809 protein-coding genes, 11 tRNA genes, 1 other RNA gene, 5 pseudogenes and 4 riboswitches (1 of these 830 only partly in view) are annotated in these 889,085 nt (G+C 70.6%); of the genes and pseudogenes, 504 read left to right on the forward strand and 322 right to left on the reverse strand.

All coding sequences use genetic code 11. The annotated features are described in order from the left end of the window. From AB1046_RS19615 to AB1046_RS19645, 7 genes are all read left to right on the forward strand, one after another. A tRNA-Tyr gene (locus tag AB1046_RS19615) sits at positions 1–36 on the forward strand; it begins 46 nt to the left of the window's first position. A gap of 169 nt (positions 37–205) precedes the next feature. Further along, a tRNA-Thr gene (locus tag AB1046_RS19620) sits at positions 206–278 on the forward strand. Between the two features lie 52 nt (positions 279–330). Next, positions 331–407: transfer RNA gene (locus tag AB1046_RS19625), tRNA-Met, on the forward strand. Between the two features lie 85 nt (positions 408–492). Then, the gene (gene rpmG, locus AB1046_RS19630; protein WP_013837798.1) at positions 493–663 is read left to right on the forward strand and encodes a 50S ribosomal protein L33; all 171 of its coding nucleotides are present in this window, start codon (positions 493–495) and stop codon (positions 661–663) included. Between the two features lie 24 nt (positions 664–687). After that, positions 688–1,173: a MaoC family dehydratase N-terminal domain-containing protein gene (locus AB1046_RS19635; RefSeq protein WP_369370970.1), complete on the forward strand. Its 486-nt coding sequence runs from the start codon at positions 688–690 to the stop codon at positions 1,171–1,173. Next, on the forward strand, positions 1,170–1,592 hold the full coding sequence (locus tag AB1046_RS19640; RefSeq protein WP_369370971.1) for a MaoC family dehydratase: 423 nt from the start codon (positions 1,170–1,172) through the stop codon (positions 1,590–1,592). The genes AB1046_RS19635 and AB1046_RS19640 overlap by 4 nt, the downstream gene beginning before the upstream one ends. Before the next feature lie 98 nt (positions 1,593–1,690). Further along, entirely contained in the window at positions 1,691–3,943 is a 2,253-nt protein-coding gene (locus tag AB1046_RS19645; protein ID WP_369370972.1) for an N-acetylmuramoyl-L-alanine amidase, read from the forward strand. An 82-nt stretch (positions 3,944–4,025) separates the two neighbouring features. Here AB1046_RS19645 and AB1046_RS19650 read toward each other — a convergent pair whose 3' ends face one another. After that, entirely contained in the window at positions 4,026–5,312 is a 1,287-nt protein-coding gene (locus tag AB1046_RS19650; protein WP_369370973.1) for a C39 family peptidase, read from the reverse strand. A gap of 172 nt (positions 5,313–5,484) precedes the next feature. Further along, a riboswitch (TPP riboswitch) is annotated at positions 5,485–5,589 on the forward strand. Here AB1046_RS19650 and thiC point away from each other — a divergent pair. Next, a complete protein-coding gene (gene thiC, locus AB1046_RS19655; RefSeq protein WP_369370974.1) occupies positions 5,584–7,350 on the forward strand; it encodes a phosphomethylpyrimidine synthase ThiC in 1,767 nt (588 codons plus the stop codon). (Overlaps the previous riboswitch by 6 nt.) 80 nt (positions 7,351–7,430) lie before the next feature. Here the strand turns inward: thiC and AB1046_RS19660 are convergent, their stop codons facing one another. Beyond that, the gene (locus AB1046_RS19660) at positions 7,431–8,552 is read right to left on the reverse strand and encodes a LacI family DNA-binding transcriptional regulator (RefSeq protein ID WP_369370975.1); all 1,122 of its coding nucleotides are present in this window, start codon (positions 8,550–8,552) and stop codon (positions 7,431–7,433) included. 105 nt (positions 8,553–8,657) lie between these two features. On the opposite strand from AB1046_RS19660, the gene AB1046_RS19665 reads away from it, so the two are divergent. Next, complete coding sequence (locus AB1046_RS19665) at positions 8,658–9,890, forward strand: MFS transporter (protein WP_369370976.1); 1,233 nt, start codon at positions 8,658–8,660, stop codon at positions 9,888–9,890. Between the two features lie 157 nt (positions 9,891–10,047). Beyond that, positions 10,048–11,241: a UDP-N-acetylmuramate dehydrogenase gene (locus AB1046_RS19670; protein WP_369370977.1), complete on the forward strand. Its 1,194-nt coding sequence runs from the start codon at positions 10,048–10,050 to the stop codon at positions 11,239–11,241. A 3-nt stretch (positions 11,242–11,244) separates the two neighbouring features. On the opposite strand, the gene AB1046_RS19675 is transcribed toward AB1046_RS19670, so the two are convergent. Continuing rightward, positions 11,245–12,192: a L,D-transpeptidase family protein gene (locus AB1046_RS19675; protein ID WP_369370978.1), complete on the reverse strand. Its 948-nt coding sequence runs from the start codon at positions 12,190–12,192 to the stop codon at positions 11,245–11,247. Positions 12,193–12,322: 130 nt separating this feature from the next. Continuing rightward, positions 12,323–13,396, reverse strand: a complete 1,074-nt coding sequence (locus AB1046_RS19680) for an adenosine deaminase (RefSeq protein ID WP_369370979.1) — start codon at positions 13,394–13,396, stop codon at positions 12,323–12,325. A 182-nt stretch (positions 13,397–13,578) separates the two neighbouring features. Between AB1046_RS19680 and AB1046_RS19685 the strand changes: the two genes are divergently transcribed. Beyond that, positions 13,579–15,456, forward strand: a complete 1,878-nt coding sequence (locus AB1046_RS19685) for a protein kinase (RefSeq protein WP_369370980.1) — start codon at positions 13,579–13,581, stop codon at positions 15,454–15,456. A 100-nt stretch (positions 15,457–15,556) separates the two neighbouring features. Here the strand turns inward: AB1046_RS19685 and AB1046_RS19690 are convergent, their stop codons facing one another. From AB1046_RS19690 to AB1046_RS19710, 5 genes are all read right to left on the reverse strand, one after another. Further along, positions 15,557–15,853, reverse strand: coding sequence for a hypothetical protein (locus AB1046_RS19690; RefSeq protein WP_369370982.1), 297 nt, complete (start codon positions 15,851–15,853; stop codon positions 15,557–15,559). Between the two features lie 43 nt (positions 15,854–15,896). Continuing rightward, positions 15,897–16,523, reverse strand: a complete 627-nt coding sequence (locus AB1046_RS19695) for a response regulator (protein WP_369370983.1) — start codon at positions 16,521–16,523, stop codon at positions 15,897–15,899. Next, positions 16,520–17,746 carry a sensor histidine kinase gene (locus AB1046_RS19700; protein WP_369370984.1) on the reverse strand — a complete coding sequence of 409 codons (1,227 nt, stop codon included), beginning with the start codon at positions 17,744–17,746 and terminating at the stop codon, positions 16,520–16,522. Before AB1046_RS19700 ends, AB1046_RS19695 begins: the two co-directional genes overlap by 4 nt. Before the next feature lie 118 nt (positions 17,747–17,864). Beyond that, positions 17,865–18,707: an ABC transporter permease gene (locus tag AB1046_RS19705; RefSeq protein WP_369370985.1), complete on the reverse strand. Its 843-nt coding sequence runs from the start codon at positions 18,705–18,707 to the stop codon at positions 17,865–17,867. Positions 18,708–18,715: 8 nt separating this feature from the next. Beyond that, positions 18,716–19,621 (reverse strand): ABC transporter ATP-binding protein, encoded by a 906-nt coding sequence (locus AB1046_RS19710; RefSeq protein WP_369370986.1) that lies wholly within the window; start codon positions 19,619–19,621, stop codon positions 18,716–18,718. A gap of 253 nt (positions 19,622–19,874) precedes the next feature. On the opposite strand from AB1046_RS19710, the gene AB1046_RS19715 reads away from it, so the two are divergent. The 50 genes and pseudogenes from AB1046_RS19715 (at position 19,875) to rplQ (ending at position 63,993) form a co-directional block, all read left to right on the forward strand. Further along, positions 19,875–19,950: transfer RNA gene (locus AB1046_RS19715), tRNA-Trp, on the forward strand. A 101-nt stretch (positions 19,951–20,051) separates the two neighbouring features. Continuing rightward, a complete protein-coding gene (gene secE, locus AB1046_RS19720; protein ID WP_369370987.1) occupies positions 20,052–20,297 on the forward strand; it encodes a preprotein translocase subunit SecE in 246 nt (81 codons plus the stop codon). Between the two features lie 224 nt (positions 20,298–20,521). After that, entirely contained in the window at positions 20,522–21,352 is an 831-nt protein-coding gene (gene nusG, locus AB1046_RS19725) for a transcription termination/antitermination protein NusG (protein ID WP_369370988.1), read from the forward strand. A 74-nt stretch (positions 21,353–21,426) separates the two neighbouring features. Next, positions 21,427–21,858: a 50S ribosomal protein L11 gene (gene rplK, locus AB1046_RS19730; protein WP_369370989.1), complete on the forward strand. Its 432-nt coding sequence runs from the start codon at positions 21,427–21,429 to the stop codon at positions 21,856–21,858. A 122-nt stretch (positions 21,859–21,980) separates the two neighbouring features. Continuing rightward, positions 21,981–22,697, forward strand: coding sequence for a 50S ribosomal protein L1 (gene rplA / locus AB1046_RS19735; RefSeq protein WP_369370990.1), 717 nt, complete (start codon positions 21,981–21,983; stop codon positions 22,695–22,697). Positions 22,698–23,136: 439 nt separating this feature from the next. Further along, the gene (locus AB1046_RS19740) at positions 23,137–24,174 is read left to right on the forward strand and encodes an IS30 family transposase (RefSeq protein WP_369375639.1); all 1,038 of its coding nucleotides are present in this window, start codon (positions 23,137–23,139) and stop codon (positions 24,172–24,174) included. A gap of 278 nt (positions 24,175–24,452) precedes the next feature. Then, complete coding sequence (locus AB1046_RS19745; RefSeq protein ID WP_369370991.1) at positions 24,453–25,091, forward strand: RNA polymerase sigma factor; 639 nt, start codon at positions 24,453–24,455, stop codon at positions 25,089–25,091. Further along, complete coding sequence (locus AB1046_RS19750) at positions 25,082–25,642, forward strand: hypothetical protein (protein WP_369370992.1); 561 nt, start codon at positions 25,082–25,084, stop codon at positions 25,640–25,642. Before AB1046_RS19745 ends, AB1046_RS19750 begins: the two co-directional genes overlap by 10 nt. Positions 25,643–25,767: 125 nt before the next feature. Continuing rightward, positions 25,768–27,276: a S8 family serine peptidase gene (locus tag AB1046_RS19755; protein ID WP_369370993.1), complete on the forward strand. Its 1,509-nt coding sequence runs from the start codon at positions 25,768–25,770 to the stop codon at positions 27,274–27,276. A gap of 21 nt (positions 27,277–27,297) precedes the next feature. Continuing rightward, positions 27,298–29,910, forward strand: a complete 2,613-nt coding sequence (locus AB1046_RS19760) for a CHAT domain-containing protein (protein WP_369370994.1) — start codon at positions 27,298–27,300, stop codon at positions 29,908–29,910. Between the two features lie 163 nt (positions 29,911–30,073). After that, a complete protein-coding gene (locus AB1046_RS19765) occupies positions 30,074–32,668 on the forward strand; it encodes a CHAT domain-containing protein (RefSeq protein WP_369370995.1) in 2,595 nt (864 codons plus the stop codon). 348 nt (positions 32,669–33,016) lie between these two features. Further along, entirely contained in the window at positions 33,017–33,547 is a 531-nt protein-coding gene (rplJ, locus tag AB1046_RS19770; protein WP_369370996.1) for a 50S ribosomal protein L10, read from the forward strand. 84 nt (positions 33,548–33,631) lie between these two features. After that, positions 33,632–34,012 (forward strand): 50S ribosomal protein L7/L12, encoded by a 381-nt coding sequence (rplL, locus tag AB1046_RS19775; RefSeq protein ID WP_369370997.1) that lies wholly within the window; start codon positions 33,632–33,634, stop codon positions 34,010–34,012. A 395-nt stretch (positions 34,013–34,407) separates the two neighbouring features. Further along, positions 34,408–37,920 carry a DNA-directed RNA polymerase subunit beta gene (rpoB, locus tag AB1046_RS19780; RefSeq protein WP_369370998.1) on the forward strand — a complete coding sequence of 1,171 codons (3,513 nt, stop codon included), beginning with the start codon at positions 34,408–34,410 and terminating at the stop codon, positions 37,918–37,920. A 98-nt stretch (positions 37,921–38,018) separates the two neighbouring features. Beyond that, positions 38,019–41,904: pseudogene (locus AB1046_RS19785) on the forward strand (DNA-directed RNA polymerase subunit beta'). Positions 41,905–42,336: 432 nt separating this feature from the next. Then, positions 42,337–42,711 carry a 30S ribosomal protein S12 gene (rpsL, locus tag AB1046_RS19790; RefSeq protein ID WP_369370999.1) on the forward strand — a complete coding sequence of 125 codons (375 nt, stop codon included), beginning with the start codon at positions 42,337–42,339 and terminating at the stop codon, positions 42,709–42,711. After that, positions 42,711–43,181, forward strand: a complete 471-nt coding sequence (gene rpsG, locus AB1046_RS19795) for a 30S ribosomal protein S7 (RefSeq protein ID WP_182620558.1) — start codon at positions 42,711–42,713, stop codon at positions 43,179–43,181. Before rpsL ends, rpsG begins: the two co-directional genes overlap by 1 nt. A 94-nt stretch (positions 43,182–43,275) precedes the next feature. Continuing rightward, positions 43,276–45,378 (forward strand): elongation factor G, encoded by a 2,103-nt coding sequence (fusA, locus tag AB1046_RS19800; protein WP_369371000.1) that lies wholly within the window; start codon positions 43,276–43,278, stop codon positions 45,376–45,378. A 123-nt stretch (positions 45,379–45,501) separates the two neighbouring features. After that, positions 45,502–46,698 (forward strand): elongation factor Tu, encoded by a 1,197-nt coding sequence (tuf, locus tag AB1046_RS19805; RefSeq protein WP_369371001.1) that lies wholly within the window; start codon positions 45,502–45,504, stop codon positions 46,696–46,698. 527 nt (positions 46,699–47,225) lie between these two features. Beyond that, a complete protein-coding gene (rpsJ, locus tag AB1046_RS19810) occupies positions 47,226–47,534 on the forward strand; it encodes a 30S ribosomal protein S10 (protein WP_019146773.1) in 309 nt (102 codons plus the stop codon). Positions 47,535–47,548: 14 nt separating this feature from the next. Next, a complete protein-coding gene (gene rplC, locus AB1046_RS19815) occupies positions 47,549–48,202 on the forward strand; it encodes a 50S ribosomal protein L3 (RefSeq protein WP_369371002.1) in 654 nt (217 codons plus the stop codon). A 5-nt stretch (positions 48,203–48,207) separates the two neighbouring features. Beyond that, entirely contained in the window at positions 48,208–48,900 is a 693-nt protein-coding gene (rplD, locus tag AB1046_RS19820; protein WP_369371003.1) for a 50S ribosomal protein L4, read from the forward strand. Continuing rightward, on the forward strand, positions 48,897–49,199 hold the full coding sequence (rplW, locus tag AB1046_RS19825) for a 50S ribosomal protein L23 (RefSeq protein WP_369371004.1): 303 nt from the start codon (positions 48,897–48,899) through the stop codon (positions 49,197–49,199). The genes rplD and rplW overlap by 4 nt, the downstream gene beginning before the upstream one ends. Positions 49,200–49,230: 31 nt before the next feature. Beyond that, positions 49,231–50,067, forward strand: a complete 837-nt coding sequence (gene rplB, locus AB1046_RS19830; protein ID WP_369371005.1) for a 50S ribosomal protein L2 — start codon at positions 49,231–49,233, stop codon at positions 50,065–50,067. A 14-nt stretch (positions 50,068–50,081) separates the two neighbouring features. Continuing rightward, positions 50,082–50,363: a 30S ribosomal protein S19 gene (rpsS, locus tag AB1046_RS19835; RefSeq protein ID WP_116673590.1), complete on the forward strand. Its 282-nt coding sequence runs from the start codon at positions 50,082–50,084 to the stop codon at positions 50,361–50,363. A 68-nt stretch (positions 50,364–50,431) separates the two neighbouring features. Beyond that, the gene (gene rplV / locus AB1046_RS19840; RefSeq protein ID WP_369371006.1) at positions 50,432–50,791 is read left to right on the forward strand and encodes a 50S ribosomal protein L22; all 360 of its coding nucleotides are present in this window, start codon (positions 50,432–50,434) and stop codon (positions 50,789–50,791) included. Next, entirely contained in the window at positions 50,791–51,645 is an 855-nt protein-coding gene (gene rpsC / locus AB1046_RS19845; RefSeq protein WP_369371007.1) for a 30S ribosomal protein S3, read from the forward strand. The genes rplV and rpsC overlap by 1 nt, the downstream gene beginning before the upstream one ends. 2 nt (positions 51,646–51,647) lie before the next feature. Next, complete coding sequence (gene rplP / locus AB1046_RS19850) at positions 51,648–52,064, forward strand: 50S ribosomal protein L16 (RefSeq protein WP_189669273.1); 417 nt, start codon at positions 51,648–51,650, stop codon at positions 52,062–52,064. After that, the gene (rpmC, locus tag AB1046_RS19855) at positions 52,064–52,303 is read left to right on the forward strand and encodes a 50S ribosomal protein L29 (RefSeq protein WP_108492296.1); all 240 of its coding nucleotides are present in this window, start codon (positions 52,064–52,066) and stop codon (positions 52,301–52,303) included. Before rplP ends, rpmC begins: the two co-directional genes overlap by 1 nt. A 4-nt stretch (positions 52,304–52,307) precedes the next feature. Then, positions 52,308–52,598 (forward strand): 30S ribosomal protein S17, encoded by a 291-nt coding sequence (gene rpsQ / locus AB1046_RS19860; RefSeq protein ID WP_369371008.1) that lies wholly within the window; start codon positions 52,308–52,310, stop codon positions 52,596–52,598. 134 nt (positions 52,599–52,732) lie between these two features. Further along, complete coding sequence (rplN, locus tag AB1046_RS19865; protein WP_108492294.1) at positions 52,733–53,101, forward strand: 50S ribosomal protein L14; 369 nt, start codon at positions 52,733–52,735, stop codon at positions 53,099–53,101. Between the two features lie 2 nt (positions 53,102–53,103). Then, positions 53,104–53,445, forward strand: a complete 342-nt coding sequence (rplX, locus tag AB1046_RS19870) for a 50S ribosomal protein L24 (RefSeq protein WP_369371009.1) — start codon at positions 53,104–53,106, stop codon at positions 53,443–53,445. Continuing rightward, positions 53,445–54,017, forward strand: coding sequence for a 50S ribosomal protein L5 (rplE, locus tag AB1046_RS19875; protein ID WP_369371010.1), 573 nt, complete (start codon positions 53,445–53,447; stop codon positions 54,015–54,017). The genes rplX and rplE overlap by 1 nt, the downstream gene beginning before the upstream one ends. A gap of 1 nt (position 54,018) precedes the next feature. After that, entirely contained in the window at positions 54,019–54,204 is a 186-nt protein-coding gene (locus AB1046_RS19880; protein ID WP_021480434.1) for a type Z 30S ribosomal protein S14, read from the forward strand. A 73-nt stretch (positions 54,205–54,277) separates the two neighbouring features. Next, positions 54,278–54,676 (forward strand): 30S ribosomal protein S8, encoded by a 399-nt coding sequence (rpsH, locus tag AB1046_RS19885; RefSeq protein WP_369371011.1) that lies wholly within the window; start codon positions 54,278–54,280, stop codon positions 54,674–54,676. 21 nt (positions 54,677–54,697) lie between these two features. Continuing rightward, positions 54,698–55,234 carry a 50S ribosomal protein L6 gene (gene rplF, locus AB1046_RS19890; RefSeq protein ID WP_369371012.1) on the forward strand — a complete coding sequence of 179 codons (537 nt, stop codon included), beginning with the start codon at positions 54,698–54,700 and terminating at the stop codon, positions 55,232–55,234. Positions 55,235–55,236: 2 nt separating this feature from the next. Then, a complete protein-coding gene (gene rplR / locus AB1046_RS19895; RefSeq protein WP_369371013.1) occupies positions 55,237–55,608 on the forward strand; it encodes a 50S ribosomal protein L18 in 372 nt (123 codons plus the stop codon). Between the two features lie 31 nt (positions 55,609–55,639). Beyond that, complete coding sequence (gene rpsE, locus AB1046_RS19900) at positions 55,640–56,293, forward strand: 30S ribosomal protein S5 (RefSeq protein ID WP_369371014.1); 654 nt, start codon at positions 55,640–55,642, stop codon at positions 56,291–56,293. After that, a complete protein-coding gene (gene rpmD / locus AB1046_RS19905; RefSeq protein WP_020016131.1) occupies positions 56,293–56,475 on the forward strand; it encodes a 50S ribosomal protein L30 in 183 nt (60 codons plus the stop codon). The genes rpsE and rpmD overlap by 1 nt, the downstream gene beginning before the upstream one ends. Before the next feature lie 2 nt (positions 56,476–56,477). Beyond that, positions 56,478–56,930: a 50S ribosomal protein L15 gene (gene rplO, locus AB1046_RS19910; protein WP_369371015.1), complete on the forward strand. Its 453-nt coding sequence runs from the start codon at positions 56,478–56,480 to the stop codon at positions 56,928–56,930. Positions 56,931–57,155: 225 nt separating this feature from the next. Beyond that, the gene (gene secY, locus AB1046_RS19915; protein ID WP_369371016.1) at positions 57,156–58,451 is read left to right on the forward strand and encodes a preprotein translocase subunit SecY; all 1,296 of its coding nucleotides are present in this window, start codon (positions 57,156–57,158) and stop codon (positions 58,449–58,451) included. Between the two features lie 80 nt (positions 58,452–58,531). Continuing rightward, positions 58,532–59,089 carry an adenylate kinase gene (locus tag AB1046_RS19920; protein ID WP_369375783.1) on the forward strand — a complete coding sequence of 186 codons (558 nt, stop codon included), beginning with the start codon at positions 58,532–58,534 and terminating at the stop codon, positions 59,087–59,089. Between the two features lie 2 nt (positions 59,090–59,091). Next, positions 59,092–59,976, forward strand: coding sequence for a type I methionyl aminopeptidase (gene map, locus AB1046_RS19925; RefSeq protein ID WP_369371017.1), 885 nt, complete (start codon positions 59,092–59,094; stop codon positions 59,974–59,976). Further along, positions 59,973–60,335 carry a hypothetical protein gene (locus AB1046_RS19930; RefSeq protein WP_369371018.1) on the forward strand — a complete coding sequence of 121 codons (363 nt, stop codon included), beginning with the start codon at positions 59,973–59,975 and terminating at the stop codon, positions 60,333–60,335. Before map ends, AB1046_RS19930 begins: the two co-directional genes overlap by 4 nt. A 294-nt stretch (positions 60,336–60,629) precedes the next feature. Continuing rightward, a complete protein-coding gene (gene infA / locus AB1046_RS19935) occupies positions 60,630–60,851 on the forward strand; it encodes a translation initiation factor IF-1 (protein WP_116673604.1) in 222 nt (73 codons plus the stop codon). A gap of 128 nt (positions 60,852–60,979) precedes the next feature. After that, entirely contained in the window at positions 60,980–61,093 is a 114-nt protein-coding gene (gene rpmJ, locus AB1046_RS19940; RefSeq protein WP_003956441.1) for a 50S ribosomal protein L36, read from the forward strand. 184 nt (positions 61,094–61,277) lie between these two features. Beyond that, positions 61,278–61,652, forward strand: coding sequence for a 30S ribosomal protein S13 (rpsM, locus tag AB1046_RS19945; protein WP_253869160.1), 375 nt, complete (start codon positions 61,278–61,280; stop codon positions 61,650–61,652). Between the two features lie 75 nt (positions 61,653–61,727). Beyond that, the gene (rpsK, locus tag AB1046_RS19950) at positions 61,728–62,132 is read left to right on the forward strand and encodes a 30S ribosomal protein S11 (protein WP_020016139.1); all 405 of its coding nucleotides are present in this window, start codon (positions 61,728–61,730) and stop codon (positions 62,130–62,132) included. Between the two features lie 182 nt (positions 62,133–62,314). Continuing rightward, complete coding sequence (locus AB1046_RS19955) at positions 62,315–63,331, forward strand: DNA-directed RNA polymerase subunit alpha (RefSeq protein ID WP_369371019.1); 1,017 nt, start codon at positions 62,315–62,317, stop codon at positions 63,329–63,331. A gap of 56 nt (positions 63,332–63,387) precedes the next feature. Next, entirely contained in the window at positions 63,388–63,993 is a 606-nt protein-coding gene (rplQ, locus tag AB1046_RS19960) for a 50S ribosomal protein L17 (protein ID WP_369371020.1), read from the forward strand. Positions 63,994–64,071: 78 nt separating this feature from the next. On the opposite strand, the gene AB1046_RS19965 is transcribed toward rplQ, so the two are convergent. Beyond that, on the reverse strand, positions 64,072–64,833 hold the full coding sequence (locus AB1046_RS19965) for an ROK family protein (protein WP_369371021.1): 762 nt from the start codon (positions 64,831–64,833) through the stop codon (positions 64,072–64,074). 39 nt (positions 64,834–64,872) lie between these two features. On the opposite strand from AB1046_RS19965, the gene AB1046_RS19970 reads away from it, so the two are divergent. Continuing rightward, on the forward strand, positions 64,873–65,781 hold the full coding sequence (locus AB1046_RS19970; protein WP_369371022.1) for a tRNA pseudouridine(38-40) synthase TruA: 909 nt from the start codon (positions 64,873–64,875) through the stop codon (positions 65,779–65,781). A 10-nt stretch (positions 65,782–65,791) separates the two neighbouring features. On the opposite strand, the gene AB1046_RS19975 is transcribed toward AB1046_RS19970, so the two are convergent. After that, on the reverse strand, positions 65,792–66,217 hold the full coding sequence (locus tag AB1046_RS19975) for a DUF5709 domain-containing protein (protein ID WP_369371023.1): 426 nt from the start codon (positions 66,215–66,217) through the stop codon (positions 65,792–65,794). A 284-nt stretch (positions 66,218–66,501) separates the two neighbouring features. On the opposite strand from AB1046_RS19975, the gene rplM reads away from it, so the two are divergent. The 4 genes from rplM (at position 66,502) to AB1046_RS19995 (ending at position 69,859) form a co-directional block, all read left to right on the forward strand. Then, positions 66,502–66,951, forward strand: a complete 450-nt coding sequence (gene rplM / locus AB1046_RS19980) for a 50S ribosomal protein L13 (protein ID WP_369371024.1) — start codon at positions 66,502–66,504, stop codon at positions 66,949–66,951. A gap of 44 nt (positions 66,952–66,995) precedes the next feature. Next, positions 66,996–67,481: a 30S ribosomal protein S9 gene (rpsI, locus tag AB1046_RS19985; RefSeq protein ID WP_369371025.1), complete on the forward strand. Its 486-nt coding sequence runs from the start codon at positions 66,996–66,998 to the stop codon at positions 67,479–67,481. A gap of 121 nt (positions 67,482–67,602) precedes the next feature. Beyond that, on the forward strand, positions 67,603–68,967 hold the full coding sequence (gene glmM, locus AB1046_RS19990; protein ID WP_369371026.1) for a phosphoglucosamine mutase: 1,365 nt from the start codon (positions 67,603–67,605) through the stop codon (positions 68,965–68,967). Positions 68,968–69,169: 202 nt separating this feature from the next. Then, entirely contained in the window at positions 69,170–69,859 is a 690-nt protein-coding gene (locus AB1046_RS19995; RefSeq protein ID WP_369371027.1) for a DedA family protein, read from the forward strand. Positions 69,860–69,889: 30 nt separating this feature from the next. Here AB1046_RS19995 and coaA read toward each other — a convergent pair whose 3' ends face one another. Next, positions 69,890–70,885 carry a type I pantothenate kinase gene (gene coaA / locus AB1046_RS20000; RefSeq protein ID WP_369371028.1) on the reverse strand — a complete coding sequence of 332 codons (996 nt, stop codon included), beginning with the start codon at positions 70,883–70,885 and terminating at the stop codon, positions 69,890–69,892. 144 nt (positions 70,886–71,029) lie between these two features. Here coaA and glmS point away from each other — a divergent pair, with 144 nt between their 5' ends. Together glmS and AB1046_RS20010 are read left to right on the forward strand one after the other, a co-directional pair. Continuing rightward, positions 71,030–72,931, forward strand: coding sequence for a glutamine--fructose-6-phosphate transaminase (isomerizing) (glmS, locus tag AB1046_RS20005; protein WP_369371029.1), 1,902 nt, complete (start codon positions 71,030–71,032; stop codon positions 72,929–72,931). A 269-nt stretch (positions 72,932–73,200) separates the two neighbouring features. Continuing rightward, on the forward strand, positions 73,201–73,551 hold the full coding sequence (locus AB1046_RS20010) for a holo-ACP synthase (RefSeq protein WP_369371030.1): 351 nt from the start codon (positions 73,201–73,203) through the stop codon (positions 73,549–73,551). 27 nt (positions 73,552–73,578) lie between these two features. On the opposite strand, the gene AB1046_RS20015 is transcribed toward AB1046_RS20010, so the two are convergent. Further along, complete coding sequence (locus AB1046_RS20015) at positions 73,579–74,628, reverse strand: LLM class F420-dependent oxidoreductase (RefSeq protein WP_369371031.1); 1,050 nt, start codon at positions 74,626–74,628, stop codon at positions 73,579–73,581. 97 nt (positions 74,629–74,725) lie between these two features. Between AB1046_RS20015 and AB1046_RS20020 the strand changes: the two genes are divergently transcribed. The 5 genes from AB1046_RS20020 to AB1046_RS20040 all read left to right on the forward strand — a co-directional run bounded on the left by AB1046_RS20020 (position 74,726) and on the right by AB1046_RS20040 (position 83,848). Beyond that, positions 74,726–76,492: a bifunctional ADP-dependent NAD(P)H-hydrate dehydratase/NAD(P)H-hydrate epimerase gene (locus tag AB1046_RS20020; protein WP_369371032.1), complete on the forward strand. Its 1,767-nt coding sequence runs from the start codon at positions 74,726–74,728 to the stop codon at positions 76,490–76,492. 9 nt (positions 76,493–76,501) lie between these two features. After that, a complete protein-coding gene (locus tag AB1046_RS20025; protein ID WP_369371033.1) occupies positions 76,502–76,702 on the forward strand; it encodes a hypothetical protein in 201 nt (66 codons plus the stop codon). Positions 76,703–76,957: 255 nt separating this feature from the next. After that, the gene (locus AB1046_RS20030) at positions 76,958–79,360 is read left to right on the forward strand and encodes a LuxR C-terminal-related transcriptional regulator (RefSeq protein ID WP_369371034.1); all 2,403 of its coding nucleotides are present in this window, start codon (positions 76,958–76,960) and stop codon (positions 79,358–79,360) included. Between the two features lie 384 nt (positions 79,361–79,744). Beyond that, positions 79,745–82,351: a choice-of-anchor G family protein gene (locus AB1046_RS20035; RefSeq protein ID WP_369371035.1), complete on the forward strand. Its 2,607-nt coding sequence runs from the start codon at positions 79,745–79,747 to the stop codon at positions 82,349–82,351. A 144-nt stretch (positions 82,352–82,495) separates the two neighbouring features. After that, a complete protein-coding gene (locus tag AB1046_RS20040) occupies positions 82,496–83,848 on the forward strand; it encodes a copper amine oxidase (protein WP_369371036.1) in 1,353 nt (450 codons plus the stop codon). A 15-nt stretch (positions 83,849–83,863) separates the two neighbouring features. Here the strand turns inward: AB1046_RS20040 and AB1046_RS20045 are convergent, their stop codons facing one another. Further along, complete coding sequence (locus AB1046_RS20045) at positions 83,864–84,625, reverse strand: class I SAM-dependent methyltransferase (RefSeq protein WP_369371037.1); 762 nt, start codon at positions 84,623–84,625, stop codon at positions 83,864–83,866. Between the two features lie 127 nt (positions 84,626–84,752). On the opposite strand from AB1046_RS20045, the gene AB1046_RS20050 reads away from it, so the two are divergent. From AB1046_RS20050 to AB1046_RS20060, 3 genes are read left to right on the forward strand one after another with little or no spacing between them, the layout of a single operon-like run. Beyond that, on the forward strand, positions 84,753–85,865 hold the full coding sequence (locus AB1046_RS20050) for a hypothetical protein (RefSeq protein WP_369371038.1): 1,113 nt from the start codon (positions 84,753–84,755) through the stop codon (positions 85,863–85,865). A gap of 51 nt (positions 85,866–85,916) precedes the next feature. Further along, positions 85,917–87,149, forward strand: a complete 1,233-nt coding sequence (locus AB1046_RS20055; RefSeq protein WP_369371039.1) for a sensor histidine kinase — start codon at positions 85,917–85,919, stop codon at positions 87,147–87,149. Beyond that, positions 87,142–87,783, forward strand: a complete 642-nt coding sequence (locus tag AB1046_RS20060; RefSeq protein ID WP_369371040.1) for a response regulator — start codon at positions 87,142–87,144, stop codon at positions 87,781–87,783. The genes AB1046_RS20055 and AB1046_RS20060 overlap by 8 nt, the downstream gene beginning before the upstream one ends. Before the next feature lie 5 nt (positions 87,784–87,788). Here the strand turns inward: AB1046_RS20060 and AB1046_RS20065 are convergent, their stop codons facing one another. Further along, on the reverse strand, positions 87,789–88,262 hold the full coding sequence (locus AB1046_RS20065; RefSeq protein WP_369371041.1) for an N-acetyltransferase family protein: 474 nt from the start codon (positions 88,260–88,262) through the stop codon (positions 87,789–87,791). 165 nt (positions 88,263–88,427) lie between these two features. Here AB1046_RS20065 and AB1046_RS20070 point away from each other — a divergent pair, with 165 nt between their 5' ends. After that, on the forward strand, positions 88,428–88,733 hold the full coding sequence (locus tag AB1046_RS20070; protein ID WP_369371042.1) for a hypothetical protein: 306 nt from the start codon (positions 88,428–88,430) through the stop codon (positions 88,731–88,733). Positions 88,734–88,771: 38 nt separating this feature from the next. Here AB1046_RS20070 and AB1046_RS20075 read toward each other — a convergent pair whose 3' ends face one another. Then, a complete protein-coding gene (locus AB1046_RS20075; RefSeq protein WP_369371043.1) occupies positions 88,772–89,254 on the reverse strand; it encodes a glutathione peroxidase in 483 nt (160 codons plus the stop codon). 48 nt (positions 89,255–89,302) lie between these two features. Then, positions 89,303–90,607 (reverse strand): dicarboxylate/amino acid:cation symporter, encoded by a 1,305-nt coding sequence (locus AB1046_RS20080; protein WP_369371044.1) that lies wholly within the window; start codon positions 90,605–90,607, stop codon positions 89,303–89,305. Positions 90,608–90,774: 167 nt separating this feature from the next. Here AB1046_RS20080 and AB1046_RS20085 point away from each other — a divergent pair, with 167 nt between their 5' ends. The 9 genes from AB1046_RS20085 (at position 90,775) to AB1046_RS20125 (ending at position 108,414) form a co-directional block, all read left to right on the forward strand. After that, complete coding sequence (locus AB1046_RS20085; protein ID WP_369371045.1) at positions 90,775–91,872, forward strand: pseudouridine synthase; 1,098 nt, start codon at positions 90,775–90,777, stop codon at positions 91,870–91,872. Between the two features lie 39 nt (positions 91,873–91,911). Beyond that, complete coding sequence (gene alr / locus AB1046_RS20090) at positions 91,912–93,147, forward strand: alanine racemase (protein ID WP_369371046.1); 1,236 nt, start codon at positions 91,912–91,914, stop codon at positions 93,145–93,147. A gap of 47 nt (positions 93,148–93,194) precedes the next feature. Continuing rightward, on the forward strand, positions 93,195–93,764 hold the full coding sequence (gene tsaE, locus AB1046_RS20095) for a tRNA (adenosine(37)-N6)-threonylcarbamoyltransferase complex ATPase subunit type 1 TsaE (protein ID WP_369375785.1): 570 nt from the start codon (positions 93,195–93,197) through the stop codon (positions 93,762–93,764). A 146-nt stretch (positions 93,765–93,910) separates the two neighbouring features. Further along, positions 93,911–97,534 (forward strand): LamG domain-containing protein, encoded by a 3,624-nt coding sequence (locus tag AB1046_RS20100; protein WP_369375787.1) that lies wholly within the window; start codon positions 93,911–93,913, stop codon positions 97,532–97,534. 65 nt (positions 97,535–97,599) lie between these two features. Further along, on the forward strand, positions 97,600–104,517 hold the full coding sequence (locus AB1046_RS20105; protein WP_369371047.1) for a toxin C-terminal domain-containing protein: 6,918 nt from the start codon (positions 97,600–97,602) through the stop codon (positions 104,515–104,517). Further along, positions 104,514–105,362: a hypothetical protein gene (locus tag AB1046_RS20110; protein WP_369371048.1), complete on the forward strand. Its 849-nt coding sequence runs from the start codon at positions 104,514–104,516 to the stop codon at positions 105,360–105,362. Before AB1046_RS20105 ends, AB1046_RS20110 begins: the two co-directional genes overlap by 4 nt. A gap of 742 nt (positions 105,363–106,104) precedes the next feature. Beyond that, the gene (tsaB, locus tag AB1046_RS20115; protein WP_369371049.1) at positions 106,105–106,869 is read left to right on the forward strand and encodes a tRNA (adenosine(37)-N6)-threonylcarbamoyltransferase complex dimerization subunit type 1 TsaB; all 765 of its coding nucleotides are present in this window, start codon (positions 106,105–106,107) and stop codon (positions 106,867–106,869) included. Beyond that, positions 106,866–107,405 carry a ribosomal protein S18-alanine N-acetyltransferase gene (rimI, locus tag AB1046_RS20120; RefSeq protein WP_369371050.1) on the forward strand — a complete coding sequence of 180 codons (540 nt, stop codon included), beginning with the start codon at positions 106,866–106,868 and terminating at the stop codon, positions 107,403–107,405. The genes tsaB and rimI overlap by 4 nt, the downstream gene beginning before the upstream one ends. 118 nt (positions 107,406–107,523) lie before the next feature. Next, positions 107,524–108,414, forward strand: coding sequence for a sulfurtransferase (locus tag AB1046_RS20125; protein WP_369371051.1), 891 nt, complete (start codon positions 107,524–107,526; stop codon positions 108,412–108,414). Between the two features lie 37 nt (positions 108,415–108,451). Here the strand turns inward: AB1046_RS20125 and tsaD are convergent, their stop codons facing one another. Beyond that, entirely contained in the window at positions 108,452–109,495 is a 1,044-nt protein-coding gene (gene tsaD / locus AB1046_RS20130) for a tRNA (adenosine(37)-N6)-threonylcarbamoyltransferase complex transferase subunit TsaD (RefSeq protein WP_369371052.1), read from the reverse strand. 112 nt (positions 109,496–109,607) lie between these two features. Here tsaD and AB1046_RS20135 point away from each other — a divergent pair, with 112 nt between their 5' ends. After that, positions 109,608–110,222, forward strand: a complete 615-nt coding sequence (locus AB1046_RS20135; RefSeq protein ID WP_369371053.1) for a malonic semialdehyde reductase — start codon at positions 109,608–109,610, stop codon at positions 110,220–110,222. A gap of 77 nt (positions 110,223–110,299) precedes the next feature. Here the strand turns inward: AB1046_RS20135 and AB1046_RS20140 are convergent, their stop codons facing one another. Together AB1046_RS20140 and AB1046_RS20145 are read right to left on the reverse strand one after the other, a co-directional pair. Next, positions 110,300–111,460, reverse strand: coding sequence for a glutamate--cysteine ligase (locus AB1046_RS20140; RefSeq protein ID WP_369371054.1), 1,161 nt, complete (start codon positions 111,458–111,460; stop codon positions 110,300–110,302). Further along, complete coding sequence (locus tag AB1046_RS20145) at positions 111,457–112,725, reverse strand: SAM-dependent methyltransferase (RefSeq protein WP_369371055.1); 1,269 nt, start codon at positions 112,723–112,725, stop codon at positions 111,457–111,459. The genes AB1046_RS20140 and AB1046_RS20145 overlap by 4 nt, the downstream gene beginning before the upstream one ends. A 335-nt stretch (positions 112,726–113,060) precedes the next feature. Between AB1046_RS20145 and groES the strand changes: the two genes are divergently transcribed. Continuing rightward, entirely contained in the window at positions 113,061–113,357 is a 297-nt protein-coding gene (gene groES / locus AB1046_RS20150; protein ID WP_369371056.1) for a co-chaperone GroES, read from the forward strand. Between the two features lie 124 nt (positions 113,358–113,481). Here the strand turns inward: groES and AB1046_RS20155 are convergent, their stop codons facing one another. Next, positions 113,482–113,769 (reverse strand): WhiB family transcriptional regulator, encoded by a 288-nt coding sequence (locus AB1046_RS20155; RefSeq protein ID WP_369371057.1) that lies wholly within the window; start codon positions 113,767–113,769, stop codon positions 113,482–113,484. A 191-nt stretch (positions 113,770–113,960) separates the two neighbouring features. On the opposite strand from AB1046_RS20155, the gene AB1046_RS20160 reads away from it, so the two are divergent. Then, the gene (locus AB1046_RS20160) at positions 113,961–115,187 is read left to right on the forward strand and encodes a MerR family transcriptional regulator (RefSeq protein WP_369371058.1); all 1,227 of its coding nucleotides are present in this window, start codon (positions 113,961–113,963) and stop codon (positions 115,185–115,187) included. Between the two features lie 67 nt (positions 115,188–115,254). Continuing rightward, complete coding sequence (guaB, locus tag AB1046_RS20165; protein WP_369371059.1) at positions 115,255–116,769, forward strand: IMP dehydrogenase; 1,515 nt, start codon at positions 115,255–115,257, stop codon at positions 116,767–116,769. A 3-nt stretch (positions 116,770–116,772) separates the two neighbouring features. On the opposite strand, the gene AB1046_RS20170 is transcribed toward guaB, so the two are convergent. Further along, positions 116,773–118,386: an FAD-dependent oxidoreductase gene (locus tag AB1046_RS20170; RefSeq protein ID WP_369371060.1), complete on the reverse strand. Its 1,614-nt coding sequence runs from the start codon at positions 118,384–118,386 to the stop codon at positions 116,773–116,775. 308 nt (positions 118,387–118,694) lie between these two features. Here AB1046_RS20170 and AB1046_RS20175 point away from each other — a divergent pair, with 308 nt between their 5' ends. Next, entirely contained in the window at positions 118,695–119,333 is a 639-nt protein-coding gene (locus AB1046_RS20175; protein WP_369371061.1) for a Rid family hydrolase, read from the forward strand. Positions 119,334–119,346: 13 nt separating this feature from the next. On the opposite strand, the gene AB1046_RS20180 is transcribed toward AB1046_RS20175, so the two are convergent. Then, positions 119,347–120,069 (reverse strand): exonuclease domain-containing protein, encoded by a 723-nt coding sequence (locus AB1046_RS20180; protein WP_369371062.1) that lies wholly within the window; start codon positions 120,067–120,069, stop codon positions 119,347–119,349. Between the two features lie 183 nt (positions 120,070–120,252). Between AB1046_RS20180 and AB1046_RS20185 the strand changes: the two genes are divergently transcribed. The 4 genes from AB1046_RS20185 (at position 120,253) to AB1046_RS20200 (ending at position 124,183) form a co-directional block, all read left to right on the forward strand. Continuing rightward, positions 120,253–121,377: a GuaB3 family IMP dehydrogenase-related protein gene (locus AB1046_RS20185; RefSeq protein ID WP_369371063.1), complete on the forward strand. Its 1,125-nt coding sequence runs from the start codon at positions 120,253–120,255 to the stop codon at positions 121,375–121,377. Next, positions 121,374–121,853: a GNAT family acetyltransferase gene (locus AB1046_RS20190; RefSeq protein ID WP_369371064.1), complete on the forward strand. Its 480-nt coding sequence runs from the start codon at positions 121,374–121,376 to the stop codon at positions 121,851–121,853. Before AB1046_RS20185 ends, AB1046_RS20190 begins: the two co-directional genes overlap by 4 nt. Positions 121,854–121,983: 130 nt before the next feature. Beyond that, a complete protein-coding gene (locus AB1046_RS20195; RefSeq protein ID WP_369371065.1) occupies positions 121,984–123,618 on the forward strand; it encodes a succinic semialdehyde dehydrogenase in 1,635 nt (544 codons plus the stop codon). 85 nt (positions 123,619–123,703) lie between these two features. Further along, on the forward strand, positions 123,704–124,183 hold the full coding sequence (locus AB1046_RS20200; protein WP_369371066.1) for a hotdog fold domain-containing protein: 480 nt from the start codon (positions 123,704–123,706) through the stop codon (positions 124,181–124,183). A gap of 7 nt (positions 124,184–124,190) precedes the next feature. On the opposite strand, the gene AB1046_RS20205 is transcribed toward AB1046_RS20200, so the two are convergent. The 5 genes from AB1046_RS20205 to AB1046_RS20225 all read right to left on the reverse strand — a co-directional run bounded on the left by AB1046_RS20205 (position 124,191) and on the right by AB1046_RS20225 (position 131,807). Continuing rightward, complete coding sequence (locus tag AB1046_RS20205) at positions 124,191–124,808, reverse strand: vancomycin high temperature exclusion protein (RefSeq protein ID WP_369371067.1); 618 nt, start codon at positions 124,806–124,808, stop codon at positions 124,191–124,193. 79 nt (positions 124,809–124,887) lie between these two features. Then, on the reverse strand, positions 124,888–125,799 hold the full coding sequence (locus tag AB1046_RS20210) for a DUF4031 domain-containing protein (RefSeq protein ID WP_369371068.1): 912 nt from the start codon (positions 125,797–125,799) through the stop codon (positions 124,888–124,890). Positions 125,800–125,870: 71 nt separating this feature from the next. Continuing rightward, positions 125,871–127,130 (reverse strand): acetate/propionate family kinase, encoded by a 1,260-nt coding sequence (locus AB1046_RS20215; protein ID WP_369371069.1) that lies wholly within the window; start codon positions 127,128–127,130, stop codon positions 125,871–125,873. Next, on the reverse strand, positions 127,127–129,298 hold the full coding sequence (gene pta / locus AB1046_RS20220; RefSeq protein ID WP_369371070.1) for a phosphate acetyltransferase: 2,172 nt from the start codon (positions 129,296–129,298) through the stop codon (positions 127,127–127,129). The genes AB1046_RS20215 and pta overlap by 4 nt, the downstream gene beginning before the upstream one ends. A 16-nt stretch (positions 129,299–129,314) precedes the next feature. Then, on the reverse strand, positions 129,315–131,807 hold the full coding sequence (locus AB1046_RS20225) for a phosphoketolase (RefSeq protein WP_369371071.1): 2,493 nt from the start codon (positions 131,805–131,807) through the stop codon (positions 129,315–129,317). A gap of 135 nt (positions 131,808–131,942) precedes the next feature. On the opposite strand from AB1046_RS20225, the gene AB1046_RS20230 reads away from it, so the two are divergent. Further along, positions 131,943–132,845 carry an SURF1 family protein gene (locus AB1046_RS20230; protein ID WP_369371072.1) on the forward strand — a complete coding sequence of 301 codons (903 nt, stop codon included), beginning with the start codon at positions 131,943–131,945 and terminating at the stop codon, positions 132,843–132,845. A gap of 75 nt (positions 132,846–132,920) precedes the next feature. Here the strand turns inward: AB1046_RS20230 and AB1046_RS20235 are convergent, their stop codons facing one another. Next, the gene (locus AB1046_RS20235) at positions 132,921–134,102 is read right to left on the reverse strand and encodes a MalY/PatB family protein (RefSeq protein ID WP_369371073.1); all 1,182 of its coding nucleotides are present in this window, start codon (positions 134,100–134,102) and stop codon (positions 132,921–132,923) included. A 56-nt stretch (positions 134,103–134,158) separates the two neighbouring features. Further along, the gene (locus AB1046_RS20240) at positions 134,159–134,566 is read right to left on the reverse strand and encodes a DUF3817 domain-containing protein (RefSeq protein WP_369371074.1); all 408 of its coding nucleotides are present in this window, start codon (positions 134,564–134,566) and stop codon (positions 134,159–134,161) included. Between the two features lie 104 nt (positions 134,567–134,670). Between AB1046_RS20240 and AB1046_RS20245 the strand changes: the two genes are divergently transcribed. Further along, entirely contained in the window at positions 134,671–136,524 is a 1,854-nt protein-coding gene (locus AB1046_RS20245) for an ABC transporter ATP-binding protein (RefSeq protein ID WP_369371075.1), read from the forward strand. Beyond that, the gene (locus AB1046_RS20250; protein WP_369371076.1) at positions 136,521–138,266 is read left to right on the forward strand and encodes an ABC transporter ATP-binding protein; all 1,746 of its coding nucleotides are present in this window, start codon (positions 136,521–136,523) and stop codon (positions 138,264–138,266) included. Before AB1046_RS20245 ends, AB1046_RS20250 begins: the two co-directional genes overlap by 4 nt. A 122-nt stretch (positions 138,267–138,388) precedes the next feature. Here the strand turns inward: AB1046_RS20250 and AB1046_RS20255 are convergent, their stop codons facing one another. Further along, entirely contained in the window at positions 138,389–139,183 is a 795-nt protein-coding gene (locus AB1046_RS20255) for an IclR family transcriptional regulator (protein ID WP_369371077.1), read from the reverse strand. Between the two features lie 69 nt (positions 139,184–139,252). Here AB1046_RS20255 and AB1046_RS20260 point away from each other — a divergent pair, with 69 nt between their 5' ends. The 4 genes from AB1046_RS20260 (at position 139,253) to guaA (ending at position 143,752) form a co-directional block, all read left to right on the forward strand. Continuing rightward, positions 139,253–140,281 carry a 2-dehydro-3-deoxygalactonokinase gene (locus tag AB1046_RS20260; protein ID WP_369371078.1) on the forward strand — a complete coding sequence of 343 codons (1,029 nt, stop codon included), beginning with the start codon at positions 139,253–139,255 and terminating at the stop codon, positions 140,279–140,281. After that, complete coding sequence (locus AB1046_RS20265; protein ID WP_369371079.1) at positions 140,278–140,880, forward strand: 2-dehydro-3-deoxy-6-phosphogalactonate aldolase; 603 nt, start codon at positions 140,278–140,280, stop codon at positions 140,878–140,880. The genes AB1046_RS20260 and AB1046_RS20265 overlap by 4 nt, the downstream gene beginning before the upstream one ends. A 38-nt stretch (positions 140,881–140,918) precedes the next feature. Beyond that, positions 140,919–142,067 carry a galactonate dehydratase gene (dgoD, locus tag AB1046_RS20270; RefSeq protein ID WP_369371080.1) on the forward strand — a complete coding sequence of 383 codons (1,149 nt, stop codon included), beginning with the start codon at positions 140,919–140,921 and terminating at the stop codon, positions 142,065–142,067. Positions 142,068–142,159: 92 nt separating this feature from the next. Continuing rightward, a complete protein-coding gene (gene guaA, locus AB1046_RS20275) occupies positions 142,160–143,752 on the forward strand; it encodes a glutamine-hydrolyzing GMP synthase (protein ID WP_369371081.1) in 1,593 nt (530 codons plus the stop codon). 71 nt (positions 143,753–143,823) lie between these two features. Here guaA and AB1046_RS20280 read toward each other — a convergent pair whose 3' ends face one another. Beyond that, positions 143,824–144,387, reverse strand: coding sequence for a hypothetical protein (locus AB1046_RS20280; protein ID WP_369371082.1), 564 nt, complete (start codon positions 144,385–144,387; stop codon positions 143,824–143,826). A 130-nt stretch (positions 144,388–144,517) separates the two neighbouring features. Next, positions 144,518–145,141, reverse strand: a complete 624-nt coding sequence (locus AB1046_RS20285) for an A24 family peptidase (RefSeq protein ID WP_369371083.1) — start codon at positions 145,139–145,141, stop codon at positions 144,518–144,520. A gap of 121 nt (positions 145,142–145,262) precedes the next feature. On the opposite strand from AB1046_RS20285, the gene AB1046_RS20290 reads away from it, so the two are divergent. Further along, positions 145,263–145,973 carry a DUF3800 domain-containing protein gene (locus AB1046_RS20290; RefSeq protein WP_369371084.1) on the forward strand — a complete coding sequence of 237 codons (711 nt, stop codon included), beginning with the start codon at positions 145,263–145,265 and terminating at the stop codon, positions 145,971–145,973. Positions 145,974–146,204: 231 nt separating this feature from the next. Here AB1046_RS20290 and AB1046_RS20295 read toward each other — a convergent pair whose 3' ends face one another. The 3 genes from AB1046_RS20295 to AB1046_RS20305 form a co-directional block, all read right to left on the reverse strand. Beyond that, on the reverse strand, positions 146,205–147,368 hold the full coding sequence (locus AB1046_RS20295) for a glycosyltransferase family 4 protein (RefSeq protein WP_369371085.1): 1,164 nt from the start codon (positions 147,366–147,368) through the stop codon (positions 146,205–146,207). 153 nt (positions 147,369–147,521) lie between these two features. Next, complete coding sequence (locus AB1046_RS20300) at positions 147,522–148,193, reverse strand: hypothetical protein (RefSeq protein ID WP_369371086.1); 672 nt, start codon at positions 148,191–148,193, stop codon at positions 147,522–147,524. 11 nt (positions 148,194–148,204) lie between these two features. Next, on the reverse strand, positions 148,205–149,791 hold the full coding sequence (locus AB1046_RS20305; RefSeq protein ID WP_369371087.1) for a PspC domain-containing protein: 1,587 nt from the start codon (positions 149,789–149,791) through the stop codon (positions 148,205–148,207). Positions 149,792–149,927: 136 nt separating this feature from the next. Between AB1046_RS20305 and AB1046_RS20310 the strand changes: the two genes are divergently transcribed. The 3 genes from AB1046_RS20310 (at position 149,928) to AB1046_RS20320 (ending at position 153,019) form a co-directional block, all read left to right on the forward strand. Continuing rightward, a complete protein-coding gene (locus tag AB1046_RS20310; RefSeq protein WP_369371088.1) occupies positions 149,928–151,367 on the forward strand; it encodes a PspC domain-containing protein in 1,440 nt (479 codons plus the stop codon). Further along, entirely contained in the window at positions 151,364–152,059 is a 696-nt protein-coding gene (locus AB1046_RS20315) for a response regulator (RefSeq protein ID WP_369371089.1), read from the forward strand. Before AB1046_RS20310 ends, AB1046_RS20315 begins: the two co-directional genes overlap by 4 nt. A gap of 126 nt (positions 152,060–152,185) precedes the next feature. Further along, positions 152,186–153,019: a hypothetical protein gene (locus AB1046_RS20320; RefSeq protein ID WP_369371090.1), complete on the forward strand. Its 834-nt coding sequence runs from the start codon at positions 152,186–152,188 to the stop codon at positions 153,017–153,019. 52 nt (positions 153,020–153,071) lie between these two features. On the opposite strand, the gene cobA is transcribed toward AB1046_RS20320, so the two are convergent. From cobA to AB1046_RS20335, 3 genes are read right to left on the reverse strand one after another with little or no spacing between them, the layout of a single operon-like run. Beyond that, entirely contained in the window at positions 153,072–154,382 is a 1,311-nt protein-coding gene (gene cobA / locus AB1046_RS20325) for a uroporphyrinogen-III C-methyltransferase (protein ID WP_369371091.1), read from the reverse strand. Next, positions 154,375–155,247, reverse strand: a complete 873-nt coding sequence (locus tag AB1046_RS20330) for a phosphoadenylyl-sulfate reductase (RefSeq protein WP_369371092.1) — start codon at positions 155,245–155,247, stop codon at positions 154,375–154,377. The genes cobA and AB1046_RS20330 overlap by 8 nt, the downstream gene beginning before the upstream one ends. Continuing rightward, positions 155,244–156,986: a nitrite/sulfite reductase gene (locus AB1046_RS20335; RefSeq protein ID WP_369371093.1), complete on the reverse strand. Its 1,743-nt coding sequence runs from the start codon at positions 156,984–156,986 to the stop codon at positions 155,244–155,246. Before AB1046_RS20335 ends, AB1046_RS20330 begins: the two co-directional genes overlap by 4 nt. A gap of 413 nt (positions 156,987–157,399) precedes the next feature. Here AB1046_RS20335 and AB1046_RS20340 point away from each other — a divergent pair, with 413 nt between their 5' ends. Further along, positions 157,400–157,753: a hypothetical protein gene (locus tag AB1046_RS20340; RefSeq protein ID WP_369371094.1), complete on the forward strand. Its 354-nt coding sequence runs from the start codon at positions 157,400–157,402 to the stop codon at positions 157,751–157,753. Positions 157,754–157,790: 37 nt separating this feature from the next. On the opposite strand, the gene AB1046_RS20345 is transcribed toward AB1046_RS20340, so the two are convergent. After that, a complete protein-coding gene (locus AB1046_RS20345; RefSeq protein ID WP_369371095.1) occupies positions 157,791–158,633 on the reverse strand; it encodes an arylamine N-acetyltransferase in 843 nt (280 codons plus the stop codon). Between the two features lie 93 nt (positions 158,634–158,726). Between AB1046_RS20345 and AB1046_RS20350 the strand changes: the two genes are divergently transcribed. Then, positions 158,727–159,209: a DUF456 domain-containing protein gene (locus AB1046_RS20350; RefSeq protein WP_369371096.1), complete on the forward strand. Its 483-nt coding sequence runs from the start codon at positions 158,727–158,729 to the stop codon at positions 159,207–159,209. An 11-nt stretch (positions 159,210–159,220) separates the two neighbouring features. Here the strand turns inward: AB1046_RS20350 and AB1046_RS20355 are convergent, their stop codons facing one another. After that, positions 159,221–159,775: a PaaI family thioesterase gene (locus AB1046_RS20355; RefSeq protein ID WP_369371097.1), complete on the reverse strand. Its 555-nt coding sequence runs from the start codon at positions 159,773–159,775 to the stop codon at positions 159,221–159,223. A gap of 24 nt (positions 159,776–159,799) precedes the next feature. Between AB1046_RS20355 and AB1046_RS20360 the strand changes: the two genes are divergently transcribed. Further along, the gene (locus tag AB1046_RS20360; RefSeq protein ID WP_369371098.1) at positions 159,800–161,848 is read left to right on the forward strand and encodes a prolyl oligopeptidase family serine peptidase; all 2,049 of its coding nucleotides are present in this window, start codon (positions 159,800–159,802) and stop codon (positions 161,846–161,848) included. Between the two features lie 13 nt (positions 161,849–161,861). Further along, positions 161,862–162,335, forward strand: coding sequence for a GNAT family N-acetyltransferase (locus tag AB1046_RS20365; RefSeq protein WP_369371099.1), 474 nt, complete (start codon positions 161,862–161,864; stop codon positions 162,333–162,335). A gap of 18 nt (positions 162,336–162,353) precedes the next feature. Here the strand turns inward: AB1046_RS20365 and AB1046_RS20370 are convergent, their stop codons facing one another. Further along, entirely contained in the window at positions 162,354–163,913 is a 1,560-nt protein-coding gene (locus AB1046_RS20370) for a sugar transferase (protein WP_369371100.1), read from the reverse strand. Positions 163,914–164,205: 292 nt separating this feature from the next. Here AB1046_RS20370 and AB1046_RS20375 point away from each other — a divergent pair, with 292 nt between their 5' ends. From AB1046_RS20375 to AB1046_RS20390, 4 genes are all read left to right on the forward strand, one after another. Beyond that, positions 164,206–165,384, forward strand: coding sequence for a glycosyltransferase family 4 protein (locus tag AB1046_RS20375; protein ID WP_369371101.1), 1,179 nt, complete (start codon positions 164,206–164,208; stop codon positions 165,382–165,384). A 128-nt stretch (positions 165,385–165,512) separates the two neighbouring features. Further along, complete coding sequence (locus AB1046_RS20380; RefSeq protein ID WP_369371102.1) at positions 165,513–166,718, forward strand: DUF1972 domain-containing protein; 1,206 nt, start codon at positions 165,513–165,515, stop codon at positions 166,716–166,718. After that, positions 166,715–167,446 carry a CDP-alcohol phosphatidyltransferase family protein gene (locus AB1046_RS20385; protein WP_369371103.1) on the forward strand — a complete coding sequence of 244 codons (732 nt, stop codon included), beginning with the start codon at positions 166,715–166,717 and terminating at the stop codon, positions 167,444–167,446. The genes AB1046_RS20380 and AB1046_RS20385 overlap by 4 nt, the downstream gene beginning before the upstream one ends. Beyond that, positions 167,443–168,336 (forward strand): glycosyltransferase, encoded by an 894-nt coding sequence (locus AB1046_RS20390; protein WP_369371104.1) that lies wholly within the window; start codon positions 167,443–167,445, stop codon positions 168,334–168,336. The genes AB1046_RS20385 and AB1046_RS20390 overlap by 4 nt, the downstream gene beginning before the upstream one ends. Here AB1046_RS20390 and AB1046_RS20395 read toward each other — a convergent pair whose 3' ends face one another. The 4 genes from AB1046_RS20395 to AB1046_RS20410 are packed head-to-tail and all read right to left on the reverse strand — an operon-like array spanning position 168,337 to position 172,959. Continuing rightward, positions 168,337–169,356: a glycosyltransferase family 4 protein gene (locus tag AB1046_RS20395; protein WP_369371105.1), complete on the reverse strand. Its 1,020-nt coding sequence runs from the start codon at positions 169,354–169,356 to the stop codon at positions 168,337–168,339. It abuts the gene before it with no gap. 26 nt (positions 169,357–169,382) lie between these two features. Beyond that, on the reverse strand, positions 169,383–170,693 hold the full coding sequence (locus tag AB1046_RS20400; protein WP_369371106.1) for a lipopolysaccharide biosynthesis protein: 1,311 nt from the start codon (positions 170,691–170,693) through the stop codon (positions 169,383–169,385). Further along, positions 170,690–171,730: a glycosyltransferase gene (locus AB1046_RS20405; protein ID WP_369371107.1), complete on the reverse strand. Its 1,041-nt coding sequence runs from the start codon at positions 171,728–171,730 to the stop codon at positions 170,690–170,692. The genes AB1046_RS20400 and AB1046_RS20405 overlap by 4 nt, the downstream gene beginning before the upstream one ends. Further along, entirely contained in the window at positions 171,727–172,959 is a 1,233-nt protein-coding gene (locus tag AB1046_RS20410) for a glycosyltransferase family 4 protein (protein ID WP_369371108.1), read from the reverse strand. The genes AB1046_RS20405 and AB1046_RS20410 overlap by 4 nt, the downstream gene beginning before the upstream one ends. Before the next feature lie 107 nt (positions 172,960–173,066). Here AB1046_RS20410 and AB1046_RS20415 point away from each other — a divergent pair, with 107 nt between their 5' ends. From AB1046_RS20415 to AB1046_RS20435, 5 genes are all read left to right on the forward strand, one after another. Beyond that, positions 173,067–173,996: a glycosyltransferase family 2 protein gene (locus tag AB1046_RS20415; RefSeq protein ID WP_369371109.1), complete on the forward strand. Its 930-nt coding sequence runs from the start codon at positions 173,067–173,069 to the stop codon at positions 173,994–173,996. A gap of 60 nt (positions 173,997–174,056) precedes the next feature. Next, positions 174,057–174,743 carry a hypothetical protein gene (locus tag AB1046_RS20420; RefSeq protein ID WP_369371110.1) on the forward strand — a complete coding sequence of 229 codons (687 nt, stop codon included), beginning with the start codon at positions 174,057–174,059 and terminating at the stop codon, positions 174,741–174,743. Positions 174,744–174,890: 147 nt separating this feature from the next. Continuing rightward, positions 174,891–178,190 (forward strand): LamG-like jellyroll fold domain-containing protein, encoded by a 3,300-nt coding sequence (locus AB1046_RS20425; protein WP_369371111.1) that lies wholly within the window; start codon positions 174,891–174,893, stop codon positions 178,188–178,190. Then, positions 178,187–179,443 carry a hypothetical protein gene (locus tag AB1046_RS20430; protein ID WP_369371112.1) on the forward strand — a complete coding sequence of 419 codons (1,257 nt, stop codon included), beginning with the start codon at positions 178,187–178,189 and terminating at the stop codon, positions 179,441–179,443. Before AB1046_RS20425 ends, AB1046_RS20430 begins: the two co-directional genes overlap by 4 nt. Then, the gene (locus tag AB1046_RS20435; protein WP_369371113.1) at positions 179,440–180,468 is read left to right on the forward strand and encodes an acyltransferase family protein; all 1,029 of its coding nucleotides are present in this window, start codon (positions 179,440–179,442) and stop codon (positions 180,466–180,468) included. The genes AB1046_RS20430 and AB1046_RS20435 overlap by 4 nt, the downstream gene beginning before the upstream one ends. A gap of 28 nt (positions 180,469–180,496) precedes the next feature. Here AB1046_RS20435 and AB1046_RS20440 read toward each other — a convergent pair whose 3' ends face one another. The 4 genes from AB1046_RS20440 to AB1046_RS20455 form a co-directional block, all read right to left on the reverse strand. Continuing rightward, the gene (locus AB1046_RS20440; RefSeq protein WP_369371114.1) at positions 180,497–180,919 is read right to left on the reverse strand and encodes a LysE family translocator; all 423 of its coding nucleotides are present in this window, start codon (positions 180,917–180,919) and stop codon (positions 180,497–180,499) included. A 104-nt stretch (positions 180,920–181,023) separates the two neighbouring features. Continuing rightward, a complete protein-coding gene (locus tag AB1046_RS20445) occupies positions 181,024–182,193 on the reverse strand; it encodes a glycosyltransferase family 4 protein (protein ID WP_369371115.1) in 1,170 nt (389 codons plus the stop codon). Then, positions 182,177–183,811 (reverse strand): polysaccharide biosynthesis tyrosine autokinase, encoded by a 1,635-nt coding sequence (locus AB1046_RS20450; protein ID WP_369371116.1) that lies wholly within the window; start codon positions 183,809–183,811, stop codon positions 182,177–182,179. The genes AB1046_RS20445 and AB1046_RS20450 overlap by 17 nt, the downstream gene beginning before the upstream one ends. A gap of 55 nt (positions 183,812–183,866) precedes the next feature. Further along, positions 183,867–184,523, reverse strand: coding sequence for a low molecular weight phosphatase family protein (locus AB1046_RS20455; RefSeq protein ID WP_369371117.1), 657 nt, complete (start codon positions 184,521–184,523; stop codon positions 183,867–183,869). Between the two features lie 165 nt (positions 184,524–184,688). On the opposite strand from AB1046_RS20455, the gene AB1046_RS20460 reads away from it, so the two are divergent. Beyond that, positions 184,689–185,156: an adenylyltransferase/cytidyltransferase family protein gene (locus AB1046_RS20460; protein ID WP_369371118.1), complete on the forward strand. Its 468-nt coding sequence runs from the start codon at positions 184,689–184,691 to the stop codon at positions 185,154–185,156. Positions 185,157–185,284: 128 nt separating this feature from the next. Then, positions 185,285–188,017, forward strand: coding sequence for a UvrD-helicase domain-containing protein (locus AB1046_RS20465; protein WP_369371119.1), 2,733 nt, complete (start codon positions 185,285–185,287; stop codon positions 188,015–188,017). A 166-nt stretch (positions 188,018–188,183) separates the two neighbouring features. On the opposite strand, the gene AB1046_RS20470 is transcribed toward AB1046_RS20465, so the two are convergent. Then, positions 188,184–188,609, reverse strand: coding sequence for a pyrophosphatase (locus AB1046_RS20470; protein WP_369371120.1), 426 nt, complete (start codon positions 188,607–188,609; stop codon positions 188,184–188,186). 185 nt (positions 188,610–188,794) lie between these two features. On the opposite strand from AB1046_RS20470, the gene AB1046_RS20475 reads away from it, so the two are divergent. Both AB1046_RS20475 and AB1046_RS20480 read left to right on the forward strand, forming a co-directional pair. After that, positions 188,795–190,921, forward strand: a complete 2,127-nt coding sequence (locus AB1046_RS20475) for an acyltransferase family protein (protein WP_369371121.1) — start codon at positions 188,795–188,797, stop codon at positions 190,919–190,921. A 45-nt stretch (positions 190,922–190,966) separates the two neighbouring features. Next, positions 190,967–192,343: a hypothetical protein gene (locus AB1046_RS20480; RefSeq protein WP_369371122.1), complete on the forward strand. Its 1,377-nt coding sequence runs from the start codon at positions 190,967–190,969 to the stop codon at positions 192,341–192,343. On the opposite strand, the gene AB1046_RS20485 is transcribed toward AB1046_RS20480, so the two are convergent. From AB1046_RS20485 to AB1046_RS20505, 5 genes are all read right to left on the reverse strand, one after another. Beyond that, a complete protein-coding gene (locus tag AB1046_RS20485) occupies positions 192,288–193,031 on the reverse strand; it encodes a hypothetical protein (RefSeq protein WP_369371123.1) in 744 nt (247 codons plus the stop codon). The genes AB1046_RS20480 and AB1046_RS20485 overlap by 56 nt on opposite strands. Further along, positions 193,028–193,648, reverse strand: a complete 621-nt coding sequence (locus tag AB1046_RS20490; RefSeq protein ID WP_369371124.1) for a hypothetical protein — start codon at positions 193,646–193,648, stop codon at positions 193,028–193,030. Before AB1046_RS20490 ends, AB1046_RS20485 begins: the two co-directional genes overlap by 4 nt. Next, positions 193,645–194,430, reverse strand: a complete 786-nt coding sequence (locus AB1046_RS20495) for a hypothetical protein (protein ID WP_369371125.1) — start codon at positions 194,428–194,430, stop codon at positions 193,645–193,647. The genes AB1046_RS20490 and AB1046_RS20495 overlap by 4 nt, the downstream gene beginning before the upstream one ends. Before the next feature lie 79 nt (positions 194,431–194,509). Next, on the reverse strand, positions 194,510–195,052 hold the full coding sequence (locus AB1046_RS20500) for a Clp protease N-terminal domain-containing protein (protein ID WP_369371126.1): 543 nt from the start codon (positions 195,050–195,052) through the stop codon (positions 194,510–194,512). Then, entirely contained in the window at positions 195,052–195,261 is a 210-nt protein-coding gene (locus AB1046_RS20505; RefSeq protein WP_369371127.1) for a helix-turn-helix domain-containing protein, read from the reverse strand. Before AB1046_RS20505 ends, AB1046_RS20500 begins: the two co-directional genes overlap by 1 nt. 75 nt (positions 195,262–195,336) lie before the next feature. On the opposite strand from AB1046_RS20505, the gene AB1046_RS20510 reads away from it, so the two are divergent. From AB1046_RS20510 to purH, 7 genes are all read left to right on the forward strand, one after another. After that, positions 195,337–195,573, forward strand: coding sequence for a hypothetical protein (locus AB1046_RS20510; RefSeq protein WP_369371128.1), 237 nt, complete (start codon positions 195,337–195,339; stop codon positions 195,571–195,573). 192 nt (positions 195,574–195,765) lie between these two features. Continuing rightward, a complete protein-coding gene (sucC, locus tag AB1046_RS20515) occupies positions 195,766–196,932 on the forward strand; it encodes an ADP-forming succinate--CoA ligase subunit beta (RefSeq protein WP_369371129.1) in 1,167 nt (388 codons plus the stop codon). Positions 196,933–196,969: 37 nt separating this feature from the next. Continuing rightward, the gene (sucD, locus tag AB1046_RS20520; RefSeq protein WP_108492177.1) at positions 196,970–197,866 is read left to right on the forward strand and encodes a succinate--CoA ligase subunit alpha; all 897 of its coding nucleotides are present in this window, start codon (positions 196,970–196,972) and stop codon (positions 197,864–197,866) included. A gap of 217 nt (positions 197,867–198,083) precedes the next feature. Then, complete coding sequence (locus AB1046_RS20525; RefSeq protein WP_369371130.1) at positions 198,084–199,817, forward strand: DUF6350 family protein; 1,734 nt, start codon at positions 198,084–198,086, stop codon at positions 199,815–199,817. A 10-nt stretch (positions 199,818–199,827) separates the two neighbouring features. Further along, on the forward strand, positions 199,828–200,472 hold the full coding sequence (purN, locus tag AB1046_RS20530; protein ID WP_369371131.1) for a phosphoribosylglycinamide formyltransferase: 645 nt from the start codon (positions 199,828–199,830) through the stop codon (positions 200,470–200,472). Between the two features lie 72 nt (positions 200,473–200,544). Further along, the gene (locus AB1046_RS20535; RefSeq protein ID WP_369371132.1) at positions 200,545–201,876 is read left to right on the forward strand and encodes an MFS transporter; all 1,332 of its coding nucleotides are present in this window, start codon (positions 200,545–200,547) and stop codon (positions 201,874–201,876) included. Between the two features lie 32 nt (positions 201,877–201,908). After that, positions 201,909–201,995: riboswitch (ZMP/ZTP riboswitch) on the forward strand. A gap of 32 nt (positions 201,996–202,027) precedes the next feature. Next, on the forward strand, positions 202,028–203,680 hold the full coding sequence (gene purH / locus AB1046_RS20540) for a bifunctional phosphoribosylaminoimidazolecarboxamide formyltransferase/IMP cyclohydrolase (protein WP_369371133.1): 1,653 nt from the start codon (positions 202,028–202,030) through the stop codon (positions 203,678–203,680). A 48-nt stretch (positions 203,681–203,728) separates the two neighbouring features. Here purH and AB1046_RS20545 read toward each other — a convergent pair whose 3' ends face one another. Next, positions 203,729–205,123, reverse strand: coding sequence for an NAD(P)/FAD-dependent oxidoreductase (locus tag AB1046_RS20545; RefSeq protein ID WP_369371134.1), 1,395 nt, complete (start codon positions 205,121–205,123; stop codon positions 203,729–203,731). A gap of 107 nt (positions 205,124–205,230) precedes the next feature. Here AB1046_RS20545 and AB1046_RS20550 point away from each other — a divergent pair, with 107 nt between their 5' ends. Further along, positions 205,231–205,677, forward strand: coding sequence for a DUF3017 domain-containing protein (locus tag AB1046_RS20550; protein ID WP_369371135.1), 447 nt, complete (start codon positions 205,231–205,233; stop codon positions 205,675–205,677). A 26-nt stretch (positions 205,678–205,703) separates the two neighbouring features. Here the strand turns inward: AB1046_RS20550 and AB1046_RS20555 are convergent, their stop codons facing one another. Together AB1046_RS20555 and AB1046_RS20560 are read right to left on the reverse strand one after the other, a co-directional pair. Further along, entirely contained in the window at positions 205,704–206,879 is a 1,176-nt protein-coding gene (locus tag AB1046_RS20555) for a septum formation family protein (RefSeq protein WP_369371136.1), read from the reverse strand. A gap of 178 nt (positions 206,880–207,057) precedes the next feature. Further along, the gene (locus AB1046_RS20560; protein ID WP_369371137.1) at positions 207,058–208,032 is read right to left on the reverse strand and encodes an MIP/aquaporin family protein; all 975 of its coding nucleotides are present in this window, start codon (positions 208,030–208,032) and stop codon (positions 207,058–207,060) included. Between the two features lie 286 nt (positions 208,033–208,318). Here AB1046_RS20560 and AB1046_RS20565 point away from each other — a divergent pair, with 286 nt between their 5' ends. The 5 genes from AB1046_RS20565 (at position 208,319) to AB1046_RS20585 (ending at position 216,351) form a co-directional block, all read left to right on the forward strand. Further along, the gene (locus AB1046_RS20565) at positions 208,319–209,308 is read left to right on the forward strand and encodes a malate dehydrogenase (RefSeq protein ID WP_369371138.1); all 990 of its coding nucleotides are present in this window, start codon (positions 208,319–208,321) and stop codon (positions 209,306–209,308) included. A 129-nt stretch (positions 209,309–209,437) separates the two neighbouring features. Next, positions 209,438–211,648 carry an NADP-dependent isocitrate dehydrogenase gene (locus AB1046_RS20570; protein ID WP_369371139.1) on the forward strand — a complete coding sequence of 737 codons (2,211 nt, stop codon included), beginning with the start codon at positions 209,438–209,440 and terminating at the stop codon, positions 211,646–211,648. A 142-nt stretch (positions 211,649–211,790) separates the two neighbouring features. Further along, entirely contained in the window at positions 211,791–214,721 is a 2,931-nt protein-coding gene (locus tag AB1046_RS20575) for an ATP-binding cassette domain-containing protein (RefSeq protein ID WP_369371140.1), read from the forward strand. A 5-nt stretch (positions 214,722–214,726) separates the two neighbouring features. Then, positions 214,727–215,374: an ATP-binding cassette domain-containing protein gene (locus AB1046_RS20580; protein WP_369371141.1), complete on the forward strand. Its 648-nt coding sequence runs from the start codon at positions 214,727–214,729 to the stop codon at positions 215,372–215,374. Positions 215,375–215,442: 68 nt separating this feature from the next. Further along, positions 215,443–216,351 (forward strand): aminoglycoside phosphotransferase family protein, encoded by a 909-nt coding sequence (locus AB1046_RS20585; RefSeq protein WP_369371142.1) that lies wholly within the window; start codon positions 215,443–215,445, stop codon positions 216,349–216,351. Between the two features lie 59 nt (positions 216,352–216,410). Here the strand turns inward: AB1046_RS20585 and AB1046_RS20590 are convergent, their stop codons facing one another. Beyond that, on the reverse strand, positions 216,411–217,889 hold the full coding sequence (locus AB1046_RS20590) for an MFS transporter (RefSeq protein ID WP_369371143.1): 1,479 nt from the start codon (positions 217,887–217,889) through the stop codon (positions 216,411–216,413). Between the two features lie 71 nt (positions 217,890–217,960). On the opposite strand from AB1046_RS20590, the gene AB1046_RS20595 reads away from it, so the two are divergent. The 5 genes from AB1046_RS20595 (at position 217,961) to AB1046_RS20615 (ending at position 227,338) form a co-directional block, all read left to right on the forward strand. Further along, positions 217,961–218,407, forward strand: a complete 447-nt coding sequence (locus AB1046_RS20595; RefSeq protein ID WP_369371144.1) for an N-acetyltransferase family protein — start codon at positions 217,961–217,963, stop codon at positions 218,405–218,407. Positions 218,408–218,508: 101 nt separating this feature from the next. Next, the gene (gene pulA, locus AB1046_RS20600; RefSeq protein WP_369371145.1) at positions 218,509–224,034 is read left to right on the forward strand and encodes a pullulanase-type alpha-1,6-glucosidase; all 5,526 of its coding nucleotides are present in this window, start codon (positions 218,509–218,511) and stop codon (positions 224,032–224,034) included. A gap of 184 nt (positions 224,035–224,218) precedes the next feature. Beyond that, positions 224,219–225,568 carry an extracellular solute-binding protein gene (locus AB1046_RS20605; protein ID WP_369371146.1) on the forward strand — a complete coding sequence of 450 codons (1,350 nt, stop codon included), beginning with the start codon at positions 224,219–224,221 and terminating at the stop codon, positions 225,566–225,568. A 4-nt stretch (positions 225,569–225,572) separates the two neighbouring features. Then, positions 225,573–226,448 (forward strand): carbohydrate ABC transporter permease, encoded by an 876-nt coding sequence (locus AB1046_RS20610; RefSeq protein ID WP_369371147.1) that lies wholly within the window; start codon positions 225,573–225,575, stop codon positions 226,446–226,448. Further along, a complete protein-coding gene (locus AB1046_RS20615) occupies positions 226,448–227,338 on the forward strand; it encodes a carbohydrate ABC transporter permease (protein ID WP_369371148.1) in 891 nt (296 codons plus the stop codon). Before AB1046_RS20610 ends, AB1046_RS20615 begins: the two co-directional genes overlap by 1 nt. 5 nt (positions 227,339–227,343) lie before the next feature. On the opposite strand, the gene AB1046_RS20620 is transcribed toward AB1046_RS20615, so the two are convergent. The 4 genes from AB1046_RS20620 to purU all read right to left on the reverse strand — a co-directional run bounded on the left by AB1046_RS20620 (position 227,344) and on the right by purU (position 230,439). Beyond that, a complete protein-coding gene (locus tag AB1046_RS20620) occupies positions 227,344–228,333 on the reverse strand; it encodes a zinc-binding dehydrogenase (RefSeq protein ID WP_369371149.1) in 990 nt (329 codons plus the stop codon). A 64-nt stretch (positions 228,334–228,397) separates the two neighbouring features. Next, a complete protein-coding gene (locus tag AB1046_RS20625; protein WP_369371150.1) occupies positions 228,398–228,958 on the reverse strand; it encodes a MerR family transcriptional regulator in 561 nt (186 codons plus the stop codon). A gap of 2 nt (positions 228,959–228,960) precedes the next feature. Then, positions 228,961–229,425, reverse strand: coding sequence for a hypothetical protein (locus tag AB1046_RS20630; RefSeq protein ID WP_369371151.1), 465 nt, complete (start codon positions 229,423–229,425; stop codon positions 228,961–228,963). Between the two features lie 153 nt (positions 229,426–229,578). Next, complete coding sequence (gene purU / locus AB1046_RS20635; RefSeq protein ID WP_369371152.1) at positions 229,579–230,439, reverse strand: formyltetrahydrofolate deformylase; 861 nt, start codon at positions 230,437–230,439, stop codon at positions 229,579–229,581. 163 nt (positions 230,440–230,602) lie between these two features. Here purU and AB1046_RS20640 point away from each other — a divergent pair, with 163 nt between their 5' ends. Beyond that, positions 230,603–231,112, forward strand: coding sequence for a GNAT family N-acetyltransferase (locus AB1046_RS20640; RefSeq protein WP_369371153.1), 510 nt, complete (start codon positions 230,603–230,605; stop codon positions 231,110–231,112). Between the two features lie 7 nt (positions 231,113–231,119). Here AB1046_RS20640 and AB1046_RS20645 read toward each other — a convergent pair whose 3' ends face one another. The 3 genes from AB1046_RS20645 to AB1046_RS20655 form a co-directional block, all read right to left on the reverse strand. Beyond that, complete coding sequence (locus AB1046_RS20645) at positions 231,120–231,512, reverse strand: PPOX class F420-dependent oxidoreductase (RefSeq protein ID WP_369371154.1); 393 nt, start codon at positions 231,510–231,512, stop codon at positions 231,120–231,122. An 89-nt stretch (positions 231,513–231,601) separates the two neighbouring features. Beyond that, complete coding sequence (locus AB1046_RS20650) at positions 231,602–233,110, reverse strand: NAD(P)/FAD-dependent oxidoreductase (RefSeq protein WP_369371155.1); 1,509 nt, start codon at positions 233,108–233,110, stop codon at positions 231,602–231,604. A gap of 165 nt (positions 233,111–233,275) precedes the next feature. Then, the gene (locus AB1046_RS20655) at positions 233,276–234,046 is read right to left on the reverse strand and encodes a hypothetical protein (protein WP_369371156.1); all 771 of its coding nucleotides are present in this window, start codon (positions 234,044–234,046) and stop codon (positions 233,276–233,278) included. A gap of 356 nt (positions 234,047–234,402) precedes the next feature. Further along, positions 234,403–234,489: riboswitch (ZMP/ZTP riboswitch) on the forward strand. A 97-nt stretch (positions 234,490–234,586) separates the two neighbouring features. On the opposite strand from AB1046_RS20655, the gene glyA reads away from it, so the two are divergent. From glyA to AB1046_RS20670, 3 genes are all read left to right on the forward strand, one after another. Continuing rightward, positions 234,587–235,867, forward strand: a complete 1,281-nt coding sequence (gene glyA / locus AB1046_RS20660; protein ID WP_369371157.1) for a serine hydroxymethyltransferase — start codon at positions 234,587–234,589, stop codon at positions 235,865–235,867. A gap of 3 nt (positions 235,868–235,870) precedes the next feature. Continuing rightward, positions 235,871–236,755: a bifunctional methylenetetrahydrofolate dehydrogenase/methenyltetrahydrofolate cyclohydrolase gene (locus tag AB1046_RS20665; RefSeq protein WP_369371158.1), complete on the forward strand. Its 885-nt coding sequence runs from the start codon at positions 235,871–235,873 to the stop codon at positions 236,753–236,755. A gap of 173 nt (positions 236,756–236,928) precedes the next feature. Beyond that, on the forward strand, positions 236,929–237,516 hold the full coding sequence (locus AB1046_RS20670) for a GNAT family N-acetyltransferase (protein WP_369371159.1): 588 nt from the start codon (positions 236,929–236,931) through the stop codon (positions 237,514–237,516). Here the strand turns inward: AB1046_RS20670 and AB1046_RS20675 are convergent. After that, positions 237,452–238,057 (reverse strand): hypothetical protein, encoded by a 606-nt coding sequence (locus AB1046_RS20675; protein ID WP_369371160.1) that lies wholly within the window; start codon positions 238,055–238,057, stop codon positions 237,452–237,454. The two genes, AB1046_RS20670 and AB1046_RS20675, sit on opposite strands and share 65 nt — an antisense overlap. Before the next feature lie 23 nt (positions 238,058–238,080). Between AB1046_RS20675 and AB1046_RS20680 the strand changes: the two genes are divergently transcribed. The 3 genes from AB1046_RS20680 (at position 238,081) to AB1046_RS20690 (ending at position 240,049) form a co-directional block, all read left to right on the forward strand. Next, a complete protein-coding gene (locus AB1046_RS20680; RefSeq protein WP_369371161.1) occupies positions 238,081–238,563 on the forward strand; it encodes a TetR family transcriptional regulator in 483 nt (160 codons plus the stop codon). A 69-nt stretch (positions 238,564–238,632) separates the two neighbouring features. Beyond that, entirely contained in the window at positions 238,633–239,115 is a 483-nt protein-coding gene (locus AB1046_RS20685; protein ID WP_369371162.1) for a VOC family protein, read from the forward strand. 109 nt (positions 239,116–239,224) lie between these two features. Next, positions 239,225–240,049 (forward strand): exodeoxyribonuclease III, encoded by an 825-nt coding sequence (locus tag AB1046_RS20690; RefSeq protein WP_369371163.1) that lies wholly within the window; start codon positions 239,225–239,227, stop codon positions 240,047–240,049. A 78-nt stretch (positions 240,050–240,127) separates the two neighbouring features. On the opposite strand, the gene AB1046_RS20695 is transcribed toward AB1046_RS20690, so the two are convergent. From AB1046_RS20695 to AB1046_RS20715, 5 genes are all read right to left on the reverse strand, one after another. Next, the gene (locus AB1046_RS20695; protein ID WP_369371164.1) at positions 240,128–241,309 is read right to left on the reverse strand and encodes an ABC transporter permease; all 1,182 of its coding nucleotides are present in this window, start codon (positions 241,307–241,309) and stop codon (positions 240,128–240,130) included. Then, positions 241,306–242,091, reverse strand: coding sequence for an ABC transporter ATP-binding protein (locus AB1046_RS20700; RefSeq protein ID WP_369371165.1), 786 nt, complete (start codon positions 242,089–242,091; stop codon positions 241,306–241,308). The genes AB1046_RS20695 and AB1046_RS20700 overlap by 4 nt, the downstream gene beginning before the upstream one ends. After that, complete coding sequence (locus AB1046_RS20705; protein ID WP_369371166.1) at positions 242,088–243,155, reverse strand: secretion protein HlyD; 1,068 nt, start codon at positions 243,153–243,155, stop codon at positions 242,088–242,090. The genes AB1046_RS20700 and AB1046_RS20705 overlap by 4 nt, the downstream gene beginning before the upstream one ends. A 153-nt stretch (positions 243,156–243,308) precedes the next feature. After that, positions 243,309–244,541, reverse strand: a complete 1,233-nt coding sequence (gene galK / locus AB1046_RS20710) for a galactokinase (protein ID WP_369371167.1) — start codon at positions 244,539–244,541, stop codon at positions 243,309–243,311. 98 nt (positions 244,542–244,639) lie between these two features. Then, positions 244,640–245,629: an NAD-dependent epimerase/dehydratase family protein gene (locus AB1046_RS20715; RefSeq protein WP_369371168.1), complete on the reverse strand. Its 990-nt coding sequence runs from the start codon at positions 245,627–245,629 to the stop codon at positions 244,640–244,642. 536 nt (positions 245,630–246,165) lie between these two features. On the opposite strand from AB1046_RS20715, the gene AB1046_RS20720 reads away from it, so the two are divergent. Beyond that, positions 246,166–247,761: a TROVE domain-containing protein gene (locus AB1046_RS20720; RefSeq protein ID WP_369371169.1), complete on the forward strand. Its 1,596-nt coding sequence runs from the start codon at positions 246,166–246,168 to the stop codon at positions 247,759–247,761. Between the two features lie 99 nt (positions 247,762–247,860). Here the strand turns inward: AB1046_RS20720 and AB1046_RS20725 are convergent, their stop codons facing one another. Continuing rightward, the gene (locus tag AB1046_RS20725; RefSeq protein WP_369371170.1) at positions 247,861–249,000 is read right to left on the reverse strand and encodes an Mrp/NBP35 family ATP-binding protein; all 1,140 of its coding nucleotides are present in this window, start codon (positions 248,998–249,000) and stop codon (positions 247,861–247,863) included. Positions 249,001–249,130: 130 nt separating this feature from the next. Here AB1046_RS20725 and AB1046_RS20730 point away from each other — a divergent pair, with 130 nt between their 5' ends. Then, the gene (locus AB1046_RS20730) at positions 249,131–251,170 is read left to right on the forward strand and encodes a hypothetical protein (RefSeq protein WP_369371171.1); all 2,040 of its coding nucleotides are present in this window, start codon (positions 249,131–249,133) and stop codon (positions 251,168–251,170) included. Here the strand turns inward: AB1046_RS20730 and AB1046_RS20735 are convergent. After that, positions 251,125–251,667 (reverse strand): DUF1003 domain-containing protein, encoded by a 543-nt coding sequence (locus AB1046_RS20735; RefSeq protein ID WP_369371172.1) that lies wholly within the window; start codon positions 251,665–251,667, stop codon positions 251,125–251,127. The genes AB1046_RS20730 and AB1046_RS20735 overlap by 46 nt on opposite strands. Next, positions 251,660–252,970 carry a CBS domain-containing protein gene (locus tag AB1046_RS20740; protein ID WP_369371173.1) on the reverse strand — a complete coding sequence of 437 codons (1,311 nt, stop codon included), beginning with the start codon at positions 252,968–252,970 and terminating at the stop codon, positions 251,660–251,662. The genes AB1046_RS20735 and AB1046_RS20740 overlap by 8 nt, the downstream gene beginning before the upstream one ends. A 95-nt stretch (positions 252,971–253,065) precedes the next feature. On the opposite strand from AB1046_RS20740, the gene AB1046_RS20745 reads away from it, so the two are divergent. Then, positions 253,066–253,968 (forward strand): general stress protein, encoded by a 903-nt coding sequence (locus AB1046_RS20745; RefSeq protein WP_369371174.1) that lies wholly within the window; start codon positions 253,066–253,068, stop codon positions 253,966–253,968. 295 nt (positions 253,969–254,263) lie between these two features. Here AB1046_RS20745 and AB1046_RS20750 read toward each other — a convergent pair whose 3' ends face one another. The 3 genes from AB1046_RS20750 to AB1046_RS20760 form a co-directional block, all read right to left on the reverse strand. Next, positions 254,264–255,226 carry a hypothetical protein gene (locus AB1046_RS20750; protein ID WP_369371175.1) on the reverse strand — a complete coding sequence of 321 codons (963 nt, stop codon included), beginning with the start codon at positions 255,224–255,226 and terminating at the stop codon, positions 254,264–254,266. 335 nt (positions 255,227–255,561) lie between these two features. After that, complete coding sequence (locus tag AB1046_RS20755; protein ID WP_369371176.1) at positions 255,562–257,097, reverse strand: aminopeptidase P family protein; 1,536 nt, start codon at positions 257,095–257,097, stop codon at positions 255,562–255,564. A 12-nt stretch (positions 257,098–257,109) separates the two neighbouring features. Then, positions 257,110–257,967 (reverse strand): alpha/beta fold hydrolase, encoded by an 858-nt coding sequence (locus AB1046_RS20760; protein ID WP_369371177.1) that lies wholly within the window; start codon positions 257,965–257,967, stop codon positions 257,110–257,112. Positions 257,968–258,141: 174 nt separating this feature from the next. Between AB1046_RS20760 and AB1046_RS20765 the strand changes: the two genes are divergently transcribed. Together AB1046_RS20765 and AB1046_RS20770 are read left to right on the forward strand one after the other, a co-directional pair. After that, positions 258,142–258,990, forward strand: a complete 849-nt coding sequence (locus AB1046_RS20765; protein ID WP_369371178.1) for a PHP domain-containing protein — start codon at positions 258,142–258,144, stop codon at positions 258,988–258,990. Further along, complete coding sequence (locus AB1046_RS20770) at positions 258,987–259,622, forward strand: MarC family protein (protein WP_369371179.1); 636 nt, start codon at positions 258,987–258,989, stop codon at positions 259,620–259,622. Before AB1046_RS20765 ends, AB1046_RS20770 begins: the two co-directional genes overlap by 4 nt. Before the next feature lie 4 nt (positions 259,623–259,626). Here the strand turns inward: AB1046_RS20770 and AB1046_RS20775 are convergent, their stop codons facing one another. The 3 genes from AB1046_RS20775 to AB1046_RS20785 form a co-directional block, all read right to left on the reverse strand. Continuing rightward, positions 259,627–259,923 carry a DUF1905 domain-containing protein gene (locus AB1046_RS20775; protein ID WP_369371180.1) on the reverse strand — a complete coding sequence of 99 codons (297 nt, stop codon included), beginning with the start codon at positions 259,921–259,923 and terminating at the stop codon, positions 259,627–259,629. Between the two features lie 120 nt (positions 259,924–260,043). Next, positions 260,044–261,708 (reverse strand): DEAD/DEAH box helicase, encoded by a 1,665-nt coding sequence (locus tag AB1046_RS20780; protein WP_369371181.1) that lies wholly within the window; start codon positions 261,706–261,708, stop codon positions 260,044–260,046. Positions 261,709–262,066: 358 nt separating this feature from the next. Beyond that, positions 262,067–262,288, reverse strand: a complete 222-nt coding sequence (locus AB1046_RS20785; protein ID WP_369371182.1) for a DUF3107 domain-containing protein — start codon at positions 262,286–262,288, stop codon at positions 262,067–262,069. A 198-nt stretch (positions 262,289–262,486) separates the two neighbouring features. Between AB1046_RS20785 and AB1046_RS20790 the strand changes: the two genes are divergently transcribed. From AB1046_RS20790 to AB1046_RS20800, 3 genes are all read left to right on the forward strand, one after another. Beyond that, the gene (locus AB1046_RS20790) at positions 262,487–263,614 is read left to right on the forward strand and encodes a DUF3152 domain-containing protein (protein ID WP_369371183.1); all 1,128 of its coding nucleotides are present in this window, start codon (positions 262,487–262,489) and stop codon (positions 263,612–263,614) included. 90 nt (positions 263,615–263,704) lie between these two features. Next, positions 263,705–267,109 (forward strand): ATP-dependent helicase, encoded by a 3,405-nt coding sequence (locus AB1046_RS20795; protein ID WP_369371184.1) that lies wholly within the window; start codon positions 263,705–263,707, stop codon positions 267,107–267,109. Continuing rightward, a complete protein-coding gene (locus tag AB1046_RS20800) occupies positions 267,106–270,600 on the forward strand; it encodes a UvrD-helicase domain-containing protein (RefSeq protein WP_369371185.1) in 3,495 nt (1,164 codons plus the stop codon). The genes AB1046_RS20795 and AB1046_RS20800 overlap by 4 nt, the downstream gene beginning before the upstream one ends. 25 nt (positions 270,601–270,625) lie before the next feature. Here the strand turns inward: AB1046_RS20800 and AB1046_RS20805 are convergent, their stop codons facing one another. The 3 genes from AB1046_RS20805 to AB1046_RS20815 all read right to left on the reverse strand — a co-directional run bounded on the left by AB1046_RS20805 (position 270,626) and on the right by AB1046_RS20815 (position 272,986). After that, positions 270,626–271,546 (reverse strand): phosphotransferase, encoded by a 921-nt coding sequence (locus tag AB1046_RS20805; RefSeq protein WP_369371186.1) that lies wholly within the window; start codon positions 271,544–271,546, stop codon positions 270,626–270,628. 157 nt (positions 271,547–271,703) lie between these two features. Next, a complete protein-coding gene (locus tag AB1046_RS20810) occupies positions 271,704–272,657 on the reverse strand; it encodes a DUF1700 domain-containing protein (RefSeq protein ID WP_369371187.1) in 954 nt (317 codons plus the stop codon). Continuing rightward, complete coding sequence (locus AB1046_RS20815; RefSeq protein ID WP_369371188.1) at positions 272,654–272,986, reverse strand: PadR family transcriptional regulator; 333 nt, start codon at positions 272,984–272,986, stop codon at positions 272,654–272,656. Before AB1046_RS20815 ends, AB1046_RS20810 begins: the two co-directional genes overlap by 4 nt. A gap of 144 nt (positions 272,987–273,130) precedes the next feature. Here AB1046_RS20815 and nudC point away from each other — a divergent pair, with 144 nt between their 5' ends. Continuing rightward, positions 273,131–274,045, forward strand: coding sequence for an NAD(+) diphosphatase (nudC, locus tag AB1046_RS20820; protein ID WP_369371189.1), 915 nt, complete (start codon positions 273,131–273,133; stop codon positions 274,043–274,045). Positions 274,046–274,055: 10 nt separating this feature from the next. Here the strand turns inward: nudC and AB1046_RS20825 are convergent, their stop codons facing one another. After that, positions 274,056–274,913: an HAD family hydrolase gene (locus AB1046_RS20825; RefSeq protein WP_369371190.1), complete on the reverse strand. Its 858-nt coding sequence runs from the start codon at positions 274,911–274,913 to the stop codon at positions 274,056–274,058. Between the two features lie 204 nt (positions 274,914–275,117). Here AB1046_RS20825 and AB1046_RS20830 point away from each other — a divergent pair, with 204 nt between their 5' ends. Continuing rightward, a complete protein-coding gene (locus AB1046_RS20830) occupies positions 275,118–276,338 on the forward strand; it encodes a helix-turn-helix domain-containing protein (RefSeq protein WP_369371191.1) in 1,221 nt (406 codons plus the stop codon). A gap of 36 nt (positions 276,339–276,374) precedes the next feature. On the opposite strand, the gene AB1046_RS20835 is transcribed toward AB1046_RS20830, so the two are convergent. Continuing rightward, positions 276,375–276,656, reverse strand: coding sequence for a mycoredoxin (locus AB1046_RS20835; RefSeq protein WP_369371192.1), 282 nt, complete (start codon positions 276,654–276,656; stop codon positions 276,375–276,377). A 40-nt stretch (positions 276,657–276,696) separates the two neighbouring features. On the opposite strand from AB1046_RS20835, the gene AB1046_RS20840 reads away from it, so the two are divergent. Further along, the gene (locus tag AB1046_RS20840) at positions 276,697–278,760 is read left to right on the forward strand and encodes an ATP-dependent helicase (protein ID WP_369371193.1); all 2,064 of its coding nucleotides are present in this window, start codon (positions 276,697–276,699) and stop codon (positions 278,758–278,760) included. A 575-nt stretch (positions 278,761–279,335) separates the two neighbouring features. Continuing rightward, positions 279,336–279,698 (forward strand): WhiB family transcriptional regulator, encoded by a 363-nt coding sequence (locus tag AB1046_RS20845; protein WP_369371194.1) that lies wholly within the window; start codon positions 279,336–279,338, stop codon positions 279,696–279,698. A gap of 9 nt (positions 279,699–279,707) precedes the next feature. On the opposite strand, the gene AB1046_RS20850 is transcribed toward AB1046_RS20845, so the two are convergent. Then, positions 279,708–280,763 (reverse strand): ThiF family adenylyltransferase, encoded by a 1,056-nt coding sequence (locus AB1046_RS20850; RefSeq protein ID WP_369371195.1) that lies wholly within the window; start codon positions 280,761–280,763, stop codon positions 279,708–279,710. Between the two features lie 152 nt (positions 280,764–280,915). Here AB1046_RS20850 and AB1046_RS20855 point away from each other — a divergent pair, with 152 nt between their 5' ends. After that, positions 280,916–282,322, forward strand: a complete 1,407-nt coding sequence (locus AB1046_RS20855; protein WP_369371196.1) for a zinc-dependent metalloprotease — start codon at positions 280,916–280,918, stop codon at positions 282,320–282,322. Between the two features lie 97 nt (positions 282,323–282,419). Here AB1046_RS20855 and AB1046_RS20860 read toward each other — a convergent pair whose 3' ends face one another. After that, positions 282,420–282,962 (reverse strand): SprT-like domain-containing protein, encoded by a 543-nt coding sequence (locus AB1046_RS20860; protein WP_369371197.1) that lies wholly within the window; start codon positions 282,960–282,962, stop codon positions 282,420–282,422. A gap of 164 nt (positions 282,963–283,126) precedes the next feature. On the opposite strand from AB1046_RS20860, the gene AB1046_RS20865 reads away from it, so the two are divergent. Together AB1046_RS20865 and AB1046_RS20870 are read left to right on the forward strand one after the other, a co-directional pair. Next, positions 283,127–284,236 (forward strand): PDZ domain-containing protein, encoded by a 1,110-nt coding sequence (locus AB1046_RS20865; RefSeq protein WP_369371198.1) that lies wholly within the window; start codon positions 283,127–283,129, stop codon positions 284,234–284,236. A 162-nt stretch (positions 284,237–284,398) separates the two neighbouring features. Next, positions 284,399–287,401, forward strand: a complete 3,003-nt coding sequence (locus tag AB1046_RS20870; RefSeq protein WP_369371199.1) for a UPF0182 family protein — start codon at positions 284,399–284,401, stop codon at positions 287,399–287,401. Between the two features lie 97 nt (positions 287,402–287,498). Here the strand turns inward: AB1046_RS20870 and AB1046_RS20875 are convergent, their stop codons facing one another. Next, on the reverse strand, positions 287,499–288,314 hold the full coding sequence (locus AB1046_RS20875) for a nicotianamine synthase family protein (protein ID WP_369371200.1): 816 nt from the start codon (positions 288,312–288,314) through the stop codon (positions 287,499–287,501). A gap of 111 nt (positions 288,315–288,425) precedes the next feature. On the opposite strand from AB1046_RS20875, the gene AB1046_RS20880 reads away from it, so the two are divergent. The 3 genes from AB1046_RS20880 (at position 288,426) to AB1046_RS20890 (ending at position 289,327) form a co-directional block, all read left to right on the forward strand. Further along, a tRNA-Met gene (locus tag AB1046_RS20880) sits at positions 288,426–288,499 on the forward strand. 7 nt (positions 288,500–288,506) lie between these two features. Beyond that, positions 288,507–288,731 (forward strand): hypothetical protein, encoded by a 225-nt coding sequence (locus tag AB1046_RS20885; RefSeq protein WP_369371201.1) that lies wholly within the window; start codon positions 288,507–288,509, stop codon positions 288,729–288,731. A 62-nt stretch (positions 288,732–288,793) separates the two neighbouring features. Continuing rightward, positions 288,794–289,327 (forward strand): MarR family winged helix-turn-helix transcriptional regulator, encoded by a 534-nt coding sequence (locus tag AB1046_RS20890; protein WP_369371202.1) that lies wholly within the window; start codon positions 288,794–288,796, stop codon positions 289,325–289,327. Between the two features lie 56 nt (positions 289,328–289,383). Here AB1046_RS20890 and AB1046_RS20895 read toward each other — a convergent pair whose 3' ends face one another. From AB1046_RS20895 to AB1046_RS20915, 5 genes are all read right to left on the reverse strand, one after another. Continuing rightward, positions 289,384–290,268 carry an SDR family NAD(P)-dependent oxidoreductase gene (locus AB1046_RS20895; protein ID WP_369371203.1) on the reverse strand — a complete coding sequence of 295 codons (885 nt, stop codon included), beginning with the start codon at positions 290,266–290,268 and terminating at the stop codon, positions 289,384–289,386. Positions 290,269–290,309: 41 nt separating this feature from the next. Next, the gene (locus tag AB1046_RS20900; protein WP_369371204.1) at positions 290,310–291,053 is read right to left on the reverse strand and encodes an SDR family NAD(P)-dependent oxidoreductase; all 744 of its coding nucleotides are present in this window, start codon (positions 291,051–291,053) and stop codon (positions 290,310–290,312) included. Positions 291,054–291,077: 24 nt separating this feature from the next. Next, complete coding sequence (locus AB1046_RS20905) at positions 291,078–291,452, reverse strand: hypothetical protein (protein ID WP_369371205.1); 375 nt, start codon at positions 291,450–291,452, stop codon at positions 291,078–291,080. A gap of 191 nt (positions 291,453–291,643) precedes the next feature. Next, positions 291,644–292,492, reverse strand: coding sequence for a helix-turn-helix transcriptional regulator (locus AB1046_RS20910; protein ID WP_369371206.1), 849 nt, complete (start codon positions 292,490–292,492; stop codon positions 291,644–291,646). A 95-nt stretch (positions 292,493–292,587) separates the two neighbouring features. Continuing rightward, the gene (locus AB1046_RS20915) at positions 292,588–293,532 is read right to left on the reverse strand and encodes a LysR family transcriptional regulator (protein ID WP_369371207.1); all 945 of its coding nucleotides are present in this window, start codon (positions 293,530–293,532) and stop codon (positions 292,588–292,590) included. Positions 293,533–293,667: 135 nt separating this feature from the next. On the opposite strand from AB1046_RS20915, the gene AB1046_RS20920 reads away from it, so the two are divergent. The 3 genes from AB1046_RS20920 to AB1046_RS20930 are packed head-to-tail and all read left to right on the forward strand — an operon-like array spanning position 293,668 to position 296,817. Next, a complete protein-coding gene (locus AB1046_RS20920) occupies positions 293,668–294,900 on the forward strand; it encodes an MFS transporter (RefSeq protein ID WP_369371208.1) in 1,233 nt (410 codons plus the stop codon). Further along, on the forward strand, positions 294,897–295,790 hold the full coding sequence (locus AB1046_RS20925) for an MBL fold metallo-hydrolase (protein WP_369371209.1): 894 nt from the start codon (positions 294,897–294,899) through the stop codon (positions 295,788–295,790). Before AB1046_RS20920 ends, AB1046_RS20925 begins: the two co-directional genes overlap by 4 nt. 46 nt (positions 295,791–295,836) lie before the next feature. After that, entirely contained in the window at positions 295,837–296,817 is a 981-nt protein-coding gene (locus tag AB1046_RS20930) for a fumarylacetoacetate hydrolase family protein (protein ID WP_369371210.1), read from the forward strand. Between the two features lie 57 nt (positions 296,818–296,874). Here the strand turns inward: AB1046_RS20930 and AB1046_RS20935 are convergent, their stop codons facing one another. The 6 genes from AB1046_RS20935 to AB1046_RS20960 are packed head-to-tail and all read right to left on the reverse strand — an operon-like array spanning position 296,875 to position 301,987. Further along, positions 296,875–297,744 (reverse strand): sugar phosphate isomerase/epimerase family protein, encoded by an 870-nt coding sequence (locus AB1046_RS20935; RefSeq protein WP_369371211.1) that lies wholly within the window; start codon positions 297,742–297,744, stop codon positions 296,875–296,877. Beyond that, positions 297,741–298,547, reverse strand: a complete 807-nt coding sequence (locus AB1046_RS20940; RefSeq protein ID WP_369371212.1) for a sugar phosphate isomerase/epimerase family protein — start codon at positions 298,545–298,547, stop codon at positions 297,741–297,743. The genes AB1046_RS20935 and AB1046_RS20940 overlap by 4 nt, the downstream gene beginning before the upstream one ends. Then, on the reverse strand, positions 298,544–299,296 hold the full coding sequence (locus AB1046_RS20945; RefSeq protein WP_369371213.1) for an alpha/beta fold hydrolase: 753 nt from the start codon (positions 299,294–299,296) through the stop codon (positions 298,544–298,546). Before AB1046_RS20945 ends, AB1046_RS20940 begins: the two co-directional genes overlap by 4 nt. Next, positions 299,293–300,033, reverse strand: coding sequence for a ThuA domain-containing protein (locus AB1046_RS20950; protein WP_369371214.1), 741 nt, complete (start codon positions 300,031–300,033; stop codon positions 299,293–299,295). Before AB1046_RS20950 ends, AB1046_RS20945 begins: the two co-directional genes overlap by 4 nt. Next, positions 300,030–301,046, reverse strand: coding sequence for a zinc-binding dehydrogenase (locus AB1046_RS20955; RefSeq protein WP_369371215.1), 1,017 nt, complete (start codon positions 301,044–301,046; stop codon positions 300,030–300,032). The genes AB1046_RS20950 and AB1046_RS20955 overlap by 4 nt, the downstream gene beginning before the upstream one ends. Next, positions 301,043–301,987 carry a sugar phosphate isomerase/epimerase family protein gene (locus AB1046_RS20960; protein ID WP_369371216.1) on the reverse strand — a complete coding sequence of 315 codons (945 nt, stop codon included), beginning with the start codon at positions 301,985–301,987 and terminating at the stop codon, positions 301,043–301,045. Before AB1046_RS20960 ends, AB1046_RS20955 begins: the two co-directional genes overlap by 4 nt. A gap of 98 nt (positions 301,988–302,085) precedes the next feature. Here AB1046_RS20960 and AB1046_RS20965 point away from each other — a divergent pair, with 98 nt between their 5' ends. The 4 genes from AB1046_RS20965 to AB1046_RS20980 all read left to right on the forward strand — a co-directional run bounded on the left by AB1046_RS20965 (position 302,086) and on the right by AB1046_RS20980 (position 306,319). Then, positions 302,086–302,901 (forward strand): helix-turn-helix domain-containing protein, encoded by an 816-nt coding sequence (locus tag AB1046_RS20965; protein ID WP_369371217.1) that lies wholly within the window; start codon positions 302,086–302,088, stop codon positions 302,899–302,901. A gap of 201 nt (positions 302,902–303,102) precedes the next feature. After that, positions 303,103–304,284: a Gfo/Idh/MocA family protein gene (locus AB1046_RS20970; protein WP_369371218.1), complete on the forward strand. Its 1,182-nt coding sequence runs from the start codon at positions 303,103–303,105 to the stop codon at positions 304,282–304,284. Continuing rightward, positions 304,281–305,294: a Gfo/Idh/MocA family protein gene (locus tag AB1046_RS20975; RefSeq protein WP_369371219.1), complete on the forward strand. Its 1,014-nt coding sequence runs from the start codon at positions 304,281–304,283 to the stop codon at positions 305,292–305,294. The genes AB1046_RS20970 and AB1046_RS20975 overlap by 4 nt, the downstream gene beginning before the upstream one ends. Next, positions 305,291–306,319: a Gfo/Idh/MocA family protein gene (locus AB1046_RS20980; protein WP_369371220.1), complete on the forward strand. Its 1,029-nt coding sequence runs from the start codon at positions 305,291–305,293 to the stop codon at positions 306,317–306,319. Before AB1046_RS20975 ends, AB1046_RS20980 begins: the two co-directional genes overlap by 4 nt. 19 nt (positions 306,320–306,338) lie before the next feature. Here AB1046_RS20980 and AB1046_RS20985 read toward each other — a convergent pair whose 3' ends face one another. The 3 genes and pseudogenes from AB1046_RS20985 to AB1046_RS20995 all read right to left on the reverse strand — a co-directional run. Further along, positions 306,339–307,187: a sugar phosphate isomerase/epimerase family protein gene (locus AB1046_RS20985; protein WP_369371221.1), complete on the reverse strand. Its 849-nt coding sequence runs from the start codon at positions 307,185–307,187 to the stop codon at positions 306,339–306,341. Then, on the reverse strand, positions 307,184–307,906 hold the full coding sequence (locus tag AB1046_RS20990) for a Gfo/Idh/MocA family oxidoreductase (protein WP_369371222.1): 723 nt from the start codon (positions 307,904–307,906) through the stop codon (positions 307,184–307,186). The genes AB1046_RS20985 and AB1046_RS20990 overlap by 4 nt, the downstream gene beginning before the upstream one ends. A gap of 34 nt (positions 307,907–307,940) precedes the next feature. Further along, a pseudogene (locus tag AB1046_RS20995) lies at positions 307,941–308,294 on the reverse strand (Gfo/Idh/MocA family protein); the annotation flags it as partial. Between the two features lie 100 nt (positions 308,295–308,394). Here AB1046_RS20995 and AB1046_RS21000 point away from each other — a divergent pair. The 16 genes from AB1046_RS21000 (at position 308,395) to AB1046_RS21075 (ending at position 326,573) form a co-directional block, all read left to right on the forward strand. Beyond that, positions 308,395–309,393, forward strand: coding sequence for a LacI family DNA-binding transcriptional regulator (locus AB1046_RS21000; protein WP_369371223.1), 999 nt, complete (start codon positions 308,395–308,397; stop codon positions 309,391–309,393). Positions 309,394–309,626: 233 nt separating this feature from the next. After that, positions 309,627–310,778, forward strand: coding sequence for an ABC transporter substrate-binding protein (locus AB1046_RS21005; protein ID WP_369371224.1), 1,152 nt, complete (start codon positions 309,627–309,629; stop codon positions 310,776–310,778). 72 nt (positions 310,779–310,850) lie between these two features. Further along, entirely contained in the window at positions 310,851–311,798 is a 948-nt protein-coding gene (locus AB1046_RS21010; protein WP_369371225.1) for a carbohydrate ABC transporter permease, read from the forward strand. Further along, positions 311,798–312,733, forward strand: coding sequence for a carbohydrate ABC transporter permease (locus tag AB1046_RS21015; RefSeq protein ID WP_369371226.1), 936 nt, complete (start codon positions 311,798–311,800; stop codon positions 312,731–312,733). The genes AB1046_RS21010 and AB1046_RS21015 overlap by 1 nt, the downstream gene beginning before the upstream one ends. 49 nt (positions 312,734–312,782) lie before the next feature. Next, positions 312,783–315,017: a beta-glucosidase gene (locus AB1046_RS21020; protein WP_369371227.1), complete on the forward strand. Its 2,235-nt coding sequence runs from the start codon at positions 312,783–312,785 to the stop codon at positions 315,015–315,017. An 87-nt stretch (positions 315,018–315,104) separates the two neighbouring features. Continuing rightward, positions 315,105–316,154, forward strand: a complete 1,050-nt coding sequence (locus AB1046_RS21025) for an alcohol dehydrogenase catalytic domain-containing protein (RefSeq protein WP_369371228.1) — start codon at positions 315,105–315,107, stop codon at positions 316,152–316,154. Then, positions 316,138–317,295: a galactonate dehydratase gene (dgoD, locus tag AB1046_RS21030; protein WP_369371229.1), complete on the forward strand. Its 1,158-nt coding sequence runs from the start codon at positions 316,138–316,140 to the stop codon at positions 317,293–317,295. Before AB1046_RS21025 ends, dgoD (AB1046_RS21030) begins: the two co-directional genes overlap by 17 nt. Before the next feature lie 41 nt (positions 317,296–317,336). Further along, complete coding sequence (locus tag AB1046_RS21035; protein WP_369371230.1) at positions 317,337–318,521, forward strand: cellulase-like family protein; 1,185 nt, start codon at positions 317,337–317,339, stop codon at positions 318,519–318,521. Further along, positions 318,514–319,380 carry an SMP-30/gluconolactonase/LRE family protein gene (locus tag AB1046_RS21040; protein WP_369371231.1) on the forward strand — a complete coding sequence of 289 codons (867 nt, stop codon included), beginning with the start codon at positions 318,514–318,516 and terminating at the stop codon, positions 319,378–319,380. Before AB1046_RS21035 ends, AB1046_RS21040 begins: the two co-directional genes overlap by 8 nt. A 43-nt stretch (positions 319,381–319,423) precedes the next feature. Beyond that, a complete protein-coding gene (locus AB1046_RS21045; protein ID WP_369371232.1) occupies positions 319,424–320,608 on the forward strand; it encodes a fumarylacetoacetate hydrolase family protein in 1,185 nt (394 codons plus the stop codon). Between the two features lie 244 nt (positions 320,609–320,852). Further along, positions 320,853–321,632 carry an ABC transporter ATP-binding protein gene (locus AB1046_RS21050; RefSeq protein WP_369371233.1) on the forward strand — a complete coding sequence of 260 codons (780 nt, stop codon included), beginning with the start codon at positions 320,853–320,855 and terminating at the stop codon, positions 321,630–321,632. A 23-nt stretch (positions 321,633–321,655) separates the two neighbouring features. After that, the gene (locus tag AB1046_RS21055; RefSeq protein WP_369371234.1) at positions 321,656–322,504 is read left to right on the forward strand and encodes an ABC transporter permease; all 849 of its coding nucleotides are present in this window, start codon (positions 321,656–321,658) and stop codon (positions 322,502–322,504) included. A gap of 5 nt (positions 322,505–322,509) precedes the next feature. Continuing rightward, complete coding sequence (locus AB1046_RS21060; RefSeq protein WP_369371235.1) at positions 322,510–323,547, forward strand: ABC transporter substrate-binding protein; 1,038 nt, start codon at positions 322,510–322,512, stop codon at positions 323,545–323,547. Then, positions 323,544–323,777 carry a hypothetical protein gene (locus tag AB1046_RS21065; RefSeq protein ID WP_369371236.1) on the forward strand — a complete coding sequence of 78 codons (234 nt, stop codon included), beginning with the start codon at positions 323,544–323,546 and terminating at the stop codon, positions 323,775–323,777. Before AB1046_RS21060 ends, AB1046_RS21065 begins: the two co-directional genes overlap by 4 nt. A 106-nt stretch (positions 323,778–323,883) precedes the next feature. Then, on the forward strand, positions 323,884–325,254 hold the full coding sequence (locus tag AB1046_RS21070; RefSeq protein WP_369375789.1) for an amidase: 1,371 nt from the start codon (positions 323,884–323,886) through the stop codon (positions 325,252–325,254). 11 nt (positions 325,255–325,265) lie between these two features. Continuing rightward, positions 325,266–326,573 (forward strand): CynX/NimT family MFS transporter, encoded by a 1,308-nt coding sequence (locus tag AB1046_RS21075; protein WP_369371237.1) that lies wholly within the window; start codon positions 325,266–325,268, stop codon positions 326,571–326,573. 4 nt (positions 326,574–326,577) lie between these two features. Here AB1046_RS21075 and AB1046_RS21080 read toward each other — a convergent pair whose 3' ends face one another. Beyond that, on the reverse strand, positions 326,578–327,327 hold the full coding sequence (locus AB1046_RS21080) for a GntR family transcriptional regulator (RefSeq protein WP_369371238.1): 750 nt from the start codon (positions 327,325–327,327) through the stop codon (positions 326,578–326,580). A 253-nt stretch (positions 327,328–327,580) separates the two neighbouring features. Between AB1046_RS21080 and AB1046_RS21085 the strand changes: the two genes are divergently transcribed. Both AB1046_RS21085 and AB1046_RS21090 read left to right on the forward strand, forming a co-directional pair. Then, the gene (locus tag AB1046_RS21085; RefSeq protein WP_369371239.1) at positions 327,581–328,516 is read left to right on the forward strand and encodes a glycosyltransferase; all 936 of its coding nucleotides are present in this window, start codon (positions 327,581–327,583) and stop codon (positions 328,514–328,516) included. A gap of 13 nt (positions 328,517–328,529) precedes the next feature. Next, entirely contained in the window at positions 328,530–329,348 is an 819-nt protein-coding gene (locus AB1046_RS21090; RefSeq protein ID WP_369371240.1) for a hypothetical protein, read from the forward strand. A 10-nt stretch (positions 329,349–329,358) separates the two neighbouring features. Here AB1046_RS21090 and AB1046_RS21095 read toward each other — a convergent pair whose 3' ends face one another. The 3 genes from AB1046_RS21095 to AB1046_RS21105 all read right to left on the reverse strand — a co-directional run bounded on the left by AB1046_RS21095 (position 329,359) and on the right by AB1046_RS21105 (position 332,580). Then, the gene (locus tag AB1046_RS21095) at positions 329,359–330,447 is read right to left on the reverse strand and encodes a Gfo/Idh/MocA family protein (RefSeq protein WP_369371241.1); all 1,089 of its coding nucleotides are present in this window, start codon (positions 330,445–330,447) and stop codon (positions 329,359–329,361) included. Then, entirely contained in the window at positions 330,444–331,631 is a 1,188-nt protein-coding gene (locus tag AB1046_RS21100) for a Gfo/Idh/MocA family protein (RefSeq protein ID WP_369371242.1), read from the reverse strand. The genes AB1046_RS21095 and AB1046_RS21100 overlap by 4 nt, the downstream gene beginning before the upstream one ends. A gap of 91 nt (positions 331,632–331,722) precedes the next feature. Then, positions 331,723–332,580, reverse strand: a complete 858-nt coding sequence (locus AB1046_RS21105; RefSeq protein ID WP_369371243.1) for an alpha/beta hydrolase — start codon at positions 332,578–332,580, stop codon at positions 331,723–331,725. A 142-nt stretch (positions 332,581–332,722) separates the two neighbouring features. Here AB1046_RS21105 and AB1046_RS21110 point away from each other — a divergent pair, with 142 nt between their 5' ends. Beyond that, positions 332,723–333,343 (forward strand): TetR/AcrR family transcriptional regulator, encoded by a 621-nt coding sequence (locus tag AB1046_RS21110; protein ID WP_369371244.1) that lies wholly within the window; start codon positions 332,723–332,725, stop codon positions 333,341–333,343. Here the strand turns inward: AB1046_RS21110 and AB1046_RS21115 are convergent. Continuing rightward, a complete protein-coding gene (locus tag AB1046_RS21115; protein WP_369371245.1) occupies positions 333,333–333,989 on the reverse strand; it encodes a response regulator in 657 nt (218 codons plus the stop codon). The genes AB1046_RS21110 and AB1046_RS21115 overlap by 11 nt on opposite strands. 23 nt (positions 333,990–334,012) lie before the next feature. Continuing rightward, a complete protein-coding gene (locus tag AB1046_RS21120) occupies positions 334,013–335,500 on the reverse strand; it encodes a sensor histidine kinase (protein WP_369371246.1) in 1,488 nt (495 codons plus the stop codon). A gap of 196 nt (positions 335,501–335,696) precedes the next feature. On the opposite strand from AB1046_RS21120, the gene pstC reads away from it, so the two are divergent. The 14 genes from pstC to AB1046_RS21190 all read left to right on the forward strand — a co-directional run bounded on the left by pstC (position 335,697) and on the right by AB1046_RS21190 (position 354,757). Beyond that, entirely contained in the window at positions 335,697–336,818 is a 1,122-nt protein-coding gene (gene pstC / locus AB1046_RS21125) for a phosphate ABC transporter permease subunit PstC (protein ID WP_369371247.1), read from the forward strand. An 8-nt stretch (positions 336,819–336,826) separates the two neighbouring features. Then, positions 336,827–338,197 carry a phosphate ABC transporter permease PstA gene (gene pstA / locus AB1046_RS21130; RefSeq protein ID WP_369371248.1) on the forward strand — a complete coding sequence of 457 codons (1,371 nt, stop codon included), beginning with the start codon at positions 336,827–336,829 and terminating at the stop codon, positions 338,195–338,197. Further along, complete coding sequence (locus tag AB1046_RS21135; RefSeq protein WP_369371249.1) at positions 338,194–340,023, forward strand: phosphate ABC transporter substrate-binding protein PstS; 1,830 nt, start codon at positions 338,194–338,196, stop codon at positions 340,021–340,023. The genes pstA and AB1046_RS21135 overlap by 4 nt, the downstream gene beginning before the upstream one ends. Positions 340,024–340,459: 436 nt before the next feature. Then, the gene (locus tag AB1046_RS21140) at positions 340,460–343,045 is read left to right on the forward strand and encodes a hypothetical protein (RefSeq protein WP_369371250.1); all 2,586 of its coding nucleotides are present in this window, start codon (positions 340,460–340,462) and stop codon (positions 343,043–343,045) included. After that, positions 342,981–344,141: a hypothetical protein gene (locus AB1046_RS21145; RefSeq protein ID WP_369371251.1), complete on the forward strand. Its 1,161-nt coding sequence runs from the start codon at positions 342,981–342,983 to the stop codon at positions 344,139–344,141. The genes AB1046_RS21140 and AB1046_RS21145 overlap by 65 nt, the downstream gene beginning before the upstream one ends. Positions 344,142–344,298: 157 nt before the next feature. After that, positions 344,299–345,675 (forward strand): Ig-like domain-containing protein, encoded by a 1,377-nt coding sequence (locus AB1046_RS21150; RefSeq protein ID WP_369371252.1) that lies wholly within the window; start codon positions 344,299–344,301, stop codon positions 345,673–345,675. Between the two features lie 11 nt (positions 345,676–345,686). Then, a complete protein-coding gene (locus tag AB1046_RS21155) occupies positions 345,687–346,550 on the forward strand; it encodes an Ig-like domain-containing protein (RefSeq protein ID WP_369371253.1) in 864 nt (287 codons plus the stop codon). A 166-nt stretch (positions 346,551–346,716) separates the two neighbouring features. Then, positions 346,717–347,847, forward strand: a complete 1,131-nt coding sequence (locus AB1046_RS21160) for a helix-turn-helix domain-containing protein (protein WP_369371254.1) — start codon at positions 346,717–346,719, stop codon at positions 347,845–347,847. After that, positions 347,844–348,395, forward strand: coding sequence for a nucleotide-binding protein (locus AB1046_RS21165; RefSeq protein ID WP_369371255.1), 552 nt, complete (start codon positions 347,844–347,846; stop codon positions 348,393–348,395). Before AB1046_RS21160 ends, AB1046_RS21165 begins: the two co-directional genes overlap by 4 nt. A 343-nt stretch (positions 348,396–348,738) precedes the next feature. Continuing rightward, positions 348,739–349,950, forward strand: coding sequence for a hypothetical protein (locus AB1046_RS21170; protein WP_369371256.1), 1,212 nt, complete (start codon positions 348,739–348,741; stop codon positions 349,948–349,950). Continuing rightward, entirely contained in the window at positions 349,947–350,807 is an 861-nt protein-coding gene (locus AB1046_RS21175) for a PT domain-containing protein (RefSeq protein WP_369371258.1), read from the forward strand. Before AB1046_RS21170 ends, AB1046_RS21175 begins: the two co-directional genes overlap by 4 nt. Next, positions 350,807–351,832, forward strand: coding sequence for a sortase (locus AB1046_RS21180; RefSeq protein WP_369371259.1), 1,026 nt, complete (start codon positions 350,807–350,809; stop codon positions 351,830–351,832). Before AB1046_RS21175 ends, AB1046_RS21180 begins: the two co-directional genes overlap by 1 nt. Before the next feature lie 11 nt (positions 351,833–351,843). Beyond that, entirely contained in the window at positions 351,844–352,674 is an 831-nt protein-coding gene (gene pstB, locus AB1046_RS21185; protein WP_369371260.1) for a phosphate ABC transporter ATP-binding protein PstB, read from the forward strand. A 16-nt stretch (positions 352,675–352,690) separates the two neighbouring features. Beyond that, positions 352,691–354,757: a PASTA domain-containing protein gene (locus AB1046_RS21190; RefSeq protein ID WP_369371261.1), complete on the forward strand. Its 2,067-nt coding sequence runs from the start codon at positions 352,691–352,693 to the stop codon at positions 354,755–354,757. A gap of 38 nt (positions 354,758–354,795) precedes the next feature. On the opposite strand, the gene AB1046_RS21195 is transcribed toward AB1046_RS21190, so the two are convergent. Genes AB1046_RS21195 through AB1046_RS21205 form a run of 3 tightly spaced genes read right to left on the reverse strand, consistent with a single transcriptional unit; the run spans position 354,796 to position 356,405 of the window. Then, complete coding sequence (locus tag AB1046_RS21195) at positions 354,796–355,053, reverse strand: DUF6510 family protein (protein WP_369371262.1); 258 nt, start codon at positions 355,051–355,053, stop codon at positions 354,796–354,798. After that, positions 355,054–355,815, reverse strand: a complete 762-nt coding sequence (locus tag AB1046_RS21200) for a ferredoxin reductase (RefSeq protein ID WP_369371263.1) — start codon at positions 355,813–355,815, stop codon at positions 355,054–355,056. Continuing rightward, the gene (locus AB1046_RS21205; protein WP_369371264.1) at positions 355,812–356,405 is read right to left on the reverse strand and encodes a molybdopterin-dependent oxidoreductase; all 594 of its coding nucleotides are present in this window, start codon (positions 356,403–356,405) and stop codon (positions 355,812–355,814) included. Before AB1046_RS21205 ends, AB1046_RS21200 begins: the two co-directional genes overlap by 4 nt. 167 nt (positions 356,406–356,572) lie before the next feature. Here AB1046_RS21205 and sigJ point away from each other — a divergent pair, with 167 nt between their 5' ends. The 3 genes from sigJ to AB1046_RS21220 all read left to right on the forward strand — a co-directional run bounded on the left by sigJ (position 356,573) and on the right by AB1046_RS21220 (position 360,574). Then, positions 356,573–357,526 (forward strand): RNA polymerase sigma factor SigJ, encoded by a 954-nt coding sequence (gene sigJ / locus AB1046_RS21210; RefSeq protein WP_369371265.1) that lies wholly within the window; start codon positions 356,573–356,575, stop codon positions 357,524–357,526. Between the two features lie 129 nt (positions 357,527–357,655). Continuing rightward, on the forward strand, positions 357,656–358,837 hold the full coding sequence (locus AB1046_RS21215; RefSeq protein ID WP_369371266.1) for an NAD(P)/FAD-dependent oxidoreductase: 1,182 nt from the start codon (positions 357,656–357,658) through the stop codon (positions 358,835–358,837). Positions 358,838–358,885: 48 nt separating this feature from the next. Continuing rightward, a complete protein-coding gene (locus AB1046_RS21220; RefSeq protein ID WP_369371267.1) occupies positions 358,886–360,574 on the forward strand; it encodes an FAD-dependent oxidoreductase in 1,689 nt (562 codons plus the stop codon). Positions 360,575–360,592: 18 nt separating this feature from the next. Here the strand turns inward: AB1046_RS21220 and AB1046_RS21225 are convergent, their stop codons facing one another. Further along, positions 360,593–361,369, reverse strand: coding sequence for a tyrosine-protein phosphatase (locus AB1046_RS21225; protein ID WP_369371268.1), 777 nt, complete (start codon positions 361,367–361,369; stop codon positions 360,593–360,595). A gap of 115 nt (positions 361,370–361,484) precedes the next feature. Between AB1046_RS21225 and AB1046_RS21230 the strand changes: the two genes are divergently transcribed. The 9 genes from AB1046_RS21230 (at position 361,485) to nhaA (AB1046_RS21270) (ending at position 372,163) form a co-directional block, all read left to right on the forward strand. Next, positions 361,485–363,557: a collagen binding domain-containing protein gene (locus AB1046_RS21230; protein WP_369371269.1), complete on the forward strand. Its 2,073-nt coding sequence runs from the start codon at positions 361,485–361,487 to the stop codon at positions 363,555–363,557. A 63-nt stretch (positions 363,558–363,620) separates the two neighbouring features. Then, on the forward strand, positions 363,621–364,532 hold the full coding sequence (locus AB1046_RS21235) for an amidohydrolase (protein ID WP_369371270.1): 912 nt from the start codon (positions 363,621–363,623) through the stop codon (positions 364,530–364,532). Beyond that, entirely contained in the window at positions 364,529–365,434 is a 906-nt protein-coding gene (locus tag AB1046_RS21240; RefSeq protein ID WP_369371271.1) for a fumarylacetoacetate hydrolase family protein, read from the forward strand. Before AB1046_RS21235 ends, AB1046_RS21240 begins: the two co-directional genes overlap by 4 nt. Then, positions 365,431–366,177: an SDR family NAD(P)-dependent oxidoreductase gene (locus AB1046_RS21245; protein WP_369371272.1), complete on the forward strand. Its 747-nt coding sequence runs from the start codon at positions 365,431–365,433 to the stop codon at positions 366,175–366,177. Before AB1046_RS21240 ends, AB1046_RS21245 begins: the two co-directional genes overlap by 4 nt. A 112-nt stretch (positions 366,178–366,289) precedes the next feature. Further along, entirely contained in the window at positions 366,290–366,787 is a 498-nt protein-coding gene (locus AB1046_RS21250) for a hypothetical protein (RefSeq protein WP_369371273.1), read from the forward strand. 57 nt (positions 366,788–366,844) lie between these two features. Next, the gene (locus AB1046_RS21255) at positions 366,845–367,513 is read left to right on the forward strand and encodes a hypothetical protein (RefSeq protein ID WP_369371274.1); all 669 of its coding nucleotides are present in this window, start codon (positions 366,845–366,847) and stop codon (positions 367,511–367,513) included. After that, on the forward strand, positions 367,510–368,262 hold the full coding sequence (locus tag AB1046_RS21260) for a hypothetical protein (RefSeq protein ID WP_369371276.1): 753 nt from the start codon (positions 367,510–367,512) through the stop codon (positions 368,260–368,262). The genes AB1046_RS21255 and AB1046_RS21260 overlap by 4 nt, the downstream gene beginning before the upstream one ends. Positions 368,263–368,407: 145 nt before the next feature. Then, on the forward strand, positions 368,408–370,585 hold the full coding sequence (locus AB1046_RS21265) for a ricin-type beta-trefoil lectin domain protein (protein ID WP_369371277.1): 2,178 nt from the start codon (positions 368,408–368,410) through the stop codon (positions 370,583–370,585). 177 nt (positions 370,586–370,762) lie between these two features. Further along, positions 370,763–372,163 carry a Na+/H+ antiporter NhaA gene (gene nhaA / locus AB1046_RS21270; RefSeq protein WP_369371278.1) on the forward strand — a complete coding sequence of 467 codons (1,401 nt, stop codon included), beginning with the start codon at positions 370,763–370,765 and terminating at the stop codon, positions 372,161–372,163. 15 nt (positions 372,164–372,178) lie between these two features. On the opposite strand, the gene AB1046_RS21275 is transcribed toward nhaA (AB1046_RS21270), so the two are convergent. Further along, positions 372,179–372,805, reverse strand: coding sequence for a DsbA family protein (locus AB1046_RS21275; RefSeq protein ID WP_369371279.1), 627 nt, complete (start codon positions 372,803–372,805; stop codon positions 372,179–372,181). Positions 372,806–372,833: 28 nt separating this feature from the next. After that, positions 372,834–373,172, reverse strand: a complete 339-nt coding sequence (locus AB1046_RS21280; protein ID WP_369371280.1) for a MerR family transcriptional regulator — start codon at positions 373,170–373,172, stop codon at positions 372,834–372,836. A 125-nt stretch (positions 373,173–373,297) separates the two neighbouring features. Between AB1046_RS21280 and AB1046_RS21285 the strand changes: the two genes are divergently transcribed. Continuing rightward, complete coding sequence (locus AB1046_RS21285; protein WP_369371281.1) at positions 373,298–373,846, forward strand: RBBP9/YdeN family alpha/beta hydrolase; 549 nt, start codon at positions 373,298–373,300, stop codon at positions 373,844–373,846. On the opposite strand, the gene AB1046_RS21290 is transcribed toward AB1046_RS21285, so the two are convergent. After that, the gene (locus tag AB1046_RS21290) at positions 373,843–374,415 is read right to left on the reverse strand and encodes a TetR/AcrR family transcriptional regulator (RefSeq protein WP_369371282.1); all 573 of its coding nucleotides are present in this window, start codon (positions 374,413–374,415) and stop codon (positions 373,843–373,845) included. The two genes, AB1046_RS21285 and AB1046_RS21290, sit on opposite strands and share 4 nt — an antisense overlap. 126 nt (positions 374,416–374,541) lie before the next feature. Between AB1046_RS21290 and AB1046_RS21295 the strand changes: the two genes are divergently transcribed. After that, a complete protein-coding gene (locus AB1046_RS21295) occupies positions 374,542–375,384 on the forward strand; it encodes an alpha/beta fold hydrolase (protein ID WP_369371283.1) in 843 nt (280 codons plus the stop codon). A gap of 146 nt (positions 375,385–375,530) precedes the next feature. On the opposite strand, the gene AB1046_RS21300 is transcribed toward AB1046_RS21295, so the two are convergent. Next, a complete protein-coding gene (locus AB1046_RS21300) occupies positions 375,531–375,920 on the reverse strand; it encodes a winged helix-turn-helix transcriptional regulator (RefSeq protein WP_369371284.1) in 390 nt (129 codons plus the stop codon). A 122-nt stretch (positions 375,921–376,042) separates the two neighbouring features. On the opposite strand from AB1046_RS21300, the gene AB1046_RS21305 reads away from it, so the two are divergent. The 3 genes from AB1046_RS21305 to AB1046_RS21315 all read left to right on the forward strand — a co-directional run bounded on the left by AB1046_RS21305 (position 376,043) and on the right by AB1046_RS21315 (position 378,500). Beyond that, entirely contained in the window at positions 376,043–376,885 is an 843-nt protein-coding gene (locus AB1046_RS21305) for an SDR family oxidoreductase (protein WP_369371285.1), read from the forward strand. Between the two features lie 98 nt (positions 376,886–376,983). Continuing rightward, positions 376,984–377,571 carry a cysteine hydrolase family protein gene (locus tag AB1046_RS21310; protein ID WP_369371286.1) on the forward strand — a complete coding sequence of 196 codons (588 nt, stop codon included), beginning with the start codon at positions 376,984–376,986 and terminating at the stop codon, positions 377,569–377,571. After that, positions 377,568–378,500 carry a GlxA family transcriptional regulator gene (locus AB1046_RS21315; RefSeq protein WP_369371287.1) on the forward strand — a complete coding sequence of 311 codons (933 nt, stop codon included), beginning with the start codon at positions 377,568–377,570 and terminating at the stop codon, positions 378,498–378,500. Before AB1046_RS21310 ends, AB1046_RS21315 begins: the two co-directional genes overlap by 4 nt. 9 nt (positions 378,501–378,509) lie before the next feature. On the opposite strand, the gene AB1046_RS21320 is transcribed toward AB1046_RS21315, so the two are convergent. Beyond that, entirely contained in the window at positions 378,510–378,896 is a 387-nt protein-coding gene (locus AB1046_RS21320; RefSeq protein ID WP_369371288.1) for a DUF1304 domain-containing protein, read from the reverse strand. A 153-nt stretch (positions 378,897–379,049) separates the two neighbouring features. On the opposite strand from AB1046_RS21320, the gene AB1046_RS21325 reads away from it, so the two are divergent. Continuing rightward, positions 379,050–379,961 (forward strand): helix-turn-helix domain-containing protein, encoded by a 912-nt coding sequence (locus tag AB1046_RS21325; protein WP_369371289.1) that lies wholly within the window; start codon positions 379,050–379,052, stop codon positions 379,959–379,961. On the opposite strand, the gene AB1046_RS21330 is transcribed toward AB1046_RS21325, so the two are convergent. The 3 genes from AB1046_RS21330 to AB1046_RS21340 all read right to left on the reverse strand — a co-directional run bounded on the left by AB1046_RS21330 (position 379,860) and on the right by AB1046_RS21340 (position 382,320). Further along, complete coding sequence (locus AB1046_RS21330; protein WP_369371290.1) at positions 379,860–381,077, reverse strand: MFS transporter; 1,218 nt, start codon at positions 381,075–381,077, stop codon at positions 379,860–379,862. The two genes, AB1046_RS21325 and AB1046_RS21330, sit on opposite strands and share 102 nt — an antisense overlap. 84 nt (positions 381,078–381,161) lie before the next feature. Further along, complete coding sequence (locus AB1046_RS21335; protein ID WP_369371291.1) at positions 381,162–381,797, reverse strand: DedA family protein; 636 nt, start codon at positions 381,795–381,797, stop codon at positions 381,162–381,164. 85 nt (positions 381,798–381,882) lie between these two features. After that, positions 381,883–382,320: an Lrp/AsnC family transcriptional regulator gene (locus tag AB1046_RS21340; RefSeq protein ID WP_129785810.1), complete on the reverse strand. Its 438-nt coding sequence runs from the start codon at positions 382,318–382,320 to the stop codon at positions 381,883–381,885. 102 nt (positions 382,321–382,422) lie between these two features. Between AB1046_RS21340 and ddaH the strand changes: the two genes are divergently transcribed. Both ddaH and AB1046_RS21350 read left to right on the forward strand, forming a co-directional pair. Next, positions 382,423–383,358, forward strand: coding sequence for a dimethylargininase (gene ddaH, locus AB1046_RS21345; RefSeq protein ID WP_369371292.1), 936 nt, complete (start codon positions 382,423–382,425; stop codon positions 383,356–383,358). Then, complete coding sequence (locus AB1046_RS21350; RefSeq protein ID WP_369371293.1) at positions 383,355–384,383, forward strand: ornithine cyclodeaminase; 1,029 nt, start codon at positions 383,355–383,357, stop codon at positions 384,381–384,383. The genes ddaH and AB1046_RS21350 overlap by 4 nt, the downstream gene beginning before the upstream one ends. 175 nt (positions 384,384–384,558) lie before the next feature. Here AB1046_RS21350 and AB1046_RS21355 read toward each other — a convergent pair whose 3' ends face one another. Genes AB1046_RS21355 through AB1046_RS21365 form a run of 3 tightly spaced genes read right to left on the reverse strand, consistent with a single transcriptional unit; the run spans position 384,559 to position 387,319 of the window. Further along, complete coding sequence (locus AB1046_RS21355) at positions 384,559–386,136, reverse strand: M81 family metallopeptidase (protein ID WP_369371294.1); 1,578 nt, start codon at positions 386,134–386,136, stop codon at positions 384,559–384,561. Then, the gene (locus tag AB1046_RS21360) at positions 386,133–387,068 is read right to left on the reverse strand and encodes an ROK family protein (RefSeq protein WP_369371295.1); all 936 of its coding nucleotides are present in this window, start codon (positions 387,066–387,068) and stop codon (positions 386,133–386,135) included. Before AB1046_RS21360 ends, AB1046_RS21355 begins: the two co-directional genes overlap by 4 nt. Beyond that, positions 386,954–387,319, reverse strand: coding sequence for a winged helix-turn-helix transcriptional regulator (locus tag AB1046_RS21365; protein WP_369371296.1), 366 nt, complete (start codon positions 387,317–387,319; stop codon positions 386,954–386,956). The genes AB1046_RS21360 and AB1046_RS21365 overlap by 115 nt, the downstream gene beginning before the upstream one ends. 242 nt (positions 387,320–387,561) lie before the next feature. On the opposite strand from AB1046_RS21365, the gene AB1046_RS21370 reads away from it, so the two are divergent. Genes AB1046_RS21370 through AB1046_RS21390 form a run of 5 tightly spaced genes read left to right on the forward strand, consistent with a single transcriptional unit; the run spans position 387,562 to position 393,928 of the window. After that, entirely contained in the window at positions 387,562–389,376 is a 1,815-nt protein-coding gene (locus AB1046_RS21370) for a peptide ABC transporter substrate-binding protein (protein ID WP_369371297.1), read from the forward strand. A 1-nt stretch (position 389,377) separates the two neighbouring features. Next, a complete protein-coding gene (locus AB1046_RS21375; protein WP_369371298.1) occupies positions 389,378–390,415 on the forward strand; it encodes an ABC transporter permease in 1,038 nt (345 codons plus the stop codon). Beyond that, positions 390,412–391,248: an ABC transporter permease gene (locus AB1046_RS21380; protein WP_369371299.1), complete on the forward strand. Its 837-nt coding sequence runs from the start codon at positions 390,412–390,414 to the stop codon at positions 391,246–391,248. Before AB1046_RS21375 ends, AB1046_RS21380 begins: the two co-directional genes overlap by 4 nt. Beyond that, complete coding sequence (locus AB1046_RS21385) at positions 391,245–393,005, forward strand: dipeptide ABC transporter ATP-binding protein (protein ID WP_369371300.1); 1,761 nt, start codon at positions 391,245–391,247, stop codon at positions 393,003–393,005. The genes AB1046_RS21380 and AB1046_RS21385 overlap by 4 nt, the downstream gene beginning before the upstream one ends. Next, positions 393,002–393,928, forward strand: a complete 927-nt coding sequence (locus AB1046_RS21390; RefSeq protein WP_369371301.1) for an ROK family protein — start codon at positions 393,002–393,004, stop codon at positions 393,926–393,928. The genes AB1046_RS21385 and AB1046_RS21390 overlap by 4 nt, the downstream gene beginning before the upstream one ends. A gap of 88 nt (positions 393,929–394,016) precedes the next feature. Here AB1046_RS21390 and AB1046_RS21395 read toward each other — a convergent pair whose 3' ends face one another. The 3 genes from AB1046_RS21395 to AB1046_RS21405 form a co-directional block, all read right to left on the reverse strand. Further along, complete coding sequence (locus AB1046_RS21395; RefSeq protein ID WP_369371302.1) at positions 394,017–395,288, reverse strand: family 16 glycosylhydrolase; 1,272 nt, start codon at positions 395,286–395,288, stop codon at positions 394,017–394,019. Between the two features lie 314 nt (positions 395,289–395,602). Then, the gene (locus AB1046_RS21400; protein ID WP_369371303.1) at positions 395,603–396,022 is read right to left on the reverse strand and encodes an Hsp20/alpha crystallin family protein; all 420 of its coding nucleotides are present in this window, start codon (positions 396,020–396,022) and stop codon (positions 395,603–395,605) included. A 103-nt stretch (positions 396,023–396,125) separates the two neighbouring features. After that, complete coding sequence (locus tag AB1046_RS21405) at positions 396,126–397,130, reverse strand: S66 peptidase family protein (RefSeq protein WP_369371304.1); 1,005 nt, start codon at positions 397,128–397,130, stop codon at positions 396,126–396,128. A gap of 62 nt (positions 397,131–397,192) precedes the next feature. Between AB1046_RS21405 and AB1046_RS21410 the strand changes: the two genes are divergently transcribed. Together AB1046_RS21410 and AB1046_RS21415 are read left to right on the forward strand one after the other, a co-directional pair. Further along, on the forward strand, positions 397,193–397,546 hold the full coding sequence (locus tag AB1046_RS21410) for a VOC family protein (protein WP_369371305.1): 354 nt from the start codon (positions 397,193–397,195) through the stop codon (positions 397,544–397,546). A gap of 42 nt (positions 397,547–397,588) precedes the next feature. Beyond that, positions 397,589–398,122 (forward strand): nucleotidyltransferase domain-containing protein, encoded by a 534-nt coding sequence (locus AB1046_RS21415; protein ID WP_369371306.1) that lies wholly within the window; start codon positions 397,589–397,591, stop codon positions 398,120–398,122. Positions 398,123–398,353: 231 nt separating this feature from the next. Here AB1046_RS21415 and AB1046_RS21420 read toward each other — a convergent pair whose 3' ends face one another. Beyond that, on the reverse strand, positions 398,354–399,496 hold the full coding sequence (locus AB1046_RS21420; protein ID WP_369371307.1) for an XdhC family protein: 1,143 nt from the start codon (positions 399,494–399,496) through the stop codon (positions 398,354–398,356). 150 nt (positions 399,497–399,646) lie between these two features. Between AB1046_RS21420 and AB1046_RS21425 the strand changes: the two genes are divergently transcribed. Next, positions 399,647–400,135 (forward strand): dsRBD fold-containing protein, encoded by a 489-nt coding sequence (locus tag AB1046_RS21425; protein WP_369371308.1) that lies wholly within the window; start codon positions 399,647–399,649, stop codon positions 400,133–400,135. Between the two features lie 5 nt (positions 400,136–400,140). Here the strand turns inward: AB1046_RS21425 and AB1046_RS21430 are convergent, their stop codons facing one another. Further along, positions 400,141–400,779, reverse strand: coding sequence for a hypothetical protein (locus tag AB1046_RS21430; RefSeq protein ID WP_369371309.1), 639 nt, complete (start codon positions 400,777–400,779; stop codon positions 400,141–400,143). A gap of 73 nt (positions 400,780–400,852) precedes the next feature. Between AB1046_RS21430 and glp the strand changes: the two genes are divergently transcribed. Together glp and AB1046_RS21440 are read left to right on the forward strand one after the other, a co-directional pair. Next, on the forward strand, positions 400,853–402,139 hold the full coding sequence (gene glp, locus AB1046_RS21435; RefSeq protein ID WP_369371310.1) for a gephyrin-like molybdotransferase Glp: 1,287 nt from the start codon (positions 400,853–400,855) through the stop codon (positions 402,137–402,139). Between the two features lie 62 nt (positions 402,140–402,201). Next, complete coding sequence (locus tag AB1046_RS21440; protein ID WP_369371311.1) at positions 402,202–402,621, forward strand: molybdenum cofactor biosynthesis protein MoaE; 420 nt, start codon at positions 402,202–402,204, stop codon at positions 402,619–402,621. Here AB1046_RS21440 and AB1046_RS21445 read toward each other — a convergent pair. The 3 genes from AB1046_RS21445 to AB1046_RS21455 form a co-directional block, all read right to left on the reverse strand. Continuing rightward, positions 402,587–403,903, reverse strand: a complete 1,317-nt coding sequence (locus AB1046_RS21445; RefSeq protein ID WP_369371312.1) for a glycosyltransferase family 4 protein — start codon at positions 403,901–403,903, stop codon at positions 402,587–402,589. The genes AB1046_RS21440 and AB1046_RS21445 overlap by 35 nt on opposite strands. Before the next feature lie 78 nt (positions 403,904–403,981). Next, positions 403,982–405,202: a GTP 3',8-cyclase MoaA gene (locus AB1046_RS21450; RefSeq protein ID WP_369371313.1), complete on the reverse strand. Its 1,221-nt coding sequence runs from the start codon at positions 405,200–405,202 to the stop codon at positions 403,982–403,984. 302 nt (positions 405,203–405,504) lie between these two features. Next, positions 405,505–407,715: an HNH endonuclease gene (locus AB1046_RS21455; protein ID WP_369371314.1), complete on the reverse strand. Its 2,211-nt coding sequence runs from the start codon at positions 407,713–407,715 to the stop codon at positions 405,505–405,507. Between the two features lie 296 nt (positions 407,716–408,011). Between AB1046_RS21455 and AB1046_RS21460 the strand changes: the two genes are divergently transcribed. Next, positions 408,012–409,466, forward strand: coding sequence for a ferric reductase-like transmembrane domain-containing protein (locus AB1046_RS21460; RefSeq protein WP_369371315.1), 1,455 nt, complete (start codon positions 408,012–408,014; stop codon positions 409,464–409,466). Between the two features lie 14 nt (positions 409,467–409,480). Continuing rightward, the gene (locus tag AB1046_RS21465) at positions 409,481–409,624 is read left to right on the forward strand and encodes a hypothetical protein (RefSeq protein WP_369371316.1); all 144 of its coding nucleotides are present in this window, start codon (positions 409,481–409,483) and stop codon (positions 409,622–409,624) included. A 32-nt stretch (positions 409,625–409,656) separates the two neighbouring features. Here the strand turns inward: AB1046_RS21465 and AB1046_RS21470 are convergent, their stop codons facing one another. Further along, entirely contained in the window at positions 409,657–410,325 is a 669-nt protein-coding gene (locus AB1046_RS21470) for an aromatic amino acid lyase (protein ID WP_369375791.1), read from the reverse strand. A 131-nt stretch (positions 410,326–410,456) separates the two neighbouring features. Continuing rightward, positions 410,457–411,212 (reverse strand): annotated as a pseudogene (locus AB1046_RS21475) (aromatic amino acid lyase); the annotation flags it as partial. A gap of 162 nt (positions 411,213–411,374) precedes the next feature. On the opposite strand from AB1046_RS21475, the gene AB1046_RS21480 reads away from it, so the two are divergent. Genes AB1046_RS21480 through AB1046_RS21500 form a run of 5 tightly spaced genes read left to right on the forward strand, consistent with a single transcriptional unit; the run spans position 411,375 to position 415,534 of the window. Next, on the forward strand, positions 411,375–412,055 hold the full coding sequence (locus AB1046_RS21480) for an IclR family transcriptional regulator (protein WP_369371317.1): 681 nt from the start codon (positions 411,375–411,377) through the stop codon (positions 412,053–412,055). Further along, positions 412,052–413,176, forward strand: coding sequence for an ABC transporter ATP-binding protein (locus AB1046_RS21485; protein ID WP_369371318.1), 1,125 nt, complete (start codon positions 412,052–412,054; stop codon positions 413,174–413,176). Before AB1046_RS21480 ends, AB1046_RS21485 begins: the two co-directional genes overlap by 4 nt. Beyond that, positions 413,173–413,823: an ABC transporter permease gene (locus AB1046_RS21490; protein ID WP_369371319.1), complete on the forward strand. Its 651-nt coding sequence runs from the start codon at positions 413,173–413,175 to the stop codon at positions 413,821–413,823. Before AB1046_RS21485 ends, AB1046_RS21490 begins: the two co-directional genes overlap by 4 nt. Further along, positions 413,820–414,608 carry an ABC transporter permease gene (locus tag AB1046_RS21495; protein ID WP_369371320.1) on the forward strand — a complete coding sequence of 263 codons (789 nt, stop codon included), beginning with the start codon at positions 413,820–413,822 and terminating at the stop codon, positions 414,606–414,608. Before AB1046_RS21490 ends, AB1046_RS21495 begins: the two co-directional genes overlap by 4 nt. Continuing rightward, positions 414,605–415,534 (forward strand): ABC transporter substrate-binding protein, encoded by a 930-nt coding sequence (locus tag AB1046_RS21500; protein ID WP_369371321.1) that lies wholly within the window; start codon positions 414,605–414,607, stop codon positions 415,532–415,534. The genes AB1046_RS21495 and AB1046_RS21500 overlap by 4 nt, the downstream gene beginning before the upstream one ends. Positions 415,535–415,562: 28 nt before the next feature. On the opposite strand, the gene AB1046_RS21505 is transcribed toward AB1046_RS21500, so the two are convergent. Then, complete coding sequence (locus AB1046_RS21505) at positions 415,563–415,946, reverse strand: universal stress protein (protein ID WP_369371322.1); 384 nt, start codon at positions 415,944–415,946, stop codon at positions 415,563–415,565. 214 nt (positions 415,947–416,160) lie between these two features. Here AB1046_RS21505 and AB1046_RS21510 point away from each other — a divergent pair, with 214 nt between their 5' ends. The 11 genes from AB1046_RS21510 to AB1046_RS21560 all read left to right on the forward strand — a co-directional run bounded on the left by AB1046_RS21510 (position 416,161) and on the right by AB1046_RS21560 (position 428,142). Further along, positions 416,161–417,279 (forward strand): SPFH domain-containing protein, encoded by a 1,119-nt coding sequence (locus AB1046_RS21510; RefSeq protein WP_369371323.1) that lies wholly within the window; start codon positions 416,161–416,163, stop codon positions 417,277–417,279. Positions 417,280–417,281: 2 nt separating this feature from the next. After that, the gene (locus AB1046_RS21515) at positions 417,282–418,478 is read left to right on the forward strand and encodes a hypothetical protein (RefSeq protein WP_369371324.1); all 1,197 of its coding nucleotides are present in this window, start codon (positions 417,282–417,284) and stop codon (positions 418,476–418,478) included. A gap of 64 nt (positions 418,479–418,542) precedes the next feature. After that, positions 418,543–418,971: a zf-TFIIB domain-containing protein gene (locus AB1046_RS21520; protein WP_369371325.1), complete on the forward strand. Its 429-nt coding sequence runs from the start codon at positions 418,543–418,545 to the stop codon at positions 418,969–418,971. A gap of 170 nt (positions 418,972–419,141) precedes the next feature. Beyond that, positions 419,142–419,984 (forward strand): TIGR03620 family F420-dependent LLM class oxidoreductase, encoded by an 843-nt coding sequence (locus AB1046_RS21525; protein WP_369371326.1) that lies wholly within the window; start codon positions 419,142–419,144, stop codon positions 419,982–419,984. 211 nt (positions 419,985–420,195) lie between these two features. Next, positions 420,196–420,288 (forward strand): K(+)-transporting ATPase subunit F, encoded by a 93-nt coding sequence (kdpF, locus tag AB1046_RS21530; protein WP_020016455.1) that lies wholly within the window; start codon positions 420,196–420,198, stop codon positions 420,286–420,288. A gap of 7 nt (positions 420,289–420,295) precedes the next feature. Beyond that, complete coding sequence (gene kdpA, locus AB1046_RS21535; RefSeq protein WP_369371327.1) at positions 420,296–421,975, forward strand: potassium-transporting ATPase subunit KdpA; 1,680 nt, start codon at positions 420,296–420,298, stop codon at positions 421,973–421,975. Then, on the forward strand, positions 421,972–424,146 hold the full coding sequence (gene kdpB, locus AB1046_RS21540) for a potassium-transporting ATPase subunit KdpB (RefSeq protein ID WP_369371328.1): 2,175 nt from the start codon (positions 421,972–421,974) through the stop codon (positions 424,144–424,146). The genes kdpA and kdpB overlap by 4 nt, the downstream gene beginning before the upstream one ends. Before the next feature lie 33 nt (positions 424,147–424,179). After that, complete coding sequence (kdpC, locus tag AB1046_RS21545; RefSeq protein ID WP_369371329.1) at positions 424,180–424,824, forward strand: potassium-transporting ATPase subunit KdpC; 645 nt, start codon at positions 424,180–424,182, stop codon at positions 424,822–424,824. Between the two features lie 25 nt (positions 424,825–424,849). Continuing rightward, complete coding sequence (locus AB1046_RS21550) at positions 424,850–426,568, forward strand: DUF4118 domain-containing protein (RefSeq protein WP_369371330.1); 1,719 nt, start codon at positions 424,850–424,852, stop codon at positions 426,566–426,568. Next, positions 426,490–427,410, forward strand: a complete 921-nt coding sequence (locus AB1046_RS21555) for a sensor histidine kinase (RefSeq protein ID WP_369371331.1) — start codon at positions 426,490–426,492, stop codon at positions 427,408–427,410. Before AB1046_RS21550 ends, AB1046_RS21555 begins: the two co-directional genes overlap by 79 nt. Before the next feature lie 39 nt (positions 427,411–427,449). After that, complete coding sequence (locus AB1046_RS21560; RefSeq protein WP_369371332.1) at positions 427,450–428,142, forward strand: response regulator; 693 nt, start codon at positions 427,450–427,452, stop codon at positions 428,140–428,142. Positions 428,143–428,203: 61 nt separating this feature from the next. Here AB1046_RS21560 and AB1046_RS21565 read toward each other — a convergent pair whose 3' ends face one another. Next, on the reverse strand, positions 428,204–428,977 hold the full coding sequence (locus AB1046_RS21565; protein ID WP_369371333.1) for a DUF4118 domain-containing protein: 774 nt from the start codon (positions 428,975–428,977) through the stop codon (positions 428,204–428,206). A gap of 242 nt (positions 428,978–429,219) precedes the next feature. After that, on the reverse strand, positions 429,220–429,651 hold the full coding sequence (locus AB1046_RS21570; RefSeq protein ID WP_369371334.1) for a MarR family winged helix-turn-helix transcriptional regulator: 432 nt from the start codon (positions 429,649–429,651) through the stop codon (positions 429,220–429,222). Positions 429,652–429,702: 51 nt separating this feature from the next. Between AB1046_RS21570 and AB1046_RS21575 the strand changes: the two genes are divergently transcribed. From AB1046_RS21575 to AB1046_RS21590, 4 genes are all read left to right on the forward strand, one after another. Continuing rightward, positions 429,703–430,311: a TIGR03086 family metal-binding protein gene (locus AB1046_RS21575; protein ID WP_369371335.1), complete on the forward strand. Its 609-nt coding sequence runs from the start codon at positions 429,703–429,705 to the stop codon at positions 430,309–430,311. Positions 430,312–430,358: 47 nt separating this feature from the next. After that, positions 430,359–431,048 carry a hypothetical protein gene (locus AB1046_RS21580; protein WP_369371336.1) on the forward strand — a complete coding sequence of 230 codons (690 nt, stop codon included), beginning with the start codon at positions 430,359–430,361 and terminating at the stop codon, positions 431,046–431,048. 112 nt (positions 431,049–431,160) lie between these two features. Then, positions 431,161–432,621, forward strand: a complete 1,461-nt coding sequence (locus AB1046_RS21585; protein WP_369371337.1) for a PepSY-associated TM helix domain-containing protein — start codon at positions 431,161–431,163, stop codon at positions 432,619–432,621. Positions 432,622–432,704: 83 nt separating this feature from the next. Next, entirely contained in the window at positions 432,705–433,319 is a 615-nt protein-coding gene (locus AB1046_RS21590) for a DUF5134 domain-containing protein (protein ID WP_369371338.1), read from the forward strand. An 18-nt stretch (positions 433,320–433,337) separates the two neighbouring features. Here the strand turns inward: AB1046_RS21590 and AB1046_RS21595 are convergent, their stop codons facing one another. From AB1046_RS21595 to AB1046_RS21605, 3 genes are all read right to left on the reverse strand, one after another. Beyond that, positions 433,338–433,730: a BlaI/MecI/CopY family transcriptional regulator gene (locus tag AB1046_RS21595; RefSeq protein ID WP_369371339.1), complete on the reverse strand. Its 393-nt coding sequence runs from the start codon at positions 433,728–433,730 to the stop codon at positions 433,338–433,340. A 146-nt stretch (positions 433,731–433,876) separates the two neighbouring features. Next, positions 433,877–434,098 (reverse strand): hypothetical protein, encoded by a 222-nt coding sequence (locus AB1046_RS21600; protein ID WP_369371340.1) that lies wholly within the window; start codon positions 434,096–434,098, stop codon positions 433,877–433,879. Positions 434,099–434,413: 315 nt separating this feature from the next. Further along, on the reverse strand, positions 434,414–435,577 hold the full coding sequence (locus AB1046_RS21605) for a methyltransferase (protein WP_369371341.1): 1,164 nt from the start codon (positions 435,575–435,577) through the stop codon (positions 434,414–434,416). 176 nt (positions 435,578–435,753) lie between these two features. On the opposite strand from AB1046_RS21605, the gene AB1046_RS21610 reads away from it, so the two are divergent. After that, entirely contained in the window at positions 435,754–436,719 is a 966-nt protein-coding gene (locus AB1046_RS21610; RefSeq protein WP_369371342.1) for a hypothetical protein, read from the forward strand. Between the two features lie 75 nt (positions 436,720–436,794). Further along, the gene (metG, locus tag AB1046_RS21615; protein ID WP_369371343.1) at positions 436,795–438,516 is read left to right on the forward strand and encodes a methionine--tRNA ligase; all 1,722 of its coding nucleotides are present in this window, start codon (positions 436,795–436,797) and stop codon (positions 438,514–438,516) included. Here metG and AB1046_RS21620 read toward each other — a convergent pair. Further along, entirely contained in the window at positions 438,513–438,968 is a 456-nt protein-coding gene (locus tag AB1046_RS21620; RefSeq protein ID WP_369371344.1) for a SufE family protein, read from the reverse strand. The two genes, metG and AB1046_RS21620, sit on opposite strands and share 4 nt — an antisense overlap. A gap of 81 nt (positions 438,969–439,049) precedes the next feature. Beyond that, complete coding sequence (locus AB1046_RS21625) at positions 439,050–440,351, reverse strand: transcriptional regulator (protein ID WP_369371345.1); 1,302 nt, start codon at positions 440,349–440,351, stop codon at positions 439,050–439,052. Between the two features lie 370 nt (positions 440,352–440,721). Between AB1046_RS21625 and AB1046_RS21630 the strand changes: the two genes are divergently transcribed. Then, the gene (locus tag AB1046_RS21630; RefSeq protein WP_369371346.1) at positions 440,722–441,267 is read left to right on the forward strand and encodes a hypothetical protein; all 546 of its coding nucleotides are present in this window, start codon (positions 440,722–440,724) and stop codon (positions 441,265–441,267) included. 168 nt (positions 441,268–441,435) lie between these two features. Here AB1046_RS21630 and AB1046_RS21635 read toward each other — a convergent pair whose 3' ends face one another. Beyond that, positions 441,436–443,076 (reverse strand): von Willebrand factor type A domain-containing protein, encoded by a 1,641-nt coding sequence (locus tag AB1046_RS21635; RefSeq protein ID WP_369371347.1) that lies wholly within the window; start codon positions 443,074–443,076, stop codon positions 441,436–441,438. A gap of 300 nt (positions 443,077–443,376) precedes the next feature. Here AB1046_RS21635 and AB1046_RS21640 point away from each other — a divergent pair, with 300 nt between their 5' ends. The 5 genes from AB1046_RS21640 (at position 443,377) to AB1046_RS21660 (ending at position 447,917) form a co-directional block, all read left to right on the forward strand. Continuing rightward, positions 443,377–444,900, forward strand: coding sequence for an aldehyde dehydrogenase family protein (locus AB1046_RS21640; protein WP_369371348.1), 1,524 nt, complete (start codon positions 443,377–443,379; stop codon positions 444,898–444,900). 73 nt (positions 444,901–444,973) lie between these two features. Next, on the forward strand, positions 444,974–445,420 hold the full coding sequence (locus AB1046_RS21645) for a DUF779 domain-containing protein (protein ID WP_369371349.1): 447 nt from the start codon (positions 444,974–444,976) through the stop codon (positions 445,418–445,420). A 51-nt stretch (positions 445,421–445,471) separates the two neighbouring features. After that, a complete protein-coding gene (locus tag AB1046_RS21650) occupies positions 445,472–446,257 on the forward strand; it encodes a MerR family transcriptional regulator (RefSeq protein WP_369371350.1) in 786 nt (261 codons plus the stop codon). Between the two features lie 146 nt (positions 446,258–446,403). Continuing rightward, positions 446,404–447,279, forward strand: coding sequence for a PfkB family carbohydrate kinase (locus AB1046_RS21655; protein ID WP_369371351.1), 876 nt, complete (start codon positions 446,404–446,406; stop codon positions 447,277–447,279). Then, positions 447,279–447,917: a nucleoside/nucleotide kinase family protein gene (locus tag AB1046_RS21660; RefSeq protein ID WP_369371352.1), complete on the forward strand. Its 639-nt coding sequence runs from the start codon at positions 447,279–447,281 to the stop codon at positions 447,915–447,917. Before AB1046_RS21655 ends, AB1046_RS21660 begins: the two co-directional genes overlap by 1 nt. A gap of 1 nt (position 447,918) precedes the next feature. Here the strand turns inward: AB1046_RS21660 and AB1046_RS21665 are convergent, their stop codons facing one another. Both AB1046_RS21665 and AB1046_RS21670 read right to left on the reverse strand, forming a co-directional pair. Beyond that, positions 447,919–448,620 (reverse strand): Rv3235 family protein, encoded by a 702-nt coding sequence (locus AB1046_RS21665; protein WP_369371353.1) that lies wholly within the window; start codon positions 448,618–448,620, stop codon positions 447,919–447,921. A gap of 98 nt (positions 448,621–448,718) precedes the next feature. Continuing rightward, positions 448,719–449,603, reverse strand: coding sequence for a LysM peptidoglycan-binding domain-containing protein (locus AB1046_RS21670; RefSeq protein WP_369371354.1), 885 nt, complete (start codon positions 449,601–449,603; stop codon positions 448,719–448,721). 153 nt (positions 449,604–449,756) lie between these two features. Here AB1046_RS21670 and AB1046_RS21675 point away from each other — a divergent pair, with 153 nt between their 5' ends. Continuing rightward, a complete protein-coding gene (locus tag AB1046_RS21675) occupies positions 449,757–450,311 on the forward strand; it encodes a hypothetical protein (protein WP_369371355.1) in 555 nt (184 codons plus the stop codon). A gap of 81 nt (positions 450,312–450,392) precedes the next feature. Here AB1046_RS21675 and AB1046_RS21680 read toward each other — a convergent pair whose 3' ends face one another. Beyond that, on the reverse strand, positions 450,393–450,611 hold the full coding sequence (locus AB1046_RS21680) for an AlpA family transcriptional regulator (RefSeq protein WP_116673897.1): 219 nt from the start codon (positions 450,609–450,611) through the stop codon (positions 450,393–450,395). Between the two features lie 195 nt (positions 450,612–450,806). On the opposite strand from AB1046_RS21680, the gene AB1046_RS21685 reads away from it, so the two are divergent. The 3 genes from AB1046_RS21685 to hisN all read left to right on the forward strand — a co-directional run bounded on the left by AB1046_RS21685 (position 450,807) and on the right by hisN (position 453,666). Continuing rightward, positions 450,807–451,487, forward strand: coding sequence for a hypothetical protein (locus AB1046_RS21685; protein ID WP_369371356.1), 681 nt, complete (start codon positions 450,807–450,809; stop codon positions 451,485–451,487). Next, positions 451,484–452,767: a CpaE family protein gene (locus AB1046_RS21690; RefSeq protein WP_369371357.1), complete on the forward strand. Its 1,284-nt coding sequence runs from the start codon at positions 451,484–451,486 to the stop codon at positions 452,765–452,767. The genes AB1046_RS21685 and AB1046_RS21690 overlap by 4 nt, the downstream gene beginning before the upstream one ends. Positions 452,768–452,865: 98 nt before the next feature. Beyond that, positions 452,866–453,666 carry a histidinol-phosphatase gene (hisN, locus tag AB1046_RS21695; protein WP_369371358.1) on the forward strand — a complete coding sequence of 267 codons (801 nt, stop codon included), beginning with the start codon at positions 452,866–452,868 and terminating at the stop codon, positions 453,664–453,666. A gap of 9 nt (positions 453,667–453,675) precedes the next feature. Here the strand turns inward: hisN and AB1046_RS21700 are convergent, their stop codons facing one another. From AB1046_RS21700 to AB1046_RS21710, 3 genes are read right to left on the reverse strand one after another with little or no spacing between them, the layout of a single operon-like run. Continuing rightward, the gene (locus tag AB1046_RS21700) at positions 453,676–454,248 is read right to left on the reverse strand and encodes a hypothetical protein (protein ID WP_369371359.1); all 573 of its coding nucleotides are present in this window, start codon (positions 454,246–454,248) and stop codon (positions 453,676–453,678) included. A 3-nt stretch (positions 454,249–454,251) separates the two neighbouring features. Next, complete coding sequence (locus AB1046_RS21705; RefSeq protein WP_369371360.1) at positions 454,252–455,265, reverse strand: Gfo/Idh/MocA family protein; 1,014 nt, start codon at positions 455,263–455,265, stop codon at positions 454,252–454,254. Continuing rightward, positions 455,262–456,230, reverse strand: coding sequence for a Gfo/Idh/MocA family protein (locus AB1046_RS21710; protein WP_369371361.1), 969 nt, complete (start codon positions 456,228–456,230; stop codon positions 455,262–455,264). Before AB1046_RS21710 ends, AB1046_RS21705 begins: the two co-directional genes overlap by 4 nt. A gap of 101 nt (positions 456,231–456,331) precedes the next feature. Between AB1046_RS21710 and AB1046_RS21715 the strand changes: the two genes are divergently transcribed. Then, positions 456,332–456,967 (forward strand): hypothetical protein, encoded by a 636-nt coding sequence (locus AB1046_RS21715; RefSeq protein ID WP_369371362.1) that lies wholly within the window; start codon positions 456,332–456,334, stop codon positions 456,965–456,967. Between the two features lie 62 nt (positions 456,968–457,029). Beyond that, entirely contained in the window at positions 457,030–457,476 is a 447-nt protein-coding gene (locus AB1046_RS21720; protein ID WP_369371363.1) for a VOC family protein, read from the forward strand. Positions 457,477–457,495: 19 nt separating this feature from the next. On the opposite strand, the gene AB1046_RS21725 is transcribed toward AB1046_RS21720, so the two are convergent. From AB1046_RS21725 to AB1046_RS21735, 3 genes are read right to left on the reverse strand one after another with little or no spacing between them, the layout of a single operon-like run. Beyond that, positions 457,496–458,623: a ribosome small subunit-dependent GTPase A gene (locus AB1046_RS21725; RefSeq protein ID WP_369371364.1), complete on the reverse strand. Its 1,128-nt coding sequence runs from the start codon at positions 458,621–458,623 to the stop codon at positions 457,496–457,498. Positions 458,624–458,650: 27 nt separating this feature from the next. Beyond that, positions 458,651–459,964 carry a 3-phosphoshikimate 1-carboxyvinyltransferase gene (gene aroA / locus AB1046_RS21730; protein WP_369371365.1) on the reverse strand — a complete coding sequence of 438 codons (1,314 nt, stop codon included), beginning with the start codon at positions 459,962–459,964 and terminating at the stop codon, positions 458,651–458,653. 40 nt (positions 459,965–460,004) lie between these two features. Beyond that, positions 460,005–460,475: a DoxX family membrane protein gene (locus AB1046_RS21735; RefSeq protein WP_369371366.1), complete on the reverse strand. Its 471-nt coding sequence runs from the start codon at positions 460,473–460,475 to the stop codon at positions 460,005–460,007. Positions 460,476–460,913: 438 nt separating this feature from the next. On the opposite strand from AB1046_RS21735, the gene AB1046_RS21740 reads away from it, so the two are divergent. The 5 genes from AB1046_RS21740 to AB1046_RS21760 all read left to right on the forward strand — a co-directional run bounded on the left by AB1046_RS21740 (position 460,914) and on the right by AB1046_RS21760 (position 464,735). Continuing rightward, a complete protein-coding gene (locus AB1046_RS21740) occupies positions 460,914–461,639 on the forward strand; it encodes a sigma-70 family RNA polymerase sigma factor (RefSeq protein ID WP_369375793.1) in 726 nt (241 codons plus the stop codon). Further along, the gene (rsrA, locus tag AB1046_RS21745; protein ID WP_369371367.1) at positions 461,636–461,911 is read left to right on the forward strand and encodes a mycothiol system anti-sigma-R factor; all 276 of its coding nucleotides are present in this window, start codon (positions 461,636–461,638) and stop codon (positions 461,909–461,911) included. Before AB1046_RS21740 ends, rsrA begins: the two co-directional genes overlap by 4 nt. Positions 461,912–462,295: 384 nt before the next feature. After that, positions 462,296–463,162, forward strand: coding sequence for a DUF4097 family beta strand repeat-containing protein (locus AB1046_RS21750; RefSeq protein WP_369371368.1), 867 nt, complete (start codon positions 462,296–462,298; stop codon positions 463,160–463,162). After that, positions 463,162–463,851 carry a PadR family transcriptional regulator gene (locus tag AB1046_RS21755; protein WP_369371369.1) on the forward strand — a complete coding sequence of 230 codons (690 nt, stop codon included), beginning with the start codon at positions 463,162–463,164 and terminating at the stop codon, positions 463,849–463,851. The genes AB1046_RS21750 and AB1046_RS21755 overlap by 1 nt, the downstream gene beginning before the upstream one ends. Further along, a complete protein-coding gene (locus tag AB1046_RS21760) occupies positions 463,851–464,735 on the forward strand; it encodes a hypothetical protein (protein ID WP_369371370.1) in 885 nt (294 codons plus the stop codon). The genes AB1046_RS21755 and AB1046_RS21760 overlap by 1 nt, the downstream gene beginning before the upstream one ends. Before the next feature lie 90 nt (positions 464,736–464,825). On the opposite strand, the gene AB1046_RS21765 is transcribed toward AB1046_RS21760, so the two are convergent. Both AB1046_RS21765 and AB1046_RS21770 read right to left on the reverse strand, forming a co-directional pair. Continuing rightward, positions 464,826–465,434, reverse strand: coding sequence for a GDSL-type esterase/lipase family protein (locus tag AB1046_RS21765; RefSeq protein WP_369371371.1), 609 nt, complete (start codon positions 465,432–465,434; stop codon positions 464,826–464,828). Positions 465,435–465,590: 156 nt separating this feature from the next. Then, positions 465,591–466,535 (reverse strand): aldose 1-epimerase family protein, encoded by a 945-nt coding sequence (locus tag AB1046_RS21770; RefSeq protein ID WP_369371372.1) that lies wholly within the window; start codon positions 466,533–466,535, stop codon positions 465,591–465,593. Positions 466,536–466,690: 155 nt separating this feature from the next. Between AB1046_RS21770 and AB1046_RS21775 the strand changes: the two genes are divergently transcribed. Next, positions 466,691–467,686: an aldo/keto reductase gene (locus AB1046_RS21775; protein WP_369371373.1), complete on the forward strand. Its 996-nt coding sequence runs from the start codon at positions 466,691–466,693 to the stop codon at positions 467,684–467,686. 73 nt (positions 467,687–467,759) lie between these two features. Here the strand turns inward: AB1046_RS21775 and AB1046_RS21780 are convergent, their stop codons facing one another. The 3 genes from AB1046_RS21780 to AB1046_RS21790 form a co-directional block, all read right to left on the reverse strand. Further along, entirely contained in the window at positions 467,760–471,581 is a 3,822-nt protein-coding gene (locus tag AB1046_RS21780; protein WP_369371374.1) for a multifunctional oxoglutarate decarboxylase/oxoglutarate dehydrogenase thiamine pyrophosphate-binding subunit/dihydrolipoyllysine-residue succinyltransferase subunit, read from the reverse strand. A gap of 403 nt (positions 471,582–471,984) precedes the next feature. After that, positions 471,985–473,151: a sensor histidine kinase gene (locus AB1046_RS21785; RefSeq protein WP_369371375.1), complete on the reverse strand. Its 1,167-nt coding sequence runs from the start codon at positions 473,149–473,151 to the stop codon at positions 471,985–471,987. 14 nt (positions 473,152–473,165) lie between these two features. Continuing rightward, a complete protein-coding gene (locus AB1046_RS21790; RefSeq protein ID WP_369375795.1) occupies positions 473,166–473,849 on the reverse strand; it encodes a response regulator transcription factor in 684 nt (227 codons plus the stop codon). Between the two features lie 311 nt (positions 473,850–474,160). Between AB1046_RS21790 and AB1046_RS21795 the strand changes: the two genes are divergently transcribed. The 3 genes from AB1046_RS21795 to AB1046_RS21805 all read left to right on the forward strand — a co-directional run bounded on the left by AB1046_RS21795 (position 474,161) and on the right by AB1046_RS21805 (position 477,649). After that, on the forward strand, positions 474,161–475,555 hold the full coding sequence (locus tag AB1046_RS21795; protein WP_369371376.1) for a hemolysin family protein: 1,395 nt from the start codon (positions 474,161–474,163) through the stop codon (positions 475,553–475,555). Continuing rightward, entirely contained in the window at positions 475,552–476,598 is a 1,047-nt protein-coding gene (locus AB1046_RS21800; RefSeq protein ID WP_369371377.1) for a hemolysin family protein, read from the forward strand. The genes AB1046_RS21795 and AB1046_RS21800 overlap by 4 nt, the downstream gene beginning before the upstream one ends. Positions 476,599–476,722: 124 nt before the next feature. After that, a complete protein-coding gene (locus AB1046_RS21805; protein ID WP_369371378.1) occupies positions 476,723–477,649 on the forward strand; it encodes a M15 family metallopeptidase in 927 nt (308 codons plus the stop codon). A gap of 12 nt (positions 477,650–477,661) precedes the next feature. Here the strand turns inward: AB1046_RS21805 and AB1046_RS21810 are convergent, their stop codons facing one another. From AB1046_RS21810 to AB1046_RS21825, 4 genes are all read right to left on the reverse strand, one after another. Further along, on the reverse strand, positions 477,662–478,327 hold the full coding sequence (locus tag AB1046_RS21810; protein WP_369371379.1) for a CYTH domain-containing protein: 666 nt from the start codon (positions 478,325–478,327) through the stop codon (positions 477,662–477,664). A gap of 53 nt (positions 478,328–478,380) precedes the next feature. Continuing rightward, a complete protein-coding gene (locus AB1046_RS21815) occupies positions 478,381–478,941 on the reverse strand; it encodes an STM3941 family protein (protein WP_369371380.1) in 561 nt (186 codons plus the stop codon). 43 nt (positions 478,942–478,984) lie between these two features. Continuing rightward, positions 478,985–479,767 carry a sulfite exporter TauE/SafE family protein gene (locus AB1046_RS21820; protein ID WP_369371381.1) on the reverse strand — a complete coding sequence of 261 codons (783 nt, stop codon included), beginning with the start codon at positions 479,765–479,767 and terminating at the stop codon, positions 478,985–478,987. A gap of 112 nt (positions 479,768–479,879) precedes the next feature. Next, positions 479,880–479,955: transfer RNA gene (locus AB1046_RS21825), tRNA-Arg, on the reverse strand. Between the two features lie 269 nt (positions 479,956–480,224). On the opposite strand from AB1046_RS21825, the gene AB1046_RS21830 reads away from it, so the two are divergent. From AB1046_RS21830 to lysA, 4 genes are all read left to right on the forward strand, one after another. Continuing rightward, positions 480,225–480,821, forward strand: a complete 597-nt coding sequence (locus AB1046_RS21830; protein WP_369371382.1) for a SigE family RNA polymerase sigma factor — start codon at positions 480,225–480,227, stop codon at positions 480,819–480,821. Beyond that, positions 480,818–482,422, forward strand: a complete 1,605-nt coding sequence (locus AB1046_RS21835) for a hypothetical protein (protein ID WP_369371383.1) — start codon at positions 480,818–480,820, stop codon at positions 482,420–482,422. The genes AB1046_RS21830 and AB1046_RS21835 overlap by 4 nt, the downstream gene beginning before the upstream one ends. Positions 482,423–482,547: 125 nt before the next feature. Then, a complete protein-coding gene (gene argS, locus AB1046_RS21840) occupies positions 482,548–484,209 on the forward strand; it encodes an arginine--tRNA ligase (RefSeq protein ID WP_369371384.1) in 1,662 nt (553 codons plus the stop codon). Then, a complete protein-coding gene (lysA, locus tag AB1046_RS21845; RefSeq protein WP_369371385.1) occupies positions 484,206–485,606 on the forward strand; it encodes a diaminopimelate decarboxylase in 1,401 nt (466 codons plus the stop codon). The genes argS and lysA overlap by 4 nt, the downstream gene beginning before the upstream one ends. 75 nt (positions 485,607–485,681) lie before the next feature. Here lysA and AB1046_RS21850 read toward each other — a convergent pair whose 3' ends face one another. The 3 genes from AB1046_RS21850 to aceA all read right to left on the reverse strand — a co-directional run bounded on the left by AB1046_RS21850 (position 485,682) and on the right by aceA (position 489,947). Next, on the reverse strand, positions 485,682–486,464 hold the full coding sequence (locus tag AB1046_RS21850) for a hypothetical protein (RefSeq protein WP_369371386.1): 783 nt from the start codon (positions 486,462–486,464) through the stop codon (positions 485,682–485,684). 205 nt (positions 486,465–486,669) lie between these two features. Beyond that, a complete protein-coding gene (gene aceB, locus AB1046_RS21855; RefSeq protein ID WP_369371387.1) occupies positions 486,670–488,586 on the reverse strand; it encodes a malate synthase A in 1,917 nt (638 codons plus the stop codon). After that, positions 488,586–489,947 (reverse strand): isocitrate lyase, encoded by a 1,362-nt coding sequence (aceA, locus tag AB1046_RS21860; protein WP_369371388.1) that lies wholly within the window; start codon positions 489,945–489,947, stop codon positions 488,586–488,588. Before aceA ends, aceB begins: the two co-directional genes overlap by 1 nt. 269 nt (positions 489,948–490,216) lie before the next feature. Here aceA and AB1046_RS21865 point away from each other — a divergent pair, with 269 nt between their 5' ends. After that, a complete protein-coding gene (locus AB1046_RS21865; RefSeq protein ID WP_369371389.1) occupies positions 490,217–491,671 on the forward strand; it encodes a helix-turn-helix domain-containing protein in 1,455 nt (484 codons plus the stop codon). Between the two features lie 3 nt (positions 491,672–491,674). Here the strand turns inward: AB1046_RS21865 and AB1046_RS21870 are convergent, their stop codons facing one another. Then, complete coding sequence (locus AB1046_RS21870) at positions 491,675–492,907, reverse strand: hypothetical protein (RefSeq protein ID WP_369371390.1); 1,233 nt, start codon at positions 492,905–492,907, stop codon at positions 491,675–491,677. 216 nt (positions 492,908–493,123) lie between these two features. Further along, positions 493,124–494,108, reverse strand: a pseudogene (locus AB1046_RS21875) (LysR family transcriptional regulator). Positions 494,109–494,145: 37 nt separating this feature from the next. On the opposite strand from AB1046_RS21875, the gene AB1046_RS21880 reads away from it, so the two are divergent. The 5 genes from AB1046_RS21880 to AB1046_RS21900 all read left to right on the forward strand — a co-directional run bounded on the left by AB1046_RS21880 (position 494,146) and on the right by AB1046_RS21900 (position 499,097). Next, positions 494,146–494,895: a 3-hydroxybutyrate dehydrogenase gene (locus AB1046_RS21880; RefSeq protein ID WP_369371391.1), complete on the forward strand. Its 750-nt coding sequence runs from the start codon at positions 494,146–494,148 to the stop codon at positions 494,893–494,895. A 68-nt stretch (positions 494,896–494,963) separates the two neighbouring features. After that, positions 494,964–496,286 (forward strand): short-chain fatty acid transporter, encoded by a 1,323-nt coding sequence (locus AB1046_RS21885; protein WP_369375797.1) that lies wholly within the window; start codon positions 494,964–494,966, stop codon positions 496,284–496,286. 31 nt (positions 496,287–496,317) lie between these two features. Then, positions 496,318–497,151, forward strand: coding sequence for a CoA transferase subunit A (locus AB1046_RS21890; protein WP_369371392.1), 834 nt, complete (start codon positions 496,318–496,320; stop codon positions 497,149–497,151). Positions 497,152–497,154: 3 nt separating this feature from the next. After that, the gene (locus AB1046_RS21895) at positions 497,155–497,808 is read left to right on the forward strand and encodes a CoA transferase subunit B (protein WP_369371393.1); all 654 of its coding nucleotides are present in this window, start codon (positions 497,155–497,157) and stop codon (positions 497,806–497,808) included. A gap of 23 nt (positions 497,809–497,831) precedes the next feature. Beyond that, on the forward strand, positions 497,832–499,097 hold the full coding sequence (locus AB1046_RS21900) for an acetyl-CoA C-acyltransferase (protein WP_369371394.1): 1,266 nt from the start codon (positions 497,832–497,834) through the stop codon (positions 499,095–499,097). Between the two features lies 1 nt (position 499,098). Here the strand turns inward: AB1046_RS21900 and AB1046_RS21905 are convergent, their stop codons facing one another. After that, positions 499,099–499,719, reverse strand: coding sequence for a DUF1697 domain-containing protein (locus AB1046_RS21905; protein WP_369371395.1), 621 nt, complete (start codon positions 499,717–499,719; stop codon positions 499,099–499,101). Positions 499,720–500,136: 417 nt separating this feature from the next. Here AB1046_RS21905 and AB1046_RS21910 point away from each other — a divergent pair, with 417 nt between their 5' ends. Both AB1046_RS21910 and AB1046_RS21915 read left to right on the forward strand, forming a co-directional pair. Continuing rightward, entirely contained in the window at positions 500,137–501,432 is a 1,296-nt protein-coding gene (locus AB1046_RS21910; protein ID WP_369375799.1) for a PhoH family protein, read from the forward strand. Positions 501,433–501,741: 309 nt separating this feature from the next. Further along, on the forward strand, positions 501,742–502,518 hold the full coding sequence (locus AB1046_RS21915; RefSeq protein ID WP_369371396.1) for a GPP34 family phosphoprotein: 777 nt from the start codon (positions 501,742–501,744) through the stop codon (positions 502,516–502,518). A 125-nt stretch (positions 502,519–502,643) separates the two neighbouring features. Here AB1046_RS21915 and AB1046_RS21920 read toward each other — a convergent pair whose 3' ends face one another. From AB1046_RS21920 to AB1046_RS21935, 4 genes are all read right to left on the reverse strand, one after another. Beyond that, positions 502,644–504,086, reverse strand: a complete 1,443-nt coding sequence (locus tag AB1046_RS21920) for a class II fumarate hydratase (protein WP_369371397.1) — start codon at positions 504,084–504,086, stop codon at positions 502,644–502,646. 70 nt (positions 504,087–504,156) lie between these two features. After that, positions 504,157–504,831, reverse strand: a complete 675-nt coding sequence (locus AB1046_RS21925) for a carbonic anhydrase (RefSeq protein ID WP_369371398.1) — start codon at positions 504,829–504,831, stop codon at positions 504,157–504,159. 112 nt (positions 504,832–504,943) lie between these two features. Next, entirely contained in the window at positions 504,944–505,744 is an 801-nt protein-coding gene (locus tag AB1046_RS21930) for a carbohydrate kinase (RefSeq protein ID WP_369371399.1), read from the reverse strand. Then, positions 505,741–505,980, reverse strand: a complete 240-nt coding sequence (locus AB1046_RS21935; RefSeq protein WP_369371400.1) for an exodeoxyribonuclease VII small subunit — start codon at positions 505,978–505,980, stop codon at positions 505,741–505,743. The genes AB1046_RS21930 and AB1046_RS21935 overlap by 4 nt, the downstream gene beginning before the upstream one ends. A 140-nt stretch (positions 505,981–506,120) precedes the next feature. On the opposite strand from AB1046_RS21935, the gene AB1046_RS21940 reads away from it, so the two are divergent. Together AB1046_RS21940 and AB1046_RS21945 are read left to right on the forward strand one after the other, a co-directional pair. Further along, entirely contained in the window at positions 506,121–507,740 is a 1,620-nt protein-coding gene (locus AB1046_RS21940; RefSeq protein WP_369371401.1) for an ATP-binding cassette domain-containing protein, read from the forward strand. Between the two features lie 85 nt (positions 507,741–507,825). Further along, positions 507,826–508,569, forward strand: a complete 744-nt coding sequence (locus AB1046_RS21945; protein WP_369371402.1) for an SDR family oxidoreductase — start codon at positions 507,826–507,828, stop codon at positions 508,567–508,569. A 1-nt stretch (position 508,570) separates the two neighbouring features. On the opposite strand, the gene AB1046_RS21950 is transcribed toward AB1046_RS21945, so the two are convergent. Then, positions 508,571–509,503, reverse strand: a complete 933-nt coding sequence (locus AB1046_RS21950; RefSeq protein ID WP_369371403.1) for an RNA polymerase sigma-70 factor — start codon at positions 509,501–509,503, stop codon at positions 508,571–508,573. A gap of 84 nt (positions 509,504–509,587) precedes the next feature. Here AB1046_RS21950 and AB1046_RS21955 point away from each other — a divergent pair, with 84 nt between their 5' ends. Beyond that, positions 509,588–510,337 carry a class I SAM-dependent methyltransferase gene (locus AB1046_RS21955; RefSeq protein WP_369371404.1) on the forward strand — a complete coding sequence of 250 codons (750 nt, stop codon included), beginning with the start codon at positions 509,588–509,590 and terminating at the stop codon, positions 510,335–510,337. A 12-nt stretch (positions 510,338–510,349) separates the two neighbouring features. Here AB1046_RS21955 and AB1046_RS21960 read toward each other — a convergent pair whose 3' ends face one another. The 3 genes from AB1046_RS21960 to xseA form a co-directional block, all read right to left on the reverse strand. Further along, the gene (locus AB1046_RS21960) at positions 510,350–511,504 is read right to left on the reverse strand and encodes an epoxide hydrolase family protein (RefSeq protein ID WP_369371405.1); all 1,155 of its coding nucleotides are present in this window, start codon (positions 511,502–511,504) and stop codon (positions 510,350–510,352) included. Positions 511,505–511,571: 67 nt separating this feature from the next. Continuing rightward, the gene (locus AB1046_RS21965) at positions 511,572–512,453 is read right to left on the reverse strand and encodes a phosphotransferase enzyme family protein (protein WP_369371406.1); all 882 of its coding nucleotides are present in this window, start codon (positions 512,451–512,453) and stop codon (positions 511,572–511,574) included. 91 nt (positions 512,454–512,544) lie between these two features. After that, on the reverse strand, positions 512,545–513,807 hold the full coding sequence (gene xseA, locus AB1046_RS21970) for an exodeoxyribonuclease VII large subunit (RefSeq protein ID WP_369371407.1): 1,263 nt from the start codon (positions 513,805–513,807) through the stop codon (positions 512,545–512,547). Between the two features lie 63 nt (positions 513,808–513,870). Here xseA and AB1046_RS21975 point away from each other — a divergent pair, with 63 nt between their 5' ends. Continuing rightward, entirely contained in the window at positions 513,871–514,908 is a 1,038-nt protein-coding gene (locus AB1046_RS21975) for a 4-hydroxy-3-methylbut-2-enyl diphosphate reductase (protein ID WP_369371408.1), read from the forward strand. 121 nt (positions 514,909–515,029) lie between these two features. On the opposite strand, the gene AB1046_RS21980 is transcribed toward AB1046_RS21975, so the two are convergent. Continuing rightward, positions 515,030–516,526, reverse strand: a complete 1,497-nt coding sequence (locus AB1046_RS21980; RefSeq protein ID WP_369371409.1) for a DNA recombination protein RmuC — start codon at positions 516,524–516,526, stop codon at positions 515,030–515,032. 187 nt (positions 516,527–516,713) lie between these two features. Between AB1046_RS21980 and AB1046_RS21985 the strand changes: the two genes are divergently transcribed. The 5 genes from AB1046_RS21985 (at position 516,714) to AB1046_RS22005 (ending at position 523,102) form a co-directional block, all read left to right on the forward strand. After that, a complete protein-coding gene (locus tag AB1046_RS21985; protein WP_369371410.1) occupies positions 516,714–517,544 on the forward strand; it encodes an ABC transporter ATP-binding protein in 831 nt (276 codons plus the stop codon). Next, on the forward strand, positions 517,526–519,136 hold the full coding sequence (locus tag AB1046_RS21990) for a hypothetical protein (RefSeq protein ID WP_369371411.1): 1,611 nt from the start codon (positions 517,526–517,528) through the stop codon (positions 519,134–519,136). The genes AB1046_RS21985 and AB1046_RS21990 overlap by 19 nt, the downstream gene beginning before the upstream one ends. Before the next feature lie 35 nt (positions 519,137–519,171). After that, the gene (locus AB1046_RS21995; RefSeq protein WP_369371412.1) at positions 519,172–519,963 is read left to right on the forward strand and encodes a DinB family protein; all 792 of its coding nucleotides are present in this window, start codon (positions 519,172–519,174) and stop codon (positions 519,961–519,963) included. An 11-nt stretch (positions 519,964–519,974) separates the two neighbouring features. Beyond that, on the forward strand, positions 519,975–521,060 hold the full coding sequence (gene ychF / locus AB1046_RS22000; RefSeq protein WP_369371413.1) for a redox-regulated ATPase YchF: 1,086 nt from the start codon (positions 519,975–519,977) through the stop codon (positions 521,058–521,060). A gap of 449 nt (positions 521,061–521,509) precedes the next feature. Continuing rightward, positions 521,510–523,102, forward strand: a complete 1,593-nt coding sequence (locus AB1046_RS22005; protein WP_369371414.1) for a molybdopterin-dependent oxidoreductase — start codon at positions 521,510–521,512, stop codon at positions 523,100–523,102. Positions 523,103–523,248: 146 nt separating this feature from the next. On the opposite strand, the gene AB1046_RS22010 is transcribed toward AB1046_RS22005, so the two are convergent. Beyond that, positions 523,249–523,620 carry a VOC family protein gene (locus AB1046_RS22010; RefSeq protein WP_369371415.1) on the reverse strand — a complete coding sequence of 124 codons (372 nt, stop codon included), beginning with the start codon at positions 523,618–523,620 and terminating at the stop codon, positions 523,249–523,251. A 330-nt stretch (positions 523,621–523,950) separates the two neighbouring features. On the opposite strand from AB1046_RS22010, the gene AB1046_RS22015 reads away from it, so the two are divergent. After that, entirely contained in the window at positions 523,951–524,583 is a 633-nt protein-coding gene (locus AB1046_RS22015) for a LysE family translocator (protein ID WP_369371416.1), read from the forward strand. A 130-nt stretch (positions 524,584–524,713) separates the two neighbouring features. Continuing rightward, entirely contained in the window at positions 524,714–525,196 is a 483-nt protein-coding gene (locus AB1046_RS22020) for a YfbM family protein (protein WP_369375801.1), read from the forward strand. 44 nt (positions 525,197–525,240) lie between these two features. Here the strand turns inward: AB1046_RS22020 and AB1046_RS22025 are convergent, their stop codons facing one another. Continuing rightward, the gene (locus AB1046_RS22025) at positions 525,241–526,347 is read right to left on the reverse strand and encodes a N(5)-(carboxyethyl)ornithine synthase (RefSeq protein ID WP_369375803.1); all 1,107 of its coding nucleotides are present in this window, start codon (positions 526,345–526,347) and stop codon (positions 525,241–525,243) included. A gap of 201 nt (positions 526,348–526,548) precedes the next feature. Between AB1046_RS22025 and AB1046_RS22030 the strand changes: the two genes are divergently transcribed. Next, entirely contained in the window at positions 526,549–527,118 is a 570-nt protein-coding gene (locus AB1046_RS22030; RefSeq protein ID WP_369371417.1) for a 3'-5' exonuclease, read from the forward strand. 25 nt (positions 527,119–527,143) lie between these two features. On the opposite strand, the gene AB1046_RS22035 is transcribed toward AB1046_RS22030, so the two are convergent. Both AB1046_RS22035 and AB1046_RS22040 read right to left on the reverse strand, forming a co-directional pair. Then, entirely contained in the window at positions 527,144–527,839 is a 696-nt protein-coding gene (locus AB1046_RS22035) for an alpha/beta hydrolase (RefSeq protein ID WP_369371418.1), read from the reverse strand. Beyond that, positions 527,821–529,074: a prolyl oligopeptidase family serine peptidase gene (locus tag AB1046_RS22040; RefSeq protein ID WP_369371419.1), complete on the reverse strand. Its 1,254-nt coding sequence runs from the start codon at positions 529,072–529,074 to the stop codon at positions 527,821–527,823. The genes AB1046_RS22035 and AB1046_RS22040 overlap by 19 nt, the downstream gene beginning before the upstream one ends. A gap of 173 nt (positions 529,075–529,247) precedes the next feature. On the opposite strand from AB1046_RS22040, the gene AB1046_RS22045 reads away from it, so the two are divergent. Next, entirely contained in the window at positions 529,248–529,982 is a 735-nt protein-coding gene (locus AB1046_RS22045) for an alpha/beta hydrolase (RefSeq protein WP_369371420.1), read from the forward strand. Between the two features lie 44 nt (positions 529,983–530,026). Here AB1046_RS22045 and AB1046_RS22050 read toward each other — a convergent pair whose 3' ends face one another. Genes AB1046_RS22050 through AB1046_RS22060 form a run of 3 tightly spaced genes read right to left on the reverse strand, consistent with a single transcriptional unit; the run spans position 530,027 to position 533,762 of the window. Continuing rightward, complete coding sequence (locus tag AB1046_RS22050) at positions 530,027–531,259, reverse strand: MFS transporter (RefSeq protein ID WP_369371421.1); 1,233 nt, start codon at positions 531,257–531,259, stop codon at positions 530,027–530,029. Continuing rightward, on the reverse strand, positions 531,256–532,620 hold the full coding sequence (locus tag AB1046_RS22055) for a hypothetical protein (RefSeq protein ID WP_369371422.1): 1,365 nt from the start codon (positions 532,618–532,620) through the stop codon (positions 531,256–531,258). Before AB1046_RS22055 ends, AB1046_RS22050 begins: the two co-directional genes overlap by 4 nt. A gap of 59 nt (positions 532,621–532,679) precedes the next feature. Beyond that, entirely contained in the window at positions 532,680–533,762 is a 1,083-nt protein-coding gene (locus tag AB1046_RS22060; protein WP_369371423.1) for a substrate-binding periplasmic protein, read from the reverse strand. 168 nt (positions 533,763–533,930) lie between these two features. Here AB1046_RS22060 and AB1046_RS22065 point away from each other — a divergent pair, with 168 nt between their 5' ends. Continuing rightward, the gene (locus AB1046_RS22065; RefSeq protein WP_369371424.1) at positions 533,931–534,719 is read left to right on the forward strand and encodes a GNAT family N-acetyltransferase; all 789 of its coding nucleotides are present in this window, start codon (positions 533,931–533,933) and stop codon (positions 534,717–534,719) included. On the opposite strand, the gene AB1046_RS22070 is transcribed toward AB1046_RS22065, so the two are convergent. Continuing rightward, positions 534,701–535,240: a GNAT family N-acetyltransferase gene (locus tag AB1046_RS22070; protein ID WP_369371425.1), complete on the reverse strand. Its 540-nt coding sequence runs from the start codon at positions 535,238–535,240 to the stop codon at positions 534,701–534,703. The two genes, AB1046_RS22065 and AB1046_RS22070, sit on opposite strands and share 19 nt — an antisense overlap. Positions 535,241–535,373: 133 nt before the next feature. Between AB1046_RS22070 and AB1046_RS22075 the strand changes: the two genes are divergently transcribed. The 5 genes from AB1046_RS22075 to AB1046_RS22095 all read left to right on the forward strand — a co-directional run bounded on the left by AB1046_RS22075 (position 535,374) and on the right by AB1046_RS22095 (position 542,472). Then, positions 535,374–535,814 carry a cold-shock protein gene (locus AB1046_RS22075; protein ID WP_369371426.1) on the forward strand — a complete coding sequence of 147 codons (441 nt, stop codon included), beginning with the start codon at positions 535,374–535,376 and terminating at the stop codon, positions 535,812–535,814. Positions 535,815–536,053: 239 nt separating this feature from the next. Then, positions 536,054–537,868, forward strand: a complete 1,815-nt coding sequence (locus AB1046_RS22080; RefSeq protein ID WP_369371427.1) for an ABC transporter substrate-binding protein — start codon at positions 536,054–536,056, stop codon at positions 537,866–537,868. 210 nt (positions 537,869–538,078) lie between these two features. Then, positions 538,079–539,599: an ABC transporter permease gene (locus AB1046_RS22085; RefSeq protein ID WP_369371428.1), complete on the forward strand. Its 1,521-nt coding sequence runs from the start codon at positions 538,079–538,081 to the stop codon at positions 539,597–539,599. Between the two features lie 27 nt (positions 539,600–539,626). Further along, the gene (locus AB1046_RS22090; protein ID WP_369371429.1) at positions 539,627–540,625 is read left to right on the forward strand and encodes an ABC transporter permease; all 999 of its coding nucleotides are present in this window, start codon (positions 539,627–539,629) and stop codon (positions 540,623–540,625) included. Between the two features lie 2 nt (positions 540,626–540,627). Then, a complete protein-coding gene (locus tag AB1046_RS22095) occupies positions 540,628–542,472 on the forward strand; it encodes an ABC transporter ATP-binding protein (RefSeq protein WP_369371430.1) in 1,845 nt (614 codons plus the stop codon). A 75-nt stretch (positions 542,473–542,547) separates the two neighbouring features. Here the strand turns inward: AB1046_RS22095 and AB1046_RS22100 are convergent, their stop codons facing one another. Further along, a complete protein-coding gene (locus tag AB1046_RS22100; protein WP_369371431.1) occupies positions 542,548–543,501 on the reverse strand; it encodes a hypothetical protein in 954 nt (317 codons plus the stop codon). 99 nt (positions 543,502–543,600) lie between these two features. Then, complete coding sequence (dapD, locus tag AB1046_RS22105) at positions 543,601–544,548, reverse strand: 2,3,4,5-tetrahydropyridine-2,6-dicarboxylate N-succinyltransferase (RefSeq protein ID WP_369371432.1); 948 nt, start codon at positions 544,546–544,548, stop codon at positions 543,601–543,603. A 44-nt stretch (positions 544,549–544,592) separates the two neighbouring features. On the opposite strand from dapD, the gene dapE reads away from it, so the two are divergent. From dapE to AB1046_RS22125, 4 genes are all read left to right on the forward strand, one after another. Continuing rightward, positions 544,593–545,720 carry a succinyl-diaminopimelate desuccinylase gene (gene dapE, locus AB1046_RS22110; protein WP_369371433.1) on the forward strand — a complete coding sequence of 376 codons (1,128 nt, stop codon included), beginning with the start codon at positions 544,593–544,595 and terminating at the stop codon, positions 545,718–545,720. A gap of 9 nt (positions 545,721–545,729) precedes the next feature. Continuing rightward, positions 545,730–546,584 carry a TIGR00730 family Rossman fold protein gene (locus AB1046_RS22115; protein ID WP_369371434.1) on the forward strand — a complete coding sequence of 285 codons (855 nt, stop codon included), beginning with the start codon at positions 545,730–545,732 and terminating at the stop codon, positions 546,582–546,584. Beyond that, the gene (folP, locus tag AB1046_RS22120; protein WP_369371435.1) at positions 546,585–547,508 is read left to right on the forward strand and encodes a dihydropteroate synthase; all 924 of its coding nucleotides are present in this window, start codon (positions 546,585–546,587) and stop codon (positions 547,506–547,508) included. Positions 547,509–547,651: 143 nt separating this feature from the next. Beyond that, positions 547,652–547,828 (forward strand): DUF3117 domain-containing protein, encoded by a 177-nt coding sequence (locus tag AB1046_RS22125; RefSeq protein ID WP_369371436.1) that lies wholly within the window; start codon positions 547,652–547,654, stop codon positions 547,826–547,828. Positions 547,829–547,891: 63 nt separating this feature from the next. Here AB1046_RS22125 and AB1046_RS22130 read toward each other — a convergent pair whose 3' ends face one another. Beyond that, positions 547,892–548,623 carry an O-methyltransferase gene (locus tag AB1046_RS22130; protein ID WP_369371437.1) on the reverse strand — a complete coding sequence of 244 codons (732 nt, stop codon included), beginning with the start codon at positions 548,621–548,623 and terminating at the stop codon, positions 547,892–547,894. Positions 548,624–548,639: 16 nt separating this feature from the next. Here AB1046_RS22130 and sigE point away from each other — a divergent pair, with 16 nt between their 5' ends. Genes sigE through AB1046_RS22165 form a run of 7 tightly spaced genes read left to right on the forward strand, consistent with a single transcriptional unit; the run spans position 548,640 to position 554,601 of the window. Next, positions 548,640–549,248 (forward strand): RNA polymerase sigma factor SigE, encoded by a 609-nt coding sequence (sigE, locus tag AB1046_RS22135; RefSeq protein WP_369371438.1) that lies wholly within the window; start codon positions 548,640–548,642, stop codon positions 549,246–549,248. Then, the gene (locus tag AB1046_RS22140; protein WP_369371439.1) at positions 549,245–550,198 is read left to right on the forward strand and encodes a zf-HC2 domain-containing protein; all 954 of its coding nucleotides are present in this window, start codon (positions 549,245–549,247) and stop codon (positions 550,196–550,198) included. The genes sigE and AB1046_RS22140 overlap by 4 nt, the downstream gene beginning before the upstream one ends. Further along, the gene (locus AB1046_RS22145) at positions 550,195–551,559 is read left to right on the forward strand and encodes a S1C family serine protease (protein ID WP_369371440.1); all 1,365 of its coding nucleotides are present in this window, start codon (positions 550,195–550,197) and stop codon (positions 551,557–551,559) included. The genes AB1046_RS22140 and AB1046_RS22145 overlap by 4 nt, the downstream gene beginning before the upstream one ends. A 55-nt stretch (positions 551,560–551,614) precedes the next feature. Next, positions 551,615–551,992 (forward strand): twin-arginine translocase TatA/TatE family subunit, encoded by a 378-nt coding sequence (locus AB1046_RS22150; RefSeq protein ID WP_369371441.1) that lies wholly within the window; start codon positions 551,615–551,617, stop codon positions 551,990–551,992. Positions 551,993–552,032: 40 nt separating this feature from the next. Next, a complete protein-coding gene (gene trpS, locus AB1046_RS22155) occupies positions 552,033–553,106 on the forward strand; it encodes a tryptophan--tRNA ligase (protein WP_369371442.1) in 1,074 nt (357 codons plus the stop codon). After that, positions 553,103–553,660: a 2'-5' RNA ligase family protein gene (locus tag AB1046_RS22160; protein ID WP_369371443.1), complete on the forward strand. Its 558-nt coding sequence runs from the start codon at positions 553,103–553,105 to the stop codon at positions 553,658–553,660. The genes trpS and AB1046_RS22160 overlap by 4 nt, the downstream gene beginning before the upstream one ends. A 17-nt stretch (positions 553,661–553,677) precedes the next feature. Further along, positions 553,678–554,601, forward strand: a complete 924-nt coding sequence (locus AB1046_RS22165) for a YihY/virulence factor BrkB family protein (protein ID WP_369371444.1) — start codon at positions 553,678–553,680, stop codon at positions 554,599–554,601. Here the strand turns inward: AB1046_RS22165 and AB1046_RS22170 are convergent. The 4 genes from AB1046_RS22170 to sdhC form a co-directional block, all read right to left on the reverse strand. Next, positions 554,585–555,343, reverse strand: coding sequence for a succinate dehydrogenase iron-sulfur subunit (locus tag AB1046_RS22170; RefSeq protein WP_369371445.1), 759 nt, complete (start codon positions 555,341–555,343; stop codon positions 554,585–554,587). The two genes, AB1046_RS22165 and AB1046_RS22170, sit on opposite strands and share 17 nt — an antisense overlap. Further along, entirely contained in the window at positions 555,343–557,175 is a 1,833-nt protein-coding gene (gene sdhA, locus AB1046_RS22175) for a succinate dehydrogenase flavoprotein subunit (protein ID WP_369371446.1), read from the reverse strand. The genes AB1046_RS22170 and sdhA overlap by 1 nt, the downstream gene beginning before the upstream one ends. Before the next feature lie 67 nt (positions 557,176–557,242). Beyond that, on the reverse strand, positions 557,243–557,707 hold the full coding sequence (locus AB1046_RS22180; protein ID WP_369371447.1) for a succinate dehydrogenase hydrophobic membrane anchor subunit: 465 nt from the start codon (positions 557,705–557,707) through the stop codon (positions 557,243–557,245). After that, the gene (sdhC, locus tag AB1046_RS22185) at positions 557,707–558,090 is read right to left on the reverse strand and encodes a succinate dehydrogenase, cytochrome b556 subunit (protein ID WP_369371448.1); all 384 of its coding nucleotides are present in this window, start codon (positions 558,088–558,090) and stop codon (positions 557,707–557,709) included. The genes AB1046_RS22180 and sdhC overlap by 1 nt, the downstream gene beginning before the upstream one ends. Before the next feature lie 209 nt (positions 558,091–558,299). Between sdhC and AB1046_RS22190 the strand changes: the two genes are divergently transcribed. The 11 genes from AB1046_RS22190 to deoC all read left to right on the forward strand — a co-directional run bounded on the left by AB1046_RS22190 (position 558,300) and on the right by deoC (position 570,901). After that, the gene (locus AB1046_RS22190) at positions 558,300–559,433 is read left to right on the forward strand and encodes a mannose-1-phosphate guanylyltransferase (protein ID WP_369371449.1); all 1,134 of its coding nucleotides are present in this window, start codon (positions 558,300–558,302) and stop codon (positions 559,431–559,433) included. A 147-nt stretch (positions 559,434–559,580) separates the two neighbouring features. Beyond that, positions 559,581–560,810, forward strand: coding sequence for an amidohydrolase (locus tag AB1046_RS22195; protein ID WP_369375805.1), 1,230 nt, complete (start codon positions 559,581–559,583; stop codon positions 560,808–560,810). 154 nt (positions 560,811–560,964) lie between these two features. Then, complete coding sequence (locus AB1046_RS22200; protein ID WP_369371450.1) at positions 560,965–562,044, forward strand: BMP family protein; 1,080 nt, start codon at positions 560,965–560,967, stop codon at positions 562,042–562,044. A gap of 136 nt (positions 562,045–562,180) precedes the next feature. After that, on the forward strand, positions 562,181–563,704 hold the full coding sequence (locus tag AB1046_RS22205) for an ABC transporter ATP-binding protein (protein ID WP_369371451.1): 1,524 nt from the start codon (positions 562,181–562,183) through the stop codon (positions 563,702–563,704). A gap of 47 nt (positions 563,705–563,751) precedes the next feature. Then, entirely contained in the window at positions 563,752–564,930 is a 1,179-nt protein-coding gene (locus AB1046_RS22210; protein WP_369375807.1) for an ABC transporter permease, read from the forward strand. Continuing rightward, a complete protein-coding gene (locus AB1046_RS22215; RefSeq protein WP_369371452.1) occupies positions 564,927–566,225 on the forward strand; it encodes an ABC transporter permease in 1,299 nt (432 codons plus the stop codon). Before AB1046_RS22210 ends, AB1046_RS22215 begins: the two co-directional genes overlap by 4 nt. A gap of 2 nt (positions 566,226–566,227) precedes the next feature. Beyond that, positions 566,228–566,674 carry a cytidine deaminase gene (locus AB1046_RS22220; RefSeq protein WP_369371453.1) on the forward strand — a complete coding sequence of 149 codons (447 nt, stop codon included), beginning with the start codon at positions 566,228–566,230 and terminating at the stop codon, positions 566,672–566,674. Continuing rightward, positions 566,671–568,053 (forward strand): thymidine phosphorylase, encoded by a 1,383-nt coding sequence (locus AB1046_RS22225; protein WP_369371454.1) that lies wholly within the window; start codon positions 566,671–566,673, stop codon positions 568,051–568,053. Before AB1046_RS22220 ends, AB1046_RS22225 begins: the two co-directional genes overlap by 4 nt. A gap of 78 nt (positions 568,054–568,131) precedes the next feature. Beyond that, positions 568,132–569,034, forward strand: a complete 903-nt coding sequence (locus tag AB1046_RS22230) for a hypothetical protein (protein WP_369371455.1) — start codon at positions 568,132–568,134, stop codon at positions 569,032–569,034. Beyond that, positions 569,031–570,182, forward strand: coding sequence for an adenosine deaminase (locus AB1046_RS22235; protein ID WP_369371456.1), 1,152 nt, complete (start codon positions 569,031–569,033; stop codon positions 570,180–570,182). Before AB1046_RS22230 ends, AB1046_RS22235 begins: the two co-directional genes overlap by 4 nt. After that, on the forward strand, positions 570,179–570,901 hold the full coding sequence (deoC, locus tag AB1046_RS22240; RefSeq protein WP_369371457.1) for a deoxyribose-phosphate aldolase: 723 nt from the start codon (positions 570,179–570,181) through the stop codon (positions 570,899–570,901). The genes AB1046_RS22235 and deoC overlap by 4 nt, the downstream gene beginning before the upstream one ends. Before the next feature lie 73 nt (positions 570,902–570,974). Here the strand turns inward: deoC and AB1046_RS22245 are convergent, their stop codons facing one another. Beyond that, entirely contained in the window at positions 570,975–573,710 is a 2,736-nt protein-coding gene (locus AB1046_RS22245) for a glycosyltransferase (protein WP_369371458.1), read from the reverse strand. Between the two features lie 83 nt (positions 573,711–573,793). On the opposite strand from AB1046_RS22245, the gene AB1046_RS22250 reads away from it, so the two are divergent. Next, positions 573,794–574,423: a hypothetical protein gene (locus AB1046_RS22250; protein ID WP_369371459.1), complete on the forward strand. Its 630-nt coding sequence runs from the start codon at positions 573,794–573,796 to the stop codon at positions 574,421–574,423. A gap of 34 nt (positions 574,424–574,457) precedes the next feature. Here AB1046_RS22250 and AB1046_RS22255 read toward each other — a convergent pair whose 3' ends face one another. The 3 genes from AB1046_RS22255 to AB1046_RS22265 all read right to left on the reverse strand — a co-directional run bounded on the left by AB1046_RS22255 (position 574,458) and on the right by AB1046_RS22265 (position 576,901). After that, positions 574,458–575,510 (reverse strand): ImmA/IrrE family metallo-endopeptidase, encoded by a 1,053-nt coding sequence (locus AB1046_RS22255; RefSeq protein WP_369371460.1) that lies wholly within the window; start codon positions 575,508–575,510, stop codon positions 574,458–574,460. A 12-nt stretch (positions 575,511–575,522) separates the two neighbouring features. After that, entirely contained in the window at positions 575,523–575,816 is a 294-nt protein-coding gene (locus AB1046_RS22260) for a type II toxin-antitoxin system RelE/ParE family toxin (RefSeq protein ID WP_369371461.1), read from the reverse strand. A gap of 284 nt (positions 575,817–576,100) precedes the next feature. Continuing rightward, a complete protein-coding gene (locus AB1046_RS22265) occupies positions 576,101–576,901 on the reverse strand; it encodes a siderophore-interacting protein (RefSeq protein WP_369371462.1) in 801 nt (266 codons plus the stop codon). Between the two features lie 154 nt (positions 576,902–577,055). On the opposite strand from AB1046_RS22265, the gene AB1046_RS22270 reads away from it, so the two are divergent. Then, a complete protein-coding gene (locus AB1046_RS22270) occupies positions 577,056–578,222 on the forward strand; it encodes a nucleotide sugar dehydrogenase (RefSeq protein WP_369371463.1) in 1,167 nt (388 codons plus the stop codon). Positions 578,223–578,266: 44 nt separating this feature from the next. Next, on the forward strand, positions 578,267–579,262 hold the full coding sequence (gene rfbB / locus AB1046_RS22275) for a dTDP-glucose 4,6-dehydratase (protein ID WP_369371464.1): 996 nt from the start codon (positions 578,267–578,269) through the stop codon (positions 579,260–579,262). A 1-nt stretch (position 579,263) separates the two neighbouring features. On the opposite strand, the gene rfbC is transcribed toward rfbB, so the two are convergent. Further along, positions 579,264–579,878, reverse strand: a complete 615-nt coding sequence (rfbC, locus tag AB1046_RS22280) for a dTDP-4-dehydrorhamnose 3,5-epimerase (protein ID WP_369371465.1) — start codon at positions 579,876–579,878, stop codon at positions 579,264–579,266. A 54-nt stretch (positions 579,879–579,932) separates the two neighbouring features. Here rfbC and rfbD point away from each other — a divergent pair, with 54 nt between their 5' ends. Continuing rightward, positions 579,933–580,805: a dTDP-4-dehydrorhamnose reductase gene (gene rfbD / locus AB1046_RS22285; protein ID WP_369371466.1), complete on the forward strand. Its 873-nt coding sequence runs from the start codon at positions 579,933–579,935 to the stop codon at positions 580,803–580,805. A gap of 11 nt (positions 580,806–580,816) precedes the next feature. Here the strand turns inward: rfbD and rfbA are convergent, their stop codons facing one another. Continuing rightward, positions 580,817–581,680 carry a glucose-1-phosphate thymidylyltransferase RfbA gene (gene rfbA / locus AB1046_RS22290; RefSeq protein ID WP_369371467.1) on the reverse strand — a complete coding sequence of 288 codons (864 nt, stop codon included), beginning with the start codon at positions 581,678–581,680 and terminating at the stop codon, positions 580,817–580,819. 126 nt (positions 581,681–581,806) lie between these two features. On the opposite strand from rfbA, the gene AB1046_RS22295 reads away from it, so the two are divergent. Then, positions 581,807–582,889, forward strand: coding sequence for an LCP family protein (locus tag AB1046_RS22295; protein WP_369371468.1), 1,083 nt, complete (start codon positions 581,807–581,809; stop codon positions 582,887–582,889). A gap of 36 nt (positions 582,890–582,925) precedes the next feature. Here the strand turns inward: AB1046_RS22295 and AB1046_RS22300 are convergent, their stop codons facing one another. After that, positions 582,926–585,349: a polysaccharide lyase 8 family protein gene (locus AB1046_RS22300; RefSeq protein ID WP_369371469.1), complete on the reverse strand. Its 2,424-nt coding sequence runs from the start codon at positions 585,347–585,349 to the stop codon at positions 582,926–582,928. A gap of 226 nt (positions 585,350–585,575) precedes the next feature. On the opposite strand from AB1046_RS22300, the gene AB1046_RS22305 reads away from it, so the two are divergent. From AB1046_RS22305 to AB1046_RS22330, 6 genes are all read left to right on the forward strand, one after another. Next, positions 585,576–587,489: a glycosyltransferase gene (locus AB1046_RS22305; RefSeq protein ID WP_369371470.1), complete on the forward strand. Its 1,914-nt coding sequence runs from the start codon at positions 585,576–585,578 to the stop codon at positions 587,487–587,489. Between the two features lie 7 nt (positions 587,490–587,496). Continuing rightward, a complete protein-coding gene (wecC, locus tag AB1046_RS22310; protein ID WP_369371471.1) occupies positions 587,497–588,750 on the forward strand; it encodes a UDP-N-acetyl-D-mannosamine dehydrogenase in 1,254 nt (417 codons plus the stop codon). A 64-nt stretch (positions 588,751–588,814) separates the two neighbouring features. Then, on the forward strand, positions 588,815–591,682 hold the full coding sequence (locus AB1046_RS22315) for a glycosyltransferase family 2 protein (RefSeq protein WP_369371472.1): 2,868 nt from the start codon (positions 588,815–588,817) through the stop codon (positions 591,680–591,682). A 479-nt stretch (positions 591,683–592,161) separates the two neighbouring features. Further along, positions 592,162–593,208 (forward strand): polysaccharide pyruvyl transferase family protein, encoded by a 1,047-nt coding sequence (locus AB1046_RS22320; protein ID WP_369371473.1) that lies wholly within the window; start codon positions 592,162–592,164, stop codon positions 593,206–593,208. Between the two features lies 1 nt (position 593,209). Beyond that, positions 593,210–594,271, forward strand: coding sequence for a glycosyltransferase (locus AB1046_RS22325; protein ID WP_369371474.1), 1,062 nt, complete (start codon positions 593,210–593,212; stop codon positions 594,269–594,271). Next, positions 594,268–595,635, forward strand: a complete 1,368-nt coding sequence (locus tag AB1046_RS22330) for a hypothetical protein (protein WP_369371475.1) — start codon at positions 594,268–594,270, stop codon at positions 595,633–595,635. Before AB1046_RS22325 ends, AB1046_RS22330 begins: the two co-directional genes overlap by 4 nt. Here AB1046_RS22330 and AB1046_RS22335 read toward each other — a convergent pair whose 3' ends face one another. Genes AB1046_RS22335 through AB1046_RS22380 form a run of 10 tightly spaced genes read right to left on the reverse strand, consistent with a single transcriptional unit; the run spans position 595,636 to position 607,335 of the window. Continuing rightward, complete coding sequence (locus AB1046_RS22335) at positions 595,636–596,760, reverse strand: hypothetical protein (protein ID WP_369371476.1); 1,125 nt, start codon at positions 596,758–596,760, stop codon at positions 595,636–595,638. Beyond that, positions 596,757–597,776, reverse strand: coding sequence for a GSCFA domain-containing protein (locus AB1046_RS22340; RefSeq protein WP_369371477.1), 1,020 nt, complete (start codon positions 597,774–597,776; stop codon positions 596,757–596,759). Before AB1046_RS22340 ends, AB1046_RS22335 begins: the two co-directional genes overlap by 4 nt. A 51-nt stretch (positions 597,777–597,827) precedes the next feature. Further along, on the reverse strand, positions 597,828–598,649 hold the full coding sequence (locus tag AB1046_RS22345; RefSeq protein WP_369371478.1) for a hypothetical protein: 822 nt from the start codon (positions 598,647–598,649) through the stop codon (positions 597,828–597,830). Next, positions 598,621–599,298 (reverse strand): sulfotransferase, encoded by a 678-nt coding sequence (locus tag AB1046_RS22350; protein WP_369371479.1) that lies wholly within the window; start codon positions 599,296–599,298, stop codon positions 598,621–598,623. The genes AB1046_RS22345 and AB1046_RS22350 overlap by 29 nt, the downstream gene beginning before the upstream one ends. Positions 599,299–599,302: 4 nt before the next feature. Continuing rightward, entirely contained in the window at positions 599,303–601,036 is a 1,734-nt protein-coding gene (locus AB1046_RS22355; protein WP_369371480.1) for a DUF6270 domain-containing protein, read from the reverse strand. Next, the gene (wecB, locus tag AB1046_RS22360; RefSeq protein ID WP_369375809.1) at positions 601,033–602,220 is read right to left on the reverse strand and encodes a non-hydrolyzing UDP-N-acetylglucosamine 2-epimerase; all 1,188 of its coding nucleotides are present in this window, start codon (positions 602,218–602,220) and stop codon (positions 601,033–601,035) included. The genes AB1046_RS22355 and wecB overlap by 4 nt, the downstream gene beginning before the upstream one ends. 20 nt (positions 602,221–602,240) lie before the next feature. After that, positions 602,241–603,389 (reverse strand): ABC transporter ATP-binding protein, encoded by a 1,149-nt coding sequence (locus tag AB1046_RS22365; protein WP_369371481.1) that lies wholly within the window; start codon positions 603,387–603,389, stop codon positions 602,241–602,243. Then, positions 603,379–604,281, reverse strand: a complete 903-nt coding sequence (locus tag AB1046_RS22370) for an ABC transporter permease (RefSeq protein ID WP_369371482.1) — start codon at positions 604,279–604,281, stop codon at positions 603,379–603,381. Before AB1046_RS22370 ends, AB1046_RS22365 begins: the two co-directional genes overlap by 11 nt. Beyond that, positions 604,265–606,028, reverse strand: a complete 1,764-nt coding sequence (locus AB1046_RS22375; RefSeq protein WP_369371483.1) for a glycosyltransferase — start codon at positions 606,026–606,028, stop codon at positions 604,265–604,267. The genes AB1046_RS22370 and AB1046_RS22375 overlap by 17 nt, the downstream gene beginning before the upstream one ends. Continuing rightward, positions 606,028–607,335 (reverse strand): glycosyltransferase family 4 protein, encoded by a 1,308-nt coding sequence (locus tag AB1046_RS22380; protein WP_369371484.1) that lies wholly within the window; start codon positions 607,333–607,335, stop codon positions 606,028–606,030. Before AB1046_RS22380 ends, AB1046_RS22375 begins: the two co-directional genes overlap by 1 nt. A 121-nt stretch (positions 607,336–607,456) precedes the next feature. On the opposite strand from AB1046_RS22380, the gene AB1046_RS22385 reads away from it, so the two are divergent. Continuing rightward, positions 607,457–608,527 carry an LCP family protein gene (locus tag AB1046_RS22385; protein WP_369371485.1) on the forward strand — a complete coding sequence of 357 codons (1,071 nt, stop codon included), beginning with the start codon at positions 607,457–607,459 and terminating at the stop codon, positions 608,525–608,527. 3 nt (positions 608,528–608,530) lie between these two features. Here AB1046_RS22385 and AB1046_RS22390 read toward each other — a convergent pair whose 3' ends face one another. Further along, positions 608,531–610,330 carry a phospho-sugar mutase gene (locus AB1046_RS22390; RefSeq protein WP_369371486.1) on the reverse strand — a complete coding sequence of 600 codons (1,800 nt, stop codon included), beginning with the start codon at positions 610,328–610,330 and terminating at the stop codon, positions 608,531–608,533. Beyond that, complete coding sequence (locus AB1046_RS22395; protein ID WP_369371487.1) at positions 610,330–611,169, reverse strand: purine-nucleoside phosphorylase; 840 nt, start codon at positions 611,167–611,169, stop codon at positions 610,330–610,332. Before AB1046_RS22395 ends, AB1046_RS22390 begins: the two co-directional genes overlap by 1 nt. Positions 611,170–611,257: 88 nt before the next feature. On the opposite strand from AB1046_RS22395, the gene AB1046_RS22400 reads away from it, so the two are divergent. Then, positions 611,258–612,805, forward strand: a complete 1,548-nt coding sequence (locus AB1046_RS22400; protein WP_369371488.1) for an NAD(P)H-quinone dehydrogenase — start codon at positions 611,258–611,260, stop codon at positions 612,803–612,805. Here AB1046_RS22400 and AB1046_RS22405 read toward each other — a convergent pair whose 3' ends face one another. The 9 genes from AB1046_RS22405 to AB1046_RS22445 form a co-directional block, all read right to left on the reverse strand. Continuing rightward, positions 612,806–613,270, reverse strand: a complete 465-nt coding sequence (locus AB1046_RS22405; RefSeq protein WP_369371489.1) for a hypothetical protein — start codon at positions 613,268–613,270, stop codon at positions 612,806–612,808. Positions 613,271–613,279: 9 nt separating this feature from the next. Next, positions 613,280–613,780, reverse strand: coding sequence for an NUDIX domain-containing protein (locus AB1046_RS22410; RefSeq protein WP_369371490.1), 501 nt, complete (start codon positions 613,778–613,780; stop codon positions 613,280–613,282). Between the two features lie 58 nt (positions 613,781–613,838). Next, complete coding sequence (locus AB1046_RS22415; RefSeq protein ID WP_369371491.1) at positions 613,839–614,303, reverse strand: hypothetical protein; 465 nt, start codon at positions 614,301–614,303, stop codon at positions 613,839–613,841. A 29-nt stretch (positions 614,304–614,332) separates the two neighbouring features. After that, the gene (locus tag AB1046_RS22420) at positions 614,333–616,114 is read right to left on the reverse strand and encodes a biotin carboxylase N-terminal domain-containing protein (RefSeq protein WP_369371492.1); all 1,782 of its coding nucleotides are present in this window, start codon (positions 616,112–616,114) and stop codon (positions 614,333–614,335) included. A 212-nt stretch (positions 616,115–616,326) separates the two neighbouring features. Beyond that, positions 616,327–617,022 (reverse strand): nucleoside triphosphate pyrophosphatase, encoded by a 696-nt coding sequence (locus AB1046_RS22425; RefSeq protein ID WP_369371493.1) that lies wholly within the window; start codon positions 617,020–617,022, stop codon positions 616,327–616,329. A gap of 17 nt (positions 617,023–617,039) precedes the next feature. Beyond that, on the reverse strand, positions 617,040–618,737 hold the full coding sequence (locus AB1046_RS22430; protein ID WP_369371494.1) for a DUF885 domain-containing protein: 1,698 nt from the start codon (positions 618,735–618,737) through the stop codon (positions 617,040–617,042). Between the two features lie 95 nt (positions 618,738–618,832). Then, the gene (locus AB1046_RS22435; protein ID WP_369371495.1) at positions 618,833–619,072 is read right to left on the reverse strand and encodes an acyl-CoA carboxylase epsilon subunit; all 240 of its coding nucleotides are present in this window, start codon (positions 619,070–619,072) and stop codon (positions 618,833–618,835) included. Further along, positions 619,069–619,593, reverse strand: coding sequence for a hypothetical protein (locus AB1046_RS22440; protein ID WP_369371496.1), 525 nt, complete (start codon positions 619,591–619,593; stop codon positions 619,069–619,071). Before AB1046_RS22440 ends, AB1046_RS22435 begins: the two co-directional genes overlap by 4 nt. A gap of 38 nt (positions 619,594–619,631) precedes the next feature. Then, positions 619,632–621,230, reverse strand: coding sequence for an acyl-CoA carboxylase subunit beta (locus tag AB1046_RS22445; RefSeq protein ID WP_369371497.1), 1,599 nt, complete (start codon positions 621,228–621,230; stop codon positions 619,632–619,634). 119 nt (positions 621,231–621,349) lie between these two features. On the opposite strand from AB1046_RS22445, the gene AB1046_RS22450 reads away from it, so the two are divergent. The 3 genes from AB1046_RS22450 (at position 621,350) to AB1046_RS22460 (ending at position 623,734) form a co-directional block, all read left to right on the forward strand. Continuing rightward, positions 621,350–622,177, forward strand: a complete 828-nt coding sequence (locus AB1046_RS22450; protein ID WP_369371498.1) for a biotin--[acetyl-CoA-carboxylase] ligase — start codon at positions 621,350–621,352, stop codon at positions 622,175–622,177. Between the two features lie 128 nt (positions 622,178–622,305). Continuing rightward, the gene (locus AB1046_RS22455; RefSeq protein ID WP_369371499.1) at positions 622,306–622,602 is read left to right on the forward strand and encodes a hypothetical protein; all 297 of its coding nucleotides are present in this window, start codon (positions 622,306–622,308) and stop codon (positions 622,600–622,602) included. Between the two features lie 64 nt (positions 622,603–622,666). Continuing rightward, a complete protein-coding gene (locus AB1046_RS22460) occupies positions 622,667–623,734 on the forward strand; it encodes an adenylate/guanylate cyclase domain-containing protein (RefSeq protein WP_369371500.1) in 1,068 nt (355 codons plus the stop codon). Here the strand turns inward: AB1046_RS22460 and AB1046_RS22465 are convergent. The 3 genes from AB1046_RS22465 to AB1046_RS22475 all read right to left on the reverse strand — a co-directional run bounded on the left by AB1046_RS22465 (position 623,722) and on the right by AB1046_RS22475 (position 627,234). Continuing rightward, entirely contained in the window at positions 623,722–624,507 is a 786-nt protein-coding gene (locus AB1046_RS22465) for a crotonase/enoyl-CoA hydratase family protein (protein ID WP_369371501.1), read from the reverse strand. The genes AB1046_RS22460 and AB1046_RS22465 overlap by 13 nt on opposite strands. 59 nt (positions 624,508–624,566) lie before the next feature. After that, the gene (locus AB1046_RS22470; protein WP_369371502.1) at positions 624,567–626,288 is read right to left on the reverse strand and encodes a lysyl oxidase family protein; all 1,722 of its coding nucleotides are present in this window, start codon (positions 626,286–626,288) and stop codon (positions 624,567–624,569) included. A 109-nt stretch (positions 626,289–626,397) separates the two neighbouring features. Next, positions 626,398–627,234 carry a helix-turn-helix domain-containing protein gene (locus AB1046_RS22475; protein ID WP_369371503.1) on the reverse strand — a complete coding sequence of 279 codons (837 nt, stop codon included), beginning with the start codon at positions 627,232–627,234 and terminating at the stop codon, positions 626,398–626,400. A gap of 100 nt (positions 627,235–627,334) precedes the next feature. Here AB1046_RS22475 and AB1046_RS22480 point away from each other — a divergent pair, with 100 nt between their 5' ends. From AB1046_RS22480 to AB1046_RS22495, 4 genes are all read left to right on the forward strand, one after another. Further along, complete coding sequence (locus AB1046_RS22480) at positions 627,335–628,075, forward strand: SDR family NAD(P)-dependent oxidoreductase (protein ID WP_369371504.1); 741 nt, start codon at positions 627,335–627,337, stop codon at positions 628,073–628,075. Between the two features lie 24 nt (positions 628,076–628,099). After that, the gene (locus AB1046_RS22485) at positions 628,100–628,771 is read left to right on the forward strand and encodes an HAD family hydrolase (RefSeq protein ID WP_369371505.1); all 672 of its coding nucleotides are present in this window, start codon (positions 628,100–628,102) and stop codon (positions 628,769–628,771) included. 78 nt (positions 628,772–628,849) lie between these two features. Continuing rightward, positions 628,850–629,452, forward strand: coding sequence for an RNA polymerase sigma factor (locus tag AB1046_RS22490; protein ID WP_369371506.1), 603 nt, complete (start codon positions 628,850–628,852; stop codon positions 629,450–629,452). Beyond that, positions 629,452–630,450, forward strand: coding sequence for a hypothetical protein (locus tag AB1046_RS22495; protein ID WP_369371507.1), 999 nt, complete (start codon positions 629,452–629,454; stop codon positions 630,448–630,450). The genes AB1046_RS22490 and AB1046_RS22495 overlap by 1 nt, the downstream gene beginning before the upstream one ends. A 382-nt stretch (positions 630,451–630,832) precedes the next feature. Here the strand turns inward: AB1046_RS22495 and AB1046_RS22500 are convergent, their stop codons facing one another. The 4 genes from AB1046_RS22500 to AB1046_RS22515 all read right to left on the reverse strand — a co-directional run bounded on the left by AB1046_RS22500 (position 630,833) and on the right by AB1046_RS22515 (position 633,073). Then, positions 630,833–631,483 (reverse strand): nucleotidyltransferase domain-containing protein, encoded by a 651-nt coding sequence (locus tag AB1046_RS22500; RefSeq protein ID WP_369371508.1) that lies wholly within the window; start codon positions 631,481–631,483, stop codon positions 630,833–630,835. A 104-nt stretch (positions 631,484–631,587) separates the two neighbouring features. Then, complete coding sequence (locus AB1046_RS22505) at positions 631,588–631,896, reverse strand: hypothetical protein (protein WP_369371509.1); 309 nt, start codon at positions 631,894–631,896, stop codon at positions 631,588–631,590. A 165-nt stretch (positions 631,897–632,061) separates the two neighbouring features. Further along, complete coding sequence (locus tag AB1046_RS22510) at positions 632,062–632,226, reverse strand: hypothetical protein (protein WP_369371510.1); 165 nt, start codon at positions 632,224–632,226, stop codon at positions 632,062–632,064. 91 nt (positions 632,227–632,317) lie between these two features. Beyond that, a complete protein-coding gene (locus AB1046_RS22515) occupies positions 632,318–633,073 on the reverse strand; it encodes an SOS response-associated peptidase (protein WP_369371511.1) in 756 nt (251 codons plus the stop codon). An 83-nt stretch (positions 633,074–633,156) separates the two neighbouring features. Here AB1046_RS22515 and AB1046_RS22520 point away from each other — a divergent pair, with 83 nt between their 5' ends. The 4 genes from AB1046_RS22520 to AB1046_RS22535 all read left to right on the forward strand — a co-directional run bounded on the left by AB1046_RS22520 (position 633,157) and on the right by AB1046_RS22535 (position 639,424). Continuing rightward, positions 633,157–634,410: a multidrug effflux MFS transporter gene (locus tag AB1046_RS22520; RefSeq protein ID WP_369371512.1), complete on the forward strand. Its 1,254-nt coding sequence runs from the start codon at positions 633,157–633,159 to the stop codon at positions 634,408–634,410. A gap of 64 nt (positions 634,411–634,474) precedes the next feature. Beyond that, positions 634,475–636,703: an esterase-like activity of phytase family protein gene (locus tag AB1046_RS22525; RefSeq protein WP_369371513.1), complete on the forward strand. Its 2,229-nt coding sequence runs from the start codon at positions 634,475–634,477 to the stop codon at positions 636,701–636,703. A 59-nt stretch (positions 636,704–636,762) separates the two neighbouring features. Next, positions 636,763–637,956, forward strand: coding sequence for an LCP family protein (locus AB1046_RS22530; RefSeq protein ID WP_369371514.1), 1,194 nt, complete (start codon positions 636,763–636,765; stop codon positions 637,954–637,956). 208 nt (positions 637,957–638,164) lie between these two features. Continuing rightward, positions 638,165–639,424 carry an LCP family protein gene (locus AB1046_RS22535; RefSeq protein ID WP_369371515.1) on the forward strand — a complete coding sequence of 420 codons (1,260 nt, stop codon included), beginning with the start codon at positions 638,165–638,167 and terminating at the stop codon, positions 639,422–639,424. 3 nt (positions 639,425–639,427) lie between these two features. Here the strand turns inward: AB1046_RS22535 and AB1046_RS22540 are convergent, their stop codons facing one another. Both AB1046_RS22540 and AB1046_RS22545 read right to left on the reverse strand, forming a co-directional pair. Continuing rightward, on the reverse strand, positions 639,428–640,033 hold the full coding sequence (locus AB1046_RS22540) for a LysE/ArgO family amino acid transporter (RefSeq protein ID WP_369371516.1): 606 nt from the start codon (positions 640,031–640,033) through the stop codon (positions 639,428–639,430). A 97-nt stretch (positions 640,034–640,130) separates the two neighbouring features. Then, positions 640,131–641,024 carry a LysR family transcriptional regulator ArgP gene (locus AB1046_RS22545; protein ID WP_369371517.1) on the reverse strand — a complete coding sequence of 298 codons (894 nt, stop codon included), beginning with the start codon at positions 641,022–641,024 and terminating at the stop codon, positions 640,131–640,133. 90 nt (positions 641,025–641,114) lie between these two features. Between AB1046_RS22545 and AB1046_RS22550 the strand changes: the two genes are divergently transcribed. Further along, positions 641,115–641,732 (forward strand): LysE/ArgO family amino acid transporter, encoded by a 618-nt coding sequence (locus AB1046_RS22550; RefSeq protein WP_369375811.1) that lies wholly within the window; start codon positions 641,115–641,117, stop codon positions 641,730–641,732. Between the two features lie 21 nt (positions 641,733–641,753). On the opposite strand, the gene AB1046_RS22555 is transcribed toward AB1046_RS22550, so the two are convergent. Further along, a complete protein-coding gene (locus AB1046_RS22555) occupies positions 641,754–643,001 on the reverse strand; it encodes a pyridoxal phosphate-dependent aminotransferase (protein WP_369371518.1) in 1,248 nt (415 codons plus the stop codon). Between the two features lie 132 nt (positions 643,002–643,133). Here AB1046_RS22555 and AB1046_RS22560 point away from each other — a divergent pair, with 132 nt between their 5' ends. The 18 genes from AB1046_RS22560 to AB1046_RS22645 all read left to right on the forward strand — a co-directional run bounded on the left by AB1046_RS22560 (position 643,134) and on the right by AB1046_RS22645 (position 659,422). Next, positions 643,134–644,516: a CpaF family protein gene (locus AB1046_RS22560; RefSeq protein WP_369371519.1), complete on the forward strand. Its 1,383-nt coding sequence runs from the start codon at positions 643,134–643,136 to the stop codon at positions 644,514–644,516. Further along, on the forward strand, positions 644,516–645,373 hold the full coding sequence (locus AB1046_RS22565; RefSeq protein ID WP_369371520.1) for a type II secretion system F family protein: 858 nt from the start codon (positions 644,516–644,518) through the stop codon (positions 645,371–645,373). The genes AB1046_RS22560 and AB1046_RS22565 overlap by 1 nt, the downstream gene beginning before the upstream one ends. Next, on the forward strand, positions 645,370–646,287 hold the full coding sequence (locus AB1046_RS22570) for a type II secretion system F family protein (RefSeq protein ID WP_369371521.1): 918 nt from the start codon (positions 645,370–645,372) through the stop codon (positions 646,285–646,287). Before AB1046_RS22565 ends, AB1046_RS22570 begins: the two co-directional genes overlap by 4 nt. A gap of 34 nt (positions 646,288–646,321) precedes the next feature. Further along, on the forward strand, positions 646,322–646,471 hold the full coding sequence (locus AB1046_RS22575; protein ID WP_369371522.1) for a hypothetical protein: 150 nt from the start codon (positions 646,322–646,324) through the stop codon (positions 646,469–646,471). After that, positions 646,468–646,851 carry a TadE/TadG family type IV pilus assembly protein gene (locus AB1046_RS22580; protein WP_369371523.1) on the forward strand — a complete coding sequence of 128 codons (384 nt, stop codon included), beginning with the start codon at positions 646,468–646,470 and terminating at the stop codon, positions 646,849–646,851. The genes AB1046_RS22575 and AB1046_RS22580 overlap by 4 nt, the downstream gene beginning before the upstream one ends. Before the next feature lie 37 nt (positions 646,852–646,888). Then, a complete protein-coding gene (locus AB1046_RS22585) occupies positions 646,889–647,296 on the forward strand; it encodes a pilus assembly protein (RefSeq protein WP_369371524.1) in 408 nt (135 codons plus the stop codon). After that, the gene (locus AB1046_RS22590; RefSeq protein ID WP_369371525.1) at positions 647,293–647,736 is read left to right on the forward strand and encodes a hypothetical protein; all 444 of its coding nucleotides are present in this window, start codon (positions 647,293–647,295) and stop codon (positions 647,734–647,736) included. Before AB1046_RS22585 ends, AB1046_RS22590 begins: the two co-directional genes overlap by 4 nt. Positions 647,737–647,753: 17 nt before the next feature. After that, on the forward strand, positions 647,754–648,161 hold the full coding sequence (locus AB1046_RS22595) for an ankyrin repeat domain-containing protein (RefSeq protein ID WP_369371526.1): 408 nt from the start codon (positions 647,754–647,756) through the stop codon (positions 648,159–648,161). A gap of 56 nt (positions 648,162–648,217) precedes the next feature. Further along, positions 648,218–649,327 carry a peptide chain release factor 2 gene (gene prfB / locus AB1046_RS22600; RefSeq protein WP_369371527.1) on the forward strand — a complete coding sequence of 370 codons (1,110 nt, stop codon included), beginning with the start codon at positions 648,218–648,220 and terminating at the stop codon, positions 649,325–649,327. Positions 649,328–649,476: 149 nt separating this feature from the next. Beyond that, on the forward strand, positions 649,477–650,253 hold the full coding sequence (ftsE, locus tag AB1046_RS22605) for a cell division ATP-binding protein FtsE (protein ID WP_369371528.1): 777 nt from the start codon (positions 649,477–649,479) through the stop codon (positions 650,251–650,253). Between the two features lie 2 nt (positions 650,254–650,255). Further along, a complete protein-coding gene (ftsX, locus tag AB1046_RS22610) occupies positions 650,256–651,167 on the forward strand; it encodes a permease-like cell division protein FtsX (protein WP_369371529.1) in 912 nt (303 codons plus the stop codon). After that, positions 651,167–652,564, forward strand: coding sequence for a peptidoglycan DD-metalloendopeptidase family protein (locus AB1046_RS22615; RefSeq protein WP_369371530.1), 1,398 nt, complete (start codon positions 651,167–651,169; stop codon positions 652,562–652,564). The genes ftsX and AB1046_RS22615 overlap by 1 nt, the downstream gene beginning before the upstream one ends. Positions 652,565–652,666: 102 nt before the next feature. Then, positions 652,667–653,146, forward strand: coding sequence for an SsrA-binding protein SmpB (smpB, locus tag AB1046_RS22620; RefSeq protein ID WP_369371531.1), 480 nt, complete (start codon positions 652,667–652,669; stop codon positions 653,144–653,146). A gap of 128 nt (positions 653,147–653,274) precedes the next feature. Beyond that, positions 653,275–653,643, forward strand: a transfer-messenger RNA (tmRNA) gene (gene ssrA, locus AB1046_RS22625). A gap of 286 nt (positions 653,644–653,929) precedes the next feature. Further along, positions 653,930–655,471 (forward strand): DUF222 domain-containing protein, encoded by a 1,542-nt coding sequence (locus AB1046_RS22630; RefSeq protein ID WP_369375813.1) that lies wholly within the window; start codon positions 653,930–653,932, stop codon positions 655,469–655,471. Between the two features lie 111 nt (positions 655,472–655,582). Beyond that, entirely contained in the window at positions 655,583–657,577 is a 1,995-nt protein-coding gene (locus AB1046_RS22635) for a beta-N-acetylhexosaminidase (protein ID WP_369371532.1), read from the forward strand. A 120-nt stretch (positions 657,578–657,697) separates the two neighbouring features. After that, complete coding sequence (locus AB1046_RS22640) at positions 657,698–658,948, forward strand: alanine racemase (protein WP_369375815.1); 1,251 nt, start codon at positions 657,698–657,700, stop codon at positions 658,946–658,948. 69 nt (positions 658,949–659,017) lie between these two features. After that, on the forward strand, positions 659,018–659,422 hold the full coding sequence (locus AB1046_RS22645) for a RidA family protein (protein ID WP_369371533.1): 405 nt from the start codon (positions 659,018–659,020) through the stop codon (positions 659,420–659,422). 9 nt (positions 659,423–659,431) lie between these two features. Here AB1046_RS22645 and AB1046_RS22650 read toward each other — a convergent pair whose 3' ends face one another. Beyond that, positions 659,432–660,262 carry a DUF4349 domain-containing protein gene (locus tag AB1046_RS22650; RefSeq protein ID WP_369371534.1) on the reverse strand — a complete coding sequence of 277 codons (831 nt, stop codon included), beginning with the start codon at positions 660,260–660,262 and terminating at the stop codon, positions 659,432–659,434. Between the two features lie 448 nt (positions 660,263–660,710). Here AB1046_RS22650 and AB1046_RS22655 point away from each other — a divergent pair, with 448 nt between their 5' ends. The 6 genes from AB1046_RS22655 (at position 660,711) to nagB (ending at position 666,959) form a co-directional block, all read left to right on the forward strand. After that, entirely contained in the window at positions 660,711–661,889 is a 1,179-nt protein-coding gene (locus AB1046_RS22655; RefSeq protein ID WP_369371535.1) for an ROK family protein, read from the forward strand. Positions 661,890–661,992: 103 nt separating this feature from the next. Continuing rightward, the gene (locus AB1046_RS22660; protein WP_369371536.1) at positions 661,993–663,285 is read left to right on the forward strand and encodes an extracellular solute-binding protein; all 1,293 of its coding nucleotides are present in this window, start codon (positions 661,993–661,995) and stop codon (positions 663,283–663,285) included. A 137-nt stretch (positions 663,286–663,422) separates the two neighbouring features. Continuing rightward, positions 663,423–664,370 carry a carbohydrate ABC transporter permease gene (locus AB1046_RS22665; protein WP_369371537.1) on the forward strand — a complete coding sequence of 316 codons (948 nt, stop codon included), beginning with the start codon at positions 663,423–663,425 and terminating at the stop codon, positions 664,368–664,370. After that, positions 664,367–665,221, forward strand: a complete 855-nt coding sequence (locus tag AB1046_RS22670; protein ID WP_369371538.1) for a carbohydrate ABC transporter permease — start codon at positions 664,367–664,369, stop codon at positions 665,219–665,221. Before AB1046_RS22665 ends, AB1046_RS22670 begins: the two co-directional genes overlap by 4 nt. Further along, positions 665,221–666,180, forward strand: coding sequence for an ROK family protein (locus AB1046_RS22675; RefSeq protein ID WP_369371539.1), 960 nt, complete (start codon positions 665,221–665,223; stop codon positions 666,178–666,180). Before AB1046_RS22670 ends, AB1046_RS22675 begins: the two co-directional genes overlap by 1 nt. Then, entirely contained in the window at positions 666,180–666,959 is a 780-nt protein-coding gene (gene nagB / locus AB1046_RS22680) for a glucosamine-6-phosphate deaminase (protein ID WP_369371540.1), read from the forward strand. Before AB1046_RS22675 ends, nagB begins: the two co-directional genes overlap by 1 nt. Positions 666,960–666,988: 29 nt before the next feature. Here nagB and AB1046_RS22685 read toward each other — a convergent pair whose 3' ends face one another. Then, positions 666,989–668,251, reverse strand: a complete 1,263-nt coding sequence (locus AB1046_RS22685; protein ID WP_369371541.1) for a hypothetical protein — start codon at positions 668,249–668,251, stop codon at positions 666,989–666,991. Beyond that, a complete protein-coding gene (locus AB1046_RS22690; RefSeq protein ID WP_369371542.1) occupies positions 668,248–669,006 on the reverse strand; it encodes a C39 family peptidase in 759 nt (252 codons plus the stop codon). Before AB1046_RS22690 ends, AB1046_RS22685 begins: the two co-directional genes overlap by 4 nt. A gap of 290 nt (positions 669,007–669,296) precedes the next feature. Here AB1046_RS22690 and AB1046_RS22695 point away from each other — a divergent pair, with 290 nt between their 5' ends. The 5 genes from AB1046_RS22695 (at position 669,297) to AB1046_RS22715 (ending at position 674,122) form a co-directional block, all read left to right on the forward strand. Next, on the forward strand, positions 669,297–669,599 hold the full coding sequence (locus tag AB1046_RS22695) for a DUF3039 domain-containing protein (protein WP_369371543.1): 303 nt from the start codon (positions 669,297–669,299) through the stop codon (positions 669,597–669,599). Further along, positions 669,596–671,401, forward strand: a complete 1,806-nt coding sequence (locus AB1046_RS22700) for a DEAD/DEAH box helicase (protein WP_369371544.1) — start codon at positions 669,596–669,598, stop codon at positions 671,399–671,401. Before AB1046_RS22695 ends, AB1046_RS22700 begins: the two co-directional genes overlap by 4 nt. A gap of 91 nt (positions 671,402–671,492) precedes the next feature. Continuing rightward, positions 671,493–672,941 (forward strand): nicotinate phosphoribosyltransferase, encoded by a 1,449-nt coding sequence (locus AB1046_RS22705; RefSeq protein ID WP_369371545.1) that lies wholly within the window; start codon positions 671,493–671,495, stop codon positions 672,939–672,941. A gap of 117 nt (positions 672,942–673,058) precedes the next feature. After that, a complete protein-coding gene (clpS, locus tag AB1046_RS22710; RefSeq protein ID WP_369375817.1) occupies positions 673,059–673,367 on the forward strand; it encodes an ATP-dependent Clp protease adapter ClpS in 309 nt (102 codons plus the stop codon). Then, positions 673,364–674,122 (forward strand): DUF2017 family protein, encoded by a 759-nt coding sequence (locus tag AB1046_RS22715; RefSeq protein WP_369371546.1) that lies wholly within the window; start codon positions 673,364–673,366, stop codon positions 674,120–674,122. The genes clpS and AB1046_RS22715 overlap by 4 nt, the downstream gene beginning before the upstream one ends. Before the next feature lie 3 nt (positions 674,123–674,125). On the opposite strand, the gene AB1046_RS22720 is transcribed toward AB1046_RS22715, so the two are convergent. Together AB1046_RS22720 and murI are read right to left on the reverse strand one after the other, a co-directional pair. Next, positions 674,126–674,953 (reverse strand): MBL fold metallo-hydrolase, encoded by an 828-nt coding sequence (locus AB1046_RS22720; protein ID WP_369371547.1) that lies wholly within the window; start codon positions 674,951–674,953, stop codon positions 674,126–674,128. Beyond that, positions 674,953–675,756 carry a glutamate racemase gene (murI, locus tag AB1046_RS22725; RefSeq protein WP_369371548.1) on the reverse strand — a complete coding sequence of 268 codons (804 nt, stop codon included), beginning with the start codon at positions 675,754–675,756 and terminating at the stop codon, positions 674,953–674,955. Before murI ends, AB1046_RS22720 begins: the two co-directional genes overlap by 1 nt. 145 nt (positions 675,757–675,901) lie before the next feature. On the opposite strand from murI, the gene rph reads away from it, so the two are divergent. After that, the gene (gene rph / locus AB1046_RS22730; protein ID WP_369371549.1) at positions 675,902–676,657 is read left to right on the forward strand and encodes a ribonuclease PH; all 756 of its coding nucleotides are present in this window, start codon (positions 675,902–675,904) and stop codon (positions 676,655–676,657) included. Beyond that, entirely contained in the window at positions 676,654–677,292 is a 639-nt protein-coding gene (gene rdgB / locus AB1046_RS22735) for an RdgB/HAM1 family non-canonical purine NTP pyrophosphatase (protein WP_369371550.1), read from the forward strand. Before rph ends, rdgB begins: the two co-directional genes overlap by 4 nt. Here rdgB and AB1046_RS22740 read toward each other — a convergent pair. Further along, entirely contained in the window at positions 677,289–677,672 is a 384-nt protein-coding gene (locus AB1046_RS22740) for a DUF3054 domain-containing protein (protein ID WP_369371551.1), read from the reverse strand. The genes rdgB and AB1046_RS22740 overlap by 4 nt on opposite strands. A 29-nt stretch (positions 677,673–677,701) precedes the next feature. Further along, entirely contained in the window at positions 677,702–678,958 is a 1,257-nt protein-coding gene (locus AB1046_RS22745; protein ID WP_369371552.1) for a sulfotransferase, read from the reverse strand. A gap of 140 nt (positions 678,959–679,098) precedes the next feature. Between AB1046_RS22745 and AB1046_RS22750 the strand changes: the two genes are divergently transcribed. After that, positions 679,099–680,748, forward strand: coding sequence for an ATP-binding cassette domain-containing protein (locus tag AB1046_RS22750; protein ID WP_369371553.1), 1,650 nt, complete (start codon positions 679,099–679,101; stop codon positions 680,746–680,748). A 130-nt stretch (positions 680,749–680,878) separates the two neighbouring features. Here AB1046_RS22750 and AB1046_RS22755 read toward each other — a convergent pair whose 3' ends face one another. Together AB1046_RS22755 and AB1046_RS22760 are read right to left on the reverse strand one after the other, a co-directional pair. After that, positions 680,879–681,418, reverse strand: coding sequence for a hypothetical protein (locus AB1046_RS22755; RefSeq protein WP_369371554.1), 540 nt, complete (start codon positions 681,416–681,418; stop codon positions 680,879–680,881). Positions 681,419–681,546: 128 nt separating this feature from the next. Continuing rightward, a complete protein-coding gene (locus AB1046_RS22760) occupies positions 681,547–682,119 on the reverse strand; it encodes an NUDIX hydrolase family protein (protein WP_369371555.1) in 573 nt (190 codons plus the stop codon). A 157-nt stretch (positions 682,120–682,276) separates the two neighbouring features. Between AB1046_RS22760 and trxA the strand changes: the two genes are divergently transcribed. Continuing rightward, positions 682,277–682,639 (forward strand): thioredoxin, encoded by a 363-nt coding sequence (gene trxA, locus AB1046_RS22765; protein ID WP_369371556.1) that lies wholly within the window; start codon positions 682,277–682,279, stop codon positions 682,637–682,639. Between the two features lie 28 nt (positions 682,640–682,667). Here the strand turns inward: trxA and AB1046_RS22770 are convergent. The 3 genes from AB1046_RS22770 to bcp all read right to left on the reverse strand — a co-directional run bounded on the left by AB1046_RS22770 (position 682,668) and on the right by bcp (position 684,480). Beyond that, positions 682,668–682,749 (reverse strand) — tRNA-Leu (locus AB1046_RS22770). 35 nt (positions 682,750–682,784) lie between these two features. Then, positions 682,785–683,996 (reverse strand): acyl-CoA dehydrogenase family protein, encoded by a 1,212-nt coding sequence (locus AB1046_RS22775; protein ID WP_369371557.1) that lies wholly within the window; start codon positions 683,994–683,996, stop codon positions 682,785–682,787. A 4-nt stretch (positions 683,997–684,000) separates the two neighbouring features. After that, positions 684,001–684,480 (reverse strand): thioredoxin-dependent thiol peroxidase, encoded by a 480-nt coding sequence (bcp, locus tag AB1046_RS22780; RefSeq protein WP_369371558.1) that lies wholly within the window; start codon positions 684,478–684,480, stop codon positions 684,001–684,003. Between the two features lie 113 nt (positions 684,481–684,593). Here bcp and AB1046_RS22785 point away from each other — a divergent pair, with 113 nt between their 5' ends. Continuing rightward, a complete protein-coding gene (locus AB1046_RS22785) occupies positions 684,594–684,890 on the forward strand; it encodes a co-chaperone GroES (RefSeq protein WP_369375819.1) in 297 nt (98 codons plus the stop codon). A 5-nt stretch (positions 684,891–684,895) separates the two neighbouring features. Here the strand turns inward: AB1046_RS22785 and AB1046_RS22790 are convergent, their stop codons facing one another. Then, positions 684,896–685,456, reverse strand: coding sequence for a hypothetical protein (locus AB1046_RS22790; RefSeq protein ID WP_369371559.1), 561 nt, complete (start codon positions 685,454–685,456; stop codon positions 684,896–684,898). A gap of 116 nt (positions 685,457–685,572) precedes the next feature. Between AB1046_RS22790 and AB1046_RS22795 the strand changes: the two genes are divergently transcribed. The 4 genes from AB1046_RS22795 to AB1046_RS22810 all read left to right on the forward strand — a co-directional run bounded on the left by AB1046_RS22795 (position 685,573) and on the right by AB1046_RS22810 (position 690,769). Next, positions 685,573–685,648 (forward strand) — tRNA-Lys (locus AB1046_RS22795). Between the two features lie 107 nt (positions 685,649–685,755). Next, positions 685,756–685,828 (forward strand) — tRNA-Lys (locus AB1046_RS22800). A 196-nt stretch (positions 685,829–686,024) separates the two neighbouring features. Continuing rightward, entirely contained in the window at positions 686,025–689,570 is a 3,546-nt protein-coding gene (locus AB1046_RS22805; RefSeq protein WP_369371560.1) for a metallophosphoesterase, read from the forward strand. Continuing rightward, entirely contained in the window at positions 689,567–690,769 is a 1,203-nt protein-coding gene (locus tag AB1046_RS22810) for a HupE/UreJ family protein (protein ID WP_369371561.1), read from the forward strand. Before AB1046_RS22805 ends, AB1046_RS22810 begins: the two co-directional genes overlap by 4 nt. Before the next feature lie 22 nt (positions 690,770–690,791). Here AB1046_RS22810 and AB1046_RS22815 read toward each other — a convergent pair whose 3' ends face one another. From AB1046_RS22815 to AB1046_RS22825, 3 genes are all read right to left on the reverse strand, one after another. Continuing rightward, positions 690,792–691,730 carry a nucleotidyl transferase AbiEii/AbiGii toxin family protein gene (locus AB1046_RS22815; RefSeq protein ID WP_369371562.1) on the reverse strand — a complete coding sequence of 313 codons (939 nt, stop codon included), beginning with the start codon at positions 691,728–691,730 and terminating at the stop codon, positions 690,792–690,794. After that, on the reverse strand, positions 691,727–692,284 hold the full coding sequence (locus tag AB1046_RS22820) for a type IV toxin-antitoxin system AbiEi family antitoxin domain-containing protein (RefSeq protein ID WP_369371563.1): 558 nt from the start codon (positions 692,282–692,284) through the stop codon (positions 691,727–691,729). Before AB1046_RS22820 ends, AB1046_RS22815 begins: the two co-directional genes overlap by 4 nt. A 188-nt stretch (positions 692,285–692,472) precedes the next feature. Further along, positions 692,473–693,471, reverse strand: a complete 999-nt coding sequence (locus AB1046_RS22825; protein WP_369371564.1) for an alpha/beta fold hydrolase — start codon at positions 693,469–693,471, stop codon at positions 692,473–692,475. 107 nt (positions 693,472–693,578) lie between these two features. Between AB1046_RS22825 and AB1046_RS22830 the strand changes: the two genes are divergently transcribed. Then, on the forward strand, positions 693,579–694,196 hold the full coding sequence (locus tag AB1046_RS22830; protein WP_369371565.1) for a TetR family transcriptional regulator C-terminal domain-containing protein: 618 nt from the start codon (positions 693,579–693,581) through the stop codon (positions 694,194–694,196). Between the two features lie 10 nt (positions 694,197–694,206). On the opposite strand, the gene AB1046_RS22835 is transcribed toward AB1046_RS22830, so the two are convergent. Genes AB1046_RS22835 through AB1046_RS22845 form a run of 3 tightly spaced genes read right to left on the reverse strand, consistent with a single transcriptional unit; the run spans position 694,207 to position 695,239 of the window. Further along, on the reverse strand, positions 694,207–694,488 hold the full coding sequence (locus AB1046_RS22835; protein ID WP_369371566.1) for a hypothetical protein: 282 nt from the start codon (positions 694,486–694,488) through the stop codon (positions 694,207–694,209). A gap of 11 nt (positions 694,489–694,499) precedes the next feature. Continuing rightward, positions 694,500–694,934, reverse strand: coding sequence for a type II toxin-antitoxin system VapC family toxin (locus AB1046_RS22840; RefSeq protein ID WP_369371567.1), 435 nt, complete (start codon positions 694,932–694,934; stop codon positions 694,500–694,502). Continuing rightward, positions 694,931–695,239, reverse strand: a complete 309-nt coding sequence (locus AB1046_RS22845) for a CopG family transcriptional regulator (protein WP_369371568.1) — start codon at positions 695,237–695,239, stop codon at positions 694,931–694,933. The genes AB1046_RS22840 and AB1046_RS22845 overlap by 4 nt, the downstream gene beginning before the upstream one ends. A gap of 134 nt (positions 695,240–695,373) precedes the next feature. Here AB1046_RS22845 and trmB point away from each other — a divergent pair, with 134 nt between their 5' ends. The 4 genes from trmB to AB1046_RS22865 all read left to right on the forward strand — a co-directional run bounded on the left by trmB (position 695,374) and on the right by AB1046_RS22865 (position 700,744). After that, a complete protein-coding gene (gene trmB, locus AB1046_RS22850) occupies positions 695,374–696,183 on the forward strand; it encodes a tRNA (guanosine(46)-N7)-methyltransferase TrmB (protein ID WP_369371569.1) in 810 nt (269 codons plus the stop codon). Positions 696,184–696,361: 178 nt separating this feature from the next. Continuing rightward, positions 696,362–696,700, forward strand: coding sequence for a DUF485 domain-containing protein (locus tag AB1046_RS22855; protein ID WP_369371570.1), 339 nt, complete (start codon positions 696,362–696,364; stop codon positions 696,698–696,700). A gap of 11 nt (positions 696,701–696,711) precedes the next feature. Beyond that, positions 696,712–698,346, forward strand: a complete 1,635-nt coding sequence (locus AB1046_RS22860; RefSeq protein WP_369375821.1) for a cation acetate symporter — start codon at positions 696,712–696,714, stop codon at positions 698,344–698,346. Between the two features lie 97 nt (positions 698,347–698,443). After that, a complete protein-coding gene (locus AB1046_RS22865; RefSeq protein WP_369371571.1) occupies positions 698,444–700,744 on the forward strand; it encodes an acyltransferase family protein in 2,301 nt (766 codons plus the stop codon). Here AB1046_RS22865 and AB1046_RS22870 read toward each other — a convergent pair. Beyond that, positions 700,700–703,012: an FdhF/YdeP family oxidoreductase gene (locus tag AB1046_RS22870; protein WP_369375823.1), complete on the reverse strand. Its 2,313-nt coding sequence runs from the start codon at positions 703,010–703,012 to the stop codon at positions 700,700–700,702. The two genes, AB1046_RS22865 and AB1046_RS22870, sit on opposite strands and share 45 nt — an antisense overlap. A 103-nt stretch (positions 703,013–703,115) precedes the next feature. On the opposite strand from AB1046_RS22870, the gene fdhD reads away from it, so the two are divergent. Beyond that, positions 703,116–704,033 (forward strand): formate dehydrogenase accessory sulfurtransferase FdhD, encoded by a 918-nt coding sequence (fdhD, locus tag AB1046_RS22875; RefSeq protein WP_369371572.1) that lies wholly within the window; start codon positions 703,116–703,118, stop codon positions 704,031–704,033. 17 nt (positions 704,034–704,050) lie between these two features. On the opposite strand, the gene AB1046_RS22880 is transcribed toward fdhD, so the two are convergent. Together AB1046_RS22880 and AB1046_RS22885 are read right to left on the reverse strand one after the other, a co-directional pair. After that, positions 704,051–704,185: a hypothetical protein gene (locus tag AB1046_RS22880; protein ID WP_369371573.1), complete on the reverse strand. Its 135-nt coding sequence runs from the start codon at positions 704,183–704,185 to the stop codon at positions 704,051–704,053. A gap of 2 nt (positions 704,186–704,187) precedes the next feature. Then, the gene (locus tag AB1046_RS22885) at positions 704,188–705,579 is read right to left on the reverse strand and encodes an OFA family MFS transporter (RefSeq protein WP_369375825.1); all 1,392 of its coding nucleotides are present in this window, start codon (positions 705,577–705,579) and stop codon (positions 704,188–704,190) included. A 294-nt stretch (positions 705,580–705,873) separates the two neighbouring features. On the opposite strand from AB1046_RS22885, the gene AB1046_RS22890 reads away from it, so the two are divergent. After that, on the forward strand, positions 705,874–708,255 hold the full coding sequence (locus AB1046_RS22890) for a Tex family protein (protein ID WP_369371574.1): 2,382 nt from the start codon (positions 705,874–705,876) through the stop codon (positions 708,253–708,255). Between the two features lie 79 nt (positions 708,256–708,334). On the opposite strand, the gene AB1046_RS22895 is transcribed toward AB1046_RS22890, so the two are convergent. Together AB1046_RS22895 and AB1046_RS22900 are read right to left on the reverse strand one after the other, a co-directional pair. Then, a complete protein-coding gene (locus AB1046_RS22895) occupies positions 708,335–708,652 on the reverse strand; it encodes a helix-turn-helix domain-containing protein (protein WP_369371575.1) in 318 nt (105 codons plus the stop codon). Continuing rightward, complete coding sequence (locus tag AB1046_RS22900) at positions 708,649–708,993, reverse strand: type II toxin-antitoxin system RelE/ParE family toxin (RefSeq protein WP_369371576.1); 345 nt, start codon at positions 708,991–708,993, stop codon at positions 708,649–708,651. Before AB1046_RS22900 ends, AB1046_RS22895 begins: the two co-directional genes overlap by 4 nt. A 93-nt stretch (positions 708,994–709,086) precedes the next feature. Between AB1046_RS22900 and AB1046_RS22905 the strand changes: the two genes are divergently transcribed. Further along, positions 709,087–710,646, forward strand: coding sequence for an NAD(P)/FAD-dependent oxidoreductase (locus AB1046_RS22905; RefSeq protein WP_369371577.1), 1,560 nt, complete (start codon positions 709,087–709,089; stop codon positions 710,644–710,646). A gap of 122 nt (positions 710,647–710,768) precedes the next feature. Here AB1046_RS22905 and AB1046_RS22910 read toward each other — a convergent pair whose 3' ends face one another. The 3 genes from AB1046_RS22910 to AB1046_RS22920 all read right to left on the reverse strand — a co-directional run bounded on the left by AB1046_RS22910 (position 710,769) and on the right by AB1046_RS22920 (position 713,301). Further along, on the reverse strand, positions 710,769–711,803 hold the full coding sequence (locus AB1046_RS22910; RefSeq protein WP_369371578.1) for a glycine betaine ABC transporter substrate-binding protein: 1,035 nt from the start codon (positions 711,801–711,803) through the stop codon (positions 710,769–710,771). 158 nt (positions 711,804–711,961) lie between these two features. Then, positions 711,962–712,645 (reverse strand): ABC transporter permease, encoded by a 684-nt coding sequence (locus AB1046_RS22915; RefSeq protein ID WP_369371579.1) that lies wholly within the window; start codon positions 712,643–712,645, stop codon positions 711,962–711,964. Continuing rightward, the gene (locus tag AB1046_RS22920; protein WP_369371580.1) at positions 712,642–713,301 is read right to left on the reverse strand and encodes an ABC transporter permease; all 660 of its coding nucleotides are present in this window, start codon (positions 713,299–713,301) and stop codon (positions 712,642–712,644) included. Before AB1046_RS22920 ends, AB1046_RS22915 begins: the two co-directional genes overlap by 4 nt. A 42-nt stretch (positions 713,302–713,343) precedes the next feature. Here AB1046_RS22920 and AB1046_RS22925 point away from each other — a divergent pair, with 42 nt between their 5' ends. Together AB1046_RS22925 and AB1046_RS22930 are read left to right on the forward strand one after the other, a co-directional pair. Further along, positions 713,344–714,384, forward strand: coding sequence for an ABC transporter ATP-binding protein (locus AB1046_RS22925; protein ID WP_369371581.1), 1,041 nt, complete (start codon positions 713,344–713,346; stop codon positions 714,382–714,384). 67 nt (positions 714,385–714,451) lie between these two features. After that, the gene (locus AB1046_RS22930; protein ID WP_369371582.1) at positions 714,452–715,348 is read left to right on the forward strand and encodes a RimK family alpha-L-glutamate ligase; all 897 of its coding nucleotides are present in this window, start codon (positions 714,452–714,454) and stop codon (positions 715,346–715,348) included. 56 nt (positions 715,349–715,404) lie between these two features. Here the strand turns inward: AB1046_RS22930 and AB1046_RS22935 are convergent. The 3 genes from AB1046_RS22935 to AB1046_RS22945 form a co-directional block, all read right to left on the reverse strand. After that, positions 715,405–715,480: transfer RNA gene (locus tag AB1046_RS22935), tRNA-His, on the reverse strand. A gap of 72 nt (positions 715,481–715,552) precedes the next feature. Further along, complete coding sequence (gene orn, locus AB1046_RS22940; RefSeq protein WP_369371583.1) at positions 715,553–716,188, reverse strand: oligoribonuclease; 636 nt, start codon at positions 716,186–716,188, stop codon at positions 715,553–715,555. A gap of 131 nt (positions 716,189–716,319) precedes the next feature. Beyond that, entirely contained in the window at positions 716,320–716,469 is a 150-nt protein-coding gene (locus AB1046_RS22945) for a hypothetical protein (RefSeq protein WP_369371584.1), read from the reverse strand. 254 nt (positions 716,470–716,723) lie between these two features. On the opposite strand from AB1046_RS22945, the gene AB1046_RS22950 reads away from it, so the two are divergent. The 4 genes from AB1046_RS22950 to AB1046_RS22965 all read left to right on the forward strand — a co-directional run bounded on the left by AB1046_RS22950 (position 716,724) and on the right by AB1046_RS22965 (position 721,012). Continuing rightward, positions 716,724–717,644 (forward strand): RNA polymerase sigma factor, encoded by a 921-nt coding sequence (locus tag AB1046_RS22950; protein WP_369371585.1) that lies wholly within the window; start codon positions 716,724–716,726, stop codon positions 717,642–717,644. Positions 717,645–717,681: 37 nt separating this feature from the next. Next, positions 717,682–718,536 carry an alpha/beta fold hydrolase gene (locus AB1046_RS22955; protein WP_369371586.1) on the forward strand — a complete coding sequence of 285 codons (855 nt, stop codon included), beginning with the start codon at positions 717,682–717,684 and terminating at the stop codon, positions 718,534–718,536. A 536-nt stretch (positions 718,537–719,072) separates the two neighbouring features. Further along, complete coding sequence (locus AB1046_RS22960; RefSeq protein WP_369371587.1) at positions 719,073–719,702, forward strand: ArsR/SmtB family transcription factor; 630 nt, start codon at positions 719,073–719,075, stop codon at positions 719,700–719,702. Then, positions 719,699–721,012, forward strand: a complete 1,314-nt coding sequence (locus AB1046_RS22965) for an MFS transporter (RefSeq protein WP_369371588.1) — start codon at positions 719,699–719,701, stop codon at positions 721,010–721,012. Before AB1046_RS22960 ends, AB1046_RS22965 begins: the two co-directional genes overlap by 4 nt. Here AB1046_RS22965 and AB1046_RS22970 read toward each other — a convergent pair. Genes AB1046_RS22970 through AB1046_RS23015 form a run of 10 tightly spaced genes read right to left on the reverse strand, consistent with a single transcriptional unit; the run spans position 720,957 to position 733,173 of the window. Further along, on the reverse strand, positions 720,957–721,862 hold the full coding sequence (locus AB1046_RS22970; RefSeq protein WP_369371589.1) for an FHA domain-containing protein: 906 nt from the start codon (positions 721,860–721,862) through the stop codon (positions 720,957–720,959). The two genes, AB1046_RS22965 and AB1046_RS22970, sit on opposite strands and share 56 nt — an antisense overlap. Continuing rightward, positions 721,859–723,157, reverse strand: a complete 1,299-nt coding sequence (locus AB1046_RS22975; RefSeq protein WP_369371590.1) for a VWA domain-containing protein — start codon at positions 723,155–723,157, stop codon at positions 721,859–721,861. The genes AB1046_RS22970 and AB1046_RS22975 overlap by 4 nt, the downstream gene beginning before the upstream one ends. Before the next feature lie 25 nt (positions 723,158–723,182). Beyond that, on the reverse strand, positions 723,183–724,292 hold the full coding sequence (locus tag AB1046_RS22980; RefSeq protein ID WP_369371591.1) for a PP2C family serine/threonine-protein phosphatase: 1,110 nt from the start codon (positions 724,290–724,292) through the stop codon (positions 723,183–723,185). Between the two features lie 37 nt (positions 724,293–724,329). Further along, positions 724,330–726,615 (reverse strand): tetratricopeptide repeat protein, encoded by a 2,286-nt coding sequence (locus AB1046_RS22985; RefSeq protein ID WP_369371592.1) that lies wholly within the window; start codon positions 726,613–726,615, stop codon positions 724,330–724,332. Further along, complete coding sequence (locus tag AB1046_RS22990) at positions 726,612–727,715, reverse strand: hypothetical protein (protein ID WP_369371593.1); 1,104 nt, start codon at positions 727,713–727,715, stop codon at positions 726,612–726,614. Before AB1046_RS22990 ends, AB1046_RS22985 begins: the two co-directional genes overlap by 4 nt. Further along, a complete protein-coding gene (locus tag AB1046_RS22995) occupies positions 727,712–728,713 on the reverse strand; it encodes a glutamate ABC transporter substrate-binding protein (RefSeq protein WP_369371594.1) in 1,002 nt (333 codons plus the stop codon). Before AB1046_RS22995 ends, AB1046_RS22990 begins: the two co-directional genes overlap by 4 nt. Continuing rightward, the gene (locus AB1046_RS23000) at positions 728,710–730,044 is read right to left on the reverse strand and encodes a hypothetical protein (protein ID WP_369371595.1); all 1,335 of its coding nucleotides are present in this window, start codon (positions 730,042–730,044) and stop codon (positions 728,710–728,712) included. Before AB1046_RS23000 ends, AB1046_RS22995 begins: the two co-directional genes overlap by 4 nt. Then, complete coding sequence (locus AB1046_RS23005) at positions 730,041–731,372, reverse strand: AAA family ATPase (RefSeq protein WP_369371596.1); 1,332 nt, start codon at positions 731,370–731,372, stop codon at positions 730,041–730,043. Before AB1046_RS23005 ends, AB1046_RS23000 begins: the two co-directional genes overlap by 4 nt. Continuing rightward, positions 731,369–731,935, reverse strand: coding sequence for a hypothetical protein (locus tag AB1046_RS23010; protein ID WP_369371597.1), 567 nt, complete (start codon positions 731,933–731,935; stop codon positions 731,369–731,371). The genes AB1046_RS23005 and AB1046_RS23010 overlap by 4 nt, the downstream gene beginning before the upstream one ends. A 20-nt stretch (positions 731,936–731,955) precedes the next feature. Next, a complete protein-coding gene (locus AB1046_RS23015) occupies positions 731,956–733,173 on the reverse strand; it encodes a toxic anion resistance protein (RefSeq protein WP_369371598.1) in 1,218 nt (405 codons plus the stop codon). 251 nt (positions 733,174–733,424) lie between these two features. On the opposite strand from AB1046_RS23015, the gene AB1046_RS23020 reads away from it, so the two are divergent. From AB1046_RS23020 to AB1046_RS23035, 4 genes are read left to right on the forward strand one after another with little or no spacing between them, the layout of a single operon-like run. Next, entirely contained in the window at positions 733,425–735,095 is a 1,671-nt protein-coding gene (locus tag AB1046_RS23020) for an ABC transporter substrate-binding protein (protein ID WP_369371599.1), read from the forward strand. Positions 735,096–735,133: 38 nt separating this feature from the next. After that, positions 735,134–736,075 carry an ABC transporter permease gene (locus AB1046_RS23025; protein WP_369375827.1) on the forward strand — a complete coding sequence of 314 codons (942 nt, stop codon included), beginning with the start codon at positions 735,134–735,136 and terminating at the stop codon, positions 736,073–736,075. Beyond that, the gene (locus tag AB1046_RS23030) at positions 736,072–736,884 is read left to right on the forward strand and encodes an ABC transporter permease (protein ID WP_369371600.1); all 813 of its coding nucleotides are present in this window, start codon (positions 736,072–736,074) and stop codon (positions 736,882–736,884) included. The genes AB1046_RS23025 and AB1046_RS23030 overlap by 4 nt, the downstream gene beginning before the upstream one ends. Beyond that, on the forward strand, positions 736,881–738,557 hold the full coding sequence (locus AB1046_RS23035) for a dipeptide ABC transporter ATP-binding protein (RefSeq protein ID WP_369371601.1): 1,677 nt from the start codon (positions 736,881–736,883) through the stop codon (positions 738,555–738,557). Before AB1046_RS23030 ends, AB1046_RS23035 begins: the two co-directional genes overlap by 4 nt. Positions 738,558–738,991: 434 nt before the next feature. Here AB1046_RS23035 and AB1046_RS23040 read toward each other — a convergent pair whose 3' ends face one another. The 5 genes from AB1046_RS23040 to AB1046_RS23060 form a co-directional block, all read right to left on the reverse strand. Further along, positions 738,992–739,327 (reverse strand): hypothetical protein, encoded by a 336-nt coding sequence (locus tag AB1046_RS23040; RefSeq protein WP_369371602.1) that lies wholly within the window; start codon positions 739,325–739,327, stop codon positions 738,992–738,994. A 341-nt stretch (positions 739,328–739,668) separates the two neighbouring features. Then, positions 739,669–740,490, reverse strand: coding sequence for an HAD family hydrolase (locus AB1046_RS23045; protein ID WP_369371603.1), 822 nt, complete (start codon positions 740,488–740,490; stop codon positions 739,669–739,671). 45 nt (positions 740,491–740,535) lie between these two features. Further along, positions 740,536–741,420, reverse strand: coding sequence for a helix-turn-helix domain-containing protein (locus AB1046_RS23050; RefSeq protein ID WP_369371604.1), 885 nt, complete (start codon positions 741,418–741,420; stop codon positions 740,536–740,538). After that, positions 741,392–741,844, reverse strand: a complete 453-nt coding sequence (locus AB1046_RS23055) for a DUF6879 family protein (protein ID WP_369371605.1) — start codon at positions 741,842–741,844, stop codon at positions 741,392–741,394. Before AB1046_RS23055 ends, AB1046_RS23050 begins: the two co-directional genes overlap by 29 nt. Positions 741,845–741,918: 74 nt before the next feature. Continuing rightward, the gene (locus tag AB1046_RS23060) at positions 741,919–742,155 is read right to left on the reverse strand and encodes a hypothetical protein (protein ID WP_369371606.1); all 237 of its coding nucleotides are present in this window, start codon (positions 742,153–742,155) and stop codon (positions 741,919–741,921) included. A 156-nt stretch (positions 742,156–742,311) separates the two neighbouring features. Between AB1046_RS23060 and AB1046_RS23065 the strand changes: the two genes are divergently transcribed. Continuing rightward, positions 742,312–742,821, forward strand: a complete 510-nt coding sequence (locus tag AB1046_RS23065) for a DUF6228 family protein (protein WP_369371607.1) — start codon at positions 742,312–742,314, stop codon at positions 742,819–742,821. Here the strand turns inward: AB1046_RS23065 and AB1046_RS23070 are convergent. Next, entirely contained in the window at positions 742,801–744,459 is a 1,659-nt protein-coding gene (locus tag AB1046_RS23070) for an ATP-dependent DNA ligase (RefSeq protein ID WP_369371608.1), read from the reverse strand. The genes AB1046_RS23065 and AB1046_RS23070 overlap by 21 nt on opposite strands. Before the next feature lie 47 nt (positions 744,460–744,506). Beyond that, complete coding sequence (locus AB1046_RS23075) at positions 744,507–745,616, reverse strand: winged helix DNA-binding domain-containing protein (protein ID WP_369371609.1); 1,110 nt, start codon at positions 745,614–745,616, stop codon at positions 744,507–744,509. A gap of 87 nt (positions 745,617–745,703) precedes the next feature. Here AB1046_RS23075 and AB1046_RS23080 point away from each other — a divergent pair, with 87 nt between their 5' ends. The 10 genes from AB1046_RS23080 (at position 745,704) to AB1046_RS23125 (ending at position 759,387) form a co-directional block, all read left to right on the forward strand. Further along, the gene (locus tag AB1046_RS23080; protein WP_369371610.1) at positions 745,704–746,453 is read left to right on the forward strand and encodes a tetratricopeptide repeat protein; all 750 of its coding nucleotides are present in this window, start codon (positions 745,704–745,706) and stop codon (positions 746,451–746,453) included. 114 nt (positions 746,454–746,567) lie between these two features. After that, entirely contained in the window at positions 746,568–748,163 is a 1,596-nt protein-coding gene (locus AB1046_RS23085; protein WP_369371611.1) for an alpha/beta hydrolase, read from the forward strand. A gap of 49 nt (positions 748,164–748,212) precedes the next feature. Then, a complete protein-coding gene (locus AB1046_RS23090) occupies positions 748,213–749,949 on the forward strand; it encodes an FAD-dependent monooxygenase (RefSeq protein WP_369371612.1) in 1,737 nt (578 codons plus the stop codon). 80 nt (positions 749,950–750,029) lie between these two features. Then, positions 750,030–750,106, forward strand: a tRNA-Arg gene (locus AB1046_RS23095). Between the two features lie 247 nt (positions 750,107–750,353). Beyond that, entirely contained in the window at positions 750,354–751,667 is a 1,314-nt protein-coding gene (locus tag AB1046_RS23100; protein WP_369371613.1) for a polysaccharide pyruvyl transferase family protein, read from the forward strand. Then, positions 751,664–753,001, forward strand: coding sequence for an ABC transporter substrate-binding protein (locus AB1046_RS23105; protein WP_369371614.1), 1,338 nt, complete (start codon positions 751,664–751,666; stop codon positions 752,999–753,001). The genes AB1046_RS23100 and AB1046_RS23105 overlap by 4 nt, the downstream gene beginning before the upstream one ends. A gap of 45 nt (positions 753,002–753,046) precedes the next feature. After that, entirely contained in the window at positions 753,047–754,006 is a 960-nt protein-coding gene (locus tag AB1046_RS23110; RefSeq protein WP_369371615.1) for a carbohydrate ABC transporter permease, read from the forward strand. Further along, positions 753,999–754,856 carry a carbohydrate ABC transporter permease gene (locus AB1046_RS23115; protein WP_369371616.1) on the forward strand — a complete coding sequence of 286 codons (858 nt, stop codon included), beginning with the start codon at positions 753,999–754,001 and terminating at the stop codon, positions 754,854–754,856. The genes AB1046_RS23110 and AB1046_RS23115 overlap by 8 nt, the downstream gene beginning before the upstream one ends. A gap of 27 nt (positions 754,857–754,883) precedes the next feature. Further along, positions 754,884–755,888 carry a LacI family DNA-binding transcriptional regulator gene (locus AB1046_RS23120; protein ID WP_369371617.1) on the forward strand — a complete coding sequence of 335 codons (1,005 nt, stop codon included), beginning with the start codon at positions 754,884–754,886 and terminating at the stop codon, positions 755,886–755,888. Between the two features lie 70 nt (positions 755,889–755,958). Further along, positions 755,959–759,387 carry an alginate lyase family protein gene (locus tag AB1046_RS23125; RefSeq protein ID WP_369371618.1) on the forward strand — a complete coding sequence of 1,143 codons (3,429 nt, stop codon included), beginning with the start codon at positions 755,959–755,961 and terminating at the stop codon, positions 759,385–759,387. Between the two features lie 43 nt (positions 759,388–759,430). Here AB1046_RS23125 and AB1046_RS23130 read toward each other — a convergent pair whose 3' ends face one another. Beyond that, positions 759,431–760,915, reverse strand: a complete 1,485-nt coding sequence (locus AB1046_RS23130; RefSeq protein ID WP_369371619.1) for a helix-turn-helix domain-containing protein — start codon at positions 760,913–760,915, stop codon at positions 759,431–759,433. Between the two features lie 195 nt (positions 760,916–761,110). Between AB1046_RS23130 and AB1046_RS23135 the strand changes: the two genes are divergently transcribed. The 13 genes from AB1046_RS23135 (at position 761,111) to AB1046_RS23195 (ending at position 778,716) form a co-directional block, all read left to right on the forward strand. Beyond that, positions 761,111–762,925, forward strand: a complete 1,815-nt coding sequence (locus AB1046_RS23135; RefSeq protein ID WP_369371620.1) for an SIP domain-containing protein — start codon at positions 761,111–761,113, stop codon at positions 762,923–762,925. Then, on the forward strand, positions 762,922–763,920 hold the full coding sequence (locus AB1046_RS23140) for an ABC transporter substrate-binding protein (RefSeq protein ID WP_369371621.1): 999 nt from the start codon (positions 762,922–762,924) through the stop codon (positions 763,918–763,920). Before AB1046_RS23135 ends, AB1046_RS23140 begins: the two co-directional genes overlap by 4 nt. Then, positions 763,917–764,960 (forward strand): FecCD family ABC transporter permease, encoded by a 1,044-nt coding sequence (locus tag AB1046_RS23145; protein ID WP_369371622.1) that lies wholly within the window; start codon positions 763,917–763,919, stop codon positions 764,958–764,960. The genes AB1046_RS23140 and AB1046_RS23145 overlap by 4 nt, the downstream gene beginning before the upstream one ends. 264 nt (positions 764,961–765,224) lie before the next feature. Next, the gene (locus AB1046_RS23150) at positions 765,225–766,067 is read left to right on the forward strand and encodes a FecCD family ABC transporter permease (protein ID WP_369371623.1); all 843 of its coding nucleotides are present in this window, start codon (positions 765,225–765,227) and stop codon (positions 766,065–766,067) included. Next, the gene (locus tag AB1046_RS23155) at positions 766,064–766,876 is read left to right on the forward strand and encodes an ABC transporter ATP-binding protein (RefSeq protein WP_369371624.1); all 813 of its coding nucleotides are present in this window, start codon (positions 766,064–766,066) and stop codon (positions 766,874–766,876) included. Before AB1046_RS23150 ends, AB1046_RS23155 begins: the two co-directional genes overlap by 4 nt. 74 nt (positions 766,877–766,950) lie before the next feature. After that, positions 766,951–768,630: a GTPase gene (locus AB1046_RS23160; protein WP_369371625.1), complete on the forward strand. Its 1,680-nt coding sequence runs from the start codon at positions 766,951–766,953 to the stop codon at positions 768,628–768,630. Further along, the gene (locus AB1046_RS23165) at positions 768,627–770,207 is read left to right on the forward strand and encodes a GTP-binding protein (RefSeq protein WP_369371626.1); all 1,581 of its coding nucleotides are present in this window, start codon (positions 768,627–768,629) and stop codon (positions 770,205–770,207) included. The genes AB1046_RS23160 and AB1046_RS23165 overlap by 4 nt, the downstream gene beginning before the upstream one ends. A gap of 84 nt (positions 770,208–770,291) precedes the next feature. Next, positions 770,292–770,843: a single-stranded DNA-binding protein gene (locus tag AB1046_RS23170; protein ID WP_369371627.1), complete on the forward strand. Its 552-nt coding sequence runs from the start codon at positions 770,292–770,294 to the stop codon at positions 770,841–770,843. A 136-nt stretch (positions 770,844–770,979) separates the two neighbouring features. Then, positions 770,980–772,662: an energy-dependent translational throttle protein EttA gene (gene ettA / locus AB1046_RS23175; RefSeq protein ID WP_369371628.1), complete on the forward strand. Its 1,683-nt coding sequence runs from the start codon at positions 770,980–770,982 to the stop codon at positions 772,660–772,662. Positions 772,663–772,792: 130 nt separating this feature from the next. After that, complete coding sequence (locus AB1046_RS23180) at positions 772,793–773,746, forward strand: hypothetical protein (RefSeq protein ID WP_369371629.1); 954 nt, start codon at positions 772,793–772,795, stop codon at positions 773,744–773,746. A gap of 121 nt (positions 773,747–773,867) precedes the next feature. After that, positions 773,868–774,755 (forward strand): hypothetical protein, encoded by an 888-nt coding sequence (locus AB1046_RS23185; RefSeq protein ID WP_369371630.1) that lies wholly within the window; start codon positions 773,868–773,870, stop codon positions 774,753–774,755. Positions 774,756–774,835: 80 nt separating this feature from the next. Then, complete coding sequence (locus AB1046_RS23190; RefSeq protein ID WP_369371631.1) at positions 774,836–776,857, forward strand: dynamin family protein; 2,022 nt, start codon at positions 774,836–774,838, stop codon at positions 776,855–776,857. Beyond that, complete coding sequence (locus AB1046_RS23195) at positions 776,854–778,716, forward strand: GTP-binding protein HSR1 (protein WP_369371632.1); 1,863 nt, start codon at positions 776,854–776,856, stop codon at positions 778,714–778,716. Before AB1046_RS23190 ends, AB1046_RS23195 begins: the two co-directional genes overlap by 4 nt. Positions 778,717–778,727: 11 nt before the next feature. Here the strand turns inward: AB1046_RS23195 and AB1046_RS23200 are convergent, their stop codons facing one another. Beyond that, positions 778,728–779,228, reverse strand: a complete 501-nt coding sequence (locus AB1046_RS23200) for an acyl-CoA thioesterase (RefSeq protein WP_369371633.1) — start codon at positions 779,226–779,228, stop codon at positions 778,728–778,730. A gap of 104 nt (positions 779,229–779,332) precedes the next feature. Here AB1046_RS23200 and AB1046_RS23205 point away from each other — a divergent pair, with 104 nt between their 5' ends. Next, a complete protein-coding gene (locus AB1046_RS23205; protein WP_369371634.1) occupies positions 779,333–779,983 on the forward strand; it encodes a hypothetical protein in 651 nt (216 codons plus the stop codon). Between the two features lie 26 nt (positions 779,984–780,009). On the opposite strand, the gene AB1046_RS23210 is transcribed toward AB1046_RS23205, so the two are convergent. Both AB1046_RS23210 and AB1046_RS23215 read right to left on the reverse strand, forming a co-directional pair. Continuing rightward, complete coding sequence (locus AB1046_RS23210; protein WP_369371635.1) at positions 780,010–780,969, reverse strand: acyl-CoA thioesterase; 960 nt, start codon at positions 780,967–780,969, stop codon at positions 780,010–780,012. A gap of 66 nt (positions 780,970–781,035) precedes the next feature. Further along, positions 781,036–781,419, reverse strand: a complete 384-nt coding sequence (locus tag AB1046_RS23215; RefSeq protein WP_369371636.1) for a globin — start codon at positions 781,417–781,419, stop codon at positions 781,036–781,038. Between the two features lie 155 nt (positions 781,420–781,574). On the opposite strand from AB1046_RS23215, the gene AB1046_RS23220 reads away from it, so the two are divergent. The 3 genes from AB1046_RS23220 to malQ all read left to right on the forward strand — a co-directional run bounded on the left by AB1046_RS23220 (position 781,575) and on the right by malQ (position 785,375). After that, the gene (locus AB1046_RS23220; RefSeq protein WP_369371637.1) at positions 781,575–781,808 is read left to right on the forward strand and encodes a glucose PTS transporter subunit EIIB; all 234 of its coding nucleotides are present in this window, start codon (positions 781,575–781,577) and stop codon (positions 781,806–781,808) included. Positions 781,809–781,914: 106 nt separating this feature from the next. Continuing rightward, positions 781,915–783,012: a mechanosensitive ion channel family protein gene (locus AB1046_RS23225; RefSeq protein WP_369371638.1), complete on the forward strand. Its 1,098-nt coding sequence runs from the start codon at positions 781,915–781,917 to the stop codon at positions 783,010–783,012. Between the two features lie 116 nt (positions 783,013–783,128). After that, positions 783,129–785,375, forward strand: a complete 2,247-nt coding sequence (gene malQ / locus AB1046_RS23230; protein ID WP_369375829.1) for a 4-alpha-glucanotransferase — start codon at positions 783,129–783,131, stop codon at positions 785,373–785,375. A 31-nt stretch (positions 785,376–785,406) separates the two neighbouring features. Here the strand turns inward: malQ and AB1046_RS23235 are convergent, their stop codons facing one another. After that, complete coding sequence (locus AB1046_RS23235) at positions 785,407–785,616, reverse strand: hypothetical protein (RefSeq protein WP_369371639.1); 210 nt, start codon at positions 785,614–785,616, stop codon at positions 785,407–785,409. Further along, positions 785,595–786,443 carry a hypothetical protein gene (locus tag AB1046_RS23240; RefSeq protein ID WP_369371640.1) on the reverse strand — a complete coding sequence of 283 codons (849 nt, stop codon included), beginning with the start codon at positions 786,441–786,443 and terminating at the stop codon, positions 785,595–785,597. The genes AB1046_RS23235 and AB1046_RS23240 overlap by 22 nt, the downstream gene beginning before the upstream one ends. A 209-nt stretch (positions 786,444–786,652) precedes the next feature. On the opposite strand from AB1046_RS23240, the gene pepN reads away from it, so the two are divergent. Next, complete coding sequence (pepN, locus tag AB1046_RS23245; protein WP_369371641.1) at positions 786,653–789,193, forward strand: aminopeptidase N; 2,541 nt, start codon at positions 786,653–786,655, stop codon at positions 789,191–789,193. 97 nt (positions 789,194–789,290) lie between these two features. Here the strand turns inward: pepN and AB1046_RS23250 are convergent, their stop codons facing one another. After that, positions 789,291–791,318 carry a M13 family metallopeptidase gene (locus AB1046_RS23250; RefSeq protein WP_369371642.1) on the reverse strand — a complete coding sequence of 676 codons (2,028 nt, stop codon included), beginning with the start codon at positions 791,316–791,318 and terminating at the stop codon, positions 789,291–789,293. A gap of 65 nt (positions 791,319–791,383) precedes the next feature. On the opposite strand from AB1046_RS23250, the gene AB1046_RS23255 reads away from it, so the two are divergent. Together AB1046_RS23255 and AB1046_RS23260 are read left to right on the forward strand one after the other, a co-directional pair. Beyond that, entirely contained in the window at positions 791,384–791,836 is a 453-nt protein-coding gene (locus tag AB1046_RS23255) for a ribose-5-phosphate isomerase (RefSeq protein WP_369371643.1), read from the forward strand. A gap of 5 nt (positions 791,837–791,841) precedes the next feature. Next, complete coding sequence (locus AB1046_RS23260) at positions 791,842–792,951, forward strand: Fpg/Nei family DNA glycosylase (protein ID WP_369371644.1); 1,110 nt, start codon at positions 791,842–791,844, stop codon at positions 792,949–792,951. Here AB1046_RS23260 and AB1046_RS23265 read toward each other — a convergent pair. Next, a complete protein-coding gene (locus AB1046_RS23265) occupies positions 792,942–793,919 on the reverse strand; it encodes a phosphotransferase (RefSeq protein ID WP_369371645.1) in 978 nt (325 codons plus the stop codon). The genes AB1046_RS23260 and AB1046_RS23265 overlap by 10 nt on opposite strands. 146 nt (positions 793,920–794,065) lie before the next feature. Here AB1046_RS23265 and AB1046_RS23270 point away from each other — a divergent pair, with 146 nt between their 5' ends. Beyond that, positions 794,066–794,551 carry an MGMT family protein gene (locus AB1046_RS23270; protein WP_369371646.1) on the forward strand — a complete coding sequence of 162 codons (486 nt, stop codon included), beginning with the start codon at positions 794,066–794,068 and terminating at the stop codon, positions 794,549–794,551. 39 nt (positions 794,552–794,590) lie between these two features. On the opposite strand, the gene AB1046_RS23275 is transcribed toward AB1046_RS23270, so the two are convergent. The 3 genes from AB1046_RS23275 to AB1046_RS23285 form a co-directional block, all read right to left on the reverse strand. Next, positions 794,591–795,703, reverse strand: coding sequence for an LLM class F420-dependent oxidoreductase (locus AB1046_RS23275; RefSeq protein WP_369371647.1), 1,113 nt, complete (start codon positions 795,701–795,703; stop codon positions 794,591–794,593). Between the two features lie 113 nt (positions 795,704–795,816). Next, entirely contained in the window at positions 795,817–796,239 is a 423-nt protein-coding gene (locus AB1046_RS23280; protein WP_369371648.1) for a type II toxin-antitoxin system VapC family toxin, read from the reverse strand. Beyond that, a complete protein-coding gene (locus AB1046_RS23285) occupies positions 796,236–796,523 on the reverse strand; it encodes a CopG family transcriptional regulator (RefSeq protein WP_369371649.1) in 288 nt (95 codons plus the stop codon). Before AB1046_RS23285 ends, AB1046_RS23280 begins: the two co-directional genes overlap by 4 nt. Positions 796,524–796,718: 195 nt before the next feature. On the opposite strand from AB1046_RS23285, the gene AB1046_RS23290 reads away from it, so the two are divergent. Continuing rightward, positions 796,719–797,117 (forward strand): MmcQ/YjbR family DNA-binding protein, encoded by a 399-nt coding sequence (locus AB1046_RS23290; protein ID WP_369371650.1) that lies wholly within the window; start codon positions 796,719–796,721, stop codon positions 797,115–797,117. A 21-nt stretch (positions 797,118–797,138) separates the two neighbouring features. Here AB1046_RS23290 and epsC read toward each other — a convergent pair whose 3' ends face one another. Continuing rightward, positions 797,139–797,735, reverse strand: coding sequence for a serine O-acetyltransferase EpsC (epsC, locus tag AB1046_RS23295; protein WP_369371651.1), 597 nt, complete (start codon positions 797,733–797,735; stop codon positions 797,139–797,141). Continuing rightward, positions 797,735–798,670: a cysteine synthase A gene (cysK, locus tag AB1046_RS23300; RefSeq protein WP_369371652.1), complete on the reverse strand. Its 936-nt coding sequence runs from the start codon at positions 798,668–798,670 to the stop codon at positions 797,735–797,737. The genes epsC and cysK overlap by 1 nt, the downstream gene beginning before the upstream one ends. A 499-nt stretch (positions 798,671–799,169) precedes the next feature. On the opposite strand from cysK, the gene AB1046_RS23305 reads away from it, so the two are divergent. The 4 genes from AB1046_RS23305 (at position 799,170) to AB1046_RS23320 (ending at position 803,372) form a co-directional block, all read left to right on the forward strand. Beyond that, on the forward strand, positions 799,170–799,526 hold the full coding sequence (locus tag AB1046_RS23305; protein ID WP_369371653.1) for an ArsR/SmtB family transcription factor: 357 nt from the start codon (positions 799,170–799,172) through the stop codon (positions 799,524–799,526). A gap of 119 nt (positions 799,527–799,645) precedes the next feature. Further along, on the forward strand, positions 799,646–800,356 hold the full coding sequence (locus AB1046_RS23310; RefSeq protein ID WP_369371654.1) for an NAD(P)H-dependent oxidoreductase: 711 nt from the start codon (positions 799,646–799,648) through the stop codon (positions 800,354–800,356). Positions 800,357–800,448: 92 nt separating this feature from the next. Next, positions 800,449–801,867 (forward strand): MFS transporter, encoded by a 1,419-nt coding sequence (locus AB1046_RS23315; RefSeq protein WP_369371655.1) that lies wholly within the window; start codon positions 800,449–800,451, stop codon positions 801,865–801,867. A 17-nt stretch (positions 801,868–801,884) separates the two neighbouring features. Beyond that, positions 801,885–803,372: a hypothetical protein gene (locus AB1046_RS23320; protein WP_369371656.1), complete on the forward strand. Its 1,488-nt coding sequence runs from the start codon at positions 801,885–801,887 to the stop codon at positions 803,370–803,372. Here the strand turns inward: AB1046_RS23320 and AB1046_RS23325 are convergent. The 3 genes from AB1046_RS23325 to AB1046_RS23335 all read right to left on the reverse strand — a co-directional run bounded on the left by AB1046_RS23325 (position 803,270) and on the right by AB1046_RS23335 (position 808,353). Further along, entirely contained in the window at positions 803,270–803,737 is a 468-nt protein-coding gene (locus tag AB1046_RS23325; RefSeq protein WP_369371657.1) for an acyl carrier protein, read from the reverse strand. The two genes, AB1046_RS23320 and AB1046_RS23325, sit on opposite strands and share 103 nt — an antisense overlap. 271 nt (positions 803,738–804,008) lie before the next feature. Further along, complete coding sequence (locus AB1046_RS23330; RefSeq protein WP_369371658.1) at positions 804,009–807,830, reverse strand: hypothetical protein; 3,822 nt, start codon at positions 807,828–807,830, stop codon at positions 804,009–804,011. Positions 807,831–808,203: 373 nt separating this feature from the next. Continuing rightward, the gene (locus tag AB1046_RS23335; protein WP_369371659.1) at positions 808,204–808,353 is read right to left on the reverse strand and encodes a hypothetical protein; all 150 of its coding nucleotides are present in this window, start codon (positions 808,351–808,353) and stop codon (positions 808,204–808,206) included. Positions 808,354–808,374: 21 nt separating this feature from the next. Here AB1046_RS23335 and AB1046_RS23340 point away from each other — a divergent pair, with 21 nt between their 5' ends. Beyond that, the gene (locus AB1046_RS23340; RefSeq protein ID WP_369371660.1) at positions 808,375–808,716 is read left to right on the forward strand and encodes a nuclear transport factor 2 family protein; all 342 of its coding nucleotides are present in this window, start codon (positions 808,375–808,377) and stop codon (positions 808,714–808,716) included. 21 nt (positions 808,717–808,737) lie between these two features. Here AB1046_RS23340 and AB1046_RS23345 read toward each other — a convergent pair whose 3' ends face one another. From AB1046_RS23345 to erm, 4 genes are all read right to left on the reverse strand, one after another. Next, positions 808,738–809,166 carry an N-acetyltransferase family protein gene (locus tag AB1046_RS23345; protein ID WP_369371661.1) on the reverse strand — a complete coding sequence of 143 codons (429 nt, stop codon included), beginning with the start codon at positions 809,164–809,166 and terminating at the stop codon, positions 808,738–808,740. A gap of 8 nt (positions 809,167–809,174) precedes the next feature. Then, on the reverse strand, positions 809,175–809,573 hold the full coding sequence (locus tag AB1046_RS23350) for a DUF4345 domain-containing protein (protein WP_369371662.1): 399 nt from the start codon (positions 809,571–809,573) through the stop codon (positions 809,175–809,177). 31 nt (positions 809,574–809,604) lie between these two features. Then, positions 809,605–810,204 carry a hypothetical protein gene (locus AB1046_RS23355; protein ID WP_369371663.1) on the reverse strand — a complete coding sequence of 200 codons (600 nt, stop codon included), beginning with the start codon at positions 810,202–810,204 and terminating at the stop codon, positions 809,605–809,607. Positions 810,205–810,307: 103 nt separating this feature from the next. After that, a complete protein-coding gene (gene erm, locus AB1046_RS23360; RefSeq protein WP_369375831.1) occupies positions 810,308–811,057 on the reverse strand; it encodes a 23S ribosomal RNA methyltransferase Erm in 750 nt (249 codons plus the stop codon). Positions 811,058–811,103: 46 nt separating this feature from the next. On the opposite strand from erm, the gene AB1046_RS23365 reads away from it, so the two are divergent. From AB1046_RS23365 to AB1046_RS23375, 3 genes are all read left to right on the forward strand, one after another. After that, positions 811,104–811,361, forward strand: a complete 258-nt coding sequence (locus tag AB1046_RS23365; RefSeq protein WP_369371664.1) for a pentapeptide repeat-containing protein — start codon at positions 811,104–811,106, stop codon at positions 811,359–811,361. Positions 811,362–811,564: 203 nt separating this feature from the next. After that, positions 811,565–813,157 carry a peptide chain release factor 3 gene (locus tag AB1046_RS23370; RefSeq protein ID WP_369371665.1) on the forward strand — a complete coding sequence of 531 codons (1,593 nt, stop codon included), beginning with the start codon at positions 811,565–811,567 and terminating at the stop codon, positions 813,155–813,157. Between the two features lie 113 nt (positions 813,158–813,270). Then, positions 813,271–814,473, forward strand: a complete 1,203-nt coding sequence (locus tag AB1046_RS23375; protein ID WP_369371666.1) for an AI-2E family transporter — start codon at positions 813,271–813,273, stop codon at positions 814,471–814,473. A 22-nt stretch (positions 814,474–814,495) separates the two neighbouring features. On the opposite strand, the gene AB1046_RS23380 is transcribed toward AB1046_RS23375, so the two are convergent. After that, positions 814,496–814,867 carry a MerR family transcriptional regulator gene (locus AB1046_RS23380; RefSeq protein ID WP_369371667.1) on the reverse strand — a complete coding sequence of 124 codons (372 nt, stop codon included), beginning with the start codon at positions 814,865–814,867 and terminating at the stop codon, positions 814,496–814,498. Between the two features lie 74 nt (positions 814,868–814,941). Here AB1046_RS23380 and AB1046_RS23385 point away from each other — a divergent pair, with 74 nt between their 5' ends. Next, positions 814,942–815,664, forward strand: a complete 723-nt coding sequence (locus tag AB1046_RS23385) for an SDR family oxidoreductase (protein WP_369371668.1) — start codon at positions 814,942–814,944, stop codon at positions 815,662–815,664. 200 nt (positions 815,665–815,864) lie between these two features. Here AB1046_RS23385 and AB1046_RS23390 read toward each other — a convergent pair whose 3' ends face one another. From AB1046_RS23390 to AB1046_RS23400, 3 genes are all read right to left on the reverse strand, one after another. Continuing rightward, positions 815,865–816,626 (reverse strand): C40 family peptidase, encoded by a 762-nt coding sequence (locus AB1046_RS23390; protein ID WP_369371669.1) that lies wholly within the window; start codon positions 816,624–816,626, stop codon positions 815,865–815,867. 132 nt (positions 816,627–816,758) lie between these two features. After that, positions 816,759–817,430, reverse strand: coding sequence for a cation transporter (locus tag AB1046_RS23395; RefSeq protein WP_369371670.1), 672 nt, complete (start codon positions 817,428–817,430; stop codon positions 816,759–816,761). Next, on the reverse strand, positions 817,427–817,831 hold the full coding sequence (locus AB1046_RS23400; RefSeq protein ID WP_369371671.1) for an ArsR/SmtB family transcription factor: 405 nt from the start codon (positions 817,829–817,831) through the stop codon (positions 817,427–817,429). Before AB1046_RS23400 ends, AB1046_RS23395 begins: the two co-directional genes overlap by 4 nt. Before the next feature lie 155 nt (positions 817,832–817,986). Between AB1046_RS23400 and nhaA (AB1046_RS23405) the strand changes: the two genes are divergently transcribed. Continuing rightward, entirely contained in the window at positions 817,987–819,279 is a 1,293-nt protein-coding gene (gene nhaA, locus AB1046_RS23405; RefSeq protein ID WP_369371672.1) for a Na+/H+ antiporter NhaA, read from the forward strand. A 156-nt stretch (positions 819,280–819,435) separates the two neighbouring features. Then, positions 819,436–820,293, forward strand: coding sequence for a hypothetical protein (locus AB1046_RS23410; protein WP_369371673.1), 858 nt, complete (start codon positions 819,436–819,438; stop codon positions 820,291–820,293). A 137-nt stretch (positions 820,294–820,430) separates the two neighbouring features. On the opposite strand, the gene AB1046_RS23415 is transcribed toward AB1046_RS23410, so the two are convergent. Both AB1046_RS23415 and AB1046_RS23420 read right to left on the reverse strand, forming a co-directional pair. Beyond that, complete coding sequence (locus tag AB1046_RS23415; RefSeq protein WP_369371674.1) at positions 820,431–820,916, reverse strand: hypothetical protein; 486 nt, start codon at positions 820,914–820,916, stop codon at positions 820,431–820,433. Between the two features lie 45 nt (positions 820,917–820,961). Continuing rightward, on the reverse strand, positions 820,962–822,395 hold the full coding sequence (locus AB1046_RS23420) for a ferric reductase-like transmembrane domain-containing protein (RefSeq protein ID WP_369371675.1): 1,434 nt from the start codon (positions 822,393–822,395) through the stop codon (positions 820,962–820,964). Positions 822,396–822,526: 131 nt separating this feature from the next. On the opposite strand from AB1046_RS23420, the gene AB1046_RS23425 reads away from it, so the two are divergent. The 3 genes from AB1046_RS23425 to AB1046_RS23435 all read left to right on the forward strand — a co-directional run bounded on the left by AB1046_RS23425 (position 822,527) and on the right by AB1046_RS23435 (position 825,301). After that, a complete protein-coding gene (locus AB1046_RS23425; RefSeq protein WP_369371676.1) occupies positions 822,527–823,213 on the forward strand; it encodes a response regulator transcription factor in 687 nt (228 codons plus the stop codon). Further along, the gene (locus tag AB1046_RS23430) at positions 823,210–824,664 is read left to right on the forward strand and encodes an ATP-binding protein (RefSeq protein ID WP_369371677.1); all 1,455 of its coding nucleotides are present in this window, start codon (positions 823,210–823,212) and stop codon (positions 824,662–824,664) included. The genes AB1046_RS23425 and AB1046_RS23430 overlap by 4 nt, the downstream gene beginning before the upstream one ends. Positions 824,665–824,737: 73 nt before the next feature. Beyond that, positions 824,738–825,301 (forward strand): hypothetical protein, encoded by a 564-nt coding sequence (locus AB1046_RS23435; RefSeq protein WP_369371678.1) that lies wholly within the window; start codon positions 824,738–824,740, stop codon positions 825,299–825,301. A 59-nt stretch (positions 825,302–825,360) separates the two neighbouring features. On the opposite strand, the gene AB1046_RS23440 is transcribed toward AB1046_RS23435, so the two are convergent. Next, positions 825,361–826,437, reverse strand: a complete 1,077-nt coding sequence (locus AB1046_RS23440) for an NAD(P)/FAD-dependent oxidoreductase (RefSeq protein WP_369371679.1) — start codon at positions 826,435–826,437, stop codon at positions 825,361–825,363. An 86-nt stretch (positions 826,438–826,523) separates the two neighbouring features. On the opposite strand from AB1046_RS23440, the gene AB1046_RS23445 reads away from it, so the two are divergent. The 7 genes from AB1046_RS23445 (at position 826,524) to AB1046_RS23475 (ending at position 834,379) form a co-directional block, all read left to right on the forward strand. After that, on the forward strand, positions 826,524–827,114 hold the full coding sequence (locus AB1046_RS23445) for a helix-turn-helix domain-containing protein (RefSeq protein WP_369371680.1): 591 nt from the start codon (positions 826,524–826,526) through the stop codon (positions 827,112–827,114). Positions 827,115–827,482: 368 nt separating this feature from the next. Continuing rightward, entirely contained in the window at positions 827,483–828,022 is a 540-nt protein-coding gene (locus AB1046_RS23450) for a hypothetical protein (RefSeq protein ID WP_369371681.1), read from the forward strand. Positions 828,023–828,133: 111 nt separating this feature from the next. Then, entirely contained in the window at positions 828,134–829,420 is a 1,287-nt protein-coding gene (locus AB1046_RS23455) for an MFS transporter (RefSeq protein WP_369371682.1), read from the forward strand. 57 nt (positions 829,421–829,477) lie between these two features. Continuing rightward, entirely contained in the window at positions 829,478–830,692 is a 1,215-nt protein-coding gene (locus tag AB1046_RS23460) for an MFS transporter (RefSeq protein ID WP_369371683.1), read from the forward strand. Between the two features lie 48 nt (positions 830,693–830,740). Next, the gene (locus AB1046_RS23465) at positions 830,741–831,925 is read left to right on the forward strand and encodes a histidine kinase (protein WP_369371684.1); all 1,185 of its coding nucleotides are present in this window, start codon (positions 830,741–830,743) and stop codon (positions 831,923–831,925) included. 35 nt (positions 831,926–831,960) lie between these two features. Next, a complete protein-coding gene (locus AB1046_RS23470) occupies positions 831,961–832,650 on the forward strand; it encodes a response regulator (protein WP_369375833.1) in 690 nt (229 codons plus the stop codon). 91 nt (positions 832,651–832,741) lie between these two features. After that, entirely contained in the window at positions 832,742–834,379 is a 1,638-nt protein-coding gene (locus AB1046_RS23475) for an alpha/beta hydrolase (RefSeq protein ID WP_369371685.1), read from the forward strand. A gap of 18 nt (positions 834,380–834,397) precedes the next feature. Here the strand turns inward: AB1046_RS23475 and AB1046_RS23480 are convergent, their stop codons facing one another. Then, the gene (locus AB1046_RS23480; RefSeq protein WP_369371686.1) at positions 834,398–834,808 is read right to left on the reverse strand and encodes a nitroreductase/quinone reductase family protein; all 411 of its coding nucleotides are present in this window, start codon (positions 834,806–834,808) and stop codon (positions 834,398–834,400) included. A gap of 164 nt (positions 834,809–834,972) precedes the next feature. On the opposite strand from AB1046_RS23480, the gene AB1046_RS23485 reads away from it, so the two are divergent. Further along, on the forward strand, positions 834,973–839,025 hold the full coding sequence (locus tag AB1046_RS23485) for a S8 family serine peptidase (protein WP_369371687.1): 4,053 nt from the start codon (positions 834,973–834,975) through the stop codon (positions 839,023–839,025). A 24-nt stretch (positions 839,026–839,049) separates the two neighbouring features. On the opposite strand, the gene thiE is transcribed toward AB1046_RS23485, so the two are convergent. Next, a complete protein-coding gene (gene thiE / locus AB1046_RS23490; protein WP_369371688.1) occupies positions 839,050–839,700 on the reverse strand; it encodes a thiamine phosphate synthase in 651 nt (216 codons plus the stop codon). A gap of 48 nt (positions 839,701–839,748) precedes the next feature. Beyond that, positions 839,749–839,852, forward strand: a riboswitch (TPP riboswitch). Here thiE and thiO point away from each other — a divergent pair. The 4 genes from thiO to AB1046_RS23510 all read left to right on the forward strand — a co-directional run bounded on the left by thiO (position 839,845) and on the right by AB1046_RS23510 (position 843,459). After that, the gene (gene thiO, locus AB1046_RS23495) at positions 839,845–841,032 is read left to right on the forward strand and encodes a glycine oxidase ThiO (RefSeq protein ID WP_369371689.1); all 1,188 of its coding nucleotides are present in this window, start codon (positions 839,845–839,847) and stop codon (positions 841,030–841,032) included. (Overlaps the previous riboswitch by 8 nt.) Beyond that, positions 841,029–841,259 carry a sulfur carrier protein ThiS gene (thiS, locus tag AB1046_RS23500; protein ID WP_369371690.1) on the forward strand — a complete coding sequence of 77 codons (231 nt, stop codon included), beginning with the start codon at positions 841,029–841,031 and terminating at the stop codon, positions 841,257–841,259. The genes thiO and thiS overlap by 4 nt, the downstream gene beginning before the upstream one ends. Before the next feature lie 2 nt (positions 841,260–841,261). Then, entirely contained in the window at positions 841,262–842,110 is an 849-nt protein-coding gene (locus AB1046_RS23505) for a thiazole synthase (protein WP_369371691.1), read from the forward strand. 56 nt (positions 842,111–842,166) lie between these two features. Then, positions 842,167–843,459 (forward strand): ThiF family adenylyltransferase, encoded by a 1,293-nt coding sequence (locus tag AB1046_RS23510; RefSeq protein WP_369375835.1) that lies wholly within the window; start codon positions 842,167–842,169, stop codon positions 843,457–843,459. A gap of 3 nt (positions 843,460–843,462) precedes the next feature. On the opposite strand, the gene AB1046_RS23515 is transcribed toward AB1046_RS23510, so the two are convergent. Further along, the gene (locus tag AB1046_RS23515; RefSeq protein WP_369371692.1) at positions 843,463–844,899 is read right to left on the reverse strand and encodes an MFS transporter; all 1,437 of its coding nucleotides are present in this window, start codon (positions 844,897–844,899) and stop codon (positions 843,463–843,465) included. Between the two features lie 123 nt (positions 844,900–845,022). Here AB1046_RS23515 and AB1046_RS23520 point away from each other — a divergent pair, with 123 nt between their 5' ends. Beyond that, the gene (locus tag AB1046_RS23520; protein ID WP_369371693.1) at positions 845,023–845,436 is read left to right on the forward strand and encodes a winged helix-turn-helix transcriptional regulator; all 414 of its coding nucleotides are present in this window, start codon (positions 845,023–845,025) and stop codon (positions 845,434–845,436) included. Between the two features lie 28 nt (positions 845,437–845,464). Here AB1046_RS23520 and AB1046_RS23525 read toward each other — a convergent pair whose 3' ends face one another. Further along, positions 845,465–846,193 (reverse strand): aminotransferase class IV, encoded by a 729-nt coding sequence (locus AB1046_RS23525; protein ID WP_369371694.1) that lies wholly within the window; start codon positions 846,191–846,193, stop codon positions 845,465–845,467. A gap of 133 nt (positions 846,194–846,326) precedes the next feature. On the opposite strand from AB1046_RS23525, the gene AB1046_RS23530 reads away from it, so the two are divergent. The 3 genes from AB1046_RS23530 (at position 846,327) to AB1046_RS23540 (ending at position 849,108) form a co-directional block, all read left to right on the forward strand. Further along, positions 846,327–847,352 carry a zinc-dependent alcohol dehydrogenase family protein gene (locus AB1046_RS23530; protein ID WP_369371695.1) on the forward strand — a complete coding sequence of 342 codons (1,026 nt, stop codon included), beginning with the start codon at positions 846,327–846,329 and terminating at the stop codon, positions 847,350–847,352. Positions 847,353–847,552: 200 nt separating this feature from the next. After that, positions 847,553–848,653, forward strand: coding sequence for an AI-2E family transporter (locus AB1046_RS23535; RefSeq protein WP_369371696.1), 1,101 nt, complete (start codon positions 847,553–847,555; stop codon positions 848,651–848,653). A 20-nt stretch (positions 848,654–848,673) separates the two neighbouring features. Further along, the gene (locus AB1046_RS23540; protein WP_369371697.1) at positions 848,674–849,108 is read left to right on the forward strand and encodes a VOC family protein; all 435 of its coding nucleotides are present in this window, start codon (positions 848,674–848,676) and stop codon (positions 849,106–849,108) included. 11 nt (positions 849,109–849,119) lie between these two features. Here AB1046_RS23540 and AB1046_RS23545 read toward each other — a convergent pair whose 3' ends face one another. Next, positions 849,120–849,809, reverse strand: a complete 690-nt coding sequence (locus AB1046_RS23545) for a DNA alkylation repair protein (protein ID WP_369371698.1) — start codon at positions 849,807–849,809, stop codon at positions 849,120–849,122. A gap of 166 nt (positions 849,810–849,975) precedes the next feature. On the opposite strand from AB1046_RS23545, the gene AB1046_RS23550 reads away from it, so the two are divergent. The 5 genes from AB1046_RS23550 to AB1046_RS23570 all read left to right on the forward strand — a co-directional run bounded on the left by AB1046_RS23550 (position 849,976) and on the right by AB1046_RS23570 (position 855,431). Next, positions 849,976–850,911 carry a carbohydrate ABC transporter permease gene (locus tag AB1046_RS23550; protein WP_369371699.1) on the forward strand — a complete coding sequence of 312 codons (936 nt, stop codon included), beginning with the start codon at positions 849,976–849,978 and terminating at the stop codon, positions 850,909–850,911. A gap of 24 nt (positions 850,912–850,935) precedes the next feature. Beyond that, the gene (locus AB1046_RS23555) at positions 850,936–851,904 is read left to right on the forward strand and encodes a carbohydrate ABC transporter permease (RefSeq protein WP_369371700.1); all 969 of its coding nucleotides are present in this window, start codon (positions 850,936–850,938) and stop codon (positions 851,902–851,904) included. An 11-nt stretch (positions 851,905–851,915) separates the two neighbouring features. After that, on the forward strand, positions 851,916–853,289 hold the full coding sequence (locus AB1046_RS23560; protein WP_369371701.1) for a sugar ABC transporter substrate-binding protein: 1,374 nt from the start codon (positions 851,916–851,918) through the stop codon (positions 853,287–853,289). Between the two features lie 122 nt (positions 853,290–853,411). Further along, entirely contained in the window at positions 853,412–854,455 is a 1,044-nt protein-coding gene (locus AB1046_RS23565; RefSeq protein WP_369371702.1) for an NAD(P)-dependent alcohol dehydrogenase, read from the forward strand. 94 nt (positions 854,456–854,549) lie between these two features. After that, on the forward strand, positions 854,550–855,431 hold the full coding sequence (locus tag AB1046_RS23570) for an LLM class F420-dependent oxidoreductase (RefSeq protein ID WP_369371703.1): 882 nt from the start codon (positions 854,550–854,552) through the stop codon (positions 855,429–855,431). Positions 855,432–855,452: 21 nt separating this feature from the next. Here the strand turns inward: AB1046_RS23570 and AB1046_RS23575 are convergent, their stop codons facing one another. Continuing rightward, positions 855,453–856,754: a glycoside hydrolase family 125 protein gene (locus tag AB1046_RS23575; protein ID WP_369371704.1), complete on the reverse strand. Its 1,302-nt coding sequence runs from the start codon at positions 856,752–856,754 to the stop codon at positions 855,453–855,455. 36 nt (positions 856,755–856,790) lie between these two features. Here AB1046_RS23575 and AB1046_RS23580 point away from each other — a divergent pair, with 36 nt between their 5' ends. Next, entirely contained in the window at positions 856,791–858,431 is a 1,641-nt protein-coding gene (locus AB1046_RS23580) for an amidohydrolase family protein (RefSeq protein WP_369371705.1), read from the forward strand. A gap of 95 nt (positions 858,432–858,526) precedes the next feature. After that, on the forward strand, positions 858,527–858,850 hold the full coding sequence (locus tag AB1046_RS23585; protein ID WP_369371706.1) for a DUF5808 domain-containing protein: 324 nt from the start codon (positions 858,527–858,529) through the stop codon (positions 858,848–858,850). Positions 858,851–858,933: 83 nt separating this feature from the next. Here the strand turns inward: AB1046_RS23585 and AB1046_RS23590 are convergent, their stop codons facing one another. From AB1046_RS23590 to AB1046_RS23600, 3 genes are all read right to left on the reverse strand, one after another. Beyond that, the gene (locus AB1046_RS23590) at positions 858,934–860,526 is read right to left on the reverse strand and encodes a PH domain-containing protein (RefSeq protein WP_369371707.1); all 1,593 of its coding nucleotides are present in this window, start codon (positions 860,524–860,526) and stop codon (positions 858,934–858,936) included. Beyond that, positions 860,523–861,044: a PH domain-containing protein gene (locus tag AB1046_RS23595; RefSeq protein WP_369371708.1), complete on the reverse strand. Its 522-nt coding sequence runs from the start codon at positions 861,042–861,044 to the stop codon at positions 860,523–860,525. Before AB1046_RS23595 ends, AB1046_RS23590 begins: the two co-directional genes overlap by 4 nt. A 75-nt stretch (positions 861,045–861,119) precedes the next feature. Further along, positions 861,120–861,836, reverse strand: a complete 717-nt coding sequence (locus tag AB1046_RS23600; protein ID WP_369371709.1) for a lysostaphin resistance A-like protein — start codon at positions 861,834–861,836, stop codon at positions 861,120–861,122. A gap of 159 nt (positions 861,837–861,995) precedes the next feature. Here AB1046_RS23600 and AB1046_RS23605 point away from each other — a divergent pair, with 159 nt between their 5' ends. Further along, positions 861,996–862,196, forward strand: coding sequence for a hypothetical protein (locus tag AB1046_RS23605; RefSeq protein WP_369371710.1), 201 nt, complete (start codon positions 861,996–861,998; stop codon positions 862,194–862,196). A gap of 204 nt (positions 862,197–862,400) precedes the next feature. Continuing rightward, the gene (locus tag AB1046_RS23610; protein ID WP_369371711.1) at positions 862,401–863,384 is read left to right on the forward strand and encodes an ABC transporter substrate-binding protein; all 984 of its coding nucleotides are present in this window, start codon (positions 862,401–862,403) and stop codon (positions 863,382–863,384) included. A gap of 34 nt (positions 863,385–863,418) precedes the next feature. On the opposite strand, the gene AB1046_RS23615 is transcribed toward AB1046_RS23610, so the two are convergent. From AB1046_RS23615 to AB1046_RS23630, 4 genes and pseudogenes are all read right to left on the reverse strand, one after another. Then, complete coding sequence (locus tag AB1046_RS23615; RefSeq protein WP_369371712.1) at positions 863,419–863,868, reverse strand: hypothetical protein; 450 nt, start codon at positions 863,866–863,868, stop codon at positions 863,419–863,421. 75 nt (positions 863,869–863,943) lie between these two features. After that, a pseudogene (locus AB1046_RS23620) lies at positions 863,944–864,599 on the reverse strand (response regulator). Further along, on the reverse strand, positions 864,596–865,735 hold the full coding sequence (locus AB1046_RS23625; RefSeq protein ID WP_369371713.1) for a sensor histidine kinase: 1,140 nt from the start codon (positions 865,733–865,735) through the stop codon (positions 864,596–864,598). The pseudogene AB1046_RS23620 and the gene AB1046_RS23625 overlap by 4 nt, the downstream one beginning before the upstream one ends. Positions 865,736–865,793: 58 nt before the next feature. Beyond that, entirely contained in the window at positions 865,794–865,982 is a 189-nt protein-coding gene (locus AB1046_RS23630) for a hypothetical protein (RefSeq protein WP_369371714.1), read from the reverse strand. Here AB1046_RS23630 and AB1046_RS23635 point away from each other — a divergent pair. Then, positions 865,981–866,385 carry a DUF6326 family protein gene (locus AB1046_RS23635; protein ID WP_369371715.1) on the forward strand — a complete coding sequence of 135 codons (405 nt, stop codon included), beginning with the start codon at positions 865,981–865,983 and terminating at the stop codon, positions 866,383–866,385. The two genes, AB1046_RS23630 and AB1046_RS23635, sit on opposite strands and share 2 nt — an antisense overlap. A 3-nt stretch (positions 866,386–866,388) precedes the next feature. Here AB1046_RS23635 and AB1046_RS23640 read toward each other — a convergent pair whose 3' ends face one another. Next, a complete protein-coding gene (locus AB1046_RS23640) occupies positions 866,389–867,594 on the reverse strand; it encodes a helix-turn-helix domain-containing protein (protein ID WP_369371716.1) in 1,206 nt (401 codons plus the stop codon). 387 nt (positions 867,595–867,981) lie between these two features. On the opposite strand from AB1046_RS23640, the gene AB1046_RS23645 reads away from it, so the two are divergent. The 9 genes from AB1046_RS23645 to AB1046_RS23685 all read left to right on the forward strand — a co-directional run bounded on the left by AB1046_RS23645 (position 867,982) and on the right by AB1046_RS23685 (position 873,768). Further along, positions 867,982–868,806, forward strand: a complete 825-nt coding sequence (locus AB1046_RS23645) for an HAD family hydrolase (protein ID WP_369371717.1) — start codon at positions 867,982–867,984, stop codon at positions 868,804–868,806. 46 nt (positions 868,807–868,852) lie between these two features. Continuing rightward, a complete protein-coding gene (locus tag AB1046_RS23650) occupies positions 868,853–869,383 on the forward strand; it encodes a class IV adenylate cyclase (RefSeq protein WP_369371718.1) in 531 nt (176 codons plus the stop codon). A gap of 55 nt (positions 869,384–869,438) precedes the next feature. Continuing rightward, positions 869,439–869,807 (forward strand): HIT domain-containing protein, encoded by a 369-nt coding sequence (locus AB1046_RS23655; RefSeq protein WP_369371719.1) that lies wholly within the window; start codon positions 869,439–869,441, stop codon positions 869,805–869,807. A gap of 1 nt (position 869,808) precedes the next feature. Next, positions 869,809–870,918, forward strand: a complete 1,110-nt coding sequence (locus AB1046_RS23660) for a protein kinase family protein (protein ID WP_369371720.1) — start codon at positions 869,809–869,811, stop codon at positions 870,916–870,918. A 9-nt stretch (positions 870,919–870,927) separates the two neighbouring features. Beyond that, positions 870,928–871,332: a GNAT family N-acetyltransferase gene (locus tag AB1046_RS23665; protein ID WP_369371721.1), complete on the forward strand. Its 405-nt coding sequence runs from the start codon at positions 870,928–870,930 to the stop codon at positions 871,330–871,332. A 216-nt stretch (positions 871,333–871,548) separates the two neighbouring features. Then, positions 871,549–872,175 (forward strand): carbon-nitrogen hydrolase family protein, encoded by a 627-nt coding sequence (locus AB1046_RS23670; protein ID WP_369375837.1) that lies wholly within the window; start codon positions 871,549–871,551, stop codon positions 872,173–872,175. Positions 872,176–872,199: 24 nt separating this feature from the next. After that, the gene (locus AB1046_RS23675) at positions 872,200–872,598 is read left to right on the forward strand and encodes a DUF6331 family protein (protein ID WP_369371722.1); all 399 of its coding nucleotides are present in this window, start codon (positions 872,200–872,202) and stop codon (positions 872,596–872,598) included. Further along, complete coding sequence (locus tag AB1046_RS23680; RefSeq protein WP_369371723.1) at positions 872,588–872,989, forward strand: hypothetical protein; 402 nt, start codon at positions 872,588–872,590, stop codon at positions 872,987–872,989. The genes AB1046_RS23675 and AB1046_RS23680 overlap by 11 nt, the downstream gene beginning before the upstream one ends. Then, positions 872,986–873,768, forward strand: coding sequence for a hypothetical protein (locus AB1046_RS23685; protein ID WP_369371724.1), 783 nt, complete (start codon positions 872,986–872,988; stop codon positions 873,766–873,768). Before AB1046_RS23680 ends, AB1046_RS23685 begins: the two co-directional genes overlap by 4 nt. A gap of 10 nt (positions 873,769–873,778) precedes the next feature. Here AB1046_RS23685 and AB1046_RS23690 read toward each other — a convergent pair whose 3' ends face one another. Further along, complete coding sequence (locus AB1046_RS23690) at positions 873,779–874,114, reverse strand: hypothetical protein (protein ID WP_369371725.1); 336 nt, start codon at positions 874,112–874,114, stop codon at positions 873,779–873,781. A gap of 217 nt (positions 874,115–874,331) precedes the next feature. Here AB1046_RS23690 and AB1046_RS23695 point away from each other — a divergent pair, with 217 nt between their 5' ends. Then, on the forward strand, positions 874,332–874,835 hold the full coding sequence (locus AB1046_RS23695) for a hypothetical protein (RefSeq protein ID WP_369371726.1): 504 nt from the start codon (positions 874,332–874,334) through the stop codon (positions 874,833–874,835). Here AB1046_RS23695 and AB1046_RS23700 read toward each other — a convergent pair. Further along, positions 874,832–876,052, reverse strand: coding sequence for an MFS transporter (locus AB1046_RS23700; RefSeq protein ID WP_369371727.1), 1,221 nt, complete (start codon positions 876,050–876,052; stop codon positions 874,832–874,834). The two genes, AB1046_RS23695 and AB1046_RS23700, sit on opposite strands and share 4 nt — an antisense overlap. A 65-nt stretch (positions 876,053–876,117) precedes the next feature. Between AB1046_RS23700 and AB1046_RS23705 the strand changes: the two genes are divergently transcribed. Next, positions 876,118–877,149: an ArsR family transcriptional regulator gene (locus AB1046_RS23705; protein ID WP_369371728.1), complete on the forward strand. Its 1,032-nt coding sequence runs from the start codon at positions 876,118–876,120 to the stop codon at positions 877,147–877,149. Positions 877,150–877,194: 45 nt separating this feature from the next. Next, entirely contained in the window at positions 877,195–878,130 is a 936-nt protein-coding gene (locus tag AB1046_RS23710; protein WP_369371729.1) for a phosphotransferase, read from the forward strand. A gap of 11 nt (positions 878,131–878,141) precedes the next feature. Here the strand turns inward: AB1046_RS23710 and AB1046_RS23715 are convergent, their stop codons facing one another. Beyond that, positions 878,142–879,203: an erythromycin esterase family protein gene (locus AB1046_RS23715; protein ID WP_369375839.1), complete on the reverse strand. Its 1,062-nt coding sequence runs from the start codon at positions 879,201–879,203 to the stop codon at positions 878,142–878,144. 462 nt (positions 879,204–879,665) lie between these two features. Between AB1046_RS23715 and AB1046_RS23720 the strand changes: the two genes are divergently transcribed. The 4 genes from AB1046_RS23720 (at position 879,666) to AB1046_RS23735 (ending at position 887,476) form a co-directional block, all read left to right on the forward strand. Beyond that, positions 879,666–880,238: a hypothetical protein gene (locus tag AB1046_RS23720; RefSeq protein WP_369371730.1), complete on the forward strand. Its 573-nt coding sequence runs from the start codon at positions 879,666–879,668 to the stop codon at positions 880,236–880,238. Positions 880,239–880,662: 424 nt separating this feature from the next. Next, on the forward strand, positions 880,663–881,106 hold the full coding sequence (locus AB1046_RS23725) for a hypothetical protein (protein WP_369371731.1): 444 nt from the start codon (positions 880,663–880,665) through the stop codon (positions 881,104–881,106). A gap of 1,625 nt (positions 881,107–882,731) precedes the next feature. Continuing rightward, positions 882,732–886,343, forward strand: a complete 3,612-nt coding sequence (locus AB1046_RS23730; RefSeq protein WP_369371732.1) for a hypothetical protein — start codon at positions 882,732–882,734, stop codon at positions 886,341–886,343. 545 nt (positions 886,344–886,888) lie between these two features. Beyond that, positions 886,889–887,476 carry a hypothetical protein gene (locus AB1046_RS23735; protein ID WP_369371733.1) on the forward strand — a complete coding sequence of 196 codons (588 nt, stop codon included), beginning with the start codon at positions 886,889–886,891 and terminating at the stop codon, positions 887,474–887,476. Between the two features lie 791 nt (positions 887,477–888,267). On the opposite strand, the gene AB1046_RS23740 is transcribed toward AB1046_RS23735, so the two are convergent. Next, positions 888,268–888,981: a hypothetical protein gene (locus tag AB1046_RS23740; RefSeq protein ID WP_369375847.1), complete on the reverse strand. Its 714-nt coding sequence runs from the start codon at positions 888,979–888,981 to the stop codon at positions 888,268–888,270. Positions 888,982–889,085 lie beyond the last annotated feature (104 nt).

Raw genomic sequence — 889,085 nt, forward strand, 5'->3', positions numbered from 1 at the left:
GCTCAGCCTTCGGGGGTTCGAATCCCTCACCAGCCACGTGAGTAAAACAGGGCGTGACCAGCGAAAACGCTGGTCACGCCCTACTTCTTTGCTGGCTGGACGGCCCGGATCGCCGAGGACTGGCCCGGCGCACGCCCGAGGCGGCGCAACTCACACCAGATTCGATTTCACGCCAGGCCGGAGGCCATGTAGAGTCTTCCTCGCTGCCCCGATAGCTCAGTCGGTAGAGCGTCTCCATGGTAAGGAGAAGGTCAAGGGTTCGATTCCCTTTCGGGGCTCTGTGATCGACGCGAGGTCGTCCGTTGGACGGCCTCGCGTTCAGTCACGCGCGGCGGGGTAGCTCAGCTGGTCAGAGCGCACGACTCATAATCGTGAGGTCGCGGGTTCGAGCCCCGCCCTCGCTACCAAGCAAGTAAATCCGTTCGGCGTCGCTATGCCGGACGACGAGAAGACACATGGCGCCTCTCCCTCTGAGGCGCGGAGGTGAGAGCCATGGCAAGCAAGAGTGCGGATGTCCGCCCGAAGATCACGCTCGCATGCGTGGACTGCAAGGAGCGGAACTACATCACGAAGAAGAACCGTCGTAACGACCCTGACCGCCTGGAGCTGGCGAAGTTCTGCCCGCGCTGCGGCAAGCACACGTCGCACCGCGAGACTCGCTGAGTCTCGTAGTTAGCTCACGCAGACGTGGCGAACGCTGACTTCGAGGGCCGGGTCTACCCGGCCAACGCCCCCTACTCGGTAGGTCGCGAGAAGATCCGCGAGTTCGCCGCTGCTGTCGGTGCTACCCACCCCGCGCACCACGATCTCGTGGCGGCGCGGGGTGTCGGCTATTCCGACCTGGTCGCCCCGCCCACGTTCGCCGTGGTCGTGGCGCAGCGCGCCGAGTCGCAGTACATCAGCGACCCCGAGGCCCAGATCGACTTCTCGCGCGTGGTGCACGCCGACGAGCGCTTCACGCACCACCGCCCGATCGTCGCCGGCGACGAGCTCACGACGGTGCTGCACGTGGACCGGGTCGTCACGCGCGGCCCCATCAGCATGGTGACTACCCGCTGCGAGATCTACGCGGTGCCCGAGAGCGTCGAGGTGCCGTCCCCGGAGGCCGACGGCCCCGGCGAGCCGATAGCCACCGTCACCTCCACGCTCGCGATAAGAGGCGAGGAAGCATGAGCCGCCCCGACATCGCGGCCCTCGCGGTCGGCGACGTGATCGGCACGCGCACGGTCACCTTCGACCGCGCGGCCCTCGTCCGGTACGCGGGCGCCAGCGGCGACTTCAACCCGATCCACTGGAACGACAAGTTCGCCCAGGGTGCGGGTCTGCCCGGCGTCATCGCGCACGGCATGCTCAGCATGGGCACCGTCGTCGGACTGGTCACGGACTGGGCGGGTGACCCGGGCGCCGTCGTCGACTACCAGACGCGGTTTACCAAGCCCGTCGAGGTACCCAATCCCGGTGCCGCGTCGATCGAGGTCACGGGCAAGGTCGGGGTGATCGACGCCGACGCCGGCACGGTCCGCGTCGACCTCACCGTCACGGTCGACGGAGCCAAGGTCCTGGGCCGCACCCAGGCGCTCGTCCGCCTCTGACCACGACTGCTATTCACCTTAGTTTGCTTCTCAAGCGGGCTCGGATCGGGTGTGATGCTCTCGTCCAGGTTTTTCGGAGTCAACGAGAGGATCTCTGCGTGACGTCCCGACGACGCATCACAGCCCTGGCCATGGCGGCCGGAGTGTTCTTTCCACTCATCCCCCTCTCGGCGGCCGCTGCGGCTCCCACGGAGATCGCGCTCGACGACGCTGTTGTCGCGTGCGCACCCGTCGCCGCCGCCGGCTCGCTCGACGAGGCGTTCACCGCGGCGGCCCAGGTCACCGGGGTGCCGGAGGACCTGCTCAAGGCCGTCTCCTACCTGGAGTCCCGCTGGGACCAGCACGCCGGCCAGGCCAGCGCCGACGGCGGCTACGGCGTGTTCAACCTCGCGGGTGGTCACGGGCTCGGTCACGCGCACGGTGGCGGCCTGCCGCTGTCCGCCGTCAACGACAAGGAGGGGCCGGCCCGCGAAGGCACCCCCGAGCTCACCCGGGCGGCGGCACTCACCGGCCTCGACGAGGCCACCCTCAAGTCCGACGCCCAGGCCAACGTGTGTGGTGGCGCGGCCCTGCTCGCGTCCTACCAGGAGCAGGCAGTGCGCGACGGCGCGACGGACGCCGCCGCTGCCGCGACGACGTCGGACAGCCTGGCGAACTGGGAGAACGCAGTGTCCCGTATGAGCGACATCGAGGGCTTCGCGACGAGCGTCTACCGGACCCTGCGCGAAGGCGCCGGGAACACGACCCCCGAGGACGGCGCGGTCATCCTCACGGGCAACCAGGACGTCGTCGTGCCCGAGGCCGCGACCACCAGTGACCCGGCCGCCGACTGCCCCGACGACCTCGGCTGCGAGTGGCTCCCCGCCCCGTACGAGAAGGACTCGCCGGACCTCCCGGACAACACGGGGAGCTACGGCAACCACGACCAGGCCGACCGCACCGGCCCGGGCGGTCCGTCGCTCGACTACATCCTGATCCACGACACCGAGACCGCCTACCAGCCCTCGGTCAACCTGGTGCTGGACCAGTCCTACCTGGCGTGGAACTACACGCTGCGGTCCTCGGACGGGCACGTCGCGAACCACCTCGACCCGGCCGACATGGGTTGGCACGCAGGCAACTGGTTCCTGAACATGCACTCCATCGGCCTGGAGCACGAGGGCTGGGCGGGCTCGGGTGCCTGGTACACGGAGGCGATGTACCAGTCGTCGGCCAAGCTGGTGCGGTACCTCGCGGCGGAGCACGGCATCCCGCTCGACCGGGCGCACATCATCGGCCACGACCAGGTGCCGGGCATCCTGCCCGGATTCACCAAGAACGTGCACTGGGACCCGGGCCCCTACTGGGACTGGGACCACTACTTCGAGCTGCTCGGCGCGCCCATCGGCGGCGACCTGGAGACGACGACGAACGTCCAGCCGGGCGACGTCGTAGAGGTACGCACCGGGTATGCCGACAACCCGAACACGGTGACGGGCTGCCAGCAGGCGTCGCCTGGCTCCGGCGAGTGCGTGGTGGGCGCGGGCACGAACTTCCGCTACCTGTACCAGTCGCCGTCGACCGACGCGCCGCTGGCGAAGGACCCGGGCTGGAAGCCGGACGGTTCGGCCGGCACCACCTACGCGAGCGACATCAGCGCACGCGTGCAGTCCGGGCACAAGCTCGTCGTGGACCAGGTCGAGGGCGACTGGCTGGGTGTGTGGTGGGCCGGGTCCCTGGCCTGGCTGCACAACCCGGCCGACCGGCCGGTGGTGGTGCCCGCGACGGCGAAGACCGTCACCGTCGCGGGTGACGCCCCGGCGCCGGTCTACGGCCGGGCCTACCCGGAGGTAGCGGCGTACGAGGCGTACCCGGGTGTGCCGGTCCAGCCGGTCACGCCCATCGAGTACCAGGTCGGCGTAGGCCAGACGTACGCCGTGGCGGACGACGCCGTGGCCGCCGACTACTACCGGGCCGCCTCGTTCGACGGCTCCGGACCGAACCGCAAGTTGGTGCGCGGCGAGGACCTCTACTACCAGCTGTGGCTGGCGCACCGGTACGTGTTCGTCAAGGCGGCCGACGTCGAGCTCAGCGACCCGGTGGTGGCGGACGTGACGGGGCCGTCGATCAAGGGCAGTGCCAGGCCGGGGCAGGTCCTGACGGCGAAGCCCGGGACCTACCTCCCGGACGACGTCGACGTGGCCTACCGGTGGCTGCGCGACGGCGAGCTGGTGCCCTACGCGACCGGCTCCCGGTACCTGGTGACCGGCCGCGACCGCGGCACGGAGCTCGCGGTCCAGGTGACGGTCTCGGCCGATGGCTACACGTCGGCGTCGTACACGTCGGAACCAAAGCAGGTCTCCCGCCGCTAATCCTCGTAACCGAGTGCGGGCTTCTTGTTGGGTCAGCCGCAGCCGACCCAACAAGAAGCCCGCACTCAGTTACTGCTGGGGGTCACCAGTTCTTGGTGACTCCCGGGACGTTGGCCGGCAGCTTCACGTTCTTCGGGTGGAAGACGTACGCGATGCCGTCCGTCGACGTCTGCCAGACGCGCTCGAAGTTCTCCCGCGTGTAGACCTGGCGCACGGCCTCGTTGCTGGCCTTGTTCGGGTCGTTGATGATCGGGTCACCGTCCGCGGTGAACCCGACCAGCACGAGGAGGTGCCCCGGGGTGCTGTAACCGGCCTCGGGCATCTCCTCCTCGTCGAAGTTGAGGGAGAAGGTCAGCGGGATACCGGCAGCGATGAACCGCTCCGCCTCCGCGAGGGAGCGCAGGCGGGTCACGAAGCTGTCCAGCCCGAACGTGCTCGCGTACGCGGTGTTGAACGGCCAGTTGCCAGCGCCCTCGTACGTGTAGTCCCACGTCTTTATCGCGGCGTAGTCGACCTGCGGGTCGCCGTTCGGCGCCTCGATGTCCTCCAGCTCCTCGGCCGGCACCTCGCGCCCGTACGAGTAGATGACCATCGAGGACGACGTCGGCGAGCACCACACCTGGCCGCCGCCCCCGAACTCGGGGTACTCGCCGATGTGGATGAGCTGGCTGAACCGCGGCACGTCGAGCTCGACCTCTCGCCCGAGCGTGAAGTCGCTGGTGCCCGTGTAGTGCTCGTCGGGCAGGATCTCGCTGATCATGGTGCTCACCGAGGACAGGCGCGGCGAGGTCCGGGCGCCCTCGGGCCGGTACAGCCTGGCCCGGGTCTGGTACGCGTCCGGCTCGAAGCCGGCCCTCGAGACGAACGTGTCGGTGAACAGGGCAGCGTCGGTGTCGCCCTGGCCGTTCAAGGAGGTGCGGTGGATGTCGCCGACGCTGCCGTCGGCGGGCGCGAACTCGTCGCCCGACGCCCAGCGGCCCATCACGAACCACTTGGTCCAGGTCCCGTCAGCCTTGCGGCCGCGGAACTCCACCTCGACCCAGGTGCCAGTGGGGGTATCAACGTTCCAGGAGGGAACGGCCTGCTTGATCGGGTACCCGGCCTCGACGACGGGTGAGGTCCAAGTCCCGGTCTCGTAGGTGACGGGCGTGCCGTCGCCGAACGGGTCGGTGTAGTCAACGAGGTCGCCGCCGCGGGCCAGGAAGAGCCCGCCGTAGACGTCGAACCGGAGCTCGTCGCGTTCGCCCTTGAGCAGGTCCCGGCGCCCTTCCCAGGTGGTCAGAGTGATCTGGTTGTCCGACGCCGCAGGGGTCACCTCAGGCGCCCCCGCCGCCGACACCGCACCCGCAACAATCCCTGCTTGGACCACGAGCGCTCCCGTCGCAGCCAATGCGAACGCCCTAGTTCGCAGCTTGTTCCGTACCGGCATTCCAGCCTCCATGTCCCGGGCTCCCTGCTGGGGTGAGCGAGCCGTCGGGGTCTGCCTATCACGGTGAGGGGACAGCGCAGAAGGAAAGTCGTATGTGGTGCTAACGTCGGCGGCGATCCCACGGGTGCCCCACGCAGGGGCTGAGATCGGGCTGACGGCCCGGGACCGTTGAACCTGTCCGGTTAACACCGGCGTAGGAAGCAGGAGTCTCATGATGGAGAACACCCAGTCCCGCACGCTCGCCTTCGAGCACGAGAACAAGCACGACGATGTCGCCCTGCGGGTGCCGGTCACCGAGATCACGTTGGCGTCGTCGCCCGACGGCACCCCGAACGAGCCGGTTCGGGTCTACCGCACACAAGGCCCCGGGTCCGACCCGGTCCGCGGCCTCCCGCCGGCCCGCGAACCCTGGGTCGTGGCACGGGGAGATACCGAGGAGTACGACGGCCGCCGTCGAGCCCTGGCCGACGACGGGCGCAGCGCCCTGCGCCGGGGCGCGGCGACCCAGGAGTGGCGGGGAGAACGACGTCGACCCCGCCGGGCCGTCCCCGGCCGGACCGTCACCCAGATGCACTACGCGCGCCAGGGCGTCATCACGCCGGAGATGCGGTTCGTCGCGCTGCGCGAGGACTGCGACGTCGAGCTGGTGCGCAGCGAGGTCGCGGCAGGCCGGGCGATCATCCCGAACAACGTGAACCACCCGGAGTCGGAACCGATGATCATCGGCAAGGCGTTCCTGGTGAAGATCAACGCGAACATCGGGAACTCGGCCGTCCACAGCTCGATCGCGGAGGAGGTGGAAAAGCTCGAGTGGGCCACGAAGTGGGGCGCCGACACGGTCATGGACCTCTCCACCGGGGACGACATCCACACCACCCGCGAGTGGCTGCTGCGCAACTCGCCGGTACCCATCGGCACCGTGCCGATCTACCAGGCCCTCGAGAAGGTGAACGGCGACGCGAGCGCGCTGACCTGGGAGGTCTACCGGGACACCGTGATCGAGCAGTGCGAGCAGGGCGTCGACTACATGACCGTGCACGCGGGCGTGCTGCTGCGGTACGTGCCGCTCACCGCCGACCGCGTGACGGGGATCGTGAGCCGCGGCGGGTCGATCCTCGCGGGCTGGTGCCTGGCGCACCACCAGGAGAACTTCCTGTACACGCACTTCGACGAGCTCTGCGAGATCTTCGCCGCGTACGACGTCGCGTTCTCCCTGGGTGACGGCCTGCGGCCGGGTTCGCTCGCGGACGCGAACGATGCCGCCCAGTTCGCCGAGCTCGACACGCTCGCCGAGCTGACCAAGCGGGCGTGGGAGTACGACGTCCAGGTGATGGTCGAGGGGCCGGGCCACATCCCGTTCCACCTGGTGCGCGAGAACGTGGAGCGGCAGCAGGAGCTCTGCGACGGCGCCCCGTTCTACACGCTCGGCCCGCTGGTGACCGACATCGCGCCCGGGTACGACCACATCACCTCCGCCATCGGCGCCACCGAGATCGCCCGGTACGGCACCGCGATGCTCTGCTACGTCACGCCCAAGGAGCACCTCGGCCTGCCTGACCGGGACGACGTGCGTACCGGCGTCGTCACCTACAAGATCGCCGCGCACGCGGCCGACGTCGCCAAGGGCCACCCAGGCGCCCGGACAAGGGACGACGCCCTGTCCAAGGCCCGCTTCGAGTTCCGCTGGCGGGACCAGTTCAACCTGTCGCTCGACCCGGAGCTCGCCGAGCAGTACCACGACGAGACCCTCCCGGCCGAGGCCGCCAAGACCGCGCACTTCTGCTCGATGTGCGGCCCCAAGTTCTGCTCGATGCGCATCTCGCAGGACATCCGCGACGAGTTCGGCGGCGCCAAGGCCCAACAGGCGCTCGCGGGCGACGTAGCCGAGGCGGCCGCGGCAGGCATGGCCGAAAAGTCGGCCGAGTTCCGCGCGTCAGGCGGCGAGGTCTACCTCCCGCAACCCACCCTCCGCCCGTAACCCACCGACTTGGTTGTGGGCGTGATCGTTGCGCCTAAAACGGGCAATCGGCAGCAACGATCGCGCCCACAACCAATCGGTCAGTCCAGGTCCGGGACCGGGCCTGTTGTTGTGCCCTCTACCAGGGTTACCGGGAGGAGGACTGATTCCGGCTCCTCGCCGGCCAGGAGCGCGACGACGGCCAGGCCGAGCGCCCGGCCCTTCTCGACGAGCGGCTGGTGCACGCTGGTGAGCACGTCGGGGGAGAGCCACGGCAGGTCGAGGCCGTCGAACCCGGCCACTGAGACGTCCTCCGGCACGCGCAGGCCGAGCTCGCGCGCGGCGATCACGGCGCCCGCCGCGAGCAGGTCGGAGTGGGCGACGATCGCCGTCGGACGGTCGCGGGCCGGTGCCCACTCGGACAGGATCTCGGTGGCCGCGTCCCGCCCGTGCTCCACGAGCGAGGCCGGCGTCTCCCAGGAGATGACCGGCTCGACGACGTCCCGCACCCCGGCCAGGCGGTTGCGGGTGGGGGTGCGCTCGGCGGCGGCGAGCCGGGCGGCGTCGACCGGCCCCGACCGCTCGTCCCGCCCGAAGGGCAGCGTGATCTCCGCGATCCGCGTGTGTCCTAGCTCGACGAGGAGGCGTACCGCCTCGGCGGCGCCGTGCCGGTCGTCGACGCCGACCACGGGCACGCCGGGCACGTTCTGCCCCTCGCCGATCACGACGGGTACCCCCCGGCGCTGCAGCGCGGCGAGGTTCGGGTCGTCCTTCAGGGTGCCCCACACCAGCACCGCGACGTCCATCGCGGCGGCCTCGACCAGCGGGTCGACGGCGGCCGGCAGCCCCGCCTCGGCAGCGAGCCCGACGGACTGCGCAGTGGCACCCTGCCGCGTCCCCGGGACGAGCAGCACGCCCAGACCCTGCTCACCGATCGCGGAGACCAGGCCGTGCAGCACCTGCGTGGACACCGGGTCCCGGAACGACCGGCCCAGCTGGTCGCCGATCACGACGCCCACGATCCCGGAGCGGCCGGACCTCAGCTGCCGCCCGAGCGGGTTGGGCCCGGAGTACTCGAGCTCGCGGGCGGCCGCGAGGACCTTCTCCCGGGTCTCGGGGGTGATGGGCCCCGCGCCGGAGAAGGCGAGCGACGCGGTGGAGACGGAGACACCTGCCAGCTCGGCGACCTTCGCGAGGGTCGGACGTACGGTCTGGCGGGTCATCGCGGTTCCTTCTCTCGCATCGGGGTGTGCATCGGGGCGGAATCTGCTGGGCCGATCCCAGGTTGTGGCCTACGGTCGGGAGATTCAATCGCAACAAGGAGTTTTGTGCCTACTGCACACGCCGCCGCTCGTGCGGTCTTCGTAGTCTTCGCCGCCAGCGGGTTCGGCTTCGCGAGCTGGGCCTCGCGTCTCCCGGCCGTCCGGGACGGCCTCTCGTTCTCCGAGCAGGAGATGGGCCTGCTGCTGCTCACCGGGTCCATCGGCTCGGTCGCGGCGATCCCGCTCTCGGGGCTGGTCGCGGAGCGGTTCGGCACCGCGCGGACCGTCGTCACGTTCGCCGGCATCCTCGTGGCGGGGCTCACCGTGGCCGGGTTCGGTGTCGCGGCGGGCGAGCACCTCGCGGTCCGGCTCGGTCTGATCCTCTTCGGCGTGGGTGCCGGGGTCTGGGACGCCGCGATGAACCTCGAGGGCGCCGCCGTGGAGCAGCGCCTCGGCCGGGCGGTCATGCCGATCTTCCACGCCGGGTTCTCCTTCGGCACCGTGCTGGGCGCGGGCATCGGCGCCCTGGTGGCCACCGCGGGCGTCCCCGTGGTCTGGCACATCGTGGGGGCGGGTGTGATCGCCCTCCTGTCGGTCCTGGTGGCGGTCCGCTATTTCTCCCCGCGCGCGGTGACGGCGACACTGCCCGACGCCGGCGCGGGCAACGCTGACGGCGCCGATCCGGGCGAGTTGACCCCACCGCCGTCGGGCATCGGGGGGCTGTTTGCTGCCTGGCGGGAGCCGCGGACCCTGGCGATCGGGCTGGTGGTGCTCAGCGCGGCCCTCACCGAGGGTGTCGCGAACGACTGGGTGGGCCTCGCGGTGGTGGACGGCTTCGGCACGTCCGACGGGATGGGGGCCGTGGGCCTCGCCGTCTTCCTCACCGCCATGACAACCGCTCGGCTCGCCGGGACGCGGGCGATCGACCGGTTCGGCCGGGTCCCGGTGCTCGTTCTCTCGGCGGCGCTGGCGTTCGCGGGTGTGCTCACGTTCTCGCTGGTCCCGGTCCTGTGGCTGGCCCTGGTCGGCGTCGGACTGTGGGGGCTCGGCGCGGCGATGGGCTTCCCGATGGGCATGAGCGCGGCGTCCGACGAGCCGCGGCGGGCAGCGATGCGGGTGGCCGCGGTCTCGACCATCGCCTACACCGCGTTCTTCGTGGGGCCGCCGCTGATCGGATTCGTGGCGCACGCGACGGGCTACCGCCTGGCGGTGCTCGTGCTGCTCGTCCCGATGGTGCTGGGTCTCCTCGTGGCGCGCTCGGTCCGGCCTCTGCCGACGGCGGCCGGTGTGAAGAGGTAGTGCAGGCAGCGGACCGGCATATGCCCAGGACAGGGCCGCAAGTTCGCGGCGTAGAACACGTCTGCGGACACTAAAAGGTTCCAGAACTAGCAGACATCACCCACGCCATGTCGAAGATGTGCACAAAACCAACGCGACAGGTAGATAGGCTTGCACGGTGAGCCCATACCCGGCAGACACCGCCCAGGCGCAAGCGGTGGCCCCCAGCCTCGCTGACCTCACCACGCTCAGAGTGGGTGGCCCGGCAGCCTCGTTCGTCGAGGCGGAGGAAGAGGCCGCACTGATCGACGCGGTAAGCACCGCCGACGACGACGGTGTGCCGCTGCTCGTGGTGGGTGGCGGCTCGAACCTGCTGGTGGCTGACGAGGGTTTTGACGGCGTCGTCGTGCGCGACAACCGGAGCGGGATCGTCGTCGAGTCGAGCGACACCTGCGGTGGTGCAGTGGTGAGCGCGCCCGCCGGCCAGAACTGGGACGAGCTCGTGGAGCGCGCCGTCGACGAGGGCTGGGTCGGGGTCGAGTCGCTGTCCGGCATCCCCGGGACCGTCGGCGCCGCGCCTGTGCAGAACATCGGCGCCTACGGGCAGGAGCTCTCCGGGGTGGTCTCGCTGGTCCGCACCTGGGACCGGGCGGAGCGCCGGGTGCGCACCTTCCCCGTCGGAGAGCTGGCCTTCGGGTACCGCACGTCGCTGCTCAAGCGGTCCATGCACACCGAGGGCCGCGACGAGGACCCGCGCGCCCCCTGGTACCCGTCGCCGCGCTACGTGGTGCTGAGCGTCCAGTTCCAGTTCCGGCTCGGCACGCTGTCTGCGCCCGTGGGCTACGGCGAGCTGGCGCGCCGGCTGGGCGTCGAGGTGGGGCAGCGTGCGCCGATGAAGGATGTCCGCGAGACCGTGCTGGGGCTGCGCGGCGGCAAGGGGATGCTGCTCGACCGGCCGCCCTTCGGTGCGGCGCCGGACCACGACCGCTGGAACTCTGGGTCGTTCTTCACCAACCCCGTGATCCCCGTGGAGCAGCTGCGGCACCTGCCCGAGGACGCCCCCCGCTACCCGGTGCGCTCCGCCGCGCCGGAGACGACCACCGGCCCGAGCCTCGGCGCCATCGACCCGACGCTCGTGAAGACCAGCGCCGCCTGGCTCATCGAGCGGGCGGGCTTCGGCAAGGGCTTCGGCCTGGCGGGGGAGCACAGCCCGGCGCGGCTGTCGACCAAGCACACGCTCGCGATGACCAACCGCGGCGGCGCCCGGGCCGAGGACGTCGTTGCCCTGGCCCGGGCGGTGCGCGACGGGGTCCGGGACCGCTTCGGCGTCACCCTGGTCCCGGAGACCGTCCTGGTGGGCGTCTCCCTCTAAGGGTCAGTACACGACGACCGGAGTGCCCGCCGGTGCGCCCCAGGTGTCCCAGATCCAGTCCATCGCACCGTTCGAAACGCGCACGCAGCCGTGCGACGCCGGGAACGCGGGCACCGACGCCGAGCCGTGCACCGCGATGCCGCCCGTGAAGAACTTGGGCCGCCACATCTCGCCGAGCTCCAGGCCGGACTCGTACATCCGGTCCTCCGAGCGGTAAACCGCGAACGACCCGCGGGGCGTGTTCGCCCGGTAGGTGTTGCCCAGCGCCTCGTACGTCTCCCCGTTGCCGGACGACGCGTTGATGACCCGCACGACCCGGCCGTTCTCCACGGCGAGCACAAGCTGCCGGTCGATGTCGATCTCGAGCACCTTGCCCGACGACGTCTCCGCCTGCGGCACCACCCCGTCGTCCGCCGCGGCCTGCGTCTGGTCGCCGACCACACCGTCCCGGTAGAGGCCGCCGGCCTTCTGCAGCGCGAACACGGCCTGCTGCGTCTCGCCGCCGTACGTGTTGTCGACGGAGGTGATGAAGTAGCCGAGGTCCTGCAGGCGCTGCTGCAGTGCGCCCACGCGATCGCTGACCTCGCCGTACTGGATGTAGTCAGGAACTTCCGGCTCTTCCGGCTCCTCGGCGCCCTCGTCGTCTCCGGAGCCCTCCTCGGAACCCTCGTCAGTGCCGTCGGACGGCGACGGGCTCGCCTCCGGCTCCTCTGGCTGCGACTCGCTCGCGCTGGGTTCCGGGCTCGCCTCCGGCTCCTCGGGCGTGGGTGTAGGTGTGGGTGTCGCCGTGGGAGAGGTGGTCGTCGTGTCCGCCTCCGCCGGGGGCTCCTGATCACCACCACACGCGGACAGGAGGCTCGCGGTCAGCGCCAACGCGCCGAGCGTCCCCATCACCCTCTTGCCGACGACCCCGTTTGCGCCCTGGATCGACCTACCCTGTACTACCCGCATCGTGACTCCTCCTCGGCCGCGCCATCTGGGCTGACGCGGCGCCGCGCACGCGAGGATACGTCTTCCCCTTGTGTGTGCCCTGTATCTCTAGCTGACGCGCGGGAACCCACGAAGGTTGGTCGGTCGATCTTCACCCAATCGTGACAGTACCGCCTGCTGGGAGGGTTTCCAGGGCCTCGGTGAGGTCCGGGGTGAGCAGCCATTGGTCGACGCCGGCCAGCAGCCGCGCCTTGGTGGTCGACGACGCGCGGCTGGCCCGGATCGACGACGACGCCAGCGCCGCGAGCTCGGCGTCGGAGAACCCGTGCGCGCTCCGCGCGATCTGATACTGGTCGACGAGCCGCGACCCGAACAGGAGGGGGTCGTCGGCGCCGAGCGCCACGAGGGCGCCCGCGTTCACCAGGGTGCGCAGCGGCACCTCGCCCGCCTCGCTGTAGACGCCGAGGCCGATGTTCGAGCCGGGGTTCACCTCGAGGGCGACCCCGCGGTCCACGATGTCCGCGAGGACCCGCTCGTCCTCGGCCGCGCGCACGCCGTGCCCGATCCGGTCGGGCACCAGCTCACGCATGACCTCGCTGATGTGGTCGGGCCCCAGCAGCTCGCCGCCGTGCGGCACGGCGGCGAGGCCCGCCCGCCGCGCGATGTCGAACGCGGGCCCGAACTGGGACGTGTCCCCGCGGCGTTCGTCGTTGGAGAGCCCGAAGCCCACCACGTCGCCGACGCCGTCACCCGCGTACCGGGCGGCCAGCCGCGCGAGCGTGCGCGCGTCGAGCGGATGCTTCATGCGCGACGCCGCGATGACAACGGCCACCTCGATCCCGTGCGCGGCGCTCGCCACCCGGGCGGCGTCGAGGACTATCTCGACGGCGGGCGTGATGCCGCCGACGAACGGGGCGTAGGACGTCGGGTCCACCTGGATCTCGAGCCGGCCGGAGCCCTCGGCGGCGTCGTCGGCCGCTGCCTCGTCGACCAGCCGGCGCATGTCGGCCTCGGAGCGGACGCACGCGCGGGCGGCGTCGTACAGGCGCTGGAAGCGGAACCAGCCGCGTTCCGTGGCGGGCAGGCGCAGGGGGTCGTTGTCGATCAGCGCCTCGGGCAGCCGTACGCCGTATGCAGTTGCCATGTCGACGAGGGTCGGCACCCGCATGGATCCGGTGAAGTGCAGGTGGAGGTGCGCCTTTGGAAGGAGTGCGAGGTCGCGCATCTGCGTAGTCTGGCAAAGCGAGGGTCCTGCGGCAGCCGCTGTCGTGATACTCCGCACTACTCACACAACCCGGCGTCCATCTTTGGTGTGCGTGCGATCCGCTACGTATCCTGAGAAGAACATGCCCCAGATAGCCGAAATGACTGATTTACACGATGCGCAACCCGGACACCGGTGAACCAGTGAACGACGAGACCACGGGCAACGAGAACGCAGACAACACTGCGGAGCTCCCGGTCCACGCAGTCCTGGGCGGAAAGTACGAGCTGGTCGACGTCCTCGGCACCGGCGCGACGTTCACCGTCTACGAGGCACAGCGCGTAGCGGTCCCCGAGCCGGCTCCGTCCGACAACGACGAGACCGCAGACGACGACGAGACGGCAGACGACGAGACGGCCGCTGCCGCCGACGGCGAGCCGACGGACGACGCGACCGCCGACGGGGCGAGCGCCGACAAGGCTGACGCGGGCACGAGCGAGGCCGAGCCGGGCGAGGCGTCCGGCGACGACGAGCCGAAGTCGGACGCAACTGACGCTGACGCCGGCGAGCCCGGATCTGACGCTGACGCCGACGCGACCGCGGAGCTCCCCGAGCCTGCGGAGCCCGAGGTCGACCTCGACCAGCCGCTCGTCGTCAAGGTGCTGCACCCGCACCTGGTCGACGACCAGAACGCGCGCGACTCCTTGCGCCGCGAGGTCGAGGCCGCCGCGCTGGTGAACCACCCCGGCGTCGTAAAGGTGCTGGACTCCGGCGAGGAGGACGTCGCCGGCGCGAACGTGCCCTGGACCGTCATGAACCGGATGCCGGGCGTGTCCCTGTCCGACCTCGCCGGGGACACCGGCGTGCCCTGGCGCGACGCGCTGGCGATCATCGACGGCCTGCTGAAGGCGCTCGCCGCGGTGCACGCGGCGGGCCTGGTGCACCGCGACGTGGCGCCGCGCAACGTGATGGTCGACAAGCGGCCGGACGGCACTTTCGTCGTCGGGCTGATCGACCTCGGTCTCACGCGCCCCGCGGACGGCGAGGGCGACGGCGCCACCGTGTCCGGGTCGGTCATCGGCATGTCGCCGGAGCAGGCCCGCGGCAAGCCGCTGGACGCGCGCAGCGACATCTACGCCGTCGGCGCGCTCGCGTACTACGCGCTGACCGGGCACGCGCCGTACGAGCGCGCGCAGGCGGAGGACGTCCTGCGGGCGCACGTGAACGCGCCCGTGCCTGCGGCGTCGGCCCGTCGGGCGGCGGTCCCGGCGTCGGTGGACCGCCTGGTGTCCCGGGCGATGGCCAAGGACCCGAACCGCAGGTTCCCCACGGCCGCGGCGATGAGCGGGACCGTGACGATCCTGCTCGGCGGCCCCGCAGGCCGCATGGGCACCAGCGACGAGACCATGCAGCTGGGCGTCGGCGCCGGCGGCACCGAGGTGATCGACCCCGTCGCCGGGTCGGGCACGATGAAGCTGGGTCAGATCGACGGGGGCGACCGCACCACGACTATTGGCGCGATCGGCGCTGCGGGTGCCGTCGGAGCCGGGGCCGTCGAGCCCGCGCCGGCCTTTGTGCCGCCCTCGGCGGAGCTGCCCGAGGAGAAGCGGTCGTTCTGGCAGAAGATGACGACCGGCCGCGGCAGGGTGTGGACGATCGTGATCTTCGCGCTGCTCGTGTTCAGCGGCGCAGGCCTGGTGATCGCGAACATCCTGGGCGACAACGGGACGCCGGAGGTCACGCCGAGCCCGAGCCAGTCGTCGCAGCAGCCGTCGACGGACCCGACCCCGTCGTCCACCCCGTCCGAGACCGAGGAGGAGGTGGAGCCGACGCCGACGCCGACGCCGACTCCGACGCCCACTCCGACGCCGACCCCAACCCCGACGCCTACTCCCACACCCACGCCGACCCCGACTCCGACGCCGACTCCCACTCCGACCGAGGAGCCCACTCCGACCGAGGAGCCGACGCCGACCGAGGAGCCGACGCCGACCGGTGAGCCGACGCCAACCGGCGAGCCCACCGGCGACGGTGAGGCGGCCGACCCGGGCGCGGCTCTTGCCGGCACCGAGTCCCGGTAATTGGCAAGCAAACACTGCGCCCCTGACTCGGCGCACTCGGGACGCCGAGTCAGGGCCGCAGTCCGACCAGCAAGCTGACTCGCGGTACCAGGTCCGGAGCTCACACCTCCTGGAGGCGTTCCTTCAGGGCCATGGCGGCCCGCGCCCGAAGCATCGGCCCTTCGGCCTCCTCGTCGGACGCCGCGGCCGCGACGGTCGCCATGTGTGCCGCGAACCGGGCCTCGGCCGCCGCGATGGTGGCGTCCGGCTCGGCGCGGTACGCCTCGGCGACGTCGTTCAGTGCGTCGTCATGGAAGGTCACGCCCATGGTGTCGATCGGCACCGCGACGTCGTAGATCGCTGAAACGACCGCCGCCTCGACGCGTGCCGTGATGTCCGTCTCGTCCAAGTTGTTCATGCGCGCAACCTATCGGGACCGGCACCGCCGCGTCCCGGAAAGTTCAGGCGATCCAGCCGCGCTCCCGGGCCACCGTCACGGCCGCCGTCCGGTCGGCGACGCCGAGCTTGGCGAACGCCCGCAGCAGGTGCGTCTTGACCGTCGCCTCGCTGATGAACAGCTCGCGTCCGACCTCCGCGTTCGACCGGCCCAGCGCCACGAGCGTGAGCACCTCCGCCTCCCGGGTGGAGGGCCGCTCGGCGATCGTGCGGACCGAGCTGACCAGGCGCGTCGCCACGCTCGGCGCCAGCACCGTCTCACCCCGCGCCGCCGCCCGCACACCCGCGACGAGCACGGCGCGGGGTGTGTCCTTGAGCAGGTACCCGGTCGCCCCGGCCTCGACGGCGCGCAGGATGTCGGCGTCGGTGTCGTAGGTGGTCAGCACCACAACACGCGGCCCTCTGCCCGCACCTCCCGCGGCGACGATCCCGGCGGTCGCCGCGACGCCGTCCAGCACCGGCATCCGCAGGTCCATCAGCACGACGTCGGGCCGCAGCGTGGCCGCCAGGTCCACAGCTTCCTGGCCGTCGGCGGCCTCGCCCACCACCTCGAGGTCGTCCTCGACCGCGAGCATGCCCGCCAGCCCCGACCGCACCACCGGATGGTCGTCCACCACCAGCACCCGGATCATCGCGCCACCCCCTGTGTTCCTGTTGTCGTGTCGACCGATCCGTTGGCCGGCCCGTCCACCGGGACCCGGGCGCGCAGCGTCGTGCCGCCGCCGTCCCCCGGGCCGACCGCGAGCGTGCCGCCCGCCGACCGCACACGCTCCCGCATGCCGGCCAGCCCGAACCCGTCGGCGACATCCGCGCCGAGGCCCCGGCCGTCGTCCGACACCGTGAGCGTCACCTCTCCCTCGGCACGCCCCAGCCGCACGACGACGGAGCGTGCCTGCGCGTGCCGACGCACGTTCGCGAACGCCTCCTGCGCCGCCCGCAGCAGCACCACCTCGACCGCCGGCGTGAGCGCCCCGACCCGATCGGTCTCGACGGTCACGGCCAGGCCGGTCTCCTCCGCGAACCGGCTCCCGAGGCGGCCCAGCGCCTGCGGGAGCGACGCGTCCTGCAGCGCTACGGGGGCAAACGCGGCCACCAGGGCGCGGGCCTCGGCCAGGTTTTCGCGGGCCGTGTCCTCGACGACGTGCAGGCGCTCACGCACCGCGCCGTCGTCCCCGAGATCAAGGGCGGCCGTCGCGGCCTGGGCCTGCATGACCACGCTCGTGAACCCCTGGGCGAGGGTGTCGTGGATCTCCCGGGCGAGCCGCTCCCGCTCGGCGGTCACCCCGGCCTCGTGGTTCGAGCGCGCCAGCTCAGCCTGCGCCGCCTGCAGCTGGTCGAGAAGCCGCGCGTGCTCCTCGGCACGCTGCATCGCCACGTGGAACCAGAGCCCCAGCCCGATCGCGAACACGAGCGTCACCGCCATCTGCGGCGCCACCTGGCCCAGGACAGCGGGGTCGAAGCCGTACCCCGCCGAGACGCCGATCGTCACCGCCACCCCGAGCACCACGCAGCCGACCACACCCCGCCGGATCGACGTCAGCAGCATCCACACCTGCGCGAACGCGATGAACATCAAGAACTGGGCCACGCCGCCCTGCGACACCGCCACTCCCGTGCCCAGGACCAGCACCACCAGGTACGCGACGGCGGGCCGCTGGTCCCGCGAACGGGCTGCCCGGGCGCCCCATACCGCGTAGGCCACGACGATCGCCGCCAGCGCCGCGTACGCGACGGCGAGCCGCGAGCCCCGCGTCCCCTCCAGCACGAGGGCGACGGCGGTCAGCGCCACGATCACGCCGAACGCCGCATCCCACCACCGCACCTGCTGCCCCCACCCGGCGTACAGGCGCTCCATGGCGCGGTCTGCGCTGCGCCCTTCGTCAGCCGTGACGGTGTCTTCTCGACGTCTTCCTCGTGCTCCGCTTCGGGCGGGTGCCTCGTTCTTCGGCTCCCACCCTGCGCTGCGCCCTTCGTCAGCCGTCATCGTGCCGTCGCCACCGGAACGTCCGCGTACCTACCACGAGCCCCACGACCAGCCATGCCGCCAGTACAGCAGCCGTCGCCCCGGGCTGCCAGGCCCCGACCGGTTCGGCCGCGGCGAAGGCGTCCGGCAGGAACACGGACCGCATCCCCTGCGCTATCCACTTGAGCGGGAACAGCGCCGACAGGTCCAGCATCCAGCCCGGGATCTGGCTCACCGAGAAGAACACCCCCGACGTGAACTGCAGCACCAGCAGCGGCGCCACCACCACGGCGCTCGCGGACCGGCCGGAGCGGGGCACCGACGAGTAGGCGACGCCGCACACCGCCCCGGCCGCCGTGCCGAGCACGAACACCCAGGCGAACGTGGCCCAGCGGCCGGCGTCGTCGGGCAGGGGGACGTCGAAGACGAGGGCGGCGACCGCGAGCAGCAGGGCGGTCTGCACCAGCACGGTGACCAGCGACAGGAAGATCTTGCCCAGGAAGTACGACGTGGCGGGCAGCGGCGTCGCACGCAGGCGCTTGAGCGAACCGTCGTCGCGCTCGACCGCGATCGAGATCGCGAGCGTCTGGTAGGTGGAGAGCATGACGCCGGTCGCGACCATGCCGGGCAGGAAGTACTGCGCGAAGCTCACGGTGACGCCGTTCGCGACGATCGGGTCGTCGTCGCCGAACACCGTCGCGAAGATCGCGAGCATGACTATGGGATAGGCGAAGCCGAAGATCATCGAGTCGCGCTCGCGCACGAACTGCAGCAGCTCCACGCCGGCGCGCACCAGCCCGAGGCGGAGCGTGCCGGGCAGCTTCCGGGGTGTGGTCGAGGTTGTGCCGGTCATCGTCGGGCTCATCGCGCCGCCTCAACTTTCACGTCGTCGGTCAGGGTCTCGCCGATCAGGGACAGGTACACGTCTTCGAGCGTCGGGCGGGTCACGGACAGGCCGGGTACCTCGCCGTCGGGCCCTGCCTGCGCCATCAGCCGGCCGACGACGGCGGTGGGCCGCTCGGTCCGCTCGGTGCGCCGCACGCCGCCGTCGTCCCACGCGACCACCGGGGTGCGGGCCTCGGGCCCGCCCAAGCTGTCGGGTGTGCCCTGAGCCACCACCACTCCGTCGCGCACGACGATCACCCGGTCGGCGAGCTGGGCGGCCTCGTCCAGGTAGTGCGTGGTGAGCAGGATCGTGGTGCCGCCCTCCCGCAGCCCGGTCACGAGGTCCCAGAAGGAGTGCCGGGCCTGCGGGTCGAACCCGGTGGTGGGCTCGTCCAGGAACAGCAGCTCGGGCCGCCCGACGATCCCGAGCGCCACGTCGAGCCTGCGCCGCTGCCCGCCCGACAGCCCGCGGGTCCGCGTTCGGGCCTTCTCCGTGAGCCCGACGGCGGCGATCACCTCGGCCGGGTCCCGCGGGTCGGGGTAGTACGCGGCCGCCGCGCGCACGATCTCCGTGACGGTGAGCTCGTACAGGTCCCGGGATTCCTGCCCGACGACGCCGATCCGCGCCCGCCACGCCCGCCCGCCGTCGCGCGGGTCCTCGCCGAGCACGGAGACGGAGCCGTCGTCCCGGTCGCGGAAACCCTCAAGGATCTCCACCGTGGTGGTCTTGCCCGCGCCGTTGGGGCCGAGGACCGCCACTATCTCGCCGGGGGCGACGTCGAGGTCCAGGCCGTCGACGGCGTCCTTGTATCCGGTGCGAGGGGTGCCGTACCGCTTGCGGAGGCCGCGTACTCGCACGGCCAGGGGGTCGGAGGTCTGCATGCCTCGAGTTTGCTCCGGCCGGGGTCTGCCCAGGGACGCCCGTTCGGCTGCCATCGCTGTCCACCGTTCGACGGACAGCGGCAGGCCGCGGGGCTTGTGGGGGACCCGTGCGAGGGTGCTCGGGGACCGCCCGGAACGGGTTCGACCTACGGCCGTGGGTGCCGTACAGTTGTGCCTCGGTGATCGATGCTCACCTGATATGGCGCGCCTCTCCTGAGGGTTTGGCGGTCCATGACAACGGCATCGAACACAAAGGGTAGTGGCGCAATTGGTAGCGCAGCGGTCTCCAAAACCGCAGGTTGCAGGTTCGAGCCCTGTCTACCCTGCCAGCGTGAACCCCAGCGGGGCCGCGCGCAGCGGGCCCACGTGAGTGGACCTGGAACGCCAGTCCGCGCCGCCCGGCGCGCCGGGCCACAGGAGTGGGGTAGCAGTGAGCGACACCGAGGTCATCCAGAGCGCCGCGGAGCGTCCGAGCAAGGGCGGCGGCAACATCTTCGCCCGAATCGCGCTCTTCGTGCGCCAGGTGGTGGCCGAGCTCAAGAAGGTCGTCTCACCGACGCGTTCCGAGCTCGTGACGTACACCACCGTTGTGCTCGTCTTCCTGATCGTGGTCATGATCTTCGTGGTCGCGCTGGACTACGCGTTCGGCATGCTCGCCGGCTGGGTCTTCGCCTGATCGAGGCCTTCGCCGACGGGAGTTGACGCCGCCGCAGGCGGTCCGGGTGCGCCGGCCAAGCACATGGGGCACGCTGCGCAGTACTTCGCTGTGATCGTTCTCGCCTGTCGCTGATTGTCGCTTCGCGGCAGTTTCGCGCGACAATGGACGGACACAGCTCGTAGAGGTACGCACACCCGTGCCGGGCGTAGCCCCGGCGCACGAAGAGAAAGCAGGTTCGTTTCGTGTCTCAGGACTCTCTGGACCAGACGGAGAACGTCTCGCCTCCCGCCGGCGACGAGGCGACCGTCGACGCGCCCTTGGACGCCGAGAACACGGACGTGCTTGCGGACGCCGAGACCGACGTCGAGACCACGGACGACGAGACCACGGACGACGGTGAGGTCGAGGGCGACGCCACCGACGAGCGCCCCGTTGACGCCGACGGCGACGTCATCGTGGACGAGGTCGAGGAGTTCAAGCGAACCCTCCGCTCCCAGTTCGGCGACTGGTACGTCATCCACTCGTACGCCGGCTACGAGAAGCGTGTGAAGACCAACCTCGAGAACCGGATCCAGAGCCTGAACATGGAAGATTTCATCTTCCAGGTCGAGGTTCCGATGGAAGAGGTCGCCGAGATCAAGAACGCGCAGAAGAAGATCGTGAGCCGGGTTCGCATCCCGGGCTACGTCCTCGTGCGCATGGACCTGACCGACGAGTCGTGGGGCGCCGTGCGGCACACGCCGGGTGTCACGGGCTTCGTCGGGCACACGCACCAGCCGGTGCCGCTGAGCTTCGACGAGATCTACTCGATGCTCGCGCCGTCGATGCTGCCGAAGCAGACCGAGGCCGGCCAGTCGGCCGCCGGTGGCGGCGGGGCGACCGGTGGCAAGGCCCCGGTCCACGTCGACTTCGAGGTCGGCGAGTCGGTGACCGTGACCGACGGTCCGTTCGACACGCTGCCCGCCTCGATCTCCGAGATCAACGTCGAGGCCCAGAAGCTCAAGGTCCTCGTCTCAATCTTCGGCCGGGAGACCCCGGTCGAGCTGGGGTTCAACCAGGTCGCCAAGATCTGACCGTTCGTTCCTCAGCATTTGCAACCGGGTCATCGCCCACGGCGTCGGCCTAATCGAACAGAAGGTAGAAAAGCATGCCCCCGAAGAAGAAGGTCTCCGGCCTCATCAAGCTGCAGATCAACGCTGGCGCAGCGACGCCGGCTCCGCCGATCGGCCCCGCACTGGGTCAGCACGGCGTGAACATCATGGAGTTCTGCAAGGCGTACAACGCCGCGACCGAGTCGCAGCGCGGCAACGTCGTCCCGGTCGAGATCACGGTGTACGAGGACCGCTCGTTCACGTTCATCACCAAGACCCCGCCGGCCGCCGAGCTGATCAAGAAGGCCGCTGGTGTGCCCAAGGGCTCGCCGACGCCGCACACGGTCAAGGTCGCCTCGATCACGAAGGCCCAGGTCCGTGAGATCGCCACGACCAAGCTGCCGGACCTGAACGCGAACGACCTCGACGCCGCTTCGCTGATCATCGCGGGCACGGCCCGCTCCATGGGCATCACCGTTTCCGAGTGATCCCATCGTTGTGGGCGCGATCTTTGCGCCCATGACGGGCGCGTAGTAGCAACTATCGCGCCCACAACGAACCAACACAGTGGCAGGGCCATCGGGCCCGCTACGACCACAAGGAGAGAAACATGGCTAAGCGCAGCAAGGCGTACCTCGCCGCCGCAGAGAAGATCGACAGCGACGCGCTGTACGCGCCGCTCGACGCGATCAAGCTCGCCAAGGAGACCGCCACCGTCAAGTACGACGCGACCGTCGAGGTTGCGTTCCGGCTGAGCGTCGACCCGCGCAAGGCGGACCAGATGGTCCGTGGCACGGTCAACCTGCCGAACGGCACGGGCAAGACCGCCAAGGTCATCGTGTTCGCCAACGCCGCCAAGGCGGAGGAGGCCCGCGCGGCCGGTGCCGACGAGGTCGGCGGCGACGACCTGATCGAGAAGGTGGCCGCCGGCTACACGGACTTCGACGCGGCAGTTGCCACGCCGGACCTCATGGGCAAGGTCGGTCGCCTCGGTAAGGTGCTGGGCCCCCGCGGCCTCATGCCGAACCCGAAGACCGGCACCGTGACGATGGACGTGACCAAGGCTGTCACCGACATCAAGGGCGGCAAGATCGAGTTCCGCGTCGACAAGCACGCGAACCTGCACTTCATCATCGGCAAGGCCTCCTTCACGGAGACCCAGCTGCTGGAGAACTACGCGGCAGCGCTCGACGAGGTCCTGCGCCTCAAGCCGTCGTCCGCGAAGGGTCGCTACATCAGCAAGGCGACCATGACCACGACGATGGGCCCCGGCATCCCGCTGGACCAGAGCAAGACCACCAAGCTGCTGGAAGACGCCTCGGCCTGAGCCGAGCGCTCCTGAGCGCGAGAAGGCCCGCATCCCTCAAGGCGGGTTCTACCGATCCCCGCAACACCCTGGATTTCAGGGAGTTGCGGGGATCGTGGTTTCTGAGGAGTTGAGAGCGAGGTTCTTCGAGGCCTTGGACCGGGAGAATGGCAGCATCTCGGGTGCTGCTCGGGTTGTCGGTGTGAACCGCGCGACGGCGGGCGGGTGGGCGCGCAGGGCTGGTGTTCGCGGGCGTGGCAAGCCCGGCAGGGCCGGGCATCCGCGGCGGGCGGAGTACGACCGGCTTCGCGCGGCCGGTGTTCGACGACGTGATGCTGCAGCGCAGGTCGGGGTCCATGAGCGCACGGCCGAGGACTGGGACCACGGGATCCGCAAGGGTAAACACACGCGCCTGCGCCCCGACGGTCGTCTGATCGACTACAAGACCGGTGTGACCACCATCGTCCCCACGTCCTTGGCGCCGTCTCTCGCGGCCCTCGAGGCGCAGCTGCATCCCCGGTTCCTGACGGTGGCGGAACGGGAACAGATCGCGGATCTGCGTCGACGAGGTCAGTCGCTGCGGGCGATCGGGCGGGCGCTGGGCCGGCCGGCGTCCACGATCAAGCGCGAGCTCGACGCCCGCTCGACCCAGGGTGACTACCGGCCGCACCGGGCGCAGCGGGCGTGGGCGACCAGCCGCGCACGGTCCAGGACGTCCAAGCTCGCCCAGGACGGTCCGCTGCGCGACTATGTCGCGGCCCGGCTGGCCGAGCAGTGGTCGCCCGAGCAGATCTGCCACGCTCTGGTGCAGGAGTTTCCCCACGACGAGAGCATGCGGGTGAGCACGGAGACGATCTACCAGGCGATCTACGTCCAGGCCCGTGGCGGGCTACGACGTGAGGTCACCGATGCGCTGCGCACCGGACGCACTCGCCGCAAACCGCACAGGAGCCCAGAGCAGCGCGCGCCCCGGTTCGTCGACGAGATGGTCATGATCTCCGAGCGCCCTGCCGAGGTCGCCGACCGGGCCGTGCCCGGCCACTGGGAAGGCGACCTGATCGTCGGCACCGGCTCCCAGTCCGCGATCGTGACTCTCGTTGAACGCTCGACGCGCTACGTGATGCTCGGGCACCTACCCGGCGGGCACACCGCCGAGGAAGTCCGCGACGTGCTCGTGCCGCTGATCAAGACGTTGCCCGAGCACCTGCGCGGGTCGCTGACCTGGGACCAGGGCTGCGAGATGGCTGCGCACAAGCAGTTCACCGTGGCGACCGGCGTGCCGGTCTACTTCTGCGACCCGCACTCTCCATGGCAGCGCGGCAGCAACGAGAACACCAACGGGCTCCTGCGCCAGTACTTCCCCAAGGGCACCGACCTGTCAGTCCACACAGCCACAGACCTCGAGCGTGTCGCCCAGCGACTCAACGGCCGACCACGCAAGACGCTCGACTGGAGAACTCCAGCCGAGCGTCTGCGTGATCTACTGACAGCCGTCTAGGACCATCAGGTGTTGCGAAGACCGCTAGAAACCGCCCAAAGGGATGCGGGCCTTTTTGAATTTCCATCAGCAACTATGTATCGAACCGGGCGCTCGCCCCTCTTGTCAGGTGAACGGCATCGAGCCGACGTGCGCCGAGGAGAGAGGGGGAGTGCCTGATGGGCACTGCTTTTAACCTCCCCGGATCCGCGAGCTCGGCCGTAGACTCGGCTGGTCCAAGTGCTCCACGTCCCCTACCGGACGCGGAAACAACTGCCAGCAGAGAATCCCGTGGTGCAATGACAGGATCAAGGGAGGCCCTGCCCGACGTCGACGGGCACGGCCCCGGACCAACGCTCGGCGATCGCGCCGCGATCGCCTTGACCGAGTACCGCGAAGGTAACCACCAAGCGCTCGGCGAGCTGGTCCGCGAGGCGACCCCGTTGCTGTGGCACACGGTCCGCGCACAGGGAGTCGATCCGGACGCCGCGGAGGACGTGGTGCAGAGCACCTGGGTGGCCCTCGTCCGGCACGCCGACTCGATCGCGGAGCCCAAGGCAGTCCTGAAGTGGCTCCTGGTGACTGCGAAGCGCGCCGCCTGGGAGTCCGTGCGCAAGCACCGTGACGACGAGAAGCGCCGCACCGAGCTCCCGGACGACAGCCCGGAGCACCCGATGGCGCTGCCCGCGAAGGACCCGCTGCCGGACGCCGAGGTGCTGCGCGAAGAACGCGATCGCATCCTGTGGACGTCACTCCAGAAACTTCCCGGACGCTGCCAAGAGCTGCTGCGTCTGGTCTCGCTCGCCGATCGGCCGGACTACCGGCACATCTCGGCGGCGATCGGAATGCCGATGGGTTCCATCGGCTCGACTCGTGGGCGCTGCTTGGCAAAGCTGCGCACCATCCTCGACGAGCAGGGGGACTTCTCGTGGACCTGACGCCGGAACCGAACAAGGACGACGAGGCCATGGGGCACCTCACGTTCGACCCGAAGGGCGAGCTGGACGCCGGAGACGGGGTAGTGCTGACCCGTCTCGCCCAGCTGGTCGAGGCCGTCGACCCGGTACCGAGCGACCTCGTCGAGCGCTCGCTGTTCGCGATCACGCTGGCCGGCCTCGAGGCCGACCTGATGGAGGCCGTCTACCTCGACGCGCCGCTCGCAGGCGTCCGGGGGGCCGCCGCAGCAGCACGCGCAGACGACACGGCACCCGCCGAGGCGAAGACGATCACCTTCACGCACGACTCGCTGACCGTCATGATCAGCCTCTCCCCGTCCGCGGGGGGCAAGGTCCGCATAGACGGCTGGGCCGCCCCGGCGGCCGGCCTGGACGTGGAACTGCACCGACCGGGGGTCGACGTCGTCACTGTCGCCTCCGACGAGGACGGCCGGTTCGCCTTCGACTCCGTCGAGCGTGGTCGCGCGAGCCTGGTGGTTCGCCGGACCGACGGCGGCGGCGGGGCTGTGAGCACACCCGTTATCGAGCTTTGAACTCCTGAGTTCTGAACTGCTTGCTCTGTCTGACTTACTGAATCTGACCATCTGACCCGGCCGAGGGGCGCGGCGGGGCTATTGAGTGCGCCTATCGATGGAGAGGTACCGCTGTGAGTGAGTCCATGCCTGAAGGAATGCACGTCAGGGACCACGCCGGAGGTTGGCGGCCGGTCCGCGAGCTGGACCCTGCATCGGACCAGCTGCCGGGTGGCCGTCTCGCGCCGACCCGCTACGTTCGCGACCGAGTGATCGTCCGCGGCGACGCCGAGGGTGGCCACAACGCACTCCTGGACCTGATCACTGCTCGGGCCCGCGAGAACGGCGTGACCGTGACGACCGGCGACTTCGACCAGGCGCCGTCGCGTGAAGGTGCCGATGGCCTGGGCGGCCGGCCCGATGTCGAGGTACGCCTCGACGACGTACGGGACGACTGGGACGCGCTCGGCCTGATGGCGGCGGTCGCGGAGGAAGCGGGGGACGACCGCGTGCGGGTGTCGCTGGACCACGTGGTGACCGGCCACCGGAACAACGGTGGCTTCGGCAACCCGGACGAGCGGGTGCCCGCCACGTATCCCGGTGCGCCTCCGGTCCGCCGCGCGGACGGCCCGTCGCCTCTGGTGACCCGCGCAGGCGTCGACCGGCCGGTGGTCGCGATCCTGGACACGGGAATTGGACGGCACCCGTGGTTCGACGCGCCGGGAACCGTGGTGCTTCGCGACGCGACCCTCGACGGTCGGCCCATCGGGACCTATCCCGAGGAAGACGTCGATGCAGAGCGTGAGGGGCGTCGGGACGGCCATGCCTCACCGCTGGACCCGTATGCGGGCCACGGCACCTTCATCGCCGGCGTGGTTCACCAGATCTGCCCCGACGCGGCGCTGCTGCCGGTGCGGGTGTACGGCGGGGACGGGATGGCCTCTGAGTGGGACTTCGCGCGTTCCGTGGAGCGGCTGCTGGAGTTCCACCTCCGTGGGCTGGCGGGAGTGCCGGGGTACTTCCCCGTCGACGTCGTGGTGATCGCGAGCGGCTACTACCTGGAGCACCCCGAAGACGACGACGACTACGAGGGCATCTATCGTGGTCGGCTCCGCGACCTGCGCCGGGCTGGTGTGCTCGTCGCGGTGTCCGCCGGCAACGACGGATCCATGCGTAAGGCGTTCCCGGCGGGGTGGGCGCCGCCGGTCCGACGGACACGTGACGGGGTGGTGCCGGGAGACCTGCACGATCTCAGCCCCGACTACACGCCGCTCCTCGGGGTCGCGGCGTCCAACCCGGACGGCACCCTGGCCATCTTCAGCAACGATGGGCCATGGATCGCAGCTGTTCGCCCGGGCGTGCAGGTTCTGAGCACCATGCCCACCACGTTCGATGGGGCTGGCAAGGGTGAGCGGACCGCGGACGGGCTGCGATATGCAGTCGATCCGGACGACTTCACCGGCGGTTTCGGGACCTGGAGCGGAACCTCGTTCTCGGCGCCCTTCCTCGCGGGACAGCTGGCGAGTGCGACCTACGCGCGCCGGGTGGCCGGCGAACTGCCGGCGTCAGATGTGACAGGGCGTGTCCGTGACGCCTGGCATGCTGTGCTTCAGGTCGGGGACCTCTACTCGGAGGTGCCTGGAGTAACGGTGTGATGAGCTGACTCGGGGGGCGCGGTGAGCGGTACGGGCTTCGAGGCGCTCGCGGAGCGGTTTGAGCGCGCTCGAGACTGGAATACCCGGGCCCGCCCGAGTCGCGCTCGCCGCGAGTTCAAGGCGCTGCTCCGCGATCTTGGTCGGTACAGCGAAACGGACGTGGTTGATGCGGACCGGGTGAAGTGGGCATGGCTCATCGCGCGATCCTGGATGGGCCTTGCGCAGGCGGACCTCGCCATTTCGGGAGATCTCTCGGCAGCGTTTGAGGCGCTTGACCAGGCGCTCGGCGCTGCACAATTGCTCGACGGAGCAGAGCGCCGCCGCATCGAGGCGGTGACGGCTGGCCAGCGGGGGTTGTTCCTGCTCCGGGTCGCGGGGGAGCCTGCGGAAGCGTTGCGGCTTTTCGACCAGGTATTGGCGGTCAGCGATGCTGGGGCACCGCGGGACCTGGCGATGGCCTACCTCAACCGGGCCGTCGCTCTGTCCGACCTGGGGGACGTTGAGGGCGCCCTGGCGGACGATCTGGCGGCCGTGCGCCATGCGGAAGCGGCGGGCGCTCCAGTGCTCGTGGCGTTCGCGCGACACAACGCTGGCTACTACCTGAGCATGCTTGGTGACGCGCCAGCGGGTCTTGCCGAGATGGCGGCCGCGCGCAGGTTGGCTCCGGAACAGGACGATGGCATTCCACTTCTCGGGCGTGCAGAGGTTCTGTATGGCGTCGGCTTGGTGGACGAGGCGGAAGCGTTGCTAGACGAGGCGATCCCGCAGCTACTGAAGGCGGGACGGCGTATCGATCGGGCAATCGCGGAGTATGTCCGGGCTCGATGTCTTCTCGCGCTCCTCCGTTTCGAGGAGGCGGCGGGTTTCGCGGCTCGGGCGCGTACCCACTTCATAGCCGTGGGCTACGAACAATGGGCTGTGCTTGCACGCGTGCTTGAGTTAGAGGCTGCCTTGGCCCCGGCCCGACGTAGTGCAAGGGCGCTGTCGAGCAGTGCTATCCGTCGCCGTGCCTCGCAGGCGCTTGCTGCTGCCAAAGAAGGCGATGCTGCCGGACCGGTCCTGGGGCAGCACCCCGGCCACGCCGCACGGTTGGTCGCGGCACAGTGGCTCATGCTCCAGGGCGACCTCGGTGCGGCTCGCAATGCGCTGGCTGAACTTCCCCGTGGCCTTACCAGCGCTCCGTTGACCATGCGGATCCAGCACTACACGGCTCGGGCCGAGCTTGCGTTTGCGGCGGGCGATCGCGACAAAGGGCTCCGAGCGGTCCGTTCGGGCCTGGGCCTGCTTGCCGACCATCGCAGCAGGTTCGGCTCCGTCGAGTCGGTCACCGCCGCTGCCACGCACGGCGTCGACCTAACCCGCATCGATGTCGAGGCTGCTGCCCGCACGGGTAGGTCGGCTGCCCTATTCGACGCGTTGGAGCGCGGCCGTGCCACGTTCGCGGGCACGGGCCGAGTCACGCCGCCAAACGACCCGGAGGCGGCAGCGCTCCTCACAGAGGCGCGTGGGTTGCTGGCAAAGGCCCGCGAACTGGGAGCTGCCGAAGCCAAGGAGCGTGAGCGGCTCACTCGCCGCGCTCATCGGATCCAGAATGAGGTCCGGGAGCGCTCATGGCAGCACGCGGGCAACGCGGGCGCTGTCCAGCGCTCGGTGACGGCTCGCGAGCTCCGGCGTGTCCTCGCCGAGCGGCACGACGACACCAACGTGGTTGCGAACTTCTCAGTCATCGACGGCGCACTGCGCTGCGTCCGCATTGACGCTCACGGCGTGACCACCATCGACTTCGGCCCCGCCGAAGAGGTGACCGAGCGCGTCCGCCGCCTCAGCGCCGACTTCGCCATGGCCGCCAACGACCTCATCCCGGTACCCCTGCGTGCCGCAGCCAACACGTCGCTGGAACGCAACCTCAAGGTTCTCGACGGCATCCTGCTCGCCCCGCTCCGCGCCCACGGCGACCTGTACGTCGTCGCCCGCGAGCCCCTGCTCAGCGTCCCCTGGAGCGCCCTCCCGTCCCGCAGCGGTCTGCGCACAGCGGTCAACTCGTACGTCGCCCGCGGCCGTACCCACGCGCGGCCGAGCGGCAAGCGCCGCCTCCTCGCGGCCGCGGGCCCCGGGGTGGACCACGGCACTGACGAGGCGCACGCCGTCGGCCGGCAGTGGGCTGGCGCCACCGTGCTGACCGGGGACCACGCCGTCACCGAGCACGTCCGCAAGGCCCTCGCCACGCATGACGTCGTGCACCTCGCCACCCACGGCCAGCACGACGCCGACAACCCGCTGTTCGCGAGCATCGACCTCGCGGACGGCCCGCTGTTCGCCCACGAGCTCGACGGCACACCCTTGCCGGGCTCGGTGGTGATCCTGTCGTCGTGCGAGGTGGGCGGTTCCACTCAGGTGCTCGGCGGTGAGGTGCTCGGCCTGACGTCGGTGCTCCTGCGCCTGGGCGCCCGCGCGGTCATCGCGTCCGTCGCCAAGCTCTCTGACGAGCTCGCCGCCCGCGTCATGCCCCGCCTGCACGCCCACCTGCGTGACACCGACGACCCGGAGGCGGCGCTCGCGGCCGCCCTCAAGGATGTGGCCGTGCCGGTGCCGCTGGTCTGCTTCAGCTCGGTCGAGGGCCTCACCCCCGGGTGATTCGCCGTCGAGCCTGCGGCCTGTTGCTCGGTTCGAGGCTCCGACCTGCAACGTTGCGTCACGAGTGACATGAGGTTGCGTCACCCAGTGACATAAGGCACTTCACCCCGCTATCGTGGCCCGCCCGATGCCCACCAGGTCACCGGGGAACCAAGGGGGCAGCATGTGGCCGGAACTCGAGGCGGAGCTGCTTGCCGCCCGGGATCTGAGCTCGCGGTCCCGGCCCGGCGACGCCCTGCCCCGGTTCCGGGAGGTCTTCGACCGGCTCAGTGGCGTGGACCCCGATGGCCTCGGGCCCGCGGACCACGAGCGCTGGGTCGAGGGTCTGGTGCGCTCCCTGGCGGGGGAGGCGGTCGCCGCCCAGGCGGTGGGGGACGCGCCGGACAAGCCGCTCGCCCTGCTCGACGACGCCGCCAGACGCGCCGGCGCGGCGCCGCCGTCGGCCCGCGCGCGCCTGGCCGCCGTCGTCGAGGGGACGCGCGGGCTGCTCCTGCAGCGCGCCGGCCGGCTGGCCGAAGCCCTGGCCACCCTCGACCGCGCGCTCTCCGATCCCGCGATCCTTCCCGCGCGCGACCTGGCGACGGCCCTGCTCAACCGAGGCGCCACCGCCATCGAGCTCGGCCGGCTGGACGCTGCGCTGCGCGACTTCGACGCCTGCCACGAGCAGGCGATGCGCGCCGGACTGTCCACCATCGCGTCCCTGGCGCTGCACAACACGGGGTTCGTGCGGTACGCGCTCGGCGACCTGCCGGGCGCGTTGCAGGCGATGGCCGCGGCCCGCGCCGTCGACCCGGAGCGTGCCGACGGCCTGCTCGACATCGGCCGCGGCGCCGTCCTCTACGAGGCGGGCCTCGTCGAGGACGCCGAGCAGGTCCTCACCCAGGCGATCTCCCGCATGGTGGTCCCGGGCCGCGCGCAGCACCGGGCGGAGGCCGAGTACTTCCGTGCCCGCTGCCTGATGGCACTCCACCGGTGGGACGAGGCCCGCCTGAGCGCGGCCTTCGCGCGGCGGTACTACGCCGGCGTCGGCCATCCGCAGCGGGCAGCGGTAGCCCGGGTCGCGGAGCTGGAGGCCATCCTGCTGCCGATCCGGCGCGGCGAGGTACCCGTGCCCGACGACGCGCGCCGCCGCGCCGAGCAGGCCCTCGAAGCGGCCGAGGCGGGCGACGAGGTGGACCCGCTGCTCGGGCAGTACCCGGGCCTGTCCGCGCGATTCGTCGCCGCCCACTGGTACCTCCTGGTCGACGACGTCGCTGCCGCCCGCGCCGTGCTCGACAGCATCCCGGACGGTTTGGCCGACGCCCCGCTGACCACCCGGATCCAGCAACAGACCGTCCTCGCGCAGATCGGGTTCGCGTCGGGAGACCGGGACGCCGGCGTAGCGGCCGTGCGCACCGGCCTCGGGCTGCTGGCCGACCGCAGGATGGGCCTCGGCTCGGTCGAGTCCGTCACCGCCGCCGCGGCCCACGGCGTCGACCTGCAACGGGCCGACGTCGAGGCCGCCCTCCGGATCGACAACCCCGGTGCACTGTTCGAGGCGCTCGAACGGGGCCGCGCCACGTTCGCCGGCGGAGGATGGGCCGCCACACCCGACGACCCGGCCGTGGGAGCGCTCCTCACGGAGGCCCGCGGCCTCGTCGTGCGAGCGCGCGCCCTCACCGACCAGGAGAGCACGGAAGAACGTGAGCACCTGTTCGGCCGTTCCCGCAGGCTCCTGGCGACGGCCCGCGAACGAGCCTGGCACCGCGCGGGCGACGCGGCGGCAACCGAGGAACGCGCCGCCACCGCCGGTGAGGTCCGCGGCCTGCTCACCGCCCGCGACGACGGCGCGGTGGTCGCCAACTTCCTGGTGGTCGACGGCGTCCTGCGGTGCGTCCGGCTGGACGCGCACGGCGCGCGCACCCTGGAGCTCGGGCCTGCGGCCGAGGTCGCCGAGCTCGTGCTGCGCGCCCGCGCCGACTTCGGGGTGTGCGCCAACGACCTCGTGCCCGCCCCGCTGCGCGACGTCGCCCGGCGCTCCCTGAACCGCAACCTCGTCGCACTCGACCGGATCCTCGTCGTCCCGCTCGCGGCCGACGGCCCGGTCTATGTAGTGGGCCGGGACCCGCTGGTCGGCGTCCCGTGGACCGCGCTCCCGTCCCGACGCGGCCGCCGCACGACCATGCGTGCCTACGTGGCGCGCGGGCGGGCGCACCCCAGGCCCGGGAAGAAGCACCGGCTGCTGGCCGCGCACGGGCCCGGCGTGACGCTCGGCGCGAACGAGGTCCAGGCAGTGGGGGAGAAGTGGCCCGGTGCCACGGTCCTCACGGGTCTGGGCGCGACCACGGCGGCCGTGCGCGCGACGCTCGCGACCCACGACGTCGTGCACCTGGCCACCCACGGCCGGCACGACGCCGACAACCCGCTCTTCGCCTTCGTCGACCTGGCCGACGGCCCGCTGTACGCCCACGAGCTCGACGGCATCCGACTGCCGGGATCCGTCATCATCCTGTCGGCGTGCGAGGTGGGCGGCTCCTCCCAGGTGGTCGGCGGCGAGGTGCTCGGCCTGTCGTCGGTCCTCCTGCGGCTTGGCGCCCGCGCCGTCGTCGCGGCCGTCGCCCCGCTGTCCGACGCCGTCGCCGCCCGCGTGATGCCAGGGTTCCACGCCCACCTGCGCGCCTGGGACGACCCCGAGGCCGCCCTCGCGGCGGCGCTCGCGGACGAGCCGGAGCCGGTGCCGCTGGTCTGCTTCGGTTCCCTGGAGGGCCTGCCGCTCTGACACGGACAGGGACCCGTGCGCCGCGTGCGCCGTCGGGCAGCCTGTGGCGCGTGCCACCACCCGCTGGTTCGGCGCCACCCCGGGGATCGTGTAACCTACTCAGGTAACCCAAGACCGCCGGTTGTCCGACGCTGCCCGCTCGCAAGAGCATTGCTTGTAAAGAGCACAGGGTGGAAGAGGACCGAAGTCCCGCTGAGAGCGGGGGCCTGCGCAGGTGACGAACTCGAGTGCGGTCCTGCCGCGCGAACCGAGCCCCGTGCACCTGCGCCGGGGCTCTTTTTCTCGTTCCGGGACCTGCCCGGGGCTCACGCCCCAGGGGACGGTGGTACCACCACCGGAAGGATTGCCATGGCGAGGCCGGAGAAGGCAGCCGCTGTAGCGGAGATCGCGGACAAGTTCCGTGACTCCAGCGCAGCCGTGCTGACCGAGTACCGCGGGCTCACCGTCGCGCAGCTCAAGGAGCTGCGTCGGTCGCTCAGCGGCAACGCAACCTACGCCGTGGTGAAGAACACGCTGACGGGGATCGCGGCCAAGGAGGCCGGTGTCGAGGGTCTCGACGCCGACCTGAAGGGCCCGTCCGCCATCGCATTCGTGACCGGGGACCCGGTCGAGGCTGCGAAGGGTCTGCGTGACTTTGCCAAGGCGAACCCTGCTCTGGTCATCAAGGGTGGCGTGCTCGACGGCCGCCCGATGTCCGTCGCAGAGATCACGAAGCTCGCGGACCTCGAGTCCCGCGAGGTTCTGCTGGCCAAGGTGGCCGGCGGTCTGAAGGCCACGCTGACGCGTGCCGCATACGCCTTCAGCGCCAAGCCTGCCCAGGTCGCCCGCGTTATCGATGCCCTGCGTCAGAAGCAGGAATCGGAGGGCGCGGCCGCCTGATTGGCGGCTCGCGCTAGAACAACACCCCCTGCTTCTCGCGGGCCGGCATCGGCCTGCGAAGCGCCTACTGAAAGGAACGCCATCATGGCGAAGCTCAGCACCGACGAGCTCCTGTCCGCCTTCGAGGAGCTCACCCTTCTCGAGCTTTCCGACTTCGTGAAGGCCTTCGAGGACAAGTTCGACGTCACCGCCGCCGCCCCGGCCGCCGTTGCCGTTGCCGGCCCGGCCGCCGCCGCCGAGGTCGTCGAGGAGAAGACGGAGTTCGACGTCATCCTCGAGGCCGCTGGTGACAAGAAGATCCAGGTCATCAAGGAGGTGCGCGCGCTCACGTCCCTCGGTCTCAAGGAGGCCAAGGACCTGGTCGACGGCGCACCCAAGCCGGTTCTGGAGGCCGCCGACAAGGAGGCCGCCGAGAAGGCCAAGGCTGCCCTCGAGGCCGCCGGCGCCACCGTCACCCTCAAGTGACTCTTGGTCTGACCGCCTTCGGGCTGGCGTGACGGCGGCCCGGGTTCGTCCCGGGCGCCGTCCGCCGACCACAGAGGCCCGCACCCTTGAAGGGTGCGGGCCTCTCGTGTCTCTCCAGCTCAGTCGTTGCGCCGCGACGGTGCGGATACGCAACGATTCGAGGAGTATTGCAGTCTCGACGTGCAAGGACTAGGGCGACTGGACATACTAGAACCAGATAGGTATGCTAGCGCTTTGCGCCCGCGTGTGCCCTCGTCGCCTCCCCCTGCTTCCCGTAAGTCCTGGTTGCATCCCTGCTTGTGGGATGCCCTCCGGAGACCGGTGAAGTCCGGCAGAGCTTCCTGCAGCACCGCAGAGCGTACAGCGTTCACCCGAACTGCAGGGAAGGACCCCTCTTGGCTGCCTCGCGCACCCCTTCAGCTCCGTCCGCCGAAGCCATTGCGAACCGTACCGCTTCCCGTCGCGTTTCCTTCGCAAAGATCTATGAGCCACTCGAGGTCCCTGACCTGCTTGGCCTGCAGACCGAAAGCTTCGACTGGCTCCTTGGTAACCCAGCCTGGCAGGCCAGGGTAGAAATTGCCAAGACGGCTGGCCGTAATGATGTCCCGGAAACTTCCGGCCTGGAGGAGATCTTCGAGGAGATCTCCCCGATCGAGGACTTCGGGTCCTCGATGTCTCTCTCCTTCTCGAACCACCGCTTCGAGCCGCCGAAGTACACGGCGGACGAGTGCAAGGAGAAGGACTTCACCTACGCGGCTCCGCTGTTCGTCACCGCGGAGTTCGTCAACTACACCACCGGTGAGATCAAGAGCCAGACGGTCTTCATGGGCGACTTCCCGCTCATGACTGCACGCGGCACCTTCATCATCAACGGCACCGAGCGTGTCGTCGTCTCCCAGCTGGTGCGTTCGCCGGGCGTCTACTTCGAGCGCACGCCGGACAAGACCAGCGACAAGGACGTCTTCTCCGCGAAGATCATCCCGTCGCGTGGCGCCTGGCTGGAGTTCGAGATCGACAAGCGCGACGCCGTCGGCGTCCGCGTCGACCGCAAGCGCAAGCAGTCCGTCACCGTGCTGCTCAAGGCGCTCGGCATGAGCGAGGCGGAGATCCGCGAGGAGTTCGCCGAGTTCCCGTCGGTGCTCGACACGCTGGAGAAGGACCACGTCCACACCGAGGACGAGGCCCTCGTGGACCTGTACCGCAAGATCCGCCCGGGTGAGCCGCCCACGGTCGAGGCCGGTCGCGCGCTGCTCGAGAACTTCTACTTCAACCCGAAGCGCTACGACCTCGCGAAGGTCGGCCGCTACAAGGCGAACAAGAAGCTCGGTGTCGACGCGGAGCTCGCGGAGTCCACGCTGTCGCTGACCGACGTGGTCGCCACGATCAAGTACCTCGCCGCGCTGCACGCGGACAAGCAGGTCCTGTCCGGCATGCGCAACGGCAAGCCCGTCGAGGTGCGTGTCGAGGTCGACGACATCGACCACTTCGGCAACCGCCGCATCCGCGCCGTGGGTGAGCTCATCCAGAACCAGGTGCGCACGGGCCTGTCCCGCATGGAGCGCGTGGTTCGTGAGCGCATGACCACCCAGGACGTCGAGGCCATCACGCCGCAGACGCTGATCAACATCCGTCCGGTCGTCGCCTCGATCCGTGAGTTCTTCGGTACCTCGCAGCTCTCGCAGTTCATGGACCAGAACAACCCGCTGGCCGGTCTGACGCACAAGCGTCGTCTGAACGCGCTGGGCCCGGGTGGTCTGTCCCGCGACCGCGCCGGCATGGAGGTCCGTGACGTCCACCCGTCGCACTACGGCCGCATGTGCCCGATCGAGACCCCTGAGGGTCCGAACATCGGTCTGATCGGTTCGCTCGCGTCGTTCGGTCGCATCAACCCGTTCGGCTTCATCGAGACGCCGTACCGCAAGGTCGAAGACGGCAAGGTCACCGACAACATCGAGTACCTGACGGCCGATGACGAGGACCGTTACATCATCGCGCAGGCGAACACGCCGCTGCTCGAGGACGGCACCTTCGTCCTCGACCGCGTGCTGGTGCGCACCAAGGGTGGCGAGACCAACGACATCCCGGGTGCCGAGGTCGACTTCATGGACATCTCGCCGCGCCAGATGGTGTCGGTCGCGACTGCCCTGATCCCGTTCCTCGAGCACGACGACGCCAACCGCGCCCTCATGGGTGCCAACATGCAGCGCCAGGCCGTGCCGCTGGTCCGGTCCGAGGCGCCTGTGGTCGGTACCGGCATGGAGCGCCGTGCGGCGGTCGACGCCGGCGACGTCATCGTGGCTACCAAGCCCGGTGTGGTCACCGAGGTCTCGGCCGACCTGGTGCTCGTGGCGAACGACGACGGCACGACGGGCTCGTACCGCGTGCACAAGTTCGTGCGCTCGAACCAGGGCACCAGCTACAACCAGCGTGTGCTGGTCGACGAGGGCGCGCGGGTCGAGATCGGCTCCGTGCTCGCTGACGGCCCGGCCACGGACGAGGGCGAGCTTGCGCTCGGCCGCAACCTGCTGGTCGCGTTCATGTCGTGGGAGGGCCACAACTACGAGGACGCGATCATCCTGTCGCAGCGCCTCGTGGAGGACGACGTCCTCTCCTCGATCCACATCGAGGAGCACGAGGTCGACGCGCGCGACACCAAGCTCGGCCCGGAGGAGATCACGCGGGACATCCCGAACGTCTCCGAGGAGGTCCTCGCGGACCTCGACGAGCGCGGCGTGATCCGCATCGGTGCCGAGGTCGGCGCGGGCGACATCCTGGTCGGCAAGGTCACCCCCAAGGGTGAGACCGAGCTGACCCCGGAGGAGCGCCTGCTGCGGGCCATCTTCGGCGAGAAGGCGCGCGAGGTGCGCGACACCTCGCTCAAGGTGCCCCACGGCGAGTCCGGCACGGTCATCGCGGTGCGCGAGTTCAACCGGGAGGACGGCGACGAGCTGCCCGCCGGCGTGAACCAGCTGGTGCGCGTCTACATCGCGCAGCGCCGCAAGATCACCGTCGGTGACAAGCTGGCCGGCCGCCACGGCAACAAGGGCGTCATCTCGAAGATCCTCCCGCAGGAGGACATGCCGTTCCTCGAGGACGGCACGCCGGTCGACGTCATCCTGAACCCGCTGGGTGTGCCGGGCCGCATGAACGTGGGCCAGGTGCTGGAGACCCACCTCGGGTGGATCGCCAAGCAGGGCTGGGACGTCTCGCTGGCGGACGACAAGGGCGGGGACTGGCTGGAGAGCCTTCCCGCGGTCGCTCACCAGAGCGAGCCGGGCCGCCCGGTCGCCACCCCGGTGTTCGACGGTCTGGAGGAGGTCGCGCTGCGCGGTCTCTTCGGGGCCACCCTGCCGAACCGGGACGGCCAGCGCATGGTCGACCACGACGGCAAGGCGCACCTGTTCGACGGCCGCTCCGGCGAGCCGTTCCCCGAGCCCGTCTCCACCGGCTACATGTACATCCTGAAGCTGCACCACCTGGTCGACGACAAGATCCACGCGCGCTCGACCGGCCCGTACTCGATGATCACGCAGCAGCCGCTGGGTGGTAAGGCGCAGTTCGGTGGTCAGCGTTTCGGTGAGATGGAGGTCTGGGCACTCGAGGCGTATGGCGCCGCGTACACGCTCCAGGAGCTGCTCACCATCAAGTCCGACGACGTCCCGGGCCGAGTCAAGGTCTACGAGGCGATCGTCAAGGGCGAGAACATCCCCGACTCGGGTATCCCGGAGTCCTTCAAGGTGCTTCTCAAGGAGATGCAGTCGCTGTGCCTGAACGTCGAGGTGCTTTCGAGCGACGGTGTCTCCATCGAGATGAAGGAGTCCGACGACGAGGTGTACCGCGCCGCTGAGGAGCTCGGGATCGACCTCTCGAGGCGGCCGAACGCCGCCTCCAGCGTCGACGAGATCTGATAACCGGTCCGCGCCCGTTGCACCGGGCGCGGACCTGGACACCGGGCGCGCGCCTGGACACCAAGAGGATTTTCGAGAACTTCAGGAAGTAGGACATCTTGCTCGACGTCAACGTCTTCGACGAGCTGCGTATCGGCCTCGCCACGGCCGAGGACATCCGTGCCTGGTCGCACGGTGAGGTCAAGAAGCCAGAGACCATCAACTACCGCACCCTCAAGCCGGAGAAGGACGGGCTCTTCTGCGAGAAGATCTTCGGTCCGACCCGCGACTGGGAGTGCTACTGCGGTAAGTACAAGCGGGTGCGCTTCAAGGGCATCATCTGCGAGCGCTGCGGTGTGGAGGTCACGCGCTCCAAGGTGCGTCGTGAGCGCATGGGCCACATCGAGCTCGCCGCGCCCGTCACGCACATCTGGTTCTTCAAGGGTGTGCCGTCCCGCCTGGGCTACCTGCTGGACCTGGCCCCGAAGGACCTGGAGAAGGTCATCTACTTCGCGGCCTACATGATCACGTCGGTCGACGACGAGGCCCGCCAGGAAGACCTGCCCAACCTGCAGAACGAGATCGATCTCGAGAAGAAGGAGATCTCCGACCGCCGGGACAACGACATCAACACCCGCGCCCAGAAGCTCGAGGCCGACCTGGCCGAGCTCGAGGCCGAGGGTGCCAAGGCTGACGCGCGCCGCAAGGTGCGCGACTCCGCCGAGCGCGAGATGGCTCAGCTCCGCAAGCGTGCGGACGCCGAGCTGGACCGCCTCGAGCAGGTCTGGGACCGGTTCAAGAACCTCAAGGTCGCTGACCTCGAGGGCGACGAGATGCTCTACCGGCAGCTCCAGGACCGCTACGGCACCTACTTCGAGGGTGCGATGGGCGCGAACGCGATCCAGCAGCGCCTGCAGAACTTCGACCTGGACGCCGAGGCCGAGTCGCTGCGCGAGACCATCCGTTCGGGCAAGGGCCAGCGCAAGACCCGTGCGCTGAAGCGCCTCAAGGTCGTCAACGCGTTCCTCACGACCACCAACTCGCCCACGGCGATGGTGCTCGACGCCGTCCCGGTCATCCCGCCGGACCTGCGCCCGATGGTGCAGCTCGACGGTGGCCGTTTTGCGACGTCGGACCTGAACGACCTGTACCGCCGCGTCATCAACCGGAACAACCGCCTCAAGCGGCTGCTGGACCTGGGCGCGCCGGAGATCATCGTCAACAACGAGAAGCGGATGCTCCAGGAGGCCGTGGACTCGCTGTTCGACAACGGCCGCCGTGGTCGTCCGGTCACCGGCCCGGGCAACCGGCCGCTGAAGTCGATCTCCGACATGCTCAAGGGCAAGCAGGGTCGGTTCCGCCAGAACCTGCTCGGCAAGCGCGTCGACTACTCGGGCCGTTCGGTCATCGTGGTCGGCCCGCAGCTCAAGCTGCACCAGTGTGGTCTGCCCAAGCAGATGGCGCTCGAGCTGTTCAAGCCGTTCGTCATGAAGCGGCTCGTGGAGCTCAACCACGCGCAGAACATCAAGAGCGCCAAGCGCATGGTCGAGCGCACGCGTCCCGTCGTCTGGGACGTGCTCGAAGAGGTCATCACGGAGCACCCGGTGCTCCTGAACCGTGCGCCGACGCTGCACCGCCTGGGTATCCAGGCGTTCGAGCCGCAGCTCGTCGAGGGCAAGGCCATCCACCTGCACCCGCTCGTCTGCGGCGCGTTCAACGCCGACTTCGACGGTGACCAGATGGCAGTGCACCTGCCGCTGAGCGCCGAGGCGCAGGCCGAGGCCCGCATCCTCATGCTCTCGAGCAACAACATCCTCAAGCCGTCTGACGGCCGTCCGGTGACCATGCCTTCGCAGGACATGATCATCGGTCTGCACCACCTCACGAGCGACCGTCCGGGCGCCATCGGTGAGGGGCGCGCGTTCGGCTCCGTGGCCGAGGCCATCATGGCCTTCGACCGCAACGAGCTGGACATCAACGCCAAGATCAAGCTGCGGATGTCCGACCTGGTGCCGCCGCTGAAGGACTTCGTGGCGCCCGAGGGCTGGGAGCAGGGGCAGCAGCTCCTGTTCGACACCACCCTCGGCCGGTACCTGTTCAACGAGACGCTGCCCGTCGACTACCCGTACGAGAACGGGATCGCCGACAAGAAGCGCCTCTCCACGATCGTCAACGACCTCGCGGAGCGTTACCCGAAGGTGGAGGTGGCCGCGGCGCTGGACGCGCTGAAGGACGCCGGCTGACCGGTGGGCCACGCGTTCCGGTGTCACGATCGCCATCTCCGACGTCGCTGCGCCGACCGCCAAGGCCGAGATCCTCGACGAGCACGAGGCGCGGGCCCTCAAGGTCCAGCAGCAGTTCGAGAAGGGTCTGATCACCGACGACGAGCGCCGTCAGGAGCTCATCGAGATCTGGACGCAGGCCACCGACAAGGTCGCATCGGTCATGCGGACGAACCTCGAGAAGGACGCCCGCAACACCGTGATGCGCATGGTGGGCTCGGGTGCCCGTGGTAACTGGATGCAGGTCCGTCAGATCGCCGGTATGCGCGGCCTTGTGGCGAACCCGAAGGGCGAGATCATCCCTCGTCCGATCAAGTCCAACTACCGTGAGGGCCTGTCCGTCCTCGAGTACTTCATCGCGACGCACGGTGCCCGTAAGGGTCTGGCCGACACGGCCCTCCGTACGGCGGACTCGGGTTACCTGACCCGTCGTCTGGTGGACGTGTCGCAGGACGTCATCATCCGTGAGGACGACTGCGGTACCGAGCGTGGACTCACGCTGCCGGTTGCGGAGAAGCTCGCGGACGGCTCGCTCGTCCCGGACGACCGCGTCGAGACCAGCATCTACTCGCGTACCTTCGCGACCGACGTGGTGGACGCCGACGGAAACGTCATCGCGACCGCCGGGTCGGACGCCGGCGACGTCATCATCGACCAGGTCATCGCCGCGGGTATCTCCAGCGTCAAGGTCCGTTCGGTCCTGACCTGCGAGTCCCGCGTCGGCACCTGCGCCAAGTGCTACGGCCGCTCCCTGGCCACGGGCCTGCTCGTGGACATCGGCGAGGCCGTCGGCATCATCGCGGCGCAGTCGATCGGTGAGCCGGGCACGCAGCTGACGATGCGTACCTTCCACACCGGTGGTGTGGCTGCCGCTGAGGACATCACGCAGGGTCTGCCGCGTGTCACCGAGCTCTTCGAGGCCCGCACCCCCAAGGGTGAGGCGCCGATCGCGGAGTACACGGGTCGCGTGACGATCGAGGACACCGAGCGGACGCGTCACCTCGTGCTGACGCCGGACGACGGTGGCGAGGAGATCAAGTACCCGGTCACGAAGCGTGCGCGCCTGAAGATCGCGGACGGCGACCACGTCACCGTGGGCACGCAGCTCGTGCAGGGTGCTGTCGACCCGAAGAAGGTGCTGCGGATCCTCGGCCCGCGTGCCACGCAGACCCACCTTGTGGACCAGGTCCAGGAGACCTACCGCAGCCAGGGTGTGGACATCCACGACAAGCACATCGAGGTCATCGTGCGGCAGATGCTGCGTCGCGTGACCGTGCTCGACTCGGGTGACTCGCACCTGCTGCCTGGCGAGCTCGCGGAGCGCATGCGCTTCGAGGACGCCAACCGCAAGGCCGTCTCCGAGGGTGGCCAGCCGGCCGCTGGCCGTCCGGAGCTGATGGGTATCACGAAGGCCTCGCTCGCCACCGACTCGTGGCTCTCGGCGGCCTCCTTCCAGGAGACCACCCGAGTGCTCACCGAGGCGTCGATGAGCGGTCGTCGTGACCCGCTGCTGGGCCTCAAGGAGAACGTCATCATCGGTAAGCTCATCCCGGCCGGTACGGGTCTTCCCCGCTACCGCAACGTCGAGGTCGAGCCCACCGAGCAGGCCAAGGCCGAGCTCTACCCGAGCTTCGGCTACGACGAGATCGACTTCCCGACGCTCGGTATGGGCTCGGGCGAGGCGATCCCGCTGGAGGACCTGGACCTCGGCGACTTCCGCTGACCGGTCGGGCCGCCGAGTCAGAGCGTCGGTCCGACTTCCGCACTGGGTGACCCGTGCGGAAGTCGGACCGACGCTCTGACTCGGCGGCCTTCGCGGGTTTCGGGCGAACCTCACACCCGATTCGTTTTGACCGCCCGTAGACACGCGGGTATTCTTAGAATTCGTGCCCGCGCCGTCGGGCCGCACCTCTTGAAGGCCGCCGCGAGGCAGCTTCGGAAGCGGCCGATGTGAGTGCGTGGGCATCCCGGTGATTTCCTCCCGCGGCACCTCGTGCCTCGATTGGCGGAGCCGGGCCATCGAGCCGGTGGTACGTGGCGTAACGGTCCCCGTGGGGGCTGTGGGTGCCGCATGCGATCGGCACGCACAAGCCAGAACCATCGACGGGGACGCCGGCAGGGCGTCGCCGAAGCTCATTAAGACGACGGAGACGTAGTGCCTACGATCAACCAGCTCGTCCGCAAGGGGCGGACCTCGAAGGCCGTGAAGTCGAAGACTCCGGCCCTCAAGGGTTCCCCCCAGCGGCGCGGTGTGTGCACCCGCGTGTACACCACCACCCCCAAGAAGCCGAACTCCGCGCTCCGCAAGGTCGCTCGCGTGAAGCTCTCGTCCCAGGTCGAGGTCACCGCGTACATCCCCGGTGTCGGCCACAACCTGCAGGAGCACTCGATCGTGCTCGTGCGCGGTGGCCGAGTGAAGGACCTCCCCGGTGTTCGCTACAAGATCGTCCGTGGCGCACTCGACACGCAGGGCGTGAAGGGCCGCAAGCAGGCTCGGTCCCGTTACGGCGCCAAGAAGGAGAAGAGCTAATGCCCCGTAAGGGTCCGGCCCCGAAGCGGCCGCTCATCGTCGACCCGGTCTACGGGTCCCCGGTTGTCACGCAGCTGATCAACAAGGTCCTGCTCGACGGCAAGAAGTCGACCGCCGAGGCGATCGTCTATGGCGCCCTCGAGGGCGTTCGGTCCAAGACCGACGGCGACCCCGTAGTGGTGCTCAAGCGCGCGCTGGACAACGTCCGCCCGGCGCTCGAGGTGCGTTCCCGCCGTGTCGGTGGCGCCACCTACCAGGTGCCGGTCGACGTGCGCCCCACGCGTGCCACCACGCTCGCGCTGCGCTGGCTCACCGACTTCTCCCGCGCTCGTCGCGAGAAGACGATGACGGAGCGCCTGATGAACGAGATCCTCGACGCGTCGAACGGTCTCGGTGCCGCGGTCAAGCGCCGCGAGGACATGCACAAGATGGCCGACTCCAACAAGGCCTTCGCGCACTACCGCTGGTAGTAGCTTCCGGACGGCCCCGGGTAACCCCCGGGGCCGTCGGTAGATGCCTCACCGCCGGCGCCCAGCCCACCTTTAGACCAAGGGGTAAGACACCGTGGCACTCGACGTGCTGACCGACCTGAACAAGGTCCGCAACATCGGCATCATGGCCCACATCGATGCCGGAAAGACCACGACGACCGAGCGCATCCTGTTCTACACGGGTGTGAACTACAAGATCGGTGAGACGCACGACGGTGCGTCGACGATGGACTGGATGGAGCAGGAGCAGGAGCGCGGCATCACGATCACGTCCGCCGCGACGACCTGCTACTGGAAGAACAACCAGATCAACATCATCGATACGCCGGGTCACGTCGACTTCACGGTCGAGGTGGAGCGGTCGCTCCGCGTGCTCGACGGTGCCGTTGCCGTGTTCGACGGCAAGGAGGGCGTCGAGCCCCAGTCGGAGACGGTCTGGCGCCAGGCGGACAAGTACGACGTCCCGCGCATCTGCTTCGTCAACAAGATGGACAAGCTCGGTGCGGACTTCTACTTCACCGTCGACACCATCATCAACCGCCTCAAGGCGAAGCCGCTCGTCATCCAGCTCCCGATCGGTGCTGAGAACGACTTCGAGGGTGTTGTCGACCTCGTCGAGATGAAGGCGCTCACCTGGCGCGGCGACACCAAGATGGGCGAGGAGTACGAGGTCGAGGACATCCCGGCCGACCTGCTCGAGAAGGCGCAGCAGTACCGCGCCCAGCTCGTCGAGGCCGTCGCCGAGGCGGACGACGACCTGCTCGAGAAGTTCCTCGGCGGTGAGGAGCTCACGGTTGCCGAGATCAAGAGCGGCATCCGCAAGCTCGTGGTCACCTCCGCGGCCTTCCCGGTCCTGTGTGGTTCGGCGTTCAAGAACAAGGGCGTCCAGCCCATGCTCGACGCCGTCATCGACTACCTCCCCTCGCCGCTCGACGTGCCTGCAGTCCAGGGCCACGACGTCAAGGACGCCGAGAAGATCGTCGAGCGTCGCCCGGACGAGTCGGAGCCGTTCTCGGCCCTCGCCTTCAAGGTCGCCACGCACCCGTTCTTCGGCAAGCTGACCTACGTCCGCGTCTACTCGGGCAAGGTCGCGCAGGGCGCGGCCGTGCAGAACTCGACCAAGGGCAAGAAGGAGCGCATCGGGAAGCTCTTCCAGATGCACTCCAACAAGGAGAACCCGGTCGAAGAGGCGCACGCCGGCCACATCTACGCGTTCATCGGGCTCAAGGACGTCACCACCGGTGACACCCTGTCGGACCCGGCGAACCAGGTCATCCTGGAGTCGATGAGCTTCCCGGAGCCCGTCATCGACGTTGCGATCGAGCCGAAGACGAAGGCCGACCAGGAGAAGCTGTCGACCGCTATCCAGAAGCTCGCGCAGGAGGACCCGACCTTCCGCGTGCGGCTGGACGACGAGACCGGCCAGACCGTCATCGGCGGTATGGGCGAGCTCCACCTCGACATCCTCGTCGACCGTATGCGTCGCGAGTTCAAGGTCGAGGCGAACGTCGGCAAGCCGCAGGTCGCGTACCGCGAGACCATTCGCCGCGTTGCGGAGAAGGTCGACTACACGCACAAGAAGCAGACCGGTGGTTCCGGCCAGTTCGCCAAGGTCCAGGTGACCTTCGCGCCGCTGGAGACCTCGGACGGCGAGCTCTACGAGTTCGAGAACGCCGTCACCGGTGGCCGCATCCCGCGTGAGTACATCCCGTCCGTGGACGCTGGTATCCAGTCGGCCATGCAGCAGGGTGTGCTGGCGGGCTTCCCGGTCGTCGGCGTCAAGGCGTCGCTGATCGACGGTGCGTACCACGACGTCGACTCCTCGGAGATGGCGTTCAAGATTGCCGGTTCGATGGTCTTCAAGGAAGGCGTCAAGCGCGCCGACCCTGTTCTGCTCGAGCCGGTCATGGCCGTCGAGGTGCGTACGCCCGAGGAGTACATGGGCGACGTGATCGGCGACATCAACTCCCGACGTGGCATGATCCAGTCCATGGAGGACGCGACCGGTGTCAAGGTCGTTCGCGCCCAGGTGCCGCTGAGCGAGATGTTCGGTTACATCGGCGACCTCCGGTCGAAGACCCAGGGTCGCGCGGTGTACTCGATGCAGTTCGACAGCTACGCCGAGGTTCCCAAGGCAGTTGCCGAAGAGATCATCAAGAAGACCCGGGGCGAGTGAGTCCCCACAGGTCGACCCGCACAACCAACCTGTAGGAAAAACCGCACGCCCCGCAGTTGTAGGCTTCTTGGCCGAGCATCTGCAACGTTCGGAACATCTACCCAAGTCCCAGGAGGACCCCAAGTGGCTAAGGCCAAGTTCGAGCGGACCAAGCCGCACGTCAACATCGGCACGATCGGTCACGTCGACCACGGTAAGACGACGCTGACCGCCGCGATCTCGAAGACGCTTGCGGACAAGTACCCGGAGCTCCCGGCGAACACGCAGCGCAACTTCGACGAGATCGACGCCGCGCCGGAGGAGAAGCAGCGCGGTATCACGATCAACATCGCGCACATCGAGTACGAGACGCCGAAGCGCCACTACGCGCACGTCGACGCCCCGGGTCACGCCGACTACATCAAGAACATGATCACCGGTGCCGCGCAGATGGACGGCGCGATCCTGGTGGTTGCCGCGACGGACGGCCCGATGGCCCAGACGCGTGAGCACGTGCTGCTCGCCCGTCAGGTCGGCGTGCCCTACCTGATGGTGGCGCTCAACAAGTCCGACATGGTCGACGACGAGGAGATCCTCGAGCTCGTCGAGATGGAGGTCCGTGAGCTGCTCTCCGCGCAGGAGTTCGACGGCGACAACGCCCCGGTCATCCGCGTCTCGGGCCTCAAGGCGCTCGAGGGCGACCCGGAGTGGGTCGAGAAGATCATCGAGCTGATGGACGCTGTCGACGAGAACGTGCCCCAGCCGGTGCGCGACCTCGACAAGCCCTTCCTCATGCCGATCGAGGACGTCTTCACGATCACCGGTCGTGGCACCGTCGTCACCGGCAAGGTCGAGCGTGGCACCCTGGACGTCAACTCCGACGTCGAGATCGTGGGCATCCGCGAGCCGCAGAAGACCACGGTCACCGGCATCGAGACGTTCCACAAGCAGATGGACCAGGCACAGGCCGGCGACAACACCGGTCTGCTCCTGCGTGGCATCAAGCGCGAGGACGTCGAGCGTGGCCAGGTCGTCGTGAAGCCGGGTTCGATCACCCCGCACACGAACTTCGAGGCACAGGTCTACATCCTGGGCAAGGACGAGGGTGGCCGTCACAACCCGTTCTACTCGAACTACCGCCCGCAGTTCTACTTCCGCACCACGGACGTCACCGGCGTCATCACGCTGCCTGAGGGCACCGAGATGGTCATGCCCGGCGACAACACCGAGATGACGGTCGAGCTCATCCAGCCGATCGCCATGGAGGAGGGTCTGGGCTTCGCCATCCGCGAGGGTGGCCGCACGGTCGGTTCAGGCCGTGTGACCAAGATCCTCAAGTGATCTTGGTGCACAGACTCATCTGACGGAAGTCAGCTGAAACGATGGGGCCCGGGTGCTTCGGCGCCCGGGCCCCATCGCGCAAGTAGCGGGCATCACAGCGCCTCCGTTTGGCGCATGCCCAGTCGTATGGCAAGATTGCACAGTTGCCTGTTACAGGCGTGCTCTTTCAAGTATCGAACAGTGTGCAGAACCGCAGTCCTTGGTCCCGGCTCGTCCGGGGTCAGCAGAGGCTGGAGCGGTCACCCTCCCGGGGAGAAACCGGGTACGGGGTCGCGGGGTTTGTCGCTTGCTGTTCGATGCGTACAGGGCGCCCCGCGGAGCACACATCCTTCGGTTTCGAAGGCACTGTTCCGAGCAGGCTCGGCAAACGTCGTGGTCGGTCCAGGCTGTACAGCCAGGACAAGATCACTTCCCAACGGCCCCGGCACCAGCGATGGTGTTCTGCGCCCGGCTGTGCCGCTTTAAGCGACACGCCCGAGTGCGTGGGTCGGACAGTAGCGGTTCGAGAGAGAGAGTCAGACGACGCCATGGCGGGACAGAAGATCCGCATCCGGCTCAAGTCCTACGACCACGAGGTGATCGACAGTTCGGCGCGCAAGATCGTCGACACGGTCACTCGCGCTGGTGCGACGGTCGTGGGTCCGGTGCCGCTGCCGACGGAGAAGAACGTCTTCGTTGTGATCCGGTCGCCTCACAAGTACAAGGACAGCCGCGAGCACTTCGAGATGCGCACGCACAAGCGGCTTATCGACATCATCGATCCCACGCCCAAGGCCGTCGACTCGCTCATGCGACTCGACCTGCCGGCGGACGTGAACATCGAGATCAAGCTCTGAGGCTGGAGGACACCATGACCAACCAGCAGAAGAACGTGACCGCGTTGCTCGGGACGAAGCTCGGCATGACCCAGCTCTGGGACGAGGCGGGCCGCCTCGTGCCGGTAACCGTGGTCTCCGTGGGCACGAACGTGGTGACCCAGATCCGCACGGTGGACACCGACGGCTACGCGGCAGTTCAGCTCGCCGCCGGCCCGGTCGACCCGCGCAAGGTCACCAAGCCCCTCAAGGGCCACTTCGAGAAGGCCGGCGTCACGCCGCGTCGTCACGTGGCCGAGATCCGCACCGAGAACGCGGCTGAGTTCACGCTCGGCCAGGAGATCACCGCTGAGGCCTTCGAGGCCGGCGCAGTGGTCGACGTGATCGGCACCACCAAGGGGAAGGGCACCGCGGGCGTCATGAAGCGCCACGGCTTCCACGGCGTGGGCGCCTCGCACGGTGCGCACCGTAACCACCGCAAGCCTGGCTCGATCGGTGGCGCTTCGACGCCGTCGCGAGTCTTCAAGGGCGTGCGGATGGCAGGTCGGATGGGTAATGACCGTCAGACCACTCAGAACCTGACCGTTCACGCGGTCGACGTCGAGAAGGGTCTGCTGCTCGTCAAGGGCGCGGTTCCCGGCCCCAAGGGTGGCGTCGTCCTCGTGCGTAACGCCGCGAAGGGAGCGTGAACCCGATGACCGCTCTGACTGTCGACGTCCTGGACGCCAAGGGCAAGAAGGCCGGCACCGCCGAGCTTCCCGCCGAGGTGTTCGACGTTGCCGTGAACATTCCGCTGATCCACCAGGTTGTTGTTGCGCAGCGCGCAGCAGCTCGCCAGGGCACCGCCTCCACGAAGACTCGTGGCGAGGTCCGCGGTGGTGGCCGCAAGCCGTACAAGCAGAAGGGCACCGGTCGCGCCCGCCAGGGTTCGACGCGTGCACCGCAGTTCGCCGGCGGTGGCGTCGTCCACGGCCCGCAGCCGCGCTCGTACGACCAGCGCACCCCGAAGAAGATGAAGGCCGCCGCCCTCCGCGGTGCGCTCTCTGACCGCGCTCGCGCCGGTCGCGTGCACGTCGTTGCCGGCTTCGGCATCGAAGGTGTCCCGTCGACCAAGACGGCGCTCTCCACGATCACGAAGCTCACGACGCGTGCCCACGTGCTCGTCGTGACGCAGCGTGACGACGAGGCCACGGTCAAGTCCCTTCGCAACGTTCCCGAGGTGCACCTCCTGGTCGCTGACCAGCTGAACACCTACGACGTGCTCGTCTCCGACGACGTCATCTTCACCGAGGGCGCGCTCGCCGCGTTCCTCGCGGGCCCCACCAAGGGTGCGAAGGCTGTCGCCACGGAGTCCGAGGCCGATACCGCTGAGGAGACCGCCAAGTGACCGTCATCGTGAAGGACCCGCGCGACATCCTGCTTGCGCCGGTCGTCTCCGAGAAGAGCTACAACCTTCTCGACGAGGGCAAGTACACCTTCCTCGTGGACCCGAGCGCCAACAAGACCGAGATCAAGATCGCTATCGAGAAGGTCTTCAGCGTCAAGGTCGCGTCGGTGAACACGATTAACCGCAAGGGCAAGACGCGTCGCACGCGTTTTGGCCTCGGCAAGCGCAAGGACACGAAGCGTGCGATCGTCACCCTCCGCGAGGGCACGATCGACATCTTCGGCGGTCCGGTCGGCTGAGCTGACGAGAGACGATTGAGGACAGATCCCCATGGGAATCCGTAAGTACAAGCCGACTACGCCCGGCCGCCGCGGCTCCAGCGTCGCCGACTTCGTCGAGATCACGCGGTCGCAGCCGGAGAAGTCGCTGCTTCGCCCGCTGAGCAAGACCGGTGGCCGTAACAACACCGGTCGCATCACGACGCGTCACAAGGGCGGTGGCCACAAGCGGGCCTACCGCGTCATCGACTTCCGTCGTCACGACAAGGACGGCGTGCCTGCGAAGGTCGCTCACATCGAGTACGACCCCAACCGCACGGCGCGCATCGCGCTCCTGCACTACGCGGACGGCGAGAAGCGCTACATCATCGCGCCGAACAAGCTGTCGCAGGGCGACCGCATCGAAGCCGGTGCGGGTGCTGACATCAAGCCCGGCAACAACCTGCCGCTGCGCAACATCCCGACCGGTACGGTCATCCACGCCATCGAGCTTCGGCCCGGTGGCGGTGCGAAGATCGCCCGTTCGGCTGGTGCGTCGGTGCAGCTCGTTGCCAAGGACGGCCCGTACGCGCAGCTGCGCATGCCGTCCGGCGAGATCCGTCTCGTCGACCTGCGCTGCCGCGCAACCGTCGGCGAGGTCGGCAACGCCGAGCAGTCGAACATCAACTGGGGCAAGGCCGGCCGCATGCGGTGGAAGGGCAAGCGCCCGACCGTCCGTGGTGTCGCCATGAACCCGGTGGACCACCCCCACGGTGGTGGTGAAGGCAAGACGTCCGGCGGACGTCACCCGGTCAGCCCTTGGGGCCAGGCCGAGGGTCGTACCCGCCACGCGAACAAGTCGAGCGACCGGATGATCGTCCGGCGCCGTCGTACCGGCAAGAAGCGCTGATAGGAGCCTGAAACATGCCTCGTAGCCTGAAGAAGGGCCCCTTCGTAGATGGACACCTTCAGAAGAAGGTGGACGTCCAGAACGAGAAGGGGACCAAGACAGTCATCAAGACCTGGTCCCGTCGGTCGGTTGTTACGCCCGACTTTCTCGGTCACACCTTTGCCGTGCACGACGGTCGCAAGCACGTCCCGGTCTTCGTGACCGAGGCGATGGTTGGCCACAAGCTCGGCGAGTTCGCTCCCACGCGGACCTTCCGCGGCCACGTGAAGGACGACAGGAAGGGTCGTCGCCGCTGAGGCGTGGGGTTCTCCCCACCCGAAGCAGTGATGACCTGGACTGTCTGAGAAAAGGAAGCAGGACAGCAATGGAAGCCAAGGCGCAGGCGCGGTTCGTCCGTGTCACGCCCCAGAAGGCCCGGCGCGTCGTGGACCTCATCCGTGGCAAGCAGGCCTCTGAGGCCGTCGCGGTGCTGAAGTTCGCACCGCAGGCCGCCAGTGAGCCGATCCGCAAGGTCGTGGAGAGCGCGATCGCAAATGCTCGGGTGAAGGCAGACCGCGCGAGCGAGCGCTTCGACGAGGGCGACCTGGTCGTCACCGTCGCGTTCGTGGACGAGGGGCCGACGCTCAAGCGTTTCCGCCCGCGGGCTCAGGGACGTGCTACGCGCATTCTTAAGCGCACCAGCCACATCACCGTGGTGCTCGCAGACAAGGAAGGGGCCCGATAGTGGGACAGAAGGTTCACCCGCACGGGTACCGCCTGGGTATTACCACTGACCACCGGTCGCGTTGGTTCGCCGACAGCACCAAGCCCGGTCAGCGGTACCGCGACTACGTCCGCGAGGACGTGCAGATCCGCAAGCTCATGGGCACTGGTCTTGAGCGTGCCGGCATCTCCAAGGTCGAGATCGAGCGCACCCGCGATCGTGTCCGCGTGGACATCCACACGGCACGTCCGGGCATCGTGATCGGCCGCCGAGGTGCAGAGGCCGACCGCATCCGCGGTGAGCTCGAGAAGCTCACGGGCAAGCAGGTTCAGCTCAACATCCTCGAGGTCAAGAACGCGGAGATCGACGCGCAGCTCGTTGCTCAGGGCATTGCCGAGCAGCTGGCCAGCCGTGTCTCGTTCCGTCGCGCGATGCGCAAGGGCATGCAGTCCGCCCAGCGTGCCGGTGCGAAGGGCATCCGCGTGCAGGTTGCCGGCCGCCTCGGCGGCGCAGAGATGAGCCGTTCGGAGTTCTACCGCGAGGGCCGCGTGCCCCTGCACACGCTCCGCGCGTACATCGACTACGGCTTCTACGAGGCCCGCACCACCTTCGGCCGTATCGGCGTGAAGGTGTGGATCTACAAGGGCGAGGTCACCGAGAAGGAGTTCGCCGCTCAGCAGGCCGTTGCCGCACCCCGTCAGGGCCGTGGCCGCGACGAGCGTGGCCCTCGCGGTGCAGACCGCGGTGGCGAGCGCGGCGGCGACCGTCGCGGTGGTCCTCGTCGCAACGAGCGTCCGGCCGAGCGCAGTGCTGACGCAGCCCCCGCGGCTGAGGCAGCTGCTGCTCCGGCCGCAGAGACCGGAACGGAGGCCTGACCATGCTGATCCCGCGCAGGGTCAAGCACCGCAAGCAGCACCACCCGTCGCGCTCCGGCTCGGCCAAGGGTGGAACACAGATCGCGTTCGGCGACTTCGGCATCCAGGCTCTGGAGCCGGCGTACGTCACCAACCGCCAGATCGAGGCGGCGCGTATCGCAATGACTCGCCACATCAAGCGTGGCGGCAAGGTGTGGATCAACATCTACCCGGACCGTCCGCTGACGAAGAAGCCTGCCGAGACCCGCATGGGTTCCGGTAAGGGTTCTCCGGAGTGGTGGGTCGCCAACGTCAAGCCGGGTCGGATCCTTTTCGAGCTGGCCGGTGTTGACGAGTCCCTTGCTCGCGAGGCCATGCGCCGCGCGATGCACAAGCTCCCGATGAAGTGCCGTTTTGTGGTGCGCGAGGGTGGTGTCTGATGGCTATCGGTACGCAGGGGCTTGCCCCCATCGACCTGGATGGCATGGACGACGAGGCTCTCGTCGCCAAGCTGAAGGAAGCCAAGGAGGAGCTGTTCAACCTCCGCTTCCAGTCGGCGACCGGCCAGCTCGAGAGCCACGGTCGTCTCAAGGCCGTGCGTCGCGACATCGCCCGGATCTACACGATCCTGCGTGAGCGCGAGCTCGGCATCCGTACGGCTCCGAGTGTGAGTGAGTGAGGCAATGACCGACAACACGACTGCTGCTGAGGCCCCCGAGGCCCAGCGCGCGACGCGTAAGGTGCGCCGTGGCTACGTGGTGAGCGACAAGATGGACAAGACCATCGTGATCGAGGTCGAGGACCGGGTAAAGCACCCGCTCTACGCCAAGGTCATTCGTCGCACCACGAAGGTCAAGGCACACGACGAGCAGAACAGCGCCGGCATCGGCGACCTGGTCGTCATCATGGAGACCCGCCCGCTGTCCGCTACCAAGCGGTTCCGGCTCGTGGAAATCCTCGAGAAGGCCAAGTAAGGACTTCTCTTCTCGCTGGGGGCGATGCGTGACACACGTACGCGTGACGCCCCCAGCACAGCAACTATCCGTTCGACCAGGCTCGCCGGAACAAGTCCGCGCGAGAACCAGTTCGACGACAGGAGTTCATTCAAATGATCCAGCAGGAGTCGCGACTTCGGGTCGCCGACAACACGGGTGCCAAGGAGATTCTCTGCATCCGCGTTCTCGGTGGCTCCGGCCGTCGCTACGCCGGAATTGGCGACACCATTGTCGCCACCGTCAAGGATGCGATCCCGGGCGGCAACGTGAAGAAGGGCGACGTCATCAAGGCTGTCGTCGTCCGGACCGCCAAGGAGCGCCGTCGTCCCGACGGTTCCTACATCAAGTTCGACGAGAACGCCGCCGTCATCCTGAAGGCCGACGGCGAGCCTCGTGGCACCCGCATCTTCGGCCCGGTTGGCCGTGAGCTGCGTGACAAGCGGTTCATGAAGATCATCTCGCTCGCTCCGGAGGTGCTCTGACCATGGCGAAGATCAAGAAGGGCGACCAGGTCATCGTGATCTCGGGTCGCGACAAGGGCAAGACCGGCCGCGTGCTGGAAGTCCTCAAGGACTCCGACCGCCTCGTGGTCGAGGGTGTTCAGCGCGTCACGAAGCACACCAAGGTGGGCCAGTCGCAGCGCGGCACCCGCACCGGTGGCATCGAGACCGTCGAGGCGCCGATCCACGTGAGCAACGTGATGATCGTCGACCCGGAGTCCAAGAAGGGCACCCGGGTCGGGTACCGCGTCGAGAAGGTGGAGCGCGACGGTCGTGAGAAGACCGTTCGCATCCGCGTCGCGAAGCGCTCCGGGAAGGACATCTGATGACTGAGACGACCATCGAGGCCCCGGCCCAGCCGCGCCTCAAGCAGAAGTACCGCGAGGAGATCCTCTCGGCGCTGATCGAGGAGTTCGGCCACAAGAACGTGCACCAGGCCGGCGGTCTCACAAAGATCGTCGTGAACATGGGTGTCGGCGACGCGGCCAAGGACTCGAAGCTCATCGAGGGGGCCATCAAGGACCTCTCGGCGATCACCGGTCAGAAGCCGCAGGTCACCAAGGCTCGTAAGTCCATCGCGCAGTTCAAGCTGCGTGAGGGCATGCCGATCGGCGCGCACGTCACGCTTCGCGGTGACCGTATGTGGGAGTTCCTGGACCGCCTGCTGGCGACCGCGCTGCCGCGTATCCGCGACTTCCGGGGTCTGTCGCCCAAGCAGTTCGACGGCCACGGCAACTACACCTTCGGTCTCACGGAGCAGTCGATGTTCCACGAGATCGACCAGGACAAGATCGACCGGGTCCGCGGTATGGACATCACGGTCGTGACGACGGCGACGACCGACGACGAGGGCCGCTCTCTGCTGCGCCGTCTCGGCTTCCCCTTCAAGGAGAACTGACATGGCGAAGAAGGCCCTGATCAACAAGGCGGCCGCCAAGCCGAAGTTCGCGGTTCGCGCCTACACCCGGTGCCAGAAGTGCGGTCGCCCGCACTCCGTTTACCGCAAGTTCGGACTGTGCCGTATCTGCGTCCGGGAGATGGCCCACCGCGGCGAGCTCCCCGGCGTCACCAAGAGCAGCTGGTAACACAACTACGTCGTAGGTCTGTTCGGCCCCACAAGGCAGTTCGGATACCCCGGCGAGGAAGGGCAAGAGCCCGATGACTATGACCGACCCGATCGCAGACATGCTGACCCGTCTGCGTAACGCGAACTCGGCGCACCACGACACGGTCACCATGCCGTCGTCGAAGCTGAAGACGCACATTGCTGAGATCCTGCAGGCCGAGGGCTACATCTCCGGCTGGAACGTTGAGGACGCCCAGGTGGGCAAGGCCCTGACGATCGAGCTGAAGTACGGCCAGAACCGCGAGCGTGCCCTGGCGGGCGTGCGTCGCATCTCGAAGCCCGGTCTGCGGGTGTACCGCAAGTCCACCGAACTGCCCAAGGTGCTCGGCGGCCTGGGCGTGGCGATCCTGTCCACGTCCTCCGGCCTGCTGACCGACCGACAGGCACAGGCCAAGGGCGTCGGCGGCGAAGTCCTCGCCTACGTCTGGTAATCCGGAAAGGAGAAAACGCCAATGTCTCGAATCGGCAAGCTTCCCGTTCCGGTCCCAGCCGGCGTGGATATCACACTCAGCGGCGCGCTCGTGACCGTGAAGGGCCCCAAGGGTTCTCTCGAGCACACAGTGCCCGCCCCCATCAATGTCGCTCAGGAGGACGCCCAGCTTGTGGTGTCCCGCCCGGACGACGAGCGGACCTCCCGTGCGCTGCACGGCCTGACCCGCACCCTGATCGCCAACATGATCATCGGTGTGACGCAGGGCTACGAGAAGAAGCTCGAGATCGTCGGTACTGGTTACCGCGTCGTGGCGAAGGGCTCGGGCCTTGAGTTCGCGCTCGGCTTCAGCCACCCCGTTGTCATCGAACCCCCCGCAGGTGTCACGTTCGCAGTCGAGAGCGCTACCAAGTTCTCCGTCTCGGGCATCGACAAGCAGCAGGTCGGCGAGGTCGCAGCGAACATTCGCAAGATCCGCAAGCCCGAGCCCTACAAGGGCAAGGGCGTGCGGTACGCCGGCGAGAACGTCCGCCGCAAGGTCGGAAAGGCTGGTAAGTGACGATGGCTATCAAGATCCTGGGCAAGGGCAAGGCCGTCGCACGTCAGCGCCGTCACCTGCGCCTGCGCAAGAAGATCACCGGCACCGCCGTTCGTCCGCGTCTGGTTGTCACCCGCTCCTCGCGCCACATGGTGGCGCAGGTCGTGGACGACAAGCTGGGCCGGACCGTCGCCTCGGCGTCGACCCTCGAGGCCGACCTGCGTGCGTTCGACGGCGACAAGACCGCCAAGGCCCGCAAGATCGGCGAGCTCGTGGCCGAGCGTGCCAAGGCTGTCGGCGTCGACACCGTCGTGTTCGACCGCGGCGGCAACAAGTACCACGGTCGCGTCGCTGCTGTGGCTGACGGCGCCCGCGAGGGCGGTCTGGCCCTGTGATGACCAACGCACGGAAGAAGAGGAATCTCTGATGGCTGCAGGGCAGCGCAGCGGCGCCCCCCAGGGTGCCGCCACCGAGAACAAGGACCGTAACGACCGCCGTGGTGGCGGGCGTGGCGGCGACCGTCGCGGGGCGCGCGAGGAAAAGAGCGCCTTCATCGAGAAGGTCGTCTCCATCAACCGCGTCTCCAAGGTCGTCAAGGGCGGCCGCCGCTTCAGCTTCACCGCGCTCGTCGTGGTGGGCGATGGTGACGGCACCGTCGGCGTCGGCTACGGCAAGGCCAAGGAGGTGCCCGCGGCGATCGCCAAGGGCGTCGAGGAGGCGAAGAAGAGCTTCTTCCGCGTCCCTCGTATCCAGGGCACCATTCCGCACCCCATCCAGGGTGAGGCTGCTGCCGGCGTCGTGTTCCTGCGCCCGGCGTCGCCGGGTACCGGTGTTATCGCCGGTGGTCCGGTGCGCGCCGTGCTGGAGTGCGCCGGCATCCACGACGTGCTGAGCAAGTCGCTCGGTTCGTCGAACGCGATCAACATCGTGCACGCCACGGTCGCGGCCCTGCAGGGCCTCGAGGAGCCGGCTGCTGTTGCCGCTCGTCGTGGTCTCCCGCTCGAGCACGTGGCTCCGGCCGCGCTGCTCCGCGCGCAGGCCGTCGGCCGTGCCGAGTCGACTGCGAAGGCGGGTGCGTGATGGCTCGTCTCAAGGTGACTCAGACCAAGTCCGCCATCGGCGGCAAGCAGAACCAGCGTGACACGCTGCGAACCCTCGGCCTCAAGCGGATCGGCGACACTGCCGTGAAGGAGGACCGTGCGGAGATTCGTGGCATGGTCAAGACGGTGGCGCACCTCGTCGCCGTCGAGGAGGTCGAGTGATCATGGCGGAGAACAAGCCGCTGAAGATGCACCACCTCCGTCCGGCCCCCGGCGCCAAGACCGCGAAGACCCGTGTGGGTCGCGGTGAAGGCTCGAAGGGTAAGACGGCAGGTCGTGGTACCAAGGGTACGAAGGCTCGTTACCAGGTGCCCGCAGGCTTCGAGGGTGGGCAGGTGCCTCTGCACATGCGCCTCCCGAAGCTGCGTGGGTTCAAGAACCCGTTCCGGGTGGAGTTCCAGGTCGTGAACCTGGACAAGCTCTCCACGCTGTTCCCCGAGGGTGGCTCCGTCACCGTCGAGGACCTCGTCGCCAAGGGGGCGGTCCGCAAGGGCCAGCCCGTGAAGGTGCTCGGCAACGGCGAGATCACCGTCAAGCTCGAGATCGCGGTCGACCGCGTCTCGACGTCCGCCAAGGAGAAGATCCTGGCGGCCGGCGGTACGGTCTCGGAGGCCTGAGAAAAGCTGGCAGGGCCGGCAGCGCGTCATGCGCGGCCGGCCCTGTGTGCTCTCTGTGGGCTCTCTTGAGAATTTCTGGAGCTTTCGTGGTCCGGACGACCCCGTGAGCAACGTAGAATCCGACACGGTCTGGCTGCAGCGTTGTGGTCTGGCCCACGTTCGACACACCTCGCCGGCGTCCCGCCGGCGACACGAGATCCCGCAACGGCGGGCCAGGAGGATAGGGTGCTCAGCGCTTTCGGCCGGGCTTTCCGGACGCCAGACCTGCGGCGCAAGCTGCTGTTCACGATCGCGATCATGGCGATCTTCCGGCTCGGGTCGTTCATCCCGACTCCCGGTGTGGACTATGCGAACGTCCAGCAATGCATCGCGCAGAACGACAACGACAGCCTGCTCGGCCTGATCAACGTCTTCAGCGGCGGAGCTCTGCTGCAGCTGTCGATCTTTGCTCTCGGGATCATGCCGTACATCACGGCGAGCATCATCGTGCAGCTGCTTCGCGTGGTCATCCCACGCTTCGAGGCGCTGTACAAGGAGGGCCAGTCGGGTCAGACCAAGCTGACCCAGTACACCCGCTACCTCACGATCGCCCTCGCGATCCTGCAGTCCACGACCGTCATCACGACGGCGCGCCAGGGCCTGCTGTTCACGGGCTGCCCGGTTGATGTCATCGCGGACGACAGCATCCTGACCTCGGTCTTCATGGTCATCACCATGACCGCCGGTACCGGCCTGGTCATGTGGCTCGGCGAGCTCATCACCGAGCGCGGCGTCGGCAACGGCATGTCGCTCCTGATCTTCACGTCGATCGCGGCGAGCTTCCCGACGTCCCTCTGGTCGATCGCCGGTGGCGCCAACGGCGTCGTGAACTTCACGGTCATGATCCTGGTCATCATCCTGGTGATCGGTCTTGTGGTGTTCGTCGAGCAGTCGCAGCGCCGCATCCCCGTGCAGTACGCGAAGCGCATGGTGGGCCGTCGCATGTACGGCGGCACCAGCACGTACATCCCGATCAAGATCAACATGGCCGGCGTGATCCCCGTGATCTTCGCGGCCTCGATCCTGGCCATCCCGGGCCTTCTCGCCCAGTTCGGCAACCAGGAGGCCGACTGGGTCGTCTGGATCTCGAACAACCTGGTCCAGCAGTCGTCGCCGCTGTACATCCTGATCTACTCGTTGATGATCATCTTCTTCTGCTTCTTCTACACCTCGATCACGTTCAACCCGGACGAGGTCGCGGACAACATGAAGAAGTACGGCGGCTTCATCCCCGGCATCCGTGCCGGCCGCCCCACGGCGGAGTACCTGGACTTCGTGATCACCCGGATCACCTCCGCCGGTTCCGTGTACCTCGCGCTGATCGCGCTGATCCCGACGCTGGTGCTTGTCTTCCTCGGCGTCAGCACCTCCCTGCCCTTCGGCGGTGCCTCGATCCTCATCGTGGTGGGCGTCGGCCTGGAGACGGTCAAGCAGATCGACTCGCAGCTGCAACAGCGCCATTACGAAGGATTCCTCCGTTGAGTCAGACCCCCAACACCACTTCCCGTCGCGAGCTCCACGCTCGTCCGGACCAGGAGGGCCAGGTCACCCGCCTGGTCATCATGGGTCCGCAGGGCGTAGGCAAGGGCACGCAGGCTGCGCGCCTCGCCGAGGTCTTCGGGATCGTGGCAATCTCTACCGGTGACATCTTCCGGGCCAACATCAAGGACAACACGGAGCTCGGTACCACCGCCAAGGCATACATCGAGAAGGGTGACCTCGTCCCGGACGAGGTCACCAACGCCATGGTCCACGACCGCCTCGGTGACGAGGACGTCAAGGCCGGTTTCCTGCTCGACGGCTACCCGCGCAACGCGGCCCAGGTCGCCGAGCTGGACACCGCGCTCGCCAGCTTCGGCTGGGAGCTCGACGGCGTGATCGAGCTGACGGCGGAGCGGGACGTACTGATCGAGCGCCTCACCAAGCGGGCGCACGACGAGGGCCGGGAGGACGACACCCCCGAGGGGATCGCCCGCCGCCTCGACATCTACTACACCGAGACGGCCCCCCTGACCGAGGCCTACGCGGCGCGGGGGCTGCTGGCCAAGGTGGACGGCGTCGGCGAGATCTCCGAGGTCACCGACCGCATCGTCGCCACCCTCGCGGCCCAGCTGGGCTGAGCGTGGTCTTCGGTCGGGAGCGGGTCGAGTACAAGACGCCGGACCAGGTGCGCCTCATGCGGCGCGCCGGTCTGGTCGTCGCGGACACGCTCGCCGCAGTCCGGGCCGCAGCCCGGCCCGGCCTGACCACCGCGGACCTGGACACGGTCGCCGCGAAGGTGATCAAGGACGCCGGAGCGGCACCGTCGTTCCTCGGCTACCACGGGTTCCCGGCGGTCATCTGTACATCGGTCAACGACGAGGTCATCCACGGCATCCCGGGAAGCCGGGTGCTCGCCGTGGGTGACCTCGTCTCTGTCGACTGCGGTGCGATCGTCGAGGGCTGGCACGGCGACTCGGCCCTCTCGTTCGTCCTGGGCGCTGAGGGCGCCCTGGACCACACGCTGCCCGACGGCGACCTGCTCGCCTCCGGTGCGGATCTCGCCGACATCGCGCTCGTCCGGGCGACGGAGGCCGCCATGTGGGCGGGCATCGCCGCCCTGGCCTCGGCCCGGAGGCTGAACGCCGTGGGGGAGGCCGTCGAGACCGCCGTCGAGGTGGCGGGGGAGCTCGTGGGCACCGAGTACGGCATCGTCGAGGAGTACGTCGGGCACGGCATCGGCAGTGCGATGCACCAGCCGCCGGACGTGCCCAACTACCGGGTCATGGGCTCGGGTCCGCGGCTGCGGTCCGGGATGTGCCTGGCCATCGAGCCGATGATCACTCGTGGTGACGCCGAGACCCACGTCCTGGAGGACGACTGGACGGTGGTCACCGACGACGGCTCCCGTGCGGCGCACTGGGAGCACTCCACGGCGATCATGGAGGACGGGATCGTCGTGCTGACGGCGGTCGACGGGGGAGCGGAGCGACTGAGCGCCTTCGGTGTCGAGCCGGTCGCTCTGTGACCCAGGACGCGCACTCGTCCAGCACCGCCGGCGCGCGGATCCTCGCGGCCGTGGGCCGAGGGGCGAAGAGCTTCGGGCGCTGGCTCGCCGTCTGGTCGCGGCGCCTGGCGCCGAGCCCCTTCCTGTGGGTCGGCCTGGTCCTCGGGTTCGGCACCTCGCTCCTCGTGTGGGAGTCGGTCCTGCTGCTCGGCGTCGTGGTCTGGCTCGTCGGTGCGTGGCTCTGGGCCAAGCGCGGCACCTCGGTGTTCGTGGCGCTCGGGCTGGGCGTCGTGCTCGGCTGGCTGCCGATGCTGTACTTCTTCGTGGCGAGCCTGCCGCACACGATGATCGGTCTTCCGGGGGTCCACTACGACCTCTGAGCCGCCCGCGTGGTGAGGCTCACGGCCCGGGACGGGCAGCGCCGTCGGCCACCGCTTTGAATGCTTTCCGAAGTGGCGTAGGCTAGACCGCTGGGTGTAGTCCGTTCAACGCCTCCAGTTCCTGCAAAGGGTGCCACGGCGCCTGCCGGTCCCCGCGCGAGCGGGGCGCAGGCCGAGGCACACGAGGTAGGCGGCACACGGACGCACACGACATCCACACCCGTTAAGTCGGCTCGCAGGGCTCCTGCGGTGCCGTGGGCGTGGAAGCAGTCACGACTAGAGTTAGCGGAGGATATGGCAAAGAAGGACGGTGTCATCGAGATCGAGGGCAGTGTGATCGAGGCTCTGCCGAACGCGATGTTCCGCGTCGAGCTGTCGAACGGTCACCGGGTTCTCGCGCACATCTCGGGCAAGATGCGTCAGCACTACATCCGGATCCTCCCTGAGGACCGCGTGGTGGTGGAGCTCAGCCCGTACGACCTGTCCCGCGGCCGGATCGTCTACCGCTACAAGTAGTCAGTCCCCGATCCGGGGTTACGTCACTCACGGCCTGGCCGGAGGCGACGTCGCCACACGATCGACCACCCACGACACTGCTGCGTGCGTACCGGAAGCCCGGACGTGCGTTTGCGGAGGAAAATCCGATGAAGGTCAAGCCGAGCGTCAAGAAGATCTGCGACAAGTGCAAGGTGATTCGCCGGCACGGTCGCGTCATGGTGATCTGCGACAACCTGCGCCACAAGCAGCGCCAGGGCTGATCACAACCCGGGCATCCGCCCGGGTCGGTGGCTGAGGCCACCACCAGCGCACCACCTCGAACCTCACCCGGCGGGCAACCGCTCAAGGAGAGGGGAACCCTCGGCCCGGAGGCCGGGGCTCGCGTTACTCGCGGGATGGCGGTGCGGCAGACCTCCGATGAGCAGTACAGGAGCCGGAAGGCACATGGCACGTCTTATCGGCGTCGACCTCCCCCGCGACAAGCGGCTTGAGGTTGCGCTCACTTACATCTTCGGTGTGGGTCGTACCCGCGCGAAGGAGACCCTGGCCGCCACGGGCATCAGCCCGGACGTCCGCGTGAAGGACCTCGGCGACGCCGAGCTCGTTGCGCTCCGCGATCACCTTGAGGGCAACTTCAAGCTCGAGGGTGACCTCCGCCGTGAGGTCGCAGCCGACATCCGCCGCAAGGTCGAGATCGGCACCTACCAGGGCATCCGCCACCGTCGCGGACTGCCGGTGCGTGGTCAGCGCACAAAGACCAACGCGCGTACCCGCAAGGGTCCCAAGCGCACCGTCGCGGGCAAGAAGAAGGCCCGCTGATAGCAGTCCGTGGAGCGGTCGGCTCATCGAGCTGAGACCGCCCCGGTCCGATCAGACCAGGAGATTACAGAACAGATGCCTCCCAAGACTCGCGCCGCCGCCGGCCGCAAGCCGCGCCGTAAGGACAAGAAGAACGTCCCGCTCGGCCAGGCGCACATCAAGTCCACCTTCAACAACACGATCATCTCGATCACCGACCCGTCCGGTGCCGTGGTGTCGTGGGCGTCCGCAGGCCACGTCGGCTTCAAGGGCTCCCGCAAGTCCACCCCGTACGCCGCGCAGATGGCCGCCGAGTCGGCCGCCCGCCGCGCGCAGGAGCACGGCGTCAAGAAGGTCGACGTCTTCGTGAAGGGCCCGGGTTCCGGTCGCGAGACCGCCATCCGCTCGCTCCAGGCGACCGGCCTCGAGGTCGGCTCGATCCAGGACGTGACGCCCCAGGCGCACAACGGCTGCCGCCCCCCGAAGCGTCGCCGCGTTTGATATCTGTCGCACCCGGTGGTGACCGCGGCCCCAGGGCCTGCGGTCACCACCGGATCGCGACATCCGCTCACCGTTCGCGGTGAGCACCAACGCCTGGACGGTGACAGAGATCCGTCTGGGCTGCGAAAGATCGTTTGCCGTGATGCGTCATATAGCGGACGCACACTGAGAGGAAACCCACAGTGCTTATCGCACAGCGCCCCACGCTGACCGAAGAGGTCATCTCGGAGAGCCGTTCCCGCTTCTCCATCGAGCCGCTCGAGCCTGGCTTCGGCTACACGCTCGGCAACTCGATGCGTCGCACCCTGCTGTCGTCCATCCCGGGCGCGGCCGTCACGTCCATCCGTATCGACAACGTGCTGCACGAGTTCAGCACCGTGTCGGGCGTGAAGGAGGACGTCACCGAGATCATCCTGAACATCAAGAACCTCGTCGTCTCCTCGGAGAACGACGAGCCCGTCGTGATGTACCTGCGCAAGCAGGGCGCTGGCACCGTGACCGCCGCGGACATCGTTCCGCCGGCGGGAGTCGAGGTGCACAACCCCGACCTGCACATCGCCACCCTCAACGACAAGGGAAAGCTCGAGATCGAGCTGACCGTCGAGCGGGGCCGTGGGTACGTGTCCGCCGCGCAGAACAAGCAGTTCGACGCGGAGATCGGGCGCATTCCGATCGACTCGATCTACTCGCCGGTCCTCAAGGTCACGTACAAGGTCGAGGCCACCCGAGTCGAGCAGCGCACCGACTTCGACAAGCTGATTGTCGACGTCGAGACCAAGCAGGCGATCACGCCTCGCGACGCGCTCGCATCGGCTGGCAAGACCCTGGTCGAGCTGTTCGGCCTGGCACGTGAGCTGAACGTCGAGGCCGAGGGCATCGAGATCGGCCCGTCGCCGACGGACACCGCGCTGGCCGCGGACCTGGCGCTGCCGATCGAGGAGCTCAACCTCACCATCCGTTCGTACAACTGCCTCAAGCGCGAGGGCATCCACCAGGTGGGCGAGCTCGTGGCCCGCAGCGAGGCGGACCTGCTCGACATCCGCAACTTCGGTGCGAAGTCGATCACCGAGGTCAAGGAGAAGCTGGCCGAGCTCGGCCTCAGCCTCAAGGACTCGCCGCTGGACTTCGATCCGGCCGGCGCTTCGTACTTCGAGGGTGGCGACTCCGCGGCCTACAGCGGCGACGAGCAGTCGTACTGACGTCCCGCGCCCGGCCCTAGGCCGGGCGCGCGGAACCACTTCCAAGGAGACAAGTAATGCCTACCCCTACCAAGGGCGCGCGGCTCGGCGGTAGCCCGGCTCACGAGCGTCTGATTCTCGCGAACCTGTCCACCTCCCTCTTCGAGCACGGCCGCATCACGACCACGGAGACCAAGGCCAAGCGCCTGCGTCCCCTGGCCGAGCGTCTGATCACGTTCGCGAAGAAGGGCGACCTGTCCGCCCGTCGCCGCGTGCTGACCGTCGTGCGTGACAAGGGCGTGGTGCACACGCTCTTCACCGAGATCGCCCCGGCCATGGCCGAGCGCAACGGTGGCTACACGCGCATCACCAAGATCGGCACCCGCAAGGGCGACAACGCCCCCATGGCGGTCATCGAGCTCATCACCGAGCCCGTGAGCCCCAAGCAGGCCGTCGTCAAGGAGGCCACCAAGGCCGCCGAGAAGGCCGCGCCCGTGACCGATGCACCGGTCGAGGACGCCCCCGTCGAGGAGACCCCGGCCGAGGACGTCACCGACGCTCCCGTCGAGGACGCCCCCGTCGAGGAGGCCGCCGCGAAGCCCGCCAAGAAGGCGCCCGCCAAGAAGGCACCTGCCAAGAAGGCGCCCGCCAAGAAGGCCGCCGAGGAGACGAAGGAGGCCTGAGCCTCTTTCTCCCCGCACGACGCCGGGCCGCACCTTCCGTATGGAAGGTGCGGCCCGGCGTCGTCGTACCCGGACGTCTCAGCTGGTCGGCTGGAGGTCCCAGGCCCGCGCGCCCCCTACCAGGGCGGCGGAGTTCGGCACGATGACGACGTCGTCCCCGAGCCGGGCGAGGGCCGACGGCGTGATGCAGCGCGCGTTCCCGCCGCCGATGTAGAGCCGGTCCCAGTGGAAGACCGGCCGTAGCCCGTCGACGACGGTGACCACCCGTCGCGACCACAGCCCGTCCCCGAGCCGACGCCGTTCTGGCTCGCCGATGTACTGGTCGTACGTGAGGCTGCGGCGCACCGGGGCGTGGGACCACTCCAGGTGCGGCGCGATGCGACCGCCGTGGAACATGGCCGTGCCGAGGCCGGTGCCGAGCGTGATGACCAGCTCGAGGCCGGATGCGGCAACCACGCCTGCGCCGTGCACCTCGGCGTCGTTCAGGACGAGGGCGGGCAGGCCGAGGCGCGCCGCGACCGCCGCACGCATGTCGAAGTTGCGCCACGCGTCGGCGAGGGCGGGCACAACCTTCGAGCGCGGTCCCGACCGCGTGATGTAGTGCGGGGTGTGCACAACGACGCCGCTGCGGATCATGCCGGGCAGGCCGACCGTGATCCGTGCGGCCGTGGGCAGGTCGGTAGCGATCTTCGCGATCGTGTCGACGAGCAGCTCGGGCGGCAGCGGATAGGGCGTCGGCACCCGGACCGGTGTTGCGTGAGCGGTGCCTGAGGTGTCGAGGACGGCGGCCTTGATTCCGCCGCCGCCGCAGTCGACCGCCAGGGTGAGGGTGTCTGCCATGCCGACACCTTACGGACCCCGGCGCGGGGATCGGGGAAGATGGCTCTCGTGAACGAGTACATCAGGGTCCGGCTCGACCTCGCCTACGACGGCACGGACTTCGCCGGCTGGGCGCGGCAGCCGGGTCTGCGCACCGTAGAAGGCGCCCTTGAGGACGGCCTCGCGCGCCTGCTGCGCAGCGAGCAGACCGGCAGCCCGACGCCGCGGTTCACCGTTGCCGGGCGGACGGACTCGGGTGTCCACGCGCGGGGCCAGGTGGCGCACGTCGACATCGAGGCAGGCGCCTGGGCCCGGCTCCCGGGCCGGTCCGCGGGTTCGGGCCGTAGCCCGCAGGAGGCGCTGGTGGCCCGCCTGGCCAGCGTGCTCCCCACCGACGTCGTCGTGCGCAGTGCCGTGCAGGCACCGCCCGGCTTCGACGCCCGCTTCTCGGCCCTGCGGCGTCGCTACACGTACCGGATCGCCGACACGCCCGCCCTGCGCGACCCCCTGCGCCGCAGGCACGTCCTGTGGTCACGCAAGCCGCTCGACGTCGCCGCCATGGACGCCGCCGTCCGCCCGCTCACCGGCGTGCGCGACTTCGCCTCGTACTGCAAGCCCCGGCCCGGGGCGACGACGATCCGGGAGCTGCAGCGCATCGCCTGGGAGCGCCCCGCCGACGGGCCGGACGCGGGCCTCGCGATCGCGCACGTCGTCGCCGACGCGTTCTGCCACAACATGGTGCGGGCATTGGTCGGCGCGTCGATCGGGGTGGGGGAGGGGCGGCTCGCCGTCGGCTGGCCCGCGGAGCTCCTGGCGAGCCGACGACGGGACGCAGGCGTCTTCGTCGTGCCGCCGGAGGGGCTGTGCCTCGAGGAGATCACGTTCCCGCCGGACGACGAGCTCGCGGCCCGCGCCGACGCGGTCCGGACGATGCGGATGGACGAGGACGTCTGGGAGGACGCGCGCTGACCTCTCTGGCCTATGGCTCTTCTACCCAGTGGACCGCTGCCTCTTCGGCACTTGCTCCCGCGCCGTCGATGCCCGCGTCCGTGCCGTAGAGGTCGTTCTGCCGGGTGCCGTCCTCGGCCGCGTAGCTGCCTGGGTCGGCGTCGGGGTCGGACACGAGCCGGCCCGCGCGGGAGGCGTCGGCGCGCTCCAGCGGGTCGGCCTGCCAGACGTCCGGCTCCTCCTCGGCGAGGCGCTGGTCGAACGGCTCACCGTGCCGCTCCTCCCACGAGGTCTCGCCCCAATGGTTCTTGCGCGGGCGGTCCGGCGGCGAGTAGCCCTCGTCGAGAGGGTCCTTCAGGCCGCGGCTGTAGAGGCTGTCCTCGGCCGACAGCTGGTCGCTGTCACCCTCGGCGATCCCGTCCGGTCCTGGCATGGTGGCTGGGGTTTCCTCGGTCATACGCCTACCGTGTCACCAGTTCGGCGGCGACGCCACAGGCAGACGTGTCGAACCTCATGCCGTGGAAGCGGCACCGGCGCCCCCTACGCTTTGACCCCTGGGGAAGCTGGCGGGTACTCTAATGAGTCGTTGTGCTTTTGTCACCGACGTCCTGCGTCAGCAGCGAGCCCACTCGCGTGCCGACGAACGGCCCGGATGTCACCTGTGACCCCCGCGCACAACGATCTGACTCTTCGGGCGCCGCTTCTCGCCCGACGACACCGAAAACGAAAAGGTTACGAACCGTGCGTACGTACACCCCCAAGCCCGGTGACATCCAGCGTGACTGGTTTGTCATCGACGCGACTGACGTCGTCCTGGGCCGCCTGGCAAGCCAGGTCGCCATCTTGCTGCGCGGGAAGCACAAGCCGACTTTCGCCCCGCACGTCGACGGTGGTGACTTCGTCATCATCATCAACGCGGACAAGGTCGCGCTGAGCGGCAACAAGCGTGAGACCAAGATCGCCTACCGCCACTCGGGTTACCCGGGCGGCCTCACTGCCACCCCGTACGGCGAGTTCCTGGACACCAAGCCGGAACGCGCCGTCGAGAAGGCCGTGCGCGGCATGATCCCCAAGACCTCGCTCGGCCGGGAGCAGATGACCCACCTGAAGGTCTACGCCGGCTCTGAGCACCCGCACACGGCGCAGCAGGCCAAGCCGTTCGAGATCACCCAGGTTTCGCAGCAGGCCTGACGCCGCTGCCGGATCGCAACGCTGAAGGACGCGAGGACACCACAGTGGCCGAGACCACCGTCGACATCGAGCAGGGCGCAGAGACGCCCAGCAACTACACCACCGAGACGGCTGCGCCCGCAACGCGCGGCTCGTCCATCACCGCCCCGGCCCAGGCCCTCGGGCGCCGCAAGGAGGCAGTGGCGCGCGTGCGCCTCGTCCCCGGCACCGGCACCTGGAAGGTCAACGGGCGCACCCTCGAGGAGTACTTCCCGAACAAGGTGCACCAGCAGCTGGTGAACTCCCCGCTGCAGCTGGTCGAGGTCGAGGGCCGCTTCGACATCATCGCCCGCATCACGGGTGGTGGCACGTCCGGTCAGGCCGGCGCCCTGCGCCTGGGCATCGCCCGTGCGCTGAACGCCATCGACGAGGACGCGAACCGCGCCGAGCTGAAGAAGGCCGGATTCCTCAAGCGTGACGACCGTAAGGTCGAGCGCAAGAAGGCCGGTCTCAAGAAGGCTCGTAAGGCTCCGCAGTACTCCAAGCGCTGACCCCAGCGCTGGGCCGGGTGGCCCCGCCGAACAGTTTCGACACTGTTCAGCGGGGCCATCTGCATTTGCGGTACGCGGGAGCCCGCTACGGTGGGCTCCGAACGATCTGAGGAGAACCGGCATGAGCAGGCTGTTCGGCACCGACGGAGTTCGGGGCCTTGCCAACAGGGACATCACGGCGGAGCTGGCACTGGAGCTGGGCGCAGCCGCCGCGCGGGTGCTGACCGCGCAGGGCGAGCTGCTGGGCCCGCGACCGCGGGCCGTCGTCGGGCGGGACACGCGTGCTTCGGGCGAGTTCCTCGCGGGCGCCGTCTCCGCGGGCCTCGCGTCCGCGGGCGTCGACGTGGTGGTGCTCAACGTGCTGCCCACGCCCGCGCTCGCGTATCTCGTCACCGAGCTGGAGGCCGACCTCGGTGTCATGGTCTCCGCCTCGCACAACCCCATGCCGGACAACGGCATCAAGTTCTTCGCCCGCGGTGGGCTCAAGCTCGACGACGCCGTCGAGGATGCTATCCAGGCCTCGCTCGGCGACGACTGGGAGCGCCCGACGGGCGCCGCCGTCGGCCGCATCCGGATGGACGGCCAGGCGGCCTCCGAGCGCTACGTGCGGCACCTGACCGACAGCGTCGGCACCACCCCGGACCACCGGCCGCTGGAGGGCCTGCGCATCGCGCTCGACTGCGCCAACGGCGCCGCCAGCGAGGTGGGCCCGCAGGCGCTGCGCGCCGCAGGCGCCGACGTCGTCGTGATGAATGCGAGCCCGGACGGCCGGAACATCAACGAGAAGTGCGGCTCCAACCACCCGGAGCAGCTCCAGGCGGTTGTCGTGGCGTCCGAGGCGGACTTCGGTGTCGCGTTCGACGGCGACGCCGACCGCTGCCTCGCCGTCGACCACACGGGCGCCATCGTGGACGGCGACCAGATCCTCGGGATCCTCGCCACCGCGCTCAAGGAGGAGGGCCGCCTGCCTGGCGACACCCTCGTCGTGACGGTGATGAGCAACCTCGGCCTGATCCTCGCCATGCGGGAGCGCGGGATCACGACCGTGCAGACCGCCGTCGGCGACCGCTACGTGCTGGGCGAGATGCGCGCCCACGGCTTCGGCCTGGGCGGCGAGCAGTCCGGCCACATCATCCTGGCCGACCACGCCACGACGGGTGACGGCGTCCTGTCGGCGCTGCACCTCGCCGCGCGGGTCAAGGCGTCGGGCAAGCGGCTCGCCGACCTCGCGGGCGAGATCGAGCGGCTGCCGCAGACCCTCGTCAACGTGCGGGGTGTGGACAAGTCCCGGGCGGGTACCGACGAGGGCGTGCAGGCGGCCGTGGCCGACGCCACGGCGCGTCTGGGGGACACCGGGCGGGTGCTGCTGCGCCAGTCCGGTACGGAGCCGCTCGTGCGGGTCATGGTCGAGGCCCCGGCGCAGGACGAGGCGGACAAGGTGGCCGAGGACCTGGCCGCCGTCGTGCGGGAGCGACTGGCGCTGTAGCTCGCGTCGCGGCCCTACCGTAGCCCTGCTGTGGTGGCGGGCGGGGCAGGCGTGAACGCCGCGTGAATGCTTGGAAGCGGGGTTCTACCAGGGGCACCCCTGATGCCATTCAGGGGTGCCCCTTGCGTAGGCTGGCGGTAGGCACTACGAGGTGCCGGCACCACCCCGGGTAGCGCCCGGGCCGAGACTCCCCTGAGGTCCCGTGCTCGAACTCATCTCCGCTGTCCTGAACGCCACGGAGGCATGGATCCTCGCGATGGCGTCCTCGCCGTGGATCTACCCGGCGATGTTCGCGTTCGCGACCATCGACGGCTTCTTCCCGCCCCTGCCCAGCGAGTCCGTGGTCATCACCCTTGCGGTCTCCGCGCACACCACGGGTACACCCTGGATGTGGCTCGTGCTGGTGACGGCGGCGGCAGGCGCGTGGGTGGGGGACCAGATCGCGTACCAGATCGGGAAGATGATCGGCACCGACCGCGTGCCGTTCCTGCGGTCGCACCGCGGACGCCGGGCCGTGGCCTGGGCGGAGCGGGCGCTCGCCCGCCGCGGGGCCTCGTTCATCCTGGCGGCGCGCTACATCCCGATCGGCCGCGTGGCCGTGAACATGACGGCGGGCGCGGTCGGCTACCCGCGCCGTCGGTTCATGGTGATCGCTGCCATCGCCGCGGTCATGTGGGCGTTCTACTCGGCGGGGATCGGCCTGGTCGCGGCGCAGTGGCTCGGCCACGACCCGCTGCTGGCGATAGTCATCGGTGTGGTGATGGGTGTCATCATGGGCTTCGTCGTGGACCTGGTCGTGGGCTGGTTCTCGCGCAAGCCCGCCGAGGAGGAGCCTGCGCCGACCGCCGAGGTCGAACCGCCGAGGGTGACCGTACCGCCGTCCGACGACTGATCGTTGCGGACGATCACGACCAAGTGAGCGTCAGAGCTTGCGGAGGCGGACCCGTTGGACCGCGTGGTCCGAGCCCTTGGTCAGCACCAGCGTCGCGCGGCCTCGGGTGGGCAGGATGTTCCGCTCGAGGTTGGGCGCGTTGATGGACTCCCAGATCTTCAGGGCCCGGTCCGTCGCCTCCTGGTCGGAGAGCGACGCGTACCGCCGGAAGTAGGAGTCCGGCTTGGTGAACGCGGTTCGGCGCAGCTCGAGGAACCGGTCCACGTACCACTGGCGGATGTTCCTGGTGCGGGCGTCCACGTAGATCGAGAAGTCGAAGAAGTCGCTCACCGCGACGGTCGACTCGTCGACGGCGGACGGCCGGGCCGGCTGCAGCACGTTGAGGCCCTCGACGATCAGCACGTCGGGCTTGCGGACCACCATCTCCAGCTCGGGCACGATGTCGTAGATGACGTGCGAGTACACGGGTGCGCGCACCTCGGCCTGCCCCGCCTTGATGCGGGACAGGAACCGGATCAGCGCGCGCCGGTCGTACGACTCCGGGAAGCCCTTGCGCTCCATCAGCCCCCGCCGTTCCAGCTCGGCGTTCGGGTAGAGGAAACCGTCGGTGGTGATGAGCTCGACCCGGGGGGTCTCGGGCCAGCGGGCGAGCATCTCGCGCAGGACCCGCGCCGTCGTCGACTTGCCGACGGCGACCGAGCCGGCCACGCCGATCACGTACGGGGTACGCGGCGGGTCCTCGTGCAGGAAGGTCGACGTCGCGTCGTGCAGGCTGCCGGCGGCCTGCACGTAGAGGTTGAGCAGGCGCGACAGGGGCCGGTAGACGGCGTCGACCTCGGCCAGGTCGATCGGGTCACCGAGACCGCGCAGGCGCTCGACGTCGTCGTCGGTCAGCGGCAGCGGTGTGGAGGCCGAGAGCCTGCTCCAGGCCGCACGGTCGAGATCCACATAGGGCGAGGACGGGGCGAGGGCGCGCAGGTGCTCGCCGAGGTCCGTCGTCGGATACTGGGAAACCACTTGCAGCATTGTGCCCCAACCAGGCGTGGGAATCGCCACCGGTCGTTGCCGGACCCTGTGCGGCGGCCGCCGGCGCCCGCCGCGCACGCCTGGTAGGCGAGCTTGTGAGCCCCGTCATGGGGACTGTCGGGCATGCTCGCTAGACTCGCGCCCATGTGCGGGATTGTGGGTTACACGGGAACTGCTGCGACTAGGGCGAACGGCGACGCCTCGGGTGTGACCGCGCCGTCGGGCAGGCCCCTCGACGTAACCATCGAGGGGCTGCGGCGCCTCGAGTACCGCGGGTACGACTCGGCCGGCGTCGCGCTCGTCGCGCCCGGGCTGGACGGCGTCGCCTGGGCCAAGAAGTCGGGCAAGCTCGCCAACCTGATCGAGGTCCTCGACCACAACCCCCTGCCTGAGGCGACCGCGGCGATCGGGCACACCCGCTGGGCCACGCACGGCGGCCCCACCGACGTCAACGCCCACCCGCACCTGGCCGACGGCGACCGGCTCGCCGTGATCCACAACGGCATCGTCGAGAACTTCGCCCAGCTCAAGGCCGAGCTGCTGGCCGACGGCGTGACGTTCCGCTCCGAGACCGACACCGAGGTGGCCGCCCACCTCGTGGCCAGGGCGTACCGCGCGACGGGGAACCTGACGGAGGCCATGACGGCGGCCGCCGGCCGCCTGGAGGGCACGTTCACGCTGCTCGCCGTGCACGCCGACGCGCCGGAGACGGTGGTCGGTGCCCGGCACGACTCCCCGCTCGTGGTGGGGCTCGGCGAGGGTGAGAACTTCCTGGGGTCCGACGTCGCGGCGTTCATCGCGCACACCAAGGAGGCCCTCGAGCTGGGCCAGGACCAGGTGGTCACCATCACGCCGACGTCCGTGACCGTGACGGACTTCGACGGCAAGCCCGCCGAGGCCAAGCGCTACACCGTGGACTGGGACGCCGCCGCCGCCGAGAAGGGCGGCTTCGCGTCCTTCATGGACAAGGAGATCCACGACCAGCCGCAGGCCGTCGCGGACACGCTGCTCGGCCGCACGGACGCCTCCGGGGCGTTGGTCCTGGACGACCTGCGCATCGACGAGTCGATCCTGCGCGCCGTGAACAAGATCATCGTGGTCGCCTGCGGCACCGCCGCGTACTCGGGGCACGTGGCGAAGTACGCCATCGAGCACTGGTGCCGCATCCCCGTCGAGGTCGAGCTCGCGCACGAGTTCCGCTACCGCGACCCGATCGTCGACGAGCGCACCCTGGTGGTCGCCGTCACGCAGTCCGGCGAGACCATGGACACCCTGATGGCCGTGCGGCACGCCCGCGAGCAGGGTGCCAAGGTGATCTCGATAGTCAACACCCACGGCTCCACGATCCCGCGCGAGTCCGACGCCGTGCTGTACACGCACGCGGGCCCCGAGATCGCCGTCGCCTCCACCAAGGCGTTCCTCGCGCAGATCACCGCCGCCTACGTGCTGGGCCTGTACCTGGCGCAGCTGCGCGGCAACAAGTTCCCCGACGAGATCGCGATACTGCTCGACGAGCTGCGCGCCATGCCGGCCAAGATCCAGACCGTCATCGAGCGCGGCGAGTACGTGCGCGCGACCGCCCGGTCCATGGAGAAGTCGGACAAGGTGCTGTTCCTCGGCCGGCACGTCGGGTTCCCGGTGGCCCTGGAGGGCGCGCTCAAGCTCAAGGAGCTCGCGTACATCCACGCGGAGGGGTTCGCCGCCGGCGAGCTCAAGCACGGGCCGATCGCCCTGATCGACGATGGCCAGCCCGTTTTTGTGGTGGTGCCGTCGCCGCGCGGGCGCAACTCCCTGCACTCCAAGGTCGTCTCCAACATCCAAGAGATCCGCGCTCGCGGCGCGCGCACCCTCGTGATCGCCGAGGACGGCGACGACGAGGTGCGCAAGTACGCCGACGAGATCTTCTGGATCCCGCAGGCACCCACGCTGCTCCAGCCGCTGCTCGCCGTCGTGCCGCTGCAGATCTTCGCGATGGCGCTCGCGACCGCGAAGGGTCTGGACGTGGACCAGCCGCGTAACCTCGCCAAGTCGGTGACGGTGGAGTAGCCGCAGGGGCCGGCTCTACTGGGCGAAGAACACGAGCAGTGTGACGATCCCCGCGATCACGATGCCGAAGACGATCACTGCGAGCACGGGGAAGGGAAGCTTGTCGTCGTCCTCGGTCATGATTGCCTCCTCCGCGTGAAAGATGGCGCTCTGCCGGTACGATGCAGGCGCCATCTTTACTTCTGCATTACAGGAGCAGGGTGCCTCAAAACGGGCATCGTGCGCAAGACCCAACCGGTGGTGGGCGGCGGGGGACCTACGCTGGGCGAATGATCATCGGGACGGGCATCGACGTGGTCGACGTGGCCCGGTTCATGGAGACCCTCGACCGCACGCCCCGGCTGCGCGAGAAGCTGTTCACGGAGGCCGAGCGCGAGCTGCCGCCGGCCTCCCTCGCCGCGCGGTTCGCGGCGAAGGAGGCCATCGCGAAGTCGCTGGGCGCCCCCGGGAACCTCCAGTGGCACGACGTCACGGTGCACCGCACGGTGGGCGGCCCGCCCCGGATCGACGCGAGCGGCACCGTGGCCGCCCGCGCCGCCGAGCTCGGTGTGCGCACCTGGCACATCACGATCTCCCACGACGCGGGGATCGCCTCCGCGATGGTGATCGCGGAGGGCTGACCCCGCCGGGGTCTGTTGTGGGCGCGGCTACTGGAGCTCTGGGATGACCTGCTTCTCGAAGAGCTCGATGCCCGACTGGTCGTAGGCCGCCTCCTGGAAGTACGTGATCGCGTACTCCAGGCCGCGAGCTCGCATCCCCTGCAGCCGCTCCACGATCTGCTCGGGTGTACCCACCAGGAACCCACTGCGCCAGTTGCTGATCTCCTGGTCGGCCTTCTCGGGGGCCCACCTGCGCAGGTGCGCCTCGATCCAGGCCAGGCGCTCGGCGACGGCGGCCTCGTTCTCGCCGATCACCACCGAGTAGTTGGCCGACCGGGTGATCTCACCGAAGTCCCGGCCGATGTCCTTGCAGTGCGCCTCCAGCACGCTCGACTTGTGTGCGAACTCCTCCGGCGCGCCGGCGAAGTTCGTGTACTGGGCGTGCTGCGCGGCAATCCGCAGCGTCTTCTTCTCGCCGCCGCCGGCGATCCACAGCGGGATGGACGGCACGTCGGCGCCGCCGTCGCCCACCGGGAGCTGCTGCAACGGCTGCGGGTAGCAGAGCGCGCCGTCGACCTGGTAGCGCTTGCCCTCGAACGTGCCCGAGGACCCGGTGCGCCACATGTTCGCCATGATCTGCACACCCTCGTCGAGCGCGCGCAGGCGCTCGCCCGCGGACGGGAAGCCGTAGCCGTAGGCACGCCACTCGTGCTCGTACCAGCCGGCGCCGATGCCCATCTCGATGCGGCCGCCGGAGATCGTGTCGATGGTCGACGCGACCTTGGCGAGGTAGGTGGGCTCGCGGTACGCCATGCAGGTGCACATCTGGCCCAGGCGGATGCGCTGGGTGGCCGCCGCGAAGGCGGCCATCAGGGACCAGGCCTCGTGGGTGGCCTCGGTGGTCGGCTCCGGGACGGTGTGGAAGTGGTCGTAGACCCAGGCTGAGGTCCACGCAAACTCCCCGCCTGGGATGGCCTCGCCTGCCGCCTGGTTCTCCGCGCGGTGAACAAGGGAAAGCATGGAAGCCCACTGGTCGGCGGGCGCGATGTCGACCAGGTCGAGGCGCCAGCCCTGCGGGATGAAGAGTCCGAATCGCATGGCACGACCCTATGCCGACGGCGGACTCGACGGGAGGGGCGGTCCACTTTGCCGGACTCTGGTACCTCTGACCCCGCGGAGACGGCACTATAGGGCTGTGAAAGACGCATGGAGCTCCGACGAGGTGCGGAAGGCCGAAGAGCCGCTGATCGCTGCCGGTGAGCCGCTGATGGCAAGAGCGGCCTACGCGCTGGCGCAGGCGGTGCTTCGGGACGTGGCGGCCCGCCCGCCCGCCGGGCGCGCCGCGGCGCACGGATCCGCCCGCGCGAGCGGCGTCCGCCTGCACGGCAGCCTCGGTTCCGACGGGCTGCCCGGGACCGCCCGGATCCGGCCCGCTCGCGCGGGCGCCACCCGTGGCGACGTACGGGGCGCGCACGCCCTGCTGCTCGTCGGCCCCGGCAACAACGGCGGCGACACCCTGTTCGCCGGCGCGCACCTCCTGCGCCGCGGCATGAAGGCCACCGCCGTGCTCGCCTCCTCTCGTGCGCACGAGGAGGGCCTCGCCGCGTTCCGGGCCGCCGGCGGAGAGGTAGTGACGCTCGCCGACGTCCGGGTCCCGGCAGTGGTCCGGGCCGCCCTGGAGGTCGACGTCCTGCTGGACGGCCTGATCGGTGTCGGGGCACGCGGCGCCCTGCGGGCGCCCGCGGGCGGGCTGGTACGCACGCTCGCGGAGGCCCGCGAGACGGCGGGGTCGCGGTGGCCCTGGACGGTCGCCGTCGACATCCCGAGCGGCATCGGCGTCGACGACGGCGCGGTGCCCGGTCCCGTGCTGCGCGCCGACCGCACCGTGACGTTCGGCGCGCTCAAAGCCGGCCTGCTGCTCCCGCCCGCGGCACACCTCGCCGGCAAGATCGAGCTGGTCGACGTCGGCTTCCCCATGGGGGCGGGCGCCACGGGATCGGGGGCCGACAACCGGGCCGGCGCGGCACAGCGCGCCGGGTTCGGCAGGCACGCGCTGGGCAGCACCGACCCGGCATCGGCCCGGGTGCAGGCCATCGAGCCCGCCGACGTGGCCGCCCTGTGGCCCGCTCCGGGCCCTACGGACCACAAGTACACGCGCGGCGTGGTCGGCGTCATCGCCGGGACGAGCACCTACCCGGGCGCGGCAGTGCTCGCGACGTCAGGCGCCGTGCTGTCCGGCGCCGGCATGGTGCGCTACCTCGGGCCCGAGGCGGTCGGCACCCGCGTGCTGCTGGCCCGCCCCGAGGTAGTGGTGGCGGGCGGCCGGGTGCAGGCCTGGGTCCTCGGGCCCGGTGTCCCCGCGATCGAGCCCGAGGACGAGTCCGACGACGACGGCCAGGCCCGCCGGATCTTCGGGGCGCTCGCGGCCGTGACCGGGGTGCTGTCCGAGGACGTGACCGGCGGCAGGATGCCCGCGGTCATCGACGCGGGCGCGCTCACGATGCTGGAGCACCGGCTCCCGGCATGGGCGGTGCTGACCCCACACGCCGGCGAGCTGGCGGAGCTGCTGCAGAGCCTCGGGCACGACGTCGACCGGGCGGCGGTCGAGGCGAAGCCGCTGCACTGGACGCGCACGGCGCACCAGGTGACCGGAGCGACCGTGCTGCTCAAGGGTGCGATCACCGTGGTGGCCGGCCCCGGTGGCACCTACGCGCAGGCCGACGCGCCGCCCTGGACCGCCACCGCCGGCGCGGGTGACGTGCTCGGTGGCATCCTGGGGACGCTGCTCGCGGCCCGCTCCGCCGAGGTCGTCGAGGACGAGACGCTCGCTGCTCGCCTCGCGGCGGTCGCGGCGCTCGTGCACGGGCGGGCGGCGGCGCGGGCATCGGCAGGCGGGCCGGTGGCGGCGCTGCAGATTGCCCAGGCGGTCCCCGCGGTGGTCGCCGAGCTGCTGGGCGGCTGACCCGCTTCCATGCTGGACCACCTGCTGGGCGCGCTGGAGCGCGCCGCCAGGTCGGGCGCAGACCGCGACGAGATGCTGCGCCACCTCGACGGCATCGAAGCCGTCATGGAGACGCACTTCCGGTACGAGGAGAAGAAACTCGTCGGTGTGCTCGACAGCTCCGTCCGTCCCGAGGCCGACCGGCAGGAGATGCTCGGCCCGCTCGCGTGACCGCGAGTTTCTCGAATTGGGCATTTCGGAATGGCGTGCCCGAGATGCGCCAGGTAGAGCCGTAATCTCCCGTATCACACCCTCGCCATGCGCGATTTATCTCCTGCCATAGACTCCTGAGTCGCTACTCGTCCACATTCAACTAAGTGGCGAATTGGGGTGTTCGTGCCATCAAGTTACGGGCCTTCCGTGGCTGTGCCTTCGACAGAGCCGGCGGCGCGGCAGAACCAGGCAGGCAGCAGGGGGAGGGACCACGTGGTCCACGGGCGTGATCGAGAGCTCCGGGTCATCGGGCATTTCGCGACAGACCTGGACCCGACGGTCCTGGTTGTGCGCGGCCTGAGCGGGATCGGCAAGACCACGACTATCCTCCACGCGCTGAAGCAGGTGGGCGCGGGACCGTCGGCGGTCCGCGTGGTGCGGCCCTGCTCACCCCGGCCCTCGGCACACGACCTGGACAACAGCCGGCGCATCGACCTGTCTGCCTGGTCCGTACCGGACCGTCCCGAGCACGACGCTGACTTCGACGCGGCGGGGTTCCTGCGCGCGGTCTCGGTCTGGGCCGGCGACGGCGGAGCCGCCCGGGGTCCCCGCGAAGTACCGCAGCGCAGCGAGGACACTTCGTGGGGTAGGGGCGGCGGGGCCGGGCCCCGCGTCCTGTTCGTCGACGACGTCGGGGTGCTGACCGCGGAACGTGCGCGCTGGCTCCAGCGCCTGGCGGACGAGGCGTACGGCCAGGACTGGCGTGTCATCGCCGCCGTGCGGAGCATCGCCGTCGAGTCGCTGTCCGACGACGTCGAGGTGCTCGAGCTCGCCCCGCTCGACCGGATGTCCCTGCGGCGGGTGCTCGACCTGGAGCTGAGCGCCCCGGTGGCGGCCGACGTCGTGGAGAACCTGCGCTGGTGGAGCGCCGGCAACCCCCGGATCGCACTGGAGCTCGCGGGGTCGCTGACCGCCGCCGAGCTCGGCGGGGACGCCTCCTGGACCGGGCCCGAGACCGTCGGCTCGGCGGCCCGGCGCGCCTACCGCGCGATGCTGGCCGGGCTCGACCCGGCCACGATGACCGCGCTCGCGGCGACGCCGTTGGGCAGCACCACGACGGCCCGCCGGGACGGGCGCTCGACCGTGCGGCACCCGCTGCTGGCCCTGCTGTGCCGAGAGGTGCGCGGAGCCGACGGCCAAGCGGACGGCCGCGAGCCCCAGGCCCACGACCGGGACCCGATTGGGCCGGCCGCAGCGGCGCGGATTCTTGACGGGCTGCACCTGGACGAGCTGCCCGACCGCACCTGGGCGCTGGTAGCCGCGACTCCCGACCCGCGCCTGGCGGCGCGCGCCGTCGGTGTGTCCATGCTGACCGGTCGCGTGTGGGTGGACCATCTGGGTGGCCCGCTGGTGCCGGACGGTGTGGGCCAGGACTGGACCGACCACCTGTGGTGGCGGGACCCCGGCGCCGTCGGCGACGACGCCCGCGCTGCGGGCGCGCGCGTAGCGGAGGCGCTCCTGCGCCTCGAGGACACCGGCGACCTGCCGGACGCCGACCCGTTCCGGGCGGACCTGCGCCTGATCGGGCAGACCCCTGGCCAGGACTGGGTGGGCGTCGAGACCCAGGTGCGCGCACTGCTCCTGCTTGGCGACGTGGTCGGGGCGCGCAGCCTGCTGGCGGACCACTCCGGCGAGTCGTCGGGGCGGACCGTGGCGGAGATCGTGGCCCGGGACCTCGCGGCGGCCCGCATTGCCGCCTTCGACGGGCGGGCCGTCGACGTCCGTGCGCATCTCGCGCACGCGGCGGAGCTGCGGCCCTCGGTCGACGGATGGCTCCCGGCACGCGGGATGCGTGCCTCGGCGGACGCCGTCGTCGACGGGACCGTCCCGGCGAGCACCATGCCGGCGCAGGCGGGCAGCTGGTCGGCGCGGGCGCTCGGCGAGTACGCCGCGGACCTGGGAGCGGCGCACCTCGTCGTCGGGCAGGCCGAAGGGGCCGTGGCACTGCTCACCATCGCGCTGGAGCACTGCGCCTGGCCGTACCGCGGGCGCGTGCAGGTGCGCTGCGACCTTGTCGAGGCCGCCCTGGCGTCAACGCCGTCCGGCCAGGTCGGGCCACGGGCCGAGCGGCTGCTCGAACCCGCGGTCGCACCGGAGGAACGGGTCGCTGGGGACGTCGCTGCCGCCCACTCCAGGCTCGGCGCGCTCCTGGCCGACGACGGAGTGCCGTCGGCCGCCTTCGAGGCCGCGCTGCACACGCCGTCGGCCCCCATGTCGCCCTGGCAACGGGTGCGCATGCTGGTGGCGTACGGCAGGTATGCAGTGACCCGCGGCAGTGACGCGACGGGGCACACGATCCTCGACGAGGCCCGGACGCTGGTGCGGCTGGCCGGGATGACCGGGTGGCTGCGCGGCATCGACGTGTTCCTCGCCGAGACGGGCACGGAGGGTGAGACCGTCCCCGAGTGGGAGGTGCTCGGCAGGCCCGAGCGGGAGATGGTGCGGCTCGCGGTGCACGGCGCCACGAACTCGCAGATCGCCCAGGCGACGTTCGTTTCCGAGCGGACCGTCGTGAACCGGCTGCGTCAGGCGTACACGACGCTCGGTATCCGCGACCGGAGAGATCTGGTCCGCCTGGCCGAGACCCGTCCGCCCGCCTGGCTCGCGGGCGGCTGATTGGCGGCAGCGGGTCAAGTCTTCACCCGCTGCTGCCAGCATATTTCACCCGGCAAACCGGACGTACCTGACTCTCCCAATGGATGCCCCCGAGACAATCTTTGTCTTTCTGCGTGGCAATCTTTATTGCGCTTTTAATCGCTTGGAACGCACTCAAATTTGCGTTCATTTGCGTCAGCGCACGATTGCGGTTCTGCCTGGCAGATCCCTGTAAATCACTGTTGTCTGATCGCCGGGAGCCGGTGTGTCTTGCGCCACTGCCCCTACGAACCGGTCGTGATCACGTACCGATCCGGACGCTTTTACTTAAGCGCGAATGTGGAGGAGTGAGTTCTTTTGAACCGAACGCAAGTACCGTCACGCCGACGTCGGATGGGTGGCCGCATGCTGCGCCGATCCCTGGTGACGGTCGCGGCGACGGCAGTCGTGGTTACAGCCACGGGTCTGCCGGCAGTCGCGGTCAACAACTACCCGGAGGAGCAGTCCGAGGCCGCTGCGAGCGTCCTCGACTCAGCGCTCCTCCAGAACGAGCTGCTCGCCGCCGCCTACTCGGACGCGGGCAATGTCTCGAACGCAGGACCCAACCAGGGCAACCTGAACGTCGAACTTCTGGGGTCGGAGCTCATCCACCTCGGTGACATCGAGGTCCCCCTCGACGAGATCCTTGACTTCGGCCAGGCCGGCGCGCTGGTCAGCCGGAGCGAGGCGTCGTCCCCAGCCGACGCGTACGCGGTCTCCGGCCTCGCCGGTGCCGACGGCGGTGTCGAGCTCGACGGACAGACCGAGGACTTCGGTCTGGCGTCCGTTGACGTCCTTTCGGTCGCACGCCTGCTGGGCGTCGACAGCCTGACGGACGAGATCGTCGACCAGCTCCTGATCGAGGCCGGCGCTCTCGCGGCCGAGGTCGACGCTGAGGACGGCGTCATCGCCGACCCGGACGACGTGGGTGGCCTCGGCCAGTACCGCGTTGCCGACCTGGACCTGTACGTGCACTCGCCCCTCATCGAGGACGCTGCCTCGTCGATCTTCGACATCGGCGGCTCCATCGACACGGCGGTCGAGGACCTGATCAACACCAACCTGGACGACAGCGCCCTGACCGGCCTGTTCGACACGATCCCGGGCGTTCCGACCCCCTCGATCACGGTTGACAGCAACATGCAGGAGAACCTGTTCCAGTCCGTCGTGGGCGAGCCGATCACCTCGGCGAACCAGCTCATCACGATCGACCTGTCGACCGGTGAGCTCACGGTTCACCTCGACAAGATCGTGGACAACCCGGACGAGACCGAGGGCGGCCTCAACGAGCTGCCCCCGAACTTCGAGCTCATCGACGACACGACCTACCCGCTCGTCGCGGAGACCATCCACGAGCTGATGCAGGACGTCACCCGCATCCTCATCGGTGCGATCGAGGACTCGCTGAACTCGGTCACCATCAACATCGCCTTCACCGACGAGAGCCCGCTGGGCAACCTCGACGTGTCGTGGTCGCTGCCGCTGGCGGACGCCGTGAACGGCAACTTCCCCGAGGCTGAGAACAACAGCACGGGCACGATGGCTCCGGTCGCCGAGATCCTGGTCGGCACCATCAACACCGTCGGACCGGCGCTCGCGCCGATCCTGGGCCCGGTCTACGACCTGGTCATCAGCGACGAGGGTGACAACATCTTCGAGCTGCTGATCAACGACCTCAAGACGGACTCGGTCACCGCGCCGATCCGCGAGGTGCTCTCGCCGGTCTTCGAGCTGCTCGCCCAGATCATCTCGATCCAGATCAACCACCAGGTGACGGAGAGCTCCGACACCGAGACGTCGTTCGACCTGTCGGCGCTGAGCCTCGGGCTCCTGCCGGGGGCCAACGAGCTCGCCCGGATCAACCTCGGCAACGCCGCGGTTCGCGTCCAGGGTGACGGTGGCTACCCGGGGATCGACCCGGAGCTGTCCGTGGACCCGTCCGTTGTCGCCCCTGGTGACGACACCGAGACCACCGGTACCGGCTACACGCCGGACTCGACGGCAACCGTTCAGCTTGAGGACCCCGCCGGCGACCCCGTCGGCGACCCGATCGTTGTGGACACCGACGAGGACGGCGGCTTCGTGGTCGACGTTCCGGTTCCGGACGACGCTGAGCCGGGTAGCTTCACGGTTGTTGGCACCGACGACACCACCGGTGAGGCCGCTGAGGCCCCGCTGACGGTGCAGCTCGGTGGCGGCGGCGAGGAGTGCACGGACCCGACCATCACCGCCGACCCGACCTCGGTCATGGCCGGCGAGGACGTGCAGGTCACCGGCACGGGCTTCCCGCGCAACGAGAACGTGATCGTCCGGCTGCTGGACCTCGACGGCAACCAGATCGGTGACTCCGTCACCGTGCTGGTCGACGACGACTGCGGCTTCACGACCCCGATCACGGTTCCCGAGGGCACCCCGCCGGGCGTCATCATCGTCGACGCTCAGCCTGAGGACGGCGGCGAGGGCGCACAGACGCCGATCGCAGTCGTCGGTGGTAACGACGGTGGCGACCGCGAGCTGACCGCTTGGTTCGAGCACGAGACCCGTACGGCTGGCCAGAGCCAGACGTTCTACGCCTCGGGCTTCGACGAGGGCGAGACGGTTGCCGGGTGGGTCACCTCTGACGCGCTGGTGCTCCCGAACGCTACGGCGGACGCTGACGGCAACGTCGAGTGGACGTTCGACGTCCCGGCGGACTTCGAGGTCGGCACCCACGTGGGTACGGCCACGAGCCTCGAGCACGGGGACCAGGCTTCGGCCGAGTTCCAGGTCGTCGCTTCTTCGGTCAGCGGCGGCGGTGACGGCGACGGCAACGGCGGTGGCCTCGCCTCCACCGGTGCGAACGTGGCAGCGCTCATTGCCGCCATGGTGCTGCTCCTCGGCGCCGGTGCGGTCATGATCAAGCGCCGTCGTGAGATCAGCCAGGCCTTCGCCACGGCGATGGGTCGGATCTCGGGCGACAAGCCTGCTGTCTGATGAGCCTAAGTCTCTGACTTAGCTTGCAGGTTTCTTGACGCAGTACGACCGGCCCGGTGCGACTTGTCGCACCGGGCCGGTCGCGTTGTCCAGCAGTTTCAGTTCTAAGGGGGAGACGTGCCGGAGCCGTCGTCGAGGCGCAGAGTGATTCCGTCAGTTGTCGCCGCAGCGGCGATCGTCGGGCTCGTCGTGGCCGCGATCCTGGTGGTGGAGCGGGCCATACCCGCCGCCCCCGCCCCGCGCTATCAGGAGTCGACGGCGTCCGGCGGCGTGGACCTGCAGTGCGCGGAGAACGACCCGATCATGCAGCAGCTGCTCAGCGGTTCTACCTGGAGCATGTGCTGGCGGGTCGATGCGGACCGGGGGCTGGTGCTCGAGGACGTGTACTTCACCCCGGCGGAGCACGAGCCGGTGCAGGTGCTGGCCGAGCTGTCGATCGGGCAGCTCGAGGTGCCGTACGACACCGGCCTGCGCAACACCGAGGACATCACCACCCAGGGCTTCGGTGGGCCGCAGATGATGACCCTCACCGAGACCGAGTGCCTGGGCGAGCGCCTCGAGACGTACCTGCCGGACATCGGCGACGGCTCGATGGGCGGCGGCGGCGAGCGGCGCTCCGTCCTCTGCCGGGAGGTGGTCGACGGCGGGATCGCCTACCGCAGCAGCGACAGTGCAGGCACCGAGGTGGCCCGGCGCACGGACCTACGGCTCGCGACCATCTCGAAGGTCGGCTGGTACGAGTACGTCAGCCAGTACACGTTCGGCAGCGACGGCACTATCCGCTCCGACCTGGGCGCCACCGGCGACCTCTCGCCCGCGGACTACGGCGACGACCCGGCCCACGGCTGGGCCGTCGGTCCCGGGGACACGGACTACGCCACGAGCCACTCCCACAACGCGGTGTGGCGGGTGCACTGGGCGCTGGGCGGGTCGGGCGGGCAGGTGGTGGAGCAGTACGACGCCGCGCCGACCGGCGAGGAGGGGCCGCGGGCGCCGCTCGTCGAGGGCGGCCTGACCCGGATCTCGCAGGAGGGCACCGCCCAGGCGGCCGACCGGCGCTGGTGGCGCGTAGTGAACCCCGATGTCCGCAACGAGGACGGGCACGAGATCTCCTACCAGGTGGAGACCGGAGCGACGACGCCGTTCGAGCTCACCCAGGACCAGCATCACGAGCACGGCAGCGGCGCGGCCGGCGACGACGGCGGTTATGCCATCGCCTTCACCGAGGCGGACGGCTGCCAGCTCTTCGCTACGGCGAACAAGGAGGGGACGTGCGGCTCCGGCGTGCTCGACTTCGCCCAGGACAAGGCGGAGCTGTCCGACGTCGTCACCTGGGTCGCCGTCGGGTTCCACCATGTGGCGCGCGACGAGGACCAGAGCCCCATGGAGATGCACTGGCAAGGGTTCACGCTGACGCCGCGTGACCTGACGGCGCAGCGCGCCGATGCGCCGTCGGCCCGCGAGGACGTGAACGGAAAGCCGACCGAGGCACCCTGAGGCCGCGCGCCGCGCTCAAACCTTCCGTGCCTCCACGAGCGTGCGGCGGCTGTGGCAGATGAACGAGCCGTGCTCCGCGATGTGGTCGTGCAACGTCCGCAGGCGGTCGTGATACTTCTCGACCGAGAAGTCGGGCACCGTCCACAGGACCTTGCGCAGGAAGTGCACAACGGCGGCCAGGTCGAAGAACTCGACCCGCGTCAGTGCGTCCCGGAGCAGCACCCCGTCGAGGCCGACGCCGGACACTCGGGCGCGCAGCCGGTCCAGGTACTCCGCGTCCTGGTTCTCCTGCGGGCCCATGAGGAACTCGTACAGGCCACGGTTGGAGCCCGCTCCGACCTCCTGGACCAGCAGGGTGCCGCCCGGTGCCAGCACCCGTGCGGCCTCGGTGTACGGGAACGAGACCGGATGGCGGCTCATGACCATGCCGAACGTGCCGTCGGCGAAGGGGAGCGGGGCGTCGTCGTCGTCGAGCAGCGTCACCGCACCACCGAAGGGTGCCAGTGCGGCTGAGGCGAGCGTGTGGTTCGGTGCCCAGCCCTCGGTGGCGCGCACCGTGCCGGGTACGTGCGCGGCCCGCCCGAGCGCCTCAGCGAAGACCTCGCCGCCACCCGTATCGACGTCGAGCACGGTGTCGACCCCACCCAGCCGTTCCGCGCAGAGCCGCACGTAGCCCCAGCCGGGGCGCTCCTCGGTGGCACGGCCGGTGAACCACGAGAAGTCCCAGCCGTCGGTAGGGACCGCCAGCCCTTCGGCTATCTCTTCGTCGAACGTCATGGGGCGGAAACTATGCCCGGGTATCCCCCGCCCACCAGCGGAAATCCCCCGATCGGGGGAGGGGCGGGAAACCCCGCGGACGGGAGTGTGGAGGCATACCGCACGACCGACCGAAAGGACCGAAGTCATGCAACGCCTCACTCGCATCACACTCGCCGGTGCCACCCTCACGAGCGCCGTCGCCGCACTGCTCGGCCTGTCCTGGCTGCTCGGGCTCTGGCCGAGCGTCTATGCCGACCCGAGCACTGCGCTGCTGGCCCAGTTCGCCGGGCAGGGCGCCGCTACCACCGTGCTCACGGTCGCCGCCCTGACCGGCGTCGCCTGCGGGATCGCGGGCCTCGCCGGGGCGCTCGGCGCGCGCGGTCGGGTCTGGGCCGCGGCACTACAGCTCGTCGTGTTCGGCCTGGTGCTGCAGAGCGGCGGCACGCTGTCGGTGGTGGGCTACCTCGTCGCGATGGCGATGCCGCTCGCCGTCGTGGTCCTGCTCGTCCAGGTGGTGCGTCGGTACCGGGTGGCCCGCTGGACTGTCGGGGTACCCGCCCTGGCGGTGCTCGTGGGCGGCGCGTTCCTGGCGCGGGAGTCGGTCGCCGAGGTCGTGGTGCTGCTCGGCTCCGGGCTCGCGGACAACCGCGCGGGCCTGCTGGTCTCCCTGCTGGTGCTCGCGACCGGCAGCCTCTGGGCGGCCGTCGGAGTGCAGGCGCTGGCCGGCACGTCCGCCATGGAGCGGGCCACCGCCTGGGTGGTGCGGCACCGCCGGGCCATCACGATCGTGGCCGCCACCGGGCCGCTCCCGTACGCCCTGGTCCGCCTCACCTGGCTCACCCCGTGGCCGGTGCTCGGGGACGACCTGGACCTGTCCACCCGGATCTGGGGGCTGGCCCTGTCCAGCGGCGCGTGGCTCGGTGTTTTCCTCACGCTCGGCCTGATCCGTCCCTGGGGCGAGGTGTTCCCCCGGTGGATGCCCGGCCTCGCCGGGCGGCGCGTACCGATCGCCGCCGCCGCGGTGCCCGGCGCCCTGATCGCCGCGACGGTGACGTTCACCGCGATCCCGATGATCGTCATGTTCAGCAGCCAGACCCTGGCCCAGGGCGTGTTCGGCGCGATCATCTTCCCGTGCTGGTACTGGGGCCCGGCCCTGGCGCTCGCCGTCTGGGGCTACGTGGCGCACCGCACGCAGTCCGACCGCCTGGCGAAGAGCCGACCCGCACAGGCCGCCGAGACAACACCCATCGCAGCATGATCCAAAGGGATGGCCTGGCGGGGGGACCCGACGGGCGGAGAGGATGACGGCATGCAGGCGACGACGAGGTACCTCGCGCGCGATCTTGCCCGGCGGTTCGCCTGGCACATGCTGGGCGGGGCGATCGGGCTGGCCCTCGCGTTGCTCGTGTACAGCCTGCTGAACAGCACGGTCACGGGGCTGCCCGTCTGGGTGCTGGTTGTCGTGGCCGTCGCGGCCGCCGTGGGGCTCGGCCTCGTCCCGGGCGCACGGGAGCTCGAGGTCACGGCGGCTCGTGCGCTGCTCGACGTGAAGGGCGAGCTGGTGGTCCCCGCCAGGCCCCGACTTGCCCACCGGGTCCGGACCGCGGCCTGGGTGGTGCTGCACCTGGCGACGGGGATGCTCGTGGGCGTCTGCTTGTTCGCCGTGCTCCCGGGGGCGGTACTGGTGGGCGTCGAGGCGGTGGCCGGGCGCTCGTTCGGGTCCGGGTTCCCGGTGCCCACGAGTGCTCTGGGCGCGGCCCTGGCGCTGGTGGCGTGCGCCGTCGTCGGGCTGGCCGCGCTCGTCGCGACCTGGCCGCTGGGCGCGGCCGCTTCCGTGCTCGCCGGCCGGGTGCTGGGGCCCACGCCCTACGACCGGATGGAGACGGCGCTCGCCCGCTCCCGCCGCGAGGCGGAGCACACCCGCCTGGCGCGCGAGCTGCACGACGGGATCGGGCACGCGCTCACCGTCGTGAGCGTGCAGGCGGCGGCGGGCCGGCGGGTCATCGCGGCCAACCCGGAGGCGGCGGCCGAAGCGCTCTCCGCGATCGAGGACACCGCCCGGTCGGCGCTCGCCGAGCTCGACCAGCTCCTGGCCGTGCTTCGGGACGACGCCGACGACGACGCGCCCCTGGCCCTGGCGCCCGCCCTGGAGGACGTGATCTCCGCGCACCGCCGGGCCGGCCTCGACCTGACCGCCGACGTCGACCTGCCCCCGGGGCTGCCGGCCCTCCTCGGCCGGACGGTGCAGCGCATCGTCACGGAGGCGCTCACCAACGCCCACCGGCACGCCGCCCCCGGACCGGTCGCGCTCACCGTGGGGCACGACGCCGGCGAGGTGCGGATCGAGGTGGTGAACGCGGTACGTACCGGGCCGCTGCGGGCCCGGCGTGCTTCCGGGGGTCGCGGGCTGCCCGGCGTCCGGGAACGGGTGGCGCTGTTCGGCGGTACGGTCGAGGCGGGGCCCGACGGCGGCCGCTGGGTGCTCCGTGCGACGCTGCCCTGGGGCGCCGCCCCGACCAATCGGAGGGACCCCCATGCCTGACGCCCCGATCCGGGTGCTGGTCGCCGACGACGAGCCGCTCGTCCGCAGCGGCTTGCGCCTCATCCTGGACGCGGAGCCCGACCTGCACGTGGTCGGGGAGGCCGGCGACGGCGCGCAGGCGGTCGAGCTGACGCGCGCGCTGCGCCCCGACGTCGTCTGCATGGACGTACGGATGCCCGGGGTGGACGGCCTGCGCGCGACCGAGCTGGTGCTGCGGCTCCCGGACCCGCCCCGGGTGCTCGTGGTGACGACGTTCGAGCACGACGGCTACGTGCTGGACGCGCTCACCGTCGGGGCCTCGGGGTTCCTGCTCAAGCGCGCTGGGGCGGACGAGATGGTGCAGGCGGTCCGCACCGTCGCCGTCGGGCAGAGCCTGCTGTATCCACAGGCGCTGCGCGACCTGGTGCGGACGCGTCCGCGCGCGACGGCCGGAGCGCCGGTGCTGACGCCGCGCGAGCGGGAGGTGCTGGGCCTGGTCGCGCAGGGCATGACAAACGCGGAGATCGCGACGGCGCTCGTGGTCGGCGTCGAGACGGTGCGCACGCACGTGGCGTCCGTGCTCGCGAAGCTGCGGGCGCGGGACCGCACCCAGGCCGTGGTGCTGGGCTACCGGGCGGGGCTGGTGGAGCTGTAGCCGGGTCAGTCCCGGGGGACGACCATCTCGATCTCGTTCGGGAACGGTGCGTAGTCCGAGGACTTGGTGCGGCCCGTGCGGCGCCAGCCGAGGTGCTCGTAGAAGCCGATGGCCTGGTCGTTGTCGGCGAGGCACCACAGGCGCGGGTCGCTCATCTCGGCGACCGCCATGTCCATCGCCGCCCGCGCGAGCCCGGAGCCCCAGCGGGACGGGTGCACGGCCAGATGGCGCAGCAGTCGCTCGTCGTGGGCGACGAAGCAGGCCAGGCGGGAGCGGTCGCCGTCGTCGTCCAGGACGAGGATGCGGACGCCGGGCTCGGTGAGCGCGGCCTCCCACTTGGCCCGGACCTCTTCGGACGGGAACGGGTACATGCCCGGCGGGAAGATATGGCCCAGGGCCGCGATCCCGGCGGCGCGCTCGATGTCGAGGAGCGCCTGCGCGTCCTCGAGCGTGGCCTGCCGGAACCGGTTCGGGTCCATTGCCTCAGCGTACGGCCCAGGCTGTGGGGCGGCACCACCGCTGCGATGTGCGGCGGACGCGCTGGTGGGAGCGCTGCGGAGGCGCGTGCTCGGACCGGGCGAAAATTGGTTGCAACATTTTCCCGAAGTGCTGTGACCTGAGCGCGGTTCGAGCGTCAAGGCTGCATGACAGATACAGCATTCAGTGCGGTGATGTCCCGCCTCTCGGCGCTCGACACGCTCTCGCTGCGGGTAAGTCAGGACTGGCTCGCGTTCGGCCTTGACCGGGTCGACGTGCTGGTCATCGACATTCTGACGGTCAGCGAGCTCACGGCCATGCCGCTCGTGAGCAAGTACCGATTGTCAGCAGTGCATCCGGACCCTGGTCGGGACCTGGGCCTGACGAAGGTATGGACCGGTTGGCTGGGCGACGCCTCGGACGTAGCGCCGGTGGCGATGCGGCTCACGCTCGCGGCGGGTGACGACGGCTGAGCCGGGGGTGCGGCGCAGGCTGAGCCGCGGCCCGTACCTCAGCGTGGCAGGTGCGCCTCGATCTCGTTGATGATCGCCGGGTCGTCCGGCAGGGTCTTCGGCGCGTACCGGCGCACGTCGCCGCCGGGCAGGACCAGGAACTTCTCGAAGTTCCAGCGGATCTTGCCCGAGTGTCCTTCGGCGTCCGCCGTCTTCTCCAGCTCGACGTACAGCGGGTGTGCGTTCCGGCCGTTCAGCTTGATCTTGTCGAGCACCGGGAACGTCACGCCATAGGTCATGGAGCAGAACTCGGCGATCTTCTCGTTCGAGCTCAGCTCCTGCAGGAACTGGTTGCTGGGAAAGCCCAGCACGGTGAAGCCCCGGTCCGCGTACTTCTTCTGCAGCTCCTCAAGGGTCGCGTACTGCGGCGCTAGGCCGCACCGCGAAGCAACGTTCACCACGAGCACCACGTCGTCCTTGTGCTCGGCCAGCGAGATCTCGGTTCCGTCCATCGTGTGGAAGGGAATGTCGTAGATGGTCACCTACCCATCTTCCACCTGTTGTCCCGGTCAACGGAACCCGGCCGACGGCTACTCGACCGTTACGGTGTTCTTACGTGGCTCGTCGAGCGCGGCCTCTTCGGGCGCGGTGTCGTCGCTCGCCGCCACGACGGTCTTCCTCCCGTTGTAGACGTCCCGGTCGATCTCGTCGCTCGCTCCCGCCACGAGCATGGCGACGAGGGTGTCCCCGTTGACGTTGAGGAACGTCCGGAAGATGCCCGTGAACCAGTCCACGGCGATGAGCAGCCCCACGGCCTCGAAGGGCAGCCCGAGCGAGGTGGCGAGGAACATCGCGACGACGGGGAATCCGCCCGGCACCGTGATGGTGCCCATGTTGAGCAGCACGGCGAGCGCCATCCCGAGGACGATCTGGCCCGTCGACAGGCTGACGTCACCCGCCTGGGCGAGGAACATCACGACGATCGTGTAGTTGAGCACGGCCCCGTAGGAGCCCATCGTCAGGCCGACCGACAGCGTGAAGTTCGCGACGCGCTGGCTGATGCCGACCTTCTCGACGGCGTTGCGCAGCACCGTCGGGTACGTGACCGCCGAGCTGGTCGTCGTGACCGCAATCGCCGTCTGCTCGGCGAGCTTGCGCGGCAGCCGCCACGGGCTCAGCCGGGTGCGCAGCGCGACGACGGTGACGAACAGGACCAGCAGGATGACCACGCCGAGCAGCGTGGTGCCCAGGTAGCTCAGCGCGGTCGTCACGACGGCGAACCCCACGTCGCCCGCGAGCGCCGCCAGCAGGCAGAAGACGCCGACGGGCGCGATGTACATGACGTACCGGATCATCGTGAGGACGATCTGCTGCAGCTGGTCGAAGAACGAGAGCACGAGCCGGTTGCCGGTCGTGGCGACGTAGGCGTTGAGCGCGGCGCCGAACAGCAGCGAGAAGACGATGATGGGCACCATGGTCGCCGTCGACATGGCGTCGAAGATGTTCGTGGACACAAAGGCGAGCACCGTGTCCTGCCACCCGGTGGGTTCCGGCGGGACCAGCGCGGGGTCGAGCTCGCCGTCGAACACCATGCCGGACCCGGGGCGGATCAGGATGCTCAGGCCCCAGGCGAGCAGCGCCGCGACGACGGAGAACCCGATCATCCAGCTGAAGGTCCGCAGCGCGAGCCGGCCGGCGCCCTTGCCGCTCATGGAACCCGTCGCGACGATCACCGAGGCCATGACGAGCGGCACTATCGACATCTGGATCAGACGCACAAAGAGGTCGCCGACGAACTTCAGGTTGCTCGCCCAGTCGCCGACTATGAGCCCGAAGGCGATTCCGGCGATCGCCGCGATACCGATCTGCAGGGCGGGGTTCCTCAGGGCCTTCATGGGTCCTCCGGGTCTCTGTGCCGCACCACACGGCCGCGCCCAAGAAACTAGGCGAGCGTCGTTAGGCCGACGAAGACTGCGCGTTGCATTCCTGTTTCAACTTCGACGCGCTTTGGCACGAATGTTTCGGATCGTCGATCCTCGACCCTCCTGGTTAGGTTGACGACGTGACCTTCTCGTCGTCCGGCGGGGGCGCCGGACGCACCCCCGGCCCCGCCAAGCACCGGCCTCCGCTCCCCGTCCGGGACGGGCTCAACCCGACCCGGATCGTGCTGCCGCACGAGCCCGACGTGGTCGCGCGGTTCCCGTTCGCGCTCGACTACCTCCTGGACCGGTTCCGCGACGACGAGGTGCGCCTGCGCGAGAAGCTGGCCCTTGGCGAGGTAGTCACGGGGCACGGCGCTCCGCTGACGCCGACGACGCCCTACGAGCCGCGCGGCTTCATCTACCTCTACCGCGACCCGCCGGCGCACGAGGACAAGATCCCGTTCGAGCCCGAGGTGCTGTTCCGCGACGAGAACCTGCTGGTAGTGGACAAGCCCCACTTCCTGGCGACCACGCCGCGCGGGCGGTGGGTGCGCGAGACCGCCCTGGTCCGACTCCGGGTAGCCCTCGACCTGCCCGAGCTCTCGCCGGCCCACCGGCTCGACCGCGGCACGGCGGGTGTGCTCGTCCTTACCGTTCGGCCCGAGGTGCGCGGCGCCTACCAGGAGGCGTTCGCCCGCCGCGCGGTGCGCAAGGTCTACGAGGCGGTGGCGCCTCTGGCGCCGTCGGGCAGCCTGGTGCAGTCGGAAGGTGCGGCGCAGTCGGGTGGTGCAGTGCAGTCGGGGAGTGTGGTGCCCGACGGCGTGCGGGTGGCCCGGGGCGAGTCCGTCACGGTCCGCAGCCGCATCGTGAAGCGGCGCGGCGTGACTCGCGCCGAGGAGGTGCCTGGCGAGCCGAACGCCGAGTCCCTGATCACCCTTGCCACCGCCGACGCGGCCCGCGGCCTGGGCCTCTACCGGCTGGAACCGCACACCGGCAAGACCCACCAGCTGCGCCTGCACATGGCCTCCCTCGGGCTGCCGATCCTGCACGACCCGTTCTGGCCCGAGCTGCGCGACACCGAGCCCGACGACTTCGACCGCCCGCTGCAGCTCCTGGCCCGCTCGCTGGAGCTCACCGACCCGCTGTCGGGGCGTCCCCGCCGCTTCGAGTCGCGCCGAACCCTGAGCGAGGCGCCCGTGTCAGAAAGCTCAAGTCGCGGGGGTGACCTGAGCGGCTGACCCGTCCGCTCGGAGGTGACAGGTGCAAGAATCTTGCAGATGAGCACCACCCCCGCCTACCCTGCGCGCGCCGTCGTGGATCTGGACGCGATCCGCGACAACGTGCGTGCCCTGCGGGCCATCGCACCGACCGCGCAGGTCATGGCCGTCGTCAAGGCCGACGCGTACGGGCACGGCCTCGCCCCCGTGGCCCGGGCGGCGCTCGCGGGCGGCGCGACCTGGCTGGGCGCTGCACAGAACGTGGAGGCGCTGGCCGTCCGAGCCGCCGTCGGGCCGGGACCGCGGATCCTGACCTGGCTCTCCGCACCCGGCGCACCCTTCGCCGAGCTCGTCCGGGCCGACGTCGACATCGCGATCGCCGCCGCCTGGGCCCTCGACGAGGTGGCCGACGGCGCCCGCGCGGCCGGCGGCACCGCCCGCGTGCACCTCAAGGTCGACTCCGGGCTGGGCCGCAACGGCATCACACCCGAGGACCTGCCGGCCGTGCTCGACCGGGCGGTGGCGCTGCAGCACGAGGGTGCGCTCGCCGTCGTCGGCGTCATGTCGCACTACGCGATCGCGGACGAGCCCGACGACCCGTCGGTGAAGATGCAGACCCACGCCTTCGAGGAGGCGATCCGCACCGTCGAGGCAGCCGGGCTGCCCATCGAGGTGCGGCACATCGCCAACTCCGCGGCCACCCTGACCAACCCCGCCGCGCACTACGACCTCGTGCGTCCGGGGATCGCCGTCTACGGGCTGTCCCCGGTGCCGCACCTGGGGGTGCCGAGCGACTACGGGCTGCGCCCCGCGATGACGCTGGAGGCCCGGCTCGCCACAGTGAAGCGCGTGCCCGCCGGCCACGGCGTCTCCTACGGCCACTTCTACATCACCACACAGGACACGGTGCTCGGCGTGATCCCGCTCGGCTACGCCGACGGGATCCCGCGCCACGCATCCGGCGGCTCGCTCGGCCCGGGCGGTCCCGTCCTCGTCGGCGGCGGGGTGGACGACGTCGCCGCCCCCGGCACCGGCCTCGGCACCGCCCGCGTGCTGCGCGTGGTCGGCCGGGTGTGCATGGACCAGATCATGCTCGACCTCGGGCCCTATGCCCCCGAGCAGGCCGGCGACGTGGTGACATTGTTCGGGGCGTCCGACGGGCTCGCCCGCGCCGGCGCGCCCAGCGCCGAGGACTGGGCCCAGGCCGCCGGCACCATCAGCTACGAGATCGTGACGCGCCTCGGCGCGCGGGTGCCGCGTGTGTACGCGGGCACCGCAGGAAGGGAGACCGCGTGAGCGGGGCAGTGAGTGGAACCGGCGAGACGGCCACGTCGTCGCGGGTGGTGACGTCGGAGGTCTCGACGTCGGACGTAGCGACATCGCAGGTGGTGAAGCTGGAGCTGGCCGACGCCGGCACGACGCGCGCGCTCGGCGCGGCCCTCGCCGCAGAGCTGCGCGCGGGGGACCTGGTGATCCTCACGGGTGACCTGGGGGCGGGCAAGACAACCCTGACCCAGGGCATCGGAGCGGCGCTGAACGTGCGCGGCCAGGTCGCGTCACCCACATTCATCGTGGCGCGCGAGCACCCGCCGCTGCCGCGCCCGGACGGATCGCGCGGGCCCGGGCTGGTGCACGTGGACGCCTACCGGCTCGGCGGGCTGAGCGAGCTCGACGCGCTCGACCTGGACTCCTCCCTCGAGGACTCCGTCACCGTCGTCGAATGGGGGCGTGGCCTGGCGGAGGCGCTCGCGGACGACCGGCTGGAGATCGACCTGGAACGCCCGCGGGGGGCGCCGTCGTTCGACCCGGGTGTGGCCGTCGAGGAGGACCCGGAGGCGGGGACCCGGCGGGTGACGATCCGCGCGGTCGGGCAGCGCTGGGCCGGTGTGGACCTCAAGGGAATTTTGGCCTGAGGGCTGGTTGCCCTGGATGAAAGATCACCCACTACTGGCGGAAATCACCCGCTGACTGAGCCCAAAGCTCTACTTTGGGTATGCGCTCTCCATTAAGTTCACCTCCGGTAGCCGCCGCCCTGGCGATTGCCAGGGGGAGGAACGTGATGGTGCACGACTTGACTTGGCCGCGCGTGTCGGGGGCCGCGTTAGCGTCGGCTCTCGTCTGTGCGACGACTCTGATGTCCCTGGTAGTTGGCTCGGTCGTGCCGGCCTCGGTGGCCACGGCGCTTGATGCTGCTGACACGACAAGCGCTGTCGCCGCGGTGGACGACGACGTCCCTGACGGTGCGCTGATCGAGTCGGGCAGCGGGCTCGAGGGCACTGACCCGCTGGAGGAGACCTCATCGGCCGAGGCCGAGGCGCTCGCCGAGGCTGCACAGACGGGAACGCCGGTCGAGGTCGTCGCCAAGAGGGGCGAGACCCGTGAGCTGTGGGCTCAGTCCGATGGTTCGATCGAGGTTCGGGAGTTTGTGTCCCCGAAGTGGACCCGCACCGAGGACGGCTGGGCCGAGATCGACCTCGATCTCACCGAGACACCGGACGGCGCGGTGTCACCCGTGGCGTCGACCGTCGACGTGCAGTTCTCTGGCGGGGGCGACGACCCGCTGGTGCGGATGACTCGTGCTGGTCGAGTGCTGGAGTGGACCTGGCCGGAGGCACTGTCTGAGCCCGTGCTCGCAGGAGACACGGTGACGTACCCCGAGGTCTTGGCGGGAGTCGATCTGCGGATGACCGCGGTCCCGGACGGGTTCTCGTCGTCACTGGTGGTCAAGACCGCAGAGGCGGCGGCATCGCCCGAGCTGGACGCTGTGACCTTCGGGATGCGGACGCAGGGCCTGGACGTCGATGTGACCGAGCAGAACGCGCTGGAGGTGCGGGATACCGCGTCGGATGCCCTGGTGTTCGAGGCGGCTCCTGCTTCGATGTGGTCCTCGGCGACTGCCTCGGAAGCGGGTACGAGCAGCCCTGCGTCCAGGATCAGTGCGGCGGCCGCGGACGCCGAGGACTCGCCTGCCGGCGAGGTTGCGCCCGTGGGAGTGAGCGTGTCGCCGGGTGGAGACGCGATCACGTTGACTCCGGACCAGGAGATGCTGTCGTCGCCGGACACGACCTTCCCTGTCGTGATCGACCCCTTGGTCAAGACTCCCCGTGCCGGTGGTTGGACAAGTCCGAACAAGTCCTGGCCGACGCAGTCGTACTGGCTTTTCAAGGGTGACTCGACGGCTGGCCTGGGCAACTGCGCCGGCTGGGCAGACTGCCCCGGCGGATCGATGTACCGGTTGATCTACCAGTTCGACACAGCCGGGTTCTTGGGCAAGCAGATCCTGAATGCGGAGTTCGTCGTCCGCAACACACATTCCGCAGTGTGCGAGGACCACCGGGTGAGTCTCTGGCGCACCAAGGCGATCAACAGTGCCACCACCTGGAACACGCAGGCCGCCGCTGGCTTCTGGGTCGAGCAGGTCGCGTCGGCGACGTTCAACTACGGCGGTTCCCAGAGTGGTTGCGCCCCGGCGGCCGATGCCGAGTTCGGTTTGACCTCCTACATGCAGCAGGTCGCGGACAACGGCACGAGCAAGTCGGTCGCTCTGGGTATGCAGGCGGCTTCGGAGACCGACAAGAACCACTGGAAGAAGTTCTCGCGGATGGGATTTCTGCGGGTTACGTACAACAGCACTCCGACGGTCGTGAAGCTGAGCCACATGGCGTTGACGTATGGCGGAGCGTGCGACGACTCGTCCGTGGACGCTCCGCTGCGAACGGGGCGGCTGGGGCTGCTGCGGGTGGCGTACGCAACCGATCCTGACCCCAGTGAGCGGATCCGGGTGCAGTTCAGGCTCGAACGCGCGGATGGCACAGAGTTCTGGACCGGGACCTCGACCGAGAAGCTCAAGCAGTCGCCGTTCGCGTTGTCGATGCCCTCCACCACGCCGAAGAACGCGCGGATGCAATGGTCGGTCCGGGTGTACGACGGACACCGGTACTCCGCGTGGTCGGCCCGGTGTCAGTTCGTGTACGACACCACATTGCCCGCGCCGCCACGGATCACGGCCCCGGAGTATCCGGAGACAGATCCGAGCGATCCGGATGCCATGCCGAACGACGGTGTGGGTGAGTACGGGTGGTTCACGATCGATTCCCCGAGCTGGGACGTGGTGAAGTACCGGTACCGCTTCAACGACGACCCGTACAAGACCGAAGAGGGCTCGTCTCTGACGATCGCGTACTTGCCCTTGGAACCGGGTGCGCATCAGCTGGTTGTCTCTGCGATCGACGGGGCGACCAATGACTCGTCGGCGACCTATACGTTCTGGGTGGCGCCCGGCCGGGACCAGGTGGGCAACTGGACATTCGACGAGCCGGTCGAGGGCGATCCGGTTCCGACCGGCTACACGGCTGGCGGTAATGCCACGGTTACCGCTCCAGAGGCTGATGCAAGGCTCCACGGCTCGCTGCTCGAGGTCGACGGCAATGGTGACTACGCGGTGTCCAGCGCCGGCAGGGTGAACACGTCGACACACTTCGCTGTGGAGGCGTGGGTCAAGCCGGACTCGGCGGCCCCGACCGGTGTGCGGATGATCGCCACACAGTCGGGCGCGTTCAAGCAGGGTTTCATGCTGTACTACTCCGCTGCTCAGGGTGGCTGGAACTTCGGGACCCACGAAACCGACACTGCCAGCGCGGACAACGTCCGAGTGACGTCGAACCAGGAGTACCGGGTAGGTAGCTGGACGCACCTGCTAGGCGTGTATGACGCCTACCGCGACCGGCTCATTCTGTACGTGAACGGCGTCAAGTCCGAAGCCTCGTGGGACGGCGCGTGGAATGCCACCGGTGCCGTCCATATCGGGGCGGGGAAGTACGGGTCTGATGCGCCCACACTCTTCTTCGACGGCCAGATCGATCAGGTGCGGACCTACGACCGGATCGTGACGGGTCCCGAGGCCGCGAAGCTCTCCCACATCCCGCCGGCTGTCGTAGCCCGCTGGAACTTCGAGGACCAGCCGTTTGACGCGGCTACCGGATTTGATAACGCGGCAACGGCACAACTTCCGGCTGCCGGAGACCCGTTGGCGCTGACTGCGCCGACCGGCGGCGCCGGACAGTCGTTGGAAGGTCGGGTCGATGCGTTCGCGATCAAGCTTGATGGTCAGGCGGGACACGGCGCCACCGCGCTGGATGCGTTGTCGTCGTTGAAGCCGACTGAGAGTTTCACCTTGAGCACCTTTGTACAGGCTGCCGGCGTACTACCTGATGAGAGTTACGCGACCGCGCTGAGCTGGACCGGGTCGGAGGAAGAGGCCATCCAGGTCCGTGCCATGGGATACAGCACGTCCGACGACCCAGGCCTCGTGCAGTGGCAGCTCGTGCTAAGGGAGAGCAACTCCCCTTCGGGGATCGCGCACGTAGTGGCGAACGACTCCCAGCCGTTCAGCTCGAGTTGGACGCACCTAGCGGTGGTGTACGACGCCCCGACCCGAACGGCAACTCTCTATGTCAATGGATTCAGCCCGGAGACGAGCCAGGTGACTGGCTCGGCACCATTCGAGACGGTGCGGCGATTCAATGCGGGCCGCGGCTTGAGCGGAGGTTCATGGACGCACTACTGGCCTGGCCTTGTCGATGACGTCTGGGTCTTCCGCGGTGCGCTCACCGAGAGCCAGATCGAGCGGCTCAGCATCGGAAGCAGCGAGATGGCAACTGAGGTTCCGGGGGCAGCTCAATGAGCGGACGGCGCCGGGCAGGGCGACTGCACATGGCGGACAAGGACGGCGCGATGATTGGGCTAGGAATGACTCGCAAGGCACGTTTGGCCTGGCAGACAGTTGCGTTCGCCCTGACGGGGGCGCTGATGGCCGGGCTGCTGGTCACAGCAGGGGGCACAGCGGTCGCAGCCGACACCGAGACCGTGGCTCCGGATCTCGGGGTTGACGTCGCAGGCGAAGACGCAGCTCAGTCTGAACCAGCCCTGATCGAGGACCGTCCCGTCCTGGAGGCCCTGGAGGCGGCGTGGCCAGACGGTGGCAAGGCAATCGTTCCGGTTGCGGGCACGAAGTCGAGTGCACCTCTGGAGGCGACTTCCGTCGGTGGACTGCCGGTCAAGATCGACCAGGCCGCTGGTGCGCCCGTCGCTGAGGTAGCCGTTCAGGTGGAGGCACCGGAGCCTGAGGGTTCGAAGGACCCCCAGCCCAACCTCCTGCTGGCTCTGTCCGCGCCCTCCGCATCGGAGGGAATCCGTTCGACGCTCGGGCAGAACGTCGCGGGAGCTGGTGTCGCCAGGGACGCGGTCGTCGACGTCGAAGTGGACTACGCGGAGTTTGCCGGCGCGTTCGGCGGTTCGTACGACGACCGCCTCACGCTGGTAGCGGTTCCGGCGTGTGCCCTGACAACGCCGAGCAAGGCCGCGTGCCTGAAGGAGACGCCGGTCGTCACGACCAACCAGACCGGCACGGACACCCTCGTAGCCCGCGATGTCGCGATCCCCGCGGACGGCAGCTCGAAGGTCCTGATGGTCACGGCGGACGTGGCCTCGGAGTCGGGCAACTTCGGCGCGAGCCCCCTGTCGCCGTCGAACACGTGGTCCACTGACCTCCAGTCGGGCGCGTTTTCCTGGTCGTATCCGATCAGCACGCCCGACGTACCGGGGAGCTTCACCCCGACCCTTGGCCTGTCGTACTCGTCGGGCGGAATCGACGGTCGCACCGGAGGCACGAACAACCAGGCGTCTCTGGTCGGTGATGGGTTCGACCTGTGGCCGGGGTACATCGAGCGCAAGTACAAGTCGTGCGCGCTGGACGACGTGCGGAACGACGGGGGAAACCCGATCGGTGACCTGTGCTGGGACTACAACAACGCGTTCATCTCCTTCAACGGTGCCGCGGGTGAGCTGGTCCCGTCCGGCACCAACACGTGGCGCCTGGCCAAGGACGACGGCACCAAGATCGAGCTGCTGAAGGACACCGCGCGGGGCAACGGAGACGCGGACGGCGAGTACTGGCGGGTGACAACTCCGAACGGCACGAAGTATCACTTCGGGTACCAGCGGTTGCCGGGCTGGGAGACCGGGGACCCGGTCACGAACTCGACGTGGACCGCTCCGGTGGTGGGAGACAACACCGGCGACCCGTGCAACACGAACGCCGGCAAGTGGTGCACGCAGGGGTGGCGGTGGAACCTGGACTACGCCGTGGACGCCGCTGGCAACATGATCACCTATAACTACACCAAGGAGACCAACTACTACGGGCGCCTGGGCGACCCGACCCTGGCCACCGGTTACACGCGCGGTGGGACGCTGGCCAAGATCGAGTACGGCCTGCGTGGCGGCGACCTGGTCGGTGCCGGTGCGGCGCAGCCACTGGGCCGGGTGGCATTCACCTATGCGCAGCGGTGCCTCTCGGACACCCCGGGCGGCGCCCAGTGCACGGACATCAGCACCCAGCCCTCGGGTTGGTACGACACTCCTTGGGACCTGAACTGCTTCAGCACAGCGACGTGTGATCAGGGGCGGACGTCGCCGTCGTTCTGGACGCGCAATCGGATGACCAAGATCACCACCAGCGTGTTCGCGGACGCGGCGTGGAAGAGCGTCGACTCGTGGGACCTGACCCACAAGTGGGGCACGGCCGACACCGACTACCAGCTGGAGCTGGCCAGCATCAAGCGGACTGGGCACACCGGGCCGACCGAGGCACCCACGATCAGTCTGCCCGCGGTGAGGTTTGCTTATGCTCAGCGCCCCAACCGGTTGGACAAGACGGGCGATTCGCAGGCGCCGTTCGTCAAGGAGCGCTTGGCCACGATCATTGACGAGACCGGCGGTCAGGTCGACGTGCTGTACTCGGCGCCGGCTTGTGTCGAGGGATCGCTGCCGCCGGCGAACGACAACACGACCCGGTGCTTTCCGCAGATCAGGTCGATGGGTGAGGTGCAGCCAGCAGTCACGGACTGGTTCAACAAGTACGTGGTCACCAGCGTGACCACCACCGATCTCACCGGTGGCGAGCACCAAGCGCCGGACGCGGTCACGAGCTATGAGTACCTCGGTGGCGCCGCCTGGCACTGGGACGAGTCGACCGGCATGGTCCCGGACGAGGAGAAGACCTGGTCCGACTGGCGCGGGTACGGCCACGTGCGGGTCAAGACCGGTACCACGAACGCGCCCAGGAGTCAGTCCGAGCAGTGGTTCCTACGGGGCATGGACGGCGACCGCAGCAACAGGGAAGGCACGGCAACCAAGTCCGAGTCCGTCACGCTCCCCAGCGGCGAGGGCGCGGCGATCACCGACGCGCCGCAGCACGCGGGGTTCTCGTACAGGTCCGCCACGTTCTCCGGGCCCGGTGGGAACATTCTGTCCAAGACGGTGAATCGCCCGTGGTGGCACCAGACTGCCGTGAGCCAGCGTGACTGGGGCACCATCCGTGCCGGATTCTCGCGCGCGTCGACCACCAAGACCTGGACCAGTCTCGACGAAGGCGCGGGTTCGTCGTGGCGCACCACCGAACAGGTCAGCACCTACGACACTGTCGCCGGCCGCGTCACACAGGTGGCCGACAAGGGCAACACCGTAACCACCAACGACGAGCGTTGCGTAAAGACGGCATACGCGACAAACACGACCGACAACATCCTGGGCTTGCACTCGCGGTCGCAGACCTGGGGCGTCGGGTGCGCAGCCACCCCGGACCGGGCCGGCGGAGACGTGATCTCCGACGTGCGTTATGCATATGACGGCGGCAACTACGGGGCCGCGCCGAGTATCGGTCGCCCCACACGGGTAGCGGACCTGGCCGGGTACACCGGTGACACGATCAAGCGGATCGAGACCGGTACGACGTACGACACCTACGGGCGGGTGCTGACGGTCACTGAGGTGGCTGCGGACGTCCTGGAGGCTGCCAACGGCACTCTCACCCGCACCGCACGGTCGGATGCTTCTACAACCACGACGGAGTACACCCCGGCCACGGGGTTCGCCACGTCGATGAAGGAGACGACGCCGCGGGCCATAGCAGGCTCGGCCGCGTCGGCGTTGACCACTACGACCACGTTGGATCCTGTGCGCGGGCTACCGACACTCGTCAGCGACCCCAACGCCTACACGACCAAGGTGGCCTACGACGCACTCGGGCGCACCAGCAAGATCTGGTTGGCCGACCGGGTGACCACGATGATCCCATCCACCGAGTTCTCCTATCGGATCTCTGATGGTCTGCCAGTGCGGGTTGGAACCACGACGTTGAGCGACGATGGAGACCCGCGCACGTCATACACCTTCTACGACGGGCTGCTGCGCCCGATCCAGACCCAGGAGCCCGGCGTATCGGGTGGGACGATCCTGACCGACACGTTCTACGACGGGCGTGGTCTGGTGCATACGGCCTACAACCCGTACTACTCGACCAGTGCCAACCCGGGAACGTTGTTCGACTCGTACTCCGAAGTGGTCGTCGAGTCCCAGGTCCGCACCGAGTACGACGGGCTAGGGCGGCCCACGCTGTCCAAGCTGATGGCGGGCGACGACGACGGTCAGCCTGTACGGTCCACAACGCGCACGATCTATGACGGTGACCGCACTACGGTGATCCCGCCAGTGGGGGCGACCCCGACTACCACCCTGACTGATGCCAGGGGCCGGACCACGGAGCTGCGTCAGCACTACTCTCGCACCAACCTGGATCCGGACGCGACGACTGGTTTCGACCGGACGCGCTACACGTACACCGGCCGCGACGAGCTCGCCAACGTCGTCGACTCCGCTGGGAACACGTGGACCTATACCTACGACCAGCGTGGTCGGCAGACCTCCTCGACTGACCCCGACGCCGGAACCACTACCAGCACCTACGACGACTTCGGTCAACTCCTCACCACCACCAACGCTGAGAACGAGACACTCGCCTACACCTACGACGGACTCGGTCGCAAGACCGGGCTGCGCGACGGATCGGCGACCGGCGTGCCACGGGCATCGTGGACGTACGACACCGTTACCGGGGGAAAGGGGCAGCCTGCGACGTCCACCCGGTTCGAGAACGGCGCCAGCTATGTCACGCAGGTGGCTGGGTACGACCGGTTGTACCGGCCCACCCGTACCGCAGTCACCATTCCGAGCACTGAGGGCGCACTGGCGAAGACCTACATCTCCAACACCGGCTACGCCGCTGACGGGTCGGTGCAGGCGATCGGCTTGCCTGCAGCGGGGTCGCTACCGGGCCAGACGGTCGGGTTCGAAGCTGACCCCAACACCGGGTGGGTCACGGCGACAAACGGGCCGAACGGGTTGCGCGCCGACGCGACGTACGACTACGTCGGCAGGCTGATCACGCTAGGTATGGCCGCTGGTGTATCCGAGTCGGTCATCGCGTCGAACACCTATGACGCTGCAACCAGCCGGCTGGTCCGGTATCAAGCCGATCGCCTGGAGCAGCCTGGGTTCGACAGGTCCGAGACCTACACCTACGACGAGGCCGGGAACGTCCTCTCGCTGGAGGACGTGTCTCGCACCGGTACGGACGTGCAGTGCTTCGATTACGACTATCTGGCGCGCATGGCCGACGCCTGGACGCAGAAGACCGCTGGGTGCGCCGCGACCGGGCAGGCGGCCGCGGACGCCAGCAGGATCGGAGGAGTCGCGCCGTACTGGCATGAGTACACCTACGATCTGGTCGGCTCACGCCAGACGGAGGTGCTGCACACCGTTGCTGGTCAGGCGCTGACCACACGTGACTACCAGTACTCGGCGGGCCAGCCGCATGCGGCCACGGGTGTGGTCCAGAACGTGGCAGCGTCCGGGGGTAACCCGGCCGTGACGTCTCAGGAGACCTACACCTACGACGCGGCGGGGCGCACGACTGCCCGGCAGATCGGCGGCGACACCCAGAATCTGACCTGGTCACCCGAGGGCCGTGTCGAGTCGGTAGAGAACGCGGACGCCACAGGCGCTGAGTACGTGTACGACGCCGACGGGAACCGGCTGATCTCCCGTAATACAAACAGCGACGGCACCACCGACACGACGCTGTACCTGGGGCACACGGAGGTCACGGTCTCGTCCGCGGAACCGACGGTCGCCAAGGCGACCCGTTACGTGGACCTCGGTGGCGGGCACATGGCCGTCATCGACAACAGCGGAGCGGTGACCTTCAACCTGGCCGACCACCATGGCACGGGGCAGCTCAGCGTGAAGGCATCCGATATGTCGATCACGCAGCGCCGCACCACGCCGTTCGGACAAATGCGCGGTACAGAGCCGACGGCCTGGGCAGGTACGCGGGGCTTCGTCGGAGGTTACGACGACACGGAGATCACGGGCCTCGTGTCGCTCGGTGCGCGAGAGTACGACCCGGATCTAGGCAGGTTCATCAGCCTCGACCCGATCATGGACCTGACTGATCCACAGCAGATTCACGGGTACTCGTACGCGAACAACAGCCCGGCTACCCTGTCGGACCCGACTGGGCTCTGCCCGGGTGGCGGACCGATTCTGGAGGGCGCGTTCTGTGACTTCGGGGATGGGTGGCAACAGATCGGCCCCATCAATACGGGCGTGGAGGATGCTCCGTTCATCCAGGGTGCGAGCCCGACCGAGGTATACGAGGCTGCGGCCGCGCGGGTAAGTAATCCTGGAACTCCGACTGACGGTCCGACGGAAAGCGAACAAGCGCGTGCCGAGCGGATCCTGAGCAAGTCCGTCACGGACGTAGCCATGGCGCTGGGCTGGGAAGCGCTGAAGGAATTCATCGGGTGGAACGACCTGATGGGCTGCCTCGGTGCGGACGTCATGTCCTGTGCATCACTTGCCTTCGGCATCCTCCCCGTCGGCAAGGGCTTGAAGGCGGTCAAGGCCCTGTACAAGGTGATCGAGGGTGCGGTCGACTTCTACAAGACCGTGAAGTGGGCCCGGGGTGTCATGTCACGGGTCGGCACGAAGGCCAAGCAGATCATCGGTGGGTCTCCATCGTGCTCGACGAAGAATAGCTTCGTGCCAGGCACGTTGGTGCTGTTGGCCGACGGGTCCAAGAAACCGATCGAGGAGATCGAGCTTGGTGACGAAGTTCTGGCCGCAGACGACGAGACTGGTGGGGACATGGAGGGGCGTGAAGTCTCCGCACTCATCACCGGCACCGGCGCCAAGAACTTGGTCACTATCACTGTCACGGATACCGATGGAGGAACTGGCGAACTCGTCGCTACCGACAGGCATCCATTCTGGTTGCCAACTAGAGGCACGTGGGTGGATGCCGTCGACCTGCAAGCGGGAGACTGGCTGAAAACGGCGGCTGGCACCCGAGTTCAGGTCTCTGCCATTCGAATCGGGCGCGACCGTGCGACCGTGCACAATCTTACAATCGTCGGCGAGCACACGTACTATGTAATCGCGGGCAAAGCTTCGGTACTTGTTCACAACCAGAACTGCAACCCGATGACGAGGGAGCAGTCCGATGACATCGCGAAATTCCTCGGGTACACAAAGACAAATGAGCGGTCTGCGGGTAATGCTCCGATTTGGAGGCATCAGAAGCCTGGGGCTGGGCAGCCCAAGCTCATCACATGGGATCGGACAGGGCATGGTGGTGGCATCTTCAAGGGATCCAATAGCAAGAGGAATCCATTCCAGTCGACAAGTTCCAGTGCACGTGATGGGTCGTTCGATCTCGAAATCGCGGATAATGGTGATGTGGTCGGCCTTATCATGGTTCGCAAGTGATTGAGATCTGTGTCGCGCCGCGCGACGAATCGGTGCGTCGTGATCTAGATAGATCGTCGGCCTGGCGCGGGTTCGAGCGAGATCTCCGAAGGGTTCTCGGAGATCTCATCTCGGCGGCGCAGGTTGAGCAGTTCGAAGTGCTGGACCTATTCGTCGGAGAGGTGCCTCCGGACGCGTTGAGCGCGTTGCGGAACGGCTCGGTGCTGGCTCGAGATGAAGCAGTCGAGCTGGTTGTGCGGATGGCTGCCGGGCATGGACCATATTGCGTGTTGTCGGCGTCTGGATTCCGAATCGAGTGCTCTTGGGACGGGTCGGTATATGTAATGGCTCCTTCCGAGTTGTCGGCGCGGATTCGTAAAGGCTCGGACCTGCAGGTTGAATATCGAGAGGCTCCCGCTCCCCAGCAGCGAGTTGAGAAGTCTGTCGAGGCGGTTGCTGATGACGCCTTCTGGGACGCGGTGTCGCGAACTTCGGCAGACCTGAGGCTTGTATGTGAGCGGTGGGCCTATGGCTCACTTGGCACGCGCTGGTTCCAGATCGGCAGTGGTTCGCTTGACCACGTTGTGGCATCTGTTCGCCCGCGTTCCTTAGTAAGCGTCCTGCTCGATCCGGAGACAAGGCTAGACCGACTTGATCTCGACGAGGGATTCACCGCGCTCGGCCCGCTGAGTGCAGCCGGAGAGATGCAGCACCGGGAGTTCCCTCTTGGCGCGGATTCCATTGATGACGTCGTCAGTGAGGGATGGCGTCAGGCAGTGGGTGAGGCGGACCGCTGGTCATGGGTCGCCGCGGTGCCCGACGCGGATGGGGTACTCCGGATCGCGTGGCCCATGCCTGAGGCTTGACCTAATCCACCAGCAGCCTCGATTATTCAGTCCGAAGTGATTCATGTGGCTACGACGCCATGGTATTGGTTTTCGTTCGAAGGTCGAAGCTCCCTAACAACCGACGAGGTCTTGACCGACAAGCACGTCAATCTTATCCGTAAGAACGGTGTCACTTACGTCGAGCTTCGAGGGTCGGCGTCCTTTGGCGTCGGGACTTGGGGTCGCAGTGGGGTTGTACCATGAAGATATTGCGCACAGATTCAACGGGAGAGTTGGAGTTATCTGGAAATCGCTCCGAATTGTTATCGGTGGTTGACCTGCTCCGGAGTGCGGGTGCGCTTAACCTCACGAGAGATTCGAACCCCTTCCCATATAGCAGGTCACTGCTGAGGATTGAAGTTCGGAGGTCGCACGGAAAGGTCATAATTCGTTTCTCCGAAGGTGATGTGCTGGAAGTTGGCGGTCGATCGGATTCTCTGTCGCTTCTGGCTGAGAATATCGAGGGATTTGCGACGTCTGCAGATGGTTATAGCCATCTGCATGTGGATTACTTTCCGGGCCATGACTATCTTGATGAGGCATCGGGATCGCTGGTAGTCGAGATCGACGACACCGAGACGTAGACGCCGAAGGCGTCGGGCTGGATCTACCTCAAGCGCGAATCGCGGCTCGTCATCGGCGTGCCCCTGTCAGCAGCGGGAGCGCCGTGCAGCACGAACGCGTTCCAGACGGCGCCCCCGGTCAGTAATAGGCTGGCCACGTGGCCGTTCTTGCTCTTGATACCTCAGCTGCCGTCGCCGTCTCGCTCGTCGACGAGGACGGCGCGCGCCTCGCGTCCCGCACCTCCGACGAGCGCCGCCGGCACGCCGAGTCGCTCGCGCCCCTGATCAACGAGGTCCTCGCCGAGGCGGGGATCGAGCGCAGCGCGCTGACCTCCGTCGTCGCGGGTACTGGACCTGCCCCGTTCACGGGGCTGCGCGTCGGGCTGGTGACGGCACGCACGCTTGCTCTTGCGCTCGGCATCCCCGTGCTGGGCGTGCCCAGCCTCGACGCGCTGGCCGTGCAGGCCGTCAGCGACCTTGGTCTCCGGCCCGGAGCCGAGATCCTCGCGACCTCCGACGCCCGCCGCAAGGAGGTCTACTGGGCGCGCTACCGCGTGATCGCGCACGAGGGACCGCACGGCGTGGGAGTCGTGGAGCGGCTGGCCGGGCCTGACGTGGACCGGGCCGGGTTCGTCGCGCAGGCCCAGCTCGCGCCGCCCGGTGAGGGGGACGGCCCGCTGCCCGTGGTGATCGGTGAGGGCGCGATGCTTTACCCGGAGTTCCTTCCCGTGGCCGACGACGCCCCCCTGGTTCCCGACGCGACCGTACTGGCCCGGCTGGCTCTCGTGCGCCGCGCCGCTGGCGAGGAGCAGCCGTCCGAGCCCCTGTACCTGCGGCGTCCGGACGTGCACGAGCCGGCGCGGGCGTCGACCAGCTCGGCCGCCGCTGCTGCCACCGCTCCTGCCACTGGAGATGTCGCATGATCACCGAGGTACGGCTCCGCCCGCTGCGCAATGCCGACTTCGACCGCGTGCTGGAGCTGGAGCGCCTGCTGTTCGGCCGCGGCGCTTGGTCGTACGGGATGCTCGCCGACGAGCTCGCCGGGCTCGGCCGCTGGTACATCGTGGCGGAGCCGGAGCGGCTCGACCGCGCGGGAGACCAGCCCGTCGTCGGCTACGCGGGTCTGTGGTTCGACGGCGATGTCACGCAGGTCATGACCATCGGCGTGGACCCCGCGGTCCAGCGGCACGGTGTGGGCCGGCAGCTCCTGACCGCGCTCATCGAGCGGTCCCGCAAGCTCAAGGCCGGGGCGGTGCTGCTGGAGGTGCGGGTCGACAACACGCCCGCCATCGAGATGTACCGGGACTTCGGCTTCGAGATCCTCGGCGTCCGCAAGCGCTACTACCAGCCCGAGGACAAGGACGCGTACACGATGCGCCTGGACCTGTCCGTGGCGGCGCACGACACGGCGGACGCCCCGACGGACGTCTCGGATGACACGGCGGGGGACGCCGCATGAGGTTGTCGTCGACACTACCCATCCGAACCTGCTAAACGTACTAATCCGAGGCTTGGATTAGTACGTTTAGCGACCGTGGACATAGCGATTGGCGTTCGACGATGAGGGGTACCGCAACATGAGGGAACGTGTTCTGGTCGACGCCGCCACGCTGGCCGCCGACCTCCAGATCGGCGGGGGAACAGATCCTGTCGAGGGCGAGCCGCTCGTGCTCGACGTGCGTTGGGCGCTCGGGATGGCCGACGGTCACGACCAGTACCGCGCCGGCCACGTGCCGGGCGCCGTCTACGTGGACCTGGAGAGCGAGCTCGCCGCGCACGGGTCGCCCGCGGAGGGGCGGCATCCCCTGCCGTCGGCGTCGGCGTTCCAGGAGGCCGCGCGCCGCTGGGGTGTCTCGGCGGGCTCGCGCGTAGTGGTCTACGACTCGGTCGGCGGCACGTCCGCCGCCCGCGCCTGGTGGCTCCTGCGGTACTTCGGCGTCGGCGACGTGCGGATTCTCGACGGCGGCCTCTCCGCCTGGACCGCTCAGGGCCGCGCCCTCGAACCGGGTGACGTGACGGCAGAGCCGGGCGACGTCGTCGTGCGACCGGGCGGGATGCCCGTGCTGGACGCGGACGAGGCGGCGGCCCTGGCCGACGGCGACGGCGTGCTCCTGGACGCGCGCGCCGCGGAGCGGTACCGCGGCGAGGTGGAGCCCGTGGACCCGCAGGCGGGACACATCCCCGGCGCGACCAGCGCGCCGACCACCGAGAACCTGGGCGCCGACGGCCGGTTCCGCTCGACCGGGGACCTGAAGCGGCGGTTCGGCGATCTGGGGGTGTCGACGGGTTCGGCCGGCTCGGGCGCAGACGGCGCCGGCGCGGCGGTCGGCGTCTACTGCGGGTCAGGTGTCACGGCGTCGCACGAGGTGGCAGCGCTCGCGATAGTCGGCGTCGACGCGGCGCTGTACCCGGGTTCGTGGTCACAGTGGTCGAACGACCCGGCACGCGAGGTAGCGGTCGGGGCGTGACCGCCGCCGAGCGGTACTGACCCGCTGGCTGAGCGGATCAGACCGTGATCGTCGTGAGCGGCATCGACGAGTCCACCGGGATGTCCAGGTCGCTCGGGGCAACCCCGGCGCGGATGACGGCGGAGCCCAGCGCCGCGATCATCGCGCCGTTGTCGGTGCAGAAGCGGATCGGCGGGATGCGTAGCTCGATCCCGGCCTCGGCGCAGCGCTTCGCGGCCATCTCGCGCAGCTGGCTGTTTGCGGAGAACCCGCCGCCGATGACCAGGGTCTCGACGTCGTGCCGGTGGCAGGCGGCGATGGTCTTGGCGGTGAGCACATCGGCGACGGCCTCCGCGAACGAGGCGGCGACGTCGTGCACCGGGATCTCCTGCCCGACGTCGGTACGGGCCTCGACCCAGCGCGCCACCGCCGTCTTGAGGCCGGAGAAGGAGAAGTCGTAGGCGTGCTTCGCCTGGTCCTTCGCGGCCGTGAGGCCGCGCGGGAAGCGGATGGCCGTGGGGTCGCCCTCACGCGCGAGCCGGTCGATGTGCGGGCCGCCCGGGTAGGGGAGGCCGAGCAGGCGGCCGACCTTGTCGAAGGCCTCGCCGGCGGCGTCGTCCAGGGTGGAGCCGAGCTCCGTGACGTTGGTCGCGATGTCGTCCACCAGCAGCAACGAGCTGTGGCCGCCGCTCACCACGAGCGCCATCGCCCGCTCCGGGAGGGGGCCGTCCACGAGCTGGTCCACGCACGCGTGGCCGATCACGTGGTTCACGCCGTACAGCGGCTTGTTCAGGCCGATGGACAGGGCCTTCGCCGCGGACGCGCCGATCGTGAGCGGCCCAACGAGGCCGGGGCCGGCGGTGACGGCAATGGCGTCGATGTCGGACAGATCGACATCGGCCTCACCGAGCGCCTTCTGGATGGTGGGGACCATAGCCTCGAGGTGGGCCCGGCTCGCGACCTCGGGAATGATGCCGCCGTAGCGGGCGTGTTCCTCCATCGAGCTGGCGACGGCGTCGACCAGCAGGTCGTTTCCGCGGACCAGCGCGACGCCGGTCTCGTCGCAGGAGGTCTCGATGCCGAGCACCAGGGGTTCTGCCATGTGCTCAAGCCTATGTCGTTCTTGCCGGTGGGCCGCTTTGGTGACAGAGGCTGTGTCCTGCTTCATAGTTGAATGCAGAACTATTGCCAGGGGCAACCGCGTTGACGCCGACATGACTGAGACTCTTGAGGCACCTGGCCTCGCTATCGATGACGCGACCGCCGACCGTCTGTTCCGCACGGCGCGCACCGTGACGACCTTCGCCGAGTCCGACGTGACCGACGAGCAGCTCGCCGCCGTCTACGACCTCATCAAGTGGGGCCCCACCCAGATGAACGTGAGCCCGCTGCGCGTGCTGGTCGTGCGCACGCCGGAGGCCCGCGCGCGTCTCGTCGCCCACATGCCCGAGGGGAACCAGGAGCGCGTTACGAACGCGCCCGTCACCCTCGTGCTCGCGTACGACCCCGAGTTCCACGAGCGCCTCGACGTGCTGATCCCGCACATGCCGGGCGCGCGCGAGATCTTCGCGGGTGACGCCGACGTGCGCGCCGACGTCGCGCGCAAGAGCGCCCTGCTGCAGGCCGGCTACCTGATCGTGGGCCTGCGGGCCGCCGGTCTCTCGGCCGGGCCGATGAACGGGCTCTACGACGGGATCGACGCCGAGTTCTTCGCGGAGAACGGCTGGAAGGGCCTCCTCGTCGTCAACGTCAGCTCGGCCGAGGGCGCCGACACCACCCGCCCGCGCGCCCCGCGGCTGAGCTTCGAGGACGCCGCGCAGATCGTCTGACGCCGCCGAGGTTGTGGGCGCGATCGTTGCGCGCATATGCCCGTTCCAGGCGCAACGATCACGCCCACAACCTGCGGTCAGGAGGGGAGCGGGCGGCCCGTGCGCATCTCGTTGATCATGGCGCGCACCACGGGCACCAGGTCGCCGTCGTGCGCCGCGGCCACCGCCTGCTGCCGCTGGTAGGGGGCCCCGCCACGCAGGATGTCGCGCACCCCGGCCAGCTCCTCGGCGCAGCCGAGGCGCTGGGCCACCGGTTCGAGCTCGATCAGGAGCTTGCCGACCTGGTCGGCGAGCAGCCCCTGGCTGCCCTGGGCGTCGAGGATCACCGTGGCGTCCAGGCCGTACCGCGCCGCGCGGAACTTGTTCTCCTCGTGGAACCACGACGGCAGCACCGTCAGCTCCCGGCCCTCGTCGAGCTGGGTCGACAGGTGCTCGACCAGGCACTGCACGAGCGCCCCCAGCGCCAGGGCCTCCGTCAGGTTGGTCGGGGCGTCGCACACCCGGACCTCGAGCGTGCCGAACCGCGGCGACGGGCGTACGTCCCAGTGGATCTCGCTGAACGCCTCGACCGCTCCGACCTCGACCATGTCGCCCGCGTAGGCCTCCAGGTCGGCCCACGTCTCGAAGGCGATGGGCAGGCCGGCGCTCGGGAGCTGCTGGAACAGCATGGCCCGGTTCGAGGCGTACCCCGTGTTCTCGCCCGCCCAGTACGGCGACCCGGCCGACAGGGCCTGCAGGTGCGGGAAGTAGCTCAGCAGCCCCCGCATCAGCGGCAGGGCCTTGTCCCGGTGCTCCACCCCGACGTGGACGTGCAGGCCCCAGATGAGCAGCTGCGCACCCCAGACCTTTGTCCGGTCCAGGATGCGGGCGTACCGCTCGTTGTCGGTGAGCTCCTGGTCGTCGGCGCGTGCGAACGGATGCGTGCCACCGCCCATCAGCTCGATGCCCAGGGGCTCTGTCACGGTGCGCAGGCGGTCCATGGTGCGCGTGAGGTCGGCTCCGGCATCGGCCACCGTGCGGCAGACGCCGGTGACCATCTCGACTGTGTTCTTCATGAACTCGCCGGTGACGTGCGAGCCGCCCTGCGCCTGGAGCGGGCTGCGCTCCAGCGCCTCGAGCACCTGCGGGGCGGTCTGGGTCAGCTCGCCGGTCGCGGGGTCGACGAGCGCGACCTCCCACTCGAGACCCACCGTCGAACGCGGAGACGCGCCGAAGCCGAGCTGCACCGGCGTGCTCATACGGATCCCAGGGGTTCGACGAAGAGCACCTTTTGGTCGCCTGCTACGCGTGTGAGCACGATCGTCGCCTCCTCGGTCCCGGTGAGCACCAGCTGCTTGCGAAGTTGTTCGGGTACCACCGCGGTGCCTCGCTTCTTGATAGTGATCCGCCCGACGTCGCGGTCGCGGAGGTACGCCTTGAGCCGCTTCAGGCTGAACGGCATCGTGTCGAGCACCCGGTAGCCGGTGGCGATCGGGGCCGGGGCGCCGGCCGCCTCCGTGGGCCGGGCCGACGGCAGGTCGGCGAGGTCGTCGGTCGTGATGTAGGCGATGGTCGGGTCGACCAGGCGTCCGCCCAGCTCGGCGGCGGCCTGGGCGACGAGCCCGGCGCGGATGACCGCGCCGTCGGGCTCGTAGAGATACTGCCCGACGGCGCCGACGTCCGGCGCGGTCTCGTCCCCCCGGACGGTGCGGCTGAGCGTGTGCTCCTTGCCGTCGTCGTCCGTGAACGTGCGCAGCACGAGTGCCGAGCGTCCAGGACCGTCGGGCGCGAGCGGGCCGAACCAGAGCCCGGCCTCGACCACGTCGCCGTTTACCGAGACCCACTGCGTCTCGGCGTCGTCGGGCAGCCCGTCGTGCGCGATGCCCGGGCCCACCTTGATGCCGATGGCGGCAACCGTCTCGCGCAGCGCCCAGACGGCGTCGAGCGGCGGTTCGTAGGCGCGCGGGTCGAAGACGCGGCGGCTGCGGGCGCCGGCGCCGCCCCCGACCCGGCGGGCCGGGTCGGCATAGACGCCCTCGACGCCCTCGGCCCGTAGGTCGAGCTTGAGGCCGTCGGCATGGCGGACGTCCGCCTCGGGGAAGTGGCGGAGGTTCCACTGCGCGATGGCGGCGGTGCACTCGTCCAGGTCGGTGGCGACCACGCGGAGCCCGGTCCCGGCGAACGCGAGGGAGTCGGCGCCGATGCCGCAGGTGAGGTCGGCGAGCGCGGTGACGCCCGCGTCGAGGTAACGGCGGGCGTGCAGCGCCGCCACCACGAGCCGCGTGGCCTGCTCCAGGCCGTCCGCGGTGAAGAGCATGCCGTCCGCGAAGTCGCCGAACTTGGCCCGCGCCCGGGCACGCAGCCGGGACTGGGTCACCACCGCTGCGGCAAGATCTGATGCGACGCCCTTGGTACGCAGGGTCGTGACGGTCTTCATGGCGTGTCGCTCGTCATAGGGCGGGAGAGCGCCTAGCAGGGCCCAGCCGTCGGGGCTGAGCAGTTTGCTCAGAATCGCCGCATCCATGGGAAGATCTTTCCACGTTTGTCCTGGTCATGACGAGTGACGCGACACACCTTTTGGTAGAGATGGCGAGATTTCGGTGTGCGGTTCGCGCGGCGGTCGCTCGGCCTGTGACATGGTCCCCACCATTGGCACTCGCCTTGACCGAGTGCTAGCGCCGACCTAGATTTGGGGGTGTTCGCCGCTGTGGCATCCCGGATCTCCGGGTGCGCGGCGGAGGACCCAGACGTTCGTGCCCGCCGGCACCCGCGACGACGGCGGACGGTCGAACGTTCGAGCCACTTCAAGTCAACCAAGCAGCTGATCTCTCGATCCGCTCATGAAAGAGGAGGTCCGACGTGTCGGTCCCCATCAAGCCGCTCGAGGACCGGATCGTCGTCAAGGCTCTCGAAGCCGAGACCACGACCGCTTCCGGCCTGGTCATCCCGGACACCGCCAAGGAGAAGCCCCAGGAGGGCGAGGTTCTGGCCGTTGGCCAGGGCCGCATCGACGACAACGGCAACCGTGTGCCGCTGGACGTCACCGTCGGTGACAAGGTGATCTACTCCAAGTACGGCGGCACCGAGGTCAAGTACGCGGGTGAGGACTACCTGATCCTCTCGGCCCGCGACATCCTCGCCGTGGTCGTGAGCTGACCTCAGCTCACGCCGGACAGTAGGACGAGGGCCCCGCACCATCTGGTGCGGGGCCCTCGTTGTTCGGTCCAGAGATTGTTCAGACTTGTTCAGGCTTCGGGTTGACTAGGCCTCGGGTTCTTGACTAGGCAGAGACGGACTTGCCGGCCAGGATCGCCGAGCGCTCGTCCTCGCTGAGCCCGCCCCACACGCCGTACGGCTCACGGACGCGGAGCGACTGCTCACGGCACTGCATCATCACAGGGCAGGAGCGGCAGATCGCCTTCGCGGCCTCGGCTCGCCTGCGTCGGGTTGATCCACGCTCACCTTCGGGGTGGAAGAACAGTGTGTCGTCTGCGTCGCGGCACGTGCCCTGGTACTGCCATTCCCACAGCTCCATCACCGGACCGGGAAGCCTTGAGATCTCCGTCATGTCGAACAACCTACAAGTTGTGCAGAAGTTGTTCAAGGGGCAGTTTTCTCCGATGCGGCGCGAATCGGGTCGGCGGCAAGCGCGTCAGGCCTGACCGGATTTGTTCCACTGTGAGGTGAAAACGACCGAGATCGGCGGCACGCCGGGTTTCGCAGTGGCGCGGAGAGGGCCAGGTCGGCAGAATCAAGACCATGACATCTCCGCGGCCTGCCCAAAGCTCGGGCGGGTCACGTACTTCGAGCCCCGGACTGGCCGTCGCTGCGGTGGCCAAACGCCTCGGGGTGGCTCCCGCCACCCTGCGCACCTGGGACCGCCGCTACGGACTCGGCCCATCGGGCCGTACAGCTGGATCGCACCGCCGTTACACGCCGGACGACGTAGCCCGGCTGCTCGTGATGCGCCGGCTCACCCTGGAGGGTGTCGCGCCCGTGGACGCCGCCCGGGCAGCGGTCGAGGCCGGGGACGCGGAGCTCCAGGACGCCGCCAGGTCCGCCCTGGCGCTGCCCACGGTGCGAGTGCAGGGCGAGCCGGAACTTGAGGAGCCCGAGTTCGAGGAGAAGTTCCTCGGCACCGTCGAGGCCCCCGGGTCCGAAGGGGCACCGGTCGGCTCGGGGCAGAACGGCCGCACAGCTCCGGCGTCGGGCAGCGAGAGCACTGAGGAGCCGCGCGGGCGGGCGCGCCTGCGCGCCCTGCCCGGCGGGGCGGCAGGCGGAGACGCCCCGTCCGCGACCGGGTCGCGGACGGCATCGTCCCCCGCGCCGACGTCGGGCCGGGTGTCCGCACTGGTCGACGCCGCCCTGGCCTACAGCCGGACCGCCTGCGACAACCTGCTCGTGCTGGGTCCCGACGGCGACCCGGCCACCTGGTGGACCGAGCTCGTGGAGCCGGCCTGGCTGCGGCTGTCCGAGCGCACCGTCCTCGCCGGGCCTGGCGAGATGCCCGAGGTGGTGCTCGCGACCTCCGCCCTGCGCGCGCTGCGCAACTACACCGAGGAGTTCGAGCGGGTGATGGTCGAGGCGGGCGGCCCACCGGCCAACCACCCGAGCCGGATGCGCAAGATCGTCCTGGTGTTCGCTGCTCCCGACGAGGTGGTGCCGCTGTCCGCGCACGCGCTCGCCGCGGCGCTGGCGGCGCAGGGTTCGATGGCGCGGATCGTCACGGGTCCCGCGAGCACCCACCGCTCGGTCGAGCTGGTCACCATGGTCCGCCCGACGGCGGTGGTGCTGGCCACGACGCAGAACAAGCCGGACCTCGACGTCGTGCACGCGGTGAACGAGAGCTATCCGGACCTGCCGATCTTCGTGGGGCTGCGGGCCGATGCGGCGGCGACGGAGCTGCCGTTCGGGCCCAAGGTGCAGCGGGTGCGCTCGTTCACCGGGCTGCTGCACGAGGTGCTGGCCGTCATCAAGGCGAGGTGACACACGCCTCGGTCGGGCATCACTGCCCGGCCAGGATCTGGGGTGGCGCGGGCCGTAGACTTGGCGCATGACGGACCAGACCTCGCCGGCCGACCCGTTCGGCTTCCTCGGGCTCACCTATGACGACGTCCTGCTGCTGCCGGGTTACTCCGACCTTGCGCCGTCGGACATCGACACGACGTCTCGCCTGACGCGCGAGATCTCGCTCAAGATCCCGCTGCTGTCCGCGGCGATGGACACGGTCACCGAGTCGGCGATGGCCATCGCCATGGCGCGCCAGGGTGGCCTCGGGGTGCTGCACCGCAACCTCTCCATCGAGGACCAGGCCTACCAGGTCGACCTGGTGAAGCGGACGCAGACCGGCATCATCACGAACCCCGTCACGATCGGCCCGGACGCCACGCTCGAGGAGCTCGACACCCTCGCTGGCCAGTTCCGGATCTCCGGGTTCCCGGTGGTCGACCTCGAGAACAAGCTCATCGGCATGGTCACCAACCGCGACCTGCGCTTCACGCCCGTCGCCGAGTGGGCCACCACCAAGGTGGACGAGGTCATGACGCCGCAGCCGCTGATCACCGGCCCGGCCGGCATCTCGCGCGCCGACGCCACGCTGCTGCTGCGCAAGCACAAGCTGGAGCGGCTCCCGCTGATCGACAACGACGGCCGCATCACCGGCCTCATCACGGTCAAGGACTTCGTCAAGTCCGAGCAGTTCCCCGACTCGTCGAAGGATGGCCAGGGGCGCCTCATGGTCGGCGCGGCGATCGGCTACTTCGGCGATGCGTGGCAGCGCGCGACCGCGCTGATCGACGCCGGCGTGGACGTGCTCGTCGCCGACACCGCGCACGGCAACGTCCGGATGCTGATCGACATGGTCAAGCGGCTCAAGACCGACCCGGCCACCAAGGACGTCCAGGTGATCGGCGGCAACGTCGCCACCCGCCAGGGCGCGCAGGCGTTCGTCGACGCCGGGGCCGACGCCGTGAAGGTCGGCGTGGGGCCGGGCTCCATCTGCACCACCCGCGTCGTCACCGGCGTCGGCGTACCGCAGATCACCGCCGTCTACGAGGCCTCGCTGGCCTGCAAGCCGGCCGGTGTGCCCGTCATCGCCGACGGCGGCCTCAAGTACTCCGGCGAGATCGGCAAGGCCCTCGTGGCCGGCGCCGACACCGTGATGCTGGGCTCGCTGTTCGCGGGCTGCGAGGAGACGCCGGGCGACCTGGTGCTCGTCAACGGCAAGCAGTTCAAGTCGTACCGCGGCATGGGCTCGATGGGCGCCATGTCCTCGCGCGGCAAGAAGTCCTACTCCAAGGACCGGTACTTCCAGGCCGAGGTAACGAACGACGACAAGATCGTGCCCGAGGGCATCGAGGGCCAGGTCGCCTACAAGGGGCCGCTGTCCACCGTGGCGCACCAGCTTGTCGGCGGCCTGCACCAGACCATGTTCTACACCGGCGCCCGCACCATCCCGGAGCTGCAGACCGAGGGCCGGTTCATCCGCATCACGTCGGCGTCGCTCAAGGAGAGCCACCCGCACGACGTGCAGATGACCGTCGAGTCGCCGAACTACAAGGGCTTCTGACCGTCAGCTCGACATGACGCGCTCGTGCAGGGTCTGGACCGCGTACCGGGCGGACCAGAAGGCGCCGTGCTGCCATGCGGAGACCTCGGACATCCAGTCGCCCGCGAAGTACACGTTGCCCGCCCCCTGCTGCAACAGCCGGAAGCCGGACGAGCTGGTATCCGGAAAGGCCCAGCCACCCTCGATGTAGGGCACCTTGTGCCAGGCGATCGAGAACGAGCTTTCCAGCTCGGTGCGGTACTTCGCCCCGTGAATCTTCACGCCCTGCTCGACGGCGCGCAGCTCGCGCTGCTTCGGGGCCAGGTCGGCGTACGCGGCGGCGTTGGCGCCGGTGTTGTAGTAACCGACGATCAGCCCCTTCCGCTCGCCGTACCCGTAGGACGGGTACCAGAGGTGGGCGAGGTCCATGTCGGTCTCCGTGATGCCGCCGAAGATCCGGTGGTCGTCCTCCCAGAACCGCGACCGGTACTGCAGGCCGATCTTGCCGACGGGGGAGCGGACGGCGAACTCACCGAGCGCCGCGTCGATCGTCGGCCCCCAGTTGGTGTCCCACCCCCGCATGAGGCCGGCCGGCGCCGCGACCACCGCGAAGTCCGCCTCGATCTGGCGCGCCCTGCCGTTCGCAGGGGTGTAGGTGACCCTGACCCCGCTGCTGGTGTTCTCGACGCCGGTGACGGGCGACCTGAACTTCACGTTCTGCTCGCCAATGGCCCGGACGAAGTACTGGTAGGTCGTGTCCATGCCACCCTTCGGCTGGAACATGAGCATCGACTGCTCCCAGTTGATCTCGAACGGGAAGTACTGGCCCACCTTTGAGGCCAGCACCTGGGAGACCGTGCCGGGTCCGGGCAGGGGCGTGCCGTGCTCGTTCCACGCCGACGGATAGACCTCGAACCCGCGGTTGGGGCCGCCGGCATAGGTGCCGTCGGACCCGAGCGAGCCCCAGCTGCGCAGGTAGGTGCGCAGGTTGTCCTTGTCCTCCGCCGTCAGCTTCTGGTCCAGGGCGCCCTGGTCGGTGGCGTAGTGCAGCAGCTCGGACGTGTAACCGTGCACGTCCGCCTTGGCGGTGCGGTAGCGGACCGGGTTGCCCGGCGTCGCGCCGGACCGCTCGTTGTACACGTAGGCGTCGGCGTTCGCGTTCGTGAAGACCTCGTACGGCACGCCCAGCTCGCGGAGATAGTCCATGGTGACCATCCACTGCGCGATGCGGCCCGCGCCGGCATTCATGTAGATGCCGTCGGGGAACCGCGCGGTCTGCCGCACACCGTTGACGTCCGTCTCGGAGTCGCCGCCGCGGATCGTCAGTGTGCGCCCGCCGGGGCGGTGCCGAGCCTCGAGCACCGTTACCCGGTAGCCAGCCTTCTGCAGCTCGTAGGCCGTCGCGAGGCCCGCCGGGCCGGCGCCGACGACCACAACCTTCTTCGCGGAACGGCCGGTGAGCGTGAAGTCGCCGCTGCGCGGGGGCACCCAGGAATCGGCTCGCGGCTGGGCGGCGGCGGTCGGCGCCAGGCCCATGGCGCCCATCGTCGCGAACAAGACGCCCGCGCTGGACCCAGCGCCGACAGCCTGCAGGAAGTTTCGGCGGGAGACGCTGGTGGTGCTGTTCTCGGTGACCACGTTGGACTACCTCTCGTTGCGAAAGGCCTGACGGGCGGCGAGGTTCCCCTCCCGGAGTCCGGGAGCCGCCGTCAGCACCGCGCTGGACGCTATGGGGTGCAGGTCACCCGGAAGAGTCCCCGCGATTTCTGTCCAGTTGCCCGCGGTAACCATGTTGTTTCGGGCATTTTGTGTTCGCGGCGCGACCCGCAACGTTCATCCTCCGGAAACGCCCCCTGGCTAGCGTCACGCGGCACCCGGTGTCGACCCATGGGCGCACCGCGTCCGAGCGCCGTCGTGGCGCCCGGCCGGCCAGCAGGAGGAGCGTCATGAAGAACCGCACCAAGCTTGTCGTCGCCGTCGTCGTCACCGCAGCGGTCGCCGTGCCCGGCACCGCCTACGCCGCCTCAAGGGTCTTCAGGCCTAATCCCGACCGGGCCCACTCGTTCGTCACTGGGGACACCCCGCTCATCGCCGACGGTGTGGCCGTCGGCAAGAACGTCTCCTGGTACAAGTCCTCGGGCCTCGGCCCGGCCGCGAGCAACACCGCGCCCGGGGCGTCCGCGGAGGAGCGCTACATCCCGACCGACGTCTTCCCGGGTGGTGAGCTGTCCGACGGCGTGACCCTCACCGAGGCCCAGGGCATCAACGCCCTCACCCGCATCGGCGCGAACCTGGAGCGGGCCGGTCTGGACTACGACGACGTCATCTCCATGCGCGTGTTCCTGCAGAACCCCGACGGGGAGGAGGAGATGGACTTCGCCGGGTGGAACCGGGCCTACCGGCAGTTCTTCGCCAACACGAACCTGGCCACCGGGGACGTGCTCGACGTCCAGCTCGGGTCGGTGACCACCGAGCCGATGGTCGTCAACGAGGCGCGCCCGTCGCGCTTCGCCCTGGAGGTCGAGAACCTGCCGGTGGACGGATGGCTCGTCGAGGTCGAGGTCGACGCCGTGTACCGGCGCTGAGCCGGGCGGCCGGTCAGGCGCCGGCCGCGTGCAGCACCGGCCACGCACCGGACGCGCCGGGGCCGTCCAGCCCCTGCTCGCGGCGCCACTCGTTGAAGCTCACGGCCCACTGGCGGTGCGCGCCGATCTGCTGCTGGTGCAGGTCCGCCAGGGACATGCGTTCCAGCAGCGGGAACCGGCGGGCGAGCGCCTCCAGCACGTCGAGCGTCGCGAGCACGTCGACCTCGGCGGTGTGCAGGTCGCCGTCGGACACGACGCCGTACCACTGCGTCAGGTCGCCGAGGCGACGCTTGCCCGGGCGGTACCGGTCCAGCCAGCGGTCGATGACCAGCGGGTCCACCACCGGTTCCACCGGGCGGCCCAGGCGCTGCGGGAGGGTCTTGAGCCCGTGGCGCAGGAGCTCCGCGTCGAGGATGGAGAGGTCGAACGCCGCGTTGTAGGCGACCACGGGCACGCCATCGGCCAGCTGGGTGGCGAGCGCGGTAGCGATCTCCTCGAGGGCCTCCCGCGGCTGGACGCCGTGGGCGCGCGCATGCTCGGTGGAGATGCCGTGGATGGCCGCGGCCTCCTCGGGGATCTCCACACCCGGATCCATCAGCCAGGTGCGGACATCGGTACCCACACCGGGCGTGCGCAGCACGAGGGCTGCCGTGACGATCCGGTCGCCGGTGACGTCCACCCCTGTGGTCTCGGTGTCGAAGCCCAGCAGCGGCCTGTTGATCCAGGTCTCGTTCATGGTGTCCTCCCTGCTCGTCCGGGTTTTCTGTGCCTGCGTACCGCGATGTGCACCACGGCAGGTACGGCCCCCGGTGCGTCCACGGAGAACCTTGCCACCGGTATCTGACACTCCCGTCCGACCCGCCGGGACGCATCACCGGATGCGGCGCGCTGTGTCAGGTCCGATGGGTAGGCTTGGCGGGTGAGCAACGAGATCGAGATCGGACGCGGCAAGCGCGGGCGGCGCGCCTATTCCTTCGACGACATCGCGGTGGTGCCTTCCCGGCGCACGCGCGACCCGAAGGACGTCTCGGTCGGCTGGCAGATCGACGCGTACCACTTCGACCTGCCGATCGTCGCGGCTCCGATGGACTCCGTGATGAGCCCGGACAGCGCCGTCGCGCTGGGCCGGTTCGGCGGACTCGGCGTGCTCGACCTCGAAGGCTTGTGGACCCGCTACGAGTCGCCCGAGCCGCTGCTCGCCGAGATCGCGGCGCTGCCCGCCGGCGAGGTGACGCACCGCATGCAGGCGATCTACTCCGAGCCCATCAAGCCCGAGCTGATCACGCAGCGGCTCAAGGAGATCCGGGCCGCTGGCGTGACGGTCGCGGGTGCGCTCACCCCGCAGCGCACGCAGGAGTTCTACAAGACGGTGGTCAACGCCGGCGTCGACCTGTTCGTCATCCGCGGCACCACGGTCTCGGCCGAGCACGTCTCGGGCAATGCCGAGCCGCTCAACCTCAAGCGGTTCATCTACGAGCTGGACGTCCCGGTCGTCGTCGGCGGCGCCTCGACGTACACCGCCGCGCTGCACCTGATGCGCACGGGCGCGGCGGGCGTGCTGGTCGGGTTCGGCGGCGGTGCCGCCCACACCACGCGGGTCAGCCTCGGCATCCACGCGCCCATGGCCACCTCGGTGGCCGACGTCGCCGCGGCCCGCCGCGATTACCTCGACGAGTCCGGCGGCCGCTACGTGCACGTCATCGCCGACGGCGGCGTGGGCCACTCCGGCGACATCGTCAAGGCGGTGGCCTGCGGCGCGGACGCCGTCATGCTCGGCGCCGCGCTCGCGCGCGCCGGCGAGGCGCCCGGCCAGGGCTTTCACTGGGGTCCCGAGGCGCACCACCCGCAGCTGCCGCGCGGCGAGCGCGTCGCGGTGGGTTCGGTGGGCACGCTCGAGGAGATCCTCTTCGGGCCCGGCAAGCAGGCCGACGGCACGCTGAACCTCGTGGGTGCCCTCCGGCGCGCCATGGCCACGACCGGCTACTCCGACCTCAAGGAGTTCCAGCGGGTCGAGGTTGTCGTGTCGCCGTACCAACCACGGTGAGCGCGACGACCGGCGGCAAGCCGCTCGCCCCCGTCCTCGCCGCGGCCCCCGCGGCCGACGGTGAGTTCGTCGAGATCACCGATGCCGACGTCGACCAGGTCGTCGAGCTGTGGCGGGCCTGCGGGCTGACCCGGCCGTGGAACGACCCGCACCTCGATATCACCGACGCCCGAGCGGGCGACACGTCGACCATCCTGGTCGCGCGCGCCGACGGCCGGGTGACCGCTTCCGCGATGGCCGGCCACGACGGGCACCGCGGCTGGCTCTACTACGTGGCCGTAGCGCCCGAGCTGCGGAGCACTGGCCTGGGCCGGGCGGCCGTCGTCGCCGCGGAGGCCTGGCTGGTCGCGCGCGGCGCACGCAAGATCCAGCTCATGGTGCGGACCGCCAACACGGACGTGCTCAGCTTCTACGAGCGACTGGGCTACGCCGACCAGGAGTGCACGGTGCTCGGGCGTTGGGTCGAGTCCGACTGAGGTGCTCCGCTGGGTGCTCCGTCGAGGCCTGCCAGCAAGCCCGTTACCAGCCCCGACAGACTCTCCCTGAAAGTCAGTTTCACACACCTATCGATACGTGGTGCAGGGTTTTGCGCGTAGGGTGACCGCCATGATCGACGACGCAGCAGCCGACGCAGCGGCTAGTGGTGCGGTCGGCGGAGTGCTCGACCCTGAGCTTCCGCAGGGGACTTTTGTCCTTGAGCCAGGGGTGATGGCCCCGCTCGTGGCTCGGATCGCTACCTCTGAGGGATCCGGTACGCACCGGTCCATGTGCCCGTTCACGGGTGCTCCGCTCGTGACCTTCCCGATCTCCTCGGCCGACGACGTCGCCGCGTGCACCGTCCGGGCGCGCCTGGCGCAGCGCGGCTGGGCGCGGCTCTCGGTGCGCGACCGCGCCGGCGTCCTGCTGCGACTCGGCCGGATCGTGCTGGAGCGGCAGTCCGAGGCGCTCGACCTGATCCAGCTCGAGACCGGCAAGGCGCGCCGCGCGGCCTTCGAGGAGATCGCGGACGTCGCCCAGGTCGCCCGGCACTACGCCGTGCGTGGTGAGCGCTACCTCGGGTCCCGCCGGACCCGGGGCATGGTCCCGTTGCTCACCGGTGCACAGGTGCACCGCCGGCCCGTCGGCGTCGTCGGCGTGATCGCCTCGTGGAGCAACCCGTTGGTGCTCGCGCTCTCGGAGGCGCTGCCCGCGCTCCTGGCGGGTAACGCAGTAGTGCTCAAGCCCGACCCGCAGGCCACGCTCACCGCCCTGTGGGCGGCCGAGGCGCTGGACGACGCGGGCCTGCCTGCCGGGTTGTTCCAGGTGGTCGCGGGCGGTCCCGACGTGGGCGAGGCGCTGATCGAGCACGTGGACCACATCTCGTTCACCGGGTCCACAGCCACGGGACGCAAGGTCGCGTCGCGGGCGGGCCAACGGCTCATCGGCTCGATGCTCGCGCTGGGCGGCAAGAACCCGCTCTACGTGATGGAAGATGTCGACATTGATGCGGTAGTCCCCGGTATTGTGCGGGCCTGCTACTCGAACGCGGGTCAGTTGTGCGTGTCCGTCGAACGGCTGGTAGTGCACGAGGCGGTCGCCGACGAGTTCGTGGCGAAGTTCGTGCGCGCCGTACGGAACCTCCGCCTCGGGCCGGCTCTGGACTACTCGGCCGAGGTCGGCTCGCTCACCTCCGCCGCGCAGCTCGACAACGTGACCGCACACGTCGACGACGCCCTGGCCCGTGGGGCCCGAGTGCTCGCCGGCGGGGTGCACCGTGCCGACGTCGGCCCGTACTTCTATGCCCCTACCGTGCTCGACGACGTCCCGGCGCAGGCTGCGGTCGCACGCGAGGAGACCTTCGGGCCGGTTGTCACCATCACCCGTGTCGACTGCGACGAGGAGGCCATCGCCGTCATGAACGACACGGAGTACGGCCTGCACGCCGCAGTCTGGTCCCGGGACGTCGGCCGGGCGCGTCGGGTGGCCGCGCGGGTCGAGACGGGTTCGGTGGCGATCAACGACGGGTACTCGATCGCCTGGGGCTCCGTCTCCGCCCCGCTCGGCGGCTGGAAGGCCTCCGGCCTGGGCGGTCGGCACGGGACGGCATCGATCGACGGCCTCACGCGGCAGCAGACCGTCGTGACGTCCCGCGGCGCCCGGTTCGGGGCCACGCTCGACAACCTGTACGGCGTCGGCGGCGACACCCCGAGCCGCGTGCTCACCACTGCACTGGATGTGATGCGCAGACTGCGCATGGCGTGAGGCGAGGGCGCGGCGCCGCGTGTGGTGAAGGTGCCTCGCCGCGTGAAGTGAACGGTCGTCACTGAGCGCGGGTACGCTCGCCCGCATGACGACGCAGCTCCACGCCCTCTGGAAGTCCGCCAACTCGCTGCCGGTGATCGGCGGGCTGCTCGGGAAGCGGATCTTCACCGTTGCCTTCTCGATCAAGGCCCCTTACTTCGCCAGCATCGCCCCGCGCGTGGTCGACATGCGTCCGAACCACGGCGCCGTGGTCGTGCCCAACCGGCGGCGCAACCGCAACCACATCGGCACGGTGCACGCGATCGCCGTATGCAACGGGCTCGAGATGGCCATGGGCTGCCTCGCCGAGGCGACCGTGCCCGACAACAAGCGGTGGCTGCCGAAGGGCATGGAGGTCTCGTACCTCGCGAAGTCGACCGGCGACGTCACCTGCACCGCCGAGACGGACCAGGCGCAGTGGGACGGTGACGACCGGGACCTCCCGGTGCGGGTGCGTGGTGAGCTCGCCGACGGGACAGTGGTGGTCGAGGGCACGATCCACCTGTGGGTAACACCCAAGAAGTAGTGAGCTGTCAGCGGCGTCGGGGCAGGGAGCGGACCGCGGCCTTCCAGCTCGCGGGTAGTTCCCGCACGTGCCACCAGGCCCACCGCACCGGCTGCACGCTCTGGGCGCTCACACCCACCCCGACCGCGTCCAGCCCGGCCTCCACGCAGGAGTAGAGGGTGCGGCGCAGGTGATAGTCCTGCGTGACGACGACGGCGGTGCGCACGTCGAACAGGTCGTGGGCGCGGCGGCAGGTGGCCGTGGTGTTGAACCCCTCGCGGTCCAGCACGATGGCTTCGTCGGGGACGCCGAGATCGTTGTCCAGGAGCCACGCACGCATCGAGCCGGGCTCGTCGTACCGGGTGCCGTCGGCGTTGTCGTGCGCGTCGCCGCTCAGGATCACCGTGGGTGCGACGCCGGCGCGGTAGAGCGCGGCACCGCCCTCGACGCGGCGGCGCAGGTAGACCGACGGTGTGCCGTCGGAGCGAAGCCCGGCCCCGAGCACGATCACGGCGTCGACCTTGTCGACCTCGCTCGCGTCGCTCCGCACCCGGACATTTCCGGTGGCCTGGACGATCGCGACCGGGACGGTGAAAACAACGGCAAGCACGCCCGCGACGACCGCGGCGACCTTCAGGGGAGTCACGCCCGGAACGCTACCGTGCCGCGGTCAGTCGTGGCGCCGGCACGGCCCTCGGATCGGCGTCGTTGCGGCCCCGCGTGTTTCACGCGGCGAGGAGCGCCAGCTCATCGCGGAGGTTCGCCTCCGCCGCGTCCTGCCAGCGGGCCGCGCCCGGCGCGGTGCGGAACAGGGGACCGCCGGCCAGGAGCGTGCGGAGCACCTCGGACCGGCCGGCGCGGAACAGCGGGTCGGGCACCTCGCAGTACTCGGCGCGGACCTGGTGGGTGTACCGCGTGTAGACGCCCGCGCTGCCGCCCAGCACGGCCAGGTCGGCGTCGCTGACCAGCCCGCCGACGACGTCGTCGGACGCCGGATCGTGGTCCGCGGTGACCATGACCAGGCGCGCGATCTCGTCGATATCGCCGCCGGACACCCCCGTCCCGGCGAGCGGGCCGAGCAGCTCGGCGACGAGATCGGCCGAGCGTTGCTCGTCCTGCTGCGCGACGCCGTCGTGCACCGCGTCGTGGAACCACAGGGCGAGGCGGGCGCGCCAGAGCGCACGCTCGGAGACGCGGCTCTCGGCCGCGACGGCGTCCAGCGCATCCAGGGCCGCAGCCAGGTGCAGCGTCGTGTGGTAAACCCGGTGCGGCTCGCGCCAGCGGTCCACCAGGCCCTCGCCTGCAGCGCGGGCCAGGCCCGGGTCGGCCCACAGGCCGTCCCAGCGGGTCAGGAGCGCCGCCCGCTTGGCGCGGTTCCGCTCGGCGCCCGAGACGCGCAGGCCCGACGACGCCAGACGCCGAGCCAGGTCGCCGCCGTCGACCGGCACCGCGCCCGCCGCGACCAGCGCGTCGTACCGTTCGGCCGGGACGTCGTAGTGGTCGAGGTCGAGCGCGCGGTCGCGCACCTGTGCCGCGCGGGCGAAGAGGCGCAGCTCCTGCAGCGACCCGTCCGAGACCAGGTGGGAGAACAGGGTCCCGTGCGCGGGCCACGCCGGCGGGTCGATGAAAAGCGTCACGAAAGGAGGCTACGCCGAGTCAGTCGGGTGGTCCGACCAGGCCACTGACCCGAGGATGCTCAGCCGCCGAGTCAGTCGCCTGGTCGTGCGGCTGACCCAGCCGGTCGTGCGACAGACTCAGCGACCCGAGCCGCCTGCCGGGCGATCGCCAGCTCCTCGTTGGTCGGCACGACCATGACCAGCGGGGACTCGTCCCCCGAACCCGCCGAGATCACCCGCGCCTCGTGCGACCGCGCCTCGTTCGCCGCCGGGTCGATCGTGAGCCCCAGGAACCTCAGGTCACGGAGCACCCCCGAGCGAATCCGGTGGTCGTTCTCGCCCACCCCCGCCGTGAACGTCAGCACGTCGATCCCGCCCAGCACGGCCGCGTACGCGCCCACGTACTTGCGCAGCCGGTGCAGGTACACCTCCAGCGCCAACCCCGCGTCGCGATCACCCGATTCCACAAGCTTGCGCAGCTCGCGCATGTCACCCACCCCGGACAGACCCAGCAGGCCGGAACGCTTGTTGAGCAGCGTGTCGACGTCGGCTCCCGACATCCCTCCGCGCATCAGATGGAAGACGACGCCCGGGTCCACGTCTCCCGAACGGGTGCCCATCACGAGGCCCTCCAACGGCGTCAGCCCCATCGACGTATCGACCGGCTGCCCACCCAGCACCGCCGACGCCGACGCGCCGTTGCCCAGGTGCAGCACGACCTGCCGGAGCGTGTCGGGCGAGCGGCCCTCGGCCGCCAGCTTTGCGACGACGGCCGGGTGCGCGGCCACCACAGAAGACACGTACTGGTGCGACGTGCCGTGGAAGCCGTACCGCCGCACGCCATGCTCGGCGGCGACTTTCCGGTCCAGCGCGTACGTGGACGCGGCCGGCGGGAGCGTGGCGAAGAACGCGGTGTCGAACACGGCGACGTGCGGCAGGTCCGGCAGCAGCTTGCGTGCCACTTCCATGCCCGTCACGGCCGCCGGGTTGTGCAGCGGGGCCAGCGGGATGAGGTCGCGCACGGCCTCCAGGACATCGTCGTCGACCAGGGTGGGTGTGGTGAACACGGCTCCGCCGTGGACCACGCGATGCCCGACGGCGGCGATGCCCGCCTCGGCCAGCGGCGGACCCACCTCGTCGAACAGGTCCAGCACGAGCCGTAGGGCCGCGCCGTGGTCCGGAACCGGAAGGTCGCGGTGTGTCTCGGACTCGCCGAACCTGTGCGTCGTGGAACCGGCGGACTCGCCGATCCGCTCCACGATGCCGCCGGCCACCGCCTCACCCGAGGCAGGGTCGACGAGCTGGTACTTCAGCGAGGAGGAGCCGGAGTTCAGGACGAGGACGGTGCTCATGCGGACTCCTTGGTCTCGACAGGCTCGACCCGCGAGGTGTCAGGCTCGGCCTGCAGATCCTCCGAAGCGGTCTGCGCCTGGATCGCAGTGATCGCCACCGTGTTCACTATGTCCTGGACCAGCGCGCCGCGGGACAGGTCGTTCACCGGCTTGTTCAGGCCCTGCAGCACCGGCCCGACGGCGACCGCGCCCGCCGACCGCTGCACCGCCTTGTACGTGTTGTTGCCCGTGTTCAGGTCGGGGAAGATGAACACCGTGGCCCGCCCCGCTACGTCGGACTCCGGCAGCTTGGATGCCGCGACCGATGCGTCCACGGCGGCGTCGTACTGGATGGGGCCTTCGACGTCGAGCTCGATCTTGGCCTGCGCGATGCGCTCGCGGACCAGCTCCGTGGCGGTGCGCACCTTGTCGACGTCGGCGCCCGTGCCGGACGTGCCGGTGGAGTAGGAGAGCATCGCGATCCGCGGTTCGACGCCGAACTGCCGGGCGGTGGCCGCCGACGAGACCGCGATGTCGGCGAGCTCCTCCGACGTCGGGTCGGGGATCACCGCGCAGTCGCCGTAGACGAGGACCCGGTCCTCCAGGCACATGAAGAAGACCGACGACACGGACGACGTGCCGGGCTTGGTCTTGATGATCTCGAACGACGGCCGGATGGTGTGGGCCGTCGAGTGGGCCGCGCCCGAGACCATGCCGTCCGCGAGGCCGAGGTGCACCATCATCGTGCCGAAGTAGGAGACGTCGGTGACTATCTCGCGCGCCCGCTCCACCGTCATGCCCTTGTGGGCGCGCAGCCGCGTGTACTCGTCCGAGAACTTCTCGACGTGCTCGGGATCGTGCGTCGACAGCACGCGGGCCGCCGCGATGTTGAGGCCCAGCTCGGCGGCGCGAGCGCGGACCGGTTCCTCCTCGCCCAGGATCGTCAGTTCCGCGATCTGCCGGGCCAGCACTGTCGAGGCCGCGCGCAGGATCCGGTCGTCGTTGCCCTCCGGGAGCACTATGTGCCGGCGGTCGGCGCGGGCCCGCTCGATGAGCTGGTACTCGAACATCAGCGGCGTGACGACCTGCGGCCGCGGCAGGTCGAGGCGGGCGGCCAGCGCGGCGGAGTCCACGTTGGTCTCGAACAGCGCGCGGGCGATCTCGATCTTGCGCACCGCGTCCTTGTCCACGCGGCCGCGGGTCTCCGCGGCCTCGCGGGCCGCGCGGTAGGTGCCCAGGCCGGTGGTGATGATCGGCAGCTTGGGCCGCATCGCCTCCAGCAGCTCCGCCGGGCGGCCCTGCGGGTAGAACCCGCCGTTCAGGATGATCCCGGCCAGGGACGGGAACGACGGCGTCATGTGCGTCGCGAGCAGGCCGATGAGCAGGTCGATGCGGTCACCAGGGGTGATGACGACGGCGCCGTCGACCAACCGCTCCAGCAGGTGCTCGAAGCTCATGGCGCCCACCTGCACGTCGAGCGCCTCGCGCCCCAGCAGCTCAGGATCACCCAGCACAAGCTTGCCGCCCACCGCCTCCAGGAGCTGCCCCACCGTCGGGGCCTGCAGGAACGGCTCCTCGGGGATGGTCCACACCGGCACGTCGGGCTGGGCCGTGGCCAGCAGCGCCCGCACGTCCGCGGCGCCGTCCGGGTCGGCCCGGTTCACGACCAGGCCGACCGCCTGTGCGTGGTGGGCCGCCAGCTCCGCGAGGCTCACGTCGGCCAGGGCGCGCACATCCTCCGGTGTGCGCTCGCGGCCAGAGACCACGAGCAGCACGGGCGCGCCCAGGTTTGCCGCGATGCGGGCGTTGAACGAGAGCTCGGTGGGGCCGGCGACGTCGGTGTAGTCGGTGCCGAGCACCACCACCGAGTCGCAGCGCGCTGCCAGGTCGTGGAACCGCGACACGATGCGGCTCAGCGCGTCCTCCGGGTCGGCGTGCAGGTCCGCGTAGGTCACGCCGATGGCCTCGTCGTACCCGATGTCGGCGCCGTCGTGCTCCAGGAGAAGCTCCAGGACGTGGTCGCGCTCGCCGCTGGTGTCCTCGGCCTCGCTCGCGCGCGAGACCGGCCGGAACACCCCGACCCGCTGGCCCTTGCGGACGAGCAGGTCGAGGACGCCCAGCGCGACCGTCGACTTTCCGCTCTCGCCCTCGGGGGATGCAATGACGATGCTGCGGGTTGCGCCGGTCAAGTTCAGCTCCGTGGTTCTATTCGTTGTCTCCGCCGGTGTCGAGCGTAGCCGCGACTACCTGAGACTCGGTACCGCTCTCGCGTGCTCCCGGCCAGACCCAGTCGCGCACCTCCGGGATGTCGTCGCCGTGCTCGCGCGTCCAGGCCCGGGCGCGCAGGCGCGCGTCCTGCATCCGCTGGCGCAGCCCGGCCTGCGCGCTGCCGAGGGACGGCACCCGGTCGATGACGTCGATCACCAGGTGGTACCGGTCCAGGTCGTTGAGCATGACCATGTCGAACGGCGTCGTCGTCGTGCCCTCCTCCTTGTAGCCGCGCACGTGCCATTCCGTGTGGCCCGCGCGGCGGTAGGTGAGGCGGTGGATGAGCCATGGGTAGCCGTGGTACGCGAACACGACCGGCCGGTGGTTCGTGAACAGGCCGTCGAACTCGGTGTCCGTCAGGCCGTGGGGGTGCTCCTTCGCGTCCTGCAGGCGCATCAGGTCGACGACGTTCACGACGCGCACCTTCAGGTCCGGCAGCTCGCGGCGCAGGATGTCCGCCGCGGCGAGCACCTCCATCGTCGGCACGTCGCCGGCGCAGCCCAGGACGACGTCGGGCTGCTCGCCCGCCACCTCCGTGCCCGCCCACTCCCAGATGCCGAGCCCGCGTGTGCAGTGCTCGATCGCCGTCGCCATGTCGAGGTAGTTCGGCGCCGGCTGCTTGCCCGCGACCACGACGTTCACGTACTGCCGGCTGCGCAGGCAGTGGTCGTAGGTGGACAGCAGCGTGTTGGCGTCCGGCGGGAGGTACACCCGCACGATCTCGGCCTTCTTGTTCACCACGTGGTCGATGAACCCGGGGTCCTGGTGGCTGAACCCGTTGTGGTCCTGCCGCCACACGTGGCTGGACAGCAGGTAGTTCAGCGACGCGATCGGCCGCCGCCACGGGATGTGGTTGGTGACCTTGAGCCACTTGGCGTGCTGGTTGAACATCGAGTCGACGATGTGGATGAACGCCTCGTAGCTCGTCAGCAGCCCGTGCCGGCCGGTCAGCAGGTAACCCTCCAGCCAGCCCTGCACCTGGTGCTCGCTGAGCATCTCCATGACGCGGCCTGCGCGGGCCATGTGGTCGTCCACCTCCGGCCCGATGTACTCGGCGTTCCACTGCTTGTCCGTCGCCTCGTACACGGCCTGCAGGCGGTTCGACGCCGTCTCGTCCGGGCCGAAGATGCGGAAGTTGCTCGGGTTCAGCCGGATCACGTCGGTGAGCCACTCGCCCAGCACGCGCGGCGCCTCGGACGCCGTCGCCCCGGGGGCCGGGACGTCCACCGCGTATTCGCGGAAGTCCGGCAGCCGCAGGTCCTTGAGCAGCAGCCCGCCGTTGGCGTGCGGGGTGGCGCTCATCCGCAGCTCGCCCTCCGGCGCCAGCTGGGTGATCTTCGGCAGCACACGCCCGTCGTCGTCGAACAGCTCCTCCGGGCGGTAGGACTTGAGCCAGTTCTCGAGCACGGCCAGGTGCTCGGGTGTGTCCCGGGCGTTCGCGAGCGGCACCTGGTGCGCGCGCCACGAACCCGTCGTCTTCTTGCCGTCGATCTCCGCCGGGCCGCTCCAGCCCTTGGGGGTGCGGAACACGATCATCGGCCACACGGGCCGGCTGAGGTCTCCGGTGGCAGCCCGCGCCTTGATCGCGGCGATCTCGTCGAGCACCTCGTCGAGCAGTGCCGCGAACCGGCGATGCGTGTCGATGGGCGGCTCGGCCTCGTCGTACCCGCCGTCGAAGAAGTAGGGCTTGTGCCCGTAGCCGACCATGAGGTCGCGCAGCTCGTGCTGCGGGATGCGCGCCAGGACCGTCGGGTTGGCGATCTTGTAGCCGTTGAGGTGCAGGATCGGCAGCACCACGCCGTCCTGGGCCGGGTTGAGGAACTTGTTCGAGTGCCAGGACGTCGCCAGCGGGCCGGTCTCCGCCTCGCCGTCGCCCACGACTGCCGCGACCAGCAGGTCTGGGTTGTCGAAGGCCGCGCCGTAGGCGTGGCTCAGGGAGTAGCCGAGCTCGCCGCCCTCATGGATCGACCCCGGCGTCTCCGGCGCGACGTGGCTCGGGATACCGCCCGGGAACGAGAACTGCCGGAACAGGCGCTGCACGCCCTCCGTGTCCTGCGTGATGTCGCTGTAGATCTCGGAGTAGGTGCCGTCCAGGTACGCCGAGGCGACCAGGCCAGGCCCGCCGTGGCCCGGGCCCGTGACATAGACCGTCGGCTGCTGCCGCTCCTTGATGGCGCGGTTCAGGTGCGCGTACAGGAAGTTCAGGCCCGGCGTGGTGCCCCAGTGGCCCAGCAGGCGCGGCTTCACGTGGTCGGGGGTGAGGGGCTCGCGCAGGAGCGGGTTGTCAAGAAGGTAGATCTGGCCGACCGAGAGGTAGTTGGCGGCCCGCCACCACGCATGGATCCGCTCCAGGTCCGCGGGTTCCAGTCGGGCGACGCCGGTGGCGGGCCACGCGGTGGTCGGCGAGTCGGGGGCTGCTGTCGTGGTCATCGCTCACGCTCCTACTGCGAGTTACGTGCGGGATCTATGCCGGGTTGTCGCCTGTTCGGTTCGTCCGTCCCAACTTCATTCGAACGCAGAACCATTGGGTACGCGACATGTCCGCGGGCGGTTACCGTTGAGGCTATGCCTGTCAGCGCCCCCAGCACATCCACGCCGACGGCGCCCGACGCCGGTGCACCCCCCGCGCGCCGCACCTTCCTGCAGGTCGCCCGGCAACCCCGGATGATCGGCCTGCTGCTGGTGTTCGTGCTGGCCGCGTTCGTGTGCGGACGGCTCGGCGCCTGGCAGCTCGACCGGGCGTACGAGCGGGCGGAGCTCGCCGCGCAGCAGGAGGCGGCCGAGGCCGTCGCGGCGGGCCCCTCCTGGCTGGGCGATGTGCTCGCACCGCAGCAGAGCTTTCCCGGCGAGCTCGTGGGCCGCGAGGTCCGGGTGGTCGGCGAGTTCGAGCCCGCCGGCTCGCTGGTGGTTCCCGGCCGGGTCCTGGAGGAGCAGACCGGCTACCTCGTCCTGACTCCGTTCCGGGTGTCCGACGACGGCACGGGCGGCGAGTCCTGGGCCGACCTCTCCGGCGCCCCCGTGCTCGCGGTGGTCCGGGGCTGGGTCGCCGCCCCCGCCGACGCCGAGGCGCTCCCCCTGCCCGAGGGCGAGGTCACGCTGACGGGCTGGCTGCAGGTGGGGGAGTCGACGTCGGGCAGCGCCGCCGTGGTGGACGGGCAGACCGAGCAGATCGCGCTCAGCGCGCTCGTCAACGTGTGGGGCGGGCCGATCTACACGGGCTACCTCGTGGCGACGTCGGGCCCGGGCACCCCGGAGGACGGGGGAGTCGCGGCCCTGCCGCGCCCCACCATCGACGGCGGCACGGGCGCGAACCTGCAGAACATCTTCTACGCGCTGCAGTGGTGGGTGTTCGGGGGGTTCGCCGTGCTCCTGTGGATCCGCTTGGTCCGCGACGAGATGGCCGGCGGACGCCGGGGCGGCGCCCCCACGGACGCTGGAACTGGAATCGCTGGCCTCCCGGCGGGGTGACCTTCATTTCGAGCCCTAGGTTTCTCCCCTTTGAGGGGCCCGAAAGCGGAGAAACCTGGGGCTCAAAGAGGAGGGTCAGGCCTTGAGGGCCGCCCGTATCTGGGTGACCGCCTGCTCCAGGATTGGGCGGGGGAGGGCCGCATTCAGGCGGACGAAGCCTCGGCCCGCCTCGCCGCACTCCGCGCCGTCGACCAGGGCGACGCCCGCGTGCTCCAAGAAGTACGCGGAGGTGCCCGCCGGTCCGCGCGGCAGGTCGCCGGGCAGGTCGAGGTCCCGGCAGTCCAGCCAGGTCAGGTACGTCCCCTCGGGCGCGCGGTAGCCGATCCCCGTCCCGTCGAGCAGCTCGGCCAGCCGGGTGACGTTGCCGTGCAGGTAACCGAGGACGTCGTCCAGCCAGTCGCGGCCCGCCGTGTAGGCGACCTGGTTGGCCAGCGCCCCCAGGGTGGACGCGCCCTCCTCGATGCGGTCGGCCCCCGACTCGTTCCAGAGCTTCACGTCCGCGTCGTTGGACAGGACCACCTGCGCGCACTTCAGGCCGGGCAGGTTCCACGCCTTCGATGCGGACGTGCCGGTGACGGTGTGGCCCGCCGTCGTCTCGTTCAGGGACGCGTACGGGACGTGCCGGTGGCCCGGGTAGACCAACGCGGCGTGGATCTCGTCTGCGAAGACGCGCCCGCCGTGGCGGTCGACGACCTCGGCGACGGCCAGCATCTCGTCGGGCTCCAGGACCCGGCCGATCGGGTTGTGCGGGTTGCACAGCACCAGCAGGTCCCCGCCCGCGCGGAACGCGGCGTCGAGTGCGTCGAGGTCGTAGGTGTAGCGGCCGTCGCCGTCACGCTGCATGGGGACCTGGATGAGCTCGCGGCCCAGCTCGGCGGGCAGGGTCTGGAACGGCATGTACGACGGCGTGGGCACGATCACCGGCGAACCGGGACGCGAGAAGTGCCGGATGGTGTGCTCCAGCGCCGTGAGCACGTCGGAGACCGGACGCACCCGCGCCGGGTCCACCGACCAGGCGTAGCGGTCGGCGGCGAACTGCGTGTACGCCTCGGACATGCCCGTGATCAGGGGCCGGGGAAGGTAGCCCAGCAGGTTGCGGTCGACGGCGTCGTGCAGCGCGGCGGAGATCGGCGGCGCCACCGGGAAGTCCATCTCGGCGACCCAGGCCCCGATCGTGTCGGGGAAGCCCGTCCACTTGAGGCTGCCGTTCGCGCGGAGACGGTCGGCGGTCAGGGCGTCGAAAGCGTGGGCGTTCACGCCTGCATTGAACCAGGTGCCGGTCGCGTCCCGTCCGGGCGTCTCGGGCGTCCGAGTCAGGACAGGTAACGCTCTTCGAGCGCGGCGAGCTTCGCGTCGGCCTCACCGTGGATCTTCTTCTCCAGCACGAACGACATCACCGGGACCACACCGGCGAGCACCATCGTGATCAGGCGGCCGAAGCCCCAGCGCATCTTGGACCACAGGTCGGCGACGGTGACCAGGTACGCCACGTAGATCCAGCCGTGCGCGAACGGCACCCACGCGATGAACGGCATCACACCCTCGACGTCGGTCAGTGCGCCGAGGCCGTACTTGATGCCCAGCTCGACGCAGAGGATCAGCAGCATGACACCGGTCAGGATCGCCATGAAGCGGTAGCGGGCCATCGCGGCGCGCGCCTTGCGGATCGCGGCGGCGGCCGCCTCGGCGGAGATCTCGGGAGCGGTCTGCGGGGTACTCACAAGGATCGAGGATATGCCTTGTCGGGGATGGTATCGGCCGCACGGGTGGCGCTCGTGGGCCGCGCGTGGGCTGCAGGTCTGCCGCCGGGATAAAGCTTGGATCAATGTCAGTGGTCGTCCGTACGGTGGTTGTCGTGCGCACCCTCCCCTTTGCCGATCCCGGCACCCCGCCGCTGCGCGGGCCCCTCACCCTGCTCCTGTGGCTTGCCCGGAAGCAGGTCCGGGTGCTGCTCGTGGCCATCTTCTTCGGTGTGGTCGGATTCTCGTGCAGCGCCTTCCAGCCGTTCCTGGTGGGCCGGATCATCGACAGCGCGAGCGCGTCCGGCCTCGACCGCACCACGTTGACCTGGGCCGGCATCATGCTGGGCGTCGGCCTCGTCTTGATCGCCTCGAACACGATCGGGCACCGGTGGGACATCACGGCCTGGATGCACGCCGCATTCCGCACGTCCCAGCTGGTGACACGAACCGTGGCGCGGTCGGGGCACAACATCACCAAGGAGCTCCCCACCGGTGAGGTGGTGTCGTCGGTCGCCAACGACACGATGCGGATCGGCGAGGTCTTCGGCATCGCCGCGCAGACCATCGGCAGCGTCGTCACCTACGGCATCGTGGTCGTGCTGATGTTCGACCAGTCGGTCACGCTGGGGCTTGTCATCGCGCTCGGCCTGCCCGTGGTCGCCGCGATCCTCGCCCTGCTGGTCAAGCCGCTGCAGAAGCACCAGAAGAACCAGCGGGACGCGCAGGGGCGGCTCACGACGCTCGGCGCGGACACCGTCTCGGGCCTGCGGATCCTGCGCGGCATCGGCGGCGAGAAGGTCTTCACCGGCCGGTACCGGGCCCAGTCGCAGAAGGTCCGCCAGGCCGGTGTCGACGTCGCGGGCACGCAGTCGGTGCTGGACGCCCTGCAGGTCCTGCTGCCCGGGCTGTTCATCGCGCTGATCGTCTACCTCGGCGCGGCGGAGGCCATCGCCGGGCGGATCACCACGGGCCAGCTCGTCGCGTTCTACGGGTACGCGGCGTTCCTGTCGTGGCCGGTGCACCTGCTGGTGCAGTCGGTCAACGTAGTCACCAAGGCGCACGTCGCGGCGGGCAAGGTGGTCAAGGTGCTGCAGGTAGTGCCCGCCACGGGCGCCGAGCAGCCGACCGCGACCATGCCGCCGGCGGACGTCTCGCTGGTCGACGAGACGACGGGCGTCACGCTCCCGTCGGGCCGGGTAGTCGCGCTGGTCAGCGCGGACCCGGACGAGTCGGCGCAGGTAGCGATCCGGATGGGCCGGTTCGACGACGAGGCGGAGACCGGCACCCCGGTCCTGCTCGGCGGCGTCCGGTTGAGCGATCTCGACAAGTACGAGCTGCGGGACCGGATAGTGGTCGCGGACGCGACCCCCTCCCTGTTCTCTGGCCGGCTCGCGGGCGAGCTCGACGTGCGGGACTCCGCGACCGCGGAAGCGCTCCTGCGTGCCATGCACATCGCCGACGCGCACGACGTGCTGGAGTCGCTGCCGGACGGCATCGAGGGCGAGATCCCGGAGAAGGGGCGCTCATTGTCCGGTGGGCAGCGGCAGCGGGTGGCGCTCGCCCGGGCGCTGCTCACCGATCCCGAGATCCTGGTGCTGATCGAGCCCACCTCGGCGGTCGATGCCCACACCGAGGCGCGCATCGCGCAGCGGCTCACCGAGTGGCGCAAGGGCAGGACCACCCTGATCGTCACCGCGAGCCCGCTCGTGCTCGACCACGTGGACGACGTGATCTTCCTGGACAAGGGGAGCGTGGTCACGCACGGGACACACCGCGAGCTGCTGGACCTGCCCACGAACGCCGAGGGCGGGCGCGAGGCAGCCCGCTACCGGCGGGTGGTGGGCCGCTCGCTGGACGACGACCTCGACCCAGGGCTGGACAACGAGCTCGACGAGCTGCTGGCCGCAACCAACGCACAGGAAGGAGGTACGGCATGAGCACGGGAAAGATCCTGCCGATCGCCGACGCCGCCGAGACCTGGCGGTACACGCGAAGGCTGCTCGGGCGGCACAAGGCGCCCCTGGTCGTCATCACGGTGGCGAACACGGTGGCGGCGCTGGCCGGCCTGGTCGGCCCGTTCGTGCTGGGCAAGCTGGTCGACGCCGTCACCGAGGGCACCACGCTCGACGTGGCGCGGAACCTGGTGCTCGTGGCCGTCGCCGCGATCCTGGTGCAGACGCTGATCACCCGGATCGCGCAGCGCCGCGCCATGATCTTCGGCGAGACGGTGTTCGCCGACATTCGCGAGGAGTTCATCGACACCATCACGGCCCTGCCGCTGTCCACGGTGGAGACCGCCGGGACCGGCGATCTCATCGCACGCACCACACGCGACGTCAGCCGCATCCAGAACGCGGTCCGCTTCGGCGTGCCGCGGCTGGTGATCGCGGTGGTGACGCTCGTGCTGACCGCCGTGATGAGCCTTGTGGTGGCGCCGCTGGTGGCGATCGCGATGTTCATCGGCGTGCCGCTGCTCATCGTGGTGGCTCGCTGGTACCTGAAACGGGCTACACCCGCCTACCAGCGGGAGTCGGCGGCATACGCGCAGCTCGACGGCACGGTCACCGAGTCCGTCGAGGGCGCACGCACCATCGACGCGCTCAAGATCGGCCGGCGTCGCACCGCACGCGGCGACGATGACCTGCACGAGGCGTTCCAGGCCGAGCGCGGGACGCTGAACCTGCGGTCCGTGCTGTTCCCGGGTGTCGACTTCGCATTCATGGTCGCGCCGCTCTCGGTGCTCCTGTGGGGCGGGTTCCTGGCCTCCGAGGGCACCGTGACCATCGGCATGGTCGCCACCATCGTCATGTACACGTACCAGCTGCAGGGCCCGGTCTGGGAGCTCATCTTCTGGCTGGACGAGATCCAGGTGGCCGCCACGTCGCTGTCCCGCATCATCGGAATCCGGCTCGTGCCGATGGACCGCACCGCGGGCGACGCCGTGCCAAGCGACGAGGAGGTGCGCGGTGCCGACGTGCGTTATGCGTACCGCGAGGGCACGGACGTGCTGCACGGCATCGACCTCGACCTGAGGGTGGGGGAGCGGCTGGCCGTCGTCGGGCCGTCGGGCTCCGGAAAGTCCACCCTCGGCCGCATGCTGGCCGGCATCCACCCGCCCACCGGCGGCACGGTGAAGGTCGGCGGCGTGCCGCTGGTGGACCTGCCGCTGGCGGACCTGCGCAAGCACGTGGCGCTCGTGACCCAGGAGCACCACGTGTTTGTGGGATCGCTGGCGGAGAACCTGCGGCTCGCCAAGATCGAGGCGGACGACGCGGAGCTGCTGGACGCCCTGCGCGCCGTGGACGCGCACGGCTGGGTGGAGGCGCTCGACGACGGCCTGGCCACGGAGGTCGGCTCCGGTGGGTACAAGCTCACGCCGGCGCAGGCGCAGCAAGTCGCCCTCGCGCGGCTCGTGCTGCTCGACCCGCACACGCTCGTCCTCGACGAGGCGACCTCCTTGCTCGACCCGCGCGCGGCCCGGCACCTGGAGCGCTCGCTCAACGCGGTGCTCGAGGGGCGCACGGTGGTCGCCATCGCGCACCGCTTGCACACGGCGCACGACGCCGACCGCGTGGCGGTGCTCGACGGCGGCCGAATCACGGAGATCGGCCCGCACGACGACCTGGTCGCGGCGGGCGGCGACTACGCGAAGCTCTGGCACAGCTGGCAGCACGAGTAGTTCGGCACGCGGCGGTCGGTGGCGGCTGGCACACGGCGGGTTCGGCAGTTGGCACCGAGATCGGTACAGCCCTGTGCCGATCTCGGTGCCAACTGCCGACCTGGTGGTGCCAACTGCCGATCTCAGAAGTGCTGGTGCGGGCGCCAGCCCAGGGCCGCCGAGATTCGGTCCGCGGCGTCTTGCACCACCGGCGCGAGCGTTTCTAGGCGTTCCGGCGGCATGTAGGGGCGGGTCGCCGTGACGCTGATCGCGGCGACTATCGCGCCCGAGGTGTCGCGCACCGGGGCGGCGACGCAGAGGATGCCCGGCTCGTTCTCCTCCAGGTCGAAGGTCACCCCTCGGCCTGTGGAAACCTCCATGACCTGCACGAACGCGTCGGCGGTGAGCACGTCCCGCGCCAGGCCGTCGTCGGCACCCGCCGGCCGTTCGGCGAGGAACCGCTCGCGCCAGCGCCCCGGGCCGTCCAGGAGCAGCGCCTTGCCGATCCCGGTCCGGGTCAGCGGCATGCGGTGCCCGATCTGCGAGCGCATCACCGCCCCCCGCGTCCCGGGGATCTTGTCGAGGTAGAGCACCTGCCCCCGGTCCTCGATGGCGAGGTGCACGGTGTCGTGCACACGCTCGGCGAGCGCGCGCAGTACCGGTGCCGCGACCCCGGTCACCGGGTTCTCCTGCAGCGCCTGGTAGCCGAGCTCGATGAGGGCGGGCCCGAGCGCGTAGGCGCCGTCGTCGAGCTGCCGTAGGTAGCCGGTGGCCAAGAGCAGCTGGAGCAGACGGTGGGTGGTGCTGCGCCCCACCCCGGTCTCCTCGGCGATGTCGCGCAGACGCGTGCGGCCACGGGCGACGGCGTTGACAACGGCGATGCCCCGCGCGAGCGTCTGGGTGCCCGGGGGAGCGGCGACGTCGGCCGGAGTGATCACCCCGCCATGGTATCCCGATAATAGGGACGGGGTTCAGATAATCGGGATGGCGCCTCTACCGTCCGAGGCATGGCAGATGGTGCACCGAGGCGTGACTCCGCACTGATCGCCGTCGACTGGGGTTCGACGACGTTCCGCGCGTGGCTCCTGGACGGCACGGGCGCGGTCCTCGACGAGGTCCGGTCGGCGGACGGAGCGCTCACGCTGTCGGAGCGAGCCGACTCGGCCCGAGGGCGGGCCGCCATGTTCGAGGCGACGTTCTCGCGGCTGTGCCGGGTCTGGCTTGACGAGCACCCCGGCGTCCCCGTGCTGTGCTCCGGGATGGCGGGATCGAACCTCGGCTGGGCCGAGGCCGGCTACCTGGACGTGCCGGCGGAGCTCAGCGGCCTCGCCTACCGGCTGACGGTGGTGCCCGCGGGTGACTCCGTGGTCCACCTCGTCCCCGGGCTACGTGCCACCGGCGCCTACCCGGACGTCATGCGGGGCGAGGAGGTGCAGCTCGTCGGGGCACTGGCCGCGACCGCTGCCGAGCACCAGGAGCTGGGCGCGCACCAGGCGACACCCGACCGCCGTCGGACCGTCGTGCTGCCCGGCACGCACTCCAAGTGGGTGCGGCTCAACGGCAGCTGCGTAGCGGGCTTCACCACCGCCATGACCGGCGAGCTCTACGGCCTCCTGATGCGGGACAGCATCCTCGCCCGCCTCGCGGACGGCGAGGCAGGGACCGAGGCGTCGGATGCCTTCATCTGGGGGCTGGAGGCCGAGGCCGAGCAGGGGGACGAGCGCGGGCTGCCGGCTCTGCTGTTCACGGCACGCACTCTTGTGCTGGCCGGCCGCCTGGCCGGACACCAGGTGGCCGACTACCTGTCCGGGCTGCTGATCGGCGCCGAGGTGCGGCACGCGCTGCGGGGCGACCCGGCCGACGTCGTCGCCCTGTGCGGGCTGCCGGCTACGACTCACCGCTATCGCCTCGCGCTAGAACGGTCCGGCGTGACGGTCCGCGTCGTCGGCGAGGATGCCACCGCCCGCGGCCTTTGGCACGTCGCCCTCAATGCCGGCCTGGCCTCGCTCGACCCCGCCCAGGAGCAGCTCGCATGAATGCTCGTTCCACCGGCCTGATCGCCATCCTTCGCGGGGTGACGCCAGCCGACGCCGTCGCCGTGGCGGAGGCGATCTTCGAGGCCGGGTTCGACGCCGTCGAGGTGCCGCTGAACTCCCCGGACCCGCTGGAGTCGATCCGCCGGATCCGGGCGGCCGGGCCGGCCGCGCGCCGCGTCGGGGCGGGCACAGTGCTCACCCCGGACGACGTGCTCCGCGCCGCCGACGCCGGGGCGTCGCTCATCGTCTCGCCGAACACCCGGGCCGACGTCGTGATGGAGACGGTGCGGCTCGGCCTGGAGAGCTACCCCGGGGCGGCGACGCCGACCGAGGCGTTCGCGGCGCTGGACGCCGGGGCGCGCGCGATCAAGCTCTTCCCCAGCACCGTGGTCGGCGTCGACGGTCTGCGGGCCTGGGCAAGTGTGCTGCCGCCCGGCACGGGCCTCGTCCCGGTCGGCGGCGTCGACACGACGAACCTCGCCGACTGGGCGCGTGCGGGCGCCTCGGGCGCCGGCATCGGCACGTCCCTCTACCGCCCGGGCGACGCCCCGGAAACGGTGGCCGCCCGCGCGATCCGACTGGTGGAGATCTGGCGCTGAGATCTCGCCTGCCGACAACCGATGGAGATGAGCACAACTTGAAGATCACCTCGATGAGTACGTTCGCCGTTCCGCCTCGGTGGCTCTTTCTCAGGGTCGAGACCGATCAAGGGATTGTCGGCTGGGGCGAGCCCGTACTTGAGGGGCGGGCGGCCAGCGTGGCCGCCGTCGTCGAGGAGCTGTCCGACTACCTGATCGGCAAGGACCCCCGCCGGATCGAGGAGCACTGGACCGTTCTGTACCGGTCGGGGTTCTACCGCGGCGGCGGCATCCACATGAGCGCGCTGGCCGGCATCGACCAGGCGCTCTGGGACATCAAGGGCAAGGCGCTCGGGGTACCGGTGCACGACCTGCTGGGCGGCCGCGTGCGCGACCGGATCAAGGTCTACTCGTGGATCGGCGGCGACCGTCCCGCCGAGACCGCGGCCCAGGCGAAGGCCGCCGTCGAGCGTGGCTTCTCCGCGGTCAAGATGAACGGCCCGGAAGAGCTGCAGTACCTGGACTCGCACGACAAGGTGGAGAAGGTGGTCGCCAACGTCGCGGCGGTCCGCGAGGCCGTGGGGCCGAACATCGGCATCGGCGTCGACTTCCACGGGCGGGTGCACCGGCCCATGGCGCGGGTGCTCCTCGAGGCACTGGCGCCCTACCACCTGATGTTCGTCGAGGAGCCGGTGCTGTCCGAGCACGTCGACGGGATCGCCGACGTGCTGCGGAGCTCGGCCACGCCGATCGCCCTCGGGGAACGGCTCTACTCCCGCTGGGACTTCAAGGACGTCATCACCTCGGGCGTCGTCGACATCATCCAGCCCGACCTCTCCCACGCGGGCGGCATCACGGAGGTCCGCAAGATCGCCGCGATGGCCGAGGCCTACGACATCGCCGTCGCCCCGCACTGCCCGCTCGGCCCGATCGCGCTGGCCGCGTGCCTGCAGCTCGACGCCGTCGCGTACAACGCGGTGCTCCAGGAGCAGAGCCTGGGCATCCACTACAACAAGGCGAACGACCTGCTGGACTACCTCGTCGACCCGGGTGTCTTCGCCTACGACGACGGAGCCGTCGCGATCCCGCTGGGACCAGGCCTCGGCATCGAGGTCAACGAGGACTACGTCCGCGAACGGGCCGTCGAGGGGCACCGGTGGCGCAACCCCGTCTGGCGGCACGACGACGGCTCGTTCGCCGAGTGGTGAGTTGGCGGAGTGGTGAGTCAGCCGAGTGGTGAGTGCGGCACATAACTCTGGTGCGGAGCGCCGGGCCGCCGTCAGGCACTTAGACTTGCCGGGTGTCGTCCACTGCCCCTGAGAACCAGCCGCAGACCCCCCGCCCGGTCATCGTCGTCGACTTCGGCGCGCAGTACGCTCAGCTGATCGCGCGCCGTGTGCGCGAGGCCAAGGTGTACTCGGAGATCGTGCCGCACACGTTCACCGTCGAGCAGATGCTCGCCAAGGACCCGGCGGCCATCATCCTGTCCGGCGGCCCGTCCTCCGTGTACGCGGCGGGCGCCCCGTTCGTGGACCCCAAGCTGTTCGAGGCCGGCGTGCCGGTCATGGGCATCTGCTACGGGTTCCAGGCCATGGCGCAGGCGCTCGGCGGCGAGGTCACGCAGACCGGGCTGAGCGAGTTCGGCGGCACGGAGGTCGAGGTCTGCTCGTCGGGCGTGCTGCTCGCCGACACCCCCGAGCACCAGACCGCCTGGATGAGCCACGGCGACGCCGTGCACCGGGCGCCGGTCGGCTTCGAGGTGCTCGCGACGTCGGACGGCTCGCCCGTCGCCGCCTTCGAGGACACCCGCCGCCGCCTGTTCGGTGTCCAGTGGCACCCCGAGGTGCGGCACTCGGCGCACGGCCAGACGGTGTTGGAGCACTTCCTGTACGACGGCGCCGGGCTGGCGCCCGACTGGACACCCGGCAACGTCATCACCGACCAGGTCGCCGCCATCAAGGCGCAGATCGGCGACGCGCGCGTCATCTGCGCGCTGTCCGGCGGCGTCGACTCTGCCGTGGCCGCCGCGCTCGTGCAGCAGGCCGTGGGCGACCAGCTCACCTGCGTGCACGTGGACCACGGCCTCATGCGGGAAGGTGAGGTCGAGCAGATCAAGAACGACTTCGTCGCCTCGACCGGCGTCCGCCTCATCGTCCGCGACGAGAAGGAGCGCTTCCTGACGGCGCTCGCCGGCGTCAGCGACCCGGAGACCAAGCGCAAGATCATCGGCCGCGAGTTCATCCGCGTGTTCGAGGACGCGCAGCGGGACATCGTGGCCGAGGCAGGCGAGCACGGCGAGGAGGTCAAGTTCCTCGTGCAGGGCACGCTGTACCCGGACGTCGTGGAGTCCGGCGGCGGCGAGGGCGCGGCCAACATCAAGAGCCACCACAACGTGGGCGGCCTGCCCGACGACCTCGACTTCTCCCTGGTGGAGCCGCTGCGCACCCTGTTCAAGGACGAGGTCCGCGCGGTGGGCCGCGAGCTGGGCGTGCCCGAGGAGATCGTCTCGCGCCAGCCGTTCCCCGGCCCGGGCCTGGGCATCCGCATCGTCGGCGAGATCACCGCCGAGCGCCTGGAGATCCTGCGCCGCGCCGACGCCATCGCGCGCGAGGAGCTGACCAAGGCGGGTCTGGACAATGAGATCTGGCAGTGCCCCGTGGTACTGCTCGCCGACGTCCGCTCCGTCGGAGTCCAGGGCGACGGCCGCACCTACGGGCACCCGATCGTGCTGCGCCCGGTCTCGTCCGAGGACGCGATGACGGCGGACTGGACCCGCCTGCCCTACGACGTGCTGTCGGTCATCTCGACGCGCATCACCAACGAGGTGCGTGAGGTCAACCGCGTGGTGCTCGACGTGACGAGCAAGCCGCCGGGCACCATCGAGTGGGAGTGACGTCCCGCGGCCCCGTCCCGGTTCGGGGCGGGGCCGCGGTCTTGCTCCTGGCTGAGTGATCAGTTGAGAGATCAGGAGATGGCGAACGAGTCGGCCCAGTTGTTGAAGCTGCCGACGAGGCTGTCCTCCTCGTGGATGAAGCCGGTGCTGCCGCCGTTCCAGCCCGCGCGGTCGAACAGGTTGATGTCGCACTGGCTGTACGTCTTCACCGAGCTCACTTTGTTCTGGTAGGTGCCGAGGTTTGCGCCGCCCTCGTGGTCACCGGTACTGCTGCTGCAGCCCACGGAGTAGTCCGGGTTGTAGATGACGAAGCGCCACCCGCCGAACCCGGCGAGCTCGTACAGCTCGGCGACCACGAGCCCGCTGGTCAGGATCGGGTCACACCCGAAGGTGCCGTCGTGTATCGGGCAGTAGAACGTCTCGGTCACGCCCGCGGGCGCTGCCTCCAGGTCGCTGACCATCACGGGCGAGCTCGAGGTGACTTCTTCGACCTGCAGGTCCGTGGGGCTGTTGTCGACCGCCGTCCGTGCCGTCGCCGGGGCGGCGGCGCCGAGTGCCAGCAGCAGCAACGCCCCGGAGGCCGCGGTCGCCAGCCGGGTCCGGAGCGCGGGGGTAACTCGTGCGTCCTTCGTCATGAGTGCTCCTCATGTCTGCCGGCGACGTTGTTATCGCCAATCTTCCAATGAGGAGGATTTTTTCAGAGACGTTGACGCATCACAAACAGTTTTCGCCGGACGGGTGACCCAAGCCGGGCGGGTGACCGGGTCAGCCGGCGAGGCGCGCCCAGGTCAGCCCAACCGCGGTGCCCAGCAGCAGGTACGGGCCGAACGCGATGCCGGTCTTCCAGCCCGCGCGCCGTCCGAGCAGCAGGACGATCGCGACCACACCAGCCAGGAGGTGCGCGGCGAAGACGCCGACCAGCAGCGTGGTCCATGAGTGCCAGGTCAGGACCGCACCCAGGGTGAGCGACAGCTTGACGTCGCCGTACCCGATCCCGCCGCGGGGGGCCACCAGGTAGAGCAGCTGGTAGGCCGCGAAGAACGCGAGCCCGCCCAGGACGGCCCGGCCGAGCGAACCCCAGGCCCCGGTGCCGAGGGCGGCCACGGCGAGCAGCACCGCCGTTGCCCAGGTCAGCGGAAACACCAGCGCGTTCGGCAGCCGGTGGGTGTGCGCGTCGATCACCCCGAGCGCCGCACTCGCGATCGCGAGCACGAGATACACCGGCGTGAGCCAGCCCGGTCCGCTCGCCCAGACGGCCCAGACGACGGCCAGTACGGCGACGACGACGATCGCCCGCGCGTACGGCTCGACCTCGCCCCGCGCACGCCGATACCCCCGGACGACGAAGGACTCGGCCGGGTTCGTCGCAGCAGGGTCGGTCGGGCTCATCTCGGGAGGCTATCGGCGAGCCCCGGTCGGCGCACCAGAGCCGTGTTGACGACGTGGGCGTTTTCCACAGGCGCGAGCCTTATCACGGGCGGCATCGAGTGATCTGTCCTACTGTCGTCGCGTGCTCCTCGCTTATGTAGATGAGTCCTACTCCAAGGACTACTTTTTCCTGGCTGCCGTCATCGTTGACTCCCAGTCCGCTGTTGAGATCGAGACTGGGTTGGACGCGATCGTCGATGAATACGCGCGGATGACGTCGCTGTCCGTGGAAGCCGAACTGCACGGGCACGAGTTGTTCAACGGGCACGGTGAGTGGGGTTCACTACAGATTCGCCAGCAGATCAACGTATATGGCCGCGCGCTCGAGGTGATCGGGAAGTCTGGCGCTCATGTCGTGCTCCGCGGCATGAATGTGGCGAGGCAGAAGGAGCGTTACGGAGAGAACGCTTGGCCACCGCACGACGTGGTGCTCGGCCACCTTCTCGAGAACATCGACTCAGTGGCGACGGAGCTTGATGACTGTCTGGTCGTCGTCGCGGACGAGATACATTCCTCTGAACGGCACCGTGTGAATTTCCGTGGCTACCGTGCGAACGGGACGCCGGGATACAGAAGTTCAAGGCTGCCGTCGCTGGTGGACACGATCCATTTTGGTCCTTCCAAGCACAGCAGGTTGTTACAGGCAGCCGATCTCGTTGCGTTTATGCACCACCGTCGTTCGGCGATTGTTGAGTCGGACGCTCGGCAGGCACGTGCGATCGAGCAGATGTGGGTTCACGTGGAACCGTGTGTCAAGCGCCGCTGGACGTGGGAGCCGTCTCCGCTCCCGTAGACGCACAAAGACCCTCGCCGCTCGGCGAGGGTCTAGGGCATTGCGTAAGGCCTTACGGCGTCACGCAATTTGAGGTTAACACACGTTGGCGAGCGGAGGGGAAGCGAAGACAGAGGCTCACAGCACTTGGCGGGACGTCAAGGCCAAGCACCCCACGTCTCCGGAGTGGGAGGCCGCAGCGAGGGAGAAGAGTGATCGGGAGATCGCGGCGTACCGGCTCGCTCAGGTCTCCTATCCCCGGGTCAGGGCCGCCGCTTCCTTGTAGGTCCGCTCCGTGGCGGCCAGGACCTCCGGCCAGGCCACGCCCGACGGCGGCGTCGCGGCTCGGTCCAGCAGGCCGTCCAGCAGGCCGGGCTCGGTCGCGAGCCGCACGAGCGCCGACGCCAGCGTGTCGTCGTCGGGCACCACGAGGCCGGTGTCGCCGTCGACCACCCGCTCGGCCACGCCCGAACCCGAGCGCGTGACCACCGTGAGCCCGGACGCCTGCGCCTCGAGCGCGGCGACGCCGAAGGCCTCGGCGACGGCGGGCGCGACAAAGACGTCGGCGCGGGCGTAGAGCCGCTTGAGCTCCGTGGCGGTGAGGCGCCCGGGCAGGGAGACGACGTCGTGCAGCCCGTGCTGGCCGACGAACCGCAGCGCCGCCGCGCGGTCCGGGCCTTCGCCCGCGAGCGTCACGAAGAGGGCGCCGCCCGGAAGTCGGGAGGCGGCGTCGGCGACGGCCTTGAGCAGCGGGAGCATGCGTTTGCGCGGCGCGAACCGCGCGGCGGACACCACGTGCACGGCCGCGCCCTCGGGCCGGGCCTCGCGTTCGGTGCGCGGAACTCGCCAGGAGTCCAGGTCGAGTCCATTGGGCAGGATCGCGACGTCGGCCACGTCGTCGGCCGGGCGCAGGAGGCGCCGGAGCGGCGCCGCCGTCAGCTCGCTCACCGCCGACCACCGCACGGGCCAGCGGGACCACCGGGTCACGGCGTCGGCCGCCGCGAACAGGCGCCAGGCCGAGCCCCACACGCTGTGCACCGTGAGCACCGCGGGCAGCCCCAGCCGGGTGACGGGCCGCAGCGCGGCTTGCGCTGTGGGGGCGAGCACACCCATGTGCAGGTGTACGACGTCGGGGCGATCGCCCCGGGCGATCGCCTCCCGGAGGCGGCCGGTGACGTGGGCGGAGGAGCGCGGGTGGACGGGCCAGCCGCCCGGGATGCGTGCGGCGATGCGGTGCACGGTGACGCCGTCCTCGACCGCAGTGCTCACCCCGTGCGCGCCGGGTGTGGCGGGTGTGGTGGTGATGACCTCGACGTCGTGCCCGGCCGCGACCTGCTGCGCCGCGAGGCGACTGACCTGCGCCTCGATGCCACCGAGCAGCGGGAGATAGGTGTCCGACACATGGGTGATGCGCACGCTGGCCATCCTCCCACCGCGCGCCAGCTCACGCCGCGCCCGGGTCGGCAGCTTCCCGTGAGGTCGGCAGATAGCACTGAGGTCGGTCCAGGGCTGGACCGACCTCGATGCAAGGTGCCGAGTTGGTGCTGCAAGCTGCCGACGGTGGTGGCCCTAGCGTCGGCGGAGGCTGGAGACCACCGAGCCGACGACGAGGATCACGCCCGCCGCGCCAAGCAGCACGATCAGTGCCATGCCCAGGTCGAAGATCACGCCGGCGGAGACCGCGAGGATCCCCAGTCCGACGGCGATCACGATCAGGCCCCAGACGGCCGTGCCGACGCGTGCGCGCCTGCGCTCCGTGGCCGGGGTCGCCGGCTGTGCCGACTGGCCCTGCTGTGCCGACTGGCCATGGTGAGCCGGCCGGCCCTGCTGTGCCGACTGGCCCTGGTGGACCGGAGCTACCGGCTGGGTCAGTCCCGTGCCGGGGGAGGACGACACAGCAGCCACCGCGGGAGCGTCCTGGACGGCGGATGCCGCCGACTCTGCCGCCGCCGATTCCGTCACCTGCGCCGCGGCGACGCCGTAGGCCGGGTGCACCTCACCCTCGGGTGCTGTGCCCTCGGGGATCCGCTGGGTGCCGGACGCGAACTCGCGCGTCTCGGCCTCGTGGGTGGCGATCTCCTGCGTCGGCGGTGTCGCCGCTGCGGGCAGCACCGTGGGCAGCACCTCGGTGGTGTCGGGATCGTTCGTGGTCTTGTGGTCCATGTCTTCGCTCGTGTCCTGGCCCTCGGGCCGGCTGGGGATCTCGCTCTGGATGTTGTCGTCGTTCTTGTGCTCGGTCATGGCGGGCTCCCTCAGTTGCTCTCGGACACGACGACCTCGCCCGCGCCGGCCTCGATCTCGAGGCTGAGCAGGGCGCCGTCATCGCCGACTTCGTCACTTGCGAAATAGTTGTCAGAGCCGAGGCCGCTCGCGGCTCGGTCCTGGTCGTCGACGTTCCACTGGACCGACCCGGCGGCGACGTAGGCGTTCGCCTCGACGGCCGTGTCCGCGGGTACGAGCACCGTCGTCGCGCCCGCCCCGAGCTCGATCGGCACCACGACGGGCGTGCCGGGCTCGACCTCGGACAGGTCGAGCTGGGACAGGTCGATGGTCGGGTCGCCCCAGCGGACGTAGAAGCCGTCCTCCGCCTCGCGAATGGTCTGCACCTCGATGGTGCCCTCGGTGATGCTGGCTGCCCGCGGGTTGTCGGAGTCGGTCACGAGCTCCTCGATCTGCTGGCGGCTCGCTTCGGCGTCGTCGGCCCAGCGCGGGACGTCGGAACCGACGACTGCCACGTACCCCAGGCCGAACACCAGGGCGACGATCGCGAAGAACCCGAGCACACCGCTGGTGCGGCCGCGCAGGCCGGACACGAGGATCGCGACCCCGAGCGCCACCGTCGCGATGCCCATCCAGGCCGAAACGAGCTCGAGCGAGCTGGACAGGTAGCTCTGGCGGTCGAAGGCCAGGAACAGGGCCCCGGCCAGCAGGATCACACCCAGGGTGACGCCCACGGTGGTGCCGCCCGGACCACGCCGGGTACGGGGCGGGCGCGGGCTGTAGACCGGCTGCGGCGGGCTGACCGCCTGCGGGCCGGACCGGTACGGGGCCTGCGGCTGCGGCTGGCGGTGCGGCGCCGGGCCGGCACCAGTTGCGTAGACCAGGCCGTCCTGGCGGTTGTAGTCGACTCTCGGCGCGGGCGTGAACGGGGCGGGGGTGCCAGGCGCACCAGGCGCACCCGGCGCACCCGGCGCACCAGGAACGGCACCCGGTACCTGGCCCGTGCGCCGCGCGGCACTGTTGTCCCGCGATCGCTGCACACCCTGGACGATCAGGTAGAGCACCAGCCCGAGGGCGGCAAGCCAGAAGAGGAAAGTGAGCAGGCCCCAGCCGTCGCCGCCGTCCCACCAGCCCAGCGGGCCGCCCCAGGCGAAACCGCTCAGGAACACGGCCACCGAGCCGAGCATCGCGACGTCGAAGTTGCCGCGGATCGCCTCCTGCAGGTGGATGCGTCCGTCGCGCTCGGGGAGCAGCGCCCAGCCGACGCCGTAGGCGATCAGGCCGAGCCCGCCCAGGAAGAAGCTGATGATCAGCAGGCCGCGCACGAGCAGCGGGTCCCAGCCGATCCGCTCGGCGATGCCGCCTGCGACGCCACCCACCCAGCGCTGGTCGGACCGCGGGAACAGGCCGCGGCGGATGGAGGCGAAGAAGCCGGTCTCGGGATAGGGCTGCTGCCCGGGGGCCGCAGGTGCAGGGTCGACGACGGGGTCGACCGCTGGTTCGGCCGCGGCGTTGGCCGCCGGGCCGGAGTATCTGGCGTCCGGGTCGACCGGCCTGGCGTCGGCCGGCGCGGACGGCTCACTCGTGGCGTCCTCGGGACGCGTCTCGTCGGTGCTCATGATGCCAATGCTGGTCGACGGGCGGCCGATCCGGCATCGGGACCTGCCCTGAACCGACCCTGGTTCGGCCTCCGCCGGACCCTGAGATCCGCCCCCAGGCGTATTCAGGGGCCTTGCGGCGTGTGACGATCGGGGGGTGAAGCAGAGACTTACCCTCCGCAGGCCCGGCAAGGCCGGACCGGGATACAGCGGCCGCTGGGTGGCCGGAGTCGCCGCCGGCCTGGCGGCGCACACCGGCCTGCCCGTGTGGCTGGTCCGGCTCGGCTTCGTCGCGCTCACCGCGTTCGCCGGAGCGGGACTGGTGGCCTACGTGTTCTGGTGGGTCACGGTCCCTGCGGGCGTCCCCACCCTGGACGACGGCGCGGTGCCCACCGAACGCCGTCGGCTCGCCCCGCGCCTGGCCACCGATCCCGACGCCGATGCCAGCGCCCCGGACCGGGCCGCCGCGGACCGGAGCGCCGTGTCGCTCGTCGACCGCGTGCGCCTGTCCGGGCCCGTGTCCCGGCTGGCGGTGCGGGACATCTGGATCGGGGTGGTACTGCTGTCGAGCGCGGCGCTCATGATCGCGATCCGCGCCGACTGGGACCCGGTCGCCTCCTGGGTGCTGCCCGCGCTCATCGGGCTCGGAGGTGTCGCCCTGGCGTGGAGCCAGGTCGACGCGACCGAGCGGGACCGGTGGGTCGGCGGCACAGGTACGGGCATGCGGTCGCGGTCGGCGCTCCTGCGGCTCGCCGGCGGTGTTGTGCTCACGATGCTCGGCGTCCTGATGCTCGTGGGCCAGGACACACCGGCGAGCGTGCTGTGGCAGGCCGCCGTCGCATCGGTGGCCATGGTCGCGGGCGTGGTGCTCGTCTCCGTGCCGTGGTGGTTCCGGCTCGTGCGCCAGCTCGGCGACGAGCGGGCGGCCCGTGCCCGGGAGTCCGAGCGCGCCGACATCGCCGCCCACCTGCACGACTCGGTGCTGCAGACCCTCGCCCTGATCCGGGCCCAGGCGTCCGACGCCGAGGCCGTGTCCCGCATGGCCCGCGCCCAGGAGCGCGAGCTGCGCGGCTGGCTCTACGACGACCGGCAGGAGCCCGGCACGTCGGTGGCCGCCGAGCTGAAGGACCTGGTGGCCGAGATCGAGGACGCCGTGGCGCCGCTGACCGTCGAGACGGTTGTGGTGGGCGACTGCCCGCCCACGGAGTACACCTCCGCGCTGCTGCAGGCCGCGCGCGAGGCCCTGCTCAACGCCTTCAAGCACGGCAGCCCGCCGGTCTCGGTCTATCTTGAGGTCACCGACGAGGTGGCGGAGGTGTTTGTGCGCGACCGGGGCGAGGGGTTCGACCTGGAGGAGATAGCGCAGGACCGGTTCGGTGTGCGCGAGTCGATCCTCGGCCGGGTCCGCCGGCGCGGTGGCAGTGCCGAGGTCGTCAGCCGGTCCGGCTGGGGCACCGAGGTGCGGCTGCGCATGCCGCTGGACAAGCCGGCGAACGGTGAGAAGAAGTCCGAGAAGAACGGCAGGGCACGGGCCACCACGGCTCCCAGCCCGGGCCTGGCTACTACACCAACCAATGCGGAAGGCGCGACGAGATGACAGGCCAGACGACGGTCTCGGGCGGCGGGCTGGTATCCCTTCCGGTACCCGTGGTGCTCGTGGACGACCACCACCTGTTCCGCACGGGCGTGCGCGCCTCCCTGGACGACCGGGTGACGGTGGTGGGCGAGGCGTCCGACGTCGACTCCGCCGTGGCTCGGGTGCACGAGCACCGCCCGCCGGTGGTGCTGCTCGACGTGCACCTGCCCGGCGGCAACGGCGGGGGCGGCGCCGAGGTGGTGCAGCGCTGCCAGGAACCGCTGGCGCAGGGCACCCGGTTCCTGGCGCTCTCGGTGTCCGACGCCGCGGAGGACGTCGTCTCCGTGATCCGCGCCGGCGCGCGCGGCTACGTCACCAAGAACATCGCGCCGTCCGAGCTGTCGTCGGCAGTGGTGCAGGTGGCCGGGGGTGACGCCGTCTTCTCGCCGCGGCTGGCCGGCTTTGTGCTGGACGCGTTCGGCGCGTCCGCCAACGACATAGCGGTGGCTGACGACGAGCTCGACCGCCTCTCGAAGCGCGAGCAGGAGGTCATGCGGCTCATCGCCCGCGGGTACTCCTACCGGGAGGTCGCGAGCGAGCTGTTCATCTCGATCAAGACCGTCGAGACGCACGTCAGCGCGGTGCTCCGCAAGCTCCAGCTCTCCTCGCGGTACGAGCTGACGCGCTGGGCGGTGGCACGGCGGCTGCTCTGACGTTGTTGCCCGCTCGTTCGCTTGGCGAACGAGCGGGTGAACAATTCCGGCCTGCGGTGCATAAGGCGATTTAGTGGGCCTCCAGGGGCTGGCAGCAAACGCCCTGCGTGGTTGAATGTCGGTCCAATGCGGACTCGTCGACTCGTCAGCCTCATGGTCGCGGTGGTGGCGGGAATCATCTGGGTGCTCAGCACCAGCGCCAATGCCACCAACTCCTGGGAACCGATCAACTTCCTCCTGCGGATCGCCGCGGGCACCGTCACGGTTGCCGCGGCGGCGGAGTGGTTGTGGCTGAGCCTGCGTGAGGGCCGAGACCTCGACGGGGACCAGGCTGCTGCTGAGGACCCGGCCGCCAAGGACCGGAACGTTGCGGACCTGGCCGCTGCGGACCAAGCCGTAGCGGATCGAGCCGTAGCAGACCAAGCTCTTGACGAGGGCAGTGCCGCTGATGACGGCCAGGCCCCTCAGGACTGGGCTGTCAACGAGGACAGGCCCGTTGACGATGGCCGCGCCGCGCACGAGGAACGCGTTCTCGACCCCGGAGTCGGCGAGCCCCGGGAGACGGCTCTTCCCGCAGTACGCAGCGCGGGCTCCAGGACGGTGCTCGACCTCCTGCTGTCGCTGTTCGGCCGGCGCCGGCGCTCGGCGAACGAGGACCTGGCCGTCGTCGCGGGCGGTGGCGCCGTGCTTGTCGTCGCGTACCTGATGGAGCGGAAGGTTCGCCGGGTGTCGCTTCGCGTCGGGCTGGACGAGGCCTCGGTCCAGTCCCTGGAGGCCGCGCTGGGCGCCGCACCGCACCGGGTGTTCGGCACGGAGACGCCCACGCGGGGACTCTTCAACCGGTCGGCGTACACGCAGGTCGAGGGCGCCTCCCGGTCGGGGGCGTGGAGCATCTCGGTCCCGACGGAAGACGTGGACACGCTCCGCTACGCACTGGCCCGAGCCGACGAGATACGTTGAGTGCTGGCTATCTGCTGGGTTGATGGCCTTCGCGCCAACAGATACCCAGCACTCAACGAGCTTGGTGGCGCCAGGCCGGGGAGAGGCGGACTACGTCGCCGACGACTATGACCGCCGGGGGGCGGACGCCGGCTGCCGCGGCGCGCTCGGCGATGTTCGCCAGGGTGCCGACGGTGACTCGCTGACGCTCCCCGTAACCGTCCTCGACCACCGCGGCCGGGGTGTCGGCCGGGCGGTCGGCGGTCGCCAGAGCCTCGGCCGCCTCGGCCAGGCGAGTGACGCCCATGAGCAGCACGAGCGTGTGGTCAGGCCCGCCGGGTACCTCCGCCGCGCCGTCGTGCCCGGTCAGGACGCTGAAGCCGCGCGCGACGCCGCGGTGCGTGACCGGGATGCCGACCGCCGCCGGCACCGATACCGCAGACGTCACGCCCGGCACCACCTCGACCTCGATGCCCGCCGCGCGGCACACCGCGAGCTCCTCGCCGCCGCGGCCCAGCACGTACGGGTCACCACCCTTGAGGCGGACGACGTCGCGCCCCGCCTGGGCGTGCTGGATCAGCAGTGCGTTGATCTCGTGCTGCGGCACCGGGTGGTTGCCGCTGGTCTTGCCGACGTCGATGACCTCGACGTCGGGCGAGAGCTCGCCCAGGAGGGCGCGCGGGCCGAGCCGGTCGACGATCACGACGTCGGCCTGGGCCAGCAGCGAACGGCCGCGGGCCGTGATGAGGCCCGGGTCGCCCGGACCGCCGCCGACGAGCCAGACGCGGCCGAGCCGTTCGGGAGGTTCGACATGTGTCCCCGGCTCGTCCGCCGACGTCGTCGGCCGCGGCCGGTGACGGCGCAGCGGTAGCGCCCCCGACTGGAGCTGAGCGGCGACCGCGTCCCGGATCGCCTGTGCCCGGCGCGGGTCGCGGCCGGCCGTCACCGCGACGGTCACCTCGCCGCCGTCGGTCAACGGGGTGCGGGCCACTGCCGGCACCCACGCGGTGCCCACGGACGCGTCGCCAGCGGTGACGCAGAAGATGCGGGCGCGCTCGGCGTCGTCGGACACCTGGCGATCGACCGGAGCCGAACCGGTAGCGGTGTGCACGAGCCAGGCCCCGTCGAGGTCACCCGACCGGTAGTCCCGCCGGACCCACTCCACCTCGGCCGGGCCGGGACCGTCCGTGGGCTCGGCGACCTCGGCTGCGACGGGTATCCCGAACTCAGCGAGGGCTGCGTGCGGCGCGACGACACGCACCCGCGCACCCGCCTCGACGAGCGAACGCGCGCGCCGCGCGGCGACGGGTCCGCCGCCGACCACCACGACGAGCCGCCCGGCGACCTTCAGCCCCAGCGGGTAGATCTGTTCGGCGTCAGACATGGAGACCACACTCGTCCTTGTCGCGGCCGGCCCAGCGGCCGGAGCGGGCGTCCTCGCCCGGCAGCGGCCGCGCGGTGCAGGGCTCGCAGCCGACCGACGGGTACCCGTCGGTGAGCAGCGGGTTCACGATCAGGCCGTGCCTGTTCGCGTACTCGGATACCTGGTCGTCGGTCCAGGCGGCGATCGGGTTGATCTTCACCACGCCGTTGCGTTCGTCCCAGGTCACCAGCGGCGCGTTGGCGCGTGCCGCCGTCTCGCCGCGCCGCACGCCCGTGGCCCACGCCTCGTAGCCCTCCAGGGCCTGCTTCATGGGCGCCACCTTGCGGATCGCGCAGCAGGCCTCGGGGTCGCGGTCGTGCAGCTTGGGACCGTACTTGGCGTCCTGCTCGGCGACGGTCAGGGTCGGCCGCACGTCGACGACGTTCACGTCCAGCTCGATCTCGACGGCCTCGCGGGTGCCGATCGTCTCCGCGAAGTGATAACCCGTGTCGCCGAACAGGACGTCCACGAACGGGAGCTGCTGCGCCACCAGGTGCGACAGCACGGAGTCCTGCATCGAGGAGGCGACGGCGACCCACGGCCCGAACTCGCGCACCGCCCAGGCGATCACGGCCTCGGCGTCCGCCTCGGGGTTCCCGGCCGAGGCGTGCAGCTGGGCCTGCCCGCGCTCCACGACGGCCCGCAGCTCCTCGGGGGTCCGACGGCGGCGCGTGGTCCGGGCGACCCGGCGCGCCTCGCTCGTGCGCTCGCGGGCGGCGGCCCGGGCGCGCACACGGGCCAGGCGCGGGTTCTCGCCCGAGCCGATGCCGGAGCTGGTCCCGGAGAACAGCAGGGAGGACGCAGGGGCCTCCTCGGTGGCCGTCATCGGAGGGCCTCCTCGTCGGCTCGGTGCGCCCACTGGGCGAACGTCTCCTCGCCGTCGTGGTCGGTGTCGTACCGGCGCACGACCCGCTCCACGTAGTCGCCGATCCCGTCGGCCGTCACCTTGAGCCCGCGCACCGTGCGCCCGAGCCCGGCGTCGTCCCGTTCGGTCGATGTCAGGCCGCCGCCGAGGTGGACCTGGAAGCCGGGCACCTGGTTGCCGTCGTCGTCCATGATGAGCTGGCCCTTGAGGCCGATGTCGGCCGTCTGGATGCGCGCGCAGGAGTTGGGGCAGCCGTTGACGTGCAGGCTCAGGGGCTTGAGGTTCTTCAGGTCGCCCAGCCGCTCCTCGAGCTGCGTGATCGCCGCGGCCGACGTCGCCTTGGTCTCGACGATCGCGAGCTTGCAGTACTCGATGCCGGTGCAGGCGATCGTGTTGCGGCGGAAGATGCTCGGCCGGGCCTGCAGGCCGAGCGCGTCCAGGCCGGCGACCAGCGGCTCGACCTCGTCCTTGGCGACGTCCAGCACGAGCAGCTTCTGCTGCGGCGTCAGGCGGACGCGGCTGCTGCCGTGCGCCTCGGCGAGGTCGGCGAGCTTCGCCAGGGTCTCGCCCGAGACCCGGCCCACCGTGGGCGCGGCGCCGATGTAGAACCGGCCGTCGTGCTGCTCGTGGATGCCCACGTGGTCGCCGCGCACGTCGAGGCCCAGCTCGGCGGGTGACGGCGGCGCGACGCCGTCGGGCAGCTTGTAGCCCAGGTACTCGTCCTCCAGGACCTGGCGGAACTTCTCGACGCCCCAGTCCGCCAGCAGGAACTTCAGGCGGGCCTTGTTGCGCAGCCGGCGGTAGCCGTAGTCGCGGAAGATGCGGATCACGCCGTGCCAGACGTCGGGCGCCTCCTCCTCGGTGACGAACGCGTTCAGGCGCTCGGCGAGGCGCGGCGCCGTGGACAGCCCGCCGCCCACCCACACGTCGTAGCCGATCCCCAGCTCAGGGTGGTCGACGGCGACGAACGAGATGTCGTTGATCTGGTGCACCACGTCGAGGCTCGGGTGTCCGGTGATGGCGGACTTGAACTTGCGCGGCAGGTTGGCCAGCGCCGGGTCCCCGATGAACCGCTCCTGGATCTGCTCGATCACCGGCGTCGGGTCGATCAGCTCGTTCTTGGCGACACCCGCCACGGGGCTGCCGAGGATGACCCGCGGCACGTCGCCGCAGGCCTCGGTGGTGCTCAGCCCCACGGCCTCCAGCCGCCGCCAGATCTCCGGCATCGCCTCGACCTCGATCCAGTGCAGCTGCAGGTTCTGCCGGTCGGTGATGTCCGCGGAGCCGCGGCCGAACTCGAGACTGATGCCCGCGATGGTGCGCAGCTGCTCGGTGCTCAGGGCACCGCCGTCGATCCGGACGCGGAGCATGAAGTACTCGTCCTCGAGCTCGTGCGGCTCCAGCGTGGCGGTCTTGCCGCCGTCGATCCCGGGCTTGCGCTGCGTGTACAGACCCCACCAGCGGAACCGGCCGTGCAGGTCGTCACCGGGGATCGAGCCGAAGCCCTCCTTGGCGTAGATCTGCTCGATCCGGTCGCGCACGGCCAGCGGGTCCGACTCCTGCTTGAACTCCTCGTTGTGGTTCAGCGGGGTGTTGCCGTCGACCTTCCACTGGCCGTTCGGGCGGGCGGGGCGCTTCGCGGGAGTACGGGGTGCCGTGGGTGGGAGGGTCTCGGGCGGGGTGGGGGCCGTGTTCACCATGGGCGGGGTCCTGTTCATGCGGGGCGCGCGGGCGTGGAGCGAGCTGGGGGAGTTTGCGCGTCGTACGGGCGCAGGAGGCCGTTTCCCGGGGATGACCAGGGACTCAGCGCTTCAGGCCGGCGTCGCGCGCTGACCTTGCTGGGTGGTGACGGAGGCGAAGGGGCGCGTCAGAGCAGACAGCTGCGACAGCGGTCGCAGGCACTGGTCGGCATGGCGCACATGGGCATCTCGTGACGGGTGGTCACGAGAGAGATGCGCGCTTTTGCCTTGGTCATGGCGACGACGTTAACCCCGGGCTCTGAGCGGCGGAAGACCACGTCCACATAGTGGATGCCTATACCTCGCATCAATGTTGCCTATGCATTTCCCTACCGAATCGGTCGGGATTGGGGCGTCTCGATAGGCTGCCCACCATGGAGTTCCTCTACAACGTCTTCGTGTTCCTGCACTTCGCGAGCTGGGCGCTGGTGTTCGGCGGGTCGATCGCGTCGCTGCGGACCAAGGCCCTCTACAAGGGCGTCTCGCACGGTGCCATGGGAGCCGTCGTCGCGGGCGTGATCATGGTCGGGATCGCCGAGATGGCCGGGCCCTTCGGCAGTGGTGAGCTGGACATGGCGAAGATCGGCGTCAAGCTGGTGATCGCGATCGCCGTCGCCGTGCTGGCAGTGCTCGCCGTCCGCAAGGGGGAGAACGTCTCGCAGGGGCTCAAGGGCTCCGTGCTGGGGCTCACCCTGGTGAACATCCTGGTCGCGGTGTTCTGGAACTGATTGTCCGACGGCGGCGCGGCTGACGCCGCGCAAGTGCCTAGCGCGTAGCCAGCCACTCCCGGTGCGCGGCCAGGCTGCGGTGGAACAGCGCGCGCAGCGCGTCGTCGTCGACGCCCTGGAGCCGGATGCCCAGTGTCAGCAGTCCGTCGCGCCAGTCGTCGTACGTCGTCAGCTCGGTCTTCTCGGCTCGTGCCCCGGTCCGGGTGAACATGCAGCCGCGCAGCGTCTCCGCGGCGTCGGGCAGGCGCCGTTGCACCACCAGCTTGCGGGCGTATGCGCCGCCGGCCGGGTCGGTCAGCCGGCGGTGCGCGGCCGTCTCCTGCTCCGTCGTCAGCTCCTCGTCGAACAGGTCGACGGCGACGATGCTGCCCTTGGCGTCGTGGTGGAACGTCCAGCCGCCGGCCCTCAGCTCGAGCCGGTAGGCGAACGGCCCCTGCCGGTACTCGCCCGCGGTCAGCGGAAGCGGGGCGTGCATGCCGTCACCCAGGCCGACGTCGGGCCACCAGACGCCGGCCGGGTTGTCGTCGGTCGGAAGCCCGCGGACGTACAGCGCCAGGTGCCCGACGTGCACGTCCTGGCGCTCGGCGTCGGTGTCCCAGTTGTGGCCCCACGCCGGTACGACGTCGTAGCCGAGCGCGCGGAGCACAGAGGTCAGCACACCGTTGTGGTGGAAGCAGTAGCCGGTGTTGCCGCCCGCTGCCACCCGCTCCAGCGTCGCGGTCGCGTCGATGTCCGGCGGGCTGCCGAGCATCGTGTGCAGGTTCTCGTACGGGAGCTGCTCGGCGTGCCGGCGGTGGATCTCGAAGAGGGTCGCGACCGTGGCCGGCGGACGCTCGTCGAGGCCCAGCCGGGTCAGGTAGCCAGCCACCGCAGGATTCATGGTGAGCAGGATAAACACGCCGCGCTTGGATCGTTCTGTTCGACCAGCCCCGTTTTGTTCGGGCGGACGCCGTGCGACCGCTAGTGTGCGGCCGTGGACGTTTGGGCAGAAGTACTCGTTGGTGTCGCAATCCTCGCCGGCCTGATCGGCATCGTCGTTCAGGTGCTGCCCGGTGCGGTGCTCGTGCTGGGCGGAATCCTCGTGTGGGCGATCTTCACGGGCGGCGTCGAGGCGTGGGTCGTGTTCAGCATCGCCGCCGTCGCGATCGTCGTCGCCGAGGTGGCGCAGTGGATCCTGGCCGGCAAGCACGTGCGCAAGGCCGAGGTGCCCTGGCTGACGCTGGCCGTGGGCGGCATCGCGGGCATCGTCGGCTTCTTCGTGATCCCCGTGATCGGCCTGTTCGTCTTCTTCGTCGGGGCGATCTTCCTGCTGGAGTGGCTGCGCCGCCGGGACTTGTCAGCCGCCTGGGGCGCGACGAAGGCGGCCCTGCAGGCCACCCTGATCACGATCGGCGTGCAGCTCGCGGGCTCACTGATCGCGGCGGGCGCCTGGGTAGTCGGCCTGTTCATCACCTGACATCTGGCCGATCAGGTGCGCGGGGTCGGGATGTCGAAGATCAGCAGCGTGCTCGACGCCGTTGCCACCACCGTGCCGCTCGCGTCCCGGATGACGCCCTCCGTGAAGCCGACGCGTGAGCCCGCCTTGGTCACCGTGCCCTCGGCGGTGAGCAGGCCGCCGTCGCCGCGTACGGCCTTGAGGTAGTTCACCTTGATCTCGATCGACGTGTAGCCCTTGCCCTGCGGCAGCACCGACTGCATGGCGCAGCCGCACACCGTGTCCAGGAGCGTGCACACGACGCCGCCGTGCACCGTGCCGATCGGGTTGTAGCAGGACTCGTCGGGCCGGCAGACGAACGTGACCCGGCCCTCCTCGACCACGTCGATGTTGAGGCCGAAGTGCTCGGTGATCGGCGGCGGTGCGAGGATGCCGTCCCGGATCTGGCCCAGGAACTCGACGCCGGACATGTGCGGCACCTGCGCCGCGATCCGCTGGGGGTCGTACCAGGTCAGCTCGCGGGTGCGCGGCTCGCCCCAGGCTCCGGGAGTGCTCGTCGGGGCGTCGGACTGTTGTGTTTCGGACATGTTCGCAAGGGTAATGTCCGGGTCATGCAGGCAGCCGACCTTCCCCTGATCCGTACCGTCTCCCGGCCGACCGTCCACCCGGACGGCGCCTGGGCCGTCGTGGCCGTGACCCGGCCCGACCTCGACGCCGACGCAACCGTGGGCCAGCTCTGGCGGGTGCCCCTGGCACCGACCGACACGGGAGACCCGGCCGACACCACCGGCGAGGCCGCCGATGCACCCCGCCGCCTCACCCGCGGATTCCGTGACACCGAGCCGCGCTTCTCGCCCGACGGCGCCCTGGTCGCCTTCCTGCGCGCGCAGCCGCAGGGCGCGCCGCAGCTCTGGGTGCTGCCGACCGAGGGCGGCGAGGCCGTGCAGGTCACCGACCGCAAGCTCGGGGTGAGCGACTTCCGCTGGTCCCCGGACGGCAAGAGCCTCGCGTTCCTGAGCCGGGAGCCCGAGCCGGGGCGCTACGGCTCCGTCGAGGGCCTCGCCGCCAACGCCGAGGGGCCGCGTCGTTTCACCGAATGGAGCTGGACCCGCAACGGCCTGGGTTACCACCGCGACCGCCCGCAGCACGTGTTCCTCGTCGACGTGCCCGACGTCACCGCCGAGCCCGTGGTCCAGCCCGCCCCGACCGTGCAGGGGGACGCCGAGCCCCGCCCCACGGTGCCGGAGCCGCGCCGGGTGACCACCGACGACGTCGACCACAGCGGTATCGCCTTTACGCCCGACGGCGGCTCGCTCGCCGTCCTGGCCGAGCTGGAGCAGGGCGCGGGCCAGGCGTTCCGCAACAGCCTGCGCGTGCTGCCGCTGACCGGCCCGGCTGGTGGTGGCTCCGAGGTCGAGCTCGGCACGCTCGCCCCGCACGCGGTCGCGTTCGGCCCGGGCGGCGAGCTCTACGTGCTCGCGACGGACCTCGGCCCCGAGGGCAAGGACTTCGTGGCCCGCAACGCCGCGCTGTACGTCCTGTCCGCCTGGGCCGATCCCGAGCCCCGCCGGCTGACCGACCCCGAGACGCAGGCATTCGGCGGCGAGCCCCTCCCGCTGGCGGACGGCGGCGTGCTGCTCGCCCTGGAGACCCGCGGCACGCAGCAGGTGGTCCGGATCACCGACGACGGGGTCACAACCCAGCTGACCAGCGGCGACGTCGTGCTGTCGGGGTTCGGCGTCGGCGGCGGGACGCTGGCTGTCGCGTTCGGCGACCCGGGCAGCTACGGCGACCTGGGGGTCGTGGACCTGGCCGGTCCGGAGGGCGGCGCGCCCCGCCGTCTTACGGACTTCTCCGCGCCGCTGCGCGCCGCCGGCATAGTGACCCCCACCGAGCTGACCGTCACCGGGCGCGACGGGTACCCCGTGCACGGCTGGGTGGCGGTGCCCGACCCCGACAAGCACCCGGCCGGCAGCCACCCGACCCTGCTGATGATCCACGGCGGACCGTATGCGTCCTACAGCGCGGGGCTGTTCGACGAGACGCAGGTGCTGGTCGACGCCGGGTACGCCGTCGTGTACTGCAACCCGCGGGGCTCGATCGGCTACGGGCAGGCGCACGGCCGGGCGATCCGGCAGGCCATGGGCACCGTGGATCTGCACGACGTGCTGGACTTCCTCGACGGGGCCGTCGCGGCCGACGTGCGCCTGGACGGGTCCCGCGTGGGCGTGCTGGGCGGCTCCTACGGCGGGTACCTCACCGCCTGGACCATCGCGCACGACCACCGGTTCGCCGGCGCGATCGTGGAGCGCGGGTTCCTCGACCCGGACGTGTTCTTCGGGACCAGCGACATCGGCTCGTTCTTCAGTGCTCAGTACGTGGGCGAGACGCCGGAGCAGATCGCCGCGCAGTCGCCGCAGGCCGTCGCCGGGCAGGTGACCACACCCACGCTCGTGCTGCACTCCGAGCTGGACCTGCGCTGCCCGCTGTCCCAGGCGGAGCGCTACTACTCGACCCTCAAGCGGAACGGGGTGGAGACGGAGCTGGTGGTCTTCCCCGGCGAGAACCACGAGCTGTCGCGGTCCGGGCGGCCGCGGCACCGGCAGCAGCGCTTCGAGGTGATCCTGGACTGGTGGAAGCGGTACCTACCGGTCGGATGAGAGCATCTTCCCTGTGCAGATCATTACCGCCCCGCTAGCCCAGCTCGATGTTGTCATCGCGTATGGGGTCTGGAAGCTGCGCCAGGACGTGTTCGTAGTCGAGCAGGACTGCCCGTACTTCGACCTGGACGGCCGCGATCTCGAACCGGGGGCCGTCCAGATCGTGGGCCTCGGCGAGGCTGCCCCCGACTCGGTGTCCGACGGCGGGACCCGCGTGCTCGGCACCGCCCGCGTGCTCGACGACGGCGACGCCTGGCGCGTCGGCCGAGTCGCCCTGGTCAAGGGCGCGCGGGGCAAGGGGCACGCTGACGACCTGATGCGCGCGGCCCTGCGGCACATCGAGGCGGCGGGCGACGACCGCGACGTCGTGCTGGACGCTCAGTCGCCGCTCGCGCCCTGGTACGGCAAGCACGGGTTCGTCGCGGACGGCGCCGAGTTCATGGAGGACGGGATCCTGCACACGCCGATGCGCCTCGTACGGGGCTGACACGCCCGAAACGACGGGTCAGTAGGCGCCGCGACCCGAGAGGACCGCGCGGGCCGTCTGGGCGAGGATCAGCAGGTCCAGGAACGGCGTCCAGTTTTCCGCGTAGTAGACGTCGAGCCGCACCGACTCCTCCCAGGACAGGTCGGACCGGCCGGTGACCTGCCACAGGCCCGTCATCCCGGGCTTGACCAGCAGGCGGCGCCGCATGCGCTCCTCGTAGGCCGCGACCTCGCGGGGCAGCGGCGGGCGGGGGCCGACGAGGCTCATGTGCCCGCGCAGGACGTTGAAGAGCTGGGGCAGCTCGTCGAGCGAGTACCGGCGCAGGAAGCGCCCGACGCGGGTGACACGCGGGTCGGCCCGCATCTTGAACAGGGGGCCGGACCCCTCGTTGGCGGCGGCCAGCGAGACGACGTCGCGGTCGGCGCCGACGTACATGGTGCGGAACTTGACCATGGGGAACGTGCGCCCGTTGCGGCCGACGCGGTGCGACAGGTAGAACACGGGCCCCTGGCTGGTCGTCGCCACGGCCACCGTGATGGCCAGCAGGAGCGGTGAGACCAGGATCGTGAGCAGGGCGGTCAGGCCCCAGTCCATGACCTGCTTCACGGAGAACTTGGCGCCCACGAACCGGGGCGTGTCCACGTGCAGCAGGGACATCCCCGGGGCGGGGGAGACCGTGATCCGGGGGACGGCGACGTCGGCCAGCTCGGCCGTGAGCATCAGGTCCACGCCGTGGCGTTCGAGCTCCCAGCCCAGCTGTCGCACGTCGTCGGCGGTGATCTCGTGCGAGCTGCTCACTGCCACCGCGCCGGCCCCGATCTCGTGCGCGGTCTGCCCGACGTCGCTGAGGTCGCCGAGGACGGGGACCCCGCTGATCGTCTCGTCGGGCCTCAGCGCGCCGGACGGCACGCACGCGCCGACCACTACGAACTCCTGCTCCGGCGCGCCGTTCAGCAGCCGGATCAGGCGCGCGGCCTGCTCCCTGCTCCCGATCGCCAGCAGGATGGTCAGGCCGCCGTCACCGCGGCGCCGCTGGCGCAGCAGGTGCTGCCGCCAGGCATACCGCGACGCGACGAGGCCGACCATGCCGAGGGGGAAGGCGACGAGCAGCAGGGGACGCGCCTCGGAGTAGTTGGTCACCCAGGCGATCAGGACGATCAGGCTGAACGACTTCCAGGTCGCGTCGAGGACACGCTGGTACTCGGACATGCCGCGGCCGAAAAAGCGCGCGTCGTACGAACGGTTGGTGGCCAGCGCGGCGAGCCAGACCGTGGCCAGCAGCAGAGCGGCGGCCGCGTGCAGCGGGAGGCCGAGGGACCCCTGCGGCGTGGCGCCGAACACGAGCTGCGACCCGTACGCCGCGATCAGGGTGGCGCCGACCACCATGGTGTCGGTGAGCCGGAGCCGTGCCTGGTACCCGGCCTGCCAGCCGGTCCGCGCCCGCGGCGCCGCGACCAGGCGCGGTCCGGCGTGGGCTTCGGGGACCCCTTGGGCGCCGTCGGGGGAGGCCTCGACCGGCGTCCGGTGCTGCACCGGAAAGAGCAGAGGCAGCCCGCCGTCAACCGATTGAGCGCTCAAGTTCGACCCCTTCATGCCGGGTGGGATTGCCTGGACGAAAACCGTCGCTTCGCATGGTCGGGGCGGACGGCGCGGCTGTTCGCGGCTGAACGCAACGTTACGGTGAAGCGACGGACAATGCCCCTTGAACCCCCAGAACTCACCCGGTACTTCTCAATTTTCACCTCTTGGGCGGGCGAGTTCCCGAGTTGAAACCATATTTCGCCCATAGAACCCCAGCGGGCGGAGTTCACCCGGTCCAAGACCCCCTGCTTGGTGCCCGTCCGGTACCTGGCTGGCACAGTTGACGGACATGACGACCGTTCTGCTCGCGCACGCCTCGGTGGAGCTTTACGGCTCCGATCTCCAGCTGGTCGAGACCGCGGCGGGATGTGTCGAAGTCGGCGCCGACGTCGTGGTGGTGCTGCCCGGGGATGGGCCGCTCGCCGAGCTGCTGCGCGGCGTGGGTGCGCGCGTCGAGGTGCTCGACGCGCCGGTGCTGCGCAAGGCGCACCTGACGCCGCGGGGCATCGTCGGCCTGGGGGTCCGCACGCTGCGGGCGCTCGGCCCGATGGTGCGGCTGATCCGGCGGGTGCAGCCCGACGCCGTCCTGGTCAACACCCTCACCATCCCGGCCTGGCTGGTCGCGGCGCGGCTCGCCGGCGTCGCCCCCGTGTGCCACGTGCACGAGGCGGAGGCCGACGCGCCGTGGATCCTCCGGGTCGGGCTCGCGGCCCCGCTGCTGCTCGCCCGGGACGTCGTGGTGAACTCGACGGCGGCGCGCGACGTCGTTGTGTCGGCGCTGCCCGTCCTTAGGCAGCGCACGCGGGTGGTCTACAACGGCGTGCCGGCGCTGGCCGGCGGCGGCGATGCGGCGCCGTCCCCGGGTGCGAACACCGGCACCGGCTCGGCGTCCGACCCGGTTCGGGTGGTGCTCGTGGGCCGCCTGTCCCCGCGCAAGGGCAATGACGTGGCGCTCGAGGCCGTGGCGTTGCTGCGGCGAGCGGGCCGGGACGTGCGGCTGACGCTGTGCGGGTCGGTGTTCGCCGGGTACGAGTGGTTCGAGGAGCAGCTCCGGGCGCGGGCCGACGAGGCCGACCTGGCCGGGGCGGTGCAGCTCGTGGGGTACGCCGACCCGTGGGAGTGGTTCGCCCGGGCCGACGTCGTCGTTGTGCCCTCGCGGGTGGAGCCCTTCGGGAACGTGGCGGTCCAGGCGATGCTCGCCGGGCGGCCCGTGGTCGCGAGCCGCACCCAGGGGCTCGCGGAGATCGTGCGCGACGGGGAGACCGGCCTGCTCGTGCCACCCGACGACCCGGCCGCTCTCGCCGGGGCGGTCGCGGAGCTGATCGACGACCCGGTGCGCGCGTCGGCGCTCGCGGAGGCCGGGCGCCTGGACGCGGCGGAGCGGTTCGGGGTGCAGCGCTACCGGGCGCAGATGGGGCGGCTCCTGGTGGTGCGACGCGCCGTCGTCCGCGTGGCGCCGGAGGGCTGACGGGCTAAAAGCGGAACAGCATCACTGATTCGCCCAGGAGGGGTGAAAATGGCAAGAGGCGGGTGAAAATACATGTTCACCCCTTCTCTGGGTGTTCCAGGCATCTGGCCCCGACCTACGCTCCCGGCATGCCCTCAAAACCCCTGCACATCGCGATGGTCGGGACCCGTGGCGTCCCGGCGCGTTACGGAGGGTTCGAGACAGCCGTGGAGGAGATCGGGTCCCGGCTCGCCGCACGCGGGCACCGCGTGCGGACCTACTGCCGGCGCGACCCCGCGGCGGAAGCCGACGGAGCCCCTCAGCTCACGCGACACCTGGGCATGGAGCTCGTCACGCTGCCCGCGATGCGCCGCCGGTCCCTGGAGACGCTGAGCCACACGGCCCTGTCCGTAGCGCACCTGGCGACGCACCGCACGGACGTCGCGTTCGTGTTCAACGCGGCCAACGCGCCGCTGCTGCCCGTGCTGCGCGCGGTGCGCATCCCGGTCGCGACCCACGTCGACGGGCTGGAGTGGCGCCGCGCCAAGTGGGGTCCGACCGGCCGTAGGTACTACCGGGCCGCCGAGACCGTGGCGGTGCGGCTCTCGGACGCCCTCATCGCGGACGCGCAGGGGATCGCCGACTACTACCGCGACGAGTACAACGCGGAGAGCCGCCTCATCACGTACGGTGCGCCCGACCTGTCCGACGTCGGGCAGGACCGCCTTGCCGAGCTCGACCTGACCGCGGACGGATACCACCTGGTGGTCGCGCGGTTCGAGCCGGAGAACCACGTCGACGTGATCGTCGAGGGGTACGTGGCCAGCGATGCGGTGCGCCCGCTCGTCGTCGTCGGCTCCGCGCCCTATGCGCACGAGTACACCGAGCGGATCTCGGCGCTCGCGGCCGGCGACTCCCGGGTGCGCCTGCTGGGCGGGGTGTGGGACCAGGCGCTGCTGGACCAGCTGTACGCCGGGGCCTTGACCTACCTGCACGGACACTCGGTCGGCGGGACCAATCCGTCGCTGCTGAGGGCGATCGGCGGCGGCACCGCTACCGCCGCGTACGACGTCGGGTTCAACCGCGAGGTCCTCGGGGAGGCCGGCTGGTACTTCCGCACCCCGGCCGACGTCGGCGCGCGGGTCATCGAGGCCGAGGGTGACCTCGCGGCCGCCGCCGCCCGGGGCAAGACCCTCGCCGAGCAGGCGACCGCCTACGACTGGGACGTGGTCACGGACGGATACGAGCGGCTCGCGCTCGACCTCGCCACCCGTGGCACGCCGGGCCCCAAGCCCTTCGCCCGTCGCAAGCACTCCCCGCAGTGGGCCTGGTCGGAAGGTGGTGCTGCGCGATGAGCACAGAAGTCCGCGAGTCGTACCGCGAGGTCGTGGCCCGGCTCGGCACGGCGCAGAAGGGGGCCGCACGAGGCGCCCCGGCGTACTCGCGGTTCATCAACCGCCGCATCGGCAGATACCTCGCGGCCGCCGCCTACCAGGCGGGTCTCAGCCCGAACGCGGTCACGGGTGTGAGCGCCCTGTTCACGTTCAGCGGCATCGCGCTGCTGATCGCGCTGCCGCCCTCCTGGGGGCAGGGCATCGCCGTCGCGCTGCTGCTCGTTCTCGGTTACGCCTGGGACTCGGCGGACGGGCAGGTCGCCCGCCTGACCGGCCTCGGCAGCCCGGCCGGCGAGTGGCTCGACCACGCGGTCGACGCGCTCAAGGTGGTCACCCTTCCGCTCGCGCTCGGGGTGGGTTTCGCGGTGCACGACGTCGTGGCGCCCGCCTGGCTGCTCGTTTTTGTCGTCTCGGCGATCATCAGCAGCGTCCTGTTCTTCGCCATGATCCTCACCGAGCAGCTCCGCCGGGCGCACGGCGTGCAGTCCCGGGCGGCGACCGAGGGCCGCTTCCCCTGGCTCCGGTCCGTCCTCGTGCTGCCCACCGACTACGGCGTGCTGTGCTGGACGTTCGTGCTGCTCGGCTCCCCGACGGTCTTCCTGTGGGTATACACCGCGATCACCGCCTGCACCCTCGGGTTCCTGGCACTCGCGCTGGTCAAGTGGTTCCGCGAGGTGCGGTCGCTATGAGCGTGCTCGACGGCGTGGCGGTGATCGTCGTCAACTACGGTTCCGCCGACCTGCTGGCGACGAACCTGGTCCGCACGGTCGGCGACAGCGGCGCGCGGGTAGTGGTCGTGGACAGCTTCAGCAGCCTGAAGGAGCGGGCGGCCATTACCCGCCTGGCCGCCGAGCACTGGTGGGACCTCCTGCTGCCCGAGACGAACGTCGGGTTCGGCGGCGGCTCGAACCTCGGCGCGGCGCACGCGCTGGCGGCCGGCTCCCGGGTGCTGGTGTTCCTCAACCCCGACGCGTGGACGGACCCGGCCGGCCTGTCGGCGCTCGCGTCGGCCGCTCGGTCGGCGGACCAGTTGTCTGACCGGGTGCTCGCCGCGCCGCGGATCCTGCGGCCCGACGGCGGGGTCTACTCGCGCGGCCTCACCTACCTGCACCGCGCTGACGGCACCATGAGCGGCACTCGCACGGCGCCCGACGACGTCCCCTGGCTCAGCGGCGCTTGCCTGGCCCTCGGGGCGGAGCTCTGGTCGGAGCTCGGCGGTTTCGACGAGGACTACTTCCTGTACTGGGAGGACGTCGACCTGTCGTGGCGGGCCGCCGCGCTCGGGGCGCGGCTCCAGGTGGTCGACGGCGCCCACGTGGTGCACGACGAAGGCGGGACCCAGGATTCCCGGGGCCGGGCCAAGAGCGAGACGTACTACCGGTACGACATCCGCAACCGGATGCTGTTCGCGCTCAAGAACCTCGCCCCGGCCGACGTGCGGCGCTGGCGGCGCGCCCTGCCCCAGGCCGCCCGGGCGGTGGCGCTACGGGGCGGGCGCCGGCAGTTCGTCGAAGGGATCGGGCCGTGGCGCGGGGTGGCGCGGGGTGTGGTGGACGCGCTCGGCGTGCGCGCTTCGTGATCAGCCGAGCGCGATGGCACGCAGCGACTCGCACATGATGGTCGTCGAGTGATGGGCGACTACGTGTTCCCGCGCGGCCCAGCCCATGCGCGCGGCGCGGTCGCGGTCGTCGAGCAGCCCGAGCACGGCCTCGGCCATCGCCTCCGGGTCCTGCGGGGGCACCAGCTCGCCGGTCTTGCCCGGCACCACGTAGTCGTCCATCCCCGGGGTCGTGCAGGCGACGACGGGCCGGGCGCAGGCACCCGCCTCCAGGGCGACGGTCATGCCGGAGACGTGCCAGTTGGGGCGCGTCGCGATGGCGACGGCGGACGCGCGGGCGAACAGCCGGCGCACCTCGTCGTGGGGGATGAACTCGTGTCGCTCGACGCCCGTGGGAACTGGCAGCGGGCTCTTGGAGCCGATGATGACCCGGGCGTCGGAGCGGGCCCGCAGCACGAGCTCCAGCGCCGCGTACAGCGTCTCGGGGTCCCGGTCGCGGTCTCCGCCGATGCTCGTGACCAGCGGCTGCTCCGGGTAGGCCGACGGCGCGTAGAACTCCGTGTCCACGCCGAACGGTAGGTGATGGACTGGTGGGTGGCCGGCGCCGAGCCAGGACTCCACCCGCTCGACCTGCGGGCGGGCCAGGGTCCAGAGCACGTCCATGCTCCGCAGTGCCGTGCGCGTGGCGTGCACCGCCGGTGTGGCCGCGCCCGCCGCGACGGCGTCGGTCGCCCAGATGACGCCGCAGGCGTGCCGGCGGGCTCGCACCTGGGAGCGCATGGCGACCGCCAGTGACTCCTCCCACGTGATTGCGACGTCCAGCTTCGGCTCGCCGAACGTCGGCAGGGCCAAGCCCCGCGCATAGGCCTGGGTGGCGAGCCGCGACGGGGGCCGGACCTCGCGGTCAGTCAGCGTGAGGCCCGGGGACGCGAGCCCGTCAAGGCCGTACGGCCAGCGGCTGGGTACAGGGCTGGCGGCATTGCGCTCGGCCCACCGGGCCACGCCCCGTCCCTCGGGGAAGACGACTCCGACGTCGACCATGGGTTCAGCTCCTCGCATCTGTCGAGTCACGCCTGCCGCGCCATCGACCGGCGCACCCACAGCGCGTTGGGGATCACCTGGCACACCAGCACGGACACGGACGTCGCCCACACGGGGCCGGCGGCGCCGAGGTGGGGGATCGCCCACCAGGTCAGGCCGAGGTTCAGGGGGATCATCAGCACGATCGGGAGCACCTGTGCCCGGAGCCCGGGGCCGTCGGTCATGTACATGCCCACCGGGTACTTGGCCGCCTGCAGCACCGTGAACACGACGAACGCGACGACGATCGACATCGTGAGGCCGAACTCGCCGCCGGTCACCAGCGGGACCACCACCGGCAGCAGCGCGGCCAGGACCAGCGCCAGCACGATGCCCGCCACGACGAACACCCCGGTGGCCCGGAATGGCGAAGCCTTTACCGACTGGCTGCGAGCCCGCGCGAAGTGTGGCCACAGCGCTACCCCCGCCGTGGCCACCGCGCCGAGGACGACGCCGAAGAGCTGGGAGGCGAGGTTGTATCGCGCGAGGTCCAGGGGCGTGCCCTGGTGGCTCAGCAGGATCCGGCCGGTCTGCATGGCGATCGGCAGCGAGATCATCTGCACGAGCATGGGCCACGCGGTGTCGAACACGGGGACCCCGGGGACGGTCCGGAGCCGGTGCACGTCCCGGAACGCGGCACCGACCTGGGGCCGGACCAGGCGGGACGCGGTGATCAGCAGCACCACCGCCACGACGGCCGCCGCGGCGTAGGAGGCGACGGCGAGGAAGTTGCCCGAACCATTCCCGGTGAGCAGGACCACGAGCACGCCCGCCATGACCAGCGGTGCGGTGAGCCCGGTGAGCGCGATCTGCAGGGCGTTGCGGCCGAGCCCCACCAGGATCCGGGCGCCGACACCGAGCGGCAGTGCCAGGCCGAGGACCATGACGCACACCGTCGCGGTGGCCGCGCCGCCGTCGAGCAGGCCGGGGCCGAGCAGCACCGGCCACCAGCCGAGCAGCCCGAGCAGGGCACCAGCGGTCGCGATCACCAGGCCCGAGCAGAGCATCACCCGGAAGGCGCTGGTCAGCGTCCTGCGCACGACGGGGTCGGTGTCGACCCGGTCCGTCGACGCCATGGCGTTCACCACGACGGCGGCCACGCCGAGGTCGGCGAACGGGATGAGCGCGGGAAGGGACGTCAGGAGCCCGTACTGGGCGTACTGGCCGACACCGAACTGTTCGATGATCAGGCGAGCGGTCACCATGCCGAGCAGTCCGGAGAGGCCGGTCACGACCACCTGGACGACCGCGCTGTTCCCGACGGAACGCCAGGGCGAGCCCACCCGGGCCGTGCTCACGCGGATGCCCTGGCGCGGGGCGTGGCAGACCTCGTGCGGGACCCCGCACGAGACAGCGCCAGCCGATAGATCGCGAGGTGCGCCTGCCCGGCGTCGTCCCACTCGCGCGCGCTCAGGTCCGGGGACGCCGCGCGCGGCTCGCGGGCCGCAGCGAGCGCGGCCTCGACGGCCCCGGCCGTCAGGTCCCCGGTGAAGGTGTGGATCCAGCCCGGACCGACCTCCGCCGACAGATCGGCATTGACGGGGGTGTCCGGCACGAGGACCGGCCGGTCGAGCGAGAGCGCGGCCAGGACGGTCCCGGAGTTGTGCATGAACCGGTAGGGCAGCACCACGAGTTCCGCCGCGGTCACGGCGGCGACGAGCTCGTCGTCGGACAGGTAACCGAAGCCGAGGGTGACCCGGGGGTCGCCGTTGGCCAGGTCGGTGATGGTGGCCGCGAGCCCCGGGGACGACGCCGCGCCTGCGATCCCGAGCGTGAGCGAGTCGTCGGCGACGGACCGGAATGCCTCGACCAGCCCTTCGACACCCTTGTACCGGCGGACGAGGCCGACGTACTGGAGCCGGCCGGGCACCGCCGGAGAGCGGGGGCCGGTGTACCAGTCGCGATAGTGGCCGTGCGGGATCGTCGTGCTCGGCCCGGGGCAGTCGGTGCGGTCGTTCAGCACGATGCGGTGCGTGGTCAGCCGGTCGAACCAGCGCAGCAGGAGCCGCTGGGCGCCGCTCGCGTCGGCTGGGAGCTCGACGTTGTGCATCGTGCGGACCACCGGCGTGCGGGCGATCGTCAGCCTCACGAGGAGCAGGGCGGCGAGCACCCAGCGCACGAGGCGGCCCGAGCGCCGCCGTCCGCCCTGGCCCAGGATGGTCTCCGGCCAGTGCAGGTGCACCACGTCGTAGCGGCCGAGCAGGGCCGCCCGGTAGGAGAACGTGACGACCTCGACGCCCGGGGTGCGGCGCAGCGCCGTCGTGAGCATCGTGATGTACGGGTTGGTGGTAGGCCCCGGCTCGCGGTGCGAGGTCAGGACGCGGACGCCGGTCACGTGACGCTCCGGGTAGGAGTGTCGGTGTCGGTGTCGGCGGCGTCAGTGGCAGTCCGGTAGAGACGCGTGACGACGGCCGGGAGCCGGGAGGTGGACCACCGGCTGGACGGTACGCCCGGGGCGGTGGCGGCCTCGGCAAGCCGGTCGGCCAGGTGTCCGACCACGTCGCCCTCAAGATCGGCAGGCCGGGCGTTGGAGTCGGCCAGGAGCGGCACTCCGCCGAGCGGCAGACAGACCACGGGGCGCCCTAGGGCGCTCGCCTCGGCCGCCACCCAGCCGGCCTGGTCGTGCATCGACGGGAACAGCATCGCGTCGCACCCGGCGATCGCGTCGAGGACCTCGGCCCGCGGGCGGTGCCCGTGGAACACGATGCGGCCCGTCACGGCCCGCCGGCGGGCGAGTCGCTCGAGCGCCGTCCGCTCGTACCCCGTGCCGTAGACGTGCAGCTCCCAGCCGGGGGTACGCGCGAGCGCCTCGATCGCGAGCCGCCCGCCCTTCCAGGCCAGCAGCCGGCCGACGAACACCGCGCGCCTGGCGGACTCGCTCTCCGGCGCGGGCCGAGCCGGCCGGGCGCGCTTCGGCAGGTCGTCGTCGAGCGCTGCGTTCGGTTCCACGACCACGTGCAGGGCCCTGCGGAATCGTCGCGCGACGGTCTCGTTCTGCGCGACGACGACGGTCGCGCGCCGCGCGGCGGCATCGCCCCACACGGCCCGCAGCGGCGCGGTGAGCACGCCGCGGAGCAGCTCCGTGACCGTTCCACGCAGCCCGAGCCAGCGCACCAGGCGCAGGGGGATGCTGCTCGCGCCGCCCACCGGGCCCCAGACGACGGGTAGGTCCCGGACCCGCGCCAGCCCGCAGGGCAGCCAGTCGTTCGCGAACGTCACATGGTGGCCGACGTCGAACGGCGTGGCCCGGTGCAGCTCGGCGGCACGCCGGGCCAGCGCGCGCTGCCAGAGCACGTAGTACCAGTACACGTCGCTGCCGCGGCGCTTGCGGGCGAGCACACGTTCGGACAGGTCGAGGTACTCGACGGTCAGGTGCTGAGCGAGCTCCGGCTCGCGCGCGAGCTCGGCAGTGATCGCGGGGGCGAACCTGTGCCGGGTGACCACGTGCACCCGGTGGGACCTGGCCGCCGCCCGGGCGAACGCCCAGCCTGCTGCGGCTTCCGGCTCGTCACCGGGCCCACACGCATAGGCGCTCATCAGGACGCGCGGGTGAACCTGCTGCACGAGTCTCGGCTCTCCAGAGGATCAAGGGGGCGGGGCCACGCTACGGTAACTGCCGGATCAGCCGTCGAGGTGCCTGGGAAGGGGTGATTGTGGTGGGTGAAGTTCGGATGGAACGGTTGGTTGTTGCCGTGCTCACCTACCGACGCCCGGAGCGGATCGCGGCACTCGTCCCGCTGCTCGTGGATCAGGCAGGTGACCTGACGCGCCGGGCCGAAGGCGTCGAGGCGAGCGTGCTGGTGGTCGACAACGATCCGGCTGGTGCCGGTGCGGCCGCGGTGGCCGGTCTCGGTGCGGTCGCCGTCGTCGAGCCCGAGCCAGGGATCTCCGCCGCCCGGAACCGGGCGCTGCGCGCAGCGCACGACCAGGACCTGCTCGTGTTCGTGGACGACGACGAGCTGCCGCACGCCGACTGGTTGCACGCCCTCCACGCGACGTACCGCGCGACCGGCGCCGCCGCCGTCGCCGGGCCCGTGGTGTCCCGGTACGCGGGCGAGCCCGAACCATGGGTCGTCGCCGGCGGCTTCTACGACCGCGCCCACCGCGGCGGGCTCCGCACCGGCGACCAGGTCAGGAGCGCCGCGACGAACAATCTCCTGCTCGACCTGCGTGTGGTCCGGCGGGCGGACCTCGTGTTCGATCCCGCCCTGGGGCTCTCGGGAGGCGAGGACACCCTCTTCACGAGCGCGCTGACCGCGGCAGGCGGGCGCATCGTCTGGTGCGCCGAGGCCGTCGTGTCCGACGTCGTGCCCGCCGACCGGCTCACCCGCCCCTACCTCCTGGCGCGCACCGCGGGACTCGCGAACGCGTCGGCGCGCGTCGCGCTCATGCTCGCGCCAAGCCGGGGCCGGCGGGCCGTGGTGCGGGCGCGCCTCCTGGCGGCCGGGCTGGCGCGCGGGGTCCTCGGGGGTTTGGGGGTCGCGGTAGCGGCGGTGCGGGGCGACGTCGCGCAGGACGCGCGCGGCCGGCGGACCCTCGCCAGGTCCCGTGGTGAGCTGCTCGCGACGCGCGGCAAGGTGCTGCTGCCGTACGCCCGGTAGGGGTGAAGTCCGCCAGAACACTGGGGTAGCGAGGCGACGCGGGATTACGCTCCAGGAATCATGCCCACATCTGCTCTCGTCACCCGGTACGTCACCCGGCGTCGGCTCCTGATCGCGCTCGTTGTGCTCGTCCTTGCGGCCGCCGCCGTCGTGGCGGTGGTAGTGGCGCTCCGATCCGACGCCGACCCGGCGGCCGGTGCTACGCCGTCGACCACTTCGACGGCGTCGGCCGGCACGGGTACCGAGGGCGACGCCGAGCCGAGCGACGGCGATCCGGCTGACGACGAACCCAGCGGAGGCACCGACGCGGAACCCAGCGGCGGTACCGACGAGGGGGAGGCGCCCGCGCCCCGGGAGACGCTGGAGCCGAGGCCGTTCGACGCCGAGGCGACGCCCGAGCCGGGTGTCACCCTGACGGTGCCGCTCGTCGAGGAGGTGACCGGCGAGGCGAATATCCCCGGCGAGGTGGGCGGCCCCGCCCTGCGGTTCACCGTCGAGCTCATGAACGGCACGGGCACGACGCTCGACCTGCGGACCGTGGTGGTGAACGCCTACTACGGCGCCGACCGCACGCCGGCCGCGCCCCTGCTCAAGCCGGGTGGCAAGGCGTTCGAGGCGGAGGCCGGTGAGGACGACTCGGCCCGCGGGGTGTTCATCTTCAACATCCCGACCGAGTTCCAGGACGACGTCGAGCTTGAGGTCGACCCGGGCATCGGGTCGGCGATCGTCATCTTTACCGGTGCCTGAGGCAGCGGAGATCACCCCCCGTTCACCCTGGTTTGACCGCGCCGACCGACCTGTCCGCTATTAGCGTGATGGGCAGTCATCCCTACAGGTCCACATCGTCCGGCACTCAACATCCGGCGGGCCCATTTCTCCCCTTTTGAGGTCCTTGTGTCCCATCGCATCCTGCCCGGCCGGCGCGTCGCCGCCGTCCTCGCGAGCATCACGCTCGTGGTCACCTCGCTCGCGGCTGTGCCAATGGCCTCCGCAGCGCCGACGGCCTCCGCCGCGAAAGCGGTCGCGGCCGACGTCGCCGAGCCGACGGCCGACCCGGCGTCCGTGTCCGCCGACGCGCTGCCGACCGTGCAGGTCGACGGGATCGTGTGGAAGCAGGTCATCGTCGGAAACACGGTGTACGTCGGCGGCGAGTTCCAGAACGCCCGGCCGGCCGGTGCAGCTCCCGGCACGAACCTGGTGCCCCGCACGAACCTGCTGGCCTACAACCTGACGACCGGCGTGCTGATCACGTCGTTCAACCACACGCTGAACGGCAACGTCACCGACCTGGCGGCGTCGCCGGACGGGACGCGGCTCTACGCGGTGGGCGGGTTCACGACGGTCGACGGCGTCACCCGCAACCGCATCGCCGCGTTCAACCTGCCGACCGGCACCCTGAACACGTCGTTCGTCCCGAGCCCGAACGGCAACACGAAGGCCGTCGCGGCCACCAACACCACCGTCTACTTCGGCGGGTGGTTCGGCGGCGTCAACGGCGCCACGCGTTACCGCCTGGCAGCCGTGAACGCGTCGAACGGCGCCCTGCGCCCCGGGTTCGTGCCGGTTGTCGACGACCGGCAGGTGCAGTCCATCGTCGTGTCGCCGGACGAGCAGTCCGTGGCGATCTCGGGGACGTTCACCTCGGTCAACTCCGACACGCAGAACGGCTACGGCATCGCGTGGCTCGACGCCGCCACTGGCGCTACGCGCAACCTCCCGATCAACCACACGGAGATCCGCAACGCCGGAGACAACTCCAGCATCCTGCGCCTGGCGACCGACGGCGAGGCCTGGTACGGCGTCGGCTGGCACTACGGCAGGGGCGGCACTACCGAGGGCACCTTCAAGGCGAGCTGGGCCGACGGCACGCTGATCTGGCTCGAGGACTGCCACGGCGACACCTACGACGTGGCCCCGGTGGGCAATGTCGTCTACACCGCCAGCCACAAGCACTACTGCGGCAACAGCGGCGGGTTCCCGCAGACGAACCCGTGGAACTTCTACCACTCGACCGCCTGGATCAACGAGGTGCGGGGCACCAACACCGAGGACATCTGGGGATACCCGGACCACCCGGGCACACCGCGCCCGGAGCTCCTGACCTGGCACCCCCTGACCGACGTCGGGACGTACACCGGGAAGGAGCAGGCCGTGTGGACGGTCTCCGGCAACGCGGACTACGTGCTGTACGGCGGCGAGTTCCCCCGGGTCAACGGCGTCGGGCAGCAGGGGATCGTCCGGTACGCGAAGCGCTCCAGTGCCCCGAACAACGTGGGCCCGGTCGACTCCGGCGCGACGATCAACCCGACGGTGGCCTCCGTATCGGGGGGTACCGTCCGGCTCAACCTGACCACCACGTGGGACCGCGACGACGAGGCCCTCACGTACCGGATCTACCGCGACACGGAGGCGAACGCGCCCGTCTTCGAGGAGACGATCGCCACCAAGTTCTGGCTGCCGCAGAAGCGGACCGCGCGGGACACCGGCCTCGCGGCCGGCTCGGAGCACAGCTACCGCCTGACGGTCACCGACCCGTCGGGCAACGTGAAGCGGTCGGACTGGGTGCCTGTCACCGTGTCGAGCACTCCGTCCAGCGACTACGCGGACACCGTGGTGCAGGACGGCGCCGCGAACTTCTGGCGCCTCGGCGAGCCCCTGGGGTCGACGCCGACCTACGACTGGGCGGGCGGGGCGGACCTCACCGTGCCGTCGACCGTCCGGCTCGGCACCGCCGGCGCCATCACCGGTGACCCGAACACCGCCGCGACGTTCCAGAACTCCTCGTCGAGCAGGCTCGTCGCTACCAGTGCCAATATCGCCCCCGCGCCGAACACGTTCACGGTCGAGGCCTGGATCAAGGGCACCGGCACCGGCCGGATCGTCGGCTACGGCAACAGCAACAGCGCCACGGGCACCTCCAGCTCCACCGACCGGCTCCTCTACATCGACTCCGGTGGCCGCCTCCAGTTCGGCGTGAACAACGGCAGCAGGCTCACGCTCCGGTCGCCGGCACGGGTCAACGACGGCGCCTGGCACCACGTGGTCGGCACGCTCGGCTCCGGCGGCATGCAGCTCTTCGTCGACGGCGTCCGGGTCGGCAACCGGACCGACGTGACCAACGGCCAGGCCTTCAACGGCTACTGGCGGATCGGCGCCGACACCCTGAGCAACTGGCCCAACCGCCCGCTGCTCGGTGACCGATACACCGGCGTGGCGGACGACGTCGCGATCTACCCGACCGCGCTGTCCACGGCCACCGTGCTGGACCACTACACGGTCGCCGTGAACGGCGGCCGCCCGAACCGGGCGCCGGTCGCAGAGGCGACGGCCGAGATCCACGGCTTCGACCTGACGGTGGACGGCAGCGGGTCCTCCGACCCGGACGGCCCCATCTCGTCCTGGGCCTGGAACTTCGGTGACGGCACAACGGGCACCGGTGCGCAGGCCACTCACACCTACGCCGCACCCGGGACATACACCGTGACCCTCACGGTGTCGGACGGCGAGGGCGGGTCTGCCCAGGACGCCGTCCAGGTCGAGGCCACGGCTCCGGCCGAGTTCGCGGCCGACGACTTCGGACGCGACGTGACCGGCGGCTGGGGCACGGCCCCTGTGGGCGGCCTCTGGACCATCTCGGGCGCTGCGTCGAGCTTCTCCCTCGCCGGGGGAGAGGGCGTCATGGCACTGCCCACGGCCGGTTCGAACCGGAAGGCCCAGCTGCAGGGCGTGTCGGAGTCGGACGTCGAGCTCAGGACGGTGCTGTCGCTCGACGAGATCTCCGACGGCGGCGGAACGTTCGTCTCTCTCGCGGGCCGCACGAGCGGGTTTACCAGCGAGTACCGGGCGAAGGCCTGGGTCAAGTCGACCGGGGCGGTCCAGCTCCAGCTCAACTCGGTCCAGGGCGCGGAGACCACACTGGCCGCCGCGAACATCGCCGGGCTGACCGTCGCGGCCGGTGAGAAGCTCGCCGTGCGGATGCAGATCACGGGTTCGGCGCCGACCACGATCCGGGCGAAGGTCTGGAAGGCAGGTACTGCCGAGCCGGCCGCCTGGCAGCTCACCACGACCAACGCGATACCCGAGCTGCAGGACGCCGGAGCCGTTGGCTACTCGGTGAGCAACGCGGGCAGCGTCACCACGGGCGCGAATGTCGTGCGGCTGGACGACTTCTGGGCAGGGCCGCTCTCGCCGTGACATCCACCCGCGCGGAGCTGGCCCCAGCCCTCCCGTCCCCTCAGGGACGGGAGGGCTGGGGCGTCGCCACTACCGGGCTGGCGCTGCTCTGCGTAGTCCTCACGGGGATGGGCCTGGACTTGTTCTTCGGCCTGACCGCAGGCCTGGCTCTCGCCCTGGTGCTCCTGCCGCTGTGGGCGTCCTCGGTGCGCAGCTCCCGGTGGATCTCCTGGACGATCGTCCTGGCCGGGATCGCGGCAGTCTGGAGCGTATGGCTCACGGTCTGGCACAGCGACTCACGGACCGTGTCTACGTCGGGCCTCCTGGAGTCGGTCTTCGTGGTGCTCGGGCTCGCGTGCGGGATCGGCGCCACCCTCTGGGCACGCGGCCGCACGTCGGTCACCGTGGTGGGAGCCATGTTCGGCATCGGGCTGCTGCTCAGCATCAACCCGTCCGGCGGCACGTTCGCCGAGAACCCCTGGCGCTTCGGGTTCTCGCTGCCGGTCACCGTCATCGTCCTCGCCCTCGCGGCACGGTGGCGCAAGAGGTGGATCGACGTCGTCGCCGTGCTCACGCTCGCGGGCGTCTCGGCGATCAGCGGCGGGCGCTCGACAAGCGCGATCCTGCTCATGGTCGCGCTGCTCGTGGTGTGGCAGTCCTGGGGCAGACCGGCGTCGTCCAAGCTCGGCGCCCTGCGGACGTTGATCCTGTTCGGGCTGCTCGCGTTCGGCACGTACCTCTCGGTCCAGGCCGCGATCCTGGAGGGTGCGCTCGGTGAGAGCGCACAGCTGCGCACCGAGCTCCAGCTGTCGACGTCGGGCACCCTGATCACCGGCGGGCGGCCGGAGATCGGCGCAACCGCGGCACTGATGGCCGAGTCGCCCGGCGGGTTCGGGGGCGGGAGCCTCCCGTCCATGACCGATCTTCTTGTGGCCAAGTCCGGCATGGACGCGCTCGGGTACGACCCCAACAACGGCTACGTCGAGAACTACATGTTCGGCACCGGGTTCGAGCTGCACTCCGTGATCGGCGACCTGTGGGCCTGGTGCGGTATCCCCGGGCTCGCGCTTGCCGCCGTGCTGCTGATCTTCCTCGTCGCGCGCACCGCGGTGCTCACCACGGGAAGAGCCGCCTCCGCGCTGCTCCTGTTCCTCGGCGTCAAGTCGATCTGGAACCTGCTGTTCGCTCCGCTGGAGAGCGCCCTGACCGTCCTCGTCCTCGCCGTGGCGCTGATGGCACCCCTGGTGTGGCCCGTGAGGCGGGCGGCTGAGTGACCAGCGCGCCCGGACGCGAGGTCTGGATCGACGCGGGCCGAGGGATCGCCGTTCTCCTGGTCGTGCTCTACCACGCGGCGCGCTGGTTCGGCGTGGCCGAGTGGGAGCAGGTCAACGACTACGTGTCCTCGGTGCGCATGCCGTTCTTCTTCATGATCTCGGGTCTGCTCGCGTACCGCGTCGGCGCAGCGGGCGAGGCCGGCCTGTCCTGGCGCACGCTGTGGGAGCGGAGGCTGCGCCTCTACCTGTGGGTCTTCGTGATCTGGGAGGGCATCGGCACCGCGTGCTACCTGATCGGGTTCGCCCTGCGCGGCACCCCGCTCGGGTTCGGACCGATGCTGCGCGACCTCCTCCTGGCGCCGGTCCGCCCGCAGTTCGAGCTGTGGTTCATCTGGGCGCTCGCGCTCTTCTGCGTCGTCGCGCGGCTCCTGCGATCCCTCGACTGGCGTTGGCACCTCCTGGGGGCGGCGATCCCGTCGGTCATCGCGTTGACCGACGGCTTCGACCTCGGCAACGTCGGGTGGAACGGCGCGCTCAAGTACTACGTCTTCTTTGTGTGCGGCATGTACCTGCGCCCGCTGCTGCTCCGGCTCGCCCGGACGCCCTGGGGGGTCAGGGCCTCTCTGGTGCTCGGCTGGGCGCTCCTGGCGACGGTCGTCGAGGTGGCGGGGCTCCGATCCGTCGTCGGGGTGTACTTCGTCCTGTGCGTCGCCGGGATCCTCGCCGGAGTCGCGCTCGGGACCTTCCTCGCCCGGAGCGCCGTCCTGGTGCGGATCGGGGCCTCGACGCTGCCGGTCTATCTAGGGCACACCCCGGTGATCATCCTGGGGTCGTCGCTGGTGTTCGCCCTGATCGGGTCGACGGTCCTGCCGACCGCGGTCGGCCTCGTAGTGGTGCCGGTCGCCGCGGCGGCCGCGATCGCGCTCTCGTGGCTCCTGCACAGGTGGACCGCCCCCGGTCCGATGCGCTACCTCTATGTGGTCCCCGAGCGGCTCAGCGGGGGGCAGCGAGTTCCGCGGCGCTAGACGTGCGCGGCACCGCGAGCTGCTCGCCTCAGGCCTTGGCGCCGCCCTGGAGCGCGAGGGTCGTACCCAGGCCCACCATCGCCACCCCGCCGGTGACGCTCATGTGGTCGAGCCGCTTCGGGCTGCGAGCGAACCACGCGCGCGCCTGCCCGGCGAGCAGCGCCACGATCGAGTCCTGGCACAGGGCGAGCAGGCTGAACAGCAGGCCGAGGAAGAGCAGCTGCGGGGTCGCGGGAGCGGCGTCGTTCATGAACTGCGGCAGGAATGCCGCGAAGAACACGATGGTCTTCGGGTTGGTCGCGCCGACCACGAACCCGGCCCAGACCGCGCGCCACGGGCTCGCCGCACGCACCTTGTCGGGTGCGGTCAGGGCGAGGCGGGCGTCGGCGCGGTGCCGGATCGCTTGGACCCCGAGGTAGATCACGTACGCCGCGCCCACAAGCTTGAGCACGGCCGTACCCGCCGGTCACCGCCATAAGTAGCTCCCGTTCGAGTCCTAAGTTTCTCCGCTTTCGAGGGCCTCAAAGAGGAGAAACCTAGGACTCAAAGGGGGTGTCACGTGCCGACGGCGATTACCTCGCGGGAGAACAGCCACCCGTCCGCCTCCAGGCGGGAGTCCTGGCCCGGCAGGGAGGCGCGGACTGCCCGTGGGTCCAGCGGCCTGCGTGCGGCCTCGGCCACGACCGGGGCGAGCAGCTCGCCCACGGAGCCGGCCGGGATGACGCCGTGCCCGGCGCGCCGGAGCCAGTCCGCGATGCCGGTCTCGTCGGTAGTCACGACGGTGCAGCCGTGCGCCAGTCCCTCGACGATGGGCAGGCCCACCTGCTCGCGCCACGCGCCCTGGCGGCGGGACGGCAGCAGGACCACCGAGGCCCGGCGCAGCTCGGCGTGCACGACGTCGCGCGGCGGGTCGGCGATGACCCGGATGCGGCTGTCCGCGCGGGCGGCCTCGTAGGCGTCGTCGAGCAGCGCGCCGCGGCCCACGACGGTGAGCATCGAGTCGGGTACCTGGTGCCGCACCTTCGTCCAGGCGGCCAGCACCGAGTCGAAGCCCTTGCGCGTCGAGAGGTCGCCCAGGAACAGCAGGCGGCCCGGCGTCTTCCCGCCGTCCGCGAGTGCCTTGCCGACCCGGCCGTCGATTCCGCCGTCGACCCCGTAGTCGACCAGGCACTCGCAGACGGCCGGCAGCGCCTCGATGGTGGTCCAGCGCAGGCTCCGTCGCTCGGCGATGCCGAAGACCGTGCCGTAGAGCTGCCTCGCCGTCTGGGTGCCGAACGCCACCCGGTCGAGCCGGGACCACACCCAGCGGGCGAGGACCAGGTCCAGGCGCCGGCCCAGCCGCGGCCACCACGCGGCAGGCTTCGGCAGGGTGTGCGGGTCTAGGTTGCCGATCGCGTAGGCGACGATCCTGGTCCGACGGCGCCGGACCAGGTCGCTCAGGAGCAGCGCCGCCAGGACGGCGGCGGACCTGCGGACGCAGTCGATGGCGGCAGGCTCGTTGATCTCGACGATCTCGTACCCCCGGCGGGCGACGAGCCACGCGCAGCGCAGGTCTCCCGCCGCCTCGGGGCGGACCTTCGCCGCCAGCTCCTCGTCGAAGTCGTAGCGGCTCTCCTGGTACAGGATGTCGGCCGGGGCCAGCGTCAGGGCGCGTTCGAGATGCGCGGTGCGGAGCGTCTTGTAGACGCGCACGTCGCGTGTCCTGCGGTCACCCGGCTCGTTCATCAGCCTTCCCGAGATCGGGAACGACCGCGGTGCCGGGGGCAGGGCTGGGGTGCGGGCCGGGGACAGGGCGAGGGACCGGGCTCGGCACGGGGCGCGGCACGGGGCCGGTGTCGGGAACGGGGGCGGAGCTCGGCTTGATGCCGGGTCCGGGGAGCGGGCCGAGCCCCGCCGCGCTGCCCGGGTTGGGGACGATGCTGATCGCACCCGTGGTCGACGGCAGGCTGAGCGGCTCGTGGCGGCGCATCCCCGGCAGCAGGCGCGGCCATCGGCGTCGGGCAGTGCTGTAGCCGTAGTAGGAACCGCCCGGGCCGGACCGGGGCGCGAACGCGAGGATGAAGCCGAGCACCTTGGCCTCGACCCCGGCGAGCGAGCGGAGGGCCTGGGTGAGCTGCTGCCGCCGGACCCGGCGGGCCCCGGCGACCACAACAACGCCGTCGGCCATCGTGGACAGGATCGCGGCGTCCGAGACCGGGAGCAGTGGCGGTGCGTCGATGATGACTACGTCGTATGCCGCGCGGGCGGCCTTGAGCAGGTCCCGGGTGGCGTCCGAGGCGATGAGCTGGTGCGGGTTGGGCGGGATCGGCCCGAGCGGGAGGACGTCGAGCGGGCCCGGACCGTAGCGCTGGACCAGGTCCTCCATGGCGGACCGGCCGACCAGCACGGTGGTGAGCCCGGCGGCGTCCTCCAGCCCGAGCGTCGGCGCGATCGACGGGCGCCGCATGTCGCAGTCGATCAGCAGCACGTGGCTGCCGCTCTCGGCGTAGGTCGAGGCGAGGTTGATCGCCGTCGTCGACTTGCCCTCGCCGGGCACGCTGGAGGTCACGACGAGGACCCGGGCCGGCGTCGTCGCGTCGACGAACGACAGGTTGGTCTGGATGCGCCGGTAGGCCTCCGCGCGGGTGCTCAGCGGATCGTGGGTCGCGGGGACCCGGGCGGCCTTGCGCCGGACCACGGGGATCGCCCCGAGCAGGGCGGTGCCCTCCGACACCGCCTCCAGGTCCTGGGCCGAGCGGACCCGGGTGTCGAGGACCGCCCAGAGCAGGACGAGGGCGACGCTGAGCGCCAGGCCCCCGCCGCCGCCGGCGGCCACCAGCAGGCGGGTCCTGGGGGCGGACGGGAACCGCGGTACCTCCGCCGGGGACACGATGTTCACCGCGACGACCTGCTCGCCGGTCGTCGCCGCGGGCGACAGGTCCACGACGGTGTCCGAGAGCTGCTCGGCGACGGCGTTCGCGATCAGCGCGGCACGCTCAGCTGCGCCGTCGACCACACTGATCTCGATGATCGAGGTGTTGAGCGGCGAGTCGGCGGTCACGGCGGCGGCGAGGTCGCGGCTGTTCGCCTCCGGGCCGAGGTCCTGCGCCACGGGGTCGAGCACCACCGGCATGTCGGTGAGCGCGGCGTACGACTCGATCAGGTTCTGGACGTAGGTGGAGCCCTGGAGCAGGTCGCTGGTGGACTCACCGGTGTTCAGCGAGACGTAGACCATCGCCGTCGCTGTGTAGCTGGGCGGCGTTGATGCGGCCCAGCCATAGGCAGCGAGCGCACCGAGGAGCGCCGTGGAGACGATCACCGCCCATCGTCGGCGCAGTACGCTTGCGTAATCGGCTAGCTCCACGTCCTGCCTCCTTTTGTTGGTCTGTGTGATCTATGTGGACTGGTGCCTGGGTAGCTCAGGACTTGCCGAGCTGCGACGAGTGGCGCGGCTGAGCGAGCGGTTGGGGACCGGAGCGCGGCTTCGGCGCACTCAGGAGCCAGGGTTGCCTGCCGGTGCCGAGCACACCGCACACGGTGTCGGTGGCCGACGAGATGCGGTCGAATGCGCGGCGGAAGGCCTTGTCGCCGCGGCCCCAGGGATCCTGGATGTCGAGCTCCCGTTTCCACGCCGAGTGGTTCAGGCGTTCCTGGCTCACGAGCTCCGGCACCCGTGCCCAGCGGGTCGCGTCGTCGGTCGCCGCGCGCGGGCCGGGCGAGGTGCTCAGGACGTGGGCGAGCTCGAGCAGCGTGAACGTCCGCCGTACCGCCTCGGGGACGGCCCGGACCACCGCGGAGCGCTGGGCGCGCGTCATCGTGATGATGACGGTGGCCGTGCGGATCATGTCGGGGGTGAGCTGGCGGGCGGAGAACTGGCTGCTGTCGAGTGCGCGCGCCTGCAGCAGGGCCGCCATGCGGGGCTCGATCGGCTCGTCGACCCGGGCTCGGACGCCGGCGCTGCTGACCTGGACGGACCCGTCGGTCCGGGAGATCAGCAGGCGCGCCAGAACGGGGGAACGACAGATGTTCCCCGTGCACACCGCAAGGACGCTCGTAGCCATGGTGGTGCTCAGCATGCCTTCGCATATGCCCCGGTAACAGCCGAACGGCCCATTTTCACCCGAAGGTCACCCGGACACGTCACCCACACGTCATCCGGACGGCGTCGAACAGCGGGTGAACTGCACGTTCACCCGCTGTTCAGGAGGCGCCGGAGCCCTTGAGCCTCCTAGCCTCACACCATGACAGTGGTCGGCTATGCCCCGGGTGCCTGGGACCTGTTCCACGTGGGACACCTGAACGTTCTTCGGCACGCGAAGGACCGTTGCGACTACCTGGTCGCAGGGGTCGTCGACGACGACATGCTGGAGCTCGCCAAGGGCCGCCGTCCGGTCGTACCGGTCATCGAGCGCGCCGAGATCGTGCGGCATATCGCGTACGTCGACGAGGTGTACATCGAGACGCAGCCGGACAAGGTCGAGACCTGGCGCCGTCGCCCGTTCGACGTGTTCTTCAAGGGCGACGACTGGAAGGACACCGACAAGGGCCGTGACCTGGAACGACGGTTCGGCGATGTCGGCGTCGACGTCGTGTACTTCCCGTACACGGTGCACACCTCCAGCACGGCCCTGCGGCGTGCGCTGGATCTGCTGGACGGCGGCCGGTCGCACACGGTGCCTGGTCGAAAGGCCGTGCCCGGCCGCGAGTAGGTTCCGGTCGGAAGTGGCTGCGCCCGACGCCGGCGGTGGGTCGGTCTGGGAGAAGGCCTGACGCCACTGCTGGGGACACGGCCTCGGACGGGGTCGAGTGTCGGTGGTGACGCCTAGGCTTAGGGGCGATGACTTCCCTCTTCGACAGCCTCTCTCTGCCCGGCCTCGATCCCGCGACGCCTGGCGATCCGGCGCGCCTGCCGCGCACCGCTCCGCGCTGGGACGACGACGGCGGTGGCGACCCGGGCGAGGCGGCCCTTCCTGCCGAGCCGGACTGGCTGGCGGGCCTGCCGCACGAGTCCGAGGCGCCGCGCGCCCAGGGGGCCTACGCGCACCTCAACCCGGACGAGCTGCTGGACGGCCTCAACCCGCAGCAGAAGGCCGCCGTGGTGCACGAGGGTGGGCAGCTGCTCATCGTGGCGGGCGCCGGATCCGGCAAGACGCGCGTGCTGACGCACCGCATCGCGTACCTGTTGGCGACCGGCCGGGCGCGGGCGGGCCAGATCCTCGCGATCACGTTCACCAACAAGGCCGCAGCCGAGATGCGCGAGCGCGTGGAGTCCCTCGTGGGCCCGGCGGCGAACCGCATGTGGGTGTCCACGTTCCACTCGGCATGCGTGCGGATCCTGCGCCGCGAGGCCACGACGCTGGGCCTGCGGTCGAGCTTCAGCATCTACGACGCCGCGGACAGCCAGCGCCTCATCACGCTGGTCACGCGCGAGCTCAACCTCGACCCCAAGAAGTACCCGGCCCGTGGGCTGTCGAACAAGATCAGCGACCTCAAGAACGAGCTGGTCGACCCCGAGACCTACGCACGGCAGACCGGGGCCAACGCCACCGAGGAGGCGCTCGCCGAGGCGGCGGCGGCCCAGGCCGGCGGCATCCGGCGGCCGTGGGGCGGGCAGTCGGCGGACGAGCGCAACACGACGGCGCCCAAGTTCGACCAGGTGCTGGCCGACGTCTACACCCGCTACCAGGCGCGCCTCGCCCAGGCGAACGCGCTGGACTTCGACGACATCATCATGACCACGGTGAACCTGCTCCAGGCGTTCCCCAACGTCGCGGAGCACTACCGGCGCCGGTTCCGGCACGTCATGGTCGACGAGTACCAGGACACGAACCACGCGCAGTACACGCTGGTCCGGGAGCTGGCGGGGGTCGGCACCGAGGACGACTCGGGGCTGGACCCGGCCGAGCTGACGGTGGTGGGCGACTCCGACCAGTCCATCTACGCCTTCCGCGGCGCCACCATCCGCAACATCCTCGAGTTCGAGAAGGACTACCCGAACGCCACGACCATCCTGCTGGAGCAGAACTACCGCTCCACACAGAACATCCTGAGCGCCGCCAACGCGGTGATCTCCCGCAATGCCGGCCGCACGCCCAAGCGCCTGTGGACCGACTCGGGCGCCGGGGCCAAGATCGTGGGCTACGTGGCCGACGACGAGCACCAGGAAGCGCGGTTCGTCGCCGACGAGATCGACAAGCTGGGCGACGCCGAGGGTGTGCGGCCGGGCGACGTCGCGATCTTCTACCGCACCAACGCGCAGTCGCGGGCGCTCGAAGAGGTGCTCGTCCGGGTCGGCCTGCCGTACAAGGTCGTGGGCGGCACGCGGTTCTACGAGCGCCGCGAGGTCAAGGACGCGGTCGCCTACCTGCGCGCTCTGGCCAACGAGGACGACGACGTGAACCTGCGCCGCGTCCTCAACGTGCCCAAGCGCGGGCTCGGGGATCGCGCGGAGTCGCTCGTCGCCTCGTTCGCCGAGCGGGAGCGCACCTCGTTCGGTGCGGCGCTGGAGCGCGCCGACGAGATCCCGGGGATGACCAACCGCTCGCTCAAGCCGCTGCTCGTCTTCCGCGACATGATGCGCGAGCTGCGTGCCCTGGTCGACCAGGGCGCCCCGCCCGCCGAGGTGCTGGGCGCGGTGCTCGACCGCACCGGCTACCTCGCGGAGCTGCGTGCGAGCGACGACCCGCAGGACGAGGGCCGGGTCGAGAACCTGGCCGAGCTGCACGCCGTCGCCGTCGACTTCGGGGAGACCGATCCCGAGGGCTCCCTGGCGGACTTCCTGGAGCGGGTCTCGCTCGTCGCGGACAGCGACCAGATCCCCGACGAGGACGTGGCGGACGGCGCGGCCGAGGCGGCGCCCAAGGAGAACCAGGGTGTAGTCACGCTCATGACCCTGCACACCGCCAAGGGCCTGGAGTTCCCCGTCGTCTTCCTCACCGGCATGGAGGACGGCACGTTCCCGCACATGCGCTCGCTGCACGACGACGACGAGCTCGCCGAGGAACGCCGCCTCGCCTACGTGGGCATCACCCGGGCCCGCGAGCGGCTGTACATCACGCGGTCCTCGGTACGCGCCGCCTTCGGCATGGCCAACGAGTTCCCCGAGAGCAGGTTTCTGCAGGAGATCCCCGAGGAGCTGTGGGACTGGCGGCGCCGCGAGTCGTCGACGGCAGCGATCCGGGCCGGCCGGGGCGGCTGGAGCGGTGGGTACGGGTCCGGGGGTTACGGGTCTGGCGGCCGCGGGTCCGGCGGGCGCGGCTCGGGTACCGGCTCGACATGGTCCGGCGGTCGGTCGGATGCCTCGCGCAACGGCCCGGTGACGTCGTCGTCGGGCAACGAGCCGACCAACACGTTCGCACCGCAGAAGAAGCCGGGCGCGAAGAGCGGGTTCGGCGGGATCAACGTCCAGAAGGACATCCCGAACCTCGAGATCGGTGACCGCGTCACGCACGACTCCTACGGTCTGGGCACCGTCGTTGACGTCGAGGCCAACGCCGTGGTCAAGATCGACTTCGGCACCAACGGCACCAAGCGCATCGCGCTGAAGTACACGGCGGTCACCAAGCTCTGAGGGCTCGGCGACTTCGGTCACTTGATGGTCAGCCCCTCTGACTTCGGTCGGTTGCTATGAGATCGGTCAATTAACCGACCGATCTCATAGCAACCGACCGAAGTCGCGGTGTACCGCGTGCAACTGACCGATCTCGCGCGGTCGGCCAGCTTCACATTCCGGGCTCTCAGCTGATTCCCTCGCGGTCCTGTGGCTCGACCAGGTGTCGCCAGCGGAACCACTTGCGCTGCAGCTCGGCCTCGACGTCCACGTCGAAGCGGCGCGCGACCAGAAGGAGCTGCCCCAGAACGTCGACGATCTCGCCCCGGAAGTCGGCGGCGATCTCCTCGGCGGACTTGCCCCGGTCGCGTGACCGGTGGGTGTGCGCGAGGAATGCCTGGACCAGTTCGCCCATCTCCTCCTGGAGCTTGAGGATCAGCCAGTCGTCGGTGCGTTCCACGTCGAACAGCCGCTCGTAGACGCGCGAGATCACCTCGATCTCGTCGGCGAGCGCGGCCAGTCCGGCCGGAGGGAGCGCGGTGGGGCCATCTGCCGTGCCCGGGGCCGCGATATTAGCCGCGTGCTGAGATGCGTCCTGGGGTGCATCAGGCAAGCGCGCGGCGTTGGATGATGCGGCGTCCGATGACACGGGACTCGATGGTGCGGATTCTATAAGGGGGAGCCTGCCAGCGCAGCACGTCCTCGTGGTACCAGCGTGTGCGTACTGACCCGGTCAGCCTCGCAGCGGTTCGGCCAGCCCACTTTCTCGTGAGTGTCCGCTTCGGTACGGTCCGTTGCATGGCTCTGACCGGCTTTGTGCGGCGCGGTGAGGCTCGGCACGCCGGCCGCACCGTGTCCGAGCAGACCCATGCCGTGTCGGTGGCAGACGGCGCGACGAAACCCAGCCGTTCGCCCGACGTCGGCCCGCACGGCCAGCCCACCGCCGGCTCGCGCAGACTGCCTACCGCCGGACGACACGGCCAGTCCGCCGCCGGACCGCAAGGTCCCCGCATCCCGGGTCTCGACGGGCTGCGGGCGTTCGCCGTCCTCGGTGTGGTGGCGTTCCACCTGGCGCCCTCCTGGGTGCCGGGCGGGTTTCTCGGTGTTGACGTGTTCTTTGTGCTCAGCGGGTTCCTCATCACCACCCTGCTGCTGCGCGAGGTTACGGCCACACGCTGGATCCGGCTGCCGCGATTCTGGGTGCGCAGGGCGCGTCGGCTGCTGCCGGCGCTCGCGCTGGTGCTGGTCACGAGCATCCCGGTGGCGCGGCTGGTCGAGCCGGACCTCACCGTCGGGATCGGACGCCAGCTCCTGGGGGCGCTGACGTTCAGCACCAACTGGGTCGAGATCGCCGCGGGCACCGACTACTTCGACGAGTCGCAGCCGGAGCTGTTGCGCATCCTGTGGTCGCTCGCGATCGAGGAGCAGTTCTACCTGGCCTGGCCGGTGCTGCTGGTGATCCTGCTGATCACCGTCCGCTCCGCGGCCTGGCGGGTACGGATCGTGACGACGGCGGCGCTCGTCTCCGTGCTGGCCATGACGCTCCTGTTCACGCCGGTGCACGGCCCGGGCGTGGATCCGACCCGGGTCTACTACGGCACCGACACCCACGCGTTCGGACTCCTGCTCGGCGCCGCGATGACGCTGCGCTGGGCCAAGTCCTCGCCCGTGTTCCAGGGCGTGCGCGCCCGGCTGCTCCCGCCGCTCGCGCTGGCCGGGCTGATGGCGATGTTCCTCCTGCTGCGCAGCGACTCACCGCTCACGTACCCGCTCGGGCTGCTGGCCGCGTCCCTGCTCGCCCTCGTCCTGGTGCTGGCCTGCGACGCGGCGCGCACCGAGCCCACCTGGTTCACCGCCGTGCTGGAGGCACCCGCGCTGCGGTGGGTGGGGGAGCGGTCGTACGGGATCTACCTGTGGCACTGGCCCGTCGCCTGCATCGTGACGGCGGCCGTGCGGGCGCAGCCCGGCACCACGTGGTGGGGGGCAGGGATCGGCCTCTCGGTGGTGCTGACCGTGCTGGCCGCCGCGGCGTCGTACCGATGGGTGGAGCTGCCCGTGCGGCGCCTCGGCTTTCGCGGCGCCACCCGGGCGATGCTCAGCGCGGTGCGGGCGGCCGCCGTCGGGCCAAAGGGCGTGGTGGTCAGGACCGTCGTGGTGCTGTCGGTGCTCGCTCTTGTCGGGTCCGGCGCCGCCGTCGCGTACGCACCCGAGCGGACGGCGACCGAGCTCGCCATCCAGGCAGGCCTTCAGGCCGGTGCCCAGGCCGGCTCCGGCATCCGGCCCGACGTCGTCCCCACCACGGGGGACGGGCAGCCGGGCGCATCGGGACGCCCCGGCGAACCCGCCGCGGCGTCGCGCACCGGAGCGACGCCCGAGCAACCGACGCCCGAGCAACCGTCCGATCAACCGACACCCGAGAACCTGCCCTTCGGGGCGGACGAGGGCGCGCACGTCTCCGCGTTCGGCGACTCGGTGCTCGCGGCGGCCACCCCCGCGATCCTGGCGCGCTACCCGCGCGCCCACGTCGAGGGCGTCGTGAGCACCGACTGGCTCGATGCCGAGCGGCTGATCCGGACGGCGCAGCGCGAGGGCCGGATACGGGACACGGTGGTACTGAACTTCGGCACCAACGCGGGCTTCCAGCTCGACGGGTCGGTCGACGCCGCCGAGCGGGTCCTCGACCTGATCGGGCCCGAACGCCGGGTGGTGCTCGTCAACACCGTCGGCATCAGCTATTGGGTGCCCGATGCGAACAAGACCCTCGCGCGCATCGCCTCGGGCCGGGCGAACGTCGAGGTGGCGGACTGGCACGCGCTCGTCGACGAGCACCCCGGGCTGCTGCACGCTGACGCGACGCACCCGAACCTGGACGGCGTCGAGGCCTACACGGACCTGGTGGAGAGGTCGTTCGCGACTCTGGAGTGACACGGCTTGGCGCCCACCGCCCGCTTTAGGCCACTATGTGTCGCCATGAGGATCCTCGTCTCCGCGGCCAGGTTGTTCGCGGCGCACTGGCCCGCGCTCCTGACGCTCGGCCTGCTCGGCGTCGCCGTGCGCAACGGCGCCATGTGGGGCGCGGTCGAGCTCAGCCAGTGGAACTCGTTCGTGGCCCAGCTCCTGCTGATCCTGAGCCCGCTCGGCTACCTCCTGCCGGTCATCGGGATGCTGTGGGTCTGCCGCGACTCCCTGCCGAGCCTGCGCGAGCCGAGCCAGCCCAAGCCGAGCCCGCGCGGCCCGGCCCCGCGGCCCCCAGGCCAGATACCAGGCCAGATCCCCGGCATGCTGCCCACCGCGCACGCCCCGCTGATGCCGTCGGAGGGACGCGAGCGGCGCCTCATCGACATCGCCCTGTCGGTGCTCGTGCCGTTCCTCGTGGTCTACGAGGTCGAGGGCCTCATGGACGCCGACCGCGCCCGGTTCGTCAACGAGGCCGCCGCCGACGAGCTGTTCAACGACGCGTTCTCCGCGCAGGGCGTCGACTTCACCTCCCGGCTCGGCGTCTGGTCCGGCTGGACGCTCGTCGCCATCGTCCTGGGCGCGTTCGTGCTGCGGTGGGGGCTCGGCCGGCTCGAGGGCCGGCTCGGCTTCCTCGGCATCGCCGTGCTCGGCGGCTGCATCGAGATCTACTGGACCAACCAGGTGGCGGGTCAGATCCAGGCGATCGAGCGGGGCCTCTGGTACGTCGCCGAGGACCGGCAGCTCGTGGCCGCGGCCGTCGGCACCGTCGGCGCCGCGCAGGAGTCCGTGGGCGAGACCGGCAACGCCGCCGCCGGCTTTGTCGTCGACGGGATAGTCACGGTCTTCGAGTCGCTCGACGTCGTCCTCGTCGCGCCCCTGGCCTGGCTCGCGATCGGCGCCGTCGTGCTCGGGCACAAGCTCATGGAGCCGCCGTCGACCGAGCACCGCTGGCTCGACCGGATGACCTGGCTCCCGGCCGGCCTGCGCTCGATCCTGGAGTCGCTCACCGAGGACCTCCGCGCCCGCTTCTCCGCCCTGGGGGACGGCGTGAAGATGATCTTCCGCGGCGGCCTCGGCCCCATGCTCGTCTTCTGCCTGGGCTACCTCGTCATCATGCGCGTGCCGTGGGGCCTCGGCTGGCTCGTGCGCACCGTGACCGGCCCCGTGGAGAGCGCCACGTGGCTCGCGTTCAGCCCCATGGAGTCGGCCGCCGGGCTGGCGATCGCGCTCGCGCTCGCGGCGGCGCTGATCGCGGCAACGGTCGAGGAGCTGGTTGAGCGCGGCCTGGTGGTCCGCGAGGACGGTACGCGGGACGACGACGCTGCCGGTTCACCTACAGTTCGATCGTCACGTACTCCGGCCCGCCGAACCCCAGCCGTACCTGCGTGATCTCCGCTTCGGGGTCGGCGAGCACGTACGACGTGACGTCCCACTCCGGCTCCTCGCTGACGAAGCCCGCCGCGTCCGGCGTCGAGCAGCGGTTGGAGCTGCCCAGCACGTCCGTGGCCGAGTCCCCGTACCGCGTGCCGTCCGCGGACACGAGGGTGATCTGGCACAACGACAGGTCGGTCTGCGGCTCGGCGGCGAAGTGCACCTGCACCTCGTACACGACCGACCCGTCCGGGACCACCACGGGGTCGCCCCAGCTCGGCGCGGGCAGCTCTTCCACCTGCTCGACGCCGGTGACCGTCGCGTCGATCTCGCGCAGCACGTAGGTGTCCGCCCGCTCCGGCACGTCCAGCCCGAGGTCGTAGTACTCGCCCGCCAGGTGCGCCGGCTCGCCCATCGCGACCCGGTCCACCTCCAGGTGCAGGCCCACGGGCCACCAGAACGACCACACCCGGAACGAAGACGCCCCCGCGGCCGCCACGATCGCCACCGGCAGCAGCACCAGCCAGACGACGTTGCGCCGCCACCAGCCCTTGCGCCGCACCGGCGCCGGCACGTCGGGCGGGATCATCCCCGGCAGCATCCCGGGGCGCAGACTCGGCGCCGGCCCCTGCCCGTAGCCCTCTCCGAACCCCTGGCTGTATCCCTGCTCCGGGCCCGACGCCGCCGGGGTCACCAGCGTTGTCATCCCTCGCTACCTCCCGTGCTCGCCGTGGCAAAGCCCGGCTCCTCGAGCGACACGGTCTCGGTCGCCTCCCACAGCTCGTCCACCTCTGGCCCGGAGATCCCGAGGTCGACGACGGCGACTGCGTCGCGCCGCTGCCCCGCGTGCTCCTCGGCCTGATCGCCGCGGGCGAGCCGTATGGTCGCCCCGTCCAGCGCGTCGCGCGGCACGTCGAAGCAGTAGGTGGTGTGCCACGTGTACCCCGGCTGGGCGCTGGTCGACGTCGAGCAGCCGGCCTGGTTGGTCGGCCAGAACGTGCGGCCCTGCGCGTCCGTGATCTCGGCGCCGCTGAACGCCGTCTGGCCCTGTGTGGCCCGCCAGGTCGCGTCCACCACGACGAACGTGCCTCCCGCGACGGCGCCCTCCGTCAGGCCGGTCAGTGTGTCGGCGACCCGGACCTCGGTCACGGTGAGCTCCGCGTAGGTGAGGTCGAGCGTCTCGCCGACCGCGCCCTCGACGACGAACGGTGTCTCCACGGTCGCGTCCTGCGGCACGTACGTCACGAGCGCGCAGCCTGCGGCCACCCCGCCGACAACGAGCGCCGTGCCCTTCCAGGTGATCCGACGACGTCTGTGCCTCACGCCTGCCCTGCCTCGTCTGCCTCAGGCTGGTCGGTGTCGACCGGGATCTCCCCGTGGAACGTCACGGTCTCGCCAGGGAGCCAGTAGTTGTTGTCGAGGCTCAGGGCGCTCTCCTCGATCCACTCCGGCTCCAGGATGTCGAGCGAGATCGTCTCACCCGACCAGTCGCCGCTCTGCTCCCAGATCAGCGCGACCCGGTGGGTCACCCCCGGGTTGAAGATGCTGACGCTCGTCGCGTCCTCGACCCGGAGGACCGTCGCGGACGGAAGCTTCGGTTCCTCGGGCTCCGCGGGTTCTGCGCTCGCGGACGGGTCCGCCGACGGGTCGGCGTCGGGGGCGTCCCCGGCGTCGGCCTCCGCTCCCAGGTCGGCACCCAGCTCATCGAGCGGCGTCTCGGGCACGATCCCCACGTCCTCGGGCGCGGGGATCGCGCTGGTGAGCGTGACGCCGTACTCCGGCACCTCGCCGGTGTTGGTGACGTCCGCGACCACGGCGAGCAGGTGGTTCCCGGGCTCCGGCACGATGTAGGAGAGCTCGTCCGCCGTGGCGGCCTTGACGACGGTCACCTCGAACGGGCCCACCTCGACCGGCGTGCCGGCCACGAGCGGGTCGGCCTGCGCCTCCACCTCGCTCCATGCTCCGAACGGGGAGATGCCGACGAGCGCGGCGACGATTCCGGCGACGACGCGCTGCGGCGTCGACATGTCGTCGGCGACGGTCGCGACCAGGCGCCGGGCGAGCCGGAACGCCATGTCGGGTCCGTCATTTCGGGCATGCTTCATGGCACGAGATCGTAGCGGCGCATTACGGACCAACCGGGCGCATGTCCAGCACCGAAGTTGGGTGGACAGCGGAGGTCCGTCACGCCGCCTCGCTTGCGCCCTCCGCGAGGTGCCGGACCTGCTCGAGGTCCGCGCCGACGTCGGACAGGATGCGGCGGGCCGGCGAGTCGCCACGGGTCAGGCCGAGCAGCAGGTGGCCGCCGTGGATCTCCTTGGAGCCCAGGCGGATCGCCTCGCGGAGCGCGAGCTCCAGCGACTTCTTCGCGTCGGGCGTGAACGGGATGTGCTTGCGGCGGCCGCGCAGGATGCGGCCCGCGCGGGTCAGCGCCCCCTCGCCGAAGGTCGCCTCGGTGCGGCGCGTGACCTCGTCGAGGTCGATGCCGACGGCGGCCAGCGCGGCCGGGTCGAGCGCGTCGCCCGCCTCGATGCTCGCCCGGGCGCGCCGGACGCCGTCGGCCACGTCCAGGCCGCTGTCCGCCAGGGCGGAGCGGGCGGGGCCGTTCTGCTCGGCCAGCGCCACGAGCAGGTGCCGGCTGTCGATCTGGTCGCTGTGTGCGTCGCGGGCGACCAGCTGCGCGTCGACGACAGCGGAGCGGGCGTCCTTCGTGAACCTCTCGAACATCAGATCCTCCTGTTGTGCTTCTTGTGGACGGCTTGCCGGGAGACGCCGAGGGCGTCGGCGATGTCCTGCCACGACCAGCCGAGGCGCCGCGCACGCTCCACCTGGAGCGTCTCGAGGCGCTCGGCCAGCTCACGCATGGCCCGGACGGCGCGCAGGCCCGCGGCGGGGTCGTCCCCGGCCGCGGATGCGACAAGTGCTTGTTCGGTCATGTGTCAACTATGGTTGACGCCGCCCAGCTCTGTCAACCCATGTTGACGCCCGCGCCCACAACCGGGTGCGCAGCTGTGTTCGGCGAGTCGTGGGCGCGGATGAACGGCTGCCAGACCGGACCGCGCGTCGAACCGGTCACCGAGCACGTCACCAGCGAGACATACACCACATGCCGCGGGCGGGCCGACGTCGTCCTCTACAAGGTAGCCGGGGGCACCCACAGCTGGCCCGGCGGTAACGACGACACCGCAACTCAGGAAATTTCCGCGACAGAGCTGATCTGGGAGTTCTTCACGCACTATCGCAGGTGACCGCACCCCGCACGTCGGACGGGCTCCCAAACCCCGGAATATCGCCGATTCTTTACACCGCCACCGTTCGGAAGCAGGGGCGATCCGGGGCTACCCTGTACCGGGATGTCTTGACGTCGAGACATCGCCTCAGCCGGGCTCCGGGCGACAACGACGTCCGAGGGCCGCATCCCGATGGAAGGACGCAGCAGGGTGGACCTGTTCGAATACCAGGCGCGCGACATCTTCGAGAAGCACGGCGTGCCCGTGCTTGGTGGGGTTGTCGCGACGACCCCCGAAGAGGCTCGCGAGGGCGCCGAGAAGCTGGGCGGCGGAACCGTCGTCGTGAAGGCCCAGGTCAAGACCGGCGGTCGTGGCAAGGCGGGCGGCGTCAAGCTGGCCCACTCGCCGGAGGAGACCGCTGAGAAGGCCGGCGAGATCCTCGGCATGGACATCAAGGGTCACACCGTGCACCGCGTGATGATCGCGCAGGGCGCCAAGATCGCCGAGGAGTTCTACTTCTCCGTGCTCCTGGACCGGTCGAACCGCAACTACCTCGCGATGTGCTCCGTCGAGGGTGGCATGGAGATCGAGCAGCTTGCCGTCGAGCGCCCCGAGGCGCTCGCCCGCATCGCCGTCGACCCGGCCGTCGGCATCGACGAGGCGAAGGCCGCGGAGATCGTGGACGCCGCCGGCTTCGCCGACGACATCAAGGGCAAGGTCGCCGAGGTCATCCGCGGCCTCTGGACCGTGTTCAAGGCTGAGGACGCCACGCTGGTCGAGGTGAACCCGCTGGTCCGCACCGAGGACGGCGAGATCGTGGCCCTGGACGGCAAGGTCACGCTCGACGAGAACGCCAGCTTCCGGCACCCGGACCACGCCGAGCTCGAGGACTCTGCCGCGGCAGACCCGCTGGAGGCGAAGGCCAAGGCGAACGACCTCAACTACGTCAAGCTCGACGGCGAGGTCGGCATCATCGGCAACGGCGCGGGCCTGGTCATGTCCACGCTTGACGTCGTCGCGTACGCCGGTGAGCGCCACGGCGGCGTGAAGCCCGCCAACTTCCTCGACATCGGCGGCGGCGCGAACGCCCAGGTCATGGCGAACGGCCTCGACGTCATCCTCGGTGACGAGCAGGTCAAGGCAGTGTTCGTGAACGTGTTCGGCGGCATCACCGCGTGCGACGAGGTAGCTAACGGCATCGTGGGCGCGCTCGACCTGCTGGGCGACGCCGCCACGAAGCCGCTGGTCGTCCGCCTCGACGGCAACAACGTCGAGCTGGGTCGCCAGATCCTGACCGAGCGCAACCACCCGCTCGTCACCCTTGCCGACACCATGGACGGCGGCGCCGACAAGGCAGCCGAGCTGGCCAACGCCTGATCGCCCGCGAAGACTTCGAAAGCAGAGATTAGAAGACATGTCGATCTACCTGAACCAGGACTCGAAGATCATCGTCCAGGGCATCACGGGTGGCATGGGTGCCAAGCACACCGCCCTGATGCTCGACTCCGGCGCGCAGATCGTCGGCGGCGTGAACGCCCGCAAGGCCGGCACGACGGTGACGCACAAGGACGCCTCGGGCGCCGACGTGACGCTCCCCGTGTACGGCACGGTCAAGGAGGCCATGGCCGAGACCGGCGCTGACGTCTCCGTCGTCTTCGTGCCCCCGGCCTTCACCAAGGACGCGGCCATCGAGGCCATCGACGCGGGCATCGGCCTGCTCGTGGTCATCACCGAGGGCGTGCCGGTGCAGGACACCGCCGAGGTGTGGGCCTACCTGCAGGGCAAGGAGACCCGGATGATCGGGCCGAACTGCCCCGGCATCATCACCCCGGGTGAGTCGCTGGCCGGCATCACCCCGCACACCATCACGGGCAAGGGCCCCGTCGGTCTTGTGTCGAAGTCGGGCACGCTGACCTACCAGATGATGTACGAGCTGAAGGACTTCGGTTTCTCCACCGCCATCGGCATCGGCGGCGACCCGATCGTCGGCACCACGCACATCGACGCCCTCGAGGCCTTCGAGAACGACCCGGAGACCAAGGCGATCGTGATGATCGGCGAGATCGGTGGCGACGCCGAGGAGCGTGCCGCCGAGTACATCAAGGCGCACGTCACCAAGCCGGTCGTCGGCTACGTCGCGGGCTTCACCGCCCCCGAGGGCAAGACGATGGGTCACGCCGGCGCGATCGTGTCCGGCTCGGCCGGTACCGCCGCGGCGAAGAAGGAGGCCCTGGAGGCCGTCGGCGTCAAGGTCGGCAAGACGCCGTCCGAGACGGCGGACCTGATGCGCGAGATCCTCCAGTCCCTCTGATCGTGAGGGTTCGTTGAGTGCGGGGTGTTGTTGGGTCGGTAGGTTTCGACCCAGCTGACACCCCGCACTCAACTGTCTAGCGAACGGGTTGGGTGGGGCGCCTACACCAGAACTTGCGGCAAACACCATGGTTCGTGGTGATTTCTCCCCAAGTCCACCCAGGCCACGCCGGGGCGGGTCTCCCGGGCGACGGCGTCGAGCGGGTGAAGATTGGCTCGTGAGCGCACCACCCCGCCCGAGCACGGCTCCCCGTACCTCCGGCCTCCGCCCGTCGGGCACCCGTGTCTCGGGAGCCCGGACGAGCCGCCCCGCCAGCCGGCCCACGACCCGCCGAGGCCGCCTGGTCGAGGAGCAGTCCGTCCCCGAGCCGGGGCCGCTCGGGCTGACCCACCTCCTCGCCGGCGCGCTGTCGGCGGTGCAGGGGCTGGTCCTGTCGCTGGCCGTCGTGGTGCTCCCGGCAGTGGTCGCCTACCTCGTGGCCACTGCCGCCCAGGCCCCGGCTGCCGGCACTCCGGACGACGACGCCCAGGTGCGGTCCGCGATCGACGTCGCGATGGGCATCTGGCTGCTGGGCCACGGGGTCCCGCTCACCGCGGGCACGGTCACCCTCTCCCTCGCGCCGCTCGGCATCACGGCTCTCGCCCTGTTCGCCACGTACGTCTCGGCCAAGCGGTTCGCGACGACGTCGCTGCGGGCCTGGGCCGCGGGCACCGCGACCTACGCCCTGTGCACGACGGCGGTGGCGGCCGTCGCGGGCAGCGCGCCCGGCTGGTCGCTCGCCCTGGCGCCCCTCGGTGGTGTACTGCTCGGCGGGCTCGGCATGGCGCTGGGCATCCTGGCCCGCCCGGACGCCCCGACCGCCGCCGAGATCGGCGAGGGGGTCGAGACGCTGGCCCTCCGGCTCACCCGTTTCGACCTGGTGCCCGCGACGCTGCGGCTCGGGTTGCGGGGCGGCGTGCTGGCCGGAGCGCTGCTGGTCGGCGGGGCTGCGCTGCTCGTGGTGGCCTGGGCGCTGGCGGGGCGTGCCACGTCGTCGGACATCATCACCGCGCTGGAACCGGGCTGGACCGGCGGGATCGTGTTCGCCGTTGCGCAGCTCGCGCTGCTGCCGAACTTTGTGCTGTGGGCGGTCGCCTGGCTCGCGGGGTCGGGCTTTGCCATCGGCGAGGGGACCAGCTTCACGCCGTTCGGCACGATCTCCGGGCCGCTGCCCGCGATCCCGCTCCTCGGGGCGCTGCCCGGCGAGGACTGGGCGAACCCGGTCAGTGCCTGGGCGCCCGTGCTCGTCGTCGCGTGCGGTGTGGCGGCGGGTTTGTTCGCCTGGCGCCGGCTTGAGCCGTCGCTGGTGCGCTGGTCCGACGCCGGCTGGGTGCTCGGCGGGATCGTGCTCGCCCCGGGCGTCCTCGTGCTGCTCGGCCAGTGGGTCGCGGCGGGAGCGGGCGGGCCGGGACGCCTGTCCGACGTCGGCGCCAACCCCCTGATGACCGCCGGCCTGGTGGCGGCGGAGGTCGGCGGGGGCGCGCTGGCCGTGCTGCTCGGCGCGAAGCTGGACGTGGTCGCGCGCCGCGGGGAGATCGGCTCCGACCTGTCTGCCTGGCTGCGCCGCCCGGCGCCCGTGCGGCTCGACGGCGATCCGGACGACCCGTCGGACGGTCCCGCGGATGGTCCCGCGGAGGGCCCCGTGGCGGAGTCCGCGGAGGAATCTTTGGCGGAACCCCTGGATGATCCGCCGGACGAGGGCACGAACGAGGGCACTGGCGAAGGCGCGAACGAAGGAACGGGCGAGGAGCCGGGCCGAGGGGCGGGAGAAGCGCCGGACGAAGGGCTGGACGCGTCCGCGGACGATCCGGCAGGCGCAGCGCCGTACACACTGCCAGACCTCTCGGCAGATCCGGACCTTTCAGCGGACGAAGCCCGCCCGGGAACGGACGAGGCCCGCCCGGGAACGTAGGCTGGAGCCCGTGCAGACGCCCTCCGGTCATCCCGTCGAGTCCACGTCAGCCCAGCGAGTTGTTGTGCTGGTCTCCGGGCTCGGATCCAACCTCGCCGCCCTGCTCGCCGCGCACCAGGAAGCGTCGTACGGCGCCCGGGTTGTCGGCGTGGTCACGGACAACCCCGCCGCGGGTGCCCTCGAGCTGGCGCGTGACGCGGGGGTGGCGTCCGTCGTCGTCTCCCCGAAGGAGTTCGAGGACCGGGCCGCGTGGAACGTGGGGCTGGGCGAGGCCGTGGCCGTGTTTCAGCCGGACCTCGTGGTGCTGGCCGGCTTCATGCGCATCCTCGCGCCGACATTCGTGCGGCGGTTCGAGGGGCGGATCGTCAACACACATCCCGCCCTCCTGCCCGCGTTCCCGGGCGCGCACGGCGTGCGCGACGCGCTCGCCCACGGCGTCAAGATCACCGGTTGCACGGTGCACGTGGTCGACGACGGCGTGGACACCGGCCCGATCATCGCCCAGGCGGCCGTCCCGGTGCTCGAGGGCGACGACGAGCCGACGCTGCACGAGCGCGTCAAGGTCGCCGAGCGGTCGCTGCTGGTCGAGACCGTGGGCCGCATAGCCCGCGAGGGCCTGTACGTCGCGGGCCGCAAGGCCCTGATCGGCCGCTGACGCCAGACGCTCCTTCGGGAAACGGATGGACATTTCACCCGTGTGACACGCATGACCGCTACGTTGTGCCGCGTGACCGCAGACATCCCGACGACCGTGACCATCCCGGCGCCGAATGGGCCGGACGACTCGCCCGCTGAGCAGACGCCGCCGACGCCGCCGTCGGACCCGACGGCGCCGGAAATCCCGCTCCGGCGCAACCGCGCCTATCTCCTGCTGACGACCGGGCGGTTCTCGCAGGCGATCGGCGCCGGGGTCGGCACGTTCGCGATCCCGCTGATCGCGTACGAGGTCACCGGCTCGGTGGCGCAGGCGGGCCTGATCAGCGGCATCGGCCAGGTCGGTGCGTTGCTGGCCACACTGCCGGCCGGCGTCGTTGCGGACAGGGTGAACCGGCGCACGCTCCTGCTGTTCGCCGCGACGACGGGCACCGCCCTGTGGGCGACGGTCGTGGCCGCCGGGCTCGGGGGGACCCTCAACGCCTGGCACCTCGCGGCGGTGCTGTTCGGCTCGTCGATGGTGAGTGCGTTCGTGAACCCGGCGTCTGGTGGTGCGCTGCGCGCCGTCGTACCGGCTGGACAGATGGCGAATGCCATGGCCGTGAACCAGGGGCGGATGGCGGCGGTGGGCCTGTTCGCCGGGCCGGTGGGCGGGCTCCTGTACGGGATGGCGCACGTGCTGCCGTTCGTGGCCTCCGTGGTGGGGCACCTGATCGAGGTGGTGGCCATCTCGTTCGTGCGCAAGCCGCTGAACGGGGAGCGGACGGGGCAGACGCACCCGCTGGCCGACCTGCGCGAAGGCCTGCGCTTCGTGGGCGCCGTGCCGCTGTTCCGGGCGGTGCTCGTGCTGATCACGCTGCTGAACCTCACCGCGATCGCGCTGATCGTGGCGATCAACCTGGAGCTGGTGCGCACCGGCACCGACCCCCGGCTCATCGGGCTCGTCGACGCGTGCGCAGGGATCAGCATGCTGGCGGGAGCGATCGTCGCGGGGCCGATAGTGCAGCGCACGCGCGTGGGCTGCTTCGGGGTCCTGACGATCGGGCTGCTCGCCGTCGCGCTGGTCGTCATGGCGCTCCAGCCGACGTACTGGGTCTTCGTGTCCATGCTGGCGGTCGGCGTCTTCCTCTACCCGGCGCTGAACGCGGGATTCACCGGCTACCTCACGGTGATCATCCCGGACCGCATGATGGGCCGGGCGACGTCCCTGCTCGGGCTCACCGGACTGATCGCCGCGCCGGCCGCCCCCGTGCTGGGCAGCGCGCTCCTGGAGTGGCTCGGCATCGGGGCCACCCTCTGGGTCATGGTGGGCGCCATGGTGTGCGTCGTCGTGGCGCTGTGCTTCACGCGGCCGCTGATGCGCATCGGCAAGCCGGACACCTGGGCGGCGGACGTGCTGGAGTGACGCCGGTGCAGGGCCCGGAGCACGGCTAGACTGCTCGTGGCCGTGACTGGCGAGGGTGGGTCACCACCGGGGAGCGGCCGAGCGACCCGTGATGCGCGCCGCCCGCCTGGGTGCCAGGGTTTTCCACGAAGCTACTCCGAGGAGAACCGCCATGTCCGGCGCCCCGTCCACCCCTGATGTCCAGCTCACCGACGACTCGCAGCGCCCCGTCCGGCGCGCGCTGCTCAGCGTCTACGACAAGACCGGCCTGATCGAGCTCGCCACCGCCCTGCACGGCGCCGGTGCCGAGCTGGTCTCCACCGGCTCGACCGCGTCGCGGATCGCCGACGCCGGCATCCCCGTCACCCCCGTCGAGGAGCTCACCGGGTTCCCCGAGGCCCTGGAGGGCCGGGTCAAGACGCTGCACCCGCGCGTGCACGCCGGCATCCTGGCCGACACCCGCAAGCAGGATCACCTCGACCAGCTCGCGGGCCTGGAGATCGCGCCGTTCGAGCTCGTCGTCGTGAACCTCTACCCGTTCGCGGCCACCGTCGCCTCGGGCGCCGGCCCGGACGCCGTCGTCGAGCAGATCGACATCGGCGGGCCGTCCATGGTGCGCGCGGCGGCGAAGAACCACCCGTCGGTCGCGGTAGTCGTGGACCCGGCACGGTACGACGACGTCGTGGCGGCCGTCCAGGCCGGCGGCTTCACCTACGCCCAGCGCAAGGCGTTGGCTGCCGCGGCGTTTGTGCACACCGCGACGTACGACGTCGCAGTCGCGTCCTGGATGGGGTCCGTCATCTCCCCGACGGACGTCGTGGACGGCGCCGACGGTCCCGTCTCCACGGGCTTCCCGGCGTGGGCCGGCGGCACCTGGGAGCGGGCCGACGTGCTCCGCTACGGCGAGAACCCGCACCAGCGCGCCGCCCTGTACACGCGCGGCGACGGCGTCACGGGCCTGGCCCAGGCCGAGCAGCTGCACGGCAAGGCCATGAGCTACAACAACTACGTCGACGCCGACGCCGCCTGGCGGGCCGTCTGGGACCACGCGGGCCCCGCGGTGGCGATCATCAAGCACGCGAACCCGTGCGGGATCGCCGTCGGCAGCGACATCGCCGACGCGCACGCCAAGGCGCACGCGACCGACCCGGTCAGCGCGTTCGGCGGTGTCATCGCGGCCAACGGCGTGATCACGGCGGCCGCGGCGCAGCAGATCGCGCCGGTGTTCACCGAGGTGGTCGTGGCGCCCGGCTTTGAGCCGGAGGCGCTGGAGATCCTGCGGGCCAAGAAGAACATCCGGCTGCTGGTGGTGCCGGCGGCGCCGTCGGGCACCGTCGAGACCCGGCCGATCTCGGGCGGGCTGCTCATGCAGGCCACCGACCGGTTCCAGGCCACCGGCGACGCCCCGGAGAACTGGACCCTGGCGACCGGCGAGGCGGCCTCGCCCGAGGTGCTCGCCGACCTCGTCTTCGCGTGGCGGGCGGTGCGCGCGGCGAAGTCCAACGCGATCCTCCTGGCGCGCGACGGCGCTGCCGTCGGCATCGGCATGGGCCAGGTGAACCGCGTGGACTCGTGCCGCCTCTCGGTCGAGCGCGCCAACACCCTGGCCGACGGCGAGTCCGGCCCGGTCGAGCGGGCCCGCGGCGCCGTCGCGGCGTCGGACGCGTTCTTCCCGTTCGCCGACGGCCTGCAGGTGCTGCTCGACGCGGGGGTGACCGCCGTCGTCCAACCGGGCGGCTCGATCCGCGACGAGGAGGTCATCAAGGCCGCGGAAGCGGCGGGCGTAACGATGTACCTGACGGGCACCCGCCACTTCGCCCACTGAGGGCCTGGCCAACTCAAAGAGAACGCGAGTGCCGGGCGGCTGGGTGGGTCAGACGACGGTGTCCTTTAGCTTGATTGCCGGGTTCTGGGCGCGGGTCAGGTCTACCTGGAGGGGGGCGTCGCGGTTCATCAGCTTGCGGACCTGGCCCACGTCGCGCGGGGAGTCGACGAGCAGCACCGCCCGGACGGTCGCGATCCGGTGACCGTCCGGGGTCTGGCGATGGTGCCGGTCCAGCGCGTTCTCCAGGTAGAGCGCCGCCCAGCCCCCTGGCGCCTGGCCGCCCGGTGCCGGGTCGCCACGCAGCACCACCTGGTCGAACGGGGACGGGGCGCCGAACAGGGCCAGGTCGTGCCCCAGCTGCTGTGAGAAGACGTACGGGGCGTGCGTCGGGACCGGGGCGAGCCCGAGCCGCGCGCGCACGTGCTCGGGCTCGGCGGCGCGCTCGTCCAGCCCGAGCAGGGCGCGGACGGTGGCGTCGGGATCGTGCAGGGCGGCCGACCAGTGCCCACCCGGGACCGGCCCGAACACGGAGTGGTCGCGCGTCGCGATGTCGCCGACCGCCCAGACGCGGCGCAGCCCGTCGAGATGCAGCCGGCCGGCCGGGTCAGTGGGGGAGCGCAGGCCCATGAACCGGCCCGCACGGTTGACCCGCAGCCCGCCCCGCGCGTCCAGCGGCAGGGAACCGGCGAGCCAGCCGGACGCCGGCCGCGCGCCCACGGCCGCCAGCACCAGGTCGGCCTCCAGCACCCGGCCGTCGGCGAGCGTCACCCGTCCGCCGCCGTCCTGCCCGGGGAGCACCTGGTCGACGGCGACGCCCGTGATCAGGGTGACCCCGGCGTCGTCGTACCAGGGGGCGACCAGGTTGCCGACCTTCCGGCCGAGCTGCCGCTCCAGCGGCACCGGGCCCGCTTCGACGACGGTGACCCGGGCGCCCGCCCCCGCGGCGACCCCCGCCACCTCCGCCCCGATCCAGCCCGCACCCACCACGACGAGCCGCATGCCCGGCACGATCGCGGCCCGCAGCCGCTCGGCGTCGGCGGCCGTGTGCAGCGTCATGGCGGCGTCCCAGCCCGCCGGGCGGATCGGCGTGCTGCCGCAGGCCAGCACCACGGCGTCGGCGACGACGTCGGCCCCCGACGCCGTCCGGACCACCGCTCGCTCCCGGTCCACCTCGAGGCGAGTCGCCGGGTCGGCGAGGCGCAGGTCATCGGTGAGGGCGCTCAGGTCGATGCCGAGGTCGTCGGCGAGCCACACCGGCTCCGTGCGCTTGAGCAGCTCCTTGGACAGCGGCGGGCGGTCGTACGGCGGCAGGCCCTCCGCGCCGAGGACCGTCAGCCGCCCCTCGAACCCGTGCTTGCGCAGGGCCGCCGCGGTTTGCGCCCCCGCAAGTCCCGCACCCACGATGACGACGCTGCTGAGGTGCTGGGCAGAAGGCGTGGGCATGGATCTCACGGTAGCTTGCAGGCCGCCAACCTGGGAACGCGCTGGTATTCAGGTTGCAAGCCGGTCACGTCTGCTGAATCGCGACGATTCGGTTGTACCCTCGTGCCGTGGATCTCAGTGAGACGCGGACTGCCCCCGGCGCATCGGGTGGCGCCACGACGCTCCTCGAGCCGGGCTCGGCCGGAACGGCTACGCTCGAACGCACAGGAGAGGCCGACTTCATCGCGGCCGTCACGACTACCAGCCAGGAGCTCGACCGCAGTGAGCCAGTCAGCGGCGAGGCCTCCGACATGACGCAGGAGCTGCAGCGCAGCAATCTCGCGATCTGGCTGGTCCTCGGCGGTGTGGTCCTCTCGGTCCTTCTCGGGATGGTCGCCGGTGCGCGCGCCGGAGCGATCGGTATCAGCGTGGTCCTCGCGGCCTGCGCAATCTTCCGTGCGTGCCTCGACAGCCCGGTGGGGCTCGTCATCCGCACGAGGACGGTCGACATCGTGCTGTACGGCGCGACGGCGGTGCTGATCGGCATTCTCGCCGTCGCGACGCCCAGCATCTGACGCTCAGCGCGCCAAGTATCTGAAGCTCAGCGCTCCGAGCCCTCGAGCGAGCCCGTCACCGGGTCCTCGGACTCGACCACGCACAGCACGCGCCGGTCGCCGTCTGCCCAGCTCTCCTGCGACGGCGCGATCGGCCAGTACAGCAGCTCCGACTGGGCCCATCCCGTGCCCACGAACCGCGTGAACTCCGGGTAGCAGTAGGCGTCCGCGGCGTCCCACAGCGCCTGCTGCGTCGGCGCGGCGCCGTTCTCGGCGAGGCTGTCGGGCGCCGTCGTCTCCGCGTAGATCTCGCCGCCGTGCGCCGTGGTGCACGGCACCACCGGGATCCGGTACAGCGTGGTCTGGCCCGACGTCGCTGCCGTGTCTATGCAGTCGCCGACCGCCAGGTCCGGGATCTCCGCGCCGGCCGTCGCCGTCGACTCCGTCTGCGGGGTAGCTCCCTCGCCCGGCCCGGCACCGGCGTCGGGCGTCGACGCCGTGCCTGAGCTGTCCGGCGGGTACTGGGCGTCCGGGTCCATCGGGGCGAAGGGGTCATCAGTCGCGTAGGGATCGTCGGTGGCGGTCGGGGACGGCGTCGGGGCGGCGACGGCGGGACCGTCGTCGGGCAGCGAGATGCCGAGCGGGCCCGCCAGGGCCGGCGGGACGAACGACCTGACGGCCGCGACGAAACCCTGCGGGAGCGACGCGGCGTAGGTCGGCGCCGCGACGATGCCGATCGTCAGCCCGACGATCCCGAGCACCCCCACGGTGACCGCGCCCAGCGCGAAGTCGAGCGTATGGATCGAGGACTTCTTGGCGCGCCGCACGTTGCCCGTGCCGTTGGCCTCCGCGGTGCGCATCGACAGCACGAGCGCGGGGATCGCGAGCGGCCAGAACAACAGGAACGCGGCCACCACCCAGCCGACACGGGTCGGGTAGGGCAGCTCGGACTTGTCGGCGCGTGCGTCGGCGTCCAGGTCGTCCGGGTCTTCGTCTGCGGGGTCCTCCAGGGAAGCATCCGCCTCGGCGGCGCCCTTCGCGGGAGCCTCGTCGGCCTTGTCGCCGTCGGCCTTGGCCGGGCCTGCGTCAGCCGTTTCGCCGTCGGCCTTGGCCGCGTCGTCCTTCGCCGGGGTAGAAGAAATCTCCTCGCCGGATACTGCGTCGGCCGTCTCAGATTCCGTTGCCGGGGTCGATGCCCCAGGGGTTCGTTTCGTTTCGGCCATGATCCCGGATCGTAGCGTTGCGTGGTTTGGCTGTGGAAGTCGGCCCGCGCCTCGACATAGCGCCTCGGCATATTGCCCCGACATGCTGCCTCGACACCGTGCGGGCAGACGGGGGGCCGCACCCCCGTACGAAGGTGCGGCCCCGGCGTCGTGCAAGTGGTGCAGGTCGTGCGGTAGATCAGGCCTTGTTGTCGGCCTTCTTCTCGGCCTCGGCCTTCTCTTCGGTGGCCTCGGCCTCGGGGGCGACGGGCTCCGTGGCGACGGGCGCGGCGACGAGCTCCTTCTCCTCGGCCACCTCGACCTCGACCTCGTCGTCATCGTCGTCCTCGTCGAGCTCCTCGGCCTCCACCAGGTCCGCCTCGGACGTGCCGAACGCGCGGTAGAACAGAGCGGCCAGGGCGGCGCCGACAAGCGGGGCGACCCAGAACAGCCAGAGCTGGGGGCCGGAACCGTCGCTGCCCCAGTCGTTCGCGAAGAGCGCCGTGGCGGTCGAGCGGGCCGGGTTCATGCCAGCGTTGGTGACGAACCACGAGACCAGCGTCAGCGCTGCGATCGTGGTGCCCACGGCGAGCGGGGCGTAGGCGAACTTGCTGCGCGAGTCGTTGACGCTCAGGTACACGCCCACGAGGATCGCGGAGATGATGACCTCGACCAGCAGCGCGGCCAGCAGGTCGAACTGCGCCCCACCCTGCGTCTGCAGGTAGAGCGGGGAGTGCGCCCCGAAGCCGTTCACGGCACCGTCGAAGGTGTCGGACTTGCTCGCCTGGCCGAGCAGCTCGACGAGCGCCGCGGGCAGCGTCGCGAAGAGCACGGTGGCGGCCAGCACGGCGCCGACGAGCTGGGCACCCCAGTAGCTGAACATGGTGCCGACCGAGATGCGGCCGGTGAGCAGGGCACCGAGTGAGATCGCCGGGTTGAAGTGCGCGCCGGAGACACGGCCGACGGCCGCGGCACCTGCGATGTAGGCGAAGGCACCGCCGAGCGCGATGCCCAGCCCGCCAACCGTGTTCAGCGGGCTGTAGACGAGCACCCCCACGATCACGAGAGTCAGCAGGAACGTGCCGAAGGTCTCGGCGAGCAGGCGGGAGAGCAGGCTCGGAGACCGCTCCTCGACCTCGGTGACGCCGCTGGTCGCGGCGAGGTCCTGGGACATGAAGTCAGATCCTTTCAGTGGCACACCATTGTGGTGCGCGTCAGGGCGGCGTGCGTGCATGTCGCGCACATCTTGCCATTACCTGCCTGGGCAAAACCTGAACGCGCGCCGGTATTTTCATCACCGTTCCTCCGCTGATCACGACGACACCCTCCGCACCGGGTCTTCCCCCGTCGTGCCGAGACCCACCGAAGTTGTACGCAGGCGCACGGCAGGCGCACGGATGACGCACGGATCTTGTCTGAGGGGTGGGCGGGGCGGGTCGGTCGATGCAAGAGTGGGGCCCATGACTGAACCCGTAACCGTCACCGTCACCGGAGCCGCTGGCCAGATCGGGTACGCGCTCCTCTTCCGCATAGCAGCGGGCGAGATGCTTGGCGCGGACACCCCTGTGCGGCTCCGCCTCCTCGAGATCCCGCAGGCCGTCGCGGCCGCCGAGGGCACAGCCATGGAGCTCGACGACTGCGCCTTCCCGACCCTGGCCGGCGTCGAGATCTTCGACGACCCGGTCAAGGCCTTCGACGGCGTCAACGTCGCCCTCCTCGTCGGTGCCCGCCCGCGCGGGCCCGGCATGGAGCGCGCGGACCTGCTCGAGGCCAACGGCGGCATCTTCGGCCCGCAGGGCCGGGCCATCAACGAGGGCGCCGCCGCCGACGTCCGGGTGCTCGTGGTCGGCAACCCCGCGAACACCAACGCACTCATCGCCGCGTCGAACGCCCCGGACGTGCCGGCCACGCGGTTCACCGCGATGACCCGCCTGGACCACAACCGTGCGCTCTCGCAGGTCGCGGCCAAGTCCGGGACGCCCGTCGCCGACATCAAGAAGCTCACCATCTGGGGCAACCACTCCGCCTCGCAGTACCCCGACCTGTTCCACGCCGAGGTCGGCGGGCGTCCCGGCGCCGAGATCGCGGCGGACACGGCCTGGCTCACCGACGACTTCATCCCGACGGTCGCCAAGCGCGGCGCGGCGATCATCCAGGCGCGCGGGGCGTCGTCGGCGGCCTCTGCCGCGAACGCGGCGATCGCGCACGTGCGCGACTGGACGCTCGGCACACCCGAGGGCGACTGGACGTCGGTGGGCCTGTGGTCCTCCGGCGAGTACGGAGTCCCGGAGGGCCTCGTCTCGTCCTTCCCCGTGACGTCCGACGGCGGCGGCGAGTGGAAGATCGTCGAGGGCTTGTCGATCGACGACTTCTCCCGGACCCGGATCGACGCGAGCGTCGCCGAGCTGGTGGAGGAGCGCGACGCCGTCCGGTCCCTGGGCCTCATCTGATCCGCGCCTCACGCCCACGACAAACCTGGGCGTGAGGTGCGTCTCGCAATACCGGAGTGGGCAGGACCCTCAGGTATCTTGATATCGAGAGATCGGCACATTCCAACACCCGGGGAGTCAGCCACACCCATGTCCAAGATCATCTACACCCACACGGACGAGGCCCCGCTTCTGGCGACCTACTCGTTCCTGCCGATCGTCTCGGCATACGCGGCCAAGGCCGGGGTAGACGTCGAGACCCGCGACATCTCGCTCGCGGGCCGGATCATCGCGCAGTTCCCGGAGCGGCTCACGGACGAGCAGCGCCAGCCGGACGCCCTCGCCGAGCTGGGCGAGCTCGCGAACGACCCGTCGGCCAACATCATCAAGCTGCCGAACGTCTCGGCGTCGCTGCCCCAGCTGAAGGCCGCCATCGCCGAGCTCCAGTCGCTCGGCTACGACCTGCCTGACTTCCCGGAGAGCGTCGAGACCGACGCGGAGAAGGACGCGCGCGAGCGCTACGGCCGCGTCATGGGTTCCGCCGTGAACCCGGTGCTGCGCCAGGGCAACTCCGACCGCCGCGCACCGGCGTCGGTCAAGAACTACGCGAAGGCGCACCCGCACCGCATGGGTGCCTGGACGCCGGAGTCGAAGACGAACGTCGCGACGATGGGCCACGACGACTTCTTCGCCAACGAGAAGTCGTTTGTCAGCGCGACCGACGACACGCTGCGCATCGAGCACGTCGCCGCCGACGGCACCGTGACCGTGCTCAAGGAGTCGCTGCCGGTCCTGGCGGGCGAGGTCGTGGACGCCACGTTCATCGACGCCGCCGCGCTGGACGCGTTCCTCGCCGAGTCGATCGAGCGGGCAAAGGCCGAGGGCATCCTGTTCTCCGTGCACCTCAAGGCCACGATGATGAAGGTCTCCGACCCGATCATCTTCGGCCACGTGGTGAAGGCGTTCTTCAAGCCGGTCTTCGAGAAGTACGGGCAGGACCTGGCCGACGCCGGCCTGTCGGCGAACGACGGCCTCGGCGGCATCTTCGCCGGGCTCGCCACGCTGCCGAACGGCGCCGAGATCCGCGCGGCGTTCGACACCGCGCTGGCCGACGGCCCGAAGATGGCCATGGTGAACTCCGACAAGGGCATCAACAACCTGCACGTCCCGTCCGACGTCATCGTCGACGCGTCGATGCCCGCCATGATCCGCATCGGTGGCCACATGTGGGGCCCCGAGGGCGAGGAGGCCGACACCCTCGCCGTGATCCCCGACTCCTCCTACGCCGGGATCTACCAGACGGTCATCGACGACTGCCGCGCCAACGGTGCTCTCGACCCGGCCACCATGGGCTCCGTGCCGAACGTGGGCCTGATGGCGCAGGCGGCCGAGGAGTACGGCTCGCACGACAAGACGTTCGAGATCACGGGCGACGGCACCGTGCGCATCGTGAACGGTGCGGGCGACGTCGTCCTGGAGCACGCCGTCCACGCCGGTGACATCTGGCGTGCCTGCCAGACCAAGGACGCCCCGATCCGCGACTGGATCAAGCTGGCCGTCACTCGGGCCCGCGCCTCGGCCACCCCCGCGGTGTTCTGGCTGAACTCGCGCCGCGCGCACGACGCCAACCTGATCGCGAAGATCGAGCAGTACCTGCCGGAGCACAACACCGAGGGCCTCGAGATCCTGATCATGGATCCGGCGGAGGCCACTGCGTACTCGCTGGCGCGCATCCGCAAGGGCCTGGACACCATCTCGGTGACCGGCAACGTGCTGCGCGACTACAACACCGACCTGTTCCCGATCCTCGAGGTCGGCACGTCGGCGAAGATGCTCTCGATCGTGCCGCTGATGAACGGTGGCGGCCTCTTCGAGACGGGCGCCGGCGGCTCCGCGCCGAAGCACGTGCAGCAGCTCGTCGAGGAGGACTACCTGCGCTGGGACTCGCTCGGTGAGTTCTTCGCGCTGGCCGCGTCGTTCGAGCACCTCGCGACCACCGAGGGCAACGCCAGGGCCCAGGTCCTGGCCGACACGCTCGACCGCGCCACCGGGACGTTCCTCGCCGAGGACCGCTCCCCGGGCCGCAAGCTCGGCACCATCGACAACCGTGGCTCGCACTTCTACCTCGCCCTGTACTGGGCGCAGGAGCTGGCCACGCAGTCCGACGACGCCGACCTGGCCGCCACGTTCAAGCCGCTCGCCGAGGCGCTGGCCACGGGTGAGCAGGCGATCGTGGCGGAGCTGCTCGCGGTCCAGGGCAAGCCGGCGGACATCGGCGGCTACTACCGCCCGGACGACGCCAAGGCGACCGCGGTGATGCGCCCGAGCACCACGTTCAACGAGGCGCTCGCTTCGCTCTGACCCACCCGTCGGCACGTGCCAGGCCCTCAGGTCACCCGGGTGACCTGAGGGCCTGACCCGTCTGGTGCGGGTGCGTGACGTGCGTCGCCGGGAAGAAAAAGAGGCGGGGACTGTCGGTGTCTCGACGTAGCCTCAAGAAACCATGATCGACGCGCCGCAGACCCCTGACACCACGCCCCATCCGGAGGCGTCGCCTCGCCCTGCGCCGGTCCTGGCGAACGACCCGGCACGCCGGCTCGACTGGCGGCGGCTGCGCGGCCCGGCGGCCGTCATCGCCCTGCTCGCCCTGACCGCGGGCGCCGTGGGCCAGGCTCTCGGCACGGCCGCGGCCGGGCAGCTGGCGGCGAACGCCACCGTTGCCGGGCTGGTGCTGCTCGCTGCGTGCGTGGTGGGTGGCGCGCTGTTCGACGGACTCGGGCAGGTGGTCTGGGCCAGCGTGGTGGACCGCGCCGAGGGCAAGCTCCGGAGCGACCTGCTCAGTGCGGCGCTGCGCCAGCCGCTCGCGACGCTCTCCGAGCAGGCCGTGGGCGAGGTGCTCGACCGGGTCGACGACGACACGCACGCCGCCGGGCGGCTCGTGCGCCGCCAGCTGTGGGGCGCCGGCCGCACCGTCGTGGGCGTTGTACCCATGTGGATCATCGCGGGCATCACCTGGTGGCCGGCCTGGATCCTGTTCCCCTTGCTGGGCGGGATCGTCGTCCTGCTCACCCGGCCGCTGCTCGGTGAGATCGCGCGCCTCAAGGTGATCGAGGAGGTCGCGTGGACCGACCACGCCGCCGCCTTCGAGGAGGCCGTCGCCGCCCGGAACGACCTGCGCACCAGCCTGGGACAGGCGTTCGCCGTGCGGCGGGTCGCGCAGCTCTCGGCGATGGTGCACCGCAAGTTCAAGGACGTGGTGCGGGTCGAGGAGCGCCTGCTGCGCCGGGCCGGGCTGGTGCTGTACACCCTGCTGGCCGGGACCGTCGTCGTGTGCGCGGTGCTGGCCTCCGGCGGCAGCCTGTCCGTGGATCAGCTCGTCACCCTGTTCCTGGTCACCGCCCTGTTCGTGGGCCAGATGGACAACCTGGTGCACCACCTCCCGGACATCCAGGAGGGCCTCGGCGCGATCCTGCGCATCCGGCAGATGCTGGCGGTGGAGCCGGAGCCCGAGGGTGGGGACGACGTGCCGGGCGGGCCGCTCCAGCTCGAGCTGCGCGACCTGAGCTTCGCCTACGCCGAGGGTACGTTCGCCCTGAGCGGTGTGGACCTGATGGTCCCCGCCGGAGAGACGATCGCGCTCGTGGGCCGGACGGGCTCGGGCAAGTCGACGCTGGCCGCGCTGCTGTCGCGCGCGGTCGAGCCCGAGCGGGGCTCGGTGTTCCTGGGCGGGGCCGACGTACGCGACCTCGACCTGCAGAAGCTGCGGGGCGCCGTCGGCGTGGTGACCCAGCGCACCGAGATCATCGCCGGGACCCTCGCGGAGAACATCGCGCTGTTCGCCGACGTCCCGCGGTCGGCCATCGAGGGTGCGGTGCGCGAGCTCGGCCTGAGCGACTGGACGGAGGGTCTGCCCGACGGCCTCGACACGCTTCTCGGTCCGGGTGGCACCAAGCTTTCGGCGGGCGAGGAGCAGCTCGTCGCGTTCGCCCGGCTCCTCGTGCGGCACGTGCAGCTCGTGGTGCTCGACGAGGCGACCGCGCGGATGGACCCGCTCACCGAGGCGCGAGTCGTCGCGGCGTCTGACCGGCTGCTCGCCGGGCGCACCGGCGTGCTGATCGCACACCGCCTGGGCACCATCGAGCGGGCCGGACTCGTGGCCGTGCTCGACCACGGCCGAGTGGTGCAGCAGGGCCGTCGCGCGGCGCTCGCCCGGACCCCGGGCCCGTTCCGCACCCTGCTGGAGGCCGGCACGAGCGACGGGACGTTGGAGGAGGTGGCGGCCGACGCCGAGACGGATGGTCCCGAGACGATCAGTGCCCAGACGACCGATGCTCAGACCACCGAGCCCGACGCGGTCGGCGGCCGCCGTCGGGCCGGGACCCCGCCTGAGCTGACGCCTCCCGGCGACGGGCCGAGCCTCGCGCGCGGCGTGCTGCACGCCCTGTTCGTGCGCCCGAAGTGGGGCGCTTTCGGTGCGGTCCTGTTCCTCCTGGGGAGCCTGGTCGCGGCTCAGGGTGCGCTCAGCGGGTTCCTGTTCGGCCGCACGGTCGAGGAGCTGGGCGCGGGCGAGCTGCCCGTGGGCCTGCTGGCGACGCTCGCGGTGCTCCTGCTGATGCAGCCGTTGTTCATCTCCCGCGCCATGGGCGTGTACCCGCTCTGGTGGATCGAGATCCTGCTGCGGATCCGGATGTCGGTCATGCACGGGCAGACCCGGCAGTACCGGCTGGCGCCCACGCCGCCGGGCGAGGTCGTGGCCCGGTCCATGGACGCGGACCGGTTCGTGCAGTACGCGGACCGCTGGGTCGACTTCGTCAACGGTCTGGCGATCGTGGTCGTCACGGCGCTGATCAGCGGGACCTGGACCGCGGGCGCCGTCCTGCTGGCGGTCATGGTCGTGTCGGCCCTGGCCTCGGCCGTCGGGCGGCCGATCGCCGGCCGCTCCGCCGCGGGCTCCTCGGCGGCACGTGCGCGGTTCGGCCGCGCCCTGGTCTCCGCGCTCGACTCGGCACGCACGGTCAAGCTGGCCGCCCGCACGCCCGACGTCCGTCGGCACCTGGGCGAGGTCGACTCGGGCCGCGTGAAGGCTGCGATCTTCGAGCACCGGGTGCAGGCGGTGCTCGACTCGGTGCCGCTGGTGACGCTGTACGTCGGTGTTGTCGTCGCCTGGTCGTTCCTGCTCACGGGCAGGTGGGACCTGGCGACCACGCTGCTCGTCGCGAACGCCGTGACCGGCTTCGCATGGTTCGGCGTCGTGGCGGGCGCGGTGGTCACGGAGGCGCCCGGTACCCGCGCCTGGCAGGTCGCGACGGCCCGGTTCGCGGGCGGCGTCGACCTCGTCTCGCGCGAGCCCGGGGTGGACCTGGTGACCGGCACCGCGCCGGCGCCGAGCCGGCCAAGCGCGAGCCGCTGGACCGCCTGGAGCTGCGCAACCTGACCGCCGTGCACGACGACGGCACGATCGGCGTGTCCGACGTCGACCTCGAGGTTCGCCGCGGCGAGCTAGTGCTGCTGCTCGGGCAGGTCGGGTCGGGCAAGTCGTCCCTGCTGTCCGCGCTGGCCGGGCTCATGGAGCACACCGGCGACGTCCGGTGGAACGGGACCGAGGTGACCGACGCCCAGGCGTTCCTGCGCCCCGGCCAGGTGGCGTACGTGGCCCAGGTGCCGCGCGTGCTGTCCGGCACGTTCTCCGACAACGTCCGGCTGGACCACCCGCGCGACATCGACGGTCCGGTCCAGGGCGCACGCCTCGGGCAGGACATGGAGGAGGCCGGCGGCCCGCACGCCCTCGTCGGGCACCGCGGCGTGCGCCTGTCCGGCGGCCAGGTGCAGCGCCTCGCGCTCGCGCGGGCGCTCGCCGCAGACACCGAGCTGCTGCTGGCGGACGACGTGTCCAGCGCCCTGGACGCCTCGACCGAGATCGAGCTGTGGGCTTCCCTGCGGGAGCGGGGCACCACGGTGGTCGGCGCGACGTCGAAGCGGGCTGCGCTCGCTCGCGCCGACCGAGTGGTGGTCCTGGTCGACGGCCAGGTGGCCGACGTCGGGCCGTGGACCGGCCTCGCGCCGAGGTGGAGCCACCTCGCGGGCTGACGCCCTTGGATGCTGGGGTCTCGCGTCGCCGCGTGGCGGACGAGTGACGGTGCACTAGGAGGAATTTCTTGTCGGAAGACGGCCTGCGACCTCACATCGACACGGCACTCGTTCGTGGACTCGTCGACGCTCAGTTCCCTCGGTGGGCCGCGCTACCGCTGGAGCGGGTCGAACCGGGTGGGTCGGACCATGTGATCCACCGGCTGGGTGCCGACCTCGCCGTCCGACTGCCGCGCCACTCCGGCCCCCTGGACGGCTTTGGAACGGAGTTCGCCTGGCTACCTCGCCTCGCGCCCCACCTGCCGCTCGCCGTCCCGGTCCCCGTGGCCCAGGGCCTCCCCGGTCTGGGCTATCCGTGGCCGTGGTCGGTGTTCCGTTGGCTCGATGGCGAGGTTGCCACCGTCGAGGTGCTGGGCAGGTCCAGGTCCGTCGCTCGTGAGCTGGCCCGGTTCCTCACGGCCCTGTGGCGCACCGCCGACATCGTCCGACCTGCACCCGAAGACGCCGTCTCGCTGTGTCCGCAGCCGCTGGCTTCCCGGGATCGGTCGACGCGCGCCACGATCGACCGCCTCTCGGGCGATTTCGACGCGGCGGCGATGACCGCGGTGTGGGACGAGGCGATGGCCGCCGAGCCCTGGGGCCGTTCCGCTGTGTGGACCCACGGCGACTTCCACACCGGGAACCTGCTGACCGTCGGCGGGCGCCTCAGCGCCGTCATCGACTTCGGCGGGCTCAGGTACGGCGATCCGTCGAGCGACCTGATGATGGCCTACACCCTTCTGGACGTCGAGGGTCGAGCAGCCTTCCGGGCCGCACTCGCCGTGGACGACGCCACCTGGGTCAGGGGGCGCGGTTGGGGCCTGACCACCGGTCTCAGTGCCTATTCGGCCTACGCCGAGACGTCACCACGAATCGCCGCGGCGACGACCCGCCAGATCGAGGCCAGCCTGGCGGACCGGACGCACCGGCGCGCATAAGCATCTTGGCGCTGCGTCAGCTACCCGCCGCCGGACTGGCCACCTCGCAGGCCGAGGTGCTACCGCGGGGGCGCCGCCCGGTGCGGGAGCACAAAGACCAGCAGGAACGCCACCACGGCGAGCGCGGCGCTGGTGCCCATCGCCAGGGTCGCGGCGTGGGCGTAGGTGTCGGCGACAACCTCGGGCGTCGGCTGGCCGGGCGGGAATGTCAGCGCCGCGAACAGCACCGAGCCCACGACGGCGATCCCCGCGGCAGAGCCGACGCGCTGCATGGTGCCGATCACGCCGGACGCCGCGCCGGCGTCGGCGCGGTCCACCGTGGCGGTGATGAACTGTGCGTTCGGCGCGATGAACAGGCCGCTGCCGATGCCGGCGACCAGAAGCGACGGCAGCAGGTGCCAGTGGGTCAGGTCACCGGCCGGCACCAGCCAGAGCACTAACCACACCGAAACGAGCCCCAGGGCGACCATGGCCGTGCCGATCACAAGCACGGGCCGGCCCAGGCGGTGCGCAAGGCGCTCGCTCTGTGACGCGCCCAGGATCGAGCCGACGGCGAAGGGCACTGAAACCAGCCCGGAGGCCAGCGCCGAGTGGCCCAGACCGGACTGCCAGAAGATCGAGATGGTGAAGAAGATGCTGGTGAAGGCAGCGAAGTAGACCAGGGCGAGGACCACTCCGCCGGTGAAGGCCAGGTTCGAGAACAGGTGCGGTGGCACGAGCGGGCTGTCGCCACGCGCCACCACCGTCCGCTCCCAGTACGCGAACACGACGAGCAGCAGCAGGCCACCCGCCAGCGAAACCCAGGTCCACCAGGGCCAGCCGGTGCTCTCGCCCTCGATGAGCGGAACCAGCACGGCGACCAGCGCGACCGAGAGCAGCAGCAGCCCCACGAAGTCGACCCCGCGCGAGGTGGCCCCGACGACGATCCGCGGCAGCAGGATGATTGCCGCGGTGACCGCGATCACCCCGAACGGCAGGTTGACGAAGAAGATCGAGCGCCACCCCTCGGCATCGCCGAATGCCTCGATCAGCAGGCCGCCGACAATCGGTCCGAGGGCGGTGGAGAACCCGATGGCCGCTCCCATCACGGCGAACGCCTTGCCGCGCGTGCGGCCGGCGAACATGAGCTGGATCAGTGCGGTCACCGCCGGGTAGAAGATGCCGCCGCACAGGCCCTGGACCACGCGGGCCACGATCAGCTCGGTGGCACCGGAAGCGAGGCCGCACCAGAGGCTCGCGAGCGTGAACCCGGCCAGGCCCACGATGAACAGCCACTTGTGCCCGATCCGGTCGCCCACGCGGCCGGCGGGGATGAGGGCCAGGCCATAGGCGAGCGCGTAGCCGGAGATGATCCAGGACAACGTCGCCTCTGATGCGTCGAGCGACGTGCGGATGGTCGGCAGCGCGACGTTCACGATGGTCGTGTCGAGCAGAGCCATCGAGACGCCCAGGATCAGTACCGCCAGCGCGAGCCAGGAGCTGCGTGGCGTCGCGTCCGGGGCGGTGCTGGAGGCCGCGGACGCGGAGGGTGTGGTCACAGGGAGTGCCTCTCGGATGGTTCGGCCCTGACGGGACGATCGTAAGCCGGGTCGGTGTTTAGGGTGGCGGCATGGATCTGATCTTTCGCGAGGCCAAGCGGGACGACCTCGAGCGCATAGTCGAGCTCATCGCCGACGACGCCGTCGCCGCCCGCCGCACCGGCACCTACGGCGAGCCGCACTCCAGGGCGTTCGAGGCCATCACCGCCAGCCCGGACAACGAGCTGGTCGTGGCGGAGTCCGACGGCGAGGTGATCGGCGTCATGCAGCTGACGTTCATCCCGGGGATCTCGCGCAACGGTGCCTCGCGCCTCCTGGTCGAGGCCGTGCGTGTGAGCAGCGACCTGCGCGGCCAGGGCATCGGCCGCCGGCTGATGGAGCATGCCCACGAGCGCGGCCGGGCGCGCGGCTGCGCGCTGGCCCAGCTGACGTCGGACAAGCAGCGCCCCGAGGCGCACCGGTTCTACCGGAGCCTCGGCTACGACCAGTCCCACGAGGGGTTCAAGCTCCAGCTCTGATATCGGCCAATTCGCCCTACCGGACCCTTGCTGCAAAGTTCTGCAAGCGTTACAGTCGCCGTCGGTTCACACTGGGGTTCCGGACGACGAAGGGGTCTTCCATGTCTCGCTCTGCGCGCCTGCGCCCGGCACAACCGGCACAACTTGGCGCCGCAGCCGTCGCGATCGCCCTCCTGGCCGCCGTCGGGCTCGCAGCCACCACGACGGGCGCGGTCGCAGCCGAACAGGACGGCACCGCCGCCCTCGTCGGCAGCCTCCAGGACGAGCTGGGCTGCGCCGCCGACTGGGACCCGGCGTGCGCCGCCACGGAGCTCGCCCCCCAGCCGGACGGTACGTTCGCCGCGGAGTTCGAGATCCCGGCCGGAACATACGAGTACAAGGTGGCGCTGAACGACTCGTGGGACGAGTCCTACGGCCGCGACGGCGGCCAGGACAACGCCCCGATCCACCTCGAAGGACCGGCCCGGGTCCGGGTCACCTACGACGACGCCACCCACCGCACCGCCCTGACCCCGCTCACCCTCGCGGGCGAGTACACGGACACGGACGAGGCCCTGGTGCACGAGCCCGTCCGGCAGCCGGGCAGCGACGAGCGCTTCTACTTCGTGATGACCGACCGGTTCGCCAACGGTGACCCCACCAACGACGAGGGCGGCCTGACCGGCGACCGGCTCAGCACCGGCTTCGACCCGGAAGACAAGGGCTTCTACCAGGGCGGCGACCTCGCCGGCCTGCGCCAGAACCTCGACTACATCGAGGGCCTGGGCACCACCGCGATCTGGCTCACCCCGAGCTTCCTGAACCGCCCGGTGCAGGGCTCCGGCGCTGACGTGAGCGCCGGCTACCACGGCTACTGGATCACCGACTTCACGCGGATCGACCCGCACCTGGGCACCAATGCCGAGCTCGAGGCGCTGATCGACGACGCCCACGCGCGCGGCCTCAAGGTCTACTTCGACATCATCACCAACCACACGGCCGACGTCGTCGACTACGCCGAGGGCACGTACGACTACGTGGACCAGGCCACCGCCCCGTACACGGACGCCGACGGCAACGTCTTCGACCCGGCCGACCACGCGGGGACGGGCAGCTTTCCCGAGCTCGACGCCGCCACGAGCTTCCCGTACACACCCGTGATCGACGCCGGCGACGAGGACGTGAAGGTCCCGGCCTGGCTCAACGACCCCACGCTCTACCACAACCGAGGCAACTCGACGTGGACGGGGGAGTCCGTCACGTACGGCGACTTCAGCGGCCTGGACGACCTGATGACCGAGCACCCGACGGTCGTGGACGGCTTCGAGGAGATCTACAAGGCGTGGATCGACCTCGGCATCGACGGGTTCCGCATCGACACGGTCAAGCACGTGAACTTCGAGTTCTGGGAGGAGTGGTCCACCGAGATCCAGGACTACGCCCGCGCCCAGGGCAGGGACGAGTTCTTCACGTTCGGCGAGGTGTTCGACGCCGACGCCGCCAAGACCTCCCCGTACGTGCGCCGCACCGACATGAGCTCCGTGCTCGACTTCTCGTTCCAGTCGGCAGCCACGAGCTACGCGAGCGGCAACAGCGCGCAGCGGCTCGCTGACCTGTACGCCTCCGACGACCTGTACACCACGCCGCACAGCAGCGGCGCGGCGCTGCCGACATTCCTCGGCAACCACGACATGGGCCGTGTGGGGTACATGCTCGCCGCCGCCGAGAACCCGCTGGAACGCGACGAGCTGGCGCACGAGCTCATGTACCTCACCCGCGGCCAGCCGGTCGTGTACTACGGGGACGAGCAGGGCTTCGCGGGCACCGGCGGCGACAAGGACGCCCGCCAGAGCCTCTTCGCGACCCAGGTCGACGAGTACGCGAACCAGCCCCTGGTGACGGGCGAGCAGGCCGGCAGCGTCGACCGGTACGGCACCGACGCGCCGCTTTACGAGCACATCGCCGCCCTCGCCGACCTGCGGGACGACCACCCCGCGCTCGCTACGGGCGCCCAGATCGAGCGGTACGCCGACGACGGCGCCGGCGTCTACGCGTTCTCGCGCGTGCACCGCGACGAAAAGGTCGAGCACCTCGTCGCCGCCAACAACGCGGCGCAGCAGCGCACGGTCACGTTCGACGCGCTCACCCCTGGCGCGACCTTCGCCCCGATGTACGGCACCGACACTCCGGTGACGGCCGACGCCGACGGCGCGGTGACCCTGACCGTCCCGGCTCGCTCCGCGCTGGTGCTGGTCGCCGACCGCACGGTGGGTGCCGACTCCGCGGGCACCCTAGCCGTGGTCCCGGGCGCGAGCGCCCGGCCGGGCGCCGCGATGACCGGCGTCGCCCCCGTCGCCGCCGGGATCGACGACGCCTGGGCCGAGACCTCCTTCGCCTGGCGTGCGGTCGGCACCGACGAGTGGCACGACCTCGGCACCGCCGAGGACACGTCGCCGCGCGTGTTCCACGACGTCGGCCCCGACGGCGACGCCCTGCCCGAGGGCTCGCTGGTCGAGTACCGCGCGGTGACGCAGGACGCCGACGGCGACCGCACGGCCGCGAGCTCGTACGCGTCGGTTGGCGTCGACGTGAGCGGCGTCGTCGACGGACCCGGGCCCGACCCGGAGATCGACATGGTCGTCGTCGCGGGATCGCACAACAGCGAGATGGGCTGCGCCGGCGACTGGGCCCCGGACTGCGCGGCCGCGCGCCTCACCCTCGCCGACGACGGCACCTGGACCGGCACGTTCGAGCTCCCCGCCGGGTCGTACGAGTTCAAGGTGGCAGTCAACGGCTCCTGGGCGGAGAACTACGGGGCCGACGGCGTGCGGGACGGCGCGAACATCCCCTACTCGACGGCCGGCGGGCCGGTCACCTTCACCTGGGACCCGGAGACAAAGGTGCCCTCCGTCGAGGTCGGCACGCCCGGAACGCCGGGCGAGGGCCAGCAGGCCGCGCACTGGGTGCGCCAGGGACTGGTCCTGGTCCCGGCCGACAGCTTCGGCACGGGTGACACGTGGGCGATGGAGACGGGCGCGCCGGAGGCGCCGACGTCGTACAACCTGGTGCCCGCCGACGGTTCAGGCGAGGTGCCCGCCGACGTGGCGGAGGACTTCCCGCACCTGGCCGACCACCTCGCCCTGGAGGTCGAGGGCCTGAGCCGCGCCGAGGCGACGTCGGCCCTCCAGGGGGCGCTGCGCCTCACGCGGCACGACGGCGAAACCCTGACCGCGGCCACGGGTGTGCAGATCCCCGGCGTGCTGGACGACCTGTTCGCGACCGACCGCACGCTGGGCGTGACCTGGCGCGCCGGTACGCAGAGCAGTGGCGGGCAGGGCAGCGGCCAGCTGGGCGGCGGCAAGCCCAGCAGCGCGGCGTCGTTCGCGCTGTGGGCGCCGACGGCGCGCGCGGTGACGCTGCAGGTCTGGCCCGCGGGCACGTCGCTGGACGACGAGCCGCGCACCTTCGAGATGACCCGCCAGCGGGACGGTGCCTGGACGCTCGACGGCGGCCGCGCCGACCGCCGGCTCAACTGGCAGGGCGTGCGCTACCGGTACGCGGTCGAGGTGTACGTGCCGAGCACGGGACAGGTCGAGACCAACGTCGTGACCGACCCGTACTCGGTGGGCCTCACGCTCGACTCGACGCACTCGGTAGCGGTCGACCTGGACGCCGCCGCCTGGCAGCCCAAGATCTGGCGCACCACCAAGGCGCCGGTCGTGCGGGACGCCGTGGACCAGACGATCTACGAGCTGCACGTGCGCGACTTCTCCAGCTCCGACGAATCGGTGCCCGAGCGCCTGCGCGGCACCTACGGTGCCTTCGGGATCCGGGGCTCGGACGGCATGACGCACCTGCGCTCCCTGGCCGACGCCGGGCTGACCACCGTGCACCTGCTGCCGACCTTCGACATCGCCACGATCCCCGAGGACCGCGCGGACCAGGCCACGACCGGCGACCTCTCGGGCTTTGCGCCCGACGGTACCCAGCAGCAGGCCGCCGTCGCGGAGGTCCAGGCGGCCGACGGCTTCAACTGGGGCTACGACCCGCTCCACTTCATGGCGCCGGAGGGCTCCTACGCCGTCCGGGCCGACGGCGGGTCGCGGGTCGCCGAGTTCCGCTCGATGGTCGGCAACCTGCACGGGGCCGGGCTGCAGGTGGTGCTGGACCAGGTGTTCAACCACACGGCGGCGTCGGGCCAGGACCCGAAGTCCGTGCTGGACCGCGTGGTACCCGGCTACTACCACCGGCAGAACCCGGTCAGCGGCGCCGTCGAGACCAGCACCTGCTGCCAGAACGTCGCCACCGAGCACGCCATGGCGAGCAAGCTGATGGTGGACTCGGTGGTCACCTGGGCCCGCGACTACCACGTGGACGGGTTCCGGTTCGACCTGATGGGGCACCACTCCCGCGCGAACATGGCGGCGGTCCGGGCGGCGCTCGACAAGCTGACGCTCCGGCGCGACGGCGTGGACGGGAAGAGCGTCTACCTGTACGGCGAGGGCTGGGACTTTGGCGAGGTGGCGGGCAACGCGCGGTTCGAGCAGGCCACGCAGGGTCAGCTCGGCGGCACGGGCATCGGCACGTTCAGCGACCGCCTGCGTGACGCCGTCCACGGCGGCTCGCCCGTCGACGGCGCGTCCCTGTTCACGCAGGGCTTCGGCACGGGGCTGTTCACCGACCCGAACGGCAACAACGCTCGGCTCGGCGACCCGGCGTCGGTCAACGACGGCGGCGTCGACGAGGCAGCGGACCTGGCCCACCAGAGCGACCTCGTGAAGCTGGGTCTGGCCGGGAACCTGCGGTCCTTCGAGGTCACCACCTCGTCGGGGGAGCAGGTCCGCGGTGACGAGCTGGACTACCGGGGCTCACCCGCGGGCTACGCGGACTCGCCCGAGGAGGTAGTGACGTACGTGGACGCGCACGACAACGAGACGCTGTTCGACCTGCTCGCGCTCAAGCTGCCGGCGGAGACCCCGATGGCGGACCGGGTCCGGATGAACACGGTGTCGCTGGCGACCGCCGCGCTGTCGCAGTCGCCCTCGTTCTGGCACGCGGGCACCGACCTCCTGCGGTCCAAGTCCCTGGACCGGAACTCGTACGACTCCGGCGACTGGTTCAACACGATCGACTGGTCGGGGCAGGACAACGGGTTCGGCCGCGGCCTGCCGCTGGCTGCCGACAACGAGGACACGTGGCCCTACCGGCAGCCCCTCCTGGCCGACGCCGCGCTCAAGCCGGCGCCGGACGACATCGCCTTCGCGTCGGCACAGGCCGCGGAGCTGCTGGAGCTGCGGCACTCCACCGAGCTGTTCCGGCTGGGGTCCGCCGAGCTCATCAACCAGAAGGTCAGCTTCCCCGGCTCCGGCCCGGAGGCGCTGCCCGGTGTGATCACCATGTCGATCGACGACCGCGCGGGCTCGTCCGACGTCGACCGCAGGCTGGACGGCGTGCTCGTCGTGTTCAACGCATCGCCGACGGCGGCCACCGTCGAGGTGCCGGAGCTCGCGGGCCGCGACTACGCGCTGTCCCGGGTGCAGGCGCGCGGGGCGGACGCCGTCGTACAACAGACCCAGTGGGACAGGGCGGCCGGTACCGCCACGATCCCGGCCCGGACCGTAGCCGTCCTGACGGACCCCCGAGGCTGATTCCCCGACCGCAGACCTGGGTCCGTGCCCGACCAGGTCTGCGGTCGGTGGCAGCGTTCCCAGGGTGACAGCGCTGACAATTGGTACGGGAGTGTCTCTTGACTCCGGCACGTCTGGGGTGAATCGTGTGCGACAGATGGGCCCGGCGGCGTTGCTGGGCCTCGCACGATTGCAAGGGAGCTCCATGCGTACGGCACGATTTTTCATCGCACCCGTCACGGCAGCGGCTCTTGCCCTCTCGCTCGGCGCCTGCGGCTCCGGCGGGGGCGAGGGTGACGACACCACGATCACGGTCGCGTACCAGAGGTTCGGCAACTTCACGCAGGCCCACGAGCTGTTCACGGACGTCGCGGCCGACTTCGAGGAAGCGAACCCCGGCATGACCGTGGAGCTGGTGCCCATCGAGGCCCAGCAGAACGACTACTTCACCAGGCTCGCCCTGATGAACCGGTCGCCCAGCACCGCCCCCGACGTCATGTACGAGGACACGTACATGATCCGGTCGGACGTCGAGGCCGGGTACCTCGCGCCGCTGGACGACTACCTCGCCGAATGGGACGAGTGGGGCCAGTTCGTCGAGAGCGCCCAGCAGGCCGGCGCTGGCGACGACGGCCAGATCTACGGCGTCTCCATGGGTACCGACACCCGCGGCCTCTGGTTCAACCGGGACGTGCTCGCCAACGCGGGTCTGCCCGCGGACTGGGCGCCGACGTCCTGGGACGACCTGCTGGAGGCGGCCCGGGCGATCCAGGCCTCCGACCCCGACGTCGTCCCGTTCAACATCTACTCCGGCACGCCCCAGGGTGAGGCCGCGGTGATGCAGGGCTTCGAGATGCTGCTGTACGGCACCGGCGACACCCTCTACGAGGACGGCCAGTGGGTGGTGGGCTCGCAGGGCTTCATCGACGCCCTCGACTTCATCGGCACCGTGTACTCCGAGGGCCTCGCGCCCACCCCGCAGCAGGCGCTCGACACGAACATCGGCAACACGGTGCAGGGTCAGTGGCTGCCGGAGGGCCGGGTCGGCATCGCGCTGGACGGCTCGTGGATCGCGGGCAACTGGCTCGAGTCCGGCGTCGCGCCCTGGCCCGAGTGGACCGAGACCATGGGGACCGCCGCCATGCCCACCCAGGACGGTGCCGCCCCCGGTGCGGTGAGCATGTCGGGTGGCTGGACGCTTGCCATGGGTTCCGGCTCCGAGAACCCGGACGCCGCGTTCGAGTTCATCTCGATGGCCCTGAACCGCGAGAACTCGCTGTGGTTCGATGTCGCGGCCAGCCAGATCGCCGTGCGGACCGATGTCGCGGAAGACCCCGAGTACACCGCTACCAACCCGACCACGCAGTTCTTCACGGACCTGGTCGACGTGACCCACTTCCGGCCCGCGACGTCGGACTACCCGCAGATCTCCAACGAGATCATGGTCGCGATGGAGTCCGTCATGACCGGGCAGCAGACGGCTGAGGAGGCGGCCGCCGTCTACGACGAGGCCGTGGTCGGCATCGTCGGCGAAGAGAACACGACTCAGGGCTGACACCATGGCCGTCAAGTCCCGCGGCGGGGTGCGGGCGCTCCCGCTCGCGCCCGCCGTCGTCCTGCTCGCCCTGTTCATGCTGGGCCCCGTGGTGTGGTCGTTCTACGGCTCGTTCACGAACACCGCCCTCACCGGGCCCGCCGCTCTCAACCCGGAGTGGATCGGGTTCGACAACTACACCGCCCTGTTCGGCGACGCCGATTTCCCCAGGGCGCTGTGGCTCACCGTCGTCTTTGTGTTCCTCTCCGCCGTGGTGGGGCAGAACGTCCTGGGCATCGCACTGGCCGGGCTGCTCCGCTCGGCCGTCAAGCCGGTGCGGTCCATCACCTCGACCGTCGTGGTCGCGGCGTGGGTGCTGCCCGAGATCGTCGCCGCGTTCGCCGCGTACGCGTTCTTCCACTCCGAGGGCACGCTCAACACACTGCTCGGCGGCCTCGGGATCCCCCCGGCCGACTGGCTGTACACCACACCGATGCTCGCGGTGATCCTCGCCAACATCTGGCGCGGCACGGCCTTCTCGATGATGGTCTACTCGGCCGCGATCGTCGAGGTTCCGCCCGAGCTCACCGAAGCCGCGCAGCTCGACGGCGCGAACGGGCTGCAGCGGTTGCTCTTTGTGACGCTGCCGTTCATCCGGCGCAGCATCTCGACCAACCTGATGCTCACCACCCTGCAGACCCTGTCGGTGTTCACGCTGATCTACGTGATGACCGGCGGAGGCCCCGGCACCGACAGCTCGACGCTGCCGATCCTGGCCTACCAGGAGGCGTTCCGGTTCGCGCAGGTCGGCTACGGCACGGCCATCGCGACGGTGATGCTCATCGTGGGCGCGGTCTTCTCCGTGATCTACATCCGCGCGCTCCGACCGGAGGTTGACTGATGGCCGGCTTGATGACGGCGCCCACCGTGAAGGCGGAACGTAGCGGCACGGTCAGCCGGCTGGCGGGACCGCGCGCCACGGCGACCAAGGTGGCGGCCAACCTGGTGCTGGTGGTGATCGCGATCTGCTTCGTGCTGCCGATGCTGTGGGTGGTCGTCGCGTCGTTCGACGCCGAGGCGACGCTCTCCTTCGGCCTGCCCGACGCCGTGACCACTGCGAACTTCGCCGCGATCATGACGCCGGAGCTGACGTGGCTGCCGTTGTGGAACGCGTTTGTGCTGTCCGCGGGGTCGGGGGCCATCACGGTGGTCGTAGCGGTGCTCGCCGCCTACCCGTTGTCGCGGTACCGCCTGCGGTTCGGCAAGTACTTCCTGTACTCGGTGCTGTTCGGCACCTGCCTGCCGATCACCGCGATCATGGTCCCGGTGTATGCGCTCTTCGTGCAGCTCAACCTGCTCGACTCGCTGCCGGGAACCGTCTTCTTCATGGCGGCGACCTCCTTGCCCATGGCGATCTGGATGACGAAGAACTTCATGGACTCGGTGCCGATCTCCCTGGAGGAGGCGGCGTGGACCGAGGGTGCGTCGGCCATGCAGGCGCTGCGCCGCATAGTGCTGCCGCTCATGCGGCCGGGGATCGCCGTGGTGTTCATCTTCGTGTTCGTGCAGGCATGGGGGAACTTCTTCGTCCCGTTCGTGCTGCTGCTCTCCCCGGAGAAGCAGCCCGCGGCCGTCAGCATCTTCGCGTTCTTCGGGCAGTACGGGTCGGTCGCCTACGGGCAGCTCGCCGCGTACTCCCTGCTCTACGCGGCGCCGGTGCTGGGCCTGTACGTGCTGGTCACCAGAATCTCGGGTTCGGCCTTCGCGATGGCGGGTGCGGTCAAGGGCTGAGGCTTCTACGGGTGCAGAGCCTGCTTACCTTCGGTCCTGCGCGTCTCCAGGTCGCGCAGGACCGCGGGGCCTTCGGCCAGCGGGTGGGACCGGGGTGTGCCCGGCGGGTAGACGCCGTTCTCGATCAGCGTCCCGAGCTCGGTTACCAGCGAGCGGTAGAGGGCCGGGGCGGACGTGGCCAGTGCGCCGATGTGGAGACCCTTGACCTGCACCGGGTGGGTGAAGACGAGGTCGTGCGTGGTCAGGGTGGCGCTCCCGGAGGCGTCACCGAACACAACGACTCGTCCGGTGAACCGCTTGGTGACCGCCAGGCTGGTCTCGAAGGTGTCTTGTCCTACGGACTCGAGCACCAGGTCGAAGCTGCCGGAGCGGTGGGCGAGCTGTCGGGCCAGCTGCGTACTGTCGAGGACCTCGTCCGCGCCGAGCGCCTGGACGATCTTGTGCTTCGCGGGCGCGGCCGTCGCGACGATGTGCGCACCGAAGTGCCGGGCAAGCCGGACCGCGGCCTGGCCCACTCCTCCCGCCGCGGCATGGATCAGCACCGTGTCGCCCGCCTTGACCTCGCCCAGCGGCCGCAGGGCTGCCAGCGCGGTAGCCCAGTTCAGCACCATGCCGAGTGCCTCGGCATCACTCCAGCCGGTCGGCACCGGCAGCACTCCCGCACTCGGCATCACCAAGTACTCCGCGAAAGCACCGGGCCCGGCCCCGACGACGTGGGTGCCGATCGAGAGCGGCTCCTCGACCCCCGGGCCGATACCGACGATCTCGCCGGCGGCTTCGAAGCCCGCTACGTAGGGCGGCGTCGGGCCGCCCCCGTAGGTTCCCCGGGACTGCAAGACGTCGGCGAAGTTCACGCCGGCCGCACCCACCCGGACGAGGTATTCGCCTGGCCCCGCCGTCGGACGGCGGTGGTCGGTCGTGAGGATCAGATCGCTCGGACCGCGGTTGGATTGCTGGACCAGTGCCCGCATCGTCTGCTGGTTGTTCGTCTCCATGCCCGGAACGTAGAACCCTCACACCAGCGTCAACGTCAAGCCTCAGTCATCGACCTGCGGGCCGTCAGCGGCCGGCCGCACTCAGGAACGTATCCAGGGCGGACTGCTGGGCGCCGAGCGCAGCGATCCGTGTGCTGAGCCGATCGCGGTATGCCTGCACCTCGTCCAGAAACTCCGAGCACAACCGTTCAGCGTTGTTGTCGGGTCCGCCGGCGAGGTCGGGAAGCAGCTCTTTGATCATCCGCACGGGCAGCCCGGACTCCAGCAACGAGCGGACGGTGATCACCCGGTCGACGGTGGAGCGGCAGTAGTCCCGGTACCCGTTGCTGCACCGACCGGGAACGATCAAGCCCTTGTCCTCGTAGAACCGCAACGACCTCGCGCTGACACCGCTGGCTCTGGACGCTTCGCCGATCTTCACACTTGAGCGCAACATCCATCGGCTGCTTGATCTTCCGCGTAAGTCGCGCAGTATGCCGGAGCTTGGACTCTCAACGGGAGTAGACACGACCGCTCGCGCGACTGGACGAAGGCGAGGTAGCCTTGTGTTAGCCGCCTCCCGCGTGGAGTGTCGGAAGTGAAGCCGGGACCCCCTGATGGACGTCAGGAGCCCGGCATCGCGCATTTCTAGGCCAGTTTGATTTCGATGATGCTGATCTGGCCCATGTCATCGAGGGCGTTGGCAGTGCCGGACCGTGCACCGTTCACCGCGCCTGCTACCGCGTCAGGGATCCACAGCATCGGTTCGTCCTTGGGGCGCGCAAACTCGACTCGGATTGACGGGCTGATCGATCGCTTGCCGCGAAGCGCCTTGACCAGGCGCAGGTCGCGCTCGTTGAGGGCTGGGTGTCGAGCCTCGAGCCACACGTGAGCCACTCCCAGGTTGTCCAGCTCGTACAAGAGGCGTTCGGTGCAGATTGCGCGTGCTCGCTCTTGCCGCCGGGCATCCAGGGGCGTTCCGACGACGACGAGGTTGACGACGTCACGGTTTCCGATGGTCGCCGCGATCTTGGCCTGACGTTCCGGCGTCTCGTGGCGCCAGTGCAACCTCTCGGCGCCCTTCCCGGTGATCGCGCGTAGGTCGTCGCGCACCTCATCCACCTGGACGGATCTGCGACGGCCGCCGCCATGAGATAGATCCCGTTCGTACCGCTCCGCGCAGCTCGCATCGACTCGTCGACCCATGCGTGGAGGTGGAAATCGTCGGCGACGGGCGAGGGCAGCTCAGAGGGCTCACCCGTGACCTCAGCGGAAGACGACCGTGCGGCCGCCGTCGAGCAGTACCCGGCGTTCCGCGTGCCAGCGGACGGCGCGGGCGAGCGTGCGTCGCTCGACGTCCTCGCCGATGCCCACCAGGTCCTCGACCGTGCGGGAGTGGTCCACACGTTCGACGTCCTGCTCGATGATCGGGCCCTCGTCGAGGTCGCCGGTGACGTAGTGGGACGTGGCGCCGATGATCTTCACGCCGCGGTCGTAGGCCTGCCGGTACGGCCCCGCACCCTTGAACGACGGCAGGAACGAGTGGTGGATGTTGATGATCTGCCCGCTCAGGTCGCGGCACAGCTCGTCGGACAGGATCTGCATGTACCTCGCCAGCACCACCACCTCGACGTCCAGCTCCTTGACCAGGCCGCGGAGCGTCGCCTCCGCCTCGGCCTTGGTGTCCTTGGTGACCGGCACATGGTGGAACGGCTTGCCGTAGAACGCGGCGATGTCCTCCAGGTCGCGGTGGTTGCCCACCACACCCACGACGTCGATCGGCATGCGCTGCGAGCGCTCCCGGTACAGCAGGTCGACGAGGCAGTGCGCCGCCTTGGACACCATGACCAGCGTCCGGATGCGCCGGCCCACGACGTCGAGCGTCCACGTCATCTCGAACCGGCTCGCTACCGGCGCCATCGCCAGGGTGAGCTCGTCACGGGAGGCGGTCGACTCGACCTGAACACGCATGAAGAAGAGGCCCGACGACGGGTCCCCGAACTGCTGCGACTCCGTGATGTTGCCGCCGTGCTCCGCGAGCTTTCCCGCGACCGCGTGCACGATTCCCGGCTGGTCCGGGCAGGACAGGGTGAGGATCCAGTGGGTGGGCGCGGTCGTCTCGGTCACCCGGCCAGGCTAACCCGCCGTGGCGGTCACGCTCTTGTCCGGCGTGAGCTCTGCGGAGACCCGGCTGTCCCGTGCCCAGAACCTACGCTCCACCAGTGACAGACCGGTGACAGTACGGTGACCACCGTCGACCTCGGCGCGTCACCTCTGACACCATGGACTCATGAGCAACTCCACCACGACGATCGCGCTGGTCGACGACGACCACGCGGGCGAGCTCCTCACGTTGCGGCGCGCCGCGTTCGTGACCGAGGCCCAGCTGTACGACGACCCGCACATCCCGCCCCTGACCCAGACGCTCGCGGAGCTGCGCGAGGACCTGGCCCGGGACGACGTGGTGACGATCGGTGCCTGGGAGGGCCACCGGATGATCGGCTCCGTGCGCGTCGAGATCGAGGACGAGAAGGCGACGCTCGGCCGCCTTGCCGTCGCCCCGGACAAGCAGGCTCGCGGGATCGGTACCGAGATGCTCTTCGCGGTGCTCCCGTACCTGCCGGAGCAGACCACGGAGATCTGGGTCTTCACCGGCAAGGACTCGAAGCAGAACCTCGCGCTGTACACGAAGCACGGCTACGAGGAGCAGTACGACAAGGCCGCTGGCGACCTGACGTACACCTACCTGCGCCGGGTGCTGGGCGCCGCGGGCGCCCAGCCGGTACCGCAGGAGAAGTAGCCCAGGCTCAGTAGCCCCACGCGTGGAAGGACTCGATCTCCATCCACGCGTCGAACCTCGGGTTGTCGCGGTTCGGGTAGGGGTTGCCGCCGTACTGGATCGAGAGCCGGTCGATGCCGGCCAGATCCTCGTCGGGTGTGATCGTCACGCGGCCCTGAAGGCTGATGTGCCGGTACCAGCTGTCGCCGTCGAGCACCGTGAGCGAGACGCGCGGGTCCGCGCGCAGGTGGTCCAGGCGCTTGCGGGTGCCGTCGAGGTTGAGGAGCACCCGGCCGTCGTCGTACAGGTACCAGGTGGCCACGGAGACCGGTGCGCCGTCGGGCCGGATCGTCGCCATGACGGCGGGGTTCGGCCGCTCGAGGACCTTCTCGATGTGCTCCGGGATCGGGGGTGTGGCCACGGTGTGCTCCTTCGACGCTGTGGAGGTACCCCTGGGCCGGGGTACGGCTGTGCAGGTACGACGGCGGCGGCGTGCCGCGCCGGGCCAGCCTAGACGCCGGGCCCGAGGCCGAGCGTGTCCATCGACCGGAGCAGCAGGTTGCGCCGCCCGCCCTGGTGGTCGGCCCGGTCCAGGGACCAGCGGGTGGCCTTGATCCCGGCCATGGCGGCCGGCTCCGGCGGGAACGGGGCCGGAGTCCGCCGCACCATCCGCAGCGCGGTGCGCTCGGTGCCGGAGGCGCCGTCGAGCACGTCGAACCGGTCCAGCATCACCTGCGCGGCGAAGTGCGTGGTGGAGGTACCGAGCCCGGCGAACCCGGCGGCGTGCTGCACGCGGCCGCCCGCGGCCTGACCGAAGAGTCCGCAGGGCCCGGTGGGCGTGTCGAGGGCGCCGGCCCACCGGTGCGTGAGCCGGGTGCCCTCGAGCTGCGGGAACGTCGTCAGCAGGTGCTCGGTCAGCCGCCGGAAGGCCTCGGGCCGGTTCTCGTACGGCCTGCTGATCCGTCCGCCGTAGTGGTAGACGGCGTCATGGCCGCCGAACACTATCCGGCCGTCGGCCGTGAGCCGGTAGTAGTGGGACTGGTTGCCCAGGTCGGTGAGACCCTGCCGCCCGCGCCAGCCGATCGCGCTCAGCAGCGGTTCGGGCAGCGGCTCCGTGGCGAGCAGGTAGCCGTAGACCGGCACCGTGTGCCGGCGGTAGCGGCGCAGCAGGGACGGGAACACACCCGTCCCGAGGATCACCCGGTCCGCCCGGACGGTCGCCTCGCCCGCGGGGGACGTCGTATGCAGGACGGCGCTGTTGCGCGCGCCGCGTCCCGGCGGGGTCAGCCGCCGTACCCGGGTCTGCTCGAAGATCTCCACACCGAGCTCGCTCGCGACCCGGGCCAGCTCGGCGGTCAGGCGCGCGGGGTGCACCAGCGCGGCGGCGTCGGGGCGGACCAGGCCGGCCTCGTAGGTGGGGCTCGCGATCTCGGCGCGCATCTTGGCCCGGTCGAGGAACGTGTGCGGGACGCCGGCCCGGGCGGCCGCGCCGGCGGCGTCCTGCAGCCAGTCGATCTGGTGCGGCTCGAGCGCCAGCTCGACGACGCCGGTGCGTTCCCACTGGCAGTCCAGGCCCAGCTCGTCCACTGCCGCCCCGATGTCCGCCAAGTTCTCCTGGCCGAGGCGGGCCAGCGCTTCTGCCTCGTCTGGTTGGCCGCTGCGGGCGGTCTCGCTGTGGCGGGCCTCGCCGGGGCCGGTCTCGCCGTCGTGGGTGAGGGCCGCGGCGCAGAACCCGCCGTTGCGGCCCGACGCCGCCCACCCCACCGAGCGCGCCTCGACCAGCACCACCCGTGCGCCGGGGTAACGCTGTTGCGCCCGCAGCGCTGTCCACAGGCCGGTGTACCCGCCGCCGACCACCGCGACGTCGGCCCGGATCGGGGCCGACAGCGTGGGGTACGTCGTGCGGCCGCCCAGGTCGTCCTGCCAGAACACCGCTTGGCGCGACCCGCTCAGGGCGTGATCGACGACGGCCCTTGCGGGGACGTTGCGTTCGAAGACGGTCGGCCGGAGGCGTGCCATGCCCCCGAACCTAGCCAACTCCTGCTGACGTCCGGTTTCGGTCTGGTGAGCGACAGGTGACGGTGCCGCGCGGATCCGGCTCTAGCTTTCTGGCGACTGAGCCTGCGGTTCCGCTTCGGGCGGGTGCCTCGTCCCTCGGCCTCCGCCCTGCGCTGCACCTCCGGCTCAGTCGCCGAGGCAGATGGTCTCGTAGCTGCGTTCCGCGGCGAAGCCGAGATCGAGCTCGTCCACGGTCCCGTCCGGGCACTCGAAGCCGCTGACGAGGAGGCCGGTGACCTGGTGCGCGCCGTCCGCGGTGCAGGGGACCTCGCTGCCGTCGTCGTCCACGCAGTCGCCGGCCAGGAGCTGTCCGCCGCCCTGCCCGGGGTCGCCGGGGTGGTCGTCGGACAGGTTGCGCGCGCAGACCGCCTGCGTCTCGCCGCCGGCCTGCCCGTCCTTCTGGAAGACGACGTCGGTGCCGCTCGGGCAGTGCAGCTGTGCCACCGACACGGCGTCCTGGATGTCGAGGACCGTGACCGTCGCCGCGGGATCGTCGCAGGTCAGGGGGCGGTAGGTGGCGACGGCCGCCTCGGCGCCCTCCGCCGTCGACTCCGGACCGGCACAGGACTCGATCGCCCAGACCGCGGTGGCCTCGTCGGCGCTGGGACCGAAGAAGCGGAAACCGACCGCCCCGATCACCACGGCGGCGACGAGGAACGCGACGACGGACCAGATCCAGTCCCGCCTCCCGCGGCTCTTGCCGTCATCGTCGCCCTCGTTCCCGGTGGGCGTCCCGGGAGGCCTGGTCGAGCCGGGCACCGCCCGGTTCGCGCCGGACCGGGTGGCGAACTGGTCGGGCACCGGCTGGCCGGTCCCGAACTGGCCGGACCGCGGCGACTGGCCTGACGCGACCTGGCCGGACGGGAACTGGCCCGACTGGAACTGGCCGGATGGCACCTGGCCGGACGGCGGCCTGCCTCCGGACGGGAACTGGCCCGAGGGTGGCCGGCCCCCGGACGGGAGCTGCCCGGACGGGAACTGGCCCGAGGTCGGCCGGCCCCAGGGGGAAGCTGGCCCGGCTGCTGTCGGTTGTGGCGGCGCTGGTCTGGCTGGTGCTCCGGAACTCCGGCATCCGGTGACACGGGGGATGGCATGTGCGGCACATTAGCGACGTCCGGGTGAATCGCAAAAGGGTCTCAAGTACTTTCCTTGCAATCTCGGGGTTCGTAGGTTATTGCCACACAGACAAACTGACAGTCGAGGCCGGGGCCCGACTGCCAGTTTGGGCGGGGCTCCGACTGCCGCTGCTACGATCTTCGCGTCGCGACTGGCGTCAGGTGGATCACCACCGGGGAGCGACGAGTCATGCCGACGACGGGTCGTTCGCCTGGGCCCTGGGTCACCTCGTGATAGGTGTGCGCCCGGGGCAAGTTGTCGCGGCGCGGGTGCCTTTCACCGCCGTCCGACCACTCCCCGTACCGCATGAATCGAGGAACCATGAGCGCATCGACTCCCGACCCGCTCTCTACCCCGCTCGCCGAGCTCGACCCCGAGATCGCCGCCGTCCTGGACGGTGAGCTGGCGCGCCAGCGCGACACTCTCGAGATGATCGCGTCCGAGAACTTTGTGCCGCGCGCGGTCCTGGAGGCCCAGGGCTCGGTCCTGACCAACAAGTACGCCGAGGGCTACCCGGGCCGCCGTTACTACGGCGGCTGCGAGCAGGTCGACATCGCCGAGAACCTTGCGATCGCCCGCGTCAAGGACCTGTTCGGCGCCGAGGCCGCGAACGTCCAGCCGCACTCCGGCGCCCAGGCCAACGCGGCGGTGCTGCACGCACTGATCAACGCGGGCGACAAGATCCTCGGCCTGGAGCTGGCCCACGGTGGCCACCTCACGCACGGCATGAAGATCAACTTCAGCGGCAAGCTGTACGACGTCGGCTCCTACGGCGTGGACCCGCAGTCCTACCGCATCGAGATGGACGAGGTCCGCAAGAAGGCGCTCGAACACCGGCCCGACGTCATCATCGCCGGCTGGTCCGCGTACCCGCGCCACCTCGACTTCGCCGCCTTCCGTGAGGTCGCCGACGAGGTCGGCGCCAAGCTGTGGGTCGACATGGCGCACTTCGCCGGGCTCGTCGCGGCCGGGCTGCACCCGTCGCCGGTGCCGCACGCCGACGTCGTCTCCTCGACCGTGCACAAGACGATCGGCGGGCCGCGCTCCGGCTTCATCCTCTCCAAGGAGGAGTACGCCAAGAAGATCAACTCCGCGGTGTTCCCCGGCCAGCAGGGCGGGCCGCTCATGCACGTGATCGCTGCCAAGGCGGTCGCGTTCAAGGTCGCCGGCACCGAGGCGTTCAAGGACCGGCAGGAGCGCACGCTCCGCGGAGCCTCGATCATCGCGGACCGCCTCTCGCAGCCCGACGTCGCCGGGGCCGGCGTGTCCGTCCTGACCGGTGGCACCGACGTGCACCTGGTGCTCGTGGACCTGCGGAACTCGGACCTCGACGGGCAGCAGGCCGAGGACCTCCTGCACGCCGCCGGGATCACCGTGAACCGCAACGCCGTCCCGTTCGACCCGCGGCCGCCTCGCGTCACCTCGGGCCTGCGTATCGGCACGCCGGCGCTCGCCACGCGCGGGTTCGGCGACACCGAGTTCACCGAGGTCGCCGAGATCATCGCGACCGCCCTGAAGAACGGTGCGGCGACCGATGTCGACGCCCTGTCCGCGCGCGTGGCGAAGCTGACCGCCGAGTTCCCGCTCTACCCGGGGCTCTGACCTATGGCCGCACAGATTCTGGACGGCAAGGCCACTGCCGCGGCGATCAAGGCGGAGCTCAAGGACCGCGTGACGGCGCTGCGCGAGCGCGGCGTCGTGCCCGGGCTCGGCACGCTGCTCGTGGGCGACGACCCGGGATCGCAGTGGTACGTGGCGGGCAAGCACCGCGACTGCGCAGAGGTGGGCATCGCGTCGATCCGGGAGGACCTCCCGGCCGACGCCACGCAGGAGGACATCGAGGCCGCGGTGCACCGGCTGAACGAGGACCCGGCCTGCACCGGGTACATCGTCCAGCTGCCGCTGCCGAAGGGCATCGACGCCAACCGGGTGCTGGAGCTCGTCGACCCCGACAAGGACGCCGACGGCCTGCACCCCACCAACCTGGGGCGCCTGGTGTTGCGGGTCAACGAGGAGGTCACCTCCTCGCTGCCCTGCACCCCGCGCGGCATCATCGAGCTCATCGAGCGGCACGGCATCAAGCTCGCGGGCAAGGAGGTGGTCGTGCTGGGCCGCGGGACCACCGTGGGCCGGTCGATCGGCCTGCTGCTCACTCGGCGCGCCGTGAACGCGACGGTCACCCTCACGCACACCGGTACGGAGGATCTCGCCGGACTGGTCAGGCGGGCCGACGTCGTCGTGGCCGCCGCGGGCGTCAAGGGCATCGTCTCGGGCGACATGGTGAAGCCGGGCGCCGTGCTGATCGACGTCGGCGTCTCCCGGGAGATCGACCCCGAGACCGGCAAGTCGCGGGTCGTGGGCGACGTCTCGCCGGAGGCCGCCGAGATCGCGGGCTGGGTGTCGCCCAACCCGGGCGGCGTCGGGCCGATGACGCGGGCGATGCTCCTGTCCAACGTGGTCGACTCGGCGGAGCGCTCGCTCGGCGTCTGACGCCGTCTGCTGGGCTGGTCGCTCCGTTGACCGTGCACTTGCTGCCAGGAACCGCCGGTTCTTGGCAGCAAGTGCATGGTCGGCTCGGATCAGTCCGAGTCCGCCGCCGCGGCCGGTGCGTGCCGGTGGCTCGGGCGGCAATTTGAAGTTGCTGACGCCGTTACGGTCGAGGCATGCAGGACGACATCGAGGTCACGGTGGCTGACGCGCTTGCGCTCGCCGAGCTGGCCGCCGGATTCCGGACGTGGCCGAAGCCTGCGGCACTGTTCGAGGGGTTCGCACGACGCGCTCAGGCGGGCGACGTCGTTGTGCTCGTCGCGCGCATCGGTGGCGTCGTGGCCGGCTACTGCCTGGTCGAGTGGCGTTCGAGCTACCCGCCGTTCGCCGCCGCGGATGTGCCCGAGATCGTCGACTTCAACGTTCTGAGCGATCAGCAGAGACAGGGCGCGGGGCGGGCGCTGATGGACGAGGCGGAGCGGATCGCCGCAGGTCGATCGGACACGGTAGGCCTGCGGGTGGGTCTCTACGCTGCCTATGGCCGTGCCCAGCAGCTCTATGTCCGGCGCGGTTACGTGCCCGACGGCGCCGGGCTGACGGTCGACGGTGCCGCCGTCCCCCCAGGCTCCACCATCGTGCTCGACGACGAACCAGTGCTCGCCCTGACCCGATCGCTCCGGCTCCCTGACTCTCAACGGGTCAGGCCGGTCGGGTGGCACCCGGCAGGGCAACGGGACGCCGGGCCGAAGCGGCCAGCAGGCTGAGCGCCAGGCCGCCTACTCCCACCGCCATCACCAGGAGTCCCGTGTTGAGCGCGACCTCGGGGACGAACGCACGCAGGGCGACCGGCACGGTTCCGACACCGTAGACGAGCAGGGCCCAGCGGGGCGCCCCGCGCCAGAAGGCCAGGACCAGCAGGACGGACGCGACGAGGAATGCCACCGACGCGATCGTGAACGCCACACCCAGCGAGCCCGCCCGGAGTGCGGTGACCGTCTCCGGGTCCACCTGGGCGAAGACGAGGTTGATGACTACCTCGACCCCCACGAGGCCGGCGAGCACGACGACATTCGTGACGGCCACGCCCAGCTGGAACGCGCCCGGATCCGGGAGGCGCGCCAACAGGCCGAGGATCAGCACGATCGCGGCGAGCTGCGCCAGCGGTGCGGCGAGCTGGGTGAGGTCGGTGGTGGCGAGGACGCCGGTCCGCTTGGCGGTGTTGACCAGCAGGACCAGTGCGGTGACGACGCCGGCGATCCCGGCGGTGCGGAGAAACCAAGCCTGTCCATAACGAGTGTTATTCATAACGACCGTTATAGACTGTGCGCATGCCAAGGTCCAGCGCTGCCGAGGAAAGTTCCCCGACTGTTACCCGGCGCCTCCTGACGGGCACGCTGGATCTCATCGGGCGCGACGGCGGTGCCAACCTGTCCGTGCGCCGGCTCGCCGAGGCCTCTGGTCGGTCCACGATGTGCGTCTACACGTACTTCGGCGGGCGGGGGGCCTTGCTGGCCGCCGCTCACGAGGAAGCGAGCCAGGACCTGCTCGACACGGTCGAGCGGCACGAGTCGGCTGCTGCGCGCGCTCAGGCCGCGGCCGCCTGGATGAACGAGCGTCCGCAGCTCGCGCTGTGGCTGTTCACGGTGTCCGGCCCGGCGGAGCTGGCCGAGCGCCGGGCGGAGCTCATCCTGCGGGCGCGGGCCGCGCTCGACGGCCCGGCCGGCACCGTGCGGCTCGCCGAGCTGGTCGGCCTCCTGGTGCTGGACGGGCAGGTCGCGGCCGAAGCGGTCGGCGAGGGCGCCCGGCGATGAGTTTCGGTCGGCCACCGGGTCAGAGTGAGGACGGGGCCGACGGCGCCCCTGACCAACTCAGGAGGACCCATGGTTACCGTTCGACCGCATCTCTGGTTCGGGAACAACAGGGCCGGCGAGGCCGCCGCGTTCTACGCGGAGCACATCCCGGGATCGTCCGTCGAGAGCGTGGTGAAGGCTCCCAAGGACGTGCCGGGTGCTGAGCCGGGCGCGGACTTCGTCGTCGAGTTCACGGTGGCCGGCCTGCCCGTCATCGGGCTGAACGCCGGTCCCGACCTCAACCTCGACGAGGCGTTCTCGTTCTTCCTTTCCGTCGAGGGGCAGGACGAGGTCGACCACTACTGGGACCTCCTCACCGCCGACGGCGGCGCGCCCGGCCCCTGCGGCTGGTGCAAGGACAAGTTCGGGGTGTCGTGGCAGGTCATCCCCAAGGAGCTCGAGCGGCTCAGCGGCACCTACTCGACCCCCGCGGAGATCGCCACGATGAACGCCATGCTCAAGATGGGCAAGATCGACGTCGCGGCGCTGAAGGCGGCCCACGACGCCGCGTGACGACCGCAGGTCCGCTCTGACCAAGCGGTTGCGCGTGGTTCCGGGCGCCGGATCATGCGCAAGGCCTTGGTGGAAGCGGACTGTCAGAGGCGGCCGTTAGGCTTCCCGCGTGCCTCTGATTGTTGCCACCGCCAATGTCAACGGGATCCGCGCCGCCGTCCGCCGCGGCATGGACTCCTGGATCGCTACCCGCACGCCGGACGTGCTGCTGCTCCAGGAGGTGCGCGCGCCGGACAAGGTCGCTCGTGAGCTGCTCGACGGCTGGCACGTGGCTCATGCGGAGAGCGAGGTCAAGGGTCGCGCCGGCGTGCTCGTGGCGTCGCGCCTGCCGCTCGGCGAGATCCGTACCGGCCTCAATGCCCACGGGCCTGACGGCGCGGTGGAGGCTGGGCCCGACACGGGCCGTTGGGTCGAGGCGGACGTCCAGCTGCCCGACGGCGGAACGCTCACCGCCGTCTCCGCCTACCTGCACTCCGGGTCTACCAACCCGGGCCAGGAGCACACGATGGTGGCCAAGTACGCCTACCTGGAGAAGGTGACGGCGCGCCTGGCCGAGCTCTCCGGGGCGCAGGCCCCGGCGGTCGTAGCGGGCGACCTCAACATCGCCCACCAGAACGTCGACATCAAGAACTGGCGGAGCAACCAGAAGAGCGCCGGCTTCCTCCCCGAGGAGCGCTCGTACGTGACGCGTTGGCTCGACGAGCACGGCTGGACCGACCTCGGGCGTGCACACGCCGGTGACGGTCCCGGCCCGTACACGTGGTGGTCGTGGCGTGGCGCGGCGTACGACAACGACTCCGGCTGGCGCATCGACTACCAGCTCGCGAATCCGGCCCTCGCTGGCGCCTGCCGCAAGATCGAGGTCGACCGCGCGCCCACCTACGCCGAGCGCTGGAGCGACCACGCCCCGGTCGTGGCCACCTACGAGCTCTGACCCCGCATTGGTTGAGTGCTGGGTATTTGCGGGTCTTGAGCGCCCTGACCCACAAATACCCAGCACTCAACGGCAGCCTCAGTACCGGATCGCGTCGATCACCTTGATCCGCACGGCGTAGATCGCCGGGATCAGGCCCGCGAGGGCGCCGATACCGACGGCGCACGCCATGCCCACCAGTGCGGCGTCGAACGGGAAGCCCGGCAGGTCGTCGATCGGCCGGCCGAAGATGAGGTCGATCGGCACGTTCTTGATGACGGCAACCGCGGCGACCACCCCGACCACGCCGGCCACGGTGGTGGCGACCACCGATTCCATGAGGACGCCGAAGAACACGCGCCCGCTGGTGGCCCCGAAGGACCGGCGGATGCCGATCTCGCGGATCCGGTAGCGCACCGTGACGAGGGCGATGTTGAGCAGCCCCAGCCCGCCCAGCAGCAGGGCGAACCCGCCCACGCCGAGCACCAGGTACTGCAGCACACGGTCGATCACGAACGGCTCTTCGAACGGCGGAGACACCTCGAACGGCAGCCCCGCTGCCGCCAGGTCGCGGGGCAGCACCTCGGCGAACTGGTCCGCCAGCTCCGGCGGCACCCAGAACTGGTACCCGTCCGCGGTGATCCTGTCCGGGAACCAGCGCACGGCCTGGTCGAACAGCAGCAGGGCGCGCGGGTCCTCGTCGGTCCACTGCACGGGTACCTCACCGATCACGGTCGCGGCAACCGGCGTCTCACCCTCGAGCACGACCGTCGGGTGGGTCGCGGCGGCGGCGCCGTCCGCGTACGCGTCCAGGAAGGCCTGGTTGACGACGAGCACCGGGGCCAGCCGCTCGTTGTCGGCGTCGACGAACCACCGACCGTCCTCCATGTCCTGCCGGGTGATGATCCCGCTGTCGGCGTCGACGACGTTCCACTGGATGAACCCGTCGCCCTGGCCGCGCACCTGGAGATCGGCGCTCGACTGGACCGAGTGGTAGGAGATCTGGTGCCGCTCGGCGATGCCGTCGACGATCGTGTCCGCCTCGGCGGCCGTCATCCCGCCGCCGCCCATGCCCATGGACCAGGCGGCGAGGGTGGTGTCCCGGCCGTTCATCCGCTCGGTCTGCTCCTGCATCGCCTGGCCGAACATCGTCACGGCCGCCGAGATGCCGGTGATCGCGGTGACGGCGCAGGCCACGCCGATCAGCGCGAGCAGCACCCGTAGCCGGTGGATCCGCAGCTCGTCCCAGGCCTCCAGGATCGCGCCCACGACGCCGGTCATGCGCGGAACCCCGCGGTCTCGGCGGCAGAATCGCTGGCCGAATCGGCAGTGGAACCGGCAGCGCTCTCGGCCACGGCGGAGGGCGCTTCGAGATGGATGGGGACCAGGACGCCGTCGGCGAGCCGGAACTGGCGGTCGGCGCGAGCCGCGATCGCCAGGTCGTGCGTGATGGTGACCAGCGCGGATCCCGTCTCGATCGCCGCGTCGTCCAGGAGGGTCATGATGGCCCGCCCGGTATCGACGTCGAGGGCGCCGGTGGGCTCGTCGGCGAGGATGACCCGCGGCCCCCGGACGAGCGCCCGGGCGATGGCGACGCGCTGCTGCTCGCCGCCGGACAGCTTCTCCGGCCGCGTGTCGAGCCGGTCGCCCAGGCCGACCCGGTCGAGAGCCTGCGTGGCGATCTTGGTCCGGTTCCAGAACTGCTTGCCGCGGGCGTACATCAGGGGCGCGGCGACGTTCTCGAGTGCCGTGCGTCCCTGCAGCAGGTTGAACTGCTGGAACACGAAGCCGAAGTCGTCGCCCCGGCGCCGGGCCAGGGCCCGGCTGCGCAGGCGGCCGACCGGCTCGCCCTCCAGGAGGTACTCGCCGGACGTCGGGGAGTCGAGCAGGCCGAGGATGTTCAGCAGCGTGGACTTGCCGGTGCCGGAGCGGCCGACGATCGCGACGTGCTCGCCCGAGCCGACCGTCAGGTCGACGCCGCGGAGGATCTCGAGAATGCTCCCGTTCGGGAGCTCGACGTGCCGGGTTACGCCCTGCAGGTCGACGAGCGCGGCGGCGGTCATTCGAAGCACTCCTCGTCGTACATCTGCATCGCCATGTCACCCTCCACGACAGCGCCGTCCGCGGAGATGCCGGCGCAGTCGGCCCCTTCCTCCGTGTTGTCGGCTACGGGCGTGAACTCCAGGATCTGCTCGCCCGCCTTCAGGCCCTTGGTCACCTCGACCTGCAAGCCGTCGGTCAGGCCCAGCGTGACGTCGCGCTCCTCGGGCTCCGCGCCCTCCTCGGCGACCGTCCACACCTTGCCGGTCTGCGAGGTGCCGAGCACCGCACTGATCGGTACCACCACGACGTCCTTCGCGTTGCCGTTGGTGATCTCGATCTCGGCGCCCAGACCCGAGAAGGCCTTGATCTTGGGCGGGATGGAGCAGCGGACGGCGCCCGTGGCGGCCTCGCCGCTCTCGGTCACGGCGCCCTCGCCGCCGGTGGCGCCGCCGGGCGCCTCGCCGATCGTGAGGCCGGTGCAGGTGAACGGTGCCGGACCGCCCTTGAGCGTCACCTGCGCCTCGCCGGCGGCACCGACGAGGCGGTACTGCTGGTCTGCGGTGAGCGTGCCCGAGACGGACAGGGTGCCGGGGGAGACGGTGCCGATGGTCTCGCCCACGGCGACCACCTGGTCCTTGAGCACCGTGACGTCCACGGCGCCCGCGACCGGCGCGAGGACCGACGTCCAGGTGACCTTCGGCTCCTGCTCGGTGACGGTCTCCTCGCCGGTCTCCTCGTCGACCTCCACGACGGGTTCGACGATCTCCTCGCTCTTGATCCACAGGATGCGTTCGTCCTTGCCGATCTTCTTGTCGTCGACCTGGATCTCGGCGACGACGCCGTCGGCGGTGGCCTTGACCTCGATCGGCGGGTCGGAGGCCACGGAGGCAGGCACCGTCACCGTGTTGGTGACGGAGCCCTTCTCGACGGCGACTATCGACTCCGTGATCTCGCCCGTCGGCTGGAGCGCGTCGGGCGGGTCGAGCTCGGCCCCCCGGAGCGCCAGGGCGACGAGCGCGGCGGCGATCACCGCCCAGATGATGATCCGGACGGTGGGGAAGACGTACTGGCGGACGGCACCCATGAGGGCTCCTCGCAGCGGCGCGTAGGGACGTTGAACGCTGCGGAGGGCAGCCCGGTGGACACTAGCCCGGCTTCGGTGCGGGCGAAATGAAAGTCCGGGTGACATCTACGCCAGACGAGGCGACGGCGGTCAGCCCGCCGGGTCCGACCGCGGTCAGCCCGCCGGGGCCGACGGCGGAGCGAGCAGGAACGCCGGCGCAGTCAGGTCGGCGTCGGCGAAGGCGTCCGCGACCGCCTGGGCGACCGCGTCGACGTCGGACAGGCGGACCAGCGCGATAGCGCTGCCGCCGAAGCCGCCGCCGGTCATCCGCGCGCCGAGCGCACCCGCAGCCATGGCGGACTCCACGACGAGGTCGAGCTCACGGCAGGAGACCTCGTAGTCGTCCCGCAGGGAGGCGTGCGAGGCCAGCATGAACGGGCCGACGTCGGCGGCGCGGCCCTCGCGCACCAGGTCGGCGAACCGCGCGGTGCGGTCGATCTCGGTCACGACGTGCCGCACCCGGCGGCGCAGCACCCCGTCGGGGTCGTGCGGCTCGAGCTCGGCCAGCGCGCGGTCGATGCCCATGCCGCCGAGCGTCGGCGCGATGTCGCGCAGCGACTCCAGCCCGAGCAGCCCCGCCGCGCGCTCGCAGGCCTCGCGGCGGGCCCCGTACTCGCCGGAGACGTGCGAGTGCTCGGCCTTGGTGTCGACAACCAGGAGCGTCAGGCCGGCCGTGGCCAGGTCGAACGGCACGGGTACACCCGACTCCAGCGGCTTCAGGCCCGGCCGGAAGTCGAGCAGGAGCGCGTGACCCTCGCGGCAGCGCAGCGACGCCGACTGGTCGAGCCCGCCCGTCGGCGCGCCGGCGATCTCATTCTCTGCCCGGCGGCTGACGTCGACCAGCTCGGCGCGGCCGGCGTCGGACGCCGCGAGGCCGAGGCCCGCAATCGCGTCCAGGGCGACCGCGACTGCGGCCTCCAGCGCCGCCGAGGAGCTCAGCCCGGCCCCGAACGGCACACACGAGTCGACGGCGGCGTCGAAGCCGCCCACCTTGTGGCCGGCCTCCGCCAGGGCCCAGGCGACACCCGCGACGTAGGCGCCCCAGCCCTGCACGGCGCCGGGCGCCACGTCGGACAGCTGTGTCGTCCACACGCCCTCGGCCTGCGCCGACACGAGCCGGACCTGGTCGTCCTCACGGGGCCGCAGCGCGATGTAGGTGCGGTGCGGCAGCGCCGTCGGGAGGCAGAGCCCTGCGTTGTAGTCGGTGTGCTCGCCGATCAGGTTGACCCTGCCGGGAGCGGACCAGATGCCCTCGGGGGAGCCGTCGAACGAACGGGAGAAGAGCTCGTCGACCCGGCGCGCGCCGTCCTCGGCGGTCCAGGCCTCGAGCCAGTTGATGGTGGTCACGTAACTGATTATTACGGGTCGCGCGCACAGGACCCAGCGCCGGGTCAGGCAGCGAGACCGTACGAGCGGTGCACTCAGCGCTCGCGGCGAGATCACGGTCACCCCTGGACGGCGGCCAGCACCTCCTGCTCCTCGTCGCGGGTCAGCCCTGTGACCTTGGCGTCCGGCGTGGCGCGGAGCCACGCGAGGGTGTCGCGGGCGGACTCCGCGATCGGCCGGACACGGAGGCCGGCACTCAGCGACGCGGTCGCGTCGTGCGTGAGCATGCCCGACCAGTCGGGGTCGCCGATCCACATCGGGAGCGAGCGCGGGCCGGACCACGGCTTCACGTCGCGCTCGGTCAGCGCTGCCGCGGAAACGGGCACCAGCTTCGGGTCGGCGCCCACCCCTGCCGCCACCTGCGCGAGCACCTCCGAGCGGGGCAGCGGCGGGCAGACGCCGTCGTACACACCGGTGGTGCCACTCTCGACGGCCGTGACCATCCAGTCCGCGAGGTCTCGGACGTCGATGATCTGGATCTCCTCGTCCACCGGTTCGGGGACGAGGACCGGCAGGCCGTCCTCGGCGGCCTGTGCGAACCGGGCCGGCCAGTAGGTGAACCGGCCGCTCGGGTCGCCCGGCCCGACGATCAGGCCGGGCCGGATGATGAGCGACCCCGCGACGCCGGAACGGACCGTGTTCTCGCACGCCACCTTCATGGCGCCGTACGCCTCGGGACTCGAGCTCGGGTCCTCGTCGGTCTCGATCGGGTCGAGCAGCGGGAGCGTGTCGGGGGTGCCGCCGGGCGTGGCGACGTCGGCGTAGACGTTGATGGTCGAGACGAACGCCCAGTGGGCGTCGGGGAAGGCGGCCACAGCGGTGCGTACGTGGGAGGGGATGCGGGAGACGTCGACGACGGCGTCGAACCCGGCACCGGCCAGCTCGGGTGGGACGGCTTCGGCGCGGTCCCAGCGCACGAGCGTCGCGCCGTCGGGCACCGTGCCGCTCACGCCGCGCGCGGCGCACGTGACATCGTGGCCGCGGGCCACGGCGGCCTCCGCGACCGCGCGAGACAGGAAGACCGTTCCACCGAGCACCAGGATTCGCATGGCCCTACCGAACCGCATCGCGGCGGTGAGAGCACGCGGATCTGCTGCTGGCGAATCTCCGGGGGGCGTACTGCTTCGGGAGGCGTACCGGGGAGCGTCGCGATAATCCCTGGCCCTCACTACCTCACGCGTCTAGAGTCCTGACTCGACAACAGAACATGGCACGAGCACGGGTGGGCCGGAGACCGTCGGTTACCACTTCTAATGGGGAGGTTGCGGGTTCGAGTCCCGCCGTCGTCCGTGAGGACGGCGTAGCTCAATTGGTAGAGCACCACACGTCGGCAGTCAGCAACACGCCCACCCGTGCTTCGTAGAGCGGGCCGGAGCCACTTCGGTTATCTGGCACACCGCAGCGGTTGCGGGTTCGAGTCCCGCCCCGGGCAACCGGGTTGCTGCCCGACGGCGTCACGTCGTCGGATCCGGAGGGCACACACACGCCCGCTCGTCCACGTGATGAGAGCGGCGGCGGGCATCCACCCGCCGCCGCTCCCTTCTGCCCGTCGCAAGAACGACCCATCCCCGAGAGGAGCTTCGCCATGGACATCCTGCGCGCTATCAACCGCCGTCGGACGCCTCAGAACCAGCCTGCAGACGTGCGCCAGAAGGCGAACTCCGCCGGCGGTTACACCTTTGTGCTCGACGACGCGGCGCGCCTGCGGCGCTTCCTCACGCTCGGCGTCGACGGCGGCACGTACTACGCCACCGCCGGGACGCTGGCCCGCGAGAACGCTGAGGTCGTGGGCCGCATGGCGGCCGCCGACCCGGTGGCGCTGGTCGAAACCATCGTCGGGGTGTCGACGAGCGGCGCTGCGCCTCGGCAGAACCCGGCCCTGTTCGCGCTCGCGTACGCGGCGTCGGTCCCCGAGTCGGCAGCGCTCGCGCTCGCTGCGCTGCCCCAGGTCGCCCGCACGGGTACGCACCTGTTCCTGTTCGCCGGCTACGTCGAGCAGTTCCGGGGCTGGGGCCGTGGGCTGCGGCGCGCCGTCGGTGGCTGGTACACGGCCAGGGATGCCGACGCCGTCGCCTATCAGGCCGTCAAGTACCGGCAGCGCGAGGGCTGGTCGCACCGCGACCTGCTGCGCCTGGCGCACCCCGTCACGGCCGATCCCGCGCTGCGGGCGACGTTCGACTGGATCGTGCGCGGCGCGACGGGCGAGCACACGCCCGCCCTTGTCGAGGCTTTCCTCAAGGCGCAGGAGGCGACGGACGCGGCTGCCTGGTCGGCGCTCGTCCGCGACGCCGGCCTGACCTGGGAGATGCTCCCCGACGCGGCGCTCGCCGAGCCCGCGGTGTGGGACGCGCTCCTCGACGTCGGCATGCCCGCCACCGCGCTGATGCGTCAGCTCCCGCGGCTCACCCGGCTGGGGTTGCTGCCCGCCGTCGGCGGACGCACCGATGAGGTCGCGACCTTGCTCGCCGACCCCGAGCGGCTGCGTCGTGCCCGCGTGCACCCGGTGAGCGTGCTGGTGGCGCAGCGGACCTATGCGTCGGGCCTGTCGGCCCGGGGCACCGGAACGTGGGAGCCCACGCAGCGCATCGTCGACGCGCTGGACGCCGGGTTCTACGCGGCGTTCGGTGCTGTCGAGCCGGCCGGGAAGCGGATGCTGCTCGCCGTGGACGTGTCGGGCTCGATGGGCGTACCGATCGCGGGCATGCCGCTGACGGCACGCGAGGCATCGGCGGCGCTGGCGCTGGTCCAGCTCGCGACCGAGCCGGGCGCGTCGGCCGTCGGGTTCACGACCGGCCTGGGTCGCGGCTGGCACGAGTCGGTGCTGAAGCCGCTGCGCATCTCGCCGCGGCGTCGGCTCGATGACGCCCTGCGCGTGGTCGACGAGATGCCGATGGGTGGCACGGACTGCGCCCAGCCGATGCTGTACGCGCTGGCCAAGGGCATGGAGGTGGATACGTTCGTGGTCTACACCGACAACGAGACGTGGCACGGGGACGTCCACCCGCACCAGGCGCTGCAGCAGTACCGGGAGCGCACGGGCATCCCCGCGCGGCTCGTGGTGGTGGGCATGACCGCTACGAAGTTCTCGATCGCGGACCCGTCCGACCCGGGGATGCTCGACGTCGCCGGGTTCGACGCCGCCGTGCCGTCCCTGATCTCGCAGTTCGCGCGGGGGCTCTGACCCGCATCCCCTTCGAGTCCTAGGTTTCTTCGCTTTCGAGGTGCTCAAAGCGAAGAAACCTAGGACTCGAAGGGCATGCGCCCGTCGACCCGTGTCGGCTCAGACCGGCGCCAGGCCCAGGCTGCGGCCCGCCAGCCCGCGGCGGCGGCGTGCTAGCCCGCGGGCGACGTCGGCCAGCACCTTCGCGCCCGGCGAGTCCGGCGCGGTCAGGACCACGGGTGTACCCGAGTCCCCGCCCTCGCGGACGGCTACGTCGAGCGGGATCTGGCCCAGCAGCGGTACGTCCTTGCCCACGAGCTCGGTGAGCCGGGCCGAGACCTTGGCCCCGCCGCCCGCACCGAAGATCTCCAGGCGGGAGCCGTCCGGCTGCTCCAGCCACGACATGTTCTCGACCACGCCCACAACACCCTGCTGCGTCTGGGTCGCCACCGACCCGGCGCGCTCGGCGACCTCGGCGGCCGCCGCCTGCGGCGTCGTGACCACGAGGATCTCGGACGATGGCAGCAGCTGCGCCACGGAGATGGCGATGTCGCCCGTGCCGGGCGGCAGGTCGAGGAGCAGCACGTCCAGGTCGCCCCAGAACACGTCCGCGAGGAACTGCTCCAGCGCGCGGTGCAGCATCGGCCCGCGCCACACCACGGGCTGACCCGGCGGCACGAACATGCCGATCGAGACCACCTTGACCCCGTGGGCGATGGGCGGCAGCAGCATGTTGTCGACGCGGGTCGGCTGCCGGTCCACGCCCAGCATGCGGGGGATCGAGAAGCCGTAGATGTCGGCGTCGATCACACCGACCGACAGACCGTCCGCCGCCATCGCCACCGCGAGGTTCGCCGTGACCGACGACTTGCCGACGCCACCCTTGCCCGACGCGATGGCAAACACCTTGGTCATCGAGCCCGGCTGGGAGAACGGGATGACCGGGTCGCCGGCGCCGCCGCGCAGCATCGAGCGCAGGGAGGCGCGCTGCTCGGGCGTCATGACGCCCAGCTCGACGTCGACGCCGGCCACCCCGTCGACGGCTGTCGCAGCCGCGGTCACGTCCTTGATCAGCGTCGACTTCATGGGGCAGCCCGCGACGGTCAGGTCGACGCCGACGGCGACGTGGCCGTCGTCGGACACCACTACCGAACGAACCATGCCCAGGTCCGTGATGGGACGCCGGATCTCGGGGTCGAGCACGCCGGTCAGCGCGTCACGGACGCGTGTCTCGAGCGTAGGGGGGGCAACGGGGGTCATGCTTCGATCCTATTGCGGGGGTCCAGGGGCTCGGGCCCTGGCCCGGGGGACGGGTGACTTAACGGGGCCGTTGCAGGCTGGGTCAGTTGAAAACGGTACGCTGCGTCACCACCTAGGGTGAGGAGGCCCCATGACCGAGCCACGCGTCCCCGCGCGAGTCCGGCGTGTCGCCTCCGAGGACCAGGCACGCGAGCTCGCTGCCGAGCTGCAGCGGGCCAGCCGCCGCTGGCCCGTGGTCGTCATCTCGACGGCCGCCGGGCAGGACACGCCCTTCGTGGACCCGCAGCGTGTGCTCGACGACGTCGCCGGGCTCGCCGAGGTCGTCGTCATCCCCACGGGCGACGTGTCGTGGGCGTTCTCCTCCGACATGCCGCCGGACACCCAGGTCTACGGCGGCGCCTCCCGGGTCTACGGCACCGACCTGGAGTGGGTGCACCACCCGCGGCGTTCGCCCCTGCACTTCGCGTACTCCCCGGACGAGGACGCGCGCGTTCGCGACCGCCTGGTCGGCGACGTCATGCGGTTCGCGGTGCGGGCCGGGATCGTGGGCGCGGCCCGGCCCGCGCCCGACGCGGTGGTCACCGACGGCAAGGTGCTGGGTGTGCTCGGCACGCGGGCCCTGGTCAGTGCCGACGACGGCGGCCAGGCCACCGTCGCGGAGGAGCTCGTCTTCCCCGACGTGCCGCTGGAGCGGGTGCTCTCGCCCGGCATGCGGGTCACCGGGGTGCTCGACCCGGTCCGCCGGCTGCTCGACGTCCGCGGGATGCTGCCCGACGTCGACGCGCTGCGCCGGGCCGTGCGCACCGCCTACCGCGTGGGTCAGGTGGTGCTCGGGCGCGTCGAGTCCGTCGAGGACAGCGCGGTGCGGATCGCCCTGGCGCCCGGCGTCACCGTGCGGGTGCGCCGTGCGGAGATCACGGGCAACGACCTGGACCTGTTGTGCGACCTCTTCACCCCGGGCGAGGTGGTGGCGGCCCGACGGGTGCCCGCGCCGCTGGACGGCCTGGCCCTGCGGTTGGACGACGTCGACGAGTCCGAGGACCGGCCCGTCCCCGCCATCGCGCTGCTCGACGGCGGGCCGCCGTGGCTCAAGCTCCCGCTGGTCGAGCCGTCGCTTGGCGGGCCCTCGCTTGGCGGGCCCTCGCTGGTCGAGCCGGTGCTGATCCAGTCCTCGCTGGCCGGGCCGGTGCTGGCCGGGTCCGCCGGTGGCCGATCCCCAGTGGCCGGGGCCGGCCCCGCGTCGGCGTCGGGCGCCGTCGGGCCGCCTACCCCCGCCGACCTGTTCGGCGTACGCCCCGCCGCGGCGGACCCGCGCCCCGGGGGCGTGGCGGCCCTCCCGCCCGGGGTGCGCGCCGTCGGCGGACCGGTGCCGACACCTCCCGGCGGGCAGCGCGTGCCGACTCCGGGCGACGTGGCCGCGTGGCACGCCGGCGGGCACGACGCGCTGCCCTCGCCCGCCACGTCCGGGACGCTGCCGGGGCCGGCAGGCAAGGCGGCGCGCGACCTCAGCCTGTCCCTGGACGCGGCGAAGTCCGAGGTCGCCACGCTCGCGAAGGAGCTGCTGGACGATCGTGTCAAGCGGCGCCAGGTCGAGCTGGAGGTCGACCGGCTGCTGGGCCGCGTCGGGGAGCTCACCGAGCGGCTGGACCGCAGCGAGCGACGTGCGGAGCAGCAGGCCACGGCGCTGCGCAAGGCGCGGCAGGAGGCCGCGCGGCTGCGCCGCCGACTGGGCGACGCGGGGGTCGAGGTGCCCGAGGAGCGGTATTTCGTCGACGACGAGGAGCAGCTCCGGTTCGAGGTGCTGGCCGAGTGGGCCCGGGCGATCCCCGCCGCGGAAAAACCCGGGCGTCCGCTCGCCGACTACACGCTCGGCCCGCGGTTCCTCGCGACCCTGTCCGACGTCGAGGGCGTGAGCCGGGACCGGGTGGTCTGGACGATCGTCATGGTGCTGACCGGGCTGGCGCCCGAGATGAACGGCCTGCAGGTGCACCGCCTCCGCACGGGCGCCGGTGGTGACGACCCGATCCGGCAGCGCGACGACGGCGCCGCGTGCTGGCGGGTGTCGCTGCAGGTCAACACGCCGTCGGCCCGGAGGCTGCACTACTGGAAGCAGCCCGGCGGGGCCTACGAGCTGTCGCGGGTGGTGCTCCACGACGACGTGGAGCCGTGACCGAGGTCCTTCCGGTCCCCGCGGTCCTTCTCGTCCAGCTCCTCCAGCAGGTTGCGGATCTCCGAGCGCACGAAGTCGCGCGTGGCGACCTCGCTCAGCGCGATCCGCAGGGCCGCCATCTCACGGGCGAGGTACTCCGTGTCCGCGAGATTGCGCTCACCCCGCTGCCGGTCCTGCTCGGCTGTGACCCGGTCGCGGTCGTCCTGCCGGTTCTGCGCGAGCAGGATCAGCGGCGCCGCGTAGCTGGCCTGCAGCGACAGCATCAGGGTGAGGGCCGTGAACCCGTTGGCGGCGCTGTCGAACCGCAGGCCCTCCGGGCCGAACGCGTTCCACACGAGCCAGACGATGCAGAACACGGTGAGGTAGATGAGGAACCGGGGCGTGCCCAGGAACCGGGCGATGCCCTCGGTGGCCTTGCCGACGGCATCCTGGTCCATCCGGAAGCGCGGGACCAGCGAGCGACGCTGCGCGAGCGGGGTGTCCAGGCGGTCAGCCACGGGTCGCCTCCCGACCGGTCGATCCGCGCCCGGCGGCCTGCGCCGCTACGGCGTCCAGGCGTTCGTCGTCGTTGACCCGCCAGTCGTCCGGGAGGATGTGGTCCAGCACGTCGTCGACCGTGACCACGCCCAGCAGCCGGCGCTGCGCGTCGAGCACGGGCAGAGCGAGCAGGTCGTAGGCCGCGAGCAGACGCGTCACCTGGCCCACCGACGCCTCGTGGGTCAGCCACTCCGTCTCGGCGTCCAGCACCGAGGCGACCGCCGCGTGCGGGGGCTCGCGCAGCAGCCGCTGGAAGTGCGCGACGCCGAGGAACCGCCCGGTCGGCGTCTCCAGCGGCGGCCGCACCACGAACACCATGGAGGCCAGGGCCGGCGGCAGCTCGGACCGCCTGATCTGGGCCAGCGCGGTCGCGATCGTGTCGTCCGCGCCGAGGATCACCGGCTCCGTGGTCATCAGACCGCCCGCGGTGTCCTCCGCGTACTCCAGCAGACGCCGGACGTCAGCCGCCTCCTCCGGCTCCATCAGGTTCAGCAGCTGGGCCGCCTGCTCCTCGGGCAGCTCGTTCAGCAGGTCGGCGGCGTCGTCGGGCTCCATCACCTCCAGGACGTCGGCGGCGCGGTCGATGTCCAGGCCCGACAGGATGGAGACCTGAACCTCCTCCGGGAGCTCCTCCAGCACGTCGGCCAGCCGCTCGTCGTTCAGCGCACTGGCGATCTCCAGCAGGCGCTCGGTGCCCAGGTCGCGGATCACGTCCGCGAGGTCGGCAGCGCGCATGCCCTCGTACGCCTCCAGCAGGCGCGCGGCGCCCTGCTCCGCGGACCGGGCGGTCAGGTCCTGCACGGCATCGACCGGCACCGTCAGCGTGGAGCCGCGCCGGAACGGGGCCGAACCACGCGCCGAACGGCGCCGCACGAACAGCTGGTCCACCAGCCAGTCCCCGGTGCGCTGCTGCGCTATCGAGACGTCCTCGATGGTGACCTCGCCCGAGCCGTCGCTGAGCTGCACCCGGCGGTCCAGCAGCTGGCCCAGCACCAGGGACTCCATGGCCCGCTGCTCGAACCGCCGCAGGTTCACCAGGCCGGTGCTGATCACCTGGCCCGCGTCGATGCTGGTCACCCGGGTCAGAGGGAGGAAGACGCGGCGTCGGCCCGGGACCTCCACCACCAGACCGACCGCGCGCGGCGCGCCCTTCGCCCGGACCAGCACAACGACATCACGAACCCGGCCCACCTGGTCCCCGATGGGGTCGAAGACCACTGTCCCTGCCAGGCGTGCGACAAAAACCCTGCTGCTGGCGCTCACGCAGGTCAGCCTACGACTCGCCCCTACCCCACGCTCTCCGCCACGAGCGGCCGCGTTCCTCGCCACTCTCAGCAAGGTAGGAGAGACTATGGGGTATGAGCATGTCTCGCCCGGGTGTCGTCCCGAAGGTCCCGACCCTGCCGGCCGGCGACGAGGTCGCCGCGTACTCCACCTACCTGGAGGCGCAGAAAGCAGTCGACTACCTCTCCGACAACAAGTTCCCCGTTGAGAACGTCACCATCGTGGGCACCGACCTACGCATGGTCGAGCGCGTCACCGGACGCCTCACCTACGGCCGGGTGGCGCTCGCGGGCGCACTCTCCGGCGCGTGGTTCGGTTTCTTCGTGGGTCTGCTGATCACGCTGTTCGCGGGCGAGGCGGGCTTCCAGGTGATGATCGCCGGCATCGCGCTCGGCGCCGGCTTCGGCCTGCTGTTCTCGATCCTGTCGTACACGTTCACCGGCGGACGGCGTGACTTCACGTCGTCGTCGCAGATCGTCGCCGCGACCTACGCGATCCTCTGCGGCCACGACCACGCGAGCGACGCCCGGGCGCTCCTGACCCGTTCGCCGAGCGGGCTGGGCAAGGCCCGCGGGACCGCCTCCGTGGGGGTCGCGGCGCCGGTGGCGCCGCCGGCGGCTCCCGCCGCTCCGGCTCCGGGTGCTCAGGTGCCCGACGCCGGTGTGACGCCGCCCGCCGCACCGCCGGCCCGACCGACCGACCCGCGCTGGGTCACCCCGACGGGTGAGCCCCGGTACGGCGCGATGCGGCCGGGTGCTGGTGCTGGTGCTGGTGCCGCGGCGTCGGCCGAGCCGGCTTCGGACGCTCCCTCGGATGCCCCGGTCGATCAGCCCGAGTCGCCGACCCCGCCCGCGTCGTCGGACACCCCGGCTGCCACGCACCAGGACGAGCTGACGGACCAGGACGACATCCCGACGCAGCGCACAGCACCCCGCGGCACCAACCCCTACGCGCCGCCTACCGACGACCAGAAGTAGGAACTCCCGGGCGTGTGGCGCTGGCTTGTGCGGCACGCCGACTTCGGTTGGTTGCACGGCGGCTGATGTGACTTCGGTCGGTTGTTATGAGATCGGTCAATCAAACGACCGATCTCATAACAACCGACCGAAGTCATTCGCTGTGCTGTGCAAGGGACCGAAGTCAGCTGAACGCGCCAAGCAGAGGACCGAAGTCAGCTGAACGCGCCAAGCAGAGGACCGAAGTCAGCTGAACGCGCCAAGCAGAGGACCGAAGTCAGCTGACTGTCCCGTGCAAAGGACCGAAGTCGCGAGGTCAGATTGCGGGAAGCCGTGGATCGATCCGGGCTTTCCGAAGCACGTCCGGTGGGATGTGCGCGGTGATCCGGTCGAGCATCGCTTGGACATCCTGCTTGTCCGACGCGCTGATGTTCTCGATGGTGACTCCGGCGCGGCGGATGGCGTCGGCGCGAGCCTTCTCGGCAATGTATTCCTGCGCAGGGTCGTGACCTGGGCGAACACCGTCGGGCCGGTACTTGACCTGCCCGTCGAACTCGATCCCCAGCGACCACTGCTCATACCCGAGGTCGGTGTGGAAGAGCCCGGCGTCGGTCTGGACCGGCATCTGCGTGGTCGGCCGCGGCAGGCCGAGGCGCAGGAGCACGTAGCGGACCCAGGTCTCCCAGGCGGACTGGGGGCCGGCATCGGCGAGCTCGATCACCAACCTGGCCTGCTGGACGCCGCGCCGGCCGGTCTGGGCGTCGAGCGTCGCGAGCAGAACCTCTCGGTCGGCCCCCAGGGCCAGAGCGGAGTCGGTGATGACGAGCGCTTCGAGCGGGTGCAGCGTCCGTGCGCAGTCGACGACGGTGCGCGCGAGCGACGTCACGGGGAGGCCCGCCACGTCCGTTACGTCTTCGGGGGCAAGGGTCCAGGAGTAGCGCCGGACGTCGTCGGCCGCGTGACCCGATGCGCGATAGTGCTGGTAGACGTGTGTCTCGCGCGGCGTCGTCCAGACGAGGCAACCCAGAAGCAGTGCGGCCGAGGCGTGGCTGAACACGTGTTTGGCTCTGAGCTGGGAGTGCAGCGCACGGATGCGGGCGAGCGCCTTCTTGCGCGCTTCCCGCGGGGCTCCGGAAGGACCGCTGACCTGTATCTCGTCCGGGGCGCAGTACGCACCGCGCCGGACTCTGAGGACCTCGCCGCTGCGGGCCGCGGCGGCGAGCTTGTTGCGGTTGTGCTCGAGTGCGAGCGCGACCGTGGGGATCTCTACTTCGACCATGGAATGACGTTGCATCATCCTCGCGGGCCGAAAGACCGGTTCAGCTCGAACTGTGTACGGACTGCTTATCCACAGGGCCGCTGTCGCGCTCGAACCGTTGGGACACCGTCCCGTGGGGCGCCGCGTCCGACACAATCGCTCGGCTCATCTCTGGGTGGTGTGGGACTACGCGAGATGTGCCCGGTGACTTCGGTCGGTTGCACAGCACCTGATGTGACTTCGGTCCGTTGCTCTGAGATCGGTCAATTAAACGACCGATCTCAGAGCAACGGACCGAAGTCACATCAGGTGCTGTGCAATGGACCGAACTCAGCCCCCGAGCGAGCGAACCGGGCTCAGCGCAGCGAGGCCATCCAGGCCTCTACGTCCTCCGGGCGGCGGGGGAGCGCCGCCGAGAGGTTCTCGTTGCCGTCCTCGGTGATCAGCACGTCGTCCTCGATGCGCACGCCGATGCCCCGGAACTCCTCGGGCACGGCGAGGTCGTCGGCCTTGAAGTACAGGCCCGGCTCGATGGTGAACACCATGCCCGGCTCCAGCACCCCGTCGAGGTACAGCTCGCTGCGCGCCTGCGCGCAGTCGTGCACGTCTAGGCCCAGGTGGTGCGACGTGCCGTGCACCATCCAGCGGCGGTGCTGCTGGCCGTCCTCGGTCAGGGCCACGGCGGCGGTGACGCCGTCGGGCAGGAAGCCCCACTCCTCGAGCCGGGCCGCGATGACCTCCATGGCCGCCGCGTGCACGTCGCGGAACTTGGCGCCGGGCTTTGAGACGGCGAACGCGGCGTCGGCCGCGTCGAGCACCGCCTGGTAGATCTTGCGCTGCACGTCGCTGTACTCGCCGTCGACCGGCAGGGAGCGCGTGATGTCGGCGGTGTAGAGCGAGTCGACCTCGACGCCGCCGTCGAGCAGCAGCACCTCGCCGGAGCGCACCTCGCCGTCGTTCCGGATCCAGTGCAGGGTCGTGGCGTGCTCGCCCGAGGCCGCGATGGTCTCGTAGCCCACGGCGTAACCCTCGAGCCGGGCGAGCCCGTCGAACGTGGTCTCCACCACCCGCTCGCCGCGGCGGTGCTCCTTTGCGGCGGGCAGGGCGCGGACCACTGCCGCGAAGCCCTCGATGGTGCGGGCCACGGCCTCGCGCATCTGCTCTATCTCGTACTCGTCCTTGATGAGCCGCAGCTCGGACGTGGCCTCCACGAGGGTCTCGTCGGTCAGGGCGTCCTCGTCCTCACCTGCCTCCAGGCGCAGCTCCTCGACGAGCGACTCGACGGCGTCGTCGGCGCCGGTCACCACGAGGAGGCGCACGCCGCCGTCGCCGACGTCCTTCGCCAGGGCGTCGCCCAGCTCGTCGATGTGGCGGGCCTCGATACCGGTGAGGGTCTCGACGTCGGCCAGCGAGGGGCGGGCGCCGACCCAGAACTCGCCGTAGCGGGCGTCGGCGTAGAACTCCTCGTTGTCCCGCGGGGCCAGCGGCCGCACGTACAGCACGGCGTGATGATTCGAGCCGTTGTCGCCCGCGCCGTCCTCGACCGGGTGCAGCACCAGCACGGCGTCCGGCTCCTGGTCGGTGCCCAGCCCCGTGAGGTGCGCGAACGCCGAGTGCGGCCGGAACCGGTAGTCGGTGTCGTTGGAGCGGGTCTTGAGCGAGCCCGCCGGGATCACGAGGCGCACCCCGGGCAGGCGGTCGGAGAGTGCCGACCGGCGGGCCACGGTGAACGGCGCCGCTGCCGACGCCGTGAGGCCGAGCTCGGCGCGCGGGGCCCACTGCGACATCACGAAGTTCTTGAACGCGGTGGAGGAGGGACGGTGCGAACGGTTGGAACCACGGTCGGCGGTTCCCTGCTCGTCAGGCTGCGAAGTGGTGGTGGGCTCGCTCATGCGCCCAGTGTTTCACGCACTCCGGCCGAAGTCGGAAAGCGCCCGGGTGAGCACCCGGTTGAAGGCGGCAGGTGCCTCCATGTTGACGTCGTGCCCCGCCCCGGGGATGACGACGAGCGCTCCGTCGCGGGCCGCGGCGAGGTGCCGCTGCTCGCCGATCCGCATGGTGTCGCGGGCGCCGTTGACGAACCAGACCGGCACCCGTGCGGCCCGGACGGCGGCGATCGAGGAGCGCCCGGCCAGGTGGGTCAGCGTGTCCGTGACGACGTCCCAGGTCGGGCGGTACATCTCGGCGGTCTGGCGCGGGGCGATCTCGACCTCTCGCAGATCGGCGCCACCAGGCTTGCTCCGCAGCGGGCGGAACGGGGGCCGCAAGGACAGCGGTCGCAGGGTCGGTACCGAGAGGCGCGGGCGATGCACGCTCGGGTGCACCACCCGACCGGTCAGGCGGCGCGTGAGGTACGCGGCGTTGGCGACTGTCCTGGAGACGTCCCGGTAGAGCTTTACGGGCTTGCCCTTCGGGTCCGACGTGCAGCCGGCGGCGACCAGGCCGACCAGCCGGTCGGTGGTGCCGGGCCGCGCGGCCCAGGCGAGCGACGCGTAGCCACCCAGCGACAGGCCCACCAGGGCCACCGGCCCGGTCGGGAGGCTCGCGACGGCGTCGTCCAGCGTCTTGAAGGCGCCGTCCATGGTGAACCGGTCGTGCCGACGCGACCCGTGCGCGGGCAGGTCTACCGCGACGGCCTCGTGGCCGGCCGCGCGCACGTGCTCGAGCTGGTTCTCCCAGATCGCGCCGGCGCTGCGCATGCCGTGCACAAAGACGACGCTCGCGCGGGCGTCGGAGGGGGGTTGTTCGTTGCTGCTGCTCATCCCTTCGATGATGCGCGCTCGGCTTGGGCACCCGGCGTACGACGGCGGAACAGCCCGTGAACGTGCTGTGTGGGCTTGCTGTCGCGAGCCCTGGCAGCGGGCAGGGGCCGCCGGGTGCTGCACCTCACGCCCCACCGGACGCCGACCGGGCCCGAAGATCTCTACCCTTGTGGAGTGATCGACCTCCACACGCACTCCACCGCGTCCGACGGCACCGACTCGCCAGCGCACCTGGTGGAGGTCGCCGCACACGCCGGCATCACCACGCTGGCCATCACGGACCACGACACGACGTCGGGCTGGGCCGAGGCCGCCGAGGCCGCCGACCGCTACGGGGTGGGCCTGGTGCGGGGCGCCGAGATCTCCGCGATCGCACGCACCACTGGCTGGGGCACCGGCCTCCACCTGCTGGCCTACCTGCACGACCCGACGCACCCCGACCTGCTGGCGGAGACGGAGCGCACCCGCGCGGACCGGGAGTCCCGGGCCCGGCGCATGGTGGACCTGCTGGCCCAGGACTTCCCGATCACCTGGGACGACCTGCTCGCCCAGACGAAGCTCGGCACCACGCTGGGCCGTCCGCACATCGCGGACGCACTCGTGGCGGCCGGCGTCGTCCGCGACCGGGACCAGGCGTTCGCCACTATCCTCCGCCCGGGCACCAAGTACTACGTGGGCCACTACGCCCCCGACGCCGTCGCGGCCGTGCGCGCCGTCCGGGCCGCCGGCGGGGTGCCGGTCTTCGCGCACCCCGGGGCTGACGCCCGCGGTCGCGTGGTGCCCGACTCGACCATCGAGGAGCTCGCCGCGGCGGGGCTGGCGGGGCTCGAGGTGGACCACCGCGACCACACCCCGGAAACGCGCGTGCGGCTGCGCGGCATCGCCAAGTCCCTGGACCTGCTGGTCACCGGGTCGAGCGACTTCCACGGCGCCGGAAAGCGGAACCTGATCGGTGAGAACACCACCGAGCCCGACGTGCTCGAGGCGATCGCGGCGCAGGGAGCCCTGGAGGTGCTCCGGTGACCTGGTTCGACGTCGCCCTCTTCACCGAGGTGTTCGTGACGCTGTTCGTGATCATGGACCCGCCCGGCACCGTTCCGGTGTTCCTGGCGCTGACCTCGCGGATGACCGCGCAGGACCGCAGGCGTGCCGCCCGCACCGCGATCTTCGTGGCGTTCGGCGTGATCGTGGTGTTCGCGCTGTTCGGCCAGCTCCTGCTGGAGCATCTTGGGGTCTCGCTGGCCGCGCTGCAAGCCTCGGGTGGGCTGCTCCTGCTGCTGGTGGCGCTGGAGCTGCTGATGGGCAAGCTGGACTCGACCGAGTCCGACTCGTCGGGCGCCGCCAAGAACATCGCCCTGGTGCCCCTGGCGACACCGCTGCTGGCTGGTCCGGGCACGATCGTGGCCACCATGGTGTTCGTGCAGCAGGGCGTGCACGCCGGAGAGTCGGCGGTAGGGCACTACGTGTCCATCGGCCTCGGCATCGTGGCGGTGTGCATCTGCACGTGGGCGGCCATGCGGTTCGCGGGGCTGGTGCACCGGGTGCTCAAGGACTCCGGCGTGACGCTGGTGACCCGGATCGCGGGTGTGCTGCTCGCGGCGATCGCCACGCAGATGATCGCCAACGGCGTGATCGAGTTCGTGCGTACCGTCTGACCGCTCAGACGTCGACCGTCTCCAAGGTCACCGATACCGGCTTCTCCGGGAGCAGGCCCTCGGCCAACCGCACCTTCTTCTTCATGGGCAGCACGTAACCGCCGTCGCGATCGCTCGGGAAGACCGAGGTGGTCCAGGTGGTCTTCCCGACCGTCACCCGGACCCGGATCGAGCCGAACCCGCGCGGCGGCAGCGGGAGGTCGGCCAGCTCGTCGGAGTGGTCGGGCGGCACGGTGACGAACCACCAGGAGTCGGTACGCACCTTCCACTGCCACAGGGGCGCGGTGAACTCGATCTGCACGAGGAGCAACCTACGCCCCGCTCCTTGGGTCGAGCCTGCCGAGATGCTGGCCGAGATCCTGGCGCAGAGAAGGGCCCCGCCGGTCGAACGCGACCGGCGGGGCCCTTCGTACGGCGTGGGTCAGGCGTCCGCCTGGCCGCCGCGTGTGCGACGACGGCTGCGGTTGCGACGACGGCGCTGGCCGGCCTCGTCCTCGCCGCCCGTGGCCGGGCTGTCACCCGACGCGGGACGCGCGCTCGACGCGCCGCCGGAGCTCGTGGCGCCGCCGTCGGACCGGGGTGCCGAGCGGTGCTCGCTGTGCGAGCCGCCCTGCCGCCCGCCCGAGCGGGGACCGCCGGAGGAACGGCCGCCCCCGGAGCGTGAGCTGCTGTTGCGCTTGCCGGTCTCGCCGAGGTCCTCGACCTCTTCGGCGCCGAGCCCGGCGAGGTGCTGCGCGGACCGCGGCAGGCGGCCCTTGGTGCCCTCGGGGATGTTCAGGTCCGCGAACAGGTGCGGCGACGTCGAGTACGTCTCCACCGGCTCGGGGTACCCGATCTCGAGCGCCTTGTCGATGAGCGACCAGCGGGGCACGTCGTCCCAGTCCACGAAGGTGACGGCGGTACCGGTGTTGCCCGCGCGGCCGGTGCGGCCCACCCGGTGCAGGTAGATGCGCTCGTCCTCGGGGCACTGGTAGTTGACCACGTGCGTGACGTCGTCGACGTCGATGCCGCGGGCGGCGACGTCGGTCGCGACAAGCACGTCGATCTTGCCGTTGCGGAACGCGCGCAGCGCCTGCTCGCGCGCGCCCTGGCCCAGGTCACCGTGGATCGCGCCGGCGGCGAAGCCGCGGGTCTGCAGCTCCTCCGCGACCTTGGCGGCCGTGCGCTTGGTGCGCGCGAACACGATGGAGCGGCCGCGGCCCTCGGACTGGAGCAGGCGGGCCAGGACCTCGACCTTGTCCAGGGCGTGGGCCCGGTAGACGACCTGCTTGATGTTCTTGACTGTCGCGCCCTGGTCGTCCGGCTCGGCGGCGCGGATGTGCGTGGGCTGCTTCATGTAGCGGCGGGCCATCGAGACGACGGCGCCCGGCATGGTGGCGCTGAACAGCATGGTGTGCCGCTGCGCGGGCGTGCGGGCGAGGATCTTCTCGACGTCGGGCAGGAACCCGAGGTCAAGCATCTCGTCGGCCTCGTCGAGCACCACGGTCGCCGCGCGAAGCAGCGTGAGGTGGCCCTGGTTGAGCAGGTCGATCATGCGGCCGGGCGTGCCCACCACGACGTCGACGCCGGTCTTCATGGCCTCGATCTGCGGCTCGTACGCGCGGCCGCCGTAGACCTGCACGATCCGCACGCTGCGGTGGGCGGACGCGGTGCTCAGGTCGTTCGCGACCTGTACCGCGAGCTCGCGCGTGGGGACCACGACTACGGCCTGCGGCTTGCCGGGGGCGACAAGATCCTCGTAGCCGGGCTCACCCGGAGCGACGACGCGGTGCAGCAGCGGCACGCCGAAGCCCAGAGTCTTGCCGGTACCGGTCTTGGCCTGGCCGATGATGTCGTGCCCGCTCATCGCGACGGGCAGCGTCATCGCCTGGATGGGGAACGGGTGGGTGATGCCCGAGTCCTTGAGCGCCTCGACGATCTCCGGGCGGACGCCGAAGTCGGCGAACGTCACGTTCTGCGCCTGGATTGCGGACGGGCTGGAGTAGTCGGGCCCCGAGTCGTCAGTCGGCTCGGGGCTTGGGACAGACCCTGTGTCAGGGCTTGTATCAGTGGCCGCGCTCGCGGCCGGGGTGTCGGTGGTAGTCACTGGCGCCTTCGTCTCTCGCGGCGCGGCGGGCCCTCATGGCCCGGCATCGCGCCTTCGTGCGGCAGCCGATCGTGAAAATCATCGCGCGCCTGGAATGAACCAAGCTGCGCGTCCTGTCGGGGCGGCCTCGTGGGAGGCCGGAGCACAGGCTCGGGGGTCGGAACGTGACGACCGGGCAACCGATGTACGTGTTCATGCTACGCGCACGATGTTTCCGGGTCGTTATCGAAACGCGCTCTACCACCCGTTAGTAACGAACGCCACGTGCCGTTAGCAAAGAACGCCACGTGGCGGACGGCGCTTGCGCCGTGCGTTCCGCCACGTGGCGTTCGCTACTGCAGGGGTCGGACCGCAGGGGTCAGACCGCGCCGAAGCCGACCTTGCGCTGCGCCTCTGAGCCGATCTCGACGTAGCCGATCGCGGCGCCGGGAACGATCACCAGGCGGCCGCGGGAGTCGGTGAGCTCGAGGGAGCCACCAGAAAGTGCCTTCTTGACGGCAGTCGCGACGGCGTCCGGGCTCGCGTCCGTCTCGATCACAACCTCGCGCGGCAGATTCTGCACACCGATGGTGACGTCCACGTTTACTCCAGTTCGGTCGGGGATTGCGCCGTGCTCCCGGGGGTCCGGGGGCCCGACTCGTCGATCCTAGTCACGCTCCGGGACCAGGTGCCCGCGGTTTCGCCGTGAGCCGACAGGTGACCATGGGGTTACGTGGGCAAAGGAGTCCAGTGGGCAAAGCCATGGGCGTGCGGACCTGCCCGTGGCACCATGGTCGGCGTGAGAAGTCCGACGTCCCCCAGGCGTGCTGGCAGGCGCGCCCGCGGAGGCACGTCCGCCGGTCTCCTGTTCGACGGCGTCGCGGCCGGCCGTTCCGCGGCGCGGAAGGTCAGGCGCCGAGCCGCGCGGCACCCCCTGCGCTCGATGCTCGCGCTCGGCCTGTGCCTCGCGGCGGGGCTCGGCGGCGGCGTCGCGGTGACGATGAGCCTGGAGCCGGACGCGTCCGCCGCCGTCGTGGCCGGGGCGGTCGAGGACAGCCTGGGTGTCGAGGCGGCCGACGTCGTGCGGAACGCCTACGAGGCGGCCAGGTCCGGCGACCGCACGTCGCCACCCGGACTGGCGGGCTCGGAAGCGGGCTCTGGTGCCGCCTCCGGTTCCGGGGCCGGTGTGGGCACCGCTGCCGACCCGGAGGTGGCGCCTGGACCGGCGGCCTCCGACCCGGCCGCACCCCTGGCCTCGACGGGTGGATCGCCCGTCGAGAAGGCCGCCCCGCCCTCGCCCAGCCCGAGCTCCGGCTCCCGCCCCGGCTCTGGCCCGACGCCGGAGCCCGGCTCCGGTCTGCTCGGCACCCTGATCACCGTCGAGCAGGAGCTCTCCGGCAGGCTCGTCGTGGCGAGCGGGTCCCGCAAGGCGCCTGCGGAGCTTGCGGAGGGGTCGGAAGGGAAGGTCTGGCGGGTCCAGATCGCCGTCGAGCAGGGCCTCCCGGTGGATCCGGAGGCCTTCGCCGAAGCCGTGCTGGACACCCTCAACGACCCGCGCGGCTGGAACGGCGCGGACGGCTCGACCTTCGCCCAGACCGACTCGGACCGCTACGACGCGCGGGTGGTGCTCGCCAGCCCCGGCACCACCGACGAGCTCTGCCTCCCGCTGGACACCGCCAGCGAGGTCTCGTGCGGTATCTACGAGACCGCGGTGCTCAACTTCAAGCGCTGGGCCAAGGGCTCCGTGGCGTGGGACAACGTCGCCCGCTACCGGCAGTACCTCGTGAACCACGAGGTGGGGCACGTGATCGGGTACCGCCACGACCTGTGCGCCGGCGAGGGTGAGCACGCGACGGTCATGGTGCAGCAGACCTCCACGACGAGCGGTTGCATCCCCGAGCCCTGGCCTGCCCCGAACGCGGACTGAGGCGGCGTCGACTCGGACCGGCCGGGCATTCGGCACGCCCCCGCGCGGGGCGCGGGGGGACTGTCAGTGGCTCGTGGTTCGATCGTCAGCGTGACACCGACCCTCGCCCTCGCACCTCGGCTCGCGCCGCCTCCTGGCGGCGCTGATTCTGCGTTGTCCGACGGCGGGGTGCCGCTCGACGACAGCCAGTCGGCCGCGGTCGAGGCCGCGCTGAGCCATCGCGCGACGCTGGTCCTGGGTGCACCCGGATCGGGCAAGACCACGGTCACCTGCGAGGTCGCCGTGCGAGCGCTCGCCGCGGGTGCGCAGCCGGAGCGGGTGCTGGTCCTCGCGTCGTCCCGCCGAGCGGCGGCCCGCCTGCGGGACGAGGTAGCGGCCCGGGCCGGGCGCACGGTCGGCGCGCCGATGGTGCGCACGGCTTCGTCGGCCGCGTTCGCCGTGCTCCACAAGCGTGCCGCGGCGCTCGAGCAGCCTGCCCCCACCCTAGTCTCGGGTCCGGAACAGGACCTGGTGCTGGCTGAGCTCCTCGCCGGGCACGTGGCGGGCGAGGGCCGGCCGCTCACGTTGCCGGTTGGCCTGCCCGAGGAGTCGCTCGGTCTCCGCGGGCTGCGCCAAGAGCTGCGTGACCTGCTGATGCGCGCCGCGGAGCGGGGCCTCGGGCCGGTGGAGCTCGACGAGATGGGGCGCGCGAACGACCGCCCCGAGTGGGTGATGGCCGCGCAGGTCTACGAGGAGTACCTCGACACGATGACGCTGCGGCTCGCGACTCCCGACGCCGGGCCGCGCTACGACCCGGCGGTGGTGATCGACGAGGCAGCGGAGTCCCTCCGGTCCTGGGACGACGAGGTACCCGGTCTACCGCGGCCGACGTGGGACCTTGTCGTCGTGGACGACTACCAGGAGGCCACGGCCGCGACGGTCCGGCTCCTGCGTGTGCTGCACGACGACGGCGCGCGGCTGGTGCTGCTGTCCGACCCCGACTCCGCGGTCCAGACCTTCCGCGGCGCCGCCCCGGGGCTCACCGGCCGGGCGGCCGCCCCGGCGGGCCCGGGCCGTGCCTTCGGTGCGTTCGACGCCGAGACGGCGGTGCTGGGGACGGTCTGGCGACAGTCACCGGAGCTGCGCGCGGTGACGCGCGCGGTGACCAACCGGATCCCGGTGTCGGCGAGCGCCCTGCACCGGCGCGCGACGGCGCCGGTGCCCGCAGAGGCCGAGTCTGGGGCGTCCGACGACATGGATCGAGGTGCGACGGGCCGGGCAGAGCCCGCCGCCGAACCGAGTGGCGAGCCCCGTGTCGAGTCCGCGCCGTCTGTCCAGGTCGCGGTGCTGGCGGGCGCGGCTCAGGAAGCGGCGTGGATCGCCCGCGAGCTCCGGGCGGAGCACCTGCTGCGGGGCACACCGTGGGAGCGGATGGCGGTGATCGCGCGCAGCGGCACCCGGCTGGCGGCGCTGCGGCGTGAGCTGGTGTCGGCTTCGGTCCCCGTGGCGCTGCTCGGCTCGGACCTGCCGCTGCGGGACGAGCCCGCGGTGGCGCCCCTGCTGGCGGCCGTGAAGACGTGCGCGGGCGCGCCGCGCGGCAGCCTGGAGGCACTGATCGCCGAGGAGCTCGACGGCGAGGAGGCGGTGCTGGATCCGGAGACGGCTGCGCTGCTGCTCGTCTCGCCGGTCGGCGGGCTCGACGCCGTGGCGCTCCGCCGGCTGCGTCGTGCGCTGCGGTCGGAGGAGCTGTCGGCGGGCGGCGGCCGGACGTCGGACGCCCTGCTGGTCGAGATGCTGGCCGACCCGGCGCGGGCGGCACTGCTGCCCACGCAGGTGCGGCGCGGGCCGCTGGCCGTGGCGCGCGTGCTCGCCGCCGGGCGAGAGGCCGCGGGGGAGGCGGGCGCCACCGCGCAGACCGTGCTCTGGGCCGTGTGGGCGGCGACTGGCCTGGCCGAGCGGTGGAGCGCATCGGCGCTCTCCGGCGGGCCGGCCGGGCTGCGGGCCGACCGTGACCTCGACGCCGTGCTCGCCCTGTTCCGCGCGGCGGAGACCTTCGTGGACCGGATGCCGGGAGCCCCGGTCGCCGCGTTCGTCGACTACCTGGCGTCGCAGGACCTGCCGGCTGACTCGCTGGCCGCGTCCGCCCAGGGCACGGGCGCCGTCGAGGCGCTCACGCCCCCGGGCGCCGCGGGGCGGGAGTGGGACGTGGTGGTCGTGGCAGGTGTGCAGGACGGCGTATGGCCTGACCTGCGGCTGCGCGACTCGCTGCTCGGCTCGCAGGCCCTGGTCGAGCTCATCGCCGGCCGGTCCGAGGACGGCCGCGTGGTCGGGTCGGAGGCCCGTCGCCAGGTCCTCACGGACGAGCTGCGCGCCTTCGCGGTGGCCGTCTCCCGCGCCCGGCGCCGCCTGCTGGTCACTGCCGTGGAGGACACGGAGGAGGCGCCGAGCGTGTTCTGCGACCTCGTGTCCCCGCGGGACGACGGCGGCGACGGGCCCGACCCGCGGCGGGTGCCGGTCGGCCCGCCGCTCGACCTGCGCGGTGTGGTGGCGGCCGCCCGGTCGGAGCTGGTGCGGGCCGCGGCGCAGACCGTGGCCGGCGCACAGCCGGCGTCCGCGGAGTCAGCGCCTGCCGAGCCTGCACCTGCCCATCCGGCGGCCGCTCTTCTCGCGGACCTGTCGGCAGCTGGGGTCGCCGACGCCGACCCGGGCACCTGGTACGGCGTCGCCGGGGTCTCCAGCGAGGTCCCGCTGTGGGGCGCTCAGGACACGGTGACCGTGTCCCCGTCGAAGGTCGAGACGGTGACCACGTGTGCCCTGCGCTGGGCCTTCGAGGCGGCGGGCGGCACCAAGCCGGACGCGACGCACCAGACCCTCGGCACGCTGCTGCACTCGATCGCGCAGAGCCACCCGAAGGGTTCGCTCACCGACCTGAAGCAGGAGCTGGACCGGCGCTGGCCGGAGCTCGCGCTGCCCGACGGCTGGCCGTCGCTGCAGCTGCGCAAACGCGCCGAGCGCATGGTGGAGCGGCTCGCGGACTATGTGGCCGACTCGGGTGAGCCGCTGCTCGTCGAGGCCGACTTCGACCTGCAGGTGGGTCGCGCGCGGCTGCGTGGCCAGGTCGACCGTGTCGAGGACGCGGGCGACGGCAGCGTGACGGTGGCCGACCTCAAGACCGGCAAGACCGCCGCCAGCAAGGACAAGGCAGCGGAGAACCCGCAGCTCGGCGCCTACCAGCTCGCCGTCGAGGAGGGTGCGCTCGACCTGCCCGAGGGCACGGTCAGCAAGGGCGCGAGCCTCGTCTACGTCGGTACGGAGACGGTCTCGGCGAGCGTGCGCAACCAGCCCGCCCTGGTCCCGGACGACGAGGGCAACAGCTGGGCGCGCGACACCGTCGAGGGTGCCGCCGACACGATGGCCGCGGCGCAGTTCGCCGCGCGGAACAACGACCTGTGCGAGGTGTGCGCCGTACGACGGTCCTGCCCGCTGCAGCCAGAAGGACGAAAGGTGGTCGAGTGACCGCGCACGAGCCGGAGATCCGCCTGTCCGCCCGCGCGATCGCGCGGCTGCTCGGCCGCCACGAGCCGACCGACGAGCAGGCCCGGGTCATCGAGTCGCCCCTGGAGCCCGCGCTCGTCGTGGCGGGTGCCGGATCGGGCAAGACCGAGACCATGGCTGCCCGCGTGGTGTGGCTCATCGCCAACAAGCTGGTCCAGCCCCAGCAGGTGCTCGGCCTGACGTTCACCCGCAAGGCAGCGGGGGAGCTCACCCAGCGTGTGCAGACCCGGCTGTCGCAGCTGAACCGCGCGCTGGGTGAGGAGTCGGGCGAGGCGCTGGCCGGCCTGGACCTCGACCGGCCCACCGTCGCAACCTACAACGCCTACGCCGCCTCCCTGGTCGCCGACCACGGCCTGCGCCTCGGCGTCGAGCCCAGCGCCCGCCTCCTCGGCCAGGCCGAGCAGTGGCAGCTCGCCTCCCAGGTGGTCGAGTCCTGGGACGAGGACCTCGGCACCGACAAGGCGGTCAGCACCGTCACGGGTGCGGTCGTGGCGCTGTCCGGTGCGCTGGGCGAGCACCTCGTCGACCCCGCCGACGCCCGGGCCGCGCTCACCGAGATGGCCGAGCACCTCGAGTCCGTCCCGCTCGGCCCGAAGCAGAAGCGGCGCACAAAAGACGTCGACAAGCTCATCAGCTCCGTCGCCGAGCGGGCGCGGTTCGTGGACCTCGTGGTCGAGTACCGCCGGCGCAAGCGGTTCGCCGAGGCCCTCGACTTCGGCGACCAGGTCGCGTTCGCCGCACAGCTCGCCCGCGAGGTGCCGCTGGTGGGCGCCGCCGAGCGCGCGCGGTTCGAGGTCGTGCTGCTGGACGAGTACCAGGACACGTCCTACGCCCAGGTCGAGCTGCTGTCCGGCCTGTTCGGCGGTGGCCACCCCGTGACCGCCGTCGGCGACCCGCACCAGTCCATCTACGGCTGGCGCGGCGCCTCAGCGGCCGGCCTCGCACGTTTCCCCGGCCGCTTCCAGCGCGACGACGGCGTCCCCGCCTCCGTGCACTACCTGTCCACCTCGTGGCGCAACGACGACGCGGTGCTCACCGCCGCGAACATCGTGTCGGGACCGCTGCGCTCGCGGTCGGGGGCCGGTACCAACGTCGATGTCCCGCCGCTGGACCTGCGTCCGGGTGCGGGGCCGGGTGCGGTGTCCGCGCACGTGGCCGCCACCCTGGAGGAGGAGGCCGAGGCCGTCGCCGAGTGGGTGGCGGAACGCTGGCGCTCCGGCGCGCACCCGGACGGGCGGGCGACGGCCGCGGTCCTGTGCCGGGCACGGGCGCAGTTCCCCGCGCTCGAGGTGGCGCTGCGCCGCCGCGGCCTCCCGGTCGAGGTGGTGGGCCTCGGCGGCCTGCTGTCCACGCCCGAGGTGGTCGACGTCGTCGCGCTGCTCCAGGCCGCGCACGACCCGTCCCGCGGCGACTCGCTCCTGCGCCTGCTCACGGGACCGCGGCTCAACCTCGGCGCGGCCGACCTGCACGCCCTGGGCTCCTGGGCAGCCGACCTGGCGCGGCTGGACGACCCGCGCCGCGCGGCGGCGGCCGCCCAGGCCGCGCGTGCCGGAGCCGGCAGCGCAGGAGCCGGTGCAGGAGACGGCACCGACGGCGGTTCGGCCGACGGCGCGGACGACGACCCCCGTGTGGTCGAGGGCGACGTCTCCGACCACCGCTCGATCGTCGACGCGCTGGACGACCTGCCGCCGATGGGGAAGCCGGCCCGCGACGGCCGCGTCCTGTCCGAGGACGCGCACCGGCGACTCGCCGCGCTGGCCCGGCTGCTGCGCGACCTGCGCGGGCTCACCTACCTCTCGCTGCCCGAGCTGGTGGTGCAGGCAGAGCGCGCGCTCGGCCTCGACATCGAGGCGGCCACCGCGCTCGCGCTGGCGGGGGCGCAGGTCGGGGGAGCCGTGAGCGACCGCGGCCGCGAGCACCTCGACGCGTTCCGGGACGTGGCGGCGTCGTTCGCGCAGTCGTCGGACACGGCGACGCTCGGTGCGTTCCTCGCCTGGCTCGGCGTCGCGGGCGAACGCGAGCGCGGCCTCGACATGCCGGTGCACGAGCCCGACCCGGATGCCGTCCAGGTCATCACCGCGCACGCCGCGAAGGGGCTGGAGTGGGACGCGGTGGCAGTCGCCGGCCTGTCCGACGGGGCGTTCCCCACGTGGGACCGGGGTTCGCGGTCGGGCGAGTCGTCGTCGGGCTGGCTGGCCGACCTCGGGGAGCTGCCCTACCACCTGCGCGGCGACGCGGACGACCTGCCGAGCTTCCCCTGGGAACGCGCGTCCAACACCAAGGACCTGATCGCGCTGCGCGACGAGTTCAAGCTCGAGTGCGGCGAGCACCGCCTCGCCGAGGAGCGCCGCCTGGCCTACGTGGCGTTCACCCGTGCCCGGCACGAGCTCTTCCTCACGGCCTCGTGGTGGGGCACGGCGAACCGCCCGCGCGACGTCTCCCCGTTCCTCGCCGAGCTGGCCGACGCCGGACTGGTCGGCACCGACCTGTGGGCGCCCGCACCCGACCCGGACGCCGAGAACCCGCGCAACGCGGAGGAGCTGACCGCCGTATGGCCCGCCCCGGACGGACAAACGGACCAGGACCAGGACCAGAGCACGGACGGGACCGAGCGCCCTGGGCAGCTCCGGACGGCCCGCGACGTCCTGCGCGCCACGGCCGCGCTCGTGGACGCGGCAGCGGAGGATCGCCTCGTTGTGCTCGCCGCCAACGGGCTGCCTGCCGACACGCTCACCGCGCCGCGGGGCTCGGTCACCGATACGGCCGGCCACGACCTGGTCGACCTCGCCCGCATGCTCCTGGTGGAGCGCGACCGGCACGCCGACCGGGAGATCGCCTTCCCGGCGCACGTGTCGGCGTCCGGCCTGGTGCGACTTGCCGCGGACCGGGACGCGTTCGCCCTGCAGCTCCGCCGCCCCGTCCCGGTCCAGCCCACGGTGCACGCCCGGCGAGGCACGCGGTTCCACGAGTGGGTGGAGCAGTTCTTCACGTCGGCCACCCTGCTCGACGTCGACGACCTACCCAGCGCCGAGGACGAGGACCTTCCCGACGACACGGACCTCGACAAGCTGCGCGACACGTTCCTGGGATCGGAGTGGTCGGCGCGCACACCCATCGCGGTCGAGGTCGACGTCGAGACACCGGTCGCGGGCGTCATGCTGCGCTGCCGCATGGACGCCGTCTTCAAGGACCTGGCCACGGGTCCGGACGCGGGTCCGGACGCCGTGGTGGTGGTGGACTGGAAGACTGGCCGCGAGCCGCTCGACGCCGCGGCGCGGGCGGCCCGCGAGGTGCAGCTTGCTGTCTACCGGCTGGCGTGGTCCCGCTGGACGGGGCTGCCGCTGGACCAGGTGAGCGCGGCCTTCTACTACGTGGGTTCGGACACGACCGTGCGTCCGGACCGGCTGCTGGACGAGGTCGAGCTGGAGGCGCTCATCCGGGGCGAGTCATGACCTGAGCCGTTACGCCGCCCCCTGGTCACGCGCCCTCTTCGAGCGTCGCGTCGTCCAGGTCCTCCAGCATCGACGTCGCGTCCTCGACCACCTCGGGCAGCCGGTGCCGCACCCCGTGCAGCAGCCACCGCGCGAGCGCCAGCTCGCCCACGAGCATCGCGCGCTCCGCGAGACGCGGGTCGCTCAGCTCGGTGCGGCGCAGCTGGTACGCCTCCATGATCGAGTCCACGGCTTCGAGCGGCGCCGCGGCAATGAGCCAGGCGAGGTCGTCGGCGGGGTCGGCCACCCGGGCCTCCGCCCAGCCCGAGACCGCCACCACCCGCTGCCGGTCCACGAGCAGCTGGTCCGGCGCCAGGTCGCCGTGCGCCACGACGGGCTTGAACTTCCAGAGCGACACGTCCTCGAGCGCCGCCTCCCAGCGCCGCAGCAGCGTGGGCGGCACCCGCCCGGTCTTCGCAGCCTCGTCTACCTCGGTGAGCCGACGCTCGCGGTACTCGGAGGCCGTGTAGCTGGGCAGCCCGCACGTCTCCACGACCGACGTCGGCAGCTCGTGGATCGCGGCGATGGCCCGGCCCAGGTCCGCGGCCAGGCCGGGACCCGGCTCCAGCGCCTCGACGTCGAGGTTGCTGCCGATGATCCGCCGGTGCACCACCGCCCGGCCGCCCTCCGGCAGCAGCGCGTAACCCGCGACCTGCGGCACCACGAACGGGAGCACACCCGTGTCGATGTACAGCCGGAGCGCTTCGAGCAGCTCGATCTCGGCCTCCAGGGCCGCGCCGGCCACCGTGCTCCGCGGCGCGCGCACCACCCATTCCTGGTCGTCCGCACCCGTCACTACCGCGACGTCGTAGTCGCCCGCGAGGTCGCCGACGCGCACCGACTGGGCGTCGAGACCAGGCACGGCGGCGGTCGAGAGGGCGGCGAGAGCGAGGGGCGTGCGGGACACGTGCTCACCGTATTGCAGTGTCCGCATTGCCAGGGCACAGGGCGGTGGTGTGTCCCGGCACCTGCGTGCACGCGACGAGGCCCGTCACGCCGTCGGGCGGCTTCGCAGCCGACGACGTGACAGGCCTCGGTGGGGATCTGTCGGGTCGGACGCCGCGCTACTTCTGCGCGGGCGTGCGTAGCGGGGCGTGCATGAGAGCGTGGCTTGCGCCGATGGTGAGGAACAGCCCGCCGGCCCACCAGAAGAGAAGCCAGAGCATTCCCGGATCGAGCGTGCTCAGGACCATTACCGCCACACCAGCCGAGGCCAGGACGATGCCGGGCCACGCCTTGCGGACGGTGATGAGCGCCGCGAGGACGAAGGAGATCGCGATCTCGACAAAAGCCCAGAAGTCGGCACCGAAGCTGCCGACGAAGAGGGCCGACAGGATGAAGAGCCCCGGCAGGGCCGTGACAACAGCGCCAGCGATGCGCCAGCCTGCCGCGGGCCGACCGTTACGGGCAATGATCGGGGTGAAGAGCGCCGCGCAAACGAGCATGGCGGTGGGTTGGTAGACCACGAGGTCGATGCCCATGGGGTACACGCCGATCAAGTTGGTCCCCACCGTCAGCGTGATTGCCACCGCAACCGTCGCGATCGTGCGGGCCCGCAGGGGCACGAGGATCGGAACCGCCACGATCAGCGCGACGACCAGGTGCAACAGCACGATCTCGAAGCCCTGCTCGGCGACAACCACTAGGTCGGGGTCGTCGCTAGGGATCAGGAACGTGTCGAACATCGCGGTGAAGACGGCCGCGCCTATCGCCAGCCACAGCAGGACGCGCCTCATCCGGTCGGCCCGGCCCGGTTCGTGACCCAGCTCGGCCCGCACCCGTGCGGTGAACGTCGCGGGGTCGCCGAGGCTCTCCGCGGCCTGCTCTGGGGTGCGGCCCGCATCTGCGGCGTCCGCGAAGTGGGCCCGGACGTCGTCGAGCACCGCGTCACGCTGTTCGGGGCTGAGTGCCTGCAGGCGCTTGCCGACGTCGCGCAGATAGGTGTCCTCGGCGTTCGCGTTCATCGCAGTCCTCTCGGGCATCGGGGTCTTCTCGTTCAGGAGAGTTCTCTCGGTCATCTTGATCCTTCCAACAGGGCGTTGACCTGCGCGCCGAGCGACGTCCAGACCCGGACGAAGGCGGTGAGCTGGTCGGTGCCGGTATCGGTGATGGCGTAGTAGCGGCGGGGGCGTCCGGCACCGGACGCTTCCCATCGGGGCTCGACGAGCCCGTTCTCGCGCATGCGGGCCAGCAGGGGGTAAAGGCTGCCCTCGCCCGCGATGAGCTCGCGCTTGGTGAGGTCGTCCGCTAGCTCGAGGCCGTACTTCTCGCCGTGGGAGAGCAGCGCGAGCACGCAGTACTCGAGCACTCCCTTGCGGAGGTTGGTAGCGATGCGCTCTTCGGTCATGACAAGAACTCTAACCTTGCATAGCAAGACTTGCAACACAAGACTTGCATGACAGGGTTCGGATCGCTGCGACGGAGCTGCGGTGGCGCGCTCCCGCGACGCAGCCGGGAGCGGGTGTCGGAGTGGGCGACTACTGTCTGCCCTGTGCCAGTCCTCGACCTCCCGTTCGCCCGCGCCACCCACGACCGCGCCGCACATCGGCGCGTCGAACCCCGCCTCGTCGACGACCTCCGCAAGGAGCCGGGCACCCGGGTACTGGTGCTGCGCGGGAGTCGCGTGGCCGTGCTCGGTCAGCGCGTTGCGCTGTTCGCGCCCGACGACGTCGCACACCTCGCCGTCCGCACGCACCTCTTCCTCGGGGAGGCCGACGACGTCGCTTACCTCGCGGCGGTCCTGCCCGACGACGACTCCGAGCCCGCTCCGGACCTCGACGTCGAGTGGGCCGCGATGCGCACGCTCGACGTGCCCGACCTGGACCAGGGGCTCGCCGTCGAGGCGTTCGCCCTGACCCAGTGGCACGCGGTGCACACCCACTGCCCGCGGTGCGGCGCTCAGACCGAGGTGGCGCAGGGTGGCTGGGTCCAGCACTGCCCGGTGGACGACTCGACCCACTTTCCGCGCACCGATCCCGCCGTGATCATGGCGATCACCGACGCCGACGACCGCCTGCTCCTGGCCCGCGGCCCGGAGTGGGGCCCGGGCCGCCGGTCGGTGCTGGCCGGCTTCGTGGAGCCGGGCGAGGGGCTTGAGCAGGCTGTGGTGCGCGAGACCGCGGAGGAGGTCGGCGTCGCCGTCGACCCCGGGTCGGTCGAGTACCGCGGCAGCCAGTCGTGGCCGTTCCCGGCGTCCCTCATGCTGGGCTTCCGCGCCCGCGCCACCACCACGCAGCTGGTGCTCCAGGAGGACGAGATCGCCGAGGCCGGCTGGTTCAGCCGCGAACAGGTAGCCACCGCGCTGGCCGACGGCAACCTGAGCGCGTTCGGCCTGAACTCGATCGGGCGCTCCCTGATCGAGGAGTGGTTCGGCGGCCCGCTCGGGAACCAGCCCAGCCCTGTGTGACCGGCCCTGGTCAGGCGGGAGTCGCCTGGCGTAACGCCGTCGTCCTCTCGACGAGGTCCCAGAGGACGGTCGCGGCCCCGTGCTCGTGGATCGTGCCGGTGACTCGCTTGGCAAGAGCCTTGATCGGCTCGGGGGCGTGCCCCATCGCTACGCCGTGCTCCGCCCAGGTGAGCATCTCCCGGTCGTTCCACCCGTCACCGATCGCGAGGGTGTGCACGGGGTCGATGCGCAGCAGGTCTCGGATCGTGTCGAGAGCGGTGGCCTTGGACAGCCCGGGCGCCGTGACGTCTACCCAGTTCTGAGCGTTGGGTGTTGCCGTTACCCCGAGCCCGCGCAGCGGCTCGACAAGGCTCGTGACGTCGGGTCCGGCCAGGATCGCGCGGGTGACCGGGGTCGCCCACAGCATGTCGACCCGCCCGACGACCCGCTGATCGCCGTTGATCTGTGCGGGATCGAACGGGTGCGTGACGTCGTAGCCCCACCCGACGACCTCGACGCCGATCTGCACGTCGGGGATGCGTGCGCGGGCAAGCCTGACCATGGGACCCGCGTCGAACGTGTGCTGCTCGTGCAGGACGTACCCGCCGGGCGCCTCCGGAACCAGTCGCGCCGTCACGGCACCGTTGGAGACGACGACCCAGCCGCCGTCGAGGCCGAGGTTCTTCGCGACCGGCAGCGCTCCGATCAGGGAGCGCCCGGTGGCAAGGACAACTTGGTGGCCGGCCGCGCGCGCCGCCGCGACGGCGCGCGCGGTGACCAGCGGGACCTCCATGCCGGTGTCCAGGAGGGTGCCGTCGATGTCGAGTGCGACCAGGTACGGGCCGTACCCGGCAGCTCTGCGGTGCCCTGCGCCGCGCGCAGTTCCCATGTTCTCAGTCCTCTCGCGTCGCATAACCGAGTCCCGGCCCGCCGCCCGCGCGCACAGAGTCCACTTTTGTGGGTACTTATGCACCGAGATGACACAGTTTGTGTCACCCGCTTTCTGAGGGTGATATCGGCCTGTCGGCCACGCGAAAGAAGGCCGTATGGTGTGGTTTGCCCGCTAACTGTGCCAGCAAGGGACTTACACGAGATGCCTGACGACGATTCCATCGGTCTCCGGATCGCGCAGCAGCGCAAGGCGCGCGGGATCACCCAGATCGCTCTGGCGCACGACGCCGGGGTGAGCGTGTCGCTGCTGCGCAAGATGGAGCAGGGGTCGAGGATCGCCTCGCAGCCGGTTGTCGCCGCCCTGGCGCGGGCACTCCATGTCGACGTCGCGACCCTCACCGGCCAGCCGTACGACCGCGACGGGCCGCACCCGGACCGCATCCACACGGCAGTGCCCGACCTGCGCCGCGCGCTGGCGTACTGGAACCTCTCGACGGAGCTCGAGACGGCCCCGCGTTCCCCGGTGCAGCTGGCGGCCGGCGCGGCGGAGATCGCCACGCTGTACCAGCTCGACCGGAACTTCGAGGTGGCGCAGCGGCTGCCGGCGCTGCTGATGGAGGCGTTCGCGACGGTGCACGACACTGACGGGGACGAGCGGGAGGTGCTGTTCGACGCGCTGATGGGCATGTTCTATGCCGCGCACGCCGTCACGTACCAGTCCGGCTACGAGGACCTGTCGACCATCGTGGAGGACCGCATCATGTGGGTCGCCGCGGAGTCGGGCGACCCGATGATGAAGGCGTTCGCGAGCTGGGTACGCACCACGTCCCTGATGCGGCTGGGCGCGTACGACGCCGGGCTGGGCGTCCTCGACCAGTCGCTCGACGAGATCGATCCCGGGTCGCGCGAGGACCGGGCCGCACTACGCATGACGGGCTCGCTCCACCTGCGGTCGGCGATCCTCGCGGCGCGCGCCAACCGTGCAGACGACGCCGCCGCGCACATCGCCGAGGCCCGTCAGGCCGCTGCCCACACCGGCGCGGACACCGACAACGACTGGCGCAACCTCGCGTTCGGACAGACGAACGTGGACATCCACGCGGTAGCCACGGCGGTCGAGTCGGGCGACGGCCCTCGGGCCCTGACCCTGGCCGACGAGATGCGCTTCTCCGGCGACGTCACGCGCCGCCTGCCGATCCGGATCGGGCACCATCACATGGACGTCGCGCGTGCGCAGCTCTGGCAGGGCAGGACCGACAGCGCGCTGGTCAGCCTGGAGAAGGCCAAGAAGTTCGCACCGCAGCAGACGCGCCGCCACCCGACGACACGAGAGGTGACCCGCATGCTGGTCCGCGCGGGCCGCCGCGCGAACGACCCCCTGGCGAGGTTCGCCACCTGGCTCGGCACCGACGCCGACTGGTAGGCCCGCGCTGGTAGGCCGTGCCCGGTGGACCCGGCGTCAGCCGGCCAGCGCGACCTTCACCTGGGCGAGGCTCGGGTTGGTCGCCGCCGAGCCGTCCGGGTACACCACTGTCGGCACGGTCTGGTTGCCGCCGTTGACCTGCTCCACGAAGGCGGCGGCCTCCGGGTGCTGCTCGATGTCGATGACCGTGTAGCCGATGCCCTCCGAGTCGAGCTGCGTACGCAGTCGCCGGCAGTACCCGCACCAGGTGGTCGAGTACATCAGGACGGTGCCGTCTTCGGGGACAGGCGAGGGACCCGGCGTGTCCGACTCGGACATCTGTACTCCTTGTCAGTGGTTGCTGCGAGAATCGCAGACGATGCTCACCCAGACCAACTCCGTCGGCGGTCCGAATCATCCTGGACCGCTGAGCCCCGACGCGATCCTGACCGCCCTGGACCCCGAGCAGCGCGAGGTCGCCCTCGCGCTCAACGGCCCGGTGGTGGTGCTCGCGGGAGCGGGCACGGGCAAGACGCGCGCCATCACGCACCGCATCGCGTACGGCGTCCGGATCGGGGCGTACAAACCGTCCAGCGTGCTTGCCGTGACGTTCACGGCTCGCGCGGCGGGGGAGATGCGCACACGCCTGCGCGAGCTCGGCGTCCAGGGAGTGCAGGCCCGCACGTTCCATGCCGCTGCGCTGCGCCAGCTCGGCTACTTCTGGCCGCGCATAGTGGGCGGCGCACCGCCGCGCCTGCAGGAGTACAAGGCGCAGCTCGTCGCGGAGGCGGCGCGCCGCCTCGGCCTGAGCGTGGACCGCGTGGCCGTCCGTGACCTGAGCAGCGAGGTCGAGTGGGCAAAGGTCTCGCTCATCACGGCGGACGACTACGAGAAGGCCGCGCAAGCGGTGGGCCGCGAGGCGCCGTCGGGCTACGACGGACAGACCGTGTCGCGCCTGATCACGGCATACGAGGAGGCAAAGACCGAGCGCGGAGTCATCGACTTCGAGGACGTACTCCTCATGCTCGGGGACATGCTGAACAGCCACAAGGCAGTGGCGGACGAGGTGCGTTCGCAGTACCGGCACTTCGTCGTCGACGAGTACCAGGACGTCTCCCCGCTGCAGCAGTTCCTGCTGGACCAGTGGCTGGGCGGGCGCAGGGAGCTGTGCGTCGTGGGTGACCCGTCGCAGACCATCTACTCCTTCACCGGCGCCTCGCCGCGCCACCTCCTGCAGTTCCGCCGCACCTACCCGGAGGCGCAGGAGATCCGGCTCGTCCGCGACTACCGCTCCACCCCCCAGGTGGTGAACCTCGCCAACGAGGTGCTCAAGCGCGCCGGGCGAGAGGGTGGCGCGCACCAGGCGCTGGAGCTGGTCGCGCAGCGCAGGCCCGGCCCGCCGACCGCGTTCACCGCGTACGACGACGACGAGGCCGAGGCCAAGGGCATCGCCACCCGCGCCGCCCGCCTGATCCAGTCGGGGATCAAACCGAGCGAGATAGCGGTGCTGTACCGCACCAACGCGCAGTCCGAGGCGTTCGAGGCCGCGTTCGCCGACGCCGGTGTGGGCTACCTCGTGCGCGGCGGCCAGCGGTTCTTCCAGCGCAAGGAAGTGCGCGACGCCATCCTGCTGCTGCGCGGGGCCGCCCGATCCGCCGACCCCGAGCTCCCCATGCCGGACCAGGTACGCGACATCCTCGCCGCCGCCGGCTGGGCCGACCAGGCGCCCACCGGCCGTGGTGCCGCCCGCGAACGCTGGGACGCGATGCAGGCGCTCGTCTCGCTCGCCGACGACCTGGCCGCCGCCGCGCCCCCGGAGAGCCCCGCGACCGTCGCCGGTCTCGTCGCCGAGCTCGACGAACGCGCCTCCGCCCAGCATGCCCCGACGGTCGAGGGCGTCACGCTCGCCTCGCTGCACGCGGCGAAGGGTCTGGAGTGGGACGCCGTTTTCCTCGCCGGGATGAGCGAGGGCCTCATGCCCATCTCGCTCGCGGAGTCCGACGATGCGGTGCACGAGGAGCGTCGCCTGCTCTACGTGGGGATCACCCGCGCCCGCGAGCACCTGGAGGTGTCGTTCGGGCGCTCGCGGAACCCGGGCGGGCGGGCCACGCGCAAGCGCACAAGGTTCCTCGACGGGCTGTGGCCGGACGAGTCACGCAACCCCCGTGCCCGCACCGCACCGAAGGGTCACGCTCGCGCACTGCTGACCGGCGAGCACGACGTCGCGCTCTTCGACGCCCTGCGCGACTGGCGGCTCGAGGTCGCCCGGGAGACGGACAAGCCCGCCTACACGGTGCTGACCGACGCCACGCTGGCGGCCATCGCGGAGATCCGACCTTCGGCCATAGCCGAACTTGCTCGCGTGGACGGCATCGGACCAGCGAAGATAGACAGGTTCGGCGCCACGATCCTCGCGATCGTGTCGGCTGCACAGAGTTCCTGAGCGGTCCGCCAGATGGTCCTTCAGCTGGTCCGCCGAGGAACGTTCGAGTGGTTCGGGTCCGCCCGGGATGGCCGCCCAGTGAGCCGTCCCGGGCGTGACGAAAAACTTTCTCAAGAAAGTTCGTAAAAAGAGTTGGCTCGCTACGGCGGCCCGGCATAGTGTTCACGTGTCCCTGAAAGCAGTGGGCAAGACCGAGAAGGTCTGGCCCGGACTCGAGTGAGGAGGTGGGTGTCTTGGAGATGAACATCAACACGCAGACGGATCTGCAGGTGTGCAAGAACGTGCTCGGCTACACGCTCGTTCCGGCAACCGGCGCAGCTCTGTCTTTCCGCGCGCGCACTCACCGCGGAGGCGTCAAGCCGTCCGCAATCGCACCCGACTCCGCATCTCCAGGAGACTCGCCGGTCTAACGACCGAAGAGTTCCAGGCCGCGGAGTCCACCTAGGACCCGCGGCCTTAATTTTTGTCCGGAGATCCGACCCCACGAGGGTCGGCCGGCGGAGATCTAGCCCGCGGTCCTGTTCCAACAGACGTTCACCGACGACGTTCATCCACACAGGACACAGGAGACAACCGTGCGCCTCACTGCGCTCCTCGACACTCTCCCCCAGGGCGGCTCGGGCCCCTGGGACCCGCCTCAACCCCCCGCCACGAGCGGGACCGGTTCGGACTCGGCGGAGTTCAACCGGCTCATGGACACACTGCTGCCGTGCCGTACCAACGACCCGGAGCTGTGGTTCGCCGAGCACAGCACGCAGGTGGAGCAGGCCAAGGCGCTCTGCCGCACCTGCCCGCTGATGGAGGGCTGCCTGGCCGGCGCCCTCGACCGCAACGAGCCCTGGGGCGTCTGGGGCGGCGAGGTATTCGTCGACGGCGCCGTGGTTGCTCGTAAGCGTGGCCGCGGTCGGCCGCGTAAGTCGGAGATCGTCGCCGCGTGATCCACCTGGTCAAGCCGGCAGAACCACGCATCCGCAGCGCGGGTGCGGGTTCGCCGGCTTGACCAGCGGGAGTGCCGCCGGGAGAGAGATCTCCAGGCACGCGCCGACGGCCGCCGGCCGGTGCCCGTCCAGCTGGGCGAGCACCTGGCCGGCGGCCGTTGCCGCTGCCACCGCACAGAGCGTCGCCTCGTGCGTCGGCTCCGACGTCTTGCGCAGCTGAGCGGCCAGCGCCGGCCATTCGCGATCGGCGTCGGCGTGGGTCAGGTCCACGCAGGTCACGCACGCCGACCGGCCCGGCCGGACGAAGGGGCCCACCACCATGTCCGCCTCCCGCACCACCACCGGCAGGTGCGGCACCCCGAGGCCGAGCAACCGCTGATACCGCGCCGGGTGCGCGGCATGCGGTTCGGTGACCACCACCGCGTCGAGGATCGTCGGGTCGAACCCCATCCCACCCGCCGTGCTGTCGTCCACCCGGACCGCCACTCGCGGGCAGCGCTCCGCCAGGAGCGCACGCACCGCTTCGTCGCGGGCCTGCCCCACGTCGATCGCCCGCAGCCCGCCCAGCCCGACGTCGGTGATCTGCACCGGCAGCGGGTCGTGCAGCACAAGCAGGCCCACCCCCGCCGTCGCGAGGTGCAGCGCCACGGCCGTCCCCAGCCGCCCGAGGCCGACGACGCCCACCACCCGCAACGCGCGGTCCGCGAGGGTGGCGAGCCCGGCGCCGTCGGGCCGCAGCATGCCGAGCACCGTCGCGTCGGCAGCGCCGTCGGCCGGTGCCGTGACCGCACCGACGGTCCCTGGTACGGGCACCAGCACACCCGCCCGGAACAGGGCGGTCATGATCTCGTCGCGGCGTTCGATGGGCACCCCGCACCGCGCCGCGGATTGCTCGACCGTCACGTGCCGCCGCTCGGCGATCTCGTCGAGCCACATCTCCTCGGCCGGGGTGAGACCGGACAGCACGAACGACCAGCGCGGGTCGGACCCGCACTGCACCTGGCCGCCACCGCGGCTGAGCACGGGTGTACCGGGCCGAAGCCGGAGGAGGGGAGCGCGCGTCATGCCCACAACGATGCCCGACGGCGGAGCTCGCCCCGGGCGCTCGTCCACAGTTCCAGAGGTATACCCAAAGCACCGGGCGGGCCGGAAGTTCCCGTGTGCGCCCAGAGCCAAATAGACGGTGCATCGCTTGCCCACCCGGTTACGGTGACACTATGAGCGACCAGCACCAGAGCGGCAATACTCCCGAGTCGTGGGAGGAGATGCTGCGCTCCATGCTCGGCGACGGCGCAGACGAAGTGATGGCGGAGATGCGCGAACGGGGCATCGACCCGACGGCGCTCGGCGGCCCGCCCGACCCCGTGATGATGCAGTACGCGCTGGCCCAGGTGCAGAAGATGCTCTCGGCAGAGGGCACGGGACCGGTCAACGCGGACGTCGCGCACGACGTCGCGCGGCAGGTGGCCGTCGCCGAGGGCGACCCGTCCCTGACCGGCAAGCAGGCCAAGGACGCGACCGACGCGCTGGCGGTGGCCGAGCTCTGGCTCGACGCGGTCACCGACCTCCCGCCCGCGGGCGGGACGAGGCGCGCGTGGAACCGGTCCGAGTGGGTCGAGGCCACGCTCCCGGTGTGGAACGAGCTCGCGGCGCCCGTCGCCTCCTCGGTGTCGGAGGCACTGGCCACAGTCCTACGCGACCAGCTCCCGGAGGGAGTGGACGACGGCGAGGCCGTCCCCGGGATGCCCGCCGGTGTGCTGCACGGCCTCGGCGGCTCGATCGACCCGACGCAGATGATGCGGCGGCTCGGCTCCGCGGTGTTCGGTATGCAGGTCGGCCAGGCCGCCGGCACGCTCTCGCGTGAGGTGTTCGGCGCCACCGACGTCGGCCTGCCGCTGCTCGACAGCCCCGACACCGTGCTGCTGCCCACCAACGTGGCGGCGTTCGCCGAGGGCCTGGACGCCCCGCTCGAGGAGGTCCGGCAGTTCCTCGCGGTCCGTGAGGCGGCCCACGCGCGCCTGTTCACGCACGTGCCCTGGCTGCGTTCGCACCTGCTGTCGATCGTGGAGCGCTACGCGCGCGGCATCACCATCGACCTCGACGCGCTCGAGTCGCAGGTGCGCGACATCGACCTCGCCGACGCCGACGCCCTGCGCGGTGCCCTGTCCGGCGGGGTGTTCGGGCTGCAGAACACGGACGAGCAGAAGGCGGTGCTGCTGAACCTGGAGACCACGCTCGCGCTCGTGGAGGGCTGGGTCGACGAGGTCAGCACCATCGCGGCGCTGCCCCACCTGCCGCACGCCATCCCGCTGCGCGAGATGATCCGGCGTCGGCGGGCCGCGGGTGGCCCCGCCGAGCAGACGTTCTCCACGCTGGTCGGCCTGGAGCTGCGGCCCCGCCGGTCGCGCGACGCCGCGTCCCTGTTCTCGATAGTCGCGCGCGCCCAGGGCACCGAGGGGCGCGACGCCGTGTGGGACCACCCGGACCTGCTGCCCGGCACCCTCGACCTCGACGACCCGGCGGGCTACCTGGTGCGTCGCGAGGCTGCGGAGAACGAGCACGCCGACGTGGACGCGGCCCTCAAGGAGATCTTCGGCGAGGACGACGCGGACGGCCCGAAGTAGAAGGTCCGCCAAGGGCAAGCGGTTAGGCCTGGATCCTCGCGTTCAAGCATGCCCAACCGCTTGGTCGTAGCGGACGTCCTGGCGGACTCCGCGCGGGTTAGTCGTCTCCGTCGTCCGAGGTCACGTTGCCCGGCTCGTCCTGTGCGAACGACGCGCCCTCCAGGAAGCCGCGCGCCCGGTCCGTCTTCGGGTAGACCTCAAGGATCTTCCAGAACTCTGGGCCGTGGCCCGCATGCAGCAGGTGCGCCAGCTCGTGCAGCAGCACGTAGTCGAGCACCCAGGACGGCATGCCCTGCAGCCGGGTGGAGATGCGGATGGAGCCGTCGAGCAGCGTGCACGACCCCCAGCGCCGGCCCTGGTTCGACGACCACCGCACGCTGGAGGGCCTGGCTTGTCCGTCGAGATACTTGGCGGAGAGCTCGCCGGCGCGGTCGATCAGCTCTTGGTCGGACGGGCGGCGGCGCCGCTCCTTGTCCTCCAGCCGGGCTACCATCTTGGCCACCCACTCTCGTTCCTGAGCCCGAGAGAAGCGCGCCGGAATCGCGACGATGGTTCGTTCACCGTCGCGATAGGCGCTCACCGTGGCGGTGCGACGGCGGCTCCGGCGCACCTCCACGGACGTCAAGGCGTCGTGGGCCACGACACGACGGTAGCGGGTTATCGGCGCGAGGTGGGGTAGAACACACCGTTCGAGTGGAAATTCTTTGCCCGACGGCGTATTGGGTAGCGTGAGGAGAACGGGTGTCCACGCCGCCGTCGGACAGCCTTCACGGAACCCTCAGTCATGTGAGGAATGATGGCCTGGTGACCGACACGCGCGACCTCCAGCATTCCTCGCAGCCCGAACCCTCGCCCTTCGAGGACATCGAGGTCGTCGTGGAGCCGGTCACGCGCCGGACCGTGACGCTGGGTATCTCCCTGCTGGCCACGGCGGTGCTGGCCGCGGTCGCGCTGGTGGTGCCCACGCCGTACGCGATGCGCTCGCCAGGGCCGACCGAGGACACGCTGGAGCGGAACCTCATCCAGATCGAGGGCGCGCGCACGTACGAGTCCACGGGGGAGCTGCGGCTGACCACGGTCTCCGTGCTGGGCGGTCCGGGCTACCCGATGATGTCGGGGCAGGTGATCCAGGGCTGGCTGGACCCGCAGCGCTCGGTGCTCCCGGTGGAGGCGATCTTCCCCGAGGCGACCACTGAGGAGCAGCAGCAGGAGGCCAGCCAGGCGGAGATGGTCTCCTCGCAGGAGTCGGCAACGGCCGCGGCGCTGACCGAGCTCGGCTACGACGTGCCGGCAGTGCTCGACGTCGCAGGCACGGAGCCGAGCTCCGGAGCCGAGGGTGTGCTCAACGAGGGCGACGTCATCGTCTCGTTCCAGGGCGAACCCGTCGGCACCTACGCGGACCTCATCGACGGGCTCGCCCAGACCGAGCCGGGCGCCGTCGTCACGCTCGGCGTGCAACGCGGCGAGGACACGGTGGACGTCGACATCACCACCTCGGGCAACGGGGAGCGGGCGGTGCTCGGCGTCTTCATCGACCCGAACTACGACTTCCCCGTGGACGTGTCCATCGAGATCGAGAACATCGGCGGCCCCAGCGCGGGCACCATGTTCGCGCTCGGCATCATCGACAAGCTCACGTCCGAGGACGAGGCGAACGGTGAGGTCATCGCCGGCACGGGCACGATGAGCCCCGAGGGCACGGTGGGCCCGATCGGCGGCATCGAGCAGAAGCTCTACGGTGCGCTCCGGGACGGCGCCACGTGGTTCCTCGCTCCGGCGGACAACTGCGACCAGGTGGTCGGCAACGTGCCCGACGGCCTGAGCGTGGTCAGGGTGGCGACGCTCGCGGAGGCGCGCGACGCCGTCGAGGCGATCGGGCGCGGCGACGGTGCCGACCTCCCCACATGCTCCTGACCGCTGAGCCGAGATCTACCTGCCGGGCCGACCTGCCGACTTGTTGACCGTGTGTTGCACATCTGGAGGATGTGGGAACCTTGTGCTGGGAACCATGAGCAGCACCCGGCCGTTCCATCTTGGTACGACCCGACCACTTTGATGACGTGAGGTAACGCAGTCGTGTCCTTCGCCGCAGCACCGCGCCGCCCTTCCGGCAGCGCCCCTCGAGCCCGACGCCGTAGTCCGCTAGGGGTGGCGATCATCGTGATCGCCGTCTTGATCGCAGCCCTGCTTCTCCTGGCCCAGTTCTGGACCGAGGTGATGTGGTTCAGCCAGCTCGGGTTCTCCCAGGTGATCTGGACCGAGTGGGGCACCCGCGCAGCCCTGTTCGTCGCCGGGTTCGTAGTGATGGCCGGGGCCGTGTTCTGGTCGTTCACCGCGGCCTACCGCTCCCGCCCCGTGTACGCGCCGAGCACCCCCGAGCAGGCAACGCTCGACCAGTACCGGGAGGCGGTCGAGCCGCTGCGCCGCGTGGTGATGATCGCCGCGCCAGTGCTCGTCGGCTTCTTCGCCGGCGTCGCGGCGTCGGCGCAGTGGCGCACGGTGCTGCTGGCCCTCAACAGCGAGCCCTTCGGCGAGGTCGACCCCGAGTTCCAGATGGACCTCGGGTTCTTCGTCTTCACGCTGCCCGCGCTGCGGTTCTCCGTCGGGTTCCTCATCTCGGTGGTGGTGATCGCGGGCATCGCCGGGCTGATCACGCACTACCTCTACGGCGGCCTCCGGGTCGGCCCCGCCGCAGCGGGCGGACCGCGCACCACCACCGCCGCGCGCGTCCACCTCGCCGTCATCGGCGCTGTGCTCCTGCTGCTGATCGCCGCCAACTACTGGCTGGACCGGTACTCGATCCTGACCAACGCGGGCGACCGGTTCGACGGCGCCTCGTACGCCGACGTGCACGCGGTGATCCCCGCCAGGGGCATCCTCACCGTGGTCGCCATCTTCGTCGCCGCGCTGTTCGTCGTCACCGCGTTCCGCGGCGACTGGCGCCTGCCGGCGATCGGCGTCGGCCTGATGGTCGTGTCCGCCATCGCGATCGGCGGCATCTACCCCGCCGTCGTCCAGCGCTTCCAGGTGAACCCGAACGCGCAGGAGCTGGAGGCCGAGTACATCCAGCGCAACATCGACGCGACCTTGGCAGCGTTCGACATCGACGAGGTCGAGACGCAGCAGTACGACGCGACGACCGAGGCGGAGGAGGGCGCGCTGCGGGCCGACGCCGACACGGCGGCCTCGATCCGCCTGCTCGACCCGCAGATCGTGTCGCCGTCGTTCCGCCAGCTCCAGCAGAACCGGCAGTACTACAACTTCGCGGACTCCCTGTCGGTCGACCGCTACGAGATCGACGGCGAGCTCCGCGACACCGTGATCGCGGTGCGTGAACTCAACCTCGACGGCCTTGGCCAGAGCCAGCGCAACTGGGTCAACGACCACACCGTGTACACGCACGGCTACGGCGTCGTCGCCGCGTACGGCAACCAGCCGGGCCCGGACGGTCGCCCGGCGTTCTTCGAGGGCAGCATCCCGTCCCAGGGCGCTATCACCGACCTCGAGGGCGAGTACGAGCCGCGCATCTACTTCAGCCCCAGCACCACGACGTACTCGATCGTCGGGGCGCCCGAGGGCACCGAGGCGTGGGAGCTCGACTACCAGGCCGACAGCGTGGAGGAGAACGGTGGCCAGGTGAACACCACGTTCACCGGCGACGCCGGGCCGGAGGTCGGATCCTTCGCCAGCAAGCTGCTGTTCGCCCTGCGGTTCGGCGAGGAGCAGCTCCTGTTCTCCGACCGGGTGACGACCGAGTCGCAGATCCTCTACGACCGTGACCCGCAGGAGCGGGTCAGCAAGGTCGCGCCGTGGCTCACGCTCGACAACCGGGTGTACCCGGCGGTCGTGGACGGCCGCGTGAAGTGGATCGTCGACGCGTACACCACCAGCGACGCCGTCCCGTACTCCACGTCGACCCCGCTCGACGAGGCGGTCGCGGACACGCTCACCACCGCGTCGGGCGCCCCCGTCGAGCTGCCGGAGGAGGTCAACTACATCCGCAACTCGGTGAAGGCCACGGTCGACGCCTACGACGGTTCGGTCGACCTGTACGCATGGGACGCCGAGGACCCGGTCCTGCAGGCCTGGACCAACATCTTCCCGACGTCGGTCCAGCCGATGTCGGAGATCTCCGGCGATCTGATGAGCCACGTGCGCTACCCCGAGGACCTGTTCAAGGTGCAGCGCACCCTGCTCAGCCAGTACCACGTGACCGACTCCGCCGAGTTCTTCTCGGGCCAGGACTTCTGGAACAACCCGACCGACCCGACGGCGGACGCGACCACCACCGCCCCGCTGCAGCCGCCGTACTACCTGACGCTGCAGATGCCGGGCCAGGAGGACTCGTCGTTCTCGCTGACCTCCACGTTCATCCCGGGCGGTAACACCGACCGCGAGGTGCTCACCGGGTTCCTCGCCGCGGACGCCGACGCCGGGAACGAGGCCGGCGTCGTCGCGGAGGACTACGGCACGTTGCGCCTGCTGGAGCTCCCACGAGATACGACCGTGCCTGGCCCAGGCCAGGTGCAGAACAACTTCGACTCGAACCCGACGATCTCCGAGCAGCTGAACATCCTGGAGCTCGGCTCGTCCACGGTGCGGCGCGGCAACCAGCTGACCCTGCCCGTCGGCGGCGGCCTGCTGTACGTGCAGCCGGTCTACATCCAGTCGACCGGTGGCACGCAGTTCCCGCTGCTGCGCAGGGTGCTGGTCGCGTTCGGTGACGACATCGGGTTCGCCGAGACGCTCGACGAGGCACTGGACCAGGTGTTCGGCGGTGACTCGGGTGCCGAGGCCGGCGACGCGGACGCGGCCGAGGACGAGGCCCCGACAGCCCCGCCCACGGAGGGGGAGCCGGGCACCGAGCCCACCCCGACGCCGACACCGTCCGACGAGCCGACCGGCGAGGCGCCGACCTCGGAGCTGGACGCCGCGCTGCAGGATGCGGCGGCTGCGCTGGAGGACTCCGATGCCGCGCAGCGGGCTGGCGACTGGGCAGCCTACGGCGAGGCACAGGATCGGCTGCAGGCGGCTCTCGAGGCCGCGATAGCTGCCGAGGAGGCGCAGGGCGGTTCGTGACGCTTGTTGCACACTGACTGCTCGCGTTGGCTGACCTGGTCAGTCGCACAGGAAAGGCTCCCCGGTCTCACACCGGGGAGCCTTTCCCATGTTCGAGTCAGCCGAGCCGGCGGGCCACCACCACCGAGTTGATGACGTCGTCGGCGGGGTGCACCACCTCCAGCACCTCGAAGCCCGGCATCGCACCCAGGTCCACCGGCGGGTACAGGAGGGTGCGCAGGCCGCGCGCGCTGCGCGCGAGCAGCGTGGCCCCGGGCCGCATGTTGCTGCCCACCTCCCGCAGGATCGCCGCCTTGTCCGACGGCGTATCGCCCACCAGCGCGGCCAGCACCACGGCATCGTGGCTCGTGAGGTCGACGGCGGCGGCGTCTGCCAGCTCGAACCGGACAGCCGCGGTCCCGAGCCGGGTGCTCACCCGCCGGGCGAGGGCGACCGCGGCGGGATCGCGGTCCAGGCCGACGACGGGGACGCCGAGCGTGTCGGCGTAGCCGAGGGCGCTGAGGGGGAGCGGCCCGCAGCCCAGGACGGCGACCGACGCCGGCGCGGCGCCCGAGCGGAGGAGCAGTCGGACCTCCAGGGCCGTGAGCCGGTCGTAGTTGTCGAGGTACGGAAACGCGGCCAGTGTGGCCCGCGGGTCCGGCTCGGTTGCGATGTGCTCCGCCCAGGTGTGCTCGAGCGCGGTCTCGCCGCGCGCGGAGAGCTCCCGGATGGCGTCCCTGCGGCTGTTGACACCCGGATGCGTCAGGATGTCGTGGGACTGGCGCTCCGGCGCCGCCAGGACCGCCTGCACCAGATCACCGAACAGGGCGTTGGTCTGCGGACCCGGCCGCAGGTCGGGGAGGGCGGTCAGCTGGTCGGCGAGGTGGACGATCCGGTCGGCGGTCAGGGTGGTTTCGCTCAGCTCCGTCGTCATGGTGTCGATCGTTCCACGGCCGGATCGGTTCGATCGTCTGTGACCTGCGTCTCGACCGCCCGACCCGGTTTGCACATCGCTGCTGGACGTGCGTAAAGTAAGGGCTACCGACGCGGGGTGGAGCAGCTCGGTAGCTCGCTGGGCTCATAACCCAGAGGTCGCAGGTTCAAATCCTGCCCCCGCTACAAATCGATGTCGCAGGACATCGCGGACAGCCGGACCTACGAAATCGTAGGTCCGGCTGTTTTTTGTTTGCGGGTTGGTCCGGGTGGTCGGCCGGTGGGTTGGCACGCTCACGGCTCGGTCCACCTGACCGACGAGAAGGGCCAGAAGGTCGCCGAGCCGGTCCTCGTCTCGATCGAGCTCGACCGCATCACGCTGCCTGAGGCCAGGGTGATGTCCATGCCGACACTATGAGGCTGTCCTAAGGGACAATAAAGATCCGAAGTGGCCTGAGCCGCGCGGACTAGGATTAGGGGATGGTCGATCCTCCTGCTGAGCTCTCGCCACGAAAGTTGCTCATGCCGCGGGACTTCGCCTATCGCTCCGAGCTGCTCGCGAGCTTGAGCGCGCTGATCCTGCTGTGGGAGTCGCCTGGACTGCAGAGCGAGATTCTCACCTCCAGTGGTGAGCCGATTGATCAGCCGGCACATCAGGCCCTGCGCCATCTGGCTGCGGCGCAGCCCATGCGGCCAAGTGATCTGGCGCAGGCGATGGGTACCGGGGCGTCAAACGTGAGCAAGATCGTCCGGCGCCTCGAAGAGGGTGGCTTCGTCGTTCGCGAGCGTGATCCCGAGGACACTCGGTCGACGCTGATCGCCTTGACCCCGCAGGGCGTGTCGGCAGCGCACCACATCTATGACCTAGGGGACGACATGATCGCGCAGGTCCTGGTCGGCTGGTCGCAGCGCGACGTCAGCCGCTTCACCGAGCTGACCAAGCGGTTCGTCACCGACGCGATCGCGGCCGCCGAGGACATGCGTCACTCCGGACTCCGCCGACGGCCGCAGTGAGCGGGCCGCACTGAGGCGGCCACACCTGGCGAGCGGCCGGCGGGCGGATGGAAGGCCTACGAGGGAAAGTCGGCGCTCCGGGAAAGCTGCTCGCTGCCGCGAAGATCTGACATGGTTGCCCCCATGGCGGCGGTCGCGGTGTCGAAGCCCAGGCTGCCGAGCACCAGGCGCTGCGGTGGCTGATCCTGCTCCATCGCCTGCAGGATCGCCTCGACGCCGCGCACGGGATCGCCGGGTTGCTTGCCGTCCTGGTCGATCATCGACCGGCGCATCGCGTCGAGCTGGGCGAGATAGGCGTCGACGGTCTCCCGGACGGGCTCGTCCTCGAAGCCGGAGTACGCGCGTGTACGGAAGGCCCCGGGCTCGACGGCTAGCACCTTGATGCCGAACTCGGCCACCTCGTGGCGCAGCACCTCTGTCATGCCCTCGAGCGCGAACTTGGCCGCGGTGTAGAAGCCGAACCCGGGTATGCCGGTCAGCCCGGCCACCGAGGACATGTTCACGATCCACCCGGTGCCCCTGGCCCTCATGCCAGGGAGGACCGCTCGCGTCATAGTGAGCACCGCATAGAAGTTAAGGTCGATCACCCGGCGTGCATCCTCGATCGGCATGCCCTCGATCGACCCATACCAGCCTCGACCTGCGTTGTTCACCAGCACGTCGATCCCGCCGAAGTGTGCCTCGGCCTCGGCGACCCCGTCGCGCACCTGCCGCTCGTCCGTCACGTCGAGCTTGAGGACCAGCACCCGCTCTCCGTACGAAGCGGCCCAGTCGGAGAGCTCCTCGGGCCGTCGTGAGGTGATCGCCACGCGATCCCCACGTCCGAGCGCGCCCTCGGCGAAGGTAAGGCCGAAGCCTCCGGGTGTTCCGCCTGTGATAAGCCAAGTCCTCATTGCCGTCCTCACAGATATCGAGCCATTTACTGTCCTTACAGACAGCATAACCTGTCGGCAAGGACAGTAATTCCCGCGCGGTCTGTCGCTCAGATGTTGAACCCTCCGGAGACTTCGATCGACTGGGCGTTGACCCAGCGGTTGTCGTCGGAGAGCAGGCTCGCGATGACATCACCGACCTCGTCGGGCTCGCCGACCCGGCCCAGCGCCGTGGCCCCGGCCAGCTGCGCCTCGAACTCGTCGTTCAGGCCGCCGCCCAGCTCGGTGCGGATCGCGCCGGGCGCAATCGAGTTCGCCCGGATCTGGCGGTCGCCGAACTCCTTGGCCATGTATCGGGTCAGGACCTCGAGGCCGCCCTTGAAGCTCGCGTACGGCGCGACGCCGATGGTCGCCACGCGGCTTGTCGCGCTGACGAGGTTCACGATCTGACCACCGTCGGCGATCAGTGGCAGCAGGGTCTGGGTGAGGAAGAACGGGCCTTTGAGGTGCACGCGGAACAGGCCGTCGAACTGCTCCTCGGTGACGGTGGCGATGGGGTTGTAGAGGCCGTAGCCGGCGTTGTTGACCAGGTGGTCGAAGTCGGTCCGGCCCCAGGTCTCCTGCAGCGTGCTGCTGACCGTCGTGGCGAAGGCGGGGAAGGTGGTGGTGTCGGTGACGTCGAGCGCCAGTGCTACCGCCGTGCCGCCGTCGGCGTTGATCTTGCCGACGACGTCCGCTGCCGCGTCCGGGTTGCTGTTGTAGGTGATGATGACGCCAAGGCCGTGCCGGGCGCAGGCGAGTGCTGTGGCGGCGCCGATACCGCGGCTGCCGCCGGTGATGATCACGATGTTCATAGTTCCTCCCACGGGGGCGGCGCGTCAGCCGCGGAGCCCGTCTCGTATCTTCTGCATGGTCTCGGCGTAGGCGGCTGGGAGGTCGACGTCGAGCCTGTCGGCCAGGACGAAGAGCCACCACATGCACTCGGCGAGCTTGTGCTTGAGCTCGGCGTCGAAGTCGCCGTCGATGTCCCAGGTGTGCTCGGCGGCCAGGACGAGACGGCCCACGTAGGCGGCGTCGTTGGTGAATCCGACGGCCAGCTCGGGCAGGGTCCAGGTGCGCTGCAGGATGCGCTGTTCGATCTGCTCGTACAGGGCGCGCACCTCCAGGGCGGTGGCGCCGGCGCCGGCCAGGGTCTGCTGGTCCGGGTCATGCTCGGCCGCACTGCCTGCGGCGGGGGACTTGATGCCGGTCATGTCGATTCCTCTCGGGCGTGAGCCCAGGCGCGGGGCGGAGTGTGGTGATCTCCAGAACCCGTGCCATCGAAGTGCCCTCTCGTGCAGTGGTACGCACCGGGGATCCGGCACAGCTCCAGCCTGCGGTGCGCCAGGACAGCGGAGAAGGCAGTGGCTCCCTGGGTGTGGCACACCCTGGCTCCCGGGACGTCCTACTTCGGGTCGGCGTGCTCCGTGGAAGCCGTGCGGTCGGCTGCGACGGTGCCGAGGAGCGCGAGCGAGTCGGCGCTGGCCGATCCGGCTGCAGCGGTGGCGACCGTGAGCTGCTGTCCCGGTGCGTCCCGGCTCTCGAACGTCTGGTAGACCAGCTCAAGCTGCCCGACGGCGGGGTGGTCGATGCGCTTGGTCGTCGCGCTCAGGCCGGACACGCGGTGGTCCTGCCACAGTCGCGCGAAGTCCGGGCTCTCCTTCTCCATCCGGGACACCAGGGCGGACACCTCCGGGTGCACCGGGCTGAATCCCGCCGCGAGCCGCAGCGCGCTGACCGCGGCGCGCGCGATGTGCTCCCAGTCCATGAAGTACCCGCGCGAGGCAGGGCTGGTGAACAGGTAGGGCACGGCTCCCCGGGCTACCTGTTCGGTGCCGAGCAGCTCCCCGGCCACCGGGTTGGTGGCCAGGATCCGGAACGCCGGGTTGACGACGTACGCGGCCACGTTCGGCATGCTCTCGAGCAGACGCACCATGTCCGGGCCTACCCGGTCGCTCGTGGTCAGCGTGGCCGGGGTCAGGCGGGCCAGCCGGAACGCGTGCGCCCGCGCGTCCGGGCCCAGCCGCAATGCGGTGCAGATCGCCTCGACGACCTGGGCCGACGGCGTCCGCTCACGTCCCTGCTCCAGGCGTGCGTAGTAGTCGGCACTGACCCCCGCCAGGACGGCCACCTCCTCTCGCCGCAGACCCTTGACCCGCCGGGAGCCGGCCGTCGGCAGGCCGACGTCCTGCGGGGAGACCCGGGCACGCTGTGCCGTGAGGAACTCCCCGAACGCGTTCTGAATCGTTGCCATGCGTTCGAGGCTACGCGCGGACCGGCCGTGGACCCGGGGTGCCGACTCCAGACCTCCACTCGTTGTGAAGCCGCTCCGGAGCGGGCCGCCGACGTTCAGGACGAGGCGAGCAGCACCAACGGCGCCGGTGCGCCCAACTCGTCGGTGAGGACGGGGATCGTGCGTTTCACCGCCGCCCGCAGCCAGCGAACAGCTGGGTCGTCGTCTCGCGGGTGCCAGTAGATGGCCTCGGTCATCGGCACATTGAGCTCTGCGGGAAGCTCGAACCGCGCGATGCCGAGCGTCTGCGACGCCCGTGCAGCCAGCATCCGCGGGACCAGCGCGACAAAATCGGTCCCGGAGACGAGCAGCGGCAAGGACGCGAGCCCGAAGAGCCGAGCGGCGACGATGTGATCGATCCCGGTGCGGCTGAGCACGGCATCGATGCCGGTGTCGTCGGGGCCGGTCAGGTACGCCGCGGCGTGCGGCACGTGCCGCAGCATCTCGAGACGGGGATTCGCAGCATCGAGGACGGAGTTGGCCGGATCGGCGATGAGCACGAAGTCATCGGAGAAGAGCTCCTCGCTGCGACCGGGCAGGTGGAGTCCCTGCGGCCCGATGATGGCGTCGACCTTCGCGAACGCAGACAGGTCGCCGCTCTGGGGCGGGTGCGGCACGAAGTCGAGCGAGGCCCGAGGTGCCTCTTGCGCGAACGTCTTCAGCAGAGGGCCCGCGAGGATCGCAGTCATGTAGTCCGTCGCGGCGACGACGAAGCGTCGCTCCGTCTGTGCCGGGTCGAAGACCTCCTTGCGGTCTACGACCACCTGCAGCTCAGCCATCCCCTGCAACACGGCGGGCAAGAGGTCGCGGGCGAACGGCGTCAGTTCCATCGAGCGGCCTGAGCGCACCAGGAGCTCGTTGCTGTAGTGCCTGCGCAGGCGAGCGAGCGCGGCAGATGTCGCAGGCTGGCTGAGGTTCAGCCGTACGGCGGCGCGCGTCACGCTGCGCTCTTCCAGAAGCGCATGCAGGGGCCGGAGCAGGTTCAGGTCGAACGACGACACCGCGTCTCCTCACCGTCGAAGAGCCAACTATCCATGCTGTGGATAGTTCTCATAACCAAACCACGATTGCATGGATGCTAGGCGGGTGCCAACCTGATCGCACCATTCACCTTTCAATGACGAAAGAGCGTGCCCATGAGCACAGCCATCCCTACCGACGACAGAGCACTCGCGCGTCAGGAGCTTCGCACCGGCTGGCCTTCCCTGGTCTTCGCGACGATTGGCGCCGGGGTCGGCCTGAGCGCGCTCAACTACATCCTGGGGCCCCTCGTGGTCCCATTGCAGGAGGAGTTCGGCTGGGGGCGCGGCCAGATCAGCCTCGCGAACCTGTGGAGCGCTCTCGGCCTGGCGGTCGCGTTGCCGTTCCTCGGCCGCATCCTGGATCGTTTCGGCGTCCGGCGGGTCGCGCTCGTCTCCCTCCCGCTCTTCGTCGCTGCAGTGCTCCTGCTCGGCAGCGCGACCTCCTCGCTGAGCATGTTCCTCGTCCTCTACGGTCTCGCCGGGATCCTCGGCGCCGGCACAGCGGCCGTGACGTACTCCAAGGCCATCGTCGAGCGCTTTGACGCCAGTCGCGGACTGGCGCTCGGGATCATGGCGGGCGGACTTGGCGCAGCCGGGCTCCTGCTGCCACCAATCATCGGTGCGGTGACCGCATCGTCCGGATGGCGGTCGGCTTACGTCGTGATGGGGGCGATCGCTTTCCTGCCGCTGCTCCTCCTGCTCGTTCCTCGCCTCCTGGACCGGCCTGGTGCCTCCGCCAAAGCCGGGAACAGCTCGTCGTTGCCGGGCCTGACCGTGCCCCAGGCGTTGCGGCGCGTGGAGTTCTGGACGCTCTGCGGCGTCTTCCTGGTCCTGGGATGGGCGCTGCTGACCATGGTGCCGCACTTCGTGCCCATGCTGATCGACGCCGGCGTTGATCCGGTGCAGGCCGCTCTGCTGTCAGCCCTCGTCGGGGTCGGCACGGTGATCAGCCGGCCGATCATCGGATGGCTCTTCGACCGCGTCTATGCGACCTATGTTGCCGTTCCGCTCTTCCTCGTCGCCGCACTGGGCTGCCTGCTGCTGCTGTGGGTCGGACCGGGCGCCGCGGCGCTGACGGCTGTCCTGATCGGCATCGGGTTCGGCGCGGAGATCGACCTCATGGCCTACCTGAGCTCCCGGTACTTCGGCCCGCGGAAGTTCGGCACGCTCTACAGCGTCATCTACAGCTGCTTCATTGTGGGTACCGCACTGGGGCCGGTCGCGGCGGGCTTCCTCTTTGATGCGACAGAGTCTTACGACATCGCCCTCATCATCGCCGCAAGCCTCCTGGCCGTGGGTGCCGTCGTGCTGCTGATCCTGCCCCGCTTCCCGGAACGGTCGGCATGAGCACCGCCCGCGCGATCCGGCTCGCTGACGGCGTGTGGGCCTACGTCCAGCCGCCCGGCGGCTGGATGGTCAACAACATGGGAGTCGTCGAGACCTCGATCGGCAACATCAGTATCGACACGACCTCCACCGAGCGGAGGATGCGCGCCTACCTGCGCACGATGCGGGAGGCCACCGGGCGGGACCTGCGGTACATCATCTACACGCACTCCCATCCCGACCACAGCAACGGCGCCTCGATGGTGCCCGACGCCGACGTGATCGCTCACCGCGAGGTCGCGGCGGAGCTCCAGCGACTCCAGCCGGTGCCGTCGCACGTCTTCACGCCGTTCGTGCAGGGCAACATTCGTCCGCGCCCGCCGACGGTCGTCTTCGACGACTCCCTGACGCTGCACGCTGGAAGCCACACCGTACGGATCGTCCACCCAGGCGGCACCGCACACACGAAGGGTGACGCCTACGTCTGGCTGCCCGAGACGCGAGTGCTCTTCGCAGGGGACCTGATCTTCCATGGCGGCACGCCGTTCCTCATGTCGGGTTCGCCACGCGGTTGGCTGGCTGCCCTGGAGGGACTGCGAGCGCTCCGGCCCTCGGTTGTCGTTCCGGGGCATGGCGACATCGGTGGGCCTGAGCTGATCGACGAGGTGGCCGACTACCTACGGTTCGTGGTCGAGGCGGCGGCGTCGGCCCGCGCACGTGGGCTCAGCCCGCTGCAGGCTGCGCGGCAGCTCGACCTCGCGCGCTTCGCGGGGCTGCTCGATCCCGAGCGCATCGTCGGAAACCTCCACCAGGCGTACGGGGAGCTGGACGGCACGCCGGTCGATCCGGGCACCGTCTTTCAGGAGATGTATGAGTTCAACGGGAAGCGGCCCTTGGAGTGCCACGCGTGAGATCCCGGAGCGCAGCCACCGTCCGTCCAGACCGAGAGGAGACAGCATGGTTCGCATCACCCGCTGGCGGCATGAGGGGATAGAACGCGGCGGATTCGTTCATGACGGCGCGGTCTTTGCCCTGCCCGGTCGGGATCCGGTCAACGACCTGCTCGACGCCGGACTCTCGGCGGCGTTGCTCATCGCCGACGAGACACTCGGCGGCGCCGTCGGACACCCGCTGGCGGATGTCGATCTGCTGTCGCCGCTCCAGCCGAGGTCCATCCGGGACTTCGTCGCGTTCGAGGAGCACGTCGAGGGGATCGTCCGGCGGATGGCCGATCATGCCGTCGTCGTCGACGAGTGGTATCAGGCGCCTACGTTCTATTTCGCGAACCCCCACACCGTCCGCGCCACGGAAGAGCAGATCGGCATCCCCGCCGGGTGTCAGGAGCTTGACTACGAGGCGGAGGTCGGAATCGTCATCGGGCGTGTGCTGGGTAGTTCGGGCAGCAATCTGGACGTCGATGACGCCCAGGCGCACATCTTCGGCCTCACGGTGCTCAACGACTGGTCGGCCCGTGATCTCCAGCTGCGGGAGATGCGGGTGGGACTCGGCCCGTGCAAGGGCAAGGACTTTGCTACCACGCTCGGACCCTGGATCGTCACCGCGGACGAGTTCGCACCACGCCTCACAGAGGAGGGCTTCCTGCCCCTCGCGATGCGTGTCCGGGTCAACGGGCACGAGTACGGCTCTGACCTGCTGTCCAACATGGGCTGGCCGTTGAGCGACCTGGTGCGCTACGCGTCCGCAGACTCTCGCGTGGTGCCAGGCGATGTGCTGGGGACGGGGACCTGTGGCCGGGGCTGCCTCGCCGAGCTGTGGGGGCGCAACGGGGACCTGACACCGCCCGCGCTGGTGCCGGGCGACGTCGTCGAGGTGGAGATCGAGGGAATCGGCACGATCCGCAACCGCATCGGACCTCGCCGGGAGGCTCGCACGCTCGTTCGCGCGCGACATCGTGATCGAGCGCGTCCCAGCACGTAAGGGCCATCACCCGGCACCCACCGTGCTGGCCGCCCGCACCTGGCCGACCGGCTCGACTCAGTCGGTCCAGCCCGCGCGCCAGCCCTGCAGCTCGTGCAGCGCGGTGAGAGCGAGCTCGTCCTGGGACGCAGCGAAGGGACGCCAGATCGACGCCGCCGTCGCGATCGTCTCGTTGTCGGCGGTGAACGACTCGAACCCGAGCATGCCCTCGTAGCCGATCGCGATCAGGCTGGCGCGGATGCCCGGCCAGTCGAGATGGTCGCGGAGCGGGGCGCCGCGGTCGTTGCCGCACACCTGCAGGTGCAGCAGGCGGTCGCCCGCCAGCCGGAAGGCGTCGTCGAGCGAGGCCTCCTCGATGTTCATGTGGTACGTGTCGAGGTTCAGTCCCACCGACTCGGCCGGCAGCGGTTCGATGACCTCGAGCACCTGCTCGGTGGTCGTCAGCAGACTGGTCTCGTAGCGGTTCAGGGGCTCCACCGCGAGGCGGACGCCGCGCTCCGCCGCGTAGTCGCCGAGCACCCGGTACTCCGCGCGCAGCTGCGAGACGGCGTCGCGTCGCTCGTCGGCGCTCATCCGCCAGGTGCGCCCCACCGACGTGTACATCGGCCCGATGACCAGCGACGACCCCTGCAGCGCCGCCACGTCGACGGCGGAGCGGACGTAGTCGCGTGTACGGGCGATGACGGCGTCGGTGGTGCACGCCAGCTCTCGATCGGCACCGAAGACGGCGCCGACCACGCTGACCAGACCGAGCTCGTCGAGCAGGTCGCGGGCCCGCGCGGCGTCCCAGTCGCCCGGCTGTTCATAGGCGAGCTCGACGCCGTCGTAGCCCCAGGCCGCGATCGTGCGCAGCGTGGTCTCCAGGCGCTCGTCGTTCAGCGGCGAGTGCCAGACGAAGGTGTTGACGGCGATCGGCAGTCGGGTCATCGTGCGTCCTCCCATGCGGTTGTCCACAGCCCGTTCCGGATAGTGGCGGCGTCGGGGTCCGCCTCGGCGGCGGGCGACTCATCCTCGAACGTGACCCAGCCGTCGTATCCCGTGTCGGCGAGGTAGTCGAGCACGGCAGGGATGTCGATCACGCCCCGTCCGGTCTCGGCCCAGGTGCCGTCGGCGGCGACGTCCTTGATGTGCACGTGGTCGACGCGCTCCCGCCAGTCGCGAAGCACGGACAGCGGGTCCATGCCCCCGCGCGCGATGTGCCCGACGTCGGGCGTGTAGCCGATGTGCGCGGGCAGCAGCTCGCGCATGAGCGCGTAGTCCTCGGCCGTGCGGAACACCGAGCCGGCGGGGGAGTTCGGGTGGAAGGTCGCCGCGACCCCGCTGTCGGCCGCGCGCCTGGCGACGCTGTCCATACAGCCGATGGCCGCCGTCTGCCGCCGTCGGAGGTCCGCGCGATCCGGACCGGGAAGCGGCACGAGCACGAGGCGCGCGCCCAGGGCTGCCGCCGCCTCGATCGCCCGCGCGGCGGTGGCGCGCTCGGCCTCGCTCTCCTCGTCGCCGCGCCAGCCCTGCGCGAGGACCAGGGCCGCGAGCGCGAGGCCCGCCGCGTCGAGGTCGTCGCGGAGCCGGGCGATCGACCAGTTGTCGCCGAGCATGACCAGCTCGGGCTCGAAGCCGGCGAAACCCGCGCTCCCGGCCACGCTGGTCATGTGCGCGACCTCGCCGCGGTAGCGGTCGATCGACATCTGCCAGCTGTAGGTCTGGCAGGAGAACCGGAACGGGACGCTCATCGGAGCCACTCCTCCACGGTCTGATTGAAGCGCGCGAGCTCCTCCCAGTGGTGCACGTGCCCCGTGGAGAAGACGGCAGTTTCAGCGCCGTCGATCGCGGATGCCGTAGCTGCGGAGAGCTCCGGCGCGATGAAGACGTCGCGCTCGCCCCAGGTGACGAGCGTCGGCGTGCGGACCGTGCCGAGACGCGCGTGCGTGTCGACCGTCGCGCAGGCGTGCACCTGGTCGGCGAAGGCCCCGACCGACATCGCGGGGGCGTCGTCGAGCCCGGCGGCCAGCTCGGCCGCATGCGCGTCGATCCAGTCCGGCGTCCAGATCAGTCGCTGGAGCGTCAGGTTGAACAGGCGCCTGTCCTCGGACGCGCGTGCACGCTCGAGGATCTCGAGGGTCGCCGCCGTCGACGGCGGCACTGCCGACCAGGGCGCGACCAGCACCATCTTCTCGACCAGCTCGGGATGCGTGATCGCGAGCTCTTGCGCGACGGCGCCGCCCATCGAGATGCCGGCCACATGGACGGGGCCGACTCCGAGCGCGCGGACGAGGCCGGCCACGTCGTCCGCGAGGTCGGCCGCCGTCGGCGGGGCGTCGCCCCTGGGCGTGTCACCCGTCCCGCGGTTGTCCACCGCGATGCAGCGGAAGTGCTGGGACCACGCGTCGACGTGTGGCTGCCAGCGGTCGCCGGGAGCGCCGAGCCCCATCACGAGCACCAGTGGAGGCCCGTCCCCGCGCGCGGTGTACGCGGGGATCATCGGACGTCCCCAGCGCCGGCATCCTCAGCGCCGACATCCTCAGTGCCGACAGCCAGGCACCAGCGCGCCGCGTTCTCCAGCAGGCGCAGCACCTCGGGGCGTTCCAGGTCGCTCTCGCTGCCGAGGCTTGTGTAGAACACCCGCTGCCCGCCGATCTCGCGGATCCAGGCCACCGGAGACGGCGTCGGCTCGGTCTCGGGGTCGATCGGCTCTCCCCACAGCAGCACGGTCGCGTCGGCGGGGGCGTGCGCGACGTACAGCCAGGAGTCGACGACGAAGTCCTCGGGCAGCCCGTCGAGCAGCGCCGAGTCGGCGACCCGCGTCACGCGCGTCGTCGAGGTGTGGCCGTGGTGCGAGATCCACGCCGATCCGAGCACCGTGGCGGGGAACTCCTGCGCCCAGGCGTGCAGCTTTCGCTCCTCAGGAGTCGCGAAGGCGTGGTTGCTCGTGCGCAGCGCGATGATCGGCCGGCCGGAGTCGACGTACGCGGCCAGGGCGGCGAGCTCGTCGTCGGACACGTTGCGGAAGCGCAGCGCGAGGATGAGCAGGTCCGCGTCGTCGAGCACCGAGAGGTCGCCGAAGGTCGACAGCGGAAAGTCGGGCACGTCCTCGGCGATGTCGGAGGTGCGCACGTCCAGCCGTGCGTGCGTGGCGACGGCGATCCGGCCCGCCACGCGCGGGAGCGTCACCTCGGGGTTGTACTCGCCGGCGCTGGCGAGGGCGACGATGCGGGTCATTCGCCGCTCCGTCCGTGCGGATGCAGGAACACCTTGCCGCACTGCCCGCTCTGCTGTACGTCCATCGCGGCGTCGGCCTCGGTGAGGTCAAGATGGTGCGTCGTGACCAGGTCGAGCGCCTCGCGGGAGCCGCGGATCGTCGCCCACATCTGATCGGCGAGGCGCACGTGGTTCCAGTGCCAGCAGCCGTGCACGGACAGGCCCGTCGGCACCAGCGGGGGCAGTACGACGTCGGTGCCCCACGCGACGATGGCGAGCTGTCCGAGGCGGCGCACCAGCCCGGCGAGGCGCGCGGGAACGGACGCCACCCCGCTCGTCTCGATCGCCGCCGTGATCCCACCCGGAGCCGCGGCCGCGATCGCGTTGTCGGTGTCGGCGCTGAAGGGGTCGAAGACCTCGGCGCCCAGACGCCGCGCGAGCTCCTGGCGGTACGGGTTGGCCTCCAGGACCAGGACCCGGGCGCCGCGGAACCCGGCGTTGATGATCGCGCCGAGCCCGACGGGACCCGCGCCGCTCACGAGCACCGTGTCCAGCACACCGACGTTCATGCGCGACGTCGCGTGGAGGCCGGGACCGAGCAGGCAGCAGGCGGCGGCTGCGTGCTCGAGGCTGACGTCGTCGGGCACGGGCAGCAGCAGGTAGTCGGGCTTGAGCACGTACTGGGCGTACGTCGCGATGCCCGTGGTCGAGCCCGTCTCGGCGCGCACGTCGCGCGGCGTCAGGCAGTAGATGTGGTCGCCCTGCACGCAGTACGCGCACTTGCCGCAACCGAGCTGCGGCATCACGACCACCCGGTCGCCGGCCCTGACCCGCGTCGAGCCGCCCGCGTCGACGACGACGCCTGCCGCCTCATGGCCGAGATCGTCGTGCTCGATTCCGTCGCCTCTGGCCCGGAACTCGGTGCACATCGGCGCCACGTCGACCCGCACGGTCACGATGTCGCCGTGCGCGCTCGGCTGCGGACGCTCGACGGCCTCCGCGTGCCCCTCGGCAGTGAGGATCACCTCGATCATCCGGCTTCGATTCCTTTCGTGCGGACGAGGTTGTCGCGGATGGCCGCGACGACGGGAACCGCCTCCCTGGCGTCCCTGATCGTCTCGCGCCAGAAGCAGTAGTCGACGGTCCACCAGGGCAACAACAGCACGTCGTCGCGGATCGGCGCGAGGACCGCGGCGAAATCCAGGTCACCGGTGCCGAACGGCAGGTGCGAGCTGGTCTCGTCGTCATGCAGGCTGCCGTCGCTGTCGATGAGGTGGAGCGCCCCGACACGGCCGGCGAGCAGGCGAGCCAGGCCGGGGGCGCCGTCCGGCAGGATCTCCGTGTCGGGGCCCTGGCGGCGGCCATAGGCGGCGATCGTGTGCGAGTGCGACGTGTCGAACATGACAGCGAAGTTGTCGCTCGCCACGTCGTCGAGCAACCGAAGGATCTCGCTCGGGCGGTTCAGCCAGAAGCCGGGTTCGTACTCCCACACGAGCCGGAGGCCGTCCTTGGCGAGCCGTTCCGCGGCGGCGCCCCAGGTGCGCACGAGCGCGGGGTACGCGGCAGCCGGGTCGCCGGGGCCGGGGGGCGGCGTGATCGTGTCCACGCGCACCAGGTCGATGCCGGCCGCTACGCAGAAGCGCGCGATCGAGTCGATGCGCGCCAGGTACTCGGCCTCGGCGGCCACGCCCGGGGGAGTGGCGGTGAGGTCGGGGGCGTAACCGGAGATGCCGAGGCCGCGGTCGCGGATGGCGGATCCGAGCGCACGGGCGGCGGACACGGAGAAGTCCTCGTCGTGCGGGTGCGGCCGGAAGCCGTTGATCTCGACGCCGTCGTAGTGCGCGTCCGCCGCGTAGTCGCAGAACCTGTCGAACGACCAGGGGGCGTCGGCGAACGGCCCGAAGGAGAAGGCCCAGCTACCCAGGGAGATCTGCGGGATCTTGCCGGGCAGGACTGTGTGCGGGCTGTTGTTCACGTGCCTCTCCTGCATCGTCGAAAGGGATACCGACGACGCTATCCGCAGGTGCGAGCAGGTGATTGGCCAATCCGACCAGGTGCTTGTAAATTCCAATCATGAATCGCGAGGATGCGGTTGCGGCGGAGGCGATGAGCCGGCTCGACGGCGCGCTCGGTCCCGGTCTGGGGGCGATGATCGCGGCTTTCGACCACGTGGACGACGTCTTCATCTTCGTCAAGGATGCACGGCGCGTTTTTGTGGCGTGCTCGCGGCCCTTCCTCGCGCTCATGGGCATGCAGAGCGCCGACGAGCTCCTCGGCCGCCGCGACGAGGAGCTCTCGCCCGCGCACCTGGTCGACCTGTACCGGCGTGACGACGAGCGGGTGCTGGCGACGGGGGAGCCGATCGTGGACCTGGTCGAGCTCGTGCGCAACACCCGCGCCGGCTACGACTGGTTCCTGAGCTCGAAGAACGCGCTGCGCGACGCCGACGGTCGCATCGTCGGGCTGGTGGGCGTCACGCGACCGCTCTCGCCACGGACACCGACCGCCGGCGGGGTGCAGAGCCTCGGCCCTGCGGTCGAGTACATCGCGAGCGAGTACGCCCGTCCGATCCGGGTCGAGGACCTCGCAGCGCTGGTCTCGCTCTCGGCGAGCCATTTCTCGCGGCTGTTCCGCCGGCACTTCGGGGTGAGCCCCTACCGCTACCTGCGCCGGGTGCGCATGATCGCGGCGTGCGACCTGCTCGCCGCGACAGAGCTGTCGGTGAGCGAGGTCGCCGCGCAGACGGGCTACTACGACGCCGCGCACTTCTCCAACGACTTCCGCGCGGAGCAGGGTTTGAGCCCCACGGCCTACCGGGTGCGGCTGCCGCGCACGCAGCTCGGCACGCGCCTGGCGGTCGTGCGGCCGGGGAGCCGCACCGCGGAGTGACCCGCCGCGGGGTTCAGGCGCCGCCGATCTGCGGATTCCGATCACATCTTTGTAGTTTTCGATCGTCCTGCCATCAGGACATTGCGCGAACTGCTTTCGCCTGACGACTGTGGTCGTAGCGTCACCAGGGCCTGCGGTCCGTTGACGGCCCGCCGACACCCCGGCGCATCGAAGAAGATCCCGGGACACAAGGAGTGCTTCATGGTGGACGAGACAGCGCCGATCGGCATCGGTGTCATCGGATTCGGCTGGATGGGCAGGGTGCACACCACGGCGTACACCCGCGTGGGCCACCACTACCCGCTCGCCCGGCGGCCGCGGCTCGTGGCCGTCGCCGACGAGGTGCCGGGCCGGGCAGACCAGGCTGCGGCCGCCTACGGCTTCGAGCGCGCGACGAACGACTGGCGGTCGCTGCTCGATGCCCCCGACATCAGCGCCGTCAGCATCACGGCGCCGAACTTCGCGCACCGGGAGATCGGCGAGGCCTTCGCCGCCGCGGGCAAGCACATCTGGATCGAGAAGCCCGTCGGCGTCACCGCGGACGACGCGGCCGCCGTCCGGGACGCGGTGCGCGCCGCGGGGGTGCAGTCCGCCGTCGGGTTCAACTACCGCAACGCCCCGGCAGTCGAGGAGCTCCGCCGTCGCATCGCGGACGGCGAGATCGGCGAGATCACGCACGCGAGCTTCCGGATGCTCGGCGACTACGCCGCGGACGCCTCCGGCGCGTTCACCTGGCGCTACGAGCTCGCCCGTGCGGGCCACGGCGTGCTCGGCGACCTGGCCTCGCACGCCGTCGACCTCGTGCGGCACCTGCTCGGCGAGATCGACGAGGTCGTCGCCGACGGAGCGATCTTTGTGCCCCGCCGCCGGCGCCCCAGCGGCGTCGTGACGGGACACGAGCGAGTCTCCGACGGCGAGCTGGTCGACGTCGAGAACGAGGACTGGGTCTCCGCGATCCTCCGCCTGAGCAGTGGCGCGCGCGTCACGCTCGAGGCGAGCCGGGTCGCCGTCGGCCACCAGAACGACTACGGCGTGCGGATCCACGGGACCCGAGGGGTGCTCGAATGGGACTTCCGCCGCATGGGCGAGCTGGTCGAGGCCGCGGGAGACGCGGTGCAGGACCTGCCGCTGGCGACCCGGTTCGTCGGGACCCAGAGCGGCGACCTCGCCCGGTTCCAGCCCGGGGGAGCGCTCGCGCTGAGCTACGACGACCTCAAGGTTGTCGAGGCGGAGCGGTTCCTCCGCTCGATCGTCACGGGTCAGCCCGTCGGTGCCGTGATCGACGACGCCGTCGCCGCGGCCGTCGTCATCGACGCGCTGGCCGAGTCGACGAGGACGCGCCGCTGGACCTCGGTAGGCACGGCGATCGAGGCGGCGCGATGAGCGCGGTGCGGGTGGGCGTCATCGGTGCGGGCATCATGGGCACCGACCACGCGACCCTCCTGCACGGCAGCGTCTCCGGGGCCACGGTCACCGCCGTGGCCGACGTGGACGTCGACCGTGCCGGACGGCTCGCCGTGGCCGTCGGGGCACAGGCGTTTGATTCGGGCGAGGAGCTCATCGCCCGCGGCACGATCGACGCCCTGGTCGTCGCCTCGCACGACGCCTCGCACGCCGGCTACACCCTCGCGGCGATCGAACGGGGGCTTCCCGTGCTGTGCGAGAAGCCGCTCGCCCCGACGCGCGCGGAGTGCGACGCGATCATCGCCGCCGAGCGTGGCACGGGTCGCAGGCTCGTGTCCGTGGGCTTCATGCGCCGGTTCGATCCCGCCTACGTCGAGCTGAAGCACCGGATCGACGACGGGTCGATCGGTCGCCCGGTCATGGTCACGGCCCAGAGCCGCGGGGTCAGCTCGGCCCCGGACGCCACGAGCTCCTCCAGCATCACGGGCAGCGCGATCCACGAGTTCGATGCGGTGCCGTGGCTGCTCTCCTCGCCGATCGTCGAGGTTCGGTGGTTCGCACCCGAGTCGGCGGTGGCGGGGATGTCCGATCCGCAGGTCATGATCGTCCGCACCCAGGACGGCGCCCTCGCCGTGCTCGAGACGTTCCTCAACGCCCGCTACGGCTACGACATCCGCTGCGAGGCGATCGGCACCGAGGGCACCGTGCAGCTCACCGACCCCGCGGCGACGACGCTGACCGGCGCCCTGCGCGCCGCGACGACGTATCCGGCCAACTGGCGGCCGCGGTTCGCCGACGCGTACCGGCGCGAGCTGCAGGCCTGGGTGGACGCGACCCGCACGGGCGTGCAGGCTCCGTCGCTCGCGACGGCCGAGGACGGACTGCGCGCGACGCTGATCGCCGAGGCGGCGATCAGCTCGATGCTCGCCGACGGCGCGCCGGTCCCGGTGGAGTCGGTGGACTCGGTGGACCCGGTGGAGACGGCATGACGGCGCTCGCCGACCTCCGGCCGCGCACACCGGATCCGCGCCGGGCCCCGGCGCTGCGCTGGGGAGTGATCGGAACGGGGTGGATCGCCGCCAGGTTCGTGGACGCCGTCTCCACCCACACCGGACAGCGCTTCACCGCCGTCGCCTCCCGGGATCGCGCCCGCGGCGAGGACTTCGCCCGTGCGCACGGCATCACGCGGACCCATACGGACGTGCGTGCGCTCGCCGCCGATCCCGAGGTCGACGTCGTGTACGTGGCCTCCCCGCACACGAGTCATCACGAGCACGCCATCACGACGATCGCAGCGGGTACACCCGTGCTCGTGGAGAAGCCGATCGGCATCAACGCGGCGCAGGCCGAGGAGATCGCGCACGCCGCGCGCACGGCCGGGGTCTTCTGCGCCGAGGCGCTGTGGACCTACTTCCTGCCCCGGTGGGACGTCGTCGAGCAGGCGCTCGCCTCCGGCGTCGTCGGGTCGCTGCGGTCCGTGCTCGCGGACTACGGCGAGTACCTGCCCGACGAGCACCGGGCGATGGATCCGGCCCTCGCCGGCGGGAGCCTGCTCGACCTCGGGACCTACCCGATCTCGCTCGTGTCGCGCCTGCTGGGCGAGCCGCGCACGGTCGCCGCCCAGGGTGCGGACAACCGGCACGGCGTGAACGCGCACACGGCGGCGATCGTGAGTGATACGGCCGGCGCGACCGGTGTGGTGTTCACCTCGCTCGAGTCGTCGACGCCCACGACCGCGGTGATCGCGGGCGACCGCGGAGCGATCGAGCTCGACGGTCCGTTCTACCAGCCGGGCGGGGTGCGGGTGCGCACGTGGAGCGACGGCGAGGTCTACCGGTACGACGAGCCGCGCACGGGGCACACCGGACTGCACTTCGAGGCCGCAGCCGTCGCTCGCGCGATCGCCGCGGGACACACGGAGGCCGAGGAGCGTCCGCTGGATGAGTCCGTGACCTTCCTGCGGCTGATGGACCGGATCCGCGCCGAGGCGGGCATCCGGTTCATCGGCGACTGACAGCTACGGCGACTGAGAGCTACAGCGTGTCGGGCCGCAGCTGCGCCCATTCGGGGTGCGCGTCCAGGCGCGCCTCGATCTCACGCAGCGCGGCGCGCGACCGGGCGAAGTGGGTGTAGGCGTCGCCGCCGACCCCGTAGGCCTGCACGCCGAGCGAACCGGAGTAGCCGAACGAGCGCAGCCGCCCCAGGAAGGCGAAGTTGTCGAAGTCGCCGTCGCCGACCGGTTCGATCGTGACCGGGAAGTACTGGCCGGCCAGCCGCCTCGAACCGTTGGTGTTCACCCCCGCGATCACGGGGCGCGCCCGGTCGAGGGCCGCACCGAATCCGCTGCCCTCCAGCGCGTACACGTGGAACGCGGGGAACGTCATCCGCAGCGCATGGTGAGGGAGCTGCTCGAGGAGGCGCAGGACGTCGTCGACCCGTTCCATCCAGAAGGAGAAGTGCGGGTAGAGGCGCAGCGAGCCGCCCGCCGCGGTGGCCCGGTTGATGGCCTGCTCGAGGAAGGCGAGCGCCGCGGCGTCTCCGGAAGGCTTCGAGGGCGCATGCTCCTCGCCGGAGTAGCGGAGCGTGATCTCCGTCGGGGTCTCGCCGGCGGACGAGATCGCATCGAGGGCACGACGTGACTCGGGGTGGTCCAGCGGCAACGACAGGTCGATCGTGAGGTAGATCGATGCGACCGCGAGCCCGTGCCGGTCGGCGACCTGCCACAGGCTGCGCAGGTCCGTCCAGGCCGGCTCGCTCCACAGCGTCAGGTTCGTGGCGTCGTAGCCGAGGTCGGCCAGCATGGCGCAGCGGGTCTCCAGCGGGTAGGCGCCGGTGTGGCTGAAGAACCCTACGTCCATCCCGTAGGTCTGCAGAGCGGTCAACGGACTGCCTCCGTCCGGGCGTCCTGCCGGCTCACCGTGACCGGCGAGCCGGCGTCGGCGGCCTCGACTACCGCGCGGAGCCAGGAGAACGTGAACAGCGACGTCGCGTTGATGGCGGTCGGCTCCGCGTGCTCCGCGATCGCCTCGAGCGTCCGCGCGAGCGGGCGGGAGTGGAAGCCGATGGGCGGTTCCTCGAAGGACCGCGTGACGGTGCGCGGAGACCCGTCGCCATCGGCGTCGGTGAAGCGGACGCCGCCCGGCACCCAGTCGAGCCAGGACCAGGTGACGGAGCCGAGGTCGCCGTCGACCGACACCACGCTCAGCTCTTCGCCGTGGGTCGCGGCCGAGCGTTCGTAGGTGAGCTCCACCATGGTCCCGTCACGCAGCTCGAGCGTCATGCTCGCGCCGACGTGCTGCTCGACGCTCAGCGACTCCTCGCGGAACGGCCCGCCGGTGACCGGGGAGCGCGTCCACGCGTGGTTGACCGTCACCCGCACCGGTGCGAACACCTCGTCCAGCACGGCGATGTCGTAGGGCCCCCAGTCCATCATGACGCCGCCGCCGCTGATCTTGGGGTTGCGGAACCACGCCGACTCGGTGAGCCAGTCGATGCCGGTGCGCGAGCGGCGGAGGGTGTTGATGAAGGTTGCGTGATACAGAGCGCCCAGCGAACCGGCCTCGACGATCCCACGGACATGGGCGGTTGCCCGGCACGTCACGGAACCGGCTGTCGCACGAGTCGAGGATCAGACCAGCCGCATCCGCGCGGGCGGCGAGCTCAGTGGCCTCGGCAGTCGTCATCGCGAGCGGCTTCTCGCACAGCACGTGGAGCCCGGCGTCCAGCGCGAGACGCGCCAGGTAGGCGTGGGTCACGGGCGGGGTTGCCACGACCGCCAGCCCGGGGCCGTCGGGCGCGGCGGAGAACATCTCCTCCGCGGAGGCGTGCGTGACCGCGGAGGGGAACTGCTCGGCGAATCCCGCGAGCGCGGAGGCGCTCGGGTCGGCCACATGGAGGGTGCTGCCGTACGCGGTCAGGTGGGGCGACGAGAGCGCGACGGCGTGCTCGCGTGCGATGTATCCCGCGCCGACGAGGAACACGTTGATCATGGAGCGCCTACTTTCTTGCGGGAAACTTTCGCATCCCGAGACTAGAGACTTGCCTGCTGCGAGTCAATGAGGTTTCGTGCGGATGCTGCAGAATGGGCGCGTGGACACAAACAAGAGTCGGGTGACGATCGCGGAGGTCGCCCAGCGTGCAGGGGTGTCGGTGCCGACGGTCTCCAAGGTGATCAACGCCAAGCCGGGCGTGTCGGACGCGACCAGGGACCGCGTCAACGCATTGATCCGGGAGCTCGACTACGAGCCGCGGAAGTCGACGCCGACGCACATGCTCGAGCTTGTCCTCGCCGAGATGAGCAGCCCCTGGTCGGCCGCGCTGGTGCTCGCCGTGGAGGACGCGGCCTATGCCGAGGGGTTCGGCCTGACGGTCACGCGCATGCGGGAAGCGCCGGACGATCGCTGGCTGGAGATGCTCTCGGCGCGGAACGCCGACGGTGTCATCTTTGCGGCCGTCCCTGTGGACGAGCGGATCTCCGGGCGGCTCGCGGGGCTCGGCTCGCCGTATGCAGTCATCGACCCGACGGAGTCCCCGCGCACCTCGGCGCCGACGATCGGCGTCACCCACTGGCGGGGAGCCTATGTGGCGACCGAGCATCTGATCGAGCTCGGGCACCGCGAGCTGGGGATGATCGCGGGGCCGGAGCTCGTCCTGTTCTCGCGGGCGCGCGTGGACGGGTTCCGGGCCGCGGCGGGCGCGGCGGGCGTCGTCGTGCCGGACGACCACATCATCTTCGCGGACCTCAACTTCGAGGCGGGGCGAGATGCCGCGCTCGCGCTGCTGTCGGGGCAGGGGCGGCCGACGGCGATCTTCGCGGCGTCGGACGAGCAGGCGTTCGGCGCGTACGAGGCGGCGCGGCGCCTGGGCCTGTCGATTCCTGAGCAGCTCAGTGTCATCGGCTTCAACGACGTCGCCGTCGCGCAGTGGGCGGCTCCGCCGCTGACGACGGTCCGGGAACCGATCGGCCAGATGGCGCGGCTTGCGGTCGCTGCCGTGATCGGGCTGCTCAGCGGGCGTCCACCCGCGCCGGCGATCGAGCTGGCCACCGAGCTGGTCGTCCGGGAGAGCACTGCGCCGCCGCGACGTTAACACAAGTTTCGCGAAAGACTGTTGACTTCGCTGGGGGACTCTGGGAGGGTTCCGGCAGGGACGAGAATGGGCTCGTCTCGATAGCGAGAGGTTGCGCCAACATGAATGCACCAATCATGAAGGCACCGAAGAAAGTTGCCTTGGCGGGTGCCGCGACACTTGCCCTCGTGCTGTTGTCCGGTTGCGCTTCGTCCTCTGGCGGAGACTCCGGCGCGGACGGGGGACCGGTCACCTTGACGTACTGGGGATTCGCGGACCTGCCGCAGGAGCGTGTCGCCGAGTACGAGGAACTGCATCCCAACGTCACGATCCAGAGCAAGATCAGCGACTACGACGCGGCCCACCAGGGTCTGCTCACGGCCCTCGCAGCGCAGCAGGGGCCGGACATCGCGCAGGTCGCCGTCGACTTCATGGGGGAGTTCCGGGCGACGCCCGCGGCCTTCCACGATCTGCGGGAGTTCGGCGCGGCCGATCTGCAGGAGTCGTTCCTGGAGTGGCGCTGGAACCCCGGCGTCGCCGACACCGGCGAGGTCGTCGGGATCCCGACCGACGTCGGCGGCATGGCGATCGCGTATCGCACCGACCTGTTCGAGGAGGCGGGCCTGCCGACCGATCGCGACGAGGTCGCCGCGCTCTGGCCGGACTGGGAGGGCTACCTCGCCACCGGGCGGGAGTACGTCGCCGCGATGGACCGGCCGTTCGTCAACGCCGGCAAGGCGATCTATCGCGCCGCGTCCAACCAGGCCGACGAGAAGTACTACGACGCGGACGGCGAGCTGATCTTCGATTCCAACCCCGCCATCAGGGAAGCCTGGGACCTCTCGATGGAGGCCGTCGACGGCGGCCTGTCGGCCGACCTCGCGACCTGGTCGCCCGAGTGGCTCGCCGGCATGGCCAACGGTGGGTACGCGACGCTCCCCGCGCCGGCGTGGATGCTGAACACCATCCAGGAGCAGGCGCCCGACACGGCCGGCAACTGGGACATCGCCACGCTGCCCGGCACCGTGGGCAACGACGGCGGCTCGTATCTCATGATCCCTGCCGCCTCCGAGAACGCGCAGGCCGCGTACGACTTCATCACCTGGATGCAGGCGCCGGAGCAGCAGCTCAAGACCTTCAACGACGACTCGGCGTTGCCGTCGACGCCGGAGCTGTTCACGGACGAAGCGCTCACCGGCTACACGAGCGAGTTCTTCCGTGATGCGCCGGTCGGTGAGATCTACATCCGGAGCGTCGAGGGCCTGCACGGCTACCCGCTCGGGCCGGACTCGCGAATCATCGAGCAGCAGTTCGAGTCGGCGGTCGGCCGGGTCGAACAAGGGGTGCAGACCGGAGACGAGGCTTGGGAGCAGGCCGTCACCGACGCCCAGCGCGAAGCGGAGTGATCTGATCGGTACCCCGCCGGCCGCCGTCGTCCGTACGGGCGGTGGCCGGCACTGATCCCGGAGCGAACAAACGTGACTACGACATCCACTTCCTCGCCGCCGGTCCCTGCGGCGATCACGCCGCCACGAGGCCGAAGGCCGAAGCGCCTCGGCGAGAAGCTCGGGCCCTACGCCTACATCGCGCCGTTCTTCATCATGTTCGGCATCTTCGGGCTCTTCCCGCTCGTGTTCACCGGCTGGGTCTCGCTGCACGACTGGCAGCCGCTCGCGACGGAGCAGACGTTCATCGGCCTGGAGAACTACCGGGTCATGCTCGAGGACCCGCGGTTCTGGAAGGCGATCGGCAACACGTTCTCCATCTTCCTGATGTCGACGATCCCAGGCCTGGTCCTCAGCCTGATCATCGCCTCGGTGCTGAACAACCGCAGCCTTCGGGTCAAGACGTTCTGGCGGATGGCCCTCCTCCTGCCGAACATCACGCCGCTCGTGACGACCACCATCGTCTTCGGTGCGGTCTTCGCGCGGGACTACGGCCCGCTCGCGTGGGTGCTCGACCTACTCGGGCTGCCGGCGATCGCCTGGGACTCGCATCCGTTCACTACCCAGCTCGTCATCTCGCTGATGGTCATCTGGCGGTGGACCGGCTTCAACGCCCTCATCTTCCTCGCGGCCATGCAGGCCGTGCCGGCGTCCCTCTACGAGTCAGCAGAGATCGACGGGGCTGACCGGTGGCAGACCTTCGTCCATGTCACCCTGCCGTCGATCCGCCCGACGATCCTGTTCTCCGTCGTCACCTCGACGGTGGGCGGGATGCAGATCTTCACCGAAGCCCTGCTCTTCACCGACCCGATGGGTGGGAACAACGGGCAGGGGCTGACGATGACGCTCCTGGTCTACGGACAGGCGTTCAACTCGTTCCACTTCGGGTACGCGTCGGCGATCGCCATCGCGCTCCTGTTGATCGTCCTCGTCATCGCGGGGATCAACTTCCTGCTCGCGCGACTGGTTCGGAGCGCCTGATGTCCCCCACCGACACCGATCTGAGCACGCCGCGCAACCGCCGGCGGAAGTATCCCTCGCGCTCGGCGCGCATCAGCGACGTCCGCTCCAAGGACCGGCGACGGCGATCTCCGCGCGGACGGATGTCCTCCTTCGGCTACCTGATCCTTGTGATCGGGGTGCTGGGCTCGGTCGCTCCGCTCTACTGGATGTTCGTCGTCGGGTCGAACGACACCTCCGCGGTGTCTGCCTTCCCGCCGGTGTTCCTCCCCGGCGGCAACTTCTTCGAGAACCTGGCGACGGTGAACGCGCGCGTGCCGTTCGGCGGATCGATCCTCAACAGCGCGATCGTCGCGGTCTCCGTCGCCGTCCTGCAGATGTTCTTCTGCAGCCTGGCGGGCTACGCCTTCGCCAAGCTGCGCTTCCGCGGACGCTCGGGGCTGCTCGTCGCGGTCGTCGCGACGATGGCCATCCCCGCGCAGCTCGGGATCGTGCCGATGTACCTGATCATGACCCAGCTGCACTGGATCGACACCCTGCAGGCGCTCATCGTGCCGGGTGCGGTCTCCGCCTTCGGCGTGTTCTGGATGCGCCAGGTCGTCGTCGGGGCCATCCCCGACGAGCTGATCGAGGCGGCGCGGGTCGACGGGTGCGGCACGTTCCGGACCTACTGGCAGATCGTCCTGCCCAACATCCGCGGTTCGGTAGCAGTCTTCGGGCTGTTCGCGGCGATGGGTGCATGGAACGACTTCCTCTGGCCGTTGATCATCCTGAACTCGCCGGAGAACTTCACGTCCCAGGTCGCCATCCAGCAGCTGCGCACCGACTACATGGGCGTCGACTACTCGGTAGTCATGACGGCGTCCGTCATCGCCACCCTCCCCCTTCTCCTGCTCTTCATCGCCGCGGGCAAGCAGCTCGTGGCCGGAATCATGGAGGGCGCAGTGAAGGGGTGAGACCCCGTGCGCCACGAACCGCCCCTTCCTTCCAACCCCCTTGAGAGCCATGACTACTTCTGCCGTCCACCGCCCGCTGACCCACCAGGACCAGGTCGCCGAGGTCATCGCGGAGATGACGCTCGACGAGAAGCTCGCGCAGCTGATCGGACTCTGGTTGCACGTCTCCGACGGGGCCGATGTCGCCCCCATGCAGCACGAGATGCTCTCCAAGGTTCGCGATCTGGACTACTACATCGGGCACGGGCTGGGCCAGCTCACCCGGCCGCTGGGGAGCCGCGTCGTCGCGGCCGAGGACATGTCGGCCTCGCTGGACGGCATCCAGCAGCAGGTCATCAACAAGAGCCGGTTCGGGATCCCGGCACTGGCGCACGAGGAGATCCTGACCGGGCTGCAGCTCTACGGCGCGGCGACCTATCCCGCGCCGCTCGCCTGGGGCGCGAGCTGGGACCCCGAGCTCATCGAGCAGATGGGGCGCCTGATCGGCGAGTCGATGCAGCAGCTCGGCATCCACCTCGGCCTCGCGCCGGTGCTGGACCTCGTCCGGGACCACCGGTGGGGCCGGGTCGAGGAGTGCATCTCGGAGGACCCGTACCTCGTCGGCGTGATCGGCACGAGCTACGTGCGCGGCGTGCAGTCCAACGGCGTCGGCGCGACGCTGAAGCACTTCCTGGCGTACTCCGGCTCGCAGGCCGGCCGCAACCTCGCCCCCGTGCACGCCGGCCGCCGCGAGGTGCTGGAGCAGTTCGCCGTGCCGTTCGAGATGGCGGTCAAGCTGGCTCGCCCGGCGTCCGTGATGCACTCCTACGCGGAGATCGACGGAACGCCCGTGGCGGCCGACCCCGAGCTGCTGACGGAGCTGCTGCGCAACCAGTGGGGGTTCGAGGGCACCGTCGTCGCCGACTACTTCGGCGTCGCGTTCCTGCACACGTTGCACGACATCGCCGAGGGAACGGCCCAGGCCGCGGCACTCGCGCTGCGGGCCGGTGTCGACGTCGAGCTGCCGACGGGCAACGCCTACCTCGAACCGCTCAAGGAGCTGATCGAGGCGGGCCAGGTCGACATCGCCCTGGTGGACCGCGCCCTTGAGCGCGTGTTGCGGCAGAAGGTCGAGCTCGGCGTCACGAGCGCCGCGCCACGTCCCGCCCAGGTCGATCTCGACCCGCCCGCCGCGCGGGAGATCGCACGGCGCATCGGCGAGGAGTCGGTGGTGCTGTTGTCCAACACCGGGATCCTGCCGCTGCACGACGGCGGTACGGTCGCCGTCGTCGGCCCGAACGCGGACTCTGCCGAAGGGCTGCTCGGCAACTACAGCTTCACGAACCACGTCGACGTCCCCGAGGGCACACCCATCGGCATCTCGGTGCCGACCATCCTCGACGCGCTGCGCCAGGAGCTGCCTGGCTCGACGGTCCGGCATGCGTTCGGCTGCACCGTCCGCGCCGATCAGCAGGACGAGGAGTCCGCCCTGCGCGGGATCGCCGAGGCTGCGGAGATCGCGGCTGCGGCCGACGTGGCGATCGTCGTCGTGGGCGATCGTGCGGGACTCTTCGGCAGGGGGACCAGCGGGGAGGGGAGCGACACCGACAACCCGGTGCTGCCGGGCCGGCAGGGCGAGCTGGTGGATGCGGTGCTCGCCACCGGGACGCCGGTAGTCCTGGTCCTGGTCACCGGCCGTCCGTACCCGCTCAGCCGGTGGTCGGGTCGGGTGGCGGCCCTCGTGCAGTCCTTCTTCCCCGGCGAGGAGGGCGGCCCGGCCGTGGCCGGCGTCCTGAGCGGGCGCATCAACCCGAGTGGCCGCCTGCCCGTCAGCCTCCCGTTCGGCTCCGGCGCGCATCCCTACTTCTACCTCACGCCGCGGCTCGGCGGGCTCACGCCGATCTCGGCCATCGATCCCGCACCGGAGTTCCCGTTCGGGCACGGGCTCTCGTACACGACGTTCGCGCGCAGCGCGCTGAGCGTCACTGCGGACACCTGGACCACTGCCGGCACGATGCAGGTGACGGCGCAGGTCACGAACACCGGAGACCGGGCCGGTGCCGACGTCGTGCAGCTCTACGTGCGGGACGAGTACGCGTCGGTCACCCGGCCGATGCGGCAGCTCATCGGGTGGGCGCGGGTCGAGCTCGACGCGGGTGAGTCGGCCGAGGTCTCGTTCGAGGTGCCGGCGCTGGCTTGCGCTGGTCTCGCGCGAGCTGCGCTGGCAGGTGGAGCCCGGGGCGTTCACGTTCACGATCGCCGGGACCGCGGCGGCGGACGGCCTCTCCGAGCGGGTTGTGCTTGATGGTCCGACGGTTGTGCTCGACCAGGACCGCCCGCTGGTCACGAGCGTCGACGTCCGCCGCGCGGTGCCGTGAGGAGCGGAGCGACGATGCGTGCCGCGCGCTGGCATGCGCGCGGCGACGTCCGCATCGAGGACGTGCCGGTACCCGTCGTCCGAGCGCCGCACGAGCTCGTCCTGGCGGTCGAGTGGTGCGGCATCTGCGGCAGCGACCTCGAGGAGTACCGCAGTGGGCCGATCTCGGTGCCCGTGACTCCGCATCCGCGCCGCGGGTCGGCGGCGCCGATCGTCCTGGGCCACGAGTTCGTCGGCCGGGTGCACACGGCGGCCGACGACGGCACCGGGCCGGCGGTGGGAACACTGGTGGTCCCGGACGTGGTCCTCGGCTGCGGCGAGTGCCGGTGGTGCCTGCGGCACGAGGAAGGGCTGTGCGAGACGCTCGCGGTGCGCGGCCAGACCGAGGACGGCGGGCTCGCCCGATACGCCGTCGCGGACGCCCGGACCTGTCTTGTGGTGCCCGACGGCGTGACCGCTCAGCAGGCGGCCCTGGTCGAGCCCGCCTCGGTCGCGGTCCGGGCGATCCGCAAGCTCGACGCCGTCATCGGTGCCCGCGTGGCCGTCGTCGGCGGCGGGACGATCGGTCAGCTCGTCGCTCGCGTTGCCCTGGCGGCCGGGGCGACGGTCGGCCTGGTGGTCGACACCCGGGCGTCTCGCCGAGAGCTCGCCGAGCGCTCCGGCGTGGCACGCGGTCTCTCACCGGACGAGGCGGCGGCTCTCGTCGACCCCCGTGCCGGATTCGACGCCGTGTTCGAGTGCAGCGGCGCGGACGGGGCGCTCGCGCTCGCGATCGACCTCACCCGGCGCGGCGGGACGATCGTCGCGCTCGGCATCCGTGCCGACGCGGACCGGCTCGACTCGACGGCACTGGTGCTGACCGAGAAGCGCATCCTCGGGTCCGCCGCCCACCTGTGGGACGAGGACTCGGCGCCGGCGCTGAACCTGATCGCGGAGGGCAGGGTGCTCGTCGACGACCTCATCACCCATCGCATCCCCCTCGACGAGGTGGTCGCCGGCGGGTTCGAGATGCTCGGCGATCCCGGCCGCGACGTGCTGAAGGTACTCGTTGACTGCCGAGGCTGACCCGATCGCGAGTGTCGACGTCTTCACGACCTTCGGCGGGGTGCGGAACTGGACCTTCGTGCGCGTGGAGACCCGGTCCGGAGTGCACGGCTGGGGCGAGGCATCGACTGAGATGTGGGAGCGAACGGTCGAGGCCGCGGTGCGCGAGCTCGGCGACCGGCTGATCGGCCACGACGCCCTCGCGAGCGAGAGCGTCTGGCAGCGCGCCACCCGGCACGGCTTCTGGCGCGGCGGGGTGATCCTCTCGACCGCCGTCGCTGCGATCGACATCGCCCTGTGGGACATCCGCGGCAAGCACCTCGGTGTCCCCGTGCACCGGCTGCTCGGCGGACCCACTCGCGAGTGGGTCCCCACCTACCGGCACGTCGGGATCTACGACGCCGACGCCCTGGCCGACGAGGCGACCCGGCTGGCCGAGTCCGGCGTCCGGACGATGAAGACCGGCGCCTGGGTGGCGGACAGCACGCTCCCCGAACGCGAGCGGATCACCCGCGCCACCCGACGGCTCGCCGCGCTCCGCGCCGCGGTCGGAGACGACATCGAGATCCTCGTCGACAACCACGGGCGCGCGCGCCCGGACGAGGCCATCCGGTACATCAACGCCATCGCCGACTACCGTCCGTCATGGATCGAGGAGCCGATCGCCCCGGAACAGCCCGAGCTCATCGCACCGGTCGCCGAGGCAGCGCGCCGGCACGGCATCTCCCTCGCCTTCGGTGAGCGCCTGTTCTCCCGCAGCGAGTTCCGGGCACCGCTCGAGAGCGGGCTCGTCGACATCGTCCAACCGGACCTGTGCCACGCGGGCGGGATCACCGAGACCCTGAAGATCGCGGCGCTCGCGGACACGTACCGCGTCGACATCGCCCCGCACAATCCGGCCGGCCCGGTCTCGACGGCTGCCGCCGCGCACGTCGCGCTCGCGGTACCGAACTTCCGCATCCTTGAGCTCTGCCCCGACGAGCCGCGGCGGACCGAGATCGTGCACGAGCCGTGGGAGATCCTGCCGGACCGGCTCGTCGTCCCGGATCGACCGGGTCTCGGCGTCGACCTCGACATCGACGCCCTGCGTGCGGTGCCGGCCCACCCCATCAGTGTTCCGCGCGAGGCGTATCGCGCGGACGGCTCGATCGCCGACGTCTGATGAATCCGATCGTTACCCATCGATCAGAAGGAGAGGCAGCCATGCCCAAGGCAGTCACCATGTGGGAGTTCTCGTGGCTCCTGCGTCGGTCAGGGGACCAGCGGGAGTACGCCGACATGCACCGAGTGCTGGACGAGCTCGTCGACCGCGGCTACGACGTCGTCCGCATCGACGCGTTCCCGCACCTGATCGCGGCGGATCAGAACGGCGTGCGCTCCGATCGCTTCTGGGTACATCCGCAGCCCGACCACTTCATGTGGGGTCCGCACGGGCGGAAGATCGAGGTGGTCGATCCGGCCGCGTCCCTCGCCGAGTTCGTGGCCGCGTGCCGGGATCGCGGCGTCTCGGTCGGCCTCTCGAGCTGGTTCAACGACGACGACGAGCACCGCCGGCTGCAGATCGGCGACACCGGCGACCTCGTGCGGGTCTGGCGGGAGACGCTGGAGTCGCTCGACCGGCGCGGGCTGCTCGACACGATCGAGTACGTCGACCTGTGCAACGAGTTCCCGCTCGACGACTGGCTCCCGCGGATGCACGAGCGGATCTTCGGGCGCCCGGAGGGCACGGAGCCGAGCGTCCCCGGCCAGGCCGCTGAGCCGACCGTCCCCGGCCAGGCCGTCGAAGGCGGCTGGGTCTGGTCGCCGGCGCAGCGCGCCGAGATCGAGAAGACCTTCGCCGGGGTCGCCGAGCTCAGGGCCACCTGGCCGGGGCTGCGGTACACGGTCTCGGTCGCTCCGGTGAGCGATTCCCTCTTTGACCTCGACTACTCGGCGCTCGACCTGATCGACACGCACATCTGGTTGTCGAGCAACGTCGCCGAGTTCGCGGCGCTGACCAACTTCGCGCTCGAGGAGCACGGATTCCCCGGCGCGTGGCAGAAGCAGGTCGACAGCCTCGACGAGGTCTACTGGACCGACCCTGAGCGCTGGCACGGCCGGCTCCGCGAGGAGATGACGCGGTGGGCGGAGGTTTCCCGCCGCGACGGGAAACCGTTGTGGACCACCGAGGGGTGGTCGCACATCCTGCTCGACGACTTCACCGCGCCCAGCGGGCGGCACGCCTGGGACTACGTGCGGGCCGTTGCGGAGGCGGTGATCCCGATCGCGCTGGAGCTGGGGTGGGAGGGCATCTGCACGTCGAACTTCGCCGAGCCGCACTTCGAGAAGAACTGGGCCGACGCGGCGTGGCACCGCCGGATGAACGCCCTGATCAGGGCCGGTGGCTGAGCGCATGCACGTGGTCCGGCTCACCGAGAGCGTCGCGACCCACGGTGAAGGCCCCGCGTGGGCGCCGGGTTGGGCGGGGCCGCGCTTCGTCGACATGCTGCGCGGCGACGTGCTGGAGCTGCGGCCGGACGGCGGCGTCGACCGCCGGAACGTCGACGCGTCCGTCGCGGCGCTGGTGCGGCCGCGCCGTGCGGGCGGCTGGGTGGTCGCGACCAGGCACGGCCTGGCCTACGCGGACGCCGACGACCTGCACGCGCCGCTGCGACCGGGGCCGCAGCTCTGGAGCGACGAGGACGTGCGGGCCAACGAGGGCGCCTGCGCGCCCGACGGCGCTCTCTTTCTCGGTTCCATGGCCTGGGACGGCGCGGCCAGGCGCGGGTCGGTGGTGCGCGTCGCGCCCGACGGCGGACGGGCGACGGTGATCGAAGACGTCACGATCTCGAACGGGCTCGGCTGGACGGAGACGGGGGAGTCGGCCTTCTACGTCGACACCGCGACGGGCACGATCGACGTGTTCGACTGGTCGCCCGCTTCTGGCCTGGCCCGTCGACGTCCATGGGCGCGTGTCGACGAGGGGGGAGCGGACGGCCTTGCCGTCGACACACAGAATGGTGTCTGGGTCGCCCTGTTCGGTCGCGGTCGGGTGCACCGCTACGACTCCGACGGCCGGCTCGACGCGGTCATCGAGACACCGGTGCGGCAACCGACCGCCCTCGCCTTCGTGGGCGAAGAGCGGGATCGCCTGATCTGCACGACCTCCCGGTATGCGCTCGTTGACCCCGAGCCTGATGCGGGCGCAGTGTTCGAGATCATCGGACACGGTGCGCGCGGCGCCCGCGTGCACGCTTTCGCCGGCTGATCGCACTCCGCCACCATCCGCTCAGAGACCCCAGGGAGACCACATGACCACCCCCGACTGGACGGGCGGTGCCGCAGCGGCGCTGCCCACGGATGCCGCCGACGCCGCGCTGTTCGGTCGAGTGCACGTTCCGGGCAGGGGCCCTCGGGTCGTCACGGTCCGCGGGGGAGAGATCGTGGACGTGTCGGACGCGTTTCCGACGGCACGTGCGCTCACCGAGAACGCCGACCCCGCTACCGCCCTCCGCGCAGCGGCCGGTCCGGTGCTCGGATCTGTCGACGCGCTGCTCGCGAACACCGTGCCCGAGCATCGGGACCGGACAGCGCCGTGGCTGCTCAGCCCGATCGACCTGCATGTCGTGAAGGCGGCCGGAGTCACGTTCCCCGTCTCGATGATCGAGCGGGTGATCGAGGAGCGCGCCGGCGGCGACTCCTCCCGAGCGGAGGAGAACCGGGCCACGATCGCAGCGGTGCTCGGTGACGACCTGCAGTCCCTGGTTCCCGGGTCCGAGGAGGCGGCGCGGCTGAAGCACTACCTCCAGGAGCAGGGACTGTGGAGCCAGTACCTCGAGGTCGGCATCGGCCCGGACGCCGAGGTGTTCACGAAAGCGCCCGTGCTGTCCACGGTCGGCACCGCGGTCGATGTCGGCGTGAGCGAGATCTCCGCCTGGAACAACCCGGAACCGGAGGTCGTGCTCGTCGTCGCCTCGCAGGGCCGGATCGTGGGCGCGACCCTCGGCAACGACGTCAACCTCCGCGATGTCGAGGGCCGGAGCGCACTGCTGCTGCCCCGCGCGAAGGACAACAACGCCTCCGCGGCGCTGGGGCCGTTCGTTCGGCTCTTTGACGACCGATTCACCATCGAGCACGTTCGCTCGGCGCAGGTGGTTCTGCGCATCGAGGGTGCGGACGGCTTTGTGCTGGACGGCACCTCGGACCTGGGCCTCATCAGCCGCGATCCGGAGAGCCTGGTGGCACAGACGCTGGGCCCGCACCATCAGTATCCCGACGGATTTGTGCTGTATCTCGGGACCCTTTTTGCTCCGACGGCCGACCGCGACGGGCCCGGCCAAGGCTTCACGCATCACCTGGGCGACATCGTGCGGATCAGCGCTCCGCGCCTCGGCACGCTGGTGAACCGGGTGGCGCACAGCGAGAGCCTCCCGCCGTGGACCTACGGGATCGCCGACCTGATCGCCGACCTCGCCGCGCAGCACGCGGAGCGCTGACCCGCTCGCGGCCGACTGCCGCAGCGGTGGCAACGGTGTTTTGTGTGCTTCTGTCTCGCGCTCGGTGGCCGCCCGGTCCATGGGAGTAGGTGGCGTTGCTCACGCCCTCGCCGCATAACCCCTGGTCAGGAGGCCGGGGAGTGGCGCGCCGGGTGGCTTAACCCTGCAGGAATCGCGGTGACACGCCTCGGAAAAGCCCGGGGGAAACGATCGTGGCTCAGCGCACTCCGGAGGGAATCCCAACATGACGAGCGCACTCGAGGCGACCGGGATCGGCAAGACCTACTACACGACCGACGGCCCGCTCACGGTGCTCGACGACCTGGCCTTCCACGCCGACCGGGGTGAGCTCGTCTCCTTCGTCGGGCCCAGCGGCTGCGGCAAGTCGACGCTCTTCAACGTGATCACCGGCCTGCTCGCCCCGAGCACCGGGACCATCCGGGTGCACGGGGAGGACACCACCGGCAGGACCTCGCCGTCGATCGGATACGTGCTGCAGAAGGACCTGCTCTTTCCCTGGCGCACCGTGATGGAGAACGTGATCCTCGGTCTCGAGGTCAACGGGGTCAAGAAGCGCGAGGCACGGCTCAGGGCCGCGCGCCTCTTCGAGACCTACAACCTCACCGGCTTCGAGGACAAGTACCCCGCCTCGCTCTCCGGCGGCATGAAACAGCGTGCCGCGCTCATGCGCACCATGGTCCTGGACCCGGACATCATCCTGATGGACGAGGCGTACAAGGCGCTGGACTACCCGCTGAAGATCGCCCTGGAGAGCGAGCTGCTCCAGACCGCGCGCGCCGCGGACAAGACGGTCATCTTCGTCACCCACGACATCGAGGAAGCCGTCACGATGTCGGACCGCGTCTACGTGATGAAGGCCCGCCCCGGTCAGATCGTCCAGGAGATCCAGGTCGACCTCGGCACGGACAGCACCGACATCAACGAACGCAGGCTGTCGCCGCGCTTCAACGACTACTACGAGCTGATCTGGCGCAGCATCGGCCAGCTCCCAGCAGCCGCATGAGCGCGACGAGAACTGGAGACGACATGACCGCCATCGCACAGGTCGCTGTGCCGCACACCGACCGGAAGCCGGTCCGGACAGGTGCCGCACCTGCCGCCCGACCCGCCTCGCCCGCACGCCGGCGCATCGTCCTCCATGCCACGCAGGTATCGATCGTCGTGGTCCTGCTCGCGGCGTGGGAGATCGGCGCGAACACCGGAGCCGTGAGCCGGTTCCTCTTCGCCAGCCCGAGCATGATCTGGGAGGTGCTGCGGCTGCGCATCGTGTCCGGCGAGCTGTTCGTCGACATCGGCACGACCACCCTTGAGGTCCTGCTCGGCTTCGTCGTCGGCGCGGTCGGCGGCTCGGTGCTCGGGCTGCTGCTCTGGTACTCCAAGTGGGTCGCCGACCTCACCGCCCCGTTCATCGCGGCGATCGGTGCCATCCCGGTCCTGGCCATCGCGCCCATGACCATCATCTGGTTCGGCACCGAGATCACCTCCAAGGTTGTCATCGTCGCGTTCTCCTGCGTGGTCGTGTCGCTCACCTCGTCGTATCGAGGCGCACAGCGCACCGACACCGACCTCCTGAACCTGATGCGCTCGTTCGGCGCGTCGCGCACCCAGACGTTCCTCAAGCTCGTGGTGCCGTCGGCGATGACCTGGGTGGTCTCGGGTCTGAAGCTGAACGTCGGCTTCGCGATCGTCGGCGCGATCGTCGGCGAGTACATCACCTCGGACGCCGGCGTGGGACACATGATCCTGCTCGGTAGCTCCAACTTCAGCGTCAACATCGTGCTCGCCGGAGTCGCCGTGGTGATGGTGATGGTGCTCGTTCTCACCCTTGCCGTCTCGGCCCTTGAGCGGCTCATCCTGAACTGGGAAAGGTCCTGACAACCATGCGTCACTCCCCGCTCCAGCGAGCGCTCGCCGCAGCTACCACCGTCACCGTCGTGGTCGGCCTCTCGGCCTGCGCCACCAGCACGGCGGCCTCCGAGGACTCCTCCGGAACCACCACCGTCCGCATCAACCAGGCGTTCCAGTCCCTTCTCTACCTGCCCCTGTACGTCGCCGAGGAACAGGGCTACTTCGAGGAGCAGGGCGTCAACATGGAGATGTCGACGGGCGGTGGCGGTACCCAGTCGTGGGCGGCCGTGATCGGCGGCTCCGCCGACTTCTCCATCCAGGACCCGGTGTTCGTACCGAAGTCGCACGAGAACGGCGGCGAGGGAGTGGTCGTCGCTGCCATCCAGGACGCGCCGACGGTCTTCATCATCGGCAGCGACGGCACCCCGCTACAGGAGGACCTGTCCTTCCTCGAGGGCAAGCGTGTCGTCACCAGCCCGGAGCCGGATACCACCTGGGCGTTCATGACCTACCTCATCGAGCAGAACGACCTGCAGGACGTGGACATCGTCAACGTGGCGATCGGCAACGAGCTCGCGGCCGTCGAGAGCGGCCAGGCGGACTACGCCCTCGCGGTGGACCCGCAGGTGAGCCAGGCGGTCACGGAGATGGGACTGCACTCGGTGTACTCCTTCTCCGCCAACCCGGACTGGTACCCCTTCGCGTTCTCCAGCCTGACCACGACGCAGCGCTACCTCGACGAGCACCCCGACGCGGCACAGGGTGTGGTCACCGCGCTCGAGCAGGCATCGCGCTACATCTACTCGGACTTCGAGGGAACGGTCGACATCGCCATGGAGTACTTCCCCGACCTGTCCCGCCAGGTCGTCGCGCAGTCGGTGCAGAACGAGATCGACGCCCGGGGCTACCCGGAGAACGTCCTGGTCACCCAGGAGGCATGGGACCACAACCTGGAGATCGCCGAGTTCGCCGGAAATATCGTCGACTACCCCTCGGACTCGACCTCCTACGAGGCGAACGTGAACTCCGAGCTCGCCCAGAACGCCGCCGCCTGGGTCGACGCGCAATGACTCGCGAACCATCCGCCGACGAGCGCCTCCCGGGGCTGCCGCTCCTGGAGGGCGACGCCGAACGCCTGGCCCCGGTGCTCGCCGACTGGCGGGAGCGGGCCGACCGGCTCGACGCCTGGGTGCGCCACAACGTGCCCCTGAGCACGCCGGGTGTCACGACGTTCGACCACCACCTCGGCTCGGGCCGGAGCGGATCCGCACGTGAGCCCGGACGGGGAGGCGAGCAATGACCTCCGCACCTGAGACGTCCGAGGCATCCGAGGCGTCCGAGCCGGTGCGAGCAGGCCACGCGTCAGGTGGCGGGCTGTTGTCGCTCGGCATCGCCGAGGCCGGCTCCTGCGGAACCGCGAGGTCTCCGTACCCGAGCTCGCCGCCGCGTCGGTGGCGAGGATCGAGGACACCGCGGTGGTGAACGCCTTTCTGGAGCTGGACACCGCACGGGCGCTGCGCCTCGCGGAGGCGTACCAGCGCCTGCTCGACGACGGAGTGGACCTCGGGCCGCTCCACGGGATCCCGCTCGCGGTCAAGGCGAACATCGACATCTCGGGTGTGCGCTCGTCGTCCGGCAGCCGGATCCTTGCCGAGCACCACCCGGACCAGGACGCCGCCGTCGTCGGCCGGCTGAAGCGTGCCGGTGGGCTGATGGTGGGCACCACGAACATGCACGAGTTCGCGTGGGGTGGCACGACCGACAACCCGCACTACGGTGCCTGCCGCAACCCCTGGGACCTCGAACGGATCCCTGCCGGGTCGAGTGGCGGCTCAGGAGCCGCCGCGGCCACCCGCAGTGTCTTCGCCGCCCTCGGCACAGATACCGGCGGCTCCGTCCGGCTGCCCGCCTCGATGAACGGCGTCACGGGCATCCGACCGACGATCGGCCGGGTGAGCAACGCCGGTGTGCTGCCGTTGGCCTGGTCGATGGACACCGTCGGGCCGATCGCGCCGTCCGCGCTGGACTGTGCGCTCGTGCTGCAGAGCATCGCCGGGTACGACCCGGCGGACCCCACGACCAGGGACGTCCCCGTCGAGGACTTCCTCGCCGGTATCGAGCGTCCCCTCGACGGCCTGCGGATCGCCGTGGTCGACGACTACTCGCTGCAGGGGTTGCAACCAGGAGTGGAGGCGGCGTTCCGGCACGCCCTGCGTACGTTCGAGGCGCTCGGCTGCCGGATCGAGACCATCTCCCTGCCCGAGCTCGAGCCCGTCGTCGACGCGCAGGTCATCATCGACGCCTGCGAACCGACAGCGATCCACCTGCCCTGGCTCACCACTCGCCCGGACGACTACGGGCTGGACGTGCGCACGCTCCTGCAGGCCGGTGCCTTGTTCAGCGCCCTCGAGTACATCCAGGCGCAGCGCTACCGGACCCACCTGCGCGGCGTCGTCGCCGCGCGGTTCCAGGACGTGGACCTCATCGCGACGCCGACCATCCCGTTCACCGCGCCGCTGATCGGCGAGCACCTCGTACCCGTCGACGGCGGGCACGAGGACACGCTGGTGGGCAACATGAAGTACACGGCCCTGCCCAGCATGACCGGCATGCCCGCCATCAGCGTGCCGTGCGGCTTCGACGAGCTGGGCCTGCCCGTGGGCATGCAGCTCATGGCGGCGCCGTTCCAGGAGGCAACCCTGTTCCGCGCGGCCTATGGCTTCCAGCGCCACACCGCGTTCCACACGCAGCTGCCCGCCCTGATCGCCGCACGCTGATGGCACCAAGCGTGGCGCCGGCAGCAACCCGGGTGCCGACGCTTCGTCCGCGGCCGGGCCGGGCCCGGGCCGTACTGCTCCTGACCGGCATGCTGCTGCTCGCGATGAACCTGCGCGCGCCGATCGTGGCCGTGTCAGCCGTGCTCGGGCGCATCATCGAGGAGAACGGGCTCACCGCGTTCGTGGCGGGCAGCGTCACGGCGCTGCCCGTGCTCGCGTTCGCCCTGCTCACCCCAGGGGCGGCGTGGCTGCTCGCCCGGATCGGACCCGACCTGGCATTCGGTTTGACGCTGATGGGCGTCGTCGCCGGGACCGGGGTCCGGTCGATCGGCAGCGCCGCGATGGTGCTGGCCGGAACCGTGGTGATCGGTGCCGCCATAACCCTGGGCAACCTGGTGGTGCCCATGCTCATCCACCGGGACCACCCGCCCGAACGCCGGGCGACGGTCACCGGCCTGTACACGGTGGCCATCAACATCGGCACTCTCCTGACGCTCGTCGGCACCGTGCCGGTCGCGGACCGCCTCGGCTGGCAGCTCGGCCTGCTCGTCTGGACAGTCCTCGCGCTCGCGGCGGGCCTCGTCTGGGTCCTGGCCGTCGGCCCCCGCCGTGCCGTCCGTCCGGTTCCGGCGGCATCACCCGAGCACCCGCAGCCCGGCGGGCCCGGTGCACCGACCGGCGGGCCCGGTGCACCGACCGCTCGGCGTGCCCGCGTCGATCGCGCCACGACCTGGCGGGTGCCACTGCTCACGGTCACCTTCGGCGCGCAGGCATTCGCCTACTACGCCGTGACCGCCTGGCTGCCGGAGCTGCTCACCGACCTCGTAGGACTGCCTCCGGCCCAGTCCGGCGCCGGCGCAGCCCTCTTCCAGGTGTTCGCGGTCGTCGGTGGTCTCGGTGTGCCGCTGCTCAGCCGGCGCCTGCCGCCCTGGGTACCCATGAGCCTGCTCGCGCTGTGCTGGGTCGCAGTCCCGGCAGGCCTCCTCCTCGACCCCGAGCTCTGGCCCCTGTGGCTCGCCGCGGGCGGCGTGGCACAGGGCGGCGTGTTCACCCTGGTCTTCGTGGTCGTCGTCTGGACCGCCGACTCCGCCGCCCGGTCCGCGCGATCGTCCGCGACGATCCAGAGCATCGGCTACGGCATCGGGGCCACCGGACCGACCCTGATGGGCCTCGTGCTCGATCGGTCGGGAGGCTGGACCGTGCCGCTGCTCATGGTGCTCGCCGCCACCATGGCGCTCGCGACGGCGGGACTGCTCGCCGTCCGCGGCCTGCGACCGGTCATGGCGGCGGCCGATCCGGGCGGGACGAAGGAGCCGTAGGGTCTCAGCTCGCCGGTGGCTTGACGCGCTCGAAGCTGTTGACGAACACCATCTGGTCCGGGCGGTGGTAGCCCGTGGCCACCTCGATCGGTGTGCCGTCGCGCAGCAGCGTCTGGCGTACGTGCACGAGCAGCGTCGTGCCTGGCGCGACCTCGAGCAGCTCCGCGACCGCTTCGTCGGCCTGGGCGGCGCCTGTGTGCACGATGGCGCGACCCACGTCCAGGCCGAACGACTCGAAGAAGGCGAAGGTGCCCTCGCGCTGCGCCGGGCCGTGCGGGTCCGGAGCGCTGAGCCCCAGGTCGGAACGGATGAACGAGGACCACAGCACCATGGGAACCTGGCCGCGCGTGAGCCGTTCCCACAGCAGGATCTCGGTGCCGGCCGGGACGCCGAGCCGTTTCGCGACGGGCGCCGTCGCGCTGACGGGGCCCCAGTGCAGCTGCTCGTACACGGGAAGGTCCGCGCCGGCCTCGTCGCCCTCCGCGATCGCTCGCAGCGTGTTCAGCTGATGGACCACGATGTGCGACGTGGCCTGGGTTCCGCGACCAGGGATACGCCGAAGCAGGTTCTCCTGGACGAGCATGTTCAGGGAGGCGCGGATGACGTTGCGCCCCACGTCGAACTGCTTGGCCAGCTCGTCCTCGCTGGGTAGCAGCCGGTCGGCCCAGGCCCCGACGATGATGTCGGACCTGAGCACGTCGCGCACGAGGCGTGCCCGGTGGTGGCGTCTGCCCAGATAGTCGATGACGGGCACAGATCCTCCTTGGCAGCCGCTCCTCCTTGCGAGCCGGCTACGGCGACATCGTGCTGAGGGGCGACATCGTACTAAGGCTTGTCCCGAACCCGGGCCGCCAGGTCACGACCTGGCCGGAGCGCGCGAGGGGATCCGCAACACGGTTAACCGATGGATCCCCACCTCGGCACCTGCTTTTATTGACTTCGACGCCGTGATCCGGGACGAGGCAGCTGGCACGCCCCCATTGATCTGGCCGGAGGCCGAGGAGCGTATGCAGATCCACCAGGGCGAGCCCGCCGCACACGACGACGCCCGCCCGGAGATCGACCCGCACCTCGGCCTCGATCTCCGCCCCGAGACGACCGTGCAGCGCCTCGACCTGTCGGTCAGCGTCGTGATCCCCGCGCACAACGAGGAGCCGACGATCGCGGCCGTCGTCACCGAGGCGTTCGCGAGCCTGGACCGCCTCGGCGTCGAGGGCGAGGTGATCGTGGCTGCCAGCGGGTGCACGGACAAGACCGCCGAGAACGCGCGGCTGGCCGGCGCCCGGGTGGTCGACGCGCCGATCGGCAAGGGCGCGGCGCTCAAGGCCGGAGTCGACCTGGCCGACGGCGGGGTGGTGTGCGCCGTCGACGGCGACGTGCGCTACTACGGGGACCCGCCGCTGGTCGAACTGCTCGTCGGGCCCATCCTCGAAGGCCTTGCCGATGCCACGATCACCGACCTGTACTGGCGCCCCCTGTACCCGCAGCTCTGGATGTGCGGGTTCTTCGCGCCGCTCGCGGGTCGGCTCTACCCCGAGCTGCTGCCCAAGGTCGGCAACACGCCCTGGTCCGGGCAGCGGGCCGCGCTGCGCCACCTCTGGCCGGCCGAACTGCCCGACGACTTCACCGTCGACCTCGCCCTGCTCCTGCACTGGAACCGTGCGGCACAGCGGCTGAGGCCCGTCCTGGCCGGCGACTGGGTCAACCCCCAGCGGCCCAAGCCGGACCTGATGCGCACCGAGCTCGACCTGCTGATCAGTAGCGCCGTCGGCGACGGACGCTTCGATCCGAACGCCCGTGCCGCGCTGGAGGCGTGGTTCGATCAGACGCACCGCCTGATGGCGCGGTACGCACCCGGCGTCGACGATCCCCAGGAGTTCGAAGCGCGCATCCTTGAGCGAGCGCTGACCAGCCTGCCCGACCACCTCGGAACCGGAGCCTGACGTAGCGATGTCGATGTCTCGTATCTCCTTCCATGACCTGCCCGCAGCGGCCCGCGACGCCGTCGAGGCGCGTTTCGGGACCGTGACCCGGGCCGAGACGGCCGGTGCGGGCATCAACTCGGCCATCGCCGCCACGCTGCACACCGACGGCGGCCGCGTGTTCGTCAAGGGCATCGCGCTCGACCATGCCCAGGTCCAGGAGCAGCAGCGCGACGTCGAGGTCAACCCGTACGTCACCGCCGTGGCGCCCCGCCTGCTGTGGCAGACGGAGGCCGGTGGGTGGTCGCTCCTCGGCTACGAGCACGTGGCCGGGCGCCACGCCGACTACCGGCCCGGGTCGCCCGACTTTCCCCTCCTGGCCGACGCCGTACGGCGGGTGAACCAGATCCCGTGCCCGGACGTGCCACACATGCTCCACCTCGAGAAGCGGCTCGCGGACTTCGACGGCGACGGCGTCGACGTCTCGCTGCTGGCCGGGGACGACCTCATGCACACCGACTGGGGCACCGACAACGTGCTCATCGGCGACGGGACGACGTACGTCGTCGACTGGGCCTGGCCGACGCGCGGCCCCGCCTGGGCCGACATCGCCACTCTCGTGGTGCGGCTCATCGAGGCCGGCCACACACCCGCGGCCGCCGACGAGTGGGCGCGGGTCGAGCTCCCTGCCTGGGCCACGGCGCCCCCGATCGCGGCGCCGCACTTCGCGCAGGCTTACCTGCGCCTCTGGAAGCACATCCTCGACGGGGACCCGCAGCCGTGGAACGCCAAGATGGTCGACGCCGCACGCACCTGGAACGACTACGTGGAGCGCCGCGACCGCACTGTGTGAGTCCCGGGCTTCACGCGCCCGGCCGGGCCACCAGGTCGACGGCCCCCAGCTGCGCCCGCACCGCGAGCTCCGCGGCCTTGAAGGCGTGCTCCTGGGTCATGGCGTTCTCGGTGCGCTCCAGGCAGTCGAGCACAAGCTGGCCGAAGAACGGGTAACCGACCTTGCCGTGCACGTCGAAGTGCTTCTCCTGCTCACCGTTGGCCAAGTACAGGTGGCCGGGCCCGTCCTGCGTGCCGATGTTCAGGTACTTGCGCTGCTCGATGAACCCCTCGGTGCCGAGGATGAACGTGCGGCCGTCGCCCCACGTCTGCAGCCCGTCCGGCGTGAACCAGTCGCAGCGGAAGTAGCCCGTGGCCCCGTTGTCCAGGGTGAGCATCGCGTCGCCGAAGTCGTCCAGCTCGGGGTGGTCCGGGTTGTTGTAGTTGGCGATCTGGCTGTGGGCGACCGCGCCGTCCAAGGCCCCCGTGTAGTGCAGGATCTGCTCGATCTGATGGCTGCCGATGTCGCACAGGATGCCGCCGTACTTCTCCTTCTCGAAGAACCAGTCGGGGCGCGAGCCCGCCGAGAGGCGGTGCGGCCCGGTGCCCAGCACCTGGACGACACGCCCGATGGCGCCCGACTCGATCAGCTGGGACGCGAACACCGCCGTCTCCACGTGGATGCGCTCGGAGTAGTAGACGGCGTACTTGCGGCCAGTGCGGGCCACCGCCTCGCGGGCCGCGGCGAGCTGGTCGAGGGTTGTCAGCGGGGCCTTGTCGGTGAAGTAGTCCTTGCCGGCGTCCATCACGCGGATGCCCAGGGCGGCGCGCTCGGAGGTCACGGCGGCGCCGGCGACCAGGCGGACGTCGTCGTCTGCCAGGATCTCCGCCTCCATCCGTGCGGCCTGTGCCTGGGGGAACTTCGCCACGAATGCGGCCACCTTGGCGGGGTCGGGGTCGTAGACCGCCTTGAGGGTCGCGCCCGCGTCGATCAGGCCGTTGCACATGCCGTAGATATGGCCGTGGTCCAGGCCGATCGCGGCGAAGGTGAGCTCGCCCGGTCCGACGACGGGCGCGGGGATCGAGTCGGGGGAGTAGCTGCCGCCAAACGCTGTGCTCATCGGTGCTCTTTCGTCGCGGTTCGGGAGGTGCCGGGCTCGCCGCCCACCGAGATGGTGCCCTGGAGATCGTCGACCGAGCGGCTCTTGGCGAAGTAGCGGGGGGCGTTGTCCAGCACCCCATCACCCGTGTAGTAGGGGCTGCCGGCCGGGATGGGCAGGTCGACGGTCCGGCGCTCGATCGCCGCCTGGTAGATGGCGGTGACGACCTCGACGGTACGCCGGCCGTCCTCACCGCCGATCGCCGGCGGGCGGCCGGTCTCCAGTGCGGTGAGCACGTCGTCGATCTGCCCGGTGTGCCCCAGGTGGGGCAGCGCGCGGTGCGCCGTCGCGAGGGCTTCGAGCTGCTCGACCAGGCCGGTGTTGCCCTCGGACGTCGGGAACCCGTTGGGCTGCGTGGCCTCGGCGTGCACCGCCCAGGGCTGAGCCACCGAGGCGTCCCGGCCCTGGACGACGATCTCCTGCACCTCCCCGTGATGCACCACCGAGCTCGTCAGCTGCGCGATGGCGCGGTCGTACTTCAGGAGCGCCACCGACAGGTCTTCGACCTCGGCGTTGTCGTGCCAGGCGTTGGTCATGATCGCGGCCACCGCCTCGGGCGAGCCCAGCAGCCAGAGCACCAGGTCGATGTGGTGGATCGCGTGGTTGAGGGTGGGCCCGCCGCCCTCGGACTGCCACGTGCCGCGCCAGGACAGGTCGTAGTACGGCAGGCCGCGCCACCAGGCCGAGTCGGTCCGCAGGTGCGCGACCGGTCCCAGCAGGCCGGAGTCCAGCGCTTCCTTGAGGGTGGCGATGTCGTCGCGGAAGCGGTTCTGCGCGATCACCGACAGCCGCTTGCCGCTGACGCGCTCCGCGGCGAGCATCGCGTCGCACTCGGCGAGCGACGGCGCCATGGGCTTCTCGACGACGACGTTCGTCCCGGCCCGCAGCAGGTCCACGGTGATCTGCGTGTGGGTCGACGGCGGGGTGCACACGCTCACCAGGTCGATGTCGTCCCGGCCCAGCAGCTCGGCGTGCGAGGCGACGACCACCGCGTCGTCGAGCCCGTGCTCCCGCTTCTTCGCCTCTGCCCTGGCCGGCACGATGTCGCACAGGGCGACGATGCGGCAGCGTTCGGGGAACCGGAGATAGGCCCGCAGGTGCGTGCTCGAGATGTGCCCGGTGCCCACTAGGGCGACGTTCAGCATCGTTGCTCCTCGGATCTGGACATCTGAGAACGCCTTGCAGGCTAGCGGCCCCGGTCGTGGCCCCGCGAGCGGGGCCACGACTCGGACTCCGTCACGCGCTGACCGCGGTGTGGGACGTGGCCCAGGCCAGGGCGTAGTCCGCGATCTCCTCCCAGCCCGGCTGGGAGACGAGGCGGTGGGTGCGGCCCGCGTACTCCCGGTACTCGACGACGGCGGGGCTGTCCGTCGCGGTGTACTTCGCGACGATGGCCCGGCCGATGGCCGGCGGCACCACGTGGTCGATCTCGCCGGTGAGCACCAGGAACGGGGCGCGGTCCGCGCGGGCGTAGTCGACGTGGGTGACGCCGCCCTTCTCGTTCAGGACCGAGGCCACACCCTCGAAGAAGACCCGGTTGTAGGACGGCACGGCGAACTGCTCCCAGAGGGCGTCCGACTCGGGGCGGGGGAGGTCGTTGCCGAAGGTGAAGTGGAAGTGCGCCTTCGAGATCGGCTTGGCGCCGTTGCGGCCGAACGGGTTGGACAGGATCGGGAACCCGGTGCGGAGCGTGGACGCCGGGAGCGTCGTCACGCCGGCGGTCTGGCCGGGGGCGACACCCACGTAGGCGGCACCGAGGCCTCGGTCGGCGAGCATCTGCGTGACAACCCCGCCGAACGAGTGGCCCATGATGATCGGCTTGACCGGGAGGGTGCGGATGATGCGCTCGTAGTGGTCCACGATCTGCTTGAGGCCGATGCCCCGCAGTGGCTCGGGGTTGGAGCGGACGTTCTGGACGCTGCGGTCGTCGATGCCGGGCCAGCCCGGGACGATCACCTCGTGGCCGGCGGCGCGGAAGCGCTCGGCCCAGGTGTCCCAGCTCGCCGGCGTCATCCAGAGTCCGTGGACGAGGACGATCGGGCGCTTGCCGGTGGTGCCGGTGCCGCTGCTGACGGTGTTCGGGGTCTCGCTCATGACGGGCTCCTTCGGTTCGGTGGACCGGTCCCCGGTCCGGGCTCAGGAAGAACGATCGTTCTATCTCTGTTGTCCATGAAGGTAACCCCTCCGCAAGGCGGACGTCAACACGAAAGAGATAGATCGTTCTATGCTGAATCTCATGACACCCAGGACAACAGGCGCCTCCCGCGCTCCGCGCAAGACTGCCGACGGAGGCTCGGAGGCTCGCGAGCGACTGCTGCGGACCGCGTCAGAGCTCTTCTACGCCGAGGGCATCCATGTGGTGGGCGTGGACCGGATCATCGCGGAGGCCGGCGTCACGCGGGCCACCTTCTACCGGCACTTCCCGAGCAAGCAGGACCTCGTCGAGGCCTACATCGGGGTGGAGGACACAAACATCCGCGCCATGCTGGACCGTGCGCGCGCGGCGACCGACGACCCTGCCGCGCTCATCGGGCTGCTCATCGACGGCATCGCCGAGGATGCCGCCCGCCACCACGTCCGCGGCTGCCCGTTCATCAACGCCGCCGCCGAGTACCCGGATCCGGGCAGCCGGGTCCGGCGCGCCGTCGACGACCACCGCAGCTGGTTCCGCGGCGCGCTCGAGGAGGTCCTCGACGCGGCGGGCGTCGAGGGCTCAGCGAGGAGAGCCGGGCGGCTTGTGCTGCTCCGCGACGCCGCCCTGGTCGGCGGTTACCTCGACGGGTGGGAGAACGTGCGAGAGGTCTTTCTCAGCGGTGCGCACGAGGCAGTGGGCCTGGACCAGGGCCTCAGGGATTGAGCCCGTGCTGGAAGGCCCAGATCGCGAGCTGGGTGCGGTCGCGGGTCCCGGTCTTGTCGAGCATGTTGCCGATGTGCCACTTCACGGTGTTCTCGCCGAGGTTGAGCCGTCCCGCGATCTGCTTGTTGCTGAGCCCCTCGGCGAGCGCCGCCACCACCTCCAGCTCGCGGTCGGTCAGCAGGCCGGCGATGCTCTCCGCCGGGGCCGCGCCGGCCGGGCCGCTGCTGCGGGCGTAGTCGGCGATGAGCCGTTCGCGCACGGCGGGGGACTGCAGGGCGCTGGCGTTGACGGCGGCGCGGATCGCGGCGGGGATGTCGCCCGGGTTCTTCTTCAGCAGGTAGCCGACGGCGCCGCGCTCGAACGCGCCGTAGAGGTACTCGTCCAGGTGGAAGGTGGTGAACACGAGGACGGGGACGGGGTTGGCGACGCCGGGGCCGCTCAGCGCCGAGATCGCGTCGAGGCCGCCGCCGCCGGGCATGCGCAGGTCCATGAGCACGACGTCGGGCTTGAGGGTCCGGGCAAGGCGTACGGCGTCGACCCCGTTGCTCGCCTCGCCGGCCACGCGGATGTCGTCGGTGGTCTCCAGCAGGAGGCGCAGCGATCGGCGGACGCTTCCGGCGTCGTCGACGACGAGCGTCCTGATCACGTGATCGCCCTTCCCCGGCGTGACTAGCCGTCGGTGGTGTCGGTCGTCCAGTGCGGGGGGTGGGGGAGCAGGGCCTGTACGGCCCAGCCTCCGCTGCGCCGAGGTCCGGTACGCAGGTTTCCGCCGACGGCGGCCAGCCGGTCGCGCATCCCCTCGATCCCGTAACCGAGGCTATGGGGTGCGGCCACGGCGTCACCACGATTTGCCGCCCCTGCCGTGGGTGAACTCTCGTTCTCGACCCGCAGGAGCAGGCTTGTGCCGTCGTCGGCGAGGTTCACGGTGAGCACCGCGCCGGGGGCGTGCTTGCGCGCGTTGCTCAGCGCCTCCTGGACCACGCGGTAGGCGGTGTGGCTGCGCAGGGGGCCGAGCCGCTGGTCGATCTCCGTGAGACCGGGGTCGTGCTCCAGCGTCACCACCGCGCCGGTGGTCTGCTCGTGCTCGGCGGTCAGGTCGGCGATCTGGGCCACGGTGTGCTGGCCCGACGCCTGCCCCGGATGGTGCGCCCCGGCCTGCGTACGGTCCTCCTGCCGCATCCGCGAGACCATCCGCTCGAAGCCCTGGTAGAGCCGCTCGCCCTCGTCGCGGAGCTGCGCGATCAGGCGCGGGTCCACGGAGCCGCCGGCCGTCGCGCTCGCCTCGGCCGCCGTGCTGAGCGTGAGGATCGCGGCGAGGTGGGCCGACGACGTGTCGTGCAGCTCCTGGGCCACGGTGCGGCGGGCGGCCGTGACGGCGTCCGTGGTGCGGTGCGCCTCCCGGCCGGCGATCTCCTGGGCGAGCGCGGCGATGTGCTCGGCGCGGTCGCGCAGCTGCGCATACCAGGAGCCCAGGAGCGCGGGGATCGCGACGACGGCGACGGCGTCGAGCGCGCACACCACCATGACCGCGGGTGTCTCCCAGCCCGGCATCCCCGGCGTCGGGTAGAGGGCCTCGTCCATGAGCAGCACCCCGGCTGAGGCCACGACGAGCGCCGAGACGAGCACGGCGCGCCATCGTCCTGACCGCTCCGCGGCGTAGCTGAACACGGCCAGCAGCATTCCCGGCTGCAGCAGGAGCGCGTCGGCGCCGCCGATCAGGAGCGCGCCGAACCACAGCACGAACGACGCGACGAGCGTCCCGAGCGCCTGGCGCCTCAGCCAGTGCAGCCAAGCGCCCTGGAAGGCGACCAGCAGGACCACCGTGGCGATGCGCCAGTCCTCGCTCTGCGCCGTGTGCATCGCCCCGGTCTGGCCGAGCAGGGCGAGCGACCCGAGGTAGGCGACGACGTTGGCGACGAGCGCCACCGCTACGACGTTGCGCCCCACCCACCGGGTCAGCAGGAGCAGCGCCGCCGGGCGGGCCGGGTCCCCTCCGATCGGGTGGTTCGGGCCCCCTCCTTTCGGGTGGTCCTTGTGCGCCGGGCCACTGCTGCCGACAGCGCGGACGGCCCACCGCGCCACCGTCGGAGACGCCGGAAACCCCGGGATCTCGCCGATCCCGGGACTCGTGTCCGGCGTCGTCCACCTCGCGTCCATCTTGATCCCGTCGTTCGTAAACCTGCTCGCCGTGTCCGCTTTGTTTGCCCGTCGGGTTGGCCCCTGACGATGATGCCACCGTCCGAAACGGCGCCGGGCCGGGCGCCCTGCCCGATCGTGCCGGGCACCTGCCCGACGCCGCCGGGCACCCACATCCCACGGCCGCAAAGCCCGGAACGGTCAGGAGGACCTCACGATGAGCCCCGACCCCGACGAACCCGTGCGCGAGCCCGGGGACCCACCCGCCGGCAGTCCGCGGGACACCGCGGTCGTCGAGCTGGAGCGGCAGCGCACCGAGCTGCGCGAGCTCGGCCTTGAGACCTCGCCCGCCCCGCGCGACGCCCTGGTGGACCCCACCCGCCCCCTGGTGAGCCGGCGCGGGTGGCAGGACATCCTCTTCCGCACGGCGGCGCACTCGGGCGGCACGCTGGTGCTGCTGATCATGACGCTCGTGGGGGCCTTCCTGCTGGTGCGCGGCGCCCAGGCGATCGACGTCGCCGGCTGGAACTTCGTCACGGAGCAGGACTGGGAGCCCAACTCGGGCCGGTTCGGCATCGCGGCGGTCCTGTTCGGCACCATCGTGATCGGCCTGACCGCCATCCTGGTTGCGGTGCCGCTGGCGCTGGTGACCGCCACGTACATCACGGAGTACGCGCCGGCGGGGATCAAGCGCTTCCTGATCGGCGTCATCGACCTGATGGCGGCCATCCCGAGCGTCGTCTACGGGCTGTGGGGCGCGTACTGGCTGGAGGGCAACCTGCTCCCCGTCGCCGAGTGGGTCTCCACGTACTTCGGCTGGATCCCGATCTTCGCCGTGTCCCAGTTCGACCCCGACGACCCCTTGGCCACCCCGACGGTGTTCACCGCGTCGGCGATCCTCGCGGGCCTGATCGTCTCGACGATGGTCGCGCCGATCTCGGCCGCGATCATGCGCGAGGTGTTCGACCAGGCCCCGGTGGGGGAGCGCGAGGGGGCGCTGGCCCTGGGCGCCAGCAAGTGGGGCGTGATCCGCAACGTCGTCTACCCGTTCGGGCAGGGCGGGATCATCGGCGGCACCATGCTCGGCCTGGGCCGAGCCCTCGGCGAGACCATCGCCGTCTACCTCGTGATCAGCCCGCTTTTTGTCATCAACTGGCAGGTGCTGAGCACCGGGACCAACTCGATCAGCTCGCTCATCGCCCTCAAGCACGGCGAGGCGAACGACTTCGAGGTGTCCGCGCTCATGGCGGCGGGCCTGGTGCTGTTCCTCATCACCATGCTGATCAACTTCGTCGCCGGATTCATCATCCAGCGGTCCCGATCCGGCGCAGCCAGCTGAGGAAACCCATGACCGTCACCGAGACAACCCAGGGCGCACGCCGCGCCGACCGGCCCGGCCGGTACACCCGCACGCACCTGCCCGGCCGCGACGGCCGCCTCACCCCTGACCAGCCCGAGACCCAGCGGGAGCTGTCGGGCCTGCGCCGCGAGGACGTGCTGCGGGTGGTCGGCGCGGCCGCGGCCGGCATCGCGTCCACCGCCTGGCTGTTCACCCAGGTGGCGCCGTTCCAGGGCGCCCTGCCGTTCGTGCTGATCGCCTACCTGTTCTTCCTCGGCTACTTCGTGGTGCTGATCAGCTTCGACGACGACCGCATCACCATCAAGGACCGCGTGGCCGGCGTGCTCATCCACTCCGGCGCGGTGCTGCTCCTGCTGGCTCTCGTGGTTGTTGTGGTCTTCGCGCTCACCGAGGGCAGGTCGGCGTTCACGCAGCTCAACTTCTGGACCCAGGACCTGTCCATGGCCGGCCCGCTGGACCCGCTGACGGTGGGCGGCATGGCGCACGCCGCCATCGGCACCCTGATCATGATCTCGATCGCGCTGACCATCTCGATCCCGCTCGGGCTGCTCTGCGCGGTGTGCCTGGCGGAGTTCCCCAGCCCGTTCACGCGGATCGTGCGCACGGTCACCGAGGCGATGACGGCCCTGCCGTCCATCCTGTGCGGCCTGTTCGTCCTGGCCACGTACATCCTCATGTTCGGCGCGCCCAAGTCCGGCTTCGCCGCCTCGCTGGCCATCACCATCATGATCCTGCCGATCATCATCCGGTCGGCCGACGTGGTGCTCCGCCTGGTGCCGCAGACCCTCAAGGAGGCGTCGTTCGCCATGGGCGCCAGCCACTGGAGCACCATCTGGAACGTGGTGCTGCCCACCAGCAAGTCGGGCCTGATGACGGCGGTAGTGCTCGGCACCGCGCGCGGGATCGGCGAGACCAGCCCCATCCTGCTGGTGGCCGGGTACACCACGTACTACAACTGGAACCCGTTCGACGGGCCCATGGTCTCGCTGCCGCTCGCCACGTTCACGCTGGTCAAGAGCCCCGAGCCCGCGCAGATCGCCCGCGGGTTCGGTGCGGCGGCGGTGCTCATGGTGCTCGTGTTCGTGCTGTTCCTACTCGCCCGCCTGATCGGCGGCAAGGGCGCGGGGGTGCTCAGCGCCGGCGGGGCCCGCCGCGCGCAGCGCGCCTCGCTCCGGGTAGCGGCGCGCTTCCGGCGTGGTGGGCCGACGGCGGTGGGCTGGCCGACGGCGGCCCCGGCACCCGGCGCCCGTCCCGTGAGCGCCGACCCACCGACGCCGTCGGCCAACGAGGCTGCGACCGACGACCCGGCCGACAACCCGGCCGACGACCCGACCGACAACAAGGAGGCCGGACGATGACCGCCACCACCGCGCGCCGTAACCTCCGGGCGCGCGCACTGATCGCCGGGCTGGGCGTGCTGCTTGTGCTCGCCGGCGCCGTCGTGCCGGCGCAGGCCGCGCAGCAGTCTGTGCAAGAGAGCGCGCAACAGGCCGCGCAGCCGAGCGTCCAGCAGGACGCGAGCCCCGCCGCCGTCGGCAAGGTGCACGCGCCGATCAACGGCGCGGGGTCGACCTGGTCGGCCAACGCGCTGCAGCAGTGGATCCGCAACGTGTGGTCGAACTACCAGTGGAAGATCACCTACTCCGAGTCGGGCTCCACGCAGGGGCGGAACAGCTTCGCGAACGGCACGGCGGACTTCGGCGTCAGCGAGATCCCGTACGCGATCGCCAACTCCAACGAGGGCGACGTGCGCCCGGCCCGGGAGTTCGCCTACATGCCGATCGTCGCGGGCGGCACCGCGTTCATGTACAACCTGCAGGTCGGCGGCAAGCGGGTGACGAACCTGCGGCTGTCCGGCGAGACCATCGCCGGGATCTTCACCGGGGAGATCACCCGCTGGGACCACGCGAAGATCAAGGCGGACAACCCGCAGCTCGCGCTGCCGGGCATACCGATCGTGCCCGTGGTGCGCTCCGACGGGTCGGGCGCCACCGCCCAGTTCTCGATCTGGATGCGCCAGGAGCAGAGCAGGGCCTGGGACGCCTACTGCGGCAAGGTGAACCGGCCGCTGATCAACGGGCACTGCGGTGTCACCTCCAACTACCCGGTGGCGCCGGGCTCCGGGTTCGTGTCGCGGGCCGGGTCGAACGGTGTGGCCGGCTATGTGGCGCAGTCCCACGCGGTGGGCGCCATCACGTTCGTCGAGTACTCGTACGCGCTGAACGCCGGCTTCCCGGTGGCCAAGATGCTCAACCGGTCCGGCTACTACACGGAGCCGACGGCGGCGAACGTGGCCGTGGCACTCCTAAAGGCGCAGATCAACGAGGACAGGTCGTCCCCGGACTACCTGACCCAGGACCTGCGGCAGGTCTACGACTTCAACGACCGGCGGGTGTACCCGCTGTCCAGCTACTCGTACATCATCCTGCCGACCTCGCAGGACGCCGGGTTCACGGTGGACAAGGGCCTGACCCTGGCCGACTTCGGCGCCTACTTCCTGTGCGAGGGGCAGCAGCAGGCCGACACGCTGGGCTACTCGCCGCTGCCGATCAACCTGGTCCGGGCGGGCCAGACGCAGATCCAGAAGATCCCGGGCGGCGACCCGGTGATCAAGGGGATCAACGACTGCAACAACCCCACGTTCTCGCCGGACGGCACCAACCGGCTGGCCAACGAGGCCCCCTACCCGCCGGCCTGCGACAAGCAGGGGTCCACGCAGTGCAGCACGGGTACGGGCGGGGCCCAGGGGACGCCGACGACGCCGTCGGGCGGCAGCAGCGGCGGTACGGACGACGGTGACGGGTCGGGCGGTACCGACGGCGACGGCACCGGTGGGGGGACGGGCGGCGGACCGGATGGCGGGTCCGACGACGGCTCGGACGACGGCGGTACCGACGGTGGGCCTGGAGACGGGGCGGACGGCGGCGGCACCACCGACGGTGGTGCGGGCGGCGACGCCGAGGTGGTGAGTGAGAACTCTGAGCCCGTGCTGGTGGCGGCCACCCCGCAGTCGCTGCCGGTGGCCGGGGGCGGGCTGATGCCGCAGCTTGTGATGGTCGGCCTGGGGCTGGTGATGATCCTCGCCGCGGTGCTGCCGCCAGTGCTCGGCAGGCGCACGCGGACGGCGCTGCCGGTGCCGGGTGGGCGTGCGGCTCGCGGAGGCGCAGGAGGTGGCACGACGTGATTCTCACGGTTATTTCCCCCGCATTCCTCGGGGTGGCGGAACGTGCCGCGAAGAATGCTGCACCGAATACGCCGCACCCGATTGTGGAAAAGGGTGAAATTAATTCCGCATCGTGGCAGCGGCTTTGCATCGCCTCTCGTGACCCCCTGCGCGAGGAGGGGGATAGCCCCCTCCTTTCGGGTGGTGTGCTGGGCGGAAGCCCGCCCGGGCGGGCGTGTCGACACTCACGGGACGGTGGCTCAATGGCGCGTCGTTCCGCCATTCCTGGGGTGTGCGAAACGTGTTGTTCACATCCCGTCCGCCATGGTGTCGCTTTTCATCAACGGCCTGTGCACTATTCAAATGGTTGCCAATATCGAGGACTGACAGCAATGCTTTCTCCGTCCGGACCGGCGCGAGCCGGGGACACCGCGCACGAGTCGAACGGAGGACGCCGATGAGGGTTCGCAGCCGCACGATCAGCGCGCTCGGCGCAGTCGTCGCGCTGGCCTCGGCGGGCGGGCTCGTGGCGCTGTACGCGCCCTCGGACGCGCGGGCGGCCGGCGAGGGCACCGACTCCGCGGTGACGGTGCAGTGGGCCGGGGGGAACGGGGAGCTGCAGCAGTACCAGCCGGACCGCACCGCGATGGTCGACAACGCCGACGGGTCGGGGCACTGGGACGACTTCAAGGATCTTGAGGTCACGGTCTCGCAGACGGAGGGCCTCGCCGATCAGGCGGTGACGCTCACGGCGTCCGGGATGAGCCCCACCGTGCTCCGCGGCCAGCCGAGCGGTGCCAACAACTTTCTGCAGGTCATGCAGTGCTGGGGAGCGGACCCGCACGCCGCCGACTTCGCCGAGACGTGCCAGTGGGGCGGATACTCCGCCGGTGACGTCGGGGGCTCGACGTCGACGGCGTCCGACCTGCTGGGGCAGACCACGAGCTGGACGGGCGGCCGCGACGGCCTGCTGTTCCGCACCGTCGGAGGCGACGTCAGCACGCCCGTGCAGCCGCCGGACGGCTCCGGAGCCAATGCCGGGATCGGTGCGTTCTTCGTGGCGTCCACCTCGAGCGAGCTCCCGTTCGTCCCGGTCTCCGCTGAGGGAACGGCCAGGGCCAGCGTGGTTGTGCAGACCGGTGCGGCGCAGCCGTACCTCGGCTGCGGCGACCCGGAGGCGGCCGGCGAACGCTGCTGGCTGGTGATCGTGCCTCGTGGGACGCACTCCGGCTCGCTGCCCGACGGCACACCGTGCATGGGTGTCCTCTCACCGGGTGCGTTCGGTGACGTCACGTTCGATCAGAAGGGGTCCCCGGTCGCACCGCAGTGCAGCTTCTGGGACAACCGGGTGGTCGTGCCCCTGGACTTCGACAACCCCTACCAGAACTGCCCGCCTGGGTCGGCGGAGCGGCGGATCGTCGGGAGCGAGCTGTTCGCGGAGGCGTCGTCGTCGTGGCAGCCGGTCCTGTGCACGGGAGACGACGGCGCCACGTTCAGCCTCACGACGAACTCAGGAGATCTGTCCCGGTCCCAGCTGCTCCAGGGCCAGGCCGACCTCGCGGCGGTGTCCGAGCCGCTGACCCCCGAGACGATCGGCCCCACCGATCCGGCTCTGCTGGAGGACGCCGACCTGCGCTACGCACCCCTGGCGAACACGTCGGTGGCCATCGGCTTTGTCGCGGACGGGCCGAGAAACCTCGTCGACAACACCGCCGGAACGGTGTACAGCGACATCAAGCTCACGCCGCGGCTGGTGGCGAAGCTGCTCACCCAGTCGTTCAGGTATGACGTGCCGCAGGTTGCGGGCGCGTGGGGAGCGTCCATCGTCGGCGAGTCCTACGAGTTTCTCGGCAGCGACACGATCGTGGACGACGAGGAGTGGCACGCCCTGGGCAACCCGGAGCTCAGGGGCAACAGCGCCCGCGCCGTCTGGCTGGCCGTCGGGCCTCAGGGCGACGACGCGATCCGGCTCCTGTGGGAGTACGTGCTCGCCGACGCCGACGCGTTGGCGTTCCTGCGCGGCACTCCGGACCCGTGGGGCAACACCGTCAACCGCTACTACCTGCCGCCGGGACACCCCGACGCGGCCGGGGGCGGGATCGACCTGCTGAGCGCGCCGCTCGACACGTTCCCGAAGGCAGACCGGTCCGTGGCTCCGAGCAAGGAGGTGGCCAGCATCGAGAACCGTAGTCTCCAGCTCGACTCGACGGCCTACTCGCCCTACTCGGGCTCCTTCGATGTCAACGCGGCCCGCGTGCTCCGGGTGGACCGGCGGCTCACGTTCGCCTGGGACCCGAACGTCTTTGTCGGCGTCGGTACGAGGGGCGTGTGGGCTGTCGGTGCTCCTGACCTGGCCGGGAGCACCCCGGGCCGCCTCGCGCTCGGACCGGTGACCGCACCCGCCGCGGAGCTGTACGGGCTGAACACCGCACAGCTCGCGTTGCCGCTCTCCGATGTCACCGACGCCGACAGCGTGGAGTCCGGTCGCGAGTTCGTCGCCTACGACGACGAGACGGTCGCGGCCGCGATCACGGCACAGCGGGTCGACAGCCGGACCGGAGTCGCGGTGAACGACCCCGCAACGCTGCCGTCGGGGGCATATCCCCTGGCCACCACCCTGTACGCGGCCGTCAACCTGGAGTCCGAGACCCTGATCGACCAGGCGCGCGCGGACTACGCGGGCCTGCTCGACCACGCCGCGGGCGACGGGAACGTGCACACGGGTGCCCGGGGCGGTCTGCCGGAGGGCTACGTACCGCTCACCGAGGCGCAGGTGGACCGAGCGCACGCGCTCGCCGACCTGCTCCGCACCCCGCGGGACGACGACGGGGGCCCAGAGGATGACGACCCGGCCGACGGAGGTGCGGACGACGGGGGCGCCGGAACCTCTGACGACGATCCGGCGGATACCAGCGCAAGAGTGCCGGTCCCGGTGGGCAACGACGACCCGGCGGTCGACGGCTCGCCGTCGGACCCGGATGCCGACGGCGCACCGGGGGACGGCTCCACGACCCAGAACGCGGCGGCGGGACGCCTCGGCTGACCCGATCAACCCGGCCACCGGCCAGGTCGACCTGGCTCGCCCGGTCGACGGCGTCGGCTCGGACACCACCCAGGACCTGAACAACGGCCTGGCGGCCGTCGCCACGAACGGCGCGGGCCAGCTTGTCGTCGGTTCGTGGGACGCAACAGGTTCCGCGACGATCCAGACCCGGACCGGCGGGGCGACCTTCGCCCGGCCGAACGGTTCCGGCAACGGCGTCAACGCGCTCAAGGCGGCCAAGACGAGTGGTCAGTGGCAGGGTGTCACACTCAGCCCCAGCGACCTCTCGTTCGCTCGCTCGTCGAGTGCGCCGTCGACCCCGGCGCCCAGCGGGGCGTACTCGTACATCCCGCTCGCCGTGGACGCGGTGACCTACGCCTCGGCCACCGCCGGCGTCCCGAACGGCCTGACCAAGGCTGACCTGACGGCGATCTACAGTGCGTCGAACGGTGCGAACGTCGCACTCAGCAACGGTCAGACCTACACGATCGGCCTGGAGACGAACGCCAACGCCGACATCGTGCCGTTCCTGCCGCAGACCGGCTCGGGCACCCGCTCGTTCTTCATCGGTCAGCTCGGTCTGACCGAGGCCACCCTCGGCTCGGCCGTGGCGTGGACCTACTCCGGCGGCTCCGTCCAGGAGCACGACGGTTCCGCGATCGCGGCCGTGTCCGGATCGATCGTGCCGTTCTCGATCGCGCAGCACATCGCCCAGGGCAAGTCGGCCGTGCTGTCGAACCTGTACGGCGTCGACGTGCTGGACCGTCGCCACGGCGCGGTGCTGCACACCGTCACCAACGGTGGCTCGGCGATCTCGCCGACCAACCCGGACGGGACGCTGAACACGGCGTTCCCGATCGCTCGCCCGGTGTTCACCGTGGTGCAGTACGCCGAGATCGCCACGAACGCGAACCTTGCGGCCGCGTTCGTCAGCGCCGACGGCGCCGTCTATGCGGCCACGTCGGACTCCGGCTCGTACACCATCGAGGACTTCGGCTTTGGCTCGCTCATCAACCGCGCCACCGAGGTCAACGGCGTCACGATCAACGGCACGCTCTACCGCGCCGGCGACGCCGAGTCCCTCCGCACCAACTGACGGAACACGTCAGCTCCGGCTGACCGGGAACGCGGGCCCTCCGGGCACGCAGACCTGACCGTTCCACGCGTCGCTCCGGCGGTAGATCCGTCGGGGCGACGCCCCGGTCGCGCTGCGCGCACCGGCCCGCCAGCCCGACCGACGACAAGGAATGACGATGCGAAAGACCCCGGCCCGTCGCACGGGCCTTGCCCTGGCCATCGCTCTGGCGGTCGCCCTGACCGGACTGACCACCACAACGGCCGAGGCGTTGGCCCCTGGGCTCGACCCGGCCGATCGCCTCGGCGCCATCACCTTCGACGTGACCGCGGGCAACATCTCTTGGACCGGCGGTCCGCAACGTCTGACGACGGAGGCCGGCTGCCCCGAGGGGTATCGAGGCTCCTCCCGCGCCTTCTTCATCTGGTCGGACGGCACGTGGACGACGACAGCGGCAAGCCAGTCCCCGGCGCTGGTGGCCGTCACGGCCGCTGCCGGCACCGGCCTCGACGGTGCGGCGATCGATCGCCGGAACCCGAGCCCGACTGCCGCTGCGGGTCGACTCGCGTCCCGGTGGAACGGGGCCGGTTTTGTCGGCGACAACTTCGACGGCCGCGTCGGGGTCACGACGTACTTGATCACGTGCGACCCAGGATCGGCACCGGACGGGGTTTCCTTTCCCCCGTTCACCGCTGGCGTAGGTGACTCGAAGTACTTCTCGACCGACGTGCGCATCAACGAGTGGAACGACTCAACCAATGTGGGCACCTGGGAGGTCGTCCCTGACGTCCCGGTGGAGAAGGAGGACACGACCACCACGCTCACGCCGACCGCCGGCAACGACGGGTCCGTGACGCTGACGGCCGCCGTCGACAAGACGGCCGCGACCGGTGACGTGACCTTCACGAACATCGGCACGGGCGCGACGGTCGGCACGGACGCGCTCGAAGGCGGCAGGGCGTCCGTCAACGTGGCCGGCCTGGAGGCCGACACCCAGTACACGTTCCGCGCGCAGTACGCGGGCGACACCCTGCACAACGCCTCGACGTCGAACGACGCGATCGTCACCACGGTGGGCGAGCCCATCCCGCCGCAGCAGACCGAGGTCACGGTGACCATCCCGGCGTCAGCCCAGGGGCTGCGGTTCACGGTCACTCCTGGCGGCGTCGAGCTGGAGGACGCCGAGCTGGAGGGCGAGGAGTTCGTCGCCACCGGCACGCTGCGGGAGGTAAAGGTCACCGACAACCGGTCGGATCGTAAGCAGTGGACGCTCAACGGCCGTACGTCCGACTTTGACGGCCCCGGCGACGCGGCCATCAACGGCTCGGCCCTGGGCTGGGAGCCGGAGCTCCTCGGGACTGATAACGCGGGCACCGTGGGCGCCGACGTGGCACCGGGTGCGAACGGCGGGCTGTCGTCCGACAAGCCGCTCGCCCAGGCGCCGGCCGGGGTCACGTTGTCCGACACCCGGGTCCAGGCCGGAGTCACCCTCCGGGCACCAGCCAACACCCCCGCCGGCGACTATGCGGCGACCCTGACCCTGACACTTATCTGAAGGTAGGACTCATGTCTCACACCACCGTCAGCCGGGTGGCCATGCGCCTCGCGGCTGCGCTGACCGTCGTGCTCGGGGCCGCCATGGTCGCCCCCACAGCGCAAGCCGTGAACCCGGTGCTCGACGCCGACAACCGCCTGGGTGGCATCACCCTCGACAAGACCGCTGGTGAGATCTCTGCCGCCGGCGGCCCCCAGTCCCTGACGACCTCGGCCGGCTGCCCGGAGGGGTACCGCGGCTCGTCCCGTGTGCTCTTCGTGTGGCCGGACGGCACCTGGCCGACGGCCGTGTCCGGGACAAACACCGGTCTCCCGGCCCTGGTGAAGCTGGCCGGCTCCGCGGTCGAGGGCTCCGGGCTGGACGGCAACCCGGTCCTGCGGACCGGCACCTCGGCGTCCCGCTGGGCCTCGTTCGGGTTCCCGGCCAGCGTGTTCGACGGACACAGCGGCGTCGCCACCTACGTGATCACGTGCGACCCGGGCGAGGTTCCGGGCGACGCGTTCCCGCCCGCCGGTGACGGCGTCGGGGCCTCGAAGTACTTCTCGGTCGACGTTCGCCTGATTTGGAACGACGAGACCAACACGGGCACCTGGGAGCACGTGAAGGAGGCCACCACCACGGTGCTGACCGCCGAGGAGTCCTGGCGGTCGGCCACGCTGACCGCTGAGGTCGGACCGGCCTCTGCTGCTGGCACCGTGACATTTACGGATGTCGCGACGGGCGCCAACGTCGGGACCGGCACGGTGACCGACGGCGTTGCGTCGGTCGAGGTGACCGGCCTGAAGCCCTGGAAGACGTACACCTTCCGGGCGAGCTACTCGGGCGATGCCCTGCACGACGGGTCGACGTCGAACAAGGTTCGCGTGAACTGCTGACGGGGCTGATCGTCGGCTGAACTTCCCGTGGTGGTCCCGGCCCGCATCGTGCGGGTCGGGGCCACTTCATGCATCTATCCCTGTGCCGCTACCCCCGCCACGCGGGTAGCGGGGAGCGACCGGAAGAGGTTTCGATGACGTCAGCAAGTGTGCGAAACTGGCACACATGGTGCTGGACGAAGGAACCCTAGGCAGTCGCGTCCGCGACGCGCGCGAACGAAGCGGGTTGAAGCAAGGCGAGGTCGCGCAGCTCGTAGGTCTAGATCGAACCGTCGTTAACAAGATTGAGAGCGGTACCCGCAGGGTCACCGCACTTGAGCTGGCCGCGATCGCTACGGCCCTCGGCGTACGCATGTCATCGTTCTTCGAGGAGCCGACACCAGCTCTCGTATCGCACCGCTCCCACCAGGGCCTCGATGTCGCGGACTCCCGGATCGACCGGATCCTGGCTGACGCGGCAGCAGACACCGAGTTCTTGATGACTCTCGCCCCGGGCGAGCTCGACGGTTCCTCATGGCAATCACGGTCACCAGCCGAGCCGCTGGAGCGACCGGACAGTGGCGCCGCAAGTGAGGACCTCGCACGGCGCGCTCGCAGCGTCCTCGGGTTGGACGAGGTCGAGCCGATCGATGACCTGGTTGCACGATTCAGCGAGATCGGCCTCCTGGTATTCGCCGTAGACCTCGGCCCAGATACGGCTGACGCCGGCACGATCTTGCTCCGGCAGGGAGGCGTGAGTCTTGTCAACAGCCACAACAAGATCGGCCGTCGCCGACTCGCCGCGGCGCACGAGCTAGGCCACTACCTGGTCGCTGACGAATACACGATCGATTGGCGCGTCTTCGACCACAACACCGACATCGAAGCGCGCCTCGACCGGTTTGCTCGCGCACTTCTCCTCCCGTCGCCCGGAATGGCGGCTGAGTGGTCGCGCCTCTCGGCACACCATGAGCTCCGCGAGACCGTCGTGCTCCTTGGTAGTCACTTCCGGGTCGACATGGCGACACTCGCCCGTCGCCTCCAGGAACTGGGCCATATCAGCGCTGACGAGGCGGCCTTTGTGCGCAGGGTGACGACCACTCAGGCTGACATCGTGGACTTCGGCCTTCGTGTTCCTGCAGATCTCGCGGGTACCACTGTTCCGATTCCGTTCCAGAAGGCAGTGCTCCACGCGTTCCGCAACGAGCAGATCAGCAGAGAGCGAGCGCTTGAACTCCTGCGTGGAACGTTCGCGGACGATGATTTGCCCGCGCCCCGGACTCGTCGTGAGGATGAGATCTGGAACTTCGTCGCATGAGCGATGCCGACGCGGTGGTGTTTGACACCGGTCCTCTCCGACACTTCACGCTCCGTGGATGGCTCGGCGTCCTCAAGTTTCTGACCAACGGCAGAGCCGTCCTCATCCCCGAAACGGTCGAAGACGAGCTCAAGCGCCAGTCGCACGGGGAGCCCGTTCTTCAGCAGGTTCTCCAAGCCGACTGGATCACGGTCGATCGGAGCACGGACATCGCATTTCTCGCTGCGTTCGCACGATACGAGAACCGGCTTGTGGTCGATGGAAACAACGTCGGCGAATGCGGAGTGCTGGCACTCGGCAGCACATGTGGTTATGAGCTTGTTCTCGACGACGCCACTCCTCGACGGATCGCGCAGGACGAGGGCCTCAGGGTCACCGCGACCCTGCCGCTGCTTTGCGAGGCCATTCGCGCGAAGCAACTGACCGTTCCCCTAGTCGAAGCGTTGGCCGACGACCTCATCATCGGCACCTACTATCTGCCGTTCCAGCCCGGTGAGTTTCGCCGGTGGGCGCTCGAGCACGGTCTCCTCGACTACGACGAGATCTAGCGTCGCCCCCTCCGTTCGGGCGGGAATCACCCCCTCCTTTCGGGTGGTCATCGGCTCCCGGACAGGCCCGACTGCCGCCGTCGGACGCCAGGCCTCGGTGTGTGCCGCTGAGTAAAGCACCAGGTCAGAGTCACTTTCTTCGACGACGCCGGACCCGGTCCATGTGCTGTCCACCTGGGCGTCGCCGAGCGGCAACGTGCCCTCCGTCTCCGCGATGGTTGCCCCACCGGACGGCGCGAAACGATGATGCGACAGACAAGTCCGGCGCCGTCGAGAGCAGCGGCGCAGGCACGCATCCTGCGGTCCGCGCACGGGGCCGCGACCGGGTCTGGAGAACGCCACGATGATCGTCCGAAAGGCCCTCGCCGGCGGCACGCTCGCGGCTGGGTTGTGCGCCGTCATCTATGGCCTGGTCGCGCCCGCGCTGGCCGCGTACGCCGTGCCCGCGCCCGCCGTCGTCGTACCAACGGCCGCCGACGACGAGGTGACCTGGAGCGTCCAGCCCGGCAGCGCCGAAGGTCCCGACGGGCGCACCGAGCTGACCTACGACATCGCGCCCGGCAGCACCATCAGCGACTGGGTGTCGGTGTCGAACTACTCGGACCGCGCCGCGTCCTTCCGGGTCTACGGCGCCGACGCGACCACCGACTACGACACCGGCGCCTTCACCCTGATCGGCGCCGACCAGGCGTCCACCGACCTGGGGTCGTGGACCTCGATCGACTCGGGAAGCGCCGTCTGCCCCGACACGGACGACGACGCCGAGGCCGCCTGCGCGGCCGAGCTCGGTGTGGTCGTGGAGCTCGACCCCGGCGCCCGCGCCGACATCCCGTTCACCATCACCGTGCCGCACGACGCCACGCCTGGCGACCACTCGGCGGGGATCGTCGCGTCGTTCCGGTCCGCGGCCGCGGGCGGCGACGGGTCGGCCGTGCAGGTGGAGCAGCGCGTCGGCACCCGCATCTACCTGCGGGTCGACGGCGAGCTGGGGCCCGCGCTCGGCGTGACCGGCGTGGTCGCGGCGTTCGACGGCGTGACCAACCCCTTCGGCGCCGGCACCGCTACCGCCGGGTTCGACCTGACCAACACCGGCAACACCCGGATCTCCGGCGAGCCCGAGGTGCGGATCAGCGGGCCGTTCGGCGTCGACCTCGGCACGGCCGACGTCGAGCCCGTGGAGAACCTGGTGCCCGGCGGCACCGCGCACGTCACCGCCGAGGTGCCGGGAGTGCCGCCCGTGCTGCTCCTGTTCGCCGACATCACCGTGGTCCCGGCCGCCGCCGAAGGCCCCGGCGAGGGGTCGGACGGCGACGCGCTGCCCGCACCCGTACGGGCGTCCGCGCAGGCGTGGGCTGTGCCGTGGCCGCTGGCCGGGCTGCTGCTCGTGCTGGCGGGCGGAATCTGGGCAGTAGTGGTGTGGCGACGGCGCTCGCGGCGCCTGCTGGGCGAGGAGCTGGCCGCCTACACCGAGCGCGTTCGCGCCGAGGCACTGGCCGAGGCCGGCCGCACCGGGGTTGGCAGAACTGCCGAGACCGAGAGAGAGGCCCTCCGATGAGACTGGGACACCTGCGCCGGCGCGTCGCGGGGCTGCTGTGCGCGGCGGCGCTGACGACGGCGGTCGCGGCGGGAGCGCTGACGGTCTCCGCGGGTGTGGCGCACGCCGACGAGTCCGAGGACACCGGGGTCAGTGTGACCATCCCCGATGTCGACCCGACGGACGAGCCCACCGAGGAGCCGACCGACGGACCCACTGACGAGCCGACCGGGGGTCCGGGTGGCGGGAACGGGGGTTCCGGCGGGAACGGCGGGTCAGGTGATCCGGACGACACCCCGCCGGTCGACGACGTGCCCCCACCGGGCCCCGGCGACGGCCCCGACGGGTCGGGCGACCCGACGCCGGCCGGTGCCGGGGGCGACCCCACGCCGTCGGGCAGCGCGGCCTGTGTGCCCGAGAAGCCAGCCGTGCCGACCGAGCCGGCCACGGACGGCGAGGCCGCCGGCCTGGACCGGGACGTGTACCTGACCGGCCAGCAGGTCACCGCGACCGCCGACGGGTTCGGCAAGGGCGAGCGGGTGCAGCTTGTGCTGTTCGCCGAGCCGCAGGTCGTCAGCACGCTGCGGGCGGATTCCCGGGGCGCGGTCGAGGCGGTCTTCACCGTCGCGGAGGAGACGGCGTCCGGCCCGTACGCCCTGCAGCTCACGGGCTGGTGCGGTGACATCGCGCTGGCGTCGGTCCTCGTGGGATCGGCCGGTAGCGGGGCCGCGGGCGGGGGCGTCCCGGCGTGGGCCTGGTGGGTCGGCGGCGGGTTGGGACTGGCCGGCGTGGGCGTGGGCGGCTGGTACGCGTTCCGGGCGATGCGTGCGCCGGGCGCGGGTCTGTCCGCCGTCGGCGGCGCGGAGGTGGCGGCCTGATGACCAACCCGCCGACCAACCCGACGAGCGCTACCGTGCAGGACCTGCCGGACAACCCGACGCCGGCCGACGACGAGCCGTCGAACCCGTACGCGGTGCGCAACACGCTCGGCGCCCGGTACAAGAACGCCCGCCTGGCCGCGGCGGCCGCCGCCGCGAGCACGCGGCAGCTCGCCCCGCGCGACGGGCGCTGGTGGGCCGGCGCCGCGATCATGACGATCTCGCTCCTGCTGGTCGCGTTCGTCGCGCACACCGCCCTGTTCTCCGCGGCGCAGCACAGCCGGGCGCAGGTGCTGGCCTACGACGAGCTCCGGACCACCCTGGCCAAGGCCGAGACACCGGTGGGCCAGCTCGACCTGAACGGCGAGCTTGTCGAGGCGGGCTCTCCCGTGGCGCTGCTGAGCATCCCGGCGATCGGCGTCTCGGAGGTCGTGGCCGAGAGCTCGACCTCCCAGGTGCTGCGGTCCGGCCCGGGGCACCGGCGCGACAGCGTGCTGCCCGGCCAGGCCGGGACCTCGGTGATCCTGGGACGCCAGCTCACCTACGGCGGGCCGTTCGGCGGCCTGGACCGGCTGGTGCCGGGCGACGAGATCCGCGTGACCACCGGTCAGGGCGAGCACGTCTTCCGGGTGTTCGGCCTGCGGCATGCGGGTGACCCGCTGCCGAAGCCGCTCGCCCCCGGGCAGGGCCGCCTGGAGCTGATGACCGCCGACGGGCTGGAGCTGTTCCCGTCCGGCGTGCTGCACGTGGACGCCCAGCTCGTGTCCGACCTGCAGGAGACACCCACCAAGGTGCTCGCCGAGCCGGCGCTCCCGGACGAGGAGCGTGAGATGGCCGGTGACGACGGCGCCTGGTACATCGCCTTCTTTGTGCTCGTGTTCTTTGTGGCCGCTGGCATCGGGCTGTGGTGGCTGTGGACCTCGTGGGGGCGGTGGCACGCCTGGTTGATCGGCGTGCCCGTCCTGCTTGCCCTCGGCGTGACCTGCGCCGACATCGTCATGGACGCGCTGCCGAACCTGCTGTGAGAGGACCAGAGATGACCATCGAGGAACAGACCGCGGTCGCGGTGCAGAGCCCGCCGTCGGGCAAGGAGCTCTCCGTGCTGGACGCGCGGAACGTGTCCGCGTGGTTCGGCTCGCACAAGGTGCTCGAACGGGTCTCGCTGACCATGCCTGCAGGGCAGGTCACGGCGCTGATCGGGCCGTCGGGCTGCGGCAAGTCGACATTCCTGCGCATCCTCAACCGGATGCACGAGCTGGTGCCCATCGCGGCGCTGGCCGGCGAGGTGCGGCTCGACGGCGACGACATCTACGACCGCGGCAAGAAGATCCAGGACGCCCGCAAGGACATCGGCATGGTGTTCCAGAAGCCGAACCCGTTCCCGGCGATGTCGATCTACGACAACGTCGTGGCGGGGCTCAAGCTCACCGGCGTGCGGGCCTCCCGGGACGAGAAGGACCAGCTCGTGGAGCGGTCGCTCACCTCGGCCGGGCTCTGGAACGAGGTCAAGGACCGGCTCGCGCAGCCGGGCGGCGGGCTCTCGGGCGGGCAGCAGCAGCGGCTCTGCATCGCGCGGTCGCTGGCCGTGCGGCCCAAGGTGCTGCTGATGGACGAGCCGTGCTCCGCGCTCGACCCCACCTCCACGCGGGTCATCGAGGAGACCATGGTCGAGCTGCAGAAGGAGGTGACGATAGTGATCGTCACCCACAACATGCAGCAGGCCCAGCGGGTCTCCCAGCAGTGCGCGTTCTTCCTCGCGTCGCAGGGCACGCCCGGCGCGATCGTCGAGCACGGCGACACCGAGGCCATGTTCTCGGAGCCACAGGACGAGCGCACCTACGACTACGTGAACGGCCGGTTCGGGTGAACGTGCCCGGCGGGCGATGAGCGACGGCGCGGAGACGAGGGCGGGGCCGGGCGGTGGCGCGGCCGACGGTGCTGTGGCGGACGAGTCGCTGTTCGGCGGGCGGTACGTGCTCGGGGACCTGCTCGGCGTGGGTGGGACCGCGTCCGTGTTCGCGGCGGAGGACGTCGGCCGGTCGGTCGGGGAGGGCCGCGCCGAGTCGCCGGTCGACGGACGTGCGGAGCAACGGGCCGACGAGCCCGGGGTCGACGGCGTCCCGGTCGCGCTGAAGATCCTGCACCCGCACCTCAGCGCCGACGCCGCGTCGCGCGACGCGTTCCTGACCGAGGCGCACGCAGCCCAGGAGCTGCGGCACCCGAACATCGCCGCGGTGCGCGGCTCCGGCCTGCACGAGGCATCGGGGGTGGTGCTCGCGTGGATCGCCCTCGACCTGGTCGACGGCGGCAGCGTCGGCGAACGGGTCGACGCCGACGGGCCGCTGCGCCCGGCCGAGGCCGCCGCGGTGCTCGACGGCGTGCTGGCGGCGCTCGCGGTCGCGCACGAGGTCCGTCTGGTGCACCGCGACGTGTCGCCCGCGAACGTCCTGCTGCACGGGGTGGGGCCGGGCGAGGCGCTGCGCGCGGAGCACGTGCGGCTCGTGGACTTCGGCCTGGCTGACGCCGCCGGGCGCACCGCGGTGGGCCGTGACGTGCTGCGGGCCGGTGCGGACGTGCTGCGCTTGGGCCCTGGCGCCGACGGGTCGGCAGTGACCGTGGTGCTCGACGCCGCCACGGCCGGGGTGTCCCGGACCCGGACCGCGGGAGCCGGTGCTGTTGCGGGGGCTGGTGCCCGTGCCGGGGCCGCAACTGGTGGGCGTGCCGGGACCACATCCGGACCCAGAGCGGGGCAGTCCGTGGTGGGCAACCCTCAGTTCATGTCGCCGGAGCAGGCGCAGGGCCGGCCGGTGCGCGTCGCGGGCGACCTCTACCAGGCCGGCGCCCTGCTGTACTACCTGCTGACCGGGCGTCCGCCCTTTCCTCGGGACACCGACGCCCAAGTGCTCGACGCGCACGTGTCCGCGCCGCCGCCCGTGCCGTCGGCCTTGGTCCAGGGCGCGCGGGCCTTCGACCGCGTGGTGACCCGCGCCATGCACAAGACACCGGTTCGCCGCTTCCGCGACGCCGCCGAGATGCGGACCGCACTGGCGGAGGCGGCGGCCCGCCTCCGCAGACCAGACGAGCCCACTCCCGCTCCGCCGCCCCCCGATGGACCGTTGAGTGCGGGGGACTTGTTGGATCGCCAGTCGGCATCCCAACAAATATCCAGCACTCAGCGGACCGGCGACCTCAAGTACCTGACGCCCGTCGAGGCCGAGCCAGCGCCCGAGCCTGCCCGGCGCGGCGGTGCGGCGGGCGTCGGGGTTGTGGTGATCGGGCTGCTCGTGGCCGGGCTGGCGGTCTGGGCCGCTGTCGCGGCGCCGGGGCTGTCCGCGGCGGGTCCGTCGCCGTCGCCGAGCGCCAGCCGGTCGGTATCGGCCGGCCCGACGCCGTCAGACACGCCGAGCGCGGACCCGTCGCCCTCGCGGGAGCCGACGCCGAGCGCGTCGCCGGAGGAGAGCGCCCCGTCGCCGTCGTCCGCGCCGACACCCTCCGGGAACGCGACCACCGCGCCGCCGTCGAACCCCGAGCAGGTGCGGGTGCCCGTGCTGACCGGGACGCTCGCCGAGGTGCAGGCGGCGCTGCGCGACGCCGGGCTGGTGCTCGGCGAGGTCACGCGCACGGACTCGCCCGAGCCCGCCAACAGCGTGCTCGGCCAGCGGACCGCGGGCGGGCGGACCGTGCCGGCGGGTACCGCCGTGGACGTCACCGTGGCGAGCGGCCGCAACACCGTGCCGACCGTGGTCGGCATGACGCTGGGTGCGGCGGCGGCCGAGGTGGAGTCGGCGGGCTTCGAGGTGGTGCTGGAGGATCCGACCGCGCCGGCGATCACCCCCGCCAGCGGCACCACGCCGCCGGCCGGGACGGTGCTCCGCCTGGGCGTGCGCGTGACGGTGCTGGTCGGGGAGTCCGAGCCGGCGCCGTCGGGCTCGCCATCCGGAGGGCCCTGAAGACCTGCCGCGGGCCGCTGGCGGGAAGGCCGGCCCGGTCAGCGACGCAGCTCGATGGCGCTCAGCCCCGCGAGGCTGAGGATGAGGCGGTCGCCCGTGTCGACGACCGTGACGAGCACGTGGTCGCACCCCGTGCACCGGGCCACGAGCCCAGGGGCGTCGGGGTAGACCATGGCCTCCGCGATCCGGCCCATGTGGCCGCAGCCGCCGCACCGTGCGCGTGCTGCGGTCACGTCGGTGGTGAACACCTCGGAGAGTGCACCCGCCAGTACGTTGCCGTCGAGGTGATGTGTCATCTAAAGGCCTCCGAAGCGCTCGGTGTGGATGTCCGTCGCGGAGTGGCCGAGCTCTTGCAGCCAGGGGGCGACCGCTTCGACGAACCCTGTGGAGCCGCACACGTAGATGCTTGGCCGGTCGGCCGCCTCGATGGTGCGGGCGGCGAGCGTCTCCCGGTTGAGCCGCCCGACCGGGTCCGGCCAGCCGTCCGGTGCTTCGCGGGTGTAGACGAGGTCCAGCTCGAACCCCGGCCCGGCGAGTGCGGCGAGCTCGTCCGCGAAGAAGGTGTCTGCCGGGGTGCGGACGGAGTAGATCAGCCGGAAGGGTGCGTCGTCGCCGGTGGCACCGTGCGCGGCGGCCATCGCGTAGAGCGGTACGACGCCGGAGCCGCCGGCGACGAGCTGGACCGGACGGCCGCTCCCGTCGGGTCGCCAGATGAAGTACGCCCCCAGCGGGCCGTGGATCTCGAGCTTGTCACCGGGCAGCACGTCGTGGACCAGGAACGGCGAGACCTCGCCGTCCGGCAGCGCGTCGACCGCGAGCACCACCTGTCCGGCCGGTGTGGAGGAGGCGATCGAGTAGGACCGGCTCGCCTGATAGCCGTCGGGGGCGGTGAGGCGCAGGTCGAGGTGGGACCCGGCCTCGCTGCCGGGCCACGTGGGCACGTCGAGGGTGAGCCGTACGGCCGACGGTGTCTCGCGGCGGGTCTCGACGACGGTCGCGACATGCCACGCCGGGCGCGGCCGGGACGTGCTGACCTGGGTCACGGGTTGCGCGCTCACCAGTAGCGCTCCTCCTTCCACGGGTCGCCGTAGAGGTGGTAGCCGTACTGTTCCCAGAACCCGGGATCGTTGTCCGGCATCATCGTCAGGCCGCGGAGCCACTTGGCGCTCTTCCAGAAGTACAGGTGCGGCACGAGCAGCCGTGCGGGTCCGCCGTGCTCCGGGTGCAACGGGTCGCCCTCGGCCTCGGTGGCGATCCAGGCCTTGCCGTCCAGCAGGTCCTCCAGGGGCAGGTTGGTGGTGTAGCCGCCGTAGGAGTGGGCCATGACGTACTCATGCTCGGACTCGACGTTCTCGAACACCTTGTCGAGGCTGACGCCGCGCCAGGCCATGTCGAGCTTGGTCCAGTGGGTGACGCAGTGGATGTCCACCGTGACGTCCTCGACCCCGAGCGCGAGGAGCTGGTCCCAGCTCCACCGGTGGTCGGTGCCGGTCTCGTCCTGGATCGTGAGCTCCCAGTCGGCGGCGTCGACGTGCGGAGTGGGGCCGGCGCTGAGCACCGGCCAGTCCTGGACCAGGCTCTGGCCCGGCGGGAGGCGCGTGTCCGGTTCGCGTCGGCGGCCGGAGAAACCACGGGTGGCGAACGACATGCCTGCTCCCATCTGGGCGATCGCGGTCGGGGTGCACCCCGAATGATCGTGTGGACAGCGTACGGCCGCGGGCCTTCCGGGTGCGCGGGGGAGAGGCCCGGATTCCCGGGCGAGGTTGCCGGGTAGCGCCGCCGTCGGCCCCTGGCCGACGTCGTAGGGTCTGCCTCATGACAGATCAGCTGCCCCGCCCGGACGAGCTGGAGGTCTTCGAGGGCTTCCGCACCCGGCTGGAGGCCATCGCCTACCGCCTCCTGGGCTCGGCCGCGGAGGCCGAGGATGCCGCCCAGGAGACTTTCCTGCGCTGGGCCGCCGCGGACCGTGAGCAGATCAGGGTGCCGGAGGCGTGGCTGACCCGGGTGCTGACCAACCTGTGCCTCACCCAGCTGGGGTCCGCGCGGGCGCGGCGCGAGGTCTACGTGGGCGAGTGGCTGCCCGAGCCGGTGCTCGGTGGCGACCCGATGCTGGGCCCGGCGGACACGGCCGAGCAGCGCGAGTCGGTTTCCACGGCGGTGCTCGTGCTGCTGGAGCGGCTCACCCCGAACGAGCGAGCGGTCTACGTGCTGCGGGAGGCGTTCGCCTACTCGCACGCGGAGATCGCCGAGATCCTTGACCTCACCGAGGTGGGCAGCCAGCAGATCTTCCACCGGGCCAAGCAGCACCTGGCCAAGGAGCGGACCCGCGCCGCGATCGACCTGGCCGACGCGCGCACAGTGGTGGAAGAGTTCCTGGCGGCCGCCACGAGCGGGCAGGTCGAACCGCTGCTGCGGCTGCTGACCGCCGACGTGGTGGGGGTCGGCGACGGCGGCGGCAAGGTCCCGGCGCGCGCGAGGTCCGTCGACGGCGCGAAGGCCGTCGCGCAGTTCCTGCGCGGCCTGTTCCGGCCGGCCGAGTCCAAGCGGGCGATCGTCGGCGGCCGTCCCGACATGTACGCGTGGACCGCCAACGGGCTTCCGGCCGTGATCGTCGTGGTCGACGACCGGATCGTCGGCGTCATGACCCTGGAGCCGACCGACGACGGGATCGCCGCGGTGCTCAGCCAGGTCAACCCCGACAAGCTCGGCCGCGCCGCCCGGCAGTGGGCGGCTGCGGACCACGGGGAGCCGATCATCAGCGGCTGGTGACCCTGCGGTAGGCGTGGGCGCGAGGATGTGACCGCCGTCACACCGGGTCGGTGTCCGGGGGTGTCAGGGATCGGGCAGCCATCCAGTTCAGGAGGCAGACCCAACCCGCCACCCGACAGGAGCGAGCCCATGAAGCACCGCATCGTCATTCTCGGAGCCGGATACGCCGGAGCCTCCGTCGCGACCCGCCTGCCGCGGCGCCTGCACCGCGACGACGTGGACATCACCCTGGTCAACGCCGAGCCGGACTTCGTCGAGCGGGTCCGGATGCATCAGGTCGCCGCCGGCCAGGACCTCCGCCACCGGCCGCTGCGCGACATGCTGGCAGGCACGGGCGCCACGGTGCGGGTCGCACGCGTGACCGCCGTCGACGTCGACCGCCGGACCGTGGCCCTCACGGGTAGCGAGGGTGACCAGGAGCTGGCCTACGACACGCTCGTCTACGCCCTGGGCAGCGCGCAGGACGACCACGGTGTGCCCGGCGTCACCGAGCACGCCCACGACGTCGCGAGCCGGGCGGGCGCCCTCCGGCTGCGCGAGCGGCTGAGCGGGCTCCCCGACGGCGGCCGCGTGGTGGTGGTCGGTGGCGGCCTGACCGGCATCGAGGCGGCCAGCGAGCTCGCCGAGGCCCACGGACGCCTGGAGGTGGCCCTCGTCGTCCGTGGTGGTCTGGGCGAGCGGCTCTCACCGACGGGGCGGGAGCATCTGCGCTCGACCCTCGGCCGCCTCGGCGTCACGGTCCACGAGCAAACCGGCGTCAGCAGGGTCGGCGCGGGCGAGGTCGTGACCGACGACGGCGGAGTGCTCCCGGCGGACGTCACCGTGTGGCAGGCCGGATTCGCCGTGCACCCGATCGCCGCCGCGACGGGCCTGGCGGTCTCGGAGCGCGGGCAGATCGTCGTCGACGGGACCATGCGCTCCGTCTCCCACCCGGACGTGTACGCCGTGGGCGACTCGGCGCTGGCCGAGGGCGCGCTGGGCACGTCGCTGCGGATGTCGTGCGCCTCGGGCATCCCGATGGCGTGGCAGGCCGCCGACTCGATCGCCGCGCGCCTGACGGGCGGTTCGCTGCCGCACACCCCGTTGGACTACGTGCAGCAGTGCATCAGCCTGGGCCGGCGCGACGCCGTCATCCAGTTCGTCACGGCCGACGACCGGGCGAAGCCGACGGTCCTCACCGGGCGCTTCGCGGCCGGGTACAAGGAGCTGATCTGCAAGGGTGCCGCGTTCACGGTCGCCCACCCCCTCCTGTACCTGGTCCGCCGCCGCTTGGTTGCCGGCGCGATCGTTGCGCCCACAACGGGCGCGTAGCCGCAACGGTCGCGCCCACAACCAAGCGGGCCGTCTACGCTGGGCGCCATGGACGACAGGCCAGTCATCCTGCTGGTGGGCGGTAAGTACGCCGACGCCGTCGAGCAGGAGTTCCGCGCCCGGTACGACCGCGACTATCGCATCGAGACGGCGGTCGGCCTCGCCGCGGGCCTGGACCACGCGCGCTCGCTCGTGGCCGACGGTGCGCAGGTCGCGATGATCGCTGCCGAGCACATCCTGGCCGACGGCACGTCGATCGACCTGCTGCAGAGTGTCCCGGCGGTCGTCGCGACGGCCCGGCGTGTATCGCTGGTCGCGTTCGAGGACTTCGGCGACGCCCTCGCCGACCTGCGCGCCGCCGCGCTGCGGCGGGACATGGACACGTTCGCCATGATCCCGCGCGGCCCGCGGGACGAGGAGTTCCACACCGCGCTGATCGAGCTGCTCTCCGAGTGGGGCTGGTCGGTCGGGCGGCCGCTCGTGACGGTCGTCGACGTGGTCGCGGAGCCGGGTGACCGGGGCGCGGCGGCGGTCCGGGACCTTCTGGACCGCCTGGGCTTTCCGCACCGCGACCTCACTCCCGACGACGACGACGCGCAGGAGATCGCCGAGGCCGCCGGTCCCGGGGCGGAGCTGCCCCTGGTCCGCACCCTCGCCGGCCGGGTGCTGTCCGCGGCGACGCCGGCGATGGTGACCGAGGCGATCTACGACGGGTTCGACACGATCCCCGAGGGCGTGATCGCGGACGTCGCCATCATCGGAGGCGGCCCGGCGGGCCTCGCGGCGGCCGTCTACGCGGCGTCCGAGGGGTTGTCCACGGTCATGCTCGAACGGGACGCGATCGGCGGCCAGGCCGGGACGAGCTCAATGATCCGCAACTACCTCGGTTTTCCGCGCGGCATCTCGGGGATGCGGCTCGCGCAACGGTCCCGGATCCAGGCGGGCCGGTTCGGCGCGCGCTTCTTCACCGGCCGCCCGGCGATCCGCCTCGAACCGGGACCGCCGAACGAGCCCGAGCACCAGCACGTGCACGTCACCGGTGCGCAGCTGTGCGCCCGCACCGTGGTGATCGCGACCGGGGTGACGTACCGCCGCCTGGGTGTGCCGGGGGTCGACGACCTCGTGGGCGCGGGCGTGTACTACGGAGCCGCGACGTCGATGGCCCGCGAGATGCAGGACCGCGATGTCTACATCATCGGGGGCGGCAACTCGGCCGGTCAGGCCGCAGTGCACCTCGCCAAGTTCGCGGGAGCCGTGACGATCCTGGTGCGGCGCGCGGGCCTCGCCGAGACCATGTCGGACTACCTGGTGCGCGAGATCGAGGCAACGCCGACCATCCAGGTGCGCACGCGGACCGTCGTCGTCGACGGCGGCGGGGACGGCCGCCTGCAGTGGCTGCGGCTCGAGGACCTCGACACCGGGGAGCCGAGCAAGACGCTGGCCGACGGCCTGTTCTGCCTGCTCGGCGCCGAACCGGACTGCTCGTGGCTGCCCGAGGGCCTGGCACTCGACGCGCGGGGTTTTGTGCTGACCGGCCGGGACGTGCCGCGCGACTCCTGGGTCGACGGGCAGCCGCCGGCGAGCCTGGAGACGACGGTGCCGGGCATCTTCGCGGTCGGCGACGTGCGCGCCGGGTCCATGAAACGGGTCGCGTCGGCGAGCGGCGAGGGCGCCTCGGTGCTCCCGCTGGTCCACGCGCACCTCGCGCGGGTGCGCGCCCGGGAGTTCGGCGGCTGAGGCGTCGCGGAAGCGGACCTACGTCGCGCTCGTGGGCGTCATGGCTCGCTCGCGTAGCCGGGCGACGAGGTCGTCGCTCAGCCCGGCCGCGCGCAGCGGTGTCAGCGGGTCGACATAGCGTTCGGTGAGCGTGCCCAGCAGGTCGCGCATCGGGGCCGGTGAGAACTCCCGCCCGAGCGCCGCCCGCGCGGCCTCCTCCAGATCGAGCCCGAACCGGGCCATGAGCGGCGCCATCATGGGCGAGATGCGCGCCATGATGGCGGCGGAGCTCTCGCCCGTGCGGGTGTAGTCGGAGACGATGTCGTCGACGTCGGCACCGAGGGCGAGCAGGAGCGCCGCGGCGAGCACCCCCGTCCGGTCCTGACCCGCGGCGCAGTGGAACGCGACAGCGCCGGGCGCGTACGCGATGATCGCCAGCGCCGTGACGATCTGCGGGGCGGAGCCCTCGTACATGCGCACGTACATCGGCGCGTACGACGTCTGGTCCAGCGGGTCGCCCTCGTCCGACGGGCCGATGCCGACGATGAGCGGCACGTGGTGATATGACACCGCGACCTGCGCGCCGAGCGGCCCCCGGCCGGTCATGCCGACCTCGTCGGCCGAGCGCAGGTCGATGACCGCCCGCAGCCCGCCGTCGACGAGGTCTCCGGCGACCTCCTCGGTCACGATGGCCAGGTCGTCGGCGCGCAGGGCGAAGCCGGCCCGCAGCACCCCGCCGTCGACCGGGATGCCGCCGAGGTCGCGCAGGTTGACGGGGGCGCTCAGGGGGAGGGGCATGGGGGCGGTTCCGGTCATGTGCTCATCCTTCAAGACGACGGCGCGGGCCTGGTCGAGGACCGTCACCGCACGATAATGCAGCTGGCTGACACACCGGAGGCGCCGCCGCCGGTTGTCTCATAGCGTTCGAGAAGTGAACTTCACCCCCACGCGCCTGGGCGCACTCGCGACGGCCGTTCTTGTCGCCCTCGGCGCCCTCGGCGCCGCTGTCCCGGCGATCCCGGCGTCGGCGGCCACCACGGCCGGCTGGGCGGACTGGGAGCCGTTGTCCGGCACGGCAGGGGACTGGTCCACCACCATGCAGCTCCCAGCCGGCGGCTTTCCGGGTGCGACGGTGACCTCCGACTCGCGGGGCGGCGTCGGTGTGATCTCGGGCGCGTCCTCGTGGCTGGGCCCGGCGACGCCGCCCGGCGCGGTCTACGGGTCGAGCCGCGGCCAGCAGTACCTCAACCTGCGCCCGCAGGCCGACCGGCCGCTGTCGCCGTCGACCACCACCTACACCTTCGAGAGCCCGACCCCGGCGGGCGGTTGGGCCTTTGTGCTCGGCGACATCGACGCGGACCGCGCGGTCGTGACGGCGCGCGACGTCAACGGGCGCCTGCTCACCGGCACGGAGCTCGGGTGGCAGGGCGGATTCAACTACTGCACGGGGGTGGGGTCGCCGTCCTGCACTGGAGACCCGGCGGACGTGCCCACCTGGAACCCGGCCACCGGCGAGGTGCGCGGCAACCTGGGCGCGGACGACACGTCCGGCGCCGCCGGCTGGTTCCAGCCCAGCAGGCCGGTCAAGACCCTCACCATCGAGTTCTTCCAGCGCAGCGGGTTCCCGGTCTACCAGACCTGGTTCGCCTCCCTGGCGCGGGACATCTCCGGGACCGTCGACCTGGTCGACTCGTCGGGCGCCCCGCAGGGTGTGCTCCCGGGCGCCGGCCTCACCCTGTTCGGCCCGGACGGCGCCGAGCTCGCCACGACGACGTCGGACGACAGCGGCCAGTACATCTTCGCCGGCTACACCGCCGCGCCCGGCTACCGGGTGGAGCTGACGACGCTGCCGGAGGCGGACGACGACCATCCGTTCGGGCTGGTCGCCTATGGCGAGCAGGTGGTCGGCGACGTCGACCTGAGCGACGCGGACGCCACCGACGTCGACTTCGCGGCGCGCGACGTGCTGCCGGTCGCCGTGAGCGGCACGGTCCTGACCGACGACGGGACGCCCGTCCCCGGGGCCACCGTCATCCTCACGCCGGTCGGCGGAGGTCTGCCGCACACCGCGGTGACAGACTCCGACGGCCAGTACCTGATCGACGACGTCACCTGGGACAGCGGGGACGACCAGCCGCAGGACTATACGTTCGCGCTGAGCGACCTCCCCGATGGCTACGTCGCCTCCGCAGTGCCGGACGCCATCACCATCGAGGTCGGCCAGGAGGAGCCCAGCACCGGCAACAACTTCGTCGTCCGGACGCCGCCGTCGCTGTCGGGCACGGTGACCGCGGGCGGCGATCCCGTCGCGGGTGCCGTTGTGATCCTCACCGGCCCGGGCGGCACGCTCAGCACGACGACGGGCGCCGACGGCACCTACACCTTCGATTCCGTGCCCCCGGGTGAGCACACGGCGCGCGTCACGGTGCCCGACGGTTACCTCGCCGACGGCCCGGACACGCGGGACGTCGCCGTCGGCGCAGAGGACGTGACCGGCGTCGACTTCGCGCTCTCCCGCCCCGGCTCGGTCGGCGGGGTCGTGACGGACTCCGCCGGCGAGCCCGTACCTGGCGCCACGGTCACGGTGACCGGCCCGGACGGGTCGGTCACGCTCGCCACCGACGACGCCGGCCGGTACTTCGCCGGCGACCTGACACCGGGCGACTACACCATCTCGCTCACCGTGCCCGACGGGTACACCGCGGAGGTCACCGAGCGGTCCGTCACCGTGACCAGCGCCGGCGAGAACCTGCTCGAAGAGAACTTCGCGATCGCGCGCACAGCCGTCGAGCCCTCTGAGCCGCCGGTCGACCCGTCGGCGAGCCCCGTGGCGCCGAGCCCGACGCCCGACGCGTCGGCCGGGCCGGGCACGGGAGCCGGGCCGTCAGGCCCGGACGGCCTCGCGGCCACCGGCGCGGCCATCGGCTCGGTGGCGCTCGTCGCGGCGGTGCTGCTGACCATGGGCCTCGCCCTGGTCCGGGCGTCCCGCAAGTCGGCCCGCTGACCGCCCGCCGCGGACGGCGAGACACCCGGTCGACCACCGCCCCGGCAGGGCTACGGTTCGACCATGACGGAGAAGATCGACGCGCACCACCACCTGTGGGACCGCGTCCGGACCCCGCAGCCCTGGATCGACCCTGTGACGATGCGGGCCATCGACGCGGACTTCGACACGGAAGACCTGGCCCGCGCCCTGGCGGGACAGCAGGTGACCGGGACCGTGGTCGTGCAGTCGGCGCAGGCCGAGGCCGAGACCGCTGACCTGCTCGACGTCGCGGAGCGCACCCCGCTGGTCCAGGGTGTGGTCGGCTGGGTAGACCTCACCGACCCCGGCGTGACTGACGCCGTCGACCGGCTCGTGGCCGGCCCGGGCGGCCGGCACCTGGTGGGCGTCCGGTCGATGGTCCAGGCCGAGCAGGACCCCGGCTACCTCGACCGCCCGGACATCCGCCGGGGGATCCGGGCGGTAGCCACCCGCGGCCTGGCGGTCGACCTGGTGACCCGGCCCGACCAGCTGCCGGGCGTCGCGCGGCTGGTGCACGAGCTGCCCGAGGTGCCGTTCGTCCTGGACCACCTCGGCAAGCCGCCGCTCGCCGGCCCTGCTTCGGATTCCGGCGCCGCACCCACGCTCGCCGGAGACCTCGCCCCCTGGGCCGAGGCGATCCACGACGTCGGCGCGTCCCAGAACGTGACGGCAAAGCTGTCCGGCCTCGTCACCGAGGCATCCTGGTCCAGCTGGACGACGGCGGACCTGCAGCCCGCCGTCGAGCACGCGCTGGAGGTGTTCGGGCCGGACCGGCTCATGTTCGGCTCGGACTGGCCGGTCAGCCTGCTGGCCACGCGCTACGACGAGTGGGTCGACACGCTGTCCGGTCTACTGGCAGCGCTGTCACCCGCAGAACAGGCAACGGTCTGGCACGGCACCGCTCGGCGTGTGTACGGTCTGCCCGCTACAACCATCGAGGAGGAGCAACGATGAAGTTCGCCCGGATCGGAACACCCGGCCAGGAGCGCCCCGTGGTGCACGACGGTGAGGGCTGGCGCGACCTGAGCCCGCTCACCGCCGACATCGACGGCGAATTCCTGGCCGCCGACGGCGTCGCGCGCACCCGCGAGGCGCTCGCGGCCGGCACGCTCGAGCCGGTCGAGACGGACGGCGTGCGGTTCGCCGCGCCGGTGGCCCGGCCGTCCGCGATCGTGTGTGTCGGCATGAACTACGCGGCGCATGCCGCGGAGTCCGGGTCCGCGCCGCCCGAGGCGCCGGTCATCTTCCTCAAGACGCCCAACACCATCGCGGGGCCGGACGACACCGTGACGATCCCCCGGGACAGCCACAAGACGGACTGGGAGGTGGAGCTCGCGGTGGTGATCGGCCGCCGCGCCTCCTACCTCGACTCGCCCGAGCAGGCCCGCGACGTGATCGCCGGGTACGCCGTGGCCAACGACCTGTCCGAGCGGGCCTGGCAGCTCGAGGTGTCCGGCGGCCAGTGGTCCAAGGGCAAGAGCGCCCCGGGATTCACGCCGCTCGGCCCGTGGCTGGTCACGCCCGACGAGGCCGACGGCGCCAGCGCCGAGGGGCTCCGGCTGCGGTCGTGGGTCAACGGCGAGCCGCGGCAGGACTCGTCAACCGCGGACCTGATCTTCGGCGTCGACGTGCTGGTGCACACCCTCAGCCAGTACCTCGCGCTGGAGCCCGGCGACGTGCTGCTGACGGGCACGCCCGAGGGCGTGGCGCTGTCGGGACGCTTCCCGTACCTGAGCCCCGGTGACGTCGTCGAGGTAGAGATCGACGGGCTGGGGCGGCAGCGCCAGGAGTACGTGGCCTGGGCGCCGGCGTCGGCCGCTCCGGTCGCATCGGCCGCCGAGGAGGTGCGCGCATGACCGCGTTCACGGGACTGGTCGCCGTCGTCACGGGCGGGTCGTCCGGCATCGGGGCGGCGATCGTCCGCCGCCTGCGTTCTGGGGGCGCCAAGGTGGCGGTCTTCGACGTCGACCCCGACGCCGCCGACGCCGACCTCGCCCTGCGGGTCGACGTGACCGACACCGCCTCGGTCGACGCCGCGATGGCCGCCGTCGAGGCCGAGTTCGGCCGGCTCGACGTGCTGGTGAACAACGCCGGCATCGGTGCGCAGGGCACTATCGCCGACAACCCCGACGATGAGTGGCTGCGGGTTCTCGACCTGAATGTCGTCGGCATCGCGCGCACCACCCGCGCCGCGCTGCCGCTGCTGCGCCGTTCGCCGGCCGCCGCGATCGTCAACACCAGCTCGATCGCGGCGACCGCCGGCCTGCAGCAGCGCGCGCTGTACAGCGCCAGCAAGGGCGCGGTCCTGGCGCTGACGCAGGCCATGGCCGCGGACCACGTGCGCGAGGGTATCCGCGTCAACGCCGTGAACCCCGGGACGGTCGACACGCCCTGGATCGGGCGGCTCCTGTCGCGCGCGGACGACCCGGCGGCCGAGCGCGCCGCCCTGGAGGCGCGGCAGCCCCACGGCCGGCTCGTCTCCGCGGACGAGGTCGCCGAGGCGGTCGCCTACCTCGCGAGCCCGCTCGCCGGCTCGACGACGGGCACCAGCCTCGCCGTCGACGGCGGCATGCAGGCCCTCCGCGTCCGCCCCGCCTAGCCCCACCTGGTCGTTTGCGAGACCGTTGCGCCTACGTGTCCGTTATGGGCGCAACGGTCTCGCCCACAACCAGTGGTCGTGAGCACCCTCCGACATGCGGAAAGATGCGCGCATGAGGTTCGAGTATTTCGTTGGCCCGAACGACGAGGCCGCGGCACAGACCATCGACGGCGGAGAGATCTACGGCAGCGTGGGCTCGCACGTCGTCGACCCCGCTTCGGTGCTGGGACAGCTGGAGCGGCTGCTCGGCGGCCCGGTCGGGGACGACGGCCTGCGCAGCGCGCAGCTCGTCGCGGAGAGCCCCGACGGCGCCCGTCTCGTGATCCGGCTGTCCAACCATCTGGTGTCGCTGTTCGGCATGGTGCGGCCGACGACGCTGGACGACGTCGTCAGGCACTGGTCGCTGTCCCGGCGGTTCCGCCGGGCCGCTCCGGAGGACCTGAACGCCTTCGCCGCGGGGCTGCACGAGCTGTGCAAGGGCACCGGCAAGCGGGTCTACTGTCGCGCGACCGCGGACGACAGCGAGCTGAACCCCGTCATGGTCCCGGCCGGTGCCGGCGAGGCGGGCTCGGACCCGGCCGAGCCGCGCCCCTTGCCCCGTAGGCGCTGACGGCAGCTCCGGAGGGCACCGATTGACGGATAGTGTCGCTCCTGCGACGCTATCCGTATGGAGATCGTCACTGTCAGCGATGCCGCGGAGCGCTTGGCCCTGTCCGTTCGGCAGGTCCAACGGCTCGCGCACGCGGGTGACCTGGTGTCGATCGGCCCGGATCGACTCGACTGGGGATCGGTGCTACGCCACGAGGCGGCACACAAGGGGCATCAGCGACGGGCGTGGGCGGAGGCGACGGCCTGGGCAGCGATTGCGCTCCTTACCCATGTTGAGGTGACCTGGCTCGGGGAGGCGCAGCGGTCCCGTTTGAAGGGTGAGCTCAAGAGATCGACTCCTGAAGAACTTGTCGCTCGGACCCGCAATCGGGCAACGGTGCATCGCCTCATGGGGCATCGGGCCGTGGTCGACAGGCTCGCAGACGAGGTAATTGGTTCTGGCAGCACCAGCGAAGTCGGCGAACTCACTGGTGCTACGGGTGAGCAGGTTGATGGCTACGTCTCCGTTGCCAGGTACGACCGGCTGGTAACGCGCTACCGCCTCCGCAATGCCGTCGAGGAGGGCAACGTGACCCTTCGAGCGACTGCTTTCGACCTGGCGATCGCTGCCCAGATCGCCGAGCGGGGCGACGTTCTGGCAGGGCTTGATCTGGGTGCGTCTTTGGACCCCCGTGAGCGGTCGGCAGGCATGCGGTCGGTCAAGCAGGCTCTGGTGCGATCGCGGTGAACGATGGGCGGAGCGTCATCGATGTAGCGACGCCGATCGGCGGTTGGGCATTTCCGTGGCCGAACGTCGCCGAGATCGAGGCAGAGCTCCCGCATACGCACTGGACTCTGATCGGCGGCCTGATGGTGCAGTTGCACGCCATCAACCACGGGCTCGACGTCGTGCGTCCGACGAACGACGTCGACATCGTCGTGCATGTCGAGACCGGCCGAGGCCGACCAAGGTCCACCGCGCAGGTCTTGACCGGCCTGGGCTACGAGATTCAGCCCGAGCACAACCGGCGGGAGCCTGTGGCTCACCGCTTCCGCCGTGGACAGGACACAGTCGACGTCGTGGTCGCCGATCATGCGGCCCCGAGAGTGCTGGAGCCGATGGCCGGCAACCGCATGGTGCCGATCGAGGGCGGTACCCAGGCGCTCAGACGGACGGTGAACGCTCACCTTGAGATCGGCGGGCGCGAGAGCACGATCAGTGTTCCCGATCCGTATGGTGCGCTCATCATCAAGTCGGCGGCACACAAGGCCGACAGTCGCGATCCGGAACGCCATCTGCTGGACGCGGCGGTGCTGCTCGCGTGTATCGACGATCCATACGCCGAGCTGGAGCGACCCGCGTCGGGAAGCGATCGCAGTCGACTCATCCACTTGCGCAGACATCTTGGAAGTTCACTGCACCCGGCCTGGCTGTCGCTCGATTCCCGGGCTCGATCAGACGGTCAGGCAGCTCTTGAGATCCTTGTCGACGGATGAGCCCCAGGTCTAGGCCGCGGTGCAGACGGACGATGTGGGACATCGCCCGCGAGTAGGTAGTTTCCACAACTGACAGGTCAGTAAGTTAGTCCGTACCTTGAGGTGTCGCCGCACCGACGCGGCGCAGACTTTGCCGGAGGATGTCATGTCACCTGTTCGAAAGCTTGTCGGCGCGCTCGGCGCCGTCGTGCTCGCGGGTCTGTTGGGCGTAGTCGCCACACCAGCCGCGGTCGCGGCCACGACCGGCACGGTAGTCAGCTCGGCCAGCGGCAGGTGCCTCGACGTGGCCGGAGGCTCCACCACTAACGGCACCCGGCCGCACATCTGGGACTGCGGCGCTGGCAACGCCAACCAGACCTGGACCTTCGCCGACGACGGCTCCCTGCGGGGCCTCGGCAAGTGCCTCGACGTCGCGAACGGCTCGACGGCGGACGGCGCCGTCGTCCACATGTGGGACTGCTTCAGCACGGTCGCGAGCCAGCGGTGGACCCTGAACGCAGCCGGCGACCTGGTGAACACGGCCGCGAACAAGTGCCTGGACGTCTCGGGCGGCGCGACGGCGAACGGCACCCAGCTCCAGCTCTGGACCTGCACCGGTGCCGCCAACCAGAAGTGGACCCACAGCGGAGGTTCCGTGACGCCACCCCCGGGCGCCGTGCTGCCCAACCCGAACAACCCGGACCTCGGCCCGAACGTCTCGATCTTCGACAAGTCCATGTCTGACGCGACGATCCAGGCCGAGCTCAACCGGGCCTTCAATGCCCAGGTGACCAACCAGTTCGGCACGCAGCGCGAGGCCATGCTGTTCTTCCCCGGCTCCTACAACGTCGACGCGAACGTCGGCTTCTTTACCCAGGTCGCGGGCCTGGGCCTGGTGCCGGACGCCGTGAACATCAACGGCCACGTCCACGTCGAGGCCGACTGGTGGCCGGACGGCTCGCAGAACGCCACGCAGAACTTCTGGCGCTCCGCCGAGGGCCTGTCCGTGACGCCTCCCGATGGCAACGACCGGTGGTCCGTCTCCCAGGCCGCGCCGTACCGGCGCATGCACCTGCGCGGCAACCTCGCCCTGTCCGACGGCGGTTGGTCGTCCGGCGGCTTCATCTCCGACACGCGGGTCGACGGCCAGATCAACTCCGGCACCCAGCAGCAGTTCCTCACCCGGAACTCCACGATGGGCAGCTGGACGGGCTCCAACTGGAACCAGATGTTCGTCGGCAGCACCGGGACGCCCGCGAGCAGCTTCCCGTCCCCGCCGTACACGACGATCGCCTCGACGCCGAAGATGGCCGAGAAGCCGTACCTCTACGTCGACAACACGGGCTCCTACCAGGTCTTCGTGCCCGCCGTCCGGACCAACTCCAGCGGCACCACCTGGGCGAACGGCAACCCGGCGGGCACCACGCTGCCGATCAGCCAGTTCCACATCGTGCGCCCGGGTGACACCGCGGCGAGCATGAACACCGCCCTGGCCGCCGGACTGAACCTCCTGGTCACCCCCGGCACCTACAACATCAACCAGACCCTCCAGATCAACCGGGCGAACACGGTGGTCCTGGGTCTCGGCCTGGCGACGTTCGTGCCGCAGGGCGGGATCAACGCCATGAACGTGGCCGACGTCGACGGCGTGCGCCTGGCCGGCATCATGTTCGATGCCGGTACCACCAACTCGAACGTGCTGCTCCAGGTGGGCCCGACCAACTCGTCGGCCGACCACGCGGCTAACCCGACAGTGCTGTCCGACGTGTTCATCCGCGTGGGCGGTTCCATCGCGGGCAAGGCCACGGTGAGCATGGAGGTCAACAGCGACGACGTGATCGGTGACCACGCGTGGATCTGGCGGGCCGACCACGGCAACGGCGGCACGGTGGGCTGGACGGTCAACACCGGCCGCAACGGCCTGATCGTGAACGGCGACGACGTGTCCATGTACGGCCTGTTCGTCGAGCACTACCAGCAGTACCAGACCATCTGGAACGGCGAGCGCGGGCGCACGTACTTCTACCAGAACGAGCTCCCGTACGACCCGCCGAACCAGGCCGCCTACATGAACGGCACCACCCAGGGCTGGGCCGCGTACAAGGTCAACAACGCGGTCACCGACCACCAGGCCTGGGGGCTCGGCAGTTACGTGTTCTTCAACGCGAACCCATCGGTGGTGAGCGCGCGGGCGTTCGAGGTCCCGGTCCGGCCGGGTGTCCAGTTCCGCAACATGGTCACCGTGTCGCTCGGCGGCGTGGGCACCATCACGAACGTCATCAACACCACGGGCCAGATCGTGAACAGCGGCCACCAGGTCACGTTCCTGACTTCCGGGCCGTGATGATTACCCCCGGGGGAGCGGCGATAGCTCCTCCGGGGTAACGAGTACACCTCGGGGCTGTGTTACTGAGAGCGAACATTGTTCACTCTCAGTAACACAGCCCCAGTGCGTGGTCCCGCCCGCCGCCGTCTACCGGGAGCGTCGGCTGACGACGTCGGCGTCTGGCATCCTTGAGCCGTGGCAGACCGGATCCCCACCGGAGTACCTACCCGGCCAGGACCCCGGCCAAGGGTGGACGTCCCGTACCCGCGCCTGTCGCCCGGGTTGCGCAACTACTTCGCGACCGAGGGCGGCGGAGCGACGCTCCTGCTCGCGGCGTCGGCGATCGCGCTCGTGTGGGCGAACGTGGCAGGCGGCTCGTACGAGGCCCTGTGGGAGACGCCGGTCAATCTCACGGTCGGCACCTGGGAGCTGCATCTCACGCTGCACCACTGGGTGAACGACTTCCTCATGGCCGTGTTCTTCCTCGTGGTCGGCGTCGAGGTCAACCGCGAGCTCACCGTGGGCGAGCTGCGTACGTTCCGCGCGGCGTCCGTGCCGCTGTTCGGGGCCATCGGCGGGCTGGCCGTCCCGATCGGGATGTACCTGCTCCTCAACCCGTCCGGACCCGACGCGTCGGGCTGGGGTGTGCCGATGTCCACGGACACGGCGTTCGTGATCGGCGTGCTCGCACTGGTGGGGCCGCGCTGTCCCGACCAGCTTCGCATCTTCCTGCTGACGCTGGCGATCTTCGACGACATCGGCGCCATCACCCTGCTCGGCATCTTCTACTCCGACACGCTGATGGTCGGTGCACTCGTCGCGGCCGGGGCGCTCACGATCGTCCTGTGCGTCATGCGCTGGCTCGGCATCTGGCAGATCGCGCCGTACCTGATCGTGGGCGCGATCCTCTGGGTGGTCGTCCTGGAGTCGGGCCTGCACCCCACCCTGGCGGGTGTGGTGGTGGGCCTCACGGTCCCCACCGCGAGGCGGGGGAACGACGACGAGGTGCGGTTGCACCTCGGGTTCTACGGGCGGGCGTTCATCGAGGAGCTTGATCCCGCGCGCTCACGCCTCGCCGTCCGAGCCGTGCAGTCTGCCGTCCCGACCAGCGACCGGCTGCTCGACGCCCTGCACCCGCTGAGCTCCTACGTGATCGTGCCGGTGTTCGGGCTCGCGAACGCGGGCATCGTGCTGTCGGGCGAGTCGATCGGCGCAGCCGTGTCCAGCCCCGTGACCCTCGGCGTGCTGGTCGGCCTGGTGCTCGGCAAGGGCATAGGTGTGTTCGCCGGGGCGATGATCGCGCTGGTGACCCGGCTGGGCACGCTGCCGGGCCAGGTCCGCTACGGACACCTGGCCGGCGGCGCATTCCTGTGCGGGATCGGCTTCACCATCGCCCTGTTCGTCAGCGATCTCGCCTTCGACGACGACGCCCTGATCAACGAGGCCAAGGTGGGCATCCTGGTGGGCTCAATCGTCTCGGGCATCATCGGCGCCGTGATCATCCGGTACTTCGGTGATCGCCTCCCGCTGTGCTCGCCGAACGAGTCGACGGGCCCGCCGCCGCTCCCCGAAGGGACCTGGCGCCCGCCGGTGTGACGCCGTAGTGCCCGGTCAGGAGCGGGACGAGCGAGAAAACCTGCTGAAGCGGGCGCGCTTGCGCGACATCCCGATCGTGTCGCGCAGGTCGGTGACCGTGACGTCGCCCATGTACGGCTCGCCGTTGATGAACAGCGTGGGCGTGCCGTGCACACCGGCGTCGATGCCCTCCTGGTAGTCCGTTCGGACGGCTTCGGAGAACCGCTGTGCCGGCTCGCCGACCAGCGTGTCGGTGTCGAGGCCGAGCTGCTCCCCGTAGCGGACGATCGAGGCGTCGTCGAGCGAAGCCTGGTTCTTGAAGAGCAGGCCCGCCATCGGCCAGAACGCACCCTGATGACCCGCTGCCTCGGCCGCCAGCGCCGCCGTCAGCGCGAACGGGTGCGGCTCGAACAGGGGGAAGTGGCGCCAGACCAGGCGGATCTGGCCGTCGGAGTTCTTGATCAGCTCGTGCAGCACGGGCTTGGCTGCGCCGCAGTACGGGCACTCGAAGTCGCCGAACTCCACGATCGTGAACGGCGCCTCGGGGTTGCCGAATGCCCAGCGGAGCGCGAAGTCGGAGTCGTGGGTACCGGCCGGTGCGGCACTCTGCGCGGAGATCGGTGCCGCTTCCTGCGCGCCGCTGTCGGGTTCTTCGGTCGTCATGGGATCCATCGTCGCACCGTCCCGCGCGCTACCGGAGATGCGCGGCGAGTGCCGTGCGCCGCCGGCCGATCGTGGCGGCCTGTTCGTCGAGGGTTGCCGCCAGGTCGAGGAGGTGTGCGCGCAGCTCGGTGCACGGTTCGAGGCGCGGCTCGGGCCCGTCGGCGCAGGGCAGGTAGCGCCGGATCCCGTCGGAATCGAGCCCAGCGGCGTACAGCCCCTGGATCTGCTGGACGATCAGCGGGGCGTCGTCCGCGTACGCCCGATAGCCGTTGCCTGCCCGCGCCGGCACGAGGAGGCTCTGGTCCTCGTAGTAGCGCAGTGCTCGCCGGCTGACGCCGGTGCGCTCGGACAGCTCACCGATCAACATCCTGAACTCCCGTTCCCAGAGCCCTCCGGTGTTGACCTTCACACCGGCGTGAGCCCTTATCGTCACCGCCTGTGACCTCTTCAACCCCCACAGCCGTTGCTCATTCCCCGCGTCGCGTCGTCATCGTGCCCGGATACGGAGCCGGGCCTGGCGACCACTGGTTCCCGTGGTTGCAGGGTTCCCTCGTCGCTGACGGCGTCGCGGCGAGCGTCGTCGCGCTGCCGACCCCGGACGCTCCGGTGGCTCACGAGTGGGAGGCAGCCGTCGCCGCGGCGCTCGGTGCGCCCGGTCCCGGGACCTGGGTCGTCGCGCACTCGCTGGGCGGCATCACCACCCTGCGCGTCCTTGCGGCGCTGCCAGAGCCCTGGTCGCTCGGCGGGCTGGTCCTGGTGTCCGGGTTCACGGGACCGCTGAACGCACTCCCGATGCTCGACGGATACCTCGGGGCCGACGTCGACGTGGAGCGGGTGCGTGACCATGTGGCAGAACGGGTCATGATCCGGTCCGACGCCGACGAGCTCGTGCCGCCCTCCGCCTCCGATGCGCTGGCGGCGCGGCTCGTCGCCAGGCGGCACGTCGTGCCGGGCGCGGGCCACTTCCTCGCCGACGACGGCATCACCGCGCTGCCCACCGTGCGGAGCGCTCTGCATCGGAGCGAGCGGCCGCCTCACTAGCGGCGGTGCGGCCCCGTCGCGGCGTCGAGCAGCGTCTCCGCCGCCGCCCGCGCCTGGTGCGCGGCTTCTGGAGTGCCCGAGATGGCTGCGGTGGTCTGCGCGCCCTCGGCCAGGATGGCGAGCTGCGGCGCGAGGGTGGGCGGGGCTCCGGCGTCGGCCACGAGGCGGGCGACGTACTCCTGGAAGGTGCGCTTCTGCTCGCGGACGGCGTCCGTCACGGCGGGCGACGACGCGCCGAGCTCGCCGTGGACGTTGATGAACGCGCATCCGCAGAAGTCCGGCTCCCGAAACCAGGCGTCGAGGAAGTCGAAGATCGCCAGGATGCGCTCGCGGGCCGTCGTGGCCCGCTCCGACGCGGACGCGAGCCTGCTGTCCCAGATCGCGGTGCGGTGGTGCAGGACGGCGACGATCAGCTCGTCCTTCGAGGCGAAGAGCGAGTAGATGCGCTTGAGCGACACCCCCGCCGCCGTCCGTACCGCGTCCATGCCCACGGCCTGGACACCGCGCGTGTAGAACAGCTGGTCCGCGGCCTGGACCACGCTCTCGCGAGCGGTCGCTTCGTCGATCATCCGATCCCACCTCAATCTTTCCGCCCCGCGCGACTTGCGCTGAGAACGATCGTTCTCTACCGTAGCCGATGACGGTGGAGAACGCCCGTTCTCCACTGGGACGAAGGATCGAGAAGGGAACGGATCATGGGTTTCATCACGGTCGGCACCGAGAACAGCACCACCACCGAGCTCTACTACGAGGACCACGGCTCGGGGCAGCCGGTCGTCCTCATCCACGGCTACCCGCTGGACGGCAACAGCTGGGAGCGCCAGTCGCGCGAGCTGCTCAACGCCGGCTACCGCGTCATCACCTACGACCGCCGCGGGTTCGGGCAGTCGAGCAAGGTCGGCGCCGGCTACGACTACAACACCTTCGCCGCCGACCTGAACGCGCTGCTGAACACCCTCGACCTGCGCGACGTGATCCTGGTCGGCTTCTCGATGGGTACCGGCGAGCTGGCTCGTTACGTGAAGAACTACGGCCACGAGCGCGTCGCCAAGCTTGCGTTCCTGGCCTCGCTCGAGCCCTTCCTCGTGGCGGCCGACGACAACCCCACCGGCGTGCCGCAGTCCGTCTTCGACGGCATCGAGGAGGCGGCCCGCTCGGACCGCTTCGCCTGGTTCACGCAGTTCTACCAGGACTTCTACAACCTGGACGAGAACCTGGGCACGCGGATCAGCCAGGAGGCCGTCACGGCGAGCTGGAACACGGCGACGGGCAGCGCCCCGGTCGCGGCCTACGCGGTCGTCTCGTCCTGGATCGAGGACTTCCGGGCTGACGTCGAGGCGGTGCGCGCCGCCGGCAAGCCGTCCCTGATCCTGCACGGGACCAAGGACAACATCCTCCCGATCGACGCCACGGCCCGCCCGTTCCACAAGGCGTTCCCCGAGGCGGAGTACGTCGAGATCGAGGGCGCGCCGCACGGCCTGCTCTGGACCCACGCGGACGAGGTCAACAAGGCGCTCCTGAGCTTCGTCCAGGCCTGACCGCCCGGACGGCTGACACCGTCGGGCATGTGCTCGCCTGACCGCGTCGGCAGTTTGCACTGAGGTCTGTCCAGCCCCGGACCGACCTCAGTGCTAACTGCCGAGTCTGCGGGACAAACTGCCGACTGCTCGGGCGGGGCCGCGGGTCAGCGGGGGAGGGGGCCCGTGTAGGCGGCGCGGGCGGTCTCGACGTCGGACATGTGGGTGCCGGACCAGTCGCCAAGGGCGGCGAACACGGTGTGCAGGCTGCGGCCGAGCTCCGTGATCCGGTACTCGACCCGCGGCGGCACCTCGGCGAAGATCTCGCGCCGCACCAGGCCGTCGCGTTCGAGCTGGCGCAGGCGCTGCGTGAGCACCTTGGGCGTGACGCCGATGCGCCGCTCCAGCTCGACGAAGCGCTGGGTGCCGTGCTCGTGCAGCACCCAGAGGATCGGTGTGGTCCAACGGCTGAAGACCAGGTCGACGACGGGCGAGATGGGGCAGGCCTCGGTCGGCTCGCTGCCCGGCTCCGGGCGCCAGGTGGTCGGGGTGCTCATGGCAGCCTCCAATACTTTCCTGAGGGAACCTACTGTACTGGGGCTCGTAACGTCGGCGGCACGGCGGCCGCACGGGCCGTCCGGCCCGCTCGTGGGCCACGTCGTACGGACTAGGAGCACCCATGATCGTCGTCACCGGAGCCACTGGAAACATCGGACGGCCGCTGGTCGCCGAGCTTGCCCGGCGGGGCCACGAGGTCACCGCTGTCTCCCGCGCGGGCGCCGCGCCGCTCGACAGCCCGCTGGTCCGCGGGGCTTACGCCGACCTGGCCGACCCGGCGAGCCTGCGCGCCGCCGTCGACGGCGCGAGTGCGCTGTTTCTCCTCGTCCCGGGTGCCGGCGGGCACCTGGATCGGGAGCGGATCGTCGCCACGGCCGCCGACGCCGGGGTGCGCCGGCTTGTCCTCGTGTCGTCCCAGGCGGCGGGCACTCGTCCGGAGTCGCCCTCCCACCGACCGCTCGCCGAGCTGGAGAAGCTAGTCCGCGGCTCGGGGCTTGCCTGGACGGTGCTGCGGCCAGGCGGTTTCTACACCAACGCCTTTGCGTGGGTCCCGTCGGTCCGGGCCGAGCGCACGGTGTACGCCCCATTCGGCGACGTCGCGCTGCCCGGCATCGACCCGCTCGACATCGCCGACGTCGCAGCCGCCGCGCTCACCGACGACGGGCACGACGGCCGCACCTACGAGCTGACCGGTCCTGACGTGAGCACTCCCCGTGAGCGGACCACCGCGCTCGCCGACGCACTCGGCACGCCGCTCGCCTTCACCGAGCTGACCCATGAGCAGGCACGCGCCGGCATGCTCGAGCTCATGCCCGAGCCGGTGGCCGATGGCACGCTCGCGATCCTCGGCGAGCCCACTACTCAGGAGCGGGCCATCAGCCCGCACGTCGAGGCGGTCCTCGGCCGGCCGGGACGAACCTTCGCCGACTGGGCGCGTGCGCACGCGGCGGCGTTCAGGGCCTGATCGTCCGGCGCGGTGGCGGGAGCCGGTGACCAGATACGCCCGCCCCGGGACCTGAATCGGCCTCCCGCCCGCGCTCCCGGCGGGCAGAGACTGGGGCCATGAACCGTGCACTGATCGTCATCGATGTCCAGGAGTCCTTCCGGGTCCGCCCGCTGTGGGCCGACACGCTCAACCCGGGGATCGCGGAGCCCGTGAACCGGCTGGTCGACCTGGCCCGCGCGGCCGGCGACCTGGTGGTCTGGGTGCTGCACACCGAGCCAGGCTCGGGCAACCCGTTCGACCCCGCGACCGGCCACGTGAAGTTCTTCGCGGAGCTGAGCGAGCCCCTGCCCGGCGAGCCCGTGCTGCGCAAGACCTCGCACAACGCCTTCACCACGACCAACCTGCAGCAGATCCTCACCACCCACGGCGTGCGCGAGCTGCGCATCGGCGGCATCCGGGCCGAGCAGTGCGTGGAGACCACCACCCGCGTCGCCTCCGACCTGGGCTACGACGTGACGTTCGTCAGCGACGCCACGACCACCGACCCGCTGGGCCGGTTCAGCGCCGCCGACATCCTGGAGCGCACGGAGGCCGTGCTCCGCGACCGGTTCGCCCGCATCGCGACGGTCGCGGAGCTCGAGGCGGAGGACGGACTCGTGCCCGACGCCGGAGCCCCTGCCAACGTGGCAGCATCGGCCGGGTGACCACTGTCGTCTTCCTGCTCCTGCCCGGGGTCCACCTGCTCGACCTGGCGGGCCCCGCGCAGGCGTTCTTCACGGCGGGGGACTTCGGCCACCGCTACGACCTGCGATACGTCTCCGGAGATTCCGACGGACCCGGGCCCGACGCCGGTGTGGTCGCCTCGGCGCAGGGCCTCCCGCTGGTCGCGGGTACCGAGTGGCCGGCGCTGGGCGCGGACGACATCGTCGTCGTCCCAGGTTGGCGGGTCGGGAACGACCCGGCCGCCTGGCCCCACCTGAGCCAGCCAATGCGCGAGCGGCTCCGCGAGCATCATGCGGCGGGCGGCACCGTCGCCAGCGTGTGCGCGGGAGCCGACGCGCTCGGCCAGGCCGGCCTGCTCGACGGCCGGCGCTGCACCACCCACCACGCCGTCCAGGACGCGCTGGCTGCCCGCCACCCTCGGGCGCACGTCGTGCGCGACGTCCTGTTCACCACCGACGGCGGCGTGGTCACCTCCGCCGGTATTGCCAGCGGCATCGACCTCTCGCTGCACCTGCTTGCGATGCGGCACGGCCCGGCGCTCGCCGCGCGGGTGGCCCGGGAGATGGTGGTGTACGCCCGCCGGAACGGCACGGAGCCGCAGGCCAGCGCGATGCTGCGGCACAGGTCGCACGTCGATGACACCGCCCATCGCGTCCAGGACCACATCGACGCCCACTTCACGCACACCCTCCCGCTCGCCGACCTGGCCGCGCACGCCGGCGTCGCCGAGCGCACCCTGACCAGGCTGTTCACCCGGGCCACCGGCGTGACGCCCCTGCGCTACCAGCAGATCCTGCGGCGCGAACGCGCCGAGCACCTCATCGGTCACGGCGCGACGATCGAGTCCGCGGCCCGCGCCGTCGGCTTCGAGAACCCGCGCACGCTCCGCCGCCTCCGCAGCTCGGCGTAGCCGTGCCGGTCAGACCACCACGCCCACGAGCAGGGCGACCACACCCAGCAGCGGGACGACACCCTGCTTGAGCGCAGCGCCGCGCTTGCTCGGGTCGGAGATCACCAGGACCACCGATGCCGCGACCATCGAGCCGGCGCCCGCGAACACGAGGGCCGACCCCACCGCCGTCGACCCGGTGGCGGCAAGAACTATGCCGACCGCCGTGACGATCGCGAGGAACAGGTTGTAGTAGCCCTGGTTCAGGGCCATCGGCCGCATGGCCTCCGCCTCCTGCGCGGTCATGCCGAACGTCGCCAGGGTCTTCCGGTCGGTCCAGGCGAAGGACTCCAGATAGAAGATGTAGACGTGGATCAGGGCCGCGATCCCCGCGAGTACAAGTCCGGCGATCAGCACGATGGTTCCTTCTCGAGGTGGGCGTTTGATCGGCAGTATGTCAGGGGAAGAGCCGGCTCAGCGCGTCGGCCATACGGCTTCGCCTCAAGTGCGGAAGGGCCGGCCGGGAATAGGCAGCGTGTCCCCGTGGCTCCGGTTCGTATGGAATGGGAGATGACGGCACTGCGGCGCGAGTGGCTGCCTGCTGATGCGAGCCTGGTTCGGCCCGGCCCGCTCTGGGTCCTGGTCCTGTCCGGTGCCGCGACGCTCGAGACGGCGGGCGACCGCCTGACGATCCTGCCCGGCGACGCCCTGCTCGTTGACGCCCGGACGGCGCACCGGCTCACGGCCGACGTCGAGACCGACCTCGTGCACGGCGACCTGCGCCGGGCCGTACCCTCCGCGCCGCTGCCGAGTCCGCTGGTCCAGCGCGGGTTCGGCGATGAACATCGCGGCATCATCGCCCTCGTGACGACCTGCCCGCTCACGGTGCAGTGCAAGGCGGACCGGTTCGCGACGGCGTACGCGGGCCTCCTCGGGGCCGCGATCCTGTCGATGCTGTACCCGGCCGACGGCGCCGGCCGGGCCGACGACGGGCGCGGCCCGGCCGGCGACGCGCAGGTCGCCGAGGTGGTGGCGGCCCTCGCGGCCGGGCCGGGAGAGCCGTGGACGCTCGACCGCATGGCGGGCCTGGTGCACCTGTCGCGCTCCGCGCTGACCGAGCGGTTCCGCCGCGCCACCGGGCACAGCCCCATGCGGATGCTGCGGGAGGTGCGCATGAACCGGGCCCGCACCCTGCTCACCAAGCAGTGCCTGGCGGTCACGCGCGTGGCGTTCGAGGTGGGCTACGGGTCGGTCGCCGCGTTCAGCCGGGCGTTCACCGCGGACCACGGCGTCTCGCCGCTCGCGTGGCGCACCGCACCCGACGCCGCTGCGTCGGGCCTGGTCGTGCCCGACGCCGCGGCGTCCCGCACCCCCAGGGCGTCAGTCGCGGGGTATCCGCAGCAACGCCCAGCCGAGCCCCGCCGCCACCGCAGCTCCCGCGCCGACCAGCAGCAGCGGCCGGACACCGTACCCGTCCAGTAGCGCGCCGCCCAGCGCGGAGCCCACCGTGATCGCCACCTGGAAGGCGGTGACGCTGAGCGCCATCGCGGACTCGGTCCGCTGGGGCTCGACCCGCGCGCCCCAGAGCTGGACGACGACGGGGATCATGTTGAACGCGAAGCCCCACAGGACCACCGCGACGGTCAGCATCGGCACGGACGAGGCATTCGCCGTGAGCACCAGGGCGATGCCGAGCGCGATCGGCGCGGCCCCGGCCAGGGGCCGCAGCCAGCGCGCGAGCATCCCGGCCACGATCGTGCCGGTGACGGCGCCGACGCCCCACGCCAGCAGCATCCAGGTGGTGGCGGCGGGGTCGATGCGGTCGATCGCGAGGCGGATGTACGGGTAGGCCGCGAAGTTGCCGAAGGCGACCAGCACCACACAACCGATGCCCGCCATCAGTCGCGTGCTGCGCAGGGCCTCGCGCAGCATCCGCAGGCCCGCCGTCGGGTGGGCCGGGACGGAGGGGAGGGCCACGGCGAGGGCGACCGCGCTGATCGCGCAGAGGACGGCGGCGCCTCCGAACGCCGCCCGCCAGCCGATCGCGTCGCCCACTATCGATCCGACCGGGACGCCGAGGACTGTCGCGATGCTGACGCCGAACGAGATCGCCGACGACACCAGGCGGTCCCTGCCGGGGACGGCGTGCGTGCCGACGCCGAAGGCGAACGACCAGTACCCGGCGATCGCGATGCCCAGCAGGAGGCGGCCGATCAGTAGCACGGCGAAGCTGGGCGCGACGGCGACCGCGAGGTTCGACAGCGCGGCGGCGGCGAGCAGGCCGAGCATCACCGTGCGCCGGTCGGTCCGGGGGAGCAGCACCGCGATGCTCGGCGCAGTGAAGGCCCCGGCGATCGCCGTCGCGGCCACGGCCAGGCCCGCTGTTCCCTCACTGACGCCGATGTCGGCCGCGAGGCCAGGCAGGACGCTCGCGGGCAGGAACTCGCTGGCGACCAGGATCGCTATGCCGAACGAGAGCGCGACGACGGGAGTCCAGGTAGTGCGGGGCGGGGCGCTCGGGTCGGTGCTCGGATCGGTGCTCGGGTCAGTGCTCGGTGGTGAAGGCTGTGCGGGCACAGTGGCGCTCTGGGTGGGCATGCCCCCAGCCTGGGCGCCGTCCGCCCGAACGTGTTGACCGTACGGCGCACCCTGTTGACCGCCCGGCCGAGAAGCTCGGCCGGTCTACTCGGCCGGGGTTGTCGAGCGTTCCTGGCGCCAGGCGCGGATGCCCGCGACTATCGACGCCGCTATCACCACACCGGCCACTATGTACGCGATCGGTCGTACCGACGGGTCCGACGCCGCGAAGTACCCGAGCACCGTGATCAGCACCGCCCAGCTCAGCGCCCCGAAGATGTTCGCCGTCAGGAACCGCCCGTACGGCATGCGGGTCACCCCCGCGATGACCGGCACGAACACCCGGGCCCACGGCATGTAGCGGCCGATCACCACGGACCACCACCCGAACAGGTCGTAGAACTTCTCGGTACGGACCACCGCGGCCCGCACCCAGCGGCCCTTCCGCGACTCGAGGTACGGCCGCCCGTAGCGGCGCCCCAGCAGGAACGCGACCTGGTCGCCCGCCACCGCGGCGATACCGACGCCGATCGCGAGCACCCAGATATCGATGCGGTCGGTGCTGCCGGCCACGATCCCGGCGCCGAACAGCAGGCCGTCCCCGGTGAGGAACGGGATGAAGACGCCCACGAAGAACGCGGTCCCCACGAACACGAGGCCCCAGACGACGAGGTAGAACGCGAGGGGTCCGAGCACGTCGAGCCAGCCGGCGACGTCGTCGGACACCGTGGTTCTGATCATCGTGGGCGCCTCCGGTCCTGCCAGGAAAGTCCTGGTAAGGACACCCTAATGTGCGCGGCGGCCGGTCCGGTCCCGTCACGCGCCCTCACGCGCCGGGGCGGTCGACCACGCGGGACATCACGAGGGCCGTGCGCGTCTTGACCACGTGGGTGACGGTCCGGATGCGCTCCACGGTGCGCTCGATCTCCTCCATGCTGGTGGCCATGACGTGCACCATCGCGTCGGCGTCGCCGGTCACCGTGGAGACGCGCACCACCTCGGGGATCGGCGCGAAGTCGCGTTCGAGCACCTTCGGCGACACGATGCCGGAGCAGAAGATCTCGACGTAGCCCTCCAGGATCCAGCCCATCGCCTGCGGATCCACGCGCACGGTGAAGCCCGCGATCTCCCCGCGGGCGAGCATGAGGTCGACCCGGCGCTTCACGGCGGGTGCCGAGAGCCCGACGGCGCTGCCGACCTCCTGATAGGTGGCGCGCCCGTCGCGCAGCAGCTCTCCGACGATCGCCCGATTCACGGCATCCATGAACGAATCGTTCACCGGGCGGCGCGATAACGCAAGATTCCGCGCCTGACTGCGCAACGGATGCGTGCTTGTTGTGAATCGGTGCGCCCGTAGCCTCACGGCATGACGCAGAACACCGCGCCCATGGCGCAGACCGCGCCGCAGCGCTCCGCGACGCCGCGGCACTACCTCATGTGCCCGCCCACCTACTTCGACGTCGTCTACGCCATCAACCCGTGGATGGACCCGTCCTCGCCCGTCGACACCGCCAAGGCGCTCGCCCAGTGGGAGGCGCTCCGCGACGCCTACGAGGCACGCGGCCACCGGGTCGACGTCATCCAGCCCGAGCCCGGCCTGCCCGACATGGTCTACGCGGCCAACGGCGGCATCGTCGTCGGCGGCCGGGCGCTCGCCGCCCGGTTCACGTTCCCCGAGCGCGCCGCCGAGGGCCCGGCCTACGACCGCTGGTTCGACACGGACGCCGCCGCGCCCTACCGCCGGCTCGGCGAGGCTGTCGAGACCATGGAGGGCGAAGGCGACCTCCTGCTGATCGGCAAGCTGCTGCTCGCGGGCACCGGGTTCCGCACCACGCCCGCCGGGCACGCCGAGGTCGCGGAGCGCCTGGAGCTCGCCGCGCAGGGCATCGAGCTGGTCCCGCTCGAGCTGGTCGACCCGCGCTACTACCACCTCGACACGGCACTCTCGGTGCTCGACGACGGCGCCGTCTCCGGCGAGACCGTCATCGCCTACCACCCCGAGGCGTTCAGCCCGGCCGCGCAGGAGACGCTGCGCGAGCGGTTCCCCGACGCGATCCTCGTCGGCGCGGACGACGCCGCCGTGCTCGGCCTGAACGTCGTCTCCGACGGGCTGCACGTGTTCCTGAGCGACCGCGCCCGCGACTACGCCGACGCCCTCAAGGAGCGCGGGTTCATCCCGATCGGTGTCGACCTGTCCGAGATCTTCAAGGGCGGCGGCTCGGTCAAGTGCTGCACGCTCGAGCTGCGCCCGGCGTCCGACACCCTCGCCACAGCCGTCACCACCGAGGAGACCCCGCGATGACCACAGTCCCGTACCTCGACGTCGCCGCCACCGCCCGCTGGGTGGCGCGCCGCGGCCCCGAGGCCGCGATCGCGGCCCTGACCGACGCGCTGGAGCGCGACTTCGCGCGCTGGCCGGAGCTCGACAAGCGGCCGCGCATCGCGTCGCACTCCGCCGAAGGTGTCATCGAGCTCATGCCCACCTCCGACGCCGAGACCTACGGGTTCAAGCTGGTCAACGGGCACCCGCTGAACCCGTCCAACGGGTTCCAGACGGTCACCGCGATCGGCATGCTCGCCGACGTCCGCAACGGCTACCCGACATTCCTCGCCGAGATGACGCTGCTCACCGCGCTGCGCACGGCCGCGACGTCGGCCCTGGCCGCCCGGTACCTCGCGCCGGCGAACTCCCGGACGCTGGCCCTGATCGGCTGCGGTTCGCAGGCCGAGTTCCAGGCGCTCGGCATGCGCGCCGAGCTGGGCATCGAGACGCTGCGCGTGTTCGACGTCGACCGCGACGCCATGCACAAGCTGGCAAAGCACGCGAAGGCCCTCGGCTTCGACGTCGTGCTGGCCGACGACGCCGCTGACGCGGTGCGCGGCGCCGACGTCATCACCACCTGCACCGCCGACAAGCAGAACGCGACGGTGCTGCACGACGCCGACGTGCCCGCCGGGGTGTTCATCAACGCGATCGGCGGCGACTGCCCGGGCAAGACCGAGCTGGACCCGGCGATCGTGGCGCGCGCAAGCGTGTTCGTGGAGCTGCCGGAGCAGACCCGCATCGAGGGCGAGATCCAGCACCAGGCGCCCGACTTCCCCGTCACCGAGCTCTGGCAGGTCATCACCGGTGCCGCTGAGGGGCGCCGGAGCCAGGACGAGCTGGTCGTCTGGGACTCGGTCGGCTTCGCGGTGGAGGACTGGACGACGCTGAAGTTCGTCCTGGCCGACGTGACGGCGAACGCCCCGGAGCTCCTGGGCCACCTGGACCTGATCGCAGACCCGGAAGACCCGAAGGACCTGTTCTCCCTGGTCGCCGACGCCTGAGCGAACTGCCACGGACCACGCCACTGACTCGCTGTCTTCGATCAGTTGAGTCAGTGGCGTGGTCGGACCAACCCACTGACTCGCTGTATTCGATCAGCTGAGTCAGTGGCGTGGTCGGACCAAGCCACTGACTCGCCGTTCGGTGCGGGTTGGTCGGCGAGTCAGTGGTGGGCGGTTAGAGGAGGTGGGGGCGGAGGGGTGGTTCCTGCTCGAAGTTGTGGAACGGGTGGACCGGGGCCGCGAGACGGTGGTGGCCCAGGCGGAGCAGGTCCTGGTCGACGCCGCCCGGGGTGAGCATGAGCATCCAGTCGGCCGCCATGTTGTACAGCTCGGGCTCCAGGTAGCCGATCTTGACCACTACGACGTCGGTCCCGCGCGGGTCCAGGCCGATCGACGTGAAGTCGCGCTCCAGGTGGTACGGCTTGCGCCGCTCCGTGAGGATCACCCGCAGCCCGCCGATGCGCACGACGGCGACGATGCCCGCGTCGGGGTCGCCCTCGCTGACGTGCTCGACAACGCCCCGGAGCCGGACCGGCCCGTGTGGGCCGTCGTCGACCCGGGCGCCGGCCTCGACGTCGATCTCGGCGCCCGCGACGTGCTCGGCCCAGGCCTTCGCCACGGTGCGCGCGGCATCGGCGTCGGGCAACGAGGCGTAGATCGCCGTCTGCCTACGGACGTCGGATGGAGACGCGCCGTCCGCTGTCCGAGTCCCGCGTTCGGCCCTGGGCCCGACGTCGACCGCAGCCCCGCCCTCCTCAACCCCAGCGAAAGCCGGCTCCGCCAGCAGCTGCGCCAGCGTCCACGTGACGTCCCCCGCGCCGCCCGCCGTCGGGTTGTCGCCCGAATCCGACAGGAAGTACGGCCGCTGGTCGCTCGCCAGCGCGGTCGCCACGCACTCCTCGTACGGGGCGGCGGGCGCGACAAAGACGAACTCGTCGCGCGCCTCCCAGTACCGCCGGGCGAGCCGCTCGGCCTCGCGCACGATCAGCTCCTCGTCGTCGCCCGTGACGACGACGGCGGCCTGGCAGCTCGGCTCGTCCGCCCACGCGTACCCGACCCACAGCGCGGCGTCGACCACGCCCGGCAGCTCGGCCACGCGCGCGACGTCGGCGTAGATCGACGCGGCCGGCTCGATGCGCGTGCTCGTCTTCTCGCCCGGGAGCAGCACGGGCACCTGCACCCATGCCTTCTTGGGCGCCCCGCCGGAGCGTAGCCGCGCGAGCAGGTTCGCGGCGGCCCGCTCGCGCGTCTCCCAGACGTCCTCGTGCGGGGCCGTCCGGTAGCACGTGATCAGGTCGCTGGCCTGCGCCAGCTCCCGCGGCACGTTGCCGTGCAGGTCCATGGTGGTGCTGATCAGGGTCCGGGGCCCGACGGCGGCGCGCACGGCCGCCGCGAGGTCGGCCTCGGCGTCGTCCCGCCCGACGACGGTCATGGCGCCGTGGATGTCCAGGAGCACGCCGTCGTACGAGCCGTGCTCGGCCTGCTGGGCGCGCAGGGTTGCGACGATCTCGTCGCGCACGGACTCGTAGACCTCCGCGGGGACGGCGCCGCCCGGCAGGGAGCGGGCGTGCAGCACGCCGATCCACTCGGCGGCGTCGCGCAGGGGAGCGCCGTCGGCGAGGAAGGGATAGTGCGCCACCAGCTCGTCGCCGCGGCGGAGCGTGAAGGCCTCCCACCCCGAGCGGTGCGGGGAGAACGTGCTGGACTCGATCGACATGCCGGCGATCGCTACCCGCGGTCGGGTGGTGGTCATCGTGGTCCTTCCGAGGGGGTGGTGGCCAGGGCGTGCGGCACCAGCGCGTCCTCCAGCAGGCGGCCCACGCCCACCAGGTTCGCGTCGGCTCCCAGCGCGGACGGCGCGATCACCAGGTCGCGCGTCATGAGCGGGTGAGCGCCGGAGTAGATCTGGCTGCGGATCGCCGAGACGAACGGCTCCAGCGTGGACAGCGCGCCGCCCAGGTACACGGCGCCGGGGTTGAAGAAGTTGACCACCGTGCACAGCACCTCGCCGAGATGCCGGCCCGCGGTCCGGGTCAGGGTGGTCGCCACCGGGTCCGCGTTCCGGACGAGGGCGAGGACGTCGGCGGTCGCGGCGACGTCGTACCCCTGCTCCCTCAGGAGCCGGACCAGCGCCGCGCCCGAGGCGACCGTCTCCAGGCAGCCGCGGTTGCCGCAGGAGCACGGGGTGTCGGCGGCCGCAGGGATGGGGGTGTGCGTGATGTCGCCCGCCGCGCCGCCTGCGCCGCGGTGCAGCCGGTCGTCCGCCAGGATCCCGGCGCCGATCGCGGTGCCCGCCTTGACCGACACCGAGTGCCGCGTCCGGCGGGCGTGCCCGAAGTGCTCGCCGACGGCCATCGCGTTGGCGTCGTTCTCGACGACGGCGGGGACGCCCAGGGCCTCCTCCAGCCAGGTGCCGACGTCGAACCCCGACCAGCCCGGCATGCGCGACGGGCTGTCGAGCGCACGCCGTACCACGTCGACGGGGCCGGGCAGGGAGATGCCGACGCCGAGCAGGCGTCCGCCGTCGGGCGCCGCGCTCGCCAGATCCCGGAGCGCGGCCGTGACCTGCGTCAGCACCGGCTCCGGGCCGTCGGCCACCGTGAGCGCCACCTCCGTGGTGGTGGTGAGCTCGCCGCCGTGCCGCAGGATCCCCAGGCGGGCGTGGATGCCGCCCAGGTCGACCACACCGAGGTAGCCGGTGCTGCCGGGTACCCGCAGTGCCCGGGCCGGCGTCCGCCGCTGGACGCACCCTCGCCCGTCTCCTCCAGGACCCCCGAGGCGAGCATCGCCTGTACTCGCTGGGACACGGTGGACGGCGCGATGCCGAGCGACTCGGCGATCTCCTTGCGGGATCCGGCGCGGCCGCTCGACACGAGCACGAGGATCTCCCGCTCGAGCCGCGAAGCGGCGACCCGGGGACGCGCGGGCTGGGCCACGGGAATCCTCCAGACTTTTTTTCAAGTACGGAACAAGTAGCGGACAAGATTCTGCACCACGGCCGCGCCATGCCCGACCACGAGGTCTTCTTGCGGTCCCGAATTAACAGTCTTGTTACGGATGCCGCATAGATCCGGGCAACTTGATACGTCTACGGTGCTCAATTATTCGGCCACCGAATCAAGTGCTCGGGCAACCAAGGCTCCGGGACGGCGGCCCCGTGAACCCAAGGAGACCCCAGATGCGCACCACGCATGCCGGACGGGCCACCCGGCTGGCCGTCGGCGCGGCCGCCGCCGTCGCCCTCCTCGCCGGATGCTCCACGTCCCCCGGTGCGGACGGGGCAGACGCAGGCCGCACCGATGTGAACTACGCCCTGCCCGCCAACGCGACCCCCAACTGGATAGTGCCGCTGGGCATCGCGGGCAAGCTCGCCACCCACAACTCCGCCATCATGCGCACCCTCTGGGAGCCGCTGGTCGCCTACGACGGCTCCGAGGGCGAGGTGGGGCGCGTTGCTCAAGCGGATCTCGCCGACGAGATCACCTTCGCCGACGACGGCCGCTCCGTGACCATCACGCTCGACGAGGGCCGCACCTGGAGCGACGGCGAGCCCGTCACCTCCGCGGACGTGAAGTTCTGGTTCGACCTCGTGACCGCCAACACCGACATCTGGGCCAGCTACTCCGAGGGCCGCATGCCCGACAACGTCACCGAGGTCGCCACCCCCGACGACACGACCGTCGAGCTCACGTTCGACCAGGTCTACAACCCGGAGTGGCTGCAGGCCTCCCAGCTCACCCTCGTCGTACCCCTGCCGTCCCACGCCTGGGCCAAGACCGCCGACGACGAGGAGCCCGACCCGGCGCTCGCGGAGACGGAGGAGGGCGCGCGGGCGATCTTCGACTACCTCGTCACGCAGAGCGAGGACCTGGGTACCTACGCCACCAACCCGCTGTGGCAGACCATCAACGGGCCGTACTCCCTGACCGGGTTCACCGACTCGGGCCAGGTCGAGCTGACCAGGAACCCGCAGTACGACGGCGACGACGCCGCCTCGATCGAGACCGTGAACCTGCTCCCGTACACGTCCACGGACGCCGAGGTGAACGCGGTGCGCTCGGGCGCCGTCGACTACGGGTACATCCCGACTACCGGCCTCGACGCGCCGGAGCAGTACGAGCAGCTCGGCTACGCCGTCGAGCCGTGGGCGGGCTGGTCCATCACCTACCTGCCGTACAACTTCAACCACCCCGAGCTGGGCCCGGTCTACCGCCAGCTCTACGTGCGCCAGGCGCTGCAGCACCTGGTGGACCAGGAGCAGATCTCCGACGTGATCTGGAAGGGCGCGGCGCTGCCGGGTTACGGCCCGGTGCCGCAGAACCCCGAGAGCGACTTCCTCTCCGAGGAGCAGAAGAACAACCCCTACCCGTTCGACCCGGAGGCCGCCGCGGCGCTGCTGGCCGACCATGGCTGGACGGCAGGTTCCGACGGCGTGCTGGAGTGCACGGCCCCAGGAGAGGCCGACGACGAGTGCGGCGCCGGCATCGACGAGGGCCAGCAGCTCGCCATCACCATCCTGTCGCAGAGCGGTTCGGCCGAGACCGACAACATGTTCGCCGAGATCAAGTCCACCTTCGACCAGGCCGGCGTCGCCGTCACCATCGAGTCGGCGCCGCTGAACACGGTGCTCTCGTCCATCGCCCCGTGCACCGCCGACCAGCCCGACTGCGACTGGCAGCTGCCGTTCTTCGGCACGGCGGGCAGCTGGTACTTCGGCGGCTACCCGAGCGGCGAGCGCGTGTTCGGCACGGGCGCGGCCTCCAACTTCGGCTCGTACTCGGACGAGGCGTTCGACACCCTCATGCTCAACTCCACCGAGAGCACCGATCCGTCGGTGATGCAGGAGTACTCGAAGTACGGCGCCGAGAACCTGCCGGTCATGTGGCTGCCGAACCCCGTCTACCAGGTCTCGGTGATCAGAGACGGCCTGGAGGGCACCACGCAGGACCCGCTGGCCAGCTTCCACCCGCAGCGCTGGAGCTGGGCCGGCTGACATGACAACAGCGATCCCCGCACAGAGCGGGTCCGTTCAACCCGGGGTCGCCGCGCCCGTGCCAGTCAAAGCACAGCGCGGCGGCTTCGGCCGGTTCCTGCTCCGCCGGGTGCTGCAGGCGCTTGTCGTTGTCCTCGTGGTCAGCGTCATCGTCTTCGCGCTGCTGCACGCGCTGCCCGGCGGGCCGGCCCGCGGCGTCCTGGGCCAGCAGGCCACGCCCGAGCAGATCGCCGCGTTCGAGGCCGCCAACGGCCTGGACCAGCCGGTGGTGCTGCAGTACTTGTCGTTCCTGGGGAGGTCGCTGACGGGCGACCTCGGCGAGTCGTACCTGCTCAACCAGTCGGTCGCCGACGCCATCGGCCTGCGGCTGCCCAAGACGCTGCTGCTCACCGGGCTCTCGCTGGTCGTCGCCGTGGTCATCGCGGTGCCGATCGGCGTGTACCAGGCGGTGCGCCGCAACCGCGCCGTCGACTACTGGCTCTCGACGCTGGCGATCGTCGCCTACTCGACACCGACGTTCTTTCTCGGGATGCTGCTGATCCTGCTGCTCAGCCAGGGTGCCGGGCTCTTCCCCGCGGCCGCGCCGCAGGGCAACGGGGTGCTGGAGGTGCTGTCCCAGCCCGCGGGGCTCGTGCTGCCCGTGCTCACCGGTGCCGTGCCGATAGTGGCGACGTTCAGCCGCTACATGCGGTCCTCGACGCTGGACAACCTCGGCGAGGACTACGTGCGCACCGCCCGTGCCAAGGGCACCGGCTACCGGGACGTGGTGACGCGGCACGTGCTGCGCAACTCCCTGACGCCGGTGGTCGCGATGCTCGGCTACTACCTGCCCGTCATGTTCGGCGGCGCGCTGGTGGTCGAGCAGCTGTTCAACTACCCGGGCATGGGGCTGCTTTTCTGGAGCGCCGCGCAGAGCAGCGACTTCCCGGTGCTGCTCGGCTGCGTGCTGGTCATCTCGGTGGCGACAGTGGTCGGCTCCCTGCTGGCCGACGTCGTCCAGGCCCTGCTGGACCCGCGCACCCGCGGGGGCCTGCGATGACCGCTCTGCGACGTTTCACGAGAAACCGGCTGGCCGTGGTCGGCGCGGTGGCCCTCGTTGTGCTTGTGCTGTTCGCCGTCGTGGGCCCGTGGGTGTACCCGACGGAGCAGGTGGCGACCGACCTTGCCGCGGCCAACCTGCCGCCCGGGGTCGACGGGCACCCTCTGGGCACGGACGCGCTCGGGTACGACAACCTGGGCCGGCTCATGGCCGCCGGCCGGGTGTCGTTGCTGGTCGGGGTCCTCGCGGGAGCGCTCGCGACGGTGGTCGGCACCCTGTGGGGCGCGGTCGCCGGTTACGTGGGCGGGGTTGTGGACGCCGTCATGATGCGCGTGGTCGACGCCGGTATCGCGATCCCCGCGATCTTCCTGCTGCTGGTGCTCTCCACGATCGTGCGGCCCACGGTCGGCATGATGATCGTTGTGCTCGGCCTGGTGTCCTGGCTGGTGCCCGCCCGGCTGATCCGGGCCGAGGCCCTGTCGGTCCGCACGCGTGACTACGTGGTGGCAGCCCGTGCGATGGGCGCGACCCACCGCCGCACCGTGCTCACGCACGTCATCCCGAACACCGTGGGCACCGTGGTGGTGAACGCGACCTTCCAGGTCGCCGACGCCATCCTGCTCGTGGCGTACATCAGCTTTCTTGGCATGGGCATCCAGCCGCCCACCACCGACTGGGGTGCGATGCTCAACGACGGCATCAGCTACATCTACCAGGGCGCCTGGTGGCTCATCCTGCCGCCCGGCCTCGCGATAGTTGTTGTCGTCTGCGCCCTGAACTTTGTGGGCGACGGGCTGCGGGACGTCGTCGACGTGAAGGGGAGAACGGTATGAGCAGCTCCGCTCTTGATCCGGTGAGCGACACCGTGCTGCGCATCCGGGACCTGACCGTCACCTTTACTACCGACTCGGGCGAGGTGCCCGCCGTGCGCGGCATCAACCTGGAGGTGGCGCGCGGCCGCGTGGTCGCTCTGGTGGGCGAGTCGGGCTCGGGCAAGAGTGTCACCTCGCTCTCGGTGCTGGGGTTGCTGCCCTCGACGGCGCGCATCTCCGGTTCGGTGGAGCTGGCCGACGGCGGCACGCTGCGCGACGTCGTCGCCACCGAAGAGGACCAGCTCGTGGACCTGCGGGGCCGCGTGGCGTCCATGGTCTTCCAGGAGCCGATGACGGCGCTCAACCCGACCATGACCCTGGGCGACCAGATCGCCGAGGCGGTGCTGAACCACGAGCGGGTGCCGCGCGCCGCCGCCCGGGAGCGGGCCGTCGAGCTGCTCCGGTCGGTCGGCATCCCCGAGCCGGAGCGGCGGGCGCGGCAGTACCCGCACGAGCTGTCCGGCGGGCAGCGGCAGCGGGTGGTCATCGCGATCGCGCTGGCCTGCGAGCCGCACCTGATCGTCGCCGACGAGCCGACCACCGCCCTCGACGTGACCGTGCAGGCCGAGATCCTCGACCTGCTGCGTGACCTGGTCGCCGAGCGGGGTACCGCGCTGCTGCTCGTCACGCACAACATGGGTGTGGTGGCGGACATCGCGGACGAGGTCGCCGTGATGTCCGAGGGCCGGATCGTGGAGCACGGGCTCGTGGAGCAGGTGCTGCTCGCGCCCGAGCACGAGTACACGCGCACCCTGCTCGCCGCGGTGCCGGCGGTGCCGCCGGCAAGCTTGGGTCCGGCGGGCGGGGCGTCGTCGGCGTCGGCGTCGGACCGGGTGGCTGCCCCCGAACCAGGCAACGAACCGGGCGAGGAGTCGCGCGACGATCGCGAGGTCGTGCTCGACCTGCGCGGCGTCAGCCTTGAGTACCGCGTGCAGGGCCGGCGCGTGCGCGCCGTGGAGGATCTCGATCTGACCGTGCGTGCGGGCGAGGTGCTGGGGCTGGTCGGCGAGTCGGGCTCGGGCAAGTCGACGGCGGGGCGGGCCTGCCTGGGCTTGCTGACGCCGTCGACGGGCGAGGTGCTGCTGCTCGGCGCCTCCGTGGCGCGGGCGAGGGGGCGGGCGCGACGGCGTCTGCTGGCCGACGTCGGCGTGGTGTTCCAGGACCCGGGTGCGTCGCTGGACCCGCGCAAGCTGGTGGGCGAGTCGATAGCGGAGCCGCTGGTGATCCACGGCCGGGACGGGCGGCGCCTGTCGGTGGCCGAGCGGCGGGCGCGCGTGCGCGAGCTCCTGGATGCCGTTCGGCTGCCCGCGGGCGCCGAGCGTCGCTACCCGCACGAGTTCTCCGGCGGGCAGCGGCAGCGCATCGGGCTGGCGCGCGCCCTGGCCCTGCGGCCGCGCCTGCTGGTGGCCGACGAGCCGACCAGCGCACTCGACGTCTCCGTGCAGGCCGAGGTGCTGCAGGTGCTGCGCGACCTGCACGACGAGCTCGGCTTCGGCTGCCTGTTCATCAGCCACGACCTGGGCGTGGTGCACGAGCTGACCGACCGCGTGGCCGTGCTGCGCGCGGGCCGCCTGGTCGAGACCGGCACGACGGCCCAGGTGTTCAGCGCGCCGCGCGAGCTGTACACGGCCGAGCTGCTGGCCTCCGTGCCGACGCCGGACCCGGCGGCACAACGCGAGCGACGCGCGGCCAGGCTGCGCCTCGGCGTCGCCCGATGACGGACGGGGTGGAGGCGGGCGAGGCGACCGTCGGCGTCGACATCGGGGGCACCAAGATCCGGGCCGCGGTTGTCACGCCCGACGGCGAGGTGCTCGCCTCCGCGACCGCGCCGACGCCGTCGGGCGGCGAGGTGATGCTCGACGTTGCCGCCGACCTGGTCACGCGCGTGACGGCTTCGGCCGGAGTGCCGGTGTCGGCCGTCGGTGTCGGTGCGGCGGGCGTCGTCGACCCCCGAACTGGCGAGGTGCTCGCGGCGAGCGACACATTTGTCGGGTGGGTCGGCACGAACCTGCGGGCCGGGCTCGCGAGCCGGACGGGTCTGCGGGCCACCGCCGCGAACGACGTCGACTCGTTCCTCGTGGGCGAGGCGACGTGGGGCGCCGTGCGCGGCGTCGAATCGGCGGCGGGGATCGCGCTCGGCACCGGCGTCGGGGGAGCGCTATGGCTGGACGGAGCGCTCTACCGGGGCGCGGGCGCGGCCGGGGAGATCGGGCACATGCCGGGGTTCGGTGACGCGCGGTGCACCTGTGGCCAGCGCGGACACCTGGAGACGCTCGCCTCGGGCCGCTCGGTGCAGCGCCGGTACGCGGAGCTCGTGGGGAGTGCGGAGGCGCAGGGCGTTGGCGCCACCGAGATCGAGGCCCGGGCACGCGCCGGCGACCAGGTGGCGGCCCGGGTGTTCGCCGACGCCGGGCACGCCGTCGGGTCGGCCGTCCTGGTCGTGGCTGCGCTGCTCGACGTCGGGCACGTGGTCGTGGGCGGGGGACTCGCCCGGGCTTGGGACCTGGTGGAACCCGCACTCCTGGCCCGGCTGCGCGAGGAGCCGCCGGTCTCGGGGCACGTGATCGAGGTGCGCCGGGCGACGCTGGGCGGGGACGCAACGGTCGTCGGTGCGGCGGCGCTAGCCAGGCGCTCGATGTAGTGCCGCTTCGAGAACAACCTCGGGTACCGGAATCGGCAGGGATCGGTACCCGAGATCGTTCTCGAAGCGGACTACTCAGCTCGGCGGACTACGACGGCAGGGTCCAGCGCTGGGCTGTGCTGCCGTTGCAGTCGGCGATCTGGGTTCGGGTGCCGTTGGTCTGCACCCCGCCGATGGGCTGCAGGCAGCGCCCGGACTGTGGGTTGCGTAGCGCCAGGGTGCCGGCCGTGGACGTCCACTGCTGGGCACCCGTCCCGTTGCAGTCCCAGAGCTGGACGGCGGTGCCCGCCGCGGTGCCGCCGCCGGCGACATCGAGGCACTTGCCGAACGCCCGGAGCGTGCCGTCGGTGCCGACGGTCCACTGCTGAGCCGCGTTGCCGTTGCAGGTCGCGAGCTGGATCGGGGTGCCGTTGGCGGTGGCGGCGCCGGCGACGTCGAGGCAGATCCCGTTGCTCGCGGTCACGGTGCCGGTGCGGCCGCCTCCGGTCGGGGGTGTGTCGTAGACGCGGACGTAGTCGATGCGCATCGTCTGGGGGAACTGCGTGGTGCCGTCCGGGTACCCCGGCCAGTTGCCGCCCACCGCGACGTTCAGGATGAAGAAGAACGGCTGGTTGAACACCCAGGTGTCGCCACCCAGGTTGGCCGGGGTGAACGTCTGGTAGGCCACGCCGTCCACGTACCAGGTGATGGAGTTGGGGCTCCAGTTGATCGCGAAGGTGTGGAACGTGTCGGCGAACGCCCAGTTCTGCGGGTGCACGTAGGACCCGGTGATCGGGGTGGCGCCGGAGTAGCCCGGGCCGTGCAGGGTGCCGTGCACGCGGGTCGGCTCCCGGCCGATGTTCTCCATGATGTCGATCTCGCCGGAGTTGGGCCACGGGACACCGTTGTCGATCCCGCTGCCCAGCATCCAGAACGCCGGCCAGATGCCCTGACCGCGCGGGATCTGGATCCGGGCCTCGAGGTAGCCGTACTGCCGTTCGACCCTGTTCGCCGTGGTCAGGCGGGCGGAGGTGTAGCCGGTGCCCTCCCGGCGGGCCGTGATGACGAGGTTGCCGGCACCGTCCATGGCGGAGTTGTTCCGGCTGTTGGTGTAGACCTGCAGCTCGTTGTTGCCCCAGCCACCTCCACCCGTCTCCTGGTTCCAGTTCGCGGCGCTCGGTCCACTGCCCGCGGCGCCGTTGAACTCGTCCGACCAGAGCAGGGCGGCGGTAGAGAAGTCCGGCGGCGCGTCCGCGGCAGTGCCGATCTCGGGTGCCTGGGGCGCTGCAGCCGAGGCCACGAGCGAGGCGGACAGGACCAGGGTCAGGGCCGCGACTGCCGTGACTGAACTTCGGATGGTGCGGTGTCTGGTGCTACGCATGGATCGCTCCTTCGCGAACATGTGTCTCCCGCCGCACAGGGGAGCACGACAGGCCTAGCTGCAGCAATCGCTCGTGCGCCCGGGACTGTCACGGGCGGTGCGTGAGTGTTGACGAAGCAGTGCATTGAAAGAACTGAAGCAGTGCAGTGAAAGAAGTATCAGCGCCGTGCGGCGGCACAACAACGGGCTGGTCAGCAGTTACGTGTTTTCCCCACGGCGTCCCACACGGCCGGGCCCGACGCCGGACTCGAAAACGCGGACGGCGCCCGACCGCGGGGGTGCGGTCGGGCGCCGTCGTAGTGCCGGCTGAGGGATCAGGCGGCGGTAGTGACCTCGATGCGCTGCGGCGTCGTGCCGGTGAATACGCCCGGGACGGTGACCGTCAGGACACCGGCGTCGTAGGACGCGCGGACGACGTCGCCGTCCACGGACTTCGGCAGTGTGACCGTGCGCCGGAAGGCGCCGAAGCGGACCTCCGAGATGCGACGGCCCTCGGACTCCTCCGAACGCTGGTCCTTGCGCTCGCCGCGCACGACGAGCTTGCGGCCCTCGACCTCGACAGTGATGTCGGCGGCCGGGTCGACGCCCGGCAGGTCGAGGCGGGCGACGAGGTCCTCGCCCTCGCGGTAGACGTCGGCCGCGGGCACGGGGCCCTCGGTGGACGCCTGAGCGCTCCACGGGTCGCGGACCCAGGTACGGGCGAACGGGGAACGGGTGGTGAGTACGGCGGTCATGATGTTCTCCTCAGGTTCGGTCTGATGACTACTCCAACCTGAGTCGACCCGACTCAATTTCCGGGTTCGCCGACGGCGGACGGCGCTCGGGACGGCCGGCCCGTCAGTGCCGCGTGATCGTCAAGGTCGCGGCGTCGTTCGGGCCGACGGCGAGCTCCGCCGTCCCGCCGACCGGGAACGTGAGCAGCGGGCTGGTGTGCCCGAAGTCGACGCCGGCCAGGACGGGCTTGCCGCGCAGCGCCGGCTGGCGCGCGACGATCTCGTCGAGCGCCTCGCGGGTCACGGCGGAGCTGCTCTGGAACCGGCCGACGACCAGCCCGGTGACGCCGTCGGCGTCGGGCTGCTGGAGCAGCGAGGTGAGGTTACGCGCGACGTGTGCCGCGTCCGACTCGAAGTCGTCCTCGAGGAAGAGGAGCGCGCCGTCGAGCGACGGCATGTTCGCGGTGCCCTGCAGCAGGTTGAGCGTGCAGAGGTTGCCGCCGACGATCCGACCCGAGGCCTGCCCGGGGCGTAGTGACCACCAGCCCTCGTTCGGGACCGGGGTGCGGTCGTCCTGGTCGGCGTACCACGCGTCGTCGGTCCAGGCCCGCGACGGTTCGACGGCGATCGGGGCGTCGGCGGTCACCGCTGCGCGGAACCAGTCGCCGGTGGGCTCGAAGTGGTCGCGCATGCCCCAGCTCGACCAGTGCGGGCCGGAGTAGGTGACCAGGCCGGTGCGGGCGAGGATCGCGTTCTGCAGCGCGGTGATGTCCGAGTAGCCGCAGAAGACCTTCGGGTTGGCCGCGATGAGGTCGAAGTCCAGGTGGGGGAGCAGCTCGTTGCTGTTGAACCCACCGATCACCGTGATGATCCCGGCCACGGTCGGGTCGGCGAACGCGGCGTGCAGGTCCGCCACCCGGTGCTCGATCGAGCTGCTGCGGAACTGGTCGTCCTCGTCGACGTGCTCGCCGAACGTGAGGGTGAGCCCCATGGCGGCGAACCGCTCGTCCATCCACCGGGTGTTGTCGTTCTCCATGATCAGCGTCCGCGACCTCGAGGGCGCGACCACCCGGACGGTGTCGCCGGGCCGGAGCTTGGGCGGGACGATCGTCTCTGCGTGCGCTGGCATGACCGCAGCGTAGATCGGGGTCGTGGGTATCGGCCTCCGGATTTCCGCGAACAGGAGGAACCATGCACGCCACGCGCATCACGGCCAACCTCCGGGTGGCCGACATCGAGGCAGCAAAAAGCTTCTACGCCGACTACCTCGGGCTCGGCACCGAGGAGTTCAACCTCGGCTGGGTGGCCCGCTACACCTCGCCCGAGACCGGCGCGCACGTCCAGCTCGTGACGGGCGACACGACGTCGCCCGAGGACTCGGTGATCTCGGTGCACACGCCGGACGTCGACGCCGCCTACGAGGAGGCGCAGCGGCTCGGCTACGAGATCGTGCATCCGCTGACTACGGAGTCCTGGGGTGTGCGCCGGTTCCTCGTGCGTGCTCCGGACGGCAACGTCATCAACGTCGTGCGGCACCGGGACTGAGCCGATCCTCCCTGATAGCATCTCCTATCGGGAGGGGATCGAATGAAGCGTGAGACAGAACGAGCGTCTGCCGTCGAGCGAGCGTTTGTTGAGCACCTCAGGCGGACGAGTCTGCATGCGAGCGAGCTGCGAGCGTCCGCGACGCGGGAGCTCGTTGTCGCGGTCAATCAAGCTCATGAGCTGGGCTGGAGCCAACGCAGGATCGGCTCGGCGCTCGGACGTAGCCAGCCGGAGATCGCTCGTCTCTTGAAGTTGGTAGCGGAAGGTGCTGATCAGAGGCACGACGCCGTACCGCTGCTTACCGTGCTCCTTCGAGACCGACGGGACGAGATCGTTGAAGCTGCGGGGCGTCGCGGCATACGCAATGTCCGTGTCTTCGGATCCGTGGCGCGTGGAGAGGACACTTCCGAGTCGGACGTCGACCTGCTTGTCGATCTCGACCCGGGGGTCGGCCTCTTCGCGCTCGGGGCACTGGAGGTCGAGCTCGAAGAGATGCTCGGGCGTGAGGTTGATGTTGTGATCGCTCGCGCTTTGCGCGAGAGCGTCGCCGCAACAATCGAGGCAATCCCTCTGTGATCGACAAGGACCAGCGCAACGTCGAGTCTGCGTTGCACCATCTGGACGTTCTGAAGTCATACCTCGAGCAGGGGACTATGGATGACCCGATGCTCTTCGACGCCGTATGCCTCCGCCTCGGAGCCTCGATCTCCACGCATACGAGGACGTCCTGCGAGGTCTCCTTCGGCAAGGTCCGTATATCTAGGTCGTTCTCGAAGCGGACCGCCGGCGTCGGTCCGCTTCCGCTTGTCAGCCGTGGATCGGGCCCTCCGTCTCGGTCAGGGGGCGGGCCGAGGCGCCCGAGCGGGCGGCGATCATCTCCGCGGCGATCGACACGGCAGTCTCGTCGGGGGTGCGTGCGCCGAGGTCGAGCCCGATCGGGCTGCGCAGCCGGGCCAGGGCCTCCGGCGGGACGCCGTCCTCGACCAGCCGGGCCATCCGTTCGTCGTGCGCGCGGCGGGAGCCCATCGCGCCCACGTAGGTGCCGGCCGGCAGGTCGGTGAGGGCCGTGCGCAGCAGCGGCACGTCGAACTTCGGGTCGTGGGTCAGCACGCACACGGCGTCCCGCCCGGAGACACGGCCCGCCTCGATCTCGGCCGAGAGGTACCGGTGCGGCCAGTCGGCCACCACCTCGTCGGCGTCCGGGAAACGGGCGGTCGTCGCGAAGATCGGGCGGGCGTCGCACACCGTGACGCGATAGCCGAGCAGCCGCCCGGCGCGTGACAACGCCGCGGCGAAGTCGATAGCGCCGAACACCAGCAGCCGCGGGCGCGGGGCGAAGACCTGCAGAAACACCCGGTTCCCCGTCCCGGTGCGCTCCCCGCGCGGCCCGTACTCACGCACGGCGGAGACCCCGGTTGTTATCTGCCCGACGGCGTCCGCGGCCACCGCGGCGCTGAGCCCGCCGTCGTCGTGCCCGGTGGGGATGCTCAGGTGGGTGCCGAGCACGGCACCGGCGTTGCCCGGGGCCGCGATGACCGTGGCGAGGCAGACGCCCGGGGCGAGCGGGCCGCCGTCGGGCAGCGGGGTGCCTGCGGCCAGGACCTGCTCGGCGAAGGAACCGAAGCCCGGCCAGGCCGCCCGGGAGAGGGGCGCCACGAAGACCTCGATGGTCCCGCCGCAGGTCAGGCCCACCTGGAACGCGTCTTCGTCGGAGACGCCGTAGCTCGCCAGTACCGGGCGGCCGGTCTCGGCGACCTCCAGGCAGAGGTCGTAGACGGCACCCTCGACGCACCCGCCGGACACGGATCCGATCACCTCGCCGCCCGGCCCGACGGCCATCGCGGCGCCGGGCTCGCGCGGCGCGGACCGGAAGGTGCGCACCACCGTGGCGACGGCCGCGCGCTCGTCGGCGCGCCACCAGTCCAGCAGCTGCGGCAGGAGATCCCGCATCCGGCGTCCTCTCGTCGATCACACGCTCCGGCTCGCCAGAATCTCACGCACCCGTTGAGCGCCGATGTCGGGCGAGTTTCCGGCACGTCTGTCACGCCGGGGTTCCCGGGGTGATGATGGGAGGGATCGCAACGACGCGAGGAGGACCCGATGAGAGCAGCAGTGGGCGACCGGATCGTCACGGCCTCAGGAGTGGTCGGCGGCGCGGTGCGCGACGGCGTGGTGACCGAGTGCCCCCACGGCGACGGCTCGCCGCCCTACCGCGTGAAGTGGTCCGATACCGGCGAGGAGACGCTGGTCTTCCCCGGCTCGGACACGTTCGTCGACCCGGACACACCGATGGGGTCGGACGAGCCCCGCGCAGCGCGGCAGGGCCGCGCGCTCACCTGGGACGTGCGGATCACCGTCGTCGAGTCCGGGGGCAGCACGACGGCGGAGGCCACCGTGATGAACGGTCCGCCGGAGTCGCTGCGCGGCGTCGGGCATGCGAGGAAGTCGCCCGGGGACCCCGAGGTACCCCTGATCGGCGACGAGATCGCCGCCGCCCGGGCACTGCGGAAGCTCGCCGACCGGCTGCTCGCGGTGGCCGAGTCGGACGTCTCGGAGGCGGTCGGGCACCGGGCGCACCTGCACAAGTAGCCGCGCTACGCCAGGATCCCGGAGGCATCCAGCGCGCCGCGCACCTCGGCGTCGAGCCACGGCTCGATGCCCTCCCAGGTGGTGCGCCACGAGACGCCGGTCAACGTTGTGCCGTCGGGGAACGTCTCGATGTAGTCGGCCTGGAGCACTCCGAAGCTGTCGCACCAGAACGCGTTCGCGGGAGTACCGTCGACGAGCTGGTCGATCCGCATCGCCGACGTCGAGACGCCGTCGGGCAGGATGAGCGGCTGGGTGTCGGTGCGGACCAGCAGGGCGTGCCGCGTGCGCGTCGGGTCGGCGTCGTCGAGCTGCGTGTACTCGACCCACGCCCCGACCGCCGCGAGCTCGAGTACCAGGAGGTACCGCGCGAACGAGGGCACACCGTCCTGGGCTTCCGGCGGGAGGTCGGCACGTTCGAACGCCACGTCGACGCCGCCGGGCTCACGCTGCAGGGAGTACCGCACCCACTTGCGGATGTCGCCGTCGTACTCGACCTGCATCCGGGCCCGGAGCACGACGTCTGGCGTGGGGCGCATGGCCAGCACCGAGTCCAGCAGCCGCAGCCCGTCGTGGGTCCACGAGTCCCGGCGCACCACAGCGCCGTCGGGCGTGGTCCCGTTGTTGCTCAACGCGTGGATGTGCATGTTCGATTCTCGCCCCGGGTCGTTCGGGGAGTACATACCTCGACCGGGTGACTACACGGGATAAGTTGCGGACATGGGTGATCGTGTGGACGTGGAACAGCACCGGGCCGACGTCGCCGAGCTCCTCGCGGGGCTGACCGACCGGCCCACCGAGACGATGCCGGTGTACGGGAAGCTGGTGGGGAGGCTGCTCGCGGCCGACCTCGTCGCCCCCGGGCCGCTGCCGCGCTTCCGCAACTCGCAGATGGACGGCTTCGCGGTACGCGCCGCCGACGTCGCCTCGGCCGCCCCGGGCGCTCCCGTCACCCTGCCCGTCGTGGGCGACGTCGCCGCCGCGCCGGGCGAGCCGGCCCCGCTGGAGCCGGGCACCGCAGTACGCATCATGACCGGCGCCCCCGTGCCCGACGGCGCGGACACCGTGATCCCCGTGGAGGACACCGATCACCGGACCTTCAACAGCGGGACCTTCAACAGCGGGACCTCCAGCACCGCGGCGCACAACGCCGCCAAGGTGGTCATCACACGCGGCCGCGAGGCCGGGGAGTTCGTCCGGGAGGCAGGGTCCGACGTCGCCGAGGGCGCCGTGGTGCTGCGCGCCGGCACCGTGCTCGCGCCCCACCACGTGGCGGCCGCCGCCGCGTGCGGGATCGACACGCTGCACCTCCGCGCGCCGGTGCTGGTCGCGATCGTGTCCACCGGCAGCGAGCTCGTCCCACCTGGCGGGGAGGCAGGGCCCGGCCAGGTCTGGGACGCCAACGGGCAGGCGCTCGCGGCCGCCGTCCACGCGGCGGGTGGGCGGGTCGAGCTCCACATGGATCTGCCCGACGATCCCGAGACCGCGCGCGCCGGCCTGGCCCAGGCCGCGCGGCAGTGTGACCTCGTGCTTACGACCGGCGGCGTCAGCCAGGGCGCCTACGAGGTGGTCAAGGACGCCCTGCCCGAGGTCACGTTCCGCTCCGTGGCGATGCAGCCCGGCGGGCCGCAGGGCCTCGGTCGCCTTGACGGCACACCCGTGCTGACCTTCCCGGGCAATCCCGTCAGCGCGCAGGTCTCGTTCGTCGTGTTCCTCCGCGACGTCCTGCGGCGCGCCGGCGGTCTGCCGCCGGTGGAGCAGGTCTCGGCGGTGCTCGACGACGCCGTCGGCTCGCCCGCCGGGAAGCGGCAGCTGCTGCGCGGGCGGTGGGTGCGGGACGACGGCGCCGCGGGCGGTGCGCTCGGCGGGGCGCCGCGGGTCGCCGTCGTCGGCGGGCCCGGGTCGCACCTCGTGGCGTCCATGGCCGCGGCGGACGTGCTGATCGACGTTCCGGCGGCCACGACCAAGCTCGAACCTGGGGCCGACGTGGTCGTGTGGCCGCTGTGACCCCGCAAGCGACGACCCCGCAAGCGACGACCCCGTACCCGACGGACGACAAGGGATTCCCGATGGACCAGGTAGTACGCGTGACGCAGGACGTGCTCGACGACACCGTCACGCGGGCCGTCGAGGCGGCGGTGGCCGCGCCCGAGTGCGGGGCAGTGGTCACGTTCCGGGGCGTGGTCCGCGACGAGGACGGCGGCCGCGACGTCACGAGCCTCGACTACGAGGCGCACCCCGACGCGACCGGCGTCCTGCAAAAAGTGTGTCAGGCCGTGGCCGCGGAGACCGGGCTGCGCGTGGCCGCGACGCATCGGTACGGGCACCTGGAGGTCGGGGACGTCGCGCTGGTGGCGTCGGCGTCGGCGGGGCACCGCAAGGAGGCGTTCGAGGCCTGCTCCCTGCTGGTGGAGCGCATCAAGGCCGAGGTGCCGATCTGGAAGAAGCAGCAGTTCACCGACGGCGAGTCCGAGTGGGTAGGTCTGTAGCGATCTGACGCACCCGCGTGACCGCCCGGCCGATGGTGCGGGTGGGCCGGGCCAGGCTCGGCAGGGCCAGGCTCGGCAGGGTCCTCGGGAGGTACCTCGGCAGGGTCAGGCTCGGCATCGACAGGCCGGGCACCGTGAGGCTCGGCATGCTCATGCTGATGTTCGGCAGCCGCTGGATCCCACGCTGGATCCCGCGCCGCCAGATGCGTTCGCGCACCGGCGGGGGCGGCACGTCGAGCTGGGCGTAGAACGCCTCGGCGCACGCACGCCATGAGAAGTGCTCCGCGTATCTTCGGGTGTCCTCGCGGGAGCAGCCGAGCGCGGCGAGGCAGGCCGCGCGCAGGTCGTCGTCGACAGCGCCCGCGCCGGAGCCCGGGATGAGGTCGCGGGGTCCTGGCGCGTCGAAGCCGGCCACCGGTGTGCCCGACGCCATCGCCTCCAGGATGACCAGGCCGAACGTGTCGGTGCGGCTCGGGAAGACGAGCACGTCGGCGTCGGCGAAGTGCCGGGCCAGGTCCTCGCCCGAGCGGCGCCCCCGGAAGTGCGCTTCGGGGTGGTCGGCCTCCAGCTCCGCGCGAGCGGGGCCGTCGCCCACCACCACCTTCGAGCCCGGCAGGTCCAGGGCGAGGAACGCCTCGACGTTCTTCTCCACGGCCAGCCGCCCCACGTAGAGGAACACGGGGCCGGGCAGGTCGTTGTACACACCGCCGTCCTGGCCGGGTTCCGTCTCTTGTGCCCGACGGCGGGGGTGGAACTGCTCGGTGTCCACGCCCAGGCTCCACGGTGTGACGTTGCGGATGCGCCACTGGGTGAGCTGCTCGCGCATGGTCGGCGTCGTGACCAGCACCCGGCCCGACTTGTCGTGGAACCTGCGCATGTACCCGTACCCGGCCCAGAGCGGGAACCACGACCAGCGCGCGCTCAGGTACTCCGGGAACTGGGTGTGGTAGCTGGACGTGAACGGGAACCCGAAGTGGTCGCAGACGCCGCGCGCGTACCAGCCCAGCGGCCCCTCGGTGGCGATGTGCACGGCGTCGGGCGCGAACTCCAGGAAGCGCCGCTCCACGTCGTCGCGCGCCATGATGGGCACGCGGATCTCGGAGTAGGTGATCAGCGGGATGGTCCGGTAGCCGTCCCACGGCGTGACCATCTCGACCACGCAACCCATCCGGCGCAGCTCGGCGACCGTGCGGGAGAGCGCAGTGGCGACGCCGTTCACCTGCGGTTCCCAGGCGTCGGTCACGATCATGATGCGATGCGGCCGATCGGTCGCTGTAATCACGGCGCGATTCAACCACGTTCCGGGCGAAAACTGATTACGACAGGCTCGGGCGCTCAGCCGCCGATGGCGCCCAGGCGCTCAGCCGCCGATGGCGCCCATGCTGCGCTGCGTCTCGGCGAAGGCGTCGGCCGCCAGCTCGACGGCGTCGCTGCCGTGGGCGCGGGGCTTGGCCCACATCGCGGCGCGCCAGGCGTCGCCGACCTCGTCGTCCGTGGCGCCGTTGCGCAGCAGGGACTTCAGGTCGGTCTCCTCGTTGCCGAACAGGCAGGAGCGGACAGTGCCCTCGGCGGTCAGCCGGGTGCGGTCGCACGCCCCGCAGAAGGAGCGGGTCACCGAGGCGATGATCCCGACGGTGGCCGGGCCGTCGTCGACCAGCCACTCCTCCGCCGGGGCGGACGGGTCCTCGCGGCCCGCCGGGGTCAGCGTGAAGCGCTCGCCGAGCCGGTCCAGCAGGTGGGCGGCGCTCACGACGTCGTCGCGGGTCCAACGCCCGTCGGCGTCGAGCGGCATCTCCTCGATGAAGCGCAGGTTGCAGCCGTGCTCGACGGACCAGGCCAGCAGGTCGGCGGCGCCCGCCAGGGTCTCGGGCAGGAGCACGGCGTTGATCTTCACCGGCGCGAGCCCCGCGGCGAGCGCGGCCCGGATGCCCTTGAGCACGTCGTCCAGGCGGTCGCGGCGGGTCAGGGTCGCGAACGCCTGCGGGTCCACCGTGTCCAGGGAGATGTTGACGCGGTCCAGCCCGGCGGCGACCAGCGCGTCCGCGCGCTTGTCCAGGCCGAGCGCGTTGGAGGTCATGGAGATGCGGACGCGCTCGGCGGGCGGTTGATTGCCCGACGTCGGTGCGCCTGCTGTAGTGCCGCCTGCTGTGGTGCCGCCTGCTGTGGTGCCGTGTGACGGCGCGCTGTTGGCCGAAGCGCTGGAGCGCAGCGAGGCCATCGCGTCGTCGGCCGCCCGACGGGATGCGCTGATGATCTGCTCCAGGTCGCGCCGCATGAGCGGCTCGCCGCCGGTGAACCGGATGTCCCTCAGGCCCAGGTCGCGCACGCCGATGCCGACGAGCCGGCCGATCTCGTCCGGCGTCATCAGCTCGTCGCGCGGGATCAGCGGCAGGCCCTCGGCAGGCATGCAGTAGGTGCAGCGCAGCGAGCACGCGGTGGTGATGGAGACGCGCAGATCGCGGGCAACTCGGCCGTACCGGTCGACGAGCAGCGGGGTCTCGGGGCGCAACCTGCCTGCCGGAGCCGTGGCACGCCGTGGCACGCCTCGCACCGACGGTATCCCGAGAGTGACAGCGGCCATGCCCCGAGACTAGACCAGCGCCGACCGAGGTCCGGCGACCCGACCGCCCTGTAAGAACTACGTCAGAAACGTGGATCGTCGGGGGTGTGGTGGCGGGGTTCGTCATGCGGTGGTGTGAGGTCCGGGGGCGAGCCCGGCGTTCCGCTCAGAAGGGTGGCTCGTCGGGGAAGGGCCCCGGCCGTTGTTCGGCCGTCGTCAATCCGGTGCTCCGTGGCGTGATCTGCTCCCTGGTCCGTCGCCCGAGGGCGCACGTGCTCAGGGTGCGTGAGGTGCGTCGGACCTGTCGGTAGTGCGGGTCCTTCTCAGAAGGGTGGCTCCTCGGGGAAGAGTCGAAGCAGCTGTTCGGCAGTCGGTGGTACGGCGCTAGGTCGATTGCCCGGTGGTGGTTGTCCGAGGCGTGCTCGGAGGTCGGCAGCGAGGCTGGTGATGTCGTTGCTCACGTGTGCGGTCGTGACTCCGGTCGTACCGCCGGTAGTAGCTCCGGTCCTGGGGCCGGTAGTAGCGCCGGTTGTGACCTCGGTTGTGACCTCGGTTGTGACTCCGGTCGTGACCCCGCTCGTGAGGCCGGTCGTGACTCCGGTTGTGGGGTCGGTCTGGGTGGGTGGTCGGGTGTAGGTGTGGCCGGTGGGTGCGGTCCAGGTGGTGATGCCGGTGTTGGGGTCGCGGGTGACGTCCCAGCCGTGGTGGGTTTTGGCGAGGTGGTGGGCGCGGCATAGGGGTTGGAGGTTGTGGGCGCGGGTCTGTCCCGGGGTGTCGGGTGGTTGGGTGGTGGTGTCGAGGTTGTGGTTGTAGGGGTGGATGTGGTCGAGGTCGGACCATCGGGCGGGTCGGTCGCATTGGGGGAAGCAGCAGGTCTGGTCCCGGGCTGTGACCGCGGCGCGCAGGAGCTTGCCGGGTTGGTAGGTGGTGGTGGAGTAGTCGGTCAGGATCCCGGTGGTGGGGTCGGTGAGCAGGCGTTGCCAGGTGGCGTCGGTCGCGATCCGTGCTGCCAGGTCCGCGGGAATGGGCCCGTAGCCCTCCAGATGGCCAGGAGTGTTGTCGAGCCCGAGGAGTGTGGTGGCCGCGATGGTGACCCGGATCTGGGGCTTGACCGGGATGACCCGGATGGTGGTGCCGCCACAGGTGCATCCACCGCAGGTGCACCCGGTCGCGGGCACGGTGGTACGTGGCAGGGCGGGTCCCTCCGGGGTCCCGACAGTGTCGATGCTGCCCGTGCCCGTGCCCGTGCCACTGGTGCCACTCGTGTCTGTGTCCGTGCCGCTGGTGCTGGTGTCACTCGTGCTGGTGCTGGTGCTGGTGCTGGTGCTGGGTGGGGTGGTTTCGGGTGTGCATTCGGGGTGGGGCGGGACGATGATGCGGCCGGTGGTGATCGCGACCAGGGCGTCGGCGCGGGCTTGGGTCAGGGTGCGGGTGGTTCCGGGGGTGCGGCGCAGGGTGTGGGCGGCTTGCTCGATCGCGTCCCAGACTGCTGCGGCGTCGGTGGCGGGCAGGTGCGCGCTGATCCAGGCCATGGTGTTCTCGGCGGGGTCCAGGAACACTGCACGCCGGCTCGTGGCGTGCCGGGTGGTCTCTTGGGTGCCGTTGTGTTCGCTGGCGAAGGCCTTCATCTTGTCGCGTAGCCACCGGCGGGTGTGGTCGGGGGCTTGGGGCAGGTAGCGGGTGATGGCCTCCTCCCGCTGCTCGGTGGTGAGGGGGTTGCCGCTGCGCAGCAGGATGTCGGCCTTGGCGGTGTCGATGACGGCGTTGTGCAGGGCGTTCATGACCTGGGGGTGCTCGGCCAGGCCCGCGCCGCGGGCCATGTGCTTGTTCGCCTCGCCCTGCGGGACTCGTAGGCGGGCGCTGATCTCCGCGGCCGCGGCGTTGTGCTCCTCGGTCCAGCCCCGGCGACGGCTGATCTCGCCCAGGGCACGTGACTGCATTGCTGTGGCCCACGAGACCACCTCCTGCCACCGGGCCGCGACATCCAACAGCACACCGTCATCGGTGTCCGCGACCTCCACACGAGCCAGCACGTCGACCAGTGCCGCACCGAGCGGGAGACGCTCCAGGATTGCCGCATCGACCGAGCGAACGACGCCGGTCCGACCCGCCGCACTGGCCGCACCGACGCTACTAACAGGTTCGGCGACCGCAGGATCAGTACCAGCAAGGTCAGTACCAGCAAGGTCAGTACCACGAGGCTCGCTGACGGCAGTTTCGGTGGCGGCGGGTGCGGTATTCGCGGGGTCCGTGACAGCAGGATCGGTGGCGGCGGGGGTCGTCGTCGTGCCAGCGTGAGTGACCTCGCCGCCCGGTCCGTGACCGGGCCACGTCACCATCGCCGCGGGCAGGACGCCCTCCTCGTCCAGACTGACCGCATTCCAGCTCAGGGTGGGAAGGCTTGCGCTGGATGGCAGGGACGTGGCCGACGCCCCAGGGTGCTGCGTGGCGGCCACGCCGGTCGCGAACGCGCGCATCAGGGACCGTTCCACAGCAGCAGCCAGGCTCGTGCTGATGGCTCGTGTCCTGTCCATCCGCTCCCCCTTCCACCAACCTAGCCATTCAAGATCTGCCTAGACATGGAATATATGTTCTACACCGACACCGCACCCTCAGCACTGAAGTTGTGGAAAACCGTCAGATGCAGAGCTGGTCGAGCCGCACGGCGAGCGTGCGGTGCCCGGTCCGGGTGCGCCGGCCCGCCCGAGCCGAGCGCGGCGTGCGATGCGCTCGCGCGCAGGTAAGCGGCGGCGCAGGTACGCGGCAGCTCAGGTGTAGCTGGACGCGAATCCTTACCCGGGTCACAAGGTGCGCGGCCAGCCTGAGAACCATGACAGACCAGGTGTTCTCTTCAGAGCTGATCCGACCTACGTCGTCGCCCCCTCTCGAGCGCTCCCCGTACCGGCCCGGCTGGGGAGACGTGCTCGGCGTGATCGCGGTGCTGACGACGGTCGCACCGGTCGCCCTGTGGTTGAGAAATCACGGGCTGCCGTGGCCCCTGGGCATGAAGTCGACGGTGGGGATGCTGGGCCTGCTGTGCTCGCTCGTCGCGACCCAGCTCATGCTGCTGCTCGTGGTCCTGATGGCGCGTATCCCGTGGGTGGAACGCGCCTGGGGCCACGACCTGCTCGCCCGCCGGCACCGGTGGATCGGCTTCGCGTCGTTCTGGTTCATGATGGGTCACGTCGTGGCGACGTCCGTGGACCGGATCTCCCGGGACTGGTCGACGGCCTGGCAGAACCTCTACGACCTGTTCATCATCGAGCCGTGGATGTCCTGGGCGACGATCGGCACCGTCCTGATCCTCGCGGCGATGGTGACCTCGATCCGCCGGGCGCGGCGTCGGCTGCGGTACGAGAGCTGGCACCTGGTGCACCTGTACACGTACCTCGGGCTGGTCCTGATACTGCCGCACATCCTGGTGACGGGCCCGGAGTTCCACGACGCGTGGCCCCGCGTCTACCTCTGGACGGAGTACGTGCTCGCCGGCGCGGCGATAGTGGTGTTCCGGTTCGGGTTGCCCCTGTTCCGGTCGTGGCGGCACCGGATCGTCGTCGACGGGGTGCGGCACGAGATCCCCGGTGTGGTCTCGGTGTCGCTGACCGGGCGCTACCTGGACAAGCTTGGTGCGGTGTCCGGCCAGTTCTTCATCTGGCGGTTCCTGGACGGCCCGGGTTGGCTGCGGGGCCACCCGTACGCGCTCTCGGCGGCGCCCACCGACCAGGGGATGCGCATCACGATCCGCGCGTCCGGTGATGGCAGTGCCCGGGCAGCCGAGCTCCGTCCCGGGACCCGGGTCCTGATCGAGGGCCCCTACGGGACGCTGACGGCGCGGGAACGCCGGTGGCCGCGGATGCTCCTGCTGGCCGCGGGCGTGGGCATCACCCCGCTGCGCGCCCTGGTCGAGGACACGCAGTACCTGCCGGGTGAGGCCACCGTCGTCTACCGGTACGGCGACGAGGAGCACGCGCTGTTCCGGTCGGAGCTGGAGGAGCTGGCCCGGGAGCGGGGATTCGAGCTGGTCCTGCTGCCCGGGCCGCGCCGGTCGGACGGGTCGTGGCTCCCGGCGGCCCCCGGTCCCGCCCCGGAAGGTTCAAACCCGGACGAGCGCGATGAGCGCGACGAGCGCGACGAGCTCGCCGTCCTGCTGGACGCCGCACCCGACGTGGTCTACCGGGACGTCTTCGTCTGCGGGCCCACACCGTGGGTGGCCGCCGTGCGCGCGACCCTGCGGCGGGTCGGCGTCCGCAGCGACGACATCCATTCCGAAGTGTTCGCCTGGTAACCGGGGAGGCTCCCATGCATCGTCTAACTCTGTGGCTCACGATCCTGGTCGCGACATTCGGCCTCGTCGCCTGTTACGTGGGCTACACGGCCGAGAGCCTGGTGGTCCCCGCTACGAACGAGCCCGGGCAGGTGACGCGCGGAACCGATGACAAATAGGGCCACTCGGCGCGCGGCGCACGTGGCCCGGGTTAGACCTGCGCAAGCCCGTCGAGCACCCCCTCCGCGATCTCGAGGTCGCCCCGCAGGTCCCGGTCGGTGTTGTCGGCCGGCAGCGCGTCCGCCAGATCGAGGGCAGCACGCAGCGGTCCCGCGGGCAGTGCGACGTCGCGCTGGCGGAGCAGCCGCACGGCCCCGACGAGCTCGCAGGCGAGCAGCGTCCGGTAGGCGACGACGGCGCGCTCGGACTGGGCGACCGCCTGCGACGCGAAGCTGGCGTCCTCCTCGGCGCCGCGGGAGAGCACCACCGACCCGAGCGAGGCGGGCTGTGCCGCCGCGCGCAGCTCGCCGAGTGCGCTGGCGGCGACGTACTCGACCATCATCAGCCCGGAAGCGCCGTCCGGGCCCGTGGCGAGAAACGGCCGGAGCCCGGTGAGGCCGGGCTCGTTATGCATCCCGATCCGGGACAGCACAAGGGGCCCGGTCTGGGCCAGGGCGAGATTGCACCCGTCGAGCGCCAGGCCGAGCGGCACCTGGTGGAAGGCGCCGTGGTGGACCACAGCCTCGCCGGCCAGGTCGAACAGCGGGTTCTCCTGCGCGGCGCCGAGCAGGCGCCCCGCCAGCCGGCCCAGCTCGCCGAGGGCGTGTGCGAAAGCGCCCTGGCTGATCGGGAACGCGCGCAGCCCGTAGGCGTCCTGGATCCGGGCGGGCCGGGGCCGGCCCCGGGCTCGCCGGAGGCCCCCGGCTCGCCGGAGGCCCCCGGCCCGCCGGAGGCCCCCGGCCCGCCGGAGGCCCCTGACCCGCCGGAGGCCGCCGGGACCGCGAGCAGCCGCCGGACGCGCTCGGCCACGGTAACGACGCCCGGCGCAGCCGCGGCGCGCACCGCGGCGGCGGAGAGCACCGAGGGATTCCCGTCGAGCGCCCGGAAGCTGAGCGCGTACACGACCGCGGCGGCCCGGTCGAGCCGGTCGAGGGCGTCGACCACGAGGCAGGTGCGGCCGATGGTGAGGGCGTTGGAGCTGATGAACGGCAGCGCGCTGTCGCTGCCCCAGGGCGCCATGGGCTCGAGCGGCCCGGCGGCCGGCCGCTCGCCCATGAGGGTCAGGGCGGTGCCGGCCAGGGCGCCGAGGTCGCCGGTGCCGATCGAGGCATGCACGCGGACGGTGGGCAGGGTGTTGCCGTTCAGCATCCCTTCCAGCGCGTGGAGCACCGCCGGGTCGACGCCGGAGCCGCCCGCGCAGAGCTGGTTGAGCCGGACGGCGAGCATCGCGCGGACCGCCCGTTCGGGCAGCTCCGGGCCGGCGTCCACGGCGTGGCTGCGCAGGAGCCGGAGCCCGTGCGCATCGTCGTCGACGGCGGCGGTCTTGTTCGCGCCGACGCCGGTCGTCCGGCCGTAGGTGGGGACCTCGGCGCTGAGCCGGCGCGTCAGCTCGTGCGCCCGGCCGACGGCGTCGACGGCGGTATCGGGGACGCGCACCCGCCCGCCGTCGGCGGCCGCGACCACGTCCGCCAGCCCTGCGCTCCCGCCAAGCTCGATCATCGGCGTTTCCTCTCCCGAAGCCCGTCCGTGCCGTATCGCCCCTGCCATTGTGCCGGTCAGCGCAGTGCCGTCTAGTGGCAAACGTGTTTTACACAGTGGCAACCTTCCGGCGATCTGCCCAAAACTCCCGGCCCCTACGTTCGCAACTACGTTCGCAACGGGACGTGGTGCAGAGCACAGCGAGCCCCCGACGCGTGGAGGGACCAGGACATGGCAGAAGCCGGTACCAGGACGGCCGAGCGGGTGCTCGCGCTCCTCGCCGTGGTCTGCGAGCAGGGGCGGGCCAACCTCTCCGAGGCCGCCCGCGCCACCGGGCTCGCGCCCAGCACCGCCCTGCGGCTGCTGCGCACGCTGGAGGGCGCGGGGTTCGTCCGCCGGGACGAGGACGCCTCGTTCACGCCGGGCGGGCGGATCATCCAGCTCGGCGCGCAGGCCCTGAGCAACGAGTCCCTCATCGACCTCGCGCGGCCCGCGATGAAGACGCTCGCGGACGCGACCGCCGAATCCGTGTACCTCAGCAGCGTCGGCCACCACGAGACCGCGCTCTACATCGCCATCGTTGAGGGCTCGCACTCGATCCGGCACCGGAGCTGGGTGGGTGGCACGATCCCGCTGGACGGCACGGCCGCGGGGCAGGCCCTCACCGGCGCGATCCCGGCCGGTTCCTGGGCGCTGGTCCGGAGCGGCGTCGAGAGCGACGTCACCGCGATCGCCGCGCCGATCCTGGTGGGCCGGCGCGTGGTCGCCGCCATGAGCCTCGTCGTCCCGAGCTACCGCCTCGGCGATGACGACGCGACCCGCTACGGGCGACTGCTCGCCGCCGAGGTCGCCACCATCTCGGCGGAGCTCGGCGGCGCCGCCGGTCAGGAACTCGAAGGAGCGACCGCATGATCACGTTCGAGCATGTCTCCAAGGTGTACCCCGACGGCACCCACGCGGTGCACGACCTCAGCTTCGAGGCGCCGAGCGGCCGGCTGACCGTGCTCGTCGGCCCTTCGGGGTGCGGCAAGACGACGTCGATGCGGATGATCAACCGGCTGATCGACCCGACCGAGGGGGTAGTCAGCCTCGACGGCCAGGACACCCGGTCCGTCGATGCGATCGAGCTGCGCCGCAAGATCGGCTACGTCATCCAGAGCGCCGGCCTGTTCCCGCACCGGACCGTCGTCGACAACGTCGCCGCGCTGCCCCGGCTGCTCGGCGCGGGCCGGAAGGAGGCGCGGACCAACGCGCTGGAGCTGCTGGCGAAGGTCGGCCTGGACGAGCGCTACGCCCTGCGCTACCCGTACCAGCTCTCCGGCGGGCAACAGCAGCGTGTGGGTGTCGCCCGGGCGCTCGCCACGGACCCGCCCTTCCTGCTCATGGACGAGCCGTTCAGCGCCGTCGACCCCGTCGTCCGCACCCAGCTCCAGGACTCGTTCCTCCAGCTGCAGCGGGACATCGGCAAGACGATCGTCATGGTCACCCACGACATCGACGAGGCGCTCAAGCTGGGTGACCAGGTCGCCGTCTTCCGGGAGGGCGGGACGCTGGCCCAGGTCGCCACGCCGGCCGAGCTGCTCGCCCACCCGGCCGACGCCTTCGTGGCGGACTTCGTGGGCGCCTCTCGCGGTTACCGCGCCCTGGGCTTCGTCGAGGCGACGGCGACCGTTCGCCTCGCCGACGAGGTGACCGTCCGGCTCGGCGCCCGTCCCGCTGATCTCGTCGCGGTCGATTTGACGGGCCCAGGGGAGCACGGCGCCTGGTGCGTAGTCGTCGACGACGGCGGCGCGCCGCTCGGGTGGGTGGACCTGCGGGCCGCGGGCGACGTCGTCGAGGAGCACCACATCGACTTCTCCGGGACGGTCGCCCGGGTCGACGGCAGTCTCCGCGACCTGCTGGATGCCGCCCTCTCCAGCCCCGTCGGGCGCGGCCTCGTGGCCGGACCCGACGGCCGGCTGAGCGGGAGCGTCACCGCGGACGAGGTGCTCCGGCACATCGGCCGCGGCCGGGAAGCGGGGGTGCCGTCATGATCGCCGACTGGCTCGCCGACAACGCCGTCCGCATCGGCGAGCTCACCGCGTGGCACGCCCTGCTCAGCGTCATCCCGACGGTGCTCGGCCTGATCGTCGCGATCCCGCTGGCCTGGTGGGCGTCGCGCTCGGCGCGCATCTACCCGCTGATCGTCGGCGCCTCGGGGCTGCTCTACACGGTCCCGTCGATCGCGCTGTTCGTGCTTCTGCCGCAGGTCCTGGGGACCAGGATCCTCGACCCGCTCAACGTCGTCGTCGCGCTGACGCTCTACAGCATCGCGCTGCTGGTCCGGGTCGTCGCCGACGGGCTGGCGTCCGTGCCGCACGACACGGTCCAGGCCGCGACGGCGATGGGCTACCGCCCCTGGCAGCGGCTCGTGCACGTGGAGCTGCCCGTGGCCGTGCCCGCGATCGGCGGCGGCCTGCGCGTGGCGGTCGTCTCGAACGTGAGCATCGTGACGATGGCGGCCCTGCTCGGCATCCCGCAGCTCGGCTCGCTCTTCACCGAGGGGTTCTCCCTGCGGCTCACCCTGCCGATCGTTGTCGGGATCGTGCTGTGCCTGGTGCTGTCGGTGGTCCTGGACGTGCTGGTCCACCTGGGCACCCGCGCGCTGACCCCGTGGCAGCAGCGGACGGAGACAGCATGAACATCGTCGGCTGGTTTCTCGACCCCGCCCACTGGACCGGCGCGGACTCGATCCCGGTCCAGGTCGGCTACCACCTCCTGTACTCGGGCATCGCGCTGCTCATCGCGCTCGCGATCGCCGTCCCGCTCGGCATCTTCATCGGCTACACCGGCCGCGGGGAGCTGTTTGTCGCCGGCACCGTCAACGCCCTGCGGGCGCTGCCGACGTTCGGCCTGCTCGTCCTCGTCGTCATGCTGGTCGCGCCGCACATCGGCTCCCAGCTCGCGTTCGTCGGGCCGACCATCGTGGTCCTCGTGCTGCTCGCGGTGCCGCCGATCCTGTCGGGGACGGTCGCGGGGATCCAGGGCGCGGACCCGGGCGCCGTCGGCGCGGCCCGCGCGTCGGGGTACACGCGCCCGCAGATCCTGCTGCACGTCCAGCTCCCGTGCGCGCTGCCGCTGTTCCTGTCCGGGGTCCGCAGCGCCACGCTGCAGATCGTCTCCACCGCGACCGTCGCCGCCTACGTCTCCCTCAGGGGCCTCGGCCGGTACATCATCGACGGCCGGGCCTCCTCCGACTACACGCAGATGGCGGCCGGCGCGATCCTCGTCGCCGTGGTCGCCCTGGTGCTGGAGATCGCGTTCCTCGCCCTGGGCCGCGCGGTCGTCTCGCCCGGCCTGACCAGGGCCACTGCCCCCAGCTTCCGGCGGGCCAGGACCGTTCGTCCAGGCCTCGTCGCTCCCACCCGTCCCGGTTCCCCCGGTTTCCCCAGCAGCCCCGGCAGCACCAGAGAGGCAACATCATGAAGCGACCCTCCGTTCGTCCGTCCCGCCCCGCTATCGCGGGTCTCGCCGGCCTCACCCTGCTCGCCCTGACCGCCTGCGCCGGCGGCGACCCGCTCAGCACGGACGCCGGAGGTGCCGGGGATCCGGGCTCCGGCGTCACCGTCGGCTCCGCGGACTTCCCGGAGAGCCAGCTGCTCGCGACCATCTACTCGCTGGCCCTGCAGGACGCCGGCGTCGAGGTCGAGGAGCGGTTCAACATCGGCAGCCGTGAGGTCTACGTCGAGGCGGTGCAGGACGGCTCGATCGACCTTGTCCCGGACTACTCCGGCGCCCTGCTCAAGTACCTCGACACCGAGTCCACAGTGAGCAGCACCGAGGACGTGCTCGCCGAGCTGGACGACGTCCTGCCCGACGACCTCACCGTGCTCGACGCCTCGACAGCGCAGAACAAGGACGTGCTCGCCGTGACCCGCGAGACGGCCGAGGAGTACAACCTCGAGACCATCTCCGACCTCCAGCCGGTGGCCGGCGAGCTGCTCCTCGGCGGGCCGCCGGAGTGGCGGACGCGCGTCAACGGCGTCGTCGGCCTCGAGGACGTCTACGGTCTGGAGTTCCAGGAATTTGTCCCCCTGGACGCCGGCGGGACGCTCACCATGACGGCGCTGACCTCCGGCCAGGTCCAGGTGGGCGACCTGTTCAGCACCGATCCGGGCCTCGACCAGAACGATCTTGTCGCGCTGGAGGACGACCAGTCGCTGTTCGCCGCCGAGAACATCCTGCCGCTGGTCCGGTCGGACATGGTGGACGACACCATCACCACGGCGCTGAACGAGGTGTCCGCGGCCCTGACCACGGAAGACCTGATCGAGATGAACGGCCGCGCAGGCACCGGCGAGTCCCTCTCGGACATCGCTACCGACTGGCTGACCAACGCGGGCCTGATCTGATCAGGCGCATCTGATCGGGCGTATCTGATCAGGCGTAGCTTGCCTTGACCACCAGCACGGGTGCGGGGGAGTCGAGCAGCACCCGCTGCGTCGTCGCACCCACCAGGAACGTGCCCACCGTGGAGTGCTTGCGCGAGCCGATGACCACCAGGTCCGCGGAGACGGCCTCGGCCTGGTCGACTATCGCGTCGGCGACGTCGGCTTGCTCGGCGCGGAACGTGATCGGCGCTACGGAGACGGTGCCGGGGACGGAGTCGAGCAGGTGCGCCAGCGCCGCGGGGACCTTCGTGTCCGCCTGCGGCGTGAGCACGAGGACGGCCAGCTCCTGCCGGCGTCGTACCGCCTCGGCGACCGCCGCGCGCATCGCGGCCTCACCCTGGGGCGACTCGTTGTACGCGACGAGGACGGTCATCGGTCCTTGCACCTCCGGACAGGTTCGCCGGGCTGTCACCCTGCCGGTGAAACTCTCTCACATGTCCGGAACTCAGGTGGTCGTTGGCTGCCACCTGGGACGCGCGCGACTTTGCTTTGTGCCGGTGCCCCGGACTTGTAGGGTCCGAGTGCTTGCAGTCTCCGGACAGGCGTTCGGGGTAGGAGAGACCGGGTAAGAGAACAGGGAGCACGTCATGGGCCTGCTGGACAAGATCAAGGGCGAGCTTGTTGACATCGTCGAGTGGCTCGACGACACCCGGGACACGATCGTGTGGCGGTTCCCCCGCTACGAGAACGAGATCAAGATGGGCGCCCGGCTCGTGGTGCGCGAGTCGCAGACCGCCGTCTTTGTCAACGAGGGCCAGATCGCCGACGTGTTCGAGCCCGGCACGTACACGCTCGAGACGCAGAACCTGCCGGTGCTCTCGACGCTCAAGGGCTGGATGCACGGGTTCCACTCGCCGTTCAAGGCCGAGGTGTACTTCGTCAGCCGGCGGCAGTTCACCGACATGAAGTGGGGCACCAAGAACCCGATCATGATGCGGGACCCGGAGCTGGGCATGGTGCGGGTGCGCGCCTTCGGCGCGTTCGCCGCCCGGGTCAGCGACCCGCAGAAGCTCCTGCGCGAGCTGGTCGGCACCGACTCGCGGTTCAGCACCGACGAGGTGCACGAGTACCTGCGCCAGAACGTGGTGAGCCACGTCGCGAGCGTGCTCGCCTCGTCCGGCATCCCCGTGATCGAGCTCGCCGCCCACCACGGCGACCTCGGCGACCAGCTCGCGACCCGCCTCACCGAGGAGCTGGCTGAACTGGGCATCGCCGTACCCAGCTTTGTCATCGAGAACGTCTCGCTGCCGCCCGAGGTCGAGGAGGCGCTCGACAAGCGCACGTCCATGGGCATCGTCTCCTCCGGGACGGTGGGCAGCATGGCCGCCTTCCAGCAGTTCCAGGCGGGCGAGGCGATGGAGGCCGCGGCCGAGGGCGGGGCCGAGGGCGGGGGCAGCGCCGGCGCGGTGATCGGCATGGGGCTGGGCCAGTCGGTGGGCAACGCGATAGTCCCGCCCACCCAGTCTGCTCCCGCCCCCGCTCCGGCGGCGGGCCCGCCGCCGCTGCCGGGTTGGTACCTGGGTAACGGTGGTGCGCAGATCGGCCCGTTCGACGACGCCGCACTCGCGGGCCAGGTCGCCGCGGGCACCCTCACGCCCGGCACCCTGATCTGGCGCGCGGGCATGGCCGGCTGGGAGCCCGCATCGTCCGTGCCCGACGTCGCCAAGCACCTCGGCGCCACCCCGCCGCCGCTCCCGCAGGTCTGACGATGGTGGAGCTCACCGACGGTGGTCAGACCGCCCACCGGGCCTATCCGTGCGAGCAGTGCGGGGCCAGCGTCGAGTACGTGGCCGGTACCGGCGCGCTGACCTGCCCGTACTGCGGGCACGCGCAGCAGGTCGCCGCGCCCGCCCGGGAGGTGCGCGAGCACGACTTCGCGACGCTCGCCGCAACGCCCCGCGCCGCGGCTCCCGCCACGCACGACTACCGGTGCGGCACCTGCGGCGCGATCACGACCAGCGACCACCTGTCCCAGAAGTGCGGGTTCTGCGGCTCGCCGATGGTGGCCGAGGTGGAGAGCCTCGGGCTGGTGGAGCCGGAGGCCGTGCTGCCCTTCGAGGTCGACCGGGCCTCGATGCAGGGCGCCCTGCAGCAGTGGGTGCGCTCGCGGTGGTTCGCGCCGTCGGCCCTGAAGAAGGTGGTCTCCGCCGACCAGGCGCACGGCGTCTACCTGCCGCACTGGACGTTCGACGCGCGCACCCGGTCCGACTACACCGGGCAGCGCGGCGAGCACTACTGGGTCACGGAGACGTACACCACCACCGACTCCGAGGGCCGGAGCCAGACCCAGACCCGGCAGGTGCAGAAGACCGCCTGGTACCCGGCGTCGGGAACGGTGGCGCGGGACTTCGACGACGTGCTGGTCACCGGGACGGCCCGTGTCATGCCGGAGCACCTGGCCAAGCTCAGCCCGTGGCCGCTGGACAAGGCGCAGGCGTACCAGCCCGACTACCTCGCCGGCTACGAGACCCTGCGGTACGACGTCGAGCCGGAGGCCGGGCTGGAGGTGGCCAAGCGCAAGATGGCGCCCGTCATCGAGAACGACTGCGTGCGGGACATCGGCGGCGACGTACAGCAGGTGCACCACGTGGACACCGGCTACGCCGACGTGACGTACAAGCTCCTGCTGCTGCCGGCGTGGATCGCCACCTACCTGTACGGCGGCAAGCCGTTCCAGGTGCTGGTCAACGCGCGCACGGCCGAGGTCGTGGGGGAGCGGCCGTGGTCGGCGTGGAAGATCACGCTCACCGTGCTCGCGGGGCTGCTCGTGATCGCGGGCATCATCTGGGCGGTGGTGGCGGCGCAGGACGGCGGCGCGGCAAGCTCGGTCTACTCGGAGCTCGCGCTCAGCGGAGATCCAGTGACCCGTGAGAGCGTGGGCTACTACTCGGATCCGGTGGTCTAGGAACCGCACACCCGGCCCGTCCGTTGGCTGACCAGCAGACGACGACCGCAAGGAGACCCTCACGATGCTGTGCCCCATCGACCAGACCACGCTCGTCATGTCCGAGCGCAAGGGGATCGAGATCGACTACTGCCCCACGTGCCGTGGCGTGTGGCTCGACCGTGGTGAGCTCGACAAGGTGATCGACCGCTCGGTGGAGAACGAGATCGCCGCGGAGAACCGCCCGGGCGCTCCCGTCGCCCCGGCAGCCCCCGCGCCGCAGGCTCCGCCCGCGCCGAACCCGGTGCACGCCGGCCCGGCCTACGGCTCCCCGCAGCCGGCCTACGACCCGCGGTACGACGACCGGCGTCGCGACGACGACCGCCGCTACGACAGCGACCGGCGGTACGACGGCGACCGCCGCTACGACTCGTACAGCGGCGACCGCCGGCACGACCCGCGCTACAAGAAGAAGCGCAAGGAGTCCTTCCTGGAGGACCTCTTCGACTTCTGAGGTCGGCATTCTGCTGTGACGTCGGCAGTTTGCACCGAGGTCGGTCCAGCGCTGGACCGACCTCGGTGCAGACTGCCGACTTTGCTGTGTGAGACCGCCACGCTTGACCTCAACCACGCTTGAGGTCTTAGCGTCCACCGCAGACAGGACGTACTGCGACGGGAGACGCGATGAGCGAGTTCGAGCTGGGACCGATCGGGCTGGTCCTCGATGTGGCGGCCGAGGGGGCCCACATCGAGCAGGCCGCGGAGGCCGAACGGCTGGGTTACACCACGCTGTGGGCGGCCGGCGGCCAGCTCGCGTTGCTGGAACCGCTGGTCGAGCTGGTGCGGGCGACCAAGAAGGCGGCGGTCGCACCCGCGATCCTCTCGCTCGACGTCCACGGGCTCGCGGACGTCACCGGGCTCTACGACCGGCTCGACGACGACGAGGCGCACCGGCTCGTCGCCGGCCTCGGCGGGCCGCAGCAGGCGGCGCGACCGCTGGCCGCCCTGCGGGAGTTCCTGGACGGCCTCGATGCCGCCGACCCTCCGGTGCCCGCCGGACGGCGCCTGATCGCGGCGCTCGGTCCGCGCAAGCTGGAGATCGCGCGGGACCGGGCGGCGGGCGCGATCACGCTGCTGGTGACTCCCGGCTACACCGAGTGGGCCAGGGGAGTCCTCGGCCCGGACGCGACGCTGGTGGTCAACCAGATGGTGGTGCTGGACACCGACGTCGAACGCGCCCGCGGGCTCGTCCGCGCGCCGCTGGGCTTCCTGCTGAACGTGGGCGGCTACGCGATGAACATGCGCCGCATGGGGTTCGACGACGACGACATCACCGGCGTGAGCGACAACGTCGTTGACGCGGTGGCGATCATCGGCGACGCCGACACGATCGCAGCCGGGGTGCGGGCACACCTGGCCGCCGGAGCCGATCACGTGGCGCTGTCCGTGCTCTCCGACGGCAACCAGCCCGGGGCGATGGAGGTCGCGCGCGCGGTAGTGGCGGCCGACCCGGCCCTCCTGGGGTAGTCGGGCATCAGAGGGGCGTCAGGGTCCTCGCAGCCCGCGTCAACATTCCGTCAAGGACCACCTCCACCGGTCGCGCACCGGCGTAGACCAGTGGCATGACCGATCTGGCCTTCATTCTCCTGACCGTGGCGTTCTTCGTCGCGGTGGCCCTCGTGGCACGTCGCGCCTCCTCGCGCGACGAGTCGTCCGCCAACCCTCAGGGGAGGCGGAAGTGAACCCGTTCGACGCCGTGGGCCTGGTGCTCACCCTCGCCGGCCTCGTGTACCTCTTCGTGGCGCTGATCCGCGCCGACCGGACGCGGTGATCCGGACGTGAACACGACGGCCCTCAACTCCGTTCTACCAGCGGTGGCACAGATCCTCGTGCTGCTCGCCGCCCTCGCCGCCGTGCACGCGCCGCTGGGCGCCTACATGGCGCGCACCTTCACCAGCCCCAAGCACCTGCGGGTCGAGCGCCTCTGGTACCGCGCCGTCCGCGTCGACCCGGACGCTGAGCAGCGCTGGACCACGTACCTGATGTCCCTGCTCGGCTTCTCGCTCGTCTCCGTCCTGTTCCTCTACGGGATGCTGCGCCTGCAGGAGTACCTGCCGTGGAGCCTCGGCTTCACCTCGTTCGACCCGGCCGGCGCCTGGAACACCGCGGTCAGCTTCGTCACGAACACCAACTGGCAGTGGTACTCCGGTGAGGCGGCCGCCGGCCACCTGGTGCAGATGGCCGGGCTCGCCGTGCAGAACTTCGTCTCCGCCGCGGTCGGCCTTGCGGTCGCGATCGCCCTTGTGCGCGGCTTCGCCCGCTCGGGGACCGACGCCCGCATCGGCAACTTCTGGTCCGACCTGACCCGCGGTGTGCTCCGGATCCTGCTGCCCATCTCCGTGCTGGCGGCGATCGTCCTGATCGCCGCGGGCGTGATCCAGAACCTGGACCCGCACACCGCGATCACCACGGTCGAGGGCGGCACGCAGAACGCGCTGGGCGGCCCGATCGCCTCCCAGGAGGCCATCAAGGAGCTCGGCACCAACGGCGGCGGCCCCTTCAACGCGAACTCCGCGCACCCGTTCGAGAACCCGACGCCGTTCACCAACATCCTCGAGATCTTCCTGCTGCTGCTCATCCCGTTCTCGCTGCCGCGCACGTTCGGCCTCATGATCGGCGACAAGCGCCAGGGCTGGGCGATCCTCGGTGTCATGGGCGGCCTGTTCATCGTCTCGGTAGCGCTCGCCACCTGGGCCGAGCTGGCCGGGCCTGGCGCAGCGCCGCAAGCGGCGGGCGCCGCCATGGAGGGCAAGGAGACCCGGTTCGGGCTCGCAGGCAGCGCCCTGTTCGCGGCCGCGACGACCGCGACGTCCACGGGTGCGGTGAACTCGATGCACGACTCGTTCACCGCACCGGGTGGTGGGGTGGTCCTGTTCAACATCCTGCTGGGCGAGGTCTCGCCGGGCGGGGTGGGCGCCGGCCTGTACGGCATGCTCATCCTCGCCGTGGTCGCGGTGTTCATCGCGGGCCTCATGGTGGGCCGCACGCCCGAGTACCTGGGCAAGAAGATCGGCCGGCAGGAGATGACGATCGTCGCGCTGTACGTGCTGACGGTCCCCGCGCTGATCCTGGTGGGCACGGCGGTCGCCGTCGTCGTCGAACCGGGGCTCGTGGGAATCCAGGAACCCGGCCCACACGGTCTGTCCGAGGTGTTGTACGGCTACGCGTCGGCCGCGAACAACAACGGCTCCGCGTTCGGCGGCCTGACCTCCGGCACCCCGTTCTACGAGGTGACGCAGGGCCTGGCGATGCTGGCCGGGCGGTTCATCCCGATCGCCCTCGTGCTGGCCCTCGCCGGCCGGCTCGCGAGCCAGAAGTCGGTGCCCGCGACCGTGGGCACCCTGCCGACGCACCAGCCGCTGTTCGTGGGCCTGGTGGGCGCCGTGGCGCTCGTCGTCGTCGGACTCACCTTCATTCCCGTTCTTTCCCTCGGTCCCATCGTGGAGTCCCTGTCATGACCATCGACACCCGGAACATCCCGGACGTCCCCACCCACGAGCCCGCGTCCGGTGGAATCCAGCACCACTCCAAGCGTTCGGCGCCACGCGCCCTGACGTGGACGCAGCTACGGTCCGCGTTCCCGGGCGCGCTGCGCAAGCTCGACCCGCGCGTGCTGTACACCTCGCCCGTCATGTTTGTGGTCGAGGTGGGCGCGCTCGTCACGACGGTGCTCGCGATCATCGAGCCGGACGTGTTCGCCTGGTGGATCGCGGTCTGGCTGTGGGCCACCGTGCTCTTCGCGACCCTTGCGGAGTCCGTGGCGGAGTCCCGTGGCAAGGCGCAGGCCTCCACTCTGCGCGCCACGCAGAAGCAGACGACCGCACGCAAGGTCAACGCCCCCCAGGAAGCCCTGGAGAGGGGATCGGGGCTCGACCGGCTGCCCACAGTCGAGGTGCCGTCCTCCACGCTGCGCGTGGGCGACGTCGTGGTGGTCGTGGCCGGCGAGACCATCCCGGGCGACGGCGACGTCATCGAGGGGGTCGCGTCCGTGGACGAGTCGGCGATCACCGGTGAGTCGGCCCCCGTCATCCGGGAGTCCGGCGGCGACCGCAGCGCGGTCACCGGTGGCACCGTGGTGCTGTCCGACCAGATAGTCGTGCGCATCACGGCCCCCGCCGGGTCCACGTTCGTGGACCGCATGATCGCCCTGGTGGAGGGCAGCGAGCGGCAGAAGACGCCGAACGAGGTGGCGCTGAACATCCTGCTCACGTCGCTGACCATCGTCTTCCTGCTGGCGGTCGCCACGCTGCAGCCGTTCGCCATCTACTCGGGTTCGCGGCAGTCGCTGCTGGTCCTGGTGGCGCTGCTGGTCTGCCTGATCCCGACGACCATCGGTGCGCTCCTGAGCGCCATCGGCATCGCGGGCATGGACCGGCTGGTGCAGCGCAACGTGCTGGCGATGTCGGGCCGCGCGGTCGAGGCCGCTGGCGACGTCGACGTGCTGCTGCTCGACAAGACCGGCACCATCACCTACGGCAACCGGCGCGCCACCGAGGTGCTGCCGGTGAGCAGCGTGACGCCGCGTGAGCTGGCCGTCTCGGCGCGCCTCGCCTCGCTGGCCGACGAGACCCCGGAGGGGCGCAGCATCGTCGAGCTGGTGGACGGTAAGTACGGTCTGGTCGACGAGCTGCCGCTGGACGCGGAGCTGGTGCCGTTCACGGCCCAGACCCGCATGTCGGGCGTCGACCTGCCGCTCACGGACGGCGCCGGCCACACCCAGCTTCACCACATCCGCAAGGGCGCCGCCAGCGCCGTGCAGCGCTGGGTGCAGAGCACCGGCGCGCAGGTCTCCGGCAAGGAGACCGCGGAGCTGGAGTCGCACGTCGACGCCGTCTCCCGGGCGGGCGGCACACCGCTCGTCGTCGCGGAGCAGGTGGGTGAGTCGCCGGCGCGGGTGCTCGGCGTCGTCCGGCTCAAGGACGTGGTCAAGGAGGGCATGCGCGAGCGGTTCGACGAGCTGCGCGCCATGGGCATCCGGTCCGTCATGGTCACCGGCGACAACCAGGTGACCGCGCGCGCCATCGCCGCGGAGGCGGGCGTCGACGACGTCCTGGCGGAGGCGACTCCCGAGGACAAGCTCGCGCTCATCAAGCGGGAGCAGGAGGGCGGCAAGCTCGTCGCGATGGCCGGGGACGGCACGAACGACGCCCCGGCGCTCGCCCAGTCCGACGTCGGCGTCGCGATGAACACCGGCACGTCCGCCGCCAAGGAGGCGGGCAACATGGTGGACCTCGACTCGGACCCCACCAAGCTGATCGAGATCGTGGAGATCGGCAAGCAGCTCCTCATCACGCGCGGTGCGCTGACCACGTTCTCCGTGGCGAACGACGTCGCGAAGTACTTCGCGATCCTGCCCGCCATGTTCGTGACGGTGTTCCCGCAGCTCGGCGTGCTGAACATCATGCAGCTCTCGAGCCCTAGCTCGGCGATCCTGTCGGCCGTCATCTTCAACGCGCTGATCATCCTCGCCCTGATCCCGCTGTCGCTGCGCGGCGTGCGGTACCGGCCGGCGTCGGCCTCGTCACTGCTCACGCGCAACCTGCTGATCTACGGCCTCGGCGGGCTGGTGGCGCCGTTCATCGGCATCAAGCTCATCGACCTCGTCGTCTCGCTGCTCCCGGGCCTGTAGCCCAGCCCTCGCATCATCAGATAAGGAACTCAGATGGCAACAACAACAGTGGCGAGCGACCTCGCGGCGCTGACTCGCCAGTCCATGGCGGCGCTGCGGATGCTCATCGCCTTCACCCTCCTGCTGGGGCTGGCCTACCCGCTCGCGATGGTGGGCGTGGGGCAGGTGGCCTTCCCCTGGCAGGCGGACGGCTCGCTCGTCCAGTCCGACGGCGCCCGCACCACCTCGCGTGACGAGGCCGTGGGCTCGGCGCTCATCGCCCAGGGATTCACGGGCGAGGAGTACTTCCACCCGCGCCCGTCCGCCGCGGGCGACGGGTACGACACCCTCGCCTCCGCCGGGTCCAACCTGGGCCCGCTCAACCCCGACCTGGTCGCCACCATCGAGGAGCGCAAGGCCGCGGTGGCCGCCCTGGAGGGTGTTGACCCGGCCGACGTCCCGGCCGACGCCGTCACGGCGTCGGGCTCCGGCCTCGACCCGCAGATCAGCCCCGAGTACGCAGCGATCCAGGTGGCGCGGGTCGCGCGGGCGCGCGGCCTGTCCGTGGCCGACGTCGAGGCGGCCGTCGCCGAGCACACCGCCGGGCGCGACCTGGGTGTGCTGGGCGAGCCACGGGTGAACGTCCTGGAGCTCAACCTGGCCCTCGACGCCGCGGACGACGGTGCGCCGACCCCGTAACGAAGAAATGCCGCAGACTGAAGACATGACCACCGGACGCCGGGGCCGCCTCACCGTCTACCTGGGGGCGGCTCCGGGCGTGGGCAAGACCTACGCCATGCTCGACGAGGCGCACCGACGTCGCGCGCGAGGCACCGACGTCGTGATCGGCCTCGTCGAGACGCACGGGCGGACGGCGACGATCGACCGGATCGGCGACCTGGAGATGATCCCGCGGCGGCTCGTCGAGCACCGCGGGACCACCCTCACCGAGCTCGACGTCGCGGCCGTGCTGGAGCGGGCGCCCGAGGTGGCGCTCGTGGACGAGCTCGCGCACACCAACGCCGCCGGCTCCCAGCACGCCAAGCGCTGGCAGGACGTGCACGACCTGCTGGACGCCGGCATCGACGTGGTCACCACGGTCAACGTGCAGCACCTCGCATCACTGACCGACGACGTCGAGGCCATCACCGGGGTGCGGCAGCGCGAGACCGTGCCCGACAAGGTGGTCCGCGAGGCCGACCAGATCCAGCTCGTGGACCTCTCCCCGGAGCAGCTGCGCCGTCGGCTCGCGCACGGCAACGTCTACCGGGCCGAGCAGATCGACGCCTCGCTGTCGTCGTTCTTCCGCGTCGGAAACCTCACCGCGCTGCGGGAGCTGGCCCTGCTGTGGCTCGCCGACCGCGTCGACGACGCCCTGACCCGCTACCGCGCCGACCACGCGATCGGCGGCACCTGGCCGGCCCGCGAGCGCATAGTCGTGGCCGTCACCGGCGGCCCGGAGACGGAGACGCTGCTGCGCCGGGCCGCACGCATCGCGCAGCGGGCGGCCGGCACCGAGCTGCTGGCGGTGCACGTGCTGCCGACGGACGGGTTGCCGTCCACGCCGTCGGCCACGATCGCCGCCCACCGGGCGCTCGCGGAGTCGCTCGGCGGGGCCTTCCACACGGTGGTGGGGGAGGACGTGCCGACCGCCGTCGTGGACTTCGCGCACGGGGTCAACGCGACGATGATCGTGGTGGGTGTGTCCCGGCACCCGGTGTGGCGGCAGGCGCTGCTCGGGTCGTCCAGCGCGGAGATCGCGCGGCTGTCCGGTGCGATCGACGTGCACCTGGTGACGCACGAGCAGGCGCGCATCGGCGTGGGCACGCGCTCGCGGTACTCGTCGCTGTCTCCGAAGCGCCGGGTGGCGGGCTGGGTCTCCGCTCTGGTGGTGCCCGCGGTCCTGACGTCCGCCCTGCTGCTGATCGGTCGGAACGAGGCGGCGTTCGCGACGGACGCCATGCTGCTCCTGGCGGGTGTTGTCGGGGTGGCGCTGATCGGTGGGCTGTGGCCCGCGGTCGCTGCGGCGGTCGTGTCCAACCTGTGCCTCAACTGGTTCTTCGCTGCGCCGGTGGGCCGCCTGACCATCGCGGAGGGGGAGAACGTGCTCGCCCTGGCGGTGTTCATCGTGGTTGCGGTCGCCGTCGCCTCGGTCGTCGACCTGGCCGCGCGGCGCACCACCCAGGCGTACCGGGCGCGCGCGGAGGCGTCCACGCTCGCGGCGCTGTCGCGTTCGGTGCTGTCGGGTCAGGACACGGCGCAGGCGATCGTGCAGCGCCTCGCGCAGACGTTTGCGATGGCGGAGGTGCGGCTCGAGGAGCGCGACGACGATCGTGCGCCGTGGACCGTGGTGGCGCACGAGCGGTGGGTCACCGATGCGGGATCGGGCACTGGTTCTGGTGCCCGGCCGGCCCGGAGTCGGACGGCGCCGTCACCGAGGTAGCGATCGACGAGCGGCACCGCCTCGTCCTTGCGGGGCGGGTGCTCCCGGCGAGCGACCGGCAGGTGGTCGAGGCGTTCGGTGCGCAGGCAGGCATCGTGCTGGAGCACCGGCGGCTCCGTGAGCAGGCCGCCCAGGCCGAGGTGCTGGAGCGCACCGAAAGTACGCGCACCGCACTGCTCGCCGCCGTCTCGCACGACCTGCGGACCCCGCTCGCGGTGATCCGCACGGCGGTGGACGGTCTCTCGTCGCCCGACGTCGAGCTCGATGTGGAGGACCGGGACATCCTCACGGCCACCATCGCGGACTCGACGTACCGGCTGGAGCGGCTGATCGGCAACCTGCTGGACCTGTCCCGCCTGCAGACCGGGGCCGTCCGGCCGGCCCTGCGCGCCGCGTCGCTGGAGGAGGTGGTGCCGATCGCCGTCGAGCCGTGGCTTGCCGAGCTGACGCTCGACGTGCCCGAGGACCTCCCGCTCGTGCACACCGACCCGGGCCTGTTCGAGCGGGTGGTGGAGAACGTCGTCTCCAACGCGGTGCGGTACTCCCCGCCTGGCACCAAGGTGCTGTTCACGGCCTCCGCGTCGCGTGACGCGGTGGAGCTGCGCGTGGCCGACAGCGGGCCGGGCGTGCCCGACGACCGCAAGGCCACCATGTTCGAGCCGTTCCAGCGGCTTGACGACACGAGCGGAGGAGGCCTGGGCCTCGGGCTGGCGGTCGCGTCGGGGCTCGCGACCGCCGTCGGCGCCCGGATCACTGCCGAGGACACACCGGGCGGGGGCCTGACGATGGTGCTCACCGTGCCGCGCGACGAGGCATGGCGTGATGGGACGGACCAGTCGTGATGGGATGGACCAGTGATCGGTGAGCCGGATGACGGGGGCGTGCGATCGGGGGCGGGCAACCGCGTGCTCGTGGTCGACGACGACGCCGCGCTGGCCCGTGCCCTGGCCATCAACCTGCGTGCGCACGGGTGGGACGTGACTGCCGCGCCGACGGGTGCGGCCGCGCTGGACGCGGTGGCCTCGGCTCGGCCGGACGTGGTGCTGCTCGACCTGGGCCTGCCCGACATGCCGGGCCTCGACGTCATCGAGGGAATCCGCGGCTGGACCCGGGTGCCGATTGTGGTGCTCTCGGCTCGGCAGCTCGGTGACGACAAGGTCGACGCCCTCGACGCCGGGGCCGACGACTACGTGACCAAGCCGTTCGCGATGAACGAGCTGCTCGCGCGGCTGCGTGCGGCGGTGCGCCGGGCCGCACCAGGCCAGGCGGAGGAGCCCGTGGTCGTCGCGGGCGAGCTGCGGATCGACCTGGCGCGGCGGCAGGTCTCCCGCGCCGGCGTGGACGTGCGGCTGAGCCCCACCGAGTGGGCGCTGCTGGAGGTGCTGGTGCGCAACCGTGGCCGGCTCGTGGACCGCAAGCAGCTGCTGCACGAGGTCTGGGGCCCGGCGTACTCGACGGAGACGAACTACCTGCGCGTGTACACGGCGCAGCTGCGGCGCAAGCTGGAGCAGGACCCGTCGCACCCGCGCCACATCCTGACCAACCCGGGGGCGGGATACCGGTTCGAGGAGTGAGCCGGGCGGCCTTGACTGGCCGACGGCGGTCCGCGGCTGGGCGCGGCCTGATCCTGCTGCGTCAGCTCGTAGCTTTTCCTTCTTCGCGTACACCGGCGACCTGGTCAGCCAGGAGAACGGCGATCAGTCGTTGCTCGCGGGTCGGGAAGGCCGTGCCCGACGTCGCGTTGACCACGAAGTGGCCGATGACCTCGGGGCCTCGGCGCACAAGGACGGCGACGTACTCGTCGGTCGGCAGGCCGACCCGGTCGACATCGACCGCACGGCCGTTCCGGTTCAGCACGCCGTCCTGGTCCAGGATGGCGTTGCGCGCGTCCCGCACCGGGCCTACGACGTAGCGGCAGTCGTCAGCGCCAAGCGCATCGGTGATCTGACGTGCCACGAGATCGAGCACCTGTTCTCTGGGCAGACCGTCGGCCGCCGCGCTCGCGGCGCCGAGCACCCCCGCAAGATAGCCGGAGTGCCGGGCCGCGCGTCGCTGCTGCCGGTACCCCCACAGGGCGATCTCGGTCACCACAAGACTGATCACGACGAGCAGGACGGTCGCCTCGATGTCGTCGGCGTCGTCGATGGTGAAGGTCAGGTACGGCTCGGTGAGGAAGAAGTCGAACCACGCGCCGGCCGAGAAGGCGGCGAGGAGGGCGGCCAGCCGGTCACCGGTGGCCGCGGCGGCCACCACGAGCACGACCAGGACCAGCACCGACGTCGCGGCGGTGACAGCGTCACGGACGGTTGACAAGATCGCGCAGGCCAGCAGCGGCGCAAGGACCGCCGCCACCCGCACCGACGGACGCCACCACGCCGCTTGCGGCCACGCTGTGACTAGTTCGGTCATCACTGCTCCTTAACCTCTCGCATCATGGTGGCGCTCACGGTGATCCCACGCGAGCGCTGGAACCTGCGACCGGCGAGTTCGGTCCCTTGCACCAGCGCATCCGTGACTTCGGTCGCTTGCTATGAGATCGGTCGTTTGATTGACCGATCTCATGGCAACCGGCCGAAGTGAGATCAGCCGCTGTGCAACCGACCGAAGTCAGGAGATCTGCCCGACTGCTGACCGAAGTCGAGCGGTCGCCCTCAGTGGTCGGAGACGTCGTCCAGCGACTCGACCAGCGCGGTGAGCGACCGCTCGAAGGCCGCGCGGTCGCCGGCCGGGATGCCATGGAGCAGGTCCCGCTCCATCTCGCGGATCTCGGCCTTGCAGCGTTTGAGAACCCGTCGTCCCTCGCCGGTGAGCGAGACGACGCGGTTTCGGCGGTCCGCAGGATCCGGTACCCGGCTGACGAGCCCGAGCTCCTCCAGCCGGTCGAGGTTGCCGATCAGCCGCGTCTTGTCGCGCCCGGCGTCGGCTGCGAGCTGGGCCTGGGTCGGTGCGTCGTTCTCGGTGAGGGCACTGAGCACCGCGTAGTCCCACATCCTCAGCCCGGCGCGCTCCAGGATCGGCTCCTCGCGAGCGATCGCCACCCGCAGCAGCCGGTTCAGCAGGTAGCCAAGCTCGGGTCGCTCCACCTGGCGATCCTAACCGGGCCCATACGATCTACCCGGGTGTATCGTCTACGGATGCTTACTTATTCGGAAACGCTCGCTCTGCACGACGGTGCACTCGCCGACACCGGCCTGCTCGTCGAACGCGCGGCTCAGGGCGACCTCGGTCTCGCCACACCGTGCGTCGGCTGGGATCTCGCGGACCTCCTGTCGCACATGGTCGGCCAGAACCTCGGCTTCGCCACCGCCGTCGCCGCCGGCGACGCGGAGGAGGCGGCCTATGCCGGCCCGGACATCACCCCGGCGAACGCCGTCGCCGAGTGGGACGCGTCTGCCGCGGCGCTGCGTGCCGCGTTCGGGCAGGCCGACGAGGGCGCCACGGTCCACCTCGCCGAGTTCGACATCCAGGTACCGGCCGCGATGGCGCTCGGGATGCAGCTCCTCGATGCCGCCGTCCACGCCTGGGACGTCGCCACCGCGCTCGGCGACACCTACCGGCCCAACGAGACCGTCGCGGACTTCGTCCTCGACTACGCGCGCAAGATCGCGAGCAGGCCCGGCGGGTCGCCGGGTGTCTTCGCGGAACCGCTGACCGAAACCGGTACCGACCCCTGGTTCGACGCCCTGCGCCTCCTGGGCCGGGACCCGCAGCAGGCCTGGTCACGGGCCGACGACGCCCACTAGGCTTCGCGTCGAGCCTGGCCATGGCGTTGCCTCTCTCGGCGGCGCGCATGAGCCCACCGGGACAGGAGAACGACCGGATGCAGCGAGCCGAGGACCAGTCGGGCCGCACGCGTGCGCGTGCGCTCCGGGGTGTCCTCGCGGCGTCGTCGGCGACGCTGGTCGCGCTGCTGTCCCACGTCGCCGGTGGCGGCGAGATGCCCGGCGCTCTGGGCATCGTCGTCCCGCTGGCCCTGTCGCTGCCGGTGTGCATGGCGTGGTCCGCTCAGCACCTGTCGCTGCCCAGGCTGTCGGCCTCGGTGGTGGTGAGCCAGGTCTTCTTCCACGTGCTGTTCGTGCTGGGCACGCCCAGGGGCCCCGCGACGGCGTCATCGGGCCTGCACGCGGCGCACGCGGGTATGACCAGGTCGACGACGTCGGCGCAGCTCCCCGGCCAGCAGTCGGGGCAGATGGCCGAGATGGTGCATGCCGACGTCACGATGTGGGTCTGGCACGCCGTCGCGGCGGTGGCCACCGTCGTCGTCCTGTATCGCGGCGAGCTGATGCTGCTGCGCCTGCGCGCGCTGGCGGACCGGACGGCGGCCTGGCTGCTGCGCGGGCTGAGGTTCGCCGACGAGGTCGCCGCCGTCGTTCTTCCGGCACTCCCGGGCGTGGTCGCCGCGACCTTCCGCCCGCTCCACCCGGGCCCGCAGCTCACTCCGCTGCGGCGCAGGGGGCCTCCCGCACTGCATGCGGTCTGAGTTCTAGTTCTGCGTCACGAGCGCTTCACCTGTGCTCGTGCGCTGCCTGCGCCCGTCCTGCGTGACGGGTGGGACCGATGTGTGCCCCCCTCCTTTTGAATGAGGCCCCGCCATGACCGAAACCCTCGACACCTCCACCTCCACGTCCAGCCTGCCCGCCGACGGCGACCCCTCGCCGCCCCGCCCCGGCCGTAGACCGTGGTTCGGCGCGCTGCTGCGGCGCCTGCACTTCTACGCCGGCCTCCTGGTGGGCCCGTTCATCCTGGTCGCCGCGACCAGCGGCGCCCTCTACGCGCTGGCTCCCGCGCTGGAGCAGGTGGTCTACGACCGCGAGCTGCACGCCCCGGTCACCGACACGCGGGTGAGTCTCGCCGAGCAGGTCGAGGCCGCCCAGGCCCACGTAGGTGCCGGCGTCGCGCTCACCGCGGTGCGCCCCGCACCCGAGCCGGGCGACACCACCCGGATCCTGTTCAGCCAGGACGGCCTGGGGTCGAGCGAGTCCCGCGCCGTCTTCGTCGACCCCGGGACCGGGGAGGTCCGCGGCGACCTGACGAGCTACGGCTCCAGCGGCTCGTTGCCGCTGCGCAGCTGGGTCTCCAACCTGCACCGGAGCCTGCACCTCGGGGATCCGGGGCGGCTATACAGCGAGCTCGCGGCGTCCTGGCTCGGGATCGTCGCGACGGTGGGGCTCGTGCTGTGGATCAACCGGCTCCGCGCGGCCCGCCGTCGCACCGGCGTCGTCCGACCGAAGCCGCGGCAGACCGGCTACCGGCGCCTGCTGTCCTGGCACACCACCATCGGCGCGACGGTGGTGCTGGCCGCCGTGTTCCTGTCCATCACCGGGATCACCTGGTCCCAGCACGCCGGCGCCAACGTCGGCGACCTGCGCACCACGCTCGGCTGGCTCACCCCGTCCCTGGACACGAGCCTGGCGGCCGAGGAGTCCGACGAGGGCGGGGAGCACGCTGGCCACGGGGGTACGACGCCCGACCCGGCCGGCGTCACGGACCCCGCGACCTTCGACGCCGTCCTGGCCACCGCCCAGGCCATCAACGTCAACACCGGGCACGTCGAGATCGTGCCGCCGGCCGAGCCGGGCACCGCGTGGGTGGTGCAGGAGAACAAGAGCAGCTACCCGACGGCGGGCGACTCCGTCGCTGTCGACGGGACCACCATGCAGGTGGTGCACCGCACCGACTTCGCGGAGTTCTCGCTGCCCGCCAAGCTCACGACGTGGGGCATCGACCTCCACATGGGTCTCCTGTTCGGCCTGGCCAACCAGCTGGTGCTGTTTGTGCTCGCCCTGGGTATCGGCGCCATGGTGGTGCTCGGGTACACGATGTGGTGGAAGCGGCGGCCGACCCGCGAGCCGCGCGGTCTTGCCGGTCCAGCGCCGCGGCGTGGGGCGCTGCGCGGCGCCCCGTGGTGGGGCCTGGCGGCCGTCGTCGCGGTCGCCGTCGGGATCGGGTGGTTCCTGCCGCTGGTCGGGTACACCCTCGCTGGGTTCGTCGTGCTCGACGTGCTCGTGGGTGCCTACCAGGCGCGGCGGGACGGGAGCTCCGTATCACCGTGATCTCTACATGATGTGGTAGCGTCGCGGCGGTTTGGCCACTGTTCTTGCTACGTCGTGCATCGTGGAGAACGCAGGGGGCGCCAGTGCCGTCGGACCCGGTCGTGCAGTGGGCGGTGGCGGGTGTGTTCGCCGCCCTGAGCGCTCACTCCGTGTGGCGCCTCGCCACTGCCCGGCAGGTGTTCGTAGGGCTGGGCTACCTGTTCCACCTGGGCATGAACCTCGACATGGTGGCCATGGTGTGGCCGTGGTGGGCGCAGATACCAACGCTCTCGCAGCTCGGATTCTTCGCTGTGGGAGCGGTCTTCTTCGCTTCCGCAGCGGGGTGGTACGCGGGCGACGCGCTACCCCGTGGCGCGGCCGGGGACCGGCGGCAGCTGTGCTGCCACCACCGGGACGCTCCGGCTCAGGCTGCGCATGCCGTCATGATGCTGGCCATGGTGTGGGCGGTGGCGGTCATGAGCCAGATGCGGCACGCGGGCCACGGCGCGCACGCCGCGCCGCTGGGCTCCTGGACCACGGGCGCGGGAGTGCTGCTCGCCGCGGCGCTCCTGGTCGGTGGCGCCCTGTTCCTCGTGTACCTCTCGCGGCATCTGCGCGAGCGCGGTTCGGTCTGGGACCGGAACGGCGCCGATCACGTCGCGAGTGCCCTCATGAGCCTCGGGATGGTCGCCATGTGCGGGCTCATGCTGAGCGGCTAGCGGTTGGCCGGCGTGGGCTCAGCCCGCCTGTCGCCGTCCCAGAACCTGCCGCGGTCGCAGCGCACGCTGCAGCATCTCGACGTCCCTAGCGGTCAGGTGGTCCGCGAACCGGAGCAGCGCTTCCTCGCGGTCGCCGCTGCCTTCGAGCGCGGAGAGCATCGCCGCTCCCGCGCGCTCGCCGTCCGACCGGGTGGGGCGGAAGCGGACCTTCCGGGGGGACGCGGCGACCCGGACCACCTCGCCCTTCTTCTGGAGGCGGTCGAGCACCGTCAGGAGGGTTGTGTACGCCGGGACATGACCGTCCCCGAACCCCTCCTGGATCACTCGCGCTCCGATCGCGCCCTCGTGGTCCCAGAGGATGCGCATGACCTCCGCTTCGAGCTGACCACGCTCGCGAGTCCTGCCAGACATATTGCCCTCCTGGGCAGGACCCTACTCCACGGGCGGCCGCCCGCCCGGAAGCGGACGGCCACCTGCGTTGTCGCCCGGCGAGCCGGACGGAGCCGGACGGAGCCGGACGGAGCCGGACGGAGCCCGACGGATCTAGAGCCGGCGCGTCAGGCCGGCAGCGGCGCCAGCACGTCGAGCGCGCCGCTCCGGGCCTGCTCCACCAGGTCTTCGAGCTGGTCCTGGCTCATCTGGATCCGCTGCCCGAAGTCGTCGGTGATCACTATCCGCTTCAACGGCTCGGCGGTCGGGTCGACGAACAGCTCCGGGCAGCCGCAGTCGCACTTGCCGCAGAACGTGGCCACATGAACAAGCTGAGGGTTGTCGCTCATCGGTTGTCTCCTCTGCATGGGACGTGTATGTACGTGCATGGACGTGGAAATAACTGGCCTTGGGCTCGCGTGCTGCCCTCTATGAGGGTCAGGTATATCTCTACAAGACGTCAAGATATTCTGTGATCCGGCGCGCCCGAGCCGCGTATCCCCAGCACGACGCCGAGCACCACCACCCCCACACCCAGCCACACGACCGGCCCCGGCACCGGGCCGCCCGGGCTGGTGATCGGGTACGCCGCGAACACCCCGGACCGGCTGCACGAGGCGGTGCGGCGCATCGCGGGGGCAAGGGCCGCGCCCTCACGTGACTGATCAGCCCCGCACCAGCCGCCACAGCGATGTGACCTCACGTCGTCGTGCCTCATGGAGCAGGTCCGCGGTGTCTGTGGCGCGGGGGTGCTGCGGGGCGGTGTCGGACCGGCCGGCAATCCGCAGGCCGGCGGCGGTGAAACGGGCGAGGAGCTCCTCGCGGGTCCGCAACCCGAGGTGTTCGGCAAGGTCGGAGAGGATGAGCCAGGCCTCACCCGCCGGGTTGAGATGATCGACTAGCCCGTCGAGGAACCGGCGGAGCAGGTCGGAGTCGGGGTCGTAGATCCCGAGCTCCAGGGCCGAGGTGGGGCGCGCGGGCAGCCAGGGCGGGTTGCAGACGATCAGATCGGCCCGCCCGCTCGGCCACAGGTCGGCCTCGCGGACCTGTACTCGGTCAGCAAGCCCGAGCCGGCGCATGTTCTCGCGGGCGCACGCCACCGCGCGGGGGTTGATATCGGTGGCTACCACCCGTCCCGCCCCGCGGCGGGCGAGGACGGCGGCGAGCACACCGGTCCCGGTGCCCAGGTCGAAGACGACGGGCGGCGCGGCGTCGTCGGGGAACGGCGCCTTGGCGACCAGGTCGATGTACTCCCCGCGCACCGGCGAGAAAACGCCGTACGCGGGATGGATGCGCGCGCCCAACGCGCCGATCTCGACGCCCCGCTTGTGCCACTCGTAGGCGCTGAGCACACCTACGAGCTCGGTGAGCGAGACACACGTGCCGTCGTCGGCAGCAGCCGGGTCGCCGTCGACCAAGCCGTACGCCTGATCGCACGCCTCCCGTACGTCGGGCGCCCGGCGTAGTCCCAGGGAGTGGTCCGGTTCGAGCACAACCAGCAGTCGCCCGAGCAGCCCGGATCGCTTGGCGCGCGCCGCACGATGCCGGTGGAACAGCGTCGCCGCGTCGTCCGCGGTTGGGACGGGGTGGGAACGCTGGTGCAGCCGGTCCATCGCGCGCAGCAGCTGCCGGGCGTTGTGGAAGTCGCCGCGCCACAGCAGACCGGTGCCCTCCCGGGCCATGCGGTACGCGGCCTTCGCCGTGGTGCGATCGTCGACGGCGACAACGCGCGCCGGCACGGGGGCCTCGTTCTCGGAGTGCCAGGGTGCGGAGAAGGGTGTTCCGTTCTCGGTCCAGCGGACAGCCGAGAGAGCAGAGACAACAGACATGACGTACTCCTGGAGTGGATCGAAGGTGCTTGAGCAAGCGACGCTTCGAACCGGAGTACGGCAGGATCACGTGTCTGCATCCTCCCACGGGCTCGACGCCCGGGAGGTGCAACGAGAGCCACGGCACAGCCGATTTCCCCTCGTCAGGCCCCGCAGGCAGTTGGCATGATCGCCGCATGACCCGCGTTCGACCCACCTGGCCCGACCTGCCCGCCCACGTCCGCGACGCCGTCGTCGCAAAGCTGGGCGGTCCGGTCACGTCCTGGGCGTCGCACGACGGCGGGTACTCGCCGGGCTGGGCGCTCACGCTGGAGTCGCCGTCGGGCGGTGTGTTCATCAAGGTCGCCTCGACCGAATACGAGGTGTCGGCTCGCCTGCACCGCGAGGAGGCGGCACGCGCCGGCGCGCTGCCCGACGGCGTCCCCGCGCCCGCGTTCCGGTGGATCCTGGAGCTGCCCGACCCCGAGGTGGCGGACCGCGCGTGGGTGGTCATCGCGGCCGACGCCGTCCACGGGCGGGCGGCCCGGACCGAGCCGTGGGACCTGGCCGACCTCGACCGCCTCCAGCACCTCGCCCGCCGCATCGCGGAGCACGAGGTCCGGCCCGACGGTGTGTTCCCCGCCTTCAACGACGAGGTCCGGCCGGAGGCCGCCCTGCTGGCTGACGCCAGGCCCGCGGGCCTGGTGACCTACGACCCCTGGCTCGTGGCGAACCTCGACCGGATCGCGAAGATCGCTGCCCCCGAGCGGCAGTTCGAGGCGTTTGCAGGCCCGCACCTGGTGCACGCCGACCTGCGGGCTGACAACGCGCTCGTCGTCCGGCGGCCTGGTGGGGCCGAGGAAGCGGTGGCCGTGGACTGGCCGTATGCCTCGCACGGCGCGTCGTTCGTGGACCAGACCGGCATGCTGCCGGCCGTGCGCGCCGCGGGCGGGCCCACCCCGCAGGAGGTCCTGGACCGGACGCCCCTGCCGGCCGACGCCGACCCCGAGGCGGTCACCGTCTATGTGGCGGTGCTGACCGCCTACTTCGCGCACAACTCGCTGCTCGATCCGCCGCCCGGCATCCCGCACCTGCGGGCGTTCCAGCGGGTCCAGGCCGAGGCGTGCATCCCGTGGCTGCGCGAGCGCGTCGAGGGTCGTTAAGTAGACCTAGGCTTGGACGACGGCGCGCTCCGCGTCGCCGTCGGACCCAGAACCTACAAATTGGAGCATCCAGCGATGGCTCGCCACCTTGTCACCAGTGCGCTTCCGTATATCAACGGCATCAAGCACCTGGGGAACATGGTCGGGTCGATGCTCCCGGCCGACGTCTACGCGCGCTACCTGCGCCAGCGCGGCCACGACGTGCTGTACATCTGCGCCACGGACGAGCACGGCACGCCGGCCGAGCTGGCGGCGGCCGCGGCGGGGCTGCCGGTAGCGGAGTTCTGCGCGCAGGCCCACGAGACGCAGAAGAAGATCTACGAGGGCTTCGGGCTCTCGTTCGACCACTTCGGGCGCAGCTCGTCGCCGCAGAACGCGGAGACCACCCAGCACTTCGCGCGGCGCCTCCAGGAGAACGGCTTCATCGAGGAGCGCGCGATCCGGCAGGTGTACTCGCCGGTCGACGGCCGGTTCCTGCCCGACCGCTACGTCGAGGGCACGTGCCCGCACTGCGGCTACGACCGGGCGCGCGGCGACCAGTGCGAGAACTGCACCCGCGTGCTGGACCCGACGGACCTGATCGACCCCCGTTCGGCGATCAGCGGCTCCACCGACCTGGAGGTGCGCGAGACCAAGCACCTGTTCCTGCTCCAGTCGAAGCTGCAGGGCGAGGTCGAGGCGTGGATCGACAAGAACGGCACGGACTGGCCGCTGCTGTCGACGTCGATCGCACGCAAGTGGCTCGCCGAGGGCCTGCACGACCGCGCGATCACGCGCGACCTGGAGTGGGGCGTGCCGGTCCCGGCCGACACGTGGCCCGAGCTCGCGGCCGAGGGCAAGGTCTTCTACGTCTGGTTCGACGCCCCGATCGAGTACATCGGCGCCACCCAGGAATGGGCCGACGCCGGCTCGGGCGCCGGTGCGGCCCGGGACTGGAAGTCCTGGTGGTACCAGGCCGACGACGTCCGCTACACGCAGTTCATGGCCAAGGACAACGTCCCGTTCCACACGGTGATGTTCCCCGCCACGCAGCTCGGCGTCCGCGAGCCGTGGACGATGGTCGACTACGTCAAGGGCTTCAGCTGGCTCACCTACTACGGCGGCAAGTTCTCGACGTCGCAGAAGCGGGGCATCTTCACCGACGCCGCGCTGGAGATCCTGCCGGCCGACTACTGGCGCTACTTCCTCGTCGCGAACGCACCCGAGTCCGACGACTCCTCGTTCACCTGGGAGCACTTCGCCGGGACGGTGAACAAGGACCTGGCCGACACGCTCGGCAACTTCGTCAACCGGGTCCTGACGTTCTCCGCCAAGCGGTTCGGCGACGCCGTCCCGGCGGGCGGCGAGCCGGGTGCGGCCGAGGAGAAGCTCGGTGCGGAGGTGGCCCGGCTCCTCGCGGAGCTCGAGGAGCACATGGAGGCCCTGCAGTACCGCAAGGCCGCGAATGCCCTGCGCGCCCTGTGGTCGGCCGGCAACGCCTACCTGGTCGAGAAGGAGCCGTGGAAGCAGGTCAAGGTTGATCCCGACGCCGCGGCGGTCTCGCTGCGCACCGCGATGAACCTGATCCACCTGTATGCGGTGGTCTCGGAGCCGTTCATCCCGGAGACGGCCGCGACACTCCGGGGGGTCTTCGCGCTGGAGGACGACGCCGCGACCTGGGTCACCCCGGAGGGCGCGATGTCGCTCTCCGCCGTTCCCGCCGGTACGACCTTCTCGGTCCCCCCGGTCCTCTTTGCCAAGATCACTGACGAGGACCTGGAGGAGTACCGCACCCGCTTCGGCGCCGCTGAGGCCTAGACCTGGGCCGCCGCCAGCTGCTCCCGGACCTGGCGCTTGGCGCGGGCCAGCATGCCCGCCATGCCGTTCAGGCGTAGCAGGCTGACCACCTTGGTCAGGCCGAGCTGCAGCGGGAAGTCCTCCGGCACGTCCAGCACCTGCTGCGCCGTGAGTCCGGTCAGGCCCTGTGCCAGGATCGACGCGAAGCCGCGCGTGGTGGGCGCCTCCTCCGGGGCGGTCGCGTAGAAGGCGACCACTCCGGCGTCGTCCACCTCGGCGAAGGCGTAGACGGGGGACTGGCACTCCTGGACCCGTTCCAGCCGCTCCGGCGCGTCCGCGTACCTGGCGGGCAGCGGCGGCAGCTCTTGCGACACCTCCAGCAGGAGCTGGAGGCGGTCGCGCTCGGGCGTCTCCAGGAAGGCTTCCCGCAGCTCGGCGAGGGCTTCGGGCAGGTCGACGTCGTTGGTGCTCATCTCTTCATCCTGCCACCGCTCGTCGTCCGGCCGGGTAGATCGCGCCGAGCTCCTCGCGGGTCTGGTAGGTGCCGATCCCGGTCAGGACAGCCGACGGTCCAGCACCCCCAGGTGGGCCCAGGCCCGCGCCGCCTGCGGCCCGCCCGGCGGCGTCAGCCGCGCCAGGCGCGTCCACGCCGCGTGGTCGTCGGCACCCTCGTCGCGTGCGGTCCACTGCTCGACGGCGGACGCGTCGTCGCAGGCGTGCACCGCCTCGCGGACCTCGGCCGCTACCTCCTCGCGCAGCCGCTCCACACCCGGTGCGACCGACCGGCGCAGCAGCGGCTCGGCGTAGGCCGTCAGCGCGCCGCGCACGTCGCTGCGGCCAAGCCGGGATCGCACGGTGTCGACGTCGGACGAGAGCGGGCGCGCGAGCCGGTAGGGCCGCGACCCGGCGAGCAGCGGGCCACCCAGGACGCCGTCGGCCACCCTGCGCAGGCGGGAGATCTCCGCGCGCACCGCCACGAGCGACAGGTCGCCGGGGTGCAGCAGCACGGCGAGCTCCTCCGCGCCGAGCCCGCGGGGGTGCTCGGCGAGCAGCAGCAGGATCTCGGCGTGCCGCAGGGAGATCCGCCGCTCGCGCAGGGTGGGCGTGCCGAGCACCCGGAGGTCGGGGGTGCGGTCGGGCGCGCCGACACCCAGACCCAGGTCCACGTCGAGGCCACCCGCCCAGGCCGGGCGGCCGCCGTCGGACTCCCGGAGCCGTGCGGCGGTGCGTGCGGCGAGCTCGCGCTCGACCATCGCGACGGTTGCCCGCACCAGCGCGAGGGCGACGTGGAAGCCGGCGGCGCTGCCGCCGGTGAGGTCGAGGACGCCGATGATCCCGCCCGCCGGGTCGTGCACCGGGGCCGCGGTGCAGCTCAGCCGCTGGACCGGGCGCGCGAAGTGCTCGGCCCCGAGCACCTGGACCGGAGCCCGCGTGGCGAGGGCCGTTCCGGGCGCATTGGTGCCCACGGACTCCTCGCGCCAGACCGCGCCCTCGACGAACCCGACGTGGTCCACCGCGGAGCGCACCGGTCCCCGGCCCTCTATCCACAGGAGACGGCCGATGTCGTCCGACACCGCGATCACCAGGTCGTCGCTCGTGGCACCGCCCACCAGGTCGCGCACGAGGGGCATCGCGATGGCGAGCGGGTGGTTGCGTCGGTAGTCGTCGAGGTCGGCCGACGCCGCGACGGCCACCTCGCCCGGATGGTCCGGGTCCACACCGTTACGCAGGCTCCGGCGCCACGAGGCCGCGACGACGGGATCGATCCCGTCGGGTTCGTGCGAGCCGGCAGAACCGACGAAGCTCTCGTACGCCGCGCGAACCCACTGCGCGTCCCGGTGTGGCACCTGCGTCATGCTGCCCCTGACCTTGTTCGGACGTCGTCGTCGAACCCAGCCAGTGTAGGCGCGGGGCCAAGGCCATCAACAGGTTGTGCACCGGTTTCGCCAAGGCGCCCACCGGTGCGGAGCGCTAATCCGCGAATCGCCGGTGTATTACGGCCTTGATGCGCGGCATGTGAGATGTAGTCTTAGCGTCAATCGCATCGGTTATCCAAAGGGCCTCGAGTCCGACACTTTGTTTTCATGGGATCTCTCTTTGGGGGAAGAGTTGAACACCATCGCATTGGCGAAACCGGAACCTGCGATATCCGGGACTGACGACGAACCGGGCGACAGTCCGACCCGGCTACCCACGATCGACCTAGCCCAGCTTCCGCCGCTGGACGTGGCGGAGCCTTCGCCCCTCGTTGTTGCAGGCGATGTCGCCGGCGCCCGCGGCCGCAGGCCCTGGGTTTTCGGGGCCGCGATCATCACCGGCATCGCCGCCGTCATCACCCTCTGGACCGTTTCGGCCGAAGCGGACGAGGCCAGCCGCATCGTGGCGCTCACCTCCCAGATCGACACCCAGGTCTCCAGCACCTCGGCCCGATCGCACGACCTGGCCGCCGTCATGGACATGGCGGAGCGCGTCTACCAGCACTCCGACGGCAAGGTCGCCGACCCAGCCACCCGGATCATCCTCGCCGAGGCGATCGCCGAGGCCCGCCAGGCCGGGGCGCAGCGAGTCACCGACACCCCGCCTAGCTCCGTGACGCAGGCCCGCACCCTGCTCGCCCAGGCAGCGCACATCGAGAACTCGCTCGACTGGGCCGTGGAGGACCTGCGGATCGCCGTTGACATGGTCCAGCAGTCGCAGGGTGCGCAGCGCGTGCTGGACACTCGTGACCCGGTCGGCAACCGGACGGTGCTCGCATCGCACAACGGATCCTGATCCGCGCCGGCTCATGGCCATGGCATTGAGTTCCAACGCTTTTCGAATGTCGAAATCTGTTTCCAGAAATCGCCTTTCTCCGAGGATGCGGGAACTCTTTCGGCCCGTGTTTTCCGATTCATCAAATGCTCTGGCGCCTTTTGCCCCGGAGCGGGACTCGAGCGAAAATCACGGCAGCGCACGGTAGGCATCCACCAGGTCGACAAACTCCGCCCGCAGCCCGTAGGGATCCGCGCCCCGGGCGCTCCAGGCCCGCTCCCTGACGGCGTCGAGGCTCGCCGCCCCCTGGTACTCGGACTCGGTGGCGATCAGCCCGAGCTCGGCCACCGCGGACGCGAAGGCGAAGTCCGCCGACGGCGTCGGCGTGAACGCGTCGGGGCCGACGGCGAACGCCGCCTCCGTGCTGGCCGTCGCCTCGCCGTCATCGGTCGCTCCAACCCGACCAGTCTCCCCGCCGTCACCCGGAGCCTTGTAGCGCACGTGCACGGTCATGAAGTCCTCGTCGGCCGGCGCGCCGACCGGGATCAGCTCGTAGAACGCGGTCACGGAGTGCCCGGCCCCGACATCGCCGGCGTCCTTGGTGTCGTCGTCGAAGTCCTCGTCCGCCAGACGCCGGTTGTCGTACCCGATCAGCCGGTAGGAGCGGACGGCGGCCGGGTTCAGCTCCACCTGCAGCTTGAGGTCCTTGGCGACCACGAACATCGTCGAGTCGAACTCGTCCACCAGGACCTTGCGCGCCTCCGCGAGCGTGTCGATGTAGGCGTAGTTGCCGTTCCCGTGGTCCGCGATGGCCTCCATCGTGTTGTCCTTGAGATTGGCCATGCCGAAGCCCAGCACCGACACGTAGACGCCGGACTCCCGCTCGGCCTCGATCAGCTCCGTGAGCTCCTGCGGGGTCGACGGGCCGACGTTGAAGTCGCCGTCGGTCGCCAGCACCACGCGGTTGTTGCCGCCCTCGACGAAGTTCTTCTCGGCCAGCTCGTAGGCCGTCCGCAGCCCGTCCGCGCCGCCCGTCGAGCCGCCGGCGCGCAGCGACCGCAGGTGATCCACCAGCACCCCGTGCGCCGAGCCGGGCACCGAGTCGGCGACCACCTGGTTGTCGCCCGCGTACGTCACTATCGACACCCGGTCGCGCTCGTCGAGCTGTTCCACCAGCAGCTCGAACGACTCGGCGAGCATGGGCAGCTTGTTGGGCTCGTCCATCGACCCGGACACGTCCAGCAGGAACACGATGTTGTTGCCCTCCGACGTCGGTAGCGCCTCCGTCGCCTGCACACCGACCATCGCCAGCTGGTGTGCCGAGTTCCACGGCGCCGGCGCGACCTGGGCCGCTACGGAGAACGGGTGCTCCGCATCGGCGTCGGGCGCCGTGTACCCGTAGTCGAAGTAGTTGACCAGCTCCTCGATGCGCACGCCCTCGGGCGCCACACCCTGGTTCACCTGGCGGCGCAGGTTGGAGTACGACGCCGTGTCGACGTCGGCCGAGAACGTGGACAGCGGGGTGGTGGTGACGTCCTGGAACGACGACTCGGGGGAGTCGTCGTACTCCTCCTGCTGCTCGGGCGGCATCATCCGCTCGGTCGTCCCGGGGCCGGCGAAGTCCTGGTCGGGGAGTGCCGGCGCGGCCTCCGCACCGCTCAGTGCTTCTGTGTTGCCCAGGTCCCTGTCGGCCGGCGCCTCGGGGGCCGGGGCCAGCAGTTCCGCCGAGTCTGCCGCGGTCTGAACCGGCTCGTCCTGGGCGGTGCAGCCCGCGAGTGCCAGCACCACGGTCAGCGCCGCCGCCAGCGGCACCATCAGCGGAATGGCCAATGGCCGAGCGCCTGCGGTGGTTTGGGTCCGGCGGGGTGCGGGGGTCATGGGAGGCCTCTCATCGTGCTCGGCTCGTGGTCCGGCTTCGGGGATCCGGCGATCTGTCCTCTGGAATCCATCTGTTCCGACGGTCGCGGGACTTGCGGTGGCGAGGTCACGGTCGGGTTGCGGTGGCCTGCAACCCCGATGCAACGCCCGCCTGCCTAACCTCGGCCCCACCTGGGTGCACCGCTGCACCCGGGTGTGGTTCCGCCGTCGGGCAGCCGACGACGGGCACGAGAACCTGCGAGGAGGCAGACCATGACCGTTTACGCAGCCCCGGGTACCGAAGGTGCCATCGCCACCTATCGGCCCCGGTACGACCACTGGATCGGCGGCGAGTACGTGGCGCCCGCGAACGGGCAGTACTTCGAGAATCCGAGCCCTGTGAACGGGCGGACCTTCACCGAGGTGGCGCGCGGCGACGCCGACGACATCAACCGGGCGCTCGACGCCGCGCACGGCGCGGCGCCGGCCTGGGGGCGCACGTCGGTCACCGAGCGTGCGCTCGTCCTGAACAGGATCGCCGACCGCATCGAGGAGCACCTCGAGGAGCTGGCCGTCGCCGAGACCTGGGAGAACGGCAAGCCCGTCCGCGAGACCCTCGCCGCCGACCTCCCGCTGGCCGTGGACCACTTCCGCTACTTCGCGGGCGCGATCCGGGCGCAGGAGGGGTCGATCAGCGAGATCGACGGTGACACCATCGCCTACCACTTCCAGGAGCCGCTGGGTGTGGTCGGGCAGATCATCCCGTGGAACTTCCCGATCCTGATGGCGGTGTGGAAGCTGGCGCCGGCGCTCGCGGCAGGCAACGCCGTGGTGCTCAAGCCGGCCGAGCAGACGCCGACGTCGATCCTGTACCTGATGGAGCTCATCGCGGACCTGCTCCCGCCGGGTGTCATCAACGTGGTCAACGGGTTCGGCGCGGAGGCGGGCAAGCCGCTCGCGAGCTCACCGAGGATCCGCAAGATCGCGTTCACGGGTGAGACCACGACGGGCCGCCTGATCATGCAGTACGCGTCGCAGAACATCATTCCCGTGACGCTGGAGCTGGGCGGCAAGTCGCCGAACATCTTCTTCAGCGACGTCGCCGCGGCGAACGACGAGTTCTACGACAAGGCCCTGGAGGGCTTCACGATGTTCGCCCTCAACCAGGGCGAGGTGTGCACGTGCCCGTCCCGCGCGCTCATCCAGTCGGACATCTACAGCTCGTTCCTGGCCGACGCCGTGGTGCGCGTCGAGGCGATCAAGCAGGGCAACCCGCTGGACACCGACACGATGATCGGCGCGCAGGCGAGCAACGACCAGCTCGAGAAGATTCTCAGCTACTTCGACATCGGCAAGGCGGAGGGCGCCAAGGTGCTCACCGGCGGGTACCGGGCCGAGATGGAGGGGGACCTCGCGGGTGGGTACTACGTGACTCCCACGATCTTCGAGGGCAAGAACTCCATGCGGATCTTCCAGGAGGAGATCTTCGGGCCGGTGGTGGCGGTGACGGAGTTCGGCGACTTCGACGACGCGATCAAGATCGCCAACGACACCCTCTACGGGCTGGGTGCGGGAGTGTGGACCCGGTCCGGCGCGGAAGCCTACCGAGCGGGGCGCGCGATCGAGGCGGGTCGCGTGTGGACCAACTGCTACCACGCCTACCCGGCGGCGGCGGCGTTCGGCGGCTACAAGGGCTCGGGCGTGGGACGCGAGAACCACAAGATGATGCTCGACCACTACCAGCAGACCAAGAACCTGCTGGTGAGCTACGCGCAGGGCAAGCAGGGCTTCTTCTAAAGGCCCCGCCGTGCCAGACGTACAGGTCACTCGCGTGACCTGTACGTCTGACCGTATCCACGAGGAGGGTTCTATGTCTGACGACGTCCACTCGCCCCAGGCGGTCGGCGCCCCACCTGCGCGGGTCGCCGTGACGGACGACGCGGCGAAGCTGCTCGCGCGGCTGCGCGTCAAGCACGGTGAGCTGATGTTCCACCAGTCCGGCGGCTGCTGCGACGGCTCGTCGCCCATGTGCTACCCGGACGGCGACTTCATCACCGGCGACGCGGACGTGCACCTCGGCGACCTCGCGATCACGACGGCGGACGCCGTGGGACCGGACTCCGTGGACGACACCCCGTTCACGGTCCCGGTCTGGATGAGCCGCAACCAGTTCGAGTACTGGAAGCACACGCACCTGACCATCGACGTGGTGCCCGGCCGGGGTGCCGGGTTCAGCGTGGAGGCACCCGAGGGCGTGCGGTTCCTGATCCGGTCCCGGCTGTTCACGGACGAGGAGTGGGAGCGGCTCGCAGACTGATCTGATGAAGGGGTTGAAGTTGACGCGGCGTCAACCTCTACCGTGGTGCTCATGCAATGGTCCATACAGGAGATCGCGCGCTTGACCGGCGTCACGAGCCGAACGCTTCGGCACTACGACGCCGTCGGGCTGCTGCCCGCCGTCCGTACGACGGACAGTGGCCCACGCCGCTACGACCGCACCGCTGTGGTGCGGCTGCAGCGGATCCTGCTGCTGCGTGATCTCGGGCTCGGCCTCGGCGACATCGCCGAGGTGCTCGACACCCAGCGGGACGAGGCGCAGGCCTTGCGCAAGCACCTCGTCGCGCTGCGGGCGGAGCAAGGCCGGCTGGCCCGGCAGATCGTGTCGGTCGAACGGACCGTCGCCGATCTCGAGAAGGACCCGGACAGAGGGGAGGACATCATGGCGAAGGACATGCTCGACGGCTTTGACCACACCGTCTACGAGCAGGAGGTCACCGAGCGCTGGGGACGTGACGCGTACCAGAAGAGCGACGCCTGGTGGCGCGGGCTCAGCGTGGACGAGCAGCGGGACTGGAAGGCGCAGGTCGCGGCGCTCAGCAAGGACTGGGCGGACGCCGCGGTGGCCGGGATCGACCCGGCCTCGGACGAGGCGCAGGTGCTTGCCGCGCGGCATGCCGCCTGGCTCGGGTCCGTCCCGGGCACACCCGGGTCCGAGGTGCAGCTCCCGGAGCGCGGGTACCTGCTCGGCCTGGCCGACATGTACGTGGCGGACGACCGGTTCGGCGCGAACTACGGCGGCCTGGAGGGCGCGCAGTTCGTGCGGTCGACCATCCGTGTTTTCGTGGAGCGAAATTACCCGAAGGGTGATTCCTGAGCTCCGTGCTGCACGGTGATCTTGATGACCGGTGAGTCCCCGGCCTGGGCGTTCCGTGCCCGGGCCGGGGACTCGCTGGTCTACCGGTCGTCAGTACCGCCGCAGGACCGGTCACTGACACGCAGTTTCAAAGGTAGCCTCTGCACATGCCCGACGCCGCCGCCGAAAACCCCCAGAAACCCGCGGTGACCTGCTGGTTTGCGGGTCTCACGACGCTCGATGTGATCCATCGGAGCGCCGTTCGACCGGGCCCCAACCAGAAGATCACCGCCGTTCGACAGGACGTGTCCGCGGGCGGCCCCGCGGCCAACGCGGCGGTCACCGCCGCGACGCTCGGGGCGCGGGCCCTGCTGATCAGTCCGGTGGGCGCAGGCCCCGTGGGTGCGGCCGCCCGCGGTGACCTGGAGGATCACGGCGTCGAGCTGCACGACGTCGCAGAGGGCAGCACCATCCCCCTGGCCGTCTCCGCCGTCATTGTCGACGACGAGACCGGCGACCGGTCGGTAGTCTCGCCCGACGCCATGCTCACCGGCGCCTTCGACGTCGTAGCGGCAGACCTCGATGCCCTGCCCCGGCCCGACGTGGTCCTGCTCGACGGGCACCACCCGGACCTGGCCCGCAGCGTGCTGGCCTACGCGCGAGCCCTGGAGCCGCGCCCCCTGATCGTGCTCGACGCCGGCCGGTGGCGACCGGTCTTCGCCGAGCTCATGGGCTGGGCGGACGTCACTGCCCGGTCCGCGGACTTCCACCCCCCGGACGGCGTCCCGCGCTCCCACGCCACGGTCGCCACTCACGGCGCGGAGCCCGTGACCTGGTGCGACGCGGACGGCAGGCACGGGTCCACCGAGGTGCCCGCCGTCGACGTGCGCGACACCCTCGGCGCTGGGGACGCGTTCCACGGTGCGCTGGTCGTGGCGCTCGCGCGCGGCGCCGGCCTGGAGGGCGCGGTCCAGGAGGCGGTGCGGGTGGCGACCCTCCGCGTGCAGTACGTCGGCCCCCGGTCCTGGCTGGAGAACCTGTAGTGCGGCTGACAACTGGCGAGCTCGTCGAGCGTGCCGCGCGGCTCGCCGACGACGCCGCGCGCGCCGGGCGGGCACACGTCCTCGGGATCACCGGCCCGCCCGGCGCGGGAAAGTCCACGCTCGCCGCCGCGCTCGCTGACGGGCTCCCGCCCGGCGCGGCCGTCGTCGTCGGCATGGACGGCTTCCACCTGTCCAACGCCGTGCTGGTGGCCAACGGCAGCCGCGACCGCAAGGGCGCCATCGACACGTTCGACGACGCCGGGTACGCCGCCCTGATCGACCGCATCGCGAACCGCGGCCCCGGCAGCCCGACCGTCTACGCGCCGGTGTTCCGCCGCGAGATCGAGGAGCCGATCGCCGCGGGTACCGCGGTCACCAGCGAGCCCCTGGTCATCACGGAGGGCAACTACCTCCTCGCCCCCGGCGGCGCCTGGCCCGCCGCGCGCTCCCGGATGGCGGAGGTCTGGTACGTCGACCTGCCCGAGGCCGAGCGCCTGCGGCGCCTCGTCGCCCGGCACCAGGCCTTCGGCAAGTCCTTGCCCGCCGCCGAGGCGTGGGCCGGCGGCACCGACCAGCGCAACGCGGACCTCATCGCGACGACCCGGGACGCGGCAGACCTGATCGTCGAGTGGGTGTAGCTCACCCGATTTCGAGGACCGCCACCCGCCAGACCCCGCGGCGCGCCTCCAGCCGCACGGCAGCGGCACGGACCCGGCCCTCGTCGTGCAGGATCACTGTCGCCTCGGCCGAGCTGTCGCCCAGCCGGACCATCCGGACGCGCCGGACCGTTGCCGCGTGTGCCTTCGGGCGCGGCGCGCGGTGCTGCCGGGCCTCCCGCATGAGCCGCCCCCGCTCCAGCAGCTGGTCGTAGACCTGCGGCGTGACCCAGCGCGCGAGCTGGGCCGCCGGGCGCTCGCCCCGGAGCACCTCCACCGCGGCACGGACCACCCGACATACCTGCGCGGTGGGGTCGGGCAGGGCGGGATCCGGCTCGGGTGCCGGACGCCCGGACACCGCCTCGAGGGCGGCCGCCGCGTTCTGCAGCTCCGGGTACGGCGTGCCGCCGATCCGCATGCGCCGCAGCCGTCGGCCGATCCCGGGCCCGGTGACGGGCCCGACGAGCGGTGCGACAGGTCGGCGCGCCGGCGACGGGGTGCCTGACGTGGTCGAGCTCGATCGTGCTGGCGACGACGGCCCCGACGGGACGGGGGTCGGTCGCGCCAGTCTCGGGCTCGGCGGGTTCTGGTTCGGTGTGCTCGGGCGGCGCGGGGGCGCGTCGTCGGGTGCGGCAGCCGGTGGGGCGTCGGACGGAGCGGGCGGTGGGACGTCGACAGCGGTCATGCGCTCTCCTGGGGCGTGGCGGTGGTGGTGGGCGTGAGTGGCGTGCGGTGGCGTCTGGTCGGGGCGGAGATCAGTCGCGAGTGCGCGGGGCGGCGGCGTCAGGGCTCGCGCAGCACCATGCCCGGGTGGATCAGGTCGGGGTCGGGGCCCAGCGTCTGCCGGTTGGCCTCGTGCCACCGCGGCACGGCGGCGGCGATCTCGGCGTCGGACGGGTCCGCCGTCGCCTGCTCGGCGGCGAGCCGGTCGGCCGCGATCGCCCAGAGTGTGTCTCCCGGCTCGACCACCACTACCGGCTCGCGTCCCGTCCCGGTGCCCTGGCCTCGGTTGACCAGCGAGGTGCGATCCGGCGCCGGCCTGGGTCGCGACGCGGCTGCGCCCTGGGTCGGCTGCCAGCCGAGCTCGAGCACAACTGCGGAGTCGGGGTCCGCTGACGAGGCGGCCCCGGCGCCCCAGTCCGGCACGGCCATCGCCGTCGGGGCGGTCAGGGCTAGACCGAGCCCTGCACCAGCGGCGACCCGGGCGAGGCGGCGTATAACCGCCGGTGCGTGCAGCGCCACCGTCCGTTCGCCCGCTGCCCAGCGCAGGCCGGAGCGGCCCGCCAGCACCCAGGCCAGCGCGACGAAGGCGTGCAGCCCCACCCAGCTCGCCAGCACGGTGCCGACGGCCACCGCCGCGAGCTCGACGATGTCCTCGACCGGGAAGAGCGCCGAGCCCAGGCCCGCGCCCACCTGCCAGGTCCGTGCGGCGAGCACGCCGGCCGCCACGACCAGGACGATGCCAAGAGCCAGCAGCCCGGCGAGCCCGTGCCAGGTGCGCGGCGGGTGCGCTGCGCCATCGTGCCGCGTGCCCGGCGGACGCGACGCGCCGTCGTGCCACGCGTGCGGCGGACGCGACGCGCCGTCCCAGTCCTCTGTCCACGGGCACTGCTGACGACTCTTTGCTCCGTACGACGGCGATGTGTGCCTGAGGGCGCTGCTCGACATGGTTCCCCCTGCGATGGTCGGAATCCGGCGTGGATGACTACTCAATCCGACGATGATGGTTGTTGATATCGTCCGGTGCTCGATATTCAACAACGGTGTCGTCGGGGTGTCTACCGGAGAGCGGGATGGCTGTGGATAGCGCAGGGTGGCACCATGACATCCACGCAGCCGGTAGGTCCCACCCGATGGGAGGCGCTGTTCGGCGACCTCGAGGCGCAGGCGCGTGCGCAGTCAGCGGCCGAGGCCGACGCCCTCGTGTCCGAGCTGACGCGTGCCGAGCACGCGACGATGATGCTCGCGGACCGATTCCGCGCCGCTATAGGGACCGAGGTCACCCTCGAGCTGCTCGACGGCGCTGCGCTGCGCGGCATCGTGCGGGAGGCGGCGGACGAGTGGGCCCTGCTCCAGGGGGTCCGGCCGGAACCGGCCGGCCTGCACCTGGTGCCGTTGGCCGCGATCGCCGGAGTGAACGGGCTGGGTCGTCAGGCGGCGTCAGCGACGTCGCGGCGAGACCTGCTTGGTCTCGGTCCCGTGCTGCGGACTCTCCAGCGCGACCGCGCGCGGGTCACGGTGCGCACGCTCGGCGGAACCGTGGGTGGGCGGATTGCACGGGTCGGCAAAGATCACCTGGACATCGATGTACTCGATGATCGCGGAACCCGGCTGGTTCCGTTCTCGGCCTTGCTGGCCGTGAGCGAAGCGCCCTGAACTTGTCGGCAATGCCGGTAAATGGAGCGGGACCGATGCCACTCCGCATGGAGTGGTCCGGTCCCGTGTGCGACGGGCCTTTCAGGCGTCCGTGGTCGCAGAACCCTTGAGCCGCTCACGGCTCTTTGCATACATGCGCTCGATGTATGCCTCGAGCTCCGCGGCCTCGACCCGCCAGACCTTCTTGGGGCCTACCTGGATGGCGGGAAGGTCACCGGTCCGCACCAGTGCGTACCCCTGGGCCATCGAGATGTTCAGGGTCTCGACCACATCGGCCAGAGAGAGAAAGCGCTTTTCCATGGGAACAGTGTGGCACGAGACACCGACATGAGGGGGTTATCCACAAGAAGTGTTTATCTGATGCCGGATCGGCGACGTTCGATCACTATGGTTCCGGCGCTCTGCCTGGGCTGTGCCCCATTGTGTCCAGATCAGCACTTCAACTTGTACTCGACGTTCTACTCAAAGTCCACCAAAGTACGCGGAAGGACCAAGATGTCGTATGCCCCGGCGCCCCAAGTCCCGGGCCAGGGTCTCCCGGAGCCGGTCGCTACCCGGCTGCGCCGACCCCGCTGGCGCGACCCGCGGCTCGTGACCGGCATCGTCATCGTGGCTCTGTCCGTGGCGCTCGGCTCCTGGGTGGTTGCGACCGCGAGCCGGACCGTCCCGGTGTTCGTCGCGGACGGAGCCCTGACTCCCGGCACGCCGCTCACCGCGGACGCGCTCCGCACCGTCGACGTCCGACTCGGGGCCGGGGCGGGCCGGTACCTCCCCGCGGACGAGGCGTTGCCGGCGGATCTCGTGGCGCTCCGCGTCGTGGACGACGGCGAGCTGGTCCCGCTGACCGCCCTCGGTGCCGATGCTGATGTCCGGTCCGTGGCGGTACCGGTCGCCTCCGGCCTCTCGGACCGGATCCGCACGGGCGCGGTGGTGGACCTGTGGTTCGTGCCGGAGGCACCCGTCACGCCGGAGCCGGGTGCGGCCAGACCGGAGCCGAGCACGCTCGCGCGCGACGTCGTCGTCGAACAGGTGGACGCCGAGGACGGGGCCATCGTGGTGGACGGCACCGTCACGCTGCACGTGCTGGTGCCCGCCGACTCCCTCCCGACGGTGCTCTCCGCGCTCTCGGACACGGGCACGGTCACGGTAGTTCCCGTGGCGGGCGGTCTCCGATGAGCGAGGAACGAGTGGTCACCGTCCTGGTGGCGGTGCACACGCCCGAGGACGAGGCGGCGGCGGTCACCGCCCTCGGCGCGCAGTCGCAGGTGACGGTGGCCCGGCGGTGCGCGGAGCTGACCGAGCTGCTGGCGGCGGCCGAGGCGGGCGCCGGTACGGCCGCCGTCGTCTCCGGGGACCTGCCCGGCCTGGACCGGGACGCGGTGGCGCGGTTGCGCGGGGCGGGGCTGCGCGTGGTCGCGATCGAGGACCCGGCCACGCCCGCCGAACGGCTCGCCGGGCTGGGCTGCGACGTCGTGGTGGCGAGCGGGGACACGGAGAGCCTGGTCGCCGGGGTCCGGGGCGACGCGCCGGAGGTCGCCGAGCTCACGGCCGGGCTGCCCGGACCCGGGGCCGGTCCCGGCATGATCATCGCCGTCTGGGGCCCGGCCGGGTCGCCCGGGCGGACCACCACCGCCATCGAGCTCGCCGCCGCGCTCGCCGGGGTGGGCGCCCAGGCGGCGCGTCGCTCCGGCCTGCTGCGCAGGCATCGCCCCGCGCCGGCCGCCGTCGCCGCGGGGCAGGTGCTCCTGGCCGACGCCGACACGTACGCGTCCTCCGTGACCTCGCGCCTCGGCCTGCTCGACGACGCTCCCGGCCTGGCCGCCGCCGCTCGTTCGGCCGGGCAAGGGGCGCTCGACGTGCGGACGCTCGCCCGGCACAGCCCGATGGCGCTGCCCGGAGTGCGGGTCCTGACGGGCATCACCCGTGCGTCCCGCTGGCCGGAGCTGCCGGCCACCTCGCTCGACGTGGTCTTCCAGCGCTGCCGCGAGCTGGCCGCCTGGACGGTGGTCGACTGCGGGCCGGTTCTCGAGGCCGACGAGCTCCTCATGTACGACACACGCGCACCGCAGCGCAACGGCGCGACCCTGAGCGCGCTGCAGGCCGCGGACATCGTGGTGGTGGTCGGTGGGGCGGACCCGGTGGGGCTGCAGCGCCTCGTGCGCGGCCTGGAGGACCTGCGGGACGCCTCGGTGCCGGTGCCGGCGGCCCGCCTCGTGGTGGTCAACCGGGTGCGCGTCTCCGCCGTCGGACGGCGGGCCGATGCCCAGGTGCGCGACGCGCTCGCGCGGTACGCCGGGGTGGAGGACGTCTACCTCGTGCCCGACGACCCGGCGGGCCTGGACGCCGCGCTGCTGGCAGGCCGGGTGCTGGCGGAGTGCGCGCCCGGATCCCCGGCGCGCGCCGCCTTCGTCGGGCTCGCCGACCGCGTCCGGGAGCTGGTCCCCGCCGTCGTCTGAGGCCGTCGTGTGAGGCACGTGCCGGGAGCGCGACCCGGGTAACAATCCGCCCGACCGGCGCGGCTTGGCGCCATGTTTGTGACATCCGACGCTAAGTTGTGCCCGTGCCCGCCGTGACGAAGGACAACTACGCCGACGACCTGCGTCTGGCGCACGTGATCGCCGACCAGGTCGACTCCATCACCATGTCGCGGTTCCGGGCGCTGGACCTCAAGGTCGAGACCAAGCCGGACCTCACGCCGGTGTCCGACGCCGACCGTGCGGCCGAGGACTTCATCCGCGGCCAGCTCGCCCGGGCCCGCACGCGCGACGCGATAGTCGGCGAGGAGTACGGCTCAGCCGGCAACGGTGCGCGGCGCTGGATCATCGACCCGATCGACGGCACCAAGAACTTCGTGCGTGGTGTCCCCGTGTGGGCCACGCTGATCGCCCTGGCCGACGGCGAAGAGGTAGTTGTCGGCCTCGTCAGCGCGCCCGCTCTGGGCCGCCGCTGGTGGGCGGCCAAGGGATCGGGCGCGTGGACCGGAAAGTCGCTGGCAGCCGCGTCGCGCATGTCCGTGTCGGGCGTCTCGCGGCTCGCGGACGCGTCGTTCAGCTATGCGTCCCTCGGCGGCTGGGAGGAGCGCGGCAAGCTGGAGGGCTTCCTCAACCTGACTCGCGCGTGCGCCCGCACCCGCGGGTACGGCGACTTCTGGTCGTACATGCTGGTGGCCGACGGCGCCGTCGACATCGCCGCGGAGCCAGAGCTCGAGGTGTACGACATGGCCGCGCTCGTGCCGATCCTCACCGAGGCAGGCGGCACGTTCACGTCGCTCGAGGGCAAGCCCGGGCCGTGGGGCGGCAACGCGGTGGCGACGAACGGAAAGCTGCACAAGGAAGTGCTCGACTTCCTGGCCTGAGCGGGCCCCTCAGGCGCGCGGGATGCTCTTGAGCTCGCTCCAGTCGTACCAGAGAAGGTCGCGGTCGGTGACGCGCTGCAGCGCCTCGTCGAGCGCGGTCAGTGACTCCTCGCCGATCTCCGTGGTCGTCTCGGCGTCGCTCTCCTCGTCCGCGGCGGCCAGCACGTCCGCGATGTCGGACGCCGCTTCCACCTCGTCTACGTGCACGCAGACGATCGCGACGTTCTCGACGGTGCTGGTCACCTGAACTTCGGAGGCGACCGGCTCGTCGTCATCGGATGCTCCGCCGTCGGATGCCCCGCCCTCCGAGGCCAGGCCGATCGCCGCGTCCGGGACCTCTACCGTGATGATCACCCGCTGGTGCGGGGCGTCCGGGCGGCCGGCGATCAGCGCGAGGGAGTCGTCGGCGGCGTTCAGTGCGGCGGTGTACTCGAGGCTCTCGGCGTCCTCGTCGGGCAGGGTCGCCTCGAGCTGCTTCGTGACGGCGTGCGCAGTGCGCGGGGCGACGGTCCAGCGGGCCGCGTCGGCGGTGTGGGTGACGGCGTCGAGCTCGTCGAGCGTGGCGGGCACGTAGATGCGCATGTGCTAAGTGTGGGCCACGTCGACCGCACGACCCTCGCGCCACGACCGGTAGGCGGCCTCGACGATCGCGGTGGTGCGCACCCCGGCCTGGCCGTCCGGCTGCGGCGTGGTCCCGGTGCGGACGGCGTCGAGGAACGTCGTCAGGAGCGCCTCGTCGAGGTTCGGCCCGTAACCGAGCGACAGCTCGTTGGCCTTGGACTCCGACCAGCCCGAGACCCGGGGCGCGAACGGGTCGACGTCGATGAGGCCGGCGTCGGAGACCACCGAGAGCGTCAGGCCGCCCCAGATCGAGTGCGAGGCCGGCCGCGACCAGCTGCAGTCGATGGTGAGGTTGGTGCCGTCCGCGTAGGTGACCGTGACGATCCCCGCCGTCTCCACCGCGGCGTCCGGGTGCAGCAGGTTGTTGGCCGTCGCGTGCACCCGGACCGCCGGGACGCCGTCGAGCAGGGAGTCGACCAGGTCGGCGAGGTGAACGGTGTGGTCGGTCATCGCGCCCCCGCCGGCCAGCTCGGGGTCGGTGAACCAGGCTCGCACGGCGGGCACCTGGCCGTTGTTCGTGCCGGTGATCGCGTGGACCTTGCCGATGCGGCCCGCCCGGTACTGGTCGCGCAGGTCGGTGAACGCGGGAGAGAAGCGCACCGGGAACGCGACCATGAGCGGCACACCCGCGGCGGCGCAGGCGGCCACCATCGCCTCGGCGTCGGCTACCGACGTCGCGAGCGGCTTCTCGCAGAGCACCGCGGCGCCCGCTGCGGCGGCGGCCTCGACGTGCGCGCGGTGGCGCGCGTTCTCGGAGCAGACGATCACGGCGTCCGGCCCCCAGGCCAGCAGCTCCTCGTAGGTGTCCACGTAGCCGACGCCGAGCTCCGCGGCGAGCGCGGCGCCGCCCGACTCACCGGCCGGGCGGGTGACGGCGTCCGGGTCGGAGGTGAGCAGCTCGACGTCGGGCAGCGCCGCGAGCAGGCGCGCGTAACCGAGGGCGTGCGTGTGCGCGAACGACATCAGGGCGACCTTCATCGTGGTCCCTCCAGTTCGACGACCTCGCCCAGGCCGAGGGAGCGGCGCGCGGCGTCGGCCACGCGGACGGCCTCGAGCCCGTCGGCGGCGGTGACCCGGGGCTGCGGGCCGCCGCGGAACGCCGCGAGGAACTCCCGCAGCTCGGTCAGGTACGGGCTCTCGCCGAGCGCCGCCGTCGGCACATAGCCGTCGGTGCCGGCCGCAGCCCCGCCGTTGACCCAGGTGGTGGGGTTCGTCGCGGAGTCGTACCGCAGCACGCCGCCCGTCCCGGCGACCTCGAAGCGCGTACGGAACGCCACCGGCCGGGCCGACCAGACCCCGCCGATGCTGCTCACGCTGCCCGACGTGTGGGTAAGCACCACCTGCGCCGCGACGGTGCCCGACCGGTCCGGCACGGAGCGCACCGCGCGCAGGGACGCGACGGGGCCCGCGTTCCAGGTGGCGAAGTCGATGTCGTGGATCATCAGGTCCATCACGATCCCGCCCGAGAGGTCCGAGTCGAGGAACCACGGCGAGGTCGGCATGACGCCCTGCCGGTCACAGCGCTGCACGGCGAGCGTGCCCAGGTCGCCGCGCTCTACGGCGTCGTGCACCACCGCGTGCTCGGGGAAGTACCGCACCACATGCGCCGGGAACAGGCCGACCCCTGCGGCCGCGCAGGCGGCGATCATCGCCTCCGTGTCCTCGACGGTCAGCGCGAAGGGCTTCTCGCAGACGACGTCGCAGCCGGCCGCCGCCGCGGCCTCCACCAGGGCCCGGTGCGTGTGCGTCGGGGTGCAGATGTCGACGACGTCGCAGCGGGCGAGCAGCTCGTCCAGGGACGGGGCGACCTGTCCGCCGTACCGCGCGACGAGCTCGTCCGCGCCGTTCACGCTGTGCACGACGACCTCCACCCCGAGCTTGAGCCAGCCCGCGATATGGACTCCGGCGATCCCGCCGGCGCCGAGAAGTCCGACAGTGGTCATGGGACGAGGCTAGTGGGGCCGCGGCTCGTCCGGGGTGCGTTCTCGAGATGCGTGTTCGTCCTGGCTCGCTACCCTTTCCGCGAAGCCGACGAGGGGGACAAGTGGGACTGAAGACCGCGATGCTGGTGTACGCGGACGGGGACGTGGCCGCAGGACTGACCGCGGCCGCCGACTTCGCGGACGAGGCTGGGGCCGCTGAGCTGCTCGGCCTGCTGTGGCCACCCGCGCGGATCCGCCCGGACGGGGAGGAGCCCTGGGACCTCGGTGATGCGGTGTTCCCGCCGGAGGGCAGGGCCTGCGCGCTGTCGACGCCGGAGGTCGACGTCCTGTGCGACCAGGCCCTCATGCTCGACCGGCCCTCGCAGCTGCCCGCGCACCTGGTCGACGCGAGCATGGGCCGCACCCTCTACCTGCACGCGATGCACAACGCGGTGGACTGGTTCGCCTTCGCCGTGTGGCGGGACGGGGAGCTGGTGCGCTCGCTGAGCCTCTCGCCCGACGACGGTCTCCTGGAGGACATGGGCGAGCGGCTCGCCTTCGAGGAGCCCTTCTGGGCGGGCACGCACCCGGCTGCGGGCGGTGAGGACTACCCGTTGCCGTTCAATCCGCTGGTCCTGGGCGAGCACGCCCTGCGTGAGTTCTTCGGCTTCAGTGGGGAGGGCGCCGACGACGGCGGCCCGTCCGCCGGCCGGCTGGACCCGTGGGCCGTGGAGCTGTTCGGCTTCCAGGTGGTGTAGCGCACACGTCTCGACAGAACCTCCAAAAACTCGTACAGTTGTTCGAGAGCGAGGAGGTCGACATGCCCGAACCCACGATCTTTCCTGAACCTGCCACCCTGCCCGAACCCGCGGTGATCCCCATGCTGTCCTACCAGGACGGCGTCGCGGCCATGGACTGGCTCATCGAGGTGTTCGGCTTCACCGAGGCGGAACGCTGGCTGGACGACGACGGCCACCTCTCCCACGGCGAGCTCGACGCCGGGGGCGGGCGCGTCATGCTGGCCGAGCTCGCGTCGTACGAGGGTCCGACGGCGCACCGCGCCCACTGCAGAGCCGCGGACGCCTGGCTGTCGACGCCCTGGGTGATCGACGGAGTGCTGGTCCACGTGGCCGACGTCGACGCGCACCTCGCCCGCGCCCAGGCGGCCGGCGCCGGCCTGCTCTCCGCGATCGAGGAGGCCCCGTACGGCCGCTCGTACCGAGCGGAGGACCTGGAGGGCCACCGCTGGATGTTCCTGCAGACGTAACTGGGTCAGCCGTCAGCGATCAGGCGTCCGGGCCTGTCCTGGAGGAGAGCAGGCGGCGGAATGAGTTGAGCCGGGCCGCGCGGGCCGGCCGCTCGTCCTCCGGGGAGGCCTCGATCCAGTCGTCGAGGGCGCAGTCCGGGGCGTCCGCGAGGTGCGTGCAGCCGCGCGGGCACTCCTGTGCCACCTCGTCGAGGTCCTCGAACGCGTGCAGCAGGTGTGCGACCTCGACGTGTGCCAGGCCGAACGAGCGCACGCCCGGGGTATCGACCACCCAGCCGTCGTAGGTCTCCGCCACGGGCAGCCGCAGCGCCACCGCCGATGTCGAGGTCTGCCGGCCCCGGCCGGTGACGTCGTTGACGACGCCGGTGGCACGTTTGGCCTCCGGTACCAGAGCGTTGATCAGCGTCGACTTGCCGACACCGGAGTGCCCCACCAGCACCGACACGAGGCCACGCAGCCGGTCCCGGACCTCCTCGACGGACTCGGGTGCCAGGACCAGGCCACCGGCCGTCTGGCCTGCGCGGTTCGCGCCGTCGGCCTCGCGGTTCGCGCCGTCGCCCAGGTCGCCGGACGGCGCCCGCCGCGTCACCACCACCTCCACCCCGAGCGGCTCGTAGAGCTCGCGGAGCACGTCGGGGGAGGCGAGGTCGGCCTTCGTCAGGCAGAGCAGCACCGACATCCCGGCGTCGTAGGCGGCCACGACGCAGCGGTCGATCATGCCGGTGCGGGGCTCGGGCTGGGCCAGCGCCGTCACGATGACAAGCTGGTCCGCGTTGGCGACGACGATGCGCTCGAACGGGTCGGTGTCGTCGGCGGTGCGGCGCAGCGTCGAGGTGCGCTCCTGGATGCGCACGATGCGCGCGAGCGATCCCTCGCCGCCGGAGACGTCGCCCACGACGTCGACCCGGTCGCCCACGACCACCCGCGTGCGGGTGAGCTCGCGCGCCTTCATGGCGGTCACGACGGTCTCGTCGGACGCGTTGCCGGTCGCGTCCCCGACCAGCAGCGTGTAGCGCCCCCGGTCCACGCCCGTGACGAGGCCGGTCACGGCGTCGGAGTGCTCCGGCCGCTGCTTGGTCCGGGGGCGTGAGCCGCGCTTGGACGGGCGGGAGTGGAAGTCCGACTCGTCCAGGCCGCGCCGGCTCATCAGGCGGTCCCCATCAGCCGATGCCCGTCACGCGGCGGAGCCGAGCATGCTCAGCCACATGCCGGTGAAGTCGGGCAGCGTCTTGGCGGTGGTGCCGACGTTCTCCACCAGCACGCCGGGCACCCGCAGGCCCAGCAGGGCCGCGGAGGTCGCCATGCGATGGTCGGCGTACGTGCGCACCACATCGCCCCGCAGCGGCCGCGGCGTGATGACCAGGCCGTCGCGGGTCTCCTCCGCCTGCCCTCCGAGCCGGGTGATCTCGCGGGCGAGCGCCGCCAGGCGGTCCGTCTCGTGGCCCCGCAGGTGCGCGATGCCCCGCAGCCTGGAGGGCGAGTCGGCGAGCGCCGCCAGCGCGGCGAACGTGGGCGCGAGCTCGCCACCGGCACGCAGGTCGACGTCGATCCCGTGGATCTCGCCCGTCCCGGTAACGGACAGGACGCCGTCGGCCAGGGTGTACGTACCGCCCATGCGCTCCAGCAGCTCGGGGACCATCGCCCCGGGTTGCGTCGTCAGCGTCGGCCAGCCGGGCACGCGCACCGTGCCGCCCGCCACCAGGGCGGAGGCGAGGAACGGCGCGGCGTTGGACAGGTCCGGCTCGACCCGGACGTCGCGGCCCGCGATCGGTCCCGGCGAGACGTCCCACATGCCGTCCCGGGTGTCGTCCACCACGACGCCGGCATCGCGCAGCGTCGAGACCGTCATCTCGATGTGCGGCAAGCTCGGCAGCGTGGCGCCGATGTGCCGCAGCGTGAGCCCGCGCTCGAAGCGCGGCGCGGCGAGCAGGAGCCCGGACACGAACTGCGAGGACCCGGAGGCGTCGACGTCGACGGCCCCACCCCGCACGCTGCCCCGGCCCTCCACGGTGAACGGGAGGTAGGCCGGGAGCTCGCCGGGGTCGTCGCCGTGCACCACGACGCCGAGCGTGCGCAGCGCCGCCAGGACCGGGAGCATCGGGCGGACGCGCGCCTCGGGGTCGCCGTCGAACCGCACCGGGCCATCGGCCAGGGCCGCGAATGGCGGCAGGAACCGCATCACGGTGCCGGCCAGGCCGGTGTCCACCTCGGTGCCGCCGGTGACGGGCCCGGGTGTCACGCGCAGCGTGCTCGGCTGGTCACCCTCCTCGATCCCGGCGCCCATCGCGCGCAGGGCGCCGATCATGAGGTCGGCGTCCCGGCTGCGCAGGGCTCCGCGCAGCGTGCCCGGGCCGTCCCCGAGGGCGGCGAGCACCAGGAGCCGGTTGGTCAGCGACTTGCTGCCGGGTACCTCGACCGTCGCGTCCAGCGGGGCGCCGGCGAGCGGCGCCTCCCAGGTGGGTGCGGGCGCGGTGGTGGGGGAAGTCATGTGCCGAGATTATCGTGGCGCGCGCAAAAGCGGTCGAGACTCACTCCTTGGCGGCGGCCTTCGCGTCCGCACGCGCCGCGCGGGCCTGCTGGACGCGCCACGACAGGCCGGGCCGACCCTCGTGATCCACGCCCGCGATGAGGGCGGCGCCCACGGAGGCGAGGTTGCGCAGGAACCGCTCGGTCCGCGCCGGGCGCTCCTCCTTGGGGGCCGTGAAGGGCTGGTTCACCACGACGAGCGGCAGCGTGAGCAGGGCCAGCGTGATCGCGGACGCGCGGGGCGCCTTCCCGAGCGCGAGCAGCGCGCCGGCGGTGGCGGTCGCGATGCCGTGCGCGCGGACGAGCGCCGTGACCTGCTTCTCGCTGAGTGGTTCTGCTCCGAGCGCTCGCGTGGCCAGGGCGGATCCGGTCTTGGCGGCGGTCACGTGCTCGCTCGGCTTCCGGGCAGCCTGCAGTCCGTCGTAGATGAACGATGAGGCCAGCAGGGGTCGCGCGATGTGTCGAAGCAGCATGCCTCCACCATGGCAGATCAGGACGCTCGATGCAGCAGGGTGACCGCACCGATGCTGTGCGCCGGGAATTCGGTGCCGGGGGCGAGGGTTGAACGAATCGTGGAGCGGTGTCTCGAGAAGGATCTGGTGAAGAACAGGGTGATCGACACGGTGACAAGCACGGCGACCAGCACGGCGGCAGGCGCGACGACGGGCCCCATCGGCACTCCGGTAGTGGGCGCGCTGGGCGCGCCGGTCAGGTTCGGAGCGGTCCCGGCGGACCTGCTCGGGTCCGGCATCGACGCGGGGATCCTCAACGCGAAGTCCTCGGCGGACGCTCTCTCGGCGGCACTGGCGGACACGGGCTGGCCGACGCGGCTAGGCTCGACCGTAATGACTGACACTTCGCGCGAGCAGAACCAGGGCACCGGCGGGGACGCCGTCGGCGCCGACGCCGGGGTGCGCCCCGACACGAACGCGAACGAGGGTGTAACCGGGACCGCGGCCGAGAGCGCCGCTCAGAGCTCAGGCACGAGCCCCAGCGAGCTCCGCGCCGAGATCGACGGTGACGACAAGTCCACCGAGCGCTCCCCGCAGGAGGAGGACGCCGCGGCCCGCGCCGTGCGCTTCGAGCGGGACGCCCTCCAATACCTCGACCAGCTCTACTCCGCGGCGCTGCGCATGACGCGCAACCCCGCGGACGCCGAGGACCTGGTGCAGGAGACGTTCGCCAAGGCGTTCGCCGCGTTCCACCAGTACCGGCCGGGCACCAACCTGAAGGCCTGGCTGTACCGCATCCTGACGAACACGTTCATCAACAGCTACCGCAAGAAGCAGCGCGAGCCGCAGCAGTCCCAGACCGAGGAGGTCGAGGACTGGCAGATCGCGCGGGCGGAGTCGCACACGTCGCGCGGCCTGCGCTCGGCCGAGGCCGAGGCGCTGGACCGGCTCCCGGACAGCGACGTGAAGCGGGCGCTCGCCCAGCTCCCGGAGGACCGTCGGATGGTCGTGTACTACGCCGACGTCGAGGGCTTCCCCTACAAGGAGATCGCGGAGATCATGGGGACTCCGATCGGGACGGTGATGTCCCGTCTCCACCGCGGACGCCGGCAGCTGCGTGAGCTCCTCGCCGACTATGCCGCTCAGCGAGGACTCGTCAGCCAGGCGCCCGGAGGTGCGCAGTGAACAACATCAAACCGATCCCGCACGACAGTGCGGGGGAGTCCGAGTGCGAACACGCACTGACGCACCTGTACGAGTACCTGGACTCCGAGATGACGCCGGAGGACGAGCAGCGCATGCGCGCGCACGTCGCCCACTGCTCGCCGTGCCTGGCGGAGCTGAGCGTCGAGGACCTGGTCAAGCAGCTGGTGAAGCGGTCGTGCAGCGAGCGCGCGCCGGACACGCTGCGGGTGCGTATCCGTCAGCAGCTGACAGTGCTGGCCGTCGTCGAGTGACGACGCCGGGCTGAGCGCGCGGGCATAAAAAACGAAAGAAGGGCCGGAACCCGTCTTGGAAACAAGGTGGGGTTCCGGCCCTTCTTCGTGCCCAGCTGGGCGGCTCGCGGTCCTGACGGACGCTGGAGCCGACTCAGGTGTTGGGACGCTTGCCGTGGTTCGCTGCCTTGCCGGCACGACTACGGCGCTTGCGACCGCGCTTGCTCATCTGTGTCTCCTGACAGGTGACTAACTGAATGCCTCCATGATCCCACAGTTCCCGCAGCGGTCAGGTCGTAATGGGGTTGCCTCGCCCAGAGACGCGATATATCGTGTCTGGAGTCGACGCGATATATCGCGTCCTACCACGACGGCCCGAGCCGGTCACGAGCAACGGAGGAACCCATGAGCGCAGACAGCTGGACCGTCACGGGTCCGCAGACCATCGAGCTCGACGGCGTGCAGTCCGTCGATGCCCACGTCGTCGACGGCAGGCTCGACGTCGTCGCCCACGACGAGCCCGTCGTCCGCGTGGAGGTGCACTCCGTCGAGGGCCGCTCCATCGAGGTGCGCCTGGTGGACGGTCACCTGGTGATCGAGCACGAGAGCGGCCTGTCCGGCTGGGGCTCGTTCATGAAGCGGTTCGCCGACTTCGGCGGCAAGGCGCGCGCCGACATCCACGTCGCCGTACCCGCCGGCACCACGGTTCGGCTCGGCACGGTCCGTGGCGAGGCCCTCCTCGCGGGTACGACGGCGGGCGCGTCCGCGTCCACCGTTTCCGGGTCGCTGCTGGTCTCCCGCACGGCCGGTGACCTCAAGCTGAACACCGTCTCCGGCGAGGTGACGGTCCGCGACCACGTGGGTGACGTCACGAGCAACACCGTGTCCGCCGACGTCGTGGTGAGCGGCTCCGCCGACTCCGTCACGTCGTCGTCGGTCTCCGGGGACGTGACCTTCGACCTGGCGACCCAGCCGCGGTCGGTCCGCGTCAACTCGGTGTCCGGGAACATGCTCCTGCGGGTCCCGGACGAGCGGGCGGTCGAGGTCTCGGTGCAGAGCGTCAGCGGACGCGTCACGCTGGGCGGCCTGCAGTTCACCGGTGGCGGCGGTGCCAAGGTCACCGGCGGCGAACGCTCCACGAAGCCCGGTGTCATGCACCTGAAGGTGACCGGTGTGTCCGGTGACGTGACGGTCATCGGCAGCCCGCAGGACGCCGTCGACGACGCTCCGGCCGACGCCGCCCCCGCGGACCACTCGCCCGTGGAGCTGTAATGCCACCTGTCTTCGCTCACGGGGAGCTGCGCCTGTACCTCCTGGTGCTGCTCCTGGACGGCCCCCGACACGGGTACGAGCTCATCACCGAGCTCACCCGGCGCTTCGGGGGCACCTACCGGCCCAGCGCCGGGACCATCTACCCGCGCCTGGCCCGGCTCGAGGAGGACGGTCTGGTGCGCCGCTCCGCGCCGGGCGCACCGGATGCGCCGGGTGCCCCGGGCGCAGGGCGCAAGGCCACCTACGAGCTGACCCCGGCAGGCCGGGCCGAGGTCGACGCCCGGCTGGACGACGTCAGGCGCCTGGAGCGCAGCGTCGCCGAGACGGTGCGCAGCCTGGCGGACGAGGTCCGGGCCGACATCCGCGACACGATGCGCGGCCTGCGGGCCGAGCTCGCCGCCGCGGCACAGGAGGCCCGGTCCCGGCCGCGACCAGGACCGGACACAGCGCCGGATCCGCACCGCCCGCAGTCCAACTCCTTGCGGCACGACGCCGAGGCGGTGCTGCAGCGGTTCCGGAACGACGTCCTGGCTGACCTGCGTGAGGCCGACGTCGCCGGTACGGTGTCGGCGCTGACCGTCGACACGTTGCGGACGGTTCTCGACTCGGCACGTTCCGCGATCCGCGGCACGCTCCCGAACAGCACGGCTTCTCCCCAGCATCGCGCACACCGAGCGGACCACCCATGATGCCTGACACCCCAGCCACCCCCGCCATCCCCGCCAACCCCAACAACACCCTGACGAACACCACCCCAGATGAACGGAGCACAGCGATGACCACCGAGTCCTGGAGCGTGGCCGCCCCGCAGACCATTGAGGTTGCCGGCGCCACTACCCTGATCGTCCGACTGACGAACGGCCGCGCGGAGATCGTGGCCGACCCGAACCGCACGTCCGGCGCCGTCGTCGAGGTGCTTGAGGTCTCGACCAGGCCGCTGCAGATCCTCGCCGAGCACGGCAACCTCCGGGTGGCCTACGACTTCCCCGGCCTGGAGGGCTTCGTGGACCGGTTCCGCGGCCTCAAGGACCAGGACAGCGCCGTCGTACGGATCACCGTGCCGGCCACGTCCGTGGTCGACGTCGCAACCGTCGGCGCCGAGGTCGTCGTGACCGGGTCGCAGTCGGGCGTCAACGTCAAGACCGCGGGCGGCGCGATCACCGTCACCGGAACCACCGGCTCCGTCACTACGAGGTCCGGCACGGGCGCCGTCACCATCGCCGAGCACTCCGGCGACGCGTCGGCCTCGACCGTCTCGGGTGCCGTGTCCCTCACGGGCGCCCTGGGCCGGGTCTCGGTCCAGACCGTGTCGGGCGCCGTCGGCGTCACCGCCGTCGGCACCACGCCGCTGGTCAACGCCAAGACGGTCTCGGGGGCCGCTGCGGTCCAGCTCGACGCGGGATCGCCGGTCAACCTCCGCGCGCGCAGCGTGACGGGCAAGGTAGTGATCGACGGGGCGCAGGCGACGTCCAGCGCGCAGCGCACCGTCGTCGTCGACCACGCGGAGCCGGGCGCGGCGGCGTACATCTCGACCAACACGGTCTCGGGCTCCGCCACCATCACGCGCGGCTGATCCCGACGTAGAGACAACTGTGGCCGGACCGCTGATCAGCGGTCCGGCCACAGTGCTACGTCGGCTCGCACCCTGCGCTGCACCTCCGGCTCAGGCGACCTCGTCCTGGGGCAGGCCCAACCACGCGTGCCAGCCCGTGTGCAGCACCAGCCACGCCATCAGGCCGTAGCCCGCCTGGCCCGGGTAGGTGCCGCCGCCCTGCGCGAGGTCGGCGAGCCACTGCTCGTGCTGGGCCAGCGGCGTGTAGGTGTCGACGTACGGGACGCGCCGCCGGCTGGCGACGTCCGCGAACGCGTCGGAGAGCTCGGCGATCCGGTGGCCCTCCGCGGGCTGGCCGGGCGGCGGTCCCACAACGAACGCCGCCGTCCGGTTCGCGTCCGCGACGTCGAGGATGTTCGCCAGGTTCAGGCGCGAGCGCGCGACCGTGAGCCCCGAGGCGACGTCGTGCCGCCCGAGGGCAACGACCAGCCGGTTCTCGGTCTCGGAGTCCGGGCCGAACCGCGAGGCGGTCTCCGCCTCCCAGCGGGCGCCGAGCTGCGTGCTGGTCTCCCCGGGGACGGCGAGAGTGAAGAGCATGGCGGGCCGGGAGAAGTGGGTGCGTGCGACGACGCGGCCGGTCCAGCCGAGTGCCCGGGCGTCTCCGACACCCGTGGCCAGCTCGTCACCGACTACGCAGATGCGCACCTCGCGATCCTGCAACGGACTCTCCTTGCCTGTCACGGCCTCTTTCCGGCAGCCTGGCGGACGGCCGGTTTCTCATTGTGGTGCACGGACTGTGGCCGATCCCGACAACGCGCCGACGCCGGCGGCGCCCATGTCGATGCAGTGTCATGAAAACCGCCGGCAGGGCGGACGTCAGAGCAGGGTCATGCCCCACCGGACCGCGTGGCGCTCGCCCGGCGCCAGGTGCACAAGCCGCTCGCCCGTGCGGAACGCGTCGGCGACGCAGCTCATCGGCTCGGCGGCCAGGCCCATCCGGCGTCGGTCCGGGGCGATGTGGTCGCCCGTGCAGACCTGCCAGACGTCCTGCGACTCGTCCATCCACACCGCGGCCGTGCGGCCGTCCGGGGCGCCCAGGTGGGCCCAGGAGCGGCCGTCGCCGTCCCGCACGACGTCCACGTACGCGTCGTCGAGGTCCAGGCCGGCCACGCTCCGCGGCTCGCGCAGGTCATAGCTGCCCGACGCCGGCTCGGTGCCCGTCGGGAGCAGCCGCTCGTCGGTGGTGATGCGCGTGGCCGCGTCGAGGCGGATGGTGCACGCGTCCAGGTCGGCACCGCCCGTGGAGAGCCACGGGTGGAACCCGCACCCGTAGGGCGCCGTGCTCGGCCCGACGTTGGTGACCTCGAGCGTGATCTCCAGACCGGCGTCGGACAGGGAGTAGCGCATCTGGGCCACGAGCTGGAACGGGTAGCCCGGACGGGCCACCAGCTCGAGCTCCAGGGTCACGGCGGAACCCGAGTGCTCCACCACCGACCAGCGCTCCCATGCGGCCAGCCCGTGCAGCGCGGTGTTGCGCGCGGGCTCGTTCACGGGCAGCCGGTGGGTCACGCCGGCGTACTCGTAGACGCCGTCGCCCAGCCGGTTGGGCCAGGGGATCAGGACCGCGCAGTTGTACACCGGGCTGATCTCGTCGGCGCCGAACGGGACCACCACGTCACGCCCGTCCACCGAGTACTCTCGCAGCGCCGCACCCACCTGGGTGACGGTCGCGCGGTGGCTTTCGTGGCTGATGCGGAACTGGTCCCCGGAAGGATGAGGCCTGGCCGCCGCAACGGGAGGAATTTCTGTCGTCACACTCACACCGTAACCGTAGGGCAATATTCGCCTGCGCCACGTAGCGTGAGACGGCAGATTGGGGGGTTGGTCGCACGCAGTCTCGCCGACCGACCCCGCTACGAACTGGGCCCGAAGCTGGGCCCGCGCGGGCATGTCTGCCCGCCCAGCAAGGAGGAACGATGGAACAGCAGGTACTCGGACGGACCGGTCGGCTCGTATCGGCCGTTGGACTGGGCACCTGGCAGCTCGGCGCTGACTGGGGAGAGGTCAGCGAGGCCGACGCCCACGCCGTCCTTGCGGCTTCGCTCGAGGCCGGGGTGACCTTCTTCGACACGGCCGACGTCTACGGCGACGGACGCAGCGAGCAGCTGATCGGTGCGTTCCTCAAGGCGCACCCCGACGCCGGGATCACCGTCGCCACGAAGATGGGGCGCCGGATGGACCAGGTGCCGGAGAACTACGTGCTGGAGCACTTCCGCGAGTGGACCGACCGGTCCCGGCAGAACCTCGGCGTCGACCGGCTGGACCTGGTGCAGCTGCACTGCCCGCCCACCGCCGTCTACTCGACGGACGCCGTGTACGACGCGCTCGACCAGCTGGTGTCCGACGGCGCGATCGCCGCCTATGGCGTGAGCGTCGAGACGACCGCGGAGGCCCTTGCGGCCATCGCGCGCCCGAACGTCGCGACCGTGCAGATCATCCTGAACGCGTTCCGGCTCAAGCCGCTCGACGAGGTGCTCCCCGCGGCCTCGGCGGCGGGCGTCGGCATCATCGCCCGGGTGCCGCTCGCCTCCGGCCTGCTCTCCGGCAAGTACACGAAGGAGACGGTGTTCGCGGAGAACGACCACCGCAGCTTCAACCGCGACGGCGCGGCGTTCGACGTCGGCGAGACGTTCTCCGGCGTGCCCTACGACGTCGGGCTGGAGGCGGCCGCACGATTCACCGAGCTGGCCCGCGACGTCGTCGGCGGCACCCTGACCCCCGCCCAGGCGGCCATCGCCTGGGTCTGGCAGCGGCCGGGTGTCTCGTCGGTGATCCCCGGGGCGCGCAACGTGGAGCAGGCGCGTGCCAACGCCGCGGCGGGCGACGCGGCGACGTTGGGCCCGCTGTTCATGTCGGGCGTGCGGGAGATCTACGAGGACTTGATCAAGTCCCACGTCCACGACAGGTGGTGAGCTAGTACCGGACACACGAAGGGCGGGCATCCGGATCGGATGCCCGCCCTTCGTGCTACGTCGTCCTACGCGGTCAGCCGCGCGTGAAGGCCTGCTCCAGGAGCGTCTGCTGCTGCGCCTGGTGGGCCTTCGCCGTACCGGTAGCGGTCGCCGCCGACGCCGGGCGGGAGACCACCTTGACGTACGGGAAGTCCAGCGGCAGCGCCAGGTGGATGAAGCCCCACGCGCCCTGGTTCTGCGGCTCGTCCTGCACCCAGACCACCTCGGCGTCGCCGTACTTGGCGACCTCCGCCCGGAGCTGCTCCTCCGGGAACGGGTACAGCTGCTCGAGACGGACGATCGCCACGCCGTCGTCGCCGCGCTTGGTGCGCTCGGCGAGGAGGTCGTAGTAGACGCGGCCCGTGCACAGGAGCACGCGGTTCACCTTGGCCGGGTCGGCCACCGAGTCCGCGATGACCTCCTGGAACGTGCCCGAGGTGAAGTCCTCGACCGAGGAGGCCGCGGCCTTGAGCCGCAGCAGCTGCTTCGGCGTGAACACCACCATCGGCCGGCGCGGCCGGGCGTACGCCTGACGGCGCAGCAGGTGGAAGTACGACGCCGGCGTGGACGGCTGCGCGATCGTGATGTTGTCCTCGGCACCGAGCTGCAGGAACCGCTCGATGCGGGCGGACGAGTGGTCCGGCCCCTGACCTTCGTAACCGTGCGGCAGCAGCATGACCACCGACGACGACTGGCCCCACTTCTGCTCGGCGGACGAGATGAACTCGTCGATCACCGTCTGGGCGCCGTTGACGAAGTCGCCGAACTGCGCCTCCCAGAGCACCAGGGCGTCCGGGCGCTCCACGGAGTAGCCGTACTCGAAGCCGAGGGCCGCGTACTCCGACAGCGAGGAGTCGTAGACCCAGAACTTGGCCTGGTCGCCCGACAGGTACAGCAGCGGGGTCCACTCCGCGCCGGTGTCCCGGTCGTGGAGCACCGCGTGCCGCTGCACGAACGTGCCGCGGCGGGAGTCCTGCCCGGCCAGGCGCACCGGGGTACCCTCGGCGAGCAGCGAACCGAACGCGGCGAGCTCGCCGAAGCCCCAGTCGATGCCACCTTCCTTCGCCATGAGCTGGCGCTTCTCCAGCAGCTGGGCGAGCTTCGGGTGGACGGTAAAGCCCTCGGGCGGCGTGGTGTGGGCGTCGCCGACCCGCTGCAGCGCGTCGTGCGAGATCGCCGTCTGCCAGCCCACCATGGTGCCCGCGTCCTCGCGCTGGGACTCGGGGCGCTCCAGGCCGGCCAGGTGCTCCGTCTGCGGGGCGGGCGTGAAGCCCGACTTGGTCTCGGTGAAGACCCGCTCGAGCTGCGACTGGTAGTCCTGCAGCGCGTGCTCGGCCTCCTCCACGGTGATGTCACCGCGCGCGACCAGGTTCTCGGTGTAGAGCTTGCGCACCGAGCGCTTCTTCTCGATCAGGTTGTACATGAGCGGCTGCGTCATCGAGGGGTCGTCGCCCTCGTTGTGCCCGCGGCGGCGGTAGCAGATCATGTCGATGATGACGTCCTGGCCGAACTGCTCGCGGAACGCGAAGGCAAGCTCGGCAGTGCGCACCACGGCCTCGGGGTCGTCGCCGTTCACGTGCATGACCGGGACCTGGTAGCCCTTGGCGACGTCCGTGGCGTAGGTGGTCGACCGGGACGCCGTCGGGCCGGTGGTGAAGCCCACCTGGTTGTTCACGACGACGTGGATGGTGCCGCCGGTGCGGTACCCGCGCAGCTGCGACAGGTTCAGCACCTCGGGGACCACACCCTGACCGGCGAACGCCGCGTCGCCGTGCACCAGGATCGGCAGCACGGAGAAGCCGTCGCCGCCGAGGTCGATGCGGTCCTGCTTGGCGCGGACGATGCCCTCGAGCACCGGGTCCACCGCCTCCAGGTGCGACGGGTTGGCCGCGAGGTAGACACGCGTGGTGGCGCCGGACTCGGAGGTGAACGTGCCCTCGGTGCCCAGGTGGTACTTCACGTCACCCGAGCCCTGGACGCTCTTCGGGTCGAGCTGGCCCTCGAACTCCTTGAAGATCTGGCCGTAGCTCTTGCCCGCGATGTTCGCCAGCACGTTCAGGCGGCCGCGGTGGGCCATGCCGATGCCGACCTCGTCGAGGCCGCCCTCGGCGGCGCGCGACAGGATCGCGTCGAGCAGCGGGATCAGGGACTCGCCGCCCTCCAGCGAGAACCGCTTCTGCCCGACGAACTTGGTCTGCAGGAACGTCTCGAACGCCTCGGCGGAGTTGAGGCGGCGCAGGATGCGCAGCTGGTCCTCACGCGGCGTCTTCGCGTAGCCGGCCTCCAGGCGCTCCTGAAGCCAGTTGCGCTGCCCGGGGTCCGCGATGTGCATGTACTCGATGCCGATGGTGCGGCAGTACGAGTCGCGCAGCAGACCGAGGATGTCGCGCAGCGTCGACTTCGGCTTGGGGCCGAAGCCCGCCGTCGGGAACGTACGGTCCAGGTCCCACAGCGTGAGGCCGTGGTTCTGGATGTCCAGGTCTGGGTGCTTGCGCTGGCGGTAGGCCAGCGGGTCGGTGTCCGCCATGAGGTGCCCGCGGGAGCGGTACGCCTGGATGACCTCGGCGATCTTGGCCGGCTTGGCGGCCTCGACGTCGGCGTCGACGGTGTTGTCGCGAACCCAGCGGACGGGCTCGTACGGGACGCGCAGCGCCGCGAAGACGCGGTCGTAGAAGCCGTCCAGGCCGAGGAGCTTGCCCGAGATGATCTTCAGGAACTCACCGGACTGGGCGCCCTGGATGATGCGGTGGTCGTAGGTCGACGTGATCGTCATGACCTTCGAGATGCCCATCCGGGCGAGCTGCTCCTCGGACGCACCGGCGAACTCCGCCGGGTAGTCCATGGCGCCGACGCCGATGATGGTGCCCTGGCCCTGCATCAGGCGCGGCACCGAGTGCACGGTGCCGATGCCGCCCGGGTTGGTCAGCGAGATCGTGGTGCCCTGGAAGTCGGGCACGGCGAGCTTGTTGCCGCGAGCCTTGCGGACCAGCTCCTCGTAGGCCGCCCAGAACTCGGCGAAGTCGAGCTCCTCGGCCTTCTTGATGCTCGGCACCAGGAGCTGCCGCGAGCCGTCCGGCTTGGCCAGGTCGATCGCGAGGCCGAAGCCCACGTGCGCGGGCTGGTTCACGCCCGGCTTGCCGTCGACCGGCTCGTAGTGGGCGTTCATGACCGGCATGTCGCCCAGTGCCTCGACCAGCGCGAAGCCGATGAGGTGCGTGAACGAGATCTTGCCGCCGCGGCCGCGCTTGAGGTGGTTGTTGATGACGATGCGGTTGTCGACCATCAGCTTGGCGGGCACGGCGCGCACCGAGGTGGCGGTGGGGACCTCCAGGGAGGCCTCCATGTTCGTGACCACGCGCGCGGCGGGGCCGCGCAGCTTCTGGATGTCGTCGACGGCGTCCGGGTGCGCCACCGGGCGCTCGAACGTGTCCGCGTAGTGCGTGGTGGGCGGGGTGGCGATCGGGCTGGCCGGGTTGACCTTGGGGTCGGCCGGAAGGGCCTTCTCGCGTACCGGCTGCACGGCCTCAGAGGCGGCGGTGCCGCCCGTCACGGGGGCGGCCACCTTCTGGGCGGGCGCCACCGGCGCTGCAGCGGCCGCTGGGGCCGCGCTAGCCGAGGCCGCGGGAGCCGCGGGAGCGGCCGGCGCCGCGGCGGCCGGTACCGGCGCGGCCGGTGCTGACGGGGGCGAAGTCGCAGCGGTCGCAGCTGCGCCGTCCTTGGGGGAACCGTTCTCGCTCGGGGTGTAGTCGGCGAAGAAGTCCCACCACGCGGGGTCCACCGCGTTCTTGTCCTTCAGATACTGCTGGTAGAGCTCGTCCACAAGCCATTCGTTGGCTCCGAATGACGAGCTCGCCACGCTGATCGACTCTGAACCAGCCTTAGCTGACACTCGCGGATCGCCCACCTTCAACACAGTCGCGTTCGTCGCGCACCAGCAGGTCGCGGCGCGCTAAGCCCGAATGTTTTCGGACCCTCCAAGGGTAGGCCCTTCGCGCTCGTCAGTGGGTGTCTTCACACATGCGCTGCGGCGCGTCCTGGCGCCAAGGAAGCCCCAAGGAAGTTGGTTCGTCATGTTTCTCGCACCCAGAGCAAACCACGGGCAACGTTGGGCCTTGAAGTCCCCAACATGACGTTACGGGGCTTGGTCTTCGGGCAGACATTCTTTGGCTCGTGTGACGGAAATCACGGAACCCGTCTCACTCGTCGGCCGCTCGCGGCCCTAGGCTTCTCCGTTTCTCACCGCGTTCTCACCGGGCCGGTCACATCGTGTGCGTCGTCGAGACCCCCGGCGCCGGGTGGGCCCGGGCCGGGAGGGTGACCCGCATCGTCGCGCCCCGCTCGGAGTCGACCACCTGGACGTGCCCGCCGTGCAGCTCGACCGCCCAGCGGACGATCGCGAGCCCGATCCCGGTCCCGCCGCTCGACCCGACGGTGCCGCCCGCAGTGCCGCTCGCGGCCTCCGTGAAGGTGTCGCTCGACTTGCCGGCCCGCCCCCTGCTGTCTGGGGCTCGCTCTCCCGTCGGGCCCGTGCCGCGGACGAACCGCTGGAAGATCCGCTCACGGTCCGCGGCGGCGATCCCGGGTCCCTCGTCGCTGACCTCGAGCACGACGTCGGCCCCCTCCGTGCCGTCCACGGGGTACGCGTCCAGCCGGACGACGCCGCCCGGCGGCGAGTGCCGGATCGCGTTCTGCAGCAGGTTGATGACCACCTGGTGCAGGCGTTCGGCGTCGCCCTCGATGGCCAGGTCCTCGGGCGTCACGTCGACGACGTAGCGCAGGTCCTTCGCGGCGTCGACCATCGACAGGTCCTCGGCGCAGTCCTCGAGGAAGTCGCCCACGGCGATCGTCCCGACGTTCAGCGCCGAGGCGCCCGCCTCGATCCGCGAGAGGTCCAGCAGATAAGTCACCAGCCGGGTCAGTCGTTCGGTCTGTGCGTGCGCCTGCTCCAGCGCGGCCGGGGTGGGCTGCACGACGCCGTCCACCATGTTCTCCAGCTGAGCCTGGAGCGCCGCGATGGGCGTACGCAGCTCGTGCGACACGTTCGCGATCAGGTCGCGGCGGGTCTGCTCCACCGAGGCCAGGTCCTCGGCCATCCGGTTGAACGCGTGCGCGAGCTGACCCACCTCGTCGCTGCTCGTCGCGCGCACGCGGCGCGTGTAGTCGCCGTCGGCCATGGCCTGGACCGCCTCGGTGATCTCCCGCAGCGGGGACGTCATGCCGCGGGCCAGGACCTGCGTGACCAGCAGCGACAGGATGATCGCCAGGGGGAACGTGCGGCTCGGGCCGAGCGAGGCCTGGAGGCCGAGCCACGTGATGAGCACAGCTGCCGTCACGGTGGCCGCGACCAGCACACCGAGCTTGATCTTCAGGGAGCGCAGCGGATCGAGCGGCCGCACGTCGGGGACGCGGGGCACGTGCGGTCTCATCTTCTAGGCCGGCGCTACTGGTTGGCGGGCGGCTCGAACGCGTACCCGACGCCGTGCACCGTGCGGATCAGGTCCGGCCCGAGCTTGCGGCGCAGCGCCTTGATGTGGGAGTCCACGGTGCGCGTACCGCTGGCGTCCGCCCAGTCCCAGACCTCGGCGAGCAGGCGCTCGCGGGTGAGCACGGTCTTGGGGGAGCCGGCGAGCATGACGAGCAGCTCGAACTCCGTGGGGGTCAGGTGGACCTCGTCGCCCCCGCGGTAGACACGGCGCTGCGCGCGGTCCACCGTGACGTCGCCCATGGTCATGGGCGGGTCGGCGGGGGTGGTCGCGGCGGCCTGCGCCGCGCGGTCAACGCGCCGCAGGAGCGCCTTGATGCGGGCCACGAGCTCGCGCATCGAGAACGGCTTGGTCATGTAGTCGTCCGCGCCGACGCCCAGACCGACGAGCATGTCGGTCTCGTCGTCACGCGCGGTGAGCATGAGGATCGGGGTGGGGTGCTCGGCCTGGATGCGCCGCGTGACCTCGAGCCCGTCGATGCCGGGCAGCATCACGTCGAGCACTACGACGTCGGGGCGCAGGCGTGAGGCGGCGTCGACGCCGGACAGGCCGTCGCGCGCTACCTCTACGCGCCAGCCCTCGGCGGACAGCCGCTGGGCGATCGCCGTGGCGATCGTTGGCTCGTCCTCCACCACGAGCACGGTCGCGCTCTGCTGACCGGTCGAGGCTGCGGCCGATGCCGGCCCGGGCTGTTGCGAAGCCCCAGACGGCTGGGGAATGACAGATGACATAGGTCAATCATGCCTGCACCTACCTGATAAGACCCTGACAAGGCACTGAGTGTCGTCCCAGAGAGCGCTCTGCGCCTTGCTCGGCGAACTCTTCGGGCTACGATCTTCAGCACGATGATCGCGCGATATCCAGACCGAAAACGCACGCACGAACGCACCCCCCACAGTGCCTTCCGGAACCCCGGCGCCTTCCGGAGCCGCAGCGCCCTCCGGAGCGCACGATGACCGGCGAATGGATCATGGTCGCCGTCGGCGTTCTCCTCACAGCAGGCACTGCTGTCTTCGTGGCCGGGGAGTTCGCCCTCGTCACCATCGACCCCGCCGTGATCGGCGACTCCGACGACCCGGAGGGCGACAGACCCGGCCGGACCAGGTCTGGCCCCCGGTCCACGCCGGCCCACGCGGCTCTCGGCCAGGGCATGCGAGACCGCAGCGTGCGTACCGCGCTGCGGCACCTCTCCACGGAGCTGAGCTCCGCCCAGGTCGGCATCACGCTCACCACGATCCTGCTGGGCTACACGGCCCAGCCCGCACTGAACTCCCTGCTGTCGGCGTGGTTCGGTGCGGCCTCCGTGCCCACCGCCGTCTCCGCCGGGGCCGCGGCCGTCGTGGCCGTCCTGCTGGTGAACGTCTTCTCCATGGTGTGCGGTGAGCTGATCCCCAAGAACTTCGCACTCTCCGCCCCGCTGGCCACCGCGCGCGTAGTGGTGCCGGTGCAGCGGGTGTTCACCATCACGTTCAAGCCGCTGATCGCGGTGCTCAACGGCTCGGCCAACGCGCTGCTGCGCCGGCTGGGCGTCGAGCCGCGGGAGGAGCTGTCCGGCGCGCGGTCCGCGTCCGAGCTGGCCTCGCTGGTGCGCCGCTCGGCCGAGGAGGGCACGCTGGAGGAGTCGACGGCGACCCTGCTGACCAACTCGATCGAGCTGGACACGCTCAGCGCGCGCGACGTCATGACCGACCGCCTGCGTATGTCCGTGGTCGACCGGGACGGCACGGCGGAGGACGTCGTCGCGCTCGCCCGGCGCACCGGCCACTCGCGGTTCCCCGTGATCGGGGAGGACCGCGACGACATAGTGGGCCTGGTGCACCTGCGCCGCGCCGTCGGCGTGCCGCACGACCGCCGCGGCGAGGTGCCCGCGGCCGCCCTCATGGTGGACGCCCCCCGCGTCCCCGAGACGGTGCGCCTCGGTCAGCTGCTCGTCGAGCTGCGCGGTTTCGGCCTGCAGATGGCGGTGGTCGTCGACGAGTACGGCGGCACCTCCGGCGTCGTGACGCTGGAGGACGTCGTCGAGGAGCTGGTGGGCGACGTCGCGGACGAGCACGACCCCCGGCGCGCGGGCGCCGCCCGGGCCGCCGACGGCTCATGGATAGTGCCGGGCGTGCTGCGCCCCGACGAGCTCGACGAGTACACCGGGATCGACGTGCCAGAGGGCGCCGCGTACGAGACGCTCGGCGGCCTCGTCATGGCCGAGCTGGGCCGCGTGCCCGCCGTCGGCGACGAGGTGGCGGTCGAGCACCTGGGCAAGAGGGTGACCCTGCGGGTCGAGGCGATGGACGGACGCCGCGTCGAGCGGATCCGGGTCCGGTCGCTGCCCAGGACGGAGGTGGCCCGATGAGCACGACCACCGCACTCGTCATCGGCCTCGTGCTGCTCGCGGGCAACGCGTTCTTCGTCGGCGCGGAGTTCGCGGTGATCTCGGCGCGCCGCAGCGCCATCGAACCGCTCGCGGCTGCGGGCGACCGACGCGCCATCACCGTCCTGTGGGCCATGGAGCACGTGTCGCTCATGCTGGCCTGCGCGCAGCTCGGCGTCACCGTCTGCTCCACCGGCCTGGGCATCGTTGCGGAGCCGGCGCTCGCGAGCCTGCTGGAGGGACCGCTGCACAGCGTCGGGGTCAGCGAGGAGTTCATCCACCCGATAGCGCTGGTCGTCGCGCTGTCGCTGGTCGTGTACCTGCACGTGGTGCTCGGCGAGATGGTGCCGAAGAACCTCGCCGTGTCCGGTCCGGACCGGGCGGTCATGTGGTTCGGACCGCCGCTGGTGTTCCTCGGCCGCGTGCTGCGCCCGGTCATCGTCGGCCTGAACTGGGTTGCGAACCACGCGGTACGGCTCGCGGGCGTGGAGCCCAAGGACGAGGTCGCCTCGGCGTTCACCGCCGAGGAGGTGCAGTCCATCGTCGAGCACTCCCAGGCCGAGGGGGTGCTGCGCGACGAGCAGGGCCTCCTGACGGGGGCCATCGAGTTCTCCAACCGCACGGCGGGCGACGTCATGGTGCCCGTCAGCGGCCTGGTCACCGTCGACGAGAACAGCACACCCGACGACGTCGAACGGCTCGTCTCCAGGCACGGCTTCAGCCGGTTCCCGGTGATGACCCGGCGGCCCGACGGCGACGAGCTGGTCGGCTACCTGCACCTCAAGGACGTCCTGTACGCGACGGGAGCGGCCAGGTTCGAGCCGGTCGCCGTCTGGCGAGTGCGCGCGCTGGCCGCCGTCGCGCCGGGCGACGAGGTCGAGGACGCCCTGCGGGTCATGCAGCGTTCGGGCTCGCACCTCGCGCGGGTCGAGGGCGCCGGCGGCGAGCTCCTCGGCGTCGTGTTCCTGGAGGACATCCTCGAGGAGCTGGTGGGCGAGGTTCGCGATGCCATGCAAAGACGCTGATGGGGCAGTTATTTACCGGGCGCTGGTAATCCGCTGACTTGGCTTGGCATGCCCGCTGAGCCCCGTTAGTGTCATGCGAAAGTCAGACCGCGAGGGGCCGCGGACATCGGACAACGGAGGCGCAGTGGAGTCCACGGCAGTGACGGGAATGCAGCCCGTCCTCATGACTCGCCGCGCGCGGCGTGAGGCGGAGCAGCAGGGCACCAGGGCCACTCGCACGGGGCGCAACCAGGCGGTACGTGCTGCGGCGGTACGTGCTCAGGCGGCGCGGAGCACGACGTCGTTCGACCGGCAGGTCACGGGGGTCGTCCCCCGCACCACCAGGCCGACGTCCTCGGTGCCCGCGGGGCAGCGCTTCATCTCCCGCGCGACAGTGATCGGCACGCTGGCCGCCGCGACCATCGCCGCGCCGCTCGTGCAGGCCGCCGGTCAGCCTGGCGAGTCCCCGTTCGACGTCGAGGCGCCGCCTACCGGGCCGACCGTGCTGGACATCGTGACCCAGCCCGTGGAGCGACCCGAGGCCTCCGGGTCGGTGCTCCGGGCCGAGGCGATCACCCGCCCCGAGTCCGCCGCCAGCCGCTCGCTGGACCGCAGCCCCCTGCCGGACTGCGACATCGACGCGCCGGTCGAAGGGACCAACGGCGCGCTGACGAACCACTCGCTGTGCGAGCTGTGGCAGGCAGGGGAGTACCTGCGGCCCGACGCCGCGATGTCGCTCAGCGCGCTCAACGAGGCGTTCCGCGCGTCGTTCGGCCGGGAGATGTGCCTCGTGGCGAGCTACCGGGACCTGGACACGCAGTACGCGCTCAAGGAGTCCCGCGGCTGGTACGCGGCCTCCCCGGGCACGTCGATGCACGGCTGGGGCCTCGCGATCGACCTCTGCACCAAGGAGACCGGGGACAGCGACGTCTACTCGTGGCTCTGGGCGAACGCGCCGTCCTACGGCTGGCAGAACCCAGCCTGGGCGCAGCTCGGCGGCGCTGGCGCGTACGAGCCGTGGCACTGGGAGTTCGTGTCCGGCGTCGTCGAGAAGGGCGAGTGGACCGGATAGCGTCCGGTCTGTTTACAGGCTCAGGTGGGTGTTCGGCCCGAAGTCCTGGCGGAACATCGGCCCGACGCTCGCGAGCTCGGCCGCGAACGCCGGAGCCCAGCCGCTGTAGGGCTCCATGGAGAGCGACTCGTTGGAGAACCTGCGGTCGTCGGTGATCTCCGTGACGCAGAAGTCCGGGATCTGCAGGCTGGTGACCGGGCCGGAGCGTTCGCACTCGGCCACCACCAGCGGGTGGTTGGCGCCGCCGAACACGTCGACCGACCAGCCGTCCGCCCCTAGCCACACCGCGTACCGGATCTTCACGATGGGCGCCCCGCCGCGGCGGACCAGCTCGACGCCGACCCGCGGGTCCAGCTGGCGCTCCGCCTCGTAACGCGTGCCGCCGACCGCCGGCCCCTTCACCGTGACGGCGGCGAAGTCGATGTCCGCGACGTGCGCCCGCAGGAGCTCTGCCGGATCGGTGTTGATGCTCAGGTCGGCATCGACCTCGCCGGCCTGGACGCGCACCCGGAGGGCGTAGCCGTCGTCGGCCAGGAAGTAGGACTGGACGATCAAGGCTGGCGCGTCCCGGAGCTCGGCAGGCAGCTCGCGCACGAAGAACCGGCGTTCGAACTCGAAGTCGGCGTACCCGCGGTCGGCATCGGCCGCGGTGAACTCGTCGAAGCGATCATCACTCATGGGGTCCCCAGGTGCCTGTCGTCGGCTGATCCCGGTAGTTTACCCAGGCGGTGTCAAGGAGCGGCTTGCGCTACGGCGGGGGTCTGCGGGGTGAAGCGCTCGAACGCCACCTCGAGGTCGGCCATCGAGCACTTGATGCTGCCGGGCTTGAGCACGACGGGCGTGCCGACCAGACGGGTGTTGGCCGCGGCGACCACACGGCGCAGGATGGTCCGCTGACGCCGGACTACGGCCCGCGGGTCAGCGACGTCCACGGCCAGCACCCGCCGTCCGACCAGGTTCGCGGTCCGGGAACCGGTGACCTCGGACCACGCGACCTGCTCGACGCCGACATTCGGCAGCCAGTCGGTGAGGCCGTCGCCGTCGAGCGTCAGCGCGGGCCAGGCCGGGAGCAGCAGGCGGCGCAGCACGATCAGGGCCAGGCCGGTGAAGACCAGGGCCCCCGCCGCACCCGCTGAGACGGCGAACAGGGCGGCCGGCGAGCCGGTGGTCTGGGCGACGTCGAAGCCGAGGCGGGTGGCGATCACGCAGAGCAGCACCAGCGCGAGAGCGCCGAGCGCAAGGATGAGGACGTGCGCACGGGACGGGTAGAAGTCCACGGACTCGTCGGGCATACCCGGGACCCTAGCGGCACATGGGGTGCGCCGGAAGCCCAGCTCAGGCCAGCAGGAGCCGGGCTCCCGCAAGCGCCGTCGCGATCAGCACGGCCGTGCTGAACGCCGGGCCCGAGAGCCGGTGCGCCACGAGGCGGCCGAGCAGCAGCCCGGCGACCAGGCCCGGGAACAGGACGAGCGAGACGTGCAGCGAGTCGGCGGAGACGAGGCCCAGGCTCGCGCTGAACGGCAGCTTCGCGAGGTTCACCGTGAGGAAGAACAGGGCGACCGTGCCGAGCAGGCCGGCGCGTGAGACGCCGGCTCGCAGCAGGTAGAGGCTCATCGGCGGGCCGCCCGCGTTCGCGATCATCGTGGAGACGCCCGCGGTGGCGCCGAGCGCGGTACGGGCGATGCGGTCGCGCAGGCGGGTGGGCGGGGGTGCGGCGTCGGCGTCGGGCAGCGCCGCCCGGCGCGCGGCGAGCTGCCGCACCAGGTCGCCGAGCCCGGCCAGGAGGAGCAGCGCCCCGACGATCCGGGCGCTGACGTCCGGGGGCGCCCAGCGCAGGGCGGCGAAGCCGATCAGGAGCCCGAGGGCGACGCTGGGCAGCAGAGCACGCAGGACGCGCCAGCGCACGGCGCGGCCGTAGGTGCTGACGGCGACGAGGTCACCGACGATGAGCAGGGGCAGGGCGACGCCCGCGGCCGGGACGGGCGGAAGCACCGATGCGATGACGGCCGCGCCGAGTGCCCCCAGGGGAGGCAGGCCGGTCTTGGCCAGGCCCATGAGGAGCGCGGCGATCGTGCCGCCGATGATGACGGGGACCGTGAGGGCGAGCGAGGTGTCCATGACGATGGGGACTCTACGGCGACGGGGAGATTGGCGGGGAGCTGCCTCCGGCGCCGGACAGCGAAAAGGGCCCCTAGACCAGCGTTGCGGCTGGTGAGGGGCCCTTTCCGGGTGGTGCGCCTGAAGGGACTCGAACCCCCGACCTTCTGCTCCGGAGGCAGACGCTCTATCCACTGAGCTACAGGCGCGTGGCCGAATCCAGAGAGCTTGAACTCACCGCATCGGCCGCTATGAGACTACCAGGTGACGCGCCAGGGGCGTGCATCGATTCCTGTGACGAGCATCGTGCCCGACGGCGACCGCCACCGGCTCGGCGATCGAATTCGTCGACAATGCCAGACACTTCACTGGCAACCTTCCTTCGGTCGTGTGCGTCTGTGTGCCATGAATCTGCGAAGAGCCCGACCCTTGCGGCGTACCGACGTGTACGCGGCCGACGAAGAACGAGGTGGTGGACGTGGTGAGTGACGACGCGGCGATCCTTGACGATCCCCGGGCAAAGGTGGTGACCACGGGCACCCAGGCCGAGCGGTTCACGGCGTTCGCCAGGGACCGCTCGCCCGAGCTGTCCCGCATCGCCTATCTGCTGTGCGGCGACGTGCATCGGGCCGCCGACCTGGTGCAGCTTGCGCTGGAGAGGACGTACCGGGCCTGGAACAGGGTGGGCGACGGTGAACCGTTCGCTTACGCCCGCAAGGTGATCGCCACCGCCCGGATCGACAGCTGGCGCCGGACCAAGCACGACGTCCTGGTGGCCCCGACCGATCTTCGCCCCGGTTCCGCGTCGGACGGCACCCAGCACGTCGTCGACCGCGACGAGCTGGTGCGGGCGCTACGGCAGCTTCCCGCAGCACAACGGCGGATCGTCGTCCTGCGGTACCTGCTGGATCGCACGGAGAAGCAGACGGCCGAGGACCTGGGGATTTCCCGGGGGTCCGTGAAGTCGGGTGCATCGCGCGGCCTCGATCGGCTGCGCGAGATCCTCGGCGACCGGCATTCAGGACCACTGGCGGCAACAGACGACGCGATCTCACGGAAGGAGGCACAGCGATGAAGGAGCAGAGCGACAACCTGGTGAAGCTGATCCACGACGCCGCGGGTCAGGTCGGACCCCTGGATGGGATCGATGGCGACGCGATGGCACGGCGGGCTATCCGCCACGAGCGCACACGTCGAGGTGTGATCGGGGGCACCGTGGCCATCGTGCTGGGGGCATTGGTCACGGTAGGGACGGCTTGGTTCGTCGAGCGACCGGCGCTTCCGGCGCTGCTGCCGTGGGTCCAGTCGTCCCAGGTCCACTCGGACGGCCTGGTCTTCGAGGTGCCGGACGGCTACGAGGAGTTCAGCCCCACGGGGGACCCGATGTGGGGGCTCGACCCGTTCATCCCGGACGAGCAGGAGATGGAGCAGCTCCCTTATGCGGAATCGTGGGTGGCCGCGGCGCCCGCGGAGGACACGCCGCTTTCCGGAGAGCTGGTCGGGAACCCGGTGACCGAGGTCGATGTTCCCGGGGCCGTGGCCGCACGCTGGTCCACCTACTCCGCGGATGACGTCTCCGTGCCGGGCTTCTGGGAGCGCAACGAGGGAGACGGCGACTTCGTGGGCGAGCTGGACGTCGAGCTCACCTCTGGAGCGGTGGTTCGCCTCACCATGAGCCTGACGGATGACGACGCACCGCAAGACACCTTCGAGCGGCTTGTTCGTACGGTGAGCGTGGACGGGGACTTCGCCGGGCCGGACGTCTCGGGGAGGACCGTCCAGGAGGACCTGCCGCTCCTCGAGTCCGCGGACACACCCGAGACCTGGGAGCAGACCGAGTTCCACGGGCTGCGGTATGCGGCACCCGAAGACTGGGAGGCGATCGACGGGCAGGATGCGGAGAACCCGGGTGACACGCTGCTCCTGCGCCGGCCGGACGGCAACGCGGAGCTGCAGCTCGCCGTGACGGACAGGCTGGAGAACTACGAGTCGGGCGGCGAGCTCGACCTCCCGGACTTCTATCGCTTCGACCTGGCGGGCGCCGACGTGTCGACGGTACTGGTCGAGCGGTTCGACGGCGAGTACCGGGCCTACATCGAGGTGCGTCGCGCTGGCGGCCTGAGCTACACGGTGAACCTCTCCGGTTACCCCGGTGCCGGGGACCTCGACGACCATCTCGCGGAGACCCTCGGCAGCCTCGGCTTCACCGGGGCGTCGACGGACGGAGCCTCTGCCTACGAAGACCTGGATCCTGCGGACCCGTTGCTGCAGGACCCGCCGTCGGGCTGGGCACCGGTCACGTTCGAGGGCCTCGGCCTGACCCTGCCGCCGGAGCTGAGGAGCGACGAAGGGACGTGGGGTATCTGGACCAGCGACTCCGCAGACTCCTGGGAGTCCCTGTCGATCTCCCCCTGGGACATGGAAGCGTACGACCAGCCCCTTGGCCTCGATGAGAACGGGTACCGGTACGAGCCGCCGGGTACGGCGCGCGGGGTCGTGACGGTCGGGACCGACACCGAGACCGGCGAGGCGACCTTCCTTGGCCGCGCCACGTTCTACCTGACGGCCGACGGGCGCAAGGCGTTCGACGTCCGGTACGAGGGCTCGGGAGCGACCGAGGAAAGGTGGTGGCAGATCCTCGCGTCGCTGGACGCAGCCGGGCTGACCTCGTCCTGATCCCTGCTTGATTCTCCTGCCCGACGCCGGCCGGTGCACCCAGGTGCACCGGCCGGCGTCGGCATCGTGTTCCGGGGTGTGGAAGGCGGAGGTTGCGTGTCGGTGCTCGCCCGTAGAATCGATCCGTGACCCCCACGGAACTCTCCGCAGCACTCAGCGCTGCCCTCGCCGCCGCCGTCGCCGACGGCACACTCGCCCTGCCCGCCGACGCCGTCCCGGCGTCGGTCCACGTGGAGCGACCCCGGCAGCGAGAGCACGGGGACTGGGCCACGAACGTCGCTCTGCAGCTCGCCAAGAAGGCGGGCACAACCCCGCGGGCGCTCGCAGAGGACCTGGCCGCGCGCCTTGGCGCGACGCCGGGCATCGCAGCTGTAGGCGTCGCCGGCCCGGGCTTCCTCAACATCACGCTCGACGCCGCCGCTGCGGGCGAGCTGGCCCGCACCATCGTGGAGGCCGGCGCGGCGTACGGCCGGGGCGAGGCCCTGGCCGGCCAGGTGATCAACCTCGAGTTCATCAGCGCCAACCCGACCGGTCCGCTGCACATCGGGCACACCCGCTGGGCCGCGCTGGGTGACTCCCTGGGCCGCATCCTGCGCGCGGCCGGCGCCGAGGTGGCCGCCGAGTACTACATCAACGACGCCGGTGCGCAGATGGACCGCTTCGGCGAGTCCGTCCTGGCCCGGGCGACGGGCGGCGAGATTCCCGAGGGCGGCTACCGCGGCGAGTACGTCAAGGAGCTCAGCGCCAAGGTGCTCGCGGATCGTCCGGACCTGCCGGAGCTGCCGCACGACGAGGCGGTCGCCGTCGCCCGCGAGTCCGGCTACGCCCACCAGCTCGCCGAGATCCGCGAGGTGCTGGAGGGCTTCGGCGTGCACTTCGACGTCTGGTTCTCCGAGCGCGAGCTGCACAGCTCGGGCGCCGTCGAGAAGGCGGTGGCGCGCCTGCGGGAGCAGGGGCACGTGTTCGACCAGGAGGGCGCGGTCTGGCTGCGCACCACGGACTTCACGGACGACAAGGACCGCGTGATGATCCGGGCGAACGGGGAGCCCACCTACTTCGCCGCAGACGCCGCGTACTACCTGTCCAAGAAGGACCGTGGTTTCCCCGGCAAGATCTACCTGCTGGGCGCCGACCATCACGGGTACGTGAACCGCCTCAAGGCCATCGCGGCCTGCGCGGGGGACGACCCGGAGACCAACATCGAGGTGCTGATCGGCCAGCTCGTCAACGTCGGCGGCGCCAAGCTGTCCAAGCGGGCCGGCAACATCATCGAGCTGCGCGACCTGGTCGACTGGATCGGGAAGGACGCCGTCCGCTACTCCCTGGCCCGCTACCCCGCGGACACGCCGCTGGAGCTGCAGGGCGAGGACATGATCAAGCAGTCCAACGACAACCCGGTGTTCTACGTGCAGTACGCGCACAGCCGGACCGTCCAGATCGGGGCGAAGGCCGTCGAGCGTGGCGTGCGCCGCGTGGACGGGTTCGACCCGTCCCACCTGTCGCACGCGTCGGAGACGGCGCTGATCGGGCGCCTCACCGAGTACCCGCGGATCGTGGCGCAGGCTGCCGAGCTCCGCGAGCCGCACCGCGTGGCCCGCTACCTCGAGGCCCTCGCCGGTGACTTCCACGCCTGGTACAACGACGACGAGAAGCTGCGCGTCACGCCGTACCCGGACGAGGAGGTCACCGACGCGCACCGCGCCCGCCTGTGGCTGAACGACGCCGTCCGCACCGTCCTCGCCAACGGCCTGGACCTGCTGGGCGTGAGCGCTCCGGAGCGGATGTGACGGGCGCGAACGTGCCCGGGGCGCCCTGGTCGACCGGCGTCGGGCGGCTGCCGGACGGCGCGGCGGCCGTCGCGGGCGTTGACGTCCGCGACCTCGCCGCCGAGCACGGCACCCCCGCCTACGTGCTGGACGAGGCCGACTTCCGGATGCGCGCCCGCGCCTACCGCACGGCGTTCGAGACCGCGTTCGGTGCGGTCGGCGCCGGCGTCGACGTGTACTACGCCGGTAAGGCGCTGCTCACGGTGGCCGTGGCGCGCTGGGCGCGCGAGGAGGGCCTGCGGGTCGACACGGCGTCCAGCGGTGAGCTAGCGATCGCGCTGCGCGCTCAGGTGCCGGGCCCGGAGATCGGCCTGCACGGCAACAACAAGTCCGACGCCGAGATCGTCCGCGCCCTGGACGCGAGGGTCGGCCGCATCATCGTGGACTCGCTGGTCGAGATCGAGCGGGTCGCCCGGCTCGCCGCCGAGCGCTCAGTCGTGGCGCCGGTGATGATCCGGGTGACAACGGGCGTCCACGCCGGCGGGCACGAGTACATCGCGACCGCCCACGAGGACCAGAAGTTCGGGCTGTCGGTCAACCCTGTGGGCGATCAGGGGCGGGGCGGTGAGAGCCCCGCGATGACTGCCCTGCTGGAGGTGCTGAAGCACCCCGAGCTGAAGCTGCTCGGCATCCACTCGCACATCGGCTCGCAGATCCTCGATCCCGACGGGTTCGAGGCCGCCGCGCGTGTGGTGCTGCGCCTGCGGGCCGACCTCGCCGAGCGGTCGGGCGTGCTGGTCGGCGAGGTGGACCTCGGCGGCGGCTACGGCATCGCCTACCTGCCGGGCGACGTCGCGCTCGACCCGGAGCGGGTGGCGAAGGACATCGCGCAGACCGTCGCCGGCGTGTGCCAGGAGCTGGGCACCAGCCTGCCGCGGTTCTCGATCGAGCCGGGCCGGGCGATCGTGGGCCCTGCGGGCCTCACGCTCTACACGGTGGGCACGGTCAAGCCGGTCACTGTGTCAGCCGATGCCTCGGCCGACGGCGGCGCCGACTTCACGCGCACCTACGTGTCTGTCGACGGCGGTATGAGTGACAACATCCGCCCCGCCCTGTACGGGGCGGCGTACCACGCCGAGATCGTGGGCCGGGCCTCCACGGCCGAGACCACGCTGGCCCGCGTGGTCGGCAAGCACTGCGAGTCCGGCGACATAGTGGTGCACGAGGTGCAGCTTCCCGCCGACATCCGCGCGGGGGACCTGCTCGCCGTGGCCGCGACGGGCGCCTACGGGCGGTCCATGGCGTCCAACTACAACGTGCTGCCCCGCCCGCCGGTCGTCGCCGTGTCCGACGGCGTCTCGCGGGTGCTGGTGCGCCGCGAGACCGAGGACGACCTGCTGGGCCTCGACCAGGGCTGAGACGTCGGGTCGGCGGGCCGACGACGCAGGTCGTCGGCCCGCCGTCGCTCCGGATCGTCAGATGTGCAGCGTCAGTCAGACGTCCTGCGCTTCGTCGACGTGGCAGCCCTCCGCGGAGTCGCTGTAGTCGTCGATGTGCCCGCTGATCTCCGTGCTCAGGTCCTCGATCTGCACGATGAGCCTGTCCATCTCGGCGCCGATCGTCTCGACGGCCGCGACGTCACCCGCGTTGATGGCGGCGAGGAAGTCGTCCAGCCCCTCCACGTACGCGAGGTTCTTCTCGTCCAGCTCTGCCGAGACCTCCAGCATCGCGTCCGCGTCGTCGATCGCGCCGATGCAGGCAGTGGCGGTGGCCTCGGCTCGCGACCTGGCGGTCTCGAGGTCGTCGATCGTCGCCTCGGCCTCGGCGATCGTCTCCTCGGCGGTCGTCAGGTCGGACGAGAGCGAGTGCGCGCGCGACTCCCACTCGTTGGTGGAGACGACGCCGAGCGCGCCCCACACGATCGCCGCGACGAGCAGCACCGCCAGCACGAGCGTGGCGGCATGGGTCTTGACGAAGGCCACGGCCTTGTCGCGCGTTACCGACGGTGTCGGGCCGGAAGCGACCGGTGGTGCCGGGTCGACCGCCACAGGAAGGAGCTCGGTGTCGGCAGCGGGTTCGGCAGGGGCCGGAGCCGGGGCAGGCGCCGCGGCCTCGGCCGGGGCATCGACCGAGGTTTCGGCAGGGGCTTCGGCAGGCGTGTCGGCCGGGGTGTCACCGTTCGGCGCGGCGGCAACCGGGGCAGCCTCAGGGGCCGGAGGAGCCTCAGGAGCCGGGTCAAGTTCAGCGGCGGGACGCGCGCTCTCGTCGTCGGACATGCGGGCACCGTATCGGCTGAAAAGTGCGGCAAAGTGCAAAATCTGGCCGGAGCCGAAAGATCACCCTGCATTGTCTGCGCCCGCGTCAGCGACCCTCGTGACGGCACACGAAAGCCCGACGCCGTACCGGCCCGACCCCAGGGGTGGCGGGGGTGAGAGACCGGGTGACCGACACGGCGTCGGGCAGCTTCCGCGTGGGACTACTTCAGGGGCGGTCGGCCGGCGAACCGACCAGGTGACCCTGGTACGCGGGGTTCGTGAGGAACGCCGGGAAGTCGTCCTCGAGCGCGACCGCGCGGAAGATCGAGGCCGCCTCGTCCAGCCGGTCCCCGTCGCCGTGCGGCAGCGCCGCCACGACGTCGGCAAGGATCGCCGAGACCCGCTCGCGTGTGATCGGCTGCTGGTCGTCGTCGGTCACGGTGCCCGAGGCGATCCACTGCCAGACCTGCGACCGGGAGATCTCGGCCGTGGCGGCGTCCTCCATGAGGTTGTCGAGCGCGGCGGCTCCGGTACCGCGGAGCCAGGCGTCGATGTAGCGCACGGCCACCGAGACGTTCGACCGCAGGCCGGCGGACGTCACGGTCGCTCCCGCCCTGCGGGCGGAGGCGATGTCGAGCAGCTCGTGCTGCCCGACGGCGACGTCGTCGCGCAGCCGCGAGACCTGGTTCGGTGCGCTGCCGAGCACCGCGTCGAACTCGGCCTCGGCGACCGGGATCAGGTCGGGGTGAGCCACCCAGGTGCCGTCGAAGCCGTCGCCGGCCTCGCGCTTCTTGTCCGCGGCGACCTGCTGGAACGCCTTCCGGGTGACCTCCGGGCTGCGGCGGTCGGGGATGAACGCGCTCATGCCGCCGATCGCGTGTGCCCCGCGCTTGTGGCACGTGGCCACCAGCAGCTCCGTGTACGCCCGCATGAACGGCGCGGTCATGGTGACCTGGGCGCGATCCGGCAGCACGTACGACTCACCGCGCGTCCGGAAGCACTTGATCACCGAGAACAGGTAGTCCCAGCGGCCGGCGTTCAGCCCGGCGCAGTGGTCGCGCAGCTCGTAGAGGATCTCCTCCATCTCGAACGCCGCGGGCAGCGTCTCGATGAGCACAGTGGCGCGGACGGTCCCGCGCGGGATGCCGAGCGCGTCCTGCGCGACCTCGAACACCTCGTTCCACAGCCGCGCCTCCTTGTACCCCTCGAGCTTGGGCAGGTAGAAGTACGGGCCGCGGCCGCGGTTGATGAGCTCGGTCGCGTTGTGGAAGAAGTAGAGGCCGAAGTCGACCAGGCTGCCCAGCGCGCTGCTGGTGATGCCGTTCGCATCCGTGTAGCGCAGGTGGGCCTCGTCGAGGTGCCAGCCGCGCGGGCGGAACACGATGGTCGGGAGGTCCACGATGTCGGTCGACCGCAGCGTGTACTCCTTGCCCGCCTCGTTCGTGAAGCTGAGCGTGCCGCGGATCGCGTCGTGCAGGGAGAGCTGGCCCTCCACCACGTTGGGCCACGTCGGGCTGGACGCGTCCTCGGCGTCGGCCAGCCAGCACCGCGCGCCCGAGTTCAGCGCGTTGATCGTCATCTTCGGGTCCGTGGGGCCCGTGATCTCGACGCGGCGGTCCTCCAGGCCGGGCGCACGGCGCGAGCCCGCGACCTGCCAGTGCGGGTCGTCGCGCACCGGCCGGGTAGAGGCCCGGAAGTCCGGGTCGCTGCCGTCGGCGATGTCCTGCCGGCGCAGCTGGCGCTGCGCGAGCAGCTCGTCGCGGCGAGCGTCGAACCGGTCGTGGAGCAGCGCGAGGAACGCCAGGGCGCCGGGGCTAAGTATCTCGCCGTACCGCGGCCCGACGGCACCGGTCACGGTGATCACGCCCCGGCGGAATCCGGTGCCCGAGGCGGCCGCTCCGCCGTTCGGCAGGGAGCTCGGTGCCGAGCTCCTGGGCGCAGGGGCAAACCCGGTCTGTGCCGCCGTGGGCGACGCAGCGTGTGACGTGGCGGGCGACCCGCCGTGCGATGCGGTGTGCGACGTGCTGCGTGACGTGGTGTGCGACGCGTAGTGCGCCGCCGGCGGGGTGCCGATCCCGGCGAGACCGGCGTCGGCGTCGTAGGGGCTGGTGCCCTGGGCACGGGTGTCGATGGTGGCGGTCATCAGAACTGCGCCGCCTCGGTCGAGCCGGCCAGAGCGGTCGTGGCGGAGTCCGGGTTGAGCGCCGTCGCGACGCGGTCGAAGTAGCCGGTGCCGACCTCGCGCTGGTGCTTGGTCGCGGTGTAGCCGCGCTCCTCGGCGGCGAACTCGGCCTCCTGCAGCTTCACGTAGGCCGTCATCTGCTCGCGGGCGTAACCGTGGGCCAGGTCGAACATCGAGTAGTTCAGGGCGTGGAAGCCGGCCAGGGTGATGAACTGGAACTTGAACCCCATCGCGCCCAGCTCGCGCTGGAACTTCGCGATCGTGTCGTCGTCCAGGTGCTTCTTCCAGTTGAACGACGGCGAGCAGTTGTAGCTCAGCATCTGGTCGGGGAAGTCGGCCTTGACGGCCTCGGCGAACTTGCGGGCGAGCTCGAGGTCCGGCGTACCGGTCTCCATCCAGATCAGGTCGGAGTACGGCGCGTACGCCTTGGCGCGGGCGATGCACGGCTCGATGCCGTTGGTCACCTTGTAGAAGCCCTCGTTGGTGCGCTCGCCGGTGATGAACGGGCGGTCGCGCTCGTCGACGTCGGACGTGATCAGGGTCGCCGCCTCGGCGTCGGTCCGGGCGATCACGATGGACGGCACATCGGCGACGTCGGCCGCGAGGCGGGCCGCGTTCAGCGTGCGCACGTGCTGCTGGGTCGGGATCAGCACCTTGCCGCCGAGGTGGCCGCACTTCTTCTCCGAGGCGAGCTGGTCCTCCCAGTGCACGCCCGCGGCGCCGGACTGGATCATCGACTTCATCAGCTCGTACGCGTTGAGCGGGCCGCCGAAGCCGGCCTCGGCGTCGGCCACGATCGGCGCCAGCCAGTCGCGGGTCGTGGTGCCGTTCTCCGAGACGTCGATCTGGTCGGCGCGCAGGAGCGCGTTGTTGATGCGGCGGACCACTGCGGGCACCGAGTTGGCCGGGTACAGCGACTGGTCGGGGTAGGTCTGCCCCGACAGGTTCGCGTCACCGGCAACCTGCCAGCCGGAGAGGTAGATGGCCTGCAGGCCGGCCTTGACCTGCTGCACCGCCTGGTTTCCGGTCAGCGCGCCCAGCGCGTTGATGTAGTCCTCCTCGTGCAGCTGGCGCCACAGACGCTCGGCGCCGCGGCGGGCGAGCGTGTTCTCCTCGCCGACCGAACCGCGCAGCGCGATGACGTCCTCGGGCGTGTACGAACGCTCGATGTGCGTCCAGCGAGGGTCGGAGTCCCAGGACTGCTGCAGCTCGGCGGCGGTCTGCACCTGGTCGCCGGTGCGCACGGGGGTCGCCGCGGCCGTGGCCGCTGTCGTCTCGGACACGGTGGCCTCGGACGTGTGATCGATCGTGGGTGCGCTCATGGCGGGTCTCCTTCTCCTGGAACTTCGGTGGAACATGTCACCGCGCCTGCCGGGTGACGTGTTACGACCTTCTGTCACGCGCAACCCACTTCTCAAGCAGAACTCAGTAGAAGATTCTCAGTTCTTCTGTTGATCGGAAGCATGTCCGTATGTCACCCTCAGGCATGGCAGGAACCACGGAAAATCGCAGAACCGCGCGAAACGGGACTTCATCGCGTCCCACGCAGAGCGGACAGTCACAGAGCGGACTGGCCATTCGCACGACGGCGGTGGCCGCAACCGTCGACGCCGAGCCGGACGCGCTCACGATCGGGCGGCGCATCCGGTACCTGCGCACCAGCAAGGGCATGACCCTCGAAGACCTCGCCTCGGCGATCGACCGGGCGCCGTCCCAGGTCAGCACGCTGGAGAACGGCAAGCGGGAGCCCAAGTTCTCCCAGCTGCAGGCCATCGCCCGGGCGCTCGGCGCCGGCGTGGACGACTTGCTGTCGGCGGAGGCGCCGTCCGAACGCGACGCGCTGGAGATCGAGCTCGAACGGTTGCAGCGCGGACCCCTGTTCGCGTCGCTCGGCATCGAGGGCGTGCGCATCGGCAAGTCGCTGCCCCATGACGCGCTCGGCACCATCCTGGCCCTGCACCGTGAGCTGGAGCGCCTGCACACCGAGCGCGCGGCCACGCCGGAGGAGGCCCGCCGCGCCAACGGCGAGCTACGCGACGACATGCGCGGCAAGGACAACTTCCTGCCCGACCTTGAGCAGGTGGCGAAGGAGCTGCTCGCCGACGTCGGGCACACCTCCGGGCCGCTGCCGCAGCGGATGGCCGCCGAGATCGCGGCGCACCTCGGCTTCACGCTGCACTACGTGAGCGACCTGCCGCACTCGACCCGGTCCGTCATCGACACCCGGAACAAGCGGCTCTACCTGCCGTCCAAGGGGTTCCGCGGCCGCTCGAACACCCGGTCGGCGCTGCTGCAGGCGCTCGCCTCGAACGTGCTGGAGCACACCGAGCCCAGCGACTACGGCGAGTTCCTGCGCCAGCGCGTCGAGGCCAACTACCTGGCGGCGGCCCTGATGGTGCCGGAGAAGCCGGGCGTGAAGTTCCTGCGCGACGCCAAGGACGAGCGAGCCATCGCGATCGAGGACCTGCGTGACGCCTTCGGGGTGTCCTTCGAGACGGCGGCCCACCGGTTCACCAACCTCGCCACACGACACCTCGGCATCCCCGTGCACTTCATGAAGGTCCACGAGTCGGGGATCCTGCACAAGGCGTACGAGAACGACGGCGTGCGGTTCCCCTCGGACGCCCTGGGCGCCGTCGAGGGGCAGCACGTGTGCAAGAAGTGGACGGCGCGCCAGGTGTTCGACGTCGAGGACCGGTTCAACCCGTACGCCCAGTACACGGATACGCCGTCGGGCACATACTGGTGCACCTCACGGGTGGAGAACACCTCGGACGGCGCATTCTCGGTCTCCGTCGGGGTGCCGTTCGCGCACGTCAAGTGGTTCTCCGGGCGCGAGACCACCGTCCGGTCCGCCTCGCGGTGCCCCGACGAGTCGTGCTGCCGGCGTCCGCCCGACGACCTCGCGGCCAAGTGGGGCGACTTCGCCTGGCCCTCGGCACGGCCGCACGCGTCGATGCTCGCCGCGATGCCGTCGGGCGCGTACCCGGGCGTGGAGACCACCGAGGTCTACCGGTTCCTGGAGGCGCACGCTCCCGACGAGTGAGGCTCAGCGCTGGAAGAAGACCAGCGAGTACCGGCCGTCGGGCTGGTCCTCGCCCATCGGGTCGGCGTGATCGTCCCAGCTCTTGAACTCCACGGCGATCGGTCCGGCGGCCCCGGCCGCTACCTGGAACTCGTCGCCGTTGCTGAAGTCTCCGATCGATTGATAGTTGAGGACCTGGTCGGTGCGGTTGACGACGAGCAGCGCCGTAATGCTCCGGCATGTGCCGCTGGTCTCGCTACCGCGCCTGATGCCGACGGCGACGTACGACCGGCCGCCGGGCACCATCCCGATGCCGAGGGCGAGGTTGTCGAGCCCGGAGCCGGCGTGGCATCTGGTGGGCGTCACCGGGTGCGACCAGATGACGTGCTGCCGGCGGTCCGCCACGTCGTCGAACAGCAGCGTGCGGATCGCGTAGCCCGTCTCGGTCAGGATGGGCCAGGCGACTCGGGTCGCCGACTCCCCGGCGGCGAGGCCGGCGTGGATGCTGGTGCGCATCCGGTACTCGTGCGGCGTGCTCGTGTGCGGCTGCCGCCACAGCTGGTTGCCGGCGATGATCGTCTCGCGCCCCGCCCCGTCCGACACGATCGAGAGGGGCACGCGGGTTCCGTTCACCGTGATGACCCTGTTGCTCTGCGCCGGTCGGTCCGAGCCCTCGCGGACGATCCACCGGTTGATGATCGACGTGCCCTCGAACGGTATCGCCCACACGACGGTGGTCTTGCCCTGTTCGTTGAGTACCAGGTCAGCGGCACGGAGGGGGATCGGACCGCTCGGGAGCTCCACGAAGGTCCACTCGCCGCTCTGGAGCAGGCGGGCCAGGATCATCCCGCCGTCGGGGCGGAGCTGCAGGAGCACCGAGACGTCGCCGTCGGAGTTGGCGTCGATGTATGCCCGGTGGACCGGGCCGTCGTAGAAGGTGCTGGAGTCGGTCCACGTGTCGCCGTCGTGGACGCGGTAGCTGGCCGGCCCGTCGACGGTTACCCGTACGTTCACGGCGTAGTTGTCGGGGCCCGTCGCGAGACCGGACCAGGTGGATGGTCCGGTCTCGGTCCTGACCCAGTCGTTCTCGTACCCGTGCTCGAGGTACGAGACCGGTTTGTACCCAGACTCGGAGAGCGCGTCGACGAAGACCCGGCCGGAGTCGGCGACGGCTACGTTGCGGTGCGCGTCCTCGGGCCGTACCGCCCAGCTGTTCAGCTGATCGCCCGGGGAAGCCGACGCGGACGGTGCGATCATGCAGGTCACGAAGGCGCAGGCGGCGAAGCCTGCGGTGATACGTGTGGCTAGGACTGTTCGACGCACGACGCCTCCCGGCTGTGGCTCATGTGTCGGGGGCGTCCTTGCCCGCACGCCCCATCACGGGGGGCGTCCTCGACCTGCTCCCGCCATGCTGGCACGGCGCCGGACCGCGGGCCATGGCTGGAAGCCAGGTTCACCCGTGGGCCGGCGCCGTCAGGCTCCCTGGCCAAGGCCCAGCAGGCGGTCCCGCTGCCGCTTCATCTCGTCGGCAAGTGCGTGCACGACGGCGGCCACCGCGGGCCGGCGCCACGACTCGGTGCGGATCACCGCCCAGTAGGGCAGGCATTCGGTGACCTCGTCGGGCAGGAGCCGCACCAGGTCGTCGTGCCGGTCGGCCATGAAGCAGGGCAGGAACCCGAGCCCTGCCCCGGCGCGCGTGGCCTCGACGTGCACAAAGACGTTCGTGGAGGCCAGCGCGTCCAGCATGCCCGGCACGAGGCGGCGCGGCGCGTCCAGGTCGTTCACCTGGAGCATGGAGTCGACGAAGTAGACGAGCCCGTGCCGGGACATCTCGTCGACGGTGGCGGGCGTGCCGTGTCGCTCCAGGTAGTCGCGGGCGCCGTACATGCCGAGCACGTACTCGCCCAGGCGCACGGACTTGGCCCGCTGCACGCTCGGATCCCCGACGACGACGTCGATGTCGACCCCCGAGCGGTGGTAGGTCGCCACGCGGGTGACCGTGACCAGCTCGACGGACAGCTCCGGGTGCTCGCCCCGCAGCCGGGCGATCGCGGGGGAGGCGATGTACGCGCTGAACCCGTCGGTCGCCGTCATCCGCACGACCCCGGTGACGGGATCGGTCTCGGTATCGGTCGCGACGAGCCGGTCCACGGCGTCCGACACCGCCTCGCCTGCCCGGGCCGCCCGCCGGCCGAGCGTCGTGAGCTCCCAGCCGTCCGCGCCGCGGGACAGGAGGCGCCCGCCCAGGGCGTGCTCCAGCGCGGCGATGTTGCGCGCGACGGTGGTGTGGTTGACGCCGAGCGCCTGCGCCGCCGTCGTGTACCGGCCCGTGCGCGCCACCGCAAGCAGCACGAGGAGCTGGTCGGCGACCTGGCCCGCCGGCGGGCCGTTGCGGGCTGGCATGCGGTGACGGTACCAAGTGTGCATTCGTGCACACGGCGTCTGCCCGGTTCGTCATTGCTGCGCACAGCACATCCCCGGAACACTCTGGCGCTATGACCCTGAACCTTGAGGGCCGCCGGGCGATGGTGACCGGCGGAGCGAGCGGCATCGGCGCTGCGTGTGCCCGGGAGCTGGCCGCCCGGGGTGCCCGTGTCACGGTGGCAGACCGGGACGGCGACGGCGCCAAGGCCGTCGCCGAGGAGGTGGGCGGCGAGGCGTGGGTGGTCGACCTGTCCGACACGGCGGCGCTCGACAGCCTGGTGCTGGACACGGACGTGCTGGTGAACAACGCCGGCATCCAGCGGGTGAACGCCATCCAGGACTTTGTGCCGGACGACTTCCGGCTGATCCACCGGATCATGCTGGAGGCGCCGTTCCTGCTGGTGCGTGCGGCGCTGCCCGGCATGTACGCGCGGGGCTGGGGGCGGATCATCAACATCTCCTCGGTGCACGGGCTGGTGGCCTCGCCGTTCAAGTCGGCGTACGTCTCGGCCAAGCACGGGCTGGAAGGGCTGTCGAAGGTGACGGCCCTGGAGGGCGGCGAGCACGGGGTCACGAGCGTCTGCGTCAGCCCCGGGTATGTCCGCACCCCGCTCGTGGAGAAGCAGGTAGCCGAGCAGGCGCGAGTGCACGGGATCGCCGAGGCCGAGGTGCTGGCGCAGGTCTTGCTCGCGGAGCCCGCAGTGAAGCGGCTCGTGGAGCCCACCGAGGTGGCCTCCCTGGTCGGCTGGCTTACCGGCCCGGACGCCGCCATGGTGTCCGGAGCCTCATGGACAATCGACGGTGGATGGAGCGCACGATGACGAAGGACACGGAAGAGAGCTCGGAGACGAGCTCGGTAAAGAGCTCGCGGAACCCGTTCGCGGTGGCGATGCGGCCCGTGAACGCGGTCGTGGAGCGGTACATGCCGAGCGCCCTGGTGTTCGCCATCCTGCTGACGGTCGTGGTGGCGGTGCTCGCGCTGCTGCTGACCGACACCGGCCCCAGGGCCGTCCTCGTCGCGTGGGGTGACGGCCTCTCCGGGCTGCTCGAGTTCATGACCCAGATGGCGCTCATCCTGCTGCTGGGCTGCATGCTCGCCAACACCAGGCCGGTGCGTCGCGGCCTGGCGTGGCTCGCGCGGCTCCCGCGCAGCCCACTGCAGGCGTACGTGTTCGTCTTTGTCATCGCCGCGGCGCTGTCGCTCGTGCAGTGGGGCCTCGGCCTCATGGCGGGCGGCCTCATGGCGCGTGAGGTCGCGGCCCAGATGCGGGCCAAGGGGGTGCGGGTGCACTTCCCGCTGCTGGTCGCCTCCGGGTTCTCCGGGTTCGTCGTCTGGCACATGGGGTACACGGGGTCGGGCCCGCTGACGGCGGCGACGGCGGACTCGTTCGTCGCCGCCCAGATCGGCCGGGCGATCCCGCTCTCCGAGACCACGTTCGCCCCGTGGAACATCATCACCGCCGTGGTCACGGTGGTCGTGGTGGCCGGGGCCATTGCCCTGATAGCGCCGCGCGGCGGGGACCGCGTGGTCGAGCTCGAGGTCGACGCCCGCGAGGCCGAGCTCGAGGTCGAGCAGCCGGTGACCCCGGCGGACCGCCTCGACGCCAGCCGGATCCTGACGACCGTGACGGGCCTGGGGATCGTGGCCTACCTGGTGGTCTACTTCGTCGACGGCGGCACACCGACCCTCAACATCGTGAACTGGACGTTCCTCGCACTCGTGCTCCTCCTGGTGCGCAGCCCGTTCGAGATCGTCGCCCTCGTCAAGAACGCCGTGACCAATGTGGGCGACATCCTGCTGCAGTTCCCGCTGTACGCGGGGATCCTGGGGATCATCACGGCGACGGGCCTCGTCCAGATCTTCAGCGACGTCTTCGTGAACGTCTCCACGCCGCAGACCTTCGGCTTTCTCGCGTTCCTGTCCGCGGGCCTGGTGAACTTCTTCGTGCCCTCGGGCGGCGGGCAGTTCGCCGTCCAGGGGCCGATCCTGCTCGACGCCGCCAACCAGCTCGGCGTAGACCCAGCCGTCGCGATCATGGCGGTGGCGTACGGCGACCAGTGGACCAACATGGTCCAGCCGCTCTGGGCGCTCCCGCTGCTGGCGATCGCCGGCCTGAAGGTGCGCGACATCCTCGGATACACCACCGTGACAATGCTGGCCTCTGGCATCGTGTTCGCAGCGACCCTGCTGATCGTGGGGCCGGGGGTATGACCACATCCTGACCGGATCGGAGTCGAAGAAGATGACTGAAACTGGTAGCACCGGGGTACGCACCGGGTTGGACAAGGTGGTCGCGAGCGCGGCCGAGGCCGTCGCCGACATCCCCGACGGCGCCTCGCTGGCCGTCGGTGGGTTCGGCCTGTGCGGCAACCCGATAACGCTGATAGAGGCGTTGCTGGCGCAGGGCACGACCGGCCTGTCCGTGGTGAGCAACAACTGCGGCGTCGACGACTGGGGGCTCGGCGTGCTGCTGAACGCCCAGCGCATCGCCAAGATGACCAGCTCGTACGTGGGGGAGAACAAGGAGTTCGAGCGGCAGTTCCTCTCCGGGGAGCTCGAGGTGGAGCTCACCCCGCAGGGCACGCTCGCGGAGAAGCTGCGCGCCGGTGGCGCGGGCATCGCGGCCTTCTTCACCCGCACGGGTGTGGGCACGCAGGTGGCCGACGGCGGCCTCCCGCGCAAGTACGACGGCGCCGGCGGCGTCGCGATCGCGTCCCCGCCCAAGGAGGTGCGCACGTTCGGGGAGGACCCGGCCGAGTACATGCTGGAGGAGGCGATCAGCACCGACTTCGCGCTCGTGCACGCCCTGCGAGGAGACCGGCACGGGAACCTCGTGTTCAACAAGTCGGCCCGCAACTTCTCGCCGCTCGCCGCGATGGCGGGACGTGTGTGCATCGCCCAGGTCGAGGAGCTCGTCGAGCCGGGGGAGATCGACCCGGATGCCGTGCACCTGCCCGGTGTCTACGTGCACCGGGTGGTCCACGTCGGCACGGACATCGAGAAGCGGATCGAGCGGCGCACGGTCACGCCGCCGCCGTCGTCGTCCACCACCACGCCGGACACGAAGGGAGCCTGAACCATGGCACTGACCCGACAGGAGATGGCCGCGCGCGCCGCGCGCGAGCTCGCCGACGGCATGTACGTGAACCTGGGGATCGGGCTGCCGACGCTCGTGCCGAACTACGTGCCGGCCGACCGGCACCTGGTGCTGCAGTCCGAGAACGGGATCCTCGGTGTGGGGCCGTATCCGGCAGAGGATCAGGTAGACCCCGATCTGATCAACGCGGGCAAGGAGACGGTGACGCTGCTGCCGGGGTCGTCGATCTTCGACTCGGCGACGTCGTTCGGCATGATCCGCGGCGGCAAGATCGACGCCGCGATCCTGGGCGGTATGCAGGTATCCGCAACGGGCGACCTGGCCAACTGGATGATCCCCGGCAAGATGGTCAAGGGCATGGGCGGCGCGATGGACCTGGTGCACGGCGCCGGCCGCGTGATCGTCCTGATGGAGCACGTGGCGCGCGACGGGGCGCCGAAGATCCTGAACGCCTGCTCGCTGCCGCTGACCGGCAAGGGCGTGGTGAACCGGATCATCACCGACCTGGCGGTGCTCGACGTGACGCCGTCCGGGCTGGTCCTGCGGGAGCTCGCGCCGGGGGTGACGGTCGAGGAGGTTGTCCACCGCACGGAGCCGCCGCTCGCCGTCGAGCTCACCGAGCCGGCGATACGCTGAACAGGAAGACCAAAGGAGGTCCCATGACTGACCCGAACACCACCTGGGCGAGCGCCACAAGCGCTGCACAGGGTGCAGAGAGAAGCGCTGACAACAACGGTGCTGACGATGTAGTGATCGTCTCGGCGGCGCGGACGCCGCAGGGGCGGCTGAAGGGGTCGCTGTCCGCGCTGAGCGCGGTCGAGCTCGGCGCCGTGGCGGCACGCCAGGCCCTTGAGGGTGCGGGGCCGCTGGCCGCCGACGTCGACAAGGTGATCTTCGGCCAGGTGGTCCAGGCCGGTGCAGGGCAGAACCCGGCCCGGCAGACGGCGGTCGCGGCCGGCGTCTCCTGGGACGTGCAGGCCGTGACGGTGAACAAGGTCTGTCTCTCGGGGCTGACGGCGATCATCGACGGCGCGCGGCTGCTGCGCACCGGCGAGGCGGCAGTGGTGCTGGTGGGCGGGCAGGAGTCGATGACAAACGCCCCGCACCTGCTGGCCGGCTCCCGGTTCGGGTTCGGCTACGGCTCGGCGGAGCTTGTCGACTCCGTGGCGCACGATGCCCTGACCGACGCGTTTGACCAGGTCTCCATGGGCATCTCGACCGAGGACCACAACACCGGGTCGGTCTTCGTGTCCCGCGAGGAGCAGGACGCGATAGCCGCGGCCTCGCACCAGCGGGCCGCCGCGGCCGCGAAGGACGGGCTGTTCGAGGCCGAGCTCGCGCCGGTGTTCGTGCCGCAGCGGCGCGGCGAGCCCGTGGAGGTGCGCACCGACGAGGGTGTGCGGCCCGACACGACGGAGGAGTCGCTGGCGAAGCTCCGCCCCGCGTTCAAGGGGGACGGCACGCTGACGGCCGGCAACTCGTCGCAGATCTCGGACGGCGCCTCGGCGCTTGTGCTCACGACGCGTGCACGCGCGGAAGCCGCCGGTGTGCCCGTGCTCGCGACGGTCCGCGCGCACGGTCAGGTGGCAGGCCCGGACAACTCGCTGCACTCCCAGCCGGCCCGGGCGATCGCCCAGGCCCTGGAGCGGGAGGGCTGGACTGCGTCGGATCTTGATGTGGTGGAGATCAACGAGGCGTTCGCCGTGGTGGTCGGGGTGTCCGCGAAGGCCTTGGGTGTGCCGCTCGACCGGGTGAACGTGCACGGCGGCGGGATCGCGCTGGGCCACCCCGTCGGGGCGTCCGGGGCGCGCATAGCGGTGCACGCGGCGCACGAGCTCGCGCGGCGCGGGGGCGGCCGGGCCGCCGTCGGCCTGTGTGGCGGTGGAGGCCAGGGCGAGGCGCTCCTGCTGGAGCTAGCTCCGTAGGTCAAGGGGCGCAGGCTGCGCGGAGCTTGGAGATCGTGTTCCAGTTCCGCGCAGTCGTCGGCCCGCCGGCGGCCCGGTCGACGATCTTGGGCGTGAGCTTCGACCGCCCGATCCCGTCCACGTAGTGCACGTAGAGCACGCCCGCGGCGGTCGCGAGCAGCTCCCGGCCCGGGTTGGCCAGGTCGAGCCGGGCGATACCCGGCTCGTCCAGGTCGCCCAGGGGGACATGCACCTGGAGGTGGGACGGGTCGTCCCGCGCCGCGGCTGAGAACGGGTTGGCCAGCGCTATCTCCTCCAGCCGTTCGGCACTCAGCCCGACGGCGGCCACGGGCTGCCCCACGCGCGCGCTGAGGCACTCCTGCACCCGGCGCGCGATGTCGGCGGCCTGGGTGGCGCCCGTCGCGCCTGTGGTGCCTGTGGTGTCCGTCGTGACCACGAGGTTGCCGCTGTTCAGCAGGGTGCGGGCCGCGCCCAGGCCGGCGTCCTCGGCGGCGCCGCGCAGGTCGGCGGAGGTGACACGCAGCCCCGGCCCGATGTTGACGGCGCGGAGCAGGACGACGAAGTAGGCCATGTCTCCATCCTGCCGCTTCGGCGTGCCGCCCAGCGAGTTTTGCGATTCCATGGGGTAATCCTCAAGTTATTACCACCGTGTGAACAGTTCGTGACAACTTGCGACCCGCCGGGGCGCGGGTCTGGTCACGGGATAGCAGTACGCGTAGTTTCCATTTCAGGGACGGCACCCAGTCGCCCCTTCGGGAGGCCAACCTATGGAGTGCTCGCTCCGTGGAGAAGGGCCGGTCCCGGCTCTGCGCCACGATGCGGCGCACCGAGTCGGTCGCTCGGCCCATCCACCAGCCCCGGTTCGTCCGGGTCGGTTCCGCCGACAGGCGGCATCCGCCAGGTAGCGACGTGGTTGTCACGGCGTTTCGGCGCCGGAGGGAGAACCGCAGTGAGCCAATCCGCACCCACCACCCGTCCGTCCGACCAGAGTGCCGACGCCGCTTCCGGCGCGGCAGGTGACGAACGCAGGACCTTCGTCATCGACACGTCAGTGCTGTTGAGTGACCCGAAGGCGATGTTGCGGTTCGCGGAGCACGATGTAGTACTCCCGATCGTGGTCATCACGGAGCTGGAGGCCAAGCGGCACCACGCTGAGCTCGGGTACTTCGCCCGGAGCGCCCTGCGGATGCTCGACGAGCTGCGCATCCAGCACGGCCACCTCGACTCACCGGTTCCGGTGGGGGACTCAGGCGGCACCCTGCGGGTGGAGCTCAACCACGTAGACCCGACTGTCCTGCCCGCCGGCTTCCGGCTCGGCGACAACGACACTCGGATCCTCGCCGTCGCCGCCAACCTGGCGGCTGAGGGCAACATCGTCACGGTGGTCTCCAAGGACCTGCCGATGCGGGTGAAGGCGTCCGCCGTCGGGCTGCAGGCGGAGGAGTACCGGGCCGAGCTCGCGGTGGACTCCGGCTGGACGGGGATGCGCGAGATCGACCTGTCCGACGAGCAGATGGGATCCCTCTGGGACAACGAGACGGTCGAGATCGCGTCGCTGGCACCCGAGACGGTCGAGGCCGCGTCTCCGCTGCTGGTGCACACGGGCATGGTGGTGCACTCGCCGAGCGGTTCCGCGCTGGGGCGGGTGACGGCGGACAAGCGGGTGCGGCTGGTCCGCGGTGACCAGGAGGTGTTCGGCGTGCACGGGCGCTCGGCCGAGCAGCGCGTGGCGATCGACCTTCTGCTCGACGAGGAGATCGGGATCGTCTCGCTCGGCGGCCGGGCCGGCACGGGCAAGTCGGCGCTCGCCCTGTGCGCCGGCCTGGAGTCCGTGCTGGAGCGGCAGCAGCACCGCAAGGTGGTCGTGTTCCGGCCGCTGTACGCGGTGGGCGGGCAGGAGCTGGGCTACCTGCCCGGGTCCGAGTCCGAGAAGATGAACCCGTGGGCGCAGGCCGTCTACGACACGCTCGGCGCCCTGGTCTCGCCCGCAGTGGTGGAGGAGGTCATGGAACGCGACATGCTCGAGGTGCTGCCGCTCACGCACATCCGCGGGCGCTCGCTGCACGACTCGTTCGTCATCGTGGACGAGGCACAGTCCCTCGAACGCAACGTCCTGCTGACGGTGCTCTCGCGGATCGGCCAGGGTTCGCGGGTGGTGCTCACGCACGACGTCGCTCAGCGCGACAACCTGCGGGTGGGGCGGCACGACGGCGTCGCGGCCGTCATCGAGGCGCTCAAGGGGCACCCGCTCTTTGCGCACGTGACGCTGACCAGGTCGGAGCGTTCGCCGGTGGCGGCGCTGGTGACCGACATGCTGGAGCGCTTGGAGGTCTGATCCGCCGGCGGGGTCCCGGCGTCGGAGTCCCGCCGTCTGGTCCCGACATGTCAGAAGCTCAGGTCACGTAAGTGGCCTGAGCTTCTGACACGTTCGGAACTTCTGGCACGCGAGAGGTGGGACGCCGGACGGAACCCCCCAGCCCCGCAGTCCGGCGACCCGCCTCCCATGCGTGCATCGCAGACTCTAGCAGACTTAGGTAAGGCTAACCAAAGGTCAATTTGGACGATGTCGGGCCGTGCCCGGCGGGCGCCGCACGGACCGTCTCAATACGGGCGTTGTCTCGCTTGTCGGATATAGCATCGGGCCATGCTGATTGCCGAAGACTTCCTGCTGCTTGCCGTCGACGACGAGACGGGCAAGACCGCCAACGTCGACAACCTGGGTGTTCGCCTCGCGGGCGCGCTCCTGGCCGACCTCGCCGCCGCGAACAAGACCCTCCTGCGGGGCGCGCCCGAGGCGGGCGCGACCAAGGAGGAGCGCGAGAAGGCCGGGGACACCACGATCCTGGTCACCGACAACACCCCCACCGGCCACGTGGCGCTCGACGCCGCCCTGCAGGCCGCGCTCGACGCCCCCGACGCGCCCGCCCGGAAGGTCGTCGAGGCCATCTCTGGGAACGCCGAGGAGAACCTCCTGGCGGCCCTCGTGGAGCGCGGGATCCTCGAGAAGGAGGAGTCCAAGCTCTTCCGGATGCTCCCCGTCACCCGCTGGCCTGCCGCGGACTCCAGCCACGAGGCCGCGCTGCGCGCCAACCTCACGAAGGTGCTCGTCGAGGGCGCCGAGCCCGACGAGCGCACCGCCACCCTGATCTCCCTGCTGCACGGGTCCGGCCTGATCGGCGGCCTGGTGGGCAAGGAGCAGCGCAAGGCCGCCCAGGACCGCGCCGAGGAGATCGCCGGCAGCGAGTGGGGCGTGGCCACCGTCGCGACCCAGGTCGCGATCGCGGCGACGGTCGCCACCGTCGCCACGGTGGGTGCCGCGGTCGCCACCGCGCTCATCCTCCAGGCCGCGAAGGACGACGCCGCGGCCGCCGCTCCGGTTGCCGCTGAGGCCGCCGAGCCCGCACCGGCTCCTGTGGCCTGACCGGTCCGGAGTGTGATGGACACCGGCGGTAGCTGACGCTGTGCCGACAACAACGAGGGCCGCTGGTCGTGATGACCAGCGGCCCTCGTTGTGCCTGCGGCGGGCGGCGTCCGGGACGGGCGGCGTCAGGCCTGCGGCGGGCGCGTCATGGACAGCACGTCGAGTGCCGTGTCGAGCTGGGCCTCGGTGACCTCGCCGCGCTCGACGAAGCCGAGGTCGATCACGGCCTGGCGCACCGTGATGCCCTCCTTGACGGCGGTCTTGGCCACCTTGGCCGCTGCCTCGTAGCCGATCACGCGGTTCAGCGGCGTCACGATCGACGGCGACGACTCGGCGAGCGCGCGGGCCCGGTCGACGTTCGCGGTGATGCCGACGATCGTCTTGTCCGCGAGCACGCGCGACGAGTTCGTCAGGAGGCGGATCGACTCCAGCACGCCCTGCGCGATCACCGGGATCTGCACGTTGAGCTCGAACGAGCCGGACGCACCGGCCCACGTCACGGTGGCGTCGTTGCCGATCACACGCGCGCACACCATGAGCACGGCCTCGGGGATGACCGGGTTGACCTTGCCCGGCATGATCGACGAGCCCGGCTGCAGGTCGGGCAGCGAGATCTCGCCGAGGCCCGTGTTGGGGCCGGAGCCCATCCAGCGCAGGTCGTTGCAGATCTTCGTCAGGGAGACGGCGATGGTGCGCAGCGCGCCCGACAGCTCGACCAGGCCGTCCCGTGCGGACTGCGCCTCGAAGTGGTCGCGCGCCTCGGTCAGCGGCAGGCCGGTGTCCTGGGCGAGCAGGGCGATGACGCGCTGCGGGAAGCCGGCCGGGGTGTTGATGCCGGTGCCGACGGCGGTGCCGCCCAGCGGGACCTCGGCGGCACGCGGCAGCGCGGCCTGCAGGCGCTCGACGCCGTAGCGGATCGCGGCAGCGTAGCCGCCGAACTCCTGGCCGAGCGTGACCGGGGTGGCGTCCATGAGGTGCGTGCGGCCGGACTTCACGACGCTCGCGTACTCGTCGGACTTCGCCTGCAGCGCCCCGGCCAGGTGGGCCAGCGCGGGGATCAGGTCGTTCACGACGCCGGACGTCGCTGCGACGTGCACCGAGGTGGGGAAGACGTCGTTCGACGACTGCGACGCGTTGACGTGGTCGTTCGGGTGCACGTCCTTGCCCAGCGCGGCGGTCGCGAGCGTCGCGATGACCTCGTTGGTGTTCATGTTCGACGACGTGCCCGACCCGGTCTGGTAGACGTCGATCGGGAAGTGGCCGTCGTACTTGCCGGAGGCGACCTCGTCCGCGGCGGCCACGATGGCGTCGGCGATGTCCTGGTCGAGCACACCGAGCTCCGCGTTCGCGGCGGCGGCGGCCTTCTTCACGCGGGCGAGGGCCTCGATGTGCGCGCGCTCGAGCGGGGTGCCGGAGATGGGGAAGTTCTCGACGGCACGCTGCGTCTGCGCCCGGTACAGGGCGTTCGCGGGTACCCGGACCTCGCCCATGGTGTCGTGCTCGATGCGGTAGTCGTCTGTGTCGCCAGACTCGGGAGAGCTCGAAGGGACGACGGTGTCAGCAGTCATGGGTCTATCGTGCCGCAGCCTCGTCCTGGCGACGCAACCGGGGGCGTGAGTCCTGTCACGCCCCCGGTGTTCACCGGGGCCGGGGCACCTCGCCGACTTCTCCGATCACGCTGACCATGCGCGCGCTGCCCACGGCCAGGTCGTACTCCAGGCCGACGATGGCGCACCTGCCCTCCTCGACGGCGTGGGCCAGTGCCGCCGAGTAGCCGTGCAGCATCTCGACCGTGTGGTTCACGTGCTCGCGGCGCAGCACGTCCTGGTCGGAGAGCGCGGCCATGGCACCTGCCTGGTCGCCCGAGGTGATGCTCACGATCGACGGGATCACCCGGTCCACCACTGCACGCACGAACCCGGGGGGCTGCTCGCCCGTGGCGAGCGTGTGGGCGGCAGCGGCGACCGCCCCGCACGAGTCGTGGCCAAGCACGACGACGAGCGACGCGCCCAGGATCTCGACCCCGTACTCGATCGAGCCGATCACCGTCGTGTCCACTACATGCCCCGCCGTGCGGACCACGAACACGTCGCCCAGGCCCTGGTCGAAGATGATCTCGGCGGCGACCCGGGAGTCCGAGCAGCCGAAGATCACCGTGTGCGGGTGCTGTGCGGCCCGCAGCTCCCGGCGCCGGTCCGCGTTCTGCGACGGGTGCGCCGGCGTGTCCGCGACGAACCGGTCGTTGCCCGAGCGCAGCAGCTCCCAGGCCTCGTGCGGGCTGATCCGCTCCGGCGACTCCGGGCCCGGGGTCACGGACCGACCTCCGCGCGATACGGCGGGTTGGCGCCCGCCCGCGACACGGTGATCGCCGCGACCGCAACACACGCCTCCAGCACCCGGCGCACCGTCGCGGAGTCGATGGCGTTCAGGGCGTCGCGCGGCCGGCCCCGAGCAGGTCGTGCTCCCACAGCCCGTCGATCAGCGCGCCCATGAACGAGTCGCCGGCTTCCACGGTGTCGACCACCTCGACCCGCGGGGCCACCACCTCGACCACACCGGCGTCGGACACCGCTACTGCGCCCTCACCGCCTAGCGTGACCACCACCAGGGCCGGCGTGCCGGCCTGCCAGTCACGCGCGACCGTCAGCGGATCAGTTCCGGGGTACAGCCAGCCCAGGTCCTCGTCGCTCACCTTGACCACGTCCGAGAGCTGCACCAGCGCCTCCACGCGCGGCCGCACCTCCTCGGCCGGGCCCATGATCGCGGGGCGCGCGTTCGGGTCGTACGTGATGGTCGACGTCGAGCGCGCGCCGTCGAGCAGCATGCTCACCTCCGCGGCGCCCGGCTCCAGCATCGCCGCGATCGAGCCGGCGTGGACCGCCAGCGTCTCGGCGCCGGCCGCTGCCGCCGCCGGGACCTGCCAGGTGAGGTCGAACTCGTAGGAGGCCGAGCCACCGTCGTCCAGCGTCGCTACCGCCGTGCTGGTGCGCTCAGCGCCGTCGCTGCCCTCGACCAGGGCGACCCCGGACTCGGCGAGCCAGTCGCGCACCAGGTCACCCCGGGCGTCCCGGCCCAGCCACGTCGCGAGCCGGACCTCCCGGCCCAGCCTGCCCAGCGTGAGCGCCACGTTCGCGACGCTGCCGCCCGGAAGCTCGGCCGAGGAACCGTCGGGCCGGTGCACCCCGTCCACCAGCGCCTCGCCCACGGCGAGGACGTGCGCGCTCACTCGGCGTCCTCCGCCGACTCGGCCGACGCGGTGGACGCGCTCTGCGCGGCGGCGAGGCGCTCGCGGGCGCCGTCGAGCCACTCCTGGCAGCGTGCGGCCAGCGCCTCGCCGCGCTCCCAGAGCGCGAGCGACGCCTCCAGCGGTTCCCCGCCGGCCTCCAGGCGGCCGACCACCTGCACGAGCTCGTCGCGCGCCTGCTCATAGCTGAGGGCGGCGACGTCGGGGGTGTCCGTCATCGGATCGGTTCCTGCAGCAGCATCTGTACTCACGGGGAACAGTCAACAACACGTCACCGACATCCGGGGTCGTCTGTCCACAGGGACGGTACGAGAATCAGTTTGGTCCTGGCCCCTCGGACGTCGGACCATGGTGACCCATGGGCCATCTTGAAGTCGCGCACGTCGAGTACCACCTGCCGGATGGCCGGACCCTGCTGGGGGACGTCTCGTTCCGCGTGGGTGAGGGCAGCGCTACGGCGATCGTCGGTCCCAACGGTGCGGGCAAGACCACGCTCCTGCGCCTCATCACGGGTGAGCTTGACCCCCACGGCGGCTCCGTGGTGGCGAGCGGCGGGCTCGGCGTCATGCGTCAGTTCGTCGGGTCGGTGCGTGACGAGACCACTGTGCGCGACCTGCTGGTGTCCGTCTCAGCGCCGCGCCTGCGCGAGGTGGCGCGCGCCGTCGACGAGGCGGAGCACGCGATGCTGACCGTCGACGACGAGGCCGCGCAGATGGCGTACGCGCAGGCGCTCTCGGACTGGGCCGAGGTGCGCGGGTACGAGGCCGAGACCCTCTGGGACGTGTGCACCATGGCCGCGCTCGGTCTGCCGTACGACCGGGTGCAGTTCCGCGAGGTGCGGACGATGTCGGGCGGTGAGCAGAAGCGGCTCGTGCTGGAGGCGCTGCTGCGCGGGACCGACGAGGTGCTGCTGCTCGACGAGCCGGACAACTACCTGGACGTGCCCGGCAAGCGCTGGCTGGAGGAGCAGCTGCGGACCACCAAGAAGACCGTCCTGTTCGTGTCCCACGACCGGGAGCTGCTCGCCCGGTCCGCGGACCGGATCGTGTCGCTGGAGCCCGGCCCGGCCGGCGCGGACGCCTGGGTGCACGGCGCCGGGTTCGCCACGTTCCACGAGGCGCGGCGCGAGCGGTTCGCGCGGTTCGAGGAGCTGCGCCGGCGCTGGGACGAGAAGCACGCGCAGCTCAAGAAGCTGGTGCTGACGCTGCGCAACCAGGCGGCGAGCAGCCCTGACATGGCCTCGCGCTACCGGGCCGCGCAGACCCGCCTGCGCAAGTACGAGGAGGTCGGCCCGCCGCCCGAGCCGCCGCGCGAGCAGGACATCACCATGCATCTGCGCGGCGGGCGCACCGGCCTGCGCGCCGTGACCTGCGTGGGCCTGGAGCTCACCGGGCTCATGAAGCCGTTCGACCTGGAGGTCTTCTACGGCGAGCGGGTGGCCGTGCTGGGCTCGAACGGCTCGGGCAAGTCGCACTTCCTGCGGCTGCTCGCCGGCGGGGACGTGGCGCACAAGGGGTCTTGGAAGCTGGGGGCGCGGGTGGTCGCCGGGCACTTCGCGCAGACCCACGCGCACCCCGAGCTGTTCGGCCGCGCGCTGCTCGACATCCTGTGGGAGGACCACGCGCAGGACAAGGGCAAGGCGATGGCAGCGCTGCGGCGCTACGAGCTCACGGTCGCCGCGGAGCGGCCCTTCGACCGGCTGTCCGGCGGCCAGCAGGCGCGGTTCCAGATCCTGCTGCTGGAGCTCGCGGGCTCGACGGCCCTGCTGCTCGACGAGCCCACCGACAACCTCGACCTCGAGTCGGCCGAGGCGCTGCAGGAGGGCCTGGAGTCGTTCGACGGCACCGTGCTCGCCGTCACGCACGACCGCTGGTTCGCGCGGTCCTTCGACCGGTACCTGGTCTTCGGGTCCGACGGCGTGGTGCGTGAGACGTCCGAGCCGGTGTGGGACGAGCGCCGGGTGGAGCGGGAGCGGTAGGCGGCCTGTCACAGATCCGGGGTGCTCCCGGTCGGATCCACGACGGGCCGTCCGGCCCGTGGGAGAGATCAAGAAGGAGCACACCATGAAGATCGTGGTCATCGGCGGTACCGGCCTCGTCGGGAGCCAGGTGGTGAAGGACCTCGAGGCGCAAGGGCACGAGGCGGTCGCCGCCTCGCCGCAGACCGGTGTGGACACCCTGACCGGTGCAGGGCTGCCCGAGGTGCTCGACGGCGCCCAGGTAGTGGTCGACCTCAGCAACTCGCCGTCCTTCGCCGAGGAGGACGTCACCCGCTTCTTCCGCACGTCGACGACGAACCTGCTCGACGCCGAGGCGAAGGCCGGGGTGGGGCACCACGTGATCGTCTCGATCGTCAACGCCGAAAGCGTCGACGCCGGCTACATGCGGGCAAAGGTGCTGCAGGAGGACCTGGTCAAGGCCTCCGGCTCGGGCTGGTCGATCGTGCGGTCCACGCAGTTCTTCGAGTTCCTCGCCGCCATCGCCGACTCCGGGACGGTCGACGGCGTGGTCCACATGGCGCCCGTGCGGTTCCAGCCGATCGCCTCGGCGGACGTCGCGCGGATCGTGGCCGAGGTCGCCGTCGGCACGCCGCTGCGCGGGACCATCGATATCGCCGGGCCGGAGACCTTCGGCTTCGACGAGATCGTGCGCACGCACCTCGCCTCGAAGGACGACCCGCGCGAGGTCCGCACCGACCCCGACGGCACGTACTACGGGGCGCACCTCACGGACAAGGAGCTTGTGCCCCTCGGTGAGGCCCGGCTCGGCGAGGTCAGCTACGAGCAGTGGCGGAAGGCTCAGGCGTAGCTCAGTCGTCCGCGCCGGCCGGGGCAGCCCGGCCGGCGCGGCCCGCCCTTGTCCGTTCGAGCGGTTCGAGCTTGTCGGGGTTGAACTGCCACAGCGCCTCGTGCACACCGTCGGCGGAGGCCGCGACGCTCAGCGTCCCGAACAGCCTGCCGTCCCGCACCAGGCCGAGAGCGGCCTCGCCGTTGAGCTCCAGCGGCTCCGCGGTGACGCCGATCCAGAAGACGTCGGCGAACGAGACCAGGACCCGCGCCACCTTCGCCCGGCCCACCACCGCGACGCGCGCCACGTGCTTGATCGCGCCGTTGCTGTCGGCCCGGCTGACGGCGTCCTCGGCGAGCAGGTGCTCCAACCGCCCGACGTCGCCGGCCCGCGCCGCCGCGAGGAACGCGTCGAGCAGCGTGCGCCGTTCCTCGGCGGTCACGGGATTACGCCGCTCCGACGCGAGATGCTTGCGCGCCCGGCTCACCAGCTGCCGGGTCGCGGCCTGCGAGACCCCCACGATGTCCGCGATCTCCGGGTACCCGTAGCCGAACGCCTCCCGCAGCACGTACGCCGCACGCTCGGTGGGGGTCAGCCGTTCGAGCAGGACCAGCATCGCGACGTCCAGCGCCTCCGCCCGCTCCGCACCGAGCGTCGGGTCCGCGCTCGTGTCCACCGGCTCCGGCAGCCACGGCCCGATGTACGTCTCCCGCCGCGAGCGCGCGCTCTGCAGCACGTTGATCGCCAGCCGGGTCGTCATCGTCGTCAGGAACGCCTGCGGGTTCACCACGACGGACCGGTCCGTCGTCTGCCACCGCACCCACGCGTCCTGCACCACGTCCTCGGCCTCGGCGACCGAACCGAGCATCCGGTACGCGACGCCGAACAGCTGTCGCCGGGCAGAAGCGAACACCGCCGCCGCGTCATCCAGTGCGGTGTCTGTGCCACCTGTCATCGTGCTCTCCCTCGGCGCGCCCGTTCGACCGTACGCCACCAAATGCACTTGGGGTCGGGTCCAGCGACAGGCCAACATGTTGGCATGACCACACCCGACCCGAAATTCGTGGACCCCCGGCTCGCCCGGCTCTACGACGCCTTCGACGACGACCGCGGCGACCTCGACCTGTACACCGGGCTCGCCGAACGGCTCGGCGCACGCAGCGTGCTCGACGTCGGCTGCGGCACCGGCGTGCTCGCCCTGCAGCTCGCCGCGCTCGGCCTTCAGGTGACCGGCATCGACCCCGCCGCCGCCTCGCTCGAAGTGGCCCGCGGCAAACCCGGCGCCGAGGCGGTCACCTGGATCGAGGGCGGCGCCGACAGCGTCGCCGGGCTCGGCCTCACGGCCGACCTCGCCACCATGACCGGCAACGTCGCACAGGTATTCACCACCGACACCGGCTGGGCGCAGGCGCTCGCGGCGGTCCGGGAGGCACTCCGGCCCGGCGGCGTCCTCGTGTTCGAGACCCGCGTGCCGGCCCGGCAGGCCTGGCTCGGCTGGACCCGCGAGCAGGGCTCGGACCGCCGCGACATCCCCGGCGTCGGCGAGGTCGAGACCTGGTGCGACCTCGTGGAGGTCGCACTCCCGCTGGTCACCTTCCAGGGCACGTACCGCTTCCCACCAGGTGTGCTGCCCGACGGCGACCTGGTCACCTCGGCGTCGACCCTGCGGTTCCGGGAACGGGACGAGATCGAGGCGTCGCTCGCCGCCGCAGGATTCGAGCTGGACGAGGTGCTGGACGCTCCGGACAGACCAGGCCTGGAGTGGGTATTCATGGCCCGGCGGGTGTAGCTGCGCCAGATCTCACTGGCGAGCGTCGGGGAGGCTGCTGAAGAAGGCGCGGATGTCCGTTGCCAGCAGCTCCGGTTCCTCCATCGCCGGGAAGTGGCCGCCCTCGGTGAACTCGCTGAAGTGGCTCATCGCGTTCCACGGGTCCATCGCGCGGCGCATGAGCGGGTGCGTGTCGAACACCGCCCAGCCTGCGGGCACGCCCGACGTCGCGATCCACTCGAGCCCCGAGTGCTCGGACTCGTAGTAGAACTGCGCGCTCGACGCACCGCTGCGGGTGAACCAGTACAGGCTGATGTTCGTGAGCAGCTGGTCGCGGTCGACCGCCTCGTCCGGCGTCGCGTGGGCGGGGTTGGTCCAGGTCTGGAACTTCTCGGCGATCCATGCGAGCTGGCCGACGGGCGAGTCGGTGAGCGCCGCGCCGATCGTGTCGGGGCGGTGGTTCTGCTGCTCGAAGTAGCCGCGCTCGGCGATGTCCTTGATGCGGACCCGCTCGATCTCGGCGATCTCGTCCTCGGACAGCCCGTCGGGGTAGGGGAACTTGTCGCCGACCATCGCGAGCGACCGGCCGTCGCTCCCGGTGTGGGTGCCGATGACTCGCTCCGGGTAGAGCGCCGCGAGTCGGCCGGTGGTGCCCGCGCCGATGTCCGTGCCGTGGGCCGCGAACCGCTCGTAGCCGAGCCGCGTCATGATCTCGGCGTAGGCCGCGGTCGTCCGCGCGAGCTCCCAGCCGGTTCCCGACAGCGGCGTCGAGAAGCCGAACCCGGGCAGCGACGGGATGACGATGTGGAACTCGTCGGTCAGCAGCGGGATGAGCCGCTGGTGCTCGACGAACGAGCCCGGCCACCCGTGGTTCAGGATGAGCGGGGTGGCGTCCGGGTTCGCCGATCGCACGTGCACCACGTGGAACGTCTGGCCGTCCACAACCGTGGTGAACTGCTCGTACTCGTTCAGCGCGGCCTCCTGGGCGCGCCAGTCGAACCCGTCGCGCCAGTACTCGGCCAGCTCCCGCAGGTACGCCTGCGGGATGCCACGGCTGAAGTCCGTGCGGTCGTCCCGGCCCGGGACGGGCAGGGGCCAGCGGGTGCGGGCGAGCCGGTCGTGCAGCTCGTCGATGTCGGCCTGCGGGATGTCGATGCGGAACGGGACGAGTGCGGTGTTCTCTGTCATGACCCCTACCTTTCCAGGGGTAGCGGACAGGTTCTGTCCGCTACTCCTCGGCTTCTCGAAATTGTGCCTATCTCTGCGGGAGGAGCTCGGCCAGGCCACGCCTGGCATCGTCGAGCCCTTTCTGGTTCTCGCTCTGGTCGGTGATGCCGGTCAGGTCGTAGGCGGCGAGCCGCCCAGCGAAGTACACGCCCTGGACCGCGAAGCGGAACAGGCGGAAGTCGTCGAGATGGCGCAGCTCGTCGTCGGCGAGCGGGCTCGCGGCTGAGTAGGCGTCGAGGAAGGCCGTGGAACGCTCCGGTCCGCCGAGGTACATCACTGTCGATGCCACGTCGTAGAGCGCGGGTCCCCGCTGCGCGCCGGTCCAGTCGATCACGCCGGTGACGCCGGTGGCGTCGTCGTGCCGGAACGCCTCCGGCGACGGATCCGCGTGCAGCAGGGACCAGGTGACGGAATGCCCGTCGGTCGCGGCACGTGCCGCCTCGATGGCTGGTGCGAGCCAGTCGTGCGCGTCGACGCCCGGGGCCGACGGCTCGATCCAGTCGAAGAAACCCGTGCTGCCGGGGCGGTTGCCGGAGGGGCCACCAGCGGAGTGCACCCGCGCCAGCGTGCGCCCGATCCAGCGCTGCTCGTCGCTCGTCTCGCCGACCAGCTCGCGGCCGGGGACGTACTCGAGCAGGGCGAGGTGCTCGTCGTATGCCACCAGGGAGCCGTCGACGGTGCGGATCGGCCGGCCTGTCACGAGGCCGGCGCCGTGGAGCTGCTCGGCGACCGCGCAGCCGGCCTCCAGCTGCTCCACCTCCGACGGAGCGACGCGCTTGGCGACGTACCGACTGCTCCCGGCGTCAACCGACCAGGTCTCGGAGTTCATGCCGCCGCCCAGCGGTGCGACGACGGCTCCGGTGAGCCCCCAGTGGAGATCCAGCAGTCCGGCCAGCGCGTGCAGCTCCATGCGGGCCACCCTGGCACCGCCCGGCTTGTCGATCTATGTAATTAGTCGCGGGGCTAGGTAATGGTTGCGGTTCGAGGCAGTAGAAGCCGTCCTACGCATTGGTCGCGGTGACCTGCGCGTCCAGCGCGCCCTCCGCGAGGCGGACGCGCAGGCCCGCGCCGACCGCGACGTCGTCGGGCCGCCGCACCACATGGCCGTCCGCACGCTGCACGACGGCGTAACCGCGCTCCAGCGTGCTCGCCGGGGAGAGCGTTCTGACCTGGGCGGCTAGCCGTCCGATCTCGCCGCCTGCCCGCAGCAGCAGCGCGTCCAGCGCGTGCCGGCCGTGCCGGATCACCTGACGGACGTCGTGCTCGCGCGACTCCAGCATCGTCTTGGGCGTGGCGAGGACCGGGCGCGAGCGGACGCCGTCGAGCCCGCGCTGCTCGCGCTCCAGCATGGCCGCGATTGCGCCGCGCATCCGGCTGCGGGCCTGGGTGAGGCGGAGCCGCTCCTCGGAGACGTCGGGCACTATCCGCTTGGCGGCGTCGGTCGGGGTGGAGGCGCGGTAGTCGGCGACGAGGTCGAGCAGGGGCGCGTCGGTCTCGTGGCCGATCGCGCTGACCAGGGGAGTGCGGGCCTGCGCCACGGCGCGCACCAGGGACTCGTTGCTGAACGGCAGCAGGTCCTCGACCGAGCCGCCACCGCGGGCGACGACTATGACGTCGACCTGGGGGTCCCGGTCGAGCTCGGCGATCGCGTTCGACACCTCGCGCACCGCGTTGACCCCCTGGACGGCGACCTCCCGGATCTCGAACCGGACCTGGGGCCAGCGGGCGCGGGCATTGACCACGACGTCGTGCTCGGCCTTGGACTCACGCCCGCACACGAGCCCCACGACGGCGGGCAGGAACGGCAGCTTCCGCTTGCGCGAGACGTCGAACAGGCCCTCCGCCGCGAGGACCTTCTTCAGCGCCTCGATCCGGGCCAGCAGCTCGCCGACCCCGACGGCCTTGATCTCGTTCGCCTGCATCTGCAGCGTGCCGCGCTTGGTCCAGAACACGGGCTTGGCGTGCACCACCACGTGGTCGCCCTCCGCCGGCGGCTGCGCCAGCGTGAGGAGGACGCGCGAGAAGATCGTCACCGGCAGAGAAGCGTCAGCCTCCGTGTCGCGGAGCGTCAGCCACTGCATACCGGAGCCGGGGCGCTGGTTGAACTGCACCACCTGCCCCTCGACCCAGACGGGCGGCATCCTGTCGATGTAGACCTTGATCTTCTCCGCGAGCAGACGAACGGGCCACGGGCTGGTGGCCGTGGTGTCGAGTGCCTTCTGGGGGACCTCGGCAGGCAGGGGTCGCGAAGTGGGTTCCGTCACGTGTCCAACCCTGCCACCCACCACCGACACAAGCCCTCCGCACGCCGCCCCTAGACTGCACCTGTGAGTGTCACGAGCCCTGAGCGTCCTGCTGAGACCAAGACCAAGCGCGTCCTGCTGGCAGCCCCACGTGGTTACTGCGCCGGCGTGGACCGCGCCGTGATTGCCGTCGAGAAGGCCCTGGAGACGTACGGCACGCCTGTGTACGTCCGCAAGGAGATCGTGCACAACAAGCATGTGGTGGAGACGCTGCGCGAACGCGGCGCGATCTTCGTCAACGAGACCGACGAGGTTCCCGAGGGCGCCCGGCTCGTGTTCTCCGCGCACGGTGTGTCGCCTGCCGTGCGCGCCTCGGCGGTGGCACGCAGCCTCGACACCATCGATGCGACCTGCCCCCTGGTCACCAAGGTGCACAAGGAGGCCGTGCGGTTCGCGAAGGACGACTACGACATCCTGCTGATCGGGCACACCGGTCACGAGGAGGTCGAGGGCACCGCGGGTGAGGCGCCCGACCACGTGCAGGTCGTGAACTCGCCCGACGAGGTCGACAAGGTAGTGGTACGCGACCCCGACAAGGTCGTGTGGATCTCGCAGACGACGCTGTCCGTGGACGAGACCATGGAGACCGTGCGTCGGCTGCGCGAGAAGTTCCCGTCCCTGCAGGACCCGCCGAGCGACGACATCTGCTACGCCACGCAGAACCGCCAGGTCGCGGTGAAGAAGCTGGCGCCGGAGTGCGAGCTCGTCATCGTGGTGGGCTCGGCAAACTCGTCCAACTCCGTGCGGCTGGTCGAGGTGGCGCTCCAGGCCGGTGCCGCCGCGTCCTACCGGGTGGACCGCAAGACCGAGATCAAGGACGAGTGGCTGGAGGGCGTCACCACGGTGGGCGTGACCTCCGGCGCCTCCGTGCCCGAGATCCTGGTGGAGGACGTCATCTCGCACCTCGCCGAGCACGGCTTCGGCAGCGTCGACGAGGTGCGGACCGCCACCGAGGACCTCATGTTCTCGCTGCCCCGCGAGCTGCGTGCCGGCCTCAAGGCCGCGGGCGAGGAGTCCAAGCGCCCGCGGCGCGAGGCTCGCAAGGAGCTCCCGCAGGCCTGAGGCCCGCACGGGACGCCGCTGGCGTGTGTCCCACAGTCAGTGAGAACGGGGTTGTGTTCCGCAGGAGGCCCGCGGTGAACACAACCCCGTTCTTGACCGGCTGGCTCGGTCGGTCGGCCTGTCAGCCAGCCTGTCCGACGGCGGTGTTCTCGCCGTCGGACGACCTCTTTTCGACCGCCTCAAGTGCGCGCTTGTCGGTGGTCGCGAGCTCAGTGACCTCTAGCGCCTGCACCAGGATCGCGTCGGTGTCCTGCGCACGGTCGATCGCGACGATGCCGCCCTCGTCCGCCGCCAGCAGCTCCGACTTGGTGATGGGGCGCGGCACCTCTTCGATGCCCCTGATCTCCTCGATCGTCTCCCGCTCGTCGACCACGTCGAGCTCGACCATGCGGCGAGCCGAGGTGAGCACGTTGCGCTCCAGCGAGCCGATCATCTGGTTGTAGCTCTTCGTCGCCGACTCCAGGGCACGACCCGTCCTGGTGACGTGGCTCGTCATCGTGACCAGGCGCGCGTACAGCTCCTTGCCGACGGTGAGCACCTTCTGCGCGTTCTCCGCCAGCGCCTCCTGGCGCCACGCGTACGCGACGGTGCGGAGCAGGGCGAGCATGGTGGTCGGCGTCGCGATGATGACGTTCTTCTGCGCTGCGTACTCCAGCAGTTCGGGGGCGCGCTCCAGCGCCGCCGACAGGAACGCCTCGGCGGGCACGAACATGACCACGAACTCCGGCGCGGGCTCGAACTGGTTCCAGTACTTCTTGCCGGCCAGGTCGTCCACGTGCTTGCGCATGTGCCGCACGTGCGCGTCGAGGCGCTGCTCGCGGTACACGGCGTCGGCCGACTGCTGCGCCTCCAGGAAGCCCAGGAACGCGACCTTGGAGTCCACGACCACGCGCTTTCCGCCCGCGAGGTTGATGACCATGTCCGGGCGGAGCGAGCCGTCGTCCGTGGTGACCTGCGCCTGCTCGGTGAAGTCGACCCGGTTGATCATCCCCGCCGACTCCACGACCTTGCGCAGCTGCAGCTCACCCCACGCGCCGCGCGTCTGGGACGAGCGCAGCGCCGTAACCAGGTCCGCCGTGCCGTTGCGCAGGTCGGTAGACACCTCGGCGACGTTGCGCATCTGCTCCACGAGCGCGCCCTGACCCTCGATGCGGGCCTTCTCCGCCTGGAGCACCTCGCTGCGCACCAGCTCCACGGCCTTGGTCAGCGGGTCCACCAGAGACTTCACGGCCTCCTCGCGCTTGGCCAGCGCCTGCTCGCCGTCGGACGCGGAACGCTTGAGGCGCTCCTCGGCGAGCTCGAGGAATCGCTCGTTGTTGGCGTGCAGTGCGTCGCCGGCGAGCGCCTGGAACTGGCGGCGCGCGTTCTCCTGCTCGGTGCGTGCGGCGGCGATCTGCTCGGCGGCGCGTTCCCGCGCCGCGGCGATCTGCTCCTCTGCCCGCTCCCTGACTGCGGCGACCTGCTGCGCGGCCGACTCGGCCTGGGTGTGCAGACGCACGGCCTCCAGGTCGGCCTGCCGGAGGGCGGGCGCGCTGCGCTGTGCATGACCGAGCCACCCCAGCAGCGCACCGACGACAAGGGCGCCGAGGGCCAGCAGAATCGTTGCGGCGATGTCCATGTGCGACAGGCTGCCACGAGCCACTGACAGACTCGCTCGGCGACACCCCGCACGTTCGATATCGCCCGGTATGGCCGAGGTGTGGTCGGGGAGCGGTGTTCTCCGCCGACAGAGGGACGGACGATCACCCTTTAGCTCATCCTCGCGTCGGATCCGTCGTGTCGGACGCCGCGGCTACGGTTGCGTCATGACTACCCCAGTCGACCCGAGCACCCCGGGCAGCCCCGGGACTCAAGGCATCCCGGAGCCGCTGCCGCACGATCCCACGGCTGCGCTCAGCGTGCGGGGCCTCTGGAAGCGGTTCGGGCAGAAGATCGCCGTGTCCGGGGTCAGCCTGGACGTGCCCGCCGGCTCGTTCTACGGCCTGGTCGGTCCGAACGGGGCGGGCAAGACCACCATGCTCTCGATGGCCACCGGCCTGCTCCGGCCGGACTTCGGGTCGGCCTGGGTGCAGGGGGTGGACCTCTGGGCGCGTCCGGACGAGGCCAAGGCCACCCTCGGCGTGCTGCCCGACGGCGTGCGCCTGTTCGACCGGCTGACCGGCCGCCAGCTGCTCACGTACGCCGGGATGCTGCGCGGGATGGACAAGGACACCGTCGTGGAGCGCACGAACGACCTGCTGCAGGCGTTCGACCTGGGCGCGGACGCGGACACGTTCGTTGTGGACTACTCGGCCGGCATGACCAAGAAGATCGCGCTGGGCAGCGCCATGATCCACGCGCCGCGCACCCTGGTCCTGGACGAGCCGTTCGAGGCGGTGGACCCGGTGAGCGCGGCCAACATCCGCGACATCCTCAAGGACTACGTGGCGGGCGGCGGCACCGTGATCGTGTCCAGTCACGTGATGGACCTGGTGCAGCGCATGTGCGACCACGTCGCGGTGCTGGCTGCGGGGAAGGTGCTGGCGGCAGGCACGGTGGACGAGGTACGCGGCGAACAGAGCCTCGAGGACCGGTTCGTGGACCTCGTCGGCGGCCGTCAGCACTCGGAGGGGCTCTCATGGTTGCGCGGTTCCTGACCCTCAAGCTGACGCTGATGGGCAACACGTTCCGCAGGAGCGTGTGGCAGACGATCGGCATGATCGTCGCGGCGGTGTACGCGCTCGGCGTCGTGGGCGTCATCGTGGGCCTCGTGGTGTTCCTGGGGGTCGCCGGGAATCCGGCCTGGGCCGGTCTGGCGATCACCCTCGGCGGAGCCCTCCTGGTCGTGGGCTGGTGGATCATCCCGATCTTCGCCTTTGGTGTCGATGCCACGCTGGACCCGCACCGGTTCACGACGTTTGCGATTCCCCGGCGCACGCTCGTGGCGGGGCTGGCCGTCGCGGGCCTGGTCTCGGTACCCGGTATCGCCACCGTGCTGATCGCGCTCGGGTCCTCCGCTGCCTGGGTGCTGGAGCCCGGTGTGCTCCTGATCGCCCTCGTCGGCGCGCTGCTCGGCGTCGCCACGTGCGTGCTCGGGTCGCGTGCGATCACGACGGTGTTGGCCCCCGTGCTGGAGTCCCGCCGGTACCGCGAGCTCGTCACGATCGTGGCGCTTGTTCTCATCGTGCTGATCGGCCCGCTGATCAGCTGGCTGGCCAACGGCGCAGAGGCATCGGTCGAGGGCAAGTCCGGCGGCACCGAGACCGCGGTCCTTCCGCTGTTCGAGCAGGCTGCCGGCTTCGTGGGCTGGACCCCCTTCGGCGCGGCCTGGTCACTCGGGAGCACGGCGCACGACGGCGACTGGGCGGGCCTGGCCGGCCGGCTCGCCGTCGCGCTCGCCACCATCGCTCTGGCCTGGCTCGTATGGGACCGGGCACTGGCCCGCGCCCTGGTGAGCCCGCCCGTGGGCGACGGCAGCGGCGGCAAGGCGAAGGGCCTCGGGGCGTTCGGCCGCGTGCCGTTCTCGCCCACGTGGGCAGTCGCCGCCCGGACCGCCACCTATTGGCTGCGTGACCCGCGCTACTCCGGCTCGATAGCCATAGTGCCCCTGCTGCCGGTCATCATGTACTTCACGGCGCAGAGCACGGGCAGCTACTTCATGCTCCTTGCGACCGGGCCGTTCGTGGCCTGGATGCTCGGTTTCAGCATCTCCAACGACATCGGCTACGACAACACGGCGTTCGCCCTGCACGTCGCCGCGGGCGTCGACGGCCGGGCCGACCGGTGGGGCCGGGCGATCCCGATGCTGGTGGTCGGCCCCCTCGTCAGCGCCGCCACGGTTCTGGTGTCGGTCTGGGCGGCCGACTCCTGGCATCTCACGCTGCCCCTGCTGGGGCTTGCGTTCGGTGCCCTGCTGGTCAGCACCGCTGTGTCGAGCGCAGTCTCGGCCCGCCTCGTCTACCCGGTGGCCAAGCCAGGGGAGAGCCCGCTCAAGTCCCCGCAGGGTGCGGCGCTGGCCACGATCGTGGCGCAGGGCCTCGGCTTCGCCATCACGGCCGCGCTGTCGCTGCCGGTCTTCGCGGTCGGCATCGCTGCGCTGCTGATCGGCGGGGTGCTGTGGGGTGCCGCCGCGATCGTCGTGGGTGTCGCCTACGGCGCGCTGATCCTGGTCCTGGCCGTGCGGTTCGGCGCTCGCGTGTACAACAAGCGGCTTCCGGAGCTGCTCCAGCAGGTCCAGTCCTTCCCGTGATCGGGCGTGTCAGTGACCCCTCCTAGCCTGGGCTCATGACTCGTTTCACGGCCCACGACGATCTGAAGCACGCCGAGTTCGTCGCGGCGGACCTGACCGGCGCCCGCTTCCGCTTCGCAAAGCTGGAGGGTGCGGCGTTCGAGCAGTCGTACCTGCCGCGCGCCGTGATGCGCGGGGTCGACCTGAGCGACGCGGACATCGACGGTTACGTCGTCGGGCTCAAGGTCAACGGTGTTGAGGTGCTGCCGCTGATCGAGGCCGAGCTCAACCGCCAGTACCCGGGTCGGGAGCATGCTCGGTCTCAGGTCCTGGGGGAGCAGCGGGAATCGTTCGAGGCCGCGCTGCGTACGTGGTCGGTCACGCTCGACCGGGTCGCGACCATGCCCGCCGGAACGGTGGACCAGCAGGTAGACGGCGAGTGGTCGGTCGCTCAGACGTTGCGACACCTGGTCTTCGCCGTCGACGGCTGGGTGCGACACGGGATCCAGGGTCTCGACGGCGCGTTCAGCCCGATCGGCCTCCCGTTCTCCGAGTTCGACGACGAGGCGGCCGCGTTCGGCGTCGACGTGGCGGCAACGCCGTCGTACGAGGAGGTCCAGGCGGCCTGGGCGGACCGCGTGGCTCAGGTGCGTGCGCTGTACGACTCCCTGACCCGGGAGCAGTTCGAGGCCCCGGCCCGACGGCTTCCGCCGTGGGAACCGGAGACGCGCAGCCTGCCCGTGTGGCGCTGTCTCGGAGTGATCGTCAATGAGTCCTGGGAGCACCACCGGTTCGCGGCACGTGACCTCGACGAGCTCGAGCGACGGCGACTGGCGCCCGGCACGTAGAATTTCGCGACGTGGCTCTTTCAATCGGCATCGTCGGCCTGCCCAACGTCGGCAAGTCCACCCTCTTCAACGCTCTGACTCGCAACCAGGTGCTCGCAGCGAACTATCCGTTCGCCACGATCGAGCCCAACGTGGGCGTGGTCTCGCTGCCCGACGAGCGACTCGCCAAGCTCGCCGAGATCTTCGAGAGCCAGCGGATCCTGCCGGCCACGGTGTCGTTCGTCGACATCGCAGGCATCGTCAAGGGCGCGTCCGAGGGCGAGGGCCTGGGCAACAAGTTCCTCGCGAACATCCGCGAGGCCGACGCGATCTGCCAGGTCACGCGGGCATTCGACGACCCGGACGTCGTGCGGGTGGACGGCTCATCCGACGCCCCCGGCGACATCGAGACCATCTCCACCGAGCTCATCCTGGCCGACCTCCAGACCCTCGAGAAGGCACTGCCGAGGATGGAGAAAGAGGTCAAGATCAAGCGCGGCGACCCCGTCCTCTACGCCGCCGCGAAGAAGGCCGAGGAGATCCTGAACAAGGGCGTGACCCTCTACCAGGGTGCCGCCGACGCCGGCCTGGACCTCGCCGAGATCGCCAGCCTGCAGCTGATGACGGCCAAGCCGTTCATCTTCGTCTTCAACACGGACGACGCCGGCCTCGCCGACACCGCCTCCCAGGAGGCACTGCGCAAGGTTGTCGCGCCCGCGCAGGCGATCTTCCTGGACGCGAAGTTCGAGTCGGAGCTTGTCGAGCTCGAGCCCGACGAGGCCGCCGAGATGCTCGCCGAGTCGGGTCAGCCGGAGTCCGGGCTGGACCAGCTCGCGCACGTCGGCTTCGACACGCTCGGCCTGCAGACCTACCTCACGGCAGGTCCCAAGGAGACGCGCGCCTGGACCATCCACAAGGGCTGGACCGCCCCGCAGGCCGCCGGCGTGATCCACACCGACTTCGAGCGCGGCTTCATCAAGGCCGAGGTCATCTCGTTCGAGGACCTGGTCGAGACCGGCTCGGTGGCGGCGGCGAAGGCGGCGGGCAAGGCCCGCATCGAGGGCAAGGACTACGTCATGCAGGACGGCGACGTTGTGGAGTTCAGGTTCAACGTCTGAAATAGGTAAGAAGTGGTACTCGCAAGGTGACCACCAGGGCGTAGGAGCGCCCCAGTCGGTTGAGCAGCGCTCCGCGACGTTGCGTCCAGTGTCGGCCTCGGCGTCGAACACCGGCGGATGCCCGCCGCGGCTACCGCGACGCAGCCGATGGGCCGCGTGGTCCTTCTACTCCGAGCCGACCAGCCCACCGGCCCTGTGGCCGGGCCATTCACAAGACAGGCCCTAGGGCCTGCGCATGAATCTGGGCAATTCACCTGACCCATCCTGATTGTCTACCGCTCCGAACCTTCTCAGGCGGCAGCTTGCCGCCAGCACAAAGGAGGATCGGTCATGCGTACGCCAAGAATCGCTCTCTTCGCTGCCACAGCGGCCCTGGTGGGCCTGGTGGGCCTGCCAATGGCAGCCGCGCCGGCCGGTGCGGCAGAGAGCAACGAGCTCACGCTTAGCCAATGACACAGGCAACCGAGAGCCCCGTGGCGCCTTCGGTCGAACGCGCTCCGGGCGGCGTGGGCTGGGCCGCGCTCTCGGGCGTGCTCGCCGGTGGCGCCGGGCTGGCCATCGCTGAGCTCGTTGCCGCGGTCGTCGCGCCCGGTGCCAGCACGCTGTTCGCAGGCGGCGCCGCCGTGGTCGACGCCGTGCCCCCAGGGCTCAAGGATGTTGCCGTGGAGTGGTTCGGCACCAACGACAAGGCCGTGCTGCTCGCCACGATGGGTGTGGTGCTGGCCCTGGGAGCAGCGCTCGCGGGCTGGCTGGAGCTGCGCCGTCCGCCGGTGGGCGCGGTGCTGGTGGGAGTTGTCGGCGTCGTTGGGGTCGTGGTCGCGTTGCTGCGCCCGAGCGCGACGCCGCTGTGGGCACTGCCCAGCGCCATCGGGCTGGGCGCCGCGGTGCTCCTGCTGCGTGCCGCCGTGGCGCGGCTGCGGACTATGCCGGGGCGGAGCGAGGTCTCGGCGGGCGAGACTCCGGGCGGCGCCATGGACCGGCGTGGTTTCCTGACCGTATCGGGCATCACCGTGGGTGTCGCGGTGCTCGCGCTAGCCGGCTCGCGCATGCTGGCGATGGGCTCGACCGCGATCAGCGCCGTGCGGGAGAAGCTCCGCCTGCCCGCCGCGCGCATGCCGGCACCGCCGGTGCCCGCCGGGGCTGACCTGAAGCTCGACGACCTGGCGCCGTATGTCACCCCGAACTCGGACTTCTACCGCATCGACACCGCGCTGATCGTGCCGCAGCTGAACCCACAGGACTGGTCGCTGGAGGTTCGCGGTCTGGTGGACGAGCCGTTCACGCTCACCTGGGACGAGCTCATAGAGCTGCCGATGGAGGAGCACTACGTCACTCTCTCGTGCGTGAGCAACGCCGTGGGCGGCGACCTGGTCGGCAACGCCCTCTGGCTCGGCTACCCGATCCGCGCGCTGCTGGAACGGGCAAAGCCTCAGGCCGGCGCCGACATGGTGCTCTCCGGCAGCGACGACGGGTTCAGCGCCGGCACGCCGCTGGAGGTGCTCCAGGACCCGGACCGCGAGAGCCTGCTCGCGATCGGCATGAACGGCGAGCCGCTGCCCCTGGAGCACGGCTTCCCCGCGCGGCTGGTGGTGCCCGGCCTGTACGGGTACGTCTCGGCGACCAAGTGGGTCACCTCGCTGGAGGTGACCACCTTCGACGCCGACGAGGGCTACTGGACCCCGCGTGGCTGGTCCGCACTGGGGCCGATCAAGATCGCGTCGCGCATCGACGTGCCGCGCCTGTCCGTGCCCCCGTCGGCCGGCGCCGTGACCGTGGCCGGCGTGGCCTGGGCGCAGCACACCGGCATCAGCAAGGTCGAGGTCCGTGCCGACGGCGGCGACTGGGTCACCGCCGAGCTCGCCGAGACGGTGGGCCCCGACACGTGGCGCCAGTGGCACGTCTCGATCGATCTGGATGCCGGTTACCACAGCCTGGCGGTGCGCGCCACGGACTCGGACGGGCAGGTCCAGACCGAGACCAAGGCGCCGCCGGCTCCCGACGGCGCGTCGGGCTGGCAGACCATCTCGATCAACGTGGACTAACCGGGGTGGTCGGGTCGTAGCTCGCGATCGGTACGCGTGCTCCACAGGCATCGACTCGGCCATCACAACGATGCACGGTTGGGCGACACATTCTGATCAGCGGAGCCGAGGTTCTACCTGGGGAAATGCGCGCCCGTACGCGTGGATCACGCGCCTCCATGGCCGTGGACGAGGCAGAACGGATACCCAACGGGGTCGAGGAACACTCGGTACCCGGTCTCCGGCGAACCCGGCGCACGCGTGGCACCAAGGGCGATGACGGCCCGCTGGGCGGCTTCGATGTTCTGAACTCGGATGTCGAGGTGCAGCCGCCCACCCTGCGCTGGGTCGCGCCAACGTGGGGCCACCCATTCGTCGACTCCCTGGAACGCCAGCTCCCTCGTGCCGGGCTCTCGCCCGATCACGACCCATCCGTTGCCGTCCTCGTTGATGCGCATCCCCAGCAACTCGCAGTAGAACTCGGCGAGCAGCCGGGGATCCGGGCATTCAACTACAGTCTTCTCGAGTCGGCCGATCATGGGCCAAGTGTGCTGGCCGAGCATGCTCGCGGCGACAAAAGCGCCCAGGCGCGGGGGAGCGGAGCAGACATGCCCGTGACCCTGAGGGATCGACCAGGCCGAGGGTCAACCGGGCGGAATGTGATTCACGCCGCCAGGCGCCATGCGTAGCCTTGAATCCTGTCCGCACGCGAGGAGGTCGCTGATGGCTGGTCTATGGGGTAGGAAGTCTCGCGCGAAGAGCTTGAAGCGTGGCACGTGGGGAAGTACGACGAAGGGTCGTAGCAAGAGCCTGTTCAAGGGACTGTGGGGCAGCAGCAAGGGGAGCAAGCACAGCAAGCGCGGCCTGTGGTGACCTGGGCAGCGGTGCTGGGTGTGGCCCTGGTGGAGCTGGGGATGGCGCTGACGCCGGGCCCGAACATGGTTCATCTGGCGTCCCGCTCTATCGGGCACGGGACCCGCGCCGGGCTGACCGCTCTGGCGGGCACGGCCGTCGGGTTTCTGGTCTATCTCGTCGCCGCCGCGTTGGGCCTAGCGGCGCTGTTCAGCGCTGTGCCCACGCTCTTCGTGGTGGTCAAGGTCGCCGGAGCGATCTATCTCGGCTATCTCGCGTGGGAGATCTTGCGACCCGGTGGTCGATCGGTCTTCGATCCGGCCGAGGTAGCGCCGGTGCGCCCCGCGCGGTTGTTCGGAATGGGGCTGGTGACCAACCTCCTCAACCCCAAGATCGCTCTGCTGTATGCAGCCCTGCTCCCACAGTTCATCGATCCGTCCCGTCCGGTGTGGTCCCAGTTTCTGCTGCTCGGCGGCGTGCAGATCGGCATCGGGGTCACGGTGAACGGGCTTGTCGTCCTGAGCGCGGCACGGCTGGCGGGCTTCCTGCGTGGACGTTCGCGGCTGTTGCAGGTGCAGCGCTGGGTGTCGGGGACAGTACTGGCCGGTTTCGCAGTCAAGCTTGCCTTCGAACGGCAACCCGCGACCTAGTCCGCTTCCACGCCGGTGTATCAGTGTCCTGGCAGAGAAATCCAGGCGGTGGCATGTCGCAGTGCCTAAGAGCGGCCGTTCGCCGCCTCCCTGGGTGTCAGTGGCCGCCTGTACTCTCCCGCGGGTGAGCATGATCGGTGAGTACATCCGCTTGGCGCCGGGCGATTTCAGGAAGGCGTTGTCCGAGCCCGAGTGGGCCCGCGACATGATCGATGAATTGTGGGAAGCCGAGGACGAGGAAGACCCACGCCTGTTCGACATCGACAAGGCGTGGCACGGCCTTTCACTCGTCTTCGAGCGTGCGGGAGTGTCCAGGGCGGTGGTGTTCGGAGACGACCCTGTGCCAGGAGCAGACGACTGGGGCTACGGCCCACCATCGTCCTTGAGCCCGGAACGGGTCGCGGAACTTGCTGCCGTGTTGCGCTCACTCGACGGACAAGGGTCGGTTGAGGCAGTGCCCGTAGAAGCCTTCTTAGAGGGGGACATCTACCCGCAGGGCATCTGGAACGAGCCTGACTCGGGGCCGTACCTTGTCAGCCATCTCGAAGGGCTGACTACCTTCTTCGTCGACGCGGCCGACGCAGGCATGGGAGTGCTCGTCTGGCTCGACTGAGAGTGGCAGTCTCCAAGCCGTGACCGGCGCCGTCGCACAGAAACCTAGACAGTCCGAGCGTGCGGATAGACCGGCTCCCGGTCCTGAAAGCTCAGGATGCTCGGGTTCTGGATCACGCCGTCGTGGATCTCGATCGCGCGCGAGATAGTGAGGTCCTTCGCCCACGCGGCCGGTCCTTCCATGACCGTGCGCAGGAACGGCAGGAGCGCCTCGCTGATCTCCCAGCTTGCTGAGTTCCACAGGTACGACGGGCTGTGGTCGACGGCGTAGTAGTCCACGCCCTGGCCGACGGTGAACATCGGCTCGTCGAACGTGGTGGGCCGCGCCCAGTCGAAACCCATCCCCAGGTCGCACGAGACGTCGACGATCAGGCTGCCCGAGGCGAACGGCTTCAGGTCCTCGGTCCGCAGGTAGGTGAGCGGGGCGGCGACGTCCTGGAGCGTGCAGTTCACGACGATGTTGTGCGATGCCAGGAACTCAGGGAGCAGGACGTTGCCGGCCTTGGTGAGGACCTCGCTGAGGTGGGTCGGGCCGTCGTCGGTGTTGAGCTGGGTGATGTGCGCGGTGTGGATCGGCGCGCCGACCGCCGCGACACCACGCTGCGTGAGGACTTGGATGTCGTGGATCCCGTGCGCCTTGAGCGCGGTCACGGCACCGCGTGCCGTCGCGCCGAAACCGATGACGACCGCGCTGAGTCGCGGCCCGTAGTCACCGGTCGAGCCGACCAGGCTCAACGCGTGCAGCACGGAGCAGTAGCCGGCGAGCTCGTTGTTCTTGTGGAACACGTGCAGGCTGAAGTCACCCCGGCGGGTCCAGTGGTTCATCGCCTCGAAGGCGATCAGCGTGAGCCGCCTGTCGATAGCGGTCTGCGTCATTCCGGCGTCCTGCACGCAGTGCGGCCACCCCCACAGAGCGCGGCCCTCGGGGATCGCGGCGACGTCGGCCGCCTGCGGCTTGGGCAGCAGCAGCACGTCTGCGGACTCGAGCACCTCGGAGCGTTCCGCGACCCTGCCCACGCGCGCCTCGAGGTAGCCGGGTGCGAGCTGGAAGTCAGCGCCGTAACCACGCTCGACGATCATCCGCGCGCGCAGGTCCGGGTCGATCCGGTCCAGGTGATCGGGATGTACCGGCAGCCGCCGCTCGTTCTCCATCGAGGAGCCGGCAAGCAGCCCGAGGGTGAGCAGGTCGTTGCTCCGCGAGGGATCCTTCGACGACACGGTGGGGAAAGCAAGGGAACTGCGAGTGGCGTCGGAAATCGGGATTCCCATCATTGGGGAACCTGGGTCAGTTCCTGCTTCGACTCTACGCCGATCTCCCGCGAGACATGACCGCCCGCGTCTACGATCACGGCCGTGCCTGAGCCATCCTCACTTGCCGGCCTGTCGTTCACCGCGATCGACTTCGAGACGGCGAACCCGAAGCGCGCTTCGGTCTGCGCCGTCGGGCTGGTCAAGGTTCGTGACGGTGTCATCGTCGACTCGCTCGACACCCTCGTGCAGCCCCCGCCCGCCCACCGGACGTTCGGCCCGTACAACGTCGCGGTACATGGGATCACTGCCGATGACGTTGTCGGAGCTCCGACCTGGGATGTCGTGTACGACAAGATCATCGAGCTCGTCGGCGGCGACATCCTGGTGGCCCACAACGCGTCGTTCGACCGGTCGGTCCTGATCCAGGCCAGTGGCGTACACGGGATCGCCGTGCCCCGGACGCGCTGGTTGTGCACACGTGACACGGCCCGCGCCTTGCTGGACCTTGCGTCCTATCGGCTCCCCGACGTCTCGCAGGCACTGGGGATCGCCGCCCATGACCACCACGACGCGGCCGCCGACGCGCGCCAGTGCGCGCTGGTCCTGATCGAGCTGTGCCGCAGGGTCGGGCCGAACGGAACCCGGGTTCTCCAGCAGCACATCAGAGCATAGTGAAGGGAGCGCGTGTGGGTTGGGCTCAGCGTTGAAACGCCCACTCCACCATCAGCGGGAACTCGGCCTGCCAGAACGGGTCACCGTGGTTCCCGACCCGCTCGGTCATGACCACGTCCGCGCCGGCATCGAGCAGCGCATCCGCCCATCGGGTCGCATTCTTGCCGAACCACGGTTCCAACGACCCGGCGACAAGGTATGTACGCGGCAGCGGGCTCGGCAGCACGGGCGGCGGTTGGAAGCCGCCGCCCGGCGAGGCGCAGAAGACCGCGCCGTAGATGTCCGGATGCCGGAGCCCCATGGCGAGCGCCAGCTCACCGCTGGCCGATACGCCACAGACCGCCGCGCGTTCGGCCGGCAGGGCGACGCCGAAGCGCGACCGTACCCAGCTGCGGACCTCTTCGACGAAGAAGTGTTCGTGGGCCGCGAACCGTACCTCGTCGAACGATGGTGAGTACTCGCGAATCCGAGCCATCTCGTCCGGGTCGTTCGTCCGGTGGGTACCGACGATCATGGTGGGCAGTAGGTCGGCCGCCTCGAGGTAACCGCCCCACTGCGCGATCAGCTGCCCGTCACCAGCAAACACGACAGCTTCCGGCGGGTCGGGCGGCACGTACACGGTGACCTGCCGTCCGCCGTCGTAGTCGAAGGTCTCGGTGACGAGCTCGCCCGCGATCGGATCAGCGCGCGCCGGTTCCGACGTCACCTGGTCGCCATCCACTGCCAGATGCTCGCGCCGTCGTGGTGCGGGTCGTTGCGAGCGACGTAGATCCACGACCAGTGTCCGGGGAAGGTGTTCCCGTCCCAGGTGACGTTGTTGTACATGCTCATGATCGAGCCGTCGATCCGCTCGTGGGCGTAGACGGTGTTGTCCTCGGGGTCCAGGGTGTCGTCGTCGGCGGAGGCCACGAGCCACGTCGGCGTTGTCATCGCCGCGAGCTCGTCGTCGGAGATGAAGTAGCCACCGGAACCGTCGCGGGGGCCGATGCCGCAGCAGATCGGCACGGAGCTCGCGAACGTCTCGGGGTGCTCGGCGACCATCTTCAGCGACATGTACCCGCCGTTGGAGCAGCCGACGACGTGGACCCGGCGCGCGTCGATCCGGTGCGCCCTGGTTACCTCCTCGATCGCCTCCAGGATGAGCGGCGCGAAGCCGTCGCCGTCGAGCATCCAGGCGGAGGTCGCCTGCGGCGCGAGCACGTAAGCGCCCTCGAAGACGTCCTGGGCCTCTGGCGTGGCGAAACCGAGCGCGCCCCGGTTGGCCCGCAGCGGTGCCTCGTTGTCGTAGTAGTCGTATCCGTCGGTCAGCAGTCCGCCCTCACCACCACCGTGCAGCCAGACGACGAGCGCCGCACCACGTCGACCGCTCCGGCGCGCGGGGGAGAACAGCCGGTAGTTCAGGCCCGACGCCGTCGCGTGGTAGGCGAACGCGTCGACCTCCGGATCCGATAGCCGGCCCTGCCGGAAGGAGTCGAGCACTATCGGACCGCCCGCACCAGCGCTACGCAGGGGCTCGACCTGCGTGATCGTGTAGTCGAGGTCCAGCAGGACGTTGCGGCCGGCCCCACCCAGGTACTGCAGGGTGCCGCCGCCGTCGACCCCCCACCCGTGCTCAAGCTCCAGCGTGACCTCGCCGCGGCGTGACCACTGCGCCGCAGTGACCACACGAGCCTGGTCGTAGGCGACGTCGCCGGTGAGCGGGTTGGTGGCGGTGACGTGCACGGCGAACGTCGCCGGAGTGAGCGACGACCGCTCCGCGCGGTTCAGGGCAGGGGAGGAGATGGCGAGCGAGGTCACCTGCTCGCCGCCGTCGAGAACCTCGGCGATCGGCGTCACCAGTGCGGAGTGGCGCTCGCGGCCGGCGGCACCGCTCGCGGCCGGTGCGCCCAGCAGGGCCGAGGCGCCGACGGTGGCGCCGGAGACGAGCAGGGTGCGGCGGGTGATCGGGGTGCGCATGGCTGAACTCCTTTGTTCGGGCGGCGGCGCTGCTAACCTATCCGAGGCCGTGCGAGAGAACGAGGAGGTGGTACCCGTGAACGCAGTATCAACATGGGTGCTCCCCTCCGGGGTCATGGTCGGGCGATAGGTCGTCCCGGGAGCGCCGTCCAGCACTCCCGAAAGGCACGACCATGCACTTCACTTCTGAGCAGCGCCTCGACGACGGCGTCCTCGAGCGCCAATTCATCCTCGGCGAGATCCCCGGCACCCTGTGGACGCCCGGATCCGCGTCCGCAGCCGCACCCGTCCCGCTCATCCTGATGGGCCATCCCGGCGGTCTGCACATGATGTACCCCCGGCTGGTGGCCCGGGCCCGGCACTCCGCGGCGCAGGGTTTCGCCACGGCCACCATCGAGCTCCCCGGGAGCGGTGACCGGCCCCGATCGGCCGACGCCGAGCAGGCCCGCGCCGACCTGCGCCGGGCGTTGAGGGCCGGAGAGCCGGTCGACGAGATCGTCGACCGGCTGGTCCTCCCGCTGGTCGACAAGGCGGTCCCGGAGTGGCAGACCACCCTGGACGCGCTCCTTGCACTGCCCGAGCTCGGTGGCCCGGTCGGGTTCTCGGGCGGGGTGATCGCCATCGGCGTCCGGCTGGCGGTGGTCGAACCGCGCATCGTGGCCGCCGGTCTCTTCGCCGGCAGCTTTGTGCCCCGCGTCATGTTCGACGAGGCCCGTCAGGTCAAGATTCCGCTGCACGTCCTGCTGCAGTGGGACGACGAGAACAACGACCGCCAAATGGCGCTGGACCTGTTCGACGCCTTCGGCTCCCAGGAGAAGACGTTGCAGGCCAACCTGGGCGGGCACACCGGCGTCCCGCAGTTCGCGGGGGAGGACGCGGCCAGGTTCTTCGCCCGGCACCTGAGCTGAGGCGTGGCGACGGTGCGATAACCAGACCTCGGCCGGTCCTGCGTTCAGTGGCCGGAGCCGTCGCGCATCGAGTCGCCCGTGTGCCACGGAAACGTGGACTGCCGGTCCGGTCCGAGCGCTGCGGGAATCCTGCGAATCGCGGGGAGCGCGATCAAGACCACCCCGACTCCGACGACCGCCCAGATCCCCGCGGCGAAGGCCGGTGAGCGGTCGTCGGAGAGCAGGCCGAGTGCTGGGCGGGCGACGGCGATACCGAGCCCAGCGAGTGCAGCGGCGACGCTGAAGATCGCTCCGCGGACGGCACGGGAGGTTGCCTCGTTGGTGTAGACGTCGACCACGGTCATCCCGAGTGCGTAGCCAAAGCCCATGACGGGTAGGAACAGGAAAGGACCAAGGTGGTCGGCCGCCGCGGTCGACGCGAGGGCAAGCACGATGCAGACGAACGCCGCAAGCACAGCGACTCGCCGTCGACGCCGTGTGACGCTCCCGGAGATCGTGCTGCCGAGAACGCCGGCCGCGGCGAAGGCGGCGTACATCCAGCCCGTGACCTGTGGTGACAGGTCGAGATCGAGGGCGAGGGGCTGAAACAGGATGCGTGCGCTCCAGCCGAAGAAGAGGAGCAGCGCGCCGATCCATACGGCGCGCCGCACGTCGGCGCCGCGGAGCTCGCGGCGGATGCTGAGCAGGATCGAGCGCAGCCTGGTGTCGTGAGATCTCGGGACCGAGGGCAGGCGCGCCGCGAGGATCATCGCTACGACCGAGAGCCCTGCGGTGATCGCGAACGGGAGGCGCGGATCGGCGTCGTACAGGTAGCCCGCGGCCAGCAGCGAACAGACGACCGCGCTGTTACCCACAGCTCTGACCAGGCCGAACGCCTTGGCTGGATCAACTGGCGTCTCCTCCATGGCGCACAGTTCGTAGAGGTACGGTGCGGTCGCGCCTGAGTTGAGTGCCCAGAGCACGCCCCACGCGATCCAGGCGCCGAGCAGCCAGGCGTCGTTCGAGATGAACGTGATCGCTGCGAACGTGCCTGCTGAAAGTCCGCACGTGAGGAGATAGGCATTCTTGCGACCGATCCGGTCGGCGAGGACGCCCATCGGTAGCTCGCAGACGACGGACACGATCCGGAACACAGCGTCGGCAAGTAGTGCCGTGGCGAGCGAGAAGCCCAGGTCGAGCAGGTAGATCAGCCAGACCGGGAACCAGAACTGGACCTCCATCAAGAACTGCGTCGCAGCGAAGGTCCGGACTGTTCGCGATCGGAATGCGTCCCTCATGATCCGTTGTCGCGCCGGAAGAAGAGGTACACGAGCACGATCAGTGCGGAGATCACGCCGGAGCTGACGAGAATGGCGTCCGCCGGCTGGCCGGCGACCCAGGCGACGATCGACGAGCGGCCGAAGTCATAGACGGCCATGTTCGGATCGTTCGCGACGCTCCGGCCGAACTCGGTGAGCGCGAGCGCTGTTGCGAGGACAGAAGTCATCGCGATCCCCAGCAGGATGATGTCGGTAAACATCGTCGAGCGTGCCGCTCGCCGCGATCCGAGCTCAGCGAGCCGCTGGTTGCACAGGCCGACCTTGTACTTCACCGGTGTCTCGAGAAGTTGTTCGTAGTCCCAGTAGCTCATGATCGCGTCGAGCTCGAGTCGTACTGCGCGCTTGAGGTACTTCGCCAGGTCCTGGCGTTCGAGGATGATCAGCTCGGCTCGGCGGCTGAGTCCGGTCAGGTCGGCTCTGAGGTGCTCCAGGTCGAGGCGCGAGTCTGCCGTTGCCGAGTGGGCGAGGATCCGGGACAACCGACTGTCGATGCGATCGATGACTCCATAGAACACCTGGGCGTAACGAAGGGCCTCCCACTGGTCGTTGAAGTGGCCCCCTGGGCCCATTATCGTGCGCGCATCCTCACCGTTGTCGGACCGATCGACGAACAGGTAGTTGAGCCAGCGCACCAGGTGGTCACGTTCGCCGTCGACCAGCTCGTCAGCGGGCGGGCGAGCGAACTCGGTGGTTGCAACATCCTTGACCCAGTGGCGGATCGCCTGCTCGGCAACCGGTTCGGCAGGGTCCACGATCAGGCTTCGGGTTACCCACATGGAGCGTCCGAAGTCGCGGACCTGAGCGTCGTCCTCAGCCGCTGGTGGTTCCAGGATGCTGCCGCTCTCGTCGAGCTTGCGCAGGAGCTCGAGGGCCGGATCTATGCACATCTGAACGACGGCGCGGGCCAGAGCGTCGCCGGTCTGTACAGCGTCTTGTTGGAGCGTGTCGAGCTTCTGCTCAACCTCCGCCGGCTCAGATCCGAGGTAGCCGGTGACGTCCGACAGTGCTTCGAGGACCATCAGTCCGTGGTCGTAGACCCGGAAGGAGATCTCAAGGATCTTGGAAAGCACCGGACCCGCGCGGTTCTCAAGCGATCCGACGATCAGTTGCGGCGCTACCGTGCCGCTGAACACGTGGAGGGGACGGTCGACCGCGTTGTGATCGATCGACTGATAGCGGTTCAGAGCTGAGGTCTCGTGCGCGTGGTCCAAGGTGATCGTGGCCGAAGCGGGACGGTCGAGCGACCGGCCGCCGAAGTGCGCGTCGACCTCGCGCTGGGCATCGGCCCAGAAGGCCGCGTAGGCGGCCGGGTCGCGCAACGAGGCACCCGGGACGATCTGATGGTCGATGACGACTGGCGTGAGGACTCGGAGATACGTCACTGCGCCTCGCCTCCAATTGTGATCGCGCGTGAATCGACGAACACGACGCGGCCGGTCGCGGGGCCGGTCGTGATCTTGACCTGGACCAGCGGCGGTTCGGACTCCGGGGCGGCGGCGTTCGTGAACTCTGCGGGCCAGTCGAGCACTGTTGCGCCGGTGCCCCGCGGAGCAAGGAGGATCGTTCTGCCGCGCTCGTCCAGGAGCTCGACCAGGCCGTCGGAGGTGAACGGCTCCAGCTCGACCAAGGCGGCCACGCTTCCATCGAGCCCGCCGAGCAGCTCCTGGTATTCCTCGGTCTGCTGGAACTCGACCAGTTCTCTGTTGAAGGCATCGACGAAGGTGGCGGCTTCATCGGTCCGCGCCACCATGAGATGCAACCCCTGCGCCGATCGGACCAGCGGGCTGTCGGCACGGATGTAGTCGATGTCGGCGGCATCGCCGCTGAACTGCGGCCCGGCCGCGAGTGCTTGCCCTGCCACGCGGCCCTCGGCCAGGACATCGATCTCACCTGAGGCAAGAGCTTCGAATCCGCTGAGCGTGGAGTCGAACTCGACCCAGTCGCTCACCGCCCGGTCGATCTCCGGCCAGTAGTCGTAGCCCGCCACCGCGCCGACTCGAAGCGTGGAGAGATCTTCCTCCGTCGTGATCTCCGGTTCGCCTGCTCGCCGATCGTAGAAGAGCACGTACTCGAACTGGACCAGCGGCTCGGAGGCGATGAACCTTTCCGATCGAGATGCACTCGTCACAAGCGGGAACGCCGCAGCGGAGGTGCCGGACTCCACGCCCGACTCGACGAGCGACCACGAGGTGTAGCGGATCTCGGGCTGGTATCCGGCGCGCCTCAGGACTTCGGTCACGACCTCAGTCACCGGACCGCCCGACTGCGCGCTGGGGTCGACGTAGGGGGCCCATTCACTGGTCGAGATCACCACTGGCTTAGCAGGTCCTGGCGGCGCCGTCCGGATTCCGATAACAATGATCGTCGTGGCGATGACAACCACCGCGAGAATGATCGCGGTCGGTCCCCACGCCTGGACGAAGCCCAGTAATGCCGTCCGTCGATGTGCTTTCCACGCCACAACGTGCCCCCTCGATCAACGTGCGGTGAAGACCAGCATGCCCAGAACTGCGTCATGGTAGCGATCGTGCTGGACATTTCACCCGCGAGACACGCGTGGTCAGGGGTGGTCTCCAGGGCGGAAAGATATTGCGTTGCCGTGCCCCTGCGGATCAAGCACCGTGTGGCCATGACCGAACCCTCCCTGCTGCTCCGGGCCTACGACGAGCAGCTCCGCACCGACGCCGAGACCCCGAGCGCGCTGACCGTGAACCTCCTGGGCCCCCTGCGGCTGGTGACCTTCCTCGGCGGGCGCGGCTTTGTGACCTACCGCGACCTCGGCGGCGCCGACGAGGCGGGGGTGCGGGGGCTCGTCGACGAGGCAGTCGCCCACTTCCGGGCCGACGGCGGCATCACCCACGTCGAGTGGAAGACCCGCGGCCACGACCACGCCCCGGGCCTGCACGAGGCGCTGCTGGGGCACGGGTTCGTCCAGGAGGAGTCGGAGTCGATCATGATCGGCGACGCCACCGCTCTCGCGGTGGATGTCCCGCTGCCCGACGGAGTGACCCTGCGCCGGATCACGGATGAGCCTGATGTTCGGGCCATGTGCGCCATGCAGGACGAGGTGTTCGGCGCCCCGGCGTCGGACAAGACGGCGAACGCCATCCTGCGCCGCCTGGGTCTCGACGACGGCATGGAGCTCTGGGTCGCGGAGGCCGGCGGGGAGATAGTCACCGCTGGCCGGCTGGAGCCGGTGGCGGGCACCGACTTCGCCGGGATCTGGGGCGGCTGCTCCCGGCCCGAGTGGCGGGGGCGCGGCATCTACCGCGCGCTGACGGCGGCTCGCGCGCGCTCGGCCCTCGCACTGGGCAAGACCCTGATCAACAGCGACTCGACCGAGTACTCCCGCCCCATCCTGGAGCGCTACGGCCTGGTCAAGGTGTCCACGACGACGCCCTACTCCTGGGAGCGCTGACGCCGCCGGCCCATGATGTTCGCCGGCTCGGTCACGCCGGCGTAGCGGAACCCGGGCACCAGGTCGACGAACCCCAGGCGCCGGTAGAGCACCTTGGCCCGGTCGGCGGGGTCGGCGGTGGTGGACAGCAGGGTGTGCCGGTGCGGGGTCCGGGCGAGCAGCTCGCGCAGCAGCGCCGTGCCGAACCCCCGCCCCTGGTGCTCCGGCAGGATCTCCAGCTCGTTGAGCTCGAACGTGTCCTCGGTCCAGCCGGAGTGGCCGGCCTCGGCGAGCGCCGGCCCGACCTGCTGCGGCCACCAGTGGTCACGCTGGTAGTCGAACCCGTAGACGAACCCCACGAGGGCGTCGCCGTCGAACGCGCCGAGCGTCAGCGCGCCGTCGTAGAGCGGGAGGTAGGCCAGCCGGGTGTCGCGGAAGTGGTCGCGGCGCTCGGCGGAGTAGTCGAAGGCGCGCTGGTAGATCCGGGCCAGCTCGTCCGCACGCCGCAGCACCTCGGGTGTCTCGAGGACGCGGATCGTCATGCCCGCCAACTTAACCCGGTGAGATCCAGCAGGGGCGGAACGGCGACGGAGCCGGGTGCGTTTACGGTACGAAGTTGGACAAGCGTCCTAGACTCGTGGACGCAGGGATTTCTTACGAGGCGGAGTGTGTGTCGTGGTTCAAGGCAAGGTCATCAGGTTCGATGAGGTTCGCGGCTACGGATTCGTTGCTCCCGACACGGGCGGCGACGACGTGTTCATCCACGTCAACGATCTCGAGTTCGACAAGCGCCACCTTGCGGTGGGCGCGGTGGTGGACTTCGAGGTGGAGGACGGCGACCGGGGCCTGAAGGCCTCGACGGTCACCCTGGTCGCAGCGGCTCCGGTCCCGGCGATGGCGGCGTCCGCCGCCGGCACGGGTCTGCCCGCCGCTCCCGCCTTTCTTTCGCTGCCTGACGCCGGTTCGCGGCCCGACGGCGAAGGGCCGTCCGAGCGGGAGCTTGCGGTCGAGGTGACCGAGGTGCTGCTCGCGGCGGTGCCGACGCTCACCGCTGAGCAGGTGCTGGCGACCCGGGGTGCGTTCGTCGCTGTGGCGCGCTCGCACGGTTGGGTCTGACCTTTCACCCATGGGTGTTAACGCCCTGTTTCGGCCCCTGATATGCGGCGACCGGGCCGCTACAGCGCGATATCAGGTCGGTAACGATCGGATCCAGCAAACGGCGAAGTAGGGCAAACCCTCCCATCGCGTGAGTAGCGTGAGCGGAAACCATGACGGTGACGGACGTCTCAATCGTCAGCGCGCGCTGCGGCGCGCAGGCTGGCAGCCCGCCATCGGCATCCCCTTGAGGAGGAACATTGAAGATCAGGCGACTGAGCGCCGCCGTTGCGGTGGCCGCCACGAGCGCGCTGCTGTTCTCGGCGTGCACCAGCCCGGCGGGCAGCGATGACCCGGCTGACGGGGAGTCCACTGCGTCCTCGGCTTCGGCCGACGGCCCGTGCAAGGCCGATCTCGGCGAGGTCACCACCGCCGACGGGGAGGTCCGGGTGTCTGTCGAGGACGAGTTCCTCGGCTACAACTCCAACACCCCGGAGACCTACTCCGTCTACAACAGCGCGGTCACCGAGCGCCTGTTCGGCAACTTCTGGTACTTCGGCGACGACGGCTCCATCTGCACCGACGAGGAGTGGGGCACCTACGAGGCCGTGACCGAGGACCCGCTGCAGGTCCAGTACACCCTCAATGACGAGGCGGTCTGGTCGGACGGCACGCCGATCACCTACGCGGACTACCTGCTCGACTGGGCCACTCAGGCGATCACCGAGGACGGCACGGTCACGGACGACGGCTCCGAGACGCCGCTCTTCAACCACATCTCCGGCCTGACGCTGGGCGACTACGTCCCCGCCGGCCCGCAGGCGGACTCCCCGGACGCCAAGACGTTCACGTACGACTACGAGCGTGTGTACGCCGACTGGAAGATCCAGATCGGCTCGCCGTTCCCGGCGCACGTCGTCGCCGAGCAGGTGGGCATCACCACCGAGGAGCTCGTCACCGCCATCCAGGACCTCGACCTGGACGTCCTGGAGCAGGCCGCAGAGTTCTGGGACACGGGCTGGCTGTCGCAGCCGGGCCAGGTCCCGGACCCGGCGATCACCCCCGTCAGCAGCCAGTACAACTTCAAGGCCGACGGCTGGGAAGCCGGTCAGTACATCACTCTTGAGGCGAACACCGAGTACTGGGGCACGCCTGCCGCCACGCAGGAGCTCACGTTCCGCTTTGTCGCCGCGGACGCGCAGATCCAGGCGCTCGCCAACGGTGACCTGGACGCGATCAACCCGAACGGCCCGACCGTCGACACGACGACGCAGCTCGAGCAGCTCGGCAACTCGGTCACGGTTGACACCAACCAGACCCTGACCTGGGAGCACCTCGACTTCAACTTCAACTCCGGCATCTTCGCCGAGAGCCTGGAGGCCCGTGAGGCGTTCGCGCTCTGCGTGCCGCGCCAGAAGATCGTGGACGACCTGATCGCGCCGATCGACCCCGAGGCCGTCGTCATGGACGCCCGCGAGGTCTTCCCGTTCCAGGACAACTACGCGGACGTCGTGGAGCAGTCCTACGACGGCCGGTACGACGCTGTTGACCTCGACGCCGCCACGGAGCAGTTCGCCGCTGCCGGCCTCGAGGACGGTGTGGAGGTCCGGATCGGCTACGCCGCGCCGAACCCGCGCCGTGCCGCCGAGGTCGAGGCCATCAAGGCCTCGTGCGACCAGGTGGGCTTCAACATCGTCGACTCCGCTGCGCCGGACTTCTTCGACCAGGACCTGCCGAACGGTGACTACGAGGTAGCGCTGTTCGCCTGGGCCGGCTCGGGCCAGATCGCCTCGGGTCAGAACATCTACGGCACGGACCAGCCGCAGAACTACGGTGGCTACTCCGACGAGACCGTCGATGCGGCATGGGAGACCCTGGCCTCGACCACGGACGAGGCGGTGCACGCCGAGCAGATCGTGATCATCGAGACGCAGCTGTGGGACACGCTCTTCGGTATCCCGCTGTTCGCCCACCCGGGTGTGATCGCCAGCAGCTCGAGCCTGGAGAACGTGCGCAACACCGCCGCCCAGAGCGGCGTCGTGTGGAACGCCGAGCAGTGGGCCCGCGCCTCCTGACGCGAGCCTGACGCAAGTCCTGCGGGGAAGGGAGCGCCTGTTCCCTTCCCCGCAGGGCTGTTCGCCACCATGCTGTTTGCCGGCACCCAGGATTATTTCCGGGCCTGACCAGGGTCGATGGCGGCAATTTTCATCCGGTGTCCTATAGTGACACGCTGATCGCTTTCCCCAGCAGACGCCGTGCTGCGTCCGCCTCGAAGGGTCCACCCCGTGCTCAAGTTCATCCTCCGGCGCATCGGCGTCTCGGCGCTCGTGCTGCTCGGCGCCTCATTGCTCATGTTCATCCTGACCATCAACTCAGGCGATCCCCTCGGGGACCTCCGGGAGTCGAACGACCCGAACCGCGCGCAGCTCATGGCCGAGCGCACCGAGCGGTTGCGGCTCGACGACAATCCGTTGGAGCGCTACTGGGACTGGCTGAGCGGAGTCGGAGGCTGCTTCACCGGCAACTGCGACCTCGGCACGACCATCAACGGCATCGATGTGCTGACCCTGACCCAGCAGGCGGCGTCCTCGACGCTGCGCCTCGTCACGCTGGCCACAGTGCTCGCCATCGTCGTCGGCATCGCGCTCGGCATCCTCACGGCGATCCGCCAGTACTCGGGCTTCGACTACACGATCACGTTCAGCGCGTTCCTCTTCTTCTCGCTCCCGGTGTTCTGGGCCGCGACCCTGCTCAAGGAGTACGCGGCCATCCAGTACAACAACTGGATAGTCGTGGGCCAGTACGCGCCACTGACCATCGTGGTCGTCGCGCTGCTGGCGGGATTCCTGCTCCAGGCGGTGCTCGGTGGAACGCGCAGACGCCGGCTCGTCACGGGGGCTGTCACGTTCGCCTTCGTGGCCGTGCTGCTCTTCGTCTTCAACGCGCTCGACTGGTGGCGCCACCCGATGTTCGGCATCGGCGGTGTGCTGGCGGTCTCGGCTGCGGCAGGTGTGCTCGTCGCCGCCCTGGTCGCCGGCCTGCGCAACCGGCGGGTGCTCTACGCGGCGCTCACCACCGCCGTCGTCGGGACGATCGCCTACTTGCTCACCGCCCCGCTGCTGGTCAATGAACCGTCCTGGCTGCTGCTCGCTGTGCTCTTTGTGGTGTCGGTCCTGGTCTCGGTAGCCATCGGTTTCGCCTGGGGTGGTTACACACGCAAGCAGGCAATGATCGTCACCGGCATCACGGGAGTCATCACGAGCATCATGGTCGTGGCCGACATCCTCATCGCGCACTGGGCCAGCTTCCTGAGCATCAAGTCGCGCCCCATCTCGACGATCGGCTCGCAGACGCCGAACTTCACCGGTGAGTTCTGGGAGCAGGCGCTCGACATCGGCACGCAGATTCTGCTGCCGACCATCCTGCTCACCCTCGTCTCGGTGGCCACGCACTCCCGCTACACCCGCTCCTCCATGCTCGAGACGCTTAACCAGGACTACGTGCGCACCGCACGCTCGAAGGGCCTGTCCGAGCGCGAGGTCATCGTCAAGCACGCGTTCCGCAACGCGCTGATCCCGATCACTACGATCGTCGCGTTCGACTTCGCCGCCCTCATCGGCGGCGCGATCATCACCGAGCAGGTATTCGGCTGGAAGGGCATGGGTGCGTTGTTCCAGGACGGCCTGCGCGCAGTCGACCCCGGTCCGGTCATGGCGTTCTTCCTGGTCACGGGCATCGCGGCCGTGCTGATGAACCTGGTGGCAGACATCGCGTACGCGGCCCTCGACCCCCGGATCCGGCGCTGAGCGCGGGCCACGGCAGGAGACACAGACATGAGTGATATCAGGAACAGCAATCCCGGCGGCGAGGACTACGAACCTCAGCTCTCGGCCACCAGCATCGATGCGGTCGGCCTCGCAGCCGGCGGCTCGGCAGCCCCGCTGCCCGGCGAGGACAAGTCCTACAGCCAGGGCCAGCTCGTGGCGCGCCGGTTCTTCCGGCACAAGGCCGCGCTCACCTCGATGATCGTGCTCGGCATCGTGATCATCGTGGCGTTCACCTCCATCGGCATCGGCCCGATCCCGGGTTGGTGGCCCAGGGGCTACACACTCCAGTACGACAGGATCGGCGACGGCGCGCCCAACTGGACCTACCCGTTCGGCCAGGACACCGGCGGCAAGGACTACTTCGCCCTCGTCATGCGCGGCACGCAGTTCTCGCTGATCATCGCGTTCATCGTCGGCATCGTCTCCACTGTCGTGGGCACGCTGATCGGCGCGATCGCCGGCTTCTATCGCGGCTGGGTCGAGTCGATCCTCATGCGGATGACCGACGTCTTCATCATCATCCCGCTGCTCGCGGTCGCCGCCGTCCTCGGGCGGATGGCGGGCGGCGCCGGCATCTGGGTACTGGCCCTCGTGCTGGGCCTGGTCACCTGGACCGGCCTCGCCCGCCTGGTGCGCGGCGAGGTGCTCTCCCTGCGGGAGCGCGACTTCGTGCTCGCCGCGCGGGCCGTGGGCACGGGTCCGTGGCGCATCATCACCCGGCACGTGCTGCCCAACGCGGTCGGCGTGATCATCGTGTCCGCGACGCTCTCGATCTCCAGCGCGATCCTGCTGGAGACCTCGCTGAGCTTCCTCGGCTTCGGTGTGCAGGCGCCCGACACCTCGCTCGGCACCCTCATCAACGACTACCAGGCCGCGTTCGCCACCCGGCCGTGGCTGTTCTGGTGGCCCGGCCTGATGATCCTGACGATCGCCCTGTGCGTGAACTTCATCGGCGACGGCCTGCGCGATGCGTTCGACCCCCGCCAGAACCGGACCAAGGACTGAGCATGACCACTGTTGACATCAGCTCTCCCGGTCCCGTCTCGGCGGCCGGCGACGCCGTCCTCTCCTTCGAGGACCTCACCGTCACGTTCAAGACCGAGTTCGGCGAGGTGCACGCGGTCAAGGGCATCGACCTGGAGGTACGCCCCGGGGAGGTCGTCGCGCTCGTGGGCGAGTCCGGTTCGGGCAAGTCCGTCACCTCGATGACGGCGCTCGGGCTGCTGCCCAGCAACGCCCGCGTCGGCGGCGTCATCCGCGTGGGCGACAAGGTGGTGGGCGGCCTGGACGGCCGGGGGCTGCGCAACATGCGCGGCAACGACGTGGCCATGGTGTTCCAGGAGCCCATGACCGCGCTGAACCCCGTGCTCACCATCGGCGACCAGCTCACCGAAGGCCTGCAGCTGCACGGCATCGCCTTCGGCAAGCAGGCCACGGCGCGGGCGGCGGAGCTGCTCGCCATGGTCGGCATCCCCGAGCCGGAGCGCCGGCTCAAGCAGTACCCGCACGAGCTCTCCGGCGGCCAGCGCCAGCGTGTGGTCATCGCGATGGCGATCGCCTGCGACCCCAAGGTGATCATCGCCGACGAGCCCACCACGGCCCTCGACGTGACCGTGCAGGCCGACATCCTCGACCTGCTGCGCTCGCTCAAGGACAAGCTGAACACCGGCATCCTGCTGATCACCCACAACATGGGTGTTGTGGCGGACATGGCCGACCGCGTCGCCGTCATGCTCAAGGGCGATCTCGTGGAGACCGGCACCGCCGACCAGGTGCTCAACCACCCGCGCCACGACTACACGAAGCGCCTGCTGGCCGCCGTGCCCCACCTGGGGTCCGGGCCGGGCCAGTTCGGCGACGTCGCCCCGGTCGTCGCCGCTCCCGAGGACCTGCCCGCGCTCGACCTGGGCAACCTCGTCATCGAGTACCACCGGCTCGGCAAGCCGACGTTCCGGGCCGTCGACGACGTGTCGCTCTCCGTGGCGCAAGGCGAGATCGTGGGCCTCGTGGGCGAGTCGGGCTCCGGCAAGTCCACGATCGCCAAGTGCGCGCTCGGGCTCATCCCGGCCGCGTCGGGCTCGGTCTCCATCCTCGGCAGCGACTTCACGAGGATGCGCGGCAAGGAGCTCAAGGCCATGCGCCGGCGCATCGGTGTTGTGTTCCAGGACCCGGCGTCGTCGCTCAACCCGCGCCTGCCCATCGGCGACGTGATCGCGGAGCCCCTGGTGGTGCACAAGGAGGGCGACGACAAGTCGCGCCGCCGGCGCGTGCTGGAGCTGCTCGACGCCGTCGAGCTGCCGCGCAGCGTCTACAACCGGTACCCGCACGAGCTCTCCGGCGGCCAGCGGCAGCGCGTCAGCATCGCCCGCGCACTGACGCTCGACCCGGAGCTGCTGGTCGCGGACGAGCCGACGTCGGCCCTCGACGTGTCGGTGCAGGCCAACGTGCTGAAGATGTTCACGGCGCTGCAGGAGCGGTACAAGTTCGCCTGCCTGTTTGTGAGCCACGACCTCGCGGTGATCGACCTGCTCGCCCACCGCGTGGTGGTGCTGCAGAACGGCAAGATCGTCGAGCAGGGCCCGCGCGAGGAGGTGCTGCACCACCCCCGCGAGGAGTACACGCAGCGGCTCATCGCGGCCGCACCCGTGCCGGAGCCGCTGGAGCAGCGCCGCCGTCGCGAGGCCCGGCACGCCCTGCTGAACCAGCTCGGCGAGGACGTCGCGGAGCTGCGGGTGGACGACGACTACGAGCGCCCGCGCCCCCGCCAGGACGAGGGCGGCAACCCGTCGGGCCTTACCGGCTTCATGGGCGGTGTAGACGGAGGCGGTGGAGGCGGCGACGGCACCTACTGACCCCGCTTCGTTGTGGGCGTGATCGTTGCGACCATGCGTCCGTTCCAGGCGCAACGATCACGCCCACAACAAAAGCTATTCGGCGGCGTCTACCGTGATGCGGACCTCGCCCGGGGGGAGCTGCGTCTCCGCCGGAGTCCAGGCGGCCTCCTCGCGGAGCCATACCTGCCCGGCCACGTGCACCTCGACCGCCTGCGTGGCGTGCGCCGTCGCGACGGCCCACTGGGCGGTGGCCCAGGCGCCGCGTGCGGGGTCGTCCGGCGCGAGCGGCGTCCCGTCGACGGTCACCGTGGACGACGCCGGGTCCTGCCGGTTCGGGTCCGCCGCGAGCCCCAGGTCGCGGCCCAGGCGGCCCGCCACCACGTCGCGCGCCACGTCCGGGGCGGGCTGGTTGCCTTCGGCCACGGGGGCAAGCTCGCAGGTCAGGGCGCCGGGGGAGTTGCCGGTGAGCGCCGAGGCCCACGCCCGCGACCGCATCTCGTGCTGCGCGTACGCGTCGGGGAAGGCGGAGCGCTGCACGGTCTGCGCGGCGACTGTCACCGCCATGTCCTCGTAACCCTCGACCTCCACCAGCACGTCGTAGAAGGCGTTGATCGAGTACACCGGGTCCATGATCTGCTCGGCAGTGCCCCAGCTCTGCGACGGGCGCTGCTGGAACAGCCCCAGCGAGTCGCGGTCCCCGTAGTCGATGTTGATGAGATCGGACTCCTGCTGGGCCGTGGCCAGCCCGATCGTCGCCGCGCGGGCCGGCAGGTCGCGGGCGAGCGAGATACCCGCCACGAGCGCCGCGTTGTCCGCCTGCTGGGGCGACAGGTACCAGTCGGTGCCGTCGAGATCGGCGGCGCACCGCTCGACGATGGGCCCGGCGCCCGTCAGGCTGTTCAGCGCGACGACGATGCCGACCGTCGCCACCGCGCACACCGACCCGATCACGACGAGGTACTTCAGGGCGCGTCTCACCGGATGCCGGCGGCGGGAGCGGTTGACGTAGGGCGGGGGCGGCGAGCCGACCTCGGCCAGGAGGGTCATGCGTCTTTCCTGTCGTCGGGGGTGAAATCAGGAAGACCGCACAGCATAGTTCGCCCGGTCATCGCCGACGTGAGGGTTAGGTAAGGGGACTGGGGCGCATCAGTTCGCGTGCAGGGCCTCGTTGAGCTCGATCCCGACCCCGGTCCGGTCGAGCACCTCGACGGTCCCGGTGGTGGAGTTGCGGCGGAACAGCAGGTTGCTGCGTCCCGCCAGCTCGCGGGCCTTGACCGCCGCGGTGCCGTCCCCCGTCGGGTCCACCGCGGCGCCCAGCACCGTGACCTTGGTGCCCGCGGTCAGGTACAGCCCGGCCTCGACCACGCAGTCGTCGCCGAGGGGGATGCCCAGGCCCGCGTTGGCGCCGAGGAGGCAGCGCTCGCCGAGCGAGACGACCTCCTTGCCGCCGCCGGACAGGGTGCCCATGATCGAGGCGCCACCGCCGACGTCGGACCCGTCGCCGACCGTGACCCCCGCCGAGATACGGCCCTCGACCATGGACGCGCCGAGCGTGCCCGCGTTGTAGTTGACGAAGCCCTCGTGCATCACCGTGGTGCCCGGGGCGAGGTGGGCGCCGAGCCGGACCCGGTCGGCGTCGGCGATGCGCACGCCCGACGGGATCAGGTAGTCGACCAGGCGGGGGAACTTGTCGACGCCGAACACCGTGACGTGACCACGGGCGCGCAGGCGCAGCCGGGTCTCCTCGAAGCCCGCGACGGCGCACGGGCCCGCGCTGGTCCAGACGACGTTGGTGAGCACGCCGAAGATGCCGTCCATGTTCAGGCCGTGCGGACGCACCTCGCGGGCGGACAGCAGGTGCAGGCGCAGGTAGGCGTCGGAGACGTCCTTGGGCGGGTCGGTGAGGTCGATCTGCGTGGTCACGACCTCCAGCCGCACGCCCCGAACGTCGTCCGTGCCGACGAGCGCGGCGAGAGCCTCGGGCGGGGTGGCGCCGTCCGGCACGTCACCGAGGGCTGGCGCCGGGTACCAGGTGTCGAGAGTGGTGCCGTCGTGGGCGATCGTGGCAAGGCCGAAACCCCATGCGGTCGTCATGCACCCCAGCCTAACGGCCTGCGACGAGCCCCTACGCTTGGCCTGTGGACAACGTGATCGACCCCGCCCTGCTGGACCCCGCCGGTGACGGGTCCGACCTCGTCGCCCTCACCCGGGCCATCTGTGACATCCCGTCCGTCAGCGGCGACGAGAAGGCCCTCGCCGACGCGATCGAGACCCTGCTGCGCGGCTTCCCGCACCTGGAGGTGCTGCGCGACGGCGACGCCCTGGTCGCCCGCACGAGCCTGGGCCGGGACCGGCGCGTGGTCGTGGCCGGCCACATCGACACCGTGCCCGTCGCGGACAACCTGCCCACCCGCCTGGTCGGCGTGGGCGCCGACGCGGAGCTCTGGGGCCGGGGCACCGTCGACATGCTGGGCGGGGTCGCCGTCGCCCTCGCACTTGCCGCCGAGCTCGGCGGGCCGGGCAGCGCGCCCGCGCACGACCTGACGTGGATCTTCTACGACCACGAGGAGGTCGACTCCGCCCTGAACGGCCTGGGCCGCCTCGCGCGCAACCATCCGGAGCTCTTGGCCGGCGACTTCGCGATCCTGGGCGAGCCCTCGAACGCCGGGATCGAGGGCGGCTGCAACGGCACCATGCGCATCGAGGTGCGCACCCGCGGCGTCGCGGCGCACTCCGCGCGGGCGTGGACGGGGGAGAACGCGATCCACGCGGTCGCGCCCGTGCTCGCCCGCCTCGCGGCGTACGAGCCGCGCTCGGTCGAGGTCGACGGCCTGGTCTACCGCGAGGGCCTCAACGCCGTGCGGATCGAGGGCGGCATCGCGGGCAACGTGATCCCCGACGCGTGCACGGTAGAGGTGAACTACCGGTTCGCGCCGTCCCGCTCCGTCGAGGAGGCCGAGGCCCACCTGCGGGAGGTCTTCGAGGGGTTCGACGTCGTGGTGACGGACGCCGCGGGCGGCGCGCGGCCGGGCCTCGACGACCCGCTGGCCGCACAGTTCGTGCAGTCGGTGCTGGCCACCACCGGCGGCGAGCCCGCCCCGAAGTACGGCTGGACCGACGTCGCCCGGTTCTCCGCGCTCGGAGTCCCGGCCGTCAACTTCGGCCCGGGCGACCCGCTGCTTGCGCACAAGGACGACGAGCACCTTCCGGTGGCGCAGCTCGCGCAGTGCCGGGACGCGCTGCGAGCCTGGCTGCTCGGCGGATAGTTTGGTCGCATGAGCGACGACGGCATTCCACAGTCCGGCCGCGGGTACCGCCGCGGTCCGGTACTGCTGCGCGGGAACCAGATCCCGAAGACCACCACGGACCAGCGGCTCCTCGCGCCGGACCAGGAGGCGGACTGGCTGCACAGCGACCCGTGGCGCGTGATGCGCATCCAGAGCGAGTTCGTCGAGGGTTTCGGCGCCCTGGCGGAGCTCGGGCAGGCGGTCTCCGTGTTCGGCTCGGCGCGGACCAAGCCGGGCCACCAGGACTACCGCGCGGGCGAGACCGTGGGCCGGCTCCTGGTGGAGGCCGGGTACGCCGTCATCACCGGTGGCGGGCCGGGCATCATGGAGGCCGCAAACAAGGGCGCCGCCGAAGCAGGCGGTACCTCGGTGGGGCTCGGAATCGAGCTGCCCTTCGAACAGGGCGTCAACGAGTATGTCAATCTCGGCATCAACTTCAGGTACTTCTTCGCGCGAAAGACCATGTTCCTGAAGTACGCACAGGGATTCATCGTGATGCCCGGGGGATTCGGCACCTTCGACGAGCTCTTCGAAGCGGTCACCCTGGTTCAGACGCACAAGGTGACACAGTTCCCGCTAGTCCTGGTGGGTAAGGAGTACTGGGGCGGTCTCCTGGAGTGGATCCGGTCGACGGCGCTGGCGCACGGCACCATAAGCGAGGTCGACCTCGACATCCTCTACCTCACCGACGACCCCGCCGAGGCCGTGCGGCACGTCGTGGAGCGCGCCCACCAGATCGCTGCCGAGCACGCGGCGCTGCAGGCGGCCGCGGCGGCGGAGCGGGCGACCGAAGACGCCGTGCAGGAAGGGCAGGAGCTGCACAGCACCCTGGGCGGCGCGTAGGTGGACGGTCCGGACACCGGCGACACCCCCGTGCCCCGGGCATCCGCGCCGCTGGTGCTGCGCGGGCGGGAAGTAGGGCACGACGGGGCTGCGGTGCGCCCCGTCGTGATGGCGGTGCTGAACCGCACCACCGACTCGTTCTACGCCCCGGCCCGGGTGCCCGACGACGCCTCGGCGCTGGCCGTCGCGGAGCGCGCGTTCGCGGACGGCGCCGAGATCCTCGACGTCGGCGGCGTCCGGGCCGGCAACGGTGCGCCGGTGGACGAGGCCGAGGAGATCCGCCGCGTCGTGCCGTTCGTGGCGGCGGTCCGGCGCACCCTGCCCGACCTCCTGGTCTCGGTCGACACCTGGCGCGCCGGGGTGGCCCGCGCGGCGATCGACGCGGGCGCGGACCTGATCAACGACACCTGGGCGGGCCACGACCGCGGCCTGGTCGAGGTGGCGGGAGCGGCCGGCGTCGGCGTCGTCTGCTCGCACACGGGCGGGGCGGTGCCGCGCACCGACCCCTACCGCGTGGAGTACCCCGACGGGCTGGTGGCCGACGTCGTGACGACCCTGCGGGCCGCGGCCGAGCGGGCGGTGGCCTGCGGGGTGCCGCGCGCTTCGGTGCTCGTGGACCCGACCCACGACTTCGGCAAGAACACCTGGCACTCCCTGCATCTGCTGCGCAGCACGGGCGCGCTGGCCGGGCTCGGCTTTCCGCTGCTCATGGCGTTGTCCCGCAAGGACTTCGTGGGGGAGACGCTCGACCTTCCGCCCGAGGAACGCCTGGAGGGAACGCTCGCCGCGACGGCGGTCGCCGCGTGGCTCGGCGCACGCGTGTTCCGCACCCACGACGTGGTCGCCACCCGCCGCGTTCTCGACCTCGTGGCGGCCGTCCGCGACGAGGCACCACCCGCCGCCGCCCTGCGTGGACTCGCCTGATCCGGTGCGGTCGGGTAGGGGGCGACGAATGGGCGCGTGGAAAGTAAGGGGCGCCAATTGAACTAGAATGGCTCCGTGCCCTCGGCGTTCGCCGGGAACATGAATGCCGCTACACACCGGACAACGGAATGGGAGAGCCACACATGGCTGCGATGAAGCCGCGAACGGGTGACGGACCGCTCGAGGTCACCAAGGAGGGGCGCGGCATCGTCATGCGTGTGCCGCTCGAGGGCGGCGGTCGGCTCGTCGTCGAGCTCAACGCGACCGAGGCGAGCGAGCTCGGGGACGCTCTCCAGACCGTCGTCGCGCCCAGTGCCTGACTCAGGCGACAAATAAAGCAGAGCCGCCTGGCCGTCCGTCGCGGGCTCCGGCCCACCGGCGGGTCAGCGGCGGACGGCCAGCAGCAGCCCGTCCCCGCTCGGCAGCATGGCAGGCAGCACCCGCTCGTCGTTGCGCAGCGTCCGGCCCACCTCACGCACCACGGTGGTGAGCTCGTCGCGGCGGGCAGGGTCTGCCACCCGGTCCCGCAGCAGGGCGCCGTCGATCGCGAGCACCCCGCCCGGTCGCAGCAGCCGCAGGGCCTCGGTCACGTACTCGGGGTACGCGAGCGGGTCGCTCGCCACGAGCACCAGGTCGTAGGCGCCGTCCGCGAGCCGGGGCAGCACGTCACCGGGCCGCCCGGGGATGATCCGGGTGCGCTGCGGGGCGACGCCGTCCTCGGCGAACGCCGTGCGCGCCGCCCGCTGGTGCTCCACCTCGCGGTCGATGGTGGTGAGCTGGCCGTCGTAGGGCATACCGCGCAGCAGCCAGAGCGACGCCACGCCGGCTCCGGTGCCGACCTCCACCACCGCGTGCGCGTTGGTGGCGGCGGCCAGGACCCGCAGCACCGCGCCGACGCCGGGCAGCACCGCGGGGCAGCCCAGCTCCGAGGCGCGTTCGCGGGCACGCAGCAGCACCTCGTCCTCGGGGACGAATGCCTCGCTGTAGACCCAGGCCGCGACCTTGCCGTGGCCGGACGGCTCCGCTGTGCTGATGGCTACCTCCGCTGGACCCGTACAGATGTGTACATCACGTGCGGCGTCAGGGTACAGCCCGGGGAACGACTGGGCTTCCATGCGCGTTGAGAGGACGATGACTTCTGTGAGCACGCGTGCACCAGCAGATGCAAGCGCGTCGGTACCCTCCGGGACCGGCGCCGTCGACATGCCGTGGCAGCCGCCGACGTGGGAGGAGATCGTGCGTGAGCACTCCGCCCGCGTCTATCGCCTCGCCTACCGGCTGACCGGCAACAAGCCGGATGCCGAGGACCTGACGCAGGAGACCTTCATCCGGGTGTTCCGCTCGCTGTCCAGCTATACGCCGGGCACGTTCGAGGGCTGGCTGCACCGCATCACCACCAACCTGTTCCTGGACCAGGCGCGCCGCAAGAAGCGGATCCGCATGGAGGCGATGGGGGACGACGACGGCCACGTGGCCGACACCGGCGACTTCGGCCGCCCGGAGCGCGGGTACGAGCACGCGAACCTGGACCAGGACGTGCAGAAGGCGCTCGACGCGCTGCGCCCCGAGTACCGCGCCGCCGTCGTGCTGTGCGACATCGAGGGTCTGAGCTACGAGGAGATCGCTGTGACGCTGGGCGTCAAGCTCGGCACCGTGCGCTCCCGTATCCACCGGGCCCGCGCTCAGCTCCGCGACGCGCTGGAGCACCTGGCGCCGACACGCGGGGGTGTTGTGCGATGAGCGCCCACCTCGGCGACCTCGTCAGCGCGCTGGCCGACGGTCAGCTCTCCCCGGCGGACACCGAGCGGGCCCTGTCCCACGTGACGATGTGCCGGCTGTGCGCCCGCGAGCTGGACATCGCCCGCGCGGCCCGGCGAGCGCTCTCGTCCGCGGCCGACGTGGTGCCCGACCCGGCCCTCACCGCGCGGCTGATGGCGCTCCAGGCGAGCATCCCGCCTACCGACGACGATCCGCTGCGCCGCCCGTTCCTCGGCCCCGACCCGCTGTCCACCCCCGTGTGGCAGACGTCGGCGTTCGACGGCGGCGATGCGTTCTCCGGCCGGCTCGACCGCCCGGCGCGCCGTCGACGGGCCACGCGGATCACCGCGCTCGGTATGGGCGGCGTGGGCGTGCTGGGGCTGGCGCTCTTCACGCTCGGCGACGTTCCCGTCGTGTCCCCGCAGCTCTCCGCGCAGACCAGCATGACGATGCTCGGCCGCACGGGCTCGGACACGGTAGCGGCCGGCGAGGACGTGCTCGCGGGGCTTGATGCGGCGCCCGGCGAGCGTACTTCCGCGGCGCTCGACTGGGCCGCGGACAACGGCTGGGTGGTGCCGGCCGACCTGCCTGACGGGTACACGGTCACGGCCATGCGCCTGGTGGGCGACCAGGGCCAGACGCTGGAGATCGACCTGGCCGGCCCCTCGGGCCACGCGGTGGTCCGGGAACGCCCCGGGCAGCTGGCCGAGGACGGCAAGGGCGCCGCCGGTGACGTGCAGGTGCTCGCCACCGAGCCGGTCCACGTGGCGTGGCAGTCGGACGACATGGTGGTCGACGTCGTCGCGGACGCCCCCGAGGACGTGCTGGCCAAGCTCGTGGCATCGTTCGGCGAGGATGGCTACGATGCCGGGGTCCTGCCGCGAATCGCCCGCGGGTGGAACACCGTGACAGGAGCCATCGAGAGCCCATGACCGACGAGAACCCGTTCGCGCCGCCCACGCCGCGCGCAGCAGCGCCCTCCGCGAACGAGTCGTCGTCGACTCCGCCTGCGGCCTCCCCGCCCGTGCCCGTCGGAACACCGGACGAGCGGACGCCGGATGCCGCCGCCGGGTCGACCACCGAACACACCACCGCACACACCACCGAACACACCACCGAACACACCACCGCGCAGCTTCCGGCCCAGCCGACCGACCAGCCCGCCGCGGCGCAGGCCAGCCGGTCCCGGCGGGGCCGGCTCGGTGCGCGGGCCGTGGCCGCCGTCGTGCTGGTGGGGCTGCTCGCGGGTGCGGGCGGTGGCTTCGGCGCCTACGCGCTGCTGGACGCCCAGCAGAACGCGCGCCCGGCGAGCGCCGACCTGCCGCAGCCCGCGGCCGGCGCCACCCAGGTGCAGCGCCCCGAGGGTTCGGTGGCCGCCATCGCCGCCGCGGCGCTGCCGAGCGTGGTCTCGATCGAGGTGCGGGCCCAGCAGGGTGTCGCCACGGGCTCGGGCATGATCCTCCGGGAGAACGGCTACATCCTCACGAACAACCACGTGGTCGCGGAAGCGGCTGCGGGGGCCGACGTGACCGTCACGTTCGCCGACGGGCACGAGCAGCCCGCGGAGCTCGTGGGCGCGACGCCGGACTACGACCTGGCGGTGATCCGGGTCGACGAGTCGGGTCTGGTGCCGCTGGTGCTGGGCGACTCCGACGACGTGGTCGTGGGCGACTCCGTGCTCGCCGTCGGCTCGCCGCTCGGCCTGGAGGCCACCGTGACCACGGGGATCGTCAGCGCGCTGCACCGCCCGGTGAAGGCGGGGGAGGCCGCCGAGGCGGCCTTCATCGACGCCATCCAGACGGACGCCGCGATCAACCCCGGCAACTCGGGCGGGCCGCTGGTCAACTCGGCGGGCGAGGTGATCGGCATCAACTCCGCCATCGCGCAGGGTCCGGGCACGACCGCCGCGACGGGCAACATCGGGCTCGGCTTCGCCATCCCGTCCAACCAGGCGCGGCACACCGCCGAGCAGCTCATCGAGACGGGCTCCGCCACGTTCCCGATCATCGGCGTGCTCCTCGACCCCGCCTACCAGGGCGAGGGTGTGCGGGTGTCGCTGGAGCCGCAGCAGGGCACTCCGGCGGTCACGCCGGACGGTCCCGCCGACCAGGCGGGCATCGAGCCCGGCGACGTGATCCTCTCGATCGACGGTCGCCCGGTATCCGTGGCCGACGAGCTGATCGTGGCCATCCGGGCCAAGGCGCCGGGCGCCCCGGTGACGCTGCTGGTGCGCTCCGGCAGTGACGAACGCGAGGTCCGCGTCGTCCTGGAAGAGCGGGCAAGCGGCCAGTGATGCGGGTTCATCCGGCGTTCTCCGGCGGGTCGCGCGACGCGAGTAGGCTCTGAGCGTGATCGGCATCAATGGCTGGGAGCTCGTGGTCATCCTGGTGATCGCGATGTTCGTGATCGGCCCCGAGCGGCTGCCCGTCTACGCGGAGCAGCTCGGCAGCCTCGTGCGTCGCGGCCGGGACCTGCTGCAGAGCGCCAAGTCGCGGGTGGACGACGAGCTCGGCCCCGAGTTCAACGACGTCGACTGGTCCAAGCTCGACCCGCGCCAGTACGACCCGCGCAAGATCGTCCGGGACGCCCTGCTCGACGACAGCCCGCCGTCGACGCCCACGCGGTCCGCCGCGGCACGGGCCGCGGAGCAGGACGACAGGCCCACGGCGTCGGCCGGGATGGTCGCGGAACCCGGAAAGGCGCCGTACGACGACGAGGCAACCTGACGATTCGGTGACGGCGCATCGACCTGCCAGAATGTTGGCCATGTCGTCTGAGACCTCGATCGCGGTAGGCACTGGAACGTCCGCCGACCGCCCCTCCGGGAAGCGCATCTTCTCCGGGATGCAGCCCACCGACGGCTCGCTCCACCTGGGCAACTACATCGGCGCCCTGTCGCAGTGGATAGCGCTGCAGGACTCCTACGACGCGCTGTACTGCGTCGTCGACCTGCACGCCCTGACCGTGAACCCCGACCCCGCGCTGCTGCGGGAGCGCACCCGGAGCACCGCCGCGCAGTACCTGGCGGGCGGGATCGACCCCGAGCGGTCCATCCTGTTCGTGCAGTCCCAGGTGGCCGCGCACGCCGAGCTGGCGTGGCTGCTGAGCTGCCAGACCGGGTTCGGCGAGGCCGGGCGCATGACGCAGTTCAAGGACAAGTCGGCGAAGCAGGGCAGCGAGGGCACCACCGTCGGGCTCTTCACCTACCCCGTGCTGATGGCGGCCGACATCCTGCTGTACGACGCGGGTCTGGTCCCCGTGGGCGAGGACCAGCGCCAGCACCTGGAGCTGACCCGGGACCTCGCCACGCGGCTGAACACTCGCTTCGGCGAGGGCACCGCCGTCGTACCGGATGCGCACATCGTCAAGGCCGTCGCGAAGATCCAGGACCTGCAGGACCCGAGCGCCAAGATGAGCAAGTCCAGCGCGGGCGGCAAGGGCGTCGTCTGGCTGCTGGAGGACCCGAAGAAGGCGGTCAAGGCCATCAAGGCGGCAGTGACCGACGCCGACGAGTCGTACGGCGTGCGGTTCGACCCGACCGAGAAGCCGGGCATCTCGAACCTCCTGACCATCTTCTCGGCGGTGACCGGCCGCGACATCGACCACATCGCCAAGGAGTACGACGGCCGCGGTTACGGCTACCTCAAGGTCGACCTGGCCGACGCCGTCGTCGCCTTCCTTGAGCCGTTCCAGGCCCGGGCCAACACCTACCTCGCGGACCCCGCCGAGCTGGACCGCGTGCTGGCCGACGGCGCGGACCGGGCCCGCGCGATCGCCCGCCCCGTGCTGGACCGGATGTATGAGCGGTTCGGCCTGCTCCCTGCCCGAGGCGTGCGGTGAACCTTCCCGAGCGGGAAACCGGCCAGGTCCGCATCGGGATCGCCATCGAGATCCCGGAGCCCTACGCCGCTCAGCTGAGCGCGGCGCGGGTGGCCGCCGACGACCCGCTCGCGAACTTCATCCCCCCGCACATCACGCTGCTGGGGCCCACGCTGCTCGACGCCGGGCGGCTCGCTCAGGCGCGGGGCCACCTCGCGGCCGTGGCCGCCGCCGCGCCGCCCTTCACGGTGCGGTTGCGGGGCACCGCGACGTTCCGGCCGATCTCGCCGGTGGTGTTCGTGGCCCTGGCGCAGGGCATCTCCGAGTGCGAGCAGCTCGAGTCGACGGTGCGGTCGGGGATGCTCGACGGGGAGCTGCGGTTCAACTACCACCCGCACGTGACCATCGCGCACGAGGTGCCCGACGCCGACCTCGACAAGGCTTTCGAGGCGATGGCGGACTACTCCGCCGACTTCGACGTCGACCGGTTCTACCAGTACGAGCACGGCGACGACGGCATCTGGCGCCCCCAGGCCTCGTTCCGCCTCGGATCGGGCGACACGACCCTGGTCTGACGTCTAGGGTCATCGCAATGAAGCGGCTGATCGAGCTCGGGAAGACGGCCTGGGCGCGCTGGGAGGCGACCCGGCTCAGCCGTACGCTCACCCGCTACGACGAGGCGAACGGGTCGGTGCTGTGCGGCGGCATCGCGTACGCCGCACTGTTCTCCCTGTTCGCCGCCCTCGCCATCGGCTACACGGTGTTCGTGCGGGTGCTCGGCGGCAACACGGAGCTGCGGGACGCGGTCCTGGCCCAGGTCGACACCTGGGTGCCCGGGCTCGTGAACACCGGTGACGGGGGCGTGCTGTCGCCGTCGGACCTCGTGCTGTCCAGCGGGCTGAGCTGGACGTCCGTGGTGGCGGCGGTGGTGCTGCTCTGGTCCGCCACGGGATTCATGGGCGCCCTGCGCTCGTCGGTGCGCGCGATGTTCGGCCTGACGGAGAGCGTCGGCAACCCGGTCACGGAGCGGCTGCGCCAGCTCCTGGGATTTGTGCTGCTCGCGGCGGGGATGCTGGTCACGGCGGCCGCGAGCGTGGGGGTCTCCGCGGCGGTGCCCTGGACCCTGGACCAGGTCGGCCTGGGTGCGGGCGCCGGCTGGGCCGTGCGCGGCGTCGGGCTGCTGCTGACCGTGCTGCTCGACGCGGTGGTCGTCGCCGCCGTCGTCCGCTGGGTGGGTGGCGTCCACCCGGCGCGGCGGGACCTGCAGATCGGGGCGCTGGTCGTGGGCGTCGTGGCGGGCGCGCTGCGCCTGCTGGGCACCGAGGTGATCGCGGGCAGCGCCGCCCGCAACGCCCTGCTGGCATCCTTCGCGGTGGTGGTGACCCTGCTGGTCCTGGTCAACCTGATGGCCCGCGTCCTGCTCCTGGCCACGGCCTGGATGGCGGTGGCTGAGACGACGAAGCAGCCCTCCGAAGAGAGGGCTGCTTCGTCAGGGGACGTCAGAACGCGCGAGTGATCATCGCGCGCTTGACCTCCTGGATCGCCTTGGTGACCTCGATGCCGCGCGGGCAGGCCTCGGTGCAGTTGAAGGTCGTGCGGCAGCGCCACACACCCTCCTTGTCGTTGAGGATCTCCAGGCGCTGCGAGCCGCCCTCGTCCCGGCTGTCGAAGATGAAGCGGTGCGCGTTCACGATCGCGGCCGGGCCGAAGTACTGGCCGTCCGTCCAGAACACCGGGCAGGACGACGTGCACGCGGCGCACAGGATGCACTTGGTCGTGTCGTCGAACCGGGCGCGGTCCTCGGCGGACTGGTAGCGCTCCTTCGAGGGCTCGTTCCCGGTGGTGATGAGGAACGGCATGATCTCGCGGTAGGAGGCGAAGAACGGCTCCATGTCCACGACGAGGTCCTTCACGACCGGGAGGCCCTTGATGGGCTCGACCGTGATGGGCTTGTCCGGGTTGACGTCCTTGAGCAGCGTCTTGCAGGCGAGGCGGTTGCGGCCGTTGATCCGCATCGCGTCCGAGCCGCAGACCCCGTGGGCACAGGACCGGCGGAACGTGAGCGAGCCGTCCTCTTCCCACTTGATCTTGTGCAGGGCGTCGAGCACCCGGTCGGTGCCGTGGGCCAGGACCGTGAAGTCCTGCCAGACGGGCTCGTCGGACACCTCAGGGTTGAACCGCCGGATCCGCATCGTGACCGTGAACGAGGGGATCTCGCCCGCGGGGGTCGGCGCGGCGGCTTCGAGAGTGGCAGTCATCAGTACTTACGCTCCATCGGCTCGTACCGGGTCTGGATGACGGGCTTTGAGCCCAGGACGACCTTGTAGCCCTCGAACTCCTCGACGTGGTCGAAGTAGCCCTTGACGTGGCCCTCGGCCTGGTCCGAGGCCGCCGTCGGGCGACGGTAGGCCATCGTGTGCAGCATGTAGTGGACGTCGTCGCGGTTCGGGAAGTCCTCGCGGTAGTGACCGCCGCGCGACTCCTTGCGGTTGATGGCCGCGACCACGGTGACCTCGGCGATGTCGAGCAGGAAGCCCAGCTCGATCGCCTCCAGCAGGTCGGTGTTGAAGAGCTTGCCCTTGTCCTGCACCGAAGCGTTGCGGTAGCGCTTCTGCAGCTCGCGGATGTCGACCAGGGCCTGGTTCAGCGAGTCGCCGGTGCGGAAGACCTGGGCGTTGAGGTCCATGCTCTCCTGCAGCGCCTTGCGGATGTCCGCCACCCGCTCGCCGTCGGGCCGGTTGCGCATCTCGTCGAGCTGCGCCACCACGCGGACGGTCGGGTCCTCCGGCAGGTCGTGGAACGACGCCGTCTTGGCGTACTCGGCGGCGGCCCGGCCGGAGCGCTTGCCGAACACGTTGATGTCCAGCAGCGAGTTGGTGCCGAGCCGGTTGGAGCCGTGCACGGACACGCAGGCGACCTCGCCGGCGGCGTAGAGGCCCTTGACGACGTTGACGCCGTCGCGCAGCACCTCGCCCTTGACGTTGGTCGGCACGCCGCCCATGGCGTAGTGCGCCGTGGGGTACACGGGCACCGGCTCGGTGTAGGGCTCGATGCCGAGGTAGGTGCGCGCGAACTCGGTGATGTCCGGAAGCTTGGCGTCGATGTGCGCCGGCTCCAGGTGCGTCAGGTCGAGCAGCACGTAGTCCTTGTTCGGCCCGGCGCCCCGGCCCTCGCGGACCTCGTTCGCCATGGACCGGGCAACGATGTCGCGCGGCGCGAGGTCCTTGATGGTGGGGGCGTAGCGCTCCATGAAGCGTTCGCCCTCGGAGTTGCGCAGGATCCCGCCCTCGCCGCGGGCGGCCTCCGACAGGAGGATGCCGAGTCCCGCGAGGCCTGTCGGGTGGAACTGGAAGAACTCCATGTCCTCCAGCGGCAGGCCGCGGCGGTACGCCAGCGCCATGCCGTCACCCGTGAGGGTGTGCGCGTTCGAGGTGGTCTTGAAGATCTTCCCGGCACCGCCGGTGGCGAAGATGATCGACTTGGCCTGGAACACGTGGAGCTCGCCGGTCGCGAGGTCGTAGGCGACGACGCCGGTCGCGTTGACCTCCTCGCCGTCCGCGATCTCCTCGGTGGTGAGGTCGTGGTCCGTGATGAGGTCCAGCACGTAGAACTCGTTGTAGAACTCCACCTCCTGCTTGACGCAGTTCTGGTAGAGCGTCTGGAGGATCATGTGACCGGTGCGGTCGGCCGCGTAGCACGCGCGGCGCACGGCGGACTGGCCGTGATCGCGGGTGTGCCCGCCGAAGCGGCGCTGGTCGATCTTGCCCTCGGGGGTGCGGTTGAACGGCAGGCCCATCCGCTCCAGCTCGAGGACCGCGTCGATCGCCTCCCGGGCGAGGATCTCGGCCGCGTCCTGGTCGACGAGGTAGTCGCCGCCCTTGACGGTGTCGAAGGTGTGCCACTCCCAGTTGTCGTCCTCGACGTTCGCGAGGGCTGCCGCCATACCGCCCTGGGCGGCACCGGTGTGGGAGCGAGTCGGGTACAGCTTGGAGATCACCGCGGTGCGGGCCTCCTTCGACGACTCGAGGGCGGCACGCATACCTGCGCCGCCGGCGCCGACGATGACTACGTCGTATTGATGGGTCTGCATCGGGCTCGATGCCTCCTGCTAAGAGTTTCGGAGTGTGGGGCTGGGGGTTGTGCCGTGCTGATGCGTGCTAGGCCGTGCAGAAGGAGGCCAGCAGCTCAGCGGGAGCGTCCGGCGGGCACGGGTCGAACGTGAAGATCACCAGGGTGCCGAGCACCACGACCACGGTGAACGCCAGGAGGAGCAGGCCCTTGAGGATGCCGCGCGTCAGGTCCCTGGTGGCGTAGTCGTTGATGATGGTGCGCACGCCGTTGGTGCCGTGGATCATGGCGAGCCACAGCATCAGCAGGTCCCAGATCTGCCACATCGGGTTGGCCCACTTGCCGGCCACGAAGCCGAAGTCGATGGCGTGTACACCCTCGCCGACCAGCAGGTTCACGAACAGGTGGCCGAAGATGAGGACGATCAGCACGACGCCGGAGGCGCGCATGAAGACCCAGGAGTACAGCTCGTAGTTGCCGCGCGTCGTCTTGCGGCGCACGTACGGGGAGCGCGGGGAGTCGAGCTTCGCGACCGCTGCGGTTCCGTGTGTCATCAGTGACCCCCGGTGAAGACGTTGGTGAGGTGGCGCGGCAAGAAGCCCGCCATCGTCACGACGAAGAGACCGACGACTACCCACAGCATGACCTTCTGGTACTTGGGGCCCTTGGCCCAGAAGTCCACCAGCATGATGCGGATGCCGTTGAAGGCGTGGAAGACGATCGCGGCCACGAGCCCGGCCTCGCCGAGCCCCATGATCGGGGTCTGGTACGTGCCGATCGCGGCGTTGTACGCCTCGGGAGACACGCGCACCAGCGCTGTGTCGAGCACGTGCACGAGCAAGAAGAAGAAGATCAGCACGCCGGTCACGCGGTGCGCGACCCACGACCACATGCCTTCACGGCCGCGGTACAACGTGCCTGCTGGTGCGGTGGGCACTTTCGGTAGCCTCCTATGGCTGTCCGGCTGGGGGTGGCTGGTCCCCACTGTAATGACAACTGATCACCACAACCGCCGCCCGGAAGCCCTCGCAGGCCCTAGGACATGCCGTTTGTGACTGATCCCACAGGGGAGATGCCGTGGATTCGGGCACCCGTCAGGATGCCCGTGCGTTGCCGCTCGTCGCCTGCCCTGACATCCTGCGGGGCATGACTTCGGCCGCCGCCCCATCGTCCCCGATCGACGACTTCTTCGCAGTGGTACCGGCCGGTGGGGCCGGCACCCGGCTCTGGCCGCTCTCGCGCGGCGGGGAGCCCAAGTTCCTGCACGACCTCGTCGGATCGGGCATGTCGCTGCTGCAGGCCACCGAGCGCCGGCTGCGTCCGCTGACGGGGCCGGACGGCATCGTCCTGGTCACCGGTGAGCGGCACGTGGCGGCCTGCCGCGCGCAGCTCCCAGACCTGTCCGACGACGCAGTGCTCGCCGAGCCGTCGCCGCGCGAGTCCATGGCGGCGATCGGCCTGGCGGCCGCGGTGCTGGAGAAGCGGCACGGCGACGTCGTCATCGGGTCCTTCGCGGCGGACCACGTGATCCACGGGACGCGCGCGTTCCAGCTAGCGGTGCGCGAGGCGGTGGCCGCGGCGCGCGCCGGGTACGTGACGACCGTCGGGATCGCGGCGTCGCGGCCGTCGACCGCGTTCGGGTACGTGCGCTCGGGCGAGCCGCTCGGGGTCGAGGGGGCGCCGCACACGCTGCACGTGCGCGGGTTCACGGAGAAGCCCGACGCGGCGACCGCGCGGACCTACCTCGCCTCGGGCGAGTACCGCTGGAACGCGGGCATGTTCGTCTCGCGCACCTCCGTGCTGCTGGGGCACCTCGCCGAGCAGCGGCCCGAGCTGCACGACGGCCTGCGGACCGTCGCCGACGCGTGGGACACCCCGCGCCGCGCCGCGGTGCTCGCGGAGGTGTGGCCGGGCCTGGAGAAGATCGCGATCGACCACGCGGTGGCCGAGCCGGTCGCCGCGGCGGGCGGCGTCGCCGTTGTACCCGGGACGTTCGGGTGGGACGACGTCGGGGACTACAACTCGCTGGCCGTGCTCCTGCCGTCCGACGACGAGCAGGGCGCCAAGGTGCTCGGGGATCCCGCCGACGTGCTCCGCATCGACAGCGCCGGCTCGGTGGTGGTCCCGGCGTCAGGCCGGCTGGTGACGGTGCTGGGGCTGGACGACGTCGTCGTCGTCGACACGCCCGATGCGCTGCTGGTGACCACGCGCGCCCGTGCGCAGCAGGTGAAGGACGTGGTGGCGGCCGTGCGCGAGCGGGGCCGCGAAGACCTCCTCTGAACCGATGCCGAGCCGTTATCTCATCCAGTGGGACGGTTCACCCCCGGCAGTGTCTCGCGGGGCGGACAGCGCTACCGTGATGTGGTGAACCCGACCCAGCAGCCCGGAACTCTCACCGACTTTGATCTGATCGTTTCGAGCGAGCAGATGCCTGTCGGAGACGTGCCCGGCGGGAACGCGGCGGAGGTCGTCGCCGGCCTCGCCGCCCGCGTGGGCGAGCTGACGGACGGCTTCGACGCCGAGCTGATCAGGTTCCGTCGCGACGTGCACAGCCACCCCGAGCTGTCCCGCAAGGAGACACGCACCACCCAGCTCGTGGCCGAGCGCCTGCGGGCCGCGGGGCTGGAGCCGAGGCTGCTGCCGATCGGCTCGGGCCTGGTCTGCGACATCGGCCCGGACCACGGGATCGACGGCGCGGGCCGGGTCGGCCTGCGTGCCGACCTGGACGCCCTCCCGCTGCACGAGACGAGCGGCGTGGAGTTCGCCTCGACCCAGCCCGGCGTGGCCCACGCCTGCGGGCACGACGTGCACACCACGGTTGTGCTCGGCGCGGGCCTCGTGCTTGCCCGGCTACAGGAGGAAGGACGGCTGCACCGCGGCGTCCGCCTCTTCTTCCAGCCCGCCGAGGAAGTCTTCCCCGGCGGCGCTGAGGACATCATCAACAAGACCTCGGAGCTCGACGGTGTCGACCGCATGGCGGCGCTGCACTGCGACCCGAAGTTCGACGTCGGACAGGTCGGCACCCGGATCGGGCCCATCACGTCGGCGAGCGACTCGGTGATCGTGACCGTCTCGTCGAACGGCGGGCACACCTCCCGCCCGCACCTGACGGGCGACGTCGTGTTTGCGCTCGGCCAGGTCATCACGCAGACCCCGGCGGTGCTCGGCCGGCGGCTCGACCCGCGCTCCGGCGTGAACCTGACCTGGGGCGCCGTCCAGGCCGGCTCGACCCCCAACGCGATCCCGTCCACCGGCATCGTCAAGGGCACGCTGCGCTGCCTCGACGTGCGCGCGTGGGAGAAGGCCGGCGAGCTGGTGCGTGAGGCGGTCGAGCAGGTGGTGGCCCCCTACCAGGTGGACATCTCGGTGACGGTGACGCACGGCGTGCCGCCGGTCGAGAACGAGACCGAGGCCACGGGCGACCTCGAGGCAGCGATCCGCGACGCCGTCGGCCCCGACGCCGTGCAGCTCACCGAGCAGTCGATGGGCGGCGAGGACTTCGCCTGGTACCTCCGCAAGGTGCCGGGCACCATGGCTCGCCTCGGCGTGCGGACGCCCGGCGGCCGTACCTACGACCTGCATCAGGGTGATCTTGTGGTCGACGAGCGCGCGATCGGCGTCGGTGTGCGGACCCTTGCCCAGTTTGCGGCGCGCTGACCCCTAGATGTTCCTGTCGATGACGCTTCGGTAACGACTTACTCCGGTTACCGTCTCGAAACGCGATTTGCGGGATGCGCTGGCTACCCTCGGTGCGGTATAGGGCCCCAGACCTGTTTGGATCTGGCCCGTCTGGACCATTGAAGGAGTACCAGTGAAGAACGCTGTTCGGCTCACCGCCCTTGCGGGAGCAGCGGTGCTCGCGCTCTCTGCGTGTGGCGCCGCCCCTGAAGAGTCCACCGGTGGCGAGAGTGCCGCCAGCGACTTCAAGCCCTGCATCGTGTCGGACGCCGGCGGCTTCGACGACAAGAGCTTCAACCAGCTCGGTTTCGAGGGCGCTACTGCCGCCGCCGACGAGCTCGGCACCGAGCTGACCGACGTCCAGTCGGCGTCCGCGAGCGACTACAAGGGCAACATCGATTCCCTCGTCGCCGAGGACTGCAACGCCATCGTCACCGTCGGCTTCGCGCTGTCGGCCGCGACCATCGAGTCGGCGACGGCCAACCCGGACATCGACTACATCATCATCGACGACGCCGCGGACGCCGACTTCGACGGCCAGGCCGACGCCGAGAACATCAAGCCCCTGCTGTACGACACGGCGCAGGGCGCGTTCCTCGCGGGCTACCTCGCCGCGGGCTACTCGGAGGCCGGCCGGGTCGGCACGTTCGGTGGCATGGACTTCCCGACCGTGACCATCTTCATGGACGGCTTCCTGCAGGGCATCGAGTACTACAACGAGACCAACGGCACCGAGGTCGAGCTGGTGGGCTGGGACGGCGAGGAGGGCTCGTTCACCGGTGGCTTCGAGGCCAACCCGGAGGCGAAGCAGACCGCGCAGAACGTTCTGGACCAGGGCGTCGACGTGATCCTGCCGGTGGGCGGCCCCATCTACCAGTCCGCCGTCGACGCGATCGCGGACTCGGGCGAGGACGTCGCCCTGATCGGCGTGGACGCCGACTTCTACGAGTCGGACCCGACCACGCAGGACATCGTGCTGACCTCCATCCTCAAGGGGATGGACGTCTCCACGCAGGAGGCAGTGGTCGCAGCGGGCAACGACGAGTTCGACCCGACGCCCTACGTCGGCACCCTTGAGAACGGTGGGGTGGACCTCGCTCCGCTGCACAACTTCGAGGACCGGGTCGACCCGGGCCTCTGGACCGAGGTCCAGGCGCTCAAGGAGCAGATCATCGCGGGCGACGTCGAGGTGCAGTCGTACCTCGCCGAGTAGCCTGGCGAGCCGAACGGCTGTCGAGGCCGTTCGGTTGATGACCGAGAATTGACGCAAGATGGTCCCGGGGGGCACGGCACAGGCCGTGCGCCCCGGGACCTGTTATGAGGCAGGACCCATATCGGGAAGGACATCCATGCGGCTCGAGCTGCGCGGCATCACGAAGCGCTTCGGCGCGCTCGTCGCGAACGACCACATCGACCTGGTGGTTCAGCCAGGCGAGGTCCACTCGCTCCTGGGCGAGAACGGGGCTGGCAAGTCCACCCTGATGAACGTGCTCTACGGCCTGTACGACGCCGACGAGGGTGAGATCCTGCTGGACGACGTCGTCCAGAGCTTCTCCGGCCCCGGCGACGCGATGGGCGCGGGCATCGGCATGGTGCACCAGCACTTCATGCTCGTACCCGTCTTTACCGTCGCGGAGAACGTGATGCTCGGCCACGAGCAGACCCGGGGCGGCGGACGCCTGGACCTGGAGGCGGCCCGCGCGCAGGTGCGCGAGATCTCCGCACGGTTCGGGTTTCACGTGGACCCGGACGCCCTGGTGGAGGACCTGCCGGTGGGTGTGCAGCAGCGTGTCGAGATCATCAAGGCGCTCTCCCGGAACGCCGACGTGCTGGTCTTCGACGAGCCGACGGCGGTGCTCACCCCGCAGGAGACCGACGAGCTGATGGCGATCATGCGCCAGCTGCGCGACGAGGGCGCTGCGATCGTGTTCATCACCCACAAGCTGCGCGAGGTGCGCGAGGTGGCGGACCGCATCACGGTGATCCGGCACGGCAAGGTGGTGGGCGAGGCCAGCCCGACGGCGTCGGACAGCGAGCTCGCCTCGCTGATGGTGGGCCGCTCCGTGGAGCTGACCGTGCACAAGGAAGCGCCCACCCTGCACGACAACGGCCTGAAGGTGACCGACCTGGTCGTCACCAGCGAGTCCGGCACGGTAGTGGTGGACGACGTCAGCTTCGAGGTGCGCGGCGGCGAGGTGCTCGTCATCGCGGGGGTGCAGGGCAACGGGCAGACCGAGCTCACCGAGGCCCTCATCGGGCTGCAGGGCGACGTGTCAGGGAGCATCACGCTCGACGGCAAGGAGCTGGCGGGCCGGTCCGTGCGGCAGATCCTCGACGCGGGTGTGGGCTTCGTGCCCGAGGACCGCAACCTGGACGGCTTGATCGGGGAGTTCACCGTCGCCGAGAACCTCATGCTCGACCGCTCCGACGGGCCGCCGTTCGTGAAGCGGGGCGCCCTGCAGCTCGCCTACCGCGACCAGTTCGCGGGCGAGAAGGTCGCCGAGTTCGACGTCCGCACGCAGGGCATCACCACCCCGGTGGGGCGCCTGTCCGGCGGTAACCAGCAGAAGGTGGTGCTCGCGCGCGAGCTGTCGCGCGACCTGCGCCTGTTCGTCGCCGCGCAGCCGACGCGCGGCGTGGACGTGGGCTCCATCGAGTTCATCCACAAGCGGATCGTCGCCACGCGCGACGCCGGCGTCCCCGTGGTGGTGGTCTCCACCGAGCTGGACGAGGCCGTGGCGCTGGCCGACCGGATCATGGTGATGTATCGCGGCACGGTCGTGGGCATCGTGCCCGCGGACACCCCGCGCGACGTGCTGGGCCTGATGATGGCGGGGATCTCGCCTGAGGACGCGAAGGAGGACGTCGCGTGAGCGCCGAAGACACCGAGAGCCGCCTGGCCAAGGCGTTGCAGCAGACGATGAGCAGCCCCTGGACCGTGTCCGTGGGCGCCGTGCTGCTGGCCGTCGTGGCGGGCTCGATCATGATCGCCTTCACGAACGAGGGGGTGCAGGCCGCCTCGACGTACTTCTTCGCTCGACCCGGCGACACCTTCGTCGCGCTGGGCCAGGCGATCGGCGGCGCGTACTCGGCGCTGTTCCGCGGCTCGGTGGTGAACCTGCAGGCGCCGGACTTCGTCACCGCGATCCGGCCGCTCACCGAGACGCTCAGCTACGCGACGCCGCTCATCGCGGCGGGCCTCGGCGTGGCGCTCGCGTTCCGGGCCGGGCTGTTCAACATCGGCGGCCAGGGGCAGATGCTCGTGGCGGCCGCCGCGGCAGGCTGGGTGGGCTTCGGTGTCAGCGGCGTGCCGTTCCCGCTGCACCTGCTGATGGCGCTGGTGGCGGGCATCGCGGCGGGCGCGCTCTGGGCCGGGCTTGCCGGGCTCCTCAAGGCCCGCACCGGAGCGCACGAGGTGATCGTCACGATCATGCTCAACTACGTGGCGTTCTATCTGATCGCCTATCTCCTGGCGACACCCGGGCTGCTGCAGGCGCCCGGGTCGTCCAACCCGACGACGCCGCCGACGCCGCAGTCGGCGCAGCTGCCCAGCCTGCTGGGTGACCAGTTCAACCTGACCTGGGGCTTTGTCCTGTCGCTGCTCGCCGTCGTCGGCGTGTGGTGGCTGCTCAACCGGTCGTCGGCGGGCTTCTCGTTCCGCGCAGTCGGGGAGAACCCGAGCGCCGCGCGTGTGGCCGGCATCGACACCGGCCGCGCGACGGTGAGCTCGATGCTCGTGGCCGGCGGGCTCGTCGGCCTGGCTGGTGCGTCGCAGGTGCTGGGCGGGGTCACCACCGGGTTCGGCTCCGACATCGACGCGGGCATCGGGTTCGACGCCATCACCGTCGCCCTGCTCGGCGGCTCCAACCCGTGGGGTGTGCTCGCGGCGGGCATCCTGTTCGGCGCGTTCAAGGCCGGCGGGTCCACCATGCAGGCCGCCGAGGGCGTGCCCAGCGACATAGTGCTCGTGGTCCAGTCCCTGATCGTGCTCTTCATCGCGGCGCCGCCGTTGGTGCGGGCGATCTTCCGGCTGCCGGACCCGAGCCGGCGTCGGGCCTCGAAGAACACCAAGGCGACCCGGAAGGAGGCGGCCGCGTGAGCGCCGACCACAAGACCACCCAGCTTGACGTCCCGCTGTCGGAGACGGCGCGCACGGTGACGCTCGTGTCGTGGAAGACGGCGGGTGTGCTGCTCGCCGTGACGGTGCTATACGCGCTGCTGCTTGTTGCGGTCCCGCGCTCGGGCGACACGCGGTTCCTGCTGTCGCAGCGCAGCGACTTCTTCCAGATCCCGGTGATCGTGCTGCCCTCGGCAGCGCTGGCCTGGGTGTCCGGAGCCGTCATGCTCGCGGTGACGGCGTTCGCGATTGTGCGCACGGCCCGGGGGAGCAGGACGCCGCTGTGGCCGGTGGCGCTGTTCGCCCTCGCCGGCCTGATCGGCTTCCTGGCCTGGGCCGGCGCCGGCAGCCCCCGCGACCTGTCGATAGTCGGCCTGGTCGGCGGCGCCGTGCTGTGGTCCGTGCCGTTCGTCTACGGCGCGCTGGGCGGCGTGATCGGCGAGCGCGCGGGCGTCGTCAACATCGCGATCGAGGCACAGCTGCTCGGCGCCGCGTTCACCGCGGCCATCGTCTCGTCGATCACGAACAGCCCGGTCGCCGGGCTGGTCGCGGCGGTCCTCGCGGGCGCCCTCGTGGCGCTGGTGCTCGGCCTGTTCGCCATCACGTACCACGTGAACCAGGTGATCGTGGGTGTGGTGCTCAACGTGCTCGTCGTGGGGCTGACGAGCTTCCTGTACTCGCAGGTGCTCGTGCCCGGTGCGGAGCAGCTGAACTCCACCACTCGGTTCTCGGCGATCCCGATCCCGCTCCTGTCGGACATCCCGGTGCTCGGCCCGGTCCTGTTCCGCCAGCCGCTCCTCATCTACCTGATGTTCCTCGCGGTGCCCGCCGTCTGGTACGCGCTGAACCGGACGCGCTGGGGCCTGCGGCTGCGGGCCGTGGGCGAGCACCCGAAGGCCGCGGACACCGTCGGTATCAACGTGGTGCGCACGCGGTACAACGCGGTGCTCGTCGCGGGCGCCGTGGCCGGGCTCGGGGGTGCTTTCTACACCACCGTGAACCTGAGCCAGTTCGGCGAGAACATGACGGGCGGCGCGGGCTACATCGCGCTGGCCGCCGTGATCTTCGGCAAGTGGGACCCCGTGCGGTCCGCGTTCGCGGGCCTGCTGTTCGGATTCGCCTCCAACCTGCAGAACGTCCTGTCGGTGGTGGGCTCGCCCGTGCCGAGCCAGTTCATGCTCATGGTGCCGTACGTCGTCACCCTGCTCGCCGTCGCGGGTCTTGTGGGACGCTCGCGTCCCCCGGCCGCGTCGGGCGAGCCGTACATCAAGGGTTGAGGATGGGCTCTGTGGACCTTGTTGATCCGGCTGGACCGGCGGGCGACGTGGACTGGGCAGGCCTGCGGGCCGCGGCCCGGGACGCCGTCGACAAGGCGTACGCCCCGTACTCGGGTTTCCGGGTGGGGGCGGCGGCCTTCGCCGACGACGGGCGCCTGCTCACCGGCGCGAACGTCGAGAACGCCGCGTACGGCGTGACGCTCTGCGCGGAGTGCTCCCTGGTCAGCGCGCTGGTGATGTCGGGGGGCGGGCGGCTCGCCGCCTTCTCCTGCGTGAACTCGCTCGGCGAGACGATCATGCCGTGCGGCCGGTGCCGCCAGCTCCTGTGGGAGCACGGCGGACCCGGGCTGCTGGTGGACACCCCGCAGGGTGTCCAATCGATGACAGAGGTGCTGCCGCAGGCCTTCGGGCCGGGCGACCTGGACCACGTGCGAGAGGCAAATCAATGACCGAGCCGTTCGACGCCGTCGAGCTGATCCGGGTCAAGCGCGACAAGGGCGCGCTGGCCGACACGCAGATCGACTGGCTCGTGGACGCCTACACCCGTGGTGTGGTGGCCGACGAGCAGATGTCCGCCATGACCATGGCGATCCTGCTGAACGGCATGTCCCGCGCCGAGATCTCGCGCTGGACCAGCGCGATGATCGCGTCCGGGGAGCGCCTCTCGTTCTCCGGTCTCTCCCGGCCGACGGCGGACAAGCACTCCACCGGTGGTGTGGGCGACAAGATCACCCTGCCGCTCGCGCCCCTCGTGGCGGTGTTCGACGTCGCCGTGCCGCAGCTCTCGGGCCGCGGCCTGGGGCACACGGGCGGCACGCTCGACAAGCTGGAGGCCATCCCGGGCTGGCGGGCCTCGCTCACCAACGACGAGATGATGGCCCAGCTCGAGTCCGTGGGCGCGGTGATCTGCGCCGCCGGCACGGGGCTGGCCCCCGCCGACCGCAAGCTGTACGCCCTGCGGGACGTCACCGGCACCGTCGAGGCGATCCCGCTCATCGCCAGCTCGATCATGTCGAAGAAGATCGCCGAGGGCACCGGCGCCCTGGTGCTCGACGTGAAGGTCGGCTCCGGCGCGTTCATGAAGGACCTGGACAGTGCGCGCGAGCTCGCCCGCACCATGGTGGACCTCGGGACGGACGCCGGGGTGCGCACCGTCGCGCTGCTCACCGACATGTCGGTGCCGCTCGGCCTGACCGCGGGCAACGCCCTGGAGGTGCGCGAGTCCCTGGAGGTGCTCGCCGGTGGCGGGCCGGTCGACGTCATCGACCTGACCGTGGCGCTCGCCATGGAGATGCTCGCCGCGGCCGACCGCCCCACCTCCGAGGCGGACGTGCGTGAGGCCCTGGCCGACGGCCGGGCGATGGACAAGTGGCGGGCCATGATCACGGCGCAGGGCGGCGACGTCGACGCGCCGTTGCCGGTCGCGAAGGAGACCGAGACCATCGTCGCGCCGCGGGCCGGGGTGCTCACCTCGCTCGACGCTTACGCCGTCGGGGTGGCCGTGCACCGGCTCGGCGCGGGCCGGGTGCGCAAGGAGGACTCGGTGCAGGCCGCGGCCGGCATCGAGATCCACGTGAAACCGGGGGAGCGAGTGGCCGCAGGCGACCCGGTGATGACGCTGCACACCGACACCCCGGAGCGGTTCGAGCGGGCCCGCGAGGCCCTCGACGGCGGCTGGGCGGTGCATCACGAGAGCGCGGAGCAGGTCCTGGAGGGCTTCCTGACCAGTGCCGCGGGGGTGCTGGCGAGCATCGACGGGGGCGCGGGCGCCCTGACCGGTGCGGGTCTGGTGCTCGACCGGCCCGTTGTGCTGGAGCGCATCGACTGACCTGCGCAGACGCGGTCACCCGCGCCGCCCAGCGTGGCGGATCGGCGAGTCGCTCCGCCGCGGCTTAGCCTGGCGAACGTGGAGTCGACATTGCGCCTTTCGTCCTTGCTCGGCGCCGTGCGTGCCTTTGCCGGGCCGGTGCCCGCTCCACCGCCGGCGGGCCGGTTCGAGCGCCCGGCGGTGCCCGAGCAGGTCGAACGGCAGCTCGAACCCGTGACGTCGCGCGCCCGGCGGTCCGTGCTGGACCCCCTGGCCCGCGAGCGTGGCACCGGGACCGTCGGGTTCCCGCGGCGGCTGAACCTGCCGTCGCTCGACGGAACGGCGGCGGCCGCCGTCCAGGTGGACGAGACCACCTGCGGGTCCGCGGTGCTCGCCATGCTCGGCCTGGCCGGGGACCCCCGGGCGGCCCTGCGGCTCGCCAGCGCCGACCCGGCGCGCCGGTTCGCGCAGCTGCAGCACGCCGTCCAGGCCGTGACCAACCGGCGCGGGCTGGTCGTGGCCCGGTGGCCGCGCACCTACGGCACGCCGCCGTGGGGCGCCGCGCGGTTCGCGAGCTACGGCGGCGTGCGCTACACCCACCGGGTGGCGGGTTCGCGCGCGCTGCTGGAGGCGGCGATCACCGCGGCCCGCGCGGGCATCCCGGTGCCCCTGTACACGGGTGGTGACGTCACGAGCGGCTGGGACTCCGCGGTCCCGCGCCACGTGGTGCTGCTCACCCTGGCCGACGGCGAGGGGGCCGAGGGCAACGCGGTCCTGTACGAGCCGTCGGGCGCGGGCCTGCACACCGTGCCTGTGGCGGCGCTGCTGGACCCGCCCCCGGCGTCGTCCCCCGGCACGGACACGGCGCAGTCCACCGGCGACCGCACGGCCGCCCGGGTGCGCAAGGCGCTGACGGCAGCGCTGGGCGGCTGGCCGCACGTGGCGTGGGTGCTGCTGCCCGACGGCCGGCTGTCGGTGGCTGGCGGTAGGTTGTCAGCATGACCACGCAAGACCCCGGGGCGCGCCCCGGTGAGGCGCTGCTACGCGCCCTGCCCAAGGTAGTACTGCACGACCACCTCGACGGGGGCCTACGGCCGCAGACCGTCCTCGAGCTCGCGGACGCCGCGGGGCACAAGCTGCCCGCCGGCGACGCCGAGTCCCTGGCCACCTGGTTCCGTGACGCCGCCGACTCCGGCACGCTGGTCCGGTACCTGGAGACCTTCGAGCACACCATCGCCGTCATGCAGACGTCCGACAACCTGGCCCGCGTCGCCCGCGAGGCCGTGCTGGACCTTGCAGCCGACGGCGTCGTGTACGCCGAGCAGCGCTGGGCGCCGGAGCAGCACCTGGCCGGCGGGCTGTCGCTCGCCGAGACCCTCGAGGCGGTCCAGGCCGGGATCGACGACGGCATCGCCGCCGCAGCAGCGGACGGCCACCTCATCCGGGTAGGCCAGCTCGTCACCGCCCTGCGGCACACGGACCAGTGGCTCGAGCTCGCGGAGCTCGCCGTCGAATACCGGGACCGCGGCGTCGTCGGGTTCGACCTCGCAGGCCCCGAGGCAGGGTTCCCGCCGTCGCGCCACCGCGAGGTCTGGCGCTACCTCGCCGAGTACGACATGCCGACCACCATCCACGCCGGCGAGGCCGCCGGCCTCGACTCCATCGCCCAGGCGGTGCACCTGGGGCAGGCCGACCGCCTCGGCCACGGCGCCCGGATCATCGAGGACATCGCCTTCGTGCCCGACGGCGACCCCGCCGAGGGCGGCCTGTCGGACGACGGCCGCGGCGGAGCGGCGGACCTGGGCCGCCTCGCGCACTGGGTGCGCGACCACCAGATCCCGCTCGAGCTGTGCCCCGTGTCGAACCTGCAGACCGGCATCGCCGAGTCGATAGCCAAGCACCCGATCACCCGCCTCAAGGAGCTGGACTTCGCGGTCACGCTCAACACGGACAACCGCCTGATGTCTCGCACGTCGATGACGCACGAGATGAAGCTGCTCGTCGACGAGGCCGGCTGGACGCTGGACGACCTCGTCGACGTGACCGTCACCGCCGCCTGGGGTGCGTTCATGCACCACGACGAGCGGCGCGACCTCGTGGAGCAGGTGCTCCTGCCCGGATTCCAGAAAGTTGAAGGTGCCCTGCTATGACCGGAACGCCGAATGATGCAAAGGCGCTCGCCGCCTTTGTGGACCACACGCTGCTCAAGCCGGAGGTGACGGCCGCCGACGTCGCCACGCTCGTCGAGGAGGGGGCGGCACTCGGGGTGTTCTCGGTGTGCGTCTCGCCGCCGTTCGTGTCGCTCGCGGTCGAGGTCGCGGCCGGGCGGCTTGCCGTCGCGACGGTGTGCGGGTTCCCGTCGGGCAAGCACCTGAGTGACGTCAAGGCCTTCGAGGCGGCCCGTTCCGTCGCGGACGACGCGGACGAGGTCGACATGGTGATCGACGTCGGCACCGCGCGGTCCGGCCGGTTCGACGCTGTGCAGACCGACATCGCGGCCGTCCGCGCCGCGGTCCCGGCCGACCGGATCCTGAAGGTGATCATCGAGTCGGCGGCGCTGACCGACGAGCAGATCGTGGGCGCGTGCAAGGCGGCCGAGGCCGCCGGCGCGGACTTCGTGAAGACGTCCACGGGTTTCCACCCGGCCGGCGGCGCCTCGGTGCACGCCGTCTCGCTCATGGCCCGGACCGTCGGCGCCGCGGGCGGCGGCAGGCTGGGCGTCAAGGCCTCCGGCGGGATCCGCGACCTCGACACCGCGCTCGCGATGATCGAGGCGGGCGCCACCCGCCTGGGCCTGTCGAGCACGGCCGGGGTCCTGGCCGGCTTCGAAGCGGGCGCAGTCGCCCCCGCCTCGACCGACACCTACTGACTCGTTGAGTGCTGGCTATCTGTGGGGTGGGCTGACGTCAGCCCAACCCCACAGATAGCCAGCACTCAACGGGCTAGCGGCGGGTCGAGAGCCAGGTTTCCGCGGCCGTCCAGTGCTCCTTCAGGAGGATGTACCGGTCGTCGTGCCACGGCTTGACCGGTCCGGCCCAGTGGATCAGCCCGGGCTCGGCGACGATCTCCTGCGTGGGCCACGCGTTCCACCGGGAGTCCAGGACGCGGTAGCGCGACCCGGCGTAGGCGTTCAGCACGTCCTGGTCGTTCAGCCCGTACCGCTCGGCGTACGGCACGTACTCGTGCGTGAACCCGTCGGCCCGCATGACCGCCAGGTCGAGCAGCAAGATGCCCGCGTTGAAGCCCTGGTACCCGTAGCGGTGCCGCTGCGTCATGGCGCGCACCAGGTCCCGCGCGGCGCCGGGCTGGTGCCCCAGCAGCCGGGTGGACCGGATCACGTTCCCGATGCCGTGCCGGTAGTTGTAGGAGATCGACGGCCGGGCCGCCAGCGGCGCCCCGCCAAGGTCCGTGTCGTACAGGTCGGCCAGGTCCACCACGGACAGCGCGTCCAGGTCGTGGTAGAGCACGCGGTCGAGGTGCGGCAGCAGCTCGGGCAGCAGCAGGCGGTCCATCGTGGCGACCGTGATGTGCTTGAGCATGCCGAGCACCGCCCCGTAGTCGATCCCGTCGCAGGCGTACCACTCGAACGTGACCTCCGGGAACAGCCCCGCGAGCCGCTCGTGGTCCGCGGGGCCGTGGTCGCGCGTGAGCGCCACCACCCGCACCGGGCGGTCGGTGTGCCGCACCACGCCGGCTACCACCACCTCCATCTGGGCGCGCAGGTTCCCGTCGAGCGCGACGGCGATGTTGAGCACGCCGCGCGCCGCGGCAGGCCCGGTGCGCGGCTCGGCGGCCCCCACCAGGACGCGCGTGGCGCGCACGCCGGCCACGACGTCGGAGACATCGCAGCTGCCCGACGGCGCCGGCACCGGCGCGCTGTGCACCGCCCGCGCCCGCTCCACCTCGTCGGCCACCGTGGCGGCCCAGGTGGCGTAGACCTCGTCGCGGGAGGCCCCGGCGAGGATCTTGGCCATCGCGGGCGCCACGACGGCGCGGATCCGGTGCTGCATGGCGCGCCGGTCCGCCTCGTCGGCGTCGAGCAGGCCGGAGAACCGGATGTCGGCGTCGTTCCGGGGGCGGAAGTCGACGTTGGCGCCGATGGCCCATGAGGGCAGGAAAGCGTGCAGGCGCGACGTGACCACCCGGGCGAACCGGGACCGGTAGGCGTCGAGCAGCTCGACCGCGGTGTGCAGGTTCTGGCCCAGGCTGTGCCGGCGTACGGAGGGGTGCAGGTGGGTGACCAGCTCGCCGCGGGTGTCGTGCTCGGGGACCGGCGTGTCCACGTACACGGCCGGAGCCCCGGTCGGCGGGGACGCGAAGTCCGCAGGGAAGACCGTGTCGATAGTGGTGGTGAGGCAGCCGCTGAAGAACGCCGGGACACCCGCGTTGAGCAGCAGGTGCACGGTGGTCCAGTCGCGGCACCCGATGGGGCCGTGCGCCCGGAGGTAGTCCACCGCAGTCGGCGTCAGGATGGCGTGCTTGTTGACGTGGAACGAGACGAACAGCGGCAGCAGGTTCTTGTGGAACGGGAAGTCGAACCGCAGGTCGAACTGGCTGTGCATGTACCAGCCGAACGCGAGCATCCACGTGTTCTCGGGCACGGCGTCCAGGCGCGACATGTCGCGCTGCACGAGCGTCAGGTTCACGTCGGCGCCCGGCCCGGGCACCACGTGCTCGGGCCGCACCCGGCCGGCGAGGAACCGCACGGGCTCGGTGACGGCGTCGTCGCCGTGCAGGCGCAGGCCCTCGTGGCGCAGCAGGTGGCCCAGGCTCGCGATGGTCTGCACCGTGTCGCCGATGTTGCTGGACGACACGTTCTCGTCCGGCGCCTTGTAGTCGATCACGGCGAACGACACGTGCCCCGTCGGCACGTGCGCGGGTGCGGCGGGTCGCAGCGCCTTGTCGATCCAGGGGGCCAGGTGGTCGATCGATGCCCGGACCTCTTCGGTCAGGCCGGTGTCGTGCCGCGCGGCGTCGAGCGCCTCGGCCGCCGACTCGGGCTCGTCGGCGATGAACAGGAGCTTCGCGAGCTCGAGCAGCACCGCGGCGTCGGGAACGAACCCGTGCCGAACCCACGTGGCAGCCGTGCGGGTGACACCAGGGTCGGCCATGGCGATGCCCGCCCGGAGGTACTCGGCGGGGGCGAGGCGGGCGGCGTCGTCGGGCCCGAGCTGCCGCAGCAGGTCCCACGCGAGCTCACGCAGGCCCACGCGCTGCGCGATCAGGGCGGCTCCCGCGACCCCGGCGCGGCGCGTCTCGGGATGCGCCATCAGCGAGTGGCACAGCGACCGCCACTGTGCGGTGTCGAGGGTGCGCGCGGCGCGGACGGACGTGGTGACCGCCTCGTCGATGGGGAGGCCGCGGCGGAGGGCGGCGGTGAGCACGGCGTCGCTGGAGAGCGGCTCGGGTCGTTCCTGGAACGGGCGGTCCGCGGCGCGGTCCGGAGCGGACCACACCTGACGCGGCTGACGGTTCGCTTCCTTGGCGGACGCCCAGGTCTCCTGGTCGGGCGTCGGCAGGGGTCTCGCGTCGGGTACCGGCGCGGGCCGGTCGGAGTGCGGGTTGTGGAGGGGATCCGCGGCGGCGGTGAGCAGCGCCTCGGCGATCATCTCGTCAGCAGTCGGGACCGGGTGCGCAGTCTCACCGGACGCGGCGAGACGGCGGCTTGCAGGGGACATGAAGGCTCCTTGTGGGGTCGACGGTGGCCAGAGCGTAGTGCCCCTGGGTTACGCCCCGACGACGTCTCGGTAGGCTCCCGGACATGTCTGCGCAACAACCTGCTGACCAGGACTTTTCGCCGGTGCTGCCCACCGAGCCGGGCACGCTCGTCGGCAGCCGGATGAGCAAGTGGGACGGCACCCCGCACTGGCGGTTCGACGCCGTCTATCTAGGCACGGACGAGCACGGCGTGTGGCTCGGCTACCGGCCCGGCACGCACTTCAGCAGGCCGGGTCGCGAGTACCGCACGAAGAGTCCCGGGCTCCTGGTCTTCGGCGATGTCGGCTGGGTCGCCGACATCTACCGGGACCACCCGCGGGGTGCCCGCCTGTACATCGACCTCACCACGGTTCCGCAGTGGCGTGCAATGCCCGACGCCGGGACGCCCGACGCCGGCCCCGTGTTCGAGGTGACGGCCGTCGACATGGACCTCGACGTGCTGGCCTACGAGCCGGGCACCGAGCGGGCCAGGACCCGGGGCGAGTCGTTCATCGACGACGAGGACGAGTTCGCGGAGCACACCGCGCGGTACGGCTACCCGCCCGACGTCGTCGCACGCGTCCGTGCGGATGCCGACGCCCTGCTCGCCGCGGTGCGCGCCGGCGAGCCGCCCTACGACGACACGACGGCGAAGCACTGGTTCGCGGTGCTCGACGATCTAGCAATTTCGTGACTGAGGTTCATCGCCGCGCAGCAGAGTTTCCCACTCAGCCTTCAAATTCAAAGTGCACCTTGAGGTCGTGACCCCATGCGTAGTCGTCGGTGAGTCGTTGGGCGCGGGCAAGAACAATGCCCGGTGAAACACCCAGTTGTTCGGCGAGCTTCTTGATTGCTCCTTTATTGCGCCCACGCGGCAACAAATCTTCGTACTCAGTCGGTATCAACGATTCAGCCGCAAACGTATCGGCCTCTCTCTCGAGCACGTCTCTCTCGACCGCGAGGTATAGGCCGTTGTGCGGATGTAGCAGGACGTGACCCAGTTCATGGAACAGCGTGAACCAGAGTTGATCGTCTGTCTTTCCGCGCAGAGAGAGTTGAACGAGTGGTCGGCTGTGTATCCAGCGCGTCGCCCCAAACACGCCCAGTCCTGGAATGGGTGGGACGATCACAAATGCGACTCCGGCGCGGCTTAGAATATCGCGCGCTCTCGAGATGTAAGTGTTTGGGTCTTCTCGCGTCAGGGCTCGCAGGTAAGGGATGGCGCTCCTGAGTTCTTCGTGATTATGGGGCGGGAGCTCCAGGATCTCAACCCGCTGCTCACCGATCGCTAGCCAGGTCGACAGTGACTCCGGGCAGGCGCTCCTGACTGCGACCTTTCGGTATGCGACGGCTCCAGAGGACCATGTCGAATACCAGGCATCAAGATCGGCAACACCGAAGAAGGTAGAAAGTTGGCGGACAAGCTCTGCTTTGTCATGTGCCGTAGCGGTGATAAGGCCCCATTTTCGCAAGTAAGCGAGTGGAAACTTCGTAGCCCGCTCGTATTGTGCGCGTAGAACCGACTCGGCGTTTAGTCGTGCTCGATCTTCTTGGTAGAGGGCCTCGATCTGGTTCCACCGACGTGCGGGCACACCTGTGACACTCTCAAGGCCTAGTGCGCTGTCGTGAGAGAGTCCTACCTTACCGCTCAGTAGCTCGCTCACGTGCTTCCGAGACACCCCAAGCCGCCTGGAAAGTTCCGCAGCACTCATGTCATTATCCTCGAGCCATTCGGCGATGAATTCGCCCGTGGCAACTGCATAGTCGCGCTGCATCGTCATCATCCACTCCCCTCAGTGGTAGTCCTCAACGTCGACGACCATGGCCGACTCTGCGTCATGCGTGGCAGCGCTGACGATCAGGCGGTAGTTCCGGTTGAGTCTTGCGGACCACTTTGATCGGTCGCTCACAAGCTGCTCCCATCGTCCTGGGCCATCAAGGACCTCGGACATGACACTCGCTGTTTCCAATTCGACGAGCCGCATGCCGATCTTCGTTGCCAGCTCGCGGCCGTACGCGCGCACGAGTGCCTGCTCAGACTTGAAGAGCTTCTCGAGCCGCCTGTTCGGATACTGCACGTCGACCATGGTTGTTACCTTAAGGGTAACAGTCAGTCGCGCAACCGGAGCCTGGCAGTGTTCGATGCCAGTTACAATCCCGTCACAGTTGCAACCATGCAGTGAGCCAGGCTGCGACGATCTGAATCCACCTAAGTGGTGGAGCGCCGCCTGAACGTGTCATGTTGCGGCAAGCGGCTGTGCTGTCGGTTCCGGGAATCGGGCGCGCGCCTGTCGGCGCGTCTTGGATGTGATGCCAGCAGCGAGGCGGTCTTCTAACCGTTGCGCGTGCCGGCGCCGCAGGTGTAACGAGCTCAGTGCGCGCTGAGGACCAGGTCGTCCTGCTCCACCGCGGCACGCCAGTCGGCCTTCTCGGCACGCCAGCGCTCGTCGTCGCGGCCGAGCCGCCAGTAGCCCGACGCCGACAGCAGGTCGCGCGGCACACCGAGCGTCCCGCGCGCCCAGCGGCGCAGGTCCCGGACGCAGCCCGCCTCGCCGTGCAGGAAGGTGTGCGGCACGCCGTCGGGCAGCTCCGCGGCCTGTACGACGTCGGCCACGCTCGCCCCGGTGGACCGGTGCACCCACGTGAGGTGGAGGTCCGCGGCGCTGTTGATCGGCTGCTCCTCCGACGCGTCGGCGACCTCGATGAAGACGTGGGCCACTGCGCCGTCGGGCAGGGCCTCGCACGCCGCCGCGATGGCCGGCAGGGCGGACTCGTCGCCGGCCATGAGGTGCCAGGGGGCGTCGTCGGACGGGGCGTAGTCGCCGCCCGGGCCCACGAAGGAGACCTCTTCGCCCGGCTGGACCCGCTTGGCCCAGGGGCCGCCGTAACCCTCGTCGCCGTGCGTGACGATGTCGATGTCCCAGCTCGTCTCGGCGACGTTCCGGATCGTGTAGGTGCGGAGCACCGGGCGGCCCTCGGGCTCGGGGGACTCGGCCATGACGAGCTTGATGTAACGGTCCGTCTGCGGCGTGGGGTCGACGTCGGCCAGCGACTCGCCGCCGATCGTCACCCGGATCATGTGCGGCGTCAGGTTCCGGACCGCGGTCACGGTAGCCGTCGTGCGGACCCCCTTGCGGGGCTTTCCAGTGGGTGCGTTCGTGGTCTGCGACATGGTGAGGTAAGCCTAACCTCCGGGGCCGCGGGGTGCCGGTGTGGTGTGCGTCACGGTTGCTGAGGCCGAACCGTCACCGAAGGGTCAGCGAACGGCCACCTGCGGCGCTCTAGCATTGATCAGTCATCGGTCCCTTCCTTCTCTGGAGTCCGTCGTGAAGATCGCTGTTGTCGGCACGGGTTACGTCGGTCTGTCCAATGCGGTCCTGCTGGCGCAGCATCACGAGGTGTGGGCGCTGGAGGTGGACCCGGTCAAGGTGGCACAGGTCAACGACCGGGTCTCGCCGATCGCGGACCCGGAGCTGGAGGAGTACCTCGCCGGCAAGGAGCTGAACCTGACGGCGACTCTGGACAAGGACACGGCGTACGCGGGTGCGGGTGTGGTGGTCGTGGCGACGCCCACCAACTACGACGAGGTGGCGAACTTCTTCGACACCTCCTCGGTGGAGTCGGTGGTCGAGGACGTCCTCGCGCGGGAGCCGGAGGCGCTGATCGTCATCAAGTCGACCGTCCCGGTGGGGTTCACCGAGCGGATCCGCGAGGAGTACCCGGGTGCCGCGATCGTCTTCTCCCCGGAGTTCCTGCGCGAGGGCCGGGCGCTGTACGACAACCTGTACCCGTCGCGGATCGTGGTGGGCGACCGGTCGGGGCGGGGCAAGCTGTTCGCCGACCTGCTGCTGGAGGGTGCGCTGGCCAAGGACGTGCCGGTGCTGCTGACCGGTCCGACCGAGGCCGAGGCCATCAAGCTGTTCGCCAACACATACCTCGCGCTGCGGGTCGCCTACTTCAACGAGCTGGACACCTACGCGGTGACGCACGCCCTGGACCCGGCGCAGATCATCGAGGGTGTGGGCCTGGACCCGCGGATCGGGTCGCACTACAACAACCCGTCCTTCGGCTACGGCGGCTACTGCCTGCCCAAGGACACCAAGCAGCTGCTGGCCAACTACGCCGACGTGCCGCAGAACCTGATCAACGCGGTGGTGGAGGCGAACACCACCCGCAAGGACTTCGTGGCCGCCGACATCCTGCGCCGCAACCCGAAGACCGTGGGCGTCTACCGGCTCGTGATGAAGGCCGGGTCGGACAACTTCCGGGCCTCCAGCATCCAGGGCATCATGAAGCGCATCAAGGCCAAGGGCGTCGAGGTCATCGTCTACGAGCCCACCCTGGACGAGGACGAGTTCTACCACTCCGAGGTGGTACGGGACCTGGACGAGCTCAAGTCGCGGGCCGACGTCATCATCGCCAACCGTCGCACCCAGGCGCTGGACGACGTCGCCGAGAAGGTCTACACGCGCGACATCTACGGCCGCGACTGACGCCCGAGCCCTACCCGCCGCGAGCCCTACCCAAGGAGACAGCCATGCAGGTCCTGGTCACCGGCGGCGCCGGTTTCATCGGCGCGAACTTTGTGCACCAGACGGTGCGCGAGCGCCCCGAGGCGCAGGTGACCGTGCTCGACGCCCTGACCTACGCGGGTGACCGCTCCTCGCTCGACGCTGTCGCAGACCGGGTGGAGCTCGTCGAGGGCTCGATCACCGACGGGCCGCTCGTGGACCGGCTCGTGGCTCAGGCCGACCTGGTGGTGCACTTCGCGGCGGAGTCGCACAACGACAACTCGCTGAACGACCCGTCGCCGTTTGTGCAGACCAACCTCGTGGGCACCTTCACGCTGCTGGAGGCGGTGCGCAAGCACGGGGTGCGGTTCCACCACATCTCTACCGACGAGGTCTACGGGGACCTGCCGCTGGGCACCGCGGAGAAGTTCACTGCCGAGACCCCGTACAACCCGTCGTCGCCGTACTCGTCGACGAAGGCGGGCTCCGACCTGCTGGTCCGGGCCTGGGTGCGGTCCTTCGGGGTGCAGGCCACCATCTCGAACTGCTCCAACAACTACGGGCCGTACCAGCACATCGAGAAGTTCATCCCGCGCCAGGTCACCAACCTGATCGACGGCGTGCGCCCCCGCCTCTACGGGGCAGGCCTGAACGTGCGCGACTGGATCCACGTCGAGGACCACAACTCCGCCGTCTGGACCATCATCGAGAAGGGTGCGGTCGGGGAGACCTACCTGATCGGGGCCGACGGCGAGACGAGCAACCTCGATGTGGTGCGGACCCTGCTGGAGATCTTCGGGCGGGACGCCGGCGACTTCGACCACGTGACCGACCGGCCGGGACACGACCTGCGCTACGCGATCGACGCCTCGCGGCTGCGCGACGAGCTGGGGTGGGCGCCCCGGTACACCGACTTCCGGGAGGGGCTGGCGGCGACGGTCGACTGGTACCGCCGGAACGAAGAATGGTGGCGCCCGGCGAAGGCGGCGACCGAGGCCAAGTACGCGGCCTCGGGACAGTAGGTCAGCGTCTGGTCGCTAGGTAGGCGGTAACTGCTTCCATGGTTGGGAGCAGGCCTTGTAGCTGGGCCTCGGCGAGGGTGGGGGCGGCCTCGTCCTTCTCTGACAGGAGCGGGGTCAGGGGCGCGCCGTCGCGGGCGGTGGTTGGCCACTCGATGGCCAGGGCCGGGTCGAGGGGGTGGATGCCGTGCTCGCGGCCCGGGGCGTAGCCCGTGGAGCAGAGGTACAGGACGGTGGAGCCGTCCTCCAGGGACATGAACGCGTGGCCCAGGCCCTCGGGCAGGTAGATGGCGCGGCGGTCGACGTCGTCCAGGAGGACGGCGTCCCACGTGCCGAAGGTGGGTGAGCCCACGCGGATGTCGACGACCACGTCCAGTACTGCACCCTTGGCGCACATCACGTACTTGGCTTGGCTGGGCGGGACGTCCGCGAAGTGGATGCCGCGCAGCACCCCGGCGGCGGAGACCGAGGTGTTGACCTGCGCCAGGTCGAACGAGTGCCCGACGGCGTCAGCGAACGGGCCTGCCTTGAAGGCCTCCAGGAAGAGGCCGCGGGGGTCGCCGAACTGGCGGGGGGTGATCTCGAACGCGCCGGGCACGGCCAGCTCGCGGTACTCCATGAAGCTCCTTGCGTGGTTCGTCGACGGCCCGCAGACCCTGGCTAGGATCCTAGGGTGACCAGCGGACTCAGCACGAAGCAGCGGTGGGTGGTTCTCGGCGCTGCCGGGATGCTCGGCCAGGACATGGTGGCCGTCGCGGCGGCCGCGGGGCACGAGGTGACCGGGCTGCGCCGCGCCGACGTCGACATCACCGACGCCTCAGCGGTGCTCGACGCGGTCGCAGGCTACGACGTCGTCGTCAACTGTGCGGGCTGGACCGCCGTCGACGACGCCGAGACCCACGAGGCCGATGCCTTCGCGATCAACGCGACGGGTGCCGCAAACGTGGCCCGCGCCGCGGCGGCGTCGGGCGCACGGCTGGTCCACGTGTCCACGGACTATGTGTTCGACGGCGGTGCGACCCAGCCCTATGCGGAGGACGCGCCGGTGCGGCCGCGCTCCGCCTACGGGCGGACCAAGGTCGCCGGTGAGTGGGCCGTCCGGGCCCACGCGCCGGACGCGATAGTGGTCCGCACCGCCTGGCTGTACGGCGCGGGCGGGAAGTGCTTCCCGAAGACCATCGCCCGCGTCGCGGGGGAGCGGGACCGCCTCAGCGTCGTCGACGACCAGACGGGCCAGCCCACCTGGACCGCGGACCTGGCGGACCTGATCGAACGACTCGTGACGGCCCATGCTCCGGGCGAGATCTACCACGGGACGTCCTCCGGCCAGGTGACCTGGTGCGGCTTCGCCCGCGAGGTGGTGGCAGCAGCCGGGCTGACGACGCCGGTAGACCCGACGACGAGCGCCGCGTACCAGCTTCCGGCCCCGCGGCCGGCTTACTCCGTGCTGGGCCACGACCGGTTGCGCAAGGTGGGCGTCGAGCCGATCGGCGACTGGGCCGACCGCTGGAAGGCGGCGGCACCGACGGTGCGGGGAGTGTCGTAGGGCCGCCGTCGCTACTCGTCCAGGAGGCTCAGCAGGTAGGTGCCGTAGCCGGACTTCGTGAGCTTCTCCGCGCGGTCCCGCAGGCCGTCGTCGGACAGGAAGCCGCGACGCCAGGCGACCTCCTCCGGGGCGCCGATCTTCATGCCCTGCCGGCGCTCGATGGTGCGCACGTAGTCGGAGGCCTCGAGCAGCGAGTCGAAGGTTCCGGTGTCGAGCCATGCGGTGCCGCGGGGGAGCACCTCGACCTTGAGCCGCCCCTGCTGCAGGTACTCGGCGTTGACGTCGGTGATCTCGTACTCGCCGCGTGCCGAGGGCTTGAGCTCGTCGGCGATGGCGACGACTGAGTTGTCGTAGAAGTACAGCCCGGGTACGGCGAAGTTCGACCGGGGCCGCGCGGGCTTTTCCTCCAGCGACAGGACCGTGCCGTGCTCGTCGAACTCGACCACGCCGTACGCGGTCGGGTCGGCGACGCGGTAGGCGAAGATCGCGCCCCCGTCGAGGCCTGCGAACCGGGTCAGCTGCGTGCCCAGGCCGGGGCCGTAGAAGATGTTGTCGCCCAGCACGAGGGCCACGGAGTCGTCGCCGATGAACTCGGCGCCGAGCACAAACGCCTGGGCGAGGCCGTCCGGGGACGGCTGTGTTGTGTAGCTGATCGATATGCCGAACTGGCTGCCGTCGCCCAGCAACCGCTGGAACTGCTCGGCGTCGTGCGGTGTAGTGATGACCAGGACGTCCCGGATCCCGGCCAGGATCAGCGTCGAGAGCGGGTAGTAGATCATCGGCTTGTCGTAGACCGGGACAAGCTGCTTGCTGATGCCCTGGGTGATCGGGTGCAGGCGGGTGCCGGAGCCGCCGGCCAGAATGATTCCGCGCATGGGCCGGATCGTCTCACGGTCGAGCGGCGCCCGACATGGCAGAGCAACGGGTGGATCGGGCGAACAATGGGGTGAACTTCGCCCGAAAGTAGTGCTTCGGGAGCATCCCGGCTGTACCCAATACCTATGCATGAACCAGATCGTCACGGTGACCTGCTCACCGCACCCGCCGCCGAGTCCGCGCCGCCGATCGCGCCGTCTGAGAGGCCCGCGCGCCGTCGCCCCAGGGGCTTTGTCGCCGCGGTGATCGCCGGCGCTCTGGTGCTCGTCGCAGCCAGCGGTGCCATGGCCCTTCTCGGGTACCGGACGTCGCTCGACGAGAACATCGAGCGCATCGAGGACCCGTTCGCCGGCATCGATCCCGCGACGCGGCCCACCCCGCCGCCCGCGGCGGGTCCCGACGCGCCGGTGAACATCCTGATGCTCGGTTCCGACAGCCGGATCTCGGCCGGCGACCCCGAGGCGTGGGAGTTCGGTGCCCAGCGCACCGACGCGATCCTGCTGCTGCACCTGTCCGCCGACCGGCAGTCCGCGGCGGCGATCTCCATCCCGCGCGACTCCTGGGTGCCCATTCCGGGCTACGGCGAGGCGAAGGTCAACGCGGCGTTCTCCTACGGCGGCCCCAGCCTCATGATCGAGACGGTCGAGAACCTGACGGGGGTACGCATCGACCACTTCGCGGTGGCCGACTTCGAGTCCTTCACGACGCTCACCGACACCCTCGGTGGGGTCGAGATCACCGTGCCCGACGGCGCCGGCGGCTCCGTGGAGCAGAGGATGACCGGCGAGGAGGCGCTCGAGTTCACGCGCGAGCGGTACAACCTGGCGAACGGCGACTTCGGTCGTGTGCAGCGGCAGCAGGCCTGGATGCGGGCCATCGCCGTGCAGGTCACCGAGGACCGGACCGACGTGGTGAAGATGTCCCGCTTCCTCGGGGCCCTCACCAGGTCCGTATCGGTCGACGAGGGCCTGACCATCGACAAGATGCAGGACCTGGTGCTCAGCTCCCGGGAGATCTCGACGGGCGACATCGCCTTCATGACTGCCCCCTACTCGGGCACGGGTCGCAGCGCGGACGGGCAGTCGATAGTCGTGCTGGACCGTGCGGTGTTCGACCCGCTCATGGAGGCCGTGGCCGCCGACGAGGTGCCGGACTTCCTGGCCGCCACACCGGAGGGCATCGACCGGCTGCCGGCCGTGGTGCAGTAGCGCCGTCGCGCACTACCGCCGTCGTGCAGGCACCGGTCAGGCGGTCTCGAGGACCGTGGCGAAGGTCTGCCCGCGCGCGTCCGACAGGTCGACGCGTAGCGTCGAGCCCGCGTCGCCAGGCTCGACCTGGATCCGCGGGTCCGCACTGACCACCTGACCGATGCGGTCGTCGAGCCCGATCCGGACCGTGCCCCGCACGGTCTGGCTCGGGTCGCTGATCGCCACCGAGAGCCTGCTTCCGTCCCGCACGGCCAGCACCGAGACCCTGGTGCGGGCCGTGATGCCGGCGACCGACTGCTCCTCGGTGGACCAGAAGCTGGCCCCGACCGTGTCTCCCCGGCGGACGGCCTGCAGCCCGGGTGTGTTGGAAAGGACCGTCACGGGCGGGTTCGCCGCGTAGTCGCGGACGGTCTCGGGTGACGCGCCGGGCAGCAGGACGTAGGCGTATCGATCGCCCCGCGGCCCGCGCCCGTGGTCGATGCGGAGCGCCAGGTAGTCGTGCTGGATCTCGTCGGCGAAGTCGAAGGCCGGGCTGTGGTTGATGTCGGACCACCGCCCGGTCCGCGACTCCCGCGACGCTGAGACGCGTGCGTCCGCCAGGAAGACGTAGCCGATGTCGGACCCTTCGACGGGCCCCGTCAGGTGCGCCCAGCCCGGGTGATCGAAGGACCTGGCCATCGGCCCGGTCCCGAGGTCGGTCCCGTCGACGACGAACGGCTGGGTTGCGTCCGCGGAGAGCTTGCGGTTCTCGACGACGGTCTCGACGGCGCTGCCGGCCGGCCCCGTGATACCCGCGCCGAGCGCCACTATCTCGTCCCCGAGCAGGAACCAGGACTTCCGGCCCGTCACGGTGTCGGGTGCGCGGACGGGAGTGCGGAACGCCATGGTGGCGAGCCCCGCCTGACCGAGCGAGACGCCGCCGGCCAGCGCCCCCGGGCCGAGCACGTCTGCGTTGCTCCCGTCCGGAGGAGCGCCTGTGGGCACCGTCGTGCCAGGGATGCGAGTGGCGTCCACCGTGGGCCAGAAGCCGTCGTCGAACTGGGCGAGGTCGTCGTCGTACAGGTATGTCGCGCCGCTGCCGGTCCACCAACCGTGCTGGTTCTCGCCGTTGATCGCCTCGTAGGTGGCGATCCGGGAGGACGACATGGCGATCGCGAACGTGAAGCCCGGGCGCCGGTGCACCACCCGATCCATCGCTGCGTACACCCTGGTCCCCTCTGCGGGGGGCGCGGCCGGTACGTCGGAGCCCAGCAGGCGATGGGCGGCAGCGACGGCGGGCACGTTGTCCGTGCCGAGGAACGGGGTGAGCGTGTCCTGCTCGATCGCGTGGCGCGTGACACCCGCCAGGACGTCGCGTCGTTCCGGCGGGGCCAGCTCGGCGAGCGTGAGGAGCGCGCTCATCGCGATCTGGCCGGCATTGTGGTCGGTGGCCAGGCGGGAGATCTCGCGGCCGCGCACCGGACTGAGCAGAGCCCCCTTGTGCAGCCACGGCGCCACGCCGTCGATCGCGAAGTCCACGAGCAGGTCGAGCTGCGCGTCGTCGGCCTGCCAGGAGGAACCCTGCAGCAGCTCGACGAGCCGGACCGAGCTGCCGAGGAACGCGACCCCGTAGCCACCGGTGTACGGATGGCGCCGGTGCTGGACGAACGAGCCGTCGGAGTAGATGCCGTCGCCTGACGTCACGGTGTGGAGCGCGCGCTGCAGACCTGCCCGGGCGGCGTCCAGCTTGGCGCCGTCATCCAGGAGGATGGCGCGCTCGGCAACTACCCGAGACGTCCAGACCAGGTTGGCTCCCGTCATCGAAGGCTCCGGTGTGAACGAGTCGACGGGCGCCAGGTACCGCTCAAGACCGTCGTCCGCCAGCTCGTCACGCAGCAGCAGGCAGATGGAGGTCAGTGAGAGCGGGACGCTGATCTCCCGGTCGAACCAGGGCTCACCCTGTGCGGTCGCGGGGTCGGCATAACGCTCGTGGAGGACGTCGAGACCGTCGACGAGGCTGGTCAGCACGTCGGGATCGTGATGCAGCGTGGCCCCGACCGTCCCGTAGGCCAGCGCGATGGAACCGAGGCGGTCCGCCGTGTGGCGCAGCGACACGGCGCGTGCGCGCCCCGCGCCGTCTAGCGGGAGGTCCGGCCAGACACTCGTTCGGTCTCCGCGCGGAGCCATGTCGGCCAGGGCGTTCCGGGCTGCGGTTTCGACGTTCTCGACCGCTCGGGCGATCTCGGGCACCGACAGGTCTACGCCGCCGCCGGTGAGCTGGGTGTACCAGCGGCTGCGCAGGCGGGCGTACGGGGTAGCCGGAGTGGTCTCGTCGTCCGGGCTCGGGGTGTCGGGCGCGTTCTGGCGCAGAGCCGCGACGCCGATACCGGCACCGGCGACGGCGAGGCCGCTCACGAGCAGCAGCTGCCGGCGGCCGAGGATCAGGCGGCGGCGCGGCCGTTCGTCGTCGGTGGGGGTCATCAAGGTGCGAGGCTACCCGGGGCTTGACCGGAGTAGTCGGCTATTCCGATTGAATTGGTATTGTTAATTGTTTGTTGGATTGGCCGCTTTTCGCCCACTTTGCTATTTCAGGCGGCTCCCAGCCAGTACCATGGGCCGACCGATGACGCATCTCGGGCCCCCGAAATTGGACTGTTCCACGGAAGGTCGGGGGGCGATCTAACTTCTGACCAGGGGACATAGCTACGTGATCGACCGTGTCGAGGGCCGGGTGCGTGCGCTACGCCGAGCCCTCTGGCACATCCGGCACGGCGGTGTGGACCAGCTCCGGACGCACCTGCGCCGGGAACGCGCGGGGCTAGCCCCGCGGCCGGGAACGGCCCGCGTCACGCGCCAGGGCCTGACGTTCGACCCGTGGCCGGCGCTCCCGGCGTCGGCGTCGGCGGACGACCCTGCCGGGCGACGCGCCCTGCGCGTCGGTGTGATCCTCGACGACTTCTCCCGGATGGCGTTCGCCCCCGAGTGGGACCAGGTCCTGCTGTCGCCGACGAGCTGGCGCGCAGACGTGGACGCGGGGCTGGACCTGCTGTTCGTCGAGTCGGCGTGGCACGGCAATCGCGACGGGTGGCAGTACCACCTCACCGGCCCGACGGCGCCCCGCCCCGCCCTTGTGCAGCTCGTCGAGGCGTGCCGCGCCGCGGGGGTGCCGACGGTCTTCTGGAACAAGGAGGACCCGGTCCACTTCGAGGACTTCCTCGACTCGGCCCGGCTGTTCGACCGCGTGTACACGACCGACGTGGGCCGGGTGCCGGCCTACGTCGAGGCGCTCGGCCACGACCGTGTGGGTGTGCTCGAGTTCGCGGCGCAGCCGGCGATCCACAACCCGGTACGGCTCCACGGCGAGGGTCCGCACCGCGACGTGGCGTTCGCCGGGATGTACTTCGCGCACAAGTACCCGGAGCGGCGCGCGCAGATGGACCTGCTGCTCGGCGGCGCGCTCGATGCGTCGGCGAGGATGGAGCACGGCCTCGAGATCTTCTCCCGGTTCCGCGGCGCGGACGAGAAGTACCAGTTCCCGCCGCCGCTGGACCAGCGGGTGGTCGGGTCGCTCGACTACGACCGGATGCTCACCGCGTACCGCGACTACCGGGTCTTCCTGAACGTGAACTCGGTGGTGGACTCCCCGAGCATGTGCGCGCGGCGGATCTTCGAGATCACCGCGAGCGGCACGCCGGTCGTCTCCACGCCGAGCGCCGCCGTGGGGGAGTACTTCCCGGCCGACGAGGTCTTTGTGGTCGCCGACCGGGACTCGGCGGCCGCCACCGTGCGGGCGCTGGTGCGGTCCCCGGAGCTGCGCGATCGTGCGGTGCACAAGGGGCAGCGCCGCATCTGGCGTGAGCACACCTACTCGGCCCGTGCGCGGAAGGTGTTGCACTCGGTGGGCCTGGCCGAGTCCCCGGCGGTCCCGCGACCGACCGTGACGGCCCTGGTCTCGACCAACCGGCCGCACCAGCTTGACCACGTGCTCGGGCAGCTCGGCGCGCAGGACGGCGTGGACCTGCAGGTCGCGCTGCTGACGCACGGGTTCGAGCCCGACGCGGCCGACATCGAGGCGCGCGCGAAGGATGCGGGCGTCCAGGACCTGGTCCTGCGCTCCGCCGGGGCGGAGGTCCCGCTGGGCGACTGCCTCAACCTCCTGCTCGACGCCGCGGACGGCGACGTGGTCGCCAAGATCGACGACGACGACCTGTACGGCCCGCAGTACCTGTCCGACCAGCTCTACGCGCTGGCCTACTCGGGCGCCGACGTGGTGGGCAAGCAGGCGCACTACATGTACCTCGCCGGCCAGGACCTGACGATGCTCAGGTTCGCCGACCGCGAGCACCGGTACACCGACCGGGTCATGGGCCCAACGATTGTCGCGCGCCGGGCGTTGGCCTCAGATGTGCGGTTCTCCGCGGTGTCGCGCGGCGAGGACACGAGGTTCCTGGCGGACGTCGTGGCGGCCGGCGGGGTCGTGTACTCGGCCGACCGATTCAACTTCGTCCAGGTGCGTGGTGCCGCCGGGGTGCGGCACTCCTGGGACGTGTCAGATGCCGAGCTGCTCGCGAGCGGCACGGTCAAGATCTACGGACGTGCGGCTGCGCACGTCATGTTCTGAGGCGCACATGGGAATCAGCACGGTCGCCGTGATCGGCCTGGGCTACATCGGGCTCCCCACGGCCGCGATCCTCGCGGACAGCGGTCTCAGCGTGCTCGGCATCGACATCAACCTCGACACCGTGGACGCCGTGAACCGCGGCGAGGTGCCCTTTGTGGAGCCGGACCTCGCCGGGTACGTCAAGGGCGCGGTCTCCGCCGGGCGGCTCCGGGCGGCTGCGTCGCCCGAGCCGGCCGACGCGTTCATCGTCGCCGTTCCGACGCCGATCGAGGCCGAGCACGAGCCCGACCTGAGCTACATCGAGGCTGCCGCCAGGGCGCTCGCGCCGAAGCTGGCCGGCGGGGAGCTCGTCATCCTCGAGTCGACGTCGCCTCCCGGCGCGACCCGGAAGATGGCCGCCTGGATCCTCGACGAGCGGCCCGACCTGAGCCTCGACGGCGCCGACGACAAGCCGGTGATCCACGTGGCGCACTGCCCGGAACGGGTGCTGCCCGGGCAGGTCATGGTCGAGCTGGTGACCAACGACCGGATAGTCGGCGGCCTGACGCCGGAGGCCGCCGAGCGGGCCCGCGACCTGTACCAGGTGTTCTGCCAGGGCGAGATCCTGCTCACCGACTCCGTCACCGCCGAGACGGCGAAGCTCGTGGAGAACTCGTTCCGCGACGTCAACATCGCGTTCGCCAACGAGCTCTCCATGATCGCCGACCGGATCGGCATCGACGTGTGGGAGCTCATCCGCCTGGCGAACCGCCACCCGCGTGTGAACATCCTGCAGCCCGGCCCGGGCGTGGGCGGGCACTGCATAGCGGTGGACCCGTGGTTCATCGTCGACGCCGCACCCGAGGAGGCGCGCCTCATCCGGACGGCGCGCGAGGTGAACGACGCCAAGCCCCGTTGGGTGCTGCACAAGGTGCTCGACGCCGTGGCCGGGTCGGTGTCGCCGGTGATCGCCGCCTACGGCCTGGCGTTCAAGCCGAACATCGACGACCTGCGCGAATCACCGGCGGTCGAGATCGTGCGGGAGCTGGCGGTGACGTTCCCGCACGCGGAGGTGCTCGTGGTGGAGCCGCACGTGCGGGCGCTCCCGGACCAGCTCGCCGGGTTCGGCAACGTGCGGCTGGTCGATGCCGCCGAGGCGCTCGATCGGGGAGATGTCCAGGTGCTGCTGGTGGACCACACGGCGTTCCGCAGCCTGGTGCGGGAGCTCGTGGCCCAGCAGCTGATCGATACGCGCGGGATGACGTCGGCCCAGCGTGCCTGACGAGGACGCGGCCAGAGGCCGCCTGGAACACGAGCTGGAACACGAGGGGAAGCAGGGGAACTTGATGGGGACTCCCGGAGCACGGGTCGAGCAGACACCGCTCCTGTCGGTAGTGGTGCCGGTCTACGGGGTGGAGAGATACCTCGACGACTGCTTGAACAGCATCCTCGGCCAGGGCGTCCCGCAGGAGATCATCGTCGTCGTCGACGGGTCGCCAGACCGTTCGGTAGTCATCGCGCGGGAGTTCGCGGCTGCGTACGACGAGGTCCGCGTGGTGGAGAATCCCGTCAACGTGGGGCTGGGCGCCGCGCGCAACATCGGCCTCGGCCACGCGCGGGGAACGTACGTGACCTTCCCGGACAGCGACGACATCGTCGCGCCGGGGGCGTACGCGGCGCTGGTCGCCTCGCTCGAGCGGTCCGGCTCGGACTTCGCTACCGCCTACGCGGACGAGTTCGGCACGTCGTCGGGCAGACACCGGTACTGGACCACGCGGCCGGCCGTGTACGACACGGGCGCGGAGGGCGTGACCCTGGCCGACTTCCCGGAGCTGGTCTACGACCACACCGCCTGGACCAAGGTGTTCCGACGCGAGTTCCTGGTGCACCAGGACATCCGGTGGCCCGAGGCCACCAAGTGCGAGGACGTCGTGCCGTCGATGCGTGCCTATGCCAGCGCGGCGGCCTTCGACGTCGTGCCCCAGTGCCTGTATCTGTACCGACGCCGGCCGGGGTCCATCACCACCGGGCTCGCCTCGACCCGGACCATCCTGGAGTGGGCGGTCCAGGTCCGGGAAGCTCTGCGTGTGCTCAAGGGCGCGGACGTGCCGGAAGCGGTCCAGCTCTTCGTGGAGAAGGTGCTGCGCTACGAGGTCGCCTCCCGGATCAAGCCGTTGAGCGTGGCCGATGGCGAGACGCGTGCGACCGTCGCGTCCTTCGTGGCGGAGCTGCTGGAGGCGAGCGACGCCGCGACCCTGCGCAGGGTGCAGCCGGCGACCGTTACGGCGGCCCTGGAGCTGCTGGGCCGGACCGAGCCCGAGACCCCGAGCCCGGCTCCGGCGGCGCACGGGGCTCCAACGGCAAACGCGGGGCCGATGATCTCGGTGGTCCTGCCCACGTTCGACGTCGGCCCGTGGATCGACGCGTGCATCGGTTCCGTGCTGGCGCAGACGATGGGTGACCTCGAGCTGATCGTCGTGGACGATCACTCGACGGACGGCACCTGGGAGAAGGTCCTCGACTGGGCGCGCCGGGACACCCGGGTGGTAGCGGTGCGCAACCCCGGCAGCGGAGGCGCGCAGGCCAGGAACGCCGGGCTCGAGCTGGCCGCCGGCCGGTACGTCATCTTCTGCGACGGCGACGACCTCGTGCCGCGCCACGCCTACCGCTCGCTGCTGGACCTGGCGGAGCACAGCGGGGCCGACGTGACCGTGGGCGGCTTCCAGCGGGTCTGGACCTCGACGACCTGGAGCGACCCCGGGATGTACGGGCTGGACCGCCGGCTCGAGCGGACGACCCTCGACCTCAACCCCCGCCTGATCCGGAACCGGACGTGCTGGAACAGGCTCATCCGCCGGGAGTTCTGGGCCGAGCACAAGCTGCACTTCCCGACCACACCCCGTGGCAACGACATGCTCCCCATGACCGCCGCGATGCTGTTCGCGCAGAGCATCGCCGTGACGCCCGAGGTGGTCTATCACTACCGCGCGCGCCCCGGTGGGAGCTCGATGACGGCGCGCCTCGGCGACGTGCGGTCGCTGATCGGCTACTTCGTGCAGGAACGTCTCTGTGCGGTGCTGGTGGCGGACGACGACAGGAGCATGCTCGCCCGCGAGTACTGGCACGCGGCGCTCGGCTCCGACGCCTGGGCGACGCTCGGGAAGCTGCTGCGGGACGGGCTGGACGATCTCGGCAAGGAGGACCGTGCCGCGGTGTCGGACGCCGTGGCCGGACTCGTCCTGATGGCGCCCTTCGACGCGCTGGAGCGGATCGGCGCGCGGCGCGCTCTGGTCTTCCACCTGGCCGCGCACGGTCACCTCGACCTGGCGCGGATCGTCTGGGAACGCGAGGTCGGCAAGCGACCCGCTGGTGCGCCGGACACGATCTCGGCGCTCGCCGAGGCCCTCTCGACCGCCATGGCCAACGGGATCGACCGGCGCCTGGTCGGGCGGATCTGGCGGGACGAGGTCATGCGCCCGTTCATCGACGCCGCCCATGCCTGGGACGACGAGCTCGCCGAGCGGCTGATGGTGTTCGCGAGCAGGGTCGATCCCGTGGTTCCGCTGCGGTCGACGGCCGCCCCGGCGACGCGAGAGGTGCGCGTCGCGGAGGCGCTGCTGCACGGCGAGGTGAAGGACGTCTGGCGCGAGGCCCAGCGCAACCCTTACAAGTACCGGCCGAAGTTCGCCGCCACCGTCGCGGGGCTGCGGGGCCGGGTGCTGCACCTGAGGGGCGACGGGCCGGTTCGCCCGGGGGTGCGGGTGCTCCGGCTGGAGGCGCTCGGCTCCGAGGGCAAGCGGCGGGACGTGCACCGGCAGCGGCTCTTCGGCCAGGTATCGGTGACCGAGGCGGGCTGGTTCGTCGACGCGGATCTCGCGGCCCTGGAGCCCGGTTACGACTGGCGGCTTCGAGTGGTCGTCGAGGATGCGTTCGGCGAGCTCGAGCTGCCGGTCCGCATCCAGTGGCCGGGCCGTACCTCGTCGCTGAGCGTGGTCCGGCCCATGCGGATCGCGGGTGACCAGGAGCTCGGGCTGCGCACCTTTGCTTCCGGACCGGCACGGGTCGCGACGGCGGTCCGCTGGCGCAGCGTCCGGGTCGGCCGCCGCGCCAAGCAGCTGCGCGTCTATCGCGCCGTCGAGTGGCGCATCCTGCGCGCCCGCAAGATCCGCCAGAAGGCTGCCCTGCAGAACGCGTCCCGGAGAGACAATGCCTGAGCTGAACGACCTGATCATCCAGCCGGACGCCGGTGCGGCCGACGCGCTTCGGGCCGACCGGACCAGCACGCGGATCGCCGGGGTGCCGGTGGTGCACTGGAACCCGATCCGTTCGGGCGCGTCGGTGGCGAACTTCGGCGACGTCCTGGGCCCGGCCATCGTGTCGCGCCTGGTCGGCTCCGCCACCGGCGAGGTCGCGGCCGACGGACCGGCACTCGTGTCGGTCGGGTCGATCCTCCACCTCGCGCCGGAGCGATCCGTCGTGTGGGGCTCCGGGGTGAACGGCAAGCTGCTGGCGGCGACCAAGGACATCCCGGACGACGTCGGGTTCCGCGCCGTCCGGGGGCCGCTGACCCGGCGCTTCCTGTCCGGGCAGGGCTTCGACGTGCCGGAGGTCTACGGCGATCCGGTGCTGCTGCTGGCCGACGTCATGCCCGAGCTGCTCCGGTTCGGCCGGGCTCCGGTGCGGGACGTGCTCTTTGTGCCCAACTTCAACGACAAGGGCGACGTCTCCTCGGCGGCCTGGCAAGTACGAGCTGGAGACCCTCGACCCGCAGGACCACGTGGACTCGGTGCTCCTGCAGATCGCGTCCAGCCGGTTTGTGATCAGCACGTCGCTGCACGCCGTCATCGTCGCGGAGGCGCTCGGGATCCCGGCGCGTTTTGTGCGGTCCCTGCACGAGCACCCGTTCAAGTACCGCGACTACCTCGCCGGCACGGGCCGGGCGTTCGAGCCGATCGCCGGGACGGTCGAGGAGGCGCTCGTGCTCGGAGGCCAGCCCGCCCCCGAGTTCGACGCGGACGCGCTGCTCGAGGCGTTCCCCTGGGAGCTGTGGTCATCGGGCGACGCAGCGCTCTGGGCAGCCGCGCGGCGCGGACCCGAGAGCGCTGACGACCGGGACCGGGCCTGGTTCGCGGCCATGGAGAGCTCGCATGCCGGGTCGGTCGACCGCGCGCGGATCGAGTACCTGCGGCTCCTGCGGGCCTTCATCAACGACGACGGCGACACCGGCGCGGCCGAGCTGGCAGAGCTGCGGCAGTGGCACTACGCCGAGGTCGCGCCGGAGTCGTTGCCGACCGAGCTGCGCAGCCTCGACGCGGCGGTGCGCACGTTCTCCGTCGCGCGGATCGAGCAGGCCGCCCGGCGGGTCCGGGACGGGCTGCGCGCCGTGGCGTACGCCGCGGTGCCGCGTCCGCGGGGGACGGTGCTGAGCCTCGCGCTCCTGCTGGCCGACACGCAGACCCCGATCGCCGAGGTACGGATCAGGAACGAGGCGCTCGGTGAGCAGGTCAGCGTGCCGCAGCACGTGCTGCCCGTCGGGACCGCGCAGCTCGACCTCGACGTCGTCCTGCCGGTCACGTGGGGTGCGGTGGAGGCCGCGCAGTGCCTGGTCTCGGTCGAGTACGACGACGGGAGCGTCCACACGACCGAGCTGACCTGGTCCGAGGCCCTGCCCCGGCTCGCGTCCGAACCGGCACCGGCCAGGCGGCTGACCTTTGCCGGCGCCCAGGAACAGGAGCGCTGACGTGGCGAGGATCAGCGTCTTCCCCTACTGGACCACCAACCCGTACCTGAACATGCTCTACATGGAGGCCCGCTCGCGCGGCTGGCGCGTCGACGGGAAGTGGCGTTACCACGAGCTGCTCAAGGAGCTCGCGGTGCTAGAGGCCGGCGACATCATGCACATCCACTGGACGAGCCCCGTCGCCGAGCGAGTGAAGGACGCGGCGGAGTTCCGGGCGCGCATCGCGCGGCTCGACGGCGCGCTGGCCGACGCCCGGGCCCGCGGGGTGAACGTGTTCTGGACCGTGCACAACACCCTCTCCCACGACTCCGCGTACCACGCCGAGGAGGTCGAGCTCGCGAAGGTGCTCGCCCGCCGGGCGTCGCGGATCGTCATCCTCAACGCGCAGACGCGGAACGTGGTGTCCGAGTACTACGAGCTCCCGGCCGAGAAGGTGCGCCGGGTGCGGCACGCGAGCTACTGGGGCGTCTACGAGCCGTCGCCAGGGCGCCGGGCCGCGCGGCGCCGGATCGGCACCATCCCGCCCGGCGACCTGGTGGTCGGGATAGTGGGCGGCATCCGCCCGTACAAGGGGCTCGGCGACCTCCTGACGGCGGCGGGCCGGCTCGCCGAACGAAATCCCCGCGTCTCGATGCTGCTGGCCGGCGGCACCACTGCGGACGCGATGGCGGAGATCGAGGGGGCGATGCCGGGAAACGTCACGGTGCACCGGCGCCACGGACAGCTCACCGACGACGAGGTGGTCACCTGGGCCTCGGCCTGCGACCTGTTCGCCCTGCCGTACACGCGGATCCTGAACTCGGGGAGCATGCTGCTGGCCGCCACCCTCGGCGTCCCCTGCGTGGTCCCGGGTGAGCCGCACCTGCTCGCGGAGTACGGCGACGAGCCGTGGGTGGAGTTCTTCGACGTCGACGCCACGTCGCGCGTGGACGCGCTGGCCGACGCCGTCGAGCGCGGGCTGGACCGGCAGGGCGGCGCGCGGGCCCGGGCCGCCGAGCAGTTCGCGGCGTCGTACACGATGCACGACATGGCCGTGGACTTCGCGGAGCTGCTGCCGAGATGACCGCGGAAGATCGCACGCCTGATGCCACCGTGACCGAGGTCGGTGCGCTGCCCCGCGGCACCACGGTGCTCCACATCGGCGCGCCCAAGACCGGTACGACGTCGCTCCAGCAGTCGGCGGCCGTATCGCGCGGGCGGCTCCGCGAAGGCGGCGTGACGTACCCGGGCCGGTACGAGAACCACCGCCGGTTCGCGCGGGCGCTGCTCGGCTACCGCAAGGAACCCTGGCTCGCCGAGCCCGCACCCGCCCACTGGGCGACGGGCATCCTGAAGCAGCTCGTGAACAACGAGCGCGACTACGCGCTGGTGAGCAGCGAGGCCTTCTCGACCGCCGGCGCTCGCGACGTCGTGCCGGTCCGGGAGGCGTTCTCGATGCCGACCCACGTGGTGCTGACGCTCCGGCCGCTGCCCGGGATGCTCCTGTCCATGTGGCAGCAGCGAGTCAAGAACGGCGAGTTCGAGCCCCTCGAAGCCTGGCTGGAGAAGGCCTTCCGCGACCTGCCCAGGCTGCACATGCCCGGCGGGGACGTCTTCGACGAGAGCGACGGCACCAACCTCGTCGGACGCTGGGCGGACGCGTTCGGCCCCGAGAACATGACCGTCGTCGTACTGGATCCCACCGACCGCGACCATATCTTCCGGGTCTTCGAGGACCTGCTCGCGCTCCGCCGCGGGACGCTGGAGCGGGTCAGCGCCAACTCGAGCATGAGCGCGGTCGAGACGGAGTTCTTCAGGCAGGCCGCGGAGCGGATCTTCCAGGAGACCGGGGCCCGCGCTCGGCGTGGACTCTTTCACGGTGGCGCGGTCAATGCCGTGATCGCGCAACGCCCCCGGCGAGCGGACGAGCCCTCGCTGCGGGTACCGGAATGGGTCACGAGGGGTGCAGCGACCGCCGCGATGCGGATCGCCGAGCAGATCGAGTCCGCTGGGGTCCGGGTTGTCGGTGACCTCTCCGACCTCGCCGCCGCGGGCCCGGTCGGTGACCCGGCGCCCTTTCCGGAGGAGGTGCCGAGCGACCTTGCCCTGGTCGCGGCCCGCGGCCTGGCCCGACGGGTCGCCCGGCTCCGCGGGGCAGGAGCGGTGACCCCCACGCCGCACGACGCGGAACGCGCCGGAGACCGCGGGCTGAGCGCCGTCGAGGCCGAGCTTCTCGACGCCCTCGGCGAGTACCTGGCGGGCGCTGGAGATCTTGACGCCGCCGCCGTGCGCCAGCTGCACTCGTCGGCCGTCCGGCGGATCCTCGGCGCGCGGACCGCAGGCCCCGTTCCGGTACCGGCTCAGGCCGGCGGGTCGGACCGGATCCCGAGCGACCTCGCTCTGCAGGCTGTCATCGGCGTCTACGAGGGGGCGCAGCGGCTGAGCTGATCACTGGCCCGTCTGCTGCGTCTCCGGTCGCCCCACCAGCGGCTTCGTGTGGTCGGCGGTCCAGCCGGTCGAGCGGGCGAACATACCGAGCAGCGCCTGCACCGCGAAGTCGAGGGGGACGACGTCGGGGTCCGTGAGCGGCTCCTCCTCGGCGGCGGGCACCTGACGCTCGAGCTCCGTCAGGTCTCCGACGACTCGGACCCCCGCCGAACGGACGCTGTCGGCGAGTATCCGCCCGGCCTCGACGCAGGACTCGGCGGCCCAGCCAGGGATCCGCAGCTTGCCCTCGGACTCTGCGGGCTCGCGGCTGGCCAGCAGGCGCTTGACGACGCCGTTGTGCACGAGGTTCCGGTGTTCGAGCGGCGAGGCGTGCCACTTGCCGATGATCTGCTCGTTGAGCCGGTGGACGAGTGCCGCTTCCGCGGCGGACATGCCGCGGTTCGCGCCGGCTCCCACCGGCGGCTCTGACCGCAGCAGTCCGTCGGGGAGCCCGAGCATGGACTCGAAGGTGTCGAGCAGGCGCGTGGGGTGTGCCTTGTCGAGCACGATGACAGTGATGTTCTCGGGGCCCACCGCGGCGGACCATCGTTCGAGGAGACCGTAGCCGTCACGTCGGTGAAAGGCGCCGGACGCCTCCACGCTGGCCGGGTCCTTGAGCACCCGGCGGAGATACGTGTCGAGAGACTCGGTATTTCCCCGCTTGAGGCTCTCCTGCCAGTAGGACGGCACGAACGTGCCGAAGTTACGCAGGACCAGCGTGACGTGCACCGGAACGCGTCCGCGGTCCCCGAGCGCGTCGACCGTCCGGCGCGCCCCGTCCAGGTTCGTCGTACAGATCATCTCGAAGGAGATCAGCGCGCGCCGGGACTCGTGCCGGTCGAGCTCGCGCTCGAGGTTTGTCCACCACTGTTCCTGGGGCGTCGGGTCGGGCAGGTATCCGACCTTCAGCCCGGCGAGCCACGAGGTCGCCTTGTGGTGGTTCTCGCCTCTTCCCGGATAGATGACACCTTCCTTGCGGAGCCTCTTCTTGAGCCGCGAAGCCGCGTACTGCAGCGCCGTCGAGCCGGTCTTCGGCAGGCCGATGTGCAGCAGACGAGCACCGGCCGGGACAGGCTCGACAGTCATCGTCCGAACATCTCCAGGATCATCTCGTCGCACACGACGTCGTCCGCCGACGGCTCCGCCGCAGGTGAGGCAGGTGCCGCCGCCGGGGCGGCGACCTGGGGCGCCGCCCCGGAGACAGCCTCGCCGTGGGCGGTGAAGAACACGTCCATGACCTGCGCGACGCCGGCGGTCGAGACCGACCTGAGGTTGGGCTCGTAGCCGAGTGCCCGCATGGGGTGCGACGAGACAAGCTCGTACGAAGGGAAGTAGTCCAGGAAGTCGTAGGTGTCATAGAGCTCGCTGCATACCGCCCGCAGGATCGACTTCGACGCGATGGTCGCGGAGAGGACATGGTGTCCCGAGGCGGTGGCCGTGAGCGGCACCGGCGACACCGTGACGAGGAAGCGCATCGCCGGGTTCACCGACCTGGCGTACTGGACGAACTCCTTGAAGTCCGCCAGCACCTCGCCGTACCGGAAGTTCACGAAGCGGTGCTGGTCGGCGTCGAACCGGCCGTGCACCGTGCCGGGGCAGGTGGGGTAGACGCTGCCGTCCCCGGTGTTCTCCCACGCCTCCGTGAGGCCGAACGTGAAGACGAACAGGTCGGTCTGGGCGAGCATGGAGTCGACCGCACGCAGGTGGGCGTCGCGGTGGATGCGAAGCTCGTCGAGGCTGGCGAACCCCCGCGGCTCGATCGACGGGCGGTACGGGTCGTAGAAGCGTTCGCCGTCCGTCCAGTACTCGTCCGCCGGGGTGCGCTCCCCGCGGGCGCGGGCAAAGGTCTGCACCAGCTGCCGAGCGCTGTAGATGTTGCCGTAGCGGGCGGAGTAGATCCCGTAGCCGAACTTGCTGTGTGCTTCCTCGGGCAGTGCGACAGGGGCCGGTTCGACATCGATGAACCGGTAGCCCCGCTGCTTGAACTGCTTGCCGATGTGCTGTGCGAAGCAGCTTCCGGCGGCGGTGATCCGGGTCGACCTGGAGATCTCGAAGCGCGGGACGTACACGTCCGCAAGCTCCATGGCGTTGCGCTGGGCCACCGCCTGCTTCCAGAACGCGCGGCTGGGGAGATCCTGGTACGGGTGCACTGGTCAGACTGCCTTTCGGGCGGTGTTCACGTGCTGGGTGACCTCAGCGACGACCAGGTGGCCGTAAACCGCGTTTCCGTGCGACACGTCCGGGGGGTCCGTGGCCCGGACGTGGTACAGGTCCTCCCGCAGGAAGCCGTCGTCGTCGATCGTCTGTGCGGGCGGCTCGATCACGGCGATGCCGCGCCCGTCCAGCCACTCGTGCCAGAGCTCCCTGGAGAGGGCATCGATGTAGAGCGCGAGGTCACGACCGTACTGGGTACGAGCCGCAGGGTGGTCGCGCCGAGGACCGGGCGCGGAGATGGCGAAGAACTCCACTCCGACCTGCTGGAGCTGCTTGAAGAAGACCCGGACGCCGTGGTGGTCACGCTCCACGATGGCCCGCACGACGTCGTAGGAGACCGGGCTCGCTCCGGGGTGCGCCAGGTGCGTGGGGGCGTGCTTCTGCCACATCGGCCGGCGGAAGATCCGCGAGTTGTTGTTGATGTTGCAGAAGCCCCAGAGGCGCTCCGGGGAGACAAAAGGCGTTCCCGAGGACCGGCGAAACTGTTTTCTATAGGTCGGGTTGATGAGCGTCACCTTGCCGTCGACGACCTTGCTGAAGACGTCGGTCTCGATCTGTCCGCTGCCGAACCGGGCGAAGGCAAGCGTGGTGCCGTCGACGGTCCAGCGCTTCTCCTCGCTGCCCTCCGCAGAGCTCGCGCGCGTGGCGAAGTCTGCGTTCTCCATGGCCATGACCATGGAGATGAGGTGCGAGTTACCGGCGATCCACGCGTCGGGCGCGACCGCTGTGCGCTCAGTAGGAGTGCTTGTGATTGAGGACATCGTTGACACGATCCTTGTCGAACGGTTCGCCGAGCCACTTGAACAGGCTAATCAGCGAGCTGGGGTCGGCGGTGTAGTCGTTGTAGTGCACCCGGTGGGTGCGCTTCGGGTAGGCGGCCTCCAGCTCGGCGAACTGGACCTCTGCGCGGTCGAGGATGGCGGCGCCGTTCTCGCGGTCCTTCCACCACTTGCTCGCCAGCACGTCGGCGTGGTCGCGGGTATTGATGACGAACCGTGCCCGGGGGAAGAGGCGGATCAGGAAGTCGGCGTAGGCCCGCCAGTTGGAGTGCACCCACCGGATCTCCTTGAACCCGGTCACCCGGGTTCCTGCCGGGGGCTGCAGCAGCGATGCCAGCACGAGCGACCGCAACAGCGCGAGAGTCGTCGCGTCCGAGAACTGATGAATACCGAACCAGGGGTGCGACGGTGTGTCCGGAGCCTTCTTGTTCGGGTCAGTGTGCTCGCGGTGCGCCTTGTCGAGCGTGTTGAAGTACGCGAACAGGCTGTACAAGGAATCGCCGTTCTCGCCGCGGATCACGTAGCCGGGGATCGAGTTGAGGATCCCCTGGAGCAGCGTCGAGCCGGATCGTCCATAGGTGACGATGAAGACGCAACCGAGAGGGTCGTGCGCCGTGGGTGAGTCGTGCACGGGTCTACTTTCCCTCGGCGGTGTACTGCTTGATCAGACGTCCGACGTTGTGCCACTTCGGCAGCTTGCGGCCGAGCAGCTCCTCCATGAACCGGATGTCGTCGGCGTAGAGCGCATGGAGCGCCGCGATCTCCTGGGCGGTGATGGGGCTCTGCTTCTTGAACTGCGGGAGCCAGCCCACGTGCCCCACCTTGACCCGGGGCTTGAGGGCCGCCCAGAACTCCGGTGCGTCGTTGACCCGCAGGGCGCCGAGCGCCTCCTGGAGGTACTGGCGCGGGCGGTCGACGAGATCGTCGAAGACGAGCACGTGCAACCGCTCCGGGCCGAGCGTGCGGGCCCAGCCCTCGTAGTGCCGACGGTAGAAACCGCGGTCGACGATGCCCAGCCGGGTCGGGGTCTGGAAGATCCCGGCGCCCAGCTCGATGTCGGCGTCCGAGAAGTGCCGCCAGTAGGCCGAGATCGCCCGTTCGACGGGGTTGCGCAGGCTGAGCAGCACGGGGGCGTTCGGATCCAGCATGTCGCGGATCGCGGCGGCCGTGTCCTGCTTTCGCGGCGTCGAGAACTTGCTCTTCGGGTCGGCCACGAGGAAGTACCCCGGTGAGCGGTGGCCCCGCAGCGGCTTGGTGCCGCTCGTGTAGGGCTTGAGGAACTTGAGGATCTCGTCGTCGTTGGTGATCCGGCCGGGCTGGCTGAAGAACGGCGTCGAGTCCTTGGCCACATGGAGGTGCGGATGATGGTTGAGCTGGTGCTGCAGCCACAGCGTCCCACCCCGCTGGGTGCCCGCGATGAGGAAGTTCGGCCCGCCCTCCAGCCGCCGCAGCGGCGCGGCGGCGGCCTGCGCGGCGCCGCCCGGCGCGGTGGGCGCAGCCTGCGCGGCGCCGGCCGCTCGCTCCCGGACGGCGACCCGCTCCGGGGCGACCCGCTCCGGCGCGGCCTGGACCGGGGCGGCCTGGGCCGGCAGGTCCGCGGTGGTCGTCCGGGTCGCACCCGCCCCCCAGATCACCCGTCCCTCGGTGCCCGTCAGCCTCTTGACGATGTTCAGGTACACGTGCTCGGCGTAGTGGAACGGCGCGTCCCCCCACGGATGGGTGGGGCTGGACGTCACCTCGGACGGGTCCAGCGTGATCACCTGCCCGCCCAGCGCCTGCGCAGCGACCTGCGCGTACGACTGGAACACCACGTTCGCGTCCCGTGCCGGCACCCCGAACGAGTCCGGCGTCTGCTCGCCGGTCTCCGACCACTCGGCCCAGGGGATGTCCAGCAGCACCACGGTGGCCTGCGGCAGGTAGTGCCTCAGGCGTTCGCCGATGTAGCCGATCGCCGTCTGCCAGTACTCGAAGTGCTGCTGGGTGCCGAACGCGAGGTGCTGGGCACCCTGGGGCAGGTACTGCTCGGAACCGGACTGGATGAGCTCGATCGAGCGGGTGATCACCGACCCGTCCGGCAGCAGGTACGCGCCCAGGCGTTCGTCGACGAGGTCGACCAGCACCAGGTCGGTGCCGGTCGCCGCCGCGGCGATCTGCGGCCGCAGGCTGGAGGCGAAGTCGCCCGAGACCATGCGCTGCTGGAACTGTGACTCGAGCGTCGGCGGCGGCATGAGCTCGACCGGGCGCGTGTACGCGCTCAGGGCCGACTGGCGCGCCACGTACGCGACAAGCTCGAACCGCTCCGGATCAAGATGCTCGAACGTGTCCCGGGACACGCACGATCCGTAGATGAAGACCCTGGTCTTGCTCATACCCCATCCTCTGCGGCGAAGACTGTCAGCTCGCCGTCCATGTCGAAGTCCGGCAGGAACGCAGACAACCCGGCTGGCAGCGCCGGCGTGAGCAGCTGCAGGGTTGCGTCGAGCACGCGGCGCGCGCTCCGCCCGTCACCGTACGGGTTGACGGCCTGCGCCATGGCCGCGTAAGCGGCGTCGTCGGTCAGCAGCCGGGTCACCTCGGCCACCACCCGCTCCTCGGCGGTGCCGATCAGGCGGGCCGTGCCGGCCTCGACCGCCTCCGGGCGCTCGGTGTTGTCCCGCATCACGAGCACCGGCTTGCCGAGGCTGGGCGCCTCCTCCTGGAGCCCGCCGGAATCGGTGAGGACCAGCGTGGACAGCGACAGCAGGTGCGTGAACTCGCCGTAGCCGAGCGGTTCGGTCACCGTCACGTTCGTCAGGCCGTCGAGGTGCGGCAGCACGGCGTCGCGCACCACTGGGTTGCGGTGCACCGGCAGGACGATCTCGACGTCGGGGAACCGGCGGGCGATCCGCGCCAGGGCGCGGCCCACGCCCGCCATGGCGTCGCCCCAGCTCTCCCGGCGGTGGATGGTGACCAGCACGATCCGGCGGTCGGACGCCGTGGCGCGCGCCACGGCAGGCTCCGTGAACGGCGTGCGGCGTTCCACGGCCAGGTACAGCGCGTCGATGACGGTGTTCCCGGTCACGACTATGTCTTCGAGCCGTGCCCCCTCGGCCACGAGGTTGGCCAGGCTCCGCAGGGTCGGCGCGAGGTGCAGGGCGGCGATCTGGGAGGTGATCCTGCGGTTCGCCTCCTCCGGGAACGGCGACGCGATGTCGTGGCTGCGCAGGCCCGCCTCAAGGTGGATCACGGGGATCTTCCGGTAGAACGCCGTCAGCGCGGCGGCCGTCGAGGTCGACGTGTCGCCCTGCACGATGACGGCGTCGGGCCGGCGGGCCTCCAGGATCGGGTCGAGCCGGGTCACGACCCGCGCGAAGATCTGGGCGAGCGTCTGACCGCTGCTCATGATGTCGAGGTCGTGGTCGGGCACGATGTCGAAGACGCCGTTGACCTGGTCGAGCATCTCCCGGTGCTGACCGGTGACGACGGTCACCGAGTCGAACCGGTCGTCGGCCGCAAGGGCCGCGACGACGGGCGCGACCTTGATGGCTTCGGGACGGGTCCCGTAGATCGTCATGACGAGGGGGCGGGGGCGGGTCACGGGTCGTCCGTCCCGGCCAGCAGGGCTGCGGTCCGTGCCGCCGCCACCCTGGCCTGCCTGGCGTCGCGGCCGGTGGGCCGGGCGTGCCGCTCGCGGACCCGCCCCTTGGGCGGCTCGGGCGCATCGAACCGCACCTGGGTCTCCCGCCGTTCGACGAACGCCTCCTCGAGGACCTGTCGGGCGTCGTCGGGCTTGTCCTTCGCCACGGCCCACGCCCACTTGCGGTAGCGGACGGCGACGTCCTGCGCCTCGCCGTCGAGCACCAGACGGCCGTGGTGCAGCCAGATGGCACGCGTGCAGGACTCCTCGATGGTCTGTGCCGCATGGCTGACCAGGAACACCGTGCCGGCCTCCTTGCGCAGCCGCTCCATGCGGGCCTCACTGCGCTCCTTGAACGCCGCGTCGCCGGTGGCGAGGGCCTCGTCGATGAGCAGGATGTGCGGGCGCGCGGCGGTGGCGATGGCGAAGCGCAGGCGCGCCGCCATGCCGGAGGAGTAGGTCCGCATGGGCAGGTAGATCGACTTGCCCAGGCCGGCCAGCTCGATGACGTCGGGCATTGCGGCCTTCGCCTCGGCGGGGGACAGGCCCATGGCCAGGCAGCCGAGGCGCACGTTCTCCTCGCCGGGCAGGTCGGGGACCAGGGCGGCGTTCACGCCGATGAGCACGGGTGTGCTCTCCGCCAGCACCTGACCCTTGGTGGGCTTCTCCAGCCCGGCGATGAGCCGCAGGAGCGTGCTCTTGCCGGAGCCGTTCTGGCCCACGAGACCGATCTGCTCGCCGGAGTTCGCGACGAACGAGATGTCCGTCAGCGCGCGCACCGTCACCTTGGGCTCCTGGCCGACAAGGTTGAGCGCCGCGCGCTTCACCTTGGCGCGGCGGCCGCCCGCAGTGCCCGTCGTCGGCGTCCGGTAGAACATCCGCAGGCCCTGCACGGCCACGGTGGGCCACAGCACCGGAGTGCCGCCGGACCGCGGGTCCACGGCGGCGATCTGGCCCGTGTGCGGCGGAGCCTGCACCGACATCGGGATCGCTCCCGTGACCGGGTGCTGGACCGGCACAGGGTGCTGGACCGGCAGCGGCATGGACGCGGGGCCGCCCCGGCCGAGGGGCTGCGGCGGCATCGGGTAGTCGAGGTCAGCGGCCATAGCTCTCCTCCGCCCGCCAGAAGGCGACGAACCCGATCACCAGCGTGCCCACCGCCCAGCCGCCGAGCCATACCCAGCGCACCGGGTCGGGGGTGGTCGCGTACAGCACGCAGTCGCGCACGATGTCCAGCACGATGAACATCGGGTTCGCCTCGAGCCAGAACTTCAGGTCGGGGTAGTCGACCAGCAGCCGGTCGAACGAGAAGAACACCGCCGACCCGTACAGCCAGATGCGCATCACCATGCCGATGAGGTTCGTGACGTCCGGCAGCGCCGCCGCCCACCGGGCCACCAGCAGCGACAGTCCAGTGGTGAACATGACCTGGAGCGCCAGGGCGGCGGCCACCAGCGCGATGCGCCAGGTGTACTCCTCCGCCGGGGGCACAAAGTAGATCAGCGCGGCCAGGGTCACCAGCGTGGGACCCAGGTTGAGCACGTTGCGCAGCACCACGGAGATCGGCAGCGCCGCGCGCGGGAACGTGAAGGCCCGGATCAGGTTCTTGCCGGACTGCACGGAGCGCGCACCACCGTTGATCGACTGGGTGGTGAACTGGAACAGGAACACGCCGATCAGCAGGTAGCCGATGAAGTTGTCGATGCCCCGCGAGCTCCGCATCAGCAGGCCGAAGATCAGGTAGTACGCGAGCCCGTTGAGCAGCGGGTTCAGCACCATCCAAGCGTTGCCCAGCAGGCTCTGCCGCGTGCCGCTCGTGACCTTCGCCCGCGCGTCCGCCCACAGGAAGTGCCGGCGGGCCCACAGCAGTCGCACGTATTGCCCCAGCGGGGGCCGGGCCCCCACCCGGGACAGGTTGCCGAGCGTCACCAGCTTTGTGGTCGTCGGCGACGCGTCGAACAGCGCCGCGTACGAGCTGGTCTCAGGCCCCGAGCTCATGCGGCACCCCCAGACACGTCCGGTAGACGCCCAGATAGGTCTCGGCGTTGCGTGCCCAGGTCCGCTCGGCGGCCACCGCGCGGCCGCGCTCGACCAGCTCGGCGCGTCGTGCGTCGTCGGCCAGCAGGGCACCGACCGTGTCGGCCCAGCCCGGCAGGTCGTCGGCGTCGACGTGCAGCCCCGCGCCGCCGACCGCCTCGACGAGCGCGGGCAGGGCGCTCGCGACCACCGGGCGCCCCACCGCCATCGCCTCGACGGGCTTGAGAGGCGTGACCAGCCGGGTGACCTCGTGGTCGCACCGGGGCACCAGCACGACGTCGAGCGCGGCCAGCCAGGTCAGCGCCACATCGGGCGGCACGCGCCCGGGGAGCAGCACGTGGTCGGCGACGCCGAGCTCGCGCGCGAGGCGCGCCAGCCCGGGCCGCGAGACGCCGTCGCCCACGAGCAGGCCCGTGACGTCGTGCCCGCGGGCGCGGAGCGCCGCGACCGTGCGGACCACGGTCTCCAGGCCCTCATAGTCGACCAGGCTGCTCACCGTGCCGATCGCCGGCCCCGCGGGCAGGCCGAGGCTCGCCCGCGCCGCCTCCGGCGTCGGGTGGTGCGCGGCGAGCAGGGCGTCCGGCACGGCATTGGGTACAACGGTGATGTGCCGCTCGGGCACCCCCCGGGCGACCAGCGCGTCGCGCATGGTGCCGCTGAGCGTCACCACGGCGTCGGCGGTGAGCGCGAGCTCGGTCTCCTTCGCGCGCATCAGGTCCCGGCGACGGGACGACGACGCCCGGTCGCGCGCCGCCGTCGTGCCGTGTGCGGCCACCCAGGTCTCCTCGGGCAGGCCACGCACCTCGTAGACCCAGGGGATCCCGAGCCGCCGCGCCGCCGCGCGGCCCAGCGTCCCGACGGACGACGGCGTAGTGGTGTGCAGCACGTCCGCTCGCGCGTCCTGCGCGGCCTCGACCAGCAGGTTGATCTCCAGCGCGGCCCGGCGGGCGGGGTCGGCCGGCGCACGGTCCGGGACCAGCCGGCGATACGGGACGCCGTCCACTACGTCCGTGCCGCGCGCACCGAGCGACCCGATCGTCAGCGGGTAGCCGGGCCGCGTCGTGGCGGACGCCGTGAGCCCGTGGGCACGCTGCGCGGCCAGGATGGCGTGCGAGCGCAGGGTGTAGCCGCTCTGGGTGTGGGGCAGCGAGTTGGTGAGGTGGTGCAGGACGGTGACGGTTCCAGGGTGGTCCAGGTCGACGGTGGGCTCGACGACGGCCGCCCCGACCGCGGGTCGAGCCCCGGCGTCCGCGCGCGGCGACTCCGGCCGCAGCTCGGACACCTGGGCGCGCAGCCCGGCCGGCGCGTCCGGTCCGATCGACTCGACGTCGCCCAGCAGCCAGGCGGCGCGGTAGCGCGCGGGACCGGCCGCGGTGACGCCGTCGAGCAGCTCGGGCCGGCCCACCGTGACGGCGACCTCGGCGGCGACCCGCAGCCCGCGCCCGTCGCGCCGAGCGAGCAGCAGCTCAGCCTCGTCGCCCGCGCCCGCGGTGTCGCCCGCCAGGAGTCGACCGAGTGCGTGGGGCGCGGACGGCGCGGGCGCGACGCCGAGGGCGCTCACCAGCGGCCGCCGCAGCCGCTCGGGCGCCCGCCTGGCGGCCTGCACGGCGAGCCACAGCGGGTCGTCGACGACGGTCCGGGCCACGAAGGACGCGGTGTAGCGAAGATTGCGCGCCAGCTCGCCGGCACGCCGCAAGGGCCGTGCCATCAGAACCGTGCCCCTCGCTCGGCGTCGTCCAGCAGCGGGTGGGGGAGCAGCTCGTCGAGCAGCTCGGTGTACCGGTTGCCGAGCACCTCGTCGCTCGCGTGCTCCGCGACCCAGGCGCTGGCGTCAGGCGAGGCGGCGGGCACCACGCCGTCGGACAGCCAGCCGCACCACAGGTCGGCGAGGCCCTCGACGTCGCCGGGGCGGACGACGGCGCCCGCGCCGGTCGCCGTGACCAGGCTGGCCGCCTCGCCCGCGAGGCAGGTCGAGGCGACGACGCCCGAGGCCATGACCTCGTACAGCTTGGACGGCACCGTCCACTCGAACGGCTCCCAGTCCTTCAGGGAGACGATGACGGTGTCGGCCCACGTGTACAGGTCGCGGACCTGGGTGGACGGCACGGACGGCTCCACCCGGACCGGCGCGCCGAGCTCGGCGGCCAGGAGGCGGAGCGGTTCCAGCTCGTTGCCGTGGCCCACTATGCGTACCTCTACCGCGTGCCCGCGCTCCTGGACCAGGGCGGCGGCGCGGACCGTGACGTCCAGGCCCTGCGACCGGCCGACGGTGCCCGCGTAGACGATGCGCAGCGGGCGGCCCGCCAGGTGGATCGGCGCGTGCTCGCGGACCGGCGTGAACGCGGTCCCGTTGCGCACCACCGCGACGTTGCGGACGCCGCGCGAGCGCAGCACCTCGGCGAAGGCGGCGGTGGTGGTGACCACGAGGTCGGCCCTGGCCTGCAGCCGCGTGACGGCGCGGTGCACCAGGCGGGCTGCGAGGTCGCGCAGGCGGCGGCGCAGGCCGCCCGAACGGCCCCGGCGCAGCAGGATTCCGCTGGGCTCGATGAGGTCGGGCCAGGCGTCACGCATCTCCACGACCAGGGCGGCCCTGTGCCAGCGGGCAAGCGCCCAGCCGGCGGCGACGCTCGGGATGCCGGGAACGGTAGCGATGACGACGGCGGGGCGGCCGGCGGCGGGGCCCACACCGCGCAGCACCGAGCTGGCGGCGGCAACAAGCTGGTCCGCGACGCGCGAGCCGAGCTTGTGCGAGTGCTCGCGAAAGTTCACCCGCAGGATCTTCTCGCCGTGGCTTCCCGTCGTCACCGAGCCCGGTCTGACCTCCGGTGAAGGTTGAGTGATCTTTCCCGAGGGGTAGTGTGGCGGGGGCGTCAGCACGGTCACTGGAAAACCGGCCGGCACGAGGTGACTGGCGAGGGCGCCCCAGCGCCGCTGCGGCGCCCCTGTCTCGGGTGCAAAGTGGTGCGTGACCAGGAGGATCGTGCGGTTCTGCTGGCGTGTTGCACGGGCGATCACTGCGACTTTCCCCTCTGTCCGGCGGTTGGTCAGGGCCTACGAGCTTCGCCCCTGAGGGCGCCCTCCGGTTGCGGTGCAGGCCCCAGAGTAGTAGGCGAACTCGCCACTAGGATCATCGGCTATGGCCGCACCCGATCGCATGGGCGATCTCCTCGCCGCACCAAACCCGGTCGACAGAGACCTCCGGCACGCCCGGCGCACCCGGCGGAGCAAGGGCTTTGCCGCCTGGTTCGTCGTCGGTGCGCTCCTGCTCGTCGGCGGTGGCGGGACCGCTGCCTACTTCGGCTACCGGATGTCGCTCGACAACAACCTGGAGCGGCTCGACCCGTTCGCGGAGATCGAGCCGTCGACGCGGCCGACCGCCCCGCCCGTGGCGGGCCCGACCGCACCGGTGAACATCCTGGTGCTCGGCTCCGACAGCCGGATCTCCGCCGGCGACCCCTCCGCATGGGAGGCCGGGGCGCAGCGCACCGACGCGATCATGCTGGTGCACCTGTCCGCCGACCGGCAGTCGGCTGCTGCGATCTCCATCCCGCGCGACTCCTGGGTGCCCATCCCCGGCCACGGCGAGGCGAAGATCAACGCCGCCTTCTCCTACGGCGGCCCCACGCTCATGATCCAGACGGTCGAGGACCTCACTGGCGTGCGCATCGACCACTTCGCCGTGACCGACTTCGAGTCGTTCACGTCCCTGACCGATGCCCTGGACGGCGTCGAGATCACCGTGCCCGACGGCGAGGGCGGCTCGGTGCGGCAGGCGATGACGGGCGAGGAGGCGCTCGCCTTCACGCGCGAGCGCTACGCCCTGGCGAACGGCGACTTCGGCCGCGTGCAGCGGCAGCAGGCCTGGATGCGGGCGATCGTCGCGAAGGTCAACAACAACCGGAGCGACCCCCTGCGGATGACCCGCTTCTTCGAGGCCGTCACCAGCTCGGTGGCGGTGGACGAAGCGCTCACCATCGACCGGATCCAGGAGCTGTTCGAGAGCGCCCGGGACCTCTCGACGAACGACATCACCTTCATGACTGCGCCGTACACGGGCACGGGGCGCAGCGCTGACGGTCAGTCGATAGTCGTGCTGGACCGCGCCGTGTTCGACCCGCTCATGCAGGCCGTGGCCACGGACGAGGTGCCGGACTTCCTGGCCGGCACGCCCGAGGGCCTGGACCTGCTGCCCGCAGTGGTGCAGTAGCGGTCAGAGATCGAGGACCGGCCGGAGGTCGGCCTGCACCCGAGCCAGGCGGTCGCGCGCGGCCACCCGGGCCGTGGACAGTGCATCGGCGGAGGCGTCCGGGTCGACCGGCGAGACCACCTCGATGTAGCACTTGATCTTGGGCTCGGTACCGCTGGGCCGCACGATCACGCGGGTGTCGTCCGCGGTCAGCAGCACCACGCCGTCGGTCGGCGGCAGCCCGTCCAGGCCCTCCGCGAGGTCGCGCACCGACTCGACGGGCGAGCCCGCCAGGACCGACGGCGGCGTCTTGCGCAGCCACGCCATCGTCGACTCGATCCGGGCGAGGTCCTCGAACCGCGCCGAGAGCTGGCCCGTGACGTGCAGCCCGCAGGCGCGTGCGACGTCGTCGAGCCGGTCCAGCAGGGTGCGGCCCTCGCCCGCGAGCCGGTTGGCGAGCTGCGCGACGGCGACCGCGGCCGACAGGCCGTCCTTGTCCCGTACGTGCTCGGGGTCCACGCAGTAGCCGAGCGCCTCCTCGTACCCGAACACGAGGCCGGGGCTGCGGGAGATCCACTTAAAACCGGTGAGCGTCGTGGCGTGCTTCAGGCCGTGCCGGGCCGCGACGGCGGCCAGCGCGCGCGACGACACGATCGAGCAGGCCAGCGTGCCGCCCGTACCCGCGGCGGCCGCCCGTTCGGCGGCGTCCCAGCCGAGCAGCAGGCCTACCTCGTCGCCGTGCAGCATGCGCCAGCCCTGCGACGCCGCCGTCTCGGCGCCCTGGTACGTCCCGTACTGCGGGTCGAGCACCGCGACCGCGCAGCGGTCGGCGTCCGGGTCGTTCGCGATGACGAGGTCCGCGTGCGCGTCCTGGGCCAGGGCGAGCGCCAGGTCGATGGCCCCCGGCTCCTCCGGGTTGGGAAAGGACACGGTGGGGAAGTCCGGGTCGGGCTCGGCCTGCTCCTCGACCGGCACGACGTCGGTAAAACCAGCCTCGGCCAGCACTCGCGCGATCGCGGCGCCGCCCACGCCGTGCAGCGACGTGGTGACGATGCGCAGCCGGTTGCGCGGCTCGCCGTCGTGCAGGCCGGCTACTGCCGCGTGGTACTCGTCGGTGATCTCCCGGCCGAGGAGCGTCCAGCCGGACTCGGCGCGCGGCACGTCCTTGGCGGCGGCCACGTGGGCGATCTCCTCGGCGATCCGGGCGTCGTACGGCGGGACGATCTGCGCGCCCTGGCCGGCGTCGGACACGACCCGCCCGCCGAGGTACACCTTGTAGCCGTTGTCGGCCGCGGGGTTGTGGCTGGCGGTGACCATGACCCCGGCGTCGGCGGACAGCCGGCGCACCGCGAACGCGAGCACCGGCGTGGGGCCCGGCGCGGGCATGAGCAGCACCTCGGCTCCGGCCGCCACCAGCACGGCGGCGGTGTCCCGGGCGAAGTCGGCGGAGCGGTAGCGCGCGTCGTACCCGACCACAACCCGCGGCGTCACGCCGGCCGCCTCCGACTTCAGGAACGCGCCCAGCCCGGCCGCGGCGGCGATCACCACTGCGCGGTTCATCCGGTTGGGTCCGGCGGCCATGGCGCCGCGCAGGCCCGCCGTGCCGAACTGGAGCGGGCCGGAGAACCGGTCGGCGAGCTCGGCGAGCGCAAAGTCACCGACGTCGGCGGCCGCAGTCCGGTCCTCGGCCCGGGCCACGAGGTCACGCAGCTCGGCGACGTCGTTGTCGTCCACGTCCGCGGCCATCCAGGACTCGGCGCGTGCGGCCAGATCGGGCGCCGAGAGCTTCCCGGTGGCGGTCGGCGGGTTGGCGGGCTCGATCATCAGAGCTGCTTGACCACTCGCGCGAGCAGGTCGCTGATCCGGGGGCCAGAGACGCGGCCCGCCTCCAGCACCTCCTCGTGGGACAGCGGGTTGGCGCTGATCCCGGCCGCCAGGTTGGTGGCGAGCGAGATGCCGAGCACGTCCATGCGGCAGTGACGCGCGGCTACGGCCTCCACCGCCGTCGACATGCCCACGAGGTCGGCGCCCAGCAGGCTGGCCATCTTGACCTCGGCCGGGGTCTCGTACTGCGGGCCGTGGAACTGCGCGTACACACCCTCGGGCAGGTCCGGGTCCACGCTGCGGGCGATGTCCCGCAGGCGCGGCGTGTAGATGTCTGTCATGTCGGCGAACTTGGCGCCCTCGAGCGGCGTCTGCCCCGTGAAGTTGATGTGGTCCTTGAGGAGCACCACCTGCCCGGGGCGCCAGCCGATGTGCACGCTGCCGCAGCCGTTCGTCAGGATCACGGTGTCGCAGCCGGTGGCCGCCGCGGTGCGCACGCCGTGGGCCACGCGCCGGATCCCGCGCCCCTCGTACAGGTGCGTGCGGGAGCCGAGGACCAGCGCGTACCGCACCGCGCCGTCGGGCCGCTCGACACGGATCGACCGCGTGGTGGACCGGTGGCCCTGGACCGCCGGCTGCACAAAGCCGGGGATGTCGGCGGTGGGGATCTCGGCGACGACGTCGCCGAGCAGCTCGGCCGCACCACCCCACCCCGAGCCGAGGACGAGCGCGACGTCGTGCCCCGGCACTCCCGTCTTGGCCGCGATGTACTCCGCGGCCGCGGCAGCGACGTCGAAGGGGTTGGTCGTCGGGTCGTCCAGATCCAGGTCCGTGCTCATGCTCCGAGGTTAACGCCACTTTCCCCCTGGCACGCGCCCACGAGTACGTCGGCTTCGGCAGGCTCGCGGACGATGCGAGAATGTAGGGGTGACCCCCCTCGATCCTGCCGCTGTCCCGCCCCGTGTTGTTGTCGTGGGAGGTGGCCCCGGAGGCTACGAGGCGGCGCTCGTCGCCCGGAGCCACGGCGCGCAGGTCACGGTGGTCGAGCAGCAGGGGATGGGCGGTGCGGCCGTCCTGACCGACGTCGTCCCGTCCAAGACGCTCATCGCCACCGCCGAGTGGATGACCATCGCCGACCGCGCCCCCGAGCTCGGTATCCGCATGCCCGACGACGTGGTGGACCCGTTGGGGGACGTCGACGTCTCGCTGGCGACCGGCGGCATCCCGGTGGTCCGCCCCTACACGGCCCCTGGCCTCAGCGGTGCGGGCGTGCAGGCGGCGGCGTCCGCTGCCGGGACCGTCGACAAGCGCAAGCACTTCGTGGACCTGCAGGCCGTGAACAAGCGGGTGCTCGCGCTCGCGGGGGCGCAGAGCGCCGACATCCGCGGCCGGCTGGAACGGGAGGGGATCCAGATCGTCGCCGGCAAGGGGCGGCTGGACGGCCCTTCGCGCGTGGTCGTGGAGCTGGCCGACGGCTCCACCACCTCGCTGGAGGCGGACTCGATCCTTCTGGCGCTCGGCGCCACCCCGCGCACCCTGCCCACCGCCGTGCCCGACGGCGAGCGCATCCTCACCTGGACGCAGATGTACAACCTGCGGGAGCTCCCGGAGCGGCTGATCGTGGTCGGCTCGGGTGTCACCGGCGCTGAGTTCGCGGGCGCGTACAACGCGCTCGGGTCGGACGTGGTGCTCGTCTCCAGCCGCGACCGGGTGCTGCCCGGCGAGGACGAGGACGCCGCCGAGCTGCTGGAGGGTGTGTTCCGCTCCCGGGGCATGACCGTGCTGTCCCGCTCGCGCGCGGCGTCCGCGGTGCGCACCGACGACGGCGTCGAGGTGACGCTGTCCGACGGGCGGGTGGTGCACGGCTCGCACGTGCTCGTGGCCGTCGGCGGTGTGCCGGCGACGTCGGGCCTGGGGCTGGAAGAAGCCGGGGTGCAGCTCTCGGAGGGCGGGCACGTCGTTGTGGACCGCGTCTCGCGGACCTCGGTGCGCGGCGTGTACGCGTCCGGCGACTGCACCGGCGTGCTCCCGCTCGCGTCCGTGGCCGCCATGCAGGGCCGGATCGCGATGGCACACGCCCTGGGCGACGCCGTCCAGCCGCTCGCGCTGCGCATCGTCGCCTCGAACATCTTCACGGCGCCCGAGATCGCGACCGTCGGCTACAGCGAGGAGAAGCTGCGCGCGCAGAACTCCAAGTTCATCACGACGACGCTGCCGCTCGCCCGGAACCCGCGCGCCAAGATGCTCGGCATCAGGGACGGGTTCGTGAAGCTGTTCGCGCACCCCGAGGCGGGCGTGGTGCTCGGCGGCGTGGTGGTGGCGCCGCGGGCCTCGGAGCTGATCTTCCCGATCACGCTGGCCGTGCAGCACCGGCTCACCGTGGAGAACGTCGCCTCCGCGTTCACGATCTACCCGTCGCTGTCGGGCTCGATCGCGGAGGGTGCGCGCATCCTGGATGCGCGGGTAGGCAAGTAGTTACGCGACCGAGGCGTCCAGGACGATCTGGCCGCCCTCGACCCTCGCGCTCGAGACCGTCAGCCCGGGGACCTTGGCCTCCAGCAGGCGCTCCACGTCGACGGCGATCCGCGCGTCCGGCTGCACGTCCACGACCCCCGGCGGCAGGCCCTGCTTCGCGACCTCCTGCTCGATCGGCGCCGCGGCGAGGCTGAGCAGGCGGTGCGCCGGGAGCCCGGCGGCATTCACCTCGACCGACAGCGTGGCGACGCCGCGCTCGAAGGCGGCCAGCTTCACGTCGGCCCGCACGATCGGGGCGATCTTCACGGCCAGCTTGAGCGGCCCGGGCAGGGTCTCCAGGCGGCGCAGGTCCGCGACCACACGAATCACGTCCCCGTCGCCGACGACGGAGGTGATGACGGGCGGGGCCTGCTTGGCGATCCTGGCCAGGCCGAGCACCTCTTCGGGTGCGATCCGGATGTGCACGATTCGACCCTAACCCAGCATTGCGAGCAGTTCCGGCAGTGCCTCGCCGAACGCCGGCAGCAGGGTCAGAGAGTCGATCTCGGCGAGGTCCACCCAGCGCACCTCCAGGCTCTCCGGGTCGGCGGCGCGCGGCTCGATGTGGTGCCCGGGGGCGACGTCGGCCACCACCGTCGTGTACGTCCAGACCGGGTGCTCCAGCACGTGCGTGCCCACTACGTGCACCGCTGCCGGATCGATGGCCGCCTCCTCGGCGGCCTCCCGCAGGGCGCCGGCCGCCGGCTTCTCGTCCGGGGCCAGCGCGCCGCCGGGGATGCCCCAGGTGCCGCCCATGTGCGACCACAGGGCGCGGTGCTGGAGCACCACGTGCGACGGCGCGCCGCTCGCGTCCCGCCGGACGAGCAGCAGCCCGGCCGCGCCGAACAGCCCCCAGTGCCGGTGGTCCCCGCAGGTCACCCAGCCGTCACCGCCGTGCCGGTGCAGATCGGTCGGGGGCGCGGTCGGATTCGGCACGGCGCCAGTGTGTCAGGTCCGGGCGGGAACTGTCAGCGACTGGCCCCCGACTCCCGGTTCAGGAGGGGACGCCCTCGACGACGACCTTGCCGCCCTCGAAGCGGAAGTCCGTCACCTCGGTGAACTCGCCGCGCATCAGGGTGCGCACGTCCAGCGCGATGGTGCCGTCCTTGCGGAACTGCACTGCGTCCTCGGGCAGGCCGCTCTTCCGCGCCATCTTCGCGATGGTGCCGGAGGCGAGGGGGAGCAGCTTGGTGGCCGGCAGCCCGGCCGCGTCGGCGTCGACCTGGAGCACCGCTACGTTCTCCTGGAACGAGGTGATCCTGGCCGACCCGTGCATGACCGGCACGGCCTTGGCCGCGATCCGGACGGGGAGCGGGGCATGGATCAGGCGGCGCAGGTCTGCAGTCAGGGCGATGACGCCGTCGTCGCAGGTCAGCTCGCTGACGAACGACGGAAGGGTCTTGCGGGGGCGGACGAGGGCGATGGCCTCTTCAGGGCTGAGAACTACGACATTTGTCACGCCGCAGAACCTAGCGGATCAGGGACAGGTCAGTCGACGATCTCGCAGATCGGAGCGCCCGCCGTCACGCTCGCGCCGGGCGCGGCCGTCAGGGACCGCACGGTGCCCGCCCGGTGGGCCAGGATCGGCTGCTCCATCTTCATGGCCTCCAGCACGACGACGAGGTCGCCCTCGGCCACCTGCGCGCCGTCCTCGACCGCCACCTTGACGATCGTGCCCTGCATCGGGGAGGCCAGCGTGTTGCCGGCCGAACCGCTGGACGGCTTGGCGCCGGGAGCTCGCCTGGGACGGCGGGCAGCGTTCGCCGTGCGCGCGCGGCCCGCGGCGACGCCGAGCCCGGCGGGCAGCACGACCTCGAGCCGGCGTCCGCCCACCTCGACCACCACGCGCTCGGCGGTGACCTCTTCCACCTCGGCCTCCGGTGCGGGCGCCGGGGCCAGTGCCTTGAGCGTGTCGGCGAACTCGGTCTCGATCCAGCGGGTGTGCACGCGGAACGCGGAACCGTCGGCCGGGACGAACGCATCGGCGTCGAGCACCGCGCGGTGGAACGGGACGACCGTCGGGATGCCCTCGACCACAAGCTCGCGCAGCGCGCGGCGCGCGCGCTCGATCGCCTGGGTGCGCGTGGCACCCGTGACGATGACCTTCGCGATCATCGAGTCGAACGCGCCGGAGACCGAGTCGCCCGCGACAACACCCGAGTCGACCCGCACACCCGGGCCGGACGGCCAAAGAATCGTGTTCAGGCGGCCTGGCGCCGGGAGGAAGCCCGCGGCCGGGTCCTCACCGTTGATGCGGAACTCGATGGAGTGCCCGCGCACCACAGGGGAGTGGTAGCCGAGCGGCTCGCCGGCCGCGATGCGCAGCTGCTCGCGCACCAGGTCGATGCCCGTGACCTCCTCGGTCACCGGGTGCTCCACCTGGAGCCGCGTGTTCACCTCGAGGAACGAGATGGTGCCGTCGAGGCCCACCAGGAACTCGCAAGTGCCCGCGCCCACGTAGCCGGCCTCGCGCAGGATCGCCTCTGAGGCCGTGTACAGGGACTTCTCCTGCTCCGGCGTGAGGAACGGCGCGGGCGCCTCCTCGACCAGCTTCTGGTGACGTCGCTGCAGCGAGCAGTCCCGCGTGGACACCACCACGACGTTGCCGTGGGCGTCCGCGAGGCACTGCGTCTCCACGTGCCGCGGCTTGTCCAGGTAGCGCTCCACGAAGCACTCGCCGCGACCGAACGCCGCCGTCGCCTCGCGGACCGCCGAGTCGAACAGCTCGTCGATCTCGTCGAACGTGCGCGCGACCTTCAGCCCGCGACCGCCGCCGCCGAACGCCGCCTTGATGGCGACGGGCAGCCCGTACTCCTCGGCGAAGGCCTTGACCTCTGCGCTGTTCTTGACCGGGTCGGGTGTGCCGGGGACCAGCGGCGCGCCAGCGCGCTGCGCGATGTGCCGCGCGCTCACCTTGTCACCCAGCGCCTCGATGGCCGACGGCGGCGGCCCGATCCAGGTGAGCCCCGCGTCGAGCACAGCCTGCGCGAACTCCGCGTTCTCCGACAGGAACCCGTAGCCCGGGTGCACGGCGTCGGCGCCCGAACGGCGGGCGACGTCGAGCAGCTTCGCCGGGTCCAGGTAGGTGTCCGCCGCGCGCGCTCCGCCGAGCGCGAAGGCCTCGTCCGCGAGCCGGACGTGCAGCGCCTCGCGGTCCTGGTCGGCGTAGACGGCGACGGAGGTCAGCCCCGCGTCGGCACATCCACGGGCCACGCGCACGGCGATCTCACCTCGGTTGGCGATGAGCACCTTGGAGATGGTTCTGGGCATGCTGGAACTGGGCACGGCTCACCGTAACCCGATGGCACGAGAGCGAAGTACCCCCTCGGGCCCTCGGAGAAAAGTCTGGAGTCCAGACCAACCCCAGCGCGGGCCGTTTGGAGGGTTTAGACATGGCGTCAACCCTGGGGAGTCGGATCCGGGTCGCCTGGTTGTGGGTATCCGGCAGAAGGCCCGGGCACTCAGGGGGTGGCGGCGGCTCGTCAGGGGGTGCGGAGCACCCGCCACGGGACGCCCAGCTCACCCAGGAGCTCGCGCAACAGCGGGAGGCTGATGCCGACGACGCCGTGGTGGTCACCCTCGATGCGCTCGATGTAGGGGCCGCCCAGCCCGTCGATCGTGAACGCGCCCGCCACGTACAGCGGCTCGTCGGTGGCGACGTAGGCGTCGATCTCGTCGTCGTCGATGTCGGCGAACCAGACGGTGGTCGAGCTGGTCGAGCCGAGGGTGCCGCCCGTGCCGCCGGAGCTGTCGTCGCGTAGGTCCACCAGCCAGTGGCCCGTGTGCAGCACACCCTTGCTGCCGCGCATGGAGCGCCAGCGCTCCCGCGCGGTGGCGGCGTCGGCCGGTTTGCCGACGACGGTGCCGTCGATCTCCAGCATGGAGTCGCAGCCGACCACTATGACGTCCGCGGTGTCTATGACGTCCGCGGTGTCGCTCGCGGCGTCGTCCGAGGTGTCGACGACGGCGCCTTCGAGCCGGGCCGCGACCTCCTCGGCCTTGGCCTGGGCCAGGACGAGCACCGCGTCCGCCGGATCGAGCTCACCGAACCGGTCGGCGGCGTCGACGAGGACCTTGTCCTCGTCGACGCCGGAGACGATGACGTCCGGGGTGACTCCGGCGGACTTCAGCGTCGCGAGTCGGGCAGGGGACTGTGAGGCGAGGACCAGACGTGGCACGCGCGCCACAGTAACGGTTAGGCGAGGGCCTCGCGGAGGGTGTCCAGGCCTACCGAGCCCAGGTTGAGGGCCCGGGCGTGGAAGGCCTTGGCGTCAAACTCCTGGCCGGCGGGCACTGCCGCCTTGGCCTCGTCGCGGGTCTGCTCCCAGAGGCGCTGCCCCACCTTGTACGACGGAGCCTGGCCCGGCCAGCCGAGGTAGCGGTTGAACTCGAAGCGGACGAACTGCTCCGGCATGTTCACGTTGGCCTTGAGGAACGGCCAGGCCTGCTCGGCGGTCCAGGTGCCGCCGCCCCACTCTTCGGGGGCCTTCAGGCCCAGGTGCACGCCGATGTCGAACACGACGCGGGCCGCGCGCAGGCGCTGCGCGTCGAGCATGCCGAGGCGGTCGCCCGGGTCGTCCATGTAGCCCAGGTCGGCCATGAGTCGCTCGGCGTAGAGGGCCCAGCCCTCGCCGTGGCCGGACACCCAGCAGGCCAGCCGGCGCCAGTTGTTGAGCGTCTCGCGGGCGAACACGGCCTGGCCGCACTGCAGGTGATGGCCGGGAACACCCTCGTGGTAGACGGTCGTCTTCTCGCGCCAGGTGTTGAACTCGGTGACCCCGGCGGGCACGGCCCACCACATGCGCCCCGGCCGGGTCCAGTCGTCGCTCGGCGGCGTGTAGTAGATGCCGCCCGACTGGGTCGGCGCGATCATGCACTCCAGGTCCAGCACGGGCTCGGGGACGTCGAAGTGCGTGCCGTTCAGGGCGGTGATCGCGGCGTCGGACGTCTCCTGCATCCAGGCCTTGAGGGCGGCGGTGCCCAGCAGCTTGCGCGCGGGGTCGGCGTCGAGCGCCGCTACCGCCTCCTCGATCGTGGCACCCGGGCCGGCGATCTGCGCGGCCACCGACTCCTGCTCGGCGATGACGCGGGCGAGCTCCTCGAGGCCCCACTGGTAGGTCTCGTCGAGGTCCACCTTCGCGCCCAGGAAGTAGCGCGAGAACAGGGTGTAGCGGTCGCGGCCCACGGCGTCGGCCTCCGGGGCCTGCGGGGCGAGGTCGCGCTCCAGGAAGTCGGCAAGCTTGGCGTAGGCGCCGCGGGCAGCCGTGGCGCCTAGCTCCAGCTCCTTGCGGACCAGGCTGCAGGCGGCCGAGTCGTCCAGCACGTCGTCGACGGCCTGCCCCCGCGTGAACGACGTGAAGAACGAGTCGCCGCCGGCCAGCTCGCGCGCCTGGTCGACGCACTCGCGCACCTGGCGGATCGCCGCCACGTTCCCCTGTGCGGCCGCGGCACTGAGCGACTCGATGTACCCGTCGACGGCGCCCGGGAGCCCGTTCAGGCGGGAGGCGATGTTCTCCCACGCCTCGACGGAGTCGGTGGCCATGATGTCGAAGACGTCGCGCAGCCCCTGCACGGGGGACGCGATGTTGTTCAGGTTGCGCAGGTCCTCACCGGCGTCGTGCAGCTCCAGGTCGAGCCCGATCCGCTCCCGCATCGCGGACAGCGTGACCCGGTCGACGTCGTCGGCGGGTACCAGGCCGTCGAGCTTGGCCAGGGTGTCCCGGCCGGCCTGGGCGACGGCGTTGTGCCCGGCGGGGGAGAGGTCGTCCATCTCGTGGTCGTGCCCGGGCAGGCCCATGGCTGTCGCGGACAGCGGGGAGAGCTTGATGAGGTCGGTGACGTAGTCGTCGGCGACTGCGTCGATCGGCGTGGGGGTGCGTGTGGGGCTGACCATGAGGCGGAGCCTACGATGCGCCGTCGGCCCCGCGCAGGTCCTTTCGGAGCATGTCACCCGCCGCCGTCGTCAGGACCGCAGGCTCCACGACGCTGTCAGGACCGCAGGCTCCAGCGCCAAGCATCAGCGTTGTGCCGCCCCGACCGTCCACCAAAGTTCTTGGCAGTAGCCGCCCCGTTCCCCCGCAGCGCCCGGGAGTGGTTGATCCACTCGTCGAGCGGGGCGGCGTCCTCGGGCTCCGGGCCCGCCGCCGCGACGGCGGCGAGGCCCGCGACCAGGGCCGCCACCTCGACGTCGTCGGGCTCGCCGCGTACAACGCGTACCTCGGGGCTCATTCGTCGTCCTCCTCGTAGAAGCCGAAGCCGGGCGCGTCTCCGCGCGACGCGGCCCACTCCGCGATGTCGTAACCGCCCTCGGTGAGGTGCGTCGCTACGGACTCGCCGGCGGCGTCGAGCAGGTCGATCACACCGTCCAGGGACGCGTCCCCGCCGCGCGTGCCGACGACGAAGCCCAGGTAGAACGACTCGCCGCCGTCCGGCAGGCCGGCCTCGGCGATCTCCTCGACCTCGGACTCGTCGCCGGGCTCCCACACGGACGACGTGAGGTCGGGGTGCATGCCCAGGGCGCCGTGCAGTGCGTCGAACAGGGTGGCGTTCAGGTGCCCCACCTTGGCTTCGAGGGCCAGCACGCGCGGGTCCTCGTCTGCCTCCGCGGCGCCGAACTCGGCGCGGACGCCTACCGCCGTCCCCACGTACTCGTGCAGTACAGCGGCCAGCGCGTCGACCGCACGGTGCATCGGCTCCGCGTCGACGCGGCCCATCGGCGCGGGGCCGTGGGTGGCGTCCTCGTGGCTCATGTAGTTCCTCCGGGTCTCGACAGGCTCGATCCCGCCGGTCAGAGCGGGATGTTGCCGTGCTTCTTCGGAGGAAGCGTAGATCGCTTGGTGCGCAGAGCGCGAAGCGCACGCACCACTTGCACGCGCGTCTCGGAGGGACGGATCACCGCGTCGACGTATCCGCGCTCGGCGGCGTCCCACGGGTTGACGATGGCGTCCTCGTACTCGGCGGTCAGCCGGGCCCGTTCGGCGTCGACGTCCCCGCCGGCCTCTGCGACCGTCTTCAGCGCGCCGCGCTGCAGGATGTTCACGGCGCCGCTCGCGCCCATGACGGCGATCTGGGCGGTCGGCCACGCCAGGTTGACGTCGGCGCCGAGCTGCTTGGAGCCCATCACGATGTACGCGCCGCCGTACGCCTTGCGCGTGATGACGGTGATCAGCGGCACCGTCGCCTCGGCGTAGGCGTAGATCAGCTTGGCCCCGCGGCGGATGATGCCCTGGTGCTCCTGCCCGACGCCGGGGAGGAAGCCCGGCACGTCCACGAACGTCAGCACGGGGACGTTGAACGCGTCGCAGGTGCGCACGAACCGCGCGGCCTTCTCGGCGGCGTCGATGTCGAGCGTGCCCGCCATGGACTGCGGCTGGTTGGCCACGATGCCCACCGACTGGCCCTCCACGTGCCCGAACCCGATGAGCACGTTGGTCGCGAACATCGGCTGGACCTCCAGGAACGACTCCGGGTCCAGCACCGCCTCGACGGCCTCGCGCATGTCGTAGGGCTGGTTGTCGCTGTCCGGGATCAGCGCGTCGAGGGCCTCGTCCTCGGCGGTGACCTCCAGCACGGTCTCGTCGTCCGGCGGGAACGCCGGCGCGTCGGAGAGGTTGTTCTGCGGCAGGTACCCGATCAGGTGCCGCACGTAGTCGATGGCGTCGTCCTCGTCGCTGCCCATGTAGTGCGCAACGCCCGACTTCGAGTTGTGCGTGCGTGCCCCGCCCAGGGTCTCGAAGTCGACGTCCTCGCCCGTGACCGTGCGGATCACGTCCGGTCCGGTGATGAACATGTTGGAGGTCTGGTCGGCCATGACGATGAAGTCGGTCAGCGCGGGGGAGTACACGGCGCCGCCGGCGCTCGGGCCGAGGATCAGGGAGATCTGCGGGATCACGCCCGAGGCCGCCACGTTGCGCCGGAACATCTCGGCGAACTGCGTCAGCGCCGCCACACCCTCCTGGATACGGGCGCCGCCGCCGTCGCTGATGCCGATGAGCGGCACGCCGGTGCGCAGCGCGAGGTCCTGCACCTTGGTGATCTTCTGGCCGTGCACCTCGCCGAGGCTCCCGCCGAACACCGTGAAGTCCTGGGAGTAGACGCACACCTGGCGGCCGTCGATCGTGCCGTACCCGGTCACGACGCCGTCGCCGGCGATCCGCTTCTTCTCCAGGCCGAAGTTGCGGCTGCGGTGCTTGGCCAGCGCGTCCAGCTCGGTGAAGCTGCCCTCGTCGAGCAGCGCGTCGATGCGTTCCCGGGCGGTCTTCTTGCCCCGCTTGTGCTGCTTCTCCTGGGCCGTCTCCTCCGGGGTGTCGATGGCGGCGGCCCGACGCGCGTCGAGGTCGTCGAGCTTGGCGCGCGTGCCTGCGAGGGTGGTGATGGCGTCGTTCACTCTTCGAGCGTAGTTGTCGGATGCCTCCGGCTCGATGCGTGAGCGTCCAGCAGGTCCCGGTCCCCGATTGTGGGTTTCCTCCAAGAGCATGCACAACGCCGAGGGGAGAGGATGGGGCTGTGCACCAGTCCCTCTACCTCGACCGGCTCAGCGTCCCGGGTTACGCCCGGGTCGAGGTCGTCGAGACGTCGACCTCCACCAACGCCGAGCTCGTCGCGGCCGTCCGCTCGGACCCGGCCGCCTGGCCCGCGCCGTCGGCCCTGATCGCGGAGCACCAGACCGCGGGCCGGGGACGGGCCGGGCGCACCTGGGAGACACCCGCACGCGCCGGGCTCACCGTGTCCGTGCTCCTGCGGCCGCAGGTCCCGGCCGGGACCCTGGGCTGGCTCCCGCTGCTGGCCGGGCTCGCGGTGGTCCGCACGGTGTCCGACGGCGACGGCGTCACCGCCGCGGTGAAGTGGCCCAACGACGTGCTGCTGCCCGCCGTCGACACGGTCGCCGGCCTGGGCCGGTACCGCAAGGTTGCCGGAATCCTGGCGGAGGTGGTGCCAGGGGGCCCTGGCGCTCCCGCGATCGTGCTCGGGATCGGGCTCAACGTGTCGCAGTCCGCGGCCGAGCTGCCCGCGCCGACGGCGACGTCGCTGGCGCTCGCGGGGTACCCCCGGCCCGACCGGACCGACGTGCTGGTGCGGCTGCTGGGCGAGGTGCACGCCGTCGTCCGGCGGTGGGAGCAGGCCGGCGGCGACGTCGTGGCGGCCGGGCTGCTGGACGAGTACACGGCGGTGTCCGCCACGCTCGGGACCCGCGTGCGGGCCGAGCTCGCGGGGGGAGCGGACGTGCTCGAAGGTGACGCGGTGGGCCTGGACGAGACGGGGGCGCTCGTGGTGCGCCTGAAGTCGGGCGAGGAACGCACGGTGACGGCCGGCGACGTCTGGCACCTGCGGTAACGACCGGGTGAACTCCTGTGCCGGCCGGGGTGAACTCGGCGGCATTCCCTGCCGGGCTCTGCTCGGCCTGCGGTAATGTCCGCCAGAAGCGACGTGGTAACCCCAACGTGCGAAGGCGGGAGATGCCGATGGAGGCAGGTCGAGCTGCGGTCTCGGTGGCCAAGGGAGTCGTGTGCGCGGCGGCCGTGGTCACGGTGTACCTGATCAGTACGGTCCGGCTGGACCGGGGCATCGTGCAGACGGAGGGGACTCCGACGGCGGGCCTGGTGGCGGCCGGTATCGCCTGGCTGATGGTCGTCTGGGTCCTGCTCTACCGCGACGACGGCGTGCGGGGCGTGCGGCTGGACCTGTGGAACGTGGTCACCATCGTCGGGATGCTGCTTGTGCTCATGGGAATCCCGCTCGTGCTCACGTTCTGGGGCTGAGACCTGCCGGTCCGTCCTGCGGGTGCATGCGGTTGCATCCGGTGCCCGCACCTACAGTGGTGACGTGCTCCACAATTCCGAGACGTCCCACACCCACCACGACGCACCGGGCGCCGACACCGCTGCCCGGCTCGACGAGACGCTGCTGGGCGGCGCCCGCCGCTACACGCTGTCGCAGGTGGTGGAGCGCACGGGGCTCGACGAGCAGTTCGTCACTCGCTACTGGCGCTGGATCGGCCTGCCCGTCACGCACCCGACGGAGACCTGGTTCACGGACGCCGACGTCGAGGCGCTCAACGACGCGGCCGGGCTGTTCGAGGAAGAGCAGATGGACGAGCGCGCCCAGATGACCTTCATCCGGTCGGTGGGCCATACCTCGGAGCGGCTGGCGCTGTGGCAGGTCGAGGCGCTCGTCGAGCACCTGGCGCGGCGCTACGAGCTGGACGAGACGTCGGCCCGCCTGCTGGCGCTGGACCGGCTCCCGGAGATGTCGGAGATGCTCAGCCGCCAGCTCGAGCACGCCTGGCGGCGGCAGCTCGCGGCGCTGACGGGCCGCACGGCCATCGAGTTCGCCGGCGCCCGGGGCGACGACCGCAACGACAGCCACCAGCTGCCGCTGCTGCGGGCGGTCGGGTTCGCGGACATCGTGTCGTTCACGAAGCGCACGGCGGGCCTCGGCTCGGAGGAGCTGGCGGAGTTCGTCCAGCGGTTCGAGGCCGGGGCGCGCGACGTCATCGTCAACGCGGGCGGCCGCGTGGTGAAGACCATCGGCGACGCGGTCCTCTTCGTGACCGACGACGTCTCCACCGGCGCCGAGGTGGCCCTCGGCCTGGCCGAGACCTCGGGCGCGGCACTCGGGACGGCGGCACCCGGTGACCCCGAGATCCCGGTGCGGGTCGGGCTCGTGTGGGGGCGGGTGCTGTCCCGGTTCGGCGACATCTTCGGCCCGACCGTGAACCTGGCCTCGCGCCTGACGGAGCAGTCCGAACCGTCGACCGTCCTGGTGGACAAGGAGACCGCCGCGAAGCTGGCCACGAGCTCCCGCTACGCGCTCACCGCGCAGCCGGTCCGCGACGTCCCGGGCATCGGCCCGCTGGCCCCGGTCCGCCTCCAACGCGCCTACCGGGGCTGACGGAGCGCCTGCATCGCGCCGGGGAGGAGCCGCAGCTGCTCCCGGCGTTCGGCGGCGAAGGTACGCCGGTCGCCAGACGACCAGCGCCGGTCGAACAGTCGCTTGGCCGCTGCCACGGCCTCGGGGCGCCGCTCGGCGATCCGGCCGGCCAGCGCGAACGCCTCGTCCAGGGGCGTGTCGGTCACGGTCCCGGCCAGGCCGAGCCGGCCGGCGTCGGCCCCCGAGAACTCCTCGGCCGTGAAGGTGAGGCGCTTCGCCGTCTCGATGCCCACGAGCTGGATCAGCGCGCGGATCCCGGACATGTCCGGGACCAGGCCGCGCTCGACCTCCTTGATCGACCAGCGGGCGTCGGGGGTGGTCAGGCGCAGGTCGGCGGCCAGGGCGATCTGCACCCCCGCGCCGAACACGTGCCCGTGCACGGCGGCGATCACCGGGACGGGCAGGCGGCGCCAGGCCCAGCAGGCCTCCTGGAAGAGGTTGGTGCCGCGCGGCGTCGGCACAAAGGCCCGTGCCACCGCCGCGGGGTTGCGCGCCGCGGCGCCTAGGTCGAGCCCGGCGCAGAAGGAGCGGCCGCTGCCCGAGACGACCACCGCGCGCAGCCCGGGCTCGCGCCCGAGGCGGCGTGCGGTGGCCTTGAGCTCGCGGAGCATGTCGAGCGACAGCGCGTTGAGCTTGTCGGGCCGGTCAAGTCGGACGTCGGCGATCCCGTCCGAGAGGCTGCAGAAGATGCGGCTCTCGGACGGGACGCCCGACGGCGTGGTGCTGGCGCTCATGGAGCGCAGCCTACGCATCGCCGACCATCAGGGATGCGATGGTCGTGCGAACCCGGTGGTTACTCCTCGGGCTCAGGCCCAGGCCCCTCGGGGACCTCCGTGTCGACCCCGTCCAGGAGCGGGACCTTCACCGTGCGGTTGCCCGGCGTACCGCCGAGGACGACGGTCCGGTAGCTGACGTTGTTGGACCTCGTCCGCTCGTACAGGTTGCCGTTCGGGTTCACGGTGATCTTGATCTGGTAGGTCCCGTTGCGGACACCCGTCAGGTCGAACGCCTGCGTCTGGTACTGGCTGTAGGTGTCGCCCCAGCCGGCGGGCAGGACCTCACGCAGCCAGATGGCGGACCGGTCACCGCAGGTGCTGTCGAGGCCCGTGGCCTCCGGGCGCCAGACGGCACCCTTCACCGAGAGGTCGACCGGGTCGGTGGGCGCCAGGCACCAGGACTGCTTGCCGCTGGTGGTCACCAGGTCGCCCTTGGTCGTCACGAGCTCGTAGTTCGCGAAGTCCAGGAAGTGCCAGTGGTCGTGCTCGGGCGCGTCGTGGTACTCCATGGTCCCGGTCTTGGCGCTGCCGACCTGCTTGCCGTCCCGGTAGAAGAACTGGTAGGCGTCCATGACCTCGCCGGCGCCCTGCCGGTAGCCCTCGACGACCAGCGGTGCGGGCCCGGCGTTCCACTCGTGGGCGAAGAAGGTCAGCCGGTCGGTGCCGGCGTCCACCTCGGTGCCGACCTGCCAAGCAGGCACGGACACGAGGTCGGGAAGAGTGTCCTTGGCCGGCTTCTTGGTCGACGGCGCTGCCCCCTGCTGGCCGAGCGCGGGGTGGTCGCCGCCGTGCGCCTGGTCCTGAAGGGTGAAGAGGTTGGTGCGCTGCGTGCTGTCGGTGGTGTCGCCGTGCCCGGCGTGCGCGCCGCCGGCTGCTGCGCGCGTCGTGGCCGGCTCCTCGCCGTCCACGAGCGTGCTGAAGCCCTCCTGCGGCTCACCCAGGAGCTCCTCCGCGACCTCCTCGCACTCGAAGACCTCGCACTCGTCGATCACCTCGACCTTCTGCGTCACCTTCCGGCTGTTGGCGGGCAGGCCGAGGAAGTCCGCGACGGGGTCGCTGATGGACACCGTCAGCACGAGGCTCTTCCAGGTCGTCTTCACGTTGAAGTAGGTGTCGAGCTTGCTCGCCCAGCCCTGCTCGATCCCGGACACGCTGGACTTCGTGAACCAGTTGCCGCCGCAGAACGAGGGGTAGACCGGCTCGGTGCTGCCGGTCGGCTCGATGCGCTGACGCTCTGTCCCGCTCAGGCACAGGCTGCGGGACTTCTTGGACAGCACCTTGCCCTTCGGGGTCGTCACGGTGACCGTGAGTCCGTCCTTAAAACCGTTGAGCCCGTCGACGATCGCGGCGGGGGCCTCGGTGGTCGTGCGCTTCTTACCGCGGATCACTGTCTTGGTGAGCGTGACCGGGTCGGAGATCTTGGCGCGTTTTGCATTGAACTCGTAGCCCTGGCCGTATGCACCGAGCCAGACGGCCGAGTCCGTCTGCACATACCCGTCATAGGCGTAGGCCTGGACGGTCTTCGACGCGGGGGCGAAGCGAAGGCCGCGCTGTGTGGTCGGCGCGGCCGCGGCGGCCGCGTCAGCCTCGGTCGTCGAGGCGGTCGTCGAGGCGGTCGTCGTGGCGGCGGACGCTGTGTCCGTCGTGCCGCCTTCTCCCAGCAGCCCGAGTGCCAGCACTACAGCGACGCCCATGGTGAGCAGGCGAGGTGCTGGACGGGACAAGCGGTGAGCGGTCATGGATCCCCCATTGGTCAGGACAGAAACCTGTCACGGCTAGGGACGCTCGAAGGTCCCGTTACGTTGGCACCACGAACACAGTTCACCCGCTGGGTGTCATCTGGGCACGTCAGACGGCGCGCAGCGCGCCTGGCCGCCGGCCGGCCAGCCGGTCGAGCGCGTCCGACGTCGCCTCGTCCGCAGGCAGGTGCACCACGAGGCGCTGGCCGTCGGCGTCGGGCAGCGCGAGGGTCTCGACGTCCAACCGGAGGTCGCCAGCCTCGGGGTGGCGCATCCGTTCCGTGGCGGTGCGGTAGCGGACCTGGAGGGGCGCGGCGTACCGGTCGCTGAACTCCGCACCGGCCAGCACGGACATCGCCTCGGCGAGCTCGGCGACGTGCGGGTCACCGGGTGCCGACTCCATCCGGAGCGCCGCGACCTGCCGGTCGGCGACGTGCGCCCAGTCCGGGAACGCCTCCCGGGCGCGCGGCTCGGTCAGGACGAACCGGAGCAGGTTGGGGTGCTCGCCGTCGAACAGGCCGAACGGCGCGAGCAGACGGCGGTACGTGCTTGTCGCGGCTAGGACGTCGCCCACCCGGTTGAGCAGCACCGCGGGGGACGGCTCGAGCCGGTCGAGGAACGCCCGGATCGGCGGTCGTACCGAGTCGGCGGGCGGGTCGGCGGTGCAGGCCCCGGTCCCGTCCTTGGTGGCGCGCAGCAGGAGGAAGCGTTCGTCCGAGGGGAGCCGGAGGGCGTCGGCCAGCGCGCCCAGGATCTCGGGCGAGGGATGCCGGTCGCGGCCCTGCTCCAGGCGGGTCAGGTACTCGACGCTGACCTCGGCGAGCGTGGCGAGCTCCGAGCGGCGCAGCCCGGGCGTGCGGCGGCGGGCACCGCGCGGCAGGCCCACATCCTCCGGGGCCACGGCCTCGCGGTAGGCGCGCAGAAGAGCGCCGAGCTCGCTGGTCATATCCCCACCCTAGACGGGCCGCACGCGCGGAGGGTGGCCCCCGCGGGGCCAGTCTCAGGGCGGCCTGGTTGCCCGACGGCGGCCCGCGCACCGTGGAGCCATGGACATCGGACTTCAGGAACGGACAGTCATCGTGACCGGCGCGTCGGGCGGCGTCGGGCGGCACATCGCCACCGCCTTCGGTGCGGAGGGCGCGAACGTCGTGGTCACCTACCGCAACGCCCGCGACGAGGCGCAGAAGGTGGCCGAGGAGATCGGCGACCGCGCCGTCGTCGTGCAGTACGACCAAGCGGACCCGGGAGCCGCCGAGGCGCTCGTCGCCGCGGCGGTCGAGGCCACCGGGCGAGTCGACGTGCTCGTCAACAACGCGGTGGCCTGGGGAGACATGGTGCCGTTCGACACCGTGCCCGAGGAGGAGTGGACGGCGCTCCTCCGGAGCAACGTCGAGGGTGCGATCCGGCTGACCCGCGCCGTGACGCCCCACATGCGTGCGGCCGGCTGGGGGCGGTTCGTGCACATCTCGTCGTCGCTCGTGACCGACGGCGCAGCGGGGGCCGAGTACTACGCCGCGGCCAAGGCGGCGCTGCACGGCTTCAGCAGGTCCGTCGCGTTCTCGCTCGGGCGCGACGGCGACCTGCTCTCCAACGTGGCGCTGCTTGGCCTGACCAGGACGGCCACCAACACCCACATCGTCGACCAGGTGGGAAACCTGTACGAGGAGCGGTCGCCGCTCGGCCGCCTGATCGACGCGTCGGAGGTGGCGACCGCCGTCGTCTGGCTCGGCTCCGCCGCCAACACCGCGATCAACGGGCAGGTGATCGGGGTGACGGGCGGGGCGTAGATCCGCGTGTGACACGATGCGAACGTGCGCAAAGTCGTTCTCTTCGATCTCGACGACACGCTCGTGGACCAGGAGGGCGCCTCCCGCACTGCGCTCCTGGACTGGTTGCCCGAGCTCGGTCTGGACCTCGACGAGCCGGACGAGCTGGTCGCCGCGTGGGGCAGCATCGCCGAGGAGGCCTTCGGTCGCTACCAGCGGCGCGAGCTCACCTTTGCGGAGCAGCGGCGGGTGCGCGTGCGCGAGTTCCTGGGCGCTGACGCCACCGACGACGAGGCAGACGAGCTCTTCTCGGGCTACCTGTCCCGCTACGAGCAGGCCTGGACGGCGTTCGACGACGCGGTGCCCGCCCTGCGCAGGGTGCGCGACGCCGGCCTCGTCGTCGCGCTGCTCACCAACGGCGACTCCGCGCACCAGCGGCTCAAGCTCGACCGCACGGGCCTGGCCGAGCACCTCGACGTCGTCGTCGCCTCGGACGACCTGCCCGCCGGCAAGCCGGACCCGCGCGCCTACACCGACACGTGCGAGATCCTGGGCGTGGCGCCGGGGGACGTGCTGATGGTGGGCAACGACGTCGAGAAGGACTACCAGGGGCCGCTCGACGCGGGCCTGCGCGCGGTGCTGCTGGACCGGGCCGACCGGTACCCGGAGGTCGCGGACCGGATCCGGACGCTGGACGACGTACCGCTGGTGGCGTAGCCGGGCAGGCCCCTGTAACGCTGCCTGGGCAGCCGGACATGACACTCTCGTCACTGCCACGCCACCGAGAGGTCCCGGATGACGTCCCCCGATCCCCAACCACCACCCGACCCGCTTGCCGACCGCAAGGACCGGTTCACCGCGCTCTTCGAGTCCACGCACCGCGCGCTGCTCGCCTACGCCGTGCGCCGGGTGGCCGAGCCGGCCGACGCCGCAGACGTGGTCGCCGAGAGCTTCCTCGTCGCCTGGCGCCGCATCGAGGACGTCCCCAGCGGGGACGACACCCGGCCCTGGATGTTCGGGGTGGCCCGTCGGGTGCTGGCCAACGCGCGCCGCGGCGACCGCCGTCGACTCGCCCTCGCGGACCGGCTGCGTGACCACCTCACGGACGTGGTGCCCCCGCCCGACGACGCGGGGAGCGATGTCGAGCGGGCTCTTGCCCGCCTCTCGGACGACGACCAGGAGCTCCTGCGCCTGGTCGCCTGGGAGGAGCTTGCCCGCGACGAGATCGCGCTGGTGCTCGACATCTCGCGCACCGCGGTACGGGTGCGCCTGCACCGGGCACGTCGTCGGCTCGCCGACCAGCTGGCTGCCCTGGAGGAACCCCTGAAACGCTCCGCCGATGGCGGACAGGTGATGAGCAGGTGGGCACGAGCCCGCCCCGGGATCGAGGAGGCGTGATGACGGACGAGATGAAGCAGCTGAAGGCCGCAGACCCGATGCGTCGGGTTGACCTCGACGCCGTGGATCAGGCGGCATTCGCCGCCCTGCGCGAGGAGATCACCATGACAGGAACCCAGCTGGACGCCGCCGCCGCGGAGCGAGAGGCAGCCGGGAAGCTGCTGCCGGCCGCCCGCCGGAAGCGGCTCGGACGCCGCGGCGCGATCGCCGTAACCCTGGCGGGTGTGCTCGCGGGAGGCGGCGTCGCGTACGCGGCCGTCCAGGCGTACCTGGGCGAGGGCTCGGAGGGCCTCACGTGCATGACCACGTGGAACGACAGCGCGCTCGAAGGGATGGGCACCGACGCGGGCGGCCCGTGGCTCACCGGCGACGCCGTCGCCGACTGCACCACGATGCTCGCCGAGGCGGGCCTGCCGCCCGTCGACAACCCCGTGGTGTTCGAGCACGACGGCCAGGTCTACGTGACGCCCACCGACCAGGCGCCCGACTGGATCGAGCCGATCGACAGCGGGTCCGGGCCCGCGGTGGACGCGAGGGTGATCGAGCTGCGGTTGAGCCTGGGCGACCTGGTCGACGGCGGTAACGCTTCCTGCCGCACCCTCGACGAGGGCGTGGCGTGGGCGCAGTCCGAGCTCGACCGGCTGGGTCTGGCGGACTGGACCGTCGAGACGGTAGGGACGGCGAGCGCGGAGCAGCCGTGCAGCGGGCTGTCCGCCGAAGAGTCCGGGACGCTGGTGGTCGCACCTTCCGAGGAGCCGGAGCTGCTCTACTCGATCCCTGAGATCGACCCGGTGGTGGACACGCTGCGTAGTGAAATCGCCGACCAGTGCATCACGGTCGAGCAGGCGCGGGCCGTAGCCGACGAGGCGCTCGCGCCCCTCGAGCACCACTGGCCGACCACGACCGTCGTGGACGAGTCCGCGGAGTGCGCCCGCGTGGACATCCAGGTCGGCGGCAGCGTCCAGGTCGCGGTCTACGGGCCGACGACGGTCGACTGACCTGGTCGGACACCAGGGCGTGCCGCGTCGGCCTCAGCCGGCGCGGCACGCTCGTATGCGGGTAGCGGTAGATGCCGTGCGCATCACGTCTTGAGCCAGGCCCCTGATCTCAGTCTCCATGTCAAAGCCCCATCACTTCTGATGCACTATTGCCGGGCGGATCGCGCTGGACGGCGACGTAGGCCGGGCGGTGGGTGCCAGGTCTCCTGAAAACGTTCATTCCGGCCCCGCCAAGTTCACTTTGGCTGAACTATTCAATACAGCCCGAAAGCCTGACCCTCAGCCGAACCCAGTTCAGCTGACCCGGCACCCGTCGAACCAAGTCTCTGTATCCCGTCGTCGGGCCCGAGAGTTGTGGAACGGCCAGCAGGGTTGTTTCGGCTCAGAGACGGTCAAGCCAGGGATGGGCTGGCTCCAGGTGCTTGAGGGTGTCGCGAAGCCAATGACGCTGTGCTGCGTCGAGGAGCGGAAGGGCAACCTCTGCGTCGATCCGGTCCTTGCCGCGTGCGAGGCGCGATTTCATCATCAGGACGTGCTCGGGACGTAGGTAGAGCAGTCCGTCAGCGGCCGTCCACGTCACCTCGTCCAGGGGCGCCACCTGGTCCGGCCAGCGTTTGTTGGTCCATTGACCGCCGGTGTCCTTCGTGAACGGGACGTCGAGGACCCAGGGCGCCAGAGCGTTCTTCCTGATCCAGAGAGAGCTGTTGGGACTGACTTCCTGGAACCGGTCGTCGAAAGGCCGGAGCCAGCCCTGGTCCATGTTCCACGGGGTGAACCGATCGCCGAGGAATCTCCGGAAAGCCTCCGCGTCGCTGGACAGCATTGAGATGTCCAGGTCGTCGTGCCGCCGGGGAACACCTGTGAAGGCCTCGATCGCCCAGCCGCCGATGATCCACCACGGCCTGTCGAAGCCGTCCATGAAGTCCGCCGCCGAGGTGGGGGCCAGCGGCTCCCACCGGCCGTACCACTGCGCAAAGGCCTCGGGAGGGAGCGGGCGTGCTGCTGCGGGTTGCGGTGCCGGTGAATGGCTCACGGCTGAAACCTAGCCGTCGATATCTCCGCCCACACGGGTTGGGACGCCGCGTGCTCCCACTTTTCTCGGTGTCGGCGTCTGCCGCGACGGAGGGTCAGTGTCGACTACGACGCCTTGCTGTAGCGCAGACGCGCGGCTTCACCCGAGACGCCGATCGCCTCGCCGATCTCGCGCCAACTCATACGCGCCTCACGGGCCGCAGACACGGCCGAGGCGACCTCGCGATCCGCCTCCACCTGATGTGTCACCGCGTTTCGAACTCTCTGGAAAGCCTCGACCTTCGCCTCGAACGTGAGCGGAACGAGCATGGTTGCCGAGGGATCGATGGATTCGAAGTAGTCCGCTGCCAACTCTCCGGCAGTTTCGAGCTCTGCTCGTTGGGCGGGGGTCAGGTCAGTGTCTTCGATTCGCATGAGCATCACCGTAGGTATCTCTTGCGGGCCGGCATCGCGTGAGCGATAGCCCTGATCCCGTGCCAGTCCGACAGAATTCCGATCTCGAGGGTGGCCGTTCCGTCGCGCGAAGGGCCGATGTACATCGTGAACCCTTCATGCGTCGGTGGGCTGGAAACTTCTCGCTCAGACACCGAGGTCCCGAAGTGCTGCCTGGATGTCGTTGACGAGCCCTTGCGCTTGGGCGCCGTCGTCAGGATCGAGAGTGGTGGGAAAGTTCGAGGGGACGTCGTACTCAAGGTTCTTGGGCTGGTGGGGCGGGGTGGCCGTATCGGGTGCGCTATCGCTCATGCGTTAAGCCTGTAGAGGTGTCGAGGTTTCCGCCACCTGAGTTGCGTATACGCAACGATCCAACTGCAAGCGCGATCGGGTCGCGCTCGAATCAGACCGTCACGGGCTCCGGGTCCCGAGGCTCCGGGTCCGCCTCGATGAGCTCCGGCCCGTTGTTCCGCACCGAGCCCACGGCGTCGCCCACCGGGAGCGTCGCCAGCGGCACGCTGTCCACCTGCAAGAGGCTCGACGCGTCCTTGACGGCCGGGTCGAGCCACGTGTCCCAGGCCTCCGCCGGCAGCAGGAGCGGCATACGGTCGTGGATGGCCTCCATCCGGCCTGACGCTGCACGGGTCACCACAGTGGTCGACACCAGCCAGCGGTCCGGGTCGGTCTCGCTCGCCGCCGGGTTGCGCCAGAACTCGTAGAGGCCCGCGAAGGCCGCCACCCCGGCGCCGGCCGGGTGGATCCAGTACGGCTGCTTGGGGACCTTCTTGGAACCGGATGCGGGCAGCGCCAGCTTGCGCCACTCGTAGTAGCCGTCGGCCAGCACCAGGCAGCGCCGTGCGGCGAACGGCTTGGCGAACGCCGGCTTGTCCAGCAGCGTCTCGGAGCGCGCGTTGATCATCCGGGCGCCCACCGTCGGGTCCTTGGCCCAGGACGGCACGAGTCCCCAGCGCGCGAGCTCCATCGACCGTCTCACCTCGCTGGAGCCCTTGCGCGCGCGTTCGACGACGATCCGCACCGGGTCGGTCGGCGCGACGTTCCACGACGGCGGCAGCAGCCGCGCGTCGTCGGCGATCTCGGCGATCGCGAGCTCGTCGGCAAGGTCCTGGGTGTCCGTGAAGGAGGCGAAGCGTCCGCACATGAGACCAGCATGCCCTGAGCCACTGACACCGGAGATCGAGATCACTCTTCTCACAGTCGTATCGATTCGATAGCATGAGGCCCATGCCATCCGTTGCGCCGTCGGGCGTGTCCCCAGTCGTGCCCGCGCGCCGGGCGTCTCCGTCGACCGTCAAATGGGTACTCATGCTCGGGGCGCTCTCGGCGCTGCCGGCGTTCACCGTCGACATGTACCTGCCGGCGCTGCCGCAGGTGGCGGACGACCTGCTCTCCACCGAGGCGATGGCCCAGCTCACGGTGTCCTGCATGCTGATCGGCGGCGGCGTCGGCCAGCTGGTGATCGGCCCGCTGTCGGACCGCTTCGGGCGTCGTGCCCCGCTGCTCGTGGGCCTCGTGCTGCACGTCGTCATCTCGCTGCTGTGCGCCGTCGTCACGAGCATGCCGTTGCTGATCGGGCTCCGGCTCGCGCAGGGCTTCTTCAATGCGGCCGCCGGTGTCGCCTCCGTCGCGGTGGTGCGCGACCGGTTCGTGGGCGCCGAGGCGGCCCGCATCCTGTCCCGCCTCATGCTCGTGATCGGTGTGGCGCCGATGTTCGCGCCCACGCTCGGCTCTTTCGTGCTGGCGCACGGCAGCTGGCGCTGGGTGTTCGTGGTGCTGGCCGCCATGGGCGCGGTGCTCGCCGTCGTCGTGCTGACGCGGATGCCCGAGACCCACCCGCCCCGCAAGCGGTTGACCGGAGGGATCCGTACCGTCGCGGGCGGCTACGGCCGGCTGCTGCGCGACCGGCACTTCCTCGCCCTCGCCGTGATCCCCGGGCTGGGCTTCGGGGTGCTCATGAGCTACGTGGTGGCTTCGCCGATCATCTTCCAGCAGGAGTTCGGGCTCAGCGAGGGGCAGTTCGCCCTGCTGTTCGCGGTCAACGGCGTGGGACTGGTCCTGTCGGCCCAGGTCAATGCGGCGCTGGTGCGCAAGGTCGCGCCGGTCCGGCTGCTCCGGTTCGGGGTGGTCGCCCAGGCGGTGCTCGTCGTCGTGCTCCTTGTAGTGGTCCTGACCGGTGCGGGCGGGCTGATCGGCCTGCTCGTGGCGCTGTGGTGGGTGCTCGCGTTCCAGGGGTTCGTACCGGCGAACGCGAGCGCGATGGCCCTGTCGCGGCACGGCGAGATAGCGGGGACGGCGGCCGCGATGATCGGCGCCATCCAGTCTCTGGTGGCCGGCGTGGTGAGCTCGCTCGGGGGGTTCCTCGGCGGGGACGCCTTGGCCATGGCTATGGTGATGCTCGTGGCCGTGCTGCTGGCGATCGGCGTGCTCGCGACCGCGACCCCGGCCTTCCGGCGTGGTGGCTGGCACATGCCAGTGTGAGAGTTCACCTGACGGTAGCGTCGGCTTAACGAGGATTTTCGATGCGACGACTTTGCTCACCGGCATGAGTACACCCATGCGTACCCGCGCCGCGCGCGTGGTCGCCGCCGCGGCAGCAGCCTCGCTGCTGCTCCCCGCGGCCATCGCCGTCGCTGACCCCCGACAGGGCTCGGGCAGTTCCTTCCTCGCTCCCACCCTGGCCGGTCGCGCCACGCTGTCGGCCGACTACCTGGCCGAAGGCCCGCCGTCGGGCGCCGCGGCGAGTCCCGCCAACGGGCGGCAGGGACCGTGGGACGGCCAGGTGATCCCGGGATTCTCCGCCGTCGTCGAGAACAACAACGGGACCTACTGGGCCCAGCCGGACAACGGCTTCGGCGCCAAGGGCAACTCCGCCGACTTCCTGCTGCGCAACTACCTGGTGCGTCCCCAGTGGGACACCGGCAGCACGGGTTCCGGCGAGATCCAGGTCCTCGACTACATCGAGTACAACGACCGCAACGACGTGCTCGACTTCGACATCGTCAACGAGGACACCGACGAGCGGCTCCTGACGGGCGCCGACTTCGACATCGAGTCCCTCGTGCGCGCCAACGACGGCACGCTGTGGGTCGGCGACGAGTTCGGCCCGTTCCTGCTGCACTTCGACGACGACGGCACCCTGCTGGAGCCCCCGTACGAGTTCCCGGGCGGCAAGTCGCCCGCCAACCCGTACCTGGAGCCCGGCGAGACGCCCACGGTGGCCAGCAGCAGCGGCTTCGAGGCCCTGGCGAGCAGCGGGCGCTATCTCTACCCGGTCGTGGAGGGCAAGCTGGTCAATGACAGCGACGCCCGCCGTCGCTGGATCTACCAGTTCGACACCCGTCGCGGCGAGTACACGGGCAAGCGCTGGGCGTACCAGACCGACCAGGAGGGCGACGCCGTCGGCGACGCCTTCTCGACCGGCTCGGACTCGCTGCTGATCCTCGAGCGCGACAACTTCGAGGGTGACCAGTCGGTCACGAAGCGCGTGTACGAGATCGACCTGAGCAGCAAGGACCGCGACGGCTACGTCCGCAAGGAGCTCGTGCTGGACGCCCTGCACGTCGAGAACCCGCGCGGCATCGACGCCGGGGAGGGCTACGGCCTGGGTGAGGACACCTTCGCGCTGCCCGTGCAGTCCTTCGAGACGGTGCTGTTCGTGGACAAGGACACGCTCCTGATCGCGAACGACAACAACTACCCGGGCAACGACGCGCGCATCACCGGCACACCTGACGACACCGAGATGGCGCTGGTGGACCTCAAGAAGACCCGCGCGGTCGACGACGGCGTCACGCTGATCGGTCACCGCGGTGCGTCCGGCTACCGCCCGGAGCACACCCTGGCCGCGTACGAGCTCGCTATCGCGCAGTGCGCGGAGGTCATCGAGCCCGACGTCGTCTCGACCAAGGACGGGGTGCTGGTCGCCCGGCACGAGAACGAGATCAGCGGCACGACGGACGTGGCGAACCACCCTGAGTTCGCCGACCGGCGCACCACCAAGGTGATCGACGACGTCGAGATGACCGGCTGGTTCACCGAGGACTTCACGCTGGCCGAGCTGCGCACCCTGCGGGCCAAGGAGCGGCTGCCTGCGGTCCGCCCGCAGAACGTCCCGTTCGACGGGCTCTACCTGATCCCGACCCTCGACGAGGTGCTCGACCTGGCCCGGCACAGCAAGACCTGCGACGGTCAGCCGGTCGGCGTCGCCCCGGAGACGAAGCACCCGTCGTACTTCGACTCCCTGGGCCTCTCCCTGGAGGAGCCGCTGGTGGCCGAGCTGGGCCGCAACGGCTTCGACTCGGCCCGGTCCGGGGCGATGATCCAGTCCTTCGAGGTGGGCAACCTGAAGCAGCTCAACCGCCTCACGGACGTCCCGCTGGTCCAGCTTGTCAGCAACAGCGGGCAGCCGTACGACTTCACGCTCTCCGGCGACCCGCGTACCTACGCGGACATGGTCACCCGGCGCGGCCTGCGCGAGATCGCCCGGTACTCGGACTACGTGAGCGCTGAGAAGACGGTGCTCATCCCGCGGGAGGCCGACGGCACGCTCGGCGAGCCGACGCCCGTGATCGACGACGCCCATGCCGCCGGGCTGGACGTGGTGGCCTGGACGTTCCGGCGGGAGAACCAGTTCATGCCGGTGGAGTTCCGCTCGTCGAGCGACCCGAACGCGGTGGGTGACCTGGTGGGTGAGATCCAGGTGTACCTCGACGCCGGTCTGGACGCCTTCTTCACGGACAACCCGGACCTCGGCGACATTGCGCTGAGCTGACCAGGAAATACACAGGACTTAACAAGCCTGGTGCTGGGGTACCTGCTTATGCTCCGCAGGTGCCCCAGCACTTGAGCTCCCAGCGCAGTCATCGCGTCGCCCGTGCCGTGGCGCTGGTCGTCGTCGGCGTTCTTGCCTTCGTGGCGGCCGGCGGCGTAGCCGCCTATCTGGACCTGAGGCAGCAGATCGGCGTCAGTGACGTCTCGGGTCTGGTCAAGGGCCCGACGCCGTCGGCCGACCCCGACGACCCGTTCACCGGCCGCAGCCTCAACATCCTGGTGCTGGGCACCGACCTGCGCGGCGGGGAGAACACCGAGATCGCGGGTGCGGGCGACGGCGGCATGCGGTCGGACACCACGATGCTGGTGCACATCTCCGGTGACCGTTCCCGCATCGAGGTGGTCTCCATCCCGCGCGACTCGCTGGTCGACATCCCGTCGTGCGAGCTGCCCGACGGCAGTGAATCGGGCGCGAGCTACGGCATGTTCAACAGCGCGTTCACGATCGGCGGCGGAGCCGAGGAGGACCTCACCTACGCCGCCGCCTGCACCATCTCGACGGTGCAGTCCCTCACGGATGTTCCCGTCACCAACCACATGGTGGTGCAGATGGACGGCGTGGTCGATGTCGTCGACGCACTCGGCGGGGTGCGCATGTGCCTGCCCGAACCGCTGATCCAGGACCCCGCGTACGGCCGGTTCGAGCTGCCCGCCGGCGAGCAGACCCTCGACGGGCTCCAGGCCATCGGTTATCTCCGTGCCCGGCACGGCACCGGCCTGGGGCTGGAACAGGGCAGCGACCTCACGCGGATCGTGCGGCAGCAGGCGTTCGTCGACGCGCTGGTGCGGCAGGTGCTGGCTCAGAACGTCGTGACCAACTCGCCGCAGCTGTACCGCACCATCCAGGCAGTGCTGAGCGCCATCTCCGCCGACCCGGCACTGGCCGACCCTGCGGCGCTGGCCGGCCTCGCGTTCAGCATCCGGAACATCGACCCGGCCGAGATCGTGTTCACCGAGCTGCCCGTCGTGGCCGCGCCGAGCGACCCCAACCGCGTGGTCTGGACCGAGGAAGCCGCCGTGATCTGGGAGCGCTTGGCGGCCGACGAGCCGCCGCCCGGGCACGAGACACCGTCTCCCTCGCCGTCGGCCTCGACCGATACGGGGGAGGGTTCGGGGGACGGCGGGACGACGCCGTCGGACACGCCGGACCCGTCGCCGTCGGCCTCGCTGCAGGCGGGCGTCTGCGCCGACTGAACCACTGGCGCGACCAAGACACGGGCTGGACATCACCTGGGAGTCGTAGGACTTATTTACACGAATGTTGCACGGAGGCCCTACGCTCCGAGGCGTGGCGAGTGACTTCTGGACGGCAGTCCGACCTGTCGGAGAGATAATTCCCGGGGTTCCCCGACATGCGCGTTCGGGTGAGCGCCAGCCCCGGCACGTCCGTAGCTGGCGCAGGATGCTGCTGCTCCGCGGCGTCACGATGAGCCTCATCGGGGTGATGGCGTTCGGCTCCGCGGCGGCCGCGACGGCGTATCACAACGCGATCTCGCAGATCGACGTCCAGGACCTCGACGGCCTGGTCGCCGAGCAGGTCGAGCCGGAGGACCCGTCCGACCCGTTCAGTGACCAGCCGGTCAACCTGCTCCTGATGGGCACCGACATCCGGGACGGCACGAACGCCGACATCGGCGGCACGGTCTCCGGCATGCGCTCGGACACCACGATGCTGGTGCACATCTCGGCGGACCGGCAGTGGATCGAGATCGTCTCGTTGCCGCGAGACGCCTTCGTGGACATCCCGTCCTGTCAGCTACCGGACGGTAGCCAGTCTGCGCCCCACCGGGACAAGTTCAACGCTTCGTTCAGCGTCGGGAGTGGCGGCACGGATCTCATGTATGCCGCCGCCTGCACGATCAACACCGTCAACGCCCTGACGGGCGTCACCGTCTCCAACCACGCCGTCGTCAAGATGAACGGCGTGATCGAGGTGGTGGACGCGATCGGCGGCGTGCGGATGTGCCTGCCCGAGGCGCTGCACGGTAACCCTGCATCGGCGCGCATCGACCTGCCGGCGGGCGAGAACATCCTCGACGGCAATACCGCCATCCAGTTCCTCCGCGTCCGCAAGGGCACCGGCATGGGGCTCGAGATGGGCAGCGACCTGACGCGCATCGCGCGGCAGCAGGCGTTCATCAACGCGCTGCTGCGGCAGATCCTGTCGGCCGAGACGCTCGCCGACCCGACCAAGACCTTCCGCCTGATCAACGCCGCGCTCGGCTCCCTGAGCGCCGACCCCGCCATCGCCAACCCGGCCAGTGTCGCTGGTCTCGCGTGGTCGCTGCGAGAGATCGAGCAGCGCAACATCATCATGACGGAGGTCCCGGTGTACGACACCACCGAGGGTGGTGTGGGTGGCTTGGGCTACCTGCCGGAGGCCAGTGAGATCTTCGCGCGCCTCGCCGCGGACACCCCGTCGGACAGTGTGGTGCTGCCCGACGAGGAGCCCTCCGCCTCGCCGAGCGCGAGCGGCGGGGAAGATGCCGCGGGCGAGACCGGCGGCGAGGATCCCCCCGCGGACACGGGGGACCCGGCGGATACGGGCGAGACGGCAGGCACCGGCGAGGAGACCGGCACTGACGACGGAGGTACTGAGGAGCCGGCGGAGCCGACCCCCAGCCCGAGCCCGGAGGTACTCCTGGAGGGCGTCTGCGCCTGACCCTTAGCCGTTGAGGATCAGCGACGCCGCGACGACCAGCATCGTCACCGCGACGACGCTGTCCAGCACGCGCCACGCTCCGGGCCGCTCCAGCAGTGGCGCGAGGTAGCGCGCGCCGTAGCCGAGCGCGACGAACCAGGCAGTGCTGGCGATGCAGGCGCCGAGCCCGAACCACCAGCGGTTGTCGCCGTGCGTGGCGGCGAGCCCGCCCACGAGCACCACGGTGTCGAGGTAGACGTGGGGGTTCAGCCAGGTCAGGGCCAGCGTCGTGGCGACAGCGGTACCCACGGTCCGGGTGGTCATGCTGTGCCGCCCCATGACGACGTGCTGGCCCTTCCACGCGCGCCGCGCCGCCAGGCCGCCGTAGACCAGCACCACGACGGCGCCCACCCAGCGCGCGACCTCGATCACGTGCGGCGCGCTCTGGATCAGGGAGCCCAGGCCGCCGACCCCCGCCGAGATGAGCACGAGGTCGCTGACGGCGCAGATGCCGGCGACGAGGCCCACGTGCTCCCGGCGCAGCCCCTGGCGGAGGACAAAGATGTTCTGCGCCCCGACTGCGACGATGAGCGACAGACCGAGGGCCATGCCAGCAAGGGCGGAAAGCATGACTGAACGGTAGGAACTCGGACAGCGGATGTCCGGTTCATGATTCGGAAGTGCGGTAGGCCGGAAACAAGGTTAATGATGGGGGTACGTCCAGATTTCACGCCGGAAGCAGCTCGCGCGTTGCTTCTTTTCTCAGCGCCGTCGTGACCCGGTCGAGCACTGCCGACCGCAGCTTCCACTGCTGGAGGTGCAGCGGCACGTCGACGATCGCGTCGGGCTCCAGCAGCGTGATGCCACCACCGGCCGTGGACAGGAGCCCGCCGATGGACGGGCGGTCCAGCAGCATCCCCCAGCCCAGGCCGAGGCGGATGGTCTCCTCGTACTCGACGGTGCTCGGCACGTGGTGCCGCGGTGGTCGCGCGCGCGGCGCGCGGTCGCGCAGGTAGGCGTCCTGCAGGTCGTCGGTCCGGTCGAAGACGACGACGGGCGCCACGGCGAGCGTGTCCGGCGTCGGGCCCTGGGGGAACCAGCGCTCCGCGAAGGCGCGCGTGCATGCCGGGCGGTACCGCATGATCCCGAGCGGAATGCTTCGGCAGCCCTGCACCTGAGCGGTCTGCGAGGTGACCGCCGCCATCACCACGCCCTCGCGGAGCAGGTCGGCGGTGCGGCTGTCGTCGGCGCGGTGCAGGTCGAACGTGACCCCATCGACCTGGGCGAGGGCGGGCAGCACCCAGGTGGCCAGGGAGTCCGCGCTGACCGCCAGGGGCACCGTGACGAAGCCGCTGCCCGCGTCCTCGGTGCCGAGCTCCGCGGCGACTTCCGCGCCCAGGAGCTCGGTCTGCCGGGCGAGGCGCAGGAGTGCCTGGCCCGACGCCGTGGCGCCGACCGGCCGCGACCGGCGCACGAGCACGCTTCCCGCGGCGCTCTCCAGCGCACGGATGCGCTGGCTCACGGCGGACGGTGTCACGTGCAGCGCCTGGGCTGCGGCGTCGAACGAGCCCTCGGCGACCACGGCGGCGAGTGCTTCGAGCTGGCGGGAGTCCCATCGCATCCCCCAATTCTGACCTATCTTCAGTTCTGCTTAGGCACCCTGAGAAACATGAACTGGTCTTCAGGCCGCGGGCTGCCTAGCGTGATGGCCATGCTCACCCTGATCGCCGGACTCGGATTCGGTCTCTCGCTCATCGTCGCCATCGGCGCCCAGAACGCGTTCGTGCTGCGCCAAGGGCTGCGCCGCGAGCACGTGGGGATCGTGGCGGCGATCTGCGCCGTGTCCGACATCGCGCTCTACGCGGCGGGCGCAGCCGGGTTCGGGCCCCTGGTCGAGCGGTGGCCCGACGCCGTGGTGGTCGTGCGCTGGCTGGGCGCCGCCGTTGTGCTCGGATACGGGGCCATGGCCGCGTGGCGCGCCGTGAAGGGCGACACGGCGCTCGCGGCCGCCGACGACGGAGCCCTGGGCGACAGCCCGGGCCGGCGCCTCAAGCCCGTTGTGCTCACCACGCTGGCGCTCACCTGGCTGAACCCGCACGTGTACCTCGACACGGTGGTGCTGCAGGGCTCGGTCGCCGCCGCCTACGGCGACGAGCAGTGGTGGTTCACCGCCGGGGCGATGATCTCCAGCGCCGCGTGGTTCGCCGGTCTCGCGTACGGCGCCCGGCTCCTGGCGCCCGTGCTGAAGCGGCCCGGCGCGTGGCGGGTGCTCGACGGCCTGATCGCGCTGATCATGCTCGCCGTGGCCGTGTCGCTGCTGGCAGGCTGAGACGGGCCGTCCCGGACGCCGCTAGCTCGGCGGGATCCCCAGGCCGGCCAGGCGGGTCGCCGCCTCGCGTAGCACCTCGGTCTTCTTCACGAAGGTGAACCGCACGTGCGACGCCAGCGCCTGCGCCGTCGGGGAACCGGGACGGCAGAACGCCGCCGCCGGGATCGCAACCACGCCGGCGAGCTCGGGCAGGCGCCGGCACAGCTCGACGCCGTCGCGCAGGCCGAGCCGGCCCAGGAGGCCCGAGGCGTCGGCCATCACGAAATACGTGCCGGCCGGCCGCGTGACCGTGAAGCCGGCCGCCTCCAGGCCCGCGCACAGGAGGTCGCGCCGGTCGGCGAGGGAGGCGGCCAGGTCGCGCGGGGTGTCGTCGTCGGCCAGCGCCTCCGCGATGGCGGGCTGGAACGGCGCACCCGACGTGTAGGTGAGGTACTGCTTGATCGCGCGCACCGCCGTGACCAGGTGGGCCTGCCCGTGCACCCAGCCCACCTTCCAGCCGGTAAAGGAGAACGTCTTGCCCGACGACGAGATGGTCAGCGTCCGCTCCGCCATGCCCGGCAGCGTCGCGAGCGGGATGTGCTCCGCGCCGAACGTCAGGTGCTCGTAGACCTCGTCGGTCACGACTATCGCGTCGTGCTCCTGGGCCACGGCGGCGACCGCCGCCAGCTCGTCCTGCGTGAGCACCGTCCCGGTCGGGTTGTGCGGCGAGTTCAGCAGGATCATCCGCAGGCGCGGCGAGGCCGCAGCGCGGAGCGCGTCGACGTCGAGCCGGAAACCGTCCGGCCCAGGGACCAGGGGGGCGGTGACGTGCGTGGCGCCCGACATGCCGATCGCGGCGGCGTGCGAGTCGTAGAACGGCTCCAGCGTGAGCACCTCGTCGCCCGCGCGGGTCAGGGCCAGCACGGAGGCCGTCAGGGCCTCGGTCGCGCCCGTGGTCACCAGCACCTCGGTGTCGGGATCGACATCCAGCCCGTAGTGCCGCTTCTGGTGCTCCGCGACGGCGCGGCGCAGCTCCGGCACCCCGTCACCGGGCGCGTACTGGTTGCGGCCCTCCTCGATGGCCCGGATCGCGGCCCGCTTGACGTACTCGGGCCCGTCGACGTCGGGGAACCCCTGGCCGAGGTTGATCGCGCCCGTGCGCACCGCCAGCGCCGACATCTCGGCGAAGATCGTGACGGCGACGCTGCCGTCGTCGGCCAGCAGGCCTGCGGCGCTCGCGGTGTCCTGCCAGCGGTCCCGGCCACGGCCAGCTGAGTTCTGAGCGTTCATGGCCCCGAGACTATCTACCTCATCGAGCGGTCTGACGTTATCCACAGGCTCTCCTGCACGGGCGCGGCCGAACGCTTAATCTCGCTGAGGGCCCTCGGGAAGGGGGCGCGGGGCGAAGCCGGGGGGCAGAGCATGTCCGATCACGACGGTGTCGCGATCTTGGTGGAGGAAGTGCGCGAGCTGGTGCGGCGCAGGGGGCTCGACCCGATCGGTGACCGGGCCGGGCTGTCGGAGCTCGTCACCGATGCGGTCGGCGACTACACGACGCGGGCGAGCGTGGGGGCCGTGCCGCCGCTCGCCGACGCCGAGGCCGTGGCCCAGGTCGTGACCGACGCCGTCGGCGGGTTCGGCCCGCTGCAGCCCTACCTCGACGACCCGGAGATCGAGGAGGTCTGGCTCAACGCCCCGACCCACGTCTACGTCGCGCGGCGCGGGGTGGCCGAGCTGACCAGCACTGTCCTGACCGCGGAGCAGGTGCGGGACCTCGTGGAGCGGATGCTCAAGACCTCCGGGAGGCGGTTGGACCTATCGAGCCCGTTCGTCGACGCCCGCCTGCCCGGTGGGGAACGCCTCCACGTGGTCATCCCCGACATCACGCGCAGCAGCTGGGCCGTGAACATCCGCAAGCACGTGGTGCGGGCTCGCTCGCTGGGGGACATGGTGCGGCTCGGGTCGCTGACCACCCAGGCCGCGACCTTCCTCGACGCCGCGGTGCGGGCCGGGCTGAACGTGCTGGTATCCGGCCAGACGCAGGCCGGCAAGACGACGATGCTGAACGCCCTGGCCGGGTCGATCCCGGGGACCGAGCGGGTCATCTCGGCCGAGGAGGTCTGGGAGCTGCGCCTCCCGGTCCGTGACCACGTGGCGCTGCAGACCCGCCCGGCGAACCTCGAGGGCACGGGTGAGGTGCCGCTGCGGCGCCTGGTCAAGGAGGCCCTGCGGATGCGCCCGGACCGTCTGGTGATCGGCGAGGTGCGCGAGGCCGAGGCGTTCGACCTGCTCATCGCCCTGAACAGCGGCGTCCCCGGGATGTGCACGCTGCACGCCAACACGGCGCGCGAGGCGGTCGCCAAGATGACCACGCTCCCGCTGCTCGCGGGGGAGAACGTGACCGACCGGTTCGTCATCCCCACCGTGGCCTCCGCGGTGGACGTCGTGGTGCACCTCGGCCTGAGCCGCTCGGGGGATGGCGTGGTCCGGCGCCAGGTACGCGAGATCGTCGCGGTGACCGGCCGGGTCGAGGAGGGTCGCATCGAGACGGCGGGGCTCTTCGACCGGGACGCCGACGGCGACCTGCGCCGCGGCGACGGGATGCCGCCCGGCGAGGACCGGTTCGAGCGCGCTGGGTTCGACGTCGGAGCGCTGCTCGCCGACCACCACGCGGTACCGCAGGGCGGCCGTCCCGGGCCCTGGGCGGCGGCCGTCACCCGGGCCGGCACCACCGCCGGGGCCGGCGCCGGGCCCCGGGCTGGCGCCGGGCCACGGGCGGGCGCCGGGCCCTGGGCGGTGCGCTGATGGGCGTCGTGGTGGGTCTGCTCCTCGGCGCAGGCGTGTTCTGCATCTGGTGGTCGTTCTGGACCCCGACACCGCGCCCCACCGGCCGGGTCACCTGGCAGCTGCGCACCCGGGACCTGTTGACCCAGGCCGGTGCGCCCTCCATCACGCCGGCGATGCTCGTCGGCGCCTGCGCGGTGCTCGGCCTCGTGACCCTGCTCCTGGCACTCGCCCTGACCCGCTCGCCCGCCATCGCCGCCTGCTTTGCCGCGCTGGCGACGCCCGGTCCCGTGCTGCTCGTGCGCGCGCGGGCCCGGAGTCGCCGTAGGGCATTGCGCGAGGTGTGGCCCGAGGCCGTGGACCACCTCGCCTCCGGGGTGCGGGCCGGGCTGTCCCTGCCCGAGGCCGTGGCCCAGCTGGGGCAGCGTGGCCCGGCCGAGCTGCGCGAGCCGTTCGGCCGCTTCGCCCACGACTACCGCGCCGGCGGCCGGTTCGGCGATGCGCTCGACGCGCTCAAGGAACGCCTCGCCGACCCCGTGGCCGACCGCATCATCGAGGCCCTGCGGCTCACCCGCGAGGTCGGCGGGCAGGACCTGGGCCGCCTCCTGCGGACCCTCAGCGGCTTCCTGCGCGAGGACGCAGCGACCCGCGGCGAGCTGGAGGCGCGGCAGAGCTGGACGGTCAACGGGGCCCGCGTGGCGGTCGCCGGGCCGTGGGTCGTGCTCGCGCTGCTCTCCACCCGGCCCGAGACCGCCGCCGCGTACGACTCGCCCGCCGGCATCACGGTCCTCGTCGCCGGCGGCCTCTGCGCCCTGGTCGCCTACCAGCTGATGCTGCGGATCGGGCGCCTGCCCGCAGAGCGCAGGGTGCTGCGGTGACGGGCTGGGCGGCGGGAGCGCTCGCGGGCCTCGGCGTCGCGCTCGGGATCCTGATGGTGCTCGCCCGGCTGCGGGCGCGGGCCATCACGCTCGACGAACGGCTCGCGCCGTACCTGCGCCCGCGCGACGCCACCTCGACCCTCCTGCGCGAGGTCAGCCGCACCTCGACGGTGGTCCGCCTACTCGGCCTGCACCAGATCGGCGCGCGCCTCGAACGGTTCGGCTCGCCCCGCGAGGAGGTACGACGACGTCTCGACCGCGCCGGGTCCGCCGAGTCGGTAGACCACTTCCGGGCCCGGCAGGTCGTGTGGACGGTGGCCGGGCTCGCGGTCGGCCTCGGGCTCGCGCTGTTGCTCGCGGCCACCCGCGGGGCCGCGGTCGTCCCGCTGGTGGCGCTGGTCGCCGTAGCCGGCGGCTGCGGCTACGTGGCGTGCGACCAGGCCCTGACCCTGCGGGTGCGCCGGCGCGAGGAACGACTGCTCGCCGAGCTGCCGACGATCGCCGAGCTCCTGGCCCTGGCCGTCGCCGCGGGGGAGAGCCCGCCCGCGGCCCTCGAACGCGTGGCCTCGACGGCACACGGCGAGCTGGCCGGCGAGATCCGGCGCACCGTCGCCGAGGTACGAGCCGGAGCGCCCGTGACCACCGCCCTCACGGCGCTCGCGGACCGGTCCGGGCTGCCGCCCCTGGCGCGGTTCGCCGAGGGAGTGGTCGTGGCGCTGGAACGCGGCACTCCCTTGGCCGACGTCCTGCGCGCACAGGCTAGCGACGTCCGCGAGGCCGGCCGCCGCTCCCTCCTGGAGGCGGGCGGTCGCAAGGAGATCTTGATGATGGTCCCGGTCGTTTTTCTTGTGTTGCCCGTGACCGTCGTCTTCGCCGTCTTTCCCAGCCTGGCCACCCTGCGGATCGGGCTCTGACGTGACCCGGCGACACCCGACGAGAGGAAAAAACATGCGCGACGACGAACGGGGCGACGTGCCCGGTTGGGTATTGGTAACACTTATGACGGCAGGCCTCGTGGTAGCGCTCTGGGCCTTGGCCGGCCCGCTGCTCGAGGACGCGTTCCGCCAGGCGATCGCCAGCGTCACGGGCCAGGGGTGAGCCCTGGCCGGCCGGAGCACGGCTCCGCTGCGGTCGAGTTCCTCCTGGTGTCGATGCTGGTTCTAGCGCTCCTGCTCGGGGTTGTCCAGGTGGCTCTGGCCGTGCACGTGCGGTCTCTCGCGATCGATGCGGCGGCCGAGGGTGCCCGCGTGGCGGCGCGCGCAGACCGAGGCCTGGCCGACGGCGTAGCCCGTACCCGGGCACTCCTGGCCGAGGCCCTGACCACCGACTACGCCCGCGACGTCACCGCCGGCCACACCGTGCTCGACGGCGCCGCGGTCACCGAGGTCACGGTCCGCGCGCCGCTACCCGTGGTCGGGCTGCTCGGGCCGGGCGGGACCCTGACGGTCCAGGGCCACGCGCTGGAGGAGGCACCGTGACGCAGCGGAGCCGGCACCCGGCGAGCAGGGTTCTGCGATGGTCGAGTTTCTCGGCGTCGCGCTGATCCTGCTGATCCCGCTCGTCTACCTCGTGGTGACGCTGGGCCGCGTACAGGCCGGCGCGTTCGCCGCCGAGGGCGCAGCGCGGGAGGCGGTCCGCGCGATGGTCGCCGCCGAGTCGTCGTCGGCGGGCACCGCCCGCGCCGAGGCGGCGGTGCGGATCGCCCTGACGGATCAGGGCTTCGCGCGCGACGCCGGTGCGCTCACCCTGGAGTGCTCCGCATCCCCGTGCCTGACGCCGGGCGGCGCGGTGGCCGCAGTCGTGCGGGTGGAGGTGCCCCTGCCCCTGCTGCCCGAGGCCGTGCGCGGCTGGGTGCCGCTGTCCGTTCCCGTGGAGGCGGCCCGGACCGGAACCGTCGACCAGTACACGCAGGCGCGGCCGTGAGCGCCGCCGACTCGGAGCGCGGCCGGATCATGCTGCTCACCTCGGCCTTCGTCGCGTTCGCACTGATGCTCGTCGCGGTGGTCGCCTCCGCGAGCGCGGTCCACCTGGACCGCAAGGCGCTCTACGACATCGCGGACCTCGCGGCGGCCGATGCCGCGGACGCGATGTCTCCGGACGCCTTCTACACGGGCGTCGGTGCGCCCGCTGATGGCGCCCCGCTCACGCTGTCCGACGCCGGGGTGCGCGCCGCCGTCGAGCAATATCTCGCCGAGTACCCGCCGGGGCTGCCCGTGCGGGTGACCGGGGCGTCGTCGCCGGACGGGCGTTCGGCGCGGGTGGCGCTCGCGGCCGTGTCCCGGCCACCGCTGCTGCGCTGGTTCACTGACGCGTTCGGCGGCGGGATCGTGGTGTCGGCGTCGTCGACGGCACGAGCCTGGTGAACCATTAGGTTGGGGCCATGAGCGAGCCGGACGTGAACGAGCACAACAACGACCCGGAGGAGGGCACGCGCCTCGAGCCGCAGCAGCTCTTCGACCTCGCCCGGCAGGGTGCGGACGTGCTGCTGGACCTGGTGGACGCGGGTTTGCCGGTGGACCTGACCGACGAGTCGGACAACACGCTGCTGATGCTCGCCGCATATCACGGGCATGCGGAGCTCACGGCGGGGCTCGCCGAGCGCGGCGCGGACGTGAACCGGCTGAACAGCAAGGGTCAGGCGCCGCTCGCGGGGGCGGTCTTCAAGAACGAGGCGGACGTGATCCGGGTGCTGATCGAGCATGGTGCGGACCCCGACGCCGGTACCCCGAGCGCCCGGGCGACGGCGCAGATGTTCGGCCGCGACCTGCCGGAGCCCGGGGCGCGCTGAGGTACCAGCGCATATACGGGCGCCGGGCACCAAATGCGCGGGTAACCTTGAACATCGTGGCAACCAACGACTTCCCCGCAGAGATCAAGGCGCTCCGCGCCACCCTCGAGTCCATCGAGGCCGTGAGCGACCCCACCGCCCTGCAGGCGAAGATCGCGGAGTTGTCGGAGCAGGCGTCGGCCCCCGACCTGTGGAATGACCCGGATGAAGGCCAGCGGGTCTCCTCCGCGTTGTCGGCCTCCCAGGCGGAGCTGAGCCGGGTGGAGAAGCTGGGCGCCCGCATCGACGACGTCGAGACGCTCGTTGAGCTCGGCCACGAGATGGACGACGCAGACTCGCTGACCGAGGCGGAGGAAGAGGTCGCCAAGATCCGCAAGGATCTTGCCGCCCTGGAGGTGCGCACCCTGCTGAACGGTGAGTACGACTCCCGTGAGGCCGTCGTGACGATCCGTGCGGGCGCGGGCGGTGTGGACGCCGCCGACTTCGCCGAGATGCTGATGCGTATGTACCTGCGCTGGGCCGAGCGGCACGGCTACCCCACCAAGGTGGGCGACACCTCCTACGCGGAGGAGGCCGGCCTCAAGTCGGCGACCTTCGAGGTCAACGTGCCCTACGCGTTCGGAAACCTCTCCGTCGAGGCCGGCACGCACCGCCTGGTGCGCATCTCGCCGTTCGACAACCAGGGTCGTCGGCAGACGTCGTTCGCGGCGGTCGAGGTCATCCCGCTGATCGAGCAGACCGACCACGTCGAGATCCCGGAGTCGGAGCTCAAGATCGACGTCTACCGCTCCTCGGGCCCGGGCGGGCAGTCCGTGAACACCACGGACTCCGCGGTGCGCATGACGCACATCCCCACGGGCCTCGTGGTCGCCATGCAGAACGAGAAGTCGCAGATCCAGAACCGCGCGGCGGCCTACCGCGTGCTCCAGTCGCGCCTGCTGCTGCTGCGCAAGGCGGAGGAGGCGGCCACCCGGAAGGAGATGGCCGGCGACATCAAGGCCAGCTGGGGCGACCAGATGCGCTCTTACGTGCTGCAGCCGTACCAGATGGTCAAGGACCTGCGCACGGAGCACGAGTCGGGCAATCCGCAGGCGGTGTTCGACGGTGCGATCGACGACTTCATCGAGGCCGGCATCCGCTGGCGCCGCGGCGGTTCGTCGAGCTGATTGTCGAGTCGGGCCAGCGATCGCCGTAGGCGAATTGCGGCTTCTCGGTAAGTTTGACCAACTTTGGCGCGTTGCTGTCCTGGACAGGGTGAGGTTTGTCGGCGTGTCTCCCCGACACGCCACCCGGTCACCCACCTAGTCTCGGGCTCGTGATCAGGTTCGAGAACGTGTCGAAGGTCTACGCGCGCGGCGCACGACCTGCCCTCGACCAGGTCTCCGTGGACGTCGAGCGTGGCGAGTTCGTGTTCCTCGTGGGGGCTTCGGGCTCGGGCAAGTCGACGTTCCTCTCGCTGGTGCTGCGCGAGCAGCGGCCCACGCGTGGCCGCGTCTATGTGGCAGGGCGGGACGTCGCGAACCTCTCGGGGTGGCGCGTGCCCACGCTGCGCCGTCAGCTCGGCGTGGTGTTCCAGGACTTCCGCCTGCTGCAGAACAAGACGGTTCACGAGAACGTGGCGTTCGCTCTGCAGGTGATCGGCAAGCCCCGCCACGTCATCCGGGACACGGTGCCCGAGGTGCTGGACATGGTGGGCCTGGCCGGCAAGGGCAAGCGGATGCCCACCGAGCTCTCGGGCGGTGAGCAGCAGCGCGCGGCGATCGCGCGCGCCATCGTCAACCGCCCGCAGATCCTCCTGGCCGACGAGCCGACGGGCAACCTTGACCCGACTACCTCGCTGGGCATCATGCGCCTGCTGGACCGCATCAACCGCACCGGCACCACGGTGGTCATGGCGACGCACGACGACGAGATAGTCAACGAGATGCGCCGCCGCGTGGTCGAGCTGTCCGACGGCGTGGTGGTCCGCGACGAGGCGCGTGGCGGGTACGGCGAGCGCGAGGCGATCCTGCCCGACGTCGGTGCGTCGCCCGTGCTCGACTCCCCGGGCAGCGGGACGCGCGCACCGGTCCAGACGGTGCGGGGAGGCTGAGCATGCGCTTCCAGTTCGTGCTGGGCGAGGTCGTCTCCGGCCTGCGCCGCAACACCACGATGGTCGTCGCCGTTGTGCTCGTGACGTTCGTGTCGCTGACCTTCGTGGGCGCCGCCGCCCTGCTGCAGTCCCAGATCGGCAAGCTCAAGGACGACTGGTACGACCTCGTCGAGGTATCCGTCTTCCTCTGCCCGCAGGGTTCGACGGCGCCGACGTGTGCCGCGGGCGAGGCCACCGAGCCGCAGATCGACCGGGTCGAGCAGATCATCGACACCGAGCTGTCCGGCGAGGTCAGCAGGGTCTACTTCGAGTCGAAGGAGCAGGCGTTCGACGCTTTCAGCGAGCGCTACCCCGACGGCTACCAGGGCACGCAGCTCACCGCCGAGGACATGCAGGCGTCCCTGCGGCTCAAGCTGACCGACGCCGAGCAGTTCGCCGTCGTGAGCGACGTCCTGTCCGGGCGGGACGGGGTGGAGATCGTCGAGGACCAGCGGGCGGTCTTCGAGCCGCTGTTCCGCACGCTCAACGTCGCCACCCTGCTCGCGGCCGGGCTGGCCGGCGTCATGCTGTTGGCCGCGGTGCTGCTGATCACCACCACCATCCGGCTGAGCGCCGTCTCGCGGCGCAAGGAGACCGAGATCATGCGCCTGGTGGGCGCGTCCAACCTGTTCATCCAGCTGCCGTTCCTGCTGGAGGGCGCGCTGGCGGCCGTGCTGGGCTCGTTGCTCGCCGGCGCCGGGCTGTGGCTCGCCGTGCGGTTCATGGTCAGCGACTGGCTCCAACGGTCGGTCGACTGGGTGGCCTACGTTTCGGAGGTCGACGTGCTCCGGGTCGCTCCGCTGCTCGTGGTGATGGCCGTGGCCCTGGCGGCGCTATCGTCCTTCTTCACCCTGAACCGGTATACGAGGATCTGATGTCGACTCCCCGAAGCCCCCTGGCTCTGCCCGACCGCCGCCGTCGCGGGCTGCGCGGCCGCTCGCCGCTTGCCGCGGTGCTCGCCCTGGTCCTCCTGCTGGGTGGTGCGACTGCCGGGTACGCCGACGACCTCGACGATCTGCGGGCCGCCGCCGAGCGCGAGCAGCAGGCCAAGGAGGACGAGCGCGAGGGCCTCGAGGCCGAGCTGGAGCATACGGACACGCAGCTGGCCGCCGCCGTCCTCGAGCTGGACGAGGTCGAGGGGCGCCTGCCGGTGGCGGAGGCGGAGCTCGCCGTCGCCGAGGCGGAGCTGGAGCGAGCCGAGCGCGAGGCGGCGATCCTCGCCCAGCGGCTCGCGGACGCCCAGGTGGAAGAGGCGAACGTCAGCCGGCAGCTCCAGGACGGCTCGGGCAAGGTCGACGGCGCCCGGGACGACATCGCGCAGATGGCCCGCGAGGAGTTCCGCGGCGCGGGGGACGCGTCGACGCTCGGCCTCGTGACCGGAGCCCAGAGCACCGAGGAGTTCATCAGCGGGTACTCGGTGTCGTCGTCGGCCGCGCGGATCCGGGCGCGCACGCTCGCCGAGCTGCAGGACGCCGAGGCGACCGCCCGCAACCTCCAGGCGCGGCTCACGGCGATCCGTGAGGTTGTCACGGAGCTCAAGGACCTGGCCGACGAGAACGTGCGCTCCAAGGAGCAGGCCCAGCGGGCCGCCGTCGAGCGCAGGGCCGAGATCCAGCGCCTGATCGCGGAGCAGGAGCGGCTCACCGTGCGCATCGAGCGGCGTAAGGACGCCGCTCTGGAGGGCATCCGGGAGAACGAGCAGGAGCTCAGCTCCATCGAGTCGGACCTCCAGGACATCATCAGCAGGCAGCGGGCGCGGGACGAGCGCCTTGCCCAGCAGCGGGCTGAGGAAGAAGCGGCGTCGGGCGGGTCGTCCGACGGGGGTTCCGGAGGCGGCGAAGCTCCGGCCGGCGAGTCGCCCGGCGGCAGCGTGTCGTTCCTCAGTTATCCGACGGCGAACCCGTTTGTCACCTCCTCCTACGGGATGCGGTTCCACCCCGTGCTCCAGTACTCCCGCCTGCACGCGGGTACCGACTTCCGGGCGTACTGCGGCACGCCGATCCTGGCCGTCGCCGACGGCACTGTGCTGTACGCGCGCACCCTCGCCGGCCTGGGCAACCAGGTGCTCATCGACCACGGCTACTCCTCGGGCGGCAGCAGCGTGATGACGAGCTCGAACCACCTGACGTCGTTCGCCGTCTCGTCGGGACAGCACGTCTCGCGCGGTGAGGTGATCGGCTACTCCGGCACCACCGGTACCTCGACGGCCTGCCACCTGCACTTCGAGCTGTACATCAACGGTTCGACCGTCGACCCGATGACCTGGCTGTGATCACGCGGTAAAAGCCTGGTCCACCCAGGTGAGGCGCGTAACCTAGGACGTCGCGCCGCCCGCACGGGGCAGGCTGTACCAGCAGACCCCGGAGGGAGACCCATGGCCAAGAAGAACGACGACCCGCGCAAGATCGTGGCGAACAACAAGAAGGCCCGTCACGACTACGTGATCGAGGACGTCTTCGAGGCCGGGCTCGTACTGTCGGGTACAGAGGTCAAGGCGCTGCGGATGGGGCGGGCGTCCCTCACGGACGGCTACGCCAACATCGATCGCGGCGAGGCGTGGCTCGAGAACGTGCACATCCCCGCGTACTTCCAGGGCACGTGGAACAACCACGCGCCGCGGCGCCGGCGCAAGCTCCTGATGCACCGCGAGGAGATCGACCGGCTGGCGTCGAAGTCCCGGGAGAAGGGGCACACCCTGATCCCGCTGTCGCTGTACTTCCTCGACGGCCGCGCCAAGGTCGAGATCGCGCTCGCGCGCGGCAAGAAGGAGTACGACAAGCGCCAGACGCTGCGTGAGCAGCAGGACATGCGCGAGGCGCAGCGGGCGATGCGGGCCAAGGAGATGCTCAGCTGACCTGCCGGGCTGACCTGTCGGCTCTGGACTGCTGTTAGCGAAATAACGTTCCTGTCTGGGGCGATGTGACCTAGACTGGTGACGTTCCGCACGGGTAGTACCCGGGTGGGGCAGTTGAAAACAACATAGGGGCTGATCGGTTTCGACGGTGGTCGTGCTTCGAGGAGAAGCGGGCCGAGGATGCAGGCTTATCTCGTAAACGATGCCTGCAAACACATAGTTGCCGATAACTCGCGCAACGAGTTCGCCCTCGCCGCCTGAGCGAGCCCGAACTCCGTCGGCCTGGGAAATGCTTCCGTCCCAGTAGCCGGCGTCATCTAGGAAGCCACTGCTCGTAGCTCTCGTCATCGGGGCTACGGGAACATTTAGATGGCTGGGCCTGTCCGCGAACGTGTCTGTGCGAGTGCGGGGGCCGAGAAAATCCATAGCAGACTGCGCCCGGAGAAGTACTGGAAAAGCGCCACCGGACCCGGGTTCGATTCCCGGCAGCTCCACCCCTATGTAGAAGGCCTCGCCGGCAACGGCGGGGCCTTCGTTGTTTCTGCGGCTCTGTCGCGTGGGTCAGGCGGAGCACTCGTCCCACGTTCTGCTATGAGCAGAGGTCGGTCGCTTCCCGAGGCGTATCGAACAGGTGTGCGATACGATGATGTCATGACGCGGACAGGTGAGGTGCCACCCAGAACGGCCGACGGGCACGACCCGTCCGTGCCGTTCGACGGCGTGCCCACCGGCGTGCCCACCGGCGCGGCCGAGGTGCGGGCGGTGCGCGAGCTGTTGGCGGGGATGATCCTGCCAGGCGGTACCGACACAACGTCCTCCGTGTCGAAGCAGGTGCAGGCCGAGTGGGTGGACCTGCTGGGTGAGCTGGAGGCCCTGAAGAATGCTGCGACGGCGACGCAGGCGCGGCTGGCTGTGGCACTGGAGGTGGCTACGAAGGCCGAGGAGGCCAGGCAGGGTGTTGGGGCGGTGCGGCGTGGTCGTGGTGTGCCGAGCCAGGTGGGTTTGGCGATGCGGTGCAGTCCGCATGCGGGTACCTCGTTCCTGGGTACCGCCCGGGTCTGGCTGACCGAGATGCCGCACACGTTCGACGCCCTGCGCACCGGGGTGCTGTCCCAGTGGCGCGCGACCCTGCTGGTGCGCGAGACCTCGCATCTCTCGACGGAGCACCGGGCGCGGATCGATGAGGAGGTCTGCGGGCCGGCGAACCTGGTCGTGCTGGCCCGGATGGGTACCCGGCGGCTGGTCGCCCGGATCAAGGAGCTGGCCGCCCAGCTCGACGTGCACGCGTGCGTGAAGCGCAACGCGCGAGCCGTATCGCAGCGGCGGGTCTCGGTGCGTCCCGCCCCGGACCTCATGGTGTACCTGACCGCACTGGTGCCCATGCAGCAGGGCATCCAGGCGTACGCCCAGCTCAAGGCACACGCGGATGCGACCAAGGCCACCGGTGACGAGCGCGGCACGGGGCAGATCATGGCGGACACCCTGATCGAACGGGTCACCGGCCGCGAACCCGGACACGCCGACGAGGTCCCGGTCACGATCAACCTCCTCGTCTCCGACGACACACTCCTGGCCGGCGGGGACAGCCCTGCCGTCGTTCTCGAGGGTGCCGCTGCAGGGGTAGGCACTGTTCCAGGCCCGGTGGTGCGGAACCTGGTCGCGCACGCGATCGACGCCGACGCCGCGTGGCTGCGCGCGATCTACGTCGACCCGAACGGCCGGCTGCTGGCCACGACGTCGACGTCACGGTTCTACCCCGATGGTCTGTCGGCGTTGCTGCGCGCCCGCGAACAGGGCATCTGCGCCACCTCCTGGTGCGACGCGCCCGTGCGGCATATCGACCATGTTGTTCCGCACGGCGAGGGCGGCGAGACCAGCCTGGCGAACGGGCAAGGCCTGTGTGCCCGGTGCAACCATGCGAAGCAGGCACCCGGATGGAGGCAGAAGGTCAACGAGATCGACGGTCGGCATGCAGTGGAGACGACCACCCCCACCGGGCACACTGCTGTCTCCGTTGTGCCCGCACCGCCCGAACCGGCCAAGCCCACCGGGCAATACTTCACGTCGATTGCGCCTCGGCCGACGGACCTTGTAAGTGAAGAAGTCCACGACACTGCCGGGCAACTGACACCGGCGTGGACCCCGGCCGTCGGCCTTGCGGGCCCCCGGCCGGGACATATCCCTCGCAGCCGGTACAGCATCGGCTGCACCGCCGCGCCCACCCGCAGCGCGATTGCCTACCGCCCACCTGGTCGGCGTGGACCCTCCCGCCACGGGCGCCGGCCACGGTCCCGACCCGATCTCGTCTGGGCACATACGCGCTGAGCCGGTTACCGCCACGAGCTAACCATCGCGGTGGCGCATCGGCGTGCCCGCCCTGTCGGCGCGACGGCGCGCTAGGGTGACGCCGTGCACGGCCCCGGAGATCCTGGCCTCGTGCCCGAGCCTGTGTCGACGCAGGTGTCGGGCGGCCCGGTGCTGCTCCTGGACGGCGCGCGAGTCGTGACCGACCCGGCCCTGCGCCCCGCTGCGCGCTGGTGGCGCCGGGTCACCGAGGAGGCCTTCGGTGTCGACCTGGTGCCTACGGCGACCGGGGTGAGCCCGGCCACCGTCGTCTTCGCGCTCGCGACCGACCTGCCCGCCGGGGGCTACCGGCTCGAAGTGCGCGCGGTGGCGCCCCGTCCTGAGCCTGTCGACGTGGCGGATGCCAGGCTCGCGGCCGGCAAGGCACCGGCCGGCAAGGCACCGGCTGGCAAGGCACCGGCTGGCAAGGCACCGGCTGGCAAGGCACCGGCCGGCAAGGCACCGGCCGGCATCGCGCCGGGAGCCGTGCGTATCGAAGCCGCCGATCTCGCCGGCGCGCACGCCGCTGCCCAGACCCTGCGTCAGCTCGCCGGACCAGCGGCCTACCGCCGCGCGCCTACGGCTGGGCCTCACACGGGCGACGCCCCGCCCCAGCTCATGCTTCCCGAGATACACATCGAGGACCACCCCCGCTTCACCTGGCGCGGTGTGCTGCTCGATGTCGCCCGCCATTTCCTGCCCAAGCACGACGTGCTGCGGTTCATCGACCTGGCCGCTGCCCACCGGCTGAACGTGCTGCAGCTGCACCTCACCGACGACCAGGGCTGGCGGGTGCAGGTCCACCGCTACCCGGAGCTGACGCGCACCGGTGCTTGGCGCCGCGAGTCCACGGTCGGCACCTGGCGCACCGGATCGAAGGACGGCCGCCCGCACGGCGGCTTCTACACGCAGGACGACCTGCGCGAGATCGTCGCCTACGCCCGCGACCGGGGTGTGACGGTGGTCCCGGAGATCGACGTGCCCGGCCACGTCGAGGCCGCCGTCGCCGCCTACCCGGAGCTCGGCACGCGCAAGGACCGCAGCGGCGTCCGCACCACCTGGGGCATCAGCCAGGACGTGCTGGACCCGTCCGAGGGTTCGCTCGCCTTCTTCCGGCACGTGCTGGACGAGGTGCTGGAGGTCTTCGAATCGCCGTACATCGGCCTCGGCGGCGACGAGGTGCCGCCCACTCTCTGGCGTGAGTCGCCCGCCATCGTCGAACGTGCCAAGGACCTGGGCCTGTTCGGGCCCGACGGCGCCCCCGACGCCGCGCAGCTGCACGGCTGGTTCATCGCCCGCCTGGCGGAGCACGTGTCCGCCGCCGGGCGTCGCGCCGTCGTCTGGGACGAGGCAGTCTCGCCCGGGCTGCCGCGCGACGTCATCGTGACGTCCTGGCGCGGTTACGCCCAGGGTGCCGCGGCGCTGGCGGCCGGGCACGACGTCGTCATGGCACCCGAGCAGGCCGTCTACCTGGACCACCGCGCGGGGGAGCACCCGGCGGAACCGATCCCGGTCGGCTTCCTCCGCACGATCGAGGACGTCTACTCCTTCGACCCCTTCCCGCCCGCCGTCCAGTCGTTGAGTGCAGGCCGGCAGGCCTCGACCCCACAGATAGCCGGCACTCAAAGACGGCCCGGGCGGCTGCTTGGAGCCCAGGCCGAGGTCTGGACCGAGCACCTCGACAGCGCGCGGCGCATCGACTACGCCGCCTTTCCCCGGCTCGCTGCTTTCGCCGAGGTCGTCTGGTCACCTCCGGCAGGCCGGGAGCCAGGCTCGGCGGCGTCCAAGGAGTTCCTGGACCGGCTGGAGCGGCGCCACCTGCCGCGGCTGGACGCGTACGGCGTCGAGTACCGACCGCTCTCCGGGCCGCACCCGTGGCAGACCCGCCCCGGCGTCCAGGGCTACCCGCGCGACCTGGCGGCGGAGACCGCCGTCGGGGGCTGGGCCGGGATCGGCGGCTGGCGGGAGGACGGCGGTGCGGAGAACCTCCCCGGATCCTCGCCGAGGGATGTAGGGCCCGACGGCGGTGAGCCCGACGGGGCGGACGATGTCGCGGAGAACCTCCCGGATCCCCGCCTGGGAACGTAGGGCCTGACAGGGGCCGGGTCGGACGGCAGGCCAGAGCGGGCCCGGGCGCGGCGGCCCGATTCCGGCGGCCCCGAGCCCGGCAAGAGACGAAGTCGTCCGTTGCCCAGGTCGCACGGCAAGATGGGGCTTGTGCTGCATATTGACGACTCCGCCTACTCCTGGCCGCTGCTGACGCTCGACGAGTCCGCGCTGGACCACAACATCGCGACAGTGGCCGGCGCCTTCGCCGCCGCAGGCGTGGAGCACGCGCCGCACGTGAAGACGCACATGTCCCGCGCGATCTGGGAGCGGCAGGCGGTGGCCGGAGCGTGGGGCGCCACCGTGGCTACGCCCGCGCAGCTCCGGGCGGCGCTCGGCTGGGGCGTCCCGGGCGCAGGTCGCCGCGTGTTCCTCGCGAACGAGCTGGTGGACCCGCGCGAGATCGCGTGGCTCCGCACCGCACTCTCGGACGGTACCGCCGACGAGGTCTGGGTGTACGTCGACTCCGCGCGGGGTGTGGACCTGCTCGCGGACGGTTTCGCGGGCGCCGCGCCGGAGACCGCCGCGCGGCTCGGCGTGCTCGTCGAGCTCGGCGTCCCCGGCGGCCGCACGGGCGTACGCACCGTGCCCGACGCCGTAGCGCTCGCCGGCCAGGTGCCCAACGCCGGCCTTCGGCTGGTCGGTGTCGCCGGTTACGAGGGGCCGGTGGCGGGCGGCACCAGCGAGGAGGAGCTGGCCGCCGTCGGGCGGTGGTGCGACGGGCTGCGGGAGGTGGGTGCCCAGATCGCGGGCCTCGTCGACGGCCCCGTGGTGCTGAGCGCGGGTGGCAGCGCCTTCGCCGACGTCGTGACCGGGCACCTCGCTCTCCCGGTCCGGGACGCGGCCGGCAACAGCGTGCCGACCCGGGTCATGCTGCGGTCCGGCGCGTACGTGACGCACGATCACGGCCACTACCTGCACGCCGACCCGTGGACGCGGATGGGTGTCGGGCCGCTGCGCCCGGCCATCACGGTCTGGGCCTCGGTGCTCTCCGCGCCCGAGCCCGGGCTGGTCATCTGCGGCCTGGGCCGCCGGGACGTGTCGTTCGACATCGACCTGCCGACGCCGCTCGTGCTGCGCTCCCCCGACGACGCCGGGCGCCTGGGCGAGGGCCGCGACCTGGCCGGCGTGCGCGTGACCGCGCTCAACGACCAGCACGCCTACCTCTCGATCGACCCGGGGGTCGACCCCGCCGTCGGCCCCACCATCGAATCCGGCGTCGACAGCGCGATCGAGCCCGGTGACGTGATCGGGTTCGGGATCTCGCACCCCTGCACCACGCTGGACAAGTACCGGACCGCCCTGGTGACCCGCGGCGACGACGTCGTCGAGCAGATCACCCTCGACTTCTGACAGAGCTCCCGACCCGGCTTTCGATGCAGAGCACCAGGTCCAGAGCACCATCCGAGCAAGGAGAACCCGATGACCGCGAAGACCGCCCTCTCGACCCCGGACGCCCCCGCGCCCGCGCACACGTTCCACCAGGGCGTGCGCAAGGGGCCGTTCGTCCAGGTGTCGGGGCAGGGCCCCGTGGACCCGGCGACGGGGGAGTACGTGCACGCGGGCGACGTCGCCGCGCAGACCACCCGCACGCTTGAGAACGTGCGAGCCATCGTGGAGGCCGGCGGCGCGACGTTCGACGACGTCGTGATGCTGCGGGTCTACCTCACCAAGCGCGAGGACTTCGGAGCCATGAACGAGGCCTACGGCGAGTTCGTGACGAAGCACTGCCCGGGCGGCGTGCTGCCCAGCCGGACCACCGTGATGGTGGGCCTGCCGCGCGAGGAGATGCTGGTGGAGATCGACGCCCTCGCCATCACCGACTGACCGGGCGGGTCAGTCGGCGGGGGCCGGCTCCGGCTCGGCGGGCGACGTCGGCCCGCCGGGACGGGCCTTGGCGATCTGCCTGCGGACGCCGATCACCGCGAGCAGCACCAGGCCGGCCACCGCGAGCCACGGGATGATCGCGCCGAGCACGAGGACTATCACGTTGAACGTGCTGACCAGCGCGCTCCACCCCGCGGTCAGGCCGCCGAGGAACCCGCCGGGCTGCGCCTGGGCCGCAGGGGTACCTTCCGCAACGATCTCGACGTGCAGGGTGGACATCGCCACCTCGTCCGAGAGCCGGTTCCGCTCCGCGACCCGGGAGTCCAGCTCGGCCTGACGGGTGGAGAGCTCCGCCTCGATCTCGATGAGGTCGGAGGTCTGGTCGGCGTCGGCCATGAGCTCGCGCAGCCGGTCGGTCGAGGTGCGCAGCGCCGCGATGCGCGCGTCGAGGTCCTGCGCGGTGCCGGTGACGTCCACCGTCTCGACGTGGCGGTTACGCATCTCACCGAGCTGGTCGAGGGCGTCGAGCGTGGCCGACACCCGGTCGGCGGGGATGCGGAGCGTCATCGACGCGCTGCCCGGCTCGTTGTCGGTGGCAGCGAGCTCGTCGCGTGCCTCGACGCGGCCGCCGGCCTCCTCCACGAGGCGGGCGATCTGCTCCGCGGCATCGAACGGGTCTGCCACCGCGAGCGTCGCGCTGCCGGTGGTGATGAGCTCGCGGTCCACCGCCTCTTCCGGAGCCTCGGGGAGGCCAACGGCGCCCGCGGCGTCGGCGGCGCCCTCGTCCGCGTACCCCGGTGCGACGGCCTCGCTGCGCTCAGCCCCGCCGTCGGCGGCCATATCAGCACCGCCCGCGCCGTCTCCCGAACATGCCGCGAGGGCGACGACGAGGGTCGCCCCGACGACCGTCGCCAGGAGGGCTTGGACAAGTCGGCTCGCGGGCGGGCCCACGTCCCCCCTGGCTGACCGGTTGCGCTTCATGGGATGAGAGTAGGAGGCGCACGGGGCAGGAACTCACCTCACCCGAGAACCGTGATCCCTTTGTGAACTTGTAGCCCCCGTGACCGGTTTTTTCTTGGGTTTTGCGCGGTTTTTGATCACGCTACGGTCACGCCGTGCTCGGCGGGCCGAGGTGGGGCAGGCTCGGATTCGTCAGGCACGTGAAGTAATCCGGATACATCGAGCAGAGAGCGTCCGAGCGCGGGGCAACGTGACCCACGTAACAGTCTTGTTACGGGTCATACCCGGCAATGGACAACATCTCTGTTAAGGAGGTCTACTAACAAACATGGCGACGGCGACAGGACGCAGCGGTACCGGGCGAGAGCTCGGCGCACGGCTGCGCGCGACGTCCAAGGTGCTCCCCGAGCACGCCAGGGCGCACAACCGGTCCCTGGTGCTGCAGCACCTTTTCCACGAGGGGCCCACCTCCCGGGCCGACCTCGCACGAGCCACCTCGCTCACCCGCGTCACGATCTCGGACCTGGTCTCGGTGCTCATCACCGAGGGCCTGGTCGAGGAGCTCGGCACGCGTCCCGGCCAGCGCGTCGGCAAGCCCGCGATCCTGGTTGGCCTGCGCACTGACGCCTACCAGATCGTGGCGGTGGACCTCACGGAGCACGGCCGCATGCGCGGCGCGGTCCTGAGCCTCACGGGCGAGATAGTGGTGCGTCGGCAGCTCGACATCGACGGGCGCACGGGCGACGAGCTGGTGGACCTGTTGACCCGCTTCGTCCGCCGGCTCGTGGCCGCGGCGAACCACCCGGTGATCGGCGTCGGCGTGGGCTCGCCCGGCATCATCGACCTGTACGGCCGGGTCGTCGAGGCGCCTAACCGTGGCTGGTACGACGTCCCGCTGGCCGAGATCCTGGGCGAGCGCATGGGCCTGCCCGTGCACGTCGCGAACGACGCCAACACGGCGGCGCTCGGCGAGTTCACCTACGGGGGCGCCAGCTCCGCGATGCTCGTGGTCACCATCGGCGCGGGTGTGGGCGCCGGCGTGGTGGCCGACGGCGTGCGGCTGCACGGTCACGCCGATGCCGCGGGCGAGATCGGCCACGTCACCGTGGTCGACGACTCCTCGACCGGCTCGGGACGGCAGGCCGAGGACTGTGCTTGCGGGCGCCGCGGCTGCCTCGAGACCGTCCTGTCCGTGCCGGCGCTGCGGCGCGCGGTCGCTGGCAAGAACAGCCAAGATTCCGACGCCGCACTGGCGTCGGCAGGCCGGGTGCTGGGTGTCACGCTCGCCCCGGTCGTCAGCGCGCTCAACCTTACGGAGGTGCTGCTGAGCGGTCCGCGCGACCTGCTCGACGGCCCCCTTCGCGAGGCTGCGCTGGACACCATCCGACAGCGCACCATGCCGGCCATCAACTCTGGCCTGCAGCTGCGGATGGCCGCGCTCGACGAGGACGTGGTGCTGGCGGGCGCCGCCGTTCTCGTGCTTTCCGCCCAGCTGGGGGTCTCGTGAGCATCAATGCGCACGTGTCGGCGGTAGGCAGCTCATCGAGTTCACCATGCACCGACTTTCATCAGGCCTGCGACGCATTGTCGCTTCCCGGGAGGAACCCCAAGTGAACAAGAACCGTCTCGTCGGCGCTGCGGCGTCGGCGATCACCCTGACCCTCGCGCTCAGCGCGTGCGGTAACGCAGGCGGCACCCCCGCCGCCGAGGAGACCGGACCCGGCGAGGTCCGGGTCTGGATCGTCGGCTCCGACACGCCCGTAGAGGCCCGCGACTACCTGACGCAGACCTTCGAGGAGGAGAACCCCGGCAGCACCCTCGTCATCGAGGAGCAGGCCTGGGAGGGCCTCGTCGACAAGTACACGACGGCGCTGTCCGGCTCGGACTCCCCCGACGTGGTCGAGATCGGCAACACGCAGGCCGCCGCGTTCACCTCGGCGGGCTACTTCCGCGAGATCACCGCGGACGAGTTCGAGTCCCTGGGCGGCTCCGACCTGATCCCCGGCTTCGTCGAGGCCGGCGACTGGGAGGGCGCGCACTACGCCCTGCCCTACTACTCGGGCTCGCGCGTCGTCTTCTACTCCGAGCAGGTCCTCGGCGACACCCCGGTGCCGACCACGCTGGACGAGTACGTCGAGACCGCCGTCGACCTGCGGACAGACGACTTGTCCGGCGTCTACTGGCCCGGCCAGGACTGGTACAACGCCCTGCCCTTCATCTGGGAGAACGGCGGCTTCATCGCCGAGCAGGCCGAGGACGGCACGTGGGAGGCCGGCTTCTCCTCCGAGGGCGGCATCGCGGGCCTGGAGCAGATCCAGACCATCATGACCGAGGGTAACAACGCCCCGGCCGACGCCAACGAGACGGACCTTCAGGTCCCGTTCTGCGAGGGTGCTGTCGGGTTCCTCTCCGCGCCGAGCTGGATCCAGTGGTCCATCAACGCTCCCGAGGAGCCCGAGGACCCCGAGGGTGTGCCGGGCTGCGCCTCGACGTACGGCTCGGACCTCCAGGCCATCGCCCTGCCGGGCAAGGACGGCGGCGCGGCCCAGGTGTTCGCCGGCGGCTCGAACCTCGCCATCGCGCAGAACTCGGCCCGTCCGGACCTCGCGCTGAGCGCCTACGAGATCATGCTCAGCGACGAGTACCAGACCATCCTCGCGGGTGCTGGCCTGTTCCCGGCCAAGACCTCGCTGTTCGAAGCGGTGGACCAGTCCACGTCGATCGGTGTGGCCGCTGCTGAGGCCGCCGCCAACGCCAGGCTCACCCCGGCGTCGCCGAACTGGGCCGACGTCGAGTCCCAGATGCTGCTGCAGACCGCCTTCACGAAGATCGCCTCCGGCGAGGACGTGCAGGCCGTGGCCGAGCAGCTCGACACGGACATCGAAGAGATCCTCAACGGCTGACCTGAGGTCAGCGCAAGACATCCCGTCCCGCCCGGTGACCCAGACAACCCGGGCGGGACGGGACACCACTGCCCGCCTGATGCTCGCGGCCGCTCTTCCAGGGGAGGGGCTCCGGCCGCCTCCGAGGAAGACAGGACATGAGCACCACACTTCTTGATCCACCGGCGCCACCGCGCCAAGAGACCCGGCAGCGGCGCCGGCCGTCCTACGTGCCCTGGCTCCTGCTCTCGGCCACGATGGTCATCCTCGGTGTGCTCACCGGCTACCCCCTGCTCCGCCTGGTCGTCATGTCGTTCCAGGAGTACGAGCGCGCCCAGCTCATGGGCCAGCCCGCCGAGTGGGTCGGGTTCGACAACTACGCGGCGATCCTGACCGACGTCGAGGGCTTCTGGGCCGTGCTGGCCCGCAGCCTCGTGCTCATGGTCGTCCTCGTGGTCGTGACGATGGTGATCGGCATGCTCGTGGCGCTGCTCATGATCCGCGTCGGAAAGGGCATGCGGCTGCTGATGTCCGTCGGCCTGCTGCTGGCGTGGGCCATGCCGTCGCTGGCCGCGACCACCGTCTGGGGCTGGGTCTTCGACACGCAGTACGGCGTGGTCAACAACCTGCTCACCGCGATCACCGGGGACCGCTGGTTCGGCTACTCCTGGCTGATCAACCCGTGGGCGTTCTTCCTGATCCTGACCTGCATCGTCGTGTGGGGCGCCGTGCCGTTCGTCGCCTTCACGCTGTACGCGGGCCTCACGCAGATCCCGGAGGAGGTCATGGAGGCCGCGCAGCTCGACGGCGCGAGCGCGTTCCAGCGCCTCCGGCTCATCCAGGTGCCGTACATCCGCGGCATCATCACGGTGCTCGTGGTGCTGTCGATGATCTGGGACCTGAAGCTCTTCACGCAGGTGTTCATCCTGCAGGACATCGGCGGCAACCGTGAGCTGACCAGCACCATCGGCGTCTACATCTACCAGGTGGGTATGGCCCAGGGGCACTACGGGGTGGCGAGCGCGATCGGCGTCGTCTTCCTGATCATCATGCTGGCCATCTCGTTCCCCTATGTGCGGCGCACGCTGCGGGAGGAAGTCCAGTGATCAAGATCCGCAAGCGTCTTGCCGACACCGGGTTCGGTTTCCTGGCCATCATCGTCTTCGTGTTCTCGGCCTTCCCCGTGTACTGGATGGTCAACACGTCGTTCCTGCCGAACAACCGGATCCGCGGCGAGAACCTGTCGTTCTTCCCGACGCCGGACGTGTTCACGCTGAACAACTACCGCGCGGCGATGTTCGGCGAGGAGCGGGCGCCGTTCCCGCCGGCCGTCGTCAACTCCATCGGGGTCACGTTCCTGACCGTGGTCATCGCCCTGGTCGTGGGTTTTGCCGCGGCGCTCGCTCTGACCCGGTTCAACTTCAAGGGCCGCCGCACCTTCATCCTGATGATCCTGGTGGTCCAGATGATCCCCGGAGAGGCGATGATCATCTCGCTGTTCCGGATCATCGACGGCTGGCTCCTGCTCAACACGATCATCGGCCTGACGCTCGTGAACATCGTCGGCGTGCTCCCGTTCACGATCTGGACGCTGCGCGGATTTGTGAACGGTGTACCCAAGGAGCTGGAGGAGGCGGCGATGATCGACGGGTGTTCTCGGTCCAGCGCGTTCTGGCGCATCACGTTCCCGCTGCTCGCCCCGGGCCTGGTGGCCACGGGCGTGTTCGCCTTCATCCAGGCGTGGAACGAGTTCGTCATGGCGCTGGTGATCATGCAACGGCCTGACGCGATGACGCTGCCGCTGTGGCTGCGTACGTTCGTGCAGGCCACACAGGCTACGAACTGGGGTGCGGTTATGGCGGCGGCGGTTCTTATTGCGATCCCCGTGGTGATCTTCTTCCTGATCGTCCAGGGTCGGATGACCGGTGGTCTGGTCTCCGGCGCGGTGAAGGGCTGATGGTTAACAAGAGCGAGTACACGGTCGGCCTCGACATCGGCGGCACCAAGATCCTTGGCGCGCTACTCGACCCGGCGGGCGAGGTGGTCGCCACGGTGCGCCGGTCCACGGTGCACGGCGCCGATGGGCTTGTCGCGGGTGCGGCGCAGGCGGTGCGCGACGTCGCCGAGTCCGGCGGGGTGGCCCTCACGGCCGTGGCCGGCGTAGGGCTGGGGATCCCCGGCATCGTCGACCACCGTTCCGGCACGGTGAAGCACGCGGTCAACCTCGGTGTGCACGACGACGAGCTCCCGCTCGCCGACCTGCTGTCCGCTGAGCTGGGCGGTGTGCCCGTGGTGGTCGAGAACGACCTCAACGTGGCCGCCGTCGGCGCCGCGCACGTGCTGGAACGGTCGGACGACCAGGCGAGCGGGGCCCGTGAGCACGAGGACCTTGCGTTCCTCGCGCTCGGCACGGGCCTGGCGTCCGGCCTGGTCCTGGACGGGCAGCTGCGCCGCGGCGCGAGCGGCGCAGCGGGCGAGATCGGGCACGTTCCCGTGGACCCGCTCGGGCCGGAGTGCCCGTGCGGGCAGCGCGGCTGCCTGGAGCGGTTCGCCTCGGGCAAGGCGTTGGAGGCGGCCTGGCCGTCGCGGCACGGCAAGCCGGCGCCGGTCGAGCTGTTCGAGGCGGCTCGGGCGGGCGACGAGGAAGCGATAGCGGTCAAGGACCGGTTCGCCGACGCGACCGCCTCGGCCGTGCGGCTGCTGGTGCTGACCACCGACGTGCGGCACGTGGTGCTCGGGGGCGGCGTCGCGCAGCTCGGCACGGAGCTGCTGGACGCCGTGCAGGACGCACTGCGCGAGCAGGCCAAGGTGTCGCAGTTCCTCGGGTCGCTCAAGCTGGCGGACCGGGTAAGGCTTGCGCCGACCCACGTTCCGGTCGCGGCCGTGGGAGCCGCTGTCCTCGGGAGGAGAAGCTGATGGAGGTAGTGATCGCGCCGGCCGACGAGCTGGCCCGGCTGGCGGCAGACGCCGTCGAAGGACTGCTGCGTGCCGAACCCGAGACGGTGCTGGGTCTGGCCACCGGGTCCTCGCCGCTGGCCGTGTACGACGAGCTGGCCCGTCGGCACAAGGACGGGCTCTCGTTCGCGCATGCCCGGGCGTTCATGCTCGACGAGTACGTGGGCCTGTCCGCCGACCACCCTGAGCGGTACCGCAACGTGATCGAGAAGGAGTTCGCCGCGCGCGTCGATCTCGCCCCGGGCGCGGTCCAGGGCCCGGACGGGCTCGCCGAGGACCTGCCGGCGGCCTGCGCCGCCTACGAGCAGGCGATCGCCGACGCCGGGGGCGTGGACCTGCAGCTGCTGGGCATCGGGACCGACGGGCACATCGCGTTCAACGAGCCCGGCTCCTCCCTCGCCTCCCGGACGAGGATCAAGACCCTGACGAAGCAGACCCGCGAGGACAACGCACGGTTCTTCGGCGGGTCCGTCGACGACGTGCCGCGGCACTGCCTCACGCAGGGCCTGGCCACGATCATGTCGGCGCGGCACCTGGTGCTGCTTGCCTCCGGCCGGGCGAAGGCCGAGGCGGTGCACCAGCTCGTGGAGGGCCCGATCTCCGCGATGTGGCCGGCCACCATCATGCAGATGCACCCGCACGCCACGGTCCTGGTCGACGACGCGGCGGCATCCCGCCTCCAGCTCGGCGACTACTACCGCCAGACCTACGCCGACAAGCCGGACTGGCAGGGCCTCTGACCTGACCCGCGGCGACCTGACCCGCGGCGCTAGCTCCAGCGCGTGATCACGGTCTCGTTGCGTCCGTCCGCGCCCGACTGGCCCCAGGCGACGTAGTCGCCGCCGCAGTACGTCCCGCCGAAGCTGTTCGGCGTCTCGACCGAGGCCAGCTGGCCGGATGCGATGTTGTACACCATGCGCCGGACCGCGGTCGAGGCCTGGTCCCTCAGCGCCCAGACGACTCGTCCGTCGCACACGCTGAGCTCGCTGACAACAAGATCCTCGTCGGTGGGGATCCGAACGGCCAGGTCCGCGTCTGCTGACAGCACGTGGACCGCGCCGTCCAGCACGAAGGCGTAGTGCGCCCCGGAACCGGCCAGGTTCGACGGGAACCAGTTGTCGTTCGTGTCCGACGAGAACGAGACCAGCTCCTGCTTTGACCCGTCCGGGCGCAATAGCGTGACACCGGCAATGCCGCGCGGGTCCTGGGTCTGTTCCGGCGAGTCCGTTCCTTCGGTGGTCTCGTCGGTCATGCGGAATACGACAACACCCTGGTCCACCGGTTGCGGGTCGCCGGTCAGATCAAGCTCGTCGCGGACCTCTGTCTGCCCGAGCCCTACTGACACCAGCCTGGTGCGGTAGGACTCGTCGTCGCGGCGGTAGGCCGTCTTCCAATAGATCCGGTCGTTGGAGATCACCGGTCGGGAGTCTCCCGCGACGATCGGAAGGTTGTCCTGCCCGGCGACCTTCTCGGACGTCGCAACCAGCTCGGGACTTCCATCGCCGTGCAGGTCTCGACGGAAGATCCGCCAGTCGGAGACGGCGAGGTCGGCGCTCTCGGTCTCTACCCAGACGGCGTCCGTGTCGGTCAGCTCGCCCCCGTACGACTGACGGGGCCTGTCTCCTTCCACCAGAGCCGTGGTGTCTCCCAGCTCGGTGAACCCGCCATCACGCCACAGCTCGATGATGCCAGGTTCTTTCATCCCGTTGGTCTCGGGGTCGTACGCGGACTCGCTGGTGTGGTCTACGAGTGCACGGCCCTCGTCGTCGATGGCCAGCACGTTGTAGATCTCACCGGGCTCGGACGGGGAGATCGTGCCCACCACCGAGTAGTCGTCGGCGGTCGCTTCGCGAGGGTTCTCGATCTGCGTGAAGTCGATCGGTTCCTGGTCGCCGGTCAGGACGGCCTGCGGGGCGATCGACGCAGAGCTCGGGTCGGGCGGTGGTGACCAGGAGCATGCGGCGCACGCCGCCAGGACCATGGCCAGAGCCACGGAACCGGCGGCGCGCGACCGGAGATCCTGACTTCTCACCAGGCGATCCCGTTGGACTGGAGGTAGACGGCCATGCCGGTCGTGCTGAGGGCGAAGGTGGGTTCGGCGTCCGGGTAGTAGCTTGTCGCCGGGTCCATGAACTGCAGTGTCGAACCGGCGTTGCTGTAGCCGTTACCAACGATCCAGTGGCCGATCGTCCGGTCCACCGGGTGACCGTTGTAGTGCTGTCCGCCGGCGAACTCGACGGTGTCCAGCGCCACGGGATAGAGGGCGTTCAAGGAATCCACCATGGCTCCCTTGAGCGTCGTGGCGCTCGGGGCCTGCACCTGCTGGTACTGCGCGGTGGCCAACGCCTTGTTCAGGCCCACGGTCATGAGTCCGCTGGCCCAGGTCGTCGCGCCGTTCTCCTCGGTCTTCAGGTACTCCACCCGCGCCATGGTCGTCTGGGTGTGCGTCTTCCCCTTGTACTTGACGATCATCGACGCCGTCGCCGGACCGCACCAGTACGACTTCGCCTGGGCCTGGTGGACGGTGGGCAGCAGCAGCGTGTCAGGCACAGCGGACACGGCCGACAGCGCGTACGGGCTGCTGAGGGCAGCACGAGTGGAGCTCGCCAGTGCTGGGTTCACCTTGCTGAGCTTCGCGAGCTCGGCCTCGATCTGCAATTTCTCCGAGGCAGTGAGCCCGGGGAGCGAAGCGGCGGTGATCAGCGCGTGGGCGACCTGCTCCTGCGCGGCAGGGTCGCTGAGCGGGATCCGGTCTTCGGATGCCGTGACGTCAAGAGCGTCTCGCACCAGGGCATCGTCAGCGGATGCGACAGGCGCGCTACCAAGCCCCAAGACCAGGACGGCCGCAAGAGTTATGGCCGAGCGTCTCGCGTACGTGTTTGTTCGCATCATCGTTTCCATCTGTGCTCACCATCGACTGCAGCGGTCAGGTCTCTGGGGTGATCCTCGTCCCTCTGCGGCCAGAGTGACGTTAGGCCGTTCCTCAGTCTGACGCTCCTAAAGTCGGGCATCCGCGGTAACCGACACCGCCGCACGGCTGGAGTGCGTGTCGGTGGTCCCGCGTAGACTTACCCACCATGACCGAACCACTCTCCAACCCGCAGGGCGAGCCCAGTACGCAGGGCGGCACGAGCGTCCTCGAGCGCGAGGAGACCCGGGAAGAGACACAGCCCGGAGACCACGAGCGCTTCGCGCACTATGTGCGCAAGGAGAAGATCATGCAGTCCGCTCTGAGCGGCAAGCCCGTGATCGCGCTCTGCGGCAAGGTCTGGGTACCGGGGCGGGATCCGGGCAAGTTCCCGGTGTGTCCCCGGTGCAAGGAGATCTACGAGGGTCTTCGTGACCCGCAGGACGGCGGCGAGGGCGACTCCAAGAAGTGACGAGCCAGCCGCAGCAGCTGCCCCACACACCGTCGTCTGCGGCCGCTTCGTCGCTCAGCCCTGCCTTTCCGCGCCGCGCCCCCTGGGGTACGGCGTCGAGTCTGCGCGCCTGGCAGGCGGAGGCCCTGGAGCAGTACCGCGAGCAGAACCCGCGGGACTTCCTGGCCGTCGCCACCCCCGGCGCGGGCAAGACGACGTTCGCGCTCCGGATCGCCACCGAGCTTCTCGAACAAGGGGTGGTCCGGCGCGTCACCGTCGTGGCGCCCACCGAGCACCTGAAGACCCAGTGGGCCGACGCCGCGGCGCGGGTCGGCATCCGCATCGACCCGCACTTCAAGAACTCGCAGGGCCGGCACGGCACGCACTACGACGGCGTCGCGCTCACCTACGCGCAGGTAGCGGCCAAGCCGGCGCTGCACCGTGCCCGCACGGAGGCGGCGCCCACCCTCGTGATCCTGGACGAGGTGCACCACGGTGGTGACGCACTGAGCTGGGGTGAAGCCGTCCGCGAGGCCTTCGAGGGTGCGGACCGCCGGCTGGCGCTCACCGGTACCCCGTTCCGCAGCGACACGTCCGCGATCCCGTTCGTCCAGTACGAGGCTGACGCCGAGGGCATCCGCCGGTCCAAGGCGGACTACACCTACGGCTACGGCGAAGCTCTGCGCGACCACGTGGTGCGCCCCGTGCTGTTCATGTCCTACGCGGGCGACATGCGCTGGCGCACCAAGATGGGCGACGAGGTCAGCGCCCGCCTCGGCGAGGCCATGACCAAGGACCTCACCGCGCAGGCGTGGCGCACGGCGCTGGACCCGGAGGGGCAGTGGATCCCGTCGGTGCTCTCGGCCGCGGACAAGCGCCTCGCCGAGGTGCGCCGCACGGTGCCCGACGCCGGCGGCCTGGTCATCGCGACCGACCAGGACAACGCGCGCGCCTACGCCAAGCACCTGCACGAGATCACGGGCAAGCGCCCCACCGTCGTCCTGTCCGACGACGAGGGCGCGTCCGGGCGCATCGAGGAGTTCGCGCAGAGCGAGGACCGCTGGATGGTCGCGGTGCGCATGGTGTCGGAGGGGGTGGACGTGCCGCGCCTCGCGGTCGGTGTGTACGCCACGAGCGCCTCCACGCCGCTGTACTTCGCGCAGGCCGTGGGCCGGTTCGTGCGCGCCCGCAAGCGCGGCGAGACGGCGTCGATCTTCCTGCCGAGCGTCGCGCCGCTGCTGAACCTCGCGGGCTCCATGGAGCAGGAGCGCGACCACGCGCTCGACCGGCCGCGCACGGCCGAGGAGCAGGGCATCGAGTACGACCCCGAGGCCGCGCTGGTCGCGGAGGCGAACAAGGAGGAGAAGGCGTCCGGCGAGCTGCTGGGCTCGTTCCAGGCGCTGGACGCCCAGGCATCGTTCGACCGGGTGCTGTTCGACGGCGGCGAGTTCGGCACGAGCGCCGACCTCGGTTCCGCGGAGGAACAGGACTTCCTCGGCCTGCCGGGACTCCTGGAGCCGGACCAGGTGGCCACGCTGCTGCGCCAGCGCCAAGCGGACCATCTCAAGGCCCGCGGGGGAGCGCCGACGTCCCGCGAGGTCGAGGTAGAGCGGTCCGAGCAGGAGCACCGCCGTGCGGCGGAGCTGCGCAAAGAGCTGTCCAAGCTCGTCTCCGCATGGGCCAAGCGCAGCGGGCAGCCGCACGGCATGGTCCACGCCGAGCTGCGCCGCAAGTGCGGCGGGCCAGAGGTGCCGCTGGCCACGGCCGACCAGCTCGAGACGCGCGTGGCCCAGGTCCGGCGCTGGTTCGTCGGGCAGAAGTAGTGGCGAGCGCCACGATCCGCATGCTGAGACAAGACGGCTCCAACGGCCTGTTCACACCGCCCGGTACAGGTCTCTGGCCTACCGTGAGTGCATGACCGACGAGCTTCGGGGCATCGGCGCCTCGCTCACAGACTCGTGGCCTGCGTTCGACAATGGTGTCGATGAACCGCGGCCGCTCCCTGCAGCACCCCTCCCGGCGGTGCGGCCGTCGGTTGCGCTCCTGACCGACCGCTATGAGCTGACCATGCTCCAGGCGGCGCTCGCGGACGGTACGGCACACCGCCACTGCGTGTTCGAGGTGTTCACCCGACGTCTGCCCGCGGGCCGCCGCTACGGCGTCCTGGCGGGGACGGGTCGCGTTCTGGAAGCGCTGCCACATTTTGTCTTCGAGGACGCCGAGCTGGCGTTCCTCGAGCAGAACGGTGTGGTGGACCGCAGGACTCTGGACTACCTCGCGAGCTACCGGTTCACGGGGACCATCCAGGGTTACGTCGAGGGCGAGGTGTTCTTCCCGGGGTCGCCCGTGCTCCAGGTCGAGGGGACGTTCGCGGAGGCGGTGCTGCTGGAGACGCTGGTCCTGTCGATCCTGAACTACGACTCGGCGGTCGCGTCGGCGGCGTCGCGCATGACGAGCGCGGCCGGTGGGCGGCCCGTGCTGGAGATGGGTTCGCGCCGGGCGAGCGAGCAGGCCGCCGTGGCGGCGGCCCGGGCGGCCGTGATCGGCGGCTTCGCCGGCACGTCGAACCTCGAGGCCGGGATGCGTTACGGGCTGGACACCATCGGCACCGCCGCGCACTCCTTCACGCTGCTGCACGACACGGAGCGGGACGCCTTCGCCTCGCAGGTAGCGTCCCTGGGCCCGGGTACAACGCTGCTGGTCGACACGTACGACGTCAGGAAGGGCGTGGCGACTGCCGTCGAGGTGGCGGGGACCGGGCTGGGTGCCGTGCGCCTCGACTCCGGTGACCTCGGTGGCCTGGCGCAGGAGGTGCGGCGCCAGCTCGACGATCTCGGCGCCCGGGAGACCAAGATCGTGGTCACGTCGGACCTCGACGAGTACGCGATCGCGTCGCTGGCCGCCGCGCCGGTGGACGTCTACGGCGTGGGTACCTCCGTAGTGACCGGTTCGGGCGCGCCGACCTGCGGCATGGTCTACAAGCTGGTGGCCCGCGCCGATGCATCGGGTGTGCTGCAGCCGGTCGCGAAGGCGTCGCCGAACAAGACGTCGGTGGGCGGGCGCAAGGCCGCCGCCCGGCGTTACGGCAGGGACGGGCACGCCGTGGAGGAGATCATGGTGACCGGCCCGGACGCGGCGGTCGCCGAGTGGACGCCGCAGAGCGACGACCTGCGTCCGCTGCTCGCCCCACTGGTGGTCGACGGCGCCGTCGACTCGCGCTGGGTGGGCCCGTACGGCGTGGCGAATGCGGCGATCAACCACGGCATGGTGCGCGCCGAGCTGCCGCGCGCCGCGCGCCGTCTGTCCGGCGGGGAGCCGGCGATCCCCACGGTGGACCTCCGGCTGGACAGCCTGCTCGACTGACGAGGTCACAGCCAGGCGACAACTTCGCGAAAATCTTGGACAGGGGTGTCCAGCGGAGGGACGAAACCGCCTAGAGTGAGACCTGTGACTTCTTCCCCTCCGCCGCTGCTCAAGCCCATGGGGTCAGCCGGGACGGCCGTCGAGGAGGACACCGAGACGGACATCCTCGCGGGGGTCGCGGACCCGTGGGTGACGATCGTCTGGAACGATCCGGTGAACTTGATGTCGTACGTGACGTACGTCTTCGAGAGCTACTTTGGGTACCCGCGGGTGAAGGCAGAACGGCTCATGACACAGGTGCACAAGAACGGTCGCGCAGTCGTGTCCACGGGCGGACGCGAGCGCATGGAGGTGGACGTGCAGGCGATGCATGGGTTCGGTCTGTGGGCGACGCTGCAGGAATCTGGCGCGCGGGGAGCCGCATGACACCGTTCCGCGCCATGCGGCGGGGTTACGAGGCCAGGTTCGAGCCGGTAGAGCGGATCGTCCTGGCCCGGGTGGCGCGCGACGTCTCGGACATGCTCCGCGAGGAGGCGGGGCTGGACCTGTTCGACGACGGCGGCGAACCGGGCATGGCAGCGCACACCGGTCCGGGCAAGGGGCAGGCGTGGGCCAACGGCCTGCTCGCTCCGGACGAGCTGACCGACGCCGACCTGGCCCGGCTCACGGGGGTGACCGGCGTCGGTCGTGTCCCGACGGACCCCGCGGCTCGGCGGCTCCTGCCCGACGCGAGCAAGGACGACTCGGAGATGGCCGACGAGTTCCGCCGGCTGACGCAGAACGACGTGGCGAGAACGAAGGTGGACCGGCTCGAGGCGTTCGCCGCGCTGCTCGACCTGCCGACGGGGGACGACGCGCCGTCGCCGCTGGGCCGGCACGGGGCGCCGCCTCCGGTGCGGGTGCCGCGCGAGGACGCCGAGCAGTTCGCCGGGGCGCTCACCGACGTGCGGCTGGTGATCGCCGAGCGGCTCGGTCTGAAGACGGACGACCAGGTCATGCACCTCACCGACGAGATCATGTGGGACCGGCAGGCCGGCCGCGAGATCCCCGTGGCGACCGACGGCCGCGCCGCCCGGCGGTTCTGGTCCGGGGTGTTCGTCGCTGCCGGCTACGCCCAGGAGACCCTGATGGACGTGATGCTCGCCGAGCTGCGTGGGCGGCGCCCACCCACCGCTATGTAGTCGTCAGACGTCGTAGACCGTGCCCGGCACGGCCACGTCCACCGGGCCCGCATAGGTCGCGCGCGCCTCGGCCAGGGATTCCGCGGGGTCGTTCCACACCGGCAGGTGCGTGAGCAGCAGGCGGCGGGCGCCCGCGTCGGTAGCGAGCTGCCCGGCGCGGCGGCCGGTGAGATGGATGCCCCGCTCGACGACGTCGTCCCGCCCCTCCAGGAACGCCGCCTCGCTGAGCAGCAGGTCGACGTCGCGCGCCAGCTCGACCACGGAGGCGCAGGCGTCGGTGTCGCCGGTGTAGGCCAGCGTCGCCGTCCCGCCCGATGACGACGGGCCCGTGACCCGCACCCCGTACGTCTCGACCGGGTGGAACACCCGGTGCGGCTCGATGGTCAGCGGGCCGATCTGGACCAGCTCGTGCTCCGCCCAGGGGCGGAAGTCGAAGTCGTGCGCCATGGACTCGCCCTCGCTCAGCCCGTACGAGAGCGCGACGTGCCGCTCGGCCGTCGTCGGGCCGTAGATGGGCAGGGGGGAGCGCTTGTGGCCGGCGCGCAGCGAACCGTGCACGGGGTGGTAGCGCAGGTAGACGTACAGGCCCGACAGGTCGGCGCAGTGGTCGGGGTGCAGGTGCGAGATCGAGACGGCGTCGAGCGCCATCGGGTCCATGTAGTGCTGCAGGGCGCCGAAGGCGCCGTTACCGAGGTCGAGCAGCACGTTCCAGTCGCGCGCCTCGTGGCCGGCGGCGGCCGCCTCCGCGGCCGGGACCCGCACCAGGTACGACGACGCGGGTGTCGCGGGCCCCGGGAACGAGCCGGAGACGCCGAGCGGGACCAGGCGCATCAGACGGCCTCCACAAGAGACACCTCAGGGCCGAGGAACCGGCTGGCGAGCTGACCGAACGGGGCAGGGTCACCGGTGGTCAGGAAGCGGTGCACGGGGGTGCCGACGTCGGGCGTGCGCTCCAGGTCGTGCTCGACGAGGGTGCGGTACACGTCCTTGGCGGTCTCGTCGGCGCTGGACACCAGCGTCACGTCCTCGCCCATCACGTAGGAGATGGCCCCCGCGAGCAGCGGGTAGTGCGTGCAGCCCAGCACGAGCGTGTCGACGCCGGCCGCCCGGACCGGGTCGAGGTACTCGTGCGCGAACTTCTGCACCTCGGGCCCGGAGGTGCGGCCCTCCTCGACGAAGCGCACGAACTCGGGGCAGGCCTGGCTCGTGATCGTCAGGCCGGGGGTGACGTGGAAGGCGTCGTCGTACGCGCGCGACTGGATGGTGGTGCGCGTGCCGATCACGCCGATCCGCCCGGTCCGCGTGGCGGTCACCGCTGCCCGGGCCGCGGGCAGGATGACCTCGACCACGGGGATGCCGTGCCGCTGGGTGTACCGCTCGCGGGCGTCGCGCATCATCGCCGACGACGCCGTGTTGCACGCGATGACCAGCATCTTCACGCCGTCGGCCACGAGCCGGTCCATGGCGTCCAGCGCCATGGCACGCACGGCGGCGATCGGCTTGGGGCCATACGGGCTGTTCACGGTGTCGCCGAGGTACCGGACCTGCTCGTTGGGCAGCTGGTCCAGGATGGCGCGCGCGACCGTGAGGCCGCCGAGGCCGGAGTCGAAGATGCCGATGGGCGCGTCGTTCACGGGGTGAAGCCTATCGACGAGTGCGTGTCCGCACTGTGACCCATGAGCCGTGCGACGCGTGACGCGCACCACGTTCGGCCAGGTCAGGACCGTCCTCGAACTCCGGCACATCCGGGCTGTGGGTGTGACCGCCTAGGCTGGTCGCATGACCTCCAGCACCGACAAGATCGTCCGCGCCGACGGGCGCGCCACCGACCAGCTCCGCCCCGTGCAGATCACCCGGGGATGGCTCGACGAGGCCGAGGGATCGGTGCTCGTGGAGTTCGGGCGCACCCGCGTGCTGTGCGTGGCGTCGTTCACCGAGGGTGTGCCGCGCTGGCGCAAGGGGTCCGGTGAGGGCTGGGTCACCGCCGAGTACGCGATGCTGCCGCGCGCCACGAACGAGCGCAGCCAGCGGGAGTCCGTGAAGGGCAAGATCGGCGGCCGCACGCACGAGATCTCCCGCCTGATCGGCCGGTCGCTGCGCGCCGTCGTCGACATGAGCGCACTGGGCGAGAACTCCATAGTGCTGGACTGCGACGTGCTCCAGGCCGACGGCGGCACCCGCACCGCCGCGATCACCGGCGCCTACGTGGCGCTCGTCGACGCGATCGCCTGGGGCCGCCGGCACGGGCACGTCAAGGGCGGCAAGCAGGTGCTCTCCGACTCCGTCTCCGCGGTGTCGGTAGGCATCATCGACGGCACCCCGATGCTCGACCTGCCCTACGTGGAGGACGTGCGCGCCGAGACCGACATGAACGTGGTGGTCACGGGCGCCGGCAAGTTCATCGAGGTGCAGGGCACCGCCGAGCACGCGCCGTTCGACCGCGCCGAGCTCGACGCGCTGCTCGACCTCGCGGTGGGCGGCACTGCCGAGCTGGCCAAGATCCAGCAGGACGCGCTCGCGCGGGAGCTCGCGTGACGGCACGGATCGTCCTCGCGACGCACAACACCAAGAAGGTGGGCGAGCTGCGGGCGATCCTCGCGGCGTCGGGCCTGGTTCTGCCCGACGGCGGCCTGGTCACCTCGGGTGAGGTCGGCGCACCCGAGCCCGTCGAGGACGGCGTGACGTTCGCCGAGAACGCGCTCATCAAGGCGCGCGCGGTGTGCGCGGCGACCGGGCTGCCCGCCGTCGCCGACGACTCCGGGCTGGCCGTGGACGTGCTGGGCGGCGCGCCCGGCATCTTCTCGGCGCGCTGGGCCGGCAAGCACGGGGACGACGTCGCGAACCTGGAGCTGCTGCTCGGCCAGCTGGGGGACGTGCGGCCCGAGCACCGCCAGGCCGGTTTTGTGTGTGCCGCGGCGCTGGTCGCGCCCGACGGCCGCGAGGAGGTGCGCCTCGGCGAGATGCGGGGCGTGCTGGAGACCGCTCCGCGGGGGACAAACGGGTTCGGCTACGACCCGATCCTGGTCCCGGACGAGGACCCGCGGCTCGGGGCGACCGACCGCCGTCGGACCGCCGCGGAGCTGGACCCGGACGAGAAGAACGCGATCTCGCACCGCGGCAAGGCCTTCCGCGCCCTGGCCCCGGTGATCCTCGAGGTGCTGGGCGGCTAGCTCTCGGCGTTCGCCGCCTGGGCCCGCCGCAACGCGGTGACCAGGGCGCGCCAGCCCAGCATGGTGATCGCCAGGAAGATTGCCGTGACCAGGGCGAACGACCACGCCAGACCCTGCCCGCTCACGGCGCGCAGCACCAGGCCGACGAACACGGTGGTGAACCAGATCAGCACGCCCGTCGGCCAGATGCGGGTCGGGTCGTGCCACGCGCGGGTCCAGGCCCAGCCGATCGCGGCGGCCAACGCGAACGGCCACACCACGCGGCCGAACGCGGCGATCAGCGACCCGTCGTGCGACGCGATGCCGATGAAGGTGAAGGCGAGGACAGCGACGGCGTCGGCCACGGCCGCGGGCCAGATCGGAACTCGAGCGTTGCTCACAGGCCCAACCCTAGGCGCTGCCGGGACCCCTACGCGTTGCCGGGACCACCGGGCGCGGGGCGCCGGCTCTGCTTCGACAGGTCGGGGAACAGCTGCACGTAGTCCCCGAACGCCGCCTGCACCTGGTCCGGCTCCAGCCCGTACCGCTCAAGGGTGTACTGGTGCCGCGGCCGCTGCTTCGGCGCCTCCCGCTCCTGGGCCAGGTTCGCGTCGTCGGGGGCGCTCCACCCCGCGCCGAGCCGCTCGAACAGCTCCGGCAGCGCCGTGCCCGGCTCTCCGGTGAGCCGGCTGTACGGCAGGTCGACGACGGCGCCGGGCCCCAGCTCGGCGCGCTGGGCGAGCGCCCGGGAGACCCCCTGGGACATGATCTCCAGCCAGTCGCGACCGGCCTGGGCAAGATCCACGGCGTCCGGGTAGCGGTGGATGCGCTGCGCCGACTCGGCCAGGGAGCACAGCGAGGCCAGCGCCGTCTCAGGATCGCGATGGGTCCACACGAACCGGGCGTCGGGGAACACGTCGTGGATCGCCGTCATGTGGAAGAGGTTCGCCGGGTGCTTGAGCACCCAGCGCCGGGCGGGCCGGCCGTAGGACAGGACCTGGAGCGCGGCACGCAGGAACCGGTAGTCCGGCCGCTGGTCGAAGGTCTCCAGGAGCTTGAGATAGTCCGGCATGGGCACCCCGGCCGCGTGCATCTCCGAGTGCGTCCGGAGGAACGTGTCCTCCTCCTCGGCCTCCGCGTACATCGGGTGGATGGTGTCCCACGTGGAGCTGAGTGCCGACGTCATGGCGAACCGCCGCCGGGTGCGCCGAATCAGCGCGGCCTCGGTGCGGCCGTCGACGGCGAGGCCGGGATACGTCATCTCCCAGAGCTTCGGCCCCCGGTGGCCGGGTGATCGGGCCAGGATGTTGTAGGCGAACGTGGTGCCCGTGCGAGGCAGGCCGACCACAAAGATCGGTGCGTCCACCGGTTCGTCCGCGAGCTCCGGGTGCCGGGCGTGCAGGTCACGCACCACCACTCGGTTCCGGATGCGGCCCTCCACCAGCGCCTGTCCCGCCGCCCAGCCGAGCGGGCTCAGCCCGGGAAAGTCGGCGAAGGCGCGCAGAGCCAGCCGGAGGTGGTCCAGGTCTGCCGCGTCCTCGGCACTCAGCGGCGCCCGATCGCGGGAGGCGCGCGCGATCATCCGGTCGAACACCGCGTCGGGGTCCCGGCGGGTCCGGGTTCCGGGAGTCAGGAGCAGGTTGGTCAGGAGCAGCGCGGGTGGGGTTGCGGGGGCGGTCGGGGGCACGTTACTCCAGGTGAAAGCGGGTATTTCACCCTATTCTGACGTAAGCGGTCGTCCAGGTAAAGCGCGCGATGTGCAGCTGCGGTGTCGGCCCACGAGCCCCGTAGTTCGGCCTGAGCCGGCGTCCCCCGTAGGCTTGGCGGATGCACCTCGTCGCGCAGGACCTGGCCTTCGCGTACCCGGGGCGGGACGTGCTGGCCGGCGTGAGCGTCACCGTGAACGACGGCACTCGGCTTGGTGTTGTCGGCGAGAACGGGTCGGGCAAGTCCACCCTGCTGCACCTCCTGACGGGCGACCTGCTGCCGAAGTCGGGCGCGGTGCGCCGCCAGGGCAGCGTCGCCCTCGTCGAGCAGGAGCTGCACCCCACCCCCGGCCAGACCATCGGCGACCTGGTCGCCGGGACGCTCGACGGCCTGCGGGCCGCCGCAGCGGAGCTGGAGGCGGCGGCCGCCGCGTTCGATCACGGCTCGGGCGACCTCGCGGTGCTCGAACGCACCCTCTCGCTCGCCGAGCACCTCGCTGTCTGGGACGCCGACCGTCGCGTCGAGGTCGCCCTCACCCGGCTCGGCGCACCACGCGACCCCGGCCGCCGGCTCGACCGGCTCAGCGTGGGGGAGCGGTTCCGGGTCCGTCTCGCGTGCCGCCTGGCGGAGCGTTCCGACCTGCTCCTGCTCGACGAGCCCACCAACCACCTCGACGACTCCGCCATCGACTACCTCACGGGTGAGCTCGTCGCATGGCGCGGCGGGGTAGTGCTCGTCACGCACGACCGCGAGCTGCTGGACGACGTCGCCACCGCCATCCTCGACCTCGACCCCTCCTGGGACGGCAAGTCCGTGCTCTACGGGCAGCCCGGCTACCTGGCCTACCGGTTCGCCAAGAACCAGGCCCTGCACCGCTGGCGGCAGCGCTACCGCGCCGAACGTAAGCGGGCGGCGGCGCTCGCCGAGCGGCTCGACGAGTCCTACGAGGGGCTGTCGGACGAGTGGCGTCCGGCCAAGGGCTCGCAGAAACACCGCCGCGCCACGCACGCCCGGATCCACGTCAAGGCCGCCGACCGGCTGATCCAGAAGCTCGAGGCGGAGGCCATCGAGGTGCCGAAACCGCCCGTGGAGCTGGGCTTCCCGGACCTCCCGGCTATGTCGCCGGGCTGGGACCCGGCCCACCCCGTGGTGGAGGTGCGCTCGCCGCGTGTCGGTTCGTCATCGGGCATCGGGGCCGACAACGGCGTCCGCCTGGACCTGCCCGGCACGCGGATCGCGATCCCGCCGTCGGGCCGGCTGCTGATCGTGGGCCCGAACGGCACAGGAAAGTCGACGCTGCTCGGGGCGCTCGCCGGGACCCTCACGCTGGACCGGGGGAGCCGGGCGGTCGCGCCGGGGGCCCGCATCGGCGTCGTCGGCCAGGAGAGTGCGCCCATCACGGGCAAGGCGCGCCTGCGGACCGGGTTCGAGACGTACGCCGACGAGGCGCTGCGACTGCTCGCCTCGGGTGAGCTGGACCCCGACCACGTGGTGCCCGTCGCGGGGCTGGGCCTGCTCAGCGAGGACGACCTGGACCGGCCGCTCGCCGAGCTGTCCGCGGGCCAGCGCCGCCGGTTCGAGCTGGCGCGGGCGCTTTTGCACGCGCCGCACCTGCTGCTGCTCGACGAGCCGACGAACCACCTGTCGATCGACCTCGTCGACGAGCTGACGCGGGCGCTGCAGGTCACGCCGTGCGCCGTCGTCGTCGCGACGCACGACCGCCGCATGCGCTCGGACCTGGAGGACTGGCCAGTCCTGGACCTGAGCTGACGGTGAGAGGCTGATTCACATTGCAGCGCTGGGCGACAGCGGCCTATTCTGGTACCAGCTCGTCGCGCTAAGCGGCGGGAAGTGAGCCCGAGAGCCAGCCGGACGGCTGTGCGCTCGGGCTTCGCGCATTTCAGGTGTCGATCACCTTCGTCACCAGCTCGTCGCAACGCGGCCGCCACTCGCCGCCCCGCGCCCACGCCCAAGCGACTGCATCAGGCAGCGCGAGCAGCGGCTCGCTTGCCGCGCGGTCGTGTCGATAGCGCAGGGTGTTCTCCGCGTGGTGGGCCTTGGTCACGGCAACGAGAACGCTCCGGTCCATCTGGATCATGCTGTCATCGTGCTCGATGCAGATGCTCGTCTGTGCGTCCCGGAGCGCACCCGCGACGAGCTCCTCAAGGCACGACTTGCGACGGTCGGCTTCCTTGCGCCGCGGTCGGTCCGCTCCGCCAGCCCGAAAGATCGTTGCCTCGACCGGGAGCTTGGCGATCGCCGCGAGGATCTTGCGTCGTCGTGAGTCGCTCTCACGATGCATGTGCAGTCGCGCTTGGCCCGGCATCGTCAGCGACCTGATCGTGGAGCGCGCCGCCTTGAGATCCGCACTATCGATGGCAACGGCGACCAGCAGGTAGTCGCGCGCTTTGGTCTCGTCCACGAACACATGCCCGCTCAATCGAACTTCTCCTTGATGGTCTGGGTGGCGGGCTGTTGCGTATACGCAACGGGAACCGACATCTTCAGGTATCAAGGATCAGGCTATGTGCACTCCTGGAGGAGTGCTCGTCGGTGGCGCGGTCGGGGCTACGGCAGGCGGCCCACGTGGGCCATTGCCTGCTTGATCAGCATGCCCTGGCCGTTCATCATCTCGGTCTGGACGTCGTCGGCGCACGCCTCCTCCGGCGTGAGCCAGGCGAGGTCCAGCGCGTTCTGCTGGGGGCGGCAGTCGCCCGTGACGGGCACCACGTACGCGAGCGAGACCGCGTGCTGGCGCGGGTCGTGGAACGCGGTGATGCCCGGCGTCGGGAAGTACTCGGCGACGGTGAACGGCTGCGGCGACGGCGGGACCTGCGGCAGCGCGACCGGCCCGAGGTCCTTCTCGATGTGCCGCAGCAGCGCGTCCCGGACCCGCTCGTGGTACATGACCCGCCCGGAGACCAGGGCCCGGGTCATCGCGCCTTGTGTGTTCACCCTCAGCAGCAGGCCGACGGCGACCACGTCACCCGAGTCGTCGACCCGGACCGGGATGGCATCGACGTAGACGAGCGGGAGCTGCGCTCGCACGACCGCGAGGTCCTCGTCGGTCATCCACCCGGAGACCTGCGAAGGGGGGTCTCGGTAGAAATCGTCCTGGGGGTAGTCGGCAGTGTCCGTCACGGGTCCGTTCTACCAGTTCGGGCCGCGCCACGCCGGACCCCGCGCGCCGTCGGACGGCTACGGGGGTGTTGAACGGCTCACGGAGGGACAATTCCTGGAATAGCCGAGAGCAGAACTGTGCTGCACGAGGGAGACGTTCAACGAGAGGAAGCGTGACATGGCCACCGTCGAGATCAGCGACGCGACGTTCCAGCAGACCGTCAGCGACAACGGGATAGTCCTCGTGGACTTCTGGGCCACCTGGTGCCCGCCGTGCAAGATGTTCGGACCCATCTTTGAGGCGTCGTCGGACACGAACGAGGACATCGTGCACGCGAAGATCGACACCGACGCGAACCCCGGCATCTCGACCGCCGCGCAGGTGACGTCGATCCCCACGCTCATGGCGTTCCGCGACGGCGTGCTGGTGTTCCGCCAGGCCGGCGCCCTGCCCGCGAAGGCCCTCGCCGAGGTGGTGGAGGCTGTACGCGGCCTCGACATGGACGTGGTCCGCAAGGACCTGGCCGCTCAGGAGAGCTGACGCGGCGGGGCCGGCACGGCACAGCGAGTGCGCGAGGCGGGACTCGAACCCGCACGTCCGAAGACACCAGGACCTAAACCTGGCGCGGCTGCCAATTACGCCACTCGCGCGCGCCGCACAGTCTACGGGCAGGTGAGCGACCTGTTCAGCGAAATGCGGCGAGCCCGGTGATGTGCCGGCCCAGCACCAGCGTGTGCACCTCGTCGGTGCCCTCGTAGGTGCGTACCGACTCCAGGTTGCTGGCGTGCCGCATCGGCGAGTGGTCCAGGGTGATGCCGTTGCCGCCCAGCACGGTGCGCGCCTCGCGGCAGATGTTGATGGCGATGCGGGCGTTGTTCAGCTTGCCGGCCGAGATCATGTGTCCCTCCAGCCGTCCGGCGTCCTTGAGCCGGCCGAGGCGCAGCGCCATGAGCTGCGCCTTGGTGATCTCCAGCGCCATGTCGACGAGCTTGGCCTGCGTGAGCTGGAAGCCCGCGATCGGCGTGCCGAACTGCTCGCGCTCCTTTGCATAGGCCAGGGCGTCCTCGAACGCGTCCCGCGCCGCACCGACCGTGCCCCACACGATCCCGTAGCGCGCCTCGTCGAGGCACGCGAACGGCCCCGCCAGGCCGGGGTGCTCGGGCAGCAGGGCGTCCGCGGGCAGGCGCACGCCCGCCAGGGTGATGTCGCACTGCACGGAGGCGCGCATGGACAGCTTCGGCTCGATGGGCACCGCGGTAAAGCCCGGGGTCGACGTCGGCACGACGAACCCACGCACCCGGTCGCGCACGCCGCCGTCGGCCTGCCGCTCGGCCACCTTGGCCCAGATGATCGCGACGTCCGCGAAGGAGGCCATGCCGATCCACCGCTTGGCGCCGTCTAGGACCCACTCCCCGCCCGTGTCGCCGCCCTCGCTGCCCGCCTCGAAGCGGGCGCGGGTGGTCATGCTCGCCGGGTCGGAGCCCGCGCCGGGCTCGGTGAGCCCGAAACAGCCCACCAGCTCGCCCGTCGCCATGCGAGGCAGCCACTGCTGCTTCTGGGCCTCGGAGCCGTGCTTGTGGATCGCCGACATCGCCAGCGAGCCCTGCACGGAGACGAACGTGCGGATGCCGGAGTCGCCGGCCTCCAGCTCCTGCGCCGCGAGCCCGTACTCGACGGCGGATCGGCCCGCGCAGCCGTAACCGTCCAGGTGCATGCCGAGCACGCCGAGCTCGCCCAGCTCGGGGACGAGCTCGCGCGGGAAGTACGCGTCGGCGAACCAGCGGGCGATGTTCGGCCGGACTCGACGGTCCACGAACTCGCGCACGCGGTCCCGCGTGGCCAGCTCGGCGTCGCTGAACTCGGTGTCGATGTCGAGCAGGTCGGCGGGGGAGGTCATCCGCTCAGTCAAGCCCGAGGACCTTGCGGATTCTGGCCACGTGGCCGGTCGCCTTCACGTTGTAGAACGACTCGGCGACGGTCAGGTCCGGGTTCACCACCACTGTGGAGCGGATCACGCCGGTGTAGGTCTTGCCGTAGTTCTGCTTCTCGCCCCAGGCGCCGTACGCCTCCAGGGTCGCGTGGTCCTCGTCGGACGCGAGCGGGAAGGTGAGCGTCTCGGCCTCGGCGAACTTGGCCAGCTTCGCGACCTTGTCGGGGGAGATGCCCACGACGGCGTAGCCCGCGCCCAGCAGGGACGCCTCCGAGTCGCGGAAGTCGCACGCCTCCTTGGTGCAGCCCGGTGTCGCGGCGGCCGGGTAGAAGTACACGATGACACCCTTGTCCGTGCTCTTCGCCAGGTCGGCGAGGCGGACGGTGGCGCCGTCGGCGGTCGGGAGGGTGAAGTCGGGGGCCTTGTCCCCGGGTTCCAGACGAGTGGTCATGCCCGCAACGTTAACCCTTTTCCCGGCCTCCCTCCGCGGTCGCGTAGCGTTGTCGTGTGAGCACTCCCGCTGTTTCAGACGCCGCGACCGAGCCCGGCACCCTCCCGATCCGCATGCTGCATGACCGACTCCTGGTCGAGCCCGAGACGGACTCCGCGGAGCGGCACTCGACGGGCGGCCTGGTGATCCCCGCGACCGCCGTCGGGCCCAAGCGGCTCGCGTGGGCAAAGGTCGTGGCCAAGGGTGAGCACGTGCGCCAGGTCGACGTCGGCGACCGGGTTCTGTACGACCCCGAGGAGCGCGCCGAGGTGGACCTGGCCGGCACCGACTATGTGCTCCTGCGGGAGCGTGACGTGCACGGCGTGGCCCAGAGCGACGAGGCGGACGGCTCGACGGGCTTGTACCTGTAGGTCAGTCAGGCGGGCCGGACGTCGGTCTGCAGCAGCTCCAGGCGCTTGATCATGCGGCGCACGATGAGCAGCGGGATCGCACCGAAGACGCCGAACGACATGTCGATGAGGCTCCAGCCCCACGGGATGTCCCGGATCGGCCCGGCGATCAGGGCCAGCGGGATGATCCCCGCGCAGGCGATCAGCCCGAAGTCGATGATCCAGATGTTGCGGACCGGGTCGCGCAACGGACCCCAGAACGCGACGGCGATGACGAGGTGCGCGAACGCGAGCCAGTCCGTGCCGTACGCGATGAACGGGTAGTCGCGCGCGGTGGTCTCCAGGCCTTCCCGGACGCGGGCGAACCAGTCGACGAGGCTTGGCAGCCAGGCGTCCACGCCCCACGCGACAAGGAGCTCATGGCCCCAGCGGACCTCCGTCGTCAACGGGAACGCCGTGACTCCGCTCAGCACGAGGCCGATGATGAAGACGATCAGCCAGGCGCGCACGCGCCGCATGAGGACGGCCTGCTCGGACTCTGCCGCGCCCTCGAGCGGGGCGCCCGCGCTGGTACCGGTGACGGTCATGTTGCCGGAGCGTAGCGGCGGTCCGCGGTAGCCCGCTGTCGTGCAGTTCACAGGCCCGGGCGGCTCGTTCGGTTACCGGTGACGCCGCAGGTCCTGGTAGTGTTTCTTCCCGTTGCGCGCCATTAGCTCAATTGGCAGAGCAGCTGACTCTTAATCAGCGGGTTCTAGGTTCAAGTCCTAGATGGCGCACCAACGTGACGGTCCAGCAGCCCCTCTGTGGGCGCTGGCGAGGGCCTGTCGCGAGGGCGGAGAAAGCGGTGCGCCAGAGGGGCCAAGCCCTGGTAATCTTTCCGTCGCAGGCGCCATTAGCTCAATTGGCAGAGCAGCTGACTCTTAATCAGCGGGTTCATGGTTCGAGTCCATGATGGCGCACAACACGGCGAAGGCCCCCACCACGGTGGGGGCCTTCGCAATTCCCGCCGGGCTCCCGTGTCAGGACTCTCAGCCAGGTCCCAGACAATTTGTCCGGTTGTCGCCTGCCGCTCCCGCGCCGTTCATCCGACAGGTCCAGGTTGATCTGCGGGCGTGCTCGGAGCCGTCCACCCCACGGAGCACAGGGAGGACGGCCATGCGGCCAGTCACCAGGATTCAGCGAACGAGCCTGCGGAGGCGGCAGCAGCTCGGCCTTGTCGCGGCGGTCACGGCGGCCACGCTCGCCATGACGGGGTGGGCCGCGACGTCGTCGGCGGCCGCACTCCCGGACACCGCTGCCGCGGACACCGCCGCCGCGGAGACCCCGGCGAGCGGGACTGCGGCGTCGGCCGCGCATGCGCCGGAGGCGCCGGCGTCGGGCAACCCGATCCTCACTCCCGACGACGGCGAATTCCTTGAGGGGACCGTTCCCGTCGCGGCCGAGCCCGTCGCGCCTGGCGACAGCGTCGAGAGCCTTACCGCAGACGGCGCCGACGTACCCGGCGCCACCGAGACGCTCGGTACCTCGATCCTCGGCTACGACGTCGCCACGAACTCGACCGAGGCGCGCTACCAGAACTACGTGTTGATCAACGGCTCGGAGCCGATCTACCTGCCCGACGCCGTGAGCAAGCGCGTCGAGCTGGAGGTCCCAAACGCCTACCTCGTGACCGGCGAGAACACCGTCGAGGTAGTCGTGGGCACCATCAACACCGACTGCGGCGTCAACTACGACGACTTCGTGCTGTCGAACTTCACGCTCGAACCGCTGGGCGAGATCGCCGACGGCGAGGAGAACGAGTACACCTACTCGTTCGGCGACGGGAGCTGCGGCACCAACACCAGCCTGCTGCTGCGCGCTGAACTGTCGTTCTTCGTGCAGGGCGACCCGCAGGGCACCACCGGCCTGAGCGCCGATCTTGACACCACGACGTTGGCCAACGGCAGCCACACGATCGAGGCCCGCACGGCCGGGGGCGACACGACCACACACACGGTCCGCGTGAACAACGCGCCGACCGGCGCGCCGCGCCTGACTCCGACGGACGGGACGCTGGCCAACGGCACGGTCACCGTCACGGGCGCCCGCCCGGCGGACGGCGACGGCGCCACCACCGAGCTCACGGTCGACGGCGACGCGGTCGAGGCCACGGCGACGCTCGGCACCGGCGACGCGGCGTTCTCCTTCAACGTCGGCTCGAACTCGATCGACGCCAACGCCGCGAACCTGCTGGTGGTGAACGGGATCGAGACGCCGGTGGGCGGCTCCTACGTGAGCCAGCGCGCCAGCATCGTGCTCCCGAACGAGTGGCTGCGCCCCGGCGAGAACACCGTCAAGGTGGTCACCGGCACGTTCCCGGGCGACTGCAACCGCGACGACTTCACCATCTCGAACCTCGCGCTGACGCCCACGGCGGGCACGGCGACCGGCGTCGGGCTGCGGCCCTCCTACGCCATGGGCGACGGGACCTGCGGCTCCAGCGGCACCGCGCTGCGCGAGGTCACGCTGACCTTCCAGGTGGACGCTCCCGCGCGCGGCCTGCGTGCCGACGTCGACACGACCGCCCTGCCCGACGGCGAGCACAACCTCGCGGCGACCTCCACCACCGGCGAGACCGCCACGCGCGCCCTGTTCACGGACAACTCCGGCCCGGCACTCGTCTCCGCCACTCCCGCCGACGGCGACCGGCTCACCTCGGCCGTGCCCCTCGCGGTCGCCGTGGACGACGCCTCCGGCGTGGTGCAGGGCCCGGACATCACGCTCGACGGCGCGGCGATCGCGGTGGGCGACCCGGTCGGTCCCGGCCTCTCCGCCGGCGCGCACACCCTCGTGGTCTCCGCGACGGACGGGCTCGGCAACGAGGTCGACCACGAGATCGGCTTCGTCAGTGCCGGGATCCCGGACGTGCCGGCGGACGTCGCACCGGCGTCGGGCACCTCGGGTGTCGGACGCACCGCGACGCTGAAGGCGACGGTGAGCGAGCCCGACGGCGGCCGCGTCACCGCGAGCTTCTCCAGCGCAGAGATCCTCACGCCGAACCAGGCGTGGCAGGGCAAGTCGGCGCAGGTCCCGACCACGCTGAGCGTGCGGGGCGAGAAGAAGCTGAGCACCGGGGCGCTGGAGCCGGGCGACGGGCGGTCCGTGGACTCGCCCGCGGCGAGCGACGTGACCTACCAGCGGTTCGACGTGCCGGTCCGCGGCCGGGTCGAGGCGCCGGTGCTGCGCTGGGAGGGCACCGCCGACCCGGCCCGCCTGGTCAGCCTGCGGGCCTGGAACCCCGAGACGGACACCTGGGACGTCGTCGCCTCGGCGCGCGGCGCCGTCGGGGGCGATACCGTCCTGGAAGGCACCGTCACCAGGGACTACGTGGACCGCGGCGAGGTGCACGCCATGGTCACCGGCGAGGACCCCTTCGCCGACGACATCGACCCGGGGGACCCGAACGGCTTCGCCGACCCCGACGGCTACGACTTCTCGATGGTGCACTACACGGACACGCAGTACCTGTCCGAGGGTGCCGTCGAGCAGGAGACGGCCGAGGAGCGCGCCGTCTGGGCCAGCGGCTACACCGGCGTCATGGACTGGATCGTGGACAACGCCGAGGAGCGCAAGATCGCGTACGTGGCGCACACCGGCGACATCATCGAGAACAACACCCGGGTGGTTCCGCCGGAGCTCGAGGAGCAGGTCCGCGGCGAGCTGGAGTTCGCCTCCGGAGCGCAGGGCCGCATCGACGCCGCGGGCATCCCGAACGGCGTCGTCGCGGGCAACCACGACAACCAGTCCGGCACCAACCCGGAGCTGTACAACCAGTACTTCGGCCCCGACCGGTACGAGGCACTGTCCGAGGACTGGGCGGACGCGTCCTACGGCGGCAGCATGACCGAGGGCTCGAACGAGAACCACTACGACCTGTTCTCGGCGGGCGGCCTGGACTTCGTGGTGGTGGGCCTGTCCTACGGCGTGACGCGCGACGAGGCCGAGTGGGCGGCGTCGATCTTCGACCGGTACTCCGACCGCAACGGGATCCTGCTCACGCACGACTACCTGGAGCCGTCCTCGTCGCCCGACGGGCGCGGGGCCAACTTCGGCGGGTCCGACGGGCCGCTGCTGTACAACCTGCTCGTCAAGGACAACCCGAACGTGTTCCTGGTGCTGGCCGGGCACCGGCACGGCGTGGGCACCAACGTGCGGCCGCCCGTGGTCGGGGACATCGGCGGCGGCGTGGTCGAGCTGCTCGCCGACTACCAGTTCTACACGGTGTCCGCGGACCAGCTCGGGCTCACGCAGATCGGTGGGTACAACCCCACCGACCGGCTCCAGTTCGGCGCGTCGTTCTTCCGGATGCTGCAGTTCGACGTCGATCGCGGCGAGGTCTCCGTCGACACCTACTCGCCGCTGCTGGGCGAGTTCGGGGCCACGGAGTACGACACCGAGCACCGGTACAACGGGCTGGAGGACAACATGGTGCTGCCGGTCGACCTGACCTCCCGCACCACCTCGTTCAGCACGGACTCCGTGGTGCTCTACGACCCGGTGCGTGAGATCGGCCGGTACACCGTTTCCTCCGGCGAGGTCGCCTCGGTCCGGTGGAGCGGCCTCAAGCCGGGTCGCACGTACGCGTGGTTCGTCACGGCCCGCACCTCCGGGGGCGGCACGGCGACGGCGTCGCCGGCCTACTTCACCACGGGGCGCAGTTGAGGCTTCGGCACACCGTCGTCCTGGCGGGGCTGCTCGCGGTGGTGAGCAGCCCCGCCGGGATGTTGCTCGCGGGCCCGGCCGCGGCCCATGACGCCACGAGCGACGTCTACGCGGAGGTGACTCCGGCGACGTCGGACGGCGGTGTCGCCGCGGGGGAGGACGGGACGACGGCGGACGTGACCGCCGTCCTCGACCTCGAGTACGACCTGCTCATGAAGTCCGCCTGGCTGCGGGCCGAGGCCTACGAGGCGACCGGGCAGGCAGACCAGCTCGCGCAGCTCGACAAGCACGAGCGGGCCGTAGACGAGTACGTGACCGACCGCTTCGTGGTCACCTACGACGGCGAGCCGTGCGCGCCGACGCTCGGCGCGGCTGACGTCGTGCAGCGCGGGGAGCGGCCGTACGCCTCCCTCACGTACTCCTTCGCCTGCGACGGTGAGCCGGAGGGCGTGCACGAGGTCTCCAGCGCACTGTTCCCGGACGCCGAGTCGTTCGTGCACTCGACCGAGACGATCGTCCGGTACACGCTCGACGAGGAGGACGGCTCGGCGGTGCTCACCGCGGCGTCGCCGACCCTGATCACGGGGGAGAACCGCCTGCTCAAGCAGGTCGGGGAGTTCTTCGTGCTGGGCGGGGAGCACCTGCTGTTCGGGCTGGACCACGTTCTGTTCCTGCTGGCGCTGCTGATCGGCGCGCGCCGGCTGCGCGACGTCGTCTGGACCGCCACTGCGTTCACCGTTGCGCACTCCGTGACGTTCCTGCTCGCGTCGCTCGGGGTGGTGTCCGTGCCCGCGATAGTGGTCGAGCCGGTCATCGCGGCGTCGATAGCGGTGGTGGCTGCGGTAGACCTGGTGCTGATCTGGCGCGACCGGGCGTCCGCAGGGACCCGGGACGAACTCACGGTCTGGGACCGCTGGCGGCTGCCCGTGGTGTTCGTCTTCGGCCTGGTGCACGGCGTCGGGTTCGCTGGGGCGTTGGGCATCGACGCCGCGTGGTCGTGGGCCCTGCTGTGGTCGCTGCTCTCGTTCAACGTGGGCATCGAGGCGGTGCAGCTCGGCATCATCGCTGTGGTGTTCCCGCTGCTTGTTCTGCTGCGGGCACGAGCCCCGCGGGCCGCCCGCTGGGTGCTCGGGACGGCGACCGCTGGGATCGTCGGTGTGGCGCTCTTCTGGGTGGTGGAGCGGCTGGCGGGGGCGTAACACCCAGTTCCCGTTGTCCGCCTCACCCGGCTGTATCGATTGCCACGATCCAGGAGTTGACCTCGGACACGGCCACGTCGATCGTCAGATCGGGACGTCCGACGGCCGCGGCCGCTGCGAGGAAGTCGGGTCCCCAGTGCGTGTACGCCACCACCGTGCACGGCCACTGACGGGCAACGCGGCCGAGGGCCCGTGCATCGGTTCCTCGCGCACTTAACGCGTCTGTGCACGCATCGCGCAGGTCGCGGAGCGTAACGGCGCCTTCGACCTCTGCGAGGTCGCGCAATGCGAGCAGGTCGACGATGTCGCGGGCGCGATCATTTCTCGTCATCGGCGGATCGTGAGGGTCTGTGCAGGCATGCAGTTTCTGTGCGACCTGGTAGCGGAGCGCGATCCCCAGCAGGCGGTCAGGTGATGGCAGGCCGAAGTGGTTGAGCGGTGGTGCCGTGAGCACGTCGTTCTCTGAGGCAGCCGAACCCTCGTCCGGCGCGATCTCGACCTGGACCTTCCGCCAGATCTTGCCGCGGAGACTCAGTCGGACGTCGAAGCGGCGGGGCTTCGTGACCCGCGTCGGAGTCTCGATGGTCTCGATCGGGCCGCGTTCCAGGGTGAGGGGTCCCCAGGGCTCGGCGAGAACGGCGTCGAGGTGGTGGACGAAGTCGTCGATGTCACCGCTGATCAACCCATCGACATCCTTCGTCGGCCTGGCCGATCGGCCGAGGCGGTGCTGGAGGTATGTTCCGCCCTTCAGGAGAAACATTGGTTTGTCGGTTGAGCTGACGGCGCGTTGCAGTGCCGCGACAACCACGGTGGATGCAACAAGCCAGCCAAGGCGCCCGCTGTCCAGGTTGACCTTGTCCTGGGCTGCAGCGATCCAGGAGTCCAGGACACGTGCGTTGGTCGGTTCCTTGTCGCGGTTCGGCAGAGAGCCGATCAGTGCGATTGGGTCCTGAGCGCTCACGCGCGCTCCTCCAGCCGCTTGGCGAGCTTCTCCTGGTCGACGTTCCGCAGATGTCCGGACTTGACCCCACGGTCCAATGCCTGCCGGAGCAGATAGGTCGGGACACCGCCGTCGATGCACTGCCGGATGGCAGCCGCGAGTGTGACTGTCGGGATCTCGTCCCACCACCCCATCTCGCTGTCGGCGAGATCCTCATGGTGGACCTTGTACAGGTCGCCCCCGGAGCGGCGAATTCGGCGGGCGCGCGGAACGGTGAGGTGCACATGGTCGGGGTTGATGTCGCTGACCTCGTAAGCAGCGAGGGCAGTGTCGTGGCTCAGGCATGCTCGGGGATCGCCGGCCCAGAGCACGGCTTGCATGTACGGAGCGTTGGACGTGGCCGGATAGCCCGGAAAGCGGTAGACCCCAGTGGCCACCCGTTCGATCTTCCGCCTCCGGGCGAGCATTGTGACGGCGGCGTCGTTGATGCCGAGGCGGCGAGCGTCGGCCAGGGTGACGAAGCCATGCTGGTTGAGCGCTACGCCCCAGAGTGTCTCCTGTGCCGATGTGCGCATGAGCCACCACCACCTTCCTGCCAAAATACTAACGCTTCCGTTAGTATTTTGGCAGGGCCGGGCGCTGGTGTGCGATGGTGCCGACTGGCTTTGAACTGACATGACGATCATCGTGTCGCAGGATCTAGCTCTTCGCTCCTGACGATGTGAATTGTTGCGTATAGGCAACGAGGGGTGATGGGGCCCGGCTAAGGGTGCGCCGTCCAGAAGGTCTCCAGCTCCGCGTCCAGGGCCGGGGCTACCTGCATGGGCAGCGAGTGCGTCGTGTTCGGCCAGATCTTGACCTGGACGTCCGGGATCAGCTGCGCCTTCTCGGCCCCGGCCTCACCGCCCGCCAGCGAGGAGTCGCTGGCGATCGCCACGTACACGGGCATCTGCAGGCCCCTCAGCTCGTCGTCGCTCAGGGGAGTGGGGCTAGGGATGGACGACGCGTCGTACTCCCCGGAGCCGTACCGGATCAGCCGCGCCAGCGGGTCGTCGGGGTCCACCTCCTCGGCCTCGACGCCGCCGATCCGGTTCAGCGCGGCCTCGCGCCACGACTCCGGCAGGAACGGCAGCGAAACGGGGATCGAGTTCAGGATGACCGACAGTGGCATCATGCCCACTGTCATCACCGGCTCCAGCATCGTGAGGCTGGCCAGGCGCTCCGGGTAGCGCACCGCGACCGCGGCTGCCACCCCGCCGCCCTGCGAGTGCCCCACCAGGTGGGCCCGGTCGATCTCCAGGCCGGCCATCGCCTCGTCCACCCAACGGGCGGCGTCCGCGATGCTGGTCATCGAGACCGTCTGGACCGACATCCCGGTGTCGCCGAGCGTGTCGAACGCGTACACCGTGCGGTGCTGGATGTAGTCGGGCAGGTTCTCGCCCCACATCGGGACGGCTGCTGCCCGGCCGGGCAGCAGCACCACCGGTGTGGCGTCGGGATTCTCGGCGTTCACCCAGGCATAGGCCCGAACGGTGCCGAAGCTGGTCTGGATGTCGTGCGTCTCGGTGGGCTCGGGCAGCCCCGCCATCGCTGCGGTGTAGGCGTCCTCGTAGCCCTGGCGGCCATCCAGGGAGCGGAAGTGGCCCACGCCGGGGCTGCTGGCCGCGATGAGCAGGATCAGGCCGCTGGTGGACACCACTGCCACTGCGGCCAGCAGGACGATCGGCCAGCGGCGGCGCTTGCCGGTGGGGTTCGTGCTCATGGGAGTTCCTCTCGGGGTCCGATGGCCCGGCCTGCGACCGGGTGACGTTTAGCAATGCGATCGCATCGTAACAGGTTGCGATGCGAACGTATTGCTAAACTCGGTGCATGCCCAAGATCGTCGACCACGAAGCACGCCGCGCCGAGATCGTCTTCGCGCTCTGGCTCGTGATCGCGGAGCACGGGATCGAGGGCGTCAGCCTGCGGCACGTGGCCGCCGCGGCGGGGGTCTCGATGGGCCGGATCCAGCACTACTTCGGCACCAAGGACGCGCTGGTGCTGGCCGGCTGCACGGCACTCATCGACACCGCGTACGACGACTACCTGGAGAAGACCGCAGACGCCGACCCGCGCGCCCGGTTGCTGCACGTCGTCAGCCAGCAGATCCCGCAGGACGACGCCGGGCGCATCGGCGTCAGCGTCTGGTACGCCTACGTGGCGAAGTCGATCAACCACACCGCCGTCCGCCAGGTGCTGGCCGAGGCGCGCCGGGGGGCGGAGGACGAGTGCGCCCGGCTCGTCCGTGCCGTGCGCGGCGGTGGCGACGTCGCGCACGGTGGTGATGCTACGGGCGGCGGTGCCACGGACGGCAGCGACGACGCTGCCCTGGAGCTTGCCCGGCGGCTGCTCGCACTGGCCGACGGTCTGACCCTACGCGTCCTGGTCGGTGACCTGGAGCCGGCCGAAGCCCTGGCCACGCTCGGGGCCGACGTCGACCGGGTGTGAGCGCTCGGCCTCAGTCCGCGGGGTCCGGGTCGCTGAGCAGGTCCCGGAAAAGATCCTCGGACCTCCGCGCGACGGCCACGTCTCGCGCGATCCGGTCGGCCCTGTCGCCCGGCCCGTCCCAGGCGCTGTTGCTGAGCAGTCCGCCCCGGATCCAGCCGAGGACAAGCATCGAGCCGTCGACCCCGCGCCGGGCCGCGGTCGCGGTGAGCTGCGCGAGATCGGCGTCGGACAGGTCGACGACTATCCGCCGCCCGTCGAGCTCGGCCCGCGAACAGGAGCCGCGGTCGGTCATGGATCTTCCGATCAGATGTCGTCCGGGAGGATGCGGAACGCTTTGTCCTCGGTGAGCGGGCGGATGGTCCGGAAGCCTCGCCGGTCGAGCGTCAGCACCGCGTTCGTGTAGTTGTCGCGCGCGACGACCGTGACGACTGCGTCCGTGAGGTCGAGGCGGAGGTCCTCGTACTGGGTCTGTACGGCACGTGCCGCATGCAGTACTTCTGCGCCCAGCGGAGTGATGATGAATCGTCTGGACTTCGCCTGTCGGACGATCTCGTCCATCAGGCTGCCAGCAGCTCCGCGGCCGAATCGCTGCGTGGTGAGATGGTCGAGCTCGGCCAGCACGACGGGTGGGATGAGGATGGTGCTCGCGTGGTCGATCACCTGTCGCGCGCCTTCGTGTTCTGGGGCATCCGTGTCGATCGAGGCGATGATGCCGGAGGTGTCGGCTACGACAATCATTCCGTGTCCGGCTCCAGGGTCATGGACCTGAGAATCTCGTCGGTTCGCGAGGCGAACGTCGGGTCGCCGCTCGACACGCGAGGGAAGTTGACGGGCTCGTCCCATACCCGGTTGCGCAGGATGGCGTGGCGAACTCCCTCGCGAATGATTTCAGCCTCGCTAACCCCACGTCGGGCAGCGGCGATCTTGAGGTCGCGAAGGTCGTTCTCGTCGAGGTAGACGGTGGTCCGCTTGAGAGCCATCTCTATATGGTATTCCTGCCATACGTCGATGGACGGATCGGTGCTGGGCGCGATGGCGAGCATGCGAGGCTCCTGGCTTCGACTGGTGGTCCGGGCGTCTGGCCTCAGCCTGCCGCGCGTCCGTGCGGGCGTGCGAGGCGAGTCCGGAATCCTTGCGGATACGCAACGGTCGGCCACCACCTCGTACTCTCTTCGGTGTGAGTCAGCCCCCTCCTCAGTCGGATGCCGAGCGTCTGCCCGATACCGACCGACCCGACGCCCCCGACCGGCCCGAGCTTGCCGGGTTCCGGACCAAGCCGGTGTCGTTCGTGCGGCGGTCCGGTCGCCTGACCGACAGGCAGAAGCGGATCTGGGACCAGCGCCACGACGTCTACCTGATCGACGTGCCGCGGGCGGTCGCACGCACCTCCGTGGCCCCGGAGTTCGTGCTGGACACGGCGGCGGCGTTCGGCCGCAAGGCGCCGCTGGTCGTGGAGGTCGGATCGGGGCTGGGCGACGCCGTCGTCGACGCCGCGAGCACCGATCCCGGCCGTAACTATCTCGCCGTCGAGGTCTACCAGCCCGGCATCACGCACACGATCGCGCGCGCCGAACGGGCCGGCGCAGCCCTGGGGCATGACGGGCTGCCGAACCTGCGGCTCGTGCAGGCTAACGCGGCGGAGCTCCTGGAGACCACCCTGGCGGCGGGCAGCGTGGACGAGCTCTGGGTCTTCTTCCCGGACCCGTGGCACAAGGCGCGCCATCACAAGCGCCGCCTCGTTACCGCCGAGTTCGCCGTGCTCGCGGCACGTGTGCTGCGACCCGGCGGGAGGCTGCGCCTCGCCACCGACTGGGCCGAGTACGCCGAGCAGATGTTCGAGGTCCTGGAACCGAACGAGGACCTCGCCAATCCGCACGGGCCGGGCACCCCGGCACCCCGGTTCGAGCGGCGTGTGCTCACGGGGTTCGAGCGCAAGGCACACCAGGCCGGGCGTGCGATCACCGATCTGGAGTACACGCGGCGCTGACCTGCCCGTTTCCCGGGATGGATGTCTATCCATCTGGATATAACGAGTTGGTAAATGCCGTAAACCCACCGTGTGATCTGTTTGCCTCCGGCATGTGAAGTGCGGCACATTGGGCCGGTGCGAAGTGCGCACTGGGCCGCGAGCAGAGCGCGCGCCCCCATGAGCCAATGGAGGCGTCATGAGTGACGTAGGGGCTTCAGGGCCTGTCGAAACCGATTACCAGCGTGTTGAGAGATCGGACGAGTTCCAGAGCCTCCGCAAGGCGTTCCGGAACTTCGTCTTCCCGATGACCGCACTGTTCCTCGTCTGGTACCTCCTGTACGCGCTCATGAGCACGTACGCACACGAGTTCATGAGCATCCGCGTGGGCGGCACCATCACCGTCGGGCTCATCTTCGGGCTGTTGCAGTTCGTGTCCACGTTCGTGATCACCACGCTCTACGCGCGGTGGGCGAACAACAAGTTTGACGCCCGGGCCAAGGCCCTGCGCGAGGAGATCGAGGAGGGCCAGCTGTGAACGGGACAGTTATGGCGGCGGCGCCGGTCACGAACGTCGGCAACACCTGGATCAACATCGGCATCTTCGCGGCGTTCGTCGTCGTCACTCTGATCGTCGTCTTCCGGGTGTCCCGGCAGAACAAGAGCGCCGCGGACTTCTACGCGGGTGGCCGCAACTTCACCGGCACGCAGAACGGCGTCGCCATCGCGGGCGACTACCTGTCCGCTGCGAGCTTCCTGGGTATCGCGGGTGCCATCGCCATCAACGGGTACGACGGCTTCCTGTACTCCATCGGCTTCCTCGTGGCCTGGCTCGTGGCGCTGTTGCTCGTCGCCGAGCTGCTGCGGAACACCGGCAAGTTCACCATGGCGGACGTGTTGTCGTTCCGGCTCAAGCAGCGGCCGATCCGGCTTGCTGCGGCGCTGTCCACGCTCGCGGTGGTGTTCTTCTACCTGCTGGCCCAGATGGCCGGTGCGGGCGGGCTCGTCGCGCTGCTGCTCGGCATCACCGACCGGGCCGGCCAGGGCGTCGTCATCGCCGTGGTGGGTGGCCTCATGATCCTGTACGTGCTGGTGGGCGGCATGAAGGGCACCACGTGGGTGCAGATCATCAAGGCGACGCTGCTCATCCTCGGCGCCGGCATCATGACGGTCTGGGTGCTCGCGCTCTTCGGCTTCAACCTGTCCGCCGTCATGCAGGAGGCCGTGAACCAGTCCCCCAACGGCGCGGCGATCCTCGAACCGGGTCTGCAGTACGGGGCAACGGCACTGTCCCAGCTCGACTTCCTGTCCCTCGCGCTGGCCCTGGTGCTCGGCACCGCTGGCCTGCCGCACGTGCTCACGCGCTTCTACACGGTGCCCTCGGCCAAGGAGGCCCGGAAGTCCGTGGTCGTCGCGATCTGGCTGATCGGCATCTTCTACCTGTTCACCCTGGTGCTCGGGTACGGCGCCGGGGCGCTCGTGGGCCCCGAGACGATCCTCGCAGCGCCCGGCGGGCAGAACTCGGCGGCTCCGCTGCTCGCGTTCGAGCTGGGCGGCGAGATCCTGCTCGGCATCATCGCGGCGGTCGCGTTCGCGACGATCCTCGCCGTGGTGGCCGGCCTGACGATCACGGCAGCGACGAGCTTCGCGCACGACATCTACGCCTCGATCATCAAGAAGGGGCAGGTAGCGGCGGACGGCGAGGTCCGGGTGGCCCGCTGGACGGTGGTCGTGATCGGCATCATCGCGATCATCGGCGGCATCTTCGCCAACGGGCAGAACATCGCGTTCCTCGTGGCGCTGGCGTTCTGCGTCGCGGCGTCGGCGAACCTGCCGACGATCATCTACTCGCTGTTCTGGAAGCGGTTCAACACGTCCGGCGCGCTGTGGAGCATCTACGGCGGCCTGGGCTCGACGATCATCCTGATCATCTTCTCGCCGGTCGTGTCCGGCAAGCCGGCCGACCCGGTCACCGGGCTCAGCAAGTCGATGATCAGCAACCCGGCCATCGACTTCCACTGGTTCCCGCTCGACAACCCGGGCATCGTGACCATCCCGCTCGCGTTTGTGCTCGGCATCGTCGGCACGTACCTGAGCAAGGAGCGCTCGGCCCCGGAGAAGTACGCCGAGATGGAGGTCCGTTCCCTCACGGGCGCGGGCGCGGAGAAGGCGACCGCGCACTGACGCTCTGACGATCTGAACCCGCCCCTGGCGCTCGACGAGCTGGGGGCGGGTTCGGGTTTGATTGCGTTGGTGGGCCTGGTGGTCGATCCTTCATCGCGTGACCAAACCCACCACCGGCCAGCCGGGCGGCCCTGCCGGGGCGCGCATCGGCGCGATCGATGGCCTACGCGGGCTGGCCCTGGTCCTGGTGGTGGTGTTCCACCTGTTCGGCGCCGGGCGGGTGTCCGGGGGCGTCGACGTCTTCCTCGTCCTGTCGGGCTTCCTGCTCACGGGGTCCCTCCTGCGCCGGGTCGGCACGGGGCAGCTCAACCTGGCGGACCACTACGGCCGCACCCTGGCGCGCCTGGCTCCTGCTGCCCTGGTCGTCCTCGCGGCCATCGGCGTCGCCACGTTCACGCTGGCGCCCCGCGGCCGCTGGTCGGACCTGATGCTGGAGATCGGCGCCTCGGCGACCTGGTGGGAGAACTGGCAGCTCATCACCACACAGAACGCCTATGGCGCCGCCGGTCCGGGAGCCAGCCCGCTGCAGCACTTCTGGTCGCTCGCGGTGCAGGGACAGTTCTTCGCGGTGTGGCCGCTGGTCGTGCTCGCGTGCGCGGGGCTCGCGCGGCTGACCTGGGTTCGCACGGTCGGCGGCGGAGGCCGACGCGGTCCCACGACGACTCTTCTGCTCGGGGCGGTCGCCGCGGCGGCCACGCTCGCGTCGTTCGGCTACGCGCAGTGGCTCACCGTGGTCGACCAGCCCACCGCCTACTTCAGCACGTTCGCGCGGTTCTGGGAGCCGGGCGTCGGCGCCCTCGCGGCGATCGTCCTGCCCCGGCTCGCCCCGCCCGGCCGGTGGCGGGCGGCCGGGGCGTGGGTCGGCCTGGCCGCGATAGTCGCCTGCGGTCTGCTGGTCGACGGCGCGGCACTGTTCCCCGGCCCCTTGACCCTCGTCCCGGTGGGCGGGGCCCTGCTCGTGCTGCTGGGCACGGTGGGCGCACGCGGCACTCTGCCCGACGACGGCGCGCGCACCGCCGTCGGGCAGACCGGGCCCGCGCGCCTGCTCGGCCTGCCCGCCCTGCGCCGTCTGGCGGACATCTCCTACGCCCTCTACCTGTGGCACTGGCCGCTGCTCGTGTTCTGGCTGACGGCGGTCGGCCGGGACCGCGTGGGACCGCTCGGTGCGACGGCGGTCCTGGCGGCCTCCCTGGTGCTCGGCTGGGCGACGACCCGCTGGGTCGCCGACCCCGTGCTCGCGTGGGTGCGCCGCCCGCCGGCGCCTGCTCCGCGCGACGGCGCACCCGCGCAGCGCCGCCCGCGCGTCCGGCCGGCCGTCGCGGCGCTCTGTGTGCTCGGTGCGGCCAGCCTCGCGGTGCTCGGCCTGGGGCAGGCGGGGGAGCGGGCCCACACCGCCGTCCTGGACCGCGAGGTGGCGCTGCTGGCCACGCCGTCGTCGGCCCACCCGGGTGCGGCGGTCCTTGCACCGGGCTATGACCCGGCGTCCGTCTCCACCGCTGCCCCGCGCCCCGCCACCTACCTCGCTCCGCGCGACCGGCGACGGCTCGGCGGCTGCGTGCAGCGCCAGGTCCCGAACCCCGCGGTGGTCGAGTGCACGGTGGTGCCGACGCACTCGGGTGAGGACCCGACGGCGCGGGTGTACCTGCTCGGCGCCTCGCACATCCAGACCTGGGAGGACGCGTTCGTGTCGCTCGCCACCGAGAACGGCTGGGAGCTGTCGGAGCTGCTCAAGCACGGCTGCCGGTATGCCCTGGGCGACGCGGCGGAGACCGAGGGCGCCACCATGTCAGCGGCGTGCAGCGAGTGGAACCGGGACGTGCGGGCGCGCCTGCGGGACGACCCGCCCGACGTCGTGATCGTCGAGGGCACGCGGACCTATGAGGACGGCAGCCCCGAGGTTGTGCTGCCGGGCCAGGCGGCGGCGTGGCGTGAGCTGGACGCGTGGGGCATCACGGTCGTCACCGTCCGCGACAATCCCCGGTTCGCGCGTCCCGTCCCGGAGTGTCTCGACGACGTCGCGGGTGCGGGCGGCGCGGACGGCGCGATCAGCCCGGCCGACCGCGCGGCCTGCGGGCGAGACCGGGGCGCGGTGATGGCCAAGGTCTCCCCGCTCGCCGCCGCGCCCGCGTCCGGGGACGACGGCGGCCAGGGTGACGCCGCCGTCGTCGTCCCGAAGACCGCCGTGCACCTGGACCTCACCGACCGGATGTGCACCGACACCCGGTGCGAGGCGGTGGTGGGCAACGTCGTCGCATACCGGGACGACGACCACCTGACCGGCACGTACGTGCGCAGCCTGCTCCCCGCCCTCCGGGGGCAGCTCGGTGACCGCGCGCCCTGGCTCGTCCGCGGTTCAGCCGACGAGGGCGGCCGCGCGTTCCAGGCGGATAACCACTGACTTCGACGCCGGGGTGTTGCTGCCCTCCGCCGTGTGGTCCAGGGGGACCAGCACGTTGGTCTCCGGGAAGTACGCCGCGGCGCACCCGCGCGCCGTCGGGAAGGTGACGACCCGGAACCCGGACGCACGGCGGTCGCCGTCGGACCACTCGCTGATCAGGTCGACCGTCTCGCCGTCGGCGAATCCGAGCTCCGTCAGGTCCTCGGGGCTGACGAACACGACGCGCCGCCCGCCCTTGATGCCCCGGTACCGGTCGTCCAGGCCGTACACGGTGGTGTTGAACTGGTCGTGGGAGCGGACCGTCTGGAGCAGCAGGCGGCCCGGCGGCACCTGGACGATCTCGAGCTCGTTGACCGTGAAGTTGGCTTTGCCGGTATGCGTCGGGAACAGGCGGGCGTCGCGCGGCGGGTGGGGCAGCACAAACCCGCCCGGCTCGGCCACGCGCCGCTCGAAGTCCTCGAAGCCCGGCACCACCCGCGAGATCGAGTCGCGGACCCGGGCGTAGTCGGCGGCGAAGTCCTCCCACGGCGTGGGGTCCTCGGCGCCCAGCGCGCGGCGGGCCAGGTCGCACAGGATCGCGGTCTCGCTGCGCAGGTGGTCCGACGCCGGGGTCAGCCGGCCCCGGGACGTGTGCACCACGCTCATGGAGTCCTCGACGGTGACCACCTGTTCGCGGCCTGCCGTCCGGTCCCGCTCGGTGCGGCCGAGGCACGGCAGGACCAGGGACCGCTTGCCGGGCAGGACGTGCGAGCGGTTCAGCTTCGTCGAGACGTGCACCGTGAGCGGGACCTCGCGCAGCGCGGCCTCCGTGACCGCGCTGTCGGGGGTGGCCGCGGCGAAGTTGCCGCCCACCGCCATGAAGACCCGCAGCTGCCCGTCTCGCAGGGCACGCACGGTGTCCACGACGTCGAACCCATGAGCGCGCGGCGGCTCGAACCCGAACTCGGTGCCGAGCGCGTCCAGGAACGCCGCGGGCGGCCGCTCCCAGATACCCATGGTGCGGTCGCCCTGCACGTTGCTGTGCCCGCGCACCGGGCACGCGCCCGCGCCCGGCCGGCCGACGTTCCCGCGCAGCAGCAGGAAGCTCACCACCTCGCGGATGGTCGCCACCGCCTGCTTGTGCTGGGTCAGGCCCATCGCCCAGCAGACGATGACGCTCTTGGCGGCCAGGACGTCCTCGACGAAGCTCTCGATCTCGGACCGGTCCAGGCCGGTGGCGGCATCGACGTCGTCCCACGACAGGTCGCGCCAGGAGGCCGCGGCCTCCTGGAAGCCGGCGGTGTGCTGGTTGATGAAGTCGTGGTCCAGGACGGGCGCGTGCCCCGCGGTGCGGGCGTCGTCGTCGGCCTCCAGCAGGAGGCGGTTGACCGCCTGGAACAGGGCCAGGTCGCCGGCGAGCCGGACCTGGAGGAACCGGTCGGCGAGCTTTGTGCCCTTACCCACGACGCCGCGCACCCGCTGCGGGTTCTTGAACGTCTGCAGCCCGGCCTCGGGCAGGGGGTTGATCGCCACGATCCGCGCGCCGCGGTCCTTGGCCTCCTCCAGCGCGGTGAGCATGCGGGGGTGGTTGGTCCCGGGATTCTGCCCGACGACGACGATCAGGTCGGCGTGGTCGGTGATGTCCTCCAGCGACACGCTGCCCTTGCCGATGCCCAGCGTCTCCATCAGTGCGCTGCCGGACGACTCGTGGCACATGTTCGAGCAGTCCGGCAGGTTGTTCGTGCCGAGCTTGCGGGCCAGGAGCTGGTAGACGAACGCGGCCTCGTTGCTGGTACGGCCGGAGGTGTAGAACGCCGCCTGGTCCGGGGAGTCGAGCCCGCGGAGCTCGGTCGCGACCACGTCGAGGGCCTCGTCCCAGGAGACTGGCCGGTAGTGGTCGCTGCCCTCGTCGCGCAGCATCGGCTCGGTGAGTCGCCCGGACTTGCCCAGCTTGTGGTCGGTCCAGGTAGCGAGCTCGGAGATCGAGTGCTCGGCGAAGAACGCCGCATCCGCGCGCTGGCGCGTGGACTCCTCGGCGACCGCCTTGGCGCCGTTCTCGCAGAACTCCGCGAGGTGCGGCTTGCCCGGTTCGGGCCAGGCGCAGCCGGGGCAGTCGAAGCCCCCGTGCTGGTTCAGCAGGGGGAGCGTGCGCAGGCCCCGGGCGACGCCCGCCTCGTCCAGGACGTGGGCCAGGCCATGGACGACGCCGGGCACACCCGCGGCTCTGGTCTTCGGGGGGCCGATCCGCAGGCTCTGCTCGGGGGCGTCGGTGCGGGCTTCGTCGCTCACGTCGGTCACGGGAGCGACCCTACGCCGGATGTGGCCTGCTCGGGAGAGGTCTGTTCGCCGCCGACTGCGGCCAGGTGGGTGGTCAGGGTGCGAGACTGGCGGCATGGGAGTCGTCACCGACCGACGGCGGGTCGTCCGCGTCCGCGAGGGTGCTCGCGCGGAGCGCCCGGACACGCTCGCCGTCGAGGAACCGCTCATGATCCGGCTGGTCGGGCCCGGCGGGCTCGTCCGGCCGGCCCGCCCGGTGGGTACCGCCCTGCTGGGGCCGCGCCTGTCGTCCGGTACTCGCTCGTTGCCGGACCCGGGCTCCCCGTCGGGCGGAGGCGGGGAGGACGGCGACAGCACGCTGACCGTGACGATGCGTACGCCCGGCGACGACTTCGACCTCGTGGCGGGGTGGCTCGTCTCGGAGGGGTCGGTGGCCGCGCCGTCGGACATCGTAGGGATGCGGCTGTGCCCGGACGAGGACAACACCGTCGAGGTAGCGCTCGCGCGCGGCGTCGAGCCGCCGCGGGCGCGGGCGTTCGCCACGACGAGCGCATGCGGGGTCTGCGGCTCGGACACCGTCGTGGAGGTGCGCGCCGGGCTGCGCTGGCCGGTCGCGAACGACCCGGTCGAGGTCGCCTCCGACGTGATCTCTGCCCTGCCCGACCTGCTTCGGGAGCGCCAGCGCGCCTTCGACCGGACGGGCGGCCTGCACGCGGCCGGCTTGTTCAGGGCCGACGGCGAACCGCTGTACGTCCGGGAGGACGTCGGCCGGCACAACGCCGTCGACAAGGTGATCGGTGCGGCGCTGCGCGACGGCGCACTGCCCGCTGCTGGGACGATTCTCCAGGTCAGCGGGCGGGCGTCGTTCGAGCTGGTGCAGAAGGCGGCGCAGGCCGGGATCCCGGTGCTGTCCGCGATCTCGGCGCCCTCTACGCTCGCCGTGGACCTGGCCGACGAGTGCGGTCTGACCCTGCTGGGTTTTGTGCGCGGCGAGTCGATGAACGTCTACACGCGGGCGGACCGGCTGAGCTGAGCCGGTCCGCCCGTGGCTCACCCGGTGAAGAGCGGGATGACGCTCCTAATCGTCTGGAACAGGCCGTAGGCCAGCGGCACGGTCACGACCGCCCAGGTGACGATCAGCCGCGGGACCTGGTTGGAGGTTCGTTCCGGCGTCTGCTCGGTCATGGTCACACCTTCCCTTCGGCGAGGTCGCCCGCCGGCGCCGCCGGCTCGTGGAACCGCGCCGCCACGGGCCGGACCAGCGCGTTGGCCACGAAGCCGACTGCGAGCACGCCCACCATGGTGAACAGCGCGGGCCGGTAGTCCGCGGCGACGAGCTCGCCCGGCGTCCCCTGGGCGTCGAGGAACCCGTTGATGATGAGCGGCCCGGCGATGCCCGCCGCCGACCACGCGGTGAGCAGGCGGCCGTGGATTGCACCCACCTGGAACGTGCCGAACATGTCGCGCAGGTAGGCGGGGATGGTCGCGAAGCCACCGCCGTAGAACGACAGAATCACGGCGGCGACGAGCACGAAGATCGCCGTCGACGTGTGCCCCACGGTGGCCAGCAGCACGTACAGGATCATGCCGACGCCCAGGTACATGACGTAGGTCGGCTTGCGGCCGATGTAGTCCGACGTGGAGGACCAGACGAACCGGCCGGCCATGTTGAACAGCGACAGGAACGCCACGAAACCGGCCGCCGTCGCCGGCGCGACCGAGGAGATGCCGTCCGTCCGGAAGAAGTCCTGGATCATCGGCGCGGCCTGCTCCAGGATGCCGATGCCCGCGGTCACGTTGCAGAACAGGACCGTCCACAGGAACCAGAACTGCGGGGTCTTGATCGCGTTCGCGGCGGAGACGTTCGCGGTCGACACCATCGGCTTGGCCGCGACCGCACTGGCGTCGAAGCCCGCGGGCGTCCAGCCGGGCGGGGGAACCTTCACCGTGAACACACCGAGCATCATGACCAGGAAGTACACGATGCCGAGGGTCACGAAGAGCGAAGCGACGGCGCTGCCGGTGGCCACCGAGGTGGGGTCAGAGGGGTCGTAGCCGCTGTCATAGAACGACATGAGCTGGCGCGACAGGGGTGACGCGACGAGCGCACCGCCGCCGAACCCCATGATCGCCATGCCGGTGGCCAGGCCAGGCCGGTCCGGGAACCACTTGATCAGCGTGGACACGGGCGAGATGTAGCCGATGCCGAGCCCGATGCCGCCGATGAAGCCGTACCCGAGGTAGACCAGCCAGAGCTGCGACGTCGCGATGCCGAGCGCCCCGACGAGGAACCCGGAGGCCCAGAAGGAGGCGGAGGCGAACATTGCGGCGCGCGGCCCGGCCCGCTCCACCCAGGTGCCCATCACCGCGGCCGAGAGGCCGAGCATGACGATGGCGATGGAAAAGATGATGCCGATAGCGGTCAGGCTGGACTCGAAGTGGGCGACCAGCGCGCTCTTGTAGACGCTGGTGGCATAGGCCTGGCCGATGCATAGATGGATCGCGAGCGCCGCAGGCGGAATGAGCCACCTGCTGTAACCCGGCTTCGCCACCGTGTGCTCGCGGTCGAGGAACGACAGCGCCACGGAGCACCTCCTCGTGCTTGAGGGGTCCGGCCGCTGGGAATGCGGTTTCACCCCGGTTCGCTGCGCACGCTACTCACGCTCAATGTCCGGGTCAATGACCGATCGCGTGCCGCGCGCCGCCTGTTTCCGAACCGGGTCCGGTCAGTTTGTGTCGTGTCCCGGGCTGGTCTTGCGGTGAGCTTCGAGCGGGATCACCGCCGCCGTCGGACACGCGCCGTCGGATGCGACAGATGTCAGTGGCTACGGGCACAATCTGTCCCGACCTTCTAGAAGTGAGGTAAGGGACAAGTGGCAAGTATCAACCGGCGGATCGCCGAGGAGCTGGGTGTCCGCGAGGGACAGGTGACCGCTGCGGTCGACCTGCTCGACGGCGGCGCGACAGTGCCGTTCATCGCCCGCTACCGCAAGGAGGTCACGGGCACGCTCGACGACGCGCAGCTGCGCACCCTGGAGGAGCGCCTGCGGTACCTCCGGGAGCTGGAGGAGCGACGCGCGGCGATCCTGGCGTCGGTGGAGGAGCAGGGCAAGCTTGACGACGAGCTGCGTGCCCAGATCCTGTCCGCGGAGACCAAGTCGCGCCTGGAGGACATCTACCTCCCGTTCAAGCCGAAGCGGCGCACCAAGGCGCAGATCGCCCGCGAGGCCGGCCTGGAGCCGCTCGCCACCGCGCTGCTCGGCGACCCGTCGCTCGACCCGGTGACGGCCGCGCAGCAGTACGTCGACGCCGAGAAGGGCGTGGCCGACGCCGACACGGCGCTCGCCGGTGCCCGCGCGATCCTCGTGGAGCGTATGGGCGAGGACGCCGACCTGATCGGCACGCTGCGCGAGCGGCTGTGGAAGCGCGGTCGGATGCTGTCCACCGTCCGTGACGGGGCACAGGACAAGGGCGCCAAGTTCTCGGACTACTTCGAGTTCGGCCAGGCCCTGTCCGGCCTGCCGTCGCACCGTGTGCTCGCCCTCTTCCGCGGTGAGAAGGAGGACGTGCTGGACCTGACGATCGAGCCGGAGGAGGGCGTCGAGGCGGGCGTGCCGACGTCGTACGAGGCCACGATCGCGCACCAGTTCGACATCACGAACCAGGGGCGCCCCGGCGACCGCTGGCTCGCCGACACGGTCCGCTGGGCGTGGCGCACCAAGATCCTGGTGCACCTCGGCATCGATGTGCGGCTGCGGTTGCGCTCCGAGGCGGAGGACGAGGCCGTGCGCGTGTTCGCGGCCAACCTGCGCGACCTGCTGCTCGCGGCACCCGCGGGTACCCGGGCCACGATGGGTCTTGACCCGGGCCTGCGCACCGGCGTGAAGGTCGCCGTCGTGGACGCGACCGGCAAGGTCGTCGAGTACGCGACGATCTACCCGCACCAGCCGGCGAACCGCTGGGACGAGTCGCTCGCCACGCTTGCCACGCTGGCCAAGAAGCACAACGTCGACCTCGTGGCGATCGGCAACGGCACGGCGTCGCGCGAGACCGAGCGACTGGCGGCCGACCTGATGAAGAAGGCGCCGGAGCTCGGGCTGACCAAGGCGATCGTGTCGGAGGCGGGCGCGTCCGTGTACTCGGCGTCCGCCTACGCGAGCGCCGAGCTGCCGGACCTGGACGTGTCCATCCGGGGCGCGGTCTCCATCGCGCGCCGCCTGCAGGACCCGCTGGCCGAGCTCGTGAAGATCGACCCCCGGTCGATCGGCGTGGGCCAGTACCAGCACGACATCACCGAGACCAAGCTCTCGCGGTCCCTGGACGCCGTGGTGGAGGACTGCGTGAACGGCGTCGGTGTTGACCTCAATACGGCGTCGGTGCCGCTGCTGTCCCGCGTCTCGGGCATCACCTCGACGCTCGCGGAGAACATCGTGGCCCACCGGGACGCCAACGGGCCGTACGCGTCGCGGGCGGCGCTCAAGGGCGTTCCTCGACTGGGACCCAAGGCGTTCGAGCAGTGCGCGGGCTTCCTCAAGGTCTCGGGCGGCGCCGAACCGCTCGACGCGTCGTCCGTGCACCCCGAGGCGTACCCGCTGGCGCGGCGCATCGTGTCGGCGTCCGGGGCCGAGGTCACGGGGCTCATCGGCAACGGTGGTGCGCTGCGCACGCTCAAGCCCACTCAGTTCGTGGACGAGACGTTCGGCCTGCCCACGGTCACCGACATCTTCGCCGAGCTGGAGAAGCCGGGCCGCGACCCGCGGCCCGCGTTCACCACGGCGTCCTTCGCGGACGGCGTCGAGACGCTCGGCGACCTGGTGCCCGGCATGGTGCTGGAGGGCCAGGTCACCAACGTCGCGGCGTTCGGGGCCTTCGTGGACATCGGTGTGCACCAGGACGGGCTCGTGCACGTCTCGGCGATGTCCAAGAACTTCGTCAGCGACCCGCGCGAGGTCGTGAAGTCGGGCGACATCGTCAAGGTGAAGGTCATGGACGTGGACCTGCAGCGCAAGCGGGTAGCGCTGACGCTGCGCCTGGACGACGAGGTTGGCGCTGCCCCAGGCGGCCGGGCGTCCGGTGGTTCGCGGTCCGGAGGTTCCGGTGGCACCGGAGGCCAGGGCGGCGACCGGCAGGGCGGGCGTGGCGGCGGACGACAGGGCGGTGGACAGCGCGGCGGCGACCGGCAGGGCGGCGGCGGTCGTCCGGCACCCGCGGACACAGCGATGGCGGACGCCCTGCGGAAGGCCGGCCTGGCCTGACCTTGTCAGATGCTCCAGGCTCGTTGGACGTGCAGATCACCGGGGCGACCTGCACGCCCAACGGGTCTGGAGCGTTCGGTCAGGCAGGAAGGTCGTAGGTTCGGTCGCCGAAGTCAGCGATGATGCGGACCTTGCCGCCGAGGGCCGCGATGTAAGACTCGAGCGTGGCGAGCTCGGTGCGGGAGATCTCGCCGTGCTCGATCGCGGAGACCCGGCGCTGCGAGACGCCCATTGCCGCCCCGACCTCGGCCTGAGTGCGGTGCATCTCGGTGCGGATCTGGGCGAGGTGGTACGCGGCGATCTCCCGCTCGCTGCGTGCACGCGCTGTGGCCTCTCGTTCGGGTGTGACAGGTCGCTTGGCCTTGACGTCTCGCCATGACGTGAACTCGGTGCTCATCGCTTCTCCTCCTGCGCGTCGAGCCATCCCGTGAACCTGTCCTCCGCCAGTCGGATGGCTGAGGGATACCAGGCGTTCCATGATCCGGCCTTGTCGCCGGCAACCAGCAGGATTGCCCGCCGGTTCGGGTCGAAGAGGAACAGGATGCGGATCGTATCGGCTCGTAATTCCTTCATGTTGTGTCGGTTGCTTCGGGTGATCCGGTCCACTGCGGGTCGTCCCAACTGTGGACCGTTGACTTCGAGCAGGTCGATCCGAGCCGACACCAGGTCATATGTGTCGTCGGGTAGGCCGAGTACGAACGACTCGACTTCAGGATGGAGGATGACTTCCCAGGGCATCCCCGCACCCTAGAACGTATGCATTCTATCCGCGATCGCTCCGTGTGGGAAGGTTGGCAGCGCGGACCCGCGTCATGGGGGGAGGATGACGGCATGAGTCTTTCCGAGGAGTCCTTCGACGTCATCGTCATCGGGGGCGGGCCGGTGGGCGAGAACGCGGCCGACCGCGCCTCGCGCACCGGCCTCTCCGTCGCCCTGGTCGAGTCCGAGCTGGTGGGCGGTGAGTGCTCCTACTGGGCGTGCATGCCGTCCAAGGTGCTGCTGCGCGCGGGTGCCGTCCGTGCGCTTGCGCGCGAGACGCCCGGCCTGACGGACCCCGGCCCGCCCGACGTCGCCGCCGTCCTCGCCCGGCGTGACGAGATCACCAGCAACTGGGATGACGCCGGGCAGGTCTCCTGGGTCGAGGGCGCCGGCCTGACGCTCGTGCGCGGGCACGGCCGGTTGGTCGGCGAGCGGCTCGTGGAGGTCACGGTGCCGAAGGATGACGACGGCGAGTCCGGCGGCGGCCTCGCGGAGGCGGAGGCCGGGGGCGCACCCGCGACCCGGCTCCTCCGCGCCCGGCACGCCGTGATCGTCGCGACTGGCAGCGTGCCCGTGCTGCCCGGCGTCCCGGGGCTGGCGGAGGCCTCGCCCTGGTCCAGCCGCGAGGCGACGGCGGCCGAGGCGATCCCCGAGTCCCTCGTTGTGGTCGGCGGCGGCGTGGTGGGCGTCGAGATGGCGAACGCCTACGCGGATCTCGGTGCGCAGGTGACGCTGCTGGCCCGGGGCGGCCTGCTCACGAACGCTGAGCCGTTCGCGGGCGAGATGGTCGCCGACTCGTTGCGCGCGATCGGCGTCGACATCCGGACCGGCGTGGAGCTCAGCTCGGTCGAGCGGCCCGGCACCGGCGCGGAGAACGAGCCCGCCGGTCCCGTGACGGTCACCCTGTCCGACGGCGCGCGGGTGACTGCCGCCGAGATCCTCGTGGCGACCGGACGTGTGCCGCGCACGGCCGACCTGAACGTCGAGAGCGTCGGCCTTGACGACTCCGCGCTGGGCCGCGGCGGGGCGCTCGTCGTCGACGAGTCGATGCAGGTCACGGGCGTACCGGAAGGCTGGCTGTACGCGTGCGGCGACGTGACCGGCCGCGCCCCGACCACGCACCAGGGCAAGTATCAGGGGCGGGTGGTCGGCGACGTGGTGGCTGCTCGGTACGGCACGGAGGCTGGTGACCGGGCACCGACGAGCGGTGACCCGGCGCCCGTCGTCGGGCAGGAGGGGAAGCCGTGGTCGCGGTATGCCGCGACCGCCGACCAGACGGCGCGGGTCCAGGTCGTGTTCACGCGGCCGCAGGTGAGCTGGGTGGGGCCGACGGAGCGCGAGGCGCGCGCGGCCGGGATCCCGGTGGAGGCCGTGTCCTACGACCTGTCCTGGGTGTCCGGCGCGAGCGTGGAGACGCCCGGCTACTCGGGCCGCGCCCAGGTGCTCGTCGACACGCAGCGGCGGGTCCTCGTGGGCGCCACCTTCGTGGGGCCGGACGCCGGGGAGATGCTGCACGCCGCGACCATCGCCGTCGTCGGCGAGGTACCGCTGGACCGCCTGTGGCACGCGGTCCCCGCCTACCCGACGGTCAGCGAGGTCTGGCTCCGCTTCCTGGAGTCCTACGGCCTCTGACCGGACCCCGCGCCGCCGTCGGCTGCCAAACGTTTTGAGACCTAGGTTTCTTCGCTTTGGAGGGCTCCAAAGCGAAGAAACCTAGGACTCAAAGGGGAAGTAGGAACGCAGCCCCTGCCGAACTACTCCGTCGGGGTCAGGGAGCCGTCCGAGCTGAAGACCAGGCCCAAGGTGACCTCGCCCTGCTGGAGGGCGCTCTTGGTCAGGGGGCCGCCGGCGTCCAGCGAGCGGAACTCCGCGAACTGGAGACCGTAGGTCTCCTCAAGACCCGGCTGGCAGAACGGGCGCTCGGTGCACTCCGGCGGGCCGCCGAGCACGAGGCCGCCGCAGGTCTCGGCGAGCTCGCTGAGCGTGGCGATGCCGTGCTCGTCGGCGAAGGCCTGGGTCACGGCGAACGCGTTCTGGTCCTGTGCGGGGGAGGGCGTGCCGAAGACGAGGCCGACCTCCTCGCCCAGGCCGGTGAGGGCCTCGACCGTGGCGTCGAGGTCGCTGCTGGCGACCGCATCGGCGTCGGCCCCGTTGACGTCGTGGTTGAGGAACTCCGTGAGGGTGCCCACGTACTCGGGGATCACCTGGACCTGGTCGCCGCTCTCCAGCGCGGGCAGGTAGGCCTCACGGTTGCCGATGGTCGTGACCTCGGCGTCGTACCCGGCGGCGTTCAGCACCGTCGCGTAGATGGTGCCGAGCGTGGCGCTCTCGGCGAAGTCGGCGGCGCCGACGATGATCTCGCCGCTGCCGGTCGCCTCGGGGCTGTCGAGGCCGGCGTCGGCCACGAACTCCTCGGCGACCTCCTGCGAGGTGCGGCGGTCGACGTCCACGGACCGGTTCAGGCCGATCAGCGTGTTGGTGTCGAGCGCGGCCGAGACCGTGTCGAGCAGCGAGATCAGCGTGTCGTCGCCCTCCACCGCGGCGGCGTTCACCGCGGGGATGATGTTGTCGACGGTCTGCAGCTGCTGGTCGTCGTCCAGGACCACGAGCTCGTCGCCCGGGACCGCCTCACAGGCGGCGAGGTCGGCGCCGCCCGTCGAGCTGTCGGTGCTGCCGCCACCGCCCGCGGAACCGGGTGCACCGCAAGCGGTCAGGAGCGTGAGGCTGAGCACCGCGGCCGCTGCGCCGAGCGCGCGGGGCAGTGAGACGTGTGTACGGGGGAGCTTCATCGAATGTCTCCGAGTTGTGAGGGACGTACATCTGTTCTACGACTTCGATCGACCCTATTCGAACCCGGGAGGTCGCCCAAGGCAAGGGCGAACCTGTCTCATTACGTGGTCGTTACGGTTCGCCCGGCCGTGGTGCGCCGGAGCGGGGCGCGGTGCGGCTAGCGAGCGCCCGCGCGGAGCGGGGCGGGGGTGGCCAGGCGCTGCCCGACCGCGAGGACGGCGTCGATCACGAGGCAGAGCCCCGCGACCACCACACCGCCGGCCAGCACCTCGCCGTACCGCTGTGTGCCCATGCCGAGCGCGATGATCTGGCCCAGGCCGCCGCCGCCCGCGAGTGCCGCGAGCGGGATGGTGGCGACGACCTGCACGATGGTGACCCGCAGGCCGGCGGCGACCAGGGTGGTGGCGAGCGGCAGCTCGACCTGCAGCAGGATGCGTCCGCCGCTCATGCCCATGCCGCGGGCGGCGTCGCGGGCGTCGGGGTCGGCGCCGCGCACACCCTCGTAGGTGTTGACCAGGAGCACGGGTACGGCGAAGAACGCGGCGGCGATGACGGTGGCGGTGTTGCCGAACAGCCCGCCTGCGGCGAGCAGCAGGATGATGCCGAGCGTGGGCAGCGCCCGGGACGCGTTGGTGAGCCAGACGACGACGCCCGCACCTCGCCCGCTGTGCCCGAGCCATGCGCCGAGCGGGATCGCCACGGCGGCGGCCACCAGGACGGCGACGGCGGTCATGAGCAGGTGCTCGCCCGTCAGGTCGAGCACACCGCCGGGCTCGGTCCAGGTCAGGGGGTCGTTGAGCCAGACGAGGGCTTGCTCGACGACGCTGGTCGGGGCGCTCATGAGGTCCTCCTGCGCAGCCAGGGGGTCAGCGCTCGGCCGATCGCCCAGAGGGCGAGGTCCAGCACCAGGGCGAGCAGGATGCACGCGAGCGTGGCGGTCATGATCTCGGCCCGGTAGAAGTTGTTGCGGAAGCCCTGGAACATGAGCTGCCCGAGCCCGCCGAACCCGACCACCACGCCGACGGTCACCAGCGCGACGGTGGACACGGTGGCCAGCCGCAGCCCGGCGACGATGCTCGGCAGCGCGCTCGGCATGGCCACCTGGAAGAGCAGCCGCCCGGACCCGTAGCCCAGGCCGCGGGCGGCGTCTATGACCGCGGGGTCCACGGTGGCGAGCCCCGCCACGGTGTTGCGCAGGATGATGAGCAGCGCGTAGACCACCAGACCCACGAGGACGGGCGTGCGGCCGATCCCGAGCAGCGGCGCCAGGATCGCGAACAGCGCCAGGGACGGCACCGTGTACATGACGGCGGCCACGCCGAGCACCGGCCCGGACAACCACCGCGACCGGGAGATCAGCGCCCCCAGCGGGATCGCGATGGCCGCGGAGATCAGGACGGCCTCGATCGTCAGGCCCGCGTGCTCGATCGTGCGTTCCCAAAGTACGGGTGCGTTGTCGACCACATAGGACCAGGAGAACCAGGGGTTGCCGGGCATGCCGTAGAACCTACCTTGCGTCCGACCCGGTAGGTTCGTGACATGGCTGCCCGCACCGTGATCGAGCTGGACAACGTTCGCAAGACGTACGGTGACGACGCCGTCGCCGTCCAAGGACTGAGCCTCTCCGTGCGCGAGCACGAGGTGCTCGCGCTCGTCGGCCCGTCGGGCTGCGGCAAGTCGACCACGCTGCGTATGGTCAACCGGTTGGTGGAGCCGACGTCGGGCCGCATCCTGCTCGACGGCGAGGACGTCACCACCACCGACCCCGTGGCCCTGCGCCGCCGCATCGGGTACGTGATCCAGAACGTCGGCCTGTTCCCGCACCGCACCGTCGAGGCCAACATCGCCACCGTTCCCGCCCTGCTCGGTTGGGACCGCAAGCGCACCCGGGCCCGCGTCACCGAGCTGCTCGACCTCGTGGGCCTGCCGGCCGCGGACTTCGCGAAGCGGTACCCGCACGAGCTGTCCGGCGGTGAGCGCCAGCGCATCGGCGTGGCGCGCGCCCTGGCTACCGACCCGCCGGTGCTGCTGATGGACGAGCCGTTCGGCGCCGTCGACCCGGAGTTCCGCCGGCACCTGCAGACGGAGTTCGCGCGCATCCAGCGCGAGACCGGGACGACTGTGATCCTCGTGACGCACGACATCGACGAGGCGGCGCGCCTCGGCGACCGGATCGCCGTCCTCTCCCGCGGCGGCCACCTCGAACAGGTGGCGAGCCCGCTCGCGGTGCTCGCCCACCCGGCGTCGGACCGGGTGCGGGACTTCATCGGCGACGGCTCCGCCTCGCGCATGCTCGCGCTGGCCGAGGTGCAGACCGCCGACCTGGAGAGCGCGGACCGGATCATTCAGCCCGCGCCCGCGCCCGTCGCGCTGGGCGCCCGCCTGACCGACGCGTTCGAGGCCGTGGCCGCGCTCCCCGGGTCCGCCATGGGCCGGGTGCCGGTCGTGGGGGACTCGGGCGACGTCGTCGGCTCGCTCACCGCCGACGGGATCCTCGGCGCGCTGCGCCGGGCGGCGGACGCCGCGGTGGACGTACCGGACACCGCCTACGACGTGCAGGACGCGCGACCGGCAGTGTGACGGACGCCGCCTTTTGCGCGACGCCGAGGCCAGGGCCCGGTCGAACCGCTCCCGATAGTCTCGGGGCGTGACCAACGCACGCGTAGCCCTCGCGACCTGCTCCCAGCTGCCCGACCTCGACAAGGACGACGCGCCGCTGATCGGCGCGCTGGCCGAGCGCGGTGTGACCGCCGAACCCGCGGTGTGGGACGACCCGGCCGTCGACTGGCAGGCCTACGACCTCGTCCTGGTCCGGTCCACCTGGGACTACTCGCCGCGGCACGACGAGTTCCTCGCCTGGGCGCGCGCCCTGCCGAAGGTCGCCAACTCCGCCGACGTCATCGAGTGGAACACCGACAAGCGGTACCTGCGCGAGCTCGAAGCCGCCGGGATCCCCGTCATCCCCACGATCTGGCTCGACCCCGCGCGGCACCTGTCCAAGCGCGCAGTGCACACCCGCATGCCCGCCTTCGGCGACTTCGTGGTCAAGCCCGTCGTCAGCGCCGGCGCCAAGAACACCGGTCGCTACCAGCCGGTCTCCGCGCAGTCGCGCGGCAAGGCCATCGCACACGCCACGCGTCTGCTCGACGACGGCCGCTGGGTCATGATCCAGCCCTACGTCACCTCCGTCGACACCACCGGCGAGACCTGCCTGATCTTCATCGAGGGCGAGCTCACGCACGCCGTCCGGAAGAACGCCCTGCTCACCGGCCCGGCCGAGGAGTCCGGCGAGCTCTACGCGGAAGAGGAGATGGAGTCCTTCGAGGCCACGCCCGCCCAGATCGACGTGGCGCAGCGGGCGCTCGCGGTGGCCCGGGAGGCCACCGGGGCGGACCTCACCTACGCGCGCGTAGACCTCGTCTCGGGCGACGACGGCGAGCCCATGGTCATCGAGCTGGAGCTCACCGAGCCGTCGCTCTGGATGCGGTACGGGTCCGGCGTCGAGGGCAGGCTGGCCGACGCCGTGGTGAAGCTGCTGGGCTGAGGCCGCCGTCGGGCAAGACAGAAGGGCCCCTCGCTTGTGCGAGGGGCCCTTGCGTCTGGGGTGAGCGACGGGACTTGAACCCGCGGCCCTCGCGACCACAACGCGATGCTCTACCAGCTGAGCTACGCCCACCATGTTCGCCGATCATGGACCGGCGACCGTCGAAAAGCATACATGGTCACTGCCCGCGGACCGAACTGAAAACTATCGCGCGAGCGGCTTCGTGACGGACGTCTCCGCGACACGTTCCGCGGCGGCGCGGGCCGTCGCGGTGTCGGGGCCGGGCTGCGCCGGGAACAGGACCTCGCGGTAGTAGCGCAGCTCGTCGATCGACTCGAGGATGTCGGCGAGCGCGCGGTGCCCGCCCCCCTTCTTCGGGGAAGCGAAGTAGACGCGCGGATACCAGCGCCGGGCGAGCTCCTTGATGGAGGACACGTCGACGATCCGGTAGTGCAGGTGCTCCACGAGCTGGGGCATGTGCAGGTCCAGGAACGACTTGTCCGTGCCTACCGAGTTGCCGGCCAGCGGCGCCTTGCGCGGCTCCGGCACCCACTCGCGGACGTACGCCAGGATCTGCTCCTGCGCCTCCTCGAGGGTCAGCCCCCCGTCGAGCTCGTCGAGCAGGCCGGACGTGGTGTGCATCGTGCGGACGAAGTCGTTCATCTGCGCCAGGGCCTCGGCCGGAGGCTTGACGAGGACATCGACACCGGTGCCCAGGACGTTGAGGTCGGAGTCGGTGACGATCGCGGCGACCTCGACGAGCGCGTCGGCGCGCAGGTCCAGGCCGGTCATCTCGCAGTCGATCCAGACGATGCGCTCGTTGGGGTTGGGAGTACTCACACGACCCAGCCTATTCCGTAGAACGCGGACCGCTTACGTGATTCTGTGGTGCCGCCTGGGGCGGGCGCAGAAAGGCCCCTCCGAGGCGACCGGGGTCGTCCTGGGAAGGGCCAGGGTGCGGCGGGCGCCGGTCAGCTCAGGCGGAACCACTTGGCGCGCTTGGCGGTGGGGCGCTCCGAACGTGCGCGCAGCGCGCGCTCCTGGGCGCTGGCGGCCTCCGCGCGGCGGGCGATCTCGGCAACCTGTGCGCGGCCGATGTCGTAAGCGGTCTGGGCATGCATGACTGGGGTCCTTCCAGGGGTGGGGAGAGGGTGACGGCCTCGTGGGGCGCTCCGGCCGGGTTGCGGCTCCGCGTCCATCGGTGTTTCCGTCGTGTTACATCATCCCTGATGGTGGAAATCCCGCGCAAGGCGGACAGCGGTGACGTGCGGCACCTTTGCGCAGGTCAGCGCGGTGACGCAGGTCACGGAGCGCCTTCTGAGGAGCGCGCGACGCCGGGCGCAGGCTCTCAGGGTGTGGCGCTATCTTCGACGTCGTGACTGTCGCGCCGTCCGACGCGGAGCTCGTGATCTGTGCCAGGCAAGGCGCCGTTGAGGCGCTCGGCCTGCTGCTCGTGCGGCACGAGGCGGGCATGCGGGCGGTCGCGTTGCGTATCCTGGGTTATGGCCCGGACGCGGACGACGTCGTCCAGGACGCCTCGCTGACCGCCTTGCGTCGCATCGGTAGTCTGCGTGATCCCGAGTCCGTGGGCCCTTGGCTCAGGGCGATCGTGCGCAACGAGTGCCGGATGAGGCTGCGGCGCTCCCGTGAGCTGCCGTTCGACGGTGCGGACCTGCTTGTCGGTGGTGCCTCGCCGGACGAGGTGATCGAGCGGCACGCGCTGCGGGACTGGATCTGGCACGCGATGGGGGAGCTGTCGCCCAGGCTCCAGCTCCCGTTGCTGCTCAGGTACTTCACCGGCGTCACGGCGTACGACGAGATCGCCGCGGCCTGTGACGTGCCGGTCGGGACGGTGCGCAGCCGACTCAACCAGGCCAGGTCCAAGCTGGCCGAGGCCTTGCTCGGCACGGCCGAGCAGGCGCACGACGACGCGGCCAAGCTGACCGCCCTGCGGCGCCGGGAGGGCCTCGAGACTCTCGAGGCGGCCGAACAGGGGCGGTTCCCGGAGGTCGTGGCCGAATGGTCGCCGCAGATCCAGCTGGCTACAAGAACGGTCAGTGGTGGGCTGGACCTGGTCCTGGCCGGCATGGAGTGCGACCTGGTGGCCGGGGTCCGGCAGCGCATGCGGCACACGGTGGCGAGCAAGGACCTGACCATCTGGGAGATGGACCTGATCAACCCGCCGGACGACCCCGAGCACTGCCCGCCGAGCGTCGTGTGGTTGATGTCGCTGGAGGACGGCAGGCCGCGCCGGCTCCGGCTGCTGCATCCCGCTGTGACCACGGTCACGGCGTAGAGATCGAACTTTGCCGCCTGCTGCGCATCTTGCGGGCATGACTACACACACGATCGAGATCGACGGGGTCACCCAGCGCTACCACGTGCACGGCCAAGGCCCGCTGTGCCTGATGCACTCGGGCGGCCCCGGCATCGCCTGGGACTACCTGCGGATGCCGGAGGTCGAGAAGCACGTGACGGCGGTGTACATCGAGCCCGTCGGCACACCGGACGCCGACCGGCTGGCCGGGCACCCGCACGGCTACACGCGGGAGCGGTACGCCAAGGCGATAGACGGCGTGATCGACGACCTCGGCGCGCCGCAGGTGTACCTGCTGGGTCACTCGCACGGCGGCTTCGTCGCCCAGCACTTCGCCCTGACCCGTCCGTCCCGGCTCGCCGGGGTGATCCTGTACGAGAGCTCGCCGGTCACCGGGCCGGAGCTGTTCATGGAGGCCCAGCGCAACTTCGAGAAGTTCGCCGTCCGGTTTGCGGGTCACCCGGAGCTGCCGGAGATCACGAAGGCGTGGCGGGCCGTGCCCACGATCGACGACGACGAGACCATGACCCAGGTCCTGCGGACCCTGCTGCCGGTCTACCTCAAGGACTACTGGGCCGGGGAGTCCGACTTCTCGCGGCTGCGGTCGAACGTCCGGGGCCGCCATGTGTCCGGCCTGGACGACAACCTCCAGCCGGAGGTGATCGACGACCGCGCCGCCCTCGGCACGCTCTCGGTGCCCGCCCTGGTGATGGTCGGTACCTACGACTTCATCTGCGGGCCGCGCTGGGCGCAGGAGCTGCACGATCGGATCCCGGGCTCCAGGCTGGCCGTGCTCGCCGACAGCGGCCACTTCGGGCACATCGAGCAGCCAGGGGAGTTCGCCAGGGCCATCGCGGACTTCACGTCCTAGACAACGCCGAAGCAGAGCGGGTGCTCGGCACCCGCTCTGCTTCGGCGGTTGTGGGCGGCGCGGGATGCCGGGTTCGATCCGGCAGGCGCCATCAGGGTCATGCGGACCGCACGCGCAGGGCGGGTGCCGGTGCGCGGCTGTCGTTCCGGTGCGCGGCGCGGGCCTCGGCCTTGCGTCGCTTCTGCTCCTCGCGGAGCCTGCGTGAGCGCCGGTGTTCCTCGGCGTCTCGGAGGCGATCCCGGTGAAGGGACTGTGCCAGGTCGTACTCGGTATGCACGTGAGTGCCTTTCGTGACGCTGGATCGTCGGTCTCCCGACATGGGTCTGGCCGGACCCTTTCCACCGCCCGGTATGGGACCGGACGGACGTCACCGCGGTGTGCCCTGAGCCTCCCAGGAAACACCGGCGTTACGCACGGCTTTTTGTTCCGGACGGGTCAGACGCTCAGATCGCGCGGGCGGCTTGCGCGCACAGCCCGCTGAAGGGTTCACTAAAGATTCCTTGCGCAAGTGTTCTTTAGCGTTCTAGGGTCGCCGCATGCCCGAGCAGAAGCAGCCCGAGATCCAGGGCTTCACCCGGCCGACGCCGCCTGACGACGTCGTCATCTCGCAGACCGACGCGATCAAGGCCATGACCCACCCCCTGCGGCTCCGCCTGCTCGACCTGTTCGACCCGGGTGTTGAGCTCACTGCTACCCAGTGCGCCGAGCGGACCGGGGAGTCGGTGGCGAGCTGCTCGTTCCACCTGCGCCAGCTCGAGAAGTACGGTCACGTCGAGCGGGCCGAGCCGCACGGCAAGGAGCGCCCGTGGCGGATGGTGGGCCGCGGGTTCAGCGTTCGGCCCGACCTCGCCGACCCGGAGTCGTGGCCGGCCGCGAAGGCGTTCGGCAGCATGTTCGTCGCCGAGCAGTTCGGGCGCCTGCAGCGCTGGCTCGCCGACGCCGCCGACGACGACCCGGACTGGGTGTACGCAACCACCCAGACGCACCAGGAGTACTGGGTCACCCGCGACGAGCTCGACAACCTCTCCCGTCGGCTCGAAGCGCTCACCGAGCCGTTCCGTGGCCGGATGGCGGACCCGGACCAGCGCCCGCCGGGCGCGCGGCGGTCGCACCTCTTCGGCGCGGTCTGGTCGGAGATCCCGGACCCGGCCGAGGAGGAGGCATGACCGCCGTCGGGCCCGCTGCCCCCGGCGACGGGGCCGCCCAGGGCGACCCGTCCGCCGTCGGGCAGGTGGTGCGGGACGATCCCGCCCGGCACCTACGGACACCGCTCTTCCGCACGCTCGTGGTGGGCTGGACGCTCGCGAACGTGGCGGACTCGCTCCTGACGCTGCTCATGGCCGTCTGGGTCGCCGACCTGACGGGCAGCAACGCCCTGGGCGGCCTGACGTTCGCGCTGCTGGGCCTGCCGGCGCTGGCGTCCCCGTTCCTTGGGCACCTCGCCGACCGGGTGTCCCGGCGGCGCATGCTGGTGATCGCCTACGTCGTGGGCGCGCTCGGGCTGGTGCCGCTGTTCTGGGTGACCCGGCCGGACCAGGTCTGGGTGATCTTCGCCTCCACGCTCGTCTACTCAGCGGTGGCCTATGTGACCGGGGCATGCCAGTCGGGCCTCCTCAAGGACCTTGTGCCCGACGACGCTCTGGGCCACGCGAACGGCCGCCTCTCGATGATCGACCAGGTGCTCCGGGTGGCCCTGCCGGTGCTCGGCGCTGGGGTCTACGCCCTGGTGGGCGTCGTGCCGCTGGTCGCGGTGGCGATCGCCGGGTTTGTGGGCGCAGCGGTGGTGTTCTGCCTGGTGCGGGTCACTGAGTCACACTTTGAGGACGTGCCGGGCGAGTCGTACCTCGCGGCAACGACCGCTGGGTTCCGGCACCTGTTCGGCACGCAGCCGCTGGGCGGCATGACGTGGAACGCGGTGATCGTGTTCGCTTCGGTCGGCGTTGTGAACGCCGTCGTGTTCTCAGTGCTGGACGGTCTGGGGATGTCGGCCGCCTGGCTCGGGCCGCTCACCGTGCTGCAGGGGGTGGCGGGGTTCGTCGCCGGCGCGGTCACGCCGCGCCTGATGATCCGGTTCGGGCGGCCGCGCATCTACGCGCTGGGGATCATCGGTTCCGGCGTGGCCCTGGTGCCTCTCATGTCCGGCTGGGTGATTCCCGCTGTGGCGTGCCAGGCGCTGCTCGGGTTCGGGCTGACCTCAGCGATCATCGCGTGGACCACCGAGCGGCAGGTCCGTACGCCCGAACGGCTCCAGGGCCGGGTCGCGGCCGCCGGCCACCTGGTGAACAACCTGCCGGGCACCGTGGTGACGGCGATCGGCGCCGGCCTGCTCGCGTTCGTCGACTACCGGCTGCTGGTGCTGTTCAGCGTCGTCGTCACGATCGGTGCAGGGCTGCTGGCGCTGCGCCTGCGCGACAGTGAGGTCAGGCCTCGCCCGGGAGGGCCTTGCGGATCACCAGGCGGGTCCAGGCTCCGATGAAGACCCGGTCGTTCTCCTCGATCTCCCGGCGGACGCCCTGCGTGAGCGGGGTGTCCGGCAGGGCTTCGCCCGCGGCCGCGACGAACGTCCCGTTCGACGAGCCCAGGTCCTCCACCCACCAGCGCAGCCCGTCGGTGGTCAGCTGGCAGTGCCGCCGGGACACGCCGGGGTCGCTGCCGCAGTCGATGTCGGGCCGGATGCCGCGCGACTGCGACGGCCGCCCCACCAGAAGGCTGCGCTGCCGCAGCGTGACCAGACCGGGCAGGCCCGCCGACGGCATCGGGTCCTCGGGCTGCTCGTGCGCGTACCAGTCGGGGTCTACCCAGATCTCCGCGACCCAGGCGTCGTCGCCCGGGACGGGCGGCGCGAGGCTCCCACCCGCGGACGGCGCGGGTGCTCCGGGCGACGGCGGAGCGGGCTCCTCGGCCGACGGCGGTGCCGTCGCACCGGACGCCGCCGTGCCGGACGCCGCTGCCGGTTCTTGCGCGGGCGTGCTCGCAGGCTGCGTGGCACCCAGGTCACCCAGGTCCAGGCTGGAGACAGGAGGCGCGGGAGCAGTCGGCACGGCTGCCGTACCGGTCGTGAAGTCGTATCCGCAGTTCTCGCAGAACAGCGAGCCGGCGGGGGACTCGTCGCCGCAGTTCGGGCAGGTCACCGGGCCGCCGTTGGACTCGCCGGGCTCGGCCGCGCCGCTCGCCGGGCCGCCCGGCGCGCTACCAGGAGCCGATGCGGGGCCAGCCGTCGAGCCACCCGGACCCGCGCCCGGCGCGGCAGCGGGGATCGGCGCGCCGCACACGTCGCAGTAGTCGGTCGCCTGGCTGGCGTGCCCCTCCGGGCAGACGACGGTCATGCGCGCCGGACCCGGGTCGTCTTGGTGGAAGCAGTGTCGAGTGCCATCTCGTCCAGCTTGGCGGTGTTCCGCTTGAGCCGCACGGTGCCCTCCTCCTCGTTCTCCACCTCCACGATCTTGCGCAGGCGTGAGGTGGCCTCCTCGTTGCCGGTCTCGGCGGCGAGCTGGACAGCGCGGCCGAGCTTGACGGTCGCCGTCGCCTCGTCGCCGGCGGCCTTCGCGGCCAGGCCCTCCTGGATGGCCGAGGCGAGCTCCGCCTGGCCCGTGTAGTGCGCCACCTCGGGGCTGATCCGGGCGGTGAGCGTCGAGTCGTCCGACCACTTGGCCTTCACCAGACCGGACGCCGTCACCTCGCCGTCGACGGCGACCTGCACGCGCGCCGCGAGCTGCTCCGAGCCCACGGGCTTGGCCGCCACCCGGACCGCCACGTGGTACTCGCGGGTCTCGTCGGCCCACGCGCCAGTGGGGTAGCCGCTGGTCAGGGGGTTCACCTCGGTGCGGCGGCCGGTGAGGTCGTCGACCTCGGGGGCCACCTGCTTGACGAACAGGACCTGTGAACCCTGCGGCGCCCACACCCGCAGGTCCACCGCGGCGACGCCGCGGGCCATGGACTTGCGGACCAGCGCGGAGAAGTCCTCGGCGATGTCCTCCGGCCGCGCGATGAGGTCGACGGTGCCGAGCAGCGCCGTCGAGATCTTGCGCAGCTCCTCCACGACCCACCGGTCGCCCACGCCGCGGGCGTCGCACTGGAAGTGGCCCATGACGTCCACGATCATCCGGTCCAGGTGCATCGACGGCTCGGACTCGTTCTTGCCGTCGGTCAGCAGGATCAGGTGCTTCTGTGCTGCCGGCACGGTGGCGAAGAGGTCGTCCGCCAGCCGCAGCCACGTCGAGATCGCGGTGCCGCCGCTCGCCGTCATGGAACCGATGGCGCGCTTGGCCTCGTACCGGGCGCCCGGCTCCATCGCCACCATCGGGACGCGCGCGTTGGGGTACGGGAAGATCCGGGACGCCACGTGCGAGCCGCCGATGATCGCGAACAGCGTGCCATCCGGGATCTGGTCCACGGCCACCGCCGCGGCGTGCTTCGCGGCCTCCATGTTGCGGCCCTGCATGGACCCCGACGTGTCGACCGCGACGATCTCGGCGACGCCGCCCGCGCTCGTGCCCGCCGCGCCGCGATCAGCGGTCGCCGCACCTGCGCCAGTGCAGGTCACGGACACGACGGCGTGCACATCGGTCGCGCCGTCGGACAGAAACTCGTTCTGAAAGACCTCGGCGGAGAACTCGGCCACGGTGGCTCCTCTCGATGACGGCAGGTTAACGCTGCTCGGTGACAGTCGGTGCGATTCGGGCGAGGGCCGCGGTGATGTTGTCCCGCCCGCCCTGTGCGTTGGCCCAGCGCACGAGCGCCGCGGCCGTCTCGTGCGGGTCGCCGTGGCCGGCGAACCGGCGCACAAGATCACCCATGTCGTGCGCGTCGGAGCAGTAGTTCCACAGGCCGTCGGAGCAGACCAGCAGCCAGCCGGGCTCGGACGGGACGGTCGCCGCGCAGTGCGCGTCGGTGTCTGGGGCGTCCGGGCCGAGCCAGCGGGTGATGGCGTGCGCCTGGGGGGACGTCTCGGCCTGGGCGCGCGGCACGCCGGCCGCGATCATCTCCTGAGCCCACGAGTCGTCGACGCTGAGCTGTTCGGCCTGGCCCGAGTCGGGCAGCCAGTACACGCGGGAGTCGCCCAGCCAGCCCGCGACGACCAGGTCCCGGTCCACTACCGCGGCCACGAAGGTGCACGACGGCGGATCGTCCGCCACGTCCTTCCCCTTCGTCGCGGCGAGCTGCTCCGCGACACCGCGGACCGCCTGGCTGGCCGCCCGCGACGCGGTGACCATGGCCTTGGTCCAGCCGGCGACGCGCTGATCGGTCGTGCCTACGCGCGGGCTCGATCCCTCGGGCCCGTAGTCCACCAGCACGTCCCGCGCGGCCCGGCTCGCGGCGAGCGAGGCGACGTCGGAGTCGGGCGCGCTGGAGACGCCGTCGCACACCACGAGCGCGGCGAAGGTGTCGGTGGCGGTCAGCGCCATCGCGTCCTCGTTGCGGGTGTGCCGCACGCCCCGGTCGCAGACACCGGCTACCCAGGCGGCCGGGCGCTCCTCGAAGTGGTCACGCTCGGACTGGCCGGGGGTGCCGCAGTCGGCGCAGTACCCGTCCTCCGCGATGGTGCCGCCGCAGGCGGCGCACTTGCGCCGCGCGGTCTCGCCGGTCGTGGGATCGGGGTCGACGACGGTGGGGGCCCGGTCGAGGGTCACCTCGGAGGGGACCGTCGACTCGGCGGCGCCCAGCGGTTTGCCGCAGTTCTCGCAGAACCTGGCGCCGGGCGCCGCGATCTCCGAACAGCTGGGACAGCGGACGAGGCTACTTTCGTCGGCGCTCATGTGTGGGTCGGTCTCCTAGCGCTCGTCATTGCTTCCCTCATCGCAGCGTCCACCGCCGTACGGAGTTTGCCCGGTCGACGAGCACCACGCGGTCCCAGCGGTCGTCGGTGAGGCGGGCGAGGTCGCGCAGGGCTAGCTCGAGCCGGTCGCGCAGCGTGGCCTCGTCGGCCTCGGCGCCGGCCACCCGCACGCTCGGGTCGGGGCCGTTCTCCGTGACCAGCATGAGGGCGCCGTCCAGCGCGTCGACGGTGACCGCGGCCCTGGGCCGGTCCGGGACGTGGGCGGCGTCGAGGCCCGCTACGGCGTCGGACAGGTCGACGAGGTTGCGGCGGGCGGCGACCAGGAGCCGGGCCCGCCGCAGGCGGGCGTCCGGGAAGGACCCGCGGGTGGGGCCCACCAGGTCGAGGGCGTCGAGGGCGCCGTCGAGGTCGCCGCCGCCGGACCGCACCCGGGCCAGGCCGAAGGCGGCCGCACCGGTGTAGTTGGCGTCGGCTCGCGCGATGGTGACGTACAGCTGCTCGGCGACACCGGGCTCACCCGAGAGCTCGCAGACCGTGGCGAGCGCGAGCTTGGGTGCAGGCTCGCCGGGCACCTGCCCGTAGACGGCGTTGAACGAGGCCCGGGCCGCGGCGGCGTTGCCGGCCGAGAGGTGCCCGAGGCCCTCCATCCAGGCCGCGCGCCACTCCCAGGGGTCCTCCTCGAGGATGTCTGCCACGGAGGAGCGGAGCCGGTCGATGTCCTCGGCCTCGATCGCGGCGCGGGCCAGGGCGAGCCGCACCTCCACGGTGGGTTCTCCGGCACCCTCCAGCGCCAGGATGCGGGCCTTCGGATCGGCGACGTTCACGCCGGCCAGCCACGAGGCCATCGGGTCGGTGGAGTCCACCTTCAGCAGCGGGAGCTCGCTCCAGCCCAGGGCGCCGTCGGCGCCGTCGAGCGGCGGCACGCCGAACAGGACGGACTCCGCCGACGTCGTGGCGCTGTACCCGGGGCCCTTGTCGGTGGCTACCACCTCGCGCAGCACGCCCAGGAGCTGGACCCGGGCCTCGTCGACCGAGGCGAACCGGTCGGCGGGCGCGGGTGCGCACGCCTTGGCGAGCCAGCGGTAGAACGAGTCGTACTTCTGGAAGACGGGCGTATCGGCGACCGGCGGGAAGGACGCCTGGTAGACGGTGGTGTTGCCGCGGAAGTCCAGCACGAGGGAGGCGAGGGTGCGGCCGAGCGTGAAGATGTCGGACGCCACGGACGGCCCCACCTCGGCCACCTCCGGCGCCTGGTAGCCGACCGTGCCGTAGATCGCGGACTGGAGGTCGTCGATGCGCCGCACGCCGCCCATGTCGATCAGCTTGACGCCGTCGCCCTGGGCGATGATGTTGTCGGGCTTGAAGTCGCAGTACAGCAGGTTGTGGTCGTGCAGGTAACTGAACGCGGGCAGCACCTCGAGGAGGTACGCGATGGCCTGGTCCACGGGCAGCGGCCGGGGCTTGCCGCCCTCCTCGTCGCGGCGGTCCTTGAGCACGTCCTTGAGCGACTTGCCGCCCACGAACTCCATGACGGTGTAGCCCAGGCCCTGGTGCAGCACGAAGTTGAAGATCTCGACGATCAGCGGGTGCTCGACCTCGGCGAGGAACTGGCGCTCCGCGACGGCCGCCTCGTAGGCCTCCGTGTCGCCCGCGTTGAGCAGGCCCTTGAGGACCACCCAGCGGCCGCTGACGTTGCGGTCGCGGGCCAGGTAGATCCAGCCGAGGCCACCGTGGGCGAGGCAGCCCACCACCTCGTACTGCCGGGCCACGAGGTCGCCCGCCTTGAGCGCGGGAGCGAAGTCGTACCGCGCGCCGCAGTGCCCGCAGAACCCGGCGATGCGGCCGGGTACGCCGTCCCTGGCCCGGCCCACCGGCTGCCCGCACGTGGGGCAGTACCGCTTGCTCTCCGCCAGCTCCGGCGTGGCCATGACGGCCTGCAGCGGGTCTGCGACCGGCGTGTGCGGCACGGTGGTCAGGCCGGCGCCGAGGCGGTGCCCGCGCAACCGGGTCGATCCGGTGCCGACGCGGCGCGTCTGGTGCGTCCCGGACGTCACGCGTGCGGAGCCCAGGGCCGTGGACGCGAGGCGGGACGAGCTGGTGCGCCCGGTCGAGGGCTGCGCCATGGCGCTGAGCCCAGAACCGGCTGAGCGCACGGTGTCCCCGTCGTCGCCGGTCCACGACGCCGCGACCTCCGCGAGCGCGTCGCCCGCGGGATTGCCGCCGGCGGGCGCGCCGCACACGTTGCAGTAGCCGTCCTCGATGGTGCCGGTGCAGCCCGGCTCGGCGCAGGCCTGTGTCGTCATCGGTGTCCCTCCGGGAGATCGCGCACGAGCGTCTCGAGCTGCTCGGTGAAGTGCCGTGCCAGGGCCAGGTCGCAGGGTGTGGCGTCCAGGGCCTCGCGGGCCTCGTCCTCGCCCGCCTTCACGGTAGACGACGTCGCCCGCCCGTTGCCCTGGGCCTTTGTCATCAGGTTCTTGACGCGGTAGCGCAGCTCGGCGCGCTCGCGCAGGGGTGCGGTGTAGGCGTCCTCGACACGTTCCATCGCTCGTTCGACGGCGCCCAGCCGCTTCACGTACGTGGCCAGCCGTTCGGGCTCGGCCGGTACTTCGCCGAGCCGGGTCACGTCGGGGATCGCGAGCCGCGGCGGGTCGGCGATCTCCCGGCGGCAGCGTTCGGCGACCCGGGTGAGCACGGGGGCCCGGTCCGCCAGGGTGGTGCGCAGCGCGACGGCGCGCTCCCGGTCCTTGGTGAGCGCCCGGCTGCGGGCGGTCGCCACGATGAGGTCTCGCTCGGTGCGCGCCACCTCGTTGTCCAGAGCGCCGAGCGGGCCGGTGATGTCGGCGCCGCGCGCGGCGTCGGACTTGAGCCGGGCCAGCCGGTCGCGCAGGCGGGCGACCGCGGCGTCGTCCTGGGTGTCGGCAGTGGCGTGAGCCGCGTCCTCGGCGCGGACGATCCCCGCGGCGACCGCGCGCAGGCGGGCGGTGACGTCCGCGGCGTGCGGGTCGAAGGACAGCCGGGTCGCGAGCTGGTCCGCCTGGGCGTCGCACAGGCGGGCCGCGTCCACGAGGGAGAGCAGCGAGGTGGCGGGGTCGCCGCCCAGTCGGCCCCAGATCAGCTGGGACATGCGCTCGCGCACCAGCGCGTCGGCCCGGCCGGAGTCCCACGCCGTGACCAGCTCGTCGGCGCGTGTGCGTACCGCCTGCCACAGGGTCAGCGCCAGCACGATGTCGGCGGTGATGCCGTCGTCGCCGGACTGGCGGGCCGCCGTGTCGAGCCGGTCCAGGTCGGCGCGGCGGGTGTCCAGCCATGCCTGGAGGTCGGACAGGTAGGCCAGGAGGGCGGCCGGCTCGGCTGCCACCCCCAGGGCGCCGGGCGGCGCCGGCGCCCGCCCGGTCCTGCTCACGGCGCCCGCCCGTACACGGGCTCCGGCGGGGCCGGCGCGTCGCCGAGCGCGTCGCCCAGCCAGCGGTCGTAGGACTCCTCCCACCGCCCGTCGGCAATCATGTCCTCCAGCACGCCGTTGACGAACCGCACCATGTCCGGCTGGTCGGCGGGGATGCCGACGCCGTACGGCTCGTCGCTCACGGGGTCGCCCACGACCTCGGCGTACGGGTCCTGGGCGGCGAACCCGGCCAGGACCGTGTCGTCACCGGTGATGGCGTCCACCTCGCCCTGCTGGAACAGGACCAGGCAGGTGGTGTGGGTGGCGGCCGGGACGGCCTCGACGCCCTCCCACTGCGCGAGCCGCTCCAGGGTGGTGGTGCCCTCGGGCGCGCAGACGCGCTGCCCGGCCAGGTCGTCGATGCCGGTGACGTCCGAGGTGGAGGGCACCAGGAGCTGCTGGCCCGCGTGGTAGTACTCCGCGGAGAACGCGATGTTCTCCCAGCGTGCGCAGTTGATCGTGAAGGCGCGGGTCACGATGTCGACCTCGTGGTCCTGCAGCACGGTCTCGCGGTCGCCCGAGGTGATCACGCGGAACCGGATCGCGTCCGGGTCACCCAGGATCGCGTCGGCGATCTGCCGGGCCACGTCGATGTCGAAGCCCTCGATGTTGCCCGTGAACGGGTTGCGCGAACCCATGAGCAGGGTGTCCGCCGAGACGCCGACGATGAGCGCGCCGCGCTCCCGGATGTCCGCCATCGTCGAGCCGGACGTGATCTCCGGGCTGCCGCCCGGGTCGATCGAGGCGACGGGCGGCTGCCCGTCGCTGCAGTCCTCGGCTGCGGTGGCCGGCGGGGCCGCGGCGGGAGGCGCCGCCGCCGGTTCCTCTGCGGATTCCTCCGCCGAGGAACCGGTGAGCAGGTGCGTGGACGACTCGGGCGCGCACGCCGCCGTCGTACCCAGGAGGGCCAGGGCGACGAGCGCGGCCATGATCGGTCTGCGGGCTGTGCGCGTGCTCATCGGTACTCCTTCAGGCGGACGTTCATCCCGGCTGCCGCGGCCACGGCCCCGGCGATGCCGAGCACGAGGGCTACCCAGGCCGCGATCCGCGCCGTGGTCGCCGCGGAGCCGAGCCGGCTGACCGCGTCGGAGCTGGTGGCCTCGACCTCGGTGCGGGCCTGCTCGGTGAACGCGGTGAAGGCGGCGCCCGCAGAGTCGTCGGCGGTGGACGTCGCGGCGTCGACGGCCGCGTCCCAGTCGCCGTCGTCGTCGAGCGCGCGGATCTCCGTGTGCCTGGCGTCCCAGGCGTCCAGGAGGTCCAGGGAGCCGGAGCCGCGTGCGCCGTCGTCGTTGGTGAGGGTCGCCTCGTCGGCCTCGCTCAGGAGGGACCTCGCCTCGGTGAGCGACGTCTGGTACGACCCCTCGAAGGCGGCGCCCGAGCCGCGCTTGATCAGCGTGAACGACTCCATCGACTTGGCGTCGGTGGCCAGCGACAGGGCCTGCGACGTGGCGACGGTGGCCGCGTACGGCCCGCTCGCCACCGACCGCGCCACACCGGTGCCACCCAGCACCGCGGCGATCGTCACGATGCCGCCCACCAGGAGGGCGACGCTCGCGGCCGCCAGGCCCGTGTTCAGGACGCGGTGCGTGCGCCGGGCCAGCCAGAGCTGGACGGCGGCCAGCGCCACGAGGGCCAGCAGCACGAACACCAGCAGCAGCTGGGCCAGGGAGACTGAACCCATGTCGGCGTCGACCCGCTCGGAGGTGGAGATCGCCACCTCGTCGAGCGTGGGCAGCACCCCGTCGCGCAGCGCCGCGGAGGCCTGGTCGAGGTAGGCCGCGCCCACGGGGAAACCCTGCCGGTTGTTTGCCCGGGCCGACTCGACCAGGCCCGCGTACTCCTGCACCGAGTCGGACACGGTCGCGAGGTCGGTGGCCTCGGCGGCGTTCGCGCCCGCCGCGAGCGACGGCACTGCCTGCGCGGCCGCGGACAGGCTGCCCTCGTAGTTGTCACGTGCCGCGGACGGCTCCAGGCCGCCCACGAGGAACGCGTTGGTCGCCGTCGCGTCCGCCGAGACCAGGTCGTTGCGCAGCTCCTGCGTGCCGACGAGCTGCGCGGCGTCCCGCTGCGCGTTCTGCAGCGCGGCGGCCTGGTTGTTGCCCGCCAGGTAGCCGGTAACGCTCAGCAGCAGGCAGGCGACGACGGCCACGGTCGTGGCCAGCGCCAGCTGGCCCGGGGTGGTCAACAGCGCCGCCGAGAAGCGGCTGCGCCGACGTAGCAAAACGCCGTTGCTCTCCGCGGGCTCTTCGTCGGGCTCGGTCGGCGGGTTCGTCGTCGGCGGCGCGGTCACGCGGTGGCCTCGCTGTCAGTCCCGATGTCCACGACATCCTCCAGGTCTTCCGGGACCAGCGTGCGCAGCTGGTCCAGCGTCGGTCGTTCAACGTCTCGCAGGCGCCAGGCGTGCCGGGCAATCGCGGCGTCGAGCACATTGCGTGCCCAGCGGCCGTTGCCGAAGCCCTCGCCGCGCGTCTGGTCCGCCACGAGGCGGTCGAACCGTTCGAGCGTGGCGGTCTCCGGCTCGAAGTCGGCGGCCCGGGTCATGGTCGCGAAGATCTTCTGCAGCTCCTCGGCGGAGTAGTCCTCGAACGTGATGGTCCGGGAGAACCGGCTCTCCAGGCCCGGGTTGGTGCCGACGAACCGCGCCATCGGGCCGGGGTAGCCGGCCACGATCACCACGAGGTCGTCGCGGTGGTCCTCCATGTCCTTGACCAGCGTGTCGACCGCCTCGCGGCCGTACTGGTCCTCGGCCAGGGCGTACGCCTCGTCGATGAACAGCACGCCGCCCAGTGCGCGCTGCACCACCGCCGTGGTCTTCTCTGCGGTCTGCCCCAGGTAGCCCGCGACGAGCTCGGACCGGTCCACCTCCACGAGGTGTCCCTTGTCCAGCAGGCCCAGCGCGCGGTAGATCCCGGCTACCAGCCGGCCGACCGTCGTCTTGCCGGTGCCCGGGTTGCCCACGAACACGAGGTGGCGCGTGAGCGTGGGGGAGGTGAGGCCCGCCTCGCCGCGCAGGCGCTCTATGCGCAGGAGCTCGGTCTGGCGGTGGATCTCGTCCTTGACTCTTCCTAGGCCGGTGAGCTTGTCGAGCTCTTCCAGGAGCTGCTCCAGGGTCTTCTCTGGTTCTGGTTCTGGTTCTTCGGCTGGGGCGCCTTGTGCGGTGGTTGGGGCGGCCGAGTCGGTTGGGGTGGTTGGCAGGGGGGTGGGCGCTTTGTCTCTGCCTGCTGCTGCGCTGCGGTGGACCGCCTTGGTGCCCTCCGCTGCTGCTATGGCGCTGATGCTGGGGTCGCCGAGGGTGGCTGCTGCGTCTACGACGGCGGCGAGGGCTTCGCAGTAGGCGGCTGCCTGGGGCGAGCCGTCTGCGATCAGGGTGTTGAGGAGGTCGGTGGGGGCGTTGCGCCAGCGACGGGCGCTCACGGCGGCGTCGAAGAAGGGCTGGAGGCTGCCCGACGTCGGCCTGCCTGTTGCGGCGAGCCAGTCGGCCGGGGCGCCCGGGGACGACTCCGCGACCGCCGCGGCCAGCCGCTCGCCCTCGGCTCGTGCGGCCGGCACGTGCACGCCGGCGGCCGAGGCCGCCGCTGCAAGGCCGTCGAGTGCGGCGCCGAGTGCCGTCGTGCTCACGGGGCTTCCAGGGGTGCGGGGCCAGACGGCGTCGCGGGGCCGGGCGATCCTGGGAGTGCACCCGGGGTGGTGCTGGGGAGGGTCAGGCCCGACATGCCGAACTTCTCCTCCAGGAACCGGCCGTGCGCGACGAGGGCCACCGCGTCGGCGCGGGACACGGCGTCGGAAATCTTGTCGATGGTGGCGCCCAGCAGGTCGAGCTGGTCGCACAGGATCATCAGCGACGTCTTGCCGCGGTCCACTACGCGCCGGTCGGCGAAGTCACGGGGGAGGCGCAGGTACGCGTCGACAGCCTCGGGCAGGTAGCTCGTCGCGGTCGCGACCACGGTGTGCGCCTGCTGGGAGCCGGCACCGAGCCGGTCCAGCCGGGGCGCCATCTCGTGCACGGTCTCGGCGACACGCTGCACCCGGGCGGTGACCGCGGCGGGTGCCCTACCGGAAGCGCGGGCCAGGACGGCGTCGACCGACGTCACGATCTGCTCGGTGGTGGGCGGCGCGGGGATGGTGACAGGCGCGGCCTCCTCGGACTGTCCGCCGCCGAAGATCCGCCGCCACCAGCTCATGCCTGCCTCCGAGCTTGCCGTCACGGGGTGTTGAGGTCGAGAGAACCGCTCGCCACGCCGTCTGTGTTGGTGCGCCGTGCCCGCTCCACGTACTCGGTGGCCTTTGTCGTCTCGGTCTGCAGCACGCCGATGGTCTGCGACATCGAGTCCAGCGCGCGGACCTTGAAGTCGCTGATCGAGTCCATCGTGGCGTAGATGTTCGCGAACGCTGCCTGCAGCTGCTCGATGCCGACGGTCGAGCTGGCCGCCTGCTCCTGGATGGTCGCGGACTGGTCGGCGAGCATCTTGGACGTGGAGGCGATCATGTTCGACGTCGTTGTGTTCAGCGCACCGATCTGGTCCAGCACCAGCTTCTGGTTCGCGAGCGCCTGCGCCACGATGACGGCGGTGCGCAGCGCGGAGACCGTGGTGGTCGTGGCGCGGTCTACGCCCTTGGTGAGCTCGACGTTGTTCTTGATGATGATGTCGATGGCGAGGTAGCCCTGGATCGACACCGCGAGCTGGGTGAGCAGGTCCTGGTGCTTCTGGCGCACGTAGAACAGGACGTCCTCGGACAGCGCCTTGGCCCGCTCGGGCTCGGCGATCTGGAGCTCGGCGATCTTCGCGGACAGCTGGGCGTCGAGGCGTTCGGCCACGTAGATGTACTGGTTGAGCCGCGCCATCGTGTCCCAGAGGTTCTGCTTCTCCAGGTTGAGCGCGGCGTTGTCCTTGCGCAGCTCGTCCTGACCGTTGTAGAGGGCCTGGATGATGGCGTTGAGCTGGCCCTGCGCGGACTCGTAGCGGCGGAAGTAGTCCTGCAGCTTGTCGCCGAACGGGATGATGCCGAGGATCTTGCGCCCCACGCTCGCCTCGGACGGGTCCAGGTCCTCGACGGTCCGGCGCAGCTCCAGCAGGGTCTGGCCCACCTTGGAGCCGTCGGCGAGGCCGCCCTCCTTGAGGGCCCGGACGGGCGTGGCGAGCAGCCGGTTGCTGGAGTCGGCGGCCTGGCGGATGTCCTGGTCGCCCATGGTGCGCACGTCGTCGGCGCGCTTGGCGAACTCGGGGCTCTTGGTGTCGGCGCTGAGCAGGCCGTCGAGGTAGGTCGCTACCTTCTTGTCGAGGGCGGGCGCCGCTGCGGGGTCCACCTTCGGGGCCATCTTGGGGGCCTGGGTCGTGGCCACGGCCTGGACCGGGTCGGGCGCGCTCAGGACCAGGGTCTCGGCCTGGGCGGGCGGCTGAAGCGGCATCGGCTCGGTCATCGGTGCTCCTCGTGAATAGGGCGTCCCGAACCCCGCGAGTATATGCGTGGAGCCGCGCTCGCCGAGAGGAAAACGCCTGGGTGCGGGGTGAGAACGAGGGGGCAACACGGAGAGTTCCCACCCCTGTGCCGGATCACCCGGTGTGGCGCGTCCCACTCGGCGGTCGTAGGCGGAATACGTCCGGCCGGACCCGCGGTTTGGCACGATGATCGGAGTCGTTCGGACAACCTTCAGACAGGATCCACATAGCCATGCCCTCGCGCCGGTTCTCCCGCCCGCGTGCCGCTGTCGTTCTTGCGGCCGCTGTCGCCCTCCTGGTCTCAGCCTGTTCTCCCGGTGGGGGGACGACGACGGCCGAGCCGACGGGTGAGCCCGTGAGCGGCGGGACCCTGACCTACGCCTCCGGCGACGCCGAGCCGTCCTGCCTCGACCCGCACGTCGGCGGCAACTACCCGCAGGCGCTCATCGCCACCCAGTACCTCGAGTCCCTCGTCTCGCTCGACGAGGACGGCGAGGTCATCCCGTGGCTCGCCACCGAGTGGTCCGAGAGCGACGACGGTCTGGCCTGGGAGTTCAGCCTGCGCGACGACGTGACGTTCACCGACGGCACGCCGTTCGACGCCGCCGCTGTGGCCGCGAACATCGCCCACGTGCAGGACCCGGCCACGGCGTCGTCGACCGGCTACCTGGCCCTGGCGAAGATCGTGGACGTCGTCGCCGTCGACGACCACACCGTCCGCCTGGAGCTGAGCGCGCCGGACAGCGCGCTGCTCGAGTCGCTGTCGCAGGTCTGGGTGGCGATCCAGTCGCCGACGGCCCTGGAGCGCAGCCAGGAGGAGAACTGCGCCGCGCCGGTCGGGACCGGCCCGTTCGTCGTCGACGAGTGGGAGCGGCAGGACTCGGTGACCCTGGTCCGGAACGACGACTACAACTCGCCGCCCGCCGACGTCGCTGCCGCCGCCGAGGGCGCCGACCTCCCGTACCTCGACTCGATCGTGTGGCGGTTCATCCCCGACTCCGCGAGCCGCTACGCGGCGCTGCAGTCCGGCGAGGTGCAGGTCATCGACAACGCGCAGCCCGACACGATCCGCTCGGCCGCGTCCGACGACGCCATCGAGGAGCTGGACGCGCCCCGCCCGGGCGCCTCGAACCGGATCGAGCTCAACTCGGGCAAGGCTCCGTTCGACGACGAGCGCGTCCGCGAGGCGTTCATCCGCGCGGTGGACGTGGACGCCGGAATCGACGGCCTGTTCTTCGGCACCGCCGAGCGGTCCTGGTCGCCCCTCTCCAGCGTCGAGCCGCTCAGCCTGAGCCTGCCCGACCTCTTCACCGTCGACACCGACGCCGCGGCGGACCTCCTCGACGAGGCCGGCTGGGCCGAGCGGGACGCCGAGGGCTACCGCGTCAAGGACGGCGAGCGCCTCAGCCTCGACTTCCCGGTGAGCACCAACCAGTCGATCCCGGCCGAGCAGTCCCTGTTCGAGCAGATCCAGGCGGACGCCAAGGAGGCCGGCTTCGAGGTGAACCTGCACCCGCTCGACCTGTCCAGCTGGTACGGCGCGCTCGCCGAGAACGACTACGACCTCGTGAGCGCCCCGTACACGAAGGTCGGCCCGGACGTGCTGCGCATCCTGTACCACTCCGACTCGATCACCCCGGCGCCCAGCGGCTACTTCGCGAACCTCGCGCAGGTCGACGACGCCATGCTCGACGACCTGCTCACCCGGGCCTCCGCCACGAGCAACCCCGACGAGCGGCGGAGCATGTACGAGCAGGCGCAGCGGATCATCCTGGACGGCTACTACATCCTGCCGCTGTACGACCAGCAGAACCACTTCCTGTACTCCTCGACCGTGCGGGGGCTGCGCGCGATGCCCACGGTGTCGACGCCCACCTTTGCCGGGGCCTGGCTGGTGTCTTGACCCTCCCGGTCCCCACCACCGGGGAGCGCAGGAGACCGGTGCCGGGTTACCGGCGCTGGCTGCTCCTGCGCGCCGGCGGGGTCGTCTTCGTTCTCTGGGCCGCCGCCACCATCACGTTCTTCGCCCTCCGGCTGATCCCGGGCGACCCCGCCGAGGCGATCCTCGGCGGGCCCGGCTCGCAGGCGGGGCCGGAGGCGCTGGCCGAGGTGCGCCGCGAGTACGGCCTCGACCAGCCGCTGGCGGTGCAGTACCTCACCTACCTCGGGCGGCTCGTGCGCGGCGACCTCGGGCAGTCGTACTCGCTGCACGAGCCGGTAGCCAGCGCGATCGGCGAGCAGCTCGGTGCCACCCTCACGCTTGCACTCTGCTCCCTCGTACTTGCCTGGGCGCTCGCCTGCGCACTGGCGGCGTGGAGCGTGCGGGGCGGGCGAATCGCGTGGGCCATCGGGTCCGGGCTGGAGCTGGTCGCGGCCGCAGTGCCGCACTTCTGGCTCGCCACCGTCCTGATCCTGTTCTTCAGCCTCACCCTCGGGATCCTCCCGCCGGTCAGCGTGCCGGGGCCGCTCGGCATCGTGCTGCCCGCTCTGACGATGGCGATCCCCCTGGCCGGGTTCCTCGGCCAGGTCATGCGCGAGTCCCTGCTGACCGCCATGGAGTCGCCGTTCGTCACCACGGCCAGGGCGCGCGGCGAGAGCGAGGTGCGGATCTTCTGGCGGCACACGCTGCGGCACGCGGCCATCCCGGCGGTCGGGCTCTCCGGCTGGGCCTTCGGGTCGCTGATCAGCGGGGCCGTCGTCGTCGAGTCGGTGTTCGCCCGGCAGGGCCTGGGCCGCAGCCTGCTCTCTGCCGTCCAGCTCCGGGACGTCACGCTCGTGACGGGCATCGTGCTCGTCGTGGCGCTCGCGTACACGGTCATGACCCTGGTGACCGACGTCGCGGACCGGGCCATCGACCCGCGCGTCCGGGCGGTCACCCAATGAGCGGCGTCCGGGTCACCGCCGGCGAGGCCGTCGCCGGGCTGGTCCTGGTGCTCATCCTCCTCGCGGCCCTCTGGCCGGGCCTGCTCGCGCCGGGCGACCCGCTCGCCACCTCGCCCGCCGACGCGTTCCAGGCACCCTCGCCCGCGCACCTCTTCGGGACCGACGAGTCGGGGCGGGACATCTACACACGGGTGGTGCACGGCGCGGCGGAGTCGCTGCGGATCGGGGTCCTGGCCACGGCGATCGGCATCGGCCTGGCCGTGGTGCTCGGCTTCGCGGCCGGCCTCGGCCCGCGCTGGCTCGACTTCGGCACCACCCGGCTCGTCGAGGTGCTGTTCGCGTTCCCCGGACTGCTGCTGGCCCTGCTGTTCATCGTGGTGACGGGGCCGGGGGTGCTGAGCTCGACGATCGCCGTCGGCCTGGCGACCGCGCCCGGCTACGCGCGCATCATCCGCTCCCAGGTGCGGCGGACGGCGTCCGCCGAGTTCATCGAGGCCGCCCGCGTGCTGGGCCGCGGCCGGCTCTGGATCGTCGCCCGCCACATCCTGCCCAACGTGACCGCCGCGCTGTTTGTGCTCGCCACCCTCGGGCTCGGGCAGGCCGTCATCTGGGTGTCCTCCCTGAGCTACCTCGGCCTCGGTGCGGTTCCGCCCGCCGCCGAGTGGGGCGCGATGCTGGCCGCCGGCCGCACCTACATCGCGAACTTCTGGTGGATGACGTTCTTCCCCGGCCTCGCGATCGTCGCCAGCGCGGCCGCCGCCACCGTCGTCGGGCGGGGTATCCAGCGGCGGAACAGGAGCGCGGCATGAACTTGCCTGAGCCGACTCCGCCTGGGCCGACGGCGCCTGAACCGGGCGCGCCCGTGCTGGAGGTCCGGGACCTCGTCGTCGCGTTCCCCGACCGTCGAGGCCGGGGCGCCGTGCGGCGCGTGGTCGACGGCGTGAGCTTCCAGGTCGCGGTGGGCGAGTGCGTGGCGATCGTCGGCGAGTCCGGCTCGGGCAAGAGCGTCACCGCGCGCAGCGTCGTGGGCCTCGCGGGCGACGGTGCGCGGGTCTCGGCCGCCCGGCTGTCCGTCGTCGGGCAGGACGTGCTGTCGCTCTCCGGGCGGCGCCTGCGCCGGCTGCGCGGCGGCGCCGTCGGCCTGATCGCGCAGGACGCGCTCGTCTCCCTGGACCCGCTGCGCCCGGTCGGCCGCGAGATCGGCGACACGCTCGCCCTGCACACGGGCCTCGACGCCGCCGCGCGGCGCGTGCGAACTCTGGAGCTCCTCGAACAGGTGGGGTTGCCCGACGCCGCGCTCCGCGCCGGTCAACGCCCCGGCCAGCTCTCCGGCGGGCAGCGGCAGCGCGCCCTGATCGCCGCCGGCATCGCGGCCGACCCCGCACTGGTCATCGCCGACGAGCCCACCACCGCGCTGGACCAGCCCGTCCAGGCCGGTGTGCTCCGGCTCCTGGGGCAGCTTCGTGACGACGGCACCGCCGTGCTGCTCATCAGCCACGACCTCTCGGTGGTGCTGGGCATCGCGGACCGGGTGCTCGTCATGACCGACGGTGTGGTGGTCGAGGAGGGGACGCCGGCCGAGGTGTTCGAGCGGCCGCGGCACCCGTACACCCGCAAGCTTGTGGCCGCCGTCCCGGCGGGGCGCCCGCGGGGGGTGCCGCTGTCGGAGCCGGCTGCGGTGCGATCCGCCGTCGGCCCGGAACCCGGCACCGGGGAGGTGCTGCTGGAGGCGCGGGGGCTCGCGCGGACCTTCCATGTCGGCGGGCGCGAGATCGTGGCCGCCGACGATGTGTCCCTGACCCTCCGGGCCGGGCGGACCCTCGGGCTGGTCGGCGAGTCCGGGTCCGGCAAGTCCACGACCGCCCGGCTCCTGCTCGGTCTCGAACGCCCCGACGCCGGCGAGGTCACCCTGCTCGGCCAGCCCTGGAGCCCGCTCCCCGAGGCCCAGCGCCGTGCGCGCCGGCCGCTCGTCGGCGCCGTGTTCCAGGACGCGCTCAGCTCGTTCGACCCGCGCTGGAGGGTCGGCACCATCCTCGCGGACGCCATCACCCGGGGCCGCTCGCTCCGGCCCGGACCGGTGCGGGCGGAGGTCTCGGCCCTGCTGGACACCGTCGGCCTCGACCCGGCTCTGGCAACCCGGCGGCCCCTGCACCTCTCGGGCGGCCAGCGCCAGCGTGTGTCCGTGGCGCGGGCGCTCGCGGCCGATCCCCGGATCCTGATCCTCGACGAGCCGGTCTCGGCGCTCGACGTCTCGATCCAGGCGCAGGTGCTCGACCTGCTCGACCGCCTCCAGCACGAGCGAGACCTCGCCTACCTGCTCATCACCCACGACCTCGGCGTCGCGATGCACATGAGCGACGACCTAGCGGTCATGCAGGAGGGCCGGATCGTCGCGTCGGGCCCGGCTGTGACGGTCTTCGACGCCCCGCAGCACCCCTACGTGTTGCAGCTGGCGGAGGCCTCGCCCGCGCTGAGGAAATGACCACGCACTTGCTGCCAGGCAGGGGTCGATCTTGGCAGCAGGTGCATGGTCATTCTGGGCGACCGGCGACCGGCGACCGGCGACCGGCGACCGGCGACCGGCGACCGGCGACCGGCGACCGGCGACCGGCGACCGGCGACCGGCGACCGGCGACCGGCGACCGGCGACCGGCGACCCGAGATCCTGTCGGAATGTCACGCCGTCGAACCATCCTCGGACCTGCCGGACGTCACTCATGTGGTTCCCATCGTTCGTCATCGGGCGTATCGGAACGGGACGGTCCACGCGTGTGGCGGCGCCCCGAGCAGGTCACAACCTACGGAGAAGCGGTACGGGTGCCAAGCGAGCTTCTGTCCGGTGGCCTGCGCCGATAGCGGTCCTACACGCTACCGGACGAGGCGCGTGCCGAGGAGCGATCGACCGGTCGAAGAGACTTAGGAGATGGTGTAGCCGTCGGCTACGCACAGCTCCATCAGTTCGGTTACGTCCGCCTGGACGCGTGAAGTGTCCATGCTCAACTGACCTCCACCGCCCGACACAACGTCCTGGACCTGCTGGAATGGCTCCTTCAGCGAGCGGATAACGGTCGCGTACTCGGGCGGAGCGACCTCCAGGACACGGCCGAGATCGTCATTGATGTCGATCAGCTCTGCTGCATCCTTGTCGTCCAACTCGTCGCCGATCGCGAGGATTGCGTCAGGGATGCGTCCGACAAGCGAATCGCTTCCGAGGTCTCCAGCGATCCCCTCGCACACCGCCTCGGCGTCCAAGGTTGGGCTCGGCGTCGGAGTTGCTGCCGGTGGAGCGGTTGACGGTGGGGGCGTGGTGCTCGGATTCCCGTCGGGCTCGCCCGACGAACATCCGGCAAGAACCGCGGTCAAGAAAGCGACTGCGGCGACAGAGAACAGATGACGGACCATGGCGAGGTGCTCCGAGGCAGGAGTAGTGGTCGCGCTGACGGTACGGCCGCTCGCTTGGCTGCGGTAGGCATCCGATACCGGATCACCCGGGTGAACGAGCCAATATGTGAATGTGCGTGTGGTCGCCGCGTGCCGTCAGGTCTTGTGATCCTGCTCGTCGAGGCCGCGTGGTTGCATACCGACGGCGGCCGTCAGTTCAGTAGTGAGAGCAGGGCGCTTGCGGCGCCGTCGTCGTCGATGGTGCCGGTGGTGTGGTCTGCGGCGGCGATGACGAATGCTGGTGCGTGGGCCATGGCGTGGCTGGTGGCGGCCCAGTTCAGCATCTCGATGTCGTTCTCGGAGTCTCCGATGGCGACGGTGTTGTGGTCCTCGATACCGAGTTCGGTGCGGACCTTCTCCAGGGCTGTGGCTTTGGAGATTCCTGGAGGGGTGATGTCGATCCAGTCGGCACGGGTGGCGATCGCCGTGAGGTTGAGTGCGCGTAGGGCCCAGACCATTCGGTAGGCGGATGGTCCGTGCAGGGCGAGGCGTGGTGTCGGGTCGGCCCAGAGTTGCTCGAGGCCGGTGACGCTGTGCTGAGTGCCGTTGAGCTCGCCATCAGGGAACGGGAGGTTCACGCGGTATCCGGTGCCGACGATCTCGGCGGCGATGCGCATCCCGGGCGCCGCCGCAACGGCTACGCGGATGGCGTCCTCTGCGTCGACGGTGTGCTGTTCGGTGACTTGGTAGCGGTCGCCCACCAGATGTGCGGTGACCGCGCCGTTGCTCGCGACGATCCATGCGTCGTCGAGCCCGAGCTCCAGAGCCACGGGCAGGGCACCAGCCAGCGAACGGCCCGTGGCGAGAACGATGTGGTGCCCGGCCGCACGGACCTCGGCGGCCGCTGCACGCACGGCAGCAGTGGCCGGGTGGCCGGTGTGGACCAGGGTGCCGTCGATGTCGCACGCGACCAGTACCGACGCGGCGACGTCACCGAGCCGCGCGGGTTGTGTCTGGGGCTGGGTTGGGGTCACGTCCTGGAGCGTAAAGACACCCGCCGATCCCGGCGAGCAACTTGCTCAGGATTGCTCCGATCTGACTCGGATTCGGGCAGCGATCGTCTCCAGTGCCCGGTCGAGCAGGGCGCGAGCCTTGCGGTCGTGGTCCGCGGTGAGGGCTAGGGACTCGAAGACCTTGGTATAGAGCTCGATCTCGGGTGGCTGGGCGAGGTTGAGCTCGGCCGAGAAGGTCTCGACAGTGACCAGATCGGCGTCGCGGATCCAGAAACCATGCTGCGGTGCGATGGGTGAGAACGTCTCGAACGGGATGACTCCGAGGCGGATGTTCGGCAGCATCGAGAGCGAGATGAGGCGGCCGACCTGGTCGAGCATCACCTCGGGCGGGCACAGCGTGTACAGCAGCGTGGCCTCGGTGATGACGATGCGGAACTTCTTGCCCGGCCGGGACAGGATCTCCTGCCGCTGCATGCGCGCGGCCACAGCGCTGTCGATGTCCTGGCGGTGCCCGAACTGACGGGCGCTCTCGATGAAGCGGGACCGGGCGTACTCGGGGGTCTGAAACAGCCCGGGGACGAACACGGGGCAGAAGGCGCGGAAGATCGTCCCGAGGTCGTCGTCGCGGGCGTGGTGCTCCTGGTAGGACGCGAGCCCGCCACGCAGCAAGCGCCGCCACTCGGCATGCCGGGTCTCCAGCGTGTGCAGGGCAGCCAGCAGGCTCTCGATCTCCTGCTCGGCGTCGACCCCACGGCACCAAGCGCGAATGTCGTCGTCCGTCGGGGTCTGCTTGGCGTGCTCGATCTTGGAGACCTTGGAGGGTTGCCAGGACAGCGAGACGGCGAGCTGCTGGCCGGTCAGGCCACCAGCCCGCCGTAGTTCACGCAGGCGCGCCGCGAGTTCGTTGCGGGCGTCGTTGACATCAGCGCTTGTCGAGGTGTTTCGCGGCAAAGTCGTCTCTCGTGATCGCGTGATGCCAAGCGGCATCACGCTGGTAGTTGAGCTCGACCACCACGGCCGGGTCCTGGATCAGCTCGAAGCCCAGGAGCTTGTCCTGGTCACCGAACACCAGCTTGGCCACCGTGCGGGAGTCGAACAGCCAGTAGTCGAACGTGGGCAAGTCTGCCGCGTCCTCGCGGGCGAGGTAGCGGATGTCCTCCCCCGCCTCGTTGTTGAACGCGGCGTAGGTGAGCCCGAACCGGCTGTAGTCCGTGAGCGGGAGCGAGACGACCCGGACCCGCCGGAACCTCCGGCCGGCCCGCGTGGCCTGGCCGATTTCGGGCAGCCAGTCACCGAGCCAGCCCGGATCGACCACCCCGTCCAGGAACCGCTGCAGCGGCTCCTGCTCACTGGGCACGTTGTACGCATCGCGCACCTCCAGCCGGTAAGCCGTGTGCTCGAACGACTCGAACAGGTCCCGCCACCGGGGACCGATCGGGAGCAGCTCGCTCAGGACCGGTCCTCCTGCTCCTGACGGTGGCGAATCGCGAGGTCGATGATCTCCGCAGGGATCTCCACGATCGTCTCGTGCGCCGGGATGTCTCCGACATCCTGCAGCGCAGAAGCGTCCGTGACCCGCCACCCCTGCACGAGGTAGGACGCCCGGTCCTCACGGTCGGTGGCGAACAGCGTGGGCGACCCGTCCTTGCCGGACTGCGGGTCCTTACCGAGGAAGCGTGCACGCATGGCGATCTCCATTGCTCGAAAACTGGGTCGGCTGCGTAGCAAGGTTCTCCCCGAAACCAGTGGCGCGTCAAGGGGCAGCAGGAGGTGGTGCGCCCGCAATGCCGTCGTGCACGAGGCCACCGTCCTGTACCCGCCAGGAGGGGTGATCTCTGGGGAGTGGCCTTTGAATGGCTTTCGGGCAACGCCGTGACCTATCCGATAGTGACGCTAGGAGGTGACCTTGAGCGATGCATCGGGAAGGATGCGCTTGTGCACGAGGTTCGGATTGGCTCCGCTAGCGAGCACCTGCTCCTGAAAGCGGGTGCCGATCCTGAAGCGCCCCAATCCTTGGCTGCCACGCTTCAGTCGAACGGGCTCGCGGCAGCCACGCAGGTGCCGCAGCACTACGCGACCGGGTTCCAAGACCTGGCCGAGTTCTTTGCCACGCTGGAAGAAGGATGGCGCGGGTGGGCGGGGGTTCAGACGTGGAAGTCGTTGGAGGGCGAACTGACGATTGAGGCACGTCATCAATTCGGCCACGTCCGGTTGACCGTGACGCTTCGCAACCTGCGTTGGGAGTGGGGCAACGATGGCTGGCATGCCACGGTCGATCTCACTATCGATCCGGGTGAGCAGTTGTCTCGGATCGCTCGGGAGACCGCCGCATTAGCCAGTGGCGAGGAATGAGCGGACGGCATCAATGGTGTCGGCTTCGTCGGCTGTCTTGTCTTCCCGATAGCGGAGGACGCGCGCGAATCGAAGCGCTACCCCTCCGGGATAGCGTGAAGAGCGCTGGACGCCATCGAACGCGATCTCGACCACTTGCTCAGGGCGGACCGTCACGACCCATCCATCGTCTTCGGTCCGGAGCTCGGTGAAGCGCTCCGTCTGCCACTGAAGCGTCTTGTCGTCAAGACCCTTGAACGTCCTGCCGAGCATGACGAACCCGCCCTCGGGGTCGCGCGCGCCGAGGTGGATGTTGGACAGCCAGCCCTGTCGGCGGCCCGAGCCGCGCTCGACCGCCAGCACCACGAGGTCGAGGGTCTGGCGGGGCTTGACCTTGACCCAGCCGGCGCCGCGCCGTCCGGCCGCGTAGGGCGCGTCCAGCGCCTTGACCACCACGCCCTCCTGGCCCTCGCGCAGCGCACCCGCGAAGAACTCCGCAGCTGCCTCGGGATCCGACGTCACCAGGCGGCGCACGGTATGCGGCGCCGCGACCTCGTCGAGGACCGCCAGGCGCTCGCGCAGCGAGGCATCGAGCAGGTCGCGCCCGTCGGCGTGCAGCACGTCGAAGAAGAACGGGGTGAGCTGCAGCTGGTCCGCCAAGTCAGCCCCAGCCGTCTCCTTGGCGCTCTCCCGAGTCGCGGAACGCGCGGCTGTCTCCTGGAACGGTCGGGGTACGCCGTCCGGCCCGACGCCGAGCGCCTCGCCGTCGAGCACCAGGTCGTCGGACCCAAGGGCGCGCACCGCGGCGACGATCTCCGGGACGCGGTCGGTGATGTCGTCCAGCGAGCGCGTCACGACGAGCACCTCGTCCCCGCTCCGATGCACCTGGATGCGGATGCCGTCGAGCTTGACGTCGATACAGAGCTCGGTGCGGTCTTGGGAGCTGGCCCCTGCGCTAGTTCCCGTGCCGTCTTCCGGACCGTCTCCCGAATCGGCCTCGGCGGCCGCGTCCCCGGATCCCAGCTTCTCGAACGCGGCTGCGATGTCCGGCGCCGACGCCGCGAGCATCGGTCGCACCGGCAGGCCCACCTCGAGTGTGAACGCCTCCAGCGCGGCCAGCGGATCGTCCGCGAGGAGGGCGGCGCTCGCCACCGGCCCGGTTTCCCCGCGCAGCATGACGGCGCGGCGGACGGCGGCGGCCGGAACCCCGGCGGCCTCGGCGACGGCGTCGACCACCACCGAGTCGAGCGCGCCCTGCCGCAGCTCGCCCGCGACCAGGCCGCGCAGGAACGCCTGCTCGCGCTCGGTCGCGGCGCCGAACAGCTCCCCGGCCGCAGTGGAGCGGGCCAGCGCTGACCCGGGGCCTTCGAGACCCGCCATCGCGGCGAACGCCGAATCGACGTCGCGCACTGTGAGCGTGGCTGTTGCCGCCGGTGGCGGAAGGTCGCGGAGCGCCGCATAACCGAGGCCGGTGCGCCGCTGGCGCAGCTCACCGGCGAGGTAGGCGACGACGATCTCGATGTCGGCGCCGGGCTCCGCGCCGTCCTGGTCGGCCGCGGCGGCACGACGCAGCAGGTCGGCGATCGCCGCGCGCTTAGCGAGCCGCGATCGCGTGGCGGCGACGGCGTCGGACGTGGCGGCGACCTCGGCGAGAAGCATGCTCCATCTTGACGCCCTTCCGGCGCGCTTGCCCCCTCCGGCTTACGTCAGCCGTGGGGCCAGGCCGTCATAGCGGCTTCGACCGCCTTGCGGGTGCGTGCGCTCACTCCCGGGAGGAGCTCGAACGCCTCCTCGTCCCGCTTTGGCGCGCGGCGCCAGGTCCCGATCAGCCGGCCGTCCACGAGGACCGCTGGGCGGAAGATCCCGTTGACGAACGGCACGACCAGCCGCATTGCCTCGGCGTCCGCGACCAGCACGCGGTCCTGGTACGCCATCACGATCTCGTCGAACCCGGGCACGAGCAGCACATCGGTGGTCTCCGCGAGCACGGAAACGTCTGGAACCCGGTCGACGAGCATCGCCCGCCCATCGACCACCACGTCGACGACGGCGTCCGGCTCCGCCTCCCGCAGGGCGGCGACGGCCGCGCGCACGGGCGTCTTGGGCAGGCCCAGCCACCAGGCGAAGTCGTCCACGGTGGCGGGCCCACGGCTGGCGAAGTAGGAGCGGGCGATGCGGCGCAGCGCCGCGTCCGGTTCCTCGGGCGGGACAGCACCGGCGTCCGGCGTCGCGACCATCAGCTGTTGCGCCCCGGCGAACCCGGCCCAGTGCAGCACTCCCTGGACTGCCAGGGTGCCGATCAGGTGGTAGCCGCGTTGTCCCTCGACGGGTATCCCCGCCTGCTGCCACAGTTCGACCATCGCGGCGCGCGTGATCCCACGGTTGTTGCCCGACGCCGCCAGCGCCTCGCGGGCTACCGCCTCCGCGTGGGCAACCACCGTGTCGTCCAGCCCCTCGTCCTCGCGGTTGCGCCGGCCCGCGCGGTGCACACGCTCGGCCGTCAGCGAGAGGAGGGCCGCGAGGTCGCCAGGCGTGGTGGCGAAGAGCGTGCCGCGCTGGGTCCACCCGCGGACCAGCTCGCCGGCGTCGAAGGCGGCGCGCACGTCCTCGATCGTGGTGCCCGGCCGCGACCGGACCGCGATGGCTCGGAGCACGGCGGGCAGGTCCTGGCCCTGCAGGGCCACCATCCGGCGGACCACGTCGACGGGTGACGGCCCGGTGGAGCCCGCCGCGTCGTCGGGCAGCAGCAGACCTTGCGTGCGCAGGCGGAGCCTGCGTGCCGCATCGGGGGAGAGCTCGGTGGTACCGGAGGTCATGCGGGAAGGTTACGTGGCACCGGTGACACTCCCGGGTGTCCGGCTCGCCTTGTGGCACCGGCCGCGGTGTTCATAGGGTTGGCGCCCATGAGCCGCACCGAGGTCATCGTTCGTGTGGTCGCCTACGTCGCGCTGTTCGTCGGCGGTCCTGCGCTCCTGGTCTTCGGCTGGATCCTCTTTGTGCCCGGCGAGGCGCTGTGCGACGGCGAGGTGATGAGCCCGGGGCAGACGTGCGGGCTGTTCCTCGAGCCCGGTGACTCCTACGAGGAGATGGTCGCCGAGACCAACGGGCGCCGCGTCATCGCGCAGGTTGCCGCGGGGGTGGCCGCCGTCGGGCTCATCGGGGTTCCCGCGGTCGAGATCTACCGGCGTCGGCAGGGGCCGGCGCCGCGGTGGTTCACCCCCGAGACGGTGCTCGGCGACCACCCGGGGACGGTCACGCCACAGCTCTTGCAGCGGGCGACGGTCGCGTTCACCGAGCGGCTGGCCGAGCGGGAGCGCGCCGTCGGGCCGGATCATCTAGACACCCTGACGTGGCGGTACAACCTCGCGAGCGTGCTGGTCCTGGCGGGTGACGCGGACCGGGCGATCCTGCTCTACGAGGCGGTGGCCGCGGGCCGACGGCGGGCGCTGGGCCCCGACCACCGAGACACGCTCACCGCGGAGACCGGGGTGGCCTACGCGCACGCCATGGGCGGCGACCCGGCCCTGGCGGACACGCTGTGCCAGGCGCTGCGGGCGCGCGCGGAGCGCCTCCTGCCCGCCGGGGACCGCCTGCTGCAGACGATCCTCCGAGCCCACGGCGTGGCCGTGGTGCGCTCGGCCGGCTCGATCTAGGCCCGCCCGGCCGCCAGTGACACTGCGTCACCTGTTCCTCCCGCGGAATGTCACGGGGGAGTGGTGACGCGGTCGCACTGGCCGGTGTGCACCCCGGCTGGTGGGATCGTGGGTATGACCTTCACACCGGTGACCGACGTCGAACGCCCGAGAGCACGCCGAGCCGTTGACCTGCGCAGACCCGGCCTGGTGGTGCTGATCGGCGTCATGCTGGCCACCCTGGCCCCGGTGAGCCTGAGCTCGGCCACCGCGTCCTCGCAGCCGCCGCCAGCGCCGTCGTCGTCGGTGAGCTGGGGCGAGTGCCCGACCGAGGTCGCCGCGCCGGGGCTGGAGTGCGGCACGCTCGACGTGCCGCTGGACTACAGCGACCCGGACGGGCGGACTATCGAGGTAGCGATCTCGCGCCTGGCGAGCACCAACCTGGACGCGCGCCGCGGAGTGCTGCTGACCAACACCGGCGGACCCGGCGGCGAGGGGTTGGCCTACCCGGCCGGCCTGCGCGACTTCCTCAAGCTGCCGCAGGACCTGCTGGACCAGTACGACGTGATCGGGATGGACCCGCGCGGTGTCGGCCACAGCACGCCCGTGACCTGCGACCTGAGCCCGCTGGAGCACCCGACCAACATCCCGATGTACGCGCGGAACGCGGCCGACGTGCGCGACGAGGCGACGCGGGTGGCCGCCGTCGCGCAGAAGTGCGGGGAGTCGCCCACGGCGTCGTTGCTGCCGCACATCACCACTGCCAACACCGCGCGCGACATGGACCGGGTCCGCGAGGCGCTCGGTGAGTCGAAGATCTCCTACTTCGGCATCTCCTACGGCACCTACCTGGGCTCGGTCTACACCACGCTGTTCCCGGAGCGCAGCGACCGGTTCCTGCTCGACAGCGCGACCGGCCCGGGCGGCTGGGACGCCTCGTTCTCCCGGCTGTTCGGCGAGGGCGTCCAGGACCGGTTCCCGGACTTCGCGAAGTTCGTCGCCGCGCACCCCGAGTACGGGCTGGGCCGGACCCCTGCCCAGGTGCAGGCGAAGTACTTCGAGCTCGCCGCGCGGCTGGACAAGACGCCCAGCCCGGACGGCTACACCGGCGCCGCGTTCCGCTTCGTCACGTTCGCCGCCTTCTACTACGACAGCAGCCTGCCCGGGCTGGCCGAGACCTGGCAGGCCCTCGACACCGGCGAGCCGGTGCCGGTCGCCGCGGCCGTATCCGGAGAAGAGTCGCTCGCGACGGCGCCCGACGCCGGGCCGGCGGCGCCGTCGGCCGGTGCGATACCCGCTGACAACTACATCGCCAGCCAGCTGCACGTGATCTGCAACGACTCCGACTGGCCCGAGAGCGTCTGGTCCTACCGGCTCAACGTCACGATCGACCGGTTCCGGTACCCAATGTTCGGCGCAGCCGGGGCGAACATCACGCCGTGCGCGTTCTGGCCGTCCGAGCCGACCGAGCCGCCGGTGAAGATCACCGACGAGGGGCCGGCGAACGTCCTGATCGTGCAGAACCTTCGCGACCCGGCGACGCCGCTGTCCGGGGCGCTGGAGCTCCGGCGGGCGTTCGGGGACCGGGCCCGGATCGTCACGGCCGACGAGGGTGGGCACCTGACCTACCTGCGGCTGGGCAACACGTGCCTCGATGACATCGCCACCGAGTTCCTCCGCACCGGGGAGCGGCCCGAGCAGGACGTCGCGTGCGGCGACTCGCCCGACTGATCCAGGTCTTGAAGCCTGCCGCCGATGGGGTTAGCCTGTTATTCATCAGGTGGTGAATTACGAGCGGACGGGGCTGGTCCAGATGGCGGAGCGAGTAGATCCGGTGCTGGTTGTCGGCGCGGGACCGACGGGTTTGACCATGGCCAACGAGCTGGCGCGGCACGGTACGCCGGTGCGGATCATCGATCGCGCACCGGCGCCGGCCACGACGTCGCGCGCGCTGGTGGTCATGCCGCGCACCCTGGAGATCTTCGACGACATGGGCGTGGTCGACGCGGCGCTGGCGGCCGGCAACCCGGCGCCGAACCTCACCATCATGTTCAGCGGCAACAAGAAGGTGCACCTGGACCTCGTCGACCTGCTGACCGGTCCGCGCAACCACACCGAGTACTCCGTGCTGCGCACCCTGTCGCAGACCGACACCGAGCACCTGCTGACCGAGGCGCTCGCCGGGCGGGGGGTCGAGGTCGAACGCGGTATGGCGGTGACCGACCTGACCCAGGACGGCGACGGCGTGACCGTGTCGCTGCGCACCGCGGACGGATCGACCGAGACCGTGCGCTGCCGGTGGCTCGTGGCGTGCGACGGCGCGCACAGCGCGGTCCGCAAGGCGATCGGCATGCCGTTCGAGGGCTCCACCTATCCCGACGAGTTCATCATGGCCGACGCCAAGCTGGACTGGGAGCTGCCGGACGGCGACCTCTACGGCTTCCCCAGCCCCGCGGGGATCTTCGCGGCCTTCTCCATGCCGGGCGAGAACCGGTTCCGCATCTTCGGCAACGTCAAGCCCGGCCCCGAGGGTCCCAGTGCCGAGTACAGCGAGCCCACCCACGAAGAGTTCCAGGCGATGATCGACGAGCGGGTGCCCTACCCGGCCAAGGTCGTCGAGGAGTACTGGGTGACCCGCTACCGGGTGCACCGGCGCGGCGTGCCGCGATACCGGGACGGCCGGGTCTTCCTGGTCGGCGACGCCGCACACGTGCACAGCCCGGCGGGCGCTCAGGGCATGAACACCGGCATCCAGGATGCCTACAACCTGGCGTGGAAGCTCGCCCTCGTAGTGCGCGGCATCGCCGAGGAAGCGCTGCTGGACAGCTACCACGCCGACCGGCACCCGATCGGCTTGCGGCTGCTGAAGACCACCGACCGGATGTTCGGCGTGATCGCCGGGCAGAACCGGCTGGCCAGGCTGGCCCGTGGCCGGCTGGCACCGCAGCTTGCCACCCGCCTGCTGACGCGGCCCGTCCGACGGCGGCTGCTCGGCGCCCTCTCCCAGCTCCGGCTGAGCTATCCGGACAGCCCGCTCAACACCGAGACCGGTTCGGGCTGGGAAGACGCCCCGGCCCCGGGCGACCGGGCGCGGGAGGCAGACGTGCTCATCGACCGCGAGCCAGGGCGCATCCACGACGTGCTGCGCGGCACGCAGCACACGGTGCTGCTGTTCACCGGGCTGGACGAGGGGGCGCGCCCGGCCGTGGAGCTGAACCGGATCGCCGAGCGTATCGAGCGCGCGTACCCGGAGCTGGTCAAGGCCCGCGTGGTCAGTGCGGAGCGGTTCGCCGACCATCCGACGACGCTCGGCGACCCGGACCGGTCGGCCCACCGGCAGTACGGCGTCGAACGGGCGAGCACGTTCGTCGTCCGACCCGACGGGTACGTCGCCTACCGCGGCCACCCGGTGGACGCCGAGGCGCTGCTGGCCGACCTGGCGGCCCGCCTGCCGGGTGCGGCGTCGGCCGCCGAAGCAGGACTGGGGGACCGCGCCAGGGCCCAGAACAATGCGTGACTGAATGGCGCGGGGCAAGCCCAGGAGCCGAATTGGCATGGTCAAGACCACCTCGACCTAGGATAAACTCGGCACGCTTTGCCTCCGTAGCTCAGTTGGATAGAGCGGGTCCCTTCTAATGACTAGGTCGCGGGTTCGAATCCTGCCGGGGGCACCACACAGATGGGAACGGACGTAGCCGGGTCTGCGGCTGACGTGTCCGGTGCGGCAGAGTCGGCATGGGTGGTGCGTCAGCGCCCTCGGTCCGGGGCGCGATCCTGAGGCGGCAGCGAGCGAAGACGTCGAGGCCGAGCCCGTTCATGGTCATTGACGACTCCTAAGGTGAACGTTAGTGTGACGCAACGATGCGTCGCCGACGACGGTCGGAGCCCGGGCGGCATCGATGCCGCAAGGGAGAGGTGTGCATGGGTTCCAGGAAGTCGCGGAGAGTGCTGCTCCGTTCATCTTGGCAAGATGTCAACATCGGCGACGTTGCCCATTCGCCAGGATTGCTGTCGGCATTGTTGGAGGTGGACCCGGACGCCGACGTCACACTGTGGCCGGTGGCGCTCGGCGAACGCGAGGAAGCATTGATGCGCCGCGCCGTCCCGCACGTGCCGATCGTGCGTGGTGAGCTGACTGCGGACGGAGATCTCACGACGCCCGAGCTGGAGATGGCGTGGCGCTCGGCAGATGTGTTGGTGCACGGCTCCGCGGCCGACGTCGTGAATCGCCAGGCTGAGCTCATCCATTGGTCCCGGACTGCGGGGAAGCCGCATGGATACGCCGGCGTCACCGTTGACCCGGTCTGCCCTCCTACGTGGGGCACCCTGGCTGAGCTGCAGACCATGGTCGAGTTCCTTCCGGAAGGATTCCTCGACGAGGATGGGCGGGAGCCACTGGACTCCGCCGAGTTCATCTTCACCAGGGAGTCGATCTCGCTCGGATATCTGCGCCGCCAGCAGGTCCAGGCTGGGTCTTTGGAGTTCGGACCAGACGGTACGTTCGCCTATGACTTTGCCGACCGTGCTGCCATCGAGCCCTTCCGGGAGAAGATGGGCCTGGGTAATGGCGACTTTGCGTGCTTCGTGCCGCGGCTACGCTATGCCCCGTACGCCCAGATGCGCGGTGAGGAGCCCACGCAGGAGAGCATGCGTAGAGACGCGATCAACGTGGCGACGTCCCAGGCTGACCTGAGAGTCCTCGTGGCTGCCATCGCGACCTGGGTTCGCCAGGCAAAGGCGCCAGCCGTTGTTGTCCCGGAGATGTCCTACGTGCCCGATTACGCACGCGACCATCTCCTTCCGCTGTTACCCCCGGATGTGGCACCGCACGTGAAGATCCTCGATCGGTTCTGGTCCCTGGCCGAGGCCAGTGCTGTCTATTCCGTAAGTCGCGCGGTCATCAGCATGGAATGCCATTCACCGATCATCGCGTCCGCACATGCTGTGCCCACTGTGTACCTGCGCCAGCCCACCGAGACGGTCAAGGGGGCCATGTACCACGATCTAGGTGGCTCGGACATGCTCATCGAGGTCGGTCCGGGCGCCGAGACGGTGGTGGTGGAGACCGTCACCAGCATCATTGACAACCCTCAGCGGTGGAGTGACCTGTCCGCGAGGGTGAACGCCGTTGCTCGCAGTCGACTTCGGCAGATGGCCAGCACAATCCTGTACGGCCCGCCTTCCACGCCCCATGAGGCAGCAACCGTCGGTGAGCTAGTAGGAGGTACACCATGAGAGAAGCAAGGGTGCAGCGCTGGGGCGGAGGCTCGCGCCGTGGCGCCACGATCCTGGCGATGAGCGCCGTGGCGCTACTGGGCTTGGGAGCGTGCGGTCAGGCAGACAACCTGGCCGAGAGCGATGACGGCACCACCGAGCCCGGGGATGCCGTCGAGCTCCGCGTGGCGTGGTGGGGCGCTGAGCTCCGCCACGAGCAGACGCAGGCTGCTCTGGCGGTGTGTGCCGCCTCCGTCGGCAACATCACCACCTCGTCGGAGTACGTCAGCGAGGGATACGAGGACAGGCTGGCGACCCAGTTCGCAGCAGGCGACGCGCCGGACATCATCCAGGTGACCAGTGCACATATCAGCTCCTACGCCCAACGCGGAGGGCTGCTGGACCTGGCGACCGTCGAGGAGTACATCGACACCTCGGCCATCACGCCCAGCGTGTTGAGCGCGGATCAGGTGGATGGAGTCAGCTACGCGATTCCCGTCACCACGAACGCGTCCGGGATCCTGCTCAACGTTGATCTGCTGGACGAGTACGGGCTTGAGCGCCCCGATGACGAGAACTGGAGCTGGGACGATCTGTTCGAGTACGCCACCGGTGTGAATGATGCGACCGATGGTGAGATCTGGGGGCTGCAGCAGCCCAGCGAGGACATCCGCCTGCTCGGAATCTGGGCACGGCAGCTCGGGCACCCTGACGGCCTCTTCAGCTCGACGGGAGTGGGCCTGGACACCGACACGATCGCCTCGTTCCTGCAGTACGGCTACGACCTGCAGGAGTCCGGCGGGTCTGCACCCGCCTCGGTCTCGGTCGAGACTCAGGGTGGGGGCGTCGAGCAGACCATGATCGGCACCAATCGCGCGCTGATGGCGGTCCGGCCGATCAATGAGGTCAGCGCGCTCGAGCCAGAGTTCGAGCTGCTGCAGCTGCCGGTCCATGAGCCCGGCCAGACCGGCCAGACCTTCCGGTCGATGAGCTGGGCCATCACGTCGGACACGGCACACCCGCAGGAGGCAGCCCAGCTCCTGGATTGCCTTCAGGGGAATCTGGATGCCGCTGAGATCCTGCAGGCTGAGCGTGGGATTCCCGCGAACCAGGACGTCGTGGAGCACCTCAGGGACGATCTCTCACCGGAGCAGCAGATGATGGCGGACTTCGTCGCTGTCGTGGAGGAGAACGCACCTGAGGCCGCGCCGATGCCACCACCGCCCGGTGCCGACCAGGCCGAGCCGATGCTGCGGCGCTATGCCGAAGACATGCTGTTCGGCCGGATCTCACCCGACGAGGCTGCCGAGCAGTTCGCGACCGAGCTCGACCAGAGCATCTCGTCCGAGGACTAGCCGGCGGTCACATGCTGCCGGTGCCCACACTCAAGGAGGAACGCCATGGCTGTTCCTGGCGAAGTGTCAAAGCTCCGCAAGACGGCCGGGCCGGCGACCAGGGCTCCCTCCGAGAAAGGCGATGGGAAGGCGGCAGCGCTCTTCCTGATGCCGTGGTTCGTCGGTCTGGTGCTCATCGTCGTCGGGCCGCTGCTCGCGTCGCTGTACCTTTCCTTCACGAACTACAACCTGTTGCAGGACCCAGAGCTTGTAGGGGTGGAGAACTACAGGCAGCTGTTTCAAGATCCCCGGCTGCTGCAGTCGCTTCAGGTGACCTTCACCTACGTCTTCGTCTCTGTGCCACTGCAGCTCGCGGCAGCGCTCGGGCTGGCGCTGGTGCTGGACAAGGGTGTGCGCGGACTCCCGTTCTACCGTTCGGTCTTCTACCTGCCCTCACTGCTGGGGAGCTCGGTCGCGATCGCGATCCTGTGGCGACAGCTCTTCGGAACTCAAGGGCTGCTCAATCAGGTCATCGACTGGTTCAACGGCATCCAGCCATTGGTTCATATCGGCACCCAAGGATGGGTGTCTGATCCCGCCTACGCGCTGGGCACGCTGATCACCTTGAACGTGTGGACGTTCGGCTCGCCCATGGTGATCTTCCTCGCTGGCCTTCGTCAGATACCCCAGATGTACTACGAGGCCGCGAGCCTGGACGGCGCCTCGAAGCTTCGACAGTTCATCAGCGTCACATTTCCGATGCTGACTCCGGTGGTCTTCTTCAACCTTGTGCTTCAGATCATCAATGCGTTCCAGACCTTTACGCAGGCGTTCATCGTCTCAGGCGGAACTGGAGGCCCCGTCGATTCAACGCTGTTCTACACGCTGTACCTCTACCTGCAAGGCTTTGGGAACTTCAACATGGGATACGCCTCGGCCATGGCGTGGCTGCTGCTGGTCATCGTTGGTGCGATGACCGCGCTCAACTTCTACGCCTCGAAGTACTGGGTCTTCTACGATGACTGAGGCGGGATCACACTTGCGCTGGCGACCACGACTACGCGGGCTGTTCAGGCACGTGGTCCTGATCGTGGCCGGGATCGTGATGATCTATCCACTGCTGTGGATGCTGGCCTCCTCGTTCAAGCCTGATGCCCTGATCTTCGCCGAGCCTGGCCTGATCCCCACCGATTTCACGACGGAGAACTACTCACGGGGCTGGAACTCCCTGGCTCACCCCTTCAGCTACTACCTGATGAACTCTTTCATGGTGGTGTCCGGTGCCGTGCTGGGAAACGTGGTGGCGTGCTCGCTGGCCGCCTACGCGTTTGCGAGGCTGAACTTCCGATTTCGGCGCCTGTGGTTCGCGGTCATGCTCATGTCGATCATGTTGCCGATCCACGTGATCATCGTGCCCCAGTACGTGCTGTTCTCCGAGCTCGGATGGCTCAACACGTTCCTCCCGCTCATCGTGCCCAAGTTCCTGGCCACCGACTCCTTCTTCGTCTTCCTCATGGTCCAGTTCTTCCGGGGCGTCCCGAAGGAGCTCGACGAGGCTGCACGCATCGACGGAGCAGGTCACGGACGGATCTTCCTTCAGATCATGCTGCCCCTGGCAGTACCGGCTCTGGCGACGACGGCCATCTTCACCTTCATCTGGACCTGGAACGACTTCTTATCCCAGCTGATCTTCCTGACCGATCCGGACATGTACACCGTCCCGATCGCGTTGCGGGCGTTCCTGGACTCCACGGGTCAGTCCTCCTGGGGAGCCATGTTCGCGATGTCGGTCCTCTCTCTCGTTCCGCTGTTCCTGATGTTCCTCCTGGGCCAGCGCTATCTGGTTCGGGGCATTGCCACCACCGGTCTGAAGTGATGGCCCGGCCACATTAGGATCAGCCAGATGGCGACACAGAAGGACATCGCGCGCACGGCCGGCGTTTCGGCGTCGACGGTCTCTGCGGTGCTGAACGGCACCACCCATACCCGTATGAGTGACGAGACCCGCGCCCGTATCCAGGCCGCGATCGTCGAGCTGGGGTATGTGCCCAACGATGCTGCCCGAGCGCTACGTCGTCAGCATGCCGGCACGATCGCGGTCGTCGTCGAGAACCTCGAGAACCCGGTGTACAAGGAGCTGTTCCGCGGCATCTACGAGGCCGCCGAAGAGCATGGCTGGACGATCGTGCTGGGTGACACCATGTGGATGAGGTCTGGTAGCCACTTTCTTGCGCGGATGCTGGGTCAGGGCTCGGTTGATGCCATTGTGCTCAGACACGGCGGCCTGATCGACGAGGCGGTGCTTGGTGCCCTTCGTTCGCGGCCCACTCCTGTCCTCCTGGTTGAGCATCAGCATGATGACAAAGATCCTTGGCTGGCACTGGATGAGGTGGCGGCGGGACGAGCCGCCGCTGATCATCTGATCGAGGCCGGGCACACGGAGATCGCCTTCGTCGGCGGCTTGGACACTTCGCCCTCGAACCCGCGGCACGAGGGGTATCTAAGTGCTCTGAAGCATGCACGGCTGCAACCCCGACCCCCCTTGTTCACCGGCTTTGGTGCTCAAGCCGGTGCAAGCGGGCTGGCAGCCCTCCAGGCCGGTGAGACGATGCCGACCGCGGTCGTGGTGAACAACGTGATGTCGGCTGTGGGGCTGCTCGCGGCAGCTGCCGATGCCGGGATCGCCGTGCCCGGTGAGCTCTCGGTGGTGGGGATCCATGACGCTGAGATCGCCGAGCTGGTGCGGCCGCAGCTGACCACGGTCCGCCTACCGATGCGGGTGCTGGGCATTCGGGCCGTCGAGCAGGTCTCGGCCCTGCTGGCTGGCGTGTCCACGAGCCTGGGCGTCATCCGCGACCCGCTGCCGTACGTCGTCGCGCGCGGGAGCGTCGGACCGGCCCGCTCTTGACCGGGTCGACGCTCGGTCCCTAGAGTGACGCAACGATACGTCACAGCGGCTGAGGGGAATGGAGATCGTGATGCAACGGAGCATCCCCTCAGGGCGCACCGGCTCGCGCGTCCATGCGATGGCAGCGGCAGCAGCGACCCTGGCTCTCGTCGCGACGGGCCTGTCATGGGTACCGGCCACCGCAGACGACACCTCAGACGAGACCTCCGAGGTTTCTGAGATCGGTGAGCTCCTCGACCTGACTCGCCCGGATCTTGCCGACGTCGCCGGCAGGCTCGCCGCCGGCGACGAGTCAGGAGCCGCAGCGGAGCTCCGCCAGCACTTTGCCGAGCGTACGGGCGTGGAGCTGCCGGCTCCGCCGGCCAACGGCCTGGGGGACATGACAGCCGATGAGCTGGCATCCGGGATCTTCCGCTTCGACGGCGAGACGCGCGACTTCTACAACGAGGCCGAGGACCGGATCGACATCGACTGGTTCGACACGTGGGGAGGAACGGAGAGCGCCCCTGGTGGAGCACAGGTGCTCATGTCCGACTTCGCGTTCATGCCGATCCTCACGAGGGCGTACCTGAACGAGAGCGACCCGGAGGCGCGCTCCCGCTACGCGACCGCGTGGCTGGAGATCTCCCTGGACTTCTTCGCCGACAACCCGGACTGGATACAGAACCGCAATCTCTCCGCTGCCAAGCGGCTCCCGCATCTCGTCAACACCTTCGGCGTGTTCCACACTGACCCGGCCATCACCTCCGGTGACGTTGTTACCTACCTCTCGGGCGTTCACCACACGACCGACCGCCTGGCTCAGGCACTCCAGATCCACGGCGGCAACAACTGGTACGTGTCGATGGCGCGCGCCATCTACACATCAGCCGTGTACTTTCCCGAGTTCTCAGCATCCCGGGGCTGGGAGCACTTCGCAGTGCGCTCGGTGGAGTGGTTCGTTTATGCCTATATGAAGAGCGACAGCATCTACCGCGAGCCCGCCTTCAACTATCAGGCCTACGTGGCGGACCTGATCAACGCGATGATCCGAGTCGGTGACGTCAACGGGAGGACCCTGCCACCAGCCGTCGTCCGGGCAGCCGACTGGATCGCTGACAGCATGTTCGCCACGCGCATGCCAAACCTGCAGGCTCCGGTTGTGGGCGACTCGCCCAACGCCAACGCAGGTATGGCGGCGATCCGGACCAGCGGTGCACGCAACTCCTGGGAGGACTTCGCCTGGGTTGCCTCCGACCGCACTGACGGCACCACCCCGACGCTGGGATCGACGGTGTACCCCATCAGCTTCGCGGTCCAGCGCTCAGGATGGGACCCTGACGCCCGCTACATGATGATCAACAACCAGAACACCAGCTACGTCGCCTCCCATCGGCACCCTGATGACCTCAGCCTCGTGATGGCGGCCTACGGCCGGCCCCTCATCGTTGACCCTGGCGCCAGCGACTACAGCGACACCGAGACGAACGAATGGCTGCGCAGGAGGACCGAGGCTCACAACACGATCGAGGTCGACGGGCTCTCGCAGGAGGCAGGCGTCACTCGTGCCACCTGGTTATGGCGGTCCAACGAGGGTCTGGACATCTACCGTGGCGAGGCGCAGGGCTACCAGCCCATCTCCCACGACCGGGTCGTCTACTTCGTCAAGCCCGGGTTCTGGATCGTCTCCGATGCCCTGACCGGCGGTACGGAGACACATGACTACCGTCAGCTCTGGCACTTCCCCGGAGATCCGGTCACGGTGGACCCGGACACACAGGTGGCCACCGTCGGGTTCGACACAGTGCCAGGGGCCGACGACGTCGCGGGAGTGCAGCTCGTCCCCGTCGGCGCTGAGGGTACGAGCCTGAGCCCCAGCGTCCACGAGGACGGCGTCGCGGTCGTGGACAACGAGGTGCTCACCGACGTCGACTACCTGTCCTACGACTGGACCACAGAGGGGGCGACCGGCCTGGACACGGTGGTGTTCCCTGGGCCGGCTGGGCCGGCTCCTTCGGTCACGGCAGCGCGCATCGACATGCCTGGGGTGGATCACGCCGTTGCGACGGCTCTCGAGGTCGATCTGCCCTCAGCGACCGGACGCTTCTATCTCTCACGTGAGGAGGAGCCGTCGTCGAGGTCCTTCGGGGCGGCTGCCACCGACGCCGAGACCGCGTACCTCGAGCGCGACGAGGACGGTGCGCTGACGCGGTACTCGCTGACCTCAGGATCCTCGCTGGTCGACGACGGCGAGAGCGTCATCGATGCCTCCGACGTCGTCTCGGACATCAGCGTGGAGCTGGACGGCAGCACCGCCCGGGTGTCGCTCGGGGATCCCTTCAGCGGAACGCTGTCCCTCTGGGCACCCGAGGCTGAGGTGGTGCTGGTCAACGGCGAGCCCACCGAGCTCACCCGCACCGGCGACGTCGTCTCAGTCGCGCTCGAGCCGGCGTTCGCGCCACCGCCGATGCTTGAGGAGGACTTCGACGAGGCCAGCCTGGAGAGCACGACCTATGGGCCGGACCAGTCCTCGTTCGACGGCTGGCTGCCGGTGGAAGGCGCCTGGGACCTGGACGAGGACGGGACGCTGGCGCAGACCTCCACCGCTGACGGTCAGGCGTTCGCCGTGCAGTACGACGTGCCTGCCGACGTCACCATCACGGCCGACGTCGTGCCGGGAGCAGCGGGGCAGGCAACTTCCCGGACCGGTGTCGCATTCCGTTACCACGACGCCCGCAACTACTACCGAGCCAACGTGCTCAACACGCGTGACGGCGTACAGCTGCAGCTCGTGAAGGTGTTCAACGGGGAGGCGAGCGTCTTGGCCGCGAGTGCTCTTCCGATCAATGCGGGCGAAGCCCACACGCTAACGGTCTCGGCGGTCGGAAAGCATCTGATCGCGACGGTCGGCGACACGTCGATCTCGGCCGACGACACCCGCCTGCCGGCAGGCGGCGCGGCCGCCTATACGCATGGACGGGAGGCGGTGTTCGAGCGCCTCACGGTCAGGGAAGCGCTCGACCAGGACCACTGGCGCGGAGTGGGCGGTGACGTGTCGGTCAGCTCGGATCAGCTGCGGGTGGTGCCCACTGATGGCCGAGCGCGCGTCCTGGTCTCCTCGGCCATGCCCTCGCGCTTCTCCGAGTCCTGCGACTACGCCGTGGAGACCACGGCCACCATCAACGGGATCGGCCAGGCGGGCATCTCTCTTCGTGACTCCACGGACTCCTACGGGTACCGAGTCCATATCGGCAAGACCAGTCAGAACACGCAGTACGCGACGATTGTCCGGGAGGCCCACCGCTCTGGACCGGTCACGCTCGCGACGACGTCGGTCAGAAACCGGCTCGACGGCCCTGTCGAGCTTGGCGCGGCGATCCAGGGCGACCGCATCACCGTGACCCTCGATGGCACTGCGATCCTTGAGGCACGTGACACGGTGGTCCGCAGCGGCGGGGTCGGGCTCTACGCGACAACGGCGAGCGTCTTCGAGGACGTGCGTATCGCCGGCTCCTGCTGACCTGATGACGCTGATGCTGCTCTCGGCGACGGGGTCGCAGGGGTCAGACGCGCCCTTGGTATTCGCGTGGTGAGACTCCGTGGAACCGGGCAAAGGCTGCGCTGAACGTCGGCAGGTGGGCGTATCCGGCGCGGCGGGCGACGGCGCTGGGCCTGGCGCCGCCGAGCAGCAGGTCGCGGGCGATGTGCATGCGAGCCACGTAGCGCCAGCGGGCGAACGTCATGCCGGTCTCGTCGCGGAAGGCCCGGTGCACCTCGGCGGGCACGCCGAACGCAGGTGATCCGCCAGGTGTGCCGATCCGGTGCAGGTAGTCCAGCGCAGCCGCCCGCGCACGCGGACCGGTGGGCATCACCAACAACGCGGCCCGCTGCGCTGCGACCTGTTCGGTGAACAGGTCGAGGATGTGCCGGGGATCGTGGTCGTCGGGCTGCAGTCCGGACCGGGAGCTGATGGCGCAGAACATCAGGTAGTCGTCCCAGGCGGGCGAGAACTGGACCTGCAGCGGATCGGTCAGGCGCAGGTCGCCGGTGCCGGCGGTGCCGAGGGGCAGCGAGATGGAGTTCTCGCGGAGACCGGTGATGTGCTCCAGGCCCGCGGGGATCCAGGTCGCGACGCCGCGTGGGCGTTCATGACGGCTCCCGCCGATATCGAGGTAGCCGCTGCCGCGGTACATCCAGCTCAGCACGTGCATGTCGTTGACGTGCGAGGGTGTGCGCGCAGCGGACAGCAGCTCGGGGGCGGCCACGAAAGCGCCCTCTCCTCGGACCAGGCGCACGAGGTCGTCGGTCTGCCGCGCGAAGGTGGCGCGCTGTGCCAGGTCAACGCTGGTGGAGCTGGCGGAGAGCTTCCTGCTGAAGTCGTGCGGCGTCGGCCCGTAGTGCTGCTTGAAGGCGCGCGTGAAGCCGTTGCGGCTGGCGAAGCCCACCCGCGCGGCCACCTGGTCGACGTCGTATCCCGCGGCCAGGAGCTCGACGGCCGCGATCAGCCGGTTGCGCAGTCGCCACCGCTCGAAGGTGAGCCCGGTATCCGCGAGGAAGTCGCGGCGCAGGGTCCGCGGGCTGGAGAGCGCCCTGATCGCCCACTGCTCGACGGTGAGGTCGAGCGCGGGGTCGCGGATCAGCTCCTCGGCCACCGCTCTGGCACCGGTGGCTCTCGGCATCTCCGGCCCGTGACCGCTCAACGGTGTGACCTGGAGGTTGAAGTGCTGGATCAGCCAGTCCTGCCACCCGTCGGGGACCTCGAATCGTGTCGCTTCCGACAGCCCGGCGCTGGGCTGGAGCCATAGCGGAAAGGCGACGGTGCCCGGCTCGGTGACTATCGAGCGGTGGTTCCACCCGTCTGCGGGAATCCATGCGCCCTGCCCGGCGGTGAGGTGGAATGCCACGACGCCGTCGATGTGCACTCGCGCTGTGCCGGTGCGGACCCAGATCAGCAGCGGGCGGCGGGGATGGCCCGTCGAGTCCGACCGTGCCGCCGGAATCGGCGGTGGGTCGCTCGCGTCGGCGGGCGACAGGGATGAAAACGCCACGGCCCTAAACAATACGGCAGTCTGCGCACACCATTTTAGGTGAGGGTTGCCTAACCTTAGCGGCGGCCCTCTGCCTATGGTGGTGCGCGGCCCGTCACCCCCCACGCGATGAGAAGGGCCGCCCTCAGCATGCCGAAGACCTCCCGCCGGCTAACCGTGCGCTCCCAGACCCTGCGGGAGGTCGAGGTCGTTCGCGTGACGGACCTGACCCCGGGGATGCGGCGGATCACGCTGGCCGGCGCGCAGCTGGGCGCGTTCGCCTCGGCCAACGGGTTCCCGCAGCCCGCATTCGAGTCGTCCGGCTTCGACGACGACATCAAGCTGATCTTCCGCTACCCAGGGCAGGCGGAGCCGGTGCTGCCCGTGCAGAAGGCGAACGGCATCGACGTGCCGAAGAATCCCCGGCCGCTGTCGAAGATCTACACGGTCCGACACTGGGACGCTGAGACCGGCGAGCTGGACGTGGACTTCGTCAAGCACGGCATCGGCGTCGCCACCACCTGGGCCTACCGCGCACAACCGGGCGACCGGATCCACTTCGTCGGCCCCAACTCGTCGAGTGCGCTCCCGGAAGATGCGGACTGGCTCCTCGTCGCCGGCGACGACACGGCGATCCCGGCGATCGCCCGGCTGCTGGACAGCCTGCCCGACGACGCGCGGGCCCAGGTGTTCATCGAGGTCGCCGAAGACGCTCACCGGCTGGACCTGCGGACGCCGTCGGGGGTCGAGGTGACCTGGCTGACGCGCGACGGCGCCGAGGCGGGCACGACCACCCTCCTGCTTGACGCGGTCAAGGACGCCGACTGGTGGGAAGGCCGGCCGTTCGCGTGGCTTGCCGGAGGGCACACCGCGGTGCGGGACCTGCGCCGCCACCTGGTCGAGGACCGAGCAGTGCCGAAGGAGGACGTCGACTTCTCCGGGTACTGGCGGCGCAGCGAGGCTGTTGCCCTGGAGGACGACGCGGCGGTCCCCGATCCCGAGAAGTCGACCACGCCGCTCGAGAAGCTCCATGACCTGGCCGAGCTGATACCGCCGATCGCGATCCGCACCGCCGTCGAGCTGGGCATTCCTGACCTGATCTCCCGTGGCGTGACCAGCGTGGCCGACCTGGCCATCAAGAGCGATTCCGACGAACGGGCGCTGGGCAAGCTGCTGCGCTATCTGCACGCCCTGGACCTGCTGGCCGAGACCGAGCCGGGCCACTACGACCTGACGCCGGTGGGTGAGGTCCTGACCGTCGAGTTCATGGTCGACGCCCTGCACCCGGCCGGGGTGGCGGGGCGCGAGATGTTGGGCATCTACGGGCTCACCGAGTCGATCCGCACCGGCCGACCCACCTACGCCGCGGTCACGGGAAAGACCTTTGCGGACGTGCGCGCCGAGCAGGACTACGAGGACCGCTACCTGGAACGCCTGGCGAAGTTCCAGGCCGCGCTGGCCGAGCCGATCGCCAAGTCCGACCTGCTCACCGGAGTCCAGCACCTGGTGATCCACTCCGGCGGCGCTGCCGCCCAGGCTCGCGAGTTCGTCGCCGTCCACCCCGACGTGCGGGTGACGATCTGCGCGTTGCCCGCCCAGGCCGACTGGCTGCGCCGGGACCTGCCCGCGACCATCCCCGTCGAGCAGCAGCGCACGCGGGTCAGTGTGGTCGAGCAGTCGGTCTTCGAGCCCAGCCCGGCTGCGGACGTCGTGTTCGTCATCCGCGCCTTCAGGTCCCTGCCCGACGCCGACGCCGCCCACGCACTACGCCGAGCAGCCCAGAACCTCCTCCCCGGCGGGCGGGTGCTGCTGATCGAGGAAACCTTCGACACCGACGACCTCGACGAGCACGACGGCGAAGCCGACCTGCTCGCCCTCACCGTCCACGGCTCCGGCCTGCGGACCGCGGCCGAGCTCGACGCCGTCGTCGCCCGAGCCGGGCTCGTCCGCAGCACCACGCACACCGTCGGCTGGGGCACCGCCATCCACGAGCTGGTGCCTACCGAAGAAAAGAAAGAAGAAAACCCGTGACCAAGACACCACTGAGCCGACGCGGTGCGGCGCTCGCCGCCACACTCCTGAGCGCCGCGCTCGTCCTCACCGCCTGCGGTGGCACCCCCGAAGAGACTCCGGCCGGCGACACGGGCGCAACGGGCGAGACCCGGACGGTGCAGGCCGACAACGGCAGCGTCGAGGTTCCCGCCGACCCGCAGCGAGTCGTCTCGATCGGCAACACCACTCTTCCGTTCATCGACATGGGTGGTGAACCGGTGGGCGTCACCGAGGTGGGTGCCTCCGAGCTCGCCCTCGTGCCCGAAGAGCAGAACGCAACGTTCGAGGCGGCCACGATTCTCGGCTCCAGTGGTGATCAGGTCGACATGGAGCAGCTCGCCGGCCTGGAGCCGGACCTCATCCTGGCCCAGTTCCCCGAGAGCGAGTTCGAGTCGGTCCAGGAGCAGCTGGAGTCGATCGCCCCGACGGTCTTCTGGGACCTCGACGTCGAGTGGAAGGCCCTCGCCGACGGAGTCGCCGAGGCCGGCAACGTAGCGGACGGGCTCAGCGCGCAGAAGGCGGAGTTCGAGGAGAAGATCTCCGGGATCCAGGAGACCTACGGCGCGATCATCGACGACACCGCGTTCGTCAACCTCGATCGCTGGGACAGCTCCGACCCCGGGACGTTCTCCATCGCGGACTTCGGGTGCGTCGAGATCGCCCAGGACGACATCGGCATGGACTTCCCCCAGGCAGCTGAGGGCGAAGAGCCGCTGGGCTGGACGTCCTTGCCGTTCGAGCAGCTCGCGGAGCTGTCCACGTACGACGTGATCACCTACCCCGTCGACGCCGAGGGTCAACCTACGGCGGCGTTCGCGCCGGTGGTCGAGAGCAACACCTGGCAGGCGCTGCCGGCCGTGAGCTCCGGTGACGCCCTCGGGCTCTTCTGCCCCGGCAACAACTCCTATGGCCCCGTCCTGCAGTACCTGGACTCGCTCGACGCCGCCCTGGCGACCCTGCCCGCCGAGGAGTGACAGCTCTCGCCCTGCGCCCGCGCGGTCCGAGCACCGTCACGGTACCCGGACCGCGTCGGCGCGTGATCGGGCTGGTTGTCGCGCTCGTGGCACTGCTGGTCCTGGTGGTGCTGAGCGTGATGATCGGGTCGACGGCGATCGCGCCATCGGTGGTGTGGGACGCCCTGTTCCACCCGGCCGCCGACATCGATCAGTTCGCGATCCGTGACTACCGGCTGCCGCGCACGGTCGCGGGTCTGGTCGTGGGCGTCGCGCTCGGCCTGTCGGGGGCGTTGATCCAGGCGCTCACCCGTAACCCTCTGGCCGATCCGGGAATCCTCGGTCTCCATGCCGGTTCGTCCTTCGCGGTGACGGTCGCAGTGGGCGTGCTCGGAATCCGCGAGATCGGTGGCTACATGTGGTTCGCCTTCGCGGGGGCGCTGGTCGTCACACTGATGGTGCTCGCCCTCGGGGCGACGCGGCAGGGCCAGTCGCCGGTGGTCATGGTGCTTGCCGGGGTCTGCGTCGGCGCAGTGCTCCAAGGCGCCGGTTCGGCGCTCGAGCTGACCAACCCGGACGCGTTCGACGTGATGCGGTCCTGGAACGCCGGTTCGATCGTGGGCCGCCCGCTCGACCTCGTGTGGCCCATCGTGCCGTTCTTCGCGGTGGCTCTTGTCCTGGCGTTCGTGGTGTCAGGCCCGCTCAACGCCATGGCGCTGGGCGACGAGCTGGCCGTGGCCCAGGGTGTGCGGCTGGTCCGCACCCGTGTTCTCGCGATCATCGCGCTCACGCTGCTCGCCGGCGGCGCGACCGCGATCGCCGGCCCGATCAGCTTTGTCGGGCTGATGGTGCCGCATGTGGCTCGCTGGCTCGTCGGTCCGCACCAGCGCTGGATCTTCGCCTACAGCGTGCTGCTCGCCCCGAGCCTGCTGCTGGCCTCCGACATCCTCGGCCGGTTCGTGATGAGACCCAGCGAGATACCCGTCGGTATCGTCACCGCCTTTGTCGGCGCCCCGGTGCTGATCGCCCTCGTCCGCCGCACCAAGGCGAGCGGGCTATGAGCGCGCGCAACGGACTCGATGCGCACACGAGCGCAGCACGGATGGCTCGGCCGTCCGGGCCGGGCCGGGTGGACTTCGGCCGGCGGGTGCTGGTGCTGCGGCGCTGGCGGGTCGCGGTACGGCTCGACTGGCGCTCGGTCATCGTCTGCGCGGTGCTCGCGCTCGCGGTCGCCTGCGTGGCGGTGCTCGCGCTGATGACCGGCTCGTACCCGCTCAGCCCGGGAGAGGTGGTCTCCGCGTTCAGCCGGCGGCCAGGCCGGGCTGGTGCACGACATCGTGGTCGAGTGGCGGCTGCCCCGGGTGGCCGCGGCCCTGGTGTTCGGCGCCGCGCTGGGGGTGAGCGGGGCGATCTTCCAGTCGATGTTGCGCAACCCGCTCGCCGACCCCGGCATCATCGGGTTCTCCCAGGGCTCCTACACCGGCGCGCTGATCGTGGTCCTGGTCGTCAACGGCACCTACGTGCAGCTGGTCGGCGGGGCGTTGCTGGGCGGGATGGCCACTGCCGCCGTCGTGTACGTGCTCGCCTACCGGCGAGGCGTGCAGGGATTCCAGCTGATCGTCGTCGGCATCGGCGTCTCGGCGATGCTCGGCTCGCTCAACACCTGGCTGATCCTCAGGGCCGAGCTGGAGCAGGCGATGGCCGCCGCCGCGTGGGGTGCCGGGTCGCTCAACGGCGTGTCCTGGGAGCAGGTGGTCGTCGGCTGCGTCTGCATCGCCGTGCTCCTGCTGCTGGCGGCGATGTTGAGCCGGCCGATGCGACAGCTGGAGCTGGGTGATGATGCGGCCGCCGCCCAAGGAGTGCGGGCCTCGCCGGTACGTCTCGGCCTGATCGTGGTGGGGGTGGCGCTGACGGCGACGGTTACCGCAGCATCTGGGCCGATCGCGTTCATCTCCCTGGTCGCACCGCAGATCGCCCGCCGGCTTGCCCGCACCGCGGGGATCACCCTCGTACCCGCAGCCTTCGTCGGCGCCCTGCTGTGCGTGACGGCTGACTACATCGCCCAGCACGTCGCACCCACCCCGCTGCCGGTCGGGATCATCACCGTCATGCTCGGCGGCGGGTACCTCGGCTGGCTGCTGCTCACCGAAGCCAGGAGACGGCTATGAACACCGAGTCACGCATCCACGTGGAGTCGGCGACGATCGGCTACGACAGACGCATCATCTCCCGGGACCTCTCGGTGTCGATCCCCGACAGGTCGTTCACCGTGATCGTGGGCCCGAACGCGTGCGGCAAGTCCACGCTGCTGCGCGGCCTGTCGCGACTGTTGAGACCGTCGGCGGGACAGGTCGTCCTCGACGGGGCCGACATCCAGTCCTTCAAGACCAAGGAGGTGGCGCGGCGGGTCGGGCTGCTGCCCCAGACCTCGATCGCCCCGGACGGGATCACCGTGGCCGATCTGGTGGCGCGGGGCCGGTACCCGCACCAGGGGTTCATCCGGCAGTGGACCGAGGCCGACGAGCAGGCCGTGCTCAGGGCGATGGACCACACCGGGGTCACCGACCTGTCCGGCCGCCTGGTGGACGAGCTCTCAGGTGGTCAGCGACAGCGGGTGTGGGTGGCCATGGCGCTCGCGCAGCACACCGACATCCTGCTGCTGGACGAGCCGACCACCTTCCTCGACATCACCCATCAGATCGAGCTGATGGAGCTGTTCACCGACCTGCACCACGTCGGTCACACCCTGGTCGCCGTGCTGCACGACCTGAACCATGCCGCCCGCTACGGCACGCACCTGATAGCCATGAAGGACGGGCAGGTCGTCGCCGAAGGCAGCCCCGACCAGGTCGTCACGGTCGAGCTGGTCGAGGAGGTGTTCGGTCTGCGCTGCCTGGTGGTGCCCGATCCCGTGGTCGGCACTCCGCAGGTGGTGCCGCTGGGCCGCCACCGCGGTGACAAACGCGCGACCGACTGACAAACCTAGTGTTTTTGCATACCAACCGCCGTGTACGGGTTGGCAGAACGATCTTGACCTATCAGGATGAAGCCGTGACTCCAGGAACACGCTCCGCAGTGCTCGGCCGTCGGGGTGGTGTGGACCCGAACGTTGCGGAGCAGCTCGGCTTCACGGTGCACGATGTCGCGCGAGATCTGCGCCGCGACGTCGCCGCCGCGACCCTGCCCCTTCCCATCGATGGCGCGGAAGAGGCCGAGGCCTCCCGCCAGCGTCTCTTGGCTCAGCTCGACGAGCACCTGCTGCCGCGGCTGGCCGAGCTGTCCAGCCCGGCCGTCGTCGTGCTGGCGGGGTCTACCGGTGCCGGCAAGTCCACGCTGTTCAACAGTCTGCTGCGCGAAGAGGTGTCCCAGGCCGGTGTGCTGCGACCCACCACCCGCGAGCCGGTGGTGGGGGTGCACCCGCGCGACGTCGACGCGCTCACGCCCGGCCCGGTCACGGAGCTCGCCCGGCTGGTCAAGCACGAGGGCGTGCCACGCGGCACCGCTCTGATGGACGCGCCCGACCTCGACTCGTTCCTGTCCGAGAACCGCTCCACCGCACACCAGCTGCTCGAAGCCGCCGACCTCTGGCTGTTCGTCACCACCGCCGCCCGCTACGGCGACGCGTTGCCCTGGCAGGCGCTGGACCGCGCCAAGGAGCGCGGCGCGAGCGTCGCCATGGTGCTGAACCGGGTGCCGAAGGAGACGCTGACGACCATCCGCGCGGACCTCAACACGCGGATGAAGGAGCGGGGGATGAAGGACGTCCCGCTGTTCATCGTGCCCGACGTCGGACCCCACGAAGGCCTGCTCGACCCCAAGCTGGTGGCGCCGATCCAGCGCTGGCTCGGCCTCATGGCCGGACCCGAACGGTCCCGCACCATCATCCTGCGCACCCTCAAGGGCGCGCTCGGCGCCCTCCCCGAATGGGTGATGGGCCTGGTCGCCGCCGTCGAGCAGCAGGGCACCGCCGCCTTCGACCTGCGCAACGCCAGCGAGTCAGTGGTCCCGAACGGGCAGCTCGCCGCCCGGACCGCCATCCTCTCCGGCGCGGCCGGCGAGGGCACCGTCGCCACACGGTTCGCGGAGCTCGAGAGCACCAGCCGCATCTCCCGGGTCACCGTCCGCGACGGCATCGCGCGCACCACGAAGCGCGCCGGCAAGGCACGCGAGGCCGCGCTGGCCCAGCTGCGCGAGGAGATCGAGGCAACCGTCGCCCGCGCCTTCGTGGCGGCGGGCGTCCGTGCCGAGGAGAGCCTGCGGACGGCCCTGTCCGGGCCCGGAGCACCACCCGCCGGAGAGACGATCCTGCCGTCTGGCAGCGCCCGCGCGCCCGACCGCGTCACCCGGGGGCAGACGGCGGCCACGGCCTGGTCCGGCCTGGCCGACGACATCGTCGGGCGGATGGAGGTCACCGCCACCGAGAGCACCGACGCCGAGACCGCGGCCCGGGCCGCCGGCGCCAGGAAGGCGTTCGGCGACACCGGCCTGGCCACCCTCCTGCTCGCCACGGCCCTAGGAAACGAGGACTCCGCGCGGCTCATCGACCGAGTGCTCGGCGAGGACGCGGAGGAAACCGTGGAGGAACTGCAGGGCGACGTTGCCGACAAAGTCGCGCTAGCGGTTGCGGAAGAGGCCCGATCTGTCCAGAGTGCCCTTGACGTCCCCGCCCTAGCCGACGACGCGGCCGCTCCGCTCCGCGTTCGGCTGGCAGAGCTCAGGAGGCTGACATGACGAGCCAAGACGCGACACTCAGCGCACGCACCGAAGACCTCGGCCGCGCGCTCCAGATCGCCGGTTCCCGCCTCGACGACGCCGTTTTCGGCAAGGTAGCCAGCTCCGTCGCAGGAGTACGCGAGCGGCTGGCGCTCGGCGTCGACCATACGGTGGTGGCGCTCGCGGGCGGCACCGGGTCGGGCAAGTCGAGCACGTTCAACAAGATCTCCCGGCTCACGTTCGCCGATGTCGGGGTGAAGCGTCCCACCACCGCCAAGGTCACCGCCTGCTCGTGGAGTGATGAGGCCTCGACGCTGCTGGACTGGCTCGGCGTGGAACGCGAGCGCCGCATCACCCGGGCCGGTGAGCTCGACGCTGCCGACGAGGCGGCGCTGGCCGGCCTGGTGCTGCTGGACCTGCCCGACCACGACTCCGTGGCGCCCGGGCACCGCGACGTGGTGGACAAGGTGCTGCCGCTGGTCGACCTGCTCGTGTGGGTGGTGGACCCGCAGAAGTACGCCGACGACGCCCTGCACACCGGCTACCTGCGTGACTCCTCGGGCATGCAGGCCTCCACCGTCGTGGTGCTCAACCAGATCGACACCGTTCCGGTGGGGCAGCGCGACAACCTCGTCAACGACGTGAAGCGGTTGCTGCGCGACGACGGCCTGGACGACGTCCCGGTGGTTGCCGCGTCGACCAAGACGGACGTCGGCATCGCGGACCTGCGCGGGCTGCTGGAGCAGACTGTGGCTCGCCGGTCGGTCTCGGCCGGCCGGGCCGCGGGCGAGCTCGACGCCGCGGCGGCGCTGCTGCTGGGCCAGACCCCGGCCGAGGTGCCGTGGCACATCGACACCGTCCTCGAACGGGAGGTGGACGCGCTGTCCCGGGCCACCGGGCTGGAGTCGGTCGCCGCCCAGGTCGGCGCCGCCGTGCGCAACGGGTACGGCTCGCCGGCGTTCCGCACCGCTGACCCGGACTCGATCGCCCTGTCCAGGTCGCGCTGGCTCACCGGCTCGGGCGAGTCGCTCAGGCACGGCTGGCAGCGGTCGCTCGCCGCGAGCGTCGCCAGCGCCCAGGAAGTCACCAAGGCGGTGGAGACCGCCCTGCAGGGCATCACTCTCGACACCCGCGGCCCGACGACGCAGCGGCTCACCCGCCGGCTCGCCCTCGGCTCGGTGCTGGTCGCCGTGCTGCTCGGGATCGCCACCGTGCTGGCCTCGACGGGGGTCCTGCCCGTTGAAGAGTCCTGGACCACGGTGCTGGGTGTGCTCGCGGTGGTGGCCGCCGTGACCGCGCTGGTGACGTTCGTCGTGGCGATGCAGATCCGCCGCGCGCTGGCCGCCCGGCGGGCGCAGGGTGTCATCGCGTCGGGGCGGGCCGCGCTCGAACGAGTGCTGCAGCAGACCCTCGGTGTGCCCACTCAGAAGCTGCTTGACGAGCACCGAGCGGTACGCGAGCTCGCACAGAGTGCGCGCGACGACGGACCCTCCGCACCGCTTCGCCTGGAAGAGAACGTGACCACAGGCGGCCGTTTTGCGATTCCGTCCCCAGGCGGCGTGCAGCTCACTGACCTGGGCCCCGTTCGCGCCTGATGCTGGGTACGGACCGGCCGCTCGGGCCGGTCCGTCACACCCAGGAGGAGCGCATGAACGACGTCACGGTGACGGTGGCCGGCAATGCCCGGCAACACCCCGGTGCTGCACATGTCCAACGGGAACGCGTGGACCACGTTCCGCGTGGCCAGCACCCGGCGGCGCAGGACCGACAACGGCGACTGGACCGACGGCCCGACGCTGTGGTTCACGGTCAAGGCGTGGCGGGCGGCCGCGCTGAACGTTGTCGACTCGGTGCACAAGGGCTGTCCGGTGGTCGTCTCGGGCCGGCTCGAGGTTGACGAGTGGACCGGCCCCAAGGGTGAGCAGCGGCTGGGGCTGGTGGTCAACGCCTCGGCGGTCGGCGTGGATGCAACCCGGGGCAGGGTGACGTTCGCTCGGGTGGTGCACCACGACACGGTGCCGGACGGCGCCCCGGTGGCCGACGGCGCCCCGGTCGACCCGGGAGAGCTGGTCCCGGTGCCCGCGGGCGAGGCGGACCCGTTCGGGCTCGACGCCCTGGCGTCCGCGGGGATGGGCGCCGACGCTTCGGGTGTTGACGGTGGAGCGGGTGGTGACCTGGACGACGAGGGTGACCACACGGGCGTCGGACCGCGCGAGCTGGTGACCGCGTAGGCTTGTGCCAGTCGTGCTCCGCGGTCCGCGGGTGCCGGGAACCTACCTACGCGGACGCTTCCCGGCACCTGCACCTCATGACTCGGTGTGAGCGCACCTATCCGACGTACCTTCTGTGAACGGTGGAACACAGGCAGTGGCTGAATACATCTACTCCATGTACAAGGCGCGCAAGGCGCACGGTGACAAGGTCATCCTCGATGACGTGTCGCTGAACTTCCTGCCCGGCGCGAAGATCGGCGTCGTCGGACCGAACGGTGCCGGTAAGTCGACGATCCTCAAGATCATGGCCGGGCTGGACACGCCGTCGAACGGTGAGGCCCGCCTGTCGCCCGGCTTCACCGTGGGCATCCTGCTGCAGGAGCCGCCGCTGAACGAGGAGAAGACCGTCCTGGGCAACGTCCAGGAGGCGGTCGGCCCGATCCTGGCCAAGAAGGCGCGGTTCGACGAGATCTCCGCCCTGATGGCGGAGCCCGACGCCGACTTCGACGCACTGCTGGCCGAGATGGGCACGCTGCAGGAGGACATCGACGCGGCCGACGCGTGGGACCTCGACTCGCAGCTGGAGCAGGCGATGGACGCGCTGCGCTGCCCGCCGCCGGACGCCGACGTCTCGGTGCTCTCCGGTGGTGAGCGCCGCCGCGTCGCGCTGTGCAAGCTGCTCCTGGAGAAGCCCGACCTGCTGCTCCTGGACGAGCCCACCAACCACCTCGACGCCGAGTCCGTGCTGTGGCTCGAGCAGCACCTCGCGGGCTACGCGGGCGCCGTGCTCGCCGTGACTCACGACCGGTACTTCCTCGACCACGTCGCGGAGTGGATCTGCGAGATCGACCGCGGGCGCCTCTACCCCTACGAGGGCAACTACTCCACGTACCTGGAGAAGAAGCAGGCGCGCCTGGAGGTCCAGGGCAAGAAGGACGCGAAGCTCTCCAGGCGCCTCAAGGAGGAGCTGGAGTGGGTGCGGTCCAACGCCAAGGGCCGCCAGACCAAGTCGAAGGCCCGCCTGGCCCGGTACGAGGAGATGGCTGCGGAGGCGGACCGCACCAGGAAGCTCGACTTCGAGGAGATCCAGATTCCCGCGGGCCCGCGCCTGGGCTCGCTGGTGCTGGACGCCGAGAACCTGCAGAAGGGCTTCGACGGGCGGGTGCTCATCGACGGCCTCTCGTTCACGCTGCCGCGCAACGGCATCGTCGGTGTCATCGGCCCGAACGGCGTCGGTAAGACAACGCTGTTCAAGACCATCGTGGGCCTGGAGCCGCTCGACGGCGGCGACCTCAAGGTCGGCGAGACCGTCTCGATCTCGTACGTCGACCAGTCGCGTGGCGGCATCGACCCGAAGAAGACCCTGTGGGAGGTCGTGTCCGACGGGCTCGACTTCATCAAGGTCGGCAACGTCGAGATCCCGTCGCGTGCCTACGTGGCGTCGTTCGGGTTCAAGGGCCCGGACCAGCAGAAGCCCGCGGGTGTGCTCTCCGGTGGTGAGCGCAACCGCCTCAACCTGGCGCTGACGCTCAAGCAGGGCGGCAACCTGCTGCTGCTTGACGAGCCCACCAACGACCTCGACGTCGAGACCCTCGGTTCCCTGGAGAACGCCCTGCTGGAGTTCCCCGGCTGCGCCGTGGTGGTCTCGCACGACCGGTGGTTCCTCGACCGGGTGGTCACCCACATCCTCGCCTACGAGGGCACCGAGGAGAACCCGGGCAACTGGTACTGGTTCGAGGGCAACTTCGAGTCGTACGAGGCCAACAAGGTCGAGCGCCTCGGTGCCGACGCGGCCCGCCCGCACCGGGTGACGTACCGCAAGCTCACCCGCGACTGACGTCTGGGTCCGCGAAGCAGGGCACACGCTCCGCTTCGCGGACCCAGACGTGCCCGAGGAAGTCTGAGGAAGTCGTAAGACAGCCGCCCAATTCCTTGCCGGTACGGGACATGTCCGACAAGATGCCGCAGTGAGCCCTGCCGTACGTCCTGGATGGCGTGAACTTCCACCCCCGCTGCGCACCCGTATCACCAACCTGCTCGGCGCCCCGGTGATCGGTGCGCGAGTCTCGGACGACTCCGGGATCCTGCCCGGTGCGCAGTTCCAGGTACAGACGACGAAGGGCAACACCTTCGTCAAGGCGCTCGGCACGGAGCAGCCCGGCCCGCTGAACCTCCTGCGGCAGGAGATCGCCCTCTCGCCGCTGCTCCCGCGCGCGGCCCCGCACCCGGAGCTCCTCTGGTCGATCGACGAGGTCCTGCCCGGCCTCGGCAGGTGGGTGGTCGTCGGCTACGCGATGCCCGACGGCGTGCGGCCGGTTGACCTCTCCTGGCCCGAGGAGGACATCGCCGCCCTGGTCAGGGTGGTGCGCGAGATCGGCGACATCGAGGCGCCCGGCGACCCGATGTTCCCGCCGCAGGAGAGTGTGTTCCCCACGGGCGCGTGGGAGTTCCTGGCCGCCGAGCAGCCTGCGGGGCTCGCGCAACACTCGCCGTGGCTCGCGGGCCGGCTGGAGGGCCTCGCGGAGATCGCCTCGCACGCCCCGGAGGCGATAGCCGGCAAGAACCTGCACCACGGCGCGCTGCGGGCGCAGAACGTCTTGCTGCCCACGGGGCGGTCGGAGACGGGGCTCGTCTCCGACTGGATCTGGGGGAGCGCCGGGGCTCCGTACCTTGACCTGGTCTCGGTGCTGCTCAACGTCCGGGCCAACGACGGGCCGCCGCCGGAAGCCACTCTGCGCAGGTACGGGCTGCCGGCCGGGACGGAGCCGGATGCCGTGACCTGCTGGATCGCAGTGCTCGCCGGCTACTACTTGAAGTCGTCGATGGAGCCGCCGCCCATCGACCAGCCGCAGCTGCGCAGGTACCAGCACCGGCTGGCCCGGGACGCGGTCTCGTGGCTCCAGACCAGGCTCGGTTTCTGACCGCTCACCTGCGCGTACGCTGTTTGTGGTTTGCGGGTGAAAGCCCCGTTGGGCACACTCCGGCCATGAGTGTTGTTCGGCGGCCGGCGTGGTCCGATCTCCCCCCTCTGTCCGTTCCCGCGTGAGCGAGACCATGGGCGGGCGGGTGATCGGCTCCGCTCCGATGAGCGGCACCGAGCAGTCCGGCACGCTGGAGGTCCTGCAGACCGCGTCAGCCCGGTCGATAGTGCGTGCGGTGGGGCCCGAGGCCCCGCTGACCCAGGATCGGATGGCCGCTGAGGCGGCGTCCGTGGCGACCCTGCCCGACGACGTCCCGGCCCTCTCGCGCGAGTGGTTCGTCGACGAGGTGCTTCCCGGAGCCGGCCGCTGGGTGGTGCTCGGCTACCGGAACGAGCCCGTCCGCCCGCCGCACGACCCCTGGGATGACGGCGACCTCGCCGCGGCGGTCGAGCTTGCCATCCAGATCGGCACGAGCGAGGCGCCGTCGGACCTGCCCGACGCGCTCGACGTGATCGACGTCGGCGCCTGGGCCACGATCGCCGCCATGCGCCCGGCGGGCCTGACGGCATTCACCCCGTGGCTGTCCGACAAGGTCGACCACCTCGCCGAGATCGCCACCTTCGCCGGCGAGGCGATGTCCGGCAAGAGCCTGGTGCACGGGGCGCTGCGCCGGGAGTCGATCCTGATCACCGACCACGGCTGGGACGCGACCAGCGCCCACGCGGTCGACTGGTTCATGCCGTCCCGCGGGGCGTCGTTCATCGACGTCGTGCTGCTCCTGCCGTATCTGCGGGTCGACGGCGCCCCGCCGCCCGAGGTGATCATGGACCGGCACCCGTTGCCCGACGTCGACCCCGAGGCGCTCACGTGTGCCGTCACGGTGACCGCGGGCGCGCTGGTGCTCGAGTCGATGCGGCCGCCGGAGCCGGGCCAGCCCCACGGCCGTGCCGTGCAGCGCGAGGTGGCGCACGCGGCCCTCGAGTGGCTGCGCGTGCGCCTCGGCGGCTGACCGCTCCTCAGGTCACGTTCTAGGCCAGGTTTCGGGCCACGGTCGCGCCTGACCTGGGTGTCTGCGGCAGACTGTGCCCCATGACCGACAAGCCCGACGACGTGCCGCCCGGCCTCCCGGACCAGGCGCCGGTCGCGCAGCCCGGTGACGGGTCCGGTCTGACCGGTGCGCTGGAGGTGCTGCGCGCCCGGCTCGGCGCGCTGCGGCTGCCGCTGGAGACCGCGGGCGCCGAGGCGGCGCGCACGGACCTGCGCCGGGCCACGGACCAGCTCGACGACTACCTGTTGCCGCGGCTGCGCGCGCAGAAGGCGCCGCTGCTCGTTGTGGTCGGCGGGTCGACGGGTGCGGGCAAGTCGACGCTCGTGAACTCGGTGCTGGGGGAGCGGGTGACGCAGCCCGGCGTGCTGCGGCCCACCACGAAGGCCCCCGTGCTGGTGCACCATCCGCTGGACGGACGCTGGTTCTCCACCGACCGGGTGCTGCCGGGCCTGGCCCGCGTGACGATGTCGGGCACGACGTCGGGCAGCACAACCTCCGGCGCAGCCGCGGCCGGGAGCGCCGGCCCGGGGCCGACGTCGGACATCAGCCGCACCCTGCGCCTCGTGCCGAGCGACTCCCTGCCGAAGGGGCTGGCGCTGCTGGACGCGCCGGACATCGACTCGGTCGACACCGCCAACCGCGAGCTCGCGGCGCAGCTGCTCGGCGCGGCGGACCTGTGGCTGTTCGTCACCACGGCGGCGCGGTACGCCGACGCGGTGCCGTGGGACCTGCTGCTGCAGGCCGCGGGGCGCAAGGCGCAGGTCGCGATGGTGCTGGACCGGGTCGACCCGGGCGCCGAGGCCACTGCCGACGACCTGCGGGACATGATGGTGGAGCACGGCCTGGCCGACAGCCCGCTGTTCGTCGTCCCCGAGGCCGAGCTGGTCGACGGGATGCTGCCCGAGGACGGCGTAGCGGAGATCTCGCGCTGGCTCACCGGGCTGGGCGGCGACGCGGAGGCGCGCCGCCGCGTCATCGCGGCCACGCAGGACGGTGTGGTGGACTCCCTCGTGCTGCGGGCGGCCGGCCTGGCCGACGCTGCGGACGAGCAGCAGGCCGCCGACGTGCGGCTGCGGCACGTCGTCGACCGGGCCTACTCGGATGCGGTGGCGCACGTGGCGGCGGCGACGTCGGACGGCGCGCTGCTGCGCGGCGAGGTGCTCGCCCGCTGGCAGGACTTTGTCGGCACCGGCGAGTTCTTCCGCGCGATCGAGGAGGGCATCGGCCGGTTCCGGGACGCGGTGGCCGGGTTCTTCCGCGGGAAGCCCAAGGAGGCGCCGCAGGTCGAGCAGGCGATCGCGCACGGGCTGGAGTCCGTGGTGCTCGACGCCGCCGAGGAGGCCGCCGAGCGGTCGTACCAGGGCTGGCGTGGTGACGCCGCGGGGGCGGCGCTGCTGGAGGGCTTGGAGCTGTCGCGGACGCCCGCGGCGCTGCGCGCCGAGGTCGGCGCGCAGATCCGCGGCTGGCAGGGCGACGTCCTTGAGCTGGTGCGCGAGCAGGGCGAGTCCAAACGAGGCAAGGCACGTGCGCTCTCGTTCGGGGTGAACGGCCTCGGTGTGGCGCTGATGATCTTCGTGTTCGCCTCCACGGGCGGGCTCACCGGCATCGAGGTCGGCATCGCGGGTGGTTCCGCGGTGCTGGCGCAGCGGCTCCTGGAGGCCGTGTTCGGCGAGGACGCCGTGCGGCGGCTGGCAGTGCAGGCACGCGACCGGCTGCGGGCCCGGATCCGAGCGGTGATGGACGGGCAGGCCGCCCGGTACACGGCGCAGCTCGATGCGCTCGGCTCCGCCGAGGCGGGCGGGGCGGGCCTGCGGGCGGCGGCCGACGCCCTAGCCGACGCCGCTACGGCGGAGCGCCGCTCCCGCGTGCGCGTCGCGGACGTGGGAGGTGAGCCGGGTGCCGTGACCGAGGACCTCACCGGGGGCCGCGGGCTGCGCGGAGCCGGTGTTCGGGCGACCGGCGAGGGCCTGGCGAAGGGGCGTCCCGACCTGGCCGAGGACCCGGGCGGGAACACGGGCAGGAAGAGCTTCTGGAAGCGGCTGTTCGGGGAGGGCGACCGATGAGCCGGCTGGACCTGGCTGCCCGCACCGCGGCCCTGGACGCGGCGATCGCGGCCGCGGAGGGTCGCCTTGAGCCCGCGCTGCTGGCCGAGGCGCGCGCGGTGGTGACCCGCGCGAACGAGCGCGGCGGGCTGTCCGCGGAGCACACCGTCGTGGCACTGGCGGGCGCCACCGGGTCGGGCAAGTCATCGGTGCTGAACGCCGTGGCGGGGCTCGCGATCGCACAGCCCGGCGTGCGCCGACCGACGACGTCGCACGCGATGGCCGCCGTCTGGGGTGAGGGCGCGGACCCGCTGCTGGACTGGCTGGAGGTGGGCCGGCGGCACCAGGTGGGGGCGCCGACGGCGGCGGCCGAGACGGTTGCGGTCGAGAAGGCGGCCGGGACGCCGTCGGCTGACGAGCCTGCCGAGACTCCCGCCGTCGAGCCCTCGGCCGTCGAGCCCCCGGCCGCGGAGCCCCCGGCCGCCGAGACCAGCGGGAGCCGCGGGTCGTTCCGCCGTCGGACACCCGCGGGCGAGACGACCGGGCTGGTGCTGCTGGACCTGCCCGACCACGACTCGGTGGTGACCGAGCACCGGGTGCGCGCCGAACGCCTGGTGCAGCGCGCCGACCTGCTCGTCTGGGTGGTCGACCCGCAGAAGTACGCGGACGCCGCGCTGCACGAGGGCTTCCTGCGCCCGCTCGCGGGCCGCGGGGAGGTGGTGGTCGTTGCGCTCAACCAGGCCGACCGGCTGACGCCGCAGGAGTCGTCCGCGATGCTCGCCGACCTCAAGCGCCTGGTCGCGGAGGACGGGCTGGACGGCGCGCGGGTGCTCGCCGTGTCCGCCAAGACCGGGCAGGGCATGGATCAGCTCCGCGACCTGCTGCGCCGCGCCGCCGCGAAGCGGGAGGCCGCGACGGCCCGGCTCGCCGCGGACGAGCGGGCGGTGGCGCGGAAGATCGTCGACGAGTGCGGCACGCCGCCGGCCCGCCAGGGCAACCAGGCCCGGGGCGACCTGGTCGACGCGCTCGAGGCGGCGGCGGGCGTGCCGACAGTGGTCGACGCCGTCCGCGCCTCGGCCCGGCGTGACGCCCGCGCGGCGACCGGCTGGCCGCTGACCCGCTGGGTCGGGCGGCTGCGCCGGGACCCGTTGCGGCGGCTCGGGCTGCGCTCGGCGGACCAGGCGCACCGCGCGCCGTCGGGCCGGGAGGACCTGGTGCGCACCTCGCTGCCGACGGCGCGGCCAGCGGTGCGCTCCGCCGCGGCGTCGGCCGTGCGGCGCTATGTCGACGAGGTGACGCGCGGCGTGGCGGACCCGTGGGTCCTGGCCGCGCGCTCGCGGGGGCAGGAGGGCATCAACAAGCTGCCCGACGAGCTCGACCAGGCCATCGCCGCGACCCGGGTGGAGGTGACCCGGCGCCCGGTGTGGTGGTCGCTGGTCAACATCGTGCAGTGGTCGCTGGTCGTCGCCGTGGTGGCGGGCCTGCTGTGGCTGCTCGTCCTGTTCGGCTTCGCGTACCTGCAGCTCCCGCCCCTGCCGACCCCGGTGCTGACCCTGCCGACCTGGTCCGGTGGCGACGGGGTCGTGTTCCCCGGCGCGCCGGAGTCCGGCCCGGGCGCCGGTGAGGGGCTCGGCGTGGACCCGTTCCGCATCCCGTGGCCCACGCTCCTGGTGCTGGGCGGGCTCCTGCTCGGCCTGCTGCTCGCGCTGGTCTGCCGGGTGTTCGGCGCCCTGGGCGCCCGTCGCCGCGCCATGGGTGCCCGACGGCGGCTCCGCCAGTCGGTGGGCGCCGTCGCGGACCGGCTGGTGCGCGAGCCGGTGGGCGAGGAGATGTCCCAGCTAGCAGGCTGCCGGACGGCGGCGACGGTAGCGGCGAGCTGACTGTTGTTGGTTCAGCCCCGGTGGCGGAACGTGATCGGGTCCTCCTGGAACTCCTTCCACGCCAGGCGCTCGCCCTCGGTGAGCCGTCGCGGCCGGTCTGTGTCGGCGTCGACGAACACCAGCGTGGTGGTCGCGCGGGCGTAGGGCTTGCCGCCCGACGTCGGGCCGGTCTTCGCCATGCCGGCGATGCCGTCGTGCACCTCGTAGCAGACCTCGGCGCTCGCGCCGCCGATCCGGCCGAGCCACATCTCCACCCGCACCGGGGTCCGGGTGAACAGCAGCGGCTTCAGGTACTCGATGCGCTGGCCCGCCACGAGGGTGTGCGAGTTGGCACCGGGGCCGGTGGGGACCACCGCCGTCGGCCAGGCCTCACCCTCCGGCGCCTCGGGGTGCAGCCAGAAGGCGGTGATCCGGGCATCCTCCAGCAGGCGGAACATCGCCACGTTGTTGACGTGCGCGTAGGCGTCGAGGTCGGACCAGCGCAGCGTGACGGGGACGTGGAGGCGTGTCATGGTGCCCATTTTCCTCCGCGCCGCGGTGTGCCCGGCACTGAGTGGTCCTCAGCATGTCCGAATTGGTAGATTCATCCGTTCTTGCTTCTGGCTACGGGGGATCAGTGGAACTGCCGGCGCACGACTTCGACCCGCTCACGCTCCATGAGGTTTTTGACGATGTCCGGGCGGCTCGGGCGTACCTCACCGACCTGACCCAGGGGCCGGACGGCGGCACACCGGAAGGGCTGGCCGTGCGGGTTCCGCTCATGCGCGCGCTCGCGCCGGAGTCGGACGACCCGGAGGCGGAGCTCGCCGAGGCGGAGCGCCTCGGCTGGCTCGCCGTCGGCCTGGCCGGCGGTCCGGTCGACGACGCCGCGGCCGCCCACGCCCACGCCGTCGAGGTGCCGCTCGCCGCCGTGGTGCCCCTGCTGCGCCTGGCTCACGTGCTCCAGTGGCGCCACCGGTTCTCGGAGGCCGACCTGCTGTTCGGGCTGGCGCTGGAGGCCACGCGGTACCACGGTGAGCACGCCGCGAGCGTGGAGCACGCCCGCCGCCTGGAGTTCTTCGCGCTGCAGCACTGGGGCAGGTGCCGCTACGACCAGGCGCTGGAGGTGCACGCCGATCAGGCCCGGCCGTTCCTCGGCGAGGCGCTGGCCCTGTTCGTGCGGGCCCTGGAGCAGCGCGTGGAGGCCGGCGCGTCGGCCGACGACATCCAGGCCGCCCGCCAGGCGGTCCGGGCTACCCGCGAACGGCTGGCGGAGCTCGGGGCCTGACCCAGGGAGCCCTGACCCAGGGAGCCTCAGCCGGGCAGGCGGATCATGCCCTCCTGGCCCGCCGTGGCTACGAGGGTGCCGTCCTGCGTGTAGACCTTCGCCGTCCCCAGGGCGCGGCCGCCCTGCGCCGTCGGGGAGGTCTGGACGAACAGCATCCACTCGTCCACCTGGACGTCGCGGTGCCACCACATGCCGTGGTCGAGGCTGGCCATCGGTACCGACCCGCCGACTTCCTGCCACGACTTGCCCGCCGCGCGCAGGGCGGGCTCCAGCATGAGCTGGTCGCACGCGAAGGCCAGCAGCGCGCGGTGCATGGCCTGGTCCTTGATGCCCAGCGGCCGGCGCGCGCGCACCCAGACCAGCTGGGTCGACGGTGGCGTACCGCCGTTGGCCACCGCAGCGTCCGGGTGCAGGTACAGCGACCCGCCCACGTGCCGCAGCTCGAACGCCGAGTCCGCCCAGAACTGGGCGCGGACGTCGGAGCCCTCCCGCAGGCCGGCGAGCTCGTCGATCACGGAGCCGACCTCGTCGGGCGGCGGCACGTCGTCGGGCATGGGCATGGTGTGCTCGTAGCCCGGCTGGTCCTCCTGGAAGGACGCGATCATCGACAGGATCGGCTTGCCGAACTGGATGGCGTGGGTGCGCCGGGCGCTGAACGAGCGGCCGTCACGCAGGCGCTCCACCGCGAAGTCGATGGGCTCCTCGACCCGGCCCTCGCGCAGGAAGTAGCCGTGCATGGAGTGGATCAGGCGGCCGTCGGGCACCGTGCGGTCCGCGGCCAGGATGGCCTGCGCGAGCACCTGGCCGCCGTAGGCGCGGTTGGCCAGGGCGGGCATGCTGGTGCCCCGCAGCACGTCCTCCTCGCCGCGCGGGCCCCAGCCCTCGAGGTGCCGCAGGTCGAGCACCTGCAAGAGGCGGTCGAGCGCGTCGGGCTCGCTGTCCGGCCGGCCGTGGCCGTAGGTCAGGTCAGGGGTGGTGGCGTCCACGAGCGGGCGTTCTCCTTCGGCCCTCGGGCCTGTCTGCGTCATGGTCTGTCTGCGTCAGGCTTCTGGTCAGTCTTCGAACGTGTTGATCATGCTGAAGGCGGCGCGCTCCAGGTAGTCCCACAGCTGCGACTCGTGGATCGGCGCGAGGTCGAGCGAGTCCACGGCGGTCCGCATGTGGGCCAGCCAGCGGTCGCGCGCGTCGGGATTGACCTTGAACGGCACGTGCCGCATGCGCAGGCGCGGGTGCCCGCGCTGCGCGGAGTACGTGTTAGGACCGCCCCAGTACTGCTCCAGGAACAGCGTCAGCCGCTCCTTGGCCGGCCCCAGGTCCTCCTCGGGGTACATGGGGCGCAGCACCGGGTCGTCAGCGACGCCGTCGTAGAACGCATCAACGAGACGCACGAACGTGTCGTGGCCGCCGACGGCGTCGAAGAAGGATTCCTGGGTCACGTCCGTCATCCTGCCACCAGGCGGTGACACTGCCACGACCGGTACTGGGAAACGCGCGGGTCTTGTGAGCGATTCGACAGCAGCGGGGGCGAAACGCTTGCCACCACCGATAGGCTGGTCGAAGACCTGCAGCGACGCACGGTGGGAGTTGAGACATGACGAAGGCTGACCAGATCCTCGCGGCACTCGGGGGGACCTCGAACGTCGTCGAGCTGGAGCCGTGCATCACCCGGCTCCGGGTCGAGGTGAGCGATCCGTCCCTCGTGGACGAGTCGGGACTGAAGGCGTCCGGCGCCTTCGGTGTGGTGCGTTCGGGCCGGGTGGTCCAGGTGATCGTGGGGCCCGAGGCGGACAGCCTGGCGGCGGAGCTGGACACGCTCCGGGTCTGACGTAGCGGGGGCGCGGCGCGAACGCCCTGTGAAGGTCGCGCAGGAGTCCGTCGCGCCGCGCGCGAGATGTCGGGCCTGACACCTGTTCCCGAGTAGGTTTGCTGCTGTGTTCGAGTCTCTTGCTGCCTCCTTGTTCGACAGCGCCGACGACTTCTGGTCCTGGTTCGGTGACATCCCCCTGAGCATCATCCTGATCCTCGTGGTCGGCATGGTCCTCATCTATGTGACGCGGCGGGTGATCACGTCTCTCACCGAGCGCATCGCCGTCGGGCAGAAGCCCAGGGCGGTCGAGCGGACCGCCGTCCCCGCGCCCGGGCCCGTGGGCACCACCACGGGTGCGATCCCCAGCATCACGGCGGACGCCGCACCCGACACCGGCGCGATCCCCGCCCCGGCCGGCAAGATCCGCAAGCGCCGCCGCAAGAACCTGCTGACCCCGCAGGTCCTGGCCGACGCCCTGAACGCGGCCAACCCGCGCGCCGCCGAACGGCGCGCGCAGCGCGCGCGGACGGTCGGCTCGGTGCTGAACTCGTCGACCAACATCGTGATCGGCACGATCATGATGCTCTCGATCCTGCAGATCCTCGGTGTGCCCATCACGGGGCTGCTCACTGGTGCGGGCGTCGTCGGCGTCGCCATCGGCTTCGGGGCGCAGAGCCTGGTCAAGGACTTCCTGTCCGGCATCCTCCTGCTCATCGAGGACCAGTTCGGGGTGGGTGACAACGTCGACCTCGGCGGCGGGGTGGTCGGCACGGTCGAGGCGATGGGCCTGCGCCTGACCAACGTGCGCTCGTTCGACGGCACCCTCTGGTACGTCCGCAACGGCGAGATCCTGCGGGCGGGCAACCGCACCCAGGAGTGGAGCCGCGCCGTCGCCTCGGTGCAGGTGCCGCTCGGGACCGACGTCGACGCCGTCCGCGCCGCGCTCGGCCGTGCCGTGGACCAGGTGCAGAACGACCGGGACCTGGGCGACAGCCTCCTGGAGACGCCGTCGGTGCGCGGTGTGGACGCCGTCGACAACATGGGCCTCACCTTCACGCTGCACGCACAGGTACGGCCCGCACAGCAGTGGCTCGTCGAGCGAGCGCTGCGCACCGCCGCCCACACGGCTCTGCTCGGCGCGGGGATCGTGGCGCGCTCGGCCCGCGTGCCGATCGAGGGCGAGCACGTCGAGGATGTCGACGGCGGGTCGGGCCTGCACTGACCTGCCGCCGGCCCGCTTGACGCGGACACGCCATCTGTCAATTCGTCTGACACGCCCCTGTTGCACCCGATGGGCGCCAGTAGATGGCAAGATCTTTCCTTGTGACCGACGAACCGATGACCGGGACCACCGGAACCGGCCCCGCCGTACCGCCAGAGCTGGCCGAGCTGGCGGACGCCCACGGTGTGCAGCGCGAGTACACCGACCACGACGGCCGCGTGCAGCAGGTCAGCTCGTCGACGATCGTGGCGGTGCTCGAGGCGCTCGACGTCCCGTCGTCGACCCCCGGCGCCGTGGCCGCCAGCCTGGACCGGACCCGTGACGACGCCTGGCGCGCGATGCTGCCGCCGACGGTCGTGACCCGGGAGGGCACCGAGGTGCAGGTCCCGGTGCACGTGGCGGACGGCGCGGACGTCACCGCGTGGATCGAGCTCGAGGTGTCCGAGACGCCGGCCGTGCCCACCAGCGCCACACCCTGGCGCGTCACGGCGCCGCAGCCGACGGCCACGGGCTCGTTCGCCGTCGTCCGGCGCACCCGCGTGCCGCTGCGCCAGGCCGACGTCCCCACCGAGCCACGCACCGTGGACAGCCGCAAGGTCGGCCGGGCCACGTTCACCGTCCCCGACAACGTGCCGCTCGGCTGGCACACGCTGCACGCCGAGTCCGGCGGGCAGACGGCCCAGGCCGTGCTCGTGGTCACGCCCCAGCGGCTGGAGCTCCGCAAGAAGATCACCCGCAAGCAGGCCTGGGGCTTCATGGTCCAGCTCTACTCGGTGCGGTCCCGGGACTCCTGGGGCATGGGCGACCTCGCCGACCTGGGGGACCTGGCCTGGCAGACGGCGCACAACGCCGGGGCCGACTTCGTGGCGGTCAATCCGCTGCACGCGACCGAGCCGGTGTCGCCGCTCACCCCGAGCCCCTACCTGCCCACCTCACGCCGCTTCATGTCGCCCCTGTACATCCGCGTCGAGGACATCCGCGAGACGGCGTACCTCTCGGCCGCGGACCGGTCCCTCGTGGAGTGGGCCGCGGAGCCGGTCCGGGAGCTGTCCGAGGACTCCGGCCCGATCGACCGCGACGCCATCTGGGAGGCCAAGAAGGCGGCCCTCGAGGTCGTCTACACCGCACAGCGCTCGGCGGCCCGGCAGACGGCGTTCGACGAGTTTGTGCTCGCCCAGGGCAAGGGGCTCGTCGACTTCGCCACCTGGTGCGCCATCACCGAGCACCTCGACGGCCGGGACTGGCCCGCGGAGCTTGCCGACCCGGGCTCACAGGGCGTGCTGACGCTGCGCAACGCCCTGTCCGAGCGCGTCCAGTTCTACTGCTGGCTGCAGTGGGTAGCCGACGAGCAGCTGCACGCGGCGCACCGCTCCGGGCTCGACGCCGGCATGCGGCTGGGCCTGCTCAAGGACCTCGCCGTCGGCGTGTCCCCGGACGGCGCGGACGCATGGGCGGACTCCGGCGTGCTCGCCCAGGGTGTGTCCGTCGGCGCCCCGCCGGACATGTACAACCAGCAGGGCCAGAACTGGTCCCAGCCGCCCTGGCACCCGCGGGCGCTCGCGAAGGCGGGCTACGCGCCCTACCGCGACATGCTCCGCACGGTGCTGCGGCACTGCGGCGGCCTGCGCATCGACCACGTGCTCGGGCTCTTCCGCCTGTGGTGGATCCCGGGCGGGGCGCGCGCGTCGGCCGGCGCGTACGTCACCTACGACCACGAGGCACTGATCGGCATCCTCTGCCTGGAGGCGCAGCGTGCCGGGGTGGCGATCATCGGCGAGGACCTGGGCACCTTCGAGCCCTGGATCCGCGACCACCTCGCCGAGCGCGGCATCCTGGGCACGTCGGTGCTGCTCTTCGAGCGGGACGATGCCGGTGCGCCGATCGAGCCGGAGGCGTACCGGGCGGCCGCGCTCGCCACCGTCACCACCCACGACCTGCCGCCCACCGCCGGGTACCTCGCGGGAGAGCACGTGGACCTGCGGGAGCGGCTCGGCCTGCTCACGGAGGACCCGACGATCCTGCGCGGGCGTGCGCGCGCGGAGCGCGAGTCGCTCGTCGAAGCACTGTCGCGCCGCGGTCTGACGACGTTCGCCCCGTCCGAGCGCGAGCTGGTCGAGGGCCTGCACCGCTACCTCAAGGACACACCGTCCGCGCTGGTCGGGGTGTACCTGACCGACGCCGTGGGCGAGCGGCGCGCGCAGAACCAGCCCGGCACGGACACCGAGTACCCGAACTGGAAGGTGCCCCTGGCGGACTCCGCGGGGACCGTGGTGCTGCTGGAGGACCTGTTCAGCAACGCCCGCCTGCGCTCGCTGGTGACGGTGATGAACGAGGAAGAACCGGAAGAGGCCCCTCCGAGCTGAGCCGGTTGGTTGCCCCGCAACCAACCGGCGCTCAGGCCTCGCCGATGCCCGCCTTGGCGATCGAGAAGCCGGTGCTCGTCGAGTCGGCGACGCACTTCATGCCCGACTGCGCACTGAGGCACGTGAAGCCGTAGGCCTTCGTCTGCTCGCCGTAGTCCAGGATCGTCACGTCACCGCTCGCCGCCTCGGGCAGCTCGTTCTCCGGGATGCACGGCTGCGTCACGTTGCCGCTCGGGTCCACCTTCGCCACGTAGCCGGACGCGCCGCCGCACGAGGCGTCGGGGCCGGCGGCTGGTTGAGCTGCGCGATGCCGCACGTGGCGGCGTCCGCGGAGACCGTGCACGTGATGTTGAGCGACGGCGCGGCGAACACCTCGACGTCGTCCCCGCCGGCGGTCTCCAGGCCCGTCTCGGCCGACGGTTCAGCGGACTGCCCGGCGGTCGCGTCGGTGTTGCCCGTCTGCGTGTCGTCCGGCGCCCTGAAGAGGCTCACGGCGAACACGATCGCGGCCACCACGAGCAGCACGTCCAGCACGATGAACGCGATCCAGCCCGGGCTGAGCTTCCGACGCTCGTTCCCCGGCTCGGGCGGGTAGCCACCGCTCTGCGCGGCGTAGACCGGCTGGCCGTACTGGTCGTAGCCCTGCGGCTGGTAACCCTGGGGCTGGTAACCCTGCGGTTGATAGCCCTGCGGCTGGTAGCCCTGCGGGGGGTACTGGCCCTGCTGGGGCTGGGGCGGCGCGTAACCGGGCTGCGGCTGGGCATAACCCTGCTGGTACTGCTCGGGGTAGTACTGCTGCTGTTGTGTTCCCTGGTCCCCGCCGCCCTTGTGCACGGACTGGACCACGGGAGCACCCGGCGCGGCGGGCGCGGGTGTGACGGCCTGCGAGAACTGGCTCGCGGGCGAGATGGCCGGCGGCTTGCGAGTCGCGGCGGAAACACGCTGCACCGGTGCCTGCTGGGCAGGTGTAGGTGCAGTGGGCGGGTGCTGCTCCTGGGACGGGGCACCCAGCTCCTCGTCAGGGCCTCCGCCTGGCGGCGGTGGAGGCGGCGGCACTGTGCCGGACATCGGGCTACTCCCTCAGGTCAAATCGGTCGGTCGGGCGACCGCGGTCGATCGTACACAAAGGCGTTACTCGCTGTTACTCCTGCGTGGCATGATCGACGAGTCGTCGCAGGTAGTTCACAGACCGGACGTCAACCCAACCGAAAACGTGCGCCGATCGGCCGCGTGGGACGCCATCAGCGCCCCTTGAGAAGAACAGACGTGGAGGGCCCGTGCCCGGAGAGAACCTGACCCGCGCCGAGGCGGTCGAACGAGCCGGCGTGGTATCGGTCGAGTCGTACGAGATCGCCCTGGACCTGACCACCGGTCCGGAGACTTTCGCCTCGGCCACGACGGTGCACTTCACCGCCACGGAAGGCGCCTCGACGTTTGTCGACCTGGTCGCCCCGTCGGTGCGGTCCGTGGTGCTGAACGGCCGTGCGCTGGACCCGTCGGCAGTGTTCGCCGACTCCCGCATCACCCTGGATTCGCTGGCCGCCGAGAACGAGCTCGTCGTCGTCGCCGACTGCGGGTACACCAACACGGGCGAGGGCCTGCACCGCTTCGTGGACCCGGTGGACGGCGAGGTGTACCTCTACACGCAGTTCGAGGTGCCCGACGCGCGCCGGGTGTTCGCCGCCTTCGAGCAGCCGGACCTCAAGGCCACGTTCCAGTTCACGATTACCGCGCCCGCCGCGTGGGAGGTCGTCAGCAACGAGCCGACGCCGGAGCCGGTACCCGCTGGCGACGTCGCCACCTGGACGTTCGAGCCCACCGGCCGCATCTCGACCTACATCACGGCGCTCGTGGCCGGCCCCTACGCGGTGGTCCGTTCGTCGCTGACGTCGTCGGACGGCCGGGAGATCCCGCTCGGCGCGTTCTGCCGCAAGTCGCTCTCGGAGCACTTCGACGCGGACTACATCTTCGAGAAGACCCGCCAGGGCTTCGAGTTCTACGAGTCCACGTTCGGCGTGCCGTACCCGTTCACCAAGTACGACCAGCTCTTTGTGCCCGAGTACAACATGGGCGCCATGGAGAACGCGGGCTGCGTGACGTTCACGGAGACGTACGTGTTCCGGTCCAAGGTGACCGACGCCGTGCGCGAGCGCCGCGTCGTGACGATCCTGCACGAGCTGGCGCACATGTGGTTCGGCGACCTGGTCACCATGAAGTGGTGGAACGACCTGTGGCTCAACGAGTCGTTCGCGGAGTACGCCTCCACGCTCGCCACGGCCGAGGCCACGGAGTGGGAAGCTGCCTGGACCACGTTCTCCGCGATGGAGAAGTCCTGGGCCTACCGGCAGGACCAGCTGCCCTCCACGCACCCGATCGTCGCGGAGATCAAGGACCTCGAGGACGTCCAGGTCAACTTCGACGGCATCACCTACGCCAAGGGCGCGTCGGTGCTCAAGCAGCTCGTGGCCTGGGTGGGGCGTGAGGCGTTCGTCGCGGGTGTGTCCGCGTACTTCGGCAAGCACGCGTGGGGCAACACCGAGCTGCCCGACCTGCTGACCGAGCTCGAGGCCACCAGCGGCCGCGACCTCAAGGCCTGGTCGAGCCTCTGGCTGGAGACCGCCGGCGTGAACACGCTGCGCCCGGTGATCGAGACGGACAGCCACGGCCGCATCATGTCGTTCGTCGTCGAGCAGACGGCGCCCGCCGAGTGGCCCACCATCCGCCCGCACCGCCTCGGCATCGGTTTTTACAGCCTGTCCGACGACGGTGAGCTCGTGCGGACCCGCTTCGTCGAGGTCGACGTCGACGGCCCCCGCACGGACGTGAAGGAGCTCGTCGAGCTCGACCGCCCGGCGCTGGTGCTGCTCAACGACGAGGACCTCGCGTACGCGAAGATCCGGCTCGACGCCGCGTCGCTGCGCGTCGCCCTGCAGCACCTGGCCGACATCGCGGACCCGCTGGCCCGCTCCCTGGTCTGGGGCTCGGTCTGGGACGCGGTGCGCGACGGCGAGGTCCCGGCCTCCGAGTACGTGCGCCTCGTGCTCGGCGGCATCGCCCGCGAGACCGAGTCGACGACGCTGCGCACCACGCTCAACCAGATGATGCTGGCGGCCAAGCAGTACGTGGCGCCGTCGGACCGTGCGGAGACCCTCGCTGAGGTCGGCGACACGCTCTGGGCCCTCGTGGGCGACGCCGAAGCGGGCTCGGACACGCAGTTCCAGCTCGTGAAGTTCTTCGCGCACGTGGCGTCCACGCCGGCGCACATCGCGACGCTGTCGGGCCTGCTGGACGGCTCGATCCCGCTCGACGGGCTGACCCTCGACACCGACCTCCGCTGGGAGCTCCTGGAGGGCCTGGTGCTCAACGGCGCCGCTGGTGACTCGGAGATCGACGAGATGCTTGCAGCCGACAACACCGCCACGGGCCGCCAGGCGGCCGCCCGCGCGCGCGCCGCGAAGCCGACGGCCGAGGGCAAGCTGGCTGCGCTGTCGTCGGTGGTGGCCGCCGACGTGCCGAACGCGATCATCCGGAACACCGGCCTCGGGTTCCTGCACGTGAACGATCCGGCCGCGCTGGCCGACGTCGTGCAGCCGTACCTGGATGCCGTGCTCAAGGTGTGGAACGAGCGGTCGTACCACATCGCGGAGGAGATCATCGAGGGCTTCTACCCGGCGCCCCTGGCGTCGGCGGAGCTCCGCGACGCGACGACGGCGTGGCTGGAGTCGAACGCCGACGCGCCCCCGGCGCTGCGCCGCCTCATGGTGGAGGCCCGAGCGGGCACGACCCGAGCCCTGAAGGCCCAGTCGGTAGACGCCTGACCGGCTGGCCGGACCCACGCTCATCTTCGAGTCCCGGGTTTCTTCGCTTTGAGACAGTCCAAAGCGAAGAAACCCGGGACTCAAAGGTGAGGGGCGACTACCAGATGCGGACGCGGTCCTCCTTCGGGAGGTACAGGGCGTCGCCCGGCTGGACGTTGTACGTCGTGTAGAACTCGTCCACGTTGCGCACCACGCCGTTGCAGCGGAACTCGTTGGGGGAGTGCGGGTCCGTCGCGAGCCGGCGGAGCACCTCCTCGTCGCGGCCCTTGGACTGCCACACCTGCGCCCAGCCGAGGAAGATCCGCTCCTGGGCCGTGAGCCCGTCCACGACCGGTGCCTCGTCCAGGGGCTTGCCGAGCGCGATCCGGTACGCCCGGATCGCGATCGAGAGCCCGCCGAGGTCGCCGATGTTCTCGCCGATCGTCAGACCGCCGTTGACGTGCGCATCGGCGCTGCCCTCGGCCTCGGCTGAGTCCGAGCCCTTGGCGGCCTCAGACGCAGCCGGAAGCTGTGCCGGCCGGAACTCGTCGTACTGCGCGATCAGCGCGCTGGTCCGCTTCTCGAACTCGGTGCGGTCGGCGTCGGTCCACCAGTCCTCGAGGCGGCCGTCGCCGTCGTACTTGGAGCCCTGGTCGTCGAACCCGTGCCCGATCTCGTGCCCGATGACACCGCCGATCCCGCCGAAGTTCACGGCGTCGTCGGCCTCGGGGTCGAAGAACGGCGGCTGCAGGATCGCCGCGGGGAACACGATCTCGTTCATGCCCGGGTTGTAGTAGGCGTTGACCGTCTGCGGCGTCATGAACCACTCGTCGCGGTCCAGGGGCTTGCCGATCTTCGCCAGCTCGTAGTCCTGGTCGAACGCGTTGGACCGCCGGACGTTGCCCACCAGGTCGGCCGCGTCCACGGTGAGCCCGGAGTAGTCGCGCCACCGCACCGGGTAGCCCACCTTGGGGGTGAACTTCTCCAGCTTGGCCAGGGCCTTGGCCTTGGTCTCGTCGGTCATCCAGTCGAGGCCCTCGATGGACTCGCGGTAGGCCGCCACGAGGGCGTCCACGAGACGGTCCATCTTGGCCTTGTTCGACGGCGGGAAGTGCCGGGTCACGTACTCCGCACCCACCGCCTCGCCGAGCCCACCCTCCACGAGCGCGACGGCACGCTTCCAGCGCTCGCGTACCTCCTGCGCGCCGGTCAGCGCGCGGCCGTAGAAGTCGAAGTTGGCCTCGACGATCTCGTCGTCAAGGTACGGCGCTCGCGCGCTGACCACGTGGTACGTCATCCAGAGCTGCCAGTCGAGCAGCGGCAGCTCGTTCCACAGGGCGGCGAAGCCGGTCGCGAAGTCGGGCTCGCGCACGACCAGCTCGTCGAACGCGCCGCTGGGCACTCCCAGGGCTTCGGCCCAGGACACCCAGTCGAAGCCCGGCGCGGCGGCGACGAGGTCGGCGAGCGTCGTCGGGTTGTAGGTCAGCGTGGCGTCCCGGTCGCGCACCACGTCCCAGTGGTGGGCGGCGAGCTGCTTCTCGACCTCGTAGACGCGGGCCGCGGCGTCGTCGGGCGAGATGCCCCACGTCTCCTGGACCTGGGCGAAGCCCAGCATCCTCGCCACGTGCGGCACGTACTTCTTGCGTAGCGGGGCGTACTGCTCCTCGCGGTAGTACGCCTCGTCGGGCAGGCCGAGCCCGGACTGCCGCAGGTAGACGACGTACTTCTCCGGGTCGGCGGCGTCGTTGTCCACCCAGAAGCGCAGGCCCGCCGCTCCGCCCGTGCGCTGCAGCGCCCCCAGCGCGCGGGTCAGGGCTGCGGCGTCGCCGGCGTCCCGGATCAGCGCAAAGTCCTCGTCCAGGGGGGTCGTGCCGAGCGCGGCGATGCGCTCGGTGTCCATGAAGCTGGCGTAGAGGTCACCGATCGTGGAACCGGTCGGCGCGTCCTGGATGATCTCCCGGACGTGCACCTCCGCCTTGTCGTAGAGGTCACGGAACGCGCCGTCCATGGCACGGTCCGCGGGAATCTCGTGGGTGTCGATCCATCGCCCGTTGACGTGGCGGTACAGATCGTCCTGAGGCCGGGTTGCGGGATCGAGTGCGTCGAGGTTAATCCCCGACGTGAGTTCCGTGGCGTCGGTGGTCATGGCGTCAGCGTACGCAACGCGCGGGGTGCACATGGGGAACGGTGTGCATGGGGAACAATGAGGCCATGCGCCTGCACATCGCCGCCGACCACGCCGGGTACGACCTCAAGCAGCACCTGGTGCAGCACCTCACCACAGCCGGGCACGAGGTGACCGACCACGGGGCTCACGAGCTCGACCCGCAGGACGACTATCCCGCCTTCTGCATCTCCGCCGGCGAGGCCGTCGTCTCCGAGCCGGGTTCGCTCGGCATAGTGATCGGCGGCTCCGGCAACGGGGAGCAGATCGCCGCGAACAAGGTCACCGGGGTCCGGGCCGTGCTCGCCTGGTCGCTGGAGACCGCCCGGCTGGGCCGCCAGCACAACGACGCGAACGTGATCGCCGTCGGCGGGCGGATGCACTCGGTGGAGGAGGCGACGTCGTTCGTCGAGGCCTTCGTGGCCGAGCCGTTCAGCGGTGACGAGCGGCACCAGCGCCGCATCGACCAGCTTGCCGACTACGAGAGCAAGCGTGCCTGACGCGCATGCCTGAGGGGCACACCGTCCACCGCCTCGCGCGGACGTTCTCGTCGCTGTACTCCGGTCAGGTCCTGCGGGTGACCAGCCCACAGGGGCGGTTCGCCGACGGCGCCGCGGTGCTCGACGGCCGTCGGCTGATCGCGAGCGAGGCGTGGGGAAAGCAGCTCTTCCTGGGGTTCGCGCCCGCGGACGCGGCTCGTGCGGCCGCGCCCGCGGACGTGGCTCTTGCGGCCGGGTCCGACGGCGGGGCGACCCGTGATCCGGGCCTCCTGTGGCTCCGCACGCACCTCGGGCTGTACGGCGCGTGGACGTTCGCGGGCGCGCCGGACGCGCCCGAGGTGGCGCACGCGATCGGCGCGCCCCGACGCCGGATCGGCGAGCGGGACTCGGTGCCCCGGACGGCGTCGCCGTCGGACGGGACAGATGCTCACGTGACCGCGTCGAACGGGTGGGAGGTGCCGGAGCCGCGCGGGCAGGTGCGGGTGCGCCTGTTCGGCGCCCACGCCGTCGCCGACCTCACCGGCCCCACGGCCTGCGAGGTGATCACCACCGCAGAGAAGTCGGCGGTCGAGGCGCGCCTCGGCCCCGACCCCATCCGGGACGACGGCGACGTCGGCGCGTTCGTGGACCGGGTCGGCCGGTCGCGGGTCACGATCGGGCAGCAGCTCATGGACCAGGCAGTCGTCGCGGGTGTCGGGAACATCTACCGCGCCGAGGTGCTGTTCCGGGCCGGCGTCGACCCGCTACGCCCGGGCCGCGACGTGCCGCCCGAGACGGTCCGTGCCATCTGGGACGACCTGGTGCTCCTGATGCGCGACGGCGCGGAGCGGGGCGCCATAGTCACGACCCGCCCGTCGGACCGTTCGTCCGCGTCGGGTCGAGAACGGGCTTATGGCCGGGACCTGGACTCCGGCAGACACAAGCCCGTTCTCGACAGCCCTGGTCGGGGTCGGACCCGACAGAACACCGACGGGACGCCCGGGGCCGTTCCTGTCGACCAGGCCTTCTACGTGTACCACCGGGACGGGCTGCCGTGCCGGGTGTGCGGGGCGCCGGTGCTGGTCAAGGAGCTGGCCGGCCGCAACCTGTTCTGGTGCGGGAGCTGTCAGGTCTGACCCTCGACGACGCGGGCGAGGTGCCGGGCAGGTGCCTCGCCCCAGTCGTCCCGCTCGGCGTCGGTCGCCTCGGCGAGTGCGTCCCACCACGACGACGCCCGGTTGACCGCGTGGGTCACCTGCGCCGCGCGCAGCAGCTCGACCATCGCGCCGGCCTCCACGGGGAGCTCCCACGTCTTGAGGAACGCGGTCTGGATCGGCTCCCACGGGATACGACCGGCCGCCTCGACGACCGCTCGCGGCACCATCAGCGACTCCAGCGGGTGTGCCCACTGGGTGTCGCCGAAGTCGAAGATCCGCAGGGATCCGTCGACGAGGAAGACGTTCCAGGGGTGCAGGTCTCCGTGCTGCAGCGTCACGGGGAAGGGGCCGTCGGCCAGGGTCGCTGCCGCGTCCTCGACCAGGTAACGGGCGCGCGCGAGGCGAGTCGCGCCGGATCCGTCCAGGTGGCTGGGGTGCCCTGCCGGGAGGGTCGTGAGGCGTCCGAGCAGGTCGTCGAACCGGGTGGGCACCGTCTCGGGACCGCAGTCCGGGAGGCCCGCCGCGAGCAGCTCGTCGCGGTCGGACGCAACGAGATGCTGCAGGCCGGCCCAGGCACGCACCACGGCTACCCAGTCGTCGGGCGTCGGTTCGCGAGACTCCGGCAGTGTCGCGCCTCGGTCGGCGGTCAGCATCCAGCCGCGCTCAGCGTCGATCGCGACAGGCTGATCGACGTCGCCGGGGGCAAGGCCGGCGAGCACCGACTGGAGCTGCGGCTCGAAGGCGGACGCCGCGCAGTTCGCCTTGAACCAGAAGCGACCGCGCGTCGTCTCGACCACGAGCTGGGTGGACCACGGGCGCACCCGCGGCTGCGTCACACCGGTGATGCGGGCCCCCAGCCCGCCGACGGCGTCGGCGACCCAGCCCTCTGCCTCGGATCGCCAGGCGGAGCCGCGCACGAGCTGCGAGAACGGGATTCGGTTCGCCATGTCAGAAGACCCAGGAGTAGGCCGGCGCTACCGGCCAGCCAAACGCCAGGGCGATCTCGGAAAGCTCCATGAAACCGATCGTCGCACCCGCAGGCAACAGGAATTCTGCGCGGACTGTGTCGGTGTCCGCGTCTACGATCGCACCCGTGACCGACGCGCCGCCCGGACCTCAGCTCTCCGATGTCGAGGAGTACGCCGCCGCCGTGCTCGACATAGTCCGGCGCATCCCGTCCGGCCGGGCCATGACGTACGGGCTGATCGCGGAGATAGTCGGTGAGCAGCTCGGCCGCGGCGGGCCCCGTCAGGTGGGGAGCGTCCTGGCCGGTTCGGGGGACCGGTACGCACACCTGGTCCCGGACGGCGAGGAGGACGGCGTCGGCCTGGACGACGGCGGTTCGGACGACAGCGGCTCGGACGGCGACGGCTCGGACGACGGCGGTAGTGAACGCGTCCCGTGGTGGCGCGTCGTCAATGCGGCGGGCTCACCGCCGCAGCACCAGCTGACCGAGGCCCTGGACGCGCTGCGTGCCGAGGGCTGCCCGCTGTCCCGGGACGGTCGCCGCGTGAACCTCCGCCGTGCGGTCTGGTTCCCCGACGACGAGCCGTCGGCCAGCAGCGTGGACGCCGGGTAGCGACCTGAACTCCTGGGGTCGGTACCCGGCGTGCCGGCGTCAGACCTTGGCCGGCGCGACCCGCGACAGCAGCGCACCCGCCGTCGACCGGACGCGGCCGCCCAGCGAGCTGTCCTGCGAGGCCGACAGCAGCGCCAGCATCGAGGCCGGGTCGCCCTGGACGAGCATGGTCGTGATCGCCGTGTTCTCCCAGGTCGGGAGCTCGCGGCGGATCTTCGCGACCGGCCCGACGAGCGCGATCTCCTCCACGAGCTGGGTCGGGACGGCCGCGGCCGCCTCCTCCTTGCGCCCCGCGAGGTAAAGCTCCTGCACCTTGTCGAGCGGCTCCTTGTAGCCGAGCCGGTCGAGCGACTGCTTGTGGAAGTTCGCCTCCTTGGCGCCCATCCCGCCCGCGTACAGGGCGATGTGGGGGCGGATCACGTCGGCGGCGGCCTCGACGTCGTCCCGCACGACGACGGGGACCGTCGCGCACACCTCGAACCCGTCGGCCGCCGAACGCTCCCCGGAGCGGAGGTCGAAGCCCTCGGCGAGCAGCGCGCGGAACTCGTCGTCCATGCGCGGCGCATAGAAGCCGGCCATCCAGCCGTCGGCGATCTCGGCGGCGAGCGCGACGTTCTTGGGCCCCTGCGCGGCGAGGATGATCGGGATCTCGGGGCGGAACGGGTGCACCGTCGACTTGAGGGCCTTGCCCAGTCCCATCGACCCGGGAGCGTCGGCGGCGAGCGGCAGCTGGTAGAAGGCGCCGTCGTGGGTCACGGGCGCCTCGCGGCGCATCACCTGCCGCACGATGTCGACGTACTCGCGCGTGCGGGCCAGCGGCCGCTTGTACGGCTGGCCGTACCAGCCCTCGACGACCTGCGGGCCCGAGGCGCCGAGCCCGAGCACGAACCGGCCCTTGGACAGGTGGTCCATCGTGAGCGCCTGCATGGCGGTCGCCGTCGGCGTGCGGGCCGAGAGCTGGGCGATGCCCGTGCCCAGCCGCACGTTCTTGGTGCGGGAGCCCCACCAGGCCAGCGGCGAGAAGGCGTCGGAGCCGTAGGCCTCCGCGGTCCAGACCGAGTCGAGGCCCAGCCGGTCTGCGGCGACGATGAACTGCTGGATGCCCTTCGGGGGCTTGCGGGACCAGTAACCGGTCTGGAATCCGATGCGCATGCTGGGTCACCTCGTCGTGGGAACGTCTTACCTGGGACGGCGCGTCCCAGGTACTGCCCACACCCTACCGGTTGTCCGACGTCTGACGTGCGGGCGATCCGGCGGGGGAGCGATCAGACGGGGATGACGGAGACGTGGTCGCCGGCCAGAGCCATGATGTCGTCGGGGTCGGAGGTCAGTATGCGAACCGGCCTGGGCGAGGCAACCGCCGTCGCGCACACCATGGCGTCGATCGCATGGCTGTGCCCGTGCTTTCCGGCGTCGGCCAGGAGCTCGGTCGCGAGCCGGGCGGTCTGCTCGGTTACTGGGTCGATCGACAGCATCGAGAGGCGCCACTCCAATGCCTTGCGGTTGATCTTCGGGTGCACGGCCTCAACGAGAGTGGCGGAACTGATGACGACATCGATGTCGTGTCGGTGGGCAACGGCAAGCAGGTCTATCACTGCGTCGTCGTGCGCCACTGCCTTGGACAGGCCTTCGCTGTCCAGTACGAATGTTCCGGGTAGCAGGGTCGGCTTCTTCTTCGTCTGCTTCATGCCGCACCTCCTGCACGGTGCGCCGCACTGTTGTGTACCCGCTCGGCGTGCTCTTCGTCGGCGCGGATGATCGCCGCCTCGGCAGCGGCGATACGCTCCTCGCTGATCTTGCCGTGCAGTTCCTCGTACTCCGCGAGGAACATCCCGAGCCGATCGTGGCGCACGGCTCGGCCGACCGCTCCCGCGATGTAGGCGGACAGGCCAGCGTCACCACTGACCTCGCGCGCGGCCTCGGCGAGACTGCGCGGCATCGTGATCGAGTACTTGCCCATCTTCTCGGCCATGGAGCCGATCCTACCGCTGATCCTACCGAAACCGAAGATTGCGCCTTCCGCTAAATCGTGCGCTTCGGCAAGTATTGCCACAACTATCACCTCATAGATCGCGCTTCCAAAATCCAGCCTGGACGACTAGACACCCAAACTCTAGTCAGGTGGGGATCGATGCGCTCGTCGAACCGAGAGGTCTACCGTGGACATGTGGCCACCTACGACGACGTCGCCCGGCTCGCCCTCGCGCTGCCCGAGACCGCCGAGGGGCTGACCCGCGAGCACCGCGCCTGGTCCGTCGCGGGCAAGAAGCTCGCGTGGGAGCGCCCGTTCAGCAAGGCCGACATCAAGCGCTTCGGCGACGAGCCCGTCCCTGTTGGGCCGATCCTCGCCGTCATGGTCGAGGACCTGGGGGAGAAGGAGGCGGTCCTGGCCGAGGGGCGCGCGGGGTACTTCACCATCTCGCACTTCGACGGTTTCTCCGCCGTGCTGGTCCGGCTCGATGTCGTCGACGATGCCGACCTGCGCGAGAGCCTGGTCGACGCCTGGCTGGCCCAGGCGCCGTCGGCCCTGGCCGCGGAACACGCGGCCCGCCTGCGCGGCGCCTGACCGGCCGGGCTCCGGCCCCGCTCAGATCGAGTACTCGATGAGCCCCGACGGGTCCTCGTTGCGTGGCCGTTCCGCCACGGGTGCGTTCGGCACCCGGATTCGGGCCGGGATGCCCACCGCAACGCCCCCTGCGGGGACGTCCTTCACGACGACGGCGTTGGCGCCGATCTGCGCGTCGTCACCGACCCACACGGGGCCCAGCACCTTCGCGCCCGCGCCCACCGTTACCCGGTCGCCCAGGGTCGGGTGGCGCTTGCCCCGGTTGAGGGAGCGACCGCCCAGCGTGACGCCGTGGTAGAGCAGCACGTCGTCGCCCACCACGGCGGTCTCGCCGATCACCACGCCCATGCCGTGGTCGATGAACAGCCGCTTGCCCAGCCGGGCCCCCGGGTGGATCTCGATCCCGGTCGCCGCCCGCGCGAGCTGCGAGAGCAGCCGCGCGGGCAGGCGGAGGGACGGCGTCTGCCACATGCGGTGTGCGGCACGGTGCGCCCAGAGGGCGTGCACGCCGGGGTAGGCCAGCGCGACCTCCAGGCGGGACCGTGCGGCCGGGTCGTGGGCGCGCGCGGCGTCCAGATCCTCGCCGAGGACCCGGAACAGCCCGCGCGCGCTCGCCATCAGTCGACCAGGCCCTCGAACAGCGGCGTGGACAGGTAGCGCTCGCCGAAGTCGGGGATGATCACGACGATCGTCTTGCCGGCGTTCTCCGGGCGCTTCGCGACCTGGAGGGCGGCCGACAGCGCGGCACCCGAGGAGGTGCCGACCAGCAGGCCCTCCTCGCGCGCCGAACGCCGTGCGGCGTCGATGGCCGTGGCGAGGTTGACGTCGATGACCTCGTCGTAGACCTCACGGTCGAGGATCTCCGGCACGAAGTTGGCGCCGATGCCCTGGATCTTGTGCGGACCGGGCTGGCCGCCGTTCAGGATCGGCGACTCCTCGGGCTCAACGGCGATGACCTGCACGCCGGGCTTGCGCTCCTTGAGCACCTGGCCGACGCCGGTGATGGTGCCACCCGTGCCGATGCCGGAGACCAGGATGTCGACGCCGCCGTCGGTGTCCGCCCAGATCTCCTCGGCGGTGGTCGCGCGGTGGATCGCCGGGTTGGCCTCGTTGGCGAACTGGCGGGCCAGGATGGCGCCGGGGCGCTCCTGGGCGATCTTCTCGGCCGCGGCGACGGCGCCCTTCATGCCGTCAGCGCCCGGCGTGAGCACCAGCTCGGCGCCGTACGCGCGCAGCAGCGCACGCCGCTCCTTGGACATGGTCTCCGGCATCGCCAGGACCACGTTGTAACCGCGGGCCGCGCCCACCCACGCCAGGGCGATGCCCGTGTTGCCGGAGGTGCCCTCGACGATCGTGCCACCCTCCTTGAGCTCACCCGACGCCTCGGCGGCGTCGATGATGGACACGCCGATGCGGTCCTTCACGGAGTTGGCCGGGTTGTAGAACTCGAGCTTGGCGAGAACCGTCGCCTCGAGGCCCTCGGTCAGGCGGTTGAGCCTGACGAGCGGCGTGTTGCCGATGAGCTTGGTCGCGTCGTCGTAGATGCGGGCCATTTTTCTTCCTTCGCTGTGTGGCGGGTGTGGCTGGCTGGCGTCGTGCTTGTCCGACGTCGGGCCCGGGTCGTGCGGGTGCGCGCCTCGGGACTGGCGTGGAGCGTCTGGGGCTGACGGCTGGGCGGAGCATCGCGTTGGCGCCTTCGCCGCGAGGGGTACCGGCGTGGTCGGGCGTGAGCGCGACGCTCTACAGACAGCCTCGGGGGCAGCAGCCGGTTGCGCACGTCCGGTGCGCGGCGACCGGAACTGACTCGGTGGGGAGTGCGGAGCGCACGGTGCTCAAGACGTCCTCCCTGCGTGGGCGGCCTGATGGCCGCACGGCTGCGTGTTCCGTGGCGAACCACCGGCTCGCCTGCAGCAGATTACGCGGGCGAGGACTGTGAGACAAGATCTGTCTCAGCTATCGATCATGCCTATGTGTTCGGCCGTGCCGAGTGCCGTGAGGCGTCTCAGCCGTTGGGATACAGTGAGTCGCGTGTTATTCGGGGAGGTAGGTGCCATGCGGGACAGGGACGGGCTGTCTGCTGATGAGCTGCTCGATGCGCTCAAGGCTCTCGCGAACCCGGTACGCCTGCAGATCATGCAGTGGCTGCGCGACCCGGAGACCGAGTTCGCCGACTACGACCCCATCGCCGACCGGGATGAGTTCGGTGTGTGCGCCAGTCATATCCAGGCCAAGAGCGGGCTTGCGCAGTCGACCATCTCCTCGTACATGGTCACTCTCGAACGTGCCGGCCTGGTCCACTCCACCCGCGTGGGCAAGTGGACGCACTACAGGTGCAACGACGTGCTGCTGCGCCAGGTCGGGGAGTCCGTGGCGGATCTCGGTGCGACGGTACGGGCGGTAGCCGCATAGCGGAGTGACCCTGCGCGCAGTCGCGTGCGCAAGTCGCTGGGCGTTCTGATGCAAACCTCGGGCTGACGGCCCTCTGAAAACATATCGACAGATCGCGTTTTGTAGATATGCTGCGTCCCGTGAGTCGAGATCCTGAACACCGCGCGTCGGCCCTCATGGTCCACGCCCATCCTGAGCCCGCCTCGTTCTCCACTGCCCAGGCGCATGCTGCGCGTGAATCACTGGTGCAGCAGGGATACGACGTCGAGTTCATCGACCTGTATGCGAAGCAGTGGGCACCGGTCCTGGACCGGGGCGAGTTCGTGCCGTTCGACGGGCCCTTCAAGCCGCAGCGCGAGCAGTGGAACGCGGTCAAGGGCGGCCTTCTCGCCTCGGAGGTCGAGGCGGATCTGCAGGCGGTGTTCCGCGCGGACCTGCTGGTGCTGTCGTTCCCGCTGTGGTGGTTCTCGCTGCCCGCGATCCTCAAGGGCTGGATCGACAGGGTATTTGTCATGGGCGGCGTGAGCGGCGGAGACCTCGGGGCGTTCGACCAGGCAGCTCTGACCGGGCGGCGTGCTGTGCTGCTGGCCACCACCGGGGGCCCGGCCGCGACCTTTACGCGTGACGGCGCATTCGGGGACGCCAACGACTTCCTGTTCCACATCAACCGCGGAATGTTGGAGTTCGTCGGCTACGACGCCCTTGAACCGGTCCTCACCTTCGGGCCGGCCCATCTGGACGACGTCGAGCGTGCAGCAGCACTTGTCGACGTGCGCCGCGCCTTCTGCGATATCGACGACCGCGCGTTGGCAGCGACCTCGCGATCTCGCACAGTCGCCGGAAATTACTAACAGCCCACCTCTCAAGGACGGCGGCCGGGTCATCCGGCGTCGTCCGCCGTGAACGCGAGTTCTGAAATCCGCATCGGAAGGACAGCCACACCATGACTGCCAATGATCTACTCGAGCCCACGGCTGCGGAACAGCGGGTCGCCGCCCGCCAGCGGCTCGCCGTCGTCGTGCTGCTCACGGCGAACTTCACGCTCGCCGTGGACTTCTCGATCCTGGGTGTCGCCCTGCCGCACATCGGCAGCGAGCTCGGCTTCACCACCGCGAACCTGCAGTGGATCGTGACGGCCTTCGCGTTGTGCGCCGCAGGCTTCACGCTGTTCTTCGGCCGTGTCGCCGACCTGTTCGGCCGCAAGCGGATGTTCCTGATCGGCATCGGGCTGCTCGGGGTTTCCTCCCTTGTCGCCGGTCTCGCGACCGACCCGGTGGTCTTGCTGGCTTCCCGGGTCGGGCAGGGCCTTGCCACCGCGATGGTCACCCCCGCCGCGCTCTCGCTGCTCACCACGATGTTCCCCGAAGGGCCGGCTCGCGCTCGGGTGCTCGGGCTCAGCGGTGCGTTGATGGCCGCCGGCTTCACCACCGGTGCCGCGCTCGGCGGAGTGCTCACCGGTGCGGTGTCCTGGCGCTGGGCGTTCTTCATCAACGTCATCATCGCCGTCATCGTCCTCGTGGTTGCTCCGATCGTGCTGAAGGACCGGCCGGCCGAACGTCGCCCCCGCCTTGACGCTCCTGGGGCGATCACGGTGACGATCGCGCTGGTCCTCCTTGTCTTCGGCATCACCACCGCTGGCGAGCAGGGCTGGACCACGCCGCTCGCCTGGGGACCGATCTTCGCGGCGGCCGTCCTGTTCGCCTTCTTCCTGTGGATCGAGTCCCGCGTTGCCGAGCCCCTTGTCTCGCCCACGCTCTTGAAGCGCCGGAACATCGCCTGGGGCAACGCCGCCGGTCTGCTCGCGTTCGCGACCGAGACCTCACTCGTGTTCCCGCTCACCCTCTACCTGCAGGAGACTCTCGGGTTCGGCGCGGTCACCGCGGGCCTGATCTTCGCCTGGCTCGGCATCGGCACCGTCCTCGGCGGGCTCATCGCCCCGCGGGTCATCGGCAAGGCCGGCCTCAAGAACGCGATGGTCATCGCCTTTGTCGTCCAGGGCGCCGCGACGCTGCCCCTGGCCTTCGTCTCGGACAGCAACGGCTGGGTGATCCCGCTGTTGATCGTGACGTTCATCGGCGGAATGGCGAACCTGGTTGCGATCGTCGGCTACACCGTGGCATCCACCACCGGTGTCCCTGCCGAACAGCAGGGCCTGGCGACCGGCCTGATCACTATGAGCCAGCAGGTCGGCATCGTTGTGGGCACCCCCGTGATGTCTGCCATCGTCACCGCCTTCGCCACCACGTCGCTCCTGCCGGGAATCCAGGTCGCGATCGGGATCAACGCGGCGATATGTATCGTGTCCGCTGCCCTGGTCGCCATCTTCCTGAGCCTGCCCGCACAGCGAGCAGAAACAGCCTGAAGAGGAGTACTGAACCCATGAACTCTGTTTCGCGCGCTCTTCCCATCTCGGGGCTCGGGGACATGTCGATCGAGTCCCGGATGGTCGCCACCCCGTGGAGCCGGATGCTTCGCGGCATCGGCCTGGGGCAGTACCCGATCGACTACGACCCGACGGTGGCCGGGCACATCCGGGACACCTTCGAGCACCTGGTGGCGAAGGTTTCGCCGGCCGATGGTTACACCCGGTTCTCCCGGGACCTGGCGGACTTCACGCTGAAGGTCGTCGAGCCGGGCAGCGACCGGTCCTGGATCGGGCCGGCCGTAGGCCCGCTGCTGGACTCCGTCCGGTCGGTGCCGAATCCCTACTACCGGGCCATGGCCGGCAGCATCCTCATGGACGCCTTCGCGAAGCTGGGGCTGACGGGGCTCGTCGACGGCGACCTCGACTTTCCCGCTGAGGTGCTCGGGATGCTCGACGAGATCTCCGCGGACGGGATCGCGGACGAGAACCAGGGGCGGCACGGGGAGTACGAGCGGGTTTCCGCGTCCAGCGCGGTCTTCCTCGCCGTCGGACAGCTGGGGCTGCGCGACCGCCTGGTCACCGCCGAGCGAAACCACATCGTGGAGGCGCTCGATCTGCTCGACACGATCCCGATTCCGTACTTCTGCGGGCGAGCGGGCGGGATGCTGCTGTCCGTGATCGCGCTGCTCGACTACACGGAGTACATCTTCGACGGCGACCGCGACTACATGGCGGAGGTGCTCGAATACCTGACTCGCGCCGACGAGGTGGGGAACTGGCCGGTCTTCGACAACGTCATCACGACGCCGTGGAAGAAGGTCTATCCCCTGCTGACGATGCTCAACGCGGTAGCGATGTGCGGCCGGCCGGAGTATCTGACCCGCCCCATCGACGCTCTGGCCGTTGCCAAGGACCTGATGAGTCATATCCCGTGGGAAATCCGAGTCCACATGGCTCAGTACTACGTCATCGCCCTGCACAACCTGGGGCGTCTGGCGGACGAGATCCCGGACCTGGACGCCTACATGCGGGACATCGTGGCAGTGCTGGACATCGTCGATCCCGGGGAGAACTACTCACCGAGGGGTAACGCCTACCCCTACATCATCGAGCTGTCGATGATGGTCGGTCGGATGGATCTGATTCCGGACGCGGCCCTGGAGCGGATGGTCGATTCGTTCCCCGACCTCGACCACAAGGCCACCGACCGGATCAACCGCCCTTTCCCCGTCAGCTATGTGCTCAACATCCTCGGCGAGATCGGCGCGCCCGAGCTGATCTTCACGCCGAGGGACCGCTACGAGGGCCGCTCGGCGATCACGTGGGTCATCGACAACCTGTCGCCGGGTGCCGAGGTGGAGGGTGATCGAGTCTCCATGATCGATCACTCGCTGGTCAGCTATGCCCTGCGGATGCGGGGAGCCGACGTGGGCGAGACCGAGCTGTTCAAGTCGTTCGTCTGGCCAGAGCTCGGCCACGGCGCTGTCACGACGAGGGTGTGATCCGCGGAGACGGCATCTTGTTCCGCCGGCGGTGACCGCCGGCGTGGTTGTTCCTGTGGAGGCGCGGCAGGCATCGGCTCATCACCGGTGTCTGCCGCGCTTTGGGGTTCGCCCATCCTTGCCCGCGCTTCGACAACGATGTCGTATGTGCCTTGGAGCGTGACCAGCCGCTGGATGTCGCCGTAGTCGATGGTGATCCGGAGCGTCTTTTCCAGGGCCGTGATGATCCGGGCCATGGCTAGCGGGTCGGCACCGTGGTCCTCGACGAGGTTGCTCGTGGTGCTGAGGCTGGCCGGGCTGAGCTCGAGGATGTCTCCGATGAGGTTCTTGACCAGGATCTTCGTGGTGTCGTCGAGAGTCGCCATGCGTCGCCCCTTCGCGCTCACGGTCGGATGGATGGGCTCGTCCCGAGCATTCTCCCGCGTAGTGAACACTTCGCTGTGTTACACACAGGTAAACCCACAGTTCGTAGGCTAACGAACCTGCCAGAAGCGATCAACCTAAGCAGGGGCGGATTGCGGAATGTCGGCGAGCCGGGTCCGCCGCCGTCGTCGTCGGTCCAGCTCGACGACGACGGCGGGGAGCGCCGGGTAGCACGGCCTGCGCGGTGCAGGCGGGTGGTTCAGTGGAACTGGTTCAGTGGAGCCTGGGAACGGGCAGACCGAGGAACGAGGTCCGCTTGCCCTCCAACATCTCGACGGACCAGTTGAGCCACTTGATGCCCTCGCCGTAGATCGCGACGGGACGGCGCTGGACCTGGTAGGAGTCCGTGAGAGTGCCGTCCAGCTCGGCCTGGAAGTGGAAGGGCGGCATGGCGGTGAAGTGGGTGCCCATCATGAACACGAACCGCACGAGCCAGTACGGGTCCTGCGCGAGGTAGGTGGAGTCGGGGTCGTCGAGGCCGAGTGCCCTTGTCATGACCCGGGCAAAGTAGTCCTCCATGCCCTTCGGATGATCCGGGTCCACGGCTCCGCCACGTTCGACGACGTCACGGACCCGGTAGGCGCGCTGGAACGGGTTGCCGTCCTCGAAATCGACCCGAATTGCCGGCTCGGCGTCCGGCGACGTGCGCACGTCGAGCTGGAAGTGCTCGAAGTGCATCTCGTCGTAATGACCGATCGAGTTGTGCCACGGCTTGTTGTCGTACATCGGGTCGTCGATGGTCTCCCGACCGGTGCTGCGATAGCCGATGGCGCGGGGGTCGAGGAACTTGATCCCGAGGGTGTCGGGAGTGATCGCCGCGAGTGCCGCGTCGATCTCCCGCCGGGGCACACCCTGCTCGATCAGCTTGTGGGCCATGTGCAGGGGGCCGGTGTGGCTGATCTTGATGTTCTCGGTGTTGGTGTCGCCCATGACGAGCGAGTGGAACCGCGGCTCCAGGAACCTGTGGTGCTCCGGGTGCTCACGGAACCAGCGCAGCAGGTTCCTGACGTTGCGGTACCGGTTGCCGTTGACCCTGATCCACTCGGGTTCGAGCAGGTGCGCACCGAACGTATGCGGCGCGGTGCGCCGGCTGAGGGCGAGCCGGTCCTCGATCTTCGTGAGGTAGGACTCGTCGATCGTGCTGCCGGGGGCGGGGATGCGGTTGACCGAGTGGATGTCGCGCTCGATCACGCGGTAGATCTCCTCGTACATCTTCGCAACGACGGGTGGCGGCGGCGAGTAGCGCTCGATGTAGCGGCTCACCTCGTCACCCGGGATGAAGCTCATCTCGTAGATGACCTCTTGGTGGGTCCCGGGCTGGTCGGTGCCGGGGTGCACGGCGGGTATCTCGCGTTCGATGACGTCGAAGACCTCAGGAAAATACCGGTTCACCGGTTCGGGCAGGTGGCGCAGGTACTCGGCCTGCTGCTTGGCCTTGGCGAACGGCGGAAGCATCACCCCGGTGCCGTCGATGCTCCAGGCCGCCGTGACGAGGGCTTCGCTGAGGATCTTGCGCACCACGGTGCGTGTGCTGCCGTCCTTGAGGAGGAACACCGTCATCGACTCGCTGCCGCCCGCGCCGAACCCGACGACGCGCTCATCGGGGTTGATGTACGTGTTGACGGTAGTGGTCAGGACACGGCGGCCCTGGGCGTGCCGCAGGACCGCCTTCTTCTCGATGGTCAGGTCGAGTGCCGAGGTGTCCTCCAACCAGTCGAGTGCCCCGTTGATGCCGCGCGTGGTCACGTCGAGGTGCGATCCCAGGGTCACGGTGCGGTCGTTCGCGTCGTCGGCCGGGGGTGCGGCGGCTGCCAGAGGAGTGGCGGCAGCCGGCGGTGTGGCCGCCGTCGGGCCGAGCTCGACGGTCCACGCGTGGCCGGCGAGGTGGGGGGCCGACGTCGCCGGCACCTGGTCGAGCAGCACCGTCCGGGTCGCGGCGATCAGGTCTCGTCTCGCGTAGAGCGGCACTCCGTCGGGGGAGATGACCGGGGTCTCGGCGTCGCGCATCGTGTCGGCGAGGCGATCGAGCGCTTGCTCGGTGGCCTGAACGTCTGCGACACCGTTCAGCTGGAGGTCGCACAGCTCGACGACGGCGCCCGGGTCGGTGGCTCCGGCCACGGCGAGGGCGGAGAGCCAGCCGACCGGGTCGTCGGCCCGGAGGTAGGTGTCGCGTTGCGCGGTCACGCTGGGGCGGTACAGCCGCAGCAGGTGGTAGAGGGCGACCTGGTAGCTGATCTCGTCGATCGCACGCGAGCCGGCGAGAGCCGCGGGGGCGTTCGCTCGGGTGTGCTCGCGGGTCATCCGGACCAGCGGTTCGCGGACGGCGAGGTCCATCTGACGCACCAACTGGTCGGGCTCGGCCCCTCCCCACCTGCCGAGACGCACCACAAGGGTCTCCGGGCTGCCGGCGCCGTCGTGCCGCTCGGTGCGGAGCGTCCCGTCGGGCCCGACGATCCGCAGCTCGACGAAGCTCTGCCCGAGCTTCCGGTGATCATCGGTGTACTTCTTCTGGCGAGCTCGCAGCACCAGGTCGCCGGCCCCCAGGTCTATCCGGGCACGGTGGGTCCACGTGTGCTGAAAGGCCTCCAGCAGGCGGTAGTACGCCGACGACCCCTCCTGCTCGGGCCGCAGCAGCTCCCGGGTGACGATCCGGCCGACCGCTCGTCCGGTGTACGCCTCGCTGAAGGGGCTGGCGGCCATGGAGCGGAACAGTCCGCGCAGCATCTCCAGGTGCCGCCCGTCCAGGTGGTCGCCGGTCGGCCTGAGCAGCTCGAGCTCCCGCTTGAGGCCGCCCACGCTGTTGATCGCGTGGAGCAGCGCGTCGGTGTCGGCGGGCGTTCCGGTGTAGCCGACCGCCGGGGTGCTCACGTTGCCGTCACCGAGCAGCCGGACGGACTTGCCCCCGGGGCCGAGCTCGACTGCCGCGTCCGCGTGCAAACTGTCGAGCGTCTCGGCGGTCGCGTGCGAGTCCATGACGCGGTCGGTCATGGCGAGGATTCCCTCGCGCATCTCGTCCGCGGTCGTCAGCACGCCGTCGCGGTGGTTCGCGATGACGGGGATCCGCGGTGTGCCCACCACTATCCCGTTGTCGTGCATGAAGCGGTCCAGACCGGACCGCACGACTCCCATGCGCGCGGAGTGTGCCAGGAACGTCGTCGGCTCCTTGAGATCAAGGATCTTGACGTCGTCGACCTGCGCGAGCACGGCGTCGAAGTCGTTCCGGACGGTGCCGCGGACATAGACGTTCGTCTGCGTTGCGGTGTAGCGCTTGTGCACCTCGACGTCCCCCACGGGGAACTTGCTGCCGAGTGCCTCGATCGCTGCCGCGAGCTGGTCCGGCCTGCTGCGCAGCCCGACCACGTGGTACGGCTCAGGCACGACGGGCCTGCCGGCGAGCGAGGCCGGAAGATAACCGGCGAGCTTCTGGACGTAGGGGCTGCCGCCCTGTGTTCCGTCCGCCGCGATGAGGGACAGCGGCGTGAACGCGTAGGCGATTCGCACGCCGTCGGCGACCGACAGGCTGCCGCTGGCTACGGCAGCGGTCAGGATGCCGAAGCTCTCACCGGTGTACGCGCGGAACGCAAGGTCCGTCCCGCGCCGTCGCGCCGTCGTGCGTAGGTACGCCTCGAGCGCCAGGCTGTGCGTCAGCACGACGGCGCCGATGTGCCCCTGGCGCTCCAGCCGGTCGTGGGGAAGGTCTTCGGCCGCGGCCAGGAGGCGGTGTGGCGCCTCGGGGAAGCCCAGGGCGCGCGCTGCGTCGTGGTAGATCGATGTGACCTCGTCGATCCCGGAGTCCAGGAGGAACCGACCGAGATCGCGGTAGGCGGCCCGGCTGCCGAGTCCTGGGAAGAAGCCGACCAGTCGGGCCTGCTGTCCCTGAGCGAGGTACTCGCTGATGGAGTCGGGCGTCTCGTCCGCCCAGAGGTCGAAGCCGAGCGGGATGGCGAGTGCGGCCGATGTTGCGGCAGCGGAGTCGAGGCGCGCGGGAATGTCGCGCTCGGAGGTGGGGGACGCTGCCCATGTTCCATAGAACATGATGGTTTACGCTCCTAACCAATTATTTTGGGATGCCTAGGGACCCGACGTCGCCGACGACGGGGTGGAGCGTCACAGAATTGCGCGCCACATAGTGGGCGCGCGGATGTCTCAGATGGGTTTGCCGCAGCGGGAGGGGGCGGCTGCCCTGGCCGTCACATGGGCGGCGTCAGCAGGGCCTGACGACAGAGGCCGATGGCTTGTGCCAATCCGGTTTGCGGGAACTTCGCCGAAGGCTGTGGAGACAGTCCGACAGACATGATCGGTCTCTCACTCTCGTCGTAGGCACAAAGCGGACAGAGACAAACTCGCAGGTGGGGACCGGCCGGTCAAGGAAATTGTGCGGCTACCGCACAAAAGTCACCCGGTGCGGTTACGCCGCGTCCAGGTCCCGACGGCGCAGCTGGAACTCCCCGAGGAAGTCGAGCACGATGGCCAGGCCGAGCTCGCATGGCAGTGCTCCCGGACGGCGGTGCAGCCCGGACCGCATGGAGGGATCGACGAGCCCTGGCTGGCGCGCCACGACGTGCCTATTGTCGTGAGCATGGCTGACACCGACCCGCTCGCAGCGGCTCCCGCCGCGATCCAGGAGTTCATCGACGCGACCAACGCGGGGGACACCGAACGATTCGTCGCGGTGTTCACCGACGACGCCTACCTGAACGACTGGGGGCGGGAGTTCCACGGCCCGGGCGGCGTCCGGAGCTGGAATCAGACCGACAACATCGGGATGAGGAGCCACTTCGACTTCATCTCCGTGGAGCCCGGGAGCGGCCCGGGGGAGTACACCGCCACCATCAAGGTGACCAGCAACCGCTTCAACGGAACGGGTCCGTTCAAGTTCAAGGTGCGCGACGACAAGGTCGCGAGCCTCGTCCTCAGCTGATAGCTGCGCTGGGCGGCTCGTTCAGAGGATCTTCTCGAACTTCTTCGAGCGCTGCCCGTAGCCGAGCCTCTCGTAGAAGGCGTGTGCGCCCGTGCGGTGGAACGACGACGCAACGGTGACGCGGGCGGCGCCTGCTGCTGCAGCCCACTTCTCGAAGGCCGCCACGAGCGCGCGGCCGGATCCGGTGCCACGGTGCTGCTCGGCCACAACAAGTGCTGTCAGCTCGACCAGTGGTGTGTCCAGCTCATAGGGCCAGAAGAGATGCCCGGCGGCGAAGCCGAGGAGAGCCTCGGTTTCCGGATCAACAGCGACCCACGCCGGGTCGTTCGCACTGCCGGCGAGGCGCTCGAGCCGGGCGGCGACCAGCTCCGCCGACGTCGGATACCCGAGCTCGCCGAGCAGCGGGGCGATGGCGTGAGCGTCGTCAAGGACCGCGTGTCGAATCTGCACGGTTCAGCCTAGGTCGGCAGTTCGGCGCACCTCGGGAACGTCCGTAGGTGCCACCAGATCACCAGGGGCACCACGAACAGCTCCAGCACCAGCGCCCCGATGAACGCCGGGTGCGGCCAGCCCGTGACCGCGACGGAGATGAGCCGGGGGATCGCGCCGAGCGAGGCGATCGCGAGGAGCACCCGGGTCACGTCGGCACGCTGCTCGGGCTTGCGCAGGCTCCACCAGATGAGCAGGCCCGCGGCGAGCCAGAACACGTTGAGGAACCGGTACTCGCCGTCGACGGTGGCGTTCACCGCCTCGCCGTCGGGCAGCGCGCCCGGTCCGCCGATGATCCCGAGGAGCCCGCTTAGCACGGGCACCGTGCCGAGCACGGCTACGACCACGATCAGCGTCTTGCGTCCCATGCGGGGCAGTCTGGCACGGACGCCCGCGGCCTCAGCCCCACATCGGGACCTCGGCCCCGAGCTCGAGCCCGTCGCCCGTCGTCTGGGCCGAGGAGATCACAACCCCGTTCTCTTCCTCCGGGTAGGCCACGCCGTCCACGAGGCGGTCGAGCTGGTCGTTGCCGAGCTGCTCGGCCACCGTCGCGACCGGGAGCGACAGCCCCGCGAACTGGACCGTGTCGGCGCGCAGCATCGCTTTTCCGTCCTCGGCGGTCACAGAGAGCAGCACGTCCACCGTCTGCTCCTGGCCGGCGAGCGAGAGCGGCACCTGCGCGACCAGGCCGTCGGCCCCGGAGGCGACCTGGAGGCCCGGCAGGTCGGCGGCGGAGCGCGCGGTCTCCGTGAGTGCCTCGGACGAGACGTCGAGCCGCACGGCGGCCTGCCCGGTCGCAACCTGCCAGAGCGCTGGTGTGCTGTCCCGCGTCATCGTGACGCCGGCGGGCAGGCTTGCCGCCGTCGTCTCGAGCCGGTCGTCGATCACACCCCGCAGCGCAAACTCGGCGACGACGCCGAGCACAACCAGCCCGCCCACCACCGAGGCGGTGACAACTATCCAGCGACGGCGGGGGCGGGCAGGTGCGCTCTGTGTCATGGGGAACATTGGACCCTACGGATCTGCCGGAGGCATGACGATCACGTGACGGGTCTCATCCGAACCTGTGTCTCATCTGGATCTGTCGCGTCTCGAACGGGCTTCATCTCGAACCGCGCGGACGGGCGGACATCCTGTACGCCTCGACCCACGCCCGCGCGTCCAGGTCACGGGGCAGCGCACCCGGCCCGACGCCGTGCTCGCGCGCCCAGCGCCGGACGTCGCCCCGGGCGATCCCCTGCCGCGCCAGGATCTCGTGCACACCCCGGCCCGGCCCGTTGAACACGGCGGCGGCGAACCGCTGGTAGTCGCGCTGTCGGGTCACCGGCAGCAGCGGTTCGAGGCGGCGGTCGATCACCAGGAGCCCGGCGTCGATGCTCGGCCGGGGCCGGAAGGCCGCGGCCGGGACGCGCCGGTCCAGGTGCGGCGTGAACCACGGCCACCACTGCGCGGTCAGGAGCGTGGTGCCGCCGACGGCGGCGCGCTTGCGCGCGACCTCCCACTGGGTGATCAGCACCGCCCGCTGCCAGCCGGGCAGCGTGAACAGCCGCCGCAGCACGGGGGTGGTCAGGTGGAACGGCACGTTGCACACCAGGTCATAGGTGCCCGACGGCGGCGCGTGGCGCAGGATGTCGTCCCGCGTCACCGTGACGTTGCCCGGGGTGACCCGGCCGAGCCGGCCCACCGAACGTGGGTCGATCTCGACGGCCTCGACCGGACGACCCAGCCGGGCCAGGGGCAGCGTCAGCGCGCCGCGCCCGGCGGCCCACTCGACCAGGGGGCGATCGGCGTCGGGCACGAGGTCGATCACGCGGTTGATGACCTGTTGGTCGACCAGGAGGTTCTGGCCCAGCTCGTGGGCGCCGCCGGGGTAAGCATGGACGCCGTCGGCCGGCGCAGTGCTGGAAGGGGCGGTGCTGGAAGGGGCGGTGCTGGAAGGGGCGGTGCTGGAAGGGGCGGTGCTGGAAGGGGCGGTGCTGGAAGGGGCGGTGCTGGAAGGGGCAGTGCTGGAAGGCGTGCGGGATGAACGGTTGCGCGACATGGTGTGCTCCGGAAGTCGTCGGTACTTGAGTTCCGGGCAGCACAAAAGCGCCGCCCGGCGGAAGCCGGCGGCGCGGGGCACGCGCTGGGTGTGGGTGTGCGTTCCGCGCCGCTAGCGGGCGGAACGCTCTCTGATCATCGGGTTCATGGTCATGGCATTCATCACGGGTGACCCTACGAGCCACCGTCCGGACCGCGCGAAGGGTTTTTCTCCGGGGCGGGTCTCCGAGGCGGGCGGGTAGAGTGACAGGCTGTTCCGAACGGTGACTTGCGAGATGGGGATGGCGTTGTTGCAGCACGAACAGATCGGTGAGTCTCGGTGACGATCCTTGCTTCAGACGCCCGTCCGGTTGAGGTCCAGGCGGCGCGGCGACGCAGCATCGCCGTCATCTCCCACCCCGACGCCGGTAAGTCGACCCTGACCGAAGCGCTCGCGTTGCACGCCCACGCGATCGACGAGGCCGGGGCGGTGCACGGCAAGGGCAACCGCGCCGGCGTCGTCTCGGACTGGCTCGAGATGGAGCAGAAGCGCGGCATCTCGATCACGTCGGCGGCGCTGCAGTTCGCCTACGGCGACGTGGTGATCAACCTCCTGGACACCCCCGGGCACGCCGACTTCTCCGAGGACACGTACCGGGTGCTGACCGCCGTCGACGCCGCAGTCATGCTGCTCGACTCCGCGAAGGGCCTGGAGCCGCAGACCCTCAAGCTGTTCGAGGTGTGCCGCCGCCGCGGGGTGCCGGTCATCACGTTCGTCAACAAGTGGGACCGCCCCGGGCGCGAGGCACTGGAGCTGTGCGACGAGCTGGAGGAGCGCATCAACCTGCGCCCGACGCCGCTCAGCTGGCCGATCGGCGAGGCCGGCCGGTTCCTCGGGCTGCTGGACCGCGCCAGCGGCGAGGTCCGCACCTACCGCCGGGCCCCGGGCGGCGCGTCGATCGCCGAGGAGAGCGTGCTCACCCCGCAGGCCGCGGCCGACGCCCTGGGCGACGACCACACCGAGGCGGTCGAGAGCGTGCAGCTCCTCGACGCCGTCGACCGCGAGTCCTTCCTCGCCGGCACGACGACGCCGATGCTGTTCGGCGCGGCGCTGGCCAACATCGGCGTCCGCCAGCTGCTGGACGCCGTCGTCGACCTCGCTCCCGCTCCAGGCGCGCGGGAGGACGTCGACGGCGCGAGCCGCGACGTCGGCCAGCCGTTCAGCGGGTTCGTGTTCAAGATGCAGGCCGGCATGGACCCGAACCACCGCGACCACGTCGCGTTCATCCGCGTGTGCTCTGGCCGGTTCGAGCGGGGCATGGTCGTCACGCACGAGCGGACCGGGCGGCCGTTTGCCACCAAGTACGCCCTGTCGGTCTTCGGCCGCGAACGCTCGACGGTCGAGGACGCCTACCCCGGCGATGTCGTCGGTCTGGTCAACGCCAGCACGCTCGCCGTCGGCGACACCGTGTACGACACCTCGGGCCGGCACGTGCGATTCCCGCCGATGCCGGTGTTCGCGCCCGAGCACTTCGCCGCCGCCCGGGTGGCCGACCCGGGTCGCTCCAAGCAGTTCCGCAAGGGCATCAACCAGCTGGAGCAGGAGGGTGTGGTCCAGGTCCTCGTGTCCGAGGCGCGTGGCGACGGAAACCCGATCCTCGCGGCCGTGGGCCCGCTCCAGTTCGAGGTCGCGACGTTCCGCATGGAGCACGAGTTCTCCGCGCCGATCCGCATGGAGACCCTCGGGCTGTCGCTCGCCCGCGAAGCGGCGCCGTCCGACATCGACACGATCGCCGCGTACCCCGGCGTGGAGGTCGTACGGCGCGGTGACGGCACCCCGCTCGTGCTGCTGCGCGACGTCTGGCACGCCCGGGCCTTCGAGCGAGCCCACCCGGACGTCCCGCTGATCCCGCTGGTGGCAAGCGGCGTCTAGGGACGCCTCGCCCGGGGATCCTTCTCTTTGAGCCCTAAGTTTCTTCGCTTTGGACGCCTCCAAAGCGAAGAAACTTAGGGCTCAAAGAGAGCGTCTTGCATTACGGTCTGGGCATGACGTCGTCCAGCTCGGTCGGGGCCGGTTCCGGCCCCGACGTGCCGACCACTGCCGCGCCGACCACTCCTGTGCAGCCCTTTACGCAGCCTCCGGCGGACCAGTACGCCACGCCGCCCGGGTCTCCCAGCTCGACCCGCCCGCCGCGCTGGCTGCCGAGGGCGCTGGTCATGGCCGTGGTGGCGGTCTTCGTCGCGATCTTCTCGTGGAACGCGCTCGGGGCCCTGAACGGGCTCTTTGTGAACGTGCTGATCGCGGTCTTCATCGCGCTGGCCCTCGAGCCGGGCACGGTCTGGCTGGTGCGGCACGGGTGGCGCAGAGGCCTGGCGGCCGCGGTCACCCTGCTCGGATCGCTCCTCGTGGTCATCGTGCTCATGGCGCTGTTCGGCAACCTGTTCGTGCAGCAGCTCGTCGAGCTCGCGCAGTCCGTCCCCGCGCTCTACGAGGGGCTCCAGGGCTTTCTGACCGAGCGGTTCGACATCGTCGTCCCCGATACCGAGAACCTGCTGCGCCAGGCGTTGGGCGAGTTCGGCGACGACGTCGCCTCCGGGGCGCTGCTGGTGGGCACCACCGTGGTGGGCGGGCTGCTGGCGACCCTGACGATCCTGCTCGTCTCTTACTACCTGCTCGCAGCGGGGCCGAAGTTCCGCGCCGCCGTCTGCGGCTGGCTGACTCCGGCCCGGCAGCAGGAGGTGCTGACCCTGTGGGAGATCACGCAGCGCAAGGTGTCCGACTACATCGGCTCCCGCGTGGTCCTGGCCGCGGTCTCGACGGTGGTCACCTTTGTGTTCCTCGCGATCCTCCAGACGCCGTACGCGGTGCCGCTCTCCGTCTTCGTCGGAGTGGTGTCCCAGTTCGTGCCGACGATCGGCGCCTACCTCGGCGGCGCGCTGCCCACCATGGTGGCGCTGACCGCGCAAGGGTGGCCGCAGGCGTTGGGCGTGCTCGCCTTCGTCGTCGCCTACCAGCAGTTCGAGAACCTGTACCTGGCGCCCAAGGTGTCGGCGCGGGCGCTGGAGATGAACGCGGCGGTGAGCCTGCTCGTGGTGCTGGCGTTCGGCGCGGTCTTCGGGGTGCTGGGCGCGTTCCTGGCGCTGCCGGTCGCCGCGACCATCCAGGCGACGGCGACCACCTACTTCCGGCGGCACGAGCTCATCGAGTCGCACATGCTGCAGGACCCGGACGTCGACGCCAAGGCGTGAGCGCCCGGGAATGCCAGCTGGCCTACGGGTGAGCCGCGGTGATCGCGATGACCCAGTCGAGGCGGGCCAGGGCGGTCTGCAGGTCGGCGATCTTGTCCTTGATGCGGTTCCGCTCGGCGTCCAGCATGGCCCGCTGGTCGACGTCGGTGTGCCCGGTCTCGATGCAGGGCAAGAGCTCCGCGATGTTGCGGCTGGTCAGGCCGGCGGCGTACATCTGCTGGAAGAAGCGCACCCGGTCGACGGCGTCCGCTGGGTAGAGACGCTGGCCGGACGGGCTGCGCTCCGGCGTGAGCAGGCCCTGTTGCTCGTAGTAGCGCACGGCGCGCACCGAGACGCCGGCAGCGTTCGCGACCTGGCCGATGCGGATGAGCGGCTCGGTCTCTGTGACGGTCATCTCAGCTCCTTCTCCCCGCTTCGAGGGCTCAGCACTTGCCTCTGACGTTAACGTCAGGTTCTAGCGTAGCCGACATGGACATCAACAACTCGGTAGCCCTGGTCACCGGAGCCAACCGCGGCCTGGGCCGCGCCTTCGCCCAGCGCCTGCTCGAACGGGGCGCCCGCAAGGTCTACGCGACGGCCCGGCGGCCGGAGGCGGTGGACCTGCCCGGCGTCGAGGTGCTGGCCCTCGACGTCACCGACCCTGCCTCCGTGCGCGCCGCGGCGGCAGCGGCCCCCGACGTCACGCTGCTCGTCAACAATGCGGGGATCCAGACGGGGACCAACCTCGTGACCGGTTCGCTGGACGCGGTCCGGCTCGAGCTGGAGACCAACATGCTCGGCCCTCTCGCACTGATCCGGGAGCTTGCGCCGACCCTCGCCGGCAACGGCGGGGGAGCGATCGTGAACGTGCTCTCCGCGATGTCGTGGTTCGGGACCCCCGGCGGCCACGCCTACCACCTGACCAAGGGCTCCGCGTGGGCCATGACGAACAGCGTCCGCATGGAGCTCGCGGAGCAGGGCACGCTCGTGACCGCGGTACACCTGGGCCTGGCCGACACCGACATGGCGGCGGGGTGGCCCGTGGACAAGATCGCACCGTTGGACCTGGCCGACGTCGTGCTCGACGGCGTCGAGGCCGGCTTCGCCGAGGTGCTGGCCGATCAGTGGAGCCGCGACGTCAAGGCACGGCTGACGCTGACGCCGGAGGAGTTCAACGCGGCGATGGGCCGCGCCCTGGCTACTTTCGCTTAGCCGCAGCCGCAGACCTATGACGCCGCGTATGTGGCGGTCGCCGAGGCGCACGACGTCACGCTGGTCACTGCGGACGTGCGGATCGCCAAAGCTGGTGTTGCCCGCTGCCCCGTGCGGGTCATCAGCTGACGCGGGTCGTCCGACGCCGGGGCCGGGTCGCGTGAGGGGCGGGGCGGGGCCCGCCCCTCACGCGGGGTGGGTCAGAGGACGCGGATGAACGTCGGGTTGGACTGCCAGATGCTGGTGTACCGGACGCTCTTGCCCGGTACCGGGGCCTCGATCTGCATGCCGTTGCCGGCGTAGATCGCGATGTGCCCCGGCGACCAGATCAGGTCGCCCGGCTGCGCCTCGGAATAGGACACGGCGCTCCCTGCGAACCGCTGCGCGGACGAGGTGCGCGGCAGGTTGATGCCGATCTGGGCGTACACGTAAGAGGTGAAGCCGGAGCAGTCGAACCCGGCCGGCGTCGTGCCGCCCCACACGTACGGCACGCCGAGGTACCGCATGGCGATGGACACGACCGACGCGCCGGCCTCGGCGGCCGCCTCGGCGGCGAGCTCCTGCTGGTATTCCTCGTTCTCCTCGGCGGAGACGACTGACACGGGGGCCTGCTCGACCCTCAGCTCCGCATCGGAGGCGACGATGACCATGGGCGCGGCCTCGACCGACGTCCTGGCCTGCGCCGCGAGCGCCTTGAGGTCAGCGGTGTTGAGCGCGCCCTGCATGGGCTTGCCGGCCAGCGCCGTGCCGACCGTCGTCGTGGCGGGGGCCGCCTGGGCCGGGGCGGCGATCAGGGACAGCAGCACGCCAGAACCTGCCGCTGCGACGACCACGCCGCGACCGGTGAACGCGCTGACCTGCTCGGTGGCCACGCGGGCGACGTCGGTCAGCACGGGGCCGCGCGCTGCTCGGTGCCGGCCGCGGCCACGCTGGGACGTGGCCTGGTTGAACTGGGGATCCATCAAAGCTGGGACCTTTCTGGCGTCGACGCGCTCACCGAACTGCGCCGGATACCGGCGAAGAGGGGACGGAGGCGACATCTCAGGCTCATGGCAGGCCCCACCATAGCGGAGCCCGCCATGCGCCGGAAGCACTCAATCGTCGTGGTGGTGGTCGTGCTCGACCTCGATCTCCCCGGTCAGGGCCGCGACCGGCACGGCGCAGGAATCGCCCTTCCAGGCCTCAACGCCCTCCTTGATCGCGAAGCCGGCGATCACCAGGGCCGCTATCGAGTCGGCCCAGGCCCAGCCGAGCAGGCTGTTGAGCAGCAGCCCGACCAGCAGGGCCGCCGACAGGTAGGTGCAGATCAGGGTCTGCTTGGAGTCGGCGACGGCGCTGGCCGAGCCGAGCTCCCGTCCGGTGCGGCGCTCGAACCAGCTCAGGAACGGCATCACCGCCAGGCTGACCGCGGCAAGGACGATCCCGACCGGGCTGTGCTCCGGTTCGCGCAGGCCGGCCAGGGAGAGCGCGGCGTCGACAGTGACGTAGGCCGCCAGGCCGAAGAAGGAGACGGCGATGATCCGCAGCGCGGTCTTCTCCCGGGCTTCGGGATCCGGTGCGGCAAACTGCCAGGCGACCGCTGCCGCGGAGAGCACCTCGACTATCGAGTCCAGCCCGAAGCCGATCAGGGCCGCGGAGGACGCGACGCTGCCCGCGGCGAGGGCGATGATCGCCTCGACGACGTTGTAGGTGATCGTGATCGCGACGACCCAGCGGATGCGCCGGCGCAGCACCAGCACCCGCTCGGGCGCGAGCGCGGCGCTCATCCGATCGCTCCCGGTGCGACGGCTCCCCGTGCGATTGCTCCCCGTGCTGTCGCTCCCGGACCGCAGCACAGCGGGACGGCGCAGTCCTCGTCGGTGCAGGGCGCGCCGTCGTCGACCGCGAGAACGACGTCCACGAGCGCTCCGATCGCGCGGGTCAGATGTGGATCGGCGATCTCGTAACGGGTCTGCCGGCCCTCAGGGGTGGCCACGACGATCCCGCAGCCACGGAGGCAGGCGAGATGGTTCGAGACGTTGGTCCTGGTCAGGTCCAGATCGCGGGCGAGCTGTGCCGGGTAGCCCGGTTCGTCGATCAGGCTCAGCAGGATCCGGGAGCGCGTCGGGTCGGCCATCGCCCGGCCCAGCCGGTTCATGACGTCCAGTCGCGATGCAAGAGTCAGCATGCGCTGACCATACAGCGAACGCTGACCAATCGGGGCATCGCGGCCGGTGACCGATCGCAGCGAGGTAGGGTCCTCGTTAGGGTGTGCCGGGAAGTCTGGTCGGCGTGGACCGGCCGAGGGCCGGTCCTGCTGAGTCGACCCCCGAGAGGATCTCCGTGCCCCGCACTACCCCTGCTGCATCCCGTCTCCAGCGTCTGCGTACCTGGGTCTCGCGTGAGGCCACGGGTGGCGCGCTGCTGATCGGGGCGGCGTTCGTCGCCCTGCTGTGGGCCAACTCGCCCTGGCGCGAGTCCTACCAGGCGCTGTCCGCGACGGTGGTGGGGCCCGCGATGATCGGGCCGCTGCCCGTCCACCTGGACCTGTCGCTGGCGACCTGGGCCGCCGACGGGCTGCTCGCGATCTTCTTCTTCGTGGTGGGGGTCGAGCTCAAGCAGGAGTTCGTCGCCGGGTCGCTGCGCAACCCGAAGGAGGCCGGCGTACCGATGATCGCCGCCGTGGGCGGCATGGCCGTACCCGCGCTGATCTACGTCGGCGTGGTGCTCGCGCTCGACGATCCGGGGGCGCTGCACGGCTGGGCCATCCCCACCGCTACCGACATCGCGTTCGCGGTAGGTGTCCTGGCGATCTTCGGCCGCGGGCTGCCGGTCGCGATCCGCACGTTCCTGCTCACGCTCGCGGTAGTGGACGACCTGCTGGCGATCGTGGTGATCGCCATCTTCTACACCAGCGAGATCAACTGGCCGGCGCTGGCCGGCACGCTCGTCTGCATAGCGCTGTTCGGCTGGCACGTGCGCTCGCGGACACCCCGGTGGTTCGTGCTGTTGCCCCTCGCACTGGTCGCATGGGCCCTGATGCACTCCTCGGGTGTGCACGCGACCATCTCGGGTGTCCTGCTCGGCTTCACCGTCCCGGCCATCGCCCGCCACGGCGAGGCAGCGTCGCGCACAGTCCGGTACGAGTGGTTGCTCAGGCCCTTCTCGTCGGGCCTCGCGCTGCCCGTGTTCGCCTTCTTCGCGGCGGGTGTCTCCCTGGTCGACGGCGACGGGCCGGGCGCCGTGATCGGACAGCCGGTCGTCGCGGCGATCGCCGCCGGCCTCGTGCTGGGCAAGGTGGTGGGTGTGCTGGGCACCACCGCGCTGATCACCCGGATCACGCCCCTGCGGCTGCCCGACGGCATCGGCGTGCGCGACCTGCTGCCCGTCGGGCTGCTGGCCGGCATCGGCTTCACCGTGTCGCTGCTGATCAGCGAGCTGTCCTTCGGTGCGTCCGAACACACCGACGGGGCCAAGATCGCCATCCTGGGCGCGTCCGTGCTGGCCGCGATCCTCGGCAGCGTCTCGCTGCGCTGGGACGCGCGCCGCGCCCGCTCGGCGGACATGAACCTCGACGGCGTGGACGACGACGTCAAGGACTACATCGGTGACGCCAAGGACCGCGAGACCCACTAATGCACCACCCCACTGACTCGCCGCACCGGCGGTCGCCGAGTCAGTGGGTTGGTCGGACCATTCCACTGACTCGCCGTATTGCGGACGCCTAGTCAGTGGAGTGGTCCCGGTAGGGTCCGGGGCGATGGGAGCCGAGCGTCGAGACGGGGTGGTTGTGTGAGTCTGCGCCGGGTCGAGGTGCTCGGGACGCTGCCCGCTGTCGCGTTCCGGGGGACGTTCGCGCCGTTGGCTCCGGAGCCCGCGCCCGGGACGGAGGTGCCGCCCGGCTGGGAGGGGCTGTACTTCCCGTACGACGTGCCGCTGGCCGACCTGCGGCCCGACGGCACGCCCGTACGCGACGGCGTGCTGCCCGAGATGGCCCTGCCCCGGCGGATGTACGTCGGCGAGGACGCGGTGTTCCATCGTGCGCTGCGGTACGGCGAGACGGCCGAGCAGGTGGTCAGCGCCGGCTCCATCACCCGGAAGACCGGGCGCTCGGGCGAGCTGGTGTTCGCCGACGTCGTACGCGAGTACCTGGTCGACGGCGTGCCGGCGGTCTCCAGCACGTGGCACGACGTGTTCCTCGACGTCGCGACGGCGCCGTCGGACCGGAAGGAGACTGGCGGCGATTCCGCGCCCAGCGCGGACTGGACCGAGCCCTTGCGGCTCGACGAGCGGCAGCTCTTCCGGTTCTCCGCGCTGACGTTCAACACGCACCGCGTGCACTACGACCTCGCCTGGGTGCGCGAGGTGGAGGGGCTCGGCGGGCTCCTCGTGCACGGTCCGCTCCTGCGCATCCTGCTGCTCGACGCCGCCGTCCGCCACGAGGTGGGCGACAACGTCCCGGGCCACAACCAGGCAGGCCCGACCGAGCCGGGCCGGGTCGCGGAGTTCTCGTTCCGGGTCCACGCGCCGCTCCTGGCCGGTGCCGACGCGGTGATCGCGGGCACGCGCCACGGGCAGGAGTCGGAGATCCGGCTGCTGGACGTCGACGGCGGCCTGCTGGCCCGCGGCGTCGTCACCTGGTCGAGCTGACCTGACCGGGGCCTGCCGCAACGCCGCGCGGGCCGCCGGAATGACCATGCGGTTGCTGCCAGAACGGGGGCGTGCCTGGCAGCAACCGCATGGTCATTCGTCGAGCCTGCCCGGATTTGCCAGGCCGTCGGCGTTGATCAGGGCAGCGGCTTGGTCTCCCCGGGCTTGTTGAGGTGCTCCTCGGTCTCGCCGGTGCGGGCCTCGTCCGAGCAGCTCGGTTCGGGAGCCGCCTCCGAGGCGCTCGCGGACGGTTCGGGTGCCGGGGTCGTGGCTGTGTCCGCGAGATCCGTCGTGGCAGCGGCGCTTGCCGCAGGCTTGGCCTCCTCCGTGGTGCGGGCGCCGTTAGACGTCCCTTCGGCCTTCTCCTCGGTGGCCGTCGCGTCGCCCGGGCCGGCCGTGCTGCCGTCCGGCGGGGCGGCGGCATCGGCCGACGCCGCGGCCGCATCGGCGTCGGTATCCGCAGCGGCGTCGTCAGCCGGGGCTGACGGCGACACCTCCGGCGAAGCGCACGCCGCGGCAGGTTCGGTAGCGGTCTCGGTGGTCGACTGCTGGCTGAGCCAGCCGCCGAGCACAACTACGCCGACCGTAGCCAGCAGGGAAATGATCAGGGTGATGCGTCGCACGGGTGCTCCTTGAGTGGGTATGGATGGTTGGTTGTACGGGCTCGCCTACCAGGCGAAGTCCTCGTGGTGGACGTTCCGTTCGGGCATGCCCACGGCCTTGAGCGACCGGCGCACGGAGCGGATCCAGGGCGACGGCCCGCAGATGAACGCGTCGCGGTCGGCGATGTCGGGCACCATGCGTTCGAGCACGTAGTCGTCGGTGCCCGCGACGTCGAGGACGGTGTCGGGGAGCCAGGAGCCGTCGCCGCGGCGTCGGCCCGGCAGCAGGTACAGGTCGATCCCGCGCTGCCGGGCGAGCTCGACGAGCTCGTCGCGGAAGATGGCGTGCTCGTCGTCGGTGTACCGGTAGACGAGCGCCGCCTCGCCGGGCGCGTACTGCGAGTCCTGGAGGATGCCGCGGAACGGCGTGATGCCCACCCCGGCGGCGAACAGCACCATGCGCGGCCGGGTCCGTCGCTCGGCCGTCATGGTGCCGTACGGTCCCTCGATCAGGACGGACGTGCCGGGGCGCAGCGTGGCCGCTCGCGCGGAGCTCTCGCCCACCGCGGCGATCGTGACCTCCAGCGAGCGCGGCCGCGGTGGCGCGGAGATCGTGTAGGGCTTGCCGCGCGACCAGCCCGGGCCGTCCAGGAACCGCCACACGAAGAACTGCCCGGATCGGGTCCCCATCCGGTCCAGGTGCCGGCCCCGCATGGAAACGGTGACGACGCCGGGAACCTCCTGGTGCACCTGGGTGACACGTAGCCGGTGGTACCAGGACCGCCACAGCGGCACGCCGAGCCGGAAGACCAGCACCGCAGCGAGCGCCGACAGGTACAAACCCCAGAAGAAGATCTGCGTCCAGAGCTCGTGGAAGTGGGTGCCGTCGAACACCTGGTGCGGGAACGCGAGGCCCATGCCGAGGTAGGAGTACAGGTGCAGCAGGTGCCACGACTCGTACCGCAGCCGCTTGCGCGCCCACCGGATCGACGTCACTACGACCACGATGAGCATCAGCGTGCCGAGCGTGGCCCAGATCATCCACGGGTCGGTCACGAACAGGGCCCACAGCGCGCCGAAGACGTCGCCGCGCGGTTCCTCGGTGCGTTCGATCGCGAACAGCACGACGTGCGCGATCATCAGCCAGAACGACCAGTAGCCGACCTGGCGGTGGCGCCGGGCCAGCACGTCGTGGCCCCAGGACTGTTCCACCCAGGGGATCCGGGCCAGGAAGAAGACCTGCAGCACCATGAGGTTCGAGGAGAGCAGCCCGGTGAGCAGGGCCTGGGACCCGATCGCGTACTCGGGGTAGACGAAGGTCTGCAGGTAGCCACCGCTGCGCACCCAGATCCACGTGGTGAGCACGAGGCTGCCGAGGGCGAGGATGCCCAGCAGGTCGGCGATCAGTGCCTGGCGGGTCTTGCGGCGTGGTCGGGTGACAGGCATGGGCTGGGTGCTCTGCCAGGGGACGGCGAGCACCTGGGTCCGTGTGTCGGTCATGCGGTCCAGCGTGGGCAACCAGATTGTGGCCCGGTTAAGAGATCGGAGAGAAGTAAGAGAACTCTGAGAACCAGGCTCCCAGCGGCCCGTTGCGCAGGCCGTTCCCAGGACCGGCGCTCAGAATCGAAGCGATGATCTCTCACCCCTCGGTCGACGCACTCGTGGTCGACGACGATCCCGCCGTGCGCGCCGTACTGGCCGACGGCCTGGCCCGGCACGACATGACCGTGCGCGAGGCGGCCGACGGGACCGCGGCCCTGGCGGAGTTCGCGGCTCGCCCGCCGGACATCGCGGTGGTCGACGTCGGTCTGCCGGGCATCAGCGGCGTCGAGCTTGTGCGCCGCCTGCGCACCGAGGGGCTGTCCCTGCCGCTGTGCATCCTGTCGGCCCGAGACGAGGTGGACGACCGGGTGCGCGGACTGGCCGCCGGCGCCGACGACTACGTGGTCAAGCCGTTCTCCGTGACCGAGCTCGCGGCCCGCCTGCACGCCCTGGTCAGGTTGCACCGGGTCCGTAGCGGCGGGCCGGTCGTCGTCGGCGACCTGGTGCTTGATCCGAGCCGACGGCTCACCACCCGCGCCGGCCGCGAGCTGGGCCTGACCACCCGGGAGTTCGAGCTGCTCCAGGCGCTGGCCGGCCGCCCCGGCCAGGTGCTGTCCCGGCGGCAGCTGCTGGAGCAGGTCTGGGGGTACACCTGGGACGTCGACACCAATGTTGTGGACGTGTTCATCGGCTACCTGCGCCGCAAGACCGAAGCGACCGGCGAACCACGGATGCTGCACACCGTCCGCGGCGTCGGCTTTGTGCTGCGGCCATGATCATGACCCGGCGCTTCACGGGCCTCTCCCGGCTCGCCCCACGCAGCCTCAGCGCGCGGCTCGCGCTCGCCACCGCGCTGGTGGTGCTCGCCGTCGTCGCCCTGGCGGGCACCGTCCTGGCCCTGCGCATGGATCAGCGGGACCGGGCCGAGGTCGACGCCGTGCTCGCCGAGCGGGCCACCCGGGTCGCCGACGACGCGGGCAAGCTGCTCGGCGACACCGCCGACCTGAACGGCGCCGGGCCCGACGACGAGTACGGCGAGCTGCTCAGCGGCAGCGACTCGCTGGTCCGCCTGCTCGACGACGACGGCGCGGTGGTCGCGCAGCGCGGCGCCACGCTCACCCCGGAACCGCCGGCGCCGGTCGCTGACGGGTACGCCGACATCGACGTCGACGGCGACCCGTGGCGCACCTACACCGTCACCACGGACGGGGTGCGGGTCCAGGTGCTGCAGACGCTGGTCCCGGTCGAGGCCCGCCTGGCGGACAACGTGCGCCTGGTCGCCCTCATCACGCTGGCCGCGGGCGCGCTCGCCGGGGCCGGGGGCTGGGCGGTCGCGCGCCTGGTGGTGCGGCCGGTCGGGCGGCTAACCGCCGGGGCGACGCGGATCGTCGCCGACCCCGACCCGGCTCACCGGATGCCGCACGTGACGGGGCCGCTGGAGGTGGCGACGCTGTCCGAGACGCTCAACGCCATGCTGGACCGGATCGCGGCGGCCACCGACTCCACGCGCCGGTTCACCGCCGACGTCGGGCACGAGCTGCGCGGGCCGCTCACCGTCGTCGGCGCCCACCTGGAGATCCTCGGGGCCGAGGCCGGCAGCGGGAACGGAGCCGACGCCGGAGCCGGGAGCGGGTCCGGGACGGACCGCCTCGCACCGGACCAGCGGGCCGCCGTCGAGGCGATGACCGAGCAGCACGCCCGCATGACCACCCTGCTCAGCGCCCTGCAGACGCTCGCGCGCGGTGACGCGGGCGCCCTGCCCGGCGCGGAGGAGATCGACGTGACGGTGCTGGTCCGGGAGACCGTGCGGCACGCCGCGCAGCGCCACCCCCAGGTCACGTGGAAAGGCCCACCGGACGATCGGGCCGGGGTCGGGTACGACGACGTGGTGGTGACCGGCTGGCGGGACGGCCTCCAGCTCGCGCTCGGCAACCTGCTCGACAACGCGGCGCTGCACGGCCGCCCGGCGGGCCGCGTGACCGTGTCGGTGGCGCGTTCGGGCGAGACCGTGGCGATCACCGTCGCCGACGACGGGCCCGGCGTCCCCGCGGTGGAACGTCCGGTAGTGACCGGACGCTTCGTGCGCGGAGCTCAGCCGCGCGGGCCAGGGTCCGGGCTGGGGCTCGCCCTGGTGGACCAGCAGGCGCGGCTGCACAGCGGAACTTTCACCCTCGGGGACGGCCCCGACGGGGGTCTCGCGGCGACGTTGACGCTCCGTCTGACGTGAGCCGCGCGGGCCCGCCAGGGACGGTTGAAAACTGGTGGCCCCACAGGCGGCATTCAGCAGCGATACTTAATGGGTGACTACGTCCAGCGAAACCCCTGCCCTTGCAGGAGCAGAGATCCCGGTAGAGCTTCTTTTCCGGGTTCCGTACGGCAAGGTTCTGCACGGCAGGGACTGTACGCACCTGTCCGCGGACCGCCTGGCCTCCCTGCAGCCCGCGACCGAGCTCGACAAGCAGAAGTTCAAGGTCTGCAAGACCTGCCTCGTGGCGCTCGCCGGTGCCGCTCCCGACGACTACGACTCGTTCGAGGCCGCACTGGAGGCGCTGCCGATCCCGGCGGTGCACCGGTCGGTCATGCGCGAGATCGCCGAGGGCCTCGACAAGTCCCGCATCTGGATCCCGTCGTCCCGCTCGTACGTCGCGGTCTCGCCCGGTCCCGGACAGGAGGCGAGCGCCTTCTTCAACAAGGGCTTCGTCGACGTCCAGCAGGACGGCGGCGGGTACAAGCGCATCCTGATGGCTGGGTTCTCGGGAACGCAGACCAACACGTTCGCGCACGCGCCCGACGCCGCCCCGGCCAGCTGCCCGGGCTGCTACATGCAGCTGCCCGCGACGGGTCGCTGCGACAGCTGCGACTGACCTGTTCCGCACGGTGTGACCGAGCCTGCCGGGCCTTCCAGGCCCGTTGGGTCCGTGGCCTAGCCTGCGACCGGATGCCCGACGGCGGCGAGAGCCGCCTCGGTGTCCGCGCCGACCAGGTCGGCGTTGAGGTGCGCGCCCGCCAGCGCGCCGGCCGCGGCCGAGGCGCCGACCTGGGCCATCGGGTCGGTCGCGTTGCCGGCCACCCACACGCCCGGCACGTCGGTGGTGCCCGCCATACCGGTGACGAAGTGGCGGCCCATCCCGTTCGGTAGGTCCTGCATGGGCAGTCCGAGACCCTCCAGACCCTCGGCGCGCGCCCGCAGCCGGGTCGCGACCGCGAGGACCCGCCGGGCGACCAGCGTTCCGTCCGCGAGACGGACACCCGCGATGCCGCCGCCGTCGGCCGACACCACCCGGTCGACGGCGGCGTCGACGATCCGGATGCCGCGGGCGGCGAAGCGCGCCCGGGTGTCCTCGTCGAGCTCCGTGCCGCGGCTGAAGTAGACCAGGTCGTCGGTCAGCTGGCGGAACAGCAGCGCCTGGTGGACCGACGCCGGGCCGATCGCCAGGACCCCGATGGGCTGGTCCCGTACCTCCCAGCCGTGGCAGTACGGGCAGTGCACCACGCTGTGCCCCCAGTGCTCGGCCAGCCCGGGGACGTCGGGCAGCACGTCCCGCAGGCCCGTGGCGACCAGCAGACGGCGCGCGTGCAGGGTGGCGCCGTCGGCCAGGGTGACGGTGAACCGCAGGTCGCCACCCGCGGACGGCTCGGTCGGGGCCGCGGCGACGACCTCGCCCGGGCGCACCGTGCCGCCATAGCGGCGGACCTCGGCGCGGCCCCGTTCCAGCAGCTCGGCCGGGGGAGTGCCGTCCAGGCCGAGCAGCCCGTGCACCCCGTCAGCAGGCGCGTTGCGCGGGCTGCCGCCGTCGACCACGACTACCGACCGGCGGGACCGGGCCAGCATCAGCGCGCCGTTCAGCCCGGCGGCCCCGCCGCCGATCACCACGGCGTCGATCGGCTCGGTCGGCAGCGTGCCAGCGGTGGCGATGCCCGAGGCGGCGGCGCCGGTGGTAGTGGCGAAGGTCGTATCGGCGTCGGCGTCGGCGTCGGGGTTGTGGGCGCTGGCGGTCATGTGGTTGTTCCTCTCCGTCGGGCCCGGTGCGGGCCGACACCGGCGACGCTAACCTCGGATTGCTGCATGAGCATAGAATTTTGCCTATGACGCAAGAAGATGGCGAGCTCGACAGCCTCGTACGCAAACGGATCCGCGCGCTGCGGGTGGCTCAGGGCTGGTCCCTGGAGGAGCTGGCCACCCGCGCCCGCGTCAGCCAGTCCACGCTCAGCCGCATCGAGAACGGCCAGCGCCGCCTGGCCCTGGACCAGCTCGTGACCCTCGCGCGCGCCCTGGACACCTCCCTCGACCAGCTCGTGGAGACGGCCACGGACGACGTCATCACCAACCCGACGATCGACGGTCCCCGCGGGCAGCTGCGCTGGCCCATCAAGGCCGAACCCGGCATGACCGTCATCCGGCAGCGGCTGACCAGCCCGGCCCCCGACAACCCGGCCCGCATGCGCGCCCACCCGGGCCGCGAGTGGTTGGTCGTCATCTCCGGTGCCGCCACGCTGCTACTGGGCAACCGCCGCTTCCGCATCGAGACCAACCAGGCGGCGGAGTTCCCCACGATGCTGCCGCACGCGATCGGCGCCGAGGGTGGCCCCTGCGAGACCCTGGCCATCTTCGACCGCGACGCCCGCCGCGGCCACCAGCGCGACGCCGCCCCCGCAAAACCCAGCGGCCAGGCCTGACGGCGGTTGTTAGGCTCCCGCGCGATAACGACGGAGATCGACGGGCTGCCGATACACCTGAAGGCGCCGCACGACCTGTCGTTCGACGTCGCGGCGCGAGCTATGCGCCCCGAACGGAGCGCGCGCTGGCCGTCGGTCTCCGCACTGGCCGAAGCCTGGCGGATGGCGGTCTGAGGGCAGATCGGGGCCGGCTTCATTGCTGCGCTCGCGGTGACTGTACGAATTCGAGGTGGGTTGCTCTGCGTAGACGTTGTCTACTGACAGTGACGGACCTGGAATTCGTAGTGTTACCCCGACGCCGACCCGGGCTCCCGCTCTGCCACTGACCTGGTGCGGGCCTGGCGCGCCCGGCCCGCAACAATGGCCCTATGAGCACGCCTCGCCGCCCCTCGCGCCCAGACCCCGCCACGCTCAGCGACGACGAGAAGGAGGCGTTCGCCGAGCGGCTCCGCGAACGGGTCTACGTCACGTTTGCCGTGCTCGCCGTCATCCTCACGCTGCTGACCCATGCCGAAGGGCTGGCCGCCGGGACCGCAGCGGCCTCGCTGACCATCACCGCCGTCGGCACCGTGGCCGCCGCGTGGCTGGCGGAGCTCATCGCGCACCTCGCCGCGCACGGCGGGTTCCCCGACCGGGCACACCTGCGCGCGATGACGGGTACGAGTGGCGGCGCTCTGCTGACCCTCATGGTCCCGCTGCTCGCACTCCTGGTGGCGGGCCTGGGCTGGTGGGAGGTGACCACCGCGCGACACGTCGGTGTCGGCGCACTGATCGCCTCCCTCGTGCTCATCGCCTGGCTCGGCGTCCGCCGCGCCAGCCTGCCCTGGCCAGCCCGGATCCTGGCGCTAGGTGTCCTCGCCGTCCTCGCCGGAGTGGTGGTCGCCCTGAAGCTGCTCGCCCACGGCTGAGGGCTCCTGCCGCTTGGCTGAGGCGCGTCGCCGCACGGCACGGGTGTCGCACGCACCACACTGTCCGAAATCCGCTTTCCGCGCCGGTACCGCGCGGGCGAGGATCAGGCAGTGACATCCTCTCCAAGCTCCACCGCCCTCGGTTTCTGGGCGGACCTGCCGCGTGACGGCCGCTGGCTGCTCTCTACCGTTGTGGTGCAGTTCTTCGGCCGCGGCCTGACACTCCCGTTCACGATCATCTACCTGCACGAGGTGCGCGGCTTCTCGCTCGGCCTGTCCGGGACGCTCATGGGGCTGATCGCCGTGGTCGGCCTGCTCGTCACCGGTCCGGCCGGTGCCCTCGTTGACCGGTACGGCGCCCGGCGGGTCATGCTCACCGGCCTGTTCTTCGCTGTGGCGGGGTACGCGGTGCTCGCGTTCGCCACGGTCCCGGCGGTCGCGGCCCTGGGGCTCGCGCTCTTCGGCGTGCAGCTCGGCGTCGGGTGGCCGTCGGTCAATGCGCTCGTCGCCACGGTGGTCGACGGCGACCTGCGCCAGCGCTACTACGGCGTGAACTTTGCCCTGCTCAACCTGGGTGTCGGCGTGGGCGGTGTCGTCGGCGGGCTCGTGGTCGACGTCGAGCGGCCGGAGACCTTCGTCATGGCGTTCCTGGTCAACGCGGCCACGTTCGTCGTCCCCGTCGTCGTACTGATGGGGCCGCTGCGCCACCTGCACGGGCGGGTCGACCGGCCGGACGACGGCGGCGCCGCGGAGGGGTACCTCTCGATCCTGCGCCGGCCCGAGGTGCTCTGGCTCTCCGCGCTCGGGCTGCTCGCGGCGTTCGTGGGCTACGGGCAGATGGAGGGCGGTTTCCCCGCCTTCGCCCGGCTGGTGGCCGAGGTCTCGACCCGCGCGATCGGCTTCGCGTTCGTGGTCAACACGGTGGTGATCGTAGTGCTGCAGTTCTGGGTGATGAACCGGGTCGGCGGACGGCGCCGCACGCGCGTGCTCGCCCTCATGGCCGTGGTCTGGGCGGCGGCCTGGCTCCTGCTCGGCGGCGCCGGCCTCGTGCCCGGCGGCACGGCGGCCGTCGTGATCGTCCTGGTCTTCCACGGCCTCTTCGGGCTGGGGGAGACCCTGATGCAGTCCGTCCTGCCCGCCCTGACCAATGACATGGCGCCCGCGCACCTGCGCGGCCGCTACAACGCGATCAGCTCCGGCGCGTTCCAGGCCGGCACCATCGCCGGCCCCGTGGTCGCTGGCCTGCTGCTGGAGCGCGGGTGGGCCGGCGGCTTCATCGGGGTCGTGGTGGCCGGCTGCCTGGGGATCGTCGCGATCGCGCTCGCCGTCGGGCGGCGGGTGACGCCGGAGGTCGACGGCGTCCCCCGCTCGACCGCCGTTGAGAGCGGGAACGCGTAGGCCGCCGCCGAGGGGCGCCCCGATGAGCGACTAATGTGTCCCGAGATGTGGAGTCGCGTGTGGGTCAGCGGGGGGCTCGTGCTGGTCGGCGTGCTCGCGATCGCCGCCAACCTGCGCGCCGCCATCACCGTGGTGGGCCCGGTCGCCGACGACGTCGCCGCCGACCTCGACCTTTTGGCCACGCAGGTCTCGCTCCTGGTCTCCCTGCCGCTGCTGTGCTTCGGTGCGTTCGCGCTCGTCGCGCCCCGGCTGCTGGCGCGCTGGGGGATCGAGGCGACCGCCGTGGTCGCGCTGACCGCGCTGGGGGTCGGCATCGTCGGCAGGTCGCTGCCGCTGACCGGCGCGCTCTGGGTGGGCACCGTGCTGCTCGGCGCGGGTGTCGCGACCCTGAACGTCGCCCTGCCCGCCCTGGTCAAGCGGGACTTCCCGCACCACGTCGGACGCCTGACGGGCGCCTACTCGGCCACGCAGTCGGCGTTCGCCGCGATCTCCGCGGTGGTCGCGGTGCCGTTGGCCGGGACGCAGCCCGAGGGGTGGCGGATCGCGTTCGGGATCTGGGCGGGGCTGACCCTGGTGGCGTTGGGGCTGATGGTGCCGCGCTGGCGGGCGTCGGTCCGGGCGGGGTCCGGCGGCCCTCGGCTCGGGGAGGTCGCGGATCCGACCGCAGCCCGCGCCACGGTCGGCGCGGCCCCGAGCCGGGCGCCCTGGCGCAGCGCCCTCGGCTGGCAGGTCGCGTGCTACATGGGCCTGCAGTCCACGTTCTACTACTCGGTCGTCACGTGGTGGCCGTCGGTCGAGACCGCCGCGGGCTTCACGTCCGGCGCGGCGGGTGCGCACCAGGGGCTGCTCCAGGTCACCGGGATCCTCGCGTCCCTGGCCGCGGGCCGGCTCATCGACCGCAGCCGATCGCGAGGGCAGAGCGGGCTCGTGGTGGCGTTCTCCGGCTTGTCGGCCGTCGCCGTAGCGGGCGAGCTGGTGGCGCCCGGCTGGTGGGCCGTCTGGATCGTGCTGCTCGGCGCGGGGACGGCCGCGTCGTTCGTGACCGCGCTCTCGCTCTTCAGCCTGCGCACCGAGGGCCACGCCCAGGCGGCGGCGCTGTCGGGGATGGCCCAGGCGTTCGGCTACGGCCTCGCGGCGCTCGGCCCCCTGCTGGTGGGCACCCTCCACGACGCGACGGCGAGCTGGGGCATACCGCTGGCGATCCTGCTGGCCATGAAGGTCCCGGAGATAGCGGCGGGCGCCCTGGCCGGGCGCCGCCGCACAATCGAGTAGAGCACGTGAGGCGGCGACCTACAGACGGTCGGTCCTAGGCTCAGGGCGATGAGCGGATCGAGGGATGCCCCGGGGCGGTCGCGCCGGGCGGCGGCGCGGGAGCGGCTGGTCGACACCGTCCTGGTCCTGGCCGCCGGCGGGCTGTGGCTGATCACGGTGGGCATGCAGCTCGACGAGCCGGGGCCGGTGCCCGGCTGGGTCCCGTACGTCGACTGGTTCCCGGGGGTGCTCGGCTGCATTGCGCTGTGGTGGCGGCGCCGGTTCCCCATGGTGCTCGGCGTCGTCCTGGCCGCGGCGAGCTCTTTCTCGGAGGCGATCTCCGGTGCGGCGATCATCGGGCTGTTCACTGTGGCCGTTCATCGCTCGACCCGGGCCACGGCGGCGGTGTGCGCTGTCAGCTTGGCGGCGCTCACCACGTATCAGCTGCTCTGGCCCATCACGGGCGCCCCACCGCTCACGGTGTTCATCATCATCGGCCTGGGGCACATCGCCGTCGTGGCGTGGGGGCTGTCGGTGCGCAACCGCCGGGCGCTGGTCACGTCCTTGCGGGAGCGGGCCGTCGCGGCCGAGGTCGAGGCGCAGCTGCGGGCCGAAACCTCCCAGCACGAGGCGCGCGAGGCCCTCGCGCGCGAGATGCACGACGTGCTTGGTCACCGGCTCTCGCTGCTCAGTGTCCACGCGGGCGCCCTCGCCTACTCCCGCGCCGCGCCGCCCGAGGACATGGCGCGGGCGGCCGAGGTGGTCCGGGAGAACGCGCACCGCGCCCTGCAGGATCTCCGCGAGGTGATCGGGGTACTCCGGGCTCCCGTGGGCGAGCTGCCGCTGCCGGCCGTCGAGGACGTCCTGGAGCTGATCGACGAGGCCCGCCAGGCCGGGACGTCGGTCGAGCTGCGCGACGAGGCGGGGGTGACGACCGGCGTCCGCTCCCTCCCGGAGACGCAGGGCCGCACCGTCTACCGCCTCGTGCAGGAGGGCCTGACCAACGTGCGCAAGCACGCACCGGGCACACCGGTAGTGGTGCGGATCGCGGGGCGGTCCGGCGACCACGTGCTCGCCGAGGTGGTCAACGGCTCGCCGGCGGGTCCGCCGTCCTACCCCGAACAGCCCGACGGTTCCGGAGCCGGGCTGCGCGGGCTGGGGGAGCGCGCCCGGCTTGTCGCCGGGCAGCTCGACCACGGCCCGACGGAGTCGGGCGGCTGGCGGGTCCGCTTGCGCCTACCCTGGCCGTCGTGACCGTTCCCCTGCCCGACGACGCGCCTGCCGGCGACGTGGCGCCCGGCGACCGGCCGACCATCACCGTGCTGCTCGCCGACGACGACCCGGTGGTCCGGTTCGGCCTCAGGATGATGCTGAGCGGCGCCCCCGACCTGCGGGTGGTGGCCGAGGCGAGCGACGGCGCCGAGGCGGTCGAGCTGGCCGGGCGCCATCGTCCGGATGTCGTGCTGATGGACATCCGGATGCCCGGCACCGACGGGCTCACCGCCACCGAGACGCTGCGGAGCCGCACGCCCGCACCGCAGGTCATGGTGCTCACTACGTTTGACGCCGACGCCCACGTGCTGCGCGCCCTGCGAGCCGGGGCTGCCGGGTTCCTGCTCAAGGACACGCCGCCGGACGAGCTTGTCATCGCGATCCGGCACGCGGCCCAGGGCCGCCCCGTGCTCTCGCCAGAGGTGACCCGGCGGCTCATCAACCGGGTCGCGGAGTCTGGGCAGGACACCCGCCGGGCCGCGGCTCGTCGTCGGCTCGAAGCGCTCAGCGAGCGGGAACGGGCGATTGCCGTCGAGATCGGGTCGGGGCGCTCCAACGCCGAGATCGCGGCACGCCAGTTCCTCGGCCTGACCACGGTCAAGACCCATGCGTCGGCGATCCTCGCCAAGCTCGACCTCAACAACCGCGTGCAGGTGGCCCTGCTTGTGCACGAGGCCGGGCTCGACGACCCGGAACGAAGCGAATGACCAGCCCGCGCGGGCACGTTCCTCCTATGGTCGGAAGGTCCTGACCCATCGGCCGATGTGCGCACCGGGTGAAAAACCTAGCGTCGATTGCATGCCTCGATCACCTCGACAGACCGGCCTGCCAGCCACATCCCTACGGATCGCCGCGGTGCTGACCGCCGCCGCACTGGCCCTGAGCGGCTGCGCCGTCGGCACCAGCGCGGCGCTGGCCGCATCGCCGGACCACCGCCCGCCCACGCCCGTCGTGCCCGCACCCACCCCCGACCCGATCGACTGGACCGAGTGCGGCCCGGGCCTGGACTGCGCCACGGTTGAGGTCCCGCTGGAGTACACCGAGCCCAACGGCGAGCAGATCTTCCTCGGCGTGACCCGCCACCGCGCCACCGACCCGGAGAACCGCATCGGCAGCCTGTTCATCAACCCGGGCGGTCCGGGTGTGGCGGCCACCGAGATGGTCGCGTCCATCAACCCCGACAGCCCTACCAGCCCGTTCTCGCCCGACGTCGTGGCCCGCTTCGACGTCGTCGGCATGGACCCGCGCGGTGTCGGCGAGTCGGGCGCCGTCCGCTGCCTCACCGATGAGCAGCGCGCCGAGCAGGCGGCCGAGGACCGCGACCCGACCGTCCCCGGCGGGAAGCGGTTCGGCAGGCTGCTTGCCGACGCCCGCACGTTCACCGAGGGCTGCCTGTACCACCAGAGCCCCGAGTTCCTGGCGAGCCTGTCCACCGACAACGTGGCCCGCGACCTGGACCAGGTGCGCGCCGCGCTCGGCGAGGAGCAGGTCACCTTCTACGGCGCGTCCTACGGCACGGTGGTCGGCCCCATGTACGCCACGCTGTTCCCGGAGCGGGTGCGCCAGATGGTGATCGACGCCCCCGTCGACACCCACCTGTGGCAGAACGACCCGCTCCAGCTGCTCGACGACGTCGCCCAGTCGAACGAGGAGACTCTCGATGCGTGGTTCGAGACGTGCCGCGCCGAGGGCGTCGAGGCGTGCGCCTTCGGTGACGGCGAGCCGGAGGCCGCCTTCGACGCCCTCATCGCCGAGCTGGAGGCGGAGCCGCTGCAGGTGCCGCCGACGGAGGGCCTCACCCCGGGCGGCCCGCTCGACGGCGCGATGGCGCTCGAGGCCGTGCGAGGGGCCGCCGGCAACCGGGCGCTCTGGCCTGTGCTCACTGCGGGTCTGCTCGCCGCGCAGCAGGGCAACGGCACGGCCTTGCACTTCCTGGTCTCGAGGATCTCGGTAGCACCGTTCGGCGGTCCGTTCGCGACCCTCCAGGAGCCCCACACCGCTGTGCGCTGCGCCGACTGGCCGGCGCTGACCAACCTGGCGGAGCACCGTGCCGCGGCGAAGAAGATCACCGCGCGCGACGATCGGCTGGGCAGCCGGGCCGCCTACAGCGCGCTCAACTGCGCGTTGTGGCCGGCCAAGAACGAGGACCGGTTCGCCGACGAACTCACCGGCGCCGGCGCCCCGCCGGTCCTGGTGGTCGGCGGTCGCCTGGACAACGTGTCCCCGTACCACTGGGCGCAGGCCATGACCGAGCGGCTGGAGAACTCCGTGCTGCTCACCCGTGAGGGTGTCGCCCACACCTCGTACCGCACGAGCGGCCCATGCATCGACGACGCGGTCGACGCCGCACTGATCGACGGCGTGCTCCCGCCGGAGGGCACCGTCTGCGCTGTCCCTCCGGCAACAACCCGCCCGCCGACCGCCCCCGCCGTCTGACCGGCTAGGTCGCGACCCTCAGGCCACCAGCCGGAAGATCGGGAAGACCCGCCCCTCCGCCGTCTTCTCGTACCCGGCGAAGCCGCTGGAGAACTCCTTGAAGCGAACCCACATGGCGTCGCGCGCCTCCCCGGTGAGCTCCTCGACCTTGGCGCGCACAAGCTCGACCGGCTCGCCGGGGACCTCGACGTCGACCTCCTCCGAGCGGCGCAGCCCGAAGACCCAGGCGGGGTGCTTGGTGGAGCCGCCGGCTGAGCCGACGATGTGCCAGGCGCCGTCGTCGTAGATCGCGGCGAGCGGCGCGATGCGGATGGTGCCGTCCTTCCTCGGTACGTGCACAAGTACGAGCTTCTTGCCGAACTGCATGGGCTCGTTGACCTCGCCGCCGTTGGTGCGGAAGGTGTCGATGATCTGCTGGTTGAAGTCCATGCGGAGGCAACGCCGCGCGGGCCGGGATGAATTCCTGGCCTAAACGGACTTTCGTTGCCCTTTCGGTCGACGCTCTCCAGAGTGGCACGTGGCGCACGCTCGTGGGCCAGTGGTTGCGCCCAGGGTTGGGCGCTTGCACCCCGGAGGCAAGAATGCACAGTCGCATGCCAACCAGACGAGCACCGATAGCCCTTGTGGCAGTCGGCGCACTCCTGGCCACCACGGTGAGCGCGATACCAGCGCTCGCGAGCACATCAACGCCGACCGGGATACAGCCCGCTGCTACCGCCGACGTACCGGAGCGCGCAGCGGACAAGATCACGCCCGCCGTGCAGACCCGGCTGGAGGCCAAGGATTCCACCGACTTCTGGATCCGGTTCGCCGACCAGCCCGACCTGGAGCCGGCCAAGGCCATCGCCGACTGGGACGAGCGCGGCCAGTATGTCTACGAGGCTCTGACCAGCACCGCCAAGGCGTCCCAGGCCGGAGTGATCGCCGACCTGAAGGCGGCGGGCGCGGAATACGAGTCCTACTGGATCAGCAACGCGATCCTCGTCGAGGACGGCAGCGCGGAGCTGGCGAATCAGGTTGCTGCCAGCCGGGAGGTCAAGCAGGTGCACGAGCGCCTGGCGACCCAGCTCATCGAGCCGGTCGAGCGCAAGGCCTCGACCAAGAACGCGCCGCTCGCCACCGAGTGGGGCCTGGACGCGATCGGCGCGCCCGACGTCTGGAGCATGGGCTTCACGGGTGAGGGCATCACCGTGTCGAACATCGACTCCGGCGTGGACGTCGAGCACCCGGCCCTCCTGGACCACTACCGCGGCAACCTGGGCGGCGGGGAGCTGAGCAACGACTACAACTGGTTCGACGCCTCCGGCAGCTGCGACGGTGCGCCGTGCGACGGTGACGCCCACGGCACCCACGTGATGGGCACCATGGTCGGCGACGACGGCGCGGGCAACCAGATCGGCGTCGCACCCGACGCGGACTGGATCGCGGCCAACGGCTGCGCGACCTGCTCCGACGACGATCTGCTCGCCTCCGGTCAGTGGATCCTCGCGCCGACGCGCGTCGACGGCTCCGACCCGGACCCGGCGCAGCGTCCCCACATCGTGAACAACTCGTGGGGCCAGACGGCGCCCGGGGCGATCGACGACTTCATGTCCGAGGAGATCGCTGCCTGGGAGGCGTCAGGCATCTTCGGCGCGTGGGCGGCGGGCAACGCGGGTGAGTTCGGCTGTCAGTCGACGTCGTCCCCCGGGGCGAACGTCGGGACCTACGCCTCCGGTGCGTTCGGGGAGTCCGGCGACATCGCCGACTTCTCGTCGCGCGGCCCGGGCGAGGACGGCCTGACCAAGCCGAACCTCTCGGCCCCCGGTGTCGATGTGCGGTCCTCCGTGCCCGGCGGCGGGTACGAGGAGTTCAGCGGTACGTCCATGGCCTCCCCGCACCTCGCGGGCGCCGTCGCGCTCCTGTGGAGCGCGGCTCCCGTCCTGGTCGGCGACATCGAGGCCACCAAGCAGCTGCTGGACGAGACCTCGACCAACGTGGACGACGACTCCTGCGGCGGCACCGCCGAGGACAACAACGTGTGGGGCGAGGGCAAGCTCGACGTCCGCACCCTGATCGAGAACGCGCCGATCGACGGTTACGGCTTCCTCGCCGGTACCGTCACGGGCCCGGACGGCGAGCCCGTCGCCGGCGCGCGCGTGACCACCGGCGAGCGCTCCGACACCACCGACGCCGAGGGCGCGTACCGCCTGGGCCTCGAGGAGGGCTCGTACGACCTGAGCGTCTCCGCGTTCGGGTTCATCGACGCCGCGGCCCAGGCCGACGTCGTCGAGGACGAGACCACCACCCAGGACTTCGTCCTGGAGGCCGCGCCGACCACCACCGTGAGCGGCACCGTCACCGACGGTTCCGGCCACGGCTGGCCGCTCGACGCCAAGGTCACCGTGCAGGGCGCACCCAGCAGCGTGGTGGCGTGGACCGACCCGTTCACGGGGGAGTACTCGCTCGAGCTGCCGCAGTCGGCCACGCACACGCTCGTCGCGACGCCGTCAGTGACCGGCTACGGGGCGCTCACGCAGGAGGTCGAGGTCGGCACCGAGCCGGCGACCGCCGACGTCGCCGCTCCGGTGGCACCCGAGTGCACGGCTCCCGGTTACGCCCTGACCGGCGCGGGCGCAGGCACCGAGGAGTTCGAGTCCGGCGCCGTGCCCGAGGGCTGGACCGTCGAGGACCTGGCCGGCACCGAGCAGGTCTGGACCTTCGACGACCGGTTCGAGTACGGCAACATGACCGGTGGCGAGGGCCTGTTCGCCGAGGTGAACAGTGACGCCTACGGCCCTGACGGGTCGCAGGACACCACCCTCACGGCACCGGCCTACGACCTGAGCGACGTCGACGCGCCGCTCCTGACGTTCGATCAGGCGTACTCGTCGGGCGGCGACTTCGCCGACGTCGACCTCAGCCTGGACGGTGGCGAGACCTGGGAGACCGTGCTGCACCAGACCGCCGACGCGAACGGGCGCGTGCTCGTCGGGCTCCCGGGCGCGGGCGGTCAGTCCGACGTGCGGGTCCGGTTCCACTACGGCGACGCCGCGTGGTCCTTCTGGTGGCAGGTCGACAACGTGTCGATCGGGGAGTGCACCCCGGTCGACGGCGGCCTCGTTGCCGGGTTCGTCCGGGACCTCAACACCGGTGACGGCGTGAACGGCGCCACGGTGTCGGCCGGCGAGGAGCAGAGCACCAAGTCCTTGGACCCGGAGAACCCGGGCGTGGGCGCCGGGTACTACTCGCTGTTCTCGGCGCAGGTCGGTGCGCAGCAGATCGGTTATGCGGCCAAGGACTACAAGGCCAAGCAGGCAAAGGTGAAGGTCGTCGCCGACGCCGTCGTCCGAAAGGACGTGAAGCTCGCTGCCCCGCTCCTGACCGTCACTCCGAGCGAGATCAAGCGCACGGTGAAGCTGGGCGGCAGCAAGTCCGGCAGCTTCACCGTGAAGAACGAGGGCACCGCGCCCGCGAACGTCGAGGTGGCTCCGACGTCGTCCGACTTCGAGATCCTCGGGACCTCGGGCGGCAGCAGCGTCATCAAGGGCGCCACGGGCGAGGTGACCGAGGTGAGCACGGCCCCGTCCTCGGGCAAGCTGGGCAGGGCGAGCTCCGCCGCGCAGGCCGACGACGGCTTCGGCCGGAACGGCAAGAAGCCAGGGAAGACGGTGACGCCGTCGGCGCCGCCGTCGCTCCTGGCGGACGGGACCACCATCACCCACTCGTCGTCGCAGGACGTCGTTGCGGTCAACTCGGCGGCCTGCCTGGCCGGCGAGACGAAGGTGCTGCGGACGTTCACGCTGGAGGACTTCGACATCCAGGGTGAGTTCGCCGTGACCAACGTGTCCTTCGGGGTGGAGATCGCCGGGGCGGACACGCCTGTGACGGTCAACCTGTACGAGCTCGACGGGGACTTCCTGTACGAGAACATGACGCTGCTCGGCTCGTCCGAAGCGACCCTGGAGGAGCAGGAGCTCACGATGGTCGACGTGCCGGTCACCGGCACCGCGACCGGCACGCTCGTGGTCGAGGTCGTCAGCCCCGCCGGGTTCTTCATCGGCTCCAACGCCGAGCCGGAGACCGCGCCGTCGTACATCGCCTCGTCGGAGTGCAACACGCCCGAGCCGACTCCCGTCGCGGAGCTCGGCTTCCCGGACATGCACGTGGTGATGAACGTGACCGGTGAGTCCACGGTCGACGTGCCGTGGCTCGACGTCCAGCCGCCGTCCTTCACGCTCGCTCCCGGAGCGTCCGCGAAGGTGTTCGTCGACATGGACAGCAGCCGGGTCGACCAGCCGGGCACGTACACCGCGGGAGTGGTGGCCAACGGCAGCACGCCGTACGCCGAGCCCCGCGTGGACGTGTCGCTGACGGTGACGCCGCCCGCCAACTGGGGCAAGATCGCCGGCACCGTCACTGGGGCCACCTGCGAGGACGAGACCGTGCCGCTGGAGGGCGCGTTCGTGGTCATCGACGGGTCCGAGTACGACGTCACGCTCGTGACCGGGCCGGACGGCGGCTATGCCCGCTGGATGGGGATCTCCAACAACCGGCTGACGCTGCTCAGCTCGGCGACGGGGTACCCGCCGGAGTCGAAGCAGGCACGCATCATCAAGGGTCAGACGGTGGTGCACAACTTCGAGCTGAACGAGTTCTGCGGGTAGTACCGCCCGCGAGGGCCGGCTAGCTCAGGCCCCCGCACTCCCGACGACCCGCCGTCGCAGCTCAACAGCTGCGGCGCGCGGGTCGTCGGCCTGTGTGATGGCCCGTACGACGACGATGCGCCGCGCCCCGGCGTCGAGCACCCGGTCGAGGCGATCGGTGTCGATCCCGCCGATCGCGAACCACGGCGTGACCGGCCGGCGGGCGGCGACGTCGCGCAAGAGGTCCAGGCCGACGGCGGGGCGGCCGGGCTTGGTGGGGGTGCTCCACAGCGGGCCCACGCAGAAGTAGTCGACACGCGGGTCGGCATCCGCGGCCAAGGCCTCGTCCAGGGCGTGCGTGGACCGGCCCAGCACGGGGCCGTCGCCCAGCAGCTGCCGCACCGCGCCCGGCGGCAGGTCGTCCTGGCCCATGTGCACCACGGGCGCCCCGGTCAGCTGTGCGATGTCGGCCCGGTCGTTGACCGCCCGCAGCGCACCGTGCTCGGCGGCCACCCGCTCCACGACGGCCTGCAGCGCGACCTCGCGGGCGGCGTCCAGGGTCTTGTCCCGCAGCTGGACCACGTCGACGCCGCCGTCGAGCGCCGCGTGCAGGAACGGCTCGAGGTCGCCCGTGGCCTCGCGGGCGTCGGTGCAGAGGTAGAGGCGGGCGTCGGCCAGCCGGGTCCGTGGATCCACGCGCGTGAGTCTAGGCACGCGAACGGGTGCCGGATGAGGGTTATGGTTGCCACCGTGCACGGGAGCCCCGCACGGGGCTGAGAGGGCGCAGGGCGCCGACCGTCGAACCTGATCTGGGTAATGCCAGCGAAGGGAGCTTCAGCCTTGACCAGCCATGCCTGCGACGTGCTCGTAGTCGGCGGGGGAATCATCGGCCTGACGGCGGCCTGGCGCGCGCTCGCGGCCGGCGCCACCGTCACCGTGCTGGACCCCGCGCCCGGCGACGGCGCCACACGCGCCGCGGCGGGCATGCTCGCCCCAGTCATGGAGGCGGGCTTCGGGCAGAGCGGCCTGACCCGGCTCGGGACCGAGTCGCTCGCGCTGTGGCCGCGGTTCGCCCGGTCGCTCGAACAGGCGGCGGGCCTGCCGCCCGGCGCGATCGGCCTCGACCGCACGGGCACGCTTGCCCTCGCCTACGACGGCGACGACCTGGCCGAGCTGCGCCGGATGCTCGCCCTGCACCGGGAGTGGGGCCTGGGCTCGGTGGAGATCTCGCCCGACGACGCTCGCTTACGCGAGCCCGCCGTCGGCCCGCGCGTGGCGGGCGCCGCCTGGGTGCCCGGGGACCATCAGGCCGACCCGCGGGCAGTCCACGCCGCGTTGTCCGCGGTGGTCGACGCCGCACCCGCCGCGCGGCTGGTGCGCCGGGCCGCAACCGCGCTGACCTGGGTGGACGGCGCCGTCGTCGGAGTTTCGGACGACGCGGGGGAGCGGCACGCGGCCGGGACCGTCGTCCTGGCCGCCGGGTTCAGCAGCGGCGAGCTGTTCCCTGGTGCGCCCACCCGGGCGGTGCCCGGCACAACCCTGCGTCTGGACGTCGGCCCAGAGCTGACCTCCGGGCTTGTGGTGCGCGGCACCGTGCAGGGCCGCCCCGTCTACGTGGTGCCGAGGCGGCAACGGGCCGACGGGCGGCGCGAGGTAGTGGTGGGCGCGACCTCCGACGAGCGCGACGACGACCGCCTGACCCGGTACGCCGACGTCTTCACGCTGCTGCGCGACGCCCGCGCCCTGCTGCCCGCCCTCGACGACGCGGTATTCGTCGAGGCCACCACCCGGTCCCGGCCCGGCACCCCCGACAACGCGCCGCTGCTCGGCTGGGCTGCCGACGGCCTGCTGCTGGCCACCGGCCACCACCGCAACGGTGTGCTGCTCGCCCCGCTGACCGCCGCCGTCGTCGACCACCTGCTCGGTGGGGCGCCGGGCGCGGCCGTGCCAGGCGCGGCCCTCGAAGCCGCCGTCCTGCTTGCTGACCCGCACCGATTCGCCCGCACCACCCAGGGAGTCGCCAGATGACAACCGCCGAAACCACGCTCGTCAACGGCGAGCCCCACCCGCTGGACGGCCCGCTCCCCGTCACCGACCTGGTCGCCCGGCTCCTGCCCGGCCTGGTGGTCGACGGCGCCCCGCGGGGTGTCGCCGTCGCCATCAACGACGCGGTGCTGCCCCGCAGCGCCTGGGCAAGCACGACCGTGCGGCCCGGCGACCGCGTCGAGGTAGTCACCGCGGTACAGGGAGGCTGAGCATGACCATCGAACAGCACACCGCCGCCATCGAGGCCCCGCTGACGATCGCCGGCACGCCGCTGCGCTCGCGGCTGATCATGGGCACCGGCGGAGCGGCCAGCCTGCTCGCGCTGGAGGACGCGCTCGTCGCGTCGGGCACGGAGCTGACCACCGTCGCGATGCGGCGTGTGTCGAGGCCACGGCCCTCTGCGGACCCGGACCGGGCCGGCGACCCGTCGGTGTGGGGGCTGCTCGCGCGCCTCGGAATCCGGGCGCTGCCCAATACCGCCGGCTGCTTCGCCGTGCGCGAGGCGGTGCTCACCGCGCAGCTCGCCCGCGAGGCCTGCGAGACGAGCTGGGTCAAGCTCGAGGTCATCGCCGACGACGTCACGCTGCTGCCCGACCCGATCGCCCTGGTCGAGGCCGCGAAGATCCTGGTCGACGACGGTTTCACCGTGCTGCCCTACACGAACGACGACCCGATCACTGCCCGACGGCTGCAGGACGTCGGCTGCGCGGCCGTCATGCCGCTGGGCTCGCCGATCGGCTCCGGGCTCGGCATCAACAACCCGCGCAACATCGAGGCGATCGCCGCCGCGGCGTCGGTGCCGGTGATCCTCGACGCGGGCATCGGCACCGCGTCCGACGCGGCGCTGGCGATGGAGCTCGGCTGCGACGGCGTGCTGCTCGCCACTGCCGTGACGCGCGCCGCGGACCCCGTGCGCATGGCCCGCGCCATGCGGCTCGCGGTCGAGGCGGGGTACGACGCCGCGCACGCCGGGCGGGCACCCAGGCGCGAGCGCGCGCTGGCGTCGTCGCCCCTGGACGGGCGGGCAGGCGTCGGTAACAACCTGGACCTGGCGCTGTGACCGCCGGAGTGATCGCCGGTGTGGCTGCCGGTGTGGCTGCCGGTGTGGCCGCTGGTGTGGCAGCCAGGACGCCGCTGGTCGAGCCGGGGCGGGAGCTCGCGCGGGACGAGCTGGCCCGCTATGCGCGGCACCTCGTGCTGCCCGGCATCGGGCTCGACGGGCAGCGCCGGCTCGCGGCCGCGCGAGTGCTCGTCGTCGGCGCGGGCGGGCTGGGCAGCCCGGCCCTGCTCTACCTCGCCGCCGCGGGCGTCGGCACCCTGGGCATCGTGGACGACGACGTCGTCGAAGCCGCCAACCTGCAGCGTCAGGTCATCCACGGCGTCTCCGACCTGGGCGCGCCGAAGACGGCGTCGGCCCGGGCAACGATCGCCGAGGTCAACCCGCACGTCGAGGTGGTCGAGCACACCGAGCGGCTGACGGCGACCAACGCGCTCGACGTGCTGAGCGGCTACGACCTGGTGCTCGACGGGACGGATGCGTTCGCCACCCGCTACCTGGTGTCGGACGCCGCCGAGGTGCTGGGCATCCCGTGCGTCTGGGGTGGGATCTACCGGTTCACGGGCCAGGTCGCGACGTTCTGGGGAGCGCCGTCCGACGGCGTCGAGGGCGTCACCTACCGCGACGTCTTCCCGGTGCCGCCACCGCCGGGGGCGGCACCGGACTGCGCCACGGGCGGTGTGTTCGGCGCGCTGTGCGGCACCATCGGCTCGGTCATGGCTACCGAGGCGGTCAAGCTGATCACCGGCGTCGGGGACACGCTGCTCGGGCGGCTGGCCGTGTATGACGCGCTCGCGCTGACCTGGCGGCAGCTCCGGGTTCGCCGCGACCCGGAGCGGGAGCCGGTGACGGCGCTGCTCACCGGCGGGGCTGGGGCTGGGGCTGGGGCTGGGGCTGGGGCTGGGGCCGCGGCCGCGGCCGACCCGTACGCGGTCTTCTGCGGCCTGCCGGCCGCCAGCGGCCCGACCACCTCGGTACGCGAGCTGGCCGCGCTGCGCGACGACGGCTCCGACCCGCTCGTGCTGGACGTGCGCGAGCCGTGGGAGGTCGAGGTCGCCGCGTTCCCCGGGGCGCGGCGGACCCCGTCCGGCCAGTTCGCGGGACGGACCCCGGGCGGCGAGCACGCTGGACCGGCTCCCGCCGCCGAGCTTGCCGGACGGGCCCCGGGCGATGCGATGGCCGACGTCGTGGTGTGGGCCGCCAGCCGCCCCGTGCACGTGCTCTGCAAGTCGGGGGCGAGGTCCGCGGTCGTGGCCGCCGCGCTGCGCGACGCAGGCCTCGACGCCCGGTCCGTGGCCGGCGGGATCCTCGCGTGGGCGCGCGAGGTGGACCCCTCGATGCGGGTGTACTGAGCGTCAGCTCGCGACCTGGATGCTGCCTGCCCGCCGGCCGCGGACCCAGGTCGAGATGCCGAGGGCCAGCGCCAGGGCCGCGCCGATCGCCGGGACCAGCAGGGCGCGCTGGTAGTCGGAGAGGTCGGCGGCCCCGGCCTGCCCCTCGACCAGCACGATCGTCGCCACCGAGACCCCGAGCGCGGCGCCGAACTGGAACGCCGTGTACACGACCCCGCCGGCCACCCCGTGCTCGGCCTCGTCCAGGCCCGCGGTGGCTGCGGCCGCGAGCGGCCCGTAGACCAGCGCGAACATGACCGCGACCAGCAGCAGGGACGGCAGCAGGTCGAGGTAGCCCCAGGTCTCGTCGAGGCGCAGGACCAGGGCGAACGACACGGTGCCCGCCAGCAGCCCCGCCACCATGACCGGGGCGTTGCCGAACCGCTTGACCAGCCGGTGCGTGAACAGCGGCGCCAGGATCATGTCCGCACCCATGACCGCGAACACCAGGCCCGTCGCGATCGGGGACCAGCCGCGGTACTCCTGCAGGTAGAGCGTGATCAGGAACTGGAAGGCGAAGAAGGCGCCGATGAACAGCAGCCCCGCCGCGCTCGACCGCACCAGGAGTCCCTCCCGCAGCACCGCCAGGCGCAGCAGCGGATCCGCAACCCGGCGCTCGATCGCCACGAAGAGCGCGATGAGCACCGCCGCGGCCACGAACGAGGCGATCCCCGCGGTGACGTGCCGGCCCTCGCCGATGGCCACCACGCCGTAGATCAGGGCGACCATCGCGGAGGTGAGGGTGATCGCGCCGCCCAGGTCGAACCCGCGGCGGGGGAGCGCGAGGGCGGCGTCTGCGCGGATGATCGCGCGACCTGCTACCCAGAGCACGGCACCGACGAGCACGGGAGCGAAGAACACCCAGCGCCAGCCGGCTTCGGTGAGGAAGCCGCCCGCCACAACGCCGAGCGTGAACCCACCGGCGCCGATCGCGCCGTAGATCGCCAGCGCCCGGTCGCGCAGCGGGCCCTCGGGGAAGCTGGTCGTCAGCAGGCTGAAGCCCGCCGGCGTCATGAACCCCGCAGTGGCACCCGTGACGAACCTGGCGACGATCAGCACCCAGGCGTCGTCGGCGAAACCGCCCAGGCCGGAGAAGGCGACGAACACGGCGAGCGCCACCAGGAAGGTCCGACGGCGGCCGAGCAGGTCGGCCGTGCGCCCGCCGAAGATCATGAACCCGCCGTAGGCGAGCACGTACGCGCTGATCACCCAGTGCGCGTCGGCCGTCGCCAGGCCGATGTCCTGGGCGATGGCCGGCACCGCGACATTGAGCATCGCGATGTCGATGCCCTCCAGGAAGAGCGCTCCGCACACGACGGCCAGCACTCCCCAGCCTGTTTGTGCTCTGCCTGTTCGTGGGCTGTCCGACGTCGGCCGTGCGGCCGCACCTACTTCGGTCACCAGGGATCTCCTCGCTCAGGTCACGCATGGTTACCACTTGTAACCATGACGATCGTTGGGCACGATCGAGGGATGGCACAAGAAGGCACTTTGACGTCACCCGGTTCCTCTGAAGTAACCCATGTGGCGGCCCAAACGCTGCCGGCGGAGTGCCGGGACGACCGGGACCCCTTCCAGTGGGACGTCCGTGAGGACTGCCAGGTCCGCCAGATCCTCGACCGGATCGCCGACAAGTGGTCCCTGCTGGTGATCGCGCTCCTGGACGAGAAGAAGCTGCGGTTCGGGGAGCTGGGCCGGGAGATCGACGGGATCAGCAAGCGCATGCTCACGGTGACCCTGCGCAACCTCGAACGCGACGGCCTGGTCCGCCGCACCGTGTACCCCGAGGTACCGCCGCGCGTGGAGTACGAGCTCACGTCGCTGGGCCGCACGCTCCTAGGGACGACCCAGGCCCTGGTCAGCTGGACCGAGGAGCACCAGGACCAGATCGCCGAGGCCCGCCAGTCGTTCGAGAAGGCAAACGCGACCACCCCCTGACGCCACCTCTCGAAGCTGGCTGGGGAACCTACACAGAGTCCCAGGGGATTTTCGCCAGGCGGTCCGCGATCGCGGCGACCAGCGGGCCGGCGTCCGGCAAGGTGTTGTCGTCGATCGAGGACACGGCTACTACGCCGATCGAGTTGACCAGGAACGCGCCCGCGAACGCGGCGACGTCGTCCAGCTCCACAGGCCCGCGGGTCGACGGCGTCGTGGCCGCGACCAGCTGCATCCCGATCCCGTCCAGGTGCGGGGCATCCGGCCAGACGACGGCGCCGTCGGCCACGAAGAACCCGATGTTCGCTATCGACGACTCGGCGACGGTGCCGTCGGGTGCGGTGAGCAGGGCGTCGTCGTACCCGTCGAGCCGGACCCGGCGGGCCCACTCGGCCTGGGCGAACCCGCCCAGGTGCTTGACGTGGGCGAACGGGCGCAGGTATTCGACGGACCGCAGCCGCTGCGGTGTGCCGGGCGGGTGGTGCGGCTCGTCGACCGAGACGACGACGCGCTCCGCGTCGCGGAGCACCACCCGCACCGAGGCGTCCGGCGTCCCGTCCAGGGCGTGGCGCACCAGGTCGCGGACCCGCTCGCCGGGCAGCGGCCGCCCGAACAGCTCGCGGTGCGCGGCGTCGAGCCGGTCGAGATGGTTGGTCAGGCCCTGGACCCCGCCGTCGCGCACCTGCATGGCCGTGAAATGGCCATAGGTGCTGAACAGGTCGGCTGGCGCCGCGGGGCGGCCGTCGGTCTCGATGCGCACCTTTGGACCCTACTCAATCCAGTCGGCCGAGCGAGGGAGTCCCTGCCGGTACACCTCTCGTCAGGGACTCCCACCCCGCGCCGGTCGGCCGTTCACTGGACCCTGAGACCGACCGATCTTAAAGGAGAACATCATGCGTGGAGTCGTCATGCACGCCCCCGGGGACATCCGTGTCGAGGAGCGGGCGGACCCGACGATCGTCGAGCCCACGGACGCGATCATCCGCGTCACCGCGTCGTGCGTCTGCGGCTCGGACCTGTGGTCCTACCGCGGGATCGACCCCGTGAACGGTCCGACGCTGATGGGCCACGAGTACGTGGGCGTCGTCGAGGAGATCGGCGCGGAGGTGCGGAACGTCAAGGTCGGCGACTTCGTCGTCGGAGGGTGGAACGCGAGCGACAACACCTGCGAGAACTGCCTGGCCGGCTACCAGGGCAACTGTGTGCACAGCGTCATCATGGGGGGCGAGATCGGTACCCAGGCGGAGCGGGCCCGGATCCCGATGGCGGACGGCACGCTCGTCGCGACGCCGACCGAGCCGACGCCCGAACAGGTACGCAACCTCCTGACCGCGTCCGACGTGCTGGCCACCGGCTGGTTCGCCGCGGTGGCGGCCGAGGCCGGACCGGGCAAGACCGTGGCGGTCGTGGGCGACGGCGCCGTGGGCCTGCTCGCCGTCCTGGCAGCCAAGCAGCTCGGGGCGGAACGGATCATCGCGATGTCCCGGCACGCTGACCGGCAGAAGCTGGCCCTGGAGCTCGGCGCCACCGACATCGTCACCGAGCGCGGCGACGAGGGTGTGGCCAAGATCAAGGAGCTCACCGGCGGGTACGGCGCCCACTCGGTGATCGAGGCGGTCGGCAGCCAGGAGTCGATCATGCAGGCCATCCACTCGACGCGTCCCGGAGGACACATCGGTTACGTCGGCATGTCGCACGACGTGGCCCTGCCCTGGTTCGAGGTGATGCTGGCCTCGGTGCACCTGCACGGCGGACCCTCACCAGTGCGGCGGTTCCTGCCGCAGTTCATCGACCTGATCATGAGGGACGAGATCAACCCCGGGGTCGTGTTCGACCTCACCCTGCCCCTCGATCAGGCGGCCGAGGCGTACAAGGCGATGGACGAGCGGCGCGCGACGAAGGTGATACTCCTTCCCTGACCCGCCCAATCGGGCCGGGACACGCCGGTAGGGCGCGGCGGCGACAAGCGGGCCACTTTCCGGGAGGCTGGGACGCGCCAGATGTTCACCACGGACACCTGGGACCGAGATGGAGCGTCATGGCCCGCTTGCCGCAACCCCCGGGCACCCTGCCCCGACAGCCGAGAGCGCGCAAGCAGCGTGCGACTCACGACCCGGCCGTGCGTCCGCAGCGCACCGCCGGCGCTCGCGGCGGGGTCCGGAGGGCACCGGCGGTCGGCCTGCCGGTGCAGCCGTTCAGCTACGCCCTGCTCGCCACGCTGGGGGTCGGCGCCGCCCTCGTCCTGCTGGATGCGCTCGCGGCAGTCGCGACGGTGCTCGTCTACATCGGGGTGGCCCTGTTCCTGGCGCTCTCCCTGGATCCGGGGATCCGGTTCCTGACCGGGCGGGGGCTGGCCCGCTGGACGGCCGCCGTGGTGATGCTCGTCGGGCTTGTGCTGGTGATCGCGCTCTTTGTCATCGCGGTGCTGCCGATCGCCGTCGAGCAGGTCGGGATCTTCGGCGAACAGCTCGGTGTTGTGCTCCGCGACCTGCCCGACCAGCCCTGGTACGTCTGGACGACCGAGAACCTGGGCGCCCTCGACCTGAACGGGCTGCTGTCTTCGCTGACCGGGGTGCTCACCGATCCCAGCCAGCTCTCGGCGATCGCCGGGGGTGTGCTGCAGGTCGGCACCGGGCTGATCAACGGTGTCACGGCAGTCATCATCGTCACGGCGCTGTCGATCTACTTCGCCCTCACGCTGCCCAGCATGGTCTCCGCCATGCTGCGGCTGGTGCCGCGGTCCCGGCGGTCGGTGACCGGATCGCTTCTGACCGAGGTGCTGGACTCCGTGGGCCGGTACGTCGCCGGGCAGCTGCTCCTGGCGACCTTCAACGCTACGTTCACCCTGCTGGTGACGATGATCGTGGGTGGCCCCGCTCCGATCCTGCTGGCCGTCATCTCGTTCATCGCGGCGCTCATCCCCGTGGTCGGGGCGGTGATCGGCTCCACGATCGCGGTGCTCGCCACGCTGACGGTGACCCCGGTCGGTGCGCTCGTCGCCGCGATCGCCCTGCTCGTCTACATGCAGGTTGAGGCGTACATCCTGTCGCCCCGCGTGATGAGCCGCGCCGTGGCGATACCCGGCGCGCTCGTCATCGTCGCGGCCCTGGCCGGAGCGGCGCTCGGCGGGGTGCTCGGTGCGCTGGTCGCCGTCCCGGTCGCGGCGGCGGGCCTGCTCATCATCAACCGTGTGGTGATCCCCCTCCAGGAGACCCGCTGACCTTCGGATAGGTTGACGCCATGGCGACGGTCAGGCAGGTCCAGGTCACCTTCGACTGCGCATCACCCGAGCGGGTCGCTCGGTTCTGGTGCGAGGTGCTGGGGTACGTGGCGCCCTCGCCGCCGGAGGGCTTCGCCACCTGGGACGACTACAACCTCTCGCTGCCGCCCGAGAAGCGGGACACGTGGTTCGGCGCCAGCGATCCCACCGGTGTGGGCCCGCGGCTGTACTTCCAGCGTGTCCCCGAGGGCAAGGTCGTCAAGAACCGGGTGCACCTCGACGTGCGGGTCGCCACCGGGCTCGTGGGCGAGGAGCGGCTCGCCGTGCTCGAGGCCGAGTGCACCCGGCTGGTCGCGCTCGGCGCGGTGCGCGGGCTGCTGCTGCTCGCCGACGGGGAGAACGAGTCGTGCCAGAACATGCAGGACGTCGAGGGCAACGAGTTCTGCCTCGACTGAGGCCGACGGCGCTACGCCGTCGCCGTCTGCCGGCCGACCATCTCCGCGATCCACGCCGGCGCGTACGGCGAGGTGCAGCCCGGCGAGGCGGGGTAGTCGATCAGGACCTCTAGGTCCTCGCCGATACCGACCGCCCGCGCGCGCCGGTCGGGGTGGTTGATCCCGATGAACGCGAGGCAGCTGTTCATCGCCCACTGCTTGTTCTCGGGTGCGCTCTTCATCTCCCGCTCGATCGTGTCGAGCAGCGCGTCGACGTCGACGTCGTCGGGCGCCTTGACGACCTTGTCGCCGTGCAGGGTCCAGCCGGCGCGGCCGACCAGGTCGCCGTCGTCGTCGGCCCAGCGCTCCCGGAACTGCTCGCCGTGCTTGCCAGGCTTGACCACGTTGACGATGAACCAGTCCAGGAGCTTGGGCGAGCGGATCTCGCGGATCATCGTGTCGATCTGCGCCGGCGTGAAGGACCGGGGGCGGCAGACCAGCGTGGCGAGCAGGCGCGCGGCGGTGTCGCCGGTCTCCCACAGCTCGATCGCGAGCTCCTGCTGCTTCTTCAGGCGCTTCGCGACGGCGCGCAGCTGCGTGAGGTTGACGCCGTGGTCGTCGCCGTTGCGCTCGTTCACCACGCGGAACTTCGGGTTCTCGAGCGCGGCCAGCTCCCGCAGGACGTCGTCGAGCTGCGCTGAGTGAGGAGTGGAGTCAGGCATGGTCCTCCCAGGGTAGAGCGTCACTTCGTGCCCGTGCTGTGACTCCAGTTGGGTTGACCCGTGAATAACTTTCCGAGTACAACTTACCCGAGCCACCCGGCCCGCCCCGACAAGGCCCGCCCCGACAAAGCAAGACCAGATCGCAATGACGCGACAGGAGAGACACATGGCAGTCATCACCGGTGCGGCCCCAGTGGCGGCTCAAGGCCGATCGAGCGGATCGCGCCGCCCCCGCCGCTACGGGGACCTGCGCAGTGCCCTGATCTTCCTGATCCCCGCGACGATCGGGTTCGTCACCTTCTATCTGGTGCCGGCGGTGCGCGGGGCGTGGTTCTCGCTCACCGAGTACTCGGTGCTCACCCCGCCCGTGTACGTGGGGCTGGACAACTACGAGCGCATGGTGCAGGACCCGCTGTTCTGGAACGCGATGAAGGTCACCACGTACTACGTGCTGATGAACATCGGTCTCCAGACCGTGCTCGCGATCGCGATCGCCGTACTCATGCAGCGGCTCACCCGCTCGACGATCATTCGCGGCGCGGTGCTGCTGCCGTACTTCGTCGCGAACGTCGTCGTCGCCCTGGCCTGGTTCTTCATGCTCGACTTCCAGATGGGCATCGTGAACGTGCTGCTGGACCGGATCGGCATGGAGCCGCAGGCATTCTTCGGCGACCCGGCCCTCGGCCTGCCGACCATCGCGCTGATCAACGTGTGGCGGCACATGGGGTACACGGCGCTGCTGATCTTCGCCGGGCTGCAGATGATCGACCGCCAGGTGTACGAGGCGGCGGAGATCGACGGCGCCGGTCCGTGGCGGCAGTTCTGGTCGGTCACGCTGCCGCTGCTGCGGCCCGTGCTCGCCCTCGTCCTGGTGGTCACGGTCACGGGGTCGTTCCAGATCTTCGACACGGTGGCAGTGACGACCGACGGTGGGCCGATCGACGCGACCCGGGTCGTCTACCTGTACATCTACACCCTCGCGTTCGGACAGCTCGACTTCGGGTACGCCTCGGCCATCTCCGTCGTGCTCTTCCTCGTCCTGCTCGGTGTGGCGCTCCTGCAGCTGCGCTTGATGCGGGCGAACGACTCCGACACCAACTGACCCATGCCAACAGAAGGAGGGACCATGTCGACGACGACCGCGCCCACCGCCCCGCCCCCTACTCCGCCCTCCACCCCGGCGTCGGCCGAGGTGCACCGGAGACCCGCCCCCAGGTCGCGGTGGCCCCGCTGGGGCACCGTGCTCGGCTGGGTCACGATGATCGTGATCCTGCTCATCACGCTCTTCCCGTTCTACTGGATGCTGCGCACGGCGTTCTCCACGAACTCCGAGCTCGCCGCCCAGGCGGCGAACCTCGCCCCCGCCGGCTTCACGCTCGACGCGTTCCGGCGCGTGTTCGGCCTCACCACGGTGGAGGAGTCCCTGGCCCAGGGCGGGGCCGGCGGGCAGATCAACTTCTGGCTTTACCTGCGCAACTCCGTGATCATGTCCACCGCGATCACCGTGGGGCAGGTGTTCTTCTCGGCGATGGCGGCGTACGCGTTCGCCCGGCTGCGCTGGCCCGGTCGCGACGTCGTGTTCGCCATCTTCCTGTCGGCGCTCATGGTGCCCGGCATCTTCACCGCGATCCCGAACTTCGTGCTCATCAAGGAGCTCGGCCTGCTCAACACGTTCCCCGGGCTGGTGCTACCGACCTTCTTCATGACGCCGTTCGCCATCTTCTTCCTGCGGCAGTTCTTCCTCGGCATCCCGCGGGAGATCGAGGAAGCCGCGATGATCGACGGCGCGAGCCGGGCGCGACTGTTCCTGCGGATCATCCTCCCGATGAGCTCCGCCCCCATCGCCACGCTCGCGGTACTCACCTACATCCAGGCCTGGAACGAGTACTTCTGGCCCCTGCTCGTGGGGCAGGAGGACAACGTGCGGGTGCTCACCGTGGCGCTCGGCATCTTCCGCTCCCAGACGCCGCAGGGCGGCCCGGACTGGGCCGGGCTGATGGCGGCGACCCTGGTCGCGGCCCTGCCCATCGTGCTGCTGTTCGTCGCGCTCGGCCGGCGGATCGTTAACTCCATCGGCTTCACCGGAATCAAGTGAGGACATCGACGATGACGACGACGACAAGCAGAGGCAGCCGCAGGACCAGGCGCACCGTCGCCGGGCTCGCGGCCGCCGTCGCCCTTGGTGTGGCCGGCTGCGCGGGCACACCCGTCGCCGCCACGGACGGCACGGTGAACCTCACGTACTGGATGTGGGACGCCAACCAGCTCCCGGGCTACCAGGCGTGCGCCACCGACTTCGAGGCCGCCAACCCCGGCATCTCGATCAGCGTCGAGCAGTACGGCTGGGCCGACTACTGGACCCAGCTCACCGCCACGATGGTCGCCGAGAGTGCGCCTGACGTGTTCGTGGACCACACCCAGCAGTTCGGCAAGTTCGCAGACCTCGACCAGATCCTCGACATCTCCGACCAGGTCGCCGCCTCCGACCTCGACCTGTCCAGCTATCAGGACGGCCTCGTGGACCTGTGGCGCGGCCAGGAGGGCGGCCTGTACGGCATGCCGAAGGACTGGGACACGGTGGGCCTGTTCTTCAACGCGGACATGGTCGCCGACGCCGGATACGCCCCCGAGGACCTGTGGGAGCTGGAGTGGAATCCCGAGGACGGCGGCACCTTCGAGGAGTTCGTCGCCCACATGACGGTGGACGCCAACGGTGTGCGCGGTGACGAGCCCGGTTTCGACAAGGACGACGTCGCGGTCTACGGGATGGGCTACAACGAGTCCGGCGGCGGGTACGGCCAGGCCCAGTGGGCGCCGTTCGCGCTGAGCAACGGCTGGTCGTACTCCGACCAGAACCCGTGGCCCACCGAGTTCCGGTACGACGACCCGGCCCTGATCGAGACGATCACCTGGTACCGGTCCCTCATCGAGAAGGGCTACATGCCGTCGCTGGCGATCGCGACGTCGGGCGTCGGCGCCCAGGCATCGCTCGGCTCGGGGTTGTACGCCTCCCTGGTCGAGGGCTCGTGGAACGCCCGGTCGATCAGCGAGCTCGGCGGGGCCACCTTCCAGGTGGCACCGACCCCGATCGGGCCGACGGGGGAGCGGGGCACGGTCTTCAACGGGCTGTCGGACGCGATCTACGCCGGCACCCCGCACCCCGAGGAGGCGTGGGCCTGGGTCGAGTACCTGGCCGGCGCCGACTGCCAGCTCCGGGTGGCGGAGGAAGCCCGGGTCTTCCCTGCGAACAAGGAGGCCACCGAACGTGCGGTGGAGGCCTTCCAGGAGCTCGGCGTGGACGCCGATGCCTTCTTCGTGCAGGTGAGAGAAGGCACGACGACGCTGTCCCCGGTCACCGACCGGTGGGCGGAGCTGGGGACGATCATGGTGCCCGCCATGGACTCGGTGCTGTCCTTCCAGACCGAGCCGGACAGCTTCGTGGCCGCCAACGAGCGCGTAAATCAGATGCTCGACCAGTAGCCGCGCCGGGCCGGCGATCAGCGTCAGGCGGATCGCCGGCCGGGCTCCATCATGGGGGCACTACAAGTACCCCGGACGTCAGTGCCTTCCACAGCGACCGGGTCGGGGATTGACTTTCGGATGTGCTTACAGTCAATGCTTACGCCGCCCTGTCCGCTACCGAACCGCTTGCGCCGACCACCATCGAGCGCCGTGACGTGGGTCCGAAGGACGTACTGATCGAGATCCGGTACGCCGGGGTGTGCCACTCCGACATCCACGCCGTGCGCGGCGAATGGGGTCAGCTCACCTACCCGCAAGTGGTCGGGCACGAGATCGCCGGGATCGTCGCCGAGGTCGGGTCCGAGGTCACGCGGTACGCCGTCGGCGACCGGGTCGGCGTCGGCTGCATGGTGAACTCCTGCCGCAAGTGCGAGAACTGCCTGGCCGGCCTGGAGAACTACTGCCTCGCGGGCTTCACGGCTACGTACACCGGCCTCGACCGGGACGGCACGATCACGCAGGGCGGCTACTCCACGCACGTGGTGGTCGTCGAGGACTTCGTGCTGCGGATCCCGGACGCGATCTCGCTGGAGAAGGCAGCGCCGCTGCTGTGCGCGGGGATCACCACCTACTCCCCGCTGGCGCACTGGAACGCGGGGCCCGGCAAGAAGGTCGCCGTCGTCGGACTGGGTGGCCTTGGCCACCTCGCCGTCAAGGTCGCGCACGCCATGGGTGCCGAGGTGACCGTGCTCTCGCGGACGCTCGCCAAGCAGGACGACGGTCTGGCCTTCGGCGCCGCCGACTACCGTGCGACGGCCGACCCGGACACCTTCACGGAGCTGGCGAACACGTTCGACCTGATCATCAACACCGTGTCCGCGAACATCGATGTCGACGCCTACCTCTCGCTGCTGCGCCTGGACGGCACGCTGGTCAGCGTGGGCGCGGCCCCCGAACCGCTGCCGGTATCGGTGGTCTCCCTGGTCGGCAACCGGCGCTCCTTCACCGGGTCGACCATCGGCTCGATCAGCGAGACCCAGGAGATGCTCGACTTCTGCGCCGAGCACTCGATCGTGCCGGAGACCGAGCTGATCGCCGCCAAGGAGATCAACGAGGCCTTCGACCGGGTGCTGAGCTCCGACGTGCGCTACCGGTTCGTGATCGACATCGCGACGCTGGCCTGACCAACGTCGCCCCCGGCGGCCCGGTCGCCATGTCAGGCTATGACATTGTCGTCGGGGGGTGACAAGTACCGGTCGGATCCATAGGCTCGGGGGTATGGATCTTGGGCTGCACTACTTCACCTTTACCCACCCGGAGTGGGAGACCACTCTGGCCGATCGGCTCACCGAGACCGCGCAGATCGCCGACGAGGGCGGCGTCAACCTGCTGACGGTCATGGACCACTGGTTCCAGATGCTCCAGGCGGGCGGCCCGCACGAGCCGATGCTGGAGGGGTACACCTCGCTCGGGTACCTCGCCGGCGTGACCAAGAACGTGCGGCTGAGCCTGCTCGTCACGGGTGTCACCTACCGGCACCCCGGCCTGCTGGCCAAGACGGTCTCCACGCTGGACGTGCTCTCGCGCGGCCGCGCGCTGCTGGGGATCGGGGCGGCCTGGTACGACCGGGAGCACGCCGGCCTCGGCGTGCCGTTCCCGCCGACGGCGGAGCGGTTCGAGCGCCTGGAGGAGACCCTGCAGATCGTCCGGCAGATGTGGTCGGACAACGACGGCGCGTTCGAGGGCAAGCACTACCAGCTCGCGGAGACGATCAACCTGCCGCAGCCGCCGCGCGGCACCGTCCCGGTCCTGGTCGGCGGGGGCGGGGAACGCAAGACGCTGCGTCTGGTCGCCGAGTACGCGCAGGCCTGCAACCTGTTCGGCGCCCCGGGCGACGAGGCGCTGGAGAACGTGCGGCACAAGCTGGAGGTGCTGCGCGAGCACTGCGACCGCCTCGGCACCGACTACGACGCCATCGAGAAGACGATGATCTACCAGGGCGACGCGACCGGTGATGTCGACGCGTTCCTGAAGGACATGGAGCGGTACAAGGCCCTCGGCATCAGCCTCGTCAACCAGATGCCCACGCCCTACCAGAACCCGGTGCCGTGGGCCACGGGGCTCGTCGAGAAGGTCGTGCCGCGCCTGAACGAGGTCTGACGCGGGTGGCTCCGGTAGGGCCTAGCCCTCCGGAGCCGCCTCGTCCGCCACAACGAGGGCGAGCTCGCAGAACATCGAGTCCGCCCACGAGAACCACGGCCGGGAGAAGGCCGTCGGGTCCGAGGCGTCGAACGACTCGTGCATGCGCCCCGTGCCTCCGTCGGCCCGGGCCAGGAGGTCCAGGGTGCGGACCCGGTCCTCGGGCGTGCCGGTGAGCGCTTCGACCACCAGCGCGATCGGCCAGACCCGGCCCGGCTCGGTGTGCGGGCTGCCCACGCCGTTCGCCGTCGTGCCCGTGAAGTAGTACGGGTTGGCGGGGCTGAGCACAAAATCGCGGGTCGCGCGCCAGACCCCCTCGTCGTACACGTCGGGGGCGATCAGCGGGAGCGACAGCAGCGACGGCGTGTTCGCGTCGTCCATCAGCAGCGCGCTGCCGAGGCCGTCAACCTCGTAGGCATAGATGGCGTTCCCGCCGTCGGCGTCGACGACGCCGAACTTCGCGACGCCCGCGACCAGCTCGCCAGAGAGCGCCCGCGCGTCGGCGGCCAGCGCGGCGTCGTCGAACACCGCGGCGGCGATCTCGCCGATCGCGAGCAGCGCCTGCGCCGCGAACAGGTTCGCCGGGATGTTGTAGCCGTAGGTGCAGGCGTCGTCGGAGGGGCGGAAAGCGCTCCACGTCATGCCCGTGCGGCCGATCGCGGTGCCGCGGCCGTCCCGCGCCAGCGTCTCGGTGGGGATGTCGATGTCCCGCTGGAACCGGTACGCGGACGTGTCGTGGTCCTGCTCGACCCGCAGCTGCCGCACGATCGTCCGCAGCACCCGGTGCGCGCGCTCGTCGAACACGTCGGTGCGGCCCGTCGTGCGCCAGAGCGTGTGCGCGAGCGTGACGGGGTAGGCGAGGCTGTCGATCTCGTACTTCTGCTCCCAGACGTGCGGGTCGTCGCACACGTCGTCGGGCGCGTAGTGGGCACCCGTGGGCCCGTCGTTGAAGGCGTTCGCGTACGGGTCGTGGTCGAGGCAGGCGAGCTGACGGCGCACGACCGCGGCGACCAGGTCGGCCAGCGGCGGGCACGAGCCGAGGAACCGCAGGTAGGGCGTGAGCTGGGTGGTGGAGTCCCGCAGCCACATCGCGGGAATGTCGCCGGTGATGACAAACGCCGTGCCGTCCGCGCCCATCGTGATGGTGTCCGTGAGGGTGCGCAGCAGCGCCTCCTCGACCATGTCGCCGACGCGGGCGCCCGCTCTGGCGCGTACCCGGTCGGCGGCTGCGCGGAGCGTCGTCGCGACGGCGGGGTCGAGGCGGGTGGGGGTCACAGTTGCCATGGGGGTCACGGTAGTCCGCGCTGAGAGGATGGCCGGATGAACGACGACGGCCGGACAACCGGCGACCTGCTCCTGCGCGGCGGCCTCATCGTGGACGGGAGCGGCGCGGCCCCGGCGACCGGCGACGTCCTCGTGCGCGCGGGCCGTATCGCCGGTGTGGGCGGGCGCATCGACGCCGACGGCGTGCGGGTGATCGACGCCGATGGGCTGGCCGTCGCGCCCGGGTTCATCGACATGCACGCCCACTCCGACCTAGCGGTCCTGGCCGACGGCGCCCACCTCGCGAAGGTCACGCAGGGCGTCACCACCGAGGTGGTCGGGCAGGACGGCATCTCCTACGCGCCCGTCACCGACAGCACGATGGCGACCGTCCGCGAGCAGATCGCCGGCTGGAACGGGACGCCTGACGGGGTCGACTTCGCGTGGCGGTCCGTCGCGGAATACCTCGCGGAGATCGACCGGCGAGGCAGCGCCACGAACGTCGCCTACCTGCTGCCGCAGGGCGCCATCCGGATGAACGTGGTCGGCACCGGGGACGAGCGCGCCTCCGCGGCCGACCTCGCCGAGATGCGCGCCCAGGTGGACCAGGGCATGCGCGAGGGCGCGTTCGGCCTGTCGTCGGGTCTCACCTACGTGCCCGGTATGTTCGCCAGCACGGACGAGCTGGTCGCGCTCTGCGAGGTGGTCGCGCGGCACGGCGGCTACTACTCGCCGCACCAGCGGTCCTACGGCGCGGGGGCGCTCGCGGCCTACGCCGAGATGGTCGAGGTCGCCGAGCGCGCGCGGTGCGCGCTGCACCTCACGCACGCGACGATGAACTTTCCCGAGAACCGGGGGCGCGCGGGGGAGCTGCTCGCCCTGGTCGACCGGGCGATCGACGCGGGCGTGGACGTCACGCTCGACACGTACCCCTACCTGCCCGGTTCGACGACGCTCTCCGCTCTCCTGCCGAGCCGCGCGGCCGTCGGCGGACCCGAGGCGACGCTCGCGCGCCTGCGTGACGCCGACCAGCGGGCCTGGATCGCGCACGAGGTGGAGGTGATCGGCAGCGACGGCTGCCACGGCGTTCCCGTCGACTGGGACACCATCGAGATCGCGGGGGTGCGCGACGCCGCGCTCGGCGATCGGGTCGGCCGCACCGTCGCCCGGATCGCGCTCGACGAGGCGCGCCCGCCGGCCGAGGTGTTCTTCGACCTGCTGCTCGCCGACCGGCTCGGCACGAGCATCCTGCAGCACGTCGGCGACGAGGGGAACGTCCGCGAGATCATGCGGCACCGCCGGCATACCGGGGGGAGCGACGGCATCCTGATCGGCGCCAAGCCGCACCCCCGCGGTTCGGGCACGTTCCCGCGCTACCTCGGCCGCTACGTGCGCGAGGAGGGGGTGCTGTCGCTCGCCGACATGATCGTGCACCTCGCGGCCCGCCCCGCCGCGCGCCTCGGCCTGCACGACCGGGGCCGGGTCGCCGAGGGGCTCGTGGCCGACCTGGTCGTCTTCGACCCGGCCACCGTGATCGACCGCGCGACGCCGGACGACCCGCGCCGCACGGCTGACGGCATCCCCTGGGTCCTCGTGGGTGGGACGCCCGTGATCGAGGACGGCGCCCGCACCGACGTCCGCCCGGGCCGGGCCCTGCGCCACGGCGCGCGGGCCGCCGTCGTCCCGACGACCGCCTGACCTACAAAGTCCCGGCCCCTTGAGCGAGTGCGCGAGTCCCGGCCCATGATGGGGGTGAGGGGACCGGATACCGAGAGCACAAGAAGGGCGAGACGATGTCGAAGAAGCACACCCAGCAGGCCGAGCACACTGCGCGCGCCGGCGGGGGGCTCAAGAAGGCGATCACGCTGGTTGCGATCGCGCTGACGGTCGCAGCCGTCGTCAAGGAGCTGCGGAAGCCCGAGCCGGAGCGTGAGTGGCACGGCAAGATCGCGTCGGTGGTCCCGTACGAGCTCCGGGTCCCGACCATGGAGCGCGCCCGCGAGCGGCTGTGGAACCCCGACGCCCCGAGCCTCGTGGGACCGCGCGTGTTCGGCGTGGGCTGGTCGCTGAACGCGGGCAAGGCCGTGGCGATGGCACGCGAGAAGCTCGGCGTCTGACCTGACCGGGACCCCGCCGCTCAGCGCGTCGGCGCGGCGGGGTCCGCGTTCGCCTAGTCCGCGTTCGCCTAGTCTGCGTTCGCCTACTCTGCGTTCGCCTGGTCGGCGGCGGCGTTCGCTCTGACCGGCGCGCCGACCAGGAACGGCCGGAGCAGGCCGGGGACGGCGGCGTCGGCGAGCGCGAGCCCGTCGGCCTCCGCGGCGTCGTACACGGCGTAGGCGCCGGTGCCCGCCGCGGTCGTGGCGAGGACCGTGATGAGCCCCGCCCGCCGCTGGAAGATCGACTGCCGCACGGTCCAGCCCACGATGCCGCGCCGCTGGAGCGCCACCGTCGCGCGGCGCACCGTGCCGCTGCGCGCGACCAGGTAGTCGCCGGCGAGCGTGTGGCCGAGCGCCCGGTAGGCGTCGTAAGCCAGCAGCACCGCCACCGGGATGAGCAGCAGTGTGGTGATCCAGGCCAGGTGGAGCAGCACGGGCGTGAGCACCGCGCCGAGCGCCACCAGGACTACTTCGGCAGCGACCACCACAGCGATCGCCCAGCGCAGCCGGCGCCCGAGCGCCGCCGTGGGATGCGGGGTGAGCGGGGCCGACGTCGGGGGAGCGGCGGGCTCGCGCAGCACGGCCGCCGCCACCTGGTTCGCGAGCTCCCGGGGCACTACGGGCAGGAGGGTCTTGCTCTCCGTCTTGTCCTCGTCGCTGGTGGAGAGCCCGGTCGCGACGGCGTCCACGCGCGCCCCGCCCGCCAGGCGGGCGGCGAGCGGCTCAACCAGCTCCACACCCCGCAGGCGGGACTCCTCCAGCGAGATCGACCGGGTGGTGAGCAGGCCGCGCCGCACATGGAGCGTGCCGTCGGCCTGGCGGTCCAGCGTGTGGTTCCACCAGGTCTCGACCCAGATCGCCAGGGCGGCCACGCCGCCCACGATGAGCAGGCCCACGGCCAGCGCCAGGGTGACGACCAGGAAGTGCGCGAGGCCGAACCAGGAGCCGACGATGCCGATCGCGCGCTCCTGCATGCCGAACCACTCCGCCACCTGGAGCGTGCCGCCCGCGGCGGCGGCGCCCAGCGTCGGGGTGAGGAAGGACAGCGGCGCGTACCGGATCCAGCCGCGGTCGAACCGGACCAGCGTCCCGTCGGCGGGCGCGTCCGGGCCGGCGGGACGCGCGGCGTGCGCCAGCAGGGTGGCGCGCAGCGCCTCGGCGGATGCGCGGCGCAGCGGCCAGAGGGTCACGGTGCCCTCCGCCCCGGCGTGCTCGCCCGTGCCCACCCGCACCGTGACCACACCGAGCACCCGCAGCACCGGGTCCGCGGTGAGGTCCACCGAGCGGATGCGCTCGCGGCGCAGGGCCAGGCGCTTGCGCCAGATGACGCCGGTGTGCACGTGGAACCGTTCGGCGTCGACGCGGAAGCGGGTGACGCGCCACATCCACTCGCCCGACGCCGCCCCGGCGGCCACGATGAGCACGAACGGCGGCAGCACCCAGGCGAGCGCCGCGCCGATCGAGCTACCCACGGCCAGCCAGTACCCCGTGATGAGCGCCGCTCCCGCGGTGGGGCCCGCGGTGTAGATGGCGCCGACCAGGGCGGCCCGCCGGTCCAGCCGGTCCCACGCGGCGTCGTCGTCCGGAACGACGTCCTCGGAGACGAGGCCCTCTGGATCGGTCTCGGTTCCGGTCACGTCGCGTCCTCGGGGGTGGCCTGGGTGGCGAGCGTGAGGTCAGCGGCCAGGGCGGCGGCCGTCTCGGCGTCGAGCCCCTCGACCTTGACCGCGCCCTTGGCCGACGCCGTCGTCACCGTGAGCGTCGCCAGCCCGAAGCGCTGCTCCAGCGGCCCCCGGACCGTGTCGACGGTCTGGATGCGCGACAGCGGCGCGACCCGCCACTCCTGGAAGAACCACCCGGTGCGGGTGTAGACGGCGTCCTCGGTGACCTCCCAGCGGTGGTGGCGGAACCACAGCCGGGGCAGCGCGATCACCCAGGCCGCCCCGAGGACCAGCAGCACCCCGGCGGGCACGAGGAACCACCACCGTGCCGGCGGGATCAGCACGCCCAGCACCGCCAGGACCGCCACGGGGACGCCGGCCCACAGGACGAGCTGCACGGACCACCACCCCACGGCGCGGGGGTCCACGGCGTTCCGTGGGGGACGCAGGCTCAGGGCCTGGTTGTGGCTGTCGTCGGTCTTCGGCGTCGTCACCGCCCCATGCTCCCAGGGGCCACGGCCGGGAGCAACGGATTGAACTCCCCGCCGCCCGCGTGCGGCAGGTGCCGCTCAGGCGGTCAGCCCGAGCAGCACCGGGAGGAGGGTGCCGAGGCCGTTGTTGACGCCGTGCACGATCACGCCGGGCCACACGGAGCGGGTGCGAACGAACAGCAACGCACTGATCAGGCCGACGACGACCGCGGGCGCCAGCGCGAGGTTGATCCCGTGCGCGAGCGCGAACACCAAGGTGCTCACCACGACGCTGATCCACACGCCGTAGCGGCCCAGCGCGTTGGTGAGCACGCCGCGGAACGCGAACTCCTCGCCGATGGGGGTGAGCACCGCGATGAACAGGAGCTGGAGCGTCAGCGCGAGCGCGCCGCCCGCGGCGGCGGACCGGTAGTCGCCCTGGGGATCCCCGGCGAGGCCGCCGGTGATCGCGACGACAACGAGGACCACGAGCCGCGTCACCAGCAGCGCGACCAGCCCGAGCCCCACGCTGATCAGCACCCACCTACCGCTGATGCGCCGGACGCCGAACGCAGACCAGCTGCGCAGCCGCAGGGCGTAGGCCCCGAAGAACGCGGCGAGCCCCATGACTCCGGAGAGCGCGGCGAGCGCGAGCCCGCGAGCGATCGCGGAGTCCTCGGTGGCCTGCAGGATCGGCCCCGGGGCGACCAGGAACACGACCACGTACACGGCCGCGGCCACGCCGATCTCGGGCCAGCCGGGACGGTGGGTCGCGCCCACGCGGGACGGGGCAGCGGGTAGGGGGCTGGTGGTCATCGAGCTGTCTCCTCGGGTGTTGCTGTGTGATCGGGACAGTAGCCCGCAAGGTGCGGCCGCGCGCGTGGTCGATCGGTTGCCCTGGATCAGGGCAGGTCACGGGCGTATCCGGGGCGCCTGGCGGGTGTACGGTCCAGATGACAGCCATCGGAGGCAGCCATGAAGCTAGGTCTGATCTTGGTCGGCGCCGTCCTCGCCCTCATGGGCAGCGTGTTCACGCTGCAGGGGCTCGGGTACCTCGCCGGCAGCACGATGACGGGCGTGACGATGTGGGCGATCATCGGGCCGATCCTGGCCGTCGTCGGGATCGTGCTGATCGTCTGGGGCGCACGAAGGGGCAGGCCCGGCACTCCCGGCTGAACGCTGCCTGGACTGAGGCTGGTTCAGCAGGTGGCGTGGCATATTGGGTCCGGATCGTGACCGTCACGGAGTTGACCGGAAGCGGACCTCCTGGCACCTTCCTTCCTGAGCACAACCCCCCGGGCGTTGCAGGCGTCCGGCGTCGAGTGTGCCGCCTGGGGGCAGGTCGGACCCCACGCAAGCACACGTTCAAAGGAGCGCCCAGTGCGACGCAAGTTTCCTCTCGTGATGGCAGCCGCGGCTGCGGTCGTGACCCTGGCTGCGTGCAGCCCCACCTCGGCCGCGTCCGGGGACGCATCCGACGGGCCGCTGACCCCCGTCACGGTCGGTGTCATCCCGATCGTGGACGTCGCCCCGGTCTACCTGGGCGTCCAGGAGGGCATCTTCGAGGACCACGGGCTGGACGTCACCCTTGCGCTCGCGCAGGGCGGAGCAGACATCGTGCCGGCCGTCGTCAGTGGCGAGTACCAGTTCGGCTTCAGCAACGTGACCTCGCTCCTGGCGGCGTCCGTCGGGGGCCAGCCGCTCAAGGTCGTGACCCCGGGGGCCTTCTCCACGGGTCAGCCTGGCGATGACTTCGGCGCCGTGGTCGCACGCGCCGACTCGGAGATCGCGAGTGCGGTGGACCTGCCCGGCCATACGGTGGCGGTCAACTCCCTCAACAACATCGGCGACACGACGATCCGCTACGTGGTGGACAACGCCGGTGGCGACCCGGCAGCAATCGAGTTCGTCGAGATGCCGTTCCCCGACATGCCGGCTGCCGTGGCCGGGGGTCAGGTCGACGCCGCATGGGTGGTGGAACCGCACCTGACCCGGGCGGTGCAGGAGGGCGCCAAGATCGTCAGCTCCAACTTCGTCGACACCAACGCCGACCTCCTCGTCGCGGCCTACTTCACGTCCGACGACGAGATCGCGCAGGACCCGGACACCGTCGAGGCTTTCACGGCGGCCATGGAGGAGTCCCTGACGTTCGCCCAGGAGCACCCGGCCGAGACCCGTGCCGTTCTCGACACGTACACCGAGATCGACCCGGTCGTGAAGGAGGTCATGACGATGCCCCGCTTCGCATCGGAGCTCGACGCGTCGTCGCTCCAGCTGCTGGCCGACCTCGGCCTGCAGTACGGCATGTTCGACGAGGCCGTCGACTCGAGCCGGCTCCTGCCTTCGCCCACGCCGGCGGGGTAGCGCGACGTCGTCAGGCCGCCCCGTGGGGCGGTTTTCAGTCCATCGACAGCTCTGCCCAGATGACGCGGGTTGATGCCCGACCGGTCAGGACGAACCCGGCGAGAATCTCGCGCGCTTGAGCAGGTGTCATCGTCATCGTCTCCGGCTCGACGGCGTAGGTGCCACCGGGACGCTCGAAGCGCAGCTTCTCGTCGTCGCCGACCGGTAGGCCGCCGATGGCGTAGTGCCCCACGCCATCGATATGGACGAGGACCCGGGAGCGGGTGGGGTGCCCCATCAGGACCTGCATCATCATGGGGCGATCCATCGGAAGCTCGACGTCCCAGAGATCGACCTCGAACAACCCGCCGAAGATCTCTGCATCGGCCACTGCGAGGTCGTAGGCGCGCCGAAAACCTTCGGCGCCCTTGAACTCCAGTCGGATCGCACCGTTCCCGGGCGTTCCCCAGGACATGATGTATGAGCGAGAGATGGCTGTGCCCACTTTCTTGATGGGGCTTCATCAGGTTGCTGCTCATAGGGAGGCGACGACGGTCGGAATCTGACGGTTTGCGGCCTGCTAATCGGCTCGCACGCGTTTGGTGTCGTACGCCCACACCGCGATCTCGACGCGGTTGCGAGCGCCGAGCTTGGTCAGCAACGACGCGACGTGGGTCTTGACCGTGCTCAGGCCGACAAAGAGCTCGGTGGCGATCTCGGCGTTGGTCCGGCCCCGTGCGACCAGCACGAGCACCTCCTCCTCGCGCCCGGTGAGGGGAGCGGTGGGCTGGACCGGTACCACCGGCGTCCGGTCGGCGAAGGTCGCCAGCAGCCGGCGGGTGACGTTGGGGGCGATCAGCGCGTCCCCGTTGGCCGCTGCGTGGATGGCCTGCACGAGGAGCTGTGGCCCGGCGTCCTTGAGCAGGAAGCCGCGGCGCCGGCGCGCAGGGCGCCGAGGACGTACTCGTCGAGGTCGAAGGTGGTGATCACGACGACCGCCATCGGGTCCGCCACGTCCGGCCCGGCCAGGCGTCGCGTCACCTCGACGCCGTCGAGCCCGGGCATCCGGATGTCGACGAGGAGGACATCGGGACGCAGCCGGGTCGCCAGGTCGAGCGCTGCGAGCCCGTCTGCTGCCTCGCCCACGACCTCGAGGTCGGGTTGCGCGCCGAGGATCATCGCCAGCCCGGTCCGGACCAGGTCCTGGTCGTCGGCTACGACAACACGGATGCTCATGCCGACGCTTCCACCGGCAGCACGGCCTCGACCACCCAGCCACCCTCGGGCCCCGGGCCCGCGGAGAGCGATCCTCCGAGGAGCTGGGCGCGTTCGGACATGCCCAACAGGCCAAACCCAGGCTCTGGGGCCGGCCCCGGCTCGGTCTGTCCGTCGTCGCTGACCCGCAGTCTGACGGCCTTGCCCTCCCGGCATACGTCGATCCCCACGCGGGTCGCGTTCCGGGCGTGCCGTAGGGCGTTGGTCAGAGCCTCCTGCGCAAGCCGGTAGAGCGCGGCGTCCACGGGTCCTGACAGCTGGGTCAACGAACCTGCCAGCGAGACCTCGACGGTGGGCGTCGCGTCAGCGCGCGCCAGAGCAGGCAGGTCCGCGACACCCGGCTGCGGTGAGTAGGCGACGGCTTCGTCCTCACGCAGCACCCGCACCATGGATCTCATCTCCGCGAGGGTCCGCGACGCTTCGGACTCGATCGCGGCCAGGACCTGGGCAGCCTTCTCCGGCTGGCTGCCGGCGACCACACCACCGGCCTGCGCCTGCACCGCGATGGCGGAGACGTGGTGGGCCACGGTGTCGTGCAGCTCGCGCGCCAGCGCCACCCGCTCCTGGTTGCGGATCTCGCGCTGTTGGCGATGCCAGAGGTCCGCGCGGTAGCGGAACACCGCCGCGAGGGCGACGAGCAGCAGCAGGAGGACGCTCCCGCCGAAGACGTCGGTCCAGCCCGCTGAGGTGGCGTACATGCCCAGAGCGACGACGACCGTCACGAACGCTGTCCCCAGGACCATCTCCCGGCCCGAGCCCCACCGCACCAGGGAGTAGAGCAGGATCAGGTCGGCCATCATGGAGTAGAGGCCGAGGTCCCCGGTGTGGGCAGTCAGCTGGAGAACCGAGAGCAGCCCGGCGACGCCCCACCCGGCCAGGGCGGCGATCAGCGGGCGGCCCCGCCGCCAGAGCAGGGCAGGCACCACCGCAAGGGCGAGCACCGTCACAAGGGGTCGCCAGGCCAAGTCCGGCCGAACGATGCCCTCGACCAAGGCGGCGGCGGCAAACACACCCACCAGCAGCCAGTCGAGACGACCGATGGTTGGGACGTCGGCAGGCCGCGGCTCATGCCAGAGGGAACGCCGGACAGTGGCCACGGCTCCAGCCTAGAGATCGGCGCGCCTCGGCGTATCCGCCGAAAGAACGAGCGAGAGGTCATGCCATCGGCCAGGCAACTGCGGCCTCCGGGCGGATCTGCCCGCCGCCGGGCTCGGCGATCGTGGACGCACCGATCCTCACCACAACAACGGAGCCCACGATGAGAACAAGACAATCCATCACCACACTGGAAGACCAGCCGATCCCGGTGAGACTCAAGCTCGCCGCAGCGTGGACAAGCTTCATGTTCCTGTACGCCTACGTGGACATTCTCGGCTTCTTCACGCCCGGCATCGTCGAAGACATCCTCGACGGCAAGGTCTTCGAGTTCGCCCTCTCCCAGACCTTTTCGACGTCGGCGCTGACCCTCATGGCCATCCCGATCTTCATGGTCGTGCTGTCAACGATGCTGCCCGCCCGGGCGAACCGCGTCACGAACATCGTCGTGGCCGCGGTGTACGTACCCGTCACGGTATTCAACGTGGCCGGCGGGTTCTGGCTGTATTTCTATGGCCTTGGGGTCGTGCTGGAACTGGTCGTTCTTGCGCTCATCGTGCGGTGGGCCTGGACTTGGCCCCGTACTGCGGCGTCGGCGACCGTGGCGACCGGGACGGACCGGGGAGCCGTTCGGGCCCGACAGGAAGCGTGACCTTCAGCGCCGTTGGCGCAGCGTGGTCTGAAGCGCGTGCCGCAGATCCGCTCCGATGCCGCGGGCTCCGGTCCTGTCGAGGATGGACGAGGCCTTGAACAGCTGCCTCGCTGTCCTGGCCGATCCGGTGTCTCCGACGATCCTGATCGACTCCAGCGCAATGTCGAGGGCATCGTCCGGTGCCCCGGTGCGTGCATGGGCTATGGCGAACCTGGCCAGTCCCATACCGAGGTCTCGGCGAAAGTCAGGTTCCCACGCGACCAGGCTCGACTGGAGCACGTCGAGGGCCATGTCCGGCTTTCCTAGTTCTGCCCAGGCGTGCGCTGCTTCCATCTCGATGTAGTTCGGTGTGCAATACCGGGCGATGTCCCTATCGTCGGCAGGTTCGGCGGCCATCTCGAATGCGCGATCCAGTGCCCGCGTGCATGCGTCGTGGTCGCCGAACATCGCATAGGCATGGGCCTCTTGCCGCGCGGCCAGTGCGCGCATCCGTGGGGTGAGTTCACCAGGCACTTCTGCGGCGGCTTGAGCAAGTGTTAGGACAAGGTCTGGTAGTCCGGCGTCGAGCGCGATGTGACTCTTGCGCATCAGGATGTAGGAGACCATCGCAGCGTTCCGCGCTTCACGTGCCATGTCGAGCGCCCGGTCCGACCAGGCCATCGCGGCACGCAGGTCCCCACCGTCCTGGTTGAGCCAGCCGGTGAACTCGGCGAATCTGGCCCCGACATACAGCAGCCGGAAGCGTTCGGCTCCTACCGCGGTCGGCAGAAGCGACTCGATGAACGACATCTGCGCGCCCGCCAGCGGAAGCATCGACCCCGGCCCGTACATGTTGTCGGCTGTCGAGTACTGCCGCAGCGTCGTCAGCAGCGCTTTTGTCATGCTGCTGTCAGTCGCGGCGGTGGAACTCGGCCTGGGGATACCGCCCGGGAGCGTTGCCCGTCGAGCACGCCGTGCAGGGCGCCTTGTTTGCTCGGCGTCGAACCACAACAGGCTCGGTGGGATCTGCAAGGTGGCCGCATAGGCCCGCAGGCGGTCCAGGTCGCGCACCTTGTTGCGACCCGACTCGATCCGACTCAGCTGACCTTGGGTGATGCCGAGCCAGCCCGCCACCAGCGATTGTGCGAGCGGCCGGCGGCCGTGTATCGGGTGGCGCCGGTAGGCGGAGACGACCGTCCCCATGTTCTGGCTCGCCAGGGCATCACGCATCAGGTCGGAATCCCAGAAGGAGCGCTCCAGCCGCGGGGCGTCGCGTGCTCCAGTTGCTCCTGGACGCGTGCAGGCGGAGCACAGGTGTGACGGGTTATCCGCTGCAATGCGCGTTGCGCACCCGGCGCAATAGCGCGCCTGCGTTGCTGAGACCGGCAACGTGCTCACCCCCTCCGTGACCGCTGCTGCCTGGGGCGGTCTTCAGCCTACGCACCCCTGGCTGGCCGATGCGGGACGCGCATAGGAATCATGCGCAACCCATGGGGCTCGGTCCACGTCTTGCTTCATAGCGTTTGAGCTGTCCACGACGGACGAACGCTCCCGACCGCACACCGCCGTCGACCCCCTGCGTCACAGCCAGCGTGACCCCCAAGACTGGAAGCGACCATGACTATGGCCCCTCACGACACCTCGCGGAACCGGACGACCTTGGCCGCGCTCGACATCGACGGCACGCTGGCGCCCTCGGGCACCATGCAGGTCGCGCTCGTAGTTCGTCTTGCCGTCGCCCGCCTACTCGACGCCGGGCACCATGTGGTGCTCGCCTCGGGACGGTCTCTGGTTGGGGTCTTGCCGATCGCACGAGAACTCGGCCTGACCGCCGGGTGGGTTGTTGCCTCCAACGGTGCGATTACAGCCCGCCTTGATTCGCGGGTGCCTCGCGGTTACGAGCTGGAGGACGTGCAGAACTTCGACCCAAGTCAGGCCGTGCGTCTCGCGTGGGCCACACTTCCTGGCCTACAGATCGGTGCTGAGAGAGTTGGGTGGGGGTATGACGTCACCCACCTGTTCCCGCCGGGTCGGCTGAACGGTGCGCAGCAGGTCGTCTCGCACCATTACCTGGAGGAACGATCCACGACACGGCTGGTCCTTCGCGGACCGGGCGCTGATCGTCTCGTAGGTCCCGTGCGCGCCGCCGGTCTGACAGCCGTCCTGATCGAACCGGGCTGGGTGGACGTCACAGCGCCTGGTCTGAGCAAGGCGACCGCCCTGGAGAAGGTGCGTGCCAACCTCGGCGTGGACCCTGCCTGGACAGTCGCGATCGGCGACGGGGAGAACGACCTGGAGATGCTGCGGTGGGCGGCTCATGGCGTCGCGATGGGACACGCTCCGGCCGTGGTGCGCGAGGCAGCGGACGCGGTCACAGGCACCCTCGACGAGCATGGAGCGGCTGCCGCACTGGACGCGCTCCACGCGGGGGTGATGCCCTGACACGCCCTCTGCTGCAGAACGGCTCCCGGCTACCGGAGGGACCACCGTGCCGATCGAGCATGAAGGCAAGATCCTGGACATCGATCCTGCCGCCGTCGAGCAGACGATCCTCGACAAGGGCGGACGCAAGGTCGGCGAGAAGTTCATGCGCCGCTATGTCTACGACATCGTGCCTGGCGACATGTCGAAGTGGATCCGGCTGCGGGACACCGGGCAGGAGATCACGCTCACGGTCAAAGAGATCCGGAGCGATGCGATCGACGGCACCCACGAGACCGAGGTTGTAGTCAACGACTTCGACGAGACCAACGCGCTGCTTGGGATGCTGGGCTTTACCGCGAAGTCGTACCAGGAGAACAAGCGCGTCAGCTTCCTGCTCGATGGCGCCGAGGTCGAGATCGACACCCGGCCACAGATCCCCACTTACCTGGAAATCGAAGCCGCATCAGCCGAAGACGTCATCCGCGTCGCGGGCCTCTTGGGGTACAGCGAGAGCGATCTGACCGGTGAGAACACGATCAAGGTCTACGCCCGCTACGGCATCGACCTCACCTCGATCCCAGAGCTCCGCTTCTGACCGAGAGTCCGGACGAGGCATCGGGCCTCAAATGCGTCGACGTATGGTCAGGCGGGTGACCAGCACACGCGTGGGTGATCAGTACCGGGGCGAAGAATTCTACTGCGACGTGGCCATCCCTAACGCCGCAGACCTCCAGATCGAGCACGACGACGAGTGGGTCCTGGCTTTCCACCACACCAAACCGTTCTGGAACAACCACATCGTCGTCGTCCCAAAGAAGCACATCGGTTCGTTGACGACAGCCACGGCTGAGGACGAGGAATGGTTGCGGCGGCTCTTCGTCGTCGTCCAGACCCTTGCCCGGAAGCTTGAGCAGCGTGACGGCGCCGCGTCGGTGACCACGAACCTCGGGCAGTACCAGGACTCGAAGCATCTCCACGTCCACATCCATAACGGCGGGGGCAGAGTTGACGAGCGCTGACATGTCCCGCGGTGCTCGTCTAGCCGCCCACGGTGCGGTTTCCACATCGCTGTCGCTGTGCAGTGATCGCAAGCTCCAGGAACTCGTGGATGCCGGCACACCGATCGGCTCCGGTATTGGCGGTAAGACGGTTCTGCTGGAGGTCGAAGGAACCCCGGTCTTCGTCAATCAGGTGCGCCTCACTGATCTTGAGCTAGAGCCGGAGAATGTTCGCTCCACCGCGAACCTGTTCGGACTGCCGTTCTTCTGCCATTACGGCGTCGGCACCATCGGCGGCGCTGGGTTCGGAGCCTGGCGAGAACTTGCCGTGCAGATCATGACGACGAACTGGGTACTCGCGGGAGAATATGAAGGCTTCCCTTTGATGCACCACTGGCGGGTGCTCCCAGACTCTGGTCAGCCCCTTCCCGAGGAACTGGCCGATGTGGAACGAGCCGTCACCTACTGGGGAGGCGGCTCGGAGATACGCCACCGGATCGAGGCTGTGCGGCAGTCCTCGGCGAGCATCATGCTGTTCCTGGAGTACATCCCGCAGAACCTGCACGACTGGCTGGGCGTCCAGATCGATGCGGGGGACAAGGTTGCCGAGCGGGCCTGCACCATGGTGGAGAACGAACTGGAAGCCGGCATCTCGTTCATGAATGCCCGCGGGCTGCTGCACTTCGACGCCCACTTCGAGAACATCCTGACTGACGGCAAGCGGCTCTTCTTCGCCGACTTCGGCCTGGCGATCTCTTCCCGCTTCGAGCTCACACCGGGTGAGGCCGAGTTCTTCGACGAGCACCGTGGCTACGACCAGTGGTACGCCGTCACGCACCTGGTGAACTGGCTGGCCGTCGAGTTGTACGGGTACGAACCGGAACAACGCAAGGAGTTCGTGCGCGCCTGCGCCCGAGGGGTGACTCCTGGCGGAATTCCAGCGGCGCTCGCGGCACTACTGGTCCGTCACGCGCCGGTCGCCGCAGTGATGGGGGAGTTCTATCGCCAGTTCCAGCGAGAGAGCCGGACGGCGCCCTACCCGCTGGAAGCGATCCGCCGGATCGGACAGCAGAACTCCCAAGGTCCACCTCGCGATCAATCACCTGGCGCAGGAGACCGGGGCGCGGCATAAGGTGCCGCGGTGGACATCGCTTTGGCTTTACACGGTCCGGTCGACGACGCCGAGCTCTCGGCCCTGCACGCGCGGGCGTTCGACAGCCCGACCGGGACAGTGACGACCTGGTCCGAGCGCCTCGCGCGCTACAGCCTGACGTGGGTCACGGCGACCGACTCCGCAGGGAGCCTGGTCGGGTTCGTCAACGTGATCGGCGACGGCGGACCACACGCGGTGCTCCTCGACACGATCGTCGAACCTGCACGTCAAGGGCAGGGCATCGGGCGGGCTCTGGTGGTGGCGGCTGCCGACGTCGCTCGTGACGAAGGCTGCGAGTGGCTGCACGTTGACTTCGAACCCGACCGGGCGAGGTTTTACCTCGATGCCTGCGGCTTCCGCACGACCGCCGCCGGCTTGTTGCACCTCAAGTAACGCTCCGGAGCTCCGTCCCGCTTCCTAGACTGGAGTCGTGACGGTGAGAGTGGCGGCAGTCCAGGCGGAGGCTACGCCTGGGGCCATTGAGGTGAACATCCACAAGGCCGCGCGCCTGACAATCGAAGCCGCGAACGCGGGCGCGAGGCTCGTCGTCTCCCCGAGGCATTCGCCACCGGCTACGACAGCAGCGTCTTCGCGGCGCCTCTGCCAACCCTGACCGACTCGGCCTGGCTGGCTCCCTTGCAGAACACGGTCGATGACGCGGGCGTCGTCGTTGTGCTGAACTCCGCGCTCGACCATGGCGAGCGCCGCGCTCTGACCGACCTGATCCTCGCGCCACGCCAACAGCCCTACGCGGCCTATGACAAGCAGCATCTCTACGCCAGTGAACGAGCGGTGTTCGCGAGCGGCTCCCACGGTGCAAGCCTCGCCCTCGACGGCACCGAGATGGCGCTGTCCGTCTGCTACGACGCGAACTTCCCCGAGCACGCCGCCGCAGCCGCCGCCGACGGCGCGATCGCCTACGTGAACAGCGGCGCCTACTTCCCCGGAGGCGGGCACCGGCGAGACCTGCACTACGCTGCACGAGCTCTCGACAACGGCATCTACGTCGTCTTCAGTGGCTTGATCGGCGCGCCCAGCGACTTCATCGGCGGCACGGCCATCTTCGACCCCCTCGGCCAGCGCATCGCCCACGTCCCCAACGGCGAAGGCCTCGCTATCGCCGACATCGACCCCGCAGTCGTCTCCGCCGTCCGCGGCGAGCAACGCATGTGGTCCGACCGCCGCGAATCACTCGGACAACGCACATACCAGTCCATCACCCTGAAACTGCGCTGACCGGAGATGGCCTCAAATAACGACGTGGACGGCGGCGCGCTCGCCCGCGACACTGCACATGTGAACGCTCCCGTCGACGTCTTGGTCGAGATCCAGGACCCTCTGCAACGGTGCTTCGAACAGTTCGAGACCGCGTGCGTCCGCGCCTGCTGCGGAATCGACGCGATCGATGCGGACGTCGCCGGCGTCGCCGAGTGGGCAGGCACCCTCGCGCCCCGGGACCTGGCTGCCGCAACGGCACAGCTCGACGACCTGCTCGTGCTCGTCGCGGACCGCTCGCGCGTGGTGACTTCCAACTTCCTGAACCATGTGACGGTCAATGACGACGCCCGCAGCGAGCTTCTCGACCTGCTCACCACCATCAGGGACGGGTTCACCGCTGCACGTCTTGCACGCGACGAGGCGGGCAGAAGTGAGTCTTGACCTGACGATCCTCGCAACGGCGCCGGACATCTCTGATGACGAGATTCAGGCCCAGGCCCTGCGATGTGCTGCTTGGCTGGACCACCCGGAGGGCGACCTTGACGCGGGCATCGTCGCGTTCTACGAGGCGTTGCGCGAGGTTTACCCCGATAGCGGCCCTAGGTCGCGCAGCCACGAGACCCCCTGGGCCTCGTCACCGTTGGGCGTCGGAATCGACCACGTGACCATCAACCTGAGACATGGCCACGCCGGCGACATCATCGACACGATCCTCGAGTTGGCGGCCCTCCACGGTCTCGTGGTTTTCGATCCTCAGGACGGGACGATCACCCGTCCGTACCAGCCAGACAGCACCAAGAGAGGGCCGGTAGTGGAGGGGACACTCGCATGATCGAGATCGACATCTTGACGGATCTGGCCCAGGTGGGCGCTGACGGGACAGGACGGGGACAGGCGAACCGGTGGCGGCCGCACATCAGACCAGGAGCCCTGCTGGTCGCGGGTCGGCTGGACCGCTGGTCGTGGGTGCGGGTCCTGGACGTCGATCAGCAGTTCGTGACGTTCTCGCTCGTCTCGGAGGAGGTGGCGGCGAGTGAGCCCCGTGTTGGGCCGAACACCGTCCGTGTCGAGTGGCCCTGGCCCCGTATCCCGTGGCTCCGCGTTGAGGGATATTCGCATTCCGCCCTAGATCAAGGCACGTATATGTGGGTGGACCACATCCAGTTCTCCCTCGATCCGGGCCTGGACGATCGTGCGCTGCTCACCGCGCTGATGTCCTCGCGTTTCTATGCCCATGGATACGGTTCGCCGTACGAGTTCGGTGGGGAGGCAGGCTTCGACGCACATCCCGTCCACGGCCCATGGCTAGCGCAGGCACTCACACCCGAGATGCTCGTCCTGGCCACGGCCGATGAAGCGCGCCGCACGATCCACAACTGGATGGACGACGAACTGACCGAGCCGCCCATGTCGACCCGCACCCACGAACGAGTGGAGCACCTCCTGACGCGGACGCTGGACCGTGGCGCGGTCTATCGCCTCCACGGCCCGGATGACGTCGGACAGGAACTGCTGTCCTACAGCGGCGTGAGCACGACAGACTTCCATGAGTTCATCGCGATCGACCGTGAACGTGAGTCCATGCATCTGGTCGTCGCTTCGGACGACTAACTGCACGGCGTCAAGGTCGTGGACGGCCGCGCGGCAGAGAAAGCCACTCAAGCTGTGCAAGCTGCGGCAGGTCCTCGACCGAACCAACCCCGACCAGGACGTTCTGCCGGACATAAAGCGCGATGCGTCCTTCGTGGTCGCAGCTTGGGCACTCGCACAGCCAGGCATCGACGACGACGTCCGACGCTGCCGGGTCGCCGACATCGTTGCGGCCCCAACCTAGGACGTCACCCAGGTGATATCGGTACTGCCACACAGCGCCATACCGGAACTGGACTTCACGTCGTGCGACCGCCTGGCAGGACGGACATGCGATCGTCACGTCGAGCGAGTTGAACAGGCCCATGTCACTCTGCGATCTCGTCGCGCTCGGAGAGGTAAGCACCGAGTGGGTCCAGAGCGAGGGCGTACGCCACTAAGTCCTCCTCGGCAGTCAGGTCACGCCGCTCGACATCCTTGGGTCGGAGCGCACGGGGGAGTCTCCCACAGCCACCTCTCCCGAGCGCTACCCTCAAGCGCGTGGAGACCGAGATCGCCCGGCTGGCGCTGGGGTGCAACTGGGCATGACCGAGACGACCGGCGCCCAGCGCTCCGACCGGTGGTTTCGCATCGGTGCGCCGGATCTCAGGGACTTGCGCGCCTTTCGGGCGTCCGGACGCAGCATCTCGTCGGCAGAACTTCAGCTCTACGTCGAGGCCGATCTCCAACTGCACGACTACCACACGGTGTTATTCGAGGAGCCGCGATTCGAGGTCGCCGAGCTCGCTGTCGCTCTCACCCAGTGGGCGGGCGATGGCACCGAGCCGGACGACGACTTCGACCACGCCCCGTCGTCGTACGAGGAGAAGGGCGTCATCCGCATCGTCCGTACCGAAGGCGGCTGGGCGGCCGGTTCGTGCTTCATCACCGAGACCACCGCGGCGCAGCCATGGCCGGTCGCCAAGGAAGCGATCGACACCTTCGTCGCGGAAGCGCATGAACTCGCGGCCAGGTGCCTGCTCGCGGCAGGGTGGTCGAACCTCGACACGATGGCTGTCCTGCGCCAAGGGTTCGGCCCGCGACCTTAGGACGCTGGCGGCCCCAGCCCTTGTCGGTAAGCCCGCATGAGGATCGGCAGACTGATCAGGAGCGCAATGCCCCGGAGTACTCCCGCGATCGGATACCCGGCCCGATTCGAGATCTCGTAGGCGATCAGCCCACCAGCCAGCGCACCAAGGGGGATGAGCCCCCACCCGAGCAACCGGTAGACGCTGTTGACCCGACCGAGCAGGCCAGGCGGCACCAGTTCCTGCCGGAGCGTCACGGTCACGACGTTCCACGCCGCCGTGACCAGTCCGCTGAGCGCGAGCAGCGCCCCGAGCGTCCACACGTCGGGGCTGAGTCCCAGGAAGACGAACACGACAGCGTTCACGCCCAGCGCTACGACCAGCACGGGGATCTGCCCGAACACGTCGACCAGAGGCGCAGTGAGCAATCCACCGAGCACGCTCCCGACGGCGGCCACCGCGAGCAGCACCCCGTAACCGGCCGCGGTGACGCCGAGCTCCTGAGTGGCCAGCAGCACGAGGGTGACGTTGCCGAGCTGGAAGCAGAAGGTGTTGACGCCGAGCAGCAGCGCCAGCGTGCGGAGCAACCGGTGCCCGACGAGCCAACGCAGGCCCTCCAGAACCGCCGGACCTGCACGCTGGACTGCCCCGCGCGGCGGCGCCGCGCCGCGCAACCTCGTCAGCAGCAACGCAGAGGTGACCAGGGCGGCGGCGTCGAGCCCGAACGGCAGCGCGATCGCCAAACCGAACAGGAGGCTCCCGACCGGAGGTCCGACGAAGCTCTGCCCGACCGTCGTGGCCAGGTACTGCCGAGCGTTGGCCCGGGCGAGCAGCCGGTACTCGACGATCTCCGGCATCACGGACTGGCTCGCGATGCCGAAGACGACCTGGCAGACGCCGACCAGAAAGGCAGCCATCATCAGGGATACGACGTCGACAACCCCGGAGGCGACCAAGGCCGCCAGCGCCATGACCACAACCGCCTGGACCAGCTGGGCAGCTCGCATCAGGCCGATCCGGCTGTACCGGTCGACGACGGCCCCGGCCGGGAGCGCGAACAGCAACCAGGGCACGAAGCTCGCAGCGGCGACTACGGAGATGAGCCGGGGATCTGCGGTGAGGGTGACCGCGAGCAGCGGCAGCGCCGTGACCAGCGCTCCGTTGCCGACGTTGTCGATCGCCCCGGCCCACCACAGCCGCCAGTAGCGGGCGGGCAGCTTGTCCTCCGTCGATGCCATGCCCACAGCCTGCGAGGCGGGCAGATGGCGCACCACGATTGAGCGCTGCGCTACATCATGGGTCCATGGCACTGAGCATCGAGATCGGCACCGCCGATCTCGCGGGCACCCGGTTCGCCGTCTCGCCGCTGGCCGAGACCATCTCCGGCCTGCAGCAGCTTGCCCAGCCCGACCCGTCCCCTCGAGTCAGGGGCTGGGTCCGCTGGGCCCGGGAACGACTCGCGCACCGGCCGCTGCGGCTCGCGGTGACCTGGCCGCTCCTGGTCAGCGACCGCCCTGCCTGGCCCCAGTTCCTCCTGCCGGCCCCAGCCACTACCCGGACCAGCATCGACGACGACCTGGAGGCCATGCGGCAGACCGCGCCACGGGACGTCATCGACAGCCTGCACCGCGTATTCGGGAACGACCTGCCGCCCGCAGCCCGAGACCTGGCCGATGCGCCCACGGAACGGCTCGCCGTCGTCGCAACGGAGCTCCGAGAGGCCCACGACCAGCTGGTTCGTCCCCACTGGCCGCGAATCCAGGCGCTGCTGGAGACCGACATCGCCCACCGCGCCGCGCAGCTCACCTCCGGCGGCGCCGCACGGCTGTTCGCCGACCTGCACCGGGACGTCGTCTGGTCAGACGGCCGCCTCACCGTCCTGACAGACCGGCGGGACGACGCCGTCGCGCGTGGCGGACTCGTCCTGCTCCCCGTGGCGCTGGGGGCCGACCGCGTCATCGTCAAAGGCAACACCACCACCTGGACCACCCTGCGCTACCCCTGCCGGGGGATCGCGGCGCTCGGCGCCGTCGTCGACCAGACGCCCGCGCCCGACGCCACGGTCCGGCTGCTCGGCCGGAGCAAGGCGGGCCTGCTCCGGGCCCTGACCGCACCGGCCACGACCACCGACCTGGCCCGAGAGCTGGGCACTACGCCCAGCGCCGTCGCCCAGCATCTCGCCGTCCTGCGAGCCAACGGGCTCGTCAGCCGCCAACGGCACGGCCGCCGCGTCGTCTACACCACCACCGCGCTCGGTGACGCTCTCCTCGACGCGGCCAGCGTGCGCTCGTCCCCTTCCCCCGGGGATGGATGGACCGGTCAGGTTCGGCCGTAGGGTGCTGTGCATGTGCTGCGCTCCGCCATTACCGGCCACGAGCCGATGAACAGTCCCGAGGTGCTGCCGGCCGAGGTCCTGGACGACGTGGCCAGCGTGGTCGGGGCAGAGGTCACTCTTCTCAGTCGCCTACCCGGAGGCGTCAATGGGGGCGCCGTGCGCGTCCAGCTGGCCGGAGGTGCAGATGCAGTTCTCAAGGCAGTGCCCCGGGCACACCCCAACCACCTGGACGAGACGTTGCGCGCCCAGCGAGTGGTCGAGCACATGTGTAGGCGCGGCTACCCCACCCCGGCCTGGCTCGGGGTGGGGGCGACGGCCACTCATGTATGGCAGCTGATGGACTTCGTCGACGCGGCTCCCGCGCCGGAGCTGACCGCGTCCCTCGTCGATCAGCTGATGGAGATCATCGAGCTCCAGGCTGGCCAGGCCTCGGAGCCCTACGACCACTGGTCGTACGCCTGGCGCGTCGCCATCGGTCAGGAACTGGCTGCCGCCGGGCCGGACTTCAACGAGCCGCCGGAGCAATCGCGTCTCCGCCAGTCCATAGCCAGGCTCTCGGGGTACTCCTCCGAGGTGTCGGCCCTGGTCGAACGTTTGCGGCTCGGGTGTGCCGACGTCCCACCACCACGAGACGCACCTGACATGGTCCATGCCGACCTCGCAACCCCCGGCAACATTCTGGTCCGTGACGGAGTGGTGGTGGCGGTCGTGGACATCGGGAACGCAGGTAGCGGCACGCGGGCGATCGATCTCACCACCCTCGTGTGGTACTCCTTCCGGGACCCGCTGCTGGACGACGTCCGAGGGCGGCTGTGGACAAGAATCCTCGACCTGGTCGGCTGGGAGGGCGCGGCGGTGCTCACAGCGGCCCACATCCTCCACATGCTCGAGATCCCCATCCGGCACGGGCGCGACGACGTCGTTCCGGAGGTGGTCGAGCGCGGCCATCGCGCCCTCGACGAACTGAACGCGCTTCGCTAGGGCACCCCAGGTCACAACGGGTGCGCGGGGGAGACCTCCTGGGTGTGGACGACGACGTCGAACCAGTCCCGCAGCGTGCCGCCATACGCGACCGATTCGCTCCCGTACTCCGGAAGTCCACGCGTGATGAGCGGGGCGTCGAGCCACTCGCGCACCGCCGGCGGAGCCGGCCGGTCCAGATCGAGGACAAACCGCTCCGACCTCACGTCACCGAGCGGCTCCTCGAACCAGCCGGCGCTCGCCGGCGGCAGATCGACCTTCTGCCCCTCGCCGGTGACGTAGGTGCCGCGGTCGAACGTGAAACCGACCGTCACGTAGTCCCGCCCGTACCAGTCCTCAAGGTGGGACCCCGCGCTGGCGAAAGTAGTGTCCGGCTGGCCCGGCTCCGTGATCGTCAGCTGCGGCGCGTCGGCGACGTGCGCAGATGCTCCCCAGTAGACGGTGCGAGCGCCGGTGTGCCGCTGCCACCAGCGCACGTTCTCGGCGGCCCGCGCGTCCCGGTAGCTGGGGATGTCGGCCCACGGCAGGCTGAATCCTTCGTACCAGGAGTGGATCTGGCGGGCATGGTGCATGACGACGTCGCGGCCCGCACCGTGCGGGGCGGCGGCGACCAAGCGCTCCAAGGCGGCCGCGGCGTCGACGTACGGGGCCTTGTCCTTGATCGCCAGGTGGGCCCAGAGGTGCTCGCCGGCGTTGTCGCTGGTCGGCTCCAGCAGCTCGTAGTGGGCCTGCAGCTCGGGGAGCCGGTCGGGCACGTTCGCCGCGATGTAGGCCTCGACTGCGTCGTACGCGGGCTGCCCGGTCGCGAAGTACTCCGCGCCGGCGACCTCGACGTCGTCGGCGTGCGTGTTGTTGTAGTGCCGGAGCCATTCGAGGACGCTCCGCATCTCGGTTGTGCGCCAGATGCTCTCCTGTTTGGCCAGGACGGCATCGAGGTCGTCGCGGGCGCCTAGGACGTAGTCGTTCACGCTGAGCGCGAGGGTCCAGTCCATCTCGAAGGCGATTGCGCGGACGCCTGCGTTTGTAACGAGGTGCCGGAGGTAGCGGGCCTGGAGGGTGGTGACCTCGCTGATCGTGTGGCCTGGTTCGCCTAGGCCAGATGATCTGGGCGCCGCTGGTGGCGCGGGTAATGGTCGCTAGGTCGGGGCCGGGGCGGAGCGGGCTTTCCGGGATGTGGACGGCGTGGTGCTGTGCCCACCTTGTGACCGGTGAGGGGGGCGTCGCCGTTGTGGCCTGCGCTGGGGTCGCTGCCCAGATCAGGGCTAGGGCGAGCACACCGCAGGTGAGGGCGGGGGCGGAGTTGCGGGTCTTCATCGGGGCCTCCTGAAGGATGTTGTGGGCCCAGACTCGTGCGTTTGGTGATCGGGTACGTCCGGCAGGCGGCGACACCTTGGCTACGTCGGGCGACGTAGCGAAGACGTCCTGGTACCGAGGCCAATATGCGACGATTCGCTCACGATGACGGGGGTGGCGCTGTGCGGGGTTCTGCAATCGGACGTAGCCCGGTCGGGCGTGCGCTCGCCATGCTCACGATGATGCTCATCTTCCTGACCGGGTGTTCGTCTACGGCGGATTCGGGCGAGTTTCTCCGGGGCCTTGCCTCTGTGCGGTCGGAGCTCGTGGCCGCGGGGTTCGACGATGCGGGGGTGCGCGCCGGGCGCAGGGAGTACGTCGAACACCCCGAGGAGTCGGTCGACATCGTGACGATCGTGTTGCTGCATGACTCCATGGATGCTGACGTGGCGCGGAAGACGGCCGCCACGGTGGTGTGGAACGAGCTGCCGATGAGGTTCGACATCCTCGCGATCGAGTACCAGGGCGAGGTCCGGAACATCGAGTACGACTGGCTGGCGAACGAGCTCGGACCGCGTCCTGCTGGCCTCGACGACAGGAGCGTCGGAGACCACATGGCTGGCGTGGGGAACGTTCTGATGGTCGTCGGAGCGATCGCCCTCGTGGTTCTCCTGATCGTGGCTGCTCCCATTGTTGTGCTGGTCCGAAGGAACCTCAGGAAGAACGCGCGGCTGATCGAGCCTGAGCACGATCCTCGCCAAGACGACCATTCCGGCGCTGACCAAGGTCCAGGTCCAGACTCGGGCTCGCGGTAGGTGCGGCTCCTGGTCTCGTCCCGGAGGACCTGGGACCAGCCGGCTGCGCTTTCGGCCCTCCCGAATGTACGAAGCCCAGGTCGGAAACGCTCTCTGACCTGACCTGACCTGACCTGACCGTCCGCACTCGGATCGGTCGACGGGTATCGAACATGCGCGATTAGTTTGGAAGCCTTGCCGGATGGCGATCGAATGATGCGAGCCAACTGGCCGAAAACGGCCGCTGACCTGATCTTATTGTAATGCTGGAGTGGGTCCGTGTGGGGTCGGGACTGGCCCTTATTGGCCCTAACTAGGGCCAGATTGGCGGAAGTTAGGGCCAATAAGGGCCAGTCTCGTCAGGCCTGCTTCGCCAAGAACGCCAGTGGGTCGCCCCGACGTAACACTCAGTCCGGCTGGACGGTTCGACGCTAGGTTGGCGGCCGTGAGCGACATGCCAGCGAAGATCGTCCCACCCGTTGATGAGCTCGACTTGTCCGGCGTCCTGGTTCGAACGGACTACACCGACGATGCCCGCTTCCAGGAGGTGCTCGCCGAAGCTCGCCAGCAAGTTGGGCCGAATAGTACGGACAGGGCAAGCCTCCTGGTCGTGGAGGACCCGCGGTTGGCCCGAATCACTCCTGCGAGAATCCCGGAGATGGTCGAGGTGGAGGATTTCGTCTTCGTCGCGGACGCGCGGTCGATGCTCGACAGCACTCTCCTCGTCGTGGATGTCTTCAACGGTTCCGAGACGTACCTAGCTACGTTCAGAATCGTCCCTGAGGCTGTCCTCGCGATTGAGGTGAACCTTGTCTTGGCGAACCTCGACTTCATCGATTTCCTGGAGGTCGTGGACCCCGATGGGGTCTTCCGAGAGTCGTTCGGCTAAGCCGGTAGTGTCACCGCCAGGCCGCCATCCCACTACCGGGGAAGGCGGCCATTCGCATGCTCTGGGAAGTCTGCTCAAGCTCGTAGGGGACTCCACCGCGCGCCCCTTCGGCGCCACGGCCGCACGGGCACAGTCGGCGAGCCGCGATGGCGGACGAGTACGTGGCTGCGTGCAGCGCGACTGACACGGCGGCGAGACAGCACGGCGGCGAGACAGGCACGGCTGCACGGCTAGGGCAGTCGGGCGACTAGACAGAAGGTCCCGCGGACCGCCCCGGAGAAGGCCACACACCTACTGCACAAGTTGTGAGCGGTTCCGTCCGTACGAAACCTTGAGGTGGGTACATGAGTGTCGACAGGAGTGCTGCCGGGCCGGGGGACGACGGGTCTCGCACGCCCGCTGAGCCTCGGGCAGCCGGCTATCGCGCGGGAACTTCCGGCGCGTGTCCTCGATGCGGTAACCCGATCCCGGTGAGGACGACGGGGAGGCCCGCGAGATGGTGCTCGCAGGGGTGCCGGCGTGCCGCGTACGAAGAACGCCGGGCCGCAGCCATCGGAGCCAGCGCCGTCGATGTCGTGGAAACCGTCACGACGACCGAACACGGGCTCGATGAGTGCGTCCGGCGGGTGCAGGCTTCTCCTGTAGCGGCACGCAAGGTACTGACCCACCTGACCAAGCTGCTGGCAGAGGATGGTCTGTGCCACCCGAAGTGGACATCGACTGTGGACGCCGCGGTAATCCTGGCGCGTGCAGTCGGTGCCCGCCGTCGAACCTCCGCGCGCTTCCCTCCACGGGGATATGTCAAACCGGGTTGGTAGAGAACTTCAGCGCAATCTGGCGCCTCAGCGCCGCGCGTCAGCACTCCTTGCAGCAGTCCCCCTTCCGCTGCTGCGTTACGTCAAGCGGCACGACTCCAGACCACGCGGGCGCGGTGGCCCGGCGCCACCCAGCCTGGGCAAGGCGTTAGCCCGTTTCACGTGGGCTCAGACCGAGAAGTGCTTAGCTTCCGGGTCACGGAGGGACCCCGTGAAGCGAGGTAGTGCCGAGTCGTCGGGTAGGTCCTCGCTGCCGTCCTCGGATGCCTGGATCGCGTTCGACAGAGATCACCCGTCGGTCACCCGCTGTGCCGTGCCCCTTGTTCGGGGTCGGTCGTAGGCTGTCGTCCAGCGCTAGGCGCTAACTGGACCGCAAGGCTCAATCGCCGCAGCCGCCGCAATCGTGACCCTGTTGACCTTCGACCGCTTCCTCGCAGTACTCCGCGAAGCCGGTTCCAAGTTCGGAGGTGATCACATGGATGGTTTTGTACTTCTGGGTTTGTTCGCAGACTCGTACTCGATCATTAGCGCGACGGCTGCGGCTTTTGGGCTTTCAAGACAGAGAGAGCGTCGGGCGAACTAGCCCAAACTCGGTCACCGCCGCGTCCTCGCTAGTTTGATCGTGGTGATCGGCACCTAAGCAGACGACCCGTGCGTGGAGGCGAAATGGACCTTGATGAAACTCCGGGGCACCAAGTCCTGAGGGTCGAGGCGGTTGCCTCGTCCCTGGCTTGCCTCGATACGCCATTGCTTGCGTCGACTGTCGCGGACATACTCGCGCAGCAGTCCTCTGTCCGCGAGGACTGACCCGTGGCAGGTATTAGCACCAACAGCATTCCTAAGACCGTCGATGGCCCCTCACTTGTTGCGGCTGCATCCGGGCTGATGCTTCTCCCCGAGAACGCTTCTCGACTGGTGCGACTGCATCGACTTGCGGCACTGGGTATGGCACTGCCAGAAAATGGTGCTCGACCAGTGAGTCCAAGCGCAGTCCGATCGATCTTGAAGCAGGAGGATATCGGCGGTCGGAGTGTACTTGTGCAGGAAGACCCGTACTCAGAAGTTTTGGTACAGAGCGTTAGCTTTTTCGGTGGGCCGTACCTCATCTCGGCTGGATCCGGTGAGCACACGATCGCCGACCTAGAAAACTTCATTAATGCCATATTCCATAAGCCGGGCGTGTCCGACAGCCTACGTGACCAAGCGCGCCACCTGATCCAGGGGCTCCTAACTATCAGTGACATGGTGCTCAAGCGGGCCGGCTTGGCACGAGGGACATCGCCGGAAGGCACACCACAGACTCCCATTGATGTACCGGGAGCCCAGCGGCTAAAGAAACTCACCGAGGCAACGTTCATATCGAACGAGGAACTCGATTCTCAAAGCGACTGGCTGCGCGTGGTTGTTGACACATTCGCTTGCGAGCCAGGACAACTTGTAGATCCATGTGACGGGGATATCACCGATGATCGCCTCTACACCATGCCGTTCCTTCGGCTCGCAAATGGCTATCGGGTTGTACTGCCGCTGGACCTCGCGATCACCATGCGCTTTCACCTTCTGCGATTCGCGCTTGAAGAGGGTCAACTCGAAAAATTAGGAGAGCGCTGGCGGGAAGCGGCTTTTCGACGCTTCTTGAGGTCGCTTCCGCGCGGTTTCTCCGCGAAGTTACTAGAGCAAACCGACTCGATTAGTCGATATCTCCTAAATGTCGATGATAAGCGTGACATCCACGTCATCGTGGCGACTGACCCGCTCGTTGATTGGCAACTAGAAGTCTGGGGTTCCTATAACACAGGGGCAGCATTGAATCGCCTCGCGAGCTTGGTGAACCCTGACGCCCGAAGCACGTACTCCTCGGCCGAAGAACTACTCCATCTTGTTATCACTGACAGTCCCGGCCGAGATTCCTTTTGGGGCATACCTAATGTGGACGGCGCAGATCCGGTGCTCATCGCTCGCGCTGATGACCTTGAGGTAATTCTGCACCACGAGCCGGACAGATTAATCGGCCTGATGCTATTTGCCCAGGCGATAGAGAGTCGATCTGGAGAGTCGTACTCCACTAACATCCTCGACGAGTTCTGCATCTACATTGAGAACGAAAGATCGTTCTATATTTCCGACGAGCGACTGCCCACTCTCATGGTGTTTCAGGCGGGTGACGGGCTGTATCCGCGCAAGAAATTCCACGCAGAGGTAGACCGTCACGGCGTCGCCGCTCCCCAAGTAAGACAGCAAATTCTGCAAGTCCAGCGACTATACGCACGGGATGCGCCAGAGATATTTATTGTCGAGCCGGGTGCTTCATACATTGGATTTGTCGTTGAACTAGGCGACCAAGCGATATTTGTTACCTTCGACGTAACAGAACCCGAACTAGCAAACGTCGAACTAATGCTTCTCGAGTGTGTTGCCTACTGGGTCCGCGAGTGCGCAGTGTGTACGGGCGGTCGAGCGACCCGAGCACCAAGCGAAATCCGCCTCGCGGTAAGCGATTCAGATTCGTGGAAGAGAGTGGGCAATTGGTCGACGGCCGATCCGGCCGTGCGTGTCACGGCAGCTGCACACGGCCACACCATTGAGTTCACGGAGTCCTTCGTTGCACTGCTTCAAGACGCCACGAACACCGCGGAGCGTGAACTCGTTTCCGTGCTCCTGAACAGCCTCTTTGGCATCCCCGAGGGCGACCTAGATTCGATGGTTGACATGGTCGCGCCTTTAGGTCCGAAGCGGATGCTCAATGTCTATAGCCAGAACGGGTCCCCCGATATGGTGGCCGAACACCTTCCCCGACCCTTGACGGGCCACAGCCAGATCACGGCCCGTCTGCTTGACGAACTCGGTGAGTGGCTTAGGTCTCCGACCGGTGGCCGGTTTTCGACCGGACCTCTCGCAGACGAACATAGGGTTGACGCGCTGAACGCCGCGGTCGAGCATCTTTTTGAACGACTTGAGACAGAAGTCGCATCATACGAAGGGCGCAGTCTTCTCGAATTTGTCGTACTCCAGAATGAGGCACTCATACATGACGCGAAGATAAACGCGACGACGCTGAGATCTCGATTGGCGTGTTTCGGCGAACAATCTCATACGGTTGCGGAGCTGGTGGAGCATCGAAAGGACAGCGCAACCGCGCAGCGCGCCAGCCGCTTCTTGATCGAGTACGTGGCGGCACAACCGCCGACCGGAACGCGTGCGATTGAAACCCTCGACTACTACCGGCTTCTGGGCATCGCCAGCGAACTCATCGAGAGAGCGACTATCTCGGACTTTCTTCACTACAAGCTTGCCGATTTCGAGGTCTCGATCCTTGGCTCCGGACGCCTAGGGGTTGGTCGAGAAGAGCCTGTGATCCTAGCTATGGATGCGTACGCCGCGAACTCAGGCACGCGATCAGTTCGCAATGCATTGAGTGGCGAGGTGAGAGACGCCCACGAGAATTTTGACGTCCTGAACTTTATAGCCCACAGTGATGGCGCGATGCGCGCCGAGTTTGGTTTTACCCTCACGGAGCTCCGCGAAGTGTGTGGTGGGCTCCTTGATCTTGCTTCGGGCGATCGCGTGACGCGTATTCGTCGTTCCGAGGCTGTCGCAGAAGTGGGCGCGATGCGAGGTGTTTCGATTAGCGTGGTGACGGCAGTATTTGACGGCATTACTCTCACGCAGCGTCCGTCCTTCCTCAGCATCAAATCAGACGCCTTTCCGTGGCGATTTAACAGAGATAGCTCGTATGTTCGACGACCGTTGGTGCTGCAGGGGAATGACCTGGTCTTCGGCTTTCGAAGCATTTACAGCTTGGGTCCATACTGGGTCGACAACCTGCTGTCGGGTCGGCTGCAGGGACGCGCGAAGACGACTGAGATGCAGAGATGCATCTCAGAGGCGAGACGGAAGATCAACGATGATTTTGCTCGCGCGGTGGCGACCCGACTTGATCAGCTTGGGATGACAACCCGACTATCCGTGAATAAGGTCAGAAAGCGTCGAATTTCTGACTCGGCGGGCAATGACATCGGCGACATCGACATCCTTGCCGTCCACGCTGAGACCCGAACGATCATCGCGGTTGAGGCGAAGGACTTCGAGATCGCACGGACGCCGGCGGAGCTGGCGAACGAGCTTGAGAAGATGTTTTCCGGGAAGAAGGGTAAGAAATCGGCGGTTGAACTCCATAACAGGCGAATTGATTGGTTGCGCGAGCACATCTCTGACGTTGTCTTGGACCTAGGCCTGGATGGTGATGTCAGCGGTTGGCAGGTAATCGGCGTCGTCGTGACGAGTGACCCGCTAATTACACCACTTGTCGCTACAGTTACACTTCCTGTCATCCCACTGGATGATCTTTCACTCGATTCCTTCAATCTCGCGCCCGAGCGTGGGAAGGGTCCTTCAACAAGCAAGAATCGCAGGAGGCGGTAGGTCCTAGTGCAGCGGCGCGTTCCATTAATTGCGCCCGAATCGCACTCTGCCTAGCTGACGGCAGCCCGGCGGCTGCTAGCTAGCAGCTGATTCGAGAGGAGGGGGTGGCACGTGCACGAGCAGCATCCAGTCTTCGTCCCGCCCCCCGTTCGCTTTGGATGCATGCTGCATCCATGAACGACATAGACGCCGCGGGCACTGAGCGAGCGCGGCTGAGCCCTATGCAGGGGGCGTACCGGCAAGAGGTAGGAAGCGGCAACCGGCGAGCAGGAAGCTCATCCGGCACCAGACCACCGATCGCCGGTCGAGGATGCTGCCAAGGCAGATCCTCACGCGCTGTACGGCAAGGCGTACGACGGCACTGTGATGACGGTGGTGGGCGAGGTAACCAACATCAGCGGGCCGCGGCGCTGGTTCGTTGCTCACTATCCGGGCTGGGGTACATGGGTCACCGTCGTGCGCGTCGACACCTGCGAATATCTTGACAGGTGAGGCGGTTCGCAGGTCATGTCCGGAGCTGCGATGGCAGGTGAAACCATCTGGGGATGACTGGATTCTGGGCATGGTTCCACGACGGCTGGGAGATCATTGGCTCCCTTGGTTCGGCCGCTGCTGCGGTTATCGCGGTGCTGCTCGCTACTCATGCGCGGGACGACCGCAAGATTGCTGAAGCTGAGCGCGATGAGGCGCGCCGAGCACAGCGAAGTGCCGAGCAGGCGGAGGTGCGCCGGGATCACGAACGGCAGGCTCGGCAAGTTGCAGTGTGGATCGACACCGATGAGCCGATCGTGTGGGAGTCATGCGCGGAAGGGGCCTCAGAGATCCCGGATTCTTTCCTCAATATCACCAACTACAGCGGTCATCCCATCTTCACTGTCGGGCCCGGCGAAACACTGAGGCCCGAAGATGGGGGACCAAGCTCGATTGGCCCCATGTCGCCGATTCTTCCGCCAGGGGAGTCGCTTAGGTTCAATCTGGGCAAGGTGTTCGCCGGGGGAGAGGATCCAACGGTCCCGTTGTGGTTCTACCGCGACCTGGCCGGTGCGACATGGACCCGTGACCACACTGGTGCTCTCTGCTCGCTTCCTGTCGACGCGCCTTCCTCCGACGGCAGCCCGGACCCGCTGCCGTAAGTCGGGCAACGGAATCGGCCGACGCTGCTCGCTGTCGTTGGCGCCGCCATCGGTACGCCTGCGGTAGCGATACGTACGCGATGTGCTGGTCACGGCACCATCGAAGTTCAGCAAAAGGACGAGACGCTGCGCACCGAGGCGGCAATGTTAAGTATCGATCGTGACCGCGAATGACTCGATCCTCTTACTCAGGACCAATAGCCACTTCATCGGATTGAGCGGGTCACTGATCTCTTGACTCCGAAGGAAATGCCCCGGCCTCTGATGCGCGATGCCACATAGTTGAAGAGCGGCTTGCGCGAAGTTACTTCGGGCATCGTCACTGTTGTGTGCGATTGCATGCCGGACCATTGCCATCGCTTGCAATTCTGCCAGGTTCGAGAGAATTACAGATTCAACGGGGCACGCGTCGAGCCACCTGGCGACCCGATTGGCGACCCTACCCGGGTTATGCCACAGAAGGAATCCCTGACCGTTGAGTAGTTTTGCACGAGACAGTTTCTGTGTGCGCTCCAAAACCTGTCCAGGCGCCGGTCGAGGAGAGTACGTTGAAGTTCCTTTTCCAGCCATCAACCGGATCGTGGTTGACTCGAGGTAGGACTCCCAGGCCGCGAACACCCGCAAATATGCCGCTTCATAAAGAGCCTCGAGCTGTTCCACGGTCAACTGCCGGCGCAGCGAACTGGTCGGTGGTGCAGTTAGCCACAGTGTCTCGGTAGCGGATGCGATTCTGATGCTAGATGCGATTGACCGCATCAGATCCTCTTGCGGCGACCGTCTAGGCATGGGCTCTACTCCGCCGACAGATTCGCCCGATTCCAGAGCTGTTCTAGTCGAACTTGTCGCGGCAAGAGATTGTCCGTCTGGCTCGCGGATGCGATCAACAGATCGCGGTCTCGGCTAGGCACCGACTCGGGTGAAGGCTTCTCGGTAAGGAGTTGGCTTACTTCCTCGACTGCTTCCCAGAGTCTTCTCTTGGACTTTGCTGTGAGGGGTCGTTGGGGGGAATCGAGCTCTGTGACGGCGTTGACTCCGTAGAGACGGTGATAGACGACGCTGAATAGCGAATAGAACAACGCCGGCCGACGGAACGACGAGCGAGGGATCAACTCGCCGACAGATTCTGCGATAGCGCTGAGGGTGGTATCGAAACGCCTAACGGTTTCTTCGCGGTCCAGCCAGATCGCAGGTCGGCGCGAATCTCTTTTTGCTCGCCAGAAGCGCGGATCCGTGCCCCAGTAGTCATCAAGGTTGCCGTAAAACTCGTCCAGGGAGGTCTTCTTGTCCTGGAGCCCGTCTAGAATCAGAACAAACAACTCGCTCGTAAGTTCAGCCTCGGACATGCGTGCAATTGCGCCCTCGGACAGGATTCTGTAACGCCGCCAGAACTCGATGTGCCGATACGAGGTCTCATAGACCGTCGTCTTGAACTGACCGAAGTATCTTCCGTTGCGCAGTTCTTGCCTATTCAATCCAATTGAGTAGGTGTTGAGTCGCGCGAACATCTCCAGAACCGTTGCGTCGTTTATGTTCTGATACTGGTATGTAGTGAACGGGTAATAGAAAATTCCATCTCGGTCACTCGGACCTAGATCGTCCATTGATGCCC

Origin of the sequence: Promicromonospora sp. Populi, from assembly GCF_041081105.1 — a bacterium.
Lineage (GTDB): Bacteria > Actinomycetota > Actinomycetes > Actinomycetales > Cellulomonadaceae > Promicromonospora.

Excerpts from the sequence above, each read along its gene's own strand:
- rpmG (WP_013837798.1), top strand. The coding sequence starts at position 493 with ATGGCAAGCAAGAGTGCGGATGTCCGCCCGAAGATCACGCTCGCATGC.
- AB1046_RS19640 (WP_369370971.1), top strand. The coding sequence starts at position 1,170 with ATGAGCCGCCCCGACATCGCGGCCCTCGCGGTCGGCGACGTGATCGGC.
- thiC (WP_369370974.1), top strand. The coding sequence starts at position 5,584 with ATGATGGAGAACACCCAGTCCCGCACGCTCGCCTTCGAGCACGAGAAC.
- AB1046_RS19660 (WP_369370975.1), bottom strand. The coding sequence starts at position 8,552 with ATGACCCGCCAGACCGTACGTCCGACCCTCGCGAAGGTCGCCGAGCTG.
- AB1046_RS19675 (WP_369370978.1), bottom strand. The coding sequence starts at position 12,192 with ATGCGGGTAGTACAGGGTAGGTCGATCCAGGGCGCAAACGGGGTCGTC.
- AB1046_RS19680 (WP_369370979.1), bottom strand. The coding sequence starts at position 13,396 with ATGCGCGACCTCGCACTCCTTCCAAAGGCGCACCTCCACCTGCACTTC.
- AB1046_RS19690 (WP_369370982.1), bottom strand. The coding sequence starts at position 15,853 with ATGAACAACTTGGACGAGACGGACATCACGGCACGCGTCGAGGCGGCG.
- AB1046_RS19695 (WP_369370983.1), bottom strand. The coding sequence starts at position 16,523 with ATGATCCGGGTGCTGGTGGTGGACGACCATCCGGTGGTGCGGTCGGGG.
- AB1046_RS19700 (WP_369370984.1), bottom strand. The coding sequence starts at position 17,746 with ATGGAGCGCCTGTACGCCGGGTGGGGGCAGCAGGTGCGGTGGTGGGAT.
- AB1046_RS19705 (WP_369370985.1), bottom strand. The coding sequence starts at position 18,707 with ATGACCGGCACAACCTCGACCACACCCCGGAAGCTGCCCGGCACGCTC.
- AB1046_RS19710 (WP_369370986.1), bottom strand. The coding sequence starts at position 19,621 with ATGCAGACCTCCGACCCCCTGGCCGTGCGAGTACGCGGCCTCCGCAAG.
- rplK (WP_369370989.1), top strand. The coding sequence starts at position 21,427 with ATGCCCCCGAAGAAGAAGGTCTCCGGCCTCATCAAGCTGCAGATCAAC.
- rplA (WP_369370990.1), top strand. The coding sequence starts at position 21,981 with ATGGCTAAGCGCAGCAAGGCGTACCTCGCCGCCGCAGAGAAGATCGAC.
- AB1046_RS19745 (WP_369370991.1), top strand. The coding sequence starts at position 24,453 with ATGACAGGATCAAGGGAGGCCCTGCCCGACGTCGACGGGCACGGCCCC.
- AB1046_RS19755 (WP_369370993.1), top strand. The coding sequence starts at position 25,768 with ATGCCTGAAGGAATGCACGTCAGGGACCACGCCGGAGGTTGGCGGCCG.
- AB1046_RS19765 (WP_369370995.1), top strand. The coding sequence starts at position 30,074 with ATGTGGCCGGAACTCGAGGCGGAGCTGCTTGCCGCCCGGGATCTGAGC.
- rplJ (WP_369370996.1), top strand. The coding sequence starts at position 33,017 with ATGGCGAGGCCGGAGAAGGCAGCCGCTGTAGCGGAGATCGCGGACAAG.
- rplL (WP_369370997.1), top strand. The coding sequence starts at position 33,632 with ATGGCGAAGCTCAGCACCGACGAGCTCCTGTCCGCCTTCGAGGAGCTC.
- rpsG (WP_182620558.1), top strand. The coding sequence starts at position 42,711 with ATGCCCCGTAAGGGTCCGGCCCCGAAGCGGCCGCTCATCGTCGACCCG.
- rpsJ (WP_019146773.1), top strand. The coding sequence starts at position 47,226 with ATGGCGGGACAGAAGATCCGCATCCGGCTCAAGTCCTACGACCACGAG.
- rplC (WP_369371002.1), top strand. The coding sequence starts at position 47,549 with ATGACCAACCAGCAGAAGAACGTGACCGCGTTGCTCGGGACGAAGCTC.
- rplD (WP_369371003.1), top strand. The coding sequence starts at position 48,208 with ATGACCGCTCTGACTGTCGACGTCCTGGACGCCAAGGGCAAGAAGGCC.
- rplB (WP_369371005.1), top strand. The coding sequence starts at position 49,231 with ATGGGAATCCGTAAGTACAAGCCGACTACGCCCGGCCGCCGCGGCTCC.
- rpsS (WP_116673590.1), top strand. The coding sequence starts at position 50,082 with ATGCCTCGTAGCCTGAAGAAGGGCCCCTTCGTAGATGGACACCTTCAG.
- rplV (WP_369371006.1), top strand. The coding sequence starts at position 50,432 with ATGGAAGCCAAGGCGCAGGCGCGGTTCGTCCGTGTCACGCCCCAGAAG.
- rplP (WP_189669273.1), top strand. The coding sequence starts at position 51,648 with ATGCTGATCCCGCGCAGGGTCAAGCACCGCAAGCAGCACCACCCGTCG.
- rpmC (WP_108492296.1), top strand. The coding sequence starts at position 52,064 with ATGGCTATCGGTACGCAGGGGCTTGCCCCCATCGACCTGGATGGCATG.
- rpsQ (WP_369371008.1), top strand. The coding sequence starts at position 52,308 with ATGACCGACAACACGACTGCTGCTGAGGCCCCCGAGGCCCAGCGCGCG.
- rplN (WP_108492294.1), top strand. The coding sequence starts at position 52,733 with ATGATCCAGCAGGAGTCGCGACTTCGGGTCGCCGACAACACGGGTGCC.
- rplX (WP_369371009.1), top strand. The coding sequence starts at position 53,104 with ATGGCGAAGATCAAGAAGGGCGACCAGGTCATCGTGATCTCGGGTCGC.
- rplE (WP_369371010.1), top strand. The coding sequence starts at position 53,445 with ATGACTGAGACGACCATCGAGGCCCCGGCCCAGCCGCGCCTCAAGCAG.
- AB1046_RS19880 (WP_021480434.1), top strand. The coding sequence starts at position 54,019 with ATGGCGAAGAAGGCCCTGATCAACAAGGCGGCCGCCAAGCCGAAGTTC.
- rpsH (WP_369371011.1), top strand. The coding sequence starts at position 54,278 with ATGACTATGACCGACCCGATCGCAGACATGCTGACCCGTCTGCGTAAC.
- rplF (WP_369371012.1), top strand. The coding sequence starts at position 54,698 with ATGTCTCGAATCGGCAAGCTTCCCGTTCCGGTCCCAGCCGGCGTGGAT.
- rplR (WP_369371013.1), top strand. The coding sequence starts at position 55,237 with ATGGCTATCAAGATCCTGGGCAAGGGCAAGGCCGTCGCACGTCAGCGC.
- rpsE (WP_369371014.1), top strand. The coding sequence starts at position 55,640 with ATGGCTGCAGGGCAGCGCAGCGGCGCCCCCCAGGGTGCCGCCACCGAG.
- rpmD (WP_020016131.1), top strand. The coding sequence starts at position 56,293 with ATGGCTCGTCTCAAGGTGACTCAGACCAAGTCCGCCATCGGCGGCAAG.
- rplO (WP_369371015.1), top strand. The coding sequence starts at position 56,478 with ATGGCGGAGAACAAGCCGCTGAAGATGCACCACCTCCGTCCGGCCCCC.
- AB1046_RS19920 (WP_369375783.1), top strand. The coding sequence starts at position 58,532 with ATGGGTCCGCAGGGCGTAGGCAAGGGCACGCAGGCTGCGCGCCTCGCC.
- infA (WP_116673604.1), top strand. The coding sequence starts at position 60,630 with ATGGCAAAGAAGGACGGTGTCATCGAGATCGAGGGCAGTGTGATCGAG.
- rpmJ (WP_003956441.1), top strand. The coding sequence starts at position 60,980 with ATGAAGGTCAAGCCGAGCGTCAAGAAGATCTGCGACAAGTGCAAGGTG.
- rpsM (WP_253869160.1), top strand. The coding sequence starts at position 61,278 with ATGGCACGTCTTATCGGCGTCGACCTCCCCCGCGACAAGCGGCTTGAG.
- rpsK (WP_020016139.1), top strand. The coding sequence starts at position 61,728 with ATGCCTCCCAAGACTCGCGCCGCCGCCGGCCGCAAGCCGCGCCGTAAG.
- rplQ (WP_369371020.1), top strand. The coding sequence starts at position 63,388 with ATGCCTACCCCTACCAAGGGCGCGCGGCTCGGCGGTAGCCCGGCTCAC.
- AB1046_RS19965 (WP_369371021.1), bottom strand. The coding sequence starts at position 64,833 with ATGGCAGACACCCTCACCCTGGCGGTCGACTGCGGCGGCGGCGGAATC.
- AB1046_RS19970 (WP_369371022.1), top strand. The coding sequence starts at position 64,873 with ATGGCTCTCGTGAACGAGTACATCAGGGTCCGGCTCGACCTCGCCTAC.
- AB1046_RS19975 (WP_369371023.1), bottom strand. The coding sequence starts at position 66,217 with ATGACCGAGGAAACCCCAGCCACCATGCCAGGACCGGACGGGATCGCC.
- glmM (WP_369371026.1), top strand. The coding sequence starts at position 67,603 with ATGAGCAGGCTGTTCGGCACCGACGGAGTTCGGGGCCTTGCCAACAGG.
- coaA (WP_369371028.1), bottom strand. The coding sequence starts at position 70,885 with ATGCTGCAAGTGGTTTCCCAGTATCCGACGACGGACCTCGGCGAGCAC.
- glmS (WP_369371029.1), top strand. The coding sequence starts at position 71,030 with ATGTGCGGGATTGTGGGTTACACGGGAACTGCTGCGACTAGGGCGAAC.
- AB1046_RS20010 (WP_369371030.1), top strand. The coding sequence starts at position 73,201 with ATGATCATCGGGACGGGCATCGACGTGGTCGACGTGGCCCGGTTCATG.
- AB1046_RS20015 (WP_369371031.1), bottom strand. The coding sequence starts at position 74,628 with ATGCGATTCGGACTCTTCATCCCGCAGGGCTGGCGCCTCGACCTGGTC.
- AB1046_RS20025 (WP_369371033.1), top strand. The coding sequence starts at position 76,502 with ATGCTGGACCACCTGCTGGGCGCGCTGGAGCGCGCCGCCAGGTCGGGC.
- AB1046_RS20035 (WP_369371035.1), top strand. The coding sequence starts at position 79,745 with ATGCTGCGCCGATCCCTGGTGACGGTCGCGGCGACGGCAGTCGTGGTT.
- AB1046_RS20045 (WP_369371037.1), bottom strand. The coding sequence starts at position 84,625 with ATGACGTTCGACGAAGAGATAGCCGAAGGGCTGGCGGTCCCTACCGAC.
- AB1046_RS20050 (WP_369371038.1), top strand. The coding sequence starts at position 84,753 with ATGCAACGCCTCACTCGCATCACACTCGCCGGTGCCACCCTCACGAGC.
- AB1046_RS20055 (WP_369371039.1), top strand. The coding sequence starts at position 85,917 with ATGCAGGCGACGACGAGGTACCTCGCGCGCGATCTTGCCCGGCGGTTC.
- AB1046_RS20060 (WP_369371040.1), top strand. The coding sequence starts at position 87,142 with ATGCCTGACGCCCCGATCCGGGTGCTGGTCGCCGACGACGAGCCGCTC.
- AB1046_RS20065 (WP_369371041.1), bottom strand. The coding sequence starts at position 88,262 with ATGGACCCGAACCGGTTCCGGCAGGCCACGCTCGAGGACGCGCAGGCG.
- AB1046_RS20070 (WP_369371042.1), top strand. The coding sequence starts at position 88,428 with ATGACAGATACAGCATTCAGTGCGGTGATGTCCCGCCTCTCGGCGCTC.
- AB1046_RS20080 (WP_369371044.1), bottom strand. The coding sequence starts at position 90,607 with ATGAAGGCCCTGAGGAACCCCGCCCTGCAGATCGGTATCGCGGCGATC.
- alr (WP_369371046.1), top strand. The coding sequence starts at position 91,912 with ATGAGCACCACCCCCGCCTACCCTGCGCGCGCCGTCGTGGATCTGGAC.
- AB1046_RS20100 (WP_369375787.1), top strand. The coding sequence starts at position 93,911 with ATGGTGCACGACTTGACTTGGCCGCGCGTGTCGGGGGCCGCGTTAGCG.
- AB1046_RS20105 (WP_369371047.1), top strand. The coding sequence starts at position 97,600 with ATGACTCGCAAGGCACGTTTGGCCTGGCAGACAGTTGCGTTCGCCCTG.
- rimI (WP_369371050.1), top strand. The coding sequence starts at position 106,866 with ATGATCACCGAGGTACGGCTCCGCCCGCTGCGCAATGCCGACTTCGAC.
- AB1046_RS20125 (WP_369371051.1), top strand. The coding sequence starts at position 107,524 with ATGAGGGAACGTGTTCTGGTCGACGCCGCCACGCTGGCCGCCGACCTC.
- tsaD (WP_369371052.1), bottom strand. The coding sequence starts at position 109,495 with ATGGCAGAACCCCTGGTGCTCGGCATCGAGACCTCCTGCGACGAGACC.
- AB1046_RS20135 (WP_369371053.1), top strand. The coding sequence starts at position 109,608 with ATGACTGAGACTCTTGAGGCACCTGGCCTCGCTATCGATGACGCGACC.
- AB1046_RS20140 (WP_369371054.1), bottom strand. The coding sequence starts at position 111,460 with ATGAGCACGCCGGTGCAGCTCGGCTTCGGCGCGTCTCCGCGTTCGACG.
- AB1046_RS20145 (WP_369371055.1), bottom strand. The coding sequence starts at position 112,725 with ATGGATGCGGCGATTCTGAGCAAACTGCTCAGCCCCGACGGCTGGGCC.
- AB1046_RS20155 (WP_369371057.1), bottom strand. The coding sequence starts at position 113,769 with ATGACGGAGATCTCAAGGCTTCCCGGTCCGGTGATGGAGCTGTGGGAA.
- AB1046_RS20160 (WP_369371058.1), top strand. The coding sequence starts at position 113,961 with ATGACATCTCCGCGGCCTGCCCAAAGCTCGGGCGGGTCACGTACTTCG.
- guaB (WP_369371059.1), top strand. The coding sequence starts at position 115,255 with ATGACGGACCAGACCTCGCCGGCCGACCCGTTCGGCTTCCTCGGGCTC.
- AB1046_RS20175 (WP_369371061.1), top strand. The coding sequence starts at position 118,695 with ATGAAGAACCGCACCAAGCTTGTCGTCGCCGTCGTCGTCACCGCAGCG.
- AB1046_RS20180 (WP_369371062.1), bottom strand. The coding sequence starts at position 120,069 with ATGAACGAGACCTGGATCAACAGGCCGCTGCTGGGCTTCGACACCGAG.
- AB1046_RS20195 (WP_369371065.1), top strand. The coding sequence starts at position 121,984 with ATGATCGACGACGCAGCAGCCGACGCAGCGGCTAGTGGTGCGGTCGGC.
- AB1046_RS20200 (WP_369371066.1), top strand. The coding sequence starts at position 123,704 with ATGACGACGCAGCTCCACGCCCTCTGGAAGTCCGCCAACTCGCTGCCG.
- AB1046_RS20215 (WP_369371069.1), bottom strand. The coding sequence starts at position 127,130 with ATGAGCACCGTCCTCGTCCTGAACTCCGGCTCCTCCTCGCTGAAGTAC.
- AB1046_RS20225 (WP_369371071.1), bottom strand. The coding sequence starts at position 131,807 with ATGACCACGACAGCAGCCCCCGACTCGCCGACCACCGCGTGGCCCGCC.
- AB1046_RS20230 (WP_369371072.1), top strand. The coding sequence starts at position 131,943 with ATGCCTGTCAGCGCCCCCAGCACATCCACGCCGACGGCGCCCGACGCC.
- AB1046_RS20245 (WP_369371075.1), top strand. The coding sequence starts at position 134,671 with ATGTCAGTGGTCGTCCGTACGGTGGTTGTCGTGCGCACCCTCCCCTTT.
- AB1046_RS20250 (WP_369371076.1), top strand. The coding sequence starts at position 136,521 with ATGAGCACGGGAAAGATCCTGCCGATCGCCGACGCCGCCGAGACCTGG.
- AB1046_RS20260 (WP_369371078.1), top strand. The coding sequence starts at position 139,253 with ATGGCAGATGGTGCACCGAGGCGTGACTCCGCACTGATCGCCGTCGAC.
- AB1046_RS20265 (WP_369371079.1), top strand. The coding sequence starts at position 140,278 with ATGAATGCTCGTTCCACCGGCCTGATCGCCATCCTTCGCGGGGTGACG.
- AB1046_RS20280 (WP_369371082.1), bottom strand. The coding sequence starts at position 144,387 with ATGACGAAGGACGCACGAGTTACCCCCGCGCTCCGGACCCGGCTGGCG.
- AB1046_RS20285 (WP_369371083.1), bottom strand. The coding sequence starts at position 145,141 with ATGAGCCCGACCGACCCTGCTGCGACGAACCCGGCCGAGTCCTTCGTC.
- AB1046_RS20300 (WP_369371086.1), bottom strand. The coding sequence starts at position 148,193 with ATGACCGAGCACAAGAACGACGACAACATCCAGAGCGAGATCCCCAGC.
- AB1046_RS20305 (WP_369371087.1), bottom strand. The coding sequence starts at position 149,791 with ATGAGCACCGACGAGACGCGTCCCGAGGACGCCACGAGTGAGCCGTCC.
- AB1046_RS20315 (WP_369371089.1), top strand. The coding sequence starts at position 151,364 with ATGACAGGCCAGACGACGGTCTCGGGCGGCGGGCTGGTATCCCTTCCG.
- AB1046_RS20320 (WP_369371090.1), top strand. The coding sequence starts at position 152,186 with ATGCGGACTCGTCGACTCGTCAGCCTCATGGTCGCGGTGGTGGCGGGA.
- cobA (WP_369371091.1), bottom strand. The coding sequence starts at position 154,382 with ATGTCTGACGCCGAACAGATCTACCCGCTGGGGCTGAAGGTCGCCGGG.
- AB1046_RS20330 (WP_369371092.1), bottom strand. The coding sequence starts at position 155,247 with ATGACGGCCACCGAGGAGGCCCCTGCGTCCTCCCTGCTGTTCTCCGGG.
- AB1046_RS20335 (WP_369371093.1), bottom strand. The coding sequence starts at position 156,986 with ATGGTGAACACGGCCCCCACCCCGCCCGAGACCCTCCCACCCACGGCA.
- AB1046_RS20340 (WP_369371094.1), top strand. The coding sequence starts at position 157,400 with ATGGAGTTCCTCTACAACGTCTTCGTGTTCCTGCACTTCGCGAGCTGG.
- AB1046_RS20345 (WP_369371095.1), bottom strand. The coding sequence starts at position 158,633 with ATGAATCCTGCGGTGGCTGGCTACCTGACCCGGCTGGGCCTCGACGAG.
- AB1046_RS20355 (WP_369371097.1), bottom strand. The coding sequence starts at position 159,775 with ATGTCCGAAACACAACAGTCCGACGCCCCGACGAGCACTCCCGGAGCC.
- AB1046_RS20360 (WP_369371098.1), top strand. The coding sequence starts at position 159,800 with ATGCAGGCAGCCGACCTTCCCCTGATCCGTACCGTCTCCCGGCCGACC.
- AB1046_RS20375 (WP_369371101.1), top strand. The coding sequence starts at position 164,206 with ATGACGACCGTTCTGCTCGCGCACGCCTCGGTGGAGCTTTACGGCTCC.
- AB1046_RS20380 (WP_369371102.1), top strand. The coding sequence starts at position 165,513 with ATGCCCTCAAAACCCCTGCACATCGCGATGGTCGGGACCCGTGGCGTC.
- AB1046_RS20385 (WP_369371103.1), top strand. The coding sequence starts at position 166,715 with ATGAGCACAGAAGTCCGCGAGTCGTACCGCGAGGTCGTGGCCCGGCTC.
- AB1046_RS20390 (WP_369371104.1), top strand. The coding sequence starts at position 167,443 with ATGAGCGTGCTCGACGGCGTGGCGGTGATCGTCGTCAACTACGGTTCC.
- AB1046_RS20395 (WP_369371105.1), bottom strand. The coding sequence starts at position 169,356 with ATGGTCGACGTCGGAGTCGTCTTCCCCGAGGGACGGGGCGTGGCCCGG.
- AB1046_RS20415 (WP_369371109.1), top strand. The coding sequence starts at position 173,067 with ATGGAACGGTTGGTTGTTGCCGTGCTCACCTACCGACGCCCGGAGCGG.
- AB1046_RS20420 (WP_369371110.1), top strand. The coding sequence starts at position 174,057 with ATGCCCACATCTGCTCTCGTCACCCGGTACGTCACCCGGCGTCGGCTC.
- AB1046_RS20445 (WP_369371115.1), bottom strand. The coding sequence starts at position 182,193 with ATGAACGAGCCGGGTGACCGCAGGACACGCGACGTGCGCGTCTACAAG.
- AB1046_RS20455 (WP_369371117.1), bottom strand. The coding sequence starts at position 184,523 with ATGCTGAGCACCACCATGGCTACGAGCGTCCTTGCGGTGTGCACGGGG.
- AB1046_RS20460 (WP_369371118.1), top strand. The coding sequence starts at position 184,689 with ATGACAGTGGTCGGCTATGCCCCGGGTGCCTGGGACCTGTTCCACGTG.
- AB1046_RS20465 (WP_369371119.1), top strand. The coding sequence starts at position 185,285 with ATGACTTCCCTCTTCGACAGCCTCTCTCTGCCCGGCCTCGATCCCGCG.
- AB1046_RS20475 (WP_369371121.1), top strand. The coding sequence starts at position 188,795 with ATGGCTCTGACCGGCTTTGTGCGGCGCGGTGAGGCTCGGCACGCCGGC.
- AB1046_RS20480 (WP_369371122.1), top strand. The coding sequence starts at position 190,967 with ATGAGGATCCTCGTCTCCGCGGCCAGGTTGTTCGCGGCGCACTGGCCC.
- AB1046_RS20485 (WP_369371123.1), bottom strand. The coding sequence starts at position 193,031 with ATGACAACGCTGGTGACCCCGGCGGCGTCGGGCCCGGAGCAGGGATAC.
- AB1046_RS20495 (WP_369371125.1), bottom strand. The coding sequence starts at position 194,430 with ATGAAGCATGCCCGAAATGACGGACCCGACATGGCGTTCCGGCTCGCC.
- AB1046_RS20500 (WP_369371126.1), bottom strand. The coding sequence starts at position 195,052 with ATGTTCGAGAGGTTCACGAAGGACGCCCGCTCCGCTGTCGTCGACGCG.
- AB1046_RS20505 (WP_369371127.1), bottom strand. The coding sequence starts at position 195,261 with ATGACCGAACAAGCACTTGTCGCATCCGCGGCCGGGGACGACCCCGCC.
- sucD (WP_108492177.1), top strand. The coding sequence starts at position 196,970 with ATGTCGATCTACCTGAACCAGGACTCGAAGATCATCGTCCAGGGCATC.
- purH (WP_369371133.1), top strand. The coding sequence starts at position 202,028 with ATGTCCGGCGCCCCGTCCACCCCTGATGTCCAGCTCACCGACGACTCG.
- AB1046_RS20545 (WP_369371134.1), bottom strand. The coding sequence starts at position 205,123 with ATGCCCACGCCTTCTGCCCAGCACCTCAGCAGCGTCGTCATCGTGGGT.
- AB1046_RS20555 (WP_369371136.1), bottom strand. The coding sequence starts at position 206,879 with ATGGCCGAAACGAAACGAACCCCTGGGGCATCGACCCCGGCAACGGAA.
- AB1046_RS20560 (WP_369371137.1), bottom strand. The coding sequence starts at position 208,032 with ATGTCCCAGGACCTCGCCGCGACCAGCGGCGTCACCGAGGTCGAGGAG.
- AB1046_RS20565 (WP_369371138.1), top strand. The coding sequence starts at position 208,319 with ATGACTGAACCCGTAACCGTCACCGTCACCGGAGCCGCTGGCCAGATC.
- AB1046_RS20570 (WP_369371139.1), top strand. The coding sequence starts at position 209,438 with ATGTCCAAGATCATCTACACCCACACGGACGAGGCCCCGCTTCTGGCG.
- AB1046_RS20575 (WP_369371140.1), top strand. The coding sequence starts at position 211,791 with ATGATCGACGCGCCGCAGACCCCTGACACCACGCCCCATCCGGAGGCG.
- AB1046_RS20595 (WP_369371144.1), top strand. The coding sequence starts at position 217,961 with ATGGATCTGATCTTTCGCGAGGCCAAGCGGGACGACCTCGAGCGCATA.
- pulA (WP_369371145.1), top strand. The coding sequence starts at position 218,509 with ATGTCTCGCTCTGCGCGCCTGCGCCCGGCACAACCGGCACAACTTGGC.
- AB1046_RS20605 (WP_369371146.1), top strand. The coding sequence starts at position 224,219 with ATGCGTACGGCACGATTTTTCATCGCACCCGTCACGGCAGCGGCTCTT.
- AB1046_RS20610 (WP_369371147.1), top strand. The coding sequence starts at position 225,573 with ATGGCCGTCAAGTCCCGCGGCGGGGTGCGGGCGCTCCCGCTCGCGCCC.
- AB1046_RS20615 (WP_369371148.1), top strand. The coding sequence starts at position 226,448 with ATGGCCGGCTTGATGACGGCGCCCACCGTGAAGGCGGAACGTAGCGGC.
- AB1046_RS20620 (WP_369371149.1), bottom strand. The coding sequence starts at position 228,333 with ATGGAGACGAACAACCAGCAGACGATGCGGGCACTGGTCCAGCAATCC.
- AB1046_RS20625 (WP_369371150.1), bottom strand. The coding sequence starts at position 228,958 with ATGCGCGATGCCGGGCTCCTGACGTCCATCAGGGGGTCCCGGCTTCAC.
- AB1046_RS20640 (WP_369371153.1), top strand. The coding sequence starts at position 230,603 with ATGAGCAACTCCACCACGACGATCGCGCTGGTCGACGACGACCACGCG.
- AB1046_RS20650 (WP_369371155.1), bottom strand. The coding sequence starts at position 233,110 with ATGGCACGCCTCCGGCCGACCGTCTTCGAACGCAACGTCCCCGCAAGG.
- glyA (WP_369371157.1), top strand. The coding sequence starts at position 234,587 with ATGAGCGCATCGACTCCCGACCCGCTCTCTACCCCGCTCGCCGAGCTC.
- AB1046_RS20665 (WP_369371158.1), top strand. The coding sequence starts at position 235,871 with ATGGCCGCACAGATTCTGGACGGCAAGGCCACTGCCGCGGCGATCAAG.
- AB1046_RS20670 (WP_369371159.1), top strand. The coding sequence starts at position 236,929 with ATGCAGGACGACATCGAGGTCACGGTGGCTGACGCGCTTGCGCTCGCC.
- AB1046_RS20675 (WP_369371160.1), bottom strand. The coding sequence starts at position 238,057 with ATGAATAACACTCGTTATGGACAGGCTTGGTTTCTCCGCACCGCCGGG.
- AB1046_RS20680 (WP_369371161.1), top strand. The coding sequence starts at position 238,081 with ATGCCAAGGTCCAGCGCTGCCGAGGAAAGTTCCCCGACTGTTACCCGG.
- AB1046_RS20685 (WP_369371162.1), top strand. The coding sequence starts at position 238,633 with ATGGTTACCGTTCGACCGCATCTCTGGTTCGGGAACAACAGGGCCGGC.
- AB1046_RS20695 (WP_369371164.1), bottom strand. The coding sequence starts at position 241,309 with ATGACCGGCGTCGTGGGCGCGATCCTGGAGGCCTGGGACGAGCTGCGG.
- AB1046_RS20700 (WP_369371165.1), bottom strand. The coding sequence starts at position 242,091 with ATGACCGCCGCCGCGCTCGTCGACCTGCAGGGCGTAACCCGGCACGTC.
- AB1046_RS20705 (WP_369371166.1), bottom strand. The coding sequence starts at position 243,155 with ATGGGTGCCGTCCGCCAGTACGTCTTCCCCACCGTCCGGATCATCATC.
- AB1046_RS20715 (WP_369371168.1), bottom strand. The coding sequence starts at position 245,629 with ATGCGAATCCTGGTGCTCGGTGGAACGGTCTTCCTGTCTCGCGCGGTC.
- AB1046_RS20720 (WP_369371169.1), top strand. The coding sequence starts at position 246,166 with ATGGACATCCTGCGCGCTATCAACCGCCGTCGGACGCCTCAGAACCAG.
- AB1046_RS20725 (WP_369371170.1), bottom strand. The coding sequence starts at position 249,000 with ATGACCCCCGTTGCCCCCCCTACGCTCGAGACACGCGTCCGTGACGCG.
- AB1046_RS20730 (WP_369371171.1), top strand. The coding sequence starts at position 249,131 with ATGACCGAGCCACGCGTCCCCGCGCGAGTCCGGCGTGTCGCCTCCGAG.
- AB1046_RS20745 (WP_369371174.1), top strand. The coding sequence starts at position 253,066 with ATGAGCATGTCTCGCCCGGGTGTCGTCCCGAAGGTCCCGACCCTGCCG.
- AB1046_RS20750 (WP_369371175.1), bottom strand. The coding sequence starts at position 255,226 with ATGGTCGAAGTAGAGATCCCCACGGTCGCGCTCGCACTCGAGCACAAC.
- AB1046_RS20755 (WP_369371176.1), bottom strand. The coding sequence starts at position 257,097 with ATGAGCGAGCCCACCACCACTTCGCAGCCTGACGAGCAGGGAACCGCC.
- AB1046_RS20760 (WP_369371177.1), bottom strand. The coding sequence starts at position 257,967 with ATGAGCAGCAGCAACGAACAACCCCCCTCCGACGCCCGCGCGAGCGTC.
- AB1046_RS20810 (WP_369371187.1), bottom strand. The coding sequence starts at position 272,657 with ATGACCGAGAGAACTCTCCTGAACGAGAAGACCCCGATGCCCGAGAGG.
- AB1046_RS20815 (WP_369371188.1), bottom strand. The coding sequence starts at position 272,986 with ATGACCGAAGAGCGCATCGCTACCAACCTCCGCAAGGGAGTGCTCGAG.
- AB1046_RS20825 (WP_369371190.1), bottom strand. The coding sequence starts at position 274,913 with ATGGGAACTGCGCGCGGCGCAGGGCACCGCAGAGCTGCCGGGTACGGC.
- AB1046_RS20830 (WP_369371191.1), top strand. The coding sequence starts at position 275,118 with ATGCCTGACGACGATTCCATCGGTCTCCGGATCGCGCAGCAGCGCAAG.
- AB1046_RS20835 (WP_369371192.1), bottom strand. The coding sequence starts at position 276,656 with ATGTCCGAGTCGGACACGCCGGGTCCCTCGCCTGTCCCCGAAGACGGC.
- AB1046_RS20840 (WP_369371193.1), top strand. The coding sequence starts at position 276,697 with ATGCTCACCCAGACCAACTCCGTCGGCGGTCCGAATCATCCTGGACCG.
- AB1046_RS20850 (WP_369371195.1), bottom strand. The coding sequence starts at position 280,763 with ATGACGCGCGCTCCCCTCCTCCGGCTTCGGCCCGGTACACCCGTGCTC.
- AB1046_RS20855 (WP_369371196.1), top strand. The coding sequence starts at position 280,916 with ATGAGCGACCAGCACCAGAGCGGCAATACTCCCGAGTCGTGGGAGGAG.
- AB1046_RS20875 (WP_369371200.1), bottom strand. The coding sequence starts at position 288,314 with ATGACGACGGAGCTGAGCGAAACCACCCTGACCGCCGACCGGATCGTC.
- AB1046_RS20885 (WP_369371201.1), top strand. The coding sequence starts at position 288,507 with ATGTCGCAGGACATCGCGGACAGCCGGACCTACGAAATCGTAGGTCCG.
- AB1046_RS20890 (WP_369371202.1), top strand. The coding sequence starts at position 288,794 with ATGGTCGATCCTCCTGCTGAGCTCTCGCCACGAAAGTTGCTCATGCCG.
- AB1046_RS20895 (WP_369371203.1), bottom strand. The coding sequence starts at position 290,268 with ATGCTGTCTGTAAGGACAGTAAATGGCTCGATATCTGTGAGGACGGCA.
- AB1046_RS20900 (WP_369371204.1), bottom strand. The coding sequence starts at position 291,053 with ATGAACATCGTGATCATCACCGGCGGCAGCCGCGGTATCGGCGCCGCC.
- AB1046_RS20905 (WP_369371205.1), bottom strand. The coding sequence starts at position 291,452 with ATGACCGGCATCAAGTCCCCCGCCGCAGGCAGTGCGGCCGAGCATGAC.
- AB1046_RS20910 (WP_369371206.1), bottom strand. The coding sequence starts at position 292,492 with ATGGCAACGATTCAGAACGCGTTCGGGGAGTTCCTCACGGCACAGCGT.
- AB1046_RS20920 (WP_369371208.1), top strand. The coding sequence starts at position 293,668 with ATGAGCACAGCCATCCCTACCGACGACAGAGCACTCGCGCGTCAGGAG.
- AB1046_RS20925 (WP_369371209.1), top strand. The coding sequence starts at position 294,897 with ATGAGCACCGCCCGCGCGATCCGGCTCGCTGACGGCGTGTGGGCCTAC.
- AB1046_RS20930 (WP_369371210.1), top strand. The coding sequence starts at position 295,837 with ATGGTTCGCATCACCCGCTGGCGGCATGAGGGGATAGAACGCGGCGGA.
- AB1046_RS20935 (WP_369371211.1), bottom strand. The coding sequence starts at position 297,744 with ATGACCCGACTGCCGATCGCCGTCAACACCTTCGTCTGGCACTCGCCG.
- AB1046_RS20940 (WP_369371212.1), bottom strand. The coding sequence starts at position 298,547 with ATGAGCGTCCCGTTCCGGTTCTCCTGCCAGACCTACAGCTGGCAGATG.
- AB1046_RS20945 (WP_369371213.1), bottom strand. The coding sequence starts at position 299,296 with ATGATCCCCGCGTACACCGCGCGCGGGGACGGGCCTCCACTGGTGCTC.
- AB1046_RS20950 (WP_369371214.1), bottom strand. The coding sequence starts at position 300,033 with ATGACCCGCATCGTCGCCCTCGCCAGCGCCGGCGAGTACAACCCCGAG.
- AB1046_RS20955 (WP_369371215.1), bottom strand. The coding sequence starts at position 301,046 with ATGATCGAGGTGATCCTCACTGCCGAGGGGCACGCGGAGGCCGTCGAG.
- AB1046_RS20965 (WP_369371217.1), top strand. The coding sequence starts at position 302,086 with ATGAATCGCGAGGATGCGGTTGCGGCGGAGGCGATGAGCCGGCTCGAC.
- AB1046_RS20970 (WP_369371218.1), top strand. The coding sequence starts at position 303,103 with ATGGTGGACGAGACAGCGCCGATCGGCATCGGTGTCATCGGATTCGGC.
- AB1046_RS20975 (WP_369371219.1), top strand. The coding sequence starts at position 304,281 with ATGAGCGCGGTGCGGGTGGGCGTCATCGGTGCGGGCATCATGGGCACC.
- AB1046_RS20980 (WP_369371220.1), top strand. The coding sequence starts at position 305,291 with ATGACGGCGCTCGCCGACCTCCGGCCGCGCACACCGGATCCGCGCCGG.
- AB1046_RS21015 (WP_369371226.1), top strand. The coding sequence starts at position 311,798 with ATGTCCCCCACCGACACCGATCTGAGCACGCCGCGCAACCGCCGGCGG.
- AB1046_RS21020 (WP_369371227.1), top strand. The coding sequence starts at position 312,783 with ATGACTACTTCTGCCGTCCACCGCCCGCTGACCCACCAGGACCAGGTC.
- AB1046_RS21025 (WP_369371228.1), top strand. The coding sequence starts at position 315,105 with ATGCGTGCCGCGCGCTGGCATGCGCGCGGCGACGTCCGCATCGAGGAC.
- AB1046_RS21035 (WP_369371230.1), top strand. The coding sequence starts at position 317,337 with ATGCCCAAGGCAGTCACCATGTGGGAGTTCTCGTGGCTCCTGCGTCGG.
- AB1046_RS21045 (WP_369371232.1), top strand. The coding sequence starts at position 319,424 with ATGACCACCCCCGACTGGACGGGCGGTGCCGCAGCGGCGCTGCCCACG.
- AB1046_RS21050 (WP_369371233.1), top strand. The coding sequence starts at position 320,853 with ATGACGAGCGCACTCGAGGCGACCGGGATCGGCAAGACCTACTACACG.
- AB1046_RS21055 (WP_369371234.1), top strand. The coding sequence starts at position 321,656 with ATGACCGCCATCGCACAGGTCGCTGTGCCGCACACCGACCGGAAGCCG.
- AB1046_RS21060 (WP_369371235.1), top strand. The coding sequence starts at position 322,510 with ATGCGTCACTCCCCGCTCCAGCGAGCGCTCGCCGCAGCTACCACCGTC.
- AB1046_RS21065 (WP_369371236.1), top strand. The coding sequence starts at position 323,544 with ATGACTCGCGAACCATCCGCCGACGAGCGCCTCCCGGGGCTGCCGCTC.
- AB1046_RS21085 (WP_369371239.1), top strand. The coding sequence starts at position 327,581 with ATGCAGATCCACCAGGGCGAGCCCGCCGCACACGACGACGCCCGCCCG.
- AB1046_RS21090 (WP_369371240.1), top strand. The coding sequence starts at position 328,530 with ATGTCTCGTATCTCCTTCCATGACCTGCCCGCAGCGGCCCGCGACGCC.
- AB1046_RS21095 (WP_369371241.1), bottom strand. The coding sequence starts at position 330,447 with ATGAGCACAGCGTTTGGCGGCAGCTACTCCCCCGACTCGATCCCCGCG.
- AB1046_RS21100 (WP_369371242.1), bottom strand. The coding sequence starts at position 331,631 with ATGCTGAACGTCGCCCTAGTGGGCACCGGGCACATCTCGAGCACGCAC.
- AB1046_RS21105 (WP_369371243.1), bottom strand. The coding sequence starts at position 332,580 with ATGAGCGAGACCCCGAACACCGTCAGCAGCGGCACCGGCACCACCGGC.
- AB1046_RS21110 (WP_369371244.1), top strand. The coding sequence starts at position 332,723 with ATGACACCCAGGACAACAGGCGCCTCCCGCGCTCCGCGCAAGACTGCC.
- AB1046_RS21120 (WP_369371246.1), bottom strand. The coding sequence starts at position 335,500 with ATGGACGCGAGGTGGACGACGCCGGACACGAGTCCCGGGATCGGCGAG.
- pstC (WP_369371247.1), top strand. The coding sequence starts at position 335,697 with ATGAGCCCCGACCCCGACGAACCCGTGCGCGAGCCCGGGGACCCACCC.
- pstA (WP_369371248.1), top strand. The coding sequence starts at position 336,827 with ATGACCGTCACCGAGACAACCCAGGGCGCACGCCGCGCCGACCGGCCC.
- AB1046_RS21135 (WP_369371249.1), top strand. The coding sequence starts at position 338,194 with ATGACCGCCACCACCGCGCGCCGTAACCTCCGGGCGCGCGCACTGATC.
- AB1046_RS21140 (WP_369371250.1), top strand. The coding sequence starts at position 340,460 with ATGAGGGTTCGCAGCCGCACGATCAGCGCGCTCGGCGCAGTCGTCGCG.
- AB1046_RS21145 (WP_369371251.1), top strand. The coding sequence starts at position 342,981 with ATGCCGACGGCGCACCGGGGGACGGCTCCACGACCCAGAACGCGGCGG.
- AB1046_RS21150 (WP_369371252.1), top strand. The coding sequence starts at position 344,299 with ATGCGAAAGACCCCGGCCCGTCGCACGGGCCTTGCCCTGGCCATCGCT.
- AB1046_RS21155 (WP_369371253.1), top strand. The coding sequence starts at position 345,687 with ATGTCTCACACCACCGTCAGCCGGGTGGCCATGCGCCTCGCGGCTGCG.
- AB1046_RS21160 (WP_369371254.1), top strand. The coding sequence starts at position 346,717 with ATGGTGCTGGACGAAGGAACCCTAGGCAGTCGCGTCCGCGACGCGCGC.
- AB1046_RS21165 (WP_369371255.1), top strand. The coding sequence starts at position 347,844 with ATGAGCGATGCCGACGCGGTGGTGTTTGACACCGGTCCTCTCCGACAC.
- AB1046_RS21170 (WP_369371256.1), top strand. The coding sequence starts at position 348,739 with ATGATCGTCCGAAAGGCCCTCGCCGGCGGCACGCTCGCGGCTGGGTTG.
- AB1046_RS21175 (WP_369371258.1), top strand. The coding sequence starts at position 349,947 with ATGAGACTGGGACACCTGCGCCGGCGCGTCGCGGGGCTGCTGTGCGCG.
- AB1046_RS21180 (WP_369371259.1), top strand. The coding sequence starts at position 350,807 with ATGACCAACCCGCCGACCAACCCGACGAGCGCTACCGTGCAGGACCTG.
- pstB (WP_369371260.1), top strand. The coding sequence starts at position 351,844 with ATGACCATCGAGGAACAGACCGCGGTCGCGGTGCAGAGCCCGCCGTCG.
- AB1046_RS21190 (WP_369371261.1), top strand. The coding sequence starts at position 352,691 with ATGAGCGACGGCGCGGAGACGAGGGCGGGGCCGGGCGGTGGCGCGGCC.
- AB1046_RS21195 (WP_369371262.1), bottom strand. The coding sequence starts at position 355,053 with ATGACACATCACCTCGACGGCAACGTACTGGCGGGTGCACTCTCCGAG.
- AB1046_RS21205 (WP_369371264.1), bottom strand. The coding sequence starts at position 356,405 with ATGTCGTTCGCCACCCGTGGTTTCTCCGGCCGCCGACGCGAACCGGAC.
- sigJ (WP_369371265.1), top strand. The coding sequence starts at position 356,573 with ATGACAGATCAGCTGCCCCGCCCGGACGAGCTGGAGGTCTTCGAGGGC.
- AB1046_RS21215 (WP_369371266.1), top strand. The coding sequence starts at position 357,656 with ATGAAGCACCGCATCGTCATTCTCGGAGCCGGATACGCCGGAGCCTCC.
- AB1046_RS21220 (WP_369371267.1), top strand. The coding sequence starts at position 358,886 with ATGGACGACAGGCCAGTCATCCTGCTGGTGGGCGGTAAGTACGCCGAC.
- AB1046_RS21225 (WP_369371268.1), bottom strand. The coding sequence starts at position 361,369 with ATGACCGGAACCGCCCCCATGCCCCTCCCCCTGAGCGCCCCCGTCAAC.
- AB1046_RS21235 (WP_369371270.1), top strand. The coding sequence starts at position 363,621 with ATGACGGAGAAGATCGACGCGCACCACCACCTGTGGGACCGCGTCCGG.
- AB1046_RS21240 (WP_369371271.1), top strand. The coding sequence starts at position 364,529 with ATGAAGTTCGCCCGGATCGGAACACCCGGCCAGGAGCGCCCCGTGGTG.
- AB1046_RS21245 (WP_369371272.1), top strand. The coding sequence starts at position 365,431 with ATGACCGCGTTCACGGGACTGGTCGCCGTCGTCACGGGCGGGTCGTCC.
- AB1046_RS21250 (WP_369371273.1), top strand. The coding sequence starts at position 366,290 with ATGAGGTTCGAGTATTTCGTTGGCCCGAACGACGAGGCCGCGGCACAG.
- AB1046_RS21255 (WP_369371274.1), top strand. The coding sequence starts at position 366,845 with ATGGAGATCGTCACTGTCAGCGATGCCGCGGAGCGCTTGGCCCTGTCC.
- AB1046_RS21265 (WP_369371277.1), top strand. The coding sequence starts at position 368,408 with ATGTCACCTGTTCGAAAGCTTGTCGGCGCGCTCGGCGCCGTCGTGCTC.
- AB1046_RS21275 (WP_369371279.1), bottom strand. The coding sequence starts at position 372,805 with ATGACGACCGAAGAACCCGACAGCGGCGCGCAGGAAGCGGCACCGATC.
- AB1046_RS21280 (WP_369371280.1), bottom strand. The coding sequence starts at position 373,172 with ATGTTGATCGGTGAGCTGTCCGAGCGCACCGGCGTCAGCCGGCGAGCA.
- AB1046_RS21290 (WP_369371282.1), bottom strand. The coding sequence starts at position 374,415 with ATGATCGACGAAGCGACCGCTCGCGAGAGCGTGGTCCAGGCCGCGGAC.
- AB1046_RS21295 (WP_369371283.1), top strand. The coding sequence starts at position 374,542 with ATGGGTTTCATCACGGTCGGCACCGAGAACAGCACCACCACCGAGCTC.
- AB1046_RS21300 (WP_369371284.1), bottom strand. The coding sequence starts at position 375,920 with ATGAGCACCCCGACCACCTGGCGCCCGGAGCCGGGCAGCGAGCCGACC.
- AB1046_RS21305 (WP_369371285.1), top strand. The coding sequence starts at position 376,043 with ATGATCGTCGTCACCGGAGCCACTGGAAACATCGGACGGCCGCTGGTC.
- AB1046_RS21310 (WP_369371286.1), top strand. The coding sequence starts at position 376,984 with ATGAACCGTGCACTGATCGTCATCGATGTCCAGGAGTCCTTCCGGGTC.
- AB1046_RS21325 (WP_369371289.1), top strand. The coding sequence starts at position 379,050 with ATGACGGCACTGCGGCGCGAGTGGCTGCCTGCTGATGCGAGCCTGGTT.
- AB1046_RS21330 (WP_369371290.1), bottom strand. The coding sequence starts at position 381,077 with ATGCCCACCCAGAGCGCCACTGTGCCCGCACAGCCTTCACCACCGAGC.
- AB1046_RS21335 (WP_369371291.1), bottom strand. The coding sequence starts at position 381,797 with ATGATCAGAACCACGGTGTCCGACGACGTCGCCGGCTGGCTCGACGTG.
- AB1046_RS21340 (WP_129785810.1), bottom strand. The coding sequence starts at position 382,320 with ATGGATGCCGTGAATCGGGCGATCGTCGGAGAGCTGCTGCGCGACGGG.
- ddaH (WP_369371292.1), top strand. The coding sequence starts at position 382,423 with ATGACGCAGAACACCGCGCCCATGGCGCAGACCGCGCCGCAGCGCTCC.
- AB1046_RS21350 (WP_369371293.1), top strand. The coding sequence starts at position 383,355 with ATGACCACAGTCCCGTACCTCGACGTCGCCGCCACCGCCCGCTGGGTG.
- AB1046_RS21355 (WP_369371294.1), bottom strand. The coding sequence starts at position 386,136 with ATGACCACCACCCGACCGCGGGTAGCGATCGCCGGCATGTCGATCGAG.
- AB1046_RS21370 (WP_369371297.1), top strand. The coding sequence starts at position 387,562 with ATGCGCACCACGCATGCCGGACGGGCCACCCGGCTGGCCGTCGGCGCG.
- AB1046_RS21375 (WP_369371298.1), top strand. The coding sequence starts at position 389,378 with ATGACAACAGCGATCCCCGCACAGAGCGGGTCCGTTCAACCCGGGGTC.
- AB1046_RS21380 (WP_369371299.1), top strand. The coding sequence starts at position 390,412 with ATGACCGCTCTGCGACGTTTCACGAGAAACCGGCTGGCCGTGGTCGGC.
- AB1046_RS21385 (WP_369371300.1), top strand. The coding sequence starts at position 391,245 with ATGAGCAGCTCCGCTCTTGATCCGGTGAGCGACACCGTGCTGCGCATC.
- AB1046_RS21390 (WP_369371301.1), top strand. The coding sequence starts at position 393,002 with ATGACGGACGGGGTGGAGGCGGGCGAGGCGACCGTCGGCGTCGACATC.
- AB1046_RS21395 (WP_369371302.1), bottom strand. The coding sequence starts at position 395,288 with ATGCGTAGCACCAGACACCGCACCATCCGAAGTTCAGTCACGGCAGTC.
- AB1046_RS21400 (WP_369371303.1), bottom strand. The coding sequence starts at position 396,022 with ATGACCGCCGTACTCACCACCCGTTCCCCGTTCGCCCGTACCTGGGTC.
- AB1046_RS21405 (WP_369371304.1), bottom strand. The coding sequence starts at position 397,130 with ATGCCAGCGCACGCAGAGACGATCGTCCCGCCCAAGCTCCGGCCCGGC.
- AB1046_RS21410 (WP_369371305.1), top strand. The coding sequence starts at position 397,193 with ATGCACGCCACGCGCATCACGGCCAACCTCCGGGTGGCCGACATCGAG.
- AB1046_RS21415 (WP_369371306.1), top strand. The coding sequence starts at position 397,589 with ATGAAGCGTGAGACAGAACGAGCGTCTGCCGTCGAGCGAGCGTTTGTT.
- AB1046_RS21420 (WP_369371307.1), bottom strand. The coding sequence starts at position 399,496 with ATGCGGGATCTCCTGCCGCAGCTGCTGGACTGGTGGCGCGCCGACGAG.
- AB1046_RS21425 (WP_369371308.1), top strand. The coding sequence starts at position 399,647 with ATGAGAGCAGCAGTGGGCGACCGGATCGTCACGGCCTCAGGAGTGGTC.
- AB1046_RS21430 (WP_369371309.1), bottom strand. The coding sequence starts at position 400,779 with ATGCACATCCACGCGTTGAGCAACAACGGGACCACGCCCGACGGCGCT.
- glp (WP_369371310.1), top strand. The coding sequence starts at position 400,853 with ATGGGTGATCGTGTGGACGTGGAACAGCACCGGGCCGACGTCGCCGAG.
- AB1046_RS21440 (WP_369371311.1), top strand. The coding sequence starts at position 402,202 with ATGGACCAGGTAGTACGCGTGACGCAGGACGTGCTCGACGACACCGTC.
- AB1046_RS21450 (WP_369371313.1), bottom strand. The coding sequence starts at position 405,202 with ATGGCCGCTGTCACTCTCGGGATACCGTCGGTGCGAGGCGTGCCACGG.
- AB1046_RS21455 (WP_369371314.1), bottom strand. The coding sequence starts at position 407,715 with ATGGACAGGACACGAGCCATCAGCACGAGCCTGGCTGCTGCTGTGGAA.
- AB1046_RS21460 (WP_369371315.1), top strand. The coding sequence starts at position 408,012 with ATGACAGACCAGGTGTTCTCTTCAGAGCTGATCCGACCTACGTCGTCG.
- AB1046_RS21465 (WP_369371316.1), top strand. The coding sequence starts at position 409,481 with ATGCATCGTCTAACTCTGTGGCTCACGATCCTGGTCGCGACATTCGGC.
- AB1046_RS21480 (WP_369371317.1), top strand. The coding sequence starts at position 411,375 with ATGGCAGAAGCCGGTACCAGGACGGCCGAGCGGGTGCTCGCGCTCCTC.
- AB1046_RS21485 (WP_369371318.1), top strand. The coding sequence starts at position 412,052 with ATGATCACGTTCGAGCATGTCTCCAAGGTGTACCCCGACGGCACCCAC.
- AB1046_RS21490 (WP_369371319.1), top strand. The coding sequence starts at position 413,173 with ATGATCGCCGACTGGCTCGCCGACAACGCCGTCCGCATCGGCGAGCTC.
- AB1046_RS21495 (WP_369371320.1), top strand. The coding sequence starts at position 413,820 with ATGAACATCGTCGGCTGGTTTCTCGACCCCGCCCACTGGACCGGCGCG.
- AB1046_RS21500 (WP_369371321.1), top strand. The coding sequence starts at position 414,605 with ATGAAGCGACCCTCCGTTCGTCCGTCCCGCCCCGCTATCGCGGGTCTC.
- AB1046_RS21505 (WP_369371322.1), bottom strand. The coding sequence starts at position 415,946 with ATGACCGTCCTCGTCGCGTACAACGAGTCGCCCCAGGGTGAGGCCGCG.
- AB1046_RS21510 (WP_369371323.1), top strand. The coding sequence starts at position 416,161 with ATGGGCCTGCTGGACAAGATCAAGGGCGAGCTTGTTGACATCGTCGAG.
- AB1046_RS21515 (WP_369371324.1), top strand. The coding sequence starts at position 417,282 with ATGGTGGAGCTCACCGACGGTGGTCAGACCGCCCACCGGGCCTATCCG.
- AB1046_RS21520 (WP_369371325.1), top strand. The coding sequence starts at position 418,543 with ATGCTGTGCCCCATCGACCAGACCACGCTCGTCATGTCCGAGCGCAAG.
- AB1046_RS21525 (WP_369371326.1), top strand. The coding sequence starts at position 419,142 with ATGAGCGAGTTCGAGCTGGGACCGATCGGGCTGGTCCTCGATGTGGCG.
- kdpB (WP_369371328.1), top strand. The coding sequence starts at position 421,972 with ATGACCATCGACACCCGGAACATCCCGGACGTCCCCACCCACGAGCCC.
- kdpC (WP_369371329.1), top strand. The coding sequence starts at position 424,180 with ATGGCAACAACAACAGTGGCGAGCGACCTCGCGGCGCTGACTCGCCAG.
- AB1046_RS21550 (WP_369371330.1), top strand. The coding sequence starts at position 424,850 with ATGACCACCGGACGCCGGGGCCGCCTCACCGTCTACCTGGGGGCGGCT.
- AB1046_RS21565 (WP_369371333.1), bottom strand. The coding sequence starts at position 428,977 with ATGACCGAACTAGTCACAGCGTGGCCGCAAGCGGCGTGGTGGCGTCCG.
- AB1046_RS21575 (WP_369371335.1), top strand. The coding sequence starts at position 429,703 with ATGCTTACTTATTCGGAAACGCTCGCTCTGCACGACGGTGCACTCGCC.
- AB1046_RS21580 (WP_369371336.1), top strand. The coding sequence starts at position 430,359 with ATGAGCCCACCGGGACAGGAGAACGACCGGATGCAGCGAGCCGAGGAC.
- AB1046_RS21585 (WP_369371337.1), top strand. The coding sequence starts at position 431,161 with ATGACCGAAACCCTCGACACCTCCACCTCCACGTCCAGCCTGCCCGCC.
- AB1046_RS21595 (WP_369371339.1), bottom strand. The coding sequence starts at position 433,730 with ATGTCTGGCAGGACTCGCGAGCGTGGTCAGCTCGAAGCGGAGGTCATG.
- AB1046_RS21600 (WP_369371340.1), bottom strand. The coding sequence starts at position 434,098 with ATGAGCGACAACCCTCAGCTTGTTCATGTGGCCACGTTCTGCGGCAAG.
- AB1046_RS21605 (WP_369371341.1), bottom strand. The coding sequence starts at position 435,577 with ATGTCTGTTGTCTCTGCTCTCTCGGCTGTCCGCTGGACCGAGAACGGA.
- AB1046_RS21610 (WP_369371342.1), top strand. The coding sequence starts at position 435,754 with ATGACCCGCGTTCGACCCACCTGGCCCGACCTGCCCGCCCACGTCCGC.
- metG (WP_369371343.1), top strand. The coding sequence starts at position 436,795 with ATGGCTCGCCACCTTGTCACCAGTGCGCTTCCGTATATCAACGGCATC.
- AB1046_RS21620 (WP_369371344.1), bottom strand. The coding sequence starts at position 438,968 with ATGAGCACCAACGACGTCGACCTGCCCGAAGCCCTCGCCGAGCTGCGG.
- AB1046_RS21625 (WP_369371345.1), bottom strand. The coding sequence starts at position 440,351 with ATGACGCAGGTGCCACACCGGGACGCGCAGTGGGTTCGCGCGGCGTAC.
- AB1046_RS21640 (WP_369371348.1), top strand. The coding sequence starts at position 443,377 with ATGACCGTTTACGCAGCCCCGGGTACCGAAGGTGCCATCGCCACCTAT.
- AB1046_RS21645 (WP_369371349.1), top strand. The coding sequence starts at position 444,974 with ATGTCTGACGACGTCCACTCGCCCCAGGCGGTCGGCGCCCCACCTGCG.
- AB1046_RS21650 (WP_369371350.1), top strand. The coding sequence starts at position 445,472 with ATGCAATGGTCCATACAGGAGATCGCGCGCTTGACCGGCGTCACGAGC.
- AB1046_RS21655 (WP_369371351.1), top strand. The coding sequence starts at position 446,404 with ATGCCCGACGCCGCCGCCGAAAACCCCCAGAAACCCGCGGTGACCTGC.
- AB1046_RS21665 (WP_369371353.1), bottom strand. The coding sequence starts at position 448,620 with ATGACCGCTGTCGACGTCCCACCGCCCGCTCCGTCCGACGCCCCACCG.
- AB1046_RS21670 (WP_369371354.1), bottom strand. The coding sequence starts at position 449,603 with ATGTCGAGCAGCGCCCTCAGGCACACATCGCCGTCGTACGGAGCAAAG.
- AB1046_RS21675 (WP_369371355.1), top strand. The coding sequence starts at position 449,757 with ATGACATCCACGCAGCCGGTAGGTCCCACCCGATGGGAGGCGCTGTTC.
- AB1046_RS21680 (WP_116673897.1), bottom strand. The coding sequence starts at position 450,611 with ATGGAAAAGCGCTTTCTCTCTCTGGCCGATGTGGTCGAGACCCTGAAC.
- AB1046_RS21685 (WP_369371356.1), top strand. The coding sequence starts at position 450,807 with ATGTCGTATGCCCCGGCGCCCCAAGTCCCGGGCCAGGGTCTCCCGGAG.
- AB1046_RS21690 (WP_369371357.1), top strand. The coding sequence starts at position 451,484 with ATGAGCGAGGAACGAGTGGTCACCGTCCTGGTGGCGGTGCACACGCCC.
- AB1046_RS21700 (WP_369371359.1), bottom strand. The coding sequence starts at position 454,248 with ATGCGCATCTACGTGCCCGCCACGCTCGACGAGCTCGACGCCGTCACC.
- AB1046_RS21705 (WP_369371360.1), bottom strand. The coding sequence starts at position 455,265 with ATGAAGGTCGCCCTGATGTCGTTCGCGCACACGCACGCCCTCGGTTAC.
- AB1046_RS21710 (WP_369371361.1), bottom strand. The coding sequence starts at position 456,230 with ATGACCACTGTCGGACTTCTCGGCGCCGGCGGGATCGCCGGAGTCCAT.
- AB1046_RS21720 (WP_369371363.1), top strand. The coding sequence starts at position 457,030 with ATGCCCGAACCCACGATCTTTCCTGAACCTGCCACCCTGCCCGAACCC.
- AB1046_RS21725 (WP_369371364.1), bottom strand. The coding sequence starts at position 458,623 with ATGAGCCGGCGCGGCCTGGACGAGTCGGACTTCCACTCCCGCCCGTCC.
- aroA (WP_369371365.1), bottom strand. The coding sequence starts at position 459,964 with ATGACTTCCCCCACCACCGCGCCCGCACCCACCTGGGAGGCGCCGCTC.
- AB1046_RS21735 (WP_369371366.1), bottom strand. The coding sequence starts at position 460,475 with ATGCTGCTTCGACACATCGCGCGACCCCTGCTGGCCTCATCGTTCATC.
- AB1046_RS21750 (WP_369371368.1), top strand. The coding sequence starts at position 462,296 with ATGAGCGCAGACAGCTGGACCGTCACGGGTCCGCAGACCATCGAGCTC.
- AB1046_RS21755 (WP_369371369.1), top strand. The coding sequence starts at position 463,162 with ATGCCACCTGTCTTCGCTCACGGGGAGCTGCGCCTGTACCTCCTGGTG.
- AB1046_RS21760 (WP_369371370.1), top strand. The coding sequence starts at position 463,851 with ATGCCTGACACCCCAGCCACCCCCGCCATCCCCGCCAACCCCAACAAC.
- AB1046_RS21775 (WP_369371373.1), top strand. The coding sequence starts at position 466,691 with ATGGAACAGCAGGTACTCGGACGGACCGGTCGGCTCGTATCGGCCGTT.
- AB1046_RS21785 (WP_369371375.1), bottom strand. The coding sequence starts at position 473,151 with ATGAGACCGCACGTGCCCCGCGTCCCCGACGTGCGGCCGCTCGATCCG.
- AB1046_RS21795 (WP_369371376.1), top strand. The coding sequence starts at position 474,161 with ATGACCGGCGAATGGATCATGGTCGCCGTCGGCGTTCTCCTCACAGCA.
- AB1046_RS21800 (WP_369371377.1), top strand. The coding sequence starts at position 475,552 with ATGAGCACGACCACCGCACTCGTCATCGGCCTCGTGCTGCTCGCGGGC.
- AB1046_RS21810 (WP_369371379.1), bottom strand. The coding sequence starts at position 478,327 with ATGAGTGATGATCGCTTCGACGAGTTCACCGCGGCCGATGCCGACCGC.
- AB1046_RS21815 (WP_369371380.1), bottom strand. The coding sequence starts at position 478,941 with ATGCCCGACGAGTCCGTGGACTTCTACCCGTCCCGTGCGCACGTCCTC.
- AB1046_RS21820 (WP_369371381.1), bottom strand. The coding sequence starts at position 479,767 with ATGGACACCTCGCTCGCCCTCACGGTCCCCGTCATCATCGGCGGCACG.
- AB1046_RS21835 (WP_369371383.1), top strand. The coding sequence starts at position 480,818 with ATGAAGGAGCAGAGCGACAACCTGGTGAAGCTGATCCACGACGCCGCG.
- AB1046_RS21850 (WP_369371386.1), bottom strand. The coding sequence starts at position 486,464 with ATGTCCGACGACGAGAGCGCGCGTCCCGCCGCTGAACTTGACCCGGCT.
- aceB (WP_369371387.1), bottom strand. The coding sequence starts at position 488,586 with ATGACCGCCACCATCGACACCCGTGCCCAGGGCACCAGCCCCTACGAC.
- aceA (WP_369371388.1), bottom strand. The coding sequence starts at position 489,947 with ATGAGCGCACCCACGATCGATCACACGTCCGAGGCCACCGTGTCCGAG.
- AB1046_RS21870 (WP_369371390.1), bottom strand. The coding sequence starts at position 492,907 with ATGATCGCACCGTCCGCGTCGGCTTCCCCGGGCGATCAGCTGAACAGC.
- AB1046_RS21880 (WP_369371391.1), top strand. The coding sequence starts at position 494,146 with ATGACCCTGAACCTTGAGGGCCGCCGGGCGATGGTGACCGGCGGAGCG.
- AB1046_RS21885 (WP_369375797.1), top strand. The coding sequence starts at position 494,964 with ATGCGGCCCGTGAACGCGGTCGTGGAGCGGTACATGCCGAGCGCCCTG.
- AB1046_RS21890 (WP_369371392.1), top strand. The coding sequence starts at position 496,318 with ATGACTGAAACTGGTAGCACCGGGGTACGCACCGGGTTGGACAAGGTG.
- AB1046_RS21895 (WP_369371393.1), top strand. The coding sequence starts at position 497,155 with ATGGCACTGACCCGACAGGAGATGGCCGCGCGCGCCGCGCGCGAGCTC.
- AB1046_RS21900 (WP_369371394.1), top strand. The coding sequence starts at position 497,832 with ATGACTGACCCGAACACCACCTGGGCGAGCGCCACAAGCGCTGCACAG.
- AB1046_RS21905 (WP_369371395.1), bottom strand. The coding sequence starts at position 499,719 with ATGGAATCGCAAAACTCGCTGGGCGGCACGCCGAAGCGGCAGGATGGA.
- AB1046_RS21915 (WP_369371396.1), top strand. The coding sequence starts at position 501,742 with ATGCTGATTGCCGAAGACTTCCTGCTGCTTGCCGTCGACGACGAGACG.
- AB1046_RS21920 (WP_369371397.1), bottom strand. The coding sequence starts at position 504,086 with ATGACTGCTGACACCGTCGTCCCTTCGAGCTCTCCCGAGTCTGGCGAC.
- AB1046_RS21935 (WP_369371400.1), bottom strand. The coding sequence starts at position 505,980 with ATGACGGACACCCCCGACGTCGCCGCCCTCAGCTATGAGCAGGCGCGC.
- AB1046_RS21940 (WP_369371401.1), top strand. The coding sequence starts at position 506,121 with ATGGGCCATCTTGAAGTCGCGCACGTCGAGTACCACCTGCCGGATGGC.
- AB1046_RS21945 (WP_369371402.1), top strand. The coding sequence starts at position 507,826 with ATGAAGATCGTGGTCATCGGCGGTACCGGCCTCGTCGGGAGCCAGGTG.
- AB1046_RS21950 (WP_369371403.1), bottom strand. The coding sequence starts at position 509,503 with ATGACAGGTGGCACAGACACCGCACTGGATGACGCGGCGGCGGTGTTC.
- AB1046_RS21955 (WP_369371404.1), top strand. The coding sequence starts at position 509,588 with ATGACCACACCCGACCCGAAATTCGTGGACCCCCGGCTCGCCCGGCTC.
- AB1046_RS21960 (WP_369371405.1), bottom strand. The coding sequence starts at position 511,504 with ATGACAGAGAACACCGCACTCGTCCCGTTCCGCATCGACATCCCGCAG.
- AB1046_RS21965 (WP_369371406.1), bottom strand. The coding sequence starts at position 512,453 with ATGGAGCTGCACGCGCTGGCCGGACTGCTGGATCTCCACTGGGGGCTC.
- AB1046_RS21980 (WP_369371409.1), bottom strand. The coding sequence starts at position 516,526 with ATGGACATCGCCGCAACGATTCTGCTGGCCCTCGGCGCCCTTGTCGTC.
- AB1046_RS21985 (WP_369371410.1), top strand. The coding sequence starts at position 516,714 with ATGACTACCCCAGTCGACCCGAGCACCCCGGGCAGCCCCGGGACTCAA.
- AB1046_RS21990 (WP_369371411.1), top strand. The coding sequence starts at position 517,526 with ATGGTTGCGCGGTTCCTGACCCTCAAGCTGACGCTGATGGGCAACACG.
- AB1046_RS21995 (WP_369371412.1), top strand. The coding sequence starts at position 519,172 with ATGACTCGTTTCACGGCCCACGACGATCTGAAGCACGCCGAGTTCGTC.
- AB1046_RS22005 (WP_369371414.1), top strand. The coding sequence starts at position 521,510 with ATGACACAGGCAACCGAGAGCCCCGTGGCGCCTTCGGTCGAACGCGCT.
- AB1046_RS22010 (WP_369371415.1), bottom strand. The coding sequence starts at position 523,620 with ATGATCGGCCGACTCGAGAAGACTGTAGTTGAATGCCCGGATCCCCGG.
- AB1046_RS22020 (WP_369375801.1), top strand. The coding sequence starts at position 524,714 with ATGATCGGTGAGTACATCCGCTTGGCGCCGGGCGATTTCAGGAAGGCG.
- AB1046_RS22025 (WP_369375803.1), bottom strand. The coding sequence starts at position 526,347 with ATGGAGAACGAGCGGCGGCTGCCGGTACATCCCGATCACCTGGACCGG.
- AB1046_RS22040 (WP_369371419.1), bottom strand. The coding sequence starts at position 529,074 with ATGCGCACCCCGATCACCCGCCGCACCCTGCTCGTCTCCGGCGCCACC.
- AB1046_RS22045 (WP_369371420.1), top strand. The coding sequence starts at position 529,248 with ATGCACTTCACTTCTGAGCAGCGCCTCGACGACGGCGTCCTCGAGCGC.
- AB1046_RS22050 (WP_369371421.1), bottom strand. The coding sequence starts at position 531,259 with ATGAGGGACGCATTCCGATCGCGAACAGTCCGGACCTTCGCTGCGACG.
- AB1046_RS22065 (WP_369371424.1), top strand. The coding sequence starts at position 533,931 with ATGACCGAACCCTCCCTGCTGCTCCGGGCCTACGACGAGCAGCTCCGC.
- AB1046_RS22070 (WP_369371425.1), bottom strand. The coding sequence starts at position 535,240 with ATGACGATCCGCGTCCTCGAGACACCCGAGGTGCTGCGGCGTGCGGAC.
- AB1046_RS22090 (WP_369371429.1), top strand. The coding sequence starts at position 539,627 with ATGAGTGATATCAGGAACAGCAATCCCGGCGGCGAGGACTACGAACCT.
- AB1046_RS22095 (WP_369371430.1), top strand. The coding sequence starts at position 540,628 with ATGACCACTGTTGACATCAGCTCTCCCGGTCCCGTCTCGGCGGCCGGC.
- AB1046_RS22100 (WP_369371431.1), bottom strand. The coding sequence starts at position 543,501 with ATGACCCTCCTGGCCGAGGTCGGCTCGCCGCCCCCGCCCTACGTCAAC.
- dapD (WP_369371432.1), bottom strand. The coding sequence starts at position 544,548 with ATGACGACCGCATGGGGTTTCGGCCTTGCCACGATCGCCCACGACGGC.
- AB1046_RS22115 (WP_369371434.1), top strand. The coding sequence starts at position 545,730 with ATGAGCGACGACGGCATTCCACAGTCCGGCCGCGGGTACCGCCGCGGT.
- AB1046_RS22125 (WP_369371436.1), top strand. The coding sequence starts at position 547,652 with ATGGCTGCGATGAAGCCGCGAACGGGTGACGGACCGCTCGAGGTCACC.
- AB1046_RS22130 (WP_369371437.1), bottom strand. The coding sequence starts at position 548,623 with ATGGAAGCCCAGTCGTTCCCCGGGCTGTACCCTGACGCCGCACGTGAT.
- sigE (WP_369371438.1), top strand. The coding sequence starts at position 548,640 with ATGACTTCTGTGAGCACGCGTGCACCAGCAGATGCAAGCGCGTCGGTA.
- AB1046_RS22140 (WP_369371439.1), top strand. The coding sequence starts at position 549,245 with ATGAGCGCCCACCTCGGCGACCTCGTCAGCGCGCTGGCCGACGGTCAG.
- AB1046_RS22145 (WP_369371440.1), top strand. The coding sequence starts at position 550,195 with ATGACCGACGAGAACCCGTTCGCGCCGCCCACGCCGCGCGCAGCAGCG.
- trpS (WP_369371442.1), top strand. The coding sequence starts at position 552,033 with ATGTCGTCTGAGACCTCGATCGCGGTAGGCACTGGAACGTCCGCCGAC.
- AB1046_RS22165 (WP_369371444.1), top strand. The coding sequence starts at position 553,678 with ATGAAGCGGCTGATCGAGCTCGGGAAGACGGCCTGGGCGCGCTGGGAG.
- AB1046_RS22170 (WP_369371445.1), bottom strand. The coding sequence starts at position 555,343 with ATGACTGCCACTCTCGAAGCCGCCGCGCCGACCCCCGCGGGCGAGATC.
- sdhA (WP_369371446.1), bottom strand. The coding sequence starts at position 557,175 with ATGCAGACCCATCAATACGACGTAGTCATCGTCGGCGCCGGCGGCGCA.
- AB1046_RS22180 (WP_369371447.1), bottom strand. The coding sequence starts at position 557,707 with ATGACACACGGAACCGCAGCGGTCGCGAAGCTCGACTCCCCGCGCTCC.
- AB1046_RS22190 (WP_369371449.1), top strand. The coding sequence starts at position 558,300 with ATGACTTCGGCCGCCGCCCCATCGTCCCCGATCGACGACTTCTTCGCA.
- AB1046_RS22195 (WP_369375805.1), top strand. The coding sequence starts at position 559,581 with ATGCCTGTCGGAGACGTGCCCGGCGGGAACGCGGCGGAGGTCGTCGCC.
- AB1046_RS22205 (WP_369371451.1), top strand. The coding sequence starts at position 562,181 with ATGCGGCTCGAGCTGCGCGGCATCACGAAGCGCTTCGGCGCGCTCGTC.
- AB1046_RS22210 (WP_369375807.1), top strand. The coding sequence starts at position 563,752 with ATGAGCAGCCCCTGGACCGTGTCCGTGGGCGCCGTGCTGCTGGCCGTC.
- AB1046_RS22220 (WP_369371453.1), top strand. The coding sequence starts at position 566,228 with ATGGGCTCTGTGGACCTTGTTGATCCGGCTGGACCGGCGGGCGACGTG.
- AB1046_RS22225 (WP_369371454.1), top strand. The coding sequence starts at position 566,671 with ATGACCGAGCCGTTCGACGCCGTCGAGCTGATCCGGGTCAAGCGCGAC.
- AB1046_RS22235 (WP_369371456.1), top strand. The coding sequence starts at position 569,031 with ATGACCACGCAAGACCCCGGGGCGCGCCCCGGTGAGGCGCTGCTACGC.
- deoC (WP_369371457.1), top strand. The coding sequence starts at position 570,179 with ATGACCGGAACGCCGAATGATGCAAAGGCGCTCGCCGCCTTTGTGGAC.
- AB1046_RS22245 (WP_369371458.1), bottom strand. The coding sequence starts at position 573,710 with ATGTCCCCTGCAAGCCGCCGTCTCGCCGCGTCCGGTGAGACTGCGCAC.
- AB1046_RS22250 (WP_369371459.1), top strand. The coding sequence starts at position 573,794 with ATGTCTGCGCAACAACCTGCTGACCAGGACTTTTCGCCGGTGCTGCCC.
- AB1046_RS22255 (WP_369371460.1), bottom strand. The coding sequence starts at position 575,510 with ATGACGATGCAGCGCGACTATGCAGTTGCCACGGGCGAATTCATCGCC.
- AB1046_RS22260 (WP_369371461.1), bottom strand. The coding sequence starts at position 575,816 with ATGGTCGACGTGCAGTATCCGAACAGGCGGCTCGAGAAGCTCTTCAAG.
- AB1046_RS22265 (WP_369371462.1), bottom strand. The coding sequence starts at position 576,901 with ATGTCGCAGACCACGAACGCACCCACTGGAAAGCCCCGCAAGGGGGTC.
- rfbB (WP_369371464.1), top strand. The coding sequence starts at position 578,267 with ATGCAGGTCCTGGTCACCGGCGGCGCCGGTTTCATCGGCGCGAACTTT.
- rfbC (WP_369371465.1), bottom strand. The coding sequence starts at position 579,878 with ATGGAGTACCGCGAGCTGGCCGTGCCCGGCGCGTTCGAGATCACCCCC.
- rfbA (WP_369371467.1), bottom strand. The coding sequence starts at position 581,680 with ATGCGCGGAATCATTCTGGCCGGCGGCTCCGGCACCCGCCTGCACCCG.
- AB1046_RS22295 (WP_369371468.1), top strand. The coding sequence starts at position 581,807 with ATGCATGAACCAGATCGTCACGGTGACCTGCTCACCGCACCCGCCGCC.
- AB1046_RS22300 (WP_369371469.1), bottom strand. The coding sequence starts at position 585,349 with ATGACCCCCACCGACGACGAACGGCCGCGCCGCCGCCTGATCCTCGGC.
- wecC (WP_369371471.1), top strand. The coding sequence starts at position 587,497 with ATGGGAATCAGCACGGTCGCCGTGATCGGCCTGGGCTACATCGGGCTC.
- AB1046_RS22315 (WP_369371472.1), top strand. The coding sequence starts at position 588,815 with ATGGGGACTCCCGGAGCACGGGTCGAGCAGACACCGCTCCTGTCGGTA.
- AB1046_RS22330 (WP_369371475.1), top strand. The coding sequence starts at position 594,268 with ATGACCGCGGAAGATCGCACGCCTGATGCCACCGTGACCGAGGTCGGT.
- AB1046_RS22335 (WP_369371476.1), bottom strand. The coding sequence starts at position 596,760 with ATGACTGTCGAGCCTGTCCCGGCCGGTGCTCGTCTGCTGCACATCGGC.
- AB1046_RS22345 (WP_369371478.1), bottom strand. The coding sequence starts at position 598,649 with ATGTCCTCAATCACAAGCACTCCTACTGAGCGCACAGCGGTCGCGCCC.
- AB1046_RS22355 (WP_369371480.1), bottom strand. The coding sequence starts at position 601,036 with ATGAGCAAGACCAGGGTCTTCATCTACGGATCGTGCGTGTCCCGGGAC.
- wecB (WP_369375809.1), bottom strand. The coding sequence starts at position 602,220 with ATGACGATCTACGGGACCCGTCCCGAAGCCATCAAGGTCGCGCCCGTC.
- AB1046_RS22365 (WP_369371481.1), bottom strand. The coding sequence starts at position 603,389 with ATGGCCGCTGACCTCGACTACCCGATGCCGCCGCAGCCCCTCGGCCGG.
- AB1046_RS22370 (WP_369371482.1), bottom strand. The coding sequence starts at position 604,281 with ATGAGCTCGGGGCCTGAGACCAGCTCGTACGCGGCGCTGTTCGACGCG.
- AB1046_RS22375 (WP_369371483.1), bottom strand. The coding sequence starts at position 606,028 with ATGGCACGGCCCTTGCGGCGTGCCGGCGAGCTGGCGCGCAATCTTCGC.
- AB1046_RS22385 (WP_369371485.1), top strand. The coding sequence starts at position 607,457 with ATGGCCGCACCCGATCGCATGGGCGATCTCCTCGCCGCACCAAACCCG.
- AB1046_RS22390 (WP_369371486.1), bottom strand. The coding sequence starts at position 610,330 with ATGATCGAGCCCGCCAACCCGCCGACCGCCACCGGGAAGCTCTCGGCG.
- AB1046_RS22395 (WP_369371487.1), bottom strand. The coding sequence starts at position 611,169 with ATGAGCACGGACCTGGATCTGGACGACCCGACGACCAACCCCTTCGAC.
- AB1046_RS22420 (WP_369371492.1), bottom strand. The coding sequence starts at position 616,114 with ATGCCCAGAACCATCTCCAAGGTGCTCATCGCCAACCGAGGTGAGATC.
- AB1046_RS22430 (WP_369371494.1), bottom strand. The coding sequence starts at position 618,737 with ATGGTCAGCCCCACACGCACCCCCACGCCGATCGACGCAGTCGCCGAC.
- AB1046_RS22435 (WP_369371495.1), bottom strand. The coding sequence starts at position 619,072 with ATGAGCCCCGAGGTACGCGTTGTACGCGGCGAGCCCGACGACGTCGAG.
- AB1046_RS22440 (WP_369371496.1), bottom strand. The coding sequence starts at position 619,593 with ATGAGCCACGAGGACGCCACCCACGGCCCCGCGCCGATGGGCCGCGTC.
- AB1046_RS22455 (WP_369371499.1), top strand. The coding sequence starts at position 622,306 with ATGGAGGCAGGTCGAGCTGCGGTCTCGGTGGCCAAGGGAGTCGTGTGC.
- AB1046_RS22465 (WP_369371501.1), bottom strand. The coding sequence starts at position 624,507 with ATGAGCGCCAGCACCACGCCGTCGGGCGTCCCGTCCGAGAGCCGCATC.
- AB1046_RS22470 (WP_369371502.1), bottom strand. The coding sequence starts at position 626,288 with ATGACCGCTCACCGCTTGTCCCGTCCAGCACCTCGCCTGCTCACCATG.
- AB1046_RS22475 (WP_369371503.1), bottom strand. The coding sequence starts at position 627,234 with ATGACCAGCGAGCTCGGCGCTCTTCTGCGCGCCTACCGCGAGGCCGTG.
- AB1046_RS22480 (WP_369371504.1), top strand. The coding sequence starts at position 627,335 with ATGGACATCGGACTTCAGGAACGGACAGTCATCGTGACCGGCGCGTCG.
- AB1046_RS22490 (WP_369371506.1), top strand. The coding sequence starts at position 628,850 with ATGACGTCCCCCGATCCCCAACCACCACCCGACCCGCTTGCCGACCGC.
- AB1046_RS22495 (WP_369371507.1), top strand. The coding sequence starts at position 629,452 with ATGACGGACGAGATGAAGCAGCTGAAGGCCGCAGACCCGATGCGTCGG.
- AB1046_RS22505 (WP_369371509.1), bottom strand. The coding sequence starts at position 631,896 with ATGCGAATCGAAGACACTGACCTGACCCCCGCCCAACGAGCAGAGCTC.
- AB1046_RS22510 (WP_369371510.1), bottom strand. The coding sequence starts at position 632,226 with ATGAGCGATAGCGCACCCGATACGGCCACCCCGCCCCACCAGCCCAAG.
- AB1046_RS22515 (WP_369371511.1), bottom strand. The coding sequence starts at position 633,073 with ATGTGCGGACGCTTCGCCTCCTTCACGGACACCCAGGACCTTGCCGAC.
- AB1046_RS22520 (WP_369371512.1), top strand. The coding sequence starts at position 633,157 with ATGCCATCCGTTGCGCCGTCGGGCGTGTCCCCAGTCGTGCCCGCGCGC.
- AB1046_RS22525 (WP_369371513.1), top strand. The coding sequence starts at position 634,475 with ATGAGTACACCCATGCGTACCCGCGCCGCGCGCGTGGTCGCCGCCGCG.
- AB1046_RS22535 (WP_369371515.1), top strand. The coding sequence starts at position 638,165 with ATGCTGCTGCTCCGCGGCGTCACGATGAGCCTCATCGGGGTGATGGCG.
- AB1046_RS22540 (WP_369371516.1), bottom strand. The coding sequence starts at position 640,033 with ATGCTTTCCGCCCTTGCTGGCATGGCCCTCGGTCTGTCGCTCATCGTC.
- AB1046_RS22545 (WP_369371517.1), bottom strand. The coding sequence starts at position 641,024 with ATGCGATGGGACTCCCGCCAGCTCGAAGCACTCGCCGCCGTGGTCGCC.
- AB1046_RS22550 (WP_369375811.1), top strand. The coding sequence starts at position 641,115 with ATGCTCACCCTGATCGCCGGACTCGGATTCGGTCTCTCGCTCATCGTC.
- AB1046_RS22555 (WP_369371518.1), bottom strand. The coding sequence starts at position 643,001 with ATGAACGCTCAGAACTCAGCTGGCCGTGGCCGGGACCGCTGGCAGGAC.
- AB1046_RS22560 (WP_369371519.1), top strand. The coding sequence starts at position 643,134 with ATGTCCGATCACGACGGTGTCGCGATCTTGGTGGAGGAAGTGCGCGAG.
- AB1046_RS22565 (WP_369371520.1), top strand. The coding sequence starts at position 644,516 with ATGGGCGTCGTGGTGGGTCTGCTCCTCGGCGCAGGCGTGTTCTGCATC.
- AB1046_RS22575 (WP_369371522.1), top strand. The coding sequence starts at position 646,322 with ATGCGCGACGACGAACGGGGCGACGTGCCCGGTTGGGTATTGGTAACA.
- AB1046_RS22585 (WP_369371524.1), top strand. The coding sequence starts at position 646,889 with ATGGTCGAGTTTCTCGGCGTCGCGCTGATCCTGCTGATCCCGCTCGTC.
- AB1046_RS22595 (WP_369371526.1), top strand. The coding sequence starts at position 647,754 with ATGAGCGAGCCGGACGTGAACGAGCACAACAACGACCCGGAGGAGGGC.
- ftsX (WP_369371529.1), top strand. The coding sequence starts at position 650,256 with ATGCGCTTCCAGTTCGTGCTGGGCGAGGTCGTCTCCGGCCTGCGCCGC.
- AB1046_RS22615 (WP_369371530.1), top strand. The coding sequence starts at position 651,167 with ATGTCGACTCCCCGAAGCCCCCTGGCTCTGCCCGACCGCCGCCGTCGC.
- smpB (WP_369371531.1), top strand. The coding sequence starts at position 652,667 with ATGGCCAAGAAGAACGACGACCCGCGCAAGATCGTGGCGAACAACAAG.
- AB1046_RS22630 (WP_369375813.1), top strand. The coding sequence starts at position 653,930 with ATGATCCTGCCAGGCGGTACCGACACAACGTCCTCCGTGTCGAAGCAG.
- AB1046_RS22640 (WP_369375815.1), top strand. The coding sequence starts at position 657,698 with ATGGGGCTTGTGCTGCATATTGACGACTCCGCCTACTCCTGGCCGCTG.
- AB1046_RS22645 (WP_369371533.1), top strand. The coding sequence starts at position 659,018 with ATGACCGCGAAGACCGCCCTCTCGACCCCGGACGCCCCCGCGCCCGCG.
- AB1046_RS22650 (WP_369371534.1), bottom strand. The coding sequence starts at position 660,262 with ATGGCCGCCGACGGCGGGGCTGAGCGCAGCGAGGCCGTCGCACCGGGG.
- AB1046_RS22655 (WP_369371535.1), top strand. The coding sequence starts at position 660,711 with ATGGCGACGGCGACAGGACGCAGCGGTACCGGGCGAGAGCTCGGCGCA.
- AB1046_RS22665 (WP_369371537.1), top strand. The coding sequence starts at position 663,423 with ATGAGCACCACACTTCTTGATCCACCGGCGCCACCGCGCCAAGAGACC.
- AB1046_RS22675 (WP_369371539.1), top strand. The coding sequence starts at position 665,221 with ATGGTTAACAAGAGCGAGTACACGGTCGGCCTCGACATCGGCGGCACC.
- nagB (WP_369371540.1), top strand. The coding sequence starts at position 666,180 with ATGGAGGTAGTGATCGCGCCGGCCGACGAGCTGGCCCGGCTGGCGGCA.
- AB1046_RS22695 (WP_369371543.1), top strand. The coding sequence starts at position 669,297 with ATGACCGAACCACTCTCCAACCCGCAGGGCGAGCCCAGTACGCAGGGC.
- AB1046_RS22705 (WP_369371545.1), top strand. The coding sequence starts at position 671,493 with ATGACCGACGAGCTTCGGGGCATCGGCGCCTCGCTCACAGACTCGTGG.
- clpS (WP_369375817.1), top strand. The coding sequence starts at position 673,059 with ATGGGGTCAGCCGGGACGGCCGTCGAGGAGGACACCGAGACGGACATC.
- AB1046_RS22715 (WP_369371546.1), top strand. The coding sequence starts at position 673,364 with ATGACACCGTTCCGCGCCATGCGGCGGGGTTACGAGGCCAGGTTCGAG.
- AB1046_RS22720 (WP_369371547.1), bottom strand. The coding sequence starts at position 674,953 with ATGCGCCTGGTCCCGCTCGGCGTCTCCGGCTCGTTCCCGGGGCCCGCG.
- rph (WP_369371549.1), top strand. The coding sequence starts at position 675,902 with ATGACCTCCAGCACCGACAAGATCGTCCGCGCCGACGGGCGCGCCACC.
- AB1046_RS22750 (WP_369371553.1), top strand. The coding sequence starts at position 679,099 with ATGCACCTCGTCGCGCAGGACCTGGCCTTCGCGTACCCGGGGCGGGAC.
- trxA (WP_369371556.1), top strand. The coding sequence starts at position 682,277 with ATGGCCACCGTCGAGATCAGCGACGCGACGTTCCAGCAGACCGTCAGC.
- AB1046_RS22775 (WP_369371557.1), bottom strand. The coding sequence starts at position 683,996 with ATGACCTCCCCCGCCGACCTGCTCGACATCGACACCGAGTTCAGCGAC.
- bcp (WP_369371558.1), bottom strand. The coding sequence starts at position 684,480 with ATGACCACTCGTCTGGAACCCGGGGACAAGGCCCCCGACTTCACCCTC.
- AB1046_RS22785 (WP_369375819.1), top strand. The coding sequence starts at position 684,594 with ATGCTGCATGACCGACTCCTGGTCGAGCCCGAGACGGACTCCGCGGAG.
- AB1046_RS22790 (WP_369371559.1), bottom strand. The coding sequence starts at position 685,456 with ATGACCGTCACCGGTACCAGCGCGGGCGCCCCGCTCGAGGGCGCGGCA.
- AB1046_RS22805 (WP_369371560.1), top strand. The coding sequence starts at position 686,025 with ATGCGGCCAGTCACCAGGATTCAGCGAACGAGCCTGCGGAGGCGGCAG.
- AB1046_RS22820 (WP_369371563.1), bottom strand. The coding sequence starts at position 692,284 with ATGCGCACATCGGCACAGGAGACACTCTGGGGCGTAGCGCTCAACCAG.
- AB1046_RS22825 (WP_369371564.1), bottom strand. The coding sequence starts at position 693,471 with ATGAGCACGAACCCCACCGGCAAGCGCCGCCGCTGGCCGATCGTCCTG.
- AB1046_RS22830 (WP_369371565.1), top strand. The coding sequence starts at position 693,579 with ATGCCCAAGATCGTCGACCACGAAGCACGCCGCGCCGAGATCGTCTTC.
- AB1046_RS22835 (WP_369371566.1), bottom strand. The coding sequence starts at position 694,488 with ATGACCGACCGCGGCTCCTGTTCGCGGGCCGAGCTCGACGGGCGGCGG.
- AB1046_RS22840 (WP_369371567.1), bottom strand. The coding sequence starts at position 694,934 with ATGATTGTCGTAGCCGACACCTCCGGCATCATCGCCTCGATCGACACG.
- AB1046_RS22845 (WP_369371568.1), bottom strand. The coding sequence starts at position 695,239 with ATGCTCGCCATCGCGCCCAGCACCGATCCGTCCATCGACGTATGGCAG.
- AB1046_RS22855 (WP_369371570.1), top strand. The coding sequence starts at position 696,362 with ATGAGTGACGTAGGGGCTTCAGGGCCTGTCGAAACCGATTACCAGCGT.
- AB1046_RS22860 (WP_369375821.1), top strand. The coding sequence starts at position 696,712 with ATGGCGGCGGCGCCGGTCACGAACGTCGGCAACACCTGGATCAACATC.
- fdhD (WP_369371572.1), top strand. The coding sequence starts at position 703,116 with ATGGGAGTCGTCACCGACCGACGGCGGGTCGTCCGCGTCCGCGAGGGT.
- AB1046_RS22880 (WP_369371573.1), bottom strand. The coding sequence starts at position 704,185 with ATGACCGAGCAGACGCCGGAACGAACCTCCAACCAGGTCCCGCGGCTG.
- AB1046_RS22895 (WP_369371575.1), bottom strand. The coding sequence starts at position 708,652 with ATGAGCACCGAGTTCACGTCATGGCGAGACGTCAAGGCCAAGCGACCT.
- AB1046_RS22900 (WP_369371576.1), bottom strand. The coding sequence starts at position 708,993 with ATGCCCTGGGAAGTCATCCTCCATCCTGAAGTCGAGTCGTTCGTACTC.
- AB1046_RS22905 (WP_369371577.1), top strand. The coding sequence starts at position 709,087 with ATGAGTCTTTCCGAGGAGTCCTTCGACGTCATCGTCATCGGGGGCGGG.
- AB1046_RS22910 (WP_369371578.1), bottom strand. The coding sequence starts at position 711,803 with ATGAAGCTCCCCCGTACACACGTCTCACTGCCCCGCGCGCTCGGCGCA.
- AB1046_RS22915 (WP_369371579.1), bottom strand. The coding sequence starts at position 712,645 with ATGAGCGCCCCGACCAGCGTCGTCGAGCAAGCCCTCGTCTGGCTCAAC.
- AB1046_RS22920 (WP_369371580.1), bottom strand. The coding sequence starts at position 713,301 with ATGCCCGGCAACCCCTGGTTCTCCTGGTCCTATGTGGTCGACAACGCA.
- AB1046_RS22925 (WP_369371581.1), top strand. The coding sequence starts at position 713,344 with ATGGCTGCCCGCACCGTGATCGAGCTGGACAACGTTCGCAAGACGTAC.
- AB1046_RS22945 (WP_369371584.1), bottom strand. The coding sequence starts at position 716,469 with ATGCATGCCCAGACCGCTTACGACATCGGCCGCGCACAGGTTGCCGAG.
- AB1046_RS22955 (WP_369371586.1), top strand. The coding sequence starts at position 717,682 with ATGACTACACACACGATCGAGATCGACGGGGTCACCCAGCGCTACCAC.
- AB1046_RS22960 (WP_369371587.1), top strand. The coding sequence starts at position 719,073 with ATGCCCGAGCAGAAGCAGCCCGAGATCCAGGGCTTCACCCGGCCGACG.
- AB1046_RS22965 (WP_369371588.1), top strand. The coding sequence starts at position 719,699 with ATGACCGCCGTCGGGCCCGCTGCCCCCGGCGACGGGGCCGCCCAGGGC.
- AB1046_RS22970 (WP_369371589.1), bottom strand. The coding sequence starts at position 721,862 with ATGACCGTCGTCTGCCCGGAGGGGCACGCCAGCCAGGCGACCGACTAC.
- AB1046_RS22980 (WP_369371591.1), bottom strand. The coding sequence starts at position 724,292 with ATGAGCGCCGACGAAAGTAGCCTCGTCCGCTGTCCCAGCTGTTCGGAG.
- AB1046_RS22985 (WP_369371592.1), bottom strand. The coding sequence starts at position 726,615 with ATGACGACACAGGCCTGCGCCGAGCCGGGCTGCACCGGCACCATCGAG.
- AB1046_RS22995 (WP_369371594.1), bottom strand. The coding sequence starts at position 728,713 with ATGAGCACGCGCACAGCCCGCAGACCGATCATGGCCGCGCTCGTCGCC.
- AB1046_RS23010 (WP_369371597.1), bottom strand. The coding sequence starts at position 731,935 with ATGAGCTGGTGGCGGCGGATCTTCGGCGGCGGACAGTCCGAGGAGGCC.
- AB1046_RS23015 (WP_369371598.1), bottom strand. The coding sequence starts at position 733,173 with ATGACCGAGCCGATGCCGCTTCAGCCGCCCGCCCAGGCCGAGACCCTG.
- AB1046_RS23020 (WP_369371599.1), top strand. The coding sequence starts at position 733,425 with ATGCCCTCGCGCCGGTTCTCCCGCCCGCGTGCCGCTGTCGTTCTTGCG.
- AB1046_RS23030 (WP_369371600.1), top strand. The coding sequence starts at position 736,072 with ATGAGCGGCGTCCGGGTCACCGCCGGCGAGGCCGTCGCCGGGCTGGTC.
- AB1046_RS23035 (WP_369371601.1), top strand. The coding sequence starts at position 736,881 with ATGAACTTGCCTGAGCCGACTCCGCCTGGGCCGACGGCGCCTGAACCG.
- AB1046_RS23060 (WP_369371606.1), bottom strand. The coding sequence starts at position 742,155 with ATGCGTGCACGCTTCCTCGGTAAGGACCCGCAGTCCGGCAAGGACGGG.
- AB1046_RS23070 (WP_369371608.1), bottom strand. The coding sequence starts at position 744,459 with ATGCTTCTCGCCGAGGTCGCCGCCACGTCCGACGCCGTCGCCGCCACG.
- AB1046_RS23075 (WP_369371609.1), bottom strand. The coding sequence starts at position 745,616 with ATGACCTCCGGTACCACCGAGCTCTCCCCCGATGCGGCACGCAGGCTC.
- AB1046_RS23080 (WP_369371610.1), top strand. The coding sequence starts at position 745,704 with ATGAGCCGCACCGAGGTCATCGTTCGTGTGGTCGCCTACGTCGCGCTG.
- AB1046_RS23085 (WP_369371611.1), top strand. The coding sequence starts at position 746,568 with ATGACCTTCACACCGGTGACCGACGTCGAACGCCCGAGAGCACGCCGA.
- AB1046_RS23100 (WP_369371613.1), top strand. The coding sequence starts at position 750,354 with ATGGGTTCCAGGAAGTCGCGGAGAGTGCTGCTCCGTTCATCTTGGCAA.
- AB1046_RS23105 (WP_369371614.1), top strand. The coding sequence starts at position 751,664 with ATGAGAGAAGCAAGGGTGCAGCGCTGGGGCGGAGGCTCGCGCCGTGGC.
- AB1046_RS23110 (WP_369371615.1), top strand. The coding sequence starts at position 753,047 with ATGGCTGTTCCTGGCGAAGTGTCAAAGCTCCGCAAGACGGCCGGGCCG.
- AB1046_RS23115 (WP_369371616.1), top strand. The coding sequence starts at position 753,999 with ATGACTGAGGCGGGATCACACTTGCGCTGGCGACCACGACTACGCGGG.
- AB1046_RS23120 (WP_369371617.1), top strand. The coding sequence starts at position 754,884 with ATGGCGACACAGAAGGACATCGCGCGCACGGCCGGCGTTTCGGCGTCG.
- AB1046_RS23125 (WP_369371618.1), top strand. The coding sequence starts at position 755,959 with ATGCAACGGAGCATCCCCTCAGGGCGCACCGGCTCGCGCGTCCATGCG.
- AB1046_RS23155 (WP_369371624.1), top strand. The coding sequence starts at position 766,064 with ATGAACACCGAGTCACGCATCCACGTGGAGTCGGCGACGATCGGCTAC.
- AB1046_RS23165 (WP_369371626.1), top strand. The coding sequence starts at position 768,627 with ATGACGAGCCAAGACGCGACACTCAGCGCACGCACCGAAGACCTCGGC.
- AB1046_RS23170 (WP_369371627.1), top strand. The coding sequence starts at position 770,292 with ATGCCCGGCAACACCCCGGTGCTGCACATGTCCAACGGGAACGCGTGG.
- AB1046_RS23190 (WP_369371631.1), top strand. The coding sequence starts at position 774,836 with ATGACCGACAAGCCCGACGACGTGCCGCCCGGCCTCCCGGACCAGGCG.
- AB1046_RS23195 (WP_369371632.1), top strand. The coding sequence starts at position 776,854 with ATGAGCCGGCTGGACCTGGCTGCCCGCACCGCGGCCCTGGACGCGGCG.
- AB1046_RS23200 (WP_369371633.1), bottom strand. The coding sequence starts at position 779,228 with ATGACACGCCTCCACGTCCCCGTCACGCTGCGCTGGTCCGACCTCGAC.
- AB1046_RS23220 (WP_369371637.1), top strand. The coding sequence starts at position 781,575 with ATGACGAAGGCTGACCAGATCCTCGCGGCACTCGGGGGGACCTCGAAC.
- malQ (WP_369375829.1), top strand. The coding sequence starts at position 783,129 with ATGACCGGGACCACCGGAACCGGCCCCGCCGTACCGCCAGAGCTGGCC.
- AB1046_RS23240 (WP_369371640.1), bottom strand. The coding sequence starts at position 786,443 with ATGTCCGGCACAGTGCCGCCGCCTCCACCGCCGCCAGGCGGAGGCCCT.
- AB1046_RS23250 (WP_369371642.1), bottom strand. The coding sequence starts at position 791,318 with ATGACCACCGACGCCACGGAACTCACGTCGGGGATTAACCTCGACGCA.
- AB1046_RS23255 (WP_369371643.1), top strand. The coding sequence starts at position 791,384 with ATGCGCCTGCACATCGCCGCCGACCACGCCGGGTACGACCTCAAGCAG.
- AB1046_RS23260 (WP_369371644.1), top strand. The coding sequence starts at position 791,842 with ATGCCTGAGGGGCACACCGTCCACCGCCTCGCGCGGACGTTCTCGTCG.
- AB1046_RS23265 (WP_369371645.1), bottom strand. The coding sequence starts at position 793,919 with ATGGCGAACCGAATCCCGTTCTCGCAGCTCGTGCGCGGCTCCGCCTGG.
- AB1046_RS23275 (WP_369371647.1), bottom strand. The coding sequence starts at position 795,703 with ATGCGCATCGGATTCCAGACCGGTTACTGGTCCCGCAAGCCCCCGAAG.
- AB1046_RS23280 (WP_369371648.1), bottom strand. The coding sequence starts at position 796,239 with ATGAAGCAGACGAAGAAGAAGCCGACCCTGCTACCCGGAACATTCGTA.
- AB1046_RS23285 (WP_369371649.1), bottom strand. The coding sequence starts at position 796,523 with ATGGCCGAGAAGATGGGCAAGTACTCGATCACGATGCCGCGCAGTCTC.
- epsC (WP_369371651.1), bottom strand. The coding sequence starts at position 797,735 with ATGGCGAGCGCGCGCGGGCTGTTCCGGGTCCTCGGCGAGGATCTGGAC.
- cysK (WP_369371652.1), bottom strand. The coding sequence starts at position 798,670 with ATGGCCCGCATCTACGACGACGCGACCAAGCTCATCGGCAACACGCCG.
- AB1046_RS23305 (WP_369371653.1), top strand. The coding sequence starts at position 799,170 with ATGCGGGACAGGGACGGGCTGTCTGCTGATGAGCTGCTCGATGCGCTC.
- AB1046_RS23315 (WP_369371655.1), top strand. The coding sequence starts at position 800,449 with ATGACTGCCAATGATCTACTCGAGCCCACGGCTGCGGAACAGCGGGTC.
- AB1046_RS23320 (WP_369371656.1), top strand. The coding sequence starts at position 801,885 with ATGAACTCTGTTTCGCGCGCTCTTCCCATCTCGGGGCTCGGGGACATG.
- AB1046_RS23325 (WP_369371657.1), bottom strand. The coding sequence starts at position 803,737 with ATGGCGACTCTCGACGACACCACGAAGATCCTGGTCAAGAACCTCATC.
- AB1046_RS23330 (WP_369371658.1), bottom strand. The coding sequence starts at position 807,830 with ATGTTCTATGGAACATGGGCAGCGTCCCCCACCTCCGAGCGCGACATT.
- AB1046_RS23340 (WP_369371660.1), top strand. The coding sequence starts at position 808,375 with ATGGCTGACACCGACCCGCTCGCAGCGGCTCCCGCCGCGATCCAGGAG.
- AB1046_RS23350 (WP_369371662.1), bottom strand. The coding sequence starts at position 809,573 with ATGGGACGCAAGACGCTGATCGTGGTCGTAGCCGTGCTCGGCACGGTG.
- AB1046_RS23355 (WP_369371663.1), bottom strand. The coding sequence starts at position 810,204 with ATGACACAGAGCGCACCTGCCCGCCCCCGCCGTCGCTGGATAGTTGTC.
- AB1046_RS23375 (WP_369371666.1), top strand. The coding sequence starts at position 813,271 with ATGACGTCGTCCAGCTCGGTCGGGGCCGGTTCCGGCCCCGACGTGCCG.
- AB1046_RS23380 (WP_369371667.1), bottom strand. The coding sequence starts at position 814,867 with ATGACCGTCACAGAGACCGAGCCGCTCATCCGCATCGGCCAGGTCGCG.
- AB1046_RS23385 (WP_369371668.1), top strand. The coding sequence starts at position 814,942 with ATGGACATCAACAACTCGGTAGCCCTGGTCACCGGAGCCAACCGCGGC.
- AB1046_RS23390 (WP_369371669.1), bottom strand. The coding sequence starts at position 816,626 with ATGGATCCCCAGTTCAACCAGGCCACGTCCCAGCGTGGCCGCGGCCGG.
- AB1046_RS23395 (WP_369371670.1), bottom strand. The coding sequence starts at position 817,430 with ATGAGCGCCGCGCTCGCGCCCGAGCGGGTGCTGGTGCTGCGCCGGCGC.
- AB1046_RS23400 (WP_369371671.1), bottom strand. The coding sequence starts at position 817,831 with ATGCTGACTCTTGCATCGCGACTGGACGTCATGAACCGGCTGGGCCGG.
- AB1046_RS23420 (WP_369371675.1), bottom strand. The coding sequence starts at position 822,395 with ATGACCGACACACGGACCCAGGTGCTCGCCGTCCCCTGGCAGAGCACC.
- AB1046_RS23425 (WP_369371676.1), top strand. The coding sequence starts at position 822,527 with ATGATCTCTCACCCCTCGGTCGACGCACTCGTGGTCGACGACGATCCC.
- AB1046_RS23430 (WP_369371677.1), top strand. The coding sequence starts at position 823,210 with ATGATCATGACCCGGCGCTTCACGGGCCTCTCCCGGCTCGCCCCACGC.
- AB1046_RS23440 (WP_369371679.1), bottom strand. The coding sequence starts at position 826,437 with ATGACCGCCAGCGCCCACAACCCCGACGCCGACGCCGACGCCGATACG.
- AB1046_RS23445 (WP_369371680.1), top strand. The coding sequence starts at position 826,524 with ATGACGCAAGAAGATGGCGAGCTCGACAGCCTCGTACGCAAACGGATC.
- AB1046_RS23450 (WP_369371681.1), top strand. The coding sequence starts at position 827,483 with ATGAGCACGCCTCGCCGCCCCTCGCGCCCAGACCCCGCCACGCTCAGC.
- AB1046_RS23465 (WP_369371684.1), top strand. The coding sequence starts at position 830,741 with ATGAGCGGATCGAGGGATGCCCCGGGGCGGTCGCGCCGGGCGGCGGCG.
- AB1046_RS23475 (WP_369371685.1), top strand. The coding sequence starts at position 832,742 with ATGCCTCGATCACCTCGACAGACCGGCCTGCCAGCCACATCCCTACGG.
- AB1046_RS23480 (WP_369371686.1), bottom strand. The coding sequence starts at position 834,808 with ATGGACTTCAACCAGCAGATCATCGACACCTTCCGCACCAACGGCGGC.
- AB1046_RS23485 (WP_369371687.1), top strand. The coding sequence starts at position 834,973 with ATGCCAACCAGACGAGCACCGATAGCCCTTGTGGCAGTCGGCGCACTC.
- thiS (WP_369371690.1), top strand. The coding sequence starts at position 841,029 with ATGACAACCGCCGAAACCACGCTCGTCAACGGCGAGCCCCACCCGCTG.
- AB1046_RS23505 (WP_369371691.1), top strand. The coding sequence starts at position 841,262 with ATGACCATCGAACAGCACACCGCCGCCATCGAGGCCCCGCTGACGATC.
- AB1046_RS23530 (WP_369371695.1), top strand. The coding sequence starts at position 846,327 with ATGCGTGGAGTCGTCATGCACGCCCCCGGGGACATCCGTGTCGAGGAG.
- AB1046_RS23540 (WP_369371697.1), top strand. The coding sequence starts at position 848,674 with ATGGCGACGGTCAGGCAGGTCCAGGTCACCTTCGACTGCGCATCACCC.
- AB1046_RS23545 (WP_369371698.1), bottom strand. The coding sequence starts at position 849,809 with ATGCCTGACTCCACTCCTCACTCAGCGCAGCTCGACGACGTCCTGCGG.
- AB1046_RS23550 (WP_369371699.1), top strand. The coding sequence starts at position 849,976 with ATGGCAGTCATCACCGGTGCGGCCCCAGTGGCGGCTCAAGGCCGATCG.
- AB1046_RS23555 (WP_369371700.1), top strand. The coding sequence starts at position 850,936 with ATGTCGACGACGACCGCGCCCACCGCCCCGCCCCCTACTCCGCCCTCC.
- AB1046_RS23560 (WP_369371701.1), top strand. The coding sequence starts at position 851,916 with ATGACGACGACGACAAGCAGAGGCAGCCGCAGGACCAGGCGCACCGTC.
- AB1046_RS23570 (WP_369371703.1), top strand. The coding sequence starts at position 854,550 with ATGGATCTTGGGCTGCACTACTTCACCTTTACCCACCCGGAGTGGGAG.
- AB1046_RS23575 (WP_369371704.1), bottom strand. The coding sequence starts at position 856,754 with ATGGCAACTGTGACCCCCACCCGCCTCGACCCCGCCGTCGCGACGACG.
- AB1046_RS23580 (WP_369371705.1), top strand. The coding sequence starts at position 856,791 with ATGAACGACGACGGCCGGACAACCGGCGACCTGCTCCTGCGCGGCGGC.
- AB1046_RS23585 (WP_369371706.1), top strand. The coding sequence starts at position 858,527 with ATGTCGAAGAAGCACACCCAGCAGGCCGAGCACACTGCGCGCGCCGGC.
- AB1046_RS23600 (WP_369371709.1), bottom strand. The coding sequence starts at position 861,836 with ATGACCACCAGCCCCCTACCCGCTGCCCCGTCCCGCGTGGGCGCGACC.
- AB1046_RS23605 (WP_369371710.1), top strand. The coding sequence starts at position 861,996 with ATGAAGCTAGGTCTGATCTTGGTCGGCGCCGTCCTCGCCCTCATGGGC.
- AB1046_RS23635 (WP_369371715.1), top strand. The coding sequence starts at position 865,981 with ATGTTCCTGTACGCCTACGTGGACATTCTCGGCTTCTTCACGCCCGGC.
- AB1046_RS23630 (WP_369371714.1), bottom strand. The coding sequence starts at position 865,982 with ATGAAGCTTGTCCACGCTGCGGCGAGCTTGAGTCTCACCGGGATCGGC.
- AB1046_RS23640 (WP_369371716.1), bottom strand. The coding sequence starts at position 867,594 with ATGCGTGATGCCCTGGCGAGCCAGAACATGGGGACGGTCGTCTCCGCC.
- AB1046_RS23645 (WP_369371717.1), top strand. The coding sequence starts at position 867,982 with ATGACTATGGCCCCTCACGACACCTCGCGGAACCGGACGACCTTGGCC.
- AB1046_RS23660 (WP_369371720.1), top strand. The coding sequence starts at position 869,809 with ATGTCCCGCGGTGCTCGTCTAGCCGCCCACGGTGCGGTTTCCACATCG.
- AB1046_RS23685 (WP_369371724.1), top strand. The coding sequence starts at position 872,986 with ATGATCGAGATCGACATCTTGACGGATCTGGCCCAGGTGGGCGCTGAC.
- AB1046_RS23690 (WP_369371725.1), bottom strand. The coding sequence starts at position 874,114 with ATGGGCCTGTTCAACTCGCTCGACGTGACGATCGCATGTCCGTCCTGC.
- AB1046_RS23695 (WP_369371726.1), top strand. The coding sequence starts at position 874,332 with ATGACCGAGACGACCGGCGCCCAGCGCTCCGACCGGTGGTTTCGCATC.
- AB1046_RS23700 (WP_369371727.1), bottom strand. The coding sequence starts at position 876,052 with ATGGCATCGACGGAGGACAAGCTGCCCGCCCGCTACTGGCGGCTGTGG.
- AB1046_RS23705 (WP_369371728.1), top strand. The coding sequence starts at position 876,118 with ATGGCACTGAGCATCGAGATCGGCACCGCCGATCTCGCGGGCACCCGG.
- AB1046_RS23710 (WP_369371729.1), top strand. The coding sequence starts at position 877,195 with ATGAACAGTCCCGAGGTGCTGCCGGCCGAGGTCCTGGACGACGTGGCC.
- AB1046_RS23720 (WP_369371730.1), top strand. The coding sequence starts at position 879,666 with ATGCTCATCTTCCTGACCGGGTGTTCGTCTACGGCGGATTCGGGCGAG.
- AB1046_RS23735 (WP_369371733.1), top strand. The coding sequence starts at position 886,889 with ATGACTGGATTCTGGGCATGGTTCCACGACGGCTGGGAGATCATTGGC.
- AB1046_RS23740 (WP_369375847.1), bottom strand. The coding sequence starts at position 888,981 with ATGTTCGCGCGACTCAACACCTACTCAATTGGATTGAATAGGCAAGAA.